The following is a 922746-nucleotide window of genomic DNA, read 5'->3' as shown; positions in this document are numbered from 1 at the left end:
GCTGGCGAAAGTTCAGGCCACCGGAAACCAGATACCGCAGGTAGTTGCCGCAGATTTCCTGGTGGACGATCTCCAGGCCCGGGTACTTGTGCTCGAACGCCTGCCGGTCGCGAACGAAAACGATGTAGCTGAGGGCCTGGTTGGCGCCGTTCATGGGGCCGGTCGACGGTGTATGCCAAGAGGGGAAGTGCATGTCGAAGCCTTCGGACTTGAACAGGCGCTTATAGAGGAACGCGGCAAAGGGGCCGTGAAAGGGCTCGATCAAAATGGCCCCGCCGCCGATCCTGAGCGTCCTTTCCAGCTCCGTGAAAAAGCGCTCGGGGTGAGGAAAGTGGTGAAAACAGTTCTGGCCATAAAAGGCCCTGACCGAATCATCGTCCAGGCTCATTGCCTGGGCATCGAGCGCCATGTCGAGTTTCTCGCTGGCGACAACGTCCGTGGCCAATACGTGCGGGTACGAATCGCGCATGGGCGCGATGCCCGCTCCCAACTCCACCTCAAGACCCCCGACCTGGAAATAGCGGTCTGCCAGTCGACGGAACGCGTGGTGGAATTCCACGAAGACTTCCCTGAGCATTTGCTTGCGTTCAAGCACCTTGCCGTGAAGTTCAAGGCGTTCGCAGCCATCGACGTCCAGCGTCTTGAGCGACGGGTCCGATAAAAAATCTCTTAGCGCTTTAACGACTTTTCTTCCCGCAATGAAGTGGCCCTGCGCCTGGAATGCCGAGGCCTGTTGGGGACCGAGGCGATGTCATAACCGAGAAACGCCATGATCAATTGCAGCCCCATGAGCATGGGCAATGCACTGAGCATCACGGTGCCGGCTGGCGTTGCGACGCCATGCTGCGCCGACTCGAACCAGTGATAACTGCCGAACAGGATGCCGAACACGAACATCAGGATCCCGATCGGCAGCTCGATCGAAGCCAGGGACATGTCGCGCAAGTAGTAGTTGTAGAGCACGCGCTTGGTGAAGTTGCGCAGATGCTTGAAGAGAAATTCGCCGACGATTTTCGAGATCTTCAGGTGACTGACCTCATCGCCGTAGCGGGCTTCCATCGGAATATCCACTACCACCGCGCGCACGGTGTTCAGGCGGAACAGGATGTCGGTCTCGAAAAAATAGCGTTGGCTGACCTTGTCCAGGGGCAGCAGCCTGGCGACGTCACGGTGAATCGCGGTATAGCCGTTGGTCGGGTCGAACAGATCCCAGTAACCCGTCGACAGTTTGGCCATCAACGACAACACGGCATTGCCGAACAGACGAATTCGCGGCATCGACTGGACTTCCTCCAGGTCGAAAAACCGATTGCCCTTGGTGTAGTCGGCTTCACCCGCCAGGATCGGTTCGATGAACAGCGGAATCAGGGTCGGGTCCATTTGACCGTCGCCGTCGACCTTGACGATGATACTCGCGCCGTCAGCGAGGGCTGCTCGATAGCCGGTCATGACCGCACCCCCCACACCTTTGTTGATGTCATGGGGCAGCACCTTGACCCGAGGGTCGTCACAGGAGGCCAGGACATGCCCGCCCGAACCGTCCGGGCAGGCATCGTCAATGACATAGATGCGCCAGACTTCCGGCCCGATGGCGTCGATGACGCCGGCGATGTGTGCGGTGACCCGATAGCTGGGGATGACGACGGCAACGCGTAGTTCATCCGTGAAAATCGCTGTTGTTGTGTTCATCGACTCGCCAACTATTGCCTGAATGAAAGTGATTTGAACTCCAGGGGAGTGTCGGTATGCCCGGACGCATAAATGACCGCGGACGTGGCATTAGCCGGGGCAATGACGCTCATCTCGTGGGTCTCCCAATGCGTGGTGCAATCAAACGTTGCGATGCTGGCGCTGATGAAGTCGCCTTGGTCGTCAATCCAGTTGGCCTGGATTCTTCCGGTAGTGGCTGCCTCCGCGCAGCGTGCGGACACACTGTTGATGTAGGTCAGCCCCGGCGTCACGTCGACGCGCTGTGTGGCGGGTGTGTTGACGTTGACGGTCAGGATCTTGCGCGAGGTGTCATAGGTCGAGGGCGACAGCAGGTTCCAGCCGTCGAGGCTGGACAGGTCCGGATTGAGCAGGAGCTCGTAGTGGGTGGCGTTGAGTTTGCGCAGGTCCAGGTTACCCAGCCTGGAATATGACGTGGACACGGCGAGCAGGCGGTCGAGTTGCGCCTGGGGAAGAGACTTGAGATCGATCACCAGCCAGTTCACCTGGCGCTGGCGCAAGCGCCGGGTAAGCTCCGCCGGCGAGGTCGCTGCGTCGAATTCGCCCTTCCACTTCAGGTTGTACCACGATGCGTAAAGGGCATCGCCATGCAAACCCGCCATCAAGGGCGACGCAAAAACCGCCACGGGCTGATAACCGCTGTTCAAGGCGTTGACGGTGTCGACCATTTTCCGGATCGGCAGGCGCTCCAGCAAAAAGGCCTCACGACCGGCCTGGCTCAACAGTGCCGAGGGTTTGATTTCGCCATAGTAAGTCGCGGCCTGGATGAAGCGGGTATTGGCCAGGACCAGCACGGCACCGGCCGCGATGGCGAGGCTGCGGGGGAAGGCCCTGGCGTCGGAAAAGGGCAGGGCGAGGATCACCGAGAACAGCGCAAAGGAGGGAAACACATAACGCAGGTAGGCCGTTGACTGGAACGTCATGAACATCGCGCCGGCGCCGACCAGGAGAATGCACAGCGCTTTTTTGTTGCCGCTCAGCAGCACGGCGACGGCCGCCGTGGGTAGCAGCAGCCACTGGAAACCCGCCGCGCCGACCCGCCCCTCGATGAACTGCGGCGACTGGAAGACCATTCGATAGAGGGTGTCCCAGGTCATTCCGGTACCGAAAGTGGCGGGCGGTTCGAAGTTCATGTCCGGCCAGAGCGGCGAATGGAAAACCCCGTTGAAAAACGGGAACACCGGATTACCGGTCAAGTACCCGGCGCAGACGTAAGGGGTAGCGCCCGCTAGCAGCAGGCCGGCGCTGCCGAGCATGAGGGTCTTGGCGATTCCTCGCACGGCCCAGGCCTTGTACTGCAGCAAGAGGACCAACAGCAGGACCGGCAGGACACTCAGGGTCACTGCCTTGGTCGCCATGGCGAAGCCCAGCAGGACACCGGCCAGGACCAGTTGCGACAGGCGTTCCCGAGGATCCGCAGTGAAGCCTGAGACCTTCAGGATTGCCAGGGTCCCGGCCAGCATGAAGGCGGTCCACGCCGACTCTATGTGCAGGCTGCTGCTTTCAGCGAAGGCGAGGGGCGTCGACAGAAAGATCAGGCTCGCCCAGCGAGCGCTCGTGGCGGAGCCCCCGGCCCAGAGGGTCATGTTGCGAATCTGCCACGCCACCAGCAAGGCGAATGCGCTATTGCTCAGGCGTGACGCCGTTTCGCCCGCCAGCATATAGACGATGCTATAGATCCAATCGGCCAGCATGGGCATGACTGCCCACACATAGGTGTTTGCATCGAACGACCATTGGTGCCGCTGGGCCAGGTGTGAAGGGACGAAGAGGTGCATGGCCAAGGCGTCGTGGCCGACCTCCGGCATGAACGCTACCAGCACGTAGAGGCAGGCGAATCCGCCAATCAGTACATCGAGCCCGGTTTGCAGGGGCGTATGTGCCGAGCGGGTGGCCTGGATTTGTGCCAGCAGCTCGCGACCTATCGACAGGACCTGTTTGCGCCCCAGTACAAGCGGCAGTGCCAACATCGCGCCATACAGCCAGGGATAGTTGATCGGCATATACGCAGCCAAGCCTGTCAGCGTACCGAACGTGCCGATGCCCATCAGCAGATGGATGCTCCAGTCGGCCGGATTTTCTTGCCTGAGCAGCCACCTGCCGAGCACGGTGGCAGACAGCGCGAAGACCGCGACGACAACCACCGGCCAGATCTGCGCGCAGGCAATGGTCAGGCACGCCAGCAGGCCAAGGCTAAGAATGATCGGCGGCTTGCGAGTGAAGGCGGTAAGGGCCGCCAGGACTGCCACTGACAGCAGTATCGTGCGGCTACTGCTGTTCATGGACGCCAGTTCAAGCGTCGAAAAACCGTACACGCCGACCGCCGTACTCGCCAGTAGAACCAACAGCACCACTGCGTATTTCAGGCTTGATCCGGGCAAAATATCGTCTCTGCTGAAGGAACTCGCTTAAGGCTTTCTCGATTCATTGTGGCGAGGGAGCTTGCTCCCGCTGGGCTGCGCAGCAGCCCCAAAAGCTGAATGCAACCTACCTGGCACGCTGCGGTGGCCGGGTTCAGGGCCGCTTCGCAGCCCAGCGGGAGCAAGCTCCCTCGCCACGGTTGGTCAACGCTCGTAAACAGCGTTGCATCCAAGAGGGGCCTATACATCTCGGTACGTGTGCGGAACCCAGGATCCCCATTTGTTCTCGTAGATCGCCCGGTTCTTCTCGAAAAGTGCCTGTTTTTTCCTGGCACCCAAGGTGTTGAACGAGGCGGACAGGTGGTGATGGACGAAGACGTCTTCGGCGCAAGCCGCGCGCAGGCCGCGACGCTGCACGCGGCGGCAGTAATCGTCATCCTCGAAGAACCCCAGGCCGTACTCCTCGCACAGGCCGCCGATCTGCTCGTAGGTCGAACGCGGGAACATCACGCAGAAAAACGCCAGGGTGTTGATTTCGAACCACTCGCCCATGCGCGCACGGGTCATTTGCGCGGCTTCGGCGGGCATGTCCTCCATCCGGCCATAACGGGTGCTGACTTTGGCTTCGTTGCCGATGTTGTTGGTGACCGGACCGATGATGCCGATTTCCTCGTGGTCCTTCAGATGACGGATCAACCCCTTGATCCAACCGGCGGTGACGACCGTATCGTTGTTCAAGATGACCAGGTACTCGCCACTGGCTGCCGCGAGCCCTTGGTTGTTCCCTGCGGCGAATCCCTTGTTGTCCGGATTGAGGATGACGATCCGTTCGGGATGTCCCTTGGCCCAGGCAGTGAGATAGGCCGGGGTCTGGTCGCTGGAGCAGTTGTCGACCACGATGATTTCAAGGTTCGGGTACTGGCTCTGGGTTAACAGGCTGTCGAGGCAAGCCTTGGTCAGTTCGAGGTTGTTGTAGGTCAACACCACGACGCTGACCTTGGGCAGGGGCAATGACGCGATGGCCTTGCGCAGGCTGGCGGCCCGATGCTGCCAGGTCTGGCCCTGGGCGAACGATTGACGCGCCTTTGGCGTTGCGCCGACCTCTGGCAGAGCATCGAGTACACCGCGTATGGCCGAGATGAATTCAGAGGGCTGTTCAACAGCCCAGACCAGTTTGTCGAACTGGCTCAACTCCGGCAGTTTCACCGACACTACCGGTTTTCCTGCGCTCAGGTATTCATAGACCTTGACCGGATTGGTGGCGAGCGTCAGGGGCATGACCTTGAACGGAAGCAGGCAAACGTCCATGGCGTAGAGGTAATAGGGCAGGGAGGCATACGGGACTTCGCCTTCCAGGACCACATTCGGGCAGGCCTTGAAATATTTTTTCGCCTGGACGATATCGCTGCCGATCAACAGGATCAGCTGCTGCGGGAACGACTGGGCGACGCGCTTGACCAGTTCCAGGTCGAACCATTCGGCGATGACGCCGTAGTAGCCGATGATCTTCCTGTTGGCCGGGTCCCGGTAGATCGTGTCGGGACGTTGGCTGAAAAAACCGTATTCGCAGGCGTTGCGGATCACCTCTACGTTGCGGTTTTCCCGCTTGCCGTGTTGTTCGATCCAGTCGGAAGTCGCCACCAGCAGATCGGCCCGGCGCATCAAGGCGATTTCCAGGTCGAGCAGTTCCTGGGCAACATTGCCGAAACCTTCGTGATGATCCATGCAGTCATAGACCAGCGTGGCGTTGGGGACACGTCTTGCCAGCGGGAACCAGTACGCGTGCTGGACAATGCAGTCCACGGCGGCGACGTTCGCCGCGTCCAGCAGCATGGCCAGGCCTTGGCGCAACTGGCTGATCGCGGCCGCTGAAGGCGGGGCATGATAAATGGCCGGAGCCCCGCGCACCTTGAAACGGATCTGGAACAGCCGCTCTGAGCCCTCCAGGCGCTCCGCCTCGAAGCCGGGAGCATCATCGTCAATAAAGTGGTTGGAAATATAAAACGTCGTTTGTCCCGCCCGCGACAACTCCTTGGCCAGGTTTTGTGGGCGCTGGATGCGGAAGTGCCAATCGATCACGCCGAACATCAGGATCGTCGGCTGCCCGTGACTGGATGGCACGGCAAGGTCAATCGGTGGTAGCAGGGGTTGCAGCGGCGCGAGGCTTGGGGACGCCGATGATTCGCCGGCTGTCGCCCTGGTGCGTTTCAGCCAGCTTCGAAGCCGCTGGGCCAGCCTGCTTTTCTGCTGTGCGGTGAGCGGCAACCAGGCGTAGATCCGGCGCGATAATTTATACAGCTGCTTGCGTATCGAATAACGCAGCGGTGCGCGTTCGATGGCGTTGCCCCAGTCAGAAAGCTTGAACAGCTCAGTCTGCTTCGCCGCCAGTTGTGCGCGCAGATCCACCGCCCAATCAGACAGCTCCACCGCTTGGCGTTCTTTAGCCCGGAGTAACGCCTGGGTGTCTTTGAGGCGCCGTTCGGTCACCTGCAACTGCTCGCGCAGTCGCCCGGCCTTGCCTTCTTGAAGCGATAGCCGAGTGCGAAGCGCTTGTGAGCCCAGGTTCAGTTGCTTGATCAGCCGGTCCCGATTCTCGATTTCCTTGACCAGCTGCAAGGCTTCAATGGATCTGGACTGTGTTGAGCGAGTCAGTTTGTCAATGTGATCGACAAGACGGTTGATCTGATCCATGCGTTCTTCCAGTCCCTTGGACATTACGGCAACGCACCCCGGGTCGTTCAGGTTTGTTGTCGACTTCAATAACCAGGCAGGCCCAGGTTGCAGCCGTGCCATCCATCAGCATAGCGGCTGCTGGACGAGGCGCCACGTCAACAAACTCATATGACATCGGCAAAGCCTTTGCGTGTCCTCTGGAACCAGGCGAATCCGGCACAGGCAATCAGCAAGGAAATTGCCGAATAAGCCGCCAGCTGCGCCCATTGCGGTGTCCTGCCCCAGAACAGTACGTCACGAACCATTTCCACCGGCAGCGTCAGGGGGTTCGCCTGCAAGGCGGCCTGATAGCTTTGTGGGAGTATCGAAAGGGGATAGAAAATCGGCGAGAGAAAGAGCATCGCCGTGATGACAATGCCAATGAACTGGCCGATATCGCGCAGGTATACGCTTATCGAGGCGAGGAACCAGGAAATACCCAGCGTCAACAACACCAACGGAAACAGCACCAACGGCAGCAGAAGGGCGGTTGCCGGAGGGGTTCCGAACAGGACGATATAGAAGAGCAGCCAGGCCAGGATGCTGATCGCCATGTGGAACAGCGCCGCGCCGAGCGACACCATCGGCAGGGTTTCCAGTGGGAAGACGATCTTCTTGACGTAGTTGGTATTGGCCAGCACCAGGCCCGGCGCGCGGTTCAGGCATTCGGAAAACAGGTTGAACACCAGCAAGCCTGCGAACAGCACCAGGGCGAATTCGCTCTTGGACTCGCCGCCACCCGACCAGCGGGCCTTGAAGACCACGCTGAACACGAACGTGTAGACCACCAGCATGAACGCCGGGGTGAAGAACGACCATAGGATACCGAGCATCGAGCCTTTATAACGACCGATGATCTCCCTGCGGATCAACACGTAGATCAGGATTCGATTGACCAGCACACTCTTGATCATGGCGGCAGGGGAAGTGCTGAACGACTGCATTGGTACTGGGGCCTCAAGACAAAAAAATCGGAACTCGGTGAATCGCATCCTCATGGAGGGTAGGCCAAGTTCAGGGCATTCGAAGTTTTTTTCCCGTTTTGTGCTTAACTCATCGGCAGTGCCCAGCGAAGGAATGATTCAGTAGTGCCGCTAATGGAAGTGACTCATGGAAGGGCTTTGCCGATGTCGTTTGAAGTGGCCATCAGCGCCGAGAACCTGAGCAAGTGTTATCAGATCTACGATGCACCCAAGGACCGCCTGTTGCAGATGCTGGTGCGCGGCAGGAAGCGTTTCTACCGCGAGTTCTGGGCCCTGGACGATGTTTCCCTGAACATCGCAAGGGGGGAGACCGTCGGCATCATCGGCCGTAACGGCAGTGGCAAATCCACCTTGTTGCAACTGATCTGCGGAACGTTGATGCCGACCCGGGGCAGTGTTCGCGGGCATGGCCGGATTGCGGCGTTGCTTGAGCTCGGGTCGGGTTTCAATCCGGAGTTCAGCGGCCGCGAGAACGTCTATGTGAACGCGGCGGTGCTGGGCTTGAGTCGTGCGGAAATCGATGCTCGTTTCGATGACATCATCGCCTTCGCCAACATCGGCGACTTCATCGACCAACCCACCAAAATCTATTCCAGCGGGATGCTGGTCCGGTTGGCCTTCGCCGTTTCGGTCTGTGTGGAACCGGAGATCCTGATCGTCGACGAGGCCCTCTCCGTCGGCGATGCATCTTTTCAATTCAAATGCCTGAACCGCCTGGAAGAACTGGCTGCCAAAGGCACCACGCTGCTGTTCGTCTCCCACGACATGAGCATGGTCAAACGGTTTTGCCACCGGGTCATCTATCTGCGCGCAGGCCGCGTCGTTGCCAGCGGCTCGCCCGATGAAATGGCCGAGCTGCATTTGCTCGACATGCGTGACGAGCAACGTCGCTGGGCCAGTGGCGGGGCCATACCGGTTACACAAAAGTCGTTTATTGGCGGTCAGCAGGGGATGGCCTTTGGAACCGGGGAGGGACACATCAGCGCCGCCTGCTTCACCAACACCCGGCAGCTTTCGTCGAGTTACCTGTATGGCGACGACATCGAGATTCACGTCGAAGCATTACTGCATGAGTCGATCACTCAACCCAACATCAGCTTCACTATCCAGGAGGCGAGGCTGCTGGTGATCGGCGGGGGCAACTTCGCCCTGCAACCGGGCCCGGTCGAAAACGGCTGGCGGCATACGGCCATTACGGTGCGCTTCCCGGCTAACCTCGCCGAGGGGCGTTACCACGTCACGCTCAAGCTGTTGCATGGCGCGACGGAAGACACCTCGCAACTGATCGAGAAGCAAGTCGCGCCCTTGGCGTTCGACATGTTGCCCAGCCACAAGCATTTCCTGGGCATGGTTGACCTGGGATTGCAGAGCGTCGACCCGCGAGCGGCCGAGTCGCTTCCCAAGACCTGCGGGATTCAAGCAGAGGAGGACCTGGCGGAAAACTTGGATGAGCGCACGTGGCAGGTGGCTATCTTCGGCACCTTCGACGTAGAAAACTATGGTGACCTGCTGTTCCCCATCATCGCCGAGGCAGAGCTGGCCCGGCGCTTGGGTTCGGTCAATCTGCAGCGGTTTTCCTATCACGGGAAAACCCCATCCGAATGGCCCTACGCGGTGACGTCGCTGACAGAGTTGCCCGCTGTAGCGGCAAGGCTGGATGGCGTGTTGATCGGCGGTGGTTTCCTGATCCGATTCGATAAAGTCGTTGCCCATGGTTATGGTCCGACCACTGCCGACATCCATCACCCTACCGGTTATTGGCTGACCCCCGCGCTCATCGCGCTGCAGCATGCGGTTCCGGTCATGTGGAATGCACCGGGGATGCATTGCAACAGTATCCCCGATTGGGCCAGGCCGTTATTGACGATGGCCCTTGAGCAGAGCCGGTACGTGCGCGTCCGTGATGCCCTGTCGCGCGATACCCTCGGCGCGCTTAGCCAGCAAATCGAGATCGAAGTGCTGCCCGACACCGCGTTCGGCTTACCGCGCCTGATCGATGAGCAACGGCCCTCGGCCGAGTTTGTTCGCCTGCGCGAGCATGCCGGGCTGACCGGGCCCTACATCGTGATCCACGCCATTCATGTGGTGGAGTCCTTTGTAAAATTGTTCGAAGACCACCCTGAGGCGTTCCTGGGCTACCAGTTCCTGGTGGTGCCGATTGGACCGGTCCTGGGCGACGATCCGTCAGTGATTGCCGGGCGGCTGCCCGGATCCATCACCTTGCCGTTCTGGCCGGAGCCGTTGCTCATGGCCGAAATTCTCAGCCAGGCCCAAGCGGTGATCGGCCATAGCTATCACCTGGCGATCACCGCCCTGGCGTTTGGCGTGCCGGTGTTTTGCTCGGCGGACCTGACCACGGGCAAGTACACGGCGCTGGCGGGGTTCGACACGCTACATGCGTTGCCGAACGTCGCGACGATCGATCCGCAATGGTTCCTCGCCCGCGTGGGCAAGACTCAGCCATCGCCCTTGGCGCGTGCGGCGGCGGATCAGTTGGTGGAGCATTGGGACCGGGTCGCTGAAATCATTCGCCAAGGTAAAACGGCGTCCCAGCCAGTGCTGGGGGCTTTTCTGCAGCACCTGCCGAATCTGCTCGAAGCCGCGGCCGAGACGTGCGACCCAGTGCCAGCTGAATCGCCGGTGAGTCCGGTCATCCCTGTGCCGCAGATCAACGAACCCGCGCAGGACCTGGCGGCACGGGAGCTTGCCCAACAGCAACGGATCATCCAGCTCCGTGAGCAACTGGCTCGCAGCGATGCCAGGATGCGTGAGCTGCAGAACTCCAATTCATTCCGAATGACCGCGCCACTGCGTTCCATCGCCCGTGGTATCAGAAACCTGACAGCGAACAAGAACCGACAATGCTAGATCTCTCTCGTCTCACGCCAGCGGCGCTAAAGGATCAGCCGTTCTCATGGGCTGAAATCGGCAACCTGTACGCGGCCGAGGATGCCGCCGCGTTGGCAGCGTCTTTTCCTCATGATCACTTCAAGACGGTGAGTGGTTATGGCGGTGAAAAAAACTATGACTACGAGGCACGAGCCTTGTTGGGCATGGGCGACGATACCATCGCTCATGCGCAGGAATTGAGCGAGGCATGGTTGCGGCTGGCTCGGGATCTTGGCTCGGCTGGTTATCGCGAAGCCATGTCGCAAATGACTGGAATCGATCTGTGCAGCGTGCCGATGGAGGTCAATGTCTTTCATTACGGTCCGGGTGCGAGCCTGGGCGCCCATCCGGACCTGCCCGACAAACTGGTCACCCATATCCTCTATTTCAATGAGTCCTGGGACCGCAACGACGGCGGTTGCCTGAACATCCTGCACCGCAACGATCCCAGCGCAGTGGCGGCCGAGATCGAGCCCCTGGTGGGTAATTCGGCGATCCTGGTGCGCTCGGATAATTCCTGGCATGCCGTCACGCCCGTAGTCAGTGGCTGCCATTCTTCCCGTCGTAGCCTGACCGCAACGTTCTACCGGCCGGGTTCGCGCAGTTCCATGTGGCCGCCGGATGACAGCACGCCGCTGCATCGGTACCCGCATGCTTAAGCCCGACAGCACCTTGATCGACCGGGACGCCGCCTTGGCTCAGCGAGATGCGGCCGTCAATGAACGCGACACCGCGCTGGCGAAAGTCGACTTCCTGCAAAACACCCGTTCGTGGCGTTTCACCCGGCCACTGCGTACGCTGTTCCGGGTGCTGCGTTATGGATTTTCCGCCTACCGGGAGTTTCCCGAAACGGCTCCGGCAATCGTCTACCCGGCAGCGCCGGAACCGTTGCCGAACGTTGAGGTACAAGCGGATTTCGCCACCAGAGGGCAGCTGGATATTCTCTGCTTCGCCAATATCGACTGGGCCGCGCGCTTCCAGCGACCGCAGCAGTTGATGAGCCAGTTCGCGAGCAATGGTTATCGGGTGTTTTATATCGTTCCATCCAGTGTGCCGGAGCAGGGACAGCTTTATCGAGTGACGTCAGTGGCGTCCAACCTTTTCGAGGTGGCGCTGCATCGCGATGTGCAAATGGCCTATTACGAAAAGATAGTGACGCCTGAGAACCATCAGGCGTTGCTGCGTGCGATTGCTGCATTGGTCACTGACATGCAGATCAGAACCGCCCTCTCGGTGGTGCATATTGCCTACTGGAGTCCCGTGGTACTCAGCCTGCGCGCGCTGCATGGCTGGCGCATTCACTATGACTGCATGGACGACTGGGATGGTTTTCCAAACATCGGCGAACAGCTGCTGAGCGAGGAAAAGACGCTGATTGCCCAGGCCGATCTGGTGACCGTTTCCGCGGCGTTGCTTTACCAGAAATGGTGCGCCCATAACCCTCGCTGCGTGCTGGTGCGAAACGCTGTGGATTTCGCTTTTTTCCACCAGCACTGTTTTACCAACGATGTGCTGAGCGGGATGGTCGGCCCGGTGATTGGCTATTACGGCGCCTTGGCTGAATGGCTCGATTATCCACTGCTGGCGGCGTTGGCGGACCTGCGACCGACGTGGAATTTCATCCTGGTGGGGGATGTTTTCGTCGAGGACCTGGCGGGGCTCGAGCACAAGCCCAATGTGCGGTTGTTGGGCCGCAAGCCGTACACCGACATGCCACTGTACCTGGATCATTTCGATGCGTGCCTGATTCCCTTCAGGCTCTACAACGTGACCCATGCGGTCGATCCGGTGAAGTTCTACGAGTACCTCAGCGCCGGCAAACCGGTGATCTCCACGCCACTGGCGGAGATCGCCATCTACGAGGACCTGCTGTACTTCGCAACCGGAGTCGATGAGTTCATCGAGCAGATCGAGCGTGCCCTGGCCGAGCGCGATCTGGCCCTTTACAAGCGGCGTGTGGAGCTCGCTCGGGCCAACGATTGGAAGGATCGATTTAATAGCATGCAACTTGCCATCGTCGGGCTGTACGAGAAAGTCTCCATCGTCATCGTGACGTACGACAACCTCAATCTGACGATTCAATGTGTCAACAGCATTCTGCGTAATACCACCTGGCCCAATTACCAACTGATTGTCGTCGACAACGGCTCGGACGATGGTACGCAAGATTATCTTGAACGCCTGGGCCGTGAGGTACCGTTCACGAAGATCATCCTCAACCCGGACAACCGCGGCTTCGCTGCGGCGAACAACCAGGGTTTACGAGAAGCCGACGGTGACGTCCTGCTACTGCTCAATAACGACACGGTGGTGCCGGGCGGTTGGCTCGATCCGCTGGTCAGGCATTTGCGTGAACCGAGCATCGGCCTGGTCGGGCCGGTCACGAATGCGGTAGGAAACGAAGCGAAGATCGAGATTTCCTATACCGACATCCAACAGATGCAGGCGTTCGCAGACCACTACACCGAAGCCCGTAAGGGGCAGTCGTTCGATATCTCCATGCTCGCGATGTTTTGTGTCGCCTTTCGCCGAACCACCTTCGATGAGGTGGGGTATCTGGATGAAACGTTCGGTATCGGGTTGTTCGAAGATGACGACTACAGCCGTCGTGTCCAGGCTGCCGGCTACCGGACGGTCTGCGCAGAAGATGCGTTTATCCATCACTACGGGCAGGCCTCGTTCAGCAAGCTGATCGCCAGCGGTGAATACCAGGCCCTCTGGGACAAAAACCAGGCGTATTTCGAAAGCAAATGGGGGGCGTGGCAAGCCCACGTTCACCGCGACGAGCCCGGCGCGGTGGGGTAGGGCGCGATAAGGTCACCCCTCGGCATCCTCGTTGACAGTAACTCCGCCATCGCGAGCAGGCTCGCTCCCACAGTTGGATTTTCTGGCTGCCGCAAAATCCATCTACGCCGCAGCCCCTCTGTGGGAGCGAGCCTGCTCGCGAAATGGCCGGCCCATCCAATATCCTCGTTGACAGTAACTCCGCCATCGCGAGCAGGCTCGCTCCCACAGTTGGATTTTTTGGCAGCCGCAAAATGCATCTACGCAGCAGATCCCCTGTGGGAGCGAGCTTGCTCGCGATGAGGTCAGCTCATTCAACATCTTCATCGACTGATACGCCGCCTTCGCGAGCAAGCTCGCTCCCACATTGGATTTTCAGCAGCCGCAAAATCCATCTACGCAGCAGATCCCCTGTGGGAGCGAGCCTGCTCGCGAAATGGCCGGCCCATCCAATATCTTCGTTGATCCACACTCCGCCATCGCGAGCAGGCTCGCTCCCACAGTTGGATTTTCTGGCTGCCGCAAAATGCATCTACGCAGCAGATCCCCTGTGGGAGCGAGCTTGCTCGCGAAATGGCCGGCCTATCCAATATCTTCGTTGATTGACACTCCGCCATCGCGAGCAAGCTCGCTCCCACATTGGATTTTCGGCAGGCAGGCACAAAACATCCTACCTATCCCCAAGGCCGTTTCAGCGTCCAGGCAAATCCTCATCCAGCAGCTGAAACGCCTTGGGCGCAAAGCCAAACCGTTGACTGGCCTGCGAGTGGTCGAACACCAGGTCCTGGTTCATCCGCGCCACCAGCGCGCTGGAAAGGTGCCGGTAGCGTGGCAGGCAGCGCATGATCGAAACGCCCCAACCCAATGCCTTGGCTGGGAGGGGCACTGTTCGAACCGGGCGTCCCATGGCCTGGAAGACGCGTCGCACCATGGTGTGATACGGCAAGATTTCTCCCCCCGACAGGTTGTAGCCACCACTGGGCAAGTCAGTCATGTTCAGGGCCGACAGGCAAGCCTGGATAACATCATCACCATGCACTGGCTGGCGCAACCCGGTGCCGCCACCGATCAGTGGGAAAAATCCAAAGCGCTGGATGAAACGAGCGATTTCCGAAATATTCTTGTCGCCACCAAAGCCATAGATCAGGGTCGGTCGCAGGATCACCCATTCGATCTGCCGTTCGGTCGCCCACTGCTCAAGTTGTTCTTCTGCACGTATCAACCGTTGCGCCACGTCTCTTTCCCGAGGGTCGGGCGATGCGTGCTTGGCAAAACGGCTGGTGGAAGACAGGACGACAACGCGTTTGACCTGGGTGCTGGCAAGGCGCTCCAGATAGTCGGACAACACCCAGATGGGAGCGAAGGACAGCAGGGTGTCCAGCGTCAGTCCTTGCCAGTCGTCAGCCTCTCGCCAGGTCACTCCCGGGCAGGACGAAACCTTGGACAGGTTTCGGGTGAAGGCGCTTGTCAGGTGGCCGTTTCGTACCAGCAATGGCAGGACGCGCTGGCCCAGGAAACTGGAACCACCCAGTATGCCTACCCGCAAATTGAAGTCTGTCGTCATAGGTTGCTTGCATTTTTAAATCGGCTCGTCGCGTGGCGAAGGACCATCAGGCTGAATCGAAACCAGACCCCGATCACCACGCTGATCCATAGGATGGCGGGGTATTTGCGGCGGAAAAATTTGCGATAGAAGCGCAGGAATCCCAAATGTTTGTGCCATTCGACGAAATACGGGCGATGCCGACTGCAGCCTCCAAACACATGCATCACCTGAGCATCAGGCACGAACAGAACGCTCCAGCCGGCTTGATGGAAGCGCATGCACCAATCCAGGTCCTCGCAGTGCAGGAAGTACTCTTCGTCCCACAACCCGACGCTCTCGATGGCTTCGCGCTTGACCAACATGCAGGCTCCGGAGATGGCTTCAACCACAGTGGGCGTGCTGGGTAGCGGCTCCTTGTGCAATAGGAAATCAGACAGAACCGATGGGAAAAACATCGAGAGCCGTGAAAGTCCGAAAGCCCGCATGAAGGCGCGTCGGGGCGTGGGGAACACCCGGCGCCCACCGGCTTGCTCGCTGCCGTCCGGGTTGCACAGGAACCCTCCGACCATGCCGATCTCAGGCGAGCTGCGCAGCGCCAGGAGCAAACGGTCCATGGCATTGGCTTCCAGCACGGCGTCCGGGTTCAAGAAAAACAAATTGGTGGCTTCCGACAGGCGGGCACCCTGGTTACACGCCACCGCGAAGCCGAGGTTGGCGGCATTGCGCACGACCTCAAGCTTGTCGTCGCCTGCGTGGATACGCTCCAGCCTCACCAGGCTGTCATCGTGGGAATTGTTATCCACCACGATCACTCTGGCAGCGCCGGCGGCAAACGCCGACGCTACACATGCCAGCAAAAGCTCACCGGCGTTGTAATTGACGACGATCACATCGCACTCGCCGCACAAGGATGTTGTGGCCGATTCATCGATAGCGCGCAGATCCATTGCTTTCAATTTCATTACTCCCAGCACAACCTGAATACATATGAAATCGCAACTACACAGGTGTGTATTTCAAGATAGCAGGTCTGCGCCCTTCGACCAGTTTCTGGCCAGGTGTGCGCCTCGAGCCAGTCATTTTCCACCGCGTCGAGTGTCGACTTTCGCTGTGTCAGGTCCGGCACAACTGTCGCGGCCAATGCGACAGCTGTCGCACGCCGACGCAATCGGCGGCCAGGGATGAGGGCCTCGTACTGCGGGGCTTGCAGCGATATTTATAACGGTGGCATGAGGGTTGCTCTTCTTCTGGTGCGCAGCGCAATGGCTTCGCTACTAATAAGAACCAGGAGTCTCCCATGACACAGATTGGCCTCTCCGTGCCTACTGCTTCTGCGAACGCGTGCCCGCGCGTTCCCCTCAAGACGTTATTTATCGTGCTGGCGCTTACCCTCAATGCCGCCCCAGGCTGGGCGCAGGACATGCCGGCGAATGTCGATGGCAAGCGCATCATTGCCGCCGACCGGGAGCCGGGTAACTGGATGAGCACCGGCCGGACCTACGACGAGCAGCGCTACAGCCCCCTGAACAAAATCAGCGACCAGAACGTTGGCCAGCTGGGCCTCGCGTGGAGCTACAAGCTCGATCTGGACCGCGGTGTCGAGGCCACGCCGATCGTGGTCGATGGCGTGATGTACACCACCGGTCCGTTCTCCGTGGTCTACGCCCTGGATGCGCGCGACGGCAAGCTGATCTGGAAGTACGACCCCAAGTCTGACCGCAACCGCGCCGGCGAGGCCTGTTGCGATGCGGTCAACCGGGGTGTCGCGGTATGGAAGGGCAAGGTCTACGTGGGTGTGCTCGACGGGCGCCTGGAAGCGATCGATGCCAAGACCGGCCAGCGCGCCTGGTCGGTGGACACCCGCGCCGACCACTCGCGCAGCTACACCATCACCGGGGCCCCGCGGGTGGTCAACGGCAAAGTGGTGATCGGCAACGGCGGCGCCGAGTTCGGCGTACGCGGTTACGTCACGGCCTACGACGCTGAAACCGGCAAGCAGGCCTGGCGTTTCTTCACGGTACCGGGTGACCCCAAGCTGCCGCCGGAAGACAAGGCAATGGCGATCGCCGCCAAGACCTGGCACGGCGATGCCTATGTGGCCCAGGGCGGGGGCGGTACGGCCTGGGACTCTTTCGCTTTCGACCCGGACTTGAACCTGCTGTACATCGGGGTGGGCAATGGCTCGCTGTGGGACCCGAAATGGCGTAGCCAGGCCAAGGGTGACAACCTGTTCCTGTCATCCATCGTCGCGGTCAATGCCGACACCGGCGAGTACGCCTGGCACTACCAGACCACGCCAGGAGACGCCTGGGACTACACCGCCACCCAGCACATGATCCTGGCGGAACTGCCGATCAATGGAAAGCCGCGCAAGGTCCTGATGCAGGCGCCGAAGAACGGTTTTTTCTACGTGATCGACCGCGCCACGGGTGAGCTGCTGTCGGCCAAGGGGATCGTGCCGCAAAGCTGGACCAAGGGCATGGACATGAAGACCGGCCGGCCGATCGTCGACGACGAGAACGCTGCGTACTGGAAGGATGGCAAGCGCAAACTGGTCACACCGGCGTTCTGGGGCGCCCACGACTGGCAGCCGATGTCCTACAACCCGAACACGGGCCTGGTGTATATCCCGGCGCACATCATGTCGGCCTACTACGAGCACATCCCCGAGGCGCCGAAGCGCAACCCGTTCAAGAGCATGTACCAGTTGGGCCTGCGCACCGGGATGATGCCGGAGGATGCCGACGGGCTGCTGGAAATGGCCAAGGGCTGGTCGGGCAAACTGATTGCCTGGGATCCGGTCAAGCAGCAACCGGCCTGGGAAGTGCCTTATGTGACGATCTTCAACGGCGGCACCTTGAGCACCGCCGGCAACCTGGTATTCGAGGGCAGCGCCGATGGCCGGGTGATCGCCTACGCCGCCGACACCGGCAAGAAGCTCTGGGAGCAGCCGGCGGCCAGTGGCGTCATGGCCGCGCCGATTACCTACAGCGTGGACGGTGAGCAATACGTCACCTTCATGGCCGGCTGGGGCGGAGCCTTCTCGACGTTTGCCGGGGCTTTGTCCCTGCGCGCCGGGGTGCGGCCGTTCTCCCAGGTGCTGACTTACAAACTGGGCGGCACCGCGAAACTCAACGAGCCGGCGCCGCTTGCCGACACGCCGAAACCGCCGCCACTGACCGCTGACATGGCGGCGGTGGACGCCGGCGGCAAGCTCTATGACGGCTACTGCTCGCAGTGCCACGGCATCCATGCCGTCAGCGGTGGCGTGCTGCCGGACCTGCGCAAGCTGACCAGCGAAAAACACCAGATGTTCCTCGGCATTCTTTATGGCGGCCGAGTACCTGACGGCATGCCGTCCTTTGCCGATGCCTTCACGCCGGAACAGGTCGAGCAGATTCATCAATACCTGATCAAGCGCGCCCACGACCTGCAGCAGGAAGGCGGCGTCTGGAAAACCTTCAGCGCCAAATGAACGCCCGCGACGCAGGGGCCGGTGCGCCTCTGCATCGCTTTCGACACTGACCGCGAGAGCAGACCCATGACCGAGATCATCGACTACCAGAACTTCATCGCCAACGCCTTTGTCTCCAGCGAACCGAGCATCGAGGTGCACAACCCGGCCAACGGACGCTTGCTGGCGCGGGTGCCGCAAGCCAGCGGCGAACAGGTTGAAGCGGCCGTTGCCGCGGCGCGTAAGGCGCAGAAAGGCTGGGCGGCCCGCCCGGCCATCGAACGCGCTGGTTACCTGCGCAAGATCGCCAGCAAAGTGCGCGACAACGCCGAGCGCCTCGCCCATATCATCACCGCCGAACAGGGCAAGGTGCTGGGGCTGGCGCGAGTGGAGGTCAACTTCACCGCCGACTATCTGGATTACATGGCGGAATGGGCGCGGCGCCTTGAAGGCGAGGTGCTGACCAGCGATCGCGCCGGCGAAAGCATCTTCCTGTTGCGCAAACCCCTGGGTGTGGTGGCCGGCATCCTGCCGTGGAACTTCCCGTTCTTCCTGATCGCACGCAAGATGGCGCCTGCGCTGGTGACCGGCAACACCATCGTGATCAAGCCCAGCGAAGAAACCCCGATCAACTGCTTCGAGTTCGCCCGCCTGGTCGCCGAGACCGACTTGCCGGCAGGCGTGTTCAACGTGGTCAGCGGCACCGGCGCAACGGTGGGGCATGACCTGACCCGCCATGCCGGCATCGACCTGATCAGCTTCACCGGCAGCGTCGACACCGGCTCGCGAATCATGGCCGCGGCGGCGCCGAACATCACCAAACTCAACCTGGAACTGGGCGGCAAGGCCCCGGCGATCGTGCTGGCGGACGCCGACCTGGCGCTGGCGGTCAAGGCGGTCACCGCGTCGCGGGTGATCAACAGCGGGCAAGTCTGCAATTGTGCCGAGCGGGTGTACGTCGAACGCAAGGTTGCGGATCAATTCATCGAGCAGATCGCCGCGTCGATGGCCGCGACCCGCTACGGCGACCCGCTGGCCGAAGACAATCTGGACATGGGCCCGCTGATCAACCAGGCGGCGCTGGACAAGGTTGCACAAATGGTCCGGACCGCCACGGGGCAGGGGGCCGAAGTGGTCACCGGCGGCGCGGTGGCCGACAAGGGCCAGGGCTTTCATTACCAGCCGACGGTGCTGGCCGGGTGTGGCAGCGACATGGCGATCATGCGCCAGGAGATTTTCGGCCCGGTGTTGCCGATCCAGATTGTCGATGACCTGGACGAAGCCATCGCCCTGGCCAACGACAGTGAATACGGCCTGACCTCATCGATCTATACCCGCAGCCTGAGCGCGGCCATGCGCGCCAGCCATGAACTGGATTTCGGCGAAACCTACATCAACCGGGAGAATTTCGAAGCGATGCAGGGTTTTCATGCGGGGGCGCGCAAATCCGGTATCGGCGGCGCGGATGGCAAGCACGGTTTGTATGAGTACACCCATACTCATGTGGTTTACATCCAAATCTGATCATCACCTGTGCTTGAAAAAATACCGGCTCCCCGCCTGATGCTGTCCGAGGGAAAACGGCGATCCCTTGGCGAGGGAGCTTGCTCCCGCTGGGTTGCGAAGCGACCCCAAACCTGGCGAAACGCGGAGCATCAGATGCACCGCAGCCGCTGGTTTACGACTGCTTCGCAGCCGAGCGGGAGCAAGCTCCCTCGCCACGGGGCTGTCGAAAGCCTTCCAGTAGCGTCAGGGCTGATCGTTAGGCGCGACGACGCCGTGCTTTTTCATCTTGCGGTACAGCGTCGAGCGCGAAACGCCGAGTTCGGTGGCGGCGGCGCGGATGGCAAGCACGGTTTGTATGAGTACACCCATACTCATGTGGTTTACATCCAAATCTGATCATCACCTGTGCTTGGAAAAATGCCGGCTCCCCGCCTGATGCTGTCAAAGGGAAACCGGGATCCCGTGGCGAGGGAGCTTGCTCCCGCTGGGTTGCGAAGCGACCCCAAACCTGGCGAACGCGGAGCATCAGATGCACCGCAGCCGCTGGTTTACGACTGCTTCGCAGCCGAGCGGGAGCAAGCTCCCTCGCCACGGGGCTGTCGAAAGCCTTCGAGTGGCATTACGGCTGATCGTTAGGCGCGACGACGCCGTGCTTTTTCATCTTGCGGTACAGCGTCGAGCGCGAAACGCCGAGTTCGGTGGCGGCGGCGCTGATGTTCCAGCGCAGCCGACGCAAGGTACCCAGCAGTTGACGGGCCTCTTCGCTCCCGAGTTGTTCACCCAGGTTGCTGGTCGACGGTTGGGCGCTGCCAGGCAACCGCAGCGCCTGCGGTGAGAGTAATTCGCCGGGCAGGCAATCCAGGTCGATCACGCCGTCTTCCGCCAGGGCCACCGCGTAGCGCAGGCTATTGAGCAACTGGCGGATGTTGCCGGGCCACGGGTAGTCGATCAGGCATTGGCGCGCATCGGCGTTCAGCCGTAACCCGCGGGCGCCAGGTTGGGCGGCGAGCAATTTGTCGATCAGCTCGGCCCGGTCACTGCGTTCGCGCAAGGCCGGCAGCGCCAGGTTCATGCCGGCGAGGCGATAGAACAGGTCTTCGCGAAAGCGCTTAACGCCGATCATCGCCTGCAGGTCCTGGTGTGTGGCCGAAATCACCTGGACATCCAGGGTCACCGGCACCTCGGCCCCCAGAGGCGAGATTTCACGCTCCGCCAGCACCCGCAGCAAACGGGTCTGCAAATGGGCGGGCATGTCGCCGATCTCATCAAGGAACAGGGTTCCGCCATTCGCCAGCTCCAGTTTGCCTTTCATGCCTTTGCGGTTGGCGCCGGTGAAACTGCCGGCGCGATAGCCGAACAGCTCGCTCTCGATCAACGTTTCCGGAATCGCCGCGCAGTTCAATGCCACGAAAGGCCCGGCGCGACGTTGGCTGGCCTGGTGGATGGCACGGGCAAAGGCCTCCTTGCCGGTGCCGGTCTCGCCGGTAATCAGGATCGGGATGCCCTTGTCGATCACCTTGCGTACGCGTCGCACGTTCTGTTGCAGCCGGGCGTCGAGACCGGCGAGTTGCTGCAGATCCGGGTGAGCCTCAGGGGCCGGGCGGGCGACGGGCAGCGGGCGGTGCCGTTCGGAAGGGATACGCAGGCCGACGTCCAGCAATGCTTCATCCTGACAACGGCGCAAGCGCACACCCTGGGCGCCGCCATTGGTGAGCCGGAGCAGTTCGTCCACCGTAGTCGGGAGCAGGCTGTCGATGAGCGTGCCGAGCAGTGCCGGCTGATCTGCCAGCTCCAGGGCGACAAACGCGGCACGGTTGGCGCCGATGACGCGACCACTTTCATCGAGCGCGAGCAGTTGCTCGTTGGCCAGGTCGGCAATTTCATCGATGGGTTTGAGGGACAGGGTCAAGCGGTCGCGATAGCGCTGGCGAAAGTCTGCGTTCTCGATCAGCCGCGCGTACATGATCACCAGTTGCAGCGTGAGGTACTGGCTTTCCCGAGGGCCCTCGTTGTTCATGCAGGTCGCATTCAGGCAGCCGCGTAACAAGCCTTGGGCGTCGAAGATCGGCGCCACCGAGCAGCTCAGGCTGAAATTCGATGCCAGGAAGTGCTCCTCACGATGAATGATCAACGGCTGCGCCGCCGCCAGGGTGGTACCGATGCCGTTGGTGCCCACCACCGACTCGTCCCACTGCGCGCCCACTACCAGGCCCGATCGGGTGTAGATGTCGTGCTGGCTGGGGAGCCGGGAATCCAGGGTGATGCCATGCTCGTCGCTCAGCAGTACGGCAAAACCGGCTGGCACCACGCGCTGGGCCAGGCCGCTGACGCCCTGGCTGGCGATGGAAAGATATTGCTGGTGCTGTTCCTGATGACGCCGTATGGCGTCGGCGCTGAGGATATTCTTGCGGCTCGGCGCGCCAGGATCGAGCCGGTGCTCCACGACGCTGCGGTACCAGGATTGCGCAATGACCCCGTCCGGCCTGAGGCCGCGCCCGGAAAAGTGGTCGTTGACGAACGCCGCGAGTTCGCCGGGGATCGTCTGCGTGTCATGCAGGGTCATGAATTGCTCCATCAGGCGTGAGGCCCGCGAAGGGCCTTCACAGCGATCTTGTTATTGGACGATGGCCGCCGTTGCAAGTATCTACCATAGACGCTGGAGCGTGAATTTTCAGCCTCTGGAAATGTTCGCAATTGATGCCGAGGAAGTTTCGCCGCGTGAAATCACCTGGCGCCGGGGACCGGTGGGAGCAGGAACCCGAGCACTTCGTCAATCAGAAGCTCTGGCGCTTCCTCTGCGATGTAATGCCCCGACGGCAGGGCTTTTCCCCGGACGTCACTGGCGACCTTTTGCCATTCGCCAAGCGGATCGAAGCAGCGGCCCACAACGCCGTCAGCTCCCCATAGGGCGAGTAACGGCAGTGAGAGTTTTTTGCCGGCTTGCCGGTCGCTCTTGTCGTGCTCCAGATCGATACTGGCACTGGCCCGGTAGTCTTCACACAGACCATGGGCTGCCCCCGGTAGTCTCAGGCAACGCAGATACTCGGCCAATGCCGCTTCGGTGAAGGGCGCCATGCCCGCGCTGCGAGCACCCATGACGCTGCGCAGATACAGCTGCGGATCCGCTTCAATGAGCGTCTCGGGAAAAGGGGCTGGGCGAATCAGAAAGAACCAGTGCCAGTAGGCGCGGGCGAAAGCTTCATTGGTCTGCTCGTACATCGCCAGCGTCGGAGCAATATCCAGAACGATCAAGCGTTTTACTGCGTCCGGATGATCCATCGCCATCCGACAGGCCACTCGTGCGCCCCTGTCGTGAGCCAACACGTCGAACTTTATGAATCCCAGTTCGCGCATCAGCTCCACCCCGTCCAGCGCCATCTGCCGTTTGGAGTAGGCCAGGTGCTGCGCGTCGCTCGGCGGTTTTTCGCTATCACCGTAGCCCCGAAGATCCGCCGCCACCACGGTGAAATGTTGCGCCAGCGGCTCGGCGATCTTGTGCCACATCACGTGAGTCTGAGGGTGCCCGTGAAGCAGTAGCAAACCTTGGCCACTGCCGCCTTTGCGGTAGTTGACGGTGATACCGTTGACGTGGCATCGACCCGATTCAAATGAGGCAAACATCGCTCGAAACTCCTTTTGGTTGTTGCACCCATTCTAGGGCGAGCGCGCTGTCGTACGAAGGTACAACGTGTGAAAGCTTTCTTCACGAATCGTGAGTAACTGGACGCCATACACGCGATGGTTCAAAAAAATCGCCGCGGGCTGTCGATTTGCGTCATCGCCATTCGATTAGTCTGCAGAGCCGCCACACGGACGGCTTGATCCATCTATTCTGAGGAGCTATGAGCATGCGATTTATGGTGATCATCAAAGCCAGTCCCGAATCCGAAGCCGGAGAAATGCCCAGCGCGCAGCTGCTGACCGCCATGGGCGCCTACAATGGAGAACTGGTCAAGGCCGGGGTGATGCTCGCCGGTGAAGGCCTGCATCCCAGTGCCAAGGGTGTTCGCGTACAGTTTTCCGGAAACAACCGGACCGTCGTCCAGGGCCCGTTTGCCCAAACAGGAGAATTGATCGCCGGCTTCTGGATCTTCCAGGTCCAGTCGTTGCAGGAAGCTGTCGACTGGGTCAAGCGCTGCCCCAACCCTATGGTCAGCGACAGTGAGATTGAAATTCGCCAGATCTTCGAGGCTGAGGATTTCGGCGAGTCTTTTACTACCGAGTTGCGCGAGCAGGAAGAACGTTTGCGAGCGCAGATATCCGATCAATCGTGAAACCGCAGACAGGAGAGCAGAGCATGAAAATCATTCCCTACCTGACCTTCAACGGCCGCTGCAAGGAAGCCTTCGCGTTGTACCAGGACGTGTTGGGCGGCGAGCTTTTTTCCATGTCCTTTGCCGAGGCGCCCGAGGACGTCGGCATGCCCAAGGACCCCAATCTGATCATGCACACCTGCCTGACCGTGGGCGGCTTCAGCCTGATGGCTTCCGACTGCGCGCCCGGCCAACCGTTCAGCAAGCCGCAAGGCGTGTCGGTGTCTCTCAATGTCGACAGCGCGGAGGAGGCCGAGCGGCTGTTCAATGGCCTGAGTGCCGGCGGCAGCGTGCAGATGCCCTTGGGCAAGACTTTCTGGGCGGAGCGCTTTGCGATGTTCGAAGACCGTTTCGGGGTCGCCTGGATGGTCAATTTCGAGGGGCGGCCATAAGTCGAACCGCCGGCACGGCCGCGCCAATTCTGACAGGAATGTCAGGAAGCGGTCAGCCTGCGGACACCTTCGGCCCGATACTCTGCTGGACGCTGTACCCGTCTGCCCGGGCCGCTTGAAACATGCATGAGCGCCTGTGCAGCGCACCCCTTTGCTGGAGGAAATATCCGATGCGGTTGCTCATCGTCGAGGACGAAGAAAAAACGTCTTCCTATGTCCATCGTGGCTTGAGCGAGCTTGGCTACATTGTCGATGTCGCGACCAATGGTATCGATGGCCTGCATTACGCGTTGGAAATGGATTACGACGTGGTGATCCTGGATGTGATGCTGCCGGGCAAGGACGGCTACGGCGTGTTGCAGGGCTTGCGCCTGCAGAAGAAGACGCCGGTGATCATGTTGTCGGCCAGGGGCACGGTGGATGATCGCGTCCGGGGGCTGCGCGAGGGTGCCGACGACTACCTGGGCAAACCGTTTTCCTTCGCCGAGCTTGTTGCGCGGGTCCAGGCATTGATCCGACGGCGTGCCGATGACACCGCCGACCCGACGCATTTGCGCATCGATGACCTGGAGGTCGATCTGCAGGCGCGCAAGGTAACCCGGGCCGGGCTGCGCTTGGACCTGACCGCCAAGGAGTTCTGCCTGTTGAGCCTGCTGGCGCGACACCAGGGTGAGATTCTCTCCAAGTTGATGATTGCCGAGCAGGTCTGGGATATGAATTTCGATAGCGACGCCAACGTGGTCGAAGTCGCGATCAAGCGGGTGCGGGCCAAGGTGGATGCGCCGTATCCGCGCAAGTTGCTGCATACCGTGCGCGGCATGGGTTATGTGCTGGAGAGCCGTGAACTCAGTGACAGGCAAGCGGGTACAGCGTGATGAAGGGATCGATAGCCAAGCGACTGGCCTTGATGTTCGCGCTTGCAGTCACGCTGATCACCGCGGTCAGTGCGACGCTGTTGCGCTGTTCGTTGAAGCAGTCGCTCGACGAGCAGATGCAGAACGAGCTGATCCTGCGCCACTCGGTGCTCGATCCGGTGCTCGCCAAATACGATTCGCCGGCGTTCTGGGTCGGCTTGCGACAAAAGCTCGATGGCCTGACGCCCGCGGATGAGCGCGTGCGTTATTGGGTGGTGGTCGACGACCCGGCCTACAGTTATGGCGGGCCGATGCCGGACGGCCTGGACTGGTCGAAGCGCCCGGATGGTTTCGCCACCCTCGATCTGCCCGACCGAGACCGCCCCATGGTGCTGATGGTCGAGACCATTGCGGCCATGGGCAGCCGTCCGGAATTGCGTTTTATCGTGGGATTGGATTCGACGCCGTTCATGAAGACCCTGGATGATTTCACCCGGATATTGATTCTGACTTCTGCGCTGGGGGTCGTGCTGGTGGCGCTGCTCGGTTATTGGATCGCGCGTTTTGGCCTGGGCCCGGTCCGGCGCTTGAGCCGGCAGGCCAACAGTCTGCCGCCGGGGGATTCGAAGCAGCGACTCGACACGCAGGCGCTGCCTGGCGAATTGCAGGAACTGGCGGTGTCGTTCAACGGCGCCCTGGCGCGCCAGGAAGCCGCCTGGTGCCAGCTCGAAGGGTTCAACGCCAATGTCGCCCATGAGCTGCGAACGCCGCTGACCAACCTGATCGGGCAAACCCAGGTCGCGTTGGCCCACGGGCGGGACGTGAATGAGCTTCAGGACCTGTTGCAGTCCAATCTCGAAGAACTGGAACGGATGGGCACCATCGTCAACGACATGCTGTTCCTGGCGGGCGCCGAAAGCGGCCAGCGGGCAACCGAGCTGAGCGATGTCTCGCTTTACGAGGAAGCGTCGAAGACCGTGGAATACCTGGAGCCGGTCCTGCACGACAAACAGTTGAGCGTGGTGATCCAGGGCGACATGCGCGTGTGCATCGATCGGCGTCTGTTCCACCGTTCCCTGGCCAATCTGCTGCAAAACGCGGCGCGCTACGCGGTGCCGGCGAGCACCATCACGGTGAGCCTGGAAGACCATGGCATGCAGGCCAGGGTGAGCGTTTCCAACGCCGGCGAACCGATCGAAAGCGTGCACCTGGAGCATTTGTTCGAGCGCTTCTATCGAGCCGACGTCGCCAGGGCCCGAAGTGACGCGCACCATGGCCTGGGGCTCTCCATCGTGCGGGCGGTGGCGTCGATGCACGGTGGGCGGGTGTTCGCCCACAGCCAGGACGGACTCAACACCTTCGGCTTTTCCCTGACGAGCCAGGCGGCGCGCTAGCCGCTGGCTCGCGAGCTTAAACATCGCCGTCGGCCAAGACGGCGCTTTCGCGAGCAGGCTCGCTCCCACATTGAATCTCCAGCAGCCGAAGAATCCCAGGTAAACGCCGATTTCTTGTGGGAGCGAGCCTGCTCGCGAAGAGGCCAGCACATCAATATCCCGTTGGCTGAGCCACCGCGTTTTTCCCGGCGCCGGCGTTTGACATGTTCCTGTCAGTTGCCAGTCACCTTGAGGTCAGTGTCCCCCTCATAAAGTGCAACCACTATCCCGGTAAGGGCATTTGTGGAGACCACTATGAACATTCAGAACCTGTCGATCGCCAGTCTGTTGGCCGTCATCGCATTAGGCGGTGCGCCGCTCTATGCGAAAGAGCAAACCAATCCCCCGGCTTACGAATACGGCATGCCGCTGGACGTGGCCCAGGCCATTCGCATCGAGGCGCCGAGCCCGTCGGTGTGCGAGGTGGTGCGAGCCAAGATGACCTATGTCGATACCCAGGGTGAACTCCGGCACGTCAGCTTCCTGCAGCTGGCCGATGCGTGCTCCATCCAGTGAACACTGGCCATACCCCTTCATCACCCCCACCAGAGAAGCCAGTCATGTGGAATAGAACAACAATCCCCGCAATCGGACTTTCGCCCAACCTGGGCCGGATCATCACGCTGGCCCGGACGCTCGCTGCGGGCGTAGCGCTGTTCAGCGCCATCAGCGTCGAAGCATCGGCTCGCGTTGCACCCAAACCCGACTGGTCCACCAGCGACATACCGTCGCAGAAAGGCCGGATTGTCCTGATCACCGGCGGCACCAGCGGCATGGGTTATGAAGATGCGCTGGCATTGGCGCGTGCCGGTGCCGACGTCATTATCGCCGCCCGCAACCCGGAGCGCGGCGCTGAGGCCATCGCCCGTATCCGCGAGTCCGTGCCCGATGCCAAGGTGCAATTCGAGGCCGTGGACCTGGCCAATCTCTCATCGGTAAGCGCGCTGGCCCAGCGTCTCCAGAGCAAGCTGCCGCGCCTCGACGTGTTGATCAACAATGCCGCCATCATGGCGCCGCCAGAGCGCGGTACGTCTGCCGACGGTTTCGAACTGCAACTGGCGACCAATTATCTGGGACACTTCGCGCTGACCGGCCTGCTGGTGCCGCTCTTGCGCCAGAGCCAGGACGCCCGAGTTGTGAGCCTTTCAAGTATTGCGGCGACGCGCGGCACGATGAATTTCGATGACCTGCAGTTCGAGCGCAAATACGACCCGTACGCGGCCTACGCGCAATCGAAACTGGCGGTGCTGCACTGGGCGTTTGCCTTGCAGCGGCGCAGTGATGCCGAAAACTGGGGTATTCGCAGCATGGCGGCGCACCCCGGGGTAGCGGTCACCGAGTTGGTCGCGCGCGGGCCCGGCCTCGAAAGCGAGTTCGGCCAGCGCTGGGCAAAGGATCGCGACGCGTACCACTCGGCGGCGCAAGGCGCGTTGCCCACGTTGTATGCCGCTACCGCTGTGCGAGCCGTGGGCGGTGCTTATTACGGCCCGACTGGGGACGATGAAAGGCGCGGTCCGTTGGGTTTCGCCAAGACGCCGCCTGCCGCGAACGCGCAGGCGGATGCCGAACGGCTCTGGGCCATCTCCGAGCAACTGACCGGCGTGACCTATCGCTGACGCAGCCTGGGCGCGGGCATTTGTCCCCGCGCTCGACCTCCGGCTTGTTGCCGTTTCCCAGGAGTTTCCATGAGTACCCCTTCCTATTTGCATCGGCTGAGCCTGGCCCTCAACGCCCGTGACGATGAACTGCGTCCGGCAATGTGCGGGTTCCTGTTGTTCCTCTGCCTGTTCACCGGCTACTTCATGTTGCGTCCGATCCGTGAGTCGATGGGGATCGCCGCGGGTGTGGAGAATCTGCAATGGCTGTTTACCGCGACCTTTCTCGTCATGCTGGTGGCCGTGCCGTTGTTCGCCTGGCTCAGCGCGCGAGTGCCGCGCCTGCGCCTAGTCGATTGGGTGTATGGCTTCTTCGTCTTGAACTTGCTGATGTTCGTCGAGCTGTTCCAGTTCGATTCGGACAACGTCTGGCTGGCGCGTATTTTTTACGTATGGATTTCGGTCTATAACCTGTTCGTCGTCTCCGTGGCCTGGAGCCTGATGGCCGATGTATTCGACAGCGAGCAGGCCAAGCGCCTGTTCGCCTTCATCGCGGCCGGCGCCAGCACCGGCGGCCTGCTCGGGCCGGCCTTGAGTGCACTGCTGATCGACAGCCTCGGTGCCTCGGGGTTGATGTTCGTGGCTGCCGTGTTGCTGGGGGCCACGCTGGGATTGAAACGAACCTTGATGCGTTGGCGTGAAACCGGTGGGGCCGGGCGTCCCGGCGCGGCACCCACGCAAAGCCCGCAGCGGCCCCTGACTGGCAATCCGTTCAGCGGCATGACGGCGGTGTTCCGTTCGCCGTACCTGCTGGGGATCGCCGGTTTTGTCGTGCTGCTGGCAACGGTCAGCACCTTTCTCTACTTCGAGCAGGCACGTCTGGTGGCCGAGCTGTTTCCGGACCGCCAGGCTCAGGTACGGGTCTTCGGCACTATCGATTTTATTGTGCAGGCGGGCGCGCTACTGTCCCAGCTGTTCATCACCGGGCGCATCGCCCCGAAGCTCGGCATCGGTGCGTTATTGGCGATCGTCCCGCTGATCATGTGCATCGGCTTCGTCGGACTGGCACTGGCGCCAGGCTTTGCGATCCTCGCGACTTTGATGATTGTGCGACGGATCGGCGAGTACGCGTTCGTGAGACCGGGCCGGGAAATGCTGTTCACGCCGTTGGATGCGGAAAATAAATACAAAGCCAAGAACTTTATCGACACGGTGGTCTATCGCGGCGGTGATGCGGTCAGCGGCTGGATCAAGACGGCGCTCGACATGCTGGGGCAGGGCGCCGGCCTGGTCGCGTTGATCGGCGCAGGGTGTGCGTTGCTGTGGGCCGGCCTTGGATGGCGGCTGGGACGGCAGGCTGACCATCGCCGTGATGAACTGGAGCTGGAAGCTGGCGTTGCCGAAACCTAGGCATGTTTCGAGTTGCCGGAGGGTTCAAAAGACCCTGTGGGAGCGAGCCTGCTCGCGAAGGGTTCGGCACATTCGGCATCTTTATCGGCTGTGGCTCCGCATTCGCGAGCAGGCTCGCTCCCACAGGATGAATAAACAGTCGTTCAAAGCGTGCCCGTGATCTTGTCCGATTCATCAGGCCGCAACGTCAGCACCGAAAAACCGGACGCCGTGACGGCCACGGTATGCTCGAACTGCGCGGAGAGCGCGCCGTCCCGGGTCACCACGGTCCAGCCGTCGGCTTCGGTCCTGACGTCCGATGTGCCCTGGTTGAGCATCGGTTCGATGGTGAAGACCATGCCCTCGCGCAGGACCAGGCCCGTTCCCGCTTTGCCGAAGTGCAACACCTGGGGTTCCTCGTGCATTTGCCGGCCGATGCCGTGGCCGCAATATTCACGGACCACCGAATAACCGTTGCGTGTCGCATGGCCTTGGATGGCCGAGCCGATGTCGCCCAGGCGAGCGCCCGGGCGGACGGCGCGGATGCCCTTCCACATGGCTTCATAAGTGACCTGGACCAGCTTCCTGGCGGCTGGGTCGACATTGCCGATCAGGTACGTCTTGCTCGAATCCGCGATATAGCCGTTCTTTTCTAGGGTAATGTCCAGATTGACGATGTCGCCGTCTTGAAGCACTCGCGAGCGCGAGGGCACACCATGGCAGACCACTTCGTTGATCGAGCAGTTGAGTACAAAACCGTACCCGTACTGTCCCTTGCTGGCGGGGCGCGCATGGAGATCGCGGACGATGAAATCCTCTACCATTGCATCGATCTGCAGCGTTGACAGCCCCATCAAATTGGTTTGATCCAGCCGTTCGAACACCAAGGCGAGCAGTCGGCCGGACTCGGCCATCAGCGCCAGTTCTTCGGGTCGCTTGATCATTGCCAGCTCGCCTCCAGAGGTTGCGCGGTAACGCCGGCGTCGCTGAGTTCGCGCTGGATGATCTCGTTGAAACTGAGGGTAGGGTTGGTCTCGCACAGCATGCCGACCTTGATCCAGAAGGCCGCCTGCGCGTTGATCGAACGGCAGGAGACCTTGGTGGCCTTGCGTAGCTGGTCGTGAAGTTCGTCGTCGATGTTGACAATGCCCATGTGTGGCTCCATATGGTTCGTATATCGAGGATATACGTTTCATATGCTCGCGCGCCAGCACCATTCGGCAGTGATCAGCTCACGCCTGTTCCTCGACACGCAGCAAGACCCTGGTCACCCGGCGTTCTTCGACCTCCACGACGGTCATGCTCCAGCCCTGCCAGCTAAGGGTATCGCCAATCACCGGCAAGCGATCCAGCAGGCTCATCACCAGTCCGGCAAGTGTCTGGTAGTCCTGCGTCGCGTACGCCTGGAAGTTGATGTGTTCGCGAACCTGGCTGAGGTTCAGGGCCCCGCTGACGAGGAAACCGTCTTCTTGCGCAACAATATTCGGCCCGTCGATTTCACTGGCGTCGGGCAATTCGCCCGCAATGGATTCGAGAATGTCGGTCATCGTCAGCAGGCCGACGAAGTCACCGAATTCGTTCACCACAAAGGCGATGTGGGTCGATTCCTTGCGCATTTGCTCCAGCGCGTTGAGGATCGTGAAGCTGTCGAGCAGGTTGATGGCTTTGCGCGCCATGGCTTCCAGATTCGGTTGACTGCCCGCCAGTATTTCCTTGAGCAGCTCCTTCTTGTGGACGAATCCCAACGGCTCGTCCACGCGTCCATCCCGAATCAACGGCAACCGCGAATACGACGAGTGCATCAGCGTCGTACGGAGGTCTTCCGGCGTGTTTGCCAGGTCAAGGTGGTCGATTTGCGCACGCGGGGTCATCACGCTGCGTATCGGGCGCTCCGCCAATTGCAGCACGCCGCTGATCATGACCCGTTCGCGCCGATGGAAAACCTGTTCGGGTTCTTCGCCTTCCAGCAGGTCGGCGATTTCTTCACCGACCTCATCGGCCCCCAGTTTTTGACCGCCCAGCAGACGCAGCACCGCATGGGCGGTACGCTCGCGCATCGGCCGAAGACCTTGCAGGCTTTTCTTGCGACGCGAGCGCGCCAACTGGTTGAACAGCTCGATCAGGATCGAGAAGCCAATCGCCGCGTACAAATAGCCCTTCGGGATATGGAAGCCCAGGCCCTCGGCCGTGAGACTGAAGCCGATCATCATCAAGAAGCCCAGGCACAGCATGATGACGGTAGGGTGGCCGTTGACGAACTTTGTCAGTGGCTTGCTCGCGATCATCATCAGGCCGATGGAGAAGATCACCGCGATCATCATCACCGACAGATGTTCCACCATGCCCACGGCGGTGATCACCGCATCCAGGGAGAAGACCGCATCCAGCACCACGATCTGCGCAACGATCGGCCAGAACAGCGCATAGGCAGCGTTACCGGAACGTTGCGCCACATGGCCCTCGAGTCGCTCATGCAACTCCATGGTTGCCTTGAACAACAGGAACACACCACCGAACAGCATGATCAGGTCGCGGCCCGAGAATGTCTTGCCGAACACTTCGAACAGCGGGTTGGTCAGGGTCACCATCCAGGAAATGCTCGCCAGCAGGCCCAGGCGCATCAACAACGCCAGGGACAGACCGATGACTCGGGCACGGTCGCGCTGCGCGGGGGGAAGCTTGTCCGCCAGGATGGCGATGAACACGAGGTTATCGATACCGAGCACCAGCTCCAGCACGATCAGCGTCAGCAGGCCGAGCCATGCCGTGGGGTCGACGATCCATTCCATGGGTTATTCGCTCCCTCGGGCAGTCAAGACGAGGGAAGAGGGCTGCAACCGCGATATACGCGGCGCTGGAGCGGGGGAGATTCTGGAAAAGGTACTGGGAGGTTCCTGAAGGGTGTTCATACGCGCCTGGCAAAAATTGGGGTAGAAATCCTACAACGGTTCCCGGCATTTCATACGAAGCGATTTATTACAGGATCTGACGGAGCGGAAAAGTCACGCGCTGCCTGGTGCCGGAGCCTGGCGGCCCTGGGCAATGATCAATTTTCCCATTACGCTGAAAAGTTCCTGTCCAGGTAAAGAATCGCGCAGCGTGAAGAAAATAATTCGAATCGATGATCTGCAGGTGTTCGTGACAACCATCAGCGCCGGGAGCTTTTCCGCGGCAGCGCGCCTGCTGGATATTTCTCCGGCCCTGGCCAGCGTCGCGGTACAGCGACTCGAGGCAAGCCTTGGGGTAAGGCTGTTCGTGCGTTCTACGCGGCGGCTGCGTTTGTCAGATGATGGTGAGCGCTACCTGGCCCATGCCCGGCGGGCATTGGAGGTGCTGGAGGATGGCGAGCACGCGCTGGCCGAGGGGCGTGACGAGGTGGCCGGAACCTTGCGCTTGTCCGTGCCCTCCGACATCGGGCGAAACCTGTTATTGCCGTGGCTGGATGAGTTCCAGCAAATGCACCCCAAGGTGCTGTTGCAGTTGCGGGTCAGCGACCAGGTTGCCGATCTGTTCGGGGAACATCTCGATGCGAGCATTCGTTATGGTCAGTTGGCCGATTCGAGCCTCGTCTCGTTGATGCTGGCCCCATCCAATCGAAGGACTGTGTGTGCCTCACCCGACTACATCGCGCGGCACGGCCTGCCAAAGACGCCGGGCGAGTTGAGCGGGCACAACTGCCTGCGTTACGTAATGGGTGAGCAAACCTACGAGCGCTGGATTTTCCAGACAGCCAATGGGCTGGAAACGGTTCAGGTCGCTGGCGATCGCATCAGCGATGATGCCGATATTGCCAGGCGTTGGGCGGTGGCGGGCCAGGGGATTGTCTACAAGTCGAAGCTCGATGTGCTGGACGATCTTCGCAGCGGTCGGCTGGTGGAGATCTTTCCAGCGGAGTATGGCCAGCCAGCGCCGCTGCAACTGGTGTGTGCCCATCGAACTTCGCTGACGCCGGCGGTCCAGGTGCTCAGGGCCTTCCTGTCCGCGCGCTGTGAACGCTACATCAACGAGTGAGCAGGGCGCTGGCCAATGGCTGAAACAGGCCTCACGCCTGGCGATAATCGCTGGGCGTCACGCCTATCTCCCGGCGAAAGACCTGGGAGAAATGGCTCGGGCTTGAGTAACCCACTTCAAGTCCGATGTCGATGACGCTGCGGTCCGTTTCGAGCAGCAGTTGCCGGGCCCGGTTCATGCGCAGGCGTATGAAATACTGCGAAGGCGACAGGCCTGTGGCGCGCTTGAACATTCGGCTGAAGTGATACTCGCTCAGTTCCGCGACCTGGGCCAGGTGGGCGAGGCTGAAGTCATCGGCGAGGCGCTGCTTCATCGTATCGAGGACCCGACGCAATTTGTACGCCTGCAGCGCGTTGCTGCGCGAGGCTCCGCTGTGGGGCGCGAGGTAGGTACGCACCAGGTGCACCGCCAGTGCCTGGGCCAGGCTCTGTGCAAACAGTGGGCTGGGCTGGCGTTCGTCGACCAGCTCGTTGCGCAACTGATCCAGCATGAAGCCCACCCGCAGGTCCCGGGCTCCGGAGATATCGCGAAAGGTGACAGGACCGGCCCGTTCCCCGAGCACGTCGCGCGCGGCGCGCTCGATCAACGGCAAACCGAGATACAGGTGCATGACTTCAAAGGTGTCGCAACCTTGCGTTTGCCAGCGCATCTCGTAAGGCTCGTTCGTGCTGGTGAGGTAGAAATCACCGGCCTGAACATCGACGGCTTCCCATTCGCCGCCCAGCGAACGTTCCTCGATCCGGGCGCCCCCGGTCAGCACCAGGACGAGCAGAGGCTCGACCACCGCGGGCACCAGGATCGGCTCGACTACCGTAGGGTGGCTGAACAGCTGCACCACCATTTCCTGGACCTGCGCACGCGTCGGCACGACTTGCGGCGTGCCCGGCATGAAACGCGCCATCGACTCGGCGCTGATGCGCTGGGGAGCGTTCTGCGGCGGTTCATCCGGTCCGGTCTGGCGCATGTGTTGCTCCATCAATGAAGTCCTTTTGCCTACTGAATCCACGTCGAAAACAGTTTTGATATCGCTCAACTCGCTGCGAGTTTTTCAAAGCGGCGAAGTTAGCGTTGGCGTAGTTATATGGACAAAATCTGTCCACTTGTCAACACCGTTGCAAGCCTTATCATCGCCTCAAAGAAGAAGTAAAAAAGAAGAGGGATTTATGCGAACGGTATTTGAAGATTGTATAAAAGTCATTGTTCCCTGCGGTTCTTTGGGAGCGGGCGTTCGGGAAGAGGAAATAGCCTATGGATTGGCCGCCGGTGCACAAGTTATCGCTACCGATGCCGGTTCAACCGACAGTGGCGCGGCTTATCTTGCACTGGGTAAATCGAAGAACAACCGAGGCGCGGTCAAGCGTGACTTGATGATATTGATGAAAGCCCAGGCGCAATCCGGGGTGCCGATCATTGTCGGTACCGCCGGTCAGGCCGGAGGCGATCTTAATTTGAACTGGACGCGTGATATCGCCTTGGAAATAGCCGAAGAGTTGGGCGTGGCGCCAAAGATTGCGCTCATTTATTGCGAGCAGGGCAAGGACACGATAAAGAACTTGAACGCCGAGGGGCGTATAAAACCCTTGTCGCCACATACTGCGTTGGACGACGCAACGGTGGACGCTTGCGAACATATTGTCGCCGCGCTGGGGGTGGAGCCCTTTCTCGCTGCGCTGGAGGCCGGTGCCGATATCATATTGGCCGGCCGCTCCACCGATACCGCGGTCATTGCCTGTTATCCAATCTGGAAAGGCGCGCCTTGGGGGCCTTCGTGGCACGCTGGCAAGACCGGCGAATGCGGCGTGCAGTGTGCCGTCAATCCCACGCTAGGCTCGGGAATCCTGCTGAGTATCGATGCGAACGGCTTCGAAGTCGAGCCGTTGAGCCAGGACAACCGGTGCACGCCCCATAGCGTTTCGGCCCACATGCTCTACGAAAACAGCGACCCGTTCCGGTTGGTCGAGCCCGGCGGCATCTTGAATGTAGCCGAGGCACGTTACACCGATCTCAATGGCCGTGCTGTCCGGGTCGAAGGTTCGCGCTGGGAGGAAATGCCCTACACCATGAAGTTGGAAGGCGCCGCGGCCGGTTTATATCAAACGATCATGCTGGTGGGCATTCAAGACCCCGATGTACTCAAGGATATCGACGGTTTCCATGATCGGTTACTTGAAGCGCTTTATACAAGAACCCGCCAATCCATCCCCGCCGAGGAACTGGGCGAGTTTCATATTTCCCTGCGCATGTATGGGTGGAACGGCGTCACCGGTGTAACGCCGCCTCCGGGAACATTACCGCCGCCGGAACTAGGCATGTTGTTTGTGGCAACTGCCGCAACCCAGGAAATGGCCAATACCATTGCCCACGCGTGTAATCCATATTTCTTCCATTACCCGAGTGTCATGGGCAAGGAACTGCCGTCGTATGGATTCGCCTTTACCCCGGCTGACATACCGCGTGGGCAGATTTTCGAGTTCAAGTTGAATCACGTGGTGGAACTTGAGGATCCCATGGAGTTGGTTCGTCTGGAGTGGATTGATTTATCGGACATCTCGGTGGCCAGGAAGGAGCTTGCACAATGACCAAGTTGCGTGATGTATGTCGGCATGTCCGGTCCAAGCAAGCGGGGCCGTTCTGGATCACCTTCGATATCTTTTTCAACGGGCGGGAGAATTTCGAGCGTTATTCCGATTGCGCGGCACTTTCCCCGGCGCAATTCGCGAAGCTGTACGGCACTGATCCCGAGCGGGTCAAGCACATCCCGGTGGCGGACCTGGAAATGGTCAAGATTTCCTTTCCCCGCCCAACGCCCCAGGGCGGAATGGTCGAGCGCGACATGCATGCCGGCCAGCAATACGTCCGGCTGCTTGATGTGACCATCGACTGAGGCCCGTTCGCGCCTTGCTCTGTTCGCCTCATGGACGAGGACTGACCACCCATTTACCCGAGGTAAACATGACGGATTCCACCGTTGCGATGCGGCTGGCACGCTATGCCCACGCATTCAGGAAACAGCGCCTGCCCGACGAAATAATCCACCTGGTGCGCCAGCGCTTCATCGACAGCCTGGCCTGCGTGCTGGGCGCCTACGGGGCGGCCCCGGTAAAGGCTGCGCTGGGTTATGCGGCTGCCAACCCCGCGACTACCGCCGGCATATTCGGCTCGAACCTGCAAACGACAGCGGAAATTGCTGCCTTCGCCAACGGCCTGATGGTTCGTTTCCTCGATTACAACGATGGATACATGGGCTTGGAGCCGGGCCATCCGAGTGACAACATCCCGGCCTGCCTCGCCGTGGCGCAAGCCGAGAGCGCCACCGGCGCCGAACTGATTTCGGCCATCGTCCTGGCCTATGAGATCCAGATGCGCTTGCAGGATGCGGCAAGCTTGAACAGGCGTGGCTGGGACCACGTCAATTACATCAACGTCGCGATGGCAGCGGCGGCTTCCAACCTGATGAAGCTGGACGTCGCGCAGACCGAGCAAGCCATCAACATCGCCTTGACCGGGCACTTGGCAATGCGCCAGGTGCGCAGTGGAACCTTGTCCGACTGGAAGGGTTGTTCGGCCGCCAATGCCGCGCGCAACGCGGTTTTTGCGGCCCAGCTGGCGCGCCATGGCATGACCGGGCCGTCGCCGGTCTTCGAAGGCGAGATGGGGTTCTTCAAGCTGGTTTCAGGGCCGTTCGAGCTGGACACTGATCGTTTTGCTACGCCCGACAATGGCGACTATGCGATACGACGCTCGCTGACCAAGACATTCCCCACCAACGGCGAGCTGCACACCGCCGTCTGGGCCGCGCTGGATATCCGCAAGCGCATCGACAACGTGAATGACATCGTTGCCATTACCATCGAAACGTCCGAATTCAACCGTCGTGTCCTCGCGGACACCGCGGAGAAATGGTTGCCGAAAACCCGCGAAACGGCGGACCACAGCCTGCCCTATAACGTCGCTCGGGCATTGCTCGACGGGGATATCACCATCGCTTCGTATTCCGCGGAAAAAATCGCCGACCCTGCGGCGATTGCCTTGATGGACAAGGTCAGCGTCACGGAGGATCCGGCGTTGACGGCGCTGTTTCCAAGGCACCTTGCCAATCGTGTCAGTGTGACGCTGGTCTGCGGCGAGCAGGTGGTGAGCGAAATGATCACCGGCCCCGGGTCAGTCGAAACGCCGATGACCGATGGGGATTTCGAGCGGAAATTCCGGCGCATGGCGATGCCGCATATCGACGCGTCGGCACAGGACCTGGTGCTTGGGTTCGTCGCCGGGCTTGAGCGGCAGACGCAGTTCAATTCGTTGTTCGCGGCGATGGCTGTCGCCCCCATTGCGGACCAGAAACCGGCTGCACTGCGCCTTTGAGAAGCTTCGCGAGCAGGCTCGCTCCCACAGGGTGATGTGTCGTGCATGGATGTTCTGGATGGCGCAGACCTATTATGGGAGCGAGCTTGCTCGCGAAGAGGCCAGTCCATCCAACATCCTCATCGCCTGAAACGCCGCCATCGCGAGCAAGCTCGCTCCCGCAGGTCATGTGTCGTGCCTGAATGTTCTGGGTGGCGCAGATCTAAGGTGGGAGCGAGCTTGCTCGCGAAGAGGCCTCACAGGCAGGGAATATCTTTCGCCCGCAGGCGCGCCCGGAGCGGACTTCAACGGCGCCCAATGTCGGTCGCCGTTGGCAACGTCCCGGTATAACGAGCGCGAGGCCTGCCCTCGTGGTGCTGGTTGTATTGCTCGCTGGCATGGGCGATCCATCCGATCGAGCGACCGACGCCGGCCAATGAAATTTCCTGTCCGCGCAGTCCCATTTTCCTGCCGATGAAACTCACCAGGAGAATGAATTCAGGCGGGTATGCAACGAGTTCCGAGGCCACTGAAAAGGCTTTCTGCAACCTGATGAATTCAGTGTCGCCATCAAATACTGCGGTCAACGCGGCCATGAGATTGCTGGCTCGCGGGTCGTTGATCGAATGCACATTGGGGCCGAACCCGACGATGTGTCCGTCCTGGCTGTAGCGCTGCAGGATCGGTCGGGTAGGGTCTGCGGCCGTACAGATTTCCTCGATCATCCTGCTGGCGGCTTCATTTCGTCCATAGGCGATCTTGTGGCCTCGCGCGGCGGCGAGCGCGGCGATGACCGCATAGTAGGGGGTTGCGCCGGTGGTGGCGGCAACGCGGACGCTGTGAGTGGTGTGGTCCAATTCATGATCGATGCTGAGAATCAGCAGGCGCCGGATCAGATCGGCATGCGCTGGCGGGGCGCCGCAGGCCTGGGTGATGAATTCATGCAAGGGCTGGTTGCTCGGTTCGGTCGCCCCCACGACCAACGCGGCAAACCAGCGCACGACATCGGCGCCGGTACGGGCGTAACTGTCAGGGGAAAGGTCGAAGGCCTTGGGATTTTCGCGCTGCACCAGAGGGAACAGCGCGATGGCTTTTTCCTGGGCGGACGTGTGTTCATAGATCTTCAACAGCCTGGCAGTGTCCTTCGGTGTCCGAGGCAGCGATGTGCCGAACGCCGAAGGCACCTGCCAGATCAACTCGGCGACTTCTTCGACGGTTGAACGATCAGCCAGCTCGACGACATTGTGGCCGCGATAAAACAGGCCATCGTCCGTTATCAGCGTAATCGCGCTGTCCGCCGGCGTCGTACGCTTGGCAACGGGCTTGTCTTGCGCCGGTACTTTCACCAGTCGTTGGATGTCCTCTGCCCAGTAACGCCGCTTGGGCGAGCCGGCAATCTTGATGGAGCGGATATTTTTGCGGCTGACATAGGCGTACAGCGTCGGCAGGCTGACCCGGAGTATGGCTGCCGCCTCTTCTGCCGAGAGGTAAAGGCCTTCTTGTTCTGGCATGACGGGTCCAACCGGATTGATAGAGAGGTATACATGTTTATTGGATTTACCGACCTGTAGTCAATGTGTATCGGCGCAGGGTTTCAACTTTGTTTTTTCTACGCAGGCTGCGTCCGACGAGTCTTATCCAGCAGGGATGTTGACGGAAAAAATCAAGATTTACAGCGTTTCAGCCCCTATGTAGATTTCGGCTGCGCAAGAGTTGTTCACATTGATTTTCGATCGATAACAATAAAAACGAAAAGGTGAAACGCATGGCTTGGTTAGGTTTCGCAATGGTCGTCACGTTTATGGCGTTAATCATAAGCAAGCGACTTTCCGCTGTGACGGCACTCATTCTTGTCCCGGTCGCGTTTGGCCTGGCCAGTGGGGCAGGACCGGAACTGGGCGCGATGGTGATGAACGGCGTCAAGCAAGTAGCGCCCACCGCTCTGATGTTGATGTTTGCAATCCTCTATTTCGCAATCATGTTTGACGGGGGGCTCTTTGAACCCGCTGTACGAAAGATCCTGCGTTACGTGGGCAACGATCCTCTGCGCGTGGTTCTGGGCACTGCGCTGCTGGCCACGGTCATTTCTTTCGATGGCGATGGCGCAACGACGGTCTTGATTGTAACCACTGCGTTCCTGCCGCTTTACCTTCGCCTCGGCATGAACCCGCTGATTCTGGCGTTGATGCTGTTGTTGACCAATACCGTGGTCAACCTGATTCCCTGGGGAGGGCCGGTGGCCCGCGCCGCCAGTGCGCTCCACCTGGATGTGGCCGAGTTGTTCCTGGGGTTGGTGCCGGCCATGTTCGCGGGCCTTGCCTATGCGTTTGTCGTGGCGTTCTGGATCGGTCGCAGAGAGCGCCGTCGCTTGGGCTGGACGGCCGCTGCCAAGGACGCCGCGCCGGAAGATGTCGTCTTGCCCACCACGCATTCCGAGACGCATCGGCCGAAGCTCTTCTGGGTCAACCTCCTGCTCACCGCTGGGCTCATGTATGCGATGGCGACAGGGCTGGCGCCTTTGCCGATGTTGATGATGGTGGGGCTTTCCCTGGCGCTGCTGATCAACTATCCACGGCTGGCGGAACAGAAGGCCAGAGTCGCGGCGCACTCCGAAAGTGTCCTGATGGTCATCGCCCTGATATTTGCATCAGGTGCGTTTACCGGGATCTTGTCAGGTACCGGCATGGTTGATGGGATGTCCGAAAAGATTGTGCAATTGATTCCCGACGACCATGGCCAATATTTCAGCATCATTACCGCGCTCGTCGCCTTGCCACTCAACTTCCTGTTATCCAATGACGCGTTTTTCTTTGGCATCTTGCCGGTACTGGGCGCGGCGGGCGTCGAATACGGTATTGACCCGATGCACATAGCGCGGGCCTCGGTGCTGGGCCAACCGGTTCACGCATTAAGCCCTTTGGTGGCGGCGGTTTATCTGATCAGCGGAATCATCAAGCGTGACATGGGCGACATGCAACGCTATTGCCTGCTCTGGGCGATCGGCAGCAGCCTTGTCTTGATTGTAACCGCGGTCATTACCCGGGCGATTATCTGATTCATTAACGCGTAGCGCCGAAGTTTGAAGGACGCCGAGTTGCGTCTGCTCACGTCAAAATAAAAATAATAGATGAGGTGGTCGATGAAATCGATTAACGCCGTCGCTATGACTTTGCTGTCGACAATGTTTGTGTCTGAATTGGCTCTTTCAGCAACGATCAGTTATCCGGACCGGTTCCAGCATGAAGGAAAGTTGAATGCTTATCTGCGCTCGGTTTATATCAATACTCGAATATCCAACGATTTGATCGAAGACCGTTTTGGCGGTTTTCCGGACGGCAACAAACTGGGCGGTACCGGAATCGGCGCCATTCTGGATTACAACTCAAGTTATTGGGCCGGCGTCGTAGGGTTTGACGCCTCGCTGTATGGCGTGGCAATGATCGACTCCAAAGATAACGGCCGGGACTTGTTCGACGATACCGATGGGACGAATGGCGGTTTTGCGAAAGTGGGGCAGAGTTATTTCAAGCTGCGTTATGAGGGCGATGGCTGGAACGTCGATTCCCAGATGGGGCGGGGTCGGTTCGATGCGGGAACGTTGGTCACGCTCGACACGCGGATTGTCCCTGGGTCCTACCAGGGAGGTCGGGCTCATTTGAATTTCACCGAGATGGGCATTGGTCCGCTTCCCGGCACGCTGGGGTTCGAAACGGCCTATATCAACCGTACGTCGCCTCGGGACAGAGAAGAGTTCGAGCATTTGTTGAGTCAGTCGGGCGAGGAAATAAAAGACCTGTACACCTACGGCGTCAAATACGACCTGAAGGCCATCGAACTTGGCTACGACCATGGCGTATCGCGGGACTTCAATGAAAACACTCGATACGGACTCACGTTGAAAGCGCCTCTCAGCGATAAAGCCGGGATCGTACTGGACACTCAATATTATGAGTTCGAAAAGGCCGGACGTATCTGGGAGCGTGATTGGCAGGCCGGCCAGGCCGCTTATGACGATGAGGCGAGCTGGTTGAATATCAACGTTGGTTTGTTGCTCGATAAACTTCGCCTGGGTGTTTCGTTTTCCGAGACCAAAGCCGAGTTGAGCAATGGGCAACTCGGTTATGCCTACTTTGATCATGCGGACAATGTCGACGGCAGGATGGATGCCTGGACACGCTCCGGCAACGATTTCAATAACGATGGCGAGCGAACCTGGCAAATCGGCGCCGAATATGACTTGAGCGGACATTCTTTATTGGGGGCTTCGCTGGACGGTTTCAAAGTCATGACTATTTATAAGCAAGGTCAGTTTGACGCCACCGACCCATTCAGCGGCCGCCGCACCGATGTGACCGAGCGGCAGAATGAATACCGTCTTTATTATCGCTTTGATGAAAAGGAATACGCCGGGCTCTCAGTCGGCTTGATTTATATCGATTACCGCATTGACCAGGATTTTGTCGCCTTGATATCCGCACAACCCGACAACGTAGTCAGCGGCTCGGAGGCCAGGGTGTATCTGGATTACGCATTTTGAACGCTGGACGTTTCTATCAAGAGGTCCGTGATGTTTGAACATCGCCATAAAATAGTGGTTACACAGCGGTTTTTCGACGCCATGGCCAGCGACTTTCTACACAGCCATGGTTGTGAGGTGGTTGTCGCAGAGCTGGCTCCCGGCCAAGCCGATGGTGACCTGAGTGAACGGCAGATGATCGACCTGCTGGCAGACGCCGACGGTTGGATCGTCGGGCACGCGAATGTCACGTCCAGCCTGCTGGGTGCACTGCCGCGCCTGCAAGTCATCGCCCGTCGCGGCGTCGGTTATGAGCGGGTCGATACGGCAGCGGTGGCAGCGGCAGGGAAGGTGGCGACCATTGCTACTGGCGGCAACGATGCCAGCGTCGCCGACCACGCCGTTGCGCTGATGCTCGCCGTTTGCCGTCAACTCAAGCGCTGCCAAATGGGCTTGGCGGCCAATGACTGGTCGATCCCCCTGGGCGGTGATCTGTACCGCAAGACGGTTGGCATCGTCGGATTGGGCCGGATTGGCCGGGGCGTCCTGCAGCGCTTGTCCGGGTTTGAAGTCAGGCCGCTGATCTATACGCCTCATCCAGGCGGCGCCGGGGCCGACGGTGATTTTGTTGATCTGGATACGCTGCTCAGGCAAAGCGACTTCATTACCCTTCACGCGCCGCTCAATGCGCAAACCCAAGGACTGATCGATGAGCGCGCACTGAACCTGATGAAGCGTTCCGCGGTGCTTATCAACACCGCGCGGGGCGGGTTGGTGCGCGATGCCGATCTGCTGCGGGCCCTGCGCGAAAAGCGAATCGCAGGGGCAGGGCTCGACGTCTTTGAAAGCGAGTCGGACCCCTCGCTCTTGCCGGTGACCGAACAACTGATTCAGCTACCGAACGTGATCGTAACGCCCCATGTCGGCGCGTCCACGGTGGAAGGGCTCAATCGCACCAATCTGATCGCCGCGCAATGCGCGGTGGCCGTCCTGGAAGGACGCAGCCCGCCCAGCCATTGCGTCATCGCGGACGGACGTCGAACTGTCGGCTGCGAGAGCCGCGTGGATAACCGGCCATGAGTCGCGACGAAAATCCGCCGGTGCATCCCGACCTGGCGGCCGTGGTCGGCGCGCTCCGGGAGCAGGGATTGCTGCCCGTCGTTCATGGGGACGTGCACAGCGTCCGAGCGCATCTGGAACGGATCAATGCCTGGGCGGCGCAACGCAGTGTGCCGCTGTCCTACGAGCGCACCCTGGGCTTTGCCGTTGATGGGCGAACGGTGCCCTGCAAACTCTATTGGCCGGAGGGCGATGAGACGCCTTGCTTGATGTTCTACTGCCATGGCGGCGGATTCCGCCACGGTTCGCTCGCCGGCTGGGACGCACCTTTGCGCCAGTTGGTGCGCGACAGTGGCCTGGCGGTGCTCTCCATCGACTATGCGCTGGCGCCGGAACATCGCTTTCCGGTGGCGTTCAACGAGGTGGCGGCGATCGTCAGCCGGGTCATCAAGCTCGGCGCTATCACCGACTGCCCGGTACGCGGCTATGCCCTGGGCGGCGATTCGGCAGGCGCCAATCTCGCCTTGGGCGTCGCCATTGCACTACGCGACGCGGGAATCGATGCGTTGCGGCAGTTATTGCTGTTCTACGGCAGCTACTCGCGGGACCTGACCTCCGATTCCTGGCAGCGACTGGGCGGCTACGGCGGCCAGAATCTGTCGGTCGAGACCATGGGCGCTTACTGGGCCAGTTACCTGGCCAATGACGAGGATGACTGGCGGGTGCAGCCGATCATTGCCGATTTGGCGGGCCTGCCGCCGGTGCGATTGGTGGTCGGTGAACTGGATCCGCTGGTGGACGAAAACCGTGAGCTGGCGAGTCGATTGCAAAGCGCGGGTGTGGCAACACATCTGCAAGTACTCGCGAACATGCCTCACGGGTTCATTCGCTTCAATGAGGTGGCTGCTATCGCGCGCAACGTCATCGCTGCGCAGGGCAACGCCTTGCGCAAGGCATTTTCCGGTCGGGGAAACTTTCCATGAGTATTCGCCAAGCCTTCAGAGGAATTTGCGTGGGGGCGGTCATCGTCGTGGCAGCCAGCGCCATGGCGGCCGGCACGCTTCCTGTCGGTCCCGCTGCAGGAGACATGCAGCTGTCGCCGTTTTATCGCTGGCCGGACGCGATGCCTGCGCAGCCTGGCGTGCTGCTGCGCAGCGAGGCCATGGCGGTTCAGGCTCAACTGCCTGCCGCCGCGCGGGCCTTGCGTCTGCTCTACAGCTCCATCGATCAGCGCTGGCGGTCCGGCCTCGTTCCGGTCAGCGGGGCGTTGTATCTGCCGGTTGGAAACCCTCCGGCCGGAGGCTGGCCGCTGCTGGCCTGGGCTCACGGCACGCTGGGCATCGCCGATGCCTGTGCGCCTTCCTGGGCGGGTTTGCGTGAACGTGACGCGGCGCATATCAATCGCTGGCTCGCGCGCGGCTTCGCCGTGGTGGCCAGCGATTATCAAGGCCTGGGAGGGCCAGGACCTCATCCCTATACGTTCTGGCAGGCCGAGGGACGCTCGGTCCTGGACTCGATTCGCGCTGCCCAAGCCTTCAAGCCAGGCCTGATCGCCAATCGCGTGGCCCTGGCCGGACAATCCCAGGGCGGTGGGGCGGCACTGGGCGCGGCGATCCTTGCTGGCACCTATGCACCGGAACTGCCCATTCTGGGCGCGGTGCTCACGGCACCGAACAGCACATTTCCCGAAGGCCCCATCAAGCTGCCGCCGCGCCAGTCCAATACGGTGTTCCTGGCACTGGCGTCAGGCGCGTTGCGTGAGGACGGGCCACCGATCGAAGGCATCCTGACGGCCAAGGGGCTCGAACTGCTGAGCGTCGCCCGGCAAGGCTGTACCCGTGATATTGGGCAAAAGTCCAAGGCGTTGCAGATTGGTTCGTTTGCCGAGCTGTTCACGATCACCCCAGAGGCGTTGAACGCTGCGCGCATTCCAACGACCGATATGCCCCAGGCGTCGATAGCCTTCCCGTTGTTCATTGCCACGGGCCAGGCGGACCATACCATTAGGCCAGAGCGGCAATGCGCGGTCGCGGCGGCGTTGTGTGCCGCTGGCAATACGGTGACGTGGCGGACGTATGAAGGCCTGGGGCATGACGGGGTGTTGCATGGTTCGCTGGACGACGTGTTCGCCTTTGTCGAGGCCCGGTTCGATGGACAGAATCACGCTTCCAATTGCTCCATCCTGCAGAACCCCGGTGTGCCAGGCGAAAGAGACGTGGCGGCGCCGTTCAACGACGACTGAGTCTATGGGAGCGAGCCTGCTGGCGAAGGCGGTAACGCCGGCTGTGAACACGAGCCGCCACGCCAGAGCAGGTCCCCGTGGCGAGGGAGCAAGCTCCCTCGCCACGGGATTTTGAGGCGTCTGGGCTGACACCTTCGCGAGCGGGCTCGCTCCCACAGGGGTGGGTCAGTCCGATTTGCGGCGGGACATCGGCCTGAACACGAGCCGCCACGCCAGAGCAAATGAACTGGCCTAATGATTTTGGACACTTCAATCGGGCGCTATGATGGTGCCCAAATCGAGGTGTTTGGATATGCGTAAATCTTATTCCAGTGAGTTCAAGCTCAAAGCTGCCAGCATGGTGCTGGATGAAGGCCAATCAGTTCCCGATGTCTGTGCCAGCCTGGATATTGGCCCTACTGCCTTGCGCCGTTGGGTCGATCAGGTTCGCAAAGAGCGCTTGGGTTCGACCCCGGAGGGGGCCAGGGCGATTACCGCCGATCAGCGAGAGATCCAGCAGCTCAAAGCCTTGCTCAGGCAAAAAGACCTGGACATTGAAATCCTAAAAAAGGCCAGTGCTCTCCTGCTTTTGGACTCCAAAGATCATTCTCGTTGATCAACGAGCTGGACGAGCAGTACGGCGTTAACAATTGCTGTCGGGCGTTTGGAGTCAACCGCAGCAGCTTTTACGCCTGGCGTCAGCGCCAAGGCAAGGTGAAGCCTGAACGGGAGAAACTGAAAGCCGTGCTGGTCGAGCATCACAAGGAGTCCAGAGCGTCCGCTGGATCTCGCACCCTTTCCAAGGAGCTGCAAGCAAAGGGACATCGCGTCGGGCGGCATATGGCTCGCAGCTTGATGCGCGAAGCCGGTGTCGTCAGTCATCAGCGGCGTCGGCACAAGTACAAATCTTCTGGTGTGGAGGCCCTGGTGGCGCCGCATGTGCTCAAGCGCAAGTTTGATGTCACGGCGATCAATCAGGTGTGGTGTGGCGATGTGACGTACATCAAGGTTGGCAAGCGCTGGATGTATTTCGCAGCGGTGCTGGATTTGTTTGCTCGCCGGATCGTAGGGTGGTCATTTTCAATGATTTCCGATGCCACGCTGACCTGCGAAGCGTTGCGAATGGCGGTGCAATTGCGAGGCCGCCCAAAAGAGGTGCTGTTTCATTCTGATCAAGGTTGCCAATACACCAGCCACAAATTCAGGAATGAGATGCGCAAGCATGGACTCCTGCAAAGCATGAGCCGCAAAGGTGAATGCTGGGACAACGCCCCGATGGAGCGTTTCTTTGGAAGTCTGAAATCAGAATGGGTGCCGGAAGACGGCTATAACTCGGAGCATGAAGCCCGGGTGGATGTGCAGCGTTATGTGATGCGTTACAACAACGTCAGGCTCCATAGCTACAACGGCTACCGGTCGCCGGTAGCTATGGAGAAACTGGCGGCGTGAAACCTTAACTGGTGTCCAGAATTACTTGACCAGTTCAAGCTCGCTCCCACAGGGGTGGGTCAGTCCGATTTGCGGCGGGACATCAGCCTGAACACGAACCACATGCCGGAGCAGCCCCCCGTGGCGAGGGAGCTTGCTCCCGCTGGCCTGCGAAGCGGGCCCCGGCAGTCCTTCAGGCAGACTGCATCCACCGATTTTGCGACTGCTGCGCAGCCGAGCGGGAGCAAGCTCCCTCGCCACGGGATTTTGAGGCGTCTGGGCTGACGCCTTCGCGAGCGGGCTCGCTCCCACAGGGGTGGGTCAGTCCGATTTGCGGCGGGACATCAGCCTGAACACGAGCCGCCATGCCAGAGCAGGTCCCCCGTGGCGAGGGAGCTTGCTCCCGCTGGCCTGCGAAGCGGGCCCCGGCAGTCTTTCAGGCAGACCGCATCCACCGGTTTTGCGACTGCTGCGCAGCCGAGCGGGAGCAAGCTCCCTCGCCACGGGATTTTGAGGCGTCTGGGCTGGCGCCTTCGCGAGCGGGCTCGCTCCCACAGGGGTGGGTCAGTCCGATTTGCGGCGGGACATCAGCCTGAACACGAGCCGCCATGCCAGAGCAGGTCCCCCGTGGCGAGGGAGCTTGCTCCCGCTGGCCTGCGCAGCGGGCCCCGGCAGTCTTTCAGACAGACCGCATCCAACGGTTTTGCGACTGCTGCGCAGCCGAGCGGGAGCAAGCTCCCTCGCCACGGGATTTTGAGGCGTCTGGGCTGACGCCTTCGCGAGCAGGCTCGCTCCCACAGGGTTGGATCAGTCCGATCTTGCGGCGGGACATCAGCCTGAACACGAACCACCATGCCAGAGTAAATCCCCGTGGCGAGGGAGCTTGCTCCCGCTGGCCTGCGAAGCGGGCCCCGGCAGTCTTTCAGGCAGACCGCATCCACCGGTTTTGCGACTGCTGCGCAGCCGAGCGGGAGCAAGCTCCCTCGCCACGGGATTTTGAGGCGTCTGGGCTGGCGCCTTCGCGAGCGGGCTCGCTCCCACAGGGGTGGGTCAGTCCGATTTGCGGCGGGACATCAGCCTGAACACGAGCCGCCATGCCAGAGCAGGTCCCCCGTGGCGAGGGAGCTTGCTCCCGCTGGCCTGCGCAGCGGGCCCCGGCAGTCTTTCAGACAGACCGCATCCAACGGTTTTGCGACTGCTGCGCAGCCGAGCGGGAGCAAGCTCCCTTGCCACGGGATTTTGAGGCGTCTGGGCTGGCGCGTTCGCGAACAGGCTCGCTCCCACCTTGGTTCGGGTTCACCCGTCGAATACCCACCACTTCGGGCCTCAATGCAACGAATACTGGGCCAGAGCCTCATATGACTAATGAGCGGCGCCGCCGATGTCGGCAGCCGGTCCGGTTTTTTCTTCACGACAGGGATTTTTATGACGATGGCTGAGAAAAATCATGTCGACTGGCTGGTCGAACAATCGATGCTCCACGCGGCGCGACAACGGGCCAAGCTCTATTCGGGGCAAGGACGCTTGTGGCAGCAGCCCTATGCGCACATCCGGCCCCGTGATGCTTCAGCGCTTTCCTCAGTGTGGTTTACCGCATACCCAGCCTCCATCGTCACCCGGGAAAATGGCACGGTGCTCGAGGCGCTGGGCGACGAAACCTTGTGGCACGCCTTGTCGAAAATCGGCATCCAGGGCATCCACAATGGTCCGCTGAAAAGATCCGGCGGCCTGCGCGGCACTGACTACACGCCAACCATCGATGGCAATTTCGACCGCATCAGCTTCGACATCGACCCTGAGCTGGGCACCGACGCTCAACTCCAGGCACTGACCCGCATGGCCGCTGCGCACAACGCGGTGGTCATCGACGACGTCATCCCGTCCCACACCGGCAAGGGCGCCGATTTTCGTCTGGCGGAGATGGCCTACGAAGACTATCCGGGGCTCTACCACATGGTGGAGATCCGCGAGGAAGACTGGCCGTTGCTGCCCGAGGTCGGGGAGGGGCGTGATGCCCAGAACCTCACCGCGCAGCAAGTGGATGCCCTGCGTGACAAGCACTACATCGTTGGCCAGTTGCAGCGGGTGATCTTCTTCGAGCCTGGCGTCAAGGAAACCGACTGGAGCGCGACGCCGATCATCATGGGCGTCGACGGCAAGCCACGGCGTTGGGTTTATCTGCACTATTTCAAGGAAGGGCAGCCGTCACTGAACTGGCTGGACCCGACCTTTGCCGCGCAGCAAATGATCATTGGCGATGCGCTGCACGCCATCGATGTCATGGGGGCGAAAATCCTCCGGCTGGACGCCAACGGATTTCTCGGCGTGGAGCGCAAACTCGATGGCACCGCCTGGTCCGAAAGCCATCCGCTGTCGATCACCGGCAACCAGTTGCTCGGCGGGGCGATTCGCAAGGCCGGCGGTTTCAGCTTCCAGGAATTGAACCTGACCCTCGACGACATTGCCGCCATGTCCCACGGCGGGGCGGACCTGTCTTACGACTTCATCACCCGACCGGCCTACCAGCACGCCCTGCTGATGGGCGACACCGAGTTCCTGCGCTTGATGCTGCGCCAGATGCACACCTTCGGCATCGACCCGGGCTCGCTGATCCACGCCTTGCAGAATCACGATGAACTGACCCTGGAGCTGGTGCATTTCTGGACGCTGCATGCCCATGACACCTACCTGTATCAAGGCCAGACGTTTCCCGGCAGCATCCTGCGCGAGCACATCCGCGAGCAGATGTATGAACGCTTGTCCGGCGAGCATGCGCCTTACAACCTGAAATTCGTCACCAACGGCGTGTCTTGCACCACGGCGAGCATCATCACCGCCGCCCTGGGCATTCGCGACCTCGACGCGATCACAGCGGCCGATATCCAGCAGATTCGCCAGGTGCATCTGTTACTGGTGATGTTCAACGCCATGCAACCGGGCGTGTTCGCCTTGTCTGGCTGGGATCTGGTGGGAGCGTTGCCGTTGCCGGCGGAACAGGTCGAGCACCTGATGCGCGACGGCGACACGCGCTGGATTCATCGCGGTGCCTACGATCTCGTAGACCTCAACCCGGAAGCGCCGCTGTCAGCCGGGCAGATGCCGCGTCCAAAGACCTTGTATGGCAGCCTGCCGAGCCAGTTGAAGGACCCGGATTCGTTCGCCTCGCAACTGCGCAGGATCCTCGCCGCGCGCCGCGCCTACGACATCGCGGCGAGTCGCCAGATACTCATCCCGGACGTCGAGCATCCTGGACTGCTGATCATGGTCCACGAGTTGCCAGCCGGCAAAGGCACGCAGATCACCGCGCTGAACTTCGGTTCGACGCCGATCACCGAAACCCTGCACCTGCCCGGCATCGCACCGGGGCCGGTGGTGGACATCATCAACGAGCGGGTCGAAGGGGATCTCACGCCAGAAGGTGAATTCACCATTACCCTGGATGCGTTCGAGGGGCTGGCGCTGCGGGTGGTGAGCAGTTCGCCGATGATCTAGGGAGCAGCAAGCGAAGAAGCGTATGGAAGATCAAAGATTGAAAAAATAAATATCAATGTGCCACTATTGTTATTGCCGTCGCTGCCGACACAAGCAGCATCGTTTTTAATCATAGGGACTTGATACATGTCTTTTCATACGCTTCGCACCCTGGCAGCACTGACCGTTGTTGCTTGCCTGACACTCACCGGCTGCGCTCATGTCCAGCCTCCGGTACCGCTGGACCATCAATTCTGGGATGCCAAGGAGACCACAGTTGGTGTGGCTATCAACGTGGTGCCGGAACCCGTCCTGGCGCTGACCGGCAACCAGGGTCTGCTGGACCTGGCCATCAACAAAGGCGTCAACAGCAAGCTCAGCGATAATGTCGAAAAATGGCAAGTGCGCGATCTCAACACATTGCCGGATGCCATTGTCGCCAAGTTGCAAGCCAAGGGTTACAAGGCCAAGCGCATCAACGAGCCGGTGGATTTGAACAAGTTCAAGGAGACGAGTTTCCGTGAAGGCTACACCGTCCGCGACCTGACATCGATCAAGGCCACCTACGGTGTCGATCGCCTGCTGCTGGTCAACGTGACAGGGACCGGAGCCACCCGCAGTTATTACAGTATCGTGCCGACCAGCGTACCCATGGCGCAGGTATTCGGACAGGGCATGCTGATCGATCTGGCCGATAACAGACTGTTGTGGTTCAAACCCTTTTCCGTCGTGCAGGCCGCCCAGGGCGAGTGGGACGAGCCGAACTATACCAATCTGACCAATGCCTTCTACCAGGCGATGGATACGAGCCGTCAGCAAATGATCACGCCGTTCGAACAATGAAGCGTGAATTGATCGCGGTCACCTCAGTGGCCCTGTTGATGCTGATGGGATGCGCGCAGAAACCGGCACCTGAGGCCGGTTTCAAATCGCAGGACGCGGTGTCCTACGTCAAGGCCCATGGAGTCAAGGTGGACCTGCAATTGCCACAGGCGTTTGTGGGGGCCAGCACGGTAGTCGACGCGCAGGCCGCGCAGAAGGCAGCGTCGTCCAGTCACACCCTGGTCGCAAGCTCCGGTAACAGCGCCGGGCTTGCCGGCTTGCTGGTTGCCAGCCTGATCAATACCCAGATGGGCAGTGGCAGCTTGCAGCGCGATGCGGAAAATACCGCCGCCAAGGAGTCGCGCCCGCTGGCGGACCTGCTTGCCGGCGTGCCGTTGCAGGAGCGGTTGCAACAGCGCTTCCAGCAAGCGTCGCTGGTGGCAGGACTCAAGCAGGGGCAGGGGCCGGTCAGCGCTCGCCTGGTGATCGAGCCCAAACTGATGCTTACGCCTGACCGTGGCAGTTTCGTGCTGATCAATCAGGTACAGGTCCAGGACATCGCGGGTTCCGCGTTGTATCGCATGCGCATCGAGGTTTCCAGCCAGCCGATCAGGCGCTGTGGCAAACGCTGTATTGACGACGGCTCGCTGGATCTGGTGCAAGTGACCCAAGTGCTCGACGAATGCATCGACGAGTCGATGCGGGTGCTGGCAACCGACCTGATGTTACCGGTGCCACCAGAGGCGGCCCAGGAAACCCTGCGCTATGTGCTTGACGGCCAGCGTGTGGTCGAGCGCGGCTACCAGTTGGCCAATAACGGTAACTACTGGCGATATCGCAACCTGTATGGCGCGGTGAAGTCGGTGCCGGTCCCTTTTGAAGACGCGCTGTCCCAAGAGCAGTTGCAGAAGGTCTACGGTCGTTGACCGTGGATCGTTGCGAAGGCTGCGAAATGTCAGCGTTGGCTCCGCCAATATCGACTGACAGCACCCTTGGCGCCCTGCACCGGGTCCCGATCAGGAAACGGTAGCGCATCGATGTTTGCCAGTTGCGCCGCGCTCGGCGCTTCCCGGCAGATGTCGGCCTGCTGGCCCGGTGGGTACGCTCCGACGACCAGGAAATCTTCGCTGGAACCCAGGTTGCAATGCCCGGTGCCGGCAGGTAGCAGCAACACGTCGCCTGCCTGGACGTCGATCACTTGGCCATCGGGGCCGCCGATCATCAAGCGCGCCTGACCGCTGGCGACGCCCAGAACTTCGTGGCCCTCCGTGTGGTAATGGTGGAAATCGTAGATCCCGTAGCGCCATTGCGGCGGCCAGCCGTTGCTGCGAAACATCTCTTCCAGCTGGGCGGCCAGATCACCTGCCTGGGCAGTCATCGCGTCACGGTAGATGATCACCGGCAGGCGCGGGTGGTTGGGTACCCAATCGTTGCGTTCCAGCATCAGGGTCTGGATGGAATCCGGTACCGCGTTCAGTGTGCTCATCAAAACCTCTCCATCGCGGATAGCTTGAACCCGGGAATGTGGGAGCGAGCCTGCTCGCGAATCGGTGTGACAGACGACATTGATGTCGAATGTGCCGCCGATTCGCGAGCAGGCTCGCTCCCACAGAATCTAATGGGCTAGACGATGTTTGCGATGCGAGAGTTCAAGGTCGCTGACCGGTGCCGCTCGTCAACGCTTCTCCTTCATGATCCGCTCGACTTCGCCCGATGCCTTGAGCGCTTCAAACGCGCGCTGGGCCCTGGCGACCGTTTCGTCCGGCGTGCTCAGGCTGAAAGCCAGGTAGACCCGGTGTGGCTGCTCGTCGAGGGCATAGACTTCCTCCAGCTGATTGAAATCCATCTGGGCATCCTGGCTCATCAGGCGTGCCGTGTTCTCCGGCATCGGCACCAGTTGGACCTGACGGTTCAACAGTTTCTGGAAGTTGTCGTGGTTGTTCGCCGACACGACCAGACGACTGAAGCCACGTTCTTGCAGATAGATCTGCTTGGCGTCATTGCGTATCACGCCGATGCTGTACTGCTTGGCCTCTTCAAGGTTGCGGACAGTGATGGGGTCGGCGTCGCGCAGCTTGTAGAGCCGGCTGGTGGAACGATGGATTTCACCGACCCACTTGAACAGCTGTTCACGGGCCGGGGTGCGATCGAGTGGGAAAATCAGCACGTTGGGCTCGCGCAAGGCCATCTCATAAGCCCGCGCCCACGGATACAGGGCCATGCGGAAATCGCTGAGGTTGGCCTGTTGCAGCGTGTCGGACGCGATATGGATGCCGGGGCCGACGAGTTTGTCGTCGCGCAGATACGCGTAAAGCGAGTCCTCGGTCACGACCTCGATCGTTTCGGCCTGGCTTGTGAGGCTGATCAAGGCCAGGAGTACGCAGGAGCAGAGCATCAGAGAGTGGCGCATACAGACCTCGACGTTGATGGATCTTCAGAGGGAGACGCGGTTGCGTCCCTGGTGCTTGGCCCGGTACAGCGCCTGGTCGGCGCGTTGCATCAGTGGGTCGAAATGATCCATGGTCTCGGGGTCCAGCTCGGCGACGCCGATGCTCAGGGTGACGAAGGGCGAGACCGATGAGCCGCTGTGGGGCAGCTTGCGTTCGGCCAGGGCGGCGCGCAGCCGCTCGGCTGCCTCGCAGGCCTGCTGCGCGTCGATGTTGGGCAGCACGACGACGAATTCCTCGCCACCCACCCGTGCGGTCAGCTCGCCGGAGCGCCCGAACACGTCACGCAGGGTTTCGGCTATCTGTTGCAGGCACAGGTCGCCGTTCATGTGGCCGTAGGTGTCGTTGTAGATCTTGAAAAAATCCACGTCGCACATGAGCACCGCCAGCGGCGTCCTGTGACGCATGGCGCGGCGGAATTCGACTTCCTTCAGTTCGTCGAAGTGGCGACGGTTGGCCAGGCCGGTCAAGGCGTCGTGGCGGGACAGGGCTTCGAGGGCCTGGTTGGCGGCCTTGAGTTCCGCCGTGCGCGCCTCGACCAGTTCGACCAGTTGATCGCGACTGGCGGCGATCGCCAGTTCGTCCGAACGCTGGCGTTCCAAGTGCGCGTGGAGATTGTCCTGCAGTTCGTTGACCTGGGTTTCGAGCAGGCTCAGTTCGTCCTGGCGGTTGACCGAGCGCTGCAATTTGAGGTGACGCTTGAGAGTTTGCGGAGCGAGCTCACCCAAATGCCGGGCAATATGCACCACATGGATGGTCACCAGGCGGTTGAACATGGTCATGACCAGCCCGGCCAGGAGCATCGATTGGATGATTTGCGTGATGACGATGGTGCGTGCTTCGCCCCACAGGCGCTCCCAGAGCAGTTGGTTATCGCCCTCGATGATCAGCTCGCCGACTTTTTCATGGGCGCCGAGATAGGGTTGCGCGATGAGCTGGCGCTGCAACACCGGTGCCGAGCCGGCGTTACCGCTGGTGTAGCGGTTGAGTTCGATGATTTCCGGTGAGCGGCCGGGCCGCAGGACATTCAGGACCACGCGTCCGACCGGCGCGGCACTGGCGACACTGTTGAGCTGCTTGTCCAGGGACTCGCGATCCATTTCCCAGATGGCGTGGGCCAGGGTGTCCTGGAACACCTGGTCAATCAGCCCCAGCTCGGAATTCATCTCCGCCAGGTTGCTTTCCCAGGCCAGCCAGGTGCGCCATGTCACCATCGCCACGGTGAAAATCAGGCAGAACAGCAGCGTCGCGAGCACCAGTCGACGCCCCAGGGAGCTGAGGGCCTTGGCCTGTGGTCGTTGAAAGGGCGCCGGGGCGAAGTTGCCGTCCATCTCATAACCACTTGCGCGCGATGGCATCGTAGACGCCGTTGCGACGAATGGCCTCCAGGCCGGCGCGGAATTTCTCGACGGTTTGCGCCGGCGTGTTGCGGCTGAATGCCATGTTCAAGCCGTCGGCGCTGCTCAGTTCGGGTAGCGGCAATGACCGGATGAGGACTTTTTCCGGGTCTTCGCCATTCTGCCGAGTCAGGTACAGCGCGTTGAGTTCGTTGGAAATCCACAACTCCACATGGTCGACCTTGAGCTTGCGGTAGTTGTGTTCGTATTTGGTGCTCGATTGCAGATCCTCGCCGATGCGGAATCCCTTCGAGACCAGGTATTGCTCGCCGACATCCTGATTGACGGTCGCGATCTGGTGCCCATGGGCATCGGCCAGGGAGCTGAGCTTCACTGGCCGCTCAGCCAGGGAGTAGATGTACCACTGGGTCGGGGCGATGGCGCCGATCCACTGGAAAAGCGCTTCGCGTGCGGGCGTGCGGACGATCGAATAGATCAGGACATTGCTTTCATTGAGCGCCAACTCGTACGCACGGGCCCAGGGCATGGGCTGGATCGACGCCTGGACACCGATTTCCTTGAGCACGGCCTCGACGACCTCGGTGCTCATGCCGGTCACGCGTCCGTTCTGCGTCATGTTGTAGGGCGGCAACTCCTCCGTGACGATGCGCAGCGGCGGCTCAGCCGCGATGGCCAACGCCGACCCACCTGCAAGCAGGAGCACCAGGACGCCAAACATCAGTAAGCGGTTAAGCTGCAAAGCCATTGATCATCACCCTATGCGACCAGCAGAGCCTGACGAGGCCGGAGGGCCGCCGTCACACAGGTTATCGGCCAGGTGGGGGGCTGCTTGAGGAAAGCGTTCGATTGTCGGGGCTGACGGCTCTATCCCGTGGTCGCCAGAACTATCGTCGGTGAACCTTGCGTCGATACGGCACTCACTTGTCAGGTAGTTGCCTCGGCTGAGCCGACTGTTTTTTTGCCGATAAGGAATTCGCATGGACCAGATTTCGAGCCCGCATGTCCTCCCCGTCGAACGCGAATTCAGTCCGCGCGCGGTCATCACAGGGATCGTGCTTGGCATCCTCCTGACGCCCTCCAATGTCTATGCCGGATTAAAAATCGGCTGGTCGTTCAACATGTCGATCATTGCCTTGCTGGTCGGCTACGGCATCTGGCAGGGCCTGGCCAAACGCTCGGCTGCGGGGCTGCCGTGGACGTTGCACGAAAGCAACATCAACCAGACCGTCGCGTCGGCAGCGGCGTCGATCATCTCCGGCGGGCTGGTCGCGCCCATTCCGGCGTACACCTTGCTGACCGGCCAGCAACTGGACCCGGTGCCGATGATTGCCTGGGTATTTTCGGTGAGCTTCCTGGGCATCTGGATTGCCTGGTACCTGCGGCCGTCATTGCTCAATGACAGGGCGCTGAGGTTCCCCGAAGGCATGGCGACCCTGGAAACCCTCCTGCACATCTACAACCATGGCCAGGAAGCCGCGACGCGGCTCAAGGTGCTGCTCGGCGCGGCGCTGCTGTCCGGGCTCGCCAAGTGGGTGGATACGTTTTGGTGGACCATCCCGCGTTGGTCGCCGAACGCCCAGTTGGAGCGCCTGACCTTTACCGCAGACCCTTCGCTGTTGCTGGTGGGGTTCGGCGGCATCATCGGCATCCGCGTCGGCTTGACCCTGCTGCTCGGCGCGCTGCTGGCGTGGGGCGGGTTGGCGCCGTGGCTGCTGGAAAATGGCTTGGTGCAGTTACCGCCCGGCAGCAGTGGACCGCAATTTGCGGTGCTGGTGGAGTGGCTGCTGTGGCCGGGGGTGAGCCTGATGGTCTGCTCGACGCTGGCTTCCCTGGCGATTCGCCTGTGGGCCTTGCACGGTTCCACCAAGGCCAGCGGCGCGGCGACCTGGGTGGTTCCCAAGGCCGGCCCCGCCCTCGGTTTCCTGTTGGCGATCTTTCTGGTGGTAAGCCTGCAAGCGCTGTTGTTCGGCATCAATCCGTGGATGGCGCTGCTGACCATCCCCTTGGCCATCTGCCTGGCGGCGGTGGCGGCCCGTGTGGTTGGCGCCACGGGTATTCCGCCTATCGGTGCCATCGGGCAACTGTCCCAGTTGAGTTTCGGCATCGTCGCCCCGGGCCAGGTGCCGATCAATCTGATGAGTGCCAATACCGCCGGCGGTTCGGCCGGGCAATGCACAGACTTGATGAACGATTTCAAGGTGGGCCGAGCGATCGGCGCCACGCCGCGCAAACAACTGCAGGCGCAGACCCTGGGAATCTTCATCGGCAGCATCGTCGGCGTGTTGGCCTATCTGGCGCTGATCCCGGATCCCCAGACCATGCTGCTCACCGAAGAGTGGCCGGCCCCGGCGGTCGCCACCTGGAAAGCCGTGGCACAGACCCTCACCCATGGCCTGGACTCACTGTCAGCCAGCATCCGCTGGGCAATTTTCATCGGCGCCATCGCCGGCTTGCTGCTGGGCATCCTCGACAGCCTGCTGCCGGCCCATCGGGCCCGCTACCTGCCAAGCACGGCGGCCTTGGGCCTGGCCTTTGTCCTGCCGGCCTCGGTATCGCTGATGATGGCCCTCGGCGCCGTACTCACCTGGCTGGTGAGCTGCCGCTGGCCAAGCCTCACGGAACGCTTCGCCATTACGGCGGCGGCGGGGTTGATTGCGGGGGAGAGCATTACCGGGGTAGGGGCGTCGTTGTGGGAGATGGTTGGGAATATGTGAGTAGGGGCATCTATGAGTGTGCAGCTTACATGTGTCTGCAACCCACCGTGGCGAGGGAGCTTGCTCCCGCTGGGCTGCGCAGCAGCCCCTCTCAACAGCCCCTCGGTGTGTCTGGCTGAGCACGTAGGCTGGTTTGGGGCCGCTTCGCGACCCAGCGGGAGCAAGCTCCCACGCCACGGAGAGCGGTTTGGCGTTGCGGTGGGGGCTCGCATTCTTTGGCCGATGCTCGCGGCCGTCAGAGGTTGTTCGAACCAACCCTGCAAAAAATTTACCAGTTGGATGGGTCTTCAAGGGCGGCTTTTTGGATATCTTCTTTCCATTTTTCTTTTGCTAGCAGATAGATATTTCTAAAGAAACCTTTTGGATTTTTCAAGTTATACCACTCTCCACGAGGCCAGCTACCAGCGCAATCTTCCTCTATGTCAAACACGCTTTGAAAATCAACAGTCGGATCATTGAGCTTTTCCTTAAGGAAGGATAGCAGCACATATTTATGTCTGTGAGACAAGCAGTCCAGATCCAAACCATATTTACGAATAAGTTCTAGTCTGTCCTGTTCGTCATCAGGGTTGTAAACTTCGAGCATTGCACCGCGAGTCTCTTCACGATCGTATGCGTCGAACTGTCCAACAAACCACATTAGGTCAGGAATAAATTCCTCATTTAGAAGCGGGTGCTTTAACATGGTTTTCTTATTGGTGGGTTGGTCGATATGTATTTCAGTGTGGTCAGGCGAGTCCGTTCGCCAGTGGGCACAAGAGGGCGCATTTTCTACAAACTTAGATATAGTGCCAGGTGGATTGATCTTCAGTTTTCGCCTTGCAAATATCATCCTTCCAGACTTTTCCTGCTAATCTATATATTTCTTCAAAAAACAAGCGAGGATTTTCCATTTCATCCCATCCATCGGGGAGCGATGAACACTCCTGCGAGTCATGCTCTAGCAAAGCCTGAAAGTCGTACTCATTATCTAGAATCGCAGTTTCCAAGCACTTATAGAGCAAGTACTTTTCCCTGTATGTCCGCCTTACCTTCAAAGCGTACTCGGTAATTAATATTTCTCTATCGATGGGCCTGTTAGGATCAAATTTTTGCAGCTCCTCACCTAATGTTTCTTCTCTGTCATAAATATCAAAGCATCCTAAAAAATAAGACGGTGTTGGTGTGTATGGAAGTCTGGTCCCGGGATCAATCAACATTTCTCACCTATTTTATTGGAAATAAAGTAAACGGTACGCCTGTATCGGGATCTACTTTCATCTCAAATCGGTCCATGGCAACAAGCTTTGGGTTTGATGGGTCCTTTTTGTTTGGGATATATCCTTCGCCAGCCCCAGGAAGCTCCATTCTAATGATGTTATTGTTGTTTTGATCTCGCCCTGTAAACCGTGAAAGCCCATATTTTTCCCGGTTGACTGCTAGGTTATAAGCTTTTAGTTGCATTTCCCAACTGGAAAACCTTGAGCTTGGATTCCCTATCTTATTTTTAGGTGTTTTTCCGCTAAGAGGATCCGTGCCATCAACTGCTCGTTGTTTCCACTTTTGATCGGAAACAGCAAGGCTATGTTTACCAACCATATGCATGCTTTGTTCCCTATCTAGACGCCTCACTTCTTTTTCAGCCAACTCTTCGGTGGTCGGCTTGGGCAGCGCCGGCTCACCCTCATCCACCGCAACCTTAGCCGCCGGATCCTGCACCCCAACCGCCGGCGTCTTACACCCATCTCCCGGACAGCCTTCCAACCCCAACGGATCCACCCACCCCGTCGGGTTCAGGGTGTACCGGTACCCATTGAGCCCACCCGCCAGCTTGCTCGGATCAGGCGTGAGGTACCGGCCCGTGTCCGGATTGTAGTAGCGATGCCGGTTGTAATGCAGGCCGCTTTCCAGGTCGTGGTACTGGCCTTGGAAACGCAACGGCTGGGTCAGTTGTTTGCCGGCGCCGTGGGCCAGTTTGGTGAGTTTGCCGTAGCCGGTGTAGCGCGCCGCCCAGACGATTTCGCCCTGGTGGCTGGTCAGTTCCTGGGGCGTGCCGAGGTGGTCGTTGTGGTAGTAGAACGGCGTGGCGTTTTTTGGGCCTTGGCCTTTGAGCAGGGCGAGGGGACGGAAGGTGCCGGGCTCGTAGACGTAGCTTTGATAATGCTGGTCGCTGCTTTCGGCGATGAGCTGGTCGCCTTGCCAGATGAATTCGGTGGTCTGGCCGTCCACGGTCTTTTCGATGCGTCGGCCAAAGGCGTCGTAGCGGTAGGACGTTTCGTTGCCGTCCGGGGTGGTGAGGCCAATCAGGCGGTGCTGGCTGTCGTAGCGGTATTCGGTGATCAGGCACTGGGCTTTGCCGCGGCGCTCGCGGACCAGGTTGCCGTAGGCGTCGTAGTCGTAGTGGCGATCGCCCTCCATCAGCAGGCGGTTGCCCTTGAGGGTGGTCGGGCCGGGGCGGTCGTGCAGCAGCAGGTTGCCGGCCGGATCGTGAGAAAAGTGCTCCGGGGGCTGGCTGTGGGCGTAGTCGATGCGCAGCAGGCGATCTTGCGGGTCGTAGTGGTAGGCGCGTCGGTTTCGGGTGTCGGACAGCGTGGCGAGGTTGCCGTTGGCGCTGTAGGAATAGTCGCGCCAGAACAGTTGTTTCTGCTGGGTCTGCCACACGGTCTGGGCCTTGAGGCGGCCCTGTTCGTCGTAGTTGTAGTCGCTGAGCAGCAGGCCTTGCTGGCGCTGGCGTTCGCGGGTGCCGGTGAAGCGGTGTTCGGTCAGGCACTGGCCGTTGAGGTCGATGGCCAGCAGCGCGCCGCCATAGAGGTGGCGGTAATTGAGGGTGCTGCGGTCGGGCAGGCGGCAGTAGGTCAGCCGGCCGGCCTCGTCGTAGCGATAGTGCTGGGTGGCCCAGCCCTGGTGTTCGGCGACGAGGCGGTCCTGGTTGTCGTATTCGTAGGCCAGCGGCCAGTGGCCGTCGTCGACGCTGACCAGCCGGCCGAGGGCGTCGTAGCGGTACTCGACCGGTTTGCCGTCGGGCAAGGTCTTGCGCAACAGGCGACCGGCGCTGTCGCGCTGATAAGCGGTGAGCCGCTGGCTGCCATCGGCACCGAACTCGGTCTTTTCCAGCAGGTGGCCGTTGAGGTCGTAGGCGTAGCTGGTGCGCTGGCCGTCGAAGCCGGTTTCCTGTCGGATCAATCCGTTGGGCGTGTAGGCCAGCTGATATTTTTCGCCGGCCTCGTTCTCGATTTCGGTGAGCAGCAGCCGCGCCGAGTCGTAGCGATACTTCAGTTCGCTGCCATCGGGATTGAGCCGCCGGCTGATCAGGTGCAGGTCGTCGGCGTATTCGTAGCGGGTGATGCGCCCCAGTTCGTCGCGTTCGGCGGTGACCTTGCCGTAGGCGTTGTAGCTCCAGGCGCGGGTGGCGCCGGTGGGCAGGGTGGTTTGCAGCAAGCGGCCGACGGCGTCCCACTGGTAATGGGTGATCGCACCATGTTCGTCCTTGCGGGTCAGCAGACGCCCCAACGTATCGTAGGAAAAACTCCGCTGGCTGTCGTCGGGCAGGGTTTCTTCAGTCAGCTGGCCCTGGCTATTGCGGACAAAATGATGGGTGCCGCCGTCCGGATAGCGGATCGAGAGCAGTTGCCCCTGGGCGTCATAGGCGTACCGGGTGCTGTGACGATCCGGGTCGAAGGCCTCGATCACATCGCCTTGGGCATTGCGCCGGTAGGTCCACACGGCTTTGCCGCGCTGTCGGGCGTGCAGGAAACCGTTGCGGTATTCGTAGGACGTCGGCTCGCCTTCAGGCGGAATCAGCGCCACCAGCCGTCCGGCTTCGTCGTAGCGGTATTCGGTGACCGCGCCCAGCGGATCCTGCTCGGCGGTCAGCCGACCCTGCTCGTCATAAGCCTTGAGCTGTTCGCCGCCGTCGGGATCGACCTGGCGCACCAGCCGTGCGCGGTCATCGTGAACGTATACTTCCTGGCTGCCGTCCAGATGCCGGACCGTGACGCTGCCGTCATCGCCCCAGCTGTAGTGGCTGTCCATCTGCGCGAACGACGCCCAGTGCCGCACACAGCGCGCTGCCGGGCCGAGGCCTTGCCATTCCCAGTAGAAACTCGCGCCGCCGGCCAGTTGCCGCTGGAGGATGACGTGCTGGTCGTCGTAGTCGTAGCGCTCGCTTTCGCCAGCGGCATTGGTCGCCTCGATCAGTCGGAAACGGCCGTCGTAGCGGTAGGTCACCAGCGTCTGTTCGGTGCGCCAGGCTTCGTCCGGATGCTGTTGCGGGTCAAAACTCTGATAGTCGATGGCGACCAGGTGGCGATGCTCATAGCGCAACCGCAGGCCGCGCCGGGCGCCGTTGTCCAGGCGGCTGATGTCGCCATAGATGTTGCGCTGGACGGTCAGGCGGTTGTCGTACCGATCGCTCAGCGCTGTCAGATGACCGTCGCGAAAGTGCAGGAAAGGGGCGTCTTCGCCGGGCTGGGCGATGATCAGCTCGTCCGGCTCGCTGCTCAGGTAGATCGCCGCGCGGGCCAGGCTGTTGTGGATCGCCGGGCGTTGCAGGCTGGGGCGAGGAAAGCTGGTGCGGCGGTTTTCCTGATCGATCCAGGTCACCTGTTCGCCCTCGATCACCAGGCGATGGGCCAGGGCATGGCTCCAGCCACGGCCGAGGCCGACGTCCAGCTCGGCGGCGCTGGTGCGATAGAGACGGGTGAAGATGAACGGCAAGCGCCCGTCGAGGGTGCCGTCCTCCAGGGTCAGCAGTTCCTCGCCGGTGACCATCGACACCGGGCAGCCGTCGGTGCGGGTCTGGGCGGCGCTGTCGGCGGGGTCGCCGTTGGGGTTCTTCGAGGGGGTCGAGGCGTCGTCGTGGGCTTCGTCTTTTTTCAGCGTGGTGTTGCGCTGCGCGTCCCAGCGCAATTGCATCCGGCCTTTTTTCACGCCAGCGGCAATGCCTCGCGCCGCCACGGTTTTGTAGCGGTCCACGTAGGCCATGAACCCGTTCACCACCGCGAAGATCGCCCGGATGAAACGTGTTACGGCGTCCAGTAGCCGGGCGCTGTGCCGGACCAGGCGCATCGACAGGTAGGCAATCCCGGCGCCCGCCCCGGCGAAGGTCAAGACCACGCCGATCAGCAGGTCGATCACCAGCTGCACGACTACCATGGACAACGCTTTGGCCGCGCCGCCGGCCACTTCGCTGGGCGGCAGCATGTCCAGCCAGAGACTCGCGGTGCGCACCAGCAGGCACAGCGCCGCTTCGTCGCTGGCGAGCAGCTGCAGCTTGGCCATCACCCGCGGGGACGACTCGGCAAGTTTGGCCAGGTCCGCCGCACTGCTGCCCAAGTGATCGCCAAACCGGCTCGGGTCCTTGAGGATGTCCGAGAGCAAGCTGATGCTGTCCCACACGCCCTCGATGGCCGCCCAACCGCCGGCGAGCAGGCCGTTGCCCACCGCGGCCGCCGACGTCGCCGACGATTGCTGCACCCATTGCGGCTTGAAAACCTGCCATTCGCTACGCAGCCAGTCCGTCAGATCAGCAGTCAGGCCGTTGTAGGAAAAAAACAGGTCCTCGATCTGCCTGGGGGTGACTTCGCTTTGAACGTGAACCCGGTAGTAGCGACCCGCTTCGCCTTTGAAGGTCCCGACACCCTGGGCATCCAGCTGGACGGGGGTGACCTCGCCGCTGTCCACCGACACTACATCCACCACGATGTCGCCCAGCGGAATGTCGTACACCGATTCGAGCTTGCTCTCGATCGTCAGGACCCCACCCTTGGGGCACCGGGCCACGGTCGAGTGGAAATCACTGTCGCGGCTGCTGACCGTCGTGGCGCTGCCACCAAAAAGAAGCACCCGTTCCATGCCCATCAGCGAAGGCAAGTCGGCCGCCTGGCTGGCCCGGTCCGCCGCACGGGCGTACCAGCGGTCGAGTTGTTCGCGGTAGAGGGAAAGGCTGTCTTTGAAGCTGTCGAGTTCCGCCTCGATGCGGCGCACCTGATCCATCAGGAAGCGGCCTGTTCAAAAGCCGGCAGGAAAAATCGGTCGAACATGCGCAGGCGTCTCGCGAAAAATCGGGGTGCGCGAGACTTTGCCGAGGAAGGCTAGGGAAATAAGTCAGACAAAGAGACGGGTGATGTAGGAGGCTTCTTTAAGTGGTCCCAAACGCCCGGCCACTCACGACCGGGCTAATTGAGTCAGTGCGAATGCCGCGGCTCGCCACTGCGGGCGATTACCCGCAAATGCAACGTGGCCGGCTCCAGGCAGCCGCCGGTGGACAGCTGCCCGACCAGTTGCCGATAGAGTTCCTGCCAAGGCGTTTGCGAGGGCGGGATGTTGGGTGTCCATTCGCGGCGGCGCCGCTCCATTTCGGCCTCGTCGACCAGCAGGTTGACGGTGCGGGTGTTCAGGTCCACTTGCAGCCGGTCGTTGGTTTGCAGCAGCGCCAGGCCGCCGCCCACCGCCGCTTCAGGGGACATGTTGAGGATCGACGGGCTCGCCGAGGTGCCGCTCTGGCGGCCGTCGCCCAGGCAGGGCAGGGAGTCGATGCCGCGTTTGATCAACGCTGCGGGCGGCGCCATGTTCACCACCTCGGCGCTGCCCGGATAACCCACGGTGCCAACGCCGCGAATGACCAGGATGCAGCGCTCGTCGATGTCCAGCGCCGGGTCGTCGATCCGCGCGTGGTAATCCTCCGGCCCTTCGAACACGATGGCCCGGGCTTCGAAGCTGTTTTCGGCGCCGGGCTCGGACAGGTAGGTCTTGCGAAACGCCTCGCCGACCACCGACATCTTCATGATCGCGCTGTCGAAAAAATTGCCGCTGAGCACGATGAATCCGGCGCGATGCTTGAGCGGGGTATCAAACGGGTAGATGACATCGGCGTTGCTGGTCAGGCTGCTGCTGACGATTTCGCCAATCGATTTGCCGCTGACCGTGGCGCAGTCTTCGTGCAGGCGTCCGGCCTTTTGCAGTTCATGCATGACTGCCGGCACGCCACCGGCGCGGTGGAAGCCTTCGCCGAGGTACTTGCCGGCCGGCATGCAGTTGACTAGCAGCGGCACGTCTTCGCCAATCCGCTGCCAGTCGTCCAGGCTCAGCTCGACGCCCATGTGCCGGGCGATGGCAATCAGGTGCGGCGGGCAGTTGCTCGATGCGCCGAGTGCCGAGGCGACGGCGATGGCGTTTTCGAACGCCTCTCGAGTCATGATCCGGGATGGGCGCACGTCCTGGCGCACCAGTTCGCAGATGCGCTTGCCGGTGGCGTAGGCCATCTGCCCGCGCTCGCGATAGGGCGCCGGAATGCTCGCGCAACCGGGCAGCGACATGCCCAGGGCTTCGGCCAGGGCGTTCATCGACAGCGCGGTACCCATGGTGTTGCAGTGGCCCACGGAGGGCGATGCCGCCGTGGTCATTTCCATGAAGCCTTCGTAGTCGATTTCGCCGGCGGCCATCAGGTTGCGTGCGTGCCAGAGCACGGTGCCGGAGCCGATCAGTTCGCCCTTGTGATGGCCGTCGAGCATCGGCCCGCCGGAGAGCACGATGGCCGGCAGGTCGGTGGTCGCCGCCGCCATCAGGCACGCCGGGGTGGTCTTGTCGCAGCCGGTGGTGAGCACCACGCCGTCCAACGGGTAGCCATGGAGGATTTCCACCAGGCCCAGGTAGGCCAGGTTGCGGTCCAGGGCGGCAGTGGGCCGGCGCGACTGTTCGGCGATCGGGTGCACCGGGAATTCCATCGGGATGCCGCCAGCATCGCGGATGCCGGCCTTGACCCGTTGCGCCAGCTCCAGGTGATGACGATTGCAGGGCGTCAGGTCGCTGCCGGTCTGGGCGATGCCGATGATCGGCCGGCCCGATTGCAGCTCTTCGCGAGTCATCCCGTAGTTCATGTAGCGCTCGACATACAGAGCGGTCATGTCCGCATGAGCCGGGTCGTTGAACCACTGCTCGCTGCGCAGGCGGCGTTTTGGCGTGTCACTCATGATTCATTTCTCTCTTGTAATTGGATGAATCGACGATCTGTCGGGCTCAGCGATCGAGCAGCCCCCGCGCGGCGAGATTACGCAGCAAGGCGCCGACGCCGAAGGTCCAGGGCGCGGCCTCGCAGCTGTGAGTCACCTGATTATGCAAACTGCCGAGCAACGGGCTGCTGATACTGACCCGGTCGCCCAGTTTGTGGGTGAAACCGCTGCCGGCGTGGTCGCGATCCTCGGTGGGGGCGAACAGGGTACCGAGAAACAGCAGGAAGCCATCCGGGTATTGGTGGTTGGCGTTGAGTGTCTGGCCTGCGAGGTCCTGCGGGTCGCGGCTGATCTGACTCATGGAGCTGCAGCCGTGCAGGCGGTAACCGTCTTCGCCGTGTACCTGGAGATCGACCTCGCAGGCCCGCACGTCGTCCAGGCTGAAGTGTTCATCGAACAACCGAATGAACGGCCCGATGGCGCACGAGGCATTATTGTCCTTGGCCTTGCTCAGCAACAACGCGCTGCGGCCTTCGATGTCCCGCAGGTTGACGTCGTTGCCCAGGGTGGCGCCGTGGATCTGGCCGCGGCTGTTCACCGCCAGCACCACTTCCGGTTCCGGGTTGTTCCATTGCGAGGCCGGATGAATGCCGATCTGGCTGCCGCTGCCGACGGCGGCCAGCACCGGCGCCTTGGTGAAGATTTCTGCGTCCGGCCCGATGCCGACCTCCAGGTACTGCGACCACATGCCCTGTTCGATAAGGAAGGCCTTGAGGCGCATGGCTTGCTCGGAGCCCGGGACGATCGAGCGCAGGTTGTCGCCAATGACGCTGTGCACCGTCGCGCGCACGGCTTCGGCCCGGGCCGCGTCACCGCCAGCCTGCTCCTCGATCACCCGCTCGATCATGCTCGCGGCGAAGGTCACGCCGGCGGCCTTGATCACTTGCAAGTCCAAAGGCGGCAACAGGAAGGGCCTGGCGGGGTCAGCATGCATGCCGGTGTTGGCCAGCAGCGCGTCGACGCTGGCGATGAACGTGCCCGGCGTTTGCCTGACCGCTGTCAGCGGCGAGGGCGTTTCCAGCAAATCGCTCAAGGTCGCGAAACGCTCCGACAGGTCGAACACTCCGTCGCTGCGCAGTACGATTAGCGAAGGCCCGGCGATCCGCCCAGGGACCCAGGCACGACCAATCAGGGTGCCGGCCAGGCCATCGACCGGCAGCGTGTTCTCGGGGGTAAGCATCAGCGACATGGGCAGTCTTCCTGGTTTGTAAAGCTTTCAAGCTAGGGCGCGTTGGTGATGAACTCCAATGAGATATATTCAGTATCTGATAACGTACGGTTATTGCATTGTGAGGGTTGCCCATGTCCGATCTGTCCTTTTCCAGCTTCTGCGGCTGGCTCAAATTCCGCCATCTGCTGCTGATCGATACCTTGGGCCGCACCTGCAACATGCACCTGGCGGCCGAGCAGATGAACCTCAGCCAGCCGGCGGTGAGCAAGATGCTCAAGGAAATCGAGAGCCTGCTCGGCTTTGCCCTGTTCGAGCGGCGCCCGCGCAGCATGCCGCCCACCGCGCTGGGTGAGCATGTGCTGCGCTACGCACAGATCGCTTTGAATGACGCGCGCTCGTTCGTCGAGCAGATCAGCAGCCTGCGGGAGGGCGGCCATGGTTATCTCAAGGTCGGCGGGATCTTTGCCGCGACCGCGGTGGCCCTGCCTGAGGCGATCCTGCAGATCAAGCAGCGCTGGCCGTTGTTGTCCATCGAGGTGGTAGAGCAGACCAGCAATCACCTGATGAAGATGCTGGAGGAGAAGAAGCTCGACCTGGCCGTGGCGCGGTTTACCGAGCAGAGCCAGCAGCAGCGCTACGACTTCCAGCCCCTGGCTCCGGAACCGTTCTGCATCGTCGTCAACGACCGGCATCCGCTGGCAGACGCCGGGCCGATATCGCTGCAGCAACTGGTGGACCTGCCGTGGATTCTCTACCCGGTCGGCACGCCGATCCGCGCCCGCATGGAACTGGCATTCGCCGAAGCTGGCGTGCGGATGCCGCGCAACACCATCGATACGATTTCCATGCAGACCTTCCTCCAGGTGCTGAAACGCGGCCCGATGATCGGCATGCTGCCCAATGCGATGGTTGATCCGCTGCTGGAAAGCGGCCAGCTCAAGACCCTCGATACCCCGTTGCACCTGGTGCCGCAGGATTACGGCATCCTCACGCGAAAGGACGAGCCGCTGGTGGGCGCGGCGCTGGAGTTTGCCGAGATCCTCAAGGACAACGCCCGCCAGAGTGGTTGACAGTGTCGCCGCCTTCGCGAGCCTGCTCGCGAAGACATGGGTCCAGCCAGCACCAAACCCCGTGGCGAGGGAGCTTGCTCCCGCTGGGCTACGCAGTAGCCCCTCGGATTCCGATAACAACTGGTTATCAACTAATCCAAAAATGCCATTGGGAAAGAATCGATCCACGACAGTAGAGTCCTCGTTCAATCGCCGGATGAGCCGCTCATTCGACGTGACCCAATAACAACAATCAGGGGTTACCTCATGCAAACCATCTCCGAGCCGTTGCCTGCCCAGGCGCAAGCCGGCGAATTGGATTTCGAAGACCGGACCTACCGCAAGGTGATCTGGCGGATCCTGCCAGTGCTGCTGTTGTGCTACATGGCGGCATACCTTGATCGGGTCAATATCGGCTTCGCCAAGCTCGACATGCTCGCCGAGTTGCAGTTCAGCAACACTGTGTACGCCTTGGGCGCCAGTATGTTTTTCTGGGGCTATTTCCTCTTCGAGGTCCCCAGCAACCTGTTGCTGCATCGTCTGGGCGCGCGGTTCTGGATCGCCCGGATCATGCTCAGTTGGGCGGTGATCTCCATGGCCGTGGCCTACACGGTGCCGCTGGCAGCGTTCTTCCACGTCGAATCGAGCACGATGTTTTATGTGCTGCGCTTCTTCTTGGGCATCTGTGAAGCGGGCTTTTTCCCCGGCGTGATCCTCTACCTCAACTACTGGTTCCCGACCCACCGGCAGAGCCGGGTGATGTCCGGGTTCCTGCTGGCGTTGCCGGTCAGCCTGACACTGGGCGGGATCCTGTCCGGGTGGCTGATGAACAGTATGCAAGGCGTGCAAGGCATGTCCGGCTGGCAGTGGATGCTGATCATCGAGGGCATCCCTTCGATCATCATGGCCTTCGTGGTGATCGTCTGCCTGGCCGATAACATCGACAAGGCCAAGTGGCTGTCGGCAGCGGAAAAGGCCATGCTCAAGGCCAACCTGCAAACCGACAACCAGGGCAAGGCTTCGCGCTTGAGCGAAGTGTTCTTCAACCCTCGCGTCTGGTTGCTGGTGCTGATCTTGCTGACCTTCAACACCGGTTTCTACGGCCTGGCCTTCTGGATGCCCTCGATCATCAAGAGCACCGGCATCACCAATAGCCTGCACATCGGTTTGCTCACCGCCATTCCCTACTCGGTGGCAATCGTGGCGATGCTGCTCAATGCGCGGCACTCCAACCGCACCGGCGAACGGCGCCTGCACGCAGCCATCCCGGCATTCATTGGTGGCGCCGGGCTGATCCTCAGCGCGTTTTTCGCCGATAACCTGGTGCTGTCGGTGCTGTTCCTCAGCGTCTCCGCCTCGGGGATCCTCAGCCTGATGCCGATTTTCTGGACGTTGCCGGGCACTGTGCTGTCGGGCGTTGCCGCCGCAGCCGGGATCGGCATGATCAACGCGATCGGCAACCTGTCGGGCTTCACCGGTTCGATGATCACGGCCGTGGCGGAAACCCTGACGGGTAACATCAACAACGGTACGTACGTTCTGGCGCTGTGCCTGTTGGTCAGCGGCGGGTTGATTCTGGCGATTCCCGCTTCGATGCTCGGCAGGACAGCCAAGACCGCGCCCACCGCCGCGCAACTGGAGACCGCATGAACCTGCGAGGCAAGCGGGTGCTGGTGACGGCGGCGGGACAGGGCATCGGCCTGGCCAGCGCCGTGGCCTTCGCCCAGGCCGGCGCCGAGGTGTTCGCCAGTGACATCGATATTCGCGCGCTGGCGGGCATCGAGGGGGTCACGCCGATGCTCCTGGATGTCACCTCGGCCAGCGCCATCGACGCTGCCCGCGAGCGGATTGGCGGGCTGGACGTTCTTTTCAACTGCGCCGGCTACGTGCACAGCGGCACCATTCTCGATTGCGACGAAGCCGCCTGGGCGCGCTCGATGGACCTCAATGTCAGCGCCATGTACCGCATGATCCGCGCGTTTCTGCCGGGTATGCTGGCGCGTGGCGGCGGGTCGATCATCAACATGTCGTCGGTAGCGTCCAGTATCAAGGGCGTGCCCAATCGTTTCGCCTATGCTGCCAGCAAGGCGGCGGTAGTGGGGCTGACCAAGTCCGTCGCCATCGACTTCGTCAGCCAGGGTATCCGTTGCAATGCGATATGCCCGGGCACCGTCGACTCGCCTTCGCTGCGCCAGCGCATTGCCGACCAGGCGGCGCAGCAGGGGGTCGAGGAGGAACAGGTCTACCGGCAGTTTCTCGACCGCCAGCCCATGGGGCGCATCGGCAACACCGAGGAGGTCGCGCAACTGGCGCTGTACCTGGGCAGCGACGCATCTGCCTACACCACCGGGACGGTGCACGTCATTGACGGTGGCATGAGCCTCTGAATTTACACTTGAGCAGGAGCACTTCATGAAACTGTTGCGTTACGGCGAAAAAGGTTCGGAAAAGCCCGGGCTGCTGGATGATGACAAGCAGATCCGTGACCTGTCGGGCCACGTGCCAGACATCGCCGGGCAAGCCCTGGCTCCTGAAAGCCTGGCAAGACTCGCCGCCATCGACCCGCGCAGCCTGCCGGTCGTGGGCGGCCAGCCGCGGATCGGCGCGTGCGTCGGGCAGGTCGGCAAGTTCATCTGCATCGGCCTGAACTACGCCGACCATGCCGCCGAATCGAACATGGAGGTGCCGAAAGAACCGATCATCTTCAACAAATGGACCAGCGCCATCTGCGGACCGAACGATGATGTCCAGATTCCCCGTGGCTCGCTCAAGACCGATTGGGAAGTCGAACTCGGCGTGGTCATTGGCAAGGGCGGGCGCTACATCGACGAAGCGAACGCCATGGAGCATGTCGCCGGTTATTGCGTCATCAACGATGTGTCGGAACGCGAATGGCAACTCGAACGCGGCGGCACCTGGGACAAGGGCAAAGGCTTCGACACCTTCGGCCCGCTTGGACCCTGGCTGGTGACGAAGGACGAAATCGCCGATCCCCACGCGCTGGATCTGTGGCTGGAAGTCGACGGACATCGTTATCAGAACGGCAATACCCGGACGCTGATCTTCAGCGTGCCGCAACTGATTGCCTACCTGAGCCGGTGCATGAGCCTGCAGCCCGGCGACGTGATCTCGACCGGGACGCCACCGGGTGTCGGCCTGGGCATCAAGCCCAACCCGGTGTTCCTGCGCCCGGGCCAGACCATGCGCCTGGGCATTCAAGGTTTGGGTGAACAGCGTCAGGTGACGGTGCAGGCGGACTGATCACTGGCTTTACCGCCGTCTTCGCGAGCAGGCTCGCTCCCACAGAATCTCCGCCTCCCTGTGGGAGCGAGCCTGCTCGCGAAGACGCGGGTCCAGCCACACAGGAATGGGAACTCTGGAGAGACTGTTCGCGCAATCAAAAATCGCCCAAGATGCGCGACCCGTTTCAAGAGAAATGACGCCCTCCATGCGCGACGACGCCCACACGCAGTTCTTCCGCTTCCAGACCCCTGATCCAGCCATCGGTCCGCGTGAGCAGGCACCGATGCTTGCGCAGGAGCTGGCCTGGGCGCGGGACCGTGCGTCCATGCATGACTTCAGTTGGTTGGTCGTACTGCTGCCGCCATTGAGCATGGGCCCAGTGCTGCCGGGCGTGGTGTTCCTGGCGGGCCTGGGCCTGGTCCAGAAGTTGTTCGCCCCGGACCTGGACGTTGATCGGATCGTCGGCGACTCCTTGGGCTGGCTGGCGCTGGCGACGCTGCTTTTCGTGGCGGGGTGGATACTCTCCAATTACCTGCGCGATTCGCGCGACCCGACCAAGCACTATTGGCAATCGATGCCCGATCAAGGGCTGGTCGAGCTTGAGCGTCATACGCTGATCTCGGCCATCAGTCTGTGGGCCAACGACTTTGATCCCGATTGCAGCAGCCTGATGTTATGGAAAAACGACAAGCTGGTGCGGGTGCAAAGCTCCGGCGTGTCGCAGTGGATCCTGGCGATGACCACGGCCGGCCATTGGCTGGTGCTCAAGGAGGAATTTCCCGGTGATTTCTGCTACCGACGGGTAGGGCAGATGCCCGCGCCGGAGAAGCAGATGCAACCCCGGCAGCAACTGGCGATTGCCTTCGCTCCCGGCACCCAGTTGGCGCTTGGCCAGCGTTTCGACGGTGCGCCTTTGCCAATGACGCAGACGTCTTACTGGATGTCTGCCGATGAGATCAAGCGACTCGCGCAGATTGCCCATCACTGGATGTTTTTCCCGCCGGACCGTTATGCGGTGGTCAATGTTGATGATGCCGGTTGGGTACGACGCCTGGCGGACAAAGCCCTGGCCAGCGTCGAGAGCCAGGCTGTGCCACAGGGCAATTAGCGTAGCCAGCCTCAACGCGTTTTGCTGCGCGCGACCCGCTTCATCACCACCACGAAAAACACCGGGACAAACACCACCGCCAGCGTGGCGCTGATCATCCCGCCGATCACGCCGGTACCAATCGCCTGCTGGCTCGCCGAGCTGGCCCCGGTGGCGATCGCCAACGGGACCACGCCGAGGATGAACGCCAGCGAGGTCATGATGATTGGCCGCAGGCGCAGGCGCGCGGCCTGGAGCGTGGCGTCGAGCAGGTCATGACCGTCGTCGTAGAGGCTCTTGGCGAATTCGATGATCAGGATGGCGTTCTTCGCTGACAGGCCGATGATGGTAATCAGGCCGATCTTGAAGAACACATCGTTGGGCATGCCACGCAACGACACAGCCATTACGGCGCCGAGCACGCCCAGCGGTACCACCAGCAACACCGAGGTCGGGATCGACCAGCTCTCGTACAGCGCCGCCAGGCACAGGAACACCACCAGCAGCGACAGGCCCAGCAGGATCGGTGCCTGGCTGCCAGACAAGCGCTCCTGCAAGGACAGGCCGGTCCATTCCTGGCCCATGCCCTTGGGCCCCTGGGCCACCAGCCGTTCGATCTCGGCCATGGCTTGCCCGGTGCTGTAGCCCGGCGCCGGTTCTCCGGAAATACTCACCGCCGGATAGCCGTTGTAGCGAGTCAACTGTGCCGGCCCCTGGGTCCAGCGCGCCTGGACAAACGCCGACAACGGCACCATCTTCCCGCTGCTGTTGCGTACGTGAATCTTCAGCAGGTCCTCGACCTGGCTGCGCTGGTCACCCTCGGCCTGGACCACCACCCGCTGCATGCGGCCCTGGTTCGGGAAGTCATTGATGTAGGCTGAGCCCACCGCCGTGGACAACACGCTGCCGACGTCGGCAAAGGAGATGCCCAAGGCATTCGCCTGTTTCCGATCCACTTCCAGTTGCACCTGCGGCGCTTCCGCCAGGGCGCTTTCGCGCACATTCATCAGCACCGGGCTTTTATCCGCGGCAGCGAGCAGATCGCTGCGGGCCTGCATCAGCGTGGCGTGGCCGAGGCCGCCGCGGTCCTGCAAGCGGAACTCGAAACCGCTGGAGGTGCCGAGACCGTCCACCGGCGGTGGCAGCACGGAAAACACCATGGCGTCCTTGATTCCAGCGAAGGCCTGGTTGGCGCGATCGGCGATGGACGCCGCCGAATCGTCGCCACCGCGCTTCGACCAGTCTTTCAGCGTGGTAAATGCCAGGGCCGCATTCTGCCCGCTGCCGGAGAAGCTGAAGCCGAGGATGACCGTGCTGTCGCCGACCCCAGGCTCGCCGGCATTGTGTGCCTCGATCTGTTCCACCACCTGCACTGTACGATTCTTGCTGGCGCCCGGCGGCAGTTGGATGTCGGTGATGGTATAGCCCTGGTCTTCCACCGGCAGGAACGAGGAGGGCAGGCGGCTGAACAACAGGCCCATGCCCACCAGCAGCACGCCATAGACCAGCAGGTAGCGGCCGCTGCGTTTCATCGCGTAGGCGACCCAACCCTGGTAGCGGTTGCCGAACCGGTCGAAGCCACGGTTGAACCAGCCAAAAAAACCGCGCTTGGCGTGGTGATCGGCTTGGGTGATCGGCTTGAGCAAGGTCGCGCAAAGCGCCGGGGTCAAGGTCAGCGCGAGAAAGGCCGAGAACAGGATCGACGTCGCCATCGACAGCGAGAACTGCTGGTAGATCACGCCCACCGAACCCTGCATGAACGCCATCGGAATGAACACCGCCACCAGCACCAGGGTGATGCCGATGATCGCCCCGGTGATCTGGCCCATGGCCTTGCGCGTCGCTTCCTTGGGCGACAGGCCTTCCTCGGCCATGATGCGCTCGACGTTTTCCACCACCACGATGGCGTCGTCGACCAGAATGCCGATGGCCAGCACCATGCCGAACATGGTCAGTACGTTGATCGAGAACCCCAGCGCGAGCATGGTCGCGAAGGTGCCCATCAGCGCCACCGGCACGACGAGGGTGGGGATCAGCGTGTAGCGGATGTTCTGCAGGAACAGGAACATCACCGCGAACACCAGCAACATCGCCTCGCCGAGGGTATAGACCACCTTGGTGATCGAGACCTTGACGAACGGCGACGTGTCGTAGGGAATCTTGTACTCCACGCCGGCCGGAAAGTAGCGCGACAGCTCATCCATCTTCGCGCGCACCAGGGTGGCGGTGTTCAGCGCGTTGGCGCCCGGCGACAGCTGCACGGCCACAGCGGTGGAGGGTTTGCCGTTCAGGCGCGTGGAGAACTGATATTCCTGGCTGCCGATTTCCACCCGTGCGACATCGGCGATGCGCACCGTGGAGCCGTCGGGGTTGGCCTTGAGCACAATGTCGGCAAATTCCTGCGGGGTCGAGAGCTGGCCCTTGACGACGATGGTCGCGGTGATTTCCTGGGTGCTGCGGCTCGGCAGGTCGCCGAGGCTGCCGGCCGAGACTTGGGCGTTCTGCGCCCCGATGGCAGCGTTGACGTCGGCCGGGGTCAGGTTGAAACCCAGCAACTTCTGCGGGTCGATCCAGATCCGCATGGCTCGCTCGGCACCGTACAGCTGGGCCTTGCCGACACCGTCGAGGCGCTTGATCTCGTTCATCACGTTGCGCGCCAGGTAATCGCTGAGCGCCACGTCGTCGAGCTTACCGTCGCTGGAGGTGAGGGTGATCAGCAGCAGGAAGCCGGCGGAAACCTTATCCACCTGCAAGCCCTGCTGGGTAACCGCCTGCGGCAGGCGCGACTCCACGGCCTTGAGGCGGTTCTGCACGTCGACCTGGGCCAGTTCCGGGTTCGTCCCCGGTTGAAAGGTCGCGGTAATCGTCGCGCTGCCGAGACTGCTCTTAGATTCGAAATACAACAGATTGTCGGCGCCGTTGAGCTCCTCCTCGATCAGGCTGACCACGCTCTCGTCCACCGTCTGCGCCGAAGCGCCCGGGTACACCGCGTAGATCTCGATTTGCGGCGGAGCCACGACCGGGTACTGCGCCACCGGCAGTTGCGGAATGGCCAGGATCCCGGCCAGCAGGATGAACAGCGCGACGACCCAGGCGAAGACGGGGCGGTCGATGAAAAAATGCGGCATGGCTTAGTGTCCTGCCTGTGGCCCGGGAACCCGGGCGAGGGGGAGAGGGGCGTCGTCGACCCGGACCTGTTCACCGGGGCGGGCGTGCTGCAGGCCTTCGACGACGATGCGATCGCCCGGTTTCAAACCTTGCGTGACGATCCAGCGGTCGTTCTGCGCGGCCCCCAGTTGCACCGGTTGCTGACTGATCTTCTGCTCGGCGTCCAGCAGCAGCACCTGGGCGACGCCGGCGCTGTCGCGCAGGATCGCCCGTTGCGGCACGGTGATTCCCTGGCGGTTGACCGCCTGTTCCAGGCGTACGCGAATGAAGCTGCCGGGCAGCAGATCGAGGTCGGGGTTGGGAAACTCGCTGCGCAGGGTGATCTGGCCGGTGCTCGGGTCGACGCTGAGGTCGGTGAACAGCAACTTGCCGGGCAGCGGATAAGGGCTGCCGTCGTCCTGGATCAAGGTGGCCTTGGCCTGGCCCTGGCCGACGGCTTGCAGCTGCCCCGCACGGAACGCCCGACGCAGCTCGTTGAGTTCGCGGGTCGATTGGGTGAGGTCGGCGTGGATCGGGTCCAACTGCTGGATCAGCGCCAGTGGCGTGCTTTCGTTCTGCCCCACCAGCGCGCCTTCCGTCACCAGGGCCCGGCCGATGCGCCCGGAAATCGGTGCGGTCACCGTGGCGTAGCCCAGGTTCAGCTTCGCCCGTTCAACGGCCGCCTTGTTGGCGGCGACGTCGGCTGCGGTCTGGCGCACGGCGGCCCGGGCATTGTCATATTCCTGGCCGCTGATCGCTTGGTCATCGATCAACTGGGCATAACGCTGCGCCTGCAACCGGGCCTGGAACGCATTGGCCTCGGCCTTGCGCAACGCCGCCTCGGCGCTGTCCAGGTCGGCCTTGAACGGCGCCGGGTCGATGCGAAACAACACGTCGCCCTGCTTGACGTCGCGGCCTTCTCGAAACACTCGCTGCAAGACCACGCCGGCTACCCGTGCACGGACCTCGGCCACCCGTGGCGCGGCGATACGGCCACTCAGTTCGTTGCTGATCGACAGTGGCCCGGCCTGGACGGTCTCGATACGCACGCTTGCCAGCGGCGCCGATTCTTCCGGGGTCGAGGCGCTGTCACAGCCGCTCAGCAACGCCCCGACCAACAGGCCCAGTGTGACGAAAGGAATCTTGGACATGGTGCTTCCCCAATATTGAACCGCCCATGGTAGGGACCGGAGCCAAGGTCAGGGGTGAAGCTTTGTAGGCGCTCTGTGAAATTGTGTAACCGCGCTAGATCCGAAAGTGCTCCACCAACTGCTGTTGATGGTTGGCCATGGCATGCAGCGAGTGGCTGGCCTCGGAGGCTTCGTGCATCTGGCCGCTCAAGGTTTCGCTGATGCCGCGAATGCCGCTCACCCGATGGCTGATGTCTTCCACCACCGAGCTTTGCTCCAGGGCTGCGCTGGCGATCTGCTGGTTCATCTGTTCGATCACTTCCACGGCCCGGGTGATACGTTGCAGTGCCCCGTGGGTCTGCTCGACCTGGACCACGCTGCCCCTGGCCAGCTCGCGGCTCGACTGGGTGCTGTGCACCACCTCCTGGCTCAGTTGCTGCAACGCTTCGATCACCGTGCGTATCTGCTCGACCGAGTTCTGCGTGTTGCTCGCCAGATGCCGGACTTCGTCAGCCACCACCGCGAAGCCGCGCCCCTGTTCGCCGGCGCGGGCCGCTTCGATAGCGGCATTCAAGGCCAGCAGGTTGGTTTGCTGGGCAATTGCACAGATGACGTCGAGCACCTGGCTGATCTGCTGGCTGTTGTCCGCCAGTACTCTGACCTGCCCAAGCGTTGCCTCCAGGCGCTGGTCCAGGGCATCGATGCTGTTGACGGCACTGGCGAACATTTCCTGCCCCGATCGACTGGCATTTTCGGCCACCGTTGCGGCATCGGCGGCCTGGTGGGAATGGCGGGCAACTTCCTGGGCGCTGGCGCTCATTTCGTGCAAAGCCGTCGCCGCCAGCTCCACCTCCCGGTATTGCTGCTGCATGCCCGCGCTGACTTCGCGGGCAACCCGCGCCGAGGTGTCGGCGGTCTCCCGGGTGTCGAGGGAGGCTTGCTGGATATCCCGGATGATCGGTTGCAGTTTGTCGAGAAAACGATTGAAGCCGTCGGCCAGTCGGCCCAGCTCATCGTGCCGGGAGTTGGGCAGCCGCTGGGTGAGGTCACCGTCGCCTTCGACAATCGCATCGAGCATATGCGCCACCCTCAGCAGTGGTCGGGTCACGCCGTATGCGCTGAGCCAGACAAGCAACAGGCCCAGCCCGGCGCAGAGCAAGCCGAGGCTGAGGTTGAACCCGTTGGACTGGCGCTGCTTGTCGTCCAGTTGCGCCTGCATGTGCAGGGCGGGCGCCTGCACCAGTGCTTCCGGCACGCGTATCTGCAATTGCCAGGGATTGTTGGCCGGAACGGTTTGCACCGTTTGCTGCACATCGACCGAAGCGCCCGCCACGGCGCCGCTGTGGCCGGCAATCTGCCCGGAGGGGGAGAGAATACTGATCTCGCTGTGGCCGGGGTACAAGTCATCGGCAAGGCTGGCGGCGAGTTGCTGAAGGGTATCCAGGCTGATGTCCATGCCGACGATACCGATAACTTTGCCCTCGTCCAGCAGCGGTATGGAAATGCTGCTCATCAGGGTCTTCCGGCCTTCGACTTCGATCGCGTAGGGTTCTGTCACGCATGTGCGCCCCTGGGTCTGCGGGCAGATGTACCAGGCGTTTGCCGGCTCGCTGCCCGGTGGCGCGGTGTTGGCGCTGATCTGGGCTTCGCTGAGCACTTCTTGCACCAGATGGCCGGGTTGGCTTTGTGACCAGTACAGGGCAAAGCGGCCGTTTTCATTGCCGGCCAGGTCGCGCTGCCCGGCGAAACCGGCGTCTGGGCCGACCAGCGCGTCGGGAAGCAGCACCACGTAGAAACCGAGGACTTTTTCGCGATTCGCAAGGGCCTGACGGGTTGCTGCGATCAGGTCCTGGCGCAGTTGCCCCGGGGTCAGTCGCCCGTGCAATGCCTGGGTGCGCAGTTGAAGCACTTGTTGGGCAAAATCTTCGCCATAAATCGCTGTTTCGCTGAAAAAACGCTCCACCCGCTGACCGTGTGCCAGGGCCTGTGCCCGCAGGCCTTCCAAGGCCGATTGCCCTAGCAGCTGGCTGCTTTGCTGCTTCAGCAGCGTCGCGCCTTGCTGGTTCTGATACAGAGAGGCAGCGGTCAATGCCCCGACCACGGCGAGCAGGCACAGACCGCTCAACAGCGTGATCCGCCATTGGATAGAGAGACGAGCGAAGAACATGCTGAGGTTTCCTGCGCTTGGGGATTTTTATTGTTTTGGGCCCAACAGCGTTTGAACGGCGGGCCAGACTATCTTGCGGCAGGAAACGCCGCCCGGTTATCCCGAATCGGCAGCGTCTGCGCGTCGTCATTGAGCCAATACGCATCACTCATGAACACGCCGAATCCCTGTGGCGAGGGAGCTTGCTCCCGCTGGGTCGCAAAGCGGCCCCCAGTTTTCGGCCTGCTGCGCCCGAAGCGCCGGACCGGTCCAGCGGGAGCAAGCTCCCTCGCCACAGGGGCTGAGCCACTTTGGGGCATCGCTTCGGATGCTGCCGTTTTGGGATAGCGCAGGGTTCTGGCGAGGGCATAGCATCGGTTCCAGCGTACAACCAGAACAATAAGCTTTTGGCGAACGGCGCCGTTGGCCGTCCCGATCCCGCAATACTGCCTCATACAATAAGGTCAAGAACAATGAGCGTATCTTTCCCGATCAATAGCTCGACGGAGTTGAAGCGCGGCGCCCTGGGTGTCGGTTTCATCATCTTCTTTGTGATTTCGGCGGCGAGCCCCCTGAGCGTGATTGCCGGTGGCTTCCCCATCGGCATCACGCTCGGCAACGGCGCCGGTACGCCCGCGCTGCTGCTACTGGCGTTATTGGTGTTGCTGGCCTTTTCGGCGGGATACACCGCCATGTCCCGGCACATGACCAACGCGGGCGGCTTCTACGCCTTTACCTCCCGTGGCCTTGGTGGGTTGGCGGGCGGGGCGGCAGGCGTGTTGGCGATGTTTGCCTACAACATTCTCCAGGTCGGCCTGTACGGGATGTTCGGCGGTGTGGTCAGCGGCACGATGGCCAGCATGTTCGGCCTCGAATTGCCGTGGTGGGCTTATTCGCTGCTGGCGATGGCGAGCGTTGCGATTCTCGGCTATCGCAAGATCGACCTGTCGGCCCGTGTGTTGTCGGTGGTGGTCATCGCCGAATACCTGGCGATCCTGACGCTGGACTTCGCCATGCTCAAGTCCGGTGGTGACAGCGGCATCAACCTCGACTCGTTTGACCGCAGCCACGTATTCAGCGGCACGCCTTCAATCGGCCTGTTGTTCTGTTTTGCCGCCTTCATCGGCTTCGAGGCCACGACCATCTACGGGGAGGAGGCGAGGAACCCGCAGCGCACGATTCCCATTGCCACCTACGCGTCGGTGCTGTTGATCGGTGGTTTTTATGCGCTGTCGGTCTGGGCCATGGTCATCGGCGTCGGGGCCGACAAGATCGTCCCGACCCTGCAGGCGCTGCAGGATCCGACCACGTTCATCTACGGCCTGTCCGATCATTTTGTCGGCCCGCAGCTGACCCAGGTCATCCGCGTGCTGTTCATGGTCAGCATCTACGCCGGGCTGCTGGCGTTCCACAATGCCGCGGCGCGTTACTTCTACGCCATCGGCCGGGACGGGCTGCTGCATAGCCGGTTGGGGACGACCCATCGCGTACACCAGAGTCCACACATGGGCTCGGTCCTGCAAAGCCTGATTGCCGCGGTGGTGGTGCTGATTTTCGCCGCGCTGGACGCCGACCCCATCCTGCAACTGTTCGCCTGGTTCTCCAACCTGGCCACCCTCTGCGTCATCCTGCTCATGGCGCTCACTTCGGCTGCGGTGCTGGTCTATTTCCGCAAACACCCGGAACTGAAACTCGGGCTGTGGCGCGGTCGGATCCTTCCCGGCTTTTCATGCCTGGCGTTACTCGCGGTGCTAGTCCTTGCCGTGCTGCATTTCGATGTGCTGACCGGCGCCAGCCAGCTCTTGTCCTACGGCCTGTGCGCCGTCATTCCCGTCGCGCTGATCGTCGGCGTGTTCCTCGCCGCCCGACTGCGCAAGGTCGCGCCCGAGCGATACAGCGCGCTGGGTAGCCACAAGCTCTAGGGCGCCAACCCGGCAACGCCAATCACCCAGAAAACCCGTTCGCTGCCGTTCCGCACGGTTCGGCAGTGCGTGAAAGGAAGGTTCCATGCACGATTATCAAATGCTCATCAATGGGCTCCCGGTCAACGGTGAAAATGGCCACTTCGATGTGCTCAATCCGGCCACCGGTACCGCGTTCGCCCGTTGCCCGGCCGGTTCCCTGGCCCAGTTGGACCTTGCTGTCGAAGCGGCCCAGTCGGCCTTTATCGAATGGCGACACAGCAGTCACGAAGACCGCCGCCGACGTTTGCTGGATATCGCCGATGATATCGAGCAGGAGGCCGACGCATTGGCCCGGCTCATCGTCCTGGAGCAGGGCAAGCCGCTGGCGCTGGCGTTCTCCGAAGTGATGGGCGCGGCGGCCTGGACCCGCTATGCCGCCGAGCAGCAGATTCCCGTCGAACTGGTGGAGGAGACCCCGGCCCAGCGCATCGAGCTGCATCGCAAACCCTTGGGCGTGGTGGCCTCGATCACACCGTGGAACTGGCCGTTCATGATCGCCGTCTGGCACATCATGCCGGCGTTGCGGGCCGGCAACTGCGTGATCAGCAAGCCTTCAAGCCTGACACCCTTGAGCACCCTGCGCCTGGTGGAAATCATCGCCGGTCATGTGCCTCATGGCGTGATCAATGTGGTGACCGGTGAACAAGGTTTCGGCAGCGCGATCACTGCCCACGCCGGCATTCAGAAGGTTGTCTTCACAGGCTCGACCGCCACCGGCCAGAGTGTGATGCGCGGCGCCGCCGCCAACCTCAAGCGCCTGACCCTGGAGCTGGGCGGTAACGATGCTGCGATCGTGCTGCCCGGCACGCCGATCGAGGCGGTGGCCGAGGATATTTTCCAGGCGGCCTTCCTCAACATGGGACAGACCTGCGCCGCCCTCAAGCGTCTGTACGTCCATCAATCCCAATACGAGGCCTTTGCCGATGCGTTGACGGGCATTGCGGCGCGCCAGGTAGTGGGCGATGGCCTGGAGCCCGAGGTGACCTTCGGCCCGGTGCAGAACGCTGAACAATTGGCGCTGGTGGAGGCGCTGGTAGCCGACGCCCGTGGCCACGGCGCGCGGGTGCTGTGTGGCGGAGCGCGACTGGACCGGCCGGGCTTCTTCTACCCGCCAACCCTGGTCGCCGACGTCACCGACGGCCATCGCCTGGTGGACGAGGAACAGTTTGGCCCGGTGTTGCCATTGATCGCCTATCAGGACGTCGAGGACGCCCTGCGCCGCGCCAATGCCGGCGACATGGGCTTGGGTGGCTCGGTCTGGGGCAGCGATATCGAGCAAGCCCAAGCATTGGCCAGTCGCCTCGAAAGCGGCGTGGCCTGGGTCAACTGCCACGCGCAGATCCAGCCGAATACGCCGTTTGGCGGCAGCAAGATGTCCGGGTTCGGCGTCGAGTTCGGCCTTGAGGGGTTGCTGGAATTCACCGGCCAGCAACTGCTGTACGTACGCAAGCGTGAAACACAGTGAGGACTGCAACCATGTACGAGCACTACAAGACAGCGCAAAAGAAATTCTGGCATCCGATGAGTTCATCGGCCCCCGCGAACCGCTCGAAGACATTGGTCATTGCCCGGGGCGACGGCAACTACATCACCGACATCGAAGGCCATCGCATGCTCGACGGTGTCGGCGGCTTGTGGAACGTGAACGTCGGCCATAACCGTGCTTCGGTGAAGGCGGCCATTGCCGCGCAGATGGATGAACTGGCGTATTACCAGACCTTCGACGGCATCGCGCATCCTCGGGTGTTTGATCTGGCCGAGCGGCTGACGTCGATGTTTGCCGAGGAAAACATGGAGCGGGTGCTGTTCAGTTCCGGTGGTTCCGACGCAGTCGAGACCGCGTTGAAAATGGCCCGCCAATACTGGATCGCCAGCGGCGAACCCGGACGCACGCGCTTCCTGTCGTTGCGCAACGGTTACCACGGCGTGCACATGGGCGGCACCTCGGTGGGTGGCAACGGCGTCTACCACTACAACCATGGGCCGCTGTTGGCCGGCTGCCATTTGCTCGACACGCCCTGGCTGTACCGCAACCCCTGGGACTGCCGCGACCCGCAGGAGCTCACCGCCCACTGCATTCGTCAGTTGGAGGACCAGATCGCCTTGCTCGGTGCGCAGACCATCGCCGCGCTGATCGCCGAGCCAGTGCAGGGCGCCGGCGGCGTGATCGTCCCGCCTGCCAACTACTGGAAGAGCCTGCGCGAGGTGTGCGATCGCCACGACATCCTGCTGATCGCCGATGAAGTGGTGACCGGTTTCGGCCGCACCGGCTGCATGCTCGGCAGTCGTGGCTGGGGCGTCGCGCCAGACGTACTGTGCCTGGCCAAGGGCATCACGGCCGGCTACGTGCCCATGGGCGCTACCGTGTTCAATCGGCGTATCGTCGAGGCGATCGAGAACGGGCCGGGTTTCAGCAGCGTGATCATGCATGGCTACACCTACAGTGGACACCCGACCGCTTGCGCCGCGGCTTTGGCGGTGCTGGACATCGTCGAGGCCGAAGATTTGCCGCGCAACGCCGGCAAGGTCGGCGCCCAGTTGCTGGAGCAACTGCAACCGCTGGCTGAACGTCATGCGGTGGTCGGCGAAGCGCGCGGCAAGGGCTTGATGATCGCTCTCGACCTGGTGGCGGACAAGGCCACCCGTGAACCGCTGGACCCGGCCACCGGGCTGGCCTCGCGCATCGCCGAGCATGCGCGCCGCGCCGGTGTGCTGGTGCGCCCGATCGGCAACAAGATCGTCCTTTCGCCGCCGCTGACCCTCACCTCCGATGAGGCCGGCTTGATGGTCGACGCGCTGGATGACGCGCTCGCCAATTGCCGCTGACCCGGCCCACCGGCGTAGCGTGCTGCGCCGGCTCCCCAAATAAAAAAACAGCCTGCAAAGGCGCACCACAAGGAGCTCAGCCATGCGGTCCCTAGCGCGTATGGAATTTTTCGGCAGCGGTCTTGCCTGCACGCTGGCGCTCTGCGCCGCGAGCCAGGTCCAGGCCTATGAGCTGTATGCCGATGACGACACGCACCTCAACGCCGACATGCTGGCGGTGTTCGGCCATTTCAACAGCCGCAAGAATTACGACGGCAGGGCCGGCGGTTCGACTTGGCGTGAGGGCTTCATCAAGTACGGATTAAGCGGCGACCAGGGTCTTGCCGGCCATGGCACCGCCTACGGTGCGTTCAATCTGGTCAGTTCGGCCACCTGGGGCGATGGCGACGCGGCCGGCAATACGCTGGGCAGCGAGCGTACGACGAAGATCGAAGACGCTTACCTGGGCTGGCGTTCAGCCGACCTGTTCCCGGTGCTGGGACGGGACGGTATCGATATCTCCGGCGGCCGCCAGGTGGTCAAGCTGGGCCGCGGATTCCTGATCAACGATGACGGGCCCAACCTGGGCAAAGGCCCGGCGGACGGACGTTTGAACCGCGGTGGCGCCTATTACCTGGCCGCCCGGCATGCGTTTGACCAAACCGCCGTGTTGCGCCTGGGCGGGCAGGATGGGCTGCACGGCAGTGTGCTGTGGCTCAAGTCCGACAACCGCGCCCAGGCCGAAACCGAACTGGCCGCCGGCACGCTGGACTACACCACCCAGGCCGGTACGCTGGGGCTGACCTGGGTGCATGGCATGGACGTGAACGACCGCTGGGCCAGTGATTTCCAGCGCCAGCGCAAGGGCATGGACGTCTACAGTGTTCGCGGCGAGGGCGATGCCGGCATCGAGAACGCCAGCCTGGCCTTCGAATACGCCTGGCAAGACAAGGACGCCGGCCCGCAGAGCGCCTGGTACGCCGAGGCCGGCTACACCTTTGCCGATATCGCCTGGACGCCGAAGCTGACCTACCGCTACACCCGTTATTCGCAGAAATGGGACTCGCTGTTCACCGGCCAGAGCACCGGTTACGGCACCTGGTTCCAGGGCGAAGTCGCGGGGAACTATGCCGGCCCGTTCAACAGCAATACCGGCATCCACCATCTCGGCCTGACCGCCAGGCCATTGGAGAACCTGACCCTCGGTGCGTTGTACTTCGACTTCAACACGGTGCGTAAGGACAACGCCGTGAACCTGGATGCCCGGGAGCTGGACCTGTACGCCGAGTGGGCGGTGAACGAGCATTTGATCGTCACGCCGCTGGTGGGCCTCTACAAACCGGATCGGGATGCGACGACAGGGGGCAATCAGGTGAGCGGTAACGGCACCAACGTGTACAGCCAAGTGACGGTGGCAGTGCCGTTCTGAGGCAGGGGCTGTTCGCTAAACCCTGTGGCGAGGGAGCTTGCTCCCGCTGGGTCGCGCAGCGGCCCCTCTTTTTTGGGCCTGCTACGCCCGAAGCGTCGGACCGGTCCAGCGGGAGCAAGCTCCCTCGCCACAGGTTGGGTGTTTTTTTAAGTGGTCGGTATGGCGCAAGATCCCTTTCTAGCCCACAGCGGGCGGATGTTGCATCCGTTCGGCAATCCGCCGGGTGGTGTCCATGACCATTTCAATCACGGTTTCCTGGCGCAGCAGCTTGAAGCTGTGGGTGCTGCCGACGGCCGAAAGGCTGCCCACCACTTCATCGAGCCCGGGATTGATGATCGGCGCCGCGATACCGGTCAGCCCTTGATTGAGCTCATCGTGCGTCAGGCAATAGCCGTCCTTGCGGATTTTTTTTGTCGCCTTGGAAAAACCCGCCCAGTCGTAGGTGTTCGCAGGGTCGTTGGCCAGGTGCTCGTCGAACAGGCGTTGCAGCCGCCGACCTTTCTGGAAGGCAATCAATACCTTGGATTGGGCACCGCGAAAAAACGGCAGCGGGTGGCCGCGGCCGAATGAGAACTGGTAGGTGTCATTCGGGTCGGCGATGTAGGTATTGATGATGTGACCGTCATAAAAAACGCTGGCGAACACGGCGAGGCCGGTCTGTTCGGACAGCTCATGCATCAGCTCGCGCCCGGCGACGAGGATCGGGTCGTACTGACGCATCATCCAGTCAAGCTCGATGATGCGCGGCCCCAGGCCGTAGCTGCCGGCATCCACCCGGGTCAACAGGCCCGCGTCGCACAAGTCCTTGACGTAACGGTACACGGTCGCCCGCGACAGGCCCATGCGTTCGGCAATGGTATCGGGGTCGATCTTCAGTCGATCCGGGCCGAAGAGGTCCAGGACGCTCAGCATTTTGCTCAGGCTGCTCATTTCGCTCCTAAAGGGGGAGTGGCGCGTAGGTGGCCGTTTGGGTGAGCACTATAGGTAGGCGCGTCGCTGATGAAAAGCCTGCGAGGTCGTCCATGCGTGCGCTGCCAAGGTAACCCAATACCTGAGAAATACAAGTCTCAAGACCGGCGTTTAAGCTCGATAAAATGACTTAAATCTCAAAATACGAGTTTTTCGTTAAAAAATAACTTGTTTTGTCGATTTTCATGTGTGATAAATCTCAGCCACTGCAAACGCTCGATGAAGAGGGCTGGAAATGAATGGTGCGCAACTGATAGTGAAGGCGGCGGTGGCAAGCGGTATCGAGTACTGCTTCGCCAACCCCGGGACGACCGAGATTCCCCTGGTAGCGGCCATGGCCAGCGCGCCAGCCCTCAAGCCGGTGTTGTCGTTGTTCGAAGGGGTATGCACCGGTGCCGCCGATGGTTACGGCCGGATTGCCGGCAAGCCGGCGATGACCCTGACCCACCTCGGGCCGGGTTTTGCCAATGGCATCGCCAACCTGCACAACGCCCGTCGCGCCAACACGCCGATCGTCAACGTCATCGGCGACCACGCCTCATGGCACGTCAATTACGATCCGCCGCTGGCGAGTGATATCCAGGCGCTGGCCGGGAGCGTATCCGGTTGGGTGCGCACCTCGCGCACGGCAGCAGGCATTGGCGAAGATTTCCAGGAAGCGGTGCGCGCCGCCTGGCAAGCCAAGGGCCAGATCGCCAGCCTGATCCTGCCGATGGATCTGCAAGCCAGCCCGGTGCAGCGGGAAAAAGCCTTCAGCTCTTTGCAGGCCCCGGTCCGGCGCTTTGCCGGTGATCGGGTCGAAGCAGTAGCGCGGGCGCTGCGTGACGGTCGGCGGCTGGTGTTCATCGTTGGCGACCAGGGCCTCTCGGTCGCCGGCCTGGAAGCGGCGGGGCGCCTGGCCCGGTTGCCCGGCGTGCGGATGTTCGCCGAAACCTTCCCGCGCTTGAGCTATCGCGGCGGTGGTCTGCCGGACCTGGATCGCCTGCCTTATTTTCCCGAAGTGGCCATCGAAATCCTCGACCAATACGACGCCGTGGTCTGCGCCGGCGTCCCCGAGCCCATCAGTTATTTCGGCTACGAAGGCATTGCGTCGCGGCTGGCGGAGCGTGAGCGGCTGTTGTGCCTGGCCGAGGTGGGCGACGACGTTGCCGGAGCGCTGACCGCACTGGCCGATGCGCTTGAGGCGCCGGCGCATATACCTACGCCGATCGGGATCGAGCTGCCCGCCGCCGAGGCTGAACTGACGCCTCAGTCGGTCGGGCAGGTGCTGGCCGCGTCGCTGCCGGACGACAGTATCGTTTCCGTCGAAGGCGGCACGTGCGGTTATCCGTTTTTCACCGCCTCGGCCCATGCCGCGCGGCACCGCGTGTTGACCAATACCGGTGGCGCCATCGGTCAGGGGATTCCGGTGGGATTCGGCGCCGCCATGGCCGAGCGGGGCAACAAGGTGTTCTGCCTGCAATCGGACGGCAGCGCCCAATACACCATCCAGACGTTATGGAGTATCGCCCGCGAACAATTGCCGGTGGTGATCCTGATCGCGGCCAACCATCGCTACGCGATCCTGCAGAACGAACTGCGCCGCTTCGGCATGACCGAGCTGGGCCCCGAGGCCTTGAGCCTGACGGTGCTGGACCGTCCACGCATCGACTGGAAAGCCCTGGCCAGAGGCTACGGCATGCCGGCCAGCACGGTGCATACCAATGGCGAGTTGCAGCGCGCCCTGGCAAACGCCAAGGCCGACGGCGGCCCGTGCCTGATCGAAATGGCGCTGTGAAGGAGCGGATATGAGCCAGATCCAATTGTTACCCGCCGTCGAGCATTTCCTGTCGCAGCCGGGGCGCCTGTTCATCGGCGGCACCTGGCAGGACGCCGCCAGCGGCCGCCAGTTCGCCGTGGAAAACCCGGCCACCGAACAGACCCTGGCCGAAGTGGCCGAAGGCGCTGAGCGTGACGTCGACGCCGCCGTCGCTGCCGCCCGCGCAGCCTTCACCGGCAGCTGGGCACAGCAGTCGCCGGCCCAGCGCGGCCTGTTGCTGTTTCGTCTGGCGGAGCTGCTTGATCAGCATCGCGAAGAGCTGGCGCAACTGATCACCCTGGAAAACGGCAAGCCGATTGCCACGGCCCGTGGAGAAGCGGCGAGCGCGGCCAACATCATTCGCTACTTCGCCGGCTGGCCGACCAAGATCGAAGGCAGCACGCTGCCGGTGTCGCCCGCCAGCGGCGCACCGATGCTCAACTACACCCTGCGCGAACCGGTGGGCGTCTGTGCGTTGATCGTGCCGTGGAATTTCCCCCTGACCATGTGCGTGTGGAAGCTCGGCCCGGTATTGGCGACCGGTTGTGTCGCGGTGCTCAAGCCTGCCGAGCAGACGCCCCTGGTTGCGATTCGCCTGGTGCAACTGATCGAGGCCGCCGGATTCCCGGCCGGCGTCGTCAACCTGCTCACCGGCCTCGGTGCCCAGACTGGCGCACCGCTGGCCGGGCATCCGGACGTCGACAAGATCGCCTTCACCGGCTCGACCCAGGTCGGCCGGCTGATCGCCCAGGCGGCCACCGGCAACATGAAAAAGGTCTCCCTGGAGCTGGGTGGCAAGTCGCCGAACATCATCTTGCCGGACGCCGATATCGTCCGCGCCGCCAAGGGTGCCGCCGACGGCATTTTCTACAACCAGGGCCAGGTCTGCACCGCCGGCTCGCGTCTCTACGTACACGCCAGCGTCCTCGACCAGGTGCTTGAAGAACTCCAGCGCCACGCGGCCGCGCATGTCCTCGGGCCGGGCCTGGATCCGGCCAGCAGCATGGGCCCGCTGGTCTCGGCCCGGCAATTGGGCACGGTCCGTGGCTACCTGCAACGGGGCCAGGAGGAGGGTGCCGAACTGATCTGCGGCGGCGACCGGCCGGACCACCTGGAGCAGGGCCACTTCATTCGCCCCAGCGTGTTTCTTGACCGTGCCGAGCGCGCCTGCGTCGCCCGGGAAGAAATCTTCGGCCCGGTGCTGACCGTCATGAGCTGGACCGAAATCGACGAGCTGGTGCTGCGCGCCAACGACTCGCCGTACGGGCTGGCGGCCGGTCTCTGGACCCGTGACCTGCGTTCCGCCCATCGCGTGGCCGCGCAGTTGAAGGCCGGGTCGGTGTGGATCAACTGCTGGAACGTCGTCGACCCGGCGTCGCCCTTCGGTGGCTACAAGCAATCCGGTTGGGGGCGGGAAATGAGCAAGAACGTGATCGATGCGTACACCGAAACCAAAAGTGTCTTTGTCGATCTGGCCTGAGCGAATAATCACAAGAGGAACTGTTATGGATCTGGAATTGCAAGGCCGCGTGGCAATCGTCACCGGCGGTGGGATGGGTATCGGCAAGGAAGTCGCGCGTTTTCTGTCCCAGGAGGGCTGCAAGGTGGTGATCTGCGCGCGGCGCATGGAGTATCTCCAGCAAGCCGCCGAGGAAATCAGCGCCGAAACCGGCAACGACGTGCTGCCGCTGTTCTGTGACACCAACCAGATGTCGGCCGTGTCCGACATGGTCCAGGCCGCGCACAAGCACTTCGGCCGGATCGACATCCTGGTCAACGGCGCCGCGGCCCCGTCCGGCGTGGTGCGCAACGACATCGAGCATGCCGGCGACGACGAATTGCTCTCGGACCTGAACACCAAGGTGATCGGCTATTTCCGGTGCGCCAAGGCCGTGACCCCGCACATGAAGGCCGGCGGCTTCGGTCGCATCATCAACATCGGTGGCCTGACCGGGCGCGGCAGCAAGGTGCTCTCGGGCATGCGCAACCTGGCCATCGCCCACATGACCAAGACCCTTTCCGATCAGTTGGGCCCATCCGGCATCACGGTCAACCTGATTCACCCTGGCGTGGTCGACACCCCGCACATCCAGGAGCTGTACGAGCGCGAAGGGGTCAAGCAGGGCAAGACGCCCGAGCAGGTGGAGCAGGGCTACATCGACGCGACGCCGATCCGGCGCACCCTGGCGCCGATCGAAATGGGCTGGCTGATCGGTTTCCTCGCGTCCCCCAAGGCCGGCGCGGTGACCGGCGAATCCATCGGCATCGATGGCGGCCTGACCCGTGGCATCTTCATTTGAGGAGCAGCTGTGATGAGTAACGGAACGCTTTTAGTCGCCACCGTAGGGCAGGCGGTCATCCGCAGCGCCGACGATGGCCGCACCTGGCATCGCCTGGGCCTGGGCCAGGATCTGGAATTCGATGCAATCACCCGGTCCCTGAGTTTCCACCCAGGCACTCCCCAAGTGATCTACGCCGGCACCGACGTCGGCCTGTGCATCAGCCGGGATGCCGGTGGTTATTGGCAGCGGGTGGATTCGCCGTTCAATGGCGAAACCGTCTGGAAGGTCGCCGTGGATCCGCAGGACGCACAACGCATTTTCGTCGGCACCGGCGCGCCTTCCCGGGCGGTGCTGTGGCGCACCCTCGACGGTGGCCAGAGCTGGGATCGTGCCCCGGTGGAGATTCCGGAGTTCTGCGACGGCGTCAGTCGTCCACGCTTGCTGGCCTTCGCCTACGACCCGACGGATCGCAACCAGCTCTGGTTCGGCCTGGAAGAGGGCGGGCTGTTCCACAGCCGCGATGGTGGTGACAGCTGGACCCGCGTCGATGACCGCTTGCTGTGGGACTACAACTCGGATGTGCACAACATCCTGGTCCTGCCCAACCATGGGCAAAAAGTCATCGTGGTGGTCTGTGTCAATGCCGTCTACCGCAGCCTCGACGAGGGGCAGACCTGGACCGGCATCGTCGCCCGGGAAACCTTCGGCCTGTACTACGTGCGCGCCATGAATGCACCGCTGGGCAGCGAGGACACCCTGTACCTGAGCATCTCCGACGGCACGCCAGGCACCACCAGCAAGGTGCTGGTTTCCCGGGACGCAGCCTTGAGCTGGGAAGTGTTGCCGCTGTCGCAACAACCCAACTCGTGTGTCTGGGCGATTGCCTTCAACCCGGCTGATCCTCGCCAGATCGTCGCCGGCACCAAGTACGGACACCTGTTCACCTCCGAGAACGGTGGTGACGGCTGGCAGAAGCAGTGGCGTGAATTCAGCGAAATCGCTGATGTGCTCTGGACGCCCGCCGTGGCGCAGATCAAGTCCGGGCATCAATCCATCGTCAAGAAAAACTGAGGTATCGCGCGATGAAAGTCGAGGTCGTTCGTACTCATCTGTCGCTGTTCGTGAGCGACCCTGAAGTGTCGGCGCGCTGGTACGCCGACGTGTTGGGCATGCATGAAAGTGCCCGCGGTGAAAGCTGGATCATGATGGCCTTCGGTGCCAAGCACCACGACATCGCCTTGATCCGCGCAGCACCGGGGGCCCATCAGGGCGGCCTGGGATTGCAGCACTACGGGCTGGAGATCGCGGGTGACATGACCACCCTGCGCCAGCTCTACGGCATGTTGCTGAACAAGGGCGTCGAGGTGGTGAAAATCACCGATCACGAGATCGGCAACGGCGTGTATTTCAACGACCCCGATGGCAATCGCATGGAGTTTTTCCTCGAGTCCGAACACGACGACGAGCGCGGCAAGGCCCGCTTCAAGGCCGCTGGCGCGCCCAGCCGGCACTTCGATCTCGACCCACTTTGAAAGAGGCTTCCGTTATGAAAACCGCGAATTTCGCCAGCTACCACATCCGCAAATGGTACAGCTTCGTCGAGGAAACCCTGGCCAACGAAACCGGCCAGCTCGCCGATGGCGAGCCGTTGTTCAAATACGCCATCGGCGCGGTGATCGCCAATCCTTACGCCGGACGCTTCAGCGAGAGCCTGGCCGAGCTGATCGAACCGTCGCCATTGTTGGGCGAGGAATTCGGCCGGCGTATCCAGGCACTGACGGGCGGGCGGCACATCATCAGCTACGGCAAGGCTTGCCTGGTGGGCAGCCAGGGTGAGTACGAACACGGCAATGCGCTACTGACCAACCCGGCGGCGGACCCGATTCGCCTGGCCTTGGGCGGCGGCAAATCCTGGGTGCCTTCCACCGGCAAGCGCGGTGGGCCGGGTACGACCATCGATGTACCGCTGGCCCACAAGGACGCGCTGTATGTGCGTTCGCACTACGACAGCATTTCGCTTTCGTTCGGTGACGGTCCTTCCGCGGACGAGTTGATCATCATCTGGGCCTTCGCCACGCGCGGACGTCTGCATGCGCGTCTGGGCGGCCTCCAGGCAGCGGACGTCAAGGGCAACGACGGCCTGTACTGAAGCGCGCTGATCGCGGGAGCAAACGTATGTCGGCAAACAGCCAGTTCTTCACCAATCGGACGGGGATGCGCCTGCGTTATGTGCGCTGGGGCAACCCGTCAGCAATTCCGCTGCTGCTGCTCCATGGGCTGCGCTCCTACGCCCAGACCTGGGCGCCGCTGGCCGCTGCGCTGGGCGAGCAGTACGCCTGCCATGCGCTGGATCAGCGCGGCCGTGGCGAGAGTGACTGGGCCGAGGCGTCCAGCTATCGCACCGAGAGTTATGTGAGCGACCTGGAAGATTGGGTGGCTCATCTGGGCCTGGAGCGTTTTGTCCTGGTGGGCCATTCCCTCGGCGGCACCAATGCGCTGGAGTACGCCCGGCTCAATCCGGGGCGACTGCACGCGCTGGTAATCGAGGACATCGGCCCCGGTTCGTCGATCCGTGGCGAGGGCGCCGAACGTATCCGCCGCGAGATGAGCCAGACGCCGCTGGTGTTTCCCGACTGGGACAGCGCCGCGCAGTTCTGGCGGCAGTCGCGACCGGGTCTGTCGGCCGATGCGCTGGCGTCCCGATTGCGCTTTTCCATGAAGCAGACGCCGACGGGCATCGAATGGCGTCATGACCAGAAGGGCATTGCCGAGGCGCGCCTGAGCATCACCCCGACTGATCTGTGGCCCGCAGTGCGGGCGCTGGACTGCCCGACGCTGTTCATCCGCGGCGCACGTTCGGATTTTCTGCCGCAGGCGACCCTGGAGGCGATGAAAGAGGCCAATGCGCATGTGCAGACAGCGGAAGTCGCCGATGCCAGCCATTATGTCCATGACGATCAGGGCGAAGTCTTCAACCGTATCGTCGTGGACTACCTGGATAGCCAATTTTCGCAACCAACTTTCGCAAAACAACAAAAAAGCGGTGAATAGCGATGAAGCAGGACAAAACCCAGGTGGTCATCGTTGGTGGCGGCCCGAACGGGATCACGGCGGCGCATTACATGGGGTTGTACGGGATCGACTGTATCGTCCTTGAACTGGCTGACGGCATCCTGCCGTATCCGCGCGCCGTGGGCATGGACGATGAGGCGCTGCGCGTGCTGCAAGGCATCGGCATTGCCGAACTGGCCGCGCGGGACATGATCTGCAACGTGCCGCTGCGTTACTACAACGCGCGGGGCGTGTGTTTTGCCGAGGTCAAGCCGAGCACGGCCCATTATGGTTGGCCGATGCGCAATATCTTCATGCAGCAGTTACTGGAAACGACCTTGCGCGCAGAGCTGGGTCGGCACGCGGGCGTCGAGCTGCGTCAAGGCCATGAAATGCTCGACCTGGAGCAGGATGAAGCAGGCGTGACCTTGCAGGTGCGCGATGCCCAGGGTGAGCTGTATCAGTTGAGCGCACAGTACGTGATCGGTGCCGACGGCGGCCGCTCCAGCGTGCGCAAGAAACTCGGTATCGAGCTGCTAGGGCTGACCCATCCGCGCAAATGGGTGGTGGTCGACACGGCCAACGACACCCTGGATGCGCCGTACACAGCCCTGCATGCCGATCCCCAGCGGCCCTTCGTGTGCATTTATTTGCCGTACCAGCAACGACGTTGGGAGTTCATGCTGCTGGAAGGCGAGGACGAGGCCCGCATGTGCGAAGAAACAACGATCCGGCAGCTGATCCGTGGCCATATCGGCGATGCGGTCGATCAGCTGGAGATCATCCGGATCCGCGCCTACACCCACAACTCGCGAGTGGCAGCGCGGTTTGTCGCCGGCCGCGTGGCGCTGGTGGGCGATGCGGCGCACATTTCTCCGCCCTGGGCCGGGCAGGGACTCAACTCAGGCCTGCGTGACGTGGTCAACGTGGCGTGGAAACTAGCGGCGATCCTCCATGGCCGGGCATCACCGGCGATTCTCGCCAGTTACGACCAGGAGCGCCGCGGCCATGCGACAGACCTCATCGCGCTGGCCGACAACATGGGCGCGGTCCTCGGCCTGACCAACCCACTGATGGCTGGGGTGCGGGACTGGTTGTTCCAGGCAGTGAACAGCGTCGACAACCTGCGCTCGCACTTGCTGGAGTTCAAGTTCAAACCCAAGGCGACCATCACCAAAGGCCTGGTCTACCACGAGCGCGCCGAGCTGCACGAAGATGACCTGGTCGGGCAATTGTTCATCCAGCCTTCAATCGAAGATGCCCAAGGGCAGCGTCGACAGCTGGATGAGGTGCTGGGGCATTCCTACGCGGTGCTCGGTTATCGGGTCAATCCGGCCGCGCACCTGGGCGAAGAAACCGCGGCCTGGTGGGCGCGCTGGGAGACGCGCTTCATCCAGATCAATCGTTCGCGCAGTGGCGTGGGGCGCAACCAGCCCTTGGCGGCCAACGGCGCCATATGCATTGAAGACGTTGATAACCGTCTGGGCGAGTGGTTTGCCAGGGTGCGCGATTGCATCGTGGTGGTGCGGCCGGATCGGTTTGTCGCGGCGATCACCACGCCCGAGCGGCTCGAAGGCGTGTTGCGCAAACTGGCGGAGCAACTGTCATGAGGCGTGAAGATGATCTGTTGGTCCGGCTTCACGACGCCGCGCAGGCGGTACATGCCTTGCCTTCATTGGAATCACAGGCTTTCGATTTACCGAAGGGCTACGCCTTGCAGCGCGAGGCGTTGCGCCGACGCCAGGCCGGTGGTGAGCAGTTGAGCGGCTGGAAAGTCGCTTTCGCTGGCCGCGCGGCGCAGGAACGCTTCGGGCTCGATGAGCCGGTATTGGGCGGCTTGACCGATGCCATGGCCGTGGAGTCCGGCAGTGCGGTGGCGCTTGCACGGCTGATCCAGCCGAAGCTGGAAATCGAATTGGCGTTTGTCCTCGGGCGCGCGCTGGAGCCTGGTTTTCACAGCGACGAGGACATCCTCGCCGCCGTGTCGGAGGTCGCGCCAGCGTTCGAGATCGCCGATTGCCGCTGGCAGGGCTGGCGTTTCGGCGTCGGCGCGTTCCTGGCCGACAATGCCGCCGCGGGGCTTTACTGCCTGGGGCCACGGGTAGGTTTTGATCCCGACCGACTGTCCGAGGTGAACTATCGCCTGGTGTGTGACGGGGTGCCCTGCGGCGAGGGTAACGTCCTGGTGCGTGAAGACACTCCGGTGGCGAATCTGTGCTGGCTGGTGCGGCGCTTGCTGGCCGACGGGCAGCGCGTCGAAGCGGGGCAGGTGGTGCTTTCCGGGTCTTTATTGGCGCCCCTGGATATCAAGGCCGCTGAATACCGCTTGCACATGCTTGGCATGGAACTGGCTTTGGTTTTCCACCGATAAGAACAATTCTCTCAAGGACGCGATAAACCCCGTGGCGAGGGAGCTTGCTCCCGCTGGGCTGCGAAGCAGACCCCTTTTTGTGAGCGCTTCGCACTCAAGCGGGAGCAAGCTCCCTCTCCATCGGGTTTATCGATTTCCTTGGATATCAGCATCGGGCAATGAGCGCAGGGCCACCGAGGAACAACGATCATGTTCGCCGAAGTTCGTACCTTCAATGATCCTCAACAACACGCCGGTTCGATCCTCGGCTGGCATCAGGTCTATGACCAACTCGGCCGTGGCTGCCTTTCCAGCGAACTGCGGCAGGTGTGCGCCGAGCGCTTCCAGATCTTCCAGGAGGTGCTGGACAAACGCGTGGTGCAGCGCGGTAGCGCGCCGAAAGGGCGCTTGTGCATTGCCCTGTCGCTGGGCAATGCGCCGGTGGTCCAAGGGCACCAGGTCGGCGCCCACAGCGTCGTGCTGTTGCGCGACGGCGAAGACTTCATCTTGCACGCCCCGGAAGGCATGCATTTCTTCGCGGCCAATGTCGACACGGTGCGTTTTGCCAAGCTGGCGGCTTATGAGCTGGCGGACGAACAGCTCAAACGCCTGAAAAGCGTTTCGCAAATCAGCGTGGATGAAGCGGTGTTGTCGAGGGTCCAGCAGCAGATCCAACCGCTGTTTCGTCACCTTTTGGAACAGGCGGGCGCCGCCAATCCCGCCGTGGAAAAAATCCTCGAAGACGTCCTGCTCAATGCTTTCCTCGATCTGTTCAGCCATGCCTCGGACGAGGTGCGTGGGCGTCGCGGCAACGTTGCCGTCAATGCCTACCTGGTCAAGCGGTGCCAGGAATTGGTCATGACCAGCGCCGAAGTGCCGTTGAGCATCCTGGACCTGTGCGAACAATTGCGCGTGAGCCGCAGGACCCTGCAGAACAGCTTCCAGGCGGTCACCGGGATGCGTCCGGTGGAGTACTTGCGCAACCTGCGACTCAATGCGGTGCGTCGTCGTTTGATCAGCACCCGCGCGACCGCGCTGAATGTCAGCGAGATCGCCGTGGCGATGGGTTTTTTCCACCTGAGCCACTTTGCCGCTCATTACCGGGCGCTGTTTGGTGAGTCGCCTTCCGATACACCCCGGGCACCCGCATGAACATGCCTTAAGTGAACGGCATCGCGGTGTTACCGAAGCGCTGTCCTGCACTCATAAAAGGCAGCCGCTGAGCTGTTTGGTAGCACACCGGGTGCGACCCAGCCTGTAGCGCGCCCGCCGTTTTCCTCAACAACTTCCTCAAAATCAATCCCTTGCACAACCAGCGGCGCGGTTGGCACGCATTCTGCTTTTGTGAATCCATGGATAATTGGATACAGAAATGCAGAAGGTGCTGCCATGCAGTTTGCCCCGACCTACGCTGAACGTCCGCCCATCACTGCCGAGGAAGAAGCCTACAACTTTCTGCTCGAAGCCATTTGCGGCGGTCGCCTGCGCAAAGGCGACCGGCTGATCGCCGAGGACATCGCCAACGAGATCGGCATGAGCCGCATGCCCGTGCGCGAGGCTTTCCGGCGTCTGGATGCCCAGGGCCTGGTGACCCTGCGGCCCAATCGCGGCGCGGTGGTCAGTGGCCTGGACATTGACGAATTGCACGAAGTCTTTGAAATGCGCAGCGCCCTCGAAGGCCTGGCGGTCCGCGTTGCCACGGCGAAAATCGGCGATCGTCAGCTGGCCGCCCTGGAACGCCTGCTGGACGAGATGGACGACTATCGCGAGGAAAGCGCCGAGTGGGTCAGCCGCCATCGCGCGTTCCATGAATATCTATGCAGCCTCAGCGGTCGGCCGCGCTTGCTGAAGCAGATCAGCGCGCTTTATTCGCTGATCGAAGCGCCGATGCGCCTGTGGCTACAGCACGTGGAAAAGCCCCTGAGTGCGCGCCAGGAGCACACGCTGATCCTCGATGCCCTGCGTGCAGGCGATGCGGGGAAGGCCGAGGCGGTGGTGCGTGCGCACATCGAGGGTACCGTTCCTGAGTTGATCGAGTTTCTGCAATCGAAAAAATAACGAGAGCAGGCTTTAAGCCTGCCCCGTGTTTTGACTTTGAGTACTGCCGTCATTTACTGAACTGGAGTGTCTGGTCATGCATAAGCCTCGCCTGTTGGTCGCCGCTTTATCCTTGGGTTTCTTCGCGCAATGGGCGGCGGCTGCGCCCGTTGTCCCGGAGCGTCTGCTCAAGGCCGATAAACTCGTCTACTGCTCGGGCATGGATTCGCCACCGCTGGTGTCCTTCGATGCGGCGCAGAAACCCAAGGGACTGACCGTGGACCTGGGGCTGGAAATCGCCAAGCGCCTGGGCGACAAGAAGGTCGAATGGCGGGTCATTCCCTTCTCGGGACTGCTTCCGGCGCTGCTGGCCCGGCAGTGCGACATGATCGTCGACCAGCTGTTCGACAAGCCCGAGCGCCGCGAGGTGATCGACATCGTCAACTACATGTATTCCAGCCAGGCGGTGGTGGTGCCCAAGGGCAATCCCAAGGGCCTGAAGACGCTGCAGAGTCTCTCCGGCCACAAGGTCGCGGTACTCAACGGTTCGACCATCAAGACCCTGCTCGACGCCGAGAACGAAACTCTGGCCAAGGCCGGCAAGCCGCCGATGAAGCTGGTGGTCTACAACACCGACACCGATGCCTTCCAGGCCTTGCGCATCAGCCAGGTCGACGCCTACGGCACTACCGTGGAAACCGCCGGTTACTACGCTGGCATGGCCCCTGACCTGTTCGAAGAAGGCGTGCCGGCCTTCAGTCGGATTCTCACCGGGCTGGGTATGCGCAAGGACGATCCGCAATTGACCGCCGCCGTGCAGCAGATCATCGCTGACATGCGCAGCGATGGCAGCTACAGCCAGTTGCTCGGCAAATGGCATGTCGCCAGCGACACACTGGATTGAGGTAGACCCTCCATGAATTTTAATTGGGATGTGTTCTGGCAGTACCTGTTGCAGCCCAGTGAGGTGTACCTCACCGGGCTGTGGCTGACCTGCCTGATCAGCGTGCTGGCGATGCTGCTCGGCTGTGCCCTGGGGCTGGCAGCCGCGCTGCTGCGGTTGTCGAAGAATCCGTTGCTGCACCTGCCGGTGCGCTTCTACGTGTGGCTGATGCGCGGTACGCCGTTGCTGGTGCAGATCGTCTTTCTCTACACCGCGCTGGCCGCCGGCGGGATTTTCCGCTTCGAAGACATCGAACTGTTCGGCCTGGTGGTGCCCGGCAATATCCAGGCGGCGATCATCGCCCTGGGCCTCAACGAGGGCGCCTACATGGCCGAGATCATCCGCGCCGGCATCGGTGCGGTGGACAAGGGCCAATACGAGGCGGGCCGTTCCCTGGGCATGACCTTCGCCAAGCTGATGCGCCGCATTGTCTTGCCCCAGGCGTTCCGGGTCATCGTTCCGCCGCTGGGCAACGAGTTCAACGTGATGCTCAAGAACACCACGCTGGTCAGCGTGATCGGCGTGCAGGAACTGCTGCTCAGTACCCAGATGGTCACGTCTGCGACGTTCCGGGTGTTCGAGTTGTACCTGGTGGTGGCGATCTATTTCCTGCTGCTGACCACCCTGTGGGGCTTTTTCCAGCGCTGGCTGGAGGGCCGTTTCGGCCAGTCGGACCGGCCGTCGTCACCGCCGCCGGCGTCGCTGCGGATGTTCGGTCGCAGCACCATGAACCTGTTGAGGGCACGTTGACCATGGCGCACAAGAGTGAAGAGCTGATCATCGAGGCGCTGGACGTGCACAAGTCCTTTGGTGAGTTGCAGATTCTCAAGGGCATCTCGCTGCAGGTGCGGCGCGGCGAAGTGGTGGTGCTGATCGGCGCGTCAGGCTCCGGCAAGACCACCTTCATCCGCTGCATCAATCTGCTCGAAGACATCCAGGGCGGACGCATTCGCGTCAATGGCCAGGCCATGGGTTACCGCGAGCGGGCCGACGGCAGCCTGGTGCGTGAGTCGGAGCGCAACATCGCCCGCCAGCGAAGGGACATCGGCATGGTGTTCCAGCGCTTCAATCTGTTCCCCCACATGACCGCCCTGGAGAACATCATCGAGGCGCCGATCCAGGTGCTCGGCGTGCCTCGCGCCGCAGCGCTGGAACAGGCTCGCGGCTTGCTGGAGCGGGTCGGCCTGGCGGACAAGGCCGATCACTACCCGTCGATGCTTTCCGGCGGCCAGCAACAGCGGGTGGCGATTGCCCGCGCGCTGGCGATGAAACCCCAGGCCATGCTGTTCGACGAACCGACCAGCGCCCTCGACCCGGAAACCGTTGGCGAGGTCCTGCAGGTGATGAAGGAGTTGGCCGAGGAGGGCATGACCATGGTCGTGGTGACCCACGAGATGGGCTTTGCCCGGGAAGTGGCGGACCGCGTGGTGGTGCTCGATCAGGGCGAGCTCATCGAGCAAGGGCCGCCGGAGCAGATTTTCTGTCACCCCATCCACCCGCGCACCCGGGCCTTTCTCAGTCGCGTGCTGTGACCTTTCCCGGCCATGAATTCCCGTATTGAAGAGCCTTTGCCATGCTGAAATTTTCTGCCCACGAATACCCCTATCCGTCGCAGCGCCAGAGCGTTTTTGCCCGTCGCGGCATGGTCGCCGCGTCCCAGCCCCTGGCAGCCCAGGCGGGCATCGAGATCATGCAAAAAGGCGGCAACGCCATCGACGCCGCCATCGCCACGGCGGCGGCGCTGACGGTGGTGGAGCCCACCGGCTGCGGTATCGGTGGTGACGCCTTCGCGTTGGTCTGGTGCAAGGGCCAGTTGCATGGGCTCAACGGCAACGGCCATGCACCGGCGGCCTTGAGCATCGAGGCGGTCAGGGCGGCCGGCCATGAACAGATGCCGGTGTATGGCTGGACACCCGTCACCGTTCCCGGCTGCCCGTCGGCCTGGGCCGAGCTGTCTCGGCGCTTCGGCAAGCTGCCTTTTGCCGAGTTGCTGCAACCGGCGATCAGCCTGGCGCGGGACGGTTTTGTAGTGTCGCCGGTGGTTGCCCATCAATGGCAGGTCGCGGTGAACGAGCTCACACCTCATCGCGATCCGGTGCTGGAGGCCTGGTTCGATACCTTTCTGATCGAAGGTCGCGCGCCACGGGCCGGGGAGATTTTCTGCAATCCGGCCCAGGCCCGCACGCTCCAGGAACTCGCCGACACGTGCTGCGAAAGCCTCTATCGCGGCGCATTGGCCGAGCGCCTGGATGCCCATTCCCGAGCCAGCGGCGGCTACCTGCGCGCCTCGGACCTGAGGGATTATCGCGCCCAGTGGGTCGACCCCATCCACGTCAATTACCGTGGCGTGGACGTCTGGGAGATCCCACCGAGCGGGCAGGGCCTGGTGGCCTTGATGGCGTTGAAAATACTTGAAGGGTTCGACTTCGATCACCGTGACAGCCAGCAGACCTGGCATCGCCAGTTGGAGGCGATGAAGCTCGCCTACAGCGACGGCCTGCACCACATCACCGACCCCCTGCACATGCGCGTGGCGGTAGCTGATTTGCTCAGTGATGACTACAGCGCCCGCCGTCGCGGACAGATCGGCGAACAGGCCCAACCGCCGAAGCCCGGCGATCCCCACGCCAGCGGCACGGTGTACCTGGCGACCGCCGACGGCGAGGGCAATATGGTCTCGTTCATTCAGAGCAACTACCACGGGTTCGGCTCCGGCGTGGTGTTGCCCGACAGCGGAATCGCCCTGCAGAATCGCGGTCAGGAGTTCAGCCTTGATCCGGCCCACGCCAATTGCCTGGCCCCAGGCAAGAAGACCTTCCATACCATCATTCCCGGGTTTCTTACCCGTGATGGCGAGGCCCTCGGCCCTTTCGGCGTGATGGGCGGCTACATGCAACCCCAGGGGCATGTGCAAATGGTCATGAACCTGGTGGATTTCGGCCTGAACCCGCAAGCGGCCCTGGATGCGCCGCGCTGGCAGTGGCTGGGCGAGATGAAGGTCGGCATCGAGCAGGGCGCTTCACGGGACCTGGTCAATGCCCTGGCACGCCGCGGCCATGAGGTTCAGGTCGCCAGCGACCTGACCGATTACGGGCGCGGCCAGATCATCCTGCGCGATCCGGTCAGTGGCGTGTTGTGTGGCGGGACCGAACCGCGGGCGGATTCGCATATCGCGGTCTGGTAGCCGCTGCAGAGGGCGTTACCCAACACCACCGCCGGCCTGCTCTTGAATCAGTTCGGCCAAGGTCGCGACGGGGTCGGCAAGGCTCTGTCGCGATCGATGGATGAGGCCGATATCGCGGTGAAAGGTGTGCTGGCCCAAGTCGAGCGCCCGCACACCTTTCGGCCATGGCTGATGGGCCGATGTCTGCGGCACCAGGGCGACACCGACGCCTTTTTCCACCAGTTTGATGATCGCGTCCAGTTCATCCAGCTCGCACACTTCGCGCAGGGTGAAGTGCATCTGCCGCAAGAAACGGTCGACCTGCCTGCCACCGAAGGACGACCGGTCATAGCGGATGAAAGGTTGGCTGGACAGCAGCGTCGACCAGTCCTCGCCGAGCATTCCACGCGGGACGATCAACCGGTAGGGCTCAAGCGCCAGGGTCGTCCAGCGCAGGTCGCTTTGCAGCGAGAACGGCGGGCGGATCATCACCGCCAGATCGATTTCGCCGGCGTCCACCAGGTTGATCAACTCGACCGACAGGCCTGGCACCACCCGCGTGCGGCATTGCGGACACTGCCGGTGGAACCTGGCGAGGGCGTCCGGCAGGTAGGAGCGCTGGACGGAGGCGATCGCGCCGATGTTCACCAGGACGCTGGCGGGTAGTCCGGGCAGGGTGGAGCCGAGATTGTCGTAAAGACGGAGCAGCTCCTGGGCTTGCAGGAGTATCTGCTGGCCCCGTTTGTTGAGGTGGGCCGAGCGTCCCTTGCGGTCGAACAGCTCGAAGCCCAGTTCGGCTTCCAGACGCTGGATCTGCGCGCTGACCGCCGCCTGGGTGAGGCCGATCCTGTGCCCGGCGGCGGCAAAAGTGCCTTCGCGCGCCACGGCGATGAGGGTCTTGAGTTCTTTAATCATTCATCAAGACTAATTGTGTTTCTGAGAAATTTATATTGATTTTATTGTTCAGTGGCCGCGCCTACGATAGGGCACGCCTTGATGAGCGTGCCCTTGAACAAGAATATTGTCATTTGGAGTCCTGATGAGCCTTTCACCCTTCCATCTCGCAATCCCGGTTTATGACCTCGCGGCAGCCCGAAACTTTTATGGCCAGGTGTTCGGGCTGGAGGAGGGTCGTTCCAGTGATCAATGGGTCGACTTCAACTTCTACGGGCACCAGTTGGTGATCCACGAGCATCCGAAGACCGCTTCCCAGGAAAACGCGCACAGCAATGCCGTGGATGGGCACGATGTGCCGGTGCCGCACTTCGGCGTCGTGTTGGGTTGGGCTGAATGGGAAGCGCTGGCCGAGCGATTGAAGTCGTTGGGTACCGAATTCGTGATCGAACCCTACATCCGCTTCAAGGGCCAGGTCGGCGAGCAGGCGACCATGTTCCTGTTCGACCCTTGCGGCAATGCGCTGGAGTTCAAGGCGTTCAAGGACATGAGCCAGTTGTTCGCGAAATAACGGTTGGGCGTTAAAGACTGTAGAAGCAAGCTGAATGCAAGGCTGAACACTCACTATCCCTGTGGGAGCGAGCCTGCTCGCGAAAGCGGAGGGTCAGCTTGCAGTGATGTTGGATGTGCTGACGTCTTCGCGAGCAGGCTCGCTCCCACAGGTAATGCAGTTCATTTGAGAGCAACGACGATCCTGTGGCGAGGGAGCTTGCTCCCGCTGGACTGCGCAGCAGGTCCAAAAAAAGGGGCCGCTTTGCGACCCAGCGGGAGCAAGCTCCCTCGCCACGGGTTTGTCGTCGGATCTAGCGCTCAACGTGCATGCCAACCCAACTGAGCTGAAATCTGCTGCGTCGCCTGCATCAGTTGCTTGACGTAGTCCTGCTTCAATTCTTCCCTGAAGCGAAAGCACGGGAATGAAACGCTCATCCCGCCGATCACATGGCCGAATCGGTCGCGGATCGGTGCCGCCAGGCAGCGCATGTTGTCTTCGAATTCTTCGTGATCCTCGGCATAGCCCTGCTGGCGAACAATCTCCAACTCCTGCAGATACGCCTCGACACTGGTCAAGGTGTTGGCCGTACGGCGCTCGAAGCTTTCCTGCGCGAGGTGCGCGAGCAGCTCTTCCTCTTCCAGCCACGCCATCAGCACCTTGCCGATGCCGGTGCAATACAACGGCGCCCGCCGGCCGATGCGCGAGTACATGCGCAGGTTGTATTTGGAGTCGATCTTGTGCACGTAGACGATGCTGCCTTCGTCGAGGATCCCCAGGTGCACGGTCTCGCCGGTCAGCTCGTTGATCCGGCGCATCCCCGGCTCCGCTTCGCGAACGATGTCCAGATGGGGCAGGGCCTGGGCGCCCAGTTCGAACAGCCGGACGCTGAGTCGATAACGGTCTTCGGCATCCTGCACCACATACCCGCGAGCCTTGAGTGACTGCAGGAAGCGATAAACCGTGGCCTTGGACATGTCCAGTTTGGTGGCGATTTCCGACACGCCGCTTTCTTCCGGATGCTCGGCCAGGGCTTCGAGCACGGCCATGGTCCGGCCAACCGCCGACACCAGATCGTTGTTGGGAATGACGCTGTTGTCCATGAAGGCTCCAACGTGAAAGTAAAACCCAAGGATATACGCAAGCAGAACAAAACGCTGTTTCATTTTTGCTTGACGAGGCCGGAAATCTGACTAGACTCGGGCCTTGAGATAAAAATGAAACGCCGTTTTAAAAACAAGAAAGGCGCGTAATGATGGATTTGACACTCAACCATGGCCCGGACACCCGCTTCCCCCGACCGCTGAAGGTCGCGCTGGTGGGTGAGTGCATGATCGAGGTGCGCGGCGGGCCGGATGCCGAGATCACACAGACCTTCGGTGGCGATACGCTTAACACCGCGGTCTACCTGGCCCGATTGAATCCACGTGGCGCCGTCGCCGTGGACTACATGACCGCGGTGGGCAACGACGCATTCAGCGCGGCCATGCGCCAGTCCTGGCTGGACGAAGGCATTGGCGATGCGCATGTCCGGGTGATCGAGGATGCGCTGCCGGGGTTGTACTTCATCCAGACCGATCCACACGGCGAGCGGCGGTTCCTCTACTGGCGCGGGGAAGCGGCGGCGCGGCGCATGTTCGAAGGCGCCGAGGCCGAGGCCGTGCTCGCTGCGCTGGCCGATTACGACTATGTCTACCTGAGCGGCATCACCCTGGCGATCCTCCTGCCGGAGGGGCGCGAGCGCCTGATCCATGCCTTGCACCGGGCTCGCCGGGCGGGCACGCGTATCGTCTTCGATAACAACTACCGTCCCCACCTTTGGCCCAACCCTGAAACGGCTCGGCAGGCCTATCGCGATCTGCTGCACCTGAGCGACCTGGCGCTGGTGACTTGGGAAGATGACGCGAGCCTGTTCGGCTACCACGATCCTGATGCCTTGTTCAGCGCCTACGCCGAGGCGGGAGTCCGCGAAGTCGCCCTCAAGCGTGGCGCGGCCAGTTGCCTGATCCAGTGTCCCGCGGGGCGTTTCGAAGTGCCCGCGCAGACCGTCGCGCAGGTTATCGACACCACCGCTGCCGGTGATTCGTTCAACGCTGCGTACCTGGCCTGCCATCTGCGCGGCGGTGATCCGCAGCAGGCCGCCCGCTGGGGTCATCGCCTGGCTGCCGAGGTCGTCCAGTACCGGGGTGCGCTGATTCCGCAGGCGGCCATGCCGAGCATGGGCACGTCCTCACTTCCTTTTGTCGAACAGGTCTGACTTATGAAAATCGTTGAAGCGCGTGTCATCGTTACCTGCCCGGGGCGCAACCTGGTCACGTTGAAGATTGTCACCGACGAAGGCATCTACGGCATCGGCGATGCCACCTTGAATGGCCGCGAACTGGCCGTCGTCGCGTATCTGGAAGAGCACGTTCTTCCTGCGTTGATCGGCCGCGATGCCCATCGCATCGAGGACATCTGGCAGTACCTCTATCGCGGCGCATATTGGCGTCGGGGGCCGGTGACCATGACGGCCATCGCCGCCGTCGACGTGGCGCTCTGGGACATCAAGGCCAAGGCCGCGAACATGCCGCTGTACCAATTGCTCGGCGGTAAGAGCCGTGAGCGGGTGATGGTCTACGGGCACGCCACCGGCAAGGACATCGAAGGCTGCCTGGACGAAGTCGCCCGTCACGTCGAGCTGGGCTACAAGGCCGTGCGGGTGCAATGCGGAGTCCCGGGTATTGCCACGACGTACGGGGTCGCCAAACGCAGTGGCGAGCGTTACGAGCCGGCCGACAGCGACCTGCCCGCGGAACACGTCTGGGACACCGCCAAATACCTCAATTACGTACCCAAGCTGTTTGCCGCCGTGCGCGAACGTTTTGGCGATGACCTGCACATTCTCCACGACGTGCATCATCGCCTGACGCCCATCGAGGCCGGGCGCCTGGGCAAGGCGGTGGAACCGTACAACCTGTTCTGGCTGGAAGACTGCACGCCGGCGGAAAACCAGCAGAGCTTCCGCCTGATCCGCCAGCACACCACCACGCCGCTGGCGGTGGGCGAGGTGTTCAACTCGATCCATGACTGCCGCGAGCTGATCCAGGAACAGTTGATCGACTACATCCGCACGACGCTGGTGCATGCCGGCGGCATTACCCACGTGCGGCGAATTGCCGATTTCGCCGCGCTGTTCCAGGTGCGTACCGGTTTTCACGGGGCCACCGACCTGTCACCGGTGTGCATGGGCGCGGCCCTGCATTTCGATACGTGGGTGCCGAACTTCGGCATCCAGGAACACATGCCTCACGAAGACCGCATCGATGAGGTCTTCCCTCATGCGTATCGCTTCGAGGACGGCCATTTCACCCCGGGCGAAACGCCAGGGCATGGCGTCGATATCGATGAAGAGCTTGCCCGCCAATACCCCTACAAACGCGCCAGCTTGCCGGTCAACCGTCTTGAAGACGGCACGCTGTGGCATTGGTGAAACGGTTTCAACCCATTCAAGGAAACGGGACGAATGTCCCGCCAGGAGTCTTCCGATGAAAGCGTTCCAGGTAAGAGCACCCTTCGAGTTCGGCCTGGCCCAGGTCGACCGCCCCGAGGTCGCTCGTGGCGAGGTGCTGGTCGATGTGGCGTATGCCGGCATCTGTGGCTCGGACATGCACATCATTCACGGGCAGAACGCATTCGTGCGTTTCCCCAGGGTCACCGGCCATGAATTCTCCGGCGTGATCCGGCAGGTCGGTGAAGGTGTCGAGCACCTCCAGACAGGCGACCGGGTTTGCATCGATCCGGTGATCAGTTGCGGCACCTGTTATCCCTGCCGCATTGGGCGGCCGAACGTCTGCACGCGGCTGCAAGTGATCGGCGTGCACCGTGACGGCGGCTTCAGCGAGCAGGTCTGCGTCCCGGCCGAGAACGCCCACCGCTTGCCCGATTTGATGTCCCTCAGCCACGGCGCCCTGGTGGAGCCTTATTCCATTGCCCTGAACGTGCTCGATCGGATGCAGCCGCAGCCGGGTGACAGCGTGTTGATCTACGGCGCCGGCGTGATCGGCCTGACGCTGGTACAGATGGCCCGGGCGCTGGGAATGACCGACATCACCGTGACCGATGTCATCGACAGCCGCCTGGAGACAGCGCGTGCGCTGGGCGCCAGTCGGACCCTCAACGGCCAGCAAGTCGATGTCGAAGCGCTGATGCGTGAGCACACCCAGGGCGAGGGCGTGCCGTTGATCGTCGACGCTGCCTGCATTCCGGCGCTCATGCCGCAGATGGTGCGCCTGGCCTCGCCGGCCGGGCGCATCGGATTGCTCGGCTTCAATGCCACGCCCAGCGATCTGGTGCAGTTGGAGATGATCAAGAAGGAATTGACTCTGGTCGGTTCCAGGCTCAACAACCGCAAGTTCCCCCAGGTGATCGAACTGATCGCCAGCGGCAAATTGCAGGTCCAGGACCTGATCAGCCATCGCGTCAGCTTCGATGGAATGCCCGGCGCCATCGACCTGATCGAGAAGCACCCCGAGCAAACCCGAAAAATCCTGGTGGAGCTGACGAGCGCCCTTCACTGAGCCGTCTGCATCACCGGTTTCATCGTGCCTGTCATGGGCACCCTCACCGAATAAACACAACAAGCGGGAGGTTCCACCATGTTTGGTCAAGGACGTAGCTTAATCATCATCATGCTGTTCCTGGCCGGGGTGATCAATTACCTCGACCGGTCGGCATTGTCTGTGGCGGCGCCGTTCATCCAGAAGGACTACGGTCTGAGTACGGGTGAGATGGGCATGATCTTCAGCAGCTTTTTCGTCGGTTATGCCGCCTTCAACTTCATCGGTGGCTGGGCCGCCGACCGTTATGGCGCGAAGACCACGTTGCTGCTGGCCATGGTCCTGTGGTCGTTGTTCAGCGGCCTCACGGTGCTGACGGTGGGCTTCGCGTCGCTGGTGCTCATCCGGATCCTGTTCGGCATGGGCGAAGGTCCGCTGAGCGTCACCACCAGCAAGATGGTGAACAACTGGTACACCCCCAAGCGCCGGGCACGAGCTCTAGGTGCCTCGATGTCCGGCACGCCGCTGGGCGGGGCGATTTCCGGTCCGGTGGTGGGCTTCATTGCGGTCACCTATGGCTGGAAGGTGTCGTTCATCATCATCATGCTGGTCGGCCTGATCTGGGCGGCAATCTGGTACAAGTTTGTCAAGGAAAAGCCCGAGGGCGAGGGCGCCGAGGATATCCTGCGGGCCGAGGGGCAGAGCGAGCTGGCGTCGCAACCGGTATTCCCGCTGCGGTTCTACCTCAAGCAGCCGACGGTGCTGTTCACCTCCCTGGCGTTCTTTTCCTATAACTACACGCTGTTTTTCTTCCTGACCTGGTTCCCCAGTTATCTCACCATGGCCCACGGCCTGAACGTCAAGGACATGAGCATCGCCACGGTCATCCCCTGGCTGCTGGGCTTCCTGGGTCTGGCATTGGGTGGGTTCATTTCCGACTTCGTGTTCAAGAAGACCGGGCGGATCATGTTCTCGCGCAAAGTCGTGCTGGTGACTTGCCTGTTGGCCTGCGCCGGTTGCATCGGCGTCGCCGGGGTGGTGAAGACGCTGTATCCGGCCGTCATCCTGGTGGCGCTGGCGGTGTTTTTCCTCTACCTCACCGGCGCGATCTATTGGGCGATCATCCAGGATACGGTGCCTGCGGCGCGTGTCGGCGGCGTCAGTGGCTTCATGCATTTCCTGGCCAACACCTCGGGCATCATCGGGCCGACCCTGACCGGGTTCATCGTCCAGTTCACCGGCTCGTTCACCAGCGCGTTCCTGCTGGCGGGCCTGCTGACTATCATCGGTGCGCTGTGCGTGGCGCGTTACGTCAAGCCGCTGGCGGTGGCAGGCGTCGCGCCGCAGGCCGATGCAGGCGGCCAGCCGCGCCCAGCCCTCGATCATCCCTGAAGGAGGATAGCCATGTCGCTCAACCAACGCGTTCCCGCCACTGGCCAGGCCCGCGAGATCGGCATCGTGCACCTGGGCCTGGGCGCCTTTCACCGGGCGCATCAGGCGGTGTACCTGCAACGCAATCTCAATCGCCACGGCGACAGCGACTGGGGCTTGTGCAGCGCCAACCTGCGTTCCAATCACGCCTTGGTCGAGCAATTGCGCGAGCAGGACGGTCGTTACCATGTGGCGGAGTATCGTGACCGCGAGCAGGTGACGCTGCGGGAAATCGGCGTGTTGCGCGAGGCCTTGTATGCGGGCGAGGGCGGTCAGGAACTGGAGCAGTTGTTGCAACGCATGGCCGCGCCGCAGACGCGGATCGTCACGCTCACCGTTACTGAAAAAGGCTACTGCCTGAGCCCTTCCTCCGGGCAGTTGCGCCGTGAGGATCCGACAATTGCCCATGACATCGCCCATCCGCAGGCGCCGCGTTCAGCGCCCGGCATCGTCCTCGAAGCCTTGCGTCGTCGCCGCGCCGCGGGCGTCCCGGCGTTTACCGTGTTGTGCTGTGACAACATGCCCGACAACGGCCAGCGCACCCGCCAGGCGGTAAGCGCATTGGCGGCGTTGCAGGATCAGGCGCTGGCGCAGTGGATCGAGCAACAGGTGGCATTTCCCAGCTCCATGGTCGACCGCATCGTGCCGGCCATGGACGAGGAGTCCTTCGTCCGGCTGGCGCAACAATTGGACTGCCACGACCGCGCCGCCGTGGTCTGTGAAAGCTTCAGCCAGTGGGTGATCGAGGACCACTTTCCCCTTGGCCGACCGGACTGGGAAGCCGAAGGCGTGCAGATGGTCGACGATGTGCGCCCGTTCGAAACCATGAAATTGCGCATGCTCAACGGCAGCCATTCGTTGCTGGCCTATGTGGGGCTGCTGGCCGGGCATGAGTCAGTCTTCGAGGCCGTCAGCGATGTGAGGCTGGCGCATTTCATCGAGCGCTACATGACCGAGGAAGCCGCGCCCACGCTGGACATGCCGGCAGGGATCGACCTGTCGGTATACGGTCGCGACCTGCTGGCGCGCTTCGCCAATGACAGCCTGCAACACCGCTTGCGCCAGATTGCCATGGACGGTTCGCAAAAATTGCCGCAGCGCTGGTTGCTCGGCGCAGAGCAATTGCTCGACCAAGGGCGCGGCATCGACTGCACCGCGCTGGGAATTGCCGCCTGGATTCATTACTGCACGCAGCCGTTGCCCGGTCGACCGGCGCATGTGGTTGACGACCCGCTGAGCGCAACCTTTGCCGACGTTGCGGGACGCTTCGACGGCGCATCGCGGGTCGATGCTTCTCTCGACCTTGAGGAAGTCTTCCCGCCGGCGCTGTCAGCTCGCGCCGCGTTTCGCGACGCCGTGCACCGCGCCTATGACGCCTTGACCCGCGATGGCGTCGACAGCCTGTTGCACACCTTTGCCGCACCCAACTGATAACAAGGAGAAAAACATGGAACAGACATGGCGTTGGTTTGGCCCCAAAGATCCGATTTCCCTGGCAGACGTTCGCCAGACCGGTGCGACCGGCATCGTCACCGCGTTGCACGAGATTCCCAATGGCCAGGTCTGGCCGGTGGACGCCATCGCGGCGCGCAAGGCGCTGATCGAAGCGGCTGGCCTGACCTGGTCGGTGGTGGAAAGCATTCCGGTGCACGAAGACATCAAGCGCGGCTGCGGACGTCGTGACGAGTACATCGCCAACTACCAGCAAAGCGTGCGTAACCTGGCGAGCTGCGGTATCGATATCGTCTGCTACAACTTCATGCCGGTGCTGGACTGGACCCGCACCGACCTGACGTATGAACTGGCGGATGGCGGCTGGGCCCTGCGCTTCGATCAGACCGCGTTTGCTGCCTTCGACCTGTTCATCCTCCAGCGGCCGGGAGCGCAGGACGAGTACAGCGCCGAGGATATCCAACAGGCCAAGGCCTATTTCGAACAACTGTCGCCGGCCGGGCGCGAAGCTTTGGTCGATACCCTGATCGCTGGATTGCCCGGCGCCGAAGAACACTACAGCCTGGACAAATTCCGCGAGTTGCTGCGTACCTACGCCGACATCGACGAGGCCAGGTTGCGTGAGCACCTGGGGTATTTTCTGCGCGCGGTGATTCCGGTTGCGGAGGAGGTGGGCGTGCGCATGGCGATCCATCCGGACGACCCGCCCCGGGCATTGCTCGGGCTGCCGCGCATCCTTTCTACCGCCGAAGATGCCCAATGGCTGCTGGATGCCGCGCCAAGCCCGGCCAATGGGCTGACATTCTGTACCGGCTCCTATGGCGTGCGCGAAGACAACGACCTGGTGGCGATGGCCAGGCACTTTGCGCCGTTCATCTACTTCACTCACCTGCGTTCGACCCGTCGGGAAGCCGATCCACGCAGCTTTCATGAAGCTCATCACCTGGCTGGGGACGTCGATATGGTCGGGGTCATCAGTGCCTTGGTGGCCGAAGAGCGCCGGCGCGAGCGAGAAGGCGGCCCGCGCTTGCCGCTGCGTCCAGATCATGGGCATCAGTTGCTCGACGATCAGCATCGCAAGAGCAATCCCGGCTACTCCCTGATCGGCCGCCTCAAGGGCCTGGCAGAAATCCGTGGCGTGGAACTGGCCGTGCGCCGGCAACTGGACCAAACAGCACACTAAATCCCGAGCAACACCCGTGGCGAGGGAGCTTGCTCCCGCTGGGCTGCGCAGCAGCCCTGAAACAGGCACCTCGGTGCATCAGGCAAATCGCGTTCGACCGGTTTGGGGGCGCTGCGCACCCCAGCGGGAGCAAGCTCCCTCGCCACAAAAGCGGTACCAGCATCAATCGAGACAAGCGTCAGGACGCCGGGGCTTTTGTGGCGAGGGGATTCCGGTAGGGAAACGAGGCAGGAGTGCAGACGCGTCGGTGCATCCATACCCAACAGCCTGCACAATCTCCGTGGCGAGGGAGCTTGCTCCCGCTGGGCTGCGCAGCAGCCCCTGAAACAGGCACCTCGGTGCATCAGGCAAATCGTATTCAACCGGATTGGGGTCGCTGCGCAACCCAGCGGGAGCAAGCTCCCTCGCCACAAAAGCGGGTACCGGTAGGGAAACGAGGCAGGAGTGCAGGCGTGTCGGTGCATTCCATACCCAACTGCCTACACGAACCCGTGGCGAGGGAGCTTGCTCCCGCTGGGCTGCGCAGCAGCCCCTGAAACAGACACCTCGGTGCATCAGGCCAATCGCGTTCAACCGGTTTGGGGTCGCTGCGCACCCCAGCGGGAGCAAGCTCCCTCGCCACAAAAGCGGTACCAGCATCAAGCGAGGCAAGCGTCAGGACGCCAGGGCTTATGTGGCGAGGGGATTTATCCCCGCTGGGCTGCGCAGCGGTCCTGAACCCAGGCACCTCGGTGCATCAGGCAAATCGTATTCAACCGGATTGGGGGCGCTGCGCACCCCAGCGGGGATAAATCCCCTCGCCACAGGTTCCACCATGTCCCCGGACCAAACAGTTCTGTGTTTAGAGGATTGAACGGGTGGGGCTAGTCGGCGGGGGCTTCAGGTTCGAGGGCCTTCAGCCAGCGGTTTTCCGAGCGGCTCAGGTGCTGGCGCATCGAGGTTTGGGCGCCGAGCACGTCCTTGGTGGCCACGGCGTGCAGGATCGCCTCATGTTCGACGACTGCCGCCTCCCACGTCAGGGTATTCTCCGCGTGTTTGCTCAGGTGCGCCGAAATCGGATTGTGACGTTCATCGAACAGGGCGGTTATGATCCGCACCAGGGCGGAGTTGCCGCTCATTTTCGCCAGGCGCTGATGAAATCTGCGGTCATCCTCCAACGGCGGCAGACCACTGGCGATGCTCGCGCGCATGGCATCGATGCATTCCTGCAGGTAGCGGTAGTCGCTTTTCTTGCCATGCAGACACGCCAGGATCACCGACTCGCCCTCGATCAAGGCACGAGCCTGCATGAGTTCCGAGGGACTCTCGCCCAAGGTCATGCTCGGTTTTTTTGCATCGCCGGACCTGGCCCGTACGTACACGCCGGAGCCCATCTTGATCTCGATGTCGCCGTCGATTTCCAGGGCGATCAGCGCCTCGCGAAGGGACGGCCTGGAAACCCCGAGAAGCTGGGTCAAATCGCGCTCGGGGGGAAGCCTTGCGCCCGTCTTGAATTCCCCCTCGGCAATGTAGTTGCGCAGTTGATCAGCGATTTTCTGGTACGGCTTGCGTTCGGCGGGATTGATCGGTGAGACCATGGGTGGGCGTCCATCTGAGAGTCCGCAAAGGCTACCATAGCCGCTTGATCGTGTTCATTGATGTGGGAAAGAGTGCAACGACTCACATCACCGCACCGATCTGCCAGGGCAGGAATTCGTTATCGCCCAGGCCGTTTTCCTCGCTGCGGGTGCGGCTTCCGGAAGCGGTCTGCAGCATCAACCGGAACAACCGTTCACCGGCCTCGGCCACCGACTCCACACCGTCGACAATGCCACCGGCGTTGAAGTCCATGTCCAGCTCCATGTGCTGGAACAGGCGGGTGTTGGTGGCGATTTTCAAGGAGGGCGTGGGCTTGCAGCCATAGGTCGAGCCGCGACCCGTGGTGAAGCAGATGAGATTGCCGCCGCCCGCCACCTGGCCGGTCGCGGACACCGGGTCGTAGCCGGGCGTGTCCATGAACACCAGGCCCCGGGTATCGATTTTTTCAGCGTAGTGATAGACCCCCATCAGCCCGGTCGAGCCGGCTTTTGCCACCGCGCCCAGGGATTTTTCCAGAATGGTGGTAATGCCTCCGGCCTTGTTGCCCGGTGATGGGTTGTTGTTCATGTCGCCGTCGTTGTGTTGCACATAGGTTTCCCACCAATGGATGCGCTCCATCAGTTTCGCCGAGATGTCGGCGGACGCGGCGCGGGCTGTCAGCAGGTGCTCAGCGCCGTAGATCTCCGGGGTTTCCGAAAGGATCGCGGTGCCGCCCTGTTGCACCAGCAGGTCCACGGCCGCGCCGAGCGCCGGATTGGCCGTGATGCCTGAGTAGCCATCCGAGCCGCCACATTGCAGACCGACGCACAGGTGGCTGGCGGCTACGGTCGTGCGCCGGCATTGGTTGACGATGGGCAGCATCGTCTCAATAGCGGCAATACCCCGTTGCACGGCTTCGCGGGTGCCGCCTTCGTCCTGAATGATCAGGCTGGCCTTGAGTGCAGCGCGGCGATCGCCCAGTTCATCCATGAGCGGGGTGAGTTGGTTGACCTCGCAACCGAGGCCGATCAACAGCACTCCGGCGAAATTGGCGTGATCGGCATACCCGCGCAAGGTGCGCTTGAGGATGTCGATGCCTTCACCCTTGGCGCCCATGCCACAGCCACTGCCATGGGTGATTGCGACGACGCCGTCGACGTTGGGGAAGTCTTTCAGCCGCTCGGATGAAAAGGCCTTGGCGATGTGCTTGCAGACGGTCGCCGAGCAGTTGACGCTGGAAATCACGCCAATGTAGTTGCGCGTGCCGACGCGTCCATCGTCACGCAGATAACCTTCGAACGTAGCGGGGTGAGCGCTTGGCAATGTGGGCACATAGACGTTCCGCACGCTGTGTTCGGCATTGGTCGCAGACATGTCCAGATTATGCACGTGGACGTGATCGCCGGGCTCTATGTCTCGAGTTGCCTGGCCGATAGTCTGCCCGTATTTAAGTACCCGATGGCCGGCCGACACCGGGCGCAGGGCGATCTTGTGACCGGATGGAATCGGTTGTCGGGCGATCAGCGTGATGCCATCGGCGCTGAGGCTTTGACCTTCGGGAATGTCGCCCCGGGCTACGGCAACATCGTCACCGGCGGCCAGGACAAGCAAGGTGGAAGCAGGCGGGTTCATACGGTGTCCTCCGTTGCCTAGCACTCGATGATCGCCTTGACCACACCCTGGTTGGGGTCGAGCAATGTGGAGAAGGAACGAGCCACGTCGCTCAGTAGCAACCGATGGGTGTTCAGGGCTGCATCGGGAATCAAGCCATCGCGCAAACATTGCTCGACGTATTGGAAATCTTCTCGGGTGGCGTTGCGGCTGCCCATCAGCGTGGCTTCACGCTTGTGGAATTCAGGATCGGAGAAAGTAATCGAGTCCCGTACTACCGAGATCATCACGTAGGTGCCACCGTGGGCGATGAATTCGAATCCGCGCTCCATCGCCCGGGCGTTGCCGGTGGCATCGAATACCACGTCGAAGAAGTCCCCCCCGGTCAGTTCGGCCAAGGCCTGCTTGTCGCCTTCGCCGATGTGCACGGCCGCGTGGATATCCAGATGTTCCTTGCAGAACGCCAGGCGATCCTGGCGGGTATCCAGTACGGTGATTTTCGCCCCGCGCAGGCTCGCGAAGATCGCCGCCGCCATGCCGATCGGGCCGGTGCCGACCACCAGGGCGTGTTTGTCTGCCTGGACGTTCGAGCGACGTACGGCGTGGGCTCCGATGGAGAGAAATTCGATCATCGCCGCCTGGTCCAGGGAAACCCCCACGGCCTTGTGCACGAACTCCTGGGGAACGCTCAGGTATTGAGTGAAGGCGCCGTCGCAATGGACGCCCAGTACCTGGATGCGGGTGCAGCAGTTGGTCTTGCCTTGACGGCAGGCAACGCAAGTGCCGCAGGAGAGATAGGGCATCACGTAGACGACATCACCGACAGCCAGGTCGCTGGAGGCGTCGCTGGCTTCGACAATTCCGGAGAACTCATGACCCATGACGCGCGGGTACTCGAGGAAGGGCTGGTTGCCGCTGAAAATATGCAGATCGGTGCCGCAAACGCCGACACGCTTGACTCGAATCAGGACCTCTCGCGGTTTCCTGGCGGGTATTTCACGTTCGATGGCGGTTAGCGAGCCGGGTTCGTTACAGACGACAGTCAGCATGTTGATGCTCCTTGGCTGGCGCGCAGGCGGAGGCTGGCTGCACGCGGTAGGAGGGGAGTGAGCGCACGGCTGCCGGGACCGGGACGCTCTTTCTTGTTGTAGGCGCGCAGTGAGCTGCGCCGCTGATGTTGGCTCGAAACTACACGGCGGAAAAAATATTGGCAAGACCAATCAGATAAAAAGTAGATTGGACAGACCAATAAAATTGAAGCAGCGAGCTTGCTCGCGATAGCGATCTAGCGGCCTGGATAGATGTTGGATATGCCGCCGTCATCGCGAGCAAGCTCGCTCCCACAGGGATCTGAAGTGGCCTCGGGATCTATGCTCACTACATTCAACTGTGGGAGCGAGCTTGCTCGCGATGGGGCCGTCACATTCAACATCCCTGCTGGCTGCTACACCGCAATCTCGAGCGGGCTTCCCACAGGATCTGTGAATTAGTGCCCGTGAACCGTCACGCGATTGCGTCCGGTCTTTTTCGACGTGTACAGCGCCTGGTCGGCCCTGGCGATCAGTTCGGCGTGGTCGTTGGCGGGCTGGCTCAGGTCGGCCACGCCCAGGCTGACGGTGAAACTTATGTCCTGGCCGTTGTACTGCACCAGCGACTCTTCAACTGCCTTGCGCAGGCGCTCGGCGAAAATCTGCCCGCCGGCCGCGTCGGTGTCCGATAGCACCACGCCGAACTCTTCGCCGCCGTAACGCCCGGCGACGTCGGATTCGCGCACATGCTCGTGCAACAGTCGGGCGACTTGCTCGATGACCTTGTCGCCGGCCTGGTGACCGTAGGTGTCGTTGACCCGCTTGAAGTGATCGATGTCGAGCATCACCAGGCTCAGCGCATTGCCGTAGCGTTGATGGCGGGCGTAGGCGGCTTTCAGGCTGGCTTCCCAATGACCACGGTTGTACAGGCCGGTCAGGCGATCGGTGCTGGACAGAAGTTGCAACTGTGCGTTGGCGGCCTGGATCTGGTGGCGGTTGGTGGCGACGTCAGTGACGTCGTAGATCACCAGGCAGATGTGGTTGATCCGGTTGTCGGGCGAGCGCAGGGGCAGCAGCGTGGTGTTCTGGTACATGAACTCTTCCTGGCCGGTGATCGGCTGGTAGCTCTTGAACCGCATCAGGTACGGGCGCTGCTCCCAGACCGTGAATGCCGGCGTGCCGAGGGTCGCGACGCTCTCGACCTTGCGGCTGAACCAGGGGCGATCGATCTCGGGAAACAGACTGAAGAAGTTGCGGTTCTGGGCATCCTTGGGCTGCACGCCGGAGCGGTTCTCCATGAAGGTGTTCCAGACCTGTACGCGGTATTCGCGGTCAAGTACCACCACGCCGACGTCGATGCTCTGAACGATGGCCAGCAACCAGTGGAATTCGTTCAGATCGATGGATTCGCTCATGGCTCAGTTCATCAGGTAGGCGAGTTTGTGGGTAAGCCGCTCGATAGAGTCTTCCGTGAACAGCAGCAACAGGTCGAAGCGGATATCCTGGCCTTCCAGGCCATAGCTGATTTCCACCGCCAGGGTCTTTTTCCAGTGGACGCGGTTGGCGCGGATCAATTCATCGATTGCTGCATGCTGACCCAGAATCTGCGGATGCCCCTGGGAAAAAATCACGTCGATCTGTTCGGCGATGCTGCTCAGGCAAGCACCGATCAGGATGCTGGAAAGGTCCACCAGCATCTCCAGGTCCGAATAGTCGGCGCTCTCGCGCTGCATCAGTTGCCCGATGTCGGCGATCTCCGAGTCATGGAATATCAGCAGTGCTTCGCCGGCGATGCCGCTGCCGATAAAGCCTTGGCAGATGGCCGTGAGTTGCTGGGAGCTGCCGACGTCGTTCAGCGCCATGTGCAGTTCCCCGACTTCGAGGATGTTCACGTTCGGCACTGGCAATTGCACAAAGACGCCCAGGACCTTGGCAATCAGCGCCGCGGCCTGGCCGATGGCAACGTTGACCGTCTCGCGGAACGCATCCTGGAAACTGATGGCCGCGTTCGGTGCCGGTCGATTTTGCAGCGGAGCCTGGCCGGGTTGAGTCAGTAGACCCAGCCCGGTGAGCGTCTGGCGCAACTGGTTTTCGTCGAAAGGCTTTTTCAGGAACGCCAGCGCGCCCAGTTCATGCACCCGGCGTACCGCTTCATCCTGGACGTCGCCGGAAATCACAATGACCTGCGCTTTCAAGCCCTCGGCGCGCAAGGCACTCAGTACCTGATAACCATCCATCTCCGGCATGGTCAGGTCGAGCAGCACCACGTGTCCAAGGCCCTGGCGTATGGCATCCATCGCCTGGCGACCGTTGACCGCCTCGGTGACTGAAACCGGCCAATCTTGCGGCAGCGCACGCAACACCTGCTTGCGCGCCATGGTGGAGTCGTCGCACACAACCAGGGGGATCAGCGACACAGGCGCACCCAACAAGACTCAACGGCGCAGATTCTTCGTACATCGATCATAGGCGGCAGCGGTCCTCTGATTCACGAATGGGGTGTATCCAGCACAACGTCCGGTGAGATGCTGTCCTTGAAAACTGGACCATTAAGTCAAGGACGTCAAATGCACTTCGTCATTTGACGCAATTGCGCCGGACTCACACCAAGGCGCTGCTTGAACGTCGTTGTCATGTGCGCTTGTGAGCTGAAACCGCAGGCGAGGGCGATTTGCGGCAGTGTGGCCGAGGAATCGCGTATCAGCGCCCGGGCCCTGGCGAGGCGTCGGTCGATGAGGTAGCCATGGGGGCTCTTGCCGGTCGCGGCCTTGAACGCACGCATGAAGTAGCCCTCGGACAGCCCCAGCAGCTGCGCCATCGCCGGTACGGCCAATGGCTGATCGAGGGCTGCGTCGATGAATTCATCCAGCAAGCGCATCCGGCTGTCGGTGATGGAACCTTGGGGCCTTGCCGACTTGGAGTTTTCCGCTGCCGCGCATTCGGCCAGTGCCAGGGCCCAAGCCTCCCAATCGTCGTCGATCGAGCCGTGCAGGAGCGCGCGACGCATGCGCTGCGCGAGCGCAATGGCCCGAGGGTCGATGCGATTGTTGAAGGGGTGATCGCCTTCAAGCACGAATCCATCGGTGCGTATCAGGCGCAGGTATTCGCCGCCATGAGGTGACTGCGAATACACGTCGCACTGGGCCGGGACGAACGCCAGCCCGTTGGGCAGCGCATTGAAGGGCTGCACCCGGTCGCTGCCGATCGCATGCAAGCCGCGCTGGCTGTCGAACGCAAAACCGATCGCCGATTGGCTCGCGATGTAGCGCGCTGCATAGGCGCAGCCGGGGAGCAATTCGATCGCCCACGGCCCTGCCTCGATGCGACGGGTCGATTCAGTCTTGCGCGGCGGCTGTGGGCGGTTGCGATGGCTCATGGTGACCATAGTAGTGAAGCAGCGCCGGAAAAGTCAGGTCGGTTTTTTGAAAGCCGGGGCTCGGCGCCCCTGGCTAGACTGGACGAAATTCCAGGAGGCCATTCTCATGTACACACTGACGCTCGACGAGATTGAACAAGCGGCTCGGCAGGTCTATCAAGTCATGCCCGCCACCGCCCAGTACGCCTGGCCCTTGTTGGCGCAGCGGCTGGGATGCACGGTGTGGGTCAAGCACGAAAACCATACCCCCACCGGGGCTTTCAAGGTGCGTGGCGGCATTACCTTCATGCATTGGCTCAAGCGTGAGCACCCGCAAGCAAAGGGGATCGTCACCGCCACCCGTGGCAACCACGGCCAGAGCCTGGCGCTGTCGGCCAGCGCCTCGGGGCTGAAGGCGTTGATAGTGGTGCCGGAGGGTAACTCGATCGAAAAGAACAATGCCATGCGCGGCTTCGGCGGCGAAGTGATCGAATACGGCCGCGATTTCGATGAGGCCCGGGAGGAGGCGGCACGCCTGGCGCAAGCGCAGGAGCTGTTTCTCGTGCCGCCGTTTCATACCGAGCTGGTCAAGGGCGTCGCCACCTATGCCCTTGAGCTGTTCAAGGCTGTGCCCGACCTGGACACCGTCTACGTACCCATCGGCTGTGGCTCGGGGATTTGCGCAGTGATTGCCGCGCGCGATGCCCTGGGCTTGCAGACCCGGATCGTTGGGGTGGTCTCCACCGAGGCAACGGCTGCAAAAATGTCATTTGAAACCGGAGAAATCTGCGAAACCGCTTCGGCCAATACCTTCGCCGACGGCCTCGCCGTGCGCAGGCCGATTCCCGAAGCCTTGGCCATCTACCGCGCCGCGGCGGCGCGGATCGTGGCGGTCAGCGACCAGGAGATTGCCGAGGCCATGCGCGTCTATTACACCGACACCCATAACCTCGCCGAAGGTGCTGGCGCTGCGGCACTGGCAGGGTTGATCCAGGAGCGTGGGTTGATGGAGGGAAAAAAGGTCGGGGTGGTGCTGTCCGGGGGCAATGTCGACAGGGCGGTGTATGCCGATGTGATTGGCTGACAGCCAAAGGATGGCCGGCTCGAAGGGTAATGCTGTTCACTTAACAAAATGATCTATCCGTGGCGAGGGAGCTTGCTCCCGCTCGGCTGCGAAGCAGTCGCAAACCGGCGGATGCGGTGTGTCTGATACTACGTATTTGGCAGGTTTTGGGGCCGCTTCGCGGCCCAGCGGGAGCAAGCTCCCTCGCCACGGGTTCCCCGATCGCCTTAAGTGAACAGCATTTAGCCTCGAAGGGGAGCGTTTGTGACTCTATTCCGGAAAGGTCATGAGTTGTCAGCGACCTTTCGGGTGCGTAAGCTGCCCCCATGAACCAGCCATCCATTACCTCGCCCAGCGCCCGCGGCCCCGTCGATCACGATATTCGCGATCAGATTGTCGCGGCCGCCAATGAACACTTCAGCCAGTACGGTTATGGCAAGACCACGGTTTCCGACCTGGCCAAGGCCATCGGTTTTTCCAAGGCGTACATCTATAAATTCTTCGATTCCAAGCAGGCGATCGGCGAGGCTATCTGCGCCAATTGCCTGTCGAAAATCGTTGCGGCCGTCGAAGAAGCCATCCGGGAAGAAGGGCTGTCGGCGACGGAGCGTTTCCGGCGATTGGTCAAGACCGTGATCGCGACGGGCGTGGACCTGTTCTTCAATGAGCGCAAGCTCTACGACATCGCCGCGTTCTCGGCCTCGGAGCGCTGGCCCAGTTCACAAATCTACAACGAGCAGATCAAGAGCTTCGTCCTGCAGATCGTCCGGGAAGGTCGTGAGCTCGGCGAGTTTGAGCGCAAGACGCCGCTGGACGAGACCGTCGAAGCCATTCACCTGGCGCTGCGGCCGTTCGTCAATCCGTTGCTGCTGCAGTACAACCTCGATTTCGTCGAGGAAGCGCCCACGCTCACTTCCAACCTGATCCTGCGCAGTCTTATGCCCTGAGCCAGCGGCTCATGGGAATGGGGCTGCTGCGCAGCCCAGCGGGAGCAAGCTCCCTCGCCACGGATTTGGTGAGCACCTCAAGTGAGTAGTCTTACCTGATATCGCCAATTAGTGACCATTTCAAGGAATGATCACCGGGTTGCCACGGGCGTTTCCTCAGGCGGTTGCCAGCCACCGCCGAGCGCCCGGAAAGCCGCGACTGCCGCCCGTGCCGATTCCGTTCGCGCCTGCGCTCGGGTGTCGGACGTGCGCAGCAGCGTCTCGTCGGCATTGAGCACATCGATCAGGCTGGCCGTACCTTTGCGGTAGGCGACAAATGTCGATTGGCGAGCCTGGGTCAGCGACGTTTCCCCTTGAGCAAGAGTCGTCGCCTGGGCTTCGCGGTTCACCAGGGCGCTGAGGGCGTTTTCAACCTCCTCGGTGGCGCGCAACACCGACTGGCGATAAGCCGCCAGTGCTTCGGCTTCCTGGCCCTTGGCCTGTTCGATCTGCGCGTTGATGCGGGCGAAATCGAAGAGCCTCCAGCGCAGCCCCAGCACACCCGCCGACTGGCTGGCCCCGCCGCTGAAAAGATTGCCGCCGGACACCGCCGTGGCACTGCCGAGCAAGGCGCTGAGGGAGAATTTCGGATAATACTCGGCGACGGCCTCGCCGATCCGTGCGTTGGAGGCCGCCAGGCGGCGCTCGGCGACGATGAGGTCAGGTCGACGTCGAAGCAGGTCCGCAGGGGTTCCTGTCGTCGCCATCGGTGGGGCGAGAGGAATATCGCGCACCTGAGCCAATTGCGGGCGATGGGTGCCAGGCGGCGTGCCGAGCATCACATCCAGCGCATTCATGGCCGCGTCCAACCCGGCTTGCAAGACCGGCACGGTGGCCTGTACCTCTGACAATTGTCCCTCGGTCTGGCGGACCTGATAGTTGGCGGCCAGGCCTTTGCTGTAGAGCAATCGGACTTTTTCCAGCAGGTCCTGCTGCGTCCGCACTTGGCGGTTCGCGATGTCCAGCCGGGTCTGCAAACCCCGCACGGTGAGGTAGACGTCGGCGACCTGCGCGGCAACGGCCAGGCGCGTGGCGACGGCACCCGCCTCCGACGCCTGGTATTCGGCCAACGCCGCCTCGCGCCCGCGGCGCAGGCCGCCAAAGGCGTCTATCTCCCAGCTGGCACCAAGGTTGAGCTCGTAGAAGTTTCCGTATCGGTCGTAGCCGGGCGTCGAGTCCAGCACCTGGCCGAGCGGGGTCTCGACCGATTGGTATGAGCGCGCGGCCTGGCCACTGATGTTGCCCGAGGGCAGCAAAGCGGCGTTGGCCGCGCCCAGGCCGGCCCGTGCCTGGGTGACGCGTGCCGACGCCTGCGCCAGGTCCAGGTTCTGTTCCAGGGCTTGTTGGATGAAGGCGGTGAGGGTGGGATCAGCGAAGCCTTCCCACCAGTTGACCAGCAGGGTCGGTGCGGCCGTGGAGCGCTGCTCGACCGCAGGCTGGCCCAGGTACCGGCTCGGAAGCGGCGCGGCGGCACGTTGGTAATCCGGGCCGACCGCGCAACCTGCCATGAGGCTGGCACTCACCAGAAGAGCAATGGGGCGCAGGGGAGGCATCGTATTTCCTTGAGTGGAGATTGTTTGTGACCATACTAATTATTGGTCACTTAAAGTCAAATCATCTTGTTCACAGTATTTTTATCTCGTCGTTTAGGCCAGAACATACAGTGCTCAGAAGAAGGGCGTCCCATCAATTGGTGTTTTAGTGACGATTGACAGAAACGGTCACAAGCATTGAGAATGCGCCTTCCATCCTAGCGTTCAAGTAAGGGACCCTATGCTCCGGCGCCGACCTGTCACCATTGCCGCTTGCTTGTTGCCGCTCGTCCTGACGGCGTGCGGCGAGTCCTCCACCACCAAGGATCCGCGCCCGCTGGCGCCGTTGGTGCGGGTGTCCGAGGTATCGGCGGCGTCCGATACCTCGCGCGCCTTCACCGGCGTGGTGACCGCCCGCGTCCAGAGCGATTTGGGTTTCCGGGTTTCCGGCAAGGTGCTCGAACGTCTGGTCGACACTGGCCAGACCGTCAAGCGGGGCCAGCCACTCATGCGCCTCGACCCCATCGACCTCGGCTTGCAGGCACGCGCGCAGCAGGAGGCCGTCGCCGCGGCCCGGGCGCGGGCCAGGCAGACCGCGGATGACGAGGCGCGGTATCGCGACCTGGTCGCTGCGGGCGCTATTTCCGCCTCGGGCTACGACCAGATCAAGGCCGCCGCCGACACCGCGAAAGCGCAACTCAGCGCCGCCCAGGCGCAGGCTGACGTAGCGCGCAATGCCTCCGGCTATGCGGTGCTGCTGGCCGACGCCGATGGCGTGGTGATGGAGACCCTGGCCGAGCCCGGACAAGTCGTCACCCCTGGCCAAATCGTCGTCCGGCTGGCGCGTGCGGGCCAGCGCGAAGCCGCTGTGCAGTTGCCCGAGACCCTGCGGCCCGCCCCCGGCGCAACCGCGCAGGCGAGGCTTTATGGCAACGCCGCCGCGACGGTTAACGCCAAGCTCAGGTGGCTGTCGGATTCCGCCGATCGGGTGACACGCACCTTCGAGGCACGTTATGTGTTGGAGGGCGCGCTGGCCAATGCCCCGCTGGGTTCGACGGTGACGCTGCGGATCAGTCCGGGCACCCGGTTGGGGCAGGCGCTGCAAGTGCCGATCGCCGCGCTGCACGACTCGGGCAAAGGCGCCGGCGTCTGGGTGATCGCCGGTGAACCGGCAAAAGTTTCCTGGCGTCCGGTCCAGCTACTGGGCCTGAGCGACGACACTGCGCAAGTCTCGGGCGAGCTGAACGTCGGCGAGCGCATCGTCGCGCTTGGCGCGCATCTGCTACGCGATGGTGAAGAGGTGAGGCTGGCTCAACCGGGCGATGTGCAGGTTGCGGAGAATCGCCCATGAGCTTCAATCTCTCGGCGCTCGCCGTTCGCGAGCGCTCGATCACGGTGTTCCTGTTGTTCTTGATTGCTGTCGCGGGTGTCCTGGCATTCTTCCAGCTGGGCCGCGCGGAAGATCCGCCGTTCACCGTCAAGCAACTTACCGTCATCACCGCCTGGCCAGGGGCGACGGCCCAGGAGATGCAGGACCAGGTCGCCGAGCCGCTGGAAAAACGCCTGCAGGAATTGAAGTGGTACGACCGCACGGAAACCTATACGCGCCCGGGGCTCGCGTTCACCATGGTGTCGCTGGTCGACCGCACGCCGCCGTCCCAGGTCCAGGAGGAGTTCTACCAGGCGCGCAAGAAGCTCGCCGACGAAGCCATCAAGCTGCCGGCCGGTGTCATCGGGCCGATGGTCAACGACGAGTTTTCCGACGTGACCTTTGCACTGTTCGCCCTGAAAGCCAAAGGCGAGCCGCAGCGATTGCTGGTGCGTGACGCCGAGGCGTTGCGCCAACGGCTGCTGCACGTGCCGGGCGTAAAAAAGGTCAACATCATTGGCGAGCAGGCCGAACGGATTTTTGTGTCCTTTTCCCATGATCGGTTGGCGACCCTGGGGGTTTCGCCGCAGGAAATCTTTGCCGCCCTCAACGGCCAGAACATGCTCACGCCAGCAGGGTCGATCGAAACCGTCGGGCCGCAGGTCTTCCTGCGCCTGGACGGCGCCTTCGACAAGTTGCAGAAGATTCGCGATACACCGGTGGTAGTACAAGGTCGCTCGCTGAAACTGTCGGACGTGGCGACCGTCGAGCGCGGCTACGAAGACCCGGCCACATTCCTGGTGCGCAACGGCGGCGAAGAGGCGCTGTTGCTGGGCGTGATCATGCGCGAGGGCTGGAACGGCCTCGACCTGGGCAAAGCGCTGGATGTGGAAACCAGCAATATCAATGCGGGCATGCCACTGGGCATGACGCTGACCAAGGTCACCGACCAATCGGTGAACATCGACTCGGCCGTCGGCGAGTTCATGGTCAAGTTCTTCGTCGCGCTGCTGGTGGTAATGCTTGTCTGCTTCCTGAGCATGGGCTGGCGCGTCGGGGTGGTGGTCGCGGCAGCGGTGCCGCTGACCCTGGCGGTGGTGTTCGTGGTCATGGCCGCCACCGGCAAGAACTTCGACCGCATTACCTTGGGGTCGCTGATCCTGGCGCTCGGGCTGCTGGTGGATGACGCCATCATCGCGATTGAAATGATGGTGGTGAAGATGGAGGAGGGCTACGACCGGATCAAGGCCTCCGCCTATGCCTGGAGCCACACGGCCGCGCCGATGCTTTCCGGCACCCTGGTGACCGCCATCGGCTTCATGCCCAATGGCTTCGCCCAATCGACCGCCGGCGAGTACACCAGCAACATGTTCTGGATCGTCGGCATTGCGCTGATCGCTTCCTGGGTGGTCGCGGTGGCGTTCACGCCGTACCTGGGTGTCAAGCTGTTGCCCGACATCAAGCAGGTCGAGGGTGGTCACGCGGCCATCTATAACACCCGTCATTACAACCGCTTCCGCCAGATACTGACCCGCGTCATCGCACGCAAGTGGTGGGTGGCCGGGACGGTGATCGCAACGTTCTTCGTGGCGATTGTGGGCATGGGCCTGGTGAAGAAGCAGTTCTTCCCGACCTCGGACCGGCCAGAGGTGCTGGTGGAAGTGCAGATGCCTTATGGCACCTCCATCGAGCAGACCAGCGCCACCACCGCCAAGGTCGAAGCCTGGCTGCAAGAGCAGGAAGAGGCGAAGATCGTCACCGCCTATATCGGTCAAGGCGCGCCGCGTTTCTACCTGGCGATGGCGCCGGAACTCCCCGACCCGTCCTTCGCCAAGATTGTGGTCCTGACCGACAGCCAGGAGGCGCGCGAAGCCCTCAAGTTCCGTCTGCGTGAAGCGGTCGCCGAAGGGCTTGCCCCAGAGGCGCGGGTACGGGTGACCCAACTGGTGTTTGGCCCTTACTCGCCGTTCCCCGTGGCCTATCGGGTGATGGGGCCGGATCCGGCGAAACTGCGCGAGATCGCCAGCCAGGTTGAAGGCATCATGCAGGCTAGCCCGCTGATGAGGACCGTTAACGCCGATTGGGGTCCGCTGGTGCCGACGCTGCATTTCAACCTCGACCAGGACCGCTTGCAGGCGGTGGGGCTGACGTCCAGCGCAGTCGCCCAGCAACTGCAGTTCCTGCTCACGGGCGTGCCGATAACGGCGGTCCGCGAGGACATCCGCTCGGTGCAGGTGGTCGGCCGCGCTGCCGGCGATATCCGCCTCGACCCCGCGAAAATAGACGGCTTTACCCTGGTGGGCGCGACGGGCCAGCGGATTCCGCTGTCCCAGGTGGGCGAAGTCGATGTGCGCATGGAGGACCCGATCCTGCGCCGACGTGACCGCACGCCGACCATGACCGTGCGCGGCGACATCGCCGAAGGCCTGCAACCTCCGGATGTCTCCAGCGCAATCATCAAGCAGCTGCAACCTGTGATCGACAGATTGCCCAGCGGCTACCGGATCGAGCAGGCGGGCGCGATCGAGGAGTCGGGCAAGGCCGGCAAGGCCATCGTGCCGCTGGTGCCGATCATGGTCGCCATGACGCTGCTGATCATCATCCTGCAAGTGCGTTCGGTCTCGGCGATGATCATGGTTTTCCTTACCGCACCGCTGGGCTTGATTGGCGTGGTGCCGACGCTGCTGATCTTCAATCAGCCGTTCGGCATCAACGCGCTGGTCGGGCTGATCGCGCTGTCGGGCATCCTGATGCGCAATACGTTGATCCTGATCGGGCAGATCCATCACAACGCCAATGAAGGCCTGGATCCGTTCCACGCGGTGATCGAAGCCACGGTGCAGCGAGCCAGGCCGGTGCTGCTCACGGCGCTGGCGGCGATCCTGGCGTTCATTCCGCTGACCCATTCGGTGTTCTGGGGAACGCTGGCCTACACCCTGATCGGTGGCACGTTCGTCGGCACCATCATGACGCTGGTATTCCTGCCGGCGATGTATTCCATCTGGTTCAAGATCCGTCCCGAGACGAAGAGGGCAGCATGAAAAATCACCAAGGTCTGAAACGAATCGTCGTCACCGGTGTGGGCATGGTCGGGCCGCTGGGTTGCGTCGTGGATGAGGTGTGGCAGCGATTGCTGGCCGGGCATTCCGGCATACGCAATCTGTCCGTCGACGTCACCGAAGGCACCGGCGTCGCGGTGGGTGGGCAGGTGCCGACCTTTGAAGAGGACGGCGTTGCCGGCTACGACCCGGAGCGCCTCATCGCGCCCAAGGATCGCAAGAAGATGGACCGCTTCATCGAGTTCGCCCTGGTGGCCGCTCACGAAGCCCTGGAGCAGGCCGGCTGGCATCCCGTCGAGGCCATCGATCAGGAGCGGACCGCCACGATCATTTCCTCGGGCGTGGGTGGTTTCGCCACGATTGCCGATGCCGTGCGCACCACGGACAGTCGTGGCCCGCGTCGTTTGTCGCCGTTCACCGCGCCGGCTTTCCTGGCCAACATGGCGGCCGGGCAGGTGTCGATCCGGCATGCGTTCAAAGGGCCGCTGGGCGCACCCGTCACGGCTTGCGCCGCCGGTGTGCAGGCCATCGGCGATGCGGCCAGGCTGATCAGGAGTGGCGAGGCGGATATTGCCATCTGCGGCGGCACCGAGGCGGCGATAGACCGCGTGACCCTGGGTTGTTTCGCGGCGGCTCGCGCACTGTCCACCGGCTTCGCGGAGCGCCCGCAAGAGGCCTCGCGGCCGTTTGATCGTGATCGCGACGGTTTTGTCATGGCCGAAGGCGCCGGTTTGCTGGTGATCGAATCGCTGGAACACGCCCTGGCACGTGGGGCCAAGCCCCTGGCCGAGCTGGTCGGTTATGGCACCAGCGCCGACGCCTATCACCTGACCGCAGGGCCGGAGGATGGCAACGGTGCCCGCCGCGCCATGGAACAGGCGCTGCGCCAGGCCGGTATCAGCCCCGCCGAGGTGCAGCACATCAATGCTCACGCGACCTCCACCCAGGTTGGCGACGCGGGAGAGCTGGCGGCGATTCGCGCGGTGTTCGGCGTGGACTCCGGTGTGGCGATCACCTCGACAAAATCCGCCACCGGGCATCTGTTGGGCGCCGCCGGGGGCATCGAAGCCATCTTCACCGTGCTCGCGCTTCGTGACCAGATCGTGCCGCCGACGCTGAATTTGCTTCATCCGGATGAGACGGCCAGCGGGCTCGATCTGGTTGGCCTGAAGTCGCGGAAGATGCCAATCACCCACGCGCTGTCGAATGGGTTCGGCTTTGGTGGCGTCAACGCCAGCGTGCTGTTCCGTCGCTGGGAAGACTGACGTCGGCTCAGCGGCGCAAGAAGAACAGCAGCAGCGCGATCAGGCAGGTCAACGCCTGGATCGCGCCCAGCGTGGTGATGGGCGAAAAGCTCAATACGGAGGCCAGCCAGGTGGTCAGCGCCGCCGCGCCCATGGACAAGAATCCCAGCAACGCCGAGGCCATGCCGGCCTCCTTGCCGAAAGGCCCCATGGTGATGGCGGTGCCCAGCGGGTTCGCCAGGCCCATGCCCCAGAGAAACGTCACCATCGAGACGGCATACCAGCCCAGGCCTGGGTCAGCCGGCCCGACCACAAGCAGGCCACCGCCGAGCATGGCGCAGGCAATGCCCAGCAAGGCGATGGTGCGCGTGCCGTAGCGGTGCGCCAGGCGCGGGGCCGCCATGCCGGCGGCGAACACGACGAACACCGTCGAGGCGAAATACAGGCCGGCTTGCACTGACGTCAGGCCGATGCCTTTCATCAGGATCGCCGGGGCGGCGGCGAAAGAGGCGAACAAGCCGCTCAGCAGCAGGCTCATCGACAGGGCGGGGAGGATAAAGCGCTTGTCCGCCATCAGCCTTGCGTAAGCGCGCACGACGCTGCCGGTGGAGTGCGGCGCCCGGCGATCGGCGGGATGGGTTTCACCGAGGTCGCGGACGTAGAAGAAGGCGAGTACGACTGCCGCCAATCCAACCAGGATAAACATCGCGCGCCACCCGAGCGTGACGGACAGCACGCTGCCCACCAAGGGCGAGAAACCTGGCGCGGCGGCGGTGGCAACCATCGTCAACGACAGGGCGCGGGCCAACGTCTCGCCTTCGAACAGATCCCGAGCGATGGCGCGCGACAGCACCGAGGCAGCGCACACACCCAATGCCTGGACGATGCGTCCGGCGATCATGACATCGAGCGTGGTGGCGAGCCCTGCGATGACGGTCCCGACCATGAACACCGACAATCCGCCCAGCACCAGCTTCTTGCGCCCATAACGATCGGCCAGCGGCCCGACCACCAACTGGCCCAGGGCAAAGGTGACGAAGTAGCTGGAGAGTGTCAGGCCCAGTTCGCGGGCGGTCACGCCCAAGTCATCGCCAATGACCGGGAACGCGGGGAGGATGATGTTGGTGGAAAGCATGCCAATCGCCGCGAGGCCTGCGAGCAGGGCGACGATTCGACCGGTCAAGGGTTGGCTTGTTGCCAGTGGCGGCGAACCCGCCAGCGCGGATGCATTCCCGGTTTCCATGCGCTATCCCCTTCTTCCAGCCGCTTATGATGATCGTAATATGACGATCGTCATCGGAGGCGTCAAGTCAAAAAGTGGATCGGGGGGGCCGCTGGGGCAGAGAGGGTCTTTGGGAAGCGCGGAGGGGGGAATAGCGTAAAAATGATTCGGTCGGCGCGGGTCGGCGCCGACCGAATCATCATTTTTACCAACGGAAGTTGACGGACGTCACCAGCTCGCGTTCATCGCCGTAGCGGCAGATGGCGGCTTCGCAGTACACGTACTTTTTGTTCGTCACGTTGTTAGCGTTTAGAGCGATGTCCCAGTTTTTATCGATCTGGTAGCTAGCCATTGCGTCGAACAGCGTATAGGCCGGCATTTGCGAATCGATGCCCGAGGCCTGGGTGGTGCCCTTGTAACGTGCGCCACCACCTACCTTCAGCTGTGGCACTCCGAAGAGAGCAAAGTTGTAGTCAGCCCACAGCGCGGCTTGGTGGTAAGGAGTGTCTTCGCTGCGCTGGCCCACTTCGCTCTGGACCTGACTTTTAGTAGTCCGCGCATCGGTGTAAGCGTACGAGGCAATCACACTCAATTGGGGCGTGACGTCAGCCTTGGCTTCCAGCTCCAAGCCACGGGAGCGCTGCTCGCCAATCTGCCGAGGATTGTTGCCTGCTAGGTCGCGCTTCACGACGTTTTCTTGCGTCAGCTCGTACACCGCGGCACTCAGCAGCATGTTGCTGCCAGGAGGTTGGTAGCGAATGCCGATTTCGTACTGCTTACCTTCGGTAGGATCGAACGTCTGGTCTGGTGCGTCGGCTACCGCCACCGGGAAAAACGATTCGCTATAGCTGATGTAGGGCGCCAGGCCGTTATCGGCTTGGTAAACCAGTCCGGCGCGCCAGGTGGTAGATTCGTCGTCCTGGCTCAGCTTTTGACCGGTCCTGAACGCTTCCTGATCCTGATCAGCCCAATCGTGGCGGCCACCGAGCAGCAGCAACCAGTGATCGTCGAACTTGATCTGGTCTTGCAGATAAATACCTGTCTGGAACGTGTCGATCTGCGAACCTCGCTCGCGGCTCCGGCGTTTGTCCACTACGACCGGCTGCCCGTAGTTATAGTCACCAATGTTGATGGAAGGAGCGGGGCCCCGGAAGTTATGCGAGTCGTACGACGCGTCGTAGGTATCTGCACCCACCAGAAAGGTGTTTTCCACCCCTCCGATGTTCCAGCGTGTCTCTATGTTGGTGTCGCTGGCTAGTGCCCGGGAGCGCTCGCGGCGGTCGCTGTATTGTCGAGCTAGAACGCCGTTGGTGACTGCTCCGGCCTGAAGATATTTCCACTTCACATCCGCTTCGTAGTAACGCAGCTTGTTGCTGATGCGGGTGTGCTCATCGAAGCGGTGTTCGAACTCATAACCGATGGCGGACATCTCGCCATTCATGTCGTCGTAATCGGGCTCGCCGATGAAATCGTGGCGGCCGATGGTGACCGGCCCGTTGCCCACGCCCTTGACCAATTGATAGGGCAGCGGGGCGGAGAAACGGGTGTCGCTCTTCTGATAGAACGAGAGCAGGGTCAGCGACGTATCTTCATTGGGGCGCCAGGTCAGGGCCGGGGCGATATAGAGCTTGTCGTCGTTGATGTAGTCCTGCTGGGTGTCGCTGTCGCGCTTGAGCATGGTCAAGCGGTAGCTGAGGACTTCGCTGTCGCCGAGCGGCCCGCTGAAGTCGGCGGTCAGTTGCTTGCGATCATGGTTGCCGTATTGCATGCCCAGCTCGTGCTGTGGGGTTTCGGTCGGGCGTTTGCTCACGCCGTTGACGAAGCCACCGGGCGACAGTTGGCCGTACAACACCGAAGCCGCGCCGCGCACGACCTCCACGCGTTCCAGACCATAGGGTTCCTGCACACCGTCGTAAGAGTTGTACTGCAAGCGCATGCCGTCGCGTAGCGAACCGCCGGTGGCGGATTCGACGTCGAATCCGCGCATGCGGAACCGGTCGGAAGTGCGGTTGAAGCTGCTTGGCTGGCTGGTGAAACCCGGGGTATAGCTCAGGGCATCTGCCAGAGTGTCGGACTTGCGATCACGCATTTCATCGGCGGTCACCACGGAAACCGATTGCGGCGTTTCGGTGATGGCTGCGTTGGATTTGGTGGCGCTGCCGTTACGCAAGGCGACCTTGCCGGCCAGCGGCGCCGTCGGGTTTTCCACCGCGGCGGCGTTGATGTTGATTTCGCCGAGTTGAAGAGGGGCATTGGCAGCAGCCTCTTGCTGTGCGGCCATCGCCTGTGCTGAAAAAATGCTCCCCAAAGCCAGTGCCAGCGTGCTCAGGTGAAACGCAGGATGACGCGAGACGTAACGTTTTTCGGTGCCAACTATTGTTTTTCTGACGAGCATCGAGGAAGTCCTTGGGGTTGTTTTTGTCTTCGCAGGCCTGCTGTCCCGGTCCAGCGGCATCGGGCAGACGAACGAGGTTAGTGTCTACTGGCCATAATCTGACTGTGAATGATAAGGGTTTGCATTAATATTGTCAGGCTTGTAGCGAAATTATTTTGGTTTCGACATATTCTGTGCCCCACTTTTTTGACCCTTGGTGGATTTCCCTGTGTTGTCAGGGGGAAATGATCCAGGGGGATCTGTACGATGGACGAAACGATCAGGCCCTCTAGGGCGTTGGAGGGACGGTCATGCTGAAAGCCAGCAACGTGCGGCTGAGCTATGGCGAGCAACAGATTCTCAACGGTGTCAGCCTGGATATTCCCGAAGGTTGCTTCACCGCATTGATCGGGGCCAACGGCTGCGGCAAGACCACGCTGCTTAATGTACTGGCGCATATGTTGCGGCCGAGCGCGGGTGACGTGCATCTGGGCGGAAAATCGTTGGGACAGTACTCACGCCGCGCATTGGCGCAACGAATGGCGCTGTTGCCCCAGCGCACCACGTCGCCGGCCGGCATGAGCGTGCGGGAGCTGGTGATGCAGGGGCGCTTCCCCTGGCAGAGCTGGTGGCGCCAATGGTCCGACCAGGACCAGCAAGCGATTGATCGCGCCATCGAACTGGCGGGTATCGGGCCGTTGCTGGATCGTTCGCTGGCCACCCTGTCGGGCGGGCAGTTGCAGCGCTGCTGGATTGCCATGACCCTGGCCCAGGACACCCCGGTGATCCTGCTGGATGAACCGACGACCTTTCTCGACATCGCGCACCAGATCACGTTGCTCGAATTGCTGGTGGATCTGCGTGAGCAAGGCAAGACCATCGTGGCGGTGCTGCACGACCTCAACCAGGCCGCGCGTTACGCCGATCACCTGGTGATGATGCGCGAGGGTCGGTTGCTGGCCCAGGGCGCGCCTGCCGAGGTGTTCACCCGGGAAAACCTCAAGGCGGTCTTTGACCTGGACGCGCACATCATTACCGACCCTTATTCCGGCGATCCGTTATGTGTCCCGCAAACCACCCGTAGCCAGCCGTCGGCTGTGCGGGAGGCGATGTGATCCACGGTTTGCGCTTGCCGGTGTGGCTGGGTCTGCTGATTGCGATTGCCCTGGCCGCGCTGCTGCATCTGGCGGTGGGCGCCAAGAGCATCCCCTGGAGCGAGGCGTGGCAGGCCTTGGTCGCCTATTCGCCAGACAGCCCCGACCAGAGCGTCATTCGTGGCAGCCGCCTGCCACGCCTGCTGGTGGCCATGCTGGTGGGCGCGAGTCTCGGCCTTGCCGGTGCGATCATGCAGGCGGTGGGCGACAACCCATTGGCCGACCCGGGGATTCTCGGCATCAACAGCGGCGCGGCATTGTTCGTCGTGTTCGGCTTGCTGGTGCTACCGGGCCACGATCTGTCGATGATCCCGCTGTTTGCTTTCAGCGGCGCCCTGGTCGCCGCCGTTGGTGTCCTGCTGCTGGCGGGCAGGGGCCACAACCCGATTCGACTGACGTTGTCCGGGGCGATGATCGCAGCGTTATTCAGTGCTATCACTTCGATTTTACTGTTGCTCGATCAGCAGGGGCTGGACAGCCTGCGGCGCTGGCTCACCGGCTCGATCGGGGTGACCGGAGGTTCGATGCAGGCGTGGGTCTGGCCGTATGCCGTGTTGGGCATGTTCCTCTGCCTGGTCAACGTCCGCGCGCTGAACGCGCATCGGCTGGGTCCGCAAGCCGCCGCCGGCATGGGCGTCAACCTGTTGAAGATGCGTCTGTTCGGCCTGGCTTCGGTGGTTCTGCTGTCAGGCTGCGCCGTGGCCCTGGCGGGGCCGATCGGTTTTGTCGGGCTGGTGGTGCCTCACGCCGCGCGCCTGTTGTTCGGCGATGACTACCGTCGGTTGCTGCTGGCCGCGCCCTTGCTTGGCGCGCTCCTGCTGATCCTGGCGGACATCGCCGCCAGGACCGTGGTGCGTCCCTTCGAGCTCAATACCGGGATCGTCACGGCGCTGATCGGCGGGCCGATCTTCGTGGTACTGGTGTTGAGGAAAGTCCGATGATGCGCTTGGGGCTGACCCTGCCCAGAATGCTGCCGTTGCTGCCCTGGGTGGCCCGGCCGATCGACCTGATTTCGGTGCTGGTGTTGCTGCTCGCCTTGGTTGCGTTGGCCCTGTACGCACTGACCGTCGGCAGCTATTCACTGGATGTTGCCCAGGCCTGGCAAGCGCTGGCAGCCCCTGACCAGGCCAACCCGACGACGCGCAACCTGCTGTGGGAGTTGCGCCTGCCGCGGGTCTTGCTGGCGATCCTCGCCGGGGCGGCGATGTCGCTGGCCGGCCTGTTGATGCAATCGTTGACGCGCAATCCCCTGGCGGCGCCGGGCCTGGTAGGCGTGGAGTCAGGCGCCAGCGTCACCATGTTGTTGATCATCGTGCTCTGGCCCACGCTGCTGCCGCTGGAGCTGTATCCGTTGGCGGCACTGACCGGCGGGCTGGCCGTGGCGTTCTTCGTCGCGTTGCTGTCGTGGCGCCAGGGCATCTCGCCGCTGCGCCTGATCCTTGTCGGCGTCGGGCTGACCGCCATGCTCAGTGCGGTTGCCGACCTGCTCATCACCTACGGCAATATCGACCAGGTCGAGTCAGCCTTGATGTGGCTGGGTGGCAGCTTGCATCGGGCCGGCTGGGCCCAGGTCCATAGTCTCGCCGCCTGGTTGCTGCTGGCGGGGGCGCCGTTGCTGTTTTTTCATCGCCAGTTGAACCTGTTGCAGTTGGGTGAAAAAGTCGCCCTCAGTCGAGGCCTGAATGTGACGGGTGTGATGGCCTTCCTGTTGCTTTGCAGCGTCATGCTGACGGCGGCAGCGGTGGCGAACGTCGGCACCATGACCTTTGTCGGCCTGGTGGCCCCGCACCTGGCGCGCCAACTGGCGGGTGATCGCCACGGTGCCCTGATGCCTTTATCCGCGTTGATGGGGGCGCTGCTGGTGCTGGCGGGCGACACACTGGGGCGGGGGCTTTTCCCACCGTTGCAGTTACCGGCGGGGCTGGTGGTCGCGATCATCGGAGCGCCTTACCTGATCGTCTTGTTGGCGCGTCAACGCAGTCGCTGAGAACACCGCGACGTTCATATTGAAGTTATCTGGAGGCAAGCGCGTGCGGGGAAGGGTGAAGGGAATATTCCAAGGGTTGCTCGGCATGCTGTGTGTGTCGTTGGCATTGCTGTCGATGCCTGCTGGCGCGGCTGAAACCAAGGTGTTCGAGAACAGTTTTGGCCGGGTTGAGGTGCCCGTTTCGCCGCGTTGCATCGTGTCTTTGCATGATTTCAGCCTGACCACCCAGTTGCTGGAGTTGGGTATCAAGCCCTGCGGCTCGACAGGGCGCAAGAAGCTGTTTTCGGATGTGCTGTTTCGTGGCGCGCAGGAGCGCTTCGATGTGACGGGCATTCAATACATCGGCTCGCACCAGTCGCCTGACCTCGAAGCCATTGCGGCGTTGAAGCCTGACCTGATCATCGGCTTGTCTTATCACGCCGACCTCAAGGACAAGCTCAGCAAGATCGCCCCGGTCGTTCTGTTGCCGTCGCGAGAGAGCGATATCAAGACCTACGCCAAGGAACTCGCCGACCTGGTCGGCAAGCAACAGCGCTATGAAGAAATGCTTCGCGAATACCAATGGGTGGTCAGCGAGTTCAAGAAGCGCGTCAAGGACCCTGCGCGCATCACTGTCACCACGCTGGAAGTCTATACCGATGGTTTCCAGTTGATCGGCCGTGGCGGGATGGATGACGTTATCGCTGATTTCGGGCTGGGGCGTGTCGCCGCGTATCGTGAGGCGCGGCAGAATGTGCCCTACAGCCTGGAGCGAATCGGTGACTTCGACAGTGATTTCATTATCGACACCTATGAGGAGCTGCTCGATTCGGAAACCAGCACCGCAGCTTTCCGCCAGTCCCCTCAATGGCGGAACCTGTTCGCCGTGAAGAACCGTCAGTTTCTCTACCTGAACCGCAGTCGTTATGCCGATACGATGCAAGGCCTGCTGGGGTCCGCTTACCTGCTGATGTCCCATATCGCTGAGCGCGAGAGTGTGCTCCAGGGCAAGTGAATCGTACCAGCTGTCATACTATCGTCATTAATGACAATCATTCTCTATTGCGGTTGTTACTCGTTTGTATTAGTTTGTGCTCTCGAAAAATACGCTCATCGGAATGGCGAGGGATTACAAATGGAAACTGGTTTGGCGCGTGCACAGGTTCAATCCATGGAAGGCGTACCGGGCAACGAGCAGACCTTGCCGTTCATTTTCGAAGCGCCAGCCACGGGGGCTCGCTGGCACGATAGCCGAGCGCAGATCCTGCAGGCCGTCGAGGCCGAGTTGCCGCGTGTCGGCGGCATCCTTTTCCGCGGTTTTGCCTTCAACGGGGAAGCCGATTTCGAGGAATTTGCCCGCGGTTTTGGCCATGAGCTGCTGACCTACGACTACGCCTCCACGCCGCGCACCAAGCTCAACAACCGCGTATACACCTCCACTGAATACCCGGCCCACCAGGTCATCCCGCTGCACAACGAGCAGTCCTATTCGCTCAATTGGCCGATGAAGATCTGGTTCCACTGCGTACAGGCTTCTCCTGTGGGTGGTGAAACCCCGATCGCCGATAGCCGCAGGGTCTACCAGCAACTCGATCCGGCGATCCGCCAGCGCTTCGCCGAGAAACGCCTGATGTACGTGCGCAACTACGGCAACGGCCTCGACTTGCCCTGGCAGCAGGCGTTCAGCACCGAAGATCGCTCGCAAGTGGAACAATTCTGTCGCGCCAACCACATCCAGTTCCAATGGAAGGACGACGGCGAGCTGTCCACGCGCCAGGTCTGCCAGGCCGTGGCCCAGCATCCGGTGACCGGGGAGTGGGTATGGTTCAACCAGGCGCATCTGTTTCATATCTCCAATCTCGCTGCGCCGGTACGCGAGACGCTGATTTCCATCGTTGGCGAAGAGGGTGTGCCACGTAACGTCTTCTACGGGGACGGTTCACCCATCGAGCTGGAAGCCCTGGAGCATGTGCGCGGCGTATTGCAGCGCTGCCAGGTGACTTTCCCCTGGCAGGCGGGTGACGTGCTGATGCTCGACAACATGCTGGTGGCCCACGGCCGCTCGACATTCCAGGGCGCGCGAAAGGTCGTGGTCGCCATGGCCGAGCCTGCTCCGGCGGGTTGAGCCCGCCGCTCTTGCATTAAGCCGCCGCATTGGCTGGCTTATTTCAAACAAGCAAAATGAAGGACATCAAATGCTCGATCGCCTGATGCATCGCTGCTGGCTGCGTGGAATTCGCCTATCGGAAGCCGAAGGTCAACTGGACATCGTGCCCGGGTCGCAAGGTGCTTTGACGGATGAACTTGAAGCTGAGCTCCGTTCGCGAGAGCACGAAGTGTTGCAATGGCTGGCCCTGCATCCCGATTATCTTGATGCGCGGCCACTGACCGACAATGAGCAGGCGCTCTGGTTTCTACAGCGACTGGAACCCGACAGTTGTGCCTATAACCTCGCTTACGCAGGACGAATCAAGGCGCAGTTCGTAACGGAGGACTTGCCCCGGCGCCTACAAGACGCCTGGGCCACGATTCAGCGGCGTTACCCTGTGTTGAGCACGGCCTACGGTGAACGCAACGGCGACCTGGTGCAGTGGAGTCGTAGCGAAAATATCCAGCCGTTGCAGTGGGTTGCCTTGCAGGCGGCGGACACCGATACCTTGCAGCAACGCATTGCCGAACTGGCCGACCGGCCTTTCAATCTGCAGGCCGGGGAAGTCAGCCGAGGAGTGGTGCTTAGCAACGCCCGGGACGGTCATACCGAACTCACGCTGCTGCTGGTGATCCATCACATCGCTGCCGATCCAGCCACGTTCCATATCGTGCTCAACGAGCTGTTCGCACAGGTTGATGGTCAGCCGTTGCCTGCAATCAATCCTGATGCCTATCGCAACTACAACAGCGAGCTGCACGTGCGTAGCGAGGCGACCGAAGCTGCGGAGCTGGCATGGTGGCAGGCACAACTGAGCGAAGCCCCGACGCTAGAGTTACCGACGGATTTCGCCTTTGGCGGTAACCGCTCATTCGAAGGGATGGAGCTGCCGGTTCGCTTCGATCCCGCCACCACGGCGAGGGCGAGGGCCCGGGCCCGCGAGTGGGGCGTGACGCCTTACGTCTGGTGGTTCTCGCTGTTTCAACAGTTTCTCGGGGTGTTGTCCGGGCAAAACGATTTTGTGCTGGGTACGGCCGGCGGTCTGCGCTTGCGACGCGAACACCTCAATTTGCCGGGCTATCTGGTCAACTCGCTGCCGGTTCGCTGTCGCTTGCAGCCAGACCTTTCAAGTCGTGACTGGGCCCGTGAGGTAGACGCCACCGTCAAGCAGGCCCTCGCGCACCGACACTACCCGTTCTCGCGCCTGGTCAAGCAGTTGAACCTCGAGCGTCAGGCGGGCAAGGCGCCGCTGTTCCAGCACATGTTCACGCTCAACAAGGAACGTGCCGCGCCGTTTCACCAGTACGTGGACCCCGTGTTGTCGGAACAGCGTGGAGCGGCCCATGAACTGAACATGGTTGTGGTGGATGAGGAGGAGGGTTTCCTCTGTCGGTGGCGTTACAGCAAGGCTTTGTACCGTCACGAAACAGTCCAGGGTTATTGCGACCAGTTCGTTGCATTGGTCCACGCGGTCATCGACCAGCCGGACGTACCTTTTGCCCAGCTCGACTGGCTACCGTCCGCGAAACGATCGATCCTCAGTGGCGAGGACCTACCGGTCCCGGTCAGCAACGCCTGGCAGGCGTTCGTCCAGCAGTGCGCCCACAAGTCTGAGTCGATTGCCCTGCAAGACGAACAAGGCACATTGAGCTATGCCGAGCTGGGCCGAGCGGTGGTTGCCCGTGGCGAGCGCTTGCAGGCAGGCGCGAACCTGGAGGGTGCACGCATCGCCTTGTGCCTGCCCCGCAGCCGCGAGCTGGTGATGCACATGCTCGCGGCCTGGCAGTGCGGCGCCACGTACCTGGCCCTCGATCCGCAGTGGCCGCAGTCGCGTTTGCAGGACATCTGCGAGGATTCGACGCCCCGGGTCTGGGTGGGTGAGGGGCTGCGTCCCGAATGGCTGCCTGAACCGGTACGGTGGCTGTCGCTGCCAACCGCGTCGTTGTCCAGCGAATCGCCATTGCGCGCAGCCGTGGCCGCAGACCTGCCGGCTTACGTCGTCTATACCTCCGGCTCCACCGGACGGCCGAAGGGCGTGGCGGTCAGCCAGGCCAACCTGATTCATTACGTGAGCGGGTGCATTGAACGCCTGAACCTGTCCGCCGATGCCAGCCTTGCAAGCCTGGCCAGTTGCGCCACCGACCTGGGGCACACGGCGTTGTTCGGTGCACTGCTCAGTGGTCGGCGCCTGCGCCTGCTGGCCGAGGAGCTGGCTTTCGATGCCGAGGAGCTGGCTGCGGTGCTTGAGCGCGAGCCCGTGGACCTGCTGAAAATCGTGCCGTCGCACCTCAACGCCTTGCTGGTCGCCAATGATCCGCAGCGCTTGTTGCCGCGCCAGTGCCTGGTGACTGGCGGCGAGGCCCTGGGCCAGGCGCTGGTTTCACGCTTGCGCGCCTTGCAGCCGGACCTGCGCATCGTCAACCACTACGGCCCCAGCGAAACCACCGTCGGGGTGTTGACCCATGAGGTCGATACCCGCGGCGCAGCGCCGCTGGGTCGACCCCTGCCGAATGTCCAGGTCAGCGTGCGTTCGCCCGCCGGCGCACTCTTGCCGAAAGGCGTCAGTGGCGAGCTGTACGTCGAGGGGGCGACCGTTGCGTTGGGCTACCTCAGCGCGACCGACGCAGACCGGGCCCGCTTTGGCCGGCACGGCTATCGCACCGGCGATCGGGTTCGACTCAATCATCAAGGGCAGGTGGAGTTTCTCGGTCGGCTCGATGAGCAGGTGAAGATCCGTGGCTATCGGGTAGAACCGGCCGAAGTCGAAGCTCGATTGCGCGCCATGCCGCAGGTCGGCGACGTGCGGGTGCTCAACAGCCCTTCGCCGTTGACCGGCAATCGCCTGGTGGCTTTTCTGGTCGCGCCAGCTGCCGCGCTGCCCGACATTCAAGCTGCCCTGCAAGCGCAACTGCCGGACTACATGCAACCGGCTCAATGGCATTGTCTCGAGGGTTTCGCCTTGCTGCCCAACGGCAAGGTTGATCGCCAGGCATTGCTGCGATGGGACGAGCAGGCGCCGGCCCAGGCGCCGGCGAAGACATCGCTCGATCAGCCGTTGGACGCGGTTGAAAGCGCATTGCTGGACATCTGGCGCGGGCTGCTCGGTAATTCCGACCTGGGGCCCGATGACAACTTCTTTGCCCTGGGCGGCGACTCGATCCTCGGCTTGCAGATCATTGCGCTGGCGCGCCAGCAGAACATCCTGATGACGCCCAAGCAGCTGTTCGCCGAACAGACGGTGCGCGCCTTGGCGCGAGTGGTGCAAACACCGCAGCGCAGTCTCGAACAGCGCTTGCTCGACATCGCTCGGGAAATTCTTAGTAACCCGGGGCTGCGGGTCGATGACAATTTCTTCAGCGTTGGTGGCGACTCGATCCTGAGTCTGCAAATCATCGCCCGGGCCAAGCAGCAGGGCCTGCAACTCAAGCCCAAGCAGATTTTCGAATTCCCGACCGTACGCGGCTGGGCCGAACACGTGGTTGACCTTGGCGCGGCGAAGGAGGGTGCCAAGCCTTCCGAGCTCGAGCCCACCACGGCATTTGCCCTGACGCCAATCCAGCAATGGTTCTTCGCCCAGGAGCAAAACCAGCCCGGGTATTGGAACCAGTCGTTGCTGCTGGCGTTGGACCAGCCATTGGAACCGGCGCGGTTTACCCAGGCCGTGGGCGCGCTGTTGCAGCGTCACGCCAGCTTGCGCCTGGTCTTCGAAGCCTCGGCGCATGGTTGGCTACAACGTTACCAGGCGTTCTCTCAATCTCAAGTCAACGGGTTGTTCCATGTCGAGGAGCAACCCCTGAGCGAAGCGCTGTTGCAGCACTGGCAGCAAGGCTTCGATCTGGCAACGGCGCCGTTGATTCGCTGGGTGTATTTCTCCCAGAGCCGGGAGCTGCTGTGCACGGCGCATCACTTGCTCGTCGATGCAGTGTCGTGGCAGGTGCTGCTGGAGGAGCTGGAAAGTCTCTACCTGCAACCGGACCTGGCGTTGCCGGCCGTCTCGGCGGGTTTCCATGTGTGGAGCGAGGCCCTGCAGCAGCAGCGCCGCGAGCCGGCCTTGCTGGCCCAGGTTGATTACTGGCACGAACAACTGCGTGCAGAGGGCGTTGTCCCGGAACAGGCGAATACCTATGGCGCAAGCCGCACGCTGGACACGCAACTCTCATCGGCGCAGACGCAGTTGTTGCTGGGCGACTGCCACGCGGCCTACGGCACCCAGGTCCAGGATTTGCTGGTAGCAGCTTTGGCCGGCGTCATCGGCCAGTGGCAGGGCCGCGAGCGCGTCACCCTTGAGCTGGAGAGCCATGGCCGCAGCGGCTGGGAGCAGGCTCCCGATTTGTCCCGCTCGATCGGTTGGCACACCAGCCGCTATCCACTGGCGGTCGACACTTCCTGGGATCTGGAGCCCTCGATCATCGCGGCCAAGGAAGCCCTGCGCCGGGTACCCGAGCAAGGCATCGGCTACGGCCTGTTGCGCCAGGACCCGGCGCACGGCCTGGCTGCGGCCTCGCTGTTGACGTTCAACTACCTGGGGCGGGTCGACCAATGGATCGGCGCTTCACGCCTCTGGCGCCTGGCGCGGCCGGTGTGCCCAGGCATGCGCGCCGAGAGCACGCGCCGCACGCATTGGCTGGACGTGACGGCGCTGGTCAACGAAGGGCAACTGCACGTGGAGTGGCGTTATGCGCCGCAGGTCCATGACTCGGCGCTGGTGGGCGAGTTGGCGCGGCAGTTCCAGCAGCGCCTTTCAGCCTTGCTGGAGCATTGCCAGGCGCCCTCGGTTGGCCGCGCCACGGCTTCGGATTTCGCCGACTCAGGCTTGTCCGACGATGAATTCCTGGGGCTGCTCGAACAACTCGAACAGTGAAACCTCTGCGTCCCCAAACATTACAGGTTCGGATACCGTCAGCATGAACGACAAGGTCAAAGCTCTTTCGCGCAACATCGAAGCTATTTACCCGCTGGCTCCCATGCAGCAAGGATTGCTGTTCCACAGCCTGATGCACCCGGGCAAGGGCATGTATCTGCTGCAATACCGGCACGTCATGGTCATGCCGAACCTCGACCTAGCGGCGTTCCGCCAGGCCTGGGCGCAAGTGGTGGAACGCCATGAACTGCTGCGCACCTCTTTCGTCTGGAAGCAGCAGAAGCGCCCGATGCAAGTGGTGCACAAGCAGGTCGAGCTGCCGATCACTTATGAGGATTGGTCGCACCTGAGCGAAGCCGAACAGCACGCGCGTCTGGAACAGTTGCTCAGCGCGGAACGCGCTGAAGGGCTGGACTTCACCAAGGCACCGCTCATGCGGGTCAGGCTGTACAAGTTGGCGCCCGACACCTATCAGTTCGTGCGCAGCTACCACCACATCCTGATGGATGCCTGGTGCTTCTCGATCATCATGATGGACTTCCTCAACGGCTACCGTGCCGCTCAGGAAGGCCGTCGCTTGAACCTGCCGGCTCCCCGTCCCTATCGCGATTTCATTCGTTGGCTGGAAACCCAGAAGCCGGAGGATCACCAGGCCTTCTGGCAACAACGCCTGGCGGGTTTCGACACGCCAAACGAGTTCGGCTTCGGCCATGTCGGCCGCATCCAGGGCGCCAGTGAACCGGTCGAGGATTGTGTCGAGTTTCTGCAGCCTGAGCAGACCTTGGCGCTGCAAAACGTCGCGGCGCAGCACGGTCTTACCCTCAATACGCTGGTGCAGGGCGCCTGGGCCTTGTTGCTGGCGCGCTACAGCGGCGATCACGACCTGGTGTTCGGTATCACCGTCGCCGGTCGTCCGGTCCACCTGCAAGGTATGGAAAGCATCGTCGGCCTGTTCATCAACAGCTTGCCGCTGCGCTGGAGCTGGCGCCCGGATGACGCGCTTGGCCCGTGGCTGAAAGCCTTGCAGACCGAGAACCTGAGCCTGCGTGAACACGAGAGTGTGTCCCTGGCCGACATCCAGCGCTGGAGCGACGTCCAGCGCCAGGACCTGTTCCAGAGTCTGTTCGTGTTCGAGAACGCGCCCATTGCCGCCGACGTGCGCCAGGGGCAGCTGGACTACCTGATCAGCGACATGGCCAACCGCACCCACACCAATTACCCGATCACCGTGGTCATCGTGCCGGGCGAACGCCTGCACCTGCAACTGACCTACCAGACTGACTGGTTCCTGCGTGAAGAAGTCGAGCAAATGCTGCGGCACTTCCGTGCCCTGCTGTTGAACATGGGCCAGGCCCTGGAAGCGAACGCCGCAACGCCCTTGCATCAACTGGCGATGCTCGATGAAAGTGAAATCCACCATCAGCACCAGGTCTGGGCCGGTGGAGGCCTGGCTGCCGACGAACAACTGCTGCAACCGTTGTTCATCGAGCGCTTCCAGCAGCAGGTCCGCCAGAATCCAGGGCGCGTCGCCATAGTCCATGGCGAGCACAGCCTGACCTTCGATCAGTTGAACCGCGCCGCCAACCGGCTGGCCCGGCACCTGCGTGCGCAAGAGGTGAGCAGCGACGATCTGATCGCGGTGTTCGATGAGCGCGGGCTGGACCTGGTGGTGATGATCGTCGCCACGCTCAAGGCCGGCGCCGGTTGGCTGCCGCTCGATCCACGCAACCCGGCCCAACGCCTGGCCCAGGTGCTGCGCCAGAGCCGCACGCCGTTGCTCGTGCACAGCGCGGGGCAGGGCGAGTTGGCTATGCAGGCACTGGATCTGCTCGAACAGCGGCCCAAGGCCGTGCGTTATGACCCCTCGGTGCTGAGCGGCTACAGCGATGAAAACCTGAACATCGCGGTGCACGGCGACTCGTTGGCCTATTGCATCTTCACGTCCGGCTCCACCGGCACGCCGAAGGGCGCCATGGTGGCCCACGCGGGCATGCTCAACAATATTCTCGGCAAACTGCCGGGGCTGGGGCTCGATGCAAATGACGTGATCGCCCAGACCGCGCCGCAGTGCTTCGACATCTCGGTCTGGCAAACCCTCGCGGGCCTGGTGCTGGGCGCACGCACGGTGATTCTCGGTGACTGTGTGGTACAGGACCCCGAGGCGCTGGCAACGGCCATCGGCCGGCATGGCGTCAGCATCCTCGAAGCGGTGCCGTCATTGATGCAAAGCCTGCTTGACGCCGGCCTGGAGACGTCGCCCCTGCGCTGGGTTCTTGCCACGGGTGAGGCCTTGCCGCCAGCCTTGGCGCGACGCTGGTTCGAGCGCTATCCGGCGATCCCGCTGATGAACGCCTACGGTCCGGCCGAATGCTCCGATGACGTCGCCTTCCACCCGCTGCTGGAACGCTTGCCGGAAGAACGCATCAACGTGCCGATCGGGCGCGCCACGCTGAACAATCGCCTGTATCTGCTCAATGCTGATCTGCAACCGATACCGGTTGGCGCAGTGGGCGAGATTTTCGTCGCCGGTGTCGGCGTCGGGCGCGGCTACATGGCCGACCCGGCGCGCACGGCGGCGGTGTTCCTGCCGGATCCGATCGCCAACGACGGTTCGCGCCTGTATCGCACCGGCGACCTGGCGCGCTTCCTGCCCAATGGCGATCTGGAATACGTCGGACGCACCGACCATCAGGTCAAGATTCGCGGCCACCGTATCGAACTGGACGAGATCGAAGCCTGCCTGACCCGTTGCCCAGGGGTGCGGGAAGCGGTGGTGGTGGCCCGCGACGACCAGCAGCGCTCCAAGGTGCTGGTGGCTTATGTCGTGGCCGAGGTCGCGTGCAGCATCGAGGCGTTGCGCGAGCATGTGCTGGGCAATCTCCCGGCCTACATGATCCCGAGTGCATTCGTGTTGCTGGAGCGTTTCCCGCTCAACGGCAACGGCAAGATCGATCGCAAATCCTTGCCCGCTCCGGATTTCGCCGCGCAAAGCCAGGCCCGCTATGTGGCACCCAGCAGCGCGTTGCAAGGCCAGTTGGTGGAGGCCTGGCAAAGCGTGCTCGGGCTTGAACAGGTGGGCGTCGAGGACAACTTCTTCGAACTCGGCGGCCATTCGCTGCTGGCCACTCAACTGATTGGCCTGATCGGCAAACTCACAGGCAAGGACTTGCCGTTGCGCGTGGTCTTCGAGCGTCCGACCATCACCGCCATGGCCGATTGGCTGGAAAGCCAGGCCGGTACGGTAAAGCCGTCGCCGACCCTGCTGCCACGGCCGGAAAAGCTGCCGCTGTCGTTTGCCCAGCAACGTCTCTGGTTCTTGCAGCAACTCGATCCGCAGAGCCCGGCGTACAACCTGGCGGGCGCGGTACGCCTGACCGGCGAGTTGCATGTCGCTGATCTGCGTGCGGCGTTGCAAGCGGTAGTCGACCAGCACGAGGTGCTACGCAGCGGCTTTGTCAGCGGGGCCGAAGGGCCGAGCCAGGTGATCCTGGCGCAGACCGAACTTGATTTGCCGGTGATCGATGTGGCAAGCGAGGAAGCGCTGCACGATCGGCTGCGTCAGGATGCAATGACCCCGTTTGCGCTGGAAGCAGCGCCGTTGCTGCGCGCCCGGCTGTATCGCCTGGCGCCGCAGGTATTGGTCCTGTCGCTGAATTGTCATCACATCGTTGCCGATGGCTGGTCCCTGCAACTGATCATCGACGCTTTGTGCGAGCAGTATCGCAACCGCCGCCAGGGCCAGGCGATTCAACGACTCGCCCCGGCGATGCAATACGCTGACTACGCCGTCTGGCAGCGCCAGTGGATGGGCAGCAAGGCGTGCGCGCAAGAGCTGGCCTACTGGCGCGAGCAACTGGCCGGTGAACTGCCAGTGCTCGACCTGGCGGCCGATTTTGCCCGACCTGCCCAGGCCAGCCAGGCCGGAGGGCGCGTCGAGCGACGCTTGCCCGAGGACCTGGCGGCCCGCCTGAAGGCGTTCAGCGCTCGGCACGGCTGGAGCAATTTCATCCCGATGCTGACCGCTTTCCAGTTGCTGTTGCGCAGTCGCAGCGGCGAAGACGACATTCTGGTCGGTGTTCCAGCGGCCAACCGGCACCATGCGGTGTTGCAGCCTCTGGTCGGTTGCTTCGTCAACACGCTGGTGTACCGCAGGAAACTTTCCGGCGAGCGCAGCCTGCTGCAACTGATGAGCGAATTGCAGGCGCTGTCCGTGTCGGTCCAGTCCCATCAGGATCTGCCGTTCGATTACCTGATCGAACAACTCGGCGTGGTTCGGCAGGTGAGTTACAACCCGCTGTTCCAGGTCATGTTCAACTATTTCCCGGGTAATGCCCTGGAGCGTTTCGACCTCACCGACGTCATTGCCGAACCGCTGGACAATCGTCCGGACAGCGCGCTGTGCGACCTGCACCTGGATGTGCGCGACAGCGAGCACGGCATCACCCTGAGCTTGCAGTACAGCAGCGACCTGTTCCGCGAGCAGACTGTGCAAGCGATGGCCGCACAGTACCTGGCGTTGCTCGCCGCGTTGATCGAGCAGTCCGATCAGCCGTTGGGTGAGCTGGCATGGCAGCCGGCCGAGCGGGCCCTTGCGCGGATCGATGGGCGCGCGGTGGACGCTCATCAGGACATCCTCCAGGCCTTTGCGCTTCAGGTTGCCCGCCAGCCCGCGGCGATTGCCGTCGTGGCAGGCAATGAGCAGCTGTCCTACGCCGAACTGGATCAGGCCGCCGAGCGGTTGGCGGCGAAGTTGCAGGCCCAGGGCGTCGGTATCGAAGACCGCGTTGCGCTGAGCCTGCCTCGCGACGCGCGCCTCCCAATGGCCATGTTGGCGGTGCTCAAGGCCGGCGCTGCGTATGTGCCCTTGGCCGAGGACACGCCACCGGAGCGTGGCCGCTACATTCTTCAAGCGGCCCGGCCCACGTTGTGCCTGGGCACGGCGGCGAGTCTCGGTGTGTTGGCGCAGTGGAACAGCGGCCTGCCGTTGCTCGACATTGATTCCAATGCTTCAACCGACACCTTCAATGCAGTGGCCTGCGTCGCCGGTCAGCTCGCCTACGTGCTGTATACCTCGGGTTCCACCGGCCAGCCCAAAGGCGTGGCGATCAGCCGTGGCAACCTGATGAACCTGATGCTGGCCGTCGAGCAGGTCCTGCCGATGACGGCCCGGGACCGGGTCCTGGCGCTGACCACTGCGACGTTCGACATTGCCATCGTCGAGTTGCTCCTGCCCCTGGCCCGAGGCGCCAGTATTCTGCTGGCCGATCGCGAACAGGCGCGGGACCCGCAGGCCATCGACCAGTTGTTGCTGTCCGGGCAACCCACCGTCATGCAGGCCACGCCGGCCACCTGGCGGATGCTGGTGGCGCATACCTCGCGCAGTTGGCAAGGCGTGCGCGCCATCTCCGGTGGCGAGGCCTTGCCGTGCGCATTGGCCGAAGCCATCGAGGGCAGGGGAGCCGAGGTCATCAACGGCTACGGGCCGACGGAAGCGACCGTCTACAGCACCTTTGAAGTGCGCAGCGGCAACGAAGCCGGCGCCGAGGTGCCGATCGGGCAGCCGGTGGCCAATACCGCCGCGTACATTCTCGATGCTGACTTGCAACCGGTGGCCGCTGGTGTTCCTGGTGAGCTGTACCTGGCCGGGGCCAACCTGGGCCGCGGTTATTTCGCCGCTGCGCGCCTGACCGCCGCGGCGTTCCTGCCGGATCCTTTCGTGGCCGGCGCGCGCATGTACCGTACCGGCGACCGGGTCAGGCGTAACAGCAATGGCAGCCTCGATTACCTGGGACGCCTGGATTTCCAGGTCAAGCTGCGGGGTTTCCGTATCGAACTGGGTGAGATCGAAGCGCTGTTGTCTCGCATTCATGGGGTTCGCGAGGCGGCTGTCGTGTTGTTGGGCAGCGGTGAGTCGGCGCGCCTGGTGGGCTATTACGCAGGCGATGCGCTGGATGAAGCGCTGCTGCGTGACACCCTTGGCGCTCAGTTGCCGGACTACATGCTGCCCAGTCAGTTTGTGCGTCTCGACACGCTGCCGTTGAGCCCGAGCGGCAAGGTTGACCGCAAGGCCCTGCCGGCACCGCAGCAACGTGACGGCCAGCATGGCGCGCTGGCGGGTGAGTGGGAACTGACCTTGGCCGAGCTCTGGAAGGAGCTGTTGGGATGCACCGAGGTTGGCGCTGACGATAACTTTTTTGCCTTGGGCGGACACTCGCTGCTGGCGGCGCGACTGGTCGCGCGGATCGCCGAACAGCATGGCCGGCGTCTGCCGTTGCGCAGCGTGTTCGAGCAACCGCTGCTGCGTGACCTGGCCGCTACGCTGGCCCAGGCAAGCACCGAGGCCGACGGCATCCTGCGTGCTTTCGAAGAGCCCTTGGCACCGTTGCATTTCACCCAGCAACGCTTGTGGTTCCTTGATCGCCTGCAGGGCGATACCCAGGCCTATCACTTGTCCCTGGCCCTGCGCCTGGCTGGCAACTTGCAACCGGCCGTGCTGGAGCGGGCGCTGACGCAACTGGTTGCCCGTCAACACAGCCTGCAAACGCTGTTCAGCGAAACAGCCGAGGGTGTGCGCCAGCGTGTCGAGGCCCTCGACGCCATGCCGCTGAGCTTCGAGCCACTGGAAAATGATGAGCAATCGAGCGCTTTCACCCAAAAACTGAGCCATGAGGCGCAGCGTCCGTTCGACCTCACCGCGCCGCCGCTGTGGCGCGTGCGTGTGTACCAAGGCCATGACCGCAGCGTGCTGCAAGTGACCCTCCATCACATCATCGCTGATGCGCGCTCGCTGGAGATTCTCTTCAACGAACTGCAACTGATCTACCAGGCTTTGCTGGAAGGGCGCGACGCTTGCCTGCCACCGCTGCCGGTGCAATTCTCCGATATCGCGGCCAGTTGGCAGAGCCCGGCCGGGCACGCGCGAATCGAAGCGCAGCTTGAGTACTGGCGTGACGCCCTGGCGGGCGAGCCGCCCGTGCTGAATCTGCCGACCGACATGCCGCGGCCCGCCGAGCAGGGCTACAACGGCCAGCGGCTACGCTTCAACCTGCCGACTGCGCTGGTCCGGCGCCTTCGCGAAACGGCACAACGCCACGGCCTGACCGCTTTCGCGCCGTTGCTGGCGGCCTGGAAAACCTTGTTGGCCAGGCACTCGGGACAGCGCGAAATCTGGGTCGGCCTGCCGGTCGCCCATCGCCATCAGGCCCACACGGATAACCTGATCGGTTATTTCGCCACCACCCAGGTCCTGCGTAGCCACATCGACCCGCAACAATCGGTCGAGCAGTTCTGGAAGCAATTGCAAGCCACTCACCTGGCGGCGCAACAGCATGCCGACGTGCCGTTCGAGCGCTTGGTGGAAGCGTTGCAGGTGCGCCGCGATCTCAGCCACACGCCGCTGTTCCAGGCGTTGTTCAACCTGATCCAGCGGGATGCCAACGCAGCGCTCGAGCAGCGCTTCGCCGGGCTGCCGGCACAGCGCCTGAATGTCGAAAGCGACAGCGCCCTGGTGGACATCGGCCTGCATATCGAACAGCAGGGCGAGGATTGGCAGTGCGTGCTGGAGTACAACACCGACCTGTTCCTGGCACATACCGCGCAGCGTTACGCCGATGAGTTCCGTTACCTGCTCGAAGGCATGCTCGAGCAACCCGAGGCGCGCCTCTGGGACATCGACCTGGCGAATGCCGACCACGCGCTCGCCGAGCGGCCGTGGAACCGGCCCGCGCAATCCTTGACCGCCGCAATGGACGTGATAGCCCGCTTCGAACGGCAAGTCGTCCTGACGCCTGAAGCGCTGGCCGTCGATTGCCAGGACCGACAACTGAACTACGCGCAGCTCAACGCCATCAGCAATCGACTGGCCCATTGGCTGCGTGCGCGCAATGTCGGCACTGATGATCTGGTTGCCGTTTGCCTGAGTCGCGGCCCGTGGTTGCTGCCAACCCTGTTGGCGATTCACAAGGCGGGCGCGGCGTACCTGCCGCTGGATCCGCAACACCCGAGTGAACGCCTGCGCTTCATCATCGATCACGCGCGTCCAGCCCTGGTGCTCGGCGAAAGTCTCTGCGCCGAGGCCTTGGCCGGCGTCGATCACCTCCTGCTCGATCAGTTGCCGCTGGATGCCAGCAGCGACGCCAACCTGACGCTGGCGGTGGACCCGCGGCAGCGCGCGTATGTGATCTACACCTCGGGCTCCACCGGCACACCGAAAGGCGTGCAGGTGACCCGTGGCAACCTGAGCAGTCTGTTGGCCGGTCTCGATCGCTTGCTGCCGCTTGGTGCCGAGGATGTCTGGCTCGCCAGCACCACGTACGCCTTCGATATGTGCAAGCCGGAGCTGTTCCTGCCGCTGGTCAACGGCGCCGCGATCCTGCTGGCGCGGCGCGAGCAGGTGGTCGATGGGCATCAGCTGTTCGCGCTGCTGCGTCGGGCCACGGTGTTCCAGGCGACACCGGCCGGTTGGCAGATCCTTCTGGAGACCGGCCAGGCTGACTGGCCGCCGTTGCGTGGGCTGATCGGTGGCGAGGCGGTGCCGGGTGAACTGGTGAACGAATTGCGTAGCCGAGGCGTGACGTTGATCAACGCCTATGGCCCGACGGAAACCACCGTCTGGTCGACCACCCAGGTGTTGCAAGACGTGCCGTCCGGCGTCGCCGACATCGGCGCGCCCTTGCTCAACACCCGTTGCTACGTGCTCGACGACATGCTCCGCCCGGTTCCGCTGGGCGCCACTGGCGAACTGTATATCGCCGGCTCCGGGGTCACCCGTGGTTATCAGCACGCGCCCGCCATCACGGCGGCGGCGTACTTGCCCGACCCTTATGCCGGCGAACCCGGCAGCCGCCTGTACCGCACCGGCGACCTGGTGCGCCGACGCGACGACGGGCGACTGGCCTATGTCGGTCGCGGTGATTTCCAGGTCAAGGTACGCGGGTTCCGCATCGAACCGGGCGAAATCGAATCGCTGCTGCGCCGTTACCCAGGCGTCGAAGAAGCCGTGGTGATGATCGATTCGCGCAGCCAGAGCCTGTTCGCCTGGCTGCAAACGCCGAACCCGGTTGATCAGGCGGCGCTGCGTCGGTATCTCGCAGGTGTGCTGCCGGGCTACATGATTCCGGCCGGCTTCATCGAACAACCGCGTTTTACCCTCAACGCCAACGGCAAGATCGACCGCAAGGCACTGCCGGCACCGCAGCCTGTGGCGATCCAGGGCGTGGCACCGCGCAATGAGCTGGAACAGCAACTGGCGGACATCTGGCAGAACCTGCTCGAGTTGCCGCAAGTCGGGGTGTTCACCAGCTTCTTCGAGCTGGGCGGGCATTCGTTGCTGGCGATGCGTTTGATGACCCAGGTCGAAAGCCGCTTTGGCGTCAAGCTTGAACTGCGCTGCCTGTTCCAGAACCCGACGATCGCCGCGCTCGCCGAGCAGATCGAAAAGCCCCAGGGGCCTTCGACCGACGAAGCCCTGGACGAAATGCAGCGCCTGTTATCAGAGATGGAAGAGTAAGGATGAGTACGATGACGCAACAAGCTTTCCTGGAGATTGCGCAGCGGCTGGCATCCTTGCCCGCGGACAAGAAAAAAGTCTTTCGCCAGCGCCTGGCCGAGAAGGGCATCGACAGCTGGCGCCTGCCGATCGTCCCCGCCGTGCTCGGCGAAGGCGAGCCCAGGCCGCTGGCGCAGGCGCAGCGGCGATTCCTGTCGGCTGAAGCCCTGAGCAGCCGGGCCCTCTACAATCTGTGCTCGGTGCTGCGATTCGACGGGCGCCTGGACGGCGAGCGTCTGCAGCAGGCGATGCAGCAAGTCGTCGATCGCCACCAGATCCTGCGCACTCGCTACACCACGGATGCCAACGGGCAATTGCAGCCTCATTGCGCGCCGCAACAGGTCCGCTTGCCAGCCGTCGAGCGGTTGACGTTGGCGGCGTCTGACCAGGCGCAATGGTGCGCCGATGAGTACGCCCGCCAACTTGCCGAACCGTTTGACCTGGCTCAGTCGATGCCTTGGCGCTGGCAAGCGTTCAGTGACACCCAGGAGCAATCCACCTGGCTATTTTTCACCATCCATCACGTCGCCTATGATGCCTGGTCGGCCCAGCAACTCACACTTGAACTGGCCGAGGCCTATCGGGCGCTCGCTTCGAACCAGCCTGCCGCACAACCCGAGTTGAGCATTCAATACGCCGATTACGCCGCGTGGGAACGCGAGTGGCTGGACAGCGACACTTGCCGGCAGCACATCGACTTCTGGCGCGACCAACTGGCGGACGCGCCGGCGCCCCTGGCGTTGCCACTGGACCGGCCGCGTCCTGCGGCCACCCAACGTCGCCACAGTGGCGCGATCCTGGCCCGGGAGCTCTCGCCGCAACTGACCGCAACGGTGGAGGCGGCCATTCGCAACCAGGGGGTGACGCTGTATATCTACGGCCTGACGGCCTTTACCTGCCTGCTGTCGCGCTACAGCGGCGAGACCGATCTGTGCCTGGGCACGTCGGCGGCCCAACGTGACCGTCCGGAGCTGGTGCCGCTGATCGGCCCGTTGCTCAATACCCTGGTGATCCGCCAGCGTCTGCAGGACAACCCGGACTTCGGCAGCGCCTTGCTGCGGACCCGCGATACGGTCGCGGCCGCGTTCGACCATCAGCAGTTGCCCTTCGAAAATATCCTTGAAAGCCTTGAGCGTCCGCGTTCGAGCCCGCTGTTCCAGGTCATGTTCGTTCAGGTTGATCTACCCGAAAGCCGCACCCTGGCCTTGCCGGGTGTGGCGGTCGAAGTGCTCGATCCGCCGCAACGGCATGCGCGTTTCGACTTGACGCTGCGCATGGTACGTAGCGCTGACGCGCGACTGCGCTGCGAGCTGGAGTACAGCGACGAATTGTTTGATGCGGCGACGGTCGAGCAGATGCTCGACGACTTGCTGGCGATTCTGCACGAGGGCTCGGTGCATCCGCAGCGACGCCTGGCGGATCTGCAACTGGTTTCGCCGCCCAGCGAGTTGCATGGCCCCGCCCTGGATACGGCGCCGTTGCCGTTGGACCGGCAAGTGTTGCACTGGGCCAATCAGACGCCGTCCGCTGCGGCACTCTGCAGCGTTGGGCGGACCCTTGATTACGCCACGCTCGGCGCCGCCAGTCGGTCGATGGCCGCGCGGCTGGCCGGGCAGGGCATCGGACCTGGGCAGGTGGTTGCTCTGTGCATGCCACGCTGCGCTGAACAGCTGTTGGCGACCCTGGCTTGTTGGCAGCGTGGCGCGACCTGCCTTTTCCTCGACCCGGCGCAACCGCCGCAGCGCCTCGCGCAGTTACTGCAAGACAGCGGGGCGAGCCTGTGGGTGACGCTGGCGCACGCGCCTGAAGCCGGCGTGGGCCTCGCGCATCTGGTGATGAGCGACGCCGACTGGTCGGCCGATGCCAATGCCGGGCAGGGCGAAAGCCTCAGCCAGCCGCAATTACCTGCCTACCTTATCTACACTTCGGGCTCGACCGGCCAACCCAAAGGCGTGCTGGTCAGCCATGCCAACCTGGCGCATTACGCGAGCGCAGTCGGCCAGCGCTTGCACGCCTTACCCGGCAGCCGTTGGGCGACCCTGGCGACCGTCGCCGCGGACTTGGGGCTGACCTCGGTATTCGCCGCGCTCGCCGCTGGCGACCCGCTGGTCTTGCCGCCGGCGTCGTTGGCTTTCGATCCACCCGGCTGGGCTGACTTTCTTGATCAGAATCCCGTCGATTGCCTGAAGATCGCGCCTTCGCATCTGCGCGGCTTGCTGGCATTGGACGACGCCCGCCGTGTGTTGCCCAGGGAAATATTGATCCTCGGCGGCGAGGGGTTCGATCAGGCCCTGTTCGCCAAGGTGCATGAACTGGCGCCGCAACTGCGTATCTTCAATCACTACGGCCCGTCGGAAACCACGGTTGGGGTGATCTGCGGGGAAATCACCGGGTCCGACGCACTCGAAGCGGGTCAGTACTTGCCGTTGGGCCAGCCTTTGTCCGGCTGCGAGTTGCGCATCGTCGATGGCAATGACAGAGCCGTACCGCTCGGGGTTGCCGGTGAGCTGTTGATTGGCGGGCCCCAGGTTGCCCAAGGCTACCTCGGGCAACCCGGGTTGACGGCGCGCGCGTTCGGTTGCACGGCCCAGGGGCAGCGATTCTATCGCAGCGGTGACCGGGTGCGCCTGGATCGCAGCGGACGCCTGGTATTCCTCGGGCGCCAGGACGATCAGGTCAAGATCCGCGGTTTTCGCGTCGAACCGGGCGAGGTCAGTGCCTGGCTCAACGCCCAACCCCAGGTGCGCGAGGGGGCGGTGCTCGCCTGCGAAGTGAAAGGACGCACGCAACTGGTGGCATACCTCACCCCCGGGATCGGCTCTTCGATGACCACCGAAGCCTTGGCGATGCTGCAAGCCGAGGCCAAGCGCCAACTGCCGGAACACATGCTGCCGGCCTATTGGCTGGCCCTCGATACACTGCCGCTGACCGCCAACGGCAAGCTCGACCGGCGCGCATTGCCCGAGCCCGCAACGGATGAGCCGACCGCTGAAGCCGCCGAGCCACCGAACGGCGCGACCGAACAGCGCCTGGCGCTACTGTGGTGCCAGATTCTCGGTTGTGCGCAAGTCGGGCGCGGGGATGATTTTTTCGCCCTCGGCGGCGACTCGATTCTCAGCCTGCAATTGATCGGCCTGGCTTCGCGGGAAGGGCTGAGGCTGCAACCTCGCGATGTCTTGCAGCATCCGACATTGGCGGCCATGGCGCTGTGCATCGATTGCCGCGCCGAGCCCGCCTTGCTCACGGTGCTGACGGCCTTTCGCGAGCTGCTCGGCCAACCCGCGCTGGGCGCGGATGCGGATTTTTTTGCCATGGGCGGCGATTCGATCCTCAGCCTGCAACTGATCGCGCGCTTGCGTCAGGCCGAGCTGCGCCTGATGCCTCGGCAATTGTTGGAGAACCCAACCCCTCGGCAGTTGGCCAAGGCGCTGACGCCGGTCGTGGCGCCTGTCGTCGCGGCGGTCGAGCCGAGCGACGTGGCGAAGCAACCACAGCCGCTGTCCCACGCCCAGCAACGGGTGTGGTTCATGCAGCAGCTCGATCCGGCTGAAACCGCCTACAACGTCACCCAGTTGCTGGCCTTGCGCGGCGATCTGGATGTGCCGCGTCTGCAACGTGCCTGTCAGGCGCTGGTCGCCCGTCATGATGCGTTGCGCTGCCTCTTCTTCGAAGAGCAAGGGCAAGTCTGGCAGCGCCTGGACGATACGCCCGCGGCGATCTTCAACGTCCACGATATCGGCGGTCTGACCGGGGCGGAGCAGGATGCGGCCATCGCCAGCGCGGCCAAGCGGGTGTTCGACCTCACGCAGGGGCCCTTGCTGGCGGTCGATGTGTTTTGTGTCGCACCCGCTGACTACCGCTTGCTGTTCAATGTGCATCACATTGCCGTGGACGGTTGGTCCATGGGCCTGCTGGTCGAGGATCTGACGTCGCTCTATCAGGAGCGGACGCTGTCTTCAACAAGCGCTCTGCTGCCGTTGATCAATGCGCAGCGGCAACAGTTGGAAGGGGACCACGGCAAGACGCTGTTGGCTTATTGGCGGCAACGCCTGGAAGGCTTGGGCAACGAGCCTCTGGAATTGCCCGGACAACCCACTCGGCCGACAGTGCAGGCATACGCCGGTGCGCGGGACGAGTTCGCTTTGCCCGGTACGTTGAGTGCCGCTGTGGAGGCGCGGGCAAGGGCGTTGGGCGTCACACCGTTCGTGGTGTATTTCGCTGCGTATCAATTGCTGCTCTGGCGTCATGGCGGACGCAGTGATTTCGCCGTCGGCGTTCCAGTGGCCGGACGCGAGTCGGCAGAGAGCCAGGCGCAAGTCGGCCTGTTCGTCAACACGCTGGCGCACCGGGTGCAGATCGATGCTCGCCAGAGCCTGCAATCGTTCGTCCAGGCCTTGAACGGCAGACTGAGCGAGGACCTGGCTCATCAGGCGCTGCCGTTCGAGCAATTGCTCGACGTGCTGAATATCGAGCGCAGCCTGGATCGCACGCCGGTGTTCCAGACGATGTTCAACTACCAGGTCGACCACCAGCAGTCCCGCAGCCTGAACCTGCCCGGCGTCAGCGCACAGGCCCTGGCATTGCCGGGCGGGGTGGTGAGCGCCAAGTTCGACCTGACCTTCAACCTGTTCACCCAAGGGCGTGGTGCCGAGGCCAGTACGGGGTTGATCGTCGAATACGCGACCGCGCTGCTGCAACCGGGCACCACCCGGCGGCTGGTGGAGGACTATCAGGGATTGCTCGCCAGCCTGGCGGGTATTGACCTTCAGACACGCTTGCCGGAAATCCCGCTGCGCTCCGTTGCGACCCTGGCGACTGCCGGTGAGCCGATGCGATTGTCCGGCGAAGCGGATTTCGTGACGCGCTTCGAAGCGCAAGCCGCTGCGCATCCCGAGCGCATCGCGGTGTACTGCGCTGACCGGCAGATAACCTACGGGACGCTGGATGCCCAAGCCAACCGCCTCGCTCATTGGCTGCTGGGCCAAGGCGTGGGCGCCGAGTCGATGGTTGCCTTCTGCCTGCCTCGGGATGAGCGGTTGCTGGTGTGCATGCTGGGCATTCAGAAGGCCGGCGCGGCATACCTGCCGCTCGATCCCGGCCATCCGCCGGCTCGCCAGGCGCAAATCCTCGACCGGGCGCAGCCGCATCTGCTGCTCTGCGATTCGCCGAGCGTCGATCTGCCGGCGCCGTTGCGCGTGTGCCCATGGGCGGACCTGCCGCTGGGGCAATTCGCGACCCAGGCGCCGGAAGTGGCGGCCAACCTTGGGCAACTGGCCTACACCCTCTATACCTCGGGCTCGACCGGCCAACCGAAGGGCGTGCAGATCAGTCGCGGCAACTTCGCCAACTTCCTGCTGGCCATGGAACAGGCGCTGCCCTTGGCAAATGTGCAGCGCTATCTGGCCTTGACCACGGTCACCTTCGACATCTGCGGCCTGGAGCTGTGCCTGCCGCTGGTGCGTGGCGGCGCGGTCGTCCTCGCCGACGATGAAGAGCGCCAGGATCCGCTGCTGCTTGCGCGCTTGATCGAGGAAAGGAATGTCGACCTGATCCAGGCCACACCGGCGACCTGGGCGATGTTGCTGCAAGGCGATCGCCAGGTGCTCAAGGGGCGCGTGGCCCTGGTCGGTGGCGAGGCAGTGTCGGCCGAGTTGGCGCACGAGCTGAAGCAGTGCGTGGCGCAACTGATCAATGTCTACGGCCCGACCGAGACCACGGTGTGGTCGACCCAGGCGCCGATCGATGCGCTGCAACTGCCCGTCGCGCCGATTGGCCGACCGCTGCTGAACACGCGCTGTCATGTTCTCGACGAACACCTGTGCGAAGTGCCGCCTGGCTGCGTGGGCGAACTCTATATTGCCGGCGACGGCCTGGCCCGCGGTTATGCCGGGCAGCCGGGGCTGACCGCCGAGCGCTTCATTGCCGACCCGTTCGTGGGTAACGGCGGGCGCTTGTATCGCACCGGCGATCTGGCGCGCTGGCAGCCCGACGGCCAGCTGTACTACCTCGGGCGTACCGATGACCAGATAAAGTTGCGCGGGTACCGTATCGAACTGGGAGAAATCGAGGCGGTTCTGCTCAGCCATCCCCAACTGCTGCAGGCGGTCGTGGCCGTGCAAGGCGAGCGCCTGGCGGCGTTCTGGGTGGCGGAGGCTGAAAACGCACCTGACGAGGCGGCTGTGCGCGACTATCTGCAGACACGTTTGCCGATCTACATGTTGCCGACGCACCTGCAAGCGCTGGAGCGGCTGCCGCTCAACACCAACGGCAAGGTCGATCGCAAGCAGCTGCCGCGCCTGCTCGCGGTGGTCGACAGTGCACCTGCTACCGAGCGCGCCTTGTCGGCGAGCGAGGCCTTGCTAATGCAGATCTGGACCTCGGTGTTGCACGTGCAACACGTGCCGGTTGATAGCCATTTCTTCCAGATGGGCGGGCATTCGCTGATGGCCGCTCAAGTGCGTGGGCGCTTGCGCGAGCAGGGGTTTGACGTGCCATTGCGCTGGCTGTTCGAAACGCCGATGCTGGCGCAACTGGCTGAGCGAATCGAAGGGCTTGCGGGGCAGCAGGACCTGGCTTCGCTGACGATCTCGCCGGTTGATCATGACGTCGAGCAACCCTTGTCATCGGCGCAACAGCGAGTCTGGTTGATGCAGCAGCTGGACCTTGCCGACAGCAGTTTCAACATGAGCAGTAATGTCCGTTTGCGCGGGCAACTCGACATCCAGGCCCTGGAGCGTTCATTGCAGCGGCTGGTAAGCCGCCACGCCATCCTGCGCACCACCTATCACCAGCGTGACGGCGAACCGCGCCAGCGCATCCACTCGCAATCGACAGTGGCCCTGGAAACCCTCGCGTCGACGCAGGCGCAGTGGCCGATTGAAGCCCGGGACAGGGCACTGCGCCCCTTCGACCTGGTTCGCCAGGCTCCGCTGCGGGTGGTCCTGTATCGCCTCGGCGAACAGGATCATGTGCTGCAAATGATCATGCACCACATTGCCTCCGATGGTTGGTCCGGCGCTATTCTGGTCGATGAGCTGATCGAGGGCTACGAGGCCTACAGCACCGGCGTGCTACCGAGCCAGGAAGCGTTGCCGATCCAGTACGTCGACTACGCCGTATGGCAAGGTTCGGCCGCGGTCCGATTGCGTCAGCGTGAAGGCCTGGACTTCTGGCGACGGACCCTGGCCGGCATTCCCGCGCAAGTGCCGCTGCCGTTCGATTTCCCGCGTCCGGAGCGTGACAGTGGCGCCGGGGCCGCAGTGGATTTCCAGTTGTCGCCCGCCACGGTTGGCCGGCTTAGAAGGTTCGCCCAGGACAGTGGCACGTCGCCGTTCATGGTGCTGCTGACTTGTTATGCCGCGGTTCTGCAACGCGAGACGCAGGGCCGCGATCTGGTGATCGGTACGGACGTTGCGAACCGCGACCATCCGGCCACCGAATCGCTGATCGGCTTCTTCGTCAACCTGCTGGCCTTGCGTGTCCGCCTGCAACCGGAGTTGAGTTTCCGTGAGCTGGCGCTCCAGGTGCGTGAGGTTTGCCTGCAAGCGTTCGCCTGGCAAGACACGCCGTTCGAACAGGTCGTGGAGTGCCTCGAGCTGCCGCGCGTGGCCAATGTCCACCCGCTGTTGCAGACCTTGTTCGTGCTCGACAACACACCACGCCAGCAGCGTCAGCTGGGCGATCTTCAGGTCGAGCCGCTGGCCGGCGAGCAACACCATTCCAAGTTCGACATGGCTCTGTTCGCCAGCGAAGACTCTGATGCCATCAGCCTGCGCTGGGTGTACCGCACCAGCCTGTTCCGCCAGGCCACCGTCGAGCGCTTGCGCCATGCCTTCGAGTCATTGCTGGAGCTGGCCCTCGGCGCGCCGGACAATCCCATCGATACCTTGATTCCGACTGTAAAGGGAGCCGCTGCAATGTCCACGGACAACCCGCTGCAACGCAAAATGAGCAAATTGGGCAAGATGCGCCAGAGCGGATCGGCGGCGACCCGTGAGCCCATCGAAGCCCGGCCGCTGCGAGAGGAGGCGAAATTTCCGCTGCTGGTCTCGCTGCGTGACCGTGAACTGGCCCCGGCTATCTGGGCCGAAGCCAACCGCGACAAGGTCGAGAGCTGGCTGCGCGAGCATGGCGGTATCCTGTTCCGTGGGTTCGACCTGCCGACACCGGCGGATTTCGAGGCGTTCTGCCAGGCGCTGTGCCCGCAGTTGTATGGACAGTACGGCGACCTGCCGAAGAAAGAAGGTGGCAAGAACATCTACAAGTCCACGCCATACCCCAAGGACCGGATGATCCTGTTCCATAACGAGAGTGCGCATCAGCACCGTTGGCCGCGCCGCCAGTGGTTCTACTGCGAGACGCCAGCGACCTCCGGTGGCGCGACGCCGATCGTCGACAGCCGCCAGGTCTACGGCGAACTGCCGGCCTGGTTGCAGGCAAACCTGCGGCGCAAACAGCTGATGTACGTGCGCAATTTCAGCGCCAGCCTGGACGTCAGCTGGCAGCATTTCTTCCAGACCGAGGATCGGGCCGAGGTCGAGCGGATCTGCCGTGAGAGCAACATCGAATTCCAATGGCGCGGCGCCAACGACCTGCACACCCGCCAGGTTTGCCCGGCGGTGATCCTGCATCCATTGACGGGCGAAGAGAGCTTCTTCAACCAGATCCAGCTGTACCACCCGGCGTTTCTCGATGCCGATATCCGCGAGCAGTTCCTGCGCGATGGCGAAGCCGCCATGCCCAGGCAGGTGTTCTACGGTGACGGCTCGGACCTCGAGCCGGCCGCCATCGATGCCATCAATGCCGCCTATGACCGCTGCGCCGTGCGTTTCGATTGGCAACAGGGCGATGTGGTCATGCTCGATAACATGCTGGCGGCGCATGCCCGGGATCCGTTCGAGGGCGAGCGCAAGATTGTCGTGGCCATGGGCGAGATCTATGGTCGTCACCAGGTAATGGCTGCCCCTGCGCAGACCGAAGAGCATTCCGCAGAGTTGACCCCATGATGGATCTTGGACTGACGCTTTCACCGCAACAGAAACAACTGGCCCAGGCCAATCCGCAAGCCTGGCGCTGGGTCCGCATGCGCTTGGCGGGCGTGCCCGAGGGCATCGTCGAGCAACGCTTGCGCGACGCCCTGGCGCAGCACCAGGCGTTGCGCCTGCGTTACGAGCGCCCACTGGGCGCCACCGGCCTGCGCCAGCGCGTTATCGAACCTGATGCACTGCGGCTGGACTGGCGCCAGGGGCGGGCAGTCGACGGTCACGATGGACAGTCGTGGCTGGAGGCGGCCCGGCGTCGTTGCGACGCCGAGCAACCCGACATTCTCGCCTGGCTGCTCGACGATCAGTTGCTGTTGGCAGTCCCGGTCTACTCACTGGACCAGCGCAGCCTGATCGGCTTGCAGGAACACTTGCTCGGGCGTGCCGCAGCGCTGGACGACGAGCCCATGCAGTACGCCGACTATGTCGAGTGGATCAACGGCCTGCAACTGGATGAAGACGCCGAGCAGGGCGCGCAGTTCTGGCGCAACCTGGCCTTGCAGGACATTCCCGGCATGCGCCTGGTCGAGCGCTATGGCATCGCCAGCGGACGTCACGCAGTCGTCCGCCAGGAAGTTGAGCAGCGCTTGCCGACGATGCTCACGGCACTGGCCGATCGTGAAGGCGTGGCCGTCGAGCAGTGGGTGCTGGCCGCCTGGGGGTCATTGCTCGGCAGGCTCAACGGGCAGCAACAGGGGCAGTTGGGGTTGCAACACGATCCTCGCGACAACTACGAGGAATTGTCCGGCGCGTATGGGCTGTTCGAGCAGACTTTACCGATGGTCTTGCAAGTGTCCGAACACAGCACGCTGACCAACCTGGCCCGGCAACTGGCCCGGCAATTGGAGAGCGCCGTGGACTGGCAGGAATATGTCGGCCAGGCACAGTTGTTGCCCGAATGGCGGGCCAGCTTCCAGGCCGGCCTGCGGGTCTCGCCCGTGCCGCAACTGGACATGTCGCAGTGGCTGTCTTTCGACACACCGGTCGAACTGCAACTGCAATTGACGCTCGATGCCCAGGGCCACGGCGAGCTGGCGTTGGCCTACGACCTCGGCCTGTATCGCGAGGGGCAGATGCAGGCGCTGCTCAAGCGTTTTGCCCATTGGCTTGGCCAACTGGTGCAATCGCCCGACGGGCTCATCGCTGACATTGACGCGCGCCTGCCTGAAGAATGGCTGGCCTCGGCGCAGACTGCTGCCCTTGGACCGGACCTCGATATCATCGCGACCTTGCGCCGCCATGCCCAGGCACAACCGTCGCGTCCGGCGCTGCGGTATGCCGAGCAGGTATTTTCCTACGCTGACCTGGATGCCCTGAGTGATCGTGTCGCCGGCAGCCTGAACCAGGCTGGCGTGGGCCGCGAGCAGGTCGTTGGGCTGTATCTGCCGCGTGGCGCGCAGATGCTGATCGCGATGCTGGCCTGCTTCAAGGTGGGGGCCGCGTATCTGCCATTGGACCCACAGCAGCCACCGCTGCGTCTGGCCGGCATACTCGACGACGCTCAACCGGCGTTGTTGCTGCACCTGGAAGGGCTGTTGCCCGAGACATCGGTGCGGACCCTGTGCTGGACGCAGGCGAGCAATGCACCGGCGTTCGCCTCTCCAGTCTCCGGCACAGCGCAGGACCTGGCCTACGTGCTCTATACCTCGGGCACCAGCGGCAAGCCCAAGGGTGTGCAGATCGAACAAGGGCAACTGCGTCACTACGCCACCCAGGTGATCCACGCGTTGCAATTGCCCGAGGGCGGGCATTACGGGCTGGTGTCCTCGTTGCTCGCAGACCTGGGCAACACCGTGCTGTTCCCGGCGTGGCTGCGGGGCGGCTGCGTGCATGTCCTGGCGCAGACGACCGTGACCGATGCGCGGGCGTTTGCCGATGAGCTTCGGCGCTACCCACTGGACGTGCTCAAGATCGTACCTTCGCACCTCGAAGCACTGATGGGCGAGCAGGCCGCCGACGTCCTTCCACGCCAGGTCCTGGTGTTGGGCGGAGAGCCGATCGGCGAGGCGCTGTTGACCCGCCTGGCGCAGGCCGGACCGACCTGCCGTGTTTACAATCACTATGGTCCGACCGAGACCACGGTAGGGGTGTTGTGGCGGGCGATCGATCTGGAACAGGGGGTGAGTGGCTGCGCATTGGACCAGGTGTTGGGTGCCAACCGTATCCACCTGCTCGACGAGCGGCAGCGACCGGTACCCTCAGGCCAGGCCGGCGAGTTGTGCATCAGCGGCGCCAGCGTTGGTCGAGGCTATGTCGGCAATGTCGGCGGCAACGCCTTTGCTGTCGAGCCTGCCACTGGTCATCGTCTGTACCGTACGGGCGACCTGGCCATGCGCCAGGCCGATGGGGCCGTGCGCATCCTGGGGCGCAACGATCAGCAGGTGAAAATCCGTGGGTTTCGCCTTGAGTTGGCCGAGGTCGAGCAGGCAATGCTGGCCCAGCCAGGTATCTCGCAGGCAGCTGTGCTGCTGGACGGCGAAGGTGACCACGCCCGATTGCTGGCCTTCGTGGTCACGGAGGAGGCGTATTCGCAAGGAACGGATCAGTTGCGCGCCAGCCTGGCCCGCCAGTTGCCGGACTACATGCTGCCCAGCGCTGTACTGGCGCTGAAGGCCATGCCGTTGAACAGCAATGGCAAGCTCGATCGCAAGAACCTGCTCGAACGCGCCCGGCAGCGTTTGCACAATACTCGCGTGGCACCGGTCGGCGAGCTGGAGGCGGCGATCCTCGCCATCTGGTGCGAAGTATTGGGAGTTGATGACCTTGGCGTCACCGACAACTTCTTTAATGTCGGTGGGCATTCGCTGGCCGCGATCAAGGTGGTGTCTCTGATTCGCGAACGGTTGGGCCTCGACCTGCCGACCAACCTGCTGTTCGAACGCCATACCGTGCGTGACCTCGTCCAAGGCCTGGGCGAGATCGGCAGTGGTCCGTGGAAGGTCCTGAACACTGCCGATCCGCATGCCCCGGCGCTGTTGCTGGTGCATGGGGCGCAAGGGCACCTGCAGGCTTACCAGCCGCTGGTGGACAACCTGCGCGACGACGTCGCGGTGTTTGGCCTCGCCGCGCTTGAAAGCGGCTGGGCCGAGGGCGACATGGATGCACTGCTGCGCCGATACGTGGCGAGTATCCCGGCGCAGCTCAAAGAGCGTCCGCTGGTACTGTTGGGCTGGAGCCTGGCCGCGCGCCTGGCCATGTTGCTGGTGCCGCATCTGCAAGCAAGTGGTTTCAGTGTCGCCGGGTTGGTGGTGCTCGATCACGATGCGCAGCGCAGCCTGGCCGGCGAGGGTGATGAAGCCGGCCAGTTGATTGCTGATTTCGCTTTTTATTGCCGCAGCCACGCCCAGCCGCTCGGCGAGTCGCTACGGGAGCGGTTGACGGGCCTGTTGGCCGGCCTTGACTATGCCGAGGGTGTCGCCCGGCTACTGGACGACGAACAGGTGCGCGCGCATCTGCAATGGGAGTCGGCCGACGCGGAATTACTGGCGTTGATGGCGCAATATCGCGCGATCAAGACCCGCTTGTACCAGCAGGCCTTGCCGACTGTTGATGTGCCGGTGTGGCTCTGGCGCGGCAATGCCCACGGCGATTTGCGCGCGCTGTGGCAACGCCATGCCTTGCAACCGGTCAGCCAGTGGACATTGGACGTGGGGCATCATGAAATGCTCGGCGAGCCGCGACTGGTCGAACACCTGCTGCCTTTACTGTTGCAAAACTCTGCCAAGGTGGTGCCGGTCCCATGATGTTATTGAAAGAACTGCTGCATGACGCGCGATGGCGCATCCTCCTTGCGGTGCTGTGCAGTGCCTTGAGCGCGGCCACCAGTATCGGCCTGATCGGCTACATCAACCGTTGCCTGGAACAAGGCCTCGATGACCTCGGTCGGGGCTTGCTGCTGTTCGGTGGGCTGTTGGTGCTGTTGTTCATCAGCGGAGTCATCTCGCAATGGTTGCTGGTGCAGATCGGTCATCGCCTGGTCTACCAGCTGCGCCTGCGGCTGGTGGGCAAGGTCCTGGGCACCGCGCTCGAACGCGTCGAACGGCTGGGCAGCCCACGTATCTACAACGCCCTGACCAAGGATGTGACCACCGTCGCCACGGCGTTCAAGCAACTGCCGATCTCCTTGTACAACGGTCTGCTGCTGTTGGCGGGGCTGGCCTACATGGGCTGGTTGAGCTTGCCGTTCTTTTGCCTGACGCTGGCGGTGATCGCCGCTGGCGTTGGTCTCGATGTGTTGCTGGGGCGCAAGGTCAAGACCTTGATGCAGGCTGTCCGGCAACAGGACGACCAATTGACCGAGCAGTTCGAAGCCACGATCCAGGGGCGCTGCGAGTTGGGCCTGAGCCGCGAGCGCCGGCATCTGCTTTATCAACACAAGCTGGAACCCATCGCGCGCGCCTCGCTGGACGCCTCGGTGCGCGCCGACACCCTCTGGGCGGTGAACCTCAATTGGACGACACTGCTGGTGTTCATGTTGATCGGCACCCTCTTTTTCCTCGGCCAGGGGCTGGGCTTGCTGGACCAGCAGGTGGTGGTCGGCTACGTGTTGGCGATCATGTTCCTGCGCACGCCCATCTCGATGATCCTCGACGCCATTCCCGCAGTGATCCGCGGTCATGTCGCGTTGCAAGCCATCGACGCGCTGGCGCTGGGCGAGACGGTGCAATTCAAGACCCCGGCGCAAGCGGCTCAGCCGTTTCGCGAACTGCGCCTGGCAGACGTGCATTACCGTTATGCCGGCAAGAATGAGGAGTTTGCATTTGAACTGGGCCCGATCGACCTGACGATTCGCCGTGGCGAGCTGATTTTCATCGTCGGTGGCAATGGCAGCGGCAAGTCGACCCTGGCCAAGCTGCTGACCGGCCTCTACGTGCCCGCTTCCGGGGAGGTGTCGCTCAATGGCGTGGTACTCGATGCCAGTACCAGTGAGTGGCACCGGGAGCATTTCGCCGCGATCTTCGCCGACTTCTATCTGTTCGCCGATGTGCTGGGCGAGGCGGGAGACCGTGCAGGGCTCGAAGCCCGGGTGGACCATTATCTGGAGCGCCTGGGGCTGGCCCACAAGGTCGAATTCGCCGCCGGGCGCCTGTCCACCACTGCCTTGTCCCAGGGCCAGCGCAAACGCCTCGCGTTGCTATTGCTGATGATGGAAGGCCGGGAAGTGTTCCTGCTGGATGAGTGGGCGGCGGACCAGGACCCGGTCTTCCGCCATGTGTTCTACAACGAGTTGCTGCCCGAGCTAAAGGCCGCCGGCAAGACTGTCATCGCGATCACCCATGATGATCGTTATTTCGATGTGGCGGACCGGGTCTATCGCCTCGACTACGGCCACCTCGTCGATTACGACCGGGCCACGGAGAACCCCTTTCAGCTGGTGAAATGACGGCTGCGCTCAGGCGCCTTGAACCTGGCGTCTGGATTCATCGAGGGGGCAGCTGCTGCAATAGCCAACGCCGGGGAGGCGGTAGCGAATGCAGCAGATGCGCCTCAGGCGCTGCGGCTCGTCCTCGCCAATGTCTTGGTAGCGTACGGGCGCGAACAGAGGGTTGCGCCGGCCGTCGGGGCGCAGCCGGGCAGTGAGGATCTCCCTGGCCGGCAGGGTGCTGGAGGCATCAGCCAGGGGGTGCAGTTCGATCCGCGTGGTGACGAATTCGAAGGTGTTGGCGGCGTTGCTCCAGAACAACCGGGGCGATGCCCGGCTGACACTGGCAAGAATCTCGATGACCGGTTCCAGATGGCATTCGACGAGCGTATGGAACCGCTCGAAAGCCGTGCACGGGGGCAGTACCTGGCCATCGTCGCGCAAATGCAGGGCCTGGGGCCTGGCGTCGTCGCCGAGTTTCAAGCCGACATCAGCCAGGGCGAGCGGCAGCTCCCGTTGCTGGAGCAGGTTGGCGGCCATCACTGGCGCCAGGAAGGTACTGAAATACCATTTGGACCACAGCGACACCAGGGCCAGACGCTCATCAGTCTTGTAGCGTGCCAGCAGATCGTCGACGAATGCGCTGAACGTCTCATGCTGGAAGAACACGGCGGCCGGCAGATCGGCGCGCGGGTGGCTGCGCAGTTGCAGCTTGTCTTCAAAGGCTGCGAGCGGCCCGATGAACAGCGGAGCAAGGCTGGGAATCATTGACTCATCCGTGACCGCGAATCGAGAGAGGTTATCGTTCAGGGGCGAAGTATAAACAGCGCACTGCTGTCTTGCGACTGCTCGCCAGCAATGAAATATGTGCGCAACGTAAGATTTTTATAATATTAATGAGAATCGCTACCATTAGTATTGTATCGTAGCGATCTTTTCCGTCATGCCAGTCAAAGGAGCAAGCAATGAGTTTGGATAGCCCGGATACGCGGTTTCTGGTTGTCGTCAACGAAGAGGAGCAGTACTCGATCTGGCCGGACTACCGCAGCGTGCCCGACGGCTGGCGCACCGTGGACATGCAGGGCAGCAAGGAAGAGTGTCTGGCTTACATCGAGAAAGTCTGGACCGACATGCGCCCGCTGAGCCTGCGTCAGGCCATGCAGGTACAAGGACAGGGCTGATCGCCCACAACCGAGTGGTTACTCAGGGAGTCAAAATGGAAAGTGTCCAGCCCCGTTCATCCTCCGGCGCAACCTTCACGCTGGAGCAGTTTCGCCAGCAAGCGCCGCGTGAACTGAACACCAACCCGTATCTGCAACGCCAGGCGGCCCGGGAGTCGAACGCCCGTTCTTACCCGCGGCGCATTCCGTTGGCCTTGCAAGAAGCCCATGGTCTTTATGTGCGCGATACTCAAGGCCAATTGTTCATGGACTGCCTCGCGGGTGCGGGGACTTTGGCGCTGGGCCATAACCATCCGGTGGCCATCGCGGCCATGCGCCAGACACTCGATTCCGGCCTGCCCTTGCACACCCTGGACCTGACGACACCGGTCAAGGATCGTTTCGTCGAGGACCTGTTCAACGCCTTGCCGGAAAACTTCGCCCGTCACGCGCGCATCCAGTTCTGCGGACCGACCGGTGCCGACGGCATCGAGGCGGCCTTGAAGCTGGCGCGGATCGCCACCGGGCGCAAACCGATCCTGACGTTCTCCGGCGGTTACCACGGCATGACCCTGGGGACACTGAGCCTGATGGGCAACCTGGGGCCGAAACAGGGGCTGGGCTCGTTGATGGCCGACGTGCAGTTCCTGCCGTACCCCTATGACTACCGCTGTCCGTTCGGCATCGGCGGCGAAGCCGGCATCGATGCCGGGCTGCACTTTATCGAACAACTGTTGAGCGACCCGGAGTCGGGTGTGCTGCCACCGGCAGCGGTGGTCGTGGAAGTCGTGCAGGGCGAGGGTGGGGTGATCCCGGCACCGGTCCGTTGGCTCCAGGGCTTGCGCCAACTGACCCGCAAACACGGCGTGGCACTGATCATCGATGAAGTACAGACCGGCCTGGGGCGTACCGGCAAGCTGTTCGCTTTCCAGCACGCCGACATCGAACCGGACATTCTGGTCTTGTCCAAAGCTATCGGCGGCGGTCTGCCGCTGGCGGTGATGGTGTATCGCGAAGAACTGGACACCTGGAAACCCGGTGCCCATGCCGGCACGTTCCGTGGCAACCAGATGGCGATGGCAGCGGGGGGCGCGACGTTGCGTCATATCATCAGCGAACACCTGCCAGCGCACGCTGACATCATGGGGCAACGCCTGATGGAGCAGCTGCGTCAGTTGCAGGGCGATTACCCTTGCCTGGGCCAGGTGCGTGGTCGTGGCTTGATGGTGGGCGTAGAGGTTGTCAGCGATACCCCGAGCGATGCCCGTGTGCCCGCCGCGGATACGGCACTGGCCCAGGCCATCCAGCGCCAGTGCCTGCGCTTGGGCGTCATCCTGGAGTTGGGCGGGCGCCATGGCGCCGTTGTGCGATTCCTGCCACCGCTGATCATCCAGGCTGAGGAAATCGATGTGCTGGTCGAGCTGTTCCGGGTGGCCTTGAACAATGCCATCGCCGAGACCAAGGGCAGGGCGTTGCACATCGCCTGAGCAGGCGCTGGCTGTTGACGTGAGGCAATCGACCCGTGGCGAGGGAGCTTGCTCCCGCTGGGCTGCGCAGCGGCCCCAAAAATCTTGCGGCTGCTACGCAACCCAGCGGGAGCAAGCTCCCTCGCCACGAGGCCATCATTTTTCTCAGGTGATTACTGCTACTTGTAACGCTGCTCAAACACCGCCAGTTGCTCAGGTTTGATCAACTGGAACGGTACCCAGACCTCCGGCTCAACCGGCTCGCCCTTGATCATCTTGAGCGCCGCCTGCACCGCGCTGGTCGCTTGGGCCTTGGGGTCCTGGAATACCGACGCGACCAGCATCCCGCGTTTGATCGCCGCCAGGCCATCAGGCAAACCGTCGATGCCGACAATCGAAATCTCGCCCTTGGCTTTGCCGGCTTGCTGCAAGGCCATGGCCGCACCGATGGCCATCTCGTCATTGTTGGCGACGATGGCATCGAAACGGCTGCCGGCGAGCAGCCAGTTGCTGGTCAGGTCCATCCCTTTGCTGCGCTGCCATTCGGCGCTCTGCTGTTCGACGACCCTGATCTGGGGGAAGTCCTTGAGCACCTGCTTGACCCCTTCGGTGCGGTCATGGGTGGCGTTTTGCGCGAGGTCGCCCATGATGATCGCGAGGTTGCCCTTGCCGCCGAGTTTTTCCGCCAGGTAGCGCATCTGCAGTTGGCCGGCCTCGATGTCGTTGGACGCCACCGTAACCACGCCTTTGGGCAAGGTGCGCTCGTCCGGGTGGCGATTGACGTAGACCAGCGGCGTCTTGGCTTCGACGGCGGCGCGGGTGATGTTGGCGGTGGCGGAAGTGTCTACCGGCAGGACAATGACCGCATCGACTTTCTGATTGATGAAGCCTTGGACCTGATTGAGCTGGCGGACCACGTCGCCCTGGGCATCCTCGAACTGGATCTGGACGTTATCCTTCCTGGCGGCCTCGTCCAGGCCGTTACGCACGTAGGTCATGAAGTTGTCGTCAACCCTGGCGATGCTGACGCCGATGCGATAATCGGCGGCGGCCCATTGGCTGAACAGCACGAGCAATGTGGCGAAAAGCAGTGTGCAACGACGCATGATGGTTTTCCTTTTGTTGTTATGGAGTGAACGTCATCAAGTGATGGAAATATTGCTGCGCGTCTGGAGTCCGCGAGGCGCTCACCCATCCAGGGTGAAAGCCTGTCTGAAACGCTCCAGTGCTGTTTCGCTGTCACCGCTGGCCCAGCCCTCAAGGCCGACGACACCGCGGTATCCCATGCCGAACAGCGCCCGGGCAATGGCCGGATAGTGAATTTCACCGGTGCCAGGCTCCATGCGACCCGGAACATCGGCGACCTGGATTTCGCCGATGGCGTCACCGGCGCGCTGGACCAGCTCGATCAGGTTTCCTTCGCCGATTTGCGCGTGATAAAGGTCCAGATTCATTTTCAGGTGCGGGCTGCCCACGGCTTCGATCAGCGCCAGGGTATCGTCGGCGCGGGCGAACGGTGTGCCGGGATGGTCGACTTCGGTGTTGAGATTTTCCAGCAGGAATACCCGGCCGGCGTCTTCGCCCAGGCGGGCGATCTTTTCCAGGGTCTTGCAGGCGCTCAACCACATGCGTCCGGTTGTTCGGGCTACCGGTTTGACCGGCAAGCCCTGATCACCCAGGCCGGTGCCGTGCAGGTTCAGGCTCGGGCAGTTCAACCGGGCTGCGACGGCCAAGGATTCTCCGGCGCTGTCGAGCAGTTGCCGGACGGCCTCGGGATCGGTCAGGTTGCCCGAGATGTAACCGGTCATCGAGGTGAAATCCGCGCCAGTCGCCGCGAGGGCCTGGATGTCCTTGCTCGTCCAGTTCCATATCTCGACGCTGAAACCCTGCGCGTGGATGCGTTTGACCCGTTCGACAAAGGGCAGGTCAAGAAAGACCATCTCGGCGCTGACCGCCAGTTTGAAGGGGATGAAACTCATGACGAGGCTCCTTGCACACGTACCGCTTTACCCTGCTGGAAGCACTCGATGCAAGCCCGTGCAATGGCCAGGGCGGCCCGGGCATCTTCACCGCTGGCCAGCGGTTTCTCGCCGCTGCGCACGCAACTGACGAAGTGATTCAGCTCGGCCACGTACGCATCACGCAGCAAGTCGGTGTCCAGGCGTTGGGTATCGGCCTGGACCCCATTGGCCAGATAGCGCAGCAAGTCGGAGTCGTTGACGCTGCCCATGGTCAGCATGCCGGCGCTGCCGAACACTTCGCCCCGAACGTCGTAGCCGTAGACGGCCTGGAAGTTGGCCTCGGCGGTGGCAATGGCGCCATTGTCGAAACGGATCGTGACCACTGCCGTGTCGAGGAAACCTTTCTCCTTGTAGTCGGGTGCAATCAAGGCATCGGCCATCACGAATACCTCGACCGCCTCGGCGCCCGGATTCAGGTAGCGCAGGGTATCGAAGTCATGGATCAGCGTTTCCAGGAAGATCACCCATTGCGGCGAGGCGGCGGGGTTGTTCAGCGCCGGGTCGCGGGTCAGCGAGCGCAGCAGTTGCGGGGTGCCGATCCGGCCGGCGACCACGTCCAGATGAGCTGTGCGGAAACTCCTGGCGAAGCGCCGGTTGAAACCGACCTGGAGCGTCACCCGGGCATCGGCAGTGGCGGCGATGGCGCGGTCGGCTTCGTCCAGCGTGATCGCCATGGGTTTTTCACAGAACACCCCTTTGCCGGCCCGGGCCGCGCTGATCACCAGCTCGGCATGGCTGCGTGCCGGGGCGGCGATCAGCACGGCGTCGATGTCCGGGTCGTCCAGCAGTTGCTGCGGGTCGGCGTAGGTCTTGCGCACATCCAGCTCCGCCGCCAGGCGCGCGGCTTGGCCGGGAGTAGGGTCGGCGATGGCGGCGAGGCAGGCGCCGGGGATGTGCCGGGCGGCGGTCAGGCCGTGAAAACTGCCCATGCGGCCAGCGCCGATAAGACCCAGGCGGATGGTTTTCGAGGTGCTCATGAAATGACTCCCTTTTATTGTTGTTCGCGACGCGCTGGCCGAAACGCCGGTGTCGCTGTACTGCAGGGAGCAACTGCTGTGCCAATATTCAACTTGCTGAATTTAAAGGTTTATTTCTGCGATCTTGAAAGAGGAATGTTCATTTCGTGGACATGTCTACACTGACATGTCGAAAACCTGAACATAGAGCCGACAATGAACGCACAACCCATGGCCCTGAGCGTTGAAGACCGGGACTATCTGACTGCCCTCGGCCCCGCGTCGTTGAATGGAGGATCAAACGCTGCGCTGGAAGAGGCCTGGCGAGCATGCCTGAACGCCAGCACCGAGCGTCCCGCCGGTGTCAGGCAAGTGATCTGGAATTCCTGGCGGCGCAGCGTCGATGCCGGGCTGGATCCGGAGGACGGCGAGTACCGTTTTGTCGCGCCCGCCGAGCTGACCGCCACGCTGACGGCGAATCGCCTGTTGATCGCCGCCGCCGCACAGGTCATGCGCGGCTTGCTCGCCTACAACCCCAACGGGCATATCAACCTGACCGATGCCGAAGGCACGACCCTGTATTTCTGCGGGCTGGACCTCACGCCCATCGGCAGCCGATTGCTCGAATCGGTGCAGGGCACCAATTGCACCGGGCTGGCGCTGGTTGAAGACCGGCTGGTGTATGTGCTGGCCGAGGAAAATTTCGGCATAGGCCTGCGCCAGCGGCGTATGCATTGCGCCGCCGCGCCTATCCGCGATGCTCATGGCCGGACCCTGGCGATGCTGACCCTGACCGCCGAGCCGGGCTGGTTTCACTTCCATACCCTGGGCACCGTCCAGGCCGCGGCTGAAGCGGTCTCCCGGCAAATGGCGCTGCAGGCACTGCTGGAAGAACAACAGACAGTCCTTGAAGTGCTCAACGAGGGCTTGGTGGTACTCGATGAAACAGGTTGCATCAAGGCTCTCAACCATTACGCCCGGCAATTGTTCCGCGTCGACCATGACTGGTTGGGCAAGCCGTTCCAAAGCCTTGGGCAGACCGAGCAGAGCGGCGTGATCCTGCGAGGGGATGGCGAAGGGGCAAGGGACCTGGATTGCACCTTCGAGCTGCATGACCGCAGTCATCTGGCCTGCCTGGTATCTGTCTGCCCTCTGGAGCAGGGCGGTCGTATCGTTTCGTTGCGCGAGAATCGGCGCATCCGTGAGATTACCCGGCGCCTCATCGGCACCCAGGCCAGCTACACCTTCGAGACCATCCAGGGTCGTTCACGGGCGATTCAGGACGCCTTGCAACTGGGCCGGATCGCCAGTCGCAGTGACTCGACCACGCTGATTCTCGGTGAGAGTGGCACCGGAAAGGAGCTGTTTGCCCAGGCCATCCATAACGCCAGCGACCGCAGTGGCGGTCCGTTCGTGGCGGTCAATTGCGGGGCCATCCCCCGGGATCTGGTGCAGAGCGAACTGTTCGGCCATGTCGAAGGTGCGTTCACCGGATCGGCTCGCGGTGGCTCGGCGGGCAGATTCGAACTGGCCGATGGCGGGACGATCTTCCTCGACGAGATCGGTGACATGGCCTTTGATGCGCAGGTCAGCCTGCTGCGCGTCCTGCAGGAAGGCGAAGTGACGCGGGTGGGGGCGAAAAAATCGCTGCGGGTCAATGTGCGCATCATTGCCGCCACTCACCGCAACCTGAGCCAGGCCGTCGCCGACGGGGCCTTTCGCGAGGACCTTTATTACCGCCTCAATGTGCTGAGCCTGACGGTGCCGCCGCTGCGGATGCGGCGGGAGGATGTGCCTTTGCTGGCGCGGCATTTCCTCGCGCGGTGTGCCCGATCGCTGCGAAAGCCGATACGTGACCTGTCACCACAGGCGCTGGAGGTTCTCGATGCCTATCATTGGCCGGGGAACGTCCGTGAGCTGGAAAACGTCATCGAGCGCGCGACCAACCTGGCAACCACGGAGCTCATCCAGGCGAATGACCTGGCCCTGGAAATCAGGCAGGGCGGGCGGCCCTCGGCCCGCCAAGCTACTCCTGAACCCAGGGCGGCCCTCGATCTGGGCACGCACGAAATGAACGCAATCATCGCCGCCCTGCGGGACACGCGCGGCAATATCCGTCTGGCCGCCCAACGGTTGAACGTGTCCCGGGGCGGCCTGTACAACAAGATGAGCCGCTTCGGGCTCAAAGTCGAAGCGTTCCGCTCGGCGCAGGACTGACCCGATCGCCTCGCTGTGCGGTCACCTGCGGTCACGCTCTCGACCCAATGCCACCAGGCACCCGCCAAGCAACAGCGCCGCGCCCGCCACCAGCACGGGCGATGGTCGTCGCGCAGGCTTGCGCCAGCCGCCTTCGATCTTACGCGGCCCGCTGGGCGGGTTGAACAGGTTGCCCGAGGATGACGCCAAGGCCGGGCTGCGGTTCAGGCCCAGACGCGTCAACCAGCCGGACAGTTGCGGGAAACCGGGCACCAGGAAATGCGCGACCCTCGCCAGTACCGCCGCGCTGCCCACGGTGGTGCTGGGCTTGGGGTTGAGCGCACAGCTGACCATCGCTTCGGCAACCCGCTGCGGGTCGTAGACGGGAGGCGGTGGCTTGAGCGCATGGCCGGTGTAATTGGCGCCGTCGCGAAAGCCCGGCGTGTCGATGACGGCGGGGTAGATGTCGCAGACGTGGATGTCCCGGTATTCGCCGAGTTCACCGCGCAAGGCTTCGGACAAGCCGCGCAAGCCGTATTTGCTTGCCGAGTAGGCAGCGGCATAGGGCTGGGCGACCCAACTGCCCAGCGACAGGGTGTTGATCAGGATCCCGCGCTTCTGCGCCTTGAAATAGGGCCATGCCACATAGGCGCCCCGCAGGTAGCCGAGCAGGTCGGTTTGCAGAACCTGTTCATGTACCTCAAGCGGTGTTTGCTCGAAACTGCCCACCGCGCCGACGCCGGCATTGTTGATCCAGATATCGATGCGCCCGTCGCCAAACGCGGCGGCCTCGGCGGCTAGCGCCTGCATCTGTTCGCTGCGGGTGACGTCGGTGCACACCGCCAATGCGGCGGCGCCCTGGGCCTGGCATTCGTCGACAACTTCGGCGAGCGCCTCGCGGTCACGTGCCGCCAGCACCAGGCGCGCCCGTTGCCGGGCAAACGCCAGGGCGGTGGCACGACCGATTCCGCTGGACGCCCCGGTGATGACCACGAGTTTTTCCGCCAAGGGATGCGATTGGGTCTGAGCAGCGGTATCGGCGGGGCCCGTGGGCCGGTCGATGGCGGGTTGCAAGGGGGTCAACTGCAGGCGCACGCCATCGGCCATTACCAGCGTCAGATCCTCAATGGTGCCGGCGACTCTGCCGGGGTACACCGGCTCGCCCTCGGGGTCGAGCTGGTCGTAGAGGAATGTCTGGCCTTCCAGCCAGCCCACCGCCGTATTCAATTCAGGGCCCAGGTAATACTTTCCATCAAGGAAGAAACCTGGGAAGTGAGGCGCGCGCTCGATGCTTTCAACGGCGTAACGCTCACCGTGCCGCATGCCGGTTGCTGGGGCAATCATGATCAACACCTCCGTCCTGTTGGTCCTGCCATAGAGAGCAGGGGTCAGGCAGGGGTTCCGTCGAGGTGAGGAAAGGCATTTCGAGTGAACCGCGCTCCACCTCGTTATGTCACTCGTTGGTCAGGAACGACAAATGATGGAGCCGCCGATGCGACCACTGTATTTCCCCAGCCTGTCTCTCGCTGCCGTGCTGTGCACGGCCTGTTCAAGCCAACCTCCCGCCATGTGGGGTTATGCTGACGCCCGGGACCGGGCCAATCAGCCGCCCGACCAGATGTACCCCGAACTGTTCGAAGCCGTGCAGCGTCAGCAGGTATTCACCGACCAGAAGCATTTCGTCGATGCGTTGCCCAAGCGTGACCCGGCGAAGATCCGTGCCGATTACCTGGCCCGTCGGGAGGGCGCCGATTTCGATCTCGATGCCTTCATAAAAGACAACTTCATCGAATCCGGCCAGGCTGAAAGTCCTGCCCCCGAACCGGGTGCGCCGATCAAGGAGCACATCGATAATCTCTGGCCCGTGCTCAGCCGAACCTACACCCAGGTGCCACCCTACAGCAGCCTGCTGCCGTTGCCGCAACCGTATGTAGTCCCGGGCGGACGTTTCCGCGAAATGTATTACTGGGACTCGTATTTCACCATGCTCGGTCTGGAGCAAAGCGGCGACAAGACGCAGGTTCGCCAGATGACCGACAATTTTGCCTACATGATCGATACCTACGGCCATATCCCCAATGGCAACCGCAGCTACTACCTGAGCCGCTCGCAGCCACCGTTCTTTGCTTACATGGTCGAGTTGCAGGCGCACATCGAAGGCGAGCAGGCCTACGGGCGCTACCTTCCCCAGTTGCAAAAGGAATATGCCTACTGGATGGACGGCGCGCAGGCCCTCAAGGCCGGTGAGGCGGTGCAGCATGTCGTCAAGCTCGCCGATGGCAGTGTGCTCAACCGTTATTGGGATGCCAGCGCTACGCCTCGGCAGGAGTCATGGCTGCAAGACACGAAGACCGCCGAACAGGCGCCACAGCGACCCAAGGAGGAGGTCTGGCGCGACTTGCGCGCCGGGGCCGAAAGCGGCTGGGATTTCAGCTCCCGCTGGCTGGGGGACGGCAAGAACCTGGCGACCATCCGAACCACATCGATTGTGCCGGTGGACCTGAACGCCCTGATGTTCCACCTGGAGCGCACCATCGCCAAGGCCTGTGAGACGGTGGCGAACACGCCTTGCGTCCAGGCCTATGGGCAGCGTGCCGAGCAACGCCAGCGCGCCATCGAGACGCACTTGTGGAACGCCGAAGGTGGTTATTACGTGGACTACGACTGGCAGCAGAACCGGCAACGGCCGGGATTGACTGCCGCAACGCTGTTCCCGCTCTTCACCGGCCTGGCCTCTGCCGAACGCGCCGATCGTACCGCCGATGCGGTGCGTCGAGGTTTGTTGCGTCCTGGCGGCATCGCCACCACCCAGGTCAACAACGGCCAGCAATGGGACGAGCCCAATGGCTGGGCGCCGTTGCAATGGGTGGCGGTCGAAGGGTTGGACCGCTACGGACAAACGGAACTGGCCCGGGATGTTGGCAACCGCTTTCTGAAGCAGGTCCAAGACCTTTATCTCAAAGAGGACAAATTGGTCGAGAAGTACGACGTGTCCGGACAGGGCGACGGCGGTGGGGGCGGCGAATACGAACTGCAGGACGGCTTCGGCTGGACGAACGGGGTAACGCTGAAGCTGATGAATAAATACGGCGGTTGAGCCGGGCGGGATCGATGCTATTCTTCGCAAAATCTGCGAAGAATAGCGCTGCCGTGGGGCTTATGAACACGAGTCGTGATCAGTTTCCATTACCGGAGGACCTGAAGGTCTTTCTCACCGTCGTTCGAAAAAACGGCTTTGCCAGTGCCGCGCAAGCGCTGGGTTATTCACCGGCCTATATCAGCAAGCGCATTTCGGTACTGGAAGCAACGCTCGCCACGCGCTTGCTGCACCGTACCACCCGGCGCATCGCCCTGACCGACGATGGCGAGCGCGTGCGGGTCTGGGCCGAAAAGCTATTGGGGGATTTCGAGGAGTTTGTCGGTGAAATCGCTCAGGCGCGACATCAGCCCAGCGGCGCTCTGCACATCTGCAGCAGTTTCGGTTTTGGCCGCAACCACGTCGCACCGGCCATCGGCAAACTGTCGCAGGCGTACCCCCGGCTCGACATCCGCCTGGACGTATTCGACCGCGTCGTCGATATCGTCGGCGAAGGCTTCGACCTGGAGATCCGCGTCGGTGATGACCTGCCGGACCAACACCTGGGGCGCAAGCTGGCGAGCAATCGGCGGATACTCTGCGCAAGTCCGGAGTATCTGCAACGGCGGGGCATCCCGCATTCGCTGGAAGAGCTTGACGCTCATGATTGCCTGGTGCTCAAAGAGCGCAATAACGCGTTCGGCCTATGGACGCTGACCCGGGATGGCGAGGAGGCAACGGTACGTGTCGGCGGCCCGTTATCATCCAACAGTGGCGAGATCGTTCTGGAGTGGGCGTTGAGCGGCGGCGGGATCCTGCTGCGCTCGATGTGGGACGTCAAGCCGCTGCTGGAGCAAGGGCGGCTGGTCCAGGTGCTGCCAGACTATTCGCAAAGCGCCAACGTCTGGGCCGTATACCCGACCCGGCTCAGCCAGTCGGCCAAATTGCGGGTATGTGTCGAGTTTCTCGAGGAGTGCTTCCGGGATTTGTCGGTTGGTCAGGCGTAGTGGCGTCCTCTGTGGGAGCGAGCCTGCTCGCGAAGGGGCCAGCCCATCCAACATCTTCGGTGGCTGACACGCCGCCATCGCGAGCAAGCTCGCTCCCACATTGGATTTTCGACAGGCACAGACCTCACGGTATACACGCAACCCCTGTGGGAGCGAGCCTGCTCGCGAAGGGGCTCACTCAAAATCTTCACTGACTGACACGCCGCCTTCGCGAGCAGGCTCGCTCCCACAGGGGAAGCCCGAACCTACCAAAACCAGGTCAAACCCAACCCCAACCCCAACCCCTACAACCAAGGATTCTCCGCCAGATGCCGACGCTCGAACCGGCGAATCTGCTCGGCACGCTGGAGCGTTGCGCCAATGGCGTCCAACCCCAGCAGCAACGACTCCTTGCGCAGTCCGTCAATCTCGAACGCCATAACGCTGCCGTCCGCCAGCTCAATGCGCTGCTCGGCAAGGTTGACGCTGACAGCGGCCGTTTCCGCGTGGCCAACGAGCTCGGCAATCTTTTTCCACTGGACCTCGGCAAGCTCAATCAGCAGCACCCCGTTTCGCTGGCAATTGTCGTAGAAGATCCCGGCGAAACTCGTACCGATCAGCGCCCTGATCCCTACCTGCTTCAAGCCCCAGACCGCATGCTCACGGCTTGAGCCACAGCCGAAGTTTTCGCCCACCACCAGGAACGTCGCATCGCGCCAGCCAGGTTGATTGAGCACGAAATCCGGATTGGCAACGCCGGGCTCGCGCCATCTCAGGTCAAAGAACAGGCCCCGGTCCAGCCCCTGGCGGTCAATGCCCTTGAGGAACTGCTTGGGCATGATGACGTCGGTGTCGATGTTGGCGGCCAGCAGCGGGGCGGCGATGCCGGTTACGGTGTCAAAGGGTTGCATCTTCAGGCCTCCGGGAGCAGTGAGCGGACGTCGGTCAGGTGACCGGTTATCGCGGCGGCGGCCACCATGGCCGGACTCATCAGGTGAGTGCGCGCGCCTGCGCCCTGGCGTCCTTCGAAATTGCGATTGGTGCTGGATGCGCAGCGATCACCTGGCGCAAGCACGTCGTCGTTCATCGCCAGGCACATCGAGCAGCCGGACTGGCGCCATTCGAAACCCGCGTCGCGGAAGATCGCAGCCAGTCCTTCCTCTTCGGCCTGGTCGCGCACCGCGGTGGAGCCGGGCACGATCATCGCCCGCACATGGGCCGCGACCCGCTTGCCGCGGACGACCCGCGCCGCGTCGCGCAGGTCTTCGATGCGCGCATTGGTGCAGGAGCCGATGAAGGCATGGCTGATCTGCACTTCGCCAAGGGGCATCCCTGGCGTCAGCCCCATGTAGTCCAGCGCCCGCTGCAGGCCCTGGCGCAGGATCGGGTCGGGCTGCGCCGCCGGATCCGGTACCTGGCCGCCAATCGGCGCTGCCTGGTCGGGGCTGGTGCCCCAGGTCACCATCGGCTCCAGCGCAGCGACATCGAGGCTCACTTCCCGATCGAATACCGCATCCTCATCGCTGCGCAGGTCTTGCCACTTGGCCACGGCCTGTTCCCACAGCTCGCCCCGAGGCGCACGGGGTTTGCTTTGCAGGTAGGTAAAGACCTTGTCATCCGGGGCCATGAAGGCGCCTCTCGCACCCGCTTCCACGGCCATGTTGCAGATGGTCATCCGCGCTTCGACGCTCAGTGCGCTGATGACCGGGCCGGTGAATTCAATTGCGTAGCCCGTAGCGCCCGAGGCGCCGATTTTTTCGATCAGCGCCATGATGACGTCCTTGGCGGTGACGCCCGCGCCGAGGGCGCCATCGACCGTGACGCGCAGGGTTTTCAGACGCTTGTAGACCAGCGTCTGGGTGGCCAGCAAATGTTCGATTTCAGAAGTGCCGATGCCGAAACCGAACGCCCCGAGCGCACCGTAGGTGGTGGTATGGCTGTCGCCGGCGGCGATGACCATGCCCGGCAGGATGAAGCCTTGCTCGGGAGCGACGACGTGCTCGATGCCCTGGCGCTTGTCGAGCACATCCAACAGTTCGATGCCGAAGTCTCGGCAGTTTTCGGCGAAGTAGGACACCTGCCGGGCGCCGCCCGCATCCGGCATGGCCGCGATACGCTCGGGCGTGGTCGGGTTGACGTGGTCAACCACCGCGAGGGTCGCGCTGGGGCGCCAGACGCTGCGGTGGGCTTCGCGCAGGCCGCTGAACGCTTGTGGGCTGGTGTATTCGTTGGCGACCTGACGGTCGATGTACAGCAGCACGTGGCCCTGATCATCCAGCGGGCAAACGGTATGACTGTCGATATGTTTCTGATAAAGCGTTCTCGGGCTGTTCATTTTCGCGCGCTTCTTGTCCTGGCGGGGCTTGCTGTGAACAGCATATGCCCCGCCCTGAAAGCATCAAGCGCGCAAAAGTGAAGGCGTTGCACACGAGTCGTGATCAATCACCCAAGGGGCGACCATCAACGTCGTCCAGTCCGGGTGCTGACGTCTACCCATACGGCCAGGACCAGAATGCTGCCTTTGACAATCATCTGCCAGTAGCTGTCGACGTCGAGCATCGACATGCCGTTGTCCAGGCTGGTGATGACCAGCGCGCCTAGCAGCGCACCGTAGACCGTCCCGGAGCCGCCGCGCATGGAGGTACCGCCGATGAAACAGGCAGCGATGGCGTCCAGTTCGCCCATGTTGCCGGCCGAGGGGGAGCCGGCCGCCAGGCGCGCGGTGTTGACCATGCCGGCGAGGGCGCACATCACGCCCATGATGCCGAAGATCCAGAGTTTTACCGCTTGCACGTTGATGCCGGACAGGCGGGTGGCTTCCATGTTGCTGCCCACGGAATAGACACGCCGGCCGAACACGGTCTGGCTGGTCACGTAGCTGAACACCCCCAGCAGGACCAACAGCAGCAGCACCGGAACCGGAATCCCGTCGTAGCTGTTCAGCGTGTAGACGAAGCCGGCGAGCACTGCGCCGATCAACACCACCCGCACCACGTCGCGCACCAATGAATGGGCGGCCAGGCCGTGCAAGGCGCGATTGCGGCGTTGTTTCCAGGTCAGGAACAACGTCAGGGCAAACAGCACCACGCCAAGGCCTGTGCCGACCGCATGGGGCAGATAACCCTGGCCGACATAAACCAGCTCCGGCGATACCGGGGCGATCGTGGTGCCGCCGGTGATGCCCAGCAGAATTCCGCGAAACGCCAGCATGCCGCCCAAGCCGACGATGAACGAGGGGATGCGCAGGTAGGCGGTCATGTAGCCGTTGGCGAGGCCGATGACCAGCCCGCACAGGGCGACCAGGCTCAGGTTCGCCAGTAGCGGAATGTGATAGACCACATCGAGAATCGCCGCGAGCCCACCGAGCAAGCCCAGCAGCGAGCCCACCGACAGGTCGATCTCGCCGCTGATGATCACCAGCACCATGCCGCAGGCCAGGATTCCGGTAATGGACATCTGCCGCAGCAGGTTGGAGAGGTTGCGCGGAGTCAGGAATCCGCCCTCGGTCTGCCAGCTGAAGAACAGCCAGATGACTGCCACGGCAATCACCAGGGCGAGCATTTTGTAGCGGGTGAACACTTGTTTGACCTGATTCATCTACGCGGATTTCCGATCATTGTTGTCAGGGGCTTCGGGATGGCTGAGCGCGGCCGCAAGCACCTGCTCCTGGGTCAGTTCACGATTGACGAAATCGCCGCGCAACTGGCCGTCGCCAATCACCAGCACGCGGTCGGACACCCCGAGCACTTCGGCCAGCTCCGAGGACACCATGATGATCGACACGCCTTCGGCCGCCAGCGCGCCCATCAGCTTGTAGATCTCGTACTTGGCACCCACATCCACGCCTCGGGTGGGCTCGTCGAGAATCAACACCCGGGGCTTGGTCAGGAGCATCTTCGCCAACACGGCTTTCTGCTGGTTGCCGCCGGACAGGCTGGTGATCGGCAGGAACGGGCTTGCGGTCTTCAGGTGCATGCGCGAGATCTCCCGGTCGATGCTGCCCAGTTCGGCCTCGGCATCGATCCGGGTCATCTTCGAGAAGTTCTCCAGCACCGCCAGGGTGATGTTCTGGCCGACGCCAAGGTCCGGGATGATGCCTTGGCGCTTGCGGTCTTCGGGGACCATGCACAGGCCGGCGCGGATCGATTTGAGCGGTGTGCTGCTGTCGATCCGCTGGCCGTCCAGCCAGACCTCACCTTCATGGCGTCCGGGGTAGGCGCCGAACAGGGCCGACACCAGTTCCGTGCGACCGGCGCCCACCAGCCCGGCGATGCCGAGGATTTCCCCGCGCTTGAGCGCAAACGAAATATCGTCGACCCGTTTGCGCCTGGGGTTGTCGACGTCGTAGCAGCTGATGTGGCGCGCCTCGAAAATCACCTCGCCGATCTCGTGGGGTTCGGTGGGGTAGAGGTTGCTCATTTCCCGCCCGACCATCTGCGTGATGATCTTCGGGATATCCATGTCGGCCATGGCGGTGGTCGCGATGTGTTTGCCATCGCGGATGACGGAAATGGTGTCGCACACCGCCGCCACTTCATCGAGCTTGTGGGAGATATACACGCAGGCCACGCCCTTGGCCTTGAGGTCGCGGATGATGTCCAGCAGCACCTCGATTTCCGAACGGGTCAGGGCCGAGGAGGGCTCGTCGAGGATCAGCAGGCGCGCCTGTTTGTTCAGCGCCTTGGCGATCTCGACCAGTTGCTGGTAGCCACCGCCGTACTGCGAGACCGGCAGCGAGACGTTCATGTCCGGCACTTTGAGTTCACGCATCAGGGCTTCGGCGCGATGGATCATCGCCGGATAGTTCATGCGCCCGCCGGGCAGGGTCAGCTCGTGGCCCATGAAGATGTTTTCGGCCACTGACAGGTCGGGGACCAGCGTCAGTTCCTGATGGATGATGACGATCCCGGCGGCCTCGGTTTCGCTGATCGATTGGGCTTTCAGCGGCTGGCCGTCCCAGAGGATTTCGCCCTCCCAGGTGCCATAGGGGTAGACCGCCGAGAGGACTTTCATCAACGTGGATTTGCCCGCGCCGTTTTCACCGCACAGGCCGACACATTCCCCGGGCCGGACCTTGATGTCGATGCCGTTGAGGGCTTTGACACCGCCAAAGGTCTTGACGATGCCGTTCATTTGCAACAGGTATTCGGACATGGCGAGGGCTCGTAAAAAAGGGCTCACACAACATAAAACCTGTGGGAGCGAGCCTGCTCGCGAAGAGGCCGGCACACCCTGCATCATCATCGGCTGTGACGCCGTCTTCGCGAGCAGGCTCGCTCCCACAAGGATTTTTGCTTAACCAAAGAGCTGCGCTTTGATCACTGCCCGGCAATCTGCGCCTTGGTGTAGAACCCGTCCTTTTCCAGCAGGTCGATGTTGTCCTTGGTCAGTGCGGTGGGCGTGAGCAGGATGGTGTCGACCTTCTTGTTGCCGTTGTCGTACTGCGAGCTGTAGGTGGGCTTCTCGTTGCGCGCCAGTTGCACCGAGAGCTTGGCGGCTTCGGAGGCGATCAATTTCAGTGGCTTGTAGACCGTCATGGTCTGCGTGCCGTCGATCACGCGCTTGACCGCCGCCAGGTCGGCGTCCTGACCCGAGATCGGCACCTTGCCGGCGAGCTTCTGCGCGGCCAGGGCCTGGATGGCGCCGCCGGCGGTGGCGTCGTTGGAGGCGACGATGCCATCGATCTTGTTGTTGTTCCGGGTCAGGGCGTTTTCAACGATGCTCAGGGCTTCGGTGGGGTTCCATTCCTTCACCCATTGCTGGCCGACAATCTTGATGTCGCCCTTGTCGATGGCCGGTTGCAGCACCTTCATCTGGCCTTCGCGCAGGATCTTGGCGTTGTTGTCCGTAGGGGCGCCGCCCAGCAGGAAGTAGTTACCCTTCGGCGCTGCCTTCAGGACACCGCCGGCCTGCATCTCGCCGACTTTTTCGTTATCGAAGGAAATGTAGGCGTCGATGTCGGCGTTGAGGATCAGCCGGTCATAGGACACCACCTTGATCCCGGCCTTCTTGGCTTCGGCGACGGCGTTGGTCAGCACGGTAGCGTTGAATGGCACGATGACGATCACATCGACGCCCCGGGAAATGAGGTTTTCGATCTGGGAAATCTGCTTCTGCTCGTTGGCGTCCGCCGATTGCACGTAGACCTTGGCGTCGAGTTTTTCCGCCGCCGCGACAAAGTAGTCACGGTCGCGCGACCAGCGCTCCAGGCGCAGGTCGTCAATGGAAAAACCGATTTTCGGGTGGGTCGCGTCGGCCATGGCCGGAAGCGACAGCAGGGCGAGGGCGCCGGCGAGCAGGGTACGTTTGAAGGTTTTCATGGTGGTGCGTCCTTTTATTGTTTTTTGAAAGACACTGCCTGACGATGAACATGATGCCGGTAGAACTGTAGAGACTTGTTCGGCGTTCCGGGCGCAGATTTGTCGCGAGAATGTAACAACCTCCCTGCGCCCGTGAAGGTTGCCTGCGGTCAGGGGTAGATAAACCGGTTGACGACGTTTTCGAGCATCTCCTGCCGACCGCTGACGGCCTGCGGATTCAGCTCGTTGGTGAATGCATGCTCGGCCAGTGATTCGAGACTGAAGTCCCCCGCCAGAACCGCTTTGCCGAACGGCTGCTGCCAGCCCGCGTAGCGCTGGTCCTTGAATTTCTGCAGTTGATCGTTCTGCACCATGGCCGCCGCGCGCTCCAGGGACAGGGCGAGCACGTCCATGGCGGCAACATGACCGTGGAACAGATCGACGTCGTCGACGCTCTGGCGGCGGACCTTGGAGTCGAAGTTGAATCCGCCGTTGCCGAAGCCCCCGGCCTTGAGGATTTCGTAGGTGGCGAGGGTCATTTCCTCGACGCTGTTGGGAAATTGGTCGGTGTCCCAGCCATTCTGCGGATCGCCACGGTTGGCATCGATGCTGCCGAAGATTCCCAGGGAGACCGCCGTGGCGATTTCATGATGGAAACTGTGCCCGGCCAGGGTCGCGTGGTTGGCCTCGATGTTGACCTTGATTTCGTTCTCCAGGCCGAACTGTTGCAGGAAGCCGAACACGGTGGCGCTGTCGTAATCGTATTGGTGCTTGGTCGGCTCCTGGGGCTTGGGCTCGATCAGCAGGTCGCCCTTGAAGCCGATCTTGTGCTTGTGCTCGACCACCATGCGCATGAAGCGGCCCAACTGTTCGCGTTCGCGCGCAAGGTCGGTATTGAGCAGGGTTTCATAGCCTTCACGGCCGCCCCACAATACGTAGTTGGAGCCCTTCAAACGCTGAGTGGCGTTCATGGCGCTGAACACCTGGGCGGCGGCGCAGGCGAAGACCTGTGGGTCCGGGTTGCTGGCGGCGCCGGCGGCAAAACGCGGGTTGCTGAAGCAATTGGCGGTGCCCCACAACAGCTTGATTCCGCTTTGTTCCTGATGGCGCTCAAGGTGATCGACCATCTGCGCGAAGTTGTTGCGGTATTCCTTCAGCGATTGTCCTTCCGGCGCGACGTCGGTGTCGTGGAAGCAGTAGTAGTCGATGCCCAGCTTGGAGAAGAACTCGAACGCGGCCTCGGCCTTGCCGATCGCCAGTTCCAGCGGGTCCCCGGCGTGCTGCCACGGGCGCTTGAAGGTCCCGGCGCCGAACACATCGGACCCTGGCCAGACAAACGTATGCCAGTAGCAGACGGCCATGCGCAGGTGCTCGCGCATGGGTTTGCCGAGCACCAGCTTGTTGGCGTCGTAATGGCGGAAGGCGAGCGGCGAGTCGCTGCCGGGGCCTTCATAACGAATCGGCTCGACATCGGGAAAGTACGACATGGGCGGGTTTCCTTTTTATTCTTGGCGGTGTCCCGATACTACCGCCGGCCCGCAGGCTGCTGATTATGAAAATCACCAATCGGCAGTTCGATTTTGAGTATTGAGATTCGCCGTTCGCGCGCCTAGTCTGTGTCCATCGGCCCAGGATAAAAACAATGAAAATCGTCCCGCCCGTTCACCGCATCGCCCTGCTGTTCAACGGCAGCAAGATCTACGACCGCGGCATCATCAGCGGCATCGGCAACTACCTGAGCAGCACGCGCGCGTCCTGGGACCTGTTTCTCGAGGAAGATTTTCACTGCCGGTTGAAAGGGATCGAGCGCTGGCAGGGCGATGGAATCATCGCCGACTTCGATGACCCGCTGATCGGCGAGGCGCTGGCCGGGATCAAGCTGCCCGTGGTGGCGGTGGGGGGCTCGTATCAGGACGAGCGCGCCTATCCGAAGGGCATTCCATATGTCGCTACGGATAATCACGCGCTGATCAAGTTGGCCTACGCGCATCTGATCGAAGCCGGGCTGACGCAATTCGCCTGTTTCAGCCTGCCTGAAGCCCAGGCCAATCGCTGGGCCCAGGAACGGGAAAAGGCCTTCCGCCAGTTGATGCAGCGCGATGGCCTGCCGGCGCAGGTGTACCGGGGCATGGGCACCAGCGCGCCGCTTTGGGACAGCGCGGTCGAGCAGCAGATCGCCTGGCTGCAGAGCCTGCCCAAACCCATCGGCATCATCGCGGTCAGCGACGCGCGGGCCCGGCAGTTGTTGCAAGCTTGCCTGACAGCCGGGATCGCCGTGCCGGAGCAAGTCGCGTTGATCGGCATCGACAACGACCCGCTGACCCGCAGCCTGACCCGGGTGCCGCTCAGTTCGGTGGTGCAGGGCACCGAAACCATGGGCCGGACCGCCGCGCGCCTGCTTCACCAGATGCTGCACGGCATGCCTGCCACCGGCACCCAGGTGTTGATCCCGCCCGAGGCGATCAACGTGCAAGCGTCGAGCCTGCACCAGCCACTGGGCAATCCTTACGTCATGCAGGCTTTGTTGTTCATTCGCCAATACGCCTGCCAGGGCATCAAGACCGCGCAAGTGGCGGCGTATGTCGGCGTGTCGCGTTCATCCCTGGAGTCGCATTTTCGCAAGGAGCGTGGTTGCAGCGTTCACGACGAGATTCTGCGCTTCAAGCTGGCGGCGGCGGCCAGCGGGTTGGAGAACACCGAGCTGGCGATTGCCGATATCGCCCGCGATTGCGGCTTCAAGTCGGCGCAGTACCTGCACACGGTGTTTCGTCGCGAATTCGGCTGTACGCCTCGGGGATTTCGCCAATCAGTCGGATAGCCAGGTACTCATCACCCGCCGATCCAGTTCCTCCCAGTCCGCCATGCCCAACACCCGGGTAGTGTTCAACCCCCGCAGATAACCGCGCAGTTGATTGGCCGTGTCGCGCTTGAGCTGGGGGGCGATGTCGGCATTGCTCAACAGCACGCTTTCGTACTGGACCAGGTACTCAGCCACCCGCTCACGAAAGTCGGGCAGTACCGCGTCACGAATCAAGTCAAACGTTCTCATCCGTTCCTCATCATCATCCGGCTTGCAACTATTGCTATGAGTAATAGTGACCATTACCAAATGCAAGTTCTGCTTTGCGGGCAATCATTGGAAAATCAGCGCCATCGAGACGCAGCCCAACGTTTTTATTTTCAGGACCGATCCATGCGCCCTTTATTTCTACTGTCCCTGGCGTTTTCCCCGCTGTTATTGGCGGGATGTGCCTCGGCACCGAACGATCCGACCCTGACCTTGCAGACCAGCAAGACCCCGGCCGAATACGCTGAGTGCGTCGTGCCGAAGTTGCAAGGCAGCGCTTTGCACCCGATGGTCTCGCAGAGCCAGCGCAGCTACCGCATCGTCGTGCCGAGCAAGATTTCGGCGGACAACGTGCTGGAAGCCTACAAGGCCGGCAGTGGTGGCAAGGTGTTTGTCTACGAGCGCCACCTGCTGGCGTCCAATCTCCTGCCTTCGAGTTTCGAGCGCGCCGCACAGGAATGCATCTGACCGGCCCGTAAACGCTTTTCTCCGTGCTCCTTTGGTTGGCCGCAACCAACCAAATCCCTTGCCCCGCACCGTCTTCGGTCGCGGGGCTTTTTTTGTCCGGGGACCTCACATACCTTGGTGTGAGAGGATGGCGGACGCAAATCCGCCGCAGAAAAAAGGACTGAAATGACCATGCTCCCAGCGTACTCCGCGCCATTCGCCCTGGCGCTTGCAGCCTTTTGCGCACCGGCGCAGGCCGCGACGTGGCAGATCTGCGATATCCAGCTGCACGTCACTGAAGTGGTGAAACGGCCCACGCCGAAGCTCCAGGCCCAAGTCCTGAAGGCGCGCCCGGCCTCGCCCAGTGTGGAATGCCCGGAAGAGGGCGCGGTGATCAGCTTCATTCCGGAAACCGCCGACTACCAGGCCACGCTGCCACGCCGCAAATGGCCCGGGAAAGGCCAGGCGATCCGGATCAAGTACCGCTATCTGGATGGAATCTGCAAGGGCGACGGCAACGACTATCCTTGCCGTATCGAGCATTATCCGTTTGTAGCTCGATGAAAAAGTCGCTCATCGGACGTTCAGAACTACCGGGGCTGGATTAAAAGCGAATACCAATGATGCTGCCCGGTGGCTTCTGGTGGCGTAGGCTCCACCAGAAAACCACAACGCTCGTCCTCATCAGTCGGAGGATTCACAACGCCAGGTCCGGGTCGGAATCGCTGTTTTTCTGGCCCACCGGATCGCTGTTGGTCGGGGCCTTTGATTCGGCGTTGCCACGAATATCCGGCGGCGGCGCCAGTTTTAGCACATCGCTGGTGTATTTCCATTCCTCATAGACACGATCAGGATCATCGTTTAGCCGTGTCCCATAGCTGGGAACGATCTGGTGCAGTTTTTCCTGCCAGGCCGGCGAGGCCACCTTGTCCTTGAAGACCCGCTGCATCACTTCCAGCATGATCGGCGCTGCCGTCGAGGCACCAGGGGACGCGCCCAGCAGGCCGGCAATGCTGCCGTCCTGGGAGGCGACTACTTCGGTGCCCAGCTTGAGCACGCCACCTTTTTCTTCATCGCGCTTGATGACCTGCACGCGCTGGCCGGCTTGCCAGAGGCGCCAGTCTTCCTTCCTGGCCTGGGGAAAATATTCCTGCAAGGCCTTGAACCGATCATCATCGGAAAGCATCAGTTGGCCGGCCAGGTATTCAACCAGCGGGTATTGTTCGATGCCTACTTTGGTCATCGGCCAGATATTGTGCGGGGTCATGCTGGTGAAAAGGTCGAAGTACGAGCCTTCCTTGAGGAATTTGGTGGAGAAGGTCGCAAACGGACCAAAGAGGATGACGCGCTTGCCATCCAGTACGCGGGTGTCCAGGTGCGGCACCGACATCGGTGGCGCGCCAGTGGAAGCGATGCCGTACGCCTTGGCCATGTGTCGCTCGGCAATGCCAGGGTTCTCGGCGACCAGGAACGAGCCGCCGACCGGGAACCCGGCGTAGTCGTCTGCCTCCGGGATACCCGATTCCTGTAGCAGATGCAGTGCACCGCCGCCGGCGCCAATGAATACGAACCTGGCATCGGTTGTGGTCGTTTCGCCGTCCTTGAGGTTCTTGTATTCCACGCGCCAGGTACCGTCGTCGTTGCGGGTGATGTCGCGCACCTCGCTGGAAAGCTTCAGGCTGAAGTTGGGCCTGCTCTGCAAGTAGCTGACGTACTGGCGGGTGATTTCGCCAAAATTCACATCGGTGCCGATCGGCGTCCAGGTGGCCGCGAGCTTCTGGTTCGGATCGCGGCCCTCCATCATCAAGGGTACCCACTTCCTGATCTGCTCCGGGTCCTCTGAATACTGCATTGGCCGGAATAACGGGCTCGCTTGCAGTGCCTCGTAGCGTTTTCTAAGGAATTTGATGTTGTCGTCACCCCAGACAAAACTCATGTGCGGGGTGGAGTTGATGAATGATGGCGGATTCTTCAACACGTTGTTGCGCACCTGCCAGGCCAGAAACTGGCGAGTGATCTGGAAGGCTTCGTTGATCTCGATGGCCTTGGAAATGTTCACGTTGCCCTGGTCATCCATCGGCGTGTAATTGAGCTCCGCCAGTGCCGAATGCCCGGTGCCGGCGTTATTCCAGCCGTTGGAGCTTTCTTCGGCCACCGCATCCAGGCGTTCGACCATCTCCATCGACCAGCCAGGCTCAAGCTCGTTGAGCCAGATGCCCAGCGTCGAACTCATGATGCCGCCGCCTACCAGCAGCACGTCGACCTTCTTCGTTTCCGCCGCCTGGGCCCCGTTGACGCCTGATAAGAGCGCAGCGCCCAGCAGGACCGCGATAATGATTCTGTTCATAGTTCCATCCTCGGCGACCCGAGGAGTCGCTCGTTGACCAATTGACGCTACCGACCTTGTGTTGACCTGCATGAAGAAAAGACTGTTCAGCGACCTGGCGGCAGAGAGTGACGAAAGGCAGCCTTGCCCTTGGGCAACGTCGAGGGTTTGACGACCCGAGGGAGACGCGGCATATTGTGCTCGGTTGTGTATATTCATGCTCGTTTATGCAGGTTCAGCTGTCATGAGTGCTACCCACGAAGTATTTCCCGGCGAACGCCAACGCTTGATCAGCGAGCGGCTTGCCCTGTATGGCCGGGTCATCGCGGCTGATCTGGCCATTGAGTTCAACGTCTCTGAACATTCGATACGCCGAGACCTGGGCACATTGGCGGCGGCGGGCTTGTGCAAGCGCGTCTATGGCGGCGCGATTCGCTTGCCGGCCGCCGAAGCGCCGATCGATGTGCGGATCCACCAGGATCCAGCGCGCAAGGATAATCTTGGCCAGGCGGCAGCCGCGCTGCTTAGCGCAGGCCAGCATGTATTCCTGGATGCCGGCTCGACCAACCTGGCCATTGCCCGTGCCATCGACCCGGGGCTGCAATTGACGCTCAGCACTAACTCCCCGCTGATCGCGGTGGAACTGATGAAGCTGCCCCGCGCCGAGGTCATCCTGCTCGGCGGTCGCATGAACCGCGTCGCGGGCGGGGCGATCGGTCTGGCCGCCGTCCAGCAATTGCGCCAGTTCAATTTCGACTTGTGCTTTGTCGGGGCCTGCGCCATCGACCCGGACAATGGCGTCACCGCGTTTGGCCTGGACGACGCCGAGTTCAAGCGCGCGGTGGTCGCGGCCAGCGGTCAGGTGGTGGTGGCGGTGACCAACCAGAAGCTGTCCAGCGTCGCTCATTATCAAGTGGCTTCTTGTGAAGAGGTGACCACGCTGGTGGTGGAGCAGGATGCGCCGCAAGAGCGACTCGGCCCCTTTTTCGAGCGAATCTCCAAGGTCGTGAGGGCGGTCGAGCAGCAATAACGCAAGGCAAGGGGATTCGACCCATTGTCCGCCAGACGATTTACGTCTAGTTTGCTGGCCCATCATAAGTACAAAAGTCAGGAGTCATCGATGCAACCGATTCGTCTCGGCCTGGTGGGCTACGGCAAGATCGCCCAGGATCAACACGTTCCCGCCATCCAGGCCAACCCCGCGTTCGAACTGGTAGCGGTCGCCACGCAAGGCAAGCCCTGCGCCGGTGTGGAGAATTTCCAGTCCCTGGGCGAGTTGCTGGAAAACGGCCCGCACGTCGATGCAATTGCCTTTTGCACGCCGCCACAAGGGCGATTCGGTCTGGTCCGGCAGGCGCTGGTGGCCGGCAAGCATGTGCTGGTGGAGAAACCGCCCTGTGCCACCCTGGGCGAAGCGATGGCGCTGGTGGAGCAGGCGAGCGAGCAAGGCGTCAGCGGCCTGTTCGCCTGGCATTCGCGTTACGCTCCGGGCATCGAGCTTGCCCGGGACTGGCTCGCCAGCCGCACGCTGCAAAGCGTCCGGATCGACTGGAAGGAAGACGTGCGCAAATGGCACCCTGGCCAGGCGTGGATCTGGCAACCGGGCGGCCTCGGGGTCTTTGATCCGGGCATCAATGCCCTGTCGATCGTCACCCATCTGCTGCCGCTGTCGCTGTTCGTCGAGTCGGCCGAGCTGCGCGTTCCAGACAATTGCCAGTCACCAATTGCCGCGAGCATCAGGATGTCGGATGCCCGCCATCTCGATATCCGCGCCGAATTCGATTTCGACCACGGTCATGATGAACTCTGGAGCATCGAGATTCGCTGCGCCGAAGGCGTGTTGCGACTGGACAACGGTGGTGCGTTGTTAAGCATCGACGGCGTGCGCCAGTCGGTGTCGGAGGAGGGCGAGTACGCGGCGGTGTACCGGCACTTCCAGCAGTTGATCGGTAACAAGGCCAGTGACCTGGACCTGCAACCGCTGCGCCTGGTTGCGGACAGCTTTTTCGTCGGCAGCCGGACCTTGGTCGAGCCGTTCTACGACTGAATGGCGAGCGGGCCCATCCTCATGGGGGATGGGCCCGCGGCCTGCCTATTGATGTATTTCGGCAACCGACATGGTGAAGATCAGCTTCGACTTGCCGGCGTTGGAATACGTGTGCGCCACATCGGTTTTCGCGACCGCCGAGCTACCGGCGGGGACGACCAGTTCCGTTTCTCCCACCACACATTTCAGTGTGCCTTTTTCTACATGGAACAGCTCAAGCGTGCCTTGAGGGTGTCCGGCCGAGGCGAAGGTTTCGCCGGGAAACATTTCCCAGCGCCACAGCTCGATCATGTTCGGGCCTGGCGTACCGGCCAGCAGGCGCGCGCTGCCTCCCAACTCTCCGGTCCAGAGTGTAGGAATATCCTGGCTGTCAATGACATGGGCCGAAGGTGCTTCCGCCACGTTGACGATATCGGCTACCGAAAGGCCCAGCGCCGCGGCGATCTTGCACAGGATGCCGATGCTCGGGTTGGCCGTGCATTTCTCGATTTCCACTACCATCCCTTTGCTCACGCCCGAGCGCCGGGACAGTTCGTCAAGCGTGATTTTCTGAGCCTTGCGTGCCTGCTTGAGCGTGCGCGCAACGGCCAGGCTCACCGCGTGGGCGTCCGCGCCAGGGACGGTCGATAGAGGGCTGTTCAGGGGCATCACCAAGGATCGCGAATAAACGTGCCAGGGATTCTCGGCGTTTGGCGGGGACGGCGTCAATCGGCTCATCGCAGTTTGCTGACTAAAAAGTCGATATATTGACTTTGGCGGCCGGCGGTGACTAGCATGAAAACCGATTTTGAATTGCTGGAGAATGCTGATGCTGTCGGTACAGCCGTTGATCGACCAAGCCGTTGCCGAGCTGGCGCCGGGGTTCAGGGCCCTGAGCATCGTCGCACAGGCTGCGCCGCTCACCGATCCCGACGTCGCCCGAGCGGCGCTGGAGCGGGCCTGTCAATCGGTGCTGGCGGGCGGGCCGGCCTGGGCGGAGGCCCATTTGCAGCAGTGGGCCCAAACGTTCCGACTGTTCGGTGCCAAGCCGCAACGCACGCCTTGTTCAGCCGAAGCGTTGCGCAAGCGGGTGCTGCGCGACGGCGGCTTGCCGAGCCTTGATCCGGTCGTTGACCTCTACAACGCCATCAGTCTCGAATATGCGATCCCGGTGGGCGGGGAAAATATCGAGGCGTACACAGGCTCGCCGCGACTGGTGATTGCCGAGGGTGGCGAACCGTTCGATACGATGAAAGAGGGCGCGCCTGCCCTTGAATATCCCGACGCCGGCGAAGTGGTCTGGCGCGACGACCAGGGCGTGACGTGCCGCCGCTGGAACTGGCGCCAGGGCGTCAGGACCCGCTTGGACGCGGAGGCGCGGCAGATGTGGTTCATCCTCGAAAGCCTGCCGGCGATGCCGCTCGAAGCGCTGACCGAAGCGGGCGACAGGCTGATAGAGGGGTTGCAGACGATGATGCCCGGTGTGCAGATCGAGAGCATGCTGATCGGGCCCGGAAGCTAACGCGCTGGCGGAAGCTCTTGTGGCGAGGGAGCTTGCTCCCGTTGGTCTGCGCAGCAGACCCAACCCAGCCAACGCAATGATTCAGGCATATCGCGTCGACCGGCTGACGACTGCTGCGCAGCCGAGCGGGAGCAAGCTCCCTCGCCACAGGAGGTTGCGCGGGTCAGTCAGTCCAGGTCTTGCGCGCTATGCCGCTCCGGCACCTGGCTCGTTTCGTCGCCCCAGGTCCGGTTGACGCGCTGTCCGCGCACCACGGCGGGACGCTTGGCGATCTCCTCCGCCCAACGCTGCACGTGGGTGTATTCGTGGGCCGCGAGGAACTCGGCTGCCGAGTACACGTTGTTCCGCACCAACTGGCCATACCAGGGCCAGACCGCGATATCGGCGATGGTGTACTGGTCGCCGGCCAGGTAACGGTTTTCAGCCAGGCGACGATCCAGCACATCCAGTTGGCGCTTGGCTTCCATGGTGAAGCGATTGATCGGGTATTCCAATTTCTCCGGCGCGTAGGCGTAGAAATGTCCGAAGCCGCCACCCAGGTAAGGCGCCGAGCCCATCTGCCAGAACAGCCAGTTCAAGGTTTCGGTGCGCCCGGCCGGGTCGCTCGGCAGCAGCGCAGAAAATTTTTCCGCCAGGTACAGCAGGATCGAACCGGACTCGAACACCCGGATCGCAGGTTCGACGCTGCGGTCCAGCAGGGCCGGGATCTTGGAATTCGGATTGACCTCGACAAAACCGCTGGAAAACTGGTCGCCTTCGCCGATGCGAATCAGCCAGGCGTCGTATTCCGCGCCGGTGTGCCCGAGCGCCAGTAGCTCCTCAAGCAGGATGGTCACTTTCACGCCATTGGGCGTTGCCAGCGAATAGAGCTGCAACGGATGCTCGCCGATCGGCAGGGTTTTTTCATGGGTCGGCCCGGCGACAGGGCGGTTGATGCTGGCGAAGTGGCCGCCCGAGGGGGCTTCGTGCTTCCAGACTTTGGGCGGGACGTAAGACGCTTGGCTCATGGGACGTACCTTATCGTTTGAATGCGCTGATCCTGAAGCGAAGCCATAGCACATTTGCGCTATGGCTCAGGTCGGGGACATGGACTCTAATCTATGGGCGCTCTGTCAGGCAGACAAGGGCCGTCGAAAATAATGCCGAGGGTCAACGGTCATTTCATCTGATGAAACAATGGATTTCAATCCGTGCGTATTCCTGCGCTAGCGCATTGGGCAGAAGATGACTCCACCCGCCCACACACCCAGTCAAAGGGGGGCGACGGACGAACCCTGACCGTAGCGCACTGGCCCAGGCAGCAATGCCGCAGGCGCAAGGAGTGATCGATGAACGAAGCCTCGAAAGTAGCCCCTTCGCCCTGGCATGAAGGCGAGTTGGCCTTGCAGCGCACCGTCGGGGCAGTAGAAATGATGGCGGGTGTCGGCCAGCGGCAACTGGCGCGTAGCTGGATGCCGGATCAGCACCGCGAGTTCTACGCTCAGTTGCCTTTCGTGGTGCTGGGCGCGGTGGATCGCCAGGGTGATGTCTGGGCGACCCTGCGCGCCGGGCAGCCCGGCTTCATGAATTCACCGGACCCGGAAACGCTGCACATCCATTTCGACCCTGAGCCCGAAGACCCGGCCGAGCAAGGTATGGGCGAGGGCGATGCCATCGGCATGCTCGGCATCGAGTTGCATACCCGTCGCCGCAACCGCATGAACGGCGTCGTGCGCCGCCGGCTTGAGCGCGGGCTGGAGATCTCGGTGAGCCAGGCCTATGGCAACTGCCCACGCTACATCAACCTGCGCCAGTACCGTTTCGTCGATGAGCAGCCCGCCGAATCGCGCCAACTGGAGGCGGCCGACCCGTTGGTCCGGCAGTTGGTCACGGCGGCCGATTCGTTCTACATCGCCACCTACGTGGTACGCGACGGCGAGCGGCAAGTCGATGCGTCCCATCGCGGCGGCAAGTCAGGTTTTGTGCGCATGGACGAGGACGGCACACTGACCATTCCGGATTTTTCCGGAAACCTGTTCTTCAATACGCTGGGCAATATCCTGCTGAACCCGCGTGCGGGCCTGGTCTTCGTTGATTTCCAAACGGGCGATTTGCTGCAGATGAGCGGTTCGGCGCAAGTGTTGCTGGACGATCCGCAGATCGCCGCGTTCCAGGGCGCCGAGCGGCTGTTGCGGTTTACTCCGCAGCGCATTGTCCATCGTCCGGCGGCGCTGCCGTTGCGCTGGAAGGACCAGGACGAGGGTGACTCGCCCAGTTCATTGATGACCGGCAGCTGGGAGCAGACCGCCGAGCGCTTGCAGGCCGAGGCCCTGCGCAGCCAATGGCGGGCGCTGCAGGTCACCCGGGTGGTGGACGAAAGTCACGATATTCGATCCTTCTACCTGCAAACCAACGACGGCGTCGGTTTACCCCGGTTCGAAGCCGGGCAGCATCTACCCGTACGGATAACGCTGGAAGGACAGCAAGTGCCGTCGATCCGGACCTATAGCGTATCCAGCGCACCGTCGGACGATTTTCTGCGCATCAGTGTCAAGCGTGACGGCGCGGTATCTTCGCACCTGCATGAGCAGATCCAGGCGTCCCACCAGATTGACGCCCGGGCGCCTCAGGGCCATTTCACAGTGAATCCGACTGAGCGCCGGCCTTTGGTACTGTTGGCGGCGGGCGTCGGTATCACACCGCTGTTGTCGATGCTGCGCGAAGTGGTCTACCAGGGGAAACGCATCAGCCGGATGCGCCCGGTCTGGCTGGTGCAAAGCGCTCGCCACGTGGCCGACCTGGCCTTTCGCGAGGAGATCGACGAATTGGTAGCCCGTGCCGGTGACAAGTTGCGAGTGCTGCGCATGGTCAGCCAGCCGCCCACCGACGGGACGGTCGGACAAGGCTACGACGTGGCCGGCAGAATCGAAGTGACGCTGCTCAAGCAACTGTTGCCCCTCGATGATTACGATTACTACCTGTGCGGGCCGGGCAGCTTTACCCAGGCGCTGTACGACGGCTTGCGCAAGCTGCGCATTCCCGATGATCGCATTCACGCCGAAACCTTCGGTCCGTCCACGCTGGTGCGTGACATCGAAGTCAGCATACCGGCGGCCGAGCAAGTGCCGGCGGCCACCGAAGCGGTAAAGGTGCTGTTCGCCGGTTCGGCCAAGGAGGCCCGCTGGGAACCGGAAAGCGGGACGCTGCTGGAATTGGCCGAGGCGCGGGGTCTGAATCCGGAGTTCAGTTGCCGCGGTGGATCCTGCGGCACCTGCAAGACCCGAATTACCCAGGGTCAGGTGCATTACCTGACCCATCCGGCCGAGCCCGTGGCCCCCGGCGAGGTGCTGATCTGCTGCGCCGTACCGGCCCAGGGCAGCGAGCCTTTGGTGCTGGAGGCCTAGCGTGCAGCGCTGGCGCTTGTTCCTTCGCCAGCACATTCAATATCCTCATCGCCTGACACTCCGCCTTCGCGAGCAGGCTCGCTCCCACATGGGTCCAGCGGCGCATACAAATCCAACGCCTGGCCCATTCCAGTGTGGGAGCGAGCCTGCTCGCGAAGAGGCCAGTCCATCCAACATCTTCATCGCCTGACACTCCGCCTTCGCGAGCAGGCTCGCTCCCACATGGATCCTGCGGCGCATATACATCCAACGCCTGGCCCATTCCCGTGTGGGAGCGAGCCTGCTCGCGAAGAGGCCAGTCCATCCAACATTTTCATCGACTGATACGCCGCCTTCGCGAGCAGGCTCGCTCCCACATGGGGCCTGAGGCGCATACACATCCAACGCCTTGCCCGTTCCAGTGTGGGAGCGAGCCTGCTCGCGAAGAGGCCAGTCCATCCAACATTTCATCGCCTGATACTCCGCCTTCGCGAGCAAGCTCGCTCCCACATGGGTCCTGTGGCGCATATACATCCAACGCCTGGCCCATTCCCGTGTGGGAGCGAGCTTGCTCGCGAAGAGGCCAGTCCATCCAACATCTTCATCGCCTGACACTCCGCCTTCGCGAGCAGGCTGGCAGGATCAGCGTATCGGCGACGAAGCTGAGGGGCAGATCGATGACTGCGAACGGCGCCAGTGCGCGTGCGATGGTCGCGTTATCTTCGGTCGTCGCCTTGAGCACCTGGAGATCGACGGACACGCCGCAATAAGGATGAATACCGCAAAGCTGCCCGGTGCCAAAGGTTTCGTTGGCCGTCGCGCACCCTGTCAGCAGTGCGATGGTTAAAGCGATTCCCACGATTCGCATGGCGGTCCCTCGTAATTGGTGCGCGACTGTAGCACTGTGATCGGGCTCAAATTGATCTATCCGCCTGACTCAGTGCGCTCGCGATGACTCCTGCCGATTTTCAGTCCGCCGCGTCTGCCGGGTTTCTTCGCGCACCACCAGCCAGATCCCGATGGCGGACACCGCCATCCCCAGTGCCATCTGCCATGAAAGCGGTTCGTCGAACATTGCCCAGGCCCAAAGCATCGTGATCGGTGGGCTCAGGTACAGAACACTGGCGACGCGGGTGGTGGACGCCCGGCGCAGACACAGCCAATAGAGCCCGTAACCGCCGATTGTCGACAAACCTGCCGTCCACAACACACTCAGCGCGAACCCGGTACTCGGTATCGGCGCCAGGCTGCCTTGCGTGCCCTCGATCACGGCGAATGCCAGGCCAGAGACGCCACATTGCAGCCAGAGGTTAGGCAGCAGGCCGAGCGATTGCGAGGCAGGCAGCCGCTTTTGCCAGAGGGTCGCGATAGCCAGCGAAAACATTCCCAGCAATGGCAGCCCGTACGCCCACAGTGGCGCGTGGCCCCAAGCCAGTGCGCCGTGGGTGCCAAGCGCAACGCCGATCAGGCCGACGATCAATCCGGCCCAGACTCGCGGCGCCAAGCGCTGGCCCAGTGCACCGGCGCCCAGCAATGCCAGGCCGATCGGCAACAGATCGGCGAACAACGCCGCCAGCCCGGCCGGCACGCCCAAGGCGATGCCCTGGGTGATGCCAGCCAGGTACCCAGCCATCGCGAGCAGGCCGATGCCGGCGTTTTTCAACAAAGTGACTCGCGAGGCTCGCCGCAACTGCCCGGCGACAAAAGGAAACAGCACCAGTGTAACTACCAGGCAGCGCCAGAACACCACCAGCAGTGGCGGCGCGTAATCAATGGAGAATCGCGCACCGACAAACCCGGAGCTCCAGGCCAGAAGCAGGGCGGCCTCCAGCAAAGGCAAGGGGATCAGCCAATAAACGCTGGACGGCAAAGGGCAAGTGATCGATTTGGGCAGGTTCATGGTCACAGGCTACGAAAGCAGCCTAATCTAATAAATCAAAATATCTTGCAGCAGTCGTTCAGGAAAAATGAATCATGCCCGCCATTTTGGATATCGAGCTGATACGGACCTTTCACGCCGTCGCCCGCATCGGCAAATTCAGCGCCGCAGCCGAGCAGCTGCACAAAAGCCCGGCGGCGGTGAGCGTGCATATCCAGCGATTGGAAGCGGTCGCTGGCGGCCGTTTGCTGAACCGCGACAATCAGGCGGTATCCCTGACCGCACTGGGCAAACGCTTGCTGCTTTCCACCACCGAGTTGCTCACCACCCACGATCGGGTGCTGGCCGACCTGCACGGCACGCGGCTGGCGGGTCGCATCACGTTAGGCGTGCCGGACGAGTACGCCGACCACGTCATCCGCGACATCCTGCCGACATTCACCGCAGCCTGGCCTAACGTGATCCTCGAGCTCAGGACGGCCCCCAGTTATGCCCTGCGTGAGCAGGTGCAGCGCGGGAAACTGCAAGCGGCCGTGCTCGCTCAGCCGATGGATCAGGCATGGGAGGAAACCGAAGTGCTGACCACCACGACGCCGGTCTGGGTCGGCGCGGTTCACGCGACGGCCAGCCCGGCGCAGCCGCTCGCGTTGGCTGTGCATGCAGCGCAGTGCCCTTATCGGCAAGCCATGATGCAGGCGCTCAGGGAGAGCGGTTACCGGCTGCGCGTAGTTCTGGAAAGCCCGTCCAACCAGGCCGTAAAGGCCTGTGTCGAAGCCGGCCTGGCGATCAGCCTGATCGACCGTGCCCGCGTAACCGAGCACATGCGGATTCTCGATGGCCTGCCGGTGATCGCCGACCATGCAGTGGTGTTCATGCGCTCCCAGGCGTCACGCGGCAATGAAGCGGTAGACCTGCTTGGCCAGGCCATGCAGCAGCGTTTTCGACTGTAGGCGGTCTGGTTCAGGTGGCGTTGGCCTTGCAGGTCGAGGCATGGTCGGGCTGCGCCGAAAGCGGAACATCAAACACCCGGTCGAATCCCCACTGAAAAACCAGGGCGTAGAAAAAGAAAAACACGAAGAGCCCCAGGTTTGTCGCCAATGCCTGCCACAGGCTGATATCCAGCCACGCGGCAATCACTGGCGTGAGGATCAGCGTCAGGCCGCCTTCGAATCCTAGCGAATGCCCCAGACGCCGCCGCCAGTTGCGCTGGCGATTGTCCTGGCGCCGCTCCCAGGCTTCGAACACACCATTGAACAGCATGTTCCAGGCCAGCGCGACGAAAGAAATCAGCAACGACAGCAGGGTCGAATAACCCATGCCTTGCTGGTAGATCAACGCCAGTGCGGGGGCCACGAACAGCACGCCGCCGGCTTCGTAGAGGATGGCTTGAAGAATTTTTCGAGGGGCGCCTTGCATCGGTGGTCTCCTGGGAAGGGGGGCAGGACCACAGCCTGGCGAGTTGAGCGGCGGCGCACAATTGAGCTAAATTGAGCCTCGCTCAACCTGAGTAATGCTTGCCGCCATGTTTGCCAGACAACCCCTGACCGCCTTGCGCGGCTTCGAGTCCGCCGCACGGCTGGGCAGCTTCAAGGCGGCGGCTCAAGAGCTGAGTATCAGCGCCGCGGCGATCTCCCATCAGGTCAAGAGCCTCGAAGCGTTTCTGGGTGTGCGGTTGTTCGAACGCTCCAGCCAGAGCGTACGCCTGAGCCCCGATGGCGAGCGGCTTTATCCGCATATCCACCGGGCCTTGGCGGAGATCCAGCACGGCTTGCAGACATTGGCGCCGCCTTGTGTTGCGCAATCACTGGTGGTGAGCACGACGCCGGCCTTCGCCAGCCTGTGGCTGATCCCGCGGCTCGGTGATTTTTATCGAGCGCACCCGGACATCAGCGTCCGACTGCACAGCAGCAATGACGTCGTCGACCTGCAGCGTGACGCCAGCATCGACCTGGCGATTCGCGCTGTGTTCACCTCGGATCCGCAACTGTTCGAGCAGCCATTGCTGGATGAATATTTTGCCGTCTACTGCCACCCCGGCTGGCAGCCGCCCGCAACGGGGGCTCCCGTCGAGTTGATCGACGTGCCGTGGCTGAGCAGTTCCGAGGTCGCGGTCGATTGGCCGGCCTGGTGCGCCCGGGCCGGCACTTCGGTCTGGCTGGATAATGCCCGCGTGCGGGGCTATGACGAAGAGCAACACGCGCTGCAGGCAGCAATCGTCGGACACGGTCTGGTGCTCGCCAGCCAGGTCCTGGTTGCAGAGGCTGTGGCCCGTGGGCAGTTAGTGCCTTATCGGCCGGAGGTTCGCCTGGCGGGCGCGCGCTATACCCTGGTGTGCGTACCGGGACGGGAGCGGCGGCCAGCGGTACGGGCGTTCAGTGAATGGTTGCTGGGGCAGGGCGCCTGCTGAAACAAGCGTCAAACGGCTGGGCCAGGGAAAACCCGATTGACGCGGGAACAGGTTCGAGGTCAAGGCTGTCCCTGGACTTTGGTCGAGACGAGACTCTCGTAACTTTCCGGATGCGGCGCCTCGGTGAAAATCACGTTGGAACGCTCGCTGCGGCACTTGAACTTCACGCCCTTGCGCGGCGTCATCTCCCGGGTCGTCTCCAGGCAGATCTGCCTTGAAGCGTAGGTCGGCCCCGGTCTGCGTTCTTCAACGCAGCCCTCGAAGCCACTGCAAATCGTCATAACGACAAAATATACGGTCATCATCCTTGTATTGCTCCGCTGGGCGATGCGATTGACTACCTCTGCGCCTGCCCCTGTTCAGTTGAACAGGCAGGGCCGATGAGGCGGATGATGAGCGCTTCATCGAACCTTCAGCAATGGCACGTCAGTGCCATTTGTCGGAATATTGTCGCTTTTTCGAATGTTTTTAAAACTGCCGTTTCTGTCGCCAATATATTGGCGAAAACGCCGTTATCGATAGTTTTTGCCAGGGGTTGAAAAGGCTAACTCCGCGCTGAGAAAAACCATGCAACCAGCGCCGCGAGGCTGATCGAGGCGCCCAGTAAACTCACCGCCTGCCAGCCCCAGAGCGCATACACCTGAGTGGCAGCTGCCGCCCCCAGCGCGCTGCCGACCGAGTAGCAACACATGTACGCGCCAACCATGCGGCTTTGGGCGTCGGGTCGCGCGGCGAAAAGAAAACTCTGGTTGGTCACATGCACCGCCTGCACGGCGAAATCGAGCAGGATCACCCCCACGACCAGCGCGATCAACGACGACTCGGCAAAGGCGATGGGCAGCCAGGATAGCGCCAGCAGGCCCAGGGAAAGGCCGGTCACCCGTTGCCCCCAGCCTCGGTCAGCCCAACGACCGGCCCTCCTGGCGGCGAGCGCCCCGGCAACGCCGGCCAGGCCGAACAGGCCGATAGCGCTGTGTGAAAGCGACAGCGGCGCGGCACTGAGGGGCAATACCATGGCGGTCCACAGCACGGAAAAAGCCGCGAAGATCAGCAGGGCGAACAGGCCTCTGTTGCGCAGGACCGGTTCAGTCAGGAACAGTTCGAACAGCGATCGAATGAGCGCTGGGTAGGTATGCTGGTTACGTAGCGGTTTGGCGGGTGGAGCTATTTTCCATAACACTGCCGCGATCGTCAGCATCAGTCCTGACGAAACGAAATAAACCGCACGCCAGCCCGCCAGGTCGGCGATCAGCCCTGAAGTGAACCGAGCCATGAGAATGCCCAGCACAATCGCGCTGGTCAGGGCTCCCACGGCCTGCCCGCGTTGGGCCGGTGGAGACAGCAGCGCGGCGTAGGCGACCAGTACCTGCACGACCACCGCCATCAAGCCCGTCAGGCTCATGGCTGCCAACAGGACCAGCCAGTGCCGGGAGGCACCGACGGCCGCCAGCGCCAGCACCGATAACGTCACGAGCGTGAGGATCAGCCGCCGGCTGTCGACCTTGTCGCCCAACGGCACGATGAACAGCAACCCCAGCGCGTATCCAGCCTGAGTGGCCGTCACCACGATGCCGATCGATCCGGACGTCACGCCGAGGCTTTGTGCGATGGAGGCGAGTAATGGCTGGGCAAAATAGACATTGGCAACGGCCAGTGCGCAAGTCACCGAAAACAATAACGTCAGCGTTTTGGACAAGCCTCGTTCCAGGGGGGTAAATGCGCTCATGTTCCTCTCCGTGGGTTATTCTGGTTTCAATTAAAAACCTGTTTGCGATATATGCGGGATTGGGTTTTAAATTGCAACCACATGGGCGAGACTGACCGACGAGTAAACGGCGTACCGCAGCCCCGTCCGAAGGTAAACAAGATGGTTGAGAACGATGTGTCGCATAACCGCGAATGCCCCGTGGCACGCACGCTGGAAGTCATCGGCGATCGCTGGTCGCTGATGATCATCCGCGACGCCTTCGATGGGCTTCGCCGCTTCAGCGAGTTTCAGAAGAACCTGGGGGTGGCCAAGAACATCCTGGCGTCGCGACTCAAGGCCCTGGTCGAAGTCGGCGTGTTCGAGGTGCGGCCCGCCTCGGATGGGAGCGCCTACAAGGAGTACGTCCTGACGGAAAAAGGCCAGGCGACTTTTGCGCTGGTCGTCAGTTTGAGGCAGTGGGGCGAAAGGTTCCTGTTCACCCCGCAGGAGACAAGGTCGCTGTTGGTAGACAACGAGTCAGGGCAGCCGCTGATGCCTATCGAGGTTCGCTCGTGGAGCGGCCGGAAACTCGAACCGTGGGATTGTCATCGGGTCAGGCGGGTTGCCGGCGAGTCGTGAAGCCGATGTGCTTCAGCGTTCGGCAGGTTGCTCGTAGCGTTGCTGGATGCGTGCCAGTTCACCGGACCGGCGCAGTTGCTCAAGCGCGCTGGCCCACTTGGCTATCACCTGCTCGTCGCTGTCGACGCTGAAGGCGATGTACAGCGAGGAGCGGTAGAGTTCGATGGGAATCCTGCGCAATGTTCCGGCGGGTATTTTCAACTGGCGGCTGTAATACGCCACTCCCGCATCGGTATCGCCGACGATGATATTCGTCCGCCCGGCCAGCAACATGCGGTAGAGCAGCTTGCTCTCGGTGGCGCTCTTGTCCAGGTTGTTGAAGCCCAGCGATTTCAGCATCTGGGGCACCAGGCCGGCATGGCGGGTGGTGATTTGCGGGGCGCGCAGCAGTTGTTCCAGCGAAGTGATCGGCGGCGCGTCAGCCAATTGATAGGCGTGGATGGATTCTTCGACGATCGGCCCGACCCACTTGTACAACGGCTCGCGCTCCGGCGTGCGGAACAGCGAGTACATGATGGTCTTGGGCCGGGTCCGCAATATTTGCGTGGCCCGCATGCTGGGCTGCAGCACGACTTCGAAGTCGTCCCCGGTCTGGGCCATGATGGCTCGGACGATTTCCGTGGTCATACCGGTGAGCTGACTGTTTTCGACGTAGTTGTAGGGTGCCCATTCCTCGGTCACGACCTGATATGGCTCAGCCGCGGCCCCTGAACCGAGCAATAGACAGAGCAGCGCTGCGGCAGGCATCGAATGCTTCACATGTTCTCCTGATAGGCGGTTCGCCGTTCCTGAGCGAACCCAAGACAAGCATAGACCCAAACACGTGGCTGACGACGGCTGCGGCTCCGTTATGAGAACGATCCCTCAGTTGCGTGCCGTGCCGGGCCGGCTGCGCGAGGGTTCACAAGCCTGACTGCCTCCGTCGCTGGTACAGTGTCGCGCCTGACCATGGCTACAGACGCCGGGGCTGCCCGGCGAGAATAGGATTGGAAGTTTGAACGAACAGACATTATCCATGCGCCTGGAGCGCGTGGCAGCGCATGTGCCGGCGGGTGCCCGGCTTGCCGATATCGGCTCCGATCACGGCTACCTGCCGGTGGCATTGCTACGTCGTGGTGTGATCAGCGCAGCGGTGGCCGGGGAGGTGGCGTTGACGCCGTTCCGCTCGGCCGAACGCACGGTGCGCGAAAGCGGTCTTGAACAAACGATTGCCGTGCGCCTGGCCAGCGGCCTGGGGGCGATCGAACCCGGCGACGGTATAACGGCGATCAGCCTGTGCGGCATGGGGGGCGAGACGATTCGCGACATTCTCGAGGCCGGCAAGTCCCGCCTGAGCGGTCGGGAACGGCTGATCCTGCAGCCCAACGGCGGCGAGCAGCCATTGCGCCAATGGTTGATGGCCCACGACTACCGCATCCTTCATGAGGAAATGCTGCGGGAGAACCGCTTCTACTACGAAATCATCGTCGCCGAGCGCGATGGGCCGGTGACGTACAGCGCCGAGGAACTGTACTTCGGCCCGCTGCAGATGCAGGCTCGCAGCCCGGTATTCCTGGACAAGTGGCAGCGCATGCTGCGCTTCAAACAAAAAAACCTGGCTAACCTCACCCGGGCGCAGCAGGGCGTGGCGCAGGAAAAGGTGCAGGAGATCGCGCGGCAGATTCGCTGGATCAGCGAATTGTTGGCGTGAGCCGCTCGAGCTGTTCCGCGGCTGGCTGACAAGGCGCATCCGCCGCCGTTACATCGAATGGCGGATGCGCCTTTACCTCAACGTTGCGCTGCACCGCGCTCGACCATCGCTCGCCACTGCTGGACGCTGGGTCTTGCCTGCATCTTCGAATGCCATGCCAGCAACGCCTGGCATTCCTCGGGCACTGGCAACTTGACCAGCGAGGCGAAGATCATGCCGCCCAGTACCGCGATGTCTGCCATCGAAAAACGCTCGCCTGCAACAAACGGGCGTTGGCTCAGCAGGTCATTGAAATAACGCATGCCCCTGACCGCCTTGTCGCGCATGCGCATGCCCCACTCAGCGTTCTGGTACAACTCGACTTCCGGCCCTAGACCCGGGGTCGCATGGTGGAAGTACACGCTGACCGCATCGAGGAATTCTATTTCGGCGCGCTTGGTCATCATCTGAATCAGGCCTTTCTCCAAAGGCGTTTCACCGGTCAGGGCAGGGGAACCAACCAAGGCGTCCAGGTACTGCGTGATTGCCGTGCATTCGGCAATGAGCGTGCCGTCTTCCAGCTCCAATACCGGCAGCGTTCCCGAATAATTGATCGCGAGGAACGCCGGCTTCTTGTGTTCGCCTGTCCATAGATTGACCGAGACGAATTCGGTTTTCGAGAGTAGACCTTTCTCTGCCAGGGCGATGCGTACTCGCGCCGGATAGGGCCCGTCAAACCAGTCATGGATTTTCATCATTGGGAGTTCGGAAACGTCGTGGTGGGAATGGGTGAGAGTCATGATCAAGTTACCTGCCTGTCAATTGGTAGGTAAAAGATTGGGCGACAATTCTCGGGCTGTCAATCCCTACCTGTCACTTGGCAGGTAAACTGACTGCGGGTACAATCAGCCCGGTTTCAGCCATTCAGAATGAGGAACGGGACGTGAGCGAAAACGCTCGGGAAGCCATCCTGGCAGCCGCTAAAAGCGCTGCGCAGACCCATGGCTACAGCGGAATCAATTTTCGAAGCATCGCCGAAGCGGTGGGGATCAAGAACGCGAGTATCTACTACCACTTCCCCAGCAAGGCCGATCTGGGCGCGGCGGTAGCTGAACGCTACTGGCAGGACGCGGCCGCCGTTCTGAAGACGATCCGTGAGGAGAACCCCGACCCCCATGATTGCTTGCGGCTGTACCCCTCGATCTTTCGCAAGTCACTGGAAGACGGCAATAGACTCTGCCTGTCCAGCTTCATGGCGGCCGAACACGAAGACTTGCCTGAGCCGGTGAAGCGCGAGGTCAAGGCCTTCGCCGACGCCAACGTGGCGTGGCTGGCCGAGGTGCTGGCAGCCGCCGGCACGGGTAGCGTGGAAAAGTGTGAACGCCGCGCCCTGGCCATTTACACCGCTGTCGCGGGTGCCCAGTTGATCGCCCGGACGCGGCTCGACATCAACCTGTTCGACGAACTGATCCTCAGCTACCAGGAAGCCGGACTCATCCCGGCTTGAGCTACTGTTTCAGCACCAGTAATCGATAAGTGCCCGCTTCGCTTTCAATTCCATGGGTGTCATGGGTGAACCCGGGGAACGATCGGTCAAAGCTTTCCAGCGCCTTGAGGTAGGTCAGCACCGGTCCTTCCGAAGGCCCTGCGTTTTCTCCCGGCATCAGCAAGGGAATCCCTGGTGGGTACGGCACGATACCCGTCGCGGCGATGCGTCCGGCCGCTTCTTCGAGGGTGACTTGCTCGATCTCGTTCTTGACCAGTTTCTCGTACGCCTCCACCGGGCTGAAGTGCGCCTCAGGCAGTGTGCCGAACGCCTGGGCCATGGCGGCAGTGGTCCTGGTTTGTTTCATGGCGGCGAAAATTTCCTCGGCGAGGTCCTTGAGCCCCATGCCGGAATAACGTTGCTGGTTGGCGCTCAACAGGTCGGGGAGGCAGAGTTCCAGTTCCAGGTTGGCGTCGTAGTCGCGCTTGAAGTCGAGCAGCGCGTTGACCAGCGTGCCCCACTTGCCCTTGGTGATGCCGATGGAAAAGAGGAACAGGATGGTGAAATCAGTGGTTTTTTCCACCACGATGCCTTGCGTGCCCAGGTAGGCACTCAGTACGCATGCCGGAATACCGAAGTCCAGCAGGTTGCCGTCGTCGCCCATGCCGGGGCTGAGAATCGAGACCTTGATCGGGTCGAGCATGCAGTAGCCGTCTTCAATGTCACCGAAGCCGTGCCAGACCTCATTGGGGTGCAGGACCCAGCAGCCTGGATCGACCTTGAGCCTGGCCGGGTCGGCTTCGTGGAACGCGATCGATGCCCCGTCGACCTGCACCGACGGCGGCTGCCAGCAGGAAAAGAACCAGTCGTCATGGCTGCGCATCTCGTTCTGCATATGCGAGATGACCTGACGGAAAGCGATGGCCTCCTCGATCGCCTCGCTGGTGAGGATCTGCCCGCTGGGCGCCTCCATCATCGCCGAGCTGACGTCGCAGGAGGCCATGATTGCGTAATTCGGCGAAGTCGAGGCGTGCATCATGTACGACTCGTTGAAGCGCCCATGGGGGATCGGATTGCGGCCATTGCGCACATGGATCATCGAGGCCTGGGACAGCGCCGCCAACAGCTTATGCGTGGACTGGGTGGCGAACACGGTCGGTTTCGACGGGTCGTGATCGTCCGGGCTGCCATGCATCGCAAAGCGATCCTTGTACAGCGGATTAAAACGCGCGTAGCCATACCAGGCTTCGTCGAAATGCAGGCGGTCGACGCTTTGCCCCAACAACTCCTCGACGCGAGTGACATTGTAGGTCAGGCCGTCATAGGTGGAGTTGGTGATGATCGCATGTACCGGCGTCGGGTCGATGTGACTCTTGACCAGCGGATTGCTTGCGATGGCGGCCTTCACCCCCTCGGCGCTGAGGGTCCGCGGCAGGATCGGGCCGATGATGCCGAAGCGGTTGCGGGTCGGCACCAGGTAGGTCGGAATGGCCCCGGAGAGGGTCATCGCATGCTCGGCGGATTTGTGGCAGTTGCGGTCGCACAATGCGATCTGGTCGCGGGTCACACTGGCCATCAGGATGACGCGGTTGGACATCGATGAGCCGTTGGTGACGTAATAGGTGCGGTGCGCGCCGAACACTTTGGCGGCATAACGCTCGCCCTGTCCGATGGGGCCGCTGTGGTCGAGCAAGGAACCCAGCTCGCCGACGGAAATCGACAGGTCCGAACGCAGCAGGTTCTCCCCGAAAAATTCATAGAATGCCCGGCCGGCGGTGCTTTTCAAGAAGGCCGTGCCGCCCGCATGGCCCGGTGTGTGCCAGGAATATTCGTAGCTGCGGGCAAACTTCAGCAGCGCGCCGAACATCGGCGGCAGCACCGCCTGGCGATAGCGCTCGATAGCCGCCAGTATCCGCCCGCTGAGGAAACGGCTGGTGTCTTCAGGCAACCAGATGAAGTCATCGGCATGTTGCATGACGATCAACGGCACGTTCGACGCCGTGCTGCGATCGCTGATCAGGAACACCGGCACGCGGGTGTTGCGCTCGCGTAGCGCGGTGAGCAGGTCGATGCATTCGCGGTGGTCGTCGCTGGTGTCGATTTCCCAACTGAGCAACACGCACTGGATGGCCGGGTCGGAACTCAGGATCGACTTGGCATCACTCAGGGTTTCGGAGGTCAGCACGCTCACGGCGCGGTCCTCCACGTCGCTGATCAGCTGGATCAGGGCACGACCGAATACGCTGCGTTTGTCGGGCGCATTGGAGACCAGCAAGGCCAGCATCCCCAACAGATTTCGATGTTCCGTCATGGCAAGGGCTCCAGGTTAGCTGCCTTCAGGTGGTTGACGGGGATGGGCTCGCCAACGATGTGCTGCGCCGCGACGGTCTGGGTCGGTACGCTGTTGTTCATGGCCTCCAGGCGGATCAGGCGGGTGTTGACGTAACCGAACAGCGTGTAGCCGACGATGACCGCCACGCCGCCGAGCATCAGCGCCTGTTCGCCTGAGCTGTAGAGCGCGAGGTAGCTGTAAGCCGCCGCGACGCCCGCGACGATATTGGTGACCAGGGCTTTGTTCGCCGGGACATTCGAAACCTTTTGCAGGGTCACCAGTGTCGCCATGGAGAGAATGTAGGGCACCAGGTTGGTCACCACGGCGAGATTCACCAGCGTATCGAACTGCTTGGCCAGGTCCGGGCTGATGGTCAGCAGCGCCATGGTTGTCTGCATCGCCAGCAGGATCAGCATGCTGATGATCGGCACACCATGTTTGTTGGCCTTGGCGAAGATCGGCAGGAAATAGCCGGTATCCGCCGAACTCTTGAAGACCTGTGCCACGGTGAATTGCCAGCCAAGCAACGAGCCGATGCAGGCCAGCACCATCAGGCCCATGACGATGTCACCCACCAGCGGCGTGAACATCTTGGCGAACACCAGGCCGAACGGCGCGGTGGAGGAGACCAGCTCGGCGTTGTCGACGATACCGGCGATGACGTTGGTCGAAACAATGTAAATCACCGCGGCACCAAGGGTCCCGCCGAGGACCGCAATCGGCACGTTTTTCTCGGGATTCTCCACCGCGTCACCGTTGGCGCAGGCCGATTCGAGCCCGAGAAATGCCCAGAGAGTGATCGCCACCGAAGCGCCTGCCGCTTCGTACCAGGTCTTGTCGTGAGGGTTCCAGCCGGCGGCATAGACGCTGCTGTCGAACCAGAACCAACCGACGGTGGAAACCAGCACCACCGGGGCAATGACTCCCCACACCGTCACGGCGCCGATCTTGCCGGTGATGCCTGCGCCGCCGAAATTGGCGAAGGTGGTCAGCCACAACAAAGCGATGGTCGCCAGGCCGACTTGCAGGGAATCCAGCTTGATATCGAACAACGTCTGGATATAACCGACCGCGGTAATGCTGATCGCCACGTTGGCAATCAACAGCGAAAGGCCGTAGGTGTAGTTGGTGATGTAGTTGCCGGATTTGCCAAAGGTATATTCGGCGTAACCGCCCATGCCGCCGGTCTTGCGGCTGAGCATGCCGCAGCGGGCGAACGCGTAGGCCAATGCCAGCGAGCCCGTGGCGGTGATCAGCCAGGACAGGATGGAGATGCCGCCGACTTCGGCGAGTTTGGTCGGCAGCAATATGATGCCGGACCCCAGCATGTTGACGGCGGTCAGCATGGTCAGCTGGCTCACACTCATCTTCTTGGCGACTGACATTCCCTTGCCTCACATGCATGAAGTGAAGGGGTTAAGCTATAGCAGAGGATTTGCAGTAAGCCAGAATATCGCAGCGGGATTTGGCGCCGCTGGTCAAGAATCGGATCGAAAACGTGCCGGGGTGGCACGGGGGACGAATGTCCCCGGTGCCGTTGCTGGTAAAAAGCCCGGCCTGATCAGCCGTCGAGCAAGGTCATCACCTCGGCGCTGTAGCGTTCGCCGGCCACCGCGCCTCGGGCGGCGAAAATCGCATCCAGCTGAGCCAGCTCCTCGGCGCTCAGGAACACGCTGGCGGCAGCGACGTTGGTTTCCAAGTACTTGCGCTGCTTGGTGCCCGGGATCGGGATCACATTGCTGCCCTGGGCCAGGACCCAGCCCAAGGCCAGTTGCGAGGCGCTGATCTGCTTCTGCTCAGCCATCGCCTTGACCCGTTCGACCAAGGCCAGGTTGCGCTGGAAATTGTCGGCCAGGAAACGCGGGTTGAAGCGGCGGTAGTCGTCTTCGGCAAAATCGTCCGGGGTCTTCAACTCGCCCGTCAGGAAGCCGCGGCCCAAGGGGCTGTAGGCGACAAAGGCGATGCCCAGGCGCCGGCACGTGTCGAGCACGCCGTTGTGTTCCGGCTCCCTGGACCACAGCGAGTATTCGCTTTGCACCGCTGCCAACGGATGCACGGCATGGGCCCGCTGGATGGTCTCGGCGCTGGCCTCCGAAATCCCGATGTGACGGACCTTGCCGGCCTTGACCAGCTCGGCCATGGCGCCGATGGTTTCTTCGACGGGTACCTGTGGGTCTATGCGATGCTGATAGTAGAGGTCGAGGTAATCGGTACCCAGGCGCTTGAGGCTGCCATCGATCGACTGCCGGACGTATTCGGGGTGACCATTGACGCCCCGGGCATGCGGATCATCGCTGCGCACCAGGCCGAACTTGCTCGCCAGATAGATACCTTCACGCTTGCCGCGCAAGGCGCGTCCGAGCAGTTCTTCGTTGGTGTGCGGGCCGTACATGTCGGCCGTGTCGAACAGGGTCACGCCCAGCTCGACGGCGCGGTGGAGCGTGGCGATGGATTCGCGCTCGTCGGTGCCCGTGGTGTAGAAATCCGACATGCCCATGCAGCCCAGACCGATGGCGCTGACGTGTGGACCTTGATGGCCAAGTTGACGAGTGATCATGACGTTGTTCCTTTGGGTTGAAGTGACGCGATCAGTCTCCGTAAAACGGTTTTCTGGATAAAGCCGCTGTTTTTGGTTTAACTATTCGTGATTTCTGAATAGTGAGTAGAACCATGGATCGATTACAGGCTATGCAGGTGTTCCGGCGCATCGTCGAACTGGGCGGTTTCGGCAAGGCGGCCGACGATCTGGGTTTGCCCCGGGCTACCGTCAGCCTGTTGATCCAGCAACTGGAGGGGCATCTGGGGGTGCAACTGCTACAGCGCACCACGCGGCAGGTGCGCGCAACCCTGGATGGCGAAGCCTACTACCAGCGCTGCGGCCAGTTGCTCGATGAACTGGATGACCTGGAAACCTCGCTGTCCGCGCAACGCAGCCAACCTCGCGGCACCCTGCGCGTTGACATGCCCATCGCCTTCGGCTGCACATGGATCGTGCCGAACCTGGCGGACTTCTATCGGCGCTATCCGCAATTGAAACTGGACCTGGGGTTTCATGACCGGTTGGTTCATCTGCAGCGTGAAGGGGTGGATTGCGCCATCCGGGCCGGCGTCATCAGCGACCAGGCGCTGGTTGCGAGACCGATCGTGCGGTTGTGCCAAGTGACTTGCGCCAGCCCTGGCTACCTGGCCCGTTCAGGTACGCCTGTGGCGCTGGAGGACCTGGCAGAGCACCGCGCCATCGGTTTCGCGTCCGGTAACGGTCGCTATTTCCCGTTCGAATTCGAAGTGGCAGGGCAGGTCCGAGAGCTGCAAATGTCATCCGAGCTGACCGTCAACAACGCCGACGGCTACGTGACGGCTTGCGAGGCGGGATTCGGCCTGATCCAGGCGCCGCGTTACCACGTGCAACGGCAACTCGCCGAGGGGCGGTTGGTCGAGGTATTGAGCGGTCATCCGGTGCCGTCATGGCCGATTTCAGTGGTCTACCCGCCTCATCGACAGCTGTCGCCGAGGGTGAGGGTGTTCATCGATTGGCTGATCGAGTTGCTGCATGGCGCGGCGGATGCGGACGAGGCCCTGATGGTGCGGGTTTAACACGACCCCCCCCGAAACCCCATTCCCCCGTGGCGAGGGAGCTTGCTCCCGCTGGATTGCGCAGCAATCCAAAAAGGCTGGTCGTGATCAGCCTGGCACACCTTGGTGATTAGGCTTGGGGCCGCTACGCAGCCCAGCGGGGATAAATCCCCTCGCCACAGAAAACCATGACCTCAAGCCTTTGAAGCTGACACCCAGCACTGCCCTTCGTGGCGAGGGAGCTTGCTCCCGCTGGATTGCGCAGCAATCCCAAAAAGGCTGGTCGGGATCAGCCTGACACACCTTGGTGATAGGGCTTGGGGCCGCTACGCAGCCCAGCGGGAGCAAGCTCCCTCGCCACGGTTTGTATCGGCATACCCCGTACTCCTTGTCATTAAAAACGCTGGGAACTGCCGCCTTACCCCAAGCGAAAAATCGGAACTATCGCTTTGGCGGCACGATCATTTCCCTAGGCGTTAATCAACGCGACCCCGCCGGCCCGGATCTCACGGAAACCGCCACGGGACGCTGAACGATAAGGAGCTGTCATGACCGTTACCACCCATCCCCTCTACCGAAGCACGCCAGGTCCGCTTCACGCGGTCCTGCTCGCCGGCACCGTTCCGTTGTTTCTCGGGGCGCTGCTCAATGACATCGCGTACTACAAGACCTACCAGATCCAATGGAGCAATTTCGCCTCCTGGCTGATTGCCGGCGGACTGCTGTTCTGTGGGTTGGCATTGCTGTTTGCGCTGGTCAATCTGATCCGTGCGGAGCGCAAGGGCGGGCGTCCGGTGGTGTATTTCCTGCTATTGCTGGTGACCTGGGTACTCGGGCTGATCAATGCCTTCGAACATGCCAAGGACGCCTGGGCCATCATGCCCCAGGGCCTGGTTCTGTCGGTCGTCGTAACCGTGTTGGCCTGCGCTGCGGCGTGGGTCGGGCTGACCAATCTGCGTTCCGGAGGTGAGCAATGAAACCGCGCATCGCATTGACAGCCTTGAGCATGGCGTTGTTGCTGAGCGCCTGCGGAGGAGAAGGGGACGCCACTCAGGCACGCGGTCCGGACCCCAAATTGCCGGAGCCCCAGCGCGGGTTGTTGCCCAGCATGAAAATCGCCGAGCCGGTGCCCTGGGGCGAGCAGAAACCGACGGTGCCGCAAGGCTACGACATCACCGCTATCGCCACCGACCTGAAGATTCCGCGCCAGACCCTGGTACTGCCCAACGGCGATATCCTGGTGGCCGAAGGCCGTGGCGGAAACGCCGCGAAGCTCAAGCCCAAGGATGTGATTGCCAGTGTCATCAAGGCCAAGGGCAACACCCAGGTCAAGGGCGGCAATCGCCTGACGCTGTTGCGCGACGCTGATGGCGACGGCACCTACGAGCTCAAGACGGTCTTCGCCGAAAACCTCAACGCACCCTATGGCCTGGCGTTTGCCGACGGCAAGCTGTACGTCGCCAACCAGGATGCACTGGTGCGCTTCGATTATCAGGAAGGCCAGACCAAGGCCAGTGGAGCGCCCACCAAGGTCACCGACCTGCCGTCCGAGATCAACCACCACTGGACCAAGGCGCTGGCCATCAGTCCCGACGGACGCTCGCTGTACGTTGGCATCGGTTCGAACAGCAACGTCACCGAACGCGGCATGGAAGTCGAAATCGACCGGGCCATGGTCTGGCAGATCGACGCCGAGACAGGCGCCCACAAACCCTACGCGACCGGTCTGCGCAACCCGACGGCGCTGAAGGTCGAGCCTGGCTCCGGACAGTTGTGGGCGGTGGTCAACGAGCGTGACGAGTTGGGTCCCGACCTGGTGCCGGATTACCTGACATCGGTGCGCGAAGGCGCGTTTTATGGCTGGCCCTATAGCTATTGGGGGCAGAACGTCGATCCGCGCGCACAACCGCAGGATCCGCAAAAAGTCGCCGCTGCGGTCAAACCCGACTACAGCCTCGGGTCCCACGTCGCGGCACTCGGTGTCGATTTCTCCATCCCGGCCATGGGCGAGCAATTTGCCGAAGGCGCCTTCGTGGGTGAGCACGGCAGTTGGAACCGCGACCAGCCGGTGGGCTACAAGGTCATTTTCGTGCCGTTTCGCAACGGTCGTCCCGCTGGTGAGCCTGTGGACTTCGCCACGGGTTTCCGCGGCGACGATGGCAAGACCCGTGGGCGGCCCGTGGGTGTGACCGTTGATCCGCGCGGTGCGTTGATCATCGCCGATGACCTGGCGAACACCGTGTGGCGGGTGACTCGCAAGCCATGAACCCGATGCCCGGGACGCGCTGCCGTCCCGGGTAATCCCGCCGGTTTTGCAGGTTTGCGCAAAACCCCGACAGTCCCCGCAACATCACCAAAGCCCGGTAACCCTCGTTGCGCGACAGTGAAACCGTCAATCACGACAGCGCACCGGCGAATGTCTCGTCGGTCGGTCAACGAGGAGAGCTACCATGAGCGATATCAAACACAACATTCCCCACGAAGTCGAAGGCAAGGTCGCCCTGGTCACTGGCGCCGCCAGCGGTATCGGCAAGGCCATTTCCCTGTTGCTACACGCCCGTGGCGCCAAGGTGATCGCCGAGGACATCAACCCCGCCGTCAACGAGCTGGCCCGCCCGGGACTGGTGCCACTGGTGGCTGACATTACCGAGGACGGCGCCGCCGAGCGCGCGGTGGGCCTGGCGGTCGAGCAGTTCGGCCGGTTGGATATCCTGGTCAATAACGCCGGCATCATCATCAACAAACTGGTGGTCGACATGACGCGCCAGGATTGGGAACGCATCCAGGCCGTCAACGCCACCGCGGCGTTCCTGCACTCACGCGAAGCGGTCAAGGCAATGATGCCCAACAAGTCCGGGGCCATCGTCAACATCGCCTCCTATGCATCCTATTTCGCTTTCCCGACCATCGCCGCCTACACCGCGTCCAAGGGCGCCCTGGCGCAGTTGACCCGCACGCTGGCGCTGGAAGCCATCGAGCATGGCATCCGAGTCAATGCGGTCGGCGTTGGCGATGTGGTCACCAATATCCTCAATGACGTGGTCGAGGACGGCCCGCACTTTCTCGCCCAGCACGGCGAAGCCGCCCCCATCGGCCGGGCCGCGCAACCTGAAGAAATCGCCGAGGTGGTCGCCTTCCTGGCCTCGGACCGTGCCAGCTTCATGGTCGGCTCGGTGGTCATGGCTGATGGCGGCATGACAGTCACCGCCGGCTGAGCCAACAGAGGAGAACCGTCATGAGCAATCGTAAAACCTGGCTGGTCACCGGCTGTTCCACTGGTTTTGGTCGATACATTGCCGAGCATCTGCTCAAGCAGGGTGAGCGCGTGGTCGTCACCGCCCGCAAAGTCGAGCAAGTGCAGGACCTGGGCCGCCTCGGCGAAGCTCTGGTGCTGCCGCTCGATGTCACTGACCCACAGCAGGCCCGCGACGCAGTGGCCGCCACCGAGCGAGTCTTTGGTAAGGTCGACGTGTTGATCAACAACGCCGGTATCGGTTACTTCGCCGCCGTCGAGGAGACCGATCCGCAGGCAGCGCGTCGGCTCCTGGAGGTCAACCTGGTCGGTACCGCGAACATGATCCACGCGGTGCTGCCTGGCATGCGCCGGCGGCGGCAGGGGATGATCGTCAACCTGACGTCCATCGGCGGGCTCGCCGGCTTTCCTGCGGTGGGTTATTACTGCGCGAGCAAGTTTGCTGTGGAAGGGCTCAGCGATGCCTTGCGGGCCGAAGTCGAACCGCTCGGCATCCGGGTCATGACCGTGCAACCCAGCGCGTTTCGCACCGAGTGGGCCGGCTCGGCAGCCGAGGTAAGCGAGTCGATCGACGACTACGACGCCACCGCAGGCGTCGCACGCCGCGCTTATCACGTCTCGGTCGGCAGGCAGGAAGGCGACCCGGCGCGTGCGGCCGCGGCGATCTATACCGCGGTCAATGCCGAGCAGCCGCCTCAGCGGTTGCTGTTGGGCAATCGCGCATTCGAAGTGGCGATGGCCAAGCTGTCCGCCATGCAGGAAGAGTTTCGCGCGTGGGAGGCCACGGCGCGTGGAGCTGATTTTCCTGGTCAGGAGCGCTGATAGCCCGACCGGCGTCCGTTGTACCGGGCGCCGGCCGGTCCGTTTTACAGAAGGATATCTTCGGGCCCGCGGATGGCCGCTTCAATCCGTGTTCCGGTCAAGCGTTCCTCGTTCGAGAAACCGTCGTAGTTGGCCAGATCACCAAAACGAACACCCGTCAGCGTTTCGATCTGATCAACGCTGTGTCGGTAGGTCTTTAGCGCTCCGAACAGGAGCTCCAGTTTTCCCAGTTCCCGGCGTTGGTCAATCATGTAGGCGCTGGCCGAGGGCTTGCCGTCGTCGCCCAGGAATGCCACGACTTTCCAGAACGCGGTGGGGATCTGCACGCCCCGGTAGGTCGGATCATCTTCGCGCAGCAACGGCCCGGTGAATACCGTCGCCCGGGCTTTCCAGCGGCGAGTGTTGTCGAGGATATAGTCCTCGAGCTCCAGCCAGGTTTTCTGGTTGAAGGCGGCCATCTGTGGCGAGCAGTTGGTGAAGTGGAAGGTGTCGGTGTTGGCCGTGTGCGCCTCCTGGCCCCAGTTGGGGTCCTGGCGCCTCACCAGATGGCCGCGATCGAGCAGGTTGTCGGCATAGAGCTCTTCGCCGAGCTGCGCATCGCTGGGCAGTCGCCCGTCATAGGCCCAGGCATCGCGCCCGCGATCGACTTCGACACTGCTGGCGCCATCGATATTGACACCCGCCACGAGCGCCAACCGTCGACTCCGAGACAGGGTGATGGAGAAATGGGTGTAATCCAGACGGTTCATGGCTGCGCCCGTCGGGTGGACGTCCTCTGCCTGGGCTGAATCCAGGGACGGCCAGGGCACGATGAAATCGCCAAGGAAGTCGCTGCGATAACCCTCTCGATTTTCCAGCTGTGTTGCCGGAGTGATCCTGGGTTCCGCCTGTCTGCGCAGGGCAGCGGGAGTTGCCCGCAAGGATTGGACAAGCGGTTTGAGATCCGCAAGCCTTGGTCGGTGAGAGACGTTCGTCGCTAGTCTTGATGACGGCATGGCGCTTCCTCGCTGGGCTCGATGCCAACTATCATGCCGTCAGCAGCGTGAAGGTTTGATGATGCGTCTTTTCAGAACGGCCCGAGCTTCAGCGGGTACTGGATAACGACGTACAGCCTGTCGATGTCATCGCCGGCCTGGGCGCTGTTGGCGCGGTGGGTGACGTGGGACAGTTGCAGCGACAGGTCCTTGGCCGGCCCTGATTGCACGACGTAATGCAGGTCCAGGTCGCGCTCCCAATGACGGCCTCCGTCCCCCTGCTGCGGGCTGTAGGTTCCGGTGTCGCTGTCGAACGGGTTGTAGGCGCCGCCCCGTGGCGCATGGCTGCCATCTATCCCGTTGCCGGTTACATAGCGGGCCATGAAACTCAAGCCGGGGATGCCCAAGGTGCCCAGGTCTAGGTCATAGCGAGCTTGCCAGGAGCGCTCGCCCGGGCCATTGAAGTCGGCGTATTTGATCGAGTTGGCGAGGTAAATGGAGTCGCCACCGACGAAATCGAAAGGCGTGTCGCCGTTGATTTTCTGGTACGCCAAGGTGAATGCCTGGGCTTCATGTCGATATTTGCCGGACAGGCTGAAAGCCGTGTTGTCGATGGCGCCTGCGCTGGCCTGGCCATGGTCGCGGGTGTAGTAGACGTTACCGTCGAGGAACAGCTGGCCCAGCGTCGAATGCACATTGGCGTAGTACTGGCGCCAGGTGTCGCTCAGCTCGGAAGCATAGAGCGCGCCGCCCACCGTGCGGCCGCTGAACAGGTCGGCACCGATGAAGTCGATACTGCCGTGGCGGGTACTTGCCCCATAACCGGAGAAATCGCCTTTGGCGGTGGAGGCATCCTGATTCTTGAAGGCGTTGAAATGACCCGCCTGCAAATCGACCTCATCGATTTCCTGGCTCGACAACAACACGCCGCTGGCGTATTCCGGTTGCAGGCGCTTGTCAGCCGTATCGAATACCGGTGTCGCGACGGTCATTTCGCCCAGCGCCAAGGTGGTTCGCGAGGTGTTGAATTTCAGCGCAGCGCCGGCGCTGGAGTATTCGTCCTCACTGCGCCCGTCTTCGTCCAGCGGCAGCAGTCCCGTCCCCGAGTGGCCCTTGCCGCCGTCCAGTTTCAAACCGACGAACCCATGGGCGTCGATGCCTGCACCGACGATGCCGGGCGTGAAGCCGGACTCGAACGTGGCGATGAAGCCCTGGGCCCATTCCGCCTTGTAGCTCTTGCCCGCCGGGGTCGGGGACCGGTAGTCATTGTTGAGGTAGAAGTTGCGGCTCAGCACCTCAAATGTCGCCCCTTGCAGGAAACCCTCGGCGGTTTGTCCTGCCAGCGCGGGTGCGCTTCCCGCCAGCAAAGCCAGCAGCCAGATCGGCTTCAGGGCGACCGGTGCTGGCCCGGGTACAATCATGTTTGTGGATGCGGGCGACATGCGTCTTTTCCGTGTGAACCAAGGCCTGGACAGAGCGCCATTCTTGGTGAGGCCGCGCGCAGGGGCGAGTTAAACGTTGTTAATTGCGTAACGCGGGCCCGACCGCACTCCAGAAAGCGCGACCCGTGCCGATTCAAGGGAGATTGCCTGTAGTTTCTGCAACACAGGGACACCCGCTGCCGCGACGGAACACTGATATGACCGCATCCTCTTCTCCTCAAACATTCAAATCCCTTGGTTGCGCCGAGTGTCGCGACCATTCGGCATTGGGATTTGATTTCACCATGGCGTTCCAACCAATCTTCAATGTCCGCACGCGCACGGCCTTTGCCTATGAGGCACTGGTCAGAGGCGTAAACGGCGAATCGGCAGGTTATATCCTCGGGCTTGTGAATGACGGCAACCGCTACCGGTTCGACCAGGCCTGCCGAGTAAAAGCGATCGAGGAGGCTGCCAGGCTGGGTATCCTCGACATTCCCGATTGCCTGCTCAGCATCAACTTCCTGCCCAACGCCGTGTACCGGGCCGAGACCTGTATACGGGCGACATTGGAGGCTGCGCGTCAAAGCCGCTTTCCGCCGGACAGGCTCATGTTCGAGGTCACGGAAGGCGAAAGGGTGGACGACCCCGAGCACCTCAAGTCGATCTTCCTGGAGTACGAACGCCAGGGTTTCACTACCGCAATCGATGATTTCGGTTCTGGCTATTCGGGGCTCAATCTGCTGGCGCTGTTCCAGCCCCAAGTGCTGAAGATCGACATGGCGTTGACCCGAGGCATCGACCAGGATCCGGTCAGGCGCGCGATTGTCGAGGGGATCATCCTGGTCGCCGGCCGGCTGGAGATTACCGTCATCGCCGAGGGCGTCGAGACGCGAGAAGAAAGCGCGACGCTGCTGGAGTTGGGCATCGAGCTGATGCAGGGGTATCTCTATGCGCGGCCCGAGACGGGGCGGCTAGCGGTGGGCAGGTTCGATTAGCCAGCAGCAGGCGCCGATGACGCAGGCCTCACACGCTATTGAAGCGGTGGGCCTGCTTTCCTGTTTCATGTACCCGCCGCGATCACGCGCGCGGATGGTCACCAGACAACGGCGGAGTCCGAGGCGGGATCATCCGTTTCGAGCCCGTCGACTCGAATGCCGAAGCCAGCTGCAGCAGTTTCGAATCGTCATAGGCACGGCCCGCGAACGTCAGCCCGACCGGCATGCCGATGTCCGCCATGACGCCCATCGGCACGGTGACAGTTGGCACGCCGAGGTGGCGGATGGCGAGGTTGCCGTTGGCGACCCATACGCCGTTGCTCCAGGCAATGTCGGCTGATTCCGGGTTGACGTCCGCGTCGGCGGGCCCGACGTCCGCCACGGTAGGGAAGATCACCGCGTCCAGGCCAAGGCGCTCCATCCAGTCCTCGAGATCGATCCGGCGTGTCTCTTCGAGGCCGCGCAAGCCATCGGGCAAGGTCGGGATCTGGTCCCACGGCGTGATGCCGCGCTGGGCCATCTTCACGTATTCGTCCATGCCGGCGGCAAGATCATCCTCGCGATTGGGCAGGGTGCCCGGATCGTGAGGGAAAATCAGCGGTCCGTCGACGTCGGCCAGGCGATTGAGTTTCGGATCGCCGTTGGCCCGCAGGAAATCATCGAACGCCCAGGCCGACAGATCCCAGAGTTCATGGTGCAGGAACTCCTTGGACACCAGGCCGCGGGTGAACACCGTCGGCGCGCCAGGACGATCGCCCTCACAGTTGGACACCAGCGGGAAGTCCACCTCGATCACTTCGGCGCCCTGGGCCTCCAAGGCTTTGCGCGCGGCTTCCCAGAGGGCGATCACCGACGGGCGAGTGATGATCCGTTGCCCGGTCGGGCCGCCGATGCCTGGTTTTTCAGCGGTGCCCGCCTCGGGGTCGGCATTTATGTACATGCGCGGCACGCCGAAACGGATGCCGGCCAGCGCTTCGGGATTGGCGGCAAGGCTCGGGTACGAGGCGGGACGGACCGAATCGACGGACGGAATCGGCACCCAGGGTTGCAGGCGCCACAGGTCGCCACGGGGGTCGGGGTCGTTCGCCACCACCACTTCCAGCACTTCCAGCAGGTCGGCCATGGTCCTGGCATAGGGCACGACAACGTCCATCGTCGGGGTCAACGGCCAGTTGCCGCGCACCGAGATCACCCCGCGCGAGGGCGTGTAGGCACACAAGCCATTGTTGGAGGCCGGGCCGCGTCCGCTGGACCAGGTTTCTTCAGCGAGGCCGAAGGCGGCGAAACTGGCAGCGGTGGCAGTGCCCGCGCCGTTCGACGAACCGGAGGCAAAAGGCGCGGTGAGGTAATCCGCGTTATAAGGGCTTTCGGCGCGGCCATAAACACCGCGCTGCATGCCGCCGTTCGCCATCGGCGGCATATTGGTCTTGCCCAGGCAGATCGCCCCGGCGGCACGCAGGCGTTCGATAGTGAAGGCGTCGCGATGGGCAACCAGGTCCTTGAAGGCCGGGCTTCCAGACGCAGCGGTCAGCCCCTTCACCAGATAACTGTCCTTGGCGGTATAAGGAATGCCATCGAGGGGGCCCAGAGTCTGGCCTTTGGCCCGCCGGGCATCGGACGCGTTGGCCTCGTCCAGCGCAGCGGGGTTGCGAACCACTACCGCGTTGAGGGCGGTGGGCGTGTCGGGGCCGTCATAGGCGTCGATCCGGGCGAGATAGGCCTGGACCAGCTCGACCGCCGTGGTCTGGCCGGATTCCAGCGCAGCCCGGAGCTGGGCAATGGAGACTTCGGTGATTTCAATCATGCTGTTACCGCTTCGGCTGACGAAGAACATGAGGTGCGGGTCTGTTCAAGCAAAATTCCCCGGACACCTGATGTCGTTCAAATTGGGGCTGATATCGGGTGCAGACTGTACTACGAGAGCGTGACTGGAGCACTGCGTCGACTGAAAATATCGACTCAAGAAGAATGGCCCCGTGGCGAGGGAGCTTGCTCCCGCTGGGGCGGTCCGACGCTTCGGGCGAAGCGGCCCCAACCCCGGCCAACACGCTTTTCGAGGCGGCAGTTGTACGACTGCTGCGCAGCCGAGCGGGAGCAAGCTCCCTCGCCACGGGGATGCGCCACTTTCGATTTCCTCTTGTATCCGGAAAAACATATATTCGACTGAACACAGATAGACGGCCCCCTTCAAAATGACGATCAAAGTAGGCATCAACGGTTTCGGACGCATAGGTCGCCTTGCCTTGCGCGCAGCCTGGGGCTGGCCGGATTTCGAGTTCGTGCAGGTCAACGATCCGGCGGGCGACGCGGCGACCCATGCGCATCTATTGAACTTCGATTCGGTGCACGGCCGCTGGAACCGCCAGGCCGACGCCGATGGCGCCAGCATGATCATCGAGGGGCAGCGCATCAAGGTCACAGCCAACAAAGCGATCGCCGACACCGACTGGTCGGGCTGCGATGTGGTGATCGAGGCCAGCGGCAAGATGAAGACGGTCGCGGTGCTCCAGGCGTATCTCGATCAGGGCGTGAAGCGCGTGGTGGTCAGTGCCCCGGTGAAAGAGCAGGGCGCCTTGAATATCGTCATGGGGGTCAATCACCAGCAGTTCGAGCCGGACCGGCATCGCATCGTGACGGCGGCTTCCTGCACCACCAACTGCCTGGCACCCGTGGTCAAGGTAATCCACGAGAAGCTCGGCATCCGTCACGGCTCGATCACCACGATCCATGACCTGACCAATACCCAGAGCATCCTCGACCAGCCGCACAAGGACCTGCGCCGCGCCCGGGCGTCGGGCATGAGCCTGATTCCCACCAGCACCGGCTCGGCCACCGCTATCGCCGAAATCTTTCCCGAGCTGCGCGGGCGCCTCAATGGCCATGCCGTGCGGGTGCCGTTGGCCAATGCGTCGCTGACCGATTGCGTGTTCGAGGTCGAGCGAGCCACCACGGTCGAACAAGTGAACGGTTTTCTCAAGGACGCAGCCGAGCACGAGCTCAAGGACATCCTCGGTTTCGAGGAGCGCCCTCTGGTGTCCATCGACTACCGCACCGATCCGCGCTCGTCGATTATCGATGCGCTGTCGACCCTGGTTGTCAACGGCACCCAGGTCAAGCTCTATGCCTGGTACGACAACGAATGGGGCTACGCCAACCGCACCGTCGAACTGGCCCGGATGGTTGGCCTGGCCATCTGAGGAATCGTGATGAAAGCCTTGTCAGCCATAGCGCCGCAAGTGCGACAGTACCTGCTCGTCACCGGTAATTACTGGGCCTTCACCTTGACCGACGGCGCCCTGCGGATGCTCGTGGTATTGCACTTCCACGCGTTGGGCTATAGCCCGTTGCAGATTGCGGCGCTGTTCCTGTTCTACGAACTCTTCGGCGTGATCACCAACCTGCTGGGCGGCTACCTCGGTGCCCGGCTGGGCCTGAATCGGACGATGAACATCGGCTTGGGCCTGCAAGTGGTGGCGCTGCTGATGCTGACCGTTCCGTCCGCCTGGCTGACCATCGCCTGGGTGATGATGGCCCAGGCGCTTTCGGGAATCGCCAAGGACCTGAACAAGATGAGCGCCAAGAGCTCCATCAAGCTCCTGGTGCCTGACGGTGAACAGGGCAGGCTTTATCGCTGGATAGCGATCCTCACCGGCTCGAAGAACGCGCTCAAGGGCGTCGGCTTTTTCCTCGGCGGGGCGCTGCTCGCATGGATCGGTTTCCAGGGCGCATTGTTGGCGATGGCCGTCGTGTTGGCACTGATCTGGGGCGGTAGCCTGATCCTGCTGAAGAAGGACCTGGGCAAGGCCAAGGCCAAGCCCCGGTTTCGCGACATCCTTTCCAAGAGCCGGGCGATCAATATTTTGTCGGCCGCGCGAATGTTCCTGTTCGGCGCCCGGGATGTCTGGTTCGTGGTGGCCCTGCCGGTCTACCTGAGCAGTGTCTACGGCTGGAATTTCTCGACCGTGGGCGGATTTCTCGCCGCGTGGGTCATCGGCTACGGCATCGTGCAATCCCTGGCGCCGAACATCACCGGCAAGAAACGCGGGCAGGTGCCCGATGGACGCGCCGCGTTCCTCTGGGCGCTGGCGTTGGCGGGCTTGCCGGCGGCGATGGCCCTGGGGCTGTCACAACAGGCGATGCTGTTGGGCGGGCTGATGGTCTTTGGCGTGCTGTTCGCGGTGAATTCTTCGCTGCACAGTTATCTGATCGTGTCGTACGCCAAGGAGGACGGCGTGTCGCTGGACGTGGGTTTCTATTACATGTCCAACGCCATCGGCCGGCTGGCCGGGACGCTGCTTTCAGGTTGGGTCTACCAAGGGTACGGGTTGGCGGCGTGCCTTTGGATTTCCAGTGCATTGGTGTTGCTCGCCGCCCTGATTTCGTTGGTTTTGCCCCGTCACGCAGCGCACTGATTCGCTGCGCTTGCCGTTTCCGTTGGTCTGCAAAGTATCAGGCCCCGTCTTGACAACACGGCGGGTCGAAGCAAATACTCGGCGCAAATTCATATAGATGACTAGATAACAAGGTGAATATAGTCCTATGAACGCCCTGTCCAGCGACGCCCGCCTGCCGCTTTATCAACGTTTGCGTGACCAGCTGGCGGAGCAGATCGCCAACAATCGCTGGCGTCCGGGGGAGGCGATTCCCACCGAGGCGGCGTTGTCAGCCGAATACCAGCTGTCCACCGGAACCGTGCGCAAGGCAATTGATGCCTTGGTCAGCGAGGGCATCCTGGAGCGCCAGCAAGGGCGGGGCACCTTCATTCGTCGTCCGCAGTTCCAGTCATCGTTGTTTCGTTTCTTTCGCTTTCAGTCGGCGTCCGGTGAACGCCGGGTTCCGCAGAGTCGCATTCTGTCTGTCGAGCCGGTGGCGGCGCCATCGGCGGTCGCACAGGCCTTGGGGTTGCCGGTCGATGCGCCGGTGATCCGCATCGTCCGGGTGCGTCTGCTGGAAGTCGAGCCGGTGCTCGCCGAAGAAATCTGGCTGCCACGTGGCCGATTCCAGCCGTTGCTGGAGATCGACCTGAACCAGAAAGGGCCGTTGCTTTATCCCATCTACGAGGAAATCTGCGGGCAGGTGGTTGCCTATGCGCAGGAAACCCTCACGGCCGAATCGGTCAACGAGGTGCACGCGCGCTTGTTGCAGGTTCCGGTCAACAGCCCGGTGGTGGTGATCGAGCGTCTGGCCCGCGATTACGCCGGCAACTCGCTGGAATGGCGCCGTTCGCGCGGGCATGCCGAGCATTTCCGCTACAGCGTCGAAATCCGCTGACTTCGGCGGGCTAGCGGCTTCTCGAATGCCGCTGCCCTTGCCCTGTGTGTTTTTCCTGACTGGCCCTGTAGCGGCGCGGTTCGCTCTCGGCTGCCTTTTGTTCCACTCATTAGGATAAAAATCATGTTCAGTTGGTATCGCCAGATCACTTCGCGGGAGCGCAAGACGTTTTGGGCGTGTTTTGGCGGCTGGTCGCTCGACGCGCTGGAAGTACAGATGTTCGGCCTGGCGATACCGGCATTGATCGCCGCGTTCGCCTTGTCCAAGGGCGATGCGGGGCTGATCAGCGGCGTTACGCTGGTGACCTCGGCCCTGGGTGGCTGGGTCGGCGGGACGCTGTCCGACCGTTATGGCCGGGTGCGCACGCTGCAATGGATGATCCTGTGGTTCTCGTTCTTCACCTTCCTGTCGGCGTTCGTCACGGGCTTTCACCAACTGTTGATCGTCAAGGCATTGCAGGGCTTTGGCATTGGCGGAGAGTGGGCCGCCGGCGCGGTGCTGATGGCCGAGACGATCAATCCGAAATACCGCGGCAAGGTCATGGGCACGGTCCAGAGCGCCTGGGCGGTGGGTTGGGGGCTGGCTGTCGGGGTCTTTACGCTGATCTACTCCCTGGTGCCGCAGGACATGGCCTGGCGGGTGATGTTCGTCGTCGGCCTGCTGCCGTCGTTCCTGATCATCTGGGTGCGCCGCAACGTCGAGGAGCCGGACAGTTTCCAGCGGCTGCAAAAGGAACAGGCGATTCCGCAGAGCTTCTTCAAGTCCCTGGGCGGCATCTTTCGCCCGGAACTGATTCGCGTGACCCTGTTCGGCGGTTTGCTCGGGTTGGGTGCCCACGGCGGTTATCACGCGGTGATGACCTGGCTGCCGACCTTCCTCAAGACCGAGCGCAACCTGTCGGTGCTCAATTCCGGCGGCTACCTGGCGGTGATCATCTTTGCCTTCTGGTGCGGTTGTGTCGTCAGTGGCTTGCTGATCGATCGCATCGGCCGGCGCAAGAACATCCTATTGTTCGCGCTGTGCTGTGTGGTGACCGTGCAGTGCTACGTATTCCTGCCGTTGAGCAATACGCAGATGTTGTTCCTGGGCTTCCCGCTCGGCTTTTTCGCAGCCGGCATTCCGGCCAGCCTCGGGGCGTTCTTCAACGAGTTGTACCCGGCGGATGTACGCGGTGCCGGCGTCGGTTTCTGCTACAACTTCGGCCGGGTGCTGTCGGCGGTATTCCCGTTCCTGGTGGGGCACATGAGCGATTCCATGTCCCTGGGATCAGCCATCGGCATTGATGCGGGCATCGCCTACGGCGTGGCTGTGCTCGCGGCGCTTTGCCTGCCGGAAACCCGAGGCCGTAGCCTTGAGGCATCTGCGTCACCGGCGCCCGCCGTGGCATCTGCCAGCGAGAGCGCCCGCGCCTGATCACTTTAATTTTGATAGATGAGAACCATGGTTGATTCCTGTACTACGTCGATGACCGGCATCGACTGCCATGCCCACGTGTTCAGCCGTGAGCTGGAGCTGGCTGCCGTGCGGCGTTACACACCGGACTATGACGCTACGCTTGCGCAATACCTGAACCATCTGCAGACCCATGGCTTGAGCCATGGGGTTCTGGTCCAGCCGAGCTTTCTCGGCACCGATAACCGCTACCTGCTCGCCGCGCTGGAACAGGCGCCGGAGCAACTGCGCGGGGTCGTGGTGGTGGAACCGGATATCAGCCGAGTCGAGCTGGAGGAGATGGCGCGGCTGGGCGTGGTCGGCGTTCGCTTGAACCTGATGGGCACGGCCTCGCCCGACTTTCGCGAAATCCTGTGGAAAGAGTTCCTTGGCCACCTTGCCGAATTGGATTGGCATGTCGAATTGCATGCCCCGGTAGAACATCTGCCGGGATTGATTCGCCAGTTGATGCCGTTCGGCGTCCGCCTGGTGGTCGACCACTTCGGTCGCCCCGATGCCCGTTCGGGCCTAGATCAACCAGGATATGCCGAACTGATGGCGCTGGGCTCCAGCGGGCAAATTTGGATGAAGGTCTCCGGTATCTACCGGCTGGCGGGCACCGAGCGGCAGAATCTGGCATTTGCCAGGGCCGCACTGGGCCTGCTGGAGCAGAGTTTTGGCGCCCATCGCCTGGTATGGGGGAGTGACTGGCCGCATACACAACACGAGGCAGTCGTCAGCTTCGATACGGTGACGCGCCAGTTACAGGATTTGCAGGTTTCGCTGCCGTTTATGCGTGCGCTTATGGTAGAAACGCCCCGCGCGTTGTTCCAATTTTGAGACTGGCGTGCCATGTCGCCGAATTTTCCTGAACTCGCAGGTTGAATAAGGATCTAGTATCCATTGCAGCTGCATGAAAAAATCCGCTCCGGCATGTAAAGGAATAGTCCGGGCTGGGATCGCCGACTCATGGGATACCGGGTCGTTGTGTAGCAGGCGCATTCAGCCAGGCGGATTGGGGATAGAAATGTCGAATATTGAAGCGTTTCCCAGGGAGACGCGTACACCGAGCGAGTACGAAGGACTTTTGGCGATGGGCGCAAACGCGCTCGACGCCATTCCTGGCGCGGTGTATCTGTGTGATCACAACGGCTGGCTGGTCCGCTACAACAGCGAGGCGGCCACCTTGTGGGGGCGAGCGCCGGTATTAGGGGAGGGCGGCGACCGTTTCTGCGGTTCCTATCGCCTGTTCCGGGCCGACGGTACGCCGTTGGCATTGGAAGACTGCCCGATGGCTTGGGCGCTGGAGTCGGGTACGGCGACGCGCAACCAGGAAGTGTTCATCGAGCGTCCTGACGGGACGCGGATCGTCGCGCTGGTGAACATCCGGGCCCTGAGGGATGAGCAGGGCACTATCCAAGGGGCGATCAACTGTTTTCAGGACGTTTCGGCGCACCACGCGATGGCCGACGAGCTACGGCGCAAGAATGCCGACCTGGAAGACTTCTTCGAAAACAGTGCGGTGGGCCTGCACATCGTCAGCGGCGAAGGCACCATTGTGCGTGCCAACAAGGCTGAGTTGGCCTTGCTCGGTTATTCGGCGCAGGAGTACATCGGCCGCCACATCACCGAGTTCCATGTCGATGAGCCGGTCATCGGTGACATCCTGAGCAAATTGAGCAACGGCGAATGCCTGGAAGACTATCCGGCTCGCCTTCGAGCCAAGGATGGTTCGATCAAGCATGTCACCATCACCTCCAACGGGCGGTTCGAGGACGGCAAGCTTTTCAACACCCGGTGCTTCACCGTGGACGTGACCTCGGTCCATGCGGCCGAGACGGCACGCCAGGAGAGCGACGACCGGTTGTCCGCAACCTACGAGGCGGCGACGATCGGCATTGCCGAAGCCGGGGCGGATGGCCGTCTGTTGCGGGTCAACGATGCGCTCTGCAACATGCTCGGGCGCTCGCGCGAAGAACTGCTGAACATGACTTTCCTGGGGTATACCCACTCCGACAGCACCGACGAAGACGCCGCGCTGTATGCGCGCCAAGTGGCGGGCGAGCTGGATAACTACGTGCTGCGCAAACGCGCCTTCAAGCCTGACGGCGAAACCGTCTACCTGGACATCCACAGCTCATCGGTCCGGGACTCCCAAGGCGTGTTTCGTTATGGCGTGCGGGTTATCCAGGATGTCACGCAGGCGCGGCGCATGGAAAACCAGATCCTCGAAAGCGAACGGCATATGCGCAACCTGCTCGAGGCGCTGCCCGCGGCGGTCTATACCACGGACGCGCAAGGCCGGATCAATTTTTTCAACCGGGCAGCGGTCGAGTTGTCGGGGCGTACGCCTGAACTGGGCGACCTTTGGTGCGTGACCTGGAAACTGTTCACCACCGATGGCAATTTTCTGCCCCACGACCAGTGCCCGATGGCGGTGGCCTTGAGGGAAAACCGGCCGATACGCGGGGTCGAGGCAGTCGCGGAGCGTCCCGACGGCAGCCGGGTCCCGTTCGCGCCTTATCCCACGCCGCTACACGACGCGCAGGGCAACCTGGTCGGCGCCATCAACATGCTGGTGGACATCTCCGAGCGCAAGCAGGCCGAAGACCGGCAGAAAACCCTGATCGACGAGCTCAACCACCGGGTCAAGAATACCCTGGCCACGGTGCAATCCCTGGCAGCCCAGACCGCCCGCAATGCGGTGGATGCCAAGGATGGTTACAACCGTTTCGAAGCCCGGCTTCTCGCGTTGTCCCGCGCCCACGATCTGCTGACGAGGCGGCATTGGGGCCAGACCCCGCTGGCCTCCCTGGCCCGGGAAGTGCTGGTGCCGATATTCGGAGCCGACCCTGGCCGTATCACCATCGAGGGTGATGCCATCGACGTCGATACCCGGGTCGCGCTCGGCCTGACCATGACCCTCAACGAACTGGCGATCAATGCGCTCAAGTACGGCGCGATGTCGGTCGAGACGGGCAGGCTTTCGCTGAACTGGAACGTCCAGTCGCAATCGAACGGCACCTTGCTGACCTTGGATTGGCGCGAGCAGGGCGGCCCTCCGGTGTTTCCGCCGGAACGTGAAGGGCTCGGTTCGCGGTTGATGAAGCGCTGCATCGAGCGCGATCTTGGCGGAATCTTTGTCCTGACTTTTGCACCTGAGGGCGTTCTCTGTCGCTTCTCGTTCATGGTCGTTGAGCAGTCTGCATGACCCGGTTTGCTGGTATCAGGGTTCTGCTTGTCGAGGACGAAGGCGCGGTCGCCATGTTGATCGAGGAAATGCTCGAAGAGCTGGGCTGCACGGTGGTGGCGTCAGTCCCACGACTCGCCCAGGCTCGGGAAAAAGCGGACACCCTGGAGGTTGACCTGGCAATTCTGGACGTCAATCTGGCTGGTGAACGAGTGTTCCCGGTGGCTGATATCCTGCGTGCACGTAACGTTCCTTTCCTGTTCAGCACCGGATACGGCGTCAGCGGCCTGCCCGCTGACTTCGCCCAGTGTCCGGTTCTGCACAAGCCCTTTTCCGAAAACGAATTGCAGCTGAAGATAGCGCTGACGCTGAAAAGTTGAAGTATTTGCGAGGAGCAACCATGAGCTTGTACGGCCAATACGATCCGCAGAACATCTTTGGGCTGATTCTTCGCGGCGAAGCGCCCTGCTATAAAATCTGCGAAGACGCTGATGTACTGGCCTTCCTCGATATTTTTCCGCAATCGCGCGGTCATGTGCTCGTCATCCCAAAGGCGGCCCAGGCGCGCAATATTCTTGATGTCGACCCCGCGGTGCTGGGCAAGATGATGTCGGCGGCGCAACGCCTCACTCGGATCCTCGTCGACGAGCTGCAGCCGGATGGCGTGCAGATCGCGCAGTTTAACGGGGCGCCCGCCGGGCAAACGGTCTTCCATATCCACGTCCACATCATCCCGCGCTGGGACGGCGCCGCGCCTGAGGCTCATGGACGGGGCAAGGCCGATCCGCAGGAGCTTGAAGCGTTGCAGGCGCGGCTGGTAGAGCGTATTCGTTCGCAAGAGTGATGGCTTAGACTTCCAAGGGGGCACCGAGTGTGCGCCCCACCGCAAAACCCATGACAAATCGTCACCAACCTCCAGTCCAGACGCTAATATCCGCGCCAATCCTTGGATATCGCGGACCCACCATATGAAATTGCGCCTGCTGACCGCTGCCTTGTTTTTCATCTGCACCCTGGCTCAAGCCGCAGAACCGAAACCCATTCCGCAAGCCTTGGAGGCACAGATCGGGCATCTGGTGGCGCTCCTCAAGGACAGCTATGCCACCGGCTACCCCGACGCGGCGCTGGTACAAACGCTCGATACCGGCGAGGACAGCCAGGTCACGCTCGCGGTCTTCACTATCGAGGGCTTTGGGATGGGCAACAATTACAGTCAGTACCTGGCGGCCTTCACCCCTGAGGAGAACGAAGAGGGCGTGCCGCATTACAGCCTGCTGGATGTGATGCGAATCGGCGGAGACAGCTGGCGAGCGATCGATAAGATGGACGCCAGGCTGGTCAGCGACCCGGCGGGTGAGCAGACCCTGATCGACATCGCGGCAATGGAAAACACCGACGACGATGCGCCGAACTTCCCTAGCAGAGCGGCAGTTATTCATCTGTCCTTGGCTGGTTCACAATCCCTGCGGTTGGTAGAGATAAAGTAGGGCGCTTTTGTAACGGGCGTTTTTATCCGCTATTGCAGTGGAACATACACATCGGTTTGCCATTGATCCTGTGGCGTCTCGGGATAGGCGCTCAGGTAGTGGAAAAACAGTGGCTGGTCACGCAGCTCCTCACCGCTCGCGGGGAGCCAGTCGCGGTAGATCGGGTAGATCGTTTCGCCGATATGATCGGGCGACCCCGCATGGCGTACCACGACGTAGCGGCCGCCGGGAATGACGAGTGGGCCTACGCCGAACTCATTCGGCGTCACGTCTTCGTGAATCTCACCGCAGATCGCAAATCGGAAGGCGTGCGCAGGTGTCGTATCGGGATCCCCGGAGCTGAGTCTCCGATGCCAATACACCCACCGTGGCGAGGGAGCTTGCTCCCGCTCGGTGGCGCAGCCGCCGCAAAACCGAGCCATGCGGTGTGTCTGGTAAAAGAGAGATGCTAATTCAGGGGCGCTTCGCCCGAAGCGTCGGACCGCCCCAGCGGGAGCAAGCTGCCTCGCCACGGTTGATGCGTTCGTCCGCGTAGATAGGGCAGCCCGCCGCTCTCGTATTGGCTAATTTATGTGTTTTCGATATGAGTCCTATGCCATTGCCGTGGTTTATCGATCAATGATGCACGGGTAATTTGCATCTCAAGGATATCCATAGAGAGGCAAACCCAATGAAGGCAAGCACCTTTTATCTTGCGTTATGCGCGGCGGCGCCTTTTGCCGACGCCGCTGGCCCGGAAAGCGCCAGCGAGTCGCGCAATTCACAACAGATCAGCCGGGCGGGCAGCCAGGCTTCCGCCGCGGGACCGGCGGACTATTTCACCGGACAGGTGCGTGTGGACCCGCTGTTCCCAGCAACGGAAGAGATCAACGTGTCTGGCGCCTACGTCACTTTTGAACCGGGCGCGCGCTCGGCCTGGCATACCCATCCCGCCGGTCAGCGATTGGTAGTGGTCTCCGGCGTGGGCCTGACGCAGGAATGGGGCAAGCCGGTGCAGCAAATCCATCCCGGCGACGTGGTCGTTTGTCCTGCGGGCGTCAAGCACTGGCATGGCGCGGCGCCGGACAGCGCCATGACTCATCTGGCCTTGACCGGCACGGTGGAGGGCAAGAATGTGCAGTGGTTGGAGAAGGTCAGCGACGAACAATACGGCGCCGGTGGAACGCTGACATCATCGGCCAAGCCAGATGCTGCGGCGGTTTCACAAACCCTGTCGGCCAAACAGCGAGCCATTCCGCTGATCGCCGCCGCCATGGCCACAAGCAACATGCCGGCTCTCGATAGCGCCCTGAATAAAGGGCTGGATGCGGGTCTCAGCGTCAGCGAGGCGAAGGAAATCCTGGTGCAGCTCTACGCTTACAGCGGGTTTCCCCGCAGCCTCAACGCGCTGGGCGAATTGATGAAAGTCGTGGAGGCCCGAAAGCAACGCGGCGTGCAGGATGCTCCGGGGCGCGAGCCGACTCGCCCGATCCCTACCGGCGATGCATTACTGGTGGCGGGCAAGGCCAACCAGACACGGATCGCCGGCGCGCCTGTCCAAGGGCCGCTGTTCGACTTCGTCCCGGTCATCAACCAATATCTGCAGACGCACCTGTTCGGTGATATTTTCGAGCGCGACAACCTCGACTGGCAAAGTCGGGAGCTGGCGACGGTCGCCGCGCTGGCCGTGACCCCAGGGGTGGAGTCACAACTGCGTTCACACATGGCTGCGAGCTTGCGGGTCGGATTGAGCGCTGCGCAATTGCGCCAATTGATCCAGCTGCTGGACGAGCAGGGCGAGGCCGCTGCGGCCAAGCGTGCCGCTGAGGCACTGGATGCCAGTCAGTCCTCGTAACGCAAGGCTTCGCGCAGCAGCGTGAAGGCCGGAGAGGTCTGGCGGCGACTCGGGTAGTACAGGTGATAGCCGGAAAACGGCTCGCACCAATCCTCCAGTACCCGGGTCAGCCGGCCTTGCGCGACAGCATCCAGCACCAGATCTTCCGGCATGAAGGCCAGCCCCAAGCCCTGGAGCGCCGCCTCCAGGCGCATGGCAATCGTGTTGAAAACCAGTTGGCCTTCTACCCGGACTTGCAGTTCCTGACCGCTTTTTTCGAATTCCCAGACATACAGGCCGCCATGAGTCGGCATGCGCAGGTTGATGCAATTGTGCGCCGTCAGGTCGTTTGGAATCAGCGGCTTGGGATGTTGGGCGAAGTACGCCGGCGAGCCGACGACCGCCATGCGCATGTCGGGGCCGATGCGCATGGCGATCATGTCCTTGGCGACCTGCGGGCCGAGCCGCACGCCGGCATCGAACCCCTCAGCGACGATATCGGTAAAAGCGTAGTCGACGATGATCTCGATGCTCAGGTCGGGATTGTCCGGCAGCAGCTTGGCGAGAACCGGCTGGAGCACGGTGATTGCGGAATGCTCGCCAGCGGTGATACGCAATTTTCCGGCCGGTTTGTCGCGAAACTCACTGAGCATCGCCATCTCCTGATCGATCTCTTCAAACCGCGGCGCAACCACCTGCAACAGGCGTTCGCCCGCTTGGGTCGGGGCAACACTTCGCGTGGTACGCGACAACAGCCGGACTCCCAGCCGTTCTTCCAGTTGTCGCATCGCCCGACTCAGTGCCGGTTGCGACATGCCAAGCCTGGCCGCCGCCCGAGTGAAGCTGCGCTCTTGGGCCACGACTGAGAAGATGGCGAGTTGGTCGTAGCGTTCGGTGGTCATTGAGCCGTCTCTGGATTTTTTCGGGGGACTGCTACTCGCGCCCAATCAAGACGCGATACCTGATATCCCGGTCAAACGGGTCTTCCGGGTTCTCGTAGGTCTCAAGCATTTCAAGGAACCCCGCGCGCTCAAGACTGGCCAGATGCTCAAGGGTCCAATCGGCAGGAAAGTCGCCGGAAAAATCCTTTCCTTGATGTTCAACCCATCGAAAAACCGGGAAGGGCATGTAACCGAGCCACTCAGAGCGATAGGTGATCTCGTCAGAATCGCTGGTTGCTACTGCGGCGCGGATCTTGTTCTTGATGGCTTCCTGGTGTTCATCCATGGTGTTTTGGTCCTGGTTGGATCATGCCGTTCCACTCGCTTGTGAGTTGAAAATGATGCGCACCTCCGAACTCTGAAGCAAGCTTTCCGGGGTGACGGTACGACGTTGCCAAGGGATTCGGCCGAAGAACCACAGCCGCCAAAAGGCGAGATTCGGATCGGCGTTATCTTGTAGTAACGTCGCGAACGTTTCCACTTTGCCGACCTGGATGTTCGTCGCTTCATCGATGACTTCACGAACGAAACGGGAGCAGAACTGGCGTCGCGAGGCCAGGTTGAAGCCTGTGTCGTAAAATCGGCCCAGCCGATGATCAGCGGCATTCCTGAACGCCTTGCGTTGCGTGTCGGTAAGAGGGTGCGTGAGCCTGGCGACGGCGCAGCGTCCCTGTTCGGAGCGCTTGAGGAAACGGCTGAGCGAGGTGGTTCGTGAAAGCGGGAAGGTACTCTCTGCAATCAGCGGCTCATCGCCATGGTCGTCGACCACCACACCGACATGGTTCGTCCAAGAGTTTGTCGCGCTGGCAACCTCTCGGAAGGGCCGTGCGGGGACCCGGATGAACACCATATCGCCAATCCGCAGATCTCCGGCGAAGGATTCGCCTGCTATTGGGGAAACGGGCGTCACGCTTTTGATGAACATGCTGAACTCTCGGTTTTTGTGAGAGCCAAGCATGCGGAGCAGGTGGCGTAATTCGCAACGTCTTCGCTGATTTTTCGCTAAGCTGATACCAAAGGTATCGTGAGCCAGATTTCTCAACTCATCATCACCATCAAGCAACGGCTGAAAGCCGCCGGCCTGACCTATCGTGATGTTGCCCAGGCGCTTGATCTGTCAGAGCCTAGCGTGAAGCGCCTGCTGGCGAGCGGTCGCCTGACGGTCGAACGCCTTGCCCAGCTTTGTGAGTTGCTGGGCATGACAATGGCTGAACTGCTCCAGGAGGCGGAGCGTTTGACCCCGCGCTTGCACATGCTGACGCGTGAACAGGAAGCGCAACTGGTTTCAAACGAAAAGCTGTTGTTGGTAGCGGTGTGTGCGGTGAATCACTGGACGCTGGAAGACATTGTGTCCGGCTACTGCGTATCGAAAGCCGAGTGCATCGGCCATTTGATCGTGCTGGAGCGGATGGGCCTGGCAGACGTGAAACCGGGAAATCGCATCAGGTTGCTGGTGGCGCGGGATTTCGACTGGCTGCCGGACGGCCCTATCCGAGGGTTCTTCCTGAAACAGGGCCTGCCGGATTTCATGGCCAGTCGATTCGACCTCGCTGATGAAACCCTGCATTTCACCCATGGGATGCTGACCCAGCCCGCTTACGCCCAGTTGCAGGGCGAGATCCAAAAGCTGCGCAGCAAACTGGCGGCGCTCCACAACGAATCGTTGAGCGCGCCACTGTCCGAGAAGCGCGGTACTGCGCTGTTGCTGGCAATGCGAGTGTGGGAGCCGCTGGCGTTCAGGACGCTTAAGCGGGGCTAGCCGACAAGGGCGGTCGAGCAAATATCATCACTTCAAATTGCTCTTGAAGAAACTCGTCAACTTATCGAAAGGAATCAGATCGACCCGGTCATAAAGATCGACATGCCCGGCGCCTGGAATGATGACCAGTTCCTTGGGTTGACCGGCAAGCTTGTAGGCCTCTTCGCTGAACTCCCTGGAATGCGCATCGGCGCCGGCAATGAACAGCATCGGATGAGGCGAGATGGTCTCGATGTCGTTGAGCGGATAGAAATTCATGAACTTGATGTTGCTGGTCAGCGTCGGGGGCGTGGTCAGGTCCCTGGAAGAGCTGGCGGGCGTGAATTCGCCGCGGGGCGTGCGGTAGAAATCGAAGAACTCACGCTGGATAGGATGGGTGTTTTCATCCAGTTGATGCACGGTGCCGCTGGTGTAGAGCGTTTCGCCACCCGCGAATTCGACGTTACGCTGCTGGGTGGCTTGGGCGATGATGGCGCGGCGTTGGTCCAGCGTTTGGGAATGCTTCAATCCGTTGCGATTGACGCCGCCCATGTCGTACATGCTCACGGTTGCGATGGCTTTCATGCGTGGATCGATCTTGGCGGCGCTGATCACGAAGCTGCCGCTGCCACAGATGCCGAGAGCGCCAATGCGTTCCTTGTCGACAAAGGGCTGGGCACTGAGAAAGTCCACCGCCGCGCTGAAGTCCTCGGCATAGATATCCGGCGAGACTGCATTGCGCGGTCGTCCCTCGCTTTCGCCCCAGAACGACAGATCCAGGGAAAGGGTCACGAAGCCTTTTTTCGCCAGCTTGGTGGCATACAGATTGGCACTTTGCTCCTTCACCGCTCCCATCGGATGGCCGACGACGATCGCCGGATTGCGGGTCTTGCCATTGAGCTTTTTCGGAATGAACAGGTTGCCCGCCACGTTCATTTGGTATTGGTTCTTGAAGTTGACCTTCTGTACGGTCACTTCATCACTGCTATAAAAATTGTCTGCGCCTTGGGACATATCGGCTCCTATCGCTGAGAGCGAACTGACGAGAAGGGTCAATAAAACGAGGATCTTTTTCATGGGAGGTCCTGCCGATGCGTAGGCATCAATCGTGGGAGAACGTTACTTGCACCGTCCCCTGGCCCAGCGCTTGAGCCAGTTTTGAGGTGTCGTTCACGTGGCCCAGGCGCGTGTACGCGTAGGTTGAGTTGAGGTCCTTGTAGAAGACGACCAGGGTGTCCTTGCCGTACAGCATCAGGTCGCCGTTGCGGATTGTTCCCGGCCGGCTCGCCTTGACGGGCAGCGCTCGGGGGAGGGTGGCGTATTTTTCGTTGCGGTTGAGATCGCTCATCTCCAGTGTCAGCGGGGCTAACGCGGCAAGCGATTGGGCTGCGGTGGCATTGGCCAGAGTGATACCAAAGCGTTGTTCGCCGACGATCATCCACATGTCAGGTTTCTCCGCTGTCAAAGAGGCCGATGCGGCATCGCTCCCGGCCATGCAGCTGCCCAGCATGAGCAAAGAGGCCAGCAAACCAAGACTGGCAGAGCGCATCGGGGTTCTGTGTCGGGTTCTGTTCATGGGCCCATGGTGACGCGCGAGCACTGATGCGACTAGCTAATGAGTACTTAACAAGGCTATAAGCCTGGCTAATCAATAGCTCTTGAAGTGCTTCGCCATGGTCAAACGCAATCTCAACGATCTGCTGTCTTTCGTCACCGTGGCGAGGGAGGGTAGTTTTACTCGTGCTGCCGGTGCATTAGGCGTCACCCAGTCGGCGCTGAGCCAGGCGATCAGTGGCCTGGAGGCGCGTTTGCAGATCCGCTTGCTGACGCGAACCACCCGCAGCGTATCGCCAACCATCGCTGGCGAACGGTTGCTGCAAGCCATCGGTAATCGTTTCGATGAAATAGAAACCGAGCTGGACAGGCTTACGGAAATGCGCGACAAGCCCGCTGGCACCGTGCGCATCACCTGTGGCGATCACGTATTACGCACGACCTTGCTCCCCAAGCTGACCGGATTGCTGCACGAGTACCCGGACATCAACGTCGAGTTCGATGTGTGTTACGGGTTCCGGGACATCGTCGCGGATCGCTTTGATGCGGGGGTGCGCCTGGGCGATACCATCGACAAAGACATGGTGGCCGTGCCGATAGGCCCTGCGTTGCGGATGGCGGCTGTTGCTTCACCTGAATACTTCGCCAGTCGGGCCATTCCGAAGAGCCCGCGCGACCTGCTCGGCCATCGCTGCATCAATCAGCGTATGCCGACGTCGGGCGGGCTATATGTCTGGGATTTCGAGCGGCGCGGCAAGGAAGTGAACGTCCGGGTGGATGGGCAGTTGATCTTCAACACATCGACCCACATCGTCGAAGCCGCGCTGGCCGGATTGGGGGTGGCGTACCTGCCTGAAGAAGAATTCGAACCGCACCTCCAGGCGGGCCGGCTGGTGCGCGTACTGGAGGATTGGTGCCCGCCGTTTCCCGGGTACTACCTTTATTACCCCAGCCGACGGCAACCGTCGCCCGCGTTTACCCTGGTTGCCAATGCATTGCGTAATATCAACTGACACTGGCAGGCGCTCGGGTCCGTCAGAGAGTCGTTGCATCGTCTATCTTGTCAGGAACGGTTTTTTCGAAAAGCAAGCTAACCAATAGTCGCTTTCAGGACACGTTTCGTCGTCCACGTGCAATCGCCGCCCCCCGGGAGTGGCAAGCTGTGAAGATGCCCCGGACCAGGTGCGCCAAAGACACCTGGCCGGAGAGCAGGAATGGCGATCGGATTTGCCACGCTACCGTGACGTGGGCCGCACGCCCTAGCCAAGACTCCGGACGACTACCGCCACGCGGCGGTGTCGTTCGAGATGCCGAGGTACGTTTATGCCTGATGAGACGCTTCACCTGCCTCTGATTCACGGCGTGCTGGCGCGCAAGAAGGACACCCCCGGTGCCTTGTTGCCCATCCTTCATGCCATCCAGGAAGGTTGCGGGTACATTCCCGACGCCGCGGTCCCTGAAATCGCCCATGCCCTCAATCTCAGCCAGGCTGAAGTGCGCGGGGTAATCAGCTTCTACCATGACTTTCGCACCACGCCGCCGGCGCGCCATACCCTGCGCCTGTGCCGGGCGGAGTCGTGCCAGAGCATGGGGGCCGAAGGCCTGGCTGCGCAGTTGCGCGAACAACTGGCGCTGGACGATCACGGCACCAGTGCCGACGGGGCGATCAGCCTGCGACCGGTCTATTGCCTGGGCGCCTGTGTGTGCTCGCCGGCCCTGGAGCTGGACGGGGAGTTGCACGCACGGCTGACCCCCGAACGCCTGCGCCAGTTGGTGAACGGTTGCCTGGAGGATGGCCCATGCTGACCCTCTGCATTCCCCGTGATTCAGTGGCCCGCGCCGTCGGTGCGGACAAGGTGGCGGATGCGCTGGTGCGCGAGGCCGAGCGTCGTCAATTACCGCTTGAGGTGCTGCGCACCAGCTCTCGCGGGCTGTATTGGCTGGAACCCTTGGTGGAGCTTGAAACGCCGGAAGGGCGGTTGGGGTTTGGCCCGGTCAACGCGCAAGATGTACCAGGCCTGCTCGATGCGCTTGGCCACGACCCGGGCGGTCATCCTTCGGCCTTGGGGCTGGTGGAGAACATTGCGTATCTGAAAAGCCAGCAGCGCCTGTTGTTTGCGCGTGCCGGCATCACCCGGCCCTTGTCCCTCGACGACTATCGGGCCAAAGGCGGGTTCCTCGGCCTGGCCCGGGCGATCCGGATGGACGGCGCCGAGGTGGTTGCCCAGGTACTCGATTCCGGCCTGCGCGGCCGGGGCGGCGCGGCGTTCCCGGCAGGCATCAAATGGCGCACTGTGCGCGACGCACCGGGCCCGCAAAAATACGTGGTCTGCAATGCCGACGAAGGCGACTCCGGTACGTTCGCCGACCGCATGTTGATGGAAGGCGATCCGTTCCTGCTGATCGAAGGCATGGTCATCGCCGGGATCTCCGTTGGCGCCACCATGGGCTATATCTATGTGCGCTCGGAATACCCGGACGCCATCAGCACGCTGAACGAAGCGCTGCACATCGCCCGCGAGGCCGGTTACCTGGGCGCCGATGTCGGCGGCAGTGGCCGCGCCTTCGAGCTGGAAGTGCGAGTGGGCGCCGGCGCCTATATCTGTGGCGAAGAAACAGCGCTGCTGGAATCTCTCGAAGGCAAGCGCGGGATGGTGCGTGCCAAGCCGCCGCTGCCGGCGTTGCAGGGCCTGTTTGGCTTGCCGACGCTGGTTCATAACGTGGTGACCCTGGCCTCGGTGCCGGTAATCCTGGAGAAGGGCGCGCAGTTCTATCGCGACTTCGGCATGGGCCGCTCACTGGGCACCATGCCGTTCCAGCTGGCCGGCAACGTTCGTCGCGGCGGGCTGGTGGAGCGGGCATTTGGCCTCAGTCTGCGCGAGTTGGTGGAAGAGTATGGCGGCGGCACCGCCAGCGGTCGTCCGTTGAAGGCCGCGCAAGTCGGCGGCCCGCTGGGCGCGTGGGTCCCACCCGCGCAGTTCGACACGCCGCTGGACTACGAAGCGTTCGCCGCCATGGGCGCGATGCTCGGCCACGGTGGCGTGGTGGTTGCCGACGACAGCCTGGACATGGCCCGGATGGCCCGGTTCGCCTTGCAATTCTGCGCCGAGGAATCCTGCGGCAAATGCACGCCGTGTCGCATCGGTTCGACCCGTGGCGTCGAGGTGGTGGATCGCTTGATCGCCAGCACCGATGCCAACGTCCGCCAGGAACAGGCGGCGTTGCTGCAAGACCTTTGCGACACCCTGCAATACGGCTCGCTCTGTGCCCTCGGTGGGATGACGTCCTACCCCGTCGCCAGTGCCCTCAAGTACTTCCCCGCCGACTTCGGTCTGGCGACCACGGAGGCCGACCAATGATCAACATCTTCGATCCCGCCAGCGACATCGACCTGGGCACCCCGGCCCGAGTAAGCGACGTGCAGGTCAGCCTGACCATCGATGGCCGTGAAATCAGCGTTCCCTCCGGCACGTCGGTGATGCGCGCGGCGGCCTTGCTCGGTACTACCATCCCGAAACTGTGCGCCACCGACAGCATGGAAGCCTTCGGCTCCTGCCGCATGTGCCTGGTGGAGATCGACGGGATGCGCGGTTACCCGGCCTCGTGCACCACGCCGGTGACCGACGGCATGGTGGTCCGCACCCAGACCTCAAAGCTCGCCACGCTGCGTCGCAACGTGATGGAACTGTATATCTCCGATCACCCGCTGGACTGCCTGACATGCCCGGCCAACGGCAACTGCGAGTTGCAGACCGTGGCCGGGCAGGTGGGCTTGCGGGAGGTGCGCTACGGCTACGAAGGCGCCAATCACCTGGCCGAAGCCAAGGACGTGTCCAACCCTTATTTCGACTACGACCCGAGCAAGTGCATCGTTTGCAGCCGCTGTGTGCGTGCCTGCGAGGAAATCCAGGGCACCTTCGCCCTGACCATCAGCGGGCGCGGCTTCGATTCCCGTGTCGAAGCGGCCGGCGGTGACAACTTCCTCGACTCCGAATGCGTGTCCTGCGGCGCCTGCGTCCAGGCCTGCCCAACGGCCACGCTGATCGACAAGAGCGTCGTCGAAATCGGCCAGCCGGAGCGCAGCGTCGTCACCACCTGCGCCTATTGCGGCGTGGGCTGCTCGTTCCGCGCCGAGATGAAAGGCGAACAACTGGTGCGCATGGTCCCGGACAAGAACGGCCAGGCCAACCACGGCCACTCCTGCGTCAAGGGCCGCTTCGCCTGGGGCTACGCGACGCACCCGGACCGCATCACCAAGCCGATGATCCGCAAGCACATCAACGACCCGTGGCAGGAAGTCAGCTGGGAGGAGGCGGTTACTTACGCTGCCAGCGAACTGCGGCGCATCCAGCTCAAGTACGGGCGCGATTCCATCGGCGGTATCACCTCCAGCCGCTGCACCAATGAAGAAACCTACCTGGTGCAGAAACTGGTGCGCACGGCGTTCGGCAACAACAACGTCGACACCTGCGCGCGGGTCTGCCATTCGCCGACCGGTTATGGCCTCAAGCAGACGCTGGGCGAGTCGGCCGGTACGCAGAATTTCGACTCGGTGATGAAAGCCGACGTGATCATGGTGATGGGCGCCAACCCCACCGATGCGCACCCGGTGTTCGGCTCCCAGCTCAAGCGCCGCCTGCGCCAGGGCGCGCGGTTGATTGTCATCGACCCGCGGCGCATCGACCTGGTGGATTCGCCTCACGCCCGTGCCGAGCTGCATCTACAGCTGCGTCCGGGCACCAACGTGGCGATGCTCAACGCGCTGGCCCACGTGATTGTCACCGAGGGGCTGGTTGATGAGCCTTTCGTCAAAGAGCGTTGCGAGGCGACAGATTTCGCCCGTTGGCGCGACTTCATCAGCTTGCCGGAAAATGCCCCCGAAATCCTCGGCCCGGTGTGCGGCGTGCCCGCCGAGCAGATCCGCGCCGCCGCGCGGCTCTACGCCACCGGCGGCAACGCGGCCATCTACTACGGCCTCGGTGTCACCGAACACAGCCAGGGCAGCACCTCGGTGATGGGCATCGCCAACCTCGCCATGGCCACCGGCAATATCGGCCGCGAGGGCGTCGGGGTGAACCCGCTGCGTGGGCAGAACAACGTCCAGGGCTCCTGCGACATGGGCTCGTTCCCCCATGAGCTGCCGGGCTATCGGCACATCTCCAATGAAGCGGTGCGGGCCCAGTTCGAGCAGGCCTGGAACGTGACGTTGCAACCCGACCCGGGCCTGCGCATCCCGAACATGTTCGAGGCGGCGCTGGACGGCACCTTCAAGGCGCTTTACTGCCAGGGCGAGGACATCGCCCAGAGCGATCCCAACACCCAGCATGTGACTGCGGCGCTGACCGCTTTGGAATGCGTGATCGTGCAGGACATCTTCCTCAACGAAACGGCCAAGTTTGCCCATGTGTTCCTGCCGGGCAGCTCGTTCCTCGAGAAGGACGGTACCTTCACCAACGCCGAACGCCGTATCTCCCGTGTTCGCAAGGTCATGGACCCGTTGGCCGGCAAGGCCGACTGGGAAGCCACCATCGCCCTGGCCGATGCCCTGGGCTACAAGATGCACTACAACCACCCTTCGGAAATCATGGATGAAATCGCCCGCCTGACGCCGACCTTCAGTCGTGTCAGCTACGCCGAACTGGAGCGTCACGGCAGCTTGCAGTGGCCTTGCAACGATGCCGCGCCGGACGGCACGCCGACCATGCACATCGACCAGTTCGTGCGCGGCAAAGGGCGCTTCATGCTCACCGGCTATGTGCCCACCGAGGAGAAGGTCAATGGCCGTTATCCGCTGCTGCTGACCACCGGACGGATCCTCAGCCAGTACAACGTCGGCGCCCAGACCCGGCGCACCGACAACGTGGCGTGGCACGAGGAGGATCGCCTGGAAATCCACCCGACCGACGCCGAGAATCGTGGCATTGCCGAGGACGATTGGGTCGGTATCAGCAGTCGCGCCGGGCAGACGGTGCTGCGCGCCAGGGTCACCGAGCGGGTGGCGCCGGGGGTGGTCTACACCACCTTCCACTTTCCCGAGTCCGGGGCCAACGTGATCACCACCGACAACTCGGACTGGGCCACCAACTGCCCGGAATACAAAGTCACGGCGGTGGAAATCGTGCGGGTCAGCCAGCCTTCCGAATGGCAGAAGCGTTATCAGGCCTTCAGCGATGAACAGCGGCGCCTGCTGAAGGAACGTCGTCACGCCGAGAAAGCCGAGGTGCGCCGATGAGCTCGCAGAACCTGATCAAGATGGCCAACGAGATTGCCCGCTACTTCGCCACGGAGCCTGATCAGGCACTGGCGGTGAGCGGCATCCGCCAGCACATCAAGAACTTCTGGACGCCGGGCATGCGCAGGGATTTGCAGGGTTGGGAGGAGAAGCATCCGGATGCGGTTTTGCATCCGTTGGTGTTGGCGGCGTTGAAGGAGCCTGAAGCCATGAACTGACATGCGGGGCCCTGTGGCGAGGGAGCTGGCGCCCGCTGCTGAGTACATATCCATTGCTTGGGTAACGGCTACTTAGGGTTCCGCCCTTACGGCGGGTCACTTTTGGAAGAGCGCCAAAAGTAACCAAAAACGCTTTGCCCCACCACTCGGCACCTCGCCCGGGCTCGGTGTGCCTGAACGAAGGCATTGCTCCGTGGGCCCGCCGCGAAGGGCCGTCCCTGGCCCAGCGCGGCTAACCCGGCATCCATGCCGGGTTGCCCACTCCACAACACCTTCGTTCAGCCAGCGTGGTTAACGGGGCGCCCGAGATCAACGTCCCCCACGAGGCGGCCTTCGAGCCAACCTGATTCTTGCTGTCGTACTCCGATCCAACTGGACTGACCCCAAACTGTGGGAGCGAGCCTGCTCGCGAAGGCGGACTGTCAGCCAATTAAGATGCTGAATGTGCCGGTGCCTTCGCGAGCAGGCTCGCTCCCACAGGGTTCTATGTGTACCGTGAGATCTATATCCGCCGAAAATCCAGTGTGGGAGCGAGCTTGCTCGCGATAGCGGTCGTTCAGTGACGAAAGTGTCTGACTTGCCACCGTCATCGCGAGCAGGCTCGCTCCCACAGGTGCATGGCTCAAGCTTTGGATTGTTGAGCCGTCCAGTGTTTCATCTCTTCAACAATGAAGTGATTGACCAGGTCGCTGTACATCTTTTCGATGGCATCCGGGCTGAGGTCCTCGGCCTCGGCCCATTGCCGTCTAATTGCCAGCATCGCCTGGAAACGCTCCGGGGCGCGGACCGAGGTCGCCGAAGTCTTGAACTTCGATGCCGCCAATACGTATTGAAAGCGCTTGCCCAAGAGTTTGATGACAGTCTGGTCCAGGGCATCGATTTCGCGGCGGATGTCTTCCATGCCGGTGCATTGCGCGGGGGACAGCTGGTTGTCGACTTCCATGTAGTTAACTCCGTTTGTTGAACTCTGATGTAACTCCCGGTGGGAGGCTCTTTGTGGCGAGGGGATTTATCCCCGCTGGGGTGCGAGGCACCCCTTGGATCAGACACCGCAGTGTGCCTGGCGATATTGAGTCGCTGACTTAGGGCTGCTTCGCAGCCCAGCGGGAGCAAGCTCCCTCGCCACGGGTTTTAAATCAACCTTCCAGACCGCGTCGTTCAATGACGCCGAACACGTCGGCCACGTCCTGCACGAGGATCCGGGCAACGTTGGTCAGAGTGTTGATATCACTGGTGGATGAGTCCCGCAGGCTGGAGCAAGCCACCAGCGTCAGGTAATCGAGCGTGGCGTGCAGCCGCTCGCTGACACAGGCGTGGAGTTCGGGCAGTGGCGCGTGCGTGTCGATCAGCAGGACAGGGTAGGTGGTTGCAATCGGGGTGAGGGGGGTGTAGCGGGCAGATGCATGATTAGCGGTCATAAGGTTACTTCCTTCAAGAAAAAAGAAATGCCACCTTTTCGCTGCGAAACAAACGGGTGGCAGTTGCGCGCGGGTTCGCAGACCGAGGAAGGAAAACCCGGCAGACCCGAAGATCTCCCGCGCGCAACCGCCATAAAATGAACGCGGGCAAGTTTGCCTGAATTTCATTCGACGGTGCATTTCCTTTGCAGTCGGGCTGCGAAACCCAGCCACCAGCCAAAGCCAGCGACGCCCCAACTATAGAAGTCGCACCCAGCCCCCACAACCGACCTGTAGGACGCCCCGATCCCCCGTGGCGAGGGAGCTTGCTCCCGCTCGGTGGCGCAGCCGCCGCAAAACCAGGCGATGCGGCGTGCCTGACGAAATGGTGTGGCTCATTTGGGTCTGCTTCGCAGCCCAGCGGGAGCAAGCTCCCTCGCCACGGGTTGTGAATTCCTACATGATTTTCGGAACACTATTGGTGGAAAACTCAGCGCAAATCCCGAAAAAACGCCCGAATATCCTCCGCCAGCAACTCCGGCTGCTCCAACGCAGCAAAGTGACCACCGCGCGGCATCGGCGTCCAGCGCTTGACGTTATAGCCACGCTCCACCCAACTGCGTGGCGGCAGCGGCAGTTCCCTGGGAAACAGCGCGACCCCAAGCGGTGGTTTCACCCGCTCGCCGCTGTTGAACAGCAAGGGCCGCTTGCTGCCTTCCACATACGGGCGAAACGACGAACCGATGCAGTTCGTCAGCCAATAGAGCGTCACATTGGTCAGCAGCCATTCATGACTGATGGCGGGGCTCGTATCGCACCACGAGAGAATCTTTTCTCCCATCCAGGCCAGCAACCCCGCCGGAGAGTCGCTGAGGCCCACGGCCAGGGTTTGCGGTTTGGTCCGTTGGATGTGCGCATAGGCGCCTTCGGCTTCGCTGAAGGCCGCGGCGCGTTGCAGGTAAGCGGTTTCTTCTTCGCTCAAAGGTGGGTCGGTTTCGCCCAGGGGCGGGCGGTAGGCGCCGGGAATGTAGTTGAGGTGGATGCCGGTCAGTCGCTCGGGAAAGCGCATGCCCAACCAACTGGTTACAGCCGCGCCGACATCGCCGCCCTGGGCTCCGAACCGCTCATAGCCGAGCCCCGTCATCAGCTCGCTCCACAAACCTGACACCTCGAAAGGCCCGCAACCCGCCTGTTTGAACGGCGCGGAAAAGGTGTAGCCGGGCAAGGACGGCACCACCACATCGAACGCATCGGCTGGATCACCGCCATGGCTGGCCGGATCCGTCAGCAGTTCGATGATGCGCTGCATCTCGATGAACGACCCGGGCCAGCCGTGGGTGAGCACAAGCGGCATCGGATTGGGGCCCAGGCCGCGCTGATGGACGAAATGAACCTGCTGCTCGCCGAGCGTGGCGACAAATTGCGGCAGGCGATTGAGCGCGGCTTCCTGGGCACGCCAGTTGAAGGTTGTCGACCACTGGAGGAGGAGTTCTCCAAGCACGTCCATGTCCATGCCTTCGCTCCAGCCCTGACCGGCCAGTGGCACCGGCAGCCGAGTGTTTTGCAGGCGATGGCGCAGGTCATCAAGTGCGCTTTCAGGAATGTCGATGGAAAAAGGTCTGGCGAACATTTCTTGCTCCCAAGTGGGTGGCAACTGCCCGCCCAGTCATGGGCCTAGCGTAGGCGATTTGCCGGATTCGCGGCAATTGATCTGGCACCTGGCCCAGTGCTCAACCTTCCTTCCTGATACAAGTGCCCCGAACGCGTTGAATTTTTTCCAAGGCCAGCGAGTCTTTGAGAAGGACATGGCGATGAATCGCAACCAATCGCTGCCGATCATGCTCGCCCCTCGACAACTGCCCCCAGCCAAGGACGCCCAATGACCTTCTTCATTTTTCTCCTCGCCTGCTGCGCTGCGGCAAGCACCGGTGTCATTTTCAAACCGGGCCAGTGGTACGAGTCCCTCGTCAAACCCCGCTTCACACCCCCAAACTGGTTGTTTCCCGTGGCCTGGGCAGTCATCTACCTGCTGCTTGCCTGGGCCGGATATCGCTTGAGCCTGATCCCGGGGAGCCAATTTGTATTGGCATTATGGGCGGCGCAGATTGCGCTCAATACGCTATGGACCCCGGTGTTTTTCGGTGCCCATCAGGTCCTGGCCGGTATGGTGGTGATCACGCTGCTCTGGCTGGTCGTGGCGGTGATGGTGGTGTTGGCGTTGCGCCTGGACGTGATCACCGGGTTGATTCTGTTTCCTTACCTGGCGTGGCTTTGCGTAGCCGCTGCCTTGAACTTCTCCATCCTGCGTAATAACCGCTGATGAGCAGTCGCCCATTGAATACCGCAAAGCTATGGCCAGCGGATGAAGATGAGCTGGCGCAGGTGCGCAGTTTCAACAGGAAACTGGCCTGGCTGCCACGCTTTCGCATCCGCAATCGTGTCACCCAGCGCATCATTCAAGCGCTGTTGCGCGCCAGTCAAATCAACGGCGACGGCAAGTTGGGCAAACATGGGCTACTGGCTGAAAAACGCCGGATAGGCACGGGCGACGTCGCGGTGCCGGTGCGGATAATCCGGCCGAAAGGAAAAGCCAGAGGCGTCGTGCTGGATTTCCACGGTGGCGGCTGGGTCATTGGCAATGCCCAGATGAATGACCGGTTCAACATCGCCATGGTGCAAGAGTGCGGGGTCATTGTGGTCTCGGTGGATTATCGGCTCGCGGTCAGCACACCGGTGGAAGGTCTGATGGAGGATTGCCTCTCAGCAGCGCGTTGGCTGTTGAGCGAGGAGGAGGAATTCGCCGATCTGCCGGTGATCGTTGTGGGTGAATCGGCTGGAGGCCACTTGGCCGTGGCAACGCTGCTGGCGCTCAGGCAATGGCCGGATTTGCTTGGGCGCATACGCGGTGCGGTGCTGTATTACGGCGTCTACGATCTGGCCGGGACCGCGAGCGTCCACGCCGCCGGCGCTGAGACGCTGGTGTTGGACGGGCCCGGTATGGTCGATGCCTTGCGCCTGCTTACGCCGGGCCTGAGCGATGAGGAGCGACGCCAGGCGCCGCTGTCGCCGCTCTATGGTGACTTCACGGGGATGCCAGCGGCGCTGCTGTTCACTGGCGAGTTGGACCCGCTCAGGGACGACACGCTTGGCCTGGCTGAGTTGTGGGGCAAGGCCGCTACGGTTGAAGCGCATCTTCTACCATCCTGCCCCCACGGGTTCATTCATTTCCCGACGGCGATCGCCGAGCGCGTGCTCAAGCACAGTCGGGACTGGATCACGGCCCGGCTCAACGCTGCTTCGACCCCCCACCAATCTGCCAGACATACGGCGGCTCCGTCCCGTTGATCTCCCAGTCGCCAATGATGCGTTCCTTGTAGATCAGCGGGTTGTGCGAAGCCGCCGTCCGGGCGTTACGCCAGTGGCGGTCGAGGGCTTTGCTGGTGCTGGTGGCGGAAGCGCCCAGTGCGTTGAACAGGTCGCTGGTGGCGCGCAGTGTCAGGTCGGCGACCGCCACTTGGGCCTGGGCCGATTCCAGTTCGGCGAGGAGGTTAGCGGTGTGTTCCTTCTCGGCGTCCAGGTCGAAGCGACTTTGATAGGCCCGCTGCGAGGCATCGGCGGCGCGCAGGGTGGTGGCTTCGGCGGCGTAGACCTGGGCCGAGGCCCTGCCGATGACTTGCTGGACTTGCACATCCTGGCTCACTTCACTGGCGTTGCCGGTGCTGAACACCCGCGTACGCTGGCGCACCTGTTCGCTGATGTCGCGGACGGCGGCGCGCCCGGCGCCGGTCTGCACGGCGAGCAATACCAACTGGTAAAACGCGGTCTGATATTTGAAGCGGGTGGAGAAGTCGATGAGGTTTTCGTCTTCTACCACGGCGTTCTCGAATACTGACGTGCCGCTGCCCGTGGTCCGTTGACCAAAACCATCCCAGTCATCGCTTTGCCTGACGCCCGGCTGATGGACGCTGACGGCGGCGATCACGTCGGCGCCGGTGTCGTCGCGTTGGGCATACAGGTCGATCCAGTCGGCAAAGATGCTGCCGGTGCTGTAGTACTTGGTGCCGTTGACCACCCATTGGTCACCCTGGCGGGAAACCCGGGTGATGACCTGGCCAAGTTTTACCGCGCCGATTTCGGTCCACGCGTTGCCCACCAGGTCACCGTCGACGAAGCGCTTGAACCAGACGTCCTGCGGGCGGGTGGCATGGGCGTTGAGGCGATCCTCGACAAAGGCGAAGTGCCCGCGCAGCGCCTGGGGCAGGTTGGAGTCGGCTTCGGCCAGTTCGATCAGCAGTTGCAACAATTGCGGCAGCGAGGCGCCGGCGCCGCCATATTCGACCGGCACCCTTACGGCGCCAAAACCCGCTTCCTTTAGCCATTTCACCTGTTCGAAAGGCAGGCTGCGGGTCTGTTCGCGTTCCAGCGCACCCGCCTGGATACGCGCGAAAATCGGCCGGAAGCGCTCGGCCAGGGCTTCGTAGTGGGTGCCGGTGGAAAGGACATGCGGCAGGTATTGTTGCTGTGCGGTCATGGCGGTGTTCCTTCTGAGGAAAAGAGGGCGGGCAAGGCCAAGGCCTGCCGATGTCGACAGCCATTGCACGCTCCATGCCGCTGCTCGAAGCCAATCAAAACAAGGGGTTCGCCGGGTTTTCCGGCATAAATGCTGTCGTCCCGCGAGCAATCTGTCCGGCGACTGTTCGACAGGCAACAGTCCACCTTTTGCGCGGCAGTACGCCGGGTGTTGGCTGTGCAACAGCGATCCAGCAGCTTGCTCGCCGCACGACAGTCGCAAAACTGAGTAGGCGAATTAACTGACTGAAAATAAAGGGAAAACCCAAGTGGCACGGTTGCTGCTCTAGCCGTTGTACAAAGGCGACGACGCCTATATCTCAACGAGCCGGGAGTACACGCAATGAGCCAGGACACGATCAAGTTTGCCTACTGGGTGCCCAATGTCAGCGGCGGGCTGGTGGTCAGCAAAATCCCGCAGCGCACCGACTGGGGGATCGATTACAACCGCAAGCTGGCGCAGATCGCCGAGGATGCCGGCTTCGACTATGCCCTGACCCAGATCCGTTTTACCGCCGGTTATGGCGCCGAATACCAGCACGAATCGGTGGCGTTCAGTCACGCGTTGCTGGCGGCCACCACGCGCCTGAAAGTCATCGCGGCGGTCTTGCCAGGGCCGTGGACGCCTTCGGTGCTGGGCAAGCAGATCGCAACCATCGATCAGCTCACTGGCGGCCGCGTGGCGATCAACGTGGTGTCCGGCTGGTTCAAGGGCGAGTTCACCGCCATCGGCGAGCCGTGGCTGGAGCACGATGAACGCTATCGCCGTTCCGAGGAATTCATCACCACGCTCAAGGGCATCTGGACCACCGACAACTACACCTTCGCCGGTGATTTCTATCGCTTTCGCGACTACACGCTCAAGCCCAAGCCGCTGCAGCAGCATCCGGAAATTTTCCAGGGCGGCAGCTCACGGGCGGCGCGGGACATGGCTGCGCGGGTGTCCGACTGGTACTTCACCAACGGCAACACGGTGGAAGGGGTCAAGGCCCAGGTCGATGACCTGCGGACCAAAGCGGCGGCCAACAACCACACGGTCAAGGTCGGCGTGAACGCCTTCATCATTGCCCGCGATACCGAGGAAGAGGCCCGCGCGGTGCTGGCCCAGATCATCGACCAGGCCGACCCGGAAGCCGTCAACGCTTTTGGCGACGCGGCAAAACAGGCCGGCAAGGCCAGCCCTGAGGGCGAAGGCAACTGGGCCAAGTCCAGCTTCGAAGACCTTGTGCAATACAACGACGGTTTCAAGACCAACCTGATCGGCACACCCCAGCAGATTGCCGAGCGCATCGTCGCCTTGAAAGCCGTGGGAGTGGACCTCGTACTGGCCGCGTTCCTGCATTTCCAGGAGGAAGTCGAGTATTTCGGCAAGCGGGTCCTGCCGCTGGTGCGTGAGCTGGAGCAGGGGAAAGTGACGGTCAAGACAGCGGCGGTCGCTTAGGCGGGGAGGCAGCATGGGCACGCTCACTGAAACCTTCGACACGTTGCCCCATTGGCTGCATCGACAGGCGCTGGGGCACGGTACGGACGTCGCCCTGCGCCACAAGCACCTGGGTGTCTGGCATGTGCGGACCTGGCGGCAGCTGGCCGATGAGGTGCAGCGCCTGGCGAGTGCCCTGCAAGCGCGGGGATTCTCGGTGAGCGCGACCCTGACGATCATCAGTCGCCCGACACCACAGGCGATCGTGGCGGCGTTGGCGGCGCAATGGCTGGGTGGTGCGGCGAGCCTGTTCGATCCGTTGGACGGAGTCGCGGGGCAGGTCGAACTGCTCGGCGAATTGCAGCCGGATTTTGTGCTGGCCGAGGGGCACGAAGAATTGTCGCGTCTAGGCGCGGCGCAGTTGGCCCCCCGCGTGGTGATCTATCTGGACAAGCGCGGACTGTCAGGCTCGGTCGCGTTTGATCAGGCGCTGGATTACGCCACGTTGATCGAGGCGAGGACGCTCGATGAACGCGTCCCGCTGGCACATGCGCAGCAAACGGCGTTCGTTTTCTATCGCCGGGGGCCACAAGCCATCGAGCAACAATGCATCAGCCACGCCGAGCTGTTGCAACACGGGCAGCAACTGGTACAGCGCGAAGGACTGCGACGGCAGGAGGAAGCATTGGCGGCGCGCGGTTTCGCCTCGGGCGGCCAGGCGCGGTATCTGCTCGCGCCCTGGCTGATCGCCGGTTTCCGCTTGAACTTCCCGGAAAACCTGGCGACCCGTGACCGCGACCGACGTGAGCTGGGCCCGACGCTGGTGGCCGGCACCCCGGAAACCTACGAGCGTCTGCACGGCTATGTGCTGGAGCGCCTGCCGGCACCGGGCGATGGGGCACGCGGACTGGTGGATTGGGCCCTGGCGGCACGTCCGGGGCTGTTGCGAAGCTTCATCGGTCATTGGCTGGTCCGTCGGCCTCTGCGCGACGTGCTTGGGTTTTCACGAATCCATGCACCGCTGCTGTTGGGTGATGCGCTAACGCCTGAGACCCAGGCATTTTTTGACACCTTGGGTATCAACGTCCGCCAGTGGGAGGGTGCGGCCCATTGGGAGGTGCCGACGATTTCATTGGCCCCCACTACCAATGAACGGGACGAACGCCAATCACAACGCGCCTGGAAGGAGGCGACCACATGACCCGAACGGCCGCCACGCAGCTCCTCGAGCTGGACAACATTTCGCTGTCGTTCAAAGGCGTCAAAGCGATCACCGACATCAGCTTCAGCGTTGCCGCCGGCGAGATCTGCGCCTTGATCGGCCCCAACGGCGCCGGCAAGAGTTCATTGCTCAACATCATCAGCGGGGTCTACCAACCCCAGCAAGGGCGCATACGTTTCGACAATCGCGAGCGCCGCGGCATGCGCGCCCACGACGTGGCGGTGCGGGGCGTCGCCCGGACATTCCAGAACATCGCGCTGTTCAAGGGCATGAGCGTGCTCGACAACGTGCTCACCGGGCGCAACCTCAAGCGTCGCAGCACCTGGATTGAGCAGGCGTTGCGTATCGGGCGGGCCGGTAAGGAGGACGACAGCCAGCGCGAAGCGGCCGAGCGGGTCATCGAGTTCTTGCGTTTGCAGCCGTGGCGCGACGCATGGGTGGGCACCTTGCCTTACGGTTTGCAGAAACGCGTGGAGCTGGCCCGCGCCCTGGCGGCGGAGCCGCGGTTGTTGCTCCTCGACGAGCCCATGGCGGGCATGAACGCCGAGGAGAAACAGCTGATGAGCCGATTCATTGTCGACATCAACCGTGAGCTGGGCACCACGGTGGTGTTGATCGAGCACGACATCGGCGTGGTCATGGACATCAGCGATCACGTGGTGGTGCTCGATTACGGTCGCAAGATCGGCGACGGCGCCCCGGATGTGGTACGGCAGAACCCCGAGGTCATTTCGGCTTACCTCGGCACTCGACACTGATTTTTTGCAATTCGACGCCTTTCCGTCAGGAAGGGTCGGCAAGCTGCGCCCGCAAAACAGGAAACGCTATGGAATTTCTCTTTGAAGTATTGATTGGCGGGCTGCTGGCCGGGGTGATGTACGCCTTGGTGGCCATCGGTTTTGTGCTGATCTACAAGGCCTCCGGGGTGTTCAACTTCGCCCAGGGGGCGATGGTGCTGTTCTCGGCGCTGACCTTCGTCAGCCTGCTGGAGCGCGGCGTGCCGTTCTGGCTGGCGTTTCTCATCAGCCTGGTGGCGATGCTGCTGATCGCCGTAGCGGTGGAGCGCGTGGTGTTGCGCCCGTTGGTCAACCGTTCGCCGATCACGCTGTTCATGGCCACCCTTGGGCTTTCCTATGTCATCGAAGGTTTCGCCCAGGCATTGTGGGGTGCCCAGGTGCATGGCCTGGACTTGGGCATCAGTGATGAACCGCTGGAAATGGGCGGAATGCTGCTGTCGCAGTTCGACATTTTCGCCGCGCTGACCGCCGCGTCACTGGTGGCGCTGCTGTCCTGGCTGTTCAACAAGACCCGCTTGGGCCTGGCGCTACGAGCCGTGGCGGATGACCCGCTGGCGGCGCTGGCCGTGGGAATTCGCTTGCAGCGGGTCTGGGTCGTGGTGTGGACGGTGGCGGGGTTCGTCGGGCTGGTCGCCGGCCTGCTCTGGGGCGCTCGCCTGGGGGTGCAGTTCTCGTTGTCGCTGGTGGTGCTCAAGGCCTTGCCGGTGTTGATCATTGGCGGGTTCACCTCGATCAGCGGGGCGATTGTCGGCGGGCTGATCATCGGCGCTTCGGAAAAATTGGCGGAGGTATATCTCGGGCCGTTCATCGGCAGCGGCATTGAAAACTGGTTTCCCTACGCACTGGCGCTGCTGTTCCTGCTGGTGCGTCCGGCCGGGCTGTTTGGCGAACGCGCCATCGAACGGGTCTAGGAGAACAGCATGTTTTATCGAGAAGCAGGCCAGTTCAACACCCGTTACGCCGAGGACCGCCGGGTCTTTGCCTTGCGCCAGGATCGCCACGGGCTGGCGGCGCTGCTGTTGGTTGCATTCGTCGTGGTGCCGTGGCTGGGCAATGACTACTGGCTCAGCGCGATATTGATTCCGTTTCTGGTGCTGTCCCTGGCCGGGTTGGGGCTCAATCTGCTGACCGGTTACGCCGGGCAGTTGTCCCTGGGTTCTGCGGCGTTCATGGCCGTGGGGGCGTTCGCCACCTACAACCTTGAAGTGCGTGTCGGCGGTTTGCCGTTGTTGTTCAGCATTGCCTTGGGCGGGCTGACGGCGGCGCTGGTGTCGCTCCTGTTCGGCCTGCCGAGCCTGCGCATCAAGGGCTTCTATCTGCTGGTCTCGACATTGGCGGCGCAGTTCTTCGTGACCTGGACGCTGACCCGCTTTGGCTGGTTTTCCAACGACAGCGCGTCGGGGGTAATCAGCGCGCCGCGCCTGGATATTTTCGGCGTGAACCTGGACGCGCCGGCCGGCCGTTATCTGTTGACCCTGACGGTGGTGGTGGCGCTGTTCTGGCTGGGCAAGAACCTGGTGCGCAGCGAATTGGGCCGCCAGTGGATGGCCGTGCGCGACATGGACACGGCCGCGGCGGTAATCGGCATTCCCCTGGCGAAAACCAAGCTGCTGGCCTTTGCCATCAGCGGCTTTTACCTCGGCGTGGCCGGCGCGCTCTGGGCCTTCGCCTATCTGGGCACCGTCGAACCCCATGGCTTCGATCTCAATCGCTCATTCCAGATCCTGTTCATCATCATTATCGGCGGGCTCGGCGGCTTGCTGGGCAACTTCCTCGGGGCGGCCTTCATCGTGCTGTTTCCGGTGCTGCTTTCCAACCTGGTGTCGCTGCTGCCCGGCGGGCTGATCGATGCCGGCCAGGTGGAAAACCTGCAAAAAATGTTTTTCGGCGCGCTGATCATCCTGTTCCTGATCAAGGAACCGGAGGGCCTTGCGCGCCTCTGGCAACGCCTTCGCCAGCGTGCGCGGCTGTGGCCGCTGCGCTACTGAACAGCGCCACCGTTGACTTCTCTATGGCTCCATAACAAGGAAAATCCGATGTTCAAACGATCATTCGCCAGCATCCTCGCACTGGCCCTGAGCCTCACCGCCGCCGCGTTCACCGTGCAGGCGGACAACGAGCAATATTTCCCGCTGCAAAGCTATCGCGTCGGTCCCTATGCGGCCGGCGGTACGGGTTTTTTTGGTGGCTTCATCGACTACCTCAAGTACGTCAACGCCAACGGCGGCGTGAACGGGGTGAAGCTGACCTGGAGCGAATGCGAAACCGAGTACGTGGTAGAGAAGGGCGTCGAGTGCTACGAGCGCCTGAAGAAAGGTTTGAATGGCGCACCGGCGGCTGCGACCAACCCGCTGTCAGTGGGCATTGCCTACGCCACGCTGGAGCGCTCCGCCGCAGACAAACTGCCGCTGATCACCATCAACCACGGCCGCACCGACTCCACCGATGGCAGCGTGTTTCCCTATGTCTTCCCGCTGCAATTGAACCCGTACTCCGAGGTGTCGGCGATCATCAACTACATCGGCCAGCGCGCCGGTGGGCTGGACAAGCTCAAGGGCCTGAAGATCGTCACCCTGTACCACGGCTCGCCGTACGGCAAGGAAACCAACGAGGTGTTGCAGACCCTGGCGGATAAATACGGTTTTGCGCTGACCTTGCTTGAAGTGCCGCATCCGGGCAACGAGCAACAGTCGCAGTGGCTGAATATCCGTCGGGAAAAACCCGACTGGGTAATCCTGCGCGGCTGGGGCGTGATGAACCCGGTGGCGCTGAAAACCGCGCAGAAGGTCGGGTTCCCGGCCGATCACATCATCGGCAACATCTGGAGCAACTCCGAGGATGACGCCGCGCCTGCCGGTGCTGCGGCCAAGGGTTTCATCGCGATCACCACGCACCCGTCAGGCACCGGTTTCCCGGTGCTGCAAGGCATCAAGAAGGACGTGGTCGACGCCGGCCATGGCGACCTGGCGGACCCCAAGCGTTTCGGCACGGTGTATTACAACCTGGGCGTGGTCAACGGCATCCTCAACGTCGAGGCGCTGCGCATTGCCCAGCAGAAGTTCGGCCAGCAACCGTTGACCGGCGAGCAGGTTCGGTGGGGCTTCGAGAATCTCAAGCTCGATGATGCACGTCTCAAGGAGCTGGGGGCGCTGGGGTTGGTGCAGCCGTTGCAATTGTCCTGCTCGGACCACGAGGGCGGCGGCGCGGTACGCTTCCAGCAGTGGGACGGCACGCAGTGGAAGCTGATCAGTGACTGGGTGCAGGCCGACCGCGCGTTGCTGCGGCCGATCATCGAAGCGTCTTCGCAGCAATACGCCAAGGACAAAGGCATCACGCCGCGCGATTGCAGCAAGGAATCCTGAACCTGGCCACTACTGGTGCTGCTGGACGAACCGTCGAAGGGGCGGCGTTGCAGATCCTCAAGTAAATCCTTGAGATCATCCACCCGATCAATCAGCGCAAGGGCGCTCGAACCCCGTGGCGAGGGAGCTTGCTCCCGCTGGGGCGCGTAGCGCCCCCAAAATGCAGCTGGATCGCGTGCCCCTGAAACTCCGCAGCGACTGGTTCGGGGCTGCTTCGCAGCCCAGCGGGAGCAAGCTCCCTCGCCACGGTTGGTAAGTGAGTTCAGGTTGAAAGGTTCACCACCCGACCATCGCGCGTACTCAGCGCCGGGCGCCGTTTGTTGACCACCAGCTCGCCGATCCGGATCAGCAGGCTGCGGGTGACGTTGCGGCTCAGGCCCAACAGGCTTGCGGTGTGGACCTGGTTGCAACTGGCGTAGCGGTAGGCGGTGCGCAGCAGGGCAGCTTCGACTTTTTCATAGACATCGCCGTGCGCTTGCTCAAGCAGTTGCTCGAAGGCTTTTTCCAGCAGTGCCTCGGTGGTTTGCGGCGTGTTGTCCTGGGACGCGTCCTGGCGCTCGATGCGAAAGTTCGACAGGTGCAGATCCTGCACGCCGATCACCTTGTTGCGGCAGATCAGCAAGGTGTGGTGGATGACGTTTTCCAGTTCGCGAATATTTCCCGGCCACGAGTAGTCGAGCAGTTTGCGCTGGGCCTGGGCATCCAGCGTCACCTCGCCATGACCGAGCCTGCGGCTGTACTCGGCGATGAAATGGCGAATCAGCGGCAGGATGTCGCCGGGACGCTCGCGCAACGGCTTGAGCACCAGGCTGACCACACTCAGTCGGTAATACAGGTCTTCACGAAAATGCCCGGCGTTGATGGCTTTTTCCAGTTGCACGTTGGTGGCCGCCAGCACCCGCACATTGATCCTGATGGGCTTGCGCGAGCCGAGGCGGACCACTTCGCGCTCCTGTAGAACGCGCAGCAGCTTGACCTGGATCGGCAATGGCAGGTCACCGATTTCATCGAGGAACAGCGTGCCGCCGTCGGCTTCTTCGAACCACCCGGCCTTGGCGGTCAAGGCGCCGGTGAACGCGCCTTTTTCATGGCCGAACAACTCGGCTTCCACCAGCGTCTCGGAAAACGCCCCGCAGTTCACCGCCACGAACGGTTTGTCGCGTCGAGCACTGAGGTTATGGACGTGGCGGGCGACCAGCTCCTTGCCAGTACCGGTCTGGCCAATGATCAACACGCTGGCGTCACTGGGCGCGACTTGCTGCAAGTGCGTCAGCAGTGCCTGGGAGCTGGGATCGGCGAACACTTGGGCCGTGGCGCGGATCGAGGTAGCCAGGCCGGGGGAGGGAGGAAGCGTAAGAAGCTGCATGACGGTGGCCCGTTTATGAGAGTGCGGTGATGATTGGGTGAGGACCAACGCTCCTTGGTGGTATCACCGTGCGAAGCCATTGGGCTTAAGGCTTAATCTAAATGATCTAAAAAAAATAAAACAAATAACATAGGGTTATATGCTTAAGGCGATGAGCCGCCTTCGTCGTCAGCCGCAGAGTCTCTACGCAGAACCGGGTTTGGCGAGATCAGGCAAAAAGGCGGCGCTCACAGGTAACTAACTCGGGAGTGTAGGCGGGTAACGTGGCTCAACTTTACTGCAGAGCCCAATTCGCGAGGGACGGATCAGACATCCAGGGTGTGCCGCTTTGAGGAGGAGCGAAACCAGCAGCACCGACGGTCCCTCGACACGCCTCAATGTCGACAAGAGAATAAAAAACCATGACCAGCCCGAGCTTCAAGGATTCGAACGGCCACTTGGCGCAGGGCTTCAAGCCTCGTCACGTCACCATGCTTTCAATCGCCGGGATCATCGGCGCCGGCCTGTTTGTCGGCTCGGGCCATGCGATCGCCGCTGCCGGTCCGGCCGTCATGTTGGCTTATCTTTTTTCCGGTCTGCTGGTGGTGCTCGTCATGCGCATGCTTGGCGAAATGGCGGTAGCCCGGCCAGACACCGGCTCGTTCTCCACCTACGCCGACCAGGCGATCGGACGCTGGGCAGGCTTCACCATCGGTTGGTTGTACTGGTGGTTCTGGGTGCTGGTGATTCCCATCGAGGCGCTCGCCGCGGGTCATGTATTCAACCAGTGGTTTCCCTCCGTTGATGCCTGGCTGTTTGCCTCGGTGTCGATCATTGCCCTGGCCGTGACCAATCTGTTCAGCGTGTCCAAATACGGCGAGTTCGAGTTCTGGTTCGCCATGGCCAAGGTGATCGCGATCATCGGTTTCATCTCCCTGGGATTCGCCGTGCTGATGGGCTGGATTCCCGAGCGCGAAGCCAGCGGCTTGAGTCGCTTGATGGAGGAACACGGCGGGTTCGCGCCCAATGGCTTGTCCGCCGTGGTCGGGGCCTTCATCACCATCATGTTCAGTTTCATTGGTACGGAGGCGGTGACGATTGCCGCCGCCGAATCCAGCAACCCGGCACAGAACATCGCCAAGGCCACGCGCTCGGTGATCTGGCGCATCGGCGTGTTTTATTTGCTGTCGATCTTCGTGGTGATTTCCGTGGTGCCCTGGAACGATCCGCTCCTGGCCTCGGTGGGCTCCTACCAGCGGGCACTGGAGTTGATGAACATTCCCCACGCCAAATTCATGGTGGACGTGGTGGTATTGATCGCCGTGGCCAGTTGCATGAACTCTTCTATCTACATTGCTTCACGCATGCTCTATTCCCTCGGCCGGCGTGGTGATGCGCCGAGGGCGGTGGAAGTGACTTCGTCCGCTGGCGTGCCCCGGGCAGCGGTGATAGCCAGTACGGTACTGGGCTTGGGCATCACCTTGTTCAGCTACTTCATGCCGGCCGGGTTGTTCCAGTTCCTGCTCGCCAGCTCCGGCGCCATCGCCTTGCTGGTGTATCTGGCGATCGCCGTGTCCCAGTTGCGTATGCGTCGCAAGCTGCTTCGCCAGGGCGTCGAGCTGGGCTTTCGCATGTGGCTGTTTCCCTGGCTCACCTGGGCGGTGATCGTGTTTATCTGCGCGGCCCTGGCGGTGATGATGGTGACTCCTGAGCACCGCAGCGAAGTGAGCACCACCCTAGGCCTGGCCTTGGTCATTTCCTTCGTCGGCCTGGTGACTTCGCGGCAATCTCCGCAGCCTGAAGAGGCGGTTTCCTCGGCTAGCCTCCATAGACCCTCGGCCTAAGACATTCCCGTTGCGAGGGAGCTTGCTCCCGCTGGGCTGCGCAGCAGCCCCTTCCTTTACTGATCGCCTAAAAAACCCCAAACTCCCTCCGGCAACTAACCCTTGCTTACGTTGTCAGTACTTGGCGCCCGTAGCACCGACGTTCGCCACCGATGGCGACAATGTCAGCTACATGGCGCTTTTTTTCTGACGCCTCAAGGCAAATAGCTCGCAATGGATTGCGCCGGGACCGTTTATTCCTTTTGCGGGTTGATTCTCTATGGGTTTTTTTCTTGATCCTCGGCATGACATCGACGCCGCTTTGTTGAGTTATCGCCGGGTATTCTGGTCGCTGGCCCTCTTCAGCGGCGTGATCAATCTGCTGGTGCTGGTGCCATCGCTGTACATGATGCAGGTCTACGATCGGGTCCTCACCAGTCGCAACGAAACCACGCTGTTCATGCTCACCTTGATCGCTCTCGGGCTGTTCATGTTCAGTGCCTTGATCGAGTGGGTGCGGGGCGAAGTGATGATCCGTATGAGCGCGGGGCTGGACGATGCCTTGGGCGAGCGGATTTTCGATGCGGCGTTCGCCCGCAGCCTGCGCGAGCACAACGCCAACCCGGCGCAGGTGCTGAGTGATTTGACCACCTTGCGCCAACTGATTACCGGCCAGGGGCTGATCGCCTTGCTCGATGCACCGTGGTTGCCGATTTTCCTGCTGGTGGCGTTCATCATCCACCCCTGGTTTGGCGTGCTGACCCTTATCCTCGCAGCGTTGCTGGTCGGCCTGGCACTGTGGGGCGAGCTGGCGACCCGCACGCGCCTGGGGGAGGCCAATCGGCTGGGCGTGCAATCGTCGGTCTACGTCAACAGCACTCTGCAGAATGCCGAGGTCATCCAGGCCCTGGGCATGCTCGGGCCGCTGCGCCAGCGCTGGAGCCTGCTGCAGCAACGGATCATCGCGGCGCAGGCGCATGCCAGTGATCGCGGTGCGCGTATCACTTCGGCGACCCGTTTCGTGCGGATTTCCGGCCAGTCCCTGGCCTTGGGGCTGGGGGCGCTGCTGGTACTCGAAGGGCAATTGTCGGCGGGCATGATGATTGCCATGTCGTTGTTGCTGGGGCGTGCCCTGGCGCCGGTGGAAATTGCCATTGGTTCGTGGAAGCAATTCAACGCCGGTCGCCAGAGTTACCAGCGTCTGAGCCAGCTGCTCGCGCAACATCCTCGCGATCGCCTGCGTATGCCATTGCCACCGCCAACGGGCGCGGTGCGCCTGGAGCAGCTCTACGTGGGGCCACCCGGAGCGACGCAGCCGCTCCTGCGTGGCATCAATTTCAGCCTGGACAAGGGCGAGGTACTGGCGGTGGTCGGGCCCAGCGCCAGCGGCAAATCGACCTTGGCTCGGGCATTGGTTGGCGTGTGGCCGGCCATGGGTGGCTCGGTGCGGCTGGACGATGCCGAGATCAGCCAGTGGTCCCATGACGCCTTGGGCCCGTACCTCGGTTATCTGCCCCAGGACATCGAGCTGTTCGATGGCAGTGTCGCCGACAATATTGCCCGTTTCGGCGAGCAGGACGCCGACAAGATCATCGCCGCCAGTCGCAACGCGGGCATTCACGAAATGATCCTGCGATTCCCCAAGGGCTACGACACGCCGCTGGGTCCCGGCGGGCTTGGCCTGTCCGGCGGACAGAAGCAACGCCTGGGCCTGGCCCGTGCGCTTTATGGCAGCCCTTCGCTGATCGTCCTCGACGAGCCCAATTCCAACCTAGACGAAGCCGGCGAACTCGCGCTGGTGCAGGCCATCGGTGTGCTCAAGGCCGCCGGCAGCACGGTGGTGTTGATCACCCACCGGCCCAACGTTCTGGCGGTAGTGGATCACATCCTGGTGCTGAAGGACGGTACCCAGCAGGCGTTCGGCCCGCGCGACCGGGTGCTCAAGGCGCTGATGCCAGGCCCAAGGCCGACGGCCGTGCGGGAGGCGGGTAAAGATGCGTGATTTGAAACCGGCGACGCCGGCCCACGGCGACCACGGCTTGAGCGTGCTCAGCAGCAACACGCTGCCCAACGCCAGTACCGATGCCGGCGGCGCGGCGCGCTACGGCGTGGTCTTCCTGGCCCTGACCTTGGGCGGTTTCCTGCTTTGGGCGTGCCTGGCGCCGCTCGACCAGGGTGTGGTCGGCAGCGGCACCGTGGTAGTGGCGGGCGAGCGCAAGGCGGTGCAATCGCTGGTGGGCGGGGTCGTGGAAAAGCTGCTGGTCAGCGACGGCGACCGCGTCAGCCAGGGCCAGTTGCTGGTGCAGCTCAACACGGTGCAGGCCCAAGCGCAGTTGGACGTGACCCTGGGCAAGCTGCTCAATGACCGCAGCATCGAGGCGCGCTTGATGGCCGAGCGCCTCGGCGCCGATGAAATCCACTGGCCGGCGCAATTGCTGGAGCGCGCCGAGGAGCCGCGCGTCAAGGCGGCCATGGCGCTGCAGAAGCAACTGTTCCTGACGCGCCGTGCCGAACTGGGCAGCCGCCTGCAGATCATCGAACATGAAGTCGGCGCCTTGCAGCAACAGTTGCAGGGCTATGAAGGGGTCAAGCGCAACTACGACGCGCAGATGCGTTTTCAGCAGCAAGAGCTTGAAGGTTTGCGCGAATTGGCTCGGGAAGGCTACGTGCCGCGCAACAAACTCTTCGAGGCCGAGCGCAACGCGGCGCAACTGGCCGGGCAGATCGCTTCCGGCATTGGCGATGTCGGCCGCACGCGCCAGGCAATCAACGAAAGCCGGCTCAAGGCCTTGCAGGCGCAGCAGGAATTCCGGCGCGATGCCGAAACCCAACTCAGCGAGGTCTCGGCCGAGGCCGCCGGTTATGCCGATCAGATCCGCGCCTTGCAGTTTGAAGTGGATAACGGGGCGATCCGCGCGCCGGTGGCGGGGCAGGTCATGGACGTGTCGATCCATACGGTCGGCGGGGTCGCCCAGGCTGGGCAGACGCTGATGCAGGTAGTGCCGCTGGATGCGCCGATGGCGATCACCGCGCGTTTTGATCCGCTGATGGCCAACAAACTCAGCCCGGGTCTGCCGGTGCACGTGCATTTCACTGCGTTGCAACGGGTGGACACGCCGACGGTAACCGGCACGATCACCACCGTGTCGGCGGACCAGTTGATCGACCAGCAGACCCACCAGCCATATTTCTCCGCCAAGGTCGAGATTCCCGCCGACACCGTCGTTTCGCTGCAGGGCGCCGGGCTGCTGGTGCGCCCCGGCATGCTTGCCGACGTCACCGTGGTGACCGGTGAACGGACCTTGATGAATTACCTGATGAAACCCTTGCGCGAACGCTTGCTGGCGGCCTTCAAAGAGGAATGAGCATGACCGACCGTTGCCGTTATGGCGTCCGTGTGCTGTTGAGCCTGTGCACCAGTTGGGCGGTGATCGGCCCCGTCTGGGCGGCGGAGGGTGGACTGAGCCTGATCGCCGCTTACGATGCCTCGCGCCTCAACGATCCGACCTTGCAGGCAGCGACCCACGCCTACGATGCGTCGCGGCAGGAGGAGGCGATCGGCCGTGGCGGTCTTTATCCGCAAGTGTCGCTGTCGTCGCGTTATGGCTATGGCGGGCGTACCGATGGCGGCGACGACAGCAGTTACGTCAACAGCAACGATTACCAGGCGAACAGTGTGACCCTGGCGGCACAGCAGGCGCTCTATGACAAGGGGCGCTGGGCGGCTTATCAGGAAGGCAAGGCGCGGGGGGCGCTGGGTAGCCAGCAATTCGACGTGGCCGGCCAGACCCTGTTCGATCGGGTCGCCAAGGGCTATTTCGACGTGGCCCGGGCCGAGAACGAACTCAAGCTGATCGCCCAGCAGAAAACCGCTATCAGTGGCTTGGTCCTCCAGAGCAAAAAGCTCTATGAGGGCGGCCAGGGAGCGATCACCGATATCGACGAGGCCCAGGCCCGGCTCGATCTGGTCGAGGCTCAGGAAACCGAAGCCCAAGCCCGCCGCGTGGCTGCGCTGCGAGCACTGTCGGGGCGGGCCAGCGTGCCGATCGACGACATCCAGGCGATGCGCGAAGAACTCCCCGCCGGCAGCCCGATCCCGCCGGAGCAGGATCTGCCGTATTGGACAACGATTGCCCGTGAGGCCAGTCCGGAGCTGGCGGCGCGGTTGGCGGCGGTAAAAGTCGCCGAGGCCCAGGCCGACAGCCAGCGCGCCGGGCATTATCCAACGTTGTCGCTCACCACTCAGTTGACCCGTCGGGAAACCCGCCAGTACCAGGAGCTCGACCCGCGCCAGGACACTTACTACGTCGGGGTGCAACTGGATATCCCGTTGTATCGCGGCGGCGCGGTGCGTGCATCGGTGGCCAAGGCCGAGGCCCAGCTGGCCGGGGCGCAGTCCGATTACGATGTGCAGCGTCAGGAGCTGGCCGAGGCTATCGAAACCGATTACCTGGGCGTGGTGGCGGGCTTCGCCAAGAGCAAGGCGATGCTACGGGCGGTGGAATCCAACCAGCGGGCGCTGACGTCGACCGAGAAGGGCTTCCAGGGCGGCGTGCGCTCGACGGTCGACATTCTCGATGCTCAGCAACGCCTGTTCCAGGCACGCCGCGACCTGCTCGATACCAAGCTCGACATGCTCGAAAGTTATGTAAGCCTGCACACCCACACCGGCCAGATGAACCGCGCGGTGCTGGAACAGGTGCAAAGCCTGTTCTAAGGAACCTGCCGAGCCGCATCGCTTCTGTGGCGAGGGAGCTTGCTCCCGCTGGGGTGCGAAGCGCCCCCAAAGCCAATCACCGCGCGGTGTCAGGCTGGACCCCATCAACCTTTTTGGGGCTGCTGCGCACCCCAGCGGGAGCAAGCTCCCTCGCCACGGAAGCACCGTGTGGGAGCGAGCCTGCTCGCGATGACGGCAGTTCATTCAACGCCGTTCAGCCTGGCACACCGCTTTCGCGAGCAGGCTCGCTCCCACAGGGGACGCTGCCTTGAGCCCCAATGCCTCCTGCCCACAAGGATTTGCTTCATCAATGCTGTTGTGGCGAGGGAGCTTGCTCCCGCTGGGGTGCGAAGCGCCCCCAAAGCCAATCACCGCGCTGTGTCAGGCTGGACCCCCATCAACCTTTTTGGGGCTGCTGCGCACCCCAGCGGGAGCAAGCTCCCTCGCCACGGAAGCACCGTGTGGGAGCGAGCCTGCTCGCGATGACGGCAGTACGTTCAATGTCGTTCAGCCTGGCACACCGCTTTCGCGAGCAGGCTCGCTCCCACAGGGGACACCGCCCTGGGCCCGATGCTTCCTGCCCACAGGGTTTGCTTCATCAGTGCTGTTGTGGCGAGGGAGCTTGCTCCCGCTGGGCTGCGCAGCAGCCCCCTCGTTCACTCAGGCGGTGAAGTCGCTGGCGTGCAGCTCCTTGACGCCCACCAGTTCGAACTCGAACTCGGCGGTGGCGTCGGCATTGACGCTGCCGTAGAGGATGCCATCGACAAAACGCAGTTGGCCGGTGGCGTTGCTGGCGTCGAAGGCGTTGCTGCCGATGAAGGTAAAGGCATCGATGCTGGCGGTCAGCGGGTTGGCGTCCAGGCCGGTGAAGTCCAGTTTATCCAGCTCAGCCGTCTTGAAGCCGTTGATCACATCCCGCGCGGCGCCGACGCCCATGTCCGACAGCGCAGTAAACGCGTAGGTATCTGCGCCAGTGCCGCCGGTGAGGTTATCAGTGCCGGCGCCGCCGATCAGCCGGTCATCGCCCGAGCCGCCCACCAGCGTGTCATTGCCGGCACCGCCGTTGAGGATGTTCCCGGCACTGTTGCCCGACAGCGTATCCGCGTAGGCACTGCCCGTCAGGTTCTCGATGAACTTCAGCGTGTCGAGCCCGGAACCGACGGTGTTCTGCTGTGCGGATGTCGACAGGTTCACGGTCACCCCGGCCAGGGCCCGGTCGTAGGAGGCAGTGTCGTTGCCATCGCGTCCGTCCAGGACGTTGTCGCCCACGCCGGCGAACAGCGTGTTGTTCAGTGCATTACCGATCCCGTTGGCGGCCCCGGCGCTGTCGACGTACAGATTCTCCACGTTGTTGCCCAAGGTGTAGGTAGCGAGGCTGCTGTGGACCCCGTCGATGCCGCCGGACACCGGGTTGCTGCTGGTCTCGATCACGGTATCGCTGGCGTTGTCGACGTAGTAGGTGTCGTTGCCGTCGCCGCCGCTCATGCTGTCCGCTCCCACCGCGCCATCGAGCACGTTGTTGGCGGCATTACCGGTGATGAAGTTGCGCCGTTCGTTACCGGTGCCGTCGATGTCCGACACGCCGGTCAGCACCAGGTTTTCCAGGTTGGCGCCCAGGGTCCAACTGACCGAGGCCTGTACCGTATCGATCTGCGAAGTCGAGGTGTTGGTTTCCACCACGCTGTCGAACGCGTTGTCGACGACGTAGATGTCGTTACCATCGCCGCCGGTCAACGAGTCGGCACCCAGGTCACCGTCCAGTATGTCGTTGCCGGAACTGCCTACCAGGGTGTCGGCCTGGTCGGTGCCGGAAATTTTCCCGCCCTCATTCTGCGCGCCGTCGAAAATATCCTGCACGCTGTTGTTGTCGTTGGGGTTGCCCTGGAAGCCAAGGTCATTGGCGATGTAGTCCGCCAGGCGCTGCCCGACGATTTCCGCTGACTCCTCGTGCAGGTGCCAGACATCGTCGGGATACACCAACGGATCGACTTCATAACGCAAGGGCAGGTCGTTGTAGTCCACCGCCAGTTTCACATCGGCGCGCTCGGCGGCGATGGCTTCCTGGACGGCGCGGACGTAGCCCACACCCTCGACGATGGAAGCAATCTTTTCCTCCGAGTAACCACGGGCACGCGCGGCGTCCTGCTCGTAGTGACCGGTTTCCATCAGGTACACGTTGAAATTGCCGAGTTGGGCGTGCAGGTAATCGAAAACCTTCAGCGTCGACGCCTTGTAGGCCGCCGCAGCCGCTGCCTTGTCGGTGGAGCGGGCGATCTCCTGGGCGGCTTCCTCGCCCTGGCCCCAGATGATACCCATGGTCACGTTGTCGATGGCCTTGAGTTCGGTGAGCTGGTCGCGCAACAAGGTCACGGCGCGCAGCAATGCCGGCCCGGGTTGGTTGGTGTCGGTCAGCCACCAGCACAACTTCAGCTCCTCGGCGCCCAGGGTCGACAAGCCGTTGACCGTGCTGCCACCCACTGCGATGTCGATGCCGTTGCCGTCGGCGTCGCTGAACTGGCTGCGCACGTCATAGGTGGTGTACTTGTTCAGGCCATTGACCAGCATCGAGGTGCCGGACTGATCATCATCCTCGCTCATGCGCAGCAGGCGTGCGTTGGATTGGCCGAGCGTCGGCAGGTAGAGGATGTCTTGCTGGGCGCGTTCGCCGAAGACGAAATCACTGGCGGTCAGGGTGTTGAGGTAGTTGCCGTTCAGGGCGATCTCGAAACGGTTGCCATCGGCATCAGCCTGGCTGGACTTGACATAGGTCTTGTCGCCGGCCGCATTCAACGTCATGTAGAGCGTGCCGTTGCTACCGTCGCCGAGGCCGAGGAAACCCAGCCCGGAGACGTCGATCTTGTCGACGCCGACGGTGAAGTCATAAATCGTGTCCGTGGCCGTGACGCCACCGGTGTCGTAGTCCCGGTAGCTGTCGGACAGGTTGCTGTAGCGGAACGTGTCGGCGCCGGCGTCGCCATACAGCGAGTCCCTTCCGGCGCCACCGTCGATGATGTCGGCACCGGTCCCAGCCTTGATGGTGTCGTTGCCACCCAGGCCGAGGATCAGGTCGGCGCCCACCGTACCGTTGAGGCTTTCGGCATTGGCCGTGCCGGTGATGGTGTTGGCGGGCGCATCGGCGACCACCAGGGCAAAGCTGTCGCTGACCGATGCGCCGGACGGATCGGTGGCCTTGACCAGCACGTCGTAGTTGCCGGACGCAGTGCTGGTGGGCGTGCCGCTGAAAGTCAGCGTGCCGGCGTTGAAGCTCAGCCACGAGGGCAGGGCGCTGCCATTGGCCAGGGTCGCGGTGTAGGTCAGCACGTCCTGGTTGGCGTCGCTGAAGCTGTTGTTGGCCACCGTGTAGCTGAACGGCGTGCTTTCGCTGGCGTTCTGGTCGAGCAGCGGAGTGACTACCACCGGCGCCACGTTGGTCGGGGTGTTCTGGTCGGCAAAGACAAAGTGATTGGCGGTCAGGCTGCTGACGAAATTTCCCGCCAGGGAGATTTCAAAGCGGTTGCCGTTGGCATCGACCGTGAGGTCCTTCAGGTACGTGCGGTTGGTTGACGAGCTGTAACTGACTTGCAGCGTCCCGTTGAGCCCGTTGCCCAGGCCGGTGTAGCCCAGCGCCGCGACATCGATCTTGTCGGCGGCCACGTCGAAATCGAGGATCTGGTCACTGGCGCTGGTGGAACCGGTGCGGTAGCTGTCGAGCTTGGAGGTGTAGCGAAACACATCGGCGCCCGTGCCGCCGGTGAGTTTGTCCACGCCCGTGCCGCCCACCAGGATGTCGTTGCCCGCTGCGCCATTGAGGGTGTCGTTGCCCGCGCCACCGAAAATCTGTTCGTTGGCGACGGTGCCGGTCAGCGTGTCGTTGTTTGGTGTGCCGTTGATCACCACCGAGCCGGGCACGTCCTGCACCGCCAGGGTAAAGCTGTCACTGACGGTCGCGTTGCTGCCGTCGGTCGCGGTGACCTGGATCGAGTAAGTGCCCGATGCCGTGTCGGGTGGGGTGCCGCTGAAGGTGCGGGTGGCGGCGTCGAACGTCAGCCAGCTGGGCAGGGCGCTGCCATCGGCCAGCTTGGCGGTGTAGCTGAGGCTGTCATTGTCCGGATCGGTGAAACTGGTGGCCGGCACCACGTAGCTGAAGGGCGTCTTCTCACTGGCGTTCTGGTCCAGCAATGGCGTGGCCAGCACCGGTGCCTGGTTGGTCGGCGATGTTGTCGCGAAGACGAAGTTGGCGCTGGTCAGGGTGTTGAGGTAATTGCCGTCCAGTGCCACTTCGAAGCGGTTGCCATTGGCATCGGCCTCCAGGGATTTGATGTAGGTCTTGGTGCCGGCGCTGTTGAGCACCAGGTAGACGGTATTGTTCTTGCCGTCGCCCAGGCCGGTGAAGCCCATGGCGGAGAGATCGATCTTGTCGGCAGCGATGTTGAAGTCGGTGATCAAATCGCCCAGGTTGGCGCCACCGGTGTTGTAGTTGCGGTAGCTGTCCAGCCGGTTGGCGAACACGAAGGTGTCCGCCCCGGCGCCGCCCGTGAGGGTGTCCATGCCGGCGCCGCCGTCGAGCTTGTCGTCGCCCGCGCCACCGCTGAGGCTGTCGTTGCCGGCCAGGCCGAGCAAGGTATCGGCGGCGTCGCTGCCCAACAAAGAGTCGCTGCCGGTGGTGCCGGTGATGACCCGATTGAAGATGAAGTTGCCCGCCGTCAGGGTGCTCGCCAGGTTGCCCGAGAGAATCAGCTCGAAGCGATTGCCGCTGGCATCGGCGTCGTAGTCCTTGATATAGGTGCGGTCGCTGCTGGCGTTGTAGCTGACTTGCAGGGTGCCGCCGCGACCGTTACCCAGGCCGGTGAAGCCGAGGCCAGCAAGATCGATCTTGTCCTGTGTCACGTCGAAGTCGGTGATGGTGTCATCGAAGCTTGCCGTTGCATTGCGATAGCTGTCGGACTGGCTGGTGAAGCGGAACGTATCGGCGCCCGTGCCACCGGTGAGTTTGTCGACGCCCGCGCCGCCCACCAGGATATCGCTCCCGGCCGCGCCATTGATGGTGTCGTTGCCGGCCGCGCCGTAGAAAATTTCGCTGGCGGCGGTGCCCGTAAGGATGTCGTTGCCCGCCGTGCCTTGCACGGTGGTCATCGGCACGGTGGCGCTGACATAGCTGCCATCGCCATAGACCAGCGTGGCGCCCTTGCTGGTGTGGCTGATGGTGTTGGCGATGATCGCGTTGCGATCGGTGCCGTCTTCGTTGCGCTCGGCGACGCCGTAGGTGGACAGGTTGCTGCCGCTGATGACGTTGCCCTGGATCAGGTTGTCGCTGCCGTTGAAGTACTTGCCGGACACACCGAGGGTGTCGTCATAGGACTGGATGATGATTTCCGGCACCGCGCCGCCCAACGAGTTGTTGTTGAGGGTGTTGTCGATGACCTCGACATGGTTGCTGCCGTAGATGCGGATCCCGGCGCTGGCGTTGCCATGGATATCGACGCCGGTAACGGTCACGTCGCTGGACAGCTTGACCAGCACGCCCTCGGCGCCGTTGCCGTAGACCTCGCCACCGGTGATGGTGATGTTGCTGGGAGAGGGGATATCTTCGCTGCCGCGCTGCACCACGATGCCGTTGCCGCCGTTGTTGTAGGCGACGTTGTTGGTCATGGTGAAATCGTGGGTGCTGGTGACGACGTTGAAACCGTGGCGGTCGTTGTCGTAGGCAATATTGTTTTCGAAGGTGCTGTCGCTGAGGAAGTCGGCGACGAAGCCATCCAGGCCGTTGCCGTGGGACACGCTGTTCTTGATGACCATGTTGACGGTCTGCTCATGCGGGTCGAAGCCGTACCCGGAGCAGTCCTTGATCTCGACGCTATCGAGGGTGACGTTGGAGTCGTAGCCTTCCTCGCCGGGAATATAACCGTTGAACCAGCCGTCCACCTTGCCGGTGGTGGCGTCGCGGTTACCGTCGATGGTGAGGTTGCTGACGCCGAAGTCGTGGGTTTCCTCGCCATAGGCCGAGCGGATGATGCCGGTGATCTTGGTGTCCGATCCGTCGGCCAGCTTGACCGTGGTGTCGCCCATGCCGTCGCCGTACAGGTAGACGTTGCTTTTGAGCATCAGGCAGCCATCGGAGGGTTCCTCGCCTCCCGAAACGATGTAGGTGCCGGTGGGCATGTACACCTGGCCACCGCCCGCGGCCGCTGCCGCATCGATCGCGCTTTGTATGGCCGCCGTGTCGTCGGTGACGCCATCTCCTTTGGCGCCAAAATCTTGTACGTTGAAAATCATGGACTTATCTCCGTATCAGGCTAAAAACCTAAGTGACTGCCAATATTCCATCGGCGACCACCGTGTTATGACCCAGCGGAGCGAAAAAGTTGTGACCGCATATCGGCGAAGTGTCAAAAAACTGATAAACGGTTGTGCGGATTGTCGATGTGTAACGTTTCATTGACGCTTTTATGGCTTGGCGAAATAACTGTGGGAGCGGGCTTGCTCGCGAAGGCGGCGTATCAGCCACATAATTTCCGGCTGACCCACCGCTTTCGCGAGCAAGCCCGCTCCCACAGGGTGAATGCGGCTGAGGCGCTAGCTGCGCCATGTGAAGAGTGCTTTCGTGGCGAGGGAGCTTGCTCCCGCTCGGTGGCGCAGCCGCCGCAAACCAGGCGCTGCGGTGTGCCTGGCGAAATGAAGTGATTGCCTGTGGGGCTGCTTTGCAGCCCAGCGGGAGCAAGCTCCCTCGCCACGGCTCATCGTGCGGGTTGCAAAGCTCTTTTCAGGAACGGCGCGGTGCGGCTTTCGTCACAGTCTGCAACGACCGCTGGCGCACCGCACACCACCACATTCCCGCCCTGTGCCCCGGCTCCCGGGCCGATGTCGATGACCCAGTCGCTCTGCGCCACCACGCGCATGTCGTGTTCCACCACAACCACCGTATGGCCTTCATCCACCAGGCGATTCAACTGCACCAGCAGGCGATCCACGTCCTGGGGGTGCAGACCGTTGGTAGGCTCATCCAATACGTAAAGGGTCGCGCCCCGAGCCTTGCGTTGCAGCTCGGTGGCCAGCTTGATCCGCTGCGCCTCGCCGCCGGACAGCTCGGTGGCCGGTTGGCCAAGGCGCAGATAACCCAGGCCGATGTCTTGCAAGACTTGCAACGAGCGCCTGGCCGACGCTTGTTCGGCGAACACTTCTAGAGCCTGGTTCACCGTCAGTTGCAGCACTTGGGAAATGTCCAGCCCCTGCCAGGTCACGTCCAGGGTCTGCGGGTTGTAGCGGGCCCCATGACAGGTCGGGCAGGGCGCATAGACGCTGGGCATGAACAACAGCTCGACGCTGACGAAGCCTTCGCCTTCACAGGTTTCACAACGACCCTTGGCGACGTTGAAGGAAAACCGTCCGGCATCGAATCCCAGCGCCTGCGCCTGTTCGGTGGCGGCGAACAGTTTGCGTACGTGATCGAACAGCCCCGTGTAGGTGGCGAGGTTGGAGCGCGGCGTGCGGCCGATGGGTTTTTGGTCGACCTGCACCAGTCGTTTGATTACGTCGAGCCCGGCGCTGACCCGGCCGCCACTGGTTTGCACCGGTTCGTCTTCCAGGCTCTGCTCCTCGGCTTCCCCGTTGGGGCTGGCCTGGCCCAGATGTGCACCGACCAGGTCCAGCAGGGCCTGGCTGACCAGGCTGGACTTGCCTGACCCGGAAATGCCGGTCACCGCCGTGAAGCAACCGAGTGGAAACGCTGCGCTCAGGTTGTCGAGGTTGTTGCGGGTGATGCCTTCCAGGCGCAGCCAATCCTCGGGTTCACGGGGGATGCGCGCGGTGGCGCGGTCTTCGGCGAACAGGTAGGCGCGGGTCCGGGACTCGGGCACTTGGCCGAGGCCATCGGGTGGTCCGCTGTAGAGGACCTTGCCGCCTTGCTCACCGGCGTCCGGGCCGACGTCGATCAGCCAGTCGGCGCGACGCATGGTGTCGAGGTCGTGTTCGACCACGAACACGGAATTGCCCGCGGCCTTCAGGCGTTGCAAGGCGCCGAACAGCGCCTCGCTGTCGGCCGGGTGCAGGCCGGCGGAAGGTTCGTCCAGGACATAGATGACCCCGAACAGCTGGGAATTGAGCTGGGTGGCCAGGCGCAGGCGCTGCAATTCGCCGGAGGACAGGGTCGGCGTGCTGCGCTCCAGGGCCAGGTAGCCAAGGCCCAGGTCGATCAGGGTGACGATCCGCTCCAACAATTCGGCGGCGATGCGTTGGGCCGCCAGGCGCTTTTCCAGGGACAGGTTCGGCGTGTGGCGCGCATCCGGTCCGCCGGCGTGCGGGTTGTCGCCGCGGGCGGCGCGTTGCTCGCGGGCCTCTCGGGTCTGGCTGTGGGTGAGCACGTCGCCCGGCTCTTCAGGTTGCTCCAGATAGTCGGGGGCCGCGACGGTCTTGAGCACTTCGGCGAGTTCCAGCAGCGTCAGGTTGGACAACTGCGCTATGTCCAGGCCCGCGAAGGTGACGGTCAATGCCTGGCGCTTGAGGCGCTTGCCTTCGCACATCGGGCAGGGGCTGGCGCGCATGTATTGCGCCACGCGCTTGCGCATCTGCGCGCTTTGCGAATGCATGAAGGTATGCAACAGATAGCGTCGGGCACCGCTGAAGGTGCCTTGATAGCTGGGTTCGAGCTTGCGCTTGAGCGCTTCGCGGGTCTGGGCTGGGGTCAACCCTGCATATACCGGGACGGTGGGGGTTTCTTCGGTAAACAGAATCCAGTCGCGCTGCTTTTTCGGCAGGTCGCGCCAGGGAACGTCGACGTCATAACCCAGGGTCACCAGGATGTCGCGAAGGTTCTGGCCTTGCCAGGCCATGGGCCAGGCCGCCACGGCGCGTTCGCGGATGGTCAGCGACGGATCGGGCACCATGGACGCCTCGGTCACCTCATGGACCCGTCCCAGGCCGTGGCACTCCGGGCAGGCACCCTGCGGGGTATTGGGCGAGAAGTCCTCGGCGTACAGCATCGGCTGGTCCGCCGGGTAGCTGCCGGCGCGGGAGTAGAGCATGCGGATCAGGCTCGACAGCGTGGTGACGCTGCCCACCGAGGAACGTGCGCTGGGCGTGCCGCGTTGCTGTTGCAAGGCAACCGCCGGCGGCAGGCCCTCGATGCTGTCCACGTCCGGCACGCCCACCTGGTCGATCAAACGCCGCGCGTACGGCGCGACCGACTCGAAATAGCGGCGCTGGGCTTCGGCATAAACCGTGGAGAAGGCCAGCGATGACTTGCCGGAACCCGACACGCCGGTGAACACCACCAGGGCATCGCGGGGGATGTCCACGTCGACGTTCCTGAGGTTGTGTTCGCGGGCGCCACGCACCCGGACAAAACCGGTGCCTTCGGGCAAAGCCGCAGTTGAAGCAGGGGCGGAGCGTGGGGGCATCGGGCATTCCTTGTGTACGTCGGTGGTGCGCTTCGGGGCGTTGTGGCGTGGAGAGTGGACTGGATCACAGCGCTGACCATTATGCGACCGGGCGCGACGATTCTTGTGCAATAAAATTTACTCCGGGCGCGAGAGATGAGAGCTATTGACCGCTTTCGTGGCGAGGGAGCTTGCTCCCGCTGGGCTGCGCAGCGGCCCCAAGGAGGCTTACCGCGATGAACCTGACACACCGAGAGCAGAGGTTTTGGGACTGCTTCGCAGCCCAGCGGGAGCAAGCTCCCTCGCCACGGGATTTTAGGAGGACGCAAATCGAGCGGTTGAGCCCACAGTATTCAATCGAGTTGTTTTCAGTTGCGTAATTGATCGCGGCTTACCAGCAGGTGGGCGTTTTCCGTAGGAAATCAGGTAATCAGCCTGAATTTCTCCCTGCGTGCGCTGCAAATCAGAAACGCCCTACAACATGAAACAGTCCATCCGCACTAGCATTTCCAGCAGTTTCTGAGCCCTCTATTCCACTCTTCATTTTCACCGGACCGGCATCAGCCGTGGATCCGGCGAGCGCGGGTTCTGCTGCCCGGGCATCTGCCTCAGGCTCAGTACCTGCGGGCCAGGATTCGTTGAACAGAGCCCCTGAAAGGAAATGTTTTGATAATGACCAGACTCACTATTGCCCAGCGAATCGTCATGGGTTTTTCCATTGCGCCGATCGCTTTGATCGCCGTGGCGTTGTACGCCTTGTACGACCTGCGGATATTGCGCGACCAGGCCGAAGTGGTCGCCCAGCGAGACTGGCCGAAAATCGCCCCGATCATGGCCATCGCCACGGGGGTGCGGGATAACGCCAGCCACATTCGCGAACTGTTGATCGACAGGAACGATCCCCTGGCCCAGACGTCCATCGACAACACGCGGCAACGCATCGACAAAGCGCTGGCAACGCTCGGGCCGTTGCTTGATCGAAGGCCCGAAGGCAAGGCGGCTTTAGCGGCCCTGAAAAAGAATGGCGAGGTCTACCAGGCCGCTTTTTCGCAAATGCAGGGCTTGATTCACCGGAACGTGCCCCATGAGGCGGTGCTGCAGCTGGAGCAATCCGTAACCCCGGCGGAGCAGGCGATGTACCAGAGCCTGGACGGACTGATGGCGATGCAGGACCGTCTTTTTGACGAGCGTGAGCGCGGGGCCCAGACACGCTACCAGGACGCGCAACTGCATTTGCTGATGATGGTGCTGGCGTGCCTGGCCCTGGTGGCGACGGTCGCGGTGCTGGTGACCCGTAGCGTTACCCGGCCACTGGGCGGTGAGCCCGGTGATGCGGCGCGGATGCTGGGCCATATCGCCCAAGGCGACCTGACCATCGAGGTGCCCGTGGGGGCGGGCTCGGGCGACAGCATGATGAGTAACATGCACGAGATGCAGCAGAGCCTCCACTCCATGGTCCGGCAGATCGCGACCTCGGTGGATCGGGTCGCCAGTTCCTCCGAGGAGCTGAGCGCCGTGAGCAGCCAGACCAGCAGTTCCTTGCAACTGCAGGGAATCGAGATCGAACAGGCGGCGGCAGCCGTGAACCAGATGACCGCCGCGGTGGATGATGTTGCGCGCAATGCCATGAGCACCAGCGAAGCATCGCGGATTTCCGAGCAGACTGCCCTGGATGGTCGTGAGCAGGTCCAGGAGACGGTAGCGTCCATTTCCGTGCTGGCCGACGGCGTGAGCGAAGCCGCGGAGCGTATTCAGCAACTGGCCGGGCGGGTCCAGGACATCAGTTCGGTGCTTGACGTGATCCGCAGCATCGCCGAGCAGACCAACCTGCTGGCCTTGAATGCCGCCATCGAAGCGGCCCGGGCAGGCGATGCCGGCCGCGGCTTCGCGGTCGTCGCCGATGAGGTAAGGGCGCTGGCCCACCGCACCCAGGAGTCAACCCGGGAAATCGAGGAAATGATCGGCACGATCCGCCGCGAAAGCGGGGACGCGGTAACCGCGATGCAAAGCAGCAGTGAACTGGTACAGGCGACGTTGCTAGTAGCCCGGCGCTCCGGCGAAGCCTTGGACGCGATTGCCTGCTCAATCTCGCAGATCAACGAGCGCAACCTGATGATTGCCAGTGCCACCGAACAGCAGGCGCTGGTGGCCCGGGAGGTGGACCGCAACCTGGTCAGCATCCGCAACCTGTCCGAGCAGGTCTTGCAGGGAGCCCAGCATACCGATACGGCGGGGCAAGACCTGGCACACATGGCGGAGTCGCTGCATCAGACGGTGGCGCGGTTCAAGGTGTAGCCAACGGTTATCTGTCCCGACTGGATGCCATGAGCCCCGCGATCCTCTGTGGGAGCGAGCCCCGTGGCGAGGGAGCTTGCTCCCGCTGGGCTGCGCAGCAGCCCCAAAAATCTTGCGGTCGCTGCGCAACCGAGCGGGAGCAAGCTCCCTCGCCACGGGGGGCGTGCAGTTCTAGAGCTTCGGCAACTGCCCGATCCGCCCCATCATTTCGGTCACGACCTGCAGGTCCAGCAGGAACTGCTCAACGGTCTTGAACTCGTTATCGTTGTGCCCGGTGTACTTGACGTCGGGCATGGCCAGGCCGAACTGCACGCCGTTGGGCAGATCATGAACCGAGGTGGCGCCGGCAGACGTGCCGAACTTGTGTTCCATGCCGAGATTTTCGGTGGCAACGGCGAGCAGCGCCTTGACCCATTCACCTTCGGGATTGCGGTACATCGGCTCATCGATGGAGTTTTCGAAGGCCACGGCAACCTTGGATTTCTTCGCCCAGGCCGAAAGTCTGTCGTCAATTTCAGTCTTCAGCGCTTGCGTCGGCTTGCCCACGGGCACCCGCAGGTTGACCGCGAGCTTGAAGGCCTTGTCATCCATCCCGACGTAGGTCAGCGAGGCGGTCAGCGGACCCATGAACGCGTCGGAAAAACCGATGTCGAGTTTTTTCCCCAGGTAATCCAGACCCCAGTTGTCGGCGGCATAGCGCGCGGCGTCGGTGATGTGATTGTGCTTGAGTCCAACGGTGCCGTTCAGGCCATTGATGAATATCAGCATCCTGGCGACCGGGTTGACGCCTGACTCGGGCTCGGAGGAGTGTGCCGAAACGCCGGTGAAGGTCAGCTTGACTGTGTTATCGACGACCTCGCTTGCCACTTGAAAGTCGCCGCCATTGGCCTTGGCAAAGTCGGTGCCCGCCTTGACCAGGCTGGCAGCCAGCTCGACGGGCTTGTCGGTGGTAAAGGTTGCCACCGAAGTCGACGGGATCTGGTTGGTCGCCATGCCGCCCGTCAACGCCGTGATCTCGGCGCCTTGACCCTGTGCCGCCCGGCGCGGGAAATTCGCCATGACCGTGCCATAGCCTTTCTCGGCAATCACCACCGGATAGCTGCCGTCCAGCGCGAGGTTGTAGTTCGGGGTCGGGTTACGCTCGAAGTAATAAGGAATGGCGTCGCCGGTGGTTTCCTCGGTGGTATCGACCAGCAGCTTGAAGTTGCGCGCCAGTGGCAGTTTTTCTTCCTTGATGATCTTCATGGCGTAGAGCGCCACGACGATGCCGTTCTTGTCGTCTTCGGTGCCGCGGCCATACATGCGATCACCCACCAGGGTGACCTTGAAGGGATCAAGCTTGGTGCCATCCTTGAGCACCCAGTTTTCCGGCGTGACCGGCACTACATCGGCATGGGCGTGAATGCCCACCACTTCGTCACCCGAGCCTTCGAGGGATATCTCGTAGACGCGGTTGTCGATGTTGCGAAAGTTCAGGTTGAAGGACTCGGCCAGGCTCTTGATCTTGTCGGCGATCTTGAGAAATTCAGGGTTTTCATGCTGGGCAACGCCGTCCTTGCGATAGGTCGGGATTTCCACCAATTGGCGCAAGGTTTCGGTGGCGGCTTTGCCGTACTTTACCCGGGCGTAGATACCCAGCAGGCGATGAATTTCGTTCTGCTGTTCCGCCGACAGGGTCTTGTTGCCCTGGAAGGCGCTGATGGCCGGGCCGAGGTTGGCGGTTTTTGCCACCTCGCTATTGGCGACGCTTGCGAGGAACTGGCGGAAATCGTTGACCGAGCTATCAGTGAAATTTTTGACCAGGGTCGCGCTCTGTTGCGCGGAAATGTTGGCGTAGGCCGACATTGAGAAAGACGACAGGCTGGACAGGACGAGGGTGGCGATAGCGAGACGCTTGAACGGGAAGTTCATGGTGGGAGGCATTCCTTTGCAGGGAAAAAGTGACGGTATGAAACAATCACTTACAACCTAGCATCATGAATGCGCGAGGGGAGCCCTTTGAACGGAATCTGTCGCTCGACAAAGCGAAAACGGCGCAGAAATGAAAATCCCCTGTGGGAGCGTAAAGCTGTTCACTTAAGAAAAATGATGAACCTGTGGCGAGGGAGCTTGCTCCCGCTCGGCTGCGAAGCAGTCGTAAAGCCGGCGGGTGCGGTGTGTCTGGTGCTCCGCATTTGGCAGGTTTGGGGCCCTTCGCGGCCCAGCGGGAGCAAGCTCCCTCGCCACGGGTTTGTGAACAGCGTTACTTGTGGGAGCGAGCCTGCTCGCGAAGAGGACAGCACAGTCAATCGAGATCCATCTGACTCAATGCGCTCCACGCGGGATCGTCTTGAGCAAGTCCTCCGGACTGATATGACCGACCACCGGCTGCGCCGTGCTGCCGGGCAACGGCAGGTCAAGGATGTGCCCCTTGATCTTGCCCACCACATGCATCTCGCAGGGTTTGCAGTCGAACTTCAGCGTCAGCACTTCATCACCATGGATCAACTGCATCGGCGCAACCTTGGTGCGTACGCCGGTGACGCCCTTGGCCTGCTTGGGGCAAAGGTTGAAGGAAAACCGCAGGCAGTGCTTGGTGATCATCACCGGGACTTCGCCGGTTTCCTCATGGGCTTCGAACGCCGCGTCGATCAGCTTGACCCCGTGGCGGTGGTAGAAGTCCCGGGCCTTCTGGTTGTAGACGTTGGCCAGGAATGACAAATGCGACTCCGGGTATACCGGCGGCGGCGTGGTCTCGGCCTTGCGTCCGCCCCGTGGGTGCGCCGCGACACGCGCTCTGGTCAGGGCTTCGATGACCTCGCGACGCAGGGCCTTGAGCTGGGAGTTGGGAATGAAATAAGCCTGGGGCGCATCCAGTTTGATCGATGTGGCGTGGTATTCGGTGGTGCCCAACTGGCCGAGCAGGTCTTGCAACTGCTCCAGGGCCTGCTCCGGTTTGTTCGCCAGGCCGAAGGGACCGTCCAGGGCGACGCTGGCGCTGATGCCTTCTTCGCTGGTGGCGGTCAACTCCAGGCGCTCCTCGCTCAGGCGAGCAACCCAGGCCAGGCCCACGCGACGCTCGGCGGAGGTCTTGAGCAGTGCTTGCTGCCAGTTGTGATCGAGGTTGCGGCTCAGCGCATGGTTGGGGCGCAACTGATACAGGCCGGCCGGCATCTCGTTGGGTTCGACGCGGTAGCGGTAGCGCTGCTTGCCGTCCTCGTCGAGGAATTCACCCTTGGGTTCGGCGATGTTGGCCCGGAAGCCAACCACTTCGCGCTTGACCAGCACGTTGAGGCCGTCACCGTTGGACAGCGGATCAAAGGTCACCACTTGCAGGTCGCGCTTGCCGACTTTTTCCACCACGCCCACCGGCACGCCGGTGAACGTCGGGGAGTCGAAGGCGCCGATGTCGATCTTGCGCTCGCTGACGAAGTAGTCAGTGCTGCCACGGTGGAAGGTCTTGTCCGGGTCCGGCACGAAGAAATGCGCGGTGCGGCCGCTGGAGGCGCGGGCGAGGTCCGGGCGGTCTTCGAGGACATCGTCGAGGCGTTGACGATAGTAGGCGGTGATGTTCTTCACATAACCCATGTCCTTGTAGCGACCTTCGATCTTGAACGAGCGCACGCCCGCTTCGACCAGGGCGCGGATGTTCGCGCTCTGGTTGTTGTCCTTCATCGACAGCAGGTGTTTTTCATAGGCGACAACCCGGCCCTGGTCATCCTTGAGGGTGTAGGGCAGGCGGCAGGCCTGGGAGCAATCGCCACGGTTGGCGCTGCGCCCGTTCTGGGCATGGGAAATGTTGCACTGGCCGGAAAACGCGACGCACAGCGCGCCGTGAATGAAGAACTCGATGGCCGCATCGGTCTCGTCGGCAATGGCGCGGATTTCCTGCAGGTTCAGCTCGCGGGCCAATACCAACTGCGAGAAACCGGCCTGGTCGAGAAACTTTGCCCGGGCCAGGGTGCGGATGTCGGTCTGGGTGCTGGCGTGCAGCTCGATCGGCGGGATGTCCAGCTCCATGACGCCCAGGTCCTGGACGATCAGCGCATCGACGCCGGCGTCGTAGAGCTGATGGATCAACTGGCGGGCCGGCTCCAGCTCGTTGTCGTGCAGGATCGTGTTGATCGTGGTGAACACCCGGGCGTGGTAGCGATGGGCGAATTCCACCAGCCCGGCGATATCGCTCACCTCGTTGCAGGCGTTGTGACGCGCGCCGAAACTCGGGCCACCGATGTACACGGCATCGGCGCCATGCAGAATGGCCTCGCGGGCGATGGTTACGTCGCGGGCGGGGCTGAGCAATTCCAGATGATGTTTAGGCAAGGACATGTTTTTTAGTCAGGCTGGTCACGGTCGAAGCGCGCATTGTAGCCGCCAGGCGCCGGATCGGCACCTGTGCAGGCCTGTGTTGGCTGAAATCAACCGATATGCGGTCAGGCCTGGGAGGCGCCGGCGCTGCACCAGCGGTTTCGCCCGGTGTTCTTCGCCAGGTACAGGAAGGCGTCGGCGGCCTTGATCAGCATCGCAGGGCTGACGTCCTCGCTGCTCGGCTGGCAGGTGGTGATGCCGGCACTGATCGTCACGATCCCCAGCGGGTGGTCGCCGTGCTCAATGTTCAAGGCCCTGACGGATTCAAGGATTTGCTGCGCCACTTTGGCCGCACCTGCACTGTCCGTGTTCGGTAGCAGCACGGTGAATTCTTCACCGCCGTAGCGGACGGCCAGGTCTCCCGGTCGCTTGATGGTCTGTCCGATCGCGCCGGCAATCGCCCGCAGGCAATCGTCGCCAGCGGCATGGCCGTATTTGTCGTTGTAGCGTTTGAAGTAATCGACGTCGAGCATGATCAGGGCCAGGGACGAGCCTTGGCGCTTGGCCAGGCGCAGCTCGTCGGCCAAGGCAATGTCCAGCCGCCGGCGATTGCCCAGCCCGGTCAGGCTGTCGGTCAACGCCATGTCGCGCATGGCCTGGTGGGCGCTGCGAATCTGCGTTTCCATGGTCATGCGGTAGCGCAACTGGCTCAGGACGATGAGCCCGAAGCCGACCAGAATCGCGATCAGGAATACCAGTACCAGGCCGGTCTTGAGCAGGTCACGACGCCACGGGGCAATGATCGATTCCCGCGACAAGCCGGCTTCCACCACCAGCGGGTAAGTGGTCAGGGCCCGGTAGCCATACAGACGCTCGGTGTCGTCGACGACGGCCCTGGCTTCGGCGACGCCCTGGTTGGAAGTCGGCAGATGCTCCCGGAAGATCACGCTGTTGACGAGGCTCTTGCCGATCACCGCCGCGACGAAAGGCCGGCGGACCAGGATCGTACCGCTGCGCTTGGCCAGGACCAGCGCGCCTTTGCCGTCGATCTTGAAGTCGCCGTAGTAGTCGACGAAATAACTGACCTTGACCGTCCCGAGCATCACCCCGGCGAACGAGCCATCGGGGTTGTTCAAGCGGCGGGAGATGGGGATGATCAGGTCGTTGGTGGATCGGCTCTTGACCACATCGCCAATACGTACGCCTCGATCCTCGTGGGTGCGGTGGTACTGGAAGTAGTCGCGGTCGGCGTTGTTCGCCATTTCCGGAATCACTTCCTTGTCCGTCACCAGCCATTGGCCGTCCGGGCCGTAGATGAACAGTCCGTGCAACTGCGGCATGATCGCGGCCTGCTGCACCAGCAGCCGATGGATGCGCGGGATGTCCATGTTCTGTAGGCCGTCGCCTTCCACGCGTTCGGCGAGGGCCGCGGTGACCACGTCCACTTGTCGGATGGTGTCTTCGGCGTGTTGGGCCGTCGCCCGCGCCAGGTTCGTCACCGAATCGCGGGCAGACGCAAAAGCCGCCCGATAGTCTCGCCAGGTGCGCCAGCCTTCGACCGCCAGGAAAGCCACGATCACCACGAGCATGAAACTCACGGTCAGCCGAAACGCAGCCCCGGCCCGCACAGCTTGCGGGGAAAAGGCTTGATCGGGGCTTTCAATCCCGGGCTCCGGCCGTTTGCGTCCGAGCATTGATATATCCTTCTACACGACAGGGCTTGGCGCTTCAGCGCGCAGCCTATCCTATTCGATTTCAGCACGTTAGCTAACTGCGACGAGGCAGCTACAGCTGACGACACACCGTAGGGGAGGAAGGTTTCATGAAAGTGGGCGTGATTTCAGATACCCATGGCCTGCTGCGCCCCGAAGCAATGGCCGCGCTGCAAGGCTGCGAGCGGATTATTCATGCCGGTGATATCGGCAGCCCGGAGATCCTCGAGACGTTGGCCGCCATTGGCGAGCTGCACGTAGTGCGGGGCAACAACGACCTCGGCGCCGATTGGGCAGGGGATATCGCCGACAGCCTGCAATTCGAAATCGGCGGGTGGCAGGTGCTGTTGGTCCACGACATTGCCGATGTGCCGGCGCTGCTCGATGCCGATGTGAGGCTGGTGATCACCGGCCATTCGCACAAACCCTTGATCGAATGGCGCGGCGAGCGGCTTTACCTCAACCCTGGCAGCGCCGGCCGGCGGCGGTTCAAGCTGCCGGTGACGCTGGCGTTGCTGGAGGTAAGCGAACAGGCGATCAAGCCGCGTATCGTGCCGTTGCTCGCCTGACCGGCACGGACTACTTGAAGTACTTGTCCACGTACGCCTGGATTTCCTGGCGCATGAACCGCCCCGAGTCATCCGCGCGTTCTTCCCAGCCGAACACGCACGCTGTGACGATGCCGTCGAAGCCGGTCTTGGCCAACTCGCCGAAGAACAGGTCCCAGTCGATCTCGCCCTGGTGCATGTCCATGTGCTGGTGCACGGTCACTTTCGCTCCGGGCGGGTTGACGATGTAGCGCAGCCCCGACGAAGCCTTGTGATTGTAGGTATCAGCGATGTGGACATGGGCGATCATCGATCCGGCTTCGGCGATCATGGCTTTCATGTCGTCGCCGAAATAGAACGTGTGCGGCGTGCAATAGAGGAACTTGACGTTGTCCGAGCCGAGGGTCTTGAGCATGTCCAGGGCCGGGTGCAGCGTCTCGCACCAGTCTTCCGGATGAGGCTCGACGTTCAATGTGACCCCCTCCGATTCCAGGATCGGCACCAATTCTTCCATGGAGCGCCACCAGGCCGCTTCGCTGGACTCATGGCTGTGTACGCCGCCGCAACAACTGACCTTGTGCCCGCGATCCGGCGACGGTCCGCGCCCGAACTCCGAGTTCATCGTCGTGCACCCCATCTCCACGGCGACCTGGATCGCTTCCTTCCAGTAGTTCACTGCGGCCCGGCGTTCGTCCTCGTGGGGGCTGGCCCAGCGGTACATCGGCAGCAGCGAAGCCAGTTGCAGATCATGGTCGCGCAAGGCTTTCTTGAATTCGGCGATGCGCTCCTTGTGGGCGCGTGGGCGGACCCACCAGGGCAGGAAGTCTTCCCGGGGCGACAGTTCAAGGTATTCGAAGCCGAGCTCGGCGGTCTTGCGGCACAGGTCCGGCAGGCTCAGGTGACGGTGCATGTAGGGATCGAGGGCGATTTTCATTGTTGTTCTCCATGAGATAAAACCGGTTGCCCGTGGCGAGGGAGCTTGCTCCCGCTGGGCTGCGCAGCGGCCCCTTTTTTTTGCGATTGCTGCGCAATCGAGCGGGAGCAAGCTCCCTCGCCACGGGGGGTTAATAGGCAACCCAGGCTGAATCCCGGTTGGCTGATTCCACGCAGCGTTCGACCCAGCGCACGCCGTCGACGCCGGCGTCGATGCCGGGGTAGCGCAGGGCGGCGAGCGCCTCGGCATCGCCACGGTCGGCGGCGTCCATGGCCAGGGCGAACCGCCGATAAAGGTTCGACCAGGCCTCGAACAACCCTTCGGGATGGCCACCGCCGATACGGTCATCCAGCAGGGCGTCTGGGTGCAGGTAGCCCATGCCGCGCTCCAGGGTTTGCACGGGTTGGCCCTGGACTTCGAAGCTGAGCTAGTTGGGCCGCTCGTCCCACCATTCCAGGCTCGCCCGCGAGCCGATCACGCGGATCTTCTGGCCGTGCAAGGAACCGGCATTGACCGCGCTTGACCAGACCATGCCCATGGCGCCGCCTTCGTATTCCATCAAGGTGTAGGCGTTGTCTTCCAGCGGCGCGCGGCTGGCGACGAAGCTTTGCCGGCTGCACATCAGGCGCTTGATCCTGAGCTTGGGCAGCATCACTTTCGCCAGGTACAGCGGATGAGTGCCGACATCCCCCAGCACATAGCTGGGCCCGGCCTGGCGCGGGTCGACGCGCCACTGGGTCGCCGGGTTCTGCGCCTCCACCGGTGCGCTGTGAAAACCGTGGGCGAACTGCATGTGCACCATGCGAATCTCACCCAGCTCCTGTGCGGCGATCAGCGCCCGGGCCTGTTCGATCAACTGGTGCCCGGCATAGCCATAGGTGAGGCCGACGATGCGTCCTCTGGATCGCGCCAGGGTTCGCAACGCTTCGGCCTCTTCCAGGGTAAAGCACAGCGGTTTCTCGCAGACCACATGCAAACCGGCTTCAAGCGCGGCGCGGGTGATGGCGTAATGGGTGCCGTTGGGCGTGGCGATCGATACCGCCTGGATGCCATCGGGCCGTTGCGCCTCAAGTTCGAACAGGCTCAGGTAGTCGGCGTAGCAGCGCGTGGGGTCGATGCCCAACTGTTCGCCAAAGGCCCGGCCACGGTCGGGGTCGATGTCCAGCGCGGCGGCAACCAGCTCGAAGTGGCGATCGCGCAGGGCGGCCGAGCGGTGGATGTAGCCGATCTGGCTGTGCTCGCCGCCGCCGACCATGGCCCAGCGGATAGGCCGTGCAAGGGTTTTGCTGCCGTTGATCATGAGAGAAGTCCTCGTGCGGGTCAGAAGCCGATGTTGGCGAGATAGGCGCGACTGGCTGCCACGTCGTCCAGGCTGGCCGCGGCGTCGCGCGGGTCGCGTTCCTGTTCGACGGTGATGCAGCCGTGGTAACCCAGCTCTTGCACCAGGCTGTGCAACGCCGGGTAATCGATGACGCCACGCCCGATGGGGCACATCACGCCACGGGCGCAGGCGGCAAAAAAACGGATGTGTTCGTTCAGCACCTGATCGAAAACCGTCGGGTCGATATCCTTGAAGTGCAGGTAGTCCAGGCGATGGGCGTAGGTGCGCAGCGATGCAACCGGGTCCATTCCTGCGTAATAGAGATGACCGGTATCCAGGCACAGCCCGGCGGTTTCGTGGGGAATGTCATCCGCCAGGCGCGCCAGTTCATCGGCAAATTCGATATGGCCGCCAGCGTGAGGATGGATGACGGCACGGATGCCGTAGCTGTGCCAGGCGATCTCGGCGATGGCGCGAATGTGCGTCATCATTTCGCTCCAGCGGGCATCGTCCAGGCGGGGCGCGCGGTCCGAGTGGCCGGCGGCGTAGTCGCGCGCGTCGTGGCCCCAATCGATGATCACCAGGTAGGGACCGGCAAAGCGCTGGCCCGCTTGCTGCTTCATCGGCGGCAATTGTTTGAGCAGCGTGCAGATGCCATGGGTCTGGCGCAGCAGTTCGGGCAGGTTGGCCGGGCTCACCAGGTCATCGAAAATCGTTCCCGCGACCACTTGCAGGTCAGTCTTGGACAAGGCTGGTTCGAGGATGCCGGCGTCCAGCGGCAGAAATCCGTAGGGCCCAAGCTCGATACCGCGATAACCGGCCTTGGCGGCCTCGTCGAGCACGCGTTGCCATGGCGGCAGAAACGGGTTGTTGACGTCGTCGACGCCCCAGCAGCAAGGCGCGGTGCAGATGTGGATCGTCATGGAGCACTCCGGCGATAGTGTTTTTATTGGCTTGGCCCTGATGCTATTGGGTTGCCGGAAGGGCGGCCATGGGGGCGTGGCATAATCTGTCAAAACCCCTCATGATGCCGGCCAGAGGTGTCAAGACATGTCAGAAAATCCACGGCGCAAACTGCGTCCCACCATGGCCGATGTCGCTCGCGAAGCCGGGGTCAGCCTGTCTACCGTCGACCGGGTGCTGAATCTGCGTGCCGATGTGCGGGCCGATACCGCCCAGCGCATCGCCACCGCCGCCGCACGACTGGGCTTCCATGCCAAGGGCGTGATCGAACAGCGTGTGCTCAACGACCGTCCCACGTTGCGTCTGGGGTTCTTGTTGCAAAAAAGCGGCGTGCCCTTTTACCAAGGGCTGGCTCACGCGCTGTCAAACGCCGCCGCGACTTGCACCCGCGCGAGGATTCGCGTGGTCATCGGTTATCTCGACGATCTCGACCCGGTCAACGTGGCGCAACGCATCCTGGCGCTGCGCGATCAGGTGGACGGCCTGGGGGTGGTGGCAGTCGACCATCCTCGGGTACGCGAGGCCGTTGGCCAGCTGCGCGAGACGGGCATTGCGGTGGTTGCGCTGCTGTCGGAATTGTCGAGTACCGCCGGCACCGGTTATGCCGGTCTCGATAACCGTCTCACGGGCCGTACGGCGGGCTGGTTCATCAGCCGCCTCGCCAGGCAGCCCGGACCGGCGGTGGTCATGCTCAGCAGCCAGCGCTTCCAGTGCCAGGAGCTCTGCGAGCTGAGCTTTCGCAGCTATCTGGTGGAGCATTCCAGCGAATGGGAACTGCTAGCTTCGCGCCTGACCCTGGAAGACGATGACTTCGCCTATGGCAACACCCTCGATCTGCTCACGGCTGAGCCCGATCTGGCGGGGCTTTATGTGGCGGGCGGCGGCATTGCCGGAGTGCTGCGGGCTTTGCGCAGCTTCCAGGCACAGCAACAGCGCCTGCCCGTCGTGGTGTGTCATGACCTCACGCCGCTCACGCGCGAAGCGTTGAAAACCGGCTTGGTCCAGGCAGTGTTGTCACACCCGGTGGTGACGCTGGCCGAACAGGCTGTCGATGCCTTGGTCGAGGCCGCAACAACCGCGCCGGCAGGGCCGGTGACCAGGAGAGTGGTTCCGCTTCAGGTTGATGTGCAGGAAAGCGTTTAGCGAAGCGTCCTACAATTTTTATACAGTATCTGTACAAGTGGTGCATTTTGTACAATTATCGGAGGCCTTTGAGAATCCGGAAATTCGTCGATGCACAGCTTTTTCGCAGCCGACAGAGGGCTGCTCGCTATCGTCAGTCTCGCCTTGGCGTTGTGCGCCAACCCCGCCGCCGCGGATTGGCGGGCTGAGTTGCCCCAAGCCCGTCTGGTCGGTGAGGCGGAGTTTCGCTGGTATGGTTTTGATCTCTATCAGGCCCGGCTCTGGAGCGCGGCGCCTACGCCCAGCCTGGACACTCCTTTTGCCTTGGAACTGGTTTACCGACGCACGATCCCCCGGCACGCCCTGGTTGAAACCAGTCTCGAAGAAATCCAGCGCGTCAGCGCTACGCCCCTCGGGGCGCAACGCCTGGACGCCTGGGCGGCGCATATGCGGCGGGCCTTTGTCGACGTCAAGCCTGGCACCCGAATCACCGGGCTGAACGTGCCTGGCAAAGGGGCACGCTTTTATGTCGATGGGCGCCAGTCTCACGAGGTCAACGATCCGCTGTTTGCCCGACATTTCTTTGCCATCTGGCTTGATCCTCGTAGCCGTGAACCGGAGATGCGCCAGCGTTTGCTCGGGCTTGATCCAACCCGCAACAAGAGCAGTACGCCATGACTCTCAAGGAGTTGGTCGAGCTGGCTGTTGAGGGACGGGTCGTCGGGCTGGAACTGCTGTCCCTGGAGGGCGGGATCTATCTGCTGCGAGCGCGGCTGGATCGAGAAACACGCACATTGCTCGATGAGTCAGGGCGTACGTTGCGTGTGCGCTCCACGACCCATCTGCGCGAGCTGCTGCGTGACGTTCCGCGCTTGCCTTGCATGCTGGTGCAGCAGGTCGTCCACGATGAAATGTGCGGCCAGCGTGAAGAGCCGATCACGCCGTTACGGTTGCCGATTTTCCTCGATGAGCCTTGGTAAAACCGCCGCACCGGATCAGCGCGGGTCGGCCAGACGCACGGCCAATGGCAGCCACATCGCCCATAACGGTGCCAGGATCAACGCGGTGCCGGTTACGCCCAGCGGCAGCGTCACGCCAGCCAGCGGAGCGCCGGCACAATAGGCGAGAGGGCCACCAAGCATGCCGGCCAGGGCGCCACGCCATACGGGACTGCTTGCCCAGGCCAGGCTATGCCGCAAACCCGTGGCGAAGACCAGCCAGAGCAGGGCCAGCCACAAGGGCAAGGGGCTCTCGTTGAACCCGAACAGGCCCAGGGCGCCGAGGCTCCCGTCCAACAGCATCCCGCTTGCCCCGACACGCAACAGCGCCTGGCACTCGCTTTTCGGATCGGGACACAACCCCAGGTGGACGCCTAACCCGGCGACGACCGCCAGCAGCCATGCGGGCTGTTGCGCACCCAATACACAGCCCCACCAGCCCAATTGCAGCCAGAGCGCATTGCCTATCAGCCAGCTGCGGCTCTTCATCCTTGCAGGTGTTCCTGCAAGGGCACCGGGCGCGCCGCTGGCGCAGCGAACAGCAGTTGCGCGACACCGATCGCACGCTCCTGGAATCCGCCTTCGCAGTAGCACAGGTAGAATTCCCAAAGGCGCTGGAACGTCTCGTCATAGCCCAGCTCCAGCAAGGCCTGGCGCGATTGCCGGAAGTTGTCGTGCCAGTGCCGTAGCGTGCGCGCGTAGTGCTCGCCGAAGTCCTCCAGGTGCAACAGGTTGAGCGGCGTCTGGGAGCTGGCGGTCTGCAACAACACCGACAGCGAGGGCAACGCACCCCCTGGAAAGATGTGGCGCTGGATGAAATCCACCGAGCGGCGGGCCTGCTCGTAGCGTTGGTCACGGATGGTGATGGCTTGCAACAGCATCAACCCGTCGTCCTTGAGCAGCGCGGCGCAGCAGCGGAAGTATTCGGGCAGGTAGCGATGGCCGACCGCTTCGATCATTTCGATCGACACCAGTTTGTCGAAGCGTCCCTCCAGGTCGCGGTAGTCCTTGCGCAGCACTTCGATGCGCTGTTGCAGGCCGAGCGCCTCGACACGTTGGCACGTGTGCGCGTACTGCTCCTCGGAAAGCGTCGTGGTGGTGACCCGACAGCCGTAGTGGGTGGCGGCATGGATAGCCAGGCTGCCCCAACCGGTGCCGATCTCCAACAGATGGTCACCTGGGCGCAGGTCGAGCTTTCGACAAATGCGTTGGAGTTTGTTGATCTGCGCCTGTTCGAGGCTCTGGTCGGGATTTTCGAACATGGCCGCCGAATACATCATGGTCGGGTCGAGCAAGCGTTCGAACAGGCTGTTGCCCAGGTCGTAGTGGGCCATGATGTTGCGCCGCGAGCCTTTACGGCTGTTGCGGTTGAGCCAGTGCAATCCGCGCAGCAACGGCCGCCCCAGGCGAGCGAGGCCGCTGTCCATCGCGTCGAGCACGCTGAGATTGGCGACGAACAGGCGAGTGACAGCAGTCAAGTCATTGCTGCGCCAGTAACCCTGAATGTAAGCCTCGGCAGCACCGATCGAACCGTTGCCAGCGACCATGCCCCAAACGGCATTGTCGAGTATCTCGATGTCGGCCACCAATGGGCTGGTCGCGTCGCCGAAGCTCAGGGGCTCGCCCTCCAGCATCAGGCGCAGGTGGCCATGACGCAAACGGCGCAGTTGCACGAGTACGGCCTGTTTGAACAGACCGCCGCTCAATGGGCAGGTACCGCCGGCCTTAGTGACGCTCAGGGTGGGTTCGGACATCGTCAGGATCCTCATGGACAGGTTCGCCGACACTCAGGTCGCCATGGCTGGCCTGGTGGTCGTGCAGGGGCGTGCGTTTGAAAAGCAGGCGCAGCGCCTGCCAGTAAATGGCGCTAACGGTGCGCAGGCTCATCCACGGGAAGGCCAGGAAATAACGACGCAATGCCGGTGCGTCCAGGGGCGCACGTTGCAAGGCAAGGTCGGCCTCGAACACCCTGTGGCCGGCACGCCAGTTCTCCATGCGTACGCGGATGCGGGTGTCCTGGATCCAAAAGCGCATGCGGTAATCCATGTCTCGTGGCAGGAAGGGTGAGACATGGAACGCCTTGGCGACCTGGAACGCATGGAGCTCGCCAGGGCTTACCGGCAACACATAATGGTGGCGCTCGCGCCAGGGGGTGTTGCGCACTTCGCAGAGAATTGCCCCCAGGCGCCCGTCGGCTTCGTGGCAGAAATAGAAGCTCACCGGGTTGAACGACAGGCCCCAGCTGCGCGGTTGGGTCAGCAGGTGGATCGCGCCTTGGGGAGCTGATCCCAGAGCCTGCTCGACGATCGTCCGCACCGCTTGGATCAGCGGAATACCTTCACGGGTCAGGGCCGGCAGGTAATCACGTTCACGCCAGCACAACGGGGCCATGCGCCACGGGCGCAGCAAGCGCGACAGGCCGAGCACCTGTTCCTGCTCGGCGAGGTCCAGGTAAAGCATGCCGATCGGGTAGCGAAACGCGTGCATCCGTGGCGTCTGGCGCCGGTGGCCGATCCAGCCGTGACACAGACTGCTGTTCAAAGGGTTTCTCCGAAATGCCGCGCCACGGCAAGCGCGCTGACCACGCCATCCTCATGAAAACCGTTGGCCCAGTAGGCACCGCAGAAATAGCTGTGCTGGCGTCCTTGCAGATCGCCCTGGCGTGCCTGTGCGGCCACGCCGGCGAGGCTGTATTGGGGATGGGCGTAGTCGAAGCGCGCGAGTACCTGGGCCGGGTCCACCGACTCGCTTTGGTTGAGGCTCACGCAAAACGTCACGGGGGCATCCAGGCCCTGGAGGATGTTCATGTTGTAGGTCAGCGCGGCCGGCGCCTCGGGCGGGCCGCCAAGCCGATAGTTCCAGCTCGCCCAGGCATTTCGGCGCTGCGGCAACAGGCGGGTATCGGTATGCAGCAGCACCTCGTTGCGGGCGTAGGCCAGCGCACCGAGCACCTCGGCTTCAGCGACGCTGGGCGTTTCCAGCAAAGCCAGGGCCTGGTCGCTGTGGCAGGCGAATACCACCTTGTCGAACCGCTCGATACCACGACGGCTGTGCACGGTGATCCCATCGGCATCACGGCTTACCCGGCGCACCGGGCAATCGAGGTGGATATGCTCGCGCAAACCCGCGCACAACGGCTCGATATAGCCGCGCGAGCCGCCTTCGATCACCCGCCATTGCGGACGCTGATCAACCGACAGCAGGCCGTGGTTGTGACAGAAACGCAGGAAAAACTGCAGCGGGAATTCCATCATCCCAGCCGGTGACATCGACCAGATCGCCGACCCCATGGGTAGGATGTATTGCTCGATGAAACGTCGGCCGTAACCTTGCGCGTGCAGGTAATCTCCCAGCCGGGTCGAGGTATCGATGCGCTGCGCCAGCAGGTCTGCGGTCGCCTGCCGGTTGAACCTGAGGATATCCCGGAGCATGCCCCAGAACCCCGGCGACAGCAGGTTGCGTCGTTGGGCGAACAGGCTGCCCAGGGTGTGGCCCTTGTATTCCAGGCCGCTGGCCGGGTCGTGCACCGAAAAGCTCATCTCCGTCGGGCGCGAAGCCACGCCCAACTGGTCCATCAGGCGAATGAAGTTGGGGTAGGTCCAGTCGTTGTACACGATGAAGCCGGTGTCCACGCCGTAGCGTTGGCCTGCCCATTCGACATCCACCGTATGGGTATGCCCGCCGATCCGGTTGTCGGCTTCGAACAGGCTGACCTGATGTTGGCGAGACAACAGATAGGCGCAGGTGAGGCCCGAGATACCGCTGCCGATAATTGCGATGCGCATGCTTCAAGCCTCCCCGGATTTGCGCGCCAGGCGCCGGCCGAGCGCCAGCCGCCAGCGTGCGGGCAGATGCCCGAGCAGCCGCATGACCATGATGAACAACCCCGGAAACGCGATTTCCAGCGGGCGGGCAGGCAGTCGCCGTGCGATGTGCCGGGCCGCGCGTTCGGCCGGCCAGCGCATGGGCATCGCGAAGTCATTGCGCTGGGTCAGTGGCGTATCAACAAATCCGGGGCTCACCAGCGTGACGTCGATGCCCTCGGCGGCCAGGTCGATGCGCAACGATTCAAACAGGTAGCGCAACGCGGCCTTGGATGCGCCGTAGGCACCGGCGCGCGGCAGGGCCAGCCAGGTCACTGCGCTGCACACCGCGACCAGATGCGGGTTCTGGCCTCGACGCAACAAGGGCAGGGCGGCTTCCAGGCAGTGGCAGGTGCCCAGCAGGTTGGTATTGAGCACCCGTTCCACCAGGCGCGCGTCGAAGTGTCCCGGCTCCAGGTATTCGCACGTGCCGGCGTTGAGAATCACCTGATCGAGGGCGCCCCATTCCCGGTCGATGTGCTGGATGATCGCGACTACCTGATCCCGGTCGGTCAAGTCGCCCGGGAGCACCAGGACCTGATCCTGATAACGGTCGGCCAATGCTTGCAGCGGGCCGGCTTGCCGCGCGCTCAACGCCAGGCGATGACCTTGTTCAAGCAACACCTTCGCCAGTTCGGCACCGATGCCGCTGCTGGCGCCGGTCAGCCAGATGCGGCTCATGCCAGCCTCCGCTTGAGCCAGCGAATGAGCGGCCCGAACACGGGCAAGTGCTCGTAGAGCAGGGCGCCGGCATCAAAGAAGTCCCGGTGCGAATAGACCCGATCATTCCAGCGCAGGTAGCTGCAGCCGGGCAATTCGACCGGCGCGCCGGCGTTCAAACGTGGGTGCCGAAAGCGCAGGGTCCAGCGCAGGTAACCTTCGCCGGGAGCGATTTCGTCATACCCTTGGAACTCGTAGTGCAGATCGCTGACATTGGCGTAGAGCTGGGCGAAATATTCGCGCAGGGCAGGCAGGCCTTCGATCCGGTGCAACGGATCCTGGAACAGCACGTCGGCGCTGTAGAGCCTGTCGAGCTGGTCCAGGCGACTGGCGTCCAGCGCGGCGAAGGCGTGGGCGAAACCCTTGAGGAATGCGGACATGTCAGGCTCCGAAAGTTGTACATAATATTGTTCATGTACAAGTTTTCGGAGCGTACTGCATGGATTGTACGAGTTAAAGCGTTTTGTATAAGTATTTTACGATTTTGTACAATTTACTCGGGCGTGGCTGGATACCCAGCCGTTTCAACGCCAACACGAGAAATTTGAGATCAAGGCGTTTGCGGCTCGACCGGTCTGAATGCACCGTTAAAGCGCTTTTATCTGCCCGTTTTTGCCCGCGCCGCCCTTGCTTGGCGCAGTTTTTTGCCTGCCAGTTTTTTCCTTCCCAGCCGCAATAAAAAGCCTCGTTTCGCAAATCCCCACCTGCCAACACAATCGCCTCGACAGCTCGTTTCGAACAACAAGAAATCAGAACCCGAGGCGGCGCCATGCCGACCTGAACCAGACCCTCTGCCGGAAGTGCCAGACATGCCCGTTGAAACCCTACTTATCGATACGCTTGTAATAGGCGCCGGCCAGGCCGGTGTCGCCATGAGTGAACATTTGAGCCGCCAGGGCGTGCCGCATCTGGTGGTGGAGCGCAACCGCATTGCCGAAGCCTGGCGCACGGCGCGCTGGGATTCGCTGGTTGCCAATGGCCCGGCCTGGCATGACCGCTTTCCAGGACTGGAATTCGAAGGGCTCGATCCGGACGCCTTTGCTTCCAAGGACCAGGTGGCCGAGTACTTCGAAGCCTATGCGCGCAAATTCGACGCACCGATCCGCACCGGCGTGGAGGTGCGCAACGTCGAGCGCAATGCCGGTCGCCCGGGCTTCGCCATTGAAACGTCGGACGGCCGGATCGAGGCTACCAACGTGGTGGTCGCCACCGGGCCATTTCAGCGGCCCGTCATCCCGCCCATCGCGCCTGACATGGCTGCGGTGACGCAGATTCATTCGGCGCAATATCGCAACCCCGCGCAGTTGGCCGAAGGCGCCGTGCTGGTGGTCGGCGCCGGGTCGTCGGGGGTGCAGATCGCCGATGAATTGCAGCGCGCCGGCAAGCGGGTCTACCTCTCGGTGGGCGCCCATGATCGTCCGCCGCGGGCCTATCGTAACCGCGATTTCTGCTGGTGGCTGGGGGTGCTGGGCGAGTGGGACGCCGAAGCGGTCAAGCCGGGCAAGGAGCACGTGACCATCGCCGTGAGTGGCGCGCGGGGCGGGCACACCGTGGATTTCCGGCGGCTGGCCCATGAGGGCATCACGCTGATGGGACTGACCCGCGCGTTCAACGGCAGCACGGTGAGTTTTGAACCCAACCTCAATGAAAACATTGCCCGTGGCGATGAAAACTACCTGGCACTGCTTGACGCCGCCGATGCCTACATCGCGCGCAACGGCCTGGACCTGCCGCCCGAGCCCGAGGCACGTCGGTTGTTGCCCGACCCCGAATGCATGACCCAGCCGATCCTGGAACTGGATCTGATCGAGGCGGGCATCAGCACCATCATCTGGGCCACCGGGTATTCGGTGGATTACAGCTGGCTGAAAGTCGACGCGTTCAAAGCCGACGGCAAGCCACGGCATCAGCGCGGGGTCTGCAGCGAGCCGGGCCTCTATTTTGTCGGCCTGCCATGGCTGTCGCGGCGGGGCTCGGCGTTCATCTGGGGCGTGTGGCACGACGCCCGGCATATCAGCGACCACATCATCAAGCAGCGCACGTATCTCGATTACCGGGATGCCTCCCAGCGCCAGTCGCAACCTTCGAAAACCAGCCTCATGAGAGTCCGTTGATGCCTACTCATACTCGCATCCGCATGTTCAACACCAAAGACACCTATCCGAACCAGACGCTGGACAACGACCTGTGCCAGGCGGTTCGCGCCGGCAATACCGTGTACGTGCGCGGTCAGGTCGGCACCGACTTCAACGGTCAACTGGTGGGCCTCGGCGACCCACGGGCCCAGGCCGAACAGGCCATGCGCAACGTCAAGCAACTGCTGGAGGAAGCCGGCAGCGACCTGAGCCATATCGTCAAGACCACCACCTACCTGATCGACCCGCGCTACCGCGAGCCGGTGTACCAGGAGGTCGGCAAATGGCTCAAGGGCGTGTTCCCGATTTCCACCGGGCTGGTGGTCAGCGCCCTCGGCCAGCCGCAGTGGCTGATGGAAATCGACGTAATTGCGGTCATTCCCGAATAAGGAGCACGACATGACGTTTTCCATCGTCGGACGCTGCGCCGAGACTGGCCAGCTGGGCATCGCCATCAGCTCATCGAGCATCGCCGTCGGCGCCCGTTGCCCCTGGCTGCGGGCCGGTGCCGGTGCCGTGTCGAGCCAGAACATCACCTTGCCGGCCCTGGGGCCGCTGATTCTTGATGAGCTGGCCGCCGGCCAGACGGCGCAAGAGGCGCTGGATCGTGCCTTGGCGCGTAACGGCTATAGCGAATATCGCCAGGTCGCGGTGGTGGATGCCCAGGGACGTACGGCGGTCTTCAGCGGTCGCCACGCGTTGGGTATTCACGGAGCCCAGCCTGGTGAGCAGTGTGTGGCGGCCGGCAATCTGCTGGCGAGCGAAGGAGTCATCGCAGCCATGGTCGCGGCGTTCGAGCAGGGCGAGGGCAGTCTCGCGTCACGCCTGCTTGGGGCGTTGCAGGCTGGGCAGGCCGCGGGTGGAGAGGCCGGTGCGGTGCATTCGGCAGCGCTGTCGGTGGTGGATGACCTGACCTGGCCCATCGTCGATCTGCGGGTGGACTGGGCCGACGAGAATCCCATCGGCGAACTGGAAAAACTCTGGCTCGCCTATCAACCGCAACTGCAGGACTACCTGACCCGCGCGCTCAACCCGACCCTGGCGCCGAGCTACGGGGTGCCGGGCGATGAGTGAGTTGCGCAGTCGCGCACTGCTCGCCGAGCTGGTGGGCTTTGCCACGGTCAGTCGTGATTCGAACCTGGCGCTGATCGAGTTCGTGGGCAATTACCTGCAAGGCCTGGGGGTAAGCACCGAGCTGATCTACAACGCCGAGCGCACCAAGGCCAACCTGTTGGCAAGCATCGGCCCGTCGGTGCCTGGCGGTGTGGTGTTGTCCGGGCATACCGACGTGGTGCCGGTGGACGGCCAGGCCTGGACGGTTGATCCGTTCTGCCTGAGCGAGATGGACGGCAAGCTGTTCGGGCGCGGTACGGCGGACATGAAAGGCTACTTGGCCTCGGTGCTGGCGGCGGTGCCGACATTCCTGTCCAGCCCGCTCAGACGCCCGCTGCACCTGGCGTTTTCCTATGACGAAGAAGTTGGGTGCCTGGGCGTGCGCAGTCTGCTGGAGGTGCTGCCGCAACGCATCCCGCAACCGGCCTTGTGCCTGATCGGTGAGCCCACCGAGCTGCAACCGGTGCTCGGTCATAAAGGCAAATTGGCGATGCGTTGCCACGTCCGAGGCGCACCGTGTCACTCGGCCTACGCGCCTTATGGAGTCAACGCCATCGAGCAGGCGGTGCGCCTGATCGGTCGCCTGGGAGAGATCGGTGCGGAGCTGGCCGAACCGTCGCGACACGATGGGCGCTTTGATCCGGCTTACTCGACCGTGCAGGTCGGCGTGATCCAGGGCGGGACCGCACTGAACATCGTTCCGGCCGACTGCCGCTTCGATTTCGAGGTGCGCGCCTTGCCGGATTTTGCCCCGCAGGGGGTGGTCGAGAAATTGCAGGATTACGCCGAACAGGCGCTGCTGCCGAGGATGCGCGCGGTTAGCGCCGACACCGCGATTCGTTTCGAACACCTGTCCGCCTACCCGGGCCTGGCGACTGCGCCGGACAGCGAAGCCGCGCGTCTCATAGCCCGGCTGTGCGGCAGCGAGGCCTTCGGCACCGTGGCGTTCGGCACCGAAGGTGGGCTGTTTGATCAGGCCGGTATCCCGACGGTGGTTTGCGGGCCCGGCAGCATGGACCAGGGGCACAAGCCCGACGAATACGTGAGCGTTGAGCAAATGGCTGCTTGCGACCGGTTGATGGACCGCCTGGCGAAGCATTTGAGCGAACCCGATGGCCTGTGACCGAAAAAAGGAGTCCAGGATGAACGATTTTGCTATCGCTGTAGACCGCACCGCCCGCGCTTACGGTCGCCTCTGAGCCCCATCGCTGGCTCGTGCGGGCGAGCCGGCATTTTCGAGGAACCGCTTCATGTCCATATCCTTGCGTTGCAACATTGCGTGTGCCCTGGCGTTGCTGAGCAGCAGCGTCCTGGCCGCGCCACCAAGCCTGACCGTGATCTCATTCGGCGGCGCCACCAAGTTGGCCCAGGACAAGGCCTACTTCCAACCCTTCAACGCCAGCGGTGCAGGAAACATCGTCGCCGGCGAATATAACGGCGAGCTGTCGAAGATCAAGGCGATGGTCGCGGCCGGGCACACCAGTTGGGATGTGGTCGAGGTGGAAAGTCCCGAGCTGCTGCGCGGTTGTGAGGAAGGTCTGTTCGAAAAACTCGACCCGGCGGCGATCGGAACAGCTGCGGATTTTGTTCCGGGTGCGCTTACTGAATGCGGCGTGGCGACGTATGTCTGGTCGATGGTCCTGGCCTACGATCAGGGCAAGCTCGCCAAGGCGCCCCAATCCTGGGCGGATTTCTGGAACGTGAGCGAGTACCCGGGTAAACGCGGATTGCGCAAGGGTGCCAAGTACACCCTGGAAATCGCCTTGCTGGCGGATGGCGTCAAGGCCGAGGATCTGTACAAGGTGCTGAACACGCCGGAAGGGGTGACACGTGCTTTCGCCAAGCTCGATCAGATCAAGCCGAACATCCAATGGTGGGAGGCGGGTGCGCAGCCGGCGCAATGGCTGGTGGCCGGGGACGTTGCCATGAGCGCCGCCTACAACGGGCGCATCGCCTCGGCACAGAAGGAAGGCATGAAACTGAGCATCGTCTGGCCACAAAGCCTGTATGACCCAGAATACTGGGCGGTGGTCAAAGGTACGCCGAACAAGGCCCTGGCCGAGAAATTCATTGCCTTTGCCAGCCAGCCGCAGACGCAGAAAGTCTTCTCGGAAAACATTCCCTACGGACCGGTGCATCGCCAAACGCTGGCCTTGCTGCCCGCCGAAATACGCGAGCAACTGCCCACGGCCGAGGCCAACCTGGCGCAAGCGCGAGCGGTGGATGCCGAGTTCTGGGTGGACCATGGTGAAGAGCTTGAGCAGCGCTTCAATGCCTGGGCGGCTCGCTAGGCACTGAAACCCCTGGCGAACCGCTCTTGTGGCGAGGGAGCTTGCTCCCGCTGGGGTGCGCAGCAGCCCCTTTGTTTGAGCCTGTGGTGTAACAGGTGGACCCTGTCAGGCTTTTTTGGGGCTGCTTCGCAGCCCAGCGGGAGCAAGCTCCCTCGCCACGGGGGAGTGGCTGGGCGCAAGGGTGGGCTACGCCAGCCACTCGCCGAACTGCTCCTTGCAATAATCCACGAACAGCTGCGCCGGCTTGGTCAAGTGCGCGCGCTTGAGCCAGCCGGCCACCAGCGCTGAACCTGTCACGTCTTCGGCGATGTTGACGCACACCAACCGCTGCCCGTCGTAGGTGCAGCTCGATTGCGGCCGCGTGACCAGCACGGCGAAGCCGAATCCCTGGCCGACCATGCCGCGCACCATCTCGATGGAGGGCGAACTGAAGACAATGTTCGGCGTCAGGCCCAGTTCTTCGAAGATACTCACGAAATAGGTCCGGCTGGGCTGCACGTCCAAAAGGATCATCGGTTCGAGCGCCAGGTCCCGCAATGACACCTGGCCCTGATCGGCGAAGCGATGCCCCTCCGGCAGCAATGCATAGGGCCGCTGCGGCGCGGTGAGCGCTTCGGTTTCGATGGTGCTGTCGAGATCGTGCTCATAAAAAATCGCCAGGTCGAAACGTCCCCCCGTCAGGCCCTGGACCAGCTCCTGCTGTTCGCCATCCTGTACGCGAATTTCCACCCCGGGAAAACGCTCTCGGAACCCGGCGATCAGCCGTGGCAAGTAGAGCGGGGCGACGGTCTCGAAGCAGCCGATGTCGATCTGCCCGCTGACGACGTCGTTGTCCGCCAGCGCGTTCTGTTCGAATTCCCGGGCCATGCGCAGCAGTTCCTGGGCCTTGCGATAGAAACGCGCACCGGCGGGCGTCAGCGAGACGCCCTGGGCGTGCTGGCGGATCAGCAATTGCACGCCGAAACTGTCCTCCAGGCCTTTTACCGCCGTGGCAATCGATGGCTGGGCGATGTACAGCTTGCGCGAGGCTTCGGCGACGCTGCCGCATTCCACGGTGGTCACGAAGTACTTCAACTGACGCAGGGAGTAGGACGCCACAACACACCTCGATCCGGATTTTTGCCTACCTTACCGTGTGTCGCTCATGCAGGGCGATGGACGTTGCAACGGATTTTGCTGGGCAGTGGCGATATCCAGGCTGGCTTGCCGCGCGGGTAGAAAAAACGCCCGCCGAAAAAACCTTGGCAGGCGTCTGGGAAAGACCGGCGCAGAAGGACTGGCCGGGCCGGGCGCGTGAATCAGGCGAGAGGAATCAGGCTACGGGAATCGATGGATCGGCTGCGGCCAGGGCGGTTGCCCGATCGGCGGCGGGCGGGTAGATCCACACCGAATTGATCTGGGTCTTGAGCTCCTTGGCTTCCTCGCCAACCAATTTGAGCTGGCGGTCCCAGCCTTCGGTGTACACCGCGCCCCATGCGCCCAGGTCCAGGCACGTCACGTACTTGGGCTGGCTGTAGGTCATCGGCGCGACGCCGAGCAGGTCGGCGGCAACGTTGTTGCCCGCATAACGACCCAGGGCGATGGCATGCTGGCAGGACATGACCGCGTAGTTGCCCAAGTTGTCGGTGGCGGCATAGGCCACGTCGCCGCTGGCGTAGATATCGTTCTGCCCGAGCACCTTCAAATGCCCGTCGACATGCAGCCGGCCCTGGCGGTCGCGGGTTGCGGGCACCTGTTCGGTGAGAGGGCTCGCGCGAAAGCCTACGGTCCAGATAACGGTGCTGGACTCGATGCGCTGGCCATCCGAGAGGGTGACACCGCCGGCATCCACCGATTCGACCGAAGCATTGAGGATCCACTCGATGCCCAGGTGCTCGGACGCTTCGATGATCGAAGGGCTGATTCCCTCACCCAGTGCCGCACCGATTTTCGGCCCGCGGTCCACCACGATCACGCGGACATCGGCGTCGCTGCCGAGGACGGCGCGCAGACGGGCGGGCATTTCGGTGGCGGTTTCGATGCCGGTGAAACCACCGCCTGCGACGACGACGGTATTGCGTGCGGGACTGTCCGGCAGGTTCCCGAGCGAATTGAGGTGGGCTTCGAGGCGTGTTGCCTGTTCGATCTCATCGACATCGAACGCGTGTTCAAGCATGCCTTGCAGGTCAGGGCGAACCAGCTTGCTGCCCGCGGCCAGTACCAGTCGGTCGTAGCCCAGCGTCGCGAGGCTGCCGGACACGTCGCGGTAGCTGATTTGCTTGCGGCTGACATCGATGTTCTCGGCCACGCCTTGGACGAAGTTTACGCCGACCGCATCGAACAGCGCGCCCAACGGCGCCATCATGGTATGGACGTTCGGCTCGTAGAACCGTGGGCGGATACGCAGTTCCGCCTGGGGGGCCAGGACGCTGATCTGTACGTCGTTGCGATCATGCTGGTCGAGCAGGCGGGCGGCGCTGAGTGCGCTCCATACGCCGCCGAAACCGGCGCCGACAATCAAGATGTGCTGTTTCATGATGAGCTCCCGAAGACGAAAATCGATACGTTGAATTGTTGAGTTTTCAGCGTGACCGTGTTGCGAGGTACCCGAAGGTGTGGGGCCTGATGGTTGGAAGCATCGTGCGCATTCAGCTTCGGTTCGCTGTGGGAGATGGTAGGGGGTGGCTTTGGGTTAGACACTTCTACATAGGGTCAGTTGGGGTATACACAGGTATTAGGGGCGGTGTGTATATCCATTGCTGCGGTCATGGCGGCTTATGGTTCCGCTCTTACAGCGGGTCACTTTTGGAAGAGCGCCAAAAGTAACCAAAAGCGCTTTGCCCCACCACTCGGTGCCTCGCCTAGGCTCGACATGCCCTCACTCCGGCATTGCTCCGTGGGCCGCCGCGAAGGGCCATCCATGGCCCAGCGCGGCTAACCCGGCATCCATGCCGGGTTACCCACTGCGCAATGCCTGCGTTCGGCCAGCGTGGTTAATGGGGCGCCGAGGTCAAAATCAAAAGCAGAGCAAGAGCAAGAGCAAGAGCAAGAGCAAGAGCAAGAGCAAGAGCAAGAGCAAGAGCAAGAGCAAGAGCAAGAGCAAGAGCGGGGCACATGCTGGCAGTTGTGCAACTGACCCATCGCCTTCGCGAGCAGGCTCGCTCCCACATTGGATTTTCGGCAAACGCTGATTCATGGCATACAGAGAACCCCTGTGGGAGCGAGCCTGCTCGCGAAGAGGCCAGCCCATTCAACATCTCCATTGGCTGACCCATCGCCTTCGCGAGCAGGCTCGCTCCCACATTGGATTTTTGGCAAACGCTGATTCATGGCATACAGAAAACCCCTGTGGGAGCGAGCTTGAACTGGCCTAATGATTTTGGACACTTCAATCGGGCGCTATGATGGTGCCCAAATCGAGGTGTTTGGATATGCGTAAATCTTATTCCAGTGAGTTCAAGCTCAAAGCTGCCAGCATGGTGCTGGATGAAGGCCAATCAGTTCCCGATGTCTGTGCCAGCCTGGATATTGGCCCTACTGCCTTGCGCCGTTGGGTCGATCAGGTTCGCAAAGAGCGCTTGGGTTCGACCCCGGAGGGGGCCAGGGCGATTACCGCCGATCAGCGAGAGATCCAGCAGCTCAAAGCCTTGCTCAGGCAAAAAGACCTGGACATTGAAATCCTAAAAAAGGCCAGTGCTCTCCTGCTTTTGGACTCCAAAGATCATTCTCGTTGATCAACGAGCTGGACGAGCAGTACGGCGTTAACAATTGCTGTCGGGCGTTTGGAGTCAACCGCAGCAGCTTTTACGCCTGGCGTCAGCGCCAAGGCAAGGTGAAGCCTGAACGGGAGAAACTGAAAGCCGTGCTGGTCGAGCATCACAAGGAGTCCAGAGCGTCCGCTGGATCTCGCACCCTTTCCAAGGAGCTGCAAGCAAAGGGACATCGCGTCGGGCGGCATATGGCTCGCAGCTTGATGCGCGAAGCCGGTGTCGTCAGTCATCAGCGGCGTCGGCACAAGTACAAATCTTCTGGTGTGGAGGCCCTGGTGGCGCCGCATGTGCTCAAGCGCAAGTTTGATGTCACGGCGATCAATCAGGTGTGGTGTGGCGATGTGACGTACATCAAGGTTGGCAAGCGCTGGATGTATTTCGCAGCGGTGCTGGATTTGTTTGCTCGCCGGATCGTAGGGTGGTCATTTTCAATGATTTCCGATGCCACGCTGACCTGCGAAGCGTTGCGAATGGCGGTGCAATTGCGAGGCCGCCCAAAAGAGGTGCTGTTTCATTCTGATCAAGGTTGCCAATACACCAGCCACAAATTCAGGAATGAGATGCGCAAGCATGGACTCCTGCAAAGCATGAGCCGCAAAGGTGAATGCTGGGACAACGCCCCGATGGAGCGTTTCTTTGGAAGTCTGAAATCAGAATGGGTGCCGGAAGACGGCTATAACTCGGAGCATGAAGCCCGGGTGGATGTGCAGCGTTATGTGATGCGTTACAACAACGTCAGGCTCCATAGCTACAACGGCTACCGGTCGCCGGTAGCTATGGAGAAACTGGCGGCGTGAAACCTTAACTGGTGTCCAGAATTACTTGACCAGTTCAGCTTGCTCGCGAAGAGGCCAGCCCATCCAACATCTTCAACGGCTGACCCACCGCCATCGCGAGCAAGCTCGCTCCCATATTGGATTTTCGACAGGCGCTGATTTCACGGCATACAGAGAACCCCTGTGGGAGCGAGCCTGCTCGCGAAGAGGCCAGCCCATCCAGCATCTTCATTGGCTGACCCACCGCCATCGCGGGATATACACACCAATCTAAACCGACCGCTCAAGAATCGACTCGATGCAAGCAACCAACTCCCCACACCTGAACGGCTTGGGGAAAACCGCCACGGGACCGCAACCCCCCGGTATGGCCAGCGCGGGCACAACAGGCAGGCCCGTGATGAAAACAAGCGGAATGTCGATCCCTCGGGCATAGAGCTCATCGCACAACTGGATGCCCGTCATGCCCGGCATCTGTATGTCCGACAGCACGCATGCGGTGTGTTCAAACCCGGCTGAAGACAGGAAGGCGACGGCACTGGCATAAGTCCTGACGCGATACCCGTGAGAGCGCAGCAAACCATCCAATGCAACTCGAACCGATTCATCGTCATCGATAACAGCAATAAGTGCAGTGTCGGACATTTCGAAACCTGGCAGTAATATCAGGTCGCTATTAAAGCGCCCCTATCGCTGCAAGATACGCTGTCCAAAAGCCGCGCATAGTATACGTGGGTATGAACTTTCAACGATCGCGGCCCGGTTCCAGGGCCTGGGCCATGCGCACCAGGTCGGCAAACGAACGCGCAGCCATCTTGCGCATGGCCTGGCCTCGGTGGATCTTGACGGTGATCTCGCTCAGGCCTATTTGCCCGGCGATCTGCTTGTTCATCAGGCCCGACGCTGCCAGTGCCATCACCTGGCGCTCCCGGGCGGTCAACGTGGCGTAACGGTCCTGAAGCGCCTGCTGGCCACGCTCGGCTTCGCGGCGCAGTCGGTCGCGCTGATGGGCGGCGGACACCGCATCGATCAGGTCCTGTTCGCGAAACGGCTTGGTCAGGAAATCCACCGCACCGGCCTTCATGGCCCGCACGGTCATGGCAATGTCGCCATACCCGGTCATGAATACGATTGGCAGATGAATTCCGGCATTCGCCAACTGTTGTTGGAAGTCCAGCCCGCTGGTGCCGCGAAGGCGCACATCGAGCAACAGGCAACTGGGCGCGTCGGGACGTGGATGACCCATGAAATCCGTCACTGAGTCGAACAGTTCGACCAACAGGCCAATGGAACGCAGCAGACTGCGAAGGGCTTCGCGTAACGATGCGTCGTCGTCGACCACGTAGACAATCGGTTCATGGGCGAGGGCAGGGGGCATGGCGTGGCTTGGGTTCATGGCAGGAGTCCGCAACAGGTCAGGCTTTGGCTAACATCGGCAACGAAAAGGTGAACGAGGTGCCTTGGCCTGCCTCGCTGGTAGCCCAGATCCTGCCGTCATGGAAATCGATGATCGAGCGACAGATCGTCAGGCCTATGCCAAGGCCGTTTTCCCGGGTGGTAAAAAACGGGTTGAACAATGAGGGCAGTGTCTCGGCCGTGATGCCGATTCCCCGGTCCGTCACCGCCAGCAGCACCTCGTGCGCGTGCGTCCAGGTGCGCACGTAAAGGATTCGGCCGCGCACCGGGAGCGTTTCCATGGCGTGGCAAGCGTTGGAGACCAGGTTGATGATCACCTGCTGCAGCTGGACCCGATCAGCGTCGACCAGGCTTGCCGCCGTCAGGTCTACCTTCAGGCTGACTTGGTGCTGAGCCAGCTGGTGGCGCACCAGATCCAGTGTTTCGCTGACGATTTCGTCCAGTCGCTCGGGCCGGCGCAGAGGGTCGCATTTGCGCGCCATCGCCCGGGTCCGATTGATGACCTCACTGGCGCGGCACGCGTTGGCGACGATCCGGTCCAGCGAGTCGAGGGCCTCCTTGAGGTCGGGCACCGGACGGTCCAGCCAGCGGCGACAGGCTTCGCCGCTGCTGGTAATGGCCGTCAACGGCTGGTTCACTTCATGGGCGATGGAGGCGGCCATTTCCCCCAGGGACGTCAGCCGCGTGGCATGGGCCAACTGCGCCTGGGCTTCGATCAGGTAGGCCTGGTTATGCCGCAGGCGGTCCGAGGCATGCTTGCTGCGCAGTGCGAGAAACGCGATGGCTGACAGGGCCGTCAGGCAACGGAAGAACCCGGTGATCGATTCCCAGCGGTGGTAACCGCCGTTGTACAGGAACATCGCCGTCAGCAGGAACATGCACAGCAGCGCAACGGTGATCACCAGGTTGATTGAAAACAGGTTGGCCGCCATCAGCAGCAAGGTGATGTACAGCAGCGTCGGTGCCAGGTCGGAATGGGTTTCGGAATTGATGATGACAATCCCGCAGGCCACGACCAGGCCAACCGCCCAGCCCAGGGCGTTGACCAGCGGGTGAGAGCTGATGCCCATAGAAGGGCTCGACGCCTTCGGAGGCGGCTGATACCGAAGGCTGTCGTAGATGCTTTTGAACATCATGGCGGGTGTGGGCACGCTGCAACCTTTCTTTTGTCTTGTCGGTCCGGTCCCGGTGGCGGTGGACACGGGGGCATCGTCTTGAATCTTAAAAGCTGCCCCTTGCCTCGGGGTAGGACATAAAACCCTGAAATCCTGCCAGACCCTGGCACTCGTCCTGTATACCCAGGTATCAAATCGGTGGACCCAAAGCGTCAACGCAGCGTCCTCCCGTACGACAGACGCCGGATGGGCCGTGGCATAACCTTCCAGGCACGCCGTCGCTGTCGAGCCGCGCAAAGCGGCCCAGGCACGACGTTTCTTTCCCGCCTCATTGGCCCTGCGCCTGGAATGGCTACCATGATGAACAGAAATGACCTGCGTCGTGCTGACATCAATCTGCTGGTTGTCTTCGAAACCATGATGCATGAGCGAAATGTCACCCGTGTCAGCGAGAAGCTGTTTCTTGGCCAACCGACCGTCAGCGCCGCCCTGGCGCGGTTGCGCCTGATGTTCGACGACCCCTTGTTCATCCGCGCGGGCCGGGTGATGGAGCCGACCTCCCGGGCGCAGGAAATCTTTTCCAACCTGTCGCCGGCGCTGGATGGCATCGCGGCTGCCTTGAGCCGCTGCCAGGCGTTCGATCCCGCTACCAGCGACGCGACGTTCCACATCGGCCTGTCCGATGACGTCGAATACGCGCTGCTGCCAGACCTGCTGCACCGACTGCGTATCGAGGCGCCGGGCACGACATGGGTGGTGCGCCGGGCCGATCAATGGCAGATGTGCCAACTGCTTGCGAGCGGCGAAATTACCATCGGTATCAGCCATACCCTGGAGCTTCCGGCCAATGCGCGGCGCAAGGCGCTGCGTCCGATCCGGCCGATGTTGCTGCGCGCCGATTCGCGTCCGGGCGAGCTGACATTGGATGAGTTTTGCCGCCGCCCGCATGCGGTGGTTTCATCCATGGGACATGTCATCGATGATTCCGATCGGGCCCTGAGCCAGATGGAGCGGCAACGGCGTGTGGTCCTGAGCGTGCCGCAATTCAGCGCCTTGCCGGTGTTGTTGGCGCGCAGCGAGATGATCGCCATCGTGCCCGACTACGTCGCTCGGGCAATGGCCCAAACGACCGGATTGCGCGCGGAACCGGCGCCCATCCGGTTGCCCGAGCGCGAGCTGTCGATGGTCTGGCGAGGCACTTCCCATAATGACCCGGGAGAACGCTGGCTCCGTTCACGCTGCTGTGCGTTCATCGGCGAGCAGGCCGAAGCACAGGCTCAAGCCAGGCGCGTAGCCTGACGCGACAGCGCGGTTCAAGCTCAGCGGGAGAACCGGTTGCGATAGTCCCGTGGCGAAATCGAGAGATGGCGTTGGAAGGTGTAGCGCATCCGTTCTTCGTCGCCGAAGCCGCACGAACGGGCAATCTGATCGATGTTGCGCTCGGAGTCCTCCAGCAGTCGTCTGGCCGCTTCGAGCCGGAACATCTCGACGGCCTTGGCCGGGGTGCGTCCGGTCTGGCGCTTGTAGACCCGGGCGAAGTTGCGCGGGCTCATGCGCGCTTGCCGGGCCAGGCGCTCGATGCTCAGGTCGGCCTCATCCAGGTGCTCGGCGAGCCAGGCGTGCAGTTCATCGAACCCGGCGCTGTCCTGGGTCTGTGCCAGCAGCAACTGGCTGAACTGCGCCTGCCCACCGGGGCGCTTGAGAAACACCACCAGTTCCCGGGCCACTTGCAGCGCGACATCGCGACCACAATCGGCTTCCACCAAGGCCAGGGCCATGTCGATGCCGGCGCTGACGCCCGCCGAGGTCCAGACGCTGTCCTGCTGGATAAAAATCGCGTCGAGGTCCACTTCGATCAAGGGGAAGCCACTCTTGAGCATTTCGCACATGGCCCAATGCGTGGCGGCGCGGCGGCCGTCGAGCAAGCCGGCCTGGGCCATGAGGAAGGTCCCGCTGCACACCGAAGCGGTGCGGCGGGCCTTGGTCGAGGCCGCGCGCAGCCAGTCCACCAGCTCGACGCAGTCGATCATCGCCTGACGGATGTTCGGCGCGCCAGGCACGATCAGCGTGTCGATGACGGCGTTGTCGAACTCACCCAGGGCGCAGGTTTGCACGACCAGCCCTTCGGCGGTCTGCATCAGACCGCCTTCAAGGCTGGCGGTGTGCATCCGGTAGCCGGGCAGGCCACGTTCGGTCATGGCTTTGGTGGCCGCCCAGAACACCGTCTGGGCGCCGGTCAGGTCGAGCAGGCCCATCTGCGGATAGGCGAGGAACACCAGCGCGCGCGGTTGGGATACGGACTCGGCGGCAATGCGGATGTCACAGGTCATCTCGTTCATGGTCGCGCGGCTCGTTTCAAGAATGGGCGGGATCGGAGGGGGCAGCGGCTGCGCCTCGGTGTCCCTGGGTGATTAATCCTCCGCCTGGACAATGTCAAGTCGGCCGCGTTGAATCTTCAGGTGCTATCGTTATGCGATACAGGTATTTAAATTTTATTTTTTATAGCTTTAAAGTCGGCGCCTGAATTTATCCATAAGAGGCCACGGCCATGGCGTTCAAGCGTCCCGTATTTTTTCTTTCCCTGGCGGCGAGCCTGCTGATCGGGCCGCTGGCCCATGCCGAAGGCAAGATCAGCATCGCCCAGCAATTCGGCATCGGTTATCTGATCCTGGACGTCGTGCGTGACCAGCAGCTCATCGAGAAACATGGCAAGGCCCAGGGCCTGGATATCAAGGTGGACTGGAACAGCATCTCCGGCGCCACCGCCATGAACGAAGCGTTGCTGACCGGCGCCCTCGACGTGGTGTCGGCCGGGGTGCCGCCGATGCTGACGATCTGGGATCGGACCCGGGGCAAGCAGAACGTCAAGGCCATTGCTTCGCTGGGCTCGATGCCCAACTACCTGTTGACCAACAACCCCGGGATCAAGACGCTCAAGGACTTCACCGACAAGGACCGGATCGCGGTCCCGGCGGCGGGTGTCGGCTTCCAGTCGCGCACATTGCAGATCGAGACGGCCAAGGTGTTCGGCGATGAGCACTACAAGAAATTCGACGACATCTCGGTCAGCCTCCCGCACCCGGACGCCACGGCCGCGTTGATCGCGGGCAAGTCGGAAATCAATTCGCACTTTTCCAGCCCGCCGTTCCAGTACCAGGCGTTGCAGAACCCCAACGTGCACAAAGTCCTCAGCTCCTATGACGTGCTCGGCGGGCCGGCCACGTTCAACGTGCTCTACACCACGGAGAAATTCCACGACGAAAACCCGAAGACCTACAAGGCGTTCTACGCCGCGCTGGTCGAAGCCCAGAACATCATCAAGGCCGACAAACCTGCCGCCGCCCAGACGTATATCCGGGTAGAGCAATCCAAGCTGCCATTGCCCCTGGTGGAGAAGATCGTCAGCGACCCGGAAATCGATTTCACCGTGGTCCCGCAACGCACCTATATCTACGCCGACAAACTGCATGAGCTGGGTGTGTTGAAGAACAAGGCCGACAGCTGGAAGGACTACTTCTTTGAAGAAGCCCACGGCGACGCAGGTAGCTGACTAGCCGTTTTCGGCACAATCGAGCGAGTCACCCGGGAGACGGAATGGAACTTGCCTGATCTTCGATCCATACCCTGGAATCAGCGAAGGTCGGGTGAATGAACGACGACATGGCGGATGGGTTGCCGACGCGGCCGATCAACCGGTTCCGCACCGGCGACATCGACGAGCACGCGCGGAACATGGGCGGCTGGCAGGTGAGCTACGACCAACTGACGCCAGGACGCTTCGAAGGCGAGTTGATCGAGTTCCGTGCGGATTGGATGCAACTGGTGCGCGACCGCTCTAATCAGGCCATGACCAAGCGCGGCATGGCGTGGGAGGGCGCGATTACCTTCAGCGTACCGTTGCGCGCTGACGGGCCGGTGTTCTGCTGCGGGCACCCGATTGTCGAGCCGAGCCTGATGGTCGCCCATGGCCGCAACCTGCCCGACCTGCGCACACCCCAGCACTTGGACCTGCTCGGCGTCGCCGTCAAGGAGCAGGCCCTGGAGCACCTGCTGGAGCGCCAGGGCAGCGACTTTCGAATTACCGATCTTCCCAAGTGTTACCGTCTCGGCGATTCGACCTTGCCCGCTGAGCTGGCGGCGCTCTTCGACGAACTCGAAGGGGGCGGCCAGGGGCATGAGTCATTGTTGGGCTTCGAGTCGATCCGCCGTGGCCTGCGCGATACGGTGATGCTGCACCTGCTGGAGCTGGTGGCGCCCGACCAGGCGCCGCCGCTGACCCCGACGGCCCGCAAGCGCATGGTCGACCGGGCCCGGGAATATGCCCTGGCCCATGTCGACGAGCCGCTGTCGATCCTCGACCTGTGCAACCACATTGGCGCCAGCCGGCGTAAATTGCAGTACTGTTTCCAGGAAACCCTGGGCATCAACCCGGTGGCCTATTTAAGGGCGCTGCGCCTCAATGCCGTGCGCCGGGAGCTGCGCGCTGGCGACCAGGCCAGGGGCGTGCAGGAGGTGGCGGCACGCTGGGGCTTCTGGCACCTGAGCCGTTTCTCCAGCGACTATCGGACCCTGTTCGGCGAAACCCCTTCACAAACCCTGCGGCGCACGCATCTGTGCTGAAAACGGATAACGGCTGGCGGACCGGCTCCCTAGGATGACCCCATCACCACATGGTTGGGATGGGGCATTCGATGAATCAGAATAAAAAGAAAAACCTGCGGCGTTTTGCGTGGCTCACCCTGGGGCTTTTCGGCGCCTGCGCCGTGGCCAACGCTACCGAGAACGGTGCGCCGACCACTGCGTTTGGCGTCTACGACTTCGGTGCCGGCATGATGCCGCCGGCCACGCCCTTCGGGACGGTCGGGCTGCGTACTGCGTTCTATTCGGCCAATGTGCAGAAAGACCGTCATGGTCGCTCGGTGGACAACAACCTGTCCCTCGATGTGCTGTCGATCGGCGTCGCCTACATGCACATGACCGATTACACCGTGCTCGGCGCCAAGTACGGCTATGGCGCGGTAGTACCGTTCTTCCAGATGGACGCCTCGGTAAGGGTGCAGACGCCGGTCGGTCCGCTGAATCTCGAAGCCGATCCGTTTCGCATGGCCGACATCCAGGTATTGCCCGTCATCCTGCAATGGACGTTGTCGCCAAACCTGTTCGTCAACGCGCAATTCCAGATCCAGACCCCGACGGGCGATTACGACGAGGACCGGCTGATCTCGCCGGGCCTGAACCACTGGACGTTCTCGCCGATCCTCAACGCGACCTATATCTCAGACACCGGCTTCGAGGTGTCCTCCAGCTTCGAAGTCGATGTGAACACTCGCAACCCTGCCACCGACTACAAAAGCGGCGTCGAGTATCGCCATGAATTCGCCGTCGGCCAGCATGTCGGCCCCTGGACGCTGGGTGTGGGCGGCTACTACTACCGCCAGTTCACCGACGACGATGCTCCGGGGCTGGAGTCGGGCAATCGCGCCCGGGTGCTCGCGGTCGGGCCGGCGGTGAGTTATTTCAAGCCCGGCGTGCCGCCGATCTGGCTGCACGTCTACAAGGAATTCGACGCGCGAAACCGCGCCGAGGGCTACACCACGGCCCTGCGCATTTCTCACAGTTTCTAGGGGGACGTCATGAACTCATCAAATTCCATTTCAACGGCGTCGCCGCGTCAGGCAGTTGGCCGGCGTGAAGGGTTGGTGCTGATGCTCGGCAGCAGCCTGACCATCATGGGCTCGGTAATGGTCACGCCGATTCTTCCCAAGCTGGCCGCCGAGTTCGGCCCCGTCGAGCCTCGCGCCGATTTGTTGGTACCGCTGGCAATCACCGGGCCGGCCCTGGCGATTGCCCTCTGCGCGCCGTTGGCCGGCTGGTTGGCCGACCGGGTAGGGCGCAAGGCGTTGTTGGTGATCGCCACCTTGCTCTACGCGGTGCTCGGCGCGTTGCCGGCGCTGCTCGACAACTTGCCGGCGATTGTCAGCGCGCGCTTGCTGTTTGGCTGCGCGGAGGCGGCGGTGATGACCTGCTGCGCGACTTTGATTGCCGACTATTGGCATGGCGAGGAACGCTTGCGCTACGTCAACCGCCAAGTGGTGACCATCGGCCTGGTGGGGGCGCTGTTTTTTGTCGTCGGTGGAGCGCTTGGAGAGCACTCGTGGCGCTCGCCGTTCCTTCTTTACCTGCTGCCGTTGTTGTTGGTGCCGGCCATGATGAAAGTCTTGTGGGAACCGCCGGTGAGCAAGCTGCAAACGGCCGAGCGCCTCGATGAGTCGGCACCGACCAAGGTCGCGGTGCCGCAACTGCTGGTTGGCTATCTGATGATTGTTTGCGGCATGGTCCTGACCATTGTCATGCCGATCCAGGCGCCGACGTTGCTGGTCAGCCTTGGCGTGACCTCCAGCACCCTGATCGGCCTGGCGGCAGGGTTGAGCCTGTTGGCAACCCTCGTCGGCTCGTTGACCTGGCCGTTGCTGCGCCGCCGCTTCGGCATCGCCGGTTGCAACGCCCTGTTGCTGGCGTTGATGGGGCTTGGGCTGTGCCTGCTGGTTCGAGCGCAAAGCTACAACGCGGTGCTGCTGGCCGTATTCGTCCAGGGGCTGGGTGCCGGGCTGCTGGTGCCGAACGTAATGGCGCCGGTAATGAACGCCTTGACCGCCAGCACCCGCGGGCGGGGCCTGGGCGGCTTCACCTCGTTTCTCTATTTCGGCCAGTTCATCAGCCCGTTGGTGGTGGCTGCCGTCGGTGTATTTACCGGGGACCTTCGTCAATCGATCCAATGGCTGGCCTTCGCCAGTCTTGCGGCGGCGCTGCTATGGGTGGCCGTCGGTTTGCGCACGCGTGGCCACGGCCGGGCGAACGTCGCCGGATCACGTCAATCGTCATGAAACAAGGAGTCTGAACCATGAGTCTGCAAGACATACATCAATTGATGGACACCCAAGACGCCGTTGCACTGGCCGAGTGGGTCAGGCGTGGCGAGGTCCAGCCCGGCGAACTGCTGGAGGCGGGCATCGAACGTCTGGAACAGGTCGAGCCACAGCTCAATGCCGTGGCGGAACGGCTGTACGAGTCGGCGCGGGAGGCGGCGTGTGGACCGCAAGTTCGGCAGGGACTGTTGGCGGGCGTTCCAACCTTGATCAAGGATTTGTTTTCGCCGGTCCAGGGGGCAGCGATGACCAACGGCTCCCGTTCGCTGGGGACGTGCCGCGCAGACTTCGAATCGGAAGTGGTGACACGCCTGAGACAGGCCGGATGCGTGATGATGGGCACCAGCACTTCGCCTGAGTTTGGCACGTCCTATTCCACCGAATCGACACGTTTTGGCGCCACGCGAAACCCTTGGAACACCGAGCGCAGCGCGGGCGGCTCCAGCGGTGGCGCGGCGGCGCTGGTGGCGGCCCGGGTGGTGCCGTTCGCCCATGGCAACGATGGCGGCGGTTCGTTGCGGGTGCCGGCGTCCTGCTGTGGGGTGTTCGGCTTCAAGCCCAGCCGCGGCCTGATGCCGTCAGGTCCGATAATGGGCGAGGGCTGGGCAGGAATGGGCACGCCCCACGTTATCACCTTGTCGGTGCGTGACAGCGCCGCGCTGCTGGACGCCACCGCCGGAATCGACTTGGGAGCGCCGTATGCCGCACCGGTCCAGGTCCAGCCTTATGTGACGGCGCTGCTGCGTGATCCGAAGCCGTTGCGTATTGCCTTGGTCGAACAGCTCGGCCCCTGGGCAACCTCCCAGCAAAGCGTGCAGGCGGTGAACGAGGCCGCCAGGTTGTGTGAAGCCTTGGGCCACCGCGTCGAACCGGTGAAACTGCCGGTGGTGCTGCCTGATTTTTATGATCAGGTTTTCACCATCATTGGCGCAAGCACGCGCCGTTACGTCGACCTGCTGGGCCAGATGCGTGGGTCTGCGGTGCAGGCGGAGGAACTGGAAGTGCGCACCCGGATCATCCTGCGGGACAAAGGCAATGTCAGCGGCGCCCAGTACGTCGGCGCGGTGGAATGGATTCATGCGCTGGGCCGCCAGTTGGCGGTGTTCATGCAGGATTACGACGTGATCCTTTCTCCGGTCCTGACCCGCGAACCGGTGATGATTGGCGAGCTCAATGTCGAGGACGTCTGCATGAGCCTTGAAGCGCTCATCGAGCGATTCCACAGCTACTCGCCGTTCACGGCGCTGTTCAACGCCAGCGGGCAACCGGCGATGTCGGTACCGTTGTCCTGGAGCGCAAACGGCCTGCCGCTGGGCGCGCATTTTGCCGGGCGGTTCGGCGAAGAAAGCACCTTGCTGGCCCTGGCCGCCCAACTGGAACGCGCCCAGCCGTGGCGCGGGCGTGTACCGCCGGTCAATGCTCACCGGATAAAAACCTGACGCAAAATCTACCGTGGCGAGGGAGCTTGCTCCCGCTGGACTGCGCAGCAGGCCCAAGCTTGCGGTCGCTACGCAACCGAGCGGGAGCAAGCTCCCTCGCCACGGGTATATGCGTCTGGTGGGCGCCGGATTCTATCCGGTGCCCAACATACTCAATACCGAATCATCACCGACTTCAGCTCGGTGTAGTCATCGATGAACGCGCTGCCGAACTCCCTGCCGATACCCGAAGACTTGCTCCCGCCGAATGGCACGGCGGGGTCGAGCAGGGTGTGCATGTTCACCCAGACGGTGCCGGCTTCAATGGCGGGCACCATGCGCAGGGCCTTGCCCAGGTCGTTGGTCCAAAGGCTGGCGCTCAGCCCGTAGGGCGAGTCGTTCATCAGGTCGAGCAGTTCCTCCTCGGTGTCGTAGGGCAGGAAGGTAGCGATCGGGCCGAAGGTTTCTTCATTGAGCAGCGCATCATCTCGATGATTGGCGAGGATGATGGTCGGCTCGACATAGCAGCCAGGCCTGTCGATCAGCTTGCCGCCGTGAACAATCGTGTTGTTCTGTGCCCGCGCCCTGGCGAAATACTCGCCGAGTTTCTGCTGATGCTGACGGTTGGTCACCGGACCGAATTGCGTGGCTTCATCCAGCGGCGAGCCGATGCTGAGCTGACTCAGGCGTTCGGCGAGCTTGCGCATGATCGGTTCGATCTGCGAGCGGTGGACAAAGAACCGCTCGGCCGCCGCGCAAATCTGCCCGGAGTGCAGGAAACCTGCCTCGATGATGCCATTGACCGCCACCTCGGGGTCCACATCTGGCAGGAATCCCGCAGCGTTTTTGCCACCCAGTTCCAGTGTCGCCCGGGTCAGTCCGGCGCCTATCGCCGCCTGGCCCACGGCGATGCCGGTAGGCACCGAGCCGGTGAACGACACCTTGTTGGTGCCTGGATGCTCGATCAAGCCCTTGCCCACCAGACCGCTACCCGTCACCACGTTCAACGCGCCTGCCGGCAGGCCCGCTTCCATGGCCAGTTCAGCGATGCGCAGGATAGTCAGCGGAGTGAACTCGCTGGGCTTGATGATAATGCTGCAACCGGTCACCAACGCCGAGGCGAGTTTCCAGATGGCGATCATCGTCGAAAAATTCCACGGCACGATGCCGACCACCACGCCCACCGGTTCGCGCAGGGTGAACGCCGTGTAGCGTTCGCCGGCGAAGGAGGGCAGCGACGGGGTGATGGTCTGGCCGCTGATCTTGGTCGCCCAGCCGGCGTAGTAACGCAAGAAGTGCGCAGCCTGGTCGACTTCGAAGGCTCGGGAGATATGGATGATCTTGCCGGATTGGCAGGTTTCGATCTGTGCCAGCTCCTCGCGGTGTTGCTCCATCAGGTCCGCCAGTTTCAGCAATACATGCCCGCGGACCGCCGGGGCAGCCTGAGACCATTGCTTGAAACCGCGCCGGGACGACTCGACCGCCGCATCGATATCGCCAGGACCGGCGTCGCAGACCTGGGCGATGACCTGGCCCGTGGCCGGGTTGATCACGTCCAGGGTCTGTCGGCTCTGGCTTTCGACATAAGCACCGTCGATGAACAGCGCGTGGTGCCGGCCAAGGAAGGCTTGGACCTCAGGCAGCAGGGCAATATCGCTCATGGGAAGTTCCTGTTCGCAGGCAAGGGAAAGCCCCGAGACTAACCCTTGGGAGGCCGGGCGGGCTTGACCGTGGCTGCCGCGTCGCATGTCTGTGGCTGCCAATCCCGGGGCTGACGCTCAGAACGGAACCGCCACCACTAACTGGCTGTACACATTGGTGCCGTTGCCGCCCACCTGGTTGCCTCCGTTGCTGGCGTCTTTCTCTGGCTTGTACAGGCCCAGCAGCGGCGTGATGATCAGGTGCTCATTGGCTACCCACTCGACGTACAGGTCCAGCTCACGACCGTCGAGATTCAGCGCTTGAGCGGTGTGCAAGGTCTTGTAGTCGAAAAACAATGCGCCGATCGTCACGGTCTCGGTTGGCTTGAGCTTGAGGCCGACGTGCTGGATGGCCGTGTTGCTGTTGAACGGGCCGGCGTAATTGCCCGCCACTTCGCCTTGGAACCAGGTGCCATAACCTCGGTTCGTGCCGGTGAACATCGAGTCCCAGTTTTTCGAATAACGGCTGTAGCGATAGGTCAGGTCGGGGCTCCAGGGTAGCTCGGCGAAGGTATAACCGGCTTCGGTGTACCAGGCTTTCTGAGGACCGGCGTCCTTGTCTTGCCAGGCGTATTCGAAGGAGAAGTGCGCATTTTCGATACCGGCATCGCCCGCGCCGCGCAGGCTGTAGATGTCCATGCCGTCGCGTTGTTTCTGGAAGTCACTGGCGTAGTGCTCATCTACATCGATGCCGTGGATGTAGGTCAGCCCGAGGGTGCCGGGTGCTGCGGTGTATTCCAGGGTGCCGGCGGCCATCTCGGTGTTGGCCTGGGCGCGATTGTCGGACTTGAACCACAACAGATTCCCGTGAACGCCGTCCTTGCCGCCCAGGCGCAGCACGGCGGTCTTGTCGAAGGCGTGCCGGGCGGCGAGGTAATAGGCGCCGCCGCGATTGAGTTCGCCATCGGCCACGCCCTTGCCGACGTTCAGGCCGTCGTCGTTGATGATGAAACCGTCGCCAAGGGTAATCACCTGGCGACCGAAGGACAGGTCGACGCCATCCTTGCCCAACAGCGGGAACAGATCGCCGGAGCGCCAACCGGCGAAGGCCTCATCGAATTTCGTGGTGCGTTCTGAGCCGTCGCTCAGGCCCGCCGCATCGCCATCGCCCCAGGTGCCGGAGCTGACCAGGTTGGCGGTCCCGTAGAGGTTCCCGCGGCCGTCGAGTGTCTGCTCGATACTCAGGCCATACTTGATGAAACCTTCGCGCCAGCTCGAACCGCCGGCGCTGCCGTCGTAGTTATTGCGGCTGTTGAACAGACCGTAGACCGCGAGGAAGTTGCCGGTGACGGTGGTGTCATCGTCGGCATAAAGCTCGAAGGCCTGGGCCGATGAGCCTGCCGCCAGCAGGGCGATACCCAGGCCGATGGCCTGGCGTGGCAGGCGTGATTGACGAGTGTGCTCCATGGTGTTTTCCCCAGTGCGATAGGACAGCGGAGCGCGCATTAGGGAGAGCCTGGGCTGCGAAGTCTTTCACCAGCCTGCCAAGGTATTGATCCTGGCCGCCAGGGCTGTGGCAGTGGCAGGCAGCTACAAGACCGGCGGCAGGCATGGGCAAGACGCTCGGGGCGAGGGCGGCGCACAGTGATCCTGCACGCAACGCCGTTTTAATCAGGGACTGGCTGGGGAAGGCTTGAACGCCAGTGCCCGGACGGCGGTAGCACCCATACTAAAAGTCCGTTTTTCGAGGATCCGCACCATGTCGATCAATGACAGGCTCACCGAGCATCTGAACCGGGGTACGGTGGGTTTTCCCACTGCGTTGGCCAGCACCATTGGCCTGATCATGGCCAGCCCGGTCATCCTGACCGCCACCATGGGGTTCGGCATCGGTGGCAGCGCCTTCGCCATGGCGATGCTGATCGCGGTGGTGATGATGCTGGCCCAGGCAACGACGTTCGCCGAAGCCGCATCGATCTTGCCGACCACCGGCTCGGTCTACGATTACATCAACTGCGGCATGGGGCGCTTCTTCGCGATTACCGGCACTTTGTCGGCGTACCTGATCGTCCATGTCTTTGCCGGAACGGCGGAAACCATCCTGGCCGGGGTCATGGCCCTGGTGAATTTCGAACACCTCAATACCCTGGTCGAATCGGCCGGTGGTTCCTGGCTGCTGGGCGTGGGTTTCGTGGTGGTGTTTGGTGTACTCAACGCATTCGGCGTCAGTGCTTTCGGCCGGGCCGAAATCATCCTGACCTTCGGCATGTGGACGACCCTGATGGTGTTCGGCGTGTTGGGGCTGATCGCCGCGCCGGCGGTAGAACTCGAGGGCTGGTTCGGCGCGTCCGTGGTCGGAACCGACCTGGTCACGGTGCTGTCGCTGGTGGGCATGGCAATGTTCATGTTCGTCGGATGCGAATTCGTCACGCCACTGGCGCCGGACCTGCGCCAGTCGGCCAGGACCATGCCGAGGGCAATGATGCTGGGCCTGTTCAGCGTCGCGGCCTGCATGTTCATCTATGGCGCAGCGATGAAGCGCCAGGTGGAAAACGTGCTGCTCGATGCCGCCAGCGGGGTTCACCTGCTGGACACGCCCATGGCGATTCCGCGCTTCGCCGAGCAGGTCATGGGCGACATCGGGCCGATGTGGCTGGGGATCGGCTTCTTGTTTGCCGGCGCCGCGACCATCAATACGCTGATGGCCGGGGTGCCGCGCATTCTCTACGGCATGGCGGTGGATGGCGCGCTGCCCAAGGTCTTCACCTACCTGCATCCCCGTTTCAAGACGCCGTTGCTGTGCATCCTGGTGGCGATGCTGATCCCTTGCCTGCATGCGCTGTGGCTCGGCGGTAACACCGATAACATCATGCATCTGGTACTGGCGGCGGTGTGCGCCTGGAGTTTTGCCTATCTGCTGGTGACGATTTCGGTGATCAGCCTGCGCGTCCGCCGTCCCGATTTGCCCCGGGCCTACCGCTCGCCGTTTTTCCCGCTGCCACAGATCCTGTCCAGCGTCGGCATCGTCCTGGGCATGTGGTTCATCACGCCGCCGGGCATGAGTCCGGCGGACATTTATGTGCCTTTCGCCGTGATGCTTGGCGGTACCGCGGCCTACGCCCTGTTCTGGACCCTGGTGGTGCAGAAGGTCAATCCATTCAAGCCGGCGACCGTCGAAGACGTGCTGGCCAAGGAGTTTTCCCATGAGCCAGGGCAACCTGTCGGCGAGTTTATCGAGCCTGCTGCAAAAGCTGTCTGAGCTGTTCAGTGCCCGTCGCGCCCCGGCCGGTTATCGACCTGGGGTAACGCTGGAGCACTTGCGACGCAACCTTGCACTGGCGCGGTTTGAGGTGTCGATGGCGGGGGCGGCGACGGTGGTCACCGACGATGGCGGCCTTCAACTGGAGATCGTCGAACGCACCGAGTCGCAGTTGTTGATGCATGTGGTAACAACCGAGTTCGTGTTCCACGTGCCTGCGTCGAGAGAGGGCAATGCGCGCCTGCAATTGCACCATGGCGGAGCCATTCGGCGCAGCGGCATTCGTTGCCGCCAGTTGAAGGGAGGTGACGCGTTGTCGGTCCGGCTGCGGACGGCCATCGAAGGTGATCGTGCGCTTTACGCCGCCCTGATGCCGCTGGACTTCAAGCGCCTGGACATCGAGCTGCAAGGCCGGCAATGGTCTGTGCGACTGGAGCATGTGGGCGGCAGCGAGGTGGTCAACCGGATGCCCGCGTTCCGCCGCTACATCGCGCTGAGCCCGTTGCAGCGCGATGCCTTGTTCGCAACGCTGGGTGGGCTGCGGAGGGTACTCTTGACGTTCTGAGTTTTCGTTTTGCCTGGCATCATTCCTGCTACTGCTCTGGCGATCAGGTACTTGTTGCGTGCATTTAGATAACATGTTAACTATTGCCGCACAAAAACAATAAGCCATTGTGGAGAGCGCCATGAGCATGCAACAGGCTGGGCAAGGCGGGCTGGACACCTGGAATCGGGACCTGCGCGCGACATGCGGCCATTTCGAGACGGAGCTGGCCTTCAATCGCGCGCTGTTCATTGGCGAAGTGTCGACCTTTCAGCGCGGCGGCCTCTCGCTCGCCAACCTGCGCACCAATGCCGTTTCCATCAGGCGCCAGCTATGCAAACCGGATCACGATGATGACCAGGACTGTTTCCTGGTCAGCCAGCGCAGCGGTTATTCGCGTATCACCCAAAATGGCACGAGCATCCAGCTGGCTCCCGGCGAGCTGTTGCTGATGGATTCGGTGGGTTCCCTTGAAATCAGCCCGTTCGGCCTGATCGAGCATGCCGTGTTGTCGTTATCTCGGCGCGACGTCGCCAGACGACTGGGCGGCGACAGCAAGACCTTCGGCAAGATTTCTTCAAGCAAGGCTTGCGGAAGAATGCTGCACGTATTGGTGGACCAGCTCTGCAAGGACACCCCGGACGGCGAAAGCAGCGCCGGGGAGGGCGAAGCCCTGCAAAACGCCTTTGTCTCGCTGTTGGGATCGGCGCTGGAGCATCAAACCGACCTGTGCGGCGACAGCGTCGGGTTGCAAGGCAGTCATCTGCGCAGCTACGTACAGAAAGTCATTGATGAATGCCTGACCCAACCCGGTCTCAGCCCGGTCGGCCTGGCCAACCGCTTGAACATCTCGGTGCGACACCTGTACCGCTTGTTCGAAGAGCAGGATGACAGCGTGTGCCGCTACATCCAGCGCGCCCGCCTCAAGCGCAGCGCCGATGACCTGGCCAATCCTTTCTTGCGGGACGAGTCGATCACCTCGATTGCCTACAAATGGGGCTTCACCGATTCGGCGCACTTCAGCCGTTCGTTCAAGAAACAATTCGAACAGTCGCCCAAGGCGTTCCGCTCCAGCCAGTTGCAGCAGGCGCAGGGGGTGGCCTGACCCATCGCCTTCGCGAGCAGGCTCACTCCCACAGATGACCGGGTTGACTCCGGATCTGGTGATCAGCACAAAACAGTGTGGGAGCGAGCCTGCTCGCGAAGGCGGAGTCACAGTCGATGAAGATGCTGGATGTGCCGACCCCTTCGCGAGCAAGCTCCCACAGGTGACCGGGTTGACTCCGGATCAGGTGATCAACACAAAACAGCGTGGGAGCGAGCCTGCTCGCGAAGGCGGCGGTTAATTCAGCAACGATGCCAGCTGACCCACCGCTATCGCGAACAGGGCTCAAACCTCAGGCAACGTCGAGCCGCCATCGACGATCAGGGTCTGGCCGGTAATGTAGGCGGCCAGGTCCGAGGCCAGGAACAGCATGGCTCCGGCGATGTCCGACGGTTTGCCGAGTCGCCCCAGCGGTACTCGGCGGGCGATGTCGTGGTTGACTTGGGCGTCCCCCAGGTTGGCCATGGCTGGTGTTGCGATCATCCCCGGCTCGACACCATTGACGCGGATATTCTCCGTCGCCAGCTCCAACGCCGCATTGCGGATGAAGCCGTTGACCCCGGCCTTGGACGCCGCATAGTGGCTGAGGCCCGGGTAGGCTACGCGCGGGCCGGTCACCGAAGAGGTCACCAGCACGCAGCCCTGACCCTGGCGACGGAACATCGGCAGTGCGGCCTGGGTCAGCCAGAACAACGCTGACAGATTCACCGCCAGCGTTCGCTCCAGCACCGCTGGCGTGATTTCGGCGAAGGGCGTCAGGGGGAAATAGCCGGCGTTGTGCACCAGCACATCCAGCCTGCCGGTGCGTTGTCCCAGCTCGGCGATCATTTGCGTAATGGCCGTGGCGTCGGCCAGGTCGACGCCCATGGCTTCCACCGGGTAACCGCTGGCGCGCAGGTCGCTGGCTACAGCCTCGGCCCCCGCCAGGTCCAGGTCGGCAATGACCACTCGCGCCCCACGCCAGGCAAACCCTTCAACGATGGCCCGGCCGATGCCTTGCGAGCCGCCGGTTACCAGCACCGTCTTGCCGGAGAAATCCAGGTCATCAGGCATTTGCTTGCTCCATTCGGCTGAAGGCCAGCGTCGGCACATCGACGATGCTGGATCCGCCATCGGCCACCAGCGTCGCGCCGGTGATGATCGAAGCATCCGGCGAGGCCAGGAAACGACAAACCCGGGCGATTTCCTCGGCGCTGGCGGGCCTGCCCAATGGCACATCGGCGCAGACCCGGGCATAGGCCTGTTGCAGATTCTCACCGTGAAGCTGCATCAAGGCCTGCATCTCTTCATCGGCCATCGGCGTGCGTACCCAACCAGGGCAAACCGCGTTGACGCGCACACCGCGTGGTCCGTAGTCCCGCGCCAGCGAGCGATTGAGGCCGAGCAGCGCATGTTTGGCGGTGGTGTAGCCGCAGACCTGCGGTCCGGCTGCCAGGGAGGCGATGGAGGCGACGAACACGATATTGCCGGCACTCTCCATCAGCAGCGGCAGGCAGGCACGAGCGCTGTAAAAGGCGCTGTCCAGGTTGCTGCGTAGCGCCGCTTCCCACGCCGACGGGCTGGTGTCGGTGGCGCTGCCCTGGCCCAGCCCGCCGGCGCAAGCCAGCAGCACGTCAAGTCGGCCAAAGCGTTGGCGTATCTGTGCGACGAAACCGTCCCACGTCGCCGGGCACGCCGCGTCGCCCACCAATACCAGGCCGCCGATTTCCTCTGACAGTTGCTCCAGCGGCTCGCGGCGCCGGCCGATCAGCACCAGGTTGGCGCCCTCGGCGGCGTACAGGCGGGCGCAAGCGGCACCGATGCCGGTGCCGGCACCCGTGATCACCACAGTGCTTGGCTCAGGCATCGGGGTACTCCGTCTGGTTGAGCACCTGGCAATAGGAGCTGACCGGGAAGTTCGAGAACTCGTCGAAGGATGCGCCGGCGTAACCGAAAATCTTGCCGTCGCTACGGTGCTGCTGCAGGTCGATCAGCACCAGGCCCAGGGTCGGGATGATTTTCTCCCGCCAGACGAACAGGTACAGCTGATCGGCAATCTTGTAGGTGTCGCAGCGGTCGGTGTCGCACAGGCCTTGTTCAACGCCCTTGAGGCACTGCCAGGAATAAAACCGCTGGTTGAGGTAGATGTGTTCGTAGACTTCACTCGGGCTGTAGCGATACAGGTTGCGCAGCCCCACCAGTTCGCTCGTCGGTACGTGAGGGCAGAGGCCCGGTTGCCATGGACGATCCAGCGTGCCGTGGAGGAACTCGACTTCCACCGAGGTCAATGGTTTGCCGGCCAATGCACGACTGTAGAGGCCTTCGCGCGTTTGCGCCTCGGCGGGCATGCGCCCGATCACGGCGGTGAACGCGGCGCTGACGGTATCGAGCACAAGGCTCACCGACCACGTCTGGCCATCTTCGCGCTTGATGAAGTCGACGAGGTACAGGCCCGGACGCACCGACGTGGCTCGATACGGCGCGGTGCCGGTGGAATGCCCGTCGGCTGCTTTCCAGCTCAGCGCGTCCTGTTCGAAGCGATGTTCGATCTGCCAGCCATTGGCAAAGTGCAGGGCAAAGGTCTTGCCGTCCAGGTCGGCGAGGTTCGGCAGGATGAAGGCTTCGGGGGCAAAGCCATCGGCCAGGGCGCCGACGGTGATCCAGTCTGAAGAAGTACTCATTGCAAGGCTCCGGTGGTTGAATGTGCCATTCGGATCATGGCGCCTGGCAGAGCGTCGGCCTATCAACCAAAGGGTTGAGCAAAGCTCTTGTGGCGAGGGAGCTTGCTCCCGCTGGGCCGCGTAGCGGTCCTGAAATCGGTTATCGCGATTTTTCAAATAGACCGAGTCGCCTTTTCTGGGGCCGCTGCGCAGCCCAGCGGGAGCAAGCTCCCTCGCCACGGGGCGGTGCCACAGGCTCGGTGTTACAGGAAAAGGCTGCTGACCAGCTCGGTACGATTGCTCACGCCGGTCTTGCGGAACAGGTTGATCAGGTGGGTCTTGACTGTCGGCAGGCCGATGCCGAGTGCTCGGGCCAGTTGTTTGTTACTGGCGCCCTCGCGCAGCAACAGCGCAATCTGCCGCTCCTTGGGCGTTAGCTGGCTGAGACCGTCGTCCGCGCTGGGCAACTGGGCCACCGCCAGGTGCAGCAACGTTTGCAGCGCGCTGAGCTGGCTCAATTGCTGGCCGGTGAACGCGCCTTGTTCGGCGGTGCGCAGCATTGAAATCGCCGCTTGCGGCTGGCCGGCGCGGTGGACGAACACTTCCACGACATCCACCACGCCATAGCGCTGCAGGAAACGCTGGTAGCAATGATTGTCGCGGACCGGTTGGCGGGCCATGGCCAGGCTCAGCGGGACGACGCTCGGACTGGAGAGACAGTTTCGCGGGCGCAGCGGATCGAACGCGCAGTAATGGTCGAGATAGTCCTGGTGCATCTCGCCACTCATGCCGTGCAAGCTGAAGTCGTAGGCCTGCAAATGCCGGTCTACGCGATAGAACGCCGCCCGGCTGGCGGGAATGAGTTGCGTGAAGGCGTTCAGGCAATGACTTGCGATGTCTTGTGCAGCGATGACATTCATTTTCCAGACTCCGCCAGGAGGCTGCCGACGGGGGCCGGCAGCCGGAATCGGTCAGGCTACCGCGAAGTAGTGTTTCACGAAACTTTCGCTGACCACTTCCCACAGGACGGGCGTGCCCTTGGTCACGAACCAGCTGTCGCCGGCCTTGTAGCGGGTGCTCTGGCCGGTGGCTTCGTCGGTGAGGACCACTTCGCCAGTGACCACGGTGGCCTGTTCGGCGAACGGATAGACCATGCGGAACTTGCCTTGTGTGGTGCCGAAGTAGGCGCTGCTGACCGGGTCGGTGGGCGCACCGAAGGTCATCTTGCCGAAGGCTTTGACTTCGCCTTCGAGAATCTGCGAACCGAGGTCGGCAACGGTGCCCCAGGCGTCCAGGTCGGACAGTTGGATGTTTTTTTCGAGGGTGGTAAGCGGCATGGGATATCTCCTGACGAGTAAAAAGTAACGAAGTGTGGCGAGGGGATTTATCCCCGTTGGGGCGCGCAGCGGCCCTGAAAACTGACATCCGCACTGTTTATATATGGCTGCTTCGCAGCCAAGCGGGGATAAATCCCCTCGCCACAGGGTTTGTGTTCAGCGGCTCATCTCAACGACGACCATTCCAATAACCCGACAACTGATGCCAGGACTTGCCGGCGGTCAGCAATAGCGGACGGATCGCGTCCTTGCCGATGATGGTCGGACGGTTGATCGAGCTGACCAGGTCGTAGCGCGCCGAGCCTTCGCTCATGCCTTCGGCCAGCACCTTGCAGATGATGTGGCTCGGCGTGACGCCGAAACCCGAGTAGCCCTGGACGAAAAACGCATTGCTGCGACCGGGCAGGGTGCCGACCTGGGGGAACAGGTTCGGACTGCACGCCATGGGGCCGCCCCAGGCCAGGTCGATCTTCACATCCTTCAGGTAAGGGAAAATCTTCAGCATCAGGCGCCGGTTCCACGCCTTCAGATCTTGCGGGATATGCTCGACCAACGGGGTTGCCGCGCCGAACAGCAGGCGGTTCTCGTTGGTGACGCGGTAGTAGTCGATCACCGGCCGGATGTCGCTGTAGGCGCCGCGAATCGGGCTGATGCGCTGGATCAGCTCATCCGACAGCGGCTCGGTCATCATCTGGAACGCGTAGGTGTTGATGGTCGAGCGATGCAGCTCCGGTTCAAGCTTGTTCAGGAAGCTGTCGCAGGCCCACAGCAGCTTGCTGGCCCTGACCGAGCCACGGCCGGTGCGCACGGTGATGCGTTCGCCATAACTGACCTCCAGCGCCGGGCTGTTCTCGAAGATCCGCACGCCGTGGCTGACGAGCGCCTTGGCTTCGCCCAACAGCAGGTTCAGCGAGTGCACATGCCCACCGCCCATGTGCAGCAATGCGCTGCCGTACGCGTTGGACCCAATGATCTGCTGGACGTCGGAGCCGCCGAGAAAGCGGATCTCGTGCTTGCTGTTGATCGACTTGAAATCTTTTTCCCAGGCCCGCAGGGTCTTTTCCTGGCGGGCGTTGAAACCCATGTAGCCATAGCCATGGCAGAAGTCCGCATCGATATCGTACTTGGCGATGCGGTCCTTGATGATGTCGGCGCCCAGGTCGCTGATTTCGAAGACCTGGCGCAGACCCTCTTCACCGACGTCCTTCCTGATCTTTTCCAGGTCATGACCAATGCCGGCCATGATCTGGCCCCCGTTGCGTCCGGTGCCGCCGAAGCCCAGGTAACGCGCCTCCAGCACCACGATGTTGATAATGCCTTTCTCCGCCAGCTCCAACGCGGTGTTGATGCCGGAGAAACCGCCACCGATGACCACAACGTCGGCTTCCACGTCCTGTTCCAGGGTCGCAAAACTGAGGTTGTACTTCTTGGTGGCCGTGTAATAGGTGGGCGTTTCGATATTGATCATGACGCAACCTGACAAAGTGAAGGAAAGCTCCGCTTGCAGGGCCTGAGCCAGGCGCTGCGAGGGATGGCTCTATTAAGGGGCCTGGCAGGGGCGGCTGTCTTGATCATCCGTGCCGGTTATTTGACCGAGCGCGCCATCGCGGTATCGCGCACCATGAAAAGTACAATCTTGGATCTGGAAGGTGCATTTTTCAGTGGCTCCGGTGAACCCATACTGGACCGGCCTTAATCATTGATCCCGCTGTTTGTGCAGCCGTCAGGCCGCCGGGCAAAGGCGGGATCGGCAGACGCCAGATAATAAAAGAGCCCGTCCATGAAAAAGCCAAACCCGCTGCTCGAAGACCTCAAGCCAATCCTGCCGGCCATCGCCGCCAACGCCTTCCAGGCCGAGAAGGACCGTACCGTTCCCGCCGAGAACATTTCCCTGCTCAAGAGCATAGGCATGCACCGGGCCTTCCAGCCGAAAAAATACGGTGGCATGGAGATTTCCTTGCCGCAGTTCGCCGCTTGCATCGCCCTGCTGGCCGGCGCTTGCGCAAGCACCGCCTGGGCCATGAGCCTGTTGTGCACCCACAGTCATCAGTTGGCATTGTTTCCGGCCCAGACCCAGGAGGAGGTCTGGGGTGACGACCCCGACGCCACCGCCAGCAGCAGCATCGCGCCTTTCGGCCGCACCGAGGAAGTCGACGGCGGCGTGACGTTCAGCGGCGAAATGGGCTGGAGCAGCGGTTGCGACCACGCCGAATGGGCCATTGTCGGTTTCCGCCGAAAGAATGCCGAAGGCACCCAGGATTATTGCTTTGCGGTGTTGCCTCGTCGCGATTATGAGATCCGCGATGACTGGTACGCGGTCGGCATGCGCGGCAGCGGCAGCAAGACCCTTATCATCAATAACGCGTTTGTGCCGGAACACCGGATCCAGAAAGCCAAGGACATGATGGAAGGCAAGTCCGGCGGCTTTGGCCTGTACCCCGACAGCAAGATTTTCTATGCGCCGTATCGTCCGTATTTCGCCAGCGGCTTTTCCACCGTCAGCCTGGGCGTCGCCGAGCGCATGCTGGAGGTCTTTCGTGAGAAGACCCGGACCCGCGTGCGGGCCTACACCGGTGCCGCGGTCGGCGCCGCCACGCCAGCGCTGATGCGCCTGGCCGAGTCCACCCACCAGGTGGCCGCGGCTCGGGCTTTCCTCGAAAAAACCTGGGAAGACCACGCCGAGCACAGCGAGCGGCATCAATACCCGAGCCGCGAGACCCTGGCGTTCTGGCGGACCAACCAGGGTTATGCGACCAGGATGTGCATCCAGGCGGTGGATCGCCTGATGGAAGCCGCGGGCGGCGGCGCGTGGTTCGAAACCAATGAACTGCAACGGCTATTTCGCGACGCACACCTCACCGGCGCCCATGCCTACACCGACTATGACGTCTGTGCGCAGATCCTGGGCCGGGAATTGATGGGCCTGGAGCCCGATCCCAGCATGGTTTGATCGTCTGCCCGGCAACCCCGGTTCCAATAACAACAATCGAGGCCGTCGACTGAGGCGGCCGGGAGTCTTGCATGTCCGATATCTGTGAAACTGCTTTCGACACCCGCGCGTTCCGCCGGGCCCTGGGCAACTTTGCCACCGGCGTGACCGTGGTCACCGCCGCGACCGAGGATGGGCGCAAAGTCGGCGTGACAGCCAACAGCTTCAATTCGGTATCCCTCGACCCGCCGCTGATTCTCTGGAGCATCGACAAGCGTTCCAGCAGCCACGGTGTATTCGAAGCCGCGAGCCATTTCGCCGTCAACGTGCTGGCCGCCGACCAGATCGACCTGTCGAACAACTTCGCCCGGCCCAAGGATGACCGCTTCGCCGAAATCCAGTTCGAGACCGGCGAAGGGGGCGCGCCGGTGTTCGTCGACTGCTCGGCGCGTTTTCATTGCGAGAAGTTCCAGCAGGTCGATGGCGGTGATCATTGGATCATGATCGGCAAAGTCGTCGCGTTCGATGATTTCGGGCGCTCGCCGTTGCTCTACCATCAGGGCGCCTATTCGATGGTCCTGCCGCATACGCGCATGACCCAGCGCGGCGAAGGCCAGCCGCCGAGCAGTCATTTCCAGGGTCGCTTGAGCCATAACCTGTATTACCTGATGACCCAGGCTCTACGGGCCTACCAGGCCAGTTACCAGCCGCGCCAGTTGTCCACCGGACTGCGCACCAGCGAGGCGCGGATGTTGATGGTGCTGGAGAACGACGCCGGCCTGAACATGGCCGATCTGCAACGCGAAGTCGCGATGCCGGTGCGTGAGATCGAAGAGGCGGTGGCCAATTTGCGACGCAAGGGGCTGGTCACCGATGATGGCGATCGGGTGCGCCTTACCGCCAAGGGCATCGATGAAACCGAAGGCCTCTGGGCGATTGCCAAGGAGCAGCAGGACAAGGTATTCGGCCAGTTCAGCGATGAGCAACTCGAGAGTTTCAAGACGGTGCTCAAGGGCATCATCCAGGGCGCCTGAGATGCACCGGGCCAAAAGCCCGGCACAGTCGCGGCGGTGGTCAGTCTTTCAACGGGATCAGCACCGCTTCGTCCTTGCCCATCACCATGAACACCAGCAGCTTTGCCGGTTGGGTGGCGCTGGCGTTCTTCGACACCAGGTGCTCGGAGCCGGCGGCTTCGTACCAGAACTCACCGGCCTTGTAGGTGATCGCCGGTTCGCCCTTGACCTGGGAGGTAATGGCGCCCTCAAGCACATAGGCCATGGCCGTGCCGTCATGCTTGTGGGCGATGGAAGACTGGCCCGGCGCATAGTCGACGGTCAGCATCATGGCTTTTTTGTCGGGCAGGTTTTTCAGCTGTTTCTCTTGCAGCACCTGGATTTTTTCCGAAGGCGCGGTTTCATGAGCGTAGAGCGGGGCGACGGGAAGCAGGCCAAGGGCAGCGATCAAGTAGAGGGTTTTCATCGAGGCGGGTCCTTTGTGGTGGGAGTGGGTTCGCGCTGTGGCGATGGCTCCACCCTAAGCCCCGAGGCGTTGTGGAAAAACGTCCAATCTTTCGGAAGACAGGTAGACCAATGAGTGCCTCACGTTGAAGGGTCCCCCGTGGCGAGGGAGCTTGCTCCCGCTGGACTGCGAAGCAGGCCCAGGTTTTTGGCACAACGCGAAAAGCTGGGGGCCGCTGCGCGACCCAGCGGGAGCAAGCTCCCTCGCCACGAAAGCTTTCAGTGCCATAGGGAGAGGGGATTCACACCAGCGGAAAACTGTTGAAGTCGACGCTGCGAGCCAGGCGGCTTTCGATCAGGCTGATGAAACCCTGGACTTCGGGGCAATTGAAATGGGCCTGCATGGCCGCCTCCGATTGCCAGCGGGCGCTGACGTTCCAGCGGTCGTTGTGCTCCGGGCAACGATCGACCATGTAAGCATCGCAGCCTGGCAAGGCGCGCAGGGTTTCGACGATTTGCTGCAACTGCCGGCCGAGTTCTTCCGAGCGTCCGGCGGCGGCTTGCACCTGTACGGTGTTGATCACTTGGCGAGACATTGTCCTGGCTCCTGAATCAAGTCGAACGGGAGTGCTTCCGATACGTGATGACACCCAAGCAGAATAGGCCTGCCGGCACCCGGCTAAAACAGCCAATGGGCGGATAAATCCCCAGTCCAATCGATCAGGCGACCTGCTGGAGAATGTCGCGCAAACGGTCGAGGGCGACGTCGATGTCGAGCAGTTCGATGGCGCCAAAGCCTAGCATCAGGCCAGAGCGTACCGGTGCGGCATGAAAAAAACCGTCGAGGCTGTAGAGCCCGACCTCGGCTTTTTTCGCCAGTTCGATCACCAGAGGCAGGTCGATTGGAACCTTGCACAACACCGCCATATGGAAACCCGCGGTGGTCGGCACGGCCTCGAACCAAGGCGCCAGATCGGCGCCCATGCGGGCCAGGATTCGCTCGCGCCGGCCTGCGTACAGGGCGTGGCAACGGCGGATGTGCTTGAGCAGGCAACCCTCGGCGATGAATTTGGCCAGCGCCCATTGGGGCAGCGTGGAGGTGTGCTGGTCGGTGAGGCGCTTGGCGAGGATCACCGCTTCGAGGATCGCCGGTGGCAGGATTGCATAACCGAGCCGCAGCTCCGGCAACAAGGTCTTGGAGAACGTCCCGACGTAGGCGACGATCCCGCGCTCATCCATGCTTTGCAGCGAGTCGGTGGGCCGGCCTTCATAGCGAAATTCACTGTCGTAGTCGTCTTCGATGATGATCGCCCCCAGTTCATAGGCCCGCGATAGCAAGGCCTCGCGCCGGGGCTGGCTCATGGGCATGCCCAAGGGGAACTGGTGGGAGGGTGTCACGTAGATCAGCCGTGTGCCGTCGGGAATCAAGTCCACGCGCATGCCTTGCTCATCCACCGGCACCCCGGCCACCGTCGCGCCATGGGAACCAAACAGCAGGCGTGCCGGCGGATACCCGGGATCTTCCATGGCCACCAGGCTGCCGGGGCGGGTCAGCACCCGTGAAATCAGATCCAGTGCCTGCTGCGCGCCGTTGCACACCACCACGTCCTCGTCCTGGCAGTTGACCCCACGAGAGAACGCGATATGCCGGGCGATGGCATTGCGCAGCGCCGCCAACCCTTCGGGCTGGCTGTAGAAACCCTTGGCGTTGGCGATCTGACGCAGGGCATGGGCCGTACACCGGCGCCAGTCATCCAGGGGAAACTGGCCCTTGCCGGTAGCGCCGCCGATGAAGTCATAGCGCAACGCACTTTCGGCAAGCGGGTGACGCAGCAGGTCCGGCATGTTGCGCCAGGTCTCGACGACGTCCGCCCCGGCGAGCTCGCGGTGGCTTTGCTTGCGCAAGATGTTGGCCGGTCGGGCATTGACATAGGTGCCCTTGCCAATGACCCCGGTGAGGAAGTTTTCGTAGGTCAGATGGGCGTAGGTGTCGGAGACCGTCTTGCGCGAGATGCCCAGTTGCTCGGCCAGCAGACGGCTGGGCGGCAGCTGCGTGCCGGCCGCCAGGCGACCACTTTCGATGGCGCTGCGAAGTTGTCGGTACAACTGGCCCGTCAGGTCCTTGCGGCCGTTGATGACGACATGAAGTTCCATACCCGCGGGCTCCTGGGTGATCGTTTGCGGCAAGGGGAGAACGCGAGATTACTCGCAATGCGCTGTGGCGGAGAAGTTGCGTGGACGTTTTTCGGCGGATTGGACCTGTCACGCGCGGCCTCGACGACCTACCGTGGATTCATCGATCACTACGGAGCCCGCCATGAGCCCGCGTCTGGATTACTACAGTGCGTCCCCCGCGGCGATGAGGGCCATGATTGGCCTGGAGGCGCTGACCAGCCGGCTGAGTATAGAACCGGGGTTATTGCATCTGATCAGGATCCGCGCCTCGCAGCTCAACGGCTGCGCGTTCTGTACCGACATGCACTCGGTGGATGCCCGTCGCCAGGGCGAGACCGAGCGGCGCCTCTACGCGGTGGCGGTGTGGCGCGACAGCGGGTTTTTCAACCCGCGCGAACGAGCTGCCCTGGCCTGGACCGAAGCCGTCACGCTGCTGGCCGAAAGCCAAGTGCCAGACGACGTCTACGCCCTGGCCCGCGCCAGTTTCAGCGAAGAAGAACTGGTCGACCTGACCCTCGCGATCAGCACCATCAACAGCTGGAACCGCCTCGCGGTGAGCTTTCGCCAGAGCCCCGGGGGTTAAGCGGCTATTCATGCGGCGGCCGTCAGACCGCCTTCGCGAGCAGGCTCGCTCCCACAGGGGCTTTGTTGAGTATGTAGATGCAATAAACACCGGAGACCAAGGTGGGAGCGAGCCTGCTCGCGAAAGCGGTGGGTCAGTTTGCATCAGCAGTGAATGTGCCGCCGCCATCGCGAGCAAGCTCGCTCCCACAGGGGGCGCAGTGTTGCGAATGTAGATGCAATAAACACTGGAGACCAAGGTGGGAGCGAGCTTGCTCGCGAAAGCGCTGGGTCAGTTTGCATGAGCATTGAATGTGCCGCCGTCTTCGCGAGCAGGCTCGCTCCCACAGAGGCATTACAAATGTTATAGCCAGCGAGGCGTGGTAAAGAATGAGGCCATTTCCGAGCGGGCCAGGGCTGCGCCGAAATACGGGCCTTGCACATGATCGCAAGCCACGCTGCGCAATTGGCTGAACTGCACGGCGTTCTCGATACCTTCGGCCGTCACCATCAACCCGACGCTGCGACTCAACCGAATCATTGCCAGCACGCCTTCCTGGTCATGTTCCAGGCCCAGTTGCGCCAGGATATTACGATCGAAGCGGATGCCGTCGAATGGCTGGTCAAGCACTTCCCGGAGGGACGCTATGTTGGTGCCGAACTTGTCGATATTGATCCGCACGCCCAGCGCCTTTAAAGCATGAAGGGTTCTGGCGAGCGTTTTATGGTCAGTCAGCAGGACGCCTTCGGCCACTTCCAGGGTCAGCCGTTGGGCGGGCAGGCCGCTTGTTTCCAGAGCCTTGTGCACCTGATTGAACAGGAAACTGCTGCTGAACCAGCGAGGCGAAACAGCGATGGAGACATTGAGCGGGGTGGGCCAACTCATCGCCTCGTCACAGGCGTTGATCAGCATCCAGCTGCCCAGGTCCTCCAGTTGGCCGGATGCTTCGGCGACCGGGATGAAGTCGATCCCGCCCAGCTCACCGCGCTCAGGATGGTGCCAGAAGGCCTGTGCTTCAAAACCATACAGCTGCTCGGCGCCCACATCGAAACGGGGCAGGTAACGCAATTCGAGCTGGCCCTGCTGCATCGCATCGCGCAACTGCTGCTCATAGCGTCGACGGTCGCGGGCCACATTGCCCATGGCCTCTTCGTATACGCGCCAGGTATTGCGTCCCGCGGCCTTGGCCGCGTACAGGGCGATGTCGGCCTGGCGCAACAGCTCCTCGGCACGCTGCTCACCGGGCTGCGACCAGGCAACCCCGATACTCACGCCCAGGTACAGCGTATTGCCGTCCAGGTGCATGGGCCGTTGCATGCATTCGATCAGGCGCGAGCACAATTGGTCGAGATCACCAGCGCCGCCCGGGTTCGGCAGGATGATGACGAATTCATCGCCACCCAGGCGCGCCACCAGGTCGCTGCCGCGCACGTTCTGTTGCAGGATATGGGCAACTTCCTTCAGCACCTTGTCGCCGACGGCATGGCCCAGGGAGTCGTTGACCGGTTTGAACCGGTCCATGTCCAGGTTCAGTATCGCCAGTGGCGTATCTCGCGTCTGGTCGAGGTGTTGGCTGAGGCAATCGAACAGGCGGTTGCGGTTGGCCAGCCCGGTCAGCGGGTCGTGCAGCGACAGGTGCTTGATCTGCGCCAGCGCCCGCAACTCTTCGGTAATGTCGGTGGCGGTGCCACGAAAACCCAGGGCGCCGGCTTCAATGGCCCGTACCGAGAGTTTGCAGGTGCGTATACGCTGGTTGCGCGCGGTGTATTCGCAAAGGAGCGGCGCAGAGGAGGCGCTGTTGGCACCGGCGAGCAGCCAATGGGAAATCGAGACCGATCCGCTGTGTGGATGCAACAGTCGGTGCAACGGCTTGCCCAGCCACTCGCTGGGGTTGAAGCCCGTGACCTGTTCGAAGCGTTCCGACAGATAGGTCAATGTTCCGTTCGAGTCGACCTCCCACAGCCAGTCGGACGAGACCTCGGCGATGTCCCGGAAGCGCTCTTCGCTGCGCTCCAACGCCTTGCGGTGGGCGAGGAGGCTGGCGTATTGCTGCTCCTGGGCGCGGAGCATGATCAGCGCATGACGCAACACCGCCAGGGCCATGACGGCAAGAAACAGCAATGCGAGCGCGAGCAAGGGCAGCAGCACTTTGCGCAGGTCCTTGCCGGGGGTCGCCGGGCGCCAGGCCAAAGCTTCGCGGGTCAGGTCGTTGAGCAAGACCTGGGCGGTGTCCTTGGGTCCTGGCGTGCGGGCAATATGCGCGTCGGGCAGGGCGAAGTCCCGTGACAGGCTTTGCAGCGCGCCACGGTCCAGGACTTTGACAAATAACAGCAGGCTGGGCGGCCCTGAAATTTCGGCCACGCTGTTGTCGGTGCCGGTGGTAATCGCCGAGACGGCGACGAAGGCGGGCGCGTCCTTGTGATGCAACAGCTCGACGATCACTTCATCGCGGTTTTCCGCCGCCCTGGCCTTGCTGGCGAGTGCGCGCAGGTCACCTGTCAACCACGTGTCGGCCGCCACCTGGCTCATCTCGCCATCGATGACCGAATAAACCGTCTTGCCGGCTGGAGAAATGACGAACACGGCCTGGTAGCCATAGAGTGAAAACACGCTGCTGCCGACATTTTCCTGGTCGTAGGCCCAGTCTTTGTCGACCTTTACGTGCAGATGGCGATAAGCGTCGCTCCATTTGGAGTAGTCGCTCAGATCACGACCGATGCCCGTGCGCATGCCTTCGATGGCCCGCTGGGCAAAAAACACGCTTTGTTCTCGGGCCTGCTCGTCCTGGGTCTGGGTAACGTTGAGCAGCACCGCGATGGCCAAAGCGGACATGATGAACAGCAACAGCATGATGGCCGGGAAAGTGCGGCGGGTGAAACTTCGGGTTGGCCGCTCGCCGGAAATCACGGAGGAGCCATTGCCAGCATCTTCAATCATAAAAACAAGCCATCAGCTGAACGCGAGAATACCCCGCACTGGCTTTGTATCGGCTGACTGCCTGATTAACTTAATAAAAGTGAAAAAATGCTGACCAGTTGCACCATTTTTCCGAGGACCGGTCCCGTTCACGTGCTGGCTTTCTTGCGCAGTGCCCATTCCAGGGCAAAGTCCCGTTGCTGGAAATAATTGACCGCGGCGGCGGCCACCAGCGTCAAGCACGCGGCCAAGCCCGCCAGCGCCATGTCCTTTTGCGAGTCCCACGGGTCCTGTTGCGCGCCGACGAAGGCCTTGGCGGTGTCGCCGCCCATATAGGCGCCGCCGATCCATTCGATCAGCTCATAGATGGCCGATGACGACAGGATCAGGTTCCACGCCAGAAAATAACCCGCGAAACCCCGGGCCGGAATCACCCGCAGCAGCGCCTCGCGTACCGGATAGGCCAGCAGCAGGCCATAGCTGAAATGCACCAGGCGATCGAACTGGTTGCGCTGGAAACCCAGGAGCTGGTCCAGCGGCTGGCCACCGGTCAGGGCTTGCCACCACTGGTTGTAGGGGACTTTTGCGTAGGTGTAGTGGGCGCCGACCTCATGGATGCAGAGGAATACGAACACCAGCGTCGCCGACAGACGCGAGAAGCTGAACCGCCGATGGGCCGCCACCAGGACGATCAGCAGCGCAAACACCAGCAGATTCTCCGCCAGCCAGTCGCTGCGCTTGACCGGCGCGATGGCCAGCCCCGTCCATAGGGCGATAAAACTTCCCAGCAGGATCAGCTCGTAACGGCTTGCTCGGATCGGCATGCTTACTCTTTATCCTTGCGCTGGCCGGGCAGCAGTGCGCCCAGCACCTGTTTAGCGGTCTCGACCATGATGCCCCGTTCGTTCGGGTCGCCCTGGAGCAGGGTCGAGGCAAATTTTTTCGCCTGTTCCAGCTTGATATGTGGCGGCAGCGGCGGCACGTCGGGGTCGGTGCGGAATTCGATCAGCACCGGGCGTTCGGCGGCAAGTGCCTGTTCCCAGGCGCTGGCCACGTCGCTTTCCTGATCGACGAGGATGCCCTTGAGGCCAATGGATTCGGCGAACAGGTGGTAGGGCACGTCGGGAATGTTCTGCGAGGCCTCGAATTTCGGATCGCCCTCCATGACCCGCTGTTCCCAGGTCACCTGGTTCAGATCCTGATTATTGAACACCGCGCAGATCCAGGTGCTGTCCGTCCAGCTGCGCCAATACTTGGCGACGGTAATCAGCTCGGCCATGTTGTTCATCTGCATGGCACCGTCGCCCACCAGGGCGATGACCGGCCGATCCGGATGGCACAACTTGGCCGCAATGGCGTAGGGCACGGCGGCGCCCATGGAGGCGAGGCCACCAGACAGCGAACACAGCATGCCCCGACGGATCTGCAGGTCCCGGGCATACCAGTTGGCGCAGGAGCCGGAATCACAGGTGATGATGGCGCGGTCCGGCAACCGTGGCGACAGTTCGAACGTGACCCGTTGCGGATTGATCGGCTTGGCCGAGACCAGCGCGCGTTTTTCCAGGGTCTTGTCCCAGTCCGCACGCCAGTGTTCGATTTTCTTGCGCCAGGCGCGGTCGGTCTTTTCTTCGATCAGCGGCAACAAGGCTCGCAGGGTGTCGGCGCTGTCACCCTGCAGGTTGACTTCCATGGGGTAGCGCAGGCTGAGCATGTCGGGCTGCAGGTCGATCTGCACGCCACGCGCATGGCCCTCCCGGGGCAGAAACTCGGCATAGGGGAAGCCGGACCCGATCATCAGCAGCGTGTCGCAACCGGCCATGAGGTTGTCACTGGGTTCGGTGCCCAACAGGCCGATGGCGCCGGTGACCCACGGCAACTCGTCGGGCACCGCGGCTTTGCCGAGCAAGGCCTTGGCGACGCCGGCACCGAGCTTGTCAGCGATGGCAATCACTTCATCCGTGGCGTGCAGCGCCCCGGCGCCCACCAGGATGGCGACCTTCTTGCCAGCGTTGAGGACTTCGGCGGCCCGCTGCAGGTCTTCCTCGTAAGGCACGACCTTGGGTTTGCGATAACCGACGCCAGAATGCAACGTGCCGTGCTTATGGGGCGGCGCCGTGTAATCCAGGTCTTGCAAGTCGTTGGGCAGGATCAGCGCGGTGACCCGGCGCTCGCCCACCGCCGTGCGCACGGCGCGGTCGAGCAGATGGCGCACCTGCGCCGGTGCGCTGGCCTGCTGGACGAACGCGCCGGCTACATCCTTGAACAGGCTGACCAGGTCGAGTTCCTGCTGGTAATGGCCGCCAAGCGCATTTCGCGCTTGTTGGCCGCAGATGGCCAGGACCGGCATATGGTCCATTCGCGCGTCATACAGGCCGGTGATCAGGTGCGACGCCCCTGGCCCCGAAGTGGCGATACAGACCCCCAGCTCGCCGGTGAACTTGGCATGGGCGCAGGCCATGAATGCGGCCATTTCCTCGTGACGCGCCTGAATGAACTGGATCTTGCCCTTGGCCCGGTTCAAGGCGCCAAACACGCCGTTGATGCCATCGCCCGGGTAGCCGTAGATACGGCGAACCCCCCACTCGTAAAGGCGCTCAACCAGAAAATCGCCGACGGTCATGCTCATGTCTGTTCCTCGTCCTGATGGGCTGTCGTGTCGGGCTGCGACCCTAGGCAGCGGTACGCAGCGCCGTGGCTCATACAGGACTGGACCGACGCAAGCCGCTCAAGGTTTCGATTTTTTTACCGATTGCAGCGTCTTCAGCAAGGCATCCACACTCATTTTCCCGGCGCCCTGCAACAGCAACGGCAGCAGCGCCACCAGGTAAATCAATGGCAGCTTGAAGTTGCCAAAGCCTTTGTTGGTGATGGCGTATCCCTGGGCCAGTTCGCTCAGGCTCGACCAATCCGCCGGCCAGTGCACGGCCGCCGTCGCGACCACCGTGACGATCATCAGCACCAGCGCCGAAACACGTGTGCCCAGGCCCACCAGCAGGGCGATGGCGCAGATCAGCTCCGCCCACATCGACAGTTCCCAGTTCCAACTGGCCGGCACATGGTTGAAAGGGAACGGGAAGGCCGCCTGGATTTCGGCGAACCAGTTCTGGCCGTGCCATTTTTCCAGGCCCGACTCGAAGAACTCCCAGGCCAGGAACAGGCGCAGCCCCAGCGGTGCGAGCCATGAGCCGGCGTGGTCGAGGTTGAGGTGCAGGCCGTTCAAGGCTTTCGAAAAAGACGCGTACATGTTTGATCTCCCTTACTCAGGCTGCACGTTGCAGGGCGTGGCGCTTGTTGGCCTGGGCCAGCTTGCCCACCAGGCGGACCGCCGTGGCGGCGCAGATCAGGCCGAAGGGCAGCACGTACCAGGCGCTCATCGGAATGCGCTTGAAGTTGGAGTAGGCAAAGATCGCCGCCAACACCCACATACCGGTAGTGTGCAGGCGTTTCCAGGCGGTGGCGCCGATCAGCCGCGTGGTGCTTTTGAACGAGGTCAGGGCCAGCAGCAGGATGAACACATAACCCACACTGCCGGGCAGATTGCCGACGGTCGTGCGGCCGGGCCAGAACTCCGTGTTGAGCTGGCCGTACCAATAGATCAACACCGCGTGCACCAGGTGCGAAAAGGCAAAGGCCAAGCCGATGAAGCGCCGTTCGCGCACCAGGGATTTGCTCCAGGGCGAGGGCACCAGCACGGCAAACGCCGAAGCGGTGAAGGCCAGCAGGAACAGGGCAAAGGATGACCGGGCGGTGGCGCGAATGGCGCTGCGAACGCCTTCGGTGAGGTCCGGCTCGAGTGCCAGGATCAGCGCGGTCATCAACAGCACCAGGGCGGCGATCAGGCTGAACAGCGACCAGCCCTGGAAACGGAAAGCAGGTGGCGTTGCGGTGGTGGCAGGCATGGGTAGGCTCCTTGGATTCATGGCCCGGCCGTCAGGGTAGCCGGGGACACAAGGAGTCTTTCAAGCGGGTGTAAGCGGGGTGTGTCTGGAATGACGCTGGTGTGCAAGTTTGTGTATGCCATGTGCCCGCTGACACACTGATATACAAACCCAACATCAAGCCGAATGCCGAACTCTGTGGGAGCGAGCTTGCTCGCGAAGGCGTCAGGTCAGCCAACAGTGATGTCGACTGGCAAAGCGCTTTCGCGAGCAGGCTCGCTCCCACAGGGAAATACTGTTCACTTAAGGCAATCCACAGGGGCTTGATCAGCTTCCGGATGGGGTATTGCAAGCCAACCGCAACTCAGCACACAACCCACCGCCATCGCGATTGCTCAAGGTCAGCGAGCCGCCCATGGCACTCGCCAGTTGTTGGGCGATGGCCAGTCCCAGGCCCGTGCCGCCTGTTTCCCGATTGCGCGAGCTCTCCACCCGATAGAACGGCTTGAGCACTTCGGCCAGTTCTGCTTCGCTGATGCCGGGCCCGCGATCCAGCACCTGGATCGCCAGTTGCCCATGGGTGGCAGGCTGGACCTGGATCTGCGCCGCGCCGCCGAATTTCAGCGCGTTGTCCACCAGATTGACCAACACCCGCCGCAGCGCATGGGGACGGGTGTCGATTACGGCGGCGTTCTTGCCCGACAGCAGCACGTCCTGGCCGGTGTCCTGGTAGTCGAACACCAAACTGTCGAGAAACGCATCCAGGCTGATCCGGCAACTGGCCTCGGTGGCGCCATGGATGCTGCGAGCGTAGGCCACGCCCTCGCGCACGAGGTGTTCCATTTCGCTCAGATCGCTGCACAGTTTGTCCTTTTCGATGCCGTCGTCCATGAATTCGGCGCGCAGTTTCATGCGGGTGATGGGCGTCTGCAAGTCATGGGAAATCGCCGCCAGCAGTTGCATGCGCTCCTTGAGGTAGGCGGCAATGCGGTCCTGCATGGCATTGAACGCCTTTGCCGCGTGTACTACTTCGGTCGGGCCTTTTTCGTCCAGGCGCACGCCGTGGGCGTTCGGGTCGAGGGTCTCCACGGCACGGGCCAACCGGGTCAGCGGGCTGACGGCGATGCGCACGGCCAGCCACGTGCAGCCGATCAACAGCGCCAGTTGCCCGAGCAGCACCGCGGGCAGCCAGGGCGAAAGCGGCGCCATCGCCGGACGCACATCGATCGTCAGCGGGTTGCCGTCTTTCAGGCGCAGGTGCGCCTGGTAGTGCATCTTCGGGCCCGGGATCTGGTTATAGGTCAGCGCATAGGCTTCGCCCAGGGCTTGCTGGATCGAACTGACCGATATCGGTGCGTTGTCGGGCAGCATCGGCATGCCCGGTTCGCCTTCGCCGAGCACGTAGCCATAGTTGCGCCGGGCCAGTTTCGGTAGCCAGGCCTCTCGTTCGGCGGCCGGCAGGCGGTCGAGGATGGCGACGGACGTCGACACGTCGGTCTCGAGGTTGCCGAGCATGGTGTTCTTCGCGCTCTCGTAGCGTTCGTAATACTGGACGCCGAACGACAGGCCCTGAGCCAGGACCAGGCCGATCAGGAAGATTAACGACAAGCGCGAGGCGAGGGTACGCGGCCAGCGCAGCGACACCTTCATACCGACGCCTCGAGGATCTCCACCGGCAGCGAGAACACGTAGCCTTCGCTGCGTACGGTCTTGATGTAGGCTGGTTCGCGAGCATCATCCAACAGGCGTTGGCGCAGGCGGCTGACCAGCAGGTCGATGGAGCGATCGAACAGATCGGCGTCGCGGCCCTGGGTCAGGTTCAGCAACTGGTCGCGGTTGAGCACGCGCTGCGGATGATCGAGAAACACCCGCAACAGACGGTACTCCGCGCCGCTCAGGGCGACCATGGTGCCGTCGCTGTCCAGCAGGTGGCGGGCGGTGGTGTCCAGCCGCCAGCGACCGAACGCCAGCAGGCGTCCGCTCTCGGTGACCACCAGATTGGGCGGCAACATCCGGGTGCGGCGCAGCACGGCGTTGATTCGGGCGAGCAGCTCGCGAGCGGCGAACGGCTTGACCAGATAGTCGTCGGCGCCCATTTCCAGGCCGATGATGCGGTCGGTTTCGTCGTTGCGGGCGGTGAGCATCAGCACCGGCGTGGCCTTGTGCTTGCCGGCGCGCAGTTCCCGACACAACACCAGGCCATCATCGCCGGGCATCATGATGTCCAGCACGATCAGGTCCACCGGGGTGGTTTCCAGGAAGGCCCGCATCTGCCGGCCATCGGCGACCACGGTGGTGCGCAGGCCGTTCTTTTTCAGGTAGTTGCCCACCAGCTCTCGAATCTCGCGATCGTCATCGACGATCAACACATGATCGACATGTTCCATGCTGTTCTGCCCCTTGGCGTTTTGTTGTTGGCCAGTCTACAGGCACCAGCCGGCCTGGCCCGCGACGGTTTGTATTGCAGTGTATCTGGCGCGCGGCGGATACACAGCGATGCAAAAAGCCCCCTGGCCCGATACAGGCGCGATACCTGGGCGGCATTCAATGGCATCCATCGAGGCAACACAACGGGCCTCTGCGATAAACCATTGAATCGAGGACATCATCATGAACACCAAAGCCATCTACGCCGCATGCCTGTTTGCCGCGCTGAACATCTGCACCTTGTCGGCGCGGGCCGAAAGCGACGTTCAGCCGCAGACCTATAGCTACGGCAGCCACCTGGACGTGGGCAAAGTGCTGTCCCTGACCGAAGACCCGCAACCGGCCTGTGGCGTGGTCAATGCCCACATGACCTATCTGGATTCCGCGGGACACGAGCAGGCGCTGGACTATCGCAAGTTTTCTGATCACTGCACCAACCAGAACTGACGTTCGTGGCGAGGGAGCTTGCTCCCGCTGGGCCGCGAAGCGGCCCCAAAAACGCATTGACCATTCGGTGTGTCAGGCAGATACGAGGGGGCGCTCCGCGCCCAGCGGGAGCAAGCTCCCTCGCCACGGGTTCTTCCGCCAACTTTCATTTTGAGGTGTTGCCATGCTTCTGATCGCTTTTCTCGGCGGGGTCCTGACGATCCTCAGCCCTTGCATCCTGCCCGTGGTGCCGTTCCTGTTCGCCCGCGCCAATCAATCGCGCGGCTCGGTGCTGCTGACTCTGGCCGGCATGGTGCTGACCTTCGGCCTGGTGTCGAGCCTGGCGGTGGTCAGCAGCGAGTGGGTCATCCGCGCCAGCAGCGTCGGCCGGCAAGTCGCCCTGGTGGTGATGGTGCTGTTTGCCTTGTCGCTGATGTTCAGCCGGGTCGGCACCTGGCTCGCGCGGCCGCTGGTCAGCCTGGGCAATCGCCTCGACGCCGGAGCTGGACGGATGGCTGGGCCGCTGGCGTCGCTGCTGATCGGCGTCGCCACGGGGCTGCTCTGGGCGCCGTGCGCCGGGCCGATCCTCGGAGTGATCCTGACCGGGGCGATGCTGCAAGGTGCCAGCGCGCAGACCAGCCTGCTGTTGCTTGCCTACGGCCTGGGCAGCGCCTTGTCGCTGGGTACGCTGATTCTGGCCGGGCGTGGCCTGATCGGTCGGCTGAAACCGTCGCTGCCAATCACCGCGTGGCTGCGTCGGGCGACGGGCGGGCTGGTGTTGCTGGCGGCCGTGGCGATCGGCAGCGGGGCAGATGACCGGTTGTTGGCGGCGACGTCCTCCGAACAGTCCGCCAGCCTGGAAAAAAGCCTGCTGGAGAACGTGCCCAAGGCCATCGATTATGTGGTCAGCAAGGCTGACGCCAGCAGCCTGCCGCCCCTGGATGCCCAAGGCGCGATGCCTTCGCTGGCAGGCGCGGTGCAATGGCTCAACTCGCCACCGCTGAACAGCGAGTCACTGCGGGGCAAAGTGGTGCTGGTGGATTTCTGGACCTACGATTGCATCAACTGCCAGCACACGCTGCCGTACGTGAATGGTTGGGCGAAGAAATACGAGAAGGACGGGCTGGTGGTGATAGGCGTGCATACGCCGGAATACGGCTACGAGAAGATCATCGAGAACGTCCGCGAACAGGTGCGCAAGCTGGACATCCATTACCCGGTGGCCATCGACAACCAATATTCGATCTGGCGCGCCTTCAACAACCAGTACTGGCCGGCCCATTACTTCATCGATGCCAAGGGGCAGGTGCGCTACAGCCACTTTGGCGAAGGGCGTTATGCAGAGCAGGAGCAAGTGATTCAACAACTGCTGCAAGAAGCGAAGGCCAGCAACTGACCCGTGGTGAGGGAGCTTGCTCCCGCTGGGCTGCGAAGCGGCCCCCCCTGTCTCTGACTGACGCACCGAGTTGTCTGTGCTTTTTTTAGGGCCGCTGCGCGCTGGAGCGCCAGCCCGGCCCAGCGGGAGCAAGCTCCCTCGCCACGGGTTTATAGGTGGATTCCAGAACGGAGAACAGCTGTATGACTACTTGTTACTAGGAAAAACGCTTTAAGTTTAAAGGCTTATAAGATTTTCATGCAGTTAGTTCTAGGTTGCGTAGCCAAGGCCGGGAGCAAAGTGAAAATGCTGGCCCCTTGCTCATCCACACCAAGTCAAACTTCTTTCATTTCAGAATGTTGGACGACAAACCTATGCGCGTTTCTATATGGATCGCGGCGGCCATGTTGCTGACCGCTGTCTCGCTTGAAGCCCAGGCCAGGGTGCTTACCTCGAACCAGCAGTCGATGTGTCGCTGGGGTTCGGACATCGCGGCGGGCGCCCAGGCGTCGAAGCTGTCCGGTGTCAGCCTGTATGGGGCGCGCAAGAAGCTGCAAGTGCGCAAGTTTGCGCGGCCATGGATGCGCATGACTGCCCTGGGCATTACCGAGCAGACCTACAACAGCGCATCGCGGCTCAAGCCTGCCGCCGTCAAGCAGACCTATTACGAACAATGCGTGCGTCACGAACTGGCCCGACGATAAGGGTTCAGCCGGGGCTTCTGCCGGGCATTTCGATGCCATGCTGATGCACCCGGCGATACAGCGTCGCACGGGAAATACCCAGGGCCCGGGCCGCCGGGGTGGGTTTCCAGCGGTGACGCACCAGGGCATCGAGCAGCGCCTGGCGTTCCGGGCTGGCGCTGGGTTCTGGCCCCCGAACAGCCGTTTCGCGGCCGTGCAGTGACTCCGGCAAATCACTGAGCTGGACCACGCTCCCTTCGCAGACCGCACAGGCATAACGCAGTACATGTCGCAACTGGCGCACATTGCCCGGCCAGTGGTAACCGAGCAGGCATTCCAGCGCTGGGCCACTCAGCTGCACCGCGCCCCCGCACAGGGTCGATTCTTCGTCGAGGATGCGGTTGATCAACGCCAGCCGGTCGGTGCGCTCGCGTAACGGCGGCAATTGAAACCGGGCACCGCCGAGGCGGAAGTACAGATCCTCGCGAAACTCGCCGGCTGCTACCAGGGTTTCCAGGTCACGGTGGGTGGCGCAGATCACCTGGATGTCCACGGCCTTGCGCCGCGCCGCGCCCAGCGGCGCCACTTCGCCTTCGGCCAGTACCCGCAACAGGCGGGTCTGCAGGGTCAGGGGCATGTCGCCGATTTCGTCGAGAAACAGTGTGCCGCCATCGGCTTGTTGCAGCAGGCCCTGCATGCCTTTGGCCGAAGCGCCGGTAAAGGCGCCGGCGACATAACCGAACAATTCGCTTTCGATCAGGCTTTCCGGAATCGCCGCGCAGTTCAGGGCCACGAAAGGTCGGTCTCGACGTTGGCTGGCCTGATGCAACTGGCGGGCGAAGACTTCTTTGCCGGATCCGGTCTCGCCCTGGATCAGCACCGGCAGGTTGCGATCCTTGACCCGCACCGCCAGGCTCAGGCTGCCGGCCAGGCGTGGATCGAGCTCGGTCGAGGTCATCGTGGCGCGCTTGCGTGGGGTCGCCCGGCGTCGCGGCGCGCTCAGGCGGCCGTGCAGGAACGGGTCGAGCGGATAGAGGCTTTCGTCACGGGCGCGGTGCAACAGCTGCGGGTCGAAGACCTGGCTGATATGCCGGGGCATCTGGCCGTAGCGCTCCAGCAAGTAATGGCGCGCCGCCGGGTTAAGCGCTTGCAGGCAACCATCGTCATCCCAGGCGAACAGGAAATCCGGCTGGCTGTCGACGTAGCCGGCGTTGCGATGGGCGCGCAAGACCCAGTAGCCCTGGGCACTGCTCATGAAAAACGCCTGTTCGATCTCCCGTGCGCTTTGCACCACCATTTGCCGGATCAGATGCTGAGAACGTCGATCGTCCGGCGAACGCACCGCCGAGACGTCCAGCACCCCGAGCAGTTCTCCTTGCGGATCGAAGACCGGCGCGGCGGAGCACGTCAGGCCGATGAACGCGGCGCGAAAGTGGTCGCGCTTGTGTACCGTCACCGCCGTCCTGGCGGTGAGCACGGCCGCCACGCCGCAAGTGCCTTCTTCACCCTCCGACCAGCAGGTGCCTAGGTACAACCCGGCCTTGCGGCAGTCGTTGCGCAGGGTGGTTTCCACCCGATAGTCGATGGTCTGGCCCTGGGCATCGGTCAGCAGCACGCAATAATCGGCATCGCGCACCCGGCCATGCAGGCGCGCCACCTCATCGCTGGCGATGTTGAGGAACAGTTCCGAGCGCTCGCGACATTGCTTGAGCACTTCGTGGGAAAGGATGCGCGGGCCCTGCAATGAGCCTGGGTCCAGGTGATGTTGCTCCATGGAGCGGCGCCAGGAGTCGAAGATCAGGTCCGGCACCGGCAGTTGCGGCAGCTGCGCGGCGTTCTTCAGCACGCGGCTGACGCAATCCACATGCGCCCGGGAGTGAGCGGAAAGCATTGGGGCCTCCGGTTCAGCTTCTTGTCGTTGTGCGCACATTAAGCGCTGATCACCGGACGCCGGCAAGCCCGGCGCAGCACAGGCGCCGGGGTGAGACGCAACGTCTCAGCGTCTCGCCGTCGTCCCGTGCAGGCTGACATGTGGCGTCTCACCAAGCACCGTCCCGGCGCACCCGAATTTACGTTTGAAGCGCTCTATATCGAGGCTTTCCAGCATTCAACGGGTAACTGGCACCGGCCTTGCTCTAGGCCTTGGACCCACATCAGGTGGGCTTCCAAGAATAAGAAAGAGGTGCCTATGTCTATCTGCCCAGGTCATTTGCCTGTCTACCCCGTGGTGGCGACATGAGTCGCCGTCCGCTCACCGTCGGCATCATCGCCAACCCCGCCTCGGGCCGTGACGTACGCCGCCTGACCGCCAACGCCGGGCTGTTTTCCAGTACCGACAAAGTCTCGGTGATCCAGCGCCTGCTGGCCGCGTTCGGCGCCACCGGCATCGAACGTGTGCTGATGCCGACCGACATGATCGGCATGGCCGCCGCCGTGCTGAAGAACAGCCACAGTCGTCAGGCCCGTAGCAGCCGTTGGCCAGCCCTGGAGTTTCTCGACCTGACCCTGCGCCAGACCGTCGAAGACACCCGCCGGGCCGCGCGCCTGATGGCCGAGCGCGAAGTGGCGCTGATCGCGGTGCTCGGCGGCGACGGTACCCACAAGGCAGTGGCCGCCGAAGTCGGTGATATTCCATTACTGACCCTTTCCACCGGCACCAACAACGCCTTCCCGGAGCTGCGCGAGGCCACCAGTGCCGGGCTGGCCGGCGGGTTGTACGCCAGCGGGCGGATTCCAGAGCTGATCGGCTTGCGTCGCAACAAACGCCTGCTGGTCTGCGACGCCGGGCGTGGCTTGCGGGAAGTCGCGCTGGTGGATGTCGCCGTGTCGCCGCTGCGCTTTGTCGGCGCCCGGGCCATCAGCCGGGCGCAGGACCTGGCCGAAGTCTTCGTGACCTTTGCCGAACCGCAATCCATTGGCCTGTCGGCGCTGTGCGGCTTGTGGTTGCCGGTGTCCCGCCAGGCCCCGGGCGGCGCCTGGATGCGCCTGGACCCGCAATCGCCCGAAGCGCTGCTGGTGCCACTGGCCCCCGGTCTGCTGCAGGGCTGTGGCGTGCTTGCCGCCGGCCCTTTGGAGCCCGGCGTTGCCCACGGCTTGTCGCTGTCCAGCGGCACGCTGGCCCTGGACGGCGAGCGGGAAATCGAATTCAACGCCCATGACCGACCCACGATCACCCTCGATGCCGGCGGCCCGCTGAGCATCGACGTCAACGCGGTGCTCAGCTACGCCGCGCAACAACGCTTGTTGGCCATCGGTCGCGAGCACCCGCAACACCCCTTGAACCTTCAAGAAGACACCCCTGGAGAATAAAAATGTCGACACCGCTCACCCACGATCAATTGCTGCACGCCTATCAAGTGATGCGCACCATCCGCGCCTTCGAAGAGCGCTTGCACGTGGAGTTCGCCACCGGCGAGATCCCCGGTTTTGTTCACCTTTACGCAGGCGAAGAGGCTTCGGCCGCTGGCGTCATGGCCCATCTGGGCGATGACGATTGCATCGCCTCCAACCACCGGGGCCATGGCCATTGCATTGCCAAGGGCGTCGATGTCTACGGGATGATGGCCGAGATCTACGGCAAGAAAACCGGCGTCTGCCAAGGCAAGGGCGGCTCGATGCACATTGCCGATTTCGAGAAAGGCATGCTCGGTGCCAACGGCATCGTCGGCGCCGGTGCGCCGCTGGTGGTCGGCGCCGCCCTGGCGGCCCGGCTCAAGGGCACCGACAGCGTCGCCGTGGTGTTTTTCGGCGACGGCGGCTCCAACGAAGGCGCGGTGTTCGAAGCCATGAACATGGCCTCGGTGTGGAACCTGCCGTGTCTGTTCATCGCGGAAAACAATGGCTACGCCGAAGCCACCGCGTCGAACTGGTCGGTGGCCTGCGATCACATCGCCGACCGCGCCGCCGGCTTCGGCATGCCCGGGGTGACGGTCGACGGCTTTGACTTCTTCGCCGTGCATGAAGCGGCCGGTGCCGCCGTCGAGCGCGCCCGGGCCGGGGAAGGGCCGTCGCTGATCGAGGTCAAGCTGACCCGCTACTACGGCCACTTCGAGGGTGACGCCCAGACCTATCGAGCGCCGGATGAGGTCAAGCATTTTCGCGAGAACCAGGACTGCCTGATGCAGTTCCGCGAGCGCACCACGCGGGCCGGTCTGCTCACGGTCGAGCAGTTGGACCAGGTCGACAAGGAAGTCGAGCTGTTGATCGAAAACGCCGTGTACAAGGCCAAGTCCGATCCCAAGCCCGCGGCTGCCGACCTGCTGACCGACGTCTACGTCAGCTATCCCTGAATTCCCCTGAAAACAAGAACAGAGAATCCCATCATGGCGAGAAAAATCAGCTATCAGCAGGCAATCAACGAAGCCCTGGCCCAGGAAATGCGCCGCGACTCCAGCGTGTTCATCATGGGCGAGGACGTCGCTGGCGGCGCCGGTGCACCCGGTGAAAACGACGCTTGGGGCGGCGTGCTCGGCGTCACCAAGGGGCTTTACGACCAGTTTCCCGGACGCGTGCTGGATACGCCGCTCTCCGAGATCGGCTACGTCGGCGCGGCGGTCGGCGCGGCCACCTGCGGCGTGCGCCCGGTGTGCGAGTTGATGTTTGTCGACTTCGCTGGGTGCTGCCTGGACCAGATCCTCAACCAGGCGGCGAAATTTCGCTACATGTTCGGCGGCAAGGCCTCCACGCCCCTGGTAATCCGCACCATGGTCGGGGCGGGCCTGCGCGCCGCCGCCCAGCACTCGCAGATGCTCACGTCCTTATGGACGCATATTCCCGGGCTGAAAGTGGTGTGCCCGTCATCGCCGTACGACGCCAAGGGCCTGCTGATCCAGGCGATTCGCGACAACGACCCGGTGATCTTCTGCGAGCACAAGTTGCTCTACAGCATGCAAGGCGAGGTGCCGGAGGAGCTCTACACCGTGCCGTTCGGCGAAGCCAACTTCCTGCGCGACGGCAAGGACATCACGCTGGTGTCCTATGGCCGGCTGGTCAACACCGCGCTGGACGCGGCGCGCAACCTCGCCGGGCGCGGCATCGATTGCGAGGTGATCGACCTGCGCACCACCAGCCCGATGGACGAGGACAGCATCCTCGAAAGTGTCGAGAAGACCGGCCGCCTGGTGGTGATCGACGAGGCCAACCCGCGCTGCTCGATGGCCACCGATATCTCGGCGCTGGTCGCGCAAAAAGCCTTCGGTGCGCTCAAGGCGCCGATTGAAATGGTCACCGCGCCACATACCCCGGTGCCGTTCTCCGATTCCCTGGAAGACCTGTACATCCCCGACGCGGCGAAGATCGAACAAGCCGTGCTCAACGTGATCGAGTGGAGCAAGCGCTGATGAGCCAGATTTTTACCCTGACCATGCCCAAGTGGGGCCTGTCGATGACCGAGGGCCGGGTCGATGCCTGGCTCAAGGAAGAGGGGCAGGCCATCACCAAGGGCGATGAAGTGATGGACGTCGAGACCGACAAGATCTCCAGCAGCGTGGAGGCGCCGTTTTCCGGCATCCTGCGTCGGCAGGTCGCCCGTCAGGACGAAACCCTGCCGGTCGGCGCCTTGCTCGGTGTCGTCGTCGAAGGCGAGGCCAGCGACGCCGAGATCGATGCGGTTATCGAGCAGTTCCAATCCAATTTCGTGCCGGGCGACGCCGCCGATGAGGACAGCGGTCCGAAACCGCAGAAAATCGAGTTGGACGGGCGGTTGATCCGTTACTTCGAGCGCGGTGAGGGCGCTACGCCCCTGGTGCTGATACATGGTTTTGGCGGCGACCTGAACAACTGGCTGTTCAACCATGAAGCCCTGGCCGCCGGACGGCGGGTCATTGCCCTGGACCTGCCGGGCCATGGTGAATCGGCGAAAACCCTGCAACGCGGCGATCTCGATGAATTGAGTGGCGTGGTGCTGGCCTTGCTCGATCACCTGGATATCAACGCGGCTCACCTGGTGGGGCATTCGATGGGCGGGGCGGTGGCGTTGAATGTCGCACGACTGATGCCGCAACGCTTGCGCTCGCTGACCCTGATCGGCAGCGCCGGCCTGGGCGCGGAGATCAATGGCAGCTACCTGCAGGGCTTCGTCGACGCCGCCAACCGCAATGCCCTCAAGCCGCAGCTCGTGCAACTGTTCTCGAATGCCGAGCTGGTCAACCGCCAGATGCTCGACGACATGCTCAAGTACAAGCGCCTCGAAGGCGTGGACGCGGCCCTGCGCCAACTGGCCGGGAGTGTTTTCAAGGACGGCCGCCAACAGGTGGACCTGCGCGAAGTGGTCCAGGCCGGCCACGTGCCAACCCTGGTGATCTGGGGCAGTGACGACGCGATCATCCCGGCGGCTCATGCCGACGGCTTGGCGGCGCGGGTCGAGGTGCTGCCAGGCCAGGGGCATATGGTGCAGATGGAGGCAGCCGAGCAGGTCAATCGATTGATCCTGGATTTCATTCAGCAGCACTGATCGAGCGGGCGGCGACTGATTCGCCGCCCCGCCAGAATGGGAGACACCGCTATGAACGTTTCAATCAAGCCAACCCGCAGCATGCGCGCCGCCGTCTGGCATGGCCGCAACGACATCCGCGTCGAAGACGTGCCACTACCTGTTCCACCGCCCGCCGGCTGGGTGCAGATCCGCGTGCAATGGTGCGGCATCTGCGGCTCGGACCTGCACGAATACGTGGCTGGGCCAGTGTTCATCCCGGTGGACGCGCCGCACCCGCTGACCGGCATCAAGGGCCAGTGCATCCTCGGTCATGAATTCTGCGGCGAAATCGTCGAATTGGGCGCCGGGGTCGAAGGCTTCAGCGTCGGCGAGCCGGTGGCGGCCGATGCCTGCCAGCATTGCGGCACCTGTTATTACTGCACTCACGGGCTGTACAACATCTGCGAGAACCTGGCGTTCACTGGATTGATGAACAACGGCGCGTTCGCTGAATTGGTCAACGTCCCGGCCAACCTGCTCTACAAGCTACCGGCGAACTTCCCCGCCGAGGCCGGCGCGCTGATCGAGCCGCTGGCGGTGGGCATGCACGCGGTGAAGAAGGCCGGCAGCCTGTTGGGTCAGAACGTGGTGGTGGTCGGCGCCGGCACCATCGGCCTGTGCACCATCATGTGCGCCAAGGCCGCCGGCGCGGCCCAGGTGATCGCCCTGGAAATGTCCGGCGCGCGCAAGGCCAAGGCCCTGGAAGTCGGCGCCAGCCACGTCATCGATCCCAACCAGTGCGATGCCCTGGCCGAAGTACGCCGCCTGACCGGCGGCCTGGGGGCTGACGTCAGTTTCGAATGCATCGGCAACAAGCACACCGCCAAGTTCGCCATCGACCTGATCCGCAAGGCCGGCAAATGCGTGTTGGTGGGCATATTCGAAGAACCGAGCGAGTTCAACTTCTTCGAGCTGGTGTCCACCGAGAAGCAGGTGCTCGGCGCGCTGGCCTATAACGGCGAGTTCGCCGACGTGATCGCCTTCATCGCCGACGGGCGCCTGGACATTTCACCGCTGGTAACCGGGCGCATCCAGCTGGAGCAGATCGTCGGGCAGGGTTTCGAGGAATTGGTCAATAACAAGGAGCACAACGTCAAGATCATCGTGTCTCCGGCACGGATCTGAGGGGCCTGAGGTGGGCGATTGGCGATGGCCTGCAGCGGCCATCGTCTTTTTTTAGGTGTAGCTCAGGTGTAGGCCAGCAATCGACCGCAGAGAATGACCGTGATCCATAGCGCGATCGATACCAGTGCCTGGACACGCGCCAGCCCGGGGGCCTTCCGGCCGGTATTCCATTGTTCGACCGAACGGTAGGTTCCAGCATGAAACAGCAGGGCGTTGATGCCCGCCGCCGCAATCAGACCGAGCTTGAGGATAAAGACGTTATTGCCGGCGAAATCCTGCGGGTGCGCGCTGAACATCATCAGCCCGGCCGGTACGATCAGCAGCAGGGCCGCAACGGCCCAGGTCAGCAGGTGCCGGGCGAGGGCGGTCACGGCGATGGCCTTGGACAGGCCGAGGACGCGCAAGTCGAACATCACCACCGCGCCCACCAGTACTGAAAAGCCGATGATGTGCAGCACTTCCACCAGCGGGTACAGCCATAGCTCGTCGCGCATGGCCAATGCCAGCGACGAGTCGGCCAGCCGGTCCATCCAGCCTTGCGCGGCCGGACCCGTGGCCTGCATCAGCGCAACTCGGTGGTCTTGTCATCAATGGTGATGCGCTCGGCGCGCAGTTCATCGGGTTTGTTGCGGTTGGCATAACCGACCACGGTGGCTGAGTTACCCGCCTTGAGCATGTCCTTGGTCAGCCCGCGGCTTTCCATGCGTGAGGGCGGCGCCAGCACCACGGTCCAGGTCTTGTCGGTGGTTTGCAGCCGCACGGTGCCGTGGGGATGGGAATACCCGGATTGCTTTATTGTGCCTTCCAGCGTCAAGGGGTTGCTGGCGTCGTATTCGCTCCAGCCATGGTGGGCAAACGCCGCCGTGGCGACCAGCAACGACGATAAACCAATGCAGCGAAGGGTGAGGTTCATGACAAGCTCTCCGGTTCAATTGGGATGATATTCGCTCCAGACCCGCTGCCCGTCGAGTTGAAGCAGCTGTTCCTCGACCTCGCGGAAACGTCGGTCGCAGTCGAGAAAGAATTCATCGAGTTGCGGCGGCTCGACGTGGGTGGCGCTGAGCATGGTATGGACTTGGCCGCGGTGGTGGATCTGGTGCTCGAACAGGTGCAACAGCAACCGGTCGATCCGCTCGCAGACCCTGCCGTCGGCGCGCACCAGGTCGATGGAGCGGGCAAGGTCCGTTTCCCGCAGGGTTTCGCAGAAAGCCACCAGCCGCTGGTCGGTCTTGCCCTGGTTTTCCTTGAGCTCAGCGAAAGCCAGGGTCTGGTAGAAATCCCGTTCCTGGCCGTCAACATCGCCTTCCAGGGCAGTCAGGTAATAACGGTCAACCTCAAGGATGTGGCACAGCGTGGCTTGGATGGAGGGGAAAAAACTGGTGCGGTAGGCTTCGTATTCGGCCGTGTTCAGTTGCGCGCAGGCGCCCAGCAGCCGGTGGTTGGCCCATTGGTTGTTCAGGGCCTGGGCCAGGAAATAGTTCATGAAACGCCTCCCGTTCGCGTCGTTGCGCCGGGCGAAAGCGTAGCAAAGACTGGCGTTGGCGACGTGTTGCTGGTCGGTTGGCCCTACGAACAGAGTGCAACCTTTGTGGGAGCGAGCCTGCTCGCGAAGACGGCGGCACATCCAGCACCTTCGAATCAGGCAGACCGCTTTCGCGAGCAGGCTCGCTCCCACAGGGTTTTCATCGGCTGCGGCTTTACAGCCCCACATCCGGCAACGCCGGCCGATTGGCCAGGGCCTTGGCCATGATCTGCTCCACGTACACCCGGTCTTCTTCCGGCAAGGCCAGGCGCGGTGGGCGGGTGAGGGCGCTGCCGCGACCGGCGATGGCTTCGCACAGCTTGATGCATTGGACCAGGTCGGCGCGGGCGTCCAGATGCAGGATCGGCATCAGCCATTCATAGATCGGCATCGCTTCGGCGAACCGTCCGGCGCGGGCCAGGCGGAAGATGGTTTCGCCTTCTTTCGGGAACACGTTGGACATGCCCGAGACCCAGCCCTCGGCGCCGACGGCGAGACTTTCCAGGACCACGTCGTCGAGACCGGCGAACAGCACGAAGCGGTCACCGACTTCGTTGCGCACGTCGATGAAGCGGCGGGTGTCGCCGGAGGAATCCTTGAAACACACCACGTTGTCACAGTCGGCCAGGGAAATCAGGATGTCCGGAGTGACATCGTTCTTGTAGATCGGCGGGTTGTTGTAGACCATCAGCGGCACGTCGGCGTGCCGGGCCACGTAGCGGAAATGTTCGGCGGTCTCGAACGGCTTGGAGCCGTAGACCAGCGCCGGCATCAGCATGACCCCGTCGACACCAACTTTGCGCACTGCGTTGGCGACCTTGGCGGCCTGTACGCTGGTGAACTCGGCCACGCCGCAAATCACCGGCACCCGGCCACGGGAGGCGTCCACCGCCACTTCGGTCACGGCGATTTTTTCCTCGGCGCTCAGGGAGGTGTTTTCCCCCACGGAGCCGCAGACCACCAAGCCGGAAACGCCATCGCGGATGACGTTGGAAATGACTTGGTGGGTTTTTTCCAGGTTGATGGAAAAGTCGTCGTTGAATTGGGTGGTGACAGCGGGGAATACGCCGCTCCAGTTGATGCGTTTGCTCATGAGTTGTCTCCGTTTTTGATAGGCTTTTGTGGCGAGGGAGCTTGCTCCCGCTGGGTCGCGAAGCGGCCCCCAGGATCTGACTGACACACCGAGTTGTCAGCCTTCAGGACTGCTTCGCAGTCCAGCGGGAGCAAGCTCCCTCGCCACAAGGGTTTTGGATGAAGCTGGAAATCATGCCCCGGGCCAGGTATCCGAAAGCCGATAGCCCTGCGGCCAGGGATCGGCCGGGTCGAGCAACAGCTGGTGGGTACCGGTAATCCAGGCCCGCCCGGCAATGCACGGGTAGATCGCCGGGCGTCCGGCCACGTCGGTCAGTGAATCGATCCGGCACTGAAATTCGGAGCCGATGATCGAGCGGCCGATAAACCGTTCGCCCACTTGCATCAAGCCTTTGGCGTGCAGCACCGCCATGCGCGCCGAGCAGCCGGTGCCAGTGGGGGAGCGGTCGATCTTGCCGGGCTGGATGACGACGGCGTTGGCGCCGGTGGCGATGCCGTTTTCCGTCACGAGGGGCGCGGCGATCTGGCAGAAAGAAATGTGCGACCAGTCGGAATTCAACGGGTGCACGAAGCCCAATTGCTCGTTCGCCGCGCGGGTGATTTTCAGCCCCACGGCCACCAGTTCGGCCGCCTCGTCAGGCCGGATGGCGAAGCCCAGGCGCTTGGCGTCGACGATGACGAAGCTGTCGCCGCCGTAGGCCGTATCCACTTGCAGCGAACCCAGGCCTTCGACTTCGATCCAGGCATCGAGGCGGTCGGCGAACGAGGGCACGTTCTTGATCTCGACCCGCTGCACCTTGCCGTCGCGGCAGTCGGCCACGGCTTCGATCAGGCCACCCGGGGCTTCCAGCACCAACCGCGTCTGGGGTTCGTTCATCGGCAGGATGCCGCTGTCCAGCAGCACGGTGGCGACGCACAGCGAGTTGGAGCCGGACATCGGCGGCGTGTCGGCCGGCTCCATGATGATCCAGGCCATTTGCGCCCGCGGGTCCTTGGCCGGCACCAGCAGATTGACGTGGCGGAACACCCCGCCCCGGGGTTCGTTGAGGACGAAGTTGCGCAGGGTCTGGTCCTGGGCGATCCAGCGTGACTGTTCCCACACGGTGGCGCCGGGTGGCGGCGCGACGCCGCCGACGATCACATCGCCGACTTCGCCTTCGGCGTGGCAGCTGACTACATGGATGATTTTTGATGAGCGCATGGATCAGATCCTTTTGTTGGCCTTTAGGGCCTCATCGCGAGCAAGCTCGCTCCCACACTGGTTTTGTATAGGCCACCCAATCCCTGGAAATGGGCTGTGTCACCACCGAACCCTGTGGGAGCGAGCTTGCTCGCGATGGGGCCATTCGCTATTTCACCGATTTCAGGAAGGCCGCCGTCTCCGGCTGCGCCGGATTGCCGATCACCTGGTCCGGCGGGCCGATCTCGTGGACCCGACCATTGCAAAAGAACGCCACCCGGTCGGAGACGTCGCGGGCGAAGCGGATCTCGTGCGTCACCAGCACCATGGTCATACCGTCCTCGGCGAGCATGCGCATGGTGTCCAGCACCTCACCCACCAGTTGCGGGTCCAGCGCCGAGGTGGCTTCGTCGAACAGCATGTAGTCGGGTGACATCGCCAGCGCCCGGGCGATGGCCATGCGTTGCTGCTGGCCGCCGGACAGCTTGCCGGGGAAGGCCTTGAGCTTGTCGCCCAGGCCGACGTGCTCAAGCTGGCGCACCGCCAGCGCCTCGGCGTCCTGTTTGCTCTTGCCCAGTACCTTGCGCGGCGCGAGCATGACGTTTTCCAGCACGGTGAGGTGGGGAAAGGCGTTCCATTGCTGGAAGACAATGCCGATCTTCTGTCGCAAGCGATTGAGATCGGTAGCGCTGTCGTGGACCTCCACGCCATCCACGCGGATGCTGCCTTTCTGGATTGGCTCCAGGCCGTTGATGCACATCAGCAGGGTGGACTTGCCGGAGCCGGAGCCGCCGATGATCGAGACGACTTCGCCCTTGTCCACCGTCAGGCTGACGCCCTTGACCACTTCCAGGTTGCCGAATGATTTGTGCACGTTTTCGATCTCAATCATTTTCCTGCCACCTTCTTTCCAGGCGCGCGCCGAGGCGGGCGACCACCAGGCTCATGACGTAGTAGATGAGGCCCGCGATGCACAGCACCAGCAGGGGTTCTTGAATCCGCGTGACAATGGTCTGCGAGGCGCGGAGCAATTCGACGATGCCGATCCACATCACCAGGGCGGTGTCTTTCATCACCCCCAGCACCAGGTTTAACCAGCCAGGGAAGGCCACCCGCGTGGCGATCGGCAGGACGATGAAGCGCAAGTCCTGCACGTAGCTCAGGCCCAGGGAACGACTGGCCCGCCGGGTGCTCAGCGGCACCGCCAGCACGCCACCGCGGACGATCTCGGTGAAATACGCGGCGGCGTAGACGCCGAGCACGATACAACCGACGGCGAAAGCACTGAGGTCCAGGCCGACGATGCTCTTGAGGGAATTGAACAGCACGAACTGGATCAGCAACGGCACACTGCGAAACACGTCCAATACCCAGGCCAACGGCAGGCTGGCGCGGGGCAGCAACGCCCGTAGCAAGCCGAACAGCAACCCGGCGACGGTGCCCAGCAGGATCGACCACGCGGTCAATTGCACCGTGACCCAGGCCCCCTCAAGCAGGTACAGCACGTCATTAACGGTAAGGCTTGTAGAAAACATGACCAGCCCTCAATAACGAAACAGCCGCCAGGACAACAGCCGGGCCAGCCCGACGATCAGCTTGGCGATCAGGTAGTACAGCAGCGCCGCGAGGGCGAAGTATTCGAAGGTGCGGAAGGTCTTGACGTTGTATTCCTGGGTCACGCCGGTGAGGTCGTTGTTCAAGCCGACCACCACGCCCAGGGATGTCATCAGCACCGCCCAGACCATCTGGTTGGTCAGGGGGTAGAAGACGATGCGCAGCAATTGCGGGACGATGATCATCCGGTAGGCCTGGAACGCGCTCATGCCCAGGGAACGGGCGGCGCGCATCTGCGTGCCCGGCACCGCCTTGAGTCCGCCGCGAAAGTTCTCGGCCAGATAGCCGGCGTTGTTGAAGGTGATGCCGGCCAGCAAGGCGAACCATGAGCTGACGTGCAGGCCGAGAGAGCCGAGACCGAAATAGAGGATGTAGATCTGGAACAACGACGGCGTGTTGCGGGCGATCGATACCCAACCGTTGCCAACGCCGCGCAACAACGGATGACGGGCCTGGCGCATTACCGTCAGGAGCAGGGCGATCAGCACGCCGAAAATCATCGACAGGGCGGCCGTTTCGAAGGTCACCCAGGCGCCGGCGAGCATATCGGGCAGCGCGCGCAGGGCCGGGCGCCATTGGAAGCTGTAGTCAAACATGGCTCGGGTTTCCCTTGCGTGCGATAGGTTGCAACCACTGCGGCGGCTGGCCGCTGGCCGTGGCGGTACAGGCGGCCTCGACGCAATCCCCCAGGCTGGCGAAGTGCACGCTGCGCCCCACCAGGCCGGGTGCGTAGTGAGCGTATTTGCCGGAATTGGTCATCAGGGTCCTGGCGGCCGGAGGGATCACCGGTTCACCCAGCATGCACCAGCAGGTGTCGGTGACCAGCGTCGCGCCGAAAGCCTCGATGGGCTCCAGGTAACCGGCCTGGCGAGCCTGCTCCAGCACGGCGCGACCGCAGGTGATCGCCACTACCACGTCGGGGTGCCTGGTTCGTCCCGCACAAATGTTCGCCAGGGTGGCGAATTCGCTCAGGGAGAAGTGCGGGTTACCCAGGGAAACCACATCCACATGGCTGTGCCGGGCGCTGTTGAGTTCGCGCCAACTGGCGAGCAATCCCGTCGCGTCCACGGTTTTCACTGATAACACGGCGTCGTGATCCAGGACCTGGGCCGGGTCCATGGCCTCCGGCGTCACCCCAGCGATGTGGAACAACGGCGCCGCGCTGGTGGTGGCGAACGCGGCGCCGAAGGCTTTCAGGTCGTCCAGGGTCGGCGCGGCGTCCTCCAGGCCTCGGATCAGCGGGATACGCCGCCCCGTGAGGCTGCCAACGTGATAGCCGAGCAGCGGGTAGAAACTGTCATCCGCTGATTCGATCCTCGACACCTCGACGATCAGGCCGGCCTTGCGCTGGTCATCGAGATGACAACCGGCCAGCGGCGCTCGGCCACACAAGGCAATGCAGATATCGAGGAAGTCCGGGTACTTCTGCGTCCGCGCACCGAGCACGCTGTTGGCATAGACCACCGCGTTGGACTCGGCCCAGACGATCTGTTCACCCGCCGTCGGCGCGGTGTCGAGCAGGTAGGGTGCACAGGTGAAACTCAATTGCGCGCCCATCGCCATGTAGGCGTCGCCCAAGGCACTGGCCGGCTCGCCCAGGGCCGGATCGACGCCGAGCTCACGCCAGCGGCGCTGGTCCACGGAAATCGAATTGAGGGTGGTGGGCACGCATACCTTTGCGCCCCACTGCACCAGTTGTTCGGCAAAACGCAGGCTGGCCGGGCCGGTATAGATGCAGCCGTCGATGTGGGCCTGGGTGATGTCCAGCAATTGTCCGGCGCCCTGGATGTCGGCCATGCGCAGGACGATTTGCATCGCCACCTGCGCAGCCTTGCCATGGACCCCGTCAAGCAGCGCCTGGTCCCGTTCGTTCAAGCGGACAGTGGAGGGCCGGAACGGCTGCGCGCAAGTATTTTCCCCACGCCATTGGTCGTTGGGCCGAAGCCCGGACAAGGTCAGGCGGTTGCCCTCGACACGCCCGAAGCCCTCGCCGCGCAAAGTGCTGAATGCCTCGCTGCCGATGCACAGCACCGGTAGCGAGCGCTGGAAAACCACCTCGGCGACAAGCACGCCCAGGGTCAGGATTTCATCGGCTTCGGCCAGCACCAGTGCCGCCGGTGCATGGCCGTTGCTGATCAGTTCCATCAACACGCTGCTGCCCGTGCAGGAGCCGCGCCCGCTGGGAATCGCCAGCACGCGCCCGGCCAGGCGCTCGCCACTGAGCGGGTGGTGTCGGTCGATGACTTCGCCCGTGGCCGGATCAACCCCGCCCCAAAGGCTCAGGCCGACATCGGCGAACAACAGGCTGCCCTCGGCGGCACCCTCGACCAGGCTGCGGCCCTGCAGGCGGATAGGCGTGCTCGGCATGCCGCGATCCTCAGTAATAAACCTGCGGCACGGTCAGGTTGGCCGGCTGGATTTCGGTGCCGACCCATTTCACGAAGAGCTCCTTGTAGCGGCCGGTCCGCACCTGCTGGTTGACGAACAGGTTGAGGTAATTGAGCAGGCCGTATTCGTTGCGTTTGGCGCCGAGGGATACGTAGTCGATGACGTAAGGCGCGTCTCCGGCGATCTTCAGACCCTTGTACTTGCCCGACTTGATGGTCGCGGCAGCGACGGTGTTGGTCACCACGGTGGCATCGATGTGGCCCTGGGCGACGGCCAGCAGTGTGTCGTTCTGCGATTGATAGGCACGGAAACTGCCGCTGCCCCAGCTCTTCTGGTCTTTCTCCAGGGCGATGGCTTCATAGGTGCTGCTGGTGTTGCCGAGCTTCTTGCCCTTGAGGTCGGCGTAGCCGTTGATGCCCGTGTCGTCGCGGGTCAGCACGACCATCTGGAAAGCGAAGTAGGGCACGGTCAGGCCGACGGTCTTGGCCCGCTCCAGGGTGTCGGAAGTGGAGGCGACGATGACATCGGCGCGGCCCGAGAGCAGTGCGGGGATTCGGTCGGAGAATGGCGTTTCCACAACCTCCGCGTCGACGCCGAGAACCTTCGCCAGATCGTGGCAATAGTCCACGTCGAATCCTGCCGGTTTGTTGCTTTCATCGCGAAAGCCCATCGGTGGGAAGTCCAGTGTCACGGCGCAGCGAAGTTTTCCCGAGCCGATGATGTCGTCGAGTTTGTCGGCATGGGCGGGAAGGGTAAGCAGGGGAAACAGGAACACGCCGAGGGCTACGGCCAATGCAGGGTTTTTCATAAATGCCTCGCTGTCGAATAAATGCTGGGAAATATCGTATTGAGGATTTCGTATACGATATTAAATAAGCAATCGACGTGCCTGTTTTTGTTTTTCCGATAACGCGTTGGTAAGCGCTTGATATACCGAGGGTTGCCGATGCTGCTTGCTGACGTTGGCGAGCAGGCGCGTCAGGTGCGGTGTTACAGATGGGAGCAGTGGTACTCGCGGACGCCCGATAAAGGAACAGCAATCAGCGCTGGTTTTCCCGATATTGGCTGGGAGACAGGCTGGTCAGGGCGCGGAACTGGCGACTGAACGCGCTGTGATCGGTGTAGCCGCAGCGCAGGGCGATCTCGGTGATGGGCAAGTCCTGCTCCAGCAGCAAGCGCGAGGCTTCTTCCAGGCGCGCCTTGTGAATCATCTGCCGGGGCGTGAGCTGGAAAATGCGCTTGCAGTGTCGCTCCAGTTGCGCCACCGACAACCCGGCGATGGCGGTCAGCTCGGCCAGGCTGATGGTGCGGGCGAAGTGGCGCTTGATGTGTGCATCCACCGCCGCCAGCTTCTGGAACGCCGGGTGGCTCGATTGTGGCAGTTGCAGGTCACGGGAGATTCCGGCCAGGCCGACGATCCGGCCAGTGAGGTCGTGCAGGGCCAGTTTGTGGGTCAGGCACCACACTGGCTGGTTGCCGTAATACAGGTGCAGTTCGAGTTGGTCGGCCAGTTCTCTTCCGCTGGCGAGCACTCGGCGGTCCTGTTCGGTGTACAGCGGGCCGAAGCGTTCCGGGAATACTTGTTCGGCGGTGAGGCCGAGCAGGTCGTTGCGCTCTTTGAAGCCGCAGCGTCGGGCCAGGGTCTGGTTGACGAAGGCATAGCGGGCCAGGTTGTCCTTGATGAAGAACACTGTGTCGGTGAGGGTGTCGAGCAGCGGCGCGATGGGTTGCAGGCTCTGGAGCAGGGTGTCGAGGTCGCAGGGGGGCAGGGAGGCGAGTGAGGGGTACATGGGTGGTGTCGTTTTTTTGTGAGGGAGGGAGTGTCGGATGGAAGTGAGGTGCTTGTCACGCGCTCCGTCTTATGGTGTCTCGGGCTGTCTATTGGTGTGTATATCCGTTGCTGCGGTCACGGCGTCGTCTGGCTTTATCTGTCTTGGGCTGTCTATTGGTGTGTATATCCGTTGCTGTGGTAACGGCCACTTTGGGTTCCGCCTTTACGGGGACTGTCAGAAATTTTGTGTTCGGGCATAACATGCTGAAGAGGTGCATGTATGCCAACCAAAAAGAAGACGGCCTTGGAGGCCAAAGCCGAGCTCCCTTCGATCCCGAAGGAGCTGATTGATCAGTTCGTCAAAGGCCCAATGACTGCCGAGGCGATTCAGGATGCGTCGATGGCCTTCAAGAAGGCGCTTATCGAGCGAGCCCTGGGCGCAGAGCTGGGCCACCATCTTGGCTATCCTCAGGGCGCGGAGCGTCCCGAGGAGTCGAGTAACCAGCGCAACGGTAAAAGCGGCAAGACCGTTCTGACAGACGACGGTCCGCTTCGTCTGGAGATTCCCCGTGATCGCGATGGCAGCTTTGCGCCGATCCTGATTCCCAAGCATGAGCGGCGCTTTACCGGGTTCGATGACAAGATCATCGCCATGTACGCTCGGGGCATGACGGTTCGCGAGATTCGCGCGTTTCTCTTGGAACAGTACGGGACAGATGTCTCGCACGACTTCATCAGTTCGGTCACCGACGCGGTGATGGAGGAGATCGGCGCCTGGCAGCAACGACCGCTTGAGCAGATGTATCCGGTCATCTTCTTCGACGCGTTGCGGGTCAAAATCAGGGAAGAAGGACTGGTCCGCAATAAGGCCATCTACTTGGCCTTGGGCGTATTACCGGACGGAACCCGCGATATCTTGGGCATCTGGATCGAGACAACGGAAGGCGCCAAGTTCTGGATGAAGGTCTTCAATGACCTCAAGACACGCGGAGTCGAAGATGTGCTGATTGCCGTGACCGATGGTCTCAAAGGCATGCCAGAAGCCCTGAGCGCGGTGTTTCCTGAGACGACTTTGCAAACCTGCATCGTACATCTGATCCGCAACAGCCTCGACTATGCAGCCTGGGACAAACGTCGGGAACTGGCCAAAGCGCTTAAGCCGATCTATCAAGCGATCAACGCCGAGGCCGCCGAAGCGGCTTTGGACTCGTTCGAAAATGGCCCCTGGGGCAAACAGTACCCAACCATCGTAGCTGCCTGGCGACGCGCCTGGGATCGAGTCATCCCGTTTTTTGTCTTTCCGCCCGCCATCCGGAAAGTGATTTACACGACCAATGCAATCGAGAGCATCAACGCTCAACTGCGCAAGATCATTAAAACGAGGGGGCACTTCCCAACCGATGAAGCTGCCACCAAGTTAATCTGGCTGGGCTTGCGCAATATAACCGCAAACTGGGGCAGTGCAGCCCATGACTGGAAAAGCGCCATGAATCAGTTCGCGATCCTGTACGGGGATCGGTTCATCAGGCCGACGTGGTAAATGAAGGTCTGCCTAACGGCAGGCCGTTACCGGCCCGCACACAAAAAATCTGACACTCCCCCTTTACGGCGGCTCACTTTTGAGAAGCGCAAAAGTAAGCAAAACGCTCTTGCCCCACCACTCGGCACCTCGCCTAGGCTCGGTGTGCCCTCACTCCGGCATTGCTCCGTGGGCCGCCGCGAAGGGCCATCCATGGCCCAGCGCGGCTAACCCGGCATCCATGCCGGGTTACCCACTGCGCAATGCCTGCGTTCGGCCAGCGTGGTTAATGGGGCGCTAAGATCAAAGTCAAAAGCAGAGCAAGAGCAAGAGCAAGATCGAGAGCAAGAGCGGGGCAGGAACCGGGCCGTTCGTCGGGCGCTTGGATACAAACGCCTCCGGTCGATTGCTTTGAACTCGGCCACGGCAATCATTTCTACATGCACCCCCATTCAAGCCGAGGCACTATCCGCGCAATGCCCAAAATCCTGACTCACCCTACGCCCGAAGAAGATCTGACCGAGCACAATGCCAAGCTGTTTGGCTCACCCAAGGAGCGGCTGGATTTCTATCGGCGGGAAATCCAGTACGAAACCAGTATTCTCGCCAATCGAACCGACGCGTATCTCGCCGCACAGTCTTTCCTGGTGATTGCCTTCGCGTCGTGCATGGCCAACCTGAATCCGGAGTGGGGCAAGCTTTTCACGTTGATCGTGCCGCCATTCCTGGCGCTGCTCGGTTTCCTGAGTTCGCTCAACGCCTGGCCGGGGATTCGGGCTGCCTACGAGATCATCGACCATTGGCATTTCAAACAAAGCGAACTGCTGCGCAGTGAACCGTTGATGGGCCTGGCCTACGATGATTCGCCGCTGTTCAGCGAGCGCGAGTCGACCCACAAGGGCTATCGCAAGTCGCTGCTGTTTTCGGTGCGCACACCGTGGATCTTTGCGGCGTTCTGGGTGTTGCTGGGAGTGTATTCGGTGTTCATCCAAGTGACCGACCCGGGTGGCTGACCGTCACTTTTTTCGGCGCTCATACCACGCCAGTGCGGGTTGGGTGCTGACGCCGTGCACCAGGATGCTCAGCGCCACTACCGACAGAGTGAGGTCGATGCACAGCTGCCCCACTTCGGGTTGCAGGTGATGGTTCAAGGCGTAGAACAGGTAAAACAGGCTGCCGATGCCGCGTATGCCGAACCAGCCGATCAATAACCGTTGCGGCCCATCCAGCAATCTCCCCCAAGGCATCGCCAGCACGCTCAACGGGCGGATCACCGCGAACAGCAGGGCACCGATGGCCAGGGCCCGCCAATCCCAGTGATGGGCAAGGACCACGCCGAGCAGTGTGACCAGGAACACTTCCATGGAGCGCTCCACCAGGCTGCCGAACGCCAGCATGTCGCTCATCATCACCCCGGCCGCCACCTGGCCGTCGTCCAGGGCCTGGGTGTCGCCGTGCACGGCCTGCTCCGGTTCTACCGCTTCATGGCCCACCAGCGGTTGCACCAGATGCTCGGCCGGCGGCGCGTTTTCATCGGTGGACTCGACTTCCGCCTGGCGCAATCCCAGGCCGGCGGCGAACACCGAAAGAAAGCCATAAGCCTGCACCGACTCCGCCGCCACGTAGGCCAGTGCGATCAGGGCCAGGGCCAGGTAATCGTTTGGTGACAGGGTACTGTCGGCGTTCTTGATGCGCATCGACAAGGTCAGCCGGCCGATGCCACGCCCCAGCCAGTAGCCGATCAACAGCCCCGCTGGTACAGCCCACAAGACGTTGCGCAAGGCCCACTCGCCGAGGAATCCGCTGCCGTCTTCCTGCAGCATGAGCAAGCCAAGGATGACAAAGGGAAATGCAGTGCCGTCGTTCAGCCCGGCTTCCCCGGACAAGCCGAATCGCACGCGATCATCGTCGCGGGCATCATTGACCTGCACCAGTGCCGCCAGCACCGGGTCGGTGGGTGCGAGCATCGCGCCGATCAGCATGGACACGCCCCATCCGAGGCCAAACAGGTAGTGCAAGGTCAGGCACAGGCCGGCGATGGTCAGGATCATCACCGGACCGGCCAGCCCGTAGGCCACGCGCCAGCTGCGGTTCTTCAGCGGCAGGCGCAGCTTGAGGCCGCTGACGAACAGCGAGAACACCACGGCGACTTCGGTCAGGTGCTCCATCCAGCCTGACGAATCGTCGACCCCCAGCCGCAGCAGTCCCAGCCCCGCCGGGCCAATGACGACGCCCAGCACCAGGCACACGGCCGAGGTGGTGACCGGCATCCAGCGCAGGTAGGACGACGTCAGGGCCAGGGTCAGCAAAACGGCACCGAGCACCGCTACCCACACTGTGAAAATCATGGTTGCTCCTTGGGTTGGGGTCACTCATTTCCTTGTGGCGAGGGAGCTTGCTCCCGCTGGCCGCGCAGCGGCCTTTCTTTGGGGGCTGCTGCGCACTGGAGCGCCAGCCCGGCCCAGCGGGAGCAAGCTCCCTCGCCACGAAAAACCGCCTTGCCTAGCGTTCGAGGGTGTTAGCGAAGCGAGGGTTCCCCGGCATATCGGCAGGCTCCCGTTTATCCGGGCGCATTTCGATCCAGGGGAATTTTTTCCCGTGCGCGAGGCTCTGCAATGGAAGAGACGTGCTGATCGAGCGTCCCGTCGAGAAACCCAAGAGGCCTTTATGACTGCGCTGACATCCCTCCAATCCAGGCCTGCCACCGCGCAGCCATTCACCACTGCGGGCAACGTTCGTCAATGCTACGAGCGGCTGCTGCAGGGCCCCGACGACAGCAACAAGCAAGCCGATGCCCAAGCCTTTCTCCAGCCTTTGCTGGAGCAGGCCGCGGCGTTGCCCCAGGAGATGCCCGACGATCCGGCGGCGCTGCTTACCTGGGTAGAACAGCACAGCGCCGGCGTGGCCCGGCAGTACGCCGACTACCTGGAACGACGCAAGAGCGGCGGTCGTCGGGAGTTCTTCCACAGCAAGGCCCAGGCGTTGTACTTCCTGCAGGCCGTGGCGCCGACCAAACTGGTGGATGGCGCCTGGTTGTATGGCGTGCTCAGGCACTGGCATGACCACCGTTTCGAAGGGCTGCTGTGTACCTATCTGGAAGAGCTCGGCGATGGTGTGCCGGCCCAGAACCATGTGGTGCTCTACCGCAAGCTGCTGGCCGAACACGGCCTGTCGGACATGCCCGACATCCACGATGACCGCTATCTGCAAGGTGCGGTGCAACTGGCTTTGGGTTATGCCGGCGACGAGTATCTGCCCGAGGTCATCGGCTACAACCTTGGCTACGAACAACTGCCACTGCATTTGCTGATCAGCGCCTATGAGCTGAGCGAACTCGACATCGACCCGTATTACTTCACTCTCCATGTGACCATCGACAACGCCAGCACCGGCCATGCCCACAAGGCTGTGCAATCGCTGCTGCAACTGATGCCGATGGAGGCGGATCGCGAATCCTTCTGGCGTCGGGTCACCCTGGGCTATCGCCTCAACGACCTGGGGCAGGGCAGCCGGGCGGTCATCGAGTCGTTTGACCTGGAACGTGAAGTCCTCGACATGCTTGAGCGCAAGCGCCCGTTTGGCCAACACATGCATTCCGATTACTGCAAATTCGAAGGCAAGACCGTCAACCAATGGCTGGCGGAGCCGGGGCAGCTGGAAGGTTTCCTCAAGGCCATGCAAGGCAAAGGCTGGATCCGGCGCCACGAAGACCCGCAGAACAGCCGCTTCTGGACTCTGATCGAAGGCGCTGGCGCGGCGATGTTCGGGGTCTTCAGCCCTTACGAAAAGCAGCTGTTGCACGATTGGATCGCCGGTGACTGGTTGGAGGAGCGCGGTCGCTCCGGCGCCCGCCGCAGCCTTGGCGCGGCGCAGGATACCCAGGCACCGACGCAGGATCCGGACGTGCAGAACCTGCAGCAATTACTGCGGGGCAAGGCGCCCGATGCGCAGATGCAGATCCTCTTGTCCTGGCTTTCGCCGCGCGCCCATAGCCATCCGGCCGGGCTGCTGGCGACCCGCCGGTTCATCGAACTCAAATCCGCCCTTCGTTAGGAGCCCTGCATGAATCAGGAAGATCGCCTGTCCGAACCCGACCTGGCGCTGCTGCAACTGGGTCGCCGCCTGCACGCCGACGGCTACCGTTTCATCACCCCGACACCGTTGACCCATGAGCGGGTCAATAAACGGCCCGGCAACGAGCGTTCGAAGACCCTGCGGGACGTTTTCGGCTGGTCGCGGCCGTTCGCGCCTGGGCTGATTTCCGCCGATGAGCAGCGTCAGTTGCAGGAGGCGCAGGTGTTGGAGGAACGTGACGGCCTGTTATACAGCCGCGTGCGCTGGTCGAGCCTGGACGGGATGCTGTTCGCCCATTCGCAGTTTCCCACCCAGGCCAATGACGCAGTATTTTTCGGCCCGGACAGCTATCGGTTCGCCCATCTGATCCATACCCACCTGCAACAGAACTTCACCGCGGTGCATCGGGCCGTGGACATCGGCTGCGGTGCCGGTGTCGGGGCCATGGTGATTGCCCGCGCCCGGCGCGAGGCCGAGGTTCTCGCCGTGGACATCAATCCCCTGGCCCTGCGCCTATGCGCGGTCAACGCCGCGCTGGCCGAGGTTGCCAACGTCGAGGTTACCCACAGTGATGTTCTCCGGGACGTCGAGGGCAGCTTTGACCTGATCGTTGCCAACCCACCGTACATGGCCGACCCGGCCGAGCGCGCCTATCGCCATGGTGGCGGCGCGCTGGGCGCCGGCCTGTCGCTGCGTATCGTCGAGCAGGCGTTGCCCCGGCTTACGCCTGGTGGCTCGCTGGTGCTCTACACCGGCGTGGCGATGGTCGACGGTCGCGATCCGTTCCTGGAGGCGCTTGGCCCTTGGCGCGATTCGGCGCAGTACGCCTGGACTTACCGGGAACTGGACCCGGATGTCTTCGGCGAGGAATTGCTGACCCCGGGTTATCAGGACGTGGAACGGATCGCCGTGGTGGCGTTGGTTGTCACCCGCACGGGTGCGGGTATCGGAGGGAACATCGATGAACAGGCGTCTGAAGTTCGGCATTGAAGAGGAATATTTCGTCACCGACCTGCAAACCCGGCACATGCCCGACCAGCCGCCCGCGGCGGCGATTGCGGCATGCCGGGAGGAGCTAGGTGAGCATTTCGCCCACGAGATGTTCCTGAGCCAGGTGGAGATGGCTTCGCCCATCTTCGAGAACCTGGCGGAGGCCGCCGATTACCTGGCCCAGGTGCGTAGCGGCCTGACGCGGCGCCTGGCACCCCACGGCCTGGGATTATTGAGCGCCGGCTCACATCCGATGACCACGGTCGGCTTGCAGCCCACCGACGAGCTGCATTTCCAGCAATTGTTCGACGACTACCAGCGAGTGGCGCGCCGCAGCGTGTTATCGGGCCTGCATGTACACGTGGAAGTACCGGGCGATCAGGACCGGGTCAAGGTCATGAACGAAGTGTTGCCGTGGCTGCCGATGTTGTTGGCGCTGAGTGCGTCTTCGCCGTTCTGGAACGGCGGCTACAGCGGCTTCAGCAGTTATCGCCAGGTGGCCTGCGATGAATGGCCGCGGATGGGCGTGCCGGAGTTCTTCGCCGACGAGGCCGCGTTCAACGGCTACGTCGACATGCTCACGCGCACCGGCTCCATTCGCCAGCCCAGCGATTGCTGGTGGGTGCTCAGGCCGTCGTCGCGTTACCCGACGCTGGAGCTGCGCATCTGCGATGCCTGCCCGCGGATCGACGACGTCCTGTGCCTGGTTTCGCTGTTTCGCCTGATGGTTGCCCATGCCTGCGCCCAGCCCAAGCCTGGGGCCAATTACAGCCTGATGTCGCAGTGGATCCTCAAGGAAAACCGCTACCGGGCCAAGCGCCACGGCATCCTGGCGGAATTCATCATCGAGGGGCAGGAACAACCCATGCTCATTGGCGAATGGCTGAACCTGGCCGAGCAGACCTTCGCCGACACCGCCACAGCGCTCGGCGTACAGGACGTGTTCAAGCAAGCCCGCCGGATCGTTCAGGAGGGCACCAGTGCCGATCGCCAGGTCGTGCTGTATGAACAAGGCTTGCTGCTGGGGGACTCCATCGAACAGGCCCTGAGCCGGGTGGTTGATCAGTTGCTCTCGGAAACCGCCGGCATGCCGGTGGCCGATCCTACCCTTGCGCAAGTTGCAGGTGGCCCATGACCAGCAAAACCCTTGAAGACTACAACCGCATGCGCGACTTCGCCGCCACCCCGGAACCGGCGGCGAAACGCTCGCGCAAAGCGGCGAAAACCGCCCATGCCCTGCAGTACTGCATCCAGAAGCACGATGCCACGCGGCTGCATTACGATTTTCGCCTGGAGCTGGACGGCGCGCTCAAGAGCTGGGCAGTGCCCAAGGGACCGTCCCTGGATCCGAAGGTCAAGCGCCTGGCCGTGCATGTCGAAGACCATCCGCTCGATTACGCGACCTTCGAGGGCAGCATTCCCGAAGGGCACTACGGCGCCGGCGATGTCATTGTCTGGGACCGGGGCGTGTGGATTCCCCAGGGCGACGTACACGAAGCCTACGAAAAGGGCCGCCTCAAGTTCGAGCTGCGCGGGGAGAAACTCGCCGGCCTGTGGAACCTGGTGCGCACCCATATGCCCGGTAAACAGGAGCAATGGTTCCTGATCAAGCATCAGGACGACGCAGCCCGTCCGGAGAGCGAGTACGACGTGGTCCAGGCCGAGCCGGACAGCGTGCTCAGCGACCGCACGATCGTGCCCAAGCGCCGAGGCAAGGCCGCTGCTGCCAAAGCCGTAAAACAACCGGAAAAAGCCGCGCCGCCGAAATCGTCAAAAAAAACCGCGAAGACCACCCTCAGCGGCGCCGTTGCCGGCCCGATTCCCGAAACCCTCAAGCCGGAACTGGCGACGCTGGTGGACAGCGCGCCCGAGGGCGACTGGCTCTACGAGATCAAGTTCGACGGCTACCGGGTCATGGCGCGTATCGACAACGGCGATGTGCGCTTGATCACCCGCAACGGCCATGACTGGACCCACAAACTGCCGAAACAGGCCGAGGCCTTGGCCGGGCTCGGATTGGAATCGGCCTGGCTCGACGGCGAGATGGTCGTCGCCAATGAGCAAGGCGTGCCGGACTTCCAGGCCCTGCAAAACGCCTTTGATGCCGGCAGCAGCGGCAAGATCGCCTATTACCTGTTCGATTTGCCCTACCTCAACGGCATGGATCTGCGCAAAGTGCCGGTGGAGGAGCGTCGGGCCGCGCTGGCAGCGGTGCTTGAGGCGAATGAAGATCCGTTGCTGCGTTTTTCCGACGCCTTCGAGGAAACCCCCGAAGCACTGCTCAACAGCGCTTGCCAGATGCGCATGGAAGGACTGATCGGCAAACGCCAGGGCAGCGCCTATGTGTCCCGGCGCAGCAGCGACTGGATCAAGCTCAAATGCAAGAATCGCCAGGAGTTTGTCGTGGTCGGCTTCAGCGAGCCCAAGGGCTCGCGCAGCGCGTTCGGTGCCTTGTTGCTGGGCCTGCATGACGTAGACAGCGGTGAGCTGCGGTATGCCGGCAAGGTCGGCACCGGTTTCAACGAGACGACGCTCAAAAGCATCTACCAGCAGCTGTTGCCCCTGGAAACGAAAAAAGCCGCCGTGGTCAACCCCCCCACTGGTTACGAGGCCAAGGGCGTGCACTGGCTCAAGCCGGAATTACTGGCCGAGGTGGCATTTGCTGAAATGACCAAGGAAGGTTCGGTACGCCACGCGGTGTTCCATGGCTTGCGCAACGACAAGCCGGCCAAGGCGATTACCCAGGAACTGCCGAAACCGATAGAGAAGCCCGCCAGGAAAAAAACCGCCGCCAAGGAGGAGCCGGCACCGGCCAAGCCCAAGACCAAAGCCAAGGCCAAGACCACCCAGGCACCGACCCTGGACGGCAAGGTGCGCATTACCCACCCGGACCGGATCATCGATGCCAGCAGTGGCACGACCAAGATGCAACTGGCCGAGTACTACGCCAGCGTTGCCGAATTCATCCTGCCGGAACTGGCCGACCGTCCGGTGGCCCTGGTGCGCGCGCCGGACGGCATCGCCGGCGAGCTGTTCTTCCAGAAGAACCCCGAGCGCCTGGCGATTCCCGGCATCACCAGCCTGGACAAGGACCTGACCGGACAACCGGTGATGATCATCAACAACGCCGAAGCGCTCATCGGTGCGGTGCAGATGAGTACCGTGGAGCTGCACACCTGGAACGCCACTTCGGTAGACCTGGACAAACCCGACCGTTTTGTCCTCGACCTTGACCCGGACCCGGCGCTGCCGTGGAAAAGCATGGTGGAAGCCACGCAACTGACCTTGTCGGTGCTGGATGAGCTGGGCCTGAAGGCGTTTCTCAAGACCAGCGGCGGCAAGGGTATCCACGTGGTGGTGCCGCTGACCCGCAAGTTGGGCTGGGACGAGGTCAAGGGCTTCAGCCACGCCATTGTCAGCCACATGGCCAAGCTGTTGCCCGATCGCTTCTCGGCGGTATCGGGACCGAAAAACCGGGTGGGGCGGATTTTCATCGATTACCTGCGCAACGGCCTGGGCGCCACGACCATTTGTGCCTATGCCGCCCGCACCCGTGAAGGGCTGCCAGTGTCGGTGCCGATTTATCGCGAAGAAGTGGCCGAGCTCAAGGGCGCCAACCTGTGGAACGTACACAACGTGCATGAGCGGCTGGCCGAGGTGGGGCATGAGCCTTGGGCGGACCTGAAGAGAACCCGCCAGGGCATCACGGCCGAAATGCGTCGGCGGATTGGGATGAAGACCACCTCCAAGTAGCTGGAGCCCGGATACTCAGCCGGAGCCAGACCGCTTTTGTGGCGAGGGAGCTTGCTCCCGCTCGGTTGCGCAGCGACCGCAAAAAGCTCAGGGCTGCTGCGCACTGGAGCGCCAGCCCGGCCCAGCGGGAGCAAGCTCCCTCGCCACGAAAGCAGTTCCCACTGGAGAACCCCTCTGACTACAAAAGAAATTATCCAGCTGGAAGGCCCAACCCTGGCCAGCCGCCTCTCTAATAAACCAGCGCCCGCCGCAATTGCTCGATCGCTTCGATCAACTCGTCATAGGACACCGGTTTGCCGATGTGCTGGTCAAAACCCGATTGCTGCGACTTGTGCATGTCGACAGACGCACCGTACCCGGTCAGGGCGATGGCCGGGATGTTTTTGATGTGGGGCAACTCGCGCAGCGCCTGCATCAGTTCATGGCCATTCATTACCGGCATGCCCAGGTCCGAGATCACCACGTCGTAACGGGCGTCCCGGGCCGCTTCCAGCGCTTGCAACGGTTGATCGAACGCAACGACGTTGGCGTCCTCCATTTCCAGCAGCAGCTTGAGGGTATCGAGCACGTCGGGGGAATCGTCCACCAACAACACCGTCAAGCCGCTCAGGCGTCCGGATTGCTCTTCGCAGGCTTGCGGCTTGGGCGCCAGCTCGGCGCTGCTCAAGGGCAGGCGGATGGTGAACGTACAGCCTTTGCCCAGCCCTTCGGACTTGACCTCGACGCTGCCGCCGTGGGCTTCGGTCAACTGCCGTACCAGCGACAGGCCGATTCCCAGCCCTTCGCGCTGATGGGTCGCATGCTGGGTCTCGGCCTGGCCGAACAGGTCGAACACTTCGCTCAAGTGTTCCGCGGCAATACCGACGCCTGAATCCTTGACGTCCAGGCGAGCCATGCGCCCGTCCTGGCTGGCGATCAACTGCACGCGGCCGCCGTTCGGGGTGAATTTCAGCGCGTTATTCACCAGGTTCCAGATGATCTGCTCCAGCCGGGTCGGATCGGCGTTGACAATCAGCTCGCTGCCGGGCCCTTCGGGCAGTTCCAGAGTGACCTTGTTCGGGTGATTGTCGTTGATCACCACGGTGTAGATGTCTTGCAGCACGCGACCCAGATCGACCGCCAGGCGCTTGAGCTTGAGCTTGCCGGTGCGTACCCGGGCTACGTCCAGCAGGTCGTCGATGATACGCGCCTGGCTGGTAACAGCGTCGCAGATGGTGTTGACCGCCCTGGCAGCCGCAGTGACGCTCTTGGTCACCGGCAGGCGGCGCAGCAATTCGGCGTTGAGCTGGATCAGATTCAGCGGGTGCTTGAGTTCGTGGGACATGACCGCGAAGAACTCATCCTTCAAGTGGCTGTTGTTCTGGGTTTCCATGAGCCGCTGGGTCTGTTCTTCGTGCAGGCGCTTATGCCCGGTGAGATCACGGGCAATCTTCACGTAGCCCTGCAAGTAGTCGCCACTGAGCAGCGTGACCTCGCCGCTGCAGAAGAAGCGGCTGCCGTCCTTGCGCTGATGCCAGCGCTCGTCTTCGCAACGGCCTTTGGCACGAGCGGTGCTCAGTTCGGTTTCAGGAGCGCCGTAGCTACGGTCTTCCGGGGTAAAGAGGAAGTCGTAATAAGCGCCTTCGGCTTCGGCCTTGGTATGGCCGAAAATCAACTGCGCGCCGGTGTTCCAACTGGTGATCACGCCATGTTCGTCGAGCAGGATGATCGCGTAGTCGCGGGTGCTTTCGGCCACCAGGCGCATGCGCTCTTCGCCCAGGCGCAACTCTTCTTCAGCGGCACGGCGCTTGGTGATGTCAATAAAGGTCAACACCGTGCCGTCGATGTGGTCTTCGCTGGAGCGATAGGGCAGCAGGCGGGCGATGTACCAGCGGTCATCGTTGCTGCTGATTTCGCGCTCGATCATGTTCAGCGATTCGAAAACCTGGGTGGCGTCGGCGGCCATGTGCGGATAGTCGAGGCGGTGAGTGATGTCGAGCAATGAACGGCCGGTGTCCACCGGGAGCATGCTGAAGATTTCCGTGGCCCGCGGGGTGAACCATTTGATGCGCATGCTGCGGTCGACGAATACCGTGGCGATGTCGGTGGAGGCGATCAGGTTGGTGAGGTAGTCGTTGATCTTGTCGGTTTCCTCGACCTTGGTCTTGAGCTCGTAATTGACCGTCAGCAACTCTTCGTTGATCGATTGCAGCTCTTCCTTGCTGGTTTCCAGCTCCTCGGTGGCCGAGCGCAGTTCCTCGTTGATGGCCTGCATTTCTTCATTGGAGGCCTTGAGCTCCTCGCTGGAGACCTCGGCCTGCTCGATGGTGTCCTGCAGGTGCGACTTGGTCCGCTGCAGCTCGCGCTCCAGATTGGCCAGCACCTGGTTTTCGGTCTGGCTGGTGATGGCGGTAACCTGCTGGCTGGGATCGACTTCCTCCTCCTCGAACACGACAAGGACAAACTCGCCATCGGATTCGTCGTCGCGATACGGCTGGACCAGCAGGTCCACCAGGAAGCGCTTGCCATCGCGCTCCATATTGACCTGGCGGGACTTGACCGGCTGGCCGTTCTGGTTCACCTGGAACAAGGCGGTGCGGATTTCCAGGCGCAGCTGCGGGTTGATCAGCGTCAGCAGGTTACGCGACATCTCGCCGCCAACGTGGCGCAGATAGCGGCCGGCGGTTTCGATCATGTGCAGGATGTCGCCATTGCTGTCGACAATTATGCTCGGTGGCGCGGCCCGTTCGATGGCACGCAAGTGGATATCGGCAAACGACACCTTGCGCGGCGCGATGATTTGCGGCGCGGCCAGGGACGAGGTGCTGCGCACGTAACCGCCACGGGGCATGGTCGGGGTTCGGCGGCTGGCGGCAGTGCCATATTTGGCGCGGAAGATCCGGTTGCGCTTGTCCACCGGGCTGAACAGCTCGCTGCAGGCATCGGCCGACTCCGACGAACCGAGGAACAGGTAGCCTCCCGGGCGCAGGGCAAAGTGGAACATCTGCAGGATTTCCCGCTGCACTTCGCGGTCGAGGTAGATCAGCAGGTTGCGGCAGACGATGAGGTCGATCTGCGAGAAGGGCGGGTCCGACAGCAGGCTGTGTTTGGCAAACAGCACGCGCTCGCGGATTTCCTTGCGCACACGGTACGTCGTGGTTTCCTTCAGGAAATATTGGCGCAGGCGAGTGGGCGGCACGTCGGTAATGATCGCTTCCGGGTAGGCGCCGCCGCGCCCCACGGTAATGGCGCGTTCGTCGATGTCGGTGGCGAATATCTGCAGCTTGGCGTTGCTCGAATCGTGCTGTAACTGATCGCTGAGCAACATGGCCAGGGTATAGGCCTCTTCGCCGGTGGAGCAGCCGGCCGACCAGATCCTGATTTCCTCAGGCGGCACGCTACCCGGCTCGACCGGCTTCAACAGGTTGGGCAGGACGTCGCGCTCCAGGGCTTCGAAGGCTTCGCGATCGCGGAAGAAATTGGTCACCCCGATCAGCAGGTCGCCCAGCAGCGCCTTGGTTTCTTCGGGGTGATTCTGCAGATACGCGTAGTAGGCGCCCAGATCTGGCTGGGCGGTGACCTGCATGCGCCGTTCGATGCGCCGCAGCACGGTGGCCCGCTTGTAATGCTTGAAGTCATGCCCGGTGCCAGCGCGCAGCTGCACCAGGATGTCATGCAGCGATTGCTCGGCGGCGACTGCTTCGCGCTCGGAGGTTGGCGGTTGGGTCTTGATTTCCGGGTCGTTGGCCGTCGGCAGGCGAATATTTTGGGAATTGCGCCACAGCTCCAGGAGTTTTTGCGGCATTTCCACCACGGGAAGCACCAGGTCGACCATCTGGGTGTCGATGGCGGCCTGGGGCATGCCGTCGAATTCGGCGTCCTGGGGCGATTGGGCGATGGTCACGCCGCCCTGTTCCTTGATGCGCGACAGGCCCACGGCACCGTCGGAGCCGGTGCCCGACAGCACCAGGCAGAATGCCCGCTCCTTGTGTACGTCGGCCAGGTCACGGAAAAACAGGTCGATAGCCACATGCCCGCCGAGGCGCGGCTCGGCCGGCTTGACCTTCAGATATCCGTCGTTCATCGACAGATGATGGGCGGGGGAAATGACATAGACATGGTTTTTCTGGATAGCGACCGTCTCGCTCACCTGGAGCACCGGCATCTTGGTCGATTCCTGGATGATCCTGTCGGCGATGCTCTGATGGTCTGGAGCCAGGTGCAGGACGATCACGAACGCCATGCCATTGTCCTTGGGCATGTGTTCGAAAAACTGCTTGATGGCCTGCAAGCCGCCCGCGGAGGCGCCGATTCCCACTACCGGAAAATCGAGGTTGCTGGGGCTCAACTCTCGTCGCTGTGGCACGTTGGGAGAGCGTTTGCTTGATGAAGACATATGACATTGGCCTTAGGAAGGGCGGCGCAGCGGTCCAGCGCTGTCGCCTCGATATTCAGGGTGCAAAAACTCGCAGGATAGTCGGGTTAGGCGAAGATTGCGAAGTGGATGTTCGCCTGACCGCGGCTTCCGTCATTGTGCGCCTCGACGCGGGCTCAGCCCACCGGCACGCGAAGGTATTCCGGTTGCAGGTAGTTGAACCACAGCAGGATCATTTCCACCAGGATCGTGACCAGCACCAGTAAACCGACGCCCCAGACGCTCGCCGAATACAATAGCCCTTGTTCTTTCTTCAGGCCCATGAACTTCGGCAGACCGACGAACAGCAGGAATGTCGAGTAGACCGAGGCGAGCAACAGGACCACCACCGCCAGCCAGCGGCTGGGGTACAGCCCGAAGATGCCGGCCAGGAAGTACGGGGTTGCGGTGTAGGCGGCGAAACCGATGCACTGGTTGACCGTGGGCCGGGCCTCGAAGGTGCGCGACATCCAGCGAATGAACAGCCCCATCAGCGAGACGCCGATCACGATGGTCAGGTAGAGCAGGGCGCACAGTTGCAAGGCGCTGGCCTGACTCAACCTCACGGTCTCGTTTTCGGCCAGGCTCCAGCCGGTCCAGGTGGTGCCGATGAACAGGCACACCGCCGGAATCAGCGCGAGCAACAGCAGATGGGCCAGGTAATGGTGAGGGTGAGCCTGCTCCTGCTCGCGAATGTCCCCCCAGGCAAATTCCGGATGGGTGAACAGCTTGACGAAAAGCACAGACATGACGACCTCCTGATCAGGACAGCCTCTGCATGAGGCTCATACCGTTATGAGGTACAGGATCGGCCAGGGGTTTCATTTATTTGGCGTGTCCGGGCGACGGCGCGATAAAGGGAATGATTCGAAACCGTGGGGGTCAACCCATCAGCATCCATGAAGGACTGAATGCCATGACTGTTGCCCAATCCCTGGTTGATTATCTGCAAGACCATGAACTGCGCCTGACCACCGCCGAGTCCTGCACCGCCGGGCTGATCGTCACCCTGTTGGCGGAAGTGCCGGGCAGTGGCTCGCTGATCGAAAGCGGCTATGTGGTGTATTCCCCCGAAGCCAAGCAGCGCTTGCTCGGCGTCAAGCCGCGCACCATCGATACCTTCAATCTCACCAGTCGCGAAGTCGCCGAGGAAATGGCCTTGGGCGCGTTGCGCGACGCCAATGCCAACGTCGCGGTCGCCACCACCGGCCTGCTCGGGCCGGACGACAAGGACGGCATACCCGCCGGCACGGTCTGTTTTGCCTGGGCGTTCGAGGTGAACGGCCAGCGTGCGCTGTTCAGCCGCCAGGAGCGGTTCTTTGGCGACCGGCGTCAGGTGCAGTTGCTCTCCAGCGAGTACGCCTTGCGGCAATTGCCCGGCTATCACCAGCGCGCTTTGGCCGGTGAACTTCGATAGGAGCGGCCCCATGATCGATCAGCGTGAACAAGACGACCACCGCAGCCGCCAGTTCCCGGTGGAAGAGGACATGGCATTCCAGCACAAGGTCTGGCGCTTCGAGCGGGTCGGCTGGTACGTGTTGGTGCTGTTGGTGATCCTGACCCTGCTTGGGCTGTTTTCCCGTGGTCCGCTGAGCAGCCGCGAAGCGCAAAGCGCGGACGGCAGCATTGGCGTCGAATACGAGATGTTCCATCGCAACGGCTCGGTCAATCCGCTGGTCATCCGTCTGCAAGGCGCGTCCAACGCGGTGCTGGAGGTAGAGCTTGGCGGCGATTGGCTGGAGGGGTTCGATGTGCAGAGCGTGCAACCGCAGCCAGTGCGTTCGGCCGCCGCGGGGCAGGGTATGAAGGTCTGGGTCCAGGCCGACGGGCAGGGGCGGGCCAACCTGCACCTGTCACTGCTCGGTGAAGGCCTCGGTAACTATAAAAGCCGCATCGCAACGCCCAATGGCGCCGAGGTCAGGTTCAATCAATTCATTTTTCCATAGGTGACGTATGGATTCGGTATTGCGAGCCGCCGCGATGTACGCGGTATTGTTGGTGTTATTCAAGATCGCCGGGCGACGTTCGCTGGCGGAGATCACCACTTTCGATTTCGTCCTGTTGATGATCATTGGCGAGGCTACCCAGCAGGCATTGCTGGGGGACGATTTCTCGATGACCAATTCGTTCATGGTCATCGTCACGCTGATTGCCATCGATGTCGGGTTTTCGCTGCTCAAGCTGCGCTCCGACTGGGTTTCGCGGCTGATCGATGGTGGCCCGACCGTCATCGTCGAGGATGGGCGTATCTTGCAGGGGCGCATGCGTCACGCTCGGCTGATAGAGGCAGACATCATGGAAGCGGCGCGCTCGAGCCAGGGCATCGAGACCCTGGATCAGATCAAGTTCGCGATCATCGAACGCAACGGGAAGATTTCGGTGATTGCCAAGGAGTGATCCTTGGTAGTGGCGGGGAGTGATCTTCAGCTGTGGCGGGAGTGCTGTTGTGGCGAGGGAGCTTGCTCCCGCTCGGTTGCGTAGCGACCGCAAGATTTCAGGGCCGCTTCGCAGCCCAGCGGGAGCAAGCTCCCTCGCCACAGAGTCAAAAGCACAGAGCCCGGAGCCCATAGCCCATAGCCGAGGGGGGCATAGGGGCCATGGTCCGCAGGATTGCGACGAGCTTTAAAGAATCGGCTTGCCCCCGGTCACCGCATACCGCGAGCCGGAAATGTAGCTGGACTCATCCGAGGCCAGCAGCACGAAGATCGGCGCCACTTCCACGGGCTGGCCGGGGCGCCCCAGTGGTGTCTGCGAACCGAAGTTCTGCACTTCTTCCTCGGGCATGGTGGCAACGATCAGCGGTGTCCAGATCGGCCCTGGCGCGACGCTGTTCACCCGGATGCCCTTGGGCCCGAGCATCTGCGCCAGGCCGCCGGTGAAGTTGGCGATGGCGCCTTTGGTCGTGGCATAGGCCAGCAACGTCGGCTTGGGCATGTCCGAGTTGACCGAGGTGGTGTTGATGATCGATCCACCGGCCTTCATGTGCGGCACCGCGGCCTGGCAGATCCTGAACATTGCGGTGATGTTGATATCGAACGTGCGCACCCATTCTTCGTCCGGAATCTCTTCCAGGGTTTCGTGAGTCATCTGGAACGCGGCGTTGTTGACGAGGACGTCGATGCGGCCGAAGCGCGCCACGGTTTCATCGACGACCTTTCGGCATTGGGCCTTGTCCGCCAGGTCGCCGGGCAGCAACAGGCATTGCCGGCCGGCCTGTTCGACCCAGCGAGCGGTCTCCTTGGCATCCTCGTGCTCGTTCAGGTAGGAAATGGCCACGTCAGCGCCTTCGCGGGCGAAGGCAATGGCTACCGCGCGCCCGATGCCGCTGTCGGCGCCGGTGATCAGGGCAATCTTGTTCGCCAGGCGACCGGAACCCTTGTAGCTTTGTTCACCGCAGTCCGGATACGGGTCCATCTTCTGCTGGCTGCCGGGGACGGGCTGGCTTTGTTTGGGGAAGGGTGGGGTTGGGTAATCGGCCATTTTCGTTCTCCATGGCAGGTGGTTGCGATGGAGGGTGGACTGTGGCGTTTCAGGCAGAGTTCGGTCGGATTTTCCCATCGGTCGATGAGCGTGACCGCTAGCGTTTCGTCGAGCGGGCCCAAGGTCGGCTGAACGGGGACGCGGGCGTACTCTCCAATGCAAACAACGCTTCATAAGGAGAAGGGCATGTTCAGTCACATTCAGATTGGTGCGCGGGATCTACCGAAAATGGTCGCGTTCTACGATGCCGTCCTGGGGTGCCTGGGGTTGGTGCGCATGGACAGCGAAGACGACTCGGGCCCGCCCGGGGAAGGCTGGCATCAACCCGGCAGGCACTGGCCGCAGGTGTTCGTCCAGGTGCCGATCAATGGCCTGCCCGCGACTTGGGGCAATGGCATGCAAGTGAGCTTCGCCGCCGATTCGCCGCAGACCGTGCGCGCCGCCTGGGACATGGCCCTGGCGATGGGCGGTCTCGACGAAGGCGCGCCGGGGCCGAGGCCGCAGTATTCAAAGGATTACTTCGGGGCTTATTGCCGGGACCCGGAGGGCAACAAGTTGTGCTTTGTGCATACGCCGGATATGTATGACTGACCCGATCTGGAGGTGATCTGCTCCTGGGGTGATCCGCTCGTGAGGTCATCCGCTCTTGAGGTGATCCGCTGTTGTGGCGAGGGAGCTTGCTCCCGCTGGGCTGCGTAGCAGCCCCAAAATCTTGCGGTCGCTACGCAACCGAGCGGGAGCAAGCTCCCTCGCCACGGGGGGATCTGCTCAGCCTCGGGCCTTCAGGCTCCGCTCCATCCGCGCAAGGCCTTCCTCCAGCAGGGCCCTCGGGCAACCGAAGTTCAGCCGCACGAATTGCCCGGCATCATCGCCAAAATCCATTCCGGCGCTCAAGCCGACCTTGGCTTCCTTCAGGAAAAACGCTTGCGGATCGTCCAGCCCCAGCCCGGAACAATCCAGCCACGCCAGGTAGGTCCCCTGGGGCACGGTCATGGTCACGCCTGGCAAGCGGTTCTTCACCGCGTCGACCAGGTAATCCCGGTTGGCTTGCAGGTAGGCCTTCAATGCCTCCAACCACGGACCCGCTTCGCTGTAGGCGGCACGAGTCGCCTCCAGGCCCAGGGCATTGACGCTGTCGACCATGCCCGCCCTGGCGCTGTTGACCCGCTCGCGCAGCCTGGCGTTCTGGATGATCGCAAAAGAGGTTTTCAGCCCCGCGATGTTGTACGCCTTGCTGGCCGACATCAGCGTGATGGTGCGCTCGGCAATCTCCGCGCCGAGGCTGGCGGTGGGGATATGCACGCGGCCATCGAAGCACAGTTCGGCATGGATCTCGTCGGAAATGATCCAGGCGTCCTGCTCGACACAAATGTTCGCCACGGCCTTGAGTTCGTCGCGCCCGAACACTTTGCCCAGCGGGTTGTGTGGATTGCTCAGCAGCAGCGCGCCGCCGCCCTGCAAGGCGTCGCGCAATGCGCCCAGGGGCGTGTGGAACTCTCCGTCGAGCGGGGTGAAGGGCAGCTCCACCTTGTTCAGGTTCCAATGGCCCGGCGCATGACGCAGCGGCGGGTAGTTGGGCACCTGCACCACAACGTTCTGCTGCGGCTCGACCAACGCATGCAAAGCCATGTTGAAACCTGGCTCGACCCCCGGCAGGAACAGGATCTGCTGGGGCTCGACGCGCCAGCCATACTTGCTCCAGAGATCGGCGACGATGGCGGCGCGCAGGCTGTCCTGGGCCACGCTGTAGCCCAGCATCGGATGCTCAAGGCGCTTGTGCAGCGCATCGATCACCATTGGCGGGGCGGCAAAATCCATGTCGGCCACCCACATCGGCAGTACCTCGGCCGGGTAACGGCTCCATTTGGTGCTGCCGGTGCCTTGGCGTTCGAACACCTGGTCGAAATCGAAAGTCATGGTGGTTCCATCAGTCAGGGATACAGAATCGGGCCATCATAAAGCAAAGAGGCTGTACAAAAAGATTGGTAGCTAATTGCCATTAATTTGTTGCAATGCGCTACAGTTTCGTCCCGAGACGTCGATACGCCGCCGACGGACGCCCCGTTCATGACAAGGACAGCCTGATGAAATCGCCCCTGCGCTTTAACGATCACTACCGCAAAGCCGATCGCATCATGCTCGGGCTGCTCTGGCTCACGCTCCTGTATTCGCTGGGCCTGGCATTTCTCCATTCGACCTTCACCCAGGCGCTGCTGATCGGCGCACCGACGTGCCTGCTGGCGACGCTGCTCTACCGGGGCATCGGCGGCACCCGTGCGATGCGCTGCATCATCGCCATGGCGCTGATGGTCATGGCCGCGCTGCACATCAACCAGACCCGAGGCGTGATCGAGTTCCACTTCGGCATCTTCGTGCTGCTGGCGGTGTTGACGTTCTATCGCGACTGGCTGCCGATCGTCGTGGCCGCCGGTACCATCGCCGTTCACCACGTCGGGTTTCATTGGCTCCAGCATCAGGGCTACCCGGTGTTCGTGATGGATGCCCACGGCGGGTGGACGATGATTTTTGTGCATGCCTTTTATGTTGTCGTCGAAAGCGTGATTCTGATCTACCTGGCGAACCAGAGCCTGGCCGATGCAACGGACAACCAGGACGTGCTCGACAAGGTGCTGGCCGCCGCCGCGCAGTTGAGTCGTGACACCGACACACAACGCAGCCAGGGCGTGAAAGTCTCATCCGGCGAGCGTTTCGACCATTTCCTCCTGCAAGTGACCAACCTGGTGGACGGTGTGGTGCGCGACACCCGTGACCTGTCGGACCTCGGCCAGGACCTGTCCCAGGTCGGCCGGACCCTGGAAAACGGTGCCCGGCACCAGTTGGACGAAGTGGCACAGATGAGCGGCGCGATTGGCCAGCTGATGCAGGCCATGGAGAGTATTACCGGCCACGTCGGCCAGACGCTGCAGCGCGCCGGGCAGGCCAACGAGCAAGTCAACCGGGGGCGCACCACGGTTGACCAGACCCGGGAAGAAATTCTCGAACTGGCGGGACGGATCAACCTGACCAATGAAACCGTGCAACTGCTGGCCGAGCAGGCGCAGCAGATCGGCCAGGTGCTGGACGTGATCAACAGCATCGCCGAACAGACCAACCTGCTGGCCCTCAATGCGGCCATCGAGGCGGCCCGGGCCGGCGAGCAGGGGCGTGGGTTCGCCGTGGTGGCCGACGAGGTCCGGACGCTGTCCCAACGGACCTCGACCTCCACCACGGAAATCCAGCAGATCATCGCCAAGCTGCAACAGGGCAGCCGTCAGGCTGCGATCGCCATGCAAGACAGCCGTGAGGGGGTCGAGCGTTGCGTGTCCGCCAGCCAGCAGGCCTCGCAACTGTTGCATGCCGTCGTCGAAGACATCGCGGTGATCAACCATTTCAACGACCTGATCGCCAGCACGACCCAGCAACAGTCCGCGGCGTCGATGGGCATCAACGAGCGGCTGCAAACCGTACAGGCCGTGGCCGAGCGCAACGCCGACAATATCGGTGTGCTGACCCGCAGCAGCCAATGCCTGCCGCCTTTGGCGGAGCGGCTGGCGGCGCTGGGGCAGGCGTTTCATGGGACAGACCGGCAACTTGAGCGGAAATAGCCTCGATACATCAAGCAGGGGGCGGGATCGGATTGCGGTGTCGTCGAGTCGCGCATGACCTATCTGGACTCCACCGGGACGATCCGGGCGCTGGACTACAGCGCTCTGGCCCAGGGGTGCGACCAGGATAATTGATCGCCGATCACCGCTAACCGTGGCGAGGGAGCTTGCTCCCGCTGGGCCGGTCCGACGCTTCGGGCGTAGCGGCCCCAAGTTTTGCGGTCGCTACGCAACCGAGCGGGAGCAAGCTCCCTCGCCACAACAGCACGGCGGGTTTGTCGCCGGCGCTGAAGGGTCGGCGTTAAACCCGGTTACGCCAGGTTGAACGGCAACTGTCGCAGCGGTTTGCCCGTCAGGCTGGCAATCGCATTGGCAAACGCCGGGGCGAGGGCGGGCAGGCCAGGTTCGCCCATGCCGGTCGGCGGTTCGGCGCTGGGAACGATGTGCACGGCGATCTGTGGCATGTCGGTGATGCGCGGCACGCTGAAGTCGGCGAAGTTGCTCTGCTGCACGACACCGTCTTTCAGCGTGACGGCACCGCCCGGCAGGCACATCGACAGGCCCATCAGGGCCGCGCCTTGAACCTGGGCTTCGACGCTCCGCGGATTGACCACCAGGTTGCAATGGACCCCGGCGGTCACGTTGTGCAGCACCGCACGCCCATCCTGCACCGAGGCCTCCACCACATAAGCCACCACCGAACTGAACGACTCGTGGACCGCCACGCCCCAGGCTTGGCCGGCGGGCAGTTGACGCTTGCCGTATTCGCTCTTGTCCACCGCCAGTTGCAGCGCGGCGCGATGGCGTGGGCTTTGATCGCCGAACAGGTTCATGCGATACGCCACCGGGTCCTGTTTCGTCGCGCGAGCGATTTCGTCGATCAGCGTTTCCATCACAAAAGCCGTATGGGTGGAACCCACGCTGCGCCACCACAACACCGGCACGTTGAGCTTGGGATGATGCACGGACAAGCGCATCGGCAGCGGGTAGGGATCGCGCATGCCTTCGGTCGCGGTGGGGTCGATGCCGTTTTTCATCTGCCCGCCGAACAGCGTGCCGGTGAGGATGGATTGCCCGACCAGGGCGTGGTCCCAGGCCAGGACTTTGCCGCTGTCGTCAAAACCGATGCGCGCACGGTGCAGGTGCATCGGGCGGTAGTAGCCACCCTTGATGTCATCTTCTCGACTCCACAGCGTGCGCACCGGCGCATCGATGCCGGCAGCACGGGCGGCCTTGGCCACTTCACAAGCCTGCACGACGAAATCATTGCTGGGCACACCACGCCGGCCGAAGCCGCCGCCCGCCGTCTGTACATTGACCTGGACTTGCTCGGGCTTGAGATTCAACACCTTCGCCGCCGCCGCGCCATCGCCGCCGGGGAATTGCGTGCCGACCCACAACTGGGCGCGACCCTCGGACAACTGGACGGTGCAGTTCAGCGGTTCCATGGGCGCGTGGGCCAGGTAAGGGAAAATGAACTCGGCCTCCAGCTGATGCGGCGCCGTGGCGAGTGGTTTCATGTCGGCATCAAAGTGAACGAGGCCGGGCTTGCCGGCCAGTTCCCGGTACTGAGCCAGCTGTTTTTCCGTGTCCACTTTCTCGACTTTGGCCACGTCCCACTCGACTTTAAGCGCATCGCGCCCCAGCTTCGCCGGCCAGTAACCGTCGGCAACCACCGCAACGCCTTCGGCGCCGCCGTCCAGCGGCACGCGCAATACCGCTTTCACGCCTTTGGTCGCCCGTGCGGCGCTGTCGTCCAGGGACGCGATCCGGGCACCGAACACCGGTGGCCGGGCGACCACGGCGGTCAGTTGCCCCGGTAGATTCACATCAATGCCGAAATCCTGCTGGCCGCTGCTCTTGGCCTTGGCATCGAGGCGGGTGGTGGCCTGGCCGATGATGCGAAAATCCTTGGGATCCTTGAGCGTGACCTTCTCCGGAACGGGCAGCGCCATGGCCGCTTCGGCGAGCTCGCCGTAACTGGCCTTGCGGCCGCCAGGCCCCAGCACCGTGCCGTTTTGCGTGGTCAGGCTCGCCGCATCGACGTTCCAGCGCGCGGCGGCAGCGCTGAGCAGCATGGCGCGGGCGCGGGCGCCCAGTTCGCGGTATTGGGTGTAGCTGTTTTTGATCGAATTGGAGCCGCCGGTGAGGTGAATGCCAAACGCCGGGTCCATGTAGGCCGAGTCGTTGCTGCCGTTACGCGTGCGCACCAGGCTCCAGTCGGCGTCGAGCTCTTCGGCGAGGATCATCGGCAGGCCGGTCTGGACACCCTGGCCGAACTCCAGGCGGTTGATCGTTACGGTGACTTCGCCATTCGGCGCGATCTGCACAAAGGCCGAAGGTTGTTGAGTCGGCTTGAGCGCGCCGTCGCCAGCGCCGTTGGCCTGTTGCCCCAAGGCCAGGTGAGGAAACGCGCCCAAGGCCAGGCCGCCGATACCGACGATCTTGAGAAAGCTGCGCCGGGGCAGGGTGGCGGGGCCGTCGCTGTCGTCGCGTTCAAGCAGGTGCTGCAAGGCGCGCGGAAGCTCGTTGGGAAAAATCTCGTTCAGCATGGCAAGCTCCTGTCAGGCGAGGGTCTTGGCGGCATCGGCCACCGCGGCGCGAATGCGGGCGTAGGTGCCGCAGCGGCAGATATTGCCGGCCATGGCCGAGTCGATCTCGGCTGGCGTGGGTTGCTTGCCCTTGGGCTGCGCCTTGAGGAACGCCGTGGCGCTCATGATCTGGCCGCTCTGGCAGTAACCGCATTGCGCCACGTCATGTTTGACCCAGGCGTCATGCACGGCACTGCCCACCGGGTCGCTGCCGTCGGTGGCCGCCTCGATGGTGGTGATCTTCTTGCCAAGCGCTGCGGCAACGGGCGTCACGCAGGAGCGAATGGCCTGGCCATCCAGGTGGACGGTACAGGCGCCACACAGGGCTGCGCCGCAGCCAAACTTGGTGCCGGTCATGCCCAGCGTGTCGCGCAGGGCCCAGAGAATCGGGGTGCCGGGATCTACGTCAACCGTGTGTTCACGGCCATTGATATTAAGGGCGCTCATAGTCGGACCAGCTCCAGATGGTTTGGCACCGATTACTATAGAAAGCATCAGCGGGGAAAGCTTGCACGATCCGGTCCGATGATTGCCCAATCTTGCAAATCCACCGTCCTTTCGTTTGAAATGCCCACGCCAAGATGTATGCCGGCCATACCCCCGTATGGTATCGAGCGCGCTGCGCCGCGATGCACACTCGTTCTCCAGGTGATCAGCTGTTTCGTATTGAACAGCGCGATCGCCTCATCGAAAACAGGAGAGCGAGCATGACTATGGTTCTGCAACAGACTGCGCAGAAAGACCCGAAAAACCCGAGTCAGTCAGCCACCGAGGAGCTGGTGCCTTCGCGCTATGCGCTCAAGGTCGGCGACATCGATGTGCTGGTGGTCAGCGATGGCGTGCTGCCGCTGCCGACCTCGACCATGTCGACCAATGCCGACCCGGCCGCCCGTGCCGCCTGGTTCAAGGATATGTACCTCGGCCCGGATGCGTTCGATTGGGCGTTGAATGTGCTGGTGGTGCGCAGCGGCGAGCAGACGTTGCTGGTCGATGCCGGACTGGGCGGGCAGTTCCCCGGTTTCCCGCGTGCCGGGCAGTTCCCCCGTCGATTGGAGGCTGCCGGGATCGAGCTGTCGTCCATCACCGATGTGGTGATCACCCACATGCACATGGATCACATCGGCGGACTGCTTGTCGAGGATGTGAAAAACCGCTTGAGTCCCGACGTGCGGATCCACGTCTGCGCGACCGAAGTCGCGTTCTGGGCGGCGCCGGATTTCTCGCGCACCGACATGCCCGCGCCGGTCCCGGACGTGCTGCGGACAACGGCCCGGCGGTTCATGGACGTCTACCGCGACAGACTGCAGACCTTTGAACAGGAGCACGAAGTCGCGCCGGGCGTCGTGGTCAAGCGCACCGGCGGCCACACTCCGGGGCACAGCGTGGTTTACGTGACATCCGGCAACGAAAAGCTGACGTTTGCCGGCGATGCCCTGTTTCCGGTGGCCTTCGACCATCCCGACTGGCAAAACGGCTTCGAGCACGACCCGGAAGAAGCCGTACGCGTTCGCGTACGTTTGCTGCAAGAGGCCGCCGCGAGCGGCGAATGGTTCGTCGCCACCCACCTGTCGTTTCCCTCCGTGGGACGCGTGGCGGTGGACGGGGACGCGTTTCGTTGGGTGGCGGGCTCCTGGGATTATTGATCGGCGGCTATCCCGGCATTCCACAGCCGCAGATTTCAGGGTTCACATGGATCCCTGTGGGAGCGAGCTTGCTCGCGAAGGGGCCCGTCCATTCAGCCTCTTCATCGGCAGACACACCGCCATCGCGAGCAAGCTCGCTCCCACATTGGATCCCCGATAGCCGCAGATCTCAGGGTTCACATGGATCCTTGTGGGAGCGAGCCTGCTCGCGAAGGGGGCAGTAGATTCAACATTTTCCTCGACTGATACACCGCCTTCGCGAGCAAGCTCGCTCCCACACTGGATCCTCGGCAGGCGCAGGTTTCAGGGTTCACATGGATCCTTGTGGGAGCGAGCTTGCTCGCGAAGGGGCCAGTAGATTCAACATTTGCCTCGACTGATACACCGCCTTCGCGAGCAAGCTCGCTCCCACACTGGATCCTCGACAGACGCAGATTTCACGGTTCAGCGAGACAAACAAAACGACAACCCGGGCTCCGCTCTTTGTGCAATCAAGCTCCACCCGTGCGCTCGGGCAATCTCCTGGCAGATCGTCAGGCCCAGCCCGGCGCCATGATCGCGGCGATGAGCCCCGCGCCAGAAACGGGTGAATATCTGCACCATTTGCTCCTGCGTCACGCCCGGACCCCAATCGCGCACAGCCAGCGTATCGGCGCCGAGCTCCAGCAACACCTGGGTACCACGAGGCGCATGCTGGATGGCATTTTCCAGGAGGTTTTTCAGCAGGGTAAACAGGGCGCTGCGGTCGGCCTGCCAAGGCTCTGCCACAGCCGTCGGGCCAGTCAGGACGAGGCGCACATCGGCCGCGTCGGCCATGCGTTGCAGATAACCTGCCGCTTGCCGCGCAACCTCCATGACATCCACGGCGGCGAAGCTGTAGTTATGCGCCTCGCTGGTCTCGGCCAGCAGCAACAGTTGCTGGACCTGCCGCGTCATGTGCTCGGCATCGTTGAGCAGCGAGTCGCGGCCCTTGTCTGGCGCCATCAGTTCGAGCTGTGCGCGGATCAGCGCCAGCGGCGTCTTCAGTTCGTGCGCGGCGGTTGCGAGAAATTCCTGCTGGACCCGGTAGCCGTGTTCCAGGCGCTCAAGCGCGCTGTTGAAGCTGGTCACCAGCGGCGCTACCTCGGACGGCACGGTTTTGACATCCAGCCGTGAGTGCAGGGAGCGAGGGGAGATGGCCGCCGCCGACTCCGAGACCTCGCGTAGCGGTTTGAGCGTGTAGCCCAGCGTGAAATAGGCGCAGGTGCCAAAGACGAAGAGCAGCACCAGGCTGAACAGGACGATCCCGGCGCCCATGAAAGGCCAGGCAAAGCCCTTGTGCAGCAGGTCCATCAGGCGTTCGCTGACGGCGAATTGCAGGTACAAGGTGTGGTCGACCTGCTCCACCGGAGCGGTCGCGGCGTACATGGTGATGCCTTTGCGCTCGAACTTGAAGCGCCCCTGTTCCGCGGGGCGAACCGTTGCGGCCGAAGCCCAGAATGCCTCGTCAGTGGAAGCCAGGAGGACGTTTGCCTCTGAATCCAGCACCCGATAGCCGATTTCCTCGCCCAGGCTGTTGAAGGTCCAGACGCGATCGCCCTCGCTGTTGTCGAACCCGGTGGGTCGGCCCGCCGCGTCGAACTGCAGCTTGCCGGCCAGCTCATGGGTGCGCTCGGCGACGTCGGTGGTCAGCAGGATATCGCTCTTGGACGTGATGAGCGCGAACGCGCCCAGTGCAATCAGCAGGATGCTCAAGCCCACGCCCGCGACGTAGGCGACCAGTACCTTGAAGCTGATGCTATTGCGCCAGATCGTCTTGCCGAAGGGCATAACCCAGGCCTCTGAGGTTGACTATCCGTTGGTGGGAACCGATCGCCAGCAGCTTGCGGCGAATCCGATGCAGGGCCACGTCCAGGGCGTTCGGCGTCACGGCTTCACTCAGGCCCCATGCCGCCGCCTCGATGGCGCTGCGCCGGACGATTTCGCCTGGTTTGCGCAGCAGCAACAACATGATCTGCATCTCCGCCGGCGCTAGCGGAATGCTACCTTCGACGCTGCACATGAGGCCTGTGTCGGGCTGCACACTGAGGTCGCCATGGGAAGGCGCCAACGACCGCCGCTCTGCGGGGCGACGCAGCAGGGCTCGCACGCGCGCGACCATTTCGTCCATGGCGAACGGTTTGGGCAGGTAGTCATCCGCCCCAGCGTCGAGGCCTTCGATCCGGTCATGCAGCGCGTCACGCGCGGTCAGGACCAGGCACGGCAGGCCCAGCCCGGCATTACGCAAACGCGCCAGCAACAGCAGCCCATCGCCGTCCGGCAGGCCGCGATCAAGCACCAGCGCCTGGTAAGGCACTTGCTGGATTGCCGCCCACGCCGCGTCGATGCGGCTGATGACATCGACAGCGATGCCGGCGCTCGCCAGGCCTTTGCACACCAGTTGCGCGAGGCGTTCGTGGTCCTCGACCAGCAGAATGCGGCTCATCAGAAACGGTACAGGTAGCCGAACAGCACGCTGTTCTCGGTGGACTGGTCGACCAGCGGGCTGTCCTTGATTTCATTGGCAAGGCTCGTCGCCTTGAGGTCCAGGAACACGGAGTGATGGTCATCGAACATATAGTTTCCACGTACGCCAAATTCGGTGTTGATGCCGGACTTGCCATCATAGGCCGCCCGATCGATGCGAGCTTCATTTTCCCGAACGCCAAAGTAGTAATCGATGTATTTTTCGTCCTGCCAGATGGCCGCCAGCCGTGGCGTCAGCATGATGTGTTCGCCGATCCGCCAGGATCGCTCCAGGCCCAGGGTGAAACGCTGGCCCTTGCTGTTGCCCGAAACATCGCCCAGCCACTCGGCGCTGACATCGGCCAGGTCATTGCGCCATTCGACCTTGGCGCCCGCCCAGAATCCGCCCTTGCGATCGCTCATGCCCTCCAGGATTCGCGCGTCGTCGTCATCGTAGCCACTGAAATCGTATTCGCCGACGAGGCTGAAATCGAGCTGCTGGGTGTCGCTGATCTCCAGGCCCGGCAGCTTGATTTCGGCGGTGGGGCCGAAGACACGAAGGTATTCATTCTCGAAATAGATCAGCGGCAGGACCTCGCTGTCACGGTCGATGCCTTCGTACGGCTGTTGGCTGCTGACCGCACCCACGCCAAGCCCCCAGGCGGAGCCTTCAGGCTGGTCGGCACTGGCCGCCATCGACGCGCACACGCCCAGCACGAGCGCCGTGCCGGCGGTGGTCAACCGGATCGCAATTGCAGTTTTCGAAATGGACAGGGGCATGGAAGTCTCCGGATCAATGGGATGAAAGCGTCCCTATCGTTGAGAACTTCTTCTTACTGAACACTTACGGTTCGGCCCGGGTAAGCGCCTTTTTGCCGGTAAGACTTGCGCAAGGTTTCCTGGCGGATAGTTGCCGCCTCAAGCAACGCGGCTTCTTGCGCAGGAATACGAACCCTATGAAAAGAAAAACACGGCATGTCGTGCTGTTTGTCGTGACCATGGCCTGCGCCATCGCCGTCGGGATGATCGCTGTTTCGCCCGGCCCTCGCCAGGCCAAGGTCGACGTGCCCGCCAGGCCGGCACTGACGGTGGCCGTTACCCGACTGCGATCGTCCATGCTGCCGATCCGCATCCAGGCGAACGGCAACATTGTCGCCTGGCAGGAAGCCAGCGTCGGCACCGAGGCCGATGGCCTGCGGTTGGCCGAGGTCATGGTCAACGTCGGCGATGTGGTCCGGCGTGGCCAGGTACTTGCCACGTTCAGCGCCGAGACGATGGCCGCTGAACTCGCCGAGCGTCGCGCCGCCACCGCCGAAGCGCAAGCGACGCTTGCCGAGGCGCGAGCCAATGCGCAGCGCGCCCGTCAATTGCAGTCGAGTGGGGCGCTATCGAAGCAGGAGGTTCACCAACAGCTGACGGCCGAACGCACGGCTCAGGCGCGACTGGAGGCGGGCAGGGCGCTGGAGCGTATCCAGCACCTGCGTCTGGCCCAGACCCAGGTCCTGGCCCCCGACGACGGGGTGATTTCGGCGCGCAGTGCCACGGTGGGCGCGGTACTGCCCGCTGGCCAGGAGCTGTTTCGCTTGATTCGCAACGGACGGCTCGAATGGCGCGCCGAAGTCGCGGCCCCCGACCTTGTCAAGTTCAGCCCCGGCCAGCTCGCGCAGGTAACTCCGGTCAATGGCGGGGCGATAGAGGGCCGGGTGCGCAGGGTTGCGCCGACGGTCGACCTGCAGACTCGTAACGGCCTGGTCTATGTCGATTTGCCCACGGGCACGGCGGCGCGTGCCGGAATGTTTGCCCGGGGCGAGTTCGAAGTGGCCGCCGAACGGATGATGACGCTGCCCCAAAGCGCCGTGCTGCAGCGTGACGGTTTTAATTACGTGCTGCAGGTAGGACCGCACTTGAAGGTGAGCCAGGTCAAGGTGACGGTCGGCCGCCGCGTTGGCGACCGTATCGAGATAACCGCGGGTATCGACGCTGGCGCCGCAGTGGTCGAAACCGGAGGCGGTTTTCTTGCCGAGGGTGACCTCGTCCGGGTTGTCCAGGCGCGCACCGACCCAATGAACAACCACCCAGCACCTGGGAGTGCGCAATGAGCCTCAACTTGTCGTCCTGGTCGATCCGCAATCCGACGCCTTCGGTCCTGTTGTTCATCCTGCTGACCTTCGCCGGCTTGATGGGCTTCTGGAAGATGAAGGTGCAGAACTTCCCTGACGTTGATCTGCCCATGGTCAGCGTGTCGGCCGAGCTGCCCGGGGCTTCGCCCGCGCAACTGGAAAATGACGTGGCCCGCAAGCTCGAGGATTCGCTCGCAACTGTGCAGGGCGTCAAGCATATCCAGAGCATCCTGACCGACGGCAACGCCGCTATCTCGATCGAGTTCCACCTCGACAAGCCCACCCAGGAAGCGCTGGATGACGTGCGTGATGCGGTGTCACGGGTCCGGGCCGACTTGCCCGCCGACTTGCGCGACCCGGTGGTCCGCAAGATCGAACTCGCCGGTTCGCCGATCCTGACCTACACGGTTTCGGCCAAGCGGATGGACGACGAAGCGCTGTCCTGGTTTGTCGACAACAACGTCAGCAAGGCCTTGCTGGCGGTGCCTGGCGTGGGGGCCGTCACTCGGGTCGGTGGGGTGGCCCGGGAAATTCGCATCGACCTTGATCCCGCGCGTCTGCTGGCGCTGAACACCTCGGCCCTGGACGTCTCCCGCCAGCTGCGCCTGATCCAGCAAGAGGCATCGGGCGGACGTGTGGACCTCGGCGGCGCCGAGCAGACGGTGCGCACCCTCGCCACGGTGCAGTCGGCCGCGGAAATCGTCTTGCTTGACGTGACCTTGAGCGACGGCCGGCGTGTCCGGCTCGACCAGCTGGCCACGGTCTCCGATACCGTCGGCGAACCCCGCTCGGCGGCGTTCCTCGACGGTAAGCCAGTGGTCGGCTTTGAAATCACCCGGGCCAGAGGGGCCGGCGAAATCGAGGTGGATGAAGGCGTACGCGCCGCCCTGGAGTTGCTCAAGACCCGTCACCCCGAAATCACCGTCACCCAGGCTTTCAACTTCGTCGACCCAGTGATCGAAAATTACCAGGGCTCCATGCACCTGCTTTATGAAGGCGCGGCGCTCGCGGTGCTGGTGGTGTTCCTGTTTCTGCCGGATTGGCGCGCGACCTTCGTTTCCGCCGTCGCGTTGCCGCTGTCGGCGATACCGACGTTCGCCGTGATGCACTGGATGGGGTTCACCCTCAACACCGTGACGCTATTGTCGCTGTCGCTGGTCATCGGCGTGCTGGTGGACGACGCCATCGTCGAGGTCGAGAACATCGGGCGCCATTTGCAGATGGGCAAGAAACCTTATCAAGCCGCCATGGATGCCTCCGATGAAATCGGCCTGGCGGTGGTCGCCACGGCATTGACGCTGATCGCGGTGTTCCTGCCCACGGCTTTCATGAGCGGTACGGTCGGCAAGTTCTTCGTCCAGTTTGGCTGGACGGCGGCAACCGCAGTGTTTTTCTCCCTCGTCGTCGCCCGCTTGCTGACGCCTATGATGGCGGCCTACCTGATGCGCGCGCCGAAAAGGCCGGCCCACGATGCGCCCGGGTGGATAAACCGCTACCTGTCCTGGGCGCGCTGGTGCTTGCGCCATCGCGCGGTGACCACACTCGGCGCCGTGGCTTTTTTCGCCGGGGGACTGATGCTCGCGGCCGTGTTGCCGGGCACCTTCATTCCGCCGGATGAAGACTGGCAGACCCAGGTCACCCTCACGCTTGCGCCCGGCAGCAAACTGGGCGACACGCTGGCGTTGGCTGAGCAAGCGCGGCAGATAGTCACGCAAAATCAGCAGGTCAAAAAGGTCTACACCGCGGTGGGGGATGGCAGCGCCGGCGCGGACCTGATCGAACCGGCCGGCAGTGATGTCGCGAATGTCCGCACGGCGGTGCTGACGCTTAACCTGACGCACCGCAACGAGCGTCCCGGACTGACCCGGCAGCAGCTCGAAAACCAACTGCGCGAAGCGCTCGCCGTGTTGCCTGGCGCGCGTATCAAGGTCGGTATGGGAGAGTCGGAAAGCTACGTGCTGGTGCTCGCGGGTGAGGACGCTAGCTTGCTCACCCGGCATGCGCAGCAGGTGGAACGAGAGCTGCGTAGCGTGCCGGGCGTGGGGGCGGTGATCTCGACCGCCAGCCTGATGCGCCCTGAACTGGTGGTTCGGCCGGACTTCGCCAGGGCCGCCGACCTGGGCGTGACCGCGAGCGCGATTGCCGACACGCTCCGCGTGGCCACCCTGGGAGATTACGACCAGGAGCTTGCCAAGCTCAATTTCAGCGACCGCCAGGTGCCTATCGTTGTGCGGCTGAGCGACACCGCCCGCGCGGACTTCGAGACGCTGAAACGTCTGCCGGTGCCCGGCGCGCGTGGTCCGGTAGCGCTGGAAAACGTGGCGACGCTGGAGATCACCAGTGGCCCGGCGCAAATCGAACGGTTCGACCGGATGCGCAATGTCAACATCGAGATCGAGACGAACGGCCAACCGCTGGGCGACATCGAGCAGGCTGTTCTGGCCTTGCCAGGCTTGCAGAACCTGCCGCCAGGCCTGGTGCGAACCTCGGTAGGCGATGCCGAGGCCATGGGCGAACTGGCTTCCGGATTCGGCGTGGCGATGTTGACCGGAGTGTTATGCATCTACATGGTCTTGGTGCTGTTGCTCAAGGATTTCCTGCAACCGCTGACGATCCTTGCCGCCCTGGTGCTCTCGGTGCCTGGGGCCTTCGTGGCGCTGTTCGTGACCGGCTCGACATTGTCCATGCCCTCGATGATCGGCCTGATCATGCTGATGGGTATCGCGACGAAAAATTCGATCCTGCTGGTCGACTACATCATCCTCGCGCGTCGACGCGACGGCCTGAGCCGCCAGGAAGCGATCCTCGACGCCTGCGGCAAGCGCGCTCGGCCGATTGTCATGACGACAATCGCGATGGGCGCAGGCATGATGCCAATCGCCCTGGGTCTGGGGGCCGACCCGAGCTTTCGCGCACCGATGGCCATCGTCCTGATTGGCGGGCTTGTCACGTCAACGCTGTTGAGCCTGCTGGTCATACCCGTGGTGTTTTCCTATGTGGACGATGGGGCGCAGTGGTTGTACAAACGCACCGGTAACGTTTCTCGCAGCGAAGCTGCTGGAGTGATCAATTGATAGTGTCAGCAAAGATCAGGAATGTGCCGTCGCCTTGGCGCCGGCTCATGCTGGGAGTCGCCGCGACCTTGGCATGCATTGCAATGGCGGCTGGCTGCGCGCGGCAACCCAGCGCGGCCGATGCCATGACCGAAGCTGAAAATTTCCAGGCGTATGCCCAGGCATCCCGCGCCTGGATCGAGGAAAAGCGCCTGTTCCAGACCGAAAATCGCGCCGATGAGCTGGACTGGAACGCACCTTATGAAGTGCGCCCCGATGTTCCTTCCACCAAGGCCATTCTCTTGCTGCATGGCTTGGGGGATTCACCCTGGTCCTTCGTCGATATCGCCCGGGATCTGGCCGCCCAAGGCTATGTGGTGCGCGTCGCATTGCTGCCCGGGCATGGCACCAAGCCGGCCGACCTGATCGATGTGCAACTGGAACAGTGGCAACAGTTGGTCGAGCAGCAGGTTGCGTTGCTGCACAAGGAGTTCGCGAACGTCTACCTGGGCGGCTTCTCGACCGGTGCCAATCTGGCGCTGGCCTATGCCGCCAGGGACCCGGACATCAAGGGCCTGGTGCTGTTTTCCCCGGCCTTTCGCTCGAGCGAGTCCTACGACTGGGCCACGCCCTGGCTGGCGCATTTCAAGACCTGGATCCTTGCGCCCGACAACTCCCGGCCGCAGCAGTCGCCCGTGCGCTACCACAATGTCCCCACCAACGGCTTTGCCCAGTTCTACCGCAGCAGCGTAGCGGTTCGCCGGCTCATCGAGCAGCAAGACTTCGATCGGCCGGTGGTTATCGTGCTGACCGAGCAGGATTCAGTCGTCGACGTGCGCTACGTGCGGGAGCTGTTCCAACGGCGCTTCACCCATGCCGCGAGCCGGTTGATCTGGTATGGCCAGGCGCAGCCGACCGGCGCCAGGGACGCTGCGCAGCAACAGCGCATCCTGACGCGCAGCGACCGCATCGCCGATGAACGCATCAGCCAGTTCTCCCACATGGGCATCCTCTTCTCGCCAGCCAACCCGCTCTACGGTCGTTCGGGCACCTTGCGGTTCTGCCGCAACAGCCGCAACGCCGACGAAGTGGCCCGGTGCGAAGCGGGGGAAGAGGTCTGGTATTCGGACTGGGGGTACAGCGAGCCGGGGAAGATCCACGCCCGGCTGACTTACAATCCTTATTTCGAATGGCAGTCCGGGGTGATTCGTGGGGTTTTACAGGTGGCAGAGCAGGGCAGTTGAATCGCCCTGACCCTTCAGCCTGTTCCAGAACTCCTCTGCCGCTGCGCTGATCGGCGCGGTTGGGCGGGTGAGATGAATCTCCAATGGAATATCCCAGCTTTCATCCAGGGCCCGGACCAGGCGCCCGTCAGCCATTTCCTGTTCTGTCAGGCTTTTGGGCAGCCAGGCGACGCCCTTGCTTTCCAGTGCCATGGACATCAGCACCGCGGCGAGATGGCTGCTGAAAAGCGGCTTGAGGTGCAGGTATTCCTCCTTGCCGTGGAGTCGGTGAGCGACGATACGCCCGAGCCCCGATTCCTCGGTGTAGGCCAGGTAGGGCAACGTCGCCGGTGAGGTACCGAAATTGGCCGAGGCACTCGCCAAGGGTATGAGGACGTCCTCGCCGACTTTTTTCCCGCTGAATTGATCAGGCGCCAACAGTGGCGGTACGTCGGGGTGCCGATGGCAGAGCAGGAACTGCACCTGGCCATGAATCAGCATCTGTTCGCACACCGCCATGCTGTCGGAGTGCAGGCGCACGGCATCTATCGGCGCGCCATTCTCGGCGCTTCTCAGCCAACGCGGAAAAAACGTGAACGACAGCGAATGCGTGGCTGCAAATTGCAGCGTCTTGGCGGCCACTCCGGCGACTTCCTGGGCCTCGGTGCGCAGCCTGTAGAGGCGCCTCGCAGCCTCCTGGGCGCCAGGCAGAATCTGCCTTCCAGCCTCGGTCAGCGTCGCGCCTTGAGGCGTGCGCACAAACAGATCCACGCCCATCCAGTTTTCCAGCGAACGGACCCTGCGACTGAAAGCCGGCTGCGTAACGTGGCGCGCTTCGGCGGCGCGAACGAAGCTGCCGTACTCCGCAAGCGCTGAAAAATCTTCTAGCCAGACGAGTTCCAAGGGCAATGCCTCCTGTGCATAGGGCGCGGCATTAATAGCATTGGGCGGGTTTCGTCGCAAAGCATAACGTGGGGTCAACCACAACAAGAGGAACCCCTCATGCGTATCGTCGACATCCGCGAAAAAACTGTTTCCATCGCCTCTCCGATTGCCAATGCCTATATCGATTTTTCGAAAATGACCTGCTCGGTCGTGGCGGTTGTCACCGATGTGATTCGCGATGGCAAACCGGTGATCGGTTACGGTTTCAACTCCAACGGTCGCTACGGCCAGGGCGCGCTGATGCGTGATCGATTCCTGGCGCGAGTCACCGAGGCCGACCCGGAAACGCTGATCGACAAGGAATACGCCAACCTGGATCCGTTCGCCATCTGGAAAACCCTGATGACCAACGAGAAACCGGGTGGCCACGGTGAGCGTTCAGTGGCCGTCGGCACCATCGACATGGCCGTGTGGGACGCTGTCGCCAAGATCGAAGGCAAGCCGCTGTACCGCCTGTTGGCCGACCGTTATCGCGGCGGCGTGGCGGATGACAAGGTCTGGGTCTACGCGGCGGGTGGTTATTACTATCCCGGCAAGGACCAGAGCAAGCTCAAGGCAGAAATGCAGGGTTATCTGGATCGTGGTTATGACGTGGTCAAGATGAAGATCGGCGCGGTGCCACTGGACGAAGATATCCGGCGCATCGAAGCGGTGCTTGAAGTGGTCGGGGACGGGCGGCGACTGGCGGTCGATGCCAACGGCCGCTTCGATCTGGAGACCGGTATCGCGTACGCCGAAGCCATCAAGCAGTACAACCTCTTCTGGTACGAGGAAGTCGGCGATCCGTTGGACTACGCGCTCCAGGCCGAGCTCGCCAATCACTATGAACTGCCGATGGCGACCGGCGAGAACCTGTTCTCCCACCAGGACGCGCGCAACCTGCTGCGGCACGGCGGCATGCGCCCGGATCGCGATTACCTGCAGTTCGATTGCGCCCTGTCCTACGGGCTCGTGGAGTACATGCGCACCCTGAAAGTCATGGAAGAGATGGGTTGGTCTTCGCGCCGCGTGGTGCCCCACGGCGGCCATCAGATGTCCCTGAACATCGCTGCCGGTCTGCACCTGGGCGGCAACGAATCGTACCCCGATGTGTTCCAGCCGTTCGGCGGTTTTGCTGACGGCATCCGCGTGGAAAACAGCTACGTCGGCCTGCCGGATATTCCTGGCGTCGGTTTCGAAGCCAAGTCCGCCCTGTACGCGGTCATGCGCGAGCTGGGCGAGGGCTGATCGTCCTCATCGCCGCGGCCTCCAACGAGGCTGCGGCATCGGGCGTCGCGCAGACGCCTGCCACATGCCCATCACAACAAATAAAATGAGGTGCTCTCGTGGAAATCTCCAAGTCTCGCTGGTACAGCCAGCTGTATGTGCAGGTACTGATCGGCATCGTGATCGGCGCAGCGATCGGTTACTTCATCCCGAATGTCGGGGCCAAGCTCCAGCCCTTCGCCGATGGCTTTATCAAACTCATCAAGATGCTGTTGGCGCCGATCATCTTCGGCACGGTGGTCGTGGGTATCGCCAAGATGGGCAGCATCAAGGAGGTCGGAAGGATTGGTGTGAAGGCGTTGATCTACTTCGAGATCCTTTCGACCATTGCGCTGGTCGTCGGCCTGGTCGTGGTGAACGTCGTGAAGCCTGGCGTCGGGATGAACATCAATGCCAACTCCCTTGATGGCAGCTCCATCAGCAAGTACAGCCAGGCGGCGAGTGAGCAGGGCGGCACCATCGAGTTCTTTCTTAATATCATCCCGCAGACGTTCGTCGGCGCATTCTCCAATGGCGTCATGCTCCAGGTGATTCTGCTGTCGGTGTTGATGGGCGTCGCCCTGGTGCAAATGGGCGAAACCAGCAAGCCGCTGATCAACACCATCGATCTGTTCCTGCAGGGGCTGTTCAGGATAGTCGCGATGGTCATGCGCCTGGCGCCAATCGGCGCGGGTGCCGGCATGGCATTCACCATCGGTAAATACGGCATCGGCACCTTGCTGTCCCTGGGCCAGTTGCTGGTCGCTCTGTATGTCACGACGCTGATTTTCATCGTCGTCGTGCTGGGCGCGGTCGCCCGATGGTCGGGGATGCCGCTGATGCAGTTCCTTCGTTATTTCAAGGACGAGATCCTCATCACGCTGGGGACCTGCTCGACCGAAGCGGTGCTTCCGCGAATGATGGTCAAGCTGGAAAAACTCGGCTGCAAAAAATCAGTCGTGGGCATGGTCTTGCCCACCGGGTACACCTTCAATGCCGATGGCACCTGCATCTACCTGACGATGGCGGCGATCTTCATCGCCCAGGCCACCAATACGCCGCTGACGTTCATGGACCAGATGATCCTGCTGGGTGTGTTCCTGCTCACATCAAAAGGTTCGGCGGGTGTCGCCGGTGCCGGTTTCGTGACCCTCGCCGCGACACTTACCACGATTCATTCCATACCCTTGGTCGGGTTGGTGTTGCTGCTCGGGATCGACCGATTCCTCAATGAAGCACGGGCCGTGACCAACCTGATCGGCAATGGCATCGGCACCCTCGCCATTGCCAAGTGGGACAACTCCTTCGACGTGCAAGCCTGCGAGCGCGAGATCGCGGCGATGAAACAAGAGAAGGCCGATCGAAAGGCGCTATTGGCGCCTAAATGACGACGCCGACCGGTCATGCGGTCAGTCCAGTGACCGGTCCGGCGCCTTGTTCTCGACCAGGCAGTTGCCGCCGTCCACCACCATCACTTCCCCGGTGATGTAGCTCGCCTCGGCAGAGGCGAGGAAGGCGACCAGTGCGGCGACTTCCTCCGGGCGACCGGCCCGGCGCATCGGTGTGTAGCGCGCGGCATTGGCTTCCTCGGCGGTGGTCGAGCCGGTGGCGATCCAGCCGGGTGCGACGCAGTTCACCGTGATTCCCTGCCGGGCCACCTCCAGCGCCAGGCCCATGCTCATGCCCACCATGGCGGCCTTCGCGGCGCTGTAGGCCGCCTCGCCAGGATTGCTGCACCGCGTGCCGGTGGTGGAACTGATATTGACGATGCGTCCGTAATTGCGCGACTGCATGCCGGGCAGGACGGCGCGGGTCAGCAGGAAAGCCGTGGTCACATTTCGCGCCAGCGACAGGTTCCACAGCGCCAGGTCCATGGTTGCCACCTCGGAGAAAGACTCCGGGCTGCCCTGCATGGCCATGCCGGCGTTGTTCACGAGGATGTCGATCCGGCCCCAGACGGACTCTGCCCACGACCCGAACTCGCGTACCTGGTTTTCATCGGTGAGGTCGAGGGGCTGCCCTGCGACTTCAAACCCTTCGGCGCGCAGTTCCTCGATGCGCGCTTCGATGCGCGCGCTGCTGGCGGTAACGATCAGCCTGGCGCCGGCGGCACCGAGCCTGCGGGCGATCGCCATGCCGATGCCCGTCTCGCTGCCAACGCCACTGACGAGCGCCACTGGGTTAAGTCCGATTGCGTTTGGCATGGCAGTCTTCCAAGGATGGTGGTCAGCCAGTATGGCATCGATTTAGCGGGGCAAAGAGCGCTCTACTGCGGCCACTGCTCCAGCAGGATCGAGACAAATTTTTCTGCGGCAGGCGACAGCGAAGCCCCTCGTCGATAAACCAGGCCCAGTGACCGGTTCACCACCGGCTCGATCAGCGGCACGCTGACCAGTGTCGGATGGTCCCCGGCAGGCATTGCCAGGCTGGGCATCGCCGACACCCCGAGGCCGGCCTCGACCAGGCCCAGTGACGTGGAGAGATGTTGCACTTCGTAGAACCACTGCGGGCGCCAGCTCAGGCCAGACAGCGCGTGATCGAGCAGCATGCGGTTGCCACTCAGGCGCCCGACGCCGATCAACCGATAGTCGCTGAGTTCCGACCAGGTCACGGCGCTGCGTCCTGCCAGTTCATGGTCGCGCCGGCAAGCCAATACAAAGGGTTCGTTGACCAGCGGCACGAATTCGATGTCCGGGTGCTGGCCGCTCATCATGTTGATGCCGAAATCGGCTTCGCCGCGCAGTACCGCCTCCAGTCCTTCGTTTGCGCTGAGGTCCAGCAGGCGGATGCGGATTTTCGGGTAGCGCTCATTGTAGAGCCGGATCACCGAGGGCAGGAAGTAGAACGCCGCCGTCGGGATGCAGGCCAGGGTCACTCGGCCGATCTGCCGTTCCGCCAGCTCGCGGATGTTGAGGATCGAGTCGTCGAAATCATCCAGCAGGCGTCGCGCCTTGGGCAGGAAATCCCGCCCGACGCTGGTCAGGCTGACTTTGCGCGTGGTGCGATCAAGCAGGGCCGTTCCCAGGCCTTCCTCAAGTTTTTTCATGCGCCGGCTCAGGGCTGGCTGGGACAGATGCAGCGCATCGGCAGCTTCATGAAAACTCCCCAGTTCGGCGATTTTCACGAAAGATCGGATGTCCTGGAGTTCATATTCCATTTTTTATCTCACTGGGGAGGGGCTGTGAACACGCCCCGGATCGTAGATTAATTCTTTTGTGTAACGCAATAATGGCTCCGATCTTTGCATTGGAATCACTTTTTAAACCCTGCCACTCTTGTGTCCAGAACATCAATTATCCAGATTGATCAACAAGAGTTAGTGGTCATGCAACGAATTCCTTGTGTACTCATGCGTGGCGGCACGTCCAAAGGTCCGATTTTTCTCGCCTGGGATTTGCCTGCGGTGATCGCCGAACGAGACGAGTTGCTGCTCAACCTGATGGGTTCCGGTCACGAGCTGGAAATCGATGGCATCGGCGGTGGCAGCCCGCAAACCAGCAAAGTGGCGATCGTCAGTCCTTCACTGCATCCGGAGGCCGATGTGGATTACCTGTTCGTGCAGGTCATGGTGTCCCAGCGGCGGGTCGATACCGCACCCAACTGCGGCAACATGCTCTGCGCCGTCGGCCCGTTCGCCATCGAGCAGGGCCTGGTCAAGGCGACAGGCGAGCTGACCCGGGTGCGTATCCGCAACCTCAACACCGGCACCTTCGTCAACGCCGAAGTGCAGACTCCGCAAGGCAAGGTCAGCTACGAGGGCGACACCGCCATCGATGGCGTGCCCGGCACGGCGGCGCCAGTGCAACTGACCTTCCTCGACGCCGCGGGCAGCAAGACCGGCAAACTCTTCCCGACCGGGCAACCCCTCGACCTGATCGACGGCGTCCCGGTGACTTGTATCGACATGGCCATGCCGATGTTGATCATCGAGGCCAGCCAACTGGGCAAGCGTGGCGACGAGAGTCCGGCCGAACTGGACGCCGACAAGGCCTTCCTGCAACGCCTGGAGTCGTTGCGACTGAAAGCCGGGCTCGCGATGGGCCTGGGCGATGTCAGCGACAAGGTCATTCCCAAGCCGGTGCTGGTGTCCGCGGCCAAGAGCGGCGGGACGATTCAGGTGCGCTACTTCATGCCGCACAACTGCCACCGCGCGCTGGCGATTACCGGCTCGATCGGCCTGGCGACGGCGTGCGTGACCGACGGCAGCGTCGCCGCCAACCTGCTTGGCGGCGCCAGCGAGCCGCGCTTGCAGCGGGTGCGCATCGAGCACCCCAGCGGCGGCATTGATGTGGTGTTGTCCTACACCGGCGAAAAGGGTGAGACCATCCGTGCGTCGGTGGTCCGCACCGCCCGCCGGCTCTTCTCGGGTTTCGTCTACGCCACGGTTTCCCGGCGCCTGGCCGGATAGCCCAGGCCGTTTTTTGTCATTGCATCAGCGACTCAATAACAACAAGAGATCTGACATATGCTCGCTTTACTTGGCTTGGCCATGGTGGTGGTCTTTACCTTCCTGATAATGACCAAACGGCTGTCGCCGATCGTCGCCCTGACAATCGTGCCGATCGTCTTCGCGATACTGGGCGGGTTTGGCGGAACCACCGGCAAGATGATGCTGGACGGCCTGAAGATGGTCGCGCCGTCGGCGGCGCTGCTGCTGTTCGCGATTCTGTTTTTCGGCCTGATGATCGACGCCGGCCTGTTCGACCCGCTGATCCGCAAGATTCTCAAACGCGTCAATGGCGACCCGATGAAGATCGCCGTGGGCACCGCACTGTTGTCATTGCTGGTGGCCCTGGACGGTGACGGCACGACGACCTACATGATCACCTGCGCCGCGATGCTGCCGCTGTACAAGCGCATCGGCATGAATCCGATGATCCTGGCGACCGTCTCGATGCTGTCGCTGAGCATCATGAGCGGCATGACACCCTGGGGCGGCCCGGCGACCCGCGCCATTGCGGCGTTGGGCCTGGATGCCGGCGAGTATTTCGTGCCGCTGCTGCCGACCATGATCGGCGGTGCCGCCTGGGTGGTGTTCACCGCGTTCCTGCTAGGCCGCGCCGAGCGCAAGCGCATTGGCAATATCCAGCTGCAAAGCGGTGGCGGCGACTGCTACATCAAGGCGATTCTTGAAGACACGCCGTACAAGCGTCCGAAGCTGGCCTACGTCAACCTGCTGTTGGTGATTGCGGTCATGGTCGCGCTGGTGATGGGGCTCATGCATTCGGCGATCCTGTTCCTGATCGGTTTTGTCCTGGCGCTGGTGATCAACTATCCGCAGCTGGATATCCAGAAGGAGCGCATCCTCGCTCATTCGGGCAACGCCATGACCGTGGTCTTGCTGGTGTTCGCGGCGGGCATTTTTGCCGGGATCTTCTCCGGGACCAAAATGGTCGATGCCCTGGCGCAGACCCTGGTCGACTGGATCCCGCCATCCTGGGGCCATCTGTTCCCGCTGGTGGTGGCGATTACCAGCATGCCGCTGACCTTCGTGCTGTCCAATGATGCCTACTACTTCGGTGTGGTGCCGATCCTGGCGAACGCCGCTGCCGCCTACGGCATTCATCCGGTGGAAATCGCCCGGGCGTCGATTCTCGGCCAGCCGGTGCACCTGATGAGTCCGCTGGTGGCCTCGACCCTGTTGCTGGTGGGCATGGTTGACCGCGACCTCGGCGACTTCCAGAAAGCCACCCTCAAATGGGCGGTGCTCACCTCCCTGGTGATTACCGCGTTGGCCCTGCTGACCGGGGCGCTGACGCTGTTCTCCTGAATCACCCGACAACCTTGTTGCTTGCCTGACGCTCCTCACACGGGGAGTGCGCTGGCCTGCGCGCGAAATAACAACAATGAGAAATCCGACATGAGCAATTACCTGACCCGAGCGGCCTGGTTTCCGATCCTCGGCCTGTTGCCGCTGTCCACGGCCAGCGCCGAAGGGTTCATCGACGACAGCAAGTTGAAGTTGCAACTGCGCAACGTCTACTTCAACGAAAACTTTCGCGACGAACATGGCATGAGCGCGCGGGCCGCGAGGACCGCCAAGAGCGAGCGAACCGAATGGGCCCAGGGTTTCCTGTTGGATTACCAGTCAGGGTATACCCCGGGTACCGTCGGTTTCGGCGTCGATGCCCTGGGCCTGCTGGGGGTCAAGCTTGATTCCGGGCGCGGGCGCAGCGGCACGGGCCTGCTACCGGTGCATGACGACGGGCGCGCCGCCGACGAGTTTGCCAGCGCCGGCATGACCGCCAAGGCCCGGGTGGCCAAGACCATCCTCAAGCACGGCACCCTGTTGCCGAAGAACCCGGTGCTGATCTACAACGACGCGCGCCTGTTGCCGCAGACCTACCAGGGGACCCAGATCAACAGCAGCGACATCGCCAATCTCAGCCTGACTGGCGGGCATCTGCAGCGTTTCAAACTGCGCGATTCAAGCGACAGCATGCCGATCGTGCCCGACGGTTATGGTGGCGATCAGTCAGGCGACTTCAGCTACGCGGGCGCCGACTACCAGTTGGGCAAGACCCTGCGCCTGAGCTACTTCTATGGCGAGCTGGAGAACTTCTATCGACAGAATTTCGCTGGCATCCAGCACGACCTGCCGCTTGGCCCCGGGGTTCTCACCAGCGATCTGCGCTATTTCAACAGCGCCGATGCCGGCTCGGCCCACGGCGGGAACATCGATAACGACATGCTCAGCGGGCTGCTGTCCTATGCCGTCGTGGGCCACACCTTCAGCGCCGGCTACCAGAAACTCAGCGGGCAAGGGGGTTTGCCTTATATCAGCGGGGCGACGGTCTATTCCTTCAGCAATGCCGGGATCGGTAAATTCATCGAGGAAGACGAGAAGACCTGGATGCTCGGTTACGGCTACGACTTCGCGCGCCTTGGCATTCCCGGCCTGACGTTTTCCAGTCGTTATCTCAGTGGTGACGATGGCAAGTCCAACAGCGCGGTGAAGGAATGGGAGCGTGATGCAGAAGTGGCCTATGTCGTGCAGCAGGGCACTTTCAAGGGACTGGGTGTGAAACTGCGCAGCTATGTCTATCGCTCGGATTTTGCCAGGGGCCGTGACAGTAATCGTCTCTACCTGACCTACGATGTTGCGCTTTGGTAGTGGCTTGGCCTGCGCCGAGGGCGGAAATGGGGCATGACGAAATCATGGCGTTCCCTACACCCGCTTGAACGTCTCCCCCAACGCAGCCTCTGACACTAGTACAGGGCGCACGCACGTCGCCCATTCACCGCGCGGAGGATAGGTTCACATGAAGATTCTAATGGTCCTTACATCTCACGATCAGTTGGGCGACACCGGCAAGAAAACCGGCTTCTGGCTGGAAGAATTCGCCGCTCCCTATTACGTGTTCGTCGATGCCGAGGCCACGGTCACGCTTGCGTCGCCGAAGGGCGGGCAACCACCGCTGGACCCCAAGAGCGATGAAGAGGACGCCCAGACTGATGCAACCCGCCGCTTTGGCGCCGACACCCAGGCCCAAGCGGCGTTGGCCAACACCTTGCCGCTGGGCGAGGTCGACCCCTATGACTTCGATGGGGTGTTTTATCCCGGCGGTCATGGCCCCCTTTGGGATCTCGCCGAAGACACCGACTCCAAGACCCTCATCGAAGCGTTTTACGCAGCGAATAAACCCATCGCGGCCGTCTGCCACGCGCCCGGAGTATTCAAGAACGTCAACGCCCCGGACGGCCAGCCCGTGGTCAAGGGTAAAAAAGTCACCGGTTTCACCAATTCCGAAGAAGAGGCGGTGGGGCTGACCCAAGTGGTCCCGTTCCTGGTGGAGGACATGCTCAAGGCCAAGGGCGGCGAGTATTCCAAAGGGGCGGACTGGGGCAGCCATGTGGTCGAGGACGGGCATCTGATCACCGGGCAGAATCCCGCCTCATCCGAAGCGGCTGCCAAGGCGTTGCTCAAGCGGTTGGAGGCGGAACAGGCGGGTTGAGTCAGGTTCACTCCGCCGCCTGTGAGGCAATCGACAAACCCGTGGCGAGGGAGCTTGCTCCCGCTCGGCTGCGCAGCAGTCGTGAATCGGTGGTCAAGGTGACTCCGATATTCCGCATTCGGCAGGTTTTGGGGCCGCTTCGCGACCCAGCGGGAGCAAGCTCCCTCGCCACGGGGTCTTTTTTTCTTGAATAAACTGTCGTACTGAAACCATTCGGGCGACGGCATAGGGCAATCAGCCGAACCCGATGATCGCCTTGGTTTCCAGGTATTCCTCAAGCCCGAAGACGCCGTACTCACGCCCGTTGCCCGATCGCTTGTAACCACCGAACGGCGCCATGGGATTCCAGGCGGGGTAATTCAGGAGCACTTGCCCGGCGCGGATCCGAGAAGCCACCGCGCGCGCCAGGTCAAGGTCTTGTGACTGGACGTGGGCGCCCAGCCCGTAGACCGTATCGTTCGCAATAGCCACCGCCTCGTCGATCGTTTCATAGACAATGATGCACAACACCGGCCCGAAGATTTCCTCCTGAGCGATGCGCATGGCGTTATCCACCTCGGAGAACACTGTCGGGCGGGTGTAGTAACCCTTTTCAAAACCGGGCACGCGTCCGGGGCCGCCGCAAAGCAGCTTTGCGCCTTCGTGCAGGCCGGTCTCGATCATCGCCTGCACGCGATTGAACTGGGCTTGATTGGCAATCGGGCCGAGTACCGTTTCCGGCGATTGCGGATCACCAACGATGATCGCGTTGGCGGTTGCGGCCGCCAGCGCTTCGACTTCAGCCAGTCGGTCCTTGGGAACAATCATGCGGGTCGGGGCGCTGCATGATTGTCCGACGTTGCGCAGCGCCGCCAGCACGCCGGCCGGGACGGCTTTGGCAAAGTCCGCATCGGGAAGCAATATATTCGGCGATTTGCCGCCCAGTTCCTGGCCGACCCGCTTCGCCGTCGGGGCGGCCGCCTGTGCCACCAGCGTGCCCGCGCGGTTTGAGCCGGTGATCGAAATCATGTCGATATCAGCGTGTGCGGCCATCGCGGCGCCGACCACATGGCCGCTGCCGTTCACCAGGTTGAAGACCCCCGGTGGCAGGCCCGCGTCATGCACCACCTGTGCAAACAGCAGGGCGCTCAGCGGTGACAGCTCACTGGGCTTGAGCACCACCGTGCATCCGGCCGCCAGCGCCGGGGCGACTTTTGCAGTGATCTGGTAAAGCGGCCAGTTCCAGGGCGTGATCAGACCGCAGACGCCTATGGGTTCGCGCCGGATCGCCGTCGTGCCCTCGAGCGTCTGGAAGCAATAAGTGGACAGCAGATCGCGCGCGACCCGAACGTGTTCGGCCGCCAGGGGTACCTGCATTGCCCGAGCAGCAGCGATGGCCGAGCCCATTTCCAGGGAGATCGCCTGGGCAAACGCTTCTTTTCGCTCAAGGATAAGCTCATGGATCTTGCCCAGCAGTAGCGCGCGCGAAGCCGTGGAGGTGGCAGACCAACCGGCAAACGCGGCACGCGCCGCTGCTACCGCCCGATCGATATCCTCGGCAGAACCGCTGGCAACCTGGGCGACCACTTCTTCGGTCGCCGGGTTGACCACCGGCAGGCTGGCCGGGCTGGCCGGCGCAGACCAACCGCCGTTGATATAAAACCGCTGAGCCGATTGCGGATCAACACTGTAGCGATTCGAAGATTGAGTAGTCATCCAAGGCGTTCCTTTAGAGCGGCATGTCGAGTCTGCTCAATAAGCTAACAAAGCGGCCCGGACAAAATATGCCGTTGTTCAAGGGCCCAAAGGAGAATCTGCCGTATCTGCCAGGCTAACTTCCCATTAACCATGGCCTGTCAGGCTCTGACGCTTCCGACCGCAACGCCCGGGTTCGGAGCGTCCCGCAAAGTCTGCTGAACAGGTCGCGCAAAACGGTGCTTTGTACCAGGCGGCCTATACTTTTAGCCGTTTATGCACGGTTTCATGGTGTTGTAATAACGCCACCGCTCACCGCCCTTCAATGGACATCCCAAAATGCCTGCACCGTTGACTTCCGTAGAGACGAATTCTGAACTGCCGACGCACGCTGACGTTGTCGTGATCGGCGGCGGCATTATCGGAACCTTCACGGCCTATTACCTGGCCAAGCGCGGCCTGAAGGTTGCGCTGGTGGAGAAGGGGCGCGTGGGGGCGGAGCAGTCGAGTCGAAACTGGGGTTGGTGCCGTCAGCAGAATCGGGACGCTCGTGAGCTGCCGCTGTCGACCAAGAGCCTCGAACTTTGGGAACAGTTCGCCGCGGAGACCGGCGAGGACACCGGATTCAGAAGGTGTGGCTTGCTCTATCTGAGCAACAACGAGAAAGAGCTGGCGGGTTGGGCAAAGTGGGGTGAGTTTGCCCGTACCGTCAATGTCACAACGCACATGCTGACGGCGGAACAGGCAGCAGAACATGGTCGGGTGACCGGCAAGTCCTGGAAAGGCGGGGTCTTCTCGCCGACCGACGGTACGGCGGACCCGTCCCGTGCCGCTCCGGCGGTTGCGCGGGCGATCATCAAGCTGGGCGGCACGGTGCATCAGGGCTGCGCCGCGCGTGGGATCGAGACTGAAGGCGGGCGGTTGTCCGCGGTCGTTACCGAAAAGGGCACCATTCGAACCAAACTCGCGGTGCTGGCCGGTGGCGCATGGGCGTCCTCGTTCTGCCGTCAGTACGGCATCCGGTTTCCCCAGGCGTCCATTCGCCAGACGATACTGTCGGTCTCCAAGGGCGCCGAAGAGATACCGGACGCACTCCACACGGATGAGGTCTCCATGACCCGTCGCTCTGATGGCGGTTTCACGCTGGCCATCAGTGGCAGAGGGCGCGTTGACCCGACCCCGCAGCTGTTGCGGTTCGCTCCGCAGTTCCTGCCGATGTTCCAGCGCCGCTGGCGCAAGCTGGCGCCCGGTGGTCTGCAAGGCTTCCAGTCGGGGCATGAAGGCCTGGGCCGCTGGCGGTTGGACCAGCCAACCCCGATGGAGCGGATGCGCATCCTCGATCCTGCAGCCGATGCATCGGTTGTCGAGCTGACTTACAAGCGCGCGGTCGACCTGATCCCGATGCTGAAAAACTCGTCAGTCACCGCTGCCTGGGCAGGTTATGTGGACAGCACGCCTGATGGCGTCCCGGGCATTGGCGAAATAGCGAGCCTGCCTGGCCTGGTGCTGGCGGCAGGGTTCAGTGGCCATGGCTTCGGCATCGGCCCTGGCGCGGGCCACTTGATCGCCGACATTGTCAGCGACATGCCTCCCCTGGTTGACCCGCGTCCCTATCACCCGGATCGATTCCAGTCTTCAGCCTGGGGCAAAGTCGCGGAGTTCTGAGGCCAGTACAAATCTCACCGGCAACACAAGCAACGGGCGCATCCTCAGGGAATGCGCCCGTTCTCGTTGGCGGGGTGGATTCTGCCGCTGGCGGCGGTTCGACTGGTTCTTTGCGCACCATAAATGGCCGCGAACACCCTGAAAAAGGTGCAGATGCCCGGGCTTGGCGCATCCCGCACAGTCTGCTGAGCGGGCCCCGAAAAACGGTGGTTTGTGCCAAGCGGCCTATACTTTTAACCGTTTATGCGCGGTCTCATGATGCTGTAATAAAACCGTGATGCAGCGTTGCAGCCAGGCTTCAAGAACGAGCAACCGCTTGCCCCTCATGACCTCAACCATCACTCAGGACCGCACTCATGAGCTTCCTTCGCCCCAAGTTCATTACCTTTGACTGCTATGGCACGTTGACCAACTTTCAGATGGGGACCATGACGCGCGAGCTGTTCGCCGATCGGGTCCCAGCCGAGCAGATGGATCAGTTCGTCAAGGATTTCTCGGCCTACCGGCTGGACCAGGTGATGGGCGACTGGCGGCCCTATGATGAAATTCTCAAGACTGCCCTGGCCCGGGTCTGCAAGCGTTGGGGTGTCGAATACAAAGGCGAAGGCCAGCTCTATTACGACGCCGTACCGACCTGGGGCCCGCATGCCGACGTACCGGCAGGCCTGTCGAAAATCGCCGACAAGATTCCCCTGGTGATTTTCTCCAATGCGATGGACGAGCAGATCATGTCCAACGTCGACAAGCTCGGCGCACCTTTTCATAAAGTCTTCACGGCTCAACAGGCCCAAGCCTACAAGCCACGTCTGGCGGCCTTCGAGTACATGCTCGATAACCTCGGCTGCGGGCCGGAGGATGTCCTGCATGTGTCTTCGAGCTTCCGCTACGACCTGATGTCGGCCCATGACATGAAGATCAAGCACAAAGCCTTCGTGGCCCGGGGTCATGAGCACCCGGCGAACGCGGCCTTTGGTTACCACCAGATCCCGGACATCGGCGGGTTGGCCGGTCTGGTCGGTCTCTGAGTTTCATTGCACGCTTCAAGGCATAAGGGGTTAGACATGGGCAGTGAGTCTTATTGGCTCGATACCGCACCGGCATTTACCGGTGCCCAGCTCGGTGCGTTGCCCGGGCAGGTCGATGTGGCCATCGTCGGTGGCGGTTTCACTGGCCTGGCCGCCGCCCGGTCCCTGGCCTTGAAGGGCGCCAATGTAGTGGTGCTGGAAGGCGGGCGGGTCATTGGCGAGGCTTCGGGGCGCAATGGCGGCCAGTGCAATACCGGCGTAGCCCAGGACTACGCGTCATTGAGTGCCAGCCTCGGCGCTGACAAGGCGCGCGCCTATTACCAAGCCTATGAAAGCGCCGTGCAGAGTGTCGTCTCGCTGGTGGAGCAAGAGCAGATTGCCTGCGACTTCAAGCGCAATGGCAAGCTCAAGCTGGCGGCCAAACCCCTGCACTACGAGGGGTTGGCCCGTACTTGCGAGTTGATTCGGCGCGAGGTCGATGCCGAGGTCGAGTTGCTGTCTGCGCAAGAAACCCGGGCTGAAGTGAACTCGGCCCAGTTCCATGGCGGCTTGCTGCAGCGTAACGGCGTGCAGATGCACGTCGGGCGCTTCGGAGTAGGGTTGGCCGAAGCCGCGGCCCGTCACGGTGCGCTGATTTTCCAGGGCGTATCGGTAACGGACTGGAAAACCAGCGCCGGTGGTTATCGGCTCAATACCACCAAGGGTTCGCTAAAGGCCACGCAAATCCTGCTGGCCACGGGAACCTGCCAGCAGGGTGGGTTGGGTTGGTATCGGCGGCGGATCGTGCCGGTGGGCAGTTTTGTGATCGCCACCGAGGTGTTGCCGCAGGCCCTGATCGACAGTTTGCTGCCGGCACACCGCTCCTATGTCACCAGCCGGATGATCGGCAACTACTTTCGGATCACCCCGGACAACCGCTTGCTGTTTGGCGGGCGGGCGCGGTTCGCCATGTCCGACAGTGTGTCCGATGCTAAGAGCGGCAAAGTCCTGCACGCGGCGATGGTGCAGATGTTTCCGCAGCTGGCCCACGTCAAGGTCGACTATTGCTGGGGCGGATTGGTCGACATGACCTCCGATCGGCTGCCCCGGGCCGGCCAGCACGCCGGCATTTATCACTCCATGGGCTACAGCGGCCATGGCGTGCAGATGTCGGTGCACATGGGCCAGGTCATGGCCGACGTCATGGCCGGGAAAGTCGAGGCCAACCCTTGGCGCGAACTCGACTGGCCGGCGATCCCCGGACATTTTGGCAAGCCCTGGTTCCTGCCGCTGGTAGGTGCGTATTACCGCCTTCAAGACTATTTGCACTGAGTGGCGAGGGACGCTTCAGGTTTCATCACATTGCGTATAGCGCGAGCAATCGAGCCTTATCATTTGCGAAAGGTAGAACCGACATGACTGACAAAAAAAACAGTATCGATACCCAGCTGATAACAGGTACGGAAAGTCTGCGCGTTTTCGAAGGGCTCAATCGCGGCATGTCACGCCGCAATGCATTGCAGATGCTCGGGTTGGCCGGGGTGGCCGTGGCGGGCGCCGGCAGCCTGTTCGGCGCCGCCGGCAAGCTGTTTGCCGATGAGGAGGCCGCCAGCCCAGGCAAAGGCAAACCTGGCGGGCGCATCCGCGTCGCCGGCTCGACCAGTTCCACCGCCGACACCCTGGACCCGGCCAAAGGTTCGTCGTCAACCGACTACGTACGCCACTACATGTTCTACAACGGGCTGACGCGTTTTGACAGCCACATGGTGCCGCAACTGGAACTGGCCGAGCGTATCGAGACCACGGACGCCACGCTCTGGGTGATCAGCCTGCGCAAGGAAGTGACCTTCCATAACGGCAAGGCATTGACCGCCGCCGACGTGGTGTTCTCGCTGTTGCGTCACAAGGACCCGATCACCGGCTCCAAGGTCCTGCCGCTGGCGTCGCAGTTCGCCGAAGTCAAAGCCATCGGCACCCATGAAGTGCAGATTCAGTTGAGCGGCCCCAACGCTGAACTGCCCTCGGTCCTTGCCGTCTCGCATATGTTGATCGTTCCGGAAGGCACCAGCGATTTCAGCCAGGGCATCGGTACCGGTCCGTTCAAGGTCAAGGAGTTCAAGCCCGGGGTGCGCTCCGTCGGCGTGCGCAACAGCAATTACTGGAAACCCGGCCTGCCGTACCTGGACGAGATCGAATTCATCGGTATTGCCGACGAATCGTCACGGATCAACGCCCTGCTGTCAGGGGACGTGCACATCGTCAACGAGGTCAATCCACGCTCGACCACCCGCATCAAGGACAGCGCCCGGCATCGGGTCATCGACTCGCCGTCGGGCAACTACACTGACCTGATCATCCGTCAGGACCAGATGCCCGGCAAAAGCCCGGAGTTCACCCAGGCGATGAAGCTGTTGCTGGACCGGGAACAGATCAAGTCGGCGATTTTCCGTGGCTATGCGCGGGTCGGCAACGACCATCCGATCGCGCCCGGAGCACGCTTCTTCAACGCCGATTTGCCGCAACGGGCTTACGATCCTGAACAGGCCAGGTCGTTGTTGAAGAAGGCCGGCATGGAAAGCATCAGCATGCCGCTGATGTGCTCGCCCGCGGCGACCGGTTCGGTGGACATCGCGGTGCTGCTGCAGCAGTCCGCCAAGGAAGCCGGGCTCAAGCTCAACGTCAACCGCCTGCCGAGCGATGGCTACTGGTCCAACCATTGGGCCAAGCACCCGCTGAGCTTTGGCAACATCAATCCGCGACCGAATGCCGACATGCTGTTCTCGCAGTTCTTCCAGTCGAGTGCGCCCTGGAACGAATCAGGCTGGAAAAACGAGCAGTTCGACCAATTGTTGATACAGGCCCGCGGTGAAACCGACGAGGCCAAGCGCGGCAAGATGTACGCCGACATGCAGGTGCTGGTGCATGAGCACGGAGGTATCGGCGTACCGGTGTTCATCAGCAACATCGACGGTGCCGACCAGCGCGTAAAGGGCTACGGCGCCAATCCCCTGGGCGGTTTCATGGGCTACATGTTTGCCGAGCAGATCTGGCTGGATGCCTGATGAAGGTCGGTTTGGGCCACATTGCACGAGGGTCGGATGATGAATAGCAACACACTGTGGTTGATCGGCCGCCGTCTGGGGGCGGCGGTCGTGACCTTGTTGATTGTCTCCATGGTGGTGTTCGCCATCACGGCGGTGCTGCCGGGGGACGCGGCGCAGCAGGCGCTGGGACAGTTCGCCACGCCGGAACAGGTGGCGGCCCTGCGGGCGAAAATGGGCCTGGACCAGCCCGGTGTGTTGCGTTACCTGCATTGGCTGACGAGCCTGCTCAGCGGTGACCTGGGGATGTCGATGTCCAACGCCACGCCGGTAATCGAGCTGATGGCCGGCCGGGTTCCCAACACCTTGATGCTCGCCGCTGCCACGGCCCTGGTGTCGGTGCCCGTGGCGTTGACCCTGGGGATCGGCTCGGCCATGGGCCGAGGCGGGCGCCTCGACAGCTTCCTGAGTTTTTTCACCTTGACCATGGTGGCCGTGCCGGAGTTTCTGGTCGCCACCTTGGCGGTGCTGATATTCGCCGTGAACCTGGGTTGGTTATCGGCGCTGTCCTATGCCAGTGACATCACGTCCCCCTGGCAATTCATGCGCACCTACGCATTGCCGGTGGTGACGCTGTGCTGCGTGATTGTCGCGCAAATGTCACGCATGACCCGCGCAGCCGTGATCGATCAGCTCGACAGCCCTTACGTGGAAATGGCCCGGCTCAAGGGCGTGAGCAATATCCGTATCGTGCTCCGGCATGCCTTGCCCAATGCCATCGGCCCCATTGCCAATGCCATCGCCCTGAGCTTGTCCTACCTGTTGGGCGGGGTGGTGATCGTCGAAACGATCTTCAACTATCCCGGCATTGCCAGCTTGATGGTCGATGCCGTGACCAACCGCGACATGGCCCTGGTTCAAGCCTGCACCATGTTGTTCTGTACGGCGTATCTGGCGTTGGTGTTGATCGCCGACCTGTGCGCGATTCTTTCCAATCCGAGGCTGAGAAACCAATGAACAACCTCATTGTGAAATCGCCGACGGCGGCCGCTGCGCTGGGGTTGGGCAAAGACGCCCACGCAAAGTCCTGGCTTGGCCTGGCCGGCGCCGCGATGTGTGTGATCTGGTTGCTGGTGGCGATTTTCGGCCCGTGGCTGGCGCCGCATCCGGTGGGCGAAGTGGTCTCCGACAACGTCTTCGACAGCCTCAGCGCGACGTACCCGTTCGGCACCGATTACCTGGGCCGCGACATGCTCAGCCGGGTTCTTGTCGGCGCGCGTTTCACCGTCGGCCTGGCGTTGGTGGCCGCGGTGCTGTCGAGCACCCTGGGAACCAGTCTGGCGCTGTTGTCGGTGGTGTCGCCAAAGTGGCTGGATGAGCTGATCAGCCGCCTGATGGACGCGTTCATTTCGATCCCGAGCAAGATGCTGGCGCTGATCATGGTCTCGGCCTTCGGCTCCTCGGTCACCTTGCTGATCTGCACGGCGGTGTTGAGCTACACCCCCGGTGCCTTCCGCATCGCCCGCAGCATGGCGGTGAATATCGAAGCGCTGGAGTACGTGCAAGTGGCCCGTACCCGGGGCGAGCGCCGACTGTATATCGCCTGCGTGGAAATCCTGCCGAATATCCTCAATCCGGTGCTGGCGGACCTGGGCCTGCGTTTTGGTTTCATCGTGCTGCTGCTCAGTGGCATGAGTTTCCTCGGGCTGGGCGTGCAACCGCCGGATGCCGACCTTGGCTCGCTGGTGCGCGAGAACATCGGCGGCCTCAATCAGGGGGCGCCGGCCATCGTGATTCCTGCCCTGGCCATCGGCACCCTGACCATCGGCGTGAATCTGTTCATCGACCGGTTGTCGTCGCGACGTAGCCGACGTACGGGAGGTCATTGAAATGAGCGAATTGATTCGGGTACAGGACCTGCGCGTGGTCGCCTGCGGCGAGCGCGAGGAGGTGGACATCGTCAAGGGGGTCAGCTTCTCCCTGCAAAAAGGCGAAGTATTGGCGTTGATCGGTGAGTCCGGTTCCGGCAAGACCACCATCGCCCTGGCATTGCTCGGTTATGCCCGACGCGGTTGTCGGCTGGCGGGCGGCGTGGTGCAAATCGGCGAGGACGACATGCTGGCGTTGAGCGAGAGCCAGTTGCAGAAGTTGCGCGGGAACCGCGTGTCCTATATCGCCCAGAGCGCCGCAGCGGCGTTCAACCCGGCGAAAAAACTCATCGACCAGGTAGTGGAAGGCGCGCTGATTCATGGCCTGGGTAGCCGAGCGGTGCTTGAGGCGAAGGCCATCGAGCTGTTCCGTGACCTGGCCCTGCCAGACCCGGAGCGCATCGGCCAGCGCTATCCTCATCAGGTGTCCGGCGGGCAGTTGCAACGGGTGATGGCGGCCATGGCGCTGATCAGCGATCCATTGCTGGTGGTGCTCGACGAGCCGACCACGGCCCTTGATGTGACGACCCAGATCGATGTGCTGCGGGCCTTCAAACGGGTAGTCCGCGAGCGTGGGGCCACGGCCGTCTATGTGTCTCACGACCTGGCGGTCGTGGCGCAGATGGCTGATCAGATCGTGGTACTCAATGGCGGCGAGATCTTCGAACATAGCGCCACGGCACCTTTGCTCAAGGGCCCGGCCCACGAATACACCCGCAGCCTGTTGGCGGCGGCGCGGCCGGACACGACGATCCGTCCGCCCGGCGACATCGCGCAAGACACCCCTTTGCTGACCATCCAGGGGCTGACCGCCGGCTACGGCAACAAGAATGCCCAGGGCATGCCAGCGATTCGCGTGCTGGAAGACATCGACCTGACGGTTCGCCGAGGCCAGGCCATTGGCGTCATCGGTGAGTCGGGCTCGGGCAAATCGACCCTTGCACGGGTGGTGGCCGGGTTGTTGCAGCCAGCCCTTGGCGGGTTGTCTTTCGATGGTCAACCCCTGGGCGGCAGCCTGTCGTCGCGTACCCAGGAGCAGTTCCGACGCATACAGATGGTCTTCCAGAATGCCGACACCGCACTCAATCCGATGCACAGCGTCAGCACGATCCTGAGCCGCCCGCTGAAGATGTATTTCGGCCTCAAGGGCGCGGCGTTGCGCGAGCGTATCGGCGAGCTGCTGGACCTGGTGCGTTTGCCCCGGACGATGGCGGACCGGCGTCCGAACGAACTGTCCGGCGGACAGAAGCAACGGATCAACCTGGCCCGGGCCTTGGCGGCCAAGCCAGACCTGATTCTCTGCGACGAGGTGACCTCGGCGCTGGATACCGTGGTCGGTGCGGCAATTCTCGAATTGCTGCGCGATTTGCGCCAGGAGCTGGGAGTGTCCTATCTGTTCATCAGCCACGACATCTCCACCGTGCGCGCCTTGTGTGACGACATCGTGGTGATGTACAGCGGGCACAAGGTCCAGGCCGGTACGCGTCAATCCTATGCCGAGGCTCCGTTCCATCCGTATACCGATCTGTTGATCCACTCCGTACCGGAACTGCGCCTGGGCTGGCTGGAAAGCTGCGGGGCAACGACCTGCCAGACGCTGCCGCCGATTGGGCCGAAAGCCGCTGTGCCAGGGCTGTGCACCTTCCTGAGTCGCTGCCCGGTGCGGGTCGACGGGCTGTGCAACCGCGTCGCGCCGGACCGGCGGATGTTAGTCGGTGGCAGCGAAATCCTTTGCCACCACGACAGCGCCGAACTGATGAAAACCCAGCAACCGAACACTCCGACCGTGGCGGCGTACGCATGAAATCCCGTGTATTGGAGATTCTCAAACGGCTGATGGCCTTCGACACCGTCTCTTCGGAATCGAATATGGCCTTGATCGAATACGTGCGCGATCTGCTCATGACCAAGGGCATCGAGTCCTTGATCGTGCGGGACGACAGCGGCAACAAAGCCAACCTGTTTGCCAGTACCGGTCCAAGGGATGTGCCGGGGATCCTGCTGTCGGGTCATACCGACGTGGTGCCGGCGGCGGGGCAGGCCTGGACCTTCCCGGCGTTTGCGGCGACGGTGCGGGACGGACGGATCTATGGCCGCGGCAGTTGCGATATGAAGGGCTTTATCGCCCTGGCAATCGACGCCATGCTCGATGCCGCCGAGCAGCCATTGAGCAGGCCGCTGCAGCTGGCGCTGTCCCATGACGAGGAGATCGGCTGCGTGGGGGTACGGCGTTTGCTTGATGTGCTGCACCTGGCACCGGTCCGGCCGTTTCTGTGCGTCATCGGCGAGCCGACCAATATGCAGCTCGTTCTCGGGCACAAGGGCAAGGGTTCCTACCGTACGTACTGTCGTGGGCTGGAGGCGCACTCATCATTGGCGCCACGCTCGGTCAATGCGATTCATGTGGCCTGCGATTTCATCGCCGCGCTGCGCCTGAGCCAACAGCAGTTGCAAGAGCAGGGTGCCCGGGACAGCGATTACGACGTGCCCTACAGCACCGTGCATGTCGGTCAGATTGTCGGCGGCAAGGCGCTGAACATCGTACCCAACCTGTGCACCCTTGATTTCGAAGTGCGTAACTTGCCGGCGGACGACCTGGACGGCTTCCTCGAGCAGATGCGCGAACGGGCCGAACTGATCGTGCGCGAAGCGCAGAAGCTCTCCAGCGTGGCTGCGATTGAAATCGAGACCCTGAACGTCTACCCGGGCCTCGACACCCATCCGAGCGTCGAAGCAGTACGGTTCCTGAAAAACTTTGCCGCCCCGGACACTGGCACCGCGAAAGTCTCGTTCGGCACCGAGGGCGGTTTGTTCAAGCAACGCCTGGACGTACCGGTGGTGGTCTGCGGCCCGGGTTCGATCGAACAGGCGCACAAACCTGACGAGTTCATCGAGATCAGCCAGATGGAGGCGGGTGAGCGCTTTCTGCAAGGGTTGCTGGGCTCGATGCGCATTTGATCGTGCAACGGTAAAGCCTGCCGTCGAAGGTAATGCTGTTCACTTAACAAAATGACGTACCCGTGGCGAGGGAGCTTGCTCCCGCTCGGCTGCGAAGCAGTCGTAAATCGGCGGATGCGGTGTGTCTGATACTAAGTGTTTGGCAGGTTTTGGGGCCGCTTCGCGGCCCAGCGGGAGCAAGCTCCCTCGCCACGGGTTCCCCGATTGCCTTAAGTGAACAGCATTATGCCGTCGAAGGCTGATTTTCAGCATTCAAGGCTGTAGGGCCGGCGTTTTCAGCATCCTCGTCCAGAGCGACTCAATAGACTGAAGGCTGTCTCAGAACAGGACCCGACGTCATGCTCAAGAATCGCCTGAAAGACCCCAGCCTGCTGGTAGAACTCGCTTACATCGACGGCCAGTGGGTCGGCGCCGACAACGCCGCCACCCTGGACGTGATCAACCCGGCCACCGGCGAGGTGCTTGCCCGGGTACCGGCGATACACGGCAGTGAAACCCGGCGCGCCATCGAAGCCGCCGACCGTGCCTGGCCGGCCTGGCGTGCACGTCCGGCGGCGGAACGGGCGGCGCTGCTCGATCGCTGGTACCAGGCGATGATCGACAACCTCGACGACCTGGCGCTGATCCTCACCCTTGAGCAGGGCAAGCCGCTGGCAGAAGCCAAGGGCGAGATCCGCTACGGTGCCAGCTTCGTCAAATGGTTTGCCGAAGAAGCTCGACGGATCTACGGCGAAACCATCCCGGCCCCCAGCGGTGATCGGCGCTTGATGACCCTCAAACAGCCGGTGGGCGTTTGCGCCGCGATCACCCCGTGGAATTTCCCCAATGCGATGATCACCCGCAAGTGCGCACCGGCCCTGGCCGCAGGCTGCACGATCGTGGTCAAGCCGTCGGACCTGACCCCGCTGTCGGCCCTGGCCCTGGCGGTGCTGGCCGAGCGGGTCGGGATTCCGGCCGGGGTGTTCAACGTCGTGACCGGCATGCCCGCCGGCATTGGTGAAGAGCTGACCGGCAACCCGACGGTGCGCAAGCTTTCCTTTACCGGCTCTACCGCTGTCGGACGCCTGCTGATGCGTCAGAGCTCGGAACACATCAAGCGCTTGAGCCTGGAGCTGGGCGGTAACGCTCCGTTCATCGTGTTTGACGACGCGGACCTGGAGCAGGCCGTGACCGGCATCATGCTCAGCAAATTCCGCAACGCCGGGCAGACCTGCGTCTGCGCCAACCGCATTCTGGTGCAGGATGGGATCTACGAGCGCTTCGCCCAGCGCCTGGTGGAGGAGGTGGGCAAGCTCAAGGTTGGCGACGGCCTCGAGGCCGAGGTGAACATCGGTCCGCTGATCAACGCGGCGGCGGTCAGCAAGGTCGCTCGACACATCGACGAGGCGTTGAGCCAGGGCGCTCGCCTGCTTTGTGGCGAAATCCCCACGGGCGACAGCCGGTTCGTCCAGCCGACGGTGCTCGGGGAGACGCATGCCGGGATGCTGCTGGCCAACGAAGAAACCTTCGGTCCGGTTGCTCCGCTGATGCGCTTCAGCACGGAAGAAGAGGCGCTCGCCTTGGCCAACGCTACGCCCTATGGCTTGGCGGCATATTTTTTCACCCAGGATCTGCGCCGCTCATGGCGGTTCGGCGAGGCCCTGGAGTTCGGCATGGTTGGCCTCAATACCGGGCTCATTTCCATGGACGTCGCGCCCTTCGGCGGCATCAAGCAATCGGGCCTGGGGCGTGAAGGCAGCAAGTATGGCCTGGATGAATTTCTTGAAGTCAAAGCCTTCCACGTCGGCGGGTTGTGATGCGGTCAGCGATTTGAAGAGGAGGCACGGTTGATGAGCAAACCATTCAGAATCGCCGCGATTGCTGGCGACGGTATTGGTAAGGAAGTCTTGCCGGAGGGGCTGCGGGTATTGGAGCAGGCGGCGAAGAAATGGCAATTGGATCTGAGCATCGAAGTGCTCGACTGGGCCCACTGCGATTATTACCTGGAACACGGGCAGATGATGCCCGCCGACTGGTTTGAACAGCTCAAGGGCTTCGATGCGATCTACTTTGGCGCCGTGGGCTGGCCGGACAAGGTGCCGGATCACATTTCCCTGTGGGGTTCGCTGCTGAAGTTTCGCCGGGACTTCGATCAGTACGTGAACATCCGTCCGGTGCGGCTGTTTCCCGGCGTGCCGTGTCCGTTGGCCGGACGTGAAGCCGGGGACATCGACTTCGTGGTGATCCGCGAAAACACCGAGGGCGAGTACTCCTCGGTCGGCGGCAAGATGTTCGAAGGTACCGAGCACGAGTTCGTGCTGCAGGAGTCGGTATTCACCCGACGCGGTGTGGACCGGATTCTCAAGTTCGCCTTCGACCTGGCCCAGACCCGGCCGCGCAAACGCCTGACGGCGGCGACCAAGTCCAACGGCATTTCCATCAGCATGCCGTACTGGGACGAACGCACGGCGCTCATGGCGCAGCAGTACCCGGACGTCACCTGGGACAAGCAACACATCGATATCCTCTGTGCACGCTTCGTGCTTCAGCCGGACCGTTTCGATGTGGTCGTGGCGTCGAATCTGTTCGGTGACATCCTGTCCGACCTCGGACCTGCCTGCGCCGGCACCATCGGCATCGCGCCTTCGGCCAACCTCGATCCACAGCGACGATTTCCCTCGTTGTTCGAACCGGTCCATGGCTCGGCGCCAGATATCTATGGACAGAACATCGCCAACCCGATCGCGATGATCTGGTCCGGTGCCTTGATGCTCGACTTCCTGGGTAATGGTGACGAGCGCTATCGCGCGGCCCATGACGGGATTCTCAAGGCCATCGAGCGGGTTATTGCAGAGGGCCCGATTACGCCTGATCTTGGGGGGCAGGCGTCGACTCAGGAGGTTGGCCTGGCTATTGCGGAAGCGCTTTGAACTGGGAGTTGTGCTCCGGCCCTGCTCCGACACAACTGTGGGGAGCCTGCTCGCGAAGGCGGTGTATCAGCCAATTAAGATATTGGATGTGCTGGCCCTTTCGCGAGCAGGCTCGCTCCCACAGGGTTCCTCGGTGTGCCGTGAGACCTGCGTCTGCCGCTGATCCAGTGTGGGAGCGAGCCTGCTCGCGAAGGCGGTGTGTCAGCCAATGAAGATATTGGATGTGCTGGCCCTTTCGCGAGCAGGCTCGCTCCCACAGGGTTCCTCGGTGTGCCGTGAGACCTGCGTCTGCCGCTGATCCAATGTGGGAGCGAGCCTGCTCGCGAAGGCGGTGTGTCAGTCAATTTACTTACAGACGTAAAACTTGCGCACATAGACGCTGCTCTTCCAGGCGCAAGGAGCCCCCTTGGGCACAAACACCGTATCGCCAGTATTCACCGCCAGCGCCGTCCCATCGCCGAGCTGGAGAACGATGCTGCCCTCGATCAGGTGCATCAGTTCGTGCATCGTGTGCGGCCTTGCCCTGCGGATATAGGGCGTCGAATCCCAGACGCCGATGCGCAGGTTTGTCGTGTCCTCGACGAACAAATTGTTCGAGCGACATTGTGGTGTCGGGCTCAGCAGGAATTCTTCACTCGGTGGCGTCGAGGGCGCGAGGAGGGTGTGCCGGGGAAGAGCGGTCACTCCGACGTTGCCCGCTTCAACAGGCTGGGTATCGGCGCAGAATGCCCAGAGCGAGCCAGGTTGCGCCTCGATCCGAATCGATGTGCCGCGGGCAATTACCGCGCTCTCACCCGGATCAAGTTGCAGCGAGTGTTCCTCGCTTTGCAGAATCACTCGTCCGGCGTGGACCACGATCGTTTCACTGTAGGGATATGCATCGACGCTGAACTGTCCGCTCGCCTGGACGATACCGGCAGCAATGTCATGGGTCCCGAGATAGGCAATCTGCCTGTCGAACGGATCGTTGGCTCCCAATGAGCCGCCGGTGAATGCGGTTGACGCGGGAGTGCCGTTGGCGTGGGCCAACAGCACGGCAGTGGGCTCTAGCATGAGGGTGTTTCTCCGGGAAAGTAGGGGATGTAGCGGTGATGCAGGGGCGTCAGCCGATGGCCTGGGTCACCAGCGCAAACTGCTTTACGCCGCCCCTGGCCTGGGGCGGGGAACCACGGACCATCTGGGCGACGGTGTCGACCTGCTTCAAGCCGGCTTCTTCCAGCCACGGACCCAGGCCGCTGTCGGACGGTACATCCATGCGTACGAAAGCATCCGGCACTTGAGCCAACAGCACCGCGATCAAGTGCTTGGCCTGCTGTGGATTTTCTGCAACGACCGGGCCGATGTAACGACCACGACCGAATGGACGCAGGATGGCGAACCCACGCAGTTGCCCATCGCGCTCGATGCCCACGACGTCTTCGACACTGTCGAACAGATCATTGAGCACGGCATGCCTGTCCAGGTCGCTGCCGGCGTTGGCGAGTTCGATCACGTTGTTTCGATCCGCTTCGGTCAGGCGGCGCAGGCGCTCACCGGATGGCAGGTCCTTGGGGGCCGGGGGCGATACGTTCCCCTGATGTTGTTGGATACGGCCAAAGTCAACGAATCCCTGGCTGGCATAAAGAGGCGCGCCAGCCAGCGTCGCGTTGAGCATGGCGGTCTGCGTTCCACACGCTTGGAGTGCCAGTTCCATCAGTTTGCGACCGATGCCCTGGCCCTGGTATTCGTCACTGACGATCACCAGGCCGATCGTGGCGTAATCACCCTGCGGGCAGGTGAATGCGGTGCCGATCAGGCGGCCGTGGTCCTCGGCGACAAAACCCTGCGAGACGCGCTGCAGCATGGCCCAGTCCTCCAGGCGATGGGGCCACTTCAGCTGCACGGACAAGGCATGGGCCGCTGCCACATCGGCAGCGGTCATGGGGCGATAGGCATACGTCGGGCGTTGCGAACTGGACATGAACATCTCCGTATTCAAGGGAGCGTGACCGGGCGGATTTCTCCGCCGAAAGGACTGATATCTCACCTGCCGCGAGACCTGACAAGAGGCGCAGATCGATTCGGTAGATTGCATCAGTTGCGGCTTCTCGCACCGCAGTTATTGCTCAAATCGACAGCAGGCCCAGCAGCAAATATCAGCGGATTTTTCGCCGGTGCTTTTCGTAGCTCTGTGAGCAAGCACCGCTCAATAACATCGCTGGCGGTCAACCTGGCCGAGCATCGATTCACCGCGCTGATGCCGACGGATGTTGTCCAGCAACACGCCGAAGGCACTTTCGGGTTGAGTCATCGCAGCGATATGCGGCGTCAGCAGTATCTGCGGATGCTGCCAGAACGGGTGATCCGGCGCTGCCGGCTCCTGTTGCAGGACGTCGAGCACCGCCGCACTGAGTTGGCCGCTGGCCAGGGCCTCGAGCAGATCCTCTTCTATCAGGTGGCCACCGCGGCCCATGTTGACCAGGGCAGCACCCTCGGGCAGATGTCTGAATAACTGACGGTTGAGAATCCCTTGGGTCTGCTCGGTCAATGGCAGGACGCAAATCACGATGTCGCATTGGCCGAGGAAGGCCGGGAGCTGTTCGTCACCGGCAAAGCAATTCACCCCGGCGATGTGATGCTCGCTGCGTGCCCAACCTGACAAGGCGAAGCCAAAGGTCTGCAAGGTGGCCAGAATCTGCTGGGCCTGCATACCGAGCCCCATGACCCCGACCCGACGCTGGGCCGCCGGTTGCAGCAAGTGCGCCTGCCAGCATCGGGCAATCTGTTGCTGGCGATAACGGAGCATATCCCGGTGCAGGCTGAGCACGGCGAAGCTGGCGTATTCGCACATGCCCCGGGTGATGCCGGGATCGAGGAGACGGACCACCGGCAGGGAGGTGGGCAAGCGATCAAGATCAAGCTGATCGACCCCGGCCGACAAGGCGAACAGCACCTGCAGGTTCGGCAAGAGTGTTTCGAGCTCATCCGGCGCCTGCCAGGCGGCGAGGAAGCGAATGTCCTTCGGATCGCCGATGTCCGGCCAGGCGCGCCATTCGATGTCCGGAGCGTGCTCGGCGAATAGACGTTTCCATTGTTCACCGCGTACCGGGTCGGCTTTATACAACAGGGCCATGGGTCACTTCTCGTACAAGATAGGGAACATCCAGCATGCCCGAGTGGCAAAGCAGGATGTATCGAAACAGCCTGCGTAATCACCGGACACTGCTTTGTACAGGGCTTCTGCCGGCAGATTCCATGGGGCTGGAGTCGGCTGAAGGATTCTGCTGTTTGCCGGGGTGAAAACAGTCGATCCGAATTTCCCAGAGGCCAAGTTCGGCTTAGACAATTGTGTCGAACGCTTAACCTGTGGAACACATCGCAGCCGTTTCCCGGTTGCCTGGTTCACTGTGGGAGATGCCATGAACAGTAAAGTCGAAGAAACCCCGAGCCTGCTCCTTCAACGCGATCAATTCGTGCCACGAGGGTTGGTCACCGCGCATCCGCTGGTCATCGACCGGGCCCAGGGGGCAGAGGTGTGGGACGTGGACGGGGCGCGCTATCTGGACTTCGTCGGCGGCATCGGCGTGTTGAACATCGGTCATAATCACCCGAAGGTGATCGCGGCGGTGCAGGCTCAATTGCAGAAGGTCAGCCACGCGTGTTTCCAAGTGGTGGCCTACAAACCGTACATCGATCTGGTCAAGCGCCTGTGTGCCTTGGTGGGTGGGCAGCAAGCCTGCAAGGCGGCGCTGTTCACTTCCGGCGCGGAAGCGGTGGAGAACGCGGTGAAGATCGCCCGCGCGCATACCAATCGTCCCGCCGTCATTGCCTTCCGGGGCGGTTTCCATGGGCGTACCTTACTGGGTACGACGCTGACGGGCATGAGCCAGCCCTACAAGCAGAACTTCGGACCTCTGGCGCCGGAGGTCTTCCATACGCCATACCCGAATGCCTATCGCGGTTTCAGCAGTGAGATGGCGTTGCAGGCACTCAACGAATTGCTGGCGACCCAAGTCGCGCCGGATCGGGTCGCGGCGATTATCATCGAGCCGGTGCAGGGCGATGGAGGCTTCCTCAGCGCTCCACCAGAATTTCTCCAGGCGCTGCGAGCCTTGACCGAACAGCACGGCATCGTGCTCATCCTCGATGAAATCCAGACCGGTTTCGGTCGTACCGGCAAATGGTTCGGTTTTCAGCACGCCGGCATCCAGCCGGACCTGGTCACCGTCGCCAAGAGCCTGGCCGGTGGGCTGCCCATCTCGGGCGTGGTGGGGCGGGCGCACATCATGGACGCGCCACTGCCCGGCGGCCTTGGCGGCACCTACGGCGGTAACGCCCTGGCGTGCGCCGCGGCATTGGCGGTGATCGAGGCTTATGAGCAGGAGCATCTGCTCGAGCGTGGCCTGGTCCTGGGGGAGCGGCTGCGTCAGGGCCTGCTGCGCTTGCAGGCCCGCCACCCGCGCATCGGTGATGTGCGCGGCACCGGCTTCATGCTGGCAATCGAATTGATCAAGGATGATCAAGCCCGCAGCCCGGATGCCGAGCTCACCCAGCGCCTGATCGATCAGGCAAGGATTGGCGGGCTGCTGGTGATCAAATGCGGGGTGTACCGAAATGTCCTGCGCTTCCTCGCTCCCCTGGTCACCGAAGAAAGTCAGATCGACGAAGCACTGGCCATCCTTGAAGCCGCATTGCAGCGGGTAATGGATTAGTCTCAGGTCTCGGTCGGCAAGTTGGCGATTTTGTCGACCGAGGCAGCCAGGCATAAGGATTGATAAACGCACCATGGGAGGCGACACATGCACCTGACTGATTATCGTGCGCTGCTGATCGATTGCGACGAAGTCCTGGTCGATCGGGATTCCGGTGTCTGGACGGCCCTGCAACCCTTGCTCGAAAACCGTCCGGGCATGCCCGGCAAGGAACAGGTATTGGCGGAATTCGACGAGGCGGTACGCGGGCTCTATCCACGTTTTTCCGATCTCGGCTTCAGCGGCTTGTTGTGTTTTGCCCATCGCCAGTTGGCGGAGCGCCTGGGGCTCAAGGTCAGCTGGGAAGAGGGCATGAGCTTTGCCCGTTCGGCCTGCAACTGGTCGCTGTTCGAGGACGCACCGGGTGCCATGTTGTATCTGCGCAAATTCTACCGGTTATTGGTTTACTGCGATCGTGATGCCGAGGATCGCGACCAGCTCTGCGAGCGCTTGGGAATTCCACCCGAGAACCTGCATTCGCGAGCCAGCAATCCACTGGAGGATGAGGCATGGTTGCTGCAGAACCAACTCGAGCCTGCAACGATCATGCAAGTGTCCAGACCGCCCGCACAACCGCCAAAATCGGCTGGCCTGTGCCTGATCCGCCGTGGCCATGAGCCTGAAAATCAAGAATATTCCGCCGATTTCTACATCACCAGCATGGCCGACCTCGTCGCTCAGCATCAGCTATCTTTGCGCCGTTGAATTTGCTAAAACCACTGTCAGCCTGAAGACGACCGAGGGGTACCCGATGGAAGGTTTAATAAAACTAGACCGAATTGATATCAGTATCCTTGTTGAACTTCAAAAGGACGGTCGGATGACCAATGTCAGCCTCGCCGATGCCGTGGGACTGTCCTCCAGCCCTTGTCTGCAGCGGGTCAAGCGCCTCGAATCAGCTGGTTATATCTCCGGGTACAGGGCGCATCTGAACCTCGCAAAGATCACCGACTCGGTCACGGTATTTACCGAAATCACCCTCAGCGACCATAAACGGGAAGACTTCGCCAAGTTTGAATCGAATATTCGTCTGGTCGACGAAGTACTTGAGTGCCACTTGATCAGCGGCGGTTACGATTATCTGGTGCGCTTCATGACGTGCAGCATCCAGCATTATCAGGAAGTGGTCGAAGGGTTGCTGGACAAGAACATCGGTATCTCCAAATACTTCAGTTACATCGTCATCAAATCGCCGGTGCTCAAGGATGGAGTGCCGTTGCGCCGACTACTGCGCCATTAAGCCCACTGCTGACTCCCGTGGGAGCGAGCCTGCTCGCGAAGAGGCCAGTGCATTCAACCTCTCCATCGGCTGCGATAACGCTATCGCGAGCAGGCTCGCTCCCACACTGGGTTTTCTACAAAGTCAGATTGTCTGCCCGCCGGAAACTTCGATGCGCTGCCCGGTAACCCAGCGGTTGTCCTCCGCCAGCAGGCTCGCAACCATTGGCCCGATGTCGTCCGGGACGCCCACCCGGCCAAGGGCAGTCATGCCAGCAAATTGCGCATTCAGATCCGGCATGTCGCGCACTGCGCCGCCCAGGAAGTCCGTGGCAATCGCACCAGGGGCCACCGTATTTACCGTGATCCCACGGCCGCCCAGCTCTCTGGCCATATAGACCGTGAGGGTTTCGATCGCGCCTTTAGCGGCGGCATACGCCGAGAAACCGGGAAAGGAAACACGCGTCAGCCCGGATGAATAGTTGACGATGCGACCGCCATCGATGATCAGTGGCAAGAGCGCCTGCGTCAGGAAAAAAACACCTTTGACGTGCACATTGAACAGCTCATCGAACTGCTCTTCGGTGGTCTCGGCAAACGCCGCCATCGCGCCGTGACCCGCGTTGTTGAGGAGGAAATCGAAGTCGGCTCGACCCCAGCCTTGCTGGAGGGCGCCGGAAAGCGTAGCGACGAATGTGCCGAAGCTGGAAATGTCACTCACATCGAGTTTCAACGCAACGGCTTTGCGCCCGAGCCGTTCGATTTCCCCGACCACGTCCCGGGCCTGGGCCTCGCCGTTACGATAAGTGAGGATTACGTCGTTGCCCTTTTCAGCGATGGCAATAGCGGCATTGCGGCCCAGGCCACGGTTGGCGCCGGTAACGAGTGCAATCTTGTTCATTGGAAAGACCTCTTGGTGAGTTGGAATAACCTGCGATTTCGCGAGCGGCTTTTTGTCGATAGCCGATGAGCATGGCAAACCACGGCGATGGGCTTGCCCCGCGCTGAGGGATTCTGTTATCTGTCGGGCAGACTGTAGGCAAACAGCAGATGCTTTAAAAAGACTTTGTATGTTCCAACCCATACCTTAGAGGTATCGCTCGATGGAGCTGCGTCACCTTCGTTACTTCGTTGCCGTTGCCGAAGAGGGCAACCTGACCTCTGCCGCGACCAAACGTCTTCATACCGCGCAACCATCCCTTAGCCGCCAGCTGCGCGATCTGGAGTTGGAGGTTGGCGCGCAGCTGTTTGTCCGCAAGGCCAGGGGCATCGAACTGACGCCGGCCGGAATAGCGTTCCTGGATCAGGCCAGGCTTGCGCTCAGTCATGCTGAAGAAGCCGTGGCGGCGGCTAGGCGAGCGGCAAGGCCGGCGAAGAAGGTGTTCTCGGTGGGTTTCCTGACGGGGCAGGAGGTGGACTGGCTGCCCAGCGTGACGCGTTTGCTTCGGCATGAGCTGCCCAACATCGAATTCAAGGTCATCAGCTTGCAGTCGCCTTCGTTGGCCGATGCTATTCAACGCGGCGACGTCGACCTTGGCTTTCTGCGCGTCGAGCCGCGACCGGATGTCAGTTATGCGGTTGTCGCGAAAGAGCCATTGCTGGTCATCATGCCGAACGACCATCGCCTGGCCTCGGTGGGCGATGTCGATCCTGCCGAGTTGGCCAGCGAGACGTTCATCGGCTGTTCGGAGATTCCCCATGTACTACGCGATGTCATCGCGCAGTATTTCGCCAGTTGCAACGTGCAGGTCAACGCATCCTACTGGCTGGACGACTACGGCACCGGGATCTCCCTGATCAGCTCCACGCGGGGCGTTGCCATCCTGCCAGCCTACGTGGAGCCGCTGCTGCCCTGGACGATCGTCAGCAGGCCGCTCAAGGGAAACCAGCCTGGCATCGACCTGGCGGTGGGGTACCGGACCGATAATCCATCACCCATCCTGAAAACGTTTCTTGAGAGCATCGATCAGATCAGGGCCGCGGGGCCGGCAGGCAATCGGCGCAGGGCGGACGCCGGTTACTGATCCACCAAATGGCTGTTCAGCCGCAATCCGCAAGCCAATGCCTGGAAACTCTCGATGGCTTTTTCGCAGGCCGCCAGCGGATCCTCGGCATGCGCAATCCACAAGGACGCGCCGAGCAAGGCCCCCATGATCAGGCGCGCGGTCGCTTCAGGATTGACGCTGCGGATCGTGCCTTCATCGATCAGCTTTTCCAGGCTGCCCTGGGTGCTGCGGATGCAAGCATTCTGGCTCGGCCATTGTGACGGATCGCCCAGCACCGCCGGCCCGTCGAGGAACACGATGCGCTGGATTTCCGGTTCCAGGGACATCTTGATGTAGGCGATCGATTCATCGATAAAACCGTCCCATGTCGTGTTCGCTTCGTCGATGATCACCGACAGACGCTCCATCATCTCGTCGTCAATCTGGGCAATAACAGCCTGCAGCAAGCCCTTCTTGTCACCAAAGTGGTGGTACAGCGCACCACGAGTGAGACCCGCCTGAGCGGTCAAATCGTCCATCGAACTGTCCGCGTACCCTTTCGCGGCGAAAGCTTCTCGCGCTGCCTTGATCAGCTTGCCGCGGGTCTGCGCAATCATGTCCGCACGCTTCTGCGCCATTAATCGTGTTCCTTCTGAAAATTTAACATTCGCGGCGTATGTGAATTGACATACGCTGCGTATGTCGTATTGTGTTTGACATACGAGGCGTATGCAATTGCCTGGAAAATTGCTTTCTCCGCCTACGGAGGCCGCTGATGAGCACAGGATACCGATCAATGCGTGAGCAGCGTGACTGCGATGTTTCATTTCATGACCCATTCCCTGGGAAAACGCTTGGGTTTATCGTCAACCCTATCGCCGGCATGGGCGGCCCCGTGGGTTTGAAGGGCACCGACGGAGTCGAGGTCTTGCTTGAAGCAAAACGCCGCGGGGCGCGTCCGGTTTCAAGCGAGAGGGCTTTGCTTGCGCTTCGGCGCCTGGCAACTTCGACGGCGCCATTTCGGCTGCTGACCGGCTCTGGCGAGCTGGGTGAAGATGTCGCACGGGCCGCCGGCCTCGACCCGATCGTCGTGTACTCGTCTGTGCCCGGATCGAGTCGCCCTGATGACACACGGAGCGCGGCGTTGGTCATGGCTTACGCAGCGGTTGACCTGTTGCTGTTCGCCGGTGGTGATGGCACTGCGCGGGATGTGCTGGGCATGGTCGGTGATCGCGTGCCCATCCTGGGAATCCCGACGGGTGTGAAGATGTATTCCGCAGTGTTTGGTACCAATCCGCAGAACGCCGGGAATCTTGCGGCACGCTTCGTTGCGGCAGAACCCTCGGTGCGTTTCCGCGAGGCCGAGGTGATGGACATCGATGAGGCTGCGATGCGCAGCGACCGGGTGTCGACACGGCTTTACGGCTACGCACGCAGCCCGCACGAGCGCCACCTGACGCAAAACGCCAAGGCCGGTTCCCCCGCCAACGAGAACATGTCCCTCGACGCGGTGTCCCGGCAGGTTGTCAGGGAGATGCAACCCGGCTGCCTGTACCTGCTGGGTCCCGGCACGACGACACGGCGGGTCATGGCCGAGCTCGGCTTGCCTTCGACGCTGCTCGGGGTGGACGCGGTGATGGACGGCGCGCTGGTGGGTGCCGACCTCAATGAACACCAGTTGATCCGCCTGATGGAGGGCCATGAGACCCGCGTCATCGTCGGCGTTCTCGGCGGTCATGGCAGTTTGTTCGGTCGTGGCAATCAGCAGATCAGCGCCGAAGTCATCCGCCGGGCAGGGCGCGACCACATCATCGTCGTCGCCTCGATGGACAAGCTGCTTGCCCTTGATGCCGGCTGCCTGCGCGTCGACACCGGAGACGCCGAAGTCGACGCCATGCTCAGCGGATATCTGCGCGTGCACACGGGTCCTGACCGGTCCGTCTTCTTCAGGGTTCGATCCTGATCATTTGCCACCTGAAAAACGAGGATACCCCCATGAGTCATCATGTCGCCCACCCCTATATGGCGAACTCCGTTCCTGCGCTCAAGCAGGAGATGCTCGATTCGATTGGTGTCGACAGCATCGAGGCGTTGTTCCAACAGATACCCGAGGAACATCGACTGCAACGTCCGATTGATTTACCGCCGGCTCTCAATGAGAGCGAGCTGCGTCGGCACCTGGTCAGCACGTTGTCGAAGAACCGGACCTGCGAGCAGAACCTGAATTTCCTCGGTGCCGGCTGTTGGCAACATCACGTTCCGGCGGCGTGCGACGAGGTAGTGCGCCGCAACGAGTGGCTGACTTCGGTTTTTGGCGAGCCGAGTTCCGACCACGGCCGTAACCAGGCCTGGTTCGAGTTCTGCAGCCAGCTCGGCGAACTGCTGAACATGGACCTGGTCGGCCTGCCGGTGCGCAGTTGGGGTTGCGCCGCGGGCCATGCCATTCGCATGGCAACCCGCATTACCGGGCGCAGCGAAGTGGCGGTGGTACGTGCGATTGACCCGGAGCGGTTGTCGATCATCCGCAACTATTGCGAACCCGTGGAGATGCCCGGGCACATCGCTGTGCGATTGATCGACTACGACCCGAAAACCGGTTTGCTCGATCTCGAACACCTGCGCGCGTCGATCGGGGCGCAAACGGCCGCTGTCTATTTCGAGACGCCGTCGTACTTCGGCGTGATCGAGCGGCAAGGTGCCGAGATCGCGGCGATGGCCCATGCTGTCGGCGCGGAGGTCATTGTCGGCGTCGATCCGATTTCCCTGGGTGTGCTCGCCGCACCGATTGATTTTGGTGCCGACATCGTCGTGGGCACCACCCAGCCGCTTGGCGTGCACATGAACTGTGGCGGTGGTGTCAGCGGTTTCATTGCCTCGCGTGACGAAGAACTGTACGCCCATCAATACCCGACGTTGTTTATCAGCATCGCCGAAACCATCCAGCCTGGCGAATACGGTTTTGGCCTGAGCCTGTTCGAACAATCGTCCTACGGCCTGCGTGACAAGGGTAACGACTGGACCGGCCACTCGGTGTACATGTGGGCCATCGCCAACGCCGTCTACATGGCGATGATGGGGCCGAAGGGTTTTGAGGATGTCGGCAAGCTCATCCTGCAACGTGCTCACTACGCAGCCAGGCTGCTGGCTGAAATTCCAGGCGTGGAAGTGACCTTTCGCTCCGGCTTCTTCAAGGAGTTCGTGGTGAATTTCGACGCCACCGGGCTGAGGGTGAAGGACATCAACAAGCGGCTGCTCGCACTCGGGATCTTCGGGGGCAAAGACCTGACGCAAGACTTCCCGGCACTCGGCGCCAGCGCGCTGTACTGCGTCACCGAGATTCACACCCAGGCCGACATCCAGCGCCTGAGCGCTGCACTCAAGAAGGTAATCGCGCAATGAACACGCCACTCAAGCAATACCATGCTCCGGTCTGGAGCGAGCCGGTGATCCTCGAAATGGGCTACCCCGGCCGTCGTGGGGTGATTTTTTCCGACGCCGAGGCTGACGTCCAGGCGGCTGTCGGCCACGCCGATGATCTGGTTCCGGCGAACATGCGACGCACGCGCAAACCGGCGCTGCCGGAGATGTCCGAACCCGAGGTGCTGTATCACTACCTGCGCCTGTCGCAGCAGACCCTGGGTATGATGAATATCAGCCTGTTCGGCACCTGCACCATGAAGTACAACGCCCAGATCAACGAGGCGATGGCCTGGCGCCCGGAAATCACCCATGTGCATCCCCATCAGGACGAAGATACCCTGCAAGGCGCGTTGCAAGTGGTGCATGGCATGGACCTGATACTGCGCGAGTTGTCCGGGATGGATCAGTTCGTTTTCCAGGCCGGCGGCGGTGCCGACGCCGCGTACACCAGCTGCGCCGTGACCCGTGCCTATCACGCGTCCCGTGGCGAACTGGAGCAGCGCAATGAAATCATCACCACGATCCAGACTCACCCGAGCAGTGCCGCGACTGCCGCAGCCGCAGGGTTCAAGGTCATCACTTTGATGATCGAGGAGAACGGCTACCCATCGCTTGAATCCCTCAAGGCCGCCGTGTCCCATCGCACGGCGGCGCTGATGGTGAACAATCCCGACGACATGGGCGTATATAACCCGCACATCCGCGAGTGGGTGCAGGTGGTGCATGACGCGGGTGGCTTGTGTTTCTACGACCACGCCAATTTCAACGGCGCCATGACCAGGATTCGTGCGCGAGAGCTGGGTTTCGATGCGTGCATGTTCATGTTGCACAAGACCTTTGGCGCACCGAAAAGTGGAGTAGGGGGGCCTGCGGTGGGGGCCTATGGTTGTTCGGCAGAACTTGCGCCGTTCCTGCCGGCGCCGCTGGTGGCCTTCGACGGCGAGCGCTACAGCCTTGATTTCGATCGTCCGCAAAGTTGCGGCAAGATCCGCGAGTTCTGGGGCAACGTCCCGGTGATTCTCAAAGCTTACGCCTGGTCCCGTGCCATGGGCGCGAAGGGGATGGCAGAGGCAGCGGATATCTCGGTGCTGGCCAACAACTACATGGAAAAAGGCCTGTTGGCGATACGCGGCGTGACCCGCTCGCATCCTGAGGCCACGAGCCCGCGCATGGAGATGACACGCTACAGCCTGGAGCGACTCAAGGAGGACACCGGAGTCGATGTCCACGACGTGCAGAACCGCATGAGCGATTTCGGCATTGACCCGATGTGGAGCAGCCATCACCCCTGGCTGGTGCCGGAACCTTTCACGCCCGAGCCGGGCGAGATGTACGGCAAGGAGGCCCTGGACACCTGGATCGCAGTGCTCGCCCACATATCCGAAGAGGCCTATTCGAACCCGGAGATCGTCAAGACTTCGCCGCATAACCAGGCGATCCACCGGTTGCAGAGCGCACCGCTGGAGGACTCGGCACACTGGGCGATGACCTGGCGCGCATACTTGCGCAAGCACCCGCGGCAGACTGCTTGAGCTAGCGTTTGGCGAAGTACCGGCCCCATGATCAAGCGGGCCGTTTTTTTAAACCTGAACAGAGCTAACAATCAGCCATCGGAGCTTTCCAGCACAGCAAGACAGGCTGGCAGGTTCCCTACAGGATAACCTCATGTCGATTTTCGAAACGGGCCTGGCGCCCTCGGCCGTCAATCATATCGCCCTGTCGCCGTTGAGCTTCATTGAGCGTACGGCCTCGGTGTACGGCGAACATCCCGCCGTGATCCACGGCTCCATCCGGCGCAACTGGCAGCAGACTTATGCGCGTTGCCGACGCCTGGCCGGTGCGTTGAGCGCACGAGGTATTGGCAAAGGCGATACGGTGGCGGTCATGCTGCCCAATATCCCGGCCATGCTCGAAGCCCACTTTGGCGTGCCGATGATTGGCGCGGTCCTCAATACCCTGAATGTCCGTCTGGACGCGCGGGCCATTGCCTTCATGCTCGAACACGGCGAAGCCAAGGTGCTGATTGCCGATCGGGAATTCCACGCCGTTATTGATGAAGCCTTGGGCTTGCTGTCGCGGCCGCTGCTGGTGATCGATGTGAACGACCCGGAGTACGGCGAAGGCTGCGCGGTCAGCCCTCTGGACTATGAAGCCTTCCTCGCTGAAGGCGATCCACAGTTCGTCTGGCACTGGCCAGACGACGAATGGCAAGCCATCTCGCTCAACTACACATCCGGCACCACGGGTAACCCAAAAGGGGTCATCTACCACCACCGCGGTGCCTATCTCAATTCATTGGGTAACCAGATGACCTGGGCCATGGGGCATCATCCGGTGTATCTGTGGACATTGCCGATGTTTCATTGCAACGGCTGGTGCTATCCGTGGACCGTCACCGCGCTGGCCGGGACGCACGTGTTCCTGCGTCGGGTCGATCCGCAGAAGATTCTGGCGCTGATAAACCAGTATCAGGTCACTCACTTGTGCGCCGCACCGATTGTCCTCAATGGTCTGGCCAACCTGCCTGACGCGACCAGGCTCACCCTTGACCACCCGGTTGACGCCATGTTGGCCGGCGCGGCACCACCGGCCAAGGTCATCGGTGCGGTCGAGGCGATGGGTATCAAGGTCACTCATGTCTATGGCTTGACCGAGGTGTACGGTCCGGTGACTGTTTGTGCCTGGCATGCGCAATGGGACGAGCGGCCGCTGGACGAGCGGGCGCGGATCAAGGCGCGCCAGGGCGTGCGCTATCCGACCCTGGAAGGGCTGATGGTTGCCGATCCGGCAACCCTCGAACCGGTCGCCTCGGACGGTCAGACCATTGGCGAAATCTTCATGCGTGGAAACACGGTCATGAAGGGCTATCTGAAGAACTCCGAAGCGACGCGCGAAGCTTTCGAAGGTGGCTGGTTCCATACCGGCGACCTGGCGGTCCGTCACGCTGACGGCTATATCGAAATCAAGGATCGTCTCAAGGACATCATCATTTCGGGCGGGGAGAACATCTCCACCATCGAGCTCGAAGACGTGCTCTACCGTCACCCGGCGATACTCGAGGCGGCAGTGGTCGCCCGACCGGACGAGAAATGGGGTGAAACCCCTTGTGCCTTCGTCCATCTAAAGGACGAACATCAAGGCATTCGGGAAGCCGACATCATCCTGTTCTGCCGAGAGCATCTGGCCGGCTTCAAGGTGCCCAGGACCGTGGTATTCAGCGAGTTGCCGAAGACCTCGACAGGCAAGATCCAGAAGTATCTGTTGCGCGAATGGGTCAAGGCGCTCTGAAAAAAAGGGGTAGAGGAGAAGAATCATGGGCGACATCTACAACCTGTCCCGTTTCGTCGAGGCCCAGAACCCGGTGTTCGATCGAGTCATGGACGAGTTACGCGCAGGCCGCAAGACGAGCCACTGGATGTGGTTCATCTTTCCTCAGTTGCAGGGCCTCGGGCGTTCCGAAATGGCCGCGCGCTTCGCCATCTCCGGCATTGCCGAGGCCCGTGCTTACGTTCAGCACGACGTGCTCGGCCCGCGACTGGAGGGTTGTGTGGAAACAGTTCTGCTGCATCACGGGAAGAGTGCCGGGCAGATCTTTGGCTCGCCCGACGACCTCAAGTTTCGTTCCTGCCTGACATTGTTCAGGAGCGTCCAACCGGGATCGTCCCGGTTCCAACAGGCGCTAGACCGGTTTTATTCGGGCGAGCCGGATCGCAATACACTGCTACTGCTTGAGCAACCGAGGTGACGTGGCGAGACGACCTGCCGCGGGTTGTCCAGCCATTTCACTTGCCGATTTCCTGCTCCGCCAGAATCGAGGCGGTGAGGGGGCTTCGGGCCTTGGCAAACCACCACCACGCCGCGGCTCCCAGGAGCGTCGCCAGCACGGCCAAAATCAGGATCACCGGTTGCGTGCCCAAGGGCGCCGCCAGCAACGCTACCAACAAACCGGCCAACGGCTGCGAAAGGTTGTTGAGCAAAGTGATCACGCCCACCGTCTTGCCGAAATCCTTGGGTGGAATCACCTGTTGCCGGATCGTGCGCATGTAGACGTTGAACATCTTGTCGAAGCCGACAATCAACAGGAAGCCCACGACGTAGCCGACCAGGTTCGGGCTCAGGGCACTGATGAAGCCTCCCGCGGCGATCATCGAATAGCCGACGCCCCCCGAGACGCGCAGAGGCAGGGCGACCCGGGCGAGGAAGAACAGGATCACGATCGTTGTCACCGCGCCAGCCGCCTGAAGGCCCGCGTAGTCGTCCTTGCCGGCGCTGTACTCGCCAAGCACCATTGCCGCCGAGGTCGCCAAAGTGACGCCCACGACCAGGTTGACGCCTACCGCCAGGGTGATGATTTTCTTCAGCTCCGCCAGGTTACGGATATGCCCGAAGGCAATCCGCAGCGGCTGCAACCAGATGTCCTGATGCTGCTCGAAAACCTCAAGCGTGATACGGCTGAGGCGTTGCCAGACCAGCATGCTCAGATCGGCCAGCAGGAACAACCCGGCGATCCACAGCACCACCCAATGCCAGGCCCACACTTCCAGCATCAGGGCCGCCACCAATGGCCCGAGCACCAGCCCGGTCTGGTCGGCGATCTGCGAGTAAGACAAGGTCTTGGTGTAGCTGTAGTGCTGGAAGATGTGCGGCATCAGCACTTCGCGCGCCATGATGCCTTGCGTCGTCAGCACCCCGCACACCGCTGACAGCACGACGACCCAGGCGATGCCACCAAAGACCCCATGCAGCGCCATCGCCAGGACACACAGCAGGGCCCGGTAGACCTGGCTGATATGCAGGATCCTGATGGGCGAATACTTGTCGCACAGGGCGCCACACAACGGAAACGCCAGGAACCGCGGCAGCGACTCGACAAAAAACGCCAGCCCGGCCCAGGATGCGCTGTTGGTCGTCTGGAACACCACCAGCGGCACGATGAACAGCAGGATCTGATCCGCCAGCCGCGACAGAAACAACGAAATGAAAAAAGCGAGGTAATCCTTACGCATGGAAACCTCCTGCGGATAAGCGACGGGGCGTGGCGGCGAAGAAAATCATCAGTAGGCCGACCCTGAACTGTCGTTGAGATTGTGTCGTTCGTCACCGCGCAGTGGCGGATTGAAGACGCTGACCAGGATCAGGTCCTGGTCCTTGCCACCGCGCAGGAAATGCCGGTCATGCTGATCGAGCACGTAGACATCGCCAGGCCGGATCGCAAAGACATTGCCGTGCATGTCTTCGACTTCACCTTCTCCGGCAATGCAATAACAGGCCTCCAGGTGATTGCGGTATTGCAACAGCGACTCTGTACCTGCACGCACGACGGTATGGCATAGCGTAAAGCCCATGGCGTCACGTTCAGTGAGCAAGCGATGACTCGTGCCGGCACCCCACTCGACGAAGTAAGGGGTTTTCTCGACCTCGGATATGTTGCGAATGAACATCGGGGACCTCTTTTGTAGTCGATTGGAACAAATCAGTTCTTTGCAGTGCCGGCAGCGACGGGCCGCAGCAGCGCATCGCCGCTGGCCAGCATCGCCTCGTTCCAGGCAACGTCTCGATGCGCGGCCATGGCCTGGATATCACGCCAGTGGCGCTGGAGCGGGTTGCCGGCGACCAGGGACGACGCACCGAGCCTTTCCACCAGACGGCGCACGGCCTGCACGCACTGGCCCGCCAGATAGGCGCGGTCGCGCTTGAGCTGAAGCAGTTGTCGCGTATCTGGCGGCCGGTCATTCATACCGGCGTCATGCAGTCGGGTGATCAGCGAGTCATACAACAACCCGGCGCTGTACAGCTGTGCTGCCGAGTGCGCGGCCTGCTCGGCGATCCGCGGATCGCTCACCGCCAACGAACCGTTGAGCCCAGTGACAAACGCGCCAAGAGCACCCTCGGCGCACCCCAGCAGCGGACCGATGATCGACGTGGTGAGGTAAGGCACCAGGGGCATGCGATCGATGTAGTCGGCCGCCGGTGCATGCGTGGCCTGCGCAAACACTTCATGCAGCGCGAATACGCGAGCATGCGGCACCAGCAATTGGCGGGTCAGTACGTCATGGGAGCCGGTCGCCGCCATACCACAGCTGTCCCAGCTGTCGAGTCTTTCGACTTCATCGGCGGCGACCAGCACCAGGAAACGTGGGGTGTGAGCCGCGTCCGGGTGGTTGGGGCAGGGGGCGTTGAGCATCAGCCATGTCGCGTTCTCGATCCCTGAACCGAAGCGCCAGCGCCCATCGATCCGCACCCCGGCGGATTCAAAGGTCAGCCGGCTATCGGCACTGACGGAGGCTGAGACGAAGAGCTGTCGTGGGCCATCGGTGTAGAGCTGGTCCGTGCAGGCAGGCGGCAGTCGTCGGGCGATGGCGCCGTGGCCGCCCACCAGCGCGAGCATCCAGCCCGTGGAGGCGCACGCCCGCGCGGCGATCCGCGCGCTTTCCACCAGTGTGGGCCAATGTCCGCTGCTCGTCACCGGCGCGCGCGGCGTCAACAGATCCAGCCAGCCGCCGGCAAACAATTCGTCGAAGGTGCTGTTGCTCAGCCGTCGATTCGCTTCAGCCGTGGCGGCCCGTTCGCGCCAGCCGGGCAAGTGTTCGACGGCCCGCTGACACAGCGAGGGCTGTGCGGCCGGATGGAACGCCTGCTCGGCAAGCTCAAGCATTGTCTTGCCCCCCGGCACTGCGCGGCGTCGCCACGGCGCCCAGGCGCGAGCCTTCGAAACAGAAATTCGCAGGTTGCGCCACCGGGCCCAACAGCCGAACCAATCGCTCGATTTGCTGTGGATCGTCGGAGGCGACGAACTCACAGAAATTACTGCTGTTCCACAACAGATGGACGCACTTGAACCGGGCGCACAGGGCGCTTGTCAATTCTTCGAAGGTAACCTGGCCGTTCTGCATTTGCTCAAGCATCTTCTGGCGTTTCCAGTGGATTTCTTCCTCGCTGAAATAGCGGGTCTTGAATTGCTCATCCTTGACCCGTTCCCTGCGCAGGTATTCCTCCGGGTCCGGGTGGTTAAGCTTTTCAAGGAAAAACACCAGGCCGCCAGGCTTGAGAAATTGCTGGATATGGGCGATCTGGCGGTTACGGTCGCGGCTGTAGAACTGGAACGCGGCCATCTCGTAAATGAAGTCGAAGCCCTGGCTGAAAAGCCTGTATTCGGGTTGCTGCAGCAGGTCCGGTGTCACCTTGAACACCGACTGCGGATAGAACCGCGACAGCGCCGGGTCGGCATACCGGTCGAAGGCAACCTGGTTGGCCCGATTCGGCGATGAGGTGAAACTGCGGATCAGTCCATTGGAATGGCCAGCAACGGCGCGGCCATTACTGCCATCAAAGGCATCCACTTCGAACAGACTGAAGGTCTGGCCTGTTTCTCGGGTATTGGCCTCTGCCAGGCGGGTCAGGGCTACGCCGATCCTGGATAATTCCTCGAGAATGTACGGCACGCTGGCGAGAAAGTGGGAGAACAACGGTCCTGCCCCTTCGATCAGGCGATCGTGGTAATCGAGAACCAGTGGATCCTGGATCTCGGCGCGCAAGTGGCTGCCAAGAGACTGCATGGGTACCTGGCTGGCGCCTGTCGCCAGACTGTGGAAATGCCCGGCGAGCTTGAGCATGGCGCTTTTTTGCAGGTCCCGGTCGAGGTCGGTGTCATCCATGGATTGCGGGGAAGTTTTCATGACATGGCGCTCCTGCTGTCAGATCAGTCCTTTGGTGGTGAACTTGCCCGAATCGGTTTTCGGCAAGGTCTTTAGGAATGCCCACTGGGCCGGGACCATGTGCCAGTCCAGATGCGCCTTGCAGTGATCGAGCAATGCCTGTTCGCTGGTCTGGCCATGATCGGCATCAAGCACGATGCAAGCCTTGGGCACGTGCCCGGCCGACTCGTCGGCAACCGGCACCACGAGCACCTCGGCGACCGCTGGATGCGCGGCCAGGCACTGCTCGATTTCTCGCGGATTGACGTTCCAGATATTGCGCGCGAAGACGTCGTCCTTGCGGGCGACGTAGTAGAGGTAGCCTTCGGCGTCCTGCTTGAACAGGTCCCCGGTGCGATACAGTCGTGAATGGCCGAAGGCATCATGGACGAAGGCGCTGGCATTGGCTTCGGGCATGTTCCAGTACCCGAGCATCAGGTAGTCGCTGGTCACCAGCAACTCGCCTATTTGTCCAGGCTGCTCGATACGCAGGCCCTGTTCGTCTACCAGGTACACGCTGACTCCCGGCAAAGGCTTACCCACCGAGGTCGGTCGTTGGTCGATTTCTTCGGGCGGCAGGTAGCTCACGCGCTTGCACTCGGTGAGCCCGTAGTTGGAAAAAATCCGCACCGCGGGCAGGGCTTCGCGGATCCGCTGGATATGACGACTGTAGAGGGCCTGCCCGCTGCTGGAGATGTAGCGCAAGCCAGGCACGCGCGCCTGCCAGTGCGGGCCCGTATTGGCCAACAGAAAGAACACCGGGGGAAACACATGCATTGCCGTGGCCCCCTCGCGTTCGACCACCGCGAGCACCTCCTCGGCGCTGCTGGCCGGCCGGCTCTCGATGACACTGGTGGCCCCGGCATACAGCGGCATCATCACGTTGTACACCCCGTAGTCGGATGCCAGCGTGGAATAACTGAGGACACGATCATCAGGGCTGTTTTGCAGATACGCAGTCACCCGGCCACAGGCCGCCAACATGATGCGGTGATTGACGAGCACGCCTTTCGGATTGAAGGATGACCCAGAGGTATAAAAGATCGAGGTGGGACGTTCAGGGTCGGCGGACAACGCAGAGGAGGGCGCGGCCTTCTTTCCTCCGAGCGCAGCGACGGCATCGGCAAGTTGCATGACCTTGGGCACCGCAACTTGGGCTCGAACGGTAAGCAGGACCAGTTCCAGGCCAGCCTCGTCAATCAGGCCAGGCAAGTCATCCGTGCAGTCGGTGATCAGTACCCGGGCGCCCGAGTGCTTGAGCTGATGGATCAGCTTGGTACGACTCAAGGTGTGGTGCGTCGCTGCGCTGATCACTCCAGCCTGCAGCAGGCCCAGATAACCTGCGATCAAATCGACGGAAATGGGCGCGTACAGGCCCACCCGGTCACCGGGAGCAATGCCTAGCAGGGGGAGCACCGAGGCAATGTCATCCGCGCGCTGCTGCAGTTGCTGATAGGAAGTCGCTTGCCCGTCGAGGATGATGGCTGGCTTGGACGGGTATTTTTTTGCATTGCTGGCGATAACCTGATGGAAAAGCTGCATGGCTCAATATCCTTTTCAAGCTGAATGTCGCAAAGTCATTTACGTTTTCGCGCACACACCGAGACGTAGGTGCCTTGCCAGGTATAGGGAGCTATTGGCAAGTTTGCCGAATCGCTTAATGGCCAACTTTGCTTATCAAAGAAATGCCGCGACGCATAAATGTCAAAATCACCCAGCCAGGCATCAAATAACCCTTCGCTGTCCTGGACAGACAAGCCCGCTTCCTTGTCCCAGATGAAGGGTTCTCCGCTCGCTTGAAAGTACCGCGACAGGTCCGATAACAGATCAAGGAAAATATATCCGCCAGGCTTTACCGCACCGATAATCTTGGCCATTACCGTCTGAAGTTCATCTTGATTGAAGAAATGCAGAACTTCGGAACAGACCAGTACGTCGTAACCTTCACGCAACGGCTCGTACGTCAGAATATCTGCCTGCTGGAAATACAGATCCTTTAGCCAGGGATTGAGCTTGCGACTCTGTACCGTGCTGTCGACCATGTCCACGCCGCTCAGGCTATAGCCCTTGCGCGCCAGGGCGGTAAGGTTGCGACCGTCTCCGCAGCCGAGTTCAAGGGCATCGCCGGGGCCGTCAGGCAGGGTGGATAAAAACTGTTTGAACTCCTCGCGTAGTTCACCAAATAAAGCACCGTTATTACAGGCGCTGTATTCGCTGTCATACCATTCCTTCAGAACCGAACTGTCTACTATTTTCATGGTTATCCTCTGCCGACGATGATGGGCATTGCACAACAGTCCCTTCAGCGCCACGGCGCCGAATAGAGCGATTAGTTGGGAAACGAGGTATTGAAGGAGAGTAACGGGATAACCGATGGAACTGTACTGAGGAAAACCATCATGAACTCCATTTGATTATTGTTATGGCATCCGCGCCAAATGATGATTGAAGCTGAACCGTAGCGGAGGGAAATATTTCATCGGCTCCATTAGCCTGTCAAGGCGATTCCAGGAATTGGATCCAAGATTTTTGTCACCGTCGAGTGACATAGCTGAGTATCTGTAGGCAATTGCTTATTGCTGGATCATGAACATTTATTCAGGCGGACTCAACACGCCGCGAATCAACGCGGCGAACGCTTCAATCACTTCATCCTGGGCATGTCGCCCCCGCACCAGGGCGCCGGCAAGTGCTTCCCCCGCACCGACCAGACCGGTGCAGCAGCGCTCAAGTTCTGCGCTTGCCAACGTCGCGTGAGGCTCAAGTACGCTCACGAACATCCGTACGCAGTTGTCGAGCAGCTCCTGGAAAACCGCCGCCTTCTCTTCACTGCCGGCCAGGGCTGCGCCGACCGCATGGAATTCGTCGGTGTTGTTTGCTGCGCACTGAATATAGGCGCTGGCCAGGACCTGAGCGGTTTCCTCCGGGCTTCGCGCAGTCCTGCTCATGGCCTCGCGAAAAGCGCGGACCCGCTCGGTATCAATCCATTTGTACAGCTCGATCAACAGCGCCGAGCGGGTGGCGAAATGATCGTACACCACCGGTTTGGACACGCCCGCGCGGACGGCCAGGCGGCCGAGGGTCAAGCTGTCGGCGTTTTCCTCGCGCACGATCAATAACGCAGTGTCCAACAGCTGCCGGCGCCGTTCGGCTTTCGAGAGTCGGCGGGAAGAGGAGTTGCCTGTAGCGGTTTCGATGGTTTTTTGCACGGTGGCGCATCCAGTTCAATAAAACCTACCAATGGTAGGTGACAAGGCGTGAGAGCGTGATAGTTTACCTACTAACAGTAGGTTTTAGTCCAGAAACGAGGAGAACTCACGATGTCACTTGATCCTATCTTGTTCATGGGTGGTTCCGGCGCCATTGGTCACCAGACTGCCCGAGCGCTGCGCGCCGCTCATCCCGACGTACCGCTGTTGATCGGCGGCCGTGACCTTGCCAAGGCTCGGCAGGCCGCTGAGGAAATTGGCGGGGCGCAGGGTGTGGTGATCGATTCCACTGCGGACGATCTGGGACTTGGCGCTCGCCCGGTCAGCGGGGTTGTGGTCTTTTATATGGACCACGCGATGGCAGGATTGCGCTATGCACAAAAGCGCGGGGTGCCGCACCTCAGCATTTCTTCCGGCATTTTCGAGATCGCGCCGGAAATCGCCACGTACATGCACATGCCCGATGCTTCGCCCATAGTCCTGGGCTACGAATGGATGGCGGGCGCGACGACGGTGGCTACATTGAGCTGTGCCCAGGCGTTCAGCCGAGTCCAGGAGATCAGCATCAACGCGCTGGTCGATGAGCAGGACACCGGCGGGCCGACCGTCGCCAGCGACTTTGAACACCTGAACAAAATGTTGCCCGCCGCGCTGACACGACGCGACGGGGTGTTCGTCTGGCGCGAAGCCAAGGACTCCAAGGCCAGCTTCCACGCTGTGGATGGTACGCAGATCGAGGCCTCAGGCTTTTCGTCGATTGATGTCGCCGGCCTGGCCACCGCTACAGGTGCGTCTGATGTTCAATTCAATATTGGCATCGGGGTCAGCTCAACCCGACGCCAGGGCAGGCCGATGTCCACCGAGATCCTCATCGAACTTGCTGGCGAAGACCTCAAGGGCAAACCGCTGCGCACCCGTCATGCCGTCGTCCACCCAGCGGGTACCGCACCGCTGACCGGCCTCAGTGTGGCAATGCTCCTGGAGCGTCTGCTCGGTCTGGACGGCCAGCCATCGACGCCGCCAGGGCTTTATTTCCCTTATCAACTGCTGGACGCCAGCGCGTATCTGCGGCGTCTGGAGCAGGAGGGGGGTGAGCTTCGTCAGTTGCAATGATGTGTCTTGATCAGCATGCCTCCCGGGGTCACGGGGTAATTTTCAAGAGTCTTTGTTGCCGCAACACCGGTGCACTGGTTGGAAAGAGCACTTCATCCGGCCGAAAGCGGGCGAGGCCGCAGGCGGCGGCTACGCGTTGGCGTTGCTGGCCCCGGACGAGTGCTTGCTCAAAGCTGCGTTCGCTGTGGGCCAGCCCCAGCATGTAACGAGTCCCCGCCTGGAATTGTCCGCCATTGGCCTGCCACCAGGCTTCGATTGCCGACGGGGCGGGCCAGGGCAGGTTTTCATCGGGGTCCATGGCGACATTCGAGTCCTCAGGGTCATCGTTCGGCCCTGCCGCGAAGTCCGGTGAGCTGCGCAGCTCCAGGTCGAGCAGCGCCAGGTCGGCGCCGGTGATCAGGCTGAAAGCTTCGCCAGCGACCCGGGCGTAAGGCAGGTCGTTCATCTGCTGGATCAACCACGGGATGCTGACCGGATCGCCCAGCAGTCCCAGGGCCTGGATGCCCAAACGCCTGTCCCTGGGATCCTGCACGCACTGACGTATCCAGGCGATGCTGGGTTCGCGGTCCTGCCAGGCCAACAATACGCAGAGCGCGCGATACTGAAACTCGCCCGGTTGCTCGGCAAATTGACGCAGAGGATCGAGGGCCTGCTGGTCGCCCATCTGGGCGGTGGCCCAATTGGCCCAGAAGCGTGTGGTCGCATCCTCATGCAGACGGTGGGCGCGAATTTCCGACAGCAAGTCCCGACGTCGCAGCTCGCCAGCCGTGCGCGCGGCACGCGCCAGCACGCTTGGGTCAGCCTCGGACAGTCCGGCAAGCAGGGCTGGGCCAGGATCACGGCGATGCATGCCGCAGGCCGCCAGGCCGAGGCGACGGAACAGCGGCTCCGGAGCGGCGAGCATGCGCTCGATCCAGGGCGACAGCCGCTCCCAGTCCAGCCACCCCAGGGCCATCAGATAACCACGCTCGGTTTCTACCGCACTGCGCAGATGCTCGCTGAGCCGCGACAGCACCTTGGCCTCGGCCGCCTCGAAGGCCAGCACCACGCAGGCGAACATCTCGCCGACAGCGTCGGGACCGAGCTGAGCCAGCAGAATCTCCAGGCCGGTTGGCCCGGCGATACGCAAGCCATCGAGGTGAGCGTCGATGCGCTCCTCCAGTTTGCCCAGGTCGTCGAGGTCATAGTGGGGGGCGCGTAATGCGTAGTCGCGCAGGATGGCGAGGAAGGCGGCTTCCTCTACGTGCAGGTCAAGGACGACGGGCAATGTCTTCATCATGCGTCGCCGCCGAGGCTTGGGCGGGTCGGGTCAGTCAATTTGCAGGCACCGTTTCCAGTTTGTACCGTCGAACTCCATCACGTCCTTGGGCCCGATGGACCACATGATCCCGTCGGCTGCACTCAGGTGATAACAGGTGCGCGGTGCGTCATCGCCGAAATCGACGGGAATGAGCTGGCCATCTTCCAGGCGATAGACGAAATGGGTGGAGGACACGTACAACTGACCGTCGAAACACTCCATGCCCCAGAGGTCTTCTTGGGTGCTTTCGTGATCGATCACTTCCCATTGGTCATTGCGCCCACGCAGCAAGGTCCCGAGTTGGCCGCAGGCATAGGCAAAACCGTCCGGCGCACAGCGAACCTTGTAGAGCGCCAGGTTGGTCGGGCTGTTCCGTTGGGTGAAAACGGAGCCGTCGTATTCCCAGATTTCGCCTTCCCAACCGACGGTATAGATTTCCTGCTCGCTGAACCCGTCGATGGATTCGAAGCTGGTGTCGGTGATGGGCGTGTCGCCGACCTGGGCGCTCTGGTCGATGCAACGCCACTGGTCTTCGCCGTCGCGAACGTAGGCTTGGCGGCAGGTGCCTACGGCGTAGGCGCGGCCTTTGGCGATACCACGGATTTCGCGCAGAGGGCCGCGTTTTTTGGGGTCGACTCCGCAGTTTGCGATGGCCTCTTCGTTTATAGCTCCGCCGCCGCTGGCTTCTACCGAACCATCGGTTCCCAGCGCCAGATATCGTTCGGCTGGTGCATGACAGACCGCTCCAGAACAGGCAAGCCAAGGCACTGTACCAGCGCCCCATTTCCCTCGATACAAAGTGAACAGTATCGAGCCTGTGTAGCCCTCACTGATGGAAGCGTCGTTCGTGGTCACCAGGTAACCGAGGTCCGAGTATCGAACGACCCCAGTGCCGATGCTCAGTCCGCTGAAGCGTGGATCACGAGTGTCCATGTTGATCTCCTGATTAACTTAGATGCTGACACGATCATCGAACATCTCGCGTATAGCCTTGTCGCGTTCATGCTGGTCGCTTGTCATCGACGCCCTGGCATTGATCGGTTTCTCATCGCCAGGGTCCTTTGCCTTGTCGTGGTATTTGTTCAACTGCGCTTCCAGGCATTCCTGGGAGCAGTCGGAGTCCGGAAAGGTTTTTTTGGCCGCCTTGGCCCCCGTCTCCGTGGCTTTTGCCCTTGGCCATTCACCTTTTGCATCAGCTTCCTGTAAAGCCACTACCCCACGTCGGGTATGCATCTGACCATGGGTTGCAGTGGTCTGGTTGGGGCCCTCTACGCACATGACCGGAGCCTTGTCGGTCTGGTACTTGCTCCAGCCAGCTTTTGTCGGGTGCTGGTTTCTGGGTTGGCCCGCAAAGGCCGGCCCTTCGGTAAAGGATGCCGAATCGATCAGGTGATCTCCGGTTTGTCCCGGGCAACATCTATTGGGCCTGTACGGGGCGAGAAAACAGCGCAGTGCCTTTTGGCAAGGATCAGCGTTTATGGTCCTGGCCAACGATGAGTACTCGCTCAAGACGCCGGTATGGGCAGCGAGATAAGCCGGATCAGCTTGAAACCCGTCGCCCGCCGTTTTCTTCGCGCTGTTGCGGTCCTTTAGAGCGTTTTTCAGTTTGTCGGTATCCGGGCAGACCACTTTCTTATCGGTATCACAAGCATCATTCACCCGCTTTTTTTCTCCCTCGCATTGGGCCAGGCCCTCGGCCAGTGCCATACGATCGGAATAAGGCCAAGGCACCGTATTCCCAGGCTGAGAAGCATGATTATGGGTAGTCAGGTCCATATGCCGAACAACATTCTTGCCTTCATACTTCACATCCATCGACCAGGACGTGAAATACACCTTGCCCTTGTTCCGGCTGGTGACGATGCCTTTTTTGGGCGCATTTCCAGCCTCGTCTCCATAACTGGTCTTGAAGAAGCTCTTGTCCTTGAGCATCACTTCCTTGCCGCTGATCTTCACCGTTCGACTGCCCTTGGTCGTGTCCTTGGCCATGCCAGTGTTGGGGTAGGGAATGGGCACGCCGAGGGGAGTGGCAGCGGTTTGCGGAGGGGTGAAGCAGACATCCGGGAAACAGGCGATCGACTTGCCGTCGGCCGCCTTGCAGGAAACTTCCATGTTGTTGGCAAAGACTTCGTTGGCCATCAGGCAGCCCTCACAATCCGGTAGCTGAGCAGCGCGGCCGCGCGTTCGCCGGCGTCGTTGCCCAGGTGGCAGAAAATGTTCGGCCCCTCGCCGTAGCCCTTGCGACTGGCGGCCAGGGCCACAGCAAGCATCGCCGGGCCGATGGCGGCACCAACTTCGCCGATGCAATCCGCCGGATGCCAGAGATGGAAGAACTCCTTGCGTACCCGCAGGCTCCGACTCAGGGCCAGGGACGCTTCCTTGAAGTAGTACTGTTCGCCGGAAATATCCGTCAGGCGATAATCCATTTGCTCCAGGCCGCAGCCCGCTTCGTTCAGGGCCGCGCGTACGGCCTGGGTCAGGCCTTCGGCGCGCAGCGGCAGGTCTTCGGATTCCACCGTGGCCTGTTCCAGGCCGAAACCCAGGCCGATGCAGGTTAACTGCGGCGTTTCGCTGGCGACCGGGGCGGCCAGCACCACGGCAGCGGCGCCTTCGCCGGGAATGAAACCGTTGGAGTTCTGGCTGGTGAGCAGGCGCTCCCGCGCTTCGAAGACGGTCAACGTCGCTCCACTCAGGAACGAATCGACGCCGGCAACCAGTACGTGGCGACGACCGCCCTGGTAGATCAGCGAGCGCGCATCGAGCAGGGCCACGGCAGCACTGACCCGTCCCTGGGCAATGACGCTGGAGTCAGGATGAAAGCGCAACCCCAGCTCTGTCTCGATGGCCTGCAACAGCCCCTTATCCAGGCCGCTCAGGCGTCCGGGACGCTCGGCTTCCGCCACGCACAGCAACAGCGGAGTCTTTTCCGGATCGACCCCTGGGGTGCTCTGCAAGGCCTCGGCGATGGCGCGAACGGCCATCTTGATCAGCTTGGTGTGGCCGCGCCAGGGCTGTTCCAAAGGTACGCTGGCGCCAATGATCCATTCGCCGCCGCGGTCGATGAAGCGGGTTTCCTGGAAGTTGTCGATGGCGCAGCGGATCGCCGCGCAGCTGGCCGGTGCGCTGAGGCCAACAGCGCTGACCATCCCCGAACCGATGATGCACAGAGCACTCATCAATCGGTTTCCTCGGGGGCACGCTTGGCTTTGACCAGGGCACCCAGCGACGGGTAGTACTCCTTGCCCAATTCACGGGCGCGCCACCAAGCCGTGGACATCGTCCCGACCAGCACTTGGGCAATCTCGAAGATGTTGCGCCGTAGCGGCCGGGAAATCCGCCAGGTCAGTTGCACCTGGCGGGCGTCGGTGTCAATCAGCAAGGTGTCGATCACCGCCGAGACCGTTTCATGGCCGCCTTTTTTCATAAAAAAAGTCACCGGCACAGCCATTTCGGGTATGCGAAAGCCTGCCCGCTCACGGGAAGTGAGGTTCAGCAACAACACCTCTTCGCCGCCGCGCAGGTAATCGGTTTGCTGGTCTTCAGGCGCTGCCTGGTAATAGCGGTTGTCGAAATCCCCAGGCAGAAACGGAAAGCAGTCGGCCAGCCAGGCGTCGTCGTAAGTACCGGCGAAGCGCGCACGTTGCGGCCAACTGCGACCCATTGGACCGAGGGCCATGGGGCGGAAATCGCCAGAAGGGCTGTCGATCGGCTTGCCCGGTTCCTCGGTGTTCGGCATCGGCCGGCCGACGATGCCGGCGTCATCCCAACTGTCTGGATACCAGCCACAACCGCTCGGGTTGTCCTGGTAGCAATGACGCATGTCGGGGATGTTCTCCATGGCATGAGAACCGCCGAAAGCCTGGGCATAGGAAATAGTCTGCGTGGTGAAAGGCTGCGGTGAGCCGGCATGAATACCTGAGATTCCCAGTTGCCACTGCCGGGGACCGAACACTGAAAAAGCCTTGCTCACCCGACCGACACGAATACCGGCGGTCAACTGCGTCACGGGCCGACCACCCGGTGCATAAGCTTTGCCCGATACCAGCACGTCGCAGAATGGCTTGATCGGGGCGAAGTCCATTTCCTCTCGTGGCGCGCTGAGGCCCGGCTCGCCGAAGAAGGTGTCGGCCATCAGCAGCGGTTGCTGGATGTCTGCGAGGGTCGCGGCACGCCCGTCCAGCGGTAGATCGAAGGTGCCCTTGGCCACGACGACCAGGGATTCGCGGCCGTCGCTCGCCATACCCAGGGTATAGGCAGCCTGCAGTTTGCTGGCGTTGAGCAGTTCCATTAGGCGACTTACCTGTCAGTTGATTTGCACCGAGCCGCCCTTGATGCGGTTGACCCCGCTGGAGCGGCTGGAAAGGTAGGTGCCCCGGATGATCACCTTGCCCGCGCGGGTCAGGGTGATGCTGGCCTTGCCGCAACGCAGGACGATCTCCTGTTTCGCGCTGAACTCCAGCCGCTCGCCATCGACGTGGGCGACCGTTGGCGTTGCGCTTGCCGGCAGGCGCTGGATGCGGCCGATCACCAGCGGCCGGGCCGGGTCACCGGCCTCGAACATCAGCGCGACCTGGGCGCCGATGTCGTCACGACAGAGCGCGGTGGTGGTGCGCGCGGCGAGGCCGGTTTCGCCGGGACAGCCGGGGAAGGCCACGACCGGAGCGTCCGGCGTGGGTACGTCCAGCAGCACGCCGATCACGACGCCATCCACGCGCGTCGGCGTGGCGGTGGAAGATACGGGGAGATGATATTCAACGGTCATGTCGCCTGCTCCGTGGCTCAGTTCTGCAGAATTTTCTGGCCTTTGACGACCACATTCTTGTTGGCCTTGATGTTGATGGCGCCAGAGCCATCGACGGTGATGTTCTTGCCCTTGATGACGATGCTGCCGTCCTTCTTCATGGTGATGCTGGCGGCACCGGTGGTCAGGCTGATCGAATCGCCGGCGTTGAGCACGAAATGCTTGCCAACATCCAGGCTGTCGTTCTGTTTGATGCCCGTGCTGCGGTTCTGGGCAACGTCGCGGGATTCGTTCCGGCCGATCCGGGTGCTCTGGTTGCCATTGATCTCGATCCCTTCGTTGCCCTGCACCGTTTCATTACGGTTGCCCGCGATGTCGATGGTTTCGTTTCCGCCGACGTCCTCGGTGCGGTTGCTGGCGATGCTGATTTTTTCGTTCGCGCCGACCTTTTCCGTGCGGTCCGCGCCGATGGTGATGGTTTCGTTGCTGCCGACCCGTTCGGTGCGATTGGCGCCAATGGTGATCTTTTCATTGCTGCCGACATCCTCGGTGCGGTCGACGCCGATGGAAATGGTTTCGTTATTGCCCACCGTCTCAGTACGGTCGTGTTTGACCTGCACGGTTTCATCGTTGTCGACGGTCTTGCTGCGATCATGGCCGACCCAATGGGTTTCGTCGTTCTCGACCTCGATGTCCTGGTTCTTCTCGGCGTGAATGAACAGCTGCTCCGCGCCTTTTTTGTCTTCCATGCGGATTTCGTTGAAGTTGGCCTGCGTGCCGTCCTTGCTCGATCGGCTTTTCACGCCGCTCTGGGTGGCGTTGGCCGACAGTTGGTAAGGCACGGTCTGTTCAGCGTTGTAGACGCGGCCAGTGATGATCGGCCGGTCCGGGTCGCCTTCGAGGAAGCTGACGATCACTTCCTGGCCGATTCGAGGAATCTGCACCGAGCCCCAGTTCTTGCCGGCCCAGGCCTGTGAGACGCGAATCCAGCAGGAGCTGTTTTCGTTGGACTGATCATGGCGATCCCAATGGAAATGCACCTTGACCCGACCATACTGGTCGGTCCATATCTCCTCGCCACTGGGACCCACCACCACCGCGGTCTGTGGACCGCGGACAATCGGCATGGGTGTGACGGGGAGGGGGCGAAACGCCTGGCTGGCATCCATGCAGTCCAACTCGCTGACGAACTGTTCAGCCTGTTCCTGTTGCCCGCTTTCGTAGGCTTCCTGGCGGATCTGGTAGCGTGCGACGACGATCAGGTATTCGCGGTTCTGGTCCGTGCGGTCATAACCGGTCAGCGTGAACAAATGGCCGGACCCCAGCCCGCGAGCGCGGCCACGCAGCTGCACGCGCTCGAACTGGCTATGGATGGCTTCGATGCGGGTTCGCGCATAGTGATCGCCATCGTTGCTCTGGACGTACTCACCGGGGTAGTCGAAGAGCGGGTATTCGCCGTTGCTGTGGTTGCGCGGCACACTGGAGCGCACCTCAAGGCTGGCGCGCGGCCGCAGGAAGTCATAGTCGTTCAGCGCCAGCGAGCCGGGTTGCACTTCACGAGCCATCTGCCAATCGTAGAAATGGTCGCGCTCGCGCATCTGCCGATCGGGCGGATAGAAGGGCACCGACGCGTAGTCCGGCGCGGTGGAGTGAGCGCCGTAGGCATCGGCCAGCACCAGCACATGGCGGGACTTCTCATGGCGGAAGTAGTAATAGATGCCTTCCTGCTCCATCAGCCGACTGACGAAATCGAAGCTGGTCTCGCGGTACTGCACGCAATATTCCCACTCGCGGTAGCTGCCGCTCAGGCTGTCTTCGAAGTCGGAGAAGCCGAGGTCGCGAAAGACCTGCTTGATGATGTCCGGCACGGTCTTGTTCTGGAAGATCCGGCAATCCGAGGTGCGGGTGAGCAGCCAGAACCAGGGCCGGAGGCTGACGCGATACCCGGCGAACTGCCCGTGCCCGGTCAGCTGTCGACAGGTGCTGACAATGCCGTGGAAATAACGTTTGCCTCCGTCATAGAGCTCGAGGGTCAGGCCCATCGGCTTGCCCAGCAACTGGTCGAACTTGATCGCCCGGTCTTCGGAGGTGAGGTCCAGCTCGTAATGGAACAACCGCCCCAGCTCTTCGCTGCCGTCCATACTTTGCAGCAGCAGGACATCGCCGCCGAGGGGACTGTCGACCTGCACCAACCGGTTGTTTTGCGTAATTGCCATTACGGCGTCCCCTGGCTCACGTGCGAGCGGCAGTCAGCCGTTCAGGAGGCTGGGCAGCGTCCTCAGCCAGGCAGGCAGAATCAAGGGGTGTGGCGCTTTGCTCAGATAGTTGTACATACACCACAGGGGGATCTCCATATCGGCCTTGAATCTATCCAGCCAAAGCGAACGCGCAATGGATCCTTTTACGCGAAATCATCCAAACCTCCACCGCATCGATAAGTGGAAGGCTATCCATTTAGTCTTATTGGTTATAGCACCCATTCTGAATAACGCACATTGGACAGCTGTTCTATGCGTATGGCGAGTCGTGGCGTCGCGGCCACACCGAGCGCAAGCAAACTGTCGCTTCAGAAAAAGCGTTTATCTGGGCAGCGGCGAACCAGGTACGGGAGCAGGCGGTCGCTGGGGCTTGACCGACGTGCCAAAAGTGTTGCCCATGCGCACGCCGGTGGCTGCCGGCGTCGCGAGGCCGACACTGTTCGGTGCGCGTTTGTCGACCGGCACATCCAGCCTGTCCTGCGCGTGTTGCGCAGCGGCGGCGGCCTCGGGGTCGTTGCCCATCTGGCGGCTCAGGCAGTTGTAATCCGGGGTCTTGTAGCCGCCGACAGTCACCTCGATACAGGCCGGGGCTTCTTCGCCCTGGACCCCGGGCAAAGTCATCAGCAAGCCGATTCCGGCTGTCATGCTCATCCACTGTTTCATCGTTGACCTCCTGGCCCGCCACGGTGGTGGCTCATCGTTTCGGCACCAGTCTAGTGCCGCGCGCGGGATTTGTGTCGGGTGTCATACGACATTCATAAACACCCATCAGGATGACGTTTTTCAACGGATACGTCAGTCGTGCAGCAGGGCATAACCGGGGGCGAACGCAGGCGTGGATTGGCCAGGGCGCCCTTGGGGTGGCTGATGGTGACGTGGTGTCTGCTGGCCGGGCCGGCCCAGGCGGTCGGCGTGGTGGACCTGGACATTGCGCCTCAGGAACTGGCCCCGGCGCTGGAGCAATTCAGTCGGGCCACAGGCATGGCGGTGCTGGTGGATCACGCCTTGTCGAACCGGCGCCAGACGATGGGCGTCCAGGGACTGTTCACGCCTGCCCAAGGGCTGACTGTTCTGCTCAGTGGTACCGGGCTGGCGGCGCAGTATGCCCGTGCGGATGCATTCACCTTGCAACCGGTACAGGTTCGCGAGGTGCCATTACCGCCGGGCGCCACAGCCGGATTGAGCGACAGCAACTATGCGGCAACGATCCAGGCGGTCATCCAGCGCAACCTGTGCCGTTCGCCATTGACCCGACCGGGCAGTTTTCGCGCGTTGTTGCAAGTCTGGATCGGACGCGACGGCGTGGTGCAAAACAGTCGGCTGGTCAGTTCCACGGGTGATGTGTTGCGTGACAAAGCCTTGGTCAACAGTTTGCAGAACCTCAGGATCGACCGTCCGGCGCCCAGTTCGCTGCGCCAGCCGGTGACCCTGCTTTTGTTACCCGATTCATCAGGAAAAAGCATGGAATGCACAGCAGGGGAAGAGGTGTTCGGGCAATGAAAGACGCTGGCCGCAGCCCGATGGTCAAGCTGTTCCTCACCTCCTATGAGGATTTCAAGGTGCGCCTGCGCAGGCGCCTGGGTTCCGAGGAACTGGCCAACGATGTGCTGCATGAAACCTACCTGCGGGTCGACCGCATGGGCGACACGCCGGAGATCGTCCAGCCTAACGCCTACCTCTATCGCATGGCCCTGAACATTGCCGCCGACCGCCGGCAGTCCGATGCTCGTCTGCTCACCGGCAGCGAGATCGAAGAGCTGCTGCAAATCTCCGACGAAGCGCTGGACCCGGCTCGGGTGGTGGGCGGCCAGAAGGAGTTGCAGACCCTGCTTAAGGCGTTGTACGAGTTGCCGGCGCGGCGCCGCAGGATTTTCATTGCCGCGCGCCTGGAAGAGGCCCCGCACCTGGAGATCTCCCAGCGTTTCGGTATCTCCACGCGCATGGTGGAGAAGGAAATCAAGGCTGCGTTGGGGCATTGCGCCCTGCGCCTGGAAAGAAAAGTCATTCAACGGTTCGGTCCCGGCGCGGGAAAACCGTCTTGAGAGTAGAGACCCGACCCATTCATGAGTGTGTGTGCGCTTGAACATCTTCAGCATCGCGTCCCCTGACGATACGCCCGAGGCCCGACTGGCCAGCGAGGCCCGTGACTGGTTGATCCTGCTGACCTCGGGACGCGCCACCGTCGCCGATGCCCGTGCCTTGCGCCAATGGTGCGGGCAGAGCGCCGAACATGCGCAGGCGTTCGAGCAGGCCAAGACGCTGTGGCATGGGCTGCGACCGGCCGCCGAAGCGGCGCATGGGCCTCGGCATTTTGGCCGTCGGGCGTTGCTCGGTGGCGCGCTGGCCGCCTCCGTGGGCTTCTTGCTGATCCGCGCCACGGTGCCGGGTGGCGTTTCCGGGCTCGCTGCGGACTACGTCACCGAAGTGGGCGAACAGCGCCGGGTCGAGCTGGGCGATGGCGTGAGCCTGGAACTCAATACCCAGACTCGCCTCAGCCGCCTGCCGCTGGCCGAGGGCGGGCAGGGCCTGGAATTGCTCGCCGGCGAAGTCGAAGTCTCCGGCAGCAGCACCACGACGATCAACGTCCAGGCCGGCGCCGGCTGGATCAGCGCCGCGCGGGCCCGGTTCAATCTGCGCTACATCGATCAGAGCGTCTGCGCAACCTGCCTGGAGGGCGTCGTGCAGGTCCAGGTGCAGGGCCGGCTGTTTCGCCTCGAGCCGGGCATGCAATTGACGTACGACACCCGCCAGGTCGGCAGCCCACAGGCGGCCGATATATCCGCCGCCGTTGCCTGGCGCGAACAGGTGCTGGTGTTCAACGATGCGACCCTGGCCAGCGTCATTGACGAGATCAACCGCTATCGGCCTGGCATGTTGCTGTTACTCAACCGCGAGCTGGGCTTGCGCAAGGTCCAGGCCCGTTTCCGACTCGATCAACTGGCTGGGGTGGCGCTGCTGATTCGCGATGCCTATGGCGCCAAGTGCACCGAGTTGCCGGGTGGGGTGGTGGTGTTGAGTTAGTTTAGTGGTGCCTGGGCTGGCCTCTTCGCGAGCAGGCTCGCTCCCACAGTTAGATCGGGGTAAAGCTGAAGAGGCAGGCTGCCTACCAGACCGCCTCGCTCTTGATCCTGATCCTGATCTTGATCTTGATCTGAGACGCCCCGTTAACCACGCTGGCCGAACGCAGGCATTGCGCAGTGGGCATCCCGGCATGGATGCCGGGATAGCCGCGCTGGGCCATGGATGGCCCTTCGCGGCGGGCCCACGGAGCAATGCCGGAGTGAGGGCACACCGAGCCTTGGCGAGGTGCCGAGTGGTGGGGCAGAGCGTTTTTGGTTACTTTTGGCTGGTCCGGCTCCCGGCTCTTTCCAAAAGTGACCCGCCGTAAGGGCGGAACCCCAAGCAGCCGTTACCGCAGCAACGGATATGTACCCAGTCAGTCAACGAAACCCTGGCCGACTCTCAGGCCGCCATCGCGAGCAAGCTCGCTCCCACAGGGGAAACGCGAGCAACCCCGCTCCCACAATCTTGAAGGACGGGCTACTCCAACGGCCCCAGCACCTGCCGATACTTCTCCGGCCCTTGCGGTGTCTGCCGGGTCAGGCTGATCTCGATGCCCGGCGGATCCTCCAGCCGGTTGCCGCTGAGTTTGCGCCAGCCCTTTTCCCTGTCCCAGAATCGCAGCCCTGCATCGCTGACCTCACTCAACACAGCCACGCCCGCACCCGGCGCCGGTAGAGGGTAGCGGCTGCGAGCCTGGCCCTGGGCGCGATAAAGCGTGTCGCCCTTGAGCCACCAGCGTACCCGTTGCAAGCCACCGCCCTGATCGGCGGCCTCACGGATAACGTCAAGGCGAAAACCCTGGCCTTCGGTGCTGCGCAGGGTGAGGGCGGGCGGGGCGGTCGAGGGCTCGTTGTCGATCCCTGGCTTGAGCGGTTCGCTCAACTCGACGCCAGCCCGCAGGGCCACATCGCGCTCCAGTTGGTTCAGCGCCCGCAGCAAGGCTTCGGTCTGCTCGGTGCTGGCCTGCAGGTGGCTGTCGGCGCGGGTCACGCTGTCCAGCCCGCGCCACGCGATCAGGCTGATCACCGCCATCAGCAGGATCGCCACCATCACTTCAAGCAAGGTGAAGCCCGTCTCCCGGCCGCTCATTGAACCAATACCCGACCGGCGGCGCTGCGTTGCACAGTGAAACTGTTCTGGCCGTCGGACAAGCGGATCTGTAGCGGCACGCCGATCCATTCGGCATTGAGCACCACGCGTTGCCGGGGTTCCACACGTACCTCCATGGACGGGCTCTGCCACCGTCGCGGGCGCAACTGCGGGTCTTCCTTGAATCGGTCCAGTCCCGCGCCCTGGTCCGGGCGGCGGCTGAAGCCGAAGCCCTTGGCGTCCCAGCGCCAGGTGATCGGTCGCCCGTCGGCGCGGGCTTCCGTCTGGGCCAGTTGCAGCAGCTGGGCCAGCCGTTCGGCATCCTGGCGCAGCAGCTTCGCCGGGTCCGGCTTGATGCTCAGGCTCACGGCCGCGCTGGCGATACCGACGATCACCAGCACCACCATCAATTCGATCAGGGTAAAACCGCGTTGCTTGCCGTGCATCCGGGCGCGCTCCTTTGCGTTGGTGATCATCGTGCACGCTGAAGATGATAAGGATGTGAAATAAAACGGAGAGAATTGACGCGTACGCTGGACGCTGGAATCAAACAAGGAGATCAGGACATGACGTTCACGGAACGAGTCTCCCCGGCGCATATCGTCCAGGCGCTGGGACTGGTGGCAGCGTTGGCCGGAGTGGCGACCTGGTCTTCTCTGCTGCTGACATCCGCCGAGTCGCGCACCCCGGACGTGGCCCCGCAACTCCTGGCCGAGCGTTCCGACAGTCCTGCGTTGCAGTGGTTTTCCAACCAACCGGCGGCGGTGGATATCAAGGTCAGCGGGGTGATGGCCGGCGCCCGCGGCGCGGTGGCGATCCTGAGTCTCAACGACGGACCACCGCGCAGTTTCCTGGCCGGCGAGCGGGTAGCCCAAGGGGTAAGGCTGGTAGCGATCGAGGCGCAGGCCGTGGTGATCGAACGCGGCGGCGAACAGACCCGGCTGGCACTGGCGCGGCTGCCGGATTCGGTGAGTTTGCCGTCGCTGCTCCGCTGAACTCTGTGGCGAGGGGATTTATCCCCGCTGGGCTGCGCAGCAGCCCCAAAATTGAATATCCACTCGGTTGTCGGCCTGAAAAGGGGCTGCTACGCAGCCCGACGGGGATAAATCCCCTCGCCACAAAAAGATCGTGTGCATCCGGTTATTTTTCCCGACTGAGCAAGGTCTCCAGCCGAGCCAAGGGCGGCGCCTCGCGGCTGCGGTCGGATACGCTCAGCTCGACCCGCAGCATCCGCCCGTTTTCCGCCGGGCGCAGGTTCTGCTCGCAGCGCAGCAGCAAGCGACCCTGATCGCACTCAAAAACCTTCATCCCCGGCGTCGCGTGTCCTTCCAGGCGCAATTGCGCCAATTGGCTGCGAGCCGTCAGCAAGGCGATGGACTTGTCTCGCAGCAAGCCGTTGCTCTGGGTCATCACCGCCGCCACGCGCACCGCGGCCGACATGGCCACGGCAATGATCGCCAGGGCCACCAGCACTTCGATGAGGGTGAAACCGGCTTGTGGGGCTGGGCGTGGCATCGGTCGGCTCGAGGGGGCGAAAGCAATACCCAAGCCTGAGCAATGTTCTTTACAGATTGACGACGCAAGCTCCTGAGCAATTTCAATATCGCTGACATATTTTCTTGCAACACTGCGCCTCGAATCGAATCCAGGAAGGACCGTCGAGATGCACAGCGCCCCTTGTTACGCCCGTTCCCGAGGCCCACGCGGGCAGCGGGGCTTCACCCTGATCGAGATCATGGTCGTGGTGGTCATCCTCGGCATTCTCGCGGCGATGGTAGTGCCCAAGGTTCTTGATCGACCTGACCAGGCCCGTGCCACGGCGGCGAAGCAGGACATCGGCGGGTTGATGCAGGCCTTGAAGCTGTATCGCCTCGATCACGGCAGCTACCCCAGCATGAACCAGGGCCTCAAGGTATTGGTGGAACGGCCGGCCGATGCCAAGAACAGCACCTGGCGTTCCTACCTGGACCGCTTGCCCAACGATCCGTGGGGCCGCCCCTACAACTACCTCAATCCTGGGGCGAACGGCGAGGTCGATATCTTTTCCCTCGGTGCCGACGGCCAGCCTGACGGCGACGGTGTGAACGCCGACATCGGCTCCTGGCAGTTATAAGGGCCGTGATGCGCACGAATTCGCCGACAGCGGCGAAGCAGCGCGGCATGGCGGTGATCAGTGCCTTGCTGATCGCTGCCGTGGTGGCCGTCATTGCCGGCGGCATGCTTACCCGCCAGACCCTGTTCACCCGCAGCCTGGAAGCCGAGCAGCTGCGCATCCAGGGCGCGGCGCGGTTGCAGGGCGGCCTGCAGGTGAGTCGCCAGTTGCTCTGGGATGTTCGTCAGCGCGATCCGTTGACGCGCTTCGGCCAGCCTTGGGCGAAACCTATCCTGATGCCGGGCTCCGGGCAGGTCGACACGCCATTCGAAGGGCAACTGGAGGACGAACAGGGCAAGTTCAACCTGCGCAATCTGGTGGTCGATGACCAGGTGGACCAGGAACAGCTGCGCGCCTTCGAGCGGCTGTGCGAGCAGTTGGGTGTCGCCGCCACGGTACGGGCGCGTATCGTCGAGCGGGTGATTGCTGGCTACCCGCGTCTGTTGAATCTGCCACGGGCGGGCCAGGCGTCCACGAGCAGCACGTTCGACAGCGGCCGCAGCACCTCGCCGGACGCCTCCGACACGCTGGCGCCGACTCGGCCGATGCTGCGCACTTTACAGGACCTGCTCAGCGTCAAGGGCGTCACCCCAGCACTGCTGGAGACGCTGGCCCCTTACGTCACGATCCTGCCGGCCAACACCTGGCTCAACGGCAACACCGCCAGCGCCGCGGTGCTCGCCGCCTACGTGCCGGGATTGTCGCTGCAACGCGCCCAGGCGCTGATCAATGAACGCGACGGTGGCCACTGGTTCATCAATCGCGGGGATTTCGTCAACCGTCTGCGCATGCCCGAACTGGACGTCAGCACCGTCAAGGTCGGCATCGCCAGCGACTGGTTCCGCCTGCGGGGCCAGGTGCGCAGCGGCCAACGGCGGGTCGAGCTGGATGCCTTGCTCCAATGCAGCCAGGACCGCTTGCCTCAGGTGATCTGGTCGCGGGTGGGTGTATGAACCGTTTGCGCATTGCCCTGGCGCCGCTGGATCGCCTTGGCCTGGACAGCCCGGTGGCATTTGCCTGGCTGGACCGCCAAGGGCAGGTGCGTGATGCTGGTCTCAGCACACTGCGGGCGCTTGGCGAGGGCACGAAGAAGCAGGCGGTCGAATGTTTCCTGCATCCGCGTGACAGCTTGCTGACGCGCCTGGAGCTGCCGCCATTGTCTGCGGCGAAGACTACCGCCGCCGTGACCTGCGCGGCTCAGGCGCTGATGCTCGGTGCCACTGAACAGATGCAAGTGGCCCACGGCCCGCGGGATGCGGACGGGCAGGTAGCGGTCGCCTGGCTGGACCGTGCGTCGCTGAACATGTTGGGTCAGATCCTGCTGCAGGCCGGCCTCAAGTTGCGCGGCCTGTATCCGGCCGCCTACGCCTTGCCGGTGTTGTCGGAGCCAGTGGCGTGTATCGAAGACGGGCACTTGCTGGTGCGCCATGACTTGCAGCACGCGGTGGTCCAGCCGTTGCTGGAAGATGCGCTGGACGAGTGGCTTGTGGAAATGGGCAGCGGCCTGCATTGGGTGGGAGAGTCACCGCCGCAAGTGACGACTGACAGTTTGCCCGTCACCCAGCGCTGGAGCGGTGTCGCGCCGGGCTGGGGCCTGCATGCCGGGTTGACGCAGGGGCGTGCCGGGCGCGGCGGCTGGGGGCGGGCGGCGGGCATCTGCGCGCTGGCGGTGGCGGTGTGGGTGGTCGGGCTCAATCTTTATGCCAGCCGTGAAGCGGCCCAGGGGCAGCGGCTCAAGGCGCAGATGAGTCAACGGGTGAAGCAGGCGTTTCCTCAGTTGCCGGTGATTCTCAACCCCTTGCAGCAGGCCCGTCAGCAAATCGCCGCGCGCCAGAGCGGTTCGCTGGCGGAGCCTGGGCAGCGCTTCGCCAGCCTGGTAAGGCAGGCGGGCAGCGCCATGCCGTTCATGAGCGGCAATGTGCAGGAACTGGTGTTCGAAAACGCTGAGTTGCGCCTCAAGCTCGTCGCCGAAGCGCAGAAAGTCGCGGCCGGCGACGACTGGAAAATGCCCCTGGCGCAGGCCGGCATCGAGGTCGCGGCCATTGACCAGGGGTGGACGTTGCGCGTGGCTCCCGCCGGGCAGGAAGCGCAAGACAGCCCCGACGAAAACCAGGAAGCGAACGATGAATAAGCTGACCGCGGCACAGCTGAAGGCGCGTTGGCAAAATCTTCGCACGGCCTGGCAGGGCCTGGCCGCCCGCGAGCAACGTGCCGTGGCCCTGGCGGCGCTGGTGCTCGGTGGCGGCCTGGTCTGGCTGGCCTTGATCGAGCCGGCGTTGAAAACCATCGCTTATTGGCAGGCCGAAACCCCGAAGCTGCGCTCGCAGACCGAGGCCCTCGAAGTGCTGCTGCGCGACGTTGGCGGACCTGCCCGGGGTCAATCCCTTGAAGTCGCCCTGCGCCAGACCCTGGATGCCAGCGGCCTGGGCGAGCGCTACCAGTTACAACCGCCGGGCACGGCGGCGCCTGACGCGTGGCAACTCACTTTCACCGACGCGCCGGCGGACGGGGTGATCGATTGGCTGCTCGGCAGTCCAGCACAATTTTCCCTGGAAGTGATCGAGGCCCGCTTGCAGCGCACGGCCCCGGCCAGTTCCGACCCAACCCCCGGCACTCTGTCCGGAACCGTTCGCATGAACCACGCGTCAAGCGCTAAGGAAGCTTCATGAAGGGGTCCAGATACCCGCGACATTGGCGCAAGGCCGCGCCGCTGCTGTTGCTTGCTTTGGGCGCGTGCACCAGCACGCCGCCGGCCTCGCAGCCACCGTTGCTGGTGGACAGCGAACTGGGCATCCCGCTGGGCAGCACCCAGCGCAGCGGTGACGCGTTGCTGGACCGGCAACGGGCCCAGGCATCCAGTGAGCGGAAACCACCGGTGCGCCATCAGGTCGACCTGACCGCCCGCGCCCGTGCACCGCGCATCGATGCCCCTGCGAGCAATCCGTTGGGTGATCAACCGGTGACGCTGAATTTTGTCGAGGCCGATATCCAGGCGGTGGTGCGCGCCTTGTCGCGTTCCACCGGTCAACAGTTCCTGGTCGACCCACGAGTCAAAGGCAACCTGACCCTGGTCTCCGAAGGCCAGGTGCCGGCCCGCCAGGCCTATGAAATGCTGCTCGCGGCCTTGCGCATGCAGGGCTTCAGCGTGGTCGATGTCGGCGGCGTCGCCCAAGTGGTCCCGGAAGCCGATGCCAAGTTGCTGGGCGGGCCGATCTACAATGCCGACAAACCCGCCGGCAACGGCATGCTGACCCGCACCTTTCGCCTGCAATACGAGAACGCGGTGAACCTGATCCCGGTGTTGCGCCCGATCGTCTCACCGAATAACCCGATCAACGCGTACCCCGGCAACAACACGATTGTGGTGACCGATTACGCCGAGAACCTGTCGCGCGTCGCGCAGCTCATCGAGGGCATCGACACCCCGAGCGCCATCGATACCGATGTGGTGCCGATCCAGAACGGCATCGCCGTGGACATTGCCCAGATGGTTTCCGATCTGCTGGAGACCCAGGGCGGCGACCAGACGCAGAAGATCAATGTGATCGGGGACCCGCGCTCCAACTCCATCATCATCCGCGCCGGCAGTCCGGAGCGGACCGAGCTGGCGCGCAACCTGATCTACAAGCTCGACAACGCGCAGAACAACCCGAGCAACCTGCACGTGGTGTACCTGCGCAACGCCCAGGCCGCCAAACTCGCCCAGGCCCTGCGAGGTTTGCTCACCGGGGAGAGCGAAGGCGAGGGCAACGACAATTCGCGCTCGGTGCTCAGCAGCATGGGCGCCAGTACCAACGGCCAGAGCGGGCAGGGCAACGAAAGCGCAGCCAGCCCGGTGAGTAGCACCACCTCGGGCAGCGGCAGCGGCTATGGCCAAGGCAGCAGCGGGCAAACCTCCAGCACGACGCAGAGCGAGCAGAACACTGCCTTCAGCGCCGGTGGCGTGACCATCCAGGCCGATGCCACCACCAACACCTTGCTGATTTCCGCGCCGGACCCGCTGTATCGCAACCTGCGCGAGGTCATCGACCTGCTCGACCAGCGCCGCGCCCAGGTGGTGATCGAGAGCCTGATCGTCGAAGTAGGCGAGGACGATGCCAGCGAGTTCGGCGTGCAATGGCAGACCGGCAACCTCGGCGGCAGCGGCGTGATCGGCGGGGTCAACCTCGGCGGCACCGGGCTCAACCTCAACGGCAAGACCAGCATCGACGTGTTGCCCCAGGGCCTGAACCTGGGCCTGGTCAACGGCACCGTGGACATCCCCGGCATCGGCAAGATCCTCGACCTCAAGGTGCTGGCCCGGGCCTTGAAAAGCAAGGGCGGCACCAACGTCTTGTCGACGCCGAACCTGCTGACCCTGGACAACGAAGCGGCGAGCATCTTCGTCGGCCAGACCATCCCGTTCGTCAGCGGCAGCTACGTCACCGGTGGTGGCGGCACCAGTAACAACCCGTTCCAGACCGTGACCCGTGAGGAGGTCGGCCTGAAGCTCAACGTCCGGCCACAGATTTCCGAGGGCGGTACGGTCAAGCTCGACATCTACCAGGAGGTCAGCAGTGTCGACAACCGCGCCTCCAGCACCACCGGGATCGTCACCAACAAACGTGCGATCGACACCAGCATCCTGCTGGACGACGGGCAGATCATGGTCCTCGGCGGGCTGCTGCAGGACGGTTACAGCCAGAGCAATGATGCGGTGCCGTGGCTGTCGACCATTCCTGGTATCGGCGCGCTGTTTCGCAACGAGCGGCGTCAGGTCACCAAGACCAACCTGATGGTCTTCCTGCGGCCCTACATCATCCGCGACACGGCGGCGGGTCGCGGCATCACCCTGAACCGCTACGATTTCATGCGCCGCGCCCAAGGCCTGCTGCAACCGGAGCGCAGCTGGGCGCTGCCGGACGTACAGGCGCCGCAACTGCCGGCTTCGGCCCGGGCGATTCCAGGCGCCACACCCGCCGGGTTGCAAACGCCGAGGGCGGTGATCAAGGCGGTGCCTGCAACGGAGCCGGTCGGACGATGAATACCGTGGCGAGGGAGCTTGCTCCCGCTGGGTCGGTCCGACGTCTCGGGCGAAGCAGCCCCACTCAGGTTCAACACCTTCTGCCTGAACCACCGCGGCGCTGGGTTTTGGGGCTGCTGCGCAGCCCAGCGGGAGCAAGCTCCCTCGCCACGGGGATGTCAGCGATAGGAGGAGGCTCATGAACACCCTCCCATACGCCTGGGCCAAGGCCCAGCGCCTGGTATTGCGCCAATCCGGGGAAGAGGCGGTGCTGATGGTCTGCCCGTCGACGCCGGGCTGGTCGATCAGTGAAGTACGTCGCCAGTTCGGCGAGGTCCGGCTGGAGCGGGTGCGTGACGAGGAGCTCGACGGCCTGCTCAATACCGCCTACGCCGACACCGGCAGTGCTGCCGCCGTGGTCGGCGCGGCGGAAAACGAGGTGGACCTTGACCGGCTGATGCAGGACATTCCCGAGATCACCGACCTGCTGGACACCCAGGACGGCGCGCCGGTGATCCGCATGATCAACGCGCTGCTGACCCAGGCCGCCCGGGACGAGGCCAGCGACATCCACATCGAACCCTACGAGAGCCATTCGGTGGTGCGCTATCGGGTCGACGGCACGCTGCGTGACGTGGTCTCGCCGCGCAAGGCCTTGCACGGCGCGCTGGTGTCGCGGATCAAGATCATGGCCCAGCTCGACATCGCCGAAAAACGCCTGCCCCAGGACGGCCGCATCGCCCTGCGTGTCGCCGGGCGGCCGATCGACATCCGCGTATCCACCGTGCCCACTGGCCACGGCGAACGGGTGGTGATGCGCCTGCTGGACAAACAGGCCGGACGCTTGCAACTGGAGACTTTGGGGATGGACCCGGACGTGCTCGGCAAGCTCGACCACCTGATCCGCCAGCCCCACGGCATCGTCCTGGTCACCGGCCCTACGGGCAGCGGCAAGACCACCAGCCTGTATGCCGCCCTGGCGCGGCTGGACGCCAGCGTGCACAACATCCTCACCGTGGAGGACCCGGTGGAGTACGACCTGCCGGGCATCAGCCAGATCCAGGTCAATGCGAAAATCGACATGACCTTCGCCCTGGCCCTGCGGGCGATCCTTCGCCAGGACCCCGACATCATCATGATCGGTGAAATCCGCGACCTGGAGACCGCACAAATTGCCGTGCAGGCCTCGCTCACCGGTCACCTGGTGTTGGCAACGTTGCACACCAACGACGCGGTGTCGGCGATCAACCGTCTGATCGACATGGGCGTCGAACCCTTCCTGCTGGCCTCGTCGATGCTCGGCGTGCTGGCCCAGCGGCTGGTGCGCAGGCTCTGTCCGCACTGCAAGCAACCCGATCCGGCCACGCCCGGCACCTGGCGCCCGGTGGGTTGCCCGAGTTGCAACCAGACCGGCTACAGCGGCCGCACCGGCATTCATGAACTGTTCTGCATCGACGACGACATCCGCACGCTGATCCACCAAGGGGCAGGGGAGCAGGCGCTGCGCGCCGCCGCCCGCCAGGCCGGCATGTTCAGCATGCGCGAAGACGGCGAACGCTGGGTGCGCAGTGGCGCCACCGCGCCTGAAGAGATCCTTCGCGTAACACGGGACGCCTGATGAACCGCTACCGTTTCGAAGCCGCCGACGCCCAGGGCAAGATCGAATCCGGGCACTTGGAAGCCGACAGCCAGGGCGCTGCCTTCAGCCTGCTGCGCAGTCGCGGGCTGACGGCGTTGCAGGTGCAGCTCGAGCGCAACACGGCGCAGGCCAACGGCGGCGGTCTGTTCAGTGCCAAGCTCTCGGACAACGACCTGGCCTGGGCCACCCGCCAACTGGCGAGCCTGCTCGGGGCGAGCCTGCCACTGGAGGCCGCGTTGAGTGCGACGGTGGAGCAGGCCGAACGCAAGCACATCGCCCAGACCCTCAGCGCAGTGCGCGCCGATGTGCGCAGCGGCATGCGCCTGGCCGAGGCCTTGGCGGCGCGGCCACGGGACTTTCCGGAAATCTACCGGGCGCTGATTGCCGCCGGCGAAGAGTCCGGCGACCTAGCCCAGGTGATGGAGCGGTTGGCGGACTACATCGAGGAGCGCAACAACCTGCGCGGCAAGATCCTCACGGCGTTTATCTATCCCGGCGTGGTGGGACTGGTGTCGGTCGCCATCGTGATTTTCCTGCTCAGCTACGTAGTGCCCCAGGTGGTCAGCGCGTTCTCCCAGGCCCGCCAGGACTTGCCCGGGCTGACCTTGGCGATGCTCACCGCCAGCGACTTCATCCGGGCCTGGGGCTGGCTGTGTTTTTGCGTCCTGGCCGGGGGTTTCTGGAGTTGGCGCCTGTACCTGCGCCAGCCGGCGGCGCGGTTGAACTGGCATGCGCGGGTGCTGCGCCTGCCGCTGATCGGGCGATTTGTGCTGGGCCTCAACACCGCGCGTTTCGCCTCGACCCTGGCGATCCTCGGCGGTGCCGGGGTGCCTTTGCTGCGAGCACTGGAGGCCGCGCGCCAGACCCTCTCCAACGACCGCCTGAGCCTGAGCGTCAGCGATGCCACGGCCAAGGTCCGCGAAGGGGTCAACCTGGCGGCGGCGCTGCGGGTGGAAAAAGTCTTTCCGCCGGTGCTTATCCACCTGATCGCCAGCGGCGAAAAAACCGGCTGCCTGCCACCCATGCTCGAACGTGCCGCGCAAACCCTGTCCCGCGACATCGAACGCCGCGCCATGGGCATGACCGCGCTGCTGGAGCCGTTGATGATCGTGGTCATGGGCGGGGTGGTGCTGGTCATCGTCATGGCCGTGCTGCTGCCGATCATCGAGATCAATCAGTTGGTTCAATAGCACACACCTTGTGGTGAGCGCGCACTTTGTGGCGAGGGGATTTATCCCCGTTGGGTTGCGAAGCAGCCCTCAGTTCAGTTGGCTGAGTTCTGTCTGGCACACCGATGCGGAATCCGGAAGGGGTCGCTACGCAACCCAACGGGGATAAATCCCCTCGCCACAACAGCCGAGATCCAGCCAGTTATTTTGCACTGCCACAACACCTCCCGTGTCATGTCCGCGCCAAACTCGGGTTCCTCGTTCTGTCATGTTTCCCCGCCGCACGACCGCCTGCCGCCGGCTTCCCTGACAACCCTTGCCGTATCCCCGCAAAACCAGCCCGGACCCTCAACCCAGAGCCCTCGAACACCCGAGGAAAAAACTCGAAAAACAGCCCTCAGCTCCCGAGGTTTTTTCCTCTATCTGTCACCGGAAGCTGCGAATTTCTAACCCATGGCCTCACCCCACCGCCATCGGCACAGGACCGAGCGCCATGACGGCAAGCACGCGTCACCCAACCTACGTACGAACACGATGAAAGGAGATTCTTCATGTTTAAGCGCAACGTTCTCGCGGTATCCCTGACCCTCGCCGGCCTCTGCGCCGCTCAGGCCGCCATGGCTGATGTCAATGGCGGTGGTGCTACCTTGCCTCAGCCGCTGTACCAGACCTCCGGCGTACTGACTGCCGGTTTCGCCCCTTACATCGGCGTGGGCAGCGGTGCTGGCAAGGCCGCTTTCCTGACCAATGACTACACCAAGTTCGTGGCTGGCAACACCAGCAAGAACGTGCACTGGGCTGGCAGCGATTCGAAGCTCAGCACCACTGAGCTGAACAACTACGTCACTGCCCACGGCGCTGCCTGGGGCCCACTGATCCAGGTACCTTCGGTTGCCACCTCGGTAGCCATTCCGTTCAACAAGACCGGCACCGCCAACGTTAACCTCAGCGTCGCTCAGTTGTGCGGCGTGTTCGCCGGCACGCTGACTGACTGGAACCAGATCACCGGTTCCGGCCGTTCCGGCCCGATCACTGTGACTTATCGTGCTGAGAGCAGCGGTACTACCGAACTGTTCACCCGCTTTCTGAACGCCAAGTGCCCTACAGCTGTACCCGCTGTGCCCGGCACTTTCGCCATCACCACCAACTTCGCCTCCAGCTATAGCCTTGGCCTGCCAGCCGGCGCCGTAGCCGCCACTGGTAGCCAAGCTGTGATGGATGCGGTGAATGCTGCCCAAGGTCGCATCACCTACATGAGCCCGGATTACGCCGCCACCACCTTGGCCGGCCTGGACGACGCCACCAAGGTCGCTCGCGTTGCCGGTGTTTCCCCAGCCCCGGCCAACGTGTCGGCCGCAATCGCAGCCGTCACCGTGCCTGCTGCCGCCAACCGCGCTAACCCGAACGCCTGGGTACCGGTATTCGCCGCAACTACCAACCCTAGCGATCCAAGCGTTGTGGCTTACCCAACCACCGGCTACCCGATCCTGGGCTTCACTAACGTGATCTTCAGCCAGTGCTACGCCAACGCTGCACAAACCACTCAGGTGCGTGATTTCTTCACCCGTCATTACAACGCAACTGCGGCTAACAGCAACGATGCCGCAATCACCGCCAACCGTTTTGTGCCTTTGCCAGCTGCCTGGAAGCAAGCTGTTCGTAGCAGCTTCCTCACCAGCACCAACGCTCTCAGCATTGGTAACACCAACGTTTGCAACGGCATTGGTCGTCCGCTGTAACACCACGCCTGAGCAACACGCAACACCGATCAGCAACGGCGAAAGCCGTTGCTGATTTCTTTGTAGTTAACGGTTGTTGTTTCACACCCTTCAGCCGCGCTTACGGTCGATGCACTCGGGTAAGGCGCCGCTTCTCAAGACAGGAGTCTTGTCATGTTCAATCGTTTATCCAAGGCTGTTGCATTGCTGTGCAGCGGTATATGCGCGCCGTTGGCAATGGCGGATGTCAACGGTGGCGGCGCTACCTTGCCCCAGCCGCTTTACCAAACGCCTGGCGTGTTGACGGCCGGTTTCGCTCCCTACATCGGTGTGGGTAGCGGCAATGGCAAACAGGCTTTCCTGAGCAATGACTACACCAGATTCGTGGCAGGCGACACCAGCAAGAACGTTCACTGGGCCGCCAGCGATTCGAAGCTCACGTCGACTGAGTTGAGCTACTACAACTCTACTCACAGTGCCACTTGGGGGCCATTGATCCAGGTGCCCTCGGCAGCGACCTCAGTTGCCATTCCGTTCAATAAGGCCGGCACCGCCAATGTCGATCTGAGCGTTAACCAACTGTGCGGGATCTTCTCCGGTCGCCTGACCGACTGGAGCCAGATCAACGGCTCTGGCCGTACCGGTCCAATCACTGTGGTTTACCGTGCCGAGAGCAGCGGAACCACGGAATTGTTCACCCGCTTCCTGCGCGCAAAGTGCGCGGAAACAGGCAGCTTCTCTGTCACCACCAACTTCGCCTCCACCTATAGTGGCGGCCTACCGGCCGGTGCAGTATCAGCTAACCGCAGTCAAGGTGTCATGGATGCGGTGAACGCAGCTCAAGGTCGTATTACCTACATGAGCCCTGCCTATGCGGCGTCGACGCTAGCGGGTCTTGATGACGCCACAAAAGTGGCGCGGGTTGGTGGTATTTCTCCGGCACCAGCAAACATTTCGGCGGCCATCGCTGCTGTTCCAGTACCAGCCGCCGCCAACCGCGCCAACCCGAACGCCTGGGTGCCAGTGTTCGCCGCAACCACCAACCCTAACGATCCAAGCGTCGTGGCTTACCCTACTACCGGCTACCCGATCTTGGGCTTCACCAACGTGATCTTCAGCCAGTGCTATGCCGACGCCACCCAGAGTACGCAAGTGCGAGGCTTCATCGCCCGTCACTATAACGGCTTAGTAGCCAGCACCAACGACGCAGCGATCACCGCCAACCGTTTTGTGCCGTTGCCAGCTGCCTGGAAGCAAGCTGTTCGTAGCAGCTTCCTGACCGCTACCAACGCCCTTAGCATCGGCCACGCCAACACTTGCAACGGCATCGGTCGTCCGCTGTAAGCCCACGCTTGAACGACCCGCAATACCCGATCAGCAACGGCGCAAGCCGTTGCTGATTTTTTTCGTCACACCCGTACCAACACAGCCATATGAAATTTTCATGACATCCGTTCGGTCCCGAGCGGCTGTAACCGCCTATCCCCTATAACCAACGCTAGCAGCTTGATAGCACTGCGTTGCGCCCCCTTAGAGCGAACCCGAAAGGATGAGTAGGATGCTGCGCTGCAAACCCCAGACGAACCTGAATGCCCCACGTCGCGATGGCGAGTTGTCGATGTTGCGACTCAAGCCGCTGGCCCAGGCCATTGCCCTGCTGATGGTGGCCGGCAATGCCCACGCAGCGACGGCGTTCAGTTCGGCCTGGTTTGCCGCCAAGGGCGCGCCTCAGGCCGGCGGTGCGGGGCGACCTGCAACGGCGCAGCCAGGCATGCCGCCACCCCTGGCGCAGCAGCAGCGGGCCAATGCGCAGTTGCAGCGTTCGCTGACCAACCTCAACAACACCGTGGCCGCGATAGCCGCCCAGCAAGCGGCACAGGCGGCCGGGCGGCAAGCCGCGTTCGGCCAGTTACAGGTGGTGCCTGACGGTTTGGGCGAGGGCGGGCTCAAGGTCGATAACAGCCTGACCCAGGGCTGGCTCAACGCCAAGGGACCGCAGCAGACCCAGGACGGCGGCAAGACCACGGTGAAGATCGAGCAGACCGCCGACAAGGCGATTCTCAACTGGGAAACCTTTAACGTCGGGCGCAACACCACGGTGGATTTCCAGCAGCAATCGGACTGGGCCGTGCTCAACCGGGTCAACGACCCGCAGGCGCGACCGAGCCAGATCCAGGGCCAGATCAAGGGCAACGGCACGGTGATGCTGGTTAACCGCAACGGCATCATTTTCAGCGGCAGCAGCCAGGTCAACGTGCGCAACCTGGCGGCGGTGGCGGCGAACATCAGCGATGAGCAGTTCAGCCAGCGCGGGTTGTACGTCGATGCCACCGGCACCCAGCCAACCTTCACCGATGCCGCCGGCAAGGTCGAAGTGCAACGCGGTGCGCAAATTGAAACCCACCGCGCCGCCACTTCAACCGCAGGCGGTGGCTATGCCTTGCTGCTGGGTTCGGAAGTGGAGAACGCCGGCTCCATCATCACCGCCAAGGGCCAGACCACCCTGGCGGCGGGCGACAGCTTCTACATCCGCCGGGGCCAGGGCACCAGCGGCAACTTGCGCTCCACCACCCGTGGCAACGAGGTCGCGACGTCACTCAAGTCAGGCAGCAGCGCCGGCACCGTGATCAACAGTGGCCTGATCCAGGCCAGCACCGGCGACATCACCCTCACTGGACATCGCGTGCAGCAGAACGGGGTGGCGGTCGCGAGCAGTTCGGTGGATACGCGCGGCACCGTGCACCTACTCAACGCCGCGAGCGACAGCAGCGGCAGTGTGACCCTGGGGCAGGGCAGCGCCACGGCGGTGCTGCTCGACGCCGCGGGCGGCAGCGCCCTGGACAGCCAACGCAATGCCGGACCGGCCGGCCTGGACGGCACGCCGAACAACCTGATCACGGGCCAGTTCAACAACCTCAGCAGCGTGGTCGACCGCACCGACCAGTCGCGGGTCGAGATCGTCAGTGGCGGCAGCGTCGACTTCCAGAACGGCTCCATCACCCTGGCCACCGGCGGCCAGGTTGCGGTCAGCGCGGCCGGTCGCAGCCTGGTGCGCGATGGCGTGGTGATCGACGTGTCCGGCGCCATCGGCGTCAAGGTGGCGATGGAATCGAATTCCATCAAGGTCAACGTCCAGGGCAACGAACAGCGTGACGCCTCGGTCAACCGCGAAGGCGGCAAGTTGACCAACAACGACGTGTGGGTGGACGTGCGGGATCTGGTCTACGTCCCGGCGGGTACCAACGGTTACGCCACCGACCGCTGGTACACGGCGGGTGGGCTGTTGGAAGTCGGCGGCTATTTGGGGACCCGAGGTCACAGCGCCGGTGAGTGGGCAGCGCAAGGCGGCACCCTGACGTTCACCGGTAACGACGTGGTGACCCAACAGGCGGCGCAACTGAACCTGTCTGGCGGTACCCTGGATGTACAGAGCGGCTACTTGCGCCAGTCCTGGCTCAAGGGCCCCAACGGGCGTTTGTATGACTTGTCCAAGGCGCCGGGGGACATCCTCTACACCGGCATCTACAAGGGTTACGAAGACCACAGCCAACGCTGGGGCCAGACTGATTACTACTACAATCCGCTGATTGCCCCGCGCGAGCGTTTTGAAGCCGGCTACACCGTCGGCCGCGATGCCGGCAAGCTGGTGGTGTCGACCCGCAACGCGGTGCTGGAAGGTCAGATCGTCGGCGAGGTCTACCAGGGCGAACGCCAGACCCAAGCGCCGAACCTCAACCTCGACGGCTACCAGCAATCGCAGAACGCCGTGGCCCGTCGCGCGCAATTATGGGTGGGCAGCTACTCGCCGATCTATGACAAGACCAGCGGCGTGATCAACAGTGGCCTGAACCCAACCTTCGACCAGGTCACCGTCGGCAAGGTGGCCGACAAGCTTGCCGCGATGCTGGACCTGACCTCGGTGGTCGGCACTGACCGGCAAGGCAAGCTGGTGCTGGACAATGCGTTGCTCAATGGCTTCCAGCTCGGCGCGGTCAAGGTGGCGGCGGCTGAAGGCATCCAGGTCGACGGTGCACTCAAGGTCGCCGACGGCGGCGATATCACGCTTTATGCCCCGCAGGTCGAGGTGAACGCCGACCTGACTGCCCGCAGCGGTCGCATTGCCTTGGGTAACGTGCTCAAACAGGTCAGGACGGATAATTTCCAGATGGCAGACGTCACACTTTCACCCGCCACGGGACAGCGGGCGACGGTCACCTTGGGCGAAGGCGTCAAGCTGAACACCGCCGGGCGCTGGAGCAATCTGCTGCTCGACGGCAACGACCGCCAAGGCCTGCCGTTCATCAACGGCGGCAGCGTGTCCGTGCGCAGTACTGGCGATATCGATGTGCAGCAGGGCAGCCTGATTGACGTCAGCTCCGGCGCTGCCGTGATGGCCGATGGCAAGACTCGCGGCGGCAAGGGCGGTGACCTGACCTTGACCGCGAGTATTGGTGCATCGTCCGGTAACGGTGACTTGATCCTCAAAGGTGAACTGCGCGGTACCGGCGTGAGTGGCGGCGGGACCTTGAAGCTGGCGGCCAGCAAAGTGCTGATCGGCAACAGCAACATTCCTCTCGAACCTGGCACTTTGCAACTGGGCGGTGATTTCTTCGACAAGGGTTTCTCGGCCTATGACATCACCGGTAATCAAGGCCTGACCGTGGCCGACGGGACCCGGGTCGATGTGACGATGCCGGTGTACCGTTTCGGTGAGCAGGCTTTGACTCCCGGCAGCAACGCAGAACCGGCTGATGCCTTGCAGCGCTGGACGCCGGAGCTGTATCAGGAAGATGCGATCAAAGGTGTTCTCACCCAGCGCCACGGCGCGAGCCTGAGCCTCAGTGCCGGTACCGCGAACTCCAGCGCGGCAGACATGGCCAGCACGGTATTGAACATCGGGCGTGGAAGCGTGATCAGCGTCGATCCGGGACAAGGCATCGACTTGCGCAGCATCGGTCAACTGACCGTCAACGGCACCCTCAACGCCTGGGGAGGACGAGTCAGTCTCACCGAACTGAGCGTCAGCAACCCAGTTCGCAACCCGGTCAATGCCCAAGGCCATGGACGCTCCATCTGGTTAGGCGAGCAAGCGTTGATCGATGTCTCCAGTCGGGCCGTGACTGCCAAGGACATGCGCGGCCAGACCTATGGTCTGGTGCGTGACGGTGGCGAGATTGTCATTGGTGGTCAGATTGATGTCGCGAAAGGATCGGCTTCGGCGCCGGAATTGTTCGTGGTGATGCGCGAGGGGGCACGCCTGCAAGCGGATGGCAGCCAGGCAATGCTGGATGTTCCTGGCCAGGGACGCACATCGGTGACGAGCAACGGTGGCAGTATTTCCCTGGCGTCGGCCAATGGCCTGTACCTGGACGGCGAATTCAGTGCCCGTTCCGGTGGCACGGGGGCCGCAGGGGGAAGTTTGTCGGTGGCGCTGGAGACACCGTATTACCTGAAAAGCGCGGTCAATGACCGGGTCTTGCAGTTGCGTGAACTGGTACTGGGACAAACCGCCCAGGCGAGCCCGCTAAGCGACACCGCCGAGGCCTCGGCGGATGCGTTGATCTATGGTCATGGGCGTTTGGGTGTGGACCAGGTCCAGGCGGGCGGCTTCGACAGCCTGTCTCTGCTGAGTAACGGCATTATTAGTATCGGTGGCGACGTGTCGCTGTCCCTCGGCCAAAGCCTGAGCCTATATGCGCGTAGCTTCGGGTTGAGCTCAGCCGCGCCAGCCGACACCCGTGTTCAACTTAATGCAGCTCATCTGCTGCTGGCGGGGCCGGCGGCCAGTCTACCGAATATGGATTCCTATACCCGACCGCTGATCGAAGGCGACGTATCGCCACTTGCGAACAAGGCGGTGCTTTCCGTCAACGCCGACTTGTTGGATGTACAGGGCAATGTGAGATTCAGCAGCAAAGGCACGCTGAGACAGGCCAATGGCACCACGGTCGAGTTGGAGCGCGCCGGGTTCGACCTGGTCCAGTTAAGCAGCCGTGGTGATTTGCGCTTCCTGGCGGGATTCTCCAGCGAAGGATTGCCTACGGGCTTTACCACGCAATTAATGACTCCTTCGGACATGATCCTGCAAGCGGCGCAACTGTATCCGGCGACTGGGGTCGGGGCTCGGGTATTGGCGGGGTATAGCTTGAGTGGCACCTCTGCCTACGACCCGGCGCGCAGCTTGGTCATCGGGCGGACTACCCAGGTGACGCCTCAGGTACCTTATTCGGCATTCGGTCACTTACAACTGGGCAGTGCGAATATCGAGCAGGGCGGGGTGGTTCGGGCCCCGCTGGGGTTGATTGAGGTCGGCACCAACGACGGCACTAGCATCACTAGCCAAGTGGACTTGCTGCCGAACAGCCTCACTTCAGTCAGTGGCCTCGGTCTGGTTCTGCCTTACGGCGGTACCGTCGATGGTCAGAGTTATGAGTACGCGGGCAAGAAGGTGGTGCTTCTGGGGCAAGGGGCCATCTCCTATGGCAACGGGGATCTGAATATTGGTGTGATTCTGGGCGGAAAATCTGTTGTGGCCCAGGAAGGCTCGGTACTCGATCTTTCGGGCGGCGGTGATCTGCTGGGTGCCGGTTTCATTTCCGGCCGTGGCGGCTCCACCGACGCGCGCTTCAACCCGCTGGTGCAAATCGGTGCCAACGGCGGCTTTACTTTACCGGGCCTGTCCAGCAACCCGGTCTACGCCATTGTGCCGGGCAACCAGAGTGCATACGCGCCAGTGGCGCCCGAGGGCGGCGCAGTGGACCCCAGGACCGGACAACAAATCACCCTTGGCGCCGGTGTACCGGGGCTGGCCGCCGGTACCTATACGCTGATGCCGTCCACCTATGCCTTGCTGCCGGGGGCGTTCCGGGTCGAGGTCAACGGTCTGGCGGGTCAGGGTTCCACGGCGGGTGCGTTGCAGATGCGCAACGGCTCCTGGACCACCGCCGGGGTGCTGTCGGTGGTCAATACCGAGCAGCGCAACAGTCTGTCCAGCCAGGTCATCCTGACTTCGGGCGATGTGCTGCGTCGCTATTCGCAGTACAACGAAACCAGCTACGCCCAGTTCGCTGTAGCCGATGCCGCACGCCTGGGCGTGCCACGAGCCCTGTTGCCGGTGGACGCCAAGACTTTGAAGTTGAAGCTCGCGCAAGGAGCGGGAGATCAGGCGTTCTCCTTTAAAGGCATCGGCAAGTTCGCGCCTCAAAAAGGTGGCTACGGCGGTACCGTCACGGTGGTTGGAGGTAATGGGGCGTTGGAGGTCGTTGCCGATGGGCGCGGGGCCACGGCCGGCTTCGAGGGCGTGACCCTCAATGCCGAAAGCCTGAATGCCTTGAATGCATCACGTCAGGTTATTGGCGGCCAGTTCTTGACGCTCTATGGGCAGAGCGGAAACTACATCACGCCCTCGAGCAGTGGAGGTAGAACCTCGTCCAGAGTGATCTTGCGTGAAGGTGTTACGTTGGCGGCACCGGAGGTTTTCCTGCTGGCCAGCGGCGAGGTGTCGATGGAACAAGGCGCCGCCATCAATACCATTGGTCGTGGCGCGGCTGCCTACGATGCCCATGACGGTTTTATCTATGACCTCAATGTGAGTGGTCAGAACTTGCTGGCCGCCTCCAACGGCTTGCTCAACGTGTTGGCACCCTCATCGGGCAGCAGCGGCACCATCAACATCGGCGGCTGCAGCCTGACGCCATGCAGCGGCGTCACCCGAATTCATTCCGAGGGCAGCATCGTCGCCGCCACCGGAGGGAGCCTGGAATTGGACGACAAGGTGCGCTACGGCACCCGTCACCTGACCCTGGCCCTGAGCAATATCAACGTCGGCACCGCCCCGGCATTGAGCGACGCAGCGGCGCGTCAGGTCTTGCCGGCCGGCCTGACCCTGAGCCAGACCGTGCTCGATCGCCTGCTGCGCGGAGACACCGAATACGGCGCCCCGGCCCTGGAAACCCTGGAACTGTCGGCGCGTGAGGCGTTGAATTTCTACGGCACTGTCAGTCTCGACACCTATGACCCGGTGACGGGCAAGTCGCGGTTGGCCAACCTGATGCTCAGCACGCCGGCCATTCATGGCGCAGGCAGCGTCAACGACGTGGCGACCATTCGCACCGCCAACCTGATCTGGAACGGTGCCGTCGGCGCGCCGGGTTCGGTCATCGCCGGCGGGGCCGGCACCGGTGCCGGTCGCCTGGACATCCAGGCCCAGCGCATCGAGTTCGGTTATGGCGAGTTCGCCCAACCGAGCTCGATCACCACCCTGGACCGCCTGGCCCTGGGCTTCGCCAACGTCAACCTCAGTGCCAGCGAACGCTTGACCGCCAATCACAAGGGCAGCCTGGCGGTGTATCAGAGCCAGGGCGCCTATGACGCTAAAACGGGCTACGCCTACAGCGGTGGCAACCTGAATATCCTCACCCCGTTGCTGACTGGCGAAGCCGGTTCGGTCAACCGCATCACCGCGGGCGGTGCGGTCAATGTGACGGGCGCGACCGCTAAGCCGGGCACTGTCTCCGGGCTCGGGGGCGAGTTGTCCCTCAAGGGAGCGAGCCTCAACCTGGCCAGTGCGGTGGTGTTGCCCAGCGGCAAACTGACCCTGAGCGCGACGGATGACCTGACCCTGGCCGATGAGGCGCTGATCGACGTGGCGGGTCGCACGGTCACCTTCAACGATGTCACGCGCTACAGCGCTGGTGGCGAGGTGATCCTGCAAAGCCAGAACGGCAACATCCGCCAGGCGGTTGGCTCCAGCATTGATCTGTCGGCGCGCCACAACCAGGCCGGACGGCTCAGCGCCGTGGCCTTGGGCAGCACGGCCGGGGTTGTCGACCTGCAAGGACGAATCCTCGCCAGCAGCACTGGCGAATACGATGCCGGTGGCACGCTCATGCCATACCTGGCCGGTGGCGTGCAAATCCAGGCCCAGCGCCTGGGCGACAATGGCAGTCTCAGCGAACAGTTCGCCGCGTTGAACCAACGCTTGAGCGACGGCCAAGTGTTCGGCTCCCGCAGCTTCCAGCTCAAGCAGGGCGACCTGGTGATCGGCAACGAACTCAAGGCTTCGTCCATTGACGTGTCCCTGGACAACGGCAGCCTGTTGATCAACGGCACGGTGTACGCCAGTGGTGAGCGGGTCGGCAGCATTTACCTGGCTGCCAAGAATGCCCTGACCCTGGGCAGCGGTGCCGTGCTTGACGCCCATGGTCGACGCCTGCGGGTGGACAGCTACGGCAAGATCATCGACTCGCCGAACCGTGCCATCGTTGACTTGACCGCCAGGGAAGGTCTCCTGACCCTGGGTAACGGCGTGCGTATCGATTTGCGCCACGGTACCGAAGTCGCGCTGGGCAGTGCGTCCGGTATGAACGACGGTCGGCCTCGCGGGACGTTGCAACTCAGCGCGCCACGACTGAGTGGCGTGTCGGGGGGCGACGTGGCGATCGATGCCAGTGGTGCCCTGGACGTACAAGGCGCCCGTTCGATTGCGTTGGTTGCTACGTGGCAATACAGCGACGCGCCGCTGGTGAACGTGCCGGCGGCCAGCGGCAAGCCTTATCAGGTCATCAATCAGGCATGGCTGAAGGATGTGGTGGACCCCGACAACACCGCCTTTATCACCAACGCTCACGACAACAACGATCTGTTGCAGCGCAAACTCGCCGGGCTGAACAACAGCCGCTATCGCGACGTGTTCCACCTGCGCCCCGGTGTAGAGGTGGTGAGTGCGACGGCCGATGGCGACCTGGTGGTCCAGGGGGATCTGGACCTGTCGCAATATCGCTATGCGAGCCTCAATCCGCATAACGTTTTGGATGAAAACGTCTACGGCTCCGGCGAATCCGCCAGCCTGACGCTGCGCGCCGGCGGTGACCTGAACATCTATGGCAGCATCACCGACGGTTTTGCCCAGCCGCCCGCCAGCAACGATGACAAGGGCTGGGTGCTGTTGCCAGGCATTGATTTTGCGGCGGGCGATATCGTCGTGCCCGGCACTGGCGTGACCCTGGAGGTCGACACCGCGTTCCCGGCCGGCTCGGTGCTCAACTTCGACGTGCCGCTCAAGGGCGCGACCCTGGCTGCGGGAACGCGGTTGCCGGTCGCCGCCACGCTGGATCAGCCAATGGTACTGCCGGCCGGCACGGTGCTGGCCGCGGCGGTGCATGACGCACAGGGCAATCTGTTGTTCGCGGCCGGCACGTTGTTGGCTTCGACCCAAACCCTGCAGGCGGGCACGGTGCTCGGGGCGGGCAGCCTGCTGGGCAGCAGCGCAACGATAGGCAACCTGATCTGGCCCAAAGGCGTTGCGTTGCCAGACATTGAAGGCGCGAGTAACGGCTTGACCAACGTGCTGCGTCTCAGCAGCGCCCTGGCACTGAGTGTGGGTTCGAAAATTCCGTCAGGTACCGACATCAAGTTGCCGGCCGGTGTCGAGTCGGTGCAGTTGCGTCCGGAAGTGGCGGGGAGCAACTGGGCCATCGCGCCGATGCTGGCCGAGGGCTCGCAGTCCTGGTCATTGCGACTGGTGGCCGGTGCCGATACGCAGGCGGCGGACAGTCGGGTCGTACGGCCGGTGCTGGCGGGTGGTGATCTGCATTTGGCTGATAGTCACTACGGCACGTTCGGCGTGGCGTCGATGGTCTGGACCGAAGCAGGATCGCTGGATTGGTTCGGCGACACCAGCATGGTGGGGCTGCCGGTTGACTTTGAAGTTTTTGATTACCCCAACTTATGTGTCGACAATCCACTTCATTGTGAAGCTGGCGGAGCACCTGAATACGAGCCCGGCAGCCAACGTTGGAGTGTCATTCGCACCGGCGCAGCGGACTTGGAGCTGCTGTCGGCAGGTGATCTGAAAATGGACTCGCTGTACGGCGTCTATACCGCCGGCAGTTCAGCCAGCGAAACGTACGCCAACGACCCGTACAACCAACCCAAGGCGCGTGCGGCGGCGGGCAAGGTGCTCAATGATGCACTAGGTGAAAACGAGCAATTCGTGGATGGCGGTTCCAATAGTCTTTACCGCGCCTGGTACCCGGACTTTGGCGGCAACCTGAGTTTGAAGGTCGGCGGCAATCTGACCGGTAATAGCCTGGATGTATCGAGTGCGAGTATAGGGCGGCCCAATGGAGGAGACATTGGTTACGATACGGTCAACGTCGGTAATTGGCTGTGGCGTCAGGGCAATGGCTCAGTCGCAACCGGTACGCAGGCACAACCCACCGCTTGGTGGATCAATTTTGGTAGTTACACCGCCGCGAAGGACGGCAAGGCTGACCTGATGGTTGGGTTTACCGGTTTCGGTACTCTGGGCGGCGGTAACCTGAATGTTCAGGTCGCCGGCGATGCGGGGGAGTTCGAACAGATGGCAGGGAGTCGTCTTGTGCCAGGCAGCAACAGCCGCAGCCAAGGACTGGTTCTTGCCGTGGGCAGCACCGGGCGTGTGGGCGCTGATGGCAGCCTGCAATTGACCGGTGGTGGTGATCTCAACCTGCGTGTAGGCGGCGCCTTGAATCCCGATAGCGCGTTCGTCGACGGGCATCTGAACGGTGCGGTCATCAACCTGCGGGGCCACGCGCAGATCGACAGCGGTGCCATCGGTCGAATTGACCTGCGCTATGGCAACGTTGCTTCGGCACAGTCTCCGGGGGAAACGCGTGCGTACGACTCCTTCAGAGCCACACGTAGCCTGCCAACAGGCGGGCTGACCCTGATGCCGGGCGATGCCACGTTCGATCTGACAACTTCGGGCGACCTGGTAGTGATGGACGTAGCGGACCCTGGCCGGGCGCCGATGATGAGCGTATCGCCCTTCAAAGATGGCGCCACTAACGGATCCGGCGTGAGCTGGTTTTCGTTATGGACCGCCAACACGGCAGTTGATCTGTGGTCATCGGGGGGGAATCTGACGCCTGTGGTGCCAGAGGTCGAGACGGATCTGGCGGTGGTCTACCCATCGATCGTGAGGGCTGTGGCGGCCAATGGCAGCCTTTACTATGGCAAGTCCTCGGTATGGGATGGAACAGGTTATGACGGCAACAATCGTCCAGCCCTGTTGCTCGCTCCCGGCATCAACAGTGAGTTGCAATTCATGGCCGGCGATTCCATCTACGGCGGCGACATGTCGGTCAGTCGTTCCGGTGCATCCTCCGCAGCCCTGGCAACGCCGTTCAGGCCAGCCTTTGTGGGTATCGTCGAGACTGTCGAATCCGGTCCCGTCATAAAAGCCAGCAATCTCTCAGCCGATGGCAACCTCGCTCGCCCTAGTGCGAACATATTGCCGCTGTTTGCCTTCGACACCAGCAGTACCTCAGGCGAATGGGCCCTCAATGACGACCCTGCGCGCTTCTATGCGCTGGAAGGTGATTTGCTGGCTGTCACCAGCGGACGGTCGATGACATCGGCATCCGTTGGCAGGTGGCCAGGGCGAATCGCCTACGAAGGCGCCGGAGCTGTACGAATGATGGCAGGACGAGACATCGTCAGTAGCGGGATTCCACTGGGCGGCTCTTTGAGCAACAACTCCCAGGCAGGGGATTACACCAGCGCCGGCAACCTCTTCATCCACAACAACCCCACCGACATCTCAATCGTTTCAGCCGGGCGCGACATCCTCTACAGCAGCTTCAACGTCGCCGGCCCCGGCCTGCTGGAGATCACCGCCGGACGCAACATCCTGATGGATGACAAGGTCAGCATCACCAGTATCGGCGCCGTGGTGCCGGGGGATTCGCGCTCCGGGGCGAGCCTGGTGCTGCAAGCCGGCGCGGGCCTCGACGGCGCGGATTACCAGCGCTTCGTCAAGGCGTACCTGGACCCGGCGAACCAGGCCCTGGCCGGAGTCCCGCTGGCGGACCAGGATGGCAAGGTCGCCAAGACCTACGAAACGGAGCTGCTGAAGTGGCTCAAGGCGCGCTTCGGCTTCAGCGGCGATACCGAGCAGGCCCGCAGTTTCTTCGCGGCGTTGCCGGCGGAGCAGCAACGGGTGTTTGCCCGCGACGTGTACTTTGCCGAGCTCAAGGCCGGTGGCCGTGAGTACAACGAAGTCGGCGGCGTGCGCCAGGGCAGCTATCTGCGCGGACGAGAGGCGATCGAGCTGTTGTTCCCGATCAAGGACGTGGCGGGCAATGCGATCACCTACAAGGGCGACATCACCATGTTCGGCGGGTCAGGGGTGCACACCGATTTTGGTGGCGGCATTCAGATGCTCACTCCCGGTGGCGGGCAGACGTTCGGCATCGAAGGCAACGCGCCGCCGTCCACCGCCGGGGTCATCACCCAGGGTGAGGGCGATATCCAGTTGTATGCGAAGAACAGCATCCTGCTAGGGCAGAGCCGGATCATGACCACTTTTGGTGGTTCGATCCTCAGTTGGTCGGCTCAGGGTGATATCAACGCCGGTCGTGGTTCGAAGACCACCGTGGTCTACACGCCGCCCAAGCGCCTGTACGACACCTGGGGAAACGTGACCCTGTCGCCGTCGGTGCCGAGCACGGGGGCCGGTATCGCCACTCTCAACCCGATTGCCGAAGTGGCGCCGGGGGATATCGACCTGATCGCGCCGCTGGGCACCATCGATGCGGGCGAGGCGGGGATCCGGGTCTCGGGTAACGTCAACATCGCGGCGTTGACCGTGGTCAACGCGGCCAACATCCAGACCCAGGGCAAGTCCAGCGGCGTGCCGCTGGCGGCTTCGGTGAACACCGGGGCGATCACCTCGGCCAGTTCGGCGGCGTCCTCGGCCACGCAAGCGGCGGAAGACGTAGCGCGCCAGCAGCAGAATGCGACGCGGCAGAACCAGGCGTCGGTGTTTACCGTGCAGGTGGTGAGTTTCGGCTCCGAGCAGTTGGCGCCTTCGCGTGACGGGGCCAGCCGTGAGGCGCCACGCACCTATGATCCGGCCAGTCCGGTGCAGGTGCTGGGTGCCGGTCCGTTGGACGAACAGGCGCGGCAGCGGCTGACCGAGGAGGAGCGGGGGCGGTTGAGCCTGTAAACCGAGTCGCGGCCTTCGCGAGCAGGCTCGCTCCCACAAGGGTTGTTGTGCCTGGGCATCATCGGGCACCCATTACCCCTGTGGCGAGGGAGCTTGCTCCCGCTGGGCTGCGAAGCGGCCCCAATCCAGTCACCGCGGTGCGTCAGGCTGATCTCCAGCGGCCTTTTCAGGGCTGCTGCGCACCCCAGCGGGAGCAAGCTCCCTCGCCACAGCTGCGGCGCGATCTCAAATGAAGCTTTCATGACAAAAGTTCGGTAGCACATCGCCATTCCCGTCATGCCTGTGTGACGTGTTCGAGGGGACCTTTCAGGTCGTTTGGAGCCGGGGCGCGAAGCCGGGAGTGAGGCAATGGGGACTATGGAACGTTATTCGAAAGTGGGCATGCAGGAGCTGGACCAGCGGCTATCGAAGATCGTCGAGGCGGCGCGCAAGCAGCCGGTCTCGGTGTATCGCTACGGTGCGCCGTGGGTCTGGATCGTTTCCCAGGATGACTGGCAGGGCGCGCTCAAGGAAGTGTCCAGCTACATCCCCCAGGGCCACTCCCTGGTGCTGTTACGGCCACAGATCGACGACTTGCTGGCCGAACACCGCGACGTGCTGCAGGGCCTCAACGCCGATGCCGGCATGCTCATCGCGCCGCAGACGGCCATGCACATCCTGCTGCTGCAACTGCTCTATTCGGTGCCCAGCGAACAGCACCTCTACGAACAACTCAATTACAACCTGCTGTTCCGCTGGTTCGTCGGCCTGGACCTGAACCAGAAGGTCTGGAGCTTCAACGTGCTGAGCAAGGACCTCGCCACGCTGCTGGGCGATGCGCGGGCCGTGCGGCTTATCCAGAAAATCATCGGTGAAGTGTTCTGTGGCGCCTTGCTGCAAATGCCCGAGTTCTCCTTGAACTTCGCGCTGCTGCACACCTGGCTGGCCCGGCACGCCACGACATCGACCGCAAGCAATTGAGCCGTACTTTGAATTCAGGGGGTGGTGTGGAGCATTTTTTCAAATCGCGGCCGGCGCTGTGGGGCTGGCTGCTGTTGGCGGTCGGGGGGCCGTCGGCATTCGCGGCAGAAGGAGCGTCGGAAGCCGAAGCGGCACCGGCTCGCCTGGTGGACGTGAACGAGTACTTCGTGCGCGGCAACACGGTGCTGGATGCCCGCGCGATCGAGGAAGCAGTCTATCCGTTCCTCGGTCCGCAAAAGACTTTGAACGACATCGAAGGCGCTCGCGAGGCGCTGCAAAAGGTCTATCAGGCTCGCGGCTACCAATCGGTGTTCGTCGAACTGCCAGAACAGAAAGTCGAGGACGGCATCGTCTACCTGCAAGTCAGCGAGACCAAGATCGGCCGCGTGCGGGTGGTCGGTGCCAAGCACTATTCGCCGGTGGAAATCCGCGAAGATGTGCCGGCGCTCAAGGAAGGCGAGGTACCGGACTTCGCCCAGGTCCAGACCGAGCTGGCGCAGTTGAACAAGACCCCGGGACGCCAGGTCATGCCGCTGGTGCGCGAAGGCCAGCGGCCCGGCACCATGGACGTGGACTTGCAGGTCGAGGACCAGGACCCCTGGCAAGCCAGCCTGGGCCTGAACAACGACTACAGCGCCGACACCGAGAAGCTGCGCACGGTCGCCAGCCTCGGCTACAACAACCTCTGGCAACTGGGTCACAGTATTTCGCTGACCTTTTTCACCGCGCCCCAGGACACCGAAAACGCCAAGGTCTGGTCGGGTTCCTACACCGCGCCACTGAGCGAGCGCTGGAGCGTGCAGTTCTCCGGCTACCAGTCCGACAGCAACGTGGCGACCGTCGGCGGTAGCAATGTGTTGGGCAAGGGCCACTCCTACGGTGTGTCGGCGATCTACAGCCTGCCGTCCAGTGGCGCATGGGCCAACAGCTTTTCGGTCGGGGTGGATTTCAAGGACTTCGACGAAGAGCTCAACCTGGGCGGTGCCAGCGACAAGGCACCGCTCAAGTACGCGCCGTTCACCTTCGCCTACAACGGTTTCCGCTACACCGAAACCAGTCAGTTGGGCCTGGGCCTGAGCCTGGTGGCAGGCACCCGTAGCCTGCTGGGTTATGGCAGCGACGACGAGGAGTTCGACTACAAGCGCTACCGCGCCAGCCCAAGCTTTGCGGTGCTCAAGGGCGACGGCAATTACACCTTCACCTTCGGCAACGACTGGCAGACTGCCTCGAAGGCCGCCTTCCAACTGGCCTCCGGGCCGCTGGTCTCCAACGAACAGTTCTCCGCCGGCGGTGCCACGTCGGTACGCGGCTACCTGGCCGCCGAGCGCACCGCTGACGACGGCTACCTGTTGTCCCAGGAGCTGCGCACGCCGTCGCTGGCCAGGTTTCTCGGCAGCTATGTCCAGGAGTGGCGCTTCTATGCCTTCGCCGAGGGCGCGCAGCTGTACCTGCGCGACGAACTGCCCGACCAGGATCCCGATTACAGCCTCGCCAGCGTCGGCCTCGGCACCCGCGCAAGCCTGAGCAAATGGCTGTCCGGGAGCCTCGATTGGGGCTTTCCGCTGCTCGACGGGCCGAACACCACGAAACAGGAATCGCGCCTGCACTTCAACCTGCAAGCGACGTTTTGAACCCAGGAGTCATGTCCATGCAACGCTTATTCATACCGCTGTTGATCTGCCTGGGGCTGCTGCTTCCGGCGACCGCCAACGCCTGGTGGCAGGATGACTGGCACTACCGCAAACAGATTTCGGTGGACACCACGCCGCAAGGCGCGGCCATCGCCCAGGCCTTGGGCCGCACGGCGTTGCTGGTGCGCCTGCACACCGGCAACTTCACCTTCGACGGGGTCAAGGAGGATGGTTCGGACCTGCGCTTCGTCAGTGCCGACGACAAGACCGTGCTCAATCACCAGATCGAAAGCTTCGACCCGTTGATGGGCATGGCCCTGATCTGGGTCGATGTGCCGAACGTGGAAGGTGGCCAGCGCCAGGATCTGTGGATGTACTACGGCAACCAGAAAGCCCCGGCCACCGCCAGCGGCCAACTGGCCTTCGATCCGGACTACACCGCGCTGTATCACTTCGATGGCGCCACCGGCATTCCGCCACGGGACACCACGGCTTACGGCAACAACGCCCAGGGCGCGGCGGGCGTGAGCATCGACGGCGTGATCGGCCGGGCCCTGCAGTTCAACGGCCAGCCACTGTTGCTACCAGCCAGCCCGTCGCTGCAACACACCGCTGGGGCCGCGTTCACCTTCAGCACCTGGCTGCGCCAGGACCAGGCCAGCGGCGAGCAAGTCGTCCTGGCCCGTCGCGAAGCTGCCGCCAGTCTGTTGGTTGGGGTCAACCAAGGGGTGCCGTTCGTAGCGATCAATGATCAGCGTGCGGTCTCGACCCAGCCGCTGAACCCCGGCCAATGGCAGCACCTGGCATTGACCGCCTCGGGTGATCGAGTCGTGCTGTACGTCAACGGCCGCGAAGCCGCGAGCCTGGCGCTGGCGATGCCGGCGTTCAATTCGCCGATCGCCTTGGGAGCAGACGTTGCCGCCGGCACCTTCGCGCCGTTCAGCGGGGCCATGGACGAGGCGCGCCTGTCCAAGGTCGCCCGGCCCGCGCCGCTGCTCCTGGCCGATGCCAACGCCCAGGGCGCCGAATCGAAACTGGTGGCCTACGGTGTCGATGAAGAGCAATCCGGCTTCGGTTTCGGCAGCCTCGGTTTCCTGCTCAACGCGGTGCCGCTGGACGCCTGGGTGATCATTGCCGTGCTGGTGCTGATGATGTTCCAGTCGTGGGTCATCATGATTCGCAAGAACCGCATGGTCAGTCGTCTCAGTGCCGCCAACGAAGCGTTCCGCGAGCAGTTCGCCCGGATCGGCACGCGCCTGGAAATGTTCGCCGACGACCAGGAACTTGCCCAGCGCCTGCAACACTCGTCCCTGTGGCGCCTGTACCTGGTGGCGGTCAAGGAGATCCGCACCCGCCGCGAGCAGGGCGCCGACACCTCGACCGTCTCGGCCGCCACCATCGAGGCGATCCGCTGCTCCATGGACGGCGTGCGTACCCGCGAAAACCAGGCGCTGAGCTCGAAACTCTCGACCCTGTCCAACGCCATCGCCGGCGGCCCGTACATCGGCCTGCTCGGCACCGTGCTGGGGATCATGGTGGTGTTCCTCGGCACGGCCATGGCCGGTGACGTCAACATCAACGCCATCGCCCCAGGCATGGCCGCCGCGTTGCTGGCCACCGCCATGGGCCTGTTCGTCGCGATCCCGGCGCTGTTTGGCTACAACCGCCTGATCACCCGCAACAAGGAAGTCAGCGCCGACATGCGGGTGTTCGTCGACGAGTTCATCACGCGTTTGGCGGAGATGCACGGCGAAGGCCAGTCCGGCGAAGCGGCTCATCGCCGTGACCATCACGTCCAATCGTCCGTACCGGCCTGAGGAGCATCGCCATGGCTAGCGTAAATACGTCACACGATGACGACGATGATGCAGCGGTCGACAGCATCAACGTCACGCCGCTGGTGGATGTGCTCATGGTGGTGCTGGTGATGTTCATCCTCACCGCCACGGCGCAGGTCTCGGGCATTCAGATCAACCTGCCCAAGGCCAGCGCCTCGGTGTCGTTGTCCGAGGCCAAGACCAAGGCGATTTCGGTGAATGACGGTGGCCAGGTATTCCTCGATGCCTACCCGGTGACCCTGGCCGAGCTGGAGGAGCGCCTGCGCATCGAGAAGGCCCAGAGCCCGGACTTCCCGGTGATCGTGCGCGGCGACGCCACGGTGCAGTACCAGAAAGTCATCGAGGTGCTGGACCTGTTGCGGCGCCTGGAACTGTCCCAAGTCGGTCTGGTGACCGGCAAACCGAGCCAGGGCTGATCATGACCGCCAGACTTCCCGTCAACCCGCCCCCCGTGAAGCGCTCGCCGCTGCGCCTGCTCAAGTGGGCCGCCGGCCTGGCGCTGGCTGGCCTGGCGGCCTGGCTGCTGTGGCAATGGGCCAACGACATGAGCGGCGTGCGCCGTGAAGCGCCGAAGGTGCCGACCATCATCCCGCTGCCGCCACCACCGCCGCCGCCCCCGGAAAAACCCAAGGAGCCGGAACCCAAGGTCGAGGAAAAAGTGCCCGAGCCCGAACCGACCCCGGAGCCCGAAGAGGTCAAGCCCGAGGAGGAAGCGCCGCCGTCGCCGGTGGATGACCTGGCCAACCCGATGCAGATGGACGGTGACGCCCAGGCCGGCAATGACGCTTTCAACATTGGCGCGGGCAAGGGCGGCGGCATGGCCGGGGCAGGGGGCGGACGCCTCGGCAACGGAACCTATAGCCAGTTTCTGGCGTTCACCTTCCAGCGCTTGCTGCGGGAGAACCCTGACTTGCGCAGCCTGGCGTTTTCGCTGCAGGCCGACGTCTGGCTCAGCGCGGTGGGGGAGATCACCCGTGTCGAGCTGGTCAAGTCCAGCGGCAACCCGCAGGTGGATGAGCAAGTGATCGCCGCCCTGCGTGCCGCGCCGCATTTGAGTGAACGGCCTCCGGCCTCCCTGACTTTGCCCGTGCGCCTGTCCCTGCAGGGACGGCGTCCGGGTTAACCCGAATTCTTGAAAGTTTGCCAACAGGAGTTGTGTGCAGATGATTGCCAATGTGAATCGATTGTCGTGGGCGGTCGGCCTGGTTGTCTTGAGCCTGGCCGGGCACGCGTCGGCAGCCCCGGCGCCTTCGGAGAACGCCACGATCAATCTGATCCGCCTGCTGGTGCAGCAGGGCGTACTGAAGCAGGACCAGGCCGATGGCCTGATCGCCCAGGCCGAGCGCGAAGCCGTGCAGGCCCGTCAGGCTGCCACTGCCGTTGCCGCCGCACCCGCCGGTGCGCCCGGGGATGTGCGGGTGCAGTACGTGCCGAACATCGTGCGTGAGCAGATCCGCGACCAGGTCAAGGCCGAAGTCATGGCCACCGCCAAGAAGGAAAACTGGGCCCAGCCCAACACTTTCCCGGATTGGGTCTCGCGCATCAGTTTTGATGGCGATATCCGTCTGCGGGACGAATCGCGCTATTACTCGGGCACCAACAGCAACCAGATCGTCGACTTCGCTCGCCTCAACGACCGCGGCCCCTACGACGTCAACCCCAACAGCAGCTCGAACCTGCCGCCCTTGCTCAATACCCGCGAGGACCGCGAAAACCTCTTCCGCCTGCGGGCGCGCCTGGGCATGAAGGCGGTGATCGCGCCCGAGTGGACCGCGGGCATCCGTATCGGCACCGGCTCGGATAACAATCCGGTGTCCACCACCCAGACCCTCGGTGGCGGCTTCGGCAAGAAAGACATCTGGCTCGACCAGGGTTACCTGACCTGGAAGCCCTCGGACGAGTTGACCCTGACCGGCGGGCGTATCGCCAACCCGTTCTACTCCACCGACCTGCTGTACTCCGGCGACCTGAACTTCGATGGCGTGGCGGCGATTTTCAACCGCAAGCTCAGCCAGGACTTCGGCCTGTTCGGCACCGTCGGCGCGTTCCCGGTTGAGTACACCAACGACACCAGCACCAGCAACGGCACGGACAAGGAAGAGAGCGACAACAAGTGGCTGTACGGCGCGCAACTGGGCGCCAACTGGGCAATCAACGACAGCAACCGCGTCAAGGGTGCGCTGGCCTATTACCGCTTCGACGACATCGAAGGCCAACGCTCGTCGCCGTGCGAGCCCTGGGCCGGTGACCCGGGCTGCGACACCGACGGCTCGCGCGTGGCGTTCATGCAGAAGGGCAACACCGTGTTCCTGCTGCGCGACATCACGCCCAATCCGCTCAATCCGTCTGCCACGCCACAGCCGCAATACGTCGGCCTGGCCTCGGAGTTCAACCTGCTGGACCTGAACCTGGCGTGGGACACCGATCTGCCGGAAGACCTGAAGCTGCGCAGCCAGGCGCATTACGTGCATAACCTCGGTTATGACGAAGGTGAAATGCGCAAACGTTCGGAAGGGCAGTTCGCCAACAATCTCGATGAGAACGGTGAAGTCGAGAGCGGAGCCAACGCCTGGATGCTCCAGTTCACCCTGGGTAACTCCCTGGAACTCAAGCGCCAGGGCGACTGGAACATGTTCGCCGGCTACAAATATATCCAGCCGGACGCCTTGCCGGACGGCTTCAACGATTCCTCGTTCCACTTGGGCGGCACCAACGCCAAGGGCTATTTCCTGGGCGGCAACTACGGCCTGGCGAGCAACGTCTTCGCCACCGGTCGCTGGCTGAGTTCCGAAGCGGTGTACGGCGCGCCGTACGACATCGATGTCCTGCAGCTTGAAATCAACACGCGCTTCTAAGCGCCGGGAGGCCTCATGAAAAGGCGAGCCATCAACCCTTGTCCTTCAGCGTTGCTGCTGGGCCTGCTGCTCAGTCCGTTATTGATCGGCAGCGCCTACGGCGAAGGCCTGGAAGAACGCCTGCGCACGCAACTGCGCAGCACCACCGCCCAGTTGCAGACGTTGCAGAGCGAACAGGCCCAGGCCAGCGTCGCCCGCCAGGCGGCGGAAAACCGCGCCAAGGAAGCCGAGGCGCAGGTCAAGCGTCTGACCGCCGAACTCGCCAAGGCGCAAGGCCTGGTCGAACAACTGGCCGGGCGCCAGGAAAGCCTGCAAAGCCAGGCCCAGGCCCAGGCCGCGGCCAGCCATGAGCAGATCGGCAAGTTCAAGAAGGCCTACGACGAGCTGCTGGTCATGGCCCGGGGCAAGGAAACCGAACGGGCCCGTCTCGAAGCCCGGTTGCATGAACGTGACACACAAGTGCAGCAATGTTCGGTCAAGAATCAGCAGATGTACGACGTCGCCAAGGAACTGCTGCACGCCTACGAAACCATCGACGTGACCGACATCATGAAGATCCGCCAGCCCTTCGCCGGCAAGGCCCGGGTACGTTTCGAAGAGTTGGCCCAGGGTTTTGGCGATGATCTCTACAAGAACCGTTTCGATGCGCCCCAGGCCTCGATCACCCATTGATTGCGCAAGGAAGAACCAACATGACTTCATTGATTGAACACGTCACGCCCGCGTCCCTTACCGAGGTGTTGCAAGCCGCCGGTTATCGGGTCAACGAAACGGAGCAGAACGGTATCGTGCAACTGCTCAGCGCCAGCCAAGGCATCGGTTATGCCGTGCGCTTCGGCAATCCGACACCGACGCCGGGCCAATACCTGGACTTCACCTTCAGCTGTGCCTTGCGCGTGCAGGGTGAGCTGCCGGCCGGGCTGGCGGAGCTGTGGAACGCCTCGCGACGCTTTGCCCGGTTGTCGGTACAGGGCGAATTCCTGGTGATGGAAATGGACGTGGTGGTGGCGGCCGGCGTCAGCGCCGAGCACCTGCGCAGCAACCTGGAACTGTGGGACCGGTTGCTTCAGGAATTCATCGTCTACCTGCGCGAGTTCAGCCAGAACGCCGCCCGCCTGCACACCGGCGCCGAGCCTGCTGAGGCCGCGCCGGAGGAGGCCGCCGCACTGTGAAAAAGCCAACGTTTGTCATCAGCGCTGCGGCGCTGGGCCTGGTTGCCGTGGCTGTTGTCCTCGGCTTGCGTCCCGGCAACGATCCGGTGGCGGCGGTGCAATCGGTCAGCGTGGCGACAAGCGAGTCGCCGAGCCTGGCGCGGCTGGGTAGCCAGCAGGTCAGCCCGGAAGAACTCAAGGCGTTGCTAGCGGCGCTTGCCCCCGAGGTTCGCCAGCAGATGCGCGGCAACCGCGCCGCACTGGAGGGCTGGATCCGCGCAAGACTGGCGGAAAAAGCCGTGCTGGAGCAGGCCGATGCCCAAGGCTGGCGTCAGCGCCCGGAGGTGGAGCGCCAAATGCGCGCTGCGACCGAACAGATTGTCTTTCGGGATTATCTGCAGTCGGTCAGCCAGGTGCCGGCCGGGTATCCCAGCGAGGATGAGCTGAAACAGGCCTACAAAGCGGGAAAAGCCAACTGGACCGCGCCGGCGCTGTACCGGGTCAGCCAGATTTTCCTTGCGGCGACCGAGCCACAGACCGTCGAGGCGGTGCGCCGCCAAGCCGTGGAACTGAGCAAAAAGGCCCAGGCCGCGCCGGCTGAATTCGCCGCGCTGGCCAGCCGTTATTCCCAGGACCGCGCCAGTGCCGAGCGCGGTGGTGACAGTGGCTTCCAGCCGTTGCAGCAACTGGTGCCGACGGTGCGCGAGGCAGTGGTGCGGTTGAAGGTGGGCGCGGTATCGGACCCGGTGCAGAGCGCTGCGGGCTTTCACGTGATCAAGCTCACCGAGCAGCAACCGGCGCGGGAAGCGACCCTGGATGAAGTCCGCGAGCGCCTGACCCAGGCGTTGCGTGCCCAGCGCCAGGAGCAGATCGCCAAGGCCTACCTGGACGGCATGCTCGACACCGCGACGTTGAGCATTGATGGCGCGCAGTTGAGCAAGGTGCTGGAGGAGGTTCGGTAGCTGGTTTATCGGGACTGCTGCGCAGTCCAGCGGGAGCAAGCTCCCTCGCCACGCTTAATCGGTTTTTAAATGACAGGGAGTCACTCATGTCTTTCATCGAGCCCGCAGGACGCCAGGCTGTCACCGCATACCGCGCGCCCTTGCGTGCGCCTGAGCCGTGGTTGGCCTTGGCCGCCAGCATCGAGCCGCAGGTGGTGCAGTGTTTTCTGGTCAGCGCCCGTTGCGGCTGTTTCATGCAGGCGTCCCGCAGTCTGAACGTCAAGGCCACCTGGCTGCGCAAGCAGTTGGCCCAACTGGAAGCTCGCCTGCAGCGATCACTGTTCAGCTTCCAGGGCAGCACCCTGGCGCTTACCCGCGAAGGACGGCAATTGCAGGCGCGCTTGCTCACCCTGGGCGAGGACGGTCCGCCAGCGCTGGCCGATCAACCGTTGATTCGCCTTGCAGTGGCCGAGTCGATCCTGCACGACCTTCTGGGGCGTGACCTGATCTCATTGCTGCGCCGCAACGCCAGCGTGCGCTTGCAAATCATCACGTTGGACAGCGAACTGGCGCTGCAGGCGGTCAGTGCCGACCTGGTGCTGTGGCTGAGTGACGGGCAGGAATCGACGCCGGTGCCGAGCGTTGCGACACAGCCGCCTGAGCGGCTGGCGCGGCTGGACTATCTGCCACACATCGCCAAGCGTTATTCCCGCCCGGCCAGCCGTCCGCGCCGGTTGGAAGAGCTGGACGACTACATGTTGGTGCAATGGCAGGCCGACAGCCAGGTGGGCAGTTTCACGCCGTGGAATACCCTCGTCGAGCAACGCCGCGCCGGCGTGGTGCAGGTGCAATCCTATGGGCTGATGCTGGAAATGATCCGCTGCTGCGCCTGCATTGGCCTGTTGCCGCAGTACATGAGCCATTTCGATCGCGGCCTGGTCGCGTTGCCGGGGTTGTTTGAGCAGCCGATGCAGCGCCACCTCTGGATGGCGGCGAGCACCGAGGCCCGGCCAGTGCCGCAGGTGCAGATGCTCATCGAACTGATCCGCCACACGCTGGATGAGCGCAGGGAATGGTTCCGGGCTTGAACCACATGGATTCGCGCCAAAGCAGCTTCAAGCCGTGATCGGCAATTCGATGAGATTGGGACGGCCCGAGCGAATACCATCCTCGACCGCCCCGGCGCTTTCGCTGATATAGGTATGTCAGCTAAAACTGGCGATACGACTTGCCTGCCCTATGGCGTAATGCGATAAACCGTTTTTCGGTTCTGTTTCGTTACATATTTTCTTCATCAGGCCGACATCGTTTGATAGCCAAGAGCGCAATCGTCAATGCCTGATCGTAAAGCCAGCCTTCTTTTTGCCGCCGCCACCGCGACTGCCGTCATGGCCGTCACCGCGGCGGTGGGGCCGATCACGTTGTTCTGGACCAATGAGACGCGTCTGGAGCGAAACGTGGTCGAGTCGCAGATCGAGCGTATCCGCAATGTCCAGGGGTTTCTGGTCGACGCGGAGACCGGCGAGCGTGGCTACGCCTTGACGGAAAAGGACGACTTTCTACAGCCGTACTATGTCGCCGTGTCTCACTTGCCTCCTGCCATCAAAAGCCTGCGAATTGCCTATCAAGGGGATCCGGCCGAAGAGATTGCGCGTGTCGAAGCATTCATCCGGCACGCCGAGCTGAAAATGGTCCACCTGGACAGGGTCGTGAAGCTGGTCAGCCATAACGGCAATGATGCGGCAGAGGCCGAGATCGCCGCTGGTGGCGGCAAGGAACTGATGGATACCGTGCGCTCCTTGACTGCGGAGCTCATTGCTGACGAAACAGAGGAGCTTGTGGCGCTCGAACGCCAGCTTTTGAGCAACATTCGTTGGGCGGTCGCGATTTCCATCCTCAGCTTTATCGTTACCCTGGGGTTAGGACGTTTCATCTACCTGTCCATGCGCAGCAGTGTCCGCCGTCAATCGGAGTCTGCCGTGGCGGCCAACCTGGCCAGCGATCAACTGAGCCTGAGCCTGGCGCGTTTGAAACGCCGAAATGGCGAGATTGGTCTTCTCGCGGAAATGGCCAGGTTGATGCAGACGGAGTTGTCCCAGAAGGAAACGCTTCAGCTGGCCAGTACTTACTGCCAAAAGTTGATACCTGCAAGCGAGGGGGAGTTTTTCCTCTATCGCAACTCGGCTGATGTCCTGCAACACGCCGCAGCGTGGGGACAGGCCGAGGAAAAGGCCGCCGATGCGATACTCAACCCCAAGGATTGCTGGGCGATCAGGCGGGGACGCTGGCATTTGTCGGTGCACAACCACGATCTTCGCTGCCCTCATTACCCAGCAGCGTCTGGCACTGACCCAGTGACTGATTGTTGTCTTCCGTTGATGGCTTACGGTGAAATCCTCGGCCTGTTGCATATCCGTCAAGTCGGCTTGCGCGACCTGTCCGAGGAGGGCCTGCAGATCGCTGAAGCCGTGGCGGAACAAACGGCACTGGCGTTGGCGAATGGCCGCATGCGCCAGGTGTTGGAAACCCAGTCCATAAAGGACCCGCTGACCGGGCTGTACAACCGCCGCTTCATGGACGAGACGCTAAACCGCGAGCTGGTGCGCGCCGAGCGCAACGGGGCGTGCCTGAGTGTCGTGATGATCGACCTCGATAACTTCAAGCAGCTGAATGACTCTTACGGCCACTCGGCAGGCGACGCCGTGCTGCGTGCGGCTTCCGCCTTGATCGTGCAATCGCTGAGATCCTCCGACATTGCCTGCCGATTTGGCGGGGAGGAACTGATCATCATCCTTCCGGACTGTCCGCCCGAAGGTGCTGTGGCCCGAGCCGAATCCATACGGGTGTCTCTGGAAGAGATGAGTCTGGTTGATCACGGCCAGACGCTCACTGCGACTGCTTCTTTCGGAGTGTCCTCCACACAAACCTGCGGGGCCAATCAAAACGCACTGTTGAAGGCCGCTGACTCGGCGCTTTACGCGGCCAAGCGTTCTGGAAAGAACCGGGTTGAATCCTGGCCCTTGTCAAAAAGGTGAGCCGCAAAGCTTGCGTCAGCGTCGAGGCTTATAGCTCACAGGTGGCGCGGATAGCTTCCACGGCCCGCTCACCGATCACGACGCAGGGCGCCATCGTGTTGCCGCTCGTGACATGGGGCAGGATGGACGCATCCGCAATGCGCAGGCCCTGGATTCCGTAGACGCGTAATTGACTGTCCACCACGGACATCGCGTCCCGGCCCATCTTTGCCGTACCGCACTGGTGCCAGTAGGTCACCGCAGCGTTGCGAGCATAGTGTTCCAACGCTTGGATGTGCAGTTTTCCAGGCAGGCTTTCGCCCTTTACCAAGCCCTTGAACGGCGTCTGAGCGCCCAGCTCCTGGACGAAACGAATGTTTTCCAGGGCGTTGCGCCGATCGGTCGGGTGCGACAGTGTGTTGGGTTGAATGATCGGGGCATCGCTCACATCCGGGCCGCTGAGCGTGATCCGCCCGCGACTTTCGGGGTGGGCAAGGCCAGCGAACATCGTCCAGCCATGGGCGGGAACACCGAGTGCGGCGGTCTCTGCACTGGGCACTGGAAATTCAACCTGGCAGTGGAACATGTCCGGAAGATGCAAGGCGCTTTCGCTGCTCCAGTAGAGCGTCGCCTCCGAGCCGCCGTAACCCACCGGTTGTGGCCTCGCGTATTCGAAGATAACCGCAAAGGACACGTGGTCCTGATGGTTGGCGCCGACGCCGGGCAGGTGCTGGACGAGCGCAATGCCATGGCGCTGCAATTCATCCTCCGGCCCCACGCCGGATTGCATCAGGACTTTGGGCGTGTTGACCGCACCCAGCGAAAGAATGACTTCGTGTTCGGCGTAGAAGCACTCGGCCTGGCCATTGCTGATGGTCTGCACGCCGATGGCGCGTTGGTCGCTGAAGAGCACCCGGCTGACAAGCGTATCGGTCAGGACGGTGAGGTTGGGCTGGCCGCAGCGTGGAGCGACGTAGGCGCGGTAGATCGAATGACGCCGCCCATCCTTGACGATGAGATCGTTCAAGGCCGCACCTCCGCGGCCCTCCATCATGGCGCCGTTGGGGTTTTCAAAGGTGGGGATACCCATTGCGCCAGCTGCACTGAGCATGGCGTTGGCAATCGGTTGCGCGTCCCGGACAGCCGCAACATGGACCGGTCCGCCGCTACCGCGACGCAGCGGATCGGCGATGCCCCGATAGTCTTCCACGCGTTGATAGATCTTCAGGACCGAGGCGTAGCCCCAAGCAGGATCGCCGCTGTCGACGGCGAAGTCTTCCCAGTCGTTCTTGTGACCTCGGGCCCACAGCATGACATTGACGCTGGACCCGCCGCCCAACCCGCGTCCCATGTTCAGCGGCATCTTCCTGTCGTTGAGGTGAGGGTTGGCTGCGCCTGCGAAATTCCAATCGCGCTCGCTCCCCAGGTTCAACGGCCAATGCTGCGGCTCCAGCACATGGGGATGCTCATCGCCGCCGCCGGCCTCGATGAGCAATACCTGGACCTCGGGATTCTCGGCCAGCCGTCCGGCAACGACGGAGCCGGCAGTCCCCGCCCCGCAGACAATAAAGTCGTAATGGTGCTTCTTCAGGGCGGGATTCACGGGCATGAGCGGGCTTCCTTTGCAGGGTTCCTGTTATCGAGTTCAGCGCAGCAGCGGCTTGGGTTACTGGCTCTTCTGTACGGCCTGGATGATGACTTTTGCGACGTCTGCCGGGCGTGATTGCTGTGGCACGTGGCTGGCTTCGATTTCGCTGACCTTGGCACCGATCTTCTTGGCGAAAGCCCTTTGCAGATCTGGCTGGATCATCCGGTCTTCCTTGGCCACGACGTACCAGGTCGGCTTGCCTTTCCAGGCAGCGGCGCTGGTCTTGTCATCGAAGGCCGAGGCGCGGATCGGCCCTTGCGTCGCGGCCATTACCGCGGTTTGTGCTGGGGGAAGGTCCTGGGCAAAACCGCGAGCCATGCCCTCGGTGGTCATGTAGAGGAAGCCGTTCTTGTCGGCGGCGATGTCTTTCACGCCGGATGGAGCCGGGAATTCCTTGCCCAGGTCCTTGACGGCCTGACCGGCATCCGGAGCAAACGCGGCGACGTACACCAGGCTGCGAACTTTCTTGTCGGTGCCAGCCTCGCTGATGACGGTGCCGCCCCAGGAATGGCCGACCAACACGACGTCGCTCTCCTGGTTGTTCAGTACACGCTGCGTGGCGGCGACATCGTCAGCCAGCGAAGTCAGCGGGTTTTGTACGACAGTGACCTTGATGCCTTCCGCCTGCAGCAGCGGGACGACCTTGCCCCAGTCGGAGCCGTCGGCGAAAGCGCCATGGACGATCACGACTGAAGGCGGTTGTGGCGCGGCATGGACGGCGCCGCCGAACAATGAACCGGTCATGGCGAGTGTGAGGGCAAGGGCCTTGGGTTTGAACATGATGCGATCTCCTGTTTGGGGTGAGCGCAGTTTCGGCGATACTCGGCGGCCCGGGTATCGGTCGTTTATCCGAGGCCATCAACATTCAATCAGATACACGGAGGTAACGAGATGACGACAGCTGACTGTATCGGGGTGGAAGACGCCATCCTGGCGTTGTCCATGGTCGGCGACCTGAGCATGGGCCAGCCGTTCGATCAGTCGCGTCGCACCGCCCGTTTGGTGCAGATGCTCGCGCAGACTTGCAACGGTGCTGGCGAGCACACCGAGACCGGACGCCAGGTGGCCTTGCTGCGCTGGTCAGGCTGCACCGCCAATGCCGAGGGCTTCACCCGGCTGCTGGGCGATGACGTCGAGGGCCGCAACGCGATGCTGACGCATACCCTCAGCGAGGCGGGGCAGCGGGCGATGCGCCGGTCGACGCCGCTGGCACAGATTCATTGCGAAGTGTCCGGTGATATCGCTCACACATTGGGTTTGAGGACCGAAGTCGAACAGGGTCTGCGTCATGTGTTCGAGCAATACGACGGTGAGGGAAGGCCATCCGGCCTGCGACATCCGCAGGTGCCGGAGGTGGTTTATCAGGTGTTGCTGGCGGGGGATCTGGAGATTCTGTCCCGTACGCATGGGCTGGAGAGCGCATTGCAATGGATTGCCAGCAAGCGCGATCGCCGTTATCCGGCAGCGCTTGCCGCTGAAATGCTGCAAAACGCCGAAGATTGGCTGGATCAACTGCGCACGCCGCAGTCAGTTGATTCGCAGGTAGCCACGGCACAGGTGCCGTTGAGCCTGGTTGCTGATGTGATCGATCTCAAGCTGCCGTGGCTGGCGGGGTACTCGCGACGTGCCTCGGAGCTGGTTCGAGAGGCCGCCAGGCTTTCTGGGCTGTCGGCGCCGGCCATCGACCATCTCGGCCAAGCGGCGCTGATCCATGGCATCGGCCGCGCGGCGGTGCCCAATCGCCTCTGGAACACTCCGCGAGCCTTGCTCGACGGGGATCTTGAGCAAGTGCGGTTGGTGCCCTACTGGACATCGCGAGCCTGTGGCCAGATACCTGCCCTGGCGGTGCCGGGTCAGCTGGCCGCGCATGCCTATGAGCGCCTGGATGGCAGCGGTTATTTCCGCAGCCTGGGCGGCGACACGTTGCAAACCGAACACCGTTTGCTCGCCGCGGCCCTGGCCTGGCAAGCGATGCTCAGCGAGCGGCCGTGGCGGCCGGCCTTGAGTCACGACGAAGCGAGTTGCCTGTTGTTGGCCGAGGCGGATCAGGGACGGTTCGATCATCGGGCCTGCCAGGCGGTAATGGCGGCGTCACGCGGGGAGACCACGATGACAGCCTGCAAGCCGGGCGGCGGACTGCTCTCCGAGCGTGAAACCGAGATTCTTCGGCGCATCAGTACCGGGGGAAGCAACAAGGAGGTGGCGCGCCAGCTGGGTATCAGCCCGAGCACGGTGCGCACCCATGTCGAAAGCGTGTTCCGCAAGCTTCAATGCACCACCCGGGCGGCGGCGACGCTGAAGGCCCTGACGCTGGGTTTGATTTGAAGCCGGCAGTGACTTAACGTCCGCCCGTTCTTTCGAACAACCGGCTTCTGAGCGGCAAATCGCTGGTGCGGTTGGCCGAGGCTTTGCCGATTGCATTGCACAAGGCCCGGACGACGGGTACGTAGCTCACCTGGCTGGGCTGGCAGGCCTGGAGCACACCCGTGGGGTTGATCAGGTGTACCGCGATGTGCCCTGGCAGCCATGAGACGAGTGGCCAGCGGGGCCGCTGGGCGAGGGTCGGGCACAGATCAGCGGCCGTCGCACCAAATTCAGCAGAGGCCACGAACGCGACGCCCATCAGGCACGCGCCTTCCAGCTGAGCGCGCAGGCGGCCGGGGTTTTCTACAGCGCCCAGGTCCGCGACAAACACCGTGTCATGCACAATCAGGCGACCCTCGTCGCTCAGCTCGACATCGAGTGCCGCGGCCATGTAGCTCTGCGCATCGTAGTGGGCGGCGATGCCCTGCGTTCGGCGACCTCCTGAAGGCTTGCCCCAATGGCTTTTCATGGCCGCTTCGCTGATGACATTACGCATTCGCTGGGCGTCGAAGCCTGAACGTTGCTCAGCGCCATGGTTCAGTGTCGGGGCCGAATCGATCAGTGAAAGCAGGTAGTCTCGTTGGTCGCGCCTGCACCCAGGGTCCTGTGCGGCCATGAGTTGCTGTTCAGCGCCCAGGCGAAGCAACAGGTCTCTGCGGCTCAGAATGCCGTCTGGCGTCATCGGCCAGATGAAGTGGTCAAGTGCGCTGTCGTGCCCGTCAGGGTGGTTCATTGCGTGTCTCCTTCCGGCTGATGACAAGAGCTCCAGCAAAAAAAAACGGCGGATTCAAATCCTTGCTCAAGCCAGGACCCCGTGGGAGCGAGCCCGCTCGCGAAAGCGCCGGTCCAGCTTGCATCGCTATGGGATGTGCTGACGTCTTCGCGAGCAGGCTCGCTCCCACAGGTTGGCGCTGGCGCCGCAGGAACAATCCTGGCGTTACTTTAGGCGGGACGATCTGACGTCAGGGTGACGGGAGGCTGACAGGAACATGTCAGGCGATAGAAGGGGGCGCCCGGCACAGGGCGCCCCATCCGGTTATCTCAATAAACCTGAGGAACGACGATTTCCGGCGGCGTCGGACTGCGGAAGTAGTCTTCCTGCCTGACGCGTTCCGGTAGCTCGATCACCGGGAGCTCGACTTCTTCATAGGGCATCTGGCCGAGCAGGTGGTGGATGCAGTTGAGTCGCGCTTTTTTCTTGTCGTCGGCTTGCACGACCCACCACGGCGCCTCGGCGATATGGGTGCGCTCCAGCATGATCTCCTTGGCCTTTGTATACGCCTCCCAGCGCCGCCGGGACTCCAGGTCCATGGGGCTGAGTTTCCATTGCTTGAGCGGGTCGTGGATACGGCTGAGAAAGCGCAGGTGTTGCTCCTGGTCGGAAATGGAGAACCAGTACTTGATCAGCTGGATGCCTGAGCGGGCCAGCATGCGCTCGAACTCGGGCACGGTCCGGAAGAACTCTTCGTACTGATCGTCGTTGCAAAAGCCCATGACCTGTTCGACGCCTGCGCGGTTGTACCAGCTGCGGTCGAACAGGACGATTTCACCGGCGGCCGGCAAGTGTGAAACGTAGCGCTGGAAATACCATTGGGTGCGTTCGCGGTCGTTCGGGGCGGGCAGGGCGGCCACCCGGCAGACCCGAGGGTTGAGGCGCTGGGTGATACGTTTGATGACTCCGCCTTTGCCGGCAGCGTCGCGCCCTTCGAAGAGGATCACGACCTTGTGGCCGGTCTTGACCACCCAGCTTTGCAGCTTCACCAGTTCGCCTTGCAGGCGGAACAGTTCGCTGAAGTAGATTCTCCGGGCTTCTTTTTCTGATCCTTCTGGAGCCTGTCCATCGAACAGGGCATCCAGGTCGTGACCGTCTTCGGCCAGCTCCAACTCCAGTTCTTCATCGCTGTGATCGAGCAGTTCCCGGTGGATGCGCTGTATCAAGGTGTCGTCTGTCGAGGACATGGGCGTGGGCTCGCGTTGTAGGAGATGGCGAAGTGTTAGTCGCAATTTGTTACGGGGCGATTACAACAGCCAACGTGCTGTAGGCGCTATCTGAAGGACATAAGTGCACTTTGCCACTGCGCATTCATAAAACCGTAACAAGAATGTTGCAGAGTTCCCCGGCCCGTCATCACAAGGAATTTCTTTTAATGAAAAGTTTGATGAAGTCTGCTGCGCTCGCCGTTACGGTTTCTCTTTGTGCCACCTCGGCGTCCTTCGCTGCAGAGAACGTCCGTCTGACGGGGTCTGGGGCGAGCTTTCCAGCTCCGATCTACCTGACCTGGTTCAAGGATTTCAGCAAGAAATCCGACGGTGTCACCGTGGATTACCAATCCAAGGGCAGCGGTGCGGGCGTACAGGACTTCCTGAACAAGACCGTTGATTTCGCCGCCAGTGACTCGGCGATGAAAGAAGAAGACATCGCCAAGGTTGCCGAAGGCGTGCAGTTGTTGCCGATGACCGCCGGTGAAATCGTGCTGGCCTACAACTTGCCGGGCAATCCCAAGGGCCTCAAGCTGCCACGCGATGTGTACTCGAACATCTTCCTCGGCAAGATCACCAAATGGAACGATCCGCAGATCGCCGCCGCCAACCCGGACCTGAAACTCACCGATACGCCGATCACTGTCGTTGTACGTGCGGACTCCAGCGGTACCACCGCGGTGTTCACCAAGCACCTGGCAACCATCAACCCGGAGTTCAAGACGGCGCTGGGCGAGGGCAACACCGTCAACTGGCCGGCCAGTGACAAGTTCATCAAGTCGCCGAAAAACGATGGTGTGACCGCTACCGTGCGTCAGACCCCGGGCGCGATTGGCTATATCGAATACGGCTTCGCCAAGCTCGCCAAGGTCGACTTCGCCCAACTGCAGAACAAGGCCGGCAATTACGTCGTGCCGAACGCCGAGAGCGGTGCAGAGGCGCTGGCGGCGGTGAAGATGCCGGAAAACCTGGTGGCCTGGCTGCCGGATCCGGACGGCGCCAAGTCCTACCCGATCACGTCCTACACCTGGATGATCTTCCGCAAGGACAACGGCAACCCGGCCAAGGCCAAGGCCATGCGTGAAATGGTCGAATACAGCCTGACCGAAGGGCAGAAGATCGCCGATTCGATGGGTTACATCCCATTGCCGGCGTCGGTCGTCGAGCAGGTTCGCAAGGCATCCGCCAACATTCAGTAACACCGTGAGGTCTCTCTCGGTGTGTGCCTCCGCGCCACGCCGGGAGAGTTTTCCCCCTGTTCCGGACTTAGCCCATGAACAAACCTTTTGTCGTACCGGTTAATCCGGACTCTGCCTGCCAGCCACCCTCGACGAAGGATTTCCTGGTTGATCGCACTTTCCGTGCGCTAGCGCGCATCGGCGTGGTGCTGATTCTGGCGCTGGTATTTGCGCTGGTGTTCGAGGTGGGACGCAAGGCAATTCCCGGCATGGAGAAACACGGTTTCGACGTGCTCCTGGGCAGCGTCTGGGACGTCAACCAGGGCAAATACGGCATCCTGCCGGCTATCTGGGGCACGCTCTACAGCGCCTTGATCGCGTTGTTGATCGCCGGATTTTTCGGCGTCAGCATGGCAATCTTTCTGACCCAGGATTTCCTGCCGCCTAAGCTCGCGGCGATTTTCCGCACCATCGTCGAACTGCTCGCGGCCATCCCCAGCGTGGTCTATGGCCTGTGGGGGATCTACGTGGTGATCCCGGCGATCCGACCGCTGACAACCTGGCTGAACAGCGAACTCGGCTGGATACCCTTTTTCGGCACGTCCCTGAGCGGGCCCGGGCTGCTACCGGCGGCGCTGGTGCTTGCGATCATGATTCTGCCAACCATCGCCGCCGTTTCGCAGGATGCGCTCACCGGCGTACCGATGAAAACCAAGCAGGCCGCCTATGGCATGGGGACGACTCACTGGGAAGCGATTCTCAAGGTGATGGTGCCTTCCGCTGCCACCGGCATCTTTGGCTCACTGGTGCTGGGCCTCGGGCGCGCCCTGGGCGAGACGATGGCGCTGGCCATGCTGGTCGGTAACGCCAACAACATTTCCCTCTCGCTGTTTGCTCCGGCCAACACGCTTGCTGCCCTGCTGGCGTTGAACTTCCCCGAGGCCGGGCCGAACGAGATCGAGGTGTTGATGTATGCCGCCCTGGTATTGATGTTGATTACGCTGATCGTGAACATTTTTGGTTCGATGATCATGATGTATGCCCAACGGGGTAACAAGTGATGACAGACCTCACTGCCGCAACAGACTTGACCGCGCCAGCGGGCGCGATGCCCAGCTTGCAGCGCAAGTTCGAAGGCCGCGCGTTGCGCAGCCTGATCCTGACCACCCTGGTCTGGACCGGCGCGCTGCTCGCCAGCGTGCCGCTGATTTCCGTGCTTTACATGCTGATCACCCGTGGTGGCGCGCGCCTGAACCTGGAAGTCTTTACCGAACTGCCACCGACCGGCTTCGAGATGGGTGGCGGCTTCGGCAACGCCATGGCCGGTACTTTCGTGATGGTCGGTATCGCGGCAGCCATCGCGGTGCCGATCGGCATCATGGCCGCCGTCTTCCTGGCTGAGCTGGGGCCGGACAGCAAGTTGGGGAACGCCGCGCGGTTTGCCGCGAAGATGCTCACCGGCCTGCCGTCGATCCTGGCCGGGGTATTCGCCTACGCCCTGGTGGTGATGACCACCGGTACGTATTCGGCGCCGGCGGGCGGCGTGGCACTGGCCGTGCTGATGCTGCCGATCGTCGTGCTGACGGCGGAAGAGTCGATGCGCATGGTGCCCAAGATCATGAAGGATGCCGCCTATGGCATGGGCTGCACCCGCTCGCAGGTGATCTGGAAAATCGTCTTGCCGACCGGCATGCCGGCCATCCTCACCGGCGTCATGCTGGCCGTGGCACGTGCCGCGGGCGAGACCGCGCCGCTGCTGTTTACCGCGCTGTTCAGCAACTACTGGATTTACCACCAGGGCAATCTCGAGGTCATGAACCCGACGGCCTCGCTGGCGGTGCTGATCTACAACTTCTCCGGGATGCCTTTCGACAACCAGCTCGAGCTCGCATGGGCGGCCTCACTGGTGCTGGTGATGATCGTGCTGTTCGTGAACATCATCAGCCGTATTTTCGGCAAGCCCAAGTATTAAGAACGGGAGCATCTGATCTTGAACGTATCCACTGCGCAAATAGCCGCTCCGTTTGTCACCCAGGCACCTGTAGTCATGGACTGCAAACTGGACAAGATTTTTTATGGCAACTTCATGGCGGTCCGTGACAGCCATGTGCCGATCGAGAAAAACAAGATCACCGGGTTCATCGGTCCTTCCGGCTGTGGCAAGAGCACCGTGTTGCGCAGCCTCAACCGGATGAACGACCTGGTGAAAGGCTTCCGTTTCGAAGGCCACGTGCATTTCCTCGGACAGGACGTCTACGGCAAGGGTGTTGACCCGGTGGTCGTGCGCCGTTACATCGGCATGGTATTCCAGCAGCCGAACCCGTTTTCGATGAGCATTTTCGACAACGTCGCGTTTGGCCTGCGCCTCAACCGCTACAAGGGCGACATCGGTGACCGGGTCAAGCATGCGCTGCAAGGTGCCGCGCTGTGGGACGAAGTGAAGGACAAGCTCAAGGTCAGCGGCCTGTCGCTCTCCGGCGGCCAGCAACAGCGCCTGTGCATTGCCCGCGCCATCGCTACCGAGCCGGAAGTGCTGCTGTTGGATGAACCGTGTTCGGCACTCGACCCGATCGCTACCCGGCGGGTCGAGGAGCTGATGGTCGAGTTGAAGAAGGACTACACCATCGCCCTGGTGACCCACAACATGCAGCAGGCCATCCGCGTGGCTGACACCACGGCGTTTTTCTCGGTGGATATTTCCCAGGGCACGCGCACCGGTTATCTGGTCGAGATGGGCCCGACGACGCAGATTTTCGACAACCCGCGTGAACAGATGACCGGCGATTACATCAGCGGCAAGTTCAGCTAAGCCACTCATCAGGTCAAGGCCGCATCCCTGCAGAAGCCAAATGGATTTGGCGGGCATCCGGTAGACATTTACCAAGCGTTTTCCAAGGAGCACCAATGCCTGCTACGCATCGCCTTGATTTGCCAGCGATTGAACGCGCACTACGGGAAGTGCAGGACCGTTTCGCCCAGCTCAGCCGGCACTTCACCGAGCCGCGTGACCCGTTGACCGATGAAGTGCTGCAGAATGTGCTTGAAGGTTATGCGTTGGTTGACGAATATGTTGCCCGCGGCGTCGACCTGTTCGATCTGCAGCAACTGAACCTGATGCTGGAGATCAACGCCACGGTGCTCTGCGGCCGGGATCCGGCGCGCCGGTTGGAATACGCCCATCACCTGGCAGCGACCGAGGCGCATTTCTTCAACAATGTTGAAGGAGGCATCAAGGATTTGTACAACTGGTATTGTGCCTATCGCAGCGAGTCGGTGTGGAAGCGCGCGGCAGGCGTCTATGTACGGATTCTCAGCAAGCCGCAGTTGTTCATCGAAGGTAACAACCGCAGTGGGTCGCTTATTGTCAGCTATCTGCTGATGCGCGCGGGCTTGCCGCCGTTTGTGCTGACACTGGAAAATGCCGAAGGCTATTTCAACCCATCCTCGGTGATACGCAACTCTGCCAAGCATGGCGTCAAGGCGTTGTACGAATTGCCCAAGATCAAGAAAAAATACGCAGCGTTTTTAGAAGAACAGGCACCCGATCCAATGAAGTTTTTTCTCAAAGGCGAGTCTTTGCCGCTTTCCCAAGGTGGCCATTGATGGACGTCAAATGCAGAACATTCAGCAGCCGGGTAGGGCAGGCCATCCGCGGCGCATTGCCGACGCAGCTGTTCAAGCGCCAGCGCATACGGATTTCGTTTGATATCGATGACACACTCGCCTGCCAACTCCACCACTGCGAAGTCGAGCAAAGCCGGCTTCCGGCCTGCATTCACCGTTGGCTGGGTGAGCCGCTGCGCAGGGGCACCCGCTCGCTGATCCGGGAACTGCGCCGCCAGGATTGCAGCATCTGGGTCTACACCTCGTCCGGCCGCACGCCGTCCTATATCCGCCGTTGGCTGCTGCTGTACGGCATCCGCGTCGACGGTGTGGTCAACAGCGTCCTGCACAACCGTGCCCTGACGGTGCATGGGCTGGAGAACTCACCCTCCAAGTACCCGCCGGCGTTCGATATCGACTTGCACGTTGATGATTCGGAAGGCGTGCAGCTCGAAGGCGATGACCATGGCTTTCGTGTTGTCGTGGTGCATCCGCAGGACGAGGGCTGGGCGCAGAAGGTGCTGGAGGCGGTGGCTGTTGTCCAGGCGCAGCTTGAGTGGCAGCAGATGTTCAGGCCCAAAGGAGCCGCGCAGCAACGCGCGGAAGCTTCTTTGTCTTGATGCGAGGCCCGCATTACCGCAAAAGAAGGCGCCATGGTGGCGCCTCAGTGGTTCAGGCGATCTTGATTACAACCTTTCCAAATGCTCCTTTTGCCAGGTGCTCGTAAGCTTCCCGGGCTTTCTCGAACGGATACACCTGATCGATTACAGGGCGAATCCTGTGTTGGTTGAGAAACGCATTCATCCGCTCGAACGATGAGCGCGGCGCCACGGCAATACCGCGAATAGTTGTCTGGCGAAAGATGAGGGGCATCAGTTCGAGTTGTGCGGTCTGGCCGGTCAAAAAGCCGATCTGCGCAATACGCCCGGATGCCTTGGTCGCTGCGATCGATTGATTGATGCCGCTACCTCCGGCCACATCCAGCAGCAAATCCACGCCTTTACCCTCGGTCAGCTTCAGCACTTCGTCTGCCCAGTTTGGCGTAGTCCTGTAGTTCACGCCCGCTATGGCCCCCAATCCCTTCACGGCTTGCAGATTGTCGTCGGTGCTCGACGTTGCGATCACCTTAGCGCCAAGCGCAGTTGCGATCTGCACGGCAAATATCGACACACCGCCAGTGCCTTGGACCAATACGGTTTGTCCAGGCTCAATCCGCCCGAAGTCCACCAGTGAATACCATGCCGTGAGCGCGGCAATCGGCAGCGTAGCGGCCTCTTCATCGCTCATGTTGTCGGGCGCACCCACGGCGCTTTCCTGATGGATGATCATGTATTCGGCCAAGCCACCGGGCAATGGTGATCCAAAACAGTAATCCGGCTCATTGGGTCCGGGCTCGCCATCCAGCCAACGGGAGTACAGGTGCGAGTTGACCCGATCACCGATTTTGAAACGCGTTACACCATCGCCAATTGCGACCACTGTTCCGGCCGCATCACTCACGGGAATGAGGGGCTTGGGCACCTTATGCGGCTCATAGATGCCGTCAACGATGGCCTTGTCGCGAAAATTGAGCGAGACAGCACCAACCTTGACCAGCAATTCGCCGGGCCCCGGGCGTGGGGTAGCCGTCTCTTCCAGTTGCAGATTGTCGAGTCCGAAGTCTTTTAATAGCCAGGCTTTCATGGTGAATCTCCAAACGAGTCAGTGACGGCAAACCGCAAAGGGTTCGCCTTGTGCACATGGTTCGCTTTTGGAGAGGCGCAATAAATGCGTGAAGAAAGACATGATTGTTATATTCTGCGGCAACAATAGCGTTCGCCAGGGCCTGACATCATGGAATTGCTGCAATCAATGCGTCTATTCGCCAGGCTTGCCGAACTCGGCAGCTTCACAAAAACTGCCGAGTCGCTGGATATAGGGCGGCCGCAGGTCACCCGTTCCATTCAGGAGCTGGAAACATCATTGGGTGTGCGCCTTTTCCAGCGCACGACCAGGAAGGTGGCGCTCACCGCCGAGGGTGAACGATTCTATGGGCGGGTACAGGAGATTCTTGCGGACATTTCTGCCGCAACTTCGATGTTCGACCGCACCGGGGCAACGCTTACGGGTCGACTTCGCGTCGATATCCCGACCGCTTTCGCGCAAATGGATTTCATCAGAAGCCTGAAAGCGTTCACCAGCACCTTCCCAGGCATCAACGTGATACTGGGCGTGACCGACCGAGCCGTTGACTTGATAGGAGAGGGCATAGACTGTGCGTTGCGCATAGGCGATTTACCGGACTCGACATTAGTCGCTCGCCCCGTTGCATGGGCGACAATGGTGACGTGCGCGGCGCCCGAATATCTCGCCAGGCACGGCGAACCCGAGACACTTGGCGACCTGGCCGCCCATCGAGGCGTGAACTTCTTGTCCGGTCAGAGCAACAGGCCGTTGTCCTGGCATTTCTTGGTGGAAGGCCAGGATCGAGCGTTTGTAAGTAACCCCGCCATCACCGTCACTGAATCGAATGCGTACGTGCAGTGCGGTGTGTCGGGCTTCGGAATAATCCAGGCGCCAGGCATCGCTGTGGCCGGGTATCTGGAAAGCGGCGCTTTGGTGGAGATTCTGAGACCCTTTCGACCAGCTCCTCGCCCAGTGTCGTTGCTATACCCAAGCCGGACGCACCTGGCGCCGCAAGTGCAGGTTCTTCTCGAATGGCTGCAAGAGCACTTTGTTCAGCTTCATCCCGAGTGGCTGGAACGATAGAGGTTCAGGAACATCTTGAGCCCGTCAGGACAGGCGAGAGAGTCAGGCTGTCATGGCGCGATTCAAGGCAACGATTTGCTCATGTGAAAACTGACTGCCGGGCGCCATGAACCTGGCGATCAATGCGTCGCGGTTTTGCGCCGCCCGAGTCTTGTCAGCCGCGTCCAGCGCCAATTTCAACGCCGGCAATGTCAACTCGGTGCAGTAAGCCGGTGTGCCTGGTTGCTGACGCCAAGAGTCTTCAAGGTTGCCAGCGGCAAATGCGCTAAAGCCGGTGTCTTCGACAAGATCCTGCGCAACCGCCAAAGCGGCGGGATCGCTCCCTGCGACAGGTAACGCTATACGTGTTGAGGACCCGGCTGGCTGGCCTTTGTCGGCGAGCGTGGCGGCGAGCAGGGCGTTCCAGGCCTTGATGACCGGGCGGCCAAGCTGTTCGCTGACCCAGATGCTCTCGGGCTTGCCGGCATCGATGTCCTTGATCGCCCCGTCACGGCCTGGATAGTAGTTGGAGGTGTCGATGACGACGGTCTTTTCAGGGACGTTACTGAATGCCTGCCCGAGTTCGGGGTGTTTTGCGAACGGGATCGAGAGGATAACCGCGTCCACCCCAGACACAGCCTCTTCCCTGGTCACTGCCTTTACACCGATTTCGCTGGCGAGTTTCTGTAGGCTTTCAGGACCCTTCGAGTTCGCCAGCTTGATTTCATGGCCGCACGCAGCGAGCTTGCGGGCAAGGGTGGCTCCAATGTTGCCCGCGCCGATAATTCCGATCTTCATTTCGATGGCCTCGCATAAAAAGTTATCAAAATTTCATCATTCAGCTGGCGCTTTGTATCCCGCCAGCATTTTCAGAACCTTGTGATGTGTACCATTCGCTTCAGTACACCGTAATGGCTTGGCGCACTCGACGACAAGTTCCCGTGGCGTCGAACTGGTGATGCGCGCCGACGCCAAGAAAAACCGTGAACGGATACTGGAGGTGGCCGTGACAGAGCTGACCCTCGATCCCGCGGTCCCGCTGAGCACGATTGCGAAGAAAGTCGGGGTAGGACAGGGCACGTTCTATCGCCACTTCGCCACCCGCGAAAAATTGGTATCCGAGGTCTATCAATTCGAAATGCAGCAGGTGGCTTCGTTGGCGGAACAACTGCTCGCCACGAAACCATCGAAGGAAGCCCTCCAGGAATGGATGGACTGCCTCGCCGAATATGCGATGACCAAGGCTGGACTTGCGAGTGCGATACGCTCGTAGCGGAGTGACCAGCGACGACTTTTTCCTGGCCACTGCCGGAATCTGGCAAATGGATTGCCAGAGCGAATGGCATCCACGTTTCTCCAGGTTGATGGACCTGATCATGGATGGCCTGTGCGCGGGCAGCCCTGAAAGCCTAAGAGGGACAAGGACTAGTTTTCAAATCTCAAGGCGTCGGCAAACCCGTGGTGAGGGAAGGGCTGGCGTTCCAATGCGCGGCGCTCACTTAAAGGGCCGCTACGCAGCCCAGCGGGAGCAAGCTCCCTCGCCACGGTTCATGAATCAGTAGAGTCAGAACGCCGGGGCCGCTTCCTCACGTTCAACTGTGGATGGGGAATACCGCGGGTAGTCGGTGAATCCTTGTTCATTACCGCCGTACAGTCCGGTGGCATCAAGAGCGTTGAGCGGCCAACCATTGGCGATACGCTGGGGCAGGTCGGGGTTGGCGATGAACGGCCGGCCGAATGCGGCCAGATCGGCCAGGCCCGACTCGATCAGGCGCGCCGCGCGGTCAGCGGTGTACAACCCGGCATAGATGATGCGGCCGGTGAAGGTGCTTCGCACCTCGCGCCGAAACGCCTCGGGCAGGTCCGGCGCATTCGGCCAGTCGGCTTCGGCGATCGACAGATAGGCGATGCCTGCCTGCTCAAGCACCTTGATGGCTTCGATGTAGGTCTGGTGCGGGTCGTCCTCGACGAAGCCGATGTACACGCGGTCTTCTTCGGTGCTGGTGAACAGCGGCGTGAAGCGCACGCCCACACGGTCGGGCCCGACCACGGCGCTGACGGCCCGGACCACTTCGCGCAGGAAACGCAGGCGATTGTGCAGCGAGCCGCCGTAGTCATCGGTGCGCTGGTTGGCATGGGCGGAAATGAACTGATTGACCAGATAACCGTTGGCCGCGTGGATCTCGATGCCATCGAAACCGGCCGCCAGGGCGTTGCGTGCGGCCTGGGCATAGAGTTCGACCAGCGCCTTGATCTCGGCGACGCTCAGCTCGCGCGGAGTGGAGGGTTCGACCAGTGTGCCGATGCCGGGACCGGTTTCGATAAAGGCTTTGACCTTTTTCGCCTGGATCGCCGACGGTGCGACAGGGGCGGCGTTCTCCGGTTGCAGTGCGCTGTGTGACACGCGACCGACATGCCAGAGCTGGGCAAAAATCACCCCGCCCTCAGCGTGAACCGCCTCGGTGACGGTGCGCCAGCCATCGATCTGCGCCTGGCTGTAAATGCCCGGCGTCCAGGCATAGCCCTTGCCACGGGGTTCGATTTGGGTGCCTTCGCTGATGATCAGGCCGGCACTCGCGCGCTGTTGGTAATAGCGGGCCATGAGGGCTGTGGGCACGTCACCGGGCTGGCCGCTGCGTTGACGGGTCAGGGGCGGCATGACGATGCGATTTTTCAGCGTCAGTGGGCCTAGCGAGGTGTGTTCGAACAGCGAGCTGTATTTCATAACAATATCCCTTGGTGGCGAGCTATCGGCGCGATAAGGGCGGGAGACCTGCGACGTCTCCCGCGGCAACAGGCTCAAGCCTCGTTCAGCAGATCGATAAGGACCTGCGCGGCTTCGCTTGACGAACCCGGGTTCTGACCGGTGATCAGCAGACCGTCACGCACCACGTAGGAGGACCAGTCGGCGCCTTTCGAATACAGGCCGCCGTTGGCCTTGAGCATGTCCTCGACCAGGAACGGCACGACATCGGTCAGGCCTACCGCGGCTTCTTCGGTATTGGTGAAGCCGGCGACTTTTTTGCCCTGGACCAGCGGAGTACCGTCAGGCTTTTTCACGTGGCGCAGCACGCCAGGCGCGTGGCACACTAAGGCGACAGGCTTGCCGGCGGCCTGGAAAGACTCGATCAAGCGGATCGAGACCGGATCTTCGGCCAGGTCCCACAGCGGGCCGTGGCCGCCTGGGTAGAAAACCGCATCGAAATCGTCTGGCGAGACGCTGTCCAGGCGCACGGTGCTGGCAAGCAAGGCGGTCGCTTCAGGATCGGCTTCGAAACGGCGGGTCAGGTCAGTCTGAAAGGATGGCTCGTTACTCTTCGGATCAAGCGGTGGCTGTCCACCCTCAGGCGAAGCCAGAACGATCTCGGCCTTGGCGTCGAGGAAGGCGTAGTAGGGCGCCGCCAGCTCTTCGAGCCAGAAGCCGGTCTTGCGGCCGGTGTTGCCGAGGGTGTCGTGCGAAGTCAGTACCATGAGAACTTTCATTTAGGTTTTCCTGTTTGAGAGTGTGCTGCATTAGCTGAATAGACCAGTCGTCTAGCACCTGGGCAAAAAAATCAAGCTGCAAAAGGCGTCACCCAAACCTCAGAGTGGGTGGCTTTCACGAGCTGCTGCTTTGCGATGCGTAGAACGTGTGGCTACCTTAATTTCAAATTAGACCAGTCGTCTAGTAATATTTTTGTTTTTTCGCATCACGGTTTTTCTGGAGGGGGCAGGATAGGCAGATTTTGATGAAGGAGGCAGCGGTATCGATCAGGTAAGGCTGAGAATCTGGCGAGTCGTCGCCATCGCCGTCTCGAAAGGCTGGACACTCTTGGTGATCTTGACCATCACACTGGCGCCGACCCACAGCTGATAGAGACTTTGCGCGACCGCATGAGGCTCGGCAACGGACTCCAGGGAGCCTTCGGCGATTCCGCTCTCGATCGCCACGGCCAGGCGGTCGGTGATACCCGCTGTGCCGCGCTTGAGCACTGCGCGCATCGCCTCTGAAAGGTCGGCGACTTCCACGCCCAGCTTCACCGCCAGGCATTTGCCCTGGCAATCCTGGAACGATTGAGTCTGTTGCCAAATGTCCCAGTACTTCATCAGACGCTGAGCCATCGTCAGGCCAGGCAGCGCGAGAACCTCGTCCAGCTCCGCCAGATAGCTCGCGAAATAGCTTTCAAGCAATGCCTCGCCGAAGGCGTCTTTTGAGCCGAAGTAGTGGTAGAAGGATCCTTTTGGCACACCCGCAGTGGCCAGGATTTCATTCAGGCCCACGGCAGAATAGCCTTTGGCGGCCATGATTCGTTGGCCTACATCAAGGATTTCCTGGCGGACGTCGGAGGTTTCGCGGGTCTTTGGGCTGCTCATGGGGGCGATCTTATTCTCTGCTAGACGATCAGTCTACTATTGCTCATCCGCTTGATCGTTTGCCGCCATCGGACGGCCCATGCGTTGCGCGTCCCAGACCATCATGACTTGCGTAACCGCGGCGTCCAAGGTCTCAAGGGAGGCGCCGTCCCGCGCCAATACCGACAGGCCCAACAGGAAACTGTCGAACACCGCGGCCAGCGCTTCCGAGGCCACTGTTGCCGGCAGCTCTCCGGCGGCGATGGCGCGTTCTACACAGGCCTTGATTCCGGCGCGGTTGGCGGTTCTTGCCTCAGCGAGCGGCCGGGAGATGGCTTTGCTTTCTTCCGAGCAGGCACTCAGATAACCCAGTGACACCAGGCAGCCTTTGGGATGGTCTGTCTCGCATTGCATTTTCGCCGAGCGGCGCAGCGTGCATTCGATCGCCCCCCTGGGGGGCAGCGTGGTGTCGAACAGGCTCTCCATCACCCTGCCATGGGTAGTCAGGTAGCGTTCCATCACTTCGTTGAACAACGCCTGCTTGGAGCCAAACGCTGCATAAAAGCTCGGTGCGGTGATGCCGCCACCGATGTTGGCCTTGAGCTGGCTGAGCGACGTCGCATCATAGCCATGCTCCCAGAACAGATGCAGCGCCTGCGTGATTGCCGCGTCACGGTCAAACGTGCGCGGCCGTCCCATCTGAGCCATGAAAACTCTCCTGTCGAGTGATATAAATACTAATCGATACAAAAGTGGTTGACCAGCGGAGCAACGCCTCCCTAGTATTTATACCGATCGATATATAATTCGCGGAGCATCGAATGGTTACCAACGAACGACAGGGCGCGAAGCTGCCCTATGGAGCACTGCTGGCGCTGGCAATGACCGGATTCATCTGCATCGTGACGGAGACGCTGCCGGCAGGTCTGCTGCCTGAGATTGGCGATGGCCTGGGCGTCTCACCGTCCCTGGCCGGGCAGATGGTGACGGTGTATGCGCTCGGCTCACTACTGGCAGCCATCCCGCTGACCATCGCTACCCAAACCTGGCGCCGCAGGACGGTACTGCTTCTCACCGTGGTCGGTTTCCTGGTTTTTAACTCCATCACCGCGCTGTCTTCCGTTTACTGGCTGACTCTGATCGCACGTTTTTTCGCCGGTGTTTCGGCGGGGTTGGCCTGGAGCCTCATCGCGGGTTACGCACGGCGCATGGTCGTCCCGGCCTTGCAGGGGCGCGCCTTGGCGGTAGCGATGGTCGGCACGCCCATCGCGTTGTCGCTGGGCGTGCCCCTGGGAACCTGGCTTGGCGGGGCGATAGGGTGGCGCATGTCGTTTGGTCTGATGTCCGGATTGACCCTGGTGTTGATCGCTTGGGTGCTGATCAAAGTGCCGGATTACCCAGGTCAATCCTCCTCCCAGCGTCTGGGCTTGCGTCAGGTCTTGTTCACGCCTGGCGTGCGCGCCGTGCTCGGCGTTGTGCTGACCTGGATGCTGGCCCACAACATTCTCTATACGTACATCGCGCCATTTGTCTCCGGCGCAGGGCTGGGCCGGCATGTCGATGTGGTCCTGCTGGTCTTCGGTGTCGCGGCGCTGGCTGGCATCTGGATCTCCGGGCGGCTGGTCGATCGCCATCTGCGAGCGGCGGTATTGACCAGCCTCGCTACGTTCGCCGCCGTATCGGTCTTCCTCGGAATATTTTCAGCTTGCGCCGCAGCGATCTATCTCGGCGTTTTCATCTGGGGCCTGACCTTCGGCGGCGCCGCAACGTTGCTGCAAACGGCCTTGGCCGACGCAGCAGGCGAGGGCGCCGACGTTGCGCTGTCGATGAACGTGGTGGTGTGGAACAGCGCAATCGCCGGCGGCGGGTTATTGGGCGGGGTGTTGCTTGGCCAATGGGGCGTCAGCACTTTTCCCTGGGTGCTGTTGGTGTTGCTGCTCGCCAGCCTGGCGCTCGCGCTCCGAGCGCGGGTGCATGGCTTTCCGCAGGGCGAAAGATATGCCGGTCATGGCGCAGCCGCGCATTGATTGGAATGAACTCGATAGAGTCGAATAAAAAAACCACTCGATGAGTGGTTTTTTACATCCCTACGTTCAAAAGGCGACGGGATAAGACGTTTCGTTCAGCACAGTCGCTTTTGATCCAAAGGTGAGGTGAATCAGTTTCCTTGGCTTCGGGTCCCAACAGAAGAACCGACCCACGGAGCGCATCTGCGCAAGGTCCACGACGATAACCGATTCCACAGGCATGACCGTTTCGGTCCAGAACAACACGTAGAGGTCATCGGCGACATCAAAATAAGCGCACCGCTCGACGTCGGCCAGACCTTTCTCAGCCCCGTTCACGCAGTGCCAGGCCATGGTTTGCGCGCCGAAGTAGACGTGCTCATACCAATCGTCCGCGCTGTAGCGGTACAGCACGCGCTTACCGACCAGGCCGGCCCCTTGAACGATGGGCGCGCCCCCAGGCTCGCCATCGACCACGGCAGTCACGAAATCTGTACGCGTACGTTTTTCGCCTCCTCTGTCATAAAAAAGGGAGACAGCCGCCAGTACATCACCGGTTTCGTATTTCCAGACCAGGGTGGCCGACTCCTGGTGTTCGGGCTTGAGGAAGTCGATGAAAAAGATACCGGGGCGAACCTCCACCGCTTCGTAGGTTTCTGTTTCGGATTCACCGGTGCCTTCGCCCTCCAGGATGGTCCAGGTCAACGTATTCCCATCAACAAAATGGTGCTCGATCAGCCAACCGTTGGCAAAGCGAAGGTTGGCTTTTTTTCCTGCCAGAAATAGGGACGGAGCGTATTTGTACTCATTAAAACCGTCGGCCATTTCCTCAAGCGTCGGCCATTGCTCTTCAGGCACGAATGGTTGGTTCTTCAGTTCTTGTTCGATCTGATAGCTCACGATGTCTCCTCGTTTACGGCCGGTTCCGATTGAGGTTTCATCCTAGGAGCGGGCGCAATCAATGTCTTGGCGCCGAGCGCCATCGCTTGTGCTGGAGTGACACATTTCCAACAAGCCGGAGGGTCAATTGCATTCGGTTGAAAACTGATGGCGATAGTCACGGGGAGAAATGCCGAATCGCAGCTTGAACGCCTTGGAAAAATGGCTCACATCATTGAAGCCCCAGGCGTAGGCGATGGCGGTGATTTTTTCATGGGCGGCTGCCTGGCTGATGGTCTCGGCACAGCGTTGCAGTCGCTGTTCCAATATGTGCCGGCCGATGGTGGTGCCTTGCTGGGCGAAGAGCCGATGCAGGTTTCTGACCGATGTACCGATGGCTTCCGCCAGACGCTCGGCACACAACTCGCTATCGCAAAGATGCCGTTCGATCAGGATTTTTGCCTTGATCAGTCTCTGCGCCTGGCCGCTGGAGTCTCCGCCCTCGATTGCACTGCTCACCCCAGGGCGCAACAGCATCAGCAATGCGTCGAACAATGCCGCACTCTCTTGCGGTAGCAGGTTCGAAGAATCGAATAGCCGTTGGGTCATCAGGCCGGCCATGCCTCCCAAAGCGCTGCTGGCAACCAAGGGACGGTTGAATATCAATTGCCTCTGCCCCAAGCGTTGGTGCAGCGCTTGGCGGGGAATGATCAGCGACATCTGGTCGCTCAGGGCATCGAAGTAAAAATCGCAAGGCTGCGTGATGTCCAGCAACACTAGGTCGCCCTTGTCCAGGCGGGCGCGATTGTCAGCCTGGCACATCAATGCGCTACCGCCGACTTGCAGCACCAGGTAGAAAAAATCTTTGTCATCGGCCCGAATATCGCTGCGGGCGCGGTGCAAGTGCTGGCAATTGCTGATGATGCGCGAGCCATCCAACGCGGAATCTGTGCCCGTCAGATTTTTCATCGCGCCGGTAAAGCTCGCGAGGCCGGGCCCGGAAGGCGGCTCGGCGTGAAAGGTTCCGCATTTCTGACCGAGGTCGTGTTGCCAGGCCTCGAAGCCCTGGGCGCCCGTATAGAGCGGTTCTGTTTGCCAAGTGTTGTACATCGTTACCTCGGCTGCCGGCTGCACGCCGGTTTTGTTTTTATATTGGATCGGCCGTCGACACGCTTCCGACACCGGCAGTATTTAGTAGCACGCATGTTGAAAAGACAAGTATCTCCCTATCGATGGCAGTGACAGACATGTGCACGACATTCTCAACCATGTTCCTGGCCAGCCAGGGAGGCGTCTAATGGGATTGTGCTTCTTACCCGGCTGGAGTCTGTTCCCGTGGATACAACCAATAACAATACCTGTGCCTCGGCTTCGCATCTGCAGAAAACCTTGCGCTGGAGCGATGCATTCGCACTGTCAATGGCGGTGTCAGGCTCGATCTTCGCTTCTTTCGGCTTCGCCCTCGGTGCACTCGGTCCGGTAGCCGCGCTAATGCTCTGGGTGGGCTCGGCAGCCATCGGGGCCTGTCAGAACTGGATTTTCCTGGAAGTCAGCGCAATGTTTCCGGATAAACCTGGCGGCATCGCAATGATCGCGGCCGAAGGTTGGCGCAAACGCTGTGCCTGGGTCGGTCCCTTGGCCGCCTTTGGTTACTGGCTTGGCTGGTCGGCGGTGTTGTCGATCATTGGCGTGAGCGCCGGAGCGTTGATTCAGGCGCAGTGGTTTCCCTCGCAAACCTGGAGCTTCGATACAGGTCTGGCCAACATTGGCCTGGCCCAGATGATCGGAGCGGGTTTGATCGTGCTTTTCTGGCAATTCAATCGTCGCGGCATCCATCTGGCCGCATCGGTCTCCAAATATATGGGGGCGCTGCTGCTGGTGCCGATCCTGGTGTTGGCAGTGGCGCCTTTGCTGGCTCATGGCTGGAGCATGGAGCGCTTCGCATCGGCCTGGCAGGCGCGCGAGGCGTTCGGTTGGGAGTCGTTGCGCACCGCGTTGGTCTGGTTGTTCCTGGTCAGCTGGAGCGCCTATGGCACCGAAATGTGCGCAGCCTTCGGGCCCGAATATCGCAGCGAGCGGGACATGCGCCTGGCGTTGATGAGTTCAGGTGGCTACACCGTGCTGGTGTTTGCCGCAGTAGCTTTCGGCCTGGGCGGCTTGGTGGATCCGCAAGCGGCCCTGGAGAACCCCAGCGGTTTCTACATTGCGGCCTTCAACGCGGTGCTGGGCACGGGCTGGAGCAGCTTTTTCGTGATTGCTTTGTTGGTGGGGCTGTTCATGGGGTTGAACGCGGCATTGGCCGATGGCTCGCGGGCGTTGTACGGCACGGCGCTGGAAGGACTGACCATCAAACAACTGGGTGTGCTCAACAAACACCAGGTACCCGGACGTTGCATGAGCGTGGCGGTGGCGGTGAACCTGGCGATGATCTTTTTCCTGTCATCGCCCCTGGCAATTCTGGTGACGGCCAATATTGGTTATCTGACCGCCATCTTCTTCGCGCTTTCGGGCTTCATCTTGCTGCGCAAGGACGCACCGTTGCACCCGCGCCCGGTGCGTCTGGGACGCGGCTGGCTGCCGGTGGCCTGGCTGCTGAGCGTGTTCACTGGCGTAGTGGTCGTGGTCGGGGCCGCATCTGCCGAGCTGGCCGGTTATGGCGGAGCGAAGGAGGTGCTGATCGCCTGGGGCATCCTGATGTTTTCACTGCTGCTGTATGCCTATCGACGACTCGTGCAAGACCGCGCCCCGGCCTTGCCATCGGTCTCCCCACACTGAGCTGCATTTACAACAACAAGAAAACTGACCAAGAGGTGCAGGCATGCTGTCCGTTGAAACACCAACGACCTATTACACCGCCACTCGCAAATATGACTTGAAGTTCAATGACCTGGAGCACGATGTCGAGGCCGAAGTCGTCGTTATCGGAGGTGGATTTTCCGGTATCAACACTGCGTTGGAACTCGCCGAGCGCGGATTCACCGACGTGGTCGTGCTGGAAGCCCGTTACCTGGGTTTCGGCGGCTCGGGGCGCAATGGCGGTCATGTGATGGCCGGGATCGGACACGATCTGGAGAAGATTCGCAAAAGCGTCGGCGAGGAGGGGCTCAAAGCGATTTTCGAGATCAGCGACCTGGGCGCCTCGATTATCCAGAACCGCATCCAGCGTTATCAAATTGATGCGGATTTCTGCCACGGCTATGGCTATCTCGGTTTCAACAAGCGCCAGGGTCGGCTGCTACAAGCATGGGAAAAAGAATACAAACAGCTCAATCCGGATCACGAAATTGCCTATCTGGAGGGCGCCGAGGTCCAAAGCATCGTCGGCTCGGACGTATACAGCTGCGCCTTGAAGCACATGGGCAACGGCCATATCCATTCGTTGAACATGCTCCTGGGGTCGGCCAAGGCCTTGGTGGGCCTGGGTGGACGCATTTATGAAAACACCCCCGTGCTGGAGGTGACCTATGGCGACACCATTAACTTGCGTACGGCGAAAGGTTCGGTTCGGGCGAAGAAGATCCTCTGGTCCTGCGGCGCGTTTCTGGACCGGCTCGAGCCTGAATTGCACAAGACGATGGTGAGCACTTACGCCTTCCAATTGGTGACGGAGCCGCTTCCCCCTGCGCTGATCGAACAGATCAGTCCGATACGAGGTGCCTTCAGCGATATTCGTCCGGTGATCGAGTACTACCGGGTGACCAATGAAAACCGTCTGCTCTTCGGTTCGGCGACGCGCCTGCTCGAGTACATTCCCAACGATCTGAAGGCGTGGAACCGAAATCTGATGCTCCAGGTTTTCCCCTACCTCGATCACGTGAAAATCGACCTGGCCTGGGGCGGGCCGATGGAGTGCAGCGCTAATCTGTTCCCACAGATCGGTACCTTGCCCGGGCGCGACAACGCCTATTTCGTCCAGGGTTACTCGGGCTTCGGCGTGACGCCGAGTCATGTGGTCAGCCGTGTCATTGCCGATGGCATGACCGGCGGTTCACGGCATTGGGATGTGATGAGTGCGATCCCGCGTACGCGTATTCCCGGCAAGGATCATTGGCGCAACCTGATCTGCACCCTTGGAAAGGCCAGCCACCAGCTGGCGGGCTACCGCAACGGTCGCCGCTGATATCGCCTTACCCATGACCTGACTGGCGCTGGCTGACGGCGCCACTGCTTCTCCTTTCGCATATCGGAGTACGGCCCATGCTCGCCTGTAGAAAAACAATAATCGCGCTTTCGTTCGCCTGCGTCTGTGTTCCAGCAGCAGCGCAGCCGCTTTACAAGGATGAAGCCACGGAAGTCGATGCGCGCTTGCTCGCGTTGGCTGGCGCCTTCCATAGCCGGGAAAATTACTCGCAATCGGGAACACGTAGAGAGGGGGCCAGCCGGTGGCAAGAGGCGGTCCTGCAATACGGTTTCGACCTGCGCCATAGTCTCGACGCCGGGTCGCAACTGTACGGTTCATTGAATTGGGTAAGCTCCGCCACCTTTGGCGATGGCGACCCGGCCGGCTGGTCTTCAGGTGATGAGCGCACCACGAAAATCGAGGACGCTTTCGTGGGTTGGCGCTCCGGCACACGGTTCGATGTCATGGGCGAGAACGGCGTGGACATATCGTTCGGGCGGCAAAACATCGTGATCGGCGACGGCTTTCTGGTCAGTGGCGATGCCTTGAATCTCGGCAAGGAGTTTGTCGACGGCAAAGCCAATCGGGGCGGGGGATACTACCTGACCGGTCGCAAGGCTTTTGATCGCACGGCCGTACTGCGCCTGGGTGGCCAGCAAGGCTGGCGGGGTGATCTTATGTGGCTCAAGTCCGACAACCCGGCCCAGGCCAGGCCGGAATTGGCACTGGGTACGCTGGAGCATGTCAGCGAGCAGGGCACCCTGGGCCTGACTTATCTGAAAGTCACCGATACCGACCAGGCCATGGCGGACCTGTTGTTTCCCGAGCGCAAGGGTATGCAGCTCTACAGCGTTCGCGGACAGGGTAATGCAGGGGTTTCCGGGCTGTTCCTGGCCGGTGAGTACGCTTGGGAGCAGAAAGATAACGCCAGGGAAAACGCCTGGTATCTTGAAGCCGGTTGGACGTTTGACGATGTTCCCGGCACGCCTTCGATCAACTACCGATACAGTCGTTTCTCCGAAGGCTACGACCCGCTTTTCTATGGCAATGGCCGCGCGCTCGGTACCTGGTTCCAAGGTGAAGTCGCTGCCAACTATGCGGGCCCGTTCAACAGCAACGCCACTGTGCAGCATGTGGGATTGAAACTCGCTCCCGCCGAGGATCTCAAGCTAGGCATCTTGCTTTACACCTTCCGCACCCTCGACGCGAGCCGTAACCAACTGGATGCCGACGAGGCGGACCTCTACGCCGAATGGTCGATTGACCCGCATTGGACCCTCATGCCCTTGGTGGGCCTCTACAAGCCGAAGCAAAGTGCCGCAAACGGCGGGACGCAAGTCGGCAACAGCGCCACTAATCTCTACGGGCAGGTTTTGTTGGCGTGGTCGTTCTAGGTTGGAGGCGGTTCCCGAAGGTCAAGGCTTCAGCACCACCTTCACGCAGCCGTCTTTCTTGTCCCGGAAAGTCTTGTACATCTGCGGGCCGTCCTGAAGGCTCACGGTGTGAGTGATGACGAAGCTTGGGTCGATCTGCCCCTCCTGGATGCGCTGGAGCAGATCATCGGTCCAGCGGTTCACATGGGTCTGGCCCATCTTGAAGGTCAGGCCCTTGTTCATGGCGGCGCCGAACGGAATCTTGTCGATCAAGCCGCCATAGACGCCGGGGATCGACAACGTGCCAGCGGGGCGGCAGACGTACATCATTTCCCGCAGCACGTGGGGGCGGTCCGACTCGAGCATTACCGCTTGCTTGACCCGATCATAGATGGAGTCGAATGAACGGGTTGCGTGGGACTCCATCCCTACCGCGTCGATGCATTTCTCCGGCCCCTTGCCTCCCGTCAGCTCGGCCAGGCGGTCCAGCACGCTTTCTTCATCAAAATTGATGGTGATGGCGCCACCGGCCTTGGCCATGGCCAGGCGCTCGGGCACGTTGTCGATGCATACCACCTGCCTGGCTCCGAGGATCACCGCGCTGCGCACCGTGAACTGGCCTACCGGGCCGGCGCCCCAGATAGCCACGGTGTCGGTTGGCTGGATATCGCATTGCACGGCGGCCTGCCAACCGGTGGGAAAGATGTCGCCAAGAAACAGCACTTGCTCGTCGGTAAGGCCATCCGGGATGACCACCGGGGTGAAGTCCGCGTAAGGCACACGCACGTATTCGGCCTGGCCACCGGGGTAGCCCCCGGTCAGGTGGGTGTAGCCAAACAGGCCCGCCGTGGTGTGACCGAAGGCCTTGTCGGCCAGGTCCTTGTTGCGGTTGCTGCGTTCGCACACCGAAAAGTTACCCCGCCGGCATTGATCGCACTCACCGCAGCAAATGGTGAAGGGGACCACCACGCGATCGCCAATCTTCAACTTCTTGTTGGCCGAACCGACTTCCACCACTTCGCCCATGAACTCATGGCCCATGATGTCGCCATGCTTCATACCGGGCATGAAACCGTCATACAAGTGCAGGTCCGAGCCGCAGATGGCGCACGAAGTGACTTTGATAATCGCGTCTCGCGGATGTTCTATCGTCGGGTCGGGGAGATGGTCATCACAGCGGATATCTTTTTTTCCATGCCAGCGTAACGCTTTCATTTGATCTACCTCCGGGGTGGGGTCGGTACGCTAGCCACCAAGTCATCTCGTTGCGCACCTGTTGATGTTTTCGGTTGAAAGAAAACCCCACAAGTTCAAATCTTGTTTGCACGGATCAATAACAACGCGATAAACGGCGAGGCACGCTACGTGAACGCGGGACGCGAGAACCACGCCCGAGCAAAGGCGTCAGATACGCAGAGACGGCTGTCCAGGTATCGCATCCAGGCTGGCGGATTTGAAGTAAACGGCTACGTTGTAGAAGACAAAATTCTCGGGGAATCCCATCGACACTGTGAGGCTCAAGCATGACCAGCTCAAACATCAGCGTTGGTGCGGCGCTACGTGCCGGTACCGGCAAAACCTTCGTGGACCTGGACGGTTATAACGACACCGCCAAGATAGCCGTGGGGCCGGACGGCAAGATCTGGCTTGCCGGGATGACCTGGGTGGAAACTGGTCAGTGGGAGTACGAAGGCTACAGGACTTCTTTGGTACGCCTTAACGCCGACGGCACGCTCGACAGCACTTTCAGCGACGATGGTAAAACCCTGCTGCCTCGCGACATCTACCCGGGCGAAGGTTATAGCGCAGCCGTACAGGCCGACGGAAAGTACCTGATCGTCTATCCACATTTTTCTGCGCCGAGCATCGTCATGCTCCGCCTGAACACCGACGGTTCGGTGGATCAGAGCTTCGGCGTCAATGGAACGGCCACCGCTCCGGCAGCTTGGGGTGATTCCGCCAGCGCGACCGTACAGCCTGACGGCAAGATCCTCGTGGCGAATCATGACTCTTATGACCAGATTTTTTCCGTCAATCGTTTCAACCCGGACGGTACGGTCGATTCCAGTTTCAACGACGGCAGTGCCGTGGAGTTCACTGTTCCGGGCCTCAGCACATTGGAAGGCTTTGGCCTGACGCTGCAGGCCGATGGAAAAATCCTCGTGCCCGGCTACAACGGCGCGTTTGTGGTCGCGCGGTTGAATCCTGACGGGTCCCTCGACACAGGTTTTGGCACGGACGGCACGGCCGACATTGAAGTAGCTGGCATGGCGAAATCGATTACCGTGCAGGCCGACGGCAAGATACTGGTAGCGGGTTACAACGAGGAGGAGGGAACCGGATTCGACTTCAAGATCATCAGGCTGAACCAGGATGGAACCTTTGACGCAGGTTTTGGCAACAATGGCATCGCTGTACTCGATCTGACCGGTGGCAGGGATACGGCCCGTGACATCACCGTGCTTGCGGACGGTAAGATCCTGGTAGCCGGGCAGAGCAATTATTTTGGTAACGATGACTTCAGCATCATCAGGCTCAATCCTGACGGAACCTTGGACACCACCTTCGGCGCGCTGGCCGGTGTGTTGCCGCAAATTGATGGAAGCGCGGGCGACGATGTTCTTTATGGCTCCTACGTCCCGGAACTGCTCACCGGTCATGAGGGCAATGACGTGCTCGATGGAGGAGGGCAGCGCGATGTTCTCCATGGTGGCGGCGGCGCCGATGTGTTCCGAATCAACTCCATCGGTGACAGCTACCGCACCGACTCTCAGGCCGTCAGTGATCGCATCGTTGATTTCGACCCCGGCCAGGACCTTATCGACCTGTCCTCCTTGGGCTTCAGCGGACTGGGCAACGGGCTCGATGGGACCCTGGCGGTCTCTGTCAATGACAGCGGAACCCGCACCTATCTGAAAAGCTTTGAAGCGGACGGGCAGGGCCATCGTTTCGAACTGGCACTCAACGGCGATCTCTCTCAAGTTCTCAACGAAACCAACGTAGTGTTGAGTCGCACGCTGATCCAGGGAACGGAGTCGGCCGATCGCCTGAAGGGCTCGGCGGCGGGCGACGTGCTCATCGCCGGCGGCGGCGACGATGTCGTCTCGGGCGGCTTTGGGCACGATGTTCTTGATGGAGGATCGGGGCGAGACGTGCTGACAGGAAGTGAGGGGGCCGATGTGTTCCGCTATGGATCCCTGGAGGACAGCTTCCGTACGGCGGATGGAAATTTCCAGGACCGGATTGTCGACTTCGACCCGGATACCGACAAGATAGACGTCTCTGCGTTAGGCTTCACCGGGCTAGGGGACGGCTACAACGCGACGCTGACGGCCGTGCTGAGTGAGGATGGCCAGCGAACCTTCCTGAAAAGCTACAGCGCCGATGAACAGGGGCGTCGGTTCGAAATCACGTTGCAAGGCGATGTGGTGGCGCAACTTGGAGACGATGATTTTATCTTCGCTTCGGGTGATGAGCCTTTTACCGAGCTGCAGCTTCTTGGGGTCGCTGCGACTGAGCAGTTTGGGTGATCCTCCCCTCGACAGTCTGAACCACCTCCGTTGAACTTTTCCTGAAAACAAAACCGGCCCCTGCGACGGGGCCGGAACCGCTCTCGCCGACATCCAGATGAACCAACGCAAGGAACAGCGCTCAATGGATTGCATCATCCGCAAGGCAACGAGTACCGACGCCACAGCAATAAGCCTGGTGGTCGTGGCGGCGCTGCGCGAATCCAACGTTCAAGATTATTCGCCAGAGATCATCGAGCAGGTGCAGCAGAACTTTTCACCCGCAGCGATCCTGAACTTTCTCGGCCAGCGAGAGGTATATGTCGCAAGCAGTGACGGTGAGGTTGTCGCAACAGCGAGTCTTGATGGAAACGTCATCCGAAGCGTGTTCGTTGCGCCTGCCTGTCAGGGCAGAGGCATAGGGCATCAGCTGATGGCAACGATTGAGGCGGGGGCCGTGCGCGGTGGTGTGGAGCGGCTACGAGTTCCTTCCTCGATCACCGCGCAAGGCTTTTATTCTTCTCTGGGTTTCGAAAAAGTCCGGGACGAGTTTCACGGCGCGGAGCGCACGATCATCATGGAAAAAAAACTGGGCAGCTAATCCTGCGCTCATCAAAAAAACCTCAAAGCAACTCTTAGATGCCAGAATCTCCTGGTTAGATCGTTCTGGAGATCCCCATGCTTCACGCATTCGAACAACGGCTCGACCCTTTTCCGCCTGACGAAGTCCCACCGCCACCAGACGGCCTGGCGCGTTTTTTGTGGGCCTGCACGCGGGGCGCCCGCGGCTACATCCTCGCTTTCGCGCTGCTCAGTGCCGCCGTGTCGATCTACGAAGCCTGGCTGTTTTCGTTTCTCGGACAGGTCGTCGACCTGCTCTCGACCTGGCAGGCCGGCGGCGATGCGGCGGGGCAGGAGAGTCGAGTGCTGTGGGGCATCGGCATCATGCTGGTGACCAGCATCGGCCTGGTCGCGTTGCGCACGATGGTGCAGCACCAGGTATTGGCGATCAACCTGCCGTTGCGGCTGCGCTGGGACTTTCATCGGCTGATGCTGCGGCAGAGCCTGTCGTTCTTCTCGGATGAGTTCTCCGGCCGGGTCACCACCAAGGTGATGCAGACGGCGCTGTCGGTGCGCGAGGTGCTGTTCACCCTCATCGAGATCGTCCCCGGGATCGGCGTGTATTTCATCGCGATCATCGCCCTGGCCGGCGGCTTTGACCTGAAGCTGATGTTGCCTTTCATTGCCTGGGTAGTGTTGTTCGGCCTGGCCATGCGCTACTTCGTGCCGCGCCTGGAGAAAGTGGGGCAGGAGCAGGCCAACGCGCGGTCATCAATGACCGGGCGGGTCTCGGACGCCTATACCAACATCACCACCGTGAAGCTGTTCTCCCACTCCAAACGCGAAGCACACTTCGCCCGCGCGGCCATGGAGGATTTCAAGCAAACCGGCTTTCGCCAGATGCGCCTGGTCAGCCAGTTCGAAATCGTCAATCAGGCACTGGTGGTTGCCTTGATCCTCGGGGCCGGCGGTTACGCCCTGTGGTTATGGCACCAAGGCGAAGTAGGCACCGGCGCCGTGGCGGCGATCACCGCCATGGCGTTGCGTATCAACGGGATGTCGCACTGGATCATGTGGCAAATGACCTCGCTGTTCGAAAACATCGGCACTCTGCAGGACGGCATGGAAACCTTGACGCGGGGGCCCAAGGTTCAGGATGCGCCGGACGCCGGCGTGCTGGTTACTACCGGTGGTGCGGTGACCTTCGACAATGTCAGCTTCAATTACAACGGCGAACGCCAGGTGCTCGATGGCCTGAGCCTGAACATCCGGCCGGGAGAAAAAATCGGCCTGGTAGGTCGCTCCGGTGCCGGCAAATCCACGCTGATCAACTTGCTGCTGCGCTTCTATGACGTGGACAGCGGTGAGATTCGAATCGACGGGCAGAACATCGCGCATGTCACGCAAGACAGCCTGCGCAGCGCCATCGGCATGGTCACTCAGGACACGTCCCTGTTGCACCGGTCGATCCGCGACAACATTGCCTACGGTCGCCCCGACGCCACCGATGAGGAAATACGCAGTGCCGCAGCCAGCGCCCAGGCCGATGGGTTCATCAATCAACTTAGCGACAAGCAAGGCCATAGCGGTTACGACACCCTGGTGGGTGAGCGCGGCATCAAGCTTTCGGGCGGCCAGCGTCAACGCATCGCCATTGCCCGGGTCATGCTCAAGAACGCGCCGATCCTGCTGCTGGACGAGGCTACCAGCGCACTCGATTCAGAAGTCGAAGTGGCCATCCAGGAAAGCCTCGATGAAATGATGCAGGGCAAGACCGTGATCGCCATCGCCCATCGGCTGTCCACGATCGCGGCGATGGACAGGCTCATCGTCATGGATGAAGGGCGGATCATCGAACAAGGCACCCACGCCGAATTGCTCGGGAAGAACGGCACCTACGCGCGATTGTGGCATCACCAGAGCGGCGGCTTTCTGGGGGAGGATCAGGGCGTGGTCGAGGCGGTGGAGTAGGCGAGGGCGATGGCTGTTCACTGGAACAGCCGACACATCACTTCTGCACGCCAGCCACCCGACGACCGCTCATGAAACACAAGAATCCACCCATGGCGGTCAGTGCGCTCAAGGCGTAGAACATCGTCGGTGCCGGGGTTTGCAGCAGCAGGTACCCGCAGATCACCGGGCTCAGGGCACCACCAAGGGCCGCCAGGTTTTGTGCGCCATAGTAGCTGCCGCGCAGTTCTTCCGGGGCCAGGGTATCGACGAAGAGGAATTCGGCCGGGTAGATGATCATTTCCCCGAGGGTGAAAATGAACATCGCCACGCACCAAGTGAGCATGTCGTCCGCCAGGCTGAAGCCGATCAGGCCGACAATGAACAGGCTGGTGCCTGCGGCAATCCAGTAGCGCAGCTTTTCGCGATCCAGGAACCGGCCGATCTGGTACTGCAGCAGGATCACGGTGATCGCGTTGCAGGCGAGCAGGGCGGCCATGATTTCCAGCGCGCGTCTGGAGTCATGGGTCACCAGCAGGTATTGCGACAGGTAAAGCGTGAAACGTCCGTGCACCACCGTGCTCAAGAGGCAGCCGCACGTGAACATGATCAGGGTGCGGTCGTTTTTCAGGGTGATCAGCGTTTTGAGAAAGCTTGGCGCTGGGCCAATGGCCGGTGTCGCTGCCCTGGGGATGCCGGTCATCAGGAAGATGCTGAAAAACGCGATGCCGCCTGCAATGAGGAATGGGGCGATCGGGTAGACACCGGCAATCACCACGCCGAGCATCGGGCCGGTGGCGTAGCCGATATTGGTCAGCGTGTAGCGCAGGGAAAAAGCCTTGGCGCGCTGGCCGATGGGCAGGTTCTCGCTGAGGATGGCTTTGGAGCCGATCAGGAACAGCGCTGACGCTGTCTCGGTGATCACCACGGTCAGCGTGGTCAGGTAGAGGTTTTCGGCAAAGGTCAGCAGTACGAAACCGACGGCGCTGGAAAGCATCGCCAGGATCAGCAGTCGGCGCTTCTCCAGGCGGTCGATGACATAGCCGCCATAGAGGGCCAGCAAGGTGGCGATGAACACCGCGATGCCGAGCAGCAGACCGACGTCCTGTTGGTTGAGGCCCAGCTTGTTGCTCAAGAATAACGTGAGCAACGGGCTGGTAATGGCGCGACTGACCACGATGGTCAGGGAAACAATCATCAGGCGCCGAATAACGAGTGAGTAAGTGGCCACGGTGGTGCAAATATCCTTATTCAGATCAAACGTGATCCCGATAATGCCGTTCATAAACCGCTGCGGGATGATCCTCGGCGACTGGCCCCGCGGTATCTGACCACCATTGCGCGACCTCGGCGCCGGTGGCGATCCATACGTCATTGTGCCGCTGGATGCCCTCGATCAGTTCACGCAACACGCCTATCCGTCCCGGCGTGGCGATGATTTCCGGGTGCAGGCGCAGCACGTAGCAGAGGCCGAACCGATGAAAGCCGGCGAAGTCCATCTGCAGGTTGCCCAAGGTGTGGCTATAGGACGCGATCCGCGATTGTGCGGGTGGCACTGCCGGGCTCAAGTTGAAGGCGAAGTAAGGCTCGTCCTCCAGCTCATAGTGCAGCGGTACTTCAATGACACTGGGTGCGGTCGGGTGAGCGAATGGCAGGTCATCGCCGCGCCACGACGACGACCAGCGAATGCCTTGATCCCTCAAGGCTTCGATGAAACCCGGAGCACCGTTGCCCGCCGGGATTCGAAAGCCGGTCGGGCGCTGGCCGGTCAGCCGGGCCAGGGTCTCGCAGCCTTTGGCGATGTCGTCGCTTTGGGCGGCCAGGTCCAGTCTGTCGTAGTCCTGATGGCGATAGCCAGCGCAGGCGATTTCATGGCCGTCGGCCTGGATCGCCTGAATGTGCGCGGGGTTTTCCTCGGCAACGATACCGGGGACAAACCAGCTGGCGGACACCCCGAGCTGCTTGAACAGGCCGAGCATTCGCTCGACGCCACGTTGGGTGCCGTAGCGCCATACCGACAGCGTCTTGTCGCGCCCGGCGACCTCCGGGGCCTGGGTGAGGATGCCGTGGATGTCGTTGTAATCGACAGTCAGTACCACCGCGCAGCGATAGCCTTTCGGCCAGATAGGGGAGTCAGCCATGGTGATGCTCCTTCAGCCACCACTGGGCAACGTCGCGGCAGGTGGCGAACCACACGTCGTCGCGCGTGCGCATGTGCTCGAAGAGTTTTTCCAGTAGCAGGATGCGTCCCGGCTTACCGGTAATCTTGGGGTGGAAGAGGGTGGTCAAGCATAATCCCTCGTCCATTGCGCCGTCGTATTCGCGGCACCAGTTATCCAGGGTCAGCGCGTAGCTGGCCGTGCGGTCCAGCCCGGAAGGGAAGTTCGGCGCACGGGTATAGGCGAGAGAGGCGTAGTCGTCCATTTCCCAGCGACCGGGAATTTCCACCAGTGGCGTGTCGAACCCCGGCACGTTCACCAGGTATGGCCGGTCATCGCCGCGCATGCTGCTGGAATAGCGCACGCCGGCTTCCACCAGCATCGCCGGGGTTTCGGCGCGCCAGTCGCCGGACGGCGTACGAAAGCCTTCGGCGCGGATGTTCAGATGCTTCCAGAACACCTCGCGGCAGATATTCATCACCTCCTTTTGCTGATCCAGCGTCAGGGCATAAAAGGACTCGTGCCTGTAGCCGTGATAAGCCACCTCATGCCCGCGCTCGATGATCGCCTGGCACTGTCTCGGCCAGTTCTCCACGACCCAGGCCGGGACGAAGAATGTCGTCGGAATCTGGAACTCGTCGAGCAGGTCGAGCAGCCGCGGCAGCGCCCGATAAGGGCCATAGCCGCCGAAACCGAAGTACTCGGGCTTGCGCCAGATCGAGCCGTTGAGCATGGCATCACCGGTCGGACCATCGAGGTCGAAGGCCAGGGCCAGACAAGCCTTGTGCGGGCCGGGCCAGGTGGGTAGGTGTGAGGAAGACATCTGTAGTGCTCCGATAATCTTCAAGTAAACCGACAGCCTCTGTGGGAGCGAGCCTGCTCGCGAATGCGGTGGTTCAGCCAACACTGATGTCGAATGAGATACTGCTTTCGCGAGCAGGCTCGCTCCCACAGGGAATTGAGGTTGCCTGTGCGATTACTTCCCGGCGTTGATAGTCACAGTCTTGATCGCGCCCAGTTCCAGGTCCCACTTCTTGAGGATCGCCTGGTAGCTGCCGTCATCGATCATGCTCTGCAGCGCAACCTTCACCGCTTCACTGAGCTCAGGTTTTTTCTTGCTTACGCCCATACCGGTGAACTGCTCGGAGATCGGCAGGCCCACGGTCTTGTACATGTCCTTTTCCTGGGTCTTGAGGTAGGGCAGGGTTTCGCTGCCCTGCATGGCCGCATCGATGCGGCTCTGGCGCAGTTGCGCCCGGGCATCGGCCGAACCCTCGGTGCCGACCACGTTGATCGCAGGCTTGCCGGCGGCTTCACAGTTGGCTTTGCTCCACTCGGCGATCTCCGTCGGGAAAGTGGTGCGGCGGCTGGTGCCGACCTTCTTGCCACACAGGTCGATGATCGCGTTGGTGTCCTTGTTTTTCTGCAAGGTGTAGAACTGCGGCCCGCTGGTGAAATAGTCGACGAAGGTCACGCTGGCCTGACGTTCGGCGGTGTCGGTCATGCCCGACAGCACCATGTCCACGCGGTCGGTGGTCAACGCATTGATCATTTGCTCGAAGCCGGTCTCCTGCCATTTGATCTTCACGCCCAGGCGTTCGGCCAGAGCATTGCCCAGGTCGTAGTCAAAGCCGGTGAGGGTGTTGGTGGCCGGGTCCTTGAAATCCATCGGCGGGTAGTTCGGCATGATCGCTACGACGATTTCGCCCTTGGCCTTGATGCTGGCCGGCAATTGGGCGGCGAAGGAAAAACCGGATGCCATAACGCCTGCGAGTACTGCTGGAATAACGAAGTTCTTCATGGTCGTTCTCTTATGAGTGTTGTGAGCGCCAGCGGGCGCCTAGGTTCGAACGGCAGAAATGAAGCTCTGGGTGCGAGGGTTTTGCGGACTTATTAGTATTTCTTCGGGGCTTCCAGCCTCCACGATCTGCCCGCCGTCCATGAACACCATGCGGTTGGAAACCTCGCGAGCGAAGCCCAGTTCATGGGTGACGACGATCATGGTCATGCCGGTCTGCGCGAGATCGCGCATCACCGACAGCACCTCACCGACCAGTTCCGGGTCGAGTGCCGAAGTGGGTTCATCGAACAGCATCAGCTTGGGGCGCATCGCCAACGCACGCGCAATGGCGACACGTTGCTGCTGACCACCCGACAGCTCGATCGGGTAGCTGTGGTGCTTGTCGGCCAGGCCGACGCGGGCAAGCAATTCCAGGGCTTCTTCATGCGCTTCTTTGGGCGAACGCTTGAGCACCTGGCACGGGCCTTCGATGATGTTTTGCAACACGGTCATGTGCGGGAACAGGTTGAACCGCTGGAACACCATGCCGGTGGCCAGACGCTGGCGGGCTATCTGCGTTTCGTTGAGTTCGTGCAGCTTGTTGCCGACGATTCGGTAACCCACCAGCTCGCCATCGACCCACAGGCCGCCCTTGTCGATTTTTTCCAGCTGGTTGACGCAACGCAGCAAGGTGCTCTTGCCCGAGCCGGACGGGCCGATAATGCACAGCACTTCGCCTTGCTCGACCTCGATATTGATGTCCTTCAGGGCGTGGAACTGGTCGTAGTATTTGTTCAGGCTCACGGCCTTGACGATGCTTCTCATGTGCGGCTCCTCAAGAACGCTTGCCGGCGCCGCGAGCGAAACGACGCTCCAGCCGGCTTTGGCCAAAGGACAGGACGGTGACCGTGGCCAGGTACCAGATCCCGGCGACGATCAGCAGCTCCATCACGCGGGCGTTGGCGTAGTAGATGTTCTGGGCGTTGTAGAGCAGTTCCGAGTACTGGATCACGCTCGCCAGCGAGGTCATCTTCACCATGCCGATGAACTCGTTGCCCACCGGTGGGATGATGATCCGCATGGCCTGGGGCAGGATGATCCGGCGCAACGCTTGCAGGCGCGGCATGCCGATCGACTTGGCGGCTTCGTACTGCCCGGTGTCCACCGAGAGCAGGCCGGCGCGGACCACTTCGGCGGTGTAGGCACCCTGGTTGATGCTCAGGCCAAACAGGGCGGCCACGAACGGAGTCATCAGGCTCACGGTGTCCATTTCAAACACGCCGGGAATGCCGATGGTGGTGAAGATCAGCGCCAGGTTGAACCACAACAGCAACTGCAGAATCAGCGGCGTACCGCGAAACAGCCAGGTGTAGGTCAGCGCCACGTAGCGCAGGATCGGGTTGGCCGACATGCGCATGATCGCGGTGATCACGCCGAACACGATACCCAGCGCCATCGCCAGCACCGCCATGACGATGGTGTTGAGCAGCCCCCACATGATCGCCTCGGAGGTGAGGAACTGGCCGATGTACGACCATTCGATCTTGCCTTCGGCGAAGGCGCGCACCAGGCCGATGAGCGCGATGACGATCACCGTGGCGAAGAAGATCCGCCCGTAATAACGCCGGGGCACATGATCGTACTGGGTAATGTCGAACTGGTTTTCCGCCAGCTTGCGCTCCGCCTGGAGTCGTTCTGCCTGTGTCTGGCTCATGTTGGTTCTCCGTACATTCTTCCCGGTCCACCACATTCCCCTGTGGGAGCGAGCCTGCTCGCGAATGCGGTGGGTCAGTCAACATTGATTTAATCGGGATACCGCGTTCGCGAGCAGGCTCGCTCCCACACGTTTTGCGTCATGACCTAAAGGCGGAACCCTTGGTATTCCTCGGTCCACGTTTGCTGAGCGGCGAGCGCGCTTTTCAGCCGGCCGAGCTGTTCACGCACCTGTTCTGGCGCGGTGCCGCCCCAGCCGCTGCGGGCGGCGATGGCAGCTTCCAAGGTCAGGCTTTCGCGTACTTCGGGGGTAAGGCGCGGGTCGATTTCCGTCAGCAGTGCCGGGGAGGCTTCCCACAGTTCGATAGCGTGTTTCTCGCAAGCCTGGACCAACGCACCGGTGATCTCGTGAGCCTCCTTGAACGGCACGCCGCGCACCGCCAGCCAGTCGGCGACTTCGGTGGCGAGGGTAAAACCCAGCGGTGCCTGGCGACGCAACTCTTCGACGTCGACCTTCATCGTCGCCACCATTCCGGCCATGGCCGGCAGCACCAGCAGCAAGGTGTCGACGCTGTCGAGCACGCCGTGCTTGTCTTCGCTCAGGTCGCGGTTGTAGGACAGTGGCAAGGACTTGAGCGTGGACAGCAGCCCGGTCAGGTTGCCGATCAGGCGACCGGCCTTGCCCCGTGCCAGTTCGGCGATGTCAGGATTCTTTTTCTGCGGCATGATCGAGCTGCCGGTGGCGTAGGCATCGTCCAGCGCGATCCAGCGAAATTGCCGCGACGACCATAGGCAGAATTCTTCGGCGAGGCGAGAAATGTTGATGCCGAGCATGCTGGCGATGAACAGGAACTCGGCGACGTGATCGCGGCTGGCCACGGCGTCGATGGAGTTCTCGCAAACACCGCTGTAGCCCATCTCCTTTGCCGATTGCTGAGGTAAACGAGCGATCGCCGAACCGGCCATGGCCGCCGCACCGAGTGGTGACAGCGAAGTGCGCGCGTCCCAGTCCACCAGGCGCTGCACGTCGCGCAGCATCGATTGGGCGTGGGCCAGCAGGTGATGGGCAAACACGATCGGCTGTGCCTGCTGCAGGTGAGTAAATCCGGGGCAGATGCTCTCGATGTGCTGCTCGGCCTGGTTCACCAGCGCTTGCTGCAAGCCCAGCACTTCAACGGCCAGGGTACGTACGTGGTCCCGCAGGAACAGCCGCAGATCGTTAGCCGTCTGGTCGTTGCGCGAACGCCCGGCTCGCAGCTTGCCACCGAGTGCACCGAGGCGTTCGGTCAGCAGCCGCTCGATGAACGTGTGGACGTCTTCATCGTCCAGGGTCGGGGCGATGATGCCAGCGCGGAAGTCCGTGCCGATGCGCTCCAACGCGTCGAGCATGGTCAGGGTTTCTTGCTCGTTCAGCAGTCCGGCACGCTGTAATTCCCGTGCATGAGCCTTGGAGCCGGCGAGGTCGTACGGCGTCAGTCGAAAGTAGCGTTCAGGGCAACGGGAGAGGGCCGCCAAGGCTTCGGAAGGGCCGCTTTTGAAACGCGCCCCCCAGAGACGGTCGGTGGAGTGGGACATTGTTGTTTTCCTCGTCGGTAACGCGAACTGAAACGGGTACTCCAGGCCGCTACATCGCCACAAAACAAGCGAACGAAGTCAGGCCAGAGCAGTTTTCAAGAGGGCAGTTGCATCGGTGCGAGTGCTGATCGAAGTGTCAGCTTTTAATGTTTTGCGATCAGCGCCTTGGCACTGATGTTCTGGATTTATTGGCGGTTGCCAAGCCTGGATTTCTGTGTTCATTATTATTAGGCCAGCGTATTTTTGTTGTGGGCACAGGTTGTTAAATTGGGCGTCAGAGGTAAATAAGCATTATGGAAACCCCACTTTCCAATTCCGGAAACCCGCCGCCGAAAACGCCGCAACGGGCACCGCTAGCCCTCAGCGGGCTGGACTTCAAACTGCTCAAAGTGTTCAAGGCCGTGGTCGAGGCAGGGGGCTTCAGTGCCGCGCAAAATGAGCTGAATGTGGGATTGGCTGCCATCAGCAAACAGATTTCCGACCTGGAGATCCGCATCGGCATGCGCCTGTGCACACGCGGGCGCGAGGGCTTTCACCTGACGGAAGAGGGGCGCCTGGTGTATCAGGCGTCAATCGATTTATTTGCCTCGGTTGACAACTTTCGCGATCGCCTTAGTTCAGCGCAAAACGAACTTGTCGGTGACCTGGGCGTGGGCGTTATTGATAATACGATCTCTGACGAAAACTCCCCGTTAGTTGCCGCGCTCAGGCGCATGAACGAACAATCGCCAAAGGTCAGGTTTCAACTTCAGGCCAGCCAACTCGACGAGGTTGAAAGAGGCGTCGTCGAGGGGCGGCTAGTGGCGGGAATCGTGCCGATCTATCAAAAACGCGAGGAGTTCGACTACTACGAGCTGTACGAAGAACGCTCGGAAGTCTATTGCGCCCTCGGCCACCCGTTGTTCAGCATGGCGGAGGCGGACATGGGCGAGGATGTGCTCAAGGCCCACGAGTGCATCAACCATCGTTACGCGATTCATCGCGACAAACTGAAGTTTGCTCACTACGACAGTTTTTCCGCCTCGGCCACCCAGGTGGAAGCCGTTGCGCTGCTGATCAAAACGGGGCGTTTCCTGGGATTCCTGCCCCAGCATTACGCCGCGCCGATAGTGGCGCGGGGCGAGTTTCGCGCGGTACGGCCGGACCTGATCAACATCGTCACCCCGTTCAGTCTGATCCTGCGTCACAACACGGTGCGCAGTCCGCTGGTCAAGGCGTTTGCCCAAGCACTGGGCGTGGATTTGAAGGCTCCGGTCTGACTGCTCTAGGCGCCTGGGCTCATCTCGACTCGATCAACTTTGATGCCTTCTGAACGCTGCATGGTTTCCGGAACCCCAACCCATAACAGCAAAAATGCCGCTCCGGCGACCCCGGCAAGTGTCAGGAATGCCGCATCGTATCCCGCCGCTTCAACCACAAATCCCGCCAGACCATTGCTCAACGCCGCACCGAGGCCAAACACCGTTGTGAGTGCGCCGAGGCTGATATTGAAATGGCCAGAACCGAGGGTGAGGTCCTTGACCATAACCGGGAACAACGCGCCGAAAAGACCGGCGCCGACACCGTCGAGCAGCTGTACCGCGACCAACCAGTACGGATCATCCGACAAGGTGTAGAGCAGACCACGCAACGGCAGGATCAGAAAACCCGCCAACAGCAGCGGCTTGCGCCCCCACTGATCGGCTTTGGCGCCAGCCAACAGCGCCATCGGCACCATGACCAGCTGCGCCGCGACGATGCAGGCAGAAGTGAGCGGGGTGGCCATGTGCAGATTGGCTTGCGCAAGCTTTTGGCTCACCAGCGGCAGCATGGCGGCATTCGCCAGGTGGAACAGCGCGCAGCAAACCGCAAACATCAACAACGGTCGGTGGCTGAGCAACACGGCAAACCCGGAGGGCTGAGGGTGATCGGGGCCACGAGGTTCGAGACCGCGAGCCAGATCATGGTCGATGGCTTCAGCCGAGACGAACGCCACGGCACACACGCTTGCCAGCGCCATGACCGCCATCAGGTAAAACACCGCCACCGGACCGAACAGGTAAGCAGACAAACCGGCCAGCAACGCCGCGCAGGCGTTGCCGGCATGATTGAAAGTTTCGTTGCGCCCGGTTCGCCGCGTGAAAGCGCGAGGACCGGTGATGCCCAGGGTAATTGCCGAAATGGCCGGGGCAAAAATCGATGCGGCCACCGCACTCAGGGCCTGCGTAAGCGCCACCAGGCTGAATGACGAGACGAAAGGCAACACCAGGCAACTGGCGGTCACGACCAGCGCGGCGATCACAATCAGCGCGCGCTTGGCACGGCTATTGTCGACCAGCGCTCCAGCGGGAGTTTGCGTGATCAGGGCCGCGACGCCAGCAATCGTCATCACCACGCCGATGCTCGCCGGGTCCCATTGATGCACCGCCAGCAAGTAAATCGCCAGATACGGCCCGAGACCGTCGCGCACGTCGGCGAGAAAGAAGTTGAGGCTGTCCAGCGACAGGTTGTTGCGGCGATCCAGATGGGCAGTCACGGGGGAGTCTTTTCAATGTGAGGTTCGGCGAAATTGACTCAACCTCGGCGAGGTTAGAGACCGGTGCGGTGGGGATTAGTTGCAGGGGGGCGGATCCGGATTTCTAAACGTAGAACGTAAACATCTCGTTTAACATAATATACATTATGCGTAACAACATGTTTCGCCATGGCGGCCATGCCGGGCTCCTTTTCAGTACTCACGGCAGCTCTGGCTTTCCCCGGAACCTGAACCCGGACCGTCTGGCTCAAGACGCTCCGCAAAGACGGCCTGCCAACTCTTCGCGCGGTAGCTTCACGCTGATCGCCGACTGCTTGACCAGCTTGCATTCCTACAATGGCTCCGCCGTTTCAATGAGCGAATTGAGCACCAGTTTGATTTCCGCCGCTGGATCTTTATGTCCTTGCAATATCAAACCCTCCGACAGCGCCGTGAAAGTCTTCGCGAGTGCTGCGTACGCCAACGGAGGTTTCTTGCCGGCATGGTTGAAAATGATAGTGATCAGCTTGCCCAGCGCCTCGCTGTTTTCTTCATGCAGATCGTAGTAATGCTTTGCGAACTCTTCATCGCGTAACGCGATCAGTTGCATTTCGGCGTCGAGGATGGCGCAGTTCGTATTGTTTTTAAGTGTATCGATGTAGGCGTTCAATCCGTGCGCGAGTTGCTCTGCGGTATAACCCGCAGCCAACGTATCGCCCAAGCGGTCTATTTCAACCCGTTTGAAACGCTGGGTCAGTTGCAGGAGCAGTTCCGACTTGCTTGAGAAGTTGGAAAAGAACGCACCTTTCGAATAACCTGCCTCTTCAGAGATAATATTGACACTGGCGGCGTGAAAGCCTTTTTTGATCATGAGGTCAGTGGCGGTATCAAATAACTTGTCTCGTGTTATTTGCTGGCTTTCCTCGCGACCTAATCTTTTTTTAATCACGCCCTCGGCTCCTTTGGCCCAATATGTTTGTTTGTAACTAGATGAAACAGTTCAGTGAATCAGATGTTTGCACCTTACCATCCGTACCCGTCCTTTGCATTTAAAGTTTTAAATCTGGCATGTAATCGCCGCCTATTTCTGGCTGGATCGGACGACAGCAAGGTGACGGTTTTCATCGAAATGCAACGGATTCAGAGCGACCACTGCCCTGCCCCTTTTGGGGAAAAAACCGCTCACATGCCGGAAAAATGGCGTCATCAGCCTGGCGAGTTCGTTGAGACATCACGTCTCAGGCCCGTCCCAGACACCTCGGCTTTCACTCGATAATGAAATACCGCTTGATTTCCAGATACCGAATGGTTTTTACTGGCGCCGTTGGGTCATCCAACGCCTGTTCAGCGACGAAGCTGCACGAGCAGGCTATCTCACAGGAGCTGGATTTTAATGGAATATGCCTTTGTTACAGGTGCTACAGGCCTGCTTGGGAACAATGTCGTCCATGCACTTTTAAAACGAGACATCAAAGTAAGGGCGCTGGTACGTTCCATTGAAAAAGCCAAGAAGCAGTTCGGCGGTTTGCCCGTCGAACTTGTCCAGGGCGATATGCTTGATGTTGATGCATTCAGCCATACCCTTGAAGGCTGTGATGCCTTGTTTCATACAGCGGCCTATTTTCGCGACAGCTATAAAGGCGGAAAGCATTGGCAAAAGCTTTACGACACCAATGTAACCGGCACCGAGCGGTTGTTGCAGGCCGCCTATGCCGCGGGCATTCGCCGTGCGGTCCACACTTCCTCCATCGCGGTCCTGAAGGGAAACCGCGATCAGGTAATCGACGAGACCATGTCGCGCGACGAGTCCGAGGCAGACGATTACTACTTGAGCAAGATCCTGTCTGAACAGAAGGTTCAGGAGTTCTTGTCGCTGCATCCGGACATGTTCGTGGCGATGGTTTTGCCCGGTTGGATGTTTGGCCCAGGCGACATCGGTCCTACCTCGTCAGGTCAGTTCCTGCTGGATTTCGTAGGACAAAAGTTGCCGGGGGTTCTTCCCGGGAGTTTTTCAGTCGTGGACGCCCGTGACGTGGCGGAACATCAGATCGCGGCGATAATACATGGCCGATCGGGAGAGCGTTATCTGGCTGCCGGCAATCATATGGACATGAAGACTATCTTTCGGGCACTGGCCAACGTCAGCGGGATAAAGGCACCGGAACGGCCTGTTCCGTTGTTCATGCTGCGTCTTATTGCTTTTGGCTATGAAATTTATTACCGGGTTACTAAAAAGCCGGTGCTTATCAGTACTTCCACGGTCAAGCTCATTGAGCAGGAACAAGGGAGGACTCATTTCAGCCACAGCAAAAGTTCAAGTGAACTGAAATGCGCGTTCCGCCCGGTTACTGAAACCCTGACCGATACGCTGGACTGGTATCGGAACAATAACTACATAAAGCTCAACTGAAAAATTAGCCTGCCTCTGCAGTACTTATTTATCTGGCCATGACTTCAAGGATTGAGAGGTTGGTGGAATGAAAAGCCTTACCTGTAAAGAAGGTTTCCTGCATCGCTTTGTCGGTTTTTCGGATTTGCACCCCGACGCCATCGCTATCAGGAATCTAGATGCGGAAGAAACCTTCACGTACCGCGACTTGCTGAACAAGGCCGAAGCGTGCAACGGTTTGCTCCATGCCCTTGGGGTGTCGTCCGCAGAGAAAGTTGCGCTTGTCTTGCCCAATGGGGTGGATTTCATCGCGTATTATCTGGCGATCATTGGCCATGGTGCTATCCCCGTCATCCTCAACCACAAGCTGACGACGTACGAACTGAGCAACGTGCTGGGCCTCGCCGGGCCCGCATTGACCGTCACGACCGATTCGTTGTTCGAGCAACACCGCGAAGTCTTTCAGTCGGTCCGTTGCCTCGTCGTCCGCACCGCCGATGAGCAACCGTTGTCGTTGCCCGAACACGCAACGGCCGCCTCTGATCTTCCGCATCAGCTCTGGCCCTTGTCGCTGCCTGAAGGCAACCCGGTCGTTTCGGTACAGTTCACGTATCGGGGCGTTGGCATGCCGCTGGCTGTCTCTCATCGTTATCTGGACCTGACGCAGTCAAGCGATGGCTTGCACGAGCAGTTCCACCCTCAAGGCCTTGGGTCGGTCCACTTGGTAACCCTGCCGCTGTACGCGATCTTCGGCCTGTCCGTGATGATGGTTTTCCCGCTCAGCATCGGCGCTACGCTGCTGATGACCAACAGCCTGCTCAACAGGGACCTGGCGCAAGTCTTGTCCGAGCACAAGGTGTCCTTTGCCTGCCTGGTGCCGGATGTCATCCGCTACTTCAATACCCGACTGGCCAAACGCAAGGGCCCACGGCTGCCGCTGCATCCGCAACTGATGATTTATTCCGGCGGCAGCCATCTGCCGGCGGATGAAGCGCAAAAGCTTGGCGATTTGCTGGGGTGCGGCCCTGTATTGCAAGGCTACGGACTGACGGAAAGCATGCCGGTGATTGTCCAGAGTTCGGTCGGCGAGGTGCATCGCGGTGCGATGGGCCAACCGATCAGTGGTGTCGAGTTGCGAATTGTCGATGGTCAGGGCCGCGACGTGGCCGTGGGGCGTATCGGCGAGCTGCTGGTACGCGGCCCGATGGTTATCCCGGGCTATGACGATGCGCCGCAGATAAATGCCCGGTTTTTCCGTGACGGCTGGTTCCACACCGGCGACCTGGTCTGGCAGGACGACGACGGGCACGTATTTTTTTGCTGCCAGCGCCTGCGCATCTCGAAAATCAAAGCGCAGATGATCGACCTGGAAGAAATCGAGTCCATTGCCCTCAAGCATCCCGGTGCAGTGCGGGCAAAGGCCTACATCGTCCCGGACCATAAAGCCATCAACGTACTGCACTTGTCTGTGGAAGGTAGCGCAGACCTTAGCCAGAACAGCGTATCCACCCTGCTCGCCCGTTACCTTTCCGCCTTCAAACTACCCAGGAACATCGAGATTGTCCCGCTCAAGGAAGAGATTCATGCACGCTGATCACACGCGACCGGTGCTGGCCGTTTTCGATTTCGACGGCACATTGACCGACAGGCATACCTTCTGGCGCTACATGCGTTTTATCTTCGGAACCCGGCCCTTCTGGCTCAGGATCATCCCCCTGCTGCCAAAAATGCTCAGCGTGATCCTGGGAATCACACCGCTGATGCAGGCGCGACTGGCGTTTATCGCCTGCTATCTGGGAGGCCTGAGCGTCGAGCAGGAGCGCGAACATGCCAGGTACTTCATCAGCGAACAGCTGCCGCTCTGGCTCAGGCCCGAAGCGCTGCGTCGGCTGAAGTGGCATCAATCCATGGGACACGTCACGGCGCTGGTCAGCAATTCGCCGGAGAACTACCTGATCCCGTGGGGGCAGGCAGTTGGTTTCGACTACGTGTGCGGCACCCGCCTGGCGACGGCCCGGAACAAGCTGACCGGGGGCATATCGGGAGCCAACTGTGTCGATGGGGAGAAAGTCAGGCGCCTCAAAGGCTGCGTCGGCAACCTTGAAGATTTCTACATCTATGCCTATGGCGACTCGTCAGGCGACGAGGCCCTGCTCAGCGTTGCCAACTCTCCCTTCTATAGAAACTGGTACTGACAGATGAATACTCTGAGCACTTTTGTCCCCGCGCATTACAAACAGCCGGGCAAGGCGCCGGCGGTAATGATCGTAGGCGCCGGCCCTATCGGCTTGTCGCTGGCGATCATGTTGCAGAAATGGGGCGTCGCTTTTCGCATCATCGAGAAAAACGCCGGCCCCTCCACCGCGACCAAGGCGATGGCGATCCATTCCAGGACCCTGGAAATCTTCCGCGACCTCGGCGTCGCCGACCAGGCCATCAACGATGGTTTTACCATCAATCAGTTTTCGGTGCAGTCCAACGCCCGGCGGGTGCTGAATTACAACTTTTCCTGCCTGGATGCTACCTATCCCATGCTCCTCAGCCTGCCGCAGCCGCAAACGGAAAAGATCCTGCTGGAACGATTGACTGAGCTGGGCGTGGAAGTCGAATGGAACACCGAGCTGGTGGACATCGAGAACCAGCCCGAGTCCGTACGGGTCACGCTGCGTCATGGCGACGGTCGCGAGGAATCCTGCGCCAGCCGCTGGGCAGTGGCCTGTGACGGTGCTCGCAGCAACATCCGAAAACGCCTGGAGATGACTTTCGAGGGATCGTCCTACGATCGTTTTTTCATGCTCGCCGACGCTGACATCGAGTGGTCCGGCAGCAAGGACGAAGGCGCTTTTTTTCTTGGCGCGCAGGATGGGTACGTGGCGGTTGCGCCGATCAGCGCACAATCCCGTTATCGGCTGTTCATCGAGATGCCCTACGACTTGCCACCGGAAGGCGAGCGCCCCTCCTTGAGCCTGGAGAACTTCCAGCGGCTGTGCGAGGGACGTGGGCAGAACATGACCCTGTCGAACATCTCCTCCACCACCATTGCCTCTTTCCAGCATCGCCGGGTGCAGTCATTGCAGCAGGGCTCGGTGTTCCTGGTCGGCGATTCTGCGCATATCGGCAGCCCGATCGGCGGCCAATGGATGAACCTGGGAATTTCCGAGGCCTACAACCTGGCGTGGAAGATCGCCTATGTCGATCAAGGCCTGGCGGATCCGTCACTGCTCGACAGCTACAACGAGGAACGTTATCCGGTGGCCCTGGAAGTCGAGAAGACCGCGCATCGGTTGACCGGGCTGATCACCGTAAGGCAACGGGCCCTGGTGTGGCTGCGAGACAACGTCCTGCCACTGCTGAGCAGCAGGCCCAAGGTCCAGCGCAAACTGCCCTCGATGATCTCCGGCCATCAGTACCACTACGCCAAAAGTGACTGCATCCAGGAGGCGCTGACGAAAAAGCAGCGCCGCAACTGGGCCAGGAAAGGAGCCCGGACGGCGTTCCAGCCGCCGGTGCCTCGCGCGGGGCAACTGGCACCCGATGTCGAGCTTTGGCAACAGCAAGGGGCGCTGCCGGCGCGCTTGATCGACCTGTTCCACGGGACGTACACGTTGTTGATCTTCACCGCGGCGGATCAATTTTCTCCCATCTTGCCAGGCCACTATGCACTGGCCGAGTCAGTAGAAAAAGATTATCCGGGCATCAAGGCCTACTGCGTGGTCGACGCCCTCAACAGCGCGGAACTGCCGGCATGGCACTCGACATTGCTCGACCCCGACTGGAGGCTGCACAAGCGTTATCACGCCAGCGAAGGCACGCTGATGCTGATTCGTCCTGACGGGTACATCGCGTTCCAGGGCGCCGACGCGATGACACTCGTGACGTACCTGAGCGTGAGGTCCGGATTGCTCAAGGCCTCGAGGGAAACCGCCTCCCCGACAAGCGAGGCAGTGCAAATCCAGCGGCCAGTCGCAACCGCTCACTGACTGATTGCTTGACGGCGCCCTGCCCGGGCCCACGACTTTCGATGCTCGTCTAAAACACCTACCGATTTACGGTTAAGGAGAACCTCATGCGCTTGCAACTCAATGAAGTTGTGCAGGAATTCATCGTGTCCAACGGGAAAATAGCCCATAGCTATTTCTCCCTCTCGGAAAAAATCATCGATTCACTCTGCGAATCCAACATGGCGAAGGAATCGATCCTGATGCGCCTGCTGGAACAGGCTGAATCGGTCACCGCCCATTATTTCAATGCCCACCAGCAGGTGCTGGAAGGCGTCTATGCCCATGGCATCGAGGCGGCTGCGGGTAGAAGCGTCGCAACGCTGGAGCCCGTGCCTGCACACTCGACCGTGTTGGCCGCCGCCCCCTCGACGGAGGAACCTGTCGCCCTCAGCTATGAGCAATGGTTGCGCGCCGAGATCAGTTCGGTCACCGGCTTCAAAAACGAGCAAATCGACTTCGAACGAAGTTTCGAAAGCCTGGGCATCGACTCGCTAGGGCTGGTTGATATTTTCGAGTCGTTGGCCCAGCACTTCCCGGACAAGAAAGAACAGACCTCGGAACTCTTCGACGCCCTCACCCCTACGGCCCTGCTGGCCAGGCTTGAAACCGATCCGAAGCCGTCTGCCGCACCTTCCGAGGCGCCGTTGCCTGGCTCCGCCGATGCGCAGACGCAGCTCGGCGCGGTGCTGTTCAATGCTCTCTCACCGCTGGTTTCGGACGCACCGCAGTCACTGGACGTCAACACCCCTTTTACCGATTTGGGACTCAACGGTTTCGACCGGCAAGCCCTTTGCCAATCAATGGCGCAAGAGTGCCCCGTCAGTGAGTTTGCTGGTGAGGCATTGATGTCGCGTCGTACCCCGGAAGACGCACTGGCGCTTCTGGCAAGAATAGGCTGAGGCCCGACGGCACACGCTGCCCGCACATGGAATGGACACCGGGTGATCGCCAGGTCACCCCGCTTTTTGGCAATCAGGAGACAGGGTATGAGTGGCGCGGTAACGACAGCGGGCGAGTTGTGCTTCAGCGCAATGGCCGGCGAATTTCCAGGGGCGTCGTCCACCGACGCACTTTGGCACTTGCTCTCGCAGGGCCGCATAGCGCCCATCCAGGCAATGCCGGCGCGCTGGGGGTTGCAGAAGGCGTCGATATTTTCGAGCAAGGCCGGCGAAAAGGATCGTGTCTACCTGGACAGCGCATTCTGCCTTTCAGATGACCCATCGACGCCTTCCCGTCATGAAGGTCGGCAGGTCGCGATCGGCAAGAACGTGCTCCGGACGCTTTTTGCCGAACTCGCGGCGCAAGGCACGGTATTGAATACCGAGCGAACCGCATTGGTGGTCGCGACGTCCTGGAGCGATGAAAGTTATTTCGCCACGGCAGTGCCCGGCGGTACCGACACGCCATCCGGTTTCACGCCCGGTGAACAGGTGGCCGGGCTGGCGCGCGCTTTTGCCTTGGGAGGCCCGGCCTTATCGGTGGACACCGCTTGCAGTTCGTTCCCCTATGCCATCGACATGGCCAAGGCTCTGCTCAACAGTGGCCAGGCGGACAAGGCGATCATCATGGCGCTCAACACCGTTCTGCCCCCGGCATTGTTCCTCGGTTTCTCCCAACTGACGGCTTTTTCCGCCCGGGCCAGCATGCAGGCGTTCGGCGAGGATGCCGACGGTATTGTCCCGGGCGAATGCGCCACGGCGTTTCTGGTCGAGCCCGTGGCCGATGCCCTGAACGCCCGACGCCGGCCGCTGGGCGTGCTGAGAGGGTTGGGGCTTTCCGCCGATGGTGCCGAAGGGTCGGTGTTTGCACCGGGCAGGCAGGCCCAGTATCGCGCCTATCAACGGGCTTACATGGACCTTGATCCAGGCCGCGTGGATTACATCGAAACCCACGGCACCGGCACCCCGTTAGGGGATGCGACCGAACTGGCCTCGCTGAACAGCTTCTTCGCTGCCCATCGCAGCGCCGACGAAAAAATCGCCATCGGTTCGATCAAGTCCGTTATCGGCCATCCCCTGGCTGCGGCGGGAGGCGCTTCGCTGGCCAAGGCGTTGATGATCCTGCGCCACAAGGGCATCCCACCCCAGCCGGACTACCGTCCCAGTCTGAAAGTCGACGACACCTGCCTGCGCCTGGCGACACAGCGAGTCCAGCCACTGGAGGATCGTCAGTCGCCGATCCGCATAGGCATTTCCAGCTTCGGCTTCGGTGGCGCCAACGCCCATCTGGTGGTGGATGAATATGTGCCCGATGGTCCCCCTGCCCCCGCGCCGGTGGCTTCAGGCGTGCAGATCCTGGACCTGGCGATAGTCGAGGCGGAAGCCGCACTGGGCGGTTGCGATTCACTGCACTCGTTCAAACGGCGGCTTGAGCAACCGGCTACTCGACCGGTCACTTTCCCTTACGGGCGTTTCGTCGATGGCAAGGGGCCCTCGGCCGGGCCGTTGTCGGGGAGATTCCTGGCCCAGGACCGCGTCATCGATATCGACGGTTTTGGCATGGGGCCAAAGCCCCTGGCCCACGTCGATCCCTTCAAACTGTTGATCACCGACCGCGTCAATCACCTGTTGCGGCGCCTGCCGGGCGTTGCCGGATCGGCCGGTACGGCAATGGTCATGTGCTGCAACATGGGCGGGGAGCGGTTCAGCAACGCCTACAGCAGTGCCGAGCAATTCTATTCACGGGCCCAAGGCAGCCCGCCGGGCGTGGAAGTGACCGACGTGGCAACCATGTTGCCGAACATGTTGTCCGGCTACCCGGCGCAGATTTTCGATTTCAAGGGTTTTCATCAGACCCTGGCCGGCTCACCAGGGCTGTTCTGGCAAACCCTGCTGGCATCCCGGCAATGGTTCGAGGACGGCATCACGACGCTGCTGCTCGGAGCCGGCCGCTTCATCAGCGGCGAAATCGAGGTCGATCGTGCTCGCCGCAGCGCTACGCCGCAAGGTGAAGGGCTCGGGCTGCTTGCGCTGCGTCCTTATCGAGCGGGTTCAACGGACACGCCCCTGCTGGTGATTCGCGCAGCGGTCCTCGCCCATGCCGCGGCTTCGCTGGACGAAGCGTGCCGATTGGCCGGCAAGGAGCGCGCCCAGTACGCGGTGGTAGAGGTTTGTGAGCTGCAGCCCGATAACGTCCCTGTGGACGGGTCGTTGCAGGAGATGACCGGTTTTCTGGCTGAAGCCTGCGGCATCGAAACGCTCTTGTCGGTGACGATGAACTCCGCGGTTCACACGGTGATAGAGGTGCGTGAGGCCGGCAAGGTTGTGATGTGGCTGTTCACTGAAAAACTGCGCGAATGGAACCCCGCGACGGCGAGCCCCGCCCCTGCGATCAGACACCCGTTCACGTTGCGCTTTGCCCACGAGCCCCATGAGCTGCAGCAGGTCATCACGCCGGTACATGCCGGCGAAATCGTCCGCGAGCCACAACATGACGGTGTCGATGTGTTGCAACTCAGCGACATGCTGACCAGCACGGTTCTGGCCGGGTTGCGGGTGCGAGTCCGGGCCATGGAGGGGCTGTTCGCCCTGCACCGGGGGGCTCGTACCCAGCGCCCGGCGCCCTGGCAGCGTCGAGCGGAACACGTGGTGATTTCCCACATCCAGCGCGAGCCGCGTTCGCTGCGGGCACGGCTGGTGGTAGACGAAGGTCACCCGTATTTCTTCGACCATCCGCTGGATCACATCCCCGGCATCCTGTTGCTCGAAGGGGTGATGCAACTGATCGAACTGGCCATGCCCCCGCTGAATGGTCGCGTCGCCTACGTGAAGACGCTCAGCATCAAGTTCCAGCAATACGTCCAGAAGGAGGACATGATCGACCTGCGCCTGGAGCAAGGCCACGATGGCCAGGCATTTCAGGCAACCGTCACGCAGGCTGGAAAAGTCATGTGCACCTGCGTTCTGGGCATGGCCTACAGCTCGGCCTTCGAGACCTCGCCGGCGGTTGAGTTCACGGCCGCGCGCTGCGTCGACAAGGCCCTGCTGCACAAGGCCCGGGAGGAAAATGTCATCGTCAGCGCCATGAGCAGCCTCGCCCAGGGGCTGAGCGTGGATACGGTCAGCCTGCCGGATGGGCATTTTTTCCACGAGGGCGATCCCGAGCATTTCTCGATGGTGTATTTCCTCGAGGTTGCCCGCCAGTGCTACATGCAGATTGCCCACGGTCATCTGCGTATTCCGCTCAATACCCCGATGAACCTGCTGGCCCTGAGTTTCACCCTGGACCGGCCAATTCCGAGGAACAGCCCGTTGTCACTCGCTCCGCAAGCGAGCCTCGGGACGCAGCTTCAATCATTCAAGACCAACCGTATCCATATCGACCTGTTCAACCGGGGCGAAAAGATCGGCCAAGCCAATATCACCGCTCAAGTATTGAGCCAGGCCGCGCCTGCTGCCTGAGGCCGGGCGTTGATCAAACTCAGGGGCACAAGTGTGCCCGCAACAGACAGGGTGTCGCCGTGAACGATGTCAAGGTTCAACTCATAGTCAAATCACCACCGTCGGAAATCTGGAAGATCTGGAGCAATTTCCAGGAAGCCCCGCTCTGGGATACCGACGTCAGCCATTGCCAACTCGAGGGCCCGTTCCAGGCGGGAACCGCGGGTCAGTGTGTGCTAAGGAATGGCTTGAAAATGCCATTGAGGCTGCTGGCCGTGGAACCGCAGGAAAGCTATCGCAACAGCGCGAGACTGCTTTGGATACGGCTCGAATTCGACCACCGGATGCGCAGGCTGTCTCCGGACGAAACCCAGGTCATCCATAGCGCCAGGATCTCCGGCCCGTTGAGCTTCGTGTACCGCGGCCTGCTGCGCAAAATGCTGACGACGGCAATGACCACGGCGCTGGGCAATCTCAGAGCCCTTGCCGAACAACGCGCCAACGCTGTCGACGCCCCGGAGCGCGACAAAGCGCAAGCACATCTGCACCTCGTATGACCTGTTCGCGACGTCAGCGCCGCGCGCGCCGGCTCTCGCAATCTTTTGAATAACGGCACACTTCGGACCGAGCATGAACTTACTGAAAAACACTCAATACCTGGTGATGGGCATCATCGGCATGGGCGCTGTCGCCCCGACGTCCACCTTCGCCGACACGCTGGGCCCCTACGCCAGCCTCATGGGCGGCCTGAACTGGGTATCGGCGCAGGACCTCAACCAGAACAACCTGGATTTCGTCGAGATGGAATTCAACCAGCCGCTCCATTCCGGCTACGCCACCGGCCTGGCGTTAGGCTGGCGTTTCCCGGTCGGGCTGCGCCCGGAGGTGGAACTCGGTTATCGCGAAAATACCCTGACCCAGTTCAACAACCGGGTCTATGAGGGCGGCGGGAGCATCGATGGCGAAGGCGAAGAGAAAGCGGCCAGCCTGATGGTCAACCTCTGGTACGACGTCTTGAACCTGCCCGCGCCTTTCAACCGGTTTACCCCTTACCTGGGCGGCGGCCTGGGTTACGCCACCCTCACGGTCAGCGGTCTGGAAGCCGGTGGCGTGGAGTTCGGCGGTACTCACCGCGACACCGTCTCGGCCTACCAACTGGGTGCCGGGGTGGGTTATGAGCTGAACGAAAACTGGTCGATGTCCGTGGATTACCGCTGCCTGAGAACGCGCGAGGCGCACTTCGGCGACATCGAACGGCTGCCTCAAGGCGATGTCAGCACCGAATATGAAGCCCAATCGGTGATGCTGGGCCTGCGTTACTGGCTCTGAATCGGCAGCCAGACCGGCGCCTTGCCTCGACGAGGCGCCCTCCTCGGCGACGTCAAGCCGCCGAGCTTTGCCACGGCCCCTCCCCCAGCGCTGCGGCGATCGTCCGTTCGCCCAGCGCCAGTCCCACGCTCATGCCCAAGCCGGTATGCATCAGCACTGCCGTGACGCCCTGCGCAGCCGAAAACACGCTGAAAGGTCCCGGTCCCCGCGCGCCATACACACCCTGCCAGCGTTCCAGTACATCGACCTCGCCGCCCAGGGTGTGCTGCGCCAGGTCAATCAGGATACGGTCAACCTGCTCGGCGTTGAACGGTGAAATGTCGCTGCCATAGACATGGGAGTCGCCGATGATCAGGTCACCGTGGGGGGTTGGACTGATGAGCAGATGGATGCCATGGGCTTCGAGCTCTGGCTGGTGCGTGCGGATCTGCGTGCGGATGGCCTGCGCTTCAGGCAGGTCGGCAAAGGCGCCGTAGTGCACGCAGCTCAGCCCCGTGAGCAACGCGTGGCGTAACGCCAGGGGCTGGCGCGGCCGTACGCGGAGCATTTGCAAGCCGCACACTTGCGGGTTGAGCCCGGCGATTTGCTCGGCCAGCAGCGTCTGATAGTCATGGCCCGAGCACACCACAATGTGCCGCGCGGTAAAGCGTCCGGCGCTGGTGAGCGCACGGTGGGGTTCGACATTGCGGACCAGCGTCGAAAAATGGAATTCGACGCCCAATGCCCGGGCCAGGTAATCGACGATCTGCGGCAGTGCCTCGCGGGAATACAACTGTTGGTCGTCGAGGCCGAGCAATGCCGCGCGGTGATGGGCAAAACGGCCATCGTAAAGCGCCGCCAACGCCTCGCCACGCAACAGCTCGGTGCGATAACCCAATGCTGCGCCCCGCCCGCTCACGAACGCTTCGAGCAGAGCTTCTTCGGCTTCCGTACGGGCGAACAGCAGCGAGCCTTGCTGATGCATGTGCAGCCCGGCAGCCTGGCCCAGCGTTTTCCACAAACCGTTCGCCTGGCGTGCCAGGTCGAGCATGACACCCGGCGCCTGGCCGCCGACCAGGGCCTGCCCGAAGTTGCGTACCGAGGCGCCCAGGGGCGTATGGCTACGCTCGAACACCTTGACCTTGAGGCCGCGCCTGGCGCCAGCCCAGGCGTGGGCCAGGCCGAGAATGCCGGCGCCTACAATCAGCAGGTCACAGTCGTGCTCAGACATGAAAACTCCTTGAAAACCATCAACGGATAAGGCCCGGCTCGACACAGCCGAGCCTGTGAACAATACAGAACAGAGCTTATTTGGCGACCGGCTCGGACTTGCCGTCGTAACGCTTGCGCCACTCGGCCAGCACCTTGTCGCGGTTCTCCGACGCCCAGGCGAAATCATTGCGGATCAAGCGTTGTTCGTAGTCCGTCGGCAGCTCCGGCAGGCGTTCGGCGATGCCCGGTTGCGCCAGGACCGCGAAGTTCGCTTTGTATAACTGCATCGCCTCGGAGCTGGCGGAGAAGTCAGCGAGCTTTCTGGCAGCCGCCAGCTTCGGCGTGCCTTTGATAATGGCGGTGGCTTCGATTTCCCAGCCCAGGCCTTCGGCAGGCAGGACGATGTCCAGCGGCGCGCCTTTGCGCTTGAGCTGGATGGCTGGGTATTCGAACGAAATACCGATGGGGAACTCGCCGGCGGCGGCCAGCTTGCAGGGCTTGGAGCCGGAGTGTGTGTACTGGCCAATATTGGCGTGCAACTTGTCCATGTAGGCCCAGCCCTTGGTCTCGCCGAAGGTCTGCAGCCAGGCACTGACGTCCAGGTAACCGGTGCCGGACGACGCCGGATTGGGCATGACGATCTTGCCTTGGTACACGGGGTTGGCAAGGTCTTCCCAGCGGGTGGGCTTGGGCAGGCCGAGCTTTTGCGCCTCCACCGTATTGAAGCAGATGGCGGCGGCCCAGACGTCCATGCCGACCCAGGTGGGCGGCGTGTCGGCGTCGCGGTATTGGGCGGAAATCAGGCCGAGGTTCGCCGGGCTGTAGGCGTCCAGCAGGCCCTGCTGCTTGAGAATCGCCAGGCTCGAGCCTGCCAGACCCCAGACCGCATCGGCTTGGGGGCGATCCTTTTCCGCCAGCAGCTTGGCGGTGACGATGCCGGTGGAATCGCGCACCCACTTGATCTCGATGTCCGGGTTTTGCTGCTCGAAGGCCTGTTTGTAGGCCTTGAGCTGCTCGACTTCGAGGGCCGTGTAGACGGTCAGTTCGGTATTGGCATGGGCCTGCAGAACACAGGCGGCAAGCAGGCCGGCGGCCCAGGCAGTGCGTTTGGACATGGTACGGCTCCGTGTCAGTCAGTGAAGTTTTTCAGGAATGGGACGGCAATACGCCGCGGGCCAGTTGCGTGTTGATGTGGTCGATCACGGCGGGCAGTTCGGCAATCGTGTCGATCAGGTAATGCGGACGGCTTGCGGCAAACAAGCCGTCGATGCGCTCGCGCTCGGCCGCCAACTGCGGCGCCGACAGAGCCTGGAACTGCTCCCAGTCGAGGCCGAGAAAATTGCCGGAAAACCTCAATGCCACGGTCCACATCCCTGCCCTGCGGCCTTCGAGGATGCCGGGCTCGGTGTCATCGACTTTCACGCAGGCGGCGACATCGTCCAGGCCCAGGGCGATCACGTTGGCCAATGCCTGCGCCGGGCTTGGCCGGCCTTTGGGCACGTCGTCGGTGGCGACCACATGATCGGGGTTGTAACCCTTGGCGGCGGCCAGTTCGACAACCTTGTCCATCACCTGCCGCGGATAGCCTGAGCAACTGCCGATCCTGAGGCCGCGCTGGCGCAGTGCGGCGATGCTCTCCAGTGCGCCGGGAATCAGGTCCGAGTGGTCGGCGACCCTGGCGATCTGCAGCGGCATGAAGCGCTCATAGATAGCAGTCACGTCGTCATCGCTCGGTGCGCGCCCGAACCGGCGCGCAAACCGCTCCGCCACGGCCGGTTGGTTGCACAAGGTGCGGATATGGTCCCATTTGCCCATGCCCATCGGGCCACGGGCTTCCTCCAGGCTGATCTCGATGTCGAAGCTGGCAAAGGCTTCGACGAAGATCCGTGTCGGCGCGAACGAACCGAAGTCCACCACGGTCCCGGCCCAATCGAGAATCGCTGCCTGCAGGCGAGTTGGTGTTTGGTAGTGCATCAGAGTCTCCAGGAGTTGTTCAAAGGCCCGGCGCCGGCTGGCGCCAGGCCTGGGAGCGGCGCAGCAGGCGGCGCGACAGCATTGCCAGCAGCAGCGATACGCTGGCCGAGGTCAGCAGGATCAGCGTCGCCATCGCGGCGGCCCCGCCGACGTTGCCGGCGTCGTCCATGTTCAGCACGGCCACCGCAGCCAGAACGCTGTCAGGGCTGTAGAGAAAAATCGCCGCTGAGACCGTGGTCATCGCCGACACGAACAGATAACGAACGATGTCGAGCAACGCCGGCAGGCAAATGGGCAGCGTCACCCGCAGGAAGTGGCGAACCAGCGGGACTTTCAGCGCCAGGGCGGCGGCCTCGAACTCATCGTCGAGCTGGCGCAAGGCGGTACTGGCCGTCATATGCGCGATGGTCAGGAAGTGCGCGACCGTACAGACCACCAACAAAGCCAGGCTGCCGTAGAGGCTGCCGAGCGGATTGCCCGGCAGATTGAAAAAGAACACGTAGCCCAGGCCCAGCACCAGCCCGGGCACGGCCATCGGGACGAAGCTGAGCAGCCGCAGGGTGCGCGTCAATGCGCTCTGCCGGGTCTTCTCGATCAGGTAGGCACCGGTGAAGATCGCCAGGCTGCCGAACACCGCGCTGCACACCGCCAGCAGCAGGCTGTTGCGATAGGCCAGCCAACCGCCGGGCAGTTCGGAGAAGGCATAGTTGTCCAGGGACAGGGACAGGTCGTACGGCCAGAACTGCACGAGCGATGCGTACACTGCCATGCCGAACACGCCGAGCAGAACGCCGCCGATCAGTGCCGTGACGCTCAGAAACGCTGCATCCCGCCCCCGCGACGGTTGCGGGCGATACACCTGGGCGCGGCCGCCCATGGCTTCGCGTTGAGTACGGCGCAGCCACATGTCCACGGCGAAACTGAGCAATGCGGGCAGCAGCAGAATCATGCCGATCAGCGCGCCGCGACCAAACTGCTGCTGGCCAACGACAGACTTGTAGGCTTCCAGCGCCAGCACCTGATAGTCGCCGCCGACCGTGACCGGCACGCCGAAGTCGGTGATGCACAAGGTGAACACCAGGCAGAAAGCCGCGAACACCCCTTGCCGGCTGCCGGGCCAGGTGATGGTGCGAAATGCCCGCCATGGCGAGGCGCCCATGCTTGAGGCCGCGTCGAACAGCCGTGCGTCCGCCAGCGCCAGCGCCGACATCAGCACCATCATGGCATGAGGAAAGGTGTAGATCGCCTGCCCCAGGACAATGCCCCAGAAACCATAGATGTTGCCGGCGCTGAAATCGCGCAGCAGCCCCTGGTTGCCGAACAGATAGATCAGCGCAATGCCGGGCAGCATCGAGGGAGCCAGCAGCGGCAGCAGCGAAAGGCCCCGCCACAGCGGCTTTGCCACGATGCAGGTGCGCTGCAATGCGTAGGCGAACGCATAGGCCAGCGGCACGACGATAAGCGCGACGGTCATTGAAACCGTCAGGCTGTTGCCCAGCAGCCAGCGGAAATTCGCACTGGCCAGCAGCGTCAACGCCCCTTGCAGGCCTCCGCCCTGGCTGGCATCACCGCTGAAGGCGCGCCACAGCATGGCGAGCAATGGCAGCAATACCGCCAGCACCAGCAACACCAGCAGCAGCCATTGACCGCCGCGTATGAACAATCGGTCTGCCAGGTCACCGGGCATCTGAGGTGCCTGCACTGCGGTCGGCTTGAGGATCATCGTGTTTTGCATATCAATTGAACACCTGCAGGCTGTGGGCCGGCAGCGCGATTTTCAGCCGCGCCTGGGGCAACCCGGGCATGGCCCGCGGCTCCAGCTCGGCGAGCAGGGTGTGGCCGGGCAATGCGTCCAGCTGGAAGCTCAGGCGACAACGGTTGCCGAGGTAGGTCAGTTCGCGCAACTGCGCATCGAACAGGTTGGCTTCGGGCGTCGACGGATTGATCCGTATGGCTTCCGGACGGCAGAAGAGTCGACCGCTGCGCCCCACGTCAGCGCTCTCCACGCTGAGGCTGAGCCCGCCGACGCGAACCTGTCCGTCGTGCCCGCGCTCGAAAGGCAGCCAGTTGCCCTGGCCGACGAAATCAGCCACAAAGGCGCTCGCCGGCGCGCGGTAGATCTGTTGCGCACTGGCGAACTGTTCGACGCGGCCCTGATTGATCACCGCGATGCGATCGGCCATCAGCATCGCCTCGTCCTGGTTGTGGGTGACCATCAACGTGGTGATGCCCAGGCGTTTCTGCAGCTGACGCAACTCGCCGCACAGGTGCTCGCGCACCCGGGCATCGAGGGCCGACATCGGTTCATCGAGCAGCAACAGCGAGGGCGCCGGAGCCAGGGCGCGAGCCAACGCCACCCGCTGCTGCTGGCCGCCGGAGAGCTGGCCGGGATATTTTTTCTCGCTGCCACGCAGCCCTACCAGTTCCAGCATCTCGCCGACCCGGCTGCGGATCGTCTCGCGGTGGTTGCCCGCCAATCCGTAGCCGATGTTCTGCTCCACGGTCAGGTTGGGAAACAGTGCGTAGGACTGGAACAGAATGCCGTAGTCGCGAGCCTGCGGTGCCAGGGCGGAGACATCCCGCGCACCGATCATGATCGTGCCGCGGTCTTGCCGTTCCAGGCCCGCTATGCAGCGCAACAAAGTGGTCTTGCCGCAGCCGGAAGGCCCAAGCAGGCACACCAGCTCACCGGCGGCGATTTCCAGCGATACCCCGTCCAACGCCTTGAAGGCGCCGAAGCCTTTATGGATGTCGCGTATCTGCAGGTCTACGGTAGGTGTTCTTGTCATGACATAACCTCGATGAGCTGTCAGCTCGACGAGGGTCATGGTAGGCAGGCAGTACGAAGGCTTGATTGCAGTTGGCTAAAAGCTGCCGATAGTGGCATCGGTGGATTTGTGTAGCGAATTCAGGATGCGCTGGTCTCTCGTGCCAGGCCGAGGAATGCCGACGGCAGCCGGGCCTGGCGGCGCTCCTTGAGGCAGTACAGATACTCGGCGATCAGCGGCGCGCCTTCCAGCTCGACCACCTTGAGCTGTGGATTCTCCGGCACCTCGTGACGGGCGATGATGCTGATGCCGATGTTGCGCAGGACCGCTTCGCGAATCGACTCGCGACTGCCGATCTCCAGCAGCGGCCCGGTCGCCACCCCGGCCTCGCGCAGCAGCGTTGTGGTGAGCGCGCGGGTGGTGGAGCCGGTTTCGCGCATCAGCAGGCAATGCCCGGCCAGGGCGCTCGGCGCGACCCGGTCGTGGCTGGCCAATGGGTGCTCGCGATGTACCGCCAGTACCAGCGGATCGTGCCCCAGCACCAGCCGGGTCAGGCGCGCATCCTCGACCAGTTGCGAGGACGCGGCCAGGTCCACGCGGTACTCTTCCAGCGCCTCGATGACCTGCAGTGAGTTGCCGATTTCCAGGGTCACTTCGCACAGCGCAAACTGCTCGCGAAAAGCCTTGATGATATCCAGCACGTAATACGGCGCGGTGGCACCGATGCGCAACGTGCCTTGCACCTGGCCGCTGTTGCGCAGGAAGAACTCGATGTCGGCCTCCTGCTGCAGCAGTTTCTGCACCATCGGCAACAGCTGCGCGCCCTGGTCACTGAGTGTCAGGCGGCGCCCGCCGCGATAGAACAGTTCGACTCCATACTGGGCTTCCAGGCTGCGGATCTGCGTGGTCACCGTCGGCTGGCTGAGCCCGAGCTTCTTGGCCGCCTGGGTGACGCTGGCCAGGCGAGCGACCATGTGGAAAGACTTCAGCTCGGCGCTGAGCATGTTGTGACGCTCCAGAAAGTTGACGGGACAATCTACTCAAGAAAAATGATCTATTTGTGGCGAGGGAGCTTGCTCCCGCTCGGCTGCGAAGCAGTCGTAAAGCGCCGGGTGCGGTGTGTCTGATACTCCGATCTGGCAGGTTTTGGGGCCGCTTCGCGGCCCAACGGGAGCAAGCTCCCTCGCCACGGGTTTGTCGATTGCCTTGGTTGAACAGCATTACGCTTGCATCGCGGCGTTGACCTTGTAGCATCCCGGCATCGAAACGGGCCAGGATTTACCTGGTCGGCAGAAACGATCAAGATTGCACCTGTTCGTCTACCCTCACAATGCGCCAGGCCAACGCGGCTCCTCAACGCGTGCCTGGCGCTTGAACACTCACGCCCTACATGCACCGGAGATTTACATGCTCAAGCGTACCCTGGCACTGGCCGTCGGTTTGACCCTGTCCCTGAGCTCCCTTCTGACGCAGGCGGCCGACACCTTGAAGGTCAGCGCGATCCCCGATGAAGCGCCGACCGAACTGCTGCGCAAGTTCAAGCCGCTGGGGGCGTACCTGGAGCAGAAAATCGGCATGAAAGTCGAGTTCGTACCGGTGAGCGATTACCCCGCCGTGGTCGAGGCGCTGGCCACCGACCGGATCGACCTGGCCTGGCTGGGCGGTTTCACCTTCGTGCAGGCCCGCCTGAAGACGGGTAACGCCATTCCGCTGGTGCAGCGCGAACAGGATGCCCAGTTCACCAGTAAATTCATCAGCGCCGACCCTGCGGTCAAATCCCTGGCCGACCTCAAGGGCAAAAGCTTTGCCTTCGGTTCGATCTCTTCCACCTCCGGCAGCCTGATGCCGCGTTATTTCATGCTCAAGGACGGCATCAAGCCGGAAACCTATTTCAGCCGCGTCGGCTACTCGGGCGCCCATGATGCGACGGCCGCCTGGGTCCAGGCGGGCAAGGTCGATGCCGGTGTGCTCAACGCCAGCGTCTGGGACAAACTGGTGGCGGCCGGCAAGGTCGACACCAGCAAGGTCAAGGTGTTCGCGACTACCCCGGCCTACTTCGATTACAACTGGACCGTGCGCGGCACGCTCGACCCGGCGCTGGCGGCGAAGATCAAGGCGGCGTTCCTGGACCTCGATCCGGCGAACCCGAAGGACAAGGAAATCCTTGATCTGCAGGCCGCCAGCCGCTTCATCGAGACCAAGCCCGAGAACTACAAAGGCATCGAAGAAGCCGCACGCGCCGCCGAACTGCTGAAATGACATTACGTCTGACCCGAGCCAGCGTCATCCACGCCAACGGTGCACAGGCGCTGCGTGGCGTGGATCTGCACATTGGCGTGGGGGAACAGGTCGCCATCATCGGCCCGTCCGGCGCGGGCAAGTCGAGCCTGCTCAATGTGCTCGCAACCGCCCTGCGGCCGGGCGCTGGTGAGGTACAGGTACTGGGCGAGCCAGTCTGGCAATTGTCCGCGCGCCGGCGGCAGCGTCTGCGCGCGCGCATCGGCCTGGTCCACCAGGCGCCTCCCCTGCCGCCGCGCCTACGGGTGGTCACCGCAGTGCTGGCCGGCAAGCTCGGCCAGTGGGGCCTGGGCAAGAGCCTGCTGAACCTGCTGCACCCGCTGGACATTCCCGGGGCTCGGGCAGCGTTGGCCCGGCTGGACCTGGGCGACAAGCTGTTCGCGCAATGCCAGCAGTTGTCCGGTGGCCAGCTGCAACGTGTCGGCATTGCCCGCGTGTTGTACCAGGCGCCCGAGGTATTACTTGCGGACGAGCCGGTATCGGCGATGGACCCGGTGTTGGCCGAGCACACACTTGCGGTGCTCTGCCAGCATGCCCGGGAGCACCGCGTGACCCTGGTCACCAGCCTGCACGCGGTGGAGCTGGCGCTGGCGCATTTTTCCCGGATCATCGGTCTGCGTGACGGGCAGATTCTATTCGACTTGCCGACCGAAGCGGTCGACCGCCAACTGCTCGACACGCTTTATGCCAACGAGCAGTTGGAGTCCATGTCGAGCCCTCCACTCCCTACGAGCGTGCAGATTCCGCGATGCTGAAGCGTGACGCCCGGGACCCCGCCACCCGCCCTCGCCTGCTCCTGACCCTGTTGGCCCTGGCCCTGCTGTGGCCGGGTATTCGGTTCAGCGAGGTCGACCTCGGCGTGCTGCTGGCCAGCGACAGCCAGAGTGAGATGGGCCGGTTCGTCGCGGCGTTCTGGCCACCGGCCCATGACGAGACGTTTGTCGACCTGCTGCTGCAAGCCACCCTGCAGACACTGGCGATTGCCACCGCCGGCATGGCCCTGGCGCTGCTGGTGGCGGTCCCGGCCAGCCTGCTGGCCAGCCGCGCATTGTCCTTGTCGGCCGCCTACCGCTCCGGCAAACCTGGCAACCTCGGCCAATGGTTGCGTTGGCCAGTACGCGGCCTGTTGATCTTCCTGCGCAGCGTGCCGGAAATCGTCTGGGCCTTGCTCTTCGTGCGCGCAGTCGGCCTGGGTCCGACGGCCGGGGTGCTGGCCATCGCCATCACTTACAGCGGCATGCTGGGCAAGGTCTACGCGGAAATCTTCGAATCGGTCGACCAGCGCCCGGCACACGCTTTGATGCAGGCCGGCAGCGGCCGGCTCGCGGCGTTCTGCTACGGGATCCTGCCCAACGTCGCCGCCGAGCTGCTGTCGTACACCGTGTACCGCTGGGAATGCGCTATCCGCGCGTCAGTGGTGATGGGTTTTGTCGGCGCGGGTGGCCTGGGCCAGCAGATGGACCTGTCGTTGCGCATGTTCGCCGGCGGTGAAGTGGCCAGCCTGCTGCTGACCTTCCTGGTGCTGGTGATGTTCGCCGATCAGCTCAGCCGCCTGCTGCGCTGGAGACTGGCGTGAATCGGCTGTTCAACGTGCTATTGCTGCTGGGCATTTGTGCGGCAGTCGTCGCTTCGTTCGGCTATCTGGGCATCGACCTGGGCGCGTTGGGAGACAGCGCGAGCCTCAAGCAGATGACCGCTTATGCGCAACGCTTCCTCAGTCCGGACCTGAGCCCGGCGTACCTCAAGGCGATCGGCCACGGCGCGCTGGAAACCATCGCCATGTCCGCCATCGGCACATTGCTTGCGGCGGTGCTGGGGCTGGCACTGGCACTGCCGGCCGCCGGGCGCCTTGGCTGGCCGTTGCAAAGCGCCTCGCGCCTGGTGTTGAACGCGTTGCGCGCGGTTCCGGAACTGGTGTGGGCGGCGCTGATGGTGTTTGCCGCCGGGCTCGGCCCCAATGCCGGTACGCTGGCGCTGACCCTGCACACCATCGGCGTGCTCGGCCGGCTGTTCGCCGAGGCGCTGGAAAACACCCCGTCGCAGCCAGCCGATGCGATCCGTTTGCAAGGTGGCAGCGCGCTAGCGGCTTTCTGCTACGGCACCCTGCCCAACCTGATGCCGCAGCTGCTCGCCTACACCCTCTACCGCTGGGAGAACAACATTCGTATGGCCAGTGTGCTGGGCTTCGTCGGCGCCGGCGGCCTGGGCCAGATGCTCTATGTGAGCCTCAGTTTGTTCCAGGAAGCCCAAGGCAGCACGGTGATCCTGGCCATGCTGTTGCTGGTGTTCATTGTCGATACCCTGAGCGGTTGGAGCCGCCAGCGCTGGGTCAAGGCCTGACGGCTGCCCGGCGCGCCGTCACCACAGCGCCATCGTGTAACTGACGATCAGGCGATTTTCGTCCAGGTCATTGCCAAAGTTCGAGCGCACCGAGGCATTGCGCCATTTGAGCCCCAGCCCCTTCAACGTGCCGTCCTGGATCACGTAGGCGATATCGCTGTTGCGCTCCCATTCCTTGCCTTCACCCGGCGCGCTGCGTTGCACGTTGTCGCCACTGATGTAGCGGGTCATGAACGTCAGCCCCGGCACGCCGAGGCCGGCAAAGTTGTAGTCGTAACGGGCCTGCCAGGAGCGCTCGTCGACATTGGCAAAATCACCGATCTGGACAAAGTTGACCAGATACGGATCGCTGCGCGAAATGTAGGGAAATGGGTCGTCGCCGCTCATGCGTTGGTAACCCAGGCCCAGCGCGTGCCCATCGAGGCTATAGGTGAACATCGCGCCGAACGCCTGGTTGTCGATAGCGCGGAAGCTGCCGTCCTCGGTGCTGCGGGAATAACGTACGTCGCTTTTCAATGATTGCCCCGCGCCCAAGTCCAGGCTATGGACCAAGCCCAGGTAGTTCTGTTGGTAGATGTCCTCCAGTTTGCCGTAGCGGTATTGCGCCGTGAGATTCGGCAGGAACTGGTAGTCCGCTCCGGCGAACTGGAAGCGGTCGCTGATGCCTCCAATGCGGTTGGCCGTCATGTCCTGATAGTGGGTGGAGTCGACGAAGTTGATCTGTGTAAGCTGCCCGGCGGTCAGCTTCAGGCGGTCGATTTCCTGCACGCTCAACAACCCGCCCTTGAAGGTTCCCGGCAGCAGGCGCGTATCGTTGGAATTGACCACCGGGTCCTTGATTTGCAGGGTGCCTACTTTCAGGGTGCTGTTGGACAAGCGTGCCTTCGCGGTCAGGCCAAGTTCGCCGTAGCGGTCCTGGGAACCCCCGGACGAGTCCGCCGGCAACAGATTGGTGCCTGCCGTGCCGCCGCCCGAATCCAGTTTGAAACCGGCCATGGCCAACGCATCCAGCCCGAAACCCAAGGTCCCGGCGGTGTAGCCCGACTCGATGCGCAACAGAAAGCCTTGCGCCCACTCCTCGGCCTTGTCCCGCGCGCCCTCCTGCCGAAAATCGCGGTTGAAATAGAAGTTGCGGGCTTCCAGGCTGGCTTTGCTGTCGCTGATGAAATCGGCGTGAGCACTCGACGCGCTCATCAGACCGAGGCCGAGTAAAGTGCCCACGGGTTTACGGTTGAAGTGATTAGCGATGAAACGGTACATGGCGTGCTCCTTTTTTATGGGCGCGAGTGTTCCCGTCGGGGACGGCTGGCGCGCCTCGCTTATTGTTTGGGGCAGTGTCTTGAACGTCGCCCATGGAGGCGGCGTGACGTTCTCGCAAGAGAGACGATGAACCCGTGGCGAGGGAGCTTGCTCCCGCTGGGCTGCGCAGCAGACCCATTTTATGAACGCTTCGCGCTCAAGCGGGAGCAAGCTCCCTCGCCACGGGATATCAATCGCTCAAGCGAACCACATTGACGTCGGGGCAGATTCTTCCCACCGGCGCCGGACAGCGTCAAACGGGAAAAAAGCCGGCTCGGGCATAAGAAAATCTGATGCATGCCGGGTCGCAGCTGGTCTGACTTCGCTGCCTCGAGCGTCGGATAACTTTTTGTTGTCAGGGGGTACCAGTTTTCCTTGTTGGACGCCGTCGTCCGGGGCTTCTACAAAGGAGCTCTAACAAAAAACCAATGGAGATATCACGATGCCGCCGTCCGCCCTGACATTCGAACAACTGCAACAGTGTTCGCCCCAGGCCCTGCGCCAGAACATCGCGGCCGGTCGCTACCACGGCCACACCAGCGGCCTGGGCCAGGGCCGGGTGCAAGCCAACATCGTGATCCTGCCGGGTGACTGGGCCGACGAATTCCTGCGCTACTGCACGCTCAACCGCCAGGCGTGTCCGGTGCTGGACGTGAGCGAACCGGGGGATCCGTTCCTGCGCAACCTCGGCGCGCCCATCGATATCCGCCACGAAGTACCGCGCTATCGGGTCTTTCGTCACGGCGAGTTGAGCGAAGAGCCGATGGACATCGAACACCTGTGGCAGGACGACATGGTGACCTTCGCTCTCGGCTGCTCGTTCTCGTTCGAGCAACCCCTGCTGGAGGCCGGTATACGCCTGAGGCACATTGACCTGGGGCGCAACGTTGCCATGTTCCGCACCAACATCGACACGCGCCCCACCGCGCGCCTGTCTGGCAAAATGGTCGTGAGCATGCGCCCGATGAAGGCCGCCGCGGCGATCCAGGCGATCCAGATCACCGGACGCATGCCCAACGTCCATGGCGCCCCGGTCCACATCGGTGATCCGTCGCTGATCGGCATTGATTCCCTGGACACGCCGGACTATGGCGACGCAGTGCCGGTGGAAGCCGACGAGGTCCCGGTGTTCTGGGCCTGTGGCGTGACGCCGCAATCGGTGGTGCAGGCTTCGCGACCGCCGCTGTGCATCACCCACGCACCGGGTTGTATGCTGGTGACCGACGTTTTGAACAGCGCGTTGTGATACCCGACCTGAAATGGAGATCTGATGAACAGCCCGCAGCGATCAATCGAACATTACATCCGCGCCAAGGACGGCAACCGCCCTCACCTGCTGGACCAGGCCTTCATCCAGGACGCAGTCCTGGGCATGGTGGTCCGCACCGGCTCCATCGCCTTCCCGGAGCATGTCGCAGGTCGTGGCGCGATGGGTGACGTACTGGTGAGCCGGTTCAACCAGGCGTTCGAAAACGTCTACACGTTCTGCCTGGGCAGCCCTCCTCACGCCAACGTCCGCACCTACGAGTGCAAATGGTTGGTCGCGATGTCGGACAAACACAACGGTGAGGTCAGGGTCGGTTGTGGCCGCTACGACTGGCGATTCAGCGCCGAGTCCGGGCTGTCCGAGGGGCTCACGATAACCATCGAACACATGAAGACCCTGCCGGCAGCCGAGCTTACGGAAGTCATGGCCTGGGTGTCGGGTCTGGAATATCCGTGGTGCGACGCCGCTGCGGTCCTCGGCGAGGTGCCGGATTCAAGGACGCTTGAAGACGTGGTCCAATACCTCTCGTCCAGGGATTGCAGGACCGGTTGATCACCGGCGCTCCCGGACAATCCAACACCTTGCCCCGCCCGTTTCAGGAGCCGCCGCCCATGAATATCAAGTTTCTGGAAACCTTCGTCTGGGTCGCCCGCCTGAAGAGTTTTCGCCTCACGGCGGAAAAGCTGTTCACCACCCAGGCGTCGATTTCCAGCCGGATTGCAGCCCTGGAAGACGAGTTGGGCGTGCGTCTGTTCGTGCGTGATTCCAAGGGCGTGTCATTGACTTCCGAAGGCCAGCGGGTGCTGGAGTACGCCGAGCGCATCATGGACACCATGCACAGCATGAAAGCCGTGATCAAGGACCCACGCCAGGTACGCGGGCGGATTCGCATCGGCGCGATGGACACGGTGATCCATACCTGGCTCAGCCCGTTGGTCACGCGCCTGATGGAATGCTACCCGGCGCTGGAAATCGAACTGTCGGCCGACACCGCGAGCAACCTGTGCACGCAACTGGAGAAAGGCTACCAGGACATCATTTTCCAGACCGACATCCTGCGCCTCGACAGCGTGCGCAATGCGCTCCTGACGCGTTATCCGATGCACTGGGTGGTGCGCAGCGGCTCATCCTTTGACCGCCACTACGCATCGCTGGACGAACTGTCCCAGGAGCGCATCGTGACCTTCTCGCGCAACTCCCGGCCCCACCAGGACCTCCTGAACATGCTGCACTCGGCCAACATCGTCTCGCCGCGGATCAATTGCGTGAACTCCGCCTCGGCGATCACCCGCCTGGTTCGTGATGGCTTTGGTATCGGCGCCATGCCGGCGGCGCTGGTGGTAGGCGAATTGAACCAGGGCAGCTTGACGCTGGTGGACGGCGTGCCGCTGCCGTCGGTGATGGACATCGTCGCTAGTTGGCGGACCGGCGCGGGCATGGAGCGGGTTGAAGACATCGTCAGCCTGACGCGGGAAGTGGTGGACGACTACGTGGGGCAACTGCCGGTGCCGTACCGGTTGGTGGTAAGTGAGGCCCCGGCGAACTGTCAGTGAACTGCAACATCCCGGACTTATTCTCGGCTGAGCACGCCGCGGCGAACCGCTGCCGGCGCCCGCTCGGGATGGTCCAGGGAGTCCGCCATGAAAATCAGTGTGTTCGGCAGTGGTTACGTTGGATTGGTGCAAGCCGTCGTGTTGGCCGAGGTCGGTCATGACGTGGTGTGCATGGACATCGATGAGCAGAAGATCGAGCTCCTGCGTCAGGGCCAGGTGAGCATTTTCGAACCGGGCCTGGCGACGTTGGTGCGCGAGGGGCTGGAAGCCGGGCGTTTGCGCTTTACCTGTGATGAACAGGTTGCGGTGCAGCATGGGCAGGTCCTGTTTATTGCCGTGGGAACCCCCTCCAGGGAGGACGGCTCGGCGGATCTGCGCCAAGTCCTCGCCGTCGTTGACGCGGTCGCCCGCCATCGCGAGCAACCGATTGTCGTCGTGGAGAAATCCACCGTGCCGGTGGGCACCGGCGACATCCTGCGGGCGCACATCGATCGATGCCTGCTCAAGGCCGGTCGCCTGCTGCAGTTCGATATCGTCTCCAACCCCGAATTTCTCAAGGAAGGCTCGGCGGTCGCCGATTGCCGCCGCCCGGATCGCATCGTGATCGGCTGCGAGCGTGAGGAGGTGCGCGAAACCATGCGCGACCTGTATGCGCCGTTCAACCGCAACCACGACCGGATCCTGTTCATGGACGTGCGCAGCGCGGAGCTGACCAAATATGCCGCCAACGGCATGCTGGCGACCAAGATCAGCTTCATCAACCAGATCGCCGAACTGGCCGAACACCTCGGCGCCGACATCGAGTCGGTGCGCCAGGGTATCGGCGCCGACTCGCGCATCGGCTATCACTTCATCTACCCAGGCTGCGGCTACGGCGGTTCATGTTTCCCCAAGGACATGCGCGCCTTGATCCACACGGCCGAGCAGGCGCGTTGCTCCAGCGATCTGCTGCAAGCGGTGGAAACCATCAACCAGCGGCAGAAACACAAGTTGTTCGAACGCATCCAGGCCTTCTACCAGGGTGACCTGCGGGGCAAGACCTTTGCGCTGTGGGGCCTGGCCTTCAAGCCCAACACTGACGACATGCGCGACGCGCCCAGTCGCACCCTGTTGGAAGCGCTGTGGTCCGCCGGGGCCAGCGTCCGGGCGTTTGATCCGGAGGCCATGCAACAGACCCAGCTGCTCTATCCCAATGAAGCGAAACTGATGCTCATGGGCACACCGGAATCGGTGCTGGCCGGGTCCGACGCGTTGATCATCTGCACCGAATGGCAGTCATTCAAGGCGCCGGACTTCCAGTTGATCCAGCAACGCCTCAAGGCGCCGGTGATTTTTGACGGGCGCAACCTCTACGACCCGGATCGCATGGCCGACAGGGGCTTCAGCTATTTCCCGATGGGCCGGGGGCAATCCTGCGAATTACCCATCGCGCAGCAGTCGTGGCCGCGAGCCAGAAGTGCCTGACGTTCTTTGCTTCAAAATAAATGCACTCAACCAGCATTAATATGAATTTGTAAGCAAGGTTGGCGAGCGGCACACTGTGTACCGTTCCTCCCCCAATTGTTGGAACACTTAAAGGGCTTTCAGGGATTCTCCCGTAAGCCCCTTTTTTTGTTCGTTTTTTGGATGTTCGCTTGATGCTTGCTCGCTGGTTCCCCGCTGCTATCAATACCCGCCCCACCGAATGGAGTCGCGCCGCCATCGGCATGGCCCTTGGAACAATGTTCAGTGTCTGGCTCTGTGGCCAGGTATTCGGTCTTGAAGTGGCGCAACACCTGATCGGCCCGCTCGGCGCCTCGGCCGTGCTGTTGTTTGCCGTGTCATCGGGTGCCCTGGCCCAACCCTGGTCGATCTTCGGTGGTTATCTGTGCGCATCGGTCGTGGCGTTGCTGGTCGCCCATGTGCTCGGCCGCACGCTGGGTAGCGCATGCCTGGCGGCCGGCATGGCACTGGTGCTGATGTGCTGGCTGCGTTGCCTGCATCCACCGGCCGGCGCCTTGGCGGCGACGCTGGTGCTGGCAGACGCATCCATCGTCGCCCTCGATTGGCAGGCGCTTGGCGCCGCCATGCTGGCCGGCTCCGGCCTGCTCGTCTTCGCGCTGGCCTACAACAATTTCACGCGGGTGCGCTATCCCAAGCGAGCCAGCGAGCCGGCAGCGGTGATTCCCGCCGACCATCCCCCCATTGATCGCCAGGCGATCACCGCCGAAGACTTGAAACTTGCGCTTGAGGAAATGGAACCATTCTTCGACGTAACCCCCGAAGATCTCGAACAATTGATCCACGCCAGCGAGCGGCATGCCAAGCGTCGCAGCATCACGGAGGTGCTGTCGGGTCGCGGCTGAGCCTGTGGCTGCTATAAATATGCAGACAGGACCTGCACGTATCCCGGTTGTGCAATGCAAATTTGCGCTGTTACGATCCCGACCGGGTACGCGCTTAAAAATTTATAAAGAACAATAAAAGCAGGGAGTTAGCGATGACAGTTCAGGTTTCATCCCAAGCTGCGGGCAGCATCGAAACCGCGCCCTACGAGGTGTTGGTCGACGTTCGCAACCACATCGGCCACCTGACCCTGAACCGCCCCGCCGGCCTGAACGCCCTTACCCTGGGCATGGTGCGCAGCTTGCAGCAGCAACTCGATAGCTGGGCCACCGATTCGCAGATCCGCGCCGTTGTCTTGCGCGGAGCCGGCGACAAGGCGTTTTGTGCGGGCGGCGATATCCGCTCGCTGTACGACAGCCACAAGCAGGGCGACACGCTGCACGAAGACTTCTTCGTCGAGGAATACGCCCTCGACCTGACTATCCACCATTACCGCAAACCGATCCTCGCCTTGATGGACGGCTTCGTACTGGGCGGCGGCATGGGTCTGGTGCAAGGCGCCGACCTGCGGGTGGTGACCGAGCGCAGCCGACTGGGCATGCCCGAGGTCGGCATTGGCTATTTCCCGGATGTCGGCGGCAGCTATTTCCTGCCGCGCATTCCCGGTGAACTGGGTATCTACCTGGGCGTCAGTGGGGTGCAGATCCGCGCTGCCGACGCGCTGTACTGCGGGCTGGCCGACTGGTATCTCGACAGCCAGAAAATGACCCAGCTCGATGAACGTCTCGACCGCCTGGACTGGCGCGATTCACCGCTCAAGGACCTGCAAAGCCTGCTGGCGAAAATGGCGGTCCAACAGTTGCCTGCCCCGCCCCTGGCCGACTTGCGGCCGGTGATCGATCATTTCTTCGCCCTGCCGGATGTTCCGAGCATGGTCGAGCAGTTGCGCCAGGTCACGGTCGCCAACAGCCACGAGTGGGCGCTGAAGACCGCCGAGCTGCTGGAAACCCGCTCGCCCCTGGCGATGGCGGTGACCCTCGAAATGCTGCGACGCGGCCGGCACCTGAGCCTGGAAGACTGTTTTGCCCTGGAGCTGCACCTGGACCGGCAATGGTTCGCGCGCGGCGACCTGATCGAAGGCGTACGTGCCCTGCTGATCGATAAAGACAAGAACCCGCGCTGGAACCCACCGACCCTGGAGGCGCTGGACGCCGACCATGTGGCGAGTTTCTTCGACGGCTTCGACTACCACGGGAATTGAACATGCACGACCTTGAGCTGACCGAAGAACAAGTGATGATCCGCGACATGGCCCGTGATTTCGCCCGCGGTGAAATCGCGCCCCACGCCCAGGCCTGGGAAAAAGCCGGCTGGATCGACGATGGGCTGGTGGCAAAAATGGGCGAGCTGGGCCTGCTGGGCATGGTGGTGCCCGAGGAATGGGGCGGTACCTATGTCGACTACGTGGCCTACGCCCTGGCGGTGGAGGAAATCTCGGCAGGTGACGGTGCTACCGGAGCACTGATGAGCATCCACAACTCCGTAGGTTGCGGGCCGGTGCTGAATTTCGGCAGCGATGACCAGAAACAGACCTGGCTGGCGGATCTCGCCAGCGGCCAGGCCATCGGCTGCTTCTGCCTGACCGAACCACAGGCCGGCTCCGAGGCGCACAACCTGCGTACGCGGGCGGAACTGAAAGATGGTCAATGGGTAATCAACGGCGCGAAGCAGTTCGTCAGCAATGGCAAGCGCGCCAAGCTGGCGATCGTGTTTGCCGTGACGGATGCGGACCTTGGCAAAAAAGGCATTTCGGCGTTCCTGGTGCCCACCGACACGCCCGGTTTCATCGTTGACCGCACCGAGCACAAGATGGGCATTCGTGCCTCGGACACCTGTGCCGTCACGCTGAGCAACTGCACCATTCCCGAAGCCAACCTGCTGGGCGCACGGGGCAAGGGCCTGGCCATCGCCCTGTCCAACCTCGAAGGCGGGCGCATCGGCATCGCCGCCCAGGCCCTGGGCATCGCCCGCGCGGCATTCGAAGCGGCCCTGGCCTATTCCCGGGATCGGGTGCAGTTCGACAAACCGATCATCGAACACCAGAGCATCGCCAATCTGCTGGCCGACATGCACACCCGCCTGAACGCCGCTCGCCTGCTGATCCTGCATGCCGCGCGACTGCGCAGCGCCGGCAAGCCATGCCTGTCGGAGGCGTCGCAAGCCAAGCTGTTCGCCTCGGAAATGGCCGAGAAAGTCTGCTCCTCGGCCATTCAGATCCATGGTGGCTATGGCTATCTTGAGGATTACCCGGTGGAGCGCTATTACCGCGACGCGCGGATTACCCAGATCTACGAAGGGTCGAGCGAGATTCAGCGGATGGTGATTGCTCGGGAGCTCAGGCACTACCTGGTGTGATGCCAAAAGCTTCGCGAGCAGGCTCGCTCCCACAGTGGATCGGCGGGGTACGCAACATCTGTGTACGCCGCCAAACCCTGTGGGAGCGAGCTTGCTCGCGATGGCGTCAGTGGTGACGTCGCATTACTTGTCTTGGAACTCCGCCGCGCGTTTGGCCACGAACGCCGCCATGCCTTCTTTCTGATCCAGCGTGGCGAACGCCGCATGGAATACCCGGCGTTCAAAACGCACACCCTCGGACAGGCTGACTTCGAAGGCGCGGTTGACGCTCTCCTTGACCATCATGCTGATGGGCACCGATTTGGAGGCGATCAAGGCCGCGGTTTTCAGGGCTTCGTCCAGCAACTCGTCAGCCGGAACGATGCGCGCCACGATGCCGCAACGCTCGGCTTCCACCGCATCGATGAAGCGTCCGGTCAGGCACATTTCCATGGCCTTGGCCTTGCCCACCGCACGGGTCAGGCGTTGGGTGCCGCCCATGCCCGGCAGCACGCCGAGATTGATTTCCGGCTGACCGAACCTGGCGTTGTCACCGGCCAGGATGAAGTCGCACATCAGGGCCAGTTCGCAGCCGCCGCCCAGGGCAAAACCGTTCACCGCCGCGATGATCGGCTTGCGGCGATTGGCAACCCGGTCGCTGTCGCTGAACAGATCGTCCAGGTAGATCTGCGGATAGGTCAGTTCGGCCATCTCCTTGATATCGGCGCCGGCGGCAAAGGCTTTTTTCGAGCCGGTCAGGACGATGCAGCCGATCTTCGGATCCGCCTCCAGGCTGTCCAGCGCCTGGTTCAGCTCGCTGACAATCTGCGCATTCAGGGCGTTCAGCGCCTGGGGACGGTTGAGAGTGATCAGGCCAACACGGTCCTTGATCTCCAATAAAATCGTTTCGTAGCTCATGCGGGACTCCTGTTCAAAGGTTGCGCGAAATGACCATGCGCTGAATGTCGCTGGTGCCTTCGTAGATCTGACAGACCCGCACGTCGCGGTAGATGCGCTCCAGCGGGAAATCGTTGAGGTAACCGTAGCCACCGAGGGTTTGCAAGGCCATGGAGCAGACCTTCTCGGCCATTTCCGAGGCGAACAGCTTGGCCATGGACGCTTCTACCAACGCCGGCTGGCCGGCATCGCGCAGCGCGGCGGCGTAGTGCACCATCTGCCGCGCCACGGCGATCTGGGTCGCCATGTCGGCCAGGCGGAACGCCACGGCCTGATGCTCGATGATCGGCTTGCCGAAGCTCTGGCGTTCACGGGCATAGTCGCGAGCGGCTTCGAACGCCGCGCGGGCCATGCCCACCGACTGCGCCGCGATGCCGACTCGCCCGCCTTCGAGGTTCGCCAGGGCGATCCTGTAGCCGTCACCCTCCTCCCCGAGACGATTGGCCACCGGCACCTTCACATCCTCGAAAAGGATCTGGCAGGTATCGGAAGCATGCTGGCCGAGTTTGTCCTCGACCCGCGCGACGCTGTAGCCCGGCGAATCGGTGGGCACAATAAATGCACTGATGCCACGCTTGCCGGCGCTCGGGTCGGTGACAGCAAACACGATCACCACGCCAGCGTTCTGCCCGGACGTGATGAACTGCTTGCACCCGTTGAGCACGTAATGATCGCCCTCCAGCCGCGCCCGCGTCTTCAGGCTGCTGGCGTCGGAGCCAGCCTGGGGCTCGGTCAGGGCGAAAGCGCCGAGCATCGCGCCACTGGCCAGCGGCGTGAGGAACCGGGCCTTTTGCTCGTCGGTGCCGAATTTGAGTATCGGCACGCAGCCCACCGAGTTGTGCACGCTCATGATGGTCGAGCAGGCACCGTCGCCGGCAGCGATTTCCTCCAGGGTCATCGCATAGGCCAGGTAACCCGTGTCACAGCCGCCCCACTGCTCCGGCACCAGCATGCCGAAAAAGCCCAGTTCGGCCATTTCAGCGATGGCCTCCTTGGGGAAGCGGTGCTCACGGTCCCATTCGGCGGCGAACGGCTTCAGGCGCTCCTGGGCGAATTGCCGGGCCATGTCGCGGATCTGGGTCTGTTCTTCAGTCGCAAGCATTGTGATTCCTCAGTACAGGCATTCGACGGCCATGGCGGTGGCTTCGCCGCCGCCGATGCAGATCGCCGCGACGCCGCGCTTGAGGCCTTTCTGGCGCAGGGCCGAGAGCAGCGTCACGAGGATTCGCGCGCCGGATGCGCCGATCGGGTGGCCCAGGGCACAGGCGCCGCCGTGGACGTTCACCTTGTCCTGGGGGATTTCCAGCTTGTCCATGGTCACCAGGCCGACCACGGCGAAAGCTTCGTTGACTTCGAACAGATCGACGTCGCCCAGCGACCAGCCGGTCTTGCTCATCAGTTTTTTCACCGCACCAATCGGTGCCGTGGGAAACAGGCCCGGGGCGTCGGCGAACGCGGCGTGGCCGTGAATCACCGCCAGCGGTTTCAGACCGCGCTGCTGCGCCTGGCTCTGGCGCATCAGTACCAGGGCGGCGGCGCCATCGGAAATCGAGCTGGCGTTGGCCGCCGTCACCGTACCACCGTCGCGGAACGCCGGCTTGAGCGTGGCGATCTTGTCGATCCGCGCCTTGGGCGGCTGCTCGTCGTGACGGATGGTGACCTGTTCCTTGCCGACCATGACCTGCACCGGTACGATCTCGGCGTCAAAGCTGCCGTCCTTGATCGCCTGCTGGGCACGGGTGGTGGACGCGATGGCGAAGGCATCCTGGGCCTCACGGCTATAGCCGTTGGTCTCGGCGCAGTCTTCGGCGAAAGTGCCCATCAGGCGGCCCTTGTCGTAGGCGTCTTCGAGGCCGTCGAGGAACATATGGTCGAGCACCTTGCCATGGCCCATGCGCAAGCCGCTGCGGGCACGATCGAGCAGGTACGGCGCGTTGGACATGCTTTCCATTCCGCCAGCCACCACCACTTCGGCGCTGCCCGCGACGAGCATGTCGTGGGCGAGGATTGCCGCTTCCATGCCTGAACCGCACATCTTGTTGAGCGTGGTGCAGCGGGTCGATTTGTCGAGCCCGGCGCCCAGCGCCGCCTGGCGTGCCGGTGCCTGGCCCTGGCCTGCGGCAAGCACGCAACCGAACAGCACTTCTTCAACCGCCTGTGGCGAAATGCCGGCCCGCTCCACGGCGGCCTTGATGGCGGCGGAACCCAGCTGCGGCGCGCTGAGGCTTTTCAGTTCGCCCTGGAAGCCGCCCATCGGGGTGCGGACGGCGCTGACAATGACAATCGGATCGTTGGACATGACAAATCCTCCTATTTGGCGGCCATGCGCAAGGCGCCGTCGAGACGGATCACCTCGCCGTTGAGCATGCTGTTTTCAATGATATGCCGGACCAGCGCGGCGTACTCGGCGGGTTTGCCCAGGCGCGGCGGGAACGGCACGCCGGCGGCCAGGGAGTCACGTACTTCCGGCGTCATGCCGGCCATCATCGGGGTTTCGAAGATCCCTGGCGCGATGGTCATTACGCGGATACCGAAGCGCGCCAGTTCACGGGCGGCTGGCAGGGTCAGGCTGGCAATCGCGCCCTTGGACGCCGCGTAGGCGGCCTGGCCGATCTGACCGTCGAAGGCTGCTACCGAGGCGGTATTGATGATCACCCCGCGTTCGCCGTCGGCATTGGCCTCGGTTTCGGCGATGGCCGCTGCAGCCAGGCGCAGCAGGTTGAAGCTGCCGATCAGGTTGACGTTGATCACCTGGCTGAAGCTTTCGAGTGCGTGCGGGCCGTTCTTGCCGAGGATCTTCTCCCCGCGCACGATGCCGGCGCAATTGACCAGACCGTTCAAGCCGCCGAACGCATCCACCGTGGCCTTGACTGCCGCTTCTGCGGCCGCTTCGTTACTGATGTCGGCGACCACGCTCCGGCAACCGAGCTTTTGCGCCTGGGCGGCCACCGCATCGGCGTTGAGGTCGACCAGCATCACGTTGGCGCCGGCCTTGACGAGCATTTCGCCGGTGGCCGCACCGAGGCCGGAAGCACCGCCGCTGACGAGAAAAATCTTGTTGTCGATCTGCATCATGGTTTCCTTGGATTCAAGCTGAAACGTTCTGCGCCAAGGCCTCTTGAGCCTTGGCGATCTCCTGGTTGCGCAAGATAAAGCGCTGCAACTTGCCGCTGGGGGTCTTCGGCAAGTCGCTGACAAATTCGATTTCACGGGGGTACGCATGGGCCGCCAGGCGCTTGCGCACATGCTGGCGCAATTCTTCGGCCAGCTCCGGCGCTGCGCGGTACTGAGCGCTGAGCACCACAAAAGCTTTCACCAGCTCGGTGCGCTCAGGGTCGGGTTTGCCGATGACCGCGGCTTCTACCACGGCCGGATGCTCGATCAGCGCGCTTTCCACGTCGAACGGGCCAACGCGATAGCCGGACGTGGTGATCACGTCATCGCTGCGGCCGACGAAGCTGATGCTGCCGTCGGGGTTGGATTCGACGGTATCGCCACTCAAGTAATAATCGCCGACGAACGCCTTGGTCGGCCCGCCTTCGTAACCGGCGAACCAGCACATCGGCGACTGGCTGCGATCGACGGCAAGAATGCCTGGCTGCCCTACCCCCAACTCCCGTTGATTTTCATCCAGCACCACGATGCGGTGGCCCGGCGAGGCAAAACCGGCCGCGCCCAAATGCACCGGGTGGTCGAGGCCGTGGTGGTTGCACAGCACCATGCCCAGCTCGGTCTGGCCGTAATGGTCATGGATCACCACGTTCAGGTTCTCGGCAAACCAGCGGATCACTTCCGGGTTCAGCGGCTCGCCGGCGCTGCTGACGATGCGCAGCTTGCCCTGGATCGAGCGGGCGAACTGCTCGCCGCCAGCGATCAGCAAACGGTAGGCCGTTGGTGAGCCCGCCAGGTTGCTGATGCCGTATTTGTTGATCACCCGGCAGGTGCTTTCCAACGTGAAGGGGCCATCGTAGAAAGTGATCGGATGCCCAAGCGCCAGAGGCCCGGTCACGCCGAAATAGATGCCGTAGGCCCAGCCCGGGTCAGCGACGTTCCAGAACGCGTCTTCGGGGCGCAAGTCCACGGCGTCACGCATGTAGCTCTGGAATGCGACGATGGCCTTGAGCGGAACCGACAGCGCCTTGGCCGGCCCGGTGGTGCCGGAGGTGAACATCAGCAGGAACGGATCTTCGCCGGTCAGCATCAGCGGTTCGCACTGGTCGGAATGGTTGGCCAGTTCGGCCCAGAAACTGTAATCGCCGCGGACGATGCCCTGGCCCTTCGCCCCGCCGACCGTAACGATGGTGGGGCACCCGAGCACTTCGTTGAGCTTGGGCCGGTTGCTGGCGTCAGTGACCACCACGCGCGCGCCGGAACTGCCGAGGCGGTGCTCGATGGCCTTGGGTCCGAATGCGGTGAACAGGGGCTGGTACACCGCGCCGATACGCCAGGTGGCGAGCACCAAGATCAGCAGTTCGGCATTGCGCGGCAGCAGGCCGGCGACCTTGTCACCCTTGCCGACACCTTGGGCGCGCAGGAAATTGGCGAAACGCGCGGCGTTGTCCTGCAGGTCACGGTAAGTCCACGTCGCATCGCTGCCGTCACGCCCCTCCCAGAACAAGGCGATGCGCCCCGGCAAGGCATGTCGGTCGCAACATTCCACGCAGGCATTGAGCGCCTCGAGCGAACCGTGCAAAGCGGCATTGGCGGTGTGCAGGTAATCGAACTGCGACGTGGCGGACGAATAATCGCGCATGACCAGAATCCCTCTGTACTTTTTATTGGTGGGGGAACCGTGAATAGCAGGGAAATACTCGCGCCGAAGGGGCTGCGGGGCAATGGTCAAAGCTTTCAAGTTGCTTGACTGGTTTGGCCATGGATCGGGGGGTGTGTTGTCAGTGAGGTCCTCTTCGCGAGCAGGCTCGCTCCCACATTGAAAATTGACCGTCCCATGTGGGAGCGAGCCTGCTCGCGAAGACGGCAGCCCAGTCAACCAGGAATCCGGATCAGTCAGCCTCGTTGAGAATCAGGCTGCGATAGTGCCCGGGATTGGACCCGGACCACTTGCGAAACGCCTTGTAGAACGAGCTGGCATCGGCAAAACCCAGCCGCGCGGCGATTTCGACGAAGCTGATGGAGGGTTCGGCCAGCCAGGCGATCGCCAGCTCCTTGCGCACACTGTCTTTCAGGCCCTGGTAAGTCTGGCCCTCATCCGCCAGGCGGCGGCGCAGGGTCGATGCGGAAACGCAGAGTTGTTGAGCCAGGGCCTCGGTTTCCGGCCACTGCTCGGCGGGCAGCTGGCGCAGATCATGGCGGATACGGCTGGCGAGGCTTTGCGGGTCGCGGTATTTGACCAGGATGTTCGCCGGGGCCTGGGCCAGAAAGCGCTTGAGCTCCTCCGGACTGCGGCGGATGGGCAGGTCCAGGCAGTCGGCGGAGAAGATCATCCGCGTACGGGGCCGGTCGAAGCGCAGGTTCTGCGAGAACATCACGCGGTAGTCATCGCAGAAATCCGGCGCCGGGCAACGCAACTCGACGGACAGGATTGGAATGCGCCGCCCGGCGAGCCAGCAGGCCACGCCATGGACGATCATCCAATAGGTGAAATAGGTAAAGGCCCGGCGCGGGTCCTGGTCGTCTTCGAGCAGAACGATTTCCGCCAGGCTTTGCTGGCGAACCCACTGCGCCGGCAGGTGTTCAAGCATCAAGGAGAGGAAACCCAGACCCGCCGTCAACCCGGTCGCCAACGTCGGCTGGGCCATGGCGCACTGGCACAGGAAGGCCAGGCTGCCGGACTTGAGCTTGCGCGGGTCCATGCCGAAGAACTCGTCATCCAGCCGCCTTGCCAGCAGGCGCCAGAGTCGCGCATAGGCGTGGGCCGGCACGCGCGCCTGGGGCTCGTCGAGCCATGCGGGGTCGATACCGACCTTGCTCAGGACTTCTTCGGTAGCGGCTCCAGGGGCGCAGCTTTGCAGCAGCGCCTCGCGCACCAGCTGGATGGAGATGGTGTCTTTTTCCGACATGGCGCGGCGGTTCACAGGATCCGGTAAAGCAGTCGCTCTATTCGCACCCGGCTGACCCGTTTCAGGAACTTGCTCACCGCGGCGGGATAGTCCGGCAGGGTCTCCAGGTCCAGGTAGCGTTCGATCCGCCGGGTGTGTTGATAGATCCGCTCCAGCTCAGCCTGCCGCGGCCCCAGCAACTCCCCTTTGGGATCGTCGAGCAACAGGGCGTTTTCCAGATCCAGGCGAAACGCCCGCGGGTTGAGGTTGTTGCCGGTGAGCAAGGTGTAGCGCTCGTCGACCCACATGCCTTTGAGGTGGTAGGTGTTATCGCCGTCGCGCCACAAACGCAGGTTCAACTGGCCGCTGTCGATGAAGCGCTGATGCCGCTTGGCGAAGCGGCGCAGGCTGATCTCGTACAGATAGGGCAACGCCGCAATGATCTTGAACGGCTCGCTGGGCGGGATATAAAAATCGTTTGCGGTCTTGTCGCCGACGATGATGTCGATCCGTACCCCGCGCGCCAGGGCACGGTTGATGTCCCGGGTCACGGCCAGCGGCAGGTTGAAATAGGGCGTGCAGATGGTCAGTTGCTGACGGCTGCTGGCGATCAGCTCGCTGATCGCCTTGCTCAGCGGATTATTCTTGCCGACGCCCAGCAGCGGGCTCACCGACAGGCCGTCCTTGTCGAGGCTGCCGGCCGTGGTGTCATAGGTTGCATATTTGAGACGGCTGCGCAGGTCGCCGATGTCCTTGCGCAAGCTGCGGGTGCTGGGCAGGTTCGGCAGGTCAAGGCGATGCACCGCCCTGGATGCGATCAGGCCATGTTGCACCAGATGATGCATCGAGTCGGCCAGCGCGCTGTTCTGCAGCAGGTGATATCGGTCGTAGCGGTATTTGTCGAACTTGTGCAGGTAGACGTTGTTCAGGCTCGCGCCGCTGTAGAGCACACAATCATCGATCACAAAGCCTTTCAAGTGCAGCACGCCGAACAGCTCGCGAGTCTGCACCGGCACGCCGTAGATCGGCACTTCGCTGTCATGGACGCGGGTCTGCTGCTGGTACCACGCCGAGTTGCCCGGCTGCTTCTTGGCGCCGATCAGGCCGCGCTGGGCCCGTAGCCAGTCCACCACCACGGCGATGTCCAGCTCGGGGCGCGCGGCTTTGGCGGCATGCAAGGCGTCAAGGATTTCCTGGCCGGCCTCGTCCTCTTGCAAGTAGAGCGCGACGATGTAGATGCGCTGGGTCGCCTGGGCAATTTTCTCCAGCAGGCAACGGCGAAACTCGGCGGCGCCGTCGAGGATGGTCACAGCCTCGGCGGTGAGTGGAAAGCTGCGCAGCTTGGGCAGCAGGGAGCGTTTGAAAAGCGACGGCATAGGGCTCGCAAAAGGTCGAATCCGAAGAACGGATGAGCTTACACCATGACGCGCGGGTTTGGGCCTCCCCTTCGCGACGAAAAAACAATTGACCAAGGAGAACGATCGTTCTACTGTTCGAGACATGAACGAAATCACTAGCAATGAAACACGCGACATCATCCTCGATGTCGCCGAAAAGTTGATCTACAAAAGTGGCATCGCCGCCACCGGCATGGACCTTTTGGTGAAAACCGCCGGCGTCTCGAGGAAAAGCATCTACCGCTACTTCGCCAACAAGGAGGACCTGGTTGTCGCCGCCCTCAAGCGCCGCGATGAACGCTGGATGCACTGGTTCTGCAGCGAAGTGGACAAGGCGCCGACGCCGCTCGCGCGGTTGCTGAACCTGTTTCCGGTGCTCAAGGGCTGGTTCGACAGCGAAGGTTTTCGCGGTTGCGCCTTCATCAACACCAGCGGCGAAACCGGCGACCCGCAGGACCCGGTCCGCCAGGTTGCAAAGATGCACAAACAGAAGCTGCTCGACTATGTAACCCGCCTGTGCAGCGATCAAGGCATCGAGCAACCGCAAGTGCTGGCGGGGAAGCTGCTTATCCTGATCGATGGGGCCATCACCGTTGCACTGGTCATGGGCGATCACAATGCAGCCGATCAGGCACAGCACGTTCTGAAAACCCTGCTGGCTATCGAATAAGCAACACGCGTATCGCAAGACCGTCGTTGAGACAGACTGCCGTTGAGACAGGCAATAGTGCAATTCATCATTCATTTATCGGGAGCTTAACCATGTCGTCCTCTGCTGAAGTTCGCCCGCCGCTGCCGCCGTTCACCCGTGAAACAGCGATCGAGAAAGTTCGCCTGGCCGAAGACGGCTGGAACTCTCGTGATCCGCAGAAGGTATCGCTGGCCTACACCCTCGACACCCACTGGCGTAACCGCGCCGAGTTCGTCCATAGCCGGGAAGAAGCCAAGGCCTTCCTGGCCCGTAAATGGGCCAAGGAGCTGGATTACCGGCTGATCAAGGAACTCTGGGCGTTCACCGACAACCGCATCGCCGTGCGTTATGCCTATGAATGGCACGACGACTCAGGCAACTGGTTCCGCTCCTACGGCAACGAAAACTGGGAGTTCGACGAAAACGGCTTGATGTCCAATCGCTACGCCTGCATCAACGACCTGCCGATCAAGGAAAGCGAGCGTAAATTCCATTGGCCGCTGGGTCGTCGTCCGGATGATCATCCGGGGCTGTCCGAATTGGGGCTGTAACACAAGCCCCTGTGGGAGCGAGCTTGCTCGCGATGGGATGGCACAGTCGATATTTCCGTCGGCTGACCCACCGCCATCGCGAGCAAGCTCGCTCCCACATTGGCAGATGGCGTGTCAGTCGTGGCCGCGATCCAGCAGGAATTCCAGCAACGTTACCGCGCAGGCTTCGATACTTCCTTCCAGAATCAGCTCGTAACCGTGGGTGTTTTCAGTCGGGATGGCAATGCAGCCACCCTGGGCCGACACGCCGCTGCTCATGATCGCGCTGGCGTCACTGGCAAAGTCCACCAGCAGCGCGAACTGAGGCGTCAACCCGCGACGTTTGCCGGCCTGGTACAGCTGGTCGACGATCTCACGGTTGTAGCAACCGTTTTTATCGCCAGTGTTGATGATCGGATCGACGCTCAGTCGGGTAGCGTATTCAGAAATGATCGGGCCCACCTCAACCGCTACCGTGGCATCCCCCGGCAGATGGCTGGCGGCATAAAGCGCTCCGGCATTGGACTCTTCCTCTTGCGTGGTGAAGACGAAATAAACGTCGTTCTTCAGTTCTTCGCGGCGCTCAGCCAACAACCTTGCGGCTTGCAGTGTCGCGACCATCGGCGCGCGGTCGTCGAGGAAATGCGCCGCGATGGCATCGCCGACCCGGAACGGACGCCGCCAATGCTGGCTCAGCACTACCCGGGTACCGGGCCGCACGCCGTGCGTTTGCAGCTGCTCACCGGAGCACCGGGTGATCACATGGACATCGCCCCAATTGACGTTCCCCGACAGAACATCGGCGCCCTGATGGGTTTCACCGGTGCTGTGCATCGATCCGAACGACAGTACGCCGGGAATGAAATCCCGGTCGCCGAGAATGTCCACCGGGCACACCCCGAAATTGATCGGATTGGCGCCGCCCAGGGCCACCACGCGCAATGTACCGTCCGGTTCGATGCGTTTGACCAGCATGGCGATTTCGTCCAGGTGCGCCATGATCCGGATGGGCTGGTTCGCCTTGCCGCTTGGGCGTGTGCCCTTGATCAGGCCAATGACATTACCGGCCGGGTCGACCCGGGTCTCGTCGCAATGCGGCCGCAGTTCCCGCAGGCAGATGTCGCGCACTTCATGCTCCTGCCCGCCGGGCCCACGGGCCATCAGCAATTCTTCCAGCAGCGGTAAGGTGGACGGATCGGGTTGCATACGATGGGTTCTCCTTTTTCCGGAAGCGGCCCAGCTGTCGGAGCGAGCCGCGACGTGATTGTCTTCTTGAGCCCTCCCGGCGCTGAAAAATTTGATCGGATCGCGGCAAAACAGACGAGCGGCCCCTGTCCGGTCGCGGACCAGTGGCTTCTAGGGAGGGTTGACCAGCGCGCCGCGAGGCATCACATTGCCCGGGTCGCCCCTACGCCCAAAGGCGGTTTTGTTGTGTCGCAGAACTTGTGGAGCCCATGACCGCGTCGATGCCGATCCGTCCCCCCTGCCCGCCCGGCGTCTGTGATTGCGGGCGTGATGCGTTGCTGCAAACGCCAGGCAGCGATTTGCGCATCCTTTGCCTGAATCGTCAGGAAGAAAAACGCCTGCTTGAGCGACTGGAAAACATCCAGAGCCTGGACGAGCTTGAACGCTTGCAGCAGCGGCTGTATGAAAACCTCGGCGTACGGGTGACCATCGAGCCGGGTTACAACGAAGTGCGGACCATGCGCGGCATTGCTATCGAGTTCCAGGAACAGCCAGGCCTGTGCCGCAAGATCCGCCAGTCGATTCCGGCGGCGATCCGTCGGGGGTTGGAGAAACGGCCTGAAATCGCCTGGCGGCTGCTGGATGCCCACGACCTGTTTCGCGACGCCTGACATTGCCTTTTTAAAAGGCCAATGCATCCCCTGTGGGAGCGAGCCTGCTCGCGAAAGCGGTATCACATTCAATGAAGATGTTGAACGTACCGGCCTCTTCGCGAGCAGGCTCGCTCCCACAGTTGGATTGGGCGACCAGAATTTCATGGCTGATCGCTCCCACAGGATAAACATCAACTGCGATCAGAAATCGACAGTCGCCGACACCAGGTAAGTGCGCGGCGTCGCCAGGGTCAGCCCCGGCTCGCTGTCGTCCGAAGCCCCGGCCGAACTCCAATAGCGCTTGTCCGCCACGTTCTCGATATTGGCGCGCAAGGTGATGTGCTTGTCATCGACCTTGAAGGCATACCGCGCACCGACGTCGAACCGCTCCCAGGAATCGATTTCCTTGGTGTTGGACGGATCCAGGTACTGCGAGCTGGAATAGATGCCGCGGCTGGTCAGGGTCAACCCCTGCACAGTCGGCACGTCCCATTCGGCACCCAGGTTGACGTTGTACTCCGGTGTCGCCGGCGCGCGGTTGCCGTCAAACGCAGGGTTGGTGGTGTCGGTCAGTTCGCTGTCGATGTACATTACGCCACCGAGCAGGCGCAATCCCTTGACCGGTTCACCGAATACGCTGACTTCCGCGCCGGTGTTCTCGCGCTTGCCGTTCGGCCCGAAGACGTTGGTCGTGGCGTCGGTGGCATAGGCCGGTTGCTTGATCCGGAACACGGCGGCGGTAACGGCCAGCGCGCCGGCATCGTACTTGGCGCCGACCTCGACCTGGCGGCTGATGAACGGCGGGAAGATTTCATCGCTGTTGTCCGAGGACGTCGGCGCGATCTTGCCCTGGCTCAAGCCTTCCATATAGTTGGCATAGAGGGACAGCTTGTCGGTGGCCTTGAACAGGATGCCGCCCGACGGCGAGACTTTTTCCTCGTCATAGGCGGTGGGACCCTTGATCCCATCGGACCAGTCGTCAACTTCCACCCGCTGCCAGCGGGCGCCAAGGGTCAGCAGCAGCCGGTCATCGAAGAACCCCAGGGTGTCGGACAGCGCCACGCCGCTGAAGTGGTTCTCGGTGTAGACCTTCGGGTCCGGCCGTGTGGGGGTGTTCGGCGTCGGTGTCGGCACCGGGTCATAGAGGTTGCTGCGCCCGTTCGCATAACGGGCGCCGCCGTTCTCGAAATCCATGTAGAAATAACTGGCCGCCAGGTTCAGCTCATGGCTCACCGGGCCGGTTTGGAACCAGTTGCGCACCCCGGCATTGGCCGTGCGGACATTCTCGTCCCGGGTAAAGTCGCGGGGCGACACGGTGAAATCGCCGGCCGCATTAGTGACCGATACGTTGTGCCGCAGAAAGTCGTGGTTGCTTTTGCGCGCCCCGACACCGCCGTAAAGCATGACCGAGTCGCTGACGTCGAATTCGCCGTTCACAGCGCCGAAGGTGTCCTCGGTACGCGCCTTGCTCCAATGCTGCGCGTAATTGCGTCGCACATCGCTGGCATGCGGTACCGGCGCGGCGGCGCCAACCTGGACGCGCTCTTGCGGTGCGTCTGTGTCACGCTCGGTGTGGCCGATATCGGTAGAAAGACGCAGGCGTTCGCCACGAAAATCCAGGCCCAGCACGGCCATCTGGCGGTCCACGCGCTGATGATCCCAGTCGGTGTCGCCGGCCTGCTTGACGCCGTTGAAACGCACGCCAAACTGCTTGTCCTCGCCAAAACGGCGGCCGACATCCACGGCAGCGCCGGGCTGGCTGTCGGAGGCGTAGCTGCCGGTCAGGGACGTGATCGGCTTGTCGGTGGCCCGCTTGGGCACTACGTTGATCCCGCCGCCGACGCTGCCTCGCGGCGAGATCCCGTTGATCAGTTGGGTCGGGCCCTTGAGGATGTCGACGCGATCGGCCATCTCCATGTCGATTGTATAAGTCGGCAGCACGCCATAAAGGCCGTTATAGGCCACGTCACTGTTGAACAGGCTCAAGCCACGAATGGTGAATTGCTCATAACGCCCGCCCGCCGGGTTGGTGGCGCGCACCGAGGGGTCGCTGGCGACCAGGTCACCGAGGGTCCGTGCTTGCAGATTCTTGACCGTCTCCCCCGTGTAGGTGGTCATGCTGAACGGCGTTTCCATGAAGTCACGGGAGCCGAGCAAGCCCTGGGATCCACGCCGTGCCACCTGTCCCCCTGCGTAGGGATCGCCTTGCGTCGCGCCGGTGGCGCCGAAAATCGAGGTCGGCGCCAGTTGCAGGCTGCTGCCTTGCGCCGCAGGAGTGAGCATGTAGGCCTGTTCCCCTACTGGCTGCAGCTGCAGGCCAGAACCCTGCAGCAGCCGGGCAAATCCCTCCTCCACGCCAAACTCGCCAGCGAGCCCGGCACTGTTGCGACCGCTCACCAGGGCCGGGTCCACCGAGAGGTTGACGCCAGCCTGGCCGGCGAACCGGGTCAGCGCGGCGCCGAGGCTGCCGGCGGGAACCTGATAGCTGCGCCGGGCGCTTTCCTCGGCCTGGCTGGGCGAGATGAAAAACGCACCGGAGCTCAGGCTCAGCATGAGGCTCAGGTTCAGCAACGGGCGCCAGCCAGCAAGGGCCGGACGAAAACGTAAAGATACTGCTGCGGGCATTGGGGCGACTCTCGTTTTTTGTTCAGTTGCCTTGAATGACAAGCGAGACAAAAAAAGGGGACAGGCTTCAGGCGATATTTTTTCGCGGCGTCAAGGTGACCCAGTAACGGGTACGCATGTGCACCTCAAGCGGCAGGCTGGCCGAGAGCAGCGCGAGGATCCGGTCGGTGTTTTCCAGACGGAAGCTGCCGGTGACGCGGAGCGCTTCCAACCCTTCGTCCCAGCGCAACGCGCCGGGGCGATAACGGTCCAGCTCGCGAAGGAAATCCCCCAGCGGCTGGTTCTGCGCCACGAGCACGCCTTCACGCCAGCCCATCTGCCCGGCGTCGAACGTGCTGGTCGCATTCGCGCCAGTGGCACCCAGGTCGACCTGCTGGCCTTCTTCGAGCCTCAGCGCTGACCCTTGCGCAGGCTGCAGCAGCACAGCGCCGCTGACTACCGAAACCCGGCAGTTGCGTTGATCCAGGCGAATACAGACTTCGCCTCGGCCGACATTCACCTCACCGTAGGGCAGCTGGACCGCCAAGGGGCCGTCGACGACTTTCAGGGCGATCTCGCCGCGCAGCAGCATCACGCGGCGCGCCTCGAGGTCAAGGTCCACAGCGCTGTCGGTGTTCAACTGCAAAACGTTGCCACCGGCCAGCGTCCACCGACGGCGTTCCCCGGTGGCGGTGTGCAGGTCGGCGCGCCAGGCCTCCAGCGGCAGTTCACGTCCCAGCAACCACGCGGTCGGTACCAGCGCGGCGACACCCAACGCGCGCTTGAGTACGTTGCGACGGGCCAGTGCGGGACGATCCAGGGTGGCCAGGCCCAACGCTGACGGCACCTCGGCAAACCGCTGGCGCAGGCGCTGGGCTTTCTGCCAGGCCGCTTCGTGCTCGGCCTTGCTTTCGCGCCAGCGCTGCAACGCGCCATGATCGAATTCATCGGCGCCTGACTCGATCAGCGCCAGCCAGCGGGCCGCCGCCCGGGCGACTTCACGGGCTTCGGCCGACGGAGCCTGGCGCATCAGAAGTCCACCAGCAGGCAATGTTCGTAGGACTGGGCCATATAACGCTTCACGGTGCGTTCGGAGACTTGCAGGCGCTCGGCGATCTCGCGATAACCGAGGCCTTCGAGCTGGCTCCACAGGAACGCCCGACGCACCATCGGCGCCAAGCCATCGAGCAATTCATCCAGGGCCTGCAGGGTTTCCAGCAGCAGCCACCGCTGTTCTGGTGACGGCACGCATTCGACGGGCAGGCTGGCCAACGCGTCGAGATAAGCCTGTTCCAGATGGCGGCGGGTGTAGAAATTGCTCAACAAGCGCTTGCCCACCGTCAACAGGTAGGCGCGCGGTTCATGCAGGTCGGCCAGCGACTGGGCGCTGGACAGTACGCGCAGGAACGTATCCTGGCGCAGGTCGGCGGCATCCCAGGCATTGCCCATGCGCCGTCGCAACCAGCCTTCCAGCCAACCGCCATGGTCACGGTATAACGCGTCGAGGGCGTGCTCCGCCGGCTTAGCTGCATCAAGCATGTGAAGTCGCCCTGGGCAAGAATGTCTTAAATGAGACTGATTCTAATTAATGTTCCCAGGCGAATCCAAGGCTTTAATTCATCGACGGTCAAAACGTCTGGCGAAGCAGGCGCCCTTGGACACCAGGGGCGCGCCGTATATCGCCCGCCGTCAGTGGCTGGCCTGCAGGGTCTTCGGTACTTCCGGCATGGCCGACGAGTGATGGTTGATGATTTTCCACTGGCCGTCGAGTCGCTCGTAAAGGAAGGTATAGCGCGCCTGCACTTCCCGCTTGGAACCGTCGGCCTGGGTCAGCGTAAAGGTATAGACTCCGCTGTCCATTGCCGCGTCAGGCCCCAGGTGACGGATTTCCCGGTAGTTGATCACCCCGACCGGTTTGGCCGCCAGGAAGTGCACGAAATAGTCCTGGATCTGCGCCGGGGTACTGCGCACCTTGTTGGAGACGGTCGGTTGCAGAATCGCATCCGGGGCGTACAGGCTGGTGACCGCGACGGCGCTGCCGGTCTTCAACGCAGCGTTCCAGCGGTCGAACAGCCCGGCGATTTCACGGTCGTTGACGTTCTGCGGCTGCTCGGCCACGGTGCTGTAGACAAACGGCGTGGTCTCCAGCGCTTGGGCAAGGGGTGCGCCCAGCAGGAGAAAAGCGGCAATGGCACAGGTTTTCATTTTCATCGTAGCGTTCCTTTGGGTTTCAATGAGCCCACTGTGCCGGCCTTCGCGAGCCTCGCCATCGGCCAACCGGTGCCGATCGCCTATGCCATTCGGCAGATAGGCCGGGTGTCGATCACAGGGTTTAATGAAACCATCACCAACCGCGCCGGTTTGCCCTTCCACGCTGGAGTTCCCCATGCAAAGCCCACCCCATGACCCTGGCAGCGCCTTGGCGATCCGCACCCAGTACCGCCAGTCGCAAAGCCGGGCGGCGCGCCTGGGCCTGTTGCTGGGCACCGGGCACGAACTGACCCGCCTGCCGTTGGCGCAGATGCGCCAACGCGCGGTGGAACGTGCGTGCGCGTTCGTCGCCATGGATCACGGTCTGTTGCTGGAATGGACCGCTGACAGCCAGTTGCAGACCGTCGCCAGCCACGGCAGCGGCGAGCGCCTCGAGCTGCTCGCCGAGCTGGCCCAACCGCCCTCGCCCGCTTCGCAGTGGATGGATCGCCCCGGCACGCCGTTGCCGCAGATCCTGCGGATCCCTCTGCGCGGGTCCGACGGCGTTGCGTTCGGCGCGCTGCTATTAGGCAACAGCGTGCCCTTGGGCGCCCCTGACAATGAAGACATCGAATCGCTGCAATTGCTGGCCACGCTGTTGGCGGCGCACCTGGAGAACAGCCGCCTGCTGCAAACGCTCCAGGCCCGCGAGCGGACCATGTCCGAGCTGGTCCATCGGTTGTTCAGCGCCCAGGAGGACGAGCGCAAGCGTGTCGCCTATGACCTGCACGATGGACTCGCGCAGAACCTCGCTGGATTGCATCAACGCCTCCAGGGCTTCGCCGGTCGCTGCCCGCCTTTGCCGGCGGCGCTGGCCGATGAACTGCGGGGCATTCTCGAACTGGCCCAGGGCTGCGTCGGCGAAGGTCGGCAACTGATCGGCGGCCTGCGTCCGCATGTGCTCGACGATTTCGGCTTGTACAAAGCCGTCGACAAGGAGGCCGATCGTCTGCGTGACGCCGGGCTCGGGGTCGATTGGGTCGAGCACAGCATTGCGCGCCTGCCGGGTAATACCGAGATTGCGTTGTTTCGCATCGCCCAGGAAGGCATCAACAACATTCTCAAGCACGCCCAGGCCAATCAGGTTTCCCTCGGGCTGGCGGTGCGAGACGGCCAGGCTTGGCTGCGGGTCGAGGACGATGGCTGCGGATTCGCCCTGGAACAACCCATCGAGACCAATGGCACCTGCCACCTCGGCCTGGCCGCCATGCAGGAGCGCGCGAGCCTGCTGGGCGGCCAACTGGACTGTCGTAGCGCACCCGCCTGCGGCACTCGATTGCTGGCCAGCGTGCCGTTGCCAGCCCACGGAGCACAGCCATGAATCGTCCCTTGCGCCTGCTGTTGGCCGATGATCACGAAGTGACCCGCACCGGGTTCATTTCCATGCTCGCCGGTACCGAAGGGTTCGAAGTCGTCGCCCAGGCCTGCGACGGCCAGGAGGCGCTCGACTTGTGCGCACGGCTACAGCCGGACATCGCCATCCTCGACATCCGCATGCCCGTGCTCAACGGCCTCGGCGCGGCGCGCATCCTGCAACAACGCCAGCCGCAGATCAAAGTGATGATCTTCACCATGGACGACAGCCCCGACCACCTCGAAGCGGCCATCGGTGCGGGCGCCGTCGGCTATCTGCTCAAGGATGCCAGCCGCGAGGAAATGCTCCAGGCCCTCAGGCGGGTCGCCCAGGGAGAAGAGGCACTGAACAGTTCGGTCAGCGCCCGCCTGTTGCGCCGCATGGCCGAACGCGGCGCCAACGGTGCAACGCCGGTCCAGGCCTTGACCGCGCGCGAACGCCAGGTACTCGGGCTGGTGGCCGGTGGGTTCAGTAATCGCGAGATCGGCGAAAAGCTCGGCATCGCCCCCGGCACGGCCAAAGCGCATGTGGAGCGGGTCATCGGCAAGCTCGGCGCCGCCGACCGGACCCAGGCGGCGGTGCGCGGCGTTGCCCTGGGCCTGGTGGCGCAACCCAGCGGACAATGGCCATGAGGTTTCTGGCCGCCCGGAGATGGGCCGACTTGCCGTTGCGGGGCAAGGCGCTGGTGGTGATCTCGCTGCCGTTGGTGGTCCTGCTGCTGTCGCTGGTGCTGATCTACATCACCGAACGCCAGACGGCCCGTGCCGAAGAGGATGTGCGCCGGGTGCTGCTGGTCCAGGGCGACATCCAGGCCGTGCACACCTTGCTGGCCGAGGCCGCGGCCAGCGTGCGCGGTTACCTGCTGACCCGGCGTGAAGATTTCCTGCCCGGTTACGAACAGGCCACCCCGAGGATCCAGGCTGCATTGCAACGCCTGGACCACAATATCCGTGACGCGAGGATGCGCGAGCACCTCAAGACCATTACCCCGCTGATTACCGAAAAGCTTGCCGGGTTGCAGGCGTTGCGCACCGGCAAGGCCGACGACACCGCGGCCATCACCGCGATCCTGATCGAAAACAAACAGGTGCTCGACGTACTGCGCGAGCAGATCAGCGCCATGCGCATCCGCGAGGATGCCCTGCTCGCCGACCGCAGCGCCGCCGCGTCGGCAACGCGCATGCGGCTGCTGTTCGCGACGTTGCTGGCGGCGGTGTGCGGGCTGTTCGGGGCGATCGTCGCGGTGCTGTTCCTGTCCAAGGGCATTGTCGCCCGGGTCCAGCAGGTGCAAGGCAACGCCCAACGCCTGGCGCTGGGCCAGCCATTGTTGCCGCAACCGCCGGAGAAGGACGAAATCGGCCAGTTGGGCACTCGCCTGGTGGAAGCCGGGCAGTTGCTCGCCGAACGCGAGCGCGCCCTGCGCGATAACGAGGAACGCCTGCGGCTGATCATCGATGGCGTCAAGGACTACGGCATTTTCGCCCTCGACGCCAAGGGCCATGTGATCACTTGGAATGCCGGGGCCGAGCGGATCAAGGGCTATACCGAACAGGAGGTACTCGGCCGGCATTTCTCGCTGTTCTACCTGGCCGAAGAGTGCCCGGCCCACCCCGAAATGGCCCTGCGCGAGGCCACCCGCGACGGCCATTACATGGAAGAAGGCTGGCGTTGCCGCAAGGACGGCAGTCGCTTCTGGGCCAGCGTGGTCATCACCACTCAATACGACAGCACCGGCGCCCTGCGTGGTTTTTCCAAGATCACCCGCGACATCACCGACCGGCGCACCGCTGAAATCGCCCTGCGTACCGCCCGCGAGGAAGCGGAAAGCGCGAGCCGGGCCAAGAGCGAATTTCTTTCGCGCATGAGTCATGAGTTGCGCACGCCGCTGAACGCCATCCTCGGCTTCGCGCAATTGCTGGACATGGATTCGGTCGCCGGCCAGCGCCCGCAGGTCAGCCACATCCTGCGCGCCGGCCAGCATTTGCTCGCTTTGATCAACGAAGTGCTCGACATCGCCCGGATCGAAGCCGGCCGGCTGCCCCTGAACATCGAGCCAATTGCCCTGCCGACCGTGCTGCACGAAGCCTTGACGCTGGTGTCGCCGATGGCCGCGGATTCAGGAATTCATCTGGCCGCCCTGCCCGCGCTGCCCGAAGGCAGTGGCGTGCTTGCCGATCGCCAACGCTTGGTCCAGGTGTTGCTCAACCTGCTCTCCAACGCGATCAAGTACAACCGGCCCGGCGGTGAGGTACGCATCGAAGTGAACGTCGAGGGCCATCAGGTGGGCATTGCCGTCAGCGACACCGGGCACGGCATCGCCCCCGAACAGTTGGACCAGTTGTTCAAGCCGTTCGAACGCCTGGGCGCCGACCCGCAGGTCGAAGGCACAGGCCTGGGACTCTCTCTGAGCAAAAGCCTGCTGGAGATGATGCAGGGTAGCCTTCAGGTACTTAGCGAACCGGGACAAGGCTGCTGCTTCACCTTGCGCTTGCCCGCTGCCCAGGTATCCGGCGCCCAGTTGCCGCCATTGGCGGCGTTGGAAATCACCCGCCCGCGCACCGAGTTCGACGGCAAGGTCCTGTGCATCGAAGACAACCTGTCGAGCCTCGCCTTGATCGAAACCCTGATGCAGCGTCGCCCGGGCATCCAGCTGCTATCGAGCATGCAAGGCCAGTTGGGCCTGGACCTGGCGCGCCAGCACGCGCCGCAGCTGATCCTGCTCGACGTGACATTGCCGGACCTGGAGGGGCTGGAAGTCCTGCGTCGGTTGCGCCAGTCTGCGGCGACCGCGTCCACGCCCGTGCTGATGATCACCGCGGATGCCAGCGACCTCACTCACCGCGCCCTGCGCGAGGCAGGCGCCACGGCGATCCTGACCAAGCCCATTCATATCCAGGCCTTCCTCGGCCACCTTGAACGTTATTTACCGGAGTCCGCATGAATCGCGATCTGCGCATCCTGATTATCGACGATCAGCGCCCCAACCTTGAGTTGATGGAACAGCTGCTGGCCCGTGAAGGGCTGCACAACGTGCTGAGCAGCACCGAGCCGTTGCGCACACTCGACCTGTTCAACAGTTTCGAGCCCGACCTGGTCATCCTCGACCTGCACATGCCGGCCTTCGACGGGTTTGCCGTGCTGGAGCAGCTCAACCGGCGCATCCCGGCCAATGACTACCTGCCGATCCTGGTGCTGACCGCGGACGCCACGCGCGACACCCGCCTGCGGGCCCTGGCATTAGGCGCCCGGGACTTCATCAGCAAGCCCCTCGACGCCCTGGAAACCATGCTGCGGGTCTGGAATCTGCTGGAAACCCGAGCCCTGTACAAATCGCTGCGTACATTGATTCCCGCCGAGCAGATCGAATTGTTGCGCCAGCATCGAGGGACGGCTGACCAGCGCATCGAGCCGTCAGCGTAGCGTGGCGTAATCGCGGCTATTTAATCCGCGTTGGGGTGAAGTTGCGGACCTAGTGTGGCGAGGGAGCTTGCTCCCGCTGGGCTGCGTAGCGGCCCCAAAAAGCTTACGGTCGCTGCGCACTGGAGCGCCAGCCCGGCCGAGCGGGAGCAAGCTCCCTCGCCACAAGGGCCTTACCTCTCAGCAGTGAGCGGGTTCAGTGGCCGCGGATGTAATGCTCCAACTGGCGGATCAGGTCCGCCTGTTCGACCAGCGCTTCCTTCACCAGGTCGCCGATGGACAGCAGGCCGATCAACTGGCCGTCATCCAGCACCGGCAGATGGCGCAGGTGGCTCTCGGTCATGACTTCCATGCAGCGTTCGATGCTCTGCTGGCTGCTGGCGGTGATGACCGGCGCGCTCATGATGGTGCGTACCGTGGTACCCACTGACGAACGCCCCTTGAGTACCATCTTGCGGGCATAGTCCCGTTCGCTGAACACCCCCACCACCTCGCCGGCCTCGATCACCGGCAGCGCGCCGACGTTTTTCTCGGCCATGATCTGCAGCGCTTCGAGCACGGTCTGGTCCGGCGCGATGCTGTGGACCTGTCGGTTCTGCACACTCTTGAGCTTTACCAGTTGAGCGGCGGTTTTCATGACTAATCCCCAAACTTGAAAAAAACCCGCTGTCGTGGCGAGGGAGCTTGCTCCCGCTCGGCCGGGCTGGCGCTCCAGTGAGCAGCGACCGTAAGATTTTTTGGGCCGCTACGCAGCCCAGCGGGAGCAAGCTCCCTCGCCACAAAAAGCCCCATACCAAGCTATTGCAGAGTCAGTCCTCGCCAATCTCCACCACATCCCCGTTCAACCGCACCGGCCAGACCCGCAGGCGCTGTTCGGGATATTCCAGGCAATGGCCGTCTTCCAGGCGAAAATGCTGCTTGTACATCGGCGAGGCGATCACCAGTTCGCCCTTGATGCTGCCCAGCAGACCACGGCCGATAACGTTCGCACCGGACTTGGGGTCGCGGTTGTCGACGGCGTACAGCGGCTTGTCCGTGTGCTCCGGCAGGTAGAGCAGCGCCACTTGGCGGCCGTCATGCCAGGCAACCACGCCGGAATTGGGCACCAGGTCCTCGCGGCTGCACAGGGTGCGCCATTGGACGGGTTCTTGAGCGATACGAACGACGTTTGACTGGCTCATCAGAGCACCTCCTCGGTGACGGGAATCAGGTGAAGTTCGCCGGCATGCACCGGCCGGCGCTGGCCGCGTTCGCGGACAAAGTGGACGTCCGGATCGTCGCGCTTGTCGTTGACGAAGGTCCGGAAGCGCTTGAGTTTTTCCGGATCCTTCAAGGCGTTGGCCCATTCGCACTCGTAGCGGTCGACCACCAGTTGCATCTGCGCTTCGAGCTCGGCGCCCAGGCCCAGGCTGTCGTGGATGATCACGTCCTTGAGGTAGTCCAGACCGCCTTCCAGGCTCTCGCGCCAGACCGAGGTGCGCTGCAACTTGTCCGCGGTGCGGATGTAGAACATCAGGAACCGGTCGATGTAGCGGATCAGCGTGGCGTCATCCAGGTCGGTGGCGAACAGCTCGGCGTGGCGTGGACGCATGCCGCCGTTGCCGGCCACGTAGAGGTTCCAGCCCTTCTCCGTGGCGATCACACCTACGTCCTTGCTCTGCGCCTCGGCGCATTCACGGGTGCAACCGGACACCGCGAACTTGAGCTTGTGCGGCGAGCGCAGGCCCTTGTAGCGGTCCTCGATGGTCAGGGCCATCTGCACGCTGTCCTGCACGCCGTAGCGGCACCAGGTGCTGCCGACGCAGGACTTCACCGTACGCGTCGATTTGCCGTAGGCGTGGCCGGTCTCGAAACCGGCTTCGATCAGCTCGGCCCAGATGTCCGGCAACTGGTGCAACTGCGCGCCGAACAGGTCGATGCGCTGGCCGCCGGTGATCTTGGTGTAGAGGTCGTATTTCTTCGCGACCACGCCAATGGCGATCAGTTTGTCCGCAGTGATCTCACCGCCGGCGATGCGCGGCACCACCGAGTAGGTGCCGTTTTTCTGCATGTTCGCCATGAACGTATCGTTGGTGTCCTGCAGCGGCACCAGGTGCGCGTCCATGATCGGCTGGTTCCAGCACGACGCCAGGATCGAACCCACCGCCGGCTTGCACAGGTCGCAACCGGTATGGCCGCGACCGTGTTTGGCCAGCAGCTCTTCGAAACTGATAATCCCTTCCACCCGCACCAGTGCGTAGAGCTCCTGGCGGGTATAGGCGAAGTGTTCGCACAGGCTCTTGTCGACGCTGACGCCACGGGCGATCAGCTCGTGCTCGAATACCTGCTTGACCAGGGCCGCGCAGCCGCCGCAACCGGTACCGGCCTTGGTGTCGCACTTGAGCTGGCCGAGATCGCTGCAGCCGCCATCGATGGCCGCGCAGATCGAGCCCTTGGTGACGTTGTGGCACGAGCAGATGGTCGCCGCTTCGGGCAGCGCCGCCGGGCCCAGTGTCGGAGCGCCCTCGGACGATGGCAGGATCAGGCTGGCGGCGTCCTTGGGCAAGGCGATGCCGTTCTGCATGTATTGCAGCAGGGTGTCGTAATAGCTGTTGTCGCCCACCAGCACCGCGCCGATCACGCGCTTGCCGTCGGCGTCCACTACCAGGCGCCGATAGCTGGCGCTGGTTTCGTCGATGAATTGGAAGCTGCGCGCACCCGGCGTGTTGCCATGGGCGTCGCCGATGGAACCGACGTCCACGCCCAACAGCTTGAGCTTGGTGGACATGTCCGCGCCGGTGAACGCCTCGCCAGCCTCGCCGCACAGGCGCGCCGCGACATTGCGGGCCATCTGGTAGCCCGGCGCGACCAGGCCGAAGATGCTGCCATTCCAGGCGGCGCATTCGCCGATGGCATAGATGTCCGGGTCGCTGCTCTGGCAATGGTCGTCAATCACCACGCCACCGCGCGGGCCGATCTGCAGGTCGCACTGGCGAGCCAGGGCATCCTGGGCGCGGATACCGGCGGAAAACACGATCAGGTCGGTTTCCAGGAAGTCGTCGGTGGCGAAGTTCATCCGGTAACGGTATTGCTCACCGGCGCTGATGGATTGGGTGCCCTTGGACAGGTGCACGCCGACACCGAGTTTTTCGATGCGCGCCTTGAGGGCCAGGCCGCCCTGCTCGTCCAGTTGTACCGGCATCAGCCGTGGGGCGAATTCCACCACGTGAGCTTCCAGGCCAAGGGTCTTGAGGGCATTGGCCGCTTCCAGGCCCAGCAGGCCACCACCGACGACCACGCCACGCCGGGCATTGTTCGCGGCGGCGCGGATGGCGTCGAGGTCTTCAAGGGTGCGGTAGACCAGGCACGAATCACCTTCGGCGCCCTGGATCGGCGGCACGAACGGGTACGAACCGGTGGCGAGCACCAGCTTGTCGTAGCTGAGGCGCTCGGCGGCGGTGACAACCTGGCGCGCCTGGCGATCGATTTCCAGCACCGGCACGCCCAAGTGCAGCGTGACGCCGGGCGTCTGGTACAACGAGGCTTCGCCCAGGGCCAGCGACTCGGCATCGCGGCCCGAGAAATACTCGGACAAATGCACACGGTCATAGGCACGCATCGGCTCTTCGCTGAACACATGCACGCGGTAATGATTGAGGGCACCGCGCTCGATCAGTTGCTCGACGCAGTGATGGCCGACCATGCCATTGCCGATCACGATCAGCGTTTGCAGCTTGTTCAGGGAAGCAACGTTGGAATTCATAAAAAGCACCCGACAAAAGCCCATCACGGTTTTTTGAAAGCAAAAAAAAGACGCCTGAAACCTTGCGGTTCCAGGCGTCTTTGCCTGTTCTGTGTGGTATCGATCCGGCGACTGCGCCCTGACCTACCGTAATATCCCCGGCCTGCTGGCGCTCGATCTTCGTTGACCGACGGGGCTGCCCACTCGATTGTGTTCGCGGTGGGCCTGCCAAGCCTCTTGCAGCGAGCGTGCCAGACTTCATTTTTGCCCGCCTCCACCCCCTCGCATGCACCCACAATCCCCTGTGGGAGCGGGCCTGCCCGCGAAGAGGCCGGTCCGGTCACCGGAAGCCGACCTGCATCAGCCCCGTCCACAGCGGCACCACTCATTGCCTTGCGATGGTGCGATCCCCCGCCACGGGCTTCATAAAAGTGCAGGTCTTGATGCCCGCCGGCAAAAATCCTGAACCATCGCCGACGCGGATTTTCACAATTAATGGAAACCGGGCCAGGCGCCAGACCCTGCCCCTGGCCAACCCAGCGAAACCATAAGCGCCCCAGGCGCAGCAATTGATCGGATGAACGCAATGGATGAGCGAAACCCACCTGTCGTTGTGATCTGCGGCGCCACTGCCGGCGTCGGCCGCGCGACCGCCCAGCGGTTTGCCGCGTCCGGCTACCGCGTCGGGCTGTTGGCCCGGGGCGAACAAGCGTTGGCGGCGACGCAAGAAGAACTCAAGCAGCTGGGCGCGACGAGCCTGGCGATCAGCGTCGATGTTGCGGACGCCGATGCGGTATTCGAGGCGGCGCAACGGATGGAGCGCGAGCTGGGGCCCGTCGGCGTCTGGATCAATTGCGCGATGGTCACGGTGTTGTCGCCAATCCGCCAGTTGACCGCCGAAGAAATCCACCGGGTCACCAAGGTCACGTACCTGGGCACGGTGCACGGCACGCTCGCGGCGCTGGACCTGATGGGGCGGCGCAATCGCGGGGTGATCATCCAGGTCGGCTCGGCGCTGGCCTACCGGGCCATTCCGCTGCAGGCGGCCTATTGCGCGGCCAAGTTCGCGGTGCGTGGTTTCACCGATTCCTTGCGCTGCGAACTGCTCCACGATCACAGCGACATAAAGGTCTGCATGGTGCAACTGCCGGCGATCAACACGCCACAGTTCGATTGGGCCCGCAACAAGCTCGCCAAGCGCCCGCAACCGGTGCCGCCGATCCACGACCCGGACGTTGCCGCCCGGGCGATTTTCAGCGTGGTGAAGCGTACTCCCCGGGAGTTGTGGTTGGGCGTGGCCTCGCTCAAGGCGATCGTCGGCACTTGCCTGATGCCGGGCCTGCTCGATCGTCTGTTGGCCCGCAGCGCTTACGCCGGGCAAATGACCGACGAAGACGACGACAGCCAGCGCCCGGACAATCTGTTCGAACCGCAGGAGCCCTTGCATCGTACCCGCGGGCGGTTCAATGGCCGCTCGAAGGATTCAGCGCTGGCTTTCAGCTCGACCCAGGTGTCCGCGTTGCTGCTGGCCACCGGTGGGTTGCTGGCTGTGGTGCTGCTACTGTTTTGAGCCGGTGCGCCGGAACCAGCGATAACCGTATCCATGCAATGTCAGGCTGGCTGCGGTCGAGGCCGGATACGCGCGGTCCGAGAGGACTTCCTCGAACCCCTGCAAATCCACTTCCCGCAACTGCACCGTGACTGTCTTGGGGCTGAGGTTCGCCAGCATCACCGAGGTCGCTTCGCACTCATGGGCGATGGCGAAGACTGCACGATGGTCGACCGTCAGCAGTTGCGCCTTGCCGTCGCCAACCTCGCGCAAGCGCCTGCGCGCCAGCAGCAACCGGCGAGTCCGAGCCAGCAGCGAATCGGGATCGTCCTGTTGGCCCTCGACGTTCAACTGCGTGTAGGCAAACGGTCCTTTATCGATCACCGGCGCGGCGAGGCGCTGGGCGGTTGAAAAGCCGGCGTTGGCTTCATCGCTCCATTGCATGGGCGTGCGCACCGACAGGCGTTCGGGACGGGACAGGTCATCGCCCATGCCGATTTCTTCGCCGTAGCGCACGATGGGTGTTCCGGGCAGTGACAGCAGCAGCGCCTGGGCCAGCGCCTGGCGATGCACATCACCGTCGAGCATCGGCGCCAGGCGCCGGCGGATGCCGCGGCCATACAGGCGCATGTTCTGGTCCGGGGCGAAGGCCTGCATCACCTCCTCACGCTCCTGCTCGGTCAAGCGTTCGAGATCGAGTTCGTCATGGTTGCGCAGCCACACCGCATAGTTGGCGCCGTCAGGCGGTGCGGGGCGGCGGGCAATGGCCCGTTGCAGAGGCTCGGCTTCGCCTCGGGCCAAGGCCAGGAACAGATGATTATTGACCCAGAAATCCAGCACCAGGCCCAGGCGTTCGCCGGTGCCGAAGTAATGGCTGTAGCGCTCGGGCTCGACATCCACTTCGCCCATCAGCACGCCTTCCGGGTTGATGCGGGTCATGTGCTTGAACAGCCGTTCCAATAACCACACGCCTTGCTCTTCATCGCCGCCACCGGCCTGCTCCACCAGGTGCGAAGCGGCATCGAGACGAAAACCGGCGATCCCCAGTTCAAGCCAGTGATCCATGATCCGCTCGATCTCTTCGACCACCCGCGGGTTCGCCAGATTGAGGTCCGGCTCATGGCGATAGAACAGATGCCGAAAGTACTGCCCGGCCTGTTCGTCCCACTGCCAGATGCTGTCTTCCACCGACGGAAAGATCGGTTGGTTGCCGTCGTCCACCGGCGTGTCGGACCACAGGTAATAGTCCCGATAGACGCTGTCCTTGTCGCGCCGCGCCCGCAGGAACCAGGGATGCTGGTCGCTGGTGTGCTGCACCACCAGTTCGAGGATGACCCGGATACCACGCTCCCCGGCCTGAACGATCAGCTGGCGCAAATCTTCTTCGCTGCCAAAGCGCGGGTCCAGCGCCATGAAATCGCTGACGTCGTAACCGGCGTCCTTGAACGGAGACCGGTACAAAGGCATCAGCCAGAGTGCGCCGACGCCCAGCGCTTGCAAATAATCGAGCTGACGAATGATGCCCTTCAGGTCGCCACGGCCATCGCCGTTGCTGTCGTAGAACAGCGAGGGGTCGATCTGGTAGATCAAGGTATTTCGGTGCCAGTTGGCTTTCATCGGTCACTCCTTATCGACAGGGGTTATCGACTCAGGATCAGGGCCTGTTCGGCAGCCAGACGCCCGCTGAACGGCTGGCCTTCATCCGCGCCATCGCTGGCGATTTCAACTCGCCAGGGGTCGGCCAGCGGAAAGGTGTGCTCGCTGTCGGCGAAATTGATGCAGACCAGGCGTTCGTCGCCTTCGCAAGAACGACGATAAGCCAGCACCTGCGGGTGCGAGGGCAGTTCCTCCCAGCCGCCCAGGCGCAGCGCCAGGCTATTGCGCCGACACGCCAGCAGCCGTCGGTAAAGCGCCAGCACGGAATCGGCGTCGCGCTCTTGGGTCTCCACCGACAACCGGCCGGCATCCGCAGCGAAAGGCAGCCATGGCGCCTGACCCGACCAACCGTGAGGCGCCTCTTCCGTCCAGGGAATCGGCGCCCGGCTGCCGTCCCGTCCGCCGGGGTCGACGCGGGTCTGGGCGGTCACTTGCGTATCCTCCAGGCCCAGCTCCTCGCCCTGATAGATGAAAGGCGTACCGCGCAGCGTCAGCAACATCACCGCCGCCGCCCGGGCCCGGCGCAACGAGCCGCCGTAGCGACTGCGGTGGCGGCTGTTGTCATGGTTGGACAGCACCCAGGTCGGCCAGGCCTGCAACGGGCCGAGGTCGTTTTCCACCTCGCGTACGCACATACGGAACACCACCGGGTCCCACGGCGCATCCAGCGGCGGGAAGTTGAACGACATGTGCAGTTCGTCACTGGCGCCGTAATAGGCCGCCACCTGGGCCGTGGAACGGATGTTGACCTCGCCGATCAGCACCCGCTCGCCGGGGTAGCTGTCCACCAGACGCCGCAGCCCGCGCAGCACTTCATGGCTGTAGGGCTGATCGTTGATCTTGACCATGGTTTCACCGGCCATGCAGCGCGGGTCATCGGCAAAGCTCTGGTCCTTGCCGACGCAATGCACCACGTCGACGCGAAACCCGTCCACGCCACGCTCCAGCCAGAAGTGCAGCACTTGATGCATGGCCGCGACGACTTGCGGGTTGTGCCAGTTCAGATCCGGTTGCTCGGGCAGGAAGAAGTGCAGGTAGTACTGCTGGCTGGTTTCGTCCCAGGTCCAGGCGCTGCCGCCGTCAATCGAGGCTCGCCAATTGTTCGGCTGGTCACGCCAGATGTACCAGTCGCGCTTGGGGTTGTCGCGGCTGGAGCGCGACTCGATGAACCAGGGATGCTGGTCTGAGGTATGGTTCGGGACAAAGTCGAGCAAGACCTTCAAGCCCCGTTCGTGAGCCTTGGCGATCAACACATCGAGGTCGGCCAGGTTGCCGAACAGCGGATCGACATCGGTGTAGTCGCAAATGTCGTAGCCTGCGTCGCACATGGGCGAGCGGAACACTGGCGAGAGCCACAACGCATCGATGCCAAGGCGTTGCAGATGGTCCAGGCGTGCTGTCAAACCGGGAAGATCGCCGACGCCATCGCCGTTGGCATCGGCAAAGGAGCGAGGGTAAACCTGGTAGATCACGGCGTTCTTCCACCAGGGCGAAGGGAAGGAGTTGGGCATGTCGCCTCCTCTGATCGCAGTGTGTGGTGGGCAAGACCGCAGCCCCGCCTGCTGTCCTTTCATCAAGGGACATCAGTTAAGAACCGGAAAAGGGGCTTGTGGTTCGTTTTTTCTTGATGGGGAGTGAATCAGCGGAAGAGATGTTTGATGTGCCGCCGTCATCGTCGGATCGTCGCCCGGAGCAAGCTCGCTCCCACAGGGGACAGGGTTCACAAAGGTCCATTGTGGGAGCGAGCCTGCTCGCGAAAGCGTCAGCCAGACCAACTCAGAACCCGTGGCGAGGGAGCTTGCTCCCGCTCGGCTGCGCAGCAGTCGCAAACCGGCGGATACAGTCTGCCTGAGAGGTTGCTGGGGCCCGCTTCGCAGGCCAGCGGGAGCAAGCTCCCTCGCCACGCTAACCTGCTCCGGCGCGACAAATATCAAGTCAGACCGATGTCCCTGCCTCAGGATCGGGCCGCCCCATGTGGGAGCGAGCCTGCTCGCGAATCGCCGATCAGTTGGAGGCGATGCCAGCGGCCCGGTTGACCATCGCCACAATGCTGACGAACAGCTCCTGCTTGGCCTCGTCCGCGCTGATCTCGCCGTTGGCCGCCGCATCGGACAACGCTTCCGCCGCCCCGAGCATCGCGCGCAGGCTCGCTTGGGACAGGCCCCGGCTATCGGCGAACGGCTCTAGCACCGCCCGGCATTTATCCAGGAACAGCCTTTCGTACTCCCTTTTGATGCTCTCCAGTTCAGGTGAACTGGAGAGCGCCGCACTGACGCCCGGGATCTCCCGGCCCTGAAGCAGGACGCATTCGACGAACGCTTCGGCAATCACCCGCGAACGGCTCTGCAACGTGGGTTCGCTGGCGTCGAGTGCAGCGTCCATGAGCGCGGTCTGGCGAGCATCGAAATCCTGGTAGAGCGCCGCCAGCAGCCCCGATCGGGTAATGAAATGGTCGTAGACGATGGGTTTGGTGACGCCTGCCTGGTCGGCCAGCCGGGCCAGGGTCAATGCTTCGCTGCCCTCCTCCCGAACCAGGCGCCAGGCGACATCCAGCAATTGCCGTTGCCGATCGGCGCGGGAAAGTCGGCGACGAGGCGCGGCAATGGGCGGTGCATTTTCATCTGTGCTTGACATGTTAACTTTACCAACCGTAACTTACTAACCGTAACTTAACCCAGCATACTCGCTTGACCTCGGGTAATGCCAGAAGGAGATTCGCCATGCACGCCCTTATCGTCGTTGCTCATCATGACCCCCGCTCTCTGACGCATGCGCTTGCCCAGGCCATTGGCAATGGGATTCTCCAAGCCAATCCCAGCGATACGTTCGAAATCGCCGACCTGGCCGCTGAAGGCTTCGACCCACGCTTTGGCTTTGCCGACCATGCCGTCCACCACCGTGAGGCCTTGCCGCCTGCCGACGTGCTGGCCGAGCAGGCCAGGATCGAACGGGCCGACGCCCTGGTGCTGGTCTACCCGATCTACTGGTGGTCGATGCCGGCGTTGCTCAAGGGCTGGATTGATCGGGTGTTCTCCAATGGCTGGGCGTTCGACTTCAAGCTCGACGAGTTCTTTGTGCAGAAACTGCAGCATCTGCGGGTCCATCTGGTCGCCCTCGGTGGAGCTGACGCCGACAGTTTTCAACGCCACGGCTACGACCAGGCGATGGTCACGCAGATCGACCATGGCATCTTCGGCTACTGCGGTGCCCGCGTGGTGAGCTCCGAACGCTTGCTGGATTCGGAAACCCTTGATCCGAACGTACATCTGCAAACGGCCCGAGCCCTCGGCCAGCGGGTGTTCTCGGCCATCGAGCAGACCACGCCCGTAGAAGCCAACGTCGCGTGTGCATGATCAGAGTGCTCGACGGTCGGCGGCAGACAGGGGCACATCGCGCTGATAGATATCCGGGATGTACACCGCCCGCCCCTGGCTGTCCGCTTGCACTGTCCAGTACCCAAGCAGGATCGGCATCGGCTTGGCCAGCCTGAATTCATGAGTCAACTCGCTTGCCAGCAAGGTGTCGGTGCGCGTGCGTTCGGCCGGGGTCACCAGCAGATCGCGCAGATGCATGACTTGCTCGATGCGTACGCAGCCTGAGCTGAACGCCCGCGGGCCTTTGCTGAAAAGTGCCTGGCTGGGCGTGTCGTGCAGGTATACCGAAAACGGGTTGGGGAAGCGCACGACCAGTTTACCCAAGGGGTTTTTCGAGCCGGCGTCCTGGCGCAGCATCAGATTGCCAGGGTGATCCCAGTCGATATTTTCCACCGCCAGGGGCAATCCATCGCGATCGATCACCTTGAGGTTGTGCCGGGTGAGAAACTCCGGGTCGCGGCGGATCTCGGGCAGTTTGTCCTCGCGCATGATCGTCGGCGGAATAGTCCACGTCGGGTTCAGCGTCAGTCGAGTGATACGCGACTTGATCAACGGTGTCTGGCGTTCGGCGCGGCCAACCTGGGTCCGGGTCTGCCAAACCGGGGCGCCAGCCTGGTAGACCGTCAGCTGCGCCGCCGCCACGTTGACCAGCACGCTGTCGGGCTCCAGATCCTGAGCCAACCAGCGCATCCGCTCCAGGTTGATCCGCAATTGCTCGCGGCGCATGGCCGGGCTGACGTTCAGCTCGGTAACCGTCCACGGCCCCACTACCCCATCGGCTTGCAGTGAATGGTGGAGCTGGAAGCTTTTCATCGCCTCCACCAGGCTCGGGCTGTAGTGTTCATCGGCTTCCAGCGGAGGCACGCTCAGGTAGCCTTCGTTGAACAGGCGCCGGGCCAGTGCGGGCACGCGGGCGTCACGTTTGTCGGGTTGCAGCAATGGGCCGGCCGGCACTGACTGCCAGTCAGCCAACGGTTGTTGCCGTTGCCGGGCGTAGAGTTCGCGCAGGTTGCGATACAGGTCCAAGGGCGGCCGCGCCTGTTCAAACGCCTCGGCGGGGTCGCGCAAGCCGGCGACGGCGAAGTGCAGCACCATGGCCTGACGGTCCGGCAACTGTGGATTGGCCTTCCAGATCGGCTCCAGGCGGTTCTGCGGCAGGTAGCCGAAACGCAGCTCATGCAGCGCTTGCAGGTAGCGTTGGCTGATGGCGATGTCGGTACAGGCCACGTTGACGTAACGGCCATCGCCCGGCAGGTCGTAGCGGGCCGGATCGAGTCCGTCATCGGCCAGTTGCTGTAGCTGGGCTTGCAACGCCTGTAACCGCCCGTCGTCCGCCCAGATCGCCTGGCCTGCGTTTTGCTGGTACAAGGCCTGCAGGCTCATGACCGTCGGAAAGTCGACGCCACCGGCCAATTCGGGGCAATTGACCGACAGTTGCGCCAGTGTGGTTTGCGCCTGAGCCGGATCGCCGTCCTCGGCCGTGGCGACCAATGGCGCAACGAGCAATAAAAGGCTCAGGTAACATGCGGACTTTTTGAACAACTGCTTTACTCCAATCCATGGCCGTCTCGTTGACGGTGAATTTTGCGACAGGTACGACCCGCCATCATGCAGACAAACGAAACCGGACGGGATGCCGCAAACGAACGCCACCGCAAGCTGCCTTCACCTGTATCGGCCTTCTTGCGCCGATTCTGCCTGGTCGTGACTGGCCTTGGCATCCTGTGCAGCCCGGCGCTGGCCGAAAAACTCAACACCCAGCCTCTTTACAACAGCCTCGCCCACGCCGCGCCGGAACTCAATCCCCAAGCGCTGAAAAGTGCCCTGAGTGCGATGCAGTGCGCAGTTGCCAACGGTGCTCGACAGGCTCGCCACCTGGCGGTGATCGATTATTCGCAACCTTCGACGGCCCGGCGCTTGTGGATCTTCGACCTGCGCCAGAAAAAGCTGGTTCTGCGTGATCTCGTGGCCCACGGGCAGAAATCCGGGGAAAACTTCGCCACCCAGTTTTCCAACCGACTGGGCAGCTACCAATCCAGCCTGGGACTGTTCCGCACCCAGGAAAGCTATCAGGGCGCCCATGGTTATTCGCTGCGCATGGACGGCCTGGAGCCCGGCTTCAATGATCAGGCTCGCGACCGCGCGATCGTGATTCACGCCGCCGACTATGTGAATCCGTTGTGGAGCGTGCGCCAGGGCCGCATCGGCCGCAGCCAGGGCTGCCCGGCCGTGCGCCCGCAAGTAGCGCGCCAGGTGATCGACAAGCTCAAGGGCGGGCAATTCATGTTTTCCTGGTACCCGGATCCGGCGTGGCTCAAGCGTTCGGCCTATCTCAATTGCCAGGCGCAACAGGTGGCGAGCATCCTCGCGACCAGCGGGGGCTGATAAAGCGGATTGCAGTGCATGGGTTCGTGGTTAAAATGCCGGCCTTTCGAGCTGCTGGCGTTTTTATCTGATGAACCCTCAAGCCCTCCAAACATTGCAGAGCCTTTTGCTGACGGCGCTGGAATCGGCGCCCGACGAAACCCGTCGCCTGTTCCATGGCCGCGGGCGCTGCTGGCCGGGGCTGGAACAGATCACCGTCGACTGGCTGCAAGGCGTGGTGTTGGTCTCGCTGTTCAAGGAACCCGATCCTACGCAACTCGATGACCTGTTCGCCATGCTGCGCACCCTCGCCTCCTTGCCCGCCTGGCAACACAGCGGCGCCCACACCCTCGCGGTGCAACATCGGTACCTGCCCGACAGCCTGACCCAATGGTTGGTGGGCGAACCGATCGATGAATGGACCCTGACCGAAGGCGGCCTGCGTTATCGAATCGACCTGGGCAAAAAGCAGAACAACGGCCTCTTTCTCGATATGCGCTATGGCCGCGACTGGGTGCGCGCTCACGCCCAAGGCAAGCGCGTGCTCAACCTGTTCGCCTATACCTGCGGTTTCTCGGTGGCGGCCATCGCCGGCGGTGCCCTCCACGTGGTCAACCTGGACATGTCCCGCGCGGCTTTAAGCCGTGGTCGCGACAACCACCGGATGAACGGCCACGACCTGGGCCAGGTGAGTTTCCTTGGCCACGACCTGTTCAAGTCGTGGGGCAAGGTGATCAACAGCGGCCCCTACGATCTGGTCATCATCGACCCGCCAACGTTCCAGAAAGGCAGCTTCCTTTTGACCAAGGATTACCAGCGTGTGCTGCGCCGCCTGCCGGAGCTGCTGACCGCCCACGGCGCGGTACTGGCCTGTAGCAACGACCCGGCGACCGGTCCGGATTTCCTCATTGACAGCGTGATGCGTGAAGCACCGGGCCTGCGATTCGAACAGCGATTGGCAAATCCGCCGGAATTTCCGGATGCCGACCCGGCCTGCGGCCTCAAGGCCTTGGTGTTCACACGCGACGATCCGGCTAGCTCACAGGTACAGCCGCAACTACACCACCAACGTCAACCACGCCGACACCAGTAGCAACACCGCCATGACGCGATTGAAGCGCCCCATCGCCACGGCGGAACGGCAGAACTTCGCCGCGCCACGCCCCAGGTAGGCCCAGGCGGTCATGCAGGTAATGGAGATGGCAAAGAACGCCAGGGACAGCCAGAGCACCCGCACCGTACGGTCTGCCTCGGCGCCGGCGAATACGCTGACCACCGCCAGGGCCATCATCCAGGTCTTCGGGTTCACCAGTTGCAACCCGGCGGCGCCCGCCAGGCCGAGCCGTGGGCCTTCGACCGGGCGGTCTGGATCGATGGCCTCGGCCGGCGCGCTGAAAATCTGCCAGGCCATCCAGCTCAGCCAGGCGATGCCGGCCCAGGACAGCGCCGTTTGGATCGCCGCATGTCGCGCCAGCAGGTCGCCCAGCCCGGTGCCCACCAACAACACCAGCAACGCGGCAGCCGCGCAGGCGCCGAGGATGAGTGGCCAGGTGGTCGCCAGGCCGAAGCGCGAGCTATGGCTCAGCACCAGGATATTGGTCGGACCCGGGGTGATGGAGGCGACAAACGCAAACAAGGCAAACGGCAACAACTGATCCATGGCGCAACTTCTCGATGAATGATCGTGGACTTGATCATCCCGTTGCAGCCGGGCTCAGTCTGGAACAATTGAGCAGCGCTTGCGGTAGTCCGCCGGGCTCATTCGATAGGCGCGCTGGAACCAGCGGCCGAGGTGACTCTGGTCGGCAAAGCCGAGCATGGCGGCCACCACCACGGCGCTTTCGCCACGGGCCAGCAACCGCCGCGCGCGGGCCAGGCGCAGCTGGATCAGATACGCGTGGGGCGCCAGGCCGAAGGCCGCCTTGAACGCACGACTCAGGCGAAAACGATCCACGCCGGTGACGCGCGCCAAATCGTCCAGACTGATGTCCTCGCTCAGGTGGCCGTGCAAATAATCCCGGGCCTGCTGGGCGACCAGTGGCAGACGCGGGTCGGGATTGATCCGTGTTCGCCAATGCAGGTGTTGAGTGAGGTTCGACAGCAGCGTGTCGAGGGCGGTCTGGCGGACGATCAGCATGTCCTGTTCGTGCAGGCTCTGGAAAGCCGCGGCGGTAGCCCTTGCCAGCCGCGCGTCATCGTTCAGCGTGACGGCAAAGCCCAGTTGCGCGTTGTCTGGCGCATCCTCGAACAACGAGCGCAGTTCGCGCTCCAGCCATTGCGGCTCCAGGTACAGGGTGCGATAGGTAAACCCGTTTTCGTGCGGCGCGTTACCGTCATGCAACTCTCCCGGTTCAAGCAGGAACACCTTGCCCGGCGTGCTGTTGTGCTGCTGCCGACGGCAATGGAACTGTTGCACGCCCTGCTCCGTCACGCCCACCAGATAGGCATCGTGCCAGTGCGGATCGTAGGCGTGCCCCTCGAAATGCGCGCGCACGGTCTCGATGCCGGACGTGGCGTCCTGCTTGAGATCGATCCAGTTGCGCGCTGTCATGGGCTAATCCGTTTAGTGAACGTGCTCTGTCAGATTATCGGCTGATGTCATGAGTGTCTGGAAGATTTGTGCAGCTTGGGTGGGAGCGGGCTTGCTCGCGAAGACGGTGTATCAGTCCATATATGAGCTGGCTGACATACCGCTTTCGCGAGCAAGCCCGCTCCCACAAAAGCTCCACAGGCTCCCACAGGCCCTCAGGCATCCGGCGTGATCACCGGCAACACCGTCTCCACCGCCAATCGCGCCAGCTCCGCATCTTCCTCGGCCTTGACCCCGGACACGCCGATAGCACCGATGCACTGACCGTCGTGACGGATCGCCACGCCCCCCTCAAGCATGCCTTGCAAGTGCGGCGCACTGAGGAAGGCGATGCGGCCACCATTGATCATGTCTTCAAAAACCTTGCTGTCCCGCCGGCCCATGGCGGCGGTGCGGGCTTTTTCGGTGGCGATGTAGGCCGACAATGGCGAGGCCCCGTCCAGGCGCAACAGCCCCAAGGGATGCCCGCCATCGTCGACCACGCAGACCGATACGGCCCATTGACGCTGGTGGGCCAGCTCTTTGGCTGCTACCAGCAACTGGGCAACGTCCTGTTCGGTGAGTACCGCTTTGGTTTTCATGAATCACTCCATGCTGTGCAGCGTGAGGCCCGTCAGCCGACGCTGCGGGCGATGGACACGGCGACGGTCATTCGCCATAGATATCAAAATCGAAGTACTTCTGGCGAATCCGCTCGTAGGTGCCGTTGGCGCGAAGGGTCGCCAGCGCCTGGTTGAAACGGCCCGCCAGCGGATCATTCTTGCGCACGGCGATTCCAATGCCCGTGCCGAAGTATTGTTCTTCGACGAAGTTTGGGCCAACAAATTCGAAATTCTTGCCTTCAGGGCGCTTGAGCAGGCTTTCGTCGATGGCCACCGAACTGGCCATCGTCGCGTCCAGGCGTCCGCCCAACAGGTCGAGGAAGACTTCGTTTTGCGAGCCATAACGGATCACTTCGGCCCCGGCCGGGGCAAATTTGTCGGTGACGTAACGATCGAAGTTGGTCGCCCGTTGCACGCCGATCCGCTTGCCTTTGAGCTGCGCGGGAATATCCTGGATGCCACTGCCCTTGCGAAACACCAGCCGCGCCGGAATCCGATAATAACGGTCTGTGAAGTCCACCGACTTCATCCGCTCCGGGGTGATCGACATGGAGGAAATCACCGCGTCGACTTTTTTCACCTTGAGTGCCGGGATCAAGCCGTCGAACTCCTGCTCCTGCCACACGCAACGAACCTTCATCTCGGCGCAAAGCGCCTGGCCGATGTCATAGTCGAAGCCGAGGATGGCATTGTCCGGTGTTTTCGAGGCGAAGGGTGGGTATGCCGCCTCGATGCCGATGCGCAGCGAGGTCTCGGCGGCGTGCAGATTGGCGCCGAATGCCAGCAGCGAGACAAAGCCCAGCTTGAGTGCAATGCGTTTAACGTTCATTGATTAGCTCCGGATGCGATGTTATTGATTTCGAACGCTCCACGGGAAGTCGTCCGTTATGGCAGCAGCAATCTGAACAAGCGCGGGCGACCACTCTGGCGGTGGTCTTGCCCGAAAGCGGCACAGCGGTGTCCGGCGGTCCTACACTGCCGCGGTCACGATCAGTTCCAGCAGGATCTGCGGGTCATCGAACGCCACCTGCGCGGTGGCTCGCGCCGGGGTATGCGCGGCGTCGACCCAGTCGCTCCAGATTGCGTTCATCGCAGCGAAATCGCGGCCCATGTCTTTCATCCAGATCTGCACGCTGAGCAGGCGGCGCTTGTCGCTGCCCGACGCGGCGAGCAATTCGTCGATCCGCTGCAGCACCTGGCGGGTCTGGCCCTGGATGTCCTGGTTGCAATCGGCGGCGACAATGCCGCTGAGCCAGGCCACGCCGTTGTGCACGACGCTACGGCTCAGGCGCGGGTTGCTTTCGATACGTTGAATAGTCATGACGGTTCCTCGACGCAGTGACGTTCGCCGGCCAGTTGGGCCAGCGTGATGGGTTTGAGGGGGGGACGGATGCGGTAGTAACCGACTTCAGCGGGCGACACGCGGCGCTGGGCGGCGATGATCTGGGTGACGCTCAAGCCGCATTGGCGCCCTTGGCACGGGCCCATGCCGCAACGGCTGAAGGCTTTGGTCTGGTTGGGACCCAGGCAACCGAGGTCGACGTAGCGGCGGATAGCGCCAGCCGTGACTTCTTCGCAGCGACACACGATAACGTCGTCGGGTGGGACGCAACTTTCTGCCGGGGGGCGATACAACGCATCGATCAAGGGCCGGGCAGCACGAGCACGACGCAGGCCTTTCTCGAGGCCGCGTGCTCCACAAGAAACACCGGCAATCGCCATCGCAGCGAGTCGCCCTTCCAGGCGCGCCACCTGCGCGCCGCCAATGGCAGCGCCGTCACCGGCGATGAAAATGCCCGGCGCACTGGTTTGGCCAAAGCCATCGCGCCGTGGAATCCAGCACAGTTGCGCCTCGCTCCAGTCATGCTCCAGGCGCAACGACCAACTGATCTGCGTGTGCGGCACCACACCCTGGTGCAATAAAATCAATCCGGCGGGCACTTGGAAGTGGCGCCCTTTACTCTCGAAGCTCAGTGCACTGGCGCAATCCTCACCCTCGACACGCAGGTTGCCGGCACCGCGATAATGGCGGATGCCGCCACGCTTCAACTCGGCCAGCAGCCCCACGCCCTTGAACAAGTCGCGCCAGCCGCGCAACGCACCGGGAATCAGTCGCCAGGCCCGCAGCAGCTCGCGACGATGGCTGGTATCGACCAGCGCCTCGACGGCAATGCCGGCGCGCAGGTACTGCGCCGCCAGCAGGTACAACAGCGGACCGCAACCCGCCAGGACCACCGGCCCAGCCGGTACCAGCGTCGCGCTCTTGAGCAGGATCTGCCCCGCACCGGCCGTCATGACCCCAGGCAAGGTCCAGCCGGGAATCGGCATCGGCCGTTCGAAGGCGCCCGTGGCGATCAGCAGATTGCGCCCGCGCAAAACCTCTGCGCAGCCGTCGATCAGGTAGTGCACCTCACGCTGGGGGGTGACTTGCCAGATCGCCGCGTTGGGCAGGTAACGAGCCCCGCATTGGAGAAAATCCGCCGCCAGCTGCGCACCGGCGCTGTAGTCTTCGCCCAGCACCGCGCGGCTGCGGGCATCGGCTTGAAGCACTTGGCGATAAATCTGCCCGCCAGGACTGCCCTGCTCATCCAGCACCACGACCGACAATCCATGGTCCCTGGCCTCGATGGCGGCGCTCATGCCGGCCGGTCCGGCGCCGATGATGATCAAGTCGATCACGGCGTTACTCATCGGTCCCCTCCTCGTTCGGCGCCAGGCTGACGGCGCCGCGTTGGCGTTGCACACGCATGCCCGGGCGCACCGCCACCAGGCACGACTGGACGTTGGCCTGGCCGTCCACTTGCACCAGGCATTCGAAGCACACGCCCATCAGGCAGTACGGCGCAGCGGGCCTGCCGCTGACAGCGCTTTCACGGGTATGCCGGACTCCGCTGGCGAGCAGCGCCGCCGCAAGGCAGACATTACCCGGCACGCTCAAGGGCTTGCCGTCGAACTCGATCAGTACCTGGTTCTGCGAGACGGCCAAAGGCCGGAACAGGCTTTCAGCCGACATGACGCACCTCGGTTGGCGAATTGAAGCGCTGCAGGCCGAATGGCTTGACGGCTGGGTCATCGAACTCGCCGGCAATCCACGGGGCCAGGCGCAGGGCGTGAACAGCGGCCAAGGTCACGCCGCTGTGGCAACTGACGACCGCCAGGCCCGGGCAGCCCTGGGGCATTTCGTAAATCGGAAACCCGTCGGCGCTCATCACCCGCAACGCGCCCCAGGCCCGCACCAGGCGTACGTCACCCAGCAGTGGGAAACACTGCACGGCGCGTCGGGCGATCGCGGCCATGACCTGGCTGCCGGTGCTGTCGTCGAAGCCGGCCGACTCATGGGAATCGCCCAGTTGCACGGTGCCCTCGTCGGTCTGGCGCACATACGTCGTGGGGTAATGGAGAAACGGCTTGAGTCGTTCGGTCACCAGGATCTGCCCGCGATTGGGTTGCACGGGCACGTCCAATCCGACCCTTTCGCCCAATCCCCGATTGCCCAGGCCCGCGGCCAGGACAACCTGAGCGGCAGACCAGCGCTGATCTGCGGCGCGCAGTTGCAAACCCGTGGCGTGCGGTTCGATGGCCTCGACGCGGTGACCATTGATCAACGTCACGCCACGCGCTTTGCAGGCCGCATGCAGCGAACGCAACAGCTTGAGCGGGTTGACGTGACCATCCATGGGCGAGAAACAGCCGCCCACCACGTCGGGGCCGATACCCGGCAGACGGCCGCGCAGTTGTGCTCTGTCCAGCAGCTCATAGGGATAATCACCGTCGAGGGCCTCGCGCAGCCACGCCAGGCGCGCGGCTTCCTCGGCCATTTCCGCTTCGCTCAGGCACAACTGGAAACCGCCCTGCTGGCGCAGATGGATATCGATACCCGTGTCGGCTTGCAGCGCTTCGGCGAAGCGCGGCCACAGCGCCACCGAATCACGGGTCCATTGTGCATACGGGCTCATTCCGTAGCCCTTGCCCTGGACCCAGAGCAAACCGAAGTTGCCACGGGCGGCGCGAATCGCGTCGTCGCCCTCGTCGAGCACGCTCACTTGGCGCCCGAGCAGGGCCAGGCCATAGGCAATGGACATACCCACCAGGCCGCCGCCTACGATGATCACATCAGTTTTTTGCATGACTGCTTTATCGCTGTTCCAAAGGCCTTGAAGTACGGCGAAGTGCCGATTCATGGCCGGGCGAGTTCATGCGATCGATCCTAGGATGCTGCCACGCTCATTAAAAATGCTTTATTTTTGATAGCTCATGTCTTTTTGTTATGGGTGAGCATCCTTATGAACCTCCGCCAGCTGGAAGCGTTTCGCGCGGTGATCCTCGGCCAGACGGTGACCCGCGCCGCCGAAATGCTGCACATCTCGCAACCCGCCGCGACCCGGCTGATTGCCAGCCTGGAAGAAGACATCGGCTTCAGCCTGTTCGACCGTATCAAGGGGCGGCTGCAACCGACCGCCGAGGCCATGACGCTGTATCAGGAGGTGCAGCGCTCGCTGCTGGGGGTGGAGCGGATCGCGCGCACGGCCCAGGACATCCGCAACCTCAAGCGCGGTTCACTGCACATTGCCTGCGCGCCGGCCATGGGCTTGTCGTTCCTGCCGCGGGCGATTGCCGCGTTCATGGCCGAGCATGAGCAGGTGCAGATCTCGCTGGTAGTGCATTCCTCGCGGGAAGTCGTCGACCTGGTGGTAGGCCAGCGCTGTGACCTGGGCCTGATCGTCCTGCCCAATACCTACCCGAGTCCCCGCGCTGAAAAGTTGCTGGCTACGCGCATGCTCTGCGCCCTGCCCGCCGGCCATCGGCTACAGGATCGCGCGTCCATCAAGCCGGAAGACCTGCAGGGCGAACGGTTCATTTCCTATCCGCAATCCATCGGCTCCCGGCAACACATCGACGCGATTTTCGCCGCTCACGGCGTCGAGCGTGAGCTGCGCCTGGAAACCCAATTGTCCCAACCGATGTGCACTTTTGTTGAGCAAGGCCTGGGCGTCGCCCTGGTGGACGCCATCAGTGCCGTTGAATACCGCGGCAACGGCATCGTCTTCCGTGCCTTCGAACCGGCAATTGAAATGGACTTCAGCATGCTGCTGCCGATCCATGGACCGCTGTCGAAACTGCAGGCGCGCTTCCTCGAACACATGCAGCGATTCATCGAGGCGCAAGTGCCGGCGACTTATCGGTTTTAAAGCGATCAATGGATCCATTGAGAAACACCGATCATCTGCGCAACCACCAAAACCGTTGACAAGCAAATTAGTTAAGAGAGTTAATGGATCCACAGATAAAAACAAACCAGCCTGGAGATCCCTCTCATGTACCCCAAGAACGCCTGGTACGTTGCCTGCACCCCGGACGAGATTGCCGACAAGCCGCTGGGTCGGCAGATCTGTGGCGAGAAAATGGTTTTCTACCGCGGGCAAGCCGGCAAAGTCGCGGCCGTCGAGGACTTCTGTCCCCATCGAGGCGCACCGCTCTCGCTCGGTTATGTCGAGAATGGCAACCTGGTGTGTGGCTACCATGGGCTGGTCATGGGGGACGACGGCAAGACTATCGAGATGCCCGGGCAACGGGTTCGGGGATTTCCTTGCAACAAGACCTTTGCCGTGCAGGAGCGCTACGGGTTTATCTGGGTCTGGCCGGGTGAACAGGCATTGGCCGACCCCTCGCTGATCCACCCTCTGGAATGGGCGGAGAACCAGGAATGGGCGTATGGCGGCGGCCTCTTCCATATCCACTGCGACTATCGCCTGATGATCGACAACCTGATGGATTTGACCCACGAAACCTACGTGCATGCCTCGAGCATCGGCCAGAAGGAAATCGACGAGGCACCGCCAGTGACCACGGTCGAAGGCGACGAGGTAGTCACCGCCCGCCACATGGAAAACATCATGGCTCCGCCCTTCTGGCGCATGGCGCTGCGCGGCAACAACCTGGCCGACGACGTGCCGGTGGATCGCTGGCAGATCTGCCGATTCACCCCGCCCAGCCACGTAATGATCGAAGTCGGCGTGGCCCATGCCGGCCACGGTGGCTATCACGCCGCGCCGCAATACAAGGCGTCGAGCATCGTCGTTGATTTCATCACGCCGGAAACCGAGACCTCCATCTGGTACTTCTGGGGCATGGCCCGCCACTTCCAGCCTCAGGACGAAGCGCTGACCGCGAGTATTCGCGAGGGCCAGGGCAAGATCTTCAGCGAAGACCTGGAGATGCTCGAACGCCAGCAGCGCAACCTGCTGGACCATCCGCAACGCAATCTGCTCAAGCTCAACATCGATGCCGGCGGCGTGCAGTCGCGTCGGGTACTGGAACGCTGGATCGCCCGCGAGCGTGAGCAACAGGCCGCCCTGATCGCCAGTACCCGGCAGCCGCAACACGCGGAGCAACGGCCATGATCGAAGTCCAGGTCGCGGCACGCACTATTGAAACCCCGGACATCTGCAGCTACGAGCTGACCAGCATCGACGGTCAGCCACTGCCGGCGTTTACCGCCGGCGCCCATATCGACGTGCATTTGCCCGATGGGCTGGTTCGCCAGTACTCGCTGTGCAATCACCCGGAAGAACGGCATCGCTACCTCATCGGCGTGCTCAGGGATCCCTCGTCACGAGGTGGCTCACGCAGCCTGCATGAACAGATCCAGCCGGGCGCACGGCTGCTGATCAGCGAACCGCGCAACCTGTTTGCCCTGGCCCCTGCGGCCCAGGGCAGCCTGCTGTTCGCCGGCGGCATCGGCATCACGCCAATCCTGTGCATGGCCGAGCACCTGGCCCAGAGCGGCGCTGCGTTCGCATTGCACTACTGTGCCCGGTCCCGGGACCGCGCCGCTTTTGTCGAACGCCTGGAGCAGTCGCCTTACGCCGACCGGGTATTCCTGCATTTCGATGAAGAACCCGCCACGGCACTGGATGCCGTTCGGATACTGGCTTCGCCCAGCGCCGACCTGCACCTGTATGTCTGTGGTCCCGGCGGGTTCATGCAGCACATCCTCGACACCGCCAAGGCCCAGGGCTGGCGGGAACCCAATCTGCACCGGGAATACTTCGCCGCGGCGCCGATCGACACCACAGGCGATGGCCGCTTCTCGGTGAAGCTTGCCAGCAGCGGTCAGGTTTTCGAGGTGCCGGCGGACCGCAGCGTGGTCCAGGTGTTGGAAAGCCATGGCATCGAGGTTCCGATTTCCTGCGAGCAAGGCGTCTGCGGCACCTGCCTGACCCGCGTGCTGGAAGGCGTGCCGGACCATCGGGACATGTTCCTGACCGAAGCCGAGCAAGCCTGTAACGACCAGTTCACGCCGTGCTGTTCGAGGTCGAGGACGCCGTTGTTGGTGCTGGATCTTTAACATCGGGCGCACCGTTCCGTGGACTGACCCCAGAGTCAGATTGGTGTCCAACTGCATGAGGGTAGTCCACCTTGTGGGAGCGGGCTTGCTCGCGAAAACGGTAGCTCAGGCAACATAAATATCGACTGATACACAGCCTTCGCGAGCAAGCCCGCTCCCACACAGGCTCGCTCCCACAAGTGCTCAGTCCGATCGGAGGATCACCTTCATCCGCTCATCCGCCAGCGTCGAGCCAAACACCTCGGCGTAGCGCAGGGTCGCGTTGGCGTGCTCGCGCATGATCGCCTCGGCCCGGGCGCCCTGGCGATTGACCAGCGCATCGAACACCGAATGATGCTGCATGTGGGCATAGTTGAAGCGGCGGTATTCGCCGGCCATGTTCTGGCGATCGACCGCCAGGGCCGTGACCGAGGCGAACGGCAGGTGATCGTTGCGCGCCAGGGCGTCGGCGATGGCCGGGTTGTGGCTGCCCTCGACGATTACCTGGTGAAAACGCATGTTGAGGTCGTGATAGACCTCCAGGTCCTCTTCGGTCACATAACCTTTGGCGAACAGTTCATCGCCATCGACCAGGCACTGCTCAAGCGCCCGGCGAGCCTCCTCGGACAAGCCGCGTTCGGCGGTTTGCCGGGCGGCCAGGCCCTCCAGCACCCCACGCACTTCCACCGCGCCGGCAATCTCCTCGGCGCTGACCGAGCGCACCTGGAAACCCCGCCCGCCAAAACGCACCAGCAGCCCTTCCTGCTCCAGGGTGCGAAACGCCATGCGCACCGGCATCCGCGAGACACCGAACAGCTGCGCCGTGGGAATTTCCATCAGCCGCTCGCCGGCCGCCAGCTCGCCGGAGGCGATCATCCGACGCAACGCAACCAGCACCGTTTGGCCGGGCTTGCTCATCCAAGGGATTTCCAGAAGAGAGAGAGCCGCCATAGTAGAAGGCTTGGGGCGGTGTGTCACGACGGCAGAGAGGAACACGCCGTGAGCAACATGTGGGAGCGGGCTTGCTCGCGAAAGCAGAGTGTCAGTCATGAATTTTCAGCTGACAGAACGCATTCGCGAGCAAGCCCGCTCCCACAATCTGGGTTCCTTAACAGGTCGACCCGGCGCGCAGGACCGTTGGGTCTTCTCCCCGATACAGCGCCTCGACCTTCGCCGCGCGCCATTGCAACACGGCGCGCTGGTTGATCGAGCCCTTGTCAGTGATTTCGCCACGGTCGATGGAAGCGGGTTCGTCGAGCAGTGCGATCCACTCAACACGACTGGCGTTGCCGTTGGCTTCGCGGTTCAGGCGCTGCAACCAGTCGGCAAACCACTGGCGCACCGGCGGGCTGGCCAGGACCTCGGCGTCGCTGGCGTCCTGCGCCAGGCCCGAGAGGCGCCGGCAGTCATGCAGGCGCGGGAATACCAGCGCGCCCAGGTGCGGGCGGTCCGGCGCCGTCACCACCAGGTCCTGGACGTACGGCGTGCCCTCCAGCACCGCGCGGTTGCGCAACGGCCCGACGCTGACGAACACGCCGGAGGACAATTTGAAGTCTTCGGCGATGCGCCCGTCGAACATCAGCCCCAACTGCGGGTTGGCGGGATCGGCCAGCTTGATGGCGTCGCCCGAACAATAGAAACCGGCCTCGTCGAACACCTCGGCGGTCTGCTGCGGCGAACGCCAGTAGCCGGGCATGATGTGCGGCCCGCGAAAGCGCCCTTCGAACTTGCCGTCCACCGGCACCATCCGCACTTCGCAACCTGGCGCCGGCAAGCCGATGTAGCCGGCCATGGACAGCGGCCCGGTGGTGAAGGTGCAGGACGGCGACGCTTCGGTCATGCCTAGGCCGGCCATCATGCGGATGCGCTCGCCGCAATGCTGCTCGGCCACCTTGTCGAGGCGATCCCAGGTGCTCTGCGAAAGCCCCGCCGCAGCGAAGAAGAACAGGCTGATGCGCTTGAAGAAGCGCTCGCGCAACTCGACGTCCTGTTCCAGCGCGCTGACCAATTCCTCCCAGCCCTTGGGCACGGTCAGGTAAGCGGTTGGGGAAATTTCCTTGAGATTGCGCAGGGTTTCGGCGAAGCCCTGGACGGTGGGCTTGCCATCGTCCAGATAGAAGGTGCCGCCGTTGTACAGCACGATACCGACGTTATGGCTGCCACCAAACGTATGGTTCCAGGGCAGCCAATCCACCAGCACCGGTGGTTCCTCGCCAAACACCGGGAAGGTCTGCAAGAGCATCTGCTGGTTGGCGCAAAGCATGCGTTGGGTGGTGATCACCGCCTTCGGCAGCTTGGTGGAGCCGGAGGTGAACAGGAACTTGGCGATGCTGTCCGGGCCGGTGGCGGTGAAAGCCCGCTCGGCCTCGCTGCCGCCCGGCTGCGCCAGCAGGCTGGCGAAGCTTGTCCTGGCGCGGCCGGGTATTTCTCCGCGCACGCTGACCAGGGGGATATCCATAGGCAATACCGCATTGATCGCGCGCTCGAACGGCGCGGCCTCGCTGACAAATACCAGCCCCGGCCGCAACAGGTCGCAGACGTGCCGCAGCTTGGCGAAATCCTGGGACAGCAACGAATAGGCCGGCGACACCGGGCAATAGGGAATCCCGGCGTACATCGCGCCCAAGGCCATTTGCAAGTGCTCGATGTCGTTACCCGAGAGCAGCGCCAGGGGTTTTTCGGCCGACAGGCCATAACGAAGCAGGCCTTGGGCAATGGCCCGTACGCTGGCGAGCATTTCGGCATAGCTGACGTGACGCCAATCGCCTTGGTTTTCGCGAGCGGCAATGAACGTCTGGTCCGGTCGCACCCGGGCCCAGTGCACCAGGCGATCGAGCAGGCGCGACGGCAACGGCGCCAAGGGCTCCAGAGAGCGCATGTGCAGGATGCCCTGCTCTTCCTTCACTTCAACGGCTGGATGCCCGATCGACACCTGGCGATAGCGCGCAGGTTCGGGCCGGGAGGATGATCTGAACTCGGAACTCACGGTGCATCTCCTCCATCAAGGCACACTCGGGTCGCTTGACGCGAGCGGAGCGTGGCAGCGTCTGGCTGCGGCCTTGTGATTGTCATGTCTGGCCTGCATCGGACGATGGCTCGGGCGGCCCATCGCCGGCGATGCGACGGATTTTCAGATCGGGTAGTGCCGTGGGCCGTTCTGCATCGTCACCCAGCGCAACTGGGTGAAATGCTCGATGGCGGCCTTGCCGCCAAAGCTGCCGTAGCCGCTGGACTTGACCCCGCCGAAGGGCATTTGCGCCTCGTCGTGCACGGTCGGGCCATTGATGTGGCAGATTCCGGATTCGATTCGTTGGGCCAGCGCCAGGGCGCGACTGGTATCGCGGCTGAAGATCGCCGCCGACAGGCCGAACTCGGAATCGTTGGCCAGGCGCAGCAACGCTTCGTCACCGTCGCCGCGCAGCAACACCGCCACCGGTCCGAAGGACTCTTCGCGGTACAGGCGCATGTCCGGGGTGACGCCGTCGAGCAAGGTAGGCTGAAGGATGCTGCCGTCCAGTTGGCCGCCGGCGACTAATCTGGCGCCTTTGGCCAGGGCATCGTCGATCAGGCCTTTGATGCGCAGTCCGGCACTGGCATCCACCAGCGAGCCCAGCACCGAATCACCCGCGGCAGGATCGCCGGCGCGCAGGGTCGCGATCTTCGCGGTCAGTCGGGCGACAAAGGCATCGGCCACGCTCGCGTCTACGATCAGGCGCTCGGTGGACATGCAGATCTGGCCCTGGTTGAAGTAGGCCCCAAACGCCGCCGCCTCCACCGCTGCGTCAAGATCGGCGTCATCGAGCACCAGCAGCGGTGCCTTGCCGCCCAGCTCCAGCAATGCCGGCTTGAGATGACGCGCCGACAGTTCGCCGACGATGCGGCCGACGTGGGTCGAGCCCGTGAAGTTGACCCGCCGTACCGCCGGGTTGGCGATCAGGCGCTCGACAATGGCCGGCGCATCCGTGGGCGCATTGCAGATGACATTGACCACACCATCGCCCAGGCCGGCGTCCTGCAGCACCTGGCCGATCAGGCGGTGCACGGCCGGGCTGACTTCCGAGGCCTTGAGCACCACAGTGTTGCCACACGCCAGGGGCATGGCGATTGCGCGGGTGGCGAGAATGACCGGGGCGTTCCACGGCGCGATGCCCAACACCACGCCACAGGGCTGACGCAAGGCCATGGCGAAACTGCCGGGCACGTCCGAAGGGATGACTTCGCCATTGATTTGCGTGGTCATGGAGGCGGCTTCGCGCAGCATGTTTGCCGCCAGATGCACATTGAAGCCGTACCAGTTGGCCATGGCGCCGGTTTCGCCAGCGGCGGCAATGAATTCGCCACTGCGCGCCTGCAACTGCTCGGCCGCACGCAACAGGCGGGTGCGACGCTCGTTGGGCGCCAGCGCGGCCCAGGCCGGGAAGGCAGCGTGGGCGGCGGCCACGGCGGCGTCGGCATCTTCCAGCGTGGCGGCGGCCACACGGGACACCACTTCACCGGTCACCGGGTTGCAGCGCTCGAAGGTCCGGCCATCGCGGGCCGGGCACGACTGGCCGCCAATCAACAGGGGCACGTCCAGCATGGTGATTCCTCTTTATTGTCTTTATCGGGAACACGTTCACAGTAGCGCCGAGGGCCTTGGACGAACAACCTGCGGGCCCACGATGGCGCCCGCCGCGCTGTCGTCTCAGCGTTTGTAGGTTTGCAGGCCCGGCTTGATGCTCTTGTCGTCCAGGAACTGCTTCATGCCCTGCTCGCGGCCGCCCTCGGTGTCGAGCAGGCGCGACTGGTCCAGCTTGGCGTAGAGGTAGTCCTCGTTCTGCTCCCAGGTCAGCTCGCGGCAACGCTTGAAACCATGCTTGGCCGCGCGCAGCACCACCGGGTTTTTCTCCAGCAGGTTGCGCGCCAGCTCCACGGTGACTTCACGCAGTTGCGCGAGAGGTACGCTTTCATTGACCAGGCCCATCTCGGCGGCTTTTTTCCCGCCGAAGGTCTTGCCGGTCATGATGTAGTACAGGGATTGGCGATGACCCACGGTATCGGCCATGGCTTTGCTCACGAGGTTGCCGGGCGGGATGCCCCAGTTGATTTCCGAAAGGCCGAAGGTGGCTTCGTCGGCGCAGATCGCCAGGTCGCACGCCACCAGCGGGCTGAAGCCGCCGCCGAAGCACCAGCCGTTGACCATGGCAATGGTCGGCTTGGCGTACATGCGCAGCAGTTTCCATTGCCATTGCGAGGCTTCGCGACGGATTTTTTCCTGGAGGATTTCCGGCCCGGCATCCACTTCGCGGAAATATTCCTTGAGGTCCATGCCGGCGGTCCAGGCCTCCCCCGCACCGGTCAGCACCAGCACGCCAGCGGCGGGATCCTGTTCCAGGGTCTCCAGCACATCGATCATCTCGCGGTTGAGGGTCGGGCTCATGGCGTTGCGTTTTTCCGGGCGATTGAGGGTCACCCAGGCGATGCCTTCCTCGATGTCGACCTTGACCGTTGTCCAGCGACCTTCGTAGTTGCTCATGGCGCGTGCTCTCTTGTTCTTGGCTGAAGATGGAGAAAAACTAACCTTGAATATTAGTTATGTCAATTAACTATTAATCGATTTATCTGTATTTTCCTGGCGGCCTGGATGCAACGCCGGAGAACAAAAAATACCAGCGACCGTAGCCACCGCGCGGCAACCCCGGCAAACTGGATAGCCTTGTTAATCACTGACCTTGAGGATGCACCTTTCGATGGCCAAGTCTTCCAAGCTTGCCGAAGCCGCCGCCGCGCCCCTGGCCGACGGTACCGACACGCAGGCGCCGCTGGATTCCGCGCTGGATGACCTGATCGGTTACGCCTTGCGTCGCGCGCAGTTGAAACTGTTCCAGAACCTGATCAGCCGTCTCGCGGTCCACGACTTGCGACCGGCCCAGTTCTCGGCCCTGGCGATCATCGACCAGAACCCCGGCCTGATGCAGGCCGATCTCGCCAAGGCGCTGGCCATCGAGCCACCGCAAGTGGTGCCCTTGTTGAACAAACTGGAAAGCCGCGCCCTGGCCGTACGGGTGCGCTGCAAGCCGGACAAGCGCTCCTACGGGATTTTCCTGAGCAAGACCGGCGAAACCCTGCTCAAGGAGCTCAAGCAGATCGCCGCCCAGAGCGACCTGGACTCCACCGCCGCCCTCAATGGTGCCGAACGCGAGGAACTGCTGCGGTTGCTGAAAAAGGTTTATCAGTAAGGAACCTCGCTCCTCCCTGTGGCGAGGGAGCTTGCTCCCGCTGGGTTGCGCAGCGACCCCAACACAGTAGACGCGGTTTGCCTGAAGCGTCGCGGCCAATAGCTTGGGGCTGCTGCGCAGCCCAGCGGGAGCAAGCTCCCTCGCCACGAAAGCTCGTCAATGACGGCCTCACTGGCTTCACCAGATCGGCACGCTGTACGTCACCAGGAACCGGGTCTGGTTTTCATCGCGAAACGCCGCCGTTCCCGGGAAGTCGTTTCGGTAGATCGACTTGCGCGCCAGCAGGCCGACGTTTTTCAGCGGGCCGCTCTGGATCACATAACCCAACTCCATCTGGAACTCACGCTCCTTGCGATCCTCGGCATTGAGGGCCGCCAGCTCGATATGGTCGCCACGCACGTAACGCAACCGGGTCCGCAAGCCAGGCACGCCAACGGCGGCGAAGTCATAATCGTGGATCGCTTGCCAGGTGCGCTCCTTGGCATTGAGAAAGTCCGAACTCATGGTCATTTCACTCAAGCCCATCAGCTCGGTGCCCGACACGTACGGTGTTGCCGTATCGCCGCTCGAATGCATGTAGCCCAGGCTGACGCGATGCCCGCCCAGGCGATAACCGACCAGCGCCGAGACGTTGCGGTTATCCACCTTGCCCGCCTTGGCGGCGCCCTCCTCGCTGCTGAAAAAACTCCGTAGATCGGTGGTCAGCACTCCATCACCCAATGGCAGGTTATGCAGCAAGGCGAAGGTATTCTGCTGGTACAGATCGGCAACTTCGGCGTGGTAGATGCGCAGGCCGAGATCCTTGTTGACCTGATAATCGCCTCCCACGTACGCCATGTGAGACGAGGTCGCCGCGCCGTTGAAACGACGATTGGGCGAGGCGATGCTCATCGGCTGGTAATCGGTGGAATCGCGCCGGGCGATGCGATCGATGTAACCGGTGTTCAGCATCAATCCGTCGATGTCCTTGGAGCTCAGGGTTGTCCCGCGGAAGGTCTGCGGCAATAGCCGCGACGGACTGGCGAAGGCAAACGGCAGGAAAATCGAGACATCGCCGGTCTTTACCGTGGTTTGCCCGAAACGCAACTTGCCGGTCACGCCCAGCCGCGAGTATTCATCCGCCGCGCGCTTGTCGCTGCTCGACACCGGCAACAGTTCAGTGCCGCTGCGGTCCGGCGAGGAGTCGAGCTTGATGCCCAGCAGCCCCCGTACATCCAGGCCAAATCCGAGCGTACCGGGGGTAAAGCCCGACTCGACGTTCATGAACACGCCTTGGGCCCACTCCCGGGCCGCAGTCTTGGCGCCGTCGTCCTTGTAATCGCGATCCATGTAGTAATTTCGCAGGGTCAACGTGCCGTGGCTGTCGTCGATGAAACCTTCGGCCAACGCCACGCTGCAAAGAAGACTCAGCCCGGTTCCGGCCAACCAGTGAATGAGCGGTGAAACAGGGATCGCCGCCTGGGCGTCCCGGATGATATCTGGCATGTTCGATGTCCGCTTTTTGTTGTTGTTTTCTATCGAGGCAGCCCCGAGTGGAGGGCTGTGCGGACAGAGAATGGAAACGGCCCGGTACTTCGTCAATCGGCAATGTCCGATAATCGAACGTTAATATGATTAACCAATATGGCGGCTGTTTGTCCTATAGATACCAAACTGCTGAATTTCCAAGAGAAACCGAAGATTTCGCGGGTTTGCTCCTCGCGATTCAATTTTTAGTTAGCTTTGTTAATCTTAATCCCGCGCTGCGGGGTTCCCTCCGAGCCGCAGTCCCGACAAAAACAATAAGAGGATTCGCCATGAACCATCCGCCGCGTCGTGCGACGTTGACCATTGCCCTGTGTTTCATCGTCGCGCTGATCGAAGGCTTTGATCTTCAATCGGCCGGCACCGCCGCTGCCGGCTTGCGACAGACCTTCGCCCTGGACCCGAAGATGATGGGCTGGGTCTTCAGCGCGGGAATTATCGGCCTACTGCCAGGTGCGTTTTTCGGCGGCTGGATTGCCGATCGCATCGGCCGCAAGAAAATCCTGATTGCCGCTGTCCTGCTGTTCGGCGTGTTTTCCCTCGGCACCGCGTTTGTCGAGCAATTCTCCAGCCTGCTGCTAGTGCGCTTCATGACCGGCCTGGGACTGGGCGCCGCCCTGCCCAACCTCATCGCCCTGTGCGCTGAAGCCGTGGGCGAACAACGCCGTGGTACCGCCATCAGTGTCATGTACGCCGGGGTTCCGCTGGGTGGCGCGCTGGCGGCAGTGGTCGCCATGACCTTTGGCGAGCACTGGCAGATGACGTTCTTCATCGGTGGCCTGGCGCCCTTGCTGGTAGTGCCGTTGATGCTGTTGTGGCTGCCGGAGTCCAGCGCATTCAAGCAGATACGACACGTCGCGGGCGAGGTCCGTGGTTCGACCGGTCAGGCGCTGTTCGGCGAAGGCCGGGGGCTGACAACGTTGGGCCTCTGGTTGAGTTATTTCTTCACCCTGACGGTGATGTACATGTTGCTCAACTGGCTGCCTTCTTTGCTGGTGGAACAAGGTTTCAGCAAACCCCAGGCCGGCCTGGTGCAGATGCTGTTCAACATCGGCGGGGCCCTGGGATCGTTGATCGGTGGGCTGTTGCTGGATCGTTTCAACGCCGTCAAGGTAGTGCTGTTTGTCTATGCCGGCCTGCTGAGCGCCCTGGCCGGGGTCGGTTTGTCGGTGGGCATCATGCCGATGGGCATCGCCGGGTTTGCCGCCGGGTTGTTCGTTATGGCGGCGCAATTGGTGCTTTATGCCTCGGCGCCGCCCTCCTACCCTACGGCGGTGCGCGCAACCGGCGTCGGTGCAGCCGTTGCCATCGGGCGCCTGGGCTCGGTGGCCGGGCCTTTGGCCGCCGGCCAGATCCTCGCGGCTGGCGGCGGGACCACTGCGGTACTGCTGGCGACTTCCCCTGGATTGGTGGTGGCGACGTTGGCCATCCTCAGCGTGATCCGCCGTTCGGCCGGGCCACGGTTGGGCACGGCAGAGCCGGTGGCGCAGGAATCCTGACGGGGCTATTGCAAGCTCTGTGGGAGCGGGCTTGCCCACGAAGGGGCAGCAGATCCAATAGATTTCTCGACTGTGGAACCGCCTTCGCGAGCAAGCCCGCTCCCACATGGAAAGGCTGAAGTCAGCAAGCCGCTTCAGCCCCTCACCCAGCGCTCCCGCCGGCTCAGTTCAGGCTTCTTTTCAAACACCTTCCGCGGCAACAGCCACCATGCCAGGGCCGGCAGCAGGATCAGGGCGCCAAGCATGTTCACCAGGAACATGAAGGCCAGCAAAATCCCCATGTCGGCCTGGAACTTGATCGGCGAAAAAGCCCAGGTCGACACCGCCACCGCCAATGTCATGCCCGTCAGCAACACCACTTTGCCGGTGAATAACAGCGCCTGGTAGTACGCCTGGGCGAGGGTGTCGCCGGCACGCATGCGCGCCAGGATCACGCTGAGCACATAGAGCGCGTAATCGACGCCGATGCCCACGCCCAGAGCGATGACCGGCAGCGTCGCGACTTTCACGCCCATGCCCAGCCCCACCATCAGCGCTTCGCACAGAATCGAGGTGAGCATCAGCGGCAGCATCGCGCAGAGGGTGGCGCGCCAGCTGCGGAACGTCAGCAGGCATAACAGGCTGACCGCGCCGTAGACCCAGAAGAGCATCTCGCGCATGGATTTCTTCACGACGATATTGGTCGCCGCTTCAATCCCCGCACTGCCGGCCGCCAGCATGAACTTGACCTCTGGCAGCTGATGCCCGGCGATGAACTGCTCGCTGGCCTCCACCACGCGGTTCAAGGTATCAGCCTTGTGATCGGCCAGGTAGACGTACAGCGACAGCATTGAGCAGCCCTGGTTGAACAGCTCTCGCGGCGCGCGGGTTTGCACGGCGCCCAGCGCGCCGTCGTTGGGGATCAGCTCATACCATTTGAAATTGCCCTCGTTATACCCGGCCGTGGCGATCTTGCTCAGCGCCGCCATCGAGGTGGTCGATTCCACGCCGGGCAATTGCTCCAGTTGCCAGGCCAGCGCGTCGACCGCCGACAGGCTGGCGTAACGGGTGCACTGATCCTCCGGGGTCTTGATCATGACCACGAAGATGTCCGAGCTGGCCGCATAGTTTTGCGTCATGAACAGCGCATCGCGGTTGTAGCGCGAGTCGGCACGCAGTTCCGGAGCGCCGGGGTCCAGGTCGCCGATCTTCAGGTGCAGGCTCACGGCAAAACCAGACGCGGCCAACAACAAGCCAGCCAGCATGGCGCCAATGGCCCAGCGCCGCTGGGTGAACAGATCGAGCACGCGCCACAGCGGATGTTTGATCTGCGCTTGCTGTTCGGTGGTTTCCGCGCTCAGGCTGCGTTGCGCCGCTGCCGGGCTGACGCCGATGTAGCTGAGCAGGATCGGCAAGAGGATCAGGTTGGTGAAGATCAGCACCGCCACCCCGAGGCTGGCGGTGACCGCCAGGTCCTGGATCACCCGGATGTTGATCAGCAGCAACACCGCAAAGCCCACCGCATCACAGAGCAGAGCGGTGATGCCGGCGGCGAACAGCCGGCGGAAGGTATAACGCGCGGCAACCACCCGGTGGGTGCCCCGGCCGATGTCCTGCATGATGCCGTTCATCTTCTGCGCGCCGTGGCTCATGCCGATGGCGAACACCAGGAACGGCACCAGTGCCGAGTATGGGTCCAGCTCGTAACCGAGCAGTGCCAGCAGCCCCAGTTGCCAAAGCACGGCGGCCAGCGAACAGGTCACCACCACCAGGGTGCTGCGCGCACAACGGGTGTAGCCGAACAGCACCATCACCGTCACCAGTACCGCCACCACGAAAAACAGCAGGACCTGGGTCATTCCCTCGATCAGGTCGCCGACGATCTTGGTAAAGCCGGTGATATGGATCCGCAGGTCGTCGGTCTGGTACTTGTCTCGCAACGCCTCCAGTTGCCGGGAAAACTCACCATAGTCCAGCGCCTTGCCCGTCTGCGGGTTGATCTCCAGCAGCGGCACGAAGATCACACTGGACTTGTAGTTGCCGGCGATCAACTGGCCGACTTCACCGGAACGGCCGACGTTGGTGCGCACCTGCTCGATGCTGCTGGCCGAGCCATCATAATCGTCAGGGATCACCGTGCCGCCATCGAGCCCCTCCTCCGTCACGGCGGTCCAGCGCGTGGTCGGGGTCCATAACGATTTCATATAGGGGCGGTCGACGCCCGGTAGCAGATAGAGCTCATCATTGAGCCTGGCCAGAGTATCGAGATAGTCCTTGGTGAAAATGCTGCCCTGCCTGACCTCCACGGCGATGCGCAGCGAATTGCCCAGGCCACTCAACTCACTGCGATTCTCCAGGAAGTTGGCGACGTAGGGATGCCCGGTGGGAATGGTCTTCTCGTAACTGGCATTGATACCGATGCGCGTGGCTTGCCAGCCCAGCACCAGGGTCACCAGCAGGCACAGCAGGATTACCAGCGGTCGATGGTTGAAAATCGCCCGCTCGGCGAAATTGCCCGACGCCCGGTCGAAGTCTTCCTGGCGGCCGATCACGGTTTGGATTCTGTCGTCTTTCAAGTTTGACTCCTGTTGCACGAGCCGTGGCCCGATAGCGCTACACCGTGAAGTTTCAAGGTTTACTGGAGCCTCGCGGATCCTGGTCGGCGGCCACGCCGCTCAAACCGACGCTGGCGAGGCTGCCATCGACCGCCTGTTGCACGGCGGCAACCGTGCCACCGCTGCGGCTCTGACGCTTGTCAAAGCTGCGGCCTTGGTCATGGCTGAATAAAAACTCACCGCCCTGGCTGGCCAACAACAGGCTGCCGTCGCGCAGCTCAAGCGCCGCCGCCAGCGTCGACTCGATAGCGGTCTCAAGGCGTCGCCAACTGTTGCCTCGATCGTCCGACCACCAGGCGTTGCCACGCAGACCGTAGGCAATCAAGGCCCCGTCGCGGGTGCCAAGCAGGCCGAAAAAACTGCCTTCATACGGTGACTTCAAGGCGTGGAACGACTGTCCACCATCGCTCGAACGCAACAGCAGGCCGCGCTCTCCCGCCAGCAGCAGGTCCTTGCCCACGCCACGGACGCCATACAGGTTCAAGCCCTGCGGGTTGTCGACATGACGCATCCACGGTTGCCAGCTACGCCCGCCGTCGTCGGTACGATAGATCTGGTTGTACGCCCCCACGACGTAGCCGTGCAGGCGATCAACGAAATACAGGTCAAGGAGCGGTTTATCCGGCCCGTCGGCGAGCATATGCCGAGCCTGCGTCAACTGGCTGGCACCGCCGGGCTCATTGGCATCGCGCTCTGCAACCTGCATCGCGAGGGCGATCGCACGCTCGCCATCGAGTTGCTTTTCCCAGGTTTCGCCGCCGTCCCGGCTGTGCAGTACCACGCCCAGATGACCGACCGCCCAGCCCTGTTCGGCATCGACAAATTGCACCGCCGTCAGGCTGACGCTGACCGGCACCTTGGCCTGGCGCCAATTCATTCCGGCATCGTCGGAAAGCAGCACGATCCCGCGCTCACCGACCGCCACCAGGCGCTCACCGGCCCGGGCCAGCCCGAGCAATACCGCGCGCGGCGCCTTGGCCGTTGGCAGCGCCGGTTGCTGCAGTACGGCCAAGGTCGTGGCCTGCGCGACCCAAGGCACGCCCGCCCACAGGCAACTCACCAGGGCACAAACTGCCCATAGCGGACCGCGGTGCGCGAAGATTTTTTCAACGTTCATATCGTCATCCCGCCTGGAAAATCGTCAGTGGCCGCGCCGAACTCCCTCGTCACGGCCACCACTGGTTCAACGCATGTTTTCGTTGGCCATGGCATCCGGCGTGAAATAGGACGCTGAAGGCTTCGCGACCTTCTGGTATTGGACTGTCAGGTCGTTGCTCGACGAATTGAGGAAGTAGGCCCCGGTGTCGAGGTTGTAGCTGCCCCACATGACTTGTGCGGTCAGGGCCGGCAGGTCCGGTGCCAGCAGCGTCAGCGAATACATCTGCCGACCGAGCTTGCCCTGGGCGTCATAACCGTCGGCCATCAGGATCTGCCAGGAGTCTTCGTCGACGTAGTAGGTGCGACGCGGCACGACATGGCGCTTGCCAGACTTGAGCGTGGCCTCGACGACCCAGACCCGATGTTTCTCCCAGCGCACCAGGTCAGGATTGAGGAAGCCGACCTTGACCAGCTCGTCGCTCTTGGCCAGCGCGGCGCGGTTATTGTTGTAGGGGACGATCAGTTCTTTTTTGCCCACCAGCTTGAGGTCATAACGATCAGTGGGCCCGAACAGCATGAACGCCTCATCGAACAGGCCGACGCCGGAGGTCACGAAGTCCGGTGTGTCATAGGCAATGTTCGGTGCACGACGAACCCGGCGCTGACCGACCAGGTACTGCCAGGCCGCACGATTGGCCGGGTCCAGGTCCCAATGGGTCATCAGGCCCTCGCCGGCCTTGGACGAGGGCAATTCGGTGAACAGCTTGCCCAGCAGGTACTTGCCCGAATAGTTTTCCAGGCTCCCGCCTTCGACGTAGTAGGGAAACTGATAGGTGTACTGGGCCCGGGTCGCCTGGACTTTCTTGCCACCGGCGGTCATCAGCCAGGTATCGAACGGCGAGCTGATGGTGTCGCCGCCCTGCCAGGACAACCGATAGTTCCACAGCACCTGCGCACCGTTCTCAGGGATCGGGAACGGGATGCCGCCATAGGCGTTGGAGACTTTTTCGCTGTCCACGTCCAGTGCGGCGCGCGTGGCATTCTTGCTGGTGTTGTCGTACACCCACTGCGGCGCGGCGGCCGAGCGATGAGTCGGGTACACATCCAGGCGATAGTCCGGGTATTTCTTCAGCAGCAGCTGGGTACCCTCGGCCAGTTGGCCGGCGTACTGCGTCATGTTCGAGGCCTTGATCGAGTACAGCGGTTTGTCGCCGGCGAATGGATCGGGGCGCTTGTCACCCGCTTTGTAGCCGGGCGCGACCTGGGTATAACCGCCCTGCCAGGCCGGGATGCTGCCATCGGCGTTGCCGGCGCGCTCACCACCGAAGGGGGTCAGATCGGTTTTCAAGCGCGCGGCCTGCTCAGGCGACACCGCCGCCTGCGCCAGGCTCATGCCGGCCAAGGCAAGGGCGAGGACGCAGGTGTTCAGGAATGCTGGGTTCTGCATGGCGAATCCACCTTGTTAGAATGAGGTTTTCACATAGAGCGAGACGAAGTCGCGGTCGGCCAACGACTGGCCGTAACTGAAATTGCCGTCCTCGCGCAGCCCAGCCTTGGGTGCGCCGAAGAAGTTCACGTAATTGAGGCCGACATCCCAGCGCTGCAGGTAGGTGGCTTTGAGGCCGACGCTCCAGTCGCCGGAATGGGTATTGCCGAAGCCGGATTTGTTCACCGCCGATGAACGTCCATCAAGCACGATCCCCATGCCGATCGGCACGGTGAGGTCGATCCCGTCGACGATCTGGAAGTACGCCGGTTCCATCAATACTCGCAACGCCGTGGCATCCCGGGTGGTATTGGAATCCAGCGCGGCAGCGTTCTCGGTCACGCTCAGGGTCCGGTTCCAGGCCAGCTCGGCCAGGGCCGAGCCGCCGTCCCAGAAAGCGGTGGGCGACAGCAGGTAGATCGCCGACAGATTGACGTGCGCGGTCTTGCCTCGGGCGAACAGCGCATCGTCGCCGCCATCGGCCTGCATACCGGGGGTCACTACTTGCAGGTTGCTCACCAGCGGCGCGTTCCAGCGCACCGACGATTCACCGGCAAAGTTGAACGGACCGTAAGCGGTAGAAAAGCTGACGCCGGCGGTCTTGATGTCTTCGGCGTAGACCTGGCGATAGGAGCCGAGGATCGGCAGTCCGCTGGCCGCAGCCGCCGGACCGTCCAGGTAGGCATACAAGCCGATCGGCGCCTTGTCGTGATACTGGGCCGCGTAGAAACCCAGCTCCAGCTCGGTGCCGGCCGGCTTGAAGCGGATCTGCATACCGCCCTGCCCCGAATTGCGCGGTTTCAGGTCGCCGCCGTTCACCGTGTCGTTGCCGAATACCTCACGCAGCGGACCGCTGCCGTAACCGATGGCGTCGGCGTCGCTCAGGTAGCTCCCGGCGCCGGGCAGGTTGGAACGTTCCCACTCGAACTGATAGTAGGCGCCCACCGACAGCTGCGGGTTGATCTGCAACTGCCCGGAAATCTGATTGACCGGCCGCAGGATCTCCTTGAACTGTGTGCCCGGCACGCTGAGCAACTTGACCACATCGGTCGGCCCCTGGGCATTGGCAATGCCGTTGCCGCCGTAGAACAGGCTTTCGCCGTAGATCAGGCTGTGGCGTCCAAGACGCGCCACGCCTTGGGAGTCATCCCCGAGGTCTCCGCGCAGGAACACGAAGGCATCGAGAATCTCAGCGTCGCGTCCATGCAGCTCGCGGGTTTCGCTGAGAAAATGTGGTTGCTCGCTGCTGTCGGTGTCCTGGTTGTAGATATCGTCGTACCAGGCCGCGCCGCTGACCCGCAGCCCGTAGTTTTTCCGGCTGAGGTCCATTTCGGAAAACAGGTCGAGACGGTTGGAGACCAGGCCGCGACTGAAGTTCTTGTCGCCCTGGCTCTGGATCGAGGGGTACAGGCCATTGGCGGTCGGCGCGTTGACCAGACGGCTGTCCTGTCCGTGCAGGCGCCAGGCCTGGCTGTACTTGATGGTGTTGTCCCAGCGCAGTTTCCAGTCGGAGTCACCCAGGTCCATTTGCATGGCCTCGGCCCTCTCGCCCATCACACCGCTGCTGCAGAGCGCCAGGAATAGCGCGCAATGCTTGAAACCAAAGCTGTCTTTGAGGTTGTCCATGGGGTGCTCTCATTATTGTTATTGTTTGGCATGGCTTTGCTGCAACCCGCTCGGGTGGCGGCTTGGGTTCTCAAACGTAGGTGGAGGCCAATCCACCATCGACGGGCAGGTTGACGCCGTTGATCCAGCGCGACTCGTCGGCACACAGGAAGGCGATCACCGCCGCTACCTCATCGGCGTAGGCGGGACGTTTCATGCGATGGGCATCGGCCTGGGTCCGGGCCTCGCCGAGCATGCTCACGAAGTCGTCGAGGATGGGCGTGAAGACCGGCCCCGGCGCGACACAGTTCATGCGCACCGAATGCTCCAGGAACCAGGGTTGGGCATGCAGATAGGTCCAGACGATCAAGGCTTCCTTGAAATACTGGTAGCAGGTCTGGTCCGGCACCGGGTGATCAGCCAGCCAGGCTTGCCCGGCGGCAAACCCTTCGCTGCGCGCCAGCGCCTTGTGCTGCTCTACGCGTAGCGGCCATTCGGCGCCAAGGATCGAGGCGATATTGACGATGCTGCCGCCCGCATTGATGCGTGGCAGCAACGCCTGGCTGAAGTGGCGCAATCCGAGGTAGTTGACCCGCGCCAGCAGTTGCGGATTGGCGGTGCCCGGCACCCCGGCAATATTGCACAGGCTATCGAACCGTGCGGGTAGCTGCGGCAGCAGGCGGTCGATGTTCTCGGCGCTGCTCAGGTCACCCTGTACAAAACCGTCCAGGGTCTGGTGCGGCGCCTTGAGGTCCACGCCGATCACCTGGGCGCCGTGGGCACGCAGCAGGCTCGCCGTGGCGGCACCGATGCCCGACGAGACGCCGGTCACCAGTACAATTTTGTTGTCGAGTTTCATGTTGAGTCCTCTTGTTATTTTTATCTGCCCGTTGAAACCGACCGGTCAGAACGGATAGATAGGCGCCTTGTCCTTGACCGTGACCCACTGCCACTGGGTGTACTCGTCCCAGTCCGCCGGGCCGCCGACGCTGCCGCCATTGCCCGAAGCGCCGCGCCCACCGAACGGGTTGATGCACTCGTCGGCGACAGTCTGGTCGTTGATGTGCAGCATGCCGCACTGCAATCGCTCGCCAATGGCCATGGCCCGGCCCACCGAAGGTGAAATGACCGCCGCCGACAGGCCGTACTCGCTGCGATTGGCCAGCTCGATGGCTTCCTCGTCGCTGGCGAAACTGACCACGCTCGCCACCGGACCGAAGACTTCATCCTCGAAGGCACGCATGCCCGGCTTCACGCCGCTGAGCACGGTCGGTTGATAAAACAAACGGTCGTAGTTACCGCCGGTTTCCAGCCTCGCCCCGGCGCGCACGCTGTCATTGACGATGTCGTGCACGCGCTGCAACTGGCGTTGGTTGATCAACGGTCCGAGCGCGGCTTCCTCGCGGGCGGCGTTGCCGACGGTCAACGCCTGGGCTTTATCCACCAGTTTCTGAATGAGGGCCTGAGCAATCGACTCATGGGCGAGGATCAACCCGGTGGCCATGCAGATCTGCCCCTGATGCAACCAGGCGCCCCAGGCCGCATTGCGGGCGGCGAGGTCCAGGTCGGCGTCTTCGAGGACAATCAAGGGGTTTTTGCCGCCCAGCTCCAGCGCGACTTTCTTGAGGTTGCGCCCGGCCACTTCGGCCACCTTGCGACCGGCGCCGGTGGAACCGGTGAAGGCGATCATCTTGACGTTGGGATCACGGCACAGCGCTTCCCCCGCGTCGGCCGCACCGGGCAATACCTGCAACAAGCCCTTGGGCAGGCCCGCGGCTTCGAAGAGACGGGCGATCAGAAAGCCGCCACTGACCGGCGTCTGCGGATCCGGCTTGAGCACCACCGCATTGCCCGCCGCCAGGGCCGGCGCCACGGAGCGCATCGACAACACCAGCGGGAAGTTGAACGGCGAGATCACTCCAATCACACCATGGGGCAAGCGCCGCGCATAAGACAGGCGCCCTGCCTCGCTGGGCAGCACCACGCCATGGGCCTGAGACAGCATGCCGGCGACCTGATGCAACAAGACGATCGCCTCGCGCACCTCGTGTTGGCCCTTGAACAAGGCCGCGCCGGTTTCCCGTGCGACGTACAGCGCCAGTTCCGCGAAGGAGCGCTCGGCGACGTCAGCCGCCTTGCGAAAGATCGCCGCCCGTTCCCGTGGACCGAGGGCGGCCCAGGCCGGTTGCGCCAGGGCCGCATCGCGACTGGCCTTGGCGATATCGGCAGCATCGGCCGAAGCACTGCGCATCAGCGCCTCACCGGTGGCCGGCTCGATGATAGTCAGCAACGGGCCCGAGGCAGGCACCCAATTCCCGTTGAAGACACATTCGGACGCGATCACCTGGGCTAGCAGGTGGTTTTCGGATGCAGACATTTAAAGCTCCCGGCTCTTTGTTGTTGTCATCGTTTGCCACGCCTTGCCGACGCTGGCGCAAACGCCGTAGGAGTGGCTGAGCAAGCCGTGTGCCGAATTCACCCGCGGTCCTGCACAAACTTGGCGCAAGGCTCTGGATCAAGGCTCTCCGGCTGGCAAAGGGCAGCGTTGCTGGCGTCGAACCAGCCGCTGGCCGATCGCCACTTGTTCATTTGATAAAGTTATGCTTAATAACTATCTGGCCAGGTGTTCATTTCGACTACCACCTCAGGGGCAATAACAATGAATAATCCCCACTGTCCGCTGCCGGAGCGGATCGCTGCCGAGCCTTTTCGTCCACGCGGCGATAGCAAGGAACTGAGCGACAGCAGCTCGCCAACCCCGGCAGAACTGACCAACTGCCTGTTTTTCTCCCCCGATGACGGGCGTATCTGGCTCAACGACCAACGCATGTTGTTGCTGCACAGTTCGTCCTTCGGCGCGTTGCGTCGGGAAATCATCGAGCGCCAGGGGCTGGAGCAGGCCCGGGGCATGCTCACCCGCACCGGCTATTGCTCCGGCGCCCGGGACGCCCGGCTGATTCGTGAACGCTGGCCCCACGCCGACGCTGCCGCGGTGTTTCGCGCAGGCACGCACCTGCATACCCTCGAAGGCATGACCAAGGTCGAGCCGCTGCATTTCAAGTTCGATGCGGAATCGGGGTTCTACGAGGGGGAATTTCTCTGGCACCACTCCTGCGAAGCCGACGAACACATCGCCGCCTATGGCACCGGGCAGGATCCGGTGTGCTGGACCGAGCTGGGGTACGCGATCGGCTTCGTCAGCGGGTTGTTCGGGCAACTGGTGGTCTTTCGCGAAGTGGAATGCCGGGGCATGGGGCATGAGCGCTGTCGTGTCGTCGGCAAGACCGCTGAGCAATGGGGCGATATCGAGCGCGACCTGAGCTACCTCAATGCCTCACAGCCGGCGGCGCCTTTGCCGTCCGGCGCCAGGCCCGACCCAATGGCTGCCAGTGATCCGCTGCCTGACAGCGAACAACCGCTGATTGGCGCCAGCGCGGCGTTCAACGCGGCGACGCTGGCTCTGCAGCGGGTCGCCTTGACACCGGCCACCGTGCTGGTCACCGGCGAGTCTGGCGTGGGCAAGGAAATGTTCGCCCGTCAGTTGCATCAACTGAGCCGGCGCCGCCAGGGGCCGTTCATCGCCCTCAACTGCGCGGCGATACCGGACAACCTGATCGAAGCCGAACTGTTCGGCGTCGAGCGCGGTGCCTATACCGGCGCCACCCATTCACGCCCCGGCCGTTTCGAGCGGGCCGATGGCGGTACGTTGTTCCTCGATGAAATCACCTGCCTGAGCCTGGCCGGCCAAGGCAAGCTTTTGCGCGCGTTGCAGGAGCGGGAAATCGAGCGGGTCGGTGGCGGCCATGCCATCAAGGTCGACGTGCGAGTGGTCGCGGCGACCAACCTCGATCTGCGCAAAGCCGTGGCGCAAGGCGAGTTTCGCGAAGACCTGTTCTACCGGCTCAACGTCTATCCCATCGCCCTCCCGCCCTTGCGCGATCGCCGCGATGACATACCGTTGCTGATCAATGCCTTTCTCAAGCGCTTCTGCCTGGAATACGGCCGTACACCGGTGGGCCTGACCATGCGCGCCTTGAAGATGCTGCTGCGCTACGACTTCCCTGGCAACGTGCGGGAACTGCAGAACCTCATCGAACGCGGCTTGATTGCCAGCGAAGAAGGCCAGGCCATTGACCTGGTGCATCTGTTTCGCGACGAGCGATTGCCGGCGGATGCGTATTCGGTGGACGGCAATGGCGGGCTCACGTCATTGGCGCCGGCCGCGAGCGACGCTACGGCGAAGGCGCCGTTGTTGCCGTCCCTGAGCCAATGGGACGCGGACTTCTCCATCGATGGCCTGGAGTCGCGCCTGATCAACGAAGCCCTGCAACTGAACAGCGGCAACCTGGCGGCGGCAGCCAGGTCACTGGGCTTGAGCCGGGCGCAGTTCGCCTATCGGTTAAAGAAACACCAACGCAATATCGACGAATAAACACAGAACCCGTGGGAGCGAGCCTGCTCGCGAAGACCTCGGCCACCATAAACACCGTGGCGAGGGAGCTTGCTCCCGCTGGCCTGCGCAGCAAGCCCTTGCATTTCGTCAGGCAGACCGCAGTAGCCTATTTACGACTGCTGCGCAGCCGAGCGGGAGCAAGCTCCCTCGCCACGGTTTTTTTGTCAGTCCGATGCTGCCCAGCGGTGGAAGCGCTCAATCCGTCGTACTCGCCGCCAGCACACCCAGGGTCCGGCGCTCGGGATTCCAGATGCTCAGGCACCACACCCCCCACCACTCCAGACCATCATCGAAATAGTCGCTCCAGGGATCCCGGGCGGGATCGGGCTCGTCGCTGGCCAATCCGTTGAAGTTGAAGTTGTCGACCCAGTCCAGCACCACCACGCCGCTATCCGGCACAAGCCCCAGCAAATCGAGCCACTCTCTGAACAGCGCCTGGGGCGTGTCGTTGTTGAAGCGGGTGCTGTAGGGCGGCTCGCAAAACGCGTCGTACAAGGCATAGGCTTGCGGGTTGCGTTCAGTCTTTCCCGCGCGCATGAGCCGAATGACCTGATCCTGACCCAGCGCCTTGGGAACGGCCTTGCTCAGGTCCCAGTGCATGCTCGGTGGGGCGATATCGGCATAGCGCGGATCAAGGCGCAGTTGGCGATCTCGTTCAAGCCATTGTGCCTCGATGTGCTGGAACAGTCGGTCCACGGCCTGGCGGTGCAGCGACTGATCGACGATTACATCCGCCTCGGGAGCAAGCGCCAGGAATTCGAAAGCGCAACCGGCCGCCTCCATTCGCTGGCGCAACGCTTCACTGGCTGCCTGCTCGACAATGCTCAACATGCTGGCTCCGCTAACCTTTCACGCACACGACCTGACGCAGCGTATGCAGCACTTCGACAAGTTCACGTTGTGCATGCATTACCTTGTCTATGTCTTTGTATGCCATCGGAATTTCATCAATCACCGCAGCGTCTTTCCGGCATTCCACATGGGCGGTCGCGCGGACCTGATCCTCGACGCTGAAACGCCTTTTCGCCTCGGTCCGGCTCATGACCCGGCCGGCACCGTGGCTGCACGAACAAAACGATTGCTCGTTGCCCAGGCCGCGCACGATAAAGCTCCTGGCGCCCATCGAACCGGGGATGATACCCAACTCGCCTTTCCTGGCCGACACCGCGCCCTTGCGCGTCACCAGTACGTCGTGTCCGAAGTGTCGCTCTTTCTGCACATAGTTGTGATGACAATTCACCGCTTCCAGCGCCACTTCGAATGGTTTACCGATGACCTGCCGGGCGGCGCGTATCACCGCGTCCATCATCAAGGCCCGGTTCTGCCGGGCGAAATCCTGGGCCCAGCCCACCGCTTCGACATAATCGTCGAAATGCCGGCTGCCCTCCTCGAAGTAGGCCAGGTCACGGTCCGGCAGATTGGCGAGGTGCTGGCGCATGTCGGCCTGGGCCAACTGGATGAACAGATTGCCGATGGCATTGCCCACGCCCCGGGAACCGCTGTGCAACATGAACCAGACCCGGTTGGCCTCATCCAGGCACACTTCAATGAAATGATTACCGCTGCCCAGCGTACCCAGATGCTGACGGTTGTTGGTCCGGGCCAGCTTCGGGTATTTGTCGGTAATCGCCTTGAAGCGCGCGGCCAGCGCGACCCACGCCTGGTCAGCCTCGCGTGGGACATTGTTCCAGGCGCCCTTGTCGCGTCCGCCATGGCTGAGGCTGCGCCCATGGGGCACGGCTTTTTCGATAGCGCTGCGCAGGGCCTGAAGGCTGTCCGGCAAATCGGCGGCATCGAGCGAAGTGCGCGCGGCGATCATGCCGCAACCAATATCCACCCCCACCGCCGCCGGTATGATCGCGCCTACGGTCGGGATGACACTGCCGATGGTCGAGCCCTTGCCCAGATGCACATCGGGCATCACCGCCAGGTGTTTGAAAATGAATGGCATTTTTGCCGTGTTCAGCAATTGCTGGCGGGCTTCGGCCTCCACCGGCACGCCCTGGGTCCAGAGTTTGATGGGCTTGCCGTTGGCGACTTCCAGCAATTCGTAGGTTTTCTCGTGCATGGTCGCGGTTCTGTTCAATGACGAGCCGCGCTTGATTGCCGGCTCAGAATTTCGACACTGGGCATGAACGCAGATTCAGCAAGGATTTGTCGAATGCGGGTGCGTGTCTGGATGTGGCGAGCCGGAAATAAGACGATGGAATGGACCTATTCGCCTGAAAATTGATCCCACTACTTGAGGAGCGTCCCGAACGGTACCAAACGGTGCCGTCCCTGGGATTTCAAAAGAGCGTGAATACCGTTGCCCCAGCGGGGCAAAAATTGCGCATCATAGGCGCCGTCCGCTCAAGGGAGATTTACATGCGTGCGATTTTTTCCGTCATGCGTCTTGCCGCGCTGTCGCTGGGGCTGACGTTCGCCGTCAGTGCGGTAGCCACCGAAGAGACGAAACTGGTCGAGTCCATCAACCTCTACCGCAGCCAGTCCCAGAGCTGCGCCGGCCAGGCGTCCCTGGAGCTGCCGCCGCTGGCGATGGATTCGCGGTTGATCCTGTCGGCCAATGGCATCGGCGATCTGCAACAGGCGTTGGCCCGGGCGGCCTATCCGATGGTCAACGTGCAAGCGATCAGCCTGTCCGGGCCGCGCGACGCGCAAGCGGCGATGAAGGCCGTGCAGGAAAGTTTCTGCCAGGTCGTGCTGGACCCGCAGTTCATTGACGTCGGTGTCAGCCGACTGGACCGCGAATGGCGCATCGTGCTGGCTCGCCCGCTGTTGTCGGCACGACTGGGCGATTGGCAAGCCGAAGGCCAGAAACTGCTCAAACTCATCAACAGCGCCCGCGCGCAACCGCGCCGCTGCGGCACCGAGGCCTACACCGCGACCACTCCGCTGGCCTGGAACGCCACCCTGGCCCTGGCGGCGGTGAATCACACGCGCGCCATGGCCAACAACAACTTCTTCGACCACAAGGACCGCGATGGCCGCACGCCCGGCGACCGCGCCGAACTGGCCGGCTATCTGGGCCAGGCCATCGGCGAAAACATCGCCGCTGGGCAAGACACGGCTTTGAAAGTGGTGGACGGGTGGCTGGCCAGCCCCGGGCATTGTGCCAACCTGATGAACCCGCAATTTCGCGAACTGGGAGCCGGGTATGCGGTGGACCCGAAAAGTGATGCGGGGATCTACTGGACGGCGATGTTCGGTACTCAATGACCGGTGCTGACCGGGCTGGCGCCTTCGCGAGCAGGCTCGCTCCCACAAAGGGTCCGGGTGAACGAAGAACCCGCGTGCGCCGCGATCAATGTGGGAGCGAGCCTGCTCGCGAAGGCGGCAGACGGCCCCACATCAAGCGCCCGCCTCACCCCCCCCCGCAAAACCCGCCGCACATGTCCCATGAACTGGCTCAACGACGGCGATTGTGCCACCGGCTTGCGCTGCAACAGCCCGATCGAGCGCTTGGCCGGCTGATCGATCGGGGTTACAGCGCACTGTTCGCCGATGTTGAACACCGCCGTGCAACTGGCCGGCAATAAAGAGAATCCCAGCCCCTCCCGTACCAGCGCCGTGGCCGTGCTCATATGCGCCACCTCCCAGGCTGGGATTGCATCCACGTTCAAATAGCGCAGCGCCGCGTCAGCCAAAGGCCGGATGCTCGTATCAGGCGTCAGGGCAATGTAGGGCTGCTGCGTCCACTCCTCCTCGCCGTCACCCTGCGAGTGCTTGTGGCTCAGCAGTACCAGATTGTCATCCAACAGGCGCTCGAAGCTCAGCCCAGACAGGTCGTCAGGCAGCGAACTGATGCCGGCGTCTACCTCGCCGCGCTGCACCCAGCCGAGGATTTCTCCGGCGCGGCCATCCAGCAGGCTCACCGTCACACCGGGGTTTTCACGCTGGAAAGCAGCCATGGCGATCGGCAGAAACGACGCGGCAGCCGTGGGCAACGCCGCGAGCCGAAGCGTGCCGCGACTCAGGCTCAAGGTGTCGCGAGCATCGCGCACGGCATCGTCCATGTCCCGCAGCATGCGCCTGGCCTGGGGCAGGAAATGCTCGCCGGCTGGCGTCAACTCGACGCTGCGGGTATTACGCGCAAGCAGCTGCAACCCCATGCTTTCTTCCAGTTTGCGGATGCTGTAGCTCAGCGCCGGTTGTGACAGATGCAACTGTTCCGCGGTGCGGGTGAAGCTTGAAGTCTCGGCGATGAGGATGAAGGCTCGAAGCTGTCGGAAAGAAACGTTCATGACCGGCTCATAAAATTACTGGATCAATTGATTCTATCTTTAAAATTCACAGATTAATTCTGTCTCTCCACTATGGGGCCACCCTTCAGTGGAACACGAACATGACAAAAACAATTCTCGTCGGGTGTGGCGCAGGTTTTGCCAATGATCGGCCCGACGCCGCGCTACGCCTGGCCCAGGACCTGGCGCAACGCAGCGGCCAGCGCTACATCATGCTGGAGCTGCTGGCTGAACGGACCCTCGCCGAGGCGCAATTGCGCAAGCGCCTCGATCCACGGTCGGGCTACTCCGCGCGCCTGTTCGACTTCCTCGAACCCATGCTGGACATTTGCATCGAAGCCGGCATTGCGATCATCACCAACGGCGGCGCAGCCAACCCCAGGGCCGCCGCGCAACGGTTGCGCGACGAATTGGCCGGCCGTTTCCCGGCGCTGAAAATCGCCTGCGTACTGGGCGACGACCTGCTCGAAGAAACGCCTCCGCGCTATGAACGATGGCTGTCGTCGAGTGCCGATGAACAGCCTGTTTCGGTGAACGTCTACACCGGGGCCGACGGCATCGTCCAGGCACTGGCCGAGGGCGCTGGCATCGTGCTGTGTGGCCGGGTTGCGGATCCGTCCCTGGCGGTAGGCGCGATCCGCCATGGGTTGGGTTGGAAGGCCGACGATTGGCAAAAAATGGCCGTCGCGACCGCCGCCGGACACCTGCTGGAATGCTGTGCCCAGGTCACTGGCGGCTATTTCGCCCATCCCGGAATGAAAGACATCCCGGATCCGGCCAACCTCGGCTGCCCGATCGCCGAAATTCACCAGGACGGCCGCTTGATCATCGGCAAGACGCGCAACAGCGGCGGACGAGTCAGCGAGCAGACCGTCAAGGAGCAATTGCTTTACGAAGTCCATGACCCGCGACGTTATCTGACGCCGGACGTCGTGCTGGATCTGGGCGCCGCCCACGTACAGGACCTGGGGAACGACCGGGTGGAAGTCACTGGCGTGATCGGCCATCCGCGCCCCGACACCCTCAAGGGCTTGGCGGGGATGCGCGGACTCTGGTTCGGCGAGGCCGAGATTTCCTATGCAGGCCCCGGTGCCGTGGCGCGTGCCGCCCTGGCGCGCGACATCCTGCTGCAGCGTTTCGATCGTTTGGCGCCAGGTGTACAGCCCTGGATCGACCTGTCGGGAGTCGCCAGCCTGTTCAACGACCAGGGTGGCCGTTATCTGCAAAAACAACTGGCCGAGGCGCCTTTGCTGGATGACGTGCGGGTGCGTATCGGCCTGACCCACACTGACCGATCGCTGCTCGAAACCCTCTTGGCAGAGGTCGAGTCGCTCTACACCAACGGACCGGCTGGCGGCGGTGGCGTCCGGCGCCACCTCGCAGAAACCGTTACCACCCGCAGCTTTCTGCTGCCGCGTGATGAAATCCATACAGCCCTGGAGTGGTACTGATGAGCCTGGTCACCCTCGCCGACTTCGCCCACGCCCGTGCCGGCGACAAAGGCAACATCCTCAGCATCGCGGTATTTCCCCACGACCCGGCCCATTATCCCTGGCTGCTTCGGGTGCTGACCTGCGAGCTCGTCGCCGAGCAGTTCGCGACGCGCCAGCCTTCAAGGGTGCACCGCTATGAACTGCCGAACCTGAAGGCGTTGAACTTTGTGCTCGAGGACGCCCTGGAAGGCGGCGTGAATCGAAGCTGCGGTCTCGACCGCCATGGAAAAAGCCTGAGCTACCTGCTCCTGGCCGTGCGCCTGCCGGGACCGGAAGACTGACCGACTCGCCGCCTGCAACACCATCCGACAACAATAAAAAGAGAGGCTGCAACATGATTACAACCCTGGGTTTCCTGATGATGCTTGCCATTATCGGGCTGATATTGCTGCGCCGGATCAGTCCGGTGGTGGCGTTCACCACCCTTCCCGTGGTCGTCTGCCTGCTCGCCGGCTTCAATCTCGCGCAGATCGGCGAGTTCATCAAGGCCGGCCTGGTCACCGTCGCGCCGACCGCCGCGCTGTTTCTGTTTGCCATCCTGTTCTTCGGCATCATGCGCGACCGTGGCTTGTTCGATCCGCTGGTCAACCTGTTGATCCGCAGCACGGGCGGCAAGCCCTTGGCGGTGGCGCTGGTTACCGTTCTGGTGACTTCAGTGGTGCATCTGGATGGCGTCGGCGCCGCGACGTTCCTGCTGACGATCCCGGCACTGCTGCCCTTGTACAAGCGCCTGAACATGAGCCCGACGATGCTGTTGTGCCTGGTGGGCACCACGGCCGGGGTCATCAACATGGTGCCTTGGGGCGGGACGACTGCGCGGGCCGCTGCCGTGTCGGGGCTCGATGCCACCGAGCTGTGGCTGGGGTTGCTGCCGGTGCAGATGGTGGGCCTGGTGTGCATGCTCGGGGTGGCGACGATACTGGGGTCGCGCGCCCAGCGGCGCCAACCGATGTCGCTGGGTGCGGCCGCGACGCGTGACATGGACGACCTGCAAATGCAAAGCCGCGAATTCAGTCTCTCTCCCCGGCAGCTGCGCTACTGGCTGAATGTGGCCCTGACCGGCGGCATTCTGCTGTGCCTGTTTACCGGTATCTTTCCGCTGTACGCCTGTTTCATGGTCGGATTGGGCATCGCCCTGCCCTTGAACTTCCCATCCCTCGACGCCCAGGCCGAACGCCTCAAGGCCCATGCGTCCGATGCGTTGCAGATGGTTCTGGTGATGATGGCCGCCGCCGTGCTGCTGGGCGTGCTCTCCGGAGCGAAGATGTCAGACGGCATGGCCTTGGCGCTGATCGACATCCTGCCCGCCGGTGCTGCCCAATACCTGCATGTGATTGTCGGGTTCTTCGGCGTCCCGCTTGGAATGATCTTCTCGCCGGACGCCTACTATTTCGCCCTGCTGCCAGTGATCAAGGACGTCGCCATCGCCGCTGGCGTTCCTCTCGAAGCGGTGGCCCGGGCCATGCTGATCGGTGAGAACACCGGCTTCTCCATCAGCCCGGTGGTACCCAGCGTGTATCTGGCCCTGGCACTGTCCGGCGTAGAGTTGCGCAAGCACATGGCCTACACGTTTTTCTGGGCCTGGGGCGTCAGCCTGTTAATGCTCGCCTTTGCCGTGGCAACCGGGGCTGTTCAAGTGTGAAACTCAAGGGTGGGCTTGGAAGATCAGCGACCGATGTACCCCCGAGCCCGCCCTCACCCCATCGCCAACGGCCAGCGCGACCGAGCCGAACGGCATGGCCGCATCGCCGCAGGCAAATATGCCCGGCACGCTGGTTTCCCGGGTCATCGCGTCACTCTGGATGAACGCGCCAAGCGGACCCTCTTCAAACGCGCAGCCCAGGGCTGCCGCGAGTGGACTGGCAACCCGCGTACGCGGCAAGACGAACAGGCCGTCGATGGCGACCACCCGACCGTTGGCCAGTACCACGTCGGCCCGCTCGCCTTCGATACGCGCCACTCGCTCGGTCACTACGGTGACGCCACGCTGATCGAGGCTCGCCTGTTGCTCCGGATCAAGCGCCAGCACGCCATTGGTGAAGAACGTCGTCGGCCCCCAGTCGGGCAGCATCTGGGCGTGGTGCAGTGACATCGGCGAGGTTGCGAGAACGCCGATCGGCCCTTGGTCCAACTCGTAGCCATGGCAATACGGGCAATGGAAGACGCTCTTGCCCCAGCGCTCAGTCAGCCCGTGCACGTCGGGCAAGTCATCAATCACGCCTGTGGCCAGCAACAGCCGGCGAGAACGGTAACGCAGGCCGTTTGCGGTCTCGACAATAAAAGCTTCGGCATCCCTGCTGGCTTGGGTCGCGGTGTCGCGAACCCATTCAACTGTCGGGTACGCCATGAGCTGAACATGGGCGTCGCCAGCTATATCGTCCGGGGCACGACCGTCCTGCCCGAGAAAACCATGGGATGTCGCGGCGAAGCGGTTGCGACGCTCGCCCGCGTCGATCACCAGCACCTTGCGCCGGGCGCGGGCCAGTTGCAAACCCGCGGACATACCGGCATAGCTGCCGCCTGTAATGATGACGTCGTATTCCATGGGCGATCTCCAAGAGTGGTTTCGATGGCACGGCAAGTCTCGACACATCGTAAGTTTCTTGAAAAGCCGCTGTCAACAGTCTCGTAACTTTTGCGATTACGGGTAATACTCCCACCTGCCCCAGCCATGGAATCTGTCAGTCCGATGAGAAACGACACACGCCTGTCCCGCATGCTCCATGTATTGATCCACATGGACCGCCACCAGCAATCCGCCACCTCCGACACCCTCGCGCAGATGCTCGGCACCAACCCGGTGGTGGTGCGCCGGACCATGGCATTGCTCAAGGAACAGGGTTACGTCACGTCGGAAAAAGGCCATCGCGGTGGTTGGGCCCTGGCCAAGCCGCTTTCGGAGATGACGCTGCTGGATATTCATCAAGCGTTGGGCAGCACGTCGATCTTTGCGCTTGGCCTGTCGACCGACCACCCGCAATGTCTGGTGGAACAAGCGGTGAACGCAGCGCTGACGGACGCCTTCGACGAGGCCCAGGCGTTGCTGCTCAAGCGTCTGGGCAGTATTACCCTGGCGCAGTTGGCCGAGGATTTTGATGCGCGGTTTCGGGGCGCCCACGAGGTCGAGCCTCACCACTGATCCCTGTGGGAGCGAGCCTGCTCGCGAAGACGGCAGCACATTCGACATTTAAGCAAACTGACACAACGCTTTCGCGAGAGGCTCGCTCCCACAGGGGGGGTCGAGCCTGCAAATGAAAACGCCGCTCAATGAGCGGCGTTTTTGTACCTCACCAGACAGCGTCCGGTTTACAGCGCCATGTCGGCCGCTGGGTTGGCCTCGCGAGGAGCAGCCGGTTGGGCCGGTGCTACCGCGGTGCCTGGCTTGCCGATAGCCGGAGGCGGATCCAGTTGCAGGACTTCGCTGGTGTAGGCCCATTCCTGTGCGACGCGCTCAGGATTGTCGTTCAGCTTGGTGCCGTAGCTCGGTACGATCTGGCGCAGTTTTTCCTGCCAGGCCGGGGTGGCTACCTTGTCCTTGAAGACCTTCTCAAGCACGCTCAGCATGATCGGTGCAGCGGTCGAGGCGCCTGGCGAGGCACCCAGCAGACCGGCGATGCTGCCGTCCTGGGAAGCGACGACTTCGGTACCGAGTTTCAGCACGCCGCCCTTCTCTTCGTCACGCTTGATGATCTGCACGCGCTGGCCGGCTTGCCACAGGCGCCAGTCTTCCTGCTTGGCGTCCGGGAAGTATTCCTTCAGCGCGTTGAAGCGGTCCTCATCCGACAGCATCAGCTGGCCGGCAAGGTATTCAACCAGTGGGTACTGTTCGATACCGACCTTGGTCATCGGCCACACGTTGTGGGTCGTGGTGCTGGTCAGCAGGTCGAAGTACGAACCGTTCTTCAGGAACTTGGTGGAGAACGTGGCGAATGGGCCAAACAGGATCACGCGCTTGCCGTCGAGCACACGGGTGTCCAGGTGCGGAACCGACATCGGTGGCGCGCCAACCGAAGCCTTGCCGTACGCCTTGGCCAGGTGCATCTGGGCGACGGTCGGGTTTTCGGTTACCAGGAACGAACCGCCCACTGGGAAACCGGCGTATTCACGAGCCTCCGGAATGTCCGACATCTGCAGCAGGTGCAGCGCGCCGCCACCGGCACCGATGAACACGAACTTGGCGTCGGTCTCGGTTTCGGTACCGTCTTTCAGGTTCTTGTACGAAACGCGCCAGGAGCCATCCTCGTTGCGAGTGATGTTTTCCACTTCGCTGGACAGCTTGAGCGAGAAGTTCGGCTTGGTTTGCAGGTGAGCAGCGAACTGGCGGGTGATTTCGCCGAAGTTCACGTCAGTACCCAGCGGGCTCCAGGTAGCCGCGACTTTCTGGCTCGGGTCACGCCCTTGCATCATCAGTGGAACCCACTTGCTGATCTGCGCAGGGTCTTCGGAATACTGCATGCCGGCGAACAGCGGACTGGCCTGGAGAGCGTCGTAGCGCTTCTTCAGGAAGGCGATGTTCTCGTCACCCCACAGGAAACTCATGTGCGGGGTGGAGTTGATGAACGAGCGCGGATTCTTCAGCACGCCGTTCTTGACCTGCCAGGACCAGAACTGACGGGAAATCTGGAAGGCTTCGTTGATTTCGATAGCCTTGGAGATGTCGACCTTGCCGTTCTTGTCTTCCGGCGTGTAGTTCAACTCGGCCAGGGCGGAGTGCCCGGTACCGGCGTTGTTCCAGCCATTGGAGCTCTCTTCGGCAACACCGTCCAGGCGCTCGACCATTTCCATGGTCCAGCCCGGCTCCAGCTCATTGAGCCAGACGCCGAGGGTCGAACTCATGATGCCGCCGCCAATGAGCAAGACATCCACTTTTTTCGGCTCGGCGGCGTGCGTGGTCGCAAGACCCATCGCCATCGCCAGGCCCAGCAGCGCCGTATGTGTTTTCTTCAACATGTGTGTATCCCTAGGGTGGAACGCCATTCCGTCCCCCAATCCTGTTCAAGCAGGGTCCGCACCCATGCCGACATGGCCAGCGGGCGGGGATCGATGGACTGGAGGAAGGACCTACAGGGGCCGAGCAATATCGGCCTCACATTTATGTCTCTCCGGCGCTGACTTCTTGTAGGTCTTGGCTTCAGCTGGGTGAGGGACACTGCAAAACGGTCTGGATCGGGCCTGCCAAGGCCGTGCCCGATTGTCGCAGCGGGGGGGAGTTTACAGAAGGAAATAAGCAGACCGAAGCGCATTTTTGCATTCGAGGTAAAAACGCCGACCAAATGACGGCGTTTTAATGGCTCGGTTGCGCGCCGTGAACACGCGCTCCGCCCAGAAATCAGAGGTACTTGAGGATCGCGATGTCACGCCGACGTTGTTTCAACGCTGCGAACCAACGCGTTGGAAAAAACAGGACGACGCTCAACAACACGCTCCACAACCAGACCATCGGCAAGTGCTCGAAGCCGAAATAAGCGCCCTGATTGGTGCCCCAGATAAACACCGCCAGCAGGTACATGGCCTTCAGCACGTAAAGGTGCAGCAGGTAGAAAAACATCGGCGCGCCGCCATAGATGGCCAGAATCGCGATGCTGCCCTTCTCCTGGGCTTTTTCGAAAAGCGCCAGCAGGATCAGGCCCACCGCCAGCGTCGGCATCAGGAACATCAGTGACGGCGGGTACTTGGTCGCGCTCATGAAACTCATGAAGGTGCGCAGTGCATCTCCGGTCTGGACCCAGGGTTTGTCACCGTAGACGTTGAGATAACGGATAAACACGAACGCCACCAGCAAGCCGATGCCGACCTTGAGCAGGCGCCGCACTCGCGTGGCCGCTTCGATGTCCTTGCCGAACCATGGCCCGATCGCCCAACCCAGCAGGATCACGCCGATCCATGGCAACACCGGGTAGGTGGTGCGTGCCCGGGTGAACTCGGTGATCTCGATGAACGACCGCTGATGAAGAATCGACCACGGCACAAAAAACGGCGAGTCCGGCCCCAGCACCACACCATCCAGCAGGTTATGCCCGGCAACGATGGCCACGCCCAGCACGATCAGCCAGCTGCGTTTGAAGTGCAGCAACGCCGCCAGGGCGATCATGCAGATGCCGATGCACCAGATGACCTGCAGCCACAGAGTCTTCGGCGGAAACTCGGCGTTCCAGGCGAAACAGACGAACGTGAGTTCCAGGAACACCAGGAACAATCCACGCTTGAGCAGGAACACCGAAGTCTCGCTGGCGGTGTGTTTCTGGTTGTAGAGCCAGGCCGACAAACCGGTAAGGAAGATGAACACTGGCGCACAGAGCGTGCTGAGCAAACGAGTGAAAAACAGGTCCGGGGTCACGCTCAATGCATCGATCGGGTCAGTGACCTGGCGGTGCAGCAGGAACGTTTCGCGGACGTGGTCGACCAGCATCAGCAACATGACAAAACCCCGCAGGGCATCGATGGCGAGCAGGCGCGTCGCGGTTGTTGCGGTACTGGAGGCGAGGGTTGGAGCGATGACAGCGGACGGGCTTGTCGCGCTTGGGGATAGGCTCATGGCGATACTCAGGAGTCGGGGCTTTGCAGGATCAGGAATGAGAATTCCTGCCAAAAGAAAGAGGATAACATAACACAAAATATTGTTATCCATTCCGATGCCTTTGTGGGAGCGAGCTTGCTCGCGATGGGGGTGGGTCAGCCGGAACATGTTTGCCTGACACTCCGCTATCGCGAGCAAGCTCGCTCCCACAGGTTTAATTGAAGACCGACTATCCCAGCAACTGGCTCAACACCGCCCGCAACTTGCCCGGCTTGACCGGTTTGTTGAGCAGCGGCGCATTCAGCTTGCGCAAGGCACGGCGGCACTGGTCGCTGCGGTCGGCGGTGATGATCACAGCGGGGATCGCTTGCTGGAAATGTTCGCGCAGGTGCTTGACCACCTCGCAGCCGACCACCCCATGGTCGAGGTGAAAATCCGCCAGGATCAGCTCCGGTGCGCGGCCTTGAAGCACATCGAAGGCGCCCGCTTCGTCGGTGGCGGTCAGCACTTCGCACCCCCACTGCCCGAGCAGTGCCGCCATGCTCTGCAAAATGCTCAGCTCATTGTCGATGACCAGTAACCGGCGCCCAGGCAACGGGTTTCCGGCGACGGCCTGAGCAGGCGCGTGGGCCAGGGGCAGTGGCTTTTCGGCAGACAATGGCACCTCGATGCTGAACACCGAGCCGCGTCCCGGCCGCGAACGCACCCGCACCCGGTAGCCGAGGATATGAGCGATACGCTCGACGATCGCCAGCCCCAGGCCGACACCCTTGCGGTCCGCCGCGCGGCCGACATCCAGTTGGTTGAACTCGAGGAAAATCGATTCCAGACAATCGGCGGCAATGCCTCTGCCCGTGTCCCAGACCTCCAGGCTCAAGCGCCCTCCCCGTCGCCGCGCCGCCAGGAGGATGCCGCCCTGGTCGGTGTAGCGACAGGCGTTGCTCAGCAGATTGCGCAGGATGCGGGTCAGCAGTCGCAGGTCAGTCAGCACCGCTTCATCGGCGAATCGCACGCGCAATTCCAGGCCCGCGGCGCCGGCCACCGATTGGAATTCCGACACCAGTGGCGCGAGCAGCTCATCCAGCCGATACGGCGCCGGGTCGGGTTTGACGGCGGCCTGGTCGAGCCGGGAAATATCCAGCAGGTCGGTGAGCAGGTCCTCGGCGCCTTCGAGCGCTTGGTGCGTGCGTTCCACCAGTAGATGCTCGGCGGCTGGCATCTGGCGTTCACGCAATGTAGCAATCAGCAACCGAGCGGCGTTGAGCGGTTGCAGCAGATCGTGGCTGGCGGCGGCCAGGTATTTGTCCTTGCTGCGGTTCGCGGCCTGGGCGGCGTCCCGGGCATCGCGCAGCTGTTGCTCGACCAACTCGCGCTGGGCGATCTGCTGTTGCAGGTTGTGGTTGGCCTCCAGCAACGCATCGGTTCGCTCCGCCACCCGTTGCTCCAGTTGGTCGTTGAGTTGCTGCAGATGCTGTCGGGCCTGCTCCAGTTCGGCGAGACGCGCCGCCAGCTCCGGGTAATGGCTCTTGCGCGTCGAATGATTGCCCAGTCCCAGCAGCCCGGCGAGGGCCTTTTGCTGTTCGTCAGAGGGCTTCGCCATAGACGACCTCGACATCCCGCTGGCTCGACTCCCGTGGATTGGTAAGGATGCACGGGTCATGCATGGCGTGTTGCGACAGGAACGGAATGTCCGAGGTACTCACCCCATGCAAGCCGAGGGTTTCGTGGAAACCGATGGTGTGCTTGAGGGCAATAAGGTGTTCCACCAGCCGCGTGCGGATCTGTCGATGGTTGAGCCCGCGACAATCGATGCCCAGGGTTTCGGCAATCACCTTGAAACGCTCCGGCGCCGAGTTGTAGTTGAACGCCACCACATGCTCCACCAGCACCGCGTTGCATAAGCCATGGGGCAGGTCGAGGAAGCCACCGAGGCTGTGGGACATGGCATGCACCGCGCCGAGGATCGCGTTGGAAAACGCCAGCCCGGCCTGCATGCTGCCGAGCATGATTTTCTCGCGCAAGGCGACGTCGGCCGGGTTGGCGATCATCTGCACCAGGTGGGTGTTGATCAGGCGCATCGCCTCCAGCGCGTGAGGATCGGTCAACGGCCCGTGGCCGGTGGAGACGAACGCCTCGATGGCATGCACCAGCGCGTCGATGCCGGTACAGGCCGAGAGGAACGGGTCCATGCTCAGGGTCGTCTCCGGATCGATCAACGACACATCCGGCACCGCCGCCTTGCTGACGATGGAAAACTTCATGCGCTCCTGCTGGTTCGAGATGATCACGAACTGCGACACATCGGCCGAAGTACCGGCCGTGGTCGGGATCAGGATCAGCGGCGGGCTGGGTACCTGCAGGGTGTCGACGCCTTCGAATTCGAGGATGCTGCGACCGTGGGCGACAACGATGCCGATCGCCTTGCCGCAGTCCATCGGGCTGCCACCACCGACCGCGACGATCACGTCACAGTGGTTTTCACGGTACGTCTCGGCGCCGAGCATGACTTCCTCGACCCGTGGGTTGGGCGAAACGTCGCTGTAGATGCAGTAATCGATGCCCAGGGCTTGCAGGCTGGCTTCGACATCACCGACCCAACCGGCGGCGATGACCCCGGGGTCAGTGACCACCAGCACCTTGCGGGCGCCGAAGGTCTTGGCGTAGTTGCCGACATTGTGCCGGCAGCCGGCACCGAACATGATTTCAGGAGAAACGAACTTGCGCAGCGGGCTGAGGCTCATTTTTTCAGGGGGGCTCATCGGTAAGCCTGTTGTTATTGTCGTGGGATACCTTGAGCCTAAAGCATCGCGCCGTGAATGCAATCCGACCAATGGGTAGCCCGGCCCGAACGCGTCAGGCCGGGCCGGCACTCATCGGTTGGCGAAGTACATCGTCACTTCAAAGCCGATACGCAGGTCGGTGTACGCGGGTTTAGTCCACATGGGTCTTTCCTCTTCTTGTACCGGGCGATTCCGGCAGGTTCATTAATGCACGGGGGCGGCCTGGGGCCGAATGCTACTTTCGAAGGAGTGCACGGGGTGCGTTGGTATTAGCAACAGCGATTGCCGTGGCGAGGGAGCTTGCTCCCGCTGGGCTGCGCAGCAGCCCCAAAAATAGCCGCTACAAAGTCAATGCTTTGCCTTGAAGAAGGGGGCCGCTTCCGCGGCCCAGCGGGAGCAAGCTCCCTCGCCACAGGGCTCAGTCAATGGATGCGGCGAGGATCAGAAGAACCCCAACGGATTGACGTCATAGCTCACCAGCAGGTTCTTGGTCTGCTGATAATGGTCGAGCATCATCTTGTGCGTCTCACGCCCGACGCCGGACTTCTTGTAGCCACCAAACGCGGCATGCGCCGGGTACAGGTGGTAGCAGTTGGTCCAGACGCGTCCGGCCTTGATTGCCCGGCCCATGCGGTAGGCGCGGTTGATGTCGCGGGTCCAGAGGCCGGCGCCGAGGCCGAACTCGGTGTCGTTGGCGATGGCCAGGGCTTCGGCTTCGTCCTTGAAGGTGGTCACGCCCACCACCGGCCCGAAGATTTCTTCCTGGAACACGCGCATCTTGTTGTGGCCCTTGAGCAGGGTCGGCTGGATGTAATAGCCGCTCGACAGGTCGCCTTCAAGGCGTTCCGCCGCGCCGCCGGTGAGCAATTCGGCGCCCTCTTCCCGGGCGATGTCCAGGTACGAAAGGATCTTGTCGTACTGCTGCTCGGACGCCTGGGCGCCGACCATGGTCTCGGTGTCCAGCGGGTTGCCGCGCTTGATCTGCTGGATCTTCTTCAGCACCACTTGCATGAATTCGTCATAGATCGACTCCTGGACCAGCGCCCGGGATGGGCAGGTGCAGACTTCACCCTGGTTGAAGAACGCCAGCACCAGGCCTTCGGCAGCTTTTTCGATGAACGCCGGTTCGGCCTGCATGATGTCGTCGAAGAAGATGTTCGGCGACTTGCCGCCCAGTTCCACGGTGGACGGGATGATGTTTTCGGCGGCGCATTTCATGATGTGCGAGCCGACCGGGGTGGAACCGGTGAAGGCGATCTTGGCGATGCGCTTGCTAGTGGCCAGGGCTTCACCGGCTTCGCGGCCGAAGCCGTGGACGATGTTCAGGACGCCGGCTGGCAGCAGGTCGGCGATCAGCTCGGCGAACACGGTGATCGACAGCGGCGTCTGCTCCGCCGGCTTGAGCACGATGCAGTTGCCGGCGGCCAGGGCCGGGGCGAGTTTCCAGGCGGCCATCAACAACGGGAAGTTCCACGGGATGATTTGCCCGACCACGCCCAGCGGTTCATGGAAATGGTAGGCCGTGGTCAGTTCGTTGATTTCGGCGGCCCCACCCTCCTGGGCGCGGATGCAGCCGGCGAAATAACGGAAATGGTCAGCCGCGAGCGGTACGTCGGCATTGAGGGTTTCGCGCACGGCCTTGCCGTTGTCCCAGGTCTCGCTCACGGCGAGGAGCTCCAGGTTCTGCTCGATACGGTCAGCGATTTTCAACAGCACCAGGGAGCGATCCTGGACCGAGGTTTTGCCCCAGGCGTCGGCAGCGGCATGGGCGGCGTCCAGGGCCTTGTCGATGTCGGCGGCGCTGGAGCGCGGAAACTCGCCGATGACTTCGCCGTTGACCGGCGACGTGTTGGTGAAGTACTCAGCGTGGACCGGCGGAACGAATTCGCCGCCGATGAAATTGCCATAGCGCGGCTTGAAGGAAACGACGGCGCCTGGGGTTCCGGGTTGTGCGTAAATCATGATGGGCCTCTGCCTGGTCGATGCCTGTCGCGGGACAGGCGATAGGCCGATGGTAGAGAGCCCCGCGCGATGGACGAATGCGTCATTGGCAGGGGGCGCTCTCGTTATTTGGTCGTAGGTTTGTGGGAGCGAGCCTGCTCGCGAAGGCGGCGGATCAGTCAACATCAATGCAGGATGTTCTGGCCCCTTCGCGAGCAGGCTCGCTCCCACAGGATCTACATCTGCCAAAGTTGGCTCAGCGCTTGGCCACCAGCTCTTTCGGCAACTTGAACGTCCAGAGCATGCCGCCCTGGTTGAAGTCCTTCACCCGCTTGGCCACCTCGCCGCCCCACAGCGGTACCGCGCCGCCCCAGCCGGAGACCACCGAGACGTACTGCTCGCCGTCCATCTCCCAGGTAATCGGCGAGCCGAGCACGCCGGAACCGGTCTGGAACTCCCAGACTTTATCCCCGGTCTTCGCGTTGAAGGCTTGCAGGAAACCCTCAGGCGTACCGGTGAATACCAGGTTGCCCTTGGTGGTCAGCACCCCGCCCCACAGCGGCGCGAAGTTCTTGTGGCGCCAGACTTCCTTGCCGGTCTTCGGGTCGATGGCCCGCAGCACGCCGATGTAATCCTCGTTCAGTGGCTTGATGGTGAACCCGGCCCCGAGGAACGCCGCACCTTTCTTGTAGGCGATGCCCTCGTTCCAGATGTCCATGCCCCACTCGTTGGACGGCACGTAGAACAGACCGGTGTCCTGGTTATAGGCCATCGGCATCCAGTTCTTCGCGCCGAGGAACGCCGGGGCGACAAACACCGAACTGCCCTTGGCTTCGCTACCCGGTGCGCCCGGACGGCTCGACTCCACGTAGATCGGTCGCCCGTCCTTGTCCAGGCCGGAGGCCCAGGTAATTTTGTCCACGAACGGGAAACCACGGATGAACTTGCCGTTGGTGCGGTCGAGGACGTAGAAGAAACCATTACGGTCGGCAGTCGCCGCCGCCTTGATGTCCTTGCCACCCTCTTTGTAGTTGAACGAAATCAGTTCATTGACGCCGTCGTAGTCCCAACCATCATGTGGCGTGCTCTGGAAGTGCCACTTGATGGTGCCGTCGTCCGGGTTCAGCGCCAGGCGCGACGAGGAATAGAGGTTGTCGCCAGGGCGCAGGTGGGAGTTCCACGGTGCCGGGTTGCCGGTACCGAACAATAGGAGGTTGGTTTCCGGATCGTAGTAACCGCCCAGCCAAGGCGCGGCACCGCCGGTTTTCCACAGATCGCCGGGCCAGGTCTTGCCGGCCTCGCCGCCGGAGATACCATTCTCCACGGCCTTGCCGTCCTTGTAGACGTAGCCCATGTGGCCTTCCACGGTCGGCCGCGTCCAGAGCAGTTCGCCGTTTTTCGGGTCGAAGGCGCTGATCTGCCCAACCACGCCAAACTCGCCGCCCGCCACGCCGGTGATGAGCTTGCCATTGACGACCATGGGCGCGGCGCTGATGGAATAACCTTCCTTGTGGTCGGCGACTTTTTTGCTCCACACCACCTTGCCGGTGTCCTTGTTCAAGGCCACCAGCTTGGCGTCCAGCGTGCCGAAGAACACCAGGTCGCCATACAGCGCCACGCCACGGTTGATCACGTCGCAGCAGGGACGGATGTCATCGGGCAGGCGCGCATCGTATTGCCAGAGTTTCTTGCCGGTGCGTGCGTCCACCGCGAACACCCGTGAATAGGAGCCGGTGAGGTACATCACCCCGTCCTTGATCATCGGCTGGGCCTGCTGGCCGCGCTGCTTTTCGCCGCCGAAGGAAAACGCCCAGACCGGCCGCAGGTCCTTGACGTTGTTCACATTGAGCGTGTCGAGCGGGCTATAGCGCTGGCCCTGCACACCGAGGCCGTTGGTCACGATTTGCTGCGGGTTTTTCGGGTCCTGGAGAATTTCCTGGTCGGTCACGGCGGCCAAGGCCGAGCCGGACAGCAGCATGGCACTGAGCAGCAGGCTCGCGGCGAAGGATTGGCGACGTGCGGGATGAGTCATGACGGCTACCTCTGCGGTTATTGTTATACCCGGGAAATTTTCCCGGTCTGCCACAGATTCTTGGGCTCGGCGCCGTCGCCAACAATTGCCCGCAATGTTGAGTTTTCTAGTTCCTTGGTACATGTGGAGTAAACAAATACCCCCGTGGCGAGGGAGCTTGCTCCCGCTGGGGCGCGCAGCGGCCCTAAGATAGCCGGTCAACATTGATAACCAGGGTGACAACAGAAGGGCTGCTGCGCAGCCCAGCGGGAGCAAGCTCCCTCGCCACGGGGATGAGTGATCAGTCAGGGTTTTGGGTGTCCACCCGCCTCATCCCCGCCCGCTCGTAACGCGGGTAAAGATGGCTGACGCTGCGAATCAATTCATACCGGCTCAGGCTGATCGCGGCGAAGCGCTCGGGGATGGGGCTGCGGATCATCTCGGCCATGTCGTCGCCCCGGGCCGCGCCGTCGCGCATCAGTTGGTCGAGCCAGCCGAGGTAGTCGCGCATCTGCGCGAATGGCCGGGCATCCGCCGTCACCGGACCATGACCCGGCACGATCTGCTTCCATGGCAGGCCCTCCAACATATCCAGATCCTTGAGCCATACCTCAAGGCCGGGGCTGTTCGGGGTGGTCAGCGCTCGCTCATAAAACACCAGGTCGCCGGCGAACAGCACGCCCGTGGTTTCATCAAGTATCGCCAGGTCCGCCCCGGTATGCCCGGCCAGCGCCAGCAAGCGCAACGAATGCTCACCCACCTGCAGAGTGCCGGGGCTCAACGCCTGCGTCGGCAGCACCACCTCGGTGCCGCGCATCCAGTCGCCCACCAGCCGGTACATGTTTTCCGCCATCGCGTCGCCCTGCTGTCGCAGCAGATCGGTGGTGCCGGGCAGCGCCCCGATGGGCACATCGCTGAAGGCCTGGTTGCCTAGCACATGGTCAGGGTGATGATGAGTCAGCAGCACCTGAGCCACCGGCTTGTCAGTCGTTGCGGCGATGGCCTGGCGCAGCGCCTCGCCGTAGCGCTTTGACGGTCCGGTGTCGATGACCACCACGCCGGCCTCGGTGACGATGAGCGCAGTATTGACGATATTGCCGCCGTTGGCCTTGGCAAAATTATCCGTGCTGCCTTCCAGCAGCCACGTGCCCTCGGCGATCTGCCGTGGCTTGAGCGAATACTCGGTGGCGGACCAGGCCGGCAGGCACAGCCCAAGACAGATCAGCAACAACCAGCGCATGGCGTGCTCCTTGTGGTCAGGGAATGGCAGCTTCGAACTCGTTGCCGCTGTTGTCGCGCAGCAACAGGCGGGTCTGTCCCGGGCCCTGGATGTCGAAGCCCAGGGAGGGGTTTTCGCTGACCGCCGGAAACAGCTCCAGGCGCGCCAACAGCTTGCCGTCGGCATCCAGCAGCCGAGCCTGGTTGATGAAAAACTCCGGGATGCCGCTGACCAGGCCGTTGTCCATGGGGTGGGCAACCTGCAGACGCAGGCGACTCGAATCGCCCCGCGGGTAGCGACCGCCCAGCACTTCGCCCAAGTGCTCCTCCCAACCCGGTTGGGTGCGCACGACGCTGGGCGCGGTGCAGCCGCCACCCGCCGCGTCGATCAGCGTCGAACCGACGTGCCACAGCCCGTCGCGGGTTTGCACCGCCGCACGCAATGGAGTGGCTTGCTCGATGCGAATACGGATCGACAGCCAGGGCAGCACCCGTTCCGTGGGCTGGAAGTCGACAATCTTCGGCAGCGGGTTCAGTTCGGCCCAGGCCAATATACGCACGACGTCGCCGGTAAAGGCGCGGGCATCGATTTCCAGCGGCACCTGGCGCGCGTCTTCGGCAAACGGTGGCGCCAGCAGCCGGACTCGCTGGTCGAACACGAACGGCGCGTCTGCCAGTAGTTGCTTGTGATAAAAAGCCCACATCACGGAAGGCACCGGGTCCTTTCCCGGCTCGATCGCGCTTGCCATCAACGGCAGGCAACACCACAGCAGGCCCCACGCTCGCCAGGTCATCGCTGCGCTCCTATTGATACATGTCCGGCACTTCGTAGCGCAGGCCATAGCGGGCATACACGGCCTTGAGGCTGCCGTCGCGGATCAACGCTTCCAAGGCTTCCTCCACCGCATAGGCCAGTTGCCGGTTGCTTTCGTGCACGGCCATGCCGATTTCCCAGCGCTGCTTGCCCATGTTCGGATAGGCGTTCTCTGCCAGGGCCAATTGCGGATCAGCCGTCCGGTGCACTTGCCAGTCGATTTCCCCGCGCATCGCCATGACGGCATCGACCTCCCCGGCCTGCATGGCCCCGAACGCCTTGGCAACGCTGGGATAATGGCGGGTCTTGGCACTGAGCATGCCGTTGAACACGGACGTCAGGTAGAACGACGGCACGCTGTCGACTTCAACGCCAATGGGGTGTTGCTGGAACACCGCAACGCTGCCCACCGAGTCCAGTCGACGCCGGTCGTACGCCACTTGCCAGCATTCCTGCTGATACGGACCGAACATCACGACCTGGGCGTTCTCCAGCTCGCCAATGTCGTTGCGCCTTTGTACATAGTCATGGTCATAAGGCACTCGCATCATCAGATCGGCCAGTTGTCGATCGTGCAGCGGACTGCTGCGCCAGATGTAGTCGCGCAAGTCGTCGTCGAGCTTTTCGCCGGGCGGTGCCCAGAGCAATTTCAGCCGTACGCCCAGAGCCTTGGCCAGGGCCTGCGCCAGCTCCACGTCAACGCCCCGCGGCTGGCCCTGGTCTTCAAAGCTGTAGGGAGCGAAGTCCTTGTAGACCGCGACCTTCAATTCACGGGCGGCAATCATCTGGTCATAGCTGCGCACCTGCGCCTGCACCGCCTGGCCACACAACAGCAGGCTGCACATCACCCACGCGAACAGGCGCATGGCAATTACTCCTCGACGTGCACGCTGTCCAGGTAGGTACGCACCGCCCACAGCGCTTCCTGGCTCAGGTAATCGGCCATTTTCGGCATATACACCCGGCCATCGCGCACCGCGCCATGGCGCACGCGTTCGACAAACCATTCATCGCCAGCCTCGGCGGCGTCAAGCATGCGCAAATCCGGGGCAATACCGCCGGACTTGGCCTCAAGGCCATGGCAGGCCGCGCAGTTCTGGTTGTAGGCCGAGGCGCCGATCTCCACGGCTTTTTCGCGTTCGGGAGAATTGCGATACGGGTTCTGTGCCGCCCAGCCGTCGGCATCCAACGGCAGGTTGGTGTCCTTGATCGGCGTTAGCCCTTGGGTTTCCACTGCCTGGGGCACTACGTTGCCATGGGCCCACGCCGAGCCTGCGCCAGTCAGCCCTATCAGCAATGCGGTAGCGATGATGGCGTTGCGTTTTGTTGTCATTGTTATGCCCTCGAAATTGCACGCAAGACCTCTTCACAGAGGCCGTGCCGTCATCTTAGGAAGCGCCCGCCGCCGGCCGAATGCTGCTTTGGTGGCCGGGGTCTAGTTCCTTGGTAGCGGGCCATACGACGCAAGTCGCAAAGACAGGCGCTTTGGGAAGTCTTCCCGGCAAGGGCGGGACTTTTTCCGTATCGGACAAAGCTTGCGAGACCGACCCTAGTCAGGCCAAAACCTCACTGGGAAATCCCACCATGACAATAAAAACGCTACCTGCCCTCTCCTCCCTGAGCGTTGCCTTGCTGCTCGCCGGCGGCCTGTCCCTGGGGCCGCAGGCGCACGCCGCCGTGACCTGGGAAGACATTGCCAACGATCACCTGACGACGAAGGACGTGCTGCAGTACGGCATGGGCACCAACGCCCAGCGCTGGAGTCCGCTGGCCCAGGTCAACGACAAGAACGTGTTCAAGCTCACCCCGGCCTGGTCCTACTCGTTCGGTGACGAAAAACAACGCGGCCAGGAATCCCAGGCGATCGTCAGCGACGGCGTGGTGTATGTCACCGGCTCCTACTCCCGGGTGTTCGCCCTCGACGCCCGGACCGGCAAACGCCTGTGGACCTACAACCACCGCCTGCCGGACAACATCCGGCCGTGCTGCGATGTGGTGAACCGTGGTGCGGCCATTTATGGCGACAAGATCTACTTCGGGACTCTGGACGCACGGGTGGTTGCCCTGGACAAGAACACCGGCAAGGTGGTCTGGAACAAGAAATTCGGCGACCACGCCGGCGGCTACACCATGACCGGCGCCCCAGTGCTGATCAAGGACAAGGCAAGCGGCAAGGTCCTGCTGATCCACGGCAGCTCCGGCGACGAGTTCGGTGTCGTCGGGCAACTGTTCGCCCGCGACCCGGACACCGGTGAAGAAGTCTGGATGCGGCCGTTTGTCGAAGGCCACATGGGCCGCCTCAATGGCAAGGGCAGCACGCCGACCGGCGACGTCAAGGCGCCCTCCTGGCCTGACGACAAAACCACCGAGACCGGCAAGGTCGAGGCCTGGAGCCACGGTGGCGGCGCGCCTTGGCAGAGCGCCAGTTTCGACCCCGAGACCAACACCATCATCGTCGGCGCGGGCAACCCCGGCCCGTGGAACACCTGGGCGCGCACCGCCAAGGACGGCAACCCGCATGACTACGACAGCCTCTACACCTCGGGCCAGGTGGGAGTCGATCCAAGCACTGGCGAAGTGAAGTGGTTCTACCAGCACACGCCCAATGACGCCTGGGATTTCTCCGGCAACAACGAGCTGGTGCTGTTCGACTACAAGGACAAGGACGGCAAACAGGTGAAGGCCACCGCCCACGCCGACCGCAACGGTTTTTTCTACGTGGTGGATCGCAACAACGGCAAGCTGCAGAACGCTTTCCCCTTCGTCGACAACATCACCTGGGCCAGCCACATCGACCTGAAGACCGGGCGTCCCGTGGAGAACCCCGGCCAGCGTCCGGCCAAGCCGTTGCCAGGCGAAACCAAGGGCAAACCGGTGGAGGTCTCGCCGCCGTTCCTGGGTGGAAAAAACTGGAACCCCATGGCTTACAGCCAGGACACCGGGCTGTTCTACGTGCCGGGCAACCAGTGGAAGGAGGAGTACTGGACCGAGGAGGTCAGCTACAAAAAAGGCTCGGCCTACCTGGGCATGGGTTTTCGCATCAAGCGCATGTACGACGATCACGTCGGCAGCCTGCGGGCGATGAACCCCACCACCGGCAAGGTGGTGTGGGAACACAAGGAGCCGCTGCCGTTGTGGGCCGGAGTGCTGGCGACCAAGGGCAACCTGGTGTTCACCGGCACCGGTGACGGCTTCTTCAAGGCCTTCGACGCGAAAACCGGCAAGGAGCTGTGGAAGTTCCAGACCGGCAGCGGCATCGTCTCCCCGCCCATCACCTGGGAACAGGACGGCGAGCAGTACATCGGCGTGACCGTCGGTTATGGCGGCGCCGTGCCGTTGTGGGGCGGCGACATGGCCGAACTGACCAAACCGGTGGCCCAGGGCGGGTCGTTCTGGGTGTTCAAGATTCCGAGTTGGGATAAAGCAACGGCGCAGAAATAACCCTGACCCAACCTGAGCCCTGCCCCCACCACAACCCCTGTGGGAGCGAGCCTGCTCGCGAAAGCCCGGTGCCAGTCAATATCAATACAGGCTGAACCACCGCTTTCGCGAGCAGGCTCGCTCCCACAATTGACCGAGTTCCTGACATGAAATTCTTGCCGCTTCTATTTCTGTTCGTTGGCGCCATTGCCCATGCCGACGAACCCGACACCCCACTGACCATCAACGGCTGCCTCATCGCCGAATCCAGCCAATGCCCCGGCGCCAACCTGTGGGGCGCCAACCTGGCGAGCCAGGACCTGCGCAAGATGAATCTCGCCGGTGCCGACTTGCGCGATGCCGACCTGCGTCATGCGCGGCTGGACCTGGCCAACCTTGAGAAGGCGCAGCTCCAGGGCGCCAACCTGAACCGTGCCAGCCTGCAACAGAGCAACCTGCGCCTGGCGGATTTCAGCGGCGCCACGCTCAAGGCGATCCAGGGTTGGGGGCTGTTTGCCCAGGGCGCGCAATTCCAGCGGGCCGACTTGAGCGGTGCCTACCTTCAATTCGCCCGTTTGTCCGGGGCTCGCTTGCACGAGGCCAACCTGCAAGCCGCCGACCTGGAGATGGCCTGGCTGAGCAAGGCCGACCTCAAGGGCGCCGACCTGCGCGATGCCAACCTGCAAGAGGTCAAGCTCGCTGAAAGCAACCTGGAACAGGCCAACCTGAGTGGCTCGCGCCAGCATTACGGGAATTTCCAGGATGCGAATATGCAGGACTGCATCGGTTGCCCCACAAGTTGGGATCACTGAGACCGTGGCGAGGGAGCTTGCTCCCGCTGGGGTGCGAAGCGCCCCCAAAACCAGACACCTCGGAATGTCAGGTTCATTGAATCGAGCTTGTTGGGGCTGCTTCGCAGCCCAGCGGGAGCAAGCTCCCTCGCCACGGATCAGCATTTCACCCAGCCACGCGCACCACGCCCATATCGATTCCCAGGTGGACCAGTTCGGCATGGGAGCTGACCTGCAGCTTGCTCTTGAGCAGCGTCAGATGGTTGGACACGGTCTTGGCGCTGATGCACAGCTGTTCGGCGATGGTCCGCGCCGGGGTGCCCCTGGCGAGCATGACGAAGATCTCCAGTTCGCGTTGGGTCATCGATTGCAGGCGCGGGTCCGCATCGGGCCGGGTGCTGGCGCAGGCCAATTGGGTCGCCAGGGTCTGCTCGATATAGGCATGGCCGGCCAGCACCCGGCGCACCGCCTCCAGCAATATCTGCGGTGCCGAGTTTTTGGTCAGGTAACCCGCTGCGCCGGCGTCCAGCGCCTGGCGCACCAATGGCAGTTCGTCGTGCATGCTGAAAAACAGCACGCGCAGTTGCGGCAAGCGTTGACGCAGGCGGCGGGTGGTTTCCAGGCCGCTGATGCCCGGCAGGCTGAAGTCCATGATCACCAGGTTCGGCACCTGTTCCTGCACCTGGCTCAACGCTTCTTCGCCGGAGGCCGCTTCGCGCACCAGCAGTTCCGGCATCAGCGCTCGCAACAGGCTGGCGTAACCTTGCCGAACCACAGCGTGATCGTCCACCAACAAGATGTTCATGAAGCCTCCAGGGGAATGTTCAAGGCCAGCGCCCACCCGGCGCCGGGCTGGCTGATGATGCGCAGCTCACCGCCGAGGCTGCGGGCCCGTTCGGCCATCGAATGCAGGCCAACACCCGCCCGGGCCGGTTGCTGCGCGCCACGTCCGTTATCGCGCACCAGCAGGCGCAGGCGGCCGCTGCGGTGCTGCAAGCGAATCCGTACCTGACTGGCGTTGGCATGCCGGGAGATGTTGGTCAGTGCTTCCTGCAACAGGCGATAGAGGTGTGCCTTGTCAGGCCCGGTTATCGACGGCGACGCTCCATCGACTCGCAACTGACAGGCGATCCCGTGTCTGTCCTGCCACTGCCTCGCGAGCAGCCCGATTGCCTCGCACAATGGCAGGTGCTGCAACACCACCGGATACAAGTCGTGGACCAACGCGCGAAAGCCTTTTTGCAGGTGATCGCAGTGTTCTTCCAGTTCGTTTGCCGTCTGCTCCAAGGCTGGCGGCTGATGGATGAGCAGGCGCAGCAGACAGGCCCGTGCGCGAATACCGGCCACGTATTGGCCGAGGTCATCGTGCAGCGTCTGCGCCAGGCGCGTGCGCTCCTGCTCCTGCACTGCCAGCAGTGCCCGGGTCAGCCGGGCGTTGTCCGCGCGGGTCTGGGCCAGCGCGGCGGTCATCCGATTGAAATGCTCTGCCAACTGCTGGGCTTCCGAAACGCCTTCGGTGCGCAGGCTGACCTGCAAGTCCCCGGCGGACACCTGGCGCATCGCGTGGAGCAATTCATCCAGCAAACGCACGCCCCGGCGCACCGCCCAGCGAATCACCAGCAAACTGACGAAGAGTGCCATCAGGCAGACGCCGAACAGTTGCGCCAGGGAATCGAGGATCTCGTCGATTTCATCCCGTGGGTCGACAGCGATCCAGGCCCGACGCCCATCCTGCAGGACCACCATCTGCGCAACCGGGCCTTCGGCCAACAGTTGGCGACCCAGCCAGGCCTGCAACCCGGGATCGTTCGCCGGGGCATTCTCCCCAGGCGCCAGCCAATGCACCCGCACGTGACGCAGGCTGCCGGTGAGCCGCGATTGCAGGCTGGTCGGGTCTCGCTCGGCGGTTTCGCGCAGGTAATGCACCACCGACTCGGCCGATTGCAGTTCGCGCTGCACATCGGCGGTGGCCTGGTGCAGCAGCAGCGTTGCGCAGGCCACGGCGACCAGGGCAAAGAACACCGTGACCCAGAGGTTGATTCGCCAGAGGGCGGACATGGCTAGCGCCCCGATCCTTTGTCCACACCGGCCCCGTGTGGAACACCGGCCTCCTGTGGGACACCGGCCCCCTGTGGGAGCGAGCCTGCTCGCGAAAGCGGTCGCCCAGGCGACGTCATGGGTGGCTGGGCCGCCGTATTCGCGAGCAGGCTCGCTCCCACCGGTAAAGATGGGGGGCGACTAACCCCGATCAAGCTCAGGATCAGCAACAACGGCAGCAGCAGCGTCTTGAGTATCCGCACGATCCGTCCGCTCCCTGATGAATGACGTTATCGCCATCCTAAAACCCCGACGCCCGCGCCGAGCTACTACCTTGGTACTGCCCCGGCGGTACTTTCTGCATATTTCCCCGCGCTCGTGGCCTTCCTATGCTGGCGCTACCTGCAATGGAGGATGTCATGCGCCGGCTCGCACGTTTTGCCCTGGTTTATCTGCTGGCTACGACCACCGCTCAGGCCGGCGATGCCGTGGCGTTGCAAGTGCGCATCGGCTACCTGGGTTATCGCCCCGATCCCGGCCCGCTGCTGTCCAATGTGATCGCCGAACCCACCGATGCCGGGTTGCGCGGCGCCGAGCTGGCGATTGTCGACAGCAACAGCACCGGACGTTTTCTCCAGCACGACTACCGCCTCGAAAGCGCCAGCGTAGACAGCCCCGAAGCGCTGCTCCAGGCCGCCCGCGCCCAGCACGATCGGGGCCTGCGGCTGTTCGTGGTGAATGCACCCGCTACCAGCCTGCGCCAGCTCAGCGCCGCCCTGCCCGACAGCCTGCTGTTCAACGCCGGCAGCCCCGACGACAGCCTGCGCACGAGCGACTGCCTGGGCAACGTGCTGCACACCCTGCCTGATCGGGCGACACTCGCCGATGCGCTGATCCAGTTCAGCGTTGTGCGCAAATGGCAGCGCGCCTTGCTGATCGTCGGCCAGACACCCGCAGACCAGGCCTACGCCGCCGCACTGCGCCGGGCCATGAAGCGTTTCGGCATGAAGATCGTCGCCGAGAAACCCTGGCAGTTCGACAACGACCAGCGCCGCAGTGCCCAGGCCGACATGCCGTTGTTCACCCAGACCGCCGAATACGACGTGGTGCTGGTGGCCGACGAGCGCGGCGATTTTGGCGAGTACGTGCCCTACCAGACGTGGTACCCGCGCCCCGTAGCCGGCACCCAGGGACTGACCCCGACCGGCTGGCACAAGACCGTCGAGACCTACGGTGCGGCGCAGTTGCAAAAACGCTTCGAAGCCTTGGCCGGGCGCTGGATGAACGACCGCGACTTCGCCGCCTGGATCGCCGTGCGCAGCATCGCCGCCGCCGTCGGCAAACTGCGTCGGGATGACCCGTTCGCCATCCGCCAACTGGCCCTCGGCGACCAACTGCCGCTCGACGGTTTCAAGGGCCGCAAGCTCAGCTATCGCCCCTGGAACGGCCAATTGCGCCAACCCATTGCGCTGGTCCAGCCACGCGCCCTGGTCAGTACCTCGCCCCAGGACGGGTTCCTGCACCCCAGCAATGAAATGGACAGCTTGGGCTACGACCGGCCCGAAGTCAGCTGCCGCTACCCCTGATCAATAACAACAACAAGGAAAACGCCATGCGCCGCTCCCTGCTTTACCAGATCCTCGCCTTCGGCGCTGCGTTGATCGCGGCGGGCCCTGCCGTCGCCGCCGTCGCCTGGGTCTCCAACGAGAAAGACAACAGCCTGAGCCTGATCGATATGCAGAGCCTGGAAGTCGTCGACACCCTGCCGGTGGGCCAGCGCCCTCGGGGTCTGCTGCTGTCCCATGACAATCGCCTGCTGTACATCTGCGCCAGCGATTCGGATCGCGTCCAGGTGATGGACGTTGCCACCCGCAAGATCATCAAGGAGTTGCCCTCCGGCAAGGACCCCGAACAGTTCGCCCTGCACCCCAACGATCGTTGGCTCTATGTCTCCAACGAAGACGATGCCCTGGTCACGGTGATCGACACCGAAACCTCCGAAGTGCTCGGCCAGATCGCTGTGGGCGTCGAGCCCGAAGGCATGGCCGTCAGTCCCGATGGCAAGTGGGCGGTCAACACCAGCGAGACCACCAATATGCTGCACTGGATCGACACCAGCACCCAGACATTGGCCGACAACACCCTGGTGGACCAGCGGCCGCGCTTCGTCGAATTCAACCGCGACGGTATGCAGCTCTGGGCCTCGGCCGAGATCGGCGGCACCTTGAGCATTCTCGACGTCGCCACCCGCCAGGTACTCAAGACCCTGACCTTCCAGATCAAGGGCGTGCACCCGGACAAGGTCCAACCGGTGGGCATCAAGCTCAGCGCCGACGGCAAGCTGGCATTCGTCGCCCTGGGCCCGGCCAACCATGTCGCGGTGATCGACGCGCAAACCTTCGAAGTGCTGGATTACCTGCTGGTGGGTCGACGGGTCTGGCAGTTGGCATTCACCCCGGACCAGAAGCAACTGCTGGCAACCAATGGCGTCAGCGGCGATGTCTCGGTGATCGACGTGCAGAGCCGCAAGGTGCTCAAGTCGGTGAAAGTCGGACGTTATCCGTGGGGCGTGGTGGTCACGCCATGAACGCCTTGGAGGTCAGCGACCTGAGCTTTGCCTACGGCGCGCGCGAAGCCCTGCGCCAGATCAGCTTCAGCCTGCCCGCCGGACGCTTCGCCGCGCTGCTCGGGCCCAACGGTGCCGGCAAGTCGACGCTGATTGCCTTGCTGACGCGCCTGTACGACGTGCAACGCGGCGAGATCCGGGTCGGCGGCCACTCGTTGCAGGGCGCGCCGCGACAGGCCTTGCGCCAGTTGGGGGTGGTGTTCCAGCAAAGCACCCTGGACCTGGACCTGAGCGTCGAACAGAACCTGCGTTATCACCTCGCGCTGCACGGCTTTGCCCGGCGCCAGGCTGACGTCCGGATTGAGCTCGAACTGGCTCGCCAGCACCTGACCGAACGGCGTCACGAGCGGGTGCGCAACCTCAACGGCGGGCATCGGCGCCGGGTGGAAATTGCCCGCGCGCTGCTGCACGAGCCGCGCCTGTTATTGCTCGATGAGCCGAGTGTCGGCCTCGATCCGGCCAGCCGTCAGGCCCTTGGAGAGCATATCCGCCAACTGTGCCGCGAACAGGGCATCAGCGTGCTCTGGACCACGCACCTGCTGGACGAAGTGCAGCCTCGCGATGACTTGCTTATCGTGCATCAGGGGCGGCTGGTCGCCAGCGGTCGCGCCGAGGCGGTGAGCCTGGAACATGGCGGCAGCCTCGGCTCGGCCTTCGATCGATTGACCGCCTCGGGAGTGGCCGCATGAATGCGTATTGGCAATGTTTCAGCGGCATCGTGATGCGCGAATGGCTGCGCTTCGTGTTGCAACGCACTCGGTTGCTCAGCGCCCTGGTGCGGCCGTTGTTGTGGCTGCTGGTGTTCGCCGCCGGCTTCCGGGCCGCCCTGGGCATTGCGATCATCGCGCCCTACGACACCTACATTCCTTATGAGGTGTACATCGTGCCGGGGCTGGCCTGCATGATCCTGCTGTTCAACGGCATGCAGGGCTCACTGTCGATGGTCTATGACCGGGAAATGGGCAGCATGCGCGTACTGCTCACCAGCCCCCTGCCCCGGGCCTTCCTGTTGGCGAGCAAGTTGCTCGCGACTTCGCTGATCTCGCTGTTGCAGGTCTATGCCTTTCTCGCCATCGCCTGGTTGTATGGCGTCCAGCCTCCGGCCACGGGCCTGCTGCTGGCGCTTCCGGCATTGCTGCTGATGGCCCTGATGCTCAGTGCCCTCGGCTTGTTGCTGTCCAATGCGATCCGCCAGTTGGAGAACTTCGCCGGGGTGATGAACTTCGTCATCTTCCCGATGTTTTTCCTGTCTTCGGCGCTGTACCCGCTGTGGAAAATGCTCGAGGCCAGTCCGTGGTTGTACTGGCTGTGCGCGGTGAACCCGTTCACCCACGGCGTGGAGCTGGTGCGCTTCGCCCTGTATGGGCAATTCAACCTGCTGGCAATGTCGGTGTGCGTGGGTCTGAGCCTGGTGTTTGCGTTGCTGGCGGTGTGGACGTTCAATCCGCAGCATGCGGCATTGCGCAAGGCGAATTAAAGCTACTGGCAAATATCCCTGTGGGAGCGAGCCTGCTCGCGAAGGCGGTGGATCAGATACATCAATGGCGGCTGGATGACCGCTTTCGCGAGCAGGCTCGCTCCCACAAGGGATTGGTGTGTACGTCCATAATTGGGAAATTACTACTTTAGTACCGGTTTTCCTGTCTATGGTCGCATTCACAAGACCTCGACCGTGACATGTAATGGGCGCATAACAAGAAGGATAAAACCTATGCCCCGTTTGCTCGCGATCGTCTTGCTGGGCCTGTCGCTGAATGTCGCGCAGGCCGACACCTCGCTGTTTTCCCCGCAGGGCTTTCGCATCACTCAATACCGCAGCCCGACGCCCGCCTCCGCAGACGGCGCGCAAACCGTCGACACCGAAGCCTTGCAGCGCCTGCTAAAGCAAACGCCCGCGCCAGTGCTGATCGACGTCTACCGCCGGCCCTGGGTCCAGGGCCGGTTCATCGACACCGAACCCCATGCCAACCTGCCCGGCAGCTTGTGGCTGGCCAACACCGGCGACGGCGAACTGGACGCGACCTGGCAGGACTACTTCACGTTTTACCTGCGCAAAGCCACCGCCGGCCAGGCCGATCAACCGCTGGTCTTTTACTGCCGCTCCGATTGCTGGTTGAGCTGGAACGCGGTAAAACGCGCCGCCGCCTTGGGCTATAAACATCTGTATTGGTACCGCGACGGCCTGGATGCCTGGGAGGCGGCCAACCTGCCCCTGCAAGCGGCCCGCCCCGAACCCTTGCCCTGAATGGCCGAGAGCCGTGCAACTGCCCCAACACGACAATAACGAGGTGAATGGCCATGTATAAAATCCTGATAGCCGACGATCACCCACTGTTTCGCGAAGCCATCCACAACGTCATCAGCGACGGTTTCGCCGGGAGCGAGGTGATGGAAACCGCTGACCTGGACAGCGCCCTGGCGCTGACTCGCGAACACGATGACCTCGACCTGATCCTGCTCGACCTGAACATGCCCGGCATGCACGGCCTCAATGGCCTGATCAACTTGCGCAACGAGGCACCGACCATCCCGGTGGTGATCGTGTCCGCCGAGCAGGACAAGCAGATCGTCCTGCAGGCCATCACCTATGGCGCGGTGGGTTTCATCACCAAGTCGTCGCCGCGCGCGCAGATGACCGACGCCATCGAGCAGATCCTCAACGGCAACGTGTACCTGCCGCCAGACATCATCCGCACCCAGAAGAGCCCGACGGGCCGGCGCCTGAACGAGACCCCGGCGTTCCCGCCCGAACTGCTCCAGGCCCTGACCCGCAAGCAACTGCTGGTGCTCGAACGCATGACCAAAGGCGAGTCGAACAAGCAGATCGCCTACACGCTGGACATCGCCGAAACCACGGTCAAGGCCCACGTCTCGGCGATCCTGCGCAAGCTCAACGTGCATAACCGGGTGCAGGCGATTCTCAGTGCGGGGGATATCGATTTCGGGGCTTACCTGCGGCGTTGAACCGCGGCCTGGAGAAGATCGCCCGTGGCGAGGGAGCTTGCTCCCGCTGGGCAGCGCAGCGGCCCCAAACCCAGGCAACGCGGTGTGTCAGTCTGGTTGAGTTGAATGGATGGGGGCTGCTGCGCAGCCCAGCGGGAGCAAGCTCCCTCGCCACGAAAGCGGTTCTTCTCAACGGCTGGTTGCCTGGCCCAACAAATGACTCATCGCAATCTTCAGCTTCATCGGCCGCACCGGCTTGTGCATCAGCGTGTGCCCGCGCTCGCGGATCTGCTGCTTGAGTTCGTTGCTGTAGTTGGCCGTGATCATCATGGCCGGGATCGGTGAGGTGCGGCAGGCGTTGATCCGGGCCACCGCGTCCATGCCATTCTGATTGTGGTCCAGGTGATAGTCGGCAATCAGCAAATCCGCCTCGGCGCGGTAATTGTCCACCTGGCGTGCCAGGTCCTGTTCCGACAGTGCAGTCACCACGCGGCAGCCCCAACCTTCGAGCAAGGTGCGCATGCCGGCACAGATCGCCGCGTCGTTGTCCAGCACCCAGACCCGCGCGCCACGCAGGCGTTCGAGCATCGGCTCGCTCATATCCAGGCACGCCAGCGGCTTGGGTGCGGTAGCGCTGAGCGGCACCTCGATGGCGAACACCGAGCCCTGGCCCGGCCAGGAGCGGACCTTGATCGGATGTCCGAGAATCCCGGCGATCTTCTCGACGATCGCCAATCCCAGGCCGAGTCCGCGATCCTGGTCCGGGCGCTGGACGTCCCCACGCTTGAACTCCTGGAAGATTTCCTCCAGCCGATCCTGGGCAATGCCGATACCGGAATCCCAGACTTCGATCGAGACACGGTTACCGTGACGCCGGCAACCCAGGACCACCCGCCCGTTAGGGGTGTAGCGAATGGCGTTGCTCAACAGGTTGCGCAGGATCCGCGCCAGCAACTGGATGTCGCTGCGCACCAGCACCGAACAAGGCACGAAGCGCAACGCCAGGCCCTCGCTACGGGCAACCTGAAGGTATTCGGCGGCCAGGGTGTCGAGCAGCTCACTGAGGGCGAACGGCGCCACGTCGGCCTTGATCACCCCGGCATCCAGCTTGGAAATATCGACCAGGGTGCCCAGCAGGTTTTCCACGTCCTGCAGCGAATTGCTGACGTTGCGCACCAGCTGCGCGTTCGCCACCGGTTCGCGGCGTTCGAGCAAGGCGCTGGTGAACAGCCGCGCCGCGTTCAACGGTTGCAGCAGGTCATGGCTGACCGCCGCGAGGAATTTGGTTTTCGACAGGTTGGCCCGCTCGGCCTCGCGCTTGGCTTCGCGCAGGCGCAGCTCGACCCGGCTGCGCTCGTCGATCTCGCGTAGCAACTGGTCGTTGAGCGTGGTCAGCTCGACCGTGCGCTCCTGCACGCGCTGCTCCAGGTTCTGGTAGGCCTGATGCAGGGCCTCGGCGGTGCGGCGACGTTCGGTGATGTCGCGGATCAGCACGAAGATGCCCACCACCTCGCCGTTGGCCAGCCGATTGGGCACGTAGGAGCGCAGCATGTAGCGCTCCTGGTTGTTGATGTTGGTCTCGGCGAATTCGAAGGTCACGCTCTCCCCGGCCAACGCCCGGGCCACGTAGGCTTCCAGGCGCTGGTAATGCTGCTCGCTGTGGGCTTCGCGCAGGCTTTGGCCGAGCATCACGCCCCGCGGCCAGCAATACCACTGCTCATAGACCTTGTTGGTGAATTCGTAGACCAGGTCGGCGTTGAGGTAGGCGATCAGTGCCGGCACGTGATCTGTGATCAAGCGGATCCAGCGCTCGCTTTCGCTCAGTGCCTCGGCATGCTGGTAGCGCTCGGTAATGTCAGTGAAGGTATTGACGTAGCCGCCGGTCGGCAGCGGATGAGTCCGGATCTCCAGGACCCGACCATCGGACAGGCGCTGTTCGCACTCCTGGATCAACCGCCCATTGCCGTCGCGACTGGCCGGCGTCAGCAGTTGCAGCTCACTGTCGGCGATCACCTCGTTGAATGGCCGATGAGCCGCCACCGGCGCCAGGCCGCTGAGCTCCAGAAAACGCCGGTTCCACAATTCCAATATGCCCTGGGCATTGACCATCGCTACGCCCTGGGACAGGTTGTCCACCGCTCGCTGCAGCAAGTGGGATTTCTGCGCGATGGCTTGCTCACGGCGTACGGTTTCGCTGAGTTTGACGTCAGTGATATCGGTAAACAGGAACACCCGCCCGCCTTCCTGGGTCGGCCGTTCGCTGACCTGCAGCCAGCGGCCGTTCTGCAATCTGTACAGCACCGGCTCATCGGGCTGGCCGCGGGTTTCTTCGCTAAACAGGCCATTGGCGGTCATCAGGCGCTTGACCTCGCCAAGGCGCATCCCGGCGATGATCCGCACCCGGCTGTGAGCCCAGAACGCCTTGAAACGGCTGTTGAAGAGGACGATGCGTTGCTGTTCGTCGAACAGCACGAACGCATCGGAAATGCTCTCGATCGCATCGATCAGATGGCGATGGGCGGTTTCCGCCCGCAGCCGGGCTTCGCCCAGCAGATGGTTGCCGGCCTTGAGCTCGGCCATCGCCTGGTTCAAGGCATCGGTGCGCTCGCGGACCTGTTCGGCCAGCACCACCGAATGCTGGAACGCTGCGTACGGGTCGCTGCCACGGGTCACGCCGGATTCGACCCGCTCGATCAGCGCCGCGTTGATGCGCCGCAGCTTGTGGTTGTCGTGTTGCAGGGCGGCGATCTGTGCCTGCAGTTCAGCGATGACCGGGGACGCGATGACGGGCAATGGCAACTCCGGTGAAGGTCTGGTTGATGTGCATGCCATTGAACTGTTCTCCATAGGTGTTGAACCCCATCACCCGTTGTTCGCGCAGGAACTGGCCGATCTGCTCCAGGCCAGCGCTGTCTTCCAGCTCAAGGCGCCTGAGGAAGCAGTCGCAGCCGATGGTCAACAACAGGTCACCCAGGCGCTCCTGCAAGCCGTCAAACAGCGCTTGCAGGTTATGCAGCAGAGGCCCCGGGCGCATGGCCGTGAGCACGATGCCGTTCTCTACGGCGCAATAAAAACTCAGGCTCAGGTCCGAGTGGACCTGCTGGATCGCCCGCACGTAGTACTGATCGTTGATGCGCACGGCCAGTGGATGGGCGGCAAAGATCCGGTAATCCAGCGCGCTGACCGGCACACCGATATGCCGGGCGTATTCGTCGGCGGCGGGTTCGGCATTGAGCTCGTAGACCCGTCGCGAGGCGCTGTCGGCGCCGGTCACCACCAGCTTCTCCTGGCGAGGCAGGATGTGATGGGTGGTGAACACCTCGAACTCCAGCCAGGTATTGATCAGCACCACCACGGCGGCGCCGCTGTGGAACTGGCCTTCAAAGTAGACGTGGGTGTGGGTCAGGTAATTGTCATCGCCGGCCGAGCCACCGAAATGCGGGATGTCGCCCAAGGCTGCGCTCAACGCGGCCAGTACCATTTCCTCGCGACTGGACAGGCCGTCGAGCAAGGTCAAGGCAAAACTGTGGCCCTTGATCGGCGCCAGGACGTTGCTGCGACAGCCACCGGCCAGTCGCTCGACCATCTGCTGGGCGTCGATCAGGCTGAAGTGCTCCATCTCGCCGATCAGCTCGGCGGCAATGGAAAAATGCCGATGATCGAACCCCACCGCCGTCACGCAGTTACGGCCGTAGCCCTGCGGGGTGATTTCCCCGGCGCTGGTGCAACCGACCAGGCGAATCCCGCCGAAACTGCGTGACAGCGCCTGGCCCAGGGCCGGCAAATTGTATTCGGCGGAACAGAAAAACAGCACGAAACCCAGGTACGGGTGCAACAGCTGTCGCGCCAATTCCTGGGCCACTTGCTCGACGTCTGTTGCCTGGGACATGGCGCTGACCACACCTTCGCTCTGGGCCTGCTGCATCTGCGCCTCCGACGGTGCGTGATAGAGCCCTGAGTGTACGAACCCGCGCCCGGCGGACGAATGCTACTTGGGTAGCGGGTGGACACTTCCATGGGAGGAGAACCGAGGATTTGTTCGCAACCGTGGCGAGGGAGCTTGCTCCCGCTGGGCTGCGCAGCAGCCCCTTGAACTGGCATTGAGGTATATCAGGCTCATTCAGTCAGATTTTGGGGCTGCTTCGCACCCCAGCGGGAGCAAGCTCCCTCGCCACGCCGGTGCGGCCTTACCAGGTCAGCACGGCCCCCACCGCAAAGGTGTCGGTGTCTTCGTTCTGTGCGCTGGTGTCGTGGCCGTTGATTTCGAACTGGTTGTATTCGGCGACGAGCTTGAGGTTGTCGTTGATGTCATGAAACAGCGCGACACCGCGAGTCTCGTAGTCGGCACCGCTGCCGACCACTCCGTTGCCGTCGTCCTCGGTCTTGCCGTAGGACAGCGCCAGGCGATTCTTGCCGAGCTTGTAGGAACCCTGCAGCAGATAACCCTTGCTGTCGACGTTGCGCAGCGTGGCCTCGCCGGCGTTATTGGTGAAAAACGGGTTGATGCCCTTGGCCTGGAACCCTGAGCCGGTGAGCGAGAGCCCGCCCATCTTCGCTTGCACGCCATAACCCAGGCCTTTGGAGGTGACCGATTCGACATTGGTATCGGTGTTATCCGAGGTCTGGTAGCTGCCGTTCAGCCAGCTGTAAATCTTCGCGCCGCCGAGATCGAACTGGTAGGTGACCTCGCTCTCGGTACGCGGGTTTTCCTGGTAGGCCTTGCCGGTGGCGCTGCTGTCGTTGGTGTCCACCGGGTCCATGATGCCCACCGCCACACGCAACCCGTCCATCACCGGAGTGCGATAGGTGATCTGCGAAGTCGGGAACGGGTATGGGTAGCCGCTGCCGATATTGCCGAACGACACCCCGCCGCCATCCACCAGGCCGAGGGTGTCGCTGACCTGGCCGTAACCGGCGAGCAACTCATCAAGCAAGATGTTGGAACGGGCAAACAGGCCGAAGTCCTTGCCGATCAGCACCTCGCCCCACTCCGGATTGGCGACGGTGCCGTAGAACTGCCGCACGTCGATGGCGGTGTCGGTGCCGTTGGTTTCGCTGTCGTTGATGGTCACCCAGAATGAGGCGCGGGCGCCGAGCTTGAGGTCATCGACCTGCTTGCCCATGTTGAAGCCCAGGTAATTGGGCAAAAAGCCCATCTTGACCCGCGACTGGCGTCGGTCGAACTGCTCCCCGGCCCGGTCCACGTCGCTGTTGACATAGAAGGCGTTGATATAGCCGTCGGTGGAAAAAGTGGTCTGGTCCTTGTCGTACAGCATGATTTCGGCTTGCGCCCAGGGCGTCAGGCCCAGGCTCGACAGGCCGGCGATGACCGCAGGCAAAAAACGCAGGCAGGTATTCTTATTGTTGTGCATGGCGCGCTCCGCAACAGGGGACGGGATGTCGGAGGCGATTATCGAAAGGCACCCGGGCGGGTCATACGCTGCCTTGGAGGGGATTACCGGCTGCTTTGGCAGCGCCGGCCCGGCGCGGCAGTTTGGGTGTACGACGGCGAGGCTGGCGGGCGCGGTACTTTGGGTGGGGGCCGCTGGGTGGTCTGGGAGATCAGTTCATTGGGCAATGGTACCGAGTTGTCTGGTCTAGGGGCTGCTACGCCGCCCAGCGGGAGCAAGCTCCCTCGCCACGGGATTGCTTCCGTCCTCAAGATTGAAGCCATACCCAGCTCTTGTGGCGAGGGAGCTTGCTCCCGCTGGCCTGCGCAGCAGGCCCCCTTGGGAAGTATTAGAACCGCGGTTTGACCGTGGTCCAGTCCGGCCGGTAGCGCCGCATCTGCCGCACATCGTCGCGCTGGCGAATGCCGCAACTGAGGAACTGCTCATGCAGCTTGCCCAGTTGATCGCGGTCCAGCTCCAGGCCAAGGCCCGGCGCCCGGGTGATCTTCACGCAACCGTCGACAAATGCCAGCTTGCCGCCCTTGATGACTTCTTCATCCGGTTCCTGCCAGGGGTAATGGGTATCGCAGGCGTAATCCAGGTTCGGCACCGAAGCCGCCACGTGGGCCATGGCCATGAGGCTGATGCCCAGGTGCGAGTTGGAGTGCATCGACACGCCCAGACCAAAGGTCTCGCACATCTTCGCGAGCATCTGGGTATCGCGCAGCCCGCCCCAGTAATGGTGGTCGGCCAGGACAATCTGCACGCTGTCCTGCGCCACGCTGCGGCGGAACTCGTCGAAGTCGGTGACCACCATGTTGGTCGCCAGCGGCAGGCCCGTGCGCTTGTGCAGCGCGGCCATCCCTTCGAGCCCGGGCGTGGGGTCCTCGTAATATTGCAGGTCATCACCGAGCAGCTCGGCCATGCGGATAGAGGTCTCCAGCGACCAGTTGCCATTGGGATCGATGCGCAGCGGCAATCCCGGAAAAGCCTGTTTCAAGGCCTTGATGCAGGCCACTTCATGCTCCGGCTCCAATGCCCCGGCCTTGAGCTTGATGCTCTTGAAACCGTACTCCTCGATCATCCGTCGGGCCTGGGCGACGATCTGCTGCTCATTCAGCGCTTCGCCCCAACTGTCTGCGGGGTACGGTGAATCGATGTGCTCGGCGTATTTGAAAAACAGGTAGGCGCTGAACGGCACTTCGTCGCGGATCGCACCGCCCAGCAAATCCACCAGCGGCACATTCAGGTAATGCGCCTGCAAGTCCAGGCAAGCGACTTCGAAAGCGGAATAGGCATTGCTCACCGCCTTGCTCGCATGGGAGCCCGGCGCCAGTTCCGCCCCGGCGACGCTCGCCGGTTTGTGGGCAGCCACGGTGGCCTGGACGATAGCGCGCAACTGGTTGAGATTGAACGGATCGAGGCCGATCAACTGGCTCTGTACCTGCTGCTGGATCGCCAGGGCCGGCGCATCACCGTAGCTCTCGCCGAGGCCGATGTAACCGTTGTCGCTTTCGATCTCGATGATCGAGCGCAGCGCGAACGGCTCATGAATGCCGCTGGCGTTGAGCAAAGGTGGATCGCGAAAAGCGATGGGGGTCACGGTAACGCGTTTGATCTTCATGCAGCGGCTCCCGATGGGCCAGGTTTCAGGGCTTGAGATTTGTTCAGCAGGTCAGCTTCGACCGAGTGTTCAGGCTGGCCGGACAGCGCGTCAGGTTTGCCGCGCCCCGGTTGGGTCCGGGCGAAAAAGATCACCACGGCGGCAACCAGCGAGGTGATCGCCAACCCATACAGGCCGCCTTCGATGGAACCGGTGGTCTGTTCCAGGAACCCGAAGGCCGTCGGGGCGACGAAGCCGCCGAGGTTGCCGATGGAATTGATCAAGGCAATCACCGCCGCCGCGATGCGGGCGTCGAGATAGCCTTGGGGGATCGGCCAGAACAGCGCCGAGGCGGCCTTGAAGCCGATGGCCGCGAAACAGATGGCGACGAAGGCGAAGATCGGCCCGCCGGTGGTGGACATGAACATGCCGAACGCGGCGATCACCAGCGTCACCGCGACCCAGGCCTGCTGGAACTTCCACTTGCCGGCCAGGGCAGCGAAGCCGTACATCGCGACGATGGAGATGATCCACGGAATCGAGTTGAGCAAGCCGACCTGGAAATCCCCCAGGTTGCCCATTTTCTTGATCATGCTCGGCAGCCAGAACGTGGCGCCATAAATGGTCAGGGCGATGGAAAAATAGATGAAGCAGAACAGCGCGATCTGCCGGTCGGCGAGCAATTTGAACATTGAAGGCTTGATGACCTGGGCGGCTTCCCGCGCCCGCTGCTCTTCGGCGATGGCGGCGATCAACACGGTTTTTTCTTCAGCGGTCAGCCATTTGGCCTGGCTGGGGTGCGATTGCAGCCAGAACCAGACAAACCCGCACAGCACGATGGACGCGCCCCCTTCGATCAGGAACATCCATTGCCAGCCATGCAGGCCCAGCCCGCTGATGTGCAGCAAGGCGCCGGATACCGGCCCGGAAATCACCGAGGCGATCGCCGAACCGCTGAGGAAGATCGCCATCGCCTTGCCGCGCTCGTTGGACGGCAACCATTGGGTGAAGTAATAGATGATGCCGGGGAAGAAGCCCGCCTCCGCCGCGCCCAGAATGAAGCGCAACACATAAAAACTGGTTTCGCCACGCACGAACGCCATGGCCATGGCCGCCGCGCCCCAGGTGAACATGATGCGCGTCAGCCAGGCCCGGGCGCCGTAGCGCTGCAAGAGCATGTTGGACGGCACCTCGAACAGCGCGTAGCCGATGAAGAACAGCCCGGCACCGAGGCCATAGGCTGCAGCGCCAATGCCCAGGTCGGTTTCCAGGTGGCTGCGGACGAAGCCGATGTTGACGCGGTCGATGTAGTTGACGATGAACATCACCACCACCAACGGCAGGACGTGACGTTTGACCTTGGCCGCGGCGGTGGCCAGGGTCGAGTCCGATACGTGATTCAAGGGTGCCTCCCAATCTTGTTTTTGTGGGGCTTTCTGCTTTTGCGAGGAGCGGATTGATGATGGACGCGAGGGATTGTTCCCGTCTAATCTAACTTGGCACTTGATTGATACCGGGATTGAATCAATGTTTGAACTGGCCCAACTGCGCTGCTTCACCACAGTGGCAACCGAACTGAATTTCCGCAGGGCCGCCGAACGCCTGAACATGACCCAGCCGCCCTTGAGTCGACAGATCCAGTTGCTGGAGCATCACCTCGGCGTCGAGCTGTTTACCCGCAGCACCCGCAGCGTCGCCCTCACCGCAGCCGGCCGGGCATTTTTCATCGAAGCGCAGAACCTGCTGCAACAGGCGCAACAAGCCGCCGAGGCCGCCAAGCGTTTTGCCCAGGGCGATATCGGCTCGGTCACCATCAGCTTCGTCGGCAGCGCGGTGTATGAATTCCTGCCCAAAGTCATTGCCGAGGCGCGGCTCAAACAGCCACAGGTCAAGATCGTTCTCGCGGAGATGAACACCTACCAGCAGCACGAAGCCTTGCGCGCCCGGCGCATCGACCTCGGCATTGTTCGTTCGCCGTTGCTGGAAACCGGCTACGCGACCGAATGCCTGGTACGCGAGCCGTTCGTCCTGGCCGTGCCGGCCGGCCATCCGCTGGCCAGCGCCGAGTCTGTCAGCGTGCAGGATCTGGACGGACAACCGCTCCTCATGTACTCCCACTCCGCCTATCCACCCTTCAACGAACTGCTCACCGGCATGCTGCGCTCGGCCCGCGTCGCCCCACAGTTCGTGCAATGGCTCGGTTCATCGCTGACCATCCTGGCCCTGGTCAACGCCGGCATGGGCGTGGCGCTGGTGCCCCGGTGCGCGACCAGCGTGGTGTTCAAGCAGGTGGTGTTTCGCGAGATCGACCTGGGCGAAGGCGTGCAAAGCGAACTGCATCTGGTGTGGCGGGAGGATAACGACAATCCGGCGTTCACGATGCTGCTGGAGGGGATTCGCGGGGCGGTTCGGGAGGGGTTGTAAGAACATTTGCGGGACCACGTGGCTATTCCAGTCTTTCCTGACAAGTTGTACGATGACCGACGAGAGCTCACGCCTCGTTCCTGCATACCTACAACAACAAGGAAATTCTCATGAAAAAAGCGCTATCGGTCATCGGCTTCCTGTGCCTGTTCAGCGGCTACGCCGCAGCCGCCCCCGCCTCGGCTGAAAAAGAGGTTGCCGAAGCGGTCGACCACCTGACCCAGGCCATGCTGCACAAGGACATTCCCCAGCTTCAGGCGCTCGCCGCCGAGAACCTGACTTACGGCCATTCCAGCGGCAACATCCAGGACAAGAAAGCCTTCATCGCCGACATCGAAACCGGCAAAAGCGCGTTCAAGACCCTGGAGATGAAGAATCAGAAAATCACCCTGTCAGGCGATGTGGCCCTGGTGCGCAATCATTTTTCCGCGCAAGCACTCAAGGGCACCGAAGTGATCCCGACGGAAATCGAGAACTTCCAGATCTGGCAGAAGCAGAATGGGAAGTGGCTGCTGATCGGGCGTCAGGCGTTTCGGTTCTGATCGCGGGTAGCGTTATTTGAGGTAATGGTGATCCATCGTGGCGAGGGAGCTTGCTCCCTCTCCACGGGGATCCGGCCAGGCCGAACGCTTGCTTTCAGCCCTCGGCCCATTGCTGCCGATACCCCAACAGAAAATCCACAAACGCCCGCACTCGCTGCGGCACGTAACGGCCGTGGGGGTACAGCAAGGTGAACGGGCGCGAGCGTCCCGCGAACGGCGCCAGCACTTCCGCCAGCTGCCCGTTCGCCAATTCCTTTTCCACGATGAATCTGTAGGTCTGGAACAATCCCGCGCCATGCCTGGCCAGCGTTACGCCGCCCAGCACATCATCGGAACAGCAATACCCGCCCTGCCCGAACACCTCCTTCTCCTTGCCCTCGACATTGAACAGCCAGGAGATACGCCGTCCGCTGCTGGGCAGTTCGAACTGGATGCATTCGTGTAAGTCGAGGTCTTCCAGGGTGAGCGGCGTGCCGGCCCGTTGCAGGTACTCCGGGGACGCAACCACCACCAACCCGGCGTCCTCCAGCAACCGGGCGATCATCGAAGAATCCGGCTGGGCGCGTACCCGTATCGCCAGGTCATAACCTTCGGCAACGAAGTCAATGTTGCGGTTGCTCAGGTGGACATCCACGCTGACCTGCGGGTACAACGCGCGAAATGCCGGCAGCAGCGGCAGGATGCGATGATGACCGTAAGTCGTGGGCACGCTGATGCGCAGTTGCCCGGACGGCACCGTTTGCGCGCCCATCACTTCCTGTTGCGCCTCGACCAGTTGCGTCAACGCCTGGCGACATTGCTCAAAAAAGGTCCGGCCGGCATCGGTCAGCCGGATGCTTCGAGTGGTACGCACGAACAGCCGCGAACCCAGGCGCTCCTCCAGGCGAAAGATTGACCGGCTCACCGCCGCCGGAGTCACCCCGGCCACCTGGGCGGCCGCCGTGAAGCTGCCCGCCTCGGCCGCCAGGCAGAACAATTCGATGCTGCCCAACTGCAAATCTTCGAAATGCCGCTTCATGATTCATTACACCGCGTATCAACAGAAGATTCCCGATGCCTGTTTATCAGCCCGTGACGTATAAATACAGTGGTCATCGATTGCGCGGCATCTGCTGCGCACTTTCCTCAACTGGAGTGCATCATGCCTTTCGTCAATGTTCGTATCACCCGCGACGGCGTTACCCGCGAGCAGAAAGCCCAGGTCATCAGCGAAATCACCGAGACCCTGCAGCGCGTGCTGGGCAAGGACCCGCACCTGACCCATATCGTGATCGAGGAAGTCGACACGGATAACTGGGGTTATGCGGGCATGACGACAACCGAGTATCGAAGCAAGCCCAAGGAATGACGCTTCATCCCTGACGAGCCCGGTCCGAATGACCGGGCTTTTTTCTGCCCACAAATATCCAATTGTGGGAGCGGGCTTGCTCGCGAAAGCGGTGGGTCTGTCAAAGCGATGTTGGATATACCGCCGCCTTCGCGGGCAAGCCCGCTCCCACACAGGCTCGCTCCCACAGGGAAAGTTGCGCCAATCGCAGCCATTGATTACACCAAGTATCAACTCAAGTACCAGAACCCCCATTTATCAAACCCGAGCGCATCAATAACCTGATCTCAACCCCGCCAACCCAGGCGCAGCGGTTCTACCCCAACGTGATCAGGAGTCAACATCATGAGCAATCGGAAAACCGTCATCATCACCGGCGCGTCCAGCGGCATCGGCCTTGGCCTGGTCAAGGCGTTCCTCGCTCGCGGCTATAACGTGGTGGGCAATGCCCGCTCGCAATCGGGCCTGGATGACGCGGCCGGCCAGCTCGGTCACCCGGCGAGCTTCATCGGCGTGGCCGGTGACATTGCCGCCCCGGCAACCTCTACCGCCCTCGTCGGCAAAGCCATCGAAGTCTTCGGCGCGGTGGACGGGCTGGTGAACAACGCCGGGTTCTTCCTGCCAAAACCCTTCATCGAATACAGCCCCCAAGACCTCGAATCGCTGTTGGACACCAACCTCAAGGGGCTCGTCTACGCCAGCCAGGCTGCTGCCGCACACATGATCAGTCGCCGCCAGGGTTTCATCATCAACATCTCCGCCTCGGTGGCCCTGCAACCGAACATCCAGGTGCCGGCAGCGCTGCCTGTGCTGATCAAGGGCGGTGTCAACCAGATGACCCGTGCCCTGGCGCTCGAACTGTCGCCGCACAACATCAAGGTCAACGCGGTAGCGCCAGGCATAATCGACACGCCGATGCATGACCCGGCCAATCGTGACTTCCTCAACAACCTGGCCCCGGCCGGTCGGGTAGGCACCATCGACGAGATTGCCGAAGCGGTCCTGTACCTGGCGGGTGCCGATTTCACCACCGGCGCGATCCTGCCGGTGGACGGTGGGATGAGCACCGGCAAGTGGTGAAAAAAAACCCGAAGGCAAAACCTTCGGGTTTTTCGTCCGGCCTTTTGTTTACATCGTGTAGGAAATACCTGCCTGCACGGTGCGCGGCGCGCCCGGATAGGCGTACACACCACCAAACGCGCCCTCCTCGTAATCCGCATCGAACAGGTTCTTGAGGTCCAGATTGAGGCGAATGCGCTCGTTGACCTTGTAGTAGCCGAGCAGGTCAACCACCGTGTAATCGTCCATGGTGAAGGTGGTGGCCGCGGTGTTGCCGGCCCGCTCGTCGACGTACCTGGCGCCCAGGCCAAGGCCCAGTCCCTTGAGGCCGCCGTCCTGGAACTCGTAGACGTTCAACAGGCTGAAGGAGTTCTTCGGCACGTTGAGCAAGCGCGTACCCGTGGGGATGTTGACGTCCTTGGTCACTTCGGCATCCACATAGGCGTAGCCGCCAATCACGCGCCACTCCGGCGTCAGGTTGCCCGCCACGTTCAGGTCGAAACCACGGCTGCGCACCTCGCCGGCCGCCACGCTGAAGGTCGAATCCAGCGGATCGGGCGTCAGCACGTTGCGTTTTTCGATCTGGTATATCGCCGCATCGACGCTCAACTGTCGATCCAGCGCCTCCCATTTGATGCCCATTTCGTAAGACTTGCCTTCCTCCGGCTTGAACCCGCCCCCTTCGCGGCTGGCGCCGTTGTTGGGTTTGAACGAACGGGCGGTGTTGGCATAGACGGCGACCGTGTCGGTCAGGTCATAGATCACGCCCAGGCGTGGGGTGACGGCGTTGTCGGTGACGTCCCAGTTGCGGCTGCCGGGACGCGCCTGGGGAACGAAGGTTTCGTACTCATGCTCGAACCGCTCGAAACGCGCACCGGCCAGCACCTTGAGACGCTCGGTCAACGCCACCTGGTCCTGGATGAAAAAGCCGAAGGTCTTGAGGTTTTCCTGGTCATTGGTGGGCGTGCGGGTCAACGCCGGGCGCGGCTGCCCATACACCGGATCGAAGATGTTGATCGGATACGCACCGGCTCCGGCAGCAGAGCGCTGGATGATCGACTTATAGTCGTACTCTTCATACTCGACGCCGGTCAACAGCGTGTGCTCGAACCCGCCGGTGGAGAAATGCCCGGTGAGATTGAGCTGGGTATCGCGGTCAGTCCATTCCAGCTTGCGATAGTTGAAGTTGCGCCCCAGGGTCCGCCCGTCAGCACCGATGCCGTTGGCTTCGACGGCGTTGCCCTGCAACGTGCCGTCGAGCCACTGGGTGCCGCCGGCGAGGGTCCAGTCGTCGTTGAGCATGTGTTCGAAACGCACCTGCAGCATGCTGTTGTCGTTGTGCAGCTTGCCGGCGTCTTTCTCACCGAAGAAGGTATCGCGGGACGCCGTGCCGCGCTGGCCGGGATAACGGGTCAAGCCACGGTCCAGCGGATGATTGTTGCGCATGAAATCGCCTTCGAACGTCAGGCGCGTGGTGTCGTTGACCTGCCAGGTGACCACCGGGGCGATGCCATAACGCTCGGTCTCGACGTGATCGCGAAACGTATCGCCGCCCTCGCCGATCACGTTCAGGCGATAAGCCAGGCGCCCTTCTTCATCCAGCGGCCCCGACGCATCCAGGGTGCCGCGACGCATGCCCTGGTCAGTGACCTGGCTGCCCAGGGTCACCGTACGCTCGGCCAGCGGTTGCTTGGATACGATATTGAACGTGCCACCCGGGTCGCCACGGCCATAGAGCATCGTCGCCGGGCCGCGCAGTACCTCCAGCCGCTCGATGGTGTTGGCATCCGGCATGTTCGGATAGCCGCGGTTGATCGGAAAACCGTTGCGGTAGAACTCGCCCGTGGTAAAGCCGCGCACCGTAAAGGTGGTCAGGCCGTGGCCGCCGAAGTTGTTGGCCCTGCCGACGCCACCGGCATAATCAAGGGCATCCTGAAGACGCGTGGCGCTGAGGTCCTCCACCACATCGCGGGATACGACGGAGATCGATTGTGGGGTTTCATGAATCGCGGTGTCGGTACGCGTGGCACTGGCCGAACGGGTCGCGTGGTAGCCCTTCACCGGCCCCTGCGCGGTCTCGAAGTCCGAGGTGCCGACGATATCGGTGGCTTGCAGCTCCAAAGGCGCCCTGTCCGTCGTGCCGGGTTCTTCTGCCCAGGTGGAAATGGAATAAGCCTGAAGCACACACAGAGAAACGAGTATCCGACGCATCGACACACAATCCTAACGAAAGAACGCCAACCTGGAGGCCGGCAGGAATAGGTCGCGAAAGATACAGCAACTCATTCCTATTTGACATCTATTCCCATTAGCACTGCCGTCCCAACAGTCGATTCCTGTTCTATCTGACGGAAAAAAGCCTGGGCACGAGCGTCCTGGGTAAACGCCACGTTCAGGCGCAACCAGTCACTGACCTCCCCGTTCGGCAGGAACGTCGCCCCTTGGGACAACTGCACCTGTAATTGCTCGGCGATCCTTTGCACACGCGCCGCCGGCACATGCCGAGGTCGCGCCCAGATGAACAGGCCACCCGAGGGCTCGGCAAACACTTCCCAAAGGGCCGGCTCAAGCTGGCGCAACGTGCTTGCCATCTGCTTGTTCAAACGCAGGCGCAAGCGCTGGATCAACTTGCGATAAGCGCCGTTGGCCAACAGCGTCGCCACGACGTTTTCCGCCAGCAATGAACAGCCGATGCCGGTCACCATCTTGATTTCAGCCAGGCGGTTGATGATTTCCGGCTGGGCCACTACGTAGCCAACGCGCAATGAACTGGACAAGGTCTTGGAAAAACTCGCCAGGTAGATCACCCGGTCCAGGGCGTCGAGGGAAGCCAGGCGTGAGGTCGGACCGTTCTGGAAGTCGGCGTAGATGTCGTCCTCGATAATGCGAAAGTCATGCAGCGTCGCCAGTTGCAGCAGGCGATAAGCAACGCTCGGCGCCAGGCTGGTGCCGGTGGGGTTCTGGTACATGCTGTTGACGAAGAAGTACTTCGGTTCATGCGCGCCGAGCAAGCGCTCCAGGCTCGCAACGTCCGGGCCCTGCGCGGTCCTTGGCACCGCCAACGTCTTGACCCCGTGCAGCTTCAACAGGTTGAACAGGTTGTAGTAACCGGGGCTTTCCACCAGTACCAGGTCGCCGGGTTTGAGCAACGTGCGCACCAGCAGGTCGAGGCCATGACTGGCGCCCTGGGTCGTGATGATTTGCGCCTGATCGACGTGAATATCGATCAGGCCCAGGCGCTTCTGGATCTGTAGGCGCAGAGGAGCGGAGCCCAGCGGGGGGCTGTAGTTGAACAACGCGTGACTGTCGCAGCGCACCACTTGGCGGATCGCCTGGCCCAGGTCGCTGTCGTCGCGCCAGGCGTCCGGCAGCCAGCCGCACCCCAGCTTGAGTTGGGTCGATGGGTTATCGAACAGTTTCCAGGCGACAGCCTCCTCGGCCTCCGGGGCCAACGCCTCGGGGCGGCGTTGCGCCACGAAAAACCCTGACCCATGCCGGGATTCCAGTACACCGCTGGCGACCAGTTGGTCGTAGGCCTTGATCACGCTCGACAGGCTCAAGCCATTTTCCGTCGCCAGTTGGCGAATCGAAGGCATGCGGGCGCCAGGGCGAATGCCGTGGGCGTTTATCCAGTCGCTGACGCTGGCGACGAGTTGCCGGACCAGGGACCCCGTAGCGTTGCGATTGATGTTCAGGTCCATGACACGGGCTCTCTGCAAGTGTTCTTGAATTTCGCGCAAACAGTTAAACATAAAAGGCGTCCGTCTGTTCCTTGTTTGCCTGCGGGACGGCCGCGATAGTTCGCCGAGACTCCGCACCCTCAAGGAACGCTCTTGAACGCATCGCAACGACACTCATGGGGCCTGGCATTCGGACTGTGCCTGATCACCCTGGCGGTCAATCTCCAGGCGCCGCTGTACACCACCTATGCGCAGCTTTCCGGCTACGGAGCCGGCGCCACGGCGGTGGCGTTCTCCGGTTATGTGCTGGGGGTGTTGCCGGTGCTGCTGGCCTTCGGCGGCTTGGCCGACCGGGTGGGCCGCAAACCGTTGATCATCGCGGCGCTTGCCCTGTCGATGCTGGCGACGCTGGTCACCGTGTTCTGGCCCAACCTGATCGCCCTGGGTGTGGCGCGCCTGATGATGGGGGTCGGGACCGGGCTGGCCTCGGCGACCGCGACCGCCTATATGACGGAACTGCTGGCAACCGCCGACAGCCGTTCACCGGCCAACCGGGTCACGGCGAGCACCTCCCTGGGTTTTGGCCTGGGCGCGGCGCTGACCAGCCTGTTTCTGTTCGTCTGTCCCAGCGTTACCCCTGGCAGTTTCTGGCTGCAATTGGTGCTGGCTGGCCTGGCGCTGATCGTCGTCTGGCGACTGCCCGACCCCGCGGTGCGAATCGAGCAGGCGCCGCTGCTGCGCCTGCCGCTGTTTCCCGCCGGGAGCCTGCCCTACAGCTTTTCCATGCTGCTGGCCTGGGCCACTTCCGGGCTGGTGATTGCGATCCTGCCGTCGGTGCTCGCCAGCCACGATTTGCAGCGTTGGTCGGGATTGTCGACGTTTACCGTCATCAGCTGCGGCCTGCTCTTCCAGCCCTGGGTGCGACGCATGCAGCCGGCCAGAGCCACCGGCTTGGGCTTGTTGGTCTTGACGTTGAGCTATGCATTGCTCGCCTGGGGCGCGAGCATCGGCTCCCTGGCCGCGGTGCTGTTCGGGGCCCTGGGCGCCAGCAGTGCGTGCTACGGCTTTTTGTACCTCGGCGGGTTGTCGGCCGTGACCGCCATGGCCGGTGCGCAGAAAGCCCGGGTCAGCGCCGGTTTTTTCCTGTTCGCCTACGTCGGGTTCAGCATCCCGGTGGTGGTGACCGGGTTGCTGGCCGATCGTTTCGGCGCTGACATGGCGCTGCTGGTGTTCGGCCTGGCACTGCTGGCGGGGGCAGCGGTCACCGGGTTGCTGATCGTTCGCAGCGAAGCTTTCATCGCTCAGCCATGCCATGGCTGATCTCGCCACACCAGCGCTCGACATCGCCGCAGGCAAAGTCGTATACCATATCCCCAAATCAGCCCGAACGACCTGCCGCCGTGACATTATCCAAGTTCAACCTGCCCGACCTGGGCAACACCCCTTCCACTTCGGAAATCATCACCCGTCACCTGCGCGATGCCATTGTGGCCGGGCATTTTGCCGAAGACGAGCCGATTCGCCAGGACGACATCGCCCGGCAGTTCAATGTCAGCAAAATCCCCGTACGCGAGGCCCTCAAGCGCCTGGAGGCCGAAGGCCTGGTGATGTTCCAGCGCAACCGCGGGGCAATGGTCACGCGGATTTCCGAAGCGGAACTGGCGCAGATGTTCGAGGTGCGGATGCTGCTCGAAGACAAGGTCCTGCGCCTGGCCATTCCCAACATGACCGAAGCGACCTTTGCCCGCGCCGACAGCATCTGTCGCGAGTTCATCGGCGAAGATGACGTCGGCCGCTGGGCCGAGCTCAACTGGCAACTGCACTCCTGCCTTTACGAACCGGCGCAACGGCCGTTCATGGTCGGGCTGATCCGCTCGGTCCACGACAAGCTGGAACGTTATCTGCGCATGCAGATGAGCCTGTCGGCGGGCAAGGAGCGCGCCGACCACGAGCACCGGGAAATACTCGACGCCTGCCGGGCCGGTGATGTCGAACGCGCGGTGAAGCTGCTGGACGAACACATCGCCGGAGTCTGCCAGACACTGTTCGAATTCCTGCCGTCGAGCCGATGATGCCTTCGCGCTGTGCCGATTTCGTCACGAGCGACAGATAAAACCCTCAAGCCGCCACCCCCCGGCGCGGGCCACGCTTGCGTTCACTCACCTGAACGGACGTGGCGCCATGAAACGCATCACTGTGATCGACTCCCACACCGGCGGCGAACCGACCCGATTGGTCACCGCCGGTTTCCCTGACCTGGGCCAGGGCAGCATGGCCGAGCGCAGGCAGCGCCTGGCCGAACAGCACGATGCCTGGCGCACCGCGTGCGTGCTGGAACCCAGGGGCAGCGATGTGCTGGTGGGCGCCCTGCTGTGTGAACCGGTGGACCCGTCGGCCTGTGCCGGAGTGATCTTTTTCAACAATAGCGGTTACCTGGGCATGTGCGGCCACGGCACCATCGGCCTGGTGGTGTCATTGGCCCACCTGGGCCGGATCGGCCCCGGCGTGCATAACATCGAGACGCCGGTGGGCACGGTGCAGGCCACTCTGCACGAAGATCGTTCGGTCAGCGTGCGCAACGTGCCGGCCTACCGTTATCGCCAGGCGTTGCGCCTGGAAGTGCCCGGCATCGGTCCGGTGGTGGGCGACGTGGCCTGGGGCGGCAATTGGTTTTTCCTGATCGCCGACCACGGCCAGCGGGTGGCGGGCGACAATCTCGATGCCTTGACCGCCTACACGTTCGCGGTCCAGCAGGCTCTTGAACAGCAGGGCTTTCGGGGCGAGGACGGCGGGCTGATCGATCACATCGAACTGTTCGCCGATGATCCCGATGCCGACAGTCGCAACTTCGTGCTCTGCCCCGGCAAGGCCTATGACCGCTCCCCTTGCGGCACCGGCACTAGCGCCAAACTGGCGTGCCTGGCCGCCGACGGCAAGTTGCAACCGGGACAGATCTGGCGTCAGGCCAGTGTCATCGGAAGTGAATTCGAAGGCTCCTACGAGCGTTCAGGCGAGCGCATCGTCCCGACCATCCGCGGCCGCGCCTACATCAGCGCGGAAACTACGTTGATCATCGATCCGGACGACCCGTTCGCCTGGGGCATTCGTCCGTGAGCGAGGGTCCTGTCGCCGATGTCATCGTCATTGGCGCCGGCATCATCGGCGCGGCCTGCGCCCGGACCTTGGCCCTGCGTGGCTTGCGGGTGCTGGTGCTCGACGCCGGCTGGCACGGCGCCACGGCGGCCGGCATGGGGCATCTGCTGGTCCTCGACGACAACCCGGCGGAGCTGGCCTTGAGTCAATATTCCCTGCGGCGATGGCGCGAGTTGGCCCCCGCCTTGCCTGAGGGCTGCGCCTGGCGCAATAACGGCACGCTGTGGCTGGCCGCCAACGCCGAAGAGATGGCCGTGGCCCACCACAAGTACCTGAACCTGATGGCCCACGGCGAAGCCTGCGAACTGCTTGGCCAGGCCGCTTTGCAGCAACGCGAACCGGAACTGCGGACGGGACTGGAAGGCGGTCTGCTGATCAAGGGCGACGGCATTCTCTACGCGCCCGCCGCCGCCCGCTGGATGCTCGATCACGACAACATTCGCCAGCAGCGTGCCGAGGTCAGCGAAGTGGACGGCCACCGCGTGCATCTCACCGGGGGTCATTGGCTGAGCGCCGAAGCGGTGGTGCTCGCCAACGGCATCCAGGCCACCGACTTGTGTCCGGAGCTGCCGATCGAACCCAAGAAAGGCCACCTGTTGATTACCGATCGCTACCCCGCCACTGTCACCCACACCCTGGTCGAACTGGGTTATGTCACCAGCGCCCACAACGCCAGCGGGCCATCGGTGGCCTGTAACATCCAGCCGCGCCCGACCGGACAACTGTTCATTGGCGCCTCTCGGCAATTTGGCAACATCGATCCGCAGGTCGAGGGCTGGATGCTGGCGAAAATGCTTAAGCGCGCCGTCGATTACATGCCTGGCCTGGCGCATCTCAACGGCATCCGCGCCTGGACCGGTTTTCGCGCGGCGAGCCCCGACGGCCTGCCGCTGGTGGGCCAGCATCCGCAACGCAAGGGCTTGTGGCTGGCGGTGGGTCACGAAGGACTCGGCGTCACCACCGCGCCGGCGACGGCCGACCTGCTGGTCGCGCAACTGTTCAACGAAACCGCGCCGCTGGCCGCACAACCTTATCTGCCGCAACGTTTCCTGGGAGAACCTGCCCATGCCTGAAGCCCTGAACCTCTCTCCCGTGGCGAGGGAGCTTGCTCCCGCTGGACTGCGCAGCGGTCCCAATACGTTGCTAGCAGGTTACCCAGGCACACCGCGTGTACTGGTTTTGCGGCGGCTACGCCACCGAGCGGGAGCAAGCTCCCTCGCCACGGTGGGTTGCTCCAGGCTCTATCTGGCTGAAGGGTAAGAGACCATGCTTGAACTCTGCATTGATGGACGCAAACTCTCGATCGCTGAAGGCTCCACCGTCGCCGCGGCTTTGGCCTTGGGCTCCGATGGCTGCAGCCGAACCTCGGTGACCGGCCAGCGACGCGCGCCCTTGTGCGGCATGGGCATCTGCCAGGAATGCCGGGTGCTGATCGACAGTCGTCGGCGCCTGGCCTGCCAGACGCTGTGCCGTGATGGCATGCAAGTGGACACCCGCGCATGAATGAATCCACTGACATTCTGATCATCGGTGCCGGCCCTGCCGGAATAGCGGCGGCGCTGGCGGCGTCCAGCAGCGGCGCGAGCATTGTGCTGCTCGACGACAACCCGGTCCCCGGCGGACAGATCTGGCGCGACGGGCCCCAGGCCAACCTGCCCAAGCAGGCCCGGCGCTTGCGGGAACGTGTGCGCGCTTGCACCAATGTGTCCTGGCGCATGGGCGCCCGAGTGATCGCCAGCGCCGCCGATAAAACCCTGCTGGTAGAAGACGCCGAGCAGGGTTGGCTGATCGCTTATGACCGCTTGATCCTGTGCACCGGAGCCCGTGAACTGCTGCTGCCCTTCCCTGGCTGGACGCTGCCCGGTGTCACCGGCGCCGGCGGCCTGCAGGCGTTGATCAAGGGCGGCCTGCCGGTGCGTGGCGAACGTTTGGTGATCGCCGGCAGCGGGCCGCTGTTACTCGCCAGCGCGGCCACGGCGAAACATCATGGGGCGCAACTGCTGCGAATCGCCGAGCAAGCCAACCGCGCCGCCGTGGCGGGTTTCGCCGCGAGCTTGCCGCGCTGGCCGGGCAAATTGTTGCAGGCGTTCAGCCTGTTTGATGCGCACTACCGCACCGGCACCCATGTGTTGGAGGCCTTGGGGAAGGACAAACTCGAAGGCGTGCGGCTGCTGCAACACGGCAAAACCGTTGAAATGGCCTGCGACCGGTTGGCCTGTGGCTTCGGCCTTATTCCCAATACCCAGCTGGGCCAGGCTTTAGGCTGTGGCCTTGATGGACAAGCGCTTGCGGTCGATGCCCGGCAAGCCACGACTCGCGTTGATCATTACGCCGCAGGTGAGTGCACCGGTTTCGGCGGCAGCGAACTGGCCCTGGTGGAAGGCGCCATCGCTGGCCACGCCGCTGTCGGCGATACCCCGGCCGCCGAGCGTCTGTGGCCTGGTCGTGCACGCTGGCAAGGTTTTGCCCGGGCCTTGAACACTGCCTTTGCCCTTGATGCCCATTTGAAAAACCTGCCCCAACGCGACACCTTGGTCTGCCGTTGTGAAGACGTGGCCTATGGTGAGCTGAGCGATTTTGAAAACTGGCGTGAGGCGAAACTGGCGAGTCGTTGCGGCATGGGGGCGTGCCAGGGCCGGGTCTGCGGCGCGGCGCTGGAGCATCTGCTTGGCTGGACGCCGCCTGCTCCTCGCCCGCCTTTCAGTCCGGCGCGGATTGAGACGTTGCTGAGGTTGGAAGATCTCCCGTTCAATTGAGAACGGCCCTGTGCTTGAAAAAAAGAATTCCGCGCCCGTGCCAAGGTCTGTAGAGCATCAACGGCAAGAGGAAGAAATGCGTGGATTATCTGGGATGGGTCCAATGGCCCGCGATGGCGGTAACGGTATTGGCCGCGTGGCTGATCGGCTCACGCCAACCCCGCCGGCGGGTCGCTGGGTTCAGTTGTTTTATCGTCAGTAACATTCTCTGGGTCGTGTGGGGCCTGCACACCGATGCCTATGCGCTGATTGTCCTGCAGTTCTGTCTGTGTGCGATGAACCTGCGCGGCTTCAAGAAAAATACCCAATAGCTGCGCAAGTCGCTTTGGTGGCGAGGGAGCTTGCTCCCGCTGGGTTGCGCAGCGACCCGAAGACGGTTTATTTCATCGTCTGCCCAATCACCTGCACCAGATCAATCTGCTTGAACGGCTTGGTCAGCCGTGGCAACTGCGTGGCGAAGCCTTCCAGGCGCTCGGCGTAGCCAGTCGCCAGGATGATCGGCAGCGTCGGCTGACGGTCGCGCAGCAGTTTCGCCAACTGCGCACCGTCCATCTGGGGCATGGCCATGTCGGTGATCACCAGGTCAATATCCGGGTTGCGCTCATACAATTCCAGCGCCTGGGGGCCCGACAGCGCGCAAAGCACCCGGTGGCCCAGGTCTTCGATCAGCAACCGCGTGCTGGTCATCACCAGGCTGTCATCGTCGACCACCAATACCAGCAGCGCGTGGACAGGTGGCGTAGCTGTCTCTACTGCGGGCGGCTTGTCCGTGGTCGACTCATCAGCCACCGGCAACCACAGCTCGGCGGTGGTACCTACGCCTTTTTCGCTCTTGAGGATCAACCGTCCGCCCAGTTGCTCGGCCAGACCATGCACCATGGACAGTCCCAGGCCGGTGCCCTTGCCCACGCCCTTGGTAGTGAAAAAAGGATCCACGGCCGAGGCCAGCGTCATTTCGTCCATGCCATCGCCTTCGTCGGTGAGCGACAGGCAAATGTATCGCTCGTTGCCCAACGGCCTTCCTGGACCACCAGCCTGGCTGCCCAGCCGCTCCTGCGCCTCGATCAAGATCCTGCTGCCCTGGGGCATGGCATCCCGGGCATTGGTCGCCAGGTTGAGGATCGCCAGTTCGAGCTGGTTGACGTCGGCCAGCACCGGCGACAACGCCTCGGCAAATCGGGTCTGGATATGAATCGACGGGCCCATCGAGCTTTGCAGCAGGCCGCTGATGCCTTGCACCAGCGTCGCCAGCTCCACTGGTTCGGAGCTGAGCTTCTGCCGACGGGCGAACGCCAGCATGCGCTGGGTCAGGGAAACACCGCGAAGCGCCCCCTGGACGGCGTTGTCCAGCAGTTGGGTGAGTTTTGGTTCGCTGGGCATGCGCTTGCGCATGATTTCCAGGTTGCCGAGGATCACTGTCAGCAGATTGTTGAAATCGTGGGCGATGCCGCCGGTGAGCTGGCCGATCGCTTGCAGTTTCTGCGCTTGAAACAGTGCCTCGCGAGCCTGCTCCAAGGCCTGTTGCGCCTGCGTGGCATCGGTAATGTCGCGGGTGATCTTAGCAAATCCCAGGAGTGTGCCGGTATCGCTGCGAATCGCATCGATAACCACATGAGCCATGAAACGCGTGCCATCCCTGCGCACGCGCCAACCCTTCTTTTCAAAACGGCCGACGCTGGCGGCGATGCTCAGGGCCCGCTGCGGCTCCCCGGCCTCCCGGTCTTCGGGGGTGTAGAACATCGAGAAGTGCTGGCCGATCGCTTGGGCCGGCAGGTAGCCCTTGATCCGCTGCGCGCCCTGGTTCCAGTTGGTCACCTGCCCGTCCGGATCAAGCATGTAGATGGCGTAGTCGGTGACGCTCTGCACCAGCAGGCGAAACTGCTGCTCGCTTTGCTTGAGGGTTTCCTCGGCCATCTTGCGATCGGTCAGGTCCCGGGTGATCTTGGCGAAGCCGAGCAGTTCGCCGCTCTGGCTGTCGATGATCGGGTCGATGACCACATGGGACCAGAACAGCGTGCCGTCCTTGCGCACCCGCCAGCCTTCGCCTTCAAAACGCCCCTCGCGCACCGCCGTATCCAGAGCCAGCTGCGGCAGCTCGTTGGCACGGTCTTGATCGGTGTAGAACCGGGAAAAGTGCTGGCCGAGGATCTCGGATTCCTCGTAGCCCTTGAAGCGTCGAGCGCCAGAGTTCCAGCTGGTGATGATGCCGGACGGGTCAGTCATGTAAATGGCGTAGTCGACCACGGCATCGATAAGCAGCCGAAAGCGCTGCTCTTCGTTGATGCGGGAAGTCTTTGGGTTGTTCTCAAGCATGTTGGCCGAGGGATCAGAGGGATTTGTGCGGAGTATGGAACAACTGCAGCCCGAGTAAAAACCTGATTTATGTGGGGCTATGCAGACCCTTGTGGGAGCGAGCCTGCTCGCGAAGCGGTTGAGCCAGCCTGCGAAGGTGCAAGATGGTCCGACGCCTTCGCGAGCAGGCTCGCTCCCACAGCTGGAGTATCTCGTTCCTGCCTGACGGTCCACCACTGCGGCAATAATCGCTGCACCTTGGCCTCGCCAAAGCGGTCGTCGATCAGCATCACCACGCCGCGATCCTGCTGGGTGCGGATGACCCGGCCAGCGGCCTGCACGACTTTTTGCAGGCCGGGATACAGGTAGGTGTAGTCATAGCCGTCGCCAAAGATCGTGGCCATGCGCTGCTTGATCTGTTCATTGACCGGGTTGAACTGCGCCAGCCCGAGGGTGGCGATGAACGCTCCGATCAGCCGCGAGCCCGGCAGGTCGATGCCCTCGCCGAACGCGCCGCCCAACACCGCGAAGCCAATGCCCTGGCTGTGCTCCATGAAGCGTTCGAGGAACGCCTGCCGCGGCGCCTCGCCCATGCCGCGCGATTGCGTCCAGGTCGCAATGTGCGGATGTCGCTCGGCCAACAACCCGGCCACCTGTTGCAAGTAATCGAAGCTGCTGAAGAACGCCAGGTAGTTGCCGGGACGCTCGGCGAACTGGCGAGCCATCAGCGCGACGATCGGTTCAAGGGAGCCCTGGCGATGGGCGAAGCGGGTGGAGATCCGGCTGACCACCTGGACATCGAGCTGTTCGGCCTGGAACGGCGACTCGACATCGATCCATACCGTGTCCGCGGGTGTCCCCAGCAAATCGGCGTAATAACGCCGGGGGCTTAGCGTCGCGGAAAACAGCACGCTGCTGCGCGACGCGGTGAACCTGGGCCGCAGGAAACCGGCCGGCACCACGTTACGCAGGCACAGCGTGGACAGGCTGCGCTGGCGGCCGGATTCGCGCTTGTGAATGTCGAAGAGGAAATGCTCATCGTACGCCTCCGCCACGCGCCCGAACTGCAAGGCATCGAAATAGAAGGCTTGCAGCTGGCTATCGAGCCCCTGGGGATGGTCATTGAGGTAGTCGCCGATGGCGCTGATGCACGCCCCCAAGGCCTGGAGCAGTTTGTCCGGTGGATTTTCATACGCCTGGTAGGCGGCAATTTGCGGCTCGTGCAAGGCGTTCCACTGGCGGCTGACCTTGCGCAACGCTTTCTTCAGGGGCTCCGGGGCGGTTTTCAGGACCGTCGCCAGCGCGAACTGGTCGAGGCTCGCGCTGTACATCTGGCGCCCTCGTTCCACCAGGTTGTGGGCTTCGTCCACCAAGGTCGCAACCGTCCAGCCATTGGCCTGGGCGAGGCCGAAGAGCAAGGCGCTGAAATCGAAGTAGTAGTTGTAGTCCGCCACCACCACGTCGGCCCAGCGGGCCATTTCCTGGCTGAGATAGTACGGACAGATTTCGTGGCTCAGGGCGATGTCGCGCAACGCCGCCTGGTCGAGCAGCGTGACCTGGCTCGCCGCCGCCCGGGCCTGCGGCAGGCGATCATAGAACCCACGGGCCAGCGGGCATGATTCGCCGTGGCAGGCTTTGTCCGGATGCTCGCAGGCCTTGTCCCGCGCGATCATTTCCAATACCCGCAGCGGCATCGCCGGGGCGTTGTTGGTGATCAGCCGGGCCGCATCCAGGGCCAGCCTGCGTCCGGGGGTTTTTGCCGTGAGAAAGAACACCTTGTCCAGACGCTGCGGCGCCAAGGCCTTGAACATGGGGAACAAGGTGCCGACGGTCTTGCCGATGCCGGTGGGCGCCTGGGCCATCAGGCAGCGCCCGGTGCTGACCGCCTTGAACACCGATTCAGCCAGGTGACGTTGCCCCGGCCGAAAGCCGGCGTGGGGAAACGTCAGCGCCTGGGCGCCCAGGTTACGCGCCTGGCGATGGCGCATTTCCTGTTCGGCCCACGCCAGGAACCGTGCGCACTGCTGCTCGAAGAACGCCTGGAGCTGCGAAGCTTCGCAGCTTTGGGTCAGGCAGGTCTCCTTTTCACTGACGATGTCGAAATAGACCAAGGCAACGTCAATGCGCGGCAACTGCAACTTGTCGCACAGCAGCCAGCCATAGATTTTCGCCTGGGCCCAATGCAACTGGCGGTGGTTGTCCGGTTGCTTGCTCAGGTCGCCCCGATAGGTCTTCACTTCCTCCAGGCGATTGCGGGACGGGTCGTAGCCGTCGGCCCGCCCCTTGACCTTCAAGGTCTGGTAGACGCCTTCCAGGCTGACTTCGGCCTGATAGCCCTCCTGGCGCCGCGATGCCACGGTACGGTGGCCGACGATACCTTCCAGGGCGGTGGGTGACGGCGTGAAACGCAAGTCGAGATCGCCGACCTTCGCGGTGAACTCGCATAACGCCCGCACGGCAATGCTGTAGCCCGGCATCTCGGTCACGCGCCCTGCTCCGCCCATTGCACATAACAGACGGCGACGGGCATCCGGTGTTCGTGGCAGAACTCCAGCCAGCGCAATTGGTTATCCTGCAGGCGATCGCCGGGGCCTTTGACTTCGATCATGCGGTAGGTCTTGTGCTGCGGCCAGAACTGGATCAGGTCGGGCATGCCGGCGCGGTTGGCCTTGATGTCCAGCAGCAGACGGGCGAACCAGTGCTTGAGGTGTTCGGCCGGCAGACAGTCAAGCGCCTGGCCCAGCAGGTCTTCGGACAGTGCGCCCCAGAACACGAACGGTGACTGCACGCCCCATTTTTCCGCGTAACGTTGACGGATGGTCTGCCGATAGCGCCCGTCGTCCAGCTCGGCGAAACAGGCCGCGAACAGTTCGGCGCGACGGTCATGGAAATCTTCGTTCAGCAGGTCCACCGGCCCGCGCTGGAACGGGTGGAAAAAAGCCCCCGGCAGCGGCGCGAAAATCGCCGGCCAGCACAACAGGCCGAACAGCGAATTGACCAGGCTGTTCTCGACGTAATGCACCGGGGCGGCTTCGTCATGCAGATGAGCCTGGACGTAATATTCCACCGACAACGTCGGGTCGACACGCGGCAGATGCAAGTCCAGTCGCTCGACCTCCCTGGCCACGGCACGGGCCACCGGCGGCCCGCCCAGTTTGCGCCGCAACCGGGGCACGATCCGCAGCAAGGCCTGGCGCTCGGCAGCGCTTTGGGGCGCCTGGGCCGCGGCTTCACCCAGTTCGAGGGCCAGGGCATATTCGCCGATGCGCTCCAGCACGCGGATCATTCGCAGTCGCGCGCCGGGGTAAGTACAGCCGCGATAAAGACTCAGGGCCTGGGCAAAATCACCGATGCGTTCGCAATGCTGGCCGATCTGGAACAACAGCTTGCCCCGGCGCCGCTCAAGCCAGGGATTGTCCAGCTCCAGGGCATTGACCCGGGCGATGATCGGTTCGAGCGGTTCGCCGGCGTCGAAGCGTTGCTGGCATTCATGCAGGAAGACACAGGCATCGATGTCCTCGCGGCTGCGCAGCCCCCGGGACTCGGCGCTGAACTCAACGGCTTCATAGACAAAGATACCCAGGTCCGCCAGCACGAACTCCGACCAGTCCTGATAGAGATTGCCGAAGAACATCAACCGCAAACGGTCGCACAGCCCCATCACCGTGAGGCTGTACAGCCGCTCTTCGAGCTGCGGGCACCAGGCGCGAAACGGCTGCGGCTGGCCGTCCTGATCACTCAGGGTCTGCAGCCATTCGGATTTGCGTGCCTTGGGTTGCTCGATCAGATGCCCCAGGCACAGAAGTATTTCCGGCTTGAGCAGCACCTCGAACAGTTCGACAAGGCTCAGGCACGCCTGCTCTTCGACCCAGCCCAGCGCCAACAACGGCGCCACGGCGTCGGCGATGTCGCCAATTTCCGCGTAGCGCAGTTTGGTGTGACGAAAGTGCAGGCCCTTGCGCATCACCATCCGCACCAGCAAGCCTTGGGCCGGACGCGGCAAAGCGATGAAATCATCGATAAACCGCTGCTCTTCGACACTCAATACGTCGGCATAGCGTTGCGTCAACCAGGCGAGGACCCGCTGGAAGTTGTTCAGGTAATAAAAGGGGTCGTCAAGGGGATTGGCTGTCACGGAAAAAAGCGCCACGCATGCTGAAACACTGGTTATGCGTACAGATATCAGCTACTCGCCGCCCAGGCAACTGCAAAAGATGAGCGGTCGCCTATATTTAAAGGAGAAATCCTTCCCTGTGCGATGAACTTTCCTACAACAAGCGAGACCAATGGCGGTTAACTCAGTGATGGCCCGGTCGAATCAGCCGGGCTGCGTCCTTTCGAAAGAGGTTATGGATATGAACATCAGGTTTCTCGGCCTGCCCTTGGTCGTCACCGCGCTGCTGGCGCTGGCCGGCTGCGCCTCTCCGACCGTGGTGACCTTGCAGAACGGTACCCAGTATTTGACCGAGGACACGCCGAACACCCGCACCGCCGATGGCTTCTACGAATTCGAAGACATTTCTGGCCGCAAAGTCCGGGTCCGCGCCGATGAAGTGGCGACGATTCGCAAGGAAGACTGAACCGTTTCCTCCAGGCTTATTGCCCCCCAGGTTTTTTGCGCGCGTATTGATCCGCGCAAACCTCTCTCATGCAACCTCTTAACCAGCGATGCACCGGATCGGCATCCATACGCGGGTGCCAGAGCATCGCGATAGTGAACCCCGGCAGCGCAAACGGCAGCGCGAAACTGTGCATGCCGGTGCGCAAGCGGGTGGTGTAGCGCTCCGGCACGCTGGCGATGAGGTCGCTGGACCGGGCGAGCCCCAGCGCAGCGGAAAACCCCGGGACGCTGGTGATGATTTCACGGGACAGACCCAATGCCCCCAATGCCTGATCCATCGGTCCATGATCGAGGTCGTGCAGGGACACGCCGATGTGCGCGCCCATCGCATAATCGGCAGCGCTCACCTCGATCTGGCTCAGCGGATGCCCCGGGCGAACCACGCCGATGAGGCGGTCTCGAAACAACGCCTGCGTGCGCAACTCCGGACGGGTGCGCTCATCCACCACGGCGGTTTCCAGATCCACACTGCCCTCGCGCAGCGCGGCGCTGTCCTTATCGGCCTTGTCGACGAAACACAGCCGAACCCCTGGCGCCTGTTCGCTGACTCGGGCAATCAGCTCCAGCGCGAAATTCTCCACGAAGCCTTGCCGGGTACGCAGCGTGAAGGTTCGGTTCACTCGACGCAGATCCGGCGCCTGCTCCGGGCGCAGCGCGGCCTGGGCGTCCTGGACCAGTTGACTGACCTGCTCGCGCAACGCCAGCGCGCGCGGAGTCGGCACCAGACCCCGCCCGGCCCGCACCAGCAACGGGTCGCCAGTGGCCTGGCGCAACCGCGCCAATGCCCGGCTCATGGCCGAAGGACTGAGGCGCAGCCGCCGCGCCGCACCAGCCACGCTGCCTTCGGACAGCAGCACATCCAGGGTGAGGAGCAAATTCAAATCGGGTGCGGACATTGACGGGACTCGATCACAGGTGGCGTTGTGTGCAGCTATAACATGCAACTGCTGCGTCTTCCGCCATGTTATGCCTGGGCGTACCGTTCTGACAGCTGCGCCGAAGGAGCCGCAGACAGAGAGGACACGATGAAACCCGTTACTGCAGCTCAGCCGTCAACAAATGCCGACAATCCACCGCAGCGCAAGGCACATGGGGCCATGGCCAGCCTTGCACTGGCAACGCTGCTCGCATCCCTGGGCGCCAGCGTCGCCAGCGTCGGCTTGCCGGTGCTGGCCCAGGCATTCGATGCGTCCTTCCAACTGGTCCAGTGGGTGGTCCTCGCCTATCTGCTGGCGATCACCACGCTGATCGTCAGCCTCGGACGCTTGGGCGACCTGGTCGGGCGCCCCAAGCTGCTGCTGGCGGGCATCGCACTGTTCACGCTGGCTTCGGCCCTGTGTGGCCTGGCGCCGTCGTTGTGGCTGCTGATCGCTGCCAGGGCCCTGCAAGGCGTGGGCGCGGCCATCATGATGACGTTGACCCTGGCCCTCGTCGGCGAAACGGTGGACAAAGCCAGGACCGGCAGCGCCATGGGCCTGCTCGCCACGCTGTCAGCGGTCGGCACCGCCCTCGGGCCGTCCCTTGGCGGCATATTGATCAGCGGGTTCGGCTGGCAGGCGTTGTTTCTGATCAACGTTCCTCTCGGGTTACTGACGCTGTTGCTGGCCTGGCGCTTTTTGCCTGCCGGATACCCGGCGCAAAAGACCGGGCGCGTGGGTTTCGATGGCCTGGGCACGCTCCTGCTGGCTTTCACACTGGGCGCTTATGCCCTGGCCATGACACTCGGACGTGGGAGCTTTGGCGCACTGAATATCGGCCTGTTGCTGGCGGCGGTCCTGAGCGGCGGATGGTTCGTCCGGACGCAGAAACGACTCGCGTCGCCGCTGATCCCGCTGCCGATGTTTCGCGACCGCCTGCTCGTCTCGAGCCTGGCTGCAAGCGCGCTGGTCGCCGCGATCATGATGGCGACCCTGCTGGTCGGCCCGTTCTATCTCGCCATCGCCCTCGGGTTGCCTCCGACAACGGTGGGCCTGGTGTTGGCGGCAGGGCCGTGTGTCGCCGCCCTCGCCGGCATGCCCGCCGGGCGGCTGACGGACCGTTTCGGCGTGCGCCTCATGCGTCTTGTCGGGCTGACGACCCTGATGTTCGGCTGTCTGCTGCTGTCGCTGGTTCCTCCCGCCTTGGGCATAGCCGGTTATGCCGCGGCCATTGTAGTCACGACACTTGGCTATGCGATGTTCCAGACGGCCAACAATACATCGGTCATGGCCGAGCTCCCCGCCCATCAGCGGGGTGCCATTGCCGGCTTGCTCAACTTGTCGCGCAACCTGGGATTCCTTACTGGCGCATCGGTGCTAGGTGCAGTCTTCGCCAGCGCTTTGCCGACGAACGGTATCGGCGCTACAACACCCGAAACTGCGGCCCACGGCTTGCACGTCACCTTCGCCATTGCCCTCGCAATGGCGGGCCTGGCACTGCTGATTGCGCTGAAATACCGCGATCCAGAGCCGTCGTCCCAACGGCAATAAACCTCATGCAACCGATGATGGCATTCTGAACATTCCCGATTAAGTCATGATCCAGATCAAAAAAACTGAACCAATCGCCAAACGGACTGAAAAAATCCACATCAGCTTCATTTTCCGGTGCTATTTTAATTCTCACTGGTAGGGCCATGATGGCTCTTCCTTCCTGACATGAGCAAACGGAAGCGCTTGATGAAGAAGGCGGGCTACAGATGAATAAAGGATCTTTCAGCAAGGTTACGTTCCCCAACGCCTGCCAATTGATGCGCTGGCATTTCCATCCCATGGGCTTCGAGGCCAGCATGGATGCGCCGGGTAGCATGGTGGCCCGGTTGTTCGACCGTGCCAGCGGCGAAACCATGATCGCGATTGCAGGCATCCCCTGCGCCACCGTGATGAACGCGCCCGATGTGGAGCGAATCATCGAAGCGGTGGAAGCCGAGCTTGAAGCCTTCGTACCGCCGGTTGGCTTGCGACGATTCGCTTCCTGAACAAAAAAAGCCCACGTTAACGTGGGCTTTTTTCTGATTATCGACTGTGACACGTTCAGCCGCGCCCTTGGCGATGGTCGCGGAAGAATGGCTTACCCGCCGCGACACGGTCCGAAGCTCTGGGCGCGTTGGCGGCTTGACTGTCCTGGCCGTCCACATACCAATAGCAATGTTGCACCGCCCGCGTGATGCCCACATATGCCAGGCGCAGAATCTCATCTTTTTGCGCCGTGTCGTACGGTTCGGTGTCGCCGTCCTGGCCCAGCCCGGCCATCCGGTAGACCTGGTTCTTGTACGGCGAACTGGTTAGATGCTGGCAGTCACCCAGCAGGAATACTGCATCCGCCTCAAGGCCTTTCGCGCTGTGATAAGTCATTTGCCTGAAGCGCCTCATTGGCACCGGCAGGCTAGAATCAACATTAACTATTGGCTGAATATGCTTTTCTAACAATGACTTATCGCTACTTTTTCGATACAGCATCAAGATCGAGTCACCCTTCCGGTAATGCTCATCAAGCCGCAGCGCCAACCCTTCGTCATCTCGATCCAGCACATTGACCGGACTTGGCGTTCGTGGCACGCCGCTGGCCTTGGCTTTTTTGCCAGGCATGGCCGCCGCCGCGCGCACGACATGCTCGGCGGCGTCGATGATGTATTGATGGCTGCGGTAGTTTTCGGTGAGCATTACCCGCGTGCTGGCCGGGGACGGGAATTGCTTGTTGAAGGCCATGAAGAAACTTGGCGAACTGCCGCGCCAGCCATAGATCGATTGCCAGTCATCACCCACGCATAACAGCGAAGAACGCTGGGCGGCGCGCCCCACGTGCAGGGCGGCACCGCGCCTGCGCACTTCGCGCAGGCTCGCCCGGATCCAGGAAACGATCTGCGGCGACACATCCTGGAACTCGTCGATCATCAAGTGGGCCATCGGCCGCAACAGCGCGTCATCGAGCAGCTTGAGGTTTTCCTCTGAATGCTCGCTGAACAGCGCAAACATGCGGTTGTAGGTCATGACCGGCGGCGACTGGTCGAGCAGATGGTCCTCGAAAGCGCGCCAGAAGCGGCTCAACGCCTCGAAGAAATACCGATCGGGATCGTCATGGGAGAAACTCATCTGGCCCACGGCATCAGGGACATCCAGGCCGAGATTCTCGATGAACCCTGCCGCCGCGACAAAACAGTCCAGCAAAGGGGCGGAGCCCAGCTCTCCCTTGACCTTGTAATCGAACCCCGGACCGGCACTGGCATCCCCGGCCAACGAGGCCAATACGCGCCTTGATTCTTCATAACTATCGAGCCATATCAATGGCTTACGGCAGAAAGCTTGAAACAGGGTCCGCTTTACAGCCCATTCCGCGCGCAGGCTCAGCTTGGCGCCGGGCCGGCTGAGCCGAGAGTCTTCACGTGGATCGAAACCCAGCATTACCCAGGCGTCCAGCGACGGAACGTAACCGTGGCAATGAAACCTGGCACCATTGACTTCGAAGGCCTGGCGTTTCGGCTCGATCCCCTTGATTGGCCAGGCGCCCGCCTTGAGCCAGAGATCCTCGATCGCGTCGCACAGTGCTTCGTCGCGCTGGGCCGCCAGTTCAGTCACGGCTATCCGCTTCTGCACATCCGGGTGATCGCGCTCCAGCGTCTTGAGCTGCAAGGCGTGCCGGGAAAGCGGCTTGATCAGCTCGCGGAAACGCTCGTCACGCTTGTAGAGGCTGTGATAAAAGGCGTTGAGGTGCTGGCGCTGGACCTCGTTGATGCGCAAGTCGAATGGGCTCGCCAAGGCGCCATCGTCATTTGGCCCGGCGCGAAGGCTCAGCGCCTCGAAGGCCTGGAGCCGTTCGAATCCAGGCAGGCTGCGCACCATGGGCAGGATTCGGGAGTGGAACGTGCGCACCAGCTCGCGTGCCTGCGCCAGGCTGATCGTACGCCCCCAAAGCGCAAACATGTCGATGAGCTTCTGCATGAAGTCCTTGCGCGATTCGCGAGTAAACGTGACCACGGTCATCGAATCCAGCTCGAACCCCAAGTAATGACAGAGCAGCACGATACGCAGTACCAGCGTTGTGGACTTGCCTGCGCCTGCTCCCGCGACGACCGACGTCGCCGGGGTATCGCTGAAAATCATCTTCCACTGCGCACTGCTGGGTTGCGCATGCGCCGGTAGCAGGCGCGCGACGTCGGCCTTGATGCGCTTCTTCAGTTCAGCGGTAAGCGGCAGGCGCCAGTCATCGAACAACAGATCGTCGACTTTTGGCCCCGGATGCTCGGTGCTGCGCGAATCCCTGATCAGCAGGACCTGACGCCCCTCTTCCAGGCCTTCGGCCTTGCCTTCCTTGAAACCATAATCAAAACCCGCGGTGTGCCCGCTACGAAAGCCATCGGCTTGGCCATGCAACCAGGACGCCCGATGCTGGGCGCGCAGGCGCGTCAGGCCATGACCAAAAAATCGCGCAGCCAGGCGCTTGAGCCAGGGCATCTGGGCCAGTGGCAGGAGTTCGGGAGGAAGATCGGGAGTGTGTTGCGACACGCTGAAGGACTCCGGTGTTCAGAACCATGAGGGCTATGGTGTCTGGATTTGCAGCCGGATTCCAGCCAAAAGCTTTGCTGTCAGCTATTTAGACGATGAAATGAAAGTGACATGGCAGGTTGGCATTGCGCTATTTCAGGGGACTAGGCCCTTCGCGAGCAGGCTCGCTCCCACAGTCAGATTACCTGTGGGAGCGAGCCTGCTCGCGAAAAGGACTCGATCACTGCCCGGAAATTGCGCCATCCACGAGCGCCTGGGCCTCGACCACCAGCTGTTTCAGGTGCTCGTCGCCAATAAAGCTTTCGGCGTAGATCTTGTAGATGTCCTCGGTGCCGGACGGACGCGCGGCAAACCAGCCATTTTCGGTCATGACTTTCAGGCCGCCGATGGCCTGGTCGTTACCCGGGGCGTGGCTGAGAATGCTCTGGATCGTTTCGCCCGCCAGCTCAGTGGACTGGACCTGATCCGGCGACAGCTTGCTCAGCAGCGCTTTCTGCTGCGGGCTGGCCTTGGCATCGACACGTACCGAGAACGGCTCGCCCAGCTCGTCCGTCAGGGCGCGATAGGCCTGGCTTGGGTCGCGACCGGTGCGAGCCGTCATCTCAGCGGCCAACAAGGCCGGGATCAGCCCATCCTTGTCGGTGCTCCATACGCCGCCATCCTTGCGCAGGAACGAGGCACCGGCGCTTTCTTCACCGCCAAAGCCAAGGGAACCATCGAACAGGCCGTCGGCGAACCACTTGAAGCCCACCGGCACCTCATAGAGGCGGCGGCCCAGGCGCTTGGCCACGCGGTCGATCAGGCCGCTGCTGACCACGGTCTTGCCGACCGCCGCATCGGCACGCCATTGCGGCCGATTCTGGAACAGGTAATCGATGGAGACCGCCAGGTAATTGTTCGGCGCCAGCAAGCCGCCACTCGGCGTCACGATGCCGTGGCGGTCATGATCCGGGTCGCAGGCGAAGGCCACATCGAAGCGCTCCTTCAAACCGATCAACCCTTGCATGGCGTGGCTGGAGGACGGGTCCATGCGGATCTGCCCGTCCCAATCGACCGTCATGAAGCGGAAGGTGGAATCCACCTGGGTGTTGACCACTTCCAGGTCCAGTCGATAGTGCTCGGCGATGGCGGGCCAGTAGCGCACGCCAGCGCCGCCCAGCGGGTCTACGCCCAGGCGCAGCCCTGCACCACGGATCGCATCGAAATCGATGACATTGCCGAGGTCTGCCACGTAGGTATTGAGGTAATCGTGACGATGAGTGGTTTGGGCCTTGAGCGCCTGTTCGTAGCTGATGCGCTTGACGCCGGCCAACTGGTTGGTCAACAGCTCGTTGGCCTTGGCTTCAATCCATTTGGTGATATGGGTATCGGCCGGACCGCCATTGGTGGGGTTGTATTTGTAGCCGCCACTTTGTGGCGGATTGTGCGACGGCGTAATGACGATGCCGTCAGCCAGCCCAGTGGTCCGGCCACGGTTGTAGCACAGGATGGCGTGGGAAATCGCTGGCGTCGGGGTGTACTCGTCACCCTCGGCGATCATCACGGTCACGCCATTGGCGGCCAGCACTTCCAACGCGCTGGCTCCCGCCGGAGTCGACAGTGCATGAGTGTCGATACCGACAAACAGCGGTCCGTCGATGCCCTGGGCTTCACGATACAGGCAGATCGCCTGACTGATGGCCAGTACGTGCCATTCGTTGAACCCCAGATCGAACGAACTGCCACGGTGCCCGGAAGTGCCGAACGCGACGCGCTGGGTCGCAATCGAGGCGTCAGGCCGGCCGGTGTAATACGCCGTCACCAGTCGCGGGATATCGATCAACAACTCTGCCGGCGCCGGCTTGCCCGCAAATGGACTGACTGTCATGCAAAACCTCGGAATGAAGTGGCTCGGAAAAATGAAGGCAGTTTACTGACAGTTCGACCATCACGCGACGGGTTCGATCCATCGCCCCGCGATCAGGATTGTTCGAGCCTCAAGGCCTCGGCCAGTGCGCTGAAGGCCGCTTCCCGGCCGCCCACGCCGTCGAGAGCATGAGCCAACCGAAAATGCTGGTCATATCGTCCTTGGGTGCTGAACAGCTCTCCCGGCGCGATGACGATTCGCCGGGCGAGCAGCCGTTGGAAAACCCGCCGCAGATCGACCTGACGTGAAGAGCGTACCCAGATTGTTGCGCCGCCCTCGGGCTCCTCCCATTGCAGGCAGTCTCCGACTCGCTCGCGCAACAGTTGCGTCGCCGACGCGGCGCTTTCGCGTAGCAGGCGTCGCAATACCAGTAGATGCTGGTCGATCCGGCCATTGTTGTATAAACGCGCAATCGCTTTCTGGCGAATCGGCGAAAGACGAAATGCGCGCAACAGGAAATGACGCTGCAACATCAGCGTCAGCTGACGCGACAGCACATAACCGTAGGGCGCCTCGGGCCCTATGGTTGTCTCGAAGGTGGAATACACGATCAGCCGGTCCGGGTCGAGCCACTCTCGAAAAGGCAACGCGCCGGGCTCGAATACCAACTCCGTATGGCTGTCGTTCTCCAGTACCCACGTGCCGTACTGTTCCAGCAGACGCGCCAGTGCTCGCCGGTCGGCTGCACTTTTCAACCTGCTCCTGGGCATGCTCAACACCGAAGACACCACCATCAGGCATACCGTTTCATTCGCCAGCAACCGCTCCAACTGTTCAATATCGATTTCCCCCTCGGCCAGCAAGGGCAGCTCGACGATGCGGATATCGGCCGCTTGCAACAAACGCAGGACGGTCCATTCGCAGGGCGACTCCACGAGCACCGTGTTGCCCTTGAGTGCCAGCACCGCAATCAGGATTTCCAGAACGCCGCGCAAGTCAGCGCCAATATAGACGTCATCGGCACTCCAGCATCGCGACGGTGAAGAGGTGTAGCGTGCCGCCAGTGCGGTTCGCAACTCCTGCTCTCCCCAGGGCTGCAGGGGATGTTGTGAAGCGCGCGGGTACTGGCGCAGGAGCTCGCGTTCAAGCAACAGAAGCGGACTGTCGAGCGGCTGCAACGAAGCCGGTTCATCACCGCTGAGCACCAGCATGCCTGGGCGACGCGCGTTGACGTACAGGGTCTCCAGCAAATCATCGCCATCGCCAAGAGTGGACACGCTGACCATCGGCAATGCGTAGTAGCCGGACTTGGCAATCGAATAGACCCGCCCTTCCTTTTCCAGCAGGGAATAAGCGTACTGGATGGTGGATATGGAGACATTGAGGCGCTCGGCCAACTGCCGCAGTGACGGCAGACGCACCCGAGCATCAGCGCCCAGCTCATTGATCAGGTTCGTCAGGTACCGATAAACCGCCTGGTAGGTGAAGTCTGTTTCACGGTGGCCCTTCATGAGACTGGGCCGCCGAACCGAACCCTCACCAACCGGGCCTGGGTGTTCACGACAAAATACGTCAAACCCCGTCCCTCAGCGCCGCGCTGCACGTTCGCCGGGATCATCGGCGCCCTGCCCGCCCTGGTCCGTATCAGCGCGTTCCATGGCCGTTTGCGGGTCCGCCCGGATGATTTCCGGCTCCGGCGTGGTGATTCGGGCCCGGTACAACTTGCACAGCATTGCAACGGGCAGGCCACTGACATCGACCATCCAATGCGCCACCTGATCCGTGACCGGGCCGCCCCGCAACGCCCTGTGCAGATCGGGCATGCCCACCAGCATGCCGGGATGACAGCACCGCAGGAAATGCTCCAGGCCGGCGCCCTTTTCAACGAAGGGCGCAAACAGCATGCACACCAGTTGCGTTTCGTTCAGATTCAGATTTTTTTCCGTTTCCAGGGCGATCACGGCTCGACGCTCGGGAATCTCCGACGGTGCACCCAACAGCCCCTGGACCTGCTGGCAGACGGGCTCCGGCATACGCTTGCGGTGCATGACCATGATCATGCGTTGCACATAATCGGTGTAGCCAGCCGCATAGCCGCGCTCCTGCTGATGACAGGCCTGCAAGCCACATAGGTGGGCCGAGAGGTACGGACTCAGGTATTCATGCTCAAGCGATGGCGCAACCAGCTCATCGGAGCTGACGCCGAGGAATTCGCTGAACAACGCCCAGTTGCTTTCTTCCAGCCGCTCGGTGACCAGATCATCAATACGGATGTGCCCCACTTGCCGGCAGGCCTCCAGCCGCCCTTCGGGTTGCCAGACACCCAGGTGCTCCTGGCCATAAAAACGCCGGAACAGGTCACTGCCCAGGTAATCGAGTTGGGCAAACAGGCCGTCGAATCCACCCACGGGCTCAAACACCAGACCGATCTTGCGGGTCGCCCGGCGCAACCCGGACAGGAACTGCTTTTGCTGGCGTGGCGTGTCGCAACTGACCCATGAATCCACGCCCGCATCCCAGCGAGCCATGTTCTTGTAGAACTCCGCCATCGCCAGGTAGCCTTCGTCGCCCACGCCCAGGAGGCTGTCGGAGGAACGCAGGTGCCCAAGCATCAGCATGTCAGTGCGATTGGCCTCGCGCCCTTGCGCCGATAACGGCTTGGAGCGATCAAACGGCACCACCTCTCGATTGTCAGCCATCAGCAGCTCTACCCGTGGATCGTCGTAGAGAAACAGAGCGCTGTAGCAACAGTGGATATTCTCCAGGGTGGCCTGGGTCATCTCGCCCAGGCGTGGCGTGGCGACGCGCAGGTCGAAAGTCGTCGGATGCCGGCCAGCAATGCTCAACTGCGCGGCGCGCAGGGCCGTCAGCGCATAGAACCCCTCCCGACTGCCATTCTGGGCCACCAGCACCCGATAGGTGCCGATTCGTTCAATACCGCCAGCGGCAACGATCAATCGCTGGACCAGAAGCTGCAGTGCGGTCCGTTCCGCACGGGAATAAAATTCCAACAAGCGTTGCAATACCTGTTGATATACGTAAGTCATTGCCTGCTGATGAATTGCACTCATAACTTTTACCTAAAATCCGTTTATCGACGTCGCACCCACACCACGTTGATTGCTCGACGCGCCAGTCGGGTGAATGCCTTTGCCATTTATTAAGAGTATTGACGATACACTTTGCTTTCGCGCGATGTAATTAATCTACACATGTATGGATCGTGCCCCCTGCTTTTCTCTTTTCGCCAAAAGCACCCGTATTCATTGGTCTTCGCCCACCTATCAAACCGTCCTAGGAGATTTCTTACAGCGTCCCACAGACAATGGAGACAGAAAACAAGGAATATGCCGAGCGACGCTTTACCTCTTGCCAAGATAATCTTCTTCAAGGCAGCAGGCGACCCAGAGCAAACAACACCCCGGACACTTTAAATAGGAACAAGAAACAGCAGACGGCCGCGCAGACGAGTGCTGCGCAGCAATTCCTCCTTGAGTTCGAAAGTCAGTATTCAATTATCAAGACTTGAGTAATGATTAAAAGATACAGATTGGCGGCAAAAACCAGTTCAGTTGCTTTTTGCAAGATGCCGCCTTTCGACAGCGGGAGTAAACGGCGTCGTTGATTCGTGCGCAGCCATGCGCAGGTCTGCTGAAGGACAGAGACACAGAACGGTCAAGAAGACTGGCCAGGGCGGCCGAAAACAGCGCAAGAGTCGAAACGATGACTCTTGCGCAAGGGGGGAAATCAGGCGGGGTCGACTACCTGGAGGGCAACGCGTTCACGGCAAGGGCATTCGCCCATGTACCGATGGGCCTCGACGAACTCGGAGAATGGAAACACTCGAGTCTTGAGGGGCAACAGGACACGGTCGGCGGTCAACTGGTTGATATCACGCAACGCCCGTTGCAACGCGACCTGGTCCTGGAGAATGCCCAGCTCCGGCTTGCCGGTGAAATTGCCGATGCAGTGGACAAAGAACTGGATGTTCTTCTGGAACGCCGCGCAGGCTGGAAACGGTGTCTGGTTGCCACCCTGCAAGCCATACAGCACCAGGCTGCCACGGGGCGCCAGGACATCGCCAAGCAGCGACATCTGCGGCCCGCCCAAGCCGTCGAACACCACATCGACGCCACGGCTGTCGGTGAGCTTGTTGATTTGCATCAACAAGTCCTGCTCTTCGGTGACGATGACTTTTTCGGCGCCCAGCGACAGCAGGTATTCACGCTCTTCAGCCGTCTTGGTGGCGGCGATCACCCGCACGCCCAACGCCTTGCCAAGTTGCACGAAGGAAGGACCGGCGCAATGGCTGGCATCGGTCACCAGCGCAAACTGCCCGGGCTTGACCCTTGCCAGGTCCATGTAGGCGAAATAGGCGATCAGCAGCGGCGTGTAATGGACCGCGGCCTCGATCGGGCTGAGCACGTCGGGATAGCGGGTCAAAGCGGTGCGCGGCAGGACGATGACCTCGCCGTACACCGGATAATCGTTCGGGCTCTCGGCGGGGAAGCTGGCGACTTTGTCGCCCACGGCCAAGTCATCGACCCCGTCGCCGACGGCTGTCACCACGCCGGCCATTTCATGGCCCAGGCCTGAAGGCAGGCGCGCCTGGGACGATGCCAGGTTCTGGCGCCACAGGGTGTCGTACCAACTGATGCCGATCGCTTCGACGCGGACCTGCACTTCTCCTGGCGCAGGAAGAGCCGCCGCATGCTCTTCGCATTTGAGCACCTCGGCACCACCAAACTTGTGAAAACGGATCGTGCGGGACATCGCAAACCTCGTCAAAGTAACCTCTAATGCCATGAACTCTATCCGGGCTTTGTAGCCAAGACCATCAGTGGCTATTAATAGTCGACATGCCTGTCATTGATTCCGCAGCAAGAAAACTGAACCGGCCCTGTAGGACCCGGCCCTGAAAAATGCAATTAGCCGGTGCAGAGTACCAGTCTTTCCCCGTAAGATTCATGCCGGCCATTGTTCCCATATAGCCGCCCACGTCAAGCTTGCCGAATCTGCCAGGACCCCAGATGAATCGTAATGACCTGCGTCGTGTCGACCTGAACCTGTTGATCGTGTTCGAAACATTGATGCATGAGCGCAGTGTGACCCGCGCCGCCGAGAAATTGTTCCTCGGCCAACCGGCCATCAGCGCCGCGCTGTCGCGCCTGCGCAGCCTGTTCGACGATCCGCTGTTCGTGCGCACCGGGCGCAGCATGGAGCCCACCGCGCGGGCGGTGGAAATCTTTGCCCTGCTCTCTCCAGCCCTGGACTCGATCTCCACGGCGGTCAGCCGGGCGGCGGAATTCGATCCGGCCACCAGCACCTCGGTCTTTCGCATCGGCCTGTCGGATGACGCCGAGTTCGCCCTGCTGCCGATGCTGCTCAAGCGCCTGCGGGCCGAAGCGCCAGGCATCGTGCTGGTGGTGCGCCGGGTCAATTACATCCTGATGCCGGGCTTGCTGGCCTCCGGCGAAATCTCCATCGGCGTCAGCTACACCGACGACCTGCCGGCCAACGCCAAGCGCAAGGTCTTGCGACGCAGCTCGCCGAAAGTGCTGCGCGCCGACACCGCACCGGGACGTCTGACCCTGGACGAATTCTGCGCCCGCCCCCATGCGTTGGTGTCCTTTGCCGGCGACTTGAGCGGGTTCATTGATGAAGAGTTGGAAAAGCTCGACCGCAAGCGCCATGTGGTATTGGCCGTACCGCAGTTCAACGGCCTGAGCACGCTGCTGTCGGGCACCGACATCATCGCCACCGTGCCCGACTACACCGCCGAAGCACTGACCGCCGCCGGTGGCGTGCGCGCTGAAGACCCACCGATCCCGGTGCGCAGCTTCGAACTGCACATGGCCTGGCGCGGCTCCCAGGACAACGACCCGGGCGAACGCTGGTTGAGATCGCGGATTCAGATGTTTTTTGGGGACCCTGACAGTCTTTAGGCGATGTCTGGCAGGCTGTTTATCTGACCATTTTGCCTTTCAACAAACCACGGAGCTCCATTCACTTCCAGTGGATGGCTACATTGGGGCACATCTGAGGGCATGCTTTGGATGGTTTGAAAAGGATGCCCCCAGCCTAAGGCCAAATCGGCTATTGATGAGGATACCTCCCACCGGACACTCTGCGATTCGATAGGCCGGCCTGAAGCTTTCAGCGGAACGGTGGGCACTGATCTGCAGGTCGCTTTATTACGGGCGGATGACTTTGAACCTTGCTGATTGGCGCCGAGTCAGCCATCACCTGATCGCCGGATATCGGCCCCAAGCTATTCCCCTGAGCGAAGATGGCATAATATGCCAACAATCAAAAGTACCTGTTTGCATAGAACTGGAGCTAGTTATGGCGACGCGAAACGTTGTGCTCACCCCTCACCACGAACAGCTTATCCATGACTTGGTGCAGTCCGGCCGTTATCAGAATGCCAGCGAAGTGATGCGAGAAGGTCTACGTTTATTGGAGCAGCGCGTCGCCGAAGACACCGCCAAAATTGAGGCCCTGCGTCAGGCGACCTCAATCGGCACCATGGATCTTGAGCACGGGCGCGTTACTCAGATGAACGAAGGGGATCTGGAGCACTACCTCGAGGGCTTGAGTCTGGAGGCAACCCTCCCCGCGCGCGAGAAACACTGAGCATGCCGCCGTATCGGATTTTCAACGCGGCGCGCGCCGACATTGTCGACATTCTCAGGCTCTCGCAGACGCAGTTCGGCGATCAAGCTCGTCAGCGCTACCAAGCGCTGATCCTCGCGGCGCTGCAAGCGCCTGCCGACACGCCTTATCGCATCGGCAGCCACGACTGCGATGAGCTTGCACCTGGCCTTCGCAGCTATCACCTCATCTATTCACGCCTGTAGGCCAAACAAACCCATGGAACGGTCAAAAGCCCACGCCATATCGTGTTCTATCGTGTGGCAAACGACGACGTGATCGAGGTCGTCAGGCTCCTTCATGACGCCATGGAAGTGCAGTTGCACTTGCCTAACGATTGATCAGCAACCTGGCCCAACGGCTTAACTGGCCAGGAATAGCGAACTATCCGGAAACCAGCGGTTTACTTGCCCAGAATATTCTCCAACGCAGCGGTGTGGCCGGCCGTGTCGTTTACGCTGGACATCACTTCGATGATAGTGATGTTCTGATCGTTCATCGTCATCAACGAGGCCATCAGTAGTTTCAGTCCGTTGAAATCGTCGGTGCCGTCCAGGCGGTACATCTTCAGGCCGTTCACCTGAATGGTCTTCTCGCCAGTCATGCGAAAGTTGGGTGATGCGGCCTGCTGCGTTTCCTTCACAGTATCCACGGCGAGGAGAAACGCAGCGTCCGGGGTGGTGCCGGCAGTCGGCGCCGGACCTTCGGTAACGATGATGGCCCGCTCGCTTTTCGGATCAAAGTACATCGTGCCGCCGTTCTCGCTGTTCAAGGTACGGGCCTCGACGCCGTTCAGCACGAACTTCAGCTTGCCGCCTGCAAGGGACACCGCTTGCGTGTCCGATGCCGCCGTAGCGGTTTCTTCAGGCGAGGCAGCAACGGCCATGGTGGCCACGCCGCTCAAGGCAGCAAGCACGCACAAGGAACGGGTCCAGCCCAACAGCAAATGCTTCGACATTCATAGCGCCTTTGTTTTCAGGCCGTCGAATACCGACTACCTGTCGTGCGAACAGCCTAACTTACTTGCCTGCTCATTTGCCCAGGATGTTGTGGGGGCGCTGGTTCCGGGTTGTTGCTGGGGTTGGATCGGGATGACCAGCAGCATCGAGCCTAAGTCTCACGACTTGGGCAGCCTGCCAAGGAAGTCATCCACCGACGCTCAAGATCCCGTCAGCAAATTTTCCTGGCGCCTCTTGAGGCACGTTGTGGCCAATGTTTTCCAGGATTTCCCGGCGATACGACCCGGTAAAATGACGGGCGAATGGGTCCTCCTCGGCAGGCGGATCAACCGCATCAGCGCCACCCTCCAGAACCAATGAAGGCACCGCGATCCCGGGTTGTGCGGCAAGCTGGGATTCTATGTCCCGATAGGCTGGATCTCCCTCGGCCAATCCGAAACGGTGACGGTACGAGTGTGTTACCACGTCAACAAAGTCGTCGTTCTCAAACGCTGCAGCGGTCGTTTCGAACGCCTCCTGCGTGAACCCCCAGGTTGGCGACCACATGCGCCATAACAAGCGGCAGAAATCCCTTCTGTTCGAGGTCAATCCAGCGCGACCACGGCTACCGTGAAGATAGTATTGATACCAGAGCAGGTGCTCCGCCTCGGGAGAAACAGGCCGGTGCGCTTCAGCGATATTCTGAATACTGTAGCCACCACAGCTGACCAAACCGCTTACCCGTTCCGGCCATAGCGCGGCGACGATGCAAGCCGCTCTTCCGCCCCAGTCATAACCCGCAAGCACAGCTTTTTCGATTTTCAGTGCGTCGAGAAAAGCCAACAGGTCGGCTCCTATTGCCGCCTGCTCTCCAGAGCGCATTGTCTGCTCATCCAGAAATCGGGTGGGGCCGTAGCCACGAAGGAAAGGCGTCAAGCATCGCTTTCCAGCTGAAGCCAGGATCCTGGCGACTTCATCATAGGCATGCACGTCATAGGGGAAGCCGTGGAGGAACACCACGGGGGGCCCGTCGACCGGACCGACCTCCAGATAGGCGATTTCCAGAACACCGGCTTTAACAGTTTTCATCATTGCCTCCTGCATGGCACCTGCGATCGAAAAATCGGACAAGGAAAAACACGCCCATGCTCAATGAATCGATAACCTCGCGTTCCATCAGAAGCGACAAGCGTCCCGCCCGGAATCGACGCCAGCGCACCGCCGATTGCGCCAGGAAAACCTTCAGGCATGGGCGCAATCGGGAATGGCGGCGCGGGTCGTATGGGAGGGCAATTCCGCGAACAGCTCCTGATACTCCGCGGCAAAATGGCTGAGGTGATAAAAACCCCATTGGGCGGCGGCGTCGCCGATCGACAGATGGGACGCCCGGGTAGACATCAAGGTCCGGCGCACACCGTTGAGCCTGACGGAGCGCAGATAGTTGAGCGGCGTGGTCTCGGCAACCGAGCGGAAGCTGTTCTGCACGGTACGCCGACTCACCTGGAGGCGCTGGCAGAGGTCGTCCACGCTGGGCACGTTGTTCAGTTCCGCGGTCGCCAGGCGGTGGCATTTTTCGACAATATAACTGCGGGTCGAGCTTGGCGTGCGCTGCTGCTTGTCGCAGGCCGGATCGGTCATCAATTGCAGCAACTCGCCGAGCATGGCCTGTTCCAGCACCAGCTCGCGATCGTGCGTCGGGTCGAGCTCTTCGCTTGAGAGGGCCTGGGAGAATGCCGCCAGCATGCGACGGCGGGCGTCGGCATAACGTTGAGTGGGCAGCCTGATGACCGGCTGCCGCAACAATTGGCCGATTTCCTTTGCCGAGGTGGTTTGTGCCAGCGCCTGCTCGAACCATTCGCGCTCGAAGGTAATGGCCAGCAGCTCCATGCCCATCGGCATATGGAACATGAACTCCTCGCCCCCGTGCAGGAAGAACAGGCTGCTGTCGTCGACCTCCCGCCCTTGCATCCGGATCGAACCCGGAACCGTGATGGGCACGGCGAAACACATCTTGCCCCGGGGCGCAACGCCGTGCTGCACGACACGCTGGTTGATCTTCTCGCGAAATACGTGGCAGCGCGCGGTGCTCAGCTGTATGAGCGAGCTCTCGGCTGAGCCGGCAGTCAGTTGGTTGTAATCCTGATTCCACTCCTGGACGGTAGCGGCGTGAACATGAATATCGCGGAAATGGCTGATGTTGTGGTTTTTCATGATGACAAAAGCCTCTGCCGATATTCTTGTTTTTGGGATCGTCTTTGTGCGCAATATTCTCACGATAGGAGAATTCTGCAAATTTATTTGATTAGCTGTCAGCACTCATGCCGGAACGCTTGTGGCGGCCAGCCAATGTGCCGATTCGGGCTACCGGCCGCGCACGGGCGACGGGGATGATCGGGACACTGAAACCGACATCCTGAGAGACCGTCATGAGTGAAGCCAAACTTGAATCCCTGCATTTTGCGGATGCCCCGCGGATTACCTCCGCCATTCCCGGCCCCAGGACCATCGAGGCCCTGGCGTTATCGGCGCGTACCGAGTCGATGGCGCGCGGCGGCGGACGCATGCCCGTGGCCATGGACCGGGCTTTTGGCGCGACCTTCAAGGACCCCGATGGCAACACCTATATCGACCTGTCCGCCGGCGTGGGCGTCAGCAGCGTAGGCCGCTGCCATCCGGAGGTAGTGCAAGCGATCCGTGAACAGTCCGAAGTGCTGATGCACGCCCTGGAAGTGAACAGTACCCGGCGCACCGAACTGGCGGCGAAGATTGCCGAAATCGCCCCCGACGGCTTGCGCGGCGATTGCATAACGTTCTTCACGCAAAGCGGCAGCGACGCGCTGGAGGCCGCGGTCAAGTTCGCCAAGCGCATTACCGGGCGGCATCAGATCATCGCTTTCCACGGTGGCTACCACGGCGTCTGGAACGCCTCGGGCGCGCTGACCACCGGCACGGCCTACCGCAAGGGCTACGGTGCCCAGATGGGCGGGGTCATTCATGCGCCCTACCCTTACGCCTATCGTTTTCCCTTCGACACCACGCACAAAAGCGCCGAGCAGATCGCCGGCGAATACGTGGATTACTTGCTGAACACCCCTTACACAGCGGCCGATGACGTGGCCGCGGTGATCGTCGAACCGGTCCAGGGCGAAGGCGGCTACGTGCCCCCGTCGCCAGAGTTCCTGCAATTGTTGCGCAAGGCCTGCGACCGCAGTGGCGCGTTGCTGATCGTCGATGAAGTGCAGTCCGGCGCGGGACGCACCGGCAAGATGTGGGCGGTCGAACATTCAGGCGTGAAGCCCGACATGCTCACCTTCGGCAAGGGCATCGGCAGCGACCTGCCGATGGCGGGCCTGATCATGCGCTCGGACCTGGCGGCGGAGATTCCTGACGGCTCGGTGCCCAATACCTTTGCGCCAACTCACTCTCGGCGGCAGTGGCGCTGACCAATATCAGCATCCTCCAGGACCCCGAGCTCGACCTGCTCAACCGCGCCCACACGCTCGGGCTGGAAGCGCAGGAACGCATCCGCGGTTTCGACAGCCCGTTCATCGGCGAGGTACGCGGTCGCGGCCTGATGATCGGCATCGAGCTGGTCGAGGACCCGGTCACCAAAGCGCCGCTGGCGCCGGCCAGGATCGGCCAACTGATGAGCTACCTGCTGAACCACGGCGTACTGATGATTCCCTGCGGTCGCTACAGCAACGTGATGCGGGTGATGCCTTCGCTGACGATCCCACGCTCGCTGTTCTTCAAAGCTCTGGACATCTTTGGCGACGCCCTGGCCACCCTCAAGGCATGACCGTCCACTTCACCTTAATTACGGATCGCAAAATGACCCAGCACTTCAAGCACTTCATCGAAGGCGCGGCCGTCGAAGCCTCCGACGGCCGCCGCATCCCCCTCGTCGATCCAGTGACGGAACAGGCCTACGGCAGCTCCGCGCGTGGCACCGCCGAGGACGTCGACCGTGCGGTGAACGCTGCACTCGACCAACTTGAGCGTGGCGCCTGGAGTCGGCTCGACGGCGCCCAGCGCGCGCGACTGCTGTCGAAACTGGCTGACCTGGTCGAGCGCGACACCGAACAGCTCGCCGACCTCGACGCCAATGCCATCGGCCGCTCCCCCCTCGAACCCCGCCGGATGGACATCCCCAACGCCGTTGCGAACCTGCGCGCCGCCGCCGGCTGGGCCAATCAGCTGGAGGGCCGGACCATCCCCTCCGGCGGCTATTTCGGCACCAGGACCCTGTCGTATACGGTGCGCGAACCGGTGGGCGTGGTCGGCGCCATCGTGCCCTGGAACTCACCACTGATGATCACCGTCTGGAAGCTCGCCGCGTTACTCGCGGCAGGCTGCACGGTGGTCATCAAGCCTTCGGAAGAAACCCCGCAATCGGCCCTGCATCTGGCGGCGCTGGCCCAGGAAGCGGGCCTCCCCGACGGCGTGATCAACGTGGTCACCGGTTATGGCGATGAAGTCGGCCGTGCCTTGTGCGAACACCCGCACGTCGCCAAGATCAGCTTCACCGGCAGCCCCGAAGCCGGTCGCGAAATCCAGCGCACCGCCGGTGTGCTGTTCAAGCGCGTCGCCCTGGAGCTGGGCGGCAAGAGTCCGCAGATTGTCTTCGACGACGCACCCTTCGACGATGCGCTGCACGGCTGTTCGCTCGGCCTGTTCGTCAACCAGGGACAGATCTGCGCAGCCGGCTCGCGCATCCTGGTCCAGCGCGGCATCGCCGAGCGCTTCGCCGCGGCGCTTGCCGATGCCGCACGAGCGGTCAAGGTCGGCGATCCTCGGCAAGCCGACATACAGATGGGCCCCGTGGCCAAAAAAGCCCAGTTCGAGCGCGTCAACCGGTACATCCAACTGGGCATCGAGCAAGGTGCCACGCTGTTGGCGGGCGGCGTATCGACGCCCGAAAGGGGCTGGTTTGTCCAACCGACCATCTTTGCCAATGCACGCAATGACATGGCGATCGCCCGGGACGAGATCTTCGGCCCGGTCGGCACCGTGATCACTTTCGACAGCGAAGACGAGGCTCTTGCCTTGGCCAACGATTCTGCTTACGGCCTCGCGGCGACGGTCTGGACCAACGACCTGGCAAAAGCGCATCGCGTGGCTGGGGCGGTGAAGGCCGGCGCCGTGGGCGTCAACTGCTGGAGCCCGCTGGACGCCAACCTGCCTTGGGGCGGGGTGAAAGCCAGCGGCATTGGCCGTGAGGGCGGATTTGCCGGCGCGTTGGCCTACACCGAAGAAAAAGTCATCACCGTATTGCTGCCCACCTGATAGCCATCCCTGCACTGACCGAGCGACCCTCGATGCGCTGATTAGCCGAGGGTCGCTCAGGTGCATTTTTGTTACCGATGGAGAGACCGCGATGAATCCGGCAAATCAAACCCCTGTTGATCGGTATCCTACGTCCCTGCGACTCCTGCATTGGACGCGCGCCGTGCTCATCGCAGGCCTGCTCTGGGCAGGCTGGCACATGACCGGGCAGGATGACGAGGTGGCGAGCAAATACGAGCTTTATTATCCGTGGCACAAATCGTTCGGGGTGTTGGCATTCTTGCTGGTCCTGGTTCAGATCGTCTTGCGCGTACAAGCCCCCAGGCTGCCGCAGCCGCCGGAATCATTGGCGCGCTATGAACGGGTTTCGTCAAGACTTGCGCACCGTACCTTGTATGCGCTGCTGGTGATCGTGCCGTTGATGGGCTATTCGATGTCGAGCACGTACACGATGAGCGACGGGGTGTTCTTCTTTGGCGTGAACCTCCCGGAGCTCCTTGGCAAAAATGACGATTGGTTTGTCGTCTTCCAATGGCTGCACAAGGTGCTCGCCTACACGCTGCTCGGCCTGATCCTGCTGCACGTTGCCGGCGCGCTCAAGCACCGGTTCCTCGACCGCGATCCCCGAAGCGACGTGCTGCGCCGCATGCTCTGACGGCTTTGCAAACCCTCGTCGGACACCGCGGGAGGCCTTGATTATGCGTTCACATCCACGACCGTACGCCCGCGCACCTTTCCTTCCAGCACCTGAGCGGCGACCTGCGGAACCTGCGCCAGGCCGACGACCTGGGTGGTCCGGGCGAGCTTGTTCACGTCGAGATCCCGGGCCAGTCGCGCCCATGCCTGCAGGCGAACATCTTGCGGAGCGTTCACCGAGTCGATACCGGCGAGGGTCACGTTGCGCAGGATGAAGGGCAGCACCGAGCCGGGCAGATCCGCCCCCTGGGCCAGGCCGAAAGCGGCGACAACGCCACGATATCGAGTCTGTGCCAAGGCGTTGACCAAGGTATGGCTACCGACCGAATCGATGACGCCGGCCCAACGCTCCTTGGCAACCGGAGCACCCGGCTCGGACAAGGTGTGGCGATCGATAATCTCGCAGGCACCTAGATCGCGCAGATAATCGGCTTCTTCCGGGCGGCCGGTCGAGGCAATCACCCGATAGCCCAGGCCGGACAACAGTGCGATTGCAACCGAGCCCGCGCCGCCATTGGCGCCGGTCACCAGGATGTCGCCACGCTCAGGCGTCAGGCCGCCATGCTCCAGGGCCAATACACTGAGCATCGCGGTATAGCCGGCGGTGCCGATGGCCATGGCCTGGCGGGTCGAAAAAACCTCCGGAACCTTCACCAGCCAGTCGCCGCTCACGCGCGCCTTCTGGGCAAAGCCGCCGTGGTGGGTCTGGCTCAGCCCCCAGCCGTTGAGCAGCACCCGATCGCCAGCCCGGAAAGCGGCATGACTTGAGCTTTCGACAACGCCGGCAAAGTCGATGCCGGGAATCAGCGGAAATTGGCGGATCACTGGTGTGCGACCGCTGAGCGCCAAGGCGTCCTTGTAATTGACGGTGGAGTACTCGATCACGACGGTGACGTCGCCGGCCATCAGGTCCTCATCCTTGAAGTCGACCAGGCTGGTGGAAATCACCTCAGCGGTTTGGGTGCAAAGCAGCGCTTTGAAGGTCATTGTTGGTTTCCTCTTCATTCTGAGCGGGTCGGGGCCAACGCAGCGAATGCAGGCGCTGGCCCGGCTGGCAATTCACGCGAGCTGCAGGGCCTTGCGGATGCCCGTGTCCAGCACGCCAGCCGGCGCGAAGCGACGCATGAACTGCAACTGCGCGGCTGTCTTGCCGGCGGTGTAACGCAGCTTCGGCCGCTCGGCGCGAGCAGCCTTGAGCACCACGTCGGCCACCACGTCGGGGCCCTCGGCGGTCGCCATTGCCTGGTTGACGACCTTCGTTACCTTAACCCGAATGTCCTCATACACGTCCAGCTTGGCGTCGGCCTGCAGGCTGTTGCTTTCGAATGCCGTGCGCGTATAGCCGGGCTCGATGACGACCACCCGGATGCCATGGGTGCGCAACTCGTGATCCAGCGCTTGGGAATAGCCATCCACCGCATGTTTGCTGGCCACGTAGAGCGCCACATAAGGTACGGATACGACACCAAGAATGGAGCCGATGTTGATGATTCGACCGCTGCCCTGACGTCGCATGTGGGGCACAACGGCGCGGGTCATGCGCACGACACCGAGGAAATTGGTATCGAAGACGGCCTTGGCCTGCTCGATCGAGCTTTCTTCCGCCGCGGCCGGAGCAAGCCCGAAGCCGGCATTGTTGACCAGCAAATCGATCCGCCCTTCCCGGCGCAGCAGCTCGGCGACAGCGGCTTCGACGCTGGCGTCGTCGGTTACGTCCAGCGCCAGCATCGCAAATGCCTGATGAACCGCCGGTGTGCCGCGGCGGCTAGTGCCATAGACGTTGTAGCCTGCGGCCACGAGCTTGTTCGCGATGGCCTCACCGATGCCGGACGAAGCGCCAGTCACCAACGCTACGGGTTTAGTGGTGGTCATGAAGTTTTCCTCGGCTGCCTGGTTGGCCCGGCATCGGTGCGTGTCGGGCGAACCTATGATGATGACCATAATCATAGACGTCAAGATTTTTGATTTTGATCGACATCAAAACAGACTGACCTGTTTGCGTCCCCCATGAACCCACCGTTACCGGCAGGATGATCTATACCTACAGGAACACGCGCCCAGGCCAGACGACAATAAGAGACGCCCGGGCAAGACGATTGACCTGTCAGGGAAATGCGGCCTCCGTGCATTGGCCTGCGACATGTTCCCGGCGCCGGACAGGTAGGATGGCGCCCCCCCCTTTTTAAGCCTGAAGTATCGATCATGAGCCGGACCCCACGCGAATTGAATGGCCGTCCCAAAGTGTTTGCCCGGCTCTGCCTGTTACTGCTGGCATTGGTTATCCATCCAGCGCACGGTGAGCCACAAGTCATCGAGCTGCACATCCCGGACGCACCGCCGCTGACGTTCATCAACGACCCCAGGGGGTACGGCATCGTCGGTGACGTCGCGGTGCAGGCGATTATCCGGGCCGGGTATACGCCAAAAATCCACCTGCTGCCTTGGGCAAGGGCACAAAAACATGTCAGCGAAGAACACGACTATTTGATAGCTCCCTTGTCGCGCATTCCTGTGCGCGAGGATCGCTTCACCTGGATCGCTTCGATCATGCCCATGGAGCGCGCCTTCTTCAGCCTCGACCGGCAGGTCACCAGTTTCGCCCAGGCGAAAGCAACCTACCGCAAGATCGGCGTCGGCCTGGGCAGTGCACAAGAGGACATCCTGCGCGCCGAAGGCTTCAGCGACGAACAGATCTATCCGCTGGCCATCGGTGACAACCCTGCCCAGATGCTGTTGATGGGACGTATCGATGCCTGGTTCAACGGTGTTCCGGAGAGTCGCTACATCTGGCCGAAGGTGTCCAGGCGCAAACTGCTGATGAGCCCGGTTGGCAGCAGCGCCGATCTCTATCTGGCGTGTTCCAGGCGCTGCTCCGAAAAAATCGTCGAAGACTTGCGTGGGGCCGTCGAGGCGCTGCGCAAGGACGGCACGATCAAGCGGATACGTGAGGTATATCTGCCTGACTAAGTAGCCGGCTGGCACCGATCCACTGCACAGTTGCCGTATGCCATGGCTCATCAATGGCTTATATCATTCCGAATGATAGTTACCTTTGCTTCATTCGATTCGTTCCTTTCAGCCTTGCCACGCATCATCCGCCCATCTCAATACACTTGGCGGATGCTATCCATGGAACATTCACTTTCTAAATTGCGCTTTCCCCTGGCACTGTTGGCAGTGCTGGTGATCAGCGCGTGCGGCAAGACCCCCGACACGGCAGCTTCGATGCCGGCGGCCAAAGTCAGTGTGGCCAAGGTACTGGAGCAACCCGTCAACGAATGGGACGAGTTCACCGGGCGCCTCGAAGCGCCGGAAACCGTAGAGATCCGCCCGCGCGTTTCCGGGCAGATCGATGAAGTGGCCTTCACCGAAGGCGCGCTGGTCAAGAAAGGCGACCTGCTGTTCCAGATTGACCCGCGCCCGTTCCAGGCTGAAGTGCGTCGTCTCGAAGCCCAACTGGCCCAGGCTCGCGCCACCGCGACCCGCAGCGAGAACGAGGCCCAGCGTGGCGAACGCCTGCGTTTGAGCAATGCGATTTCCGCTGAACTGGCGGATTCGCGCACCACCGCAGCCCAGGAAGCCCGCGCCGCCGTGGCCGGCATCCAGGCGCAACTGGACCTGGCCAAGCTGAACCTCAGCTTCACCCGGGTCACCTCGCCCATCAACGGCCGTGTCAGCCGGGCGGAAATCACCGCCGGCAACCTGGTGACCGCCGACGTCACGCCGCTGACCAGCGTGGTCTCCACCGACAAGGTCTACGCCTACTTCGACGCCGACGAGCGCGTCTTCCTCAAGTACACCCAACTCGCCCGCCAGGGCCAGCGCGGCCAGGCCACGCCGGTCTACATGGGCCTGTCCAACGAGGAAGGCAACCCGCACCTGGGCCAGATGAACTTCGTCGACAACCAGGTCAACCCGCAGACCGGCACCATCCGTGGCCGCGCGGTGTTCGACAACAAGGACGGCGCCTACACCCCTGGCCTGTACGCCCGACTGAAACTGGTGGGCAGCGGCACCTACTCCGCCGTGCTGATCAACGACGAAGCCGTCGGCACCGACCTGGGCAAGAAATTCGTGCTGGTGATGGACGCCGACAACAAGCCGGCGTACCGCGCCGTCGAGCTGGGGCCGAAAATCGAAGGCCTGCGTATCGTGCGCAACGGCCTGAGCAAGGACGACACCATTATCGTCAAGGGACTGCAACGGGCCCGTCCGGGTTCGCCGGTCACGCCTGAAACCGTGCCGATGGCCAGCGAGCAAACCCTCGCCGCCCTGGCACAACAACGTAAAGCGCTCGAAGCCAGCAACCTGCCCCAGGTCGCGCCCAACAAGGCAGCGTCCGGCTCCGCAGGCAAACTGGCCTCTGCGTCCCCACGCGACTAAGGGACTGAACTCAAGATGAAATTTTCCCAGTTCTTCATTTCGCGGCCGATCTTCGCAGCGGTGCTCTCGCTGCTGATCCTGATCGCCGGTGCGATCTCGCTGTTCCAGCTGCCGATCAGCGAATACCCCGAAGTCGTGCCGCCGACCGTGGTCGTGCGCGCCAACTTCCCCGGCGCCAACCCCAAGGTCATCGGTGAAACCGTAGCCGCGCCTCTGGAACAAGCCATCACCGGTGTCGAGAACATGCTCTACATGTCCTCGCAGTCCACTGCCGACGGCAAGATCACTCTGACCATCACCTTCGCCCTGGGTACCGACCTGGACAACGCCCAGGTGCAGGTGCAGAACCGCGTCACCCGCACCGAGCCCAAGTTGCCGGAGGAAGTGACCCGGATCGGCATCACGGTGGACAAGGCGTCGCCCGACCTGACGATGGTCGTGCACTTGACCTCGCCGGACAAACGCTACGACATGCTTTATCTGTCCAACTACGCCTTGCTCAACATCAAGGATGAGCTGGCGCGCCTCGGCGGCGTCGGTGATGTGCAATTGTTCGGCATGGGCGACTATTCGCTGCGAGTCTGGCTGGATCCGAACAAGACTGCGTCGCGCAACTTGACCGCTACCGACGTTGTCACGGCGATCCGCGAGCAGAACCGCCAGGTTGCCGCCGGTGCCCTGGGCGCGCCTCCAGCGCCGAATGCCCAGGCGTTCCAACTCTCGGTCAACACCCAGGGTCGCCTGGTCAGCGAAGAAGAGTTCGAGAACATCATCATCCGCTCCGGCGCCAATGGTGAAATCACTCGCCTGAAAGACATCGCACGGGTGGAGCTGGGCTCCAGCCAATACGCCCTGCGTTCGCTGCTCGACAACCAGCCGGCGGTGGCGATCCCGATCTTCCAGCGCCCGGGTTCCAACGCCATCCAGATTTCCAACGATGTGCGCGAGAAAATGGATGAGCTGAAAAAAGGCTTCCCGGCCGGCATGGACTACAGCATCGTCTATGACCCGACGATCTTCGTGCGCGGCTCCATCGAAGCGGTGGTGCATACCCTGTTCGAAGCGCTGATCCTCGTGGTGCTGGTGGTGATCCTGTTCCTGCAGACCTGGCGCGCCTCGATCATCCCGCTGGTGGCAGTGCCGGTGTCGCTGATCGGTACATTCGCGGTCATGCACCTGTTCGGCTTCTCACTCAATGCGCTGTCGCTGTTCGGGCTGGTACTGGCCATCGGTATCGTCGTGGACGATGCCATCGTGGTGGTGGAGAACGTCGAACGGAACATCGGCCTCGGGCTTACGCCGGTGGAAGCCACCAAGCGCGCCATGGGCGAAGTGACCGGGCCGATCATCGCCACGGCACTCGTACTGTGTGCGGTGTTCGTTCCCGCCGCCTTCATCAGCGGCTTGACCGGGCAGTTCTACAAACAGTTTGCCTTGACCATTGCCATCTCGACGGTGATCTCGGCGTTCAACTCGCTGACCCTGTCGCCAGCCCTGGCCGCGGTATTGCTCAAGAGCCATGACGCGCCCAAGGACCGTTTCTCGCGGCTCCTCGACAAGATCTTCGGCGGCTGGCTGTTCCGTCCGTTCAACCGCTTCTTCGACCGCGCCAGCCACGGTTACGTGGGCACCGTCGGCCGTGTGATCCGCAGCAGCGGCATCGCCCTGATCGTTTACGCAGGCTTGATGGTGCTGACCTTCTTCGGTTTCTCCAACACGCCAACCGGTTTCGTGCCTGGCCAGGACAAGCAATACCTGGTGGCCTTCGCGCAACTGCCGGACGCCGCGAGCCTGGACCGCACCGAAGACGTGATCAAGCGCATGTCCGAAATGGCCCTCAAGCAGCCGGGCGTTGAAAGCGCGGTGGCCTTCCCGGGCCTGTCGATCAACGGCTTCACCAACAGCCCGAACGCCGGCATCGTCTTCGTGACCCTCAAGCCTTTTGATGAGCGCAAGGACGCGAGTATGTCGGCCGGTGCCATCGCTGGTGCGTTGAACGGCCAATATTCGGAGATCCAGGAAGCCTACATGGCGATCTTCCCGCCGCCGCCGGTACAGGGCCTGGGCACGATCGGTGGTTTCCGCCTGCAAATCGAAGACCGGGGCAACCTGGGCTACGACGAGCTGTACAAAGAAACGATGAACATCATCACCAAGAGCCACAACGTGCCGGAACTGGCCGGGCTGTTCACCAGCTACACGGTGAACGTGCCTCAGGTCGATGCCGCCATCGATCGTGAAAAAGCCAAGACCCACGGCGTAGCCGTCAGCGACATCTTCGACACCCTGCAGATCTACCTGGGTTCGCTGTATGCCAACGACTTCAACCGCTTCGGCCGTACCTACCAGGTCAACGTCCAGGCCGAGCAACAGTTCCGCCTCGAGTCGGACCAGATCGGCCAGCTCAAGGTGCGCAACAACCGTGGCGAGATGATCCCGCTGGCGACCTTCATCAAGGTCAGCGACACCTCGGGGCCGGACCGCGTGATGCACTACAACGGCTTCATCACCGCTGAAATCAACGGTGCCGCCGCCCCGGGCTACAGCTCCGGCCAGGCTGAAAAAGCCATCGAGAAACTGCTCAAGGACGAATTGCCCAACGGCATGACGTACGAGTGGACCGACCTGACGTACCAGCAGATTCTTTCGGGCAACACCGCGTTGTTCGTGTTCCCGCTCTGCGTATTGCTGGCGTTCCTGGTGCTCGCGGCCCAATACGAAAGCTGGAGCCTGCCTCTGGCGGTGATCCTGATCGTACCGATGACGCTGCTGTCGGCGATTACCGGGGTGATTCTCTCCGGTGGCGACAACAACATCTTCACCCAGATCGGCTTGATCGTACTGGTCGGACTGGCCTGCAAGAACGCGATTCTGATCGTCGAGTTCGCCAAGGATAAACAGCTCGAAGGCATGACCCCGCTGGCTGCGGTACTGGAAGCTTGCCGCCTGCGTCTGCGGCCGATCCTGATGACCTCCTTCGCCTTCATCATGGGCGTGGTGCCCCTGGTGCTCTCCAGCGGCGCCGGTGCGGAAATGCGCCACGCCATGGGTGTCGCGGTGTTCTCGGGCATGCTGGGGGTGACCTTCTTCGGCCTGCTGCTGACCCCGGTGTTCTACGTATTGATCCGTAACTTCGTCGAGCGCAGCGAGGCCCGCAAAGCGGCCCGGGCCTTGAAACTGGAGGCGCAACAATGAGTTTGAAAGCGTTCGTGCCGAGCCTGCTGGTCCTGGCGTTAAGCGCCTGCGCCGTGGGCCCGGACTACCAGGCACCGAAAACGGAGGCGGCCAACATCACCGCCGCCACCGACGGCGCCGCCGGCCAGAAGAACTTCGACCGCGCGCGGTTCGAAGGTATCTGGTGGCAGCAGTTCGACGACCCGACCCTCAACGCGTTGGTGACTCGCTCCCTGGACGGCAACCGCGAGTTGCGCGTGGCCTTCGCCCGCCTGCGGGCCGCCCGGGCGATTCGCGACGACGCCAGCAATGACGCCATGCCGACCATCACCAGCCGCGCAAGTAGCGAGCTGGGCAAAGGCCAGAACCCGATGGGGCAGACCGACGACCGGGTCAACTCCGAGCGTTACGACCTGGGCCTGGACATGGTCTGGGAACTGGACCTGTTCGGCCGCATCCAGCGCAACCTGGAAGCGACCGATGCCGACCAGCAGGCCGCCGAGGCCGATCTCTATCAGTTGCAGGTGAGCATGATCGCCGAACTGGTGGACGCCTACGGCCAGCTGCGCGGCGCCCAACTGCGTGAAAAAATCGCCCTGGCCAACCTGCAGAACCAGCAGGAGTCGCGCAAGATCACCGAAAGCCTGCGTGATGCCGGCGTCGGCGATCAGCTCGACGTGGTGCGTGCCGATGCGCGTCTGGCCGCGGTGGAAGCCAGCGTGCCGCAACTGCAAGCCGAACAGGCGCGCCAGCGCAACCGCATCGCGACATTGCTGGGCGAGCGTCCGGACAAGCTGAGCGTGGACCTGAGCCCTAAACAGCTGCCGGCGATTGCCAAGGCACTGCCGATTGGCGACCCCGGACAACTGCTGCAACGCCGTCCAGATGTCCTGAGTGCCGAACGTCAACTGGCGGCTGCCACGGCGCGCATCGGCGTGGCCAAGGCCGACCTGTTCCCAAGGGTCAGCCTCAGCGGTTTCCTCGGCTTCACCGCCGGACGCGGTTCGCAAATCGGTTCCTCGGCGGCAAATGCCTGGGCGCTGGGTCCAAGCATTACCTGGGCCGCGTTCGACCTGGGCAGTGTGCGAGCGCGCTTGCGCGGTGCCAGCGCCGAGGCTGATGGCGCCCTGGCGAACTATGAACAGCAAGTGCTGCTGGCCCTGGAAGAATCGGAAAACGCCTTCAGCGATTACGGCAAACGCCAACAGCGGCTGATCTCGCTGATCCGCCAGAGCGAATCGAGCCGCGCGGCCGCCGACCTGGCCGAGATTCGCTACCGCGAAGGCACCGAGGACTTCCTCGTGCTGCTCGACGCCCAGCGTGAACGCCTCGCCGCCGAGGACAGCCAGGCCCAGGCCGAAGTGGACCTGTATCGCGGCATCGTCGCGATCTACAAGGCCCTGGGCGGCGGCTGGCAACCGGAAACCGTCGCCAGCAACTGAGCCCTTCCCAACCGAGCTCCTTTGGTTGGCCGCAACCAACCAATCCCTTTGCCCCGCGCCTCATTCGGTCGCGGGGCTTTTTTGTTTATCGACCAGCGCTTTTGGAAAAGCCTGTTGTGGGAGCGAGCCTGCTCGCGATGAGGCCAGCCCAGATACCCCGTGGCGAGGGAGCTCGCTCCCGCTCGGCTGCGCAGCAGTCGCAAAACCGGCTGACGCGGTCTGCCTGAAGACAGCCAGGGCCGGCTTTGCCGGCCAGCGGGAGCAAGCTCCCTCGCCACAGGGTTGTCTGATATATCGGGTTCCTGGCGATGAAATGTCATTGCCTGTCCCACCGTCATCGCGAGCAGGCTCGCTCCCACAGATCCCCCACCGCTATTCAGGTTTGACTCAAGCCCGGACCTGACCGAAGCTTGCGACACTTCACGCTTCTGGTTACGGATTACCTGAATGTCCTCGTCTCGTCGCTACCTCCTTCTCAGCCTTGCCGTCGTCCTGGCAATCGGTCTCGTCGCGATATGGCTACGCAGCACCACGCCGCAAATCCCCGAAGCAATCAAGCGTGGTTACAGTGAGGCCCTGGACAACGCCCGCAACGGGCAGCCCGGCGCGGCGCGGATGCTTTACCAGCAACTGGGACGCCCGGACCTCTCGCCCAAGCGCCGCGTACGCTTGCACGCCGAGCTACCCAACTACCCGAGCCCCCAGGCCCTGAAACTGGCACAAGCGGACTTGCACAGCGAATCGCCGCAGGTGCGCCGCGCGGCCATCGACAGCATCGTCGGGCTGGTACCGAACGCCCAGCGCAGCCTGTTGCTCGGCCCGCTCCTGGAGGACAACGAGCCGGACGTCCGGTTTGCCGCCGTGAATGCCCTGCTGGGTCTTTCGCCAGATGAACTGGGCCTGTATTTCGGCGCGATGCAGATTGCCGCCGATACCTGGAAGCAGGTACTCAGCGACGCTCCGCCCACCACCGAGTCGCTCTATCAGCTCGCCCGGCTGTACCTGCATAACGCTGATCTGAAAAAAGCCCAGCAGGCGCTGGAGCAGGCCCTGCGCCTGCAGCCGGACAACCTGCCGGCGCTGGTCATGCAGGTCGATGTGCTGGACCGACAAGGCCAGGCCGAAGCTGCACGACAACTGCTCGCCCGGCAGTTGCAAACCCAGCCGGCATCGGCTTATCTGCAACATGCGCTGGGCATGTGGCTGCTCCAGCACGGGCAGACCGAATACGCCGTGCTTGGCCTGGCCAAAGCGGTGGAGCTTGAGCCTGAGAACCGGCACTACCGCTATGACCTGGCGACCACTTTGCACGCCGAGCAGGAGGTGGAAGCCGCGCAGAAGCAGCTACAGGAAATCGTCCAGCGTTACCCCGCCGATCGCAAGGCGCGGGTATTGCTGATCAATTATTGGAAGGAGACCGGTCAGTTGCAGCATGTCCAGGTTTTATTGGCCCAACTGGAACAACTGAACCCCGACGACCCGGCGATACAACAAGGCCTGTAGGCCCAGTCGCGCGGGTGGAAAGTTGTGCAGCAGTGCGCGTTTTGTCAAAGGAAGCGGAACCGCCATCACTGCCAAAGGTCAAGTGTTCAGGCAGTTCATTTTCAGGCGATACCCCGCCTGCTGCCCACTTCCCTAGTCATGAGAGGGTTATTTTTGATTACATCTAACGAGTCGATCAGCGCAAAAGCCGCCACCGGGATCGAAGGGCTGGACGATGTCCTTTCCGGTGGTTTGTCCCGGGGTCACGTGTTTCTCCTGGAGGGAGAGCCGGGTACCGGTAAAACCACGGTCGCGTTGCATTTCCTGATGGCCGGCGCCAAGGCCGGCGAACGCTCGTTGTATATCACGCTGTCGGAAACCGAGCGTGAATTGCGTCAGGGCGCGGCCTCCCATGGATGGACGCTGGATGAGAGCATCCACATCTTCGAGCTGACCCCGCCCGAGAGCCTGCTCAACGCCGATCAGCAGCAGAGCCTGCTGTATTCCTCCGACCTGGAACTGGGGGAAGCGACCCGGCAGATCTTCGAAGTGGTGGAGCGCATCAAGCCGACCCGGGTCGTGCTCGACAGCCTTTCGGAGATTCGCCTGCTGGCGCAGAGCTCTCTGCGCTACCGTCGGCAGATCCTCGCGATCAAACACTACTTCGTGCGTTATGACGCCACGGTCCTGCTCCTGGATGACCTGACCACTGAATCCCTGGACAAGACCGTGCACAGCGTGGCCCACGGCGTCATCCGCCTCGAGGAACTGACCCCCAACTACGGTGCCGAACGGCGCCGGCTGCGGGTGGTCAAGTATCGCGGGCAGAAATACCGTGGCGGCTACCACGATTTCACCATCATGAGCGACGGCCTGCACGTCTTCCCTCGCCTGGTGGCCGCCGAGCATCGTGGCCAGTACTTGCGTCAACAGCTGTCCAGCGGCATCGCCGAAATGGACGCCCTGTTAGGCGGTGGCATCGAGACCGGCTCCAGCACGCTGATTCTCGGTCCGGCCGGTACCGGCAAATCGCTGATCTCGTTGATCTTTGCTGCAGCTGCCGTACGCCGCGGAGAAAAAGCCGCGCTGTTCATCTTCGACGAAGAGCTGGGGCTGCTGTTCGAGCGCATGAAAAACATCGGCATCGATCTGCACGAATTGCAAAAAACCGGCAACCTGCTGATCGAGCAGGTCGACGCCGCGGAGCTGTCTCCGGGCGAGTTTTCCCATCGTGTGCGGCGTTGCGTCAGTGACGGCAACATCAAAACCGTGGTGATCGACAGCATCAACGGCTACCAGGCCGCCATGCCGGAAGAAAACGCCCTGGTCTTGCATATGCATGAGCTGTTGCTCTACCTCAACCGCAAAGGCGCGGCGACCTTCATGACCGTCGCGCAACACGGGCTGGTGGGCGACATGCAGGCGCCAGTGGACATTACCTACCTCGCCGACACCGTCATCCTGCTGCGTTACTTCGAAGCGCTGGGCAAGGTTCGCCGGGCGGTTTCCGTTATCAAGAAGCGCACCGGCGCCCATGAGTCGACTATCCGTGAATATCGCATCAGCAAGCTGGGCATGACCATCGGCCAACCGCTGGAAGCATTCCAAGGCGTGTTGCGTGGCGTACCGACCTACATGGGTGCGGACAACCCGTTGCTTGAGGATGGCACTCCGTGACGTCGGCCGAGCCACTGTCCGAGCGGGCGCTGATTCTCGCGCCGCTCGGACGGGACAGCCAGATTGCCCTGATGATTCTCAAGGAAGCCGGTTTCAACGGCCTCGTTTGCAGTCATCTGGGCCATTTATGCGAAGAATTGGGGCAAGGCGCAGGCCTTTTGGTGATTTCATCGGAAGCCCTGGTCGGGCCGGATCTGGAAACCCTGTTCCAGCACATCGAACAGCAGCCGGCCTGGTCCGACTTGCCAATTGTCCTGCTGACTCATCACGGTGGCCCGGAGCAGAACCCGGTGGCACGCATCGGCGTGCAGCTGGGCAACGTGACGTTCCTGGAGCGTCCGTTCCATCCGGTGACGCTCGTCAGCCTGGTGACCACCGCGCTGCGCGGACGCCGCAGGCAATACGAAGCGCGGGACCGGCTGATCGACCTGAGCAACAGCGAGCTGCGCCTGCAAACGACCCTCGAAACCCTGGAACAACAGGTCGAGGAGCGCACCGCCCAGCTGCGACATAACGAAGAAGCCCTGCGCCAGTCGCAGAAAATGGAAGCAGTCGGCCAATTGACCGGCGGCATCGCCCATGACTTCAACAACATGCTCACCGGCATCATCGGCAGCCTCGAATTGCTGCGCCGACGCCTGGCGCGCGGCCGCACCGAAGACCTGGACAGCCTGATCGACCTGGGCGTGACCTCGGCCAATCGCGCGGCAGGCCTGACGCATCGGCTCCTGGCCTTCTCCCGGCGGCAATCGCTGGACTCCAAGGCTGTGCAAATGAACACGCTCGTATTGTCCATGGGCGAGTTGCTGCAGCGCAGCCTCAACGAGAGTATCCGCCTGGAGATGCAACTGGACGAGCAGCTCTGGATCGCCGAAGCCGACCCCAATCAACTGGAAAGCGCCCTGCTCAACCTGGTACTCAACGCTCGCGATGCGATGCCCGGTGGCGGCAAACTGCTGGTGCAGACATTCAATCGTTACCTGGACACCGGCTTCACCGACGCCTACACCAACCTGGAGCCCGGGGACTACGTGGTGTTAAGCGTGCAGGATAGCGGATGCGGCATGCCGGAAGCGGTGATGCACCGTGCGTTCGATCCGTTCTTCACGACCAAGCCGATCGGCCAGGGTACCGGCCTGGGCCTTTCGATGATCTATGGCTTCAGCAAGCAGTCCCGTGGCCACGTGACCATCGACAGCGAGGTCGACAAAGGCACCACCGTGAACCTTTATCTGCCGCGCTTTGTGGGCGAGGAGATACACGAACCAGCCGCCGTCACCCAGCAGGCGCCTTATGCGCAGGATGGCGAAACCGTGCTCATCGTCGAAGATGACGCGGCGGTGCGGGTGTTGGTCAGCGCAGTGCTGAGCGAGTTGGGCTACGCCTTCGTCGAGGCCGGCGACGCAAACGCGGCGATGCCGATCCTGCAATCGAACCAGCGCATCGACCTGTTGATCAGCGATGTGGGCCTGCCCGGCATGAATGGGCGGCAACTGGCCGAAATCGGCCGGCAGATCCGCCCCGATCTGAAAGTGCTGTTCATCACCGGTTACGCCGAACACGCGGCGGTGCGCGGTGGTTTCCTCGACCCAGGCATGCAGATGATCACCAAGCCGTTCACGTTTGATCTGTTGACGGCGAAGGTGCGGGAGATGATCAAGGTTTGACACTTCCGTTCAGCCAGCGTTATTAACGGGGCGCCGAATCAACGCCTCCAGCCAGGCTGGCGATTCTTACGGCTGTAAGTCGATCAAATTGTGGGAGCGAGCCCGCTCGCGAAGACTGAGTGTCAGTCAATGCAGATGTTGGCTGGACTGGCCCCTTCGCGAGCAAGCTCGCTCCCACAGGGATTGCTGTGTGCGGTGAGGCCTGTGTCTGCCCAAAATCCAATGTGGGAGCGAGCCTGCTCGCGAAGACTGAGTGTCAGTCAATACAGATGTTGGATGGACTGGCCCTTCGCGAGCAGGCTCGCTCCCACAGGGATCCTGTGTGCCGTGGGGCCTGTGTCTCCCCAAAATCCAACGTGGGAGCGAGCCTGCTCGCGGAGACTGAGTGTCAGTCAATACAGATGTGGGATGGACTGGCCCCTTCGCGAGCAGGCTCGCTCCCACAGGGATTGCTGTGTGCCGTGAGGCCTGTGTCTATCGAAGGTCCAATGTGGGAGCGAGCTTGCTCGCGATAGCGGTGGGTCAGCTACGCAAATGCTTGCATGTACCCGCTGTTGCTGTTGCTCTTGCTGTGCTTTTGATGTTGATCTCAGCGCCCCGTTAACCACGCTGGCCGAACGCAGGCATTGTGCAGTGGGCATCCCGGCATGGATGCCGGGATAGCCGCGCTGGGCCAAGGATGGCCCTTCGCGGCGGGCCCACGGAGCAATGCCGGAGTGAGGGCATGCCGAGCCTTGGCGAGGCACCGAGTGGTGGGGCAAAGCCTTTTTGGTTACTTTTTTGGCGTCTGAAAAAAGTGACCCGCCGTAAGGGCGGAACCCTAAGTAGCCGTTACCGCAGAAACGGATATACACCCATTGAAGCCCAAACAACCGGCTGACTACGACAACATCCCCTGCATGATCTTCTGCAACACATCCAGATCAAACGGCTTGTCCAGAATCGGCGCCTTACGCGTGATGGGGCTATCGGTCTCGCGCACTTCCTGAGCATACCCACTGATAAAGATGACCTTCAGGTCCGGACGCAACCTCACCGCAGGCTCGGCGATCTGCACCCCGGAAATCCCCCCCGGCAGACGGAAGTCGGTAATCATCATGTCCAGGTGAGGTTTGCTCGCTAGAATCTCGAACGCCTGCTCGCCGTTTTCAGCCTGGAGCACCCGGTACCCTTCGCCAGACAGGTAGGCCGACAGCACCATCAGGATCGACGGATCATCCTCGACAATCAGTACAACGTCTTGCGCATCTTCACTCATGAGAAGCCTTTGTTGGATCAATCGCTGCTGATACGACCTTGGGGCCACTCAGAGGTTGCGTCCGTTCGCCAGTTTTCTGAAAAGGCAGACAAACGCGAAACAACGCCCCTTCGTTGAGGCGGCTATTGACCGTGATGATACCGCCATGGGCGGTGACAATCTGCTCGGAGATGAACAAGCCCAGCCCCAGGCCAGCGGTGGCGGCCTTGGACGATACCCGCTCGAACTGCTGGAAGATGCGCTTCTGGTTCTCTTCGCTGATGCCGATACCGTGATCCTGCACTTCGATGCAGGCGTGGTCGGGCGTCTGATAGACGCGCACTTCGATCGGGCTCTTGCTGCCATAACGCAACGCGTTGGTCAGCAGGTTCGAGACCACCTGCTCGATGCGAAACTCATCCCAGTGCCCTTCCACCATAGGCTCGGCGGTACAACTCACGGAGCATTCGGCAGCGGCGATCTGCGGCTGGAAGTTGCGCAGCAGGTTCTCCACCAGCGCCGTCAGGTTGAAGCGGGTCGGACGGATAGACAACTTCCCGGTGCGAATCCGTGACACGTCCAGCATGTCCTCGATCAAGCGGATCAGGCTCTTGATCTGGCGCTCATCGCGTTCAACCATCGCCTTGATCTTGTCCAGGGTGAACGCCGAGGCGTTGTCGCGCGCCAAGTGCATCTTGCGCAACTGCGTTTCCAGGATCAGGCCGTTAAGCGGCGTACGAACCTCATGGGCGACGATCGACATGAAATCGTCCCGCATGCGCACCGCCTGCTCGAGCTCGCCACGGGTGGCTTGCAACTGCTGGAGCAACTGCTCCTGCTCCCGGCGACTCTGCTCGAGAGCTAGCACCTGTTCCTTCATCGCCTTGCGCTGGCGATAGAGCTCGACGAACACGCTGACCTTGCTTTTGACCGCGTGGGTGTCCAGCGGCTTGTGCAGGAAATCCACCGCACCGCTTTCATAGCCGGTGAATGCATAGTTGCGCTCGCGGCCGGCGGCGCTGACAAAAATGATCGGGATGCTGCGGGTCTTTTCCGTGCCGCGCATCAGCTCGGCCAGTTCGAATCCGTTCATGCCCGGCATCTGCACATCAATGATCGCCAGGGCAAAGTCGTGTTGCAAAAGCAGCGAGAGCGCTTCATCCGCCGACAAGGCCTTGAAGACCTCACGGTCTTCGCGCTTGATCAGCGCTTCCAGGGCCAACAGATTCTCAGGCAGATCGTCGACGATCAGCAGTTTGGCTTGAATATCTCTTGGCATGTGGTTCATTCCAGCCCGGCCAGCAACTGGCCGATGCCCTGTAAAGTTAGGATATGGTCGGGCTCATGCAACGTAAGCGCCGCTTCGGGCATGGTGGAAACCTGTGCCTCCTTCGGGTCCTGGACGACGGTGATGCCGCCCAGCTCTTTCACCCTGGCCAGCCCCCTGGCGCCGTCACTGTTGGCACCGGTCAGGACCACTGCCAGCAGACGAGGACCATAGACATCGGCGGCCGACTCGAACAACACGTCGATCGATGGCCGCGAATGGTGCACCGGCGCTTCAAGGCTCAGTGACAGGCTGCGATCAGCCTCGATCGACAGGTGATAACCGGGCGTTGCGACATACAACGTGCCCGGGCGTATGTCCTGCTTGTCCTGGACTTCTTCGACGGGTATCGCCAGGCGATGACGAAACACTTGGGCCAACTGGCTGTTACGTTCGTCGGGCAAATGCAGCACCACGAGGACAGGCAGGCTGAAGCCCTTGCGCAGAGGCGTGAAGATGTTGAGCAGCGCCTCGACGCCTCCGGCGGAAGCGCCGACTACGATGGCCTCGATCAGGGGCCTGGATCTGTCCGTCATTGGGCTCATAACTTGCGATAGATCCGTTCCTGTTTGACCAACGGCTCGAACTGCTTGCCGAAAGCCGAAAAATCCAGTGTTTCCTTACTGCCCAGCACCAGGAAACCTCGATGGCAGAGGGACTCATGAAACAATCCAAATGCGCGATCTTGCAGCTTTTTATTAAAATAAATCAATACGTTACGACAGGAAATCAACTGAGTTTCGGAAAACACACTGTCCGTCGCCAGGCTGTGATCGGCAAAGGTCACGTTTTGACGCAGGGTTTTGTCGAACATGGCGTAATCGTAGGCGGCCGTGTAGTAGTCGGCAAACGAACGCCGGCCTCCGGCGAGCTGGTAATTCTGGGTGTAGGCCCGGACATTCTCCAGGGAAAAAATGCCTTGCTTGGCTTTCTCCAGTGAACGCGGATTGATGTCCGTGGCGTAGATCAACGTGCGGTCCAACAGCCCTTCTTCGTGCAGCAGGATCGCCATGGAGTAGACCTCTTCACCGGTGCTGCAGCCGGCGATCCAGATCTTGATCGAAGGATACGTCTTGAGCAGCGGCACCACTTCCTCGCGAATGGCCAGGAAGTGCGCAGGGTCGCGAAACATCTCGCTGACCGGAATAGTCAGCAGTTGGAGCAATTGCATGAACGCGCTCGGGTCGTGCAGTACGCGCTCTTGCAAGGCCGAGATGGTCTTGCATTCGAACTGATTCAACGCATGCAGGACCCGGCGCTTGATGGAGGCGCCGGAATAGTCACGAAAGTCGTAGCTGTACTTCAGATAGATCGCTTCGATCAACAAACGAAGTTCGATGTCAGTGTTTCGTTCCACTAGATTCTTTCCATATTCGGCAACCACACGCGAATCAGTGAGAACAGGCGATCCAGGTCGATCGGCTTGGCCAGGTAATCGTTGGAGCCCGCCGCCAGGCAACGCTCCTGGTCATCCTTCATGGCCTTGGCGGTCACGGCGATGATCGGCAACTTGCGCCAGCGCGGGTCCTTGCGGATCAGCGCGGTGGCTTCAAAGCCGTCCATCTCGGGCATCATCACGTCCATCAGCACCAGATCGATATCCTCGACTTCGTTCAGGCGTTCGATCGCTTCGTAACCGTTACGGCCGATGACCACGACGGCGCCTTTCGCCTCCAGGGCGCTGGTCAGGGCGAAAATATTGCGCACATCGTCGTCCACCAGCAGCACCTTGCGGCCTTCGAAAACCTTGTCGCGGCTGCGGGCGGTCTGCAGCATCCGCTGTCGTTCATGGGACAACCGCGATTCGACTTTGTGCAGAAAGAGTGTGACTTCGTCCAGCAGGCGTTCCGGCGAACGCGCGCCCTTGATGATGATCGAGCGCGAGTATTTGCGCAGTTCGGCCTCTTCATCACGGGTCAGGTTGCGCCCGGTGTAGACGATCACTGGCGGAAACGAGCAGATCTCCTCGCTGGACATGCGCTTGAGCAAGTCATTGCCGAGCATATCCGGCAGCTTGAGGTCGATGATCATGCAGTCGTAGACATGCGTGCGCAGCAGGTCCAGGGCCTGCTGGGCCAGGCCGACCGCGGTGATTTCGATGTCATCGTCGCCGATCAGCCGGGTAATGCTGTCGCGCTGCAAGTCATCGTCTTCCACCAGCAGCACGCGCTTGACCTTCTGGGTCAGCTTGGCTTCCAGGCGCGCGAAAACGTCCTTGAGCTCTTCTCGGGTCGTCGGTTTGACGGCATAACCGATCGCGCCCATGTGCATCGCCGCTTCGACGCGGTCCTCGACGGAAATGACGTGCACCGGGATGTGCCGGGTCTGGGCCTGCTCCTTGAGCCGCTGCAACACGGTCAGCCCGGAATGGTCCGGCAAACGCATGTCCAGCAGGATCGCGTCCGGGCTCAGTTGCAAGGCCAGGTCAAAGCCTTCGTCAGCGCCATGGGCGACCAGGCACTGATAGCCCAGTTCATGGGCCAGATCGAACAGGATACGGGCGAACTTCGGTTCGTCTTCGATAACCAGAATGCAACGGGTAGCGAAAGGCGCCTTGTCCCGGTCATCGGCAAATTGCGGGACAGGGGTTTCCACCTCGGCGACCAGTGTCGGAGGCGGCACATGGGCCGGGGCAGTGGTCGTCGGGGTGAACGCCATCGGTTCGACAGGCGCCTCCCCTGGCTCGACATAACGCCCAGGCATCACCAGCGTGAACACACTGCCCTGCCCCGGCTCGCTGGAGACCGAGATCGAGCCGCCGAGCAACGTCGCCAGATCGCGGGAAATCGACAGCCCCAGGCCGGTGCCGCCGTAACGCCGATTGGTGGTGCCGTCGGCCTGGCGGAACGCCTCGAAAATACTCTGCTGCTGGTCGGCGGCGATGCCGATCCCCGAGTCGCGCACCATGAACGCGATACCCGAGCCGGGCTGGCCGGTGATGGTCAGGCAGACGGAGCCCTGCTCGGTGAACTTCACCGCGTTGGACAAAAGGTTCTTGAGCACCTGCTCAAGGCGCTGGCGATCGGTATACAGCATTGACGGCGCGTCAGGCTGCAACTGCACCTCGAAACTAAGGCCCTTGTCGGCCGCCAGCGGCTTGAACATGTCCCGCAGCCCTTCGACCAGGCGAGGCACGCTGGTGTTTTCCGGGCGCACCTCGAGTTTTCCGGCCTCGACCTTGGAAATGTCCAGGATGTCGTTGATCAGGTTCAGCAAGTCATTGCCGGCGGAGTAGATCGACTCGGCAAACTTGACCTGTTCGTCGCTGAGGTTCCTCTGCGGGTTCTCCGCCAGCAGCTTGGACAGGATCAACGAACTGTTGAGCGGCGTGCGCAGCTCATGGGACATATTGGCGAGAAATTCGGACTTGTACTTGCTCGAACGCTGCAGCTCTTCGGCGCGCTCCTGCAATTGGATCTGGGCCAGGTTCAACTCGCTGTTCTTCTGGTCCATGGCGTCGCGCTGCTCGGCCAATTGCTCGTTGGTCTGCTCCAGCTCCTGCTGCTGGGCTTCCAGGTGGGCCTGGGATTCCTTGAGAATGCGCGACTGTTCCTCGAGTTCTTCGTTGGCCGTCTTGAGTTCTTCCTGCTGCACCTGCAACTCTTCGTTGAGCTGCTGGGTTTCGGCCAGTACTTCCTGCAGACGTTGACGGTAACGGGCCGCCTCGATGGAGGTGCCGATATTGCCGGCAACCAGTTCCAGCAACTCGATGTCCCGCCCGGCCAGGGGGCGCAGGAAGCCCAGCTCGATGACACCATTGATGCGGTCGTCGTCACGGGTCGGCACCACCATCACGCAGTTGGGCAACCCTTGGCCCAGCCCTGAGCTGACCTTGAGGTAATCGCGTGGCACGTCATCCAGAAGGATGAGCCGCCCTTGGCGCACGGCCTGCCCGACGATGCCTTCGCCGTCCATGACCATCTGGTGCTGTTCGTCGTCTTCCCGGGACATGCCATAGGTGGCGATGCGCTTGAGCACGCCGTTTTCTTCCCGCGCATACAGTGCGGCAACAACGCTGCCCAGGTACTGGGCGCAGAACTGCAGGATGTTGCGCCCCAACAGATTCAGCGTCAGTTGGCCGAGCACCTGCTCGGCCAGTTGAGTCTGGCCGTTGCGCAACCACGCCTGCTTTTCCAGATGCAGGGCGCTTTCTTGCTGGACTTTCAGGCTCGCGCTGTAGTTGCTCGACAGGGCCAACAGATCGCGCCGCCCTACGTAGGCCAGCAACCCGCTGATGGCCGCGACGAAGAGCAAATACAGGGCAATGCTCCAGAGCGTGGTGGTACGCACCTGCTCGTTGCGCTCGGCGCGCAACTGCTGCTCGGTTTCGACGATGTCTTCGAAGGTCGTGCGGATCTCGTCCGTCAACCGTTTGCCACGCCCCTTCTTCACCGCGCCGCGATAATCACCGCTGCTGCGCTGCAGGTCGATCATGCTCTGGGCATAGTTGGCCCATTCCGTCTGCAGTGCCTGGACCTTACGCAGGCGATCGGTCTGGACGGGATTGTCGGCTGTCAGTTCCAACAATGTATCCAGGGCCACGGCGATGCGCGGCTTGGCCACCTCGTAAGGGTCGAGGAAATGCTCGTCGCCGCTCAGCAGGTAACCGCGCATGCCGGTTTCCAGATCGACGCTCAGCTTCAGCGCTTCATTGGCATTGTTGATGACGCGATCGGTGTGCCCGACCCACTGGATCACCGACAGCAGATAAGTGATCAACACGATGAAAAACACCGCGCTGAGTGCCCCCATGCCCAGCGGCAGGCTGATATTGCGGCTCAGGAGCTTGCGAAAACTTTGTTCGTCGACCGAAGACGAAGGAGTCATGGAAAAGGCCTTGGTGGACAGTTGAAGACGATGGAGTTTGCCCAAAAATACGGGTTGGATCCACACATCTGACAAGGCAATGCCACAATTTCCTGACGGTACGACCGGGTCATAAGGATGCGACTATCCTTGTCAGCTCTTGTACTATAGATCCTTTCTTGTACAACCTCGGGAACTTGTACCGCTTCGCTACTTACTCATGCATACGGCTACTTTTTGCCGCGCCCCTACCGATTCCATCTTCCGAGAAGTCTATTATGTCCGTCCCCGCTTCTGACACCCCCTCCACCATCCTGGTAGTCGAAGACGACAACATCGTGCGCATGTTGATTGTCGATGTCCTGGAAGAACTGGAATACAAGGTTTTGGAAGCTGACGGCTGCGAGCAGGCACTTGAGTTTCTGAACGATGACGCTCAGCCCATCGCCCTGATGATGACGGACGTCGGCCTGCCGGTCATGGACGGCCGCGAACTGGCGAAACGGGCCCAACTGGCCAGGCCAGGGCTGCCGATCCTGTTCGCCAGCGGTTATGCCGAAAGCATCGATGTGCCCGAAGGCATGAACGTGATCGGCAAACCCTTCTCCATCGACCAACTGCGCGACAAGGTCAAAAAGATTCTTTCTTGAGCCCAGGCGCATTCTTGGTCACTATCGGCGCCCCGCGCGCCGACCGCGCCTGACCCGCCTCAAGGAATGTCCCTCATGTCTCATCCCACCGCCACCAAAGTCCTGGTGATCGGCTATGTCTGGCCCGAGCCACGCTCATCGGCGGCCGGTGGGCATGTCATGCAGTTATTGGAGGCTTTTCTCGGGCAAGGCTGGGACATCACTTTCAGCAGCCCCGCCAGGCCCGGGGAAAACCGCGCCGACCTGATCGCCCTGGGCATCCGCGAGGTACCGATCGAGCTAAATAGCAGCAGTTTTGACGCATTCATCAGCGAACTCGCGCCCGATGTCGTCCTGTTCGACCAGTACATGATGGAAGAACAGTTTGGCTGGCGAGTCGAGAAGCACTGCCCCGACGCCCTGCGCGTGCTGGAAACTTCCGACCTGCAAAGCCTGCGCCACGCGCGGCATCAGCGCTTGAAGGATCGCTTGAAAGCCGATGAAACCTGTGAGGATTTCAGCGACCTGTTCGCCCCCGCCCTGCGCGAAGAATTCGAGCTGATGGCCGACACCGACCTGGCCAAGCGCGAGATTGCCGCTCTGTATCGATGCGATCTGAACCTGATGGTGTCCGAAGTCGAGATCGAACTGTTGGTGGAGCACTTCAAGGTGCCCCGTGAGCTGTTGCTCTGGTGCCCATTGATGCTCGACCTGCCTGAGCAAGCCTTCGTACCTTTCGAAGAACGGGCGCACTTCCTCAGCATCGGCAATTTCCGCCATGCACCGAACTGGGACGCCGTACTCTGGATGAAAAATGCCGTGTGGCCGCTGATTCGCCAGCGACTGCCCGGTGCACAGCTGCACCTGTATGGCGCCTATACCCCGCCCAAGGCCGCAGCGCTGCATAACCTGGCCCAAGGCTTCCACATCATGAACTGGGCAGAGGATGCCTTGCAGGTCATGTCCGCGGCGCGCATCTGCCTGGCCCCCCTGCGTTTCGGCGCCGGTATCAAGGGCAAACTGATCGAAGCCATGCTCTGCGGCACGCCGAGCGTCACCACGCCCATCGGTGCCGAAGCCATGCACGCCGGCATGCCCTGGCCCGGTGTCATCGCGCAGAGCGCCGAGGATATTGCCAGCGCCGCCGTACAGTTGTATAGCGATCAGGCACGCTGGGCCGATGCCCAGGACGCCGGGCTGGCTTTGCTGGCGGCGCGCTTTCGCCGGCAGGTGCACGGCCCGGCGCTGATCGACAGCATCAATGCCTGTCGTGCCGATCTGGCGCGCCGACGCCGGAACAACTTCACCGGCAGCATGCTGCGCCATCACCAGCACAAGAGCACCCAGTACATGTCGCAGTGGATCGAAGAGAAGAACCGCAACAGCTGACCGGCCTTTGTCCCGGGGCTGGAACCTGCGCGGCGAAGGGGGCATTATCCAGCGGCGATAACAATAAAAGCGCCAGGCCCATGACCCGAACAGCCAGAGTCACCGACCCTTCCTACGAGTTGATGGACGACCACAACGGGCTGTCCATCATCTATCGCCAGCACGGCTTTCCTTGCCCGCTGGTGCGCTGGCATTTCCACAAGGAATACGAGCTGCACCTGATCGTCGCCAGTTCGGGCAAGGTCTTCATCGGCGACTACATCGGCAATTTTTCTCCGCAGTCGCTGTTCCTTACCGGCCCCAACCTGCCCCACAACTGGATCAGCCAGGTGGCCGAGGACGAAGTGGTGCCCAAGCGCGACATGCTGGTGAACTTCACGGATGAGCTGTTTGAAAGCGGCAACCAGGTGTTCGCCGAGCTCAAGACCCTGGCACCGCTGCTGGAGCGTGCCCAGCACGGCATCGAATTTCGCTGCAAGCGCACCATCCGCCAGGCCATGACGTTGATGCAACGCATCGCCGACGCCCAGGGCATGAGCCGTCTGGGCTACTTTTTTATCCTGATGGAGCTGCTGGCGGCCTGCGACGACTTCCAGCTGCTTTCGGGCGCCACGACACCACACGCGGCGGACGAGCACAGCATCGACCGCACCAACCGCGCGGTGGATTACATCTTTGCCCATTACGCCCGGGAGTTGCCCCTGGAAGAAGTCGCCGAGCACCTGGGCATGAAACCCACCTATTTCAGCCGGGTTTTCAAGCAAGCCACGGGGCGTTGCTTCATCGAATTCGTCAATCGCCTGCGCATCAGCAAATCTTGCGAGCTACTGGCCGATGGCGACAAACCAGTGACCGATGTGTGCTTCGAGTCGGGCTTCAACAATATTTCCAACTTCAACCGACGCTTCCAGCAACTCAAGGGCATGACCCCGTCGCACTACCGGCGGCTGGCGGTGCAGCGGTTGACCGAGCAGAACCAGGCCTGATCTCTACCTTGCCTGCTCTTGAGTGCAAAAAAGTATCAGTAAAAGTGCGACGAATGATTTGTCATGCAATCCATTGAGGGCTGTAATCAGCGCACATTCTTCCTCTCATCCGGAAGACACAAAAACAATAACTGTCCTTCTGCGGCCCGTGGGCGCGGAAAAGGAGTGCGCGATGAAACCTTCGGTAAAAGCTCTGCTTGTCTCCACCTGCATGACCCTCAGCAGCGTCAGTTTCGGCGCGCAAACCCTGACCATTGCCACCGTCAACAACAGCGACATGATCCGCATGCAAAAGCTTTCGAAGACTTTCGAGGCCGAGCACCCGGACATCACGCTGAACTGGGTGGTGCTCGAAGAAAACGTCCTGCGCCAGCGCCTGACCACGGACATCGCCACCCAGGGTGGACAGTTCGATGTGTTGACCATTGGCATGTACGAAGCCGCACTGTGGGGAGCCAAGGGCTGGCTGGAGCCGATGAAGGACCTGCCGGCGTCCTACGACCTGGAAGACGTCTTCCCTTCCGTGCGCGATGGCTTGTCGGTCAAGGGCTCGTTGTACGCCCTGCCGTTCTATGCCGAAAGCTCGATCACCTATTACCGCACGGACCTGTTCAAGAACGCCGGGCTGAGCATGCCTGAGCACCCGACCTGGACCCAGGTCGGTGAATTCGCGCAAAAGCTCACCGACAAGTCCAAGGAACAGTATGGCCTGTGCCTGCGGGGCAAGGCCGGTTGGGGCGAGAACATGGCGCTGATCACGACCCTGGCCAACGGTTTTGGCGCGCGCTGGTTCGATGAGAAGTGGCAACCGGAGTTCAATGGGCCTGAGTGGAAGGACGCCCTGAACTTCTACGTCGACAACATGAAGAAATCCGGCCCGCCGGGCGCGTCCAGCAACGGCTTCAACGAGAACCTGGCCCTGTTCAACAGCGGCAAGTGCGCGATGTGGGTCGATGCCAGCGTCGCCGGTTCGTTCGTGACCGACAAGACCCAGAGCAAGGTGGCCGATCACGTCGGGTTCACCTTCGCCCCCCACGAAAAAACCGACAAGGGCACTTCGTGGATGTACTCCTGGTCGCTGGCCATCCCGACCAGTTCCAAAGCCAAGGACGCGGCCAAGGTCTTCACCACTTGGGCAACGTCCAAGGAATACGGCCAACTGGTCGCCAAGACCGATGGCATTGCCAACGTACCGCCAGGCACCCGCGCCTCGACCTACAGCGACGAGTACATGAAGGCCGCGCCGTTTGCCAAGGTGACGCTGGAGTCGTTGAAAGTCGCCGACCCGAAAGCACCGACGGTCAAGCCCGTGCCTTACATCGGCATTCAGTTGGTGACCATTCCTGAATTCCAGGCCATCGGCACCCAGGTCGGCAAGTTCTTCTCCGGCGCGCTGACCGGCCAGCAGAGCGTGGACCAGGCATTGACCGCCGCGCAGTCCACCACCGAGCGCGAGATGAAACGCGCCGGGTATCCAAAGTAAAGACTTGTAAATATCCATTTGTGGCGAGGGAGCTTGCTCCCGCTGGCGGGCAAAGCCCGCCCTGGCGATCAGAAAGATTGCCTATCGGCATGGGCCCGCTGCGCGGTCCAGCGGGAGCAAGCTCCCTCGCCACAGGGAATGTGTCGCATAAGAGTAAGCGCTCATGAATAGCTCAACGACAACAGTCAAAGCTCCCATCGAAATAGCTCCGCCAGCCCGCAAGATCCGCCTGGCCAACCCCGGCTGGTTCCTGGTCAGCCCGTCGGTCGCCTTGTTACTGCTGTGGATGATCGTGCCGCTGGGCATGACCGTCTATTTCTCGATGATCCGCTACAACCTGCTCTACCCCGGCGAAAACGAATTCGTCGGGCTGGAGAACTTCACTTATTTCCTGACCGATTCGGGCTTCATGCCCGGCGCCACCAATACTCTGCTGCTGGTGGGCAGCGTGCTGCTGATAAGCATCGTGCTCGGCGTGTTGATCAGCGCGTTGCTGGAGGCCAGCGAGTTTTTCGGTCGCGGCATCGTGCGGGTGTTGCTGATCTCGCCGTTCTTCATCATGCCCACCGTCGGCGCGCTGATCTGGAAGAACCTGATCTTCCATCCGGTCTCCGGCATCCTCGCCTCGGTGTGGAAACTCTTCGGTGCCCAGCCGGTGGACTGGCTGGCGCATTACCCGTTGCTGTCGATCATCATCATCGTGTCGTGGCAATGGCTGCCCTTCGCGATCCTGATCCTGATGACCGCCATGCAGTCCCTCGACCAGGAACAGAAAGAAGCCGCGCGCCTGGACGGTGCCGGACCGATCGCAATTTTCTGGCACCTGACCCTGCCGCACCTGGCGCGTCCGATTGCCGTGGTGCTGATGATCGAGACGATTTTCCTGCTGTCGGTGTTCGCCGAGATCTTCACCACCACCAACGGTGGCCCTGGCTACGCCTCCACTAACCTCGCCTACCTGATCTACAACCAGGCGCTGGTGCAGTTCGACGTCGGCATGGCGTCAGCCGGTGGCCTGATTGCCGTGGTGATCGCCAACATCGCCGCCATCATCCTGGTCCGGATGATCGGCAAAAACCTCACCGACAAGCATTGAGGCCGTCGCCATGACTCTTCAACAATCCCGTCGCCTGCAAAGCCTGCTGCTGGGCACGTTGGCCTGGGCCATCGCGATCCTGATCTTCTTTCCGATCTTCTGGATGGTGCTGACCAGCTTCAAGACTGAAATCGACGCTTTCGCCACGCCGCCGCAGTTCATCTTCGCGCCGACACTGGAGAACTACCTGCACATCAACGAGCGCAGCAACTACTTCAGCTTCGCCTGGAACTCGGTGGTGATTTCCTTCAGCGCCACCGCCCTGTGCCTGCTGATCGCGGTGCCGGCGGCCTACTCCATGGCGTTCTACGAAACCCAGCGCACCAAAGGCACGCTGCTATGGATGCTCTCCACCAAAATGCTGCCGCCGGTGGGCGTGCTGATGCCGATCTATCTGCTGGCCAAGCAGTTCGGCCTGCTGGACACGCGCCTCGCGCTAATCATCATCTACACGCTGATCAACCTGCCGATCGTGGTCTGGATGATTTACACCTACTTCAAGGACATCCCGCGCGACATCCTCGAAGCCGCGCGCCTGGACGGTGCCACCCTGTGGCAGGAAATGGTCCGCGTGCTGCTGCCGATCGCCAAGGGCGGCCTGGCGTCCACGGTGCTGCTGTCGCTGATCCTGTGCTGGAACGAGGCGTTCTGGTCGCTCAACCTGACCTCGTCCAAAGCCGCGCCGCTGACGGCGCTGATCGCCTCTTATTCCAGCCCCGAGGGCCTGTTCTGGGCCAAGTTGTCCGCCGTCTCGACCCTGGCCTGCGCGCCGATCCTGATTTTCGGCTGGATCAGCCAGAAACAGCTGGTGCGCGGTTTGTCCTTCGGCGCGGTGAAGTAACGCGCCCTACACAGTCATCAGAAATGGAGGCCCATCATCATGGCCAACCTGAAAATCAAGAATCTGCAAAAAGGCTTCGAAGGCTTCTCCATCATCAAGGGCATCGACCTTGAAGTGAACGACCGCGAATTCGTGGTCTTCGTCGGCCCCTCGGGCTGTGGCAAGTCCACGCTGCTGCGGCTGATTGCCGGCCTGGAAGAAGTCAGCGACGGCACCATCGAGCTGGACGGCCGTGACATCACCGAAGTCAGCCCGGCCAAGCGCGACCTGGCGATGGTGTTCCAGACCTATGCCCTGTACCCGCACATGAGCGTGCGCAAGAACATGTCCTTCGCCCTCGACCTCGCCGGTGTGCCCAAGGCCGAGGTGGAAAAGAAAGTCAACGAAGCGGCGCGCATCCTCGAACTGGGGCCGATGCTGGAGCGCAAGCCCAAGCAGCTGTCCGGCGGCCAGCGCCAGCGCGTGGCGATCGGCCGGGCCATCGTGCGCAACCCGAAAATCTTCCTGTTCGACGAGCCCCTGTCGAACCTCGACGCCGCCCTGCGCGTGCAGATGCGCCTGGAACTGGCGCGCCTGCATAAAGAGTTGCAGGCAACCATGATCTACGTGACCCACGACCAGGTCGAAGCCATGACCCTGGCCGACAAGGTGGTGGTGCTCAACGGCGGTCGCATCGAGCAGGTCGGCTCGCCGCTGGAGCTGTATCACCAACCGGCCAACCTGTTCGTCGCCGGGTTCCTCGGCACGCCGAAGATGGGTTTTCTCAAGGGCAAGGTCACCGGCCTGGACGGCCAGGGTTGTGAAGTGCTGCTGGACGCCGGCACCCGCATCAGCCTGCCGCGCAGCGGTGCCAACCTGAGCGTCGGCGGCGCGGTAACCCTGGGGATTCGTCCGGAACACCTGAACCTGGCGCAGCCGGGTGATTGCACGCTGCGGGTCACCGCCGATGTCAGCGAACGCCTGGGCAGCGACACCTTCTGCCACGTCGTCACCGCCTCCGGCGAAGCCCTGACCATGCGCGTGCGTGGTGACCTGGCGAGCCGTTTCGGCGAGCAACTGGAGCTGCACCTGGACGCCGAACACTGCCACTTATTCGATGCCGAAGGCGTTGCGGTTTCCCGCGCGCTGCGCGCTGCCGCCTGATTGCCGAGATTTGCGATGAAACTCAACCGACAGAACCTGCACAACCTCAACGCCGAGGTCGCCCTGCCCGCTTACAACCTGGGCGACCGCCGCCAGGGCATCGCCCACATCGGGGTCGGCGGTTTCCACCGTGCGCACCAGGCGTATTACACCGATGCGTTGATGAACACCGGCGAAGGCCTCGACTGGGCAATCTGCGGCGTCGGCCTGCGGGCCGAAGATCGCCGGGCCCGGGATGATCTGGCTGGCCAGGACTACCTGTTCACCCTCTATGAACTGGGCGACACCGACGACACCGAAGTCCGGGTCATCGGCGCGATCGACGACATGCTGTTGGCCGAGGATGGCGCCCAGGCGTTGATCGACAAACTGGCCGACCCGCAGATCCGCATCGTCTCGCTGACGATCACCGAGGGTGGTTATTGCATTGACGACAGCAACGGCGAGTTCATGGCCCATCTGCCGCAGATCCAGCACGACCTGGCCCATCCGGACGAACCGCAGACCGTGTTCGGCTTCCTCTGCGCCGCGCTGGCCAAACGCCGGGCTACGGGGACGCCGGCGTTCACCCTGATGTCCTGCGATAACCTGCCCCACAACGGCGCCGTCACGCGCAAGGCGCTGCTGGCGTTTGCCGCGTGGCGAGACCCCGGACTGAAACAATGGATCGAGCAGAACGTGAGCTTCCCCAACGCCATGGTCGATCGCATCACCCCAATGACCAGCAGCGCCCACCGCTTGCAGCTGCACGACGAGCATGGCATCGACGACGCTTGGCCAGTGGTGTGCGAACCCTTTGTGCAATGGGTGCTGGAGGACAAGTTCGTCAATGGTCGCCCAGCCTGGGAGAAGGTCGGCGTGCAGTTCACCGATGACGTTTCGCCCTATGAAGAGATGAAGATCAAGCTGCTCAACGGCAGCCATCTCGCGTTGACGTACCTGGGTTTCCTCAAGGGGTATCGTTTCGTCCACGAAACCATGAACGACCCGTTGTTCGTGCGTTACATCCGCGCCTACATGGACCTGGACGTGACGCCACAACTGGCGCCCGTGCCGGGCATCGACCTGACGGAATACAAGGACACCCTGGTGGAGCGCTTTTCCAACCAGGCCATCGCCGACCAGTTGGAACGGGTGTGTTCGGATGGCTCGTCGAAATTTCCCAAATTCACCGTACCGACCATCAACCGCCTGATCGCCGACGGCGGCCAGACCCGCCGCGCGGCGCTGGTGGTGGCAGCCTGGGCTGTTTACCTCAAAGGGGTAGATGAAAATGGCGCGACCTATTCGATCCCCGACCCACGCGCGGCGTTCTGCCAGGCGCTGGTGGCCGACAACGCGCTGGTGACCCAGAGAATGCTTGCAGTGGAAGAAATTTTTGGCACGGCCATCCCCCGTTCGCCCGAGTTCGTGGCAGCATTCGAATGGTGCTGCAACAGCTTGCGCGAGCAAGGGGTGACCAAGACGCTTGAGCGGGTGCTGGCTGATCAAGGCTAGATACGATCCGCTTTTGTGGTGAGGGGATTTATCCCCGCTGGGTCGCGAAGCGGCCCCGACAGACTGCCTGAAACACCGCAACAGCAGCTAAATTTTGGGGCCGCTTCGCAGCCCAGCGGGGATAAATCCCCTCGCCACAGGTTGTCCCTTACCACGGTGTTGTATCGACTGCTCTTTGATCCGAGGATTTCCATGGCAAACCAACAACTGTTCCTGGGCATCGACTGCGGCACCCAAGGCACCAAGGCGCTGATCCTCGATTCGATCAGCGGCCAGGTACTTGGCCAGGGCGCCGCCGCCCACGACATGATCAGCGGTGCCAACGGCCGCCGGGAACAAGACACCCGGCAATGGCTCGACGCGTTCACCCAGGCCACTCGGCAAGCGCTGGCGGATGCAAAGGTCGATGGCCAGTCGATTCTCGGCATCGGCGTCTCCGGCCAGCAGCACGGCCTGGTATTGCTCGATGAGCAGGGCCAGGTCCTGCGCCCGGCAAAACTGTGGTGCGATACCGAGACGACCGCGGAAAACGATCGTCTCCTGGCGCATCTCGGCGGTGAAGAAGGCAGCCTGGAACGCCTCGGCGTGGTGATTGCGCCGGGCTACACGGTGTCCAAACTGCTCTGGACCCGGGAACAGCACCCGCAGGTTTTCGAGCGGACCGCCAGCATCCTGCTGCCCCATGACTTCCTCAATTACTGGCTTACCGGGCGCCATTGCAGCGAGTATGGCGATGCCTCGGGCACCGGTTACTTCAACGTCCGTACCCGCCAGTGGGATCGCGCGCTGCTGCGCCATATCGACCCCAGCGGCCGGCTGGAATCGGCCTTGCCCGAGCTGATCGAGGCCCATCAGCCAGTCGGCAGGATCCTGCCCGAGATCGCCGCACACCTGGGCGTCAACCCCGACGCGGTGGTCGCCAGTGGCGGCGGCGACAACATGATGGGCGCCATCGGCACCGGCAACATCCAGCCCGGCGTGATCACCATGAGCCTCGGTTCCTCCGGCACGGTGTATGCGTATGCCGCCGAGCCCGTGGTCAGCCCGCAAGCATCCGTGGCGACGTTCTGTTCGTCGAGCGGCGGCTGGCTGCCGTTGATCTGCACCATGAACCTGACCAACGCCACCGGAGCGCTGCGCGAGCTGCTGGAACTGGACATCGATACGTTCAACACCCTCGTGACCCAGGCGCCGATCGGTGCCGAGGGCGTGTGCATGTTGCCGTTCCTCAATGGCGAACGCGTCCCCGCCCTGCCCCATGCCACCGGCAGCCTGCTGGGCCTGACGACCACCAACCTGACCCGGGCCAACCTCTGCCGCGCGGTGGTCGAAGGCACGACCTTCGGCCTGCGCTATGGCCTCGACCTGCTCCGTGCCAACGGGCTCAAGGCCCAGAGCATTCGCCTGATCGGCGGCGGCTCGAAGAGCCCGGTCTGGCGACAGATCGTCGCCGACATCATGGACACTACCGTCATTTGCACCGAACAGAGCGAAGCCGCTGCCCTGGGCGGGGCGATCCAGGCGGCGTGGTGTCATGGCGCCGGGCAAACATCCCTGGCCGACCTGTGCGAGCGCTGCGTCAAACTCGACCCGGCCAGCGAAACCCGGCCCGTCGCCGCGCACGTCGCGGCGTCACAACAAGCCTACGAACGTTACCGGCAACACGTCGCAACCCTTTGAGAGCAGGCAATTATGTATCTGGTATGTGGTGAAGCGCTGTTTGATTTCTTCAGCGCAAACGAAGCGCAGACTCCGGCTTCGCAAGTGAATTTCAAGGCGCTCGCCGGCGGTTCACCGTTCAACGTGGCGGTGGGATTGCGTCGACTGGGGATCGAGTCGGCGCTGTTTACCGGGCTGTCCACCGACTATCTGGGCCGGCGCTTGAAACAGGTACTGGTGGACGAAGGCGTCAGCACTCAATTTGCCCAGGACTTCGAGGCCCCCACCACCCTGGCCATGGTCGCTGTCGGCGCCAACGGCTCGCCCCACTACAGCTTCCGTGGCGAAGGCTGCGCAGACCGGCAATTGCGCGCGGAGCATTTGCCGACGCTGGGCCCGCAAGTGCGCGGCCTGCATGTGGGTTCGTTCTCATTGGTGGTGCAACCGGTGGGCGATACGCTGCTGGCACTGGTACAACGCGAAAGCGGCCGACGCCTGATCAGCCTCGACCCGAACGTGCGGCTCAATCCGCAGCCAGACATCGAGTTGTGGCGTTCACGGATCGCGACGCTGGTGAAATATGCCGACCTGATCAAGGTCAGCGATGAGGACCTGAGCCTGCTCTACCCTGACCGGGACCCACATGAAGTAATTGGGGGCTGGCTGGAGCACCGCTGTCAGTTGGCCTTCCTCACCCGTGGCGGCCAGGGCGCAACGGTGTTCAGCCGTCAGCATGGCGTATGGTCGCTTCCCGCCTGCCCGGTCCAGATTGCCGATACGGTGGGCGCGGGCGACACGTTCCAGGCTGCGCTGATCGCTTGGCTGACAGAGCAGCAGTTGGACGATGTGCAGGGTTTGCATTCGCTGAGCGCGGAGCAGATCGGGGAGATGCTGCATTTCGCCATGCGCGCCGCGGCACTGACGTGCGGTAAAGTCGGGCCAGACCTGCCCTATCGGCAGCAATTGGTCTGAGAAAAATCGAAAGCTGGACGCCGGGTTCGAACAACATCGGACCCGGTCGTCAGGTTTGCAAAGGTCGGGCGGTGCTTAACGCCCGCTCATCCGGTGTTGCTGGTGGAAATAGTTCCCGTGGCCGTGACCCTGGCCACGGTCGAGTTCGGTACGCAGTTCCGCAATCAGATCGTTGATGGCGCGGCAGCCGGTGAGCTTGGTGGCGTCAATATCGCTCTTGACCAACGCCACGCGGTCGGTCTGGTGGTCGTCGTAGATTTTAACGGTCATGGACAGATCAGGTGACAAGGTGCATTGCGAGCGTTTGGGCAGCAGGCTGCTTTCAATGATGTTTCGCATTTCGAGGGCAGATAAAAACATGGCAACTCTCTCCTTTTGAGGCAGCCAATTCATGTTCACGACGGCGGTATTTTCGTCCGATTCTTCCCTGCGGACAGGACTTCGAATGCCGTGCCGTTCGTTCATTTTGGCGTTTTCTGGTGTTGGAGCCCGTCATCGGACTCGGGTATCAACTCGCAAAAAATATGCCCGTAAATCAGTACAGCGACACTGTTACAAATCAATTACTTAGCAGTCAGGTCCAACGCAACGGCCATGCAAAATGCAAGGAAACGGTGTTTTATCCATGCAAACTGCATCGCGCCGCTCAACTTGCCAGGCTGGAGATTAGCCACTATTTCGACTTCACGGGCGGGCACCCGTCGGCTACTTCAAAAAACATGATGCGCGGGAGCACCTCAAGACGCAGCCACTGCCGCGCGCTCTGCCACGTGGCCCAAGCTGTCGAAGTTGATGTTTGCGCCAGAGTTGATCGCCACCAGTGTCTGGCCCTGCGCTCCGCTGTCCGTCACGTAGCGCTTGATCCCCGCCACCGCCAGGGCGCCGGACGGCTCGGTGATCGAGCGGGTGTCGTCATAGATATCCCGGATCGCGGCGCAGAGCTGGTCGTTGCTGACGGTGATCACTTCATCGACGCAGAAACGACAGATATCGAAGCCATGGGCGCCGATCTGCGCGACGGCCACGCCGTCGGCAAACGTGCCGACGCTCGCTAGCGTCACCCGCTCCCCTGCTGCCTGTGCGGCCTGGAGGCATGCGGAGTGTTCCGACTCGACGCCAATGATGCGCACCTCCGGACGCAGGTATTTGACGTAAGCCGCCACCCCGGCAATCAAGCCGCCACCGCCGACCGGAACAAAGATGGCATCCAGTTGACCTGGATGCTGGCGCAGGATCTCCATCGCGACGGTTCCCTGCCCGGCGATGACTTGCGGGTCATCGAACGGCGAGACGAATTCCCGCCCGGTCTGCCGAGCCAGGTCCAGGGCGAATTCCAGGGCGAATGGAAAACTCTCACCATGCAGCAACGCTTCGGCCCCGCGACTGCGCACGCCCAGTACTTTCAGTTGGGGCGTCGTGCGCGGCATGACGATGCACGCCGAGATACCCAACGCTTGAGCCGCCAGCGCCACGCCTTGGGCGTGGTTGCCCGCCGATGCGGTGATCACGCCACGGCTGCGTTGCTCGGGGGTCAGTTGCACGAGCTTGTTATAAGCGCCGCGGATCTTGAACGAGAACGTCGGTTGCAGGTCCTCGCGCTTGAGCAGAATTCGATTGCCCAAGGCCTGGGACAGCGCCGCAGCCGCTTGCAGCGGCGTGGGCACCGCCAGTTCGTACACCGCAGCGGCAAGGATCTTCTTGACGTAGTGCTCCAGCAGCGTCTGCTCGGGGCTGGTTGGGGTCATGGCTGTCTCCTGGTTGGGTAAAGCCCTGGAGACAGAAAGAAAAAACCCGCCTCTAGGGCGGGTTGGGTGCAGTCGTCAGCTAGCCCGCCAGATAAGGAATGGCGGTAATAATGCTTGGCTGGCTGCGCAGTGCGGTGGAAGTCATGGCTGGAAACTAGCCGCGAGGGGCCGGGAAGTCAATGGAAATCCCGGCCTCCGTGATCCTTTGACGCTTTTGATCCTGTGGCAAGGGAGCTTGCTCCCGCTGGGTTGCGAAGCAACCCCAAGATCGGACACTCGGTGTGTCAGGCTCATCGCGTTGCCTGCATGGGGCTGCCACGCAGCCCAGCGGGAGCAAGCTCCCTCGCCACAAAAAGCTTCATAACATGCTTATTGCTTCAGCCCGACCTTGTACAACGCACCGTCATCGTCGTCCGTCAGCACATAGAGGAAACCATCCGGCCCCTGGCGAACATCGCGGATCCGCTCCTTGAGCTCGCCAAGCAAGCGTTCTTCATGGACAACCTTGTCGCCGTCGAACTCCAGGCGAATCAGGTCCCTGGAAACCAGCGCCCCGACAAACGCGTTGCGTTGCCAGGCCTTAAACCGGTCATTGTCGTAGAACGCCATGCCGCTGAGCCCTGGCGATACCTGCCAGACGTGATGGGGACCGACGGTACCCTTCGCGGTCTTGCCTTGGGCCTCGGGAATCGGCGCGCCGGAATAGTTGTCGCCATGAGTCGCCAACGGCCAGCCATAGTTCTTGCCGCGCTCGATGATGTTCAGCTCGTCACCGCCCTTGGGGCCATGCTCACTCTCCCATAGCGTGCCATTCCACGGATTGAGCGCGGCGCCTTGGGGATTGCGCAAGCCGTAGGACCAGATCTCGGGACGGACGTTTTTCTGCCCCACGAAAGGGTTGTCGTCCGGCACCTTGCCGTCGGGATAGATCCGCACGATCTTGCCTTGCAGCTTGTCCAGGTCCTGTGCGGTCGGACGGTCGTTGTTTTCGCCCAGGGTGATGAACAGATAGCCGTCCCGGTCGAATACCAGGCGCGAACCGAAATGGTTGCCCGTCGAGAGCTTGGGTTGCTGGCGGAAAATTACATCGAAGTTGTCCAGGCGCGTCATGTCGCTGGACAACTGCCCACGGCCCACCGCCGTGCCGGCCTTGCCATCCTCGCCCGCCTCGGCATACGACAGGTAGACGGTGCGATCCTGTTTGAAGTCCGGAGACAGCACAACATCCAGCAAACCACCCTGCCCCTTGGCCCAGACCTCGGGAACACCGCTCAACGGCGCAGACAATTTCCCGTCGGCCTTCACCCATCGCAGGTTACCGGGACGCTCCGTGACCAGCATGCCCTGCTGCTCCGGCAGGAACGCCACGGACCAGGGCCGCTCCAGCCCCCGGGTGACCGTGGTGACTTCGACGGTGCCGTCCTCGGCCTTGAATTGCTGGACTGGCGCGGCAGAGGCCGGCGCTGAAAGGGCCAGGACAGCGCTGGCGCAAAGTGTTGCCAGGAATGTTTTACGCAACATGCACACTTCCTTCTGTGGTGGTGTTGATCGGCACGGTGTCTCAACGATTGCCGTTATTGGTGTGCCGGGGAGGCGTCGGCGACTCGATGGTGGGGCGTGGCGACCCCGATGGCGGTCCGGAACGCGGGTAGCCGTTGCCGATGCCGCCATTCTCCAGGGTCGGCGGTCGGGGAACCGGAACCGTCGGGTTGTTCCGTATGCCTGGCACGTTGGGCTGGGTGCCCTGCATGCTGTTCGGGTTGGCCCGGCGAATCGGACTGTTGTAGGGATTGTTGTTGCCCGGCAGGTTCTGCGCCACGAGTACTGGATCGGCGCCGGGCGTAGCCGCCTGGGCAGTGGCTGCCGTCAGCAGCACCAGAGTGGCGAGTATCAGTCTGTTCATCGAGACCTTCCTGATTTCATGGGTACGGCACCCGCATTTCGAAAATACGCTACGCCGCAGGTTCGCCGTTGTTAAGCAAAATATCCTCATGAAGATGTAACCAGGCGTCTCCAACTCAGCGCCCCTGGAGCACCCCAACCGCAGCCAGCCGGCGCCCGGTGGAAACTTTTCCAGAGACCCAAGGGTCACCAGAGAGACTATTCACCGGCAAGGAAAACTCCACCATGGCACGGGCTATCTGGAAAGGCGCAATCAGTTTCGGGCTGGTCCACATTCCCGTGGCCCTGGTGTCAGCCACCGCGTCCCAGGGCGTGGATTTCGACTGGCTGGACAAACGCAGCATGGACCCGGTGGGCTACAAGCGGGTCAACAAGGTTACCGGCAAGGAGGTGACCAAGGACGACATCGTCAAAGGCGTGGAATACCAGAAAGGCCAATACGTGCTGATCAGCGAAGAGGAGATTCGCGCCGCCCACCCCAAGTCCACCCAGACCATCGACATCTTTTCCTTCGTCGACAGCGAGGAGATCCCGCTGCAGAACATCGAAAAGCCGTATTTCCTCGCACCTGATAAACGTGGTGGCAAAGTCTACGCCCTGCTGCGCGAAACCCTGCTCAAGACCAACAAAGTCGCGCTGGCGAATGTGGTGATGCATACCCGCCAGCACCTGGCGGCGCTGATGCCCCTGGAATCGGCCCTGGTGCTGGTGCTGCTGCGCTGGCCCGCCGAAGTCCGCGAACTCGACGTCCTGGAACTGGGCGACGAAGTCACCAACCCGACGCTGGCGAAGGGCGAACTGGACATGGCCAAACGGCTCGTAGAAGACATGAGTGGCGACTGGGAACCCCAGGAGTATCGCGACAGTTTCCAGGAAAAGATCATGGAACTGGTGGAGAAAAAAGCCACCGAAGGCCGGCTCGAAGCGGTGGAAACCGACCCCGGCGAAGAACAGCGCAAAACCGCCGACGTTATCGACCTGACCGAACTGCTCAAGCGCAGCCTCGGCGGCAAGGGCAAGACGGCGGAAAAGCCTGCCGAAAAGCCTGCGGCAAAATCGACCAAGACGCGCAAATCCGCTCCTGCTAAAAAAGCCACCAAGGCCTCCCGGGGCTAACCCCCGGGCGCCTGTAATACAAGGGAATCTGTCATGGCCAAGGCCGAGAGTGAATATGCCCGCCTGTCCGCCGTGGAGGCGGATGAACCAACGACTCGTAGCCGCACCCGCCGGAATGCGCAGACCGACACGGGGCGAATCCCCGAACGTCTGTCGCCGCAGCTGGCGACACCGGTGGAGCAACCGCCGGCCGGTGAGTGGCGCTATGAAGTGCAGTTTCATGGCTACCGGTTGATGACGCGCATCCAGAACGGCGAGGTCCGGCTGTTCAATCGCCACCATGCGGACTGGACCGATCGCCTCACGCTGCACGCCGACGCCCTGGCCCAGTTGAATCTGGGCGACAGCTGGCTCGACGGCGAACTGGTGCTGCTCGATGAGACCGGGCATTCCGACTTCCCTGCCCTGCGCCAGGCCTTCGAGATCGGCCGCAGCGTCGAAATGCTGTATTTCCTGTTCGACGCACCGTTTCTCAATGGCGTCGACCTGCGCGACAAACCGGTTGAAGAACGCCGCGCAGCCTTGAAAAATGCGCTCAAGAGCAACGCCAGCAAGCGCCTGCGGTTCTCCGAGGCGTTTTCCGCCAGCCAGCATGACATCTTCGAAAGCGCCAGCGCCCTGTCACTGGACAGCGTGGTTGGCAAGCGTCTGGGCAGCCCTTATGCCTCGGGACGGAACGCCGATTGGGTCAAACTCAAATGTCGGCTGCGCCAATGCTTCGTCATCGTCGGGTTCACCCGCCCGCAAGGCACGCGCAACGGCTTCGGCGCACTGTTGCTAGCGGTCAACGGGCCGTCGGGGCTGGTCTATGCCGGCCGGGTCGGCACGGGCTTCAGCCAATCCCAACTCAAACAACTGCATGAACAGCTATGTGCCTTGGAACGTGAAACGTCGCCACTCGACCAGCCGCTCAAAGGCGCACCGGCGCGCGGCGTGCATTGGGTCGAGCCGACGCAGGTCTGCGAAATCGAATTTGCCGAATGGACCCGCGACGGGCTGGTGCGCCAGGCGGTGTTCCTCGATCTGCCCGGCGACCGGCAGGTCAGTCGGGTGACGCGTGAACAACCCATGCCCATCAAAGCCACGCCCGCCAAGCCCAAACGCCGCGGCAAGGCCGACACCGCGAAAGTCGACGGCGTGGTCATCACCCACCCGGACCGCGTCGTCGACAGCGTCAGCGGTGTGCAGAAAGCCGAACTGGCCCAGTATTACCTGGACATCGCCCCCTGGATCCTGCCGCATCTCAAGTTGCGGCCGGTCTCCCTTGTACGGGCGCCGGAAGGGATTGGCGAGGAGCTGTTTTTTCAGAAGCACGCCGATCGCCTGGAAATCCCCCATATCAGGCAACTCGATCCGGCGCTGGACCCGGGCCATGCGGCTTTGATGGAAATCGACAGCATCCATGCCCTGGTCGGCGCGGCGCAGATGGGCGCGGTGGAACTGCACACCTGGACGGCGACCCATGACCGGATCGAGACGCCCGATCTGTTTGTGCTGGACCTGGACCCGGATCCGTCGTTGCCCTGGAACGCCATGCTCGACGCGACGCGCATGACCCTGTCAGTACTCGACGAACTGGGTTTGCAGGGGTTTCTCAAGACCAGCGGCGGCAAAGGCATGCACGTCATCGTGCCACTGGCGCGAAGCGAGGGGTGGGACGTCACCAAGGCCTTTGCCAAGGCCATATCGCAGTTCCTGACCCGGCAGATGCCGCAACGGATCACCGCGACCATGGGCCCGAAAAACCGCGTGGGCAAGGTCTTTATCGACTACCTGCGCAACGCCCGCGGTGCCAGCACCGTCGCCGCTTATTCGGTGCGTGCCCGGCCGGGCCTGCCGGTTTCGGTACCGATCGCCCGGGACGAACTCGCCGGCCTGCGCAACGCGCAGCAATGGGATATCCATACCGCGCTGGAACGGGCCAAGGGCCTGGGCGCCGATCCGTGGGAAGGCTACAACCATCGCCAACGGATCACGGCGAAGATGTGGGAACAGTTGGAGGCTGAAAAACCGGGCGACTGAACCGTTCAGATCCAGATGAAGATCGCCAGCAGGCCGCCAAAGAACGCCCATTTCTGCAGGTAATACAGCTTGCGATTGCGCTTTTTCAGCGCTTTGCCTTGCAGGCGGATCTTGTACAGCCGGGAAAACGCCCGGTTCAGGCCACCGGTCCGGTCCCCGGCGTCATTCGGCGCGCCCGCGGCGGCCATCACGGTACGACTGAACCAGCGATTGAAGGCGGTGGCCCAACGAAATCTCATCGGCCGCTCCACGTCGCAGAACAGGATGATGCGGTTCTGCGCCGTGGTGTTCTCGGCGTAATGGATGAATGTTTCGTCGAACACCACCGCCTCGCCGTCGCGCCAGTGATAGGCCTCACCATCGACATTGATGTAGCAGCCAGCGTCGTTGGGTGTCTGCAGCCCCAAGTGGTAGCGATAAGACCCGGCATACGGATCGCGATGACGCACCAGCTTCGAACCCGGCGGCAGCTCGGCGAACATCGCGGCCTTGATCGAGCCGATGCTCTGCACCAGTTCGGTGGTGCGCGGGCACAGCTTCATCGCCGAGGGATGGCTGTCGCCATACCACTTCAGGTAGAAGCGCTTCCAGCCAGTCTTGAAAAACGAGTTGAAGCCCACGTCGTCATATTGATCGGAGCGCTTGATCTCCCCCGCGTGCAGCAGGCTCTGGCCTTCGGCGCGGATCTCTTCCCAATGGGCCTGCAAGGGGCTCAGGTCGGGAAACTGGGCCGGGCTCAGGAAAGGCCTGTTGGGCAGTTTCGAACACAGGTAGAGCAGGCAATTGATCGGCGCAAGGAAGGATGAGTGATCGCTCAACTGGCGCCCGAATTTATGCCGCACGCGCCCGCGCAGGTGCACATAGCCAATGGAAAGTACGTAGATTGCGACAATAATGAGCTTCACGGATTCGGTCAGGGTCCAGAAGTGAACAGGCTGCTTCTCCGGGGCCAGCCAAGCGGCAAGGGAGATGGCGTCGAGTGAGATGGCATTCTAGCCACAGTTGGCGATTTAAAGTTATCCCTGCGTTGTGAAAAACTGTCTTGCCTGGGTTACACCCTATCGTTAACGCGGCCAGATCAGTACAATCGCCGCCAACTATCAAGCGCCCCCTCTGGCTGACACCGGCAATCCCGGCTTCGGCGCATATCCACTCGGGCCAGGCGCTCCGTATGCAGCTGTCCTCTATATGCCGGATGGACCCTTGCGCCAGTGACCGCCAAGCCGCTTGAGCGGTCGGGACTTGCGCAAACAGGTACTGAACAGGTACTGCCGCACCCTTAGCTACTCTGAATGTTCCGCAGGATAAACCTTTGATCTCTACAGCTAACATCACGATGCAGTTCGGCGCCAAGCCACTGTTCGAAAACGTCTCTGTCAAATTTGGCGCGGGTAACCGCTACGGCCTGATCGGCGCCAACGGTTGCGGCAAGTCGACCTTCATGAAAATCCTCGGCGGCGACCTCGAGCCGTCCGGCGGCCAGGTGATGCTCGAACCGAACGTGCGCCTGGGTAAACTTCGCCAGGATCAGTTCGCCTACGAAGAATTCACCGTGATCGACACCGTGATCATGGGTCACGAAGAGCTGTGGAAGGTCAAGGCCGAGCGCGACCGCATTTATTCGCTGCCGGAAATGACCGAAGAAGACGGCATGGCCGTGGCTGAGCTGGAAACCGAATTTGCCGAGATGGACGGCTACACCGCCGAATCTCGCGCCGGTGAACTGCTGTTGGGCCTGGGGATTGGCATCGAGCAGCATTTCGGTCCGATGAGCGAAGTGTCGCCAGGCTGGAAACTGCGTGTGCTGCTGGCCCAGGCGCTGTTCTCCGACCCGGAAGTGCTGCTGCTTGACGAGCCGACCAACCACCTGGATATCAACACCATCCGCTGGCTGGAAAACGTACTGACCCAGCGTTCGAGCCTGATGATCATCATCTCCCACGACCGTCACTTCCTGAACAGTGTCTGCACCCACATGGCGGACCTGGACTACGGCGAGCTGCGTCTGTTCCCAGGCAACTACGACGAGTACATGACCGTGGCGACCCAGTCCCGCGAGCAGCTGCTGTCGGACAACGCCAAGAAGAAAGCACAGATTTCCGAACTGCAGTCATTTGTCAGCCGTTTCTCGGCCAACGCCTCGAAAGCCAAGCAGGCCACCTCCCGCGCCAAGCAGATCGACAAGATCCAGCTGGCCGAGGTCAAGCCATCGAGCCGCGTCAGTCCGTTCATCCGTTTCGAGCAGACCAAGAAGCTGCACCGCCAGGCGGTCATCGTCGAACGCATGGCCAAGGGCTTCGACGGCAAGCCGCTGTTCAAGGATTTCAGCTTCACCGTCGAAGCCGGTGAGCGCGTGGCGATCATTGGCCCGAACGGCATCGGCAAGACCACCTTGCTGCGCACCCTGGTCAATGAACTGGAACCGGATGCCGGTACCGTGAAATGGACCGACGCCGCGGAACTGGGCTACTACGCCCAGGACCACGCCCATGACTTCGAAGATGACGTCAACCTGTTCGACTGGATGGGCCAGTGGACCCAGGGTGGCGAGCAGCTGGTTCGTGGCACCTTGGGCCGCATGCTGTTTTCCAACGACGAGATCCTCAAGTCGGTCAAGGTCATCTCCGGTGGTGAACAAGGCCGCATGCTGTTCGGCAAGCTGATCCTGCAAAAGCCGAACGTGCTGGTGATGGACGAACCGACCAACCACCTGGACATGGAATCCATCGAAGCGCTGAACCTGGCGCTGGAAAACTATCCGGGCACGTTGATCTTCGTCAGCCACGACCGTGAGTTCGTGTCGTCCCTGGCAACCCGCATCATCGAGCTCAGCGCCGACGGCGTGGTCGACTTCAGCGGCACCTATGACGACTACCTGCGCAGCCAGGGCGTGTTGTTCTAAAACAACTGCAAGCTGAAAGTAAAAGCCCTGTCCATGTGATGGGGCTTTTTCATGACCGCGACATAAAACCTGTGGGAGCGAGCTTGCTCGCGATGAGGCCCAGCCTGTCAGCATCTAAGTGCCTGACCCACCGCCATCGCGAGCAAGCTCGCTCCCACAATGGCCCTGTTCCCATATAGAAGTGGGTGACTTCAGCTGACTATGAGGCTATCACTGATAGCGAACCGTTAGCCTGCTTCCTTTTCTCCCCCGCACGCGCCATGATGAAGCACTCTTACCGCTGCCCGCGAACGAGCCGCCATGCCAACGCCCCAGCCCGCTTCCAGTTCCCTGTCGATCACCTTGCAGATCGTCTCCATCGTTTTTTATACCTTCATCGCCTTCCTCTGCATCGGCCTGCCGATTGCCGTGTTGCCTGGGTATGTCCATGAGCAACTGGGCTTCAGCGCAGTGGTGGCCGGGCTGACCATTGGCTCGCAGTATCTGGCGACCTTGCTCAGCCGGCCCATGGCCGGGCGACTGTCGGACAATGTCGGCACCAAGCGGGCGATCGTCTACGGCCTGGTGGGCATCCTGCTCAGTGGCGTGCTGACGCTGCTGTCGACGCTGCTGCAAAGCTTTCCGTTGCCCAGCCTGTTGATCCTGATTGCCGGGCGTTTGCTGCTCGGGGTCGCCCAAGGCCTGATCGGCGTCGGTACCATCAGCTGGTGCATGGGACAGGTCGGCGTGGAGCACACCGCCCGTTCGATCTCCTGGAACGGCATCGCTTCCTATGGCGCCATCGCCATCGGCGCACCCCTGGGCGTGGTCATGGTCGGCGGCCTGGGCTTCGCCAGCCTGGGCATCGCCTTGTCGTTATTGGCCGGCGGCGCATTGCTGCTGATTCGCAACAAACCCTCGGTGCCGGTCGTTCGCGGCGAGCGCCTGCCCTTCTGGGCCGTGTTCGGACGCATTGCACCGTTCGGGACAAGCCTGTGCCTGGCCTCGATCGGCTATGGCACGCTGACCACCTTCATCACCCTGTTCTACCTCAGCCGAGGCTGGACCGGCGCCGCCTGGTGCCTGACCGTTTTCGGCATCTGCTTCATCCTGTCACGGTTGCTGTTCATCTCCAGCATCGCCCGCTTCGGTGGCTTCAGCTCGGCCATTGTCTGCATGAGCATCGAGACCCTGGGCCTGGTGCTGCTGTGGCTGGCGCCCTCCACCGCATTCGCCTTGGTCGGCGCGGGGCTGGCGGGCTTCGGGCTGTCGCTGGTGTACCCGGCGCTGGGCGTGGAGGCCATCAAGCAGGTGCCCAACAGCAGCCGCGGCGCCGGCTTGAGTGCCTATGCGGTGTTCTTTGACCTGGCACTGGCGATTGCCGGACCGCTGATGGGCGCGGTGGCATTGAACCTGGGCTACTCGTCGATATTTTTCTTCGCCGCCTTGCTGTCGATCATCGGCCTGGGCCTGACGCTCGTGTTGCGTCGGCGAGCCGAAAGCCCGCATCACTGATCGGCTGTCCGCAGGCCCGCACGGGTCGGCTTTCCCAGTGCCTGGCTGAAGAAGCGACTGGCTTCGGTGATCATCGTGCGGTGGATGTCCTTGCGATCAACGCCGTCGGCATCGGTACACAGCGCTGGCATCGCCGCGATCTGCTCGTCCGTACAGGGCGCCATGAAAACAAAGTGCCCGGCCCCGGCCAACGTCTTGAAATCCGGCGCGGTAGGCAGCTTGCGCGCCAGGGCCGCGGCGTTCTTGTCGAAAGCCACCAGTTTGTCGCCGTCGCCGCTATAGAGCAGCACCGGCACATGAACATCGGCCAACGTGTGCCGACCGAACTTCAAACTCAACGGCGCCATCAGCAACAGCGCGCGGACCCTGGGATCGGCCACTGGATACAGGTCATCGCGGTCGGCAATCAGCTCACCCTGGGTATTGCAGGCGTCACGGTCATCCGGTCGCTCCTGGCAATAACGGCGCAGGCGATTGAGGTCAGGCGTGGCGCCGGACAGGATCAGCGCGGTTTCGCCACCGGCCGAATAGCCGATCACTCCGACCTGCCCGGCGTTGACGAAGGGCGCCAGCATCGGGTCGTTCAGCGTCGCGGTGATGGCTTCGGAGATCTGGATCGGCCGCCCGTACAAGTTACTCAGCGTACCGAGTCGGCTGTGATCCTGGGCGTTATCGCCGGGATGAATCACCGCCACCACGACGAAGCCCTTGCGGGCCAGCGACGTGGCCAGATCATGCAGGGCCAGCGGCGTGCCGGTATTGCCATGGGACAGCATCAGCAGCGGAAACCGCCCGATGGCGATCTGTGCATCCGCCGCCGCATCGATCTGATAGCCGCCCAACAGACTGGATTGCTCCTTCGCGGTGGAGGGGTAAAACGCGATGGCATGCATCGGCTGGTGGTCCAGCGGATCAGGAAAATCCAGCTCATGAAAGCCCGCGCTCCAATGCGGATGTGGCGCCGGCGCGGCCTGCACCGAACCGAGACCGCTCACCCAGCAAAACAGCAGCAGCGCACCAAGACGCATCATCGAATAGTCCACCTTCACCCACCCACCAGGAGCCACGTCGCTCGCCGCTCCGGCCATGCACGACCTGCGCCATGTTTCCCAGCGCCAAATGCAGGAAAACCCTGCACCCCAGCCATCCGATGACGACGAGAATACAGGGTTTTCCGAAGGTTGCCCGCAGAGCTTGATGCCTCTACGCAAACCTTACGCAGCGGCGAACTGCTGGCTGATCTGCAGCTTGGCCTCGCTGATGGCCTTGGTGCGCATGTCGTCACCGTAAGCCAGGCCTTCTGCGCGAACAAATTCGATGTCGGTGATGCCGAGGAAACCGAACATCAACCTCAGGTATTGTTCATGCCCCACGCTGCTCGGTTGACCGGCGTGCAGGCCGCCCGAGGTGGAAACGATGACCAGCTTCTTGTCGCCACACAGGCCTTCCGGGCCGGCTTCGGTGTAGCGGAAGGTCTGGCCGGCCACGGCGATACGGTCGATCCAGGCCTTGAGTTGGGTCGGGATGCTGAAGTTGTACATCGGTGCTGCGATCACCACCGCGTCGGCGGCGAGGAACTCGGCCAGGGTCGACGCGCTGAGGTCAGCTTCGTGCTGTTGAGCGGCATCGCGCAATTCGGCGCTGGTGCCGGCAGCGACCAGGGTCTGCGCGGAAAAGTGGCTGATGGCGTCAGCGGCCAGGTCACGATATGTGACGTTGATAGCTGGCTCGGCGGCTTTCCAGGCTTGCACCAGTTCACGGCTCAGTTGGCGCGAAGCGGAGTTGTCGCCGAGGATGCTCGAATCGATGTGCAACAGTTTCATGTGAATGCTCTCCAAGTGAGGATCGCAACCAGGCGATCAATTGAGAACAATCCTATCGATGAAGCCAATCCGAGATAAGTCTGCAAGAATGTGATGGTTCGTTCCACTGACAGGACAATCGATTCGCCATGCAAGACCTTAATGACCTGTATTACTTTGCCAAGGTGGTTGAAGCCGGTGGCTTCGCGGCCGCCGGGCGCTTGCTGGGCATCCCCAAGTCACGCTTGTCACGGCGAATCGCCGAGCTCGAAGAGCGCCTTGACGCCCGACTGCTGCAACGCACCACCCGCCAGTTGAAGCTGACCGCCGTGGGTGAACGTTACCTGCGTCATTGCCAGGCCATGTTGCTGGAAGCGGAGATGGCCGACGAAGCGGTGGCGAGCATGTCCAGCGAGCCCCGTGGGCGTTTGCGGGTGTCGAGCCCGGTGGGCCTGGCGCACCAGTTCCTGCCGCTGATCATCGAAAGCTTCCTGGCGAAATACCCCCAGGTGCAGTTCGAAATGATCCTGCTCAACCGGCGCGTGGATCTGATCAGCGAGGGCATCGACGTGGCGTTGCGCGTCCGTGACCTGGGCGACGAAGACCCGCTGCTGATGACCCGGCGCTTGCGCCAGGCCCGCCTGACCCTGGTTGCCAGCCCGGTGCTCATTGAAGGGCGGCAGATCGAGACTCCGGACGACCTCAGGCAATTGCCGGTGCTGGGAGCGCTGGAGGCGGACCGTCTGGTGCATGTGCGCTTGCTCAGTACCGCAGGGCAAAGCGTCGAGCTTGCCCTGGAGGCGCGCCTGGGCATCGACGACTTTATCGTGCGGCGCGCCTGCACCCTGACGGGGCTGGGGTTTACCCTGTTGCCGAGCATGTATTGCGAAGAAGAACTGCGCGACGGTCGACTGGTGGAGCTGTTGCCTGGATGGTCATCACCGGATGGCTGGCTCCAGGCGGTCTATCCTCACCGGCGCGGCATGCTGCCGGCGGTGCGCGCGTGGATCGATCATCTTGTGGAAGCTTTTGCACAATGTGGAGACAGGACGATATGAGCTTGAGCGAAGAGGACGTCGCGCAATTTTGCCTGGGCTTGCCGGGCGCCCGGGAAGACTATAAATGGGGCGGCGTGCGAGTATTCTCGATCGCCGGCAACAAGATGTTCGCCTTGCAGAACCTGCGGGGGGATTCGTTGGCGTTCAAGGTCGACAAGGACCTGTTTCTCGGCCATTGCGACCGCCCCGGCATTCATCCGGCGCCGTACCTGGCCAGGGCCCAATGGATCATCATGCAAGTCCCCTACCCGCTGGGCGATGAGGAGCTGCGCAGTCTGTTGCGACGTTCCCATCAGTTGGTGGTCAGCAAGTTGCCCAAGCGCACGCAGGTTGGGTTGTTGCTGTAGCGGCTCAGCCGGGTTGCAGCCGCTGCATACCAATGTGGGAGCGAGCTTGCTCGCGATAGCGGTGCCACAGCCAGTGAAGATGTTGGATGTACCGGCGTCATCGCGAGCAAGCTCGCTCCCACAGGGAACGCATACCGATCAGAACAACGCCAACAGATGGCCGCCCAGGAACAACTGGTCGATCCAGAATCCCTGGTGCAACACCACGATGAACCAGAACACCACTTGAAACGACACTTTGCGGGTCTTGTGGCGAAACACCTGCTGGGCCAGCAATGCACCCGGCCAGCCACCGGCGAGTTCGACCGCGTGCAGAACGTTCTCCGGCGTGCGCCAGGCATCGGCGCGTGCCTTGCGCTTGTCGCTCCAGTAAAGCAGGAACGCCACGGCACTGACGACTCCGTACGCCGTCATGGGCACCCACGACTCGCCCCGCAATCCGAGCAGCAGCGAGCCAAAAAGCGGCAACGCGCACAGAATCGCAAATACCGTCAACTTGAGGCGCAGGTTCTGCACGGCCCCGCCGGTGTTACGTGCGACTCGCCTGGCCGATTCGTTCAAGGCCGGGCAGCCGTCCAGTCGACCCAGCCGAATTGCCAGGTCGCCAGGATCAACAGGCCGAACGCAATCCGGTACCAGGCGAACACCGCATAACTGTGGCTGGCGATGAAGCGCAGCAGGCCCTTGACCGCGATCATGGCGAAGATGAACGCGGTGATGAAACCGATGGCAAACACCGGGAAATCCGCCGGGACAAACAGCTCGCGGTATTTATAACCCGAGTAGACCGCCGCGCCGACCATGGTTGGCATGGCCAGGAAGAACGAGAATTCGGTGGCGGTCTTGCGCGACAGGCCGAACAGCAGGCCGCCAATGATGGTCGCACCGGAGCGAGAGGTGCCGGGAATCATCGCGATGCACTGGGCCAGGCCGACTTTCAGCGCATCCTTCCAGGTCATGTCATCCACGGTTTCGGCGTGCACCGTGTGCTGGCGCCTCTCGGCCCAGAGCATCACCAGACCTCCCAATACCAGCGCGGTGGCGACCGTGATCGGGTTGAACAGGTAATGGTGGATCCAGTCGGCCAGCAGTACGCCCAGTATCACCGCAGGGAAAAACGCGATCAGCAGGTTGGCGGTGAAGCGGCGAGCGCCGGGCTGGGTCGGCAGGCCCAGCACCACGTCGAAGATCTTGCGCCGAAACTCCCAGACCACCGCCAGGATCGCACCGAGCTGGATGATGATGTTGAACGCCATCGAGCGCTCCCCACCGAATTCGAGCAAGTCGGCGACGACGATCTGGTGCCCCGTACTGGAAATCGGCAGGAACTCCGTCAGCCCTTCTACCACGCCGAGAATCAATGCCGAAAAGGCCGTCCACAAATCCATTCATCCCCCAGAAAAGCCTGTCGTTTCAGGCCTTGTCGCTATTCAAATGTTACGCAGGTGCACGCAGCGGCTGCACGATAACCGCGACCTTGCAAAAAAAACCAATGAAAAATCAGAAGCGACTCAGGTTTTGCGCTGCGGGGCCGAAATCCTATCAGACAAGCCCTGATAACGCTGCCGCGTTATGACCCAGGTCAATCGCGCGTAGACGTCGAGCGTTAAAGTGCCGCCGTCGTTAATGACAAGAATAAAAACCGGAGTGACAGCGTATGAATAGCTTGCGCAGTGTATCGATCAGCCGACGCCTGTGGCTCATCCTGGTCGTGGCCATCGTGATGTTGTTCACGCTGGGCGCGTTCATGCTAAAGCAGATCCACATCGATCTGTATCAGGCCAAGGTGCAGAAAACCCAACATGTAGTGCAGACCGCCAGCGGCGTACTGAGCTATTACCATGGCCTGGAGACCGCCGGTACCCTGACGCGCGAGGCGGCGCAGAAGCAGGCGCTCAGCGCGGTGCGCGGCCTGCGTTATGACCACAATGACTACTTCTGGATCAATGACCTGGCGCCGGTCATGGTCATGCACCCGACCAACCCGAAACTTGAAGGGCAGAACCTTTCGGCCATCCGCGATCCGAACGGTTTTGCCCTGTTCAACGAAATGGTCGCCATCGCCAAGGCCAAGGGCGCCGGCATGGTCGATTACCTTTGGCCCAAGCCGGGCGCCGAGGCACCGGTGGGGAAAACGTCCTATGTGAAGCTGTTCGAGCCTTGGGGCTGGATCATCGGTTCGGGCGTGTACGTGGATGATGTACAGGCGGAATTCCAGTCCCAGTTGATCAAGGCTTCCTTGATCGGCTTGGCGATCACCTTGTTCATGGGCCTGCTGTTGACCCTGATCGTACGCAGCATCGTCCGGCCCTTGCAGGAGACAGTCAATGCCATGGCCAACATCGCCAGCGGCGAGAGTGACCTGACCCGCACCCTCGATACCCATGGCCAGGACGAAGTCACGCAATTGGCCAGGCACTTCAATGCCTTCACCGCCAAGCTGCGCCAGGTGGTGGGTCAGTTGCAGGTCTCAGCCAGCGAGTTGGGGCAATCGTCCAGCGACCTGGGCAACGACGCCGCCCAGGCCCAGCAGCGCAGCCAGCAACAATCGCAACAGATGGAGCTGGTGGCGACCGCCATCAACGAAGTGACTTATGGCGTGCAGGATGTGGCGAAGAATGCCGAACACGCCGCCAGCGAAATGCGCGACGCCGAATCCCAGGCCCAGCAGGGCCAGGTGAACATCGACGGCAGCCTGCAACAGATCGACCGGCTCTCCCAGACCATCGACCAGGCCGTGGAAGTGATCCGCACCCTGGCCAGTGAAAGCACCCAGATCGGCAGTGTGCTGGAAGTGATCCGTTCGATTGCCGAGCAGACCAACCTGCTGGCGCTCAACGCCGCCATTGAAGCCGCCCGCGCCGGCGAGCAAGGTCGCGGTTTTGCCGTGGTGGCTGATGAAGTGCGCTTGCTGGCCCAGCGCACCCAGAAGTCCACCGCTGAAATCCAGGCGATGATCGAACGCCTGCAAAATCATTCCGAAGCCGCTGTGAAAGTCATCAGCGACAGCAGCCGTGCCTCGCAGCTGACCATCGAGCAGGCCGGGCTGGCCGGCGCCAGCCTCAACGCCATCGGCCAGGCCCTGCGCAACCTCAACAGCCTGAACGCCTCCATCGCCAGCGCCACCCTGCAACAGGCGCATGTGGTGGAAGACATCAACCAGAACGTCACCCAGGCCGCTGGGCTGTCCCACAGCACCGCCATGGCCGCGGAACAGTCCAGCGTGGCAAGCGCCCGCCTCAAAGGCCTGAGCGAACAACTGAACGGCCTGCTCAAGCAGTTTCGAGTCTGAGTTGATGATCCCACAGTGGTTTTGTGTTGGCCCCAGATTTGGTGCCCACCACAAAACTCCCTGTGGGAGCGAGCCTGCTCGCGAATGCAATAGCACATTCAGCACTGATGCAAGCTGACCCGCCGCCTTCGCGAGCAGGCTCGCTCCCACATTGGTTTTTGTGTTGGCCCTGGATTTAGTGCCCAGCGCAAATCCCCTGTGGGAGCGAGCCTGCTCGGGAAGGCGTTAGCACAGCCAGCACCAGGATGGAGCTCCGCCCGCCATAACGTTTACAATCCCCGCCCTCTTCGTCTTCCCCAAGGAACCGCCATGTCCGGGCTTGAACTGTTTGCCGCAGCCCTCGGCGTGATCGCTGTCTGGTTGACCGTCAAGCAGAATCCCTGGTGCTGGCCGATCGGCCTGGTCATGGTGCTGCTGTACAGCTGGTTCTTCTTCGACGTGAAGTTGTACTCCGACATGCTCTTGCAGATGGTCTACGCCGTCCTGCAACTGTATGGCTGGTGGCAGTGGACCCGCGCCGGACACAATCACCATGGTCGGCAGGTGACGTATCTGGGTACGCCGTCAGTGTTGCTCAGCCTCGCCCTCGGTGCGACGGGCAGCCTGATGCTCGGGGCGGCCATGGCGCATTGGACCGACGCCGCCCAGCCCTGGCTCGATGCGGCGCTGACCGGTTTCAGCCTGGTGGCCCAGTGGTGGATGGCGCAAAAGCGTGTGCAGTGCTGGCCGCTGTGGATCGTCCTGGATGTGATTTTCGTCGGCCTGTTCGTCTACAAGGGTCTGTACCTGACCGCCGCGCTTTATGCGCTGTTCACTCTGCTGGCGGTGCAAGGCTGGCGGGAATGGCGCGCCGACCCGGCCCTGCGCACATGAAAGTAGTGGTACTGACCGGCCCGGAATCCAGCGGCAAAAGCTGGCTGGCCGGGCAACTGCAGGCGCATTTCGGTGGTTTGCGGGTGGACGAATACGTGCGCCACTTCATGGAGCAAACCCAGCGTGATACCTGCCTGGCCGACATCACCGATATAGCCACCGGGCAACTCGCCTGGGAAGACGCGGCTCGCGCCCGGCAGCCGGCGCTGCTGATCCTCGATACCCATCTGTTGAGCAATATCCTCTGGAGCCAGACCCTGTTCGATGATTGCCCGGATTGGCTCGAACCCGCCTTGCTGGCGCGCCATTACGATTTGCATCTGCTGCTCAGCCCCGAGCAGGTCGAATGGGTCGGCGACGGTTTGCGCTGCCAGCCGGAGCTGGCAGAACGGGTGAGGTTTTTCGAGACCATCAGGGACTGGCTGGTTCGCCACCAACAACCGTTCCTGTTGATTGAAGGCGACTGGGAGCAACGGCGCGAGCAAGTGTTCGCGGCCGTTGCGCGGCTCCTTCAGGCCTGAGGTTGTTTCATCGTTGAAACATCATTGATGCGCCGAGCCCGGATTCAAAGCCACTCCGATCCGTTACGACCCTGACTGTAAAGTCACTGATACACCGCCCCCCGAACGCCTGGATCCAGAGCCCAGCGGCAGCGGCGGGCCGTTGCGGGCCGCGAGCCTGTCTCAGCGATGAAACAGGTTCCGCCAACGGATCTGCGCCCTTCTCACAAACTATTGAATCCGAAGTCTTTTCCAAACACGGCACAACACCTGCTCTTCCCTTCGCAGCGCTGACTAGGGCCAGCGTCCAGCGAAGAAGGAATCGATGTCATGGGGACTTCCAACAGAAATCTGACCTGTCTGTTGTTGATCGGCTGCGCCGTCGGTGCGACGACGCTCAGTCTGCCGGCCCAGGCCGAGGGTAACGGCGTCATCGTACTCGACCGCGACGTGCAACCGGTTCATTTCGGTCGCAATGGCGGCAAAGACCCCTACCCGACCACCGTCAATGCCAATCCGTCCGTCCGGATCAACCAGGCGACCGCCAGTACCGAGCTCAGCGACGGCGAATTTGCCGGTGTCGCCAGCGGCTCGACAATCCGCAACACCATCACTGCGAACACCGGCGTGCAGGGCGTCAATGTCGTGGCCAACCCCAACGGCATGCCGGGCATGAGTGCCGGCCACGGTGGCGGCAGCGGTGGCGCCATCTCGGGCACCATCAACCGCTCGCTGAGTTCCGGCCTGGCCCCTCTGGGTCGGTTGGCGGGAGGCCAGTGAGATGAATCCAACCTGGCTCATGGTTGCCCTGCTCGGCAGCTCAACCGTGCTCGCCGCCCCGGGCGTTGCGGTGGTCAACCAGGCCGACCTGGAAAATTCCGGCGGTCGTTACACCGGTAATTTCAACGTCAACCAGGCGGCCGGCGACCAGACCCAGCAGACCAACACCCGCGCCATCGCCATCGGCACCGATGCCCACGCAAGCACCGTCGTGCACCAGCGCCTCGATACGCCGGCCAAGCCGTCGATGAACGCGAGCGCGCGTATCGGCGGCAACTCTTTCACCAACGGCAACGGCGTGCTGGGCGTCAACCAGTCCGCCGGGGCCAACAACCAGATGGCCAATGTCATGCGAGTGGGCATCAGTGCCCACCCGCAGAGCATGGACGACAGTGCCCTTTCCCAACAGAACGTGGCGCTGGTACCGAACTCGGGAGCAACTGACACCCCAACCGGCAGTCGCCAGGTCGCCACCAGCGACCAGGCCTTCACCGGCAGCCGAGGGGTGATCCAGGTGAACCAGAGTGCCGGGGTGGGGAACCGCATGGCCAACACCCTGAGCATCCGGGTCGCAGACTGACCCGGCGCAGTGGATAAGAACGTACCGACACTTAACCAACGACACGCAAGGAGAAACACCATGAAACCTACAATGGCGCTCAAACCATTGGTTTTCGCTCTCGCCGCTGTCATGGCAATGGCTGCGCAGGCCGGCGGAAACGGTAACGGCCACGGCAACGGTCATGGCAACCACGGCCCTCAAGGGCCAACGCTGGATCAATTGCTTTCCATCAGCGCCGGCGCTGGGGCCACGGTGCTGGACGAGCAGAACAGCGATGGCAACGTGGTAACCAACCAGGCCACCCGCAACACCGCTGAAGCCACTGATTCGCTCAACGGCAGCAACGGCAACATGGGCGCCAACATCGCCGCCGGCGACGGCAACCAGCAAGACAATGCCGCCGCCCTGGCCACCGCCGACGAAAGCTTCATCTTCGGCTCGGCTGTCGCAGCGTCCAGCGCCACACAAGTCAATAACAACAACTATGTGAAGAACAACTCGACGCAGAACAACGCCTCGCTCACCAGCGCGGGCAACAACGGCTCCGGCAACATCGGCATCAACGTGACCGCCGGCAACTTCAACCAGCAGAAAAACAACCTGGCCATCGCCGTATCGGGCGGTCGTGTCGCCCAGGCTTCCGCCGCGGCCGACCAGTCGTCCACCGGCCTTGTCGTCGACAACAAAGGCGTGCGGACCTACAAGACCGACACCCTCACCAGCACCTCCGAGGCTTCCGGCACCTTCAAGGCCAAAGGCACCGGTACCGTCGAGGATGACGGCGGCTGGGGCAACAAGGGCGGCTACGGTGGTGGTCACGATGATGACAAGTTCAAGTTCTCCGCCGTGGGCACTTTCGAACTGGCCGGCAGCAATACCCAACAGGTGCTGACTCGCGACGGCTGGAAAAATCCGGTCTACAACAACGCCACCATGACCAACTCCATGAACGGCTTCTCCGGTAACGGCGGCGCCAACGTGTCGGCGGGCGTGGGCAACCAGCAAAGCAACTCGCTGTCGATTGCTGCCGGCTGCAAGGCTTGCATGTAAAAAAGTACCACTGTGGGAGCGAGCCCTGCTCGCGAAGGCATTGGATCAGCGACCTTTGTGTTGCCTGACACACTGTTATCGCGATCAGGCTCGCTCCCACAGGGGCTTTTCCCTGGGTATCACTAGGCGTATCGACCATGCGTGCGACTGCCCTTTGCCTGTTGGTTTTGCTTGCCGGCTTGACCGAAGCCGCGCAGATGCCGGTCGCCGCCCTGCCTGGCGGCATGCTGGTCTACAAACCCGTGCAAAGCGTACGCGAGCGCAAGTTCAGCGACATCGTCGAGCAGAAGACCGATTTCAGTTGTGGCGCCGCGGCGCTGGCCACTGTGTTGCGCCAGGCCTATTGGCTGGACGTCGACGAAGAGCATGTCATCAAGGGCATGCTGGTCAATGCCGACCAGGATCTGGTCCGCACCCAGGGTTTCTCCATGCTGGACATGAAGCGCTACGTGGAAACCATCGGCATGCGCGCCCGCGGCTATCGGATACCACCGGAAAAACTCGCCGCGGTGACGATCCCGGTCGTGGTCCTGATGGAAATTCGCGGCTACAAGCACTTCGTGGTATTGCAGCGAGCGGACAAGCGATGGGTGTATATCGCCGACCCGGTGCTTGGCCACAAACGCTACGCCCATGACGAATTCGTTAAAGGCTGGAACGGCATTGTCTTCGCCATCGTCGGCCCCGGCTATGACAAGACCAACGCCTTGCGCAGCCCTCCGCAACCTCTGACAGCGCGCAACAAGCTGGACGGTTTTAATCCGGTCAAGGACGCGGAACTGATGGATTTCGGCTTCATCCAGAGCGACTTTTTCTAATCGCCGAACAACTGCCAATAAAAAACAAAAGGAGCAGGACGCTCCGGGAGCAACAGATGAAACGCTCATACTGGCTCACGCTGGCCTGCCTGGCCGCAACGACGTCGGGTCTTGCCCACGCCGGTTTCAAACCGATCGAAGTCCAGGACCAGGAGCTCGCCGAGCTGCGCGGTCGCTACGTCATGCCCGGACGAGTCATCAGTTTTGGCATCGTCATGAGCAGCACCTGGCGCAACGCCAGTGGCGACCTGATCGGCGCTTCCAGTTCCATGCAGATCCAGGCTGCAACGGTCAAACCGCAGTTCTACGTCTCCACGATCAAGCAGACCGGCAACGGCAGCGCCCCGGAACAGGGTGGCGGCACAATCACCGGCGGCGCCGGTCTCGGCTCGGGCCAGGGCGTAACCCAGAGCGTGCGCGCCGCCGGCGACAGCAACAGCGCGTACAACAATGTCAGCATCAACGTAAAAGAAAGCAGCCAGGCACCTGCCCTGGCGCCCGCCCAAGGCCAATTGCTCGACAAGGGCCAGACCATCAGCGGCAGCAACGCCGCCGGCAGCGTGGCGGTCACCGCCACCGGCAGCGGCGTGCAGATGGCAATCCAGGCCAACCACAACCAGGGCAGCACCCTGCAACAGGTGGCCCAGGGCGGCTTGCTGCAAAACACCCGCCTGCTGGGCAACGGCAACCTGGTCAACAACATGACCCAGCTCAACGTGGTGCTGAACAGCAACGGCCCCAGCGCCGGGGCATTGGACTGCAACCTGACGCAGCTGCGTGGCCTTCGAAACCTCGGATATTGAACTACGCTGATCTCCGATCATTGGGCTAACTAGGGACGGCATATTTCATGTATCGATCCGTATCGTTGCGCGCTGTGATGTGTTTAAGCACGATGTTTCCGGCGACCGTGCTGCAAGCGGCACCCGACGCGGACATCGAGGCCCTGAAGCAAGAACTTCTCGAGCTCAAGCAACGCTACGAGGTCCAGCAAAAAGCCCTGGCGGTACTCGAACAGCGAGTCCGCCAGGTCGAGGATCAACCCGCCGCCCCGCCGCCCAAGCGCCTGGCCAAATCTCCCGCCGACATGAAAGGCAACCAAGGCGTGGCCGGCAGCGGCGCGGCAACGGCGGGTGGCAGTGGTTACGGGCAATCCCTGGCCGACGACTCGCAACCGGCCCAGAGCGTCTCCAACCTGTATGACGAAGCCAGCGGCTTTTTCGGCGGCGGCAAATTCAGCTTCGAAACCGGCGTGACCTACTCGCGCTACGACACCCGGCAACTGATTCTCAACGGCTTCCTGGCCCTGGATTCGATTTTCCTTGGCAACATCAACCTGGACCGGATCAAGGCGGACACCTGGACCCTGGACCTTACCGGTCGCTACAACTTCGACAATCGCTGGCAGTTCGACCTCAACGTGCCGGTGATCTACCGCGAGTCCACCTACCAGTCTGGTGGCGCCAACCAGGGCGCGGCCGGCGTCACCAGCGAAGAAACGGTGACCCGCGACCCCACCATCGGCGACGTCAATTTCGGCATTGCGTACAAGTTCATGGATGAATCGGTCAACAGCCCGGACGCGGTGGTGACCCTGCGCGTCAAGGCACCCACCGGCAAGGATCCGTTCGGCATCAAGCTGCGCCAGTCCCAGGCCAACACCAACCTGTTCGTGCCGGAAGACCTGCCCACCGGTAACGGCGTGTGGTCGATCACGCCCGGGATATCCCTGGTCAAGACCTTCGACCCGGCAGTACTGTTCGGCAGCCTGTCCTACACCCACAACTTCGAAGAGTCGTTCGACGACATCAGTTCCACCGTCAACCAGGAAGTGCCAGGCAACGTGCGCATCGGCGACAGCTTCCAGATCGGCGCCGGCATCGCCTTTGCCTTGAACGAGAAGATGAGCATGTCGTTCTCGGTCTCGGACCTGATCCAGAAGAAAAGCAAGCTCAAGCAGGACGGCGGGGACTGGGAATCGGTGGTCTCCAGCGACGCCAACGCCGGATACTTCAACATCGGTATGACGGTGGCCGCCAGCGACAACCTGACCATCGTGCCCAACCTGTCCATCGGGCTGACCGACGATGCGCCGGATTTCACCTTCAGCCTGAAATTGCCGTATTACTTCTAAGGCCGGGTGACGCCCCACGACACTCCGCTGTGGGAGCGAGCCTGCTCGCGAAGACGGTGTGTCAGTCGACATGACTGTGGCTGATCCGCCGCCTTCGCGAGCAGGCTCGCTCCCACTTTTTGACTGGTCGTTGGGCTGCTCAGCGAATCTGATGCTTGTGCAACAACCGATAGAACGTCGGCCGCGAAACGCCCAGCACGCGGGCCGCCACGCTGAGGTTATCGCTGTGGCGGTTGAGCACATCGCTCAACGCCTGGCGCTCGGCGCGGGTCTTGTAGTCTTCCAGGGTACCCATCGGTGCGGCGACGCCCTGCTGGCCGACAAGGCCAAGGTCGCGGGCCTCGATCTGCCGTCCTTCGGCCAGCACCAGGCCGCGACGGACGCGGTTGGCCAGCTCCCGCACATTGCCGGGCCAGTCGTGCATGCCCATCGCCACTAGCGCGTCCTCACTGAAACTGCGCGGCCGGCGACCGGTTTCGTGGCTGTAGAAATGGGCAAAGTGGCTGGCCAGCATCGACAGGTCGCCATGGCGTTCGCGCAGCGGTGCCATGACCACTTGCAATACGTTGAGGCGGTAATACAGGTCCTCACGAAAACGCCGATGCTCGATGGCCGCCTCCAGGTCGACATGCGTCGCCGCCAGCACCCTCACATCGACGGCAATCGGTTGGCTGCCGCCTACACGCTCGATGTGCTTTTCCTGCAAAAAGCGCAGCAGGTTGGCCTGCAGCTCCAACGGCAGATCGCCGATCTCATCGAGAAACAACGTGCCGCCATGAGCGGCTTCGATCCGTCCGATCTTGCGTTGATGAGCGCCGGTGAAAGCGCCCTTCTCGTGGCCGAACAGCTCGGACTGGATCAGGTGCTCGGGGATCGCGCCACAATTTATGGCAATGAACGGCTTGTTACGCCGGTGCGATTGGCAATGTAGGGTGCGCGCGACCAGCTCCTTGCCCGTGCCGCTTTCACCACGAATCAATACCGGCGACTCGGCGGGGGCCAGCTTGCCCAATAATTTGCGCAGTTCGCGAATCGGCTTGCTGTCGCCCAGCAGCTCATGTTCAGGCTGATTGATGTGAACCGCGCCCCGCCCCCTCAACCGCGCCATGCCGAACGCCCGGCCCAATGTCACCTGGACGCGGGAGACATCGAACGGCAAGGTATGGAAGTCAAAAAACCATTCGCAGACAAAATCGCCGACGTTTTGCAGGCGCAGCACTTCCTGACTGAGCACGGCGATCCACTCGGCGCCGCTGCGGCGAATCAATTCCTTGACGGCCTCGGGACGCTCCAGGTGAAAAGGCTGCAGGCGCAACAAGCCGACGTCACACGTCCGGTCGCTGGCGTGTTCCAGGGAGCAGCTGTCGACGTCCCAACCGATGTCGCGCAGGCCCGGTAACAGGCGATAGCAATCATCGCAAGGATCGACCACGAGCAGACGACGCAACGCACTGGTTTCAATCACGACTGATCCTTGGCGCCAAAATAAGGAAATATGATTAGAAACAGGCGTTTGGCGAACCTGCATGTAACAGTAGCAAGAACTTGACACTTGCTTGTATCGATTAGTTATCAGGACATCAGAGAACCGGTTATAAGCGGGCGTTTCGTTAGTTCACCTCGCTGCGAATCTTTCATCCCCCTTTCAAACAAAAGTCCGAAAGCCTGGTCTGAAAGAAAATCGAAATTTATTCATCGATTGTGTGACCTACTCCCGGGTTCGGGACATCAGTACAAGTAACCAGCCGCACGGTACGCCCAACCGACGGCAGATCATTTGATTGGGCACTATTGAGAGATAACGCCATGAACGCCCCGCTCCGTATCAACGAAGCTCTTTTGATTGCCGACCGCGCATTCCGTCCTTTCCAATGCGTGGCCTGGGCCCCACAAGACGGTAACGGCGAACTCAGCCTGACCGTCATCGACCGCACCAACACCCACATCGGCCGGACCCAGATCCCCAGCAGTGCCTATACGGACCCAGCGCAACTTGCCGACCTGTTGAAGCAGGCCCGTGCCGAGTTGAGCCAGGAAGGTTACAAACTGCAATCGTGGTCCATGCCTGAATAAATCCATGACCAGCCGGTGGTTGTTTGCCGGGCCTGGCATCGGATCGAAAGCCTTAATCGGCACTGAGGCCGGATTTATCCGGCCCCACGCTTGATATTCCTCTTTTGTTACGGCAATTTGCGCGCTTCTAATTAAAAGGAGCAGCCAATGTCCGGCCCAATGGCTCAAGCGTTCGCGCACAACTTTCTGGGGCATTCTCCGCGCTGGTACAAGGCGTGCATCATCACCTTCCTGATTCTCAACGCCGTGGTGCTGTTCACACTCGGCCCGGTCGTTACCGGCTGGCTGTTGGTTGTGGAGTTCATCTTCACCCTCGCCATGGCGCTGAAATGCTACCCGCTGATGCCGGGCGGACTGTTGATGATCGAAGCCCTGGCCATGGGCATGACCACGCCCAAGGCCCTGTATGACGAACTGCTTCACAACTTCCCGGTCATCCTGCTGCTGATGTTCATGGTGGCGGGCATCTATTTCATGAAGGATCTGCTGCTGTTTCTGTTCTCGCGCCTGCTGTTGGGCGTGCGCTCCAAGGCGCTGCTTTCCTTGATGTTCTGCTTTCTCTCGGCATTCCTGTCGGCGTTTCTCGATGCACTGACGGTCACCGCGGTGATCATCAGTGCCGCCGTCGGGTTCTATTCGGTGTATCACCGCGTTGCGTCCGGCAATGACCCGCGCCAGGACAGCAGCGTTGATGAAGACCATGACCTGCCTTCCCTGCACCATGAAGACCTGGACCAGTTCCGCGCGTTCCTGCGCAGCCTGCTGATGCATGGCGCCGTGGGCACCGCGTTGGGTGGTGTCTGTACTTTGGTGGGCGAACCGCAGAACCTGCTGATCGGCCATGAGATGGGTTGGCATTTCGCGGAATTCTTCCTCAAGGTCGCGCCGGTGTCGCTGCCGGTTCTGGTAGCCGGACTGGTGACCTGCGTGGCGCTGGAGAAGCTGCGCTGGTTCGGCTATGGCACGCTGCTGCCGGAGAATGTGCGAGCGGTTCTGGCCGATTACGCCGAACAGGACAATCTCGATCGCACCGCACGCCAACGCGCGGCACTCATCGTCCAGGGTCTCGCGGCGCTGCTCCTGATCGTCGCCCTGGCCCTGCACATTGCCGAGGTCGGCCTGATCGGCCTGGCAGTGATCGTCCTGATCACCGCCTTTACCGGAATCACTGACGAGCACCGACTCGGCAGCGCATTCAAGGACGCCATGCCGTTCACTGCGCTGCTGGTGGTGTTCTTTGCGGTGGTCGCGGTCATTCATGACCAGCAGCTGTTTACACCGCTGATCCAATGGGTCCTGGCCCTGCCGGCCGATCAGCAGCCCGGCATGCTGTTCATCGCCAATGGCCTGTTGTCGGCCATCAGCGACAACGTCTTCGTCGCCACCATCTATATCACCGAAGTGAAACAGGCCTTTGTTGCCGGCCACATGAGCCGCGAGCAGTTCGAGACCCTGGCGGTCGCCATCAACACCGGCACCAACCTGCCCAGCGTCGCCACGCCCAACGGCCAGGCAGCGTTCCTGTTTCTGCTGACGTCGGCCATCGCTCCGCTGATCCGCCTGTCCTACGGTCGGATGGTCTGGATGGCCGTGCCGTATACGGTGGTGATGGGCGGCCTTGGCTGGTATGCGGTGACCTATTGGCTATAGAGCTATCGCTCGAGACCGGTGTTTTTTGTGGCGAGGGAGCTTGTTCCCGCTCGGCCGGGAAGCAACCGCCAGAGTGGGACCGCTACGCGGTCCAGCGGGAGCAAGCTCCCTCGCCACAAGAGCGCATGGCAGCCTAGCCCGGCAGGATGTACCGCTCGATCGCCAGCGCCGCGCCGTCCTCGGTATTGGCGGCGGTGATCACGTCAGCCTGACGCTTGATCGCCTCTTCCGCCTGCCCCATGGCAATCGACAGCCCCGCGCGATGGAACATCGCCGGGTCGTTGCCACCGTCCCCCATGGCGGCGGTCTGCTCCAGCGGCACGCCGAGGTAGTCCGCCAGCGTTGACAGCGCCTCCCCTTTGTTCGCCTTCATCGCCGTCACGTCCAGGTAGATCGGTTGCGAACGCGACACCTGGGCCTGGCCCTTGAGCAGCGGATGCAAGCGAGCCTCCAGTTCGACCAGCAGATCGGTACTGGCACTGGTCGCAACGATCTTGTCGATGCGTTCAAGGTAAGGCTCGAAGCTTTCCACTTCCAAAGGCGGATAACCCAGGCCACGGGTTTCAACCGGCACCATCGGCCCATGGGCATCGCGCACCAGCCACTCGCCGTCGGCGAACACCCAGACCTCGATGCCCGGCTGATCGGCGTACAGGGCCAGGGTGCTCAACGCCGCTTCAGGCGGCAAATAATGAACGGCGAGGAAACTGCCATCGGGGTGCACCAGCGTACCGCCGTTGAACGCCGCCGTGGGCAGGTCGACACCAAGGGCTTCGATCTGCTGCAACATCGCCCGGGGCGGACGCCCGGTAGCGAGACTGAACAGCACGCCGGCCTCACGCAAGGAGCGGACGGCTTCGATGGTGCGCTGGTTGAGGCTGTGGTCAGGAAGCAACAAAGTGCCGTCCATGTCACTGAGCAGGAAGCGGATAGGACGTTTCAACTGATCAGTCATCCGAGGCCATGCCAGACGCGATCATCGCGAGTCAACAGATCGTGCGCCGCCGCTGGGCCATCCTCGCCAGCCTGGTAAGGCTGAACGCTTGCATCCTCGCGCCAGGCATCGAGGAAGGGTTGCACCGCGCGCCAGCCGTTTTCAATGTTGTCGGCGCGCTGGAACAGCGTCTGGTCGCCCGTCAGGCAATCATAGATCAGGGTCTCGTAACCCGTTGATGGCTGCATTTCAAAGAAGTCCTTGTAGGCAAAGCCCAACTCGATATTCGCCATGTCGAGTGCCGGCCCGGGCCGCTTGGCCAGCAGGTCGAACCACATGCCTTCGTTGGGCTGAATCTGGATTCTCAGGTACGTAGGTTGCAGTTCGTCGACCTCGGTGTCACGAAACTGCGCATACGGTGCCGGCTTGAAGCAAATGACGATTTCCGTGTCGCGCACGCTCATGCGCTTGCCGGTGCGCAGGTAGAACGGCACGCCTACCCACCGCCAGTTATCGATCATGACCTTGAGCGCAACGTAGGTTTCGGTGCTGCTGCCGGGCGCGACATTGGTTTCCTCGCGGTAACCGCTGACAGGGTTGCCGTTGATCTCACCCGCCGTGTACTGGCCGCGCACCGAGTTGGCCCGAGCCTGCTCGACCGACCAGGGCCGGATTGCGCCCACCACCTTGGCCTTTTCGCCTCGCACCGCGTCGGCGCCGAACGCGGCCGGCGGCTCCATGGCAACCATCGCCAGCAACTGGAACAGGTGATTGGGCACCATGTCCCGCAGGGCACCGGTATGTTCATAAAAGCTGCCACGGGTTTCCACGCCGACAGTTTCGGCGGCGGTAATCTGTACGTGGTCGATGTAGTGATTGTTCCAGAACGCCTCGAACAGGCTGTTGGAGAAACGGCTGACAAGAATGTTCTGCACCGTTTCCTTGCCCAGGTAATGGTCGATCCGGTAGATCTGTTTTTCACTCATCACCTTGAGCAGGCAGGCATTGAGCGCCTCGGCGGTTTGCAGGTCGGAGCCGAACGGCTTCTCGATCACCACGCGCCGGAAGGCGTCATCCTGCTCTTGAAGCAGCCCGGCCGCGCCAAGGCGGCGGACCACTTCACTGAAAAAGCGTGGCGCGGTCGCCAGGTAGAAGACCGCATTGCCGGTGCCGCTGGCGGCGATCTTCGCCGCCAGCGCTTCGTAGGTACTGTCATCGAGAAAATCACCCTGGACGTAACTGATGCCCCGGGCCAGGCTGGCCCAAAGCACCGGATCGAGCGCCTGGTCGGGGTCGCCGCCCTTGCTCGCCGCTTCGTTACGGATGAAATCCTCGAGTTTTTTTGCAAAATCCACGTCGCTGATAGCGTTGTGGTCAACACCAATGATCTGCAGGCCATCCCCCAACAACCCGTCACGACTCAGGTGGTAGAGCGCCGGCATGAGCAAACGCTTGACCAGGTCTCCATGAGCACCGAACAGGAACAACGTGGTCGGTGGTGCCGGTTCTGCCTTGGATTTCCTGCCGATCGAGGTCATTTTTTCGGCGTCTCCACATGGCCGCCAAAGCCGAAGCGCATGGCCGAGAGCATCTTGTCGCCATAGGTGGCTTGCTGGCGGGAACGGAAACGGGCGAACAGCGAACTGGACAGCACCGGTACCGGCACCGCTTGCTCGATGGCCGCTTCGATGGTCCAACGGCCTTCCCCGCTGTCGGCGACCTCGCCGGAGAAGCCATCGAGCTTCGGATCGCTGGCCAACGCATCAGCGGTCAGGTCCAGCAGCCAGGACGAAACCACGCTGCCACGCCGCCAGACCTCGGCGATATCGGCCAGGTTGAGGTCGAAACGCTGCTCCGGTGGCAGGCTTTCGCTGGATTTGGTCTTGAGGATGTCGAAGCCCTCGGCGAAGGCCTGCATCATTCCGTATTCGATGCCGTTGTGGATCATCTTGACGAAATGACCGGAACCGGCCGGGCCCGCATGGATGTAGCCACGCTCGGCGCGGTCGTCGTCAGACTTGCGGTCACGGGTACGCGGGATATCGCCGATGCCCGGCGCGAGGCTTGCGAACAACGGGTCCAGGCGCCGCACGACTTCAGTGTCGCCGCCGATCATCATGCAATAGCCGCGCTCAAGCCCCCAGACGCCGCCGGAGGTACCGACGTCGATGTAGTTCAAGCCTTTTTCCGACAGCGCCTGGGCGCGCCGGATGTCGTCCTTGTAATACGTGTTGCCGCCATCAATGATGACGTCCCCTGGCTCGAGCAGGTCGCTGAGCACGTTGATGGTGTCTTCGGTGGGTGCGCCGGCCGGCAGCATGACCCAGACAGCCCGAGGCTTCTCCAGGCCGGCGACCAGCGCCGGCAGGTCCGCGACGCCCGTCGCGCCTTCCTGGCTCAGGTTTTCGACAAAAGCGGCATTGCGGTCATAGACGACGGTGGTGTGCCCATTGAGCATCAGGCGCCGCGCAATATTGCCGCCCATGCGGCCCAGTCCAATGATCCCGAGTTGCATGTGCTGATGCTCCCTACTACAAATAAAGGTGTGTCAAAGGTTTAGCTCAAGGTGACTTGTGGAGGTTAGTCCAGAGCATTGCCGCATAGTTTCCGGGTAAATCGCCCGATCACAAAGGATAACGTTCAAAAACCGGCCGAAGACACGCGGACCATGAAAAATAAAAAAGTTCCATCAACGGGCAAAAGTATTCAGAATTGGTGCCGATAAAGAATTGTCGCCAAGAAACTGACGACATCTCTCTAGTTGATGTAGCCATTTGCGAGGTGAGCAATGGGCCCTGTCGTTACCGCACGTCCTCCACAAACCCTTTATGTGACCATTCGTCGCGACGAATTACGCCTGCTGAAGGAAGAGCGTGATCTGCTGCTTGATGAAGTGACGCAGTTGCGCATGCAGTTGCAACACGCACAGCTCTCACACCAGGGCCAGGCTTTGGCTCGCTGATCCTGTCCTCCGGGCAAGACACTTTGGTGACGCCGGGCAAACCGGTGTCACGACGAAAGAACACCACAGACCCTGTGGCGAGGGAGCTTGCTCCCGCTGGGGTGCGCAGCGCCCCCTAAAAATTGCGGTCGCTGCGCAACCGAACGGGAGCAAGCTCCCTCGCCACCAGCCCTCCAGCAGTTCCGGATGCACGGATCGTGAAAAACTCACGAAGTTTTCACACCTGGTCCGTAATAATCCTGCAATCACAAATAGTTACGGCGATGGCCCGTGCGCACCAGTCCGGTGCCGGCAGTCTCGTCGGTGAACGCTGGAGCGCTTGATGAGTGTGTTCAAACGCAGCAAAACGACTGCGAAAAGTTTCGATTGGGCCGGGTTCGGCTGGCTGTTTCTGTTCTTCTGGTATTTTTCCGGCATCACCCAACTGCTGATCCTGTCGAGCGGCACCGCCGGGTTCGCCGGGTTTCGCCAGGCCTTCGTGATGAGTGCGTTGTGGTTGGCACCGCTGCTGCTCTTCCCTGCCCGCACCCGCCTGCTCGCCGCGATCATCGGGATCGTGCTCTGGGCTTGCTCCATGGCCAGCCTGGGCTATTTTTTCATTTACCAGCAGGAATTTTCCCAAAGCGTCATCTTCATCATGTTCGAGTCGAACGTGTCCGAAGCTGGCGAATACATGACCCAGTATTTCGCCTGGTGGATGGTGCCGGCGTTCCTGGCGCATACCCTGGTCGGTTACTTCCTCTGGACGCGCCTGCGCCCGGTCTACCTGCCACGCAGCCAGGCCTGGGCGGCAGCGCTGGTCATCATGGTGGCCGTGGTCGGCTACCCGCTGACCAAGCAGACCCTGCGCACTGGCAGCCTGGCCAAGGGCTTCGAGAAGTTCGAGAGCCGCGTCGAGCCGGCGGTGCCCTGGCAGATGCTGGTAGCGTACCGCCGCTACACCGAACAGCTGGAAAACATGCAGGGCATGCTCCACAGCACCAGCAAGATTGCGCCCCTGCGCAACCTTCAGGACACTATGGCCAATGAGCCGGCCACCCTGGTGCTGGTCATCGGCGAATCGACCAACCGCCAGCGCATGAGCCTGTACGGCTATCCGAGAGAAACCACGCCGGAGCTGGACAAGCTCAAGGACCAGCTCTCGGTCTTTGACAATGTCATTACCCCGCGCCCCTATACCATCGAGGCCCTGCAGCAGGTACTGACGTTCGCCGACGAGGAGAACCCGGACCTTTATCTCAGCACGCCCTCGCTGGTGAGCATGATGAAACAGGCCGGCTACAAGACGTTCTGGATCACCAACCAGCAGACCATGACCAAGCGCAACACCATGCTCACGACGTTTTCGCAACAGGCCGATGAGCAGGTCTACCTGAACAACAACCGCAACCAGAACGCCGCACAGTACGACGGCGACGTGATCGAGCCCTTCAACAAAGCCTTGGCCGACACCGCGCCGCGCAAGCTGATCGTGGTGCACCTGCTCGGCACCCACATGAGTTATCAGTATCGGTATCCGCCGACCTTCAACAAATTCACCGACCGCCAAGGCGTGCCTGCCGGGGTGCGTGACGATCAGGTGCCGACCTACAACAGCTACGACAACGCGGTGCTGTACAACGACTTCGTGGTGTCCAGCCTGATCAAGGACTACGCCAAGAGCGACCCCAACGGCTTCCTGCTGTATCTGTCGGACCACGGCGAAGACGTCTTCGATTCACCGGGCCATGGCACCCTGGGCCGCAACGAGGCCAAGCCAACAGCGCCGATGTACACCATCCCGTTCATGGCGTGGGCCTCGCCGAAGTGGCGCGAAACCCATGACTGGAATTTCGCTGGCGACCTGTCGCGGCCCTACAGCAGCTCGCACCTGATTCACACCTGGGCGGACATGGCGGGCTTGAGCTTTGATGAGCTCGATCGCAGCAAGAGCCTGGTCAGCGATGACTTCAAGTCACGGCCGCTGTTGATCGGCAACCCCTACCAGGACCAGCGCAAGGGGCTGATCGATTTCAGCCTGATGCAGCCCAAGGGCCCCGCGGGCCAGGTCGTACAAAAGTAGTCGAAAAGCCACAGCCCGCATCTGGAGTAATGCGGTTGACTTGAGGTAATCCCGTGGCGAGGGAGCTTGCTCCCTCGCCACGAGTTCTTAAGTGGACCTCATGACGCCCTTAGAGGGGCTTGATCCAGAACAGCATGCGCCCGTGGGCCGGGTCGAACATGCCGGCGGCAAAGCCGAACTTGGCATAACTGGCCTGGGCCACGGCGTTGCCTTCCAGCACTTCCAGGGTGATCTTGCAGCACCCGCGCTGGCGGGCGATGTCTTCGACTTTCTGCAGCATCTTCTGGCTCAGGCCAAGCCCACGAAACGCCGGCATCACGGCTACATCGTGGACATTCACCAAAGGCCGGCAAGCGAAGGTCGAAAACCCCTCGAAACAGTTGACCAACCCCGCCGGCTCGCCATTGACGAACGCCAGCACACTGAAAGCGTGGGAACGCTTGGCCAGCTCTTCAGGCAGATGGGCCAGCACCTCGGCCGGCAGCGAGTGCCCTCCGCCCATCGGATCCTCGGCATACCCGTTGAGCACATGGCAGATCGCTTCGGCGTGGACCGGGTTGGTGTAGCTGGCTTGCAGTACAAGGATATCCTTGGCTTCTTCCATGATCTTCCATCTCGTTTCGATAAGGCCGACGGCTTGGCATCGGCAGGGTCGGGTCAGGCGGGCTGACCAAAACGTTGCAGTTGCATTTCCTGAAGGCGACTGAGAGTACGGCGAAACGGGAATTGCAGATAGCCCTGCGTGTACAACTGGTCCATCGGCACCTGGGCCGACAGGTACAACGGCACTTTGCGGTCATAACATTCGTCGACCAGGGCAATGAAACGCCGTACGCCGTCGTCATGAATCGACAGCTGCGGCAGCTCGCGATCACCGGCCTCGACCCGCTCGACCCCGTCTTCGGTGCCTCGGGCAATACGCCCTTCGCGTTGTTCGGCGCTCAGACAGGGTACGTCACTGAGCAGAATGGCCTTGAAACGATCGCACAGCGCCATGAAATCCAGCGCCGAGAACGGTTGCTCGCAAAGATCGGGGTAACGGCTCCACAGCACTGTATCGCTGGCCTGGACCGGAACGATCTGGCGATGGCCGACCTCAAGCGCCTGGTTGCGGGTTTTCTGCCCGGCGCTCAACTGGGCGAAAACCTCCGCCAACGGATCAGGCTGGGCCGGGTCACGCAGCCAATAACGCTGCTGCAAGGCGCCCGGGTGCTGGCGATGATCCTGCCAGCCATTCACCGGCACGACCTGCATGTACTGCTTGATGGCCGTTATGGTCGGCAGGAAGCGCTCACGGTTGTGACCGCTGGCGTACAGCTCATCCGGCGGCAGGTTGGACGTGCTGACCACTACCATGCCCAGCTCGAACATCACCTGGAACAGGCGGCCGAGGATGATCGCATCGCCGATGTCGGTCACGAACAACTCGTCGAAGCACAACACCCGCACCTCTCGGCTCAGCTCCCGAGCCAGGGCCTGCAACGGATCTGGCGTGCCGGTGAGCTGGAACGAGCGCTGATGCACCCAGGCCATGAAATAATGAAAATGCTGGCGACGGGCCGGAACCCCGAGGCTTTCATAAAAGCGATCCATGAGCCACGTCTTGCCCCGCCCGACCGGTCCCCACAGGTAAACACCCTTGATTGCCTTGCGGCCTTCGTGCAGCGCCTGATGGCACTGCTCCAATGCCATGATTGCCAGCTCCTGGGCTTCGTCCTGGACGAAGCCGTGGTGTTCGATGGCATGCTGCCAGGCGCTCAAGGGGGAAGTGAAAGTCATGCGACCCGGGTCCGGAAGGCGAAGGTCTGGAGTATGCCATGCAGCAGGATCCGAGAAGTATTTCATGATTCACCACAAATCCCGTGGCGAGGGAGCTTGCTCCCGCTGGGTTGCGTAGCAGCCCCAAGCTTTGCGGTCGCTGCGCAACCGAGCGGGAGCAAGCTCCCTCGCCACAAAAGTCAGGCGGAAATATCCAGCCGACTGATCTTCCCCTGCTCATCGAGCCGGAAGGTGTAGCGCAACTCCAGTGGACTACCGGGAAAGGTTCCGGAGATCAGGTTATGGACCAGCACCTTTCCGGTGCGTTGCTGCACGTTGAGGACTTCGACCCGCGGTTGGTAACGGCGCGCGGTATCTTCCATCCACTGGGCGATGGCCTGGGTGCCGACCCGGTGGTTGCCTTCATCGAACACATTGGCATCCTCGGCGAAGAAACGCGTCACCGCCGAGCTGTCGCGAGCATTCGCGGCAGCGATGTAGCCGGCGATGGCCGGGGCCAGGGAAGAGACGGGATTGGACATGTCAGGGGCTCCTTGTTGTATCGATCCGGAGCCATCCTAGAACAGCGCTGTGTCAGTTTTTGTCAGGAGTAAAACGCCCCGCCTCATCGAGATTCATCAGCGCCAACCAAGCTCGCAGCAAGTCGCTGCGCCTGCCGGGGTAGCGCTCGCCCTGGACGCTGGCTGAGGCAATCCGGTCGGTACGAAACGTCCGATAGGCACCGCGTAGTTCGCACCAGGCCACCACCACCCGCGCCTCATTGAAAAAGCCCAGGGCCAACGGCCAGATCAACCGCTGGCTGGGGGTCTTGTTGACGTCGGCGTAATCGATGTGCAACTTGGCTTGAGTGCGAATGGCCTGGCGGTAGACATTCAGCTCCACGGCGTTCTGCGGATAACCGTAACCCGGTGGGCCGGGCAATACCGTGGGGTTGTGCAAGGCATCGCGCAAACCAGGGGCCAACACCGCCTCGACCTTTGCCAAAGCGTCGGCGGCGGCCTTGCCCAGCACCTCGTCGCCACGCTGGTCGACGTAGCGCAAGCCCAGCACGATGGCCTCGATTTCATCGGCGGTGAACATCAGCGGCGGGAGGAACAGGCCGCTGCGCAGCACATAACCTATGCCCGCCTCGCCCTGGATCGGCGCGCCCAGGGCAGTCAGTTCGGCTATATCGCGATAAAGCGTGCGCTCGGACACCTTCAGCTCGGCCGCCAGCGTCGCGGCGGTAACCGGGCAGCGCTTGCCCCGCAAGACTTGCAACAAAGTCAGCAGCCGAGTGGTTCGCGACACGATGGCGGATCCAGGGAAAAGATGAAGCAGATTAGCAGAGGCTGGTGTCAGAAACTGTCAGCAGCCGAACCGCCGTTACATCAATCCCTGTGGCGAGGGAGCTTGCTCCCGCTCGGTTGCGTAGCAGCCGCAAAAAAAAACGGGGCCGCTGCGCAGCCCAGCGGGAGCAAGCTCCCTCGCCACAGCGATTCATGCGTCGCCAGGTGATAGGGTTGTAACCAATAATCCACATGCGAGAACGTCCATGCGCAGAATCCTCGGCTTGCCCCTCATCCTCTTGCTGCTCAGCCTGAGCGCCTGCGCCCTCTTCCCGCACCGCGACCCGCTGAATATCAACGTGGTCGGTATCGAGCCACTGCCCAGCGAGGGTCTGGAGATGCGCTTCGCGGTGAAACTGCGCTTGCAGAATCCCAACGAAACCGCCATCGACTACAGCGGTGCGGCATTGGATCTGGAAGTCAATGGCCGCACGTTGGCGACCGGCGTCAGTGACCAGAGCGGCTCGATTCCACGCTTTTCCGAAGGAATCCTGAGCATACCGGTGAGCATCTCGGCGTTTTCAGTGATCCGCCAGACCCTCGGCCTGAGCCAGACCCAGAGCCTGGACAACCTGCCCTACGTGCTCAAGGGCAAACTCGCCGGCGGCTTGTTCGGCACCCTGCGCTTCGTCGATCGCGGAACCCTTGATCTACCGAATTCCACAGGCACCTGGTGAATCATGCAATGAAACGCACGCCCGGCTTGGCTCGCTCATCCACCACCAGCTCGAATACATCGGGCCGGGCGTAGTGCCCGACCACGTCATAGTCGTAACGCGCCCGCACCAGCTCATCGGTATCGATTTCAGCGGTCAGCAATCCGACGGAGCCCTTCAACGGCCCGGCCAGCACGTCGCCCATGGGCCCGACAATCACGCTGCCGCCCGCGATCAACGGCCGCTCCGCCGGCCAGTTCGCCACCTCGATACCCAGCTCTGCCGGCGAGGCCTGGACCTGGCAGGCACTGACCACAAAGCAACGCCCTTCATGAGCGATATGCCGCATGCTCACCTGCCACATCTCCCGCTCATCCACCGTCGGCGCGCACCAGACGTCCACGCCCTTGGCATACATCGCGGTGCGCAGCAGCGGCATCATGTTTTCCCAGCACACCGCCGCGCCCACGCGCCCAACCTGGCTGTCGATCACCGGTAAGGTCGAACCGTCGCCCTTGCCCCAGATCAGCCGCTCAGTGCCGGTGGGCATCAGTTTGCGATGCCTTGCGACGAGGCCGGCGTCTGGTTCGAAGTACAGCGCGGTGCAGTACAGCGTATTGCCGGCGCGCTCGATGACGCCCAGCACCAGGCTTGCCCCGGTTCGCGCCGAAAGACCCGCCAGCGCCTCGGTTTCCGCACCGGGCACGTCGATGGCGTTGGCAAAGTAGCGGGCAAACGCTTCGCGCCCTTCCGGTAGCCGATAGCCTAGCTGGGTGCCAAAAGTCTCGCCCTTGGGATAGCCGCCCAGCAGCGCCTCGGGCATGACCACCAGGCGTGCACCGGCCTCACGAATGGCATCTTCGTAGGAAAGAATCTGCGCGAGGGTTTCGCCTTTGCCGCCTGGCAGCGAGCCGATCTGCAAGGCAGCCACAATGGATTTGGGCATGGTCTTCAACTCCGTGATCTCAAGTGTTGCTGATTCTCAGGCGCCGACGGATCATGAATAAAGCCCTGTCCGCTGCTAAAAGATATGAAGCAAATGAATATCGCCGATGTAGACCTGAACCTGCTGAAGACCTTCGAAGCCCTGCACGACGAATCCAGTGCAAGCCGCGCCGCCCTGCGCCTGGGCGTCACTCAATCGGCCATCAGCGCCGCGCTGCGAAGGCTGCGAAGCGTGTACGACGATCAATTGTTCGTGCGCACCGGCCGCGGCCTGGCGCCGACATTGCGGGCCAACCAACTGAAACCGGTGATCAGCGAAGCGTTGGACAAATGCCGCCAGAGCCTGGCGATGATCGATCCGGGCGCCAGCCACTACGAGGGCCGCTCAGTCATCGTCGGGTTGTCGGATGATTTTGAAATTGCCTATGGCCGGCGATTGATCGAGGAAGTTGCGCGACGAGCGCCGGGGCTGCGCTTGATCTTTCGCCAGACCCACAGCCAGATCGTCGGCCGGGCCTTGATGGAGCGCAGCCTGGACGTAGCGATTACAGCGGGGGGATTTACCGAGCGGCTGCTCAGTCGCCAGGTCCTCGGCGAAGGCGGCTACGCCTGCCTGGTGGACCCTGCCAACCTGACGGACGATCAGCAGGGCCTGAGCCTGGAGGCGTTCGTGGCGCGCGAGCATCTGCTGGTCTCATCCGGCGGTTTCATCGGCATTACCGATGAAGGACTGGCCGGGCTCGGCCTGCGCCGACGAGTGAGCGCCTCGACCACCCACTTCGCCGCGCTGCCGTTCCTGCTCAAGGGCAGCCAGGCCGTGGCGACCATTCCGGAGCATGCCGCCAAGGCCATCGCGGCGCTCAGCGGCCTGTCGTTGCTGCCCTGCCCGCTGGCGTTGCCGCGCTACCCGATCGAGTTGGGCTGGCGGACCCATGCGCAGCGCGATCCCGCGGTGGACAAAGTGCGCGAGGCCATCGTCGCGACCTTCAGCTGAGGTTATTTGTTCGCGGCCATCAGTCGATTGACCTCGCTGCGCACCATGTTGGCGTACTCCGGAGGCGACATGCCGTCCAGCTCGGCGCGCACCCACTCGGCCCATTTGCCCTTGCGCTTGGAGCGTTCGCCAAACAACCGCGCAGCGTCACCCTTGGCCTTGCCCAGATTGTTTTGCCACAGCTCGAAAAGTCGGGATTTTTCATCTTCCAGCGCCGCACGCTCGGCCAGGGGCTTGTCAGCCAGATTGAAACTCATGGGGAATTTCCTGTTGCGTAAATAGGCGCCATCTTACACCTTGCACAGAAACGTCTTAACCATGATTTTTGCCAGCGGCCCTGGGCCATGCCGACTGCTGCAACTTTTGCCCAAGCGCAACACTCCATTGTTCACTGCCATCAACCTCAAGGAGTACTTCAATGGCTCGCACAAGTGCCGCGCAAGCGAACGGAGAGCAAATCAAGGATCAAGCCTTCAGCGAACTGAAAGCATTGATCGAAGAGTCGGAGAAGCTGCTCAAGAGCGGTGCCGCCCTGGTTGGCGAGGACGCGGAGAACCTGCGCGAACAGATTTCACAGAAACTGCGGCAAGCCCTGGATTCGGTCGCCAGCGCTCGGGAACGCACGCGCCCGATGGTTGATGCCACGCAGGCTTACATCGGCGGCCATCCCTGGCAGACCGTAGCGATTTCCGCGGGTTTCGGGCTCGTGGTGGGCTTGTTGCTGGGACGCCGTTAAGCCCCAGCCAAAAAAGCCTATAGCCCCGCCAACTCGCGCAGTTGGCCCAATGTCTGCTCGTCCAGCACAATCCCTTGTTCGCTGGACTTGCTGCGCTCACGGTGTCGGCGATCCCCTGGCAACCGACGCAATCCGACACCGTGCATCTGCCTGACCAATTCTTCGCTGCGTGAAGCGAAATCCTGGCCAGCGGCCTTGCTCGGATCGATCACGATCAACAACTGTCCGGTCCAGGGAGTCTTGGCTCCGGGATGGTTGTGCCAGTCGAACTCGAACGAAAAGTTGCCCCCCGTCAGTGCGGCCGCCAGCAGTTCCACCATCATCGACAAGGCCGACCCCTTGTGACCGCCAAACGGCAGTAGCGCGCCGCCCTCCAGAATCGCCTTCGGATCACAGGTCGGCTGACCGAGGCTGTCCACCCCCATTCCGGGAGGCAATCGCTCACCTTTGCGCGCGGCAATCTGCACGTCGCCATGGGCGATGGCGCTGGTAGCGAGGTCGAAAACAATCGGCTCGCCGCCGTTGCGTGGGGCGGCGAAAGCAATGGGATTGGTGCCGAACAGCGGCCGATCCGCGCCATGTGGCACCACACAGGTCATGCTGTTGACCACGCTCAAGGCCACCAGGCCTTCATAGGCGAACGGCTCGACATCCGGCCACAGCGCCGCGAAGTGATGAGAGTTGCGTATCGCCAGCACCGCAATGCCGGCGCTGCGAGCCTTGGCCACCAGCAATGGGCGGGCGGCGGCCAGGGCAGGCTGGGCAAAGCCGTTGCAAGCGTCGACCCGAACGAATCCGGACGCAACGTCCTCGACGATCGGCACGGCCTGGCCGTTGACCCAGCCGCTGTTCAACGTCGAAACATACCCGGGCATGCGAAACACCCCATGGCTGTGGGCGCCATCGCGTTCGGCGCCGGCGCAGTTCTCGGCCAGGGTGCGGGCGACATCGATCGAGGTGCCATGACGCAGGAAAATCTGCTCCAGCAAGCTCACCAACGCTTCATAGGACAATGTGCAAGGACCGGCAGGATCGGGTAGCGCGGGCATCTGAAGCTCCAGAATGATTATTGGAGGTAGCAACAGCGTGAAGAGGCGAGCTCGCTGATTACCGCTTCACGGCCGCCATGTCAACCGTGCAACGCCCGCGCCATGGTCCGGCAGGCCTGCAGCTTGCGTGCGGTAACTATGTACCACCTTCGCCCGTTCCTCGTTGCCTACTCTGGCCCCTCACTGATGGCCGTATCGCCTTGAGGCGCCTGATCGAGAAGCAACGATGACTAGTGCAAACCCGCCCCTGCTATTCCCTGAAATATTCAAAGCCCGGCGCCTGAATGAATTGACCGCGCCCCACGGGTTGACCCAGGCAGATCTTGACTGGCTGCATCACGCTGCCCTGCCCAACTACACGCAACGCGGCGAGCAATCACCCGCAATGACGATCGAAACAATTACCCTGGATGTCCAGGGCAAACCCTTTATCCCGCTCGCCGGTTGCCTGGTGCTCAGCGCGCAGGGCGATCACCCTGCGTTCCTCTATACACCGTACGGCGGCATCGCAAAGTTCGATAGCCCGGAGACCCTCGAGCACAGGCTTGATGAAATGCTGGCGACACCGCTGGAACGGGATGAGCTGTTTTGCCTCCTTTCGCTCTCCCAGCGCAACGAACTCTATGGCGCATCCTTTCAGAAAACCCGCCGAACTGTCTACGGAGATCCGCTCGAGACACGATTGGCATCGATCAGCAATGCCCAGGAACTCAACGCCCAGGCAATGGTGCATGAGTTGCTCCAGGTTCCGTCGTTGGCAGCGATGCTTGACCAGATATTGCAGGAGCTGTTGGACAACTTCGATGATAAGCAGGCACGCGTCTCGCTCAGTCTCATCAAGGGCGCGGACGTCCCGTTACAGCAGTGGACCCGGAACATGCCACTGAGTGATGCAGTGCTGATCTACTTCCATCATCAAGGCTGGCCTGACGGATACGAGGCGGCTTTCACTCACCCCTCCACCGAGGAATCGCCCGCAAACGCCTTGCACTGGCAAACCATGGTAAAGCTCACCGCAAGGAATCTGGTGCGCCACCTCACTGATCGTCTCGAGGCCTACTGGGACGCTGCGAGTCCCCTGAACATTTCACGGCGACAGTTTCTGTCCCGTGTCATCGACGACAAGCTACGGTCAGCGATCGTTATCGAACGCGAAAAAGGCCAACTGACAGAAGCACAAAGCAGCGAGCTGCATCGTCTGTTCCGGCCATCTCGCCACGACGAGAGGCTGATGTTCATCGAAACGATTCGCCTCTGGGAACATGAAACCCATAGCGTCGAACTGGCGGGCTCGTTGATGATCAGCGCGAATGGGCACTACCTTTACACCCCTGGCAAAGGCATTCAGCAAGTTGACCATCATCTGGACTTCAGGGATACGTTGCTGGGCCCGCCCACCGCGGCCCCGCAAATGGACGCCCTTTATGGACTGCTGAGCCTTGAGGAACGCAACCGTCTTCTGCGCTTCGACGCTCCGCAGGTCTCCGGCAAGGAGGTGAGCTTGCCCGTAGCCGAGTCCCTGGGCCAGGCGATCATTTCCAAACAGCTGGACAATATTCATTTCGCACTGGAAATGTCCCGCCAGGGCGAGGTCGATATCCATGCGCTGTTGGACAAGGCGCTCGATATACGCACCCTGATCGACAGCGGCCTGCTCGACCAGAAGGTCGACGGACACTGGGGCGCGCGCGCTGCGTTTTATGGAAACCTGCGCCCCTCCAATTTCATCGCCGATGTGCTGCACAGAAAGCTCAAGACCTATGACAGCGTGCAAAAAGCTTTCGATAGCGAGTTCACAGAGTTACCCCATTCAAGCGAATCGGAGCTCCTCGACAGCGAGCTGAGGAAACTGCTTCCCAAGCTATGCAGCACTTTTTCCCTGGGCATCCGGGAGGAGGCTGAGCTGCGGCAGCTCAACGGGACGCTGTCGACCGACGCCCACAAGCTCATCAACAGCGTGTTTGCCTTCGACGCAAACTACCCCGACCGCGAACAACGCCCCAGCGTCAAAGGTTTCCGCCCGGACGTATATTCGCTGAAGTTGACCTGCACAACGGAAGGCGCCACGACCGTCGTTTCTCCGGCCAGTTGCTTCCTGCTGACCGAGCGTGGCGGGCTGGATACGCCTTTTTCCGGCATGGCAATCCTGTGGATCCCCACTTGCGGACTCAAGGTTTTTCCATCCGTCGCCCTTGCCAGCCAACAGTTGAATCAATACCTGTCCAACTCCCGGTCGCGTTTCGATGTGCTGACCAATCTCACGCCCGCGCAACGGAATCCCCATGCCCGCTACCAGCTCGAGGCATTTGAACTGATCGAAGGCAATGTGCTGATGAATCGGATGACTTCGTTCAGCGAACACTTTGCGGCCGAACACGCGTATTTGCGTGCATTACAGATAGGTGACTGGCGACTGACCGAACCGGCAATGCTCGAAAGCCTGAAAGCACTGTTGGACAAGGGCGCCGCTACCAACCTGCCAGTTGCCGAGCGCATCGCCCATGCCTACTGGTTCCAGCAAAAGCTTCCCGCCTGGTTGGGTGCCGCCTCGCTCGAGGATCAACGACAGCACATCGAACTGCTTGAACAATATCGAAACAGCGTAACCGAGGACAAAGACTACCTGGACGGCATAGAACCTCTACGTAACTACGTCGACAGAACCTTGAAGGCGCTGTTGGAAACACGTTTTCCCGATACGGGCCTTGACCCCGCCACACTGCTGATTTCGCCCCATCTTGCGCTGGCAGGCCCGGCAAGCAGCCTGACCGATTTCGCCCTGAATCATCTCGACAGTCGCCAGCGACCCGGCTTCACGATTTCGTCGATGCTCTCGCAAAAACTACCCGACCACTTGAACGAAGCCGCTCTCAGGCAAATGTTGCTGTCGTTGGGTACGTCAACCCGCTACAGGGCGCATGTGCTGGACAAGCTGTCCGACAGCGCCGAGGGCATAGAGCAAAGGAAAAGTCGATTTTATCAACAACTACCCTGGCAACTGCTGCAACACGCCCACGCCAGATATTTGCAACAGAATCTCTCTCCGTTTGCCTTCAGCTTGATCAGCCAAGTGTTCGATATGCCGGACAGCATCGCCCGGCTGGAAGCAGACGGGGCCGAGGCAATCATCCGCCCGATGGAACTGATCAAGACGCAAGGCGCCGAAGCCGTCAAGGCTACCGGGCTCTATCTGATCGGGTCGAGTGTCGATGCAAAAGCCCCGCATATCCTGTATTCCCCTTACCACGAAGGGAATGTTTTCACCGAGTTCGAGAACGAAACGAAGGTCATCGCTGCATTGAATGCGCCAGGGGTGCTTCAAGACATGCTGATTCACCGGCTCCCCGAAAGCCAGCAAGCCACGTTCCGAAATCTGTTCGCGTCCACGGCAGGAAAACGCTCGGAGATAACCCTGGCTTCGAACCCGATTGCCAACCTGCTCGGTACGTTGTTCAACGACAACACCTCATTACTGGCAGGCATGCTGAAAACCCACACCGATGGCACGCGCCAGTTCGACTGGCAAACCGTGGTGCATTTGTTCAGTACCGGCATCAAGGCCCTTGGCCGGGAACTGCCTGGCAAACTGGCGTTGATCGAGACTCTTAAAGACGCCTATGAGGATTTCAAGGCGTCTTCCGAGGATTTCCAGCAGGGCAACTGGGGGGCAGGCTTGCATGATTTCATCTGTGGCGCAGCGGAAATGGTCTCCCTGGGCTGGCTCAATCGGGACGATACCTTCGGCCTGCTCGATCCGGTGGGTCCCGCCGCCCTGCCTCGCCCCGCGGTAAAAGCATCTCACTGGCAGCACCTGACCAGCGCAGCGCGTACAGACCTGCAGCCATTCGAAGCCCTCAAGGTCAGCCTGGCCGACCTCAAGAAACACCCGTTCGATGGAACCTACGAAGCCCTGGCGTCCGGCAAGCACTACGCACCGGTGTTCGGCAAAGTCTTTCAGGTAGCAAAAGCTGCCCATGACTGGCGCATCACCCATGACCACGCCGAGGGGCCGATGCTCAAGCGCTCGTCTGAGTCCGGGCAGTGGTTGATCGATCCAGACTCGCGGCACATTCGCTACGGAAAAGTGATGTCAACCTTGACCGATATGCATAGCGACTTCAACGCGAAGGAAGTCATCAATATTGAAGCACGGGGTATGAAGCAGATACGCCGGATATTTCCCTACCGCGCGAACATGATCGAGCAAGCCCTCGAAACGGCACGGCATTACTCCCGCAACGCGCTGCAAAATCTTGAGCAGGTCAAAGGCGGCGTGCCTGCCGGGTCCCGACTGGACATCTTTCTGAAGATTTTTCTCGGCGTCAGGGCGATAGACGCGCGCCTTGTAGAAAAAATACACACTGCCGTCGCCCCGATTTGCCAGACCTTGGCTGATCCGTTGTGGCTGCAGCGGAACGGCAGTCGCATCGTTATCGGCATCGCCAAAAGCGCCGACTACGATGCGAGTGCCTTCGTATTCGAGGCCGGCAAGGGCGGCAAGGGCGGCAAGATTTATCTCACCCAGGAGTTTTTCAACATGGTGCCGCATTGGTACAAGAGCGCCGTGCCCAATACGTTCAATGTCGACGCGCACGCCCAAGGCTCAACCTTCATTCATGAACTGTCCCATCTGCTGTGCGACACACTGGATATCGTCTACCTGGGCGCCTACTTACCATTCCACGACCTCATTTCAACAGTGACTCAACTGGCACAAAAAAAAGCCGATGAACAAAAGGACCTGCAACTCAACGGTTTTTCGTGGACCACGCCGCGCGCACGCCTGTTCACGGATTGGGACCGTGCAACCCACTCATTCAAGAGCCTCGACCTCCTGCCCAAGCACAAAGATACCGTCAGAAAAATCCTGCAAATCACCAGCACCGCAAATCTGGAGCTAGCCCGCGACGCATTCCTGGACCTGAACTCAGCGGATCGACGGATCGACGTCATGTTTAAAAATGCCGACTCTATAGCGCTGCTCATTTGTGAGCTGGGGCGACAATTGGATCCGCCTCCGGTGGCTACGCCATAGCATCATCGCTGGAACGCGTTTGATCTTTTTTTCACGCCGTTTGTGCGACGGTACGGCCATACGGGGCAACGCCCGGCTTTATCACATGAACAACAAGGGTATTTGATGCTTAATCGCCATGTCGGTTGTTCTCGGCAGCTGCCGTCGAAGGTTAGAATGCGGCAAACCAGGAACAGCCAATGACCGAACGAATACTCTCGGAAGCCGAATACGACGCCATCAGCGATGCGGCCGCGCATTGGTGCATGCGTTTGCACGCTGATGACTGCACCGATGCCGACCGATTGGCGTTCAAGCAATGGCATGACGCCGACCCTCTGCACGCTTTCGAATACCAGGCCATGCTGGAAATCTGGGGCGTGGCCGAGCATCTGCCGCGTGTCGAATCCGCGCCGACCCTGCCAGCCCGGCGGCCACGGCCGCGCTGGAGCCGTCTGGCTGTCGCCGCCGCGGTGATCGCGCTAGGCTTGCCCTTGGCCGCGATTACCGGTTGGAACATGGGGTGGCTACCTGACTCGTACCAGCGCCTGGAAGCCGGCGCGAGCGTACGTCATGTCACGCTGGGCGATGGCAGCCAGGTGGAGCTCAACCTTGGCAGCGAACTGGTGTTCGCCAACTACAAGCATGAGCGTCGGGCCACGCTGAAAAAAGGCGAGGCGTTCTTCGATGTGAGTCACGACACCCGGCATCCTTTCGTCGTTCGGGCGGGCCAGGGCCAGGTGCGTGTGACAGGCACCCGTTTCAACGTGTGGATGTATCAGGACCAGGTTCGGGTCACATTGGTGGAAGGCTCGGTATGGGTGACCAGCAACATGAACGCCACTGCGGGCGGCTCGCAACTGTCACCGGGAATGCAGGCAAGCTACAAGGCGGGCGACTACCAGCCGCAGGTACGCGAGATCGAACCCGGCGACAGCTCCCTGGCCTGGCGCAACGGCAAGCTGGTGCTGAATGACCTGGCCCTTTCCGACGCATTGCCATTGATCAATCGCTACCTCGAACGTCCCGTCATGCTCGCCGACCATGCTACCGGCACCCTGCGTGTCGGCGGCATCTACAACCTCAACGAAGTGAAGAACCTCGTGCCCTCGCTGCCCAAGGTCCTGCCGATCTATCTGACCCAGAACCAGGACGGCAACCTGGTCCTCAATTCCATCGGTCATCGTCCGGCCAAACATTAAAAAAGCCGCGCCCATTCGGGTCGCGGCTTTTCTTCACGACAAAGCTGCCTTACTGCGTCGCGACCCTGCCCGCCTCATCACGCTCGCGGATGACCTTGGCCTGGTAGTTCGGATCGGCCTTGATCTGCTGCTCGGTAAAGGGCAGCGTGCTCCACTGCCGCTTCGAGAATGCCTGGGTCTGGTCCGCCGAGTAAGGCGAGGCCGGGTCACTGGAAATGGAAAACGCCAGCAGTCCCTGGGCCTGCGGGCCGCTGCCATCGAATGTCACCACTTGCAGATAGCTGGTGCCGCTGACCACTTCCCGCTTGCCGTTCGCCCCCGGCACACTCTGGATCGCGTTATAGATTCCCAGCTCCGCCGGGCCGCCGTGGATCGGCGTCTGCCGACCGCCCTGGCTGGCAACCTGGATGTCCCGCCAGCGGCTGTCCGCTGCCAGCCCTGCCGATTTCACCGACTCCCGTGAAGCCAGCATGGCCTGGCGCAGCGCCTCGGCCACCGCAGGCCGCTCGATTGCCAGGCCCCGCGGAGTGTGTTGCGGATCTTTCGGATCGAACGCGACGCGCCAGGTATCAGGCACGGCTTGCAGCGTCTTCATGATCTGCTGGAAATGCACGAAGCCGACGCCGCTGTCCAGGCTCGCCGTGCGATCCCAGGCCTTCAGGCGGGTGCATACTTCAGTCAGAGCGGCGGCATCAGCCTTCAGGTCCCCGGCGCAGAAGGCCAACAGGTCCGGCATCAATTGGTCCGCCAGGTAAACCTGGTCGTCCATGACCATGCGCTGCAGTTCATCCATTTGCACCGGCCCGTCTTTGCCCAACTGGCCCAGTCGATCCAGCGCGAAACGTGCGCGCAACCCCAGCGGCTGGTCCTGCTGGCTGATCAGTGGTGAATAACCGGACAAGGGCTGAGCGGGATTGACCATCCAGGCCGAATCGTTGGAGTTCTGCACGTAATCACGACGCGACAACTGCGGCAGTTTGTCGGCGGCATAGATGCCCTTTTGCGCGGCCTTGGGGTCCACGCTCCAGTTGCATTCGCTGCGCGAGCCATCCAGCACGATCAGTTTCAGCCCGGCCCTCGGATCACTGCACCGCGCCAGCTTGGCCGCGTCAACGTTGGGCACCACCGAAACGTTCATGTAGAGACTTTGTCCCTGATCGTCCACCGCCAGGGTATTGACCCAGGGAATTCCGTGGATCCGCTGGACCGACGCCTGCAGATCCTTGAGCGTGACGGCCTGATTCATGGCGTACCACTGCGCCAGCACGCGATCGTTCTCCAGGTTCGCGTCCCGCAGGCTGTAGGCGAAGCGGTTGTCCCAGTCCAGCTTGCCAGGCCATTGCACAACCGGCCCGAATTGCGAGCCGTACACCACCCGCGAAACCGGCTTGACCTGCCCGCCGGCCTGCTTGACGTCCACCGTGACCACCTGTTGGCTCATCGGCACTGACTTGCCGTCCAGCAGATAGCGGGTCGGGTCCTTCGGGTCGAGCTGCAAGCGGTACAGGGTGAAATGCTTGGAGGTGTCGACGGTATGGGTCCAGGCCAGGTGCTGGCTGAAACCGATATTGATCATCGGCAAGCCGGGCAACGCGGCGCCCATGACATCCAGCTTGCCGGGAATGGTCAGGTGCATCTGATAAAAGCGCATGCCGCCCACCCAGGGGAAATGGGGATTGGCGAGTAACATGCCGCGACCGTTGAACGAACGTTCGCTGCCGATTGCCACGGCATTGCTGCCGCGGTCGAGGGCGAAGCGCTGCTGGCGGGTCGCGGCGACCTCGAAGCCGGACATCGAGGTGTCGGCCTGTGTGGTCGCCTTGGGCGGCTGCGCGCCCGCCACGGCCTCGGCGAACTGGCCGACGCCACCTTCCACCAACAGGCGCCGGGTCAGTTTGACCAGGTCCAGCGCCGTGATTGGCCGCACCCACTCGCTGGCGCACTGTGCGGGCAAGCCCTGCGCCTTGCGCTCGGCCAGTGCGCGGTTGTAACCGGCCACGTAGCCTTCGACCAGTTGCTGCACTTGGGGCGTCTGGGCCTGCCAGAAACCGGATACGGCCTGAGGCGTGTTGAGCCAGCTGAAGAACAGGTCGCTGGCCCGGTTGGACCGCTGCTCCAGGGTGACCTGTTCGGGGCCGAAGTAACGCGAGCGCTGGCCGTTGACCGTCACGATCTCATTGGCCAGCAGGCAAAGATTATCCTGGGCATACGCGTACCCGATGCCGTAGCCCAATCCACGCTCATCCTGGGCGCGTATGTGCGGCACGCCAAAACTGGTGCGGCGAATCTCGGCGGTGGCCTGCTCCACCTCTCCTCGCGCGCTGACAACGGTACTGACACCCAGGGCCATCCCCAGCAACGCACCCGCAAGGCAAAACCTCGATAACTGCCCGGACATTCTCACGCTCACTCCTGATCGAAAACCAATACGCCTCCCTTGGGAACGAACCGGATGAAAAAAATTTAACCGCAGACAGCCGCCTGGCTGCGGGGCTTTGCTGATTTCCAGGCATTTTTTTCACATCGCCCCCTTCATGATTCGCCCTACTCGTTCGTCTTATAGAGGAGAGCATTTCATGACCTTTTCTGATCAGGCTGTTAAGGAGTCTTTACATGCATAACGCACCAATGCCCATGGAGGGCAAGCCAGGATCGGCACGTGTGTCAATGAGCACCACCAACAACGTCTTCGCCAAACCAACGGAACGCGGCGGCAATGAGCACATCAGGCGCCTGCTCAAGAGCTACGGGCTGCGAACGAGCCTGATCCGCCTGAAGGTGATCGATGCGCTGCTCAAGGCCGCCGAAGAGAATCGGCAACTGGGGGTGCGGGGCGTGCATAGCCAGTTGCTGGGGCTGGACATTCCGTTGTCCTTCCTCAGTGTGCGCGAGGTGCTCAAGCGCCTGTGCAGCGAGGGGGTCGTCAGCCTCCATCCGGATAAAAGCTACAGCTTGCACCCGAGTGCGGTGGCCGTGCTCAACGCCAAGCAGTAGCCGGGGCTCAAGGCTTGACCTTGCGCCTCATCACGCCGTTAATCACCACCACGATGACCGCCACGGCAATAGCAATGTATTGAAACAGCTGCTCGCTGATCATGCCTTTGCCTTGCATCCATGACAGCCCGAGCATGATTGCCAGGACAACGAGGACCACCAGGATCGAGTATTTCAAACGTTGCGAATGAGTCATTTGCCAATTTCCTGAATGTATTCGTGCTGTTTCCGCGCGCCTGCCAGGCTCTTGCCCGGTGCGATGACGAGGCCGCAAACGGATGCCCATGGTACAGCCGTCGGAGCGTTTTTGGCGCAGTTACGACGGGTCCTGAACCAACAAAGTGCGCCATGGAGTTCAAGACCGCTGGCGATAGGCCGATAAAGACAAGTACGTCCGTTCCACTTGTCTCTAGAAAGCCGCCATCGTGCAAGGAATCTCTACATGCCCGCATTCCGCACCATTCAAGCCCGCTATACGCTGTTCCTGGTTCTGTTCATCCTGGTGCTGTCCATCCTGACGGTGGTCGGTATCAGCTATCTGGTCGCGCCAAAGCTGCGCCAGACCGAGGAACAAGTAGCGCTGAACCGCATCGAAGAGGTCGCGGAACAGATCCAGGGCGAGCTGAACAAGGTGCAGGCGCAGCAGCGGAGCATCACCCAGACCATCCCGCTGCTCGACAGCGACGCCATCGACAAGGTATTGCCTGGCCTGGTGGATCAATACGGCGAATTGAAGGTGTTCGGCGGCGGGATCTGGCCACTGCCCAACCAGCGCGCCGAGGGTCGCAGCAAGTTCAGCACGTTCTGGCACCGCGACGCATCCGGCAAACTGGCGGTCAATACCTTCTGGAACAGCGACGCTGCGCCGAACTATTTCGAACAGCCGTGGCACAAGGGCGGCATGGCCACCCCTCCCGGCAAATGCGCCTGGGCCGCTGCCTACAAGGACGACGCCAGCGCCGAGCCGCGGACCAACTGCGCCATGGCGATCCAGAAGAACGGCGCGCCTTACGGCGTTTCAACCATTGACGTGACCCTGGGCTTTTTCAACGATCTGATCGCGCGCAAGGAAGCGGAACTGAGCGCCGAAATGCTGATCGTCGAAGCCGACGGCAAGATCATCAGCAACAGCTCGCGTATCAGCGGGCCGATCGTGCTGAAGAACATCAGCGAGCTGGCGGCTACCTCGCCGTTCGCCGCTCAGGTCAAGGCAGGCCTGGCCAACCGTGACCAGCCGTTGCAACGGCTCGAGTTCGACAACAAGGGTGAGGCCAGCACGTTTTTCATGCGCCCCATCGAAGGCTCCCCATGGTTCCTCGCCACTGCCCTGCCGACCCGCCTGATCACCGCCCAGCGTGACGACGTGTTGAGCACGCTGAGCCTGCTGCAGATTCCGCTGGTGATCCTGTTGGTGCTGATGCAGTTGTACGCCATCCGCCAACTGACCCACCGCATGAAGGTCCTCAAAGGCAATATCGACGCGCTGTCCACTGGTGATGCCGACCTGACCCGACGCATCACCATCCGTGCCGAAGACGAACTGGGCGCCATTGGCCATTCGGTCAACCGGTTCATCGCCTATCTGCAAGACATGATCGGCGAAGTCACACAGGCCACCGGCGCCATGGCCTCGGGCCTGGACAGCCTGCAGCGGAGTTCGGCCCATACCAGCGAAATCCTGATGCGCCACGCCTCGGAAACCGACCAGACCGTGACAGCCATCACCGAGATGAGCTCCACCGCTGAAAGCGTGGCGCAAAACGCCGCCGAGACGGCAGCATTCACCCAGCGCGCCAATGAGCATGCCGATCGTTCGCGGGTCGTGGTCGGTGAAGCGTCCAACAGCGTCGTGGCGCTGATCGATGAAGTCGCCAGCGCCACGCGCAAAGTCGAAGACATGCAGCAGGACGCGCAACGCATCACCGAGATTCTCGGCGTGATCGGCGCCATCGCCGGGCAGACCAACCTGTTGGCCCTCAATGCCGCCATCGAAGCGGCCCGGGCCGGCGAGCAGGGCCGTGGCTTCGCGGTAGTCGCCGACGAAGTCCGCGCCCTCGCCGCCCGCACCCAGGCCAGCACCTCGGAAATCAATGAAATGCTGACCCGCCTGACCCAGGGCGTAACCTCGTCGGTCGCGGCCATGGAAAACACCCAGGCCAGTTGCCAGTCGGCGGCCGACGCCACGTCCCGGGTCAACTCGGGCCTGGATGAAATGGCCGGCTCCGTCAGCCAGATCAACAGCCTGAGCACCCAGATCGCCACCGCAGCCGAACAGCAGAGCGCAGTGACCGAGGAAATCAACCGCAGCATGGTGCAGATCCGCCATATGGTCGAGGAACTGGTGGAAAGCGGCCTGGCCAGCCAGAACAACACCCGCCAGCTGCTGGAAGCCAACAGCCGGGTAAATGCGATCATGGGGCGGTTCAAGGTTCGCTAAGAGGCATTCACCAATAACTGTGGGAGCGAGCTTGCTCGCGATAGCGGCGGCATAACCAGCATTATCGTAGCTGACCCTCCGCCATCGCGAGCAAGCTCGCTCCCACAAAAGGCACCGGCGCCCCCTCCCCGGGCCACCTGCTTTCGCGAAGCTGACAAATCTGTAATCCGCGCCTCAGCCTCGTGTCAGCCGCTCGCCGCTAGTCTGTTATCCTCCTTCCAAACTGTTCGCTACGAGACCACTCCCATGGCCCATCCCCTGCATCTGCTCGCCTTGAGTACCTTGCTCATTTCCGCCCTGGCCCAGGCCGCCGAACCGGCGACCATCGATGTGCACCGCGATGCCAATTGCGGTTGCTGCAAGAAGTGGATATCCCACTTGCAGGAGAACGGTTTCAAGGTCAACGACCATGTCGAGGCCGACATGAGCGCGGTCAAGCAACGCCTTGGCGTCGCGCCCAACCTGCGTTCCTGCCACACCGCCGAAATCAACGGCAAATTCGTCGAAGGCCACGTTCCTGCCGAGCAGGTGCTGGCATTGAGCAAACGCGACGACCTGCTTGGCGTGGCCGCGCCCGGCATGCCGATGGGCTCGCCGGGCATGGAGATGGACGGCATGAGCGATGCCTACCAAGTGATCGGGCTGAAAAAAGACGGGACGCAAACCGTGGTGGCGGACTATCCGGCCCATTGATGGGCGAAGCGTATATCGGGCTGTTCTTTGCAGCGTTTGGCGCGGCGACCCTGCTGCCGTTGCAATCCGAGGCCCTGCTGGTGGGCCTGCTACTCAGCGAACGTTACGCCATCTGGCTGCTGCTGGCGGTGGCAACCTTGGGCAACGTCCTCGGTTCGCTGGTGAACTGGTGGCTGGGCACACGCCTGGAACAGTTCAAGGATCGCCGCTGGTTTCCGGTCAGCCCGTCCCTTCTGGACAAGGCCCGTCGGCACTACCAGCGCTATGGCTACTGGTCGCTGCTGCTCAGTTGGCTGCCCATCATCGGCGATCCGCTGACATTGGTCGCCGGCGTGATGGGTGAACCCTGGCGGCGCTTCCTGTTGATCGTGACGCTCGCCAAAGGCCTGCGTTATGGCGTGCTCACCTGGGCGACCCTCGGCTGGATGGGTTGAACGTTCCTGCGCTTGGGTTGCCTGTGGTTAATGTCGCCATAATCGAGCCGTTCCAGGATCGGCCGGTTGCCTCAAGGAGATTGCTCATGTCGCGTTTGACCGCCCACTGGCTGCCCAGCCTGTTCCTCACCGCCGCCTTGCCAATGCTCGCCCAGGCCGCGAACCCACCTGAAGGCCCGGCCTATGGCCCGCAGCTTGAGGGTTTCGAGTACCCCTATACGCTCAAGCATTTTGCCTTGCAGTCCCAGGGTAAATCGCTGCAGATGGGCTATATGGACGTGCCCGCCCAAGGCAAGGCCAACGGCCGGACGGTGGTGCTGATGCATGGCAAGAATTTCTGCGCCGCCACCTGGGGCGATTCGATCAAGGCGCTCAGTGACGCCGGTTACCGGGTCATCGCCCCGGACCAGATCGGTTTTTGCACGTCGAGCAAGCCGGACCATTACCAGTACAGCTTCCAGCAGTTGGCGATCAACACCCAGGCCCTGCTCAAGGCTCTCGGCGTACAGAAGGCCATCGTGCTGGGCCACTCCACCGGTGGCATGCTTGCCACCCGCTATGCCTTGCAGTTCCCCGACCAGGTCGAACGCCTGGCGATGGTCAACCCCATCGGCCTCGAGGACTGGAAAGCCCTTGGCGTGCCTTACCGCACCGTGGACCAATGGTACGAGCGCGAGCTGAAACTCAACGCCGAGGGCATTCGCAACTACGAGCGCAACACCTATTACGGCGGGCGCTGGAAACCGGAGTTCGAGCGTTGGGTCGACATGCTCGCCGGCTTGAACAAGGGCCCGGGACATACACAAGTAGCGTGGAATTCGGCGCTGATCTACGACATGATCTTCACCCAGCCGGTCTATTACGAGTTCAAGGACCTGAAGGTCCCCACGCTGCTGTTGATCGGGACCTCCGACACCACCGCCATCGGCAGTGACATTGCTCCGCCTGCCGTGAAGGCCAGGCTGGGCCGTTACGAGGTGCTAGGCAAACAGGTCGCCGGACTGATCCCGCAGTCGACCCTGGTGGAATTCCCCAACCTGGGGCACGCGCCGCAAATGGAAGAGCCGGCGCGGTTCCACCAGGCGCTGCTCGGCTGGCTGGACAAACCCATTCCCTGATAGAGGTGTTCCATGGCGGTGCAAATAGCAGTCATCGACGATTGGCAAGACGTCGCCAGGGACGTGGTGGACTGGTCGGTGCTCGATAGCATTGGTGAAGTGACCTTCCTGCACGATTACCCCGCCGACCGCGACACCCTCGCCGAGCGCCTGCAACGCTTCGACGTCATCTGCGTGATGCGCGAGCGCACCCGCTTCGACGAAGAACTGCTGCGCCGCCTGCCCAACCTGCAGCTGTTGCTGACTGGCGGCATGCGCAACGCCGCCCTTGACCTCAAGGCTGCCGCGACACTGGGCATCCAGGTCTGCGGCACCGAGAGCTACAAGCACGCTGCGCCGGAACTGACCTGGGCGCTGGTCATGGCCCTGAGCCGCAATCTTGTACCGGAAGCCAACGCCCTGCGCGCCGGACTGTGGCAACAGGGCCTGGGCGGTGATTTGCACGGCAAGACCCTGGCGATCCTGGGCCTGGGCAGCATCGGCACGCGCGTGGCGCAGTTCGGCCAGGTGTTCGGCATGCGTGTGATCGCCTGGAGCGAAAACCTGACCGCCGAGCGAGCCGCCGCAGCCGGCGTGCAATACGTGAGCAAACAAGCGCTGTTCGAGCAGGCTGATATCCTCTCGATCCACCTGGTGCTCAGCGAGCGCAGCCGGGGCCTGGTGGACGCCCAGGCCCTGGGCTGGATGAAACCCGAGGCGCTGCTGGTCAATACCGCGCGCGGGCCGATTGTCGACGAGGCGGCCCTCATTGACGCACTCCGGCACAAACGCCTGGCAGGCGCCGCGCTGGACGTATTCGCCGAGGAACCGTTGCCGCCCGAGCACCCGTTCCGAACCCTCGACAACGTGTTGGCCACACCTCACGTGGGTTATGTGAGCCGGCAGAATTATCAGCAGTTCTACGGCCAGATGATCGAGGACCTGCAGGCCTGGGCGGCTGGCAAGCCGATCCGGGTACTGACCGCGGCTGGTTGAATATCCCCTCCACTGTGGGAGCGAGCTTGCTCGCGATGGCGGTAGATCAGTTGCAGTTGTATGGCTGACACACCGCTATCGCGAGCAAGCTCGCTCCCACATAAGGCATATGAACGCGCTCTTATAGGCCATCAAAACGCCTCCATTCAGCCCGCCCCCTTATGGTGCGAAGCGCTGTGGAACCGCGCACGCGATTGAACCATCGCACCCTTCCTACACCCTGAATGTTTCAAACAACCTGCACTTCGTCGGTTCGTATTCCCCTGCTTCGTGTAAGACATTGCCGACAATCGACGTGATTGTCGGACAATTCGACGAACCGAACCGCAGCGCTCTAGCTTCTGACCTAGACTGCCTTTCCGTGGGGAAAACCGACCGGTCATCCGAAGGAAAAAAAGTCGAAACTTTTCACAACGGCGACAGGTCAGGTTAGAGGAAGGGCAACAACTGCTGGAGCATTCCTTGCAACGGCCCCCTCACCTGATTCGCTTCGCCGCATTGGGCAGCGCTTTGCTCTCCTTGCGTAGCGCTCGTGCGCCTGGCCGCAGGATTCGGCCAATGAAACAACAGCTCTGGCGCTTGCCGGAAACAGATCGAGAAATAGGAGTTATTTATGATCAGTGCTGCCTTGGAACCACAGCAAGTCCGCTCTCAATTACCGCCGGCGGCTGAATCGCCGACGGCACCGGTGCTGGCCACCGGAGGCAAGGCACTGCTCCCTGTCGTTCGACAGAACCCCAACCGCAAGAAGATCCTGTTCGTGACCTCGGAAATCGCCGACCTGGTCAAGACCGGTGGCCTGGGCGACGTTTCTTCCGCCCTGCCCCGGGCCATGGCCGGCCTGCATGATGTCCGGGTGCTGATCCCCGGGTATCCGCAAGTCATGAACAGCGGCAATCCGATCCATATCATCGGCGAACTGGGCGGCCACGCAGCGCTGCCGCCGTGCAAGATCGGCCGCATGGACATGGCCGACGGTCTGGTGATCTACGTCCTGATCTGTCCCGAACTGTATGCCCGCGAAGGCTCGCCCTACGGCGCCAACAATGGCCGCGACTGGCCGGACAACCACATCCGCTTCGCCCGCCTGGGCCTGGCCGCAGCCGACATCGCCGCCAACCTGGCGCAGATCCACTGGTGCCCCGACCTGGTCCATGCCCACGACTGGCCGGCCGGCCTGGCCCCCGCCTATATGCACTGGCGCGGCCAACGTACCCCGACCCTGTTCACCATCCACAACCTGGCGTACCAGGGCGTGGTCAGCCTGGCTTCCTGCCCGGAGCTGGGCATCCCGGAGCACGCGCTGCAACAGGAAGGCATGGAGTTCTACGGCAAGCTGTCGTTCCTCAAGGCCGGCATGGCCTATTCCAGCCACATCACCACGGTCAGCGCTACCTACGCCCAGGAAATCACCACCCCGGCGTTCGGCTGCGGGCTTGACGGGTTCCTCGCCGCCAAAACCCAACAAGGCCTGCTCAGCGGGATCCCCAACGGCATTGACGAGAGCTGGGATTCGGCGACCGACTCACATCTCCAGCGCCAGTTCTCCATAGGGGACTGGGAAGGCAAGGCTGCCAACGCCGCCCACGTCCGTGACCTGTTCGGCCTGGACCATACCAGTGGCCCGCTGTTCGCCGTGGTATCGCGCCTGGTGTATCAGAAAGGCCTGGACCTGACCGAGGCCGTCGCCGAATTCATCGTCGAGTCCGGCGGGCAGATCGCGATCATTGGCCGCGGCGAACCGGAAGAAGAACAGGCCATGCGTGAACTGGCGCTGCGCTTCCCCGGCAAGATCGGCGTGCGCATCGGCTTCAACGAAACCGATGCCCGGCGGATGTTCGCTGGCAGCGATTTCCTGCTGATGCCATCGCGCTACGAGCCGTGCGGCTTGAGCCAGATGTACGCCCAGCGCTTCGGCTCGCTGCCGGTGGCGCGCAATACCGGCGGCCTGGCGGACACCATCGAGGATGGCATCACCGGGTTCCTGTTCGACGAATCCACCGTGGAAAGCTACAAGCAGGCCCTGAGCCGGGCTTTCAAGGTATTCGAGTTTCCCGAGCTGCTCAATGCCATGCGTTGCCGGGCGATGTCGGCCCCCTTCAATTGGTCCAAGGCCGTAGAGCCCTATGCCGAACTTTATGAACAACTGGTAGCTAAATCGCTGGGAAAATCGGCCAGACAATGAGGTAACCGATGCCGTCAAGGACGCCTGAAACCTGGACCCACGGCGCGGTCTTGCTCGATTCCGAGCACACCCGCTTCGCGCTATGGGCCCCGGATGCCTTTTACGTCAGTGTCGAACTCGACACTGGAGAATCCATACCGATGCTGCCCCAGGCCAACGGCTGGTTCATGATCCAGGCCCGTTGCCCCGCTGGCACTCGTTACCGCTTCAACATCGACGGCGAGCTGGAGGTGCCCGATCCAGCCTCCCGCGCCCAGGATGGTGATATCGATCGCCACAGCGTGGTGGTCGACCCCCACGCCTACCAATGGCGACACACCAACTGGTCCGGTCGCCCCTGGTACGACGCCGTCATTTACGAACTGCATGTTGGCGCCCTCGGTGGTTTCGAAGGCGTCGAGCAGCAACTGGCACGCCTGGCCGGGCTTGGCGTGACCGCCATCGAACTGATGCCCCTGGCGCAGTTTCCCGGCGATCGCAACTGGGGCTACGACGGTGTATTGCCCTACGCTCCCCAGGCCTCCTATGGCACGCCGGACCAGCTCAAGCATCTGATCGACAGCGCCCACGGCCATGGCTTGGCGGTCATTATCGACGTGGTCTATAACCACTTCGGCCCCGATGGCAACTACCTGCACCGCTACGCCAAGGGCTTCTTTCGCGAAGACAAGCACACACCCTGGGGCGCAGCGATCGACTTCCGGCGTCGCGAGGTCCGCGACTTCTTCATCGAAAACGCGCTGATGTGGGTGCTCGAATACCGTTTCGACGGCCTGCGCCTGGACGCCGTGCATGCGATCGAAGACCCGGACTTCCTCCAGGAGCTCGCCACCACGGTGCGCCAACAGGTCGACCCGACGCGCTACGTCTGGTTGACCGTCGAGAACGAACACAACCAGGCCAGCCTGCTGGAGCACGGCTACGACGCCCAGTGGAACGATGACGGGCACAACGCCTTGCACGTGCTGCTGACCGGCGAGACCGATGCCTATTACGCTGACTATGCCGAGCAGACCACGGAAAAGCTCGCGCGCTGCCTGAGCCAGGGGTTCGTGTTCCAGGGCCATACCAACCGCCACGGTGAATCCCGCGGCGAGGCCAGCGGTCACCTGCCGCCCAGCGCTTTCGTCCTGTTCCTGCAAAACCACGACCAGATCGGCAACCGGGCCTTGGGCGAGCGCCTGCACCAGCTGGCCCCGCCACAGGCGCTGCAAGCCGCGACCGCCTTGTTGCTGCTGTCACCGATGATCCCGCTGTTGTTCATGGGCGATGAAGTGGTCGCCGAACAACCGTTCCTGTTTTTCACCAGCCACCATGGCGAACTGGCGGAGTTGGTGCGCGAAGGTCGACGCAACGAATTCAAGGCCTTTGCAGCCTTTGCCGACCCCGAGAAACGCGAGCGGATTCCCGACCCGAATGCGGCCGGCACGTTCGACGCTTCACGGCCCAACCTGGAAGCCCATCAACCGGAACAACTGGCCAGCGAAACCCTGTATCGCCAGTTATTGAAGATCCGCCGTGAGGAAATCGTCCCGCGCCTGCCCGCCGCCCATGCCCTGGGCGCGGATGTGCTGGGCCATGGCGCCGTCAGCGCGCGCTGGCAGATGGGCGACGGCAGCGTGTTGCGCATCGACCTGAACCTCAGCGACAAGCCGGTCGAACACAGCGCACCGCAAGATGCGCAGATTCTTTTCGAACATCCACCGCAGGCCATGGGTCTGTTGCAACAAGGGGTGCTCACGCCCCACAGCGCGCTGGTCAGTCTGACGCAAGCGACAACCTTGCCCAATATCACTGGAGAGCGCCTATGAGCGATGCGCAACTGGAAATCCTCGCTGGCCGAGCGGGCCTGGCGGTGGACTGGATCGATGCCAATGGCCGTGCCCAGAAAGTTACACCCGCGGTGTTGCGCTCGGTCCTCACCGGCCTGGGGCATCCCGCCGGCACTGCCCAGGAAATCGACGCCAGCCTGTTGCAGTTGCAGGAAGACCAACAGAACCATCGCCTGCCGCCGCTGCTTACCGCAGACGCAGGCGTGAATGTTGACCTGAGCCGCTATTTCGAACCCGCGACCCCGTGCGAGATCCAGCTTGAAGATGGCGCGACGCTGAATCTGAAACTTGACGCCGACGCGACGCTGCCGGGGATCGTCCCGGTGGGCTATCAGCAGGTCAGCATCCAGGGCCAGCATTTCACCCTGGCGGTGGCGCCCGCCCGTTGCTACAGCGTGGCGGATGCGGTGGACGACCCGACCCCCAGGGTCTGGGGCCTGAGCGCGCAACTTTATTCCCTGCGCCGCCCCGGCGATGGCGGCTTCGGCGACACCCAGGCCCTGGAAGAACTGGCCCGGGTGGCCGGCGAACGTGGTGCCGACGCCCTGGCCATCAGCCCGATGCATGCGATGTTCAGCAGCGATACCGGGCGCTACAGCCCATATTCGCCCTCCAGCCGGCTTTTTCTCAACAGCCTGTACGCCGCGCCCGGCACCATCCTTGGCGAGCGTGCGTTGCGCACGGCCATCGACGCCACCGGCTTGACCAACCAGTTGCGCAGCCTCGAAGAGCAGCCGCTGATCGACTGGCCGGTGGCTGCCGAAGCCAAGCAGCGGGTTCTTCGCGCGCTGTACGACGGCTTCAGCCAGGGCGAACATCCGCTGCATGAGGATTTCAGCAGTTTCCGCCACAGCAGCGGCGAGGCCCTGGAAAACCATTGCCGCTTCGAAGCCCTCCAGGCCGATCGCGCCGCTCGGGGCGAAAGCCTCGACTGGCGCCAGTGGCCGAAAGAATGGCGCGATCCGCGCAGCGCCGCGCTGGCCCGTTTCGCCGAAGAGAACGCAGATGAAATCGGCTTCTACGCCTTCTGCCAATGGTTGATTGCCCGCTGCCTGGAGCGCGCCCAGAGCGCGGCGAAGTCCAGTGGCATGGGCATCGGCCTGATCGCCGATCTCGCCGTGGGCGCTGACGGCGCCGGCAGTCAGGCCTGGAGCCGCCAGGATGAATTGCTCGCCTCGCTCACCGTCGGCGCACCGCCGGACATTCTCAACCGCTCCGGACAGGGCTGGGGTATCTCGGCGTTCTCACCAGAGGGGCTGGTACGCAACGGTTTCCGCGCTTTCATAGAAATGTTGCGGGCCAATTTCGCCCACGCCGGCGGCTTGCGCATCGACCACATCATGGGTCTGCAACGATTGTGGGTGATCCCCAACGACGCCCCGCCCACCGATGGCGCCTACCTCTATTACCCGATCGATGATCTGCTGCGGCTGCTGGCCCTGGAATCCCATCGCCACCGGGCCATCGTGCTCGGCGAGGACCTTGGCACCGTGCCCGAAGGCCTGCGGGAAAAACTCGCGGCCCGCGCCATCCTCGGCATGCGGGTGCTGTTGTTCGAACAGGACAATACCCACTTCAAGCCGATCCTCGATTGGCCGGATGACGCCCTGGCCACTACCAGCACCCATGACCTGCCGACGCTGAACGGTTGGTGGCACGGTCACGACATCGACTGGAACGCCCGGCTGGACCTGATCGACTCCCACACCGAGATGGACTGGCGCCGGCACCGCCAACGCGAGCGTGACGGGTTACGCAATGCATTGAACCAGGACCCGCAGAATTTTCGCGAAGAACACCGCGAAACCGACCAGGTGCTGGACGCCAGCGTGCGCTTCCTCGGTCATACCCGCGCGCCGCTGGTGCTGCTGCCCCTGGAAGATGCCCTGGGTATCGACGAACAGGCCAACCTGCCCGGCACCACCGACACTCACCCCAACTGGCGGCGGCGCCTGGCTTTGGAAAGCCGCGCGCTGCTGGATGACCCGGACGCCGCACGGCGTCTGGAAATACTCGCCTGCGCGAGACTTCAGGCGAACGAGCGTGACCGATGAACCAGACACTGATCCAACCGCTGCAGGCCACCTTGCGCCTGCAATTTCATAAAGGCTTCACCCTCGACGATGCCGTAGCGCAAGTGCCCTACTTCGCAGCGCTGGGCATCAGCCACATCTATGCGTCTCCCCTGCTTAAGGCTCGTGCCGGGTCCATGCACGGTTACGACGTGGTCGACCCGACCCAGGTCAACCCGGAGCTGGGCGGAGAGGCTGCGCTCAAGCGCCTGGTCGCCACCTTGCGCGAGCACCGGATGGGCCTGATTCTCGATATCGTGTCCAACCACATGGCCGTTGGCGGCAACGACAACCCCTGGTGGCTGGACCTGCTGGAGTGGGGACGCTTGAGCCCTTACGGCGAATTCTTCGACATCCAGTGGCATTCCCCCGACCCGCTGATGGAAGGCCAGTTGCTGCTGCCATTCCTGGGCAGCGACTATGGCGTGGCGCTGCAGGAAGGCACGTTGAAACTGCGTTTTGATTCCGCGCAAGGCAGCTTCCATGTCGAACATTACGAGCACCGCTTCCCCATCTGCCCGATGCAATACGGTGAGCTGCTCAAGCCTGCGGACGCTCTGGAGCCCGAGCAGATCGACGCGCTCAAGGCGCTGGCCGAGCGCTTCACCACGCTGAACTACCAGACCGACGCCCACTCCCTCGCCCGCCCGCTCCGGCAAGAGCTGCGCGATCTCGCCACGCAATCGGCCATTCTCAGCGCCATTGAAGACAACCTGCGCGGCTACGATTCCACCGAGCCCGCGGGTTTCGAGCGCCTGCACCAGTTGCTCGAGCGCCAGAGCTACCGGCTCGCCAGCTGGCGCACGGCGGCAGACGATATCAACTGGCGGCGCTTCTTTGATGTCAACGAACTGGGCGGCCTGCGGGTCGAGCGGCCGGCGGTGTTCGAGGCGACCCACGCCAAGATCTTCGAACTGATCGCCGCAGGGCTGGTGGACGGCCTGCGGATCGACCACATCGATGGCCTGGCCGATCCTCGCGGTTACTGCCGCAAGCTGCGCCGTCGCGTCGACTCGCTCTCGCCCTCGCGGCACCTGCCGATTTTCGTCGAGAAAATCCTCGGCGACGGCGAAACCCTGCGCCGCGACTGGACCATCGATGGCAGCACCGGTTACGAATTCATGAACCAGATTTCGCTGTTGCAACACGACCCGGCCGGCGCCGAGCCCCTCGCCGAGTTCTGGAGCCGGCACAGCGAGCGCCCGGCGCACTTCATCGAAGAGGCCCGCCTGGCCCGCCAGCAGATTCTCAACGGCTCTCTTGCCGGAGATTTCGAAAGCGTCGCACAGGCCCTGTTGCAAGTCGCCCGGGACGACGTGATGACCCGCGATTTGACCCTGGGGGCGATTCGTCGGGCGTTGCAGGAGTTGATCGTGCATTTCCCGGTATATCGCACGTACATCAGTCCTCTGGGGCGCTCCGCCGAGGACGAGGTGTTTTTCCAGAAAGCCCTGGAAGGCGCCCGGCAAACCCTGAGCGAAGCCGATTGGCCGGTGCTCGACTGCCTGGCCGACTGGCTCGGTGGCATGCCATGGCGCAAGCGGCCTCGCGGCAGTGAGCGCAAACGGCTGCGCCATGCCTGCGTACGCTTCCAGCAACTGACTTCGCCGGCAGCGGCCAAGGCTGTCGAGGACACCGCACTGTATCGCTCGGCGGTACTGCTTTCGCGCAATGACGTGGGCTACAACACCGAGCGCTTCAGTGCCCCGGCCGAGGAATTCCATGAAGCGTGCCGGGAACGGCTCGAACACTTTCCCGACAACCTCGTCACCACCGCGACCCACGACCACAAGCGCGGCGAAGACACCCGAGCCCGGCTGGCAGTGATCAGCGAACGCCCGGACTGGTACACCGCGTGCGTGGAGCAATGGCGCATCCTCTCGCCGTCGCTCCACAGCGACCCGGCAGCCCCATCGGCCGGTGATGAACTGATCCTCTACCAGGCCCTGCTCGGCAGCTGGCCGCTGGACCTCGACCTGCAGGACCCCAAAGCCCTGGCCGACTACAGCGAACGCTTGTGGCAATGGCAACGCAAGGCCCTGCGCGAAGCCAAGCTGCAAAGCAGCTGGGCGGCGGTCAACGATGCCTATGAGCAAGCCACCCAGATGTTCCTTGAGCGGTTGCTGCTGTGCGACGAGGGCCTGCCGTTGCGCAGCGCCATCGCCGAGGCGGTCCAGGCCATCGCTCCGGCGGGCGCCCTCAACAGTCTGGCGCAAACCTTGCTGCGCATGACCGTACCCGGCGTCCCGGACCTTTACCAGGGCAACGAGTTCTGGGATTTCAGCCTGGTGGATCCGGACAACCGTCGCCCGGTGGATTTTAATGCTCGCCGTGAGGCGGTACAGGGCGACAGCTCACCGGCGACGCTGGTACGCGACTGGCGCGACGGTCGGGTCAAGCAGGCACTGATAGCGCGGACGCTGGCCTTGCGCGCCGAATACCCGCAGCTGTTTCGCCAAGGCAGCTATCAACCGCTGCCGGTGCTTGGCGAACACGCCGGGCGGGTGCTGGCGTTCATGCGCGAATACCAGCAGCAGCGGGCGATCGTGGTGGTCCCGGTGCACGCCGCCCGCCTGCTGGAAAACGGTGCCTTGCCCCACGTGGCTGCATCGGACTGGGGCGATACCCGGGTGTCGTTACCGTTCGCCGCCGAGGATGGAAAACTGAAGGGACTTTTTGCAAGCGCAGCAGTCACACCCCAAAGGGAGCTGATGGTCAGCGCCGCGCTGGGGGATTTCCCGGTCAATGTCTTTATTGAATCTTGAGTTTAGTCAGGAGCACTGCGATGAGTACCGACGATAAACGCATTCGTGAATTTGCCTATCAGATCTGGGAGTCGGAGGGTAAGCCCGCCGGGCAGGAAAAACGTCACTGGGAAATGGCGCGCAAACTGGCTGAAGCCGAGGCACTGGCGCCTAGCAAGCCGCCAAAAGCAGCGAGCAAGACCGCCGCCAGCAAGACTGACGGCACCAAGCCGGCACCCGCCAAGAGCGCTGCGACCAAGACCGCTGCGAAGAACACCACGCCCAAGGCCAAGCCTGCGGCCAAACCCTCCGCGGCGACTGCCGCAGTGGTCCCGCCCGCCGACAAGGCGGCCGCGAAGAAGCCACGAGCGGTGCGCAAACCACCGGCGGTCTGATCCAGCGAACTCATCGTTCTCAAGCCCGTGCTCCTTCCAATGAAGGGGCCTGCTTGTGGCGTGGCGCTTTATCGTCTCGCCATAAGCGCAAGGCACGCAGTCCTGCGTGCGTCGCATCACCGAATCTGTCTTTTGCAGGAGCAACTATGACCCGTCCAAAAAAAACCACGCCGCCGCCGGTTATCGAGGCTTCGCGGATTCGTGAAGGGCTGCCGTTTCCGCTTGGCGCGACCTGGGATGGCCTGGGGGTCAATTTCGCGTTGTTCTCAGCCAACGCCACCAAGGTCGAACTGTGTATTTTTGATGACACCGGCGAAGTCGAACTCGAACGCATCGAGTTGCCGGAGTACACCGACGAGATTTACCACGGCTATCTGCCCGATGCCCATCCGGGGCTGATCTACGGCTACCGTGTCTATGGCCCTTACGATCCGGAGAATGGCCACCGCTTCAACCCCAACAAGCTGCTCATCGATCCCTACGCGAAACAGCTGGTGGGAGAACTGAAATGGTCCGAGGCCTTGTTCGGCTACACCATCGGTCACCCCGACGGCGACCTCAGTTTCGATGAACGCGACAGCGCCCCTTTTGTGCCCAAGTGCAAGGTCATCGACCCGGCCCACACCTGGGGCAACGACCATCGCGTCAGCGTGCCGTGGGACAAGACCATCCTCTACGAGACCCATGTACGCGGCATCACCATGCGCCATCCCGCGGTGCCTGAGAACCTGCGTGGCACCTTCGGCGGCCTGATGGTCGACGATGTACTCGAACATATCCGCAAGCTGGGGGTTTCTTCGGTCGAACTGATGCCCGTCCATGCGTTCGTCAATGACCAGCACCTGCTGCATAAAGGCATGACCAATTACTGGGGCTACAACAGCATCGCCTTTTTCGCCCCGGACCCGCGTTACCTGGCCAGCGGCAAGATCGCCGAGTTCAAGGAAATGGTCGCGCACATGCACGAGGCCAATCTTGAAGTGATCCTCGACGTGGTCTACAACCACACCGCCGAGGGCAACGAACAGGGCCCGACCCTGTCCATGCGCGGGATCGACAATGCCTCGTACTACCGGCTCATGCCCGACGACAAGCGCTATTACATCAACGACTCGGGCACCGGCAACACCCTCGACCTGAGCCACCCGTGTGTGCTGCAGATGGTCACCGACTCCCTGCGCTACTGGGCCACGGAAATGCACGTCGATGGCTTCCGCTTCGACCTGGCGACGATCCTGGGTCGCTACCATGACGGTTTCGATGAACGCCACAGCTTCCTCGTCGCCTGTCGCCAGGATCCGGTGCTGCGCCAGGTGAAACTGATCGCCGAGCCTTGGGATTGCGGGCCTGGAGGTTACCAGGTCGGAGGGTTCCCACCGGGCTGGGTCGAATGGAACGACAAATTCCGCGATACCGTGCGCGCCTTCTGGAAAGGCGACGACGGCCAACTCGCTGACTTCGCCAGCCGCATGACCGCTTCGGGCGAAATGTTCAACCAGCGCGGTCGACGCCCTTATGCCTCGGTGAACTTCGTCACCGCCCACGACGGTTTTACCTTGCACGACCTGGTGTCGTACAACGACAAGCACAACGAAGCCAACGACGAAAACAACCAGGACGGCAGCAACAACAACCTGTCCTGGAACCATGGCGTCGAAGGCCCGACGGATGACCCCGAGATCAACGCGCTGCGCCACCGGCAGATGCGTAACTTCTTCGCAACGCTGTTGCTCGCCCAAGGCACGCCGATGATCGTCGCGGGCGACGAGTTCGCCCGCACCCAGCATGGCAATAACAATGCCTACTGCCAGGACAGCGAGATCGGCTGGGTCAACTGGGACCTGAGCGAGGATGGCGCGGCGCTGCTCAAGTTCGTCAAGCGTCTGATCAAGCTGCGCCTGACTTACCCGATCCTGCGGCGCGGACGCTTCCTGGTGGGCAATTACAACGAGGACATCGGCGTCAAGGATGTCACCTGGTTGGCCCCGGATGGCAACGAGATGACCATTGAACACTGGCAGGACGGCCAGAACCGCTGCCTGGGAATGCTGATGGACGGACGCGCCCAGGAAACCGGTATCCGCCGCAAGGGGGCCGACGCTACCTTGTTGCTGGTCGTCAACGCACACCATGACATCGTCAACTTCCGCTTGCCGGAGGTGCCGGAAGGCAGTTTCTGGACGTGCATGTTGGACACCAACCAGCCGACGGTGCGCGGCCAGGAGCGCTTCGATTTTGATGCCGAATACTCCGTGACCGGCCGCTCGTTGCTGTTGTTCGAGCTGCAACGCGACGAAGAGGAATAAGACGGCAAATCGACAAAACCGCAGGGACGCGGTTTTTCTGGTCGCTCACACGACGCAGTTCGAATAAAAAAAAGCGGTTCAGATACGCAATCTGACGCGACGAAACCGCCAGCATAGTCAATACTTCGCGTACGGCGGTTCCAGGACTCGGAGCGCCGCGAATCACAGTCAGCCCTGCGGGGCGACGCCGGGCAGTCGGTCCGGTGCATGACTGAACGATTGAACAGCACAAGGACGTAGCCTCTATGAAACCCGCCTCCCGCTTGCAAGGCCGGCAGCATCCCCAGATATGGAACAGCGCGCCGCAACTGGCCGACATTCCCATCATCAGCACCCAGACACTCATACCCGCCGGCTCCCGCGCGGTCATCCTTGCCCCGCACCCGGGCGACGAGGTCGGTGCCTGCGGCGGACTGCTCCAGTTGTTGAGCAACCTGGACCATCCCATGCTACTGATCTCCGTCACCGACGGCAGCCTCGGCCATCCGGGTTCGCCATTATGGAACGATGAGCGGCTGCGCACGTTCCGCCCCCACCCTCAGGAAAGCGTCGACGCCCTGCATCGCCTGGGTGTGCCGCCCAACGGCCTGCAATGGGTGCGCGGCGGCTTCTCAGAAAAGAGCCTGGCCGAGCACGAGGAGCCACTGGCCGCGTTCATCGGTCATCATCTTCGCCCCGGTGACGTGGTATTCAGCACCTGGCGCCAGGACGGCGACAGCGATCACGACACTGTCGGACGCGCAGGAGCCCTGGCAGCCGAAGTTATCGGTGCGGTGTTCAATGAACTGCCGGTATGGGCGTGGCATTGGCCCCTCCGCGAACAGAAGAGGATCCCCTGGCATCGGGCTCGCAAACTGCGTCTGGATGTCTGGACCACCGCCCGCAAGCGCCACGCCATGCATGCTTACTCCAGCCAGCTCAACGGTGAACCGGCCAGCGGTATCGCACCGCTGGTACCGCGGGTGATTCTCGACCGCATGGGCATGCCGTACGAAATCGTTTTCATCTGATTAGCCCCCTGTCCTGTGGCTAGGGCCTGTTTATCCGGTCACCACAACCTTGTGGGAGCGAGCCTGCTCGCGAAGGCGGGCTGACGGCTGGCGGGGATTTTTTTGACTGGGTACGTATCCATTGCTGCGGTAACGGCTGCTTGGGGTTCCGCCCTTACGGCGGGTCACTTTTGGAAAGAGCGCCAAAAGTAACCAAAAACGCTCTGCCCCACCACTCGGCACCTCGCCTGGGCTCGGTGTGCCCTCACTCCGGCATTGCTCCGTGGGCCCGCCGCGAAGGGCCATCCATGGCCCAGCGCGGCTAACCCGGCATCCATGCCGGGTTGCCCACTGCGCAATGCCTGCGTTCGGCCAGCGTGGTTAACGGGGCGCCCCAGATCAAGATCAAGATCAAGATCAAGGTCTAAAGCGATGCTCCGGATGGCGCAGCTCCACTGTGGGAGCGGGCCTGCCCGCGAAAAGGACAGTCCATTCAGCATCTTCATCGCCTGAAACACCGCCATCGCGAGCAGGCTCGCTCCCACAGGATTTTGTGTTGTGCCTGGGTGCTCCGGATGGCGCGGACTCCACATTCAACAATTCCGGAACTGCCGCAGCCGCGGTCAGTCGCATGAACACATACGTCTGATTCAGGAGTGAACGTGACTGGCGATTCCAACTGGCAGGCCGAGCAACCCGCGGCGGCGGATGCATCTGCGGCGGTTCATCGGCTGCGGGTCCTGACGGTCAATACGCATAAGGGGTTTACCGCCCTCAACCGCCGCTTCATCCTGCCCGAACTGCGCGAAGCGGTACGCAGCACGGGGGCCGACCTGGTATTTCTCCAGGAAGTGCTGGGTGAACACGACCGCCACGCGTCACGCTATGACAATTGGCCCCAGACCTCGCAGTACGAGTTCCTCGCCGACAGCATGTGGAGCGATTTCGCCTATGGCCGGAACGCGGTCTACCCCGACGGCCACCATGGCAATGCCCTGCTTTCAAAATATCCGATCCGCCAGTTCCGCAATCTCGACGTGTCCATCACCGGCCCGGAGCGGCGCGGGTTGCTGCACTGTGTACTGGACGTGCCAGGGCACGCGGAAGTCCATGGGATCTGCGTTCACCTGAGCCTGCTCGAAAGCCATCGCCAACTGCAGCTTCAATTGCTCTGCAAACTACTCGATTCGCTGCCCGAAAACGCGCCCGTCATCATTGCGGGGGATTTCAATGACTGGCAGTTGCGCGGCAACACCACCCTCGCCCGCCGCCGCTACCTGCACGAAGCCTTCGAACACCACCATGGCCGCCCGGCCAGGACCTATCCGGCGCGTTTTCCCCTGCTGCGCCTGGACCGCATCTATCTGCGCAACGCCACCAGCCATGCGCCGCAGATTCTCGGCAACCGACCTTGGACACACCTGAGTGACCATTTGCCGCTGTCGGTGGAGGTGCACCTGTAGCCGCGGTCACCGACGCTGACCTGTAAGATCTGACAGTAGCGACCCTCACCATCCGTTGTTAGCGTGCCCCACATACAGCAAGCGTTGCCAGGCCCGTGAGCCTTCTGTAGAGCAACCGAGGCTGGATTGCGGCATGCCACGGATGCCGATGCTGAGGGAAAGCAGATGAGCTTGCGCAATCATGGCGTCAACCGGCTGTTCAATGCCTTGTGGCTGACTACACCGCTGTTGCTGGACGCATCGCCCGCCATGGCGGCATGCACCCTGACGCCGACGACAGGCAATGACAGTTATGTCTGCGACAGCGGCACCAGCCCCGGATTGAGCGACCTGTCGGGAGATAACCGCCTGACGATGCCGGCCCATGGCAGCGGTGTGATCCAGGGAGACATCACCTTCGGCGCCGGAGCCGATTACGTCGAGATCAATCCCGACGGCATCGTGGCAGGCGACGTGCAACAAGGCTCGGGCACCGATGATTTTGTCATGCGCGGCGGCAGCATCCAGTCACTGGCCCAGGGCGATGGGCTCGATACGTTCCTGATGACCGGCGGCACCATCGTCGGCGCGTTCGAAGACGGAGACCAAGCGACGATGACCGGCGGCACCATCGGCCGGGTCGACATGAAACTCGACGATAATATTTTCGACATGTCAGGTGGGCAGATTCTTGGCAATCTGGTGACCGGCTTTGGTCGGGACACCATTATCGTTAGTGCGGGACGCATCGGCGGAAACGTCAGTGTCAGTGGCGGTGACGACCGGATCGCCGTGAGCGGGGGCGAGATCGTCGGCGAGGTTCGAGCCAGTTTCGGTAATGACCAGTTGCAGTGGAGCGGCGGCCTCATCCGCTCCGCCATCCTGATGGGCGAAGGCAACGACACGGCGCTGTTGAGCAACCTGGATAAAACCCTGCTCGCCACCACACCCAGCCTGGATGGGGGGTTGGGCCAGGACACACTGGCTTTTGTGGCCAGCACGACCGGCGATGGCGCCCGTTACCTCAACTGGGAATCGGTCAGCCTCACCCAAGGCTCGCGCCTGGACTTGGGCGACACGCTGGTCTTGGGCGACGGTATCACCGGCACCGGCACGCTGAACATCGACGCAAGCAGCCTGTTGACGGCCAGCCAGGGCAGCATTCGCCCGTTCACCGCTGGCCAGATGGCGACGCTTGAAAATGCCGGAACCATCGACCTCGGCGCAGGCAACACCCGCACCAGCGACACCCTTACCGTACAAGGCAACTACGTCGGCAATGGCGGCCAGTTGCGCCTGCAGACGCTGCTTGGTGCAGACGACTCGCCGAGCGACAAGCTGATAGTCAACGCCGGCACGCTTGGCGGCAGCACGGCCATCACCGTCACGAACATCGGCGGTGCAGGTGCCTTGACTGCCCGCGACGGTATCGAGCTGGTCCAGGCTCAGGGCGGCGCCGTCAGCGACAGCGGGGCTTTTTCATTGGCGCGATCGGTGTCGGCCGGCGCGTTTGATTACCGTTTGTTCAAGGGCGGCGTGACCGGTAATGAAAACAGTTGGTATCTGCGCTCGACCGTGGTCGCCGGTCCGATCGCCGTGGCCAGCCCCACGCTGCCGGCCTTGCCCGTCGCCGTGCCGGGCGCAGCGCCCATTGCGCTGTACCGTCCGGAAGTACCCGTCTGGTCGGCGTTGCCTCCCGTCGCCGCCCAACTGACCCTGATGGCCCTGGGCACGTTCCATGATCGCCAGGGCGACCAACGCCTGCTGACGGAAACCGGCGCCTTCGGGGCCGGTTGGGGCCGAGTCTACGGCAAGGACCTCGATCAGACCTGGGCCGGCACGGTGACACCGAGGTTCGACGGCTCCATCAAGGGCTTCCAGGTGGGTAACGACCTTTACAGCGAGCCGGTCTTCGACGGCCAGACCCAGCGCATCGGTTTTTTCGTTGGCCATAGCGAATTGAACGGCAACGTCGACGGCTACAACCTGGGGTTCGAAGGGCGGCGCGCCGGCAAGGTTGAACTCGACGGCGACAGTTATGGCTTGTACTGGACGCTGACCGCTCCGTCCGGTGGTTACATCGACACGGTGGTCATGGGCACCCGGCTGAATGGGGACAACAGCTCCGAGCGCGGCCTCAAGCTGGATAATCGCGGGCATGCGCTGACCCTTTCGGCGGAAGCCGGCTACCCATTTGCCGTGGGCAGTGGCTGGGTCGTCGAGCCACAGGCACAGATCATCCATCAGAAGATCTCCCTGGACACCCAGGATGATGGGATTTCCAAAGTCGAATTCGATTCCGACAGCGCCTGGACCGGCCGGCTCGGTGCCCGTCTCAAGGGTCGCTACCTGATCAGCGACACGCCGGTGGAGCCGTACCTGCGGGCCAATGTCTGGCACACGTTCTCCGGCACCGACACGGTGACATTCGACGACGCCCAACGGATCGAGACCCAACAACGCAGCTCAACCGCCGAGCTGGGCGCGGGCGTCATCGTCAGCCTTGCGCCTGCGGTCAGCGCCTACGCCGGAGTGGACTACGGCAATAACCTCGACAGCAACCAGCAACGCAGCGTGGCCGGAAATGTCGGCGTGCGAATCAGTTGGTGATCGAGGATGGCGACTAATTGACGCCTGATAAGAGTCAAAAATAACCAACTGTAATCAACCATTTACTGAACACTGATTTCAGCGTGCCACTGGTCGGCCATTTTCTTGACGCGCCCGCATCAGTCCTCTTGACTACAACGTACTACCCCCGGAAACACAGTCAGGGGCAGGCCTCTGGAATCCCGTTACGACGGGCTGCCAGAGGCTTGCCCCAACCCAATCGGTCGCCCCTCATTCGGGGTAGGAGAGACGCCCTGAGCGAGAGATACATGCGATTGCAAGGCAGGCCCCCATGAAAACGTCCCAGCGCCCCCAAGCTCTTCAAGCTACCCTCTGCACCGTCTCCACTTCGTTATTGCTGTGCTCCTCCATGGAGCTCCAGGCCGAGCCCGCCGGGCGGCCGGCTTCCCTTTGGTATGACCGAATGCCAGCCGACGGCCAGACGGACAAGGACGCCGTAACGGGCAGGAGCCCCGCCCTGCTTACCCTGCGAAACGACAGCGGTCACACCCAACGGATGGGTTTGATCAGCGCTTTTCACCAGATCACTTCCAACCATGGCGGACTGCTGGTTACACCGGCCATGAGCGATCCCGGCAAGGATGCGCTGAACCTGCAGGGCCCCAGCCTCGGCGCCTACTGGAGCCTGACCGGTCCGGCAGGCTGGCACCTGGATTTGAGCGCGAGCGGCGGACGCGTCAATGGTTACAGCCTGACCGAACAAGGCCAGCGCCAGGCCACCGAGGGCAACGCCGTCACGCTGTCGGTCGAGGGCGGATTTCCCATCGGCATCAGCGATAACTGGATCGTCGAACCCCAGGCCCAACTGATCAACCAGCGCATCACACTCAACACACCGAATGCCGGCAATGGCAACAACAACAAACTCAACAGCTGGAGCGGCCGCGTCGGCGCCCAACTCAAAGGTACGTACCAGGTCAACGGCCTGGGCGTGGAGCCTTACGTGCGCACGAACCTGTGGCACACGGTGCAGAGCGCCGACACCCTGAGCCTGGACAAGGTCGAAAAAATCAGCAGCAGCCGCAAGGCTTCTACCGTTGAGGTGGGCCTGGGGCTGGTGGCCCGGGTCACGCCGGTGGTAAGCCTTTATGTCAGCGCTGACTACAGCAGCGACGTCGACGACAACGACCTCAATGGCGTCATTGCCAGCCTCGGCGTGCGGATGCGCTGGTAAGTGCTCGCCTTTCACACCCGCTCCCTCGTGGCGAGAAACCGGCATCTTCGCCACGCGGGCATTGCGCTCGGCGGAGTGAATGGCATGGCCTCGCGTCCCGGCACACTTAAAAAACACCTCCATTAAGGCGTATAACGCTAAAAGCGATTCATGCCTGCCGCAGCCCATGGCTCATTTCATTGATGGAGTAACGACATGACCACAGCCAACTTCCTCGCCAATCTGTTCCCCGGTGCCGCCGACATCCCGCCAGCCTACCGCCTCGAAGGCCAGGTGGAGCAGCGTGAATACCTGGTCGATGGCGTCTTGAAGACCTGGCAGGGTCCGCTCGCCACGGTGCGTAGCCCGGTGTACCTGGCCGGCGCCGATGGCGATGAACAGGTCATTCTCGGCAGCACGCCATTGCTGGATGCCGAGACCGCCCTCACGGCCCTTGACGCTGCCGTCCGGGCCTATGATCGCGGCCAGGGCCAATGGCCGACCATGCGTGTCGCCGAACGCATCCGTCATGTCGAGACCTTTTTGGCGCGGATGCGCGAACAGCGTGAGGCGGTGGTCAAGCTGCTGATGTGGGAGATCGGCAAAAACCTCAAGGATTCCCAGAAGGAATTCGACCGCACCTGCGACTACATCGTCGATACCATCAATGCCCTCAAGGAACTGGACCGTCGATCCAGCCGCTTCGAGCTGGAACAGGACACCCTCGGACAGATCCGTCGCGTGCCATTGGGCGTGGCCCTGTGCATGGGCCCTTACAACTATCCGCTGAACGAAACCTTCACCACGCTGATTCCGGCGCTGATCATGGGCAACACGGTGGTGTTCAAGCCGGCCAAGCTCGGCGTACTGCTGGTACGGCCGCTGCTGGAAGCCTTTCGCGACAGCTTCCCCGCCGGCGTGATCAACGTGATCTACGGCAGCGGCCGGGAAACCGTCAGCGCCCTGATGGCCAGCGGCAAGATCGACATATTCGCCTTCATCGGCACCAACAAGGCCGCCAGCGACCTGAAGAAACTCCATCCACGCCCCCATCGCCTGCGTGCCGCGCTGGGGCTGGACGCGAAGAATCCTGGCCTGGTGCTGCCCGACGTCGACCTGGACAATGCCGTCAGCGAGGCGCTGACCGGTTCGCTGTCCTTCAACGGCCAGCGCTGCACCGCGTTGAAGATCCTCTTCGTCCACGAAGACATCGCTCCGGCGTTCATCGAGAAATTCAATGCAAAGCTTGCTGCGCTGAAACCCGGCATGCCATGGGAAGACGGCGTCGCACTGACGCCATTGCCCGAAGCGGGCAAGGTCGATTACCTGCATTCGCTGGTAGCCGATGCGATCGCCAAGGGTGCCGGCGTCATGAACCAGCACGGCGGCGAGTCCCGGGCTTCGTTTTTCTACCCGGCGGTACTCTATCCGGTGAACACCGCCATGCGGGTCTATCACGAAGAACAGTTCGGCCCGGTCGTGCCCATCGTGCCGTACCGCGACGTCAATACCGTGATCGATTACGTCCTCGAGTCCGACTTTGGCCAGCAACTGAGCATTTTCGGCACCGACCCGGCCACAGTCGGCAGGCTGGTGGACACCTTCGCCAATCAGGTCGGGCGCATCAATATCAACGCCCAGTGCCAGCGTGGCCCGGACACCTTCCCGTTCAACGGCCGGAAAAACTCCGCCGAGGGCACATTGTCGGTTCACGACGCACTGCGGACCTTTTCGATCCGCACATTGGTCGCGACCAAGTTCCAGGACAACAACAAGGCGCTTATCAGCGACATCATTCGTGAGCGGGATTCGAACTTCCTGACCACCGATTACATTTTCTGATCAGCACCGACCCTCAACTCAGGGCTGGGCGGCGCGACTTGATGCCCCAGCCCTGCTGCATGCCGGCAGCCGCAAGCAGGATCGCCGCCACACCCAGCCATTGCAGCGGCTCGAGGCGATGGCCGAAGGCAAACCAGTCAACGAAGATCGCCGCGATCGGGTAAATAAAGGACAGAGCGCCCGTCACGGCAGTCGGCAAGCGTTGGATCGCGCTGTACAGCAGTACGTACATCACGCCGGTATGAATCATGCCGAGGGTCAGCAGGCTGGCCCAGGCCTCGGGTTGCTGCGGCAAGGCCGAGAAATTCGCCCATGGCGCCAACAAGAGGATGCCGGTGGCGACCTGGATCAACGCGATCAAGTGCGGCGGCGTGCCGGTCAGGCGCTTGATGATCAACGCCGCAACGGCGTACAGGAATGCCGCCCCCAGCGCCAGGGCGATACCCACCAGATAATCCTCGCCTCCCTGCCCCTGCTCGCCGTGGGCGCTGACAATGGCCAGCATCCCGAGAAACGACACCGCCAGCCAGAACAGCTTCTGCGCAGTGATTTTCTCTCCCAGGAACAGCGCGGCCAGCCCCACCAGCATGAAGGGCTGGACGTTGTACACCGCCGTACCGATGGCGATCGAAGCGCGGGAGTATGAAGCGAACAACAACACCCAGTTACCAACGATCGCAACACCACTGAGCACCGCCAGCAGGAAGGTCGTGCGGGTCAGGATATCCCGGCGCAGGAAACCGAAACCAGCGCAGATCAACAACAACGTGCCGGCGCCAAACACGCAGCGCCAGAACACCACATCCAGCACCGGCAGGCCGGACACCAGCACGAACCAGCCGATGGTTCCGGAAATCAGCATGGCGGCGGTCATTTCGAGCGAACCGCGGCGTAGGGTCTTGTCCATCTTCAGGCTCCTTCAGTGAATGGACACAGTATGCCGACCCGCCTGGGTGCTTCTCCATGGTTTGAAAAAGGCTAGACTGGCTTTCGACCTTTTTTATCAAGGCAACTTCGAGCATTTGCCTAACGGAGCGAAAATGACTGACGACATCGACCAGATCCTCATCAGCGCCTTGATGGAAGACTCACGACGTTCCCTGAAGGCCTTGGCGAGCCTGAGCGGCCTTTCATCCCCCAGCGTTGCCGAACGCCTGCGCCGGCTGGAGGAACGTGGCGTGCTCAAGGGCTACACCGTCGAGGTCGATCCAAAGTGCTTTGGTTATCAACTTCAGGCAATCGTGCGCATCCGTCCGTTACCGGGGCAGTTGCAGGAAGTGGAGCGGCAGATCCAGGCCATCGGCGAATTCACCGAATGTGACAAGGTGACGGGGGAAGACTGTTTCATTGCGCGACTGCACGTGCGCTCGATGGAGCAGTTGGATGTGCTGCTGGACAAGTTGAATGTGCTTGCCGAAACCAATACGGCGATCGTCAAGAAGACACCGGTCAAGCGGCGTTTGCCGCCGATGGAGTGAGGGCTTTTGAAGTGACCGCATTTCTGTGGGAGCGAGCCTGCTCGCGAAAGCAATATCACAGTCGATGAAGATGTTGGACATGCTGGCCTCTTCGCGAGCAGGCTCGCTCCCACAGGGGCCGGTATCCGAGTACAAAAAAACGGCGCCTTCCCTTTCGGGAAAGCGCCGTTTTTTACTTGAACAGCTCAGGCCATGACAGCCGTCACCGCCCTATCAGTCGTCGCGACTCATCAACCCGAACAGTTGCAGCAGGCTGACGAACAGGTTGTAGATCGATACATACAGGCTGACGGTCGCCATGATGTAGTTGCGCTCGCCGCCATGGATGATGGCGCTGGTCTGGTAGAGGATGCAGACCGACGAGAACAGCACGAAGCCGGCGCTGATCGCCAGTTGCAGGCCGCTGATCTGGAAGAAGAAGCTGGCCACTACCGCACCCAGCAACACGAAGAAACCGGCGGTGATGAAACCGCTCAGGAAGCTCATGTCCTTACGCGAGATCAGCACGTAGGCCGACAGACCACCGAACACCAACGCCGTCATGGCGAAAGCCGAGCTGACCACTTCGGCGCCGCCCTGCATGCCCAGGTAGCGGTTGAGGATCGGGCCGAGCAGGAAGCCCATGAAACCGGTCAGGGCGAAGGCCGAAACCAGGCCCCAGGCCGAATCGCGGAGCTTGTTGGTGAGGAAGAAAAGGCCGTAGAAACCGATCAGCACGACAAAGATGTTCGGGTAACCGACACGCATCTGTTGTGCGACGAAGGCCATCACACCGCTGAAAGCAAGCGTGAGTGCCAGCAGGCCATAAGTGTTGCGCAGGACGCGGCTAACCTCTAGCTGCTCAGCCTGCACGCTGTTGTTCACTGCGTAATCCTGTTCGCGCATGGCGACACTCCTCCGGTTTTGAAACATTCAGTGGCAAGGATAATAACAGACGCTCTGTAACAAGCTACGTAGAGAGTTTGACAGTGTGTTTCATTCGGGTATTATGGCGCCCGCAACGCAGTACGGAGGTGTGGCCGAGTGGTTTAAGGCAACGGTCTTGAAAACCGTCGACTGTAACAGGTCCATGAGTTCGAATCCCATCGCCTCCGCCATCTTCTAACGTTAAAGCCCTGATCATTCAGGGCTTTTTCGTGTCTGGCGTTTGAAAAAACAGTGACGGTCTTCACAAAGGAAACAGTGCATGCCATCCCCTACCCCACTCAAGGAAAGTAAAGTGACCAGCAAAACCATCGGTTCGATTGTCGCGGCAATTATCGGCGTGGTCCTGTTATGCGTGTTCTTTGGCAGCTGGTACACGGTTGATGAAACCGAGCGTGGCGTGCTTTTGCGCAACGGCGCCCTGGTTGGGGTGGTTGAGCCGGGCCTGTCGTTCAAGACGCCTTTCATCGAGTCGGTCCGCCTGATCAGCACACAGAGCCAGGTGACGTCCTATGACGACCTCCAGGCGTACAGCAAGGACCAGCAATCGGCCGAGCTCAAGGTGTCCGTGTCCTGGCATATCGCGCCTTCCGATGTGGCGAAGGTCTATACCCAGTTCAAGGACCTGGAAGGCATTCGCGACCGGATGATCAGCCGCCAGGTGCCGACTCAGGTGGAAAACGTGTTCGGCAAGTTCAACGCCGTCGCCGCCGTGCAGAACCGCGTGCAACTGGTCAATGATATTTCGGCGGCGATCAAGGCAACGATCACCGGGCCGGTGATCATCGACAGCGTCCAGGTTGAAAACATCGATTTCAGCGACGCCTACGAAAAAGCCATCGAAGCGCGCATGGCCGCTGAAGTGCAGGTCAAGACTCGTGAGCAGCAGCTCGCCACCGAGCAGGTCCAGGCTCAGATTCGGGTGACCCAGGCCCAGGCGGAAGCCGATTCGCAAGTTGCCCAGGCCAAGGCCGACGCGCTGGCCACCGAGCTGCGCGGCAAGGCTGAAGCCGAGGCGATCAAGGCGCGCGCCCAGGCGTTGGCCAGCAACCAGAACCTGGTTGAGCTGACCAAGGCCGAGCGTTGGAACGGTGAACTCCCCACCACCATGCTGCCCAACACCGCGCTGCCCTTCATCGATCTCAACAAGTAATGCCCCTCGGCGCGGCCAGTCCTGGCCGCGCCTCCTCGCAGCACAGTGTGCCCGGAGCACATCCGTCCGCCTCGTTGACGCTACACTTTGCTCACTGACGCATCCGACGTTTGAACGTTAGCAGGGAGCTCCACGTGTACCCAGGCCAAAGCAGCTCGAAGAAACACCCCGTCTCCCTTATCAAGAAATACAAATGGCCCGCCCTGTTGGCCACCGCGCTGGTTGTGTTTTCAGCCCTGATATTCTTCCTGATCAAGTCCTACACGGGCGACACCGCGACCTTCTTCGAGTCACGCGACTTCATCCGTCAGCTCAAACAAGCCGACGCCAACTGGAACGTGAAGATTCTCAGGAAAAAAATAGGCGTCAGCAACAACCTGTCACTCGCTCCGCCAGCCGACGCGCATAGCCGATGGGAGCAATTGGAGCAACTGAACAGTTCCGGTCCACTGGCTGCACTTTGGGCGTCGAGACGCAACGGTTACATGGACGCGGTCAGGAACAAGACCCTGTTGGTGGAACAGTTCGAGCAGCACAATGCCAATCTGCGCGCCTCTCTGGATGCACTTCCAACGGTAGAGGATGAAATTCAGACGCTGCTGCAACAGATGAAGGATGACGGAGAAATCGCTCGGCTGACGGCAGCCTCCAGCGTTCTCGACCTGGCGCTGACCACACTGGAATACGCGCTTTATGTCACCTCGGACAAAGCCAGCGAACTGCAAGAACAGCTAAGCGAACTCGAACATCGGATCGACCAGTTGCCCTCGTCCTATCGGCCGGCTTTCACCTCACTGACCCGGCACGTCAAGACCGTCATCCAGGAACAGCCAGTGGTAAACGATCTGCTGGATCGCATCAGCGTCATCCCCGTCGCCCAGGAACTGGACAGCATCAACGAGCTGCTCAACGAAACGCAGCGCAGGACGGCCGCGACCGATCGCAAATATCATATGTACCTGGCCGTCTGCGCCAGCCTGATGGCGCTGTTGATGATCTACCTCGCCGTACGGCTGGTGCGCAGTTCTTCGCTCATCAACCAGATCAACCATGAGCTGCAAACGTCCAACGACAAGCTGGAGCAACGCGTGGAGGAGCGTACGCGCGAGTTGAAGGAGGCCGAGCGTGAGCTGGTGGACTCCGCGCGCATGGCAGGCATGGCCGAGATCGCCACGAACGTGTTGCACAACGTTGGCAACGTCCTCAACAGCGTCAACATCTCAGCGGAACTGGTGACGCGCAAGTTGAAGAACAGCAAGACGCAAGGGCTGGGCAAAGCGGTAAGGATGATGAATGAACATGCCACGGACCTGGGCCAGTTCATCACCGAGGATGAAAAAGGCAAGTTGTTGCCCCGGTATTTCAATGAACTGGTGGATTCCATCGCCACCGAACAGGGGTTGCTGATTGAAGAACTCGCGCAACTGACCAAAAGCATCGACCACATCAAGGAGATCGTCACGACTCAGCAGACCTATGCCGGGGCTGCGCGGCTGATCGAGCCGCTGAATGTGGCCGACCTGTTCGAAGATGCATTGCGCATGAATTCGGGGGCGCTCAGCCGACACCAGGTCACCGTGATCAAGGATTATCAGGACATTCCGATGATCATGGGCGACAAGCATCGCCTGCTGCTGATCCTGATCAATCTGATCAGCAATGCCAAGGCCGCCATGTCCAACGTCGAGCCGCCAAGGGAAATGACCCTGGGGGTCCGCATCGTCGATCAGACAACGCTCTGCGTCAGCGTCAGGGATCGTGGCGAAGGGATCGCGCCTGAAAATCAGGCGAGGATCTTCAACCACGGATTCACCACCCGCAAGGATGGCCACGGTTTTGGCCTGCACAGCTGTGCCCTGGCGGCGGTGGAGATGAACGGTCGCCTGCAGGTTCAAAGCGACGGACCGGGGCAAGGCGCCCTGTTCACTTTGGAAATCCCGTTGGAACTGGCATTTTCCTGAGACAGGTTGACTTCGCGGCGAGCGTCTACTCCCGCCGCGAAGTCAACGGAGCGTCTGTTTACCTGACGTTCGCGGACGCAGCGCTGCGGCGTTTCCGGGCGGGCAACGCGGCGGCATAGGCCAACGCCTCTTCGCGCGAAGCAAAGGAACCCAACCGGTCCGCCTGGGTGCAGACCCTCCAGGGCCCGCTGTTCACGCTGAGCACGTCATAGCCGTTGATGTGCATTTTGGTCAGCATCGCAGTACTCATGATCGTCACCTCCTCAAGAAAACGGGGTTACCGCGCCTACCTTACTCCCGGTGCGCCCATAAGGGCCAACCGAGCGTCGCCACGCTGGCTCGTCAACGCCCCTCAGTCAGGATTTCGCTTCCATAACCAATCCCACAGACCGGGCAGGCGCACCGGCTGGGTGGCGTCCTTGAGGGTCCGGGCCATCGCTGCGCGCTCCAGCGCCTGGCGATCGTCATAGAAAGGTTTCGCGTAGGTCTTCAATCCGGTGGCCTGGGCGCTGTCGATCAGGATCTGCAGATATTCCCGCGCATGACGGGCGGTATAGCGGTTGAGGTCATGGAAGGTCACTACCACCGGAATCACTCCATCCACCGCAGGCAACTGCCCGGCGGCGATGCGCTCACGCACCTCCGAGAGCTGGCGTAGCAGGTTTATCCGCCTGCGAGGACTCAGGGTAATGCCCCAGACCTTGCCATCGTTGGCGCTCAGGTCAGTCAGCAAAACATGCATGCCATGCCGTTGATAGGCGGCGAAGGTGCGCGGGTCATAGCTCCAGAATGGCGGCCGGACCAGGGTCGGCGGTGCGCCGGTAACCGCGGCGATGTCGGCTGCACCGTGGGTAAGCGAAAGCTCCAGCTCATCGGGATCGAGGGATCGATGGTTGGTGTGCCAATGGGTAGCCGTGTGAAAACCCAGGACATGCCCCTCGCGCTGCTCACGCTGCAGCACCGAGCGACCGATGTCGCTGCCACCGGCCCGTGGCGCTCGCGTCTGGACAAAAAACAGCGCCTTGATTCCCGGCTGCACCGGGTTGTCCGCAAGGGCGTCGAGCACGTCCAGGCTCGGGTTCCAGAAGGATGAGGCGCTGGGACCGTCATCGAATGTCAGGAGGAAACGGATCGGCGGCTGGACGCGCAAGCGTTGCTCGGTTTGCGCGGTCAGCTCGATGGGCGGGCCGATACATCCCGACAGGCCGTTGGCAAGCAGCACCACAAGCAGTGCCTTGGCGATCTTATTCATGTCCTGCCTTTATTCAGTGCCAAACCTGCGTCGCCTTCGATCCCTGGCACCGGTGTTGAAGCCCACCTTGGAGAAGGTTAACCGGGTTTGGTTCCTCACCATAAGCGCCTTCATTCACGGTGTGTGATACATCTCACGCGGCAGCCCTGCCCGCCCCGATTTTGACCGTCCGGAAATTCGATGGAATTTTCCGAACGCCTCCGTATCCATCCGTATAGGATCAATTAGGGAGGATTTATGGGCGGTCCATCGCTTTACATCATCGACTACGTGCTCCATGGCGAGCCCAAGTCTTTCATCATTCGTGCAGAAGTGATGAATAACTCCGAAGCTTGGCACTGGGCCAGTTGCGATGCGGGTGTCGGACGTATACCCAAATTCGGCAGGGAAAAAGTCAAGCGGGTCTCCAAACCCATGGCAGAAAAATATGGCATTACCGATGTGCGCTGGCGAGCTTCCGTCGCGCCGTCCTGGGTCAGGGAGTCAGGCTGAAACAGACATGAACACGCCCGGCGTACCGATTGTCCAGTCGTGCGCCGGGTATCGAACGATCAGAAATATCTCAACTACGCTTAACTGCAGCATGGCCCGCCGTCACTGGCGGGTTTTGTGCTGCCCCATCCTGACCTTTAACGGAGGTGTGACATGTCTGAAAAAGAGTCCATCACCACCCTGTTGACCTTACTGGAATCGCGCCAGGCGCGGCTGACAGCCGCCTGCAAGGAAATTGCCGACTGGGTCGACCACCAGGGCGGGCACCCCGCCGCCGTACGAATCCGCGACCGACTCAATGACATCGAGAAGGACGCCCCCACGATCCAGAGCGCGCTGTCCTCATTGAAGCCCGCGGAACCGCCGCTGCCCAAGTTCCGTTAGCCATCGCCCCAGGCAGGCCTCCCCTGTTCCATGGTTGAAAAACAATGGAACGAGCATGTTTTTTGCGCCTCGATATCGTTAGGTATCGGTGCAAAAATCGTCTTGAAAGGGAGAACATCATGAATGCCAAGGTCCTGCTTCTGATCGCCTGTGCCAGCCCTGCGACTGTCCTGGCGCAAGGTTGTGACGTCATCACCCGGTCCCAGAGCCAAGCGGTGCCGGAAATCGAAACCCGCAGTTGTTATGAGTACAAGGGTGTTCCTGCCGAAGCCATCGGCTGGTCGTGCAGTAACGAAAGCAAAGGCACGCTCAGCACCGAGAAGAAACCCGTCGAACGCTGCGCCGAGGGTTATGTAGCCACCTGCCAGGCGAGGCTGACCCAGGAGGCCCTGGCCAATCCCCGTTCCACCAGCAAGGACCGCAGCGGCAGCTCGGCGAATCTTCCGGACAATGCCCAGGTCACCCGGTACTACTACGGCGCAGAACAGCTTCAGCAAGCGAAAAAGGACTGCGAAACCACGGCGGCCAATGGAAAAACCGTTGACCGGGGTGGCCCGCATGTCCCGATGTCAGCCCTTGCTGTGCTCGGGCGACGAAGGCGGATTCTTCATGCCTCGCGGCCCGGCCACACCCCAGATAATCAAGCCCAGCACCGGCAGGATGACCAGCAGCAATGCCCAGCCTGCCTTGGTCCCGGCCGATTTGTCGCTGCGAAAGACGCTGACGATCGCCCACAGATCCAATAGCAACACGATTACCGCAACCGCGATCCAGAAATAACTGGCTAGTTCAGACATGGCCTTATCCTCTTGTCAGTCTATGGATTAGGCATGACCGCTGCGGGACCGTTCAAAGAATCTGCCTGTTACCTGCGGCGAGAGGCGATGCAGCTACGCGCGTTCATTCAGATAGGCGACCCATTGCTCATAGGCCTCATGTTGGCGCCGGACGGCCTCATCCCAGGCAGTCCCGGACATCTGATGGACACAGATCAGCGCCATCATTTCTGAGGTCGCTGTGTCGAGCTCGACTAAAAGTTCGTGGGATTTGATTTTGAAGTCTTCAACGGTGGTCATCTCTTCTCGCTCCCCCATTACCGGGACCGGATCGTCCACCCAACATTGATACGTTTTTCAGGCGCTGATTCATTTTTTGCGATGACCGGTCGATGCCGCGCAACACCGACAGCCATTGGTGAAATAAACGCAGCCTTTCATGGCAGCCCACGGTCCCAGCGGTATGAGCCGAAATACTTTTTGAACGTGCGGATGACGCAAGGCTCAAATATTGCAGTTATATTGCAATTTAATGACAGTCGGTGAGTGGGCAAGGTTATGAAAATTCGAGCGACCGTCATCTGTGAAGAAGACCGCCACATCCTCCTGGTTCGTAAGCCCAAGAGCCGCTGGGCCTTGCCTGGCGGCACCGTCGAGCGTGGCGAGACGCATGCCGATGCTGCCTTGAGAGAACTGGCGGAAGAAACCGGACTGAGCGCCGAAAACCTGCTCTACCTGATGCGGGTCAGCGATGGCGACACCGAACATCACGTCTTTGAGGCTTCGGTCAACGACTCGAAGGACGCCAGGCCGCAGAATGAAATCAGCGACTGCCTGTGGCATCCCCTGGATGCCCTCGCCCAATTGCAGATGAAAAAGGGCATGCGGGAAATACTCGAGGCGTTTCGGCGCAGGTTGTAAAAACCCGGCACAGCGGCCGGGTTTTGTGGAGCCCTTTGCAAACTACTTAGCCCCGCCATTCTGGCGGTTCGTCTGGGCGTCCTGATCGGATCCGGGGTTTCCCGGCGGCGGATTCCAGTCTTCCGGCCTCTCGCCAGTGCCCTGCTTTGGCTCAGACTCAGCTTGTTCAAGACCAGAATCATGGCCTTCGCCAGTCTCCGGCATATTTTCATCGGGTCCCGGGTATGGCGCTTCAGGACCGTTGTTGTCGATTACCATGATGTGTCTCCCGTTCTGGAGCGCAGGATCTGCGCCTACCTGTGAGAGGGCCCGCTCGGGCAGGAAGTGCTATGGCGTCGACGAGCGGATGAAAAACGGCTGGTCGGATAATCCAGTGCACTTACAAGAGACAACGGCCCCGTGGCGAGGGAGCTTGCTCCCGCTCGGCTGCGAAGCAGTCGTAAACCAGCGGATGCGGTGTGTCAGACGCTCCGTGCTTGGCAGGTTTTGGGGCCGCTTCGCGACCCAGCGGGAGCAAGCTCCCTCGCCACGAGTCTGTGGTGATCAGCCGGGCTGTTTTACGGTACCCGGAAACGAAAAAGGGTTTGCCTCAGCTTTCGCTTGCAAACCCTTGATCTTGGATGGTGCCCGAAGCCGGAATCGAACCGGCACGCCCTTACGAGCGGGGGATTTTAAGTCCCATGCGTCTACCAGTTTCGCCATTCGGGCGGTAGCGCGGTCAAGCCGTGTGAAACTGGCAGATGTGCATCTGACAGGATCCAGGCTGGTGCAACAGAGCGGGAAATATATACATCCCTCCCCTGTGAAGCAAGGTTGGCATCGGCCTTTTCAAGACAAAACCTTTCCTTACCTGGAAATAAAAAAGCTCTGTAGATCAATAATCTACAGAGCTTTTAAAAAGTGGAGGCCGAAGTCGGAATCGAACCGGCGTAGGTGGATTTGCAATCCACTGCATAACCATTTTGCTATTCGGCCTCAAGACGCCTGATGCAATGCAACCACATCAACCGCATACAAACTGTACGGAGCCTGGCTCGCTTATAGCGCGCTATCTCCTTGAAAACATTGAAGTTTTTTACGCCTCGATGCATTCGATGGGCGCAATTATGTACTCATTTGCCCAGACTGACAACCCCTTGATTTCAAAAAAAATTTACCTGGCGGTCGGGTCGAAGCGGCTTTTTCGAAGGGCAACGCAACGACCTGAAACCCTCCTCCCCCTCCTGCTCATCGGGAAACCGATGACGCCAACGGAACAACCTCCTTCGCCTCGGTTCATCCCTTATGTCGTCCTTGAATCAGTAAAGGAGAACCATCATGACCGAACGCCCACAACTGGTGGCGAGCCGGGCTCCGGTGCCCACGCCTTCGCATCCCAACCTCGGCACGCCGGAGCGCCTGATGTCGCTGGCGGCCGGTTCATTGTTGATCGCCAACGGCCTGCGCCAGGGCGGCCTCAAAGGCTGGCCGCAGGTGCTGCTTGGCGCATGCGCTGCCTGGCGTGCCTACTCCGGCACGTGCCGGGTGAAACGGGCGCTGACTCATAGTCCGTTCGAGCAGACCTTCGAACAGGATCGTGACTGGGGCGGCAGCAAGGTGATTTCCCGCAGTATCACGGTCGGCAAGCCCAGGGAGGAAGTGTTCGCGTTCTGTCGCGACCCCGCCAACCTGGGAGCGCTGATGCCCTGGATCGACGCCATCGAGCAGACCGGCGAACGCACTTATCGCTGGGTCGCCCATGGCCCGATGGACAAGACGTTGCACTGTGACCTCGAACAGTGCGAGCCCAAGGAAGACCGCAAGCTGCACTGGATCGCCGGGCCGGACACACGATTCAAGCACGATATCCAGATGCATTTCAGCGATGCCCCGGGCGGGCGCGGTACGCAGATCAAGGTCATTGTCGCTTGCCAGACGCCGCTCGGCGCGGCTGGCTACGCGCTGGCGGCGGCGATTTCCCGGTTTTCGGACAAAGCCTTGTTGAATGTGCTGCGCAGCATCAAGCAGCAGCTTGAAACCGGAGAAGTCAGCACCAACAAGATGCGCCCGGAGCAGACGCAGGACTTCCTCTTCGTGCACCCCGCCAACAGCGCGACCCAGGCACCCGCCAATGACTCATCCACTACAAAATCCGAACTCAATGGAGGAACCGTCTGATGCGCGCATTGACTTGGCAAGGCCCCAACAAGCTTCAGGTCGAGACGGTCGACGACCCCTCCATCCTCAACCCGCGTGACGCCATCGTGCGGGTGATCCTGTCCTCGGTGTGCGGCTCGGATCTGCACCTGCTGGGCGGTTACGTGCCGACCATGCAGGCCGGTGACATCATTGGTCACGAGTTCATGGGCGAGGTGGTGGAGACCGGCTCGGCCGTCACGCAATTCAAAAAGGGCGACCGGGTTGTCACGGTGTCGATTGTCGGCTGCGGAGAATGCGAGCACTGCCAGCGCTCGGACTTTTCCTGCTGTGACAACTCCAATCCGAACCCCACGGCGACAGACATTGCCTACGGCCAACCGGCGTGCGGCATCATCGGCTACAGCCATGCCTTCGGCGGTTATGCCGGCAGTCATGCGACCTATATCCGCGTGCCCTACGCCGACGTCAATCTGTTCAGCATTCCCGAAGGGGTCAGCGACGAACAGGCGGTGTTTGTCTCCGACGCAGTGCCTACCGGTTATTTCGCCGCCGACAACGCCGACATTCAGCGCGGCGATACGGTAGCGGTCTGGGGCTGCGGCGGGGTCGGGCTGATGGCAATCACCAGTGCCTACCTGCTGGGCGCCGAACGGGTGATCGCCATCGACCGCTTTGCCGATCGCTTGCGCCTGGCCGAGGAAAAAGCCGGGGCCATCGCTCTCAACTACGAGACCACCGATGTGCATGCCGCCTTGCTGGAGCTGACCGGCGGCCGTGGTCCGGATCGCTGCATCGATTGCGTCGGCATGGAGGCCCACGGCACCGAAGTCGATTATTTCTACGACAAGACCAAGCAGATGCTGCGCCTGCACACCGAGCGCGGAACCGTGCTGCGCCAGTCGATCCGCGCCTGCCGCAAAGGCGGGACGGTGTCGGTGGTCGGGGTCTATGGCGGCTTGCTGGACAAATTCCCGATGGGCGCGATCGTCAACAAATCCCTGACCCTGCGTTCCGGCCAGCAACCGGGACAGCGCTACGTGAAGCGCTTGTTCGAACACATCCAGAACGGTGAGCTGGACCCCTCCTACCTGCTGACCCATCCCATGGGGCTTGAGCAGTCGGTGGACGGCTATGCGATGTTCAAGGAAAAACGCCAGGATTGTCTGCGGGCGGTATTTCGGCCGGAGTGAAGCTCCTCGTGGCGAGGGAGCTTGCTCCCGCTCGGCTGCGCAGCAGTCGTAGACCGGCGGGCGCGGTTTGCCTGATGCACCGTGTCGGGCAACCTGGGGCCGCTGCGCAGCCCAGCGGGAGCAAGCTCCCTCGCCACGAAAGCGGATGCGCAGCCACGCGATTTCCTCACGGAGCATTTTCCCCTTGCCCCGATCGACGCACTGGTGGATAAGACACAGCTTTGTCGCCCTGCGAATGTGTCCATGCCCCGTATAGGTCTCCCCCAGGCTTCCAGTGTGCGCCTGCTCGTCTTCCTGCTGTTCTCCATCCAGCTGGTTTCCATGGGCGCGATGGAAATGAGCGGGCCGTTCTGGCCTGTGCATTTGCGCCAACTGACCAGCAACGACGCGCTGTTCAGCTTTGCCAGCACGGCGGTGTACGTCGGCCCGATGCTGGGCATCATCCTGACCAGTGCCTTCTGGGGCCGGATCGGTGATCGTTACGGTCACAAGCTGATGATGATCCGCGCGCTGGCGGGGCTCTCGTTGACCCAGCTCGGGCTGGCATTGAGCAGCGATATCTGGACGATCCTGGTCCTGCGTTTCCTGCAAGGCGCCTTTGCCGGTTATATCGCGCCGGCCCAGGCCTATGGAGTGAGCATCGAGGCACCGTCGCGGCGGGCCAGGCTGTTTGCGATCCTGCAGATTTCCACCAACGTCGGTTCGTTGCTCGGGGCGGTGGTCGGCGGGCTGATTCTCGATCATGCGACGTTTTTCTGGATCAACATCGTCGCCTCGGGCCTCTGCGCCGCATGTACCGTCGTCGCGGCGCTGGCGTTGCCTAACGTGGCGCCAGTAAAAAAAGCACCGCTGGCAGGCAAGCCTCCCCTGCCGCCCAGGCTGTTCGACCCGGCGATCAATTGGCTGCTGGGCATCATGGGCCTCCTGCTGCTGGCGCGAATGCTGCCACAGACTTCGTTTTCCTTGTACGTGGGGGCGACCTTCGAGGTCAGCAATGCCATGGTCGGGCTTTGCTACGGCTTGCTAGCCCTGGGCTTCATTTTTTGTGCGACGTCCTGGTCGCGCTACTTCGAACGGCGCAACCCGGCGCAAACGCTGCAGGCCATGGCGAGCATTGTCATCGGCCTGGTCATCGTCACCGCCGTGGCCGGCCTGACGCGCCAGCCGGTCGTCTTCGCCCTCGCCTATTTCCTCTGGGGCCTGCTGTTGGGCGCAACCACGCCAGTGCTGACGGCGCTTATCTCCAGAAGCGTCGACAACAGTCGCCAAGGGCAGGTGCTGGGGTTGGCCCAGGGCGTTTCACAGACGGCATCGATCATTGGCATCTCCCTTGGCGCATTGCTCAGCCAGGTGTATGGCCTGGAGCACATTTTCCTTTATGTCTGCCTCGCCTACGCAATCGCACTGGTGCCGTTGATGCTGCTGCGCCACAAACCGCTCGGAATCGCCGACAGGGCTGGCGAATAGCGACACAAACCGAAAATGCCGCCTATCAACCTTGCGCGGCACTGAGCGCCTCCACTACTATTGGGAATAATTCTCACTATCAAAAAAATACAACAGCCATGAGCGATCCAGGGTCAGCGGTCAACGATTGTCACCTGCGCACCGTCGCAGACCTCTACAGCGGACACCATGGCTGGTTGTACGCCAGGCTTTATCGAAAACTGGGCAATGCGCTGGACGCCGCCGACCTGGCCCATGACACGTTCATTCGCATCCTCGCCTCGAAGGTGGCGGTGATCGAGGAACCGCGTGCGTACCTGAGCTGCGTCGCCGGGGGCATCCTGGTCAATTGGTTCCAGCGCAAGGCACTCGAACGCGCCTACCTCCAGGCATTGGCGACATTGCCCGAGCCCGAGGCGCCATCGCCCGAACGACGCTTGCTGGTGCTCGAGACACTGCATGAAATCGACGCCATGCTCGACACCCTGCCGCCCCTGGTAAAGCGTGCGTTCCTGCTGTCGCAGATCAACGGCCTGAAATATGACGACATCGCCACGCAACTCGGCGTTTCGCTGATCACCGTCAAGCGCTACATGAAACAGGCTTTCCTGCACTGCCTGATGCTGGTGGACTGAATGCCCGCCCATGACCGCCACGCCCTCGACCCGGCCATTCTCAACGAAGCCGCCGATTGGCTGATGCGCCTGAGCGAAGGCAGCGTCAACGACGCCGAACGCCTGGAGTGGGAACGCTGGCGTACCAGCAGCCCGGCCCACCGCCAGGCCTGGGCGCGGGCCGAACTGCTGCTGAGCAAGCTGCAAGGCTTGCCGCCCGCGCTGGCGATGCCGGCGCTGGACCGCCCGAGCAATCCGGCGCGCCGTGCCGCCATGGGCAAGCTGGCCGCCCTGCTCGCCCTGGCGCCATTGGCCTGGGGCAGCTGGAAGCTCAACGACTGGCAACAGTGGACCGCCGATTACCGCGCTCCGGTGGGCGAGCGTCGCGACCTGACCCTGACCGACGGCACCCGCCTGACGTTGAACACCGACACCGCAATCGATGTATTTTTCGACGAACACCAGCGCCTGCTGCTGTTGCGCCGAGGCGAAATACTGGTCCAGACCGCAGCGGACCCATCAGCGCTCGCCCGGCCGTTCCGGGTGCAGACCGACGAAGGCCGGATGCAGGCGCTCGGGACGCGCTTCAGCGTTCGCGAAGACACCGGCCATACTCGCCTCGTCGTGCTGGAAGGCGCGGTGCGCATCGAGGTCAAGGGCATCGGCGAGCAAGTGGTCGGGGCTGGCCAGAGCAGCGGTTTTACCGCCCGGGGCATCGACGCCCTGAAACCTGTCGACAAGTCGGTGCTGGCCTGGACCCAGGGCATGCTGATGGCCGACAACATGCGCCTGGCGGATTTCGTCAACGAACTGAGCCGTTATCGCAACGGCGTCCTGCGTTGCGACCCGGCGATCGCCAACCTGCGGATATCCGGCGCCTTTCCCCTGAACGACAGCCGGCAGACCCTGACCATGCTCGCCCGAACCTACCCCATCCGCGTCACATCCCGCCTGGGCGATTACTGGGTCATGCTGGCGCCGGCTTGAGCCCTGAAAAATAATCGGGCGGGGCTGATACTTTTTTCAATCCTGGCTGGCTTAGAGAGCAAACCCTCTGCACAGGATCACCCCGCCATGCCCGTTGCCCGCCCCCTGCGTTCGGATCGCAAGCTGAATCTGGCGATTCGCAGTGCCATGCTCAGCGTTGCACTTTCCACCTTGAGCCCGTGCACTTGGGCGGCACCGGGCGCGCCGCTGGACAACGTTGCCAGCCAGTCCTACAACATCCAGCCAGGTCCCTTGGGTGCCACGTTGTCGGCGTTTGCCGTGCAGGCCGGCATCGCATTATCGTTTGAACCCTCCCTGACCCAAGGCTTGAACAGCCCGGGCCTTTCAGGCCAGTTCACCGCGCGTGAAGCGTTTACCCGATTGCTCGCCGGCAGCGGCCTGGAACTGGTCGCCCGCGACGATGGCAGCTACACCCTGGAAAAATCCGCCGGCGACGGGGGGCTGGCCCTGGCGCCAACCACCATCAATGCCGCCGAGGTGCGCCCCGGGGATTTGCCGACGGCCTACAGCGGTGGCCAGGTGGCCCGTGGCGGCCGGGTTGGCCTGCTGGGGAACAAGGACCTGATGGACACGCCATTCAGCGTCAGCAACTACACCTCGACCCTGATGAAGGACCAGCAGGCCGTGACCGCCGCCGACGTGCTGGAGCGCGACTCCTCGGTGCGCTCCACCGGCCAGACCGGCGGCATCGTCGATTCGTTCTTCATTCGCGGTTTCCCGGTGGGCGAAGGCAACCTGGGTGAGCTGGCGTTCGACGGCGTGTACGGCGTGGCACCCAACTACCGGGTGTTCACTGAATATGCCGAGCGCATCGAGGTCATCAAGGGCCCGGCTGCGCTGCTGTACGGCATGTCGCCCAACAGCGGCGTCGGTGGCGTGATCAACATCGTGCCCAAGCGCTCGCTGGACCAGGACCTGACTCGCGTTACCGCCAGCTACGCCATGGACACCCAGGCAGGCGGGCATGTCGACATCAGCCGCCGCTTCGGCGAGGAACGCCGCTTCGGTGTGCGCATCAACGGCAGCCTGCAGGGTGGCGACACCGCGATCGACAAGCAGTCCCGGGATGTCGGCATCGGTGCGATCTCCCTGGATTACCAGGGCGACCGGTTCAGGACCAGCCTGGACCTGATCAGCCAGGAAGAACAGTGGGACGCACCCTCCCGGCCGTTTGCCATCGCCAGCGGTGTCGAGGTGCCTTCGGCGGCCAACGGGCGCAGCAACGTGACCCAGGAATGGGGCTGGTCCGAAACCCGCGACAAGTCGGCGCTGCTCAGTGGCGAATATGACCTGAGCGACAACCTGACGGTGTTCGGCCACGCCGGGGGCGGCAAGTCCGATGTGGCACGACTGTCGGACCAGACCCCGACGATCCTCAACAGCGCCGGCGACACCCGCTCGGTACCGGGCTACTACAAGTTCGAGGTGGAGCGTTACACCGTCGATGCCGGTGCCCGTGCCCGCTTCGAAACCGGTCCGGTCAGCCACAGCGCCACCTTGCAGGCCAGCCGCTATCGCGATGAATTGCGCCGAGGAATCAATTCCGGCGCCCCGGTCTTTTCGAATATCTATCACCCGGTGGCGCGCGACAAACCGTCCATCGCCTCGCCCGATGTGGCGAAGGTCTCCGATACCGAACTGTCCGGCGTGGCCCTGGCCGATACCCTGTCGATCCTCGATGAACGGGTCCAGGTAACGCTTGGCCTGCGCAAGCAGAGCATTGAATCAAACAACTACAACACCCTCGGGAATGTCACCAGCGCCTATGACGAAAGCGAAACCACGCCTTTGTTCGGCGCGGTGGTCAAGCCCTGGGAACATGTGTCGTTCTACTACAACTACATCGAAGGCCTGAGCAAGGGCGACACCGCGCCGGCCACTGCGAGCAACTCGGGCGAAATCTTCAAGCCCTACATCTCTCGCCAGCAGGAGGTCGGGGTCAAGGTCGACTACGGCACGTTCACCTCGACCCTGGCGCTGTTCCAGATCAAGAAGCCCGCCGGCGAATTGACCAACGGCACGGCCGGTGGCGTGTATTCGGTCCAGGGCGAGCAGCGCAACCGCGGCATCGAACTGAACATGTTCGGCGAATTGCGCGAGGGCACGCGCCTGCTCGGTGGCGTCACCTTGCTCGACGGCGAACTCACCAAAAGCGGGACCGCCGCCAATCGCGGCAACAAACCGGTGGGCGTGCCCGAAGTGCAGGCCAACCTCTGGGCCGAATGGGACACCCCCTGGGTCCAGGGGTTGACGTTGACCAGTGGAGCGATCTACACCGGCAGCCAGTACGTCAACCAGGCCAATACCCAAGAGCTCGATCCGTGGACACGCTTTGATGCCGGCGCCCGCTACAGCACGGTACTCGATGGCCGGCCGACCACGTTGCGCGCCACGGTGCAGAACGTGTTTGACCGCGAATACTGGTCCGGCGTGGCCTCCTACGGCGCGTTCTCCCAAGGCGCGCCACGCACCCTGTTGCTTTCAGCGACGGTCGACTTCTGATTGCGCCTCGCCCCGAACAGCGCGTGCACCGCTGGCGGGGCGATCCCTGACAAGGTTCCAACCATGCAGATTCAATCTCTGACGCGCTCATCGCTCATCGCCTGGCTGCTGGGTGCTGCCACCCTGTTGCTGAGCGGCCTGTGTTTTTCAGGCACATCGCCTGTCACCACAACCACCGTCACCGACTTGCTCGGCCGCCAGGTCCAGGTGCGCGTTCCGGTGCAACGGGTCATCCTCGGCGAAGGTCGCCAGTTGTACCTCGTCGCGGCACTCGACACCGACAACCCGATCCGCCGCATCGTCGGCTGGCGCAAGGACCTGATCCAGTCCGACCCGGACACCTACGGCGCCTACCTGCGGCGGTATCCGGCAATTGCCCGGATTCCGACCTTCGGCGGTTTCGAAGACGGCACCTTCGACATCGAGCAAGCGATCAGCCAGCAACCGGACGTGATCGTCCTCAACATCGAGGCCCAGCACGCCACCGAAGACGCGCGCTACATCGAGAAACTCGATGCGCTGGGCATTCCGGTGGTCTACGTCGACTTTCGCAACAACCCGATGCAGAACACCGAACCGACCATGCGCCTGTTTGGCCAGCTGTTCGGCGAAGAGGCACGCGCCGAGGCGTTCATCGCCTTTCGCAACCAGCAGATCCGTCGCGTCACCGATGTGATCCAGGCCCGCCAGCCGCCCCGCCCGAAAGTGTTCATCGAACGCATCGGTGGCTACACCGACGATTGCTGCCTGAGTTTCGGCAACGAAAATTTCGGCCGTTTCGTCGAGCTGGCCGGGGGCCGCAACATTGCCAGCGCAATCATTCCCAACACCTTTGGTCAGTTGAACGCGGAACAGGTGATCGTCGCCAACCCGGAACAGGTGGTGGTCACCAGCGCCAACTGGGAGGCCTTTGCGCCGGGCGGGCACTGGGTCGGTGTCGGGCCCGGCGCCGATCTGGCCGAGGCGCGGCGCAAATTGCAGTGGTACACCACCCGCCCGGCCTATGCCGGGATCAAGGCTCAGCAAACCCAGGGCTTTCATGCCATCTGGCACCAGTTCTACAACAGCCCTTACCAGTTCATCGCCATCCAGCAACTGGCCAAGTGGTTCCATCCGGAGCTATTCACCGACCTGGACCCCGACGCAACGTTTCGCGAGTTCCACCAGCGCTTCTTGCCTGTGCCCTATGAGCCAGGCTATTTCGTCAGCCTCAAGCCCGCGCAGGCCCAACCATGAATGGCCGTATCGAGGGTATCGCCCTGGGCACGATTTACCGCGAGCAGGTCTGGCGCAAACGCTTGATCCTGATCGGCCTGGCCCTGTTGCTGCTGTTCAGCGTGCTGCTCGACCTGGCCCTCGGCCCGGCCAGCTACAGCCTGGATGAAGTGCTGGGCGCGCTGTTCTCTCCGGATGCCGCGGCGCCGCAAGTGCGGGTGGTGATGTGGGATATCCGCCTACCGGTGGCGCTGATGGCGGTGGCCGTGGGCGCCGCGTTGTCCCTGGCCGGCGCCCAAATGCAGACCATCCTCAACAACCCGCTGGCGAGCCCATTCACCTTGGGCATCTCGGCGGCAGCCAGTTTCGGCGCGGCCCTGGGCTTGGCATTCGGCGTGGCCCTGGTGCCGGTGATCGCCCAATACATGGTGCCGCTCAATGCCTTTATCATGGCGATGCTCTCGGCGCTGCTGATCCATGTCCTGAGCCTGCGCCGGGGCATGACCAGCGAAACCATCGTGCTGCTCGGTATCGCCCTGGTGTTCACCTTCAATGCGCTGTTGGCGCTGGTGCAGTTCTTCGCCACCGAGCAGGCCGTGGCCGCCGTGGTGTTCTGGACCATGGGCAGCCTGACCAAGGCCACCTGGCCGAAACTCGGCGTGATCTGCCTGGTAATCCTCGTCACCTTGCCGATTTTTGCCCGCCGCGCCTGGGCCATGACCGCCCTGCGCCTGGGGGATGAAAAAGCCGCGAGTTTCGGCATCAACGTGCGCAAGTTGCGCTTGCAGACGCTGATCATGGTCAGCCTGCTGGCCGCGTTTCCAGTGGCGTTTGTCGGCACCATCGGCTTCATCGGCCTGGTGGGGCCGCACATCGCCAGGATGCTGATCGGCGAGGACCAGCGTTTCTTCCTGCCGGCCTCACTGCTGACCGGCGCGCTGATCCTGTCGGCCAGTTCGGTGGTGAGCAAGACCCTGATACCCGGGGCGATCTTCCCGATCGGCGTGGTCACGTCGCTGATCGGCGTGCCGTTCTTCATTTCTCTCATTCTGGGCGGCAGGAAACAGTCATGGTGACGATCGAGCTGCAAGGTGTCGGCGCTCGTTATGGTCGTCGGGCGATACTGGACGGGATCACTACGCCGGTGCTTACGGGTGGCGAGGTGGTGGCGGTGGTGGGGCCCAACGCGGCCGGAAAATCGACCCTGTTCAAACGCATCGCCGGCCTCATCGACGGCCCCGGCCATGTTCGCCTGGAAGGCTCGCGCAGGGGCCAGCAGGGCATTTGCTACATGCCGCAGAACCTCAACGCCAACGCCCGGCTGACGGTCTACGAATCGGTGCTGCTCGCGCGCAAACAGCAGGCGCCCGGCTGGACAGTGCAAGCCGATGAGCTGGAAGTGGTGGACCGCATCCTCGCGTCCCTGGGCATCAGTGATTTGTCGTTTCGCAACCTCGGTGAACTGAGCGGTGGGCAACAGCAACTGGTGTCGATCGCCCAGACGCTGGTGCGCGAGCCCGAAGTCCTGTTGATGGACGAACCCACCAGCGCCCTGGACATGCACCGCCAGGTCCAGGTACTGAGCTTCATGCGCGCCCTCGCCCGCCAACATTCGATCATCGTGTTCATTGCCATTCACGACCTGAACCAGGCGTTGCGCTTTGCCGACCAGGTGCTGGTCGTCGCCGAGGGCACCCTGCAAGGCTGCGGCCGAAGTGAAGAAGTGATCACCGAGCAGATGCTGCGCAACGTGTACCGGGTCCAGGCCCGGATCGAACTCTGTTCAAGGGATGAGCGGCACATCATCGTGGACGACGTGGTTTGAGTGGGTAGCGTGGCGAGGGAGCTTGCTCCCGCTCGGCTGCGCAGCAGTCGTAGACCGGCGGGCGCGGTTTGCCTGATATACCGTGTGCGGCAATCGGGGCCGCTGCGCAGCCCAGCGGGAGCAAGCTCCCTCGCCACGAGAGCGGGTGTGCACCCGTTTATCTTCGCAGCTTGCGCCGCCGCTGTTTTCTGCAGGATCAAATTCGCGGCAGTCGATCCACGCTGGCAAATACAATGCATCACCGTGGCGAGGGAGCGGGTGTGCACCCGTGTATCTTCGCAGCTTGCGCCGCCGCTGTTTTCTGCAGGATCAAATTCGCGGCAGTCGATCCGCGCTGGCAAATACAACGCATCACCGTGGCGAGGGAGCTTGCTCCCGCTCGGCTGCGCAGCAGTCGTAGACCGGCGGGCGCGGTTTGCCTGATACACCGTATGCGGCAATCTGGGGCCGCTGCGCAGCCCAGCGGGAGCAAGCTCCCTCGCCACGATTTGGGGCAGTCGCGGCCCGGCGTTGTTATGGGTAACATAGCGGCCTTCCCCGCAGTCTTTCTGCGCCCTGCCGAATAAGCCCCAGTCCATGCCTTTTGAACTCAGCGTCGACCTCTCCACCCTCGCTATCCTTGCCGTCGTCGCGTTCATCGCCGGCTTCATCGATGCCATCGCCGGCGGCGGTGGGCTGCTTACCACGCCGGCGTTGCTGACCGCCGGCCTGCCACCGCACCTGGTGCTGGGCACCAACAAGCTCAGCTCGACCTTCGGCTCAGCCACGGCCAGTTTTACCTTTTACAAGCGCAAGCTGTTTCACCCACGGCAATGGACCCACGCCCTCGTCGGCACGCTGGTCGGTGCCTTGGTCGGCGCCGTCGTTGCTCATTACCTGCCCGCCGAGTGGCTGAACAAGATGCTGCCGGTGATCGTCTTTGCCTGTGGCCTGTACCTGTTGTTCGGCGGCACGCCCAAGGCGCCGCTGGACAGCAATGCGCCGATCAAGAAGACGTGGCAGTCATCCCAGGGTTTCACCTTGGGATTCTACGACGGCGTGGCCGGCCCGGGCACCGGTGCGTTCTGGACCGTCAGCAGCCTGCTGCTCTACCCCATCGACCTGGTCAAGGCCAGCGGCGTGGCCCGCAGCATGAACTTCGTCAGCAACATTGCGGCGCTGTCAGTGTTCATCTTCTCGGGCCAGGTGGATTGGATCATCGGCCTGAGCATGGGCCTGTCGGTGATGGTCGGCGCGTTCTTCGGCGCGCGCACCGCCATCAGCGGCGGCGCGAAGTTCATCCGCCCGGTATTCATCACCGTGGTGCTGGGCCTGACCGTGCGCCTAGCCTGGCAGCACTGGTTCAGCGTGGCCTAGACGTCGGGCGACATACAGGTCGATCAGGTAGCGGGCGATGGAGCGCGAGGCCGGCAACGGCGGCAGGTCATGGACGCTGAACCATTGGGCGTCCTCGATTTCGTCTTCCTGGGGCACGATCTCACCGCCGGCATACTCGGCATGAAAACCCAGCATCATCGAATGGGGAAACGGCCAGCACTGGCTGCCCACGTACTGGATGTTCTTCACTTCGATGCTGACCTCCTCGCGCACCTCCCGGATCAGGCAATCCTCGGCCGACTCGCCCGGCTCGGCAAACCCGGCCAGGGTGCTGTAGACACCGGTGACAAAGCGCGGCGAACGCGCCAGCAAGACCTCATCGCCACGGGTAATCAGCACGATCATGCTCGGCGAGATTCGCGGGTAATGCCGCAGATCGCATGCCTCGCAGTACATCGCCCGCTCTCGCGGCACCTGGATCATGCGCTGGCCGCAACTGCCACAAAAGCGATGTTCGCGAGCCCAGGTGCCGATCTGCGCCGCATAACCCAGCACCTTGAACAGCGTGTGGTCGTCCTCGAGCATGAAGGCCCGCAGGCCTTTCCAGTTGCAGCCGGGAATCTCCAGCGAGCTATGCAGTTCCAGCAGGTAGACCGGCTCGCCGTCGAGATGGCCAATGCCGTGCTCGGCGAGAATCGACACATCCTGGCGCTTGAGCCACTCGCGGGGAAACAGTGCGCCGTTGTCGTCGTAGAGAAAGCCCTCCGGGCTGCGGGCCACGGCCCAGCCGCCCGCGAGGTCGGTGTCGAGTACTGCGGTGGTCCAGCGTGAAATCATGATCGATCAATCCAGAAATTCGGGTTTCTGTTTGCTCATATGGGCGGCCATGGCCACGCGCAGGTCATTCGATTGCAGCATGGCGGCATTCCACGTGGCGACGTATTCCAGCCCGTCGTCGATGCCGTGATCACGCATGTAGCCAATCATTTCCTTGGTGCCGGCTATGGCGATCGGCGACTTGGCGGCGATTTCCCGGGCGATGCCCATCACTCCGTCAAGCAGGCTGGCGGTATCGCTGTAGACACGATTGACCAGACCAATGCTGCGCGCTTCGTCGGCACCAAAGGTGCGCCCCGTATAAGCGAGTTCACGCAGCATGCCGTCCCCGATGATCCGGGGCAAGCGTTGCAATGTGCCAACATCGGCCGCCATGCCGATGTCGATTTCCTTGATGGAGAATTGCGCATCCTCGGCCGCGTAGCGCATGTCGCAGGCAGAAATCAGGTCGATGGCACCGCCCAGGCAATAACCCTGGATCGCCGCGAGAACCGGTTTGCGGCAATTGTCCACGGCGTTGAACGAGGCTTGCAGTTCGAGGATCTTGCGCCGCAGCACACGGGCGTTGCGGCCGACGTCCTTGCCCAGTTCGTTCGCCACGCCGGCCAGCATCATCAGGTCGATGCCGGACGAAAAATGCTTGCCGGCGCCGCTCAGGACCACCACCCGCACTTCGTCGGTATCGTCGATCCACTGGAAGATCTCGATGATCTCGCTCCAGAACGCGGCGTTCATGGCATTGATCTTGTCGGGACGATTGATCTGCACATGGGCGATTTTGTCTGCAAGTTCGACGTGGAACGCTTGGTATTGCGACATGGCAGTGATCCTTTACCGGCTGAAAAGAGGCCTGAACTATACCAAGCCATCGTCAAGGGACGTAGGCAGCGCATCGGCCAAAAGCGGGACTGATGGCCTGCGAATCCCCGTGGCGAGGGAGCTTGCTCCCGCTGGGCTGCGCAGCGGCCCCAAAAAGCTGAACGCTAGCTGACTGACACACCCAGGTGGCAGATCCAGGGGCCGCTGCGCAGCCCAGCGGGAGCAAGCTCCCTCGCCACAAAAGTCTGGCGCGATTATGGTTTGTCGCTCGCCTGCAACTGCCCATCCCACCCGCCGCCCAGCGCCGCGATCAGCTGCACGCTGGCAATCAACCGGCTCTGTTGCAGGCTCAGCATGCTGCGTTCGTTGCTCAGGGCGGTGGCCTGGACGGTTACCACGTCGAGATAGCCGATCAAGCCGGCCCGGTACTGGTTCTGGGTCAGGCGCAGGGACTCGCGGGCGGCGTCGAGGGCTTCCTGACGCACGCGGGCTTCGTCTTCGAGCACCTTGAGCTGGATCATGTAGTTCTCGACTTCGCGAAAACCGTCGAGCACGGTCTGCCGATAGGTCGCCACGGTCTGGTCGTACGCCGCGACGCTGCGGTCGACTTCCGCCGAGCGCTGGCCGCCGTCGAACAGCGTCATCGCCAGCTGTGGCCCGACCGACCAGAAGCGGTTCGGCACACTTATCCAGTTATCGTAGGTACTGCTGCTGTAGCCGCCACTCAGGCTCAGGGTCAGGTCCGGATAATAGGCCGCCTTCGCCACGCCGATGTTGGCGTTGGCGGCCATCACCGAGCGCTCGGCCGACGCGATGTCCGGACGTCGTTCGAGCAATTGCGAGGGCACCGCCACCGGGACCTGCGGCAGCGCCGGGACGTCCTCGGTTTCGGCCAGGCTGAATTCGGCGGGAGGCAGGCCGATCAGCACGGCGATGGCATTTTCGAACTGGGCCCGCTGCCAGATCAGGTCGATCAGGTCGCCCTGGGTGGTCTTGAGCTGGTTCTGCGCCTGGGCCACCGCGTCCTTGCCCGACACCCCGGCGCGGTACTGGTTTTCGGTCATTTTTAATGAGCGCTGATAGTTATCGACCGTGGTCTGCAACAAGCGCTTCTGTTGGTCGATGACCCGTAACTGCAAGTAGTTCTGCACCAGCTCCGACTGCTGGCTCAGGCGCATCGCCGCCAGGTCGGCAAAGCTGGCTTGCGCGCTGGCTTCATCGGCTTCCAGGGTGCGGCGCAACTTGCCCCAGACATCCGCTTCCCAACTCACCCCGGCCTGGGCGCTGTAGGTGTCGCGAATGCCGCTGGAAGAACTGCTCAGGCTCGAACTGCTGCTGCCGGTGCCTTGGCTGGAGCGGTTCTTGCCGACGGTAAGGTCGACCGTTGGGAAAAAAGCTCCCCGCGCACTGCGCGCCAACGCCTGGGCCTGACGATACTGGGCTTCGGCCTGGGCCACGGTCTGGTTGGATGCGTTGAGCTTTGCCACCAGCTCATTCAGCCGGGCGTCGCTGTACAGCTCCCACCAGGCGCCCCGGGCCAAGGCGTCGCTGGGGTTGGCCTGGCGCCACCCTTGGGCTTCCTTGTACTGCACCGGCGCAGCGGCCGCCGGGCGCTGGTAATCCGGGCCGATCGCGCAAGCGCTGAGCAGCGCCACGCACAGCGCCAGGCTCAATACCCGCGAGCCACGGGCGGCTGCCAGCGGTGCGGCAAGGTTGAAAAGCGAACGGTCGGTCATAGCGGAGTTTCCAGGGCAGCATCGGTGCGCACCCCACGCCAGCGGTTGAAGCGGTGGCGCAGGTTATCGAGATAAAGGTAAACCACCGGCGTGGTGTAGAGCGTCAGGACCTGGCTGAACACCAGGCCGCCGATGATGGTCAGGCCCAGCGGCTGGCGCATCTCCGAACCTTCGGCACCGCCGAGCAACAGTGGCAAGGCACCGAGGATCGCCGCCACCGTCGTCATCAGGATCGGCCGCAAGCGCAACAGGCAAGCACTGCGGATCGACTCCAACGGCGTCTGGCCGGCGCGCTCCAGTTGCAGCGCGAGGTCGATCATCAGGATCGCGTTTTTCTTCACCACGCCAATCAGCAGGAACAGACCCAGCAGCGAGATCAGGCTGAACTCGCTGCCCAGCACGTAGATCGACAGCAACGCGCCAACGCCGGCCGAAGGCAACGTGGACAGGATGGTCAACGGGTGGATGTAGCTTTCATACAGCACGCCCAGCACCAGATACACCGCCAGCAGCGCCCCGAGCACCATGAACGGCTGGCTTTTCTGAGTGGCGGCGAAAGCGTCGGCGGTCCCGGCCATTTTCGCGATGACGTCTTCGGGCATCCCCAGCTTGGCGATCGCCCGTTCGATGGCGGCCGTGCCCTGCTCCACGGTTACGCCTTGGGCCATGTCGAAGGAGATGCCCTCGGAAGCGAACTGGCCTTCATGGCTGACCCGGTCGTCTTCCAGGCTGTTCTCGTAATGGGCAATCGCGGACAGCGGGACCCGTGCGCCATCGGCGGTAATCACCTGGACCTGTTCGAGGGTGTTGGGGTCCTGGGCGTATTTGGGGTTGACCTCCATGACCACCTGGTACTGGTTGAGGCTGTCGTAGATGGTTGATATCTGCCGCTGGCTGTAGGCGTTGTTCAACACCGATGTGACCATGTCCATGTCGATGCCCAGGCGCTTGGCCTGGTCGCGATCCACAATCAGGGTTACCTGCTGTGCGCCGCCACCGTCACGGGCATCGATGGCGGTAAGCTCCGGCAAGGCGCGGAACGCCGCGACGACCTTGGGGTACCACTCGCGCAGCGACGCCAGGTCGGCGCTCTGCAGAATGTAGGAATATTGCGAGGTGGTCTGCTCGCGGCCGCCTCCGAACTGCAGGTCTTGATCGGCCATCAGCATCAATTGGCCGCCGGGCACCTTGGGCATTTCCTTGCGCAGGCGCTCGATGACTTTCTGCGCGGAAATCCGGCGCTCGTTGATCGGCTTGAGGCGCACCAGCATGAAGGCATTGTTGGTGCCGTTGTTGCCGCCGATAAAACCGGCCACGCTCTGTACGGCCTCGTCCTTGAGCACCGCGCGACGGAAGATCTCCATCTTCGGCTGCATCACGTTGAACGACAGCCCGTCGTCACCGCGCACGAAGCCGATCAACTGGCCGGTGTCCTGCTGGGGCATGAAGGTTTTCGGCACCACCACATACAACGCGATGTTCACGCCGATGGTCACCAGCAGACTGAGCAAGGTCAGGCGTCGATGGCGCAGTACCCAGTCCAGCGTGCGTGCATAGCCACGGACCATTCTTTCGTTGGCGCCCTGGCTCCAACGCTGCAAGCGGTTCTCCTGCCCTGGCACGTGAGGTTTGAGCCAGCGCGCGCAGAGCATCGGCGTAAGCGTCAGGGATACGATAAGCGAGACGACGATGGCCGCCGCCAGGGTGATGGAAAACTCCCGGAACAGGCTCTCGACGATCCCGCCCATGAACAGGATCGACAGGAACACCGCCACCAGCGAGGCGTTCATCGACAGCAGCGTGAAGCCCACCTCCTCGGCCCCCAGGTACGCGGCCTTCAGCGGCGGCACGCCCTCATCGATGTGCCGGGAGATGTTTTCCAGCACCACGATGGCGTCGTCCACCACCAGCCCGGTGGCGAGGATCAACGCCATCAGCGACAGATTGTTCAGCGAGAAACCGTACAGGTACATCACCGCGAACGTGCCCACCAGCGACACCGGCACCGCCAGGGTCGGGATCAGCGAAGCGCGGAAATTGCCGAGAAACAGGAACACCACCAGTACCACCAGGGCGACGGCGATCAGCAAGGTCATTTCCGCTTCGTGCAGGGTCGCCTTGATCACCGGCGAGCGATCCATCGCCAGGTTCAGCTTGACGCTGGCGGGCAACACGGCCTGCAAGGCCGGCAACTGGGCCTTGATCTCGTTGACGGTCTCGATGATGTTGGCGCCGGCCTGGCGATTGATCACCAGCAACACGGCGGCATCGTCGTTGAAGAAACCGCTGTTGTAGCGATCCTCGACGCCGTCGCTGACCTTGGCCACGTCCTTGAGCCGCAATACCGAGCCATCCTGGTAGCGGATGATCAGTGTTTCGTAATCCTTGGCCTTTTCCAGCTGGTCGTTGGCCTGGACTTGCCACATCCGCTGGTCGTCCTCGACCGAGCCCTTGGGCCGGCGCACGTTGCTGTTGGCAATCGCCGTTCGCACGTCGTCCAGCGCCACGCCGTACTGATTGAGCAATTGCGGCTCCAGTTCGATGCGCACCGCCGGCAGCGAACTGCCGCCGATCTGCACCTCGCCCACGCCCGACACCTGGGACAGGCTCTGGGACAGAATGGTCGAGGCCAGGTCGTAGAGCTGGCCTTTCTCCAGCACATCCGAGGTCAGCGACAGCACCATGATCGGCGCCTGGGACGGATTGACCTTCTTGTAGGTCGGCATGCTGCGCATCCCGCTGGGCAGCAGGTTGCGCGAGGCGTTGATGGCCGCCTGCACCTCCCGGGCCGCACCGTTGATGTCGCGGTCCAGGTCGAATTGCAGGATCACCCGGGTCGAACCCTGGCTGGACCGACTGCTCATGGTGTTGACCCCGGCGATCGCGCCGAAGGAACGCTCCAGCGGCGTCGCCACGGTAGAAGCCATCACCTCGGGACTCGCCCCCGGCAGGTTGGCCTGGACCACGATCACCGGGAAATCCATCTGCGGCAGCGGCGACACCGGCAGCAAGCCAAAGCACACACCGCCGAGCAGCATGATGGCGAAGCTCAGCAGCATGGTTGCCACGGGGCGGCGGATGAAGGGGCCGGAGAGGTTCACTGGTCGCCGCTCCAGCTTTCAACGAACAGGCTTTTGTGGCGAGGGAGCTTGCTCCCGCTGGGTCGCGCAGCGGCCCCTTTTGTGAGCGCTGCGCACTCAAGCGGGAGCAAGCTCCCTCGCCACGGAAAGCACCCACGGAGTCCGGACGTCATACCCGCACCTCTTTCCCCTCAGGCCGGGCAAACCGACGGCCCAGACGATCGAAGTACAGGTAGATCACCGGGGTGGTGAACAAGGTCAACACCTGGCTCACCAGCAACCCGCCCACCATCACCAGGCCCAACGGCTGGCGCAACTCGGCGCCGGAGCCGGTGGCGAGCATCAGGGGCACCGCGCCAAACAGCGCCGCCAGCGTGGTCATCAGGATTGGCCGGAAGCGCAGTAACGCGGCCTGGTAGATGGCCGTCTGCGGATCCAGACCCTGGTTGCGTTCGGCGTCCAGGGCGAAGTCGATCATCATGATCGCGTTTTTCTTGACGATGCCGATCAGCAGGATGATGCCGATGATCGCGATCATGCCCAGGTCATTGCCGGTGAGGATCAACGCCAGCAAAGCGCCGATGGCCGCCGAGGGCAAGGTGGACAGGATGGTGATCGGGTGGATGTAACTTTCGTACAAGACCCCCAGCACGATGTACATGGTCACCACCGCAGCCAGGATCAGCAGCAAAGTGCTCGACAACGATGCCTGGAACGCCTGCGCCGCGCCCTGGAACTCGGTCTGCACGCCCACTGGCATGCCGATGTCCTGCTGGACCTTTTCGATCACCTCCACCGCATGCCCGAGGGCCACGCCCGGCGCCAGGTTGAACGACATCATCACCGCCGGGAACTGGCCGATGTGGGCGATTGCCAGTTGCGCCTGACGCTCTTCGACACGGGCCAGGCTCGACAGGCGGACCTGCCCGCCGTCAGTGGTCTTGACGTGGATCTGGTCAAGCGCCTGCGGCCCGAGCTCTTCCCCGGCCTGGGCCTGAAGCACCACGCGGTACTGGCTGGCCTGGGTATAGATGGTGGATATCTGTCGCTGGCCGAACGCGTCATACAGCGCATCGGTGATGTTCGACACCGACACGCCCAGGCGTGACGCGGCGTCGCGATCGATGACCAGGTAGACCTGCAAGCCTTTGTCCTGCAGGTCACTGGCGACATCGGTCAGTTCCGGCTGTTGGGCCAGGGCCTCGACCAGGCGACCGCTCCACAGGCTGAGCAACTCGGCGTCCGGCGAAGACAGGCTGAACTGGTACTGGGTGCGGCTGACCCGGTCTTCGATGGTCAGGTCCTGCACCGGCTGCATGAACAGGCGAATGCCCACCAGCCGGTCGAGCTGCGGTTGCAGGCGGGCGATGATCTCGCTGGCGCTGTCGTCCCGCTCGCTGTGGGGCTTGAGGTTGATCAGCAGGCGTCCGCTGTTTAGCGTGGCGTTGTCGCCGTCGACACCGATGTAAGAGGACAGGCTCTGCACCGCCGGGTCGGCGAGGATGACCTTGGCCAGCTGCTGCTGGCGCTCGCTCATGGCGGCGAAGGAAATTGACTGCGGCGCTTCGGAAATGCCCTGGATCACGCCCGTGTCCTGCACCGGGAAAAAGCCCTTGGGCACGGCCAGGTACAACACCACCGTCAGCACCAGGCTGCCCACCGCCACCAGCAGGGTCAGCGGCTGATGCTTGAGCACCCATTGCAACTTGCGCCCGTAAGCGGCGATCAACCAGTCGATCCAGGCACCGCTGGCCCGGTAGAAGCGGCCCTGCTGCTCTTCCTTGGGCTCGCGCTTGAGCAAGCGGGCGCACATCATCGGCGTCAGGGTCAGGGACACCACCAAAGAAATCAGGATCGCCACCGCCAGGGTGATGGCGAACTCGCGGAACAATCGCCCGACCACGTCCGCCATGAACAACAGCGGGATCAGCACCGCGATCAACGACAGCGTCAGGGAAATCAGGGTGAAACCGATCTGCCTGGCGCCCTTGAGCGCGGCTTGCATCGGGCTGTCGCCCTCCTCGATGAAGCGCGCAATGTTCTCCAGCATGACGATGGCATCGTCCACCACAAAACCGGTGGCGATGGTCAGGGCCATCAGGGTCAGGTTGTTGACGGAAAACCCGGCGAGGTACATCACGCCAAATGTACCGATCAACGACAGCGGCACGGCCACCGACGGAATGATCGTGGCGCTGACCCGCCGCAGGAACAGGAACGTCACCATCACCACCAGGGCAATCGCGATCAGCAGTTCGTGCTGCACATCGGTGACGGAGGCGCGGATGGTCTGGGTGCGGTCGGTCAGCACGGTCACGTCGAGGCCGGCCGGCAGGTTATCGGTGATGCTCGGCAGCAGCGCCTTGATCCGGTCCACCACCTCGATGACGTTGGCCCCGGGCTGGCGCTGGATGTTCAGCAGCACGGCCTGGTTTTCGTTGGCCCAGGCGGCGAGGCGTTCGTTCTCCGCGCCGTCGACGATCTGTGCCACGTCCTTGAGCCGCAATGGCGCGCCGTTGGCGTAGGCCAGGATCAGCTCGGCGTAGTCCTTGGGCGAGGTCAGCTGATCGTTGGCGTCGAGCATCGACACTCGCGTCGGGCCGTCGAAGTTGCCCTTGGGCTGGTTGACGTTGGAAGCGCCGATCAGGGTCCGCACGTCGGCCAGGTTCAGCCCGGCGGCCGCTAGTGCCTCCGGGTTGACCTTGATCCGCACGGCCTGGCGCTGGCCGCCGGCGATGGTCACCATGCCGACGCCGCTGATCTGGGCGATCTTCTGCGCCATTCGCGTGTCCACCAGGTCATTGAGCTTGGGCAGCAGCATGGTCTTGGAGGTGATCGCCAGCGTCAGCACCGGGGTGTCCGCCGGGTTGACCTTGTTGTACACCGGCGGCGCCGGCAGGTCGGTAGGCAACAGATTTGTCGCGGCGTTGATCGCGGCCTGCACCTGCTGCTCGGCGACATCCATGTTGATGTCCAGATTGAAACGCAGGGTGATTACCGACGCACCACCGGAACTGGTGGAAGCCATTTGGGTGAGGCCCGGCATCTGCCCGAACTGCCGCTCCAGGGGCGCGGTCACGGCGCTGGTCATGACATCAGGACTGGCGCCCGGGTACAGCGTCATCACGCGGATGGTCGGGTAGTCGACCTGGGGCAGTGCCGACACCGGCAGCAGCCGATAGGCAATCAGGCCGGCCAGGACAATCGCCAGCATGCTCAACGTGGTGGCGACCGGGCGAAGGATGAACAGCCGCGAGAGATTCATGCGCCGCCCTTTTTCGCCTTGTCGGCCGCGGTCGGCTCAGTCGGGGCCGCGGCCGTCTTGCCTTGCAGGTGTTCGGTCGGCGTGGTCGGCACCTCCTGGCTGTCGTTGACCACTTCCACCTCGCTGCCCTCCTTCAAGCGGTCGGTGCCTTCGAGCACCACCCTGTCGCCGGCGGCCAGGCCCTCGGTGACAATGGTTTTTTCGCCATCGCTGGCACCGATCTTGAGCTTCCTGATGGTGACTTTCTTGTCGCCATCAAGGGCGTAGACGAAGGTGCCGTTGGTGCCGAACTGGATGGCTGCGGTCGGCGCCAGGACCACGCCCTTGAGGGTGTCGGCCAGCAGGCGCACGTTGACGAACTGGTTGGGAAACAGCGACTGGTCGCGGTTTTCGTAGCGCGCCTTGAATTTCAAGGTGCCGGTGGTGACGTCGATCTGGTTGTCGAGGCTTTGCAGAACACCGCTGGCCTGGAGTTTCACATCGCCACGGTCCCATGCCTCGACCGGTAGTTTCGCTCCGCTGCGATAGCGGGCGAGCACGGTTTCGAGGTTGTTTTCCGGCAGGGTGAACACGACGCTGATGGGCTGGGTCTGGGTGATGACGGCCAGGGCCGTGGTGTCGTTGGCGGCCACCAGGTTGCCGATGTCCAATTGACGCAAACCTACGCGGCCGCTGATCGGCGCGCGGATCCTGGTGAATTCCAGGTTGAGCTTGGCGTCGTTGACCGCTGCCTGGTTGGTCTTGACCGTACCCTGGTACTGACCCACCAGCGCAGCGGCGGTGTCGAGGGTCTGCTTGGCGATACTGTCTTCGGCGTAAAGGCCGCGATAGCGTTCCAGGTCGACCTGGGCATTTTTCAGTTGGGCCTGGTTTTGCAGCAGCGTGCCTTCGGCCTGGAGCAAGGCATTCTGGTAAGGACGTGGGTCGATTTCCGCCAGCAGGTCGCCGGCCTTGACCATCTGCCCTTCTTCAAAGGCGATCTTCACCAACTCGCCGCCGACCCGACTGCGAACGTTGATCGTATTGAGCGCGGTGACCGTGCCCAGCGCCTTGTAATACAGGGGAAAATCCCCGGTGACCGCTGGCGCCACCCGAACCGGAATCGGCCCCGTCGCCCCGCCAAACCCTGGCCGCATGCCGCCCGAGCGCCCCGCGTGTCCAGCCGCGGCTTTGTGCTCTGCGCCGTTTTTCGGGTCGGTACTGGCGGGCCAGAACTTCCAGGCCAGCAGCGCGATGACCAGTACGACAAACAGGCCGAACAGCCAGCGACGGGATTTGCGGGAAACAGAGGATTGCATGGAGTGGTCAACCATTGGGCGCGTGAGCTTCTTTTACAGGAGGCTGAACGATAAGCACTGGCGGATATTTAGCAAAGCGCCTTTACCGGCAATTTACCTTGGGCTTACATTCCGCCCGGTTAGCTAAAGCCTTGAAACACAAATGAAAACGGCCTGGTCAGGCCAGGCCGTTAACAATTGTAATAAATACTTTATTTCAGAGCAGTTATTTCAAAGCACTTACTTCAGGACAGCCAGCGCCGCGTCGTAGTTCGGCTCTTCGGCGATTTCCTTGACCAGCTCGCTGTGCAGCACGGTGTCGTTTTCATCCAGCACCACCACGGCACGGGCAGTCAGGCCTTTGAGCGGGCCGTCGGCAATAGCAACGCCGTAGTTCTCAATGAACTCGGCACCGCGCAGGGTCGACAGGTTCTGCACGTTTTCAAGGCCTTCGGCACCACAGAAACGGGCCTGGGCGAACGGCAGGTCGGCGGAGATGCACAGCACTACGGTGTTGTTCAGGTCGTTGGCCTGGGCGTTGAACTTGCGCACGGAAGTGGCGCAGGTCGGCGTATCGACGCTTGGGAAAATGTTCAGCACTTTGCGCTTGCCGGCGAAATCCTTCAGGGAAACGTCCGACAGATTGCCGGCAACCAGGGAAAAGGCTGGCGCCTTGGAACCGGCTTGGGGCAACTGGCCGTTGACTTGGACAGGGTTGCCTTTGAGAGTGACTTGAGCCATGAACGGATTCCTTCTGACAGGTTTGAAAATGGTGAGGCCGGAGTTAACCATGAAATGGTGCTTCGACCTATGCCTGCACACAAAAAGTCACGAGTGACCGGGCCTGCTATTTAGCCTTGAGCTGCAAATATGACTGATGCAGATCCGCCGCCCAGCCATCGATGACTCCTTTGACATCATCGGGCTTCATGACCTGGGACTCGTTCGACAACGGTTTACCCGTGCCCTTGCGCACCACCTGGGCGATTACCGCATTATTGCCACCGTCGAGAAACACCGCTTCGGTGCCCAGGGTGGTTTCCTGGTCACGAATGCCGCTGGCGGTACTGACCGCGGCGGCCACCAGGGCGATCGGAATCACTTCGTAGGGTTTCAGGCCCTCGGTCTTGCTGCTGACCGCGGTGATCGCCGCCCGCACCACCAGGACACCCGGGCCAGGGCTGGTCGCCAGCGGCAGGGACTTGCCGGCTTCACGCTTGAGCGCCTGGTCGTAGTAGCTGGTGATGCCGGCCAACGTTGCCGACGGGATTTTCACCGTCGCTTGCGGCTTGGGGTACAGCTGGGTCGGTTCGATATAGATGCGGGAGTACTTCGCCAGATCGATCGTCGGATCGACCCAGCGCATCACCTCGGCCCCCGACGGCGATTTTTCTTCCTTGAGCCGGCTGTAGTCCCCCAGGAACCCGGAATACTCGTCCGGCTGGGTGACTTTGCTGGAGCAGCCCGCGAGCGCGAGCGAGGCGATGCAAACGGTGCCGATCATGGAGGCGAACTTCATGCTGTTACTCCTGTAAGCCACACCCGACGGGGGGCGGAACTACAGGTATAGCCAATGCGCGGGGTTTTGCCCGGCCAAGCGTATTCAGCTTCGCTCGCGCGGTATAAGACTCTGCAACTGCTGAGCGAGGAAATTTGCATCGAAGACGTAGGTGTCCGGATCCTTCAGCCCGTTGGTCCTGCGCCATTGCCACTGCGCTGATGGCGGCTGGCAAACCAGGGAAATGCTGCCGTGGCGAGTGGCGGTCAGGCCGATGATGGACAAGGAAATCAACCCGCCCGCGCCCATCACATCCGGCACAAACTCAACCGGTTTACCGGTAATGGACAACGTCAGTTTTTCCGTCTTGAAAGTCGACGTCTCGGCAGGAACGCTCGGCCCATGGGCGACATACGCGCCACGGCTCAACTCCAACAGGTTCGGCGCCAGGACCGGCGCCAACCATTGCTCGATCTGCCCGTACAACGCCTCGATCCGCTCAGCCCATACTGCCGAGTGAGCCTGGTGCTGCTGCTTCTTGTGCGCTTCGCTGTCGGCGTAGTGACGGAGCATTTCGCCCAATTGCTGTACATCGTCCATGGCGCTGTTCCTTTATAAGGGGGTGTTGCAAAGCGCGATGATGACAGGTTCGCACGGCTGCGTACGTAAAAGAACCGTGCCGCCACCTTCGCGAGCAGGCTTGCTCCCACAACGGACCGAAGGCACCGACGATCATGCCCTCCTGCCTCGATTGCCCAGCTTTTGTGGCGAGGGAGCTTGCTCCCGCTGGGTTGCGAAGCAGCCCCAATTGTCGAATGCGTTCTGCCTGATGCACCGAGGTGCTTGGTTTCAGGGCTGCTGCGCAGCCCAGCGGGAGCAAGCTCCCTCGCCACGGTTTTAGGATGGCTGCGCAGTACGTGACTCCCTGTCCCCGTGGGAGCGAGCCTGCTCGCGAAGGGGCCTCAGGCTTTATTGGATAAATTACTGATGCTGCACCTGCACCATCGAGCTCACCTGCACCCGCGCGTGCATCTGCTCCGCCCCGCCGCCCCGGCGCATGCCGCGCACCGGGCAGGCGTCGAGGTAGTCCAGGCCGATCGCCAGTTTCAGGTGGCGATCGGGACGGGTCAGGCGATTGGTTACGTCGAAACTGTACCAGCCATCCCCCAGCCAGGCTTCAGCCCAGGCATGGCTCGCCAGGTGGTTTTCGTCTTCGGTGCACAGGTAGCCGGACACATACCGCGCCGGCACGCCAAGGCTGCGGGCACACGCCACGAATGCATGGGCGTGGTCCTGGCAGACGCCGGCACCGCCGGCAAACGCCTCGGCCGCCGTGCTGCTGACCGCAGTAGTGCCGGGAAGGTAGGCCATGCGATCGGCAAGGCCATTCATCAAGTCGGCCAGCGCCGAACGATCACGCCGTGCCCCGCACCGGGCCACGGCGAAAGCGCTGAGACTCTCATCGGCCTGGCTGAGACGGCTGGTGCGCAGGAACGGCAGCGGTGACTGGCTGTCAGGCTCCATCTCGACGGCCTGGTCGATCTGTACTTCACCGTAAGCGGTCAGTACCAGAGCCCCATGCGGCTCGTCCATGGTCATGACATGCAGGATGTTGCCGTAAGGATCGAGCTGGCTGCGCACCAGGCGTGGCAACTCCAGGTGCCATTGCAGAATGCGCTGGCGCGGGCTGTCCTTGGGCGTCAGGCGCAGGAATTGGATGCTGGTGCAGACTTCGTCGGCATAGCTGTAGGTCGTGTCGTGGCGAATGGACAATTTCATACCACCTCCAGGTAGGCATCGTGGACGGTCTGGCCCAGGTGGCGGATCTGGCCGATGAGTTCGGTCAGCCATTGATGCAGGCCCGACGCGAGGATCTCGTCGATGCCGGAATAACGCAGGCGCGCATTCAATTCCGCGGCCAGGCGCTGGGCCGGACGACCGTTGTTGCCAGGCAGGCTGGCGAGGATATGGTCCAGTTCTTCGATGCACGCATGCAGCGAGCGCGGCACGTCGGCCCGCAGCAGCAACATCTCCGAGACCTGCTCGGCGTTGGGTGCGTTACGGTAGATCTCGTTGAACGCCTCGAACGAAGACAGCGCCCGCAACAAGGCACTCCATTGGTAATAGCCGCGCGCCGAGTTGTCGCTGACCTCCTCCGACTCCTCGCCGAACATCTCGTAGCGCGCGTCCAGCAGGCGCAAGGTGTTGTCCGCGCGCTCGATGAAGGTTCCCAGGCGAATGAAACTGTAGGCGTCGTTGCGCATGATCGTGCCCGACGTCGCTCCGCGGAACAGGTGCGAACGCTCCTTGACCCATTCGCAGAAATGGCTGATGCCGTAGCGGCCCAGGCCGTTACTGGCGATGTTGCGCATCTCCAGCCAGGTGGCGTTGATGTTTTCCCACATGTCGGCGGTGATGCGTCCGCGCACGGCGTGGGCATTGGTGCGCGCGGCACGCAGGCAGCTATAGATACTGCCGGGGTTGGCTTCATCCAGAGCAAAGAAATGCAGCATGCGCTCGCTGTTGAGCGCGTCATAACGGGCGTTGTAATCGTCCAGCGTACCGGCCGCCAGCAGCGACATTGCCAGCTCGGCATGCCCGTCGCTGCGCCCGGCCTGGGGCATCAACGACAGCGAATAACTGACTTCGAGCATGCGCGCCAGGTTCTCGGCGCGCTCCAGGTAGCGGGACATCCAATAGAGGTCCGAAGCGGTTCTTGAAAGCATGTCTTAGTCCTCCACTACCCAAGTGTCCTTGGTGCCGCCACCCTGGGACGAGTTCACCACCAGCGAGCCTTCGCGCAGCGCCACGCGGGTCAGGCCGCCCGGTACCAGGCGGGTTTCCTTGCCGGACAGCACGAACGGACGCAGGTCGATGTGGCGCGGGGCGATGCCGCTTTCGACAAAAGTCGGGCACGTGGACAGGCTCAAGGTCGGCTGGGCGATGTAGGCCTCCGGCCGGGCCTTGAGACGGGCACGGAAATCCTCGATTTCCGCTGCGGTGGCGGCCGGCCCCACCAGCATGCCGTAGCCGCCGGAGCCCTGGGTTTCCTTGACCACCAGGTCCGGCAGGTTCGCCAGCACATGGGACAGGTCCTGGGGTTTGCGGCACTGCCAGGTGGGCACGTTCTTCAGGATCGGCTCTTCGGTGAGGTAGAAGCGGATCATCTCGTCGACATAGGGGTAGATCGACTTGTCGTCCGCCACGCCAGTGCCGACGGCGTTTGCCAGCACCACGTTGCCGGAACGATAGACCGCGACCAGCCCGGGCACGCCGAGCATCGAATCGGGATTGAACGACAGCGGATCGAGGTAGGCGTCGTCAAGGCGACGGTAAATCACATCCACCTGCTGGGGGCCGGCGGTGGTGCGCATATAGACGTGGTCGTCACGCACGAACAGATCGGCGCCCTCTACCAGCTCCACGCCCATTTCCCGGGCCAGGAACGCATGTTCGAAATAGGCACTGTTGAAACGCCCCGGGGTCAGCACCACGGCGGTAGGGTTGTCGAGTGGACTTGAGCTTTTGAGGGTATCGAGCAGCAGGTTCGGATAGTGGTCGATGGGCGCCACGCGCTGGGCGGCGAACAATTCTGGGAACAGGCGCATCATCATCTTGCGGTCTTCGAGCATGTAGCTCACGCCGCTGGGCGTGCGCAGGTTGTCCTCCAGCACGTAGTAGCTGCCGTCTCCGTCGCGAACCAGGTCGACACCGGCAATGTGCGCGTAGATGCCACGGTGCAGGTCCAGGCCCTGCATTGCGATCTGGTAGCCCTCGTTGGCCAGCACTTGCTCGGCCGGAATGATGCCTTCCTTGAGGATGCGTTGCCCGTGGTAGATATCGGCCAGGAACATGTTCAGGGCCTGGACCCGCTGGATGCAGCCACGCTCGACCGTCTGCCATTCGCTGGCCTTGATGCTGCGGGGGATGATGTCGAAGGGGATCAGGCGCTCGGTGCCCTGCTCGTCGCCGTAGAGGGTGAACGTGATGCCCGCGCGATGAAACAGCAGGTCGGCTTCGCGGCGGCGTTGCTCTAACAGCTCCAGCGGCGTTTCCGCCAGCCAGCGCGAGAAGGCTTGGTAATGCGGGCGGCAGTCACCCTGTGCGTCATACATTTCATTGAAAAAAGCGTGGGGCATAGCCAACTCCCAGCCGTGTCGTACACGGCATTTCTTATGACTTCGTCATTTCACCAGTCTGGCCTTGCCTTGTTTGATGAGCCTGTTCCTTGGAGCACCTCTTGGTTTTTGCGTCTTTGAGCCGTAGCAAACGCTGTGCCTAAGCGCGGAGACATCCACACAATGCTGGAAAAAACGGCGCGCAATGCTGAAAAAGCGAAATTTCTTTTCTATTTGACGGCAAAAATCGGTTTGCTGGCTGAAACGTTTATTTCAGTGCCCGGCGTCGATACCACAAACGGGTCGAATCGGTGCAGTCGGGCGGGAAGTTGGCCTCGGATGCCCTGAAAAGGGGAAATTTATACCCACCGGCAAAAATGGCCGGGTTTACCCAACGATAGCTCAAGCGCCGAGATTTCGCGGGAAAGCACATCGTGGCGAGGGAGCTTGCTCCCCTGGGGCGCGAAGCGGCCCCATCACCGGCAGCCTTCACCTGTTAAACCGAGTGGGCTTCTTTGCGGCGACTGCGTCGCCGAGCGGGAGCAAGCTCCCTCGCCACGGGGCTGCCTGGCATCCTCAAGACCTCCTGCCCACCCCCAGCCTTCCGTCGCCTTCCCTCGCACAAATCCCAAGCCGCCACTTGCACCAGCAGTATTATGGTATACCATCATACGAACAGACACTTTCCCCCACGGAGCAGCCCATGAGTTTCGAAATTCGCAAGATCGTCAGCTATGTCGAAGAAACCTTCATCGAAGGTGGCAAGGCCACCGACAAGCCGGTGACCATGGTCGGGCTGGCGGTGGTCATGAAGAACCCTTGGCTGGGCCGTGGTTTTGTCGAAGACCTGAAACCGGAAATCCGCGCCAATTGCTCCGATCTCGGCGCGCTGATGGTCGAGCGCCTGGTGGGCATCATTGGCGGTGCGCAAAAGATCGAAGCCTATGGCAAGGCCGCAGTCGTCGGTGCCGACGGCGAGATCGAGCACGCCTCCGCCGTGATCCATACCCTGCGTTTCGGCAACCATTACCGCGAGGCGGTCAAGGCAAAGAGCTACCTGAGCTTCACCAACAAGCGCGGCGGCCCCGGCACCTCGATCCAGATCCCGATGATGCACAAGGACGACGAAGGCCTGCGCTCGCACTACATCACCCTGGAAATGCAGATCGAAGACGCTCCACGCGCCGACGAAATCGTCGTGGTGCTGGGCTGCGCCGATGGCGGGCGCCTGCATCCACGCATCGGCAATCGTTACATCGACCTGGAAGAACTGGCCGCCGAACAGGCCCAGTGATCCCACCGGGGCAACCACAATAAAAAAGGCATGCAGGAGCGCTCCATGATTCGGCTCACCGCTGAACTCACCCCGGCCGGCACCAGTTACCTGGCAACCGGCCAAGGCCAGCCCGTGGTCCTGATCCACGGCGTGGGCCTGAACAAAGAAATGTGGGGCGGCCAGGTCGTTGGCCTGGCCACGAAGTATCGCGTCATCGCCTACGACATGCTCGGCCATGGCGCCAGCCCGCGCCCTGCCACCGACACTGGCCTGCTCGGGTACGCCGATCAGCTGCTGGAGTTGCTGGACCACTTGCAACTGCCCCAGGCCAGCGTGATCGGCTTTTCCATGGGCGGCCTGGTGGCACGCGCCTTCGCCTTGCATTACCCGCAGCGCCTGCAAGGCCTGGTGGTGCTCAACAGCGTGTTCAACCGCAGCGCCGAACAACGCGCGGGGGTCATCGCCCGCACCGCCCAGGCCGCCGAGCATGGGCCGGACGCCAACGCCGAAGCCGCGCTGTCGCGCTGGTTCAGCCGCGAATACCAGGCGGCCAATCCGGCGCAGATCGCCGCGCTGCGCCAGACCCTCGCGCAGAACGATCCCCAGGGTTACCTGACCACTTATGAGCTGTTCGCCACCCAGGACATGTACCGCGCCGACGACCTGGGCAGCATCCAGGCGCCGACGTTGATTGCCACCGGCGAACTGGACCCCGGCTCGACCCCGGAAATGGCCCGGCAACTGGCCGAGCGGATTCCCGGCGCCACGGTTGCCGTGCTCGCCGAGCAACGGCATATGATGCCGGTAGAGTCGCCGCGCCTGGTCAACCAGTTGCTGCTGGAATTCCTCGACACGGCCAATACCCGACAAAATCCAATAAAGGGGATCGTTGCATGACACTCGCACGCTTTTCGATGTGCATCGGCGGTGAATGGGTCGATGCGCTGTCCGGCAAGACCTTCGAGAGCCTGAACCCGGCGCTGGCCGAGCCCTGGGCCGAGCTGCCCGATGCCGACGAAGCCGATGTCGATCGCGCCGTACAAGCCGCACAAACGGCCTTTGACAGCCCGGCCTGGCGCGGACTGACCGCCACTGCTCGGGGCAAACTGCTGCGCCGTCTCGGTGACCTGATCGCCGAAAACAAGGAAAAGCTGGCCCAGCTCGAAAGCCGCGACAACGGCAAGCTGATCCGTGAAACCCGTGGCCAGGTCGGCTACCTGCCGGAGTTTTTCCACTACACCGCAGGCCTCGCCGACAAGCTCGAAGGCGGCACCTTGCCCCTCGACAAGCCGGACCTGTTCGCCTACACCGTGCACGAAGCCATGGGTGTGGTCGCCGCGATCATCCCCTGGAACAGCCCGCTCTACCTCACCGCGATCAAGCTCGCCCCGGCGCTGGCGGCCGGCAATACCATCGTGATCAAGCCGTCCGAGCACGCCTCGGCGACGATCCTGGAGCTCGCTCGGCTGGCCCTGGAAGCCGGAATCCCGCCGGGCGTGGTCAACGTCATCACCGGCTACGGCCCGAGCACCGGCGCCGCCCTCACCCGCCATCCGCTGGTACGCAAGATTGCCTTCACCGGCGGCGCGGCCACGGCCCGGCATGTGGTGCGCAGCAGCGCCGAGAACTTCGCCAAGCTGTCATTGGAGCTGGGCGGCAAATCGCCCAACATCATCTTTGCCGACGCCGACCTCGACAGCGCCATCAACGGTGCGATTGCCGGCATCTACGCCGCCTCCGGCCAGAGCTGCGTGTCCGGATCGCGATTGCTGGTGCAGGATGAAATCTACGACGAGTTTGTCTCGCGACTGGTGGAGCGCGCCCAGCGCATTCGCATCGGCAACCCCCAGGAAGACGCCAGCGAAATGGGCCCCATGGCCACCGCGCAGCAACTGGCCGTGGTCGAAGGCCTGGTGGCCGATGCCATCGCCGAAGGCGCACGCCTGCGTACCGGCGGCAAGCGCCCGCAGAACCTTGGCGCCGGCTGGTTCTACGAGCCGACCCTGTTCGAGTGCGATCGCAATTCGATGAAAATCATGCAGGAAGAAGTCTTCGGCCCGGTGGCCTCGGTCATTCGTTTCAAGGACGAAGCCGAAGCCCTGGCGATCGCCAACGACTCGCAGTTCGGCCTCGCCGCCGGCATCTGGACCCGTGACCTGGGCCGCGCCCATCGCCTGGCCCGGGACGTGCGATCCGGGATCATCTGGGTCAACACCTACCGCGCGGTCTCGGCCATGGCGCCGATCGGCGGGTTCAAGAACAGTGGCTACGGACGCGAAAGCGGCATCGATTCAGTGCTGGCCTATACCGAGCTGAAAACGGTGTGGATCAACCTTTCCCAGGCGCCCATGCCTGACCCGTTCGTGATGCGCTAGGAGTCCTGAGAAATGATCGAACCCGGCATCTACAAAGAAGTCATGAGCTCGTTCCCGTCCGGCGTCACGGTGGTTACCACCCTGGACCCGGAGGGCAATATCGTCGGCATCACCGCCAGCGCTTTCAGCGCCTTGTCCATCGACCCGGCACTGGTGCTGTTCTGTCCCAACTATGCCTCCGATACGTACCCGATCCTGCGCGACAGCAAGCAGTTCGCGATCCACTTGCTGTCCGCCGACCAGACCGCCGAAGCCTACGCCTTCGCCGGCAAAGGCAAGGACAAGGCCAAAGGCATCGACTGGCACCTGAGCGATTTGGGCAATCCGTTGCTGGGTAAAGCCACGGCAATCATCGAGTGCGAGCTGTGGCGTGAATACGACGGTGGCGATCACGCGATCATCGTCGGCGCGGTGAAGAACCTGATCCTGCCCGCGCAACCGGTCACGCCGATGATCTACCACAAAGGCAAGCTGGGCCCGCTGCCCGCGCTGGCTTGAGGGCTGCACATATCCCCCTGTGGGAGCGAGCCTGCTCGCGAAGGCGGTGGATCAGCTGGTGATGATGCGTCTGACACAGCGCTTTCGCGAGCAGGCTCGCTCCCACAGGTCCATCACTAGTTTCAGGAATCCGTATGAGCAACGAAAAATACCAGCAAGGCCTGAAGATCCGCACCCAGGTACTGGGCCAGGACTACGTCAACCGGGCCATCGAGAACGCCGACGATTTCACCCGGCCGCTGCAGGAAATGGTCACGGAATATTGCTGGGGCCATGTCTGGGGCCGCGAGGGTTTGTCGCTCAAGGAGCGCAGCATGATCAACCTGGCGATGATCTCGGCGCTCAATCGTCCGCACGAACTCAAGCTGCATGTGCGCGGCGCCTTGCGTAACGGACTGAGTCGTGAGCAAATACGCGAAATTCTGCTTCAGGTCGGCATTTATTGCGGCGTCCCCGCTGCCGTAGACAGTTTCCGGCTTGCCCGCGAAGCCTTCGCCGAAGCCGACGCCGAGGCCTCCAGTCAACCCTCGGCTGTTTGAACTGAACGAGCATGGATGTTTGCCCGTTTTGCATGGACAGCCACATAACAGAGCGGACCCCATGAAACGCCTGCCACTCGACGACAGCTTCAAGGTCAATCGCAACCCCATTACCCTGCGCGAAATCGTGCTGGATAAACTGCGAAGCGCCATCATGAACTTCCAGCTGCTGCCGGGCGATCGCTTGGTCGAACGCGACCTGTGCGACCGCCTGGGCGTGAGCCGTACGTCGGTGCGTGAAGCCCTGCGTCACCTCGAATCCGAAGGCCTGGTGGAGTTCGCCGATGCCAAGGGTCCACGGGTGGCGATCATCACCCTGGCCGATGCCGGTGACATCTATGAGCTGCGTTGCGTGCTCGAAGGCCTGATCGTCCAGCTGTTCACCCTGCGGGCCAAGGCCAAGGACATCAAGGCCCTGGAGAAAGCCCTCGAGGAAAACCGCAAGGCCCTCAAGGACGGCGAGCTGCAGCAGGTGCTGGATTCGGTCCAGGGTTTCTACGACGTACTGCTTGAAGGTTCCGGCAATCACGTTGCCGCCACCCAGTTGCGCCAGTTGCAGGCGCGCATCAGCTACCTGCGGGCGACGTCGGTGTCCCAGGAAAACCGCCGTGGCAGCAGCAACCAGGAAATGGAACGCATGGTCGAGGCGATCAAGAGTGGCGATCCGCTGGTGGCCCACCAGGCCTGCGTCGATCACGTACGCGCCGCCGCCAAGGTCGCGCTGGAATACCTCAAGCGCCAACAGGAAGAGACCGGCAACATCCCGGAAATCACCGCGCCCATCGCGTTGAAAGAACCTCGCATAGGACGCTGATCATGTTCAGCCCGAGTTTTTGTCCAAAGTGTGGCGGCACTGACTTGAGCCAGCGCCTGCCAGCGGGCGATACCCATGAGCGGCTGATGTGCGGCGGCTGCGGCTACATCCACTACGTGAACCCGAAGATCATCGCCGGCTGCATCATCGAGCAGGACGGCAAATACCTGCTGTGCCAACGCGCCATCCCGCCGCGCCCCGGCACCTGGACACTGCCGGCCGGCTTCATGGAAGGCAACGAGACCACCGAGCAGGCGGCCCTGCGTGAAGTCTGGGAAGAGACCGGCGTGCGCGCCGAAATCATCTCGCCCTACTCGATTTTCAGCGTGCCGCAAATCAGCGAGGTGTACATCATCTTTCGCGCCATCGCGCTGGAAATCACCGGCGAGTTCGGCGCGGAAACCCTCGCCTGCCAATTCTTCGCTGCCGAAGACATTCCATGGGACAGCATCTATTACCCGGCCATCCGGCAGATCCTCGAACGTTACATAGAGGAACGCCAGGCCGGGGTCTACGGCATCTACATGGGCAACGACGACAGCGGCAAGATTCACTTCATCCGCTGACGCCTGCGATCAGGGCGCCACGCCCTCGACGATGATCACCTCGGCCCGCGCCACACCTTCACGGTGCTTCTTCGCCTGCTGATACTCCTCGCAGTGATAGCAGGCCAGCGCCTGTTCGTAGGAATCGAATTCGATCACCACGCTGCGCTGCGGCGTGGCCCTGCCTTCCATCGCTTCGCTGCGTCCGCCCCGGGCGAGCATCCGTGCGCCATACAAGGCAAACGCCGCTGGCGCGCGCTGGGTGTATTGGCTGTATTGATCGGGGTCGCTGACATCCACATGAGCAATCCAGTACGCCTTCATAGTGACCTCTGTGTTTGTTTTGTATTATGGTATACCACAAGCTGTTTCCATCCTGCACCCTCCAAAACAAAGAGAGCCCGCCATGGCCTTTAACAGCATTGAGGAAATCATCGAAGACTACCGCCTGGGCAAGATGGTGTTGCTGGTGGATGACGAAGATCGGGAAAACGAAGGCGACTTGCTGCTCGCAGCCGATTGTTGCAATGCCCAGGCGATCAGCTTCATGGCCCGCGAAGCGCGCGGGCTGATCTGCCTGACCTTGACCGACGAACACTGCCAACGCCTGGGCCTCGAACAGATGGTGCCAAGCAACGGCAGCGTGTTCAGCACCGCGTTCACGGTGTCCATCGAGGCCGCCACGGGCGTGACCACCGGTATCTCCGCCGCTGACCGGGCGCGCACCGTCGCCGCCGCTGTTGCTCGTGACGCGGGGCGGGCCGACATCGTGCAACCGGGGCATATCTTCCCCCTGCGGGCCAAGGAAGGCGGCGTACTGACCCGCGCCGGGCATACCGAAGCCGGATGTGACCTGGCGCGCCTGGCAGGCTTCACGCCGGCATCGGTGATTGTCGAAGTCATGAACGATGACGGCACCATGGCGCGCCGGCCGGACCTGGAAATTTTCGCCCGCAGGCACGGCATCAGGATCGGCACCATCGCCGACCTGATCCATTACCGCCTGAGCACCGAGCACACGGTGGTGCGCATCGGTGAACGGGAACTGCCGACGGTGCATGGCACCTTCCGCTTGTTCACCTTTGAAGACCGCATCGAAGGCGGCGTGCACATGGCGATGGTCATGGGCGACATCCGCCGGGAAGAGCCGACGCTGGTGCGCGTGCATGTGATCGATCCACTGCGCGACCTGGTGGGTGCCGAGTACAACGGCCCGTCCAATTGGACGTTGTGGGCGGCGCTGCAACGGGTCGCCGAGGAAGGTCGTGGCGTGGTGGTGGTGCTGGCCAACCACGAGTCATCCCAGGCGTTGCTCGAGCGTGTGCCGCAGCTCACCCAGCCGCCCCGCCAGTTCAGCCGTTCCCAATCGCGCATCTATTCTGAAGTGGGGACCGGCGCGCAGATTCTGCAGGACCTGGGTGTCGGCAAGCTGCGGCATTTGGGGCCACCGCTCAAGTATGCCGGGTTGACCGGGTACGACCTGGAGGTGGTGGAGAGCATTCCTTTTACCGGGTAGGCAGGGACAACCCCCATTTACCCTGTGGGAGCGAGCCTGCTCGCGAAAGCGGTATGTCAGGCAACATTGAAGTCGACTGAACGACCGCTTTCGCGAGCAGGCTCGCTCCCACAGTAGATCACCGCAAAATTCCGTCAGGCAGATAGCCGGTACGGCAAAACCCTTGCAGAAAGTTTGGAATACCATAATATGATATTCCATCGACCGAACGCTTCTGCCTACCCTGGCGCGGTCACCTCCAAGACCCGCTTGACCCAAAGCTCCCGATAAGTGGGCGAACAGAAGCCCACTCAATAAACACAACAATGAGGGCGTGAACATGGTGTTGAAGAAAAGTGCAGCCGCAATTCTTTTTGCCGGCCTGCTGAGTATCACCAGCCAGGCGACGATGGCCGCTGAAAGCGTCAACTTCGTCAGTTGGGGCGGCAGCACCCAGGACGCGCAGAAGCAGGCCTGGGCCGATCCGTTCAGCAAGGCCAGCGGCATCACCGTGGTCCAGGATGGCCCGACCGACTACGGCAAACTCAAGGCCATGGTCGAAAGCGGCAACGTGCAGTGGGACGTGGTCGATGTCGAGGCCGACTTTGCCCTGCGCGCCGCCGCCGAAGGCCTGCTCGAACCTCTCGATTTCTCGGTCATCCAGCGCGACAAGATCGACCCGCGCTTCGTCTCCGACCACGGTGTCGGCTCGTTCTATTTCTCCTTCGTACTCGGCTACAACGAAGGCAAGCTCGGTTCGGGCAAGCCAACGGATTGGTCCGCGCTGTTCGACACCAAGACCTACCCCGGCAAGCGCGCCCTCTACAAATGGCCAAGCCCTGGCGTGCTGGAACTGGCTCTGCTGGCCGATGGCGTGGCGCAGGACAAGCTCTATCCGCTGGACCTGGACCGCGCCTTCAAGAAACTCGACACCATCAAGAAAGACATCGTCTGGTGGGGCGGCGGCGCCCAGTCCCAGCAATTGCTGGCGTCCGGCGAGGCCAGCATCGGCCAGTTCTGGAACGGTCGGATCTATGCCTTGCAACAGGACGGCGCGCCCGTCGGCGTGAGCTGGAAGCAGAATCTGGTCATGGCCGACATCCTGGTTATCCCGAAAGGTGCGAAAAACAAGGCAGCCGCCATGAAATTCCTGGCCAACGCCAGCAGCGCCAAGGGCCAGGCCGATTTCTCCAACCTGACCGCCTACGCCCCCGTCAACGTTGACAGCATCGCGCGCCTGGATTCGGTGCTCGCCCCCAACCTGCCGACCGCCTACGCCAAGGATCAGATCACGCTGGATTTTGCGTACTGGGCCAAGAACGGTCAGGACATCGCGACACGGTGGAATGAATGGCTGGTCAAATGAAAATGGCGGCAGCGGCAACCCCTCGCACCGGGGGCGCCGTCGGCGCTGCCGGTCCGGCCGTGGCGCGCAAGCAGACGCCGTCGTTGATGCAGCGCTGGCGCGGCGCCGGCAACCTGATTCCTGCGCTGCTGTTCCTCGGGTTGTTCTTCCTGGCGCCACTGATCGGCCTGCTGCTGCGCGGCGTGCTGGAACCCGTGCCGGGCCTGGGCAACTACGAGCAGCTGTTCGCCAACTCGGCTTACGCCCGGGTGTTGTTCAACACCTTCTCGGTGGCCGGGCTGGTGACGTTGTTCAGCCTGCTGCTGGGCTTCCCGCTGGCCTGGGCCATCACCCTGGTGCCCCGTGGCTGGGGCCGCTGGATGCTGAACATGGTGCTGCTGTCGATGTGGACCAGCCTGCTGGCCCGCACCTATTCCTGGCTGGTGCTGTTGCAGGCCTCGGGCGTGGTGAACAAGGCATTGATGGCCCTGGGCATCATCGACCAGCCGCTGGAGATGGTGCACAACCTCACCGGCGTGGTGATCGGCATGAGCTACATCATGATCCCGTTCATCGTCCTGCCGCTGCAGGCAACCATGCAAGCCATCGACCCGATGATCCTGCAGGCCGGTTCCATCTGCGGCGCCAGCCCCTGGACCAACTTCTTCCGGGTGTTCCTGCCGCTGTGCCGGCCGGGGCTGTTTTCCGGCGGGCTGATGGTCTTCGTCATGTCTCTCGGTTACTACGTGACCCCGGCCCTGCTGGGCGGCGCGCAGAACATGATGCTGCCGGAATTCATCATCCAGCAGGTGCAGTCGTTCCTCAACTGGGGCCTGGCCAGCGCCGGTGCCGCCTTGTTGGTGGCGATCACCCTGGTGTTGTTCTACTTCTACCTGAAGCTCCAGCCGGAATCCCCGGTGGGCGCCAGCAACGCGAGGTAAGCCGCCATGCTCCTGACTCCCAATGCCATGAGCCGACGCATGCGGTTCGGCCTGTACTTCACCACCGGCGTGATCGCCTTGTTCCTGCTGCTGCCGATCGTGTTCATCGTGCTGCTGTCGTTCGGCTCGTCGCAGTGGCTGGTGTTTCCGCCGCCGGGCTGGACCTTCAAATGGTACGGCCAGTTCTTCTCCAACCCGGACTGGATGAGCGCCGCGCTGACCAGCCTCAAGGTCGCGGTGCTGACCACCGTCTGCGCCGTGGCCCTGGGCCTGCCTACCGCGTTTGCCCTGGTACGTGGGCGCTTCCCCGGCCGGGAAATGCTCTACGGCCTGTTCACCCTGCCGATGATCGTGCCGCTGGTGATCATCGCCGTGGCGGTCTACGCGCTGTTCCTGAAACTCGGCTACACCGGGACGATGTTTGCCTTCGTGGTCAGCCATGTGATCGTCGCGCTGCCGTTCACCATCATCTCGATCATCAACTCGCTCAAACTGTTTGACCAATCCATCGAGGATGCGGCGGTGATCTGCGGCGCCTCGCGCCTGCAAGCGGTGTTCAAGGTGACGTTTCCGGCCATTCGCCCGGGCATGGTCGCCGGCGCCTTGTTCGCATTCCTGGTGTCGTGGGACGAGGTGGTGCTGAGCGTGATGATGGCCAGCCCGACCCTGCAGACCCTGCCGGTAAAAATGTGGACCACTTTGCGCCAGGACCTGACGCCTGTGATCGCCGTCGCTTCGACGCTGCTGATCGGCCTCTCGCTGCTGGTAATGGTGATCGCCGCCGCCCTGCGCCGGCGCAACGAAATCAGCGCCTGAGCGCCTAGGAGAATACGATGAGTGCCGTCAAAGACCCCGCACAGCAGAACAACAAGACCCTGGTCAGCCTGCGCAACCTGAACAAGCACTACGGCGATTTTGCCGCCGTGGACGATATATCCCTGGAGATCCAGGACGGTGAATTCCTGACCTTCCTCGGCTCCAGCGGCTCGGGCAAGAGCACCACCCTGTCGATGCTGGCCGGCTTCGAAACCCCCAGCAGCGGCGAGATCCTGGTGGACGGCAAATCCCTGGTCAACGTACCGCCGCACAAACGCGACATTGGCATGGTGTTCCAGCGCTACTCGCTGTTCCCGCACCTGTCGGTGCGCGACAACATTGCCTTCCCGCTGGCGATCCGCAAACTGGCCAGCGCCGAGCGCGAGCGCCGGGTCGATGCCATGCTCAAGCTGGTGCAATTGGGAGAGTTCGCCCATCGGCGCCCTTCGCAACTGTCCGGCGGACAACAACAGCGCGTGGCAATTGCCCGGGCGCTGGTCTATGAACCGCGCATCCTGCTGATGGACGAACCTCTCGGCGCGTTGGACAAAAAGCTGCGCGAAGATTTGCAGGACGAACTGCGCCAGTTGCACCGCCGGCTGGGCATCACCATCGTCTATGTCACCCATGACCAGGAAGAAGCCATGCGCCTGTCCCAGCGCATCGCGATCTTCAGCCACGGCAAGATCGTCGGCCTGGGCAGCGGCTACGACCTCTACCAGAATCCACCGAACGCCTTTGTCGCCTCGTTCCTGGGCAACTCCAACTTCCTCAAGCTCAAGGCCCAGGGCAATGCCGCGGCGACCTTCGAAGGCCAGTCACTGTCGATCCGCCTGACCATCGGCCTACAAACCGACCAGGACGTGCTGCTGATGGTCCGCCCGGAAAAAGCCCTGGCCCTGAGTGTCGAGCAGGCGACCCAGGACACCCTGCCGGCCGGCTGGAACGAAGTCTCGGCCAAGGTCGTGGAGGTGCTCTTTCTTGGCGAAAGCCAGACCTGCAGCGTGGTCACCTCCGGCGGCACCCAGATGACCGTCAAGGCGCTGTCCGCCGCCGGCATGCCGCTCAAGGCCGGCGACCCGGTGCGGGTGCGCTGGGCCGCCGCCGATGCCTGCGTCTACACCCAATGGGCCGAGAGCGACCTGAACAAGGCCGCCGGCGCCCACTGAGAACACTGCGTCATAACCGCCTGCGAGCGAGGACTGCGAAATGATCGATGCCAACCTCTACAAACAAGTCATGGGCTCGTTCCCGTCCGGCGTGACGGTGATCACCACGCTGGACGATGACGGACAAATCGTCGGGTTGACCGCCAGCGCCTTCAGTTCATTGTCGATGGACCCGGCCCTGGTGCTGTTCTGCCCCAACTACAGCTCCGATTCCTATCCGCTGCTGATCAGGAACAAACGCTTCGCCATCCACGTGCTTTCCGGCGGCCAGCAGAACGAAGCCTACGCGTTCGCCCGCAAAGGCAAGGACAAGGCCCAGGGCATCGAATGGACCTTGAGCGAGCTGGGCAATCCGTTGTTGGGCAACGCTACCGCCATCATCGAATGCGAACTGTGGCGTGAATACGAGGGTGGCGACCACGCCATCATGGTCGGCGCCGTGAAGAACCTGATCGTGCCGCAACACACACCGGGGCCGCTGGTTTATTGCCACGGCAAGATGGGCGCCCTGCCCGTCCTCGCCTGAACCGATCGTCAACAATAAAGAGAAAGCGCCATGAAATTTTCCCTGTTCGTACACATGGAGCGCTGGGACGAAAGCGTCAGCCATCGCCAGTTGTTCGAAGACCTCAGCGAGCTGACGCTGATGGCCGAAGCCGGCGGTTTCAGTACCGTGTGGATCGGCGAACACCACGCCATGGAATACACCATTTCGCCAAGCCCGATGCCGCTGCTGGCGTACCTGGCCGGCAAGACCACGACCATTCACCTCGGCGCCGGCACCATCATCGCGCCGTTCTGGCACCCGCTACGGGTGGCTGGCGAATGCGCGTTGCTCGACGTTATCAGCAACGGCCGCATGGAAGTCGGGCTGGCCCGGGGCGCCTACCAGGTAGAATTCGACCGCATGGCCGGCGGCATGCCAGCTTCTTCCGGCGGCCAGGCATTGCGGGAAATGGTCCCGGTGGTGCGCGCACTGTGGCAAGGCGACTACGCCCACGACGGCGAGATCTGGAAATTCCCCACTTCCACCTGCGTGCCCAAGCCCATCCGCAAGCCTCATCCGCCGATGTGGATCGCCGCCCGCGACCCTGACTCGCACAACTTCGCCGTCGCCAATGGCTGCAACGTGATGGTCACGCCTTTGATGAAAGGCGATGAAGAAGTCCTCGACCTGAAGAACAAATTCCAGGCCGCCCTGGACAACAATCCCGACGTGCCACGTCCGCAATTGATGGTGCTGCGCCACACCCATGTACACGCCGAGGACGATCCCGAGGGCTGGAAGATCGGTGCCCAGGCAATCTCGAAGTTCTATCGCACCTTCGACGCCTGGTTCGGCAACAAGCAGGTGCCGGTCAATGGCTTCCTGGCGCCAAGCCCGGAAGAAAAATTCGCCGAGCGCCCGGAGTTCCAGCTGGAGAACATCCGCAAGAACACCATGGTCGGCACGCCGCAAGAGATCATCGAGCGGATCAAGTACTACCAGGAACTGGGCGTGGACGAGTTCAGCTTCTGGTGCGACAACAGTTTGCCGCATGCCGAGAAGAAAAAATCCCTGGAGTTGTTCATCCAGCAGGTGGTGCCGGCGTTTCGCTGATCCTGTGGGAGCGGGCTTGCTCGCGAAGGCGGATTGAAGCTGAAAAAAAATGCCCGGACATTTGATGCCCGGGCATTTTTATTCAAGCACTGCGATCAGAACGTCACGCTGGCGCTCAATCTGGCAGTACGCGGCTCGCCGACGTTGACCTGCAACTGGCTTCCGGTAGACGACGGGTAGTACTGCTTGTCGAACAGGTTGTCGACGTTCAACTGCAACGAGGTCTTTTGCCCGAACATCGGCGACTCCCAGCGCAGGAACGCGTCGGCGACGGTGTAGCTGCTGAGCCAGAAATCGTTGGCGTTGTTGGCGGCGCGTTCGCCGACATACCGCGCTCCGGCCCCGGCGTGCCAGGCGCCGAATTCGGCCGGCACGTTCAGATGGTGGCTCAGGTACAGGCTGGCGGTGTGCTTGGGAGCATCGGCCAGACGGTGACCTTCGTTTCTTGGATCATCCAGTATTTCGGTGTGGGTGTAGGCGTAGGTGCCGATCAAGTCCCACCGCTCGGCCAAACGTCCGGTGATGTCCAGCTCAAGGCCTTGGGAGCCGACCTTGCCGGCGGCTTCGGCGATGTTCTGCCCGCCGACCAGGGTGGTAGTGACGACGTTCTTTTTGACGATGTCAAACAACGCCAGATTGATATTCAGCCCCGGCAGCGGATCGTACTTGGCCCCGATTTCGTAGCTGCGGCCCTCTTCCGGCTTGAAGGTGCTGAGGTTGTCATCCACGGTATCGTTGGGCTTGAACGAACGACTGTAGTTGCCATACAGCGACAGGTCCTCGGTGGCCTTGTAGACCAGGCCCAGGAACGGCACGAAGGCATCGCCGTTGTCGTCGCGAACCGGCACGCTCGTGATCGACCCTTGCTTGCTGAACTGATCGTAGTGTTGATAACGACCACCAAAGACCAGAATCCAGCGATCATCCAAGTGCCAGTTGTCCTTCAGGTACACCGAGCTGGACGTCAGCTGGTTACTCAGGTTGCTCTGGGCGGGGTTGATGACGCTGGGCTGCGCCAAACCTCCGTACACCGGCGCCGTGATATCGAAGCCGCCCCGCACTGGCCCGCGGTAGGTCTTGCCACGGTACTGGTCAGACACCTGATTATCGGCACCGATCAGCAGGTCATGGCGCTGGCCGAACAGCTCTTGCTTGCCGATGAAATCCCAACTGGCGTAACGGGTTTCATCATCGTAGTGAGCGCCGTTGGCGGCTCGCCGCAGAGTATTGCCGACCAGCGAGTTGGGCTGGGCAATCGCAAGACTGTAGCGGTCATTGTTCCAGCCGTAGGTCACCCGGGTTTTCCACGCCTCGCTCAACTCGTACTCGAACCGTGCGGTGGCCGTCTCGCGGATCCCGACGCTCTTGGCCCAAGGCTCGTCCAGGCGCTTGTCATAGTCGATGTCGGCCGGATGCCCATTCTTGAACACCGTGCCACGGTCAAAGGGGTTGGAATATTCGTTGTACTCGTAGCTCAGGTTCAACGAAGCACGCTCACCGGTCCAGGCCAGCGATGGCGCCACCAGCGTGCTCTCATTGACGCCGTAGTTGCGCCAGTAATCCTCATGGCCGCGTTCGGCGATCAGGCGATAGGCCAACCCGGTGTCGCCCAACGGCCCGGTGGTGTCCAGGGCCATGGTGCCGCCGCCCTCGCTGTAGGCGGAGCCGCTCAGCGTGGTGCTCTGGGTGTATTCGGGCTTCTTGCTGATGACGTTGATCAGGCCACCCGGTTCCAGCGCGCCGTACAACATAGAGGCCGGGCCTTTTAGCACTTCGACTCGCTCAGTGGTGGCGCTGAAGTTGTGGCCCAGGTTCGAACGCACACCATCGCGCAGGATCGAACCGTCATCGTTGGTGCCAAAACCGCGCTTGACCAGCGAGTCCCGGGAGCCCCCCAGGGTGTTGCCCTGGCTGACGCCGCTGACGAACTTCATCGCGTCGTCGAGCGAGCGTACCTGGTAGTCGTCCAGGGTCTGCCGGGTCACCACGTTGATCGACTGCGCCTCTTCCTTGATCGGTACATCGCTCTTGCTCGCCGTGCTGGCTTGCGTCGCCGTGTAGCCTTCGTCCTGAATGATCCGACTGCCTTGCACATCCGTGGTGGGCAGTTCAAGGGTGTCCTGGGCCTTCAAGGGGCTTGCCATCAAACAGCAGGACAGCGCGGGTAAAACACATTTGACGAGGGCATTGCGGTAAGCGAGGGGGGTGGAACGATTCAAGACGCTGCACTCATGGGGGGGATGTGAATGAGAGCGAATATACTTTGAGAATCATTCCCAGTAAATCTTTTGTATCAAATTGATAGCGCTATACACCCTGTAGGAGCGAGCTTGCTCGCGATGAGGGCGGTACGTTCACCTTCGATGCAACAGGTCCACCGATATCGCGAGCAAGCTCGCTCCCACAGTTTTTTGCAGTGAGTCAGGTCAAATGGTGGAAAGTGATATCAAATCGCCCTGCTACCCTAAAGCTTTGGCGTCAGCGGTCGAATGTATTCCATTCAGTGATTTTTTTGCCCAGGAGCAGCGGCATGCAGACGTTAAAGGCCTTGTACGAGTCTATCGAGATGCAATTCTTCGATACCCTCACCAAAAAGCTTTCAAGCCTTTTCCTGCTAGTCGTCGTCAGTGGCCTGCTGTACTGGGTCGCCGTCAGTGCCCGGGCCGATATTCTCGTGCAGTTGCGCACGGCCCAACTGGACGCCGCGCTGCTGGGGCAGATTGAAGATCGCCTCGACAGCCTCACCCATGCCCTGCTCTTCGGCGCGCTCCTGACGTTCGGCATGATCAGCTTCATGGTCTGGTATTTCCGCCACCTCATCGTGCGCCCCGTCACTGTGATGACCAAGGCGCTGGAAGAGATCGCCAACGGCGAAGGTGACTTGTCCAAGGACTTGCCGCTGGTCACCCATGACGAGATCCGCACGCTGGCCGCCACCTGCAACCGCTTCCTGGCCAAGCAGCGCGAGATCATCAGCAACGTCCAGGCCTTGACGGTGCACATTGCCGTGGAATCGGCCCGTTCATTGAAGAACATCAGCGACTCCAGCGACAGCGCGACCCACCAGGCGCGCTTCGCCAAGGAAGTGATGGACCAGAGCAACACCGCCGTGGGCCGTATCGAAGAAGTCTCGCGCCAGACCCAGGGCATCTCCAGCACCACCGCGCAGAACCTGAACATGGCCCGCGATTCCTACGCCGAGTTGCTGGAAGTGACCGGCAACATCAGCGAGATCTCCAGCAGCCTGGGTGAATTCGCCACGCTGGTGGACGCGCTGAACCAGCGTTCGTCTAGCATCAAATCCATCGTCGGGCTGATCCAGCAGATTTCCGCCCAGACCAACCTGCTGGCGCTCAACGCCGCCATCGAAGCGGCGCGCGCCGGGGAAAGTGGCCGTGGCTTCGCCGTGGTCGCCGATGAAGTGCGCACCCTGGCGCAAAACGTCAGCCGGGCTACCGACGATATTTCGCGCAACATCGACGCGATGCTCCAGGAGGTCAGCTCCACCCACGAGCAGACCACCCAGATCAGCCACAGCGCCCGGGAAACCCAGAAGGTAGTGGAACGCGCCTCTGGCCATTTCGAGAGCATGATCGTCGACTTCGAGTCCACCAACGGCAAACTGGCGGATATCGCCGACCACATCCAGCAGTTCGCCGATTCCAACACCGGTATCAACGAACGCGTCACCCAGATCCATGCCGACAGCCAGTCGATCGACCAGCGCATGCAGCAGTCGGCGACCGCCACCCGCGATCTGTCCGGTGTTGCCGAGAAGGTCCAGACGCTGCTGGGCCGCTTCGTGCTCGGCCACGGCAAGCTGGACGCGGCCATCACCCGCGCCAGCGAATGCCGCGACACGCTCCAGGTTCAGCTGCAGGCGCTGCAGGAACAAGGCATCAACCTGTTCGACCAGAATTACCAGCTGATCCCGGGTACCGATCCCAAGCAATACATGACCAGCTACACCGAACGCTTTGCCCGGGTCTGCCAGGAAGAATGCGACAAGCTGACCCGCAGCACGCCGGGCGGCAAGGTCTCGTTCATCGTCGATACGAAGGGCTATTGCCCGGTCAACAACAGCTGGGTGTCCAAGCAACCCACTGGCGACCGCGCGGTCGACCTGCCGGTGTGCCGCAACAAGCGGATCTTCAACGACCCGATCGGCCTGCGCGCGGCGGGCAACGTCCAGCGCTTCCTGCTCCAGACCTACCTGCGCGACACCGGGGAAATCATGACCGAGATCGACGTACCGTTCTTCTTTGGCGGCCGTCACTGGGGCAACCTGCGGGTGGGGTTTGATGCGGCGGTGTTGCTGGCTGACTGATCAAAGGATCAAGCCAGACAACTGTGGCGAGGGAGCTTGCTCCCGCTCGGCTGCGCAGCAGTCGCAAGACGGGTGATGCGGTCAGCCTGAAGAACCGCCGGGGCCTGCTGCGCACGCCAGCGGGAGCAAGCTCCCTCGCCACATTGGCCTTTCTGCGCACATACAATCCTGAGTCTGCCCCACAAGGGCATCTGTGGCACATGCCAAATCCTGAGTCTGCCCCAAAAACAACTGTGGGAGCGAGCCTGCTCGCGAAGGCGTCAGATCAGCGACATCTTCATCGACTGACACCCCGCTTTCGCGAGCAGGCTCGCTCTCACAAGGGGATCTGTGGCACACGCAAATCCTGGGTCCAACCCAAAACAACTGTGGGAGCGAGCTTGCTCGCGAAGGCGCCAGGTCAGTCGACATCTTCATCGACTGACACTCCGCTTTCGCGAGCAGGCTCGCTCCCACAGGGGCATCTGTGGCGCATGCAAATCCTGGGTCCAACCGAAAACAACTGTGGGAGCGAGCCTGCTCGCGAAGGCGCCAGGTCAGTCGACATCATCCTTGACTGACACCCCGCTTTCGCGAGCAGGCTCGCTCCCACAGGGGCATCTGTGGCACACGCAAATCCTGAGTCCAACCGAAAACAACTGTGGGAGCGAGCCTGCTCGCGAAGGCGTCCAGTCAGTCGACATCATCCTTGACTGACACTCCGCTTTCGCGAGCAGGCTCGCTCCCACAGGGGATTACTTCAGTTCAACAGCATTTGGGGCCACCCTTCCCACCGTAACGGGCTTCCTGGCGTTCTCGGAAGAACGCCTCGTAGTCCATCATCGGCTTGTCGGGGTGCTTGGTTTGCATGTGCTCGACGTAGTTGTCGTAGTCGGGCATGCCGACCATCAGGCGGGCGGCCTGACCGAGGTATTTACCGAGGCGACTCAAGTCATTGAACATCGTTGCAATCCCCTATCAAGCGTCCGGCAGGGCCTGGAATGGTGCTTCTTTGTCCGTGCGTTCTTTCGTGCCCCAGGCGGCGATGCCGACCTTGAGCGCGTAGAACAGGATGCTGAAGACCACGAACAGGAACAACACCGTCAGCGTTGCGTTGGTGTAGGCGTTGAACACCACGTGCTGCATCTGCTCGATGCTCTTGGCCGGGGCCAGGATCTGGCCGGCGGCCAGGGCATCGTTGTACTTGCGCGCCAAGGCCAGGAAGCCGATAGCCGGGTTGGCGTCGAACAGCTTGATCAGGCCCGCGGTGGTGGTGCAGATCAGCAGCCAGCTGGCCGGCAGCAGCGTGACCCAGACGTAGCGCTGGCGCTTCATCTTGATCAGCACCACGGTGGCGAGCATCAGCGCGATACCGGCCAGCATCTGGTTGGAGATGCCGAACAGCGGCCACAAGGTGTTGATGCCGCCCAGCGGATCGATCACGCCCTGGTACAGCAGGTAGCCCCACAGCGCGACGCAGCCGGCGGTGGCGATCAGGTTGGCGGTCCACGATTCGGTGCGCTTGAGGGCCGGCACGAACGAGCCGAGCAGGTCCTGCAGCATGAACCGCCCGGCACGGGTGCCGGCGTCTACCGCGGTGAGGATGAACAGCGCTTCGAACAGGATCGCGAAGTGGTACCAGAACGCCATGGTGTTCTCACCCGGCAGCACCGAGTGAAGGATCTGCGCGATACCCACCGCCAGGGTCGGCGCACCGCCGGCACGGGCCAGGATGGTGGTTTCGCCGATGTCCTTGGCCACCGCTTGCAGCGCGTCGGGGGTGATTGCAAAACCCCAGCTGCTGACAGTCTGGGCCACAGCCACCACGTCGGTGCCGACGATCGCCGCCGGGCTGTTCATGGCGAAGTACACGCCCGGCTCGATCACCGAGGCCGCGACCATCGCCATGATCGCCACGAACGACTCCATCAGCATGCCGCCGTAACCGATGTAGCGCGCGTTGGTTTCGTTATCCAGCAGCTTGGGCGTGGTGCCCGAGGAGATCAGCGCGTGGAAACCCGAGACCGCGCCGCAGGCGATGGTGATGAACAGGAACGGAAACAGACCGCCCTTCCACACCGGCCCGGTGCCGTCGGTGAACTGGGTCAGCGCCGGCATTTTCAGCTCGGGCATGGTCACCAGGATGCCGATCGCCAGGGCGATGATGGTTCCGATCTTGAGGAATGTGGACAGGTAGTCCCGTGGCGCCAGGATCAGCCACACCGGCAGCACCGCGGCGACAAAACCGTAGCCGATCAGCATCCAGGTGATCTGGATCCCGGTGAAGGTGAAGGCCTTGGCCCAGACCGGGTCGGCGGCAATCTGCCCGCCCAGCCAGATCGAACCGAGCAGCAACAGCACGCCGATGAGCGAGATTTCACCGATGCGGCCCGGGCGGATGTAGCGCATGTAGATGCCCATGAACATCGCGATCGGGATGGTCGCCATCACCGTGAAGATGCCCCACGGGCTCTCGGCCAAGGCCTTGACCACGATCAGCGCCAGCACCGCGAGGATGATGATCATGATCAGGAAGCAGCCGAACAGCGCGATGGTGCCGGGGATGCGGCCCATTTCCTCGCGCACCATGTCGCCCAGGGAGCGACCGTTGCGGCGGGTCGACAGGAACAGGACCATGAAGTCCTGCACCGCACCGGCCAGCACCACGCCGGCGATCAGCCAGAGCGTGCCGGGCAGGTAGCCCATCTGCGCCGCCAGCACCGGCCCGACCAGCGGCCCCGCGCCGGCAATGGCCGCGAAGTGGTGGCCGAAGAGGATGTGTTTGTTGGTCGGGACGTAGTCCAGGCCATCGTTGTTGAGCACGGCGGGCGTGGCCCGGCGCGCATCGAGTTGCATCACGTTGTTGGCGATGAAGAGGCTGTAGTAGCGGTAGGCGACCAGGTAGATGGCCACGGCCGCGACGACGATCCAGAGGGCGTTGATCGGCTCTCCGCGGCGCAGGGCCACGACGCTCAGCGCACATGCTCCCAGAACAGCCACGGCAAACCAGGCGAGGTGTTTAACCAGACGGGTTGTCATTGCATGTCTCCTGCCGATATCCAATGGATTGCGGCGATTGTTTTTATAGTGTGGCCCCGGCAATTCGGAGCTGGCCCAATATCCCTGCTGGCCGTCAATAAATAAATCCGTAGTACTACGTAGATGCCAATTCCTCCTGTGTCCCCCTGTGGGAGCGAGCCTGCTCGCGAAGGCGGTGTGTCGGGTAACGATAATCCTGACTGACCCGACGCCTTCGCGAGCAGGCTCGCTCCCACACAGGCTCGCTGCCACAGGTTTTATGTTTCGCCCATGGGTTTGGCATATGATGCCGCCATTCGCCTCCCCGCCGGATCCGGACAGGAGTACAGATGCTGCTCAAACACAAGATCGTCGCTCTCGGGATCCTGCCGCTGGTCCTGGCGATTGCCGTTATTGGTGCCTTGGTCATCTCGCTCAATCGCCAGTTAGGTGACCAACAGGCGCAGCTGATCGAAGACAGTATCCTGGCCAGCAAACGCGCCGAGCTGAAGAACTACGTAGAGATGGCGCAGAGCCTGATCGCCCCGTTGTACAACGACGGCCAGGGAGATGCGCGGGCGCAGCAGCAAGTGCTGGAAGAACTGCGCAAGCTCAGCTTTGGCATCAACGGTTATTTTTTCGTCTACGACCGCCAGGGTCGCAGCCTGATGCATGCCCGCCAGTCGGAGCTGGTGGGGCAATATCTCTGGGACATGAAGGACCCACAGGGCCTGCCCGTCATCCAGGCCTTGCTCAAGAGCGCCGAATCAGGCGAAGGCTTTCAGCGCTATGCCTGGAACAAGCCCTCCTCCGGCCAGGTGACCGACAAGCTCGCCTACGTCGTGATGCTCGATCGTTGGGGCTGGATGCTGGGCACCGGGATCTACCTGGAAGACGTCGAACGCGCCACCCAGCAGGCTCGCGCCGAAGTGGCCCAGGGCATCCACACCACCATGCAGGCCATCGCCGCCATCGCGTTGGTCGCGGTGCTGCTGGTGTTTGCCGGCGGCATCACCCTCAATGTCAGCGAGCATCGCCTGGCCGACAAGAAACTGCAGCGCTTGAACCAGCGTATCGTCAGCTTGCAGGAGGAAGAGCGCTCACGGGTGTCGCGCGAACTCCACGACGGCATCAGCCAGCTGTTGGTTTCGATCAAGTTCCAGTTTGAACTGGCCAGCCATGTCATCGAGAACGGCCAGGAAAATGGCCTCGGCATCTTGAAGAATGCCACCGATCGACTGGGCGAAGCGATCGGTGAAATCCGCAGTATTTCCCATGATTTGCGTTCCTCGTTGCTCGATACCCTGGGCCTGCCCGCCGCCATCGGCCAGCTCGCCGCCGAATTCGAACAGCGCAGTGGCCTGGAAGTGTCCTACCGAAGCAACGAATTCGACTGTCGCCTGGAAAACGGCGCCCCGGTCTCGCTGTTCCGGATTGCCCAGGAGGCGCTGACCAACATTGAGCGACACGCCGGGGCGAAACGAGTCGCCATCACCCTGTTCGGTTCGGGCCAATCCCTGCGCCTGACCGTGGTGGATGACGGGATGGGCTTCAACGTCCCGCAGGTCGAGCGTGGTCACACCGGCATCGGCCTGCGTAATATCCGCGAACGGGTCGAGCATTTTGGCGGGCGGCTGGAAATGACCTCGGTTCCGGGACGAAGCGAACTGGATATCCTGTTGCCCATGACCCTGTCGGCCACGGAAAGTTGATGCGCGTTCATTTCCACAAGAGCACCTGCCCATGACCCTGCCCCCCGCCATACGCGTCGCCCTGGTCGACGATCACTCGCTGGTTCGTGACGGCATTCGCGCGCTGCTGTCCGTCATGCCCCGCCTGGACGTGGTCGGCGAAGCGGAGAACGGCGCGCAGGCGATCGACATGGTCGGGCGCTGCCAGCCGGACCTGCTGCTGATGGACATCGGCCTGAAGGACATGAACGGCCTCGAGCTGACCCGGCTGCTGGGCAAGCAATACCCCGGCTTGAAGATCCTCATCCTGAGCATGTACGACAATCATGAGTACATCAGTGAATCCGTGCGCGCCGGTGCCAGCGGTTACGTGCTGAAGAATTCACCTTCCAAAGAGATCATTGCCGCCATCGAAGCCATCATCGGCGGCGGCACCTTCTACAGCGCCGAGATCGCCCAGCGCCTCGCCACCGACCCGAACACCGACAGCGAACTGACGCCGCGCGAGAGCCAGGTCCTGGCGAAAATGGTCGAGGGGCTCAACAACAAGGAAATGGCCCGTGAACTGGACATCAGCGTACGTACCGTCGAAACCCACCGCCTGAGCATCCGCCGCAAACTCAATATCGACAAGCCTGCGGCGCTGGTGAAATACGCGATCGATCACGGACTTGTTTCCCGCTAGCGAGGGAGCTTGCCTGGCTGCCTTCCGAGCAACACCAAAGCCACTACAAACGACAGCGCCACGGCGATGGCGCCGCCCAGGTAAACCGCACCAATGCCCCAGCCACTCGCCAACAGGCCGGCCAGCGGGCTGGTGATGCCCAGGGCAATATCGAGAAAGGCGACATAGGCGCCCATGGCGAGACCGCGAGCCTGTGGTGGTGCACGCCGCACCGCCTCCACGCCGAAACCGGGAAACGCCAGGGAATAACCGAAACCGGTGAGTGCCGCCCCCAGGTAGGCGCTGGTCGCGCTGTCGGCGCTCCAGATCAGCAGCAGCCCAACGCTTTCGATCAATACACAGACCAGAGCCACACGGGCGCCGCCGATCTTGTCCGGAAGGTGCCCGAACAGCAGCCGCGCACCGATGAACGCCACGCCGAACGCGGTGAATGCCAACGAAGCGTTGCCCCACTCCCGGGCCGCGAACAACAGCGCGATAAACGCCGTGAGAACACCAAAACCGACGCTGCAGAACGCCAACCCCAGGCCGGGAACCCAGACAGCGCCGAGCATCTTGTAGAACGGTGTACGCCGGGTCGCCGTAGGGGCGACGGCGCGCACGCCGGCGACAATCGCCAAGGCCAGCAGCGGCACGAACATCGAGGCCAGGACGATGCCCACGAAGCCCCAACCGGCATTCAACGCAACACCGAGCGGCGCACCCAGTGCGTAGGCGCCGTACATGGCGATGCCGTTCCAGGCCATGACCTTGCCGGCATGCTGCGGCCCCACCAGGCCGATGCCCCACCCCATCGCTCCGGTGACGATGAGGCTTTCCCCGATCGCCAGCAGCACGCGGCCGCCCGACAAAAGCCAGACCGACGTAACCGGCTCGGCAACGAACGCCAGGGAAAGCAGATAGACCAGCCCGGAAACGGCGGCCGTCACCAGCCCGGCCATGACCGCGCGCTTGCCGCCACGCACGTCGGCAAAATTGCCGGCCCAGGCCCGTGACAGCAGCGCCGCGGCGAACTGTGCCCCGACCACCAGGCCAATCACCAGCGTGCCCATGCCCAGCGTGTCATGCAGGTGCAGCGGCAAGACCGGCAATTGCATGCCGATGGTGAGGAAACCGACAAACACGGTCAGTGTGAGCGGCAACAGCTTGAGCGCCGGATTGGCCTCGACGGTTGCCCCGAGCGCCGATGCGGCGCCGAGATGAAGTTTTTCTTGAGTCATGACCCTACCCATGGAAAGGAAGCGAAGTGAAGTTGAACGGCGTCTGTGCAGCCGACTAGAATGCGATCAATTAGTCGCATTCAAGATACGAATAATCCGTCGCATTGCCTATTCGCATTCCTTTCGAGGTGCATGACCTTCATGTCCGAACGCCCAAGCCCGCAGATTTCCTCGCGCAAACAGCCGAAACAGGCCCGCTCCACCGAACTCGTGGCGGCCGTCCTGGAGGCGGCTGTTCAGGTTCTGGCAAGCCACGGCGCCCCGCGTTTCACCGTGGCTCGTGTGGCGGAGCGCGCGGGCGTCAGCGTCGGGTCGGTGTATCAATACTTCCCGAACAAGGCGGCGATCCTGTTCCGGTTGCAGAGTGACGAGTGGCAACAAACCACCGCCATGCTGCGGGACATTCTGGAGGACCAGGGCAAGCCGCCTCTGCAGCGATTGAGGGATCTGGTGCACGCGTTCATCCAGTCCGAATGCGACGAGGCGCAGATACGCATCGCCCTCAATGACGCCGCCCCGCTCTACCGCGATGCCCCGGAACATCAGACGGCGCGAATCTCGGTGCAGCAATCGGTGGACGCTTTCATGCAACAAGTGCTGCCGGAAGCCAGCGCGCAGACCCGCGCCCTGGCCGGTGACCTGATCATCACCACGCTCGGTTCCGTGGGTAAGCGATTTTCGGCAACGCCACGCTCCGGCGAGGAAATCCGGGCCTATGCCGATGCCATGGCCGATATGTTCTGTGCCTATCTGGAGAGTCTGCGGCAGAAAGCCGTCGAGATCGCGCCAGGCTGACTGCTCGTCCCGACGATCCGGTGACAGCCCGCCGACACTTTTACTACACTCGCCCGTCTTTCCCTCCCTTTGCGAGACGTCCGATCCATGAAAACCATAACAAGCACGATGACGTTCTGTGGCCTGCTGGCGTTCTGCGGCAGTGCCCTGGCCGAGCCAACCCCTTCGCACCTGGACAAGGTCCTGCAACAAGGTGAACTGCGGGTGTGCACGACAGGCGACTACAAGCCCTATACCTACAAGGCCGCATCGGGTGAATACGAGGGCATCGACATCGACATGGCCCGTTCCCTCGCCAGCAGCCTCGGCGTCAAGGTGCAATGGGTCCAGACCACCTGGAAAACCCTGATGCCAGACATGTTGGCCGGCAAATGTGACCTCGGCATGGGCGGGATTTCGGTGACCCTGGAGCGGCAGAAAAAAGCCTATTTCAGCAGTACCCTGGACGTTGACGGCAAGATCCCCCTGGTGCGTTGCGAAGACCAGTCGCGCTACCAGACCATCGAGCAGATGAACCAGCCTTCGGTACGTCTTGTCGAGCCGGCCGGCGGCACCAACGAAGCCTTCGTGCGGGCATTCCTGCCCAAGGGCCAGCTGGCTTTCCATGACAACGTGACCATCTTCCAGGAACTCCTGGAAAAACGCGCCGACGTGATGATCACCGACGCCTCCGAAGCGCTCTACCAGCAGAAACTCAAACCGGGCCTGTGCGCCGTCAACCCGACCCAGTACCTGCAATACGGCGAAAAGGCCTACCTGCTGCCGCGCGATGACCACACCTGGAAAATGTACGTCGACCAGTGGCTGCACCTGAGCAAGGCCAATGGCAGCTACCAGAAAGTGATCGGACAGTGGCTGGCCGTCCCCGGCGCCCAGTGATGTATATGCAAATAAAAAACCTGTGAGAGCGAGCCTGCTCGCGAAGGCGTCCGCTCAGTCAACATCTTCATGACCGACACACCGCTTTCGCGAGCAGGCTCGCTCCCACACGGGATCTGTGACGCACGCAGATCCTGAGTCCAACCCAAAACAACTGTGGGAGCGAGCCTGCTCGCGATGGCGCCAGATCAGTCGACATTTTCATTGACTGACACACCGCTATCGCGAGCAAGCTCGCTCCCACAAGAGCATCTGTGGCGCATGCAGAACCTGTGTCCAACCCAACAACTGTGGGATCTGTGGCACATGCAGATCCTGAGTCCAACCCAAACAACTGTGGGATCTGTGGCGCCTGCAGATCCCGAGTCCAACCCAAAACCACTGTGGGAGCGAGCTTGCTCGCGATGGCGTCCGCTCAGTCGACATCATCATCGACTGACACTCCGCTTTCGCGAGCAGGCTCGCTCCCACAGGAATAGCACGGTCAGGCGTGTTCCCCTGACCTCACTGCCCCGCCCGCACCTTGGCGATTTCGGCGTACATCATCTTCACCAGCTCACCGTCCAGGGATTTGGCGAATTTATCGATCACCGGCTGCACGCGTTCGCGGAAACGATCTTTCTCGGCCGGGGTGATTTCGTTGACGGTCATGGCGCCCGCCAGCGTCGCCTTGGCCTTGTCCATGCTCGCCGCGGTGACTTCACGCTGGAACTTCTGCGCCTCGCTCGCGGCCTCGCGGATCAGCGCCTTTTCATCGTCGTTGAGGCGGTTCCAGGTTTTCTGGCTGATGATCAACGACTGCGGATTGAAGATGTGGCCCGTCACCGAAAGGTACTTCTGCACCTCGTAGAATTTGTTGCCTTCGATCACCGTGAACGGGTTTTCCTGACCATCAATAGTGTGTTGCTCCAGGCCGGTATAGACCTCCGGGAAAGCCATCGGCACCGGGTTGGCGCCCAGGGCACTGAAGGTTTCCAGATAGATCGGCGACTGGATGACGCGAACCTTCAAGCCCTGCATGTCTTCAAGTTTCGCCACCGGATGCTTGCTGTTGGTCAGGTGACGGAACCCCAGGTCCCAGTAACCCAGGCCGACCAGGCCCTTGCTGTCCAACTGCGCCGCGAGTTTCTGGCCGACCGGCCCGTCTATCACCGCGTGGGCTTCCTCGGCATTGTTGAACAGAAACGGGAAATCGAGCATGGCGAAATCCGCGGCCTGGGCAGCGAGGATGCCGGAGTTCAGCACCGTGATATCCAGCGTGCCGCCTTGCAGGGCCGAGACGGTCTGCACATCGCCGCCCAGGGTTCCGCCGGGGAACAGACGAACCTTGAGCTTGCCGCCGCTCTTTTCACTGAGCAGGTCGGCAAACTTCTGCGCGCCCTGCCCTTGCGGATGTTCCTTGACGTTCTGGAAGGCAAAACGCAGGGTGCGCTCGCGGATCTCAGCGGCGTGGCCGGCCACGCTGCCGAGCAGCAAGCCTGTTGCGCAGGCCCCGGCCAGCAAGGTTTTCATCAGTTTTTGCATGTCAGTCTCCGATCTTTATTGTTGTTGGTTTCGAGCTGCTACGGATTGCACCGGCATCAACCGGTGAAGAACTTCAACGGTCCCAGGACGAGCTGAGGGAACAGCACCAGCAGGAACAGCACCGCAAATTGCGCAAGCATGAACGGCCACACGCCACGCACGATTTCCTCGAATTCCAGCTTCGCCACGCCGCAGACCACGTTGAGCACCGTGCCCACCGGCGGCGTGATCAGGCCAATCGCGGTGTTGATCAGAAACAGCACGCCGAAGTACACCGGGTCGATGCCCGCCTGGATCACCGCGGGCATCAGCACCGGCGTGAGGATGAGGATGGTCGGGGTCATGTCCATCACCGTGCCGACCAGGATGATCAGCGCCATCATCACCAGCAGCAGGAGGGTCTGGTTGTCCATGAACGGCGCCAGCAGGTCGGCCAACTGGCCCGGCAGGTCGGCGATGGTCACCAGCCACGACGAGACCATCGCGGCCGCCACCAGCAACATCACCACCGAGGTGGTCCTGGCCGATGACAGGACCACTTCGTACAGCTGGCTGATCTTCATTTCCCGGTAGATCACCAACGACACGAACAGCGAATAGACCGCCGCGACCACCGCCGCTTCCGTGGGGGTGAAGATGCCGAACTTGAGGCCGAGGATGATGATCAGCGGCAGGCCCATCGCCCAACTGCCGTCCAGCAAAGTGCGCAGTACCTCGGCACGGGAGCGCTTGGGCGCCGTCTCGACATTCTCGCGGCGGGAGATGAACCACCAGGCGATGGCGAGCCCGGCACCGAGCATGAGCCCGGGCACAATTCCGGCCAGGAACAGCTTGGAGATCGATACCCCGGAGGCCACGCCAAAAACGATGAAACCTATGCTCGGCGGAATGACCGGCGCGATGGTGCTGCCAGCGGCGATCAGCCCGGCCGAACGCCCTCGGTTGTGCCCGGCCAGCACCATCATCGGCACCAGCAGCGCTGCCAGCGCCGCCGCATCAGCCACCGCCGAACCGGAAAGCGAGGCCAACAGGCAGGAGGCGATGATCGCGACATAACCCAGGCCTCCGCGCTTGTGCCCCACCAGCGCCATGGCAATGTTGACGATGCGCTTGGACAGGCCGCCGACATTCATGACTTCGCCGGCCAGCATGAAGAACGGCACGGCCATCAACGGAAAGCTATCAGCGCCATTGAGCAGGTTCTGCGCGATGATCTGGGCATCGAACAGGTCCAGGTAGAACATCAGCGCGACGCTGACCACCAGCAAGGCAAAGGCAATCGGCATACCCAGCGCCATGCTGCCCATCAACGACCCGAGGAAAATGGCCAAGGTCATGGGCGGCTACCTTTGAGGGTGTCGTGGTTGATTGCCGAAGCATCGCTGGCCTCGACCATCACCAGCTCGTCATCCGCGAGTTTGCCGAACAGCGCCAGGTACAGTTCATACAGCAGAATGGCGGTGGCGCTGACGCCGAACACCAGGCCGGCGGCGTAGAACAGCGCCATCGACAGGCCTGAAGCCGGCGCGACCACGTCCAGGTTGATCACTGCCTGTTGCCAGCTGCCGCTGACGATCAAGCCGCAGATATACAGCATCAGCAAGTGGCTGATGACCAGGCAGGCACGCTTGCCGGCGGGCGGCAAGCGCTTGACCAGGCTGTTCATGCCCAGATGGGCGCGGTCCTTGAGCGCCACCAGGGCGCCGAGGAAAATCATCCAGACGAAGAACCAGCGCGACAGTTCTTCCGAAACGCTGATGCCGGAGTTGAACGCATAGCGCAGCACGACGTTGCCGAACACCAGCACGATCATCGCGACCATGCACAGGACAATCAGCAGCTTCAGCAGCTTGAAATACAAATCGACGACTTTTGTCATCTTGAAGACCTCACAGGTTGACCGAGCGCCGACATGCATCCGGCGCGACAGAGCGCAAACGCGTGCGCTATCGGATCGAAACCGAAACGTCCCGGCAGATACCGGGGCTGGAGGCGTGAGACGGGGCGAAAGCCATTGGACGGGAGCGCATGAGGACCTCTGTTTTTTATTATGGCCTTGCCTGGGCATGGCGAGGCTGAGTGCCAGCTAAAATGTACTAGCCAGTTAATTCGGTCAATAACCTTGCAGGGCCTGAGCACGGATCAAGACGGAACTAGCGTGCGATTATCGGTCACTGGTCAGTGAATTACGGGGTCTAACCCGCTGGTCATGGGGGATTTGTATCGCTGTGTATATGGGCAGCGAATTGATACGAATTCGCCGATTTCACGCCTTACCGGCACACATCGCCGATACACCTGCGCGTTTAACTGCACACACCGGACAGCAGCACACAGGCGCTGCCACGGCCCACTCAATAACGCGCAAGGAGAATCACCATGTTCAATTTCTCGAAACTTTCATCCCTCGCAATCGCCCTGACGCTGGTTGGCGGTGTCGGCTTGTCGACGGCGGCCTCGGCCAAGAGCTCCCCTTCCCATGTCCAGGCTGCGCAGCAGCTGGCTGAGGGTGGCTCTGATCGTCTGATTCAGAATCGCGTCGCTGAAGGCGGGGCTGATCGGTTGCAGGAGCTGCGTGAACGCAGCACCGCATGAAAGCGCTGTTGTGGCGAGGGAGCTTGCTCCCGCTCGGCTGCGCAGCAGTCGTCAACCTGCCAGCCGGTTTTTCCTGGAGAACCAGGTTGAATGGTTTTGGGGCTGCTATGCAGCCCAGCGGGAGCAAGCTCCCTCACCACGAAAAGCTCTAAGGGCAAAGCCTCAAGGCTCAAGGCTTGATGTTTTTCAACTCATTGAGCAAACCCAGCAGCTGCTGCATTTTTTCTTCGCCGAACTGTTCCTCGATCCGCCGGTAGTTGCTTTCCATGCCTTCGCTCATGGACACGAAACACTGCTGGCCGCGCTCGGTCAGGCCAACGAAAACCCGACGCTGGTCCTGGCTGGATTTCTGCCGCCGCACCAGCCCGTCGCGCTCCAGGCGAGTGAGCACGCCGGTCATGCTGGGCTTGAGGATGCAGGCCTGATGGGCGAGCTGGTGGCTCTCCAACTCACCCTGCTGGTGCAGAATGCGGATCACTCGCCACTGCTGCTCCGTAAGATCATGCTGGTTCAGCGCCGGACGAAAAAAAGCCATCGCCGCTTCGCGGGCTTGCAGCAGAGTCAGCGTCAGTGAGGGTCTCGGGTTGGCCATGTTCTAACTGTATGGATGGGCGAGTCGGCAGCTTAGTGTCGCCGGCAGGCTGCTGCAAGCGCCTCGCTTTTGTGGCGAGGGAGCTTGCTCCCTCGCCACGGGTCCATCGGTCTATTTGAACAACATGCCCGACTGCCGCTGCCGATACTCCCCCGGTGTCAGCCTGGCGTAACGCTGGAAGAACCGGCTGAAATACGCGGGGTCCTTGAAGCCGAGCTGGTAGCAGATTTCATTGGCAGAGCTGCCGGTGAACAACAGCAGCCGCTTGGCCTCCTGCATCAGGCGCTCCATGATCAAGCGCTTGGAAGGCAGGTCGGCGATTCGTCGACACACGTCGTTGAGGCGCGCCTCGGTCACGCCAATGTCCGCGGCATAACGCGACAGGGGCCAGTGCTGGAAATAATGCGCTTCGATCAACTCATTAAAACGGTGGAAGATCTTCAGGTCTTCATGCCGCGCCGGCCTGGCTTCCAGGGAGTTGGAGCACAGCCGCAGCAGGCTGATCATGATCAGCCGCGTCAAGCCGTCCAGCGCCGCGCTGCGCCCCGGCCGCCCGGCCGTCACCTCTTCGCTCAATTCCTCGAACAGGCAGTCCAGCCGCCGCACCTCCCCCGCCTGTTCCGGCCCCAACTGCGCCAGCGCGACGCAGGACGCCGGCATCTGCACGCCCGCCGGCGCCAGGCTCGGATCGGCATCGATCAATTGCCACACCAGTTGCTGACGCACCGTCAGTACGTGTCCGTCGCTGTCGGCTTCGGTAACAAAAGCGTGGGGGATGGTCGGCGGCGTGAGAAAAAACATCGGCCCTGATTCGACGTATTGCCGATCATCCAGATACACCCGCACGGTGCCGCTCTTGACGTAGTGAACCTGGAAGAACCGGTCGTGCCGATGGACCGGCATGTTGCGCCCAAAAAAGCCGGCCAGGTTGGCGAGCCGATCGTAATGCACTTCGGCATCGCTGTAGCGCTGGTCATACACCTGGCCAATGTTGATGTTCGGGATCGGCTGCCGGTCGGTCATCACGCATTACTCGTTTTTATTCTGATTCAGGCCACTGCCTGCGCTCATGCTGCGCCGAAATCGGCAGGGCAACCAGTGCCGGAAGATTCTGCCACGCTTGACGATAGTTAACATCTTAATTATAACTGTTAACACATTAACAATATCCGCAGAGCACTGGCCTCTGCCATCCCAGGAGACAAGCATGAGCCGTGCCCTGCATGACGTCGCGACCGGCACCCTGTTCGGGGTCGCGCTGAACTACCAGGGGCTGCTGAAGCAGCGCCTCGCCGAGTTCGAGCAAGCGCCTTACCAGAAGCCGCCGCTCAAGCCCGTGCTGTTCATCAAGACGCCGAACACCCGCAACCAGCACGAGGCCGAGGTGATTCATCCAGGCCAGGGCGAGCGCCTGCAACCCGGGCCGGCGTTGGGTGTGGTGATGGGCAAGTCCGCCAGCCGCGTCAGCGCCGACGAGGCGTTGAACTACGTGGCCGGCTACACCGTGGTCAATGAATTCAGCCTGCCGGAGGACAGCTACTACCGCCCCGCCGTCAAGGCCAAGTGCCGGGATGGCTTTTGCACCATCGGTCCCGACCTGGTGCCCAGCGCCAACATTGCCGACCCCCACAGCCTGGCGGTCACGCTGTACGTCAACGGCGAGGTTCGCCAGCAGAACAACACGGCCAATTTCGTTCGCGACATCCCCCGCTTGATCGCCGAGATCAGCGAGTTCATGACCCTGCATGCCGGCGATGTCTTGATCACCGGCACGCCCGAGGGCCGGGTCGATGTACTGCCCGGCGATCGCGTCGAAGTGGACATCAGCGGCATCGGCCGACTCGTCAATACCATCGTCGCCGAGGAAACAGGAGCCGCCTCATGAAACGCGCACGCATTCACTTTGAAGGCCGGGTCCACGCCGTCACGGTCGAGAACGATAACGCCGTGCGCCTGGCCGACGGTCGGCTGCTGGCCGAAAACCAGGTGCAGTGGCTGCCCCCGGCCACCGGCAGCATGTTCGCCCTGGGCCTGAATTATGCCGATCACGCTGCGGAGTTGGCCTTCAAGCCGCCGACCGAACCGCTGGCCTTCATCAAGTCCCCCGGCACCTACACCGGTCACAACCAGATCACGTGGCGCCCCGACAACGTTGCCTACATGCACTACGAGTGCGAGCTGGTGGCGGTCATCGGCAAACCGGCGCGCAATGTCAAGCGTGAGGACGCGCTGGACTACCTGGCCGGCTACACCGTCTGCAACGACTACGCGATCCGCGACTACCTGGAAAACTACTACCGCCCCAACCTGCGGGTGAAGAACCGTGACGCCACGACACCGGTCGGCCCGTACATCGTTGACGTTGCCGATGTTGCCGACCCCGGCAACCTGACCTTGCGCACCTGGATCAATGGCGAGTTGCGCCAGCAAGGCAGCACCAAGGACATGATCTTCGACATTCCCTACCTCATCGAATACCTGTCCAGCTTCATGACCCTGCAACCCGGCGACATGATCGCCACCGGCACGCCCGAAGGCCTGGCCGATGTGGTGCCGGGCGATGAAGTGGTCGTGGAAGTGGAAGGCGTCGGTCGCCTGGTCAACACAATCGTCAGCGAAGCCGAGTTCTTCGCGTCCCGGAAAGAGGCTTGAGCAGCATGATCAAACACTGGATCGATGGCCGTGAGGTCGAGAGCAAAGACGTCTTCGTCAACTACAACCCCGCCACCGGCGAGGCCATTGGCGAAGTCGCAAGCGGCGGCGCCGAGGAAGTCGCCCAGGCTGTCGCGGCGGCCAAGGCAGCGTTTCCGAAATGGGCCAACACCCCGGCGAAAGAACGGGCCCGGCTGATGCGCAAACTCGGCGAGCTGATCGAACAGAACGTGCCGAAACTGGCCGAACTGGAAACCCTCGACACCGGCTTGCCGATCCACCAGACCAGGAACGTGCTGATCCCAAGGGCCTCCCACAACTTCGATTTCTTCGCCGAAGTCTGCACCCGAATGGACGGCCACACCTACCCGGTCGACGACCAGATGCTCAACTACACCCTGTACCAGCCGGTGGGTGTCTGCGCCTTGGTCTCGCCGTGGAACGTGCCGTTCATGACCGCGACCTGGAAGACCGCGCCATGCCTGGCACTGGGCAATACCGCCGTGCTGAAAATGTCCGAGCTGTCGCCGCTGACCGCCAACGAACTCGGGCGCCTGGCCGTCGAGGCCGGCATTCCCAACGGGGTGCTCAACGTGATCCAGGGCTACGGCGCCACGGCCGGCGATGCGTTGGTGCGTCACCCGGACGTGCGGGCGATTTCTTTCACCGGCGGCACCGCCACCGGCAAGAAAATCATGCAGACTGCGGGCCTTAAAAAGTACTCGATGGAACTGGGCGGCAAGTCACCGGTACTGATTTTCGAAGACGCCGATCTTGACCGTGCCCTCGACGCGGCACTGTTCACCATCTTCTCGTTGAACGGCGAGCGCTGCACCGCCGGCAGCCGGATCTTCATCCAGGAAAGTGTCTACCCGCAGTTCGTAGCCGAGTTCGCCGCCCGCGCCAGACGCCTGATCGTCGGCGACCCGCAGGACCCCAATACCCAGGTCGGCTCGATGATCACCCAGGCCCATTACGACAAGGTCACCGGCTACATCAGGATCGGTCTCGAAGAAGGCGCCACCCTGCTCGCCGGTGGCCTGGAGCGTCCGGCCAACCTGCCGGCGCATCTGAGTCGCGGCCAGTTCATCCAGCCGACGGTGTTCGCCGACGTGAACAACAACATGCGCATCGCCCAGGAAGAAATCTTCGGCCCGGTGGTGTGCCTGATTCCGTTCAGGGACGAGGCCGAAGCCTTGCGGTTGGCCAACGCTACCGAATATGGCCTGGCGTCCTATATCTGGACCCAGGACATTGGCAAGGCCCATCGCCTGGCTCACGGCATCGAGGCCGGCATGGTGTTCATCAACAGCCAGAACGTGCGCGACCTGCGCCAGCCTTTCGGTGGCGTAAAGGGTTCCGGAACCGGCCGCGAAGGCGGACAGTACAGCTTCGAAGTCTTCGCCGAGATCAAGAACGTGTGCATCTCCATGGGCAGCCATCACATTCCGCGGTGGGGGGTGTAGCCCAAGCCTCCTTGGCGACGATGGCCCCGTGGCGAGGGGATTCATCCCCTCGCCACAAAAGCTCCAACACCAGCAAGACCTGTTTCACCGTTTTGAAGATCAACAAGAACAACATTTCAGGAGAATCATCATGGGCGAAGTCGTCCTGGCTGCGAAGATCTGCCACGTTCCCTCGATGTACCTGTCCGAGCTGCCCGGCAAGCATCATGGCTGCCGCGCGGCAGCGATCGCCGGGCACAAGGAAATCGGCCGTCGCGCCCGTGAACTGGGCGCCGATACCGCCGTGGTGTTCGACGTGCACTGGCTGGTCAACAGCGCTTATCACGTCAACAGCGGCGAGCATTTCAAAGGCATCTACACCAGCAACGAACTGCCGCACTTCATCAAGAACATGGAGTACGAATACCCGGGTTGCCCGGAGCTGGGCGAGTTGATCGCCGCCGAAGCCAATGCCGCCGATATCAGGACCCTGGCCCACAACATCCCCAGCCTTGAGCTGGAATACGGCACCTTGGTGCCGATGCGCTACATGCACATGGATGTACCGGCGGAGCAGAAATTCAACGTGGTGTCGATTGCCGCCTGGTGCGCCTGGCACCGCCTGCAAGACAGTTTCGCCTTCGGCGCCGCCGTGCGCCGGGCCATCGAGAAGAGCGACCGTAAGGTCCTGGTCCTGGCCTCCGGCTCGCTGTCCCACCGGTTCTCCGACGACCGCAACGCCGAAGCGAACATCCACAACTGGACGCGGGAATTCGACAAGCAGGTCGATCTGCACGTCGTGAAGTTGTGGCGCGAAGGCCGCTGGAAAGAGTTCTGCGCCATGCTGCCGGACTACGCCGAACACTGCTTCGGCGAAGGCAAGATGCACGACACGGCGATGCTGCTGGGGCTGCTCGGGGGGCCGGACTACGCCAAACCCGCCGAAATCATCACCGAGCCCTTCGGCAGCTCCGGCACCGGCCAGATCAACGCGATTTTTCCAGTCTGAACAACAGCCGCAAGCTCAAGCTGATCGCCTCAACTTGCCGCTTGCCGCTTACAACTCGAAGCTGCCGACGCAGGAGGCCCCCATGCCCCATTTCATCGCGGAATACACCGATAACATCGAGCAGCAGGCCGACCTGCCCGGCCTGTTTGAAAAGGTCCACCTGTTGCTAGGCGACAGCGGCGTGTTTCCCTTGGGCGGCATCCGCAGCCGTGGCGTGCGCCTGGACACCTGGCGCATGGCAGACGGCAGGCACGATTACGCCTTTGTCCATATGACGCTCAAGGTCGGCCATGGTCGCGACCAGGCTACCCGGCAAAAGATCGCGGAAAAACTCTTCGAACTGATCACCACGCACTTCGCCGACTTGCAGGCCCAACGCCTGCTGGCGTTGTCATTCGAGATGATCGAGCTGCACGAGCAGCTCAACTTCAAGGCCAACAACGTCCACGCCTTTCTCAAGGGCCAGCCCAGCTAGCCCGTTCGCCCCATCGGCCTCTCAGACAAAAAGTACAAGATCATGAGCACAGCCAATACTGCCGAAACCGCCGGCACCCTCGCGCACGACCGCACCCATGCCAGCATCACCTGGCGGCTGATGCCGCTGTTGCTGGTCTGCTACCTCTTTGCCCACCTGGACCGCATCAACATCGGCTTCGCCAAGATGCAGATGAGCGCCGACCTGCAATTCAGCGACACGGTCTATGGCTTCGGCGCCGGCCTGTTCTTCATCGCCTATGCGCTGTTCGGCGTGCCGAGCAACATGGCCCTGGACCGGGTCGGCCCGCGTCGCTGGATCGCCACGCTGATGGTGGTCTGGGGCGCGTTGTCGACCGGCATGTTCCTCATCGATAGCGCCAGCGGGTTCTACGTGTTGCGCTTTCTGCTGGGCGTGGCCGAGGCCGGGTTCTTCCCGGGCATCCTGGTCTTTCTCAACCGCTGGTACCCGGCGCGGCGCCGGGCCCAGGTCACGGCGCTGTTTGCCATTGCCGTGCCGATGGCGGGCGTGATCGGCGGGCCGTTGTCAGGCGGCATATTGGAACATTTCCATGACTTCGGCGGCCTGCGCGGCTGGCAATGGATGTTCATCATCGAAGGCTTGCCGGTGATCCTGCTCGGCCTGGTGGTGCTCAAGTGCCTGCCCGACAGCTTCGAGACGGTCAACTGGCTCAGCGCCGACGCCAAGCAGCAACTGCGTGAGCAACTGAGCCACGAAGAACAGCGCAAATCCATTACCTCGTTCTCGGCCATTCTCGGCAACCCGCAGGTCTGGCTGCTGGTGGCGGTGTATTTCGCGGTGATGCTGGCGGTCAACACCCTGGCGTTCTGGATGCCCACCCTGATCCATGGCGCCGGCATCGGCAGCGATGGCAAGGTCGGGCTGCTCAGCGCCGTGCCTTACCTGGCTGGCTGTTTCTTCATGATCGGTTGCGGACGCTCGTCCGATCACCACCGCGAACGCCGCTGGCACCTGTGCGTGCCGCTGTTGATGGCGGCGGCCGGCATTGCCGTCGCCGGGCTTTCCCCGGCCAATCCGACCCTGGTGCTGGGCGGCCTGATCCTCGCCGGCATGGGCGCCAGTGCCGCGTTGCCGATGTTCTGGCAACTGCCACCGGCGTTCCTGTCCAACAGCACCCAGGCCGCCGGCATCGCACTGATCAGTTCCTTCGGCAGCATCGCTTCGTTCTTCGCGCCCTACCTGATCGGCTGGATGCGCGACACCACCCAGAGCGCCAGCCTGGCCCTTTACGTCCTGGCACTGCTCATCGCCCTGGGTGGCCTGTTGGTGCTGCGCACCCGGGCGGCCATCGTCAATCCACAATAGAGACCCTTGTCATGCTCGATCAAAGCCTCATCCAGCAAGCCGCCGCGCGCCTTGACCAAGCCGAACGCTCCCGTGAACAGGTGCGGCAATTTTCCCTCGACCATCCAGGCATCACCATCGATGACGCCTACGCTATCCAGCGCGCCTGGGTCGTGCAAAAAATCAACGACGGGCGCAAGCTGGTCGGCCACAAGATCGGCCTGACTTCCCGCGCAATGCAGGTCTCGTCGAATATCACCGAACCGGATTATGGCGCGCTGCTGGACGACATGTTTTTCGATGAAGGCAGCGACATTCCGTTCGAGCGCTTCATCGTGCCGCGCGTGGAAGTCGAGCTGGCGTTCATTCTCGGCAAGCCGCTCAAAGGCCCGAACGTGACGCTGTTCGACGTGCTTGATGCCACCGAATGGGTGATTCCGGCGCTGGAAATCATCGATGCGCGTATCCAGCAGATCGACCCGCAGACCAAGGTCACCCGCAAGGTCTTCGATACCATTTCCGACAACGCCGCCAATGCCGGCGTGGTCATGGGCGGCCGTGCCGTGCGGCCCACCGAGATCGACCTGCGCAAGGTGCCGGCAGTGCTCTATCGCAACGGCGTGATCGAGGAGTCCGGCGTGTCGGCGGCGGTGCTCAATCACCCGGCCAAGGGCGTGGCCTGGCTGGCGAACAAACTGGCGGCGTACGACGTCACGCTGCAGCCGGGCCAGATCATCCTGGGCGGCTCTTTCACCCGCCCGGTGGCGGCCAATCCGGGCGATACCTTCCATGTCGATTACGACATGCTCGGCTCCATCGCCTGCCGTTTCGTCTGACCGGAGACTTCACATGGACATGCCCGTCAATACCTTCAAGCAACGCCTGCGCAGCGGTGAAGCACAAATCGGCCTGTGGCTGGGCCTGGCCGACGCCTACTGCGCGGAGCTGGCGGCCAATGCCGGATTCGACTGGTTGCTGATCGACGGTGAACACGCGCCCAACGACCTGCGCACCCTGCTCGGCCAGCTCCAGGCCATCGCGCCCTACCCCGGCCAACCGGTGATTCGCCCGGTGATCGGCGACACGGCACTGATCAAGCAACTGCTCGATATCGGCGCGCAAACGCTGCTGGTGCCGATGGTGGAAAGCGCCGCCCAAGCCAGCGAACTGGTGCGCGCCATGCATTACCCGCCCCACGGTGTACGCGGCGTCGGCAGCGCACTGGCCCGGGCCTCGCGCTGGAACAGCATTGCCGGCTACCTCGACCACGCCGATGAGCAGATGTGCCTGCTGGTGCAGATCGAAAGCTGCGAGGGACTCGCCAACCTGGACGCCATCGCCGCCGTCGAGGGCGTCGACGGGGTGTTCATCGGCCCGGCGGACTTGAGCGCATCGATGGGCCATCGCGGCAACCCCGGCCACCCGCAAGTGCAAGCGGCCATCGAGGATGCCATCGCGCGCATTCGCCAGGCGGGCAAAGCGGCCGGGATCCTCAGCGCCGACGAGACACTCGCCCGACGCTACATCGAACTCGGCGCAGCCTTTGTCGCCGTGGGCGTGGACACGACGGTGCTGATGCGCGGGTTACAGGCGTTGGCTGCAACATTCAAGAACACCCCAAAACCATCGACCGGTGGCGTCTACTGACTCACCGTCACCTTGTGGTCAGGGAGCAAGCTCCCTCACCACAAGGTGAACCACTCGCGCCTTCTAGCGTTTGATTGTCTTGAGATCATCAAGCAACCCCAACAACGTCTGCAATTTCTCCTCCCCCAACCGCCCCTGTAGACGCTGGTAGTTTTCCTCCATGCTCTGGCTCATCGAGTCGAAGCATGCCTGGCCCTGGGGTGCCAGGCGCACCAGCACGCGGCGCTGGTCCTGTTCGGCCTTGCGCCGCACGACCATGCCCGCTGCTTCCATGCGTACCAGTACGCCGGTCATGCTCGGCTTGAGGATGCAGGCCAGTTCGGCGAGGCGATTGATTTCCAGCTCGTCATGCTGGCTGAGGATGCGGATGACCCGCCACTGTTGCTCGGTCAACCCGTGCTGGTTCAGCGATGGACGGAAAAAGCCATGGCCGCTTCACGGGCCTGCAGCAGGGTCAAGGTCAGGGATTGCCGGGGTTTGGGCATGACATGTTTTCGCGGAAAAATAGTTAATGAGTTAACCAAATCTTATCAGCTTCACGCTGGAACACTCAGCTTTGTGCGAACTGTTTGAAAACCCAAAAAAAAGCCCCGCTTCTCTCGAGGCGGGGCTTCTTCATTCAGCGGTGTATCAGTTGGCCGTGACCACCGCCTGACCGCTCAGCGCCAGGTCGAGCAGTTCGCGGTTGGCGACTGCGTACATGGCGTAGTCGGTGCCGCTGGCGGCACGAATGTCCACCAGCATGGCGCGCCAGCGCTCGACCATCTCGTGGTGCTGCTCCAGCCACAGCGCCAGACGAGTTTCCACGTCCTGGCTACCGTCGCCTTCCTGCAGGACCGAGATGGTGATCGCCCGCTGCTGCCAGTCGATGTCATCGCGGAACGCTTCACGGGCCAGGGCCTGCCAGTTGTTTTCAACCGGCAAGGCGCTGATCTGTTGCAGGTACCAGGTGATGTCCAGCGCACTGCCCACGGCGAAGTAGGCCTTGGCCACATCGGCGGCGTTCTGGCCGGTGACGTCGGACGCCTCGATGATCGGCAGCAAGGTGTACAGGTGCGTGGTGCCGGCAACCATGCGCGCCAGCAACTCCGGCACGCCGGCGGCCACGTAGGCCTGGTAGCGGGTCTGCCAGCCTTCGCGGGTCGGGCCTTCCAGCAGTTCGTCGAGCTTGAGGCCCAACGCCGCCAGGTGCGGACCGAAGTGAGCGACGTCACGGGCAGCATTCTGCTCGTTGCGGCGGCTGCGCAGGAACCAGCGCGTGGCGCGACGGCCCAGGCGCATCAGCTCGTCCATCAGCTCCAGTTGCACGTCGGCGGAAACCTGGTGGTCCAGCGCTTCGATCTGACGGAACCAGTGCGGGAGGTGGAAGATGTCCCGAACGATTACATAAGCACCGGCCACGTTCGCCGGGCTCATGCCCGTCGACTCCTTCAACCGCTGGACGAACGTGATGCCCATGTGGTTGACCAGATCGTTGGCGATCTGGGTGCTGACGATCTCGCGTTTCAGGCGATGGCGACGCATGGCCTCGGAGAACTTGCTCACCAGCGTTGGCGGGAATGCGGTCTCCATGTCGCGGGTCAGGTAGTCATCGTCCGGCACCAGGGAATTGAGCAGCGCTTCCTTGAGGTCGATCTTGCTGTACGAGATCAGTACCGAAAGCTCGGCACGGGTCAGGCCCTGGCCTGCCGCGACACGTTCGGCCAGTTGGTCTTCGGTCGGCAGGAACTCGATGGCACGGTCCAGCTTGCCACGGGCTTCCAGGTCGTTCATCAGACGCTTGTATTCGGCGATCCGCACAAAGGCGCGACGCGCCGCCAGGGACAGGGCCTGGGTCTGCTTGTAGTTGTTGCCCAACACCAGGCCGCCGACTTCGTCGGTCATGCTCGCCAGCAACTGGTTGCGTTGCTTGTCGGTCATGTCGCCGGCCTGCACCACTTCGTTGAGCAGGATCTTGATGTTCACTTCGTGGTCGGAGCAGTCCACGCCGCCGGCGTTGTCGATGAAGTCGGTGTTGGTGGCGCCGCCATGCAGGCCGAACTCGACGCGACCGAGCTGGGTCATGCCCAGGTTGCCGCCCTCGCCCACCACCTTGCAGCGCAGCTCGTTACCGTTGACGCGCAGCGCATCGTTGGCCTTGTCGCCGACATCGGCGTGGCTTTCGGTGCTGGCCTTGACGTAGGTGCCGATACCGCCGTTCCACAACAGGTCTACCGGCGCCTTGAGCAAGGCGTTCAGCAGCTCGGTCGGGGTCAGCTTGTCGGCCCTGATGTCGAAGCGCTCTTTCATCTGCGGCGAAATCGCGATGCTCTTCGCGCTGCGCGAGAAGATACCGCCGCCTTCGGACATGATGCTGGCGTCGTAGTCGGTCCAGGCCGAACGCGGCAGATCGAACAGACGCTTGCGCTCGGCGAAACTGCTGGCAGGCGTAGGGTTCGGGTCGATGAAGATGTGCAGGTGGTTGAAGGCCGCGACCAGTTGCAGCTTGTCGGACATCAGCAAGCCGTTGCCGAACACGTCGCCGGCCATGTCGCCGACGCCCACCACGGTGATGCTGTCTTCCTGCACGTTGATGCCGCGCTCGCGGAAGTGACGCTGTACGCCAACCCACGCGCCCTTGGCGGTGATGCCCATTTTCTTGTGGTCGTAGCCGGCCGAACCGCCGGAGGCGAACGCGTCACCCAGCCAGAAGCCGTAGTCGATGGCGATGCCGTTGGCGATGTCGGAGAAGGTCGCGGTGCCTTTGTCGGCCGCCACCACCAGGTACGGGTCATCGTCGTCATGCCGCACGACGTTGACCGGCGGCACCAGGGCGCCGTCCTTCAGGTTGTCGGTGATGTCCAGCAGACCCGAGATGAAGATGCGGTAGCAGGCGATGCCCTCGGCCGCGATCTCGTCCCGGCTGCCGCCCAATGGCAGGCGACGCGGCAGGAAACCGCCCTTGGCGCCCACGGGCACGATCACCGAGTTCTTCACTTGCTGGGCTTTTACCAGGCCGAGGACTTCGGTGCGGTAGTCTTCCTCGCGGTCGGACCAGCGCAGGCCACCGCGAGCGACGTTGCCGAAGCGCAGGTGCACGCCTTCGACCCGTGGCGAGTAGACGAAGATCTCGAACTTGGGCACCGGCTTCGGCAGTTCCGGAATCAGGTGCGGGTTGAACTTGAAGCTGAAGTACGACTTGTTATGGCCGTTGGCGTCGGTCTGGTAGAAGTTGGTCCGCAGGGTCGCCTTGATCAGGTCCAGGTAACGACGCAGGATGCGGTCTTCATTGAGCACCTGCACATCGTCGAGGGCCGTGAGGATCGCCTGTTCCAGACGCTGTTGCTTGTCTTCCAGGTCGTCGCCGCTGAGCTTGCGCGCCAGGTAGAAACGCGTCTTGAACAACCGGGTCAGCTCGCGAGCGATGTCGGTGTGGTTGTTCAGGGTGCTGGCGATGTAGCCGAGGTCGAAGCCCAGGCGGATCTGCTTCAGGTAACGGGCGTAGGCGCGCAGCAACGCCACGTCACGCCATGGCAGGCCGGCGGTCAGCACCAGGCGGTTGAATGCATCGTTCTCGGCGTCGCCACGGACGATGTGGACAAAGGCGTCCTGCAGGGTGTCGTTGAGTTGCTGGATGTCGAGGTCGAGGCCTTCGGCGGCGGTGAACGCGAAATCGTGAATCCAGAACTCGCGGCCGTTGGTGTGGCGCAGGCGATACGGGAACTCGCCCAGCACGCGCAGGCCGAGGTTCTCCAGGATCGGCAGCACGTCGGACAGCGCCAGCGGCGTGTCGGCGTGATACAGCTTGCAGTGCAGCTCACGCTGGCCGGACACCTGGCCCAACGGCTGGTAGAAGCTCATCACCAGCGGATTGGTTTCATTCAGGCTCAGCAGGTGTTGCATGTCCACTACGGCCGAGTGCGCGGCAAAACGCTCGCGGTAGCCGGCCGGGAAGCCTTTCGGGAAATCCGACAGCACGTTGGTGCCCTGGGCTTCGCCGAAGCTCTCGATCACCAGGCTGGCGTAGTCGTCCTTCCAGCTGCGGCAGGCCTGCACGACTTCTTTTTCCAGCAGGACCGGGTCGATGTCGAGACGGTTTTTCGGGTCCACGCGCAGGATCAGTTGCACGCGAGCCAGTACGGATTCAGAGAAGAACGTCCAGAACTCGCAGTCCGACGCCTTCAGGCGATCCATCAGCACTTGCTGGATCTTCTGGCGCACTTCGGTGGAATAGATGTCACGCGGCACATAGGCCAGGCAGTAGCAGAAACGACCGTACGGGTCCTTGCGCAGGAACACGCGGATCTTGTTGCGTTCCTGGATCTGCACGATGGACATCACCGTGCTGAACAGCTCGTCCACCGGGGTCTGGAACAGGTCGTCACGGGGCAGCACTTCGACCACCTGGGCCAGTTCCTTGCCCAGGTGCGCCTTGGCCTGGAAGCCCGAACGACGTTCGATTTCCTCGACCTTGCGACGGATATACGGAATGACCCGCACGCTTTCGCCGTACACCGAAGAGGTGTACAGGCCCATGAAACGGCATTCCTTGATGACCTTGCCGTTGGCGTCGATTTCACGGATCGACACGTAGTCCGGGTAGGCCGGACGATGCACGCGGCTTGGGTGCGCGGCCTTGGCGAACGACAGCACGGTCGGTTCGCGCAGGTAATTGACCGCGTAGTCTTCGATGCGCAGGTCTTCGGCGGTCAGACCGGCGCGCAGCAACTTGGTCAGGCCGAGGAACGATTCAGGATCGTATTCGATGTGGCCGCCGTCGGCTTCATCGCGAACCACGAACTCTTCATAGCCGAGGAAAGTGAAGTGGTTGCCCACCAGCCATTCCAGGAAGCTCTTGATTTCGGCTTTTTCGTCGGCATCGGTGGTGTAGGCGCTGTTGTCCAGGCTCGCGAGGATTTCCCGGACCTTGGCTTTCATCGGCTCGAAATCGGCCACGGCCACGCGCACTTCGCCCAGCACCTGCTCAAGTTCCTTGCTCAGGACATTGAGTTCAGCGGCATTGGCGCAGCGGTCGATCTCCAGGTACATCAACGACTCTTGCAGCACGTCGTCGCCCTGGGTGCCTTTGGGCAGGATTTCCAGCAACTCGCCCTTGCTGCCGCGACGCACGCTCAGGACGGTGGTTTGCAGGGTATGGATGCTGTAGCCGCGACGGTTCAGCTCGGTGCGGACCGAGTCCACCAGAAATGGCAGGTCGTGGTGCAGCACTTCGACGGCGGTGTGGGTCGACTGCCAGCCGTGACGTTCATAATCGGGGTTGTAGACACGCACCTGCGGTTGCGCGTGATCGAAGCGCTCAAGCAGGCGCCAGGCGGACAGGGTGCAGCCGGCGAGGTCGGACAACCGGCGCTGGGTGAGTTCATCGAGGGAAATGATGCCGAAGAATTGTTCAGCGAACAGCGCCACTTGTGGCAGTGCCTGTTCACTGATGTGCTGCGCCAGTGCCGCTTGCAGTTGGTGCTGGAAGTCGGCTTTGCTGGCTGCGGTGAAGAACGCCATCTGTGGTACTCCGCTTGGGCTTGTTATTGATGGTAGCGTCGCGTGCAACCCCTTTCGGGGCCGTCGGCCATCCTGTTCCTGATTCTCGGGCAGAGGAAACAGGATGACAGGTGGGTGAAGCTGGACGAGACCCGCAGGTCACATCCTTTTCCATGTAGTTCCATGTCATGGACACCTGCAAAAAACACCCTCGGGTGGCCTTTGCAGGTGCACATCCGTTGCGCAGCTTAACGAGTGCGACAATGTGCCTGCTTGCAACGCTGCGACATATTCGGTCATCGGCTAGCGTTATGACCGCTCTGCATCGAACAACCCTAGCAGCCTGGAGCCCAAACGGCACCCGAAGGTGGTAATCCTGCAGAAAATCGTCCGGACTGGCAGAATTCCCTTTTTCGCCCCCGCAAGGCTCATCGAGCCAGGAGCCCTCCCCCATGCAAATGACCACCGCCCTGCTGATCGCCAACCCGTGCGACGAAGAAGAGGACAACATGGCCATGCTGTGCTGCCACAGCAACCAGGGCGACATGTTCCTGATGACCCGCTATCCCGACGAAGACGAACTGGAGATCACCCTGGACGGCGAGCCTTCGACGTTGGAAGGCGTCAAGGTCACCCTCAGCCCAACCTTGTTGAAAATCGAAATCGCCGCGGCGGATGCCGATGCACTCAACGGTGATGACGTGCTGGAGATAACCTACGACGCAAATGTGACGGATCTGGCGGAAGTGGAACTGACGTTGCAGAACATTCTCAAGGGAACCGGTACTTACCTCAGCCAGCTCTGAGATGCCCGTGGCGAGGGAGCTTGCTCCCGCTGGGTTGCGCAGCAACCCCAAAACCAGGCACCACAAATCCGGCAGGCAAACCGCGCCGGCCGATTTGCGACTGCTGCGCAGCCGAGCGGGAGCAAGCTCCCTCGCCACAGGGGGGGCGGCTTTATTCGCCGTCTTTCACCAGATTGCCATCCGCGTCATACACCAGATATTCATCGCTATCACCCGGTCCCCTTACATAATAACGGGCGTCATTGCCGTTATCCGGCACCTTCATGCTGGTGTAGGAGCCCAGTTTCTTGAACAGTTTGTTGTCTTGGCTGATCAACACCAGGGCAGAACCACCACCGGCCCGGGTGGCGGCTGCGTAGCGGGTCTGGAAGGCGCTGAGCCGGTCGTACTCCAGCGGCACCTTCAGGCTGCCGGACAGGTCGATGGCACCGTAGCTGCCATCGCGCCCGACCACCGCCATGCCGTTGGAAAACGGCTCCACCTCGTCATAGGGCAACTTGATAGGCAGTCGCGCGCCCTGGCGATTGATAAACGCGAACTTCTTGCTTTTAACCTCCTGCACGAGCAGCGGTTGCTGCCCCACGAAGCGACCTGACGTGCTGTATCCCTCGGGGTTGATCCGCTTGCCGTCCAGGTTGTAGACATCCTGCCGGCTTCGATCGGCGGAGCTGGCGTAGAGGTAACCCTCGCTGTGCTCGATGCCGGAAAACTGCGTTGGCAGGATTTCCTTACCCTCCAGGGTATAGGCGCCGTAAAGGCCTTCCATGAGCTCGGTGCGTTTGCCGAGACGAGCAATGAACACCTTGCCGGCCACGGTGGGGTTGACGAATTTCATCGGCAAGATGAAACGATGCTTCCTGGCATCGTAGAGCCCATAAGGGCCGTTGGTTTCTCGCTCCACCAGCAGCAGGCCATCGCTCAATGCCTCGGCGATGTACTCGAATGGCAGATCGACGAGCTTGTTGCCGCCCGCGGGGAAATAGGCGAACTGGCTGCGCAACGCCTGCCCGTCCGACTCCGGGTCGCTGGGCTTAGCGGCTGAAAACAACGTGTAGGCATCCGCCATCAGGCTGTCCTGTATCTGTACCCAACGGGGCTTGATGAGCCACTGGCCGGCCTCATCGATGAAGCCGTAGCGCTCGATGTCTCGGTCAAGCGCGATGTAACGCGCCTGTGGCGCAAGGACGTTGTTGACCTGGCCGAATTCAACGCTGTTGTCTTCCAGCGGCTCGAGCACATGAATGACGATACGTTGCGGGGTGGCCTCGAACTGGTACTCGACCTCGGTGTTTTTCAACGGCCCCACCTGGGCGACAAGCGCTTCGGTCAGGCGCTCCAGCTGTTGTTGCACCGCCTGGCCGGTCTTGAGTTGCTTGAGATCATCCTTGGTCTGCTGCAGCGCTTTGTAATAGTCCTGCAACGCTGCGATATCGCCCTCGGAGGGAAACGTCCGCGAACTGCTGCCGTTGCTGTAGAGCGCCTTGCCCGTCCCATCCAGGCCCTGCACGACGAAAGTCGACGACTTCGGCGTGCTCAAGCGCACGGAGGCGCTCGCGTCGCCCAAGGCGGTGAGCTGGAAGGATTGGCCGTCGTCCAGCGTTACTTTCGGCTGATCCTTGTCCAGTTGCAATTTCCTGAACGCCGGATAGCTGCGGTAAGCAACCGTCAGGCCGATACTCGCCAATGGCTTGTTGACATCGATCCGGAAGGCGTCATGGGACGCGATAATGTCGTCAGACTCAATCTCGGGGGGTGCCTTGAGTTCGGCGAAGGCTTTTTCGCTGCCATCACGAAAGCGCAGGCGTTGCGGCAGGTACCGCTCGGCCACTGGCTCATCCGGGGTGGCGGCGCGCTTCCAGAGCGGATCGAGGCTGCTGGTGTCGAGCCTTGCTTCGGAGCCATCGGCAAACAGCCTCTGGGCAAAACGCAGGCCTTGGATCGTCGCCAGTTCAGCTTTCAGCTGCGCGCTGGTGAACGGGACAAACAGCGGCTCGTATTGCAACGACTGCTCGCCGGCAGACTCGCTCGTTTCGATGGACAAGCTCAGTTGCGCATCACTGACCAACTCCAGGGACCGCAGGGTTTGCCCGGTGTCCTGAAGCAAATAGTTGAGGCGCTTTTCCACCTCGGGCCACGCCAGCGTGCCGATGTCTTCCACGCCCCCTTCGTTGATTTCCCCGGCGACAAAACCTTCGTCTTGCGGCGCGCCGCTGTGACGAAACAGGGCGTAGGACATACCGCCTACCACCAATACGATCACACTCAATATCGACAGCAATCTCAAACGAGGCTGGGTAAGGTTCATGGTGGCTTCGGCAGTCAAGGGGCTGGGAACGTCAGGCAGCTAAACACACGGCCTGGCGCGCTGCAAATCGCCTGCCTGGCCCGGTTCTGACAAGACCTGCCTGAAGCGCCGCCACGGCCCCGCTGCTGCGAAGCACCGTTGGTCGCTCCTATGACACGCCGCCCTTGACGCCCGTTGAGCTTCTGGTGTTTCCTGAAACCGGTTTCAGAACCGCTAATAAATCCAATAAGCAGGTTTAAATCCGTGACTTCTTTCTCCGCTGCCCAGCGCAGCCGCGTGACCATGCTTGATGTCGCCGAGCGCGCCGGGGTCTCCAAGGCCAGCGTCTCGCGCTTCATTGGCGAAGACCGCGCCCTGCTTTCCGAAGCCATCGCCCGGCGCATCGAGCAGGCGATCGACGAGCTGGGCTACCGGCCCAACCAGATGGCCCGCGGCCTCAAGCGCGGGCGCACCCGCCTGATCGGCATGCTCGTGGCCGATATCCGCAACCCTTATTCGATTGCCGTGATGCATGGCGTGGAAACCGCTTGCCGTCGCCACGGCTACAGCCTGGTGGTGTGCAACACCGACCGTGATGACGAGCAGGAACGCCAGCACCTGGCGCTGTTGCGCGCGTACAACATCGAAGGGCTGATCGTGAACACCCTGGGTCATCACCGCGACGAACTGTTCGAGCTGCGCAGCGAAATGCCCATGGTGCTGGTGGATCGCAAGGTCGACCGGCTCGACACCGACCTGGTCGGGCTGGACAACCCGGCGGCCGTCGATATGGCCCTCGATCACCTTGACCAGCGAGGCTACCGCGACCTGCTGCTGGTGACCGAGCCATTCGATGGCACGAGCTCGCGGATCGAACGGGTCGAGAGTTTCAAGACCGGCATCCAACGGCGTCCAGCCCTGGCCGGGGCCGTGGTGGAAACCGGCGATCAACTCCTCCCGCGCATCAAGACCTTGCTCGCCCAGCCGGACCGGGGCCCCAAGGCGCTGTTCTGCGCCAACGGCATCGCCGCGCTGGCCGCCACTCAGGTACTGCGCGACCTCGGTTGCCATTTGTTCAACGACATCGGCCTGATCGCCCTGGATGACCTGGAATGGTACCCGTTGGTGGGCAGCGGCATCAGCGCCCTCGCCCAACCCACCGCCGAAATCGGTGCCCGTGCATTCGAATGCCTGCTCAAGCGCTTGCGCGGTGACAACGGGCCGGTGCAGACCCTGGATTTTGCGGCGCGGTTGATTGAGCGCGGGTCGACGCTGAGAAATGGTCGGTGTTGAGGGCGCTATCGCGAGCAAGCTCGCTCCCACAGGGGATTTGCAGGTGTGCGCAAATCCAGTGTGGGAGCGAGCTTGCTCGCGATGAGGCCGTCAACGACACCCCTTTTTTTGAACAGAACTGAAACCGGTTTCAGAGGTACAACAACAATGACCAGACCACACGTTTCCATCAGCCTCTCCAGCTTCGGCGCCGACCTCGTGCGCCAACGCGGCCAAGGCAGCTTCGTCGAACTGCTGGCCGCCGCCGGTGCCTCGCGCATCGAATGGCGCGAGGAACTGTTCACCCACGAACAGCCCGACGAGCTGGCTGCTGGCGCCCGGGCTCAAGGGCTGGCAAGCATCTATTCATCGCCACTCGAACTCTGGCTGCCCGGCCAACCCAGGCCCAATCCCGCTCTGCTGGTCGCCTTGCAACGTTGCGAGGCGTTCGGCTCGTCCTGGCTGAAAGTGTCCCTCGGCCACTTCACCGATTCCCATGACCTCTCGGCCCTGGCGCCAATATTGGCGACAAGCCCGGTGCAACTGCTGGTGGAAAACGACCAGACCCTGCAGGGCGGACGGATCGAACCCCTGCAGCGTTTTTTCACGGCAGTTGAAGCACAGGGGTTGCCCGTCGCCATGACCTTCGACATCGGCAACTGGCAGTGGCAGGACCAATCGGCCACCGTGGCGGCGCGCCAACTCGGACGACATGTGGCGTATGTGCACTGCAAGGCCGTGGCCCGACGTGACGACGGCAAGCTGATCGCCGTGCCTCCGGCGCTGGCAGACCTGCACCTTTGGGAGCAATTGCTCAAGCACATGCCCGTCGGCGTGATGCGCGCCGCCGAGTATCCGCTGCAAGGCGACGACCTGGCGCAACTGACCGCTGAACATGTCGCCACCCTGTCCCGCCTCGGACAATCGCGCCGGGAGAGTGCTCATGCCTGAGTTCGATGTATTGTCGTTCGGCGAAACCATGGCGATGCTGGTGGCCGACCAGAGCGGCGACCTGGCCAGCGTCGACCAGTTTCACAAACGCATCGCCGGGGCCGACAGCAATGTCGCCATCGGCTTGGCGCGGCTGGGTTTCCAGGTGGCCTGGCTCAGCCGGGTCGGCGCCGACTCCCTGGGACGCTTCGTGGTGCAGACGCTGGAGAGAGAAGGCCTGGATTGCCGCCACGTGGCGGTCGATCCGGCGCACCCCACCGGATTCCAGTTCAAGTCCCGCACCGATGACGGCAGCGATCCGCAGGTCGAGTACTTCCGTCGCGGCTCGGCGGCCAGTCACTTGTCGATCGATTCCATCGCACCGCCCCTGCTCCGCGCCCGTCATCTGCACGCTACCGGCATCGTCCCCGCGCTGTCGGACACAGCCCGAGCAATGTCCTTCGAATTGATGAGCCGCATGCGCGAGGCCGGCCGCAGCCTGTCGTTCGACCCCAACCTGCGCCCGAGCCTGTGGGCCAGCGAAGCGTTGATGATCAGCGAGATCAACCGCCATGCCGCCCTCGCCCACTGGGTCTTGCCGGGCCTCGGCGAAGGTCGGTTGCTGACCGGTTTTGACGACCCGGCCGACATTGCTGCCTTTTACCTGGACCAAGGTGCCGAAGTCGTGGTGATCAAGCTTGGCCCGGACGGCGCCTACTACCGCACCCAGCTGGGCCAGGGATTTGTCGCCGGCGTGCCGGTGTCCAGAGTAGTGGACACCGTCGGTGCCGGCGATGGTTTTGCCGTCGGCCTGATCAGCGCGTTGCTCGAAGGCCGCGACGTCAGCGAGGCGGTACAGCGCGCCAACTGGATCGGCAGCCGCGCGGTGCAGAGCCGCGGGGATATGGAAGGCTTGCCGACACGCCAAGAATTACTGGCCGAATTTGAAACTGCCGATCGCGAGCAGGCTCGCTCCCACAAGGCTCGCCGCTGACCCTGTGGGAGCGAGCCCGCTCGCGAAAAAGCCACCACAAACGCACCTGCTGAACAAAAACAACAAGCTCAGGAGTCACAACATGCAAACGCTCAATCTCGCCACCCGCCGCTGGTGGTACATCATGCCCATCGTGTTCATCACCTACAGCCTGGCCTACCTCGACCGCGCCAACTATGGCTTCGCCGCCGCGTCGGGCATGGCCGAGGACCTGATGATCACCCCGGGGCTTTCCTCGTTGCTCGGCGCACTGTTTTTCCTCGGCTATTTTTTCTTCCAGGTGCCGGGAGCGATCTACGCGCAAAAGCACAGCGTCAAGAAGCTGATCTTCGTCAGCCTGATCCTCTGGGGCTCGCTGGCGACCCTCACCGGGGTGGTGTCCAACGCGTACTGGCTGATCGTGATCCGCTTCATGCTCGGCGTGGTGGAAGCCGCCGTGATGCCGGCGATGCTGGTCTATCTGTGTCACTGGTTCACCCGGGCCGAACGCTCGCGCGCCAACACTTTCCTGATCCTCGGCAACCCGGTGACCATGTTGTGGATGTCAGTGGTCTCAGGCTACCTGGTGGAGCAATTCGACTGGCGCTGGATGTTCATCATCGAGGGGCTGCCGGCGGTGCTCTGGGCCTTTGTCTGGTGGCGCCTGGCCGATGATCGCCCGGCCCAGGCCAAGTGGCTCAGCGACCAGGAAAAACAAGACCTGGAAACCGTGCTGGCGGCCGAACAGGTCGGCATCAAGGCAGTGAAAAACTATGCCGAGGCCTTCCGCTCGCCCAAGGTGATCATCCTGGCCCTGCAGTTTTTCTGCTGGAGCATCGGCGTCTACGGGTTTGTGCTGTGGTTGCCGTCGATCCTCAAGGCCGGCCTGAAAATGAACATGGTCGAGGCCGGGTGGCTGTCATCGCTGCCTTATCTGGCGGCCGTGATCGCCATGCTGATCGTCTCCTGGGCGTCGGACAAGGTGCAGAAGCGCAAGCGTTTTGTCTGGCCGCCGCTGCTGATCGCCTCCATCGCCTTCTACGCCTCCTATTTGCTCGGGGCGGAACATTTCTGGTGGTCCTACGCCTTGCTGGTGCTTGCCGGCGCGTGCATGTACGCGCCCTACGGTCCGTTTTTCGCCATCGTTCCGGAAATCCTCCCGGCCAACGTCGCCGGCGGCGCCATGGCGCTGATCAACAGCATGGGCGCGCTGGGCTCGTTCGGCGGCTCGTATCTGGTGGGTTACCTCAACGGCTCCACCGGCTCCACCGGCATGTCCTTCCTGCTGATGAGTGGCGCGTTGCTGCTGTCGGTGGTGCTGACCCTAGCCCTCAAGCCCGGCGCCAGCGACCGGGTCGTGTCCAAAACCGCGACGCCAAACCCGGCGCCAGCACGTTCCTGAATGAGGCTTCCCATGAAAAAACACGTGGTGTTGTACAAAACGCTATCAGCGCAACTGATGGAGCGCCTGCAAGCGCAGGCCCAGGTCACCCTCATCGAACGCCTCGACGCCCAGGGCCTCGCGCAATTGCGCGAGGCCTTGCCCAGTGCGCATGGCTTGCTGGGCGCGAGCCTGAGGCTCGATGCGCCGCTGCTGGACCTGGCGCCTGACCTTGAGGCCATCGCCAGCGTTTCGGTCGGGGTCGACAATTACGACATCGATTACCTGACCGAACGCCGGATCCTGCTCACCAACACGCCGGATGTACTGACCGAAACCACCGCCGATACCGGGTTCGCCTTAATCCTGGCTACGGCCCGACGCGTCGTCGAACTGGCCAATCTGGTTCGGGCCGGCCAATGGCGGCAAAGTATCGGCCCGCGGCATTTCGGCAGTGATGTCCATGGCAAGACCCTGGGCATCGTCGGCATGGGCCGCATTGGCGAAGCCCTGGCCCAGCGCGGCCACTTCGGCTTTGGCATGCCGGTGCTCTATCACAGTCACTCGCCCAAGCCTGCGGTGGAACAACGTTTTAATGCGCGCTACTGCGACCTCGATACACTGCTGCACGAAGCCGATTTCATCTGCCTGACCTTGCCCCTGACTGCTGAGACCCAAGGGCTTATCGATGCACGGGCATTTGCACGGATGCGACCCGAAAGCATCTTCATCAATATCTCCCGGGGCAAGGTCGTGGACGAAGCGGCGATGATCGAAGCCCTGCGCAGCGGGCAGATCCGTGGCGCCGGGCTGGATGTGTTCGAACATGAACCCCTGAGCCCGGCCTCGCCACTGCTGCAGATGGACAACGTGGTAGCGACGCCGCACATGGGCTCGGCGACCCACGAGACACGCGAGGCCATGGCGCGCTGCGCCGTGGACAACCTGCTGGCGGCGTTGGCGGGTGAGCGGCCGGTGAATCTGGTGAATCCGGGGGCCTGGAAAGGCTGAGAATTGTCACCGGTCAGACTAATGCTGTTCACTTAACAAAATGATGTATCCGTGGCGAGGGAGCTTGCTCCCGCTCGGCTGCGAAGCAGTCGTAAACCGGCGGATGCGGTGTGTCTGATACTACGTATTTGGCAGGTTTTGGGGCCGCTTCGCGGCCCAGCGGGAGCAAGCTCCCTCGCCACGGGTTCTCCGATTGCCTTAAGTGAACAGCATTACACCGGTCAGACCGCCTTCGTGAGCAAATCCGCCCCCACACCACACCGAAGCCGATCACAAATCCGCACGCTCCATCAAAATCCCGTTAGTCGCCACCCCCCGCCATGCATTAAAGTATCGCCCCCAGCCCCGGCGTTATCGGAACGCCTGGGCCACCCTTTCCAGGAACAGTCACCGATGGAACATCGTGAAGCGCTGCTGGCGCTGCGAACCTTTCTTTCAACGCAGATTCTCGGCCAGGAAAAACTCATCGAGCGCCTGCTCATCGCCCTGCTCGCCGACGGCCACATGCTGGTGGAAGGCGCGCCCGGGCTGGCCAAGACCAAGGCGATCAAAGAGCTGGCCGAGGGCATCGAAGCGCAGTTCCATCGCATCCAGTTCACCCCCGACCTGCTGCCCGCCGACATCACCGGCACCGAGATCTATCGCCCGGAAACCGGCAGCTTCGTGTTCCAGCAAGGGCCGATCTTCCACAACCTGGTGCTGGCGGACGAAATCAACCGTGCCCCGGCCAAGGTCCAGTCGGCCCTTCTCGAAGCGATGGCCGAGCGGCAGGTCAGCGTCGGGCGCAGTACTTATGAGCTGTCGCCACTGTTCCTGGTGATGGCCACGCAGAACCCGATCGAGCAGGAAGGCACCTACCCGCTGCCCGAAGCACAGCTCGACCGGTTCCTGATGCACGTCAAGATCGGGTTTCCGGACGCCGCGGTCGAGCGCCGGATCCTGCAGCAGGCACGCGGTGAGGCGTTGAATGGCGAAACCAAGCCTGAACGTCGCGTCAGCCAGCAGGCAATTTTTTCGGCGCGCAAGGAGATCCTCGGGCTGTACATGGCCGACGCCGTGGAGGAGTACCTGGTTCAACTGATCATGGCCACTCGCAACCCGGCCAAGTTCGACCCGGAGATGGCCGAGTGGATCGCCTACGGTGCCAGCCCGCGGGGCTCGATTGCCCTGGACCGCTGCGCCCGGGCCCACGCCTGGCTGGCCGGACGCGACTTCGTCAGCCCGGAAGACATCCAGGCCGTGCTGTTCGACGTGCTGCGCCATCGCATCATCCTGTCGTTCGAAGCCGAAGCCGCCGGCATCGACCAGGACCGGGTCGTGCAGCGGATTCTCGACGTCGTCGCTGTCGCTTGAGCATGAATCATGAATAACCCACTGGCGCCCGTCCCGGGCATCCGCGTCAGCCTCTCGGAGCTGATCGAGATGCGCCATCGCGTGCGCGAAGTGCAGTTGTTCTCCACCCCTGGCCAGCGCAGCCCGCTGATCGGCCTGCATCATTCCAAGCTGCGCGGGCGCGGAGTGGACTTCGATCAGGTGCGGGTCTACCAGGCCGGCGACGACGTGAGGACCATCGACTGGCGCGTCACCGCCCGAACCCAGGAGCCCCACACCAAACTGTTCCATGAAGAACGCGAACGGCCGATCTTCATCATGATCGAGCAAAGCCACCGCCTGTTCTTCGGTTCCGGGCAGGTCTTCAAGTCGGTACTCGCCGCCCAGGCCGCCAGCCTGATCGGCTGGGCCGCGCTGGGGCACAATGACCGGGTCGGCGGCCTGGTGTTCGGCAATAACAGCCACTACGAGGTCAAGCCTCGGCGCAGCAAACAAAGCCTGCTGCAACTGCTCAACCGCCTGGTGCGCGTCAATCAGTCGTTGCACACCGAAGGCGAGTCGGACCGCGATTCCTTCGGTGTCGCCTTGCGCCGGGCCCGGGAAGTCCTGCGGCCCGGCAGCCTGGCGATCGTGATCTGTGACGAGCGCGCCCTCTCCGACGGTGCCGAGCAGCAGTTGAGCCTGCTGTCGCGTCATTGCGACCTGTTGCTGCTGCCGCTGTCCGACCCGCTGGACCACGCCCTGCCCGCCGCCGGCCTGCTGCGGTTTGCCCAGCGCGGTGAGCAATTGGAGCTCGACACGCTGAACCTGGAACTGCGCCAGACCTACCGCGCCCAGGCCGAGGCGCGCCTGGAGCGCTGGGAACTGCTGGCGCAAAAGCTGCGGATCCTGATGCTGCCCTTGAGCACTCAAGGCGACATGGTCGAACAACTGCGCGAGTACCTGAACCCCAAGCGCCCAGGAAAAACCCGATGAGCAGCCTTGATCAGCTGCAACCGCTGATGGCGCCGCCGCCCATCGGTTTCTGGCCGCCCGCACCGGGCTGGTGGATGTTGTTGGTGTTATTGCCATTGCTGGGCCTGGGCTTGTGGCAGTTGCGCCGTTTCATTCCCGCCAAGCGCACCCACGACCGCGCCGAACAACCCCTGGATCCGGTGCGCCTGGCCGCGCTGGCCGAGCTGGCGCTGTTACCCAAACCCTACGACGGCGCGCCGGCCGGGGCCTGGCTGCAGCAACTCAACGGGCTGCTCAAGCGCCTGTGCCGCAACCATTACCCCTACAGCCAGAGCCATACTCTCAACGGGCGCAAATGGCTGGCCTTCCTCGACAACCGCTGCCCGGCCGCCGGCCTGACCCGCTGGATGATCCTTGTAGAAGGTGCCTACAAGCCCGAGTGCAAGCTTGACGACAAAGCCATCGCCGGCCTGACGCAAGCGGTCGAGACGTGGATTCGCAAACATGTTTGAGTTCGCCTGGCCGTGGATTTTCGCCCTGCTGCCGCTGCCCTGGCTGATGCGAATGGTGCTGCCCGCAGCGGACAGTGGCGAACCGGCACTCAAAGTGAGTTTCCTCGAGGACCTCGAAGGGCTGGTCGGGCGCCGGGCCCGGGCCAATCTGCCGACATGGCGCCAGCAGGCGCCTTTCATCCTGCTTTGGTTGTTGCTGCTGATCGCCGCCGCCCGCCCGCAGTGGCTGGGCGAGCCGTTGCCGATTGCCGCCAGCGGTCGCGACCTGCTGGTGGCGGTGGATGTGTCCGGGTCCATGGATTTTCCTGACATGCAGTGGAAAGACGAGGACATCAGTCGCCTGGCGCTGGTCCAGCATATGCTCGGGGATTTTCTCGAAGGTCGGGAAGGTGACCGGGTCGGCCTGATTCTGTTTGGCAGCCAGGCCTACCTGCAGGCGCCGCTGACCTTCGATCGCCGCACCGTACGCCACTGGCTCGACGAGGCGCGCATCGGCATCGCCGGCAAGAACACGGCGATCGGCGATGCGATTGGCCTGGCCCTCAAACGCCTGCGGCAACGCCCGGCCAATAGCCGCGTGCTGATCCTGGTGACCGATGGCGCCAATAACGGCGGCGAAATCGACCCGCTGACTGCCGCCCAGCTGGCTGCCGACGAAAGCGTGAAAATCTACCCGATCGGGGTGGGTGCCGATCCGGAGCAAAGTGGCACGGCGGGATTTCTCGGCGTCAACCCCAGCCTGGATCTCGACGAAGCGACACTCAGGGAAATCGCTCAGATCACCGGCGGCCGGTATTTCCGCGCCCAGGATGGCGAGCAGTTGCTGACGATCAAGACCACCCTTGACCAACTCGAACCGGTGACCCAGCAGCCGACCCAGGCCCGTCCCGCCCAGGCGCTTTATCATTGGCCGCTGGCCGTTGCCTTGCTGTTGAGCATGTTGCTGGTGGTTCGTGAGCGCTGGCCGGACAACCCCTTGCAACGCCTGTTCACCCAGCCGCTGTTCCAACCCTCGCAAACCTCTGAATGGCGCCAGCGGCTCAAGCGCCTGCGACTGCGGAGGCGCCGATGATCGCGCTCTGGCCGCATTGGCTGCGTCCCGCTTTTATCTTGCTGCTGCCCCTGTTGGGCTGGCTGCTCTGGCAACTGTGGCACCGACAGAAACGCGTGGGCCGCTGGCAGATGATCCTGCCGCCGGCGTTCCATGCCGTGCTGCTCACCGGTGGCAGTGGTCGCGAAAGCAAGCTGCCGTGGATCGCCCTCGGGCTGGGCTGGCTGCTGGTGGTGCTGGCCTTGCTCGGCCCCAGCTGGACGCGGGTCGAACAGACCAGCCAGAAACCCGCCGATCCGCTGGTGGTTATTTTCGAACTGACGCCAGAGATGCTCGCCACCGACGTCCCGCCCACGCGCCTGGAACAGGCCCGGCGCAAAGTGCTCGACGTGCTGCAGAACCGCAGCGACGCGCAGACCGCGATCATCGTCTATGCCGGCAGCGCCCATACGCTGGTGCCGCTGTCCGACGACCTGGCCACCAGCGCCAACCTGCTCGAAGCCCTGGCCCCATCGATCATGCCGCAAGGCGGCCACCGTGCCGACCTGGCCGTCAACAAGGCCATGGCATTGCTGGACCAGGCCGGGCTCGGCCACGGCCGGATCTTGTTGATCGGTTCATCCCTGAACGAGCAGGAACGCCTTGGCATAAGCCAGAGGCTAGACGGCTCCGCCACACGTTTGCTGATGCTCGGCATCGGTACGCGTGAAGGTGCGCCCGTGGCCCAGGAAGACGGCAGCTACCTGAAGGATGCCCAAGGCGCAATCCTGGTGCCGCGCCTGGACAGCCCAAGCCTCAAGTCATTTCTCGATGAGCTGGACGGCCGTTACCGTCCCGCGCACCTGGACGACAGCGACCTGCGCGGCCTGGGCCTGCTGGACGGTCCGCGCCGCCTGCGCAGCGATGGCCAGAATTTGCGCCTGGACACCTGGGCCGACCAGGGTTATTGGCTGCTGTTGCCGCTCCTGCTGCTGGCCGCCTGCGCCGGGCGTCGGGGCTGGCTGTTCTGCCTGCCGCTGCTGTTTGCGCTGCCGCAGACCAGCCATGCCTTCGAATTCGAGGACCTGTGGCTGCGCCCCGATCAACAGGGCCAGCACCTGCTCAAGCAGAAACGCCCGGCCGAGGCCGCCACTCGCTTCGAGGACAGCCAATGGCAAGGTGTCGCCCTCTACGAGGCCGGCCAGTACAGCGAGGCCGCCCGGCGTTTCGCTGAAGGGAACGATGCCCGCGCGCATTACAATCGCGGCAATGCTCTGGCCCGCAGCGGCGAACTGGAGGCCGCGATCGATGCCTATGAGCAAGCGCTGGAATTGCAGCCGGACCTGCGCCCGGCGCAGACCAACAAGGCCTTGGTGGAAAGCCTGCTGAAAGAGCAGGCTGCGCCACCGGACACCGCCAAGCCTGACGAAAACCAGGACCCCGCGCCCACCGAGCAATCGCCGGATAGCGATACCCCGAATCAGTCGTCCGAGCCGGGCCAGCCTTCTTCCGAGGCGCCAGCGACGCCGGAGCAATCCCCGGCGTCCCAGGCGCCACCGACCCGCGCCGAGGACGTGCCCGGCAGCGAACTGCCCGACGAGCAGACCACCACGCCGCCGCTGCGCCCGGCCGCGGGCCAGCGCAATGCCGAAGAGCAGCGCCAGGCACTGGAACAATGGCTGCGCCAGATCCCGGACAACCCGGGCGAACTGCTCAGGCGAAAATTCTGG

The 922746-nt window shown here is 62.3% G+C and carries 745 protein-coding genes, 3 tRNA genes and 14 pseudogenes (2 of these 762 only partly in view); 426 read left to right on the top strand and 336 right to left on the bottom strand.

The window, feature by feature from the left end; all coding sequences use genetic code 11:
- The 6 genes and pseudogenes from J3P89_RS14505 to J3P89_RS14480 form a co-directional block, all read right to left on the bottom strand.
- A protein-coding gene (locus tag J3P89_RS14505; protein ID WP_434698077.1) for a hypothetical protein crosses the window boundary here: on the bottom strand, positions 1 to 193 show its 5' portion. 110 nt of this gene lie to the left of the window's left edge; 193 of the gene's 303 nt are visible here — the first part of the coding sequence; it begins with the start codon at positions 191 to 193; its stop codon lies beyond the left edge, outside the window.
- A 135-nt stretch (positions 194 to 328) separates the two neighbouring features.
- Positions 329 to 388, bottom strand: a pseudogene (locus tag J3P89_RS14500) (hypothetical protein); the annotation flags it as partial.
- 281 nt (positions 389 to 669) lie between these two features.
- A complete protein-coding gene (locus J3P89_RS14495; protein ID WP_434694594.1) occupies positions 670 to 1689 on the bottom strand; it encodes a glycosyltransferase family 2 protein in 1020 nt (339 codons plus the stop codon).
- An 11-nt stretch (positions 1690 to 1700) separates the two neighbouring features.
- Positions 1701 to 4109, bottom strand: coding sequence for a phospholipid carrier-dependent glycosyltransferase (locus J3P89_RS14490; protein WP_434694593.1), 2409 nt, complete (start codon positions 4107 to 4109; stop codon positions 1701 to 1703).
- Between the two features lie 219 nt (positions 4110 to 4328).
- On the bottom strand, positions 4329 to 6779 hold the full coding sequence (locus tag J3P89_RS14485; RefSeq protein ID WP_434694591.1) for a glycosyltransferase: 2451 nt from the start codon (positions 6777 to 6779) through the stop codon (positions 4329 to 4331).
- A gap of 146 nt (positions 6780 to 6925) precedes the next feature.
- Entirely contained in the window at positions 6926 to 7744 is an 819-nt protein-coding gene (locus J3P89_RS14480) for an ABC transporter permease (RefSeq protein ID WP_434694590.1), read from the bottom strand.
- Between the two features lie 183 nt (positions 7745 to 7927).
- Here J3P89_RS14480 and J3P89_RS14475 point away from each other — a divergent pair.
- From J3P89_RS14475 to J3P89_RS14460, 4 genes and pseudogenes are all read left to right on the top strand, one after another.
- Positions 7928 to 9154 (top strand): annotated as a pseudogene (locus J3P89_RS14475) (ABC transporter ATP-binding protein); the annotation flags it as partial.
- Positions 9131 to 10651 carry a polysaccharide pyruvyl transferase family protein gene (locus J3P89_RS14470; RefSeq protein ID WP_434697993.1) on the top strand — a complete coding sequence of 507 codons (1521 nt, stop codon included), beginning with the start codon at positions 9131 to 9133 and terminating at the stop codon, positions 10649 to 10651. The pseudogene J3P89_RS14475 and the gene J3P89_RS14470, both read left to right, overlap by 24 nt.
- Complete coding sequence (locus J3P89_RS14465) at positions 10645 to 11331, top strand: 2OG-Fe(II) oxygenase (protein WP_434694589.1); 687 nt, start codon at positions 10645 to 10647, stop codon at positions 11329 to 11331. The genes J3P89_RS14470 and J3P89_RS14465 overlap by 7 nt, the downstream gene beginning before the upstream one ends.
- Positions 11324 to 13477 carry a glycosyltransferase gene (locus J3P89_RS14460; protein ID WP_434697992.1) on the top strand — a complete coding sequence of 718 codons (2154 nt, stop codon included), beginning with the start codon at positions 11324 to 11326 and terminating at the stop codon, positions 13475 to 13477. The genes J3P89_RS14465 and J3P89_RS14460 overlap by 8 nt, the downstream gene beginning before the upstream one ends.
- A gap of 670 nt (positions 13478 to 14147) precedes the next feature.
- Here J3P89_RS14460 and J3P89_RS14455 read toward each other — a convergent pair.
- Both J3P89_RS14455 and J3P89_RS14450 read right to left on the bottom strand, forming a co-directional pair.
- On the bottom strand, positions 14148 to 15020 hold the full coding sequence (locus J3P89_RS14455) for an NAD-dependent epimerase/dehydratase family protein (protein WP_434694588.1): 873 nt from the start codon (positions 15018 to 15020) through the stop codon (positions 14148 to 14150).
- Positions 15017 to 15949, bottom strand: a complete 933-nt coding sequence (locus tag J3P89_RS14450) for a glycosyltransferase family 2 protein (RefSeq protein ID WP_434694587.1) — start codon at positions 15947 to 15949, stop codon at positions 15017 to 15019. Before J3P89_RS14450 ends, J3P89_RS14455 begins: the two co-directional genes overlap by 4 nt.
- A 350-nt stretch (positions 15950 to 16299) precedes the next feature.
- Between J3P89_RS14450 and J3P89_RS14445 the strand changes: the two genes are divergently transcribed.
- Both J3P89_RS14445 and aldA read left to right on the top strand, forming a co-directional pair.
- Positions 16300 to 18477 (top strand): PQQ-dependent dehydrogenase, methanol/ethanol family, encoded by a 2178-nt coding sequence (locus tag J3P89_RS14445; RefSeq protein WP_434694586.1) that lies wholly within the window; start codon positions 16300 to 16302, stop codon positions 18475 to 18477.
- A gap of 66 nt (positions 18478 to 18543) precedes the next feature.
- Positions 18544 to 19980 carry an aldehyde dehydrogenase gene (gene aldA, locus J3P89_RS14440; protein ID WP_434694585.1) on the top strand — a complete coding sequence of 479 codons (1437 nt, stop codon included), beginning with the start codon at positions 18544 to 18546 and terminating at the stop codon, positions 19978 to 19980.
- Positions 19981 to 20205: 225 nt separating this feature from the next.
- Here the strand turns inward: aldA and J3P89_RS14435 are convergent.
- From J3P89_RS14435 to J3P89_RS14425, 3 genes and pseudogenes are all read right to left on the bottom strand, one after another.
- Positions 20206 to 20268 (bottom strand): annotated as a pseudogene (locus tag J3P89_RS14435) (hypothetical protein); the annotation flags it as partial.
- Between the two features lie 313 nt (positions 20269 to 20581).
- Positions 20582 to 22525, bottom strand: a complete 1944-nt coding sequence (locus J3P89_RS14430) for a sigma-54-dependent Fis family transcriptional regulator (protein ID WP_434694583.1) — start codon at positions 22523 to 22525, stop codon at positions 20582 to 20584.
- Positions 22526 to 22686: 161 nt separating this feature from the next.
- Complete coding sequence (locus J3P89_RS14425) at positions 22687 to 23583, bottom strand: alpha/beta fold hydrolase (protein WP_434694582.1); 897 nt, start codon at positions 23581 to 23583, stop codon at positions 22687 to 22689.
- A gap of 227 nt (positions 23584 to 23810) precedes the next feature.
- On the opposite strand from J3P89_RS14425, the gene J3P89_RS14420 reads away from it, so the two are divergent.
- The 7 genes from J3P89_RS14420 to J3P89_RS14390 all read left to right on the top strand — a co-directional run bounded on the left by J3P89_RS14420 (position 23811) and on the right by J3P89_RS14390 (position 29959).
- Positions 23811 to 24236, top strand: coding sequence for a YciI family protein (locus J3P89_RS14420; RefSeq protein ID WP_434694580.1), 426 nt, complete (start codon positions 23811 to 23813; stop codon positions 24234 to 24236).
- 23 nt (positions 24237 to 24259) lie between these two features.
- Positions 24260 to 24667, top strand: coding sequence for a VOC family protein (locus J3P89_RS14415; protein WP_434568773.1), 408 nt, complete (start codon positions 24260 to 24262; stop codon positions 24665 to 24667).
- Between the two features lie 170 nt (positions 24668 to 24837).
- On the top strand, positions 24838 to 25542 hold the full coding sequence (locus J3P89_RS14410) for a heavy metal response regulator transcription factor (protein WP_434694579.1): 705 nt from the start codon (positions 24838 to 24840) through the stop codon (positions 25540 to 25542).
- On the top strand, positions 25542 to 26915 hold the full coding sequence (locus J3P89_RS14405; RefSeq protein ID WP_434624213.1) for a heavy metal sensor histidine kinase: 1374 nt from the start codon (positions 25542 to 25544) through the stop codon (positions 26913 to 26915). The genes J3P89_RS14410 and J3P89_RS14405 overlap by 1 nt, the downstream gene beginning before the upstream one ends.
- Before the next feature lie 294 nt (positions 26916 to 27209).
- A complete protein-coding gene (locus J3P89_RS14400; protein WP_434568770.1) occupies positions 27210 to 27470 on the top strand; it encodes a DUF2790 domain-containing protein in 261 nt (86 codons plus the stop codon).
- Positions 27471 to 27514: 44 nt separating this feature from the next.
- The gene (locus J3P89_RS14395; protein ID WP_434568769.1) at positions 27515 to 28570 is read left to right on the top strand and encodes an SDR family oxidoreductase; all 1056 of its coding nucleotides are present in this window, start codon (positions 27515 to 27517) and stop codon (positions 28568 to 28570) included.
- 69 nt (positions 28571 to 28639) lie between these two features.
- Positions 28640 to 29959, top strand: a complete 1320-nt coding sequence (locus tag J3P89_RS14390) for an NTP/NDP exchange transporter (protein ID WP_434694578.1) — start codon at positions 28640 to 28642, stop codon at positions 29957 to 29959.
- A 143-nt stretch (positions 29960 to 30102) separates the two neighbouring features.
- Here J3P89_RS14390 and map read toward each other — a convergent pair whose 3' ends face one another.
- The 3 genes from map to J3P89_RS14375 all read right to left on the bottom strand — a co-directional run bounded on the left by map (position 30103) and on the right by J3P89_RS14375 (position 32727).
- Positions 30103 to 30882 carry a type I methionyl aminopeptidase gene (map, locus tag J3P89_RS14385; protein WP_434568767.1) on the bottom strand — a complete coding sequence of 260 codons (780 nt, stop codon included), beginning with the start codon at positions 30880 to 30882 and terminating at the stop codon, positions 30103 to 30105.
- Positions 30879 to 31091, bottom strand: a complete 213-nt coding sequence (locus J3P89_RS14380; protein ID WP_305495124.1) for a ParD-like family protein — start codon at positions 31089 to 31091, stop codon at positions 30879 to 30881. Before J3P89_RS14380 ends, map begins: the two co-directional genes overlap by 4 nt.
- A gap of 79 nt (positions 31092 to 31170) precedes the next feature.
- On the bottom strand, positions 31171 to 32727 hold the full coding sequence (locus tag J3P89_RS14375) for a TerC family protein (protein WP_434694577.1): 1557 nt from the start codon (positions 32725 to 32727) through the stop codon (positions 31171 to 31173).
- A 319-nt stretch (positions 32728 to 33046) separates the two neighbouring features.
- On the opposite strand from J3P89_RS14375, the gene J3P89_RS14370 reads away from it, so the two are divergent.
- Positions 33047 to 33949, top strand: a complete 903-nt coding sequence (locus J3P89_RS14370; RefSeq protein ID WP_434697991.1) for a LysR substrate-binding domain-containing protein — start codon at positions 33047 to 33049, stop codon at positions 33947 to 33949.
- A gap of 31 nt (positions 33950 to 33980) precedes the next feature.
- Here the strand turns inward: J3P89_RS14370 and J3P89_RS14365 are convergent, their stop codons facing one another.
- Positions 33981 to 34913 carry a helix-turn-helix domain-containing protein gene (locus tag J3P89_RS14365; RefSeq protein ID WP_434694576.1) on the bottom strand — a complete coding sequence of 311 codons (933 nt, stop codon included), beginning with the start codon at positions 34911 to 34913 and terminating at the stop codon, positions 33981 to 33983.
- Between J3P89_RS14365 and J3P89_RS14360 the strand changes: the two genes are divergently transcribed.
- From J3P89_RS14360 to J3P89_RS14350, 3 genes are all read left to right on the top strand, one after another.
- The gene (locus J3P89_RS14360; RefSeq protein WP_434694575.1) at positions 34837 to 36528 is read left to right on the top strand and encodes an acyclic terpene utilization AtuA family protein; all 1692 of its coding nucleotides are present in this window, start codon (positions 34837 to 34839) and stop codon (positions 36526 to 36528) included. The genes J3P89_RS14365 and J3P89_RS14360 overlap by 77 nt on opposite strands.
- Complete coding sequence (locus J3P89_RS14355) at positions 36525 to 36833, top strand: DUF4387 domain-containing protein (RefSeq protein WP_305495120.1); 309 nt, start codon at positions 36525 to 36527, stop codon at positions 36831 to 36833. Before J3P89_RS14360 ends, J3P89_RS14355 begins: the two co-directional genes overlap by 4 nt.
- Positions 36834 to 36901: 68 nt before the next feature.
- Positions 36902 to 38311 carry an MmgE/PrpD family protein gene (locus tag J3P89_RS14350; RefSeq protein ID WP_434694574.1) on the top strand — a complete coding sequence of 470 codons (1410 nt, stop codon included), beginning with the start codon at positions 36902 to 36904 and terminating at the stop codon, positions 38309 to 38311.
- Between the two features lie 284 nt (positions 38312 to 38595).
- On the opposite strand, the gene J3P89_RS14345 is transcribed toward J3P89_RS14350, so the two are convergent.
- Complete coding sequence (locus tag J3P89_RS14345; RefSeq protein WP_434694573.1) at positions 38596 to 39801, bottom strand: citrate synthase; 1206 nt, start codon at positions 39799 to 39801, stop codon at positions 38596 to 38598.
- 254 nt (positions 39802 to 40055) lie between these two features.
- On the opposite strand from J3P89_RS14345, the gene J3P89_RS14340 reads away from it, so the two are divergent.
- From J3P89_RS14340 to J3P89_RS14295, 10 genes are all read left to right on the top strand, one after another.
- Complete coding sequence (locus J3P89_RS14340) at positions 40056 to 41345, top strand: CitMHS family transporter (RefSeq protein WP_434694572.1); 1290 nt, start codon at positions 40056 to 40058, stop codon at positions 41343 to 41345.
- Between the two features lie 84 nt (positions 41346 to 41429).
- Entirely contained in the window at positions 41430 to 42827 is a 1398-nt protein-coding gene (locus J3P89_RS14335) for an OprD family outer membrane porin (protein WP_434694571.1), read from the top strand.
- 30 nt (positions 42828 to 42857) lie between these two features.
- Entirely contained in the window at positions 42858 to 43886 is a 1029-nt protein-coding gene (locus tag J3P89_RS14330) for a phosphoglycerate dehydrogenase (protein ID WP_434694570.1), read from the top strand.
- The gene (locus J3P89_RS14325; protein ID WP_434694569.1) at positions 43883 to 44848 is read left to right on the top strand and encodes an alpha/beta hydrolase; all 966 of its coding nucleotides are present in this window, start codon (positions 43883 to 43885) and stop codon (positions 44846 to 44848) included. The genes J3P89_RS14330 and J3P89_RS14325 overlap by 4 nt, the downstream gene beginning before the upstream one ends.
- Positions 44845 to 46107 (top strand): alpha/beta fold hydrolase, encoded by a 1263-nt coding sequence (locus J3P89_RS14320; protein ID WP_434694568.1) that lies wholly within the window; start codon positions 44845 to 44847, stop codon positions 46105 to 46107. The genes J3P89_RS14325 and J3P89_RS14320 overlap by 4 nt, the downstream gene beginning before the upstream one ends.
- Positions 46108 to 46399: 292 nt before the next feature.
- Positions 46400 to 46702 (top strand): transposase, encoded by a 303-nt coding sequence (locus J3P89_RS14315; RefSeq protein WP_223551295.1) that lies wholly within the window; start codon positions 46400 to 46402, stop codon positions 46700 to 46702.
- On the top strand, positions 46699 to 47535 hold the full coding sequence (locus J3P89_RS14310; protein ID WP_434694567.1) for an IS3 family transposase: 837 nt from the start codon (positions 46699 to 46701) through the stop codon (positions 47533 to 47535). The genes J3P89_RS14315 and J3P89_RS14310 overlap by 4 nt, the downstream gene beginning before the upstream one ends.
- 1404 nt (positions 47536 to 48939) lie before the next feature.
- The gene (gene treS / locus J3P89_RS14305) at positions 48940 to 51006 is read left to right on the top strand and encodes a maltose alpha-D-glucosyltransferase (protein ID WP_434694566.1); all 2067 of its coding nucleotides are present in this window, start codon (positions 48940 to 48942) and stop codon (positions 51004 to 51006) included.
- Positions 51007 to 51132: 126 nt separating this feature from the next.
- Positions 51133 to 51828 carry a hypothetical protein gene (locus J3P89_RS14300; protein ID WP_434568752.1) on the top strand — a complete coding sequence of 232 codons (696 nt, stop codon included), beginning with the start codon at positions 51133 to 51135 and terminating at the stop codon, positions 51826 to 51828.
- Positions 51825 to 52733, top strand: coding sequence for a hypothetical protein (locus tag J3P89_RS14295; RefSeq protein WP_434604510.1), 909 nt, complete (start codon positions 51825 to 51827; stop codon positions 52731 to 52733). Before J3P89_RS14300 ends, J3P89_RS14295 begins: the two co-directional genes overlap by 4 nt.
- Positions 52734 to 52762: 29 nt before the next feature.
- Here J3P89_RS14295 and J3P89_RS14290 read toward each other — a convergent pair whose 3' ends face one another.
- From J3P89_RS14290 to J3P89_RS14275, 4 genes are all read right to left on the bottom strand, one after another.
- Positions 52763 to 53293, bottom strand: a complete 531-nt coding sequence (locus J3P89_RS14290) for a cupin (RefSeq protein ID WP_434694565.1) — start codon at positions 53291 to 53293, stop codon at positions 52763 to 52765.
- A 189-nt stretch (positions 53294 to 53482) separates the two neighbouring features.
- On the bottom strand, positions 53483 to 54217 hold the full coding sequence (locus J3P89_RS14285) for a substrate-binding periplasmic protein (protein ID WP_434568749.1): 735 nt from the start codon (positions 54215 to 54217) through the stop codon (positions 53483 to 53485).
- Between the two features lie 24 nt (positions 54218 to 54241).
- Positions 54242 to 55585: a GGDEF domain-containing protein gene (locus tag J3P89_RS14280; RefSeq protein ID WP_434631348.1), complete on the bottom strand. Its 1344-nt coding sequence runs from the start codon at positions 55583 to 55585 to the stop codon at positions 54242 to 54244.
- Position 55586: 1 nt separating this feature from the next.
- Positions 55587 to 56357 (bottom strand): substrate-binding periplasmic protein, encoded by a 771-nt coding sequence (locus tag J3P89_RS14275; RefSeq protein ID WP_434674202.1) that lies wholly within the window; start codon positions 56355 to 56357, stop codon positions 55587 to 55589.
- Positions 56358 to 56589: 232 nt separating this feature from the next.
- Between J3P89_RS14275 and J3P89_RS14270 the strand changes: the two genes are divergently transcribed.
- Positions 56590 to 58326 (top strand): OPT family oligopeptide transporter, encoded by a 1737-nt coding sequence (locus tag J3P89_RS14270; protein ID WP_434694564.1) that lies wholly within the window; start codon positions 56590 to 56592, stop codon positions 58324 to 58326.
- A gap of 268 nt (positions 58327 to 58594) precedes the next feature.
- Here J3P89_RS14270 and J3P89_RS14265 read toward each other — a convergent pair whose 3' ends face one another.
- The 5 genes from J3P89_RS14265 to J3P89_RS14245 form a co-directional block, all read right to left on the bottom strand.
- Entirely contained in the window at positions 58595 to 59011 is a 417-nt protein-coding gene (locus J3P89_RS14265; RefSeq protein ID WP_434694563.1) for a hypothetical protein, read from the bottom strand.
- A gap of 94 nt (positions 59012 to 59105) precedes the next feature.
- On the bottom strand, positions 59106 to 59525 hold the full coding sequence (locus J3P89_RS14260; protein ID WP_434694562.1) for a hypothetical protein: 420 nt from the start codon (positions 59523 to 59525) through the stop codon (positions 59106 to 59108).
- Between the two features lie 7 nt (positions 59526 to 59532).
- The gene (locus J3P89_RS14255) at positions 59533 to 64299 is read right to left on the bottom strand and encodes an RHS repeat-associated core domain-containing protein (RefSeq protein WP_434694561.1); all 4767 of its coding nucleotides are present in this window, start codon (positions 64297 to 64299) and stop codon (positions 59533 to 59535) included.
- A gap of 191 nt (positions 64300 to 64490) precedes the next feature.
- On the bottom strand, positions 64491 to 66275 hold the full coding sequence (locus J3P89_RS14250; RefSeq protein WP_434694559.1) for an IlvD/Edd family dehydratase: 1785 nt from the start codon (positions 66273 to 66275) through the stop codon (positions 64491 to 64493).
- 46 nt (positions 66276 to 66321) lie between these two features.
- On the bottom strand, positions 66322 to 67503 hold the full coding sequence (locus J3P89_RS14245) for a fumarylacetoacetate hydrolase family protein (protein WP_434694558.1): 1182 nt from the start codon (positions 67501 to 67503) through the stop codon (positions 66322 to 66324).
- A gap of 113 nt (positions 67504 to 67616) precedes the next feature.
- Between J3P89_RS14245 and J3P89_RS14240 the strand changes: the two genes are divergently transcribed.
- The 5 genes from J3P89_RS14240 (at position 67617) to J3P89_RS14220 (ending at position 72885) form a co-directional block, all read left to right on the top strand.
- Positions 67617 to 68555, top strand: coding sequence for a LysR family transcriptional regulator (locus J3P89_RS14240; RefSeq protein ID WP_305495087.1), 939 nt, complete (start codon positions 67617 to 67619; stop codon positions 68553 to 68555).
- A gap of 246 nt (positions 68556 to 68801) precedes the next feature.
- Entirely contained in the window at positions 68802 to 70184 is a 1383-nt protein-coding gene (locus J3P89_RS14235) for an MFS transporter (protein ID WP_434694557.1), read from the top strand.
- On the top strand, positions 70181 to 70921 hold the full coding sequence (locus tag J3P89_RS14230; protein WP_434694556.1) for an SDR family oxidoreductase: 741 nt from the start codon (positions 70181 to 70183) through the stop codon (positions 70919 to 70921). Before J3P89_RS14235 ends, J3P89_RS14230 begins: the two co-directional genes overlap by 4 nt.
- A gap of 25 nt (positions 70922 to 70946) precedes the next feature.
- The gene (locus J3P89_RS14225) at positions 70947 to 71795 is read left to right on the top strand and encodes an ureidoglycolate lyase (RefSeq protein WP_434652058.1); all 849 of its coding nucleotides are present in this window, start codon (positions 70947 to 70949) and stop codon (positions 71793 to 71795) included.
- 187 nt (positions 71796 to 71982) lie between these two features.
- Complete coding sequence (locus tag J3P89_RS14220) at positions 71983 to 72885, top strand: hypothetical protein (RefSeq protein WP_434694555.1); 903 nt, start codon at positions 71983 to 71985, stop codon at positions 72883 to 72885.
- 11 nt (positions 72886 to 72896) lie between these two features.
- On the opposite strand, the gene J3P89_RS14215 is transcribed toward J3P89_RS14220, so the two are convergent.
- The 4 genes and pseudogenes from J3P89_RS14215 to J3P89_RS14200 form a co-directional block, all read right to left on the bottom strand.
- The gene (locus J3P89_RS14215; RefSeq protein ID WP_434694553.1) at positions 72897 to 75992 is read right to left on the bottom strand and encodes a multidrug efflux RND transporter permease subunit; all 3096 of its coding nucleotides are present in this window, start codon (positions 75990 to 75992) and stop codon (positions 72897 to 72899) included.
- A gap of 3 nt (positions 75993 to 75995) precedes the next feature.
- Positions 75996 to 77162, bottom strand: coding sequence for an efflux RND transporter periplasmic adaptor subunit (locus J3P89_RS14210; RefSeq protein WP_434694552.1), 1167 nt, complete (start codon positions 77160 to 77162; stop codon positions 75996 to 75998).
- Between the two features lie 94 nt (positions 77163 to 77256).
- Positions 77257 to 77853 (bottom strand): annotated as a pseudogene (locus J3P89_RS14205) (methyl-accepting chemotaxis protein); the annotation flags it as partial.
- Between the two features lie 261 nt (positions 77854 to 78114).
- Positions 78115 to 79308: pseudogene (locus J3P89_RS14200) on the bottom strand (PDC sensor domain-containing protein); the annotation flags it as partial.
- Positions 79309 to 79760: 452 nt separating this feature from the next.
- On the opposite strand from J3P89_RS14200, the gene J3P89_RS14195 reads away from it, so the two are divergent.
- The 4 genes from J3P89_RS14195 to J3P89_RS14180 all read left to right on the top strand — a co-directional run bounded on the left by J3P89_RS14195 (position 79761) and on the right by J3P89_RS14180 (position 85485).
- On the top strand, positions 79761 to 81209 hold the full coding sequence (locus J3P89_RS14195) for an APC family permease (RefSeq protein ID WP_434694551.1): 1449 nt from the start codon (positions 79761 to 79763) through the stop codon (positions 81207 to 81209).
- Between the two features lie 85 nt (positions 81210 to 81294).
- Positions 81295 to 82716 (top strand): aldehyde dehydrogenase family protein, encoded by a 1422-nt coding sequence (locus J3P89_RS14190; protein ID WP_434694550.1) that lies wholly within the window; start codon positions 81295 to 81297, stop codon positions 82714 to 82716.
- 11 nt (positions 82717 to 82727) lie between these two features.
- A complete protein-coding gene (locus J3P89_RS14185; RefSeq protein ID WP_434694549.1) occupies positions 82728 to 84077 on the top strand; it encodes an aminotransferase class III-fold pyridoxal phosphate-dependent enzyme in 1350 nt (449 codons plus the stop codon).
- A gap of 82 nt (positions 84078 to 84159) precedes the next feature.
- Positions 84160 to 85485, top strand: coding sequence for a hypothetical protein (locus J3P89_RS14180; protein ID WP_434694548.1), 1326 nt, complete (start codon positions 84160 to 84162; stop codon positions 85483 to 85485).
- 177 nt (positions 85486 to 85662) lie between these two features.
- On the opposite strand, the gene J3P89_RS14175 is transcribed toward J3P89_RS14180, so the two are convergent.
- A complete protein-coding gene (locus J3P89_RS14175) occupies positions 85663 to 86415 on the bottom strand; it encodes an IclR family transcriptional regulator (protein WP_434694547.1) in 753 nt (250 codons plus the stop codon).
- 274 nt (positions 86416 to 86689) lie between these two features.
- Between J3P89_RS14175 and J3P89_RS14170 the strand changes: the two genes are divergently transcribed.
- The 15 genes from J3P89_RS14170 to J3P89_RS14100 all read left to right on the top strand — a co-directional run bounded on the left by J3P89_RS14170 (position 86690) and on the right by J3P89_RS14100 (position 102099).
- Positions 86690 to 88231: an acetolactate synthase large subunit gene (locus J3P89_RS14170; RefSeq protein ID WP_434694546.1), complete on the top strand. Its 1542-nt coding sequence runs from the start codon at positions 86690 to 86692 to the stop codon at positions 88229 to 88231.
- 10 nt (positions 88232 to 88241) lie between these two features.
- Entirely contained in the window at positions 88242 to 89732 is a 1491-nt protein-coding gene (locus J3P89_RS14165; protein ID WP_434694545.1) for an aldehyde dehydrogenase family protein, read from the top strand.
- A gap of 25 nt (positions 89733 to 89757) precedes the next feature.
- Complete coding sequence (locus J3P89_RS14160; protein WP_434624138.1) at positions 89758 to 90552, top strand: SDR family NAD(P)-dependent oxidoreductase; 795 nt, start codon at positions 89758 to 89760, stop codon at positions 90550 to 90552.
- Positions 90553 to 90564: 12 nt separating this feature from the next.
- On the top strand, positions 90565 to 91605 hold the full coding sequence (locus J3P89_RS14155) for a VPS10 domain-containing protein (RefSeq protein ID WP_434694544.1): 1041 nt from the start codon (positions 90565 to 90567) through the stop codon (positions 91603 to 91605).
- Positions 91606 to 91616: 11 nt separating this feature from the next.
- Positions 91617 to 92066 carry a VOC family protein gene (locus J3P89_RS14150; protein ID WP_305495050.1) on the top strand — a complete coding sequence of 150 codons (450 nt, stop codon included), beginning with the start codon at positions 91617 to 91619 and terminating at the stop codon, positions 92064 to 92066.
- A gap of 14 nt (positions 92067 to 92080) precedes the next feature.
- A complete protein-coding gene (locus J3P89_RS14145; RefSeq protein ID WP_434694542.1) occupies positions 92081 to 92683 on the top strand; it encodes an amino acid synthesis family protein in 603 nt (200 codons plus the stop codon).
- Positions 92684 to 92709: 26 nt separating this feature from the next.
- A complete protein-coding gene (locus tag J3P89_RS14140) occupies positions 92710 to 93585 on the top strand; it encodes an alpha/beta fold hydrolase (protein ID WP_434694541.1) in 876 nt (291 codons plus the stop codon).
- A 2-nt stretch (positions 93586 to 93587) separates the two neighbouring features.
- Positions 93588 to 95195 carry a bifunctional 3-(3-hydroxy-phenyl)propionate/3-hydroxycinnamic acid hydroxylase gene (locus J3P89_RS14135; protein ID WP_434694540.1) on the top strand — a complete coding sequence of 536 codons (1608 nt, stop codon included), beginning with the start codon at positions 93588 to 93590 and terminating at the stop codon, positions 95193 to 95195.
- On the top strand, positions 95192 to 95956 hold the full coding sequence (locus J3P89_RS14130) for a 2-keto-4-pentenoate hydratase (protein WP_434694539.1): 765 nt from the start codon (positions 95192 to 95194) through the stop codon (positions 95954 to 95956). Before J3P89_RS14135 ends, J3P89_RS14130 begins: the two co-directional genes overlap by 4 nt.
- Positions 95957 to 96145: 189 nt before the next feature.
- Positions 96146 to 97087 (top strand): helix-turn-helix domain-containing protein, encoded by a 942-nt coding sequence (locus J3P89_RS14125; RefSeq protein ID WP_434694538.1) that lies wholly within the window; start codon positions 96146 to 96148, stop codon positions 97085 to 97087.
- Positions 97088 to 97324: 237 nt separating this feature from the next.
- Positions 97325 to 97993: a GntR family transcriptional regulator gene (locus tag J3P89_RS14120; RefSeq protein ID WP_434652026.1), complete on the top strand. Its 669-nt coding sequence runs from the start codon at positions 97325 to 97327 to the stop codon at positions 97991 to 97993.
- 76 nt (positions 97994 to 98069) lie between these two features.
- Positions 98070 to 98876, top strand: coding sequence for an ABC transporter substrate-binding protein (locus J3P89_RS14115; RefSeq protein WP_434694537.1), 807 nt, complete (start codon positions 98070 to 98072; stop codon positions 98874 to 98876).
- A gap of 12 nt (positions 98877 to 98888) precedes the next feature.
- Positions 98889 to 99665, top strand: coding sequence for an amino acid ABC transporter permease (locus J3P89_RS14110; RefSeq protein ID WP_434697937.1), 777 nt, complete (start codon positions 98889 to 98891; stop codon positions 99663 to 99665).
- A gap of 2 nt (positions 99666 to 99667) precedes the next feature.
- Positions 99668 to 100447: an amino acid ABC transporter ATP-binding protein gene (locus tag J3P89_RS14105; RefSeq protein WP_305495035.1), complete on the top strand. Its 780-nt coding sequence runs from the start codon at positions 99668 to 99670 to the stop codon at positions 100445 to 100447.
- A 41-nt stretch (positions 100448 to 100488) separates the two neighbouring features.
- The gene (locus tag J3P89_RS14100; protein WP_434697936.1) at positions 100489 to 102099 is read left to right on the top strand and encodes a gamma-glutamyltransferase family protein; all 1611 of its coding nucleotides are present in this window, start codon (positions 100489 to 100491) and stop codon (positions 102097 to 102099) included.
- Positions 102100 to 102114: 15 nt separating this feature from the next.
- Here the strand turns inward: J3P89_RS14100 and J3P89_RS14095 are convergent, their stop codons facing one another.
- Complete coding sequence (locus tag J3P89_RS14095) at positions 102115 to 102993, bottom strand: LysR substrate-binding domain-containing protein (RefSeq protein WP_434697935.1); 879 nt, start codon at positions 102991 to 102993, stop codon at positions 102115 to 102117.
- 124 nt (positions 102994 to 103117) lie between these two features.
- Here J3P89_RS14095 and J3P89_RS14090 point away from each other — a divergent pair, with 124 nt between their 5' ends.
- Positions 103118 to 103543 (top strand): VOC family protein, encoded by a 426-nt coding sequence (locus J3P89_RS14090; protein ID WP_434697934.1) that lies wholly within the window; start codon positions 103118 to 103120, stop codon positions 103541 to 103543.
- Between the two features lie 299 nt (positions 103544 to 103842).
- On the opposite strand, the gene kdgR is transcribed toward J3P89_RS14090, so the two are convergent.
- Positions 103843 to 104625, bottom strand: a complete 783-nt coding sequence (gene kdgR, locus J3P89_RS14085) for a DNA-binding transcriptional regulator KdgR (protein WP_434568717.1) — start codon at positions 104623 to 104625, stop codon at positions 103843 to 103845.
- Between the two features lie 152 nt (positions 104626 to 104777).
- Between kdgR and J3P89_RS14080 the strand changes: the two genes are divergently transcribed.
- The 6 genes from J3P89_RS14080 (at position 104778) to uxuA (ending at position 112126) form a co-directional block, all read left to right on the top strand.
- The gene (locus tag J3P89_RS14080; protein WP_434697990.1) at positions 104778 to 105779 is read left to right on the top strand and encodes a sugar kinase; all 1002 of its coding nucleotides are present in this window, start codon (positions 104778 to 104780) and stop codon (positions 105777 to 105779) included.
- 3 nt (positions 105780 to 105782) lie between these two features.
- Complete coding sequence (gene manD, locus J3P89_RS14075) at positions 105783 to 106994, top strand: D-mannonate dehydratase ManD (protein WP_305495029.1); 1212 nt, start codon at positions 105783 to 105785, stop codon at positions 106992 to 106994.
- Between the two features lie 55 nt (positions 106995 to 107049).
- Entirely contained in the window at positions 107050 to 108081 is a 1032-nt protein-coding gene (locus J3P89_RS14070) for a Zn-dependent oxidoreductase (protein WP_434697933.1), read from the top strand.
- A gap of 78 nt (positions 108082 to 108159) precedes the next feature.
- Entirely contained in the window at positions 108160 to 109452 is a 1293-nt protein-coding gene (locus J3P89_RS14065) for an MFS transporter (protein ID WP_305495026.1), read from the top strand.
- 12 nt (positions 109453 to 109464) lie between these two features.
- Positions 109465 to 110922: a mannitol dehydrogenase family protein gene (locus tag J3P89_RS14060; RefSeq protein WP_434697932.1), complete on the top strand. Its 1458-nt coding sequence runs from the start codon at positions 109465 to 109467 to the stop codon at positions 110920 to 110922.
- Positions 110923 to 110938: 16 nt separating this feature from the next.
- Complete coding sequence (uxuA, locus tag J3P89_RS14055; RefSeq protein WP_434604585.1) at positions 110939 to 112126, top strand: mannonate dehydratase; 1188 nt, start codon at positions 110939 to 110941, stop codon at positions 112124 to 112126.
- Positions 112127 to 112989: 863 nt separating this feature from the next.
- Here uxuA and J3P89_RS14050 read toward each other — a convergent pair.
- The 6 genes from J3P89_RS14050 to J3P89_RS14025 all read right to left on the bottom strand — a co-directional run bounded on the left by J3P89_RS14050 (position 112990) and on the right by J3P89_RS14025 (position 119707).
- Positions 112990 to 113703 (bottom strand): FadR/GntR family transcriptional regulator, encoded by a 714-nt coding sequence (locus J3P89_RS14050; protein ID WP_434697931.1) that lies wholly within the window; start codon positions 113701 to 113703, stop codon positions 112990 to 112992.
- A gap of 82 nt (positions 113704 to 113785) precedes the next feature.
- Positions 113786 to 115315 carry a UxaA family hydrolase gene (locus J3P89_RS14045; RefSeq protein WP_434697930.1) on the bottom strand — a complete coding sequence of 510 codons (1530 nt, stop codon included), beginning with the start codon at positions 115313 to 115315 and terminating at the stop codon, positions 113786 to 113788.
- 17 nt (positions 115316 to 115332) lie between these two features.
- Positions 115333 to 116343 (bottom strand): zinc-binding alcohol dehydrogenase family protein, encoded by a 1011-nt coding sequence (locus J3P89_RS14040; RefSeq protein ID WP_434697929.1) that lies wholly within the window; start codon positions 116341 to 116343, stop codon positions 115333 to 115335.
- A 437-nt stretch (positions 116344 to 116780) separates the two neighbouring features.
- Positions 116781 to 117737, bottom strand: coding sequence for a diguanylate cyclase (locus tag J3P89_RS14035; RefSeq protein ID WP_434568709.1), 957 nt, complete (start codon positions 117735 to 117737; stop codon positions 116781 to 116783).
- Between the two features lie 3 nt (positions 117738 to 117740).
- On the bottom strand, positions 117741 to 118739 hold the full coding sequence (locus tag J3P89_RS14030) for a response regulator (protein ID WP_434697928.1): 999 nt from the start codon (positions 118737 to 118739) through the stop codon (positions 117741 to 117743).
- 146 nt (positions 118740 to 118885) lie between these two features.
- Positions 118886 to 119707 carry a helix-turn-helix transcriptional regulator gene (locus J3P89_RS14025; protein ID WP_434697927.1) on the bottom strand — a complete coding sequence of 274 codons (822 nt, stop codon included), beginning with the start codon at positions 119705 to 119707 and terminating at the stop codon, positions 118886 to 118888.
- Positions 119708 to 119804: 97 nt separating this feature from the next.
- Here J3P89_RS14025 and J3P89_RS14020 point away from each other — a divergent pair, with 97 nt between their 5' ends.
- Entirely contained in the window at positions 119805 to 120761 is a 957-nt protein-coding gene (locus J3P89_RS14020) for a threonine dehydratase (RefSeq protein ID WP_434697926.1), read from the top strand.
- 305 nt (positions 120762 to 121066) lie between these two features.
- Entirely contained in the window at positions 121067 to 121687 is a 621-nt protein-coding gene (locus J3P89_RS14015; protein ID WP_434697925.1) for a TetR/AcrR family transcriptional regulator, read from the top strand.
- Positions 121688 to 121818: 131 nt separating this feature from the next.
- Here the strand turns inward: J3P89_RS14015 and J3P89_RS14010 are convergent, their stop codons facing one another.
- Complete coding sequence (locus tag J3P89_RS14010; protein WP_434697924.1) at positions 121819 to 123279, bottom strand: efflux transporter outer membrane subunit; 1461 nt, start codon at positions 123277 to 123279, stop codon at positions 121819 to 121821.
- 220 nt (positions 123280 to 123499) lie between these two features.
- Here J3P89_RS14010 and J3P89_RS14005 point away from each other — a divergent pair, with 220 nt between their 5' ends.
- Genes J3P89_RS14005 through fabF form a run of 3 tightly spaced genes read left to right on the top strand, consistent with a single transcriptional unit; the run spans position 123500 to position 128951 of the window.
- Positions 123500 to 124609 carry an efflux RND transporter periplasmic adaptor subunit gene (locus tag J3P89_RS14005; RefSeq protein ID WP_434697923.1) on the top strand — a complete coding sequence of 370 codons (1110 nt, stop codon included), beginning with the start codon at positions 123500 to 123502 and terminating at the stop codon, positions 124607 to 124609.
- On the top strand, positions 124606 to 127668 hold the full coding sequence (locus J3P89_RS14000) for an efflux RND transporter permease subunit (protein ID WP_434697922.1): 3063 nt from the start codon (positions 124606 to 124608) through the stop codon (positions 127666 to 127668). Before J3P89_RS14005 ends, J3P89_RS14000 begins: the two co-directional genes overlap by 4 nt.
- On the top strand, positions 127665 to 128951 hold the full coding sequence (gene fabF / locus J3P89_RS13995; protein WP_434697921.1) for a beta-ketoacyl-ACP synthase II: 1287 nt from the start codon (positions 127665 to 127667) through the stop codon (positions 128949 to 128951). The genes J3P89_RS14000 and fabF overlap by 4 nt, the downstream gene beginning before the upstream one ends.
- 7 nt (positions 128952 to 128958) lie before the next feature.
- Here the strand turns inward: fabF and J3P89_RS13990 are convergent, their stop codons facing one another.
- Positions 128959 to 130173 carry a multidrug effflux MFS transporter gene (locus J3P89_RS13990; RefSeq protein ID WP_434697920.1) on the bottom strand — a complete coding sequence of 405 codons (1215 nt, stop codon included), beginning with the start codon at positions 130171 to 130173 and terminating at the stop codon, positions 128959 to 128961.
- A 184-nt stretch (positions 130174 to 130357) separates the two neighbouring features.
- Positions 130358 to 132547: a TonB-dependent siderophore receptor gene (locus J3P89_RS13985; RefSeq protein WP_434697919.1), complete on the bottom strand. Its 2190-nt coding sequence runs from the start codon at positions 132545 to 132547 to the stop codon at positions 130358 to 130360.
- A gap of 290 nt (positions 132548 to 132837) precedes the next feature.
- Here J3P89_RS13985 and J3P89_RS13980 point away from each other — a divergent pair, with 290 nt between their 5' ends.
- From J3P89_RS13980 to J3P89_RS13935, 10 genes are all read left to right on the top strand, one after another.
- On the top strand, positions 132838 to 133641 hold the full coding sequence (locus J3P89_RS13980) for an ABC transporter ATP-binding protein (RefSeq protein WP_434651985.1): 804 nt from the start codon (positions 132838 to 132840) through the stop codon (positions 133639 to 133641).
- The gene (locus tag J3P89_RS13975) at positions 133638 to 134621 is read left to right on the top strand and encodes a FecCD family ABC transporter permease (protein WP_434651984.1); all 984 of its coding nucleotides are present in this window, start codon (positions 133638 to 133640) and stop codon (positions 134619 to 134621) included. Before J3P89_RS13980 ends, J3P89_RS13975 begins: the two co-directional genes overlap by 4 nt.
- Positions 134618 to 135667 carry a FecCD family ABC transporter permease gene (locus J3P89_RS13970; protein ID WP_434568699.1) on the top strand — a complete coding sequence of 350 codons (1050 nt, stop codon included), beginning with the start codon at positions 134618 to 134620 and terminating at the stop codon, positions 135665 to 135667. The genes J3P89_RS13975 and J3P89_RS13970 overlap by 4 nt, the downstream gene beginning before the upstream one ends.
- Positions 135668 to 135722: 55 nt before the next feature.
- A complete protein-coding gene (locus J3P89_RS13965) occupies positions 135723 to 136661 on the top strand; it encodes an ABC transporter substrate-binding protein (protein WP_434568698.1) in 939 nt (312 codons plus the stop codon).
- A gap of 156 nt (positions 136662 to 136817) precedes the next feature.
- Positions 136818 to 137771 carry a TauD/TfdA family dioxygenase gene (locus J3P89_RS13960; RefSeq protein ID WP_434697989.1) on the top strand — a complete coding sequence of 318 codons (954 nt, stop codon included), beginning with the start codon at positions 136818 to 136820 and terminating at the stop codon, positions 137769 to 137771.
- 70 nt (positions 137772 to 137841) lie between these two features.
- Complete coding sequence (locus J3P89_RS13955) at positions 137842 to 142656, top strand: amino acid adenylation domain-containing protein (RefSeq protein WP_434697918.1); 4815 nt, start codon at positions 137842 to 137844, stop codon at positions 142654 to 142656.
- Between the two features lie 43 nt (positions 142657 to 142699).
- Positions 142700 to 152164 (top strand): amino acid adenylation domain-containing protein, encoded by a 9465-nt coding sequence (locus tag J3P89_RS13950; protein ID WP_434697917.1) that lies wholly within the window; start codon positions 142700 to 142702, stop codon positions 152162 to 152164.
- 11 nt (positions 152165 to 152175) lie between these two features.
- Complete coding sequence (locus tag J3P89_RS13945; protein ID WP_434697916.1) at positions 152176 to 161208, top strand: amino acid adenylation domain-containing protein; 9033 nt, start codon at positions 152176 to 152178, stop codon at positions 161206 to 161208.
- On the top strand, positions 161205 to 164987 hold the full coding sequence (locus tag J3P89_RS13940; RefSeq protein WP_434697915.1) for a non-ribosomal peptide synthetase: 3783 nt from the start codon (positions 161205 to 161207) through the stop codon (positions 164985 to 164987). The genes J3P89_RS13945 and J3P89_RS13940 overlap by 4 nt, the downstream gene beginning before the upstream one ends.
- On the top strand, positions 164984 to 166627 hold the full coding sequence (locus tag J3P89_RS13935; protein ID WP_434697914.1) for a cyclic peptide export ABC transporter: 1644 nt from the start codon (positions 164984 to 164986) through the stop codon (positions 166625 to 166627). The genes J3P89_RS13940 and J3P89_RS13935 overlap by 4 nt, the downstream gene beginning before the upstream one ends.
- A gap of 9 nt (positions 166628 to 166636) precedes the next feature.
- On the opposite strand, the gene fhuF is transcribed toward J3P89_RS13935, so the two are convergent.
- Positions 166637 to 167374 carry a siderophore-iron reductase FhuF gene (fhuF, locus tag J3P89_RS13930; protein WP_434624065.1) on the bottom strand — a complete coding sequence of 246 codons (738 nt, stop codon included), beginning with the start codon at positions 167372 to 167374 and terminating at the stop codon, positions 166637 to 166639.
- Between the two features lie 197 nt (positions 167375 to 167571).
- Here fhuF and J3P89_RS13925 point away from each other — a divergent pair, with 197 nt between their 5' ends.
- Both J3P89_RS13925 and J3P89_RS13920 read left to right on the top strand, forming a co-directional pair.
- On the top strand, positions 167572 to 167787 hold the full coding sequence (locus tag J3P89_RS13925; protein ID WP_186610593.1) for an MbtH family protein: 216 nt from the start codon (positions 167572 to 167574) through the stop codon (positions 167785 to 167787).
- 35 nt (positions 167788 to 167822) lie between these two features.
- A complete protein-coding gene (locus J3P89_RS13920) occupies positions 167823 to 169253 on the top strand; it encodes a diaminobutyrate--2-oxoglutarate transaminase (RefSeq protein ID WP_434697913.1) in 1431 nt (476 codons plus the stop codon).
- A 158-nt stretch (positions 169254 to 169411) separates the two neighbouring features.
- On the opposite strand, the gene J3P89_RS13915 is transcribed toward J3P89_RS13920, so the two are convergent.
- The 3 genes from J3P89_RS13915 to J3P89_RS13905 form a co-directional block, all read right to left on the bottom strand.
- Positions 169412 to 170338, bottom strand: a complete 927-nt coding sequence (locus tag J3P89_RS13915; protein ID WP_434624061.1) for a sugar ABC transporter substrate-binding protein — start codon at positions 170336 to 170338, stop codon at positions 169412 to 169414.
- Between the two features lie 81 nt (positions 170339 to 170419).
- A complete protein-coding gene (locus J3P89_RS13910) occupies positions 170420 to 171211 on the bottom strand; it encodes a TIM barrel protein (RefSeq protein ID WP_434697912.1) in 792 nt (263 codons plus the stop codon).
- A complete protein-coding gene (locus tag J3P89_RS13905) occupies positions 171208 to 172230 on the bottom strand; it encodes a Gfo/Idh/MocA family oxidoreductase (protein ID WP_434697911.1) in 1023 nt (340 codons plus the stop codon). The genes J3P89_RS13910 and J3P89_RS13905 overlap by 4 nt, the downstream gene beginning before the upstream one ends.
- 195 nt (positions 172231 to 172425) lie before the next feature.
- Between J3P89_RS13905 and J3P89_RS13900 the strand changes: the two genes are divergently transcribed.
- Positions 172426 to 174426 (top strand): sigma-54-dependent Fis family transcriptional regulator, encoded by a 2001-nt coding sequence (locus J3P89_RS13900; protein WP_434697910.1) that lies wholly within the window; start codon positions 172426 to 172428, stop codon positions 174424 to 174426.
- Positions 174427 to 174447: 21 nt separating this feature from the next.
- On the opposite strand, the gene J3P89_RS13895 is transcribed toward J3P89_RS13900, so the two are convergent.
- Positions 174448 to 175749: an SDR family oxidoreductase gene (locus J3P89_RS13895; RefSeq protein ID WP_434697909.1), complete on the bottom strand. Its 1302-nt coding sequence runs from the start codon at positions 175747 to 175749 to the stop codon at positions 174448 to 174450.
- Between the two features lie 148 nt (positions 175750 to 175897).
- Here J3P89_RS13895 and treA point away from each other — a divergent pair, with 148 nt between their 5' ends.
- Positions 175898 to 177502 (top strand): alpha,alpha-trehalase TreA, encoded by a 1605-nt coding sequence (gene treA / locus J3P89_RS13890; protein WP_434651955.1) that lies wholly within the window; start codon positions 175898 to 175900, stop codon positions 177500 to 177502.
- A gap of 62 nt (positions 177503 to 177564) precedes the next feature.
- A complete protein-coding gene (locus tag J3P89_RS13885; RefSeq protein WP_434697908.1) occupies positions 177565 to 178488 on the top strand; it encodes a LysR substrate-binding domain-containing protein in 924 nt (307 codons plus the stop codon).
- Positions 178489 to 178772: 284 nt separating this feature from the next.
- On the opposite strand, the gene leuD is transcribed toward J3P89_RS13885, so the two are convergent.
- The 6 genes from leuD to xylA all read right to left on the bottom strand — a co-directional run bounded on the left by leuD (position 178773) and on the right by xylA (position 186253).
- Positions 178773 to 179378 carry a 3-isopropylmalate dehydratase small subunit gene (gene leuD, locus J3P89_RS13880; RefSeq protein ID WP_434697907.1) on the bottom strand — a complete coding sequence of 202 codons (606 nt, stop codon included), beginning with the start codon at positions 179376 to 179378 and terminating at the stop codon, positions 178773 to 178775.
- 2 nt (positions 179379 to 179380) lie between these two features.
- Positions 179381 to 180802, bottom strand: coding sequence for a 3-isopropylmalate dehydratase large subunit (leuC, locus tag J3P89_RS13875; RefSeq protein ID WP_434697906.1), 1422 nt, complete (start codon positions 180800 to 180802; stop codon positions 179381 to 179383).
- A gap of 125 nt (positions 180803 to 180927) precedes the next feature.
- Positions 180928 to 182064 carry a sugar ABC transporter permease gene (locus tag J3P89_RS13870; protein WP_434568680.1) on the bottom strand — a complete coding sequence of 379 codons (1137 nt, stop codon included), beginning with the start codon at positions 182062 to 182064 and terminating at the stop codon, positions 180928 to 180930.
- The gene (gene xylG, locus J3P89_RS13865; protein WP_434624047.1) at positions 182065 to 183621 is read right to left on the bottom strand and encodes a D-xylose ABC transporter ATP-binding protein; all 1557 of its coding nucleotides are present in this window, start codon (positions 183619 to 183621) and stop codon (positions 182065 to 182067) included.
- A 164-nt stretch (positions 183622 to 183785) separates the two neighbouring features.
- Positions 183786 to 184787, bottom strand: a complete 1002-nt coding sequence (gene xylF, locus J3P89_RS13860) for a D-xylose ABC transporter substrate-binding protein (protein WP_305494967.1) — start codon at positions 184785 to 184787, stop codon at positions 183786 to 183788.
- 149 nt (positions 184788 to 184936) lie between these two features.
- Positions 184937 to 186253 (bottom strand): xylose isomerase, encoded by a 1317-nt coding sequence (xylA, locus tag J3P89_RS13855; protein WP_434568678.1) that lies wholly within the window; start codon positions 186251 to 186253, stop codon positions 184937 to 184939.
- A 155-nt stretch (positions 186254 to 186408) separates the two neighbouring features.
- Between xylA and J3P89_RS13850 the strand changes: the two genes are divergently transcribed.
- Positions 186409 to 187584 (top strand): XylR family transcriptional regulator, encoded by a 1176-nt coding sequence (locus J3P89_RS13850; protein WP_434651937.1) that lies wholly within the window; start codon positions 186409 to 186411, stop codon positions 187582 to 187584.
- On the opposite strand, the gene J3P89_RS13845 is transcribed toward J3P89_RS13850, so the two are convergent.
- The gene (locus tag J3P89_RS13845; protein WP_434651935.1) at positions 187573 to 187815 is read right to left on the bottom strand and encodes a hypothetical protein; all 243 of its coding nucleotides are present in this window, start codon (positions 187813 to 187815) and stop codon (positions 187573 to 187575) included. The genes J3P89_RS13850 and J3P89_RS13845 overlap by 12 nt on opposite strands.
- 144 nt (positions 187816 to 187959) lie before the next feature.
- Here J3P89_RS13845 and J3P89_RS13840 point away from each other — a divergent pair, with 144 nt between their 5' ends.
- Positions 187960 to 188301: a hypothetical protein gene (locus J3P89_RS13840; protein ID WP_434604648.1), complete on the top strand. Its 342-nt coding sequence runs from the start codon at positions 187960 to 187962 to the stop codon at positions 188299 to 188301.
- A gap of 165 nt (positions 188302 to 188466) precedes the next feature.
- A complete protein-coding gene (locus J3P89_RS13835) occupies positions 188467 to 188844 on the top strand; it encodes a hypothetical protein (RefSeq protein WP_434624043.1) in 378 nt (125 codons plus the stop codon).
- A gap of 133 nt (positions 188845 to 188977) precedes the next feature.
- On the opposite strand, the gene mqo (J3P89_RS13830) is transcribed toward J3P89_RS13835, so the two are convergent.
- Entirely contained in the window at positions 188978 to 190627 is a 1650-nt protein-coding gene (gene mqo, locus J3P89_RS13830) for a malate dehydrogenase (quinone) (RefSeq protein ID WP_434697905.1), read from the bottom strand.
- A 223-nt stretch (positions 190628 to 190850) separates the two neighbouring features.
- Here mqo (J3P89_RS13830) and J3P89_RS13825 point away from each other — a divergent pair, with 223 nt between their 5' ends.
- Together J3P89_RS13825 and J3P89_RS13820 are read left to right on the top strand one after the other, a co-directional pair.
- Positions 190851 to 191636: a DeoR/GlpR family DNA-binding transcription regulator gene (locus J3P89_RS13825; RefSeq protein WP_434568671.1), complete on the top strand. Its 786-nt coding sequence runs from the start codon at positions 190851 to 190853 to the stop codon at positions 191634 to 191636.
- A 90-nt stretch (positions 191637 to 191726) separates the two neighbouring features.
- A complete protein-coding gene (locus tag J3P89_RS13820) occupies positions 191727 to 192653 on the top strand; it encodes a Gfo/Idh/MocA family protein (protein WP_434697904.1) in 927 nt (308 codons plus the stop codon).
- Positions 192654 to 192698: 45 nt separating this feature from the next.
- Here the strand turns inward: J3P89_RS13820 and J3P89_RS13815 are convergent, their stop codons facing one another.
- Positions 192699 to 193301 (bottom strand): XRE family transcriptional regulator, encoded by a 603-nt coding sequence (locus J3P89_RS13815; RefSeq protein ID WP_434604657.1) that lies wholly within the window; start codon positions 193299 to 193301, stop codon positions 192699 to 192701.
- 160 nt (positions 193302 to 193461) lie between these two features.
- Here J3P89_RS13815 and J3P89_RS13810 point away from each other — a divergent pair, with 160 nt between their 5' ends.
- Positions 193462 to 194154 carry a B3/B4 domain-containing protein gene (locus J3P89_RS13810; RefSeq protein ID WP_434697903.1) on the top strand — a complete coding sequence of 231 codons (693 nt, stop codon included), beginning with the start codon at positions 193462 to 193464 and terminating at the stop codon, positions 194152 to 194154.
- Positions 194155 to 194321: 167 nt separating this feature from the next.
- Here J3P89_RS13810 and yghU read toward each other — a convergent pair whose 3' ends face one another.
- Positions 194322 to 195161 (bottom strand): glutathione-dependent disulfide-bond oxidoreductase, encoded by an 840-nt coding sequence (yghU, locus tag J3P89_RS13805; protein WP_434697902.1) that lies wholly within the window; start codon positions 195159 to 195161, stop codon positions 194322 to 194324.
- Positions 195162 to 195482: 321 nt separating this feature from the next.
- On the opposite strand from yghU, the gene J3P89_RS13800 reads away from it, so the two are divergent.
- A complete protein-coding gene (locus J3P89_RS13800; protein WP_434697901.1) occupies positions 195483 to 197537 on the top strand; it encodes a 2Fe-2S iron-sulfur cluster-binding protein in 2055 nt (684 codons plus the stop codon).
- Between the two features lie 580 nt (positions 197538 to 198117).
- Here J3P89_RS13800 and J3P89_RS13795 read toward each other — a convergent pair.
- Both J3P89_RS13795 and J3P89_RS13790 read right to left on the bottom strand, forming a co-directional pair.
- Positions 198118 to 198384: a YceK/YidQ family lipoprotein gene (locus J3P89_RS13795; protein ID WP_434697900.1), complete on the bottom strand. Its 267-nt coding sequence runs from the start codon at positions 198382 to 198384 to the stop codon at positions 198118 to 198120.
- Between the two features lie 69 nt (positions 198385 to 198453).
- Positions 198454 to 199416 (bottom strand): DMT family transporter, encoded by a 963-nt coding sequence (locus J3P89_RS13790; RefSeq protein WP_434697899.1) that lies wholly within the window; start codon positions 199414 to 199416, stop codon positions 198454 to 198456.
- A gap of 74 nt (positions 199417 to 199490) precedes the next feature.
- On the opposite strand from J3P89_RS13790, the gene J3P89_RS13785 reads away from it, so the two are divergent.
- Positions 199491 to 200345, top strand: coding sequence for a LysR family transcriptional regulator (locus tag J3P89_RS13785; RefSeq protein WP_434697898.1), 855 nt, complete (start codon positions 199491 to 199493; stop codon positions 200343 to 200345).
- A gap of 10 nt (positions 200346 to 200355) precedes the next feature.
- On the opposite strand, the gene J3P89_RS13780 is transcribed toward J3P89_RS13785, so the two are convergent.
- Positions 200356 to 200811, bottom strand: coding sequence for a PACE efflux transporter (locus J3P89_RS13780; RefSeq protein ID WP_434697897.1), 456 nt, complete (start codon positions 200809 to 200811; stop codon positions 200356 to 200358).
- Between the two features lie 106 nt (positions 200812 to 200917).
- On the opposite strand from J3P89_RS13780, the gene J3P89_RS13775 reads away from it, so the two are divergent.
- A complete protein-coding gene (locus J3P89_RS13775; RefSeq protein ID WP_434697896.1) occupies positions 200918 to 201802 on the top strand; it encodes a LysR substrate-binding domain-containing protein in 885 nt (294 codons plus the stop codon).
- Positions 201803 to 201861: 59 nt separating this feature from the next.
- On the opposite strand, the gene J3P89_RS13770 is transcribed toward J3P89_RS13775, so the two are convergent.
- Positions 201862 to 202107, bottom strand: coding sequence for a hypothetical protein (locus J3P89_RS13770; RefSeq protein WP_434651910.1), 246 nt, complete (start codon positions 202105 to 202107; stop codon positions 201862 to 201864).
- Between the two features lie 239 nt (positions 202108 to 202346).
- The gene (locus J3P89_RS13765; RefSeq protein ID WP_434697895.1) at positions 202347 to 203528 is read right to left on the bottom strand and encodes an MFS transporter; all 1182 of its coding nucleotides are present in this window, start codon (positions 203526 to 203528) and stop codon (positions 202347 to 202349) included.
- Between the two features lie 141 nt (positions 203529 to 203669).
- Here J3P89_RS13765 and J3P89_RS13760 point away from each other — a divergent pair, with 141 nt between their 5' ends.
- Positions 203670 to 204128, top strand: coding sequence for a winged helix-turn-helix transcriptional regulator (locus J3P89_RS13760; protein ID WP_434697894.1), 459 nt, complete (start codon positions 203670 to 203672; stop codon positions 204126 to 204128).
- Between the two features lie 12 nt (positions 204129 to 204140).
- Here J3P89_RS13760 and J3P89_RS13755 read toward each other — a convergent pair whose 3' ends face one another.
- Positions 204141 to 204875, bottom strand: a complete 735-nt coding sequence (locus tag J3P89_RS13755; protein ID WP_434631335.1) for a substrate-binding periplasmic protein — start codon at positions 204873 to 204875, stop codon at positions 204141 to 204143.
- A gap of 247 nt (positions 204876 to 205122) precedes the next feature.
- Between J3P89_RS13755 and J3P89_RS13750 the strand changes: the two genes are divergently transcribed.
- Complete coding sequence (locus tag J3P89_RS13750; protein WP_434624014.1) at positions 205123 to 205818, top strand: tRNA (adenine(22)-N(1))-methyltransferase; 696 nt, start codon at positions 205123 to 205125, stop codon at positions 205816 to 205818.
- A gap of 77 nt (positions 205819 to 205895) precedes the next feature.
- On the opposite strand, the gene J3P89_RS13745 is transcribed toward J3P89_RS13750, so the two are convergent.
- On the bottom strand, positions 205896 to 206552 hold the full coding sequence (locus J3P89_RS13745) for a glutathione S-transferase (protein WP_434697988.1): 657 nt from the start codon (positions 206550 to 206552) through the stop codon (positions 205896 to 205898).
- Positions 206553 to 206740: 188 nt separating this feature from the next.
- Here J3P89_RS13745 and J3P89_RS13740 point away from each other — a divergent pair, with 188 nt between their 5' ends.
- A complete protein-coding gene (locus J3P89_RS13740; RefSeq protein ID WP_434697893.1) occupies positions 206741 to 207304 on the top strand; it encodes a TetR/AcrR family transcriptional regulator in 564 nt (187 codons plus the stop codon).
- A 1-nt stretch (position 207305) separates the two neighbouring features.
- Here the strand turns inward: J3P89_RS13740 and J3P89_RS13735 are convergent, their stop codons facing one another.
- The 3 genes from J3P89_RS13735 to J3P89_RS13725 form a co-directional block, all read right to left on the bottom strand.
- Positions 207306 to 209594, bottom strand: a complete 2289-nt coding sequence (locus J3P89_RS13735; RefSeq protein ID WP_434697892.1) for an Orn/Lys/Arg decarboxylase N-terminal domain-containing protein — start codon at positions 209592 to 209594, stop codon at positions 207306 to 207308.
- Positions 209591 to 211000: a putrescine-ornithine antiporter gene (gene potE / locus J3P89_RS13730; RefSeq protein WP_434697891.1), complete on the bottom strand. Its 1410-nt coding sequence runs from the start codon at positions 210998 to 211000 to the stop codon at positions 209591 to 209593. The genes J3P89_RS13735 and potE overlap by 4 nt, the downstream gene beginning before the upstream one ends.
- Before the next feature lie 176 nt (positions 211001 to 211176).
- The gene (locus J3P89_RS13725; protein ID WP_434697890.1) at positions 211177 to 212172 is read right to left on the bottom strand and encodes an aldo/keto reductase; all 996 of its coding nucleotides are present in this window, start codon (positions 212170 to 212172) and stop codon (positions 211177 to 211179) included.
- Positions 212173 to 212285: 113 nt separating this feature from the next.
- Here J3P89_RS13725 and J3P89_RS13720 point away from each other — a divergent pair, with 113 nt between their 5' ends.
- The 5 genes from J3P89_RS13720 (at position 212286) to J3P89_RS13700 (ending at position 217263) form a co-directional block, all read left to right on the top strand.
- On the top strand, positions 212286 to 213209 hold the full coding sequence (locus J3P89_RS13720; RefSeq protein ID WP_434568652.1) for a LysR family transcriptional regulator: 924 nt from the start codon (positions 212286 to 212288) through the stop codon (positions 213207 to 213209).
- Between the two features lie 527 nt (positions 213210 to 213736).
- Positions 213737 to 214165 carry a DUF2231 domain-containing protein gene (locus J3P89_RS13715; RefSeq protein ID WP_434674275.1) on the top strand — a complete coding sequence of 143 codons (429 nt, stop codon included), beginning with the start codon at positions 213737 to 213739 and terminating at the stop codon, positions 214163 to 214165.
- Positions 214162 to 215454: a PQQ-dependent sugar dehydrogenase gene (locus tag J3P89_RS13710; RefSeq protein ID WP_434623999.1), complete on the top strand. Its 1293-nt coding sequence runs from the start codon at positions 214162 to 214164 to the stop codon at positions 215452 to 215454. Before J3P89_RS13715 ends, J3P89_RS13710 begins: the two co-directional genes overlap by 4 nt.
- Before the next feature lie 184 nt (positions 215455 to 215638).
- The gene (locus J3P89_RS13705) at positions 215639 to 216403 is read left to right on the top strand and encodes an SDR family NAD(P)-dependent oxidoreductase (protein WP_434697889.1); all 765 of its coding nucleotides are present in this window, start codon (positions 215639 to 215641) and stop codon (positions 216401 to 216403) included.
- 20 nt (positions 216404 to 216423) lie between these two features.
- Positions 216424 to 217263 (top strand): oxidoreductase, encoded by an 840-nt coding sequence (locus tag J3P89_RS13700; protein ID WP_434697888.1) that lies wholly within the window; start codon positions 216424 to 216426, stop codon positions 217261 to 217263.
- A gap of 44 nt (positions 217264 to 217307) precedes the next feature.
- Here J3P89_RS13700 and J3P89_RS13695 read toward each other — a convergent pair whose 3' ends face one another.
- On the bottom strand, positions 217308 to 218258 hold the full coding sequence (locus J3P89_RS13695) for a DNA/RNA non-specific endonuclease (RefSeq protein WP_434697887.1): 951 nt from the start codon (positions 218256 to 218258) through the stop codon (positions 217308 to 217310).
- Between the two features lie 71 nt (positions 218259 to 218329).
- Entirely contained in the window at positions 218330 to 219679 is a 1350-nt protein-coding gene (locus J3P89_RS13690) for an OprD family porin (protein WP_434697886.1), read from the bottom strand.
- A gap of 197 nt (positions 219680 to 219876) precedes the next feature.
- On the opposite strand from J3P89_RS13690, the gene J3P89_RS13685 reads away from it, so the two are divergent.
- Complete coding sequence (locus J3P89_RS13685; protein ID WP_434697885.1) at positions 219877 to 220656, top strand: EAL domain-containing protein; 780 nt, start codon at positions 219877 to 219879, stop codon at positions 220654 to 220656.
- A gap of 82 nt (positions 220657 to 220738) precedes the next feature.
- Here the strand turns inward: J3P89_RS13685 and J3P89_RS13680 are convergent, their stop codons facing one another.
- Entirely contained in the window at positions 220739 to 222460 is a 1722-nt protein-coding gene (locus J3P89_RS13680; RefSeq protein ID WP_434697884.1) for an amidase, read from the bottom strand.
- 388 nt (positions 222461 to 222848) lie between these two features.
- Here J3P89_RS13680 and J3P89_RS13675 point away from each other — a divergent pair, with 388 nt between their 5' ends.
- From J3P89_RS13675 to J3P89_RS13635, 9 genes are all read left to right on the top strand, one after another.
- On the top strand, positions 222849 to 223853 hold the full coding sequence (locus J3P89_RS13675; protein ID WP_434697883.1) for an ArsJ-associated glyceraldehyde-3-phosphate dehydrogenase: 1005 nt from the start codon (positions 222849 to 222851) through the stop codon (positions 223851 to 223853).
- A gap of 9 nt (positions 223854 to 223862) precedes the next feature.
- The gene (gene arsJ / locus J3P89_RS13670; RefSeq protein ID WP_434697882.1) at positions 223863 to 225068 is read left to right on the top strand and encodes an organoarsenical effux MFS transporter ArsJ; all 1206 of its coding nucleotides are present in this window, start codon (positions 223863 to 223865) and stop codon (positions 225066 to 225068) included.
- Positions 225069 to 225195: 127 nt separating this feature from the next.
- Positions 225196 to 225927, top strand: coding sequence for a GntR family transcriptional regulator (locus J3P89_RS13665; protein ID WP_434697881.1), 732 nt, complete (start codon positions 225196 to 225198; stop codon positions 225925 to 225927).
- Positions 225928 to 226050: 123 nt separating this feature from the next.
- The gene (locus tag J3P89_RS13660; protein ID WP_434697880.1) at positions 226051 to 227340 is read left to right on the top strand and encodes an MFS transporter; all 1290 of its coding nucleotides are present in this window, start codon (positions 226051 to 226053) and stop codon (positions 227338 to 227340) included.
- A 27-nt stretch (positions 227341 to 227367) separates the two neighbouring features.
- Complete coding sequence (locus J3P89_RS13655) at positions 227368 to 228198, top strand: amidohydrolase family protein (RefSeq protein ID WP_434697879.1); 831 nt, start codon at positions 227368 to 227370, stop codon at positions 228196 to 228198.
- A 253-nt stretch (positions 228199 to 228451) separates the two neighbouring features.
- Positions 228452 to 230569: a PAS domain-containing sensor histidine kinase gene (locus J3P89_RS13650; RefSeq protein WP_434697878.1), complete on the top strand. Its 2118-nt coding sequence runs from the start codon at positions 228452 to 228454 to the stop codon at positions 230567 to 230569.
- Positions 230566 to 230928 (top strand): response regulator, encoded by a 363-nt coding sequence (locus J3P89_RS13645; protein ID WP_434623979.1) that lies wholly within the window; start codon positions 230566 to 230568, stop codon positions 230926 to 230928. Before J3P89_RS13650 ends, J3P89_RS13645 begins: the two co-directional genes overlap by 4 nt.
- Positions 230929 to 230948: 20 nt before the next feature.
- A complete protein-coding gene (locus J3P89_RS13640) occupies positions 230949 to 231392 on the top strand; it encodes an HIT family protein (protein ID WP_434697877.1) in 444 nt (147 codons plus the stop codon).
- A 124-nt stretch (positions 231393 to 231516) separates the two neighbouring features.
- Complete coding sequence (locus tag J3P89_RS13635) at positions 231517 to 232035, top strand: hypothetical protein (RefSeq protein ID WP_434697876.1); 519 nt, start codon at positions 231517 to 231519, stop codon at positions 232033 to 232035.
- Between the two features lie 29 nt (positions 232036 to 232064).
- Here the strand turns inward: J3P89_RS13635 and J3P89_RS13630 are convergent.
- Positions 232065 to 232370 (bottom strand): annotated as a pseudogene (locus tag J3P89_RS13630) (AraC family transcriptional regulator); the annotation flags it as partial.
- 335 nt (positions 232371 to 232705) lie between these two features.
- Here J3P89_RS13630 and J3P89_RS13625 point away from each other — a divergent pair.
- The gene (locus J3P89_RS13625; RefSeq protein WP_434697875.1) at positions 232706 to 233869 is read left to right on the top strand and encodes a (R)-mandelonitrile lyase; all 1164 of its coding nucleotides are present in this window, start codon (positions 232706 to 232708) and stop codon (positions 233867 to 233869) included.
- Here the strand turns inward: J3P89_RS13625 and J3P89_RS13620 are convergent.
- From J3P89_RS13620 to J3P89_RS13610, 3 genes are read right to left on the bottom strand one after another with little or no spacing between them, the layout of a single operon-like run.
- On the bottom strand, positions 233857 to 234750 hold the full coding sequence (locus J3P89_RS13620; RefSeq protein WP_434697874.1) for a LysR family transcriptional regulator: 894 nt from the start codon (positions 234748 to 234750) through the stop codon (positions 233857 to 233859). The genes J3P89_RS13625 and J3P89_RS13620 overlap by 13 nt on opposite strands.
- Before the next feature lie 31 nt (positions 234751 to 234781).
- Positions 234782 to 235075 carry a hypothetical protein gene (locus J3P89_RS13615; RefSeq protein WP_434697873.1) on the bottom strand — a complete coding sequence of 98 codons (294 nt, stop codon included), beginning with the start codon at positions 235073 to 235075 and terminating at the stop codon, positions 234782 to 234784.
- A gap of 21 nt (positions 235076 to 235096) precedes the next feature.
- Entirely contained in the window at positions 235097 to 235714 is a 618-nt protein-coding gene (locus J3P89_RS13610; RefSeq protein WP_434697872.1) for a YebB family permuted papain-like enzyme, read from the bottom strand.
- Between the two features lie 99 nt (positions 235715 to 235813).
- Here J3P89_RS13610 and J3P89_RS13605 point away from each other — a divergent pair, with 99 nt between their 5' ends.
- On the top strand, positions 235814 to 236548 hold the full coding sequence (locus tag J3P89_RS13605; protein ID WP_434697871.1) for a helix-turn-helix domain-containing protein: 735 nt from the start codon (positions 235814 to 235816) through the stop codon (positions 236546 to 236548).
- 27 nt (positions 236549 to 236575) lie between these two features.
- Here the strand turns inward: J3P89_RS13605 and J3P89_RS13600 are convergent, their stop codons facing one another.
- Together J3P89_RS13600 and J3P89_RS13595 are read right to left on the bottom strand one after the other, a co-directional pair.
- A complete protein-coding gene (locus tag J3P89_RS13600) occupies positions 236576 to 237604 on the bottom strand; it encodes an alpha/beta hydrolase (RefSeq protein WP_434697870.1) in 1029 nt (342 codons plus the stop codon).
- 25 nt (positions 237605 to 237629) lie between these two features.
- The gene (locus J3P89_RS13595; RefSeq protein WP_434697869.1) at positions 237630 to 238076 is read right to left on the bottom strand and encodes a cyclophilin-like fold protein; all 447 of its coding nucleotides are present in this window, start codon (positions 238074 to 238076) and stop codon (positions 237630 to 237632) included.
- 124 nt (positions 238077 to 238200) lie between these two features.
- Here J3P89_RS13595 and J3P89_RS13590 point away from each other — a divergent pair, with 124 nt between their 5' ends.
- From J3P89_RS13590 to J3P89_RS13570, 5 genes are all read left to right on the top strand, one after another.
- Complete coding sequence (locus tag J3P89_RS13590; protein WP_434604727.1) at positions 238201 to 239094, top strand: LysR family transcriptional regulator; 894 nt, start codon at positions 238201 to 238203, stop codon at positions 239092 to 239094.
- A gap of 310 nt (positions 239095 to 239404) precedes the next feature.
- A complete protein-coding gene (locus J3P89_RS13585; RefSeq protein WP_434568628.1) occupies positions 239405 to 239887 on the top strand; it encodes a formate dehydrogenase subunit gamma in 483 nt (160 codons plus the stop codon).
- Positions 239881 to 241440 (top strand): formate dehydrogenase beta subunit, encoded by a 1560-nt coding sequence (locus J3P89_RS13580; RefSeq protein WP_434697868.1) that lies wholly within the window; start codon positions 239881 to 239883, stop codon positions 241438 to 241440. The genes J3P89_RS13585 and J3P89_RS13580 overlap by 7 nt, the downstream gene beginning before the upstream one ends.
- Entirely contained in the window at positions 241437 to 244313 is a 2877-nt protein-coding gene (gene fdhF, locus J3P89_RS13575; RefSeq protein ID WP_434697867.1) for a formate dehydrogenase subunit alpha, read from the top strand. The genes J3P89_RS13580 and fdhF overlap by 4 nt, the downstream gene beginning before the upstream one ends.
- The gene (locus J3P89_RS13570; protein ID WP_434697866.1) at positions 244310 to 244531 is read left to right on the top strand and encodes a formate dehydrogenase subunit delta; all 222 of its coding nucleotides are present in this window, start codon (positions 244310 to 244312) and stop codon (positions 244529 to 244531) included. Before fdhF ends, J3P89_RS13570 begins: the two co-directional genes overlap by 4 nt.
- A 622-nt stretch (positions 244532 to 245153) precedes the next feature.
- Here J3P89_RS13570 and J3P89_RS13565 read toward each other — a convergent pair.
- The 3 genes from J3P89_RS13565 to J3P89_RS13555 form a co-directional block, all read right to left on the bottom strand.
- Positions 245154 to 245474 carry an isochorismate lyase gene (locus J3P89_RS13565; protein WP_434697865.1) on the bottom strand — a complete coding sequence of 107 codons (321 nt, stop codon included), beginning with the start codon at positions 245472 to 245474 and terminating at the stop codon, positions 245154 to 245156.
- A gap of 193 nt (positions 245475 to 245667) precedes the next feature.
- A complete protein-coding gene (locus J3P89_RS13560; RefSeq protein ID WP_434580987.1) occupies positions 245668 to 245949 on the bottom strand; it encodes a fructose-bisphosphate aldolase in 282 nt (93 codons plus the stop codon).
- A 469-nt stretch (positions 245950 to 246418) separates the two neighbouring features.
- Entirely contained in the window at positions 246419 to 247558 is a 1140-nt protein-coding gene (locus tag J3P89_RS13555) for an epoxide hydrolase family protein (RefSeq protein WP_434697864.1), read from the bottom strand.
- Between J3P89_RS13555 and J3P89_RS13550 the strand changes: the two genes are divergently transcribed.
- From J3P89_RS13550 to J3P89_RS13540, 3 genes are read left to right on the top strand one after another with little or no spacing between them, the layout of a single operon-like run.
- Positions 247536 to 247811 carry a hypothetical protein gene (locus J3P89_RS13550; protein ID WP_434697863.1) on the top strand — a complete coding sequence of 92 codons (276 nt, stop codon included), beginning with the start codon at positions 247536 to 247538 and terminating at the stop codon, positions 247809 to 247811. The two genes, J3P89_RS13555 and J3P89_RS13550, sit on opposite strands and share 23 nt — an antisense overlap.
- Positions 247808 to 248248: a tryptophan-rich sensory protein TspO gene (tspO, locus tag J3P89_RS13545; protein WP_434697862.1), complete on the top strand. Its 441-nt coding sequence runs from the start codon at positions 247808 to 247810 to the stop codon at positions 248246 to 248248. Before J3P89_RS13550 ends, tspO begins: the two co-directional genes overlap by 4 nt.
- Positions 248248 to 249273 (top strand): alpha/beta hydrolase, encoded by a 1026-nt coding sequence (locus tag J3P89_RS13540; protein WP_434697861.1) that lies wholly within the window; start codon positions 248248 to 248250, stop codon positions 249271 to 249273. The genes tspO and J3P89_RS13540 overlap by 1 nt, the downstream gene beginning before the upstream one ends.
- On the opposite strand, the gene J3P89_RS13535 is transcribed toward J3P89_RS13540, so the two are convergent.
- Positions 249215 to 250459 carry an acyl-CoA dehydrogenase family protein gene (locus tag J3P89_RS13535; protein WP_434674299.1) on the bottom strand — a complete coding sequence of 415 codons (1245 nt, stop codon included), beginning with the start codon at positions 250457 to 250459 and terminating at the stop codon, positions 249215 to 249217. The genes J3P89_RS13540 and J3P89_RS13535 overlap by 59 nt on opposite strands.
- A gap of 381 nt (positions 250460 to 250840) precedes the next feature.
- Between J3P89_RS13535 and sfnG the strand changes: the two genes are divergently transcribed.
- The 6 genes from sfnG (at position 250841) to J3P89_RS13505 (ending at position 257298) form a co-directional block, all read left to right on the top strand.
- A complete protein-coding gene (sfnG, locus tag J3P89_RS13530; RefSeq protein WP_434697860.1) occupies positions 250841 to 251938 on the top strand; it encodes a dimethylsulfone monooxygenase SfnG in 1098 nt (365 codons plus the stop codon).
- 13 nt (positions 251939 to 251951) lie between these two features.
- Positions 251952 to 253118: an AMP-binding protein gene (locus J3P89_RS13525; RefSeq protein WP_434697859.1), complete on the top strand. Its 1167-nt coding sequence runs from the start codon at positions 251952 to 251954 to the stop codon at positions 253116 to 253118.
- Positions 253115 to 253897: an ABC transporter ATP-binding protein gene (locus J3P89_RS13520; RefSeq protein ID WP_434674302.1), complete on the top strand. Its 783-nt coding sequence runs from the start codon at positions 253115 to 253117 to the stop codon at positions 253895 to 253897. The genes J3P89_RS13525 and J3P89_RS13520 overlap by 4 nt, the downstream gene beginning before the upstream one ends.
- A 68-nt stretch (positions 253898 to 253965) precedes the next feature.
- Positions 253966 to 254847 (top strand): branched-chain amino acid ABC transporter permease, encoded by an 882-nt coding sequence (locus tag J3P89_RS13515; RefSeq protein ID WP_434697858.1) that lies wholly within the window; start codon positions 253966 to 253968, stop codon positions 254845 to 254847.
- 9 nt (positions 254848 to 254856) lie between these two features.
- Positions 254857 to 255924, top strand: a complete 1068-nt coding sequence (locus J3P89_RS13510; protein WP_434697857.1) for a branched-chain amino acid ABC transporter permease — start codon at positions 254857 to 254859, stop codon at positions 255922 to 255924.
- A 48-nt stretch (positions 255925 to 255972) separates the two neighbouring features.
- Entirely contained in the window at positions 255973 to 257298 is a 1326-nt protein-coding gene (locus J3P89_RS13505) for an ABC transporter substrate-binding protein (RefSeq protein ID WP_434697856.1), read from the top strand.
- Between the two features lie 262 nt (positions 257299 to 257560).
- On the opposite strand, the gene J3P89_RS13500 is transcribed toward J3P89_RS13505, so the two are convergent.
- Complete coding sequence (locus tag J3P89_RS13500) at positions 257561 to 258664, bottom strand: sigma-54 interaction domain-containing protein (RefSeq protein ID WP_434623937.1); 1104 nt, start codon at positions 258662 to 258664, stop codon at positions 257561 to 257563.
- A gap of 401 nt (positions 258665 to 259065) precedes the next feature.
- On the opposite strand from J3P89_RS13500, the gene J3P89_RS13495 reads away from it, so the two are divergent.
- The 4 genes from J3P89_RS13495 (at position 259066) to J3P89_RS13480 (ending at position 265183) form a co-directional block, all read left to right on the top strand.
- Positions 259066 to 260487 carry an amino acid permease gene (locus tag J3P89_RS13495; RefSeq protein ID WP_434697855.1) on the top strand — a complete coding sequence of 474 codons (1422 nt, stop codon included), beginning with the start codon at positions 259066 to 259068 and terminating at the stop codon, positions 260485 to 260487.
- Between the two features lie 259 nt (positions 260488 to 260746).
- A complete protein-coding gene (locus J3P89_RS13490; protein ID WP_434697854.1) occupies positions 260747 to 262468 on the top strand; it encodes a type I secretion system permease/ATPase in 1722 nt (573 codons plus the stop codon).
- Complete coding sequence (locus tag J3P89_RS13485; protein WP_434697853.1) at positions 262461 to 263831, top strand: HlyD family type I secretion periplasmic adaptor subunit; 1371 nt, start codon at positions 262461 to 262463, stop codon at positions 263829 to 263831. Before J3P89_RS13490 ends, J3P89_RS13485 begins: the two co-directional genes overlap by 8 nt.
- Before the next feature lie 2 nt (positions 263832 to 263833).
- Positions 263834 to 265183, top strand: coding sequence for a TolC family outer membrane protein (locus tag J3P89_RS13480; RefSeq protein WP_434568613.1), 1350 nt, complete (start codon positions 263834 to 263836; stop codon positions 265181 to 265183).
- Between the two features lie 660 nt (positions 265184 to 265843).
- Here J3P89_RS13480 and J3P89_RS13475 read toward each other — a convergent pair.
- Both J3P89_RS13475 and J3P89_RS13470 read right to left on the bottom strand, forming a co-directional pair.
- A complete protein-coding gene (locus J3P89_RS13475) occupies positions 265844 to 271456 on the bottom strand; it encodes a putative Ig domain-containing protein (RefSeq protein WP_434697852.1) in 5613 nt (1870 codons plus the stop codon).
- Between the two features lie 461 nt (positions 271457 to 271917).
- Positions 271918 to 274575, bottom strand: coding sequence for an excinuclease ABC subunit A (locus J3P89_RS13470; RefSeq protein ID WP_434697851.1), 2658 nt, complete (start codon positions 274573 to 274575; stop codon positions 271918 to 271920).
- Between the two features lie 651 nt (positions 274576 to 275226).
- Here J3P89_RS13470 and J3P89_RS13465 point away from each other — a divergent pair.
- Both J3P89_RS13465 and J3P89_RS13460 read left to right on the top strand, forming a co-directional pair.
- Positions 275227 to 275721, top strand: a pseudogene (locus J3P89_RS13465) (MCP four helix bundle domain-containing protein); the annotation flags it as partial.
- Entirely contained in the window at positions 275713 to 276849 is a 1137-nt protein-coding gene (locus tag J3P89_RS13460) for a methyl-accepting chemotaxis protein (protein ID WP_434697987.1), read from the top strand. The pseudogene J3P89_RS13465 and the gene J3P89_RS13460, both read left to right, overlap by 9 nt.
- 171 nt (positions 276850 to 277020) lie before the next feature.
- Here the strand turns inward: J3P89_RS13460 and J3P89_RS13455 are convergent, their stop codons facing one another.
- The 3 genes from J3P89_RS13455 to J3P89_RS13445 form a co-directional block, all read right to left on the bottom strand.
- On the bottom strand, positions 277021 to 278760 hold the full coding sequence (locus J3P89_RS13455; RefSeq protein ID WP_434697850.1) for a dipeptidase: 1740 nt from the start codon (positions 278758 to 278760) through the stop codon (positions 277021 to 277023).
- A 393-nt stretch (positions 278761 to 279153) separates the two neighbouring features.
- Entirely contained in the window at positions 279154 to 281157 is a 2004-nt protein-coding gene (locus J3P89_RS13450) for a peptidase U32 family protein (protein WP_434697849.1), read from the bottom strand.
- 104 nt (positions 281158 to 281261) lie between these two features.
- Positions 281262 to 282830, bottom strand: a complete 1569-nt coding sequence (locus tag J3P89_RS13445) for a sensor domain-containing diguanylate cyclase (RefSeq protein WP_434568608.1) — start codon at positions 282828 to 282830, stop codon at positions 281262 to 281264.
- Positions 282831 to 282958: 128 nt separating this feature from the next.
- Between J3P89_RS13445 and J3P89_RS13440 the strand changes: the two genes are divergently transcribed.
- A complete protein-coding gene (locus tag J3P89_RS13440) occupies positions 282959 to 283417 on the top strand; it encodes a metallophosphoesterase family protein (RefSeq protein ID WP_434697848.1) in 459 nt (152 codons plus the stop codon).
- A 10-nt stretch (positions 283418 to 283427) separates the two neighbouring features.
- On the opposite strand, the gene J3P89_RS13435 is transcribed toward J3P89_RS13440, so the two are convergent.
- The 3 genes and pseudogenes from J3P89_RS13435 to J3P89_RS13425 form a co-directional block, all read right to left on the bottom strand.
- Positions 283428 to 284330 carry a sugar phosphate isomerase/epimerase family protein gene (locus tag J3P89_RS13435; protein WP_434604769.1) on the bottom strand — a complete coding sequence of 301 codons (903 nt, stop codon included), beginning with the start codon at positions 284328 to 284330 and terminating at the stop codon, positions 283428 to 283430.
- Between the two features lie 130 nt (positions 284331 to 284460).
- Positions 284461 to 285630: pseudogene (locus J3P89_RS13430) on the bottom strand (Gfo/Idh/MocA family protein).
- Positions 285631 to 285650: 20 nt separating this feature from the next.
- On the bottom strand, positions 285651 to 286574 hold the full coding sequence (locus tag J3P89_RS13425) for a TIM barrel protein (protein WP_434697847.1): 924 nt from the start codon (positions 286572 to 286574) through the stop codon (positions 285651 to 285653).
- Positions 286575 to 286701: 127 nt separating this feature from the next.
- On the opposite strand from J3P89_RS13425, the gene J3P89_RS13420 reads away from it, so the two are divergent.
- From J3P89_RS13420 to J3P89_RS13410, 3 genes are all read left to right on the top strand, one after another.
- On the top strand, positions 286702 to 287757 hold the full coding sequence (locus tag J3P89_RS13420) for a LacI family DNA-binding transcriptional regulator (RefSeq protein ID WP_434697846.1): 1056 nt from the start codon (positions 286702 to 286704) through the stop codon (positions 287755 to 287757).
- Positions 287758 to 287847: 90 nt separating this feature from the next.
- Positions 287848 to 288414 (top strand): chalcone isomerase family protein, encoded by a 567-nt coding sequence (locus J3P89_RS13415; RefSeq protein ID WP_434697845.1) that lies wholly within the window; start codon positions 287848 to 287850, stop codon positions 288412 to 288414.
- Complete coding sequence (locus J3P89_RS13410; protein ID WP_434651806.1) at positions 288411 to 288716, top strand: DUF6482 family protein; 306 nt, start codon at positions 288411 to 288413, stop codon at positions 288714 to 288716. The genes J3P89_RS13415 and J3P89_RS13410 overlap by 4 nt, the downstream gene beginning before the upstream one ends.
- A gap of 15 nt (positions 288717 to 288731) precedes the next feature.
- Here the strand turns inward: J3P89_RS13410 and J3P89_RS13405 are convergent, their stop codons facing one another.
- The 6 genes from J3P89_RS13405 to J3P89_RS13380 are packed head-to-tail and all read right to left on the bottom strand — an operon-like array spanning position 288732 to position 293697.
- Positions 288732 to 289223, bottom strand: coding sequence for a DUF2878 domain-containing protein (locus tag J3P89_RS13405; RefSeq protein ID WP_434697844.1), 492 nt, complete (start codon positions 289221 to 289223; stop codon positions 288732 to 288734).
- Positions 289220 to 290488, bottom strand: coding sequence for a class I SAM-dependent methyltransferase (locus J3P89_RS13400; RefSeq protein WP_434697843.1), 1269 nt, complete (start codon positions 290486 to 290488; stop codon positions 289220 to 289222). The genes J3P89_RS13405 and J3P89_RS13400 overlap by 4 nt, the downstream gene beginning before the upstream one ends.
- Entirely contained in the window at positions 290460 to 291275 is an 816-nt protein-coding gene (locus J3P89_RS13395) for a DUF1365 domain-containing protein (protein WP_434697842.1), read from the bottom strand. The genes J3P89_RS13400 and J3P89_RS13395 overlap by 29 nt, the downstream gene beginning before the upstream one ends.
- Positions 291272 to 292519, bottom strand: a complete 1248-nt coding sequence (locus tag J3P89_RS13390; protein WP_434697841.1) for an NAD(P)/FAD-dependent oxidoreductase — start codon at positions 292517 to 292519, stop codon at positions 291272 to 291274. The genes J3P89_RS13395 and J3P89_RS13390 overlap by 4 nt, the downstream gene beginning before the upstream one ends.
- Before the next feature lie 3 nt (positions 292520 to 292522).
- On the bottom strand, positions 292523 to 293278 hold the full coding sequence (locus tag J3P89_RS13385; protein WP_434697840.1) for an SDR family NAD(P)-dependent oxidoreductase: 756 nt from the start codon (positions 293276 to 293278) through the stop codon (positions 292523 to 292525).
- A complete protein-coding gene (locus J3P89_RS13380) occupies positions 293275 to 293697 on the bottom strand; it encodes a nuclear transport factor 2 family protein (RefSeq protein WP_434623896.1) in 423 nt (140 codons plus the stop codon). Before J3P89_RS13380 ends, J3P89_RS13385 begins: the two co-directional genes overlap by 4 nt.
- Before the next feature lie 397 nt (positions 293698 to 294094).
- Between J3P89_RS13380 and J3P89_RS13375 the strand changes: the two are divergent.
- From J3P89_RS13375 to J3P89_RS13355, 5 genes and pseudogenes are all read left to right on the top strand, one after another.
- A pseudogene (locus tag J3P89_RS13375) lies at positions 294095 to 295431 on the top strand (flavin-containing monooxygenase).
- Positions 295431 to 295841 (top strand): RidA family protein, encoded by a 411-nt coding sequence (locus J3P89_RS13370; RefSeq protein ID WP_003201555.1) that lies wholly within the window; start codon positions 295431 to 295433, stop codon positions 295839 to 295841. The pseudogene J3P89_RS13375 and the gene J3P89_RS13370 overlap by 1 nt, the downstream one beginning before the upstream one ends.
- A 10-nt stretch (positions 295842 to 295851) precedes the next feature.
- On the top strand, positions 295852 to 296526 hold the full coding sequence (locus J3P89_RS13365; RefSeq protein ID WP_434697839.1) for a DUF1028 domain-containing protein: 675 nt from the start codon (positions 295852 to 295854) through the stop codon (positions 296524 to 296526).
- Entirely contained in the window at positions 296519 to 297688 is a 1170-nt protein-coding gene (gene argE, locus J3P89_RS13360; RefSeq protein WP_434697838.1) for an acetylornithine deacetylase, read from the top strand. The genes J3P89_RS13365 and argE (J3P89_RS13360) overlap by 8 nt, the downstream gene beginning before the upstream one ends.
- A 127-nt stretch (positions 297689 to 297815) precedes the next feature.
- On the top strand, positions 297816 to 298856 hold the full coding sequence (locus tag J3P89_RS13355) for an ABC transporter substrate-binding protein (protein WP_434697837.1): 1041 nt from the start codon (positions 297816 to 297818) through the stop codon (positions 298854 to 298856).
- Positions 298857 to 299042: 186 nt separating this feature from the next.
- Here the strand turns inward: J3P89_RS13355 and J3P89_RS13350 are convergent, their stop codons facing one another.
- Together J3P89_RS13350 and J3P89_RS13345 are read right to left on the bottom strand one after the other, a co-directional pair.
- Positions 299043 to 299954 (bottom strand): LysR family transcriptional regulator, encoded by a 912-nt coding sequence (locus J3P89_RS13350; RefSeq protein WP_434697836.1) that lies wholly within the window; start codon positions 299952 to 299954, stop codon positions 299043 to 299045.
- A gap of 214 nt (positions 299955 to 300168) precedes the next feature.
- A complete protein-coding gene (locus J3P89_RS13345; protein WP_434697835.1) occupies positions 300169 to 301371 on the bottom strand; it encodes an NAD(P)/FAD-dependent oxidoreductase in 1203 nt (400 codons plus the stop codon).
- 895 nt (positions 301372 to 302266) lie between these two features.
- Here J3P89_RS13345 and J3P89_RS13340 point away from each other — a divergent pair.
- Both J3P89_RS13340 and J3P89_RS13335 read left to right on the top strand, forming a co-directional pair.
- Positions 302267 to 302569 (top strand): transposase, encoded by a 303-nt coding sequence (locus J3P89_RS13340; RefSeq protein ID WP_223551295.1) that lies wholly within the window; start codon positions 302267 to 302269, stop codon positions 302567 to 302569.
- Complete coding sequence (locus J3P89_RS13335) at positions 302566 to 303402, top strand: IS3 family transposase (RefSeq protein ID WP_434694567.1); 837 nt, start codon at positions 302566 to 302568, stop codon at positions 303400 to 303402. Before J3P89_RS13340 ends, J3P89_RS13335 begins: the two co-directional genes overlap by 4 nt.
- Before the next feature lie 249 nt (positions 303403 to 303651).
- Here the strand turns inward: J3P89_RS13335 and J3P89_RS13330 are convergent, their stop codons facing one another.
- The 3 genes from J3P89_RS13330 to J3P89_RS13320 all read right to left on the bottom strand — a co-directional run bounded on the left by J3P89_RS13330 (position 303652) and on the right by J3P89_RS13320 (position 305867).
- Positions 303652 to 304026 (bottom strand): response regulator transcription factor, encoded by a 375-nt coding sequence (locus J3P89_RS13330; RefSeq protein ID WP_434697834.1) that lies wholly within the window; start codon positions 304024 to 304026, stop codon positions 303652 to 303654.
- A gap of 100 nt (positions 304027 to 304126) precedes the next feature.
- Entirely contained in the window at positions 304127 to 304777 is a 651-nt protein-coding gene (locus tag J3P89_RS13325; protein WP_370870915.1) for a response regulator transcription factor, read from the bottom strand.
- Between the two features lie 19 nt (positions 304778 to 304796).
- A complete protein-coding gene (locus J3P89_RS13320; protein WP_434697833.1) occupies positions 304797 to 305867 on the bottom strand; it encodes a sensor histidine kinase in 1071 nt (356 codons plus the stop codon).
- A 402-nt stretch (positions 305868 to 306269) separates the two neighbouring features.
- Here J3P89_RS13320 and J3P89_RS13315 point away from each other — a divergent pair, with 402 nt between their 5' ends.
- On the top strand, positions 306270 to 307211 hold the full coding sequence (locus J3P89_RS13315) for a LysR family transcriptional regulator (RefSeq protein WP_434697832.1): 942 nt from the start codon (positions 306270 to 306272) through the stop codon (positions 307209 to 307211).
- A gap of 20 nt (positions 307212 to 307231) precedes the next feature.
- Here J3P89_RS13315 and J3P89_RS13310 read toward each other — a convergent pair whose 3' ends face one another.
- Positions 307232 to 308251 carry a GlxA family transcriptional regulator gene (locus J3P89_RS13310; protein ID WP_434651776.1) on the bottom strand — a complete coding sequence of 340 codons (1020 nt, stop codon included), beginning with the start codon at positions 308249 to 308251 and terminating at the stop codon, positions 307232 to 307234.
- Between the two features lie 209 nt (positions 308252 to 308460).
- Between J3P89_RS13310 and J3P89_RS13305 the strand changes: the two genes are divergently transcribed.
- From J3P89_RS13305 to J3P89_RS13285, 5 genes are all read left to right on the top strand, one after another.
- On the top strand, positions 308461 to 309462 hold the full coding sequence (locus tag J3P89_RS13305) for an ABC transporter substrate-binding protein (RefSeq protein WP_434697831.1): 1002 nt from the start codon (positions 308461 to 308463) through the stop codon (positions 309460 to 309462).
- 98 nt (positions 309463 to 309560) lie between these two features.
- Complete coding sequence (locus tag J3P89_RS13300) at positions 309561 to 310532, top strand: helix-turn-helix domain-containing protein (RefSeq protein ID WP_434604814.1); 972 nt, start codon at positions 309561 to 309563, stop codon at positions 310530 to 310532.
- A gap of 71 nt (positions 310533 to 310603) precedes the next feature.
- A complete protein-coding gene (locus tag J3P89_RS13295; RefSeq protein ID WP_434697830.1) occupies positions 310604 to 311536 on the top strand; it encodes a SphA family protein in 933 nt (310 codons plus the stop codon).
- Positions 311537 to 311545: 9 nt separating this feature from the next.
- Complete coding sequence (locus J3P89_RS13290) at positions 311546 to 312796, top strand: MFS transporter (RefSeq protein ID WP_434697829.1); 1251 nt, start codon at positions 311546 to 311548, stop codon at positions 312794 to 312796.
- A 17-nt stretch (positions 312797 to 312813) separates the two neighbouring features.
- On the top strand, positions 312814 to 314277 hold the full coding sequence (locus J3P89_RS13285) for an amidase (RefSeq protein WP_434697828.1): 1464 nt from the start codon (positions 312814 to 312816) through the stop codon (positions 314275 to 314277).
- Positions 314278 to 314429: 152 nt separating this feature from the next.
- Here J3P89_RS13285 and J3P89_RS13280 read toward each other — a convergent pair whose 3' ends face one another.
- Positions 314430 to 315917, bottom strand: a complete 1488-nt coding sequence (locus tag J3P89_RS13280) for an aldehyde dehydrogenase family protein (RefSeq protein ID WP_434697827.1) — start codon at positions 315915 to 315917, stop codon at positions 314430 to 314432.
- A 117-nt stretch (positions 315918 to 316034) separates the two neighbouring features.
- On the bottom strand, positions 316035 to 317363 hold the full coding sequence (locus J3P89_RS13275) for an alginate export family protein (RefSeq protein WP_434697826.1): 1329 nt from the start codon (positions 317361 to 317363) through the stop codon (positions 316035 to 316037).
- Positions 317364 to 317655: 292 nt separating this feature from the next.
- Between J3P89_RS13275 and J3P89_RS13270 the strand changes: the two genes are divergently transcribed.
- From J3P89_RS13270 to feaR (J3P89_RS13260), 3 genes are all read left to right on the top strand, one after another.
- Entirely contained in the window at positions 317656 to 319155 is a 1500-nt protein-coding gene (locus J3P89_RS13270; RefSeq protein WP_434697825.1) for an APC family permease, read from the top strand.
- Positions 319100 to 319720 (top strand): DUF3156 family protein, encoded by a 621-nt coding sequence (locus J3P89_RS13265; protein ID WP_434697824.1) that lies wholly within the window; start codon positions 319100 to 319102, stop codon positions 319718 to 319720. The genes J3P89_RS13270 and J3P89_RS13265 overlap by 56 nt, the downstream gene beginning before the upstream one ends.
- 121 nt (positions 319721 to 319841) lie before the next feature.
- Positions 319842 to 320804, top strand: a complete 963-nt coding sequence (gene feaR / locus J3P89_RS13260; protein ID WP_434697823.1) for a transcriptional regulator FeaR — start codon at positions 319842 to 319844, stop codon at positions 320802 to 320804.
- A gap of 285 nt (positions 320805 to 321089) precedes the next feature.
- Here feaR (J3P89_RS13260) and J3P89_RS13255 read toward each other — a convergent pair whose 3' ends face one another.
- From J3P89_RS13255 to J3P89_RS13230, 6 genes are all read right to left on the bottom strand, one after another.
- A complete protein-coding gene (locus J3P89_RS13255; RefSeq protein ID WP_434697822.1) occupies positions 321090 to 321857 on the bottom strand; it encodes an SDR family oxidoreductase in 768 nt (255 codons plus the stop codon).
- Positions 321850 to 322650 (bottom strand): SDR family NAD(P)-dependent oxidoreductase, encoded by an 801-nt coding sequence (locus tag J3P89_RS13250; RefSeq protein ID WP_434697821.1) that lies wholly within the window; start codon positions 322648 to 322650, stop codon positions 321850 to 321852. Before J3P89_RS13250 ends, J3P89_RS13255 begins: the two co-directional genes overlap by 8 nt.
- Positions 322643 to 323464, bottom strand: a complete 822-nt coding sequence (locus tag J3P89_RS13245) for a molybdenum cofactor biosynthesis F family protein (RefSeq protein WP_434697820.1) — start codon at positions 323462 to 323464, stop codon at positions 322643 to 322645. Before J3P89_RS13245 ends, J3P89_RS13250 begins: the two co-directional genes overlap by 8 nt.
- 242 nt (positions 323465 to 323706) lie before the next feature.
- Positions 323707 to 324363 carry a response regulator transcription factor gene (locus J3P89_RS13240; protein WP_434697819.1) on the bottom strand — a complete coding sequence of 219 codons (657 nt, stop codon included), beginning with the start codon at positions 324361 to 324363 and terminating at the stop codon, positions 323707 to 323709.
- A gap of 51 nt (positions 324364 to 324414) precedes the next feature.
- Positions 324415 to 324780: a cupin domain-containing protein gene (locus tag J3P89_RS13235; protein WP_305494777.1), complete on the bottom strand. Its 366-nt coding sequence runs from the start codon at positions 324778 to 324780 to the stop codon at positions 324415 to 324417.
- A 169-nt stretch (positions 324781 to 324949) separates the two neighbouring features.
- Complete coding sequence (locus tag J3P89_RS13230; protein WP_434697818.1) at positions 324950 to 326248, bottom strand: NAD(P)/FAD-dependent oxidoreductase; 1299 nt, start codon at positions 326246 to 326248, stop codon at positions 324950 to 324952.
- Between the two features lie 312 nt (positions 326249 to 326560).
- On the opposite strand from J3P89_RS13230, the gene J3P89_RS13225 reads away from it, so the two are divergent.
- Both J3P89_RS13225 and J3P89_RS13220 read left to right on the top strand, forming a co-directional pair.
- On the top strand, positions 326561 to 327730 hold the full coding sequence (locus J3P89_RS13225) for a p-hydroxyphenylacetate 3-hydroxylase oxygenase component (protein WP_434697817.1): 1170 nt from the start codon (positions 326561 to 326563) through the stop codon (positions 327728 to 327730).
- 71 nt (positions 327731 to 327801) lie between these two features.
- Entirely contained in the window at positions 327802 to 328743 is a 942-nt protein-coding gene (locus J3P89_RS13220) for a p-hydroxyphenylacetate 3-hydroxylase reductase component (protein ID WP_434697816.1), read from the top strand.
- 40 nt (positions 328744 to 328783) lie between these two features.
- Here J3P89_RS13220 and J3P89_RS13215 read toward each other — a convergent pair whose 3' ends face one another.
- The 3 genes from J3P89_RS13215 to J3P89_RS13205 all read right to left on the bottom strand — a co-directional run bounded on the left by J3P89_RS13215 (position 328784) and on the right by J3P89_RS13205 (position 331320).
- Positions 328784 to 329188: a cupin domain-containing protein gene (locus J3P89_RS13215; protein WP_434697815.1), complete on the bottom strand. Its 405-nt coding sequence runs from the start codon at positions 329186 to 329188 to the stop codon at positions 328784 to 328786.
- A 280-nt stretch (positions 329189 to 329468) separates the two neighbouring features.
- Entirely contained in the window at positions 329469 to 329762 is a 294-nt protein-coding gene (locus J3P89_RS13210) for a putative quinol monooxygenase (protein WP_305494768.1), read from the bottom strand.
- A gap of 124 nt (positions 329763 to 329886) precedes the next feature.
- Positions 329887 to 331320 carry a PLP-dependent aminotransferase family protein gene (locus tag J3P89_RS13205; protein ID WP_434697814.1) on the bottom strand — a complete coding sequence of 478 codons (1434 nt, stop codon included), beginning with the start codon at positions 331318 to 331320 and terminating at the stop codon, positions 329887 to 329889.
- A 163-nt stretch (positions 331321 to 331483) separates the two neighbouring features.
- On the opposite strand from J3P89_RS13205, the gene J3P89_RS13200 reads away from it, so the two are divergent.
- Positions 331484 to 331924 (top strand): carboxymuconolactone decarboxylase family protein, encoded by a 441-nt coding sequence (locus J3P89_RS13200; protein WP_434697813.1) that lies wholly within the window; start codon positions 331484 to 331486, stop codon positions 331922 to 331924.
- A 342-nt stretch (positions 331925 to 332266) separates the two neighbouring features.
- Here J3P89_RS13200 and J3P89_RS13195 read toward each other — a convergent pair whose 3' ends face one another.
- The 7 genes from J3P89_RS13195 to J3P89_RS13165 form a co-directional block, all read right to left on the bottom strand.
- Positions 332267 to 334840, bottom strand: a complete 2574-nt coding sequence (locus J3P89_RS13195; RefSeq protein ID WP_434697812.1) for a bifunctional diguanylate cyclase/phosphodiesterase — start codon at positions 334838 to 334840, stop codon at positions 332267 to 332269.
- 128 nt (positions 334841 to 334968) lie between these two features.
- Entirely contained in the window at positions 334969 to 335643 is a 675-nt protein-coding gene (locus J3P89_RS13190; RefSeq protein ID WP_434697811.1) for a DUF2238 domain-containing protein, read from the bottom strand.
- A gap of 2 nt (positions 335644 to 335645) precedes the next feature.
- Positions 335646 to 337445 (bottom strand): thiamine pyrophosphate-requiring protein, encoded by a 1800-nt coding sequence (locus J3P89_RS13185; protein ID WP_434697810.1) that lies wholly within the window; start codon positions 337443 to 337445, stop codon positions 335646 to 335648.
- A gap of 99 nt (positions 337446 to 337544) precedes the next feature.
- Positions 337545 to 338063, bottom strand: a complete 519-nt coding sequence (locus tag J3P89_RS13180) for an HvfX family Cu-binding RiPP maturation protein (RefSeq protein ID WP_434623833.1) — start codon at positions 338061 to 338063, stop codon at positions 337545 to 337547.
- A gap of 16 nt (positions 338064 to 338079) precedes the next feature.
- A complete protein-coding gene (locus J3P89_RS13175; protein ID WP_434697809.1) occupies positions 338080 to 338718 on the bottom strand; it encodes a ferric reductase-like transmembrane domain-containing protein in 639 nt (212 codons plus the stop codon).
- Between the two features lie 306 nt (positions 338719 to 339024).
- On the bottom strand, positions 339025 to 340347 hold the full coding sequence (locus tag J3P89_RS13170) for an ATP-binding protein (protein WP_434697808.1): 1323 nt from the start codon (positions 340345 to 340347) through the stop codon (positions 339025 to 339027).
- The gene (locus J3P89_RS13165; protein WP_434697807.1) at positions 340344 to 341084 is read right to left on the bottom strand and encodes a response regulator; all 741 of its coding nucleotides are present in this window, start codon (positions 341082 to 341084) and stop codon (positions 340344 to 340346) included. The genes J3P89_RS13170 and J3P89_RS13165 overlap by 4 nt, the downstream gene beginning before the upstream one ends.
- Positions 341085 to 341307: 223 nt before the next feature.
- On the opposite strand from J3P89_RS13165, the gene J3P89_RS13160 reads away from it, so the two are divergent.
- The 3 genes from J3P89_RS13160 (at position 341308) to J3P89_RS13150 (ending at position 343629) form a co-directional block, all read left to right on the top strand.
- The gene (locus J3P89_RS13160) at positions 341308 to 341571 is read left to right on the top strand and encodes a DUF2790 domain-containing protein (RefSeq protein ID WP_434697806.1); all 264 of its coding nucleotides are present in this window, start codon (positions 341308 to 341310) and stop codon (positions 341569 to 341571) included.
- A 163-nt stretch (positions 341572 to 341734) separates the two neighbouring features.
- Positions 341735 to 342946 carry a cytochrome c biogenesis protein DipZ gene (locus J3P89_RS13155; protein ID WP_434697805.1) on the top strand — a complete coding sequence of 404 codons (1212 nt, stop codon included), beginning with the start codon at positions 341735 to 341737 and terminating at the stop codon, positions 342944 to 342946.
- 353 nt (positions 342947 to 343299) lie between these two features.
- The gene (locus tag J3P89_RS13150) at positions 343300 to 343629 is read left to right on the top strand and encodes a hypothetical protein (protein WP_434697804.1); all 330 of its coding nucleotides are present in this window, start codon (positions 343300 to 343302) and stop codon (positions 343627 to 343629) included.
- Between the two features lie 4 nt (positions 343630 to 343633).
- On the opposite strand, the gene J3P89_RS13145 is transcribed toward J3P89_RS13150, so the two are convergent.
- The gene (locus J3P89_RS13145; protein WP_434697803.1) at positions 343634 to 345499 is read right to left on the bottom strand and encodes a sigma-54-dependent Fis family transcriptional regulator; all 1866 of its coding nucleotides are present in this window, start codon (positions 345497 to 345499) and stop codon (positions 343634 to 343636) included.
- A 344-nt stretch (positions 345500 to 345843) separates the two neighbouring features.
- Between J3P89_RS13145 and J3P89_RS13140 the strand changes: the two genes are divergently transcribed.
- The 5 genes from J3P89_RS13140 (at position 345844) to J3P89_RS13120 (ending at position 351205) form a co-directional block, all read left to right on the top strand.
- Positions 345844 to 346917 (top strand): ATP-NAD kinase family protein, encoded by a 1074-nt coding sequence (locus J3P89_RS13140; protein ID WP_434697802.1) that lies wholly within the window; start codon positions 345844 to 345846, stop codon positions 346915 to 346917.
- Between the two features lie 2 nt (positions 346918 to 346919).
- Positions 346920 to 347897, top strand: coding sequence for a thiamine pyrophosphate-dependent dehydrogenase E1 component subunit alpha (locus tag J3P89_RS13135; RefSeq protein ID WP_434604870.1), 978 nt, complete (start codon positions 346920 to 346922; stop codon positions 347895 to 347897).
- A 33-nt stretch (positions 347898 to 347930) separates the two neighbouring features.
- Positions 347931 to 348947 (top strand): alpha-ketoacid dehydrogenase subunit beta, encoded by a 1017-nt coding sequence (locus tag J3P89_RS13130; RefSeq protein ID WP_305494746.1) that lies wholly within the window; start codon positions 347931 to 347933, stop codon positions 348945 to 348947.
- Positions 348947 to 350059 carry an acetoin dehydrogenase dihydrolipoyllysine-residue acetyltransferase subunit gene (locus tag J3P89_RS13125; RefSeq protein WP_434697801.1) on the top strand — a complete coding sequence of 371 codons (1113 nt, stop codon included), beginning with the start codon at positions 348947 to 348949 and terminating at the stop codon, positions 350057 to 350059. Before J3P89_RS13130 ends, J3P89_RS13125 begins: the two co-directional genes overlap by 1 nt.
- Positions 350060 to 350140: 81 nt before the next feature.
- On the top strand, positions 350141 to 351205 hold the full coding sequence (locus tag J3P89_RS13120; RefSeq protein WP_434697986.1) for a 2,3-butanediol dehydrogenase: 1065 nt from the start codon (positions 350141 to 350143) through the stop codon (positions 351203 to 351205).
- Positions 351206 to 351267: 62 nt separating this feature from the next.
- Here the strand turns inward: J3P89_RS13120 and J3P89_RS13115 are convergent, their stop codons facing one another.
- The 11 genes from J3P89_RS13115 to J3P89_RS13065 all read right to left on the bottom strand — a co-directional run bounded on the left by J3P89_RS13115 (position 351268) and on the right by J3P89_RS13065 (position 360791).
- Complete coding sequence (locus tag J3P89_RS13115; protein WP_434697800.1) at positions 351268 to 351768, bottom strand: DUF6644 family protein; 501 nt, start codon at positions 351766 to 351768, stop codon at positions 351268 to 351270.
- Positions 351768 to 352118 carry a DUF6152 family protein gene (locus J3P89_RS13110; protein WP_434568546.1) on the bottom strand — a complete coding sequence of 117 codons (351 nt, stop codon included), beginning with the start codon at positions 352116 to 352118 and terminating at the stop codon, positions 351768 to 351770. The genes J3P89_RS13115 and J3P89_RS13110 overlap by 1 nt, the downstream gene beginning before the upstream one ends.
- Positions 352119 to 352133: 15 nt before the next feature.
- On the bottom strand, positions 352134 to 352688 hold the full coding sequence (locus J3P89_RS13105; RefSeq protein WP_434697799.1) for a DinB family protein: 555 nt from the start codon (positions 352686 to 352688) through the stop codon (positions 352134 to 352136).
- Positions 352689 to 352902: 214 nt separating this feature from the next.
- Positions 352903 to 353820, bottom strand: a complete 918-nt coding sequence (locus tag J3P89_RS13100; protein ID WP_186632069.1) for a dihydrodipicolinate synthase family protein — start codon at positions 353818 to 353820, stop codon at positions 352903 to 352905.
- 171 nt (positions 353821 to 353991) lie between these two features.
- Complete coding sequence (locus J3P89_RS13095) at positions 353992 to 355020, bottom strand: trans-3-hydroxy-L-proline dehydratase (RefSeq protein ID WP_434697798.1); 1029 nt, start codon at positions 355018 to 355020, stop codon at positions 353992 to 353994.
- A 148-nt stretch (positions 355021 to 355168) separates the two neighbouring features.
- Entirely contained in the window at positions 355169 to 355891 is a 723-nt protein-coding gene (locus J3P89_RS13090; RefSeq protein ID WP_434697797.1) for an amino acid ABC transporter ATP-binding protein, read from the bottom strand.
- On the bottom strand, positions 355884 to 356534 hold the full coding sequence (locus J3P89_RS13085) for an amino acid ABC transporter permease (RefSeq protein WP_434568543.1): 651 nt from the start codon (positions 356532 to 356534) through the stop codon (positions 355884 to 355886). The genes J3P89_RS13090 and J3P89_RS13085 overlap by 8 nt, the downstream gene beginning before the upstream one ends.
- A gap of 9 nt (positions 356535 to 356543) precedes the next feature.
- Positions 356544 to 357209: an amino acid ABC transporter permease gene (locus tag J3P89_RS13080; RefSeq protein ID WP_434568542.1), complete on the bottom strand. Its 666-nt coding sequence runs from the start codon at positions 357207 to 357209 to the stop codon at positions 356544 to 356546.
- Positions 357202 to 358980 (bottom strand): cis-3-hydroxy-L-proline dehydratase, encoded by a 1779-nt coding sequence (lhpI, locus tag J3P89_RS13075; protein ID WP_434697796.1) that lies wholly within the window; start codon positions 358978 to 358980, stop codon positions 357202 to 357204. The genes J3P89_RS13080 and lhpI overlap by 8 nt, the downstream gene beginning before the upstream one ends.
- 10 nt (positions 358981 to 358990) lie before the next feature.
- Positions 358991 to 359809 (bottom strand): ABC transporter substrate-binding protein, encoded by an 819-nt coding sequence (locus J3P89_RS13070; RefSeq protein ID WP_434697795.1) that lies wholly within the window; start codon positions 359807 to 359809, stop codon positions 358991 to 358993.
- Between the two features lie 232 nt (positions 359810 to 360041).
- Positions 360042 to 360791: a helix-turn-helix domain-containing protein gene (locus tag J3P89_RS13065; RefSeq protein ID WP_434697794.1), complete on the bottom strand. Its 750-nt coding sequence runs from the start codon at positions 360789 to 360791 to the stop codon at positions 360042 to 360044.
- 261 nt (positions 360792 to 361052) lie between these two features.
- Here J3P89_RS13065 and J3P89_RS13060 point away from each other — a divergent pair, with 261 nt between their 5' ends.
- Together J3P89_RS13060 and J3P89_RS13055 are read left to right on the top strand one after the other, a co-directional pair.
- Complete coding sequence (locus J3P89_RS13060) at positions 361053 to 362312, top strand: IS256 family transposase (RefSeq protein WP_434577927.1); 1260 nt, start codon at positions 361053 to 361055, stop codon at positions 362310 to 362312.
- 455 nt (positions 362313 to 362767) lie between these two features.
- A complete protein-coding gene (locus J3P89_RS13055) occupies positions 362768 to 363304 on the top strand; it encodes a hypothetical protein (RefSeq protein ID WP_434697793.1) in 537 nt (178 codons plus the stop codon).
- A 3-nt stretch (positions 363305 to 363307) separates the two neighbouring features.
- On the opposite strand, the gene J3P89_RS13050 is transcribed toward J3P89_RS13055, so the two are convergent.
- The gene (locus J3P89_RS13050) at positions 363308 to 364639 is read right to left on the bottom strand and encodes a cation:proton antiporter (protein WP_434697792.1); all 1332 of its coding nucleotides are present in this window, start codon (positions 364637 to 364639) and stop codon (positions 363308 to 363310) included.
- A 319-nt stretch (positions 364640 to 364958) separates the two neighbouring features.
- On the opposite strand from J3P89_RS13050, the gene J3P89_RS13045 reads away from it, so the two are divergent.
- The 4 genes from J3P89_RS13045 to ligD (J3P89_RS13030) are packed head-to-tail and all read left to right on the top strand — an operon-like array spanning position 364959 to position 371108.
- A complete protein-coding gene (locus J3P89_RS13045) occupies positions 364959 to 366344 on the top strand; it encodes an iron-containing redox enzyme family protein (protein ID WP_434697791.1) in 1386 nt (461 codons plus the stop codon).
- Between the two features lie 9 nt (positions 366345 to 366353).
- On the top strand, positions 366354 to 367355 hold the full coding sequence (locus J3P89_RS13040; RefSeq protein WP_434697790.1) for a methyltransferase: 1002 nt from the start codon (positions 366354 to 366356) through the stop codon (positions 367353 to 367355).
- Positions 367327 to 368490 (top strand): carboxylate-amine ligase, encoded by a 1164-nt coding sequence (locus J3P89_RS13035; RefSeq protein ID WP_434674361.1) that lies wholly within the window; start codon positions 367327 to 367329, stop codon positions 368488 to 368490. The genes J3P89_RS13040 and J3P89_RS13035 overlap by 29 nt, the downstream gene beginning before the upstream one ends.
- A complete protein-coding gene (gene ligD, locus J3P89_RS13030) occupies positions 368487 to 371108 on the top strand; it encodes a DNA ligase D (protein WP_434697789.1) in 2622 nt (873 codons plus the stop codon). The genes J3P89_RS13035 and ligD (J3P89_RS13030) overlap by 4 nt, the downstream gene beginning before the upstream one ends.
- Positions 371109 to 371337: 229 nt before the next feature.
- On the opposite strand, the gene J3P89_RS13025 is transcribed toward ligD (J3P89_RS13030), so the two are convergent.
- On the bottom strand, positions 371338 to 375483 hold the full coding sequence (locus tag J3P89_RS13025; protein ID WP_434697788.1) for a CheR family methyltransferase: 4146 nt from the start codon (positions 375481 to 375483) through the stop codon (positions 371338 to 371340).
- A 155-nt stretch (positions 375484 to 375638) separates the two neighbouring features.
- Positions 375639 to 376250 carry a Yip1 family protein gene (locus J3P89_RS13020; RefSeq protein WP_434568531.1) on the bottom strand — a complete coding sequence of 204 codons (612 nt, stop codon included), beginning with the start codon at positions 376248 to 376250 and terminating at the stop codon, positions 375639 to 375641.
- A gap of 167 nt (positions 376251 to 376417) precedes the next feature.
- Between J3P89_RS13020 and J3P89_RS13015 the strand changes: the two genes are divergently transcribed.
- Genes J3P89_RS13015 through J3P89_RS13005 form a run of 3 tightly spaced genes read left to right on the top strand, consistent with a single transcriptional unit; the run spans position 376418 to position 377898 of the window.
- On the top strand, positions 376418 to 376918 hold the full coding sequence (locus tag J3P89_RS13015; RefSeq protein WP_434604896.1) for a CinA family protein: 501 nt from the start codon (positions 376418 to 376420) through the stop codon (positions 376916 to 376918).
- A 10-nt stretch (positions 376919 to 376928) separates the two neighbouring features.
- On the top strand, positions 376929 to 377447 hold the full coding sequence (locus tag J3P89_RS13010; protein ID WP_434697787.1) for a hypothetical protein: 519 nt from the start codon (positions 376929 to 376931) through the stop codon (positions 377445 to 377447).
- Between the two features lie 7 nt (positions 377448 to 377454).
- On the top strand, positions 377455 to 377898 hold the full coding sequence (locus J3P89_RS13005; RefSeq protein ID WP_434697786.1) for a DUF421 domain-containing protein: 444 nt from the start codon (positions 377455 to 377457) through the stop codon (positions 377896 to 377898).
- Positions 377899 to 378123: 225 nt separating this feature from the next.
- Here the strand turns inward: J3P89_RS13005 and J3P89_RS13000 are convergent, their stop codons facing one another.
- Entirely contained in the window at positions 378124 to 378981 is an 858-nt protein-coding gene (locus tag J3P89_RS13000; protein WP_434568527.1) for an SDR family oxidoreductase, read from the bottom strand.
- Between the two features lie 186 nt (positions 378982 to 379167).
- Here J3P89_RS13000 and J3P89_RS12995 point away from each other — a divergent pair, with 186 nt between their 5' ends.
- Positions 379168 to 379572, top strand: coding sequence for a VOC family protein (locus tag J3P89_RS12995; RefSeq protein ID WP_434697785.1), 405 nt, complete (start codon positions 379168 to 379170; stop codon positions 379570 to 379572).
- 177 nt (positions 379573 to 379749) lie between these two features.
- Here the strand turns inward: J3P89_RS12995 and J3P89_RS12990 are convergent, their stop codons facing one another.
- A complete protein-coding gene (locus J3P89_RS12990; protein ID WP_434697784.1) occupies positions 379750 to 380898 on the bottom strand; it encodes a MalY/PatB family protein in 1149 nt (382 codons plus the stop codon).
- Between the two features lie 167 nt (positions 380899 to 381065).
- On the opposite strand from J3P89_RS12990, the gene J3P89_RS12985 reads away from it, so the two are divergent.
- Both J3P89_RS12985 and J3P89_RS12980 read left to right on the top strand, forming a co-directional pair.
- The gene (locus J3P89_RS12985; RefSeq protein ID WP_434697783.1) at positions 381066 to 382586 is read left to right on the top strand and encodes a methyl-accepting chemotaxis protein; all 1521 of its coding nucleotides are present in this window, start codon (positions 381066 to 381068) and stop codon (positions 382584 to 382586) included.
- Between the two features lie 9 nt (positions 382587 to 382595).
- Entirely contained in the window at positions 382596 to 382721 is a 126-nt protein-coding gene (locus J3P89_RS12980) for a DUF2790 domain-containing protein (RefSeq protein WP_434697985.1), read from the top strand.
- 176 nt (positions 382722 to 382897) lie between these two features.
- Here the strand turns inward: J3P89_RS12980 and J3P89_RS12975 are convergent, their stop codons facing one another.
- Both J3P89_RS12975 and J3P89_RS12970 read right to left on the bottom strand, forming a co-directional pair.
- Positions 382898 to 385138, bottom strand: a complete 2241-nt coding sequence (locus tag J3P89_RS12975) for a molybdopterin cofactor-binding domain-containing protein (RefSeq protein WP_434697782.1) — start codon at positions 385136 to 385138, stop codon at positions 382898 to 382900.
- A 12-nt stretch (positions 385139 to 385150) separates the two neighbouring features.
- A complete protein-coding gene (locus J3P89_RS12970; protein ID WP_305494711.1) occupies positions 385151 to 385624 on the bottom strand; it encodes a (2Fe-2S)-binding protein in 474 nt (157 codons plus the stop codon).
- A 260-nt stretch (positions 385625 to 385884) separates the two neighbouring features.
- Here J3P89_RS12970 and J3P89_RS12965 point away from each other — a divergent pair, with 260 nt between their 5' ends.
- The gene (locus J3P89_RS12965) at positions 385885 to 386820 is read left to right on the top strand and encodes an MBL fold metallo-hydrolase (RefSeq protein WP_434697781.1); all 936 of its coding nucleotides are present in this window, start codon (positions 385885 to 385887) and stop codon (positions 386818 to 386820) included.
- A 444-nt stretch (positions 386821 to 387264) separates the two neighbouring features.
- Here J3P89_RS12965 and J3P89_RS12960 read toward each other — a convergent pair whose 3' ends face one another.
- From J3P89_RS12960 to J3P89_RS12950, 3 genes are read right to left on the bottom strand one after another with little or no spacing between them, the layout of a single operon-like run.
- Positions 387265 to 388629, bottom strand: coding sequence for a sensor histidine kinase (locus J3P89_RS12960; RefSeq protein WP_434697780.1), 1365 nt, complete (start codon positions 388627 to 388629; stop codon positions 387265 to 387267).
- Entirely contained in the window at positions 388598 to 389284 is a 687-nt protein-coding gene (locus tag J3P89_RS12955; protein WP_434568519.1) for a response regulator transcription factor, read from the bottom strand. Before J3P89_RS12955 ends, J3P89_RS12960 begins: the two co-directional genes overlap by 32 nt.
- On the bottom strand, positions 389284 to 390084 hold the full coding sequence (locus J3P89_RS12950) for a MipA/OmpV family protein (protein ID WP_434697779.1): 801 nt from the start codon (positions 390082 to 390084) through the stop codon (positions 389284 to 389286). The genes J3P89_RS12955 and J3P89_RS12950 overlap by 1 nt, the downstream gene beginning before the upstream one ends.
- 176 nt (positions 390085 to 390260) lie before the next feature.
- Here J3P89_RS12950 and J3P89_RS12945 point away from each other — a divergent pair, with 176 nt between their 5' ends.
- The 3 genes from J3P89_RS12945 (at position 390261) to J3P89_RS12935 (ending at position 395721) form a co-directional block, all read left to right on the top strand.
- Positions 390261 to 391403, top strand: coding sequence for an efflux RND transporter periplasmic adaptor subunit (locus J3P89_RS12945; RefSeq protein ID WP_434697778.1), 1143 nt, complete (start codon positions 390261 to 390263; stop codon positions 391401 to 391403).
- The gene (locus J3P89_RS12940; protein ID WP_434697777.1) at positions 391400 to 394498 is read left to right on the top strand and encodes an efflux RND transporter permease subunit; all 3099 of its coding nucleotides are present in this window, start codon (positions 391400 to 391402) and stop codon (positions 394496 to 394498) included. Before J3P89_RS12945 ends, J3P89_RS12940 begins: the two co-directional genes overlap by 4 nt.
- Positions 394499 to 394623: 125 nt before the next feature.
- Positions 394624 to 395721, top strand: a complete 1098-nt coding sequence (locus tag J3P89_RS12935) for an alpha/beta hydrolase (protein ID WP_434697776.1) — start codon at positions 394624 to 394626, stop codon at positions 395719 to 395721.
- Here J3P89_RS12935 and J3P89_RS12930 read toward each other — a convergent pair.
- On the bottom strand, positions 395695 to 396603 hold the full coding sequence (locus J3P89_RS12930) for a LysR family transcriptional regulator (RefSeq protein WP_434623768.1): 909 nt from the start codon (positions 396601 to 396603) through the stop codon (positions 395695 to 395697). The genes J3P89_RS12935 and J3P89_RS12930 overlap by 27 nt on opposite strands.
- A 99-nt stretch (positions 396604 to 396702) precedes the next feature.
- On the opposite strand from J3P89_RS12930, the gene J3P89_RS12925 reads away from it, so the two are divergent.
- Entirely contained in the window at positions 396703 to 397872 is a 1170-nt protein-coding gene (locus tag J3P89_RS12925) for a mandelate racemase/muconate lactonizing enzyme family protein (RefSeq protein ID WP_434604925.1), read from the top strand.
- Positions 397873 to 397970: 98 nt separating this feature from the next.
- Positions 397971 to 399278, top strand: coding sequence for a C4-dicarboxylate transporter DctA (gene dctA / locus J3P89_RS12920; protein WP_434697775.1), 1308 nt, complete (start codon positions 397971 to 397973; stop codon positions 399276 to 399278).
- 21 nt (positions 399279 to 399299) lie between these two features.
- Here dctA and J3P89_RS12915 read toward each other — a convergent pair whose 3' ends face one another.
- Positions 399300 to 400094 carry an SDR family NAD(P)-dependent oxidoreductase gene (locus J3P89_RS12915; RefSeq protein WP_434697774.1) on the bottom strand — a complete coding sequence of 265 codons (795 nt, stop codon included), beginning with the start codon at positions 400092 to 400094 and terminating at the stop codon, positions 399300 to 399302.
- 62 nt (positions 400095 to 400156) lie between these two features.
- A complete protein-coding gene (locus tag J3P89_RS12910; protein ID WP_024777250.1) occupies positions 400157 to 401047 on the bottom strand; it encodes a LysR family transcriptional regulator in 891 nt (296 codons plus the stop codon).
- 168 nt (positions 401048 to 401215) lie between these two features.
- Between J3P89_RS12910 and J3P89_RS12905 the strand changes: the two genes are divergently transcribed.
- From J3P89_RS12905 to J3P89_RS12890, 4 genes are all read left to right on the top strand, one after another.
- Entirely contained in the window at positions 401216 to 402298 is a 1083-nt protein-coding gene (locus J3P89_RS12905) for a 4-oxalomesaconate tautomerase (protein WP_434697773.1), read from the top strand.
- Between the two features lie 57 nt (positions 402299 to 402355).
- The gene (locus tag J3P89_RS12900; protein WP_434697772.1) at positions 402356 to 403660 is read left to right on the top strand and encodes a CitMHS family transporter; all 1305 of its coding nucleotides are present in this window, start codon (positions 402356 to 402358) and stop codon (positions 403658 to 403660) included.
- Between the two features lie 90 nt (positions 403661 to 403750).
- The gene (locus tag J3P89_RS12895) at positions 403751 to 405004 is read left to right on the top strand and encodes an OprD family porin (protein ID WP_434697771.1); all 1254 of its coding nucleotides are present in this window, start codon (positions 403751 to 403753) and stop codon (positions 405002 to 405004) included.
- Between the two features lie 148 nt (positions 405005 to 405152).
- Positions 405153 to 405845 carry a type 1 glutamine amidotransferase domain-containing protein gene (locus tag J3P89_RS12890; protein WP_434697770.1) on the top strand — a complete coding sequence of 231 codons (693 nt, stop codon included), beginning with the start codon at positions 405153 to 405155 and terminating at the stop codon, positions 405843 to 405845.
- Positions 405846 to 406079: 234 nt separating this feature from the next.
- On the opposite strand, the gene J3P89_RS12885 is transcribed toward J3P89_RS12890, so the two are convergent.
- On the bottom strand, positions 406080 to 407540 hold the full coding sequence (locus J3P89_RS12885; protein WP_434697769.1) for an aldehyde dehydrogenase family protein: 1461 nt from the start codon (positions 407538 to 407540) through the stop codon (positions 406080 to 406082).
- Between the two features lie 318 nt (positions 407541 to 407858).
- Here J3P89_RS12885 and J3P89_RS12880 point away from each other — a divergent pair, with 318 nt between their 5' ends.
- The 10 genes from J3P89_RS12880 to J3P89_RS12835 all read left to right on the top strand — a co-directional run bounded on the left by J3P89_RS12880 (position 407859) and on the right by J3P89_RS12835 (position 421024).
- A complete protein-coding gene (locus J3P89_RS12880; RefSeq protein ID WP_434697768.1) occupies positions 407859 to 409184 on the top strand; it encodes an NAD(P)/FAD-dependent oxidoreductase in 1326 nt (441 codons plus the stop codon).
- 356 nt (positions 409185 to 409540) lie between these two features.
- The gene (locus tag J3P89_RS12875; RefSeq protein WP_434697767.1) at positions 409541 to 410209 is read left to right on the top strand and encodes a haloacid dehalogenase type II; all 669 of its coding nucleotides are present in this window, start codon (positions 409541 to 409543) and stop codon (positions 410207 to 410209) included.
- A gap of 36 nt (positions 410210 to 410245) precedes the next feature.
- Positions 410246 to 411520 (top strand): NAD(P)/FAD-dependent oxidoreductase, encoded by a 1275-nt coding sequence (locus J3P89_RS12870; RefSeq protein ID WP_434697766.1) that lies wholly within the window; start codon positions 410246 to 410248, stop codon positions 411518 to 411520.
- Positions 411521 to 411603: 83 nt separating this feature from the next.
- On the top strand, positions 411604 to 413250 hold the full coding sequence (locus J3P89_RS12865; protein ID WP_434697765.1) for an ABC transporter substrate-binding protein: 1647 nt from the start codon (positions 411604 to 411606) through the stop codon (positions 413248 to 413250).
- A gap of 39 nt (positions 413251 to 413289) precedes the next feature.
- Positions 413290 to 414246 carry an ABC transporter permease gene (locus tag J3P89_RS12860; RefSeq protein WP_434697984.1) on the top strand — a complete coding sequence of 319 codons (957 nt, stop codon included), beginning with the start codon at positions 413290 to 413292 and terminating at the stop codon, positions 414244 to 414246.
- Positions 414243 to 415118, top strand: a complete 876-nt coding sequence (locus J3P89_RS12855; RefSeq protein ID WP_434568485.1) for an ABC transporter permease — start codon at positions 414243 to 414245, stop codon at positions 415116 to 415118. The genes J3P89_RS12860 and J3P89_RS12855 overlap by 4 nt, the downstream gene beginning before the upstream one ends.
- A 1-nt stretch (position 415119) precedes the next feature.
- Positions 415120 to 416961, top strand: coding sequence for an ABC transporter ATP-binding protein (locus J3P89_RS12850; protein WP_434697764.1), 1842 nt, complete (start codon positions 415120 to 415122; stop codon positions 416959 to 416961).
- Positions 416958 to 418115 carry an acetylornithine deacetylase gene (argE, locus tag J3P89_RS12845; protein ID WP_434697763.1) on the top strand — a complete coding sequence of 386 codons (1158 nt, stop codon included), beginning with the start codon at positions 416958 to 416960 and terminating at the stop codon, positions 418113 to 418115. The genes J3P89_RS12850 and argE (J3P89_RS12845) overlap by 4 nt, the downstream gene beginning before the upstream one ends.
- A 338-nt stretch (positions 418116 to 418453) precedes the next feature.
- Complete coding sequence (locus J3P89_RS12840) at positions 418454 to 419911, top strand: NAD-dependent succinate-semialdehyde dehydrogenase (protein ID WP_434697762.1); 1458 nt, start codon at positions 418454 to 418456, stop codon at positions 419909 to 419911.
- Positions 419912 to 419944: 33 nt separating this feature from the next.
- Positions 419945 to 421024 (top strand): tartrate dehydrogenase, encoded by a 1080-nt coding sequence (locus J3P89_RS12835; RefSeq protein WP_434697761.1) that lies wholly within the window; start codon positions 419945 to 419947, stop codon positions 421022 to 421024.
- 345 nt (positions 421025 to 421369) lie between these two features.
- On the opposite strand, the gene J3P89_RS12830 is transcribed toward J3P89_RS12835, so the two are convergent.
- The 3 genes from J3P89_RS12830 to J3P89_RS12820 all read right to left on the bottom strand — a co-directional run bounded on the left by J3P89_RS12830 (position 421370) and on the right by J3P89_RS12820 (position 424136).
- Entirely contained in the window at positions 421370 to 422077 is a 708-nt protein-coding gene (locus J3P89_RS12830; protein ID WP_434697760.1) for a cupin domain-containing protein, read from the bottom strand.
- A 49-nt stretch (positions 422078 to 422126) separates the two neighbouring features.
- The gene (locus J3P89_RS12825; protein ID WP_434697759.1) at positions 422127 to 422984 is read right to left on the bottom strand and encodes a GNAT family N-acetyltransferase; all 858 of its coding nucleotides are present in this window, start codon (positions 422982 to 422984) and stop codon (positions 422127 to 422129) included.
- A gap of 225 nt (positions 422985 to 423209) precedes the next feature.
- Complete coding sequence (locus J3P89_RS12820; protein WP_434697758.1) at positions 423210 to 424136, bottom strand: 2-hydroxyacid dehydrogenase; 927 nt, start codon at positions 424134 to 424136, stop codon at positions 423210 to 423212.
- A 286-nt stretch (positions 424137 to 424422) separates the two neighbouring features.
- On the opposite strand from J3P89_RS12820, the gene gabT reads away from it, so the two are divergent.
- The 3 genes from gabT to J3P89_RS12805 all read left to right on the top strand — a co-directional run bounded on the left by gabT (position 424423) and on the right by J3P89_RS12805 (position 426994).
- Positions 424423 to 425715, top strand: a complete 1293-nt coding sequence (gabT, locus tag J3P89_RS12815; RefSeq protein WP_434697757.1) for a 4-aminobutyrate--2-oxoglutarate transaminase — start codon at positions 424423 to 424425, stop codon at positions 425713 to 425715.
- An 87-nt stretch (positions 425716 to 425802) separates the two neighbouring features.
- A complete protein-coding gene (locus tag J3P89_RS12810) occupies positions 425803 to 426459 on the top strand; it encodes a 2-haloalkanoic acid dehalogenase (RefSeq protein ID WP_434697756.1) in 657 nt (218 codons plus the stop codon).
- 46 nt (positions 426460 to 426505) lie between these two features.
- Positions 426506 to 426994 (top strand): Lrp/AsnC family transcriptional regulator, encoded by a 489-nt coding sequence (locus tag J3P89_RS12805; RefSeq protein ID WP_434623723.1) that lies wholly within the window; start codon positions 426506 to 426508, stop codon positions 426992 to 426994.
- Positions 426995 to 427117: 123 nt separating this feature from the next.
- On the opposite strand, the gene J3P89_RS12800 is transcribed toward J3P89_RS12805, so the two are convergent.
- Positions 427118 to 427873 carry an SDR family NAD(P)-dependent oxidoreductase gene (locus J3P89_RS12800; protein WP_434697755.1) on the bottom strand — a complete coding sequence of 252 codons (756 nt, stop codon included), beginning with the start codon at positions 427871 to 427873 and terminating at the stop codon, positions 427118 to 427120.
- Positions 427874 to 428075: 202 nt separating this feature from the next.
- Here J3P89_RS12800 and J3P89_RS12795 point away from each other — a divergent pair, with 202 nt between their 5' ends.
- Complete coding sequence (locus J3P89_RS12795; protein WP_434697754.1) at positions 428076 to 428996, top strand: LysR family transcriptional regulator; 921 nt, start codon at positions 428076 to 428078, stop codon at positions 428994 to 428996.
- On the opposite strand, the gene J3P89_RS12790 is transcribed toward J3P89_RS12795, so the two are convergent.
- Entirely contained in the window at positions 428990 to 429595 is a 606-nt protein-coding gene (locus J3P89_RS12790; protein WP_434697753.1) for a TetR/AcrR family transcriptional regulator, read from the bottom strand. The genes J3P89_RS12795 and J3P89_RS12790 overlap by 7 nt on opposite strands.
- Positions 429596 to 429753: 158 nt before the next feature.
- Here J3P89_RS12790 and J3P89_RS12785 point away from each other — a divergent pair, with 158 nt between their 5' ends.
- The 5 genes from J3P89_RS12785 (at position 429754) to J3P89_RS12765 (ending at position 436122) form a co-directional block, all read left to right on the top strand.
- Entirely contained in the window at positions 429754 to 430920 is a 1167-nt protein-coding gene (locus tag J3P89_RS12785; protein ID WP_434697752.1) for an ATP-NAD kinase family protein, read from the top strand.
- 32 nt (positions 430921 to 430952) lie between these two features.
- On the top strand, positions 430953 to 432356 hold the full coding sequence (gene gcvPA / locus J3P89_RS12780; RefSeq protein WP_434697751.1) for an aminomethyl-transferring glycine dehydrogenase subunit GcvPA: 1404 nt from the start codon (positions 430953 to 430955) through the stop codon (positions 432354 to 432356).
- On the top strand, positions 432353 to 433909 hold the full coding sequence (gcvPB, locus tag J3P89_RS12775; RefSeq protein ID WP_434697750.1) for an aminomethyl-transferring glycine dehydrogenase subunit GcvPB: 1557 nt from the start codon (positions 432353 to 432355) through the stop codon (positions 433907 to 433909). The genes gcvPA and gcvPB overlap by 4 nt, the downstream gene beginning before the upstream one ends.
- 133 nt (positions 433910 to 434042) lie before the next feature.
- Positions 434043 to 435665, top strand: coding sequence for an acyl-CoA synthetase (locus tag J3P89_RS12770; protein ID WP_434697749.1), 1623 nt, complete (start codon positions 434043 to 434045; stop codon positions 435663 to 435665).
- Positions 435666 to 435690: 25 nt separating this feature from the next.
- Positions 435691 to 436122, top strand: a complete 432-nt coding sequence (locus J3P89_RS12765; RefSeq protein WP_434697748.1) for a DUF1810 domain-containing protein — start codon at positions 435691 to 435693, stop codon at positions 436120 to 436122.
- 37 nt (positions 436123 to 436159) lie between these two features.
- Here the strand turns inward: J3P89_RS12765 and J3P89_RS12760 are convergent, their stop codons facing one another.
- From J3P89_RS12760 to J3P89_RS12730, 7 genes are all read right to left on the bottom strand, one after another.
- Entirely contained in the window at positions 436160 to 437383 is a 1224-nt protein-coding gene (locus J3P89_RS12760; RefSeq protein WP_434697747.1) for an MFS transporter, read from the bottom strand.
- Between the two features lie 48 nt (positions 437384 to 437431).
- Positions 437432 to 437818 (bottom strand): ectoine synthase, encoded by a 387-nt coding sequence (locus tag J3P89_RS12755; protein WP_305501143.1) that lies wholly within the window; start codon positions 437816 to 437818, stop codon positions 437432 to 437434.
- Positions 437819 to 437850: 32 nt separating this feature from the next.
- A complete protein-coding gene (locus J3P89_RS12750; RefSeq protein ID WP_434697746.1) occupies positions 437851 to 439032 on the bottom strand; it encodes a hypothetical protein in 1182 nt (393 codons plus the stop codon).
- Positions 439025 to 440053 (bottom strand): class I SAM-dependent methyltransferase, encoded by a 1029-nt coding sequence (locus tag J3P89_RS12745; protein WP_434697745.1) that lies wholly within the window; start codon positions 440051 to 440053, stop codon positions 439025 to 439027. The genes J3P89_RS12750 and J3P89_RS12745 overlap by 8 nt, the downstream gene beginning before the upstream one ends.
- 18 nt (positions 440054 to 440071) lie before the next feature.
- Positions 440072 to 441613 carry a class I adenylate-forming enzyme family protein gene (locus J3P89_RS12740; RefSeq protein WP_434697744.1) on the bottom strand — a complete coding sequence of 514 codons (1542 nt, stop codon included), beginning with the start codon at positions 441611 to 441613 and terminating at the stop codon, positions 440072 to 440074.
- Positions 441614 to 441648: 35 nt separating this feature from the next.
- Entirely contained in the window at positions 441649 to 442329 is a 681-nt protein-coding gene (locus J3P89_RS12735) for a class I SAM-dependent methyltransferase (protein WP_434697743.1), read from the bottom strand.
- A gap of 336 nt (positions 442330 to 442665) precedes the next feature.
- Positions 442666 to 443280, bottom strand: a complete 615-nt coding sequence (locus J3P89_RS12730) for a TetR/AcrR family transcriptional regulator (protein ID WP_434697742.1) — start codon at positions 443278 to 443280, stop codon at positions 442666 to 442668.
- Between the two features lie 111 nt (positions 443281 to 443391).
- Here J3P89_RS12730 and J3P89_RS12725 point away from each other — a divergent pair, with 111 nt between their 5' ends.
- Positions 443392 to 444393: an NAD(P)-dependent oxidoreductase gene (locus tag J3P89_RS12725; protein WP_434697741.1), complete on the top strand. Its 1002-nt coding sequence runs from the start codon at positions 443392 to 443394 to the stop codon at positions 444391 to 444393.
- A 28-nt stretch (positions 444394 to 444421) separates the two neighbouring features.
- On the opposite strand, the gene J3P89_RS12720 is transcribed toward J3P89_RS12725, so the two are convergent.
- The 8 genes from J3P89_RS12720 to J3P89_RS12685 form a co-directional block, all read right to left on the bottom strand.
- The gene (locus tag J3P89_RS12720) at positions 444422 to 445669 is read right to left on the bottom strand and encodes a TIGR02270 family protein (protein ID WP_434697983.1); all 1248 of its coding nucleotides are present in this window, start codon (positions 445667 to 445669) and stop codon (positions 444422 to 444424) included.
- Positions 445670 to 445702: 33 nt separating this feature from the next.
- Positions 445703 to 446626, bottom strand: a complete 924-nt coding sequence (locus J3P89_RS12715; protein ID WP_434697740.1) for a hypothetical protein — start codon at positions 446624 to 446626, stop codon at positions 445703 to 445705.
- 18 nt (positions 446627 to 446644) lie between these two features.
- A complete protein-coding gene (locus J3P89_RS12710) occupies positions 446645 to 447832 on the bottom strand; it encodes a PAAR-like domain-containing protein (RefSeq protein WP_434697739.1) in 1188 nt (395 codons plus the stop codon).
- On the bottom strand, positions 447832 to 448872 hold the full coding sequence (locus J3P89_RS12705; RefSeq protein WP_434697738.1) for a hypothetical protein: 1041 nt from the start codon (positions 448870 to 448872) through the stop codon (positions 447832 to 447834). The genes J3P89_RS12710 and J3P89_RS12705 overlap by 1 nt, the downstream gene beginning before the upstream one ends.
- A complete protein-coding gene (locus tag J3P89_RS12700; protein WP_434697737.1) occupies positions 448869 to 449981 on the bottom strand; it encodes a DUF2169 family type VI secretion system accessory protein in 1113 nt (370 codons plus the stop codon). Before J3P89_RS12700 ends, J3P89_RS12705 begins: the two co-directional genes overlap by 4 nt.
- Before the next feature lie 15 nt (positions 449982 to 449996).
- Entirely contained in the window at positions 449997 to 450455 is a 459-nt protein-coding gene (locus tag J3P89_RS12695; protein WP_434658023.1) for a DUF6484 domain-containing protein, read from the bottom strand.
- Positions 450456 to 450472: 17 nt separating this feature from the next.
- Positions 450473 to 452650 (bottom strand): type VI secretion system Vgr family protein, encoded by a 2178-nt coding sequence (locus tag J3P89_RS12690; RefSeq protein ID WP_434697736.1) that lies wholly within the window; start codon positions 452648 to 452650, stop codon positions 450473 to 450475.
- A 363-nt stretch (positions 452651 to 453013) separates the two neighbouring features.
- Positions 453014 to 453355: a hypothetical protein gene (locus J3P89_RS12685; protein ID WP_434623688.1), complete on the bottom strand. Its 342-nt coding sequence runs from the start codon at positions 453353 to 453355 to the stop codon at positions 453014 to 453016.
- Between the two features lie 204 nt (positions 453356 to 453559).
- On the opposite strand from J3P89_RS12685, the gene J3P89_RS12680 reads away from it, so the two are divergent.
- Genes J3P89_RS12680 through J3P89_RS12670 form a run of 3 tightly spaced genes read left to right on the top strand, consistent with a single transcriptional unit; the run spans position 453560 to position 455713 of the window.
- Positions 453560 to 454192, top strand: a complete 633-nt coding sequence (locus tag J3P89_RS12680) for a TonB C-terminal domain-containing protein (protein WP_434658019.1) — start codon at positions 453560 to 453562, stop codon at positions 454190 to 454192.
- On the top strand, positions 454189 to 454734 hold the full coding sequence (locus J3P89_RS12675; RefSeq protein WP_305501123.1) for a sigma-70 family RNA polymerase sigma factor: 546 nt from the start codon (positions 454189 to 454191) through the stop codon (positions 454732 to 454734). Before J3P89_RS12680 ends, J3P89_RS12675 begins: the two co-directional genes overlap by 4 nt.
- A 37-nt stretch (positions 454735 to 454771) precedes the next feature.
- On the top strand, positions 454772 to 455713 hold the full coding sequence (locus tag J3P89_RS12670) for a FecR family protein (RefSeq protein ID WP_434697982.1): 942 nt from the start codon (positions 454772 to 454774) through the stop codon (positions 455711 to 455713).
- A 519-nt stretch (positions 455714 to 456232) separates the two neighbouring features.
- Here the strand turns inward: J3P89_RS12670 and J3P89_RS12665 are convergent.
- Positions 456233 to 456844, bottom strand: a complete 612-nt coding sequence (locus J3P89_RS12665; RefSeq protein WP_434697735.1) for a type II secretion system protein GspJ — start codon at positions 456842 to 456844, stop codon at positions 456233 to 456235.
- Positions 456841 to 457290, bottom strand: coding sequence for a type II secretion system minor pseudopilin GspH (gspH, locus tag J3P89_RS12660; RefSeq protein ID WP_434697981.1), 450 nt, complete (start codon positions 457288 to 457290; stop codon positions 456841 to 456843). The genes J3P89_RS12665 and gspH overlap by 4 nt, the downstream gene beginning before the upstream one ends.
- 120 nt (positions 457291 to 457410) lie before the next feature.
- Here gspH and J3P89_RS12655 point away from each other — a divergent pair, with 120 nt between their 5' ends.
- Complete coding sequence (locus J3P89_RS12655) at positions 457411 to 457839, top strand: type II secretion system protein N (RefSeq protein WP_434697734.1); 429 nt, start codon at positions 457411 to 457413, stop codon at positions 457837 to 457839.
- Positions 457840 to 457984: 145 nt separating this feature from the next.
- Here J3P89_RS12655 and gspI read toward each other — a convergent pair whose 3' ends face one another.
- Positions 457985 to 458359 (bottom strand): type II secretion system minor pseudopilin GspI, encoded by a 375-nt coding sequence (gene gspI / locus J3P89_RS12650; protein ID WP_434697733.1) that lies wholly within the window; start codon positions 458357 to 458359, stop codon positions 457985 to 457987.
- A gap of 148 nt (positions 458360 to 458507) precedes the next feature.
- Between gspI and gspG the strand changes: the two genes are divergently transcribed.
- From gspG to J3P89_RS12545, 21 genes are all read left to right on the top strand, one after another.
- Positions 458508 to 458957, top strand: a complete 450-nt coding sequence (gene gspG / locus J3P89_RS12645; protein ID WP_434697732.1) for a type II secretion system major pseudopilin GspG — start codon at positions 458508 to 458510, stop codon at positions 458955 to 458957.
- Positions 458958 to 458965: 8 nt separating this feature from the next.
- Entirely contained in the window at positions 458966 to 459949 is a 984-nt protein-coding gene (gspK, locus tag J3P89_RS12640; RefSeq protein ID WP_434697731.1) for a type II secretion system minor pseudopilin GspK, read from the top strand.
- Entirely contained in the window at positions 459946 to 461127 is a 1182-nt protein-coding gene (gene gspL, locus J3P89_RS12635; RefSeq protein WP_434697730.1) for a type II secretion system protein GspL, read from the top strand. The genes gspK and gspL overlap by 4 nt, the downstream gene beginning before the upstream one ends.
- On the top strand, positions 461120 to 461665 hold the full coding sequence (gspM, locus tag J3P89_RS12630) for a type II secretion system protein GspM (protein WP_434697729.1): 546 nt from the start codon (positions 461120 to 461122) through the stop codon (positions 461663 to 461665). The genes gspL and gspM overlap by 8 nt, the downstream gene beginning before the upstream one ends.
- Positions 461662 to 464019, top strand: a complete 2358-nt coding sequence (gene gspD, locus J3P89_RS12625; RefSeq protein ID WP_434697728.1) for a type II secretion system secretin GspD — start codon at positions 461662 to 461664, stop codon at positions 464017 to 464019. Before gspM ends, gspD begins: the two co-directional genes overlap by 4 nt.
- Before the next feature lie 178 nt (positions 464020 to 464197).
- Entirely contained in the window at positions 464198 to 465616 is a 1419-nt protein-coding gene (gspE, locus tag J3P89_RS12620) for a type II secretion system ATPase GspE (protein WP_434697727.1), read from the top strand.
- Entirely contained in the window at positions 465616 to 466827 is a 1212-nt protein-coding gene (gene gspF / locus J3P89_RS12615; protein ID WP_434600753.1) for a type II secretion system inner membrane protein GspF, read from the top strand. Before gspE ends, gspF begins: the two co-directional genes overlap by 1 nt.
- A 530-nt stretch (positions 466828 to 467357) precedes the next feature.
- Complete coding sequence (locus J3P89_RS12610) at positions 467358 to 468545, top strand: substrate-binding domain-containing protein (RefSeq protein ID WP_434697726.1); 1188 nt, start codon at positions 467358 to 467360, stop codon at positions 468543 to 468545.
- A gap of 153 nt (positions 468546 to 468698) precedes the next feature.
- On the top strand, positions 468699 to 469868 hold the full coding sequence (locus J3P89_RS12605; protein WP_434600755.1) for a substrate-binding domain-containing protein: 1170 nt from the start codon (positions 468699 to 468701) through the stop codon (positions 469866 to 469868).
- Between the two features lie 214 nt (positions 469869 to 470082).
- Positions 470083 to 482514: a filamentous haemagglutinin family protein gene (locus J3P89_RS12600; RefSeq protein ID WP_434697725.1), complete on the top strand. Its 12432-nt coding sequence runs from the start codon at positions 470083 to 470085 to the stop codon at positions 482512 to 482514.
- Between the two features lie 357 nt (positions 482515 to 482871).
- On the top strand, positions 482872 to 483474 hold the full coding sequence (locus J3P89_RS12595; RefSeq protein ID WP_434697980.1) for a transposase: 603 nt from the start codon (positions 482872 to 482874) through the stop codon (positions 483472 to 483474).
- A 26-nt stretch (positions 483475 to 483500) separates the two neighbouring features.
- A complete protein-coding gene (locus tag J3P89_RS12590) occupies positions 483501 to 485105 on the top strand; it encodes a ShlB/FhaC/HecB family hemolysin secretion/activation protein (protein WP_434697724.1) in 1605 nt (534 codons plus the stop codon).
- A 17-nt stretch (positions 485106 to 485122) separates the two neighbouring features.
- Positions 485123 to 486922, top strand: coding sequence for a DUF2341 domain-containing protein (locus J3P89_RS12585; protein ID WP_434623662.1), 1800 nt, complete (start codon positions 485123 to 485125; stop codon positions 486920 to 486922).
- Positions 486923 to 486933: 11 nt separating this feature from the next.
- A complete protein-coding gene (locus J3P89_RS12580; protein ID WP_434568441.1) occupies positions 486934 to 487359 on the top strand; it encodes an ExbD/TolR family protein in 426 nt (141 codons plus the stop codon).
- A gap of 2 nt (positions 487360 to 487361) precedes the next feature.
- The gene (locus tag J3P89_RS12575; RefSeq protein WP_305501091.1) at positions 487362 to 488066 is read left to right on the top strand and encodes an energy transducer TonB family protein; all 705 of its coding nucleotides are present in this window, start codon (positions 487362 to 487364) and stop codon (positions 488064 to 488066) included.
- Positions 488067 to 488106: 40 nt separating this feature from the next.
- Positions 488107 to 489798, top strand: a complete 1692-nt coding sequence (locus tag J3P89_RS12570) for a putative porin (RefSeq protein WP_305501089.1) — start codon at positions 488107 to 488109, stop codon at positions 489796 to 489798.
- 15 nt (positions 489799 to 489813) lie between these two features.
- Complete coding sequence (locus tag J3P89_RS12565; RefSeq protein WP_434697723.1) at positions 489814 to 490470, top strand: DNA repair protein; 657 nt, start codon at positions 489814 to 489816, stop codon at positions 490468 to 490470.
- 20 nt (positions 490471 to 490490) lie between these two features.
- Complete coding sequence (locus J3P89_RS12560) at positions 490491 to 490970, top strand: YbjN domain-containing protein (RefSeq protein ID WP_434568437.1); 480 nt, start codon at positions 490491 to 490493, stop codon at positions 490968 to 490970.
- Positions 490967 to 491911 (top strand): peptidylprolyl isomerase, encoded by a 945-nt coding sequence (locus J3P89_RS12555; protein WP_434697722.1) that lies wholly within the window; start codon positions 490967 to 490969, stop codon positions 491909 to 491911. Before J3P89_RS12560 ends, J3P89_RS12555 begins: the two co-directional genes overlap by 4 nt.
- A gap of 86 nt (positions 491912 to 491997) precedes the next feature.
- Entirely contained in the window at positions 491998 to 492978 is a 981-nt protein-coding gene (locus J3P89_RS12550; RefSeq protein ID WP_434697721.1) for a LysR substrate-binding domain-containing protein, read from the top strand.
- 246 nt (positions 492979 to 493224) lie between these two features.
- Entirely contained in the window at positions 493225 to 494925 is a 1701-nt protein-coding gene (locus tag J3P89_RS12545) for a diguanylate cyclase (RefSeq protein WP_434697720.1), read from the top strand.
- Positions 494926 to 494953: 28 nt separating this feature from the next.
- On the opposite strand, the gene J3P89_RS12540 is transcribed toward J3P89_RS12545, so the two are convergent.
- Positions 494954 to 496513, bottom strand: a complete 1560-nt coding sequence (locus tag J3P89_RS12540) for a GMC family oxidoreductase (RefSeq protein WP_434697719.1) — start codon at positions 496511 to 496513, stop codon at positions 494954 to 494956.
- Between the two features lie 57 nt (positions 496514 to 496570).
- Positions 496571 to 497332: an alpha/beta hydrolase gene (locus tag J3P89_RS12535; RefSeq protein ID WP_434623646.1), complete on the bottom strand. Its 762-nt coding sequence runs from the start codon at positions 497330 to 497332 to the stop codon at positions 496571 to 496573.
- A 111-nt stretch (positions 497333 to 497443) separates the two neighbouring features.
- Here J3P89_RS12535 and J3P89_RS12530 point away from each other — a divergent pair, with 111 nt between their 5' ends.
- Positions 497444 to 498877, top strand: coding sequence for an HD domain-containing phosphohydrolase (locus J3P89_RS12530; protein ID WP_434697718.1), 1434 nt, complete (start codon positions 497444 to 497446; stop codon positions 498875 to 498877).
- A gap of 13 nt (positions 498878 to 498890) precedes the next feature.
- Here J3P89_RS12530 and J3P89_RS12525 read toward each other — a convergent pair whose 3' ends face one another.
- Both J3P89_RS12525 and ppk2 read right to left on the bottom strand, forming a co-directional pair.
- Positions 498891 to 499649, bottom strand: coding sequence for a hypothetical protein (locus J3P89_RS12525; RefSeq protein ID WP_434697717.1), 759 nt, complete (start codon positions 499647 to 499649; stop codon positions 498891 to 498893).
- 308 nt (positions 499650 to 499957) lie between these two features.
- Positions 499958 to 500875: a polyphosphate kinase 2 gene (gene ppk2 / locus J3P89_RS12520; protein ID WP_434600769.1), complete on the bottom strand. Its 918-nt coding sequence runs from the start codon at positions 500873 to 500875 to the stop codon at positions 499958 to 499960.
- A 188-nt stretch (positions 500876 to 501063) separates the two neighbouring features.
- Here ppk2 and pstS point away from each other — a divergent pair, with 188 nt between their 5' ends.
- The 6 genes from pstS (at position 501064) to J3P89_RS12490 (ending at position 506297) form a co-directional block, all read left to right on the top strand.
- Complete coding sequence (gene pstS, locus J3P89_RS12515) at positions 501064 to 502095, top strand: phosphate ABC transporter substrate-binding protein PstS (protein WP_434600770.1); 1032 nt, start codon at positions 501064 to 501066, stop codon at positions 502093 to 502095.
- A 74-nt stretch (positions 502096 to 502169) separates the two neighbouring features.
- The gene (gene pstC / locus J3P89_RS12510; RefSeq protein WP_305501066.1) at positions 502170 to 503135 is read left to right on the top strand and encodes a phosphate ABC transporter permease subunit PstC; all 966 of its coding nucleotides are present in this window, start codon (positions 502170 to 502172) and stop codon (positions 503133 to 503135) included.
- A complete protein-coding gene (pstA, locus tag J3P89_RS12505) occupies positions 503135 to 504046 on the top strand; it encodes a phosphate ABC transporter permease PstA (protein ID WP_434600771.1) in 912 nt (303 codons plus the stop codon). Before pstC ends, pstA begins: the two co-directional genes overlap by 1 nt.
- A 75-nt stretch (positions 504047 to 504121) precedes the next feature.
- Positions 504122 to 504883 (top strand): phosphate ABC transporter ATP-binding protein PstB, encoded by a 762-nt coding sequence (pstB, locus tag J3P89_RS12500; RefSeq protein ID WP_025214260.1) that lies wholly within the window; start codon positions 504122 to 504124, stop codon positions 504881 to 504883.
- 95 nt (positions 504884 to 504978) lie between these two features.
- On the top strand, positions 504979 to 505677 hold the full coding sequence (locus tag J3P89_RS12495) for a hypothetical protein (protein ID WP_305501063.1): 699 nt from the start codon (positions 504979 to 504981) through the stop codon (positions 505675 to 505677).
- On the top strand, positions 505677 to 506297 hold the full coding sequence (locus J3P89_RS12490) for a hypothetical protein (protein ID WP_434657963.1): 621 nt from the start codon (positions 505677 to 505679) through the stop codon (positions 506295 to 506297). Before J3P89_RS12495 ends, J3P89_RS12490 begins: the two co-directional genes overlap by 1 nt.
- Before the next feature lie 52 nt (positions 506298 to 506349).
- On the opposite strand, the gene J3P89_RS12485 is transcribed toward J3P89_RS12490, so the two are convergent.
- On the bottom strand, positions 506350 to 507360 hold the full coding sequence (locus J3P89_RS12485; protein WP_434697716.1) for a zinc-dependent alcohol dehydrogenase family protein: 1011 nt from the start codon (positions 507358 to 507360) through the stop codon (positions 506350 to 506352).
- 150 nt (positions 507361 to 507510) lie between these two features.
- Here J3P89_RS12485 and J3P89_RS12480 point away from each other — a divergent pair, with 150 nt between their 5' ends.
- Positions 507511 to 508425 (top strand): LysR substrate-binding domain-containing protein, encoded by a 915-nt coding sequence (locus J3P89_RS12480; RefSeq protein WP_434697715.1) that lies wholly within the window; start codon positions 507511 to 507513, stop codon positions 508423 to 508425.
- A gap of 42 nt (positions 508426 to 508467) precedes the next feature.
- Here the strand turns inward: J3P89_RS12480 and J3P89_RS12475 are convergent, their stop codons facing one another.
- The gene (locus J3P89_RS12475) at positions 508468 to 509202 is read right to left on the bottom strand and encodes an NADPH-dependent F420 reductase (RefSeq protein ID WP_434697714.1); all 735 of its coding nucleotides are present in this window, start codon (positions 509200 to 509202) and stop codon (positions 508468 to 508470) included.
- A 160-nt stretch (positions 509203 to 509362) separates the two neighbouring features.
- On the opposite strand from J3P89_RS12475, the pseudogene J3P89_RS12470 reads away from it, so the two are divergent.
- Positions 509363 to 509819, top strand: a pseudogene (locus J3P89_RS12470) (TetR/AcrR family transcriptional regulator); the annotation flags it as partial.
- A gap of 149 nt (positions 509820 to 509968) precedes the next feature.
- On the opposite strand, the gene J3P89_RS12465 reads toward J3P89_RS12470, so the two are convergent.
- From J3P89_RS12465 to J3P89_RS12450, 4 genes are all read right to left on the bottom strand, one after another.
- Positions 509969 to 511129 carry an alkene reductase gene (locus tag J3P89_RS12465; protein WP_434697713.1) on the bottom strand — a complete coding sequence of 387 codons (1161 nt, stop codon included), beginning with the start codon at positions 511127 to 511129 and terminating at the stop codon, positions 509969 to 509971.
- A gap of 74 nt (positions 511130 to 511203) precedes the next feature.
- Positions 511204 to 511887, bottom strand: a complete 684-nt coding sequence (locus J3P89_RS12460; RefSeq protein ID WP_434697712.1) for a type 1 glutamine amidotransferase domain-containing protein — start codon at positions 511885 to 511887, stop codon at positions 511204 to 511206.
- 267 nt (positions 511888 to 512154) lie between these two features.
- On the bottom strand, positions 512155 to 512757 hold the full coding sequence (locus J3P89_RS12455) for a TetR/AcrR family transcriptional regulator (RefSeq protein WP_434600778.1): 603 nt from the start codon (positions 512755 to 512757) through the stop codon (positions 512155 to 512157).
- A 36-nt stretch (positions 512758 to 512793) separates the two neighbouring features.
- Positions 512794 to 513444 (bottom strand): TetR/AcrR family transcriptional regulator, encoded by a 651-nt coding sequence (locus J3P89_RS12450; protein WP_434697711.1) that lies wholly within the window; start codon positions 513442 to 513444, stop codon positions 512794 to 512796.
- 113 nt (positions 513445 to 513557) lie between these two features.
- Between J3P89_RS12450 and J3P89_RS12445 the strand changes: the two genes are divergently transcribed.
- Positions 513558 to 514763, top strand: a complete 1206-nt coding sequence (locus J3P89_RS12445) for an MFS transporter (protein ID WP_434697710.1) — start codon at positions 513558 to 513560, stop codon at positions 514761 to 514763.
- Positions 514764 to 514829: 66 nt separating this feature from the next.
- On the opposite strand, the gene J3P89_RS12440 is transcribed toward J3P89_RS12445, so the two are convergent.
- Positions 514830 to 515642 (bottom strand): molybdenum cofactor biosynthesis F family protein, encoded by an 813-nt coding sequence (locus tag J3P89_RS12440; RefSeq protein ID WP_434623612.1) that lies wholly within the window; start codon positions 515640 to 515642, stop codon positions 514830 to 514832.
- 123 nt (positions 515643 to 515765) lie between these two features.
- The gene (gene feaR / locus J3P89_RS12435) at positions 515766 to 516731 is read right to left on the bottom strand and encodes a transcriptional regulator FeaR (protein ID WP_434697709.1); all 966 of its coding nucleotides are present in this window, start codon (positions 516729 to 516731) and stop codon (positions 515766 to 515768) included.
- Positions 516732 to 516956: 225 nt separating this feature from the next.
- Here feaR (J3P89_RS12435) and J3P89_RS12430 point away from each other — a divergent pair, with 225 nt between their 5' ends.
- The 3 genes from J3P89_RS12430 (at position 516957) to J3P89_RS12420 (ending at position 521135) form a co-directional block, all read left to right on the top strand.
- A complete protein-coding gene (locus J3P89_RS12430) occupies positions 516957 to 518396 on the top strand; it encodes an APC family permease (RefSeq protein ID WP_434697708.1) in 1440 nt (479 codons plus the stop codon).
- 43 nt (positions 518397 to 518439) lie between these two features.
- The gene (locus tag J3P89_RS12425; RefSeq protein WP_434631125.1) at positions 518440 to 519741 is read left to right on the top strand and encodes an NAD(P)/FAD-dependent oxidoreductase; all 1302 of its coding nucleotides are present in this window, start codon (positions 518440 to 518442) and stop codon (positions 519739 to 519741) included.
- A gap of 77 nt (positions 519742 to 519818) precedes the next feature.
- The gene (locus J3P89_RS12420; RefSeq protein ID WP_434697707.1) at positions 519819 to 521135 is read left to right on the top strand and encodes a hypothetical protein; all 1317 of its coding nucleotides are present in this window, start codon (positions 519819 to 519821) and stop codon (positions 521133 to 521135) included.
- 21 nt (positions 521136 to 521156) lie between these two features.
- Here the strand turns inward: J3P89_RS12420 and J3P89_RS12415 are convergent, their stop codons facing one another.
- Complete coding sequence (locus J3P89_RS12415; RefSeq protein WP_434631120.1) at positions 521157 to 522329, bottom strand: zinc-dependent alcohol dehydrogenase; 1173 nt, start codon at positions 522327 to 522329, stop codon at positions 521157 to 521159.
- Positions 522330 to 522637: 308 nt separating this feature from the next.
- Between J3P89_RS12415 and J3P89_RS12410 the strand changes: the two genes are divergently transcribed.
- From J3P89_RS12410 to J3P89_RS12400, 3 genes are all read left to right on the top strand, one after another.
- Positions 522638 to 524644, top strand: a complete 2007-nt coding sequence (locus J3P89_RS12410) for a M10 family metallopeptidase C-terminal domain-containing protein (RefSeq protein WP_434697706.1) — start codon at positions 522638 to 522640, stop codon at positions 524642 to 524644.
- 124 nt (positions 524645 to 524768) lie between these two features.
- Complete coding sequence (locus J3P89_RS12405) at positions 524769 to 525224, top strand: GNAT family N-acetyltransferase (protein WP_434631308.1); 456 nt, start codon at positions 524769 to 524771, stop codon at positions 525222 to 525224.
- 77 nt (positions 525225 to 525301) lie between these two features.
- Positions 525302 to 527155: an ABC transporter ATP-binding protein gene (locus J3P89_RS12400; protein ID WP_434697705.1), complete on the top strand. Its 1854-nt coding sequence runs from the start codon at positions 525302 to 525304 to the stop codon at positions 527153 to 527155.
- Positions 527156 to 527192: 37 nt separating this feature from the next.
- On the opposite strand, the gene J3P89_RS12395 is transcribed toward J3P89_RS12400, so the two are convergent.
- The 7 genes from J3P89_RS12395 to argH all read right to left on the bottom strand — a co-directional run bounded on the left by J3P89_RS12395 (position 527193) and on the right by argH (position 534361).
- The gene (locus tag J3P89_RS12395) at positions 527193 to 528365 is read right to left on the bottom strand and encodes an MFS transporter (RefSeq protein ID WP_434697704.1); all 1173 of its coding nucleotides are present in this window, start codon (positions 528363 to 528365) and stop codon (positions 527193 to 527195) included.
- A gap of 25 nt (positions 528366 to 528390) precedes the next feature.
- Positions 528391 to 529275: a polysaccharide deacetylase family protein gene (locus tag J3P89_RS12390; protein ID WP_434697703.1), complete on the bottom strand. Its 885-nt coding sequence runs from the start codon at positions 529273 to 529275 to the stop codon at positions 528391 to 528393.
- Positions 529268 to 530116 (bottom strand): polysaccharide deacetylase family protein, encoded by an 849-nt coding sequence (locus J3P89_RS12385; protein ID WP_434631098.1) that lies wholly within the window; start codon positions 530114 to 530116, stop codon positions 529268 to 529270. The genes J3P89_RS12390 and J3P89_RS12385 overlap by 8 nt, the downstream gene beginning before the upstream one ends.
- A 153-nt stretch (positions 530117 to 530269) precedes the next feature.
- Positions 530270 to 531094, bottom strand: coding sequence for an ABC transporter substrate-binding protein (locus J3P89_RS12380; protein ID WP_434631096.1), 825 nt, complete (start codon positions 531092 to 531094; stop codon positions 530270 to 530272).
- A gap of 39 nt (positions 531095 to 531133) precedes the next feature.
- The gene (locus J3P89_RS12375) at positions 531134 to 531898 is read right to left on the bottom strand and encodes an amino acid ABC transporter ATP-binding protein (protein ID WP_434568409.1); all 765 of its coding nucleotides are present in this window, start codon (positions 531896 to 531898) and stop codon (positions 531134 to 531136) included.
- A 10-nt stretch (positions 531899 to 531908) separates the two neighbouring features.
- A complete protein-coding gene (locus tag J3P89_RS12370; protein ID WP_434697702.1) occupies positions 531909 to 532787 on the bottom strand; it encodes an amino acid ABC transporter permease in 879 nt (292 codons plus the stop codon).
- A gap of 146 nt (positions 532788 to 532933) precedes the next feature.
- Positions 532934 to 534361 carry an argininosuccinate lyase gene (gene argH, locus J3P89_RS12365; protein ID WP_434697701.1) on the bottom strand — a complete coding sequence of 476 codons (1428 nt, stop codon included), beginning with the start codon at positions 534359 to 534361 and terminating at the stop codon, positions 532934 to 532936.
- Positions 534362 to 534654: 293 nt separating this feature from the next.
- Here argH and J3P89_RS12360 point away from each other — a divergent pair, with 293 nt between their 5' ends.
- Positions 534655 to 535620 carry a LysR family transcriptional regulator gene (locus tag J3P89_RS12360; RefSeq protein WP_434697700.1) on the top strand — a complete coding sequence of 322 codons (966 nt, stop codon included), beginning with the start codon at positions 534655 to 534657 and terminating at the stop codon, positions 535618 to 535620.
- 5 nt (positions 535621 to 535625) lie between these two features.
- Here the strand turns inward: J3P89_RS12360 and J3P89_RS12355 are convergent, their stop codons facing one another.
- Complete coding sequence (locus tag J3P89_RS12355) at positions 535626 to 536876, bottom strand: MFS transporter (RefSeq protein WP_434697699.1); 1251 nt, start codon at positions 536874 to 536876, stop codon at positions 535626 to 535628.
- Between the two features lie 331 nt (positions 536877 to 537207).
- On the bottom strand, positions 537208 to 537804 hold the full coding sequence (locus J3P89_RS12350) for a TetR/AcrR family transcriptional regulator (protein ID WP_434697698.1): 597 nt from the start codon (positions 537802 to 537804) through the stop codon (positions 537208 to 537210).
- A 444-nt stretch (positions 537805 to 538248) separates the two neighbouring features.
- Between J3P89_RS12350 and J3P89_RS12345 the strand changes: the two genes are divergently transcribed.
- The 8 genes from J3P89_RS12345 (at position 538249) to J3P89_RS12310 (ending at position 548953) form a co-directional block, all read left to right on the top strand.
- Positions 538249 to 539265: an SDR family oxidoreductase gene (locus J3P89_RS12345; RefSeq protein ID WP_434697697.1), complete on the top strand. Its 1017-nt coding sequence runs from the start codon at positions 538249 to 538251 to the stop codon at positions 539263 to 539265.
- 67 nt (positions 539266 to 539332) lie between these two features.
- Positions 539333 to 540838 (top strand): class I adenylate-forming enzyme family protein, encoded by a 1506-nt coding sequence (locus tag J3P89_RS12340; RefSeq protein ID WP_434697696.1) that lies wholly within the window; start codon positions 539333 to 539335, stop codon positions 540836 to 540838.
- Complete coding sequence (locus J3P89_RS12335; protein WP_434697695.1) at positions 540828 to 541439, top strand: HAD-IB family hydrolase; 612 nt, start codon at positions 540828 to 540830, stop codon at positions 541437 to 541439. The genes J3P89_RS12340 and J3P89_RS12335 overlap by 11 nt, the downstream gene beginning before the upstream one ends.
- Positions 541440 to 541442: 3 nt before the next feature.
- The gene (locus J3P89_RS12330; protein WP_434697694.1) at positions 541443 to 543224 is read left to right on the top strand and encodes an FAD-dependent monooxygenase; all 1782 of its coding nucleotides are present in this window, start codon (positions 541443 to 541445) and stop codon (positions 543222 to 543224) included.
- A gap of 86 nt (positions 543225 to 543310) precedes the next feature.
- Positions 543311 to 544144 (top strand): acyl carrier protein, encoded by an 834-nt coding sequence (locus J3P89_RS12325; protein ID WP_434697693.1) that lies wholly within the window; start codon positions 543311 to 543313, stop codon positions 544142 to 544144.
- Positions 544145 to 544231: 87 nt separating this feature from the next.
- Positions 544232 to 547645, top strand: a complete 3414-nt coding sequence (locus J3P89_RS12320; protein WP_434697692.1) for a beta-ketoacyl synthase N-terminal-like domain-containing protein — start codon at positions 544232 to 544234, stop codon at positions 547643 to 547645.
- Positions 547646 to 547704: 59 nt separating this feature from the next.
- Positions 547705 to 548181 (top strand): SRPBCC family protein, encoded by a 477-nt coding sequence (locus J3P89_RS12315; RefSeq protein WP_434697691.1) that lies wholly within the window; start codon positions 547705 to 547707, stop codon positions 548179 to 548181.
- Between the two features lie 73 nt (positions 548182 to 548254).
- Entirely contained in the window at positions 548255 to 548953 is a 699-nt protein-coding gene (locus tag J3P89_RS12310; RefSeq protein WP_434697690.1) for an outer membrane protein, read from the top strand.
- 52 nt (positions 548954 to 549005) lie between these two features.
- Here the strand turns inward: J3P89_RS12310 and J3P89_RS12305 are convergent, their stop codons facing one another.
- The 6 genes from J3P89_RS12305 to J3P89_RS12280 form a co-directional block, all read right to left on the bottom strand.
- The gene (locus tag J3P89_RS12305) at positions 549006 to 550163 is read right to left on the bottom strand and encodes a TIGR03364 family FAD-dependent oxidoreductase (protein ID WP_434697689.1); all 1158 of its coding nucleotides are present in this window, start codon (positions 550161 to 550163) and stop codon (positions 549006 to 549008) included.
- Positions 550164 to 550239: 76 nt separating this feature from the next.
- Complete coding sequence (locus tag J3P89_RS12300) at positions 550240 to 551259, bottom strand: putative 2-aminoethylphosphonate ABC transporter substrate-binding protein (RefSeq protein WP_434697688.1); 1020 nt, start codon at positions 551257 to 551259, stop codon at positions 550240 to 550242.
- A 31-nt stretch (positions 551260 to 551290) separates the two neighbouring features.
- A complete protein-coding gene (phnX, locus tag J3P89_RS12295; RefSeq protein ID WP_434697687.1) occupies positions 551291 to 552118 on the bottom strand; it encodes a phosphonoacetaldehyde hydrolase in 828 nt (275 codons plus the stop codon).
- A 19-nt stretch (positions 552119 to 552137) separates the two neighbouring features.
- Complete coding sequence (locus tag J3P89_RS12290; protein WP_434697979.1) at positions 552138 to 553841, bottom strand: putative 2-aminoethylphosphonate ABC transporter permease subunit; 1704 nt, start codon at positions 553839 to 553841, stop codon at positions 552138 to 552140.
- A 13-nt stretch (positions 553842 to 553854) separates the two neighbouring features.
- The gene (locus J3P89_RS12285) at positions 553855 to 554907 is read right to left on the bottom strand and encodes a putative 2-aminoethylphosphonate ABC transporter ATP-binding protein (protein ID WP_434697686.1); all 1053 of its coding nucleotides are present in this window, start codon (positions 554905 to 554907) and stop codon (positions 553855 to 553857) included.
- A 119-nt stretch (positions 554908 to 555026) separates the two neighbouring features.
- A complete protein-coding gene (locus J3P89_RS12280; protein ID WP_434568379.1) occupies positions 555027 to 555890 on the bottom strand; it encodes a LysR substrate-binding domain-containing protein in 864 nt (287 codons plus the stop codon).
- A gap of 403 nt (positions 555891 to 556293) precedes the next feature.
- Here J3P89_RS12280 and J3P89_RS12275 point away from each other — a divergent pair, with 403 nt between their 5' ends.
- Genes J3P89_RS12275 through phnE form a run of 4 tightly spaced genes read left to right on the top strand, consistent with a single transcriptional unit; the run spans position 556294 to position 559524 of the window.
- Positions 556294 to 557145, top strand: a complete 852-nt coding sequence (locus tag J3P89_RS12275; protein ID WP_434568378.1) for a putative selenate ABC transporter substrate-binding protein — start codon at positions 556294 to 556296, stop codon at positions 557143 to 557145.
- Entirely contained in the window at positions 557142 to 557939 is a 798-nt protein-coding gene (locus tag J3P89_RS12270) for a phosphonate ABC transporter ATP-binding protein (RefSeq protein ID WP_434697685.1), read from the top strand. The genes J3P89_RS12275 and J3P89_RS12270 overlap by 4 nt, the downstream gene beginning before the upstream one ends.
- On the top strand, positions 557933 to 558760 hold the full coding sequence (locus tag J3P89_RS12265) for a PhnE/PtxC family ABC transporter permease (RefSeq protein WP_434697684.1): 828 nt from the start codon (positions 557933 to 557935) through the stop codon (positions 558758 to 558760). The genes J3P89_RS12270 and J3P89_RS12265 overlap by 7 nt, the downstream gene beginning before the upstream one ends.
- The gene (phnE, locus tag J3P89_RS12260; protein WP_434697683.1) at positions 558757 to 559524 is read left to right on the top strand and encodes a phosphonate ABC transporter, permease protein PhnE; all 768 of its coding nucleotides are present in this window, start codon (positions 558757 to 558759) and stop codon (positions 559522 to 559524) included. Before J3P89_RS12265 ends, phnE begins: the two co-directional genes overlap by 4 nt.
- 18 nt (positions 559525 to 559542) lie before the next feature.
- Here phnE and J3P89_RS12255 read toward each other — a convergent pair whose 3' ends face one another.
- The gene (locus J3P89_RS12255) at positions 559543 to 560784 is read right to left on the bottom strand and encodes an OprD family porin (RefSeq protein ID WP_434697682.1); all 1242 of its coding nucleotides are present in this window, start codon (positions 560782 to 560784) and stop codon (positions 559543 to 559545) included.
- A gap of 481 nt (positions 560785 to 561265) precedes the next feature.
- On the opposite strand from J3P89_RS12255, the gene J3P89_RS12250 reads away from it, so the two are divergent.
- The 7 genes from J3P89_RS12250 (at position 561266) to J3P89_RS12220 (ending at position 568383) form a co-directional block, all read left to right on the top strand.
- The gene (locus J3P89_RS12250; protein WP_434697681.1) at positions 561266 to 562069 is read left to right on the top strand and encodes a putative hydro-lyase; all 804 of its coding nucleotides are present in this window, start codon (positions 561266 to 561268) and stop codon (positions 562067 to 562069) included.
- A gap of 24 nt (positions 562070 to 562093) precedes the next feature.
- The gene (locus J3P89_RS12245) at positions 562094 to 562642 is read left to right on the top strand and encodes a hypothetical protein (protein WP_434697680.1); all 549 of its coding nucleotides are present in this window, start codon (positions 562094 to 562096) and stop codon (positions 562640 to 562642) included.
- 59 nt (positions 562643 to 562701) lie between these two features.
- Positions 562702 to 563643, top strand: a complete 942-nt coding sequence (locus tag J3P89_RS12240; RefSeq protein WP_434697679.1) for a LysR family transcriptional regulator — start codon at positions 562702 to 562704, stop codon at positions 563641 to 563643.
- A gap of 87 nt (positions 563644 to 563730) precedes the next feature.
- Positions 563731 to 565107 (top strand): UDP-glucose dehydrogenase family protein, encoded by a 1377-nt coding sequence (locus J3P89_RS12235; protein ID WP_434697678.1) that lies wholly within the window; start codon positions 563731 to 563733, stop codon positions 565105 to 565107.
- Between the two features lie 173 nt (positions 565108 to 565280).
- Positions 565281 to 565988 (top strand): HPP family protein, encoded by a 708-nt coding sequence (locus J3P89_RS12230; RefSeq protein ID WP_434697677.1) that lies wholly within the window; start codon positions 565281 to 565283, stop codon positions 565986 to 565988.
- 134 nt (positions 565989 to 566122) lie between these two features.
- Positions 566123 to 567229, top strand: coding sequence for an enoyl-CoA hydratase/isomerase family protein (locus J3P89_RS12225; protein WP_434697676.1), 1107 nt, complete (start codon positions 566123 to 566125; stop codon positions 567227 to 567229).
- 2 nt (positions 567230 to 567231) lie between these two features.
- Positions 567232 to 568383: an acyl-CoA dehydrogenase family protein gene (locus tag J3P89_RS12220; protein WP_434697675.1), complete on the top strand. Its 1152-nt coding sequence runs from the start codon at positions 567232 to 567234 to the stop codon at positions 568381 to 568383.
- Between the two features lie 123 nt (positions 568384 to 568506).
- On the opposite strand, the gene J3P89_RS12215 is transcribed toward J3P89_RS12220, so the two are convergent.
- The 7 genes from J3P89_RS12215 to pssA all read right to left on the bottom strand — a co-directional run bounded on the left by J3P89_RS12215 (position 568507) and on the right by pssA (position 576694).
- Complete coding sequence (locus J3P89_RS12215) at positions 568507 to 569280, bottom strand: enoyl-CoA hydratase (RefSeq protein ID WP_434697674.1); 774 nt, start codon at positions 569278 to 569280, stop codon at positions 568507 to 568509.
- Positions 569281 to 569293: 13 nt separating this feature from the next.
- Positions 569294 to 570421, bottom strand: a complete 1128-nt coding sequence (locus J3P89_RS12210; protein WP_434630989.1) for an acyl-CoA dehydrogenase — start codon at positions 570419 to 570421, stop codon at positions 569294 to 569296.
- Positions 570422 to 570430: 9 nt separating this feature from the next.
- The gene (locus J3P89_RS12205) at positions 570431 to 571618 is read right to left on the bottom strand and encodes an acetyl-CoA C-acyltransferase (RefSeq protein WP_434697673.1); all 1188 of its coding nucleotides are present in this window, start codon (positions 571616 to 571618) and stop codon (positions 570431 to 570433) included.
- Between the two features lie 11 nt (positions 571619 to 571629).
- Positions 571630 to 572391: an SDR family NAD(P)-dependent oxidoreductase gene (locus J3P89_RS12200; protein WP_434697672.1), complete on the bottom strand. Its 762-nt coding sequence runs from the start codon at positions 572389 to 572391 to the stop codon at positions 571630 to 571632.
- Between the two features lie 16 nt (positions 572392 to 572407).
- Positions 572408 to 574072, bottom strand: coding sequence for an AMP-binding protein (locus J3P89_RS12195; protein ID WP_434697671.1), 1665 nt, complete (start codon positions 574070 to 574072; stop codon positions 572408 to 572410).
- 250 nt (positions 574073 to 574322) lie between these two features.
- Entirely contained in the window at positions 574323 to 575339 is a 1017-nt protein-coding gene (locus tag J3P89_RS12190; protein ID WP_434568361.1) for an AraC family transcriptional regulator, read from the bottom strand.
- Positions 575340 to 575350: 11 nt separating this feature from the next.
- Positions 575351 to 576694 carry a CDP-diacylglycerol--serine O-phosphatidyltransferase gene (gene pssA / locus J3P89_RS12185; RefSeq protein ID WP_434697670.1) on the bottom strand — a complete coding sequence of 448 codons (1344 nt, stop codon included), beginning with the start codon at positions 576692 to 576694 and terminating at the stop codon, positions 575351 to 575353.
- 124 nt (positions 576695 to 576818) lie between these two features.
- On the opposite strand from pssA, the gene J3P89_RS12180 reads away from it, so the two are divergent.
- Both J3P89_RS12180 and J3P89_RS12175 read left to right on the top strand, forming a co-directional pair.
- On the top strand, positions 576819 to 577385 hold the full coding sequence (locus tag J3P89_RS12180; RefSeq protein WP_434657821.1) for a TetR/AcrR family transcriptional regulator: 567 nt from the start codon (positions 576819 to 576821) through the stop codon (positions 577383 to 577385).
- Positions 577386 to 577477: 92 nt separating this feature from the next.
- Positions 577478 to 577957, top strand: coding sequence for a DUF1348 family protein (locus J3P89_RS12175; protein ID WP_434697669.1), 480 nt, complete (start codon positions 577478 to 577480; stop codon positions 577955 to 577957).
- A gap of 114 nt (positions 577958 to 578071) precedes the next feature.
- Here J3P89_RS12175 and J3P89_RS12170 read toward each other — a convergent pair whose 3' ends face one another.
- Positions 578072 to 579142 carry a M42 family metallopeptidase gene (locus tag J3P89_RS12170; RefSeq protein ID WP_434697668.1) on the bottom strand — a complete coding sequence of 357 codons (1071 nt, stop codon included), beginning with the start codon at positions 579140 to 579142 and terminating at the stop codon, positions 578072 to 578074.
- A gap of 248 nt (positions 579143 to 579390) precedes the next feature.
- Between J3P89_RS12170 and J3P89_RS12165 the strand changes: the two genes are divergently transcribed.
- Positions 579391 to 579792, top strand: coding sequence for a hypothetical protein (locus tag J3P89_RS12165; protein WP_434697667.1), 402 nt, complete (start codon positions 579391 to 579393; stop codon positions 579790 to 579792).
- A 183-nt stretch (positions 579793 to 579975) separates the two neighbouring features.
- Here the strand turns inward: J3P89_RS12165 and J3P89_RS12160 are convergent, their stop codons facing one another.
- From J3P89_RS12160 to J3P89_RS12145, 4 genes are all read right to left on the bottom strand, one after another.
- Positions 579976 to 582399 (bottom strand): TonB-dependent siderophore receptor, encoded by a 2424-nt coding sequence (locus J3P89_RS12160; protein WP_434697666.1) that lies wholly within the window; start codon positions 582397 to 582399, stop codon positions 579976 to 579978.
- Between the two features lie 67 nt (positions 582400 to 582466).
- Positions 582467 to 583408, bottom strand: a complete 942-nt coding sequence (locus tag J3P89_RS12155) for a FecR domain-containing protein (protein WP_434697665.1) — start codon at positions 583406 to 583408, stop codon at positions 582467 to 582469.
- Positions 583408 to 583917: a sigma-70 family RNA polymerase sigma factor gene (locus tag J3P89_RS12150; RefSeq protein ID WP_434697664.1), complete on the bottom strand. Its 510-nt coding sequence runs from the start codon at positions 583915 to 583917 to the stop codon at positions 583408 to 583410. The genes J3P89_RS12155 and J3P89_RS12150 overlap by 1 nt, the downstream gene beginning before the upstream one ends.
- 150 nt (positions 583918 to 584067) lie before the next feature.
- On the bottom strand, positions 584068 to 584589 hold the full coding sequence (locus J3P89_RS12145) for an SgcJ/EcaC family oxidoreductase (protein ID WP_305500949.1): 522 nt from the start codon (positions 584587 to 584589) through the stop codon (positions 584068 to 584070).
- A gap of 175 nt (positions 584590 to 584764) precedes the next feature.
- Between J3P89_RS12145 and J3P89_RS12140 the strand changes: the two genes are divergently transcribed.
- The 4 genes from J3P89_RS12140 to J3P89_RS12125 are packed head-to-tail and all read left to right on the top strand — an operon-like array spanning position 584765 to position 589402.
- Positions 584765 to 585949, top strand: a complete 1185-nt coding sequence (locus J3P89_RS12140) for a sensor histidine kinase (RefSeq protein WP_434697663.1) — start codon at positions 584765 to 584767, stop codon at positions 585947 to 585949.
- Entirely contained in the window at positions 585946 to 586614 is a 669-nt protein-coding gene (locus J3P89_RS12135) for a response regulator (protein WP_434697662.1), read from the top strand. Before J3P89_RS12140 ends, J3P89_RS12135 begins: the two co-directional genes overlap by 4 nt.
- Entirely contained in the window at positions 586611 to 588923 is a 2313-nt protein-coding gene (locus J3P89_RS12130) for an ATP-binding protein (RefSeq protein WP_434697661.1), read from the top strand. The genes J3P89_RS12135 and J3P89_RS12130 overlap by 4 nt, the downstream gene beginning before the upstream one ends.
- Entirely contained in the window at positions 588920 to 589402 is a 483-nt protein-coding gene (locus J3P89_RS12125) for a response regulator (protein ID WP_305500942.1), read from the top strand. Before J3P89_RS12130 ends, J3P89_RS12125 begins: the two co-directional genes overlap by 4 nt.
- A gap of 193 nt (positions 589403 to 589595) precedes the next feature.
- Here the strand turns inward: J3P89_RS12125 and J3P89_RS12120 are convergent, their stop codons facing one another.
- The 3 genes from J3P89_RS12120 to nirB form a co-directional block, all read right to left on the bottom strand.
- Positions 589596 to 590036 (bottom strand): CBS domain-containing protein, encoded by a 441-nt coding sequence (locus J3P89_RS12120; protein WP_434671982.1) that lies wholly within the window; start codon positions 590034 to 590036, stop codon positions 589596 to 589598.
- Positions 590037 to 590208: 172 nt separating this feature from the next.
- Positions 590209 to 590580: a nitrite reductase small subunit NirD gene (gene nirD / locus J3P89_RS12115; protein WP_305500940.1), complete on the bottom strand. Its 372-nt coding sequence runs from the start codon at positions 590578 to 590580 to the stop codon at positions 590209 to 590211.
- Complete coding sequence (gene nirB, locus J3P89_RS12110) at positions 590580 to 593141, bottom strand: nitrite reductase large subunit NirB (RefSeq protein ID WP_434697660.1); 2562 nt, start codon at positions 593139 to 593141, stop codon at positions 590580 to 590582. Before nirB ends, nirD begins: the two co-directional genes overlap by 1 nt.
- A 565-nt stretch (positions 593142 to 593706) precedes the next feature.
- Between nirB and J3P89_RS12105 the strand changes: the two genes are divergently transcribed.
- Positions 593707 to 594690, top strand: a complete 984-nt coding sequence (locus tag J3P89_RS12105) for an SDR family oxidoreductase (RefSeq protein WP_434697659.1) — start codon at positions 593707 to 593709, stop codon at positions 594688 to 594690.
- Here J3P89_RS12105 and J3P89_RS12100 read toward each other — a convergent pair.
- The 3 genes from J3P89_RS12100 to J3P89_RS12090 form a co-directional block, all read right to left on the bottom strand.
- Positions 594679 to 596286 carry an alpha-amylase family protein gene (locus tag J3P89_RS12100; RefSeq protein ID WP_434697658.1) on the bottom strand — a complete coding sequence of 536 codons (1608 nt, stop codon included), beginning with the start codon at positions 596284 to 596286 and terminating at the stop codon, positions 594679 to 594681. The genes J3P89_RS12105 and J3P89_RS12100 overlap by 12 nt on opposite strands.
- 23 nt (positions 596287 to 596309) lie before the next feature.
- Entirely contained in the window at positions 596310 to 597836 is a 1527-nt protein-coding gene (locus tag J3P89_RS12095) for an alpha-amylase family glycosyl hydrolase (protein WP_434697657.1), read from the bottom strand.
- 493 nt (positions 597837 to 598329) lie between these two features.
- Entirely contained in the window at positions 598330 to 598959 is a 630-nt protein-coding gene (locus tag J3P89_RS12090; RefSeq protein ID WP_434630927.1) for a TetR/AcrR family transcriptional regulator, read from the bottom strand.
- A gap of 86 nt (positions 598960 to 599045) precedes the next feature.
- On the opposite strand from J3P89_RS12090, the gene J3P89_RS12085 reads away from it, so the two are divergent.
- The gene (locus tag J3P89_RS12085; RefSeq protein WP_434697656.1) at positions 599046 to 599678 is read left to right on the top strand and encodes an NAD(P)H-dependent oxidoreductase; all 633 of its coding nucleotides are present in this window, start codon (positions 599046 to 599048) and stop codon (positions 599676 to 599678) included.
- Here J3P89_RS12085 and J3P89_RS12080 read toward each other — a convergent pair whose 3' ends face one another.
- Entirely contained in the window at positions 599679 to 601241 is a 1563-nt protein-coding gene (locus J3P89_RS12080; protein ID WP_434697655.1) for a L,D-transpeptidase family protein, read from the bottom strand.
- Positions 601242 to 601403: 162 nt separating this feature from the next.
- On the opposite strand from J3P89_RS12080, the gene J3P89_RS12075 reads away from it, so the two are divergent.
- Together J3P89_RS12075 and J3P89_RS12070 are read left to right on the top strand one after the other, a co-directional pair.
- The gene (locus tag J3P89_RS12075) at positions 601404 to 602084 is read left to right on the top strand and encodes a murein L,D-transpeptidase catalytic domain family protein (RefSeq protein WP_434631303.1); all 681 of its coding nucleotides are present in this window, start codon (positions 601404 to 601406) and stop codon (positions 602082 to 602084) included.
- 70 nt (positions 602085 to 602154) lie between these two features.
- Positions 602155 to 603156, top strand: a complete 1002-nt coding sequence (locus J3P89_RS12070; protein WP_434697654.1) for a class I SAM-dependent methyltransferase — start codon at positions 602155 to 602157, stop codon at positions 603154 to 603156.
- Here the strand turns inward: J3P89_RS12070 and J3P89_RS12065 are convergent.
- The 8 genes from J3P89_RS12065 to J3P89_RS12030 all read right to left on the bottom strand — a co-directional run bounded on the left by J3P89_RS12065 (position 603121) and on the right by J3P89_RS12030 (position 609382).
- Positions 603121 to 603723 carry a LysE family translocator gene (locus J3P89_RS12065; protein WP_434697653.1) on the bottom strand — a complete coding sequence of 201 codons (603 nt, stop codon included), beginning with the start codon at positions 603721 to 603723 and terminating at the stop codon, positions 603121 to 603123. The genes J3P89_RS12070 and J3P89_RS12065 overlap by 36 nt on opposite strands.
- 54 nt (positions 603724 to 603777) lie before the next feature.
- Positions 603778 to 604614, bottom strand: a complete 837-nt coding sequence (locus tag J3P89_RS12060; RefSeq protein ID WP_434697652.1) for an AraC family transcriptional regulator — start codon at positions 604612 to 604614, stop codon at positions 603778 to 603780.
- A gap of 194 nt (positions 604615 to 604808) precedes the next feature.
- Positions 604809 to 605234, bottom strand: a complete 426-nt coding sequence (locus J3P89_RS12055; protein ID WP_434600846.1) for a GlcG/HbpS family heme-binding protein — start codon at positions 605232 to 605234, stop codon at positions 604809 to 604811.
- 67 nt (positions 605235 to 605301) lie between these two features.
- Complete coding sequence (locus J3P89_RS12050; RefSeq protein ID WP_434697651.1) at positions 605302 to 606084, bottom strand: ABC transporter substrate-binding protein; 783 nt, start codon at positions 606082 to 606084, stop codon at positions 605302 to 605304.
- A 141-nt stretch (positions 606085 to 606225) separates the two neighbouring features.
- Entirely contained in the window at positions 606226 to 606576 is a 351-nt protein-coding gene (locus J3P89_RS12045) for a RidA family protein (RefSeq protein ID WP_434600848.1), read from the bottom strand.
- On the bottom strand, positions 606573 to 607946 hold the full coding sequence (locus J3P89_RS12040) for an FAD-dependent oxidoreductase (protein ID WP_434697650.1): 1374 nt from the start codon (positions 607944 to 607946) through the stop codon (positions 606573 to 606575). Before J3P89_RS12040 ends, J3P89_RS12045 begins: the two co-directional genes overlap by 4 nt.
- Positions 607939 to 608268 (bottom strand): (2Fe-2S)-binding protein, encoded by a 330-nt coding sequence (locus tag J3P89_RS12035; RefSeq protein ID WP_434697649.1) that lies wholly within the window; start codon positions 608266 to 608268, stop codon positions 607939 to 607941. Before J3P89_RS12035 ends, J3P89_RS12040 begins: the two co-directional genes overlap by 8 nt.
- Positions 608258 to 609382, bottom strand: a complete 1125-nt coding sequence (locus J3P89_RS12030) for an NAD(P)/FAD-dependent oxidoreductase (RefSeq protein ID WP_434697648.1) — start codon at positions 609380 to 609382, stop codon at positions 608258 to 608260. Before J3P89_RS12030 ends, J3P89_RS12035 begins: the two co-directional genes overlap by 11 nt.
- Before the next feature lie 156 nt (positions 609383 to 609538).
- On the opposite strand from J3P89_RS12030, the gene J3P89_RS12025 reads away from it, so the two are divergent.
- The 3 genes from J3P89_RS12025 to J3P89_RS12015 all read left to right on the top strand — a co-directional run bounded on the left by J3P89_RS12025 (position 609539) and on the right by J3P89_RS12015 (position 612603).
- On the top strand, positions 609539 to 610444 hold the full coding sequence (locus J3P89_RS12025) for a LysR substrate-binding domain-containing protein (protein WP_434697647.1): 906 nt from the start codon (positions 609539 to 609541) through the stop codon (positions 610442 to 610444).
- Between the two features lie 126 nt (positions 610445 to 610570).
- Complete coding sequence (locus J3P89_RS12020; protein ID WP_434697646.1) at positions 610571 to 611656, top strand: Rieske 2Fe-2S domain-containing protein; 1086 nt, start codon at positions 610571 to 610573, stop codon at positions 611654 to 611656.
- A complete protein-coding gene (locus tag J3P89_RS12015; RefSeq protein ID WP_434697645.1) occupies positions 611653 to 612603 on the top strand; it encodes a PDR/VanB family oxidoreductase in 951 nt (316 codons plus the stop codon). The genes J3P89_RS12020 and J3P89_RS12015 overlap by 4 nt, the downstream gene beginning before the upstream one ends.
- Before the next feature lie 183 nt (positions 612604 to 612786).
- Here J3P89_RS12015 and J3P89_RS12010 read toward each other — a convergent pair whose 3' ends face one another.
- From J3P89_RS12010 to J3P89_RS11995, 4 genes are all read right to left on the bottom strand, one after another.
- Positions 612787 to 613500 (bottom strand): GntR family transcriptional regulator, encoded by a 714-nt coding sequence (locus tag J3P89_RS12010; RefSeq protein ID WP_434697644.1) that lies wholly within the window; start codon positions 613498 to 613500, stop codon positions 612787 to 612789.
- 190 nt (positions 613501 to 613690) lie between these two features.
- Positions 613691 to 615568 (bottom strand): feruloyl-CoA synthase, encoded by a 1878-nt coding sequence (locus J3P89_RS12005; RefSeq protein ID WP_434697643.1) that lies wholly within the window; start codon positions 615566 to 615568, stop codon positions 613691 to 613693.
- Between the two features lie 144 nt (positions 615569 to 615712).
- Complete coding sequence (locus J3P89_RS12000; RefSeq protein ID WP_434697642.1) at positions 615713 to 617161, bottom strand: aldehyde dehydrogenase; 1449 nt, start codon at positions 617159 to 617161, stop codon at positions 615713 to 615715.
- A 105-nt stretch (positions 617162 to 617266) separates the two neighbouring features.
- A complete protein-coding gene (locus J3P89_RS11995; protein ID WP_305500902.1) occupies positions 617267 to 618097 on the bottom strand; it encodes a p-hydroxycinnamoyl CoA hydratase/lyase in 831 nt (276 codons plus the stop codon).
- 214 nt (positions 618098 to 618311) lie between these two features.
- Between J3P89_RS11995 and J3P89_RS11990 the strand changes: the two genes are divergently transcribed.
- On the top strand, positions 618312 to 618800 hold the full coding sequence (locus J3P89_RS11990) for a MarR family winged helix-turn-helix transcriptional regulator (RefSeq protein WP_434574059.1): 489 nt from the start codon (positions 618312 to 618314) through the stop codon (positions 618798 to 618800).
- Between the two features lie 177 nt (positions 618801 to 618977).
- On the opposite strand, the gene J3P89_RS11985 is transcribed toward J3P89_RS11990, so the two are convergent.
- On the bottom strand, positions 618978 to 620285 hold the full coding sequence (locus tag J3P89_RS11985; RefSeq protein ID WP_434697641.1) for an OprD family porin: 1308 nt from the start codon (positions 620283 to 620285) through the stop codon (positions 618978 to 618980).
- Positions 620286 to 620596: 311 nt separating this feature from the next.
- Between J3P89_RS11985 and mhpT the strand changes: the two genes are divergently transcribed.
- Positions 620597 to 621823 carry a 3-(3-hydroxy-phenyl)propionate transporter MhpT gene (mhpT, locus tag J3P89_RS11980; protein ID WP_434697640.1) on the top strand — a complete coding sequence of 409 codons (1227 nt, stop codon included), beginning with the start codon at positions 620597 to 620599 and terminating at the stop codon, positions 621821 to 621823.
- 134 nt (positions 621824 to 621957) lie between these two features.
- On the opposite strand, the gene J3P89_RS11975 is transcribed toward mhpT, so the two are convergent.
- From J3P89_RS11975 to J3P89_RS11950, 6 genes are all read right to left on the bottom strand, one after another.
- Positions 621958 to 624378: an efflux RND transporter permease subunit gene (locus J3P89_RS11975; protein WP_434600857.1), complete on the bottom strand. Its 2421-nt coding sequence runs from the start codon at positions 624376 to 624378 to the stop codon at positions 621958 to 621960.
- A gap of 52 nt (positions 624379 to 624430) precedes the next feature.
- Positions 624431 to 625534, bottom strand: coding sequence for a WD40/YVTN/BNR-like repeat-containing protein (locus J3P89_RS11970; protein WP_434697639.1), 1104 nt, complete (start codon positions 625532 to 625534; stop codon positions 624431 to 624433).
- Positions 625535 to 625600: 66 nt separating this feature from the next.
- Positions 625601 to 626962: a DUF1329 domain-containing protein gene (locus tag J3P89_RS11965; RefSeq protein ID WP_434574051.1), complete on the bottom strand. Its 1362-nt coding sequence runs from the start codon at positions 626960 to 626962 to the stop codon at positions 625601 to 625603.
- Positions 626963 to 626977: 15 nt separating this feature from the next.
- On the bottom strand, positions 626978 to 628627 hold the full coding sequence (locus J3P89_RS11960) for a DUF1302 domain-containing protein (RefSeq protein WP_434697638.1): 1650 nt from the start codon (positions 628625 to 628627) through the stop codon (positions 626978 to 626980).
- A gap of 70 nt (positions 628628 to 628697) precedes the next feature.
- Positions 628698 to 629465 (bottom strand): coniferyl-alcohol dehydrogenase, encoded by a 768-nt coding sequence (locus J3P89_RS11955; RefSeq protein WP_434697637.1) that lies wholly within the window; start codon positions 629463 to 629465, stop codon positions 628698 to 628700.
- Between the two features lie 45 nt (positions 629466 to 629510).
- The gene (locus tag J3P89_RS11950) at positions 629511 to 630983 is read right to left on the bottom strand and encodes a benzaldehyde dehydrogenase (RefSeq protein WP_434697636.1); all 1473 of its coding nucleotides are present in this window, start codon (positions 630981 to 630983) and stop codon (positions 629511 to 629513) included.
- Between the two features lie 282 nt (positions 630984 to 631265).
- Here J3P89_RS11950 and J3P89_RS11945 point away from each other — a divergent pair, with 282 nt between their 5' ends.
- Positions 631266 to 633038, top strand: a complete 1773-nt coding sequence (locus tag J3P89_RS11945; RefSeq protein ID WP_434697635.1) for a sigma 54-interacting transcriptional regulator — start codon at positions 631266 to 631268, stop codon at positions 633036 to 633038.
- Between the two features lie 216 nt (positions 633039 to 633254).
- Here the strand turns inward: J3P89_RS11945 and J3P89_RS11940 are convergent, their stop codons facing one another.
- Positions 633255 to 633890, bottom strand: coding sequence for a hypothetical protein (locus J3P89_RS11940; protein ID WP_434697634.1), 636 nt, complete (start codon positions 633888 to 633890; stop codon positions 633255 to 633257).
- Between the two features lie 10 nt (positions 633891 to 633900).
- Positions 633901 to 635127, bottom strand: a complete 1227-nt coding sequence (locus J3P89_RS11935) for an RtcB family protein (RefSeq protein ID WP_434697633.1) — start codon at positions 635125 to 635127, stop codon at positions 633901 to 633903.
- Between the two features lie 299 nt (positions 635128 to 635426).
- Here J3P89_RS11935 and J3P89_RS11930 point away from each other — a divergent pair, with 299 nt between their 5' ends.
- Positions 635427 to 636278: a CAP domain-containing protein gene (locus J3P89_RS11930; protein ID WP_305500875.1), complete on the top strand. Its 852-nt coding sequence runs from the start codon at positions 635427 to 635429 to the stop codon at positions 636276 to 636278.
- Between the two features lie 158 nt (positions 636279 to 636436).
- On the opposite strand, the pseudogene J3P89_RS11925 reads toward J3P89_RS11930, so the two are convergent.
- A pseudogene (locus tag J3P89_RS11925) lies at positions 636437 to 637303 on the bottom strand (LysR family transcriptional regulator); the annotation flags it as partial.
- Between the two features lie 101 nt (positions 637304 to 637404).
- Between J3P89_RS11925 and J3P89_RS11920 the strand changes: the two are divergent.
- From J3P89_RS11920 to J3P89_RS11910, 3 genes are read left to right on the top strand one after another with little or no spacing between them, the layout of a single operon-like run.
- Positions 637405 to 638754 carry an acyclic terpene utilization AtuA family protein gene (locus tag J3P89_RS11920; RefSeq protein ID WP_434697632.1) on the top strand — a complete coding sequence of 450 codons (1350 nt, stop codon included), beginning with the start codon at positions 637405 to 637407 and terminating at the stop codon, positions 638752 to 638754.
- A complete protein-coding gene (locus J3P89_RS11915; protein WP_434574033.1) occupies positions 638754 to 639077 on the top strand; it encodes an AtuA-related protein in 324 nt (107 codons plus the stop codon). Before J3P89_RS11920 ends, J3P89_RS11915 begins: the two co-directional genes overlap by 1 nt.
- 53 nt (positions 639078 to 639130) lie before the next feature.
- Positions 639131 to 640438, top strand: coding sequence for a CitMHS family transporter (locus J3P89_RS11910; RefSeq protein WP_434657707.1), 1308 nt, complete (start codon positions 639131 to 639133; stop codon positions 640436 to 640438).
- 3 nt (positions 640439 to 640441) lie between these two features.
- Here the strand turns inward: J3P89_RS11910 and J3P89_RS11905 are convergent, their stop codons facing one another.
- Positions 640442 to 641341 carry an NAD(P)/FAD-dependent oxidoreductase gene (locus J3P89_RS11905; RefSeq protein ID WP_434697631.1) on the bottom strand — a complete coding sequence of 300 codons (900 nt, stop codon included), beginning with the start codon at positions 641339 to 641341 and terminating at the stop codon, positions 640442 to 640444.
- A 144-nt stretch (positions 641342 to 641485) separates the two neighbouring features.
- Here J3P89_RS11905 and J3P89_RS11900 point away from each other — a divergent pair, with 144 nt between their 5' ends.
- Positions 641486 to 641935, top strand: coding sequence for an Rrf2 family transcriptional regulator (locus J3P89_RS11900; RefSeq protein WP_434574027.1), 450 nt, complete (start codon positions 641486 to 641488; stop codon positions 641933 to 641935).
- 167 nt (positions 641936 to 642102) lie between these two features.
- Here the strand turns inward: J3P89_RS11900 and mqo (J3P89_RS11895) are convergent, their stop codons facing one another.
- From mqo (J3P89_RS11895) to pedF, 11 genes are all read right to left on the bottom strand, one after another.
- Positions 642103 to 643746 carry a malate dehydrogenase (quinone) gene (gene mqo, locus J3P89_RS11895; RefSeq protein WP_434574026.1) on the bottom strand — a complete coding sequence of 548 codons (1644 nt, stop codon included), beginning with the start codon at positions 643744 to 643746 and terminating at the stop codon, positions 642103 to 642105.
- A 379-nt stretch (positions 643747 to 644125) separates the two neighbouring features.
- Positions 644126 to 645331 (bottom strand): DUF1624 domain-containing protein, encoded by a 1206-nt coding sequence (locus J3P89_RS11890; RefSeq protein WP_434697630.1) that lies wholly within the window; start codon positions 645329 to 645331, stop codon positions 644126 to 644128.
- 211 nt (positions 645332 to 645542) lie between these two features.
- Complete coding sequence (locus tag J3P89_RS11885) at positions 645543 to 646913, bottom strand: ATP-binding response regulator (RefSeq protein ID WP_434697629.1); 1371 nt, start codon at positions 646911 to 646913, stop codon at positions 645543 to 645545.
- Positions 646897 to 648054 (bottom strand): alcohol dehydrogenase-like regulatory protein ErcA, encoded by a 1158-nt coding sequence (gene ercA / locus J3P89_RS11880; RefSeq protein WP_305501237.1) that lies wholly within the window; start codon positions 648052 to 648054, stop codon positions 646897 to 646899. Before ercA ends, J3P89_RS11885 begins: the two co-directional genes overlap by 17 nt.
- A 129-nt stretch (positions 648055 to 648183) precedes the next feature.
- Positions 648184 to 648255, bottom strand: coding sequence for a pyrroloquinoline quinone precursor peptide PqqA (gene pqqA, locus J3P89_RS11875; protein ID WP_003243383.1), 72 nt, complete (start codon positions 648253 to 648255; stop codon positions 648184 to 648186).
- A gap of 279 nt (positions 648256 to 648534) precedes the next feature.
- A complete protein-coding gene (gene exaC, locus J3P89_RS11870; protein ID WP_434697628.1) occupies positions 648535 to 650055 on the bottom strand; it encodes an acetaldehyde dehydrogenase ExaC in 1521 nt (506 codons plus the stop codon).
- Between the two features lie 235 nt (positions 650056 to 650290).
- Complete coding sequence (locus J3P89_RS11865) at positions 650291 to 652066, bottom strand: PQQ-dependent methanol/ethanol family dehydrogenase (protein WP_434697627.1); 1776 nt, start codon at positions 652064 to 652066, stop codon at positions 650291 to 650293.
- Between the two features lie 280 nt (positions 652067 to 652346).
- On the bottom strand, positions 652347 to 653285 hold the full coding sequence (locus J3P89_RS11860) for a quinoprotein relay system zinc metallohydrolase 1 (protein WP_434697626.1): 939 nt from the start codon (positions 653283 to 653285) through the stop codon (positions 652347 to 652349).
- A gap of 16 nt (positions 653286 to 653301) precedes the next feature.
- The gene (locus tag J3P89_RS11855; RefSeq protein WP_434697625.1) at positions 653302 to 654057 is read right to left on the bottom strand and encodes a quinoprotein dehydrogenase-associated SoxYZ-like carrier; all 756 of its coding nucleotides are present in this window, start codon (positions 654055 to 654057) and stop codon (positions 653302 to 653304) included.
- A 10-nt stretch (positions 654058 to 654067) separates the two neighbouring features.
- Positions 654068 to 654943: a substrate-binding periplasmic protein gene (locus tag J3P89_RS11850; RefSeq protein ID WP_434697624.1), complete on the bottom strand. Its 876-nt coding sequence runs from the start codon at positions 654941 to 654943 to the stop codon at positions 654068 to 654070.
- Positions 654944 to 654948: 5 nt separating this feature from the next.
- Positions 654949 to 655410: a cytochrome c-550 PedF gene (gene pedF, locus J3P89_RS11845; protein ID WP_305500856.1), complete on the bottom strand. Its 462-nt coding sequence runs from the start codon at positions 655408 to 655410 to the stop codon at positions 654949 to 654951.
- Positions 655411 to 655661: 251 nt separating this feature from the next.
- On the opposite strand from pedF, the gene exaA reads away from it, so the two are divergent.
- Positions 655662 to 657518 (top strand): quinoprotein ethanol dehydrogenase, encoded by a 1857-nt coding sequence (gene exaA, locus J3P89_RS11840; protein ID WP_434697623.1) that lies wholly within the window; start codon positions 655662 to 655664, stop codon positions 657516 to 657518.
- Between the two features lie 146 nt (positions 657519 to 657664).
- A complete protein-coding gene (locus J3P89_RS11835) occupies positions 657665 to 658309 on the top strand; it encodes a pentapeptide repeat-containing protein (RefSeq protein ID WP_434697622.1) in 645 nt (214 codons plus the stop codon).
- Between the two features lie 145 nt (positions 658310 to 658454).
- On the opposite strand, the gene J3P89_RS11830 is transcribed toward J3P89_RS11835, so the two are convergent.
- Entirely contained in the window at positions 658455 to 659093 is a 639-nt protein-coding gene (locus J3P89_RS11830; protein ID WP_434697621.1) for a response regulator, read from the bottom strand.
- Positions 659090 to 660346 (bottom strand): histidine kinase, encoded by a 1257-nt coding sequence (locus J3P89_RS11825; protein ID WP_434697620.1) that lies wholly within the window; start codon positions 660344 to 660346, stop codon positions 659090 to 659092. Before J3P89_RS11825 ends, J3P89_RS11830 begins: the two co-directional genes overlap by 4 nt.
- Before the next feature lie 398 nt (positions 660347 to 660744).
- On the opposite strand from J3P89_RS11825, the gene J3P89_RS11820 reads away from it, so the two are divergent.
- From J3P89_RS11820 to J3P89_RS11795, 6 genes are all read left to right on the top strand, one after another.
- Positions 660745 to 661911, top strand: a complete 1167-nt coding sequence (locus tag J3P89_RS11820; protein ID WP_434697619.1) for an ABC transporter substrate-binding protein — start codon at positions 660745 to 660747, stop codon at positions 661909 to 661911.
- A gap of 26 nt (positions 661912 to 661937) precedes the next feature.
- On the top strand, positions 661938 to 662912 hold the full coding sequence (locus J3P89_RS11815; protein ID WP_434697618.1) for a YVTN family beta-propeller repeat protein: 975 nt from the start codon (positions 661938 to 661940) through the stop codon (positions 662910 to 662912).
- Positions 662909 to 663640 (top strand): ABC transporter ATP-binding protein, encoded by a 732-nt coding sequence (locus tag J3P89_RS11810; protein ID WP_434697617.1) that lies wholly within the window; start codon positions 662909 to 662911, stop codon positions 663638 to 663640. The genes J3P89_RS11815 and J3P89_RS11810 overlap by 4 nt, the downstream gene beginning before the upstream one ends.
- On the top strand, positions 663637 to 664428 hold the full coding sequence (locus tag J3P89_RS11805) for an ABC transporter permease (RefSeq protein WP_434697616.1): 792 nt from the start codon (positions 663637 to 663639) through the stop codon (positions 664426 to 664428). The genes J3P89_RS11810 and J3P89_RS11805 overlap by 4 nt, the downstream gene beginning before the upstream one ends.
- 234 nt (positions 664429 to 664662) lie before the next feature.
- On the top strand, positions 664663 to 665196 hold the full coding sequence (locus J3P89_RS11800) for a PQQ-dependent catabolism-associated CXXCW motif protein (protein ID WP_434697615.1): 534 nt from the start codon (positions 664663 to 664665) through the stop codon (positions 665194 to 665196).
- A gap of 53 nt (positions 665197 to 665249) precedes the next feature.
- Positions 665250 to 665915: a response regulator transcription factor gene (locus J3P89_RS11795; protein ID WP_305500841.1), complete on the top strand. Its 666-nt coding sequence runs from the start codon at positions 665250 to 665252 to the stop codon at positions 665913 to 665915.
- A gap of 168 nt (positions 665916 to 666083) precedes the next feature.
- On the opposite strand, the gene nahK is transcribed toward J3P89_RS11795, so the two are convergent.
- The 5 genes from nahK to J3P89_RS11770 all read right to left on the bottom strand — a co-directional run bounded on the left by nahK (position 666084) and on the right by J3P89_RS11770 (position 674212).
- Positions 666084 to 668726: a hybrid sensor histidine kinase/response regulator NahK/ErcS' gene (gene nahK, locus J3P89_RS11790; RefSeq protein WP_434697614.1), complete on the bottom strand. Its 2643-nt coding sequence runs from the start codon at positions 668724 to 668726 to the stop codon at positions 666084 to 666086.
- Entirely contained in the window at positions 668656 to 669819 is a 1164-nt protein-coding gene (nosP, locus tag J3P89_RS11785; RefSeq protein WP_434697613.1) for a nitric oxide-sensing protein NosP, read from the bottom strand. Before nosP ends, nahK begins: the two co-directional genes overlap by 71 nt.
- 262 nt (positions 669820 to 670081) lie before the next feature.
- Entirely contained in the window at positions 670082 to 671266 is a 1185-nt protein-coding gene (locus J3P89_RS11780; protein WP_305500837.1) for a porin, read from the bottom strand.
- A 367-nt stretch (positions 671267 to 671633) separates the two neighbouring features.
- Positions 671634 to 672908 (bottom strand): glucarate dehydratase family protein, encoded by a 1275-nt coding sequence (locus J3P89_RS11775; protein WP_434573996.1) that lies wholly within the window; start codon positions 672906 to 672908, stop codon positions 671634 to 671636.
- On the bottom strand, positions 672905 to 674212 hold the full coding sequence (locus J3P89_RS11770; protein WP_434697978.1) for an MFS transporter: 1308 nt from the start codon (positions 674210 to 674212) through the stop codon (positions 672905 to 672907). The genes J3P89_RS11775 and J3P89_RS11770 overlap by 4 nt, the downstream gene beginning before the upstream one ends.
- Before the next feature lie 202 nt (positions 674213 to 674414).
- Between J3P89_RS11770 and J3P89_RS11765 the strand changes: the two genes are divergently transcribed.
- Positions 674415 to 675311, top strand: a complete 897-nt coding sequence (locus J3P89_RS11765) for a LysR substrate-binding domain-containing protein (protein ID WP_434697612.1) — start codon at positions 674415 to 674417, stop codon at positions 675309 to 675311.
- A 110-nt stretch (positions 675312 to 675421) separates the two neighbouring features.
- The gene (locus J3P89_RS11760) at positions 675422 to 675853 is read left to right on the top strand and encodes a nuclear transport factor 2 family protein (RefSeq protein WP_305500832.1); all 432 of its coding nucleotides are present in this window, start codon (positions 675422 to 675424) and stop codon (positions 675851 to 675853) included.
- Positions 675854 to 675947: 94 nt separating this feature from the next.
- On the opposite strand, the gene J3P89_RS11755 is transcribed toward J3P89_RS11760, so the two are convergent.
- Positions 675948 to 676871, bottom strand: coding sequence for a LysR family transcriptional regulator (locus J3P89_RS11755; RefSeq protein WP_434697611.1), 924 nt, complete (start codon positions 676869 to 676871; stop codon positions 675948 to 675950).
- A gap of 123 nt (positions 676872 to 676994) precedes the next feature.
- Between J3P89_RS11755 and J3P89_RS11750 the strand changes: the two genes are divergently transcribed.
- Both J3P89_RS11750 and J3P89_RS11745 read left to right on the top strand, forming a co-directional pair.
- On the top strand, positions 676995 to 677201 hold the full coding sequence (locus tag J3P89_RS11750) for a tautomerase family protein (RefSeq protein ID WP_030140737.1): 207 nt from the start codon (positions 676995 to 676997) through the stop codon (positions 677199 to 677201).
- 324 nt (positions 677202 to 677525) lie between these two features.
- On the top strand, positions 677526 to 678260 hold the full coding sequence (locus J3P89_RS11745; protein WP_434672035.1) for an SDR family NAD(P)-dependent oxidoreductase: 735 nt from the start codon (positions 677526 to 677528) through the stop codon (positions 678258 to 678260).
- Positions 678261 to 678308: 48 nt separating this feature from the next.
- Here J3P89_RS11745 and J3P89_RS11740 read toward each other — a convergent pair whose 3' ends face one another.
- Both J3P89_RS11740 and J3P89_RS11735 read right to left on the bottom strand, forming a co-directional pair.
- Positions 678309 to 680450: a TonB-dependent siderophore receptor gene (locus J3P89_RS11740; protein WP_434697610.1), complete on the bottom strand. Its 2142-nt coding sequence runs from the start codon at positions 680448 to 680450 to the stop codon at positions 678309 to 678311.
- A 77-nt stretch (positions 680451 to 680527) separates the two neighbouring features.
- Positions 680528 to 681940, bottom strand: coding sequence for a PLP-dependent aminotransferase family protein (locus J3P89_RS11735; protein ID WP_434697609.1), 1413 nt, complete (start codon positions 681938 to 681940; stop codon positions 680528 to 680530).
- A 132-nt stretch (positions 681941 to 682072) separates the two neighbouring features.
- Here J3P89_RS11735 and J3P89_RS11730 point away from each other — a divergent pair, with 132 nt between their 5' ends.
- The 7 genes from J3P89_RS11730 to J3P89_RS11700 all read left to right on the top strand — a co-directional run bounded on the left by J3P89_RS11730 (position 682073) and on the right by J3P89_RS11700 (position 688139).
- Entirely contained in the window at positions 682073 to 683239 is a 1167-nt protein-coding gene (locus tag J3P89_RS11730) for an MFS transporter (RefSeq protein ID WP_434697608.1), read from the top strand.
- 80 nt (positions 683240 to 683319) lie between these two features.
- Positions 683320 to 683991, top strand: coding sequence for a GntR family transcriptional regulator (locus J3P89_RS11725; RefSeq protein ID WP_434697607.1), 672 nt, complete (start codon positions 683320 to 683322; stop codon positions 683989 to 683991).
- Positions 683992 to 684100: 109 nt separating this feature from the next.
- Complete coding sequence (locus tag J3P89_RS11720; RefSeq protein WP_434697606.1) at positions 684101 to 685033, top strand: 4-hydroxyproline epimerase; 933 nt, start codon at positions 684101 to 684103, stop codon at positions 685031 to 685033.
- The gene (locus J3P89_RS11715) at positions 685030 to 686145 is read left to right on the top strand and encodes an NAD(P)/FAD-dependent oxidoreductase (RefSeq protein WP_434697605.1); all 1116 of its coding nucleotides are present in this window, start codon (positions 685030 to 685032) and stop codon (positions 686143 to 686145) included. Before J3P89_RS11720 ends, J3P89_RS11715 begins: the two co-directional genes overlap by 4 nt.
- Before the next feature lie 193 nt (positions 686146 to 686338).
- The gene (locus tag J3P89_RS11710; RefSeq protein ID WP_305500815.1) at positions 686339 to 686575 is read left to right on the top strand and encodes a 2Fe-2S iron-sulfur cluster-binding protein; all 237 of its coding nucleotides are present in this window, start codon (positions 686339 to 686341) and stop codon (positions 686573 to 686575) included.
- Positions 686572 to 687828, top strand: a complete 1257-nt coding sequence (locus tag J3P89_RS11705; RefSeq protein WP_434697604.1) for an FAD-dependent oxidoreductase — start codon at positions 686572 to 686574, stop codon at positions 687826 to 687828. Before J3P89_RS11710 ends, J3P89_RS11705 begins: the two co-directional genes overlap by 4 nt.
- Positions 687829 to 687908: 80 nt before the next feature.
- Positions 687909 to 688139: a hypothetical protein gene (locus tag J3P89_RS11700; RefSeq protein WP_305500811.1), complete on the top strand. Its 231-nt coding sequence runs from the start codon at positions 687909 to 687911 to the stop codon at positions 688137 to 688139.
- Between the two features lie 67 nt (positions 688140 to 688206).
- Here J3P89_RS11700 and J3P89_RS11695 read toward each other — a convergent pair whose 3' ends face one another.
- The 3 genes from J3P89_RS11695 to J3P89_RS11685 all read right to left on the bottom strand — a co-directional run bounded on the left by J3P89_RS11695 (position 688207) and on the right by J3P89_RS11685 (position 694255).
- On the bottom strand, positions 688207 to 690141 hold the full coding sequence (locus J3P89_RS11695) for a PAS domain S-box protein (RefSeq protein ID WP_434697603.1): 1935 nt from the start codon (positions 690139 to 690141) through the stop codon (positions 688207 to 688209).
- A gap of 77 nt (positions 690142 to 690218) precedes the next feature.
- On the bottom strand, positions 690219 to 692597 hold the full coding sequence (locus J3P89_RS11690; RefSeq protein WP_434697977.1) for an ATP-dependent DNA helicase: 2379 nt from the start codon (positions 692595 to 692597) through the stop codon (positions 690219 to 690221).
- A 5-nt stretch (positions 692598 to 692602) separates the two neighbouring features.
- On the bottom strand, positions 692603 to 694255 hold the full coding sequence (locus J3P89_RS11685) for a VRR-NUC domain-containing protein (protein ID WP_434697602.1): 1653 nt from the start codon (positions 694253 to 694255) through the stop codon (positions 692603 to 692605).
- Between the two features lie 220 nt (positions 694256 to 694475).
- Here J3P89_RS11685 and J3P89_RS11680 point away from each other — a divergent pair, with 220 nt between their 5' ends.
- Positions 694476 to 694700: a YgdI/YgdR family lipoprotein gene (locus J3P89_RS11680; protein WP_434573973.1), complete on the top strand. Its 225-nt coding sequence runs from the start codon at positions 694476 to 694478 to the stop codon at positions 694698 to 694700.
- Positions 694701 to 694716: 16 nt separating this feature from the next.
- Here J3P89_RS11680 and J3P89_RS11675 read toward each other — a convergent pair whose 3' ends face one another.
- Entirely contained in the window at positions 694717 to 695637 is a 921-nt protein-coding gene (locus tag J3P89_RS11675) for a LysR family transcriptional regulator (RefSeq protein ID WP_434697601.1), read from the bottom strand.
- A 129-nt stretch (positions 695638 to 695766) separates the two neighbouring features.
- Here J3P89_RS11675 and J3P89_RS11670 point away from each other — a divergent pair, with 129 nt between their 5' ends.
- Positions 695767 to 697209 (top strand): MFS transporter, encoded by a 1443-nt coding sequence (locus J3P89_RS11670; RefSeq protein WP_434697600.1) that lies wholly within the window; start codon positions 695767 to 695769, stop codon positions 697207 to 697209.
- 209 nt (positions 697210 to 697418) lie between these two features.
- Entirely contained in the window at positions 697419 to 697697 is a 279-nt protein-coding gene (locus tag J3P89_RS11665; RefSeq protein WP_003201764.1) for a DUF1652 domain-containing protein, read from the top strand.
- Between the two features lie 55 nt (positions 697698 to 697752).
- Here J3P89_RS11665 and J3P89_RS11660 read toward each other — a convergent pair whose 3' ends face one another.
- The 5 genes from J3P89_RS11660 to J3P89_RS11640 all read right to left on the bottom strand — a co-directional run bounded on the left by J3P89_RS11660 (position 697753) and on the right by J3P89_RS11640 (position 706840).
- Positions 697753 to 700221, bottom strand: a complete 2469-nt coding sequence (locus J3P89_RS11660; protein ID WP_434697599.1) for a UvrD-helicase domain-containing protein — start codon at positions 700219 to 700221, stop codon at positions 697753 to 697755.
- Between the two features lie 220 nt (positions 700222 to 700441).
- Positions 700442 to 702088 (bottom strand): phosphoglucomutase (alpha-D-glucose-1,6-bisphosphate-dependent), encoded by a 1647-nt coding sequence (pgm, locus tag J3P89_RS11655; protein WP_434697598.1) that lies wholly within the window; start codon positions 702086 to 702088, stop codon positions 700442 to 700444.
- A 92-nt stretch (positions 702089 to 702180) separates the two neighbouring features.
- Entirely contained in the window at positions 702181 to 703578 is a 1398-nt protein-coding gene (locus J3P89_RS11650) for a PLP-dependent aminotransferase family protein (RefSeq protein ID WP_434697597.1), read from the bottom strand.
- A gap of 75 nt (positions 703579 to 703653) precedes the next feature.
- Positions 703654 to 705138 carry a hypothetical protein gene (locus J3P89_RS11645; protein ID WP_434697596.1) on the bottom strand — a complete coding sequence of 495 codons (1485 nt, stop codon included), beginning with the start codon at positions 705136 to 705138 and terminating at the stop codon, positions 703654 to 703656.
- Positions 705139 to 705814: 676 nt separating this feature from the next.
- The gene (locus J3P89_RS11640) at positions 705815 to 706840 is read right to left on the bottom strand and encodes a zinc-dependent alcohol dehydrogenase family protein (protein ID WP_305500796.1); all 1026 of its coding nucleotides are present in this window, start codon (positions 706838 to 706840) and stop codon (positions 705815 to 705817) included.
- A 257-nt stretch (positions 706841 to 707097) separates the two neighbouring features.
- On the opposite strand from J3P89_RS11640, the gene J3P89_RS11635 reads away from it, so the two are divergent.
- The 3 genes and pseudogenes from J3P89_RS11635 (at position 707098) to J3P89_RS11625 (ending at position 709062) form a co-directional block, all read left to right on the top strand.
- The gene (locus tag J3P89_RS11635) at positions 707098 to 708012 is read left to right on the top strand and encodes a LysR family transcriptional regulator (protein WP_305500794.1); all 915 of its coding nucleotides are present in this window, start codon (positions 707098 to 707100) and stop codon (positions 708010 to 708012) included.
- A 400-nt stretch (positions 708013 to 708412) separates the two neighbouring features.
- Positions 708413 to 708703 carry a type II toxin-antitoxin system ParD family antitoxin gene (locus J3P89_RS11630; RefSeq protein WP_434697595.1) on the top strand — a complete coding sequence of 97 codons (291 nt, stop codon included), beginning with the start codon at positions 708413 to 708415 and terminating at the stop codon, positions 708701 to 708703.
- A gap of 2 nt (positions 708704 to 708705) precedes the next feature.
- Positions 708706 to 709062: pseudogene (locus J3P89_RS11625) on the top strand (type II toxin-antitoxin system RelE/ParE family toxin).
- Between the two features lie 62 nt (positions 709063 to 709124).
- Here J3P89_RS11625 and J3P89_RS11620 read toward each other — a convergent pair.
- The 4 genes from J3P89_RS11620 to J3P89_RS11605 all read right to left on the bottom strand — a co-directional run bounded on the left by J3P89_RS11620 (position 709125) and on the right by J3P89_RS11605 (position 712087).
- On the bottom strand, positions 709125 to 709679 hold the full coding sequence (locus J3P89_RS11620) for a hypothetical protein (RefSeq protein ID WP_434697594.1): 555 nt from the start codon (positions 709677 to 709679) through the stop codon (positions 709125 to 709127).
- Positions 709680 to 709866: 187 nt separating this feature from the next.
- Positions 709867 to 710751 carry an alpha/beta fold hydrolase gene (locus J3P89_RS11615; RefSeq protein ID WP_434697976.1) on the bottom strand — a complete coding sequence of 295 codons (885 nt, stop codon included), beginning with the start codon at positions 710749 to 710751 and terminating at the stop codon, positions 709867 to 709869.
- Between the two features lie 150 nt (positions 710752 to 710901).
- On the bottom strand, positions 710902 to 711870 hold the full coding sequence (locus tag J3P89_RS11610; RefSeq protein ID WP_434697593.1) for a helix-turn-helix domain-containing protein: 969 nt from the start codon (positions 711868 to 711870) through the stop codon (positions 710902 to 710904).
- A 91-nt stretch (positions 711871 to 711961) separates the two neighbouring features.
- On the bottom strand, positions 711962 to 712087 hold the full coding sequence (locus J3P89_RS11605; protein ID WP_434697592.1) for a hypothetical protein: 126 nt from the start codon (positions 712085 to 712087) through the stop codon (positions 711962 to 711964).
- Here J3P89_RS11605 and J3P89_RS11600 point away from each other — a divergent pair.
- The 3 genes and pseudogenes from J3P89_RS11600 (at position 712086) to J3P89_RS11590 (ending at position 715600) form a co-directional block, all read left to right on the top strand.
- Positions 712086 to 713458 (top strand): annotated as a pseudogene (locus J3P89_RS11600) (aspartate aminotransferase family protein). The gene J3P89_RS11605 and the pseudogene J3P89_RS11600 overlap by 2 nt on opposite strands.
- 32 nt (positions 713459 to 713490) lie before the next feature.
- Positions 713491 to 714945: an aldehyde dehydrogenase family protein gene (locus J3P89_RS11595; protein WP_434697591.1), complete on the top strand. Its 1455-nt coding sequence runs from the start codon at positions 713491 to 713493 to the stop codon at positions 714943 to 714945.
- A 91-nt stretch (positions 714946 to 715036) separates the two neighbouring features.
- Positions 715037 to 715600, top strand: a complete 564-nt coding sequence (locus J3P89_RS11590; RefSeq protein WP_434697590.1) for a cytochrome b — start codon at positions 715037 to 715039, stop codon at positions 715598 to 715600.
- Between the two features lie 41 nt (positions 715601 to 715641).
- On the opposite strand, the gene acuI is transcribed toward J3P89_RS11590, so the two are convergent.
- The gene (gene acuI, locus J3P89_RS11585) at positions 715642 to 716628 is read right to left on the bottom strand and encodes an acrylyl-CoA reductase (NADPH) (RefSeq protein ID WP_434697589.1); all 987 of its coding nucleotides are present in this window, start codon (positions 716626 to 716628) and stop codon (positions 715642 to 715644) included.
- Positions 716629 to 716700: 72 nt separating this feature from the next.
- The gene (locus J3P89_RS11580; RefSeq protein WP_434697588.1) at positions 716701 to 717513 is read right to left on the bottom strand and encodes an oxidoreductase; all 813 of its coding nucleotides are present in this window, start codon (positions 717511 to 717513) and stop codon (positions 716701 to 716703) included.
- Positions 717514 to 717843: 330 nt separating this feature from the next.
- Between J3P89_RS11580 and J3P89_RS11575 the strand changes: the two genes are divergently transcribed.
- From J3P89_RS11575 to J3P89_RS11545, 7 genes are all read left to right on the top strand, one after another.
- The gene (locus J3P89_RS11575; RefSeq protein ID WP_434697587.1) at positions 717844 to 718608 is read left to right on the top strand and encodes a substrate-binding periplasmic protein; all 765 of its coding nucleotides are present in this window, start codon (positions 717844 to 717846) and stop codon (positions 718606 to 718608) included.
- A gap of 162 nt (positions 718609 to 718770) precedes the next feature.
- Positions 718771 to 720024 carry a multidrug efflux RND transporter periplasmic adaptor subunit MexE gene (gene mexE, locus J3P89_RS11570; protein WP_434697586.1) on the top strand — a complete coding sequence of 418 codons (1254 nt, stop codon included), beginning with the start codon at positions 718771 to 718773 and terminating at the stop codon, positions 720022 to 720024.
- Between the two features lie 15 nt (positions 720025 to 720039).
- Positions 720040 to 723219: an efflux RND transporter permease subunit gene (locus J3P89_RS11565; protein WP_434600941.1), complete on the top strand. Its 3180-nt coding sequence runs from the start codon at positions 720040 to 720042 to the stop codon at positions 723217 to 723219.
- A complete protein-coding gene (locus J3P89_RS11560) occupies positions 723216 to 724640 on the top strand; it encodes an efflux transporter outer membrane subunit (RefSeq protein WP_434697585.1) in 1425 nt (474 codons plus the stop codon). Before J3P89_RS11565 ends, J3P89_RS11560 begins: the two co-directional genes overlap by 4 nt.
- A 447-nt stretch (positions 724641 to 725087) precedes the next feature.
- Complete coding sequence (locus tag J3P89_RS11555; RefSeq protein WP_434697584.1) at positions 725088 to 726143, top strand: tetratricopeptide repeat protein; 1056 nt, start codon at positions 725088 to 725090, stop codon at positions 726141 to 726143.
- A gap of 153 nt (positions 726144 to 726296) precedes the next feature.
- Positions 726297 to 727799 carry an ATPase domain-containing protein gene (locus J3P89_RS11550; protein WP_434600944.1) on the top strand — a complete coding sequence of 501 codons (1503 nt, stop codon included), beginning with the start codon at positions 726297 to 726299 and terminating at the stop codon, positions 727797 to 727799.
- The gene (locus J3P89_RS11545; protein ID WP_434697583.1) at positions 727796 to 729466 is read left to right on the top strand and encodes a response regulator; all 1671 of its coding nucleotides are present in this window, start codon (positions 727796 to 727798) and stop codon (positions 729464 to 729466) included. Before J3P89_RS11550 ends, J3P89_RS11545 begins: the two co-directional genes overlap by 4 nt.
- Positions 729467 to 730346: 880 nt before the next feature.
- Here J3P89_RS11545 and J3P89_RS11540 read toward each other — a convergent pair.
- The 5 genes from J3P89_RS11540 to J3P89_RS11520 are packed head-to-tail and all read right to left on the bottom strand — an operon-like array spanning position 730347 to position 736857.
- A complete protein-coding gene (locus tag J3P89_RS11540) occupies positions 730347 to 730724 on the bottom strand; it encodes a response regulator (RefSeq protein ID WP_434573902.1) in 378 nt (125 codons plus the stop codon).
- Positions 730717 to 731982, bottom strand: a complete 1266-nt coding sequence (locus J3P89_RS11535; RefSeq protein WP_305500731.1) for a hybrid sensor histidine kinase/response regulator — start codon at positions 731980 to 731982, stop codon at positions 730717 to 730719. Before J3P89_RS11535 ends, J3P89_RS11540 begins: the two co-directional genes overlap by 8 nt.
- 5 nt (positions 731983 to 731987) lie before the next feature.
- Positions 731988 to 732575 carry a chemotaxis protein CheB gene (locus J3P89_RS11530; RefSeq protein WP_434697582.1) on the bottom strand — a complete coding sequence of 196 codons (588 nt, stop codon included), beginning with the start codon at positions 732573 to 732575 and terminating at the stop codon, positions 731988 to 731990.
- Entirely contained in the window at positions 732572 to 733387 is an 816-nt protein-coding gene (locus J3P89_RS11525; RefSeq protein ID WP_434573896.1) for a CheR family methyltransferase, read from the bottom strand. Before J3P89_RS11525 ends, J3P89_RS11530 begins: the two co-directional genes overlap by 4 nt.
- On the bottom strand, positions 733387 to 736857 hold the full coding sequence (locus J3P89_RS11520; protein WP_434697581.1) for a response regulator: 3471 nt from the start codon (positions 736855 to 736857) through the stop codon (positions 733387 to 733389). The genes J3P89_RS11525 and J3P89_RS11520 overlap by 1 nt, the downstream gene beginning before the upstream one ends.
- Before the next feature lie 257 nt (positions 736858 to 737114).
- Between J3P89_RS11520 and J3P89_RS11515 the strand changes: the two genes are divergently transcribed.
- From J3P89_RS11515 to J3P89_RS11470, 10 genes are all read left to right on the top strand, one after another.
- Positions 737115 to 737486 (top strand): response regulator, encoded by a 372-nt coding sequence (locus J3P89_RS11515; protein WP_434573892.1) that lies wholly within the window; start codon positions 737115 to 737117, stop codon positions 737484 to 737486.
- A 75-nt stretch (positions 737487 to 737561) separates the two neighbouring features.
- Positions 737562 to 738854, top strand: a complete 1293-nt coding sequence (locus tag J3P89_RS11510) for a glycosyltransferase (protein WP_434697580.1) — start codon at positions 737562 to 737564, stop codon at positions 738852 to 738854.
- Between the two features lie 80 nt (positions 738855 to 738934).
- Positions 738935 to 739840, top strand: coding sequence for an AraC family transcriptional regulator (locus J3P89_RS11505; protein WP_305500721.1), 906 nt, complete (start codon positions 738935 to 738937; stop codon positions 739838 to 739840).
- Between the two features lie 172 nt (positions 739841 to 740012).
- Positions 740013 to 741323 carry an ABC transporter substrate-binding protein gene (locus J3P89_RS11500; protein WP_434697579.1) on the top strand — a complete coding sequence of 437 codons (1311 nt, stop codon included), beginning with the start codon at positions 740013 to 740015 and terminating at the stop codon, positions 741321 to 741323.
- A gap of 163 nt (positions 741324 to 741486) precedes the next feature.
- A complete protein-coding gene (locus J3P89_RS11495; protein ID WP_434630638.1) occupies positions 741487 to 742419 on the top strand; it encodes a carbohydrate ABC transporter permease in 933 nt (310 codons plus the stop codon).
- A 10-nt stretch (positions 742420 to 742429) separates the two neighbouring features.
- Positions 742430 to 743260 carry a carbohydrate ABC transporter permease gene (locus J3P89_RS11490; RefSeq protein ID WP_014338173.1) on the top strand — a complete coding sequence of 277 codons (831 nt, stop codon included), beginning with the start codon at positions 742430 to 742432 and terminating at the stop codon, positions 743258 to 743260.
- Between the two features lie 39 nt (positions 743261 to 743299).
- The gene (locus tag J3P89_RS11485; RefSeq protein WP_434600949.1) at positions 743300 to 744403 is read left to right on the top strand and encodes an ABC transporter ATP-binding protein; all 1104 of its coding nucleotides are present in this window, start codon (positions 743300 to 743302) and stop codon (positions 744401 to 744403) included.
- 15 nt (positions 744404 to 744418) lie between these two features.
- The gene (locus tag J3P89_RS11480) at positions 744419 to 745900 is read left to right on the top strand and encodes a mannitol dehydrogenase family protein (protein WP_434697578.1); all 1482 of its coding nucleotides are present in this window, start codon (positions 744419 to 744421) and stop codon (positions 745898 to 745900) included.
- A 192-nt stretch (positions 745901 to 746092) separates the two neighbouring features.
- Entirely contained in the window at positions 746093 to 747580 is a 1488-nt protein-coding gene (gene xylB, locus J3P89_RS11475; RefSeq protein WP_434697577.1) for a xylulokinase, read from the top strand.
- 12 nt (positions 747581 to 747592) lie between these two features.
- Complete coding sequence (locus J3P89_RS11470; protein ID WP_434697576.1) at positions 747593 to 748531, top strand: carbohydrate kinase family protein; 939 nt, start codon at positions 747593 to 747595, stop codon at positions 748529 to 748531.
- 75 nt (positions 748532 to 748606) lie between these two features.
- On the opposite strand, the gene J3P89_RS11465 is transcribed toward J3P89_RS11470, so the two are convergent.
- The 4 genes from J3P89_RS11465 to J3P89_RS11450 form a co-directional block, all read right to left on the bottom strand.
- On the bottom strand, positions 748607 to 748891 hold the full coding sequence (locus J3P89_RS11465; protein ID WP_434605157.1) for a DUF1652 domain-containing protein: 285 nt from the start codon (positions 748889 to 748891) through the stop codon (positions 748607 to 748609).
- Between the two features lie 377 nt (positions 748892 to 749268).
- Entirely contained in the window at positions 749269 to 750276 is a 1008-nt protein-coding gene (gene ilvA, locus J3P89_RS11460) for a threonine ammonia-lyase, biosynthetic (RefSeq protein WP_434697575.1), read from the bottom strand.
- Positions 750277 to 750645: 369 nt separating this feature from the next.
- Positions 750646 to 751797 carry a PQQ-dependent sugar dehydrogenase gene (locus J3P89_RS11455; RefSeq protein WP_434697574.1) on the bottom strand — a complete coding sequence of 384 codons (1152 nt, stop codon included), beginning with the start codon at positions 751795 to 751797 and terminating at the stop codon, positions 750646 to 750648.
- A 40-nt stretch (positions 751798 to 751837) separates the two neighbouring features.
- Positions 751838 to 752179, bottom strand: a complete 342-nt coding sequence (locus J3P89_RS11450) for a hypothetical protein (RefSeq protein WP_434630620.1) — start codon at positions 752177 to 752179, stop codon at positions 751838 to 751840.
- Between the two features lie 224 nt (positions 752180 to 752403).
- Between J3P89_RS11450 and J3P89_RS11445 the strand changes: the two genes are divergently transcribed.
- Together J3P89_RS11445 and ligD (J3P89_RS11440) are read left to right on the top strand one after the other, a co-directional pair.
- Positions 752404 to 753294 (top strand): Ku protein, encoded by an 891-nt coding sequence (locus J3P89_RS11445; protein WP_434697573.1) that lies wholly within the window; start codon positions 752404 to 752406, stop codon positions 753292 to 753294.
- A gap of 33 nt (positions 753295 to 753327) precedes the next feature.
- Positions 753328 to 755316, top strand: a complete 1989-nt coding sequence (gene ligD, locus J3P89_RS11440) for a DNA ligase D (RefSeq protein ID WP_434697572.1) — start codon at positions 753328 to 753330, stop codon at positions 755314 to 755316.
- Between the two features lie 5 nt (positions 755317 to 755321).
- On the opposite strand, the gene lpxO is transcribed toward ligD (J3P89_RS11440), so the two are convergent.
- Complete coding sequence (gene lpxO / locus J3P89_RS11435) at positions 755322 to 756221, bottom strand: lipid A hydroxylase LpxO (RefSeq protein WP_434697571.1); 900 nt, start codon at positions 756219 to 756221, stop codon at positions 755322 to 755324.
- A 407-nt stretch (positions 756222 to 756628) separates the two neighbouring features.
- On the opposite strand from lpxO, the gene J3P89_RS11430 reads away from it, so the two are divergent.
- Positions 756629 to 758218: an ABC-F family ATPase gene (locus J3P89_RS11430; RefSeq protein WP_215005954.1), complete on the top strand. Its 1590-nt coding sequence runs from the start codon at positions 756629 to 756631 to the stop codon at positions 758216 to 758218.
- 300 nt (positions 758219 to 758518) lie between these two features.
- Positions 758519 to 759712, top strand: a complete 1194-nt coding sequence (locus J3P89_RS11425; RefSeq protein WP_434697570.1) for an MFS transporter — start codon at positions 758519 to 758521, stop codon at positions 759710 to 759712.
- Here the strand turns inward: J3P89_RS11425 and J3P89_RS11420 are convergent.
- Both J3P89_RS11420 and J3P89_RS11415 read right to left on the bottom strand, forming a co-directional pair.
- The gene (locus J3P89_RS11420) at positions 759706 to 760743 is read right to left on the bottom strand and encodes an alpha/beta hydrolase family protein (protein ID WP_434573861.1); all 1038 of its coding nucleotides are present in this window, start codon (positions 760741 to 760743) and stop codon (positions 759706 to 759708) included. The genes J3P89_RS11425 and J3P89_RS11420 overlap by 7 nt on opposite strands.
- A 183-nt stretch (positions 760744 to 760926) precedes the next feature.
- The gene (locus tag J3P89_RS11415) at positions 760927 to 761535 is read right to left on the bottom strand and encodes an FMN-dependent NADH-azoreductase (RefSeq protein WP_305500692.1); all 609 of its coding nucleotides are present in this window, start codon (positions 761533 to 761535) and stop codon (positions 760927 to 760929) included.
- 128 nt (positions 761536 to 761663) lie between these two features.
- On the opposite strand from J3P89_RS11415, the gene J3P89_RS11410 reads away from it, so the two are divergent.
- Together J3P89_RS11410 and J3P89_RS11405 are read left to right on the top strand one after the other, a co-directional pair.
- The gene (locus J3P89_RS11410; RefSeq protein ID WP_434697569.1) at positions 761664 to 762572 is read left to right on the top strand and encodes a LysR substrate-binding domain-containing protein; all 909 of its coding nucleotides are present in this window, start codon (positions 761664 to 761666) and stop codon (positions 762570 to 762572) included.
- The gene (locus J3P89_RS11405) at positions 762569 to 762919 is read left to right on the top strand and encodes an MmcQ/YjbR family DNA-binding protein (protein ID WP_434573856.1); all 351 of its coding nucleotides are present in this window, start codon (positions 762569 to 762571) and stop codon (positions 762917 to 762919) included. The genes J3P89_RS11410 and J3P89_RS11405 overlap by 4 nt, the downstream gene beginning before the upstream one ends.
- A gap of 138 nt (positions 762920 to 763057) precedes the next feature.
- Here J3P89_RS11405 and J3P89_RS11400 read toward each other — a convergent pair whose 3' ends face one another.
- Entirely contained in the window at positions 763058 to 763480 is a 423-nt protein-coding gene (locus tag J3P89_RS11400) for a DUF1294 domain-containing protein (RefSeq protein ID WP_434630601.1), read from the bottom strand.
- Entirely contained in the window at positions 763477 to 764307 is an 831-nt protein-coding gene (locus J3P89_RS11395) for an undecaprenyl-diphosphate phosphatase (protein WP_434697568.1), read from the bottom strand. Before J3P89_RS11395 ends, J3P89_RS11400 begins: the two co-directional genes overlap by 4 nt.
- Positions 764308 to 764576: 269 nt before the next feature.
- Between J3P89_RS11395 and J3P89_RS11390 the strand changes: the two genes are divergently transcribed.
- The 9 genes from J3P89_RS11390 (at position 764577) to J3P89_RS11350 (ending at position 772928) form a co-directional block, all read left to right on the top strand.
- Positions 764577 to 766211: a methyl-accepting chemotaxis protein gene (locus tag J3P89_RS11390; RefSeq protein WP_434630597.1), complete on the top strand. Its 1635-nt coding sequence runs from the start codon at positions 764577 to 764579 to the stop codon at positions 766209 to 766211.
- Positions 766212 to 766520: 309 nt separating this feature from the next.
- The gene (pnuC, locus tag J3P89_RS11385; RefSeq protein ID WP_434630594.1) at positions 766521 to 767084 is read left to right on the top strand and encodes a nicotinamide riboside transporter PnuC; all 564 of its coding nucleotides are present in this window, start codon (positions 766521 to 766523) and stop codon (positions 767082 to 767084) included.
- Positions 767081 to 767605 carry an AAA family ATPase gene (locus J3P89_RS11380; RefSeq protein ID WP_434697567.1) on the top strand — a complete coding sequence of 175 codons (525 nt, stop codon included), beginning with the start codon at positions 767081 to 767083 and terminating at the stop codon, positions 767603 to 767605. The genes pnuC and J3P89_RS11380 overlap by 4 nt, the downstream gene beginning before the upstream one ends.
- Positions 767606 to 767914: 309 nt before the next feature.
- Entirely contained in the window at positions 767915 to 768364 is a 450-nt protein-coding gene (locus J3P89_RS11375) for a hypothetical protein (RefSeq protein ID WP_434697566.1), read from the top strand.
- 1 nt (position 768365) lies between these two features.
- Positions 768366 to 768944, top strand: coding sequence for an adhesin (locus J3P89_RS11370; RefSeq protein ID WP_434697565.1), 579 nt, complete (start codon positions 768366 to 768368; stop codon positions 768942 to 768944).
- 60 nt (positions 768945 to 769004) lie between these two features.
- Complete coding sequence (locus J3P89_RS11365; RefSeq protein ID WP_305500678.1) at positions 769005 to 769976, top strand: heme utilization protein; 972 nt, start codon at positions 769005 to 769007, stop codon at positions 769974 to 769976.
- A gap of 137 nt (positions 769977 to 770113) precedes the next feature.
- Positions 770114 to 770794, top strand: a complete 681-nt coding sequence (locus J3P89_RS11360) for a C39 family peptidase (protein WP_434600967.1) — start codon at positions 770114 to 770116, stop codon at positions 770792 to 770794.
- Positions 770795 to 770850: 56 nt separating this feature from the next.
- Positions 770851 to 771597: a hypothetical protein gene (locus J3P89_RS11355; RefSeq protein WP_434630581.1), complete on the top strand. Its 747-nt coding sequence runs from the start codon at positions 770851 to 770853 to the stop codon at positions 771595 to 771597.
- Between the two features lie 47 nt (positions 771598 to 771644).
- A complete protein-coding gene (locus J3P89_RS11350) occupies positions 771645 to 772928 on the top strand; it encodes a transporter (protein ID WP_434697564.1) in 1284 nt (427 codons plus the stop codon).
- A 139-nt stretch (positions 772929 to 773067) separates the two neighbouring features.
- On the opposite strand, the gene J3P89_RS11345 is transcribed toward J3P89_RS11350, so the two are convergent.
- On the bottom strand, positions 773068 to 774393 hold the full coding sequence (locus J3P89_RS11345; RefSeq protein WP_434630579.1) for a sigma 54-interacting transcriptional regulator: 1326 nt from the start codon (positions 774391 to 774393) through the stop codon (positions 773068 to 773070).
- 341 nt (positions 774394 to 774734) lie between these two features.
- On the opposite strand from J3P89_RS11345, the gene J3P89_RS11340 reads away from it, so the two are divergent.
- Together J3P89_RS11340 and nhaB are read left to right on the top strand one after the other, a co-directional pair.
- Complete coding sequence (locus J3P89_RS11340; RefSeq protein ID WP_030142711.1) at positions 774735 to 775001, top strand: hypothetical protein; 267 nt, start codon at positions 774735 to 774737, stop codon at positions 774999 to 775001.
- A gap of 147 nt (positions 775002 to 775148) precedes the next feature.
- Positions 775149 to 776651, top strand: coding sequence for a sodium/proton antiporter NhaB (gene nhaB / locus J3P89_RS11335; RefSeq protein ID WP_434630576.1), 1503 nt, complete (start codon positions 775149 to 775151; stop codon positions 776649 to 776651).
- A 133-nt stretch (positions 776652 to 776784) separates the two neighbouring features.
- Here the strand turns inward: nhaB and J3P89_RS11330 are convergent, their stop codons facing one another.
- Genes J3P89_RS11330 through gnd form a run of 3 tightly spaced genes read right to left on the bottom strand, consistent with a single transcriptional unit; the run spans position 776785 to position 780124 of the window.
- Positions 776785 to 777606 (bottom strand): HAD family hydrolase, encoded by an 822-nt coding sequence (locus tag J3P89_RS11330; protein WP_434697563.1) that lies wholly within the window; start codon positions 777604 to 777606, stop codon positions 776785 to 776787.
- A complete protein-coding gene (zwf, locus tag J3P89_RS11325; RefSeq protein WP_434697562.1) occupies positions 777603 to 779123 on the bottom strand; it encodes a glucose-6-phosphate dehydrogenase in 1521 nt (506 codons plus the stop codon). Before zwf ends, J3P89_RS11330 begins: the two co-directional genes overlap by 4 nt.
- Entirely contained in the window at positions 779120 to 780124 is a 1005-nt protein-coding gene (gene gnd / locus J3P89_RS11320; protein WP_434697975.1) for a phosphogluconate dehydrogenase (NAD(+)-dependent, decarboxylating), read from the bottom strand. The genes zwf and gnd overlap by 4 nt, the downstream gene beginning before the upstream one ends.
- A gap of 249 nt (positions 780125 to 780373) precedes the next feature.
- Here gnd and J3P89_RS11315 point away from each other — a divergent pair, with 249 nt between their 5' ends.
- Positions 780374 to 780547: a DUF6026 family protein gene (locus tag J3P89_RS11315; RefSeq protein WP_305500661.1), complete on the top strand. Its 174-nt coding sequence runs from the start codon at positions 780374 to 780376 to the stop codon at positions 780545 to 780547.
- A gap of 322 nt (positions 780548 to 780869) precedes the next feature.
- Complete coding sequence (locus tag J3P89_RS11310) at positions 780870 to 782609, top strand: phosphoethanolamine transferase CptA (protein WP_434697561.1); 1740 nt, start codon at positions 780870 to 780872, stop codon at positions 782607 to 782609.
- A 109-nt stretch (positions 782610 to 782718) separates the two neighbouring features.
- Here the strand turns inward: J3P89_RS11310 and J3P89_RS11305 are convergent, their stop codons facing one another.
- The 4 genes from J3P89_RS11305 to J3P89_RS11290 form a co-directional block, all read right to left on the bottom strand.
- On the bottom strand, positions 782719 to 783213 hold the full coding sequence (locus tag J3P89_RS11305; protein WP_434573829.1) for a GNAT family N-acetyltransferase: 495 nt from the start codon (positions 783211 to 783213) through the stop codon (positions 782719 to 782721).
- Positions 783214 to 783266: 53 nt separating this feature from the next.
- Positions 783267 to 784388 (bottom strand): cell division protein ZapE, encoded by a 1122-nt coding sequence (gene zapE, locus J3P89_RS11300; protein WP_434697560.1) that lies wholly within the window; start codon positions 784386 to 784388, stop codon positions 783267 to 783269.
- Positions 784389 to 784567: 179 nt separating this feature from the next.
- Positions 784568 to 784909 (bottom strand): nuclear transport factor 2 family protein, encoded by a 342-nt coding sequence (locus tag J3P89_RS11295; protein ID WP_434573825.1) that lies wholly within the window; start codon positions 784907 to 784909, stop codon positions 784568 to 784570.
- Positions 784910 to 784961: 52 nt separating this feature from the next.
- The gene (locus tag J3P89_RS11290) at positions 784962 to 785678 is read right to left on the bottom strand and encodes a helix-turn-helix transcriptional regulator (RefSeq protein WP_434657394.1); all 717 of its coding nucleotides are present in this window, start codon (positions 785676 to 785678) and stop codon (positions 784962 to 784964) included.
- 244 nt (positions 785679 to 785922) lie between these two features.
- On the opposite strand from J3P89_RS11290, the gene J3P89_RS11285 reads away from it, so the two are divergent.
- Complete coding sequence (locus J3P89_RS11285; protein WP_434697559.1) at positions 785923 to 786393, top strand: LEA type 2 family protein; 471 nt, start codon at positions 785923 to 785925, stop codon at positions 786391 to 786393.
- A gap of 1 nt (position 786394) precedes the next feature.
- On the opposite strand, the gene J3P89_RS11280 is transcribed toward J3P89_RS11285, so the two are convergent.
- Positions 786395 to 787318, bottom strand: a complete 924-nt coding sequence (locus tag J3P89_RS11280) for a carbon-nitrogen hydrolase family protein (protein ID WP_434697558.1) — start codon at positions 787316 to 787318, stop codon at positions 786395 to 786397.
- 84 nt (positions 787319 to 787402) lie between these two features.
- Between J3P89_RS11280 and J3P89_RS11275 the strand changes: the two genes are divergently transcribed.
- A complete protein-coding gene (locus tag J3P89_RS11275) occupies positions 787403 to 788311 on the top strand; it encodes a LysR family transcriptional regulator (protein WP_434697557.1) in 909 nt (302 codons plus the stop codon).
- Between the two features lie 2 nt (positions 788312 to 788313).
- Here J3P89_RS11275 and J3P89_RS11270 read toward each other — a convergent pair whose 3' ends face one another.
- Positions 788314 to 788568 carry a hypothetical protein gene (locus J3P89_RS11270; RefSeq protein ID WP_003181187.1) on the bottom strand — a complete coding sequence of 85 codons (255 nt, stop codon included), beginning with the start codon at positions 788566 to 788568 and terminating at the stop codon, positions 788314 to 788316.
- 161 nt (positions 788569 to 788729) lie between these two features.
- Between J3P89_RS11270 and J3P89_RS11265 the strand changes: the two genes are divergently transcribed.
- Positions 788730 to 789047, top strand: a complete 318-nt coding sequence (locus tag J3P89_RS11265; protein WP_434573816.1) for a DUF883 family protein — start codon at positions 788730 to 788732, stop codon at positions 789045 to 789047.
- Positions 789048 to 789064: 17 nt separating this feature from the next.
- Here the strand turns inward: J3P89_RS11265 and J3P89_RS11260 are convergent, their stop codons facing one another.
- Positions 789065 to 790096 (bottom strand): Ldh family oxidoreductase, encoded by a 1032-nt coding sequence (locus J3P89_RS11260; RefSeq protein WP_434697556.1) that lies wholly within the window; start codon positions 790094 to 790096, stop codon positions 789065 to 789067.
- 226 nt (positions 790097 to 790322) lie between these two features.
- Here J3P89_RS11260 and J3P89_RS11255 point away from each other — a divergent pair, with 226 nt between their 5' ends.
- On the top strand, positions 790323 to 795131 hold the full coding sequence (locus tag J3P89_RS11255) for a dermonecrotic toxin domain-containing protein (protein WP_434697555.1): 4809 nt from the start codon (positions 790323 to 790325) through the stop codon (positions 795129 to 795131).
- A gap of 179 nt (positions 795132 to 795310) precedes the next feature.
- Complete coding sequence (locus tag J3P89_RS11250) at positions 795311 to 796312, top strand: FecR family protein (RefSeq protein WP_434697554.1); 1002 nt, start codon at positions 795311 to 795313, stop codon at positions 796310 to 796312.
- A gap of 49 nt (positions 796313 to 796361) precedes the next feature.
- Here the strand turns inward: J3P89_RS11250 and pvdQ are convergent, their stop codons facing one another.
- Positions 796362 to 798710 (bottom strand): bifunctional acylase PvdQ, encoded by a 2349-nt coding sequence (pvdQ, locus tag J3P89_RS11245; RefSeq protein ID WP_434697552.1) that lies wholly within the window; start codon positions 798708 to 798710, stop codon positions 796362 to 796364.
- A gap of 215 nt (positions 798711 to 798925) precedes the next feature.
- Between pvdQ and J3P89_RS11240 the strand changes: the two genes are divergently transcribed.
- Positions 798926 to 799306, top strand: a complete 381-nt coding sequence (locus tag J3P89_RS11240; protein WP_434697551.1) for a fe2+ zn2+ uptake regulation protein — start codon at positions 798926 to 798928, stop codon at positions 799304 to 799306.
- A gap of 7 nt (positions 799307 to 799313) precedes the next feature.
- Here the strand turns inward: J3P89_RS11240 and J3P89_RS11235 are convergent, their stop codons facing one another.
- Positions 799314 to 799502, bottom strand: coding sequence for a hypothetical protein (locus tag J3P89_RS11235; RefSeq protein ID WP_186631798.1), 189 nt, complete (start codon positions 799500 to 799502; stop codon positions 799314 to 799316).
- A gap of 246 nt (positions 799503 to 799748) precedes the next feature.
- Here J3P89_RS11235 and J3P89_RS11230 point away from each other — a divergent pair, with 246 nt between their 5' ends.
- From J3P89_RS11230 to J3P89_RS11155, 16 genes are all read left to right on the top strand, one after another.
- Positions 799749 to 801743 (top strand): methyl-accepting chemotaxis protein, encoded by a 1995-nt coding sequence (locus J3P89_RS11230; protein ID WP_305500631.1) that lies wholly within the window; start codon positions 799749 to 799751, stop codon positions 801741 to 801743.
- Positions 801744 to 801989: 246 nt separating this feature from the next.
- Positions 801990 to 802436 (top strand): DUF411 domain-containing protein, encoded by a 447-nt coding sequence (locus J3P89_RS11225; RefSeq protein WP_305500630.1) that lies wholly within the window; start codon positions 801990 to 801992, stop codon positions 802434 to 802436.
- The gene (locus J3P89_RS11220; RefSeq protein WP_434657368.1) at positions 802436 to 802870 is read left to right on the top strand and encodes a YqaA family protein; all 435 of its coding nucleotides are present in this window, start codon (positions 802436 to 802438) and stop codon (positions 802868 to 802870) included. The genes J3P89_RS11225 and J3P89_RS11220 overlap by 1 nt, the downstream gene beginning before the upstream one ends.
- Positions 802871 to 802956: 86 nt before the next feature.
- Positions 802957 to 803988, top strand: a complete 1032-nt coding sequence (locus J3P89_RS11215; RefSeq protein WP_434697550.1) for an alpha/beta fold hydrolase — start codon at positions 802957 to 802959, stop codon at positions 803986 to 803988.
- A gap of 12 nt (positions 803989 to 804000) precedes the next feature.
- Entirely contained in the window at positions 804001 to 804963 is a 963-nt protein-coding gene (locus J3P89_RS11210) for a D-2-hydroxyacid dehydrogenase family protein (RefSeq protein ID WP_434697549.1), read from the top strand.
- Positions 804964 to 805576: 613 nt separating this feature from the next.
- Complete coding sequence (glgA, locus tag J3P89_RS11205; protein WP_434697548.1) at positions 805577 to 807148, top strand: glycogen synthase GlgA; 1572 nt, start codon at positions 805577 to 805579, stop codon at positions 807146 to 807148.
- 8 nt (positions 807149 to 807156) lie between these two features.
- A complete protein-coding gene (treZ, locus tag J3P89_RS11200) occupies positions 807157 to 808959 on the top strand; it encodes a malto-oligosyltrehalose trehalohydrolase (protein ID WP_434697547.1) in 1803 nt (600 codons plus the stop codon).
- Positions 808956 to 811034: a 4-alpha-glucanotransferase gene (gene malQ / locus J3P89_RS11195; RefSeq protein WP_434697546.1), complete on the top strand. Its 2079-nt coding sequence runs from the start codon at positions 808956 to 808958 to the stop codon at positions 811032 to 811034. The genes treZ and malQ overlap by 4 nt, the downstream gene beginning before the upstream one ends.
- On the top strand, positions 811031 to 813817 hold the full coding sequence (locus J3P89_RS11190; RefSeq protein ID WP_434697545.1) for a malto-oligosyltrehalose synthase: 2787 nt from the start codon (positions 811031 to 811033) through the stop codon (positions 813815 to 813817). The genes malQ and J3P89_RS11190 overlap by 4 nt, the downstream gene beginning before the upstream one ends.
- 20 nt (positions 813818 to 813837) lie before the next feature.
- Positions 813838 to 814191 carry a DUF2934 domain-containing protein gene (locus J3P89_RS11185; RefSeq protein WP_305500620.1) on the top strand — a complete coding sequence of 118 codons (354 nt, stop codon included), beginning with the start codon at positions 813838 to 813840 and terminating at the stop codon, positions 814189 to 814191.
- Between the two features lie 146 nt (positions 814192 to 814337).
- On the top strand, positions 814338 to 816497 hold the full coding sequence (glgX, locus tag J3P89_RS11180) for a glycogen debranching protein GlgX (RefSeq protein WP_434697544.1): 2160 nt from the start codon (positions 814338 to 814340) through the stop codon (positions 816495 to 816497).
- A 245-nt stretch (positions 816498 to 816742) separates the two neighbouring features.
- Complete coding sequence (locus tag J3P89_RS11175; protein ID WP_434697543.1) at positions 816743 to 817507, top strand: PIG-L deacetylase family protein; 765 nt, start codon at positions 816743 to 816745, stop codon at positions 817505 to 817507.
- Positions 817508 to 818148: 641 nt separating this feature from the next.
- Positions 818149 to 818949 carry an endonuclease/exonuclease/phosphatase family protein gene (locus J3P89_RS11170; RefSeq protein WP_434697542.1) on the top strand — a complete coding sequence of 267 codons (801 nt, stop codon included), beginning with the start codon at positions 818149 to 818151 and terminating at the stop codon, positions 818947 to 818949.
- Between the two features lie 165 nt (positions 818950 to 819114).
- Positions 819115 to 821538, top strand: a complete 2424-nt coding sequence (locus tag J3P89_RS11165; RefSeq protein WP_434697541.1) for an autotransporter outer membrane beta-barrel domain-containing protein — start codon at positions 819115 to 819117, stop codon at positions 821536 to 821538.
- Between the two features lie 292 nt (positions 821539 to 821830).
- Positions 821831 to 822733 carry an autotransporter domain-containing protein gene (locus tag J3P89_RS11160; protein ID WP_434697540.1) on the top strand — a complete coding sequence of 301 codons (903 nt, stop codon included), beginning with the start codon at positions 821831 to 821833 and terminating at the stop codon, positions 822731 to 822733.
- A gap of 195 nt (positions 822734 to 822928) precedes the next feature.
- Entirely contained in the window at positions 822929 to 824554 is a 1626-nt protein-coding gene (locus tag J3P89_RS11155; RefSeq protein ID WP_434697539.1) for an NADP-dependent glyceraldehyde-3-phosphate dehydrogenase, read from the top strand.
- Between the two features lie 13 nt (positions 824555 to 824567).
- Here J3P89_RS11155 and J3P89_RS11150 read toward each other — a convergent pair whose 3' ends face one another.
- A complete protein-coding gene (locus J3P89_RS11150; protein ID WP_434573777.1) occupies positions 824568 to 825461 on the bottom strand; it encodes a DMT family transporter in 894 nt (297 codons plus the stop codon).
- 133 nt (positions 825462 to 825594) lie between these two features.
- Between J3P89_RS11150 and J3P89_RS11145 the strand changes: the two genes are divergently transcribed.
- Positions 825595 to 826032, top strand: a complete 438-nt coding sequence (locus J3P89_RS11145; RefSeq protein WP_434600994.1) for an Lrp/AsnC family transcriptional regulator — start codon at positions 825595 to 825597, stop codon at positions 826030 to 826032.
- 213 nt (positions 826033 to 826245) lie between these two features.
- Here the strand turns inward: J3P89_RS11145 and J3P89_RS11140 are convergent, their stop codons facing one another.
- Positions 826246 to 826917, bottom strand: coding sequence for a Bax inhibitor-1/YccA family protein (locus J3P89_RS11140; protein ID WP_434630496.1), 672 nt, complete (start codon positions 826915 to 826917; stop codon positions 826246 to 826248).
- Positions 826918 to 827041: 124 nt separating this feature from the next.
- On the opposite strand from J3P89_RS11140, the gene J3P89_RS11135 reads away from it, so the two are divergent.
- From J3P89_RS11135 to J3P89_RS11125, 3 genes are all read left to right on the top strand, one after another.
- Positions 827042 to 827129, top strand: a tRNA-Ser gene (locus J3P89_RS11135).
- A gap of 122 nt (positions 827130 to 827251) precedes the next feature.
- Complete coding sequence (locus J3P89_RS11130) at positions 827252 to 828109, top strand: SPFH domain-containing protein (RefSeq protein ID WP_305501228.1); 858 nt, start codon at positions 827252 to 827254, stop codon at positions 828107 to 828109.
- Between the two features lie 134 nt (positions 828110 to 828243).
- The gene (locus J3P89_RS11125) at positions 828244 to 830070 is read left to right on the top strand and encodes a DAHL domain-containing protein (RefSeq protein ID WP_434697538.1); all 1827 of its coding nucleotides are present in this window, start codon (positions 828244 to 828246) and stop codon (positions 830068 to 830070) included.
- A 58-nt stretch (positions 830071 to 830128) separates the two neighbouring features.
- Here J3P89_RS11125 and J3P89_RS11120 read toward each other — a convergent pair whose 3' ends face one another.
- Complete coding sequence (locus J3P89_RS11120) at positions 830129 to 830320, bottom strand: DUF2188 domain-containing protein (protein WP_434630493.1); 192 nt, start codon at positions 830318 to 830320, stop codon at positions 830129 to 830131.
- 102 nt (positions 830321 to 830422) lie between these two features.
- Positions 830423 to 831322 (bottom strand): polysaccharide deacetylase family protein, encoded by a 900-nt coding sequence (locus J3P89_RS11115; protein ID WP_434697537.1) that lies wholly within the window; start codon positions 831320 to 831322, stop codon positions 830423 to 830425.
- A gap of 237 nt (positions 831323 to 831559) precedes the next feature.
- Between J3P89_RS11115 and J3P89_RS11110 the strand changes: the two genes are divergently transcribed.
- On the top strand, positions 831560 to 831814 hold the full coding sequence (locus J3P89_RS11110) for a DUF6555 family protein (RefSeq protein ID WP_305500602.1): 255 nt from the start codon (positions 831560 to 831562) through the stop codon (positions 831812 to 831814).
- Between the two features lie 153 nt (positions 831815 to 831967).
- The gene (locus tag J3P89_RS11105; protein WP_305500600.1) at positions 831968 to 832198 is read left to right on the top strand and encodes a hypothetical protein; all 231 of its coding nucleotides are present in this window, start codon (positions 831968 to 831970) and stop codon (positions 832196 to 832198) included.
- Here the strand turns inward: J3P89_RS11105 and J3P89_RS11100 are convergent.
- From J3P89_RS11100 to J3P89_RS11090, 3 genes are all read right to left on the bottom strand, one after another.
- Entirely contained in the window at positions 832195 to 832758 is a 564-nt protein-coding gene (locus tag J3P89_RS11100; RefSeq protein WP_434697536.1) for a hypothetical protein, read from the bottom strand. The genes J3P89_RS11105 and J3P89_RS11100 overlap by 4 nt on opposite strands.
- A 9-nt stretch (positions 832759 to 832767) precedes the next feature.
- Positions 832768 to 832995: a PLD nuclease N-terminal domain-containing protein gene (locus J3P89_RS11095; protein ID WP_434601000.1), complete on the bottom strand. Its 228-nt coding sequence runs from the start codon at positions 832993 to 832995 to the stop codon at positions 832768 to 832770.
- Between the two features lie 93 nt (positions 832996 to 833088).
- On the bottom strand, positions 833089 to 833274 hold the full coding sequence (locus tag J3P89_RS11090; protein ID WP_434630485.1) for a hypothetical protein: 186 nt from the start codon (positions 833272 to 833274) through the stop codon (positions 833089 to 833091).
- A 258-nt stretch (positions 833275 to 833532) separates the two neighbouring features.
- On the opposite strand from J3P89_RS11090, the gene J3P89_RS11085 reads away from it, so the two are divergent.
- Positions 833533 to 833895, top strand: coding sequence for an NUDIX hydrolase (locus tag J3P89_RS11085; protein WP_434697535.1), 363 nt, complete (start codon positions 833533 to 833535; stop codon positions 833893 to 833895).
- A 42-nt stretch (positions 833896 to 833937) separates the two neighbouring features.
- Here J3P89_RS11085 and J3P89_RS11080 read toward each other — a convergent pair whose 3' ends face one another.
- From J3P89_RS11080 to J3P89_RS11070, 3 genes are all read right to left on the bottom strand, one after another.
- A complete protein-coding gene (locus J3P89_RS11080) occupies positions 833938 to 834153 on the bottom strand; it encodes a hypothetical protein (RefSeq protein WP_434697534.1) in 216 nt (71 codons plus the stop codon).
- A 363-nt stretch (positions 834154 to 834516) separates the two neighbouring features.
- Positions 834517 to 834603, bottom strand: a tRNA-Leu gene (locus J3P89_RS11075).
- Positions 834604 to 834796: 193 nt separating this feature from the next.
- Positions 834797 to 834870 (bottom strand) — tRNA-Cys (locus J3P89_RS11070).
- Between the two features lie 342 nt (positions 834871 to 835212).
- Between J3P89_RS11070 and J3P89_RS11065 the strand changes: the two genes are divergently transcribed.
- The 10 genes from J3P89_RS11065 (at position 835213) to J3P89_RS11020 (ending at position 847190) form a co-directional block, all read left to right on the top strand.
- Positions 835213 to 836052, top strand: coding sequence for an SRPBCC family protein (locus J3P89_RS11065; RefSeq protein ID WP_434697533.1), 840 nt, complete (start codon positions 835213 to 835215; stop codon positions 836050 to 836052).
- Entirely contained in the window at positions 836052 to 837224 is a 1173-nt protein-coding gene (locus J3P89_RS11060) for a zinc-dependent alcohol dehydrogenase (protein ID WP_434630475.1), read from the top strand. Before J3P89_RS11065 ends, J3P89_RS11060 begins: the two co-directional genes overlap by 1 nt.
- Before the next feature lie 243 nt (positions 837225 to 837467).
- On the top strand, positions 837468 to 838691 hold the full coding sequence (locus tag J3P89_RS11055) for an MFS transporter (RefSeq protein WP_434697532.1): 1224 nt from the start codon (positions 837468 to 837470) through the stop codon (positions 838689 to 838691).
- 98 nt (positions 838692 to 838789) lie between these two features.
- Complete coding sequence (locus tag J3P89_RS11050; protein WP_305500585.1) at positions 838790 to 839305, top strand: sigma-70 family RNA polymerase sigma factor; 516 nt, start codon at positions 838790 to 838792, stop codon at positions 839303 to 839305.
- A complete protein-coding gene (locus tag J3P89_RS11045) occupies positions 839306 to 840271 on the top strand; it encodes a FecR domain-containing protein (RefSeq protein ID WP_434697531.1) in 966 nt (321 codons plus the stop codon).
- An 87-nt stretch (positions 840272 to 840358) separates the two neighbouring features.
- Positions 840359 to 842794 carry a TonB-dependent siderophore receptor gene (locus J3P89_RS11040; protein ID WP_434697530.1) on the top strand — a complete coding sequence of 812 codons (2436 nt, stop codon included), beginning with the start codon at positions 840359 to 840361 and terminating at the stop codon, positions 842792 to 842794.
- 63 nt (positions 842795 to 842857) lie between these two features.
- On the top strand, positions 842858 to 844030 hold the full coding sequence (locus J3P89_RS11035) for an ABC transporter substrate-binding protein (RefSeq protein WP_434697529.1): 1173 nt from the start codon (positions 842858 to 842860) through the stop codon (positions 844028 to 844030).
- A complete protein-coding gene (locus J3P89_RS11030; protein WP_434697528.1) occupies positions 844027 to 845085 on the top strand; it encodes a FecCD family ABC transporter permease in 1059 nt (352 codons plus the stop codon). The genes J3P89_RS11035 and J3P89_RS11030 overlap by 4 nt, the downstream gene beginning before the upstream one ends.
- Positions 845079 to 845834 (top strand): ABC transporter ATP-binding protein, encoded by a 756-nt coding sequence (locus tag J3P89_RS11025; RefSeq protein WP_434697527.1) that lies wholly within the window; start codon positions 845079 to 845081, stop codon positions 845832 to 845834. The genes J3P89_RS11030 and J3P89_RS11025 overlap by 7 nt, the downstream gene beginning before the upstream one ends.
- Before the next feature lie 576 nt (positions 845835 to 846410).
- Positions 846411 to 847190 carry a TSUP family transporter gene (locus J3P89_RS11020; protein WP_305500574.1) on the top strand — a complete coding sequence of 260 codons (780 nt, stop codon included), beginning with the start codon at positions 846411 to 846413 and terminating at the stop codon, positions 847188 to 847190.
- Here the strand turns inward: J3P89_RS11020 and nudC are convergent.
- From nudC to J3P89_RS10960, 12 genes are all read right to left on the bottom strand, one after another.
- Complete coding sequence (nudC, locus tag J3P89_RS11015) at positions 847158 to 847988, bottom strand: NAD(+) diphosphatase (protein ID WP_434657300.1); 831 nt, start codon at positions 847986 to 847988, stop codon at positions 847158 to 847160. The genes J3P89_RS11020 and nudC overlap by 33 nt on opposite strands.
- 6 nt (positions 847989 to 847994) lie before the next feature.
- Positions 847995 to 848807 (bottom strand): crotonase/enoyl-CoA hydratase family protein, encoded by an 813-nt coding sequence (locus J3P89_RS11010; protein WP_434601012.1) that lies wholly within the window; start codon positions 848805 to 848807, stop codon positions 847995 to 847997.
- A 254-nt stretch (positions 848808 to 849061) separates the two neighbouring features.
- On the bottom strand, positions 849062 to 850543 hold the full coding sequence (locus tag J3P89_RS11005; RefSeq protein WP_434697526.1) for an efflux transporter outer membrane subunit: 1482 nt from the start codon (positions 850541 to 850543) through the stop codon (positions 849062 to 849064).
- Positions 850540 to 853644, bottom strand: coding sequence for an efflux RND transporter permease subunit (locus J3P89_RS11000; protein WP_434697525.1), 3105 nt, complete (start codon positions 853642 to 853644; stop codon positions 850540 to 850542). Before J3P89_RS11000 ends, J3P89_RS11005 begins: the two co-directional genes overlap by 4 nt.
- Before the next feature lie 148 nt (positions 853645 to 853792).
- Positions 853793 to 856888: an MdtB/MuxB family multidrug efflux RND transporter permease subunit gene (locus tag J3P89_RS10995; RefSeq protein WP_434697524.1), complete on the bottom strand. Its 3096-nt coding sequence runs from the start codon at positions 856886 to 856888 to the stop codon at positions 853793 to 853795.
- Entirely contained in the window at positions 856885 to 858201 is a 1317-nt protein-coding gene (locus J3P89_RS10990; RefSeq protein WP_434697523.1) for an MdtA/MuxA family multidrug efflux RND transporter periplasmic adaptor subunit, read from the bottom strand. The genes J3P89_RS10995 and J3P89_RS10990 overlap by 4 nt, the downstream gene beginning before the upstream one ends.
- A gap of 204 nt (positions 858202 to 858405) precedes the next feature.
- Positions 858406 to 858906, bottom strand: coding sequence for a thiol peroxidase (tpx, locus tag J3P89_RS10985; protein WP_434630446.1), 501 nt, complete (start codon positions 858904 to 858906; stop codon positions 858406 to 858408).
- Positions 858907 to 859012: 106 nt separating this feature from the next.
- Positions 859013 to 859684: a DUF3313 domain-containing protein gene (locus J3P89_RS10980; RefSeq protein ID WP_434697522.1), complete on the bottom strand. Its 672-nt coding sequence runs from the start codon at positions 859682 to 859684 to the stop codon at positions 859013 to 859015.
- Positions 859685 to 859768: 84 nt separating this feature from the next.
- Entirely contained in the window at positions 859769 to 860263 is a 495-nt protein-coding gene (locus J3P89_RS10975) for a hypothetical protein (RefSeq protein WP_434697521.1), read from the bottom strand.
- A 381-nt stretch (positions 860264 to 860644) separates the two neighbouring features.
- On the bottom strand, positions 860645 to 861442 hold the full coding sequence (locus J3P89_RS10970; RefSeq protein ID WP_434573730.1) for a transglutaminase family protein: 798 nt from the start codon (positions 861440 to 861442) through the stop codon (positions 860645 to 860647).
- Entirely contained in the window at positions 861439 to 862389 is a 951-nt protein-coding gene (locus J3P89_RS10965; RefSeq protein WP_305500558.1) for an alpha-E domain-containing protein, read from the bottom strand. The genes J3P89_RS10970 and J3P89_RS10965 overlap by 4 nt, the downstream gene beginning before the upstream one ends.
- 3 nt (positions 862390 to 862392) lie before the next feature.
- On the bottom strand, positions 862393 to 863802 hold the full coding sequence (locus J3P89_RS10960) for a circularly permuted type 2 ATP-grasp protein (protein ID WP_434657282.1): 1410 nt from the start codon (positions 863800 to 863802) through the stop codon (positions 862393 to 862395).
- A gap of 682 nt (positions 863803 to 864484) precedes the next feature.
- On the opposite strand from J3P89_RS10960, the gene J3P89_RS10955 reads away from it, so the two are divergent.
- From J3P89_RS10955 to J3P89_RS10925, 7 genes are all read left to right on the top strand, one after another.
- Complete coding sequence (locus J3P89_RS10955) at positions 864485 to 865075, top strand: amino acid synthesis family protein (RefSeq protein WP_305500555.1); 591 nt, start codon at positions 864485 to 864487, stop codon at positions 865073 to 865075.
- Positions 865076 to 865120: 45 nt separating this feature from the next.
- Positions 865121 to 865954 carry an alpha/beta fold hydrolase gene (locus J3P89_RS10950; RefSeq protein WP_434697520.1) on the top strand — a complete coding sequence of 278 codons (834 nt, stop codon included), beginning with the start codon at positions 865121 to 865123 and terminating at the stop codon, positions 865952 to 865954.
- On the top strand, positions 865951 to 867432 hold the full coding sequence (locus J3P89_RS10945; RefSeq protein ID WP_434697519.1) for an aldehyde dehydrogenase: 1482 nt from the start codon (positions 865951 to 865953) through the stop codon (positions 867430 to 867432). The genes J3P89_RS10950 and J3P89_RS10945 overlap by 4 nt, the downstream gene beginning before the upstream one ends.
- 12 nt (positions 867433 to 867444) lie before the next feature.
- Positions 867445 to 867930: a flavin reductase family protein gene (locus J3P89_RS10940; protein WP_305500551.1), complete on the top strand. Its 486-nt coding sequence runs from the start codon at positions 867445 to 867447 to the stop codon at positions 867928 to 867930.
- A gap of 134 nt (positions 867931 to 868064) precedes the next feature.
- Complete coding sequence (locus J3P89_RS10935) at positions 868065 to 868469, top strand: carboxymuconolactone decarboxylase family protein (protein ID WP_305500549.1); 405 nt, start codon at positions 868065 to 868067, stop codon at positions 868467 to 868469.
- Positions 868470 to 868530: 61 nt separating this feature from the next.
- Complete coding sequence (locus tag J3P89_RS10930) at positions 868531 to 869283, top strand: GntR family transcriptional regulator (RefSeq protein ID WP_434697518.1); 753 nt, start codon at positions 868531 to 868533, stop codon at positions 869281 to 869283.
- Between the two features lie 2 nt (positions 869284 to 869285).
- Entirely contained in the window at positions 869286 to 869849 is a 564-nt protein-coding gene (locus J3P89_RS10925) for an NUDIX hydrolase (protein WP_434697517.1), read from the top strand.
- Positions 869850 to 869858: 9 nt separating this feature from the next.
- On the opposite strand, the gene J3P89_RS10920 is transcribed toward J3P89_RS10925, so the two are convergent.
- Positions 869859 to 870152 (bottom strand): DUF1330 domain-containing protein, encoded by a 294-nt coding sequence (locus J3P89_RS10920; protein ID WP_434697516.1) that lies wholly within the window; start codon positions 870150 to 870152, stop codon positions 869859 to 869861.
- Between the two features lie 82 nt (positions 870153 to 870234).
- Between J3P89_RS10920 and ribBA the strand changes: the two genes are divergently transcribed.
- The 7 genes from ribBA to J3P89_RS10885 all read left to right on the top strand — a co-directional run bounded on the left by ribBA (position 870235) and on the right by J3P89_RS10885 (position 877194).
- Positions 870235 to 871344, top strand: a complete 1110-nt coding sequence (ribBA, locus tag J3P89_RS10915) for a bifunctional 3,4-dihydroxy-2-butanone-4-phosphate synthase/GTP cyclohydrolase II (RefSeq protein ID WP_434697515.1) — start codon at positions 870235 to 870237, stop codon at positions 871342 to 871344.
- Between the two features lie 319 nt (positions 871345 to 871663).
- A complete protein-coding gene (locus J3P89_RS10910; RefSeq protein WP_434697514.1) occupies positions 871664 to 872689 on the top strand; it encodes an ABC transporter substrate-binding protein in 1026 nt (341 codons plus the stop codon).
- Positions 872686 to 873609 carry an ABC transporter permease gene (locus J3P89_RS10905; protein WP_434697974.1) on the top strand — a complete coding sequence of 308 codons (924 nt, stop codon included), beginning with the start codon at positions 872686 to 872688 and terminating at the stop codon, positions 873607 to 873609. The genes J3P89_RS10910 and J3P89_RS10905 overlap by 4 nt, the downstream gene beginning before the upstream one ends.
- 6 nt (positions 873610 to 873615) lie before the next feature.
- Positions 873616 to 874425: an ABC transporter permease gene (locus tag J3P89_RS10900; protein ID WP_434601024.1), complete on the top strand. Its 810-nt coding sequence runs from the start codon at positions 873616 to 873618 to the stop codon at positions 874423 to 874425.
- Positions 874426 to 874442: 17 nt separating this feature from the next.
- The gene (locus J3P89_RS10895) at positions 874443 to 875594 is read left to right on the top strand and encodes an ABC transporter ATP-binding protein (RefSeq protein WP_434697513.1); all 1152 of its coding nucleotides are present in this window, start codon (positions 874443 to 874445) and stop codon (positions 875592 to 875594) included.
- Positions 875595 to 875634: 40 nt separating this feature from the next.
- On the top strand, positions 875635 to 876120 hold the full coding sequence (locus tag J3P89_RS10890) for a flavin reductase family protein (RefSeq protein ID WP_434630425.1): 486 nt from the start codon (positions 875635 to 875637) through the stop codon (positions 876118 to 876120).
- 30 nt (positions 876121 to 876150) lie between these two features.
- A complete protein-coding gene (locus J3P89_RS10885; protein ID WP_434697512.1) occupies positions 876151 to 877194 on the top strand; it encodes an LLM class flavin-dependent oxidoreductase in 1044 nt (347 codons plus the stop codon).
- 95 nt (positions 877195 to 877289) lie between these two features.
- Here J3P89_RS10885 and J3P89_RS10880 read toward each other — a convergent pair whose 3' ends face one another.
- Positions 877290 to 879338: a TonB-dependent siderophore receptor gene (locus J3P89_RS10880; protein ID WP_434697511.1), complete on the bottom strand. Its 2049-nt coding sequence runs from the start codon at positions 879336 to 879338 to the stop codon at positions 877290 to 877292.
- Between the two features lie 386 nt (positions 879339 to 879724).
- On the opposite strand from J3P89_RS10880, the gene J3P89_RS10875 reads away from it, so the two are divergent.
- On the top strand, positions 879725 to 881521 hold the full coding sequence (locus J3P89_RS10875) for a methyl-accepting chemotaxis protein (RefSeq protein ID WP_434630418.1): 1797 nt from the start codon (positions 879725 to 879727) through the stop codon (positions 881519 to 881521).
- A gap of 744 nt (positions 881522 to 882265) precedes the next feature.
- Here J3P89_RS10875 and J3P89_RS10870 read toward each other — a convergent pair.
- Both J3P89_RS10870 and J3P89_RS10865 read right to left on the bottom strand, forming a co-directional pair.
- Positions 882266 to 882463 carry a YbdD/YjiX family protein gene (locus J3P89_RS10870; protein WP_003182142.1) on the bottom strand — a complete coding sequence of 66 codons (198 nt, stop codon included), beginning with the start codon at positions 882461 to 882463 and terminating at the stop codon, positions 882266 to 882268.
- 15 nt (positions 882464 to 882478) lie between these two features.
- Positions 882479 to 884539: a carbon starvation CstA family protein gene (locus J3P89_RS10865; RefSeq protein WP_434573701.1), complete on the bottom strand. Its 2061-nt coding sequence runs from the start codon at positions 884537 to 884539 to the stop codon at positions 882479 to 882481.
- Positions 884540 to 884868: 329 nt separating this feature from the next.
- Here J3P89_RS10865 and J3P89_RS10860 point away from each other — a divergent pair, with 329 nt between their 5' ends.
- Entirely contained in the window at positions 884869 to 886230 is a 1362-nt protein-coding gene (locus J3P89_RS10860; RefSeq protein ID WP_434601032.1) for a cache domain-containing protein, read from the top strand.
- Positions 886231 to 886261: 31 nt separating this feature from the next.
- Positions 886262 to 886894, top strand: a complete 633-nt coding sequence (locus tag J3P89_RS10855) for a response regulator (protein ID WP_305500528.1) — start codon at positions 886262 to 886264, stop codon at positions 886892 to 886894.
- Here the strand turns inward: J3P89_RS10855 and J3P89_RS10850 are convergent.
- Positions 886891 to 888114: an arabinose transporter gene (locus J3P89_RS10850; RefSeq protein ID WP_434630413.1), complete on the bottom strand. Its 1224-nt coding sequence runs from the start codon at positions 888112 to 888114 to the stop codon at positions 886891 to 886893. The two genes, J3P89_RS10855 and J3P89_RS10850, sit on opposite strands and share 4 nt — an antisense overlap.
- Positions 888115 to 888255: 141 nt before the next feature.
- Here J3P89_RS10850 and J3P89_RS10845 point away from each other — a divergent pair, with 141 nt between their 5' ends.
- Entirely contained in the window at positions 888256 to 888909 is a 654-nt protein-coding gene (locus tag J3P89_RS10845) for a TetR family transcriptional regulator (protein WP_434697510.1), read from the top strand.
- Between the two features lie 87 nt (positions 888910 to 888996).
- Positions 888997 to 889788: a transporter substrate-binding domain-containing protein gene (locus J3P89_RS10840; RefSeq protein WP_434630408.1), complete on the top strand. Its 792-nt coding sequence runs from the start codon at positions 888997 to 888999 to the stop codon at positions 889786 to 889788.
- Positions 889789 to 890292: 504 nt separating this feature from the next.
- On the opposite strand, the gene J3P89_RS10835 is transcribed toward J3P89_RS10840, so the two are convergent.
- The 3 genes from J3P89_RS10835 to J3P89_RS10825 are packed head-to-tail and all read right to left on the bottom strand — an operon-like array spanning position 890293 to position 893191.
- Entirely contained in the window at positions 890293 to 891312 is a 1020-nt protein-coding gene (locus J3P89_RS10835; protein ID WP_434573692.1) for a TRAP transporter substrate-binding protein, read from the bottom strand.
- A 56-nt stretch (positions 891313 to 891368) separates the two neighbouring features.
- Positions 891369 to 892649: a TRAP transporter large permease subunit gene (locus J3P89_RS10830; RefSeq protein WP_434697508.1), complete on the bottom strand. Its 1281-nt coding sequence runs from the start codon at positions 892647 to 892649 to the stop codon at positions 891369 to 891371.
- On the bottom strand, positions 892646 to 893191 hold the full coding sequence (locus J3P89_RS10825) for a TRAP transporter small permease (RefSeq protein ID WP_434697507.1): 546 nt from the start codon (positions 893189 to 893191) through the stop codon (positions 892646 to 892648). Before J3P89_RS10825 ends, J3P89_RS10830 begins: the two co-directional genes overlap by 4 nt.
- 500 nt (positions 893192 to 893691) lie before the next feature.
- On the opposite strand from J3P89_RS10825, the gene J3P89_RS10820 reads away from it, so the two are divergent.
- The gene (locus tag J3P89_RS10820; RefSeq protein WP_434630396.1) at positions 893692 to 893907 is read left to right on the top strand and encodes a phage infection protein; all 216 of its coding nucleotides are present in this window, start codon (positions 893692 to 893694) and stop codon (positions 893905 to 893907) included.
- A gap of 169 nt (positions 893908 to 894076) precedes the next feature.
- Here J3P89_RS10820 and hpaR (J3P89_RS10815) read toward each other — a convergent pair whose 3' ends face one another.
- Both hpaR (J3P89_RS10815) and hpaA read right to left on the bottom strand, forming a co-directional pair.
- A complete protein-coding gene (gene hpaR, locus J3P89_RS10815; protein ID WP_305500516.1) occupies positions 894077 to 894499 on the bottom strand; it encodes a homoprotocatechuate degradation operon regulator HpaR in 423 nt (140 codons plus the stop codon).
- 111 nt (positions 894500 to 894610) lie between these two features.
- The gene (hpaA, locus tag J3P89_RS10810) at positions 894611 to 895522 is read right to left on the bottom strand and encodes a 4-hydroxyphenylacetate catabolism regulatory protein HpaA (RefSeq protein WP_434697505.1); all 912 of its coding nucleotides are present in this window, start codon (positions 895520 to 895522) and stop codon (positions 894611 to 894613) included.
- A 184-nt stretch (positions 895523 to 895706) separates the two neighbouring features.
- Here hpaA and J3P89_RS10805 point away from each other — a divergent pair, with 184 nt between their 5' ends.
- The 8 genes from J3P89_RS10805 to hpaI all read left to right on the top strand — a co-directional run bounded on the left by J3P89_RS10805 (position 895707) and on the right by hpaI (position 903053).
- The gene (locus J3P89_RS10805; protein WP_434697504.1) at positions 895707 to 896384 is read left to right on the top strand and encodes a fumarylacetoacetate hydrolase family protein; all 678 of its coding nucleotides are present in this window, start codon (positions 895707 to 895709) and stop codon (positions 896382 to 896384) included.
- Entirely contained in the window at positions 896381 to 897151 is a 771-nt protein-coding gene (locus J3P89_RS10800; protein ID WP_434697503.1) for a fumarylacetoacetate hydrolase family protein, read from the top strand. The genes J3P89_RS10805 and J3P89_RS10800 overlap by 4 nt, the downstream gene beginning before the upstream one ends.
- A 5-nt stretch (positions 897152 to 897156) precedes the next feature.
- The gene (gene hpaE, locus J3P89_RS10795; protein WP_434697502.1) at positions 897157 to 898617 is read left to right on the top strand and encodes a 5-carboxymethyl-2-hydroxymuconate semialdehyde dehydrogenase; all 1461 of its coding nucleotides are present in this window, start codon (positions 897157 to 897159) and stop codon (positions 898615 to 898617) included.
- Positions 898618 to 898747: 130 nt separating this feature from the next.
- Positions 898748 to 899605, top strand: a complete 858-nt coding sequence (gene hpaD / locus J3P89_RS10790; RefSeq protein ID WP_305500507.1) for a 3,4-dihydroxyphenylacetate 2,3-dioxygenase — start codon at positions 898748 to 898750, stop codon at positions 899603 to 899605.
- Positions 899606 to 899687: 82 nt separating this feature from the next.
- Positions 899688 to 900080 (top strand): 5-carboxymethyl-2-hydroxymuconate isomerase, encoded by a 393-nt coding sequence (locus J3P89_RS10785; protein WP_434697501.1) that lies wholly within the window; start codon positions 899688 to 899690, stop codon positions 900078 to 900080.
- A gap of 42 nt (positions 900081 to 900122) precedes the next feature.
- Positions 900123 to 901427, top strand: a complete 1305-nt coding sequence (locus tag J3P89_RS10780) for an MFS transporter (protein WP_434697500.1) — start codon at positions 900123 to 900125, stop codon at positions 901425 to 901427.
- Positions 901428 to 901438: 11 nt separating this feature from the next.
- Positions 901439 to 902242: a 2-oxo-hept-4-ene-1,7-dioate hydratase gene (gene hpaH / locus J3P89_RS10775; RefSeq protein WP_434697499.1), complete on the top strand. Its 804-nt coding sequence runs from the start codon at positions 901439 to 901441 to the stop codon at positions 902240 to 902242.
- Between the two features lie 13 nt (positions 902243 to 902255).
- Positions 902256 to 903053 (top strand): 4-hydroxy-2-oxoheptanedioate aldolase, encoded by a 798-nt coding sequence (gene hpaI, locus J3P89_RS10770; protein ID WP_434697498.1) that lies wholly within the window; start codon positions 902256 to 902258, stop codon positions 903051 to 903053.
- Positions 903054 to 903116: 63 nt separating this feature from the next.
- On the opposite strand, the pseudogene hpaR (J3P89_RS10765) reads toward hpaI, so the two are convergent.
- Positions 903117 to 903538, bottom strand: a pseudogene (gene hpaR, locus J3P89_RS10765) (homoprotocatechuate degradation operon regulator HpaR).
- A 145-nt stretch (positions 903539 to 903683) separates the two neighbouring features.
- The gene (locus J3P89_RS10760; RefSeq protein ID WP_434697496.1) at positions 903684 to 908552 is read right to left on the bottom strand and encodes an NAD-glutamate dehydrogenase; all 4869 of its coding nucleotides are present in this window, start codon (positions 908550 to 908552) and stop codon (positions 903684 to 903686) included.
- A 431-nt stretch (positions 908553 to 908983) separates the two neighbouring features.
- Between J3P89_RS10760 and J3P89_RS10755 the strand changes: the two genes are divergently transcribed.
- The gene (locus J3P89_RS10755; RefSeq protein WP_434630368.1) at positions 908984 to 909337 is read left to right on the top strand and encodes a hypothetical protein; all 354 of its coding nucleotides are present in this window, start codon (positions 908984 to 908986) and stop codon (positions 909335 to 909337) included.
- A 151-nt stretch (positions 909338 to 909488) separates the two neighbouring features.
- On the opposite strand, the gene J3P89_RS10750 is transcribed toward J3P89_RS10755, so the two are convergent.
- Positions 909489 to 911642, bottom strand: coding sequence for a WG repeat-containing protein (locus J3P89_RS10750; protein ID WP_434697495.1), 2154 nt, complete (start codon positions 911640 to 911642; stop codon positions 909489 to 909491).
- 243 nt (positions 911643 to 911885) lie between these two features.
- Between J3P89_RS10750 and J3P89_RS10745 the strand changes: the two genes are divergently transcribed.
- The 10 genes from J3P89_RS10745 to J3P89_RS10700 form a co-directional block, all read left to right on the top strand.
- Positions 911886 to 912914, top strand: coding sequence for a LacI family DNA-binding transcriptional regulator (locus tag J3P89_RS10745; RefSeq protein WP_434697494.1), 1029 nt, complete (start codon positions 911886 to 911888; stop codon positions 912912 to 912914).
- Positions 912915 to 913061: 147 nt separating this feature from the next.
- Positions 913062 to 913844, top strand: a complete 783-nt coding sequence (locus J3P89_RS10740; RefSeq protein WP_434657212.1) for a sugar phosphate isomerase/epimerase family protein — start codon at positions 913062 to 913064, stop codon at positions 913842 to 913844.
- The gene (locus J3P89_RS10735) at positions 913837 to 914817 is read left to right on the top strand and encodes a sugar kinase (RefSeq protein WP_434697492.1); all 981 of its coding nucleotides are present in this window, start codon (positions 913837 to 913839) and stop codon (positions 914815 to 914817) included. Before J3P89_RS10740 ends, J3P89_RS10735 begins: the two co-directional genes overlap by 8 nt.
- Positions 914818 to 914899: 82 nt before the next feature.
- Complete coding sequence (locus J3P89_RS10730; RefSeq protein ID WP_434630356.1) at positions 914900 to 916198, top strand: MFS transporter; 1299 nt, start codon at positions 914900 to 914902, stop codon at positions 916196 to 916198.
- Between the two features lie 12 nt (positions 916199 to 916210).
- Entirely contained in the window at positions 916211 to 917188 is a 978-nt protein-coding gene (locus J3P89_RS10725) for a 2-hydroxyacid dehydrogenase (protein ID WP_434697491.1), read from the top strand.
- A gap of 393 nt (positions 917189 to 917581) precedes the next feature.
- A complete protein-coding gene (locus J3P89_RS10720; RefSeq protein ID WP_039589986.1) occupies positions 917582 to 918541 on the top strand; it encodes an AAA family ATPase in 960 nt (319 codons plus the stop codon).
- 9 nt (positions 918542 to 918550) lie between these two features.
- The gene (locus J3P89_RS10715; protein ID WP_434657197.1) at positions 918551 to 919495 is read left to right on the top strand and encodes a DUF58 domain-containing protein; all 945 of its coding nucleotides are present in this window, start codon (positions 918551 to 918553) and stop codon (positions 919493 to 919495) included.
- Positions 919492 to 919986, top strand: a complete 495-nt coding sequence (locus J3P89_RS10710) for a DUF4381 domain-containing protein (protein WP_434657195.1) — start codon at positions 919492 to 919494, stop codon at positions 919984 to 919986. Before J3P89_RS10715 ends, J3P89_RS10710 begins: the two co-directional genes overlap by 4 nt.
- Positions 919979 to 921058, top strand: coding sequence for a vWA domain-containing protein (locus J3P89_RS10705; protein ID WP_434697490.1), 1080 nt, complete (start codon positions 919979 to 919981; stop codon positions 921056 to 921058). The genes J3P89_RS10710 and J3P89_RS10705 overlap by 8 nt, the downstream gene beginning before the upstream one ends.
- Positions 921055 to 922746, top strand: partial view of a tetratricopeptide repeat protein gene (locus tag J3P89_RS10700; RefSeq protein WP_434697489.1) — the 5' portion only. Its footprint extends 42 nt past the window's final position; only the first 1692 of its 1734 coding nucleotides appear in the window; it begins with the start codon at positions 921055 to 921057; its stop codon lies beyond the right edge, outside the window. Before J3P89_RS10705 ends, J3P89_RS10700 begins: the two co-directional genes overlap by 4 nt.

Origin of the sequence: Pseudomonas sp. Z1-14 (assembly GCF_051132005.1) — a bacterium.
Taxonomy (GTDB): Bacteria; Pseudomonadota; Gammaproteobacteria; order Pseudomonadales; family Pseudomonadaceae; genus Aquipseudomonas.
This window is presented reverse-complemented; position numbering and strand designations above follow the sequence as displayed.

Excerpts from the sequence above, each read along its gene's own strand:
- J3P89_RS14495 (WP_434694594.1), bottom strand. The coding sequence starts at position 1,689 with ATGAACACAACAACAGCGATTTTCACGGATGAACTACGCGTTGCCGTC.
- J3P89_RS14485 (WP_434694591.1), bottom strand. The coding sequence starts at position 6,779 with ATGGATCAGATCAACCGTCTTGTCGATCACATTGACAAACTGACTCGC.
- J3P89_RS14480 (WP_434694590.1), bottom strand. The coding sequence starts at position 7,744 with ATGCAGTCGTTCAGCACTTCCCCTGCCGCCATGATCAAGAGTGTGCTG.
- J3P89_RS14470 (WP_434697993.1), top strand. The coding sequence starts at position 9,131 with ATGGTTGACCTGGGATTGCAGAGCGTCGACCCGCGAGCGGCCGAGTCG.
- J3P89_RS14465 (WP_434694589.1), top strand. The coding sequence starts at position 10,645 with ATGCTAGATCTCTCTCGTCTCACGCCAGCGGCGCTAAAGGATCAGCCG.
- J3P89_RS14460 (WP_434697992.1), top strand. The coding sequence starts at position 11,324 with ATGCTTAAGCCCGACAGCACCTTGATCGACCGGGACGCCGCCTTGGCT.
- J3P89_RS14455 (WP_434694588.1), bottom strand. The coding sequence starts at position 15,020 with ATGACGACAGACTTCAATTTGCGGGTAGGCATACTGGGTGGTTCCAGT.
- J3P89_RS14450 (WP_434694587.1), bottom strand. The coding sequence starts at position 15,949 with ATGGATCTGCGCGCTATCGATGAATCGGCCACAACATCCTTGTGCGGC.
- J3P89_RS14445 (WP_434694586.1), top strand. The coding sequence starts at position 16,300 with ATGACACAGATTGGCCTCTCCGTGCCTACTGCTTCTGCGAACGCGTGC.
- aldA (WP_434694585.1), top strand. The coding sequence starts at position 18,544 with ATGACCGAGATCATCGACTACCAGAACTTCATCGCCAACGCCTTTGTC.
- J3P89_RS14430 (WP_434694583.1), bottom strand. The coding sequence starts at position 22,525 with ATGACCCTGCATGACACGCAGACGATCCCCGGCGAACTCGCGGCGTTC.
- J3P89_RS14425 (WP_434694582.1), bottom strand. The coding sequence starts at position 23,583 with ATGTTTGCCTCATTTGAATCGGGTCGATGCCACGTCAACGGTATCACC.
- J3P89_RS14420 (WP_434694580.1), top strand. The coding sequence starts at position 23,811 with ATGCGATTTATGGTGATCATCAAAGCCAGTCCCGAATCCGAAGCCGGA.
- J3P89_RS14415 (WP_434568773.1), top strand. The coding sequence starts at position 24,260 with ATGAAAATCATTCCCTACCTGACCTTCAACGGCCGCTGCAAGGAAGCC.
- J3P89_RS14410 (WP_434694579.1), top strand. The coding sequence starts at position 24,838 with ATGCGGTTGCTCATCGTCGAGGACGAAGAAAAAACGTCTTCCTATGTC.
- J3P89_RS14405 (WP_434624213.1), top strand. The coding sequence starts at position 25,542 with ATGAAGGGATCGATAGCCAAGCGACTGGCCTTGATGTTCGCGCTTGCA.
- J3P89_RS14400 (WP_434568770.1), top strand. The coding sequence starts at position 27,210 with ATGAACATTCAGAACCTGTCGATCGCCAGTCTGTTGGCCGTCATCGCA.
- J3P89_RS14395 (WP_434568769.1), top strand. The coding sequence starts at position 27,515 with ATGTGGAATAGAACAACAATCCCCGCAATCGGACTTTCGCCCAACCTG.
- J3P89_RS14390 (WP_434694578.1), top strand. The coding sequence starts at position 28,640 with ATGAGTACCCCTTCCTATTTGCATCGGCTGAGCCTGGCCCTCAACGCC.
- map (WP_434568767.1), bottom strand. The coding sequence starts at position 30,882 with ATGATCAAGCGACCCGAAGAACTGGCGCTGATGGCCGAGTCCGGCCGA.
- J3P89_RS14380 (WP_305495124.1), bottom strand. The coding sequence starts at position 31,091 with ATGGGCATTGTCAACATCGACGACGAACTTCACGACCAGCTACGCAAG.
- J3P89_RS14375 (WP_434694577.1), bottom strand. The coding sequence starts at position 32,727 with ATGGAATGGATCGTCGACCCCACGGCATGGCTCGGCCTGCTGACGCTG.
- J3P89_RS14360 (WP_434694575.1), top strand. The coding sequence starts at position 34,837 with ATGAAACGCGCCATCGACTCGGCGCTGATGCGCTGGGGAGCGTTCTGC.
- J3P89_RS14365 (WP_434694576.1), bottom strand. The coding sequence starts at position 34,913 with ATGCGCCAGACCGGACCGGATGAACCGCCGCAGAACGCTCCCCAGCGC.
- J3P89_RS14355 (WP_305495120.1), top strand. The coding sequence starts at position 36,525 with ATGACCAAGTTGCGTGATGTATGTCGGCATGTCCGGTCCAAGCAAGCG.
- J3P89_RS14350 (WP_434694574.1), top strand. The coding sequence starts at position 36,902 with ATGACGGATTCCACCGTTGCGATGCGGCTGGCACGCTATGCCCACGCA.
- J3P89_RS14345 (WP_434694573.1), bottom strand. The coding sequence starts at position 39,801 with ATGCCAGAACAAGAAGGCCTTTACCTCTCGGCAGAAGAGGCGGCAGCC.
- J3P89_RS14340 (WP_434694572.1), top strand. The coding sequence starts at position 40,056 with ATGGCTTGGTTAGGTTTCGCAATGGTCGTCACGTTTATGGCGTTAATC.
- J3P89_RS14335 (WP_434694571.1), top strand. The coding sequence starts at position 41,430 with ATGAAATCGATTAACGCCGTCGCTATGACTTTGCTGTCGACAATGTTT.
- J3P89_RS14330 (WP_434694570.1), top strand. The coding sequence starts at position 42,858 with ATGTTTGAACATCGCCATAAAATAGTGGTTACACAGCGGTTTTTCGAC.
- J3P89_RS14325 (WP_434694569.1), top strand. The coding sequence starts at position 43,883 with ATGAGTCGCGACGAAAATCCGCCGGTGCATCCCGACCTGGCGGCCGTG.
- J3P89_RS14320 (WP_434694568.1), top strand. The coding sequence starts at position 44,845 with ATGAGTATTCGCCAAGCCTTCAGAGGAATTTGCGTGGGGGCGGTCATC.
- J3P89_RS14315 (WP_223551295.1), top strand. The coding sequence starts at position 46,400 with ATGCGTAAATCTTATTCCAGTGAGTTCAAGCTCAAAGCTGCCAGCATG.
- treS (WP_434694566.1), top strand. The coding sequence starts at position 48,940 with ATGACGATGGCTGAGAAAAATCATGTCGACTGGCTGGTCGAACAATCG.
- J3P89_RS14300 (WP_434568752.1), top strand. The coding sequence starts at position 51,133 with ATGTCTTTTCATACGCTTCGCACCCTGGCAGCACTGACCGTTGTTGCT.
- J3P89_RS14295 (WP_434604510.1), top strand. The coding sequence starts at position 51,825 with ATGAAGCGTGAATTGATCGCGGTCACCTCAGTGGCCCTGTTGATGCTG.
- J3P89_RS14290 (WP_434694565.1), bottom strand. The coding sequence starts at position 53,293 with ATGAGCACACTGAACGCGGTACCGGATTCCATCCAGACCCTGATGCTG.
- J3P89_RS14285 (WP_434568749.1), bottom strand. The coding sequence starts at position 54,217 with ATGCGCCACTCTCTGATGCTCTGCTCCTGCGTACTCCTGGCCTTGATC.
- J3P89_RS14280 (WP_434631348.1), bottom strand. The coding sequence starts at position 55,585 with ATGGACGGCAACTTCGCCCCGGCGCCCTTTCAACGACCACAGGCCAAG.
- J3P89_RS14275 (WP_434674202.1), bottom strand. The coding sequence starts at position 56,357 with ATGGCTTTGCAGCTTAACCGCTTACTGATGTTTGGCGTCCTGGTGCTC.
- J3P89_RS14270 (WP_434694564.1), top strand. The coding sequence starts at position 56,590 with ATGGACCAGATTTCGAGCCCGCATGTCCTCCCCGTCGAACGCGAATTC.
- J3P89_RS14265 (WP_434694563.1), bottom strand. The coding sequence starts at position 59,011 with ATGTTAAAGCACCCGCTTCTAAATGAGGAATTTATTCCTGACCTAATG.
- J3P89_RS14260 (WP_434694562.1), bottom strand. The coding sequence starts at position 59,525 with ATGTTGATTGATCCCGGGACCAGACTTCCATACACACCAACACCGTCT.
- J3P89_RS14255 (WP_434694561.1), bottom strand. The coding sequence starts at position 64,299 with ATGGATCAGGTGCGCCGCATCGAGGCGGAACTCGACAGCTTCAAAGAC.
- J3P89_RS14250 (WP_434694559.1), bottom strand. The coding sequence starts at position 66,275 with ATGAGTGACACGCCAAAACGCCGCCTGCGCAGCGAGCAGTGGTTCAAC.
- J3P89_RS14245 (WP_434694558.1), bottom strand. The coding sequence starts at position 67,503 with ATGTCGCTGATGCTTACCCCCGAGAACACGCTGCCGGTCGATGGCCTG.
- J3P89_RS14240 (WP_305495087.1), top strand. The coding sequence starts at position 67,617 with ATGTCCGATCTGTCCTTTTCCAGCTTCTGCGGCTGGCTCAAATTCCGC.
- J3P89_RS14235 (WP_434694557.1), top strand. The coding sequence starts at position 68,802 with ATGCAAACCATCTCCGAGCCGTTGCCTGCCCAGGCGCAAGCCGGCGAA.
- J3P89_RS14230 (WP_434694556.1), top strand. The coding sequence starts at position 70,181 with ATGAACCTGCGAGGCAAGCGGGTGCTGGTGACGGCGGCGGGACAGGGC.
- J3P89_RS14225 (WP_434652058.1), top strand. The coding sequence starts at position 70,947 with ATGAAACTGTTGCGTTACGGCGAAAAAGGTTCGGAAAAGCCCGGGCTG.
- J3P89_RS14220 (WP_434694555.1), top strand. The coding sequence starts at position 71,983 with ATGCGCGACGACGCCCACACGCAGTTCTTCCGCTTCCAGACCCCTGAT.
- J3P89_RS14215 (WP_434694553.1), bottom strand. The coding sequence starts at position 75,992 with ATGCCGCATTTTTTCATCGACCGCCCCGTCTTCGCCTGGGTCGTCGCG.
- J3P89_RS14210 (WP_434694552.1), bottom strand. The coding sequence starts at position 77,162 with ATGTCCAAGATTCCTTTCGTCACACTGGGCCTGTTGGTCGGGGCGTTG.
- J3P89_RS14195 (WP_434694551.1), top strand. The coding sequence starts at position 79,761 with ATGAGCGTATCTTTCCCGATCAATAGCTCGACGGAGTTGAAGCGCGGC.
- J3P89_RS14190 (WP_434694550.1), top strand. The coding sequence starts at position 81,295 with ATGCACGATTATCAAATGCTCATCAATGGGCTCCCGGTCAACGGTGAA.
- J3P89_RS14185 (WP_434694549.1), top strand. The coding sequence starts at position 82,728 with ATGTACGAGCACTACAAGACAGCGCAAAAGAAATTCTGGCATCCGATG.
- J3P89_RS14180 (WP_434694548.1), top strand. The coding sequence starts at position 84,160 with ATGCGGTCCCTAGCGCGTATGGAATTTTTCGGCAGCGGTCTTGCCTGC.
- J3P89_RS14175 (WP_434694547.1), bottom strand. The coding sequence starts at position 86,415 with ATGAGCAGCCTGAGCAAAATGCTGAGCGTCCTGGACCTCTTCGGCCCG.
- J3P89_RS14170 (WP_434694546.1), top strand. The coding sequence starts at position 86,690 with ATGAATGGTGCGCAACTGATAGTGAAGGCGGCGGTGGCAAGCGGTATC.
- J3P89_RS14165 (WP_434694545.1), top strand. The coding sequence starts at position 88,242 with ATGAGCCAGATCCAATTGTTACCCGCCGTCGAGCATTTCCTGTCGCAG.
- J3P89_RS14160 (WP_434624138.1), top strand. The coding sequence starts at position 89,758 with ATGGATCTGGAATTGCAAGGCCGCGTGGCAATCGTCACCGGCGGTGGG.
- J3P89_RS14155 (WP_434694544.1), top strand. The coding sequence starts at position 90,565 with ATGAGTAACGGAACGCTTTTAGTCGCCACCGTAGGGCAGGCGGTCATC.
- J3P89_RS14150 (WP_305495050.1), top strand. The coding sequence starts at position 91,617 with ATGAAAGTCGAGGTCGTTCGTACTCATCTGTCGCTGTTCGTGAGCGAC.
- J3P89_RS14145 (WP_434694542.1), top strand. The coding sequence starts at position 92,081 with ATGAAAACCGCGAATTTCGCCAGCTACCACATCCGCAAATGGTACAGC.
- J3P89_RS14140 (WP_434694541.1), top strand. The coding sequence starts at position 92,710 with ATGTCGGCAAACAGCCAGTTCTTCACCAATCGGACGGGGATGCGCCTG.
- J3P89_RS14135 (WP_434694540.1), top strand. The coding sequence starts at position 93,588 with ATGAAGCAGGACAAAACCCAGGTGGTCATCGTTGGTGGCGGCCCGAAC.
- J3P89_RS14130 (WP_434694539.1), top strand. The coding sequence starts at position 95,192 with ATGAGGCGTGAAGATGATCTGTTGGTCCGGCTTCACGACGCCGCGCAG.
- J3P89_RS14125 (WP_434694538.1), top strand. The coding sequence starts at position 96,146 with ATGTTCGCCGAAGTTCGTACCTTCAATGATCCTCAACAACACGCCGGT.
- J3P89_RS14120 (WP_434652026.1), top strand. The coding sequence starts at position 97,325 with ATGCAGTTTGCCCCGACCTACGCTGAACGTCCGCCCATCACTGCCGAG.
- J3P89_RS14115 (WP_434694537.1), top strand. The coding sequence starts at position 98,070 with ATGCATAAGCCTCGCCTGTTGGTCGCCGCTTTATCCTTGGGTTTCTTC.
- J3P89_RS14110 (WP_434697937.1), top strand. The coding sequence starts at position 98,889 with ATGAATTTTAATTGGGATGTGTTCTGGCAGTACCTGTTGCAGCCCAGT.
- J3P89_RS14105 (WP_305495035.1), top strand. The coding sequence starts at position 99,668 with ATGGCGCACAAGAGTGAAGAGCTGATCATCGAGGCGCTGGACGTGCAC.
- J3P89_RS14100 (WP_434697936.1), top strand. The coding sequence starts at position 100,489 with ATGCTGAAATTTTCTGCCCACGAATACCCCTATCCGTCGCAGCGCCAG.
- J3P89_RS14095 (WP_434697935.1), bottom strand. The coding sequence starts at position 102,993 with ATGATTAAAGAACTCAAGACCCTCATCGCCGTGGCGCGCGAAGGCACT.
- J3P89_RS14090 (WP_434697934.1), top strand. The coding sequence starts at position 103,118 with ATGAGCCTTTCACCCTTCCATCTCGCAATCCCGGTTTATGACCTCGCG.
- kdgR (WP_434568717.1), bottom strand. The coding sequence starts at position 104,625 with ATGGACAACAGCGTCATTCCCAACAACGATCTGGTGTCGGCGGTTGGC.
- J3P89_RS14080 (WP_434697990.1), top strand. The coding sequence starts at position 104,778 with ATGGATTTGACACTCAACCATGGCCCGGACACCCGCTTCCCCCGACCG.
- manD (WP_305495029.1), top strand. The coding sequence starts at position 105,783 with ATGAAAATCGTTGAAGCGCGTGTCATCGTTACCTGCCCGGGGCGCAAC.
- J3P89_RS14070 (WP_434697933.1), top strand. The coding sequence starts at position 107,050 with ATGAAAGCGTTCCAGGTAAGAGCACCCTTCGAGTTCGGCCTGGCCCAG.
- J3P89_RS14065 (WP_305495026.1), top strand. The coding sequence starts at position 108,160 with ATGTTTGGTCAAGGACGTAGCTTAATCATCATCATGCTGTTCCTGGCC.
- J3P89_RS14060 (WP_434697932.1), top strand. The coding sequence starts at position 109,465 with ATGTCGCTCAACCAACGCGTTCCCGCCACTGGCCAGGCCCGCGAGATC.
- uxuA (WP_434604585.1), top strand. The coding sequence starts at position 110,939 with ATGGAACAGACATGGCGTTGGTTTGGCCCCAAAGATCCGATTTCCCTG.
- J3P89_RS14050 (WP_434697931.1), bottom strand. The coding sequence starts at position 113,703 with ATGGTCTCACCGATCAATCCCGCCGAACGCAAGCCGTACCAGAAAATC.
- J3P89_RS14045 (WP_434697930.1), bottom strand. The coding sequence starts at position 115,315 with ATGAACCCGCCTGCTTCCACCTTGCTTGTCCTGGCCGCCGGTGACGAT.
- J3P89_RS14040 (WP_434697929.1), bottom strand. The coding sequence starts at position 116,343 with ATGCTGACTGTCGTCTGTAACGAACCCGGCTCGCTAACCGCCATCGAA.
- J3P89_RS14035 (WP_434568709.1), bottom strand. The coding sequence starts at position 117,737 with ATGAGCGAATCCATCGATCTGAACGAATTCCACTGGTTGCTGGCCATC.
- J3P89_RS14025 (WP_434697927.1), bottom strand. The coding sequence starts at position 119,707 with ATGGTCACCATGAGCCATCGCAACCGCCCACAGCCGCCGCGCAAGACT.
- J3P89_RS14020 (WP_434697926.1), top strand. The coding sequence starts at position 119,805 with ATGTACACACTGACGCTCGACGAGATTGAACAAGCGGCTCGGCAGGTC.
- J3P89_RS14015 (WP_434697925.1), top strand. The coding sequence starts at position 121,067 with ATGAACCAGCCATCCATTACCTCGCCCAGCGCCCGCGGCCCCGTCGAT.
- J3P89_RS14010 (WP_434697924.1), bottom strand. The coding sequence starts at position 123,279 with ATGCCTCCCCTGCGCCCCATTGCTCTTCTGGTGAGTGCCAGCCTCATG.
- J3P89_RS14005 (WP_434697923.1), top strand. The coding sequence starts at position 123,500 with ATGCTCCGGCGCCGACCTGTCACCATTGCCGCTTGCTTGTTGCCGCTC.
- J3P89_RS14000 (WP_434697922.1), top strand. The coding sequence starts at position 124,606 with ATGAGCTTCAATCTCTCGGCGCTCGCCGTTCGCGAGCGCTCGATCACG.
- fabF (WP_434697921.1), top strand. The coding sequence starts at position 127,665 with ATGAAAAATCACCAAGGTCTGAAACGAATCGTCGTCACCGGTGTGGGC.
- J3P89_RS13990 (WP_434697920.1), bottom strand. The coding sequence starts at position 130,173 with ATGGAAACCGGGAATGCATCCGCGCTGGCGGGTTCGCCGCCACTGGCA.
- J3P89_RS13985 (WP_434697919.1), bottom strand. The coding sequence starts at position 132,547 with ATGCTCGTCAGAAAAACAATAGTTGGCACCGAAAAACGTTACGTCTCG.
- J3P89_RS13980 (WP_434651985.1), top strand. The coding sequence starts at position 132,838 with ATGCTGAAAGCCAGCAACGTGCGGCTGAGCTATGGCGAGCAACAGATT.
- J3P89_RS13970 (WP_434568699.1), top strand. The coding sequence starts at position 134,618 with ATGATGCGCTTGGGGCTGACCCTGCCCAGAATGCTGCCGTTGCTGCCC.
- J3P89_RS13960 (WP_434697989.1), top strand. The coding sequence starts at position 136,818 with ATGGAAGGCGTACCGGGCAACGAGCAGACCTTGCCGTTCATTTTCGAA.
- J3P89_RS13955 (WP_434697918.1), top strand. The coding sequence starts at position 137,842 with ATGCTCGATCGCCTGATGCATCGCTGCTGGCTGCGTGGAATTCGCCTA.
- J3P89_RS13950 (WP_434697917.1), top strand. The coding sequence starts at position 142,700 with ATGAACGACAAGGTCAAAGCTCTTTCGCGCAACATCGAAGCTATTTAC.
- J3P89_RS13945 (WP_434697916.1), top strand. The coding sequence starts at position 152,176 with ATGACGCAACAAGCTTTCCTGGAGATTGCGCAGCGGCTGGCATCCTTG.
- J3P89_RS13940 (WP_434697915.1), top strand. The coding sequence starts at position 161,205 with ATGATGGATCTTGGACTGACGCTTTCACCGCAACAGAAACAACTGGCC.
- J3P89_RS13935 (WP_434697914.1), top strand. The coding sequence starts at position 164,984 with ATGATGTTATTGAAAGAACTGCTGCATGACGCGCGATGGCGCATCCTC.
- fhuF (WP_434624065.1), bottom strand. The coding sequence starts at position 167,374 with ATGATTCCCAGCCTTGCTCCGCTGTTCATCGGGCCGCTCGCAGCCTTT.
- J3P89_RS13925 (WP_186610593.1), top strand. The coding sequence starts at position 167,572 with ATGAGTTTGGATAGCCCGGATACGCGGTTTCTGGTTGTCGTCAACGAA.
- J3P89_RS13920 (WP_434697913.1), top strand. The coding sequence starts at position 167,823 with ATGGAAAGTGTCCAGCCCCGTTCATCCTCCGGCGCAACCTTCACGCTG.
- J3P89_RS13915 (WP_434624061.1), bottom strand. The coding sequence starts at position 170,338 with ATGCGTCGTTGCACACTGCTTTTCGCCACATTGCTCGTGCTGTTCAGC.
- J3P89_RS13910 (WP_434697912.1), bottom strand. The coding sequence starts at position 171,211 with ATGAGTTTCATCCCCTTCAAACTGGCGGTCAGCGCCGAGATGGTCTTT.
- J3P89_RS13905 (WP_434697911.1), bottom strand. The coding sequence starts at position 172,230 with ATGAGCACCTCGAAAACCATCCGCCTGGGTCTTATCGGCGCTGGCCGC.
- J3P89_RS13900 (WP_434697910.1), top strand. The coding sequence starts at position 172,426 with ATGAACGCACAACCCATGGCCCTGAGCGTTGAAGACCGGGACTATCTG.
- J3P89_RS13895 (WP_434697909.1), bottom strand. The coding sequence starts at position 175,749 with ATGATTGCCCCAGCAACCGGCATGCGGCACGGTGAGCGTTACGCCGTT.
- treA (WP_434651955.1), top strand. The coding sequence starts at position 175,898 with ATGCGACCACTGTATTTCCCCAGCCTGTCTCTCGCTGCCGTGCTGTGC.
- J3P89_RS13885 (WP_434697908.1), top strand. The coding sequence starts at position 177,565 with ATGAACACGAGTCGTGATCAGTTTCCATTACCGGAGGACCTGAAGGTC.
- leuD (WP_434697907.1), bottom strand. The coding sequence starts at position 179,378 with ATGCAACCCTTTGACACCGTAACCGGCATCGCCGCCCCGCTGCTGGCC.
- leuC (WP_434697906.1), bottom strand. The coding sequence starts at position 180,802 with ATGAACAGCCCGAGAACGCTTTATCAGAAACATATCGACAGTCATACC.
- J3P89_RS13870 (WP_434568680.1), bottom strand. The coding sequence starts at position 182,064 with ATGAATCAGGTCAAACAAGTGTTCACCCGCTACAAAATGCTCGCCCTG.
- xylG (WP_434624047.1), bottom strand. The coding sequence starts at position 183,621 with ATGTCCGAATACCTGTTGCAAATGAACGGCATCGTCAAGACCTTTGGC.
- xylF (WP_305494967.1), bottom strand. The coding sequence starts at position 184,787 with ATGAAAACCTTCAAACGTACCCTGCTCGCCGGCGCCCTCGCCCTGCTG.
- xylA (WP_434568678.1), bottom strand. The coding sequence starts at position 186,253 with ATGTCGTACTTTCCCGATGTCGAGCCGATTCGTTATGAAGGCCCCGGC.
- J3P89_RS13850 (WP_434651937.1), top strand. The coding sequence starts at position 186,409 with ATGAAAATCGTCCCGCCCGTTCACCGCATCGCCCTGCTGTTCAACGGC.
- J3P89_RS13845 (WP_434651935.1), bottom strand. The coding sequence starts at position 187,815 with ATGAGAACGTTTGACTTGATTCGTGACGCGGTACTGCCCGACTTTCGT.
- J3P89_RS13840 (WP_434604648.1), top strand. The coding sequence starts at position 187,960 with ATGCGCCCTTTATTTCTACTGTCCCTGGCGTTTTCCCCGCTGTTATTG.
- J3P89_RS13835 (WP_434624043.1), top strand. The coding sequence starts at position 188,467 with ATGACCATGCTCCCAGCGTACTCCGCGCCATTCGCCCTGGCGCTTGCA.
- mqo (WP_434697905.1), bottom strand. The coding sequence starts at position 190,627 with ATGAACAGAATCATTATCGCGGTCCTGCTGGGCGCTGCGCTCTTATCA.
- J3P89_RS13825 (WP_434568671.1), top strand. The coding sequence starts at position 190,851 with ATGAGTGCTACCCACGAAGTATTTCCCGGCGAACGCCAACGCTTGATC.
- J3P89_RS13820 (WP_434697904.1), top strand. The coding sequence starts at position 191,727 with ATGCAACCGATTCGTCTCGGCCTGGTGGGCTACGGCAAGATCGCCCAG.
- J3P89_RS13815 (WP_434604657.1), bottom strand. The coding sequence starts at position 193,301 with ATGCCCCTGAACAGCCCTCTATCGACCGTCCCTGGCGCGGACGCCCAC.
- J3P89_RS13810 (WP_434697903.1), top strand. The coding sequence starts at position 193,462 with ATGCTGTCGGTACAGCCGTTGATCGACCAAGCCGTTGCCGAGCTGGCG.
- yghU (WP_434697902.1), bottom strand. The coding sequence starts at position 195,161 with ATGAGCCAAGCGTCTTACGTCCCGCCCAAAGTCTGGAAGCACGAAGCC.
- J3P89_RS13800 (WP_434697901.1), top strand. The coding sequence starts at position 195,483 with ATGAACGAAGCCTCGAAAGTAGCCCCTTCGCCCTGGCATGAAGGCGAG.
- J3P89_RS13795 (WP_434697900.1), bottom strand. The coding sequence starts at position 198,384 with ATGCGAATCGTGGGAATCGCTTTAACCATCGCACTGCTGACAGGGTGC.
- J3P89_RS13790 (WP_434697899.1), bottom strand. The coding sequence starts at position 199,416 with ATGAACCTGCCCAAATCGATCACTTGCCCTTTGCCGTCCAGCGTTTAT.
- J3P89_RS13785 (WP_434697898.1), top strand. The coding sequence starts at position 199,491 with ATGCCCGCCATTTTGGATATCGAGCTGATACGGACCTTTCACGCCGTC.
- J3P89_RS13780 (WP_434697897.1), bottom strand. The coding sequence starts at position 200,811 with ATGCAAGGCGCCCCTCGAAAAATTCTTCAAGCCATCCTCTACGAAGCC.
- J3P89_RS13775 (WP_434697896.1), top strand. The coding sequence starts at position 200,918 with ATGTTTGCCAGACAACCCCTGACCGCCTTGCGCGGCTTCGAGTCCGCC.
- J3P89_RS13770 (WP_434651910.1), bottom strand. The coding sequence starts at position 202,107 with ATGATGACCGTATATTTTGTCGTTATGACGATTTGCAGTGGCTTCGAG.
- J3P89_RS13765 (WP_434697895.1), bottom strand. The coding sequence starts at position 203,528 with ATGAGCGCATTTACCCCCCTGGAACGAGGCTTGTCCAAAACGCTGACG.
- J3P89_RS13760 (WP_434697894.1), top strand. The coding sequence starts at position 203,670 with ATGGTTGAGAACGATGTGTCGCATAACCGCGAATGCCCCGTGGCACGC.
- J3P89_RS13755 (WP_434631335.1), bottom strand. The coding sequence starts at position 204,875 with ATGCCTGCCGCAGCGCTGCTCTGTCTATTGCTCGGTTCAGGGGCCGCG.
- J3P89_RS13745 (WP_434697988.1), bottom strand. The coding sequence starts at position 206,552 with ATGAAAATCCATGACTGGTTTGACGGGCCCTATCCGGCGCGAGTACGC.
- J3P89_RS13735 (WP_434697892.1), bottom strand. The coding sequence starts at position 209,594 with ATGACGGAACATCGAAATCTGTTGGGGATGCTGGCCTTGCTGGTCTCC.
- potE (WP_434697891.1), bottom strand. The coding sequence starts at position 211,000 with ATGTCAGTCGCCAAGAAGATGAGTGTGAGCCAGCTGACCATGCTGACC.
- J3P89_RS13725 (WP_434697890.1), bottom strand. The coding sequence starts at position 212,172 with ATGATCACTCGTCAACTTGGCCATCAAGGTCCACACGTCAGCGCCATC.
- J3P89_RS13720 (WP_434568652.1), top strand. The coding sequence starts at position 212,286 with ATGGATCGATTACAGGCTATGCAGGTGTTCCGGCGCATCGTCGAACTG.
- J3P89_RS13715 (WP_434674275.1), top strand. The coding sequence starts at position 213,737 with ATGACCGTTACCACCCATCCCCTCTACCGAAGCACGCCAGGTCCGCTT.
- J3P89_RS13710 (WP_434623999.1), top strand. The coding sequence starts at position 214,162 with ATGAAACCGCGCATCGCATTGACAGCCTTGAGCATGGCGTTGTTGCTG.
- J3P89_RS13705 (WP_434697889.1), top strand. The coding sequence starts at position 215,639 with ATGAGCGATATCAAACACAACATTCCCCACGAAGTCGAAGGCAAGGTC.
- J3P89_RS13700 (WP_434697888.1), top strand. The coding sequence starts at position 216,424 with ATGAGCAATCGTAAAACCTGGCTGGTCACCGGCTGTTCCACTGGTTTT.
- J3P89_RS13695 (WP_434697887.1), bottom strand. The coding sequence starts at position 218,258 with ATGCCGTCATCAAGACTAGCGACGAACGTCTCTCACCGACCAAGGCTT.
- J3P89_RS13690 (WP_434697886.1), bottom strand. The coding sequence starts at position 219,679 with ATGTCGCCCGCATCCACAAACATGATTGTACCCGGGCCAGCACCGGTC.
- J3P89_RS13685 (WP_434697885.1), top strand. The coding sequence starts at position 219,877 with ATGACCGCATCCTCTTCTCCTCAAACATTCAAATCCCTTGGTTGCGCC.
- J3P89_RS13680 (WP_434697884.1), bottom strand. The coding sequence starts at position 222,460 with ATGATTGAAATCACCGAAGTCTCCATTGCCCAGCTCCGGGCTGCGCTG.
- J3P89_RS13675 (WP_434697883.1), top strand. The coding sequence starts at position 222,849 with ATGACGATCAAAGTAGGCATCAACGGTTTCGGACGCATAGGTCGCCTT.
- arsJ (WP_434697882.1), top strand. The coding sequence starts at position 223,863 with ATGAAAGCCTTGTCAGCCATAGCGCCGCAAGTGCGACAGTACCTGCTC.
- J3P89_RS13665 (WP_434697881.1), top strand. The coding sequence starts at position 225,196 with ATGAACGCCCTGTCCAGCGACGCCCGCCTGCCGCTTTATCAACGTTTG.
- J3P89_RS13660 (WP_434697880.1), top strand. The coding sequence starts at position 226,051 with ATGTTCAGTTGGTATCGCCAGATCACTTCGCGGGAGCGCAAGACGTTT.
- J3P89_RS13655 (WP_434697879.1), top strand. The coding sequence starts at position 227,368 with ATGGTTGATTCCTGTACTACGTCGATGACCGGCATCGACTGCCATGCC.
- J3P89_RS13650 (WP_434697878.1), top strand. The coding sequence starts at position 228,452 with ATGGGCGCAAACGCGCTCGACGCCATTCCTGGCGCGGTGTATCTGTGT.
- J3P89_RS13645 (WP_434623979.1), top strand. The coding sequence starts at position 230,566 with ATGACCCGGTTTGCTGGTATCAGGGTTCTGCTTGTCGAGGACGAAGGC.
- J3P89_RS13640 (WP_434697877.1), top strand. The coding sequence starts at position 230,949 with ATGAGCTTGTACGGCCAATACGATCCGCAGAACATCTTTGGGCTGATT.
- J3P89_RS13635 (WP_434697876.1), top strand. The coding sequence starts at position 231,517 with ATGAAATTGCGCCTGCTGACCGCTGCCTTGTTTTTCATCTGCACCCTG.
- J3P89_RS13625 (WP_434697875.1), top strand. The coding sequence starts at position 232,706 with ATGAAGGCAAGCACCTTTTATCTTGCGTTATGCGCGGCGGCGCCTTTT.
- J3P89_RS13620 (WP_434697874.1), bottom strand. The coding sequence starts at position 234,750 with ATGACCACCGAACGCTACGACCAACTCGCCATCTTCTCAGTCGTGGCC.
- J3P89_RS13615 (WP_434697873.1), bottom strand. The coding sequence starts at position 235,075 with ATGGATGAACACCAGGAAGCCATCAAGAACAAGATCCGCGCCGCAGTA.
- J3P89_RS13610 (WP_434697872.1), bottom strand. The coding sequence starts at position 235,714 with ATGTTCATCAAAAGCGTGACGCCCGTTTCCCCAATAGCAGGCGAATCC.
- J3P89_RS13600 (WP_434697870.1), bottom strand. The coding sequence starts at position 237,604 with ATGAAAAAGATCCTCGTTTTATTGACCCTTCTCGTCAGTTCGCTCTCA.
- J3P89_RS13595 (WP_434697869.1), bottom strand. The coding sequence starts at position 238,076 with ATGCGCTCTGCCAGTCTTGGTTTGCTGGCCTCTTTGCTCATGCTGGGC.
- J3P89_RS13590 (WP_434604727.1), top strand. The coding sequence starts at position 238,201 with ATGGTCAAACGCAATCTCAACGATCTGCTGTCTTTCGTCACCGTGGCG.
- J3P89_RS13585 (WP_434568628.1), top strand. The coding sequence starts at position 239,405 with ATGCCTGATGAGACGCTTCACCTGCCTCTGATTCACGGCGTGCTGGCG.
- J3P89_RS13580 (WP_434697868.1), top strand. The coding sequence starts at position 239,881 with ATGCTGACCCTCTGCATTCCCCGTGATTCAGTGGCCCGCGCCGTCGGT.
- fdhF (WP_434697867.1), top strand. The coding sequence starts at position 241,437 with ATGATCAACATCTTCGATCCCGCCAGCGACATCGACCTGGGCACCCCG.
- J3P89_RS13570 (WP_434697866.1), top strand. The coding sequence starts at position 244,310 with ATGAGCTCGCAGAACCTGATCAAGATGGCCAACGAGATTGCCCGCTAC.
- J3P89_RS13565 (WP_434697865.1), bottom strand. The coding sequence starts at position 245,474 with ATGGAAGTCGACAACCAGCTGTCCCCCGCGCAATGCACCGGCATGGAA.
- J3P89_RS13560 (WP_434580987.1), bottom strand. The coding sequence starts at position 245,949 with ATGACCGCTAATCATGCATCTGCCCGCTACACCCCCCTCACCCCGATT.
- J3P89_RS13550 (WP_434697863.1), top strand. The coding sequence starts at position 247,536 with ATGGAAAAAGGTCTGGCGAACATTTCTTGCTCCCAAGTGGGTGGCAAC.
- J3P89_RS13555 (WP_434697864.1), bottom strand. The coding sequence starts at position 247,558 with ATGTTCGCCAGACCTTTTTCCATCGACATTCCTGAAAGCGCACTTGAT.
- tspO (WP_434697862.1), top strand. The coding sequence starts at position 247,808 with ATGACCTTCTTCATTTTTCTCCTCGCCTGCTGCGCTGCGGCAAGCACC.
- J3P89_RS13540 (WP_434697861.1), top strand. The coding sequence starts at position 248,248 with ATGAGCAGTCGCCCATTGAATACCGCAAAGCTATGGCCAGCGGATGAA.
- J3P89_RS13535 (WP_434674299.1), bottom strand. The coding sequence starts at position 250,459 with ATGACCGCACAGCAACAATACCTGCCGCATGTCCTTTCCACCGGCACC.
- sfnG (WP_434697860.1), top strand. The coding sequence starts at position 250,841 with ATGAGCCAGGACACGATCAAGTTTGCCTACTGGGTGCCCAATGTCAGC.
- J3P89_RS13525 (WP_434697859.1), top strand. The coding sequence starts at position 251,952 with ATGGGCACGCTCACTGAAACCTTCGACACGTTGCCCCATTGGCTGCAT.
- J3P89_RS13520 (WP_434674302.1), top strand. The coding sequence starts at position 253,115 with ATGACCCGAACGGCCGCCACGCAGCTCCTCGAGCTGGACAACATTTCG.
- J3P89_RS13515 (WP_434697858.1), top strand. The coding sequence starts at position 253,966 with ATGGAATTTCTCTTTGAAGTATTGATTGGCGGGCTGCTGGCCGGGGTG.
- J3P89_RS13510 (WP_434697857.1), top strand. The coding sequence starts at position 254,857 with ATGTTTTATCGAGAAGCAGGCCAGTTCAACACCCGTTACGCCGAGGAC.
- J3P89_RS13505 (WP_434697856.1), top strand. The coding sequence starts at position 255,973 with ATGTTCAAACGATCATTCGCCAGCATCCTCGCACTGGCCCTGAGCCTC.
- J3P89_RS13500 (WP_434623937.1), bottom strand. The coding sequence starts at position 258,664 with ATGCAGCTTCTTACGCTTCCTCCCTCCCCCGGCCTGGCTACCTCGATC.
- J3P89_RS13495 (WP_434697855.1), top strand. The coding sequence starts at position 259,066 with ATGACCAGCCCGAGCTTCAAGGATTCGAACGGCCACTTGGCGCAGGGC.
- J3P89_RS13490 (WP_434697854.1), top strand. The coding sequence starts at position 260,747 with ATGGGTTTTTTTCTTGATCCTCGGCATGACATCGACGCCGCTTTGTTG.
- J3P89_RS13485 (WP_434697853.1), top strand. The coding sequence starts at position 262,461 with ATGCGTGATTTGAAACCGGCGACGCCGGCCCACGGCGACCACGGCTTG.
- J3P89_RS13480 (WP_434568613.1), top strand. The coding sequence starts at position 263,834 with ATGACCGACCGTTGCCGTTATGGCGTCCGTGTGCTGTTGAGCCTGTGC.
- J3P89_RS13475 (WP_434697852.1), bottom strand. The coding sequence starts at position 271,456 with ATGATTTTCAACGTACAAGATTTTGGCGCCAAAGGAGATGGCGTCACC.
- J3P89_RS13470 (WP_434697851.1), bottom strand. The coding sequence starts at position 274,575 with ATGCCCCCACGCTCCGCCCCTGCTTCAACTGCGGCTTTGCCCGAAGGC.
- J3P89_RS13460 (WP_434697987.1), top strand. The coding sequence starts at position 275,713 with ATGGCGATGCAGGACCGTCTTTTTGACGAGCGTGAGCGCGGGGCCCAG.
- J3P89_RS13455 (WP_434697850.1), bottom strand. The coding sequence starts at position 278,760 with ATGAACTTCCCGTTCAAGCGTCTCGCTATCGCCACCCTCGTCCTGTCC.
- J3P89_RS13450 (WP_434697849.1), bottom strand. The coding sequence starts at position 281,157 with ATGTCCTTGCCTAAACATCATCTGGAATTGCTCAGCCCCGCCCGCGAC.
- J3P89_RS13445 (WP_434568608.1), bottom strand. The coding sequence starts at position 282,830 with ATGCTCGGACGCAAACGGCCGGAGCCCGGGATTGAAAGCCCCGATCAA.
- J3P89_RS13440 (WP_434697848.1), top strand. The coding sequence starts at position 282,959 with ATGAAAGTGGGCGTGATTTCAGATACCCATGGCCTGCTGCGCCCCGAA.
- J3P89_RS13435 (WP_434604769.1), bottom strand. The coding sequence starts at position 284,330 with ATGAAAATCGCCCTCGATCCCTACATGCACCGTCACCTGAGCCTGCCG.
- J3P89_RS13425 (WP_434697847.1), bottom strand. The coding sequence starts at position 286,574 with ATGACGATCCACATCTGCACCGCGCCTTGCTGCTGGGGCGTCGACGAC.
- J3P89_RS13420 (WP_434697846.1), top strand. The coding sequence starts at position 286,702 with ATGTCAGAAAATCCACGGCGCAAACTGCGTCCCACCATGGCCGATGTC.
- J3P89_RS13415 (WP_434697845.1), top strand. The coding sequence starts at position 287,848 with ATGCACAGCTTTTTCGCAGCCGACAGAGGGCTGCTCGCTATCGTCAGT.
- J3P89_RS13410 (WP_434651806.1), top strand. The coding sequence starts at position 288,411 with ATGACTCTCAAGGAGTTGGTCGAGCTGGCTGTTGAGGGACGGGTCGTC.
- J3P89_RS13405 (WP_434697844.1), bottom strand. The coding sequence starts at position 289,223 with ATGAAGAGCCGCAGCTGGCTGATAGGCAATGCGCTCTGGCTGCAATTG.
- J3P89_RS13400 (WP_434697843.1), bottom strand. The coding sequence starts at position 290,488 with ATGTCCGAACCCACCCTGAGCGTCACTAAGGCCGGCGGTACCTGCCCA.
- J3P89_RS13390 (WP_434697841.1), bottom strand. The coding sequence starts at position 292,519 with ATGCGCATCGCAATTATCGGCAGCGGTATCTCGGGCCTCACCTGCGCC.
- J3P89_RS13385 (WP_434697840.1), bottom strand. The coding sequence starts at position 293,278 with ATGAGCCGCATCTGGCTGACCGGCGCCAGCAGCGGCATCGGTGCCGAA.
- J3P89_RS13380 (WP_434623896.1), bottom strand. The coding sequence starts at position 293,697 with ATGTCCGCATTCCTCAAGGGTTTCGCCCACGCCTTCGCCGCGCTGGAC.
- J3P89_RS13370 (WP_003201555.1), top strand. The coding sequence starts at position 295,431 with ATGCCTACTCATACTCGCATCCGCATGTTCAACACCAAAGACACCTAT.
- J3P89_RS13365 (WP_434697839.1), top strand. The coding sequence starts at position 295,852 with ATGACGTTTTCCATCGTCGGACGCTGCGCCGAGACTGGCCAGCTGGGC.
- argE (WP_434697838.1), top strand. The coding sequence starts at position 296,519 with ATGAGTGAGTTGCGCAGTCGCGCACTGCTCGCCGAGCTGGTGGGCTTT.
- J3P89_RS13355 (WP_434697837.1), top strand. The coding sequence starts at position 297,816 with ATGTCCATATCCTTGCGTTGCAACATTGCGTGTGCCCTGGCGTTGCTG.
- J3P89_RS13345 (WP_434697835.1), bottom strand. The coding sequence starts at position 301,371 with ATGAAACAGCACATCTTGATTGTCGGCGCCGGTTTCGGCGGCGTATGG.
- J3P89_RS13340 (WP_223551295.1), top strand. The coding sequence starts at position 302,267 with ATGCGTAAATCTTATTCCAGTGAGTTCAAGCTCAAAGCTGCCAGCATG.
- J3P89_RS13330 (WP_434697834.1), bottom strand. The coding sequence starts at position 304,026 with ATGTCCGACACTGCACTTATTGCTGTTATCGATGACGATGAATCGGTT.
- J3P89_RS13325 (WP_370870915.1), bottom strand. The coding sequence starts at position 304,777 with ATGAACCCAAGCCACGCCATGCCCCCTGCCCTCGCCCATGAACCGATT.
- J3P89_RS13320 (WP_434697833.1), bottom strand. The coding sequence starts at position 305,867 with ATGGGCATCAGCTCTCACCCGCTGGTCAACGCCCTGGGCTGGGCGGTT.
- J3P89_RS13315 (WP_434697832.1), top strand. The coding sequence starts at position 306,270 with ATGATGAACAGAAATGACCTGCGTCGTGCTGACATCAATCTGCTGGTT.
- J3P89_RS13310 (WP_434651776.1), bottom strand. The coding sequence starts at position 308,251 with ATGAACGAGATGACCTGTGACATCCGCATTGCCGCCGAGTCCGTATCC.
- J3P89_RS13305 (WP_434697831.1), top strand. The coding sequence starts at position 308,461 with ATGGCGTTCAAGCGTCCCGTATTTTTTCTTTCCCTGGCGGCGAGCCTG.
- J3P89_RS13300 (WP_434604814.1), top strand. The coding sequence starts at position 309,561 with ATGAACGACGACATGGCGGATGGGTTGCCGACGCGGCCGATCAACCGG.
- J3P89_RS13295 (WP_434697830.1), top strand. The coding sequence starts at position 310,604 with ATGAATCAGAATAAAAAGAAAAACCTGCGGCGTTTTGCGTGGCTCACC.
- J3P89_RS13290 (WP_434697829.1), top strand. The coding sequence starts at position 311,546 with ATGAACTCATCAAATTCCATTTCAACGGCGTCGCCGCGTCAGGCAGTT.
- J3P89_RS13285 (WP_434697828.1), top strand. The coding sequence starts at position 312,814 with ATGAGTCTGCAAGACATACATCAATTGATGGACACCCAAGACGCCGTT.
- J3P89_RS13280 (WP_434697827.1), bottom strand. The coding sequence starts at position 315,917 with ATGAGCGATATTGCCCTGCTGCCTGAGGTCCAAGCCTTCCTTGGCCGG.
- J3P89_RS13275 (WP_434697826.1), bottom strand. The coding sequence starts at position 317,363 with ATGGAGCACACTCGTCAATCACGCCTGCCACGCCAGGCCATCGGCCTG.
- J3P89_RS13270 (WP_434697825.1), top strand. The coding sequence starts at position 317,656 with ATGTCGATCAATGACAGGCTCACCGAGCATCTGAACCGGGGTACGGTG.
- J3P89_RS13265 (WP_434697824.1), top strand. The coding sequence starts at position 319,100 with ATGAGCCAGGGCAACCTGTCGGCGAGTTTATCGAGCCTGCTGCAAAAG.
- feaR (WP_434697823.1), top strand. The coding sequence starts at position 319,842 with ATGAGCATGCAACAGGCTGGGCAAGGCGGGCTGGACACCTGGAATCGG.
- J3P89_RS13255 (WP_434697822.1), bottom strand. The coding sequence starts at position 321,857 with ATGCCTGATGACCTGGATTTCTCCGGCAAGACGGTGCTGGTAACCGGC.
- J3P89_RS13250 (WP_434697821.1), bottom strand. The coding sequence starts at position 322,650 with ATGCCTGAGCCAAGCACTGTGGTGATCACGGGTGCCGGCACCGGCATC.
- J3P89_RS13245 (WP_434697820.1), bottom strand. The coding sequence starts at position 323,464 with ATGAGTACTTCTTCAGACTGGATCACCGTCGGCGCCCTGGCCGATGGC.
- J3P89_RS13240 (WP_434697819.1), bottom strand. The coding sequence starts at position 324,363 with ATGAATGTCATCGCTGCACAAGACATCGCAAGTCATTGCCTGAACGCC.
- J3P89_RS13235 (WP_305494777.1), bottom strand. The coding sequence starts at position 324,780 with ATGCCGCTTACCACCCTCGAAAAAAACATCCAACTGTCCGACCTGGAC.
- J3P89_RS13230 (WP_434697818.1), bottom strand. The coding sequence starts at position 326,248 with ATGATCAATATCGAAACGCCCACCTATTACACGGCCACCAAGAAGTAC.
- J3P89_RS13225 (WP_434697817.1), top strand. The coding sequence starts at position 326,561 with ATGAAAAAGCCAAACCCGCTGCTCGAAGACCTCAAGCCAATCCTGCCG.
- J3P89_RS13220 (WP_434697816.1), top strand. The coding sequence starts at position 327,802 with ATGTCCGATATCTGTGAAACTGCTTTCGACACCCGCGCGTTCCGCCGG.
- J3P89_RS13215 (WP_434697815.1), bottom strand. The coding sequence starts at position 329,188 with ATGAAAACCCTCTACTTGATCGCTGCCCTTGGCCTGCTTCCCGTCGCC.
- J3P89_RS13210 (WP_305494768.1), bottom strand. The coding sequence starts at position 329,762 with ATGTCTCGCCAAGTGATCAACACCGTACAGGTGCAAGCCGCCGCCGGA.
- J3P89_RS13205 (WP_434697814.1), bottom strand. The coding sequence starts at position 331,320 with ATGGAACTTCATGTCGTCATCAACGGCCGCAAGGACCTGACGGGCCAG.
- J3P89_RS13200 (WP_434697813.1), top strand. The coding sequence starts at position 331,484 with ATGAGCCCGCGTCTGGATTACTACAGTGCGTCCCCCGCGGCGATGAGG.
- J3P89_RS13195 (WP_434697812.1), bottom strand. The coding sequence starts at position 334,840 with ATGATTGAAGATGCTGGCAATGGCTCCTCCGTGATTTCCGGCGAGCGG.
- J3P89_RS13190 (WP_434697811.1), bottom strand. The coding sequence starts at position 335,643 with ATGCCGATCCGAGCAAGCCGTTACGAGCTGATCCTGCTGGGAAGTTTT.
- J3P89_RS13185 (WP_434697810.1), bottom strand. The coding sequence starts at position 337,445 with ATGAGCATGACCGTCGGCGATTTTCTGGTTGAGCGCCTTTACGAGTGG.
- J3P89_RS13180 (WP_434623833.1), bottom strand. The coding sequence starts at position 338,063 with ATGTACGCGTCTTTTTCGAAAGCCTTGAACGGCCTGCACCTCAACCTC.
- J3P89_RS13175 (WP_434697809.1), bottom strand. The coding sequence starts at position 338,718 with ATGCCTGCCACCACCGCAACGCCACCTGCTTTCCGTTTCCAGGGCTGG.
- J3P89_RS13170 (WP_434697808.1), bottom strand. The coding sequence starts at position 340,347 with ATGAAGGTGTCGCTGCGCTGGCCGCGTACCCTCGCCTCGCGCTTGTCG.
- J3P89_RS13165 (WP_434697807.1), bottom strand. The coding sequence starts at position 341,084 with ATGGAACATGTCGATCATGTGTTGATCGTCGATGACGATCGCGAGATT.
- J3P89_RS13160 (WP_434697806.1), top strand. The coding sequence starts at position 341,308 with ATGAACACCAAAGCCATCTACGCCGCATGCCTGTTTGCCGCGCTGAAC.
- J3P89_RS13155 (WP_434697805.1), top strand. The coding sequence starts at position 341,735 with ATGCTTCTGATCGCTTTTCTCGGCGGGGTCCTGACGATCCTCAGCCCT.
- J3P89_RS13150 (WP_434697804.1), top strand. The coding sequence starts at position 343,300 with ATGCGCGTTTCTATATGGATCGCGGCGGCCATGTTGCTGACCGCTGTC.
- J3P89_RS13145 (WP_434697803.1), bottom strand. The coding sequence starts at position 345,499 with ATGCTTTCCGCTCACTCCCGGGCGCATGTGGATTGCGTCAGCCGCGTG.
- J3P89_RS13140 (WP_434697802.1), top strand. The coding sequence starts at position 345,844 with ATGAGTCGCCGTCCGCTCACCGTCGGCATCATCGCCAACCCCGCCTCG.
- J3P89_RS13135 (WP_434604870.1), top strand. The coding sequence starts at position 346,920 with ATGTCGACACCGCTCACCCACGATCAATTGCTGCACGCCTATCAAGTG.
- J3P89_RS13130 (WP_305494746.1), top strand. The coding sequence starts at position 347,931 with ATGGCGAGAAAAATCAGCTATCAGCAGGCAATCAACGAAGCCCTGGCC.
- J3P89_RS13125 (WP_434697801.1), top strand. The coding sequence starts at position 348,947 with ATGAGCCAGATTTTTACCCTGACCATGCCCAAGTGGGGCCTGTCGATG.
- J3P89_RS13120 (WP_434697986.1), top strand. The coding sequence starts at position 350,141 with ATGCGCGCCGCCGTCTGGCATGGCCGCAACGACATCCGCGTCGAAGAC.
- J3P89_RS13115 (WP_434697800.1), bottom strand. The coding sequence starts at position 351,768 with ATGCAGGCCACGGGTCCGGCCGCGCAAGGCTGGATGGACCGGCTGGCC.
- J3P89_RS13110 (WP_434568546.1), bottom strand. The coding sequence starts at position 352,118 with ATGAACCTCACCCTTCGCTGCATTGGTTTATCGTCGTTGCTGGTCGCC.
- J3P89_RS13105 (WP_434697799.1), bottom strand. The coding sequence starts at position 352,688 with ATGAACTATTTCCTGGCCCAGGCCCTGAACAACCAATGGGCCAACCAC.
- J3P89_RS13100 (WP_186632069.1), bottom strand. The coding sequence starts at position 353,820 with ATGAGCAAACGCATCAACTGGAGCGGCGTATTCCCCGCTGTCACCACC.
- J3P89_RS13095 (WP_434697798.1), bottom strand. The coding sequence starts at position 355,020 with ATGCGCTCATCAAAAATCATCCATGTAGTCAGCTGCCACGCCGAAGGC.
- J3P89_RS13090 (WP_434697797.1), bottom strand. The coding sequence starts at position 355,891 with ATGATTGAGATCGAAAACGTGCACAAATCATTCGGCAACCTGGAAGTG.
- J3P89_RS13085 (WP_434568543.1), bottom strand. The coding sequence starts at position 356,534 with ATGTTTTCTACAAGCCTTACCGTTAATGACGTGCTGTACCTGCTTGAG.
- J3P89_RS13080 (WP_434568542.1), bottom strand. The coding sequence starts at position 357,209 with ATGTTTGACTACAGCTTCCAATGGCGCCCGGCCCTGCGCGCGCTGCCC.
- lhpI (WP_434697796.1), bottom strand. The coding sequence starts at position 358,980 with ATGCCGAGCACGCCTATCCGCCTGCAGGGCCGCAGCCTGGTCGAGGGT.
- J3P89_RS13070 (WP_434697795.1), bottom strand. The coding sequence starts at position 359,809 with ATGAAAAACCCTGCATTGGCCGTAGCCCTCGGCGTGTTCCTGTTTCCC.
- J3P89_RS13065 (WP_434697794.1), bottom strand. The coding sequence starts at position 360,791 with ATGTACCCCTCACTCGCCTCCCTGCCCCCCTGCGACCTCGACACCCTG.
- J3P89_RS13060 (WP_434577927.1), top strand. The coding sequence starts at position 361,053 with ATGCCAACCAAAAAGAAGACGGCCTTGGAGGCCAAAGCCGAGCTCCCT.
- J3P89_RS13055 (WP_434697793.1), top strand. The coding sequence starts at position 362,768 with ATGCCCAAAATCCTGACTCACCCTACGCCCGAAGAAGATCTGACCGAG.
- J3P89_RS13050 (WP_434697792.1), bottom strand. The coding sequence starts at position 364,639 with ATGATTTTCACAGTGTGGGTAGCGGTGCTCGGTGCCGTTTTGCTGACC.
- J3P89_RS13045 (WP_434697791.1), top strand. The coding sequence starts at position 364,959 with ATGACTGCGCTGACATCCCTCCAATCCAGGCCTGCCACCGCGCAGCCA.
- J3P89_RS13040 (WP_434697790.1), top strand. The coding sequence starts at position 366,354 with ATGAATCAGGAAGATCGCCTGTCCGAACCCGACCTGGCGCTGCTGCAA.
- J3P89_RS13035 (WP_434674361.1), top strand. The coding sequence starts at position 367,327 with ATGAACAGGCGTCTGAAGTTCGGCATTGAAGAGGAATATTTCGTCACC.
- ligD (WP_434697789.1), top strand. The coding sequence starts at position 368,487 with ATGACCAGCAAAACCCTTGAAGACTACAACCGCATGCGCGACTTCGCC.
- J3P89_RS13025 (WP_434697788.1), bottom strand. The coding sequence starts at position 375,483 with ATGTCTTCATCAAGCAAACGCTCTCCCAACGTGCCACAGCGACGAGAG.
- J3P89_RS13020 (WP_434568531.1), bottom strand. The coding sequence starts at position 376,250 with ATGTCTGTGCTTTTCGTCAAGCTGTTCACCCATCCGGAATTTGCCTGG.
- J3P89_RS13015 (WP_434604896.1), top strand. The coding sequence starts at position 376,418 with ATGACTGTTGCCCAATCCCTGGTTGATTATCTGCAAGACCATGAACTG.
- J3P89_RS13010 (WP_434697787.1), top strand. The coding sequence starts at position 376,929 with ATGATCGATCAGCGTGAACAAGACGACCACCGCAGCCGCCAGTTCCCG.
- J3P89_RS13005 (WP_434697786.1), top strand. The coding sequence starts at position 377,455 with ATGGATTCGGTATTGCGAGCCGCCGCGATGTACGCGGTATTGTTGGTG.
- J3P89_RS13000 (WP_434568527.1), bottom strand. The coding sequence starts at position 378,981 with ATGGCCGATTACCCAACCCCACCCTTCCCCAAACAAAGCCAGCCCGTC.
- J3P89_RS12995 (WP_434697785.1), top strand. The coding sequence starts at position 379,168 with ATGTTCAGTCACATTCAGATTGGTGCGCGGGATCTACCGAAAATGGTC.
- J3P89_RS12990 (WP_434697784.1), bottom strand. The coding sequence starts at position 380,898 with ATGACTTTCGATTTCGACCAGGTGTTCGAACGCCAAGGCACCGGCAGC.
- J3P89_RS12985 (WP_434697783.1), top strand. The coding sequence starts at position 381,066 with ATGAAATCGCCCCTGCGCTTTAACGATCACTACCGCAAAGCCGATCGC.
- J3P89_RS12975 (WP_434697782.1), bottom strand. The coding sequence starts at position 385,138 with ATGCTGAACGAGATTTTTCCCAACGAGCTTCCGCGCGCCTTGCAGCAC.
- J3P89_RS12970 (WP_305494711.1), bottom strand. The coding sequence starts at position 385,624 with ATGAGCGCCCTTAATATCAATGGCCGTGAACACACGGTTGACGTAGAT.
- J3P89_RS12965 (WP_434697781.1), top strand. The coding sequence starts at position 385,885 with ATGACTATGGTTCTGCAACAGACTGCGCAGAAAGACCCGAAAAACCCG.
- J3P89_RS12960 (WP_434697780.1), bottom strand. The coding sequence starts at position 388,629 with ATGCCCTTCGGCAAGACGATCTGGCGCAATAGCATCAGCTTCAAGGTA.
- J3P89_RS12955 (WP_434568519.1), bottom strand. The coding sequence starts at position 389,284 with ATGAGCCGCATTCTGCTGGTCGAGGACCACGAACGCCTCGCGCAACTG.
- J3P89_RS12950 (WP_434697779.1), bottom strand. The coding sequence starts at position 390,084 with ATGCCCCTGTCCATTTCGAAAACTGCAATTGCGATCCGGTTGACCACC.
- J3P89_RS12945 (WP_434697778.1), top strand. The coding sequence starts at position 390,261 with ATGAAAAGAAAAACACGGCATGTCGTGCTGTTTGTCGTGACCATGGCC.
- J3P89_RS12940 (WP_434697777.1), top strand. The coding sequence starts at position 391,400 with ATGAGCCTCAACTTGTCGTCCTGGTCGATCCGCAATCCGACGCCTTCG.
- J3P89_RS12935 (WP_434697776.1), top strand. The coding sequence starts at position 394,624 with ATGACCGAAGCTGAAAATTTCCAGGCGTATGCCCAGGCATCCCGCGCC.
- J3P89_RS12925 (WP_434604925.1), top strand. The coding sequence starts at position 396,703 with ATGCGTATCGTCGACATCCGCGAAAAAACTGTTTCCATCGCCTCTCCG.
- J3P89_RS12915 (WP_434697774.1), bottom strand. The coding sequence starts at position 400,094 with ATGCCAAACGCAATCGGACTTAACCCAGTGGCGCTCGTCAGTGGCGTT.
- J3P89_RS12910 (WP_024777250.1), bottom strand. The coding sequence starts at position 401,047 with ATGGAATATGAACTCCAGGACATCCGATCTTTCGTGAAAATCGCCGAA.
- J3P89_RS12905 (WP_434697773.1), top strand. The coding sequence starts at position 401,216 with ATGCAACGAATTCCTTGTGTACTCATGCGTGGCGGCACGTCCAAAGGT.
- J3P89_RS12900 (WP_434697772.1), top strand. The coding sequence starts at position 402,356 with ATGCTCGCTTTACTTGGCTTGGCCATGGTGGTGGTCTTTACCTTCCTG.
- J3P89_RS12895 (WP_434697771.1), top strand. The coding sequence starts at position 403,751 with ATGAGCAATTACCTGACCCGAGCGGCCTGGTTTCCGATCCTCGGCCTG.
- J3P89_RS12890 (WP_434697770.1), top strand. The coding sequence starts at position 405,153 with ATGAAGATTCTAATGGTCCTTACATCTCACGATCAGTTGGGCGACACC.
- J3P89_RS12885 (WP_434697769.1), bottom strand. The coding sequence starts at position 407,540 with ATGACTACTCAATCTTCGAATCGCTACAGTGTTGATCCGCAATCGGCT.
- J3P89_RS12880 (WP_434697768.1), top strand. The coding sequence starts at position 407,859 with ATGCCTGCACCGTTGACTTCCGTAGAGACGAATTCTGAACTGCCGACG.
- J3P89_RS12875 (WP_434697767.1), top strand. The coding sequence starts at position 409,541 with ATGAGCTTCCTTCGCCCCAAGTTCATTACCTTTGACTGCTATGGCACG.
- J3P89_RS12870 (WP_434697766.1), top strand. The coding sequence starts at position 410,246 with ATGGGCAGTGAGTCTTATTGGCTCGATACCGCACCGGCATTTACCGGT.
- J3P89_RS12865 (WP_434697765.1), top strand. The coding sequence starts at position 411,604 with ATGACTGACAAAAAAAACAGTATCGATACCCAGCTGATAACAGGTACG.
- J3P89_RS12860 (WP_434697984.1), top strand. The coding sequence starts at position 413,290 with ATGAATAGCAACACACTGTGGTTGATCGGCCGCCGTCTGGGGGCGGCG.
- J3P89_RS12855 (WP_434568485.1), top strand. The coding sequence starts at position 414,243 with ATGAACAACCTCATTGTGAAATCGCCGACGGCGGCCGCTGCGCTGGGG.
- J3P89_RS12850 (WP_434697764.1), top strand. The coding sequence starts at position 415,120 with ATGAGCGAATTGATTCGGGTACAGGACCTGCGCGTGGTCGCCTGCGGC.
- argE (WP_434697763.1), top strand. The coding sequence starts at position 416,958 with ATGAAATCCCGTGTATTGGAGATTCTCAAACGGCTGATGGCCTTCGAC.
- J3P89_RS12840 (WP_434697762.1), top strand. The coding sequence starts at position 418,454 with ATGCTCAAGAATCGCCTGAAAGACCCCAGCCTGCTGGTAGAACTCGCT.
- J3P89_RS12835 (WP_434697761.1), top strand. The coding sequence starts at position 419,945 with ATGAGCAAACCATTCAGAATCGCCGCGATTGCTGGCGACGGTATTGGT.
- J3P89_RS12830 (WP_434697760.1), bottom strand. The coding sequence starts at position 422,077 with ATGCTAGAGCCCACTGCCGTGCTGTTGGCCCACGCCAACGGCACTCCC.
- J3P89_RS12825 (WP_434697759.1), bottom strand. The coding sequence starts at position 422,984 with ATGTCCAGTTCGCAACGCCCGACGTATGCCTATCGCCCCATGACCGCT.
- J3P89_RS12820 (WP_434697758.1), bottom strand. The coding sequence starts at position 424,136 with ATGGCCCTGTTGTATAAAGCCGACCCGGTACGCGGTGAACAATGGAAA.
- gabT (WP_434697757.1), top strand. The coding sequence starts at position 424,423 with ATGAACAGTAAAGTCGAAGAAACCCCGAGCCTGCTCCTTCAACGCGAT.
- J3P89_RS12810 (WP_434697756.1), top strand. The coding sequence starts at position 425,803 with ATGCACCTGACTGATTATCGTGCGCTGCTGATCGATTGCGACGAAGTC.
- J3P89_RS12805 (WP_434623723.1), top strand. The coding sequence starts at position 426,506 with ATGGAAGGTTTAATAAAACTAGACCGAATTGATATCAGTATCCTTGTT.
- J3P89_RS12800 (WP_434697755.1), bottom strand. The coding sequence starts at position 427,873 with ATGAACAAGATTGCACTCGTTACCGGCGCCAACCGTGGCCTGGGCCGC.
- J3P89_RS12795 (WP_434697754.1), top strand. The coding sequence starts at position 428,076 with ATGGAGCTGCGTCACCTTCGTTACTTCGTTGCCGTTGCCGAAGAGGGC.
- J3P89_RS12790 (WP_434697753.1), bottom strand. The coding sequence starts at position 429,595 with ATGGCGCAGAAGCGTGCGGACATGATTGCGCAGACCCGCGGCAAGCTG.
- J3P89_RS12785 (WP_434697752.1), top strand. The coding sequence starts at position 429,754 with ATGCGTGAGCAGCGTGACTGCGATGTTTCATTTCATGACCCATTCCCT.
- gcvPA (WP_434697751.1), top strand. The coding sequence starts at position 430,953 with ATGAGTCATCATGTCGCCCACCCCTATATGGCGAACTCCGTTCCTGCG.
- gcvPB (WP_434697750.1), top strand. The coding sequence starts at position 432,353 with ATGAACACGCCACTCAAGCAATACCATGCTCCGGTCTGGAGCGAGCCG.
- J3P89_RS12770 (WP_434697749.1), top strand. The coding sequence starts at position 434,043 with ATGTCGATTTTCGAAACGGGCCTGGCGCCCTCGGCCGTCAATCATATC.
- J3P89_RS12765 (WP_434697748.1), top strand. The coding sequence starts at position 435,691 with ATGGGCGACATCTACAACCTGTCCCGTTTCGTCGAGGCCCAGAACCCG.
- J3P89_RS12760 (WP_434697747.1), bottom strand. The coding sequence starts at position 437,383 with ATGCGTAAGGATTACCTCGCTTTTTTCATTTCGTTGTTTCTGTCGCGG.
- J3P89_RS12755 (WP_305501143.1), bottom strand. The coding sequence starts at position 437,818 with ATGTTCATTCGCAACATATCCGAGGTCGAGAAAACCCCTTACTTCGTC.
- J3P89_RS12750 (WP_434697746.1), bottom strand. The coding sequence starts at position 439,032 with ATGCTTGAGCTTGCCGAGCAGGCGTTCCATCCGGCCGCACAGCCCTCG.
- J3P89_RS12745 (WP_434697745.1), bottom strand. The coding sequence starts at position 440,053 with ATGAAAACTTCCCCGCAATCCATGGATGACACCGACCTCGACCGGGAC.
- J3P89_RS12740 (WP_434697744.1), bottom strand. The coding sequence starts at position 441,613 with ATGCAGCTTTTCCATCAGGTTATCGCCAGCAATGCAAAAAAATACCCG.
- J3P89_RS12735 (WP_434697743.1), bottom strand. The coding sequence starts at position 442,329 with ATGAAAATAGTAGACAGTTCGGTTCTGAAGGAATGGTATGACAGCGAA.
- J3P89_RS12725 (WP_434697741.1), top strand. The coding sequence starts at position 443,392 with ATGTCACTTGATCCTATCTTGTTCATGGGTGGTTCCGGCGCCATTGGT.
- J3P89_RS12720 (WP_434697983.1), bottom strand. The coding sequence starts at position 445,669 with ATGAAGACATTGCCCGTCGTCCTTGACCTGCACGTAGAGGAAGCCGCC.
- J3P89_RS12715 (WP_434697740.1), bottom strand. The coding sequence starts at position 446,626 with ATGGACACTCGTGATCCACGCTTCAGCGGACTGAGCATCGGCACTGGG.
- J3P89_RS12710 (WP_434697739.1), bottom strand. The coding sequence starts at position 447,832 with ATGGCCAACGAAGTCTTTGCCAACAACATGGAAGTTTCCTGCAAGGCG.
- J3P89_RS12700 (WP_434697737.1), bottom strand. The coding sequence starts at position 449,981 with ATGGAACTGCTCAACGCCAGCAAACTGCAGGCTGCCTATACCCTGGGT.
- J3P89_RS12695 (WP_434658023.1), bottom strand. The coding sequence starts at position 450,455 with ATGACCGTTGAATATCATCTCCCCGTATCTTCCACCGCCACGCCGACG.
- J3P89_RS12690 (WP_434697736.1), bottom strand. The coding sequence starts at position 452,650 with ATGGCAATTACGCAAAACAACCGGTTGGTGCAGGTCGACAGTCCCCTC.
- J3P89_RS12685 (WP_434623688.1), bottom strand. The coding sequence starts at position 453,355 with ATGAAACAGTGGATGAGCATGACAGCCGGAATCGGCTTGCTGATGACT.
- J3P89_RS12680 (WP_434658019.1), top strand. The coding sequence starts at position 453,560 with ATGGTGACGTGGTGTCTGCTGGCCGGGCCGGCCCAGGCGGTCGGCGTG.
- J3P89_RS12675 (WP_305501123.1), top strand. The coding sequence starts at position 454,189 with ATGAAAGACGCTGGCCGCAGCCCGATGGTCAAGCTGTTCCTCACCTCC.
- J3P89_RS12665 (WP_434697735.1), bottom strand. The coding sequence starts at position 456,844 with ATGAGCGGCCGGGAGACGGGCTTCACCTTGCTTGAAGTGATGGTGGCG.
- gspH (WP_434697981.1), bottom strand. The coding sequence starts at position 457,290 with ATGCACGGCAAGCAACGCGGTTTTACCCTGATCGAATTGATGGTGGTG.
- J3P89_RS12655 (WP_434697734.1), top strand. The coding sequence starts at position 457,411 with ATGACGTTCACGGAACGAGTCTCCCCGGCGCATATCGTCCAGGCGCTG.
- gspI (WP_434697733.1), bottom strand. The coding sequence starts at position 458,359 with ATGCCACGCCCAGCCCCACAAGCCGGTTTCACCCTCATCGAAGTGCTG.
- gspG (WP_434697732.1), top strand. The coding sequence starts at position 458,508 with ATGCACAGCGCCCCTTGTTACGCCCGTTCCCGAGGCCCACGCGGGCAG.
- gspK (WP_434697731.1), top strand. The coding sequence starts at position 458,966 with ATGCGCACGAATTCGCCGACAGCGGCGAAGCAGCGCGGCATGGCGGTG.
- gspL (WP_434697730.1), top strand. The coding sequence starts at position 459,946 with ATGAACCGTTTGCGCATTGCCCTGGCGCCGCTGGATCGCCTTGGCCTG.
- gspM (WP_434697729.1), top strand. The coding sequence starts at position 461,120 with ATGAATAAGCTGACCGCGGCACAGCTGAAGGCGCGTTGGCAAAATCTT.
- gspD (WP_434697728.1), top strand. The coding sequence starts at position 461,662 with ATGAAGGGGTCCAGATACCCGCGACATTGGCGCAAGGCCGCGCCGCTG.
- gspE (WP_434697727.1), top strand. The coding sequence starts at position 464,198 with ATGAACACCCTCCCATACGCCTGGGCCAAGGCCCAGCGCCTGGTATTG.
- gspF (WP_434600753.1), top strand. The coding sequence starts at position 465,616 with ATGAACCGCTACCGTTTCGAAGCCGCCGACGCCCAGGGCAAGATCGAA.
- J3P89_RS12610 (WP_434697726.1), top strand. The coding sequence starts at position 467,358 with ATGTTTAAGCGCAACGTTCTCGCGGTATCCCTGACCCTCGCCGGCCTC.
- J3P89_RS12605 (WP_434600755.1), top strand. The coding sequence starts at position 468,699 with ATGTTCAATCGTTTATCCAAGGCTGTTGCATTGCTGTGCAGCGGTATA.
- J3P89_RS12600 (WP_434697725.1), top strand. The coding sequence starts at position 470,083 with ATGCTGCGCTGCAAACCCCAGACGAACCTGAATGCCCCACGTCGCGAT.
- J3P89_RS12595 (WP_434697980.1), top strand. The coding sequence starts at position 482,872 with ATGGAACGTTATTCGAAAGTGGGCATGCAGGAGCTGGACCAGCGGCTA.
- J3P89_RS12585 (WP_434623662.1), top strand. The coding sequence starts at position 485,123 with ATGCAACGCTTATTCATACCGCTGTTGATCTGCCTGGGGCTGCTGCTT.
- J3P89_RS12580 (WP_434568441.1), top strand. The coding sequence starts at position 486,934 with ATGGCTAGCGTAAATACGTCACACGATGACGACGATGATGCAGCGGTC.
- J3P89_RS12575 (WP_305501091.1), top strand. The coding sequence starts at position 487,362 with ATGACCGCCAGACTTCCCGTCAACCCGCCCCCCGTGAAGCGCTCGCCG.
- J3P89_RS12570 (WP_305501089.1), top strand. The coding sequence starts at position 488,107 with ATGATTGCCAATGTGAATCGATTGTCGTGGGCGGTCGGCCTGGTTGTC.
- J3P89_RS12565 (WP_434697723.1), top strand. The coding sequence starts at position 489,814 with ATGAAAAGGCGAGCCATCAACCCTTGTCCTTCAGCGTTGCTGCTGGGC.
- J3P89_RS12560 (WP_434568437.1), top strand. The coding sequence starts at position 490,491 with ATGACTTCATTGATTGAACACGTCACGCCCGCGTCCCTTACCGAGGTG.
- J3P89_RS12550 (WP_434697721.1), top strand. The coding sequence starts at position 491,998 with ATGTCTTTCATCGAGCCCGCAGGACGCCAGGCTGTCACCGCATACCGC.
- J3P89_RS12545 (WP_434697720.1), top strand. The coding sequence starts at position 493,225 with ATGCCTGATCGTAAAGCCAGCCTTCTTTTTGCCGCCGCCACCGCGACT.
- J3P89_RS12540 (WP_434697719.1), bottom strand. The coding sequence starts at position 496,513 with ATGCCCGTGAATCCCGCCCTGAAGAAGCACCATTACGACTTTATTGTC.
- J3P89_RS12535 (WP_434623646.1), bottom strand. The coding sequence starts at position 497,332 with ATGTTCAAACCCAAGGCCCTTGCCCTCACACTCGCCATGACCGGTTCA.
- J3P89_RS12530 (WP_434697718.1), top strand. The coding sequence starts at position 497,444 with ATGACGACAGCTGACTGTATCGGGGTGGAAGACGCCATCCTGGCGTTG.
- J3P89_RS12525 (WP_434697717.1), bottom strand. The coding sequence starts at position 499,649 with ATGAACCACCCTGACGGGCACGACAGCGCACTTGACCACTTCATCTGG.
- ppk2 (WP_434600769.1), bottom strand. The coding sequence starts at position 500,875 with ATGTCCTCGACAGACGACACCTTGATACAGCGCATCCACCGGGAACTG.
- pstS (WP_434600770.1), top strand. The coding sequence starts at position 501,064 with ATGAAAAGTTTGATGAAGTCTGCTGCGCTCGCCGTTACGGTTTCTCTT.
- pstC (WP_305501066.1), top strand. The coding sequence starts at position 502,170 with ATGAACAAACCTTTTGTCGTACCGGTTAATCCGGACTCTGCCTGCCAG.
- pstA (WP_434600771.1), top strand. The coding sequence starts at position 503,135 with ATGACAGACCTCACTGCCGCAACAGACTTGACCGCGCCAGCGGGCGCG.
- pstB (WP_025214260.1), top strand. The coding sequence starts at position 504,122 with ATGGACTGCAAACTGGACAAGATTTTTTATGGCAACTTCATGGCGGTC.
- J3P89_RS12495 (WP_305501063.1), top strand. The coding sequence starts at position 504,979 with ATGCCTGCTACGCATCGCCTTGATTTGCCAGCGATTGAACGCGCACTA.
- J3P89_RS12490 (WP_434657963.1), top strand. The coding sequence starts at position 505,677 with ATGGACGTCAAATGCAGAACATTCAGCAGCCGGGTAGGGCAGGCCATC.
- J3P89_RS12485 (WP_434697716.1), bottom strand. The coding sequence starts at position 507,360 with ATGAAAGCCTGGCTATTAAAAGACTTCGGACTCGACAATCTGCAACTG.
- J3P89_RS12480 (WP_434697715.1), top strand. The coding sequence starts at position 507,511 with ATGGAATTGCTGCAATCAATGCGTCTATTCGCCAGGCTTGCCGAACTC.
- J3P89_RS12475 (WP_434697714.1), bottom strand. The coding sequence starts at position 509,202 with ATGAAGATCGGAATTATCGGCGCGGGCAACATTGGAGCCACCCTTGCC.
- J3P89_RS12465 (WP_434697713.1), bottom strand. The coding sequence starts at position 511,129 with ATGAAATACAGCTCGCTGTTCGAACACACCTCGCTAGGCCCACTGACG.
- J3P89_RS12460 (WP_434697712.1), bottom strand. The coding sequence starts at position 511,887 with ATGAAAGTTCTCATGGTACTGACTTCGCACGACACCCTCGGCAACACC.
- J3P89_RS12455 (WP_434600778.1), bottom strand. The coding sequence starts at position 512,757 with ATGAGCAGCCCAAAGACCCGCGAAACCTCCGACGTCCGCCAGGAAATC.
- J3P89_RS12450 (WP_434697711.1), bottom strand. The coding sequence starts at position 513,444 with ATGGCTCAGATGGGACGGCCGCGCACGTTTGACCGTGACGCGGCAATC.
- J3P89_RS12445 (WP_434697710.1), top strand. The coding sequence starts at position 513,558 with ATGGTTACCAACGAACGACAGGGCGCGAAGCTGCCCTATGGAGCACTG.
- feaR (WP_434697709.1), bottom strand. The coding sequence starts at position 516,731 with ATGTACAACACTTGGCAAACAGAACCGCTCTATACGGGCGCCCAGGGC.
- J3P89_RS12425 (WP_434631125.1), top strand. The coding sequence starts at position 518,440 with ATGCTGTCCGTTGAAACACCAACGACCTATTACACCGCCACTCGCAAA.
- J3P89_RS12420 (WP_434697707.1), top strand. The coding sequence starts at position 519,819 with ATGCTCGCCTGTAGAAAAACAATAATCGCGCTTTCGTTCGCCTGCGTC.
- J3P89_RS12415 (WP_434631120.1), bottom strand. The coding sequence starts at position 522,329 with ATGAAAGCGTTACGCTGGCATGGAAAAAAAGATATCCGCTGTGATGAC.
- J3P89_RS12410 (WP_434697706.1), top strand. The coding sequence starts at position 522,638 with ATGACCAGCTCAAACATCAGCGTTGGTGCGGCGCTACGTGCCGGTACC.
- J3P89_RS12405 (WP_434631308.1), top strand. The coding sequence starts at position 524,769 with ATGGATTGCATCATCCGCAAGGCAACGAGTACCGACGCCACAGCAATA.
- J3P89_RS12400 (WP_434697705.1), top strand. The coding sequence starts at position 525,302 with ATGCTTCACGCATTCGAACAACGGCTCGACCCTTTTCCGCCTGACGAA.
- J3P89_RS12390 (WP_434697703.1), bottom strand. The coding sequence starts at position 529,275 with ATGGCTGACTCCCCTATCTGGCCGAAAGGCTATCGCTGCGCGGTGGTA.
- J3P89_RS12385 (WP_434631098.1), bottom strand. The coding sequence starts at position 530,116 with ATGTCTTCCTCACACCTACCCACCTGGCCCGGCCCGCACAAGGCTTGT.
- J3P89_RS12380 (WP_434631096.1), bottom strand. The coding sequence starts at position 531,094 with ATGAAGAACTTCGTTATTCCAGCAGTACTCGCAGGCGTTATGGCATCC.
- J3P89_RS12375 (WP_434568409.1), bottom strand. The coding sequence starts at position 531,898 with ATGAGAAGCATCGTCAAGGCCGTGAGCCTGAACAAATACTACGACCAG.
- J3P89_RS12370 (WP_434697702.1), bottom strand. The coding sequence starts at position 532,787 with ATGAGCCAGACACAGGCAGAACGACTCCAGGCGGAGCGCAAGCTGGCG.
- argH (WP_434697701.1), bottom strand. The coding sequence starts at position 534,361 with ATGTCCCACTCCACCGACCGTCTCTGGGGGGCGCGTTTCAAAAGCGGC.
- J3P89_RS12360 (WP_434697700.1), top strand. The coding sequence starts at position 534,655 with ATGGAAACCCCACTTTCCAATTCCGGAAACCCGCCGCCGAAAACGCCG.
- J3P89_RS12345 (WP_434697697.1), top strand. The coding sequence starts at position 538,249 with ATGGAATATGCCTTTGTTACAGGTGCTACAGGCCTGCTTGGGAACAAT.
- J3P89_RS12340 (WP_434697696.1), top strand. The coding sequence starts at position 539,333 with ATGAAAAGCCTTACCTGTAAAGAAGGTTTCCTGCATCGCTTTGTCGGT.
- J3P89_RS12335 (WP_434697695.1), top strand. The coding sequence starts at position 540,828 with ATGCACGCTGATCACACGCGACCGGTGCTGGCCGTTTTCGATTTCGAC.
- J3P89_RS12330 (WP_434697694.1), top strand. The coding sequence starts at position 541,443 with ATGAATACTCTGAGCACTTTTGTCCCCGCGCATTACAAACAGCCGGGC.
- J3P89_RS12325 (WP_434697693.1), top strand. The coding sequence starts at position 543,311 with ATGCGCTTGCAACTCAATGAAGTTGTGCAGGAATTCATCGTGTCCAAC.
- J3P89_RS12320 (WP_434697692.1), top strand. The coding sequence starts at position 544,232 with ATGAGTGGCGCGGTAACGACAGCGGGCGAGTTGTGCTTCAGCGCAATG.
- J3P89_RS12310 (WP_434697690.1), top strand. The coding sequence starts at position 548,255 with ATGAACTTACTGAAAAACACTCAATACCTGGTGATGGGCATCATCGGC.
- J3P89_RS12305 (WP_434697689.1), bottom strand. The coding sequence starts at position 550,163 with ATGTCTGAGCACGACTGTGACCTGCTGATTGTAGGCGCCGGCATTCTC.
- J3P89_RS12300 (WP_434697688.1), bottom strand. The coding sequence starts at position 551,259 with ATGTCCAAACGCACTGCCTGGGCCGCCGGCCTGCTTGCCGCCTGTGTT.
- phnX (WP_434697687.1), bottom strand. The coding sequence starts at position 552,118 with ATGCACTACCAAACACCAACTCGCCTGCAGGCAGCGATTCTCGATTGG.
- J3P89_RS12290 (WP_434697979.1), bottom strand. The coding sequence starts at position 553,841 with ATGATCCTCAAGCCGACCGCAGTGCAGGCACCTCAGATGCCCGGTGAC.
- J3P89_RS12285 (WP_434697686.1), bottom strand. The coding sequence starts at position 554,907 with ATGACAAGAACACCTACCGTAGACCTGCAGATACGCGACATCCATAAA.
- J3P89_RS12280 (WP_434568379.1), bottom strand. The coding sequence starts at position 555,890 with ATGCTCAGCGCCGAGCTGAAGTCTTTCCACATGGTCGCTCGCCTGGCC.
- J3P89_RS12275 (WP_434568378.1), top strand. The coding sequence starts at position 556,294 with ATGCTCAAGCGTACCCTGGCACTGGCCGTCGGTTTGACCCTGTCCCTG.
- J3P89_RS12270 (WP_434697685.1), top strand. The coding sequence starts at position 557,142 with ATGACATTACGTCTGACCCGAGCCAGCGTCATCCACGCCAACGGTGCA.
- J3P89_RS12265 (WP_434697684.1), top strand. The coding sequence starts at position 557,933 with ATGCTGAAGCGTGACGCCCGGGACCCCGCCACCCGCCCTCGCCTGCTC.
- J3P89_RS12255 (WP_434697682.1), bottom strand. The coding sequence starts at position 560,784 with ATGTACCGTTTCATCGCTAATCACTTCAACCGTAAACCCGTGGGCACT.
- J3P89_RS12250 (WP_434697681.1), top strand. The coding sequence starts at position 561,266 with ATGCCGCCGTCCGCCCTGACATTCGAACAACTGCAACAGTGTTCGCCC.
- J3P89_RS12245 (WP_434697680.1), top strand. The coding sequence starts at position 562,094 with ATGAACAGCCCGCAGCGATCAATCGAACATTACATCCGCGCCAAGGAC.
- J3P89_RS12240 (WP_434697679.1), top strand. The coding sequence starts at position 562,702 with ATGAATATCAAGTTTCTGGAAACCTTCGTCTGGGTCGCCCGCCTGAAG.
- J3P89_RS12235 (WP_434697678.1), top strand. The coding sequence starts at position 563,731 with ATGAAAATCAGTGTGTTCGGCAGTGGTTACGTTGGATTGGTGCAAGCC.
- J3P89_RS12230 (WP_434697677.1), top strand. The coding sequence starts at position 565,281 with ATGCTTGCTCGCTGGTTCCCCGCTGCTATCAATACCCGCCCCACCGAA.
- J3P89_RS12225 (WP_434697676.1), top strand. The coding sequence starts at position 566,123 with ATGACAGTTCAGGTTTCATCCCAAGCTGCGGGCAGCATCGAAACCGCG.
- J3P89_RS12220 (WP_434697675.1), top strand. The coding sequence starts at position 567,232 with ATGCACGACCTTGAGCTGACCGAAGAACAAGTGATGATCCGCGACATG.
- J3P89_RS12215 (WP_434697674.1), bottom strand. The coding sequence starts at position 569,280 with ATGAGCTACGAAACGATTTTATTGGAGATCAAGGACCGTGTTGGCCTG.
- J3P89_RS12210 (WP_434630989.1), bottom strand. The coding sequence starts at position 570,421 with ATGCTTGCGACTGAAGAACAGACCCAGATCCGCGACATGGCCCGGCAA.
- J3P89_RS12205 (WP_434697673.1), bottom strand. The coding sequence starts at position 571,618 with ATGTCCAACGATCCGATTGTCATTGTCAGCGCCGTCCGCACCCCGATG.
- J3P89_RS12200 (WP_434697672.1), bottom strand. The coding sequence starts at position 572,391 with ATGCAGATCGACAACAAGATTTTTCTCGTCAGCGGCGGTGCTTCCGGC.
- J3P89_RS12195 (WP_434697671.1), bottom strand. The coding sequence starts at position 574,072 with ATGCGCGATTATTCGTCCGCCACGTCGCAGTTCGATTACCTGCACACC.
- J3P89_RS12190 (WP_434568361.1), bottom strand. The coding sequence starts at position 575,339 with ATGTCGGAAAAAGACACCATCTCCATCCAGCTGGTGCGCGAGGCGCTG.
- pssA (WP_434697670.1), bottom strand. The coding sequence starts at position 576,694 with ATGCCGTCGCTTTTCAAACGCTCCCTGCTGCCCAAGCTGCGCAGCTTT.
- J3P89_RS12180 (WP_434657821.1), top strand. The coding sequence starts at position 576,819 with ATGAACGAAATCACTAGCAATGAAACACGCGACATCATCCTCGATGTC.
- J3P89_RS12175 (WP_434697669.1), top strand. The coding sequence starts at position 577,478 with ATGTCGTCCTCTGCTGAAGTTCGCCCGCCGCTGCCGCCGTTCACCCGT.
- J3P89_RS12170 (WP_434697668.1), bottom strand. The coding sequence starts at position 579,142 with ATGCAACCCGATCCGTCCACCTTACCGCTGCTGGAAGAATTGCTGATG.
- J3P89_RS12165 (WP_434697667.1), top strand. The coding sequence starts at position 579,391 with ATGACCGCGTCGATGCCGATCCGTCCCCCCTGCCCGCCCGGCGTCTGT.
- J3P89_RS12160 (WP_434697666.1), bottom strand. The coding sequence starts at position 582,399 with ATGCCCGCAGCAGTATCTTTACGTTTTCGTCCGGCCCTTGCTGGCTGG.
- J3P89_RS12155 (WP_434697665.1), bottom strand. The coding sequence starts at position 583,408 with ATGCGCCAGGCTCCGTCGGCCGAAGCCCGTGAAGTCGCCCGGGCGGCG.
- J3P89_RS12150 (WP_434697664.1), bottom strand. The coding sequence starts at position 583,917 with ATGCTTGATGCAGCTAAGCCGGCGGAGCACGCCCTCGACGCGTTATAC.
- J3P89_RS12145 (WP_305500949.1), bottom strand. The coding sequence starts at position 584,589 with ATGAAAATGAAAACCTGTGCCATTGCCGCTTTTCTCCTGCTGGGCGCA.
- J3P89_RS12140 (WP_434697663.1), top strand. The coding sequence starts at position 584,765 with ATGCAAAGCCCACCCCATGACCCTGGCAGCGCCTTGGCGATCCGCACC.
- J3P89_RS12135 (WP_434697662.1), top strand. The coding sequence starts at position 585,946 with ATGAATCGTCCCTTGCGCCTGCTGTTGGCCGATGATCACGAAGTGACC.
- J3P89_RS12130 (WP_434697661.1), top strand. The coding sequence starts at position 586,611 with ATGAGGTTTCTGGCCGCCCGGAGATGGGCCGACTTGCCGTTGCGGGGC.
- J3P89_RS12125 (WP_305500942.1), top strand. The coding sequence starts at position 588,920 with ATGAATCGCGATCTGCGCATCCTGATTATCGACGATCAGCGCCCCAAC.
- J3P89_RS12120 (WP_434671982.1), bottom strand. The coding sequence starts at position 590,036 with ATGAAAACCGCCGCTCAACTGGTAAAGCTCAAGAGTGTGCAGAACCGA.
- nirD (WP_305500940.1), bottom strand. The coding sequence starts at position 590,580 with ATGAGCCAGTCAAACGTCGTTCGTATCGCTCAAGAACCCGTCCAATGG.
- nirB (WP_434697660.1), bottom strand. The coding sequence starts at position 593,141 with ATGAATTCCAACGTTGCTTCCCTGAACAAGCTGCAAACGCTGATCGTG.
- J3P89_RS12105 (WP_434697659.1), top strand. The coding sequence starts at position 593,707 with ATGGATGAGCGAAACCCACCTGTCGTTGTGATCTGCGGCGCCACTGCC.
- J3P89_RS12100 (WP_434697658.1), bottom strand. The coding sequence starts at position 596,286 with ATGAAAGCCAACTGGCACCGAAATACCTTGATCTACCAGATCGACCCC.
- J3P89_RS12095 (WP_434697657.1), bottom strand. The coding sequence starts at position 597,836 with ATGCCCAACTCCTTCCCTTCGCCCTGGTGGAAGAACGCCGTGATCTAC.
- J3P89_RS12090 (WP_434630927.1), bottom strand. The coding sequence starts at position 598,959 with ATGTCAAGCACAGATGAAAATGCACCGCCCATTGCCGCGCCTCGTCGC.
- J3P89_RS12085 (WP_434697656.1), top strand. The coding sequence starts at position 599,046 with ATGCACGCCCTTATCGTCGTTGCTCATCATGACCCCCGCTCTCTGACG.
- J3P89_RS12070 (WP_434697654.1), top strand. The coding sequence starts at position 602,155 with ATGAACCCTCAAGCCCTCCAAACATTGCAGAGCCTTTTGCTGACGGCG.
- J3P89_RS12065 (WP_434697653.1), bottom strand. The coding sequence starts at position 603,723 with ATGGATCAGTTGTTGCCGTTTGCCTTGTTTGCGTTTGTCGCCTCCATC.
- J3P89_RS12060 (WP_434697652.1), bottom strand. The coding sequence starts at position 604,614 with ATGACAGCGCGCAACTGGATCGATCTCAAGCAGGACGCCACGTCCGGC.
- J3P89_RS12055 (WP_434600846.1), bottom strand. The coding sequence starts at position 605,234 with ATGAAAACCAAAGCGGTACTCACCGAACAGGACGTTGCCCAGTTGCTG.
- J3P89_RS12050 (WP_434697651.1), bottom strand. The coding sequence starts at position 606,084 with ATGAACGTTAAACGCATTGCACTCAAGCTGGGCTTTGTCTCGCTGCTG.
- J3P89_RS12045 (WP_434600848.1), bottom strand. The coding sequence starts at position 606,576 with ATGACTATTCAACGTATCGAAAGCAACCCGCGCCTGAGCCGTAGCGTC.
- J3P89_RS12040 (WP_434697650.1), bottom strand. The coding sequence starts at position 607,946 with ATGAGTAACGCCGTGATCGACTTGATCATCATCGGCGCCGGACCGGCC.
- J3P89_RS12035 (WP_434697649.1), bottom strand. The coding sequence starts at position 608,268 with ATGTCGGCTGAAAGCCTGTTCCGGCCTTTGGCCGTCTCGCAGAACCAG.
- J3P89_RS12030 (WP_434697648.1), bottom strand. The coding sequence starts at position 609,382 with ATGCAAAAAACTGATGTGATCATCGTAGGCGGCGGCCTGGTGGGTATG.
- J3P89_RS12025 (WP_434697647.1), top strand. The coding sequence starts at position 609,539 with ATGAACCTCCGCCAGCTGGAAGCGTTTCGCGCGGTGATCCTCGGCCAG.
- J3P89_RS12020 (WP_434697646.1), top strand. The coding sequence starts at position 610,571 with ATGTACCCCAAGAACGCCTGGTACGTTGCCTGCACCCCGGACGAGATT.
- J3P89_RS12015 (WP_434697645.1), top strand. The coding sequence starts at position 611,653 with ATGATCGAAGTCCAGGTCGCGGCACGCACTATTGAAACCCCGGACATC.
- J3P89_RS12010 (WP_434697644.1), bottom strand. The coding sequence starts at position 613,500 with ATGAGCAAGCCCGGCCAAACGGTGCTGGTTGCGTTGCGTCGGATGATC.
- J3P89_RS12000 (WP_434697642.1), bottom strand. The coding sequence starts at position 617,161 with ATGCTGGACGTGCCCCTGTTGATTGGCGGCCAGTCGTGCCCGGCCCGC.
- J3P89_RS11995 (WP_305500902.1), bottom strand. The coding sequence starts at position 618,097 with ATGAGCAACTACGAAGGTCGCTGGACAACGGTCAAGGTCGACATCGAG.
- J3P89_RS11990 (WP_434574059.1), top strand. The coding sequence starts at position 618,312 with ATGGCCAAGTCTTCCAAGCTTGCCGAAGCCGCCGCCGCGCCCCTGGCC.
- J3P89_RS11985 (WP_434697641.1), bottom strand. The coding sequence starts at position 620,285 with ATGCCAGATATCATCCGGGACGCCCAGGCGGCGATCCCTGTTTCACCG.
- mhpT (WP_434697640.1), top strand. The coding sequence starts at position 620,597 with ATGAACCATCCGCCGCGTCGTGCGACGTTGACCATTGCCCTGTGTTTC.
- J3P89_RS11970 (WP_434697639.1), bottom strand. The coding sequence starts at position 625,534 with ATGAACGTTGAAAAAATCTTCGCGCACCGCGGTCCGCTATGGGCAGTT.
- J3P89_RS11965 (WP_434574051.1), bottom strand. The coding sequence starts at position 626,962 with ATGCAGAACCCAGCATTCCTGAACACCTGCGTCCTCGCCCTTGCCTTG.
- J3P89_RS11960 (WP_434697638.1), bottom strand. The coding sequence starts at position 628,627 with ATGGACAACCTCAAAGACAGCTTTGGTTTCAAGCATTGCGCGCTATTC.
- J3P89_RS11955 (WP_434697637.1), bottom strand. The coding sequence starts at position 629,465 with ATGAAACTCGACAACAAAATTGTACTGGTGACCGGCGTCTCGTCGGGC.
- J3P89_RS11950 (WP_434697636.1), bottom strand. The coding sequence starts at position 630,983 with ATGTCTGCATCCGAAAACCACCTGCTAGCCCAGGTGATCGCGTCCGAA.
- J3P89_RS11945 (WP_434697635.1), top strand. The coding sequence starts at position 631,266 with ATGAATAATCCCCACTGTCCGCTGCCGGAGCGGATCGCTGCCGAGCCT.
- J3P89_RS11940 (WP_434697634.1), bottom strand. The coding sequence starts at position 633,890 with ATGTTGAGCATTGTCGAGCAGGCAGCCAGTGAAGCGTTGCGCCAGCGA.
- J3P89_RS11935 (WP_434697633.1), bottom strand. The coding sequence starts at position 635,127 with ATGCACGAGAAAACCTACGAATTGCTGGAAGTCGCCAACGGCAAGCCC.
- J3P89_RS11930 (WP_305500875.1), top strand. The coding sequence starts at position 635,427 with ATGCGTGCGATTTTTTCCGTCATGCGTCTTGCCGCGCTGTCGCTGGGG.
- J3P89_RS11920 (WP_434697632.1), top strand. The coding sequence starts at position 637,405 with ATGACAAAAACAATTCTCGTCGGGTGTGGCGCAGGTTTTGCCAATGAT.
- J3P89_RS11915 (WP_434574033.1), top strand. The coding sequence starts at position 638,754 with ATGAGCCTGGTCACCCTCGCCGACTTCGCCCACGCCCGTGCCGGCGAC.
- J3P89_RS11910 (WP_434657707.1), top strand. The coding sequence starts at position 639,131 with ATGATTACAACCCTGGGTTTCCTGATGATGCTTGCCATTATCGGGCTG.
- J3P89_RS11905 (WP_434697631.1), bottom strand. The coding sequence starts at position 641,341 with ATGGAATACGACGTCATCATTACAGGCGGCAGCTATGCCGGTATGTCC.
- J3P89_RS11900 (WP_434574027.1), top strand. The coding sequence starts at position 641,486 with ATGAGAAACGACACACGCCTGTCCCGCATGCTCCATGTATTGATCCAC.
- mqo (WP_434574026.1), bottom strand. The coding sequence starts at position 643,746 with ATGTTGAAGAAAACACATACGGCGCTGCTGGGCCTGGCGATGGCGATG.
- J3P89_RS11890 (WP_434697630.1), bottom strand. The coding sequence starts at position 645,331 with ATGAGCCTATCCCCAAGCGCGACAAGCCCGTCCGCTGTCATCGCTCCA.
- J3P89_RS11885 (WP_434697629.1), bottom strand. The coding sequence starts at position 646,913 with ATGGCGAAGCCCTCTGACGAACAGCAAAAGGCCCTCGCCGGGCTGCTG.
- ercA (WP_305501237.1), bottom strand. The coding sequence starts at position 648,054 with ATGAGCCTCAGCCCGCTGCGCAAGTTCGTTTCTCCTGAAATCATGTTC.
- exaC (WP_434697628.1), bottom strand. The coding sequence starts at position 650,055 with ATGATTTACGCACAACCCGGAACCCCAGGCGCCGTCGTTTCCTTCAAG.
- J3P89_RS11865 (WP_434697627.1), bottom strand. The coding sequence starts at position 652,066 with ATGACTCATCCCGCACGTCGCCAATCCTTCGCCGCGAGCCTGCTGCTC.
- J3P89_RS11860 (WP_434697626.1), bottom strand. The coding sequence starts at position 653,285 with ATGCGCTGGTTGTTGCTGATCTGTCTTGGGCTGTGCCTGCCGGCCTGG.
- J3P89_RS11855 (WP_434697625.1), bottom strand. The coding sequence starts at position 654,057 with ATGACCTGGCGAGCGTGGGGCCTGCTGTGGTGTTGCCTGCCGTTGATG.
- J3P89_RS11850 (WP_434697624.1), bottom strand. The coding sequence starts at position 654,943 with ATGCGCCTGTTCGCGTGGGTGATGTGCAGCCTGCTGTTGTGTGGCCAG.
- pedF (WP_305500856.1), bottom strand. The coding sequence starts at position 655,410 with ATGACAACAAAACGCAACGCCATCATCGCTACCGCATTGCTGATAGGG.
- exaA (WP_434697623.1), top strand. The coding sequence starts at position 655,662 with ATGACAATAAAAACGCTACCTGCCCTCTCCTCCCTGAGCGTTGCCTTG.
- J3P89_RS11835 (WP_434697622.1), top strand. The coding sequence starts at position 657,665 with ATGAAATTCTTGCCGCTTCTATTTCTGTTCGTTGGCGCCATTGCCCAT.
- J3P89_RS11830 (WP_434697621.1), bottom strand. The coding sequence starts at position 659,093 with ATGAACATCTTGTTGGTGGACGATCACGCTGTGGTTCGGCAAGGTTAC.
- J3P89_RS11825 (WP_434697620.1), bottom strand. The coding sequence starts at position 660,346 with ATGTCCGCCCTCTGGCGAATCAACCTCTGGGTCACGGTGTTCTTTGCC.
- J3P89_RS11820 (WP_434697619.1), top strand. The coding sequence starts at position 660,745 with ATGCGCCGGCTCGCACGTTTTGCCCTGGTTTATCTGCTGGCTACGACC.
- J3P89_RS11815 (WP_434697618.1), top strand. The coding sequence starts at position 661,938 with ATGCGCCGCTCCCTGCTTTACCAGATCCTCGCCTTCGGCGCTGCGTTG.
- J3P89_RS11810 (WP_434697617.1), top strand. The coding sequence starts at position 662,909 with ATGAACGCCTTGGAGGTCAGCGACCTGAGCTTTGCCTACGGCGCGCGC.
- J3P89_RS11805 (WP_434697616.1), top strand. The coding sequence starts at position 663,637 with ATGAATGCGTATTGGCAATGTTTCAGCGGCATCGTGATGCGCGAATGG.
- J3P89_RS11800 (WP_434697615.1), top strand. The coding sequence starts at position 664,663 with ATGCCCCGTTTGCTCGCGATCGTCTTGCTGGGCCTGTCGCTGAATGTC.
- J3P89_RS11795 (WP_305500841.1), top strand. The coding sequence starts at position 665,250 with ATGTATAAAATCCTGATAGCCGACGATCACCCACTGTTTCGCGAAGCC.
- nahK (WP_434697614.1), bottom strand. The coding sequence starts at position 668,726 with ATGGCATGCACATCAACCAGACCTTCACCGGAGTTGCCATTGCCCGTC.
- nosP (WP_434697613.1), bottom strand. The coding sequence starts at position 669,819 with ATGCAGCAGGCCCAGAGCGAAGGTGTGGTCAGCGCCATGTCCCAGGCA.
- J3P89_RS11780 (WP_305500837.1), bottom strand. The coding sequence starts at position 671,266 with ATGCACAACAATAAGAATACCTGCCTGCGTTTTTTGCCTGCGGTCATC.
- J3P89_RS11775 (WP_434573996.1), bottom strand. The coding sequence starts at position 672,908 with ATGAAGATCAAACGCGTTACCGTGACCCCCATCGCTTTTCGCGATCCA.
- J3P89_RS11770 (WP_434697978.1), bottom strand. The coding sequence starts at position 674,212 with ATGTTCATCGTCAACTACATCGACCGCGTCAACATCGGCTTCGTCCGC.
- J3P89_RS11765 (WP_434697612.1), top strand. The coding sequence starts at position 674,415 with ATGTTTGAACTGGCCCAACTGCGCTGCTTCACCACAGTGGCAACCGAA.
- J3P89_RS11760 (WP_305500832.1), top strand. The coding sequence starts at position 675,422 with ATGAAAAAAGCGCTATCGGTCATCGGCTTCCTGTGCCTGTTCAGCGGC.
- J3P89_RS11755 (WP_434697611.1), bottom strand. The coding sequence starts at position 676,871 with ATGAAGCGGCATTTCGAAGATTTGCAGTTGGGCAGCATCGAATTGTTC.
- J3P89_RS11750 (WP_030140737.1), top strand. The coding sequence starts at position 676,995 with ATGCCTTTCGTCAATGTTCGTATCACCCGCGACGGCGTTACCCGCGAG.
- J3P89_RS11745 (WP_434672035.1), top strand. The coding sequence starts at position 677,526 with ATGAGCAATCGGAAAACCGTCATCATCACCGGCGCGTCCAGCGGCATC.
- J3P89_RS11740 (WP_434697610.1), bottom strand. The coding sequence starts at position 680,450 with ATGCGTCGGATACTCGTTTCTCTGTGTGTGCTTCAGGCTTATTCCATT.
- J3P89_RS11735 (WP_434697609.1), bottom strand. The coding sequence starts at position 681,940 with ATGGACCTGAACATCAATCGCAACGCTACGGGGTCCCTGGTCCGGCAA.
- J3P89_RS11720 (WP_434697606.1), top strand. The coding sequence starts at position 684,101 with ATGAAACGCATCACTGTGATCGACTCCCACACCGGCGGCGAACCGACC.
- J3P89_RS11710 (WP_305500815.1), top strand. The coding sequence starts at position 686,339 with ATGCTTGAACTCTGCATTGATGGACGCAAACTCTCGATCGCTGAAGGC.
- J3P89_RS11705 (WP_434697604.1), top strand. The coding sequence starts at position 686,572 with ATGAATGAATCCACTGACATTCTGATCATCGGTGCCGGCCCTGCCGGA.
- J3P89_RS11695 (WP_434697603.1), bottom strand. The coding sequence starts at position 690,141 with ATGCTTGAGAACAACCCAAAGACTTCCCGCATCAACGAAGAGCAGCGC.
- J3P89_RS11690 (WP_434697977.1), bottom strand. The coding sequence starts at position 692,597 with ATGCCGGGCTACAGCATTGCCGTGCGGGCGTTATGCGAGTTCACCGCG.
- J3P89_RS11680 (WP_434573973.1), top strand. The coding sequence starts at position 694,476 with ATGAACATCAGGTTTCTCGGCCTGCCCTTGGTCGTCACCGCGCTGCTG.
- J3P89_RS11675 (WP_434697601.1), bottom strand. The coding sequence starts at position 695,637 with ATGTCCGCACCCGATTTGAATTTGCTCCTCACCCTGGATGTGCTGCTG.
- J3P89_RS11670 (WP_434697600.1), top strand. The coding sequence starts at position 695,767 with ATGAAACCCGTTACTGCAGCTCAGCCGTCAACAAATGCCGACAATCCA.
- J3P89_RS11665 (WP_003201764.1), top strand. The coding sequence starts at position 697,419 with ATGAATAAAGGATCTTTCAGCAAGGTTACGTTCCCCAACGCCTGCCAA.
- pgm (WP_434697598.1), bottom strand. The coding sequence starts at position 702,088 with ATGACAGTCAGTCCATTTGCGGGCAAGCCGGCGCCGGCAGAGTTGTTG.
- J3P89_RS11650 (WP_434697597.1), bottom strand. The coding sequence starts at position 703,578 with ATGAAGGGCCACCGTGAAACAGACTTCACCTACCAGGCGGTTTATCGG.
- J3P89_RS11645 (WP_434697596.1), bottom strand. The coding sequence starts at position 705,138 with ATGAGTGCAATTCATCAGCAGGCAATGACTTACGTATATCAACAGGTA.
- J3P89_RS11640 (WP_305500796.1), bottom strand. The coding sequence starts at position 706,840 with ATGTCCCGCACGATCCGTTTTCACAAGTTTGGTGGTGCCGAGGTGCTC.
- J3P89_RS11635 (WP_305500794.1), top strand. The coding sequence starts at position 707,098 with ATGAATCGTAATGACCTGCGTCGTGTCGACCTGAACCTGTTGATCGTG.
- J3P89_RS11630 (WP_434697595.1), top strand. The coding sequence starts at position 708,413 with ATGGCGACGCGAAACGTTGTGCTCACCCCTCACCACGAACAGCTTATC.
- J3P89_RS11620 (WP_434697594.1), bottom strand. The coding sequence starts at position 709,679 with ATGTCGAAGCATTTGCTGTTGGGCTGGACCCGTTCCTTGTGCGTGCTT.
- J3P89_RS11615 (WP_434697976.1), bottom strand. The coding sequence starts at position 710,751 with ATGATGAAAACTGTTAAAGCCGGTGTTCTGGAAATCGCCTATCTGGAG.
- J3P89_RS11610 (WP_434697593.1), bottom strand. The coding sequence starts at position 711,870 with ATGAAAAACCACAACATCAGCCATTTCCGCGATATTCATGTTCACGCC.
- J3P89_RS11605 (WP_434697592.1), bottom strand. The coding sequence starts at position 712,087 with ATGACGGTCTCTCAGGATGTCGGTTTCAGTGTCCCGATCATCCCCGTC.
- J3P89_RS11595 (WP_434697591.1), top strand. The coding sequence starts at position 713,491 with ATGACCCAGCACTTCAAGCACTTCATCGAAGGCGCGGCCGTCGAAGCC.
- J3P89_RS11590 (WP_434697590.1), top strand. The coding sequence starts at position 715,037 with ATGAATCCGGCAAATCAAACCCCTGTTGATCGGTATCCTACGTCCCTG.
- acuI (WP_434697589.1), bottom strand. The coding sequence starts at position 716,628 with ATGACCTTCAAAGCGCTGCTTTGCACCCAAACCGCTGAGGTGATTTCC.
- J3P89_RS11580 (WP_434697588.1), bottom strand. The coding sequence starts at position 717,513 with ATGACCACCACTAAACCCGTAGCGTTGGTGACTGGCGCTTCGTCCGGC.
- J3P89_RS11575 (WP_434697587.1), top strand. The coding sequence starts at position 717,844 with ATGAGCCGGACCCCACGCGAATTGAATGGCCGTCCCAAAGTGTTTGCC.
- mexE (WP_434697586.1), top strand. The coding sequence starts at position 718,771 with ATGGAACATTCACTTTCTAAATTGCGCTTTCCCCTGGCACTGTTGGCA.
- J3P89_RS11565 (WP_434600941.1), top strand. The coding sequence starts at position 720,040 with ATGAAATTTTCCCAGTTCTTCATTTCGCGGCCGATCTTCGCAGCGGTG.
- J3P89_RS11560 (WP_434697585.1), top strand. The coding sequence starts at position 723,216 with ATGAGTTTGAAAGCGTTCGTGCCGAGCCTGCTGGTCCTGGCGTTAAGC.
- J3P89_RS11555 (WP_434697584.1), top strand. The coding sequence starts at position 725,088 with ATGTCCTCGTCTCGTCGCTACCTCCTTCTCAGCCTTGCCGTCGTCCTG.
- J3P89_RS11540 (WP_434573902.1), bottom strand. The coding sequence starts at position 730,724 with ATGAGTGAAGATGCGCAAGACGTTGTACTGATTGTCGAGGATGATCCG.
- J3P89_RS11535 (WP_305500731.1), bottom strand. The coding sequence starts at position 731,982 with ATGCCAAGAGATATTCAAGCCAAACTGCTGATCGTCGACGATCTGCCT.
- J3P89_RS11530 (WP_434697582.1), bottom strand. The coding sequence starts at position 732,575 with ATGAGCCCAATGACGGACAGATCCAGGCCCCTGATCGAGGCCATCGTA.
- J3P89_RS11520 (WP_434697581.1), bottom strand. The coding sequence starts at position 736,857 with ATGACTCCTTCGTCTTCGGTCGACGAACAAAGTTTTCGCAAGCTCCTG.
- J3P89_RS11515 (WP_434573892.1), top strand. The coding sequence starts at position 737,115 with ATGTCCGTCCCCGCTTCTGACACCCCCTCCACCATCCTGGTAGTCGAA.
- J3P89_RS11510 (WP_434697580.1), top strand. The coding sequence starts at position 737,562 with ATGTCTCATCCCACCGCCACCAAAGTCCTGGTGATCGGCTATGTCTGG.
- J3P89_RS11505 (WP_305500721.1), top strand. The coding sequence starts at position 738,935 with ATGACCCGAACAGCCAGAGTCACCGACCCTTCCTACGAGTTGATGGAC.
- J3P89_RS11500 (WP_434697579.1), top strand. The coding sequence starts at position 740,013 with ATGAAACCTTCGGTAAAAGCTCTGCTTGTCTCCACCTGCATGACCCTC.
- J3P89_RS11495 (WP_434630638.1), top strand. The coding sequence starts at position 741,487 with ATGAATAGCTCAACGACAACAGTCAAAGCTCCCATCGAAATAGCTCCG.
- J3P89_RS11490 (WP_014338173.1), top strand. The coding sequence starts at position 742,430 with ATGACTCTTCAACAATCCCGTCGCCTGCAAAGCCTGCTGCTGGGCACG.
- J3P89_RS11485 (WP_434600949.1), top strand. The coding sequence starts at position 743,300 with ATGGCCAACCTGAAAATCAAGAATCTGCAAAAAGGCTTCGAAGGCTTC.
- J3P89_RS11480 (WP_434697578.1), top strand. The coding sequence starts at position 744,419 with ATGAAACTCAACCGACAGAACCTGCACAACCTCAACGCCGAGGTCGCC.
- xylB (WP_434697577.1), top strand. The coding sequence starts at position 746,093 with ATGGCAAACCAACAACTGTTCCTGGGCATCGACTGCGGCACCCAAGGC.
- J3P89_RS11470 (WP_434697576.1), top strand. The coding sequence starts at position 747,593 with ATGTATCTGGTATGTGGTGAAGCGCTGTTTGATTTCTTCAGCGCAAAC.
- J3P89_RS11465 (WP_434605157.1), bottom strand. The coding sequence starts at position 748,891 with ATGTTTTTATCTGCCCTCGAAATGCGAAACATCATTGAAAGCAGCCTG.
- ilvA (WP_434697575.1), bottom strand. The coding sequence starts at position 750,276 with ATGACCCCAACCAGCCCCGAGCAGACGCTGCTGGAGCACTACGTCAAG.
- J3P89_RS11455 (WP_434697574.1), bottom strand. The coding sequence starts at position 751,797 with ATGTTGCGTAAAACATTCCTGGCAACACTTTGCGCCAGCGCTGTCCTG.
- J3P89_RS11450 (WP_434630620.1), bottom strand. The coding sequence starts at position 752,179 with ATGAACAGACTGATACTCGCCACTCTGGTGCTGCTGACGGCAGCCACT.
- J3P89_RS11445 (WP_434697573.1), top strand. The coding sequence starts at position 752,404 with ATGGCACGGGCTATCTGGAAAGGCGCAATCAGTTTCGGGCTGGTCCAC.
- ligD (WP_434697572.1), top strand. The coding sequence starts at position 753,328 with ATGGCCAAGGCCGAGAGTGAATATGCCCGCCTGTCCGCCGTGGAGGCG.
- J3P89_RS11425 (WP_434697570.1), top strand. The coding sequence starts at position 758,519 with ATGCCAACGCCCCAGCCCGCTTCCAGTTCCCTGTCGATCACCTTGCAG.
- J3P89_RS11420 (WP_434573861.1), bottom strand. The coding sequence starts at position 760,743 with ATGATGCGTCTTGGTGCGCTGCTGCTGTTTTGCTGGGTGAGCGGTCTC.
- J3P89_RS11415 (WP_305500692.1), bottom strand. The coding sequence starts at position 761,535 with ATGAAACTGTTGCACATCGATTCGAGCATCCTCGGCGACAACTCCGCT.
- J3P89_RS11410 (WP_434697569.1), top strand. The coding sequence starts at position 761,664 with ATGCAAGACCTTAATGACCTGTATTACTTTGCCAAGGTGGTTGAAGCC.
- J3P89_RS11405 (WP_434573856.1), top strand. The coding sequence starts at position 762,569 with ATGAGCTTGAGCGAAGAGGACGTCGCGCAATTTTGCCTGGGCTTGCCG.
- J3P89_RS11395 (WP_434697568.1), bottom strand. The coding sequence starts at position 764,307 with ATGGATTTGTGGACGGCCTTTTCGGCATTGATTCTCGGCGTGGTAGAA.
- J3P89_RS11390 (WP_434630597.1), top strand. The coding sequence starts at position 764,577 with ATGAATAGCTTGCGCAGTGTATCGATCAGCCGACGCCTGTGGCTCATC.
- pnuC (WP_434630594.1), top strand. The coding sequence starts at position 766,521 with ATGTCCGGGCTTGAACTGTTTGCCGCAGCCCTCGGCGTGATCGCTGTC.
- J3P89_RS11380 (WP_434697567.1), top strand. The coding sequence starts at position 767,081 with ATGAAAGTAGTGGTACTGACCGGCCCGGAATCCAGCGGCAAAAGCTGG.
- J3P89_RS11375 (WP_434697566.1), top strand. The coding sequence starts at position 767,915 with ATGGGGACTTCCAACAGAAATCTGACCTGTCTGTTGTTGATCGGCTGC.
- J3P89_RS11370 (WP_434697565.1), top strand. The coding sequence starts at position 768,366 with ATGAATCCAACCTGGCTCATGGTTGCCCTGCTCGGCAGCTCAACCGTG.
- J3P89_RS11365 (WP_305500678.1), top strand. The coding sequence starts at position 769,005 with ATGAAACCTACAATGGCGCTCAAACCATTGGTTTTCGCTCTCGCCGCT.
- J3P89_RS11360 (WP_434600967.1), top strand. The coding sequence starts at position 770,114 with ATGCGTGCGACTGCCCTTTGCCTGTTGGTTTTGCTTGCCGGCTTGACC.
- J3P89_RS11355 (WP_434630581.1), top strand. The coding sequence starts at position 770,851 with ATGAAACGCTCATACTGGCTCACGCTGGCCTGCCTGGCCGCAACGACG.
- J3P89_RS11350 (WP_434697564.1), top strand. The coding sequence starts at position 771,645 with ATGTATCGATCCGTATCGTTGCGCGCTGTGATGTGTTTAAGCACGATG.
- J3P89_RS11340 (WP_030142711.1), top strand. The coding sequence starts at position 774,735 with ATGAACGCCCCGCTCCGTATCAACGAAGCTCTTTTGATTGCCGACCGC.
- nhaB (WP_434630576.1), top strand. The coding sequence starts at position 775,149 with ATGTCCGGCCCAATGGCTCAAGCGTTCGCGCACAACTTTCTGGGGCAT.
- J3P89_RS11330 (WP_434697563.1), bottom strand. The coding sequence starts at position 777,606 with ATGACTGATCAGTTGAAACGTCCTATCCGCTTCCTGCTCAGTGACATG.
- zwf (WP_434697562.1), bottom strand. The coding sequence starts at position 779,123 with ATGACCTCGATCGGCAGGAAATCCAAGGCAGAACCGGCACCACCGACC.
- J3P89_RS11315 (WP_305500661.1), top strand. The coding sequence starts at position 780,374 with ATGGGCCCTGTCGTTACCGCACGTCCTCCACAAACCCTTTATGTGACC.
- J3P89_RS11310 (WP_434697561.1), top strand. The coding sequence starts at position 780,870 with ATGAGTGTGTTCAAACGCAGCAAAACGACTGCGAAAAGTTTCGATTGG.
- J3P89_RS11305 (WP_434573829.1), bottom strand. The coding sequence starts at position 783,213 with ATGGAAGAAGCCAAGGATATCCTTGTACTGCAAGCCAGCTACACCAAC.
- zapE (WP_434697560.1), bottom strand. The coding sequence starts at position 784,388 with ATGACTTTCACTTCCCCCTTGAGCGCCTGGCAGCATGCCATCGAACAC.
- J3P89_RS11295 (WP_434573825.1), bottom strand. The coding sequence starts at position 784,909 with ATGTCCAATCCCGTCTCTTCCCTGGCCCCGGCCATCGCCGGCTACATC.
- J3P89_RS11285 (WP_434697559.1), top strand. The coding sequence starts at position 785,923 with ATGCGCAGAATCCTCGGCTTGCCCCTCATCCTCTTGCTGCTCAGCCTG.
- J3P89_RS11280 (WP_434697558.1), bottom strand. The coding sequence starts at position 787,318 with ATGCCCAAATCCATTGTGGCTGCCTTGCAGATCGGCTCGCTGCCAGGC.
- J3P89_RS11275 (WP_434697557.1), top strand. The coding sequence starts at position 787,403 with ATGAAGCAAATGAATATCGCCGATGTAGACCTGAACCTGCTGAAGACC.
- J3P89_RS11270 (WP_003181187.1), bottom strand. The coding sequence starts at position 788,568 with ATGAGTTTCAATCTGGCTGACAAGCCCCTGGCCGAGCGTGCGGCGCTG.
- J3P89_RS11265 (WP_434573816.1), top strand. The coding sequence starts at position 788,730 with ATGGCTCGCACAAGTGCCGCGCAAGCGAACGGAGAGCAAATCAAGGAT.
- J3P89_RS11260 (WP_434697556.1), bottom strand. The coding sequence starts at position 790,096 with ATGCCCGCGCTACCCGATCCTGCCGGTCCTTGCACATTGTCCTATGAA.
- J3P89_RS11255 (WP_434697555.1), top strand. The coding sequence starts at position 790,323 with ATGACTAGTGCAAACCCGCCCCTGCTATTCCCTGAAATATTCAAAGCC.
- J3P89_RS11250 (WP_434697554.1), top strand. The coding sequence starts at position 795,311 with ATGACCGAACGAATACTCTCGGAAGCCGAATACGACGCCATCAGCGAT.
- pvdQ (WP_434697552.1), bottom strand. The coding sequence starts at position 798,710 with ATGTCCGGGCAGTTATCGAGGTTTTGCCTTGCGGGTGCGTTGCTGGGG.
- J3P89_RS11240 (WP_434697551.1), top strand. The coding sequence starts at position 798,926 with ATGCATAACGCACCAATGCCCATGGAGGGCAAGCCAGGATCGGCACGT.
- J3P89_RS11235 (WP_186631798.1), bottom strand. The coding sequence starts at position 799,502 with ATGACTCATTCGCAACGTTTGAAATACTCGATCCTGGTGGTCCTCGTT.
- J3P89_RS11230 (WP_305500631.1), top strand. The coding sequence starts at position 799,749 with ATGCCCGCATTCCGCACCATTCAAGCCCGCTATACGCTGTTCCTGGTT.
- J3P89_RS11225 (WP_305500630.1), top strand. The coding sequence starts at position 801,990 with ATGGCCCATCCCCTGCATCTGCTCGCCTTGAGTACCTTGCTCATTTCC.
- J3P89_RS11220 (WP_434657368.1), top strand. The coding sequence starts at position 802,436 with ATGGGCGAAGCGTATATCGGGCTGTTCTTTGCAGCGTTTGGCGCGGCG.
- J3P89_RS11215 (WP_434697550.1), top strand. The coding sequence starts at position 802,957 with ATGTCGCGTTTGACCGCCCACTGGCTGCCCAGCCTGTTCCTCACCGCC.
- J3P89_RS11210 (WP_434697549.1), top strand. The coding sequence starts at position 804,001 with ATGGCGGTGCAAATAGCAGTCATCGACGATTGGCAAGACGTCGCCAGG.
- glgA (WP_434697548.1), top strand. The coding sequence starts at position 805,577 with ATGATCAGTGCTGCCTTGGAACCACAGCAAGTCCGCTCTCAATTACCG.
- treZ (WP_434697547.1), top strand. The coding sequence starts at position 807,157 with ATGCCGTCAAGGACGCCTGAAACCTGGACCCACGGCGCGGTCTTGCTC.
- malQ (WP_434697546.1), top strand. The coding sequence starts at position 808,956 with ATGAGCGATGCGCAACTGGAAATCCTCGCTGGCCGAGCGGGCCTGGCG.
- J3P89_RS11190 (WP_434697545.1), top strand. The coding sequence starts at position 811,031 with ATGAACCAGACACTGATCCAACCGCTGCAGGCCACCTTGCGCCTGCAA.
- J3P89_RS11185 (WP_305500620.1), top strand. The coding sequence starts at position 813,838 with ATGAGTACCGACGATAAACGCATTCGTGAATTTGCCTATCAGATCTGG.
- glgX (WP_434697544.1), top strand. The coding sequence starts at position 814,338 with ATGACCCGTCCAAAAAAAACCACGCCGCCGCCGGTTATCGAGGCTTCG.
- J3P89_RS11175 (WP_434697543.1), top strand. The coding sequence starts at position 816,743 with ATGAAACCCGCCTCCCGCTTGCAAGGCCGGCAGCATCCCCAGATATGG.
- J3P89_RS11165 (WP_434697541.1), top strand. The coding sequence starts at position 819,115 with ATGAGCTTGCGCAATCATGGCGTCAACCGGCTGTTCAATGCCTTGTGG.
- J3P89_RS11160 (WP_434697540.1), top strand. The coding sequence starts at position 821,831 with ATGAAAACGTCCCAGCGCCCCCAAGCTCTTCAAGCTACCCTCTGCACC.
- J3P89_RS11155 (WP_434697539.1), top strand. The coding sequence starts at position 822,929 with ATGACCACAGCCAACTTCCTCGCCAATCTGTTCCCCGGTGCCGCCGAC.
- J3P89_RS11150 (WP_434573777.1), bottom strand. The coding sequence starts at position 825,461 with ATGGACAAGACCCTACGCCGCGGTTCGCTCGAAATGACCGCCGCCATG.
- J3P89_RS11145 (WP_434600994.1), top strand. The coding sequence starts at position 825,595 with ATGACTGACGACATCGACCAGATCCTCATCAGCGCCTTGATGGAAGAC.
- J3P89_RS11140 (WP_434630496.1), bottom strand. The coding sequence starts at position 826,917 with ATGCGCGAACAGGATTACGCAGTGAACAACAGCGTGCAGGCTGAGCAG.
- J3P89_RS11120 (WP_434630493.1), bottom strand. The coding sequence starts at position 830,320 with ATGAGTACTGCGATGCTGACCAAAATGCACATCAACGGCTATGACGTG.
- J3P89_RS11115 (WP_434697537.1), bottom strand. The coding sequence starts at position 831,322 with ATGAATAAGATCGCCAAGGCACTGCTTGTGGTGCTGCTTGCCAACGGC.
- J3P89_RS11110 (WP_305500602.1), top strand. The coding sequence starts at position 831,560 with ATGGGCGGTCCATCGCTTTACATCATCGACTACGTGCTCCATGGCGAG.
- J3P89_RS11105 (WP_305500600.1), top strand. The coding sequence starts at position 831,968 with ATGTCTGAAAAAGAGTCCATCACCACCCTGTTGACCTTACTGGAATCG.
- J3P89_RS11100 (WP_434697536.1), bottom strand. The coding sequence starts at position 832,758 with ATGCGGGCCACCCCGGTCAACGGTTTTTCCATTGGCCGCCGTGGTTTC.
- J3P89_RS11095 (WP_434601000.1), bottom strand. The coding sequence starts at position 832,995 with ATGTCTGAACTAGCCAGTTATTTCTGGATCGCGGTTGCGGTAATCGTG.
- J3P89_RS11090 (WP_434630485.1), bottom strand. The coding sequence starts at position 833,274 with ATGACCACCGTTGAAGACTTCAAAATCAAATCCCACGAACTTTTAGTC.
- J3P89_RS11085 (WP_434697535.1), top strand. The coding sequence starts at position 833,533 with ATGAAAATTCGAGCGACCGTCATCTGTGAAGAAGACCGCCACATCCTC.
- J3P89_RS11080 (WP_434697534.1), bottom strand. The coding sequence starts at position 834,153 with ATGGTAATCGACAACAACGGTCCTGAAGCGCCATACCCGGGACCCGAT.
- J3P89_RS11065 (WP_434697533.1), top strand. The coding sequence starts at position 835,213 with ATGACCGAACGCCCACAACTGGTGGCGAGCCGGGCTCCGGTGCCCACG.
- J3P89_RS11060 (WP_434630475.1), top strand. The coding sequence starts at position 836,052 with ATGCGCGCATTGACTTGGCAAGGCCCCAACAAGCTTCAGGTCGAGACG.
- J3P89_RS11055 (WP_434697532.1), top strand. The coding sequence starts at position 837,468 with ATGCCCCGTATAGGTCTCCCCCAGGCTTCCAGTGTGCGCCTGCTCGTC.
- J3P89_RS11050 (WP_305500585.1), top strand. The coding sequence starts at position 838,790 with ATGAGCGATCCAGGGTCAGCGGTCAACGATTGTCACCTGCGCACCGTC.
- J3P89_RS11045 (WP_434697531.1), top strand. The coding sequence starts at position 839,306 with ATGCCCGCCCATGACCGCCACGCCCTCGACCCGGCCATTCTCAACGAA.
- J3P89_RS11040 (WP_434697530.1), top strand. The coding sequence starts at position 840,359 with ATGCCCGTTGCCCGCCCCCTGCGTTCGGATCGCAAGCTGAATCTGGCG.
- J3P89_RS11035 (WP_434697529.1), top strand. The coding sequence starts at position 842,858 with ATGCAGATTCAATCTCTGACGCGCTCATCGCTCATCGCCTGGCTGCTG.
- J3P89_RS11030 (WP_434697528.1), top strand. The coding sequence starts at position 844,027 with ATGAATGGCCGTATCGAGGGTATCGCCCTGGGCACGATTTACCGCGAG.
- J3P89_RS11025 (WP_434697527.1), top strand. The coding sequence starts at position 845,079 with ATGGTGACGATCGAGCTGCAAGGTGTCGGCGCTCGTTATGGTCGTCGG.
- J3P89_RS11020 (WP_305500574.1), top strand. The coding sequence starts at position 846,411 with ATGCCTTTTGAACTCAGCGTCGACCTCTCCACCCTCGCTATCCTTGCC.
- nudC (WP_434657300.1), bottom strand. The coding sequence starts at position 847,988 with ATGATTTCACGCTGGACCACCGCAGTACTCGACACCGACCTCGCGGGC.
- J3P89_RS11010 (WP_434601012.1), bottom strand. The coding sequence starts at position 848,807 with ATGTCGCAATACCAAGCGTTCCACGTCGAACTTGCAGACAAAATCGCC.
- J3P89_RS11005 (WP_434697526.1), bottom strand. The coding sequence starts at position 850,543 with ATGACCGACCGTTCGCTTTTCAACCTTGCCGCACCGCTGGCAGCCGCC.
- J3P89_RS10995 (WP_434697524.1), bottom strand. The coding sequence starts at position 856,888 with ATGAATCTCTCGCGGCTGTTCATCCTTCGCCCGGTCGCCACCACGTTG.
- J3P89_RS10990 (WP_434697523.1), bottom strand. The coding sequence starts at position 858,201 with ATGGTTGACCACTCCATGCAATCCTCTGTTTCCCGCAAATCCCGTCGC.
- tpx (WP_434630446.1), bottom strand. The coding sequence starts at position 858,906 with ATGGCTCAAGTCACTCTCAAAGGCAACCCTGTCCAAGTCAACGGCCAG.
- J3P89_RS10980 (WP_434697522.1), bottom strand. The coding sequence starts at position 859,684 with ATGAAGTTCGCCTCCATGATCGGCACCGTTTGCATCGCCTCGCTCGCG.
- J3P89_RS10975 (WP_434697521.1), bottom strand. The coding sequence starts at position 860,263 with ATGGACGATGTACAGCAATTGGGCGAAATGCTCCGTCACTACGCCGAC.
- J3P89_RS10970 (WP_434573730.1), bottom strand. The coding sequence starts at position 861,442 with ATGAAATTGTCCATTCGCCACGACACGACCTACAGCTATGCCGACGAA.
- J3P89_RS10965 (WP_305500558.1), bottom strand. The coding sequence starts at position 862,389 with ATGCTTTCAAGAACCGCTTCGGACCTCTATTGGATGTCCCGCTACCTG.
- J3P89_RS10960 (WP_434657282.1), bottom strand. The coding sequence starts at position 863,802 with ATGCCCCACGCTTTTTTCAATGAAATGTATGACGCACAGGGTGACTGC.
- J3P89_RS10955 (WP_305500555.1), top strand. The coding sequence starts at position 864,485 with ATGAGTTTCGAAATTCGCAAGATCGTCAGCTATGTCGAAGAAACCTTC.
- J3P89_RS10950 (WP_434697520.1), top strand. The coding sequence starts at position 865,121 with ATGATTCGGCTCACCGCTGAACTCACCCCGGCCGGCACCAGTTACCTG.
- J3P89_RS10945 (WP_434697519.1), top strand. The coding sequence starts at position 865,951 with ATGACACTCGCACGCTTTTCGATGTGCATCGGCGGTGAATGGGTCGAT.
- J3P89_RS10940 (WP_305500551.1), top strand. The coding sequence starts at position 867,445 with ATGATCGAACCCGGCATCTACAAAGAAGTCATGAGCTCGTTCCCGTCC.
- J3P89_RS10935 (WP_305500549.1), top strand. The coding sequence starts at position 868,065 with ATGAGCAACGAAAAATACCAGCAAGGCCTGAAGATCCGCACCCAGGTA.
- J3P89_RS10930 (WP_434697518.1), top strand. The coding sequence starts at position 868,531 with ATGAAACGCCTGCCACTCGACGACAGCTTCAAGGTCAATCGCAACCCC.
- J3P89_RS10925 (WP_434697517.1), top strand. The coding sequence starts at position 869,286 with ATGTTCAGCCCGAGTTTTTGTCCAAAGTGTGGCGGCACTGACTTGAGC.
- J3P89_RS10920 (WP_434697516.1), bottom strand. The coding sequence starts at position 870,152 with ATGAAGGCGTACTGGATTGCTCATGTGGATGTCAGCGACCCCGATCAA.
- ribBA (WP_434697515.1), top strand. The coding sequence starts at position 870,235 with ATGGCCTTTAACAGCATTGAGGAAATCATCGAAGACTACCGCCTGGGC.
- J3P89_RS10910 (WP_434697514.1), top strand. The coding sequence starts at position 871,664 with ATGGTGTTGAAGAAAAGTGCAGCCGCAATTCTTTTTGCCGGCCTGCTG.
- J3P89_RS10905 (WP_434697974.1), top strand. The coding sequence starts at position 872,686 with ATGAAAATGGCGGCAGCGGCAACCCCTCGCACCGGGGGCGCCGTCGGC.
- J3P89_RS10900 (WP_434601024.1), top strand. The coding sequence starts at position 873,616 with ATGCTCCTGACTCCCAATGCCATGAGCCGACGCATGCGGTTCGGCCTG.
- J3P89_RS10895 (WP_434697513.1), top strand. The coding sequence starts at position 874,443 with ATGAGTGCCGTCAAAGACCCCGCACAGCAGAACAACAAGACCCTGGTC.
- J3P89_RS10890 (WP_434630425.1), top strand. The coding sequence starts at position 875,635 with ATGATCGATGCCAACCTCTACAAACAAGTCATGGGCTCGTTCCCGTCC.
- J3P89_RS10885 (WP_434697512.1), top strand. The coding sequence starts at position 876,151 with ATGAAATTTTCCCTGTTCGTACACATGGAGCGCTGGGACGAAAGCGTC.
- J3P89_RS10880 (WP_434697511.1), bottom strand. The coding sequence starts at position 879,338 with ATGGCAAGCCCCTTGAAGGCCCAGGACACCCTTGAACTGCCCACCACG.
- J3P89_RS10875 (WP_434630418.1), top strand. The coding sequence starts at position 879,725 with ATGCAGACGTTAAAGGCCTTGTACGAGTCTATCGAGATGCAATTCTTC.
- J3P89_RS10870 (WP_003182142.1), bottom strand. The coding sequence starts at position 882,463 with ATGTTCAATGACTTGAGTCGCCTCGGTAAATACCTCGGTCAGGCCGCC.
- J3P89_RS10865 (WP_434573701.1), bottom strand. The coding sequence starts at position 884,539 with ATGACAACCCGTCTGGTTAAACACCTCGCCTGGTTTGCCGTGGCTGTT.
- J3P89_RS10860 (WP_434601032.1), top strand. The coding sequence starts at position 884,869 with ATGCTGCTCAAACACAAGATCGTCGCTCTCGGGATCCTGCCGCTGGTC.
- J3P89_RS10855 (WP_305500528.1), top strand. The coding sequence starts at position 886,262 with ATGACCCTGCCCCCCGCCATACGCGTCGCCCTGGTCGACGATCACTCG.
- J3P89_RS10850 (WP_434630413.1), bottom strand. The coding sequence starts at position 888,114 with ATGACTCAAGAAAAACTTCATCTCGGCGCCGCATCGGCGCTCGGGGCA.
- J3P89_RS10845 (WP_434697510.1), top strand. The coding sequence starts at position 888,256 with ATGTCCGAACGCCCAAGCCCGCAGATTTCCTCGCGCAAACAGCCGAAA.
- J3P89_RS10840 (WP_434630408.1), top strand. The coding sequence starts at position 888,997 with ATGAAAACCATAACAAGCACGATGACGTTCTGTGGCCTGCTGGCGTTC.
- J3P89_RS10835 (WP_434573692.1), bottom strand. The coding sequence starts at position 891,312 with ATGCAAAAACTGATGAAAACCTTGCTGGCCGGGGCCTGCGCAACAGGC.
- J3P89_RS10830 (WP_434697508.1), bottom strand. The coding sequence starts at position 892,649 with ATGACCTTGGCCATTTTCCTCGGGTCGTTGATGGGCAGCATGGCGCTG.
- J3P89_RS10825 (WP_434697507.1), bottom strand. The coding sequence starts at position 893,191 with ATGACAAAAGTCGTCGATTTGTATTTCAAGCTGCTGAAGCTGCTGATT.
- J3P89_RS10820 (WP_434630396.1), top strand. The coding sequence starts at position 893,692 with ATGTTCAATTTCTCGAAACTTTCATCCCTCGCAATCGCCCTGACGCTG.
- hpaR (WP_305500516.1), bottom strand. The coding sequence starts at position 894,499 with ATGGCCAACCCGAGACCCTCACTGACGCTGACTCTGCTGCAAGCCCGC.
- hpaA (WP_434697505.1), bottom strand. The coding sequence starts at position 895,522 with ATGACCGACCGGCAGCCGATCCCGAACATCAACATTGGCCAGGTGTAT.
- J3P89_RS10805 (WP_434697504.1), top strand. The coding sequence starts at position 895,707 with ATGAGCCGTGCCCTGCATGACGTCGCGACCGGCACCCTGTTCGGGGTC.
- J3P89_RS10800 (WP_434697503.1), top strand. The coding sequence starts at position 896,381 with ATGAAACGCGCACGCATTCACTTTGAAGGCCGGGTCCACGCCGTCACG.
- hpaE (WP_434697502.1), top strand. The coding sequence starts at position 897,157 with ATGATCAAACACTGGATCGATGGCCGTGAGGTCGAGAGCAAAGACGTC.
- hpaD (WP_305500507.1), top strand. The coding sequence starts at position 898,748 with ATGGGCGAAGTCGTCCTGGCTGCGAAGATCTGCCACGTTCCCTCGATG.
- J3P89_RS10785 (WP_434697501.1), top strand. The coding sequence starts at position 899,688 with ATGCCCCATTTCATCGCGGAATACACCGATAACATCGAGCAGCAGGCC.
- J3P89_RS10780 (WP_434697500.1), top strand. The coding sequence starts at position 900,123 with ATGAGCACAGCCAATACTGCCGAAACCGCCGGCACCCTCGCGCACGAC.
- hpaH (WP_434697499.1), top strand. The coding sequence starts at position 901,439 with ATGCTCGATCAAAGCCTCATCCAGCAAGCCGCCGCGCGCCTTGACCAA.
- hpaI (WP_434697498.1), top strand. The coding sequence starts at position 902,256 with ATGGACATGCCCGTCAATACCTTCAAGCAACGCCTGCGCAGCGGTGAA.
- J3P89_RS10760 (WP_434697496.1), bottom strand. The coding sequence starts at position 908,552 with ATGGCGTTCTTCACCGCAGCCAGCAAAGCCGACTTCCAGCACCAACTG.
- J3P89_RS10755 (WP_434630368.1), top strand. The coding sequence starts at position 908,984 with ATGCAAATGACCACCGCCCTGCTGATCGCCAACCCGTGCGACGAAGAA.
- J3P89_RS10750 (WP_434697495.1), bottom strand. The coding sequence starts at position 911,642 with ATGAACCTTACCCAGCCTCGTTTGAGATTGCTGTCGATATTGAGTGTG.
- J3P89_RS10740 (WP_434657212.1), top strand. The coding sequence starts at position 913,062 with ATGACCAGACCACACGTTTCCATCAGCCTCTCCAGCTTCGGCGCCGAC.
- J3P89_RS10735 (WP_434697492.1), top strand. The coding sequence starts at position 913,837 with ATGCCTGAGTTCGATGTATTGTCGTTCGGCGAAACCATGGCGATGCTG.
- J3P89_RS10730 (WP_434630356.1), top strand. The coding sequence starts at position 914,900 with ATGCAAACGCTCAATCTCGCCACCCGCCGCTGGTGGTACATCATGCCC.
- J3P89_RS10725 (WP_434697491.1), top strand. The coding sequence starts at position 916,211 with ATGAAAAAACACGTGGTGTTGTACAAAACGCTATCAGCGCAACTGATG.
- J3P89_RS10720 (WP_039589986.1), top strand. The coding sequence starts at position 917,582 with ATGGAACATCGTGAAGCGCTGCTGGCGCTGCGAACCTTTCTTTCAACG.
- J3P89_RS10715 (WP_434657197.1), top strand. The coding sequence starts at position 918,551 with ATGAATAACCCACTGGCGCCCGTCCCGGGCATCCGCGTCAGCCTCTCG.
- J3P89_RS10710 (WP_434657195.1), top strand. The coding sequence starts at position 919,492 with ATGAGCAGCCTTGATCAGCTGCAACCGCTGATGGCGCCGCCGCCCATC.
- J3P89_RS10705 (WP_434697490.1), top strand. The coding sequence starts at position 919,979 with ATGTTTGAGTTCGCCTGGCCGTGGATTTTCGCCCTGCTGCCGCTGCCC.